The organism is Kosakonia sacchari SP1 (genome assembly GCF_000300455.3).
GTDB classification, from domain to species: domain Bacteria; phylum Pseudomonadota; class Gammaproteobacteria; order Enterobacterales; family Enterobacteriaceae; genus Kosakonia; species Kosakonia sacchari.
In genome coordinates this window covers 803,167-1,725,912 of the sequence record NZ_CP007215.2, presented here as the reverse complement: position 1 = coordinate 1,725,912, position 922,746 = coordinate 803,167, and the positions used below count along the sequence as shown (strand labels likewise).

842 protein-coding genes, 17 tRNA genes, 3 rRNA genes, 3 other RNA genes, 11 pseudogenes, 1 riboswitch and 1 other annotated feature (2 of these 878 cut by a window edge) are annotated in these 922,746 nt (G+C 53.9%); of the genes and pseudogenes, 380 read left to right on the top strand and 496 right to left on the bottom strand.

Features of this window, described 5'->3' with window-relative positions:
• The 5 genes in view from C813_RS31145 to baeR are tightly spaced (each overlapping or abutting the next) and all read left to right on the top strand, a layout consistent with a single transcriptional unit that may run on beyond the window.
• A protein-coding gene (locus tag C813_RS31145) for an MdtB/MuxB family multidrug efflux RND transporter permease subunit (protein ID WP_017458507.1) crosses the window boundary here: on the top strand, positions 1-2,054 show its 3' portion. The gene continues 1,069 nt to the left of window position 1, outside the view; 2,054 of the gene's 3,123 nt are visible here — the last part of the coding sequence; the start codon falls outside the window, past its left edge; the stop codon is at positions 2,052-2,054.
• Positions 2,055-5,132 carry a multidrug efflux RND transporter permease subunit MdtC gene (gene mdtC / locus C813_RS31140; protein ID WP_017458508.1) on the top strand — a complete coding sequence of 1,026 codons (3,078 nt, stop codon included), beginning with the start codon at positions 2,055-2,057 and terminating at the stop codon, positions 5,130-5,132.
• Positions 5,129-6,544 carry an MFS transporter gene (gene mdtD / locus C813_RS31135; RefSeq protein ID WP_017458509.1) on the top strand — a complete coding sequence of 472 codons (1,416 nt, stop codon included), beginning with the start codon at positions 5,129-5,131 and terminating at the stop codon, positions 6,542-6,544. The genes mdtC and mdtD overlap by 4 nt, the downstream gene beginning before the upstream one ends.
• Positions 6,541-8,052, top strand: a complete 1,512-nt coding sequence (baeS, locus tag C813_RS31130; RefSeq protein ID WP_017458510.1) for an envelope stress sensor histidine kinase BaeS — start codon at positions 6,541-6,543, stop codon at positions 8,050-8,052. The genes mdtD and baeS overlap by 4 nt, the downstream gene beginning before the upstream one ends.
• Positions 8,049-8,771 carry an envelope stress response regulator BaeR gene (gene baeR / locus C813_RS31125; protein WP_017458511.1) on the top strand — a complete coding sequence of 241 codons (723 nt, stop codon included), beginning with the start codon at positions 8,049-8,051 and terminating at the stop codon, positions 8,769-8,771. The genes baeS and baeR overlap by 4 nt, the downstream gene beginning before the upstream one ends.
• Positions 8,772-8,812: 41 nt before the next feature.
• Here baeR and C813_RS31120 read toward each other — a convergent pair whose 3' ends face one another.
• Positions 8,813-9,277, bottom strand: coding sequence for a helix-turn-helix domain-containing protein (locus C813_RS31120; RefSeq protein WP_017458512.1), 465 nt, complete (start codon positions 9,275-9,277; stop codon positions 8,813-8,815).
• A 233-nt stretch (positions 9,278-9,510) separates the two neighbouring features.
• On the opposite strand from C813_RS31120, the gene C813_RS31115 reads away from it, so the two are divergent.
• The 3 genes from C813_RS31115 (at position 9,511) to yegS (ending at position 12,871) form a co-directional block, all read left to right on the top strand.
• Complete coding sequence (locus C813_RS31115; RefSeq protein ID WP_017458513.1) at positions 9,511-10,242, top strand: tetratricopeptide repeat protein; 732 nt, start codon at positions 9,511-9,513, stop codon at positions 10,240-10,242.
• 117 nt (positions 10,243-10,359) lie between these two features.
• The gene (gene trhP, locus C813_RS31110) at positions 10,360-11,721 is read left to right on the top strand and encodes a prephenate-dependent tRNA uridine(34) hydroxylase TrhP (RefSeq protein WP_017458514.1); all 1,362 of its coding nucleotides are present in this window, start codon (positions 10,360-10,362) and stop codon (positions 11,719-11,721) included.
• Between the two features lie 250 nt (positions 11,722-11,971).
• Complete coding sequence (gene yegS / locus C813_RS31105) at positions 11,972-12,871, top strand: lipid kinase YegS (protein ID WP_017458515.1); 900 nt, start codon at positions 11,972-11,974, stop codon at positions 12,869-12,871.
• Positions 12,872-13,046: 175 nt separating this feature from the next.
• Here the strand turns inward: yegS and C813_RS31100 are convergent, their stop codons facing one another.
• The 10 genes from C813_RS31100 to C813_RS31055 form a co-directional block, all read right to left on the bottom strand.
• Entirely contained in the window at positions 13,047-13,820 is a 774-nt protein-coding gene (locus C813_RS31100) for an ABC transporter ATP-binding protein (protein ID WP_017458516.1), read from the bottom strand.
• 10 nt (positions 13,821-13,830) lie between these two features.
• The gene (locus tag C813_RS31095) at positions 13,831-14,694 is read right to left on the bottom strand and encodes an ABC transporter ATP-binding protein (RefSeq protein WP_017458517.1); all 864 of its coding nucleotides are present in this window, start codon (positions 14,692-14,694) and stop codon (positions 13,831-13,833) included.
• Positions 14,666-15,571, bottom strand: coding sequence for an ABC transporter permease (locus C813_RS31090; RefSeq protein WP_017458518.1), 906 nt, complete (start codon positions 15,569-15,571; stop codon positions 14,666-14,668). The genes C813_RS31095 and C813_RS31090 overlap by 29 nt, the downstream gene beginning before the upstream one ends.
• Entirely contained in the window at positions 15,568-16,605 is a 1,038-nt protein-coding gene (locus C813_RS31085) for an ABC transporter permease (RefSeq protein WP_017458519.1), read from the bottom strand. Before C813_RS31085 ends, C813_RS31090 begins: the two co-directional genes overlap by 4 nt.
• Positions 16,602-18,230, bottom strand: coding sequence for an ABC transporter substrate-binding protein (locus C813_RS31080; protein ID WP_017458520.1), 1,629 nt, complete (start codon positions 18,228-18,230; stop codon positions 16,602-16,604). The genes C813_RS31085 and C813_RS31080 overlap by 4 nt, the downstream gene beginning before the upstream one ends.
• 88 nt (positions 18,231-18,318) lie before the next feature.
• Complete coding sequence (locus C813_RS31075; RefSeq protein ID WP_017458521.1) at positions 18,319-19,473, bottom strand: mandelate racemase family protein; 1,155 nt, start codon at positions 19,471-19,473, stop codon at positions 18,319-18,321.
• A 235-nt stretch (positions 19,474-19,708) separates the two neighbouring features.
• Positions 19,709-20,761, bottom strand: coding sequence for a class I fructose-bisphosphate aldolase (gene fbaB, locus C813_RS31070; RefSeq protein WP_017458522.1), 1,053 nt, complete (start codon positions 20,759-20,761; stop codon positions 19,709-19,711).
• A gap of 150 nt (positions 20,762-20,911) precedes the next feature.
• Positions 20,912-21,712 (bottom strand): bifunctional hydroxymethylpyrimidine kinase/phosphomethylpyrimidine kinase, encoded by an 801-nt coding sequence (gene thiD, locus C813_RS31065; protein ID WP_017458523.1) that lies wholly within the window; start codon positions 21,710-21,712, stop codon positions 20,912-20,914.
• Positions 21,709-22,491: a hydroxyethylthiazole kinase gene (gene thiM, locus C813_RS31060; protein ID WP_017458524.1), complete on the bottom strand. Its 783-nt coding sequence runs from the start codon at positions 22,489-22,491 to the stop codon at positions 21,709-21,711. The genes thiD and thiM overlap by 4 nt, the downstream gene beginning before the upstream one ends.
• Positions 22,492-22,525: 34 nt before the next feature.
• Positions 22,526-22,622: riboswitch (TPP riboswitch) on the bottom strand.
• 201 nt (positions 22,623-22,823) lie between these two features.
• The gene (locus tag C813_RS31055) at positions 22,824-23,000 is read right to left on the bottom strand and encodes a DUF3606 domain-containing protein (protein WP_017458525.1); all 177 of its coding nucleotides are present in this window, start codon (positions 22,998-23,000) and stop codon (positions 22,824-22,826) included.
• A 233-nt stretch (positions 23,001-23,233) separates the two neighbouring features.
• On the opposite strand from C813_RS31055, the gene C813_RS46340 reads away from it, so the two are divergent.
• Positions 23,234-23,482 (top strand): hypothetical protein, encoded by a 249-nt coding sequence (locus C813_RS46340; protein WP_017458526.1) that lies wholly within the window; start codon positions 23,234-23,236, stop codon positions 23,480-23,482.
• Between the two features lie 951 nt (positions 23,483-24,433).
• Here the strand turns inward: C813_RS46340 and C813_RS47505 are convergent.
• Positions 24,434-25,405, bottom strand: a complete 972-nt coding sequence (locus tag C813_RS47505; protein WP_017458527.1) for a hypothetical protein — start codon at positions 25,403-25,405, stop codon at positions 24,434-24,436.
• Positions 25,406-25,506: 101 nt separating this feature from the next.
• On the opposite strand from C813_RS47505, the gene C813_RS31035 reads away from it, so the two are divergent.
• Positions 25,507-26,642, top strand: a protein-coding gene (locus C813_RS31035; protein WP_202969604.1) for an IS3 family transposase whose coding sequence is annotated in 2 segments (ribosomal slippage) — positions 25,507-25,753 and positions 25,753-26,642 — 1,137 coding nt in all. Because the reading frame shifts where the segments join, the coding sequence is not laid out codon by codon here.
• A gap of 19 nt (positions 26,643-26,661) precedes the next feature.
• Positions 26,662-27,390 (top strand): hypothetical protein, encoded by a 729-nt coding sequence (locus tag C813_RS31030; protein WP_017459839.1) that lies wholly within the window; start codon positions 26,662-26,664, stop codon positions 27,388-27,390.
• 91 nt (positions 27,391-27,481) lie between these two features.
• On the opposite strand, the gene C813_RS31025 is transcribed toward C813_RS31030, so the two are convergent.
• From C813_RS31025 to C813_RS31015, 3 genes are all read right to left on the bottom strand, one after another.
• Positions 27,482-28,837, bottom strand: coding sequence for a site-specific integrase (locus C813_RS31025; RefSeq protein ID WP_017459838.1), 1,356 nt, complete (start codon positions 28,835-28,837; stop codon positions 27,482-27,484).
• 292 nt (positions 28,838-29,129) lie between these two features.
• On the bottom strand, positions 29,130-33,791 hold the full coding sequence (locus tag C813_RS31020) for an autotransporter outer membrane beta-barrel domain-containing protein (protein WP_040016612.1): 4,662 nt from the start codon (positions 33,789-33,791) through the stop codon (positions 29,130-29,132).
• A gap of 764 nt (positions 33,792-34,555) precedes the next feature.
• Complete coding sequence (locus C813_RS31015; RefSeq protein WP_017459836.1) at positions 34,556-35,629, bottom strand: LacI family DNA-binding transcriptional regulator; 1,074 nt, start codon at positions 35,627-35,629, stop codon at positions 34,556-34,558.
• 268 nt (positions 35,630-35,897) lie between these two features.
• On the opposite strand from C813_RS31015, the gene C813_RS31010 reads away from it, so the two are divergent.
• Positions 35,898-37,163, top strand: coding sequence for a maltoporin (locus C813_RS31010; protein WP_017459835.1), 1,266 nt, complete (start codon positions 35,898-35,900; stop codon positions 37,161-37,163).
• A 223-nt stretch (positions 37,164-37,386) separates the two neighbouring features.
• On the opposite strand, the gene C813_RS31005 is transcribed toward C813_RS31010, so the two are convergent.
• From C813_RS31005 to C813_RS30980, 6 genes are all read right to left on the bottom strand, one after another.
• Positions 37,387-37,704: a glucose PTS transporter subunit EIIB gene (locus C813_RS31005; RefSeq protein WP_017459834.1), complete on the bottom strand. Its 318-nt coding sequence runs from the start codon at positions 37,702-37,704 to the stop codon at positions 37,387-37,389.
• Positions 37,705-37,770: 66 nt separating this feature from the next.
• Positions 37,771-39,828 carry a beta-galactosidase gene (locus tag C813_RS31000; RefSeq protein WP_017459833.1) on the bottom strand — a complete coding sequence of 686 codons (2,058 nt, stop codon included), beginning with the start codon at positions 39,826-39,828 and terminating at the stop codon, positions 37,771-37,773.
• A gap of 30 nt (positions 39,829-39,858) precedes the next feature.
• Positions 39,859-41,058, bottom strand: coding sequence for a glycoside hydrolase family 53 protein (locus C813_RS30995; protein ID WP_017459832.1), 1,200 nt, complete (start codon positions 41,056-41,058; stop codon positions 39,859-39,861).
• A gap of 4 nt (positions 41,059-41,062) precedes the next feature.
• Positions 41,063-41,914: a sugar ABC transporter permease gene (locus C813_RS30990; protein ID WP_017459831.1), complete on the bottom strand. Its 852-nt coding sequence runs from the start codon at positions 41,912-41,914 to the stop codon at positions 41,063-41,065.
• A gap of 10 nt (positions 41,915-41,924) precedes the next feature.
• Complete coding sequence (locus C813_RS30985) at positions 41,925-43,232, bottom strand: carbohydrate ABC transporter permease (protein ID WP_017459830.1); 1,308 nt, start codon at positions 43,230-43,232, stop codon at positions 41,925-41,927.
• A gap of 56 nt (positions 43,233-43,288) precedes the next feature.
• The gene (locus tag C813_RS30980) at positions 43,289-44,524 is read right to left on the bottom strand and encodes an extracellular solute-binding protein (RefSeq protein WP_017459829.1); all 1,236 of its coding nucleotides are present in this window, start codon (positions 44,522-44,524) and stop codon (positions 43,289-43,291) included.
• 352 nt (positions 44,525-44,876) lie between these two features.
• Between C813_RS30980 and C813_RS30975 the strand changes: the two genes are divergently transcribed.
• The 4 genes from C813_RS30975 (at position 44,877) to C813_RS30960 (ending at position 48,100) form a co-directional block, all read left to right on the top strand.
• Positions 44,877-46,007, top strand: coding sequence for an ABC transporter ATP-binding protein (locus tag C813_RS30975; RefSeq protein WP_017459828.1), 1,131 nt, complete (start codon positions 44,877-44,879; stop codon positions 46,005-46,007).
• A 108-nt stretch (positions 46,008-46,115) separates the two neighbouring features.
• A complete protein-coding gene (locus C813_RS30970) occupies positions 46,116-47,129 on the top strand; it encodes a zinc-binding alcohol dehydrogenase family protein (protein WP_017459827.1) in 1,014 nt (337 codons plus the stop codon).
• Between the two features lie 197 nt (positions 47,130-47,326).
• Positions 47,327-47,662, top strand: coding sequence for an RcnB family protein (locus tag C813_RS30965; protein ID WP_017459826.1), 336 nt, complete (start codon positions 47,327-47,329; stop codon positions 47,660-47,662).
• A 12-nt stretch (positions 47,663-47,674) separates the two neighbouring features.
• The gene (locus tag C813_RS30960) at positions 47,675-48,100 is read left to right on the top strand and encodes a GNAT family N-acetyltransferase (RefSeq protein WP_017459825.1); all 426 of its coding nucleotides are present in this window, start codon (positions 47,675-47,677) and stop codon (positions 48,098-48,100) included.
• Between the two features lie 33 nt (positions 48,101-48,133).
• Here C813_RS30960 and apbC read toward each other — a convergent pair whose 3' ends face one another.
• Positions 48,134-49,243 carry an iron-sulfur cluster carrier protein ApbC gene (apbC, locus tag C813_RS30955; RefSeq protein WP_017459824.1) on the bottom strand — a complete coding sequence of 370 codons (1,110 nt, stop codon included), beginning with the start codon at positions 49,241-49,243 and terminating at the stop codon, positions 48,134-48,136.
• A 283-nt stretch (positions 49,244-49,526) separates the two neighbouring features.
• On the opposite strand from apbC, the gene metG reads away from it, so the two are divergent.
• Positions 49,527-51,560 (top strand): methionine--tRNA ligase, encoded by a 2,034-nt coding sequence (metG, locus tag C813_RS30950; protein WP_025263906.1) that lies wholly within the window; start codon positions 49,527-49,529, stop codon positions 51,558-51,560.
• 86 nt (positions 51,561-51,646) lie between these two features.
• Positions 51,647-52,102 carry a YehR family lipoprotein gene (locus C813_RS30945; protein ID WP_017459822.1) on the top strand — a complete coding sequence of 152 codons (456 nt, stop codon included), beginning with the start codon at positions 51,647-51,649 and terminating at the stop codon, positions 52,100-52,102.
• Positions 52,103-52,175: 73 nt separating this feature from the next.
• Here the strand turns inward: C813_RS30945 and C813_RS30940 are convergent, their stop codons facing one another.
• From C813_RS30940 to C813_RS30930, 3 genes are read right to left on the bottom strand one after another with little or no spacing between them, the layout of a single operon-like run.
• Positions 52,176-52,661 carry a YehS family protein gene (locus tag C813_RS30940; RefSeq protein ID WP_017459821.1) on the bottom strand — a complete coding sequence of 162 codons (486 nt, stop codon included), beginning with the start codon at positions 52,659-52,661 and terminating at the stop codon, positions 52,176-52,178.
• A 53-nt stretch (positions 52,662-52,714) separates the two neighbouring features.
• On the bottom strand, positions 52,715-53,434 hold the full coding sequence (btsR, locus tag C813_RS30935) for a two-component system response regulator BtsR (RefSeq protein ID WP_017459820.1): 720 nt from the start codon (positions 53,432-53,434) through the stop codon (positions 52,715-52,717).
• The gene (locus C813_RS30930; RefSeq protein WP_017459819.1) at positions 53,428-55,116 is read right to left on the bottom strand and encodes a sensor histidine kinase; all 1,689 of its coding nucleotides are present in this window, start codon (positions 55,114-55,116) and stop codon (positions 53,428-53,430) included. The genes btsR and C813_RS30930 overlap by 7 nt, the downstream gene beginning before the upstream one ends.
• A gap of 219 nt (positions 55,117-55,335) precedes the next feature.
• On the opposite strand from C813_RS30930, the gene mlrA reads away from it, so the two are divergent.
• Both mlrA and C813_RS46800 read left to right on the top strand, forming a co-directional pair.
• Positions 55,336-56,067 (top strand): HTH-type transcriptional regulator MlrA, encoded by a 732-nt coding sequence (gene mlrA / locus C813_RS30925; protein WP_017459818.1) that lies wholly within the window; start codon positions 55,336-55,338, stop codon positions 56,065-56,067.
• A gap of 60 nt (positions 56,068-56,127) precedes the next feature.
• The gene (locus tag C813_RS46800) at positions 56,128-56,241 is read left to right on the top strand and encodes a protein YohO (protein ID WP_017459817.1); all 114 of its coding nucleotides are present in this window, start codon (positions 56,128-56,130) and stop codon (positions 56,239-56,241) included.
• Here the strand turns inward: C813_RS46800 and C813_RS30920 are convergent.
• Genes C813_RS30920 through C813_RS30900 form a run of 5 tightly spaced genes read right to left on the bottom strand, consistent with a single transcriptional unit; the run spans position 56,216 to position 60,210 of the window.
• The gene (locus tag C813_RS30920) at positions 56,216-56,953 is read right to left on the bottom strand and encodes an ABC transporter permease (protein WP_017459816.1); all 738 of its coding nucleotides are present in this window, start codon (positions 56,951-56,953) and stop codon (positions 56,216-56,218) included. The genes C813_RS46800 and C813_RS30920 overlap by 26 nt on opposite strands.
• A complete protein-coding gene (locus C813_RS30915; protein WP_017459815.1) occupies positions 56,937-57,884 on the bottom strand; it encodes an ABC transporter ATP-binding protein in 948 nt (315 codons plus the stop codon). The genes C813_RS30920 and C813_RS30915 overlap by 17 nt, the downstream gene beginning before the upstream one ends.
• Positions 57,877-59,031, bottom strand: coding sequence for an ABC transporter permease (locus C813_RS30910; RefSeq protein ID WP_017459814.1), 1,155 nt, complete (start codon positions 59,029-59,031; stop codon positions 57,877-57,879). The genes C813_RS30915 and C813_RS30910 overlap by 8 nt, the downstream gene beginning before the upstream one ends.
• Before the next feature lie 8 nt (positions 59,032-59,039).
• Positions 59,040-59,957: a glycine betaine ABC transporter substrate-binding protein OsmF gene (osmF, locus tag C813_RS30905; RefSeq protein ID WP_017459813.1), complete on the bottom strand. Its 918-nt coding sequence runs from the start codon at positions 59,955-59,957 to the stop codon at positions 59,040-59,042.
• Positions 59,958-59,967: 10 nt separating this feature from the next.
• On the bottom strand, positions 59,968-60,210 hold the full coding sequence (locus C813_RS30900; protein WP_017459812.1) for a hypothetical protein: 243 nt from the start codon (positions 60,208-60,210) through the stop codon (positions 59,968-59,970).
• Positions 60,211-60,612: 402 nt separating this feature from the next.
• Between C813_RS30900 and C813_RS30895 the strand changes: the two genes are divergently transcribed.
• The 5 genes from C813_RS30895 to C813_RS30875 are packed head-to-tail and all read left to right on the top strand — an operon-like array spanning position 60,613 to position 65,800.
• On the top strand, positions 60,613-62,928 hold the full coding sequence (locus C813_RS30895; protein WP_017459811.1) for a fimbria/pilus outer membrane usher protein: 2,316 nt from the start codon (positions 60,613-60,615) through the stop codon (positions 62,926-62,928).
• Positions 62,919-63,956 carry a Csu type fimbrial protein gene (locus C813_RS30890; protein WP_017459810.1) on the top strand — a complete coding sequence of 346 codons (1,038 nt, stop codon included), beginning with the start codon at positions 62,919-62,921 and terminating at the stop codon, positions 63,954-63,956. The genes C813_RS30895 and C813_RS30890 overlap by 10 nt, the downstream gene beginning before the upstream one ends.
• An 18-nt stretch (positions 63,957-63,974) precedes the next feature.
• Positions 63,975-64,502: a Csu type fimbrial protein gene (locus C813_RS30885; protein ID WP_202969607.1), complete on the top strand. Its 528-nt coding sequence runs from the start codon at positions 63,975-63,977 to the stop codon at positions 64,500-64,502.
• 24 nt (positions 64,503-64,526) lie between these two features.
• Positions 64,527-65,243: a fimbrial biogenesis chaperone gene (locus C813_RS30880; protein ID WP_017459808.1), complete on the top strand. Its 717-nt coding sequence runs from the start codon at positions 64,527-64,529 to the stop codon at positions 65,241-65,243.
• A gap of 26 nt (positions 65,244-65,269) precedes the next feature.
• Positions 65,270-65,800: a Csu type fimbrial protein gene (locus C813_RS30875; RefSeq protein ID WP_017459807.1), complete on the top strand. Its 531-nt coding sequence runs from the start codon at positions 65,270-65,272 to the stop codon at positions 65,798-65,800.
• A gap of 49 nt (positions 65,801-65,849) precedes the next feature.
• Here C813_RS30875 and bglX read toward each other — a convergent pair whose 3' ends face one another.
• A complete protein-coding gene (gene bglX, locus C813_RS30870) occupies positions 65,850-68,147 on the bottom strand; it encodes a beta-glucosidase BglX (RefSeq protein ID WP_017459806.1) in 2,298 nt (765 codons plus the stop codon).
• 308 nt (positions 68,148-68,455) lie between these two features.
• On the opposite strand from bglX, the gene dld reads away from it, so the two are divergent.
• Together dld and C813_RS30860 are read left to right on the top strand one after the other, a co-directional pair.
• Positions 68,456-70,192: a D-lactate dehydrogenase gene (dld, locus tag C813_RS30865; RefSeq protein ID WP_017459805.1), complete on the top strand. Its 1,737-nt coding sequence runs from the start codon at positions 68,456-68,458 to the stop codon at positions 70,190-70,192.
• A 101-nt stretch (positions 70,193-70,293) separates the two neighbouring features.
• Positions 70,294-70,848 (top strand): GNAT family N-acetyltransferase, encoded by a 555-nt coding sequence (locus C813_RS30860; protein WP_017459804.1) that lies wholly within the window; start codon positions 70,294-70,296, stop codon positions 70,846-70,848.
• On the opposite strand, the gene pbpG is transcribed toward C813_RS30860, so the two are convergent.
• Together pbpG and C813_RS30850 are read right to left on the bottom strand one after the other, a co-directional pair.
• Positions 70,849-71,793 carry a D-alanyl-D-alanine endopeptidase gene (gene pbpG, locus C813_RS30855; protein ID WP_017459803.1) on the bottom strand — a complete coding sequence of 315 codons (945 nt, stop codon included), beginning with the start codon at positions 71,791-71,793 and terminating at the stop codon, positions 70,849-70,851.
• Between the two features lie 170 nt (positions 71,794-71,963).
• Positions 71,964-72,551 (bottom strand): Yip1 family protein, encoded by a 588-nt coding sequence (locus C813_RS30850; protein WP_017459802.1) that lies wholly within the window; start codon positions 72,549-72,551, stop codon positions 71,964-71,966.
• Between the two features lie 170 nt (positions 72,552-72,721).
• Between C813_RS30850 and C813_RS30845 the strand changes: the two genes are divergently transcribed.
• Entirely contained in the window at positions 72,722-73,306 is a 585-nt protein-coding gene (locus C813_RS30845; protein ID WP_017459801.1) for a DedA family protein, read from the top strand.
• Here C813_RS30845 and C813_RS30840 read toward each other — a convergent pair.
• Positions 73,303-74,076: an SDR family oxidoreductase gene (locus C813_RS30840; protein WP_017459800.1), complete on the bottom strand. Its 774-nt coding sequence runs from the start codon at positions 74,074-74,076 to the stop codon at positions 73,303-73,305. The genes C813_RS30845 and C813_RS30840 overlap by 4 nt on opposite strands.
• A 109-nt stretch (positions 74,077-74,185) precedes the next feature.
• Here C813_RS30840 and yohP point away from each other — a divergent pair, with 109 nt between their 5' ends.
• Entirely contained in the window at positions 74,186-74,269 is an 84-nt protein-coding gene (yohP, locus tag C813_RS47695; RefSeq protein ID WP_000698460.1) for a small membrane protein YohP, read from the top strand.
• 39 nt (positions 74,270-74,308) lie between these two features.
• Here yohP and C813_RS30835 read toward each other — a convergent pair whose 3' ends face one another.
• Positions 74,309-75,265 carry an MBL fold metallo-hydrolase gene (locus C813_RS30835; protein WP_017459798.1) on the bottom strand — a complete coding sequence of 319 codons (957 nt, stop codon included), beginning with the start codon at positions 75,263-75,265 and terminating at the stop codon, positions 74,309-74,311.
• Between the two features lie 73 nt (positions 75,266-75,338).
• Here C813_RS30835 and C813_RS30830 point away from each other — a divergent pair, with 73 nt between their 5' ends.
• Positions 75,339-76,253 carry a LysR family transcriptional regulator gene (locus C813_RS30830; RefSeq protein WP_017459797.1) on the top strand — a complete coding sequence of 305 codons (915 nt, stop codon included), beginning with the start codon at positions 75,339-75,341 and terminating at the stop codon, positions 76,251-76,253.
• Between the two features lie 433 nt (positions 76,254-76,686).
• Here C813_RS30830 and dusC read toward each other — a convergent pair whose 3' ends face one another.
• On the bottom strand, positions 76,687-77,637 hold the full coding sequence (gene dusC, locus C813_RS30825; protein WP_017459796.1) for a tRNA dihydrouridine(16) synthase DusC: 951 nt from the start codon (positions 77,635-77,637) through the stop codon (positions 76,687-76,689).
• 220 nt (positions 77,638-77,857) lie between these two features.
• On the opposite strand from dusC, the gene C813_RS30820 reads away from it, so the two are divergent.
• From C813_RS30820 to sanA, 4 genes are all read left to right on the top strand, one after another.
• A complete protein-coding gene (locus tag C813_RS30820; RefSeq protein WP_017459795.1) occupies positions 77,858-78,256 on the top strand; it encodes a CidA/LrgA family protein in 399 nt (132 codons plus the stop codon).
• Positions 78,253-78,948, top strand: a complete 696-nt coding sequence (locus tag C813_RS30815; protein ID WP_017459794.1) for a CidB/LrgB family autolysis modulator — start codon at positions 78,253-78,255, stop codon at positions 78,946-78,948. Before C813_RS30820 ends, C813_RS30815 begins: the two co-directional genes overlap by 4 nt.
• Before the next feature lie 129 nt (positions 78,949-79,077).
• Positions 79,078-79,965, top strand: coding sequence for a cytidine deaminase (gene cdd, locus C813_RS30810; protein ID WP_017459793.1), 888 nt, complete (start codon positions 79,078-79,080; stop codon positions 79,963-79,965).
• A 121-nt stretch (positions 79,966-80,086) separates the two neighbouring features.
• Positions 80,087-80,806: an outer membrane permeability protein SanA gene (sanA, locus tag C813_RS30805; protein ID WP_017459792.1), complete on the top strand. Its 720-nt coding sequence runs from the start codon at positions 80,087-80,089 to the stop codon at positions 80,804-80,806.
• 4 nt (positions 80,807-80,810) lie between these two features.
• Here the strand turns inward: sanA and C813_RS30800 are convergent, their stop codons facing one another.
• From C813_RS30800 to C813_RS30760, 9 genes are all read right to left on the bottom strand, one after another.
• A complete protein-coding gene (locus C813_RS30800) occupies positions 80,811-81,236 on the bottom strand; it encodes a hypothetical protein (protein WP_017459791.1) in 426 nt (141 codons plus the stop codon).
• Positions 81,237-81,371: 135 nt separating this feature from the next.
• A complete protein-coding gene (locus tag C813_RS30795) occupies positions 81,372-81,599 on the bottom strand; it encodes a hypothetical protein (protein WP_017459790.1) in 228 nt (75 codons plus the stop codon).
• 179 nt (positions 81,600-81,778) lie between these two features.
• Positions 81,779-82,789 carry a galactose/methyl galactoside ABC transporter permease MglC gene (gene mglC, locus C813_RS30790; RefSeq protein ID WP_017459789.1) on the bottom strand — a complete coding sequence of 337 codons (1,011 nt, stop codon included), beginning with the start codon at positions 82,787-82,789 and terminating at the stop codon, positions 81,779-81,781.
• A gap of 15 nt (positions 82,790-82,804) precedes the next feature.
• The gene (gene mglA, locus C813_RS30785; protein WP_017459788.1) at positions 82,805-84,325 is read right to left on the bottom strand and encodes a galactose/methyl galactoside ABC transporter ATP-binding protein MglA; all 1,521 of its coding nucleotides are present in this window, start codon (positions 84,323-84,325) and stop codon (positions 82,805-82,807) included.
• Positions 84,326-84,406: 81 nt separating this feature from the next.
• Positions 84,407-85,405, bottom strand: a complete 999-nt coding sequence (gene mglB, locus C813_RS30780) for a galactose/glucose ABC transporter substrate-binding protein MglB (RefSeq protein ID WP_017459787.1) — start codon at positions 85,403-85,405, stop codon at positions 84,407-84,409.
• A 294-nt stretch (positions 85,406-85,699) separates the two neighbouring features.
• Positions 85,700-86,725 carry an HTH-type transcriptional regulator GalS gene (gene galS, locus C813_RS30775; protein ID WP_017459786.1) on the bottom strand — a complete coding sequence of 342 codons (1,026 nt, stop codon included), beginning with the start codon at positions 86,723-86,725 and terminating at the stop codon, positions 85,700-85,702.
• A 155-nt stretch (positions 86,726-86,880) separates the two neighbouring features.
• Positions 86,881-88,041 carry a DUF418 domain-containing protein YeiB gene (yeiB, locus tag C813_RS30770; protein ID WP_017459785.1) on the bottom strand — a complete coding sequence of 387 codons (1,161 nt, stop codon included), beginning with the start codon at positions 88,039-88,041 and terminating at the stop codon, positions 86,881-86,883.
• Between the two features lie 18 nt (positions 88,042-88,059).
• A complete protein-coding gene (gene folE / locus C813_RS30765; RefSeq protein WP_017459784.1) occupies positions 88,060-88,725 on the bottom strand; it encodes a GTP cyclohydrolase I FolE in 666 nt (221 codons plus the stop codon).
• 126 nt (positions 88,726-88,851) lie between these two features.
• Positions 88,852-89,979, bottom strand: coding sequence for a YbfB/YjiJ family MFS transporter (locus C813_RS30760; protein WP_017459783.1), 1,128 nt, complete (start codon positions 89,977-89,979; stop codon positions 88,852-88,854).
• 150 nt (positions 89,980-90,129) lie between these two features.
• Here C813_RS30760 and fghA point away from each other — a divergent pair, with 150 nt between their 5' ends.
• Positions 90,130-90,966, top strand: coding sequence for an S-formylglutathione hydrolase (fghA, locus tag C813_RS30755; protein ID WP_017459782.1), 837 nt, complete (start codon positions 90,130-90,132; stop codon positions 90,964-90,966).
• Positions 90,967-91,006: 40 nt separating this feature from the next.
• Here the strand turns inward: fghA and C813_RS30750 are convergent, their stop codons facing one another.
• The 9 genes from C813_RS30750 to yieE all read right to left on the bottom strand — a co-directional run bounded on the left by C813_RS30750 (position 91,007) and on the right by yieE (position 101,833).
• Positions 91,007-91,507: a hypothetical protein gene (locus C813_RS30750; RefSeq protein WP_139164785.1), complete on the bottom strand. Its 501-nt coding sequence runs from the start codon at positions 91,505-91,507 to the stop codon at positions 91,007-91,009.
• The gene (locus C813_RS30745; protein ID WP_017459780.1) at positions 91,446-93,785 is read right to left on the bottom strand and encodes an RHS repeat protein; all 2,340 of its coding nucleotides are present in this window, start codon (positions 93,783-93,785) and stop codon (positions 91,446-91,448) included. Before C813_RS30745 ends, C813_RS30750 begins: the two co-directional genes overlap by 62 nt.
• A gap of 272 nt (positions 93,786-94,057) precedes the next feature.
• Positions 94,058-96,037 (bottom strand): catecholate siderophore receptor CirA, encoded by a 1,980-nt coding sequence (cirA, locus tag C813_RS30740; RefSeq protein ID WP_017459779.1) that lies wholly within the window; start codon positions 96,035-96,037, stop codon positions 94,058-94,060.
• A 271-nt stretch (positions 96,038-96,308) separates the two neighbouring features.
• The gene (locus tag C813_RS30735; RefSeq protein WP_017459778.1) at positions 96,309-97,778 is read right to left on the bottom strand and encodes an amino acid permease; all 1,470 of its coding nucleotides are present in this window, start codon (positions 97,776-97,778) and stop codon (positions 96,309-96,311) included.
• A gap of 182 nt (positions 97,779-97,960) precedes the next feature.
• Positions 97,961-98,698 (bottom strand): amino acid ABC transporter ATP-binding protein, encoded by a 738-nt coding sequence (locus C813_RS30730; protein WP_017459777.1) that lies wholly within the window; start codon positions 98,696-98,698, stop codon positions 97,961-97,963.
• The gene (locus tag C813_RS30725) at positions 98,679-99,335 is read right to left on the bottom strand and encodes an amino acid ABC transporter permease (RefSeq protein ID WP_017459776.1); all 657 of its coding nucleotides are present in this window, start codon (positions 99,333-99,335) and stop codon (positions 98,679-98,681) included. Before C813_RS30725 ends, C813_RS30730 begins: the two co-directional genes overlap by 20 nt.
• On the bottom strand, positions 99,335-100,000 hold the full coding sequence (locus tag C813_RS30720) for an amino acid ABC transporter permease (RefSeq protein WP_017459775.1): 666 nt from the start codon (positions 99,998-100,000) through the stop codon (positions 99,335-99,337). The genes C813_RS30725 and C813_RS30720 overlap by 1 nt, the downstream gene beginning before the upstream one ends.
• 3 nt (positions 100,001-100,003) lie before the next feature.
• The gene (locus C813_RS30715) at positions 100,004-100,777 is read right to left on the bottom strand and encodes a transporter substrate-binding domain-containing protein (protein ID WP_086868404.1); all 774 of its coding nucleotides are present in this window, start codon (positions 100,775-100,777) and stop codon (positions 100,004-100,006) included.
• 189 nt (positions 100,778-100,966) lie between these two features.
• A complete protein-coding gene (yieE, locus tag C813_RS30710) occupies positions 100,967-101,833 on the bottom strand; it encodes a DNA-binding transcriptional regulator YeiE (RefSeq protein WP_017459773.1) in 867 nt (288 codons plus the stop codon).
• Positions 101,834-101,934: 101 nt separating this feature from the next.
• Between yieE and C813_RS30705 the strand changes: the two genes are divergently transcribed.
• On the top strand, positions 101,935-102,984 hold the full coding sequence (locus C813_RS30705; protein ID WP_017459772.1) for a YeiH family putative sulfate export transporter: 1,050 nt from the start codon (positions 101,935-101,937) through the stop codon (positions 102,982-102,984).
• Positions 102,985-103,055: 71 nt separating this feature from the next.
• Positions 103,056-103,913: a deoxyribonuclease IV gene (gene nfo, locus C813_RS30700; protein ID WP_017459771.1), complete on the top strand. Its 858-nt coding sequence runs from the start codon at positions 103,056-103,058 to the stop codon at positions 103,911-103,913.
• 76 nt (positions 103,914-103,989) lie between these two features.
• On the opposite strand, the gene tnpA (C813_RS30695) is transcribed toward nfo, so the two are convergent.
• The 4 genes from tnpA (C813_RS30695) to fruB form a co-directional block, all read right to left on the bottom strand.
• A complete protein-coding gene (gene tnpA, locus C813_RS30695) occupies positions 103,990-104,427 on the bottom strand; it encodes an IS200/IS605 family transposase (RefSeq protein WP_025263572.1) in 438 nt (145 codons plus the stop codon).
• Between the two features lie 168 nt (positions 104,428-104,595).
• Positions 104,596-106,287 carry a PTS fructose transporter subunit IIBC gene (fruA, locus tag C813_RS30690; protein ID WP_017458529.1) on the bottom strand — a complete coding sequence of 564 codons (1,692 nt, stop codon included), beginning with the start codon at positions 106,285-106,287 and terminating at the stop codon, positions 104,596-104,598.
• 16 nt (positions 106,288-106,303) lie between these two features.
• Complete coding sequence (gene fruK / locus C813_RS30685; RefSeq protein ID WP_017458530.1) at positions 106,304-107,242, bottom strand: 1-phosphofructokinase; 939 nt, start codon at positions 107,240-107,242, stop codon at positions 106,304-106,306.
• Positions 107,243-108,373, bottom strand: a complete 1,131-nt coding sequence (gene fruB / locus C813_RS30680) for a fused PTS fructose transporter subunit IIA/HPr protein (RefSeq protein ID WP_017458531.1) — start codon at positions 108,371-108,373, stop codon at positions 107,243-107,245.
• 364 nt (positions 108,374-108,737) lie between these two features.
• Between fruB and setB the strand changes: the two genes are divergently transcribed.
• A complete protein-coding gene (gene setB / locus C813_RS30675) occupies positions 108,738-109,919 on the top strand; it encodes a sugar efflux transporter SetB (protein ID WP_017458532.1) in 1,182 nt (393 codons plus the stop codon).
• Here setB and C813_RS30670 read toward each other — a convergent pair.
• Positions 109,916-110,170 (bottom strand): YkgJ family cysteine cluster protein, encoded by a 255-nt coding sequence (locus tag C813_RS30670; RefSeq protein ID WP_017458533.1) that lies wholly within the window; start codon positions 110,168-110,170, stop codon positions 109,916-109,918. The genes setB and C813_RS30670 overlap by 4 nt on opposite strands.
• Positions 110,171-110,333: 163 nt before the next feature.
• Between C813_RS30670 and yeiP the strand changes: the two genes are divergently transcribed.
• A complete protein-coding gene (gene yeiP / locus C813_RS30665) occupies positions 110,334-110,906 on the top strand; it encodes an elongation factor P-like protein YeiP (RefSeq protein ID WP_017458534.1) in 573 nt (190 codons plus the stop codon).
• Positions 110,907-110,972: 66 nt separating this feature from the next.
• On the opposite strand, the gene uxuA (C813_RS30660) is transcribed toward yeiP, so the two are convergent.
• Positions 110,973-112,163 (bottom strand): mannonate dehydratase, encoded by a 1,191-nt coding sequence (gene uxuA / locus C813_RS30660; RefSeq protein ID WP_017458535.1) that lies wholly within the window; start codon positions 112,161-112,163, stop codon positions 110,973-110,975.
• A 206-nt stretch (positions 112,164-112,369) separates the two neighbouring features.
• Between uxuA (C813_RS30660) and C813_RS30655 the strand changes: the two genes are divergently transcribed.
• From C813_RS30655 to yejF, 9 genes are all read left to right on the top strand, one after another.
• Entirely contained in the window at positions 112,370-113,836 is a 1,467-nt protein-coding gene (locus C813_RS30655) for a mannitol dehydrogenase family protein (RefSeq protein ID WP_017458536.1), read from the top strand.
• 120 nt (positions 113,837-113,956) lie between these two features.
• Positions 113,957-114,937 carry a CobW family GTP-binding protein gene (locus C813_RS30650; RefSeq protein ID WP_017458537.1) on the top strand — a complete coding sequence of 327 codons (981 nt, stop codon included), beginning with the start codon at positions 113,957-113,959 and terminating at the stop codon, positions 114,935-114,937.
• Positions 114,938-114,977: 40 nt separating this feature from the next.
• Complete coding sequence (locus C813_RS30645; protein WP_017458538.1) at positions 114,978-115,679, top strand: phosphatase PAP2 family protein; 702 nt, start codon at positions 114,978-114,980, stop codon at positions 115,677-115,679.
• A 423-nt stretch (positions 115,680-116,102) separates the two neighbouring features.
• Positions 116,103-116,666 (top strand): bifunctional murein DD-endopeptidase/murein LD-carboxypeptidase, encoded by a 564-nt coding sequence (mepS, locus tag C813_RS30640; protein ID WP_017458539.1) that lies wholly within the window; start codon positions 116,103-116,105, stop codon positions 116,664-116,666.
• A gap of 158 nt (positions 116,667-116,824) precedes the next feature.
• The gene (locus C813_RS30635; protein WP_017458540.1) at positions 116,825-118,381 is read left to right on the top strand and encodes a cyclic di-GMP phosphodiesterase; all 1,557 of its coding nucleotides are present in this window, start codon (positions 116,825-116,827) and stop codon (positions 118,379-118,381) included.
• A gap of 94 nt (positions 118,382-118,475) precedes the next feature.
• Entirely contained in the window at positions 118,476-120,284 is a 1,809-nt protein-coding gene (locus tag C813_RS30630) for an extracellular solute-binding protein (RefSeq protein ID WP_017458541.1), read from the top strand.
• Positions 120,285-120,293: 9 nt separating this feature from the next.
• Positions 120,294-121,394, top strand: coding sequence for a microcin C ABC transporter permease YejB (locus tag C813_RS30625; protein ID WP_017458542.1), 1,101 nt, complete (start codon positions 120,294-120,296; stop codon positions 121,392-121,394).
• Positions 121,394-122,419, top strand: coding sequence for a microcin C ABC transporter permease (locus C813_RS30620; RefSeq protein WP_017458543.1), 1,026 nt, complete (start codon positions 121,394-121,396; stop codon positions 122,417-122,419). Before C813_RS30625 ends, C813_RS30620 begins: the two co-directional genes overlap by 1 nt.
• A 1-nt stretch (position 122,420) precedes the next feature.
• On the top strand, positions 122,421-124,010 hold the full coding sequence (gene yejF, locus C813_RS30615; RefSeq protein ID WP_017458544.1) for a microcin C ABC transporter ATP-binding protein YejF: 1,590 nt from the start codon (positions 122,421-122,423) through the stop codon (positions 124,008-124,010).
• Position 124,011: 1 nt separating this feature from the next.
• Here the strand turns inward: yejF and C813_RS30610 are convergent, their stop codons facing one another.
• From C813_RS30610 to rsuA, 3 genes are all read right to left on the bottom strand, one after another.
• Positions 124,012-124,356, bottom strand: a complete 345-nt coding sequence (locus C813_RS30610) for a YejG family protein (RefSeq protein ID WP_017458545.1) — start codon at positions 124,354-124,356, stop codon at positions 124,012-124,014.
• A 335-nt stretch (positions 124,357-124,691) separates the two neighbouring features.
• Positions 124,692-125,885 carry a Bcr/CflA family multidrug efflux MFS transporter gene (locus tag C813_RS30605; RefSeq protein WP_017458546.1) on the bottom strand — a complete coding sequence of 398 codons (1,194 nt, stop codon included), beginning with the start codon at positions 125,883-125,885 and terminating at the stop codon, positions 124,692-124,694.
• Between the two features lie 14 nt (positions 125,886-125,899).
• On the bottom strand, positions 125,900-126,607 hold the full coding sequence (gene rsuA, locus C813_RS30600) for a 16S rRNA pseudouridine(516) synthase RsuA (protein ID WP_017458547.1): 708 nt from the start codon (positions 126,605-126,607) through the stop codon (positions 125,900-125,902).
• 149 nt (positions 126,608-126,756) lie between these two features.
• On the opposite strand from rsuA, the gene C813_RS30595 reads away from it, so the two are divergent.
• Positions 126,757-128,517, top strand: coding sequence for a DEAD/DEAH box helicase (locus C813_RS30595; protein WP_025263903.1), 1,761 nt, complete (start codon positions 126,757-126,759; stop codon positions 128,515-128,517).
• 126 nt (positions 128,518-128,643) lie between these two features.
• Positions 128,644-128,928: a 50S ribosomal protein L25 gene (gene rplY / locus C813_RS30590; protein ID WP_017458549.1), complete on the top strand. Its 285-nt coding sequence runs from the start codon at positions 128,644-128,646 to the stop codon at positions 128,926-128,928.
• 226 nt (positions 128,929-129,154) lie between these two features.
• Here the strand turns inward: rplY and yejK are convergent, their stop codons facing one another.
• A complete protein-coding gene (gene yejK / locus C813_RS30585; protein WP_017458550.1) occupies positions 129,155-130,162 on the bottom strand; it encodes a nucleoid-associated protein YejK in 1,008 nt (335 codons plus the stop codon).
• Between the two features lie 133 nt (positions 130,163-130,295).
• On the opposite strand from yejK, the gene C813_RS30580 reads away from it, so the two are divergent.
• The 3 genes from C813_RS30580 to C813_RS30570 all read left to right on the top strand — a co-directional run bounded on the left by C813_RS30580 (position 130,296) and on the right by C813_RS30570 (position 132,455).
• On the top strand, positions 130,296-130,523 hold the full coding sequence (locus C813_RS30580; protein ID WP_017458551.1) for a YejL family protein: 228 nt from the start codon (positions 130,296-130,298) through the stop codon (positions 130,521-130,523).
• A gap of 18 nt (positions 130,524-130,541) precedes the next feature.
• A complete protein-coding gene (gene yejM, locus C813_RS30575) occupies positions 130,542-132,302 on the top strand; it encodes an LPS biosynthesis-modulating metalloenzyme YejM (RefSeq protein ID WP_017458552.1) in 1,761 nt (586 codons plus the stop codon).
• Between the two features lie 76 nt (positions 132,303-132,378).
• A tRNA-Pro gene (locus C813_RS30570) sits at positions 132,379-132,455 on the top strand.
• Positions 132,456-132,566: 111 nt separating this feature from the next.
• Here the strand turns inward: C813_RS30570 and mqo are convergent.
• Positions 132,567-134,222 carry a malate dehydrogenase (quinone) gene (mqo, locus tag C813_RS30565; protein WP_017458553.1) on the bottom strand — a complete coding sequence of 552 codons (1,656 nt, stop codon included), beginning with the start codon at positions 134,220-134,222 and terminating at the stop codon, positions 132,567-132,569.
• Between the two features lie 276 nt (positions 134,223-134,498).
• Here mqo and C813_RS30560 point away from each other — a divergent pair, with 276 nt between their 5' ends.
• Complete coding sequence (locus tag C813_RS30560; RefSeq protein WP_017458554.1) at positions 134,499-135,734, top strand: SulP family inorganic anion transporter; 1,236 nt, start codon at positions 134,499-134,501, stop codon at positions 135,732-135,734.
• Here C813_RS30560 and mgtE read toward each other — a convergent pair.
• From mgtE to C813_RS30530, 6 genes are all read right to left on the bottom strand, one after another.
• Entirely contained in the window at positions 135,697-137,133 is a 1,437-nt protein-coding gene (mgtE, locus tag C813_RS30555) for a magnesium transporter (protein ID WP_017458555.1), read from the bottom strand. The two genes, C813_RS30560 and mgtE, sit on opposite strands and share 38 nt — an antisense overlap.
• Before the next feature lie 147 nt (positions 137,134-137,280).
• Positions 137,281-138,924, bottom strand: a complete 1,644-nt coding sequence (locus tag C813_RS30550; RefSeq protein ID WP_017458556.1) for a multidrug ABC transporter permease/ATP-binding protein — start codon at positions 138,922-138,924, stop codon at positions 137,281-137,283.
• A gap of 73 nt (positions 138,925-138,997) precedes the next feature.
• Positions 138,998-139,648, bottom strand: a complete 651-nt coding sequence (gene alkB / locus C813_RS30545; RefSeq protein WP_017458557.1) for a DNA oxidative demethylase AlkB — start codon at positions 139,646-139,648, stop codon at positions 138,998-139,000.
• Positions 139,648-140,709 (bottom strand): bifunctional DNA-binding transcriptional regulator/O6-methylguanine-DNA methyltransferase Ada, encoded by a 1,062-nt coding sequence (gene ada, locus C813_RS30540; RefSeq protein ID WP_017458558.1) that lies wholly within the window; start codon positions 140,707-140,709, stop codon positions 139,648-139,650. Before ada ends, alkB begins: the two co-directional genes overlap by 1 nt.
• A gap of 72 nt (positions 140,710-140,781) precedes the next feature.
• The gene (apbE, locus tag C813_RS30535) at positions 140,782-141,813 is read right to left on the bottom strand and encodes an FAD:protein FMN transferase ApbE (RefSeq protein WP_017458559.1); all 1,032 of its coding nucleotides are present in this window, start codon (positions 141,811-141,813) and stop codon (positions 140,782-140,784) included.
• A gap of 115 nt (positions 141,814-141,928) precedes the next feature.
• Positions 141,929-143,053 carry a porin OmpC gene (locus C813_RS30530; protein WP_017458560.1) on the bottom strand — a complete coding sequence of 375 codons (1,125 nt, stop codon included), beginning with the start codon at positions 143,051-143,053 and terminating at the stop codon, positions 141,929-141,931.
• A gap of 837 nt (positions 143,054-143,890) precedes the next feature.
• On the opposite strand from C813_RS30530, the gene rcsD reads away from it, so the two are divergent.
• Both rcsD and rcsB read left to right on the top strand, forming a co-directional pair.
• Positions 143,891-146,560, top strand: coding sequence for a phosphotransferase RcsD (rcsD, locus tag C813_RS30525; protein ID WP_025263902.1), 2,670 nt, complete (start codon positions 143,891-143,893; stop codon positions 146,558-146,560).
• A gap of 16 nt (positions 146,561-146,576) precedes the next feature.
• Positions 146,577-147,227: a response regulator transcription factor RcsB gene (rcsB, locus tag C813_RS30520; protein WP_017458563.1), complete on the top strand. Its 651-nt coding sequence runs from the start codon at positions 146,577-146,579 to the stop codon at positions 147,225-147,227.
• Positions 147,228-147,259: 32 nt separating this feature from the next.
• On the opposite strand, the gene rcsC is transcribed toward rcsB, so the two are convergent.
• Both rcsC and gyrA read right to left on the bottom strand, forming a co-directional pair.
• Entirely contained in the window at positions 147,260-150,106 is a 2,847-nt protein-coding gene (gene rcsC / locus C813_RS30515; protein ID WP_017458564.1) for a two-component system sensor histidine kinase RcsC, read from the bottom strand.
• A gap of 112 nt (positions 150,107-150,218) precedes the next feature.
• Positions 150,219-152,861: a DNA topoisomerase (ATP-hydrolyzing) subunit A gene (gyrA, locus tag C813_RS30510; protein ID WP_017458565.1), complete on the bottom strand. Its 2,643-nt coding sequence runs from the start codon at positions 152,859-152,861 to the stop codon at positions 150,219-150,221.
• Between the two features lie 158 nt (positions 152,862-153,019).
• Here gyrA and ubiG point away from each other — a divergent pair, with 158 nt between their 5' ends.
• From ubiG to yfaE, 4 genes are all read left to right on the top strand, one after another.
• Positions 153,020-153,748, top strand: a complete 729-nt coding sequence (ubiG, locus tag C813_RS30505; protein WP_017458566.1) for a bifunctional 2-polyprenyl-6-hydroxyphenol methylase/3-demethylubiquinol 3-O-methyltransferase UbiG — start codon at positions 153,020-153,022, stop codon at positions 153,746-153,748.
• A 345-nt stretch (positions 153,749-154,093) separates the two neighbouring features.
• On the top strand, positions 154,094-156,379 hold the full coding sequence (gene nrdA, locus C813_RS30500; RefSeq protein WP_017458567.1) for a class 1a ribonucleoside-diphosphate reductase subunit alpha: 2,286 nt from the start codon (positions 154,094-154,096) through the stop codon (positions 156,377-156,379).
• 52 nt (positions 156,380-156,431) lie between these two features.
• Positions 156,432-157,562 (top strand): class Ia ribonucleoside-diphosphate reductase subunit beta, encoded by a 1,131-nt coding sequence (gene nrdB / locus C813_RS30495; protein WP_017458568.1) that lies wholly within the window; start codon positions 156,432-156,434, stop codon positions 157,560-157,562.
• Positions 157,562-157,816: a class I ribonucleotide reductase maintenance protein YfaE gene (gene yfaE / locus C813_RS30490; RefSeq protein ID WP_017458569.1), complete on the top strand. Its 255-nt coding sequence runs from the start codon at positions 157,562-157,564 to the stop codon at positions 157,814-157,816. Before nrdB ends, yfaE begins: the two co-directional genes overlap by 1 nt.
• A gap of 28 nt (positions 157,817-157,844) precedes the next feature.
• Here the strand turns inward: yfaE and glpQ are convergent, their stop codons facing one another.
• Both glpQ and glpT read right to left on the bottom strand, forming a co-directional pair.
• On the bottom strand, positions 157,845-158,909 hold the full coding sequence (gene glpQ, locus C813_RS30485) for a glycerophosphodiester phosphodiesterase (RefSeq protein WP_017458570.1): 1,065 nt from the start codon (positions 158,907-158,909) through the stop codon (positions 157,845-157,847).
• A gap of 12 nt (positions 158,910-158,921) precedes the next feature.
• Positions 158,922-160,274, bottom strand: a complete 1,353-nt coding sequence (gene glpT / locus C813_RS30480) for a glycerol-3-phosphate transporter (RefSeq protein WP_017458571.1) — start codon at positions 160,272-160,274, stop codon at positions 158,922-158,924.
• Positions 160,275-160,547: 273 nt separating this feature from the next.
• Between glpT and glpA the strand changes: the two genes are divergently transcribed.
• The 3 genes from glpA to glpC are packed head-to-tail and all read left to right on the top strand — an operon-like array spanning position 160,548 to position 164,603.
• Positions 160,548-162,170: an anaerobic glycerol-3-phosphate dehydrogenase subunit A gene (gene glpA / locus C813_RS30475; protein ID WP_017458572.1), complete on the top strand. Its 1,623-nt coding sequence runs from the start codon at positions 160,548-160,550 to the stop codon at positions 162,168-162,170.
• Positions 162,160-163,416, top strand: coding sequence for a glycerol-3-phosphate dehydrogenase subunit GlpB (gene glpB, locus C813_RS30470; protein ID WP_017458573.1), 1,257 nt, complete (start codon positions 162,160-162,162; stop codon positions 163,414-163,416). The genes glpA and glpB overlap by 11 nt, the downstream gene beginning before the upstream one ends.
• Positions 163,413-164,603 (top strand): anaerobic glycerol-3-phosphate dehydrogenase subunit GlpC, encoded by a 1,191-nt coding sequence (gene glpC / locus C813_RS30465; RefSeq protein WP_017458574.1) that lies wholly within the window; start codon positions 163,413-163,415, stop codon positions 164,601-164,603. The genes glpB and glpC overlap by 4 nt, the downstream gene beginning before the upstream one ends.
• Positions 164,604-164,626: 23 nt before the next feature.
• Here glpC and C813_RS30460 read toward each other — a convergent pair whose 3' ends face one another.
• Complete coding sequence (locus C813_RS30460) at positions 164,627-165,826, bottom strand: nicotinamide mononucleotide deamidase-related protein YfaY (protein WP_017458575.1); 1,200 nt, start codon at positions 165,824-165,826, stop codon at positions 164,627-164,629.
• Between the two features lie 93 nt (positions 165,827-165,919).
• Positions 165,920-166,462: a YfaZ family outer membrane protein gene (locus C813_RS30455; RefSeq protein ID WP_017458576.1), complete on the bottom strand. Its 543-nt coding sequence runs from the start codon at positions 166,460-166,462 to the stop codon at positions 165,920-165,922.
• 172 nt (positions 166,463-166,634) lie between these two features.
• On the opposite strand from C813_RS30455, the gene nudI reads away from it, so the two are divergent.
• Complete coding sequence (gene nudI, locus C813_RS30450; RefSeq protein WP_017458577.1) at positions 166,635-167,060, top strand: nucleoside triphosphatase NudI; 426 nt, start codon at positions 166,635-166,637, stop codon at positions 167,058-167,060.
• Between the two features lie 8 nt (positions 167,061-167,068).
• Here the strand turns inward: nudI and C813_RS30445 are convergent, their stop codons facing one another.
• The 9 genes from C813_RS30445 to C813_RS30405 form a co-directional block, all read right to left on the bottom strand.
• Positions 167,069-168,001, bottom strand: a complete 933-nt coding sequence (locus C813_RS30445; protein ID WP_017458578.1) for an Rpn family recombination-promoting nuclease/putative transposase — start codon at positions 167,999-168,001, stop codon at positions 167,069-167,071.
• 107 nt (positions 168,002-168,108) lie between these two features.
• Positions 168,109-169,485, bottom strand: coding sequence for an o-succinylbenzoate--CoA ligase (gene menE, locus C813_RS30440; RefSeq protein WP_017458579.1), 1,377 nt, complete (start codon positions 169,483-169,485; stop codon positions 168,109-168,111).
• On the bottom strand, positions 169,482-170,447 hold the full coding sequence (gene menC / locus C813_RS30435) for an o-succinylbenzoate synthase (RefSeq protein WP_017458580.1): 966 nt from the start codon (positions 170,445-170,447) through the stop codon (positions 169,482-169,484). Before menC ends, menE begins: the two co-directional genes overlap by 4 nt.
• Positions 170,447-171,304: a 1,4-dihydroxy-2-naphthoyl-CoA synthase gene (gene menB / locus C813_RS30430; RefSeq protein WP_017458581.1), complete on the bottom strand. Its 858-nt coding sequence runs from the start codon at positions 171,302-171,304 to the stop codon at positions 170,447-170,449. Before menB ends, menC begins: the two co-directional genes overlap by 1 nt.
• Positions 171,301-172,077: a 2-succinyl-6-hydroxy-2,4-cyclohexadiene-1-carboxylate synthase gene (menH, locus tag C813_RS30425; protein ID WP_017458582.1), complete on the bottom strand. Its 777-nt coding sequence runs from the start codon at positions 172,075-172,077 to the stop codon at positions 171,301-171,303. The genes menB and menH overlap by 4 nt, the downstream gene beginning before the upstream one ends.
• Positions 172,074-173,744 (bottom strand): 2-succinyl-5-enolpyruvyl-6-hydroxy-3-cyclohexene-1-carboxylic-acid synthase, encoded by a 1,671-nt coding sequence (gene menD / locus C813_RS30420; RefSeq protein WP_017458583.1) that lies wholly within the window; start codon positions 173,742-173,744, stop codon positions 172,074-172,076. The genes menH and menD overlap by 4 nt, the downstream gene beginning before the upstream one ends.
• 71 nt (positions 173,745-173,815) lie before the next feature.
• Positions 173,816-175,111 carry an isochorismate synthase MenF gene (menF, locus tag C813_RS30415; protein WP_017458584.1) on the bottom strand — a complete coding sequence of 432 codons (1,296 nt, stop codon included), beginning with the start codon at positions 175,109-175,111 and terminating at the stop codon, positions 173,816-173,818.
• 87 nt (positions 175,112-175,198) lie between these two features.
• Positions 175,199-175,504 (bottom strand): stress response protein ElaB, encoded by a 306-nt coding sequence (elaB, locus tag C813_RS30410; RefSeq protein WP_017458585.1) that lies wholly within the window; start codon positions 175,502-175,504, stop codon positions 175,199-175,201.
• A gap of 53 nt (positions 175,505-175,557) precedes the next feature.
• Positions 175,558-176,019 (bottom strand): GNAT family N-acetyltransferase, encoded by a 462-nt coding sequence (locus C813_RS30405; protein ID WP_017458586.1) that lies wholly within the window; start codon positions 176,017-176,019, stop codon positions 175,558-175,560.
• A gap of 62 nt (positions 176,020-176,081) precedes the next feature.
• On the opposite strand from C813_RS30405, the gene rnz reads away from it, so the two are divergent.
• Positions 176,082-176,999 carry a ribonuclease Z gene (rnz, locus tag C813_RS30400; protein ID WP_017458587.1) on the top strand — a complete coding sequence of 306 codons (918 nt, stop codon included), beginning with the start codon at positions 176,082-176,084 and terminating at the stop codon, positions 176,997-176,999.
• Positions 177,000-177,076: 77 nt separating this feature from the next.
• The gene (locus tag C813_RS30395) at positions 177,077-178,102 is read left to right on the top strand and encodes a chemotaxis protein (RefSeq protein WP_025263901.1); all 1,026 of its coding nucleotides are present in this window, start codon (positions 177,077-177,079) and stop codon (positions 178,100-178,102) included.
• Positions 178,103-178,177: 75 nt separating this feature from the next.
• Here the strand turns inward: C813_RS30395 and nuoN are convergent, their stop codons facing one another.
• The 14 genes and pseudogenes from nuoN to lrhA form a co-directional block, all read right to left on the bottom strand.
• Entirely contained in the window at positions 178,178-179,635 is a 1,458-nt protein-coding gene (nuoN, locus tag C813_RS30390) for an NADH-quinone oxidoreductase subunit NuoN (RefSeq protein WP_017458589.1), read from the bottom strand.
• A 6-nt stretch (positions 179,636-179,641) separates the two neighbouring features.
• Entirely contained in the window at positions 179,642-181,171 is a 1,530-nt protein-coding gene (gene nuoM / locus C813_RS30385; protein WP_017458590.1) for an NADH-quinone oxidoreductase subunit M, read from the bottom strand.
• A 234-nt stretch (positions 181,172-181,405) separates the two neighbouring features.
• Entirely contained in the window at positions 181,406-183,247 is a 1,842-nt protein-coding gene (gene nuoL / locus C813_RS30380; protein WP_017458591.1) for an NADH-quinone oxidoreductase subunit L, read from the bottom strand.
• On the bottom strand, positions 183,244-183,546 hold the full coding sequence (gene nuoK / locus C813_RS30375) for an NADH-quinone oxidoreductase subunit NuoK (RefSeq protein ID WP_002463445.1): 303 nt from the start codon (positions 183,544-183,546) through the stop codon (positions 183,244-183,246). The genes nuoL and nuoK overlap by 4 nt, the downstream gene beginning before the upstream one ends.
• Positions 183,543-184,097 (bottom strand): NADH-quinone oxidoreductase subunit J, encoded by a 555-nt coding sequence (nuoJ, locus tag C813_RS30370; protein WP_017458592.1) that lies wholly within the window; start codon positions 184,095-184,097, stop codon positions 183,543-183,545. Before nuoJ ends, nuoK begins: the two co-directional genes overlap by 4 nt.
• A gap of 11 nt (positions 184,098-184,108) precedes the next feature.
• Positions 184,109-184,651, bottom strand: a complete 543-nt coding sequence (gene nuoI / locus C813_RS30365; RefSeq protein ID WP_017458593.1) for an NADH-quinone oxidoreductase subunit NuoI — start codon at positions 184,649-184,651, stop codon at positions 184,109-184,111.
• A 14-nt stretch (positions 184,652-184,665) separates the two neighbouring features.
• Positions 184,666-185,643 carry an NADH-quinone oxidoreductase subunit NuoH gene (gene nuoH, locus C813_RS30360; RefSeq protein ID WP_017458594.1) on the bottom strand — a complete coding sequence of 326 codons (978 nt, stop codon included), beginning with the start codon at positions 185,641-185,643 and terminating at the stop codon, positions 184,666-184,668.
• The gene (nuoG, locus tag C813_RS30355) at positions 185,640-188,366 is read right to left on the bottom strand and encodes an NADH-quinone oxidoreductase subunit NuoG (RefSeq protein WP_017458595.1); all 2,727 of its coding nucleotides are present in this window, start codon (positions 188,364-188,366) and stop codon (positions 185,640-185,642) included. Before nuoG ends, nuoH begins: the two co-directional genes overlap by 4 nt.
• A gap of 89 nt (positions 188,367-188,455) precedes the next feature.
• Positions 188,456-189,793, bottom strand: a complete 1,338-nt coding sequence (nuoF, locus tag C813_RS30350; RefSeq protein WP_017458596.1) for an NADH-quinone oxidoreductase subunit NuoF — start codon at positions 189,791-189,793, stop codon at positions 188,456-188,458.
• Entirely contained in the window at positions 189,790-190,290 is a 501-nt protein-coding gene (gene nuoE, locus C813_RS30345; protein ID WP_017458597.1) for an NADH-quinone oxidoreductase subunit NuoE, read from the bottom strand. The genes nuoF and nuoE overlap by 4 nt, the downstream gene beginning before the upstream one ends.
• Positions 190,291-190,292: 2 nt before the next feature.
• Entirely contained in the window at positions 190,293-192,095 is a 1,803-nt protein-coding gene (nuoC, locus tag C813_RS30340; protein ID WP_017458598.1) for an NADH-quinone oxidoreductase subunit C/D, read from the bottom strand.
• Positions 192,096-192,184: 89 nt separating this feature from the next.
• Positions 192,185-192,858: pseudogene (gene nuoB / locus C813_RS30335) on the bottom strand (NADH-quinone oxidoreductase subunit NuoB).
• Between the two features lie 15 nt (positions 192,859-192,873).
• Positions 192,874-193,317 carry an NADH-quinone oxidoreductase subunit NuoA gene (gene nuoA, locus C813_RS30330; RefSeq protein ID WP_017458599.1) on the bottom strand — a complete coding sequence of 148 codons (444 nt, stop codon included), beginning with the start codon at positions 193,315-193,317 and terminating at the stop codon, positions 192,874-192,876.
• A gap of 625 nt (positions 193,318-193,942) precedes the next feature.
• A complete protein-coding gene (gene lrhA, locus C813_RS30325; RefSeq protein WP_017458600.1) occupies positions 193,943-194,881 on the bottom strand; it encodes a transcriptional regulator LrhA in 939 nt (312 codons plus the stop codon).
• Positions 194,882-195,825: 944 nt separating this feature from the next.
• On the opposite strand from lrhA, the gene C813_RS30320 reads away from it, so the two are divergent.
• Both C813_RS30320 and yfbR read left to right on the top strand, forming a co-directional pair.
• Entirely contained in the window at positions 195,826-197,040 is a 1,215-nt protein-coding gene (locus C813_RS30320) for a pyridoxal phosphate-dependent aminotransferase (protein WP_017458601.1), read from the top strand.
• Positions 197,041-197,120: 80 nt separating this feature from the next.
• Complete coding sequence (gene yfbR, locus C813_RS30315; protein WP_017458602.1) at positions 197,121-197,720, top strand: 5'-deoxynucleotidase; 600 nt, start codon at positions 197,121-197,123, stop codon at positions 197,718-197,720.
• Positions 197,721-197,751: 31 nt separating this feature from the next.
• Here the strand turns inward: yfbR and C813_RS30310 are convergent, their stop codons facing one another.
• The 4 genes from C813_RS30310 to yfbV form a co-directional block, all read right to left on the bottom strand.
• Entirely contained in the window at positions 197,752-199,584 is a 1,833-nt protein-coding gene (locus tag C813_RS30310) for an SLC13 family permease (RefSeq protein ID WP_017458603.1), read from the bottom strand.
• A gap of 75 nt (positions 199,585-199,659) precedes the next feature.
• Positions 199,660-200,319, bottom strand: a complete 660-nt coding sequence (locus C813_RS30305; RefSeq protein ID WP_017458604.1) for a sugar phosphatase — start codon at positions 200,317-200,319, stop codon at positions 199,660-199,662.
• Positions 200,320-200,329: 10 nt separating this feature from the next.
• The gene (locus tag C813_RS30300) at positions 200,330-200,824 is read right to left on the bottom strand and encodes a YfbU family protein (protein ID WP_017458605.1); all 495 of its coding nucleotides are present in this window, start codon (positions 200,822-200,824) and stop codon (positions 200,330-200,332) included.
• Positions 200,825-200,996: 172 nt separating this feature from the next.
• Positions 200,997-201,452: a terminus macrodomain insulation protein YfbV gene (yfbV, locus tag C813_RS30295; protein WP_017458606.1), complete on the bottom strand. Its 456-nt coding sequence runs from the start codon at positions 201,450-201,452 to the stop codon at positions 200,997-200,999.
• 336 nt (positions 201,453-201,788) lie between these two features.
• Between yfbV and ackA the strand changes: the two genes are divergently transcribed.
• Together ackA and pta are read left to right on the top strand one after the other, a co-directional pair.
• Positions 201,789-202,991, top strand: coding sequence for an acetate kinase (gene ackA, locus C813_RS30290; RefSeq protein WP_017458607.1), 1,203 nt, complete (start codon positions 201,789-201,791; stop codon positions 202,989-202,991).
• Positions 202,992-203,069: 78 nt separating this feature from the next.
• A complete protein-coding gene (gene pta / locus C813_RS30285) occupies positions 203,070-205,208 on the top strand; it encodes a phosphate acetyltransferase (RefSeq protein WP_017458608.1) in 2,139 nt (712 codons plus the stop codon).
• 289 nt (positions 205,209-205,497) lie between these two features.
• Here the strand turns inward: pta and yfcD are convergent, their stop codons facing one another.
• From yfcD to yfcF, 3 genes are read right to left on the bottom strand one after another with little or no spacing between them, the layout of a single operon-like run.
• On the bottom strand, positions 205,498-206,043 hold the full coding sequence (gene yfcD, locus C813_RS30280) for an NUDIX hydrolase YfcD (protein ID WP_017458609.1): 546 nt from the start codon (positions 206,041-206,043) through the stop codon (positions 205,498-205,500).
• Positions 206,044-206,097: 54 nt separating this feature from the next.
• Entirely contained in the window at positions 206,098-206,649 is a 552-nt protein-coding gene (yfcE, locus tag C813_RS30275; protein WP_017458610.1) for a phosphodiesterase, read from the bottom strand.
• Between the two features lie 55 nt (positions 206,650-206,704).
• A complete protein-coding gene (gene yfcF / locus C813_RS30270) occupies positions 206,705-207,349 on the bottom strand; it encodes a glutathione transferase (protein WP_017458611.1) in 645 nt (214 codons plus the stop codon).
• A gap of 139 nt (positions 207,350-207,488) precedes the next feature.
• On the opposite strand from yfcF, the gene yfcG reads away from it, so the two are divergent.
• The 4 genes from yfcG to C813_RS30250 all read left to right on the top strand — a co-directional run bounded on the left by yfcG (position 207,489) and on the right by C813_RS30250 (position 210,313).
• A complete protein-coding gene (gene yfcG / locus C813_RS30265) occupies positions 207,489-208,118 on the top strand; it encodes a GSH-dependent disulfide bond oxidoreductase (protein WP_017458612.1) in 630 nt (209 codons plus the stop codon).
• A gap of 120 nt (positions 208,119-208,238) precedes the next feature.
• Entirely contained in the window at positions 208,239-209,135 is an 897-nt protein-coding gene (locus tag C813_RS30260; RefSeq protein WP_017458613.1) for a TIGR01777 family oxidoreductase, read from the top strand.
• Between the two features lie 68 nt (positions 209,136-209,203).
• The gene (locus tag C813_RS30255; RefSeq protein WP_017458614.1) at positions 209,204-209,695 is read left to right on the top strand and encodes a GNAT family N-acetyltransferase; all 492 of its coding nucleotides are present in this window, start codon (positions 209,204-209,206) and stop codon (positions 209,693-209,695) included.
• A 51-nt stretch (positions 209,696-209,746) separates the two neighbouring features.
• Positions 209,747-210,313 carry a hypothetical protein gene (locus C813_RS30250; RefSeq protein WP_017458615.1) on the top strand — a complete coding sequence of 189 codons (567 nt, stop codon included), beginning with the start codon at positions 209,747-209,749 and terminating at the stop codon, positions 210,311-210,313.
• Positions 210,314-210,319: 6 nt separating this feature from the next.
• On the opposite strand, the gene hisP is transcribed toward C813_RS30250, so the two are convergent.
• The 15 genes from hisP to pdxB all read right to left on the bottom strand — a co-directional run bounded on the left by hisP (position 210,320) and on the right by pdxB (position 224,524).
• Positions 210,320-211,093, bottom strand: a complete 774-nt coding sequence (gene hisP / locus C813_RS30245; protein ID WP_017458616.1) for a histidine ABC transporter ATP-binding protein HisP — start codon at positions 211,091-211,093, stop codon at positions 210,320-210,322.
• Between the two features lie 7 nt (positions 211,094-211,100).
• Positions 211,101-211,817, bottom strand: coding sequence for an ABC transporter permease (locus C813_RS30240; RefSeq protein ID WP_017458617.1), 717 nt, complete (start codon positions 211,815-211,817; stop codon positions 211,101-211,103).
• On the bottom strand, positions 211,814-212,500 hold the full coding sequence (locus C813_RS30235; protein ID WP_017458618.1) for a histidine ABC transporter permease HisQ: 687 nt from the start codon (positions 212,498-212,500) through the stop codon (positions 211,814-211,816). Before C813_RS30235 ends, C813_RS30240 begins: the two co-directional genes overlap by 4 nt.
• A gap of 83 nt (positions 212,501-212,583) precedes the next feature.
• A complete protein-coding gene (gene hisJ / locus C813_RS30230; RefSeq protein WP_017458619.1) occupies positions 212,584-213,366 on the bottom strand; it encodes a histidine ABC transporter substrate-binding protein HisJ in 783 nt (260 codons plus the stop codon).
• Between the two features lie 267 nt (positions 213,367-213,633).
• Complete coding sequence (gene argT, locus C813_RS30225; RefSeq protein WP_017458620.1) at positions 213,634-214,416, bottom strand: lysine/arginine/ornithine ABC transporter substrate-binding protein ArgT; 783 nt, start codon at positions 214,414-214,416, stop codon at positions 213,634-213,636.
• Positions 214,417-214,688: 272 nt separating this feature from the next.
• A complete protein-coding gene (locus C813_RS30220; protein ID WP_017458621.1) occupies positions 214,689-215,270 on the bottom strand; it encodes a UbiX family flavin prenyltransferase in 582 nt (193 codons plus the stop codon).
• Positions 215,271-215,362: 92 nt separating this feature from the next.
• The gene (gene purF, locus C813_RS30215) at positions 215,363-216,880 is read right to left on the bottom strand and encodes an amidophosphoribosyltransferase (RefSeq protein WP_017458622.1); all 1,518 of its coding nucleotides are present in this window, start codon (positions 216,878-216,880) and stop codon (positions 215,363-215,365) included.
• 180 nt (positions 216,881-217,060) lie between these two features.
• Positions 217,061-217,549, bottom strand: a complete 489-nt coding sequence (gene cvpA / locus C813_RS30210) for a colicin V production protein (protein ID WP_017458623.1) — start codon at positions 217,547-217,549, stop codon at positions 217,061-217,063.
• 210 nt (positions 217,550-217,759) lie between these two features.
• Positions 217,760-218,461: a cell division protein DedD gene (dedD, locus tag C813_RS30205; protein WP_017458624.1), complete on the bottom strand. Its 702-nt coding sequence runs from the start codon at positions 218,459-218,461 to the stop codon at positions 217,760-217,762.
• Positions 218,451-219,722 carry a bifunctional tetrahydrofolate synthase/dihydrofolate synthase gene (gene folC, locus C813_RS30200; RefSeq protein ID WP_017458625.1) on the bottom strand — a complete coding sequence of 424 codons (1,272 nt, stop codon included), beginning with the start codon at positions 219,720-219,722 and terminating at the stop codon, positions 218,451-218,453. The genes dedD and folC overlap by 11 nt, the downstream gene beginning before the upstream one ends.
• A gap of 70 nt (positions 219,723-219,792) precedes the next feature.
• Positions 219,793-220,707, bottom strand: a complete 915-nt coding sequence (gene accD, locus C813_RS30195) for an acetyl-CoA carboxylase, carboxyltransferase subunit beta (RefSeq protein ID WP_017458626.1) — start codon at positions 220,705-220,707, stop codon at positions 219,793-219,795.
• A 103-nt stretch (positions 220,708-220,810) separates the two neighbouring features.
• Complete coding sequence (locus tag C813_RS30190) at positions 220,811-221,470, bottom strand: DedA family protein (protein WP_017458627.1); 660 nt, start codon at positions 221,468-221,470, stop codon at positions 220,811-220,813.
• 27 nt (positions 221,471-221,497) lie between these two features.
• Positions 221,498-222,310: a tRNA pseudouridine(38-40) synthase TruA gene (gene truA / locus C813_RS30185; protein ID WP_017458628.1), complete on the bottom strand. Its 813-nt coding sequence runs from the start codon at positions 222,308-222,310 to the stop codon at positions 221,498-221,500.
• Positions 222,310-223,323 carry an aspartate-semialdehyde dehydrogenase gene (locus C813_RS30180; protein WP_017458629.1) on the bottom strand — a complete coding sequence of 338 codons (1,014 nt, stop codon included), beginning with the start codon at positions 223,321-223,323 and terminating at the stop codon, positions 222,310-222,312. Before C813_RS30180 ends, truA begins: the two co-directional genes overlap by 1 nt.
• 64 nt (positions 223,324-223,387) lie before the next feature.
• Entirely contained in the window at positions 223,388-224,524 is a 1,137-nt protein-coding gene (gene pdxB / locus C813_RS30175; RefSeq protein ID WP_017458630.1) for a 4-phosphoerythronate dehydrogenase PdxB, read from the bottom strand.
• Positions 224,525-224,635: 111 nt separating this feature from the next.
• Between pdxB and flk the strand changes: the two genes are divergently transcribed.
• Positions 224,636-225,643, top strand: a complete 1,008-nt coding sequence (gene flk / locus C813_RS30170) for a flagella biosynthesis regulator Flk (protein WP_025263899.1) — start codon at positions 224,636-224,638, stop codon at positions 225,641-225,643.
• Between the two features lie 31 nt (positions 225,644-225,674).
• Here the strand turns inward: flk and C813_RS30165 are convergent, their stop codons facing one another.
• The 3 genes from C813_RS30165 to fabB form a co-directional block, all read right to left on the bottom strand.
• Complete coding sequence (locus C813_RS30165) at positions 225,675-227,105, bottom strand: 6-phospho-beta-glucosidase (protein WP_017458632.1); 1,431 nt, start codon at positions 227,103-227,105, stop codon at positions 225,675-225,677.
• A 120-nt stretch (positions 227,106-227,225) separates the two neighbouring features.
• The gene (locus tag C813_RS30160; protein ID WP_017458633.1) at positions 227,226-228,407 is read right to left on the bottom strand and encodes an MFS transporter; all 1,182 of its coding nucleotides are present in this window, start codon (positions 228,405-228,407) and stop codon (positions 227,226-227,228) included.
• A gap of 371 nt (positions 228,408-228,778) precedes the next feature.
• Positions 228,779-229,993: a beta-ketoacyl-ACP synthase I gene (gene fabB / locus C813_RS30155; protein ID WP_017458634.1), complete on the bottom strand. Its 1,215-nt coding sequence runs from the start codon at positions 229,991-229,993 to the stop codon at positions 228,779-228,781.
• Positions 229,994-230,149: 156 nt separating this feature from the next.
• On the opposite strand from fabB, the gene mnmC reads away from it, so the two are divergent.
• Positions 230,150-232,150 carry a bifunctional tRNA (5-methylaminomethyl-2-thiouridine)(34)-methyltransferase MnmD/FAD-dependent 5-carboxymethylaminomethyl-2-thiouridine(34) oxidoreductase MnmC gene (mnmC, locus tag C813_RS30150; RefSeq protein WP_025263898.1) on the top strand — a complete coding sequence of 667 codons (2,001 nt, stop codon included), beginning with the start codon at positions 230,150-230,152 and terminating at the stop codon, positions 232,148-232,150.
• Positions 232,151-232,193: 43 nt separating this feature from the next.
• Here the strand turns inward: mnmC and C813_RS30145 are convergent, their stop codons facing one another.
• Genes C813_RS30145 through prmB form a run of 6 tightly spaced genes read right to left on the bottom strand, consistent with a single transcriptional unit; the run spans position 232,194 to position 236,730 of the window.
• Positions 232,194-232,472, bottom strand: coding sequence for a YfcL family protein (locus tag C813_RS30145; protein ID WP_017458636.1), 279 nt, complete (start codon positions 232,470-232,472; stop codon positions 232,194-232,196).
• Between the two features lie 27 nt (positions 232,473-232,499).
• Positions 232,500-233,039 carry an elongation factor P hydroxylase gene (locus C813_RS30140; protein ID WP_017458637.1) on the bottom strand — a complete coding sequence of 180 codons (540 nt, stop codon included), beginning with the start codon at positions 233,037-233,039 and terminating at the stop codon, positions 232,500-232,502.
• Positions 233,036-233,848 carry a sulfite exporter TauE/SafE family protein gene (locus tag C813_RS30135; protein ID WP_017458638.1) on the bottom strand — a complete coding sequence of 271 codons (813 nt, stop codon included), beginning with the start codon at positions 233,846-233,848 and terminating at the stop codon, positions 233,036-233,038. Before C813_RS30135 ends, C813_RS30140 begins: the two co-directional genes overlap by 4 nt.
• Complete coding sequence (gene mepA, locus C813_RS30130; RefSeq protein ID WP_017458639.1) at positions 233,848-234,672, bottom strand: penicillin-insensitive murein endopeptidase; 825 nt, start codon at positions 234,670-234,672, stop codon at positions 233,848-233,850. The genes C813_RS30135 and mepA overlap by 1 nt, the downstream gene beginning before the upstream one ends.
• A 2-nt stretch (positions 234,673-234,674) precedes the next feature.
• Positions 234,675-235,760: a chorismate synthase gene (gene aroC / locus C813_RS30125; protein WP_017458640.1), complete on the bottom strand. Its 1,086-nt coding sequence runs from the start codon at positions 235,758-235,760 to the stop codon at positions 234,675-234,677.
• Between the two features lie 37 nt (positions 235,761-235,797).
• On the bottom strand, positions 235,798-236,730 hold the full coding sequence (prmB, locus tag C813_RS30120; RefSeq protein ID WP_025263897.1) for a 50S ribosomal protein L3 N(5)-glutamine methyltransferase: 933 nt from the start codon (positions 236,728-236,730) through the stop codon (positions 235,798-235,800).
• A gap of 166 nt (positions 236,731-236,896) precedes the next feature.
• On the opposite strand from prmB, the gene smrB reads away from it, so the two are divergent.
• Positions 236,897-237,448 carry an endonuclease SmrB gene (gene smrB, locus C813_RS30115; RefSeq protein WP_017458642.1) on the top strand — a complete coding sequence of 184 codons (552 nt, stop codon included), beginning with the start codon at positions 236,897-236,899 and terminating at the stop codon, positions 237,446-237,448.
• 56 nt (positions 237,449-237,504) lie between these two features.
• On the opposite strand, the gene sixA is transcribed toward smrB, so the two are convergent.
• From sixA to C813_RS30095, 4 genes are all read right to left on the bottom strand, one after another.
• On the bottom strand, positions 237,505-237,990 hold the full coding sequence (sixA, locus tag C813_RS30110) for a phosphohistidine phosphatase SixA (protein ID WP_017458643.1): 486 nt from the start codon (positions 237,988-237,990) through the stop codon (positions 237,505-237,507).
• Between the two features lie 209 nt (positions 237,991-238,199).
• A complete protein-coding gene (gene fadJ / locus C813_RS30105; RefSeq protein WP_017458644.1) occupies positions 238,200-240,347 on the bottom strand; it encodes a fatty acid oxidation complex subunit alpha FadJ in 2,148 nt (715 codons plus the stop codon).
• A complete protein-coding gene (fadI, locus tag C813_RS30100) occupies positions 240,347-241,654 on the bottom strand; it encodes an acetyl-CoA C-acyltransferase FadI (protein ID WP_017458645.1) in 1,308 nt (435 codons plus the stop codon). Before fadI ends, fadJ begins: the two co-directional genes overlap by 1 nt.
• A gap of 162 nt (positions 241,655-241,816) precedes the next feature.
• Positions 241,817-242,101 (bottom strand): YfcZ/YiiS family protein, encoded by a 285-nt coding sequence (locus tag C813_RS30095; RefSeq protein ID WP_017458646.1) that lies wholly within the window; start codon positions 242,099-242,101, stop codon positions 241,817-241,819.
• A gap of 378 nt (positions 242,102-242,479) precedes the next feature.
• On the opposite strand from C813_RS30095, the gene fadL reads away from it, so the two are divergent.
• Positions 242,480-243,841 carry a long-chain fatty acid transporter FadL gene (gene fadL / locus C813_RS30090; protein WP_017458647.1) on the top strand — a complete coding sequence of 454 codons (1,362 nt, stop codon included), beginning with the start codon at positions 242,480-242,482 and terminating at the stop codon, positions 243,839-243,841.
• A gap of 58 nt (positions 243,842-243,899) precedes the next feature.
• Here the strand turns inward: fadL and mlaA are convergent, their stop codons facing one another.
• On the bottom strand, positions 243,900-244,655 hold the full coding sequence (mlaA, locus tag C813_RS30085; RefSeq protein WP_017458648.1) for a phospholipid-binding lipoprotein MlaA: 756 nt from the start codon (positions 244,653-244,655) through the stop codon (positions 243,900-243,902).
• A gap of 305 nt (positions 244,656-244,960) precedes the next feature.
• Between mlaA and C813_RS30080 the strand changes: the two genes are divergently transcribed.
• Together C813_RS30080 and C813_RS30075 are read left to right on the top strand one after the other, a co-directional pair.
• Positions 244,961-245,902, top strand: coding sequence for a formate/nitrite transporter family protein (locus C813_RS30080; RefSeq protein ID WP_025263896.1), 942 nt, complete (start codon positions 244,961-244,963; stop codon positions 245,900-245,902).
• Between the two features lie 75 nt (positions 245,903-245,977).
• Positions 245,978-246,049, top strand: a tRNA-Arg gene (locus C813_RS30075).
• A gap of 120 nt (positions 246,050-246,169) precedes the next feature.
• On the opposite strand, the gene C813_RS30070 is transcribed toward C813_RS30075, so the two are convergent.
• Positions 246,170-247,537, bottom strand: coding sequence for a formimidoylglutamate deiminase (locus C813_RS30070; protein ID WP_017458650.1), 1,368 nt, complete (start codon positions 247,535-247,537; stop codon positions 246,170-246,172).
• A gap of 110 nt (positions 247,538-247,647) precedes the next feature.
• On the opposite strand from C813_RS30070, the gene hutC reads away from it, so the two are divergent.
• Both hutC and C813_RS30060 read left to right on the top strand, forming a co-directional pair.
• Positions 247,648-248,409, top strand: coding sequence for a histidine utilization repressor (gene hutC, locus C813_RS30065; protein ID WP_017458651.1), 762 nt, complete (start codon positions 247,648-247,650; stop codon positions 248,407-248,409).
• The gene (locus tag C813_RS30060; protein WP_017458652.1) at positions 248,406-248,969 is read left to right on the top strand and encodes a HutD/Ves family protein; all 564 of its coding nucleotides are present in this window, start codon (positions 248,406-248,408) and stop codon (positions 248,967-248,969) included. The genes hutC and C813_RS30060 overlap by 4 nt, the downstream gene beginning before the upstream one ends.
• On the opposite strand, the gene C813_RS30055 is transcribed toward C813_RS30060, so the two are convergent.
• The 6 genes from C813_RS30055 to C813_RS30030 are packed head-to-tail and all read right to left on the bottom strand — an operon-like array spanning position 248,956 to position 254,260.
• Positions 248,956-249,288, bottom strand: a complete 333-nt coding sequence (locus tag C813_RS30055; RefSeq protein ID WP_017458653.1) for a Clp protease/crotonase-like domain-containing protein — start codon at positions 249,286-249,288, stop codon at positions 248,956-248,958. The two genes, C813_RS30060 and C813_RS30055, sit on opposite strands and share 14 nt — an antisense overlap.
• A gap of 60 nt (positions 249,289-249,348) precedes the next feature.
• Entirely contained in the window at positions 249,349-250,908 is a 1,560-nt protein-coding gene (locus C813_RS30050; protein ID WP_025263895.1) for an HAL/PAL/TAL family ammonia-lyase, read from the bottom strand.
• A gap of 14 nt (positions 250,909-250,922) precedes the next feature.
• Positions 250,923-251,804, bottom strand: coding sequence for an ABC transporter substrate-binding protein (locus tag C813_RS30045; protein WP_017458655.1), 882 nt, complete (start codon positions 251,802-251,804; stop codon positions 250,923-250,925).
• A 33-nt stretch (positions 251,805-251,837) separates the two neighbouring features.
• The gene (locus C813_RS30040; RefSeq protein WP_017458656.1) at positions 251,838-252,518 is read right to left on the bottom strand and encodes an ABC transporter permease; all 681 of its coding nucleotides are present in this window, start codon (positions 252,516-252,518) and stop codon (positions 251,838-251,840) included.
• A 3-nt stretch (positions 252,519-252,521) separates the two neighbouring features.
• Positions 252,522-253,166 (bottom strand): ABC transporter permease, encoded by a 645-nt coding sequence (locus C813_RS30035; protein ID WP_017458657.1) that lies wholly within the window; start codon positions 253,164-253,166, stop codon positions 252,522-252,524.
• A complete protein-coding gene (locus tag C813_RS30030) occupies positions 253,163-254,260 on the bottom strand; it encodes an ABC transporter ATP-binding protein (RefSeq protein WP_017458658.1) in 1,098 nt (365 codons plus the stop codon). The genes C813_RS30035 and C813_RS30030 overlap by 4 nt, the downstream gene beginning before the upstream one ends.
• A 484-nt stretch (positions 254,261-254,744) precedes the next feature.
• On the opposite strand from C813_RS30030, the gene hutU reads away from it, so the two are divergent.
• From hutU to hutG, 3 genes are read left to right on the top strand one after another with little or no spacing between them, the layout of a single operon-like run.
• Positions 254,745-256,421 carry a urocanate hydratase gene (hutU, locus tag C813_RS30025; protein WP_017458659.1) on the top strand — a complete coding sequence of 559 codons (1,677 nt, stop codon included), beginning with the start codon at positions 254,745-254,747 and terminating at the stop codon, positions 256,419-256,421.
• 48 nt (positions 256,422-256,469) lie between these two features.
• Positions 256,470-257,678 (top strand): imidazolonepropionase, encoded by a 1,209-nt coding sequence (hutI, locus tag C813_RS30020; protein WP_025263894.1) that lies wholly within the window; start codon positions 256,470-256,472, stop codon positions 257,676-257,678.
• Entirely contained in the window at positions 257,671-258,471 is an 801-nt protein-coding gene (hutG, locus tag C813_RS30015) for an N-formylglutamate deformylase (protein WP_017458661.1), read from the top strand. The genes hutI and hutG overlap by 8 nt, the downstream gene beginning before the upstream one ends.
• A 233-nt stretch (positions 258,472-258,704) precedes the next feature.
• Here hutG and hutH read toward each other — a convergent pair whose 3' ends face one another.
• From hutH to C813_RS47495, 3 genes and pseudogenes are all read right to left on the bottom strand, one after another.
• Positions 258,705-260,231: a histidine ammonia-lyase gene (gene hutH / locus C813_RS30010; RefSeq protein ID WP_017458662.1), complete on the bottom strand. Its 1,527-nt coding sequence runs from the start codon at positions 260,229-260,231 to the stop codon at positions 258,705-258,707.
• A pseudogene (locus C813_RS30005) lies at positions 260,228-260,590 on the bottom strand (hypothetical protein); the annotation flags it as partial. The gene hutH and the pseudogene C813_RS30005, both read right to left, overlap by 4 nt.
• A 302-nt stretch (positions 260,591-260,892) precedes the next feature.
• Positions 260,893-261,061, bottom strand: a pseudogene (locus tag C813_RS47495) (UTRA domain-containing protein); the annotation flags it as partial.
• Between the two features lie 496 nt (positions 261,062-261,557).
• Between C813_RS47495 and ypdK the strand changes: the two are divergent.
• Positions 261,558-261,629, top strand: a complete 72-nt coding sequence (gene ypdK, locus C813_RS47120) for a membrane protein YpdK (RefSeq protein ID WP_099458783.1) — start codon at positions 261,558-261,560, stop codon at positions 261,627-261,629.
• Between the two features lie 86 nt (positions 261,630-261,715).
• Here ypdK and alaC read toward each other — a convergent pair whose 3' ends face one another.
• On the bottom strand, positions 261,716-262,957 hold the full coding sequence (alaC, locus tag C813_RS30000; protein ID WP_017458664.1) for an alanine transaminase: 1,242 nt from the start codon (positions 262,955-262,957) through the stop codon (positions 261,716-261,718).
• Between the two features lie 390 nt (positions 262,958-263,347).
• Here alaC and C813_RS29995 point away from each other — a divergent pair, with 390 nt between their 5' ends.
• On the top strand, positions 263,348-265,033 hold the full coding sequence (locus tag C813_RS29995) for a sensor histidine kinase (RefSeq protein ID WP_017458665.1): 1,686 nt from the start codon (positions 263,348-263,350) through the stop codon (positions 265,031-265,033).
• A gap of 12 nt (positions 265,034-265,045) precedes the next feature.
• Positions 265,046-265,774 carry a LytR/AlgR family response regulator transcription factor gene (locus tag C813_RS29990; protein ID WP_017458666.1) on the top strand — a complete coding sequence of 243 codons (729 nt, stop codon included), beginning with the start codon at positions 265,046-265,048 and terminating at the stop codon, positions 265,772-265,774.
• Here C813_RS29990 and glk read toward each other — a convergent pair.
• Positions 265,771-266,736 carry a glucokinase gene (glk, locus tag C813_RS29985; protein ID WP_017458667.1) on the bottom strand — a complete coding sequence of 322 codons (966 nt, stop codon included), beginning with the start codon at positions 266,734-266,736 and terminating at the stop codon, positions 265,771-265,773. The genes C813_RS29990 and glk overlap by 4 nt on opposite strands.
• Positions 266,737-266,915: 179 nt before the next feature.
• Between glk and C813_RS29980 the strand changes: the two genes are divergently transcribed.
• Entirely contained in the window at positions 266,916-268,151 is a 1,236-nt protein-coding gene (locus tag C813_RS29980; RefSeq protein WP_017458668.1) for an ion channel protein, read from the top strand.
• Here C813_RS29980 and C813_RS29975 read toward each other — a convergent pair whose 3' ends face one another.
• The gene (locus C813_RS29975) at positions 268,152-269,810 is read right to left on the bottom strand and encodes an alpha-keto acid decarboxylase family protein (protein WP_017458669.1); all 1,659 of its coding nucleotides are present in this window, start codon (positions 269,808-269,810) and stop codon (positions 268,152-268,154) included. It abuts the gene before it with no gap.
• A gap of 172 nt (positions 269,811-269,982) precedes the next feature.
• On the opposite strand from C813_RS29975, the gene mgrA reads away from it, so the two are divergent.
• Positions 269,983-270,981, top strand: coding sequence for an L-glyceraldehyde 3-phosphate reductase (gene mgrA / locus C813_RS29970; protein WP_017458670.1), 999 nt, complete (start codon positions 269,983-269,985; stop codon positions 270,979-270,981).
• 123 nt (positions 270,982-271,104) lie between these two features.
• Positions 271,105-271,425 carry a DUF2502 domain-containing protein YpeC gene (ypeC, locus tag C813_RS29965; protein ID WP_017458671.1) on the top strand — a complete coding sequence of 107 codons (321 nt, stop codon included), beginning with the start codon at positions 271,105-271,107 and terminating at the stop codon, positions 271,423-271,425.
• 40 nt (positions 271,426-271,465) lie between these two features.
• Here the strand turns inward: ypeC and C813_RS29960 are convergent, their stop codons facing one another.
• Entirely contained in the window at positions 271,466-272,704 is a 1,239-nt protein-coding gene (locus C813_RS29960) for an Nramp family divalent metal transporter (protein WP_017458672.1), read from the bottom strand.
• A 353-nt stretch (positions 272,705-273,057) separates the two neighbouring features.
• Between C813_RS29960 and C813_RS29955 the strand changes: the two genes are divergently transcribed.
• The gene (locus tag C813_RS29955; RefSeq protein ID WP_017458673.1) at positions 273,058-274,245 is read left to right on the top strand and encodes a NupC/NupG family nucleoside CNT transporter; all 1,188 of its coding nucleotides are present in this window, start codon (positions 273,058-273,060) and stop codon (positions 274,243-274,245) included.
• 41 nt (positions 274,246-274,286) lie between these two features.
• Here the strand turns inward: C813_RS29955 and C813_RS29950 are convergent, their stop codons facing one another.
• The 3 genes from C813_RS29950 to C813_RS29940 all read right to left on the bottom strand — a co-directional run bounded on the left by C813_RS29950 (position 274,287) and on the right by C813_RS29940 (position 276,877).
• Positions 274,287-276,476, bottom strand: coding sequence for an EAL domain-containing protein (locus tag C813_RS29950; RefSeq protein ID WP_017458674.1), 2,190 nt, complete (start codon positions 276,474-276,476; stop codon positions 274,287-274,289).
• A gap of 209 nt (positions 276,477-276,685) precedes the next feature.
• Positions 276,686-276,761 (bottom strand) — tRNA-Ala (locus tag C813_RS29945).
• Between the two features lie 40 nt (positions 276,762-276,801).
• Positions 276,802-276,877 (bottom strand) — tRNA-Ala (locus C813_RS29940).
• A gap of 220 nt (positions 276,878-277,097) precedes the next feature.
• Between C813_RS29940 and C813_RS29935 the strand changes: the two genes are divergently transcribed.
• Positions 277,098-277,457, top strand: a complete 360-nt coding sequence (locus tag C813_RS29935; protein WP_017458675.1) for a YfeC-like transcriptional regulator — start codon at positions 277,098-277,100, stop codon at positions 277,455-277,457.
• A gap of 1 nt (position 277,458) precedes the next feature.
• Positions 277,459-277,851, top strand: coding sequence for a YfeC-like transcriptional regulator (locus tag C813_RS29930; protein ID WP_017458676.1), 393 nt, complete (start codon positions 277,459-277,461; stop codon positions 277,849-277,851).
• A 40-nt stretch (positions 277,852-277,891) separates the two neighbouring features.
• On the opposite strand, the gene C813_RS29925 is transcribed toward C813_RS29930, so the two are convergent.
• Both C813_RS29925 and C813_RS29920 read right to left on the bottom strand, forming a co-directional pair.
• Positions 277,892-278,233, bottom strand: a complete 342-nt coding sequence (locus C813_RS29925) for a RamA family antibiotic efflux transcriptional regulator (protein ID WP_017458677.1) — start codon at positions 278,231-278,233, stop codon at positions 277,892-277,894.
• A 38-nt stretch (positions 278,234-278,271) separates the two neighbouring features.
• On the bottom strand, positions 278,272-279,387 hold the full coding sequence (locus tag C813_RS29920; RefSeq protein WP_025263892.1) for an MBL fold metallo-hydrolase: 1,116 nt from the start codon (positions 279,385-279,387) through the stop codon (positions 278,272-278,274).
• 176 nt (positions 279,388-279,563) lie between these two features.
• Between C813_RS29920 and C813_RS29915 the strand changes: the two genes are divergently transcribed.
• Both C813_RS29915 and C813_RS29910 read left to right on the top strand, forming a co-directional pair.
• A complete protein-coding gene (locus C813_RS29915) occupies positions 279,564-280,154 on the top strand; it encodes a TetR/AcrR family transcriptional regulator (RefSeq protein ID WP_017458679.1) in 591 nt (196 codons plus the stop codon).
• On the top strand, positions 280,144-280,509 hold the full coding sequence (locus C813_RS29910) for an MmcQ/YjbR family DNA-binding protein (protein WP_017458680.1): 366 nt from the start codon (positions 280,144-280,146) through the stop codon (positions 280,507-280,509). Before C813_RS29915 ends, C813_RS29910 begins: the two co-directional genes overlap by 11 nt.
• On the opposite strand, the gene C813_RS29905 is transcribed toward C813_RS29910, so the two are convergent.
• A complete protein-coding gene (locus C813_RS29905; protein WP_025263891.1) occupies positions 280,506-281,378 on the bottom strand; it encodes a helix-turn-helix transcriptional regulator in 873 nt (290 codons plus the stop codon). The genes C813_RS29910 and C813_RS29905 overlap by 4 nt on opposite strands.
• A 108-nt stretch (positions 281,379-281,486) precedes the next feature.
• Here C813_RS29905 and C813_RS29900 point away from each other — a divergent pair, with 108 nt between their 5' ends.
• Both C813_RS29900 and C813_RS29895 read left to right on the top strand, forming a co-directional pair.
• Positions 281,487-282,911: an MFS transporter gene (locus C813_RS29900; protein WP_017458682.1), complete on the top strand. Its 1,425-nt coding sequence runs from the start codon at positions 281,487-281,489 to the stop codon at positions 282,909-282,911.
• A 66-nt stretch (positions 282,912-282,977) separates the two neighbouring features.
• Positions 282,978-283,775: a PhzF family phenazine biosynthesis protein gene (locus C813_RS29895; protein ID WP_017458683.1), complete on the top strand. Its 798-nt coding sequence runs from the start codon at positions 282,978-282,980 to the stop codon at positions 283,773-283,775.
• Here the strand turns inward: C813_RS29895 and C813_RS29890 are convergent.
• From C813_RS29890 to C813_RS29875, 4 genes are all read right to left on the bottom strand, one after another.
• Positions 283,764-284,633, bottom strand: coding sequence for a DMT family transporter (locus C813_RS29890; protein WP_017458684.1), 870 nt, complete (start codon positions 284,631-284,633; stop codon positions 283,764-283,766). The genes C813_RS29895 and C813_RS29890 overlap by 12 nt on opposite strands.
• A 74-nt stretch (positions 284,634-284,707) precedes the next feature.
• Positions 284,708-285,688 (bottom strand): LacI family DNA-binding transcriptional regulator, encoded by a 981-nt coding sequence (locus C813_RS29885; RefSeq protein WP_017458685.1) that lies wholly within the window; start codon positions 285,686-285,688, stop codon positions 284,708-284,710.
• A gap of 117 nt (positions 285,689-285,805) precedes the next feature.
• Entirely contained in the window at positions 285,806-287,203 is a 1,398-nt protein-coding gene (gene pheP / locus C813_RS29880; protein ID WP_096325423.1) for a phenylalanine transporter, read from the bottom strand.
• Between the two features lie 107 nt (positions 287,204-287,310).
• Positions 287,311-288,081, bottom strand: coding sequence for a DeoR/GlpR family DNA-binding transcription regulator (locus tag C813_RS29875; protein ID WP_017458687.1), 771 nt, complete (start codon positions 288,079-288,081; stop codon positions 287,311-287,313).
• Between the two features lie 97 nt (positions 288,082-288,178).
• On the opposite strand from C813_RS29875, the gene C813_RS29870 reads away from it, so the two are divergent.
• Positions 288,179-288,565, top strand: coding sequence for a VOC family protein (locus tag C813_RS29870; protein WP_017458688.1), 387 nt, complete (start codon positions 288,179-288,181; stop codon positions 288,563-288,565).
• A gap of 38 nt (positions 288,566-288,603) precedes the next feature.
• On the opposite strand, the gene C813_RS29865 is transcribed toward C813_RS29870, so the two are convergent.
• Both C813_RS29865 and C813_RS29860 read right to left on the bottom strand, forming a co-directional pair.
• Positions 288,604-290,544, bottom strand: a complete 1,941-nt coding sequence (locus tag C813_RS29865) for a methyl-accepting chemotaxis protein (RefSeq protein WP_017458689.1) — start codon at positions 290,542-290,544, stop codon at positions 288,604-288,606.
• Between the two features lie 303 nt (positions 290,545-290,847).
• Positions 290,848-291,108 (bottom strand): DUF2534 family protein, encoded by a 261-nt coding sequence (locus C813_RS29860; protein ID WP_017458690.1) that lies wholly within the window; start codon positions 291,106-291,108, stop codon positions 290,848-290,850.
• Between the two features lie 158 nt (positions 291,109-291,266).
• Between C813_RS29860 and C813_RS29855 the strand changes: the two genes are divergently transcribed.
• The 4 genes from C813_RS29855 to C813_RS29840 all read left to right on the top strand — a co-directional run bounded on the left by C813_RS29855 (position 291,267) and on the right by C813_RS29840 (position 293,937).
• Positions 291,267-291,740 (top strand): NUDIX hydrolase, encoded by a 474-nt coding sequence (locus C813_RS29855; RefSeq protein ID WP_017458691.1) that lies wholly within the window; start codon positions 291,267-291,269, stop codon positions 291,738-291,740.
• 122 nt (positions 291,741-291,862) lie between these two features.
• Positions 291,863-293,272, top strand: coding sequence for a glutamine synthetase family protein (locus C813_RS29850; protein ID WP_017458692.1), 1,410 nt, complete (start codon positions 291,863-291,865; stop codon positions 293,270-293,272).
• 76 nt (positions 293,273-293,348) lie between these two features.
• Positions 293,349-293,588: a type II toxin-antitoxin system RelB/DinJ family antitoxin gene (locus C813_RS29845; RefSeq protein WP_017458693.1), complete on the top strand. Its 240-nt coding sequence runs from the start codon at positions 293,349-293,351 to the stop codon at positions 293,586-293,588.
• 61 nt (positions 293,589-293,649) lie between these two features.
• A complete protein-coding gene (locus tag C813_RS29840) occupies positions 293,650-293,937 on the top strand; it encodes a type II toxin-antitoxin system RelE family toxin (RefSeq protein ID WP_017458694.1) in 288 nt (95 codons plus the stop codon).
• 23 nt (positions 293,938-293,960) lie between these two features.
• Here C813_RS29840 and C813_RS29835 read toward each other — a convergent pair whose 3' ends face one another.
• Positions 293,961-294,485 carry a GNAT family N-acetyltransferase gene (locus C813_RS29835; RefSeq protein WP_017458695.1) on the bottom strand — a complete coding sequence of 175 codons (525 nt, stop codon included), beginning with the start codon at positions 294,483-294,485 and terminating at the stop codon, positions 293,961-293,963.
• A 96-nt stretch (positions 294,486-294,581) separates the two neighbouring features.
• On the opposite strand from C813_RS29835, the gene C813_RS29830 reads away from it, so the two are divergent.
• Entirely contained in the window at positions 294,582-295,478 is an 897-nt protein-coding gene (locus tag C813_RS29830; RefSeq protein ID WP_017458696.1) for a LysR family transcriptional regulator, read from the top strand.
• An 8-nt stretch (positions 295,479-295,486) separates the two neighbouring features.
• Here the strand turns inward: C813_RS29830 and C813_RS29825 are convergent, their stop codons facing one another.
• The 3 genes from C813_RS29825 to C813_RS29815 form a co-directional block, all read right to left on the bottom strand.
• Positions 295,487-297,700: a TonB-dependent receptor gene (locus C813_RS29825; RefSeq protein ID WP_017458697.1), complete on the bottom strand. Its 2,214-nt coding sequence runs from the start codon at positions 297,698-297,700 to the stop codon at positions 295,487-295,489.
• A 49-nt stretch (positions 297,701-297,749) separates the two neighbouring features.
• Positions 297,750-298,835: an SMP-30/gluconolactonase/LRE family protein gene (locus C813_RS29820; RefSeq protein ID WP_017458698.1), complete on the bottom strand. Its 1,086-nt coding sequence runs from the start codon at positions 298,833-298,835 to the stop codon at positions 297,750-297,752.
• Between the two features lie 469 nt (positions 298,836-299,304).
• Positions 299,305-299,691, bottom strand: coding sequence for a hypothetical protein (locus C813_RS29815; protein ID WP_025263889.1), 387 nt, complete (start codon positions 299,689-299,691; stop codon positions 299,305-299,307).
• Between the two features lie 520 nt (positions 299,692-300,211).
• Between C813_RS29815 and C813_RS29810 the strand changes: the two genes are divergently transcribed.
• Genes C813_RS29810 through C813_RS29795 form a run of 4 tightly spaced genes read left to right on the top strand, consistent with a single transcriptional unit; the run spans position 300,212 to position 303,177 of the window.
• The gene (locus tag C813_RS29810) at positions 300,212-301,420 is read left to right on the top strand and encodes a SpoIIE family protein phosphatase (protein ID WP_017458700.1); all 1,209 of its coding nucleotides are present in this window, start codon (positions 300,212-300,214) and stop codon (positions 301,418-301,420) included.
• Between the two features lie 5 nt (positions 301,421-301,425).
• Complete coding sequence (locus C813_RS29805) at positions 301,426-302,007, top strand: SiaB family protein kinase (RefSeq protein WP_217500190.1); 582 nt, start codon at positions 301,426-301,428, stop codon at positions 302,005-302,007.
• Positions 302,000-302,416: a DUF1987 domain-containing protein gene (locus C813_RS29800; RefSeq protein ID WP_017458702.1), complete on the top strand. Its 417-nt coding sequence runs from the start codon at positions 302,000-302,002 to the stop codon at positions 302,414-302,416. The genes C813_RS29805 and C813_RS29800 overlap by 8 nt, the downstream gene beginning before the upstream one ends.
• A complete protein-coding gene (locus C813_RS29795) occupies positions 302,410-303,177 on the top strand; it encodes a GGDEF domain-containing protein (protein ID WP_017458703.1) in 768 nt (255 codons plus the stop codon). Before C813_RS29800 ends, C813_RS29795 begins: the two co-directional genes overlap by 7 nt.
• Positions 303,178-303,370: 193 nt before the next feature.
• Here the strand turns inward: C813_RS29795 and C813_RS29790 are convergent, their stop codons facing one another.
• The 5 genes from C813_RS29790 to C813_RS29770 form a co-directional block, all read right to left on the bottom strand.
• The gene (locus tag C813_RS29790; RefSeq protein WP_017458704.1) at positions 303,371-303,877 is read right to left on the bottom strand and encodes a DUF4760 domain-containing protein; all 507 of its coding nucleotides are present in this window, start codon (positions 303,875-303,877) and stop codon (positions 303,371-303,373) included.
• 281 nt (positions 303,878-304,158) lie between these two features.
• Entirely contained in the window at positions 304,159-304,920 is a 762-nt protein-coding gene (locus tag C813_RS29785) for an amino acid ABC transporter ATP-binding protein (RefSeq protein WP_017458705.1), read from the bottom strand.
• Entirely contained in the window at positions 304,913-305,578 is a 666-nt protein-coding gene (locus C813_RS29780; protein ID WP_017458706.1) for an amino acid ABC transporter permease, read from the bottom strand. Before C813_RS29780 ends, C813_RS29785 begins: the two co-directional genes overlap by 8 nt.
• A 14-nt stretch (positions 305,579-305,592) precedes the next feature.
• Positions 305,593-306,234, bottom strand: a complete 642-nt coding sequence (locus tag C813_RS29775; RefSeq protein WP_017458707.1) for an amino acid ABC transporter permease — start codon at positions 306,232-306,234, stop codon at positions 305,593-305,595.
• A 45-nt stretch (positions 306,235-306,279) separates the two neighbouring features.
• Complete coding sequence (locus C813_RS29770; protein WP_017458708.1) at positions 306,280-307,128, bottom strand: transporter substrate-binding domain-containing protein; 849 nt, start codon at positions 307,126-307,128, stop codon at positions 306,280-306,282.
• Between the two features lie 232 nt (positions 307,129-307,360).
• On the opposite strand from C813_RS29770, the gene pdxR reads away from it, so the two are divergent.
• From pdxR to C813_RS29745, 5 genes are all read left to right on the top strand, one after another.
• The gene (gene pdxR, locus C813_RS29765; protein WP_025263887.1) at positions 307,361-308,824 is read left to right on the top strand and encodes a MocR-like pyridoxine biosynthesis transcription factor PdxR; all 1,464 of its coding nucleotides are present in this window, start codon (positions 307,361-307,363) and stop codon (positions 308,822-308,824) included.
• Between the two features lie 85 nt (positions 308,825-308,909).
• Positions 308,910-310,028, top strand: a complete 1,119-nt coding sequence (locus C813_RS29760; RefSeq protein ID WP_017458710.1) for a YbdK family carboxylate-amine ligase — start codon at positions 308,910-308,912, stop codon at positions 310,026-310,028.
• Between the two features lie 212 nt (positions 310,029-310,240).
• Entirely contained in the window at positions 310,241-312,148 is a 1,908-nt protein-coding gene (locus tag C813_RS29755; protein ID WP_025263886.1) for a methyl-accepting chemotaxis protein, read from the top strand.
• Between the two features lie 73 nt (positions 312,149-312,221).
• On the top strand, positions 312,222-312,464 hold the full coding sequence (locus C813_RS29750) for a DUF1158 family protein (protein WP_017458712.1): 243 nt from the start codon (positions 312,222-312,224) through the stop codon (positions 312,462-312,464).
• A gap of 331 nt (positions 312,465-312,795) precedes the next feature.
• Entirely contained in the window at positions 312,796-313,395 is a 600-nt protein-coding gene (locus C813_RS29745) for a nitroreductase family protein (protein ID WP_017458713.1), read from the top strand.
• 119 nt (positions 313,396-313,514) lie between these two features.
• Here the strand turns inward: C813_RS29745 and tnpA (C813_RS29740) are convergent, their stop codons facing one another.
• Both tnpA (C813_RS29740) and gltX read right to left on the bottom strand, forming a co-directional pair.
• A complete protein-coding gene (gene tnpA / locus C813_RS29740) occupies positions 313,515-313,952 on the bottom strand; it encodes an IS200/IS605 family transposase (RefSeq protein WP_025263572.1) in 438 nt (145 codons plus the stop codon).
• Between the two features lie 170 nt (positions 313,953-314,122).
• The gene (gene gltX / locus C813_RS29735) at positions 314,123-315,538 is read right to left on the bottom strand and encodes a glutamate--tRNA ligase (protein WP_017458905.1); all 1,416 of its coding nucleotides are present in this window, start codon (positions 315,536-315,538) and stop codon (positions 314,123-314,125) included.
• Positions 315,539-315,794: 256 nt separating this feature from the next.
• Between gltX and C813_RS29730 the strand changes: the two genes are divergently transcribed.
• The 6 genes from C813_RS29730 (at position 315,795) to C813_RS29705 (ending at position 317,159) form a co-directional block, all read left to right on the top strand.
• A tRNA-Val gene (locus C813_RS29730) sits at positions 315,795-315,870 on the top strand.
• 41 nt (positions 315,871-315,911) lie between these two features.
• Positions 315,912-315,987, top strand: a tRNA-Val gene (locus C813_RS29725).
• A 41-nt stretch (positions 315,988-316,028) separates the two neighbouring features.
• Positions 316,029-316,104, top strand: a tRNA-Val gene (locus C813_RS29720).
• A 4-nt stretch (positions 316,105-316,108) separates the two neighbouring features.
• Positions 316,109-316,184, top strand: a tRNA-Lys gene (locus C813_RS29715).
• Positions 316,185-316,278: 94 nt separating this feature from the next.
• A non-coding RNA gene (locus tag C813_RS29710) (RtT sRNA) lies at positions 316,279-316,414 on the top strand.
• Positions 316,415-316,817: 403 nt separating this feature from the next.
• Entirely contained in the window at positions 316,818-317,159 is a 342-nt protein-coding gene (locus C813_RS29705; RefSeq protein ID WP_017458906.1) for a FlxA-like family protein, read from the top strand.
• On the opposite strand, the gene C813_RS29700 is transcribed toward C813_RS29705, so the two are convergent.
• A complete protein-coding gene (locus tag C813_RS29700; RefSeq protein ID WP_017458907.1) occupies positions 317,150-318,079 on the bottom strand; it encodes a LysR family transcriptional regulator in 930 nt (309 codons plus the stop codon). The two genes, C813_RS29705 and C813_RS29700, sit on opposite strands and share 10 nt — an antisense overlap.
• Positions 318,080-318,168: 89 nt before the next feature.
• Between C813_RS29700 and C813_RS29695 the strand changes: the two genes are divergently transcribed.
• Entirely contained in the window at positions 318,169-319,158 is a 990-nt protein-coding gene (locus C813_RS29695) for a bile acid:sodium symporter family protein (RefSeq protein WP_017458908.1), read from the top strand.
• Here the strand turns inward: C813_RS29695 and C813_RS29690 are convergent.
• The 3 genes from C813_RS29690 to zipA form a co-directional block, all read right to left on the bottom strand.
• Positions 319,155-319,370 (bottom strand): DUF3820 family protein, encoded by a 216-nt coding sequence (locus tag C813_RS29690; protein ID WP_017458909.1) that lies wholly within the window; start codon positions 319,368-319,370, stop codon positions 319,155-319,157. The genes C813_RS29695 and C813_RS29690 overlap by 4 nt on opposite strands.
• Complete coding sequence (gene ligA, locus C813_RS29685) at positions 319,371-321,389, bottom strand: NAD-dependent DNA ligase LigA (RefSeq protein WP_017458910.1); 2,019 nt, start codon at positions 321,387-321,389, stop codon at positions 319,371-319,373. It lies immediately after the preceding gene.
• A gap of 70 nt (positions 321,390-321,459) precedes the next feature.
• On the bottom strand, positions 321,460-322,443 hold the full coding sequence (gene zipA / locus C813_RS29680; RefSeq protein WP_017458911.1) for a cell division protein ZipA: 984 nt from the start codon (positions 322,441-322,443) through the stop codon (positions 321,460-321,462).
• Positions 322,444-322,669: 226 nt separating this feature from the next.
• On the opposite strand from zipA, the gene cysZ reads away from it, so the two are divergent.
• The 5 genes from cysZ to crr all read left to right on the top strand — a co-directional run bounded on the left by cysZ (position 322,670) and on the right by crr (position 327,511).
• The gene (cysZ, locus tag C813_RS29675; protein ID WP_017458912.1) at positions 322,670-323,431 is read left to right on the top strand and encodes a sulfate transporter CysZ; all 762 of its coding nucleotides are present in this window, start codon (positions 322,670-322,672) and stop codon (positions 323,429-323,431) included.
• 140 nt (positions 323,432-323,571) lie between these two features.
• Positions 323,572-324,543 carry a cysteine synthase A gene (cysK, locus tag C813_RS29670; RefSeq protein WP_017458913.1) on the top strand — a complete coding sequence of 324 codons (972 nt, stop codon included), beginning with the start codon at positions 323,572-323,574 and terminating at the stop codon, positions 324,541-324,543.
• 383 nt (positions 324,544-324,926) lie between these two features.
• The gene (gene ptsH, locus C813_RS29665) at positions 324,927-325,184 is read left to right on the top strand and encodes a phosphocarrier protein Hpr (protein WP_007370907.1); all 258 of its coding nucleotides are present in this window, start codon (positions 324,927-324,929) and stop codon (positions 325,182-325,184) included.
• A 50-nt stretch (positions 325,185-325,234) separates the two neighbouring features.
• Positions 325,235-326,962: a phosphoenolpyruvate-protein phosphotransferase PtsI gene (ptsI, locus tag C813_RS29660; RefSeq protein WP_017458914.1), complete on the top strand. Its 1,728-nt coding sequence runs from the start codon at positions 325,235-325,237 to the stop codon at positions 326,960-326,962.
• Positions 326,963-327,001: 39 nt separating this feature from the next.
• Complete coding sequence (gene crr / locus C813_RS29655; RefSeq protein WP_017458915.1) at positions 327,002-327,511, top strand: PTS glucose transporter subunit IIA; 510 nt, start codon at positions 327,002-327,004, stop codon at positions 327,509-327,511.
• Between the two features lie 45 nt (positions 327,512-327,556).
• On the opposite strand, the gene pdxK is transcribed toward crr, so the two are convergent.
• From pdxK to C813_RS29605, 10 genes are all read right to left on the bottom strand, one after another.
• Positions 327,557-328,396, bottom strand: a complete 840-nt coding sequence (pdxK, locus tag C813_RS29650; protein ID WP_017458916.1) for a pyridoxine/pyridoxal/pyridoxamine kinase — start codon at positions 328,394-328,396, stop codon at positions 327,557-327,559.
• Between the two features lie 17 nt (positions 328,397-328,413).
• Entirely contained in the window at positions 328,414-329,325 is a 912-nt protein-coding gene (gene cysM / locus C813_RS29645) for a cysteine synthase CysM (RefSeq protein WP_017458917.1), read from the bottom strand.
• A gap of 101 nt (positions 329,326-329,426) precedes the next feature.
• Positions 329,427-330,521 carry a sulfate/thiosulfate ABC transporter ATP-binding protein CysA gene (cysA, locus tag C813_RS29640; RefSeq protein WP_017458918.1) on the bottom strand — a complete coding sequence of 365 codons (1,095 nt, stop codon included), beginning with the start codon at positions 330,519-330,521 and terminating at the stop codon, positions 329,427-329,429.
• A complete protein-coding gene (cysW, locus tag C813_RS29635) occupies positions 330,511-331,386 on the bottom strand; it encodes a sulfate/thiosulfate ABC transporter permease CysW (protein WP_017458919.1) in 876 nt (291 codons plus the stop codon). Before cysW ends, cysA begins: the two co-directional genes overlap by 11 nt.
• The gene (gene cysT / locus C813_RS29630; RefSeq protein WP_017458920.1) at positions 331,386-332,216 is read right to left on the bottom strand and encodes a sulfate/thiosulfate ABC transporter permease CysT; all 831 of its coding nucleotides are present in this window, start codon (positions 332,214-332,216) and stop codon (positions 331,386-331,388) included. The genes cysW and cysT overlap by 1 nt, the downstream gene beginning before the upstream one ends.
• Complete coding sequence (locus C813_RS29625; RefSeq protein WP_017458921.1) at positions 332,216-333,232, bottom strand: sulfate ABC transporter substrate-binding protein; 1,017 nt, start codon at positions 333,230-333,232, stop codon at positions 332,216-332,218. The genes cysT and C813_RS29625 overlap by 1 nt, the downstream gene beginning before the upstream one ends.
• Positions 333,233-333,395: 163 nt before the next feature.
• Entirely contained in the window at positions 333,396-334,295 is a 900-nt protein-coding gene (locus C813_RS29620) for a Dyp-type peroxidase (RefSeq protein WP_017458922.1), read from the bottom strand.
• 92 nt (positions 334,296-334,387) lie between these two features.
• Entirely contained in the window at positions 334,388-334,963 is a 576-nt protein-coding gene (locus C813_RS29615) for an RpoE-regulated lipoprotein (RefSeq protein ID WP_017458923.1), read from the bottom strand.
• 60 nt (positions 334,964-335,023) lie between these two features.
• Positions 335,024-335,473: a DUF2919 domain-containing protein gene (locus tag C813_RS29610; protein ID WP_017458924.1), complete on the bottom strand. Its 450-nt coding sequence runs from the start codon at positions 335,471-335,473 to the stop codon at positions 335,024-335,026.
• Positions 335,460-335,885 (bottom strand): GNAT family acetyltransferase, encoded by a 426-nt coding sequence (locus tag C813_RS29605; protein WP_017458925.1) that lies wholly within the window; start codon positions 335,883-335,885, stop codon positions 335,460-335,462. Before C813_RS29605 ends, C813_RS29610 begins: the two co-directional genes overlap by 14 nt.
• A 213-nt stretch (positions 335,886-336,098) precedes the next feature.
• Between C813_RS29605 and amiA the strand changes: the two genes are divergently transcribed.
• On the top strand, positions 336,099-336,974 hold the full coding sequence (amiA, locus tag C813_RS29600; RefSeq protein WP_017458926.1) for an N-acetylmuramoyl-L-alanine amidase AmiA: 876 nt from the start codon (positions 336,099-336,101) through the stop codon (positions 336,972-336,974).
• A complete protein-coding gene (gene hemF / locus C813_RS29595) occupies positions 336,971-337,873 on the top strand; it encodes an oxygen-dependent coproporphyrinogen oxidase (protein WP_017458927.1) in 903 nt (300 codons plus the stop codon). Before amiA ends, hemF begins: the two co-directional genes overlap by 4 nt.
• A 394-nt stretch (positions 337,874-338,267) precedes the next feature.
• Here hemF and maeB read toward each other — a convergent pair whose 3' ends face one another.
• Positions 338,268-340,547, bottom strand: a complete 2,280-nt coding sequence (maeB, locus tag C813_RS29590) for an NADP-dependent oxaloacetate-decarboxylating malate dehydrogenase (RefSeq protein WP_017458928.1) — start codon at positions 340,545-340,547, stop codon at positions 338,268-338,270.
• 280 nt (positions 340,548-340,827) lie between these two features.
• Between maeB and tal the strand changes: the two genes are divergently transcribed.
• Both tal and tkt (C813_RS29580) read left to right on the top strand, forming a co-directional pair.
• Complete coding sequence (gene tal, locus C813_RS29585) at positions 340,828-341,778, top strand: transaldolase (RefSeq protein ID WP_017458929.1); 951 nt, start codon at positions 340,828-340,830, stop codon at positions 341,776-341,778.
• A 21-nt stretch (positions 341,779-341,799) separates the two neighbouring features.
• Positions 341,800-343,794, top strand: a complete 1,995-nt coding sequence (gene tkt / locus C813_RS29580) for a transketolase (RefSeq protein WP_017458930.1) — start codon at positions 341,800-341,802, stop codon at positions 343,792-343,794.
• Between the two features lie 36 nt (positions 343,795-343,830).
• Here tkt (C813_RS29580) and C813_RS29575 read toward each other — a convergent pair whose 3' ends face one another.
• The 4 genes from C813_RS29575 to aegA form a co-directional block, all read right to left on the bottom strand.
• Positions 343,831-344,769, bottom strand: coding sequence for a hypothetical protein (locus tag C813_RS29575; protein WP_017458931.1), 939 nt, complete (start codon positions 344,767-344,769; stop codon positions 343,831-343,833).
• 49 nt (positions 344,770-344,818) lie between these two features.
• Positions 344,819-345,862 (bottom strand): DUF1176 domain-containing protein, encoded by a 1,044-nt coding sequence (locus C813_RS29570; RefSeq protein ID WP_017458932.1) that lies wholly within the window; start codon positions 345,860-345,862, stop codon positions 344,819-344,821.
• A gap of 122 nt (positions 345,863-345,984) precedes the next feature.
• Entirely contained in the window at positions 345,985-346,560 is a 576-nt protein-coding gene (nudK, locus tag C813_RS29565) for a GDP-mannose pyrophosphatase NudK (protein WP_017458933.1), read from the bottom strand.
• An 82-nt stretch (positions 346,561-346,642) separates the two neighbouring features.
• Entirely contained in the window at positions 346,643-348,622 is a 1,980-nt protein-coding gene (gene aegA / locus C813_RS29560) for a formate-dependent uric acid utilization protein AegA (protein WP_017458934.1), read from the bottom strand.
• 223 nt (positions 348,623-348,845) lie between these two features.
• Between aegA and narQ the strand changes: the two genes are divergently transcribed.
• Together narQ and acrD are read left to right on the top strand one after the other, a co-directional pair.
• Entirely contained in the window at positions 348,846-350,540 is a 1,695-nt protein-coding gene (gene narQ / locus C813_RS29555; RefSeq protein WP_017458935.1) for a nitrate/nitrite two-component system sensor histidine kinase NarQ, read from the top strand.
• 199 nt (positions 350,541-350,739) lie between these two features.
• Positions 350,740-353,853 carry a multidrug efflux RND transporter permease AcrD gene (acrD, locus tag C813_RS29550; protein ID WP_017458936.1) on the top strand — a complete coding sequence of 1,038 codons (3,114 nt, stop codon included), beginning with the start codon at positions 350,740-350,742 and terminating at the stop codon, positions 353,851-353,853.
• A 100-nt stretch (positions 353,854-353,953) separates the two neighbouring features.
• Here acrD and ypfM read toward each other — a convergent pair whose 3' ends face one another.
• Positions 353,954-354,013, bottom strand: coding sequence for a protein YpfM (gene ypfM / locus C813_RS47115; RefSeq protein WP_100181659.1), 60 nt, complete (start codon positions 354,011-354,013; stop codon positions 353,954-353,956).
• A gap of 184 nt (positions 354,014-354,197) precedes the next feature.
• Between ypfM and C813_RS29545 the strand changes: the two genes are divergently transcribed.
• The 4 genes from C813_RS29545 to C813_RS29530 all read left to right on the top strand — a co-directional run bounded on the left by C813_RS29545 (position 354,198) and on the right by C813_RS29530 (position 356,431).
• Positions 354,198-354,635, top strand: a complete 438-nt coding sequence (locus C813_RS29545) for a GNAT family N-acetyltransferase (protein ID WP_017458937.1) — start codon at positions 354,198-354,200, stop codon at positions 354,633-354,635.
• A 91-nt stretch (positions 354,636-354,726) separates the two neighbouring features.
• Complete coding sequence (locus C813_RS29540) at positions 354,727-355,083, top strand: ArsC family reductase (RefSeq protein WP_017458938.1); 357 nt, start codon at positions 354,727-354,729, stop codon at positions 355,081-355,083.
• 3 nt (positions 355,084-355,086) lie between these two features.
• A complete protein-coding gene (gene dapE, locus C813_RS29535; RefSeq protein WP_017458939.1) occupies positions 355,087-356,214 on the top strand; it encodes a succinyl-diaminopimelate desuccinylase in 1,128 nt (375 codons plus the stop codon).
• 16 nt (positions 356,215-356,230) lie between these two features.
• Positions 356,231-356,431, top strand: a complete 201-nt coding sequence (locus C813_RS29530; RefSeq protein ID WP_017458940.1) for a YpfN family protein — start codon at positions 356,231-356,233, stop codon at positions 356,429-356,431.
• Between the two features lie 41 nt (positions 356,432-356,472).
• Here C813_RS29530 and ypfH read toward each other — a convergent pair whose 3' ends face one another.
• From ypfH to dapA, 6 genes are all read right to left on the bottom strand, one after another.
• A complete protein-coding gene (gene ypfH, locus C813_RS29525) occupies positions 356,473-357,171 on the bottom strand; it encodes an esterase (protein ID WP_017458941.1) in 699 nt (232 codons plus the stop codon).
• A 77-nt stretch (positions 357,172-357,248) separates the two neighbouring features.
• Positions 357,249-359,252, bottom strand: coding sequence for a tRNA(Met) cytidine acetyltransferase TmcA (locus C813_RS29520; protein ID WP_017458942.1), 2,004 nt, complete (start codon positions 359,250-359,252; stop codon positions 357,249-357,251).
• Positions 359,253-359,262: 10 nt separating this feature from the next.
• Positions 359,263-360,129, bottom strand: a complete 867-nt coding sequence (ypfJ, locus tag C813_RS29515; protein ID WP_017458943.1) for a KPN_02809 family neutral zinc metallopeptidase — start codon at positions 360,127-360,129, stop codon at positions 359,263-359,265.
• Positions 360,130-360,261: 132 nt separating this feature from the next.
• Positions 360,262-360,975 carry a phosphoribosylaminoimidazolesuccinocarboxamide synthase gene (purC, locus tag C813_RS29510; protein ID WP_017458944.1) on the bottom strand — a complete coding sequence of 238 codons (714 nt, stop codon included), beginning with the start codon at positions 360,973-360,975 and terminating at the stop codon, positions 360,262-360,264.
• Between the two features lie 106 nt (positions 360,976-361,081).
• Positions 361,082-362,116 (bottom strand): outer membrane protein assembly factor BamC, encoded by a 1,035-nt coding sequence (gene bamC / locus C813_RS29505; RefSeq protein ID WP_017458945.1) that lies wholly within the window; start codon positions 362,114-362,116, stop codon positions 361,082-361,084.
• Positions 362,117-362,132: 16 nt separating this feature from the next.
• The gene (gene dapA, locus C813_RS29500) at positions 362,133-363,011 is read right to left on the bottom strand and encodes a 4-hydroxy-tetrahydrodipicolinate synthase (protein WP_017458946.1); all 879 of its coding nucleotides are present in this window, start codon (positions 363,009-363,011) and stop codon (positions 362,133-362,135) included.
• Positions 363,012-363,156: 145 nt separating this feature from the next.
• On the opposite strand from dapA, the gene C813_RS29495 reads away from it, so the two are divergent.
• The 14 genes from C813_RS29495 to focA all read left to right on the top strand — a co-directional run bounded on the left by C813_RS29495 (position 363,157) and on the right by focA (position 378,268).
• Complete coding sequence (locus C813_RS29495) at positions 363,157-363,729, top strand: glycine cleavage system transcriptional repressor (protein ID WP_017458947.1); 573 nt, start codon at positions 363,157-363,159, stop codon at positions 363,727-363,729.
• Entirely contained in the window at positions 363,729-364,199 is a 471-nt protein-coding gene (gene bcp / locus C813_RS29490) for a thioredoxin-dependent thiol peroxidase (RefSeq protein WP_017458948.1), read from the top strand. Before C813_RS29495 ends, bcp begins: the two co-directional genes overlap by 1 nt.
• 269 nt (positions 364,200-364,468) lie before the next feature.
• Complete coding sequence (locus C813_RS29485; protein WP_017458949.1) at positions 364,469-365,089, top strand: 4Fe-4S dicluster domain-containing protein; 621 nt, start codon at positions 364,469-364,471, stop codon at positions 365,087-365,089.
• Positions 365,089-367,110: a hydrogenase 4 subunit B gene (gene hyfB, locus C813_RS29480; RefSeq protein WP_017458950.1), complete on the top strand. Its 2,022-nt coding sequence runs from the start codon at positions 365,089-365,091 to the stop codon at positions 367,108-367,110. The genes C813_RS29485 and hyfB overlap by 1 nt, the downstream gene beginning before the upstream one ends.
• A 13-nt stretch (positions 367,111-367,123) precedes the next feature.
• The gene (locus C813_RS29475) at positions 367,124-368,071 is read left to right on the top strand and encodes a respiratory chain complex I subunit 1 family protein (protein WP_017458951.1); all 948 of its coding nucleotides are present in this window, start codon (positions 367,124-367,126) and stop codon (positions 368,069-368,071) included.
• A 16-nt stretch (positions 368,072-368,087) separates the two neighbouring features.
• Positions 368,088-369,527, top strand: a complete 1,440-nt coding sequence (locus C813_RS29470) for a hydrogenase 4 subunit D (RefSeq protein WP_017458952.1) — start codon at positions 368,088-368,090, stop codon at positions 369,525-369,527.
• Positions 369,528-369,538: 11 nt separating this feature from the next.
• Positions 369,539-370,189, top strand: coding sequence for a hydrogenase 4 membrane subunit (gene hyfE / locus C813_RS29465; protein ID WP_017458953.1), 651 nt, complete (start codon positions 369,539-369,541; stop codon positions 370,187-370,189).
• Between the two features lie 4 nt (positions 370,190-370,193).
• Positions 370,194-371,777 carry a hydrogenase 4 subunit F gene (gene hyfF / locus C813_RS29460; RefSeq protein WP_017458954.1) on the top strand — a complete coding sequence of 528 codons (1,584 nt, stop codon included), beginning with the start codon at positions 370,194-370,196 and terminating at the stop codon, positions 371,775-371,777.
• Positions 371,778-371,797: 20 nt separating this feature from the next.
• On the top strand, positions 371,798-373,507 hold the full coding sequence (locus C813_RS29455; protein WP_096325422.1) for a hydrogenase large subunit: 1,710 nt from the start codon (positions 371,798-371,800) through the stop codon (positions 373,505-373,507).
• An 11-nt stretch (positions 373,508-373,518) separates the two neighbouring features.
• On the top strand, positions 373,519-374,067 hold the full coding sequence (gene hyfH, locus C813_RS29450) for a hydrogenase 4 subunit H (protein ID WP_017458956.1): 549 nt from the start codon (positions 373,519-373,521) through the stop codon (positions 374,065-374,067).
• Entirely contained in the window at positions 374,064-374,840 is a 777-nt protein-coding gene (locus C813_RS29445; RefSeq protein ID WP_017458957.1) for an NADH-quinone oxidoreductase subunit B family protein, read from the top strand. The genes hyfH and C813_RS29445 overlap by 4 nt, the downstream gene beginning before the upstream one ends.
• Positions 374,833-375,246, top strand: coding sequence for a formate hydrogenlyase maturation HycH family protein (locus C813_RS29440; protein ID WP_017458958.1), 414 nt, complete (start codon positions 374,833-374,835; stop codon positions 375,244-375,246). Before C813_RS29445 ends, C813_RS29440 begins: the two co-directional genes overlap by 8 nt.
• Before the next feature lie 109 nt (positions 375,247-375,355).
• On the top strand, positions 375,356-377,305 hold the full coding sequence (locus C813_RS29435) for a sigma 54-interacting transcriptional regulator (RefSeq protein WP_017458959.1): 1,950 nt from the start codon (positions 375,356-375,358) through the stop codon (positions 377,303-377,305).
• A gap of 105 nt (positions 377,306-377,410) precedes the next feature.
• Complete coding sequence (gene focA, locus C813_RS29430; RefSeq protein ID WP_017458960.1) at positions 377,411-378,268, top strand: formate transporter FocA; 858 nt, start codon at positions 377,411-377,413, stop codon at positions 378,266-378,268.
• A 39-nt stretch (positions 378,269-378,307) separates the two neighbouring features.
• Here focA and C813_RS29425 read toward each other — a convergent pair whose 3' ends face one another.
• Positions 378,308-379,372: an AI-2E family transporter gene (locus C813_RS29425; protein ID WP_017458961.1), complete on the bottom strand. Its 1,065-nt coding sequence runs from the start codon at positions 379,370-379,372 to the stop codon at positions 378,308-378,310.
• A 222-nt stretch (positions 379,373-379,594) separates the two neighbouring features.
• Here C813_RS29425 and bepA point away from each other — a divergent pair, with 222 nt between their 5' ends.
• On the top strand, positions 379,595-381,061 hold the full coding sequence (gene bepA, locus C813_RS29420) for a beta-barrel assembly-enhancing protease (protein ID WP_017458962.1): 1,467 nt from the start codon (positions 379,595-379,597) through the stop codon (positions 381,059-381,061).
• Between the two features lie 12 nt (positions 381,062-381,073).
• The gene (arsC, locus tag C813_RS29415) at positions 381,074-381,430 is read left to right on the top strand and encodes an arsenate reductase (glutaredoxin) (protein ID WP_017458963.1); all 357 of its coding nucleotides are present in this window, start codon (positions 381,074-381,076) and stop codon (positions 381,428-381,430) included.
• Between the two features lie 32 nt (positions 381,431-381,462).
• On the opposite strand, the gene C813_RS29410 is transcribed toward arsC, so the two are convergent.
• The 3 genes from C813_RS29410 to upp form a co-directional block, all read right to left on the bottom strand.
• Positions 381,463-382,164, bottom strand: coding sequence for a DnaA inactivator Hda (locus C813_RS29410; protein WP_065370367.1), 702 nt, complete (start codon positions 382,162-382,164; stop codon positions 381,463-381,465).
• 99 nt (positions 382,165-382,263) lie between these two features.
• Positions 382,264-383,553 carry a uracil permease gene (gene uraA, locus C813_RS29405; protein ID WP_017458965.1) on the bottom strand — a complete coding sequence of 430 codons (1,290 nt, stop codon included), beginning with the start codon at positions 383,551-383,553 and terminating at the stop codon, positions 382,264-382,266.
• A 109-nt stretch (positions 383,554-383,662) separates the two neighbouring features.
• The gene (upp, locus tag C813_RS29400) at positions 383,663-384,289 is read right to left on the bottom strand and encodes a uracil phosphoribosyltransferase (protein WP_017458966.1); all 627 of its coding nucleotides are present in this window, start codon (positions 384,287-384,289) and stop codon (positions 383,663-383,665) included.
• A 234-nt stretch (positions 384,290-384,523) separates the two neighbouring features.
• Between upp and purM the strand changes: the two genes are divergently transcribed.
• The 4 genes from purM to ppx all read left to right on the top strand — a co-directional run bounded on the left by purM (position 384,524) and on the right by ppx (position 390,082).
• The gene (gene purM / locus C813_RS29395) at positions 384,524-385,561 is read left to right on the top strand and encodes a phosphoribosylformylglycinamidine cyclo-ligase (protein ID WP_025263883.1); all 1,038 of its coding nucleotides are present in this window, start codon (positions 384,524-384,526) and stop codon (positions 385,559-385,561) included.
• A complete protein-coding gene (gene purN, locus C813_RS29390; RefSeq protein ID WP_017458968.1) occupies positions 385,558-386,199 on the top strand; it encodes a phosphoribosylglycinamide formyltransferase in 642 nt (213 codons plus the stop codon). Before purM ends, purN begins: the two co-directional genes overlap by 4 nt.
• A gap of 277 nt (positions 386,200-386,476) precedes the next feature.
• Positions 386,477-388,537 (top strand): polyphosphate kinase 1, encoded by a 2,061-nt coding sequence (ppk1, locus tag C813_RS29385; RefSeq protein WP_017458969.1) that lies wholly within the window; start codon positions 386,477-386,479, stop codon positions 388,535-388,537.
• Between the two features lie 3 nt (positions 388,538-388,540).
• The gene (gene ppx, locus C813_RS29380; protein ID WP_017458970.1) at positions 388,541-390,082 is read left to right on the top strand and encodes an exopolyphosphatase; all 1,542 of its coding nucleotides are present in this window, start codon (positions 388,541-388,543) and stop codon (positions 390,080-390,082) included.
• Positions 390,083-390,094: 12 nt separating this feature from the next.
• Here the strand turns inward: ppx and C813_RS29375 are convergent, their stop codons facing one another.
• Positions 390,095-392,311 (bottom strand): sensor domain-containing phosphodiesterase, encoded by a 2,217-nt coding sequence (locus tag C813_RS29375; protein WP_017458971.1) that lies wholly within the window; start codon positions 392,309-392,311, stop codon positions 390,095-390,097.
• A gap of 352 nt (positions 392,312-392,663) precedes the next feature.
• On the opposite strand from C813_RS29375, the gene C813_RS29370 reads away from it, so the two are divergent.
• Positions 392,664-392,855: a YfgG family protein gene (locus C813_RS29370; RefSeq protein WP_071908227.1), complete on the top strand. Its 192-nt coding sequence runs from the start codon at positions 392,664-392,666 to the stop codon at positions 392,853-392,855.
• A gap of 87 nt (positions 392,856-392,942) precedes the next feature.
• Here the strand turns inward: C813_RS29370 and C813_RS29365 are convergent, their stop codons facing one another.
• Positions 392,943-396,002, bottom strand: coding sequence for an NACHT domain-containing protein (locus C813_RS29365; RefSeq protein WP_017458973.1), 3,060 nt, complete (start codon positions 396,000-396,002; stop codon positions 392,943-392,945).
• Between the two features lie 173 nt (positions 396,003-396,175).
• Complete coding sequence (locus tag C813_RS29360) at positions 396,176-396,562, bottom strand: hypothetical protein (RefSeq protein ID WP_017458974.1); 387 nt, start codon at positions 396,560-396,562, stop codon at positions 396,176-396,178.
• Between the two features lie 143 nt (positions 396,563-396,705).
• On the opposite strand from C813_RS29360, the gene C813_RS29355 reads away from it, so the two are divergent.
• Positions 396,706-397,314 (top strand): SMI1/KNR4 family protein, encoded by a 609-nt coding sequence (locus C813_RS29355; RefSeq protein ID WP_025263882.1) that lies wholly within the window; start codon positions 396,706-396,708, stop codon positions 397,312-397,314.
• 170 nt (positions 397,315-397,484) lie between these two features.
• On the opposite strand, the gene C813_RS29350 is transcribed toward C813_RS29355, so the two are convergent.
• Both C813_RS29350 and C813_RS29345 read right to left on the bottom strand, forming a co-directional pair.
• Positions 397,485-399,023 carry a methyl-accepting chemotaxis protein gene (locus C813_RS29350; RefSeq protein ID WP_017458976.1) on the bottom strand — a complete coding sequence of 513 codons (1,539 nt, stop codon included), beginning with the start codon at positions 399,021-399,023 and terminating at the stop codon, positions 397,485-397,487.
• 615 nt (positions 399,024-399,638) lie between these two features.
• On the bottom strand, positions 399,639-399,887 hold the full coding sequence (locus tag C813_RS29345) for a helix-turn-helix domain-containing protein (RefSeq protein WP_017458977.1): 249 nt from the start codon (positions 399,885-399,887) through the stop codon (positions 399,639-399,641).
• Between the two features lie 108 nt (positions 399,888-399,995).
• Between C813_RS29345 and C813_RS29340 the strand changes: the two genes are divergently transcribed.
• Positions 399,996-400,226 (top strand): helix-turn-helix domain-containing protein, encoded by a 231-nt coding sequence (locus C813_RS29340; protein WP_017458978.1) that lies wholly within the window; start codon positions 399,996-399,998, stop codon positions 400,224-400,226.
• A gap of 91 nt (positions 400,227-400,317) precedes the next feature.
• A complete protein-coding gene (locus tag C813_RS29335; protein ID WP_025263881.1) occupies positions 400,318-400,536 on the top strand; it encodes a helix-turn-helix domain-containing protein in 219 nt (72 codons plus the stop codon).
• A gap of 405 nt (positions 400,537-400,941) precedes the next feature.
• Here the strand turns inward: C813_RS29335 and C813_RS29330 are convergent, their stop codons facing one another.
• The 3 genes from C813_RS29330 to guaB form a co-directional block, all read right to left on the bottom strand.
• Positions 400,942-401,946, bottom strand: a complete 1,005-nt coding sequence (locus C813_RS29330; RefSeq protein WP_017458980.1) for a HEPN domain-containing protein — start codon at positions 401,944-401,946, stop codon at positions 400,942-400,944.
• Positions 401,947-402,115: 169 nt separating this feature from the next.
• Positions 402,116-403,693 (bottom strand): glutamine-hydrolyzing GMP synthase, encoded by a 1,578-nt coding sequence (guaA, locus tag C813_RS29325; RefSeq protein ID WP_017458981.1) that lies wholly within the window; start codon positions 403,691-403,693, stop codon positions 402,116-402,118.
• Positions 403,694-403,754: 61 nt separating this feature from the next.
• Complete coding sequence (gene guaB / locus C813_RS29320; protein ID WP_017458982.1) at positions 403,755-405,221, bottom strand: IMP dehydrogenase; 1,467 nt, start codon at positions 405,219-405,221, stop codon at positions 403,755-403,757.
• A 159-nt stretch (positions 405,222-405,380) separates the two neighbouring features.
• On the opposite strand from guaB, the gene xseA reads away from it, so the two are divergent.
• From xseA to C813_RS29305, 3 genes are all read left to right on the top strand, one after another.
• Positions 405,381-406,754, top strand: a complete 1,374-nt coding sequence (gene xseA / locus C813_RS29315) for an exodeoxyribonuclease VII large subunit (protein ID WP_017458983.1) — start codon at positions 405,381-405,383, stop codon at positions 406,752-406,754.
• A 71-nt stretch (positions 406,755-406,825) separates the two neighbouring features.
• A complete protein-coding gene (locus C813_RS29310) occupies positions 406,826-407,851 on the top strand; it encodes a M4 family metallopeptidase (protein WP_017458984.1) in 1,026 nt (341 codons plus the stop codon).
• Positions 407,851-408,192, top strand: a complete 342-nt coding sequence (locus C813_RS29305; RefSeq protein WP_025263880.1) for a protealysin inhibitor emfourin — start codon at positions 407,851-407,853, stop codon at positions 408,190-408,192. The genes C813_RS29310 and C813_RS29305 overlap by 1 nt, the downstream gene beginning before the upstream one ends.
• On the opposite strand, the gene C813_RS29300 is transcribed toward C813_RS29305, so the two are convergent.
• The 12 genes from C813_RS29300 to C813_RS29245 form a co-directional block, all read right to left on the bottom strand.
• A complete protein-coding gene (locus tag C813_RS29300) occupies positions 408,189-408,404 on the bottom strand; it encodes a zinc ribbon domain-containing protein (RefSeq protein ID WP_017458986.1) in 216 nt (71 codons plus the stop codon). The genes C813_RS29305 and C813_RS29300 overlap by 4 nt on opposite strands.
• A 95-nt stretch (positions 408,405-408,499) precedes the next feature.
• Positions 408,500-408,892 carry a cell envelope integrity TolA C-terminal domain-containing protein gene (locus tag C813_RS29295; RefSeq protein ID WP_017458987.1) on the bottom strand — a complete coding sequence of 131 codons (393 nt, stop codon included), beginning with the start codon at positions 408,890-408,892 and terminating at the stop codon, positions 408,500-408,502.
• A 166-nt stretch (positions 408,893-409,058) separates the two neighbouring features.
• Positions 409,059-410,534: a ribosome biogenesis GTPase Der gene (der, locus tag C813_RS29290; RefSeq protein ID WP_017458988.1), complete on the bottom strand. Its 1,476-nt coding sequence runs from the start codon at positions 410,532-410,534 to the stop codon at positions 409,059-409,061.
• Between the two features lie 120 nt (positions 410,535-410,654).
• Complete coding sequence (gene bamB, locus C813_RS29285) at positions 410,655-411,833, bottom strand: outer membrane protein assembly factor BamB (RefSeq protein ID WP_017458989.1); 1,179 nt, start codon at positions 411,831-411,833, stop codon at positions 410,655-410,657.
• A 10-nt stretch (positions 411,834-411,843) separates the two neighbouring features.
• Positions 411,844-412,464, bottom strand: coding sequence for a YfgM family protein (locus C813_RS29280; RefSeq protein WP_017458990.1), 621 nt, complete (start codon positions 412,462-412,464; stop codon positions 411,844-411,846).
• A gap of 36 nt (positions 412,465-412,500) precedes the next feature.
• Positions 412,501-413,775, bottom strand: coding sequence for a histidine--tRNA ligase (hisS, locus tag C813_RS29275; protein WP_017458991.1), 1,275 nt, complete (start codon positions 413,773-413,775; stop codon positions 412,501-412,503).
• Positions 413,776-413,884: 109 nt separating this feature from the next.
• A complete protein-coding gene (ispG, locus tag C813_RS29270; protein ID WP_017458992.1) occupies positions 413,885-415,003 on the bottom strand; it encodes a flavodoxin-dependent (E)-4-hydroxy-3-methylbut-2-enyl-diphosphate synthase in 1,119 nt (372 codons plus the stop codon).
• 26 nt (positions 415,004-415,029) lie between these two features.
• Positions 415,030-416,037 carry a cytoskeleton protein RodZ gene (gene rodZ / locus C813_RS29265; protein WP_017458993.1) on the bottom strand — a complete coding sequence of 336 codons (1,008 nt, stop codon included), beginning with the start codon at positions 416,035-416,037 and terminating at the stop codon, positions 415,030-415,032.
• A 291-nt stretch (positions 416,038-416,328) separates the two neighbouring features.
• Complete coding sequence (locus tag C813_RS29260) at positions 416,329-417,495, bottom strand: bifunctional tRNA (adenosine(37)-C2)-methyltransferase TrmG/ribosomal RNA large subunit methyltransferase RlmN (protein ID WP_017458994.1); 1,167 nt, start codon at positions 417,493-417,495, stop codon at positions 416,329-416,331.
• 181 nt (positions 417,496-417,676) lie between these two features.
• Complete coding sequence (gene ndk, locus C813_RS29255) at positions 417,677-418,108, bottom strand: nucleoside-diphosphate kinase (RefSeq protein WP_017458995.1); 432 nt, start codon at positions 418,106-418,108, stop codon at positions 417,677-417,679.
• A 150-nt stretch (positions 418,109-418,258) separates the two neighbouring features.
• Positions 418,259-420,583 (bottom strand): peptidoglycan glycosyltransferase PbpC, encoded by a 2,325-nt coding sequence (gene pbpC, locus C813_RS29250; protein WP_040016506.1) that lies wholly within the window; start codon positions 420,581-420,583, stop codon positions 418,259-418,261.
• 1 nt (position 420,584) lies between these two features.
• Positions 420,585-425,549, bottom strand: coding sequence for an alpha-2-macroglobulin family protein (locus tag C813_RS29245; protein ID WP_017458997.1), 4,965 nt, complete (start codon positions 425,547-425,549; stop codon positions 420,585-420,587).
• A gap of 282 nt (positions 425,550-425,831) precedes the next feature.
• On the opposite strand from C813_RS29245, the gene C813_RS29240 reads away from it, so the two are divergent.
• The 4 genes from C813_RS29240 (at position 425,832) to C813_RS29225 (ending at position 430,461) form a co-directional block, all read left to right on the top strand.
• Positions 425,832-427,376, top strand: coding sequence for a PTS transporter subunit EIIC (locus C813_RS29240; RefSeq protein ID WP_017458999.1), 1,545 nt, complete (start codon positions 425,832-425,834; stop codon positions 427,374-427,376).
• Between the two features lie 12 nt (positions 427,377-427,388).
• Positions 427,389-428,750 carry a 6-phospho-alpha-glucosidase gene (locus C813_RS29235; protein WP_017459000.1) on the top strand — a complete coding sequence of 454 codons (1,362 nt, stop codon included), beginning with the start codon at positions 427,389-427,391 and terminating at the stop codon, positions 428,748-428,750.
• 97 nt (positions 428,751-428,847) lie between these two features.
• Positions 428,848-429,690 (top strand): 3-mercaptopyruvate sulfurtransferase, encoded by an 843-nt coding sequence (gene sseA, locus C813_RS29230; protein WP_017459001.1) that lies wholly within the window; start codon positions 428,848-428,850, stop codon positions 429,688-429,690.
• Complete coding sequence (locus tag C813_RS29225; protein ID WP_017459002.1) at positions 429,691-430,461, top strand: MurR/RpiR family transcriptional regulator; 771 nt, start codon at positions 429,691-429,693, stop codon at positions 430,459-430,461.
• Positions 430,462-430,500: 39 nt separating this feature from the next.
• Here C813_RS29225 and C813_RS29220 read toward each other — a convergent pair whose 3' ends face one another.
• The 12 genes from C813_RS29220 to trmJ form a co-directional block, all read right to left on the bottom strand.
• Positions 430,501-432,492 carry a M48 family metallopeptidase gene (locus C813_RS29220; protein WP_017459003.1) on the bottom strand — a complete coding sequence of 664 codons (1,992 nt, stop codon included), beginning with the start codon at positions 432,490-432,492 and terminating at the stop codon, positions 430,501-430,503.
• A 164-nt stretch (positions 432,493-432,656) separates the two neighbouring features.
• Positions 432,657-433,433, bottom strand: coding sequence for an enhanced serine sensitivity protein SseB (gene sseB / locus C813_RS29215; RefSeq protein WP_017459004.1), 777 nt, complete (start codon positions 433,431-433,433; stop codon positions 432,657-432,659).
• Positions 433,434-433,479: 46 nt separating this feature from the next.
• Positions 433,480-434,766, bottom strand: coding sequence for an aminopeptidase PepB (pepB, locus tag C813_RS29210; RefSeq protein WP_017459005.1), 1,287 nt, complete (start codon positions 434,764-434,766; stop codon positions 433,480-433,482).
• Positions 434,767-434,826: 60 nt separating this feature from the next.
• Entirely contained in the window at positions 434,827-435,027 is a 201-nt protein-coding gene (gene iscX, locus C813_RS29205) for a Fe-S cluster assembly protein IscX (RefSeq protein WP_007370809.1), read from the bottom strand.
• 1 nt (position 435,028) lies between these two features.
• Positions 435,029-435,364 carry an ISC system 2Fe-2S type ferredoxin gene (gene fdx / locus C813_RS29200; RefSeq protein ID WP_017459006.1) on the bottom strand — a complete coding sequence of 112 codons (336 nt, stop codon included), beginning with the start codon at positions 435,362-435,364 and terminating at the stop codon, positions 435,029-435,031.
• A 1-nt stretch (position 435,365) separates the two neighbouring features.
• A complete protein-coding gene (hscA, locus tag C813_RS29195) occupies positions 435,366-437,216 on the bottom strand; it encodes a Fe-S protein assembly chaperone HscA (protein WP_017459007.1) in 1,851 nt (616 codons plus the stop codon).
• 18 nt (positions 437,217-437,234) lie between these two features.
• Entirely contained in the window at positions 437,235-437,750 is a 516-nt protein-coding gene (hscB, locus tag C813_RS29190) for a co-chaperone HscB (protein WP_017459008.1), read from the bottom strand.
• 73 nt (positions 437,751-437,823) lie between these two features.
• The gene (iscA, locus tag C813_RS29185) at positions 437,824-438,147 is read right to left on the bottom strand and encodes an iron-sulfur cluster assembly protein IscA (protein WP_017459009.1); all 324 of its coding nucleotides are present in this window, start codon (positions 438,145-438,147) and stop codon (positions 437,824-437,826) included.
• A gap of 17 nt (positions 438,148-438,164) precedes the next feature.
• On the bottom strand, positions 438,165-438,548 hold the full coding sequence (gene iscU, locus C813_RS29180; RefSeq protein WP_017459010.1) for a Fe-S cluster assembly scaffold IscU: 384 nt from the start codon (positions 438,546-438,548) through the stop codon (positions 438,165-438,167).
• 26 nt (positions 438,549-438,574) lie between these two features.
• Positions 438,575-439,789, bottom strand: a complete 1,215-nt coding sequence (gene iscS, locus C813_RS29175; protein ID WP_017459011.1) for a cysteine desulfurase — start codon at positions 439,787-439,789, stop codon at positions 438,575-438,577.
• A 119-nt stretch (positions 439,790-439,908) separates the two neighbouring features.
• Positions 439,909-440,400 (bottom strand): Fe-S cluster assembly transcriptional regulator IscR, encoded by a 492-nt coding sequence (iscR, locus tag C813_RS29170; protein WP_017459012.1) that lies wholly within the window; start codon positions 440,398-440,400, stop codon positions 439,909-439,911.
• Between the two features lie 189 nt (positions 440,401-440,589).
• Positions 440,590-441,321, bottom strand: coding sequence for a tRNA (cytosine(32)/uridine(32)-2'-O)-methyltransferase TrmJ (trmJ, locus tag C813_RS29165; protein WP_017459013.1), 732 nt, complete (start codon positions 441,319-441,321; stop codon positions 440,590-440,592).
• Positions 441,322-441,438: 117 nt separating this feature from the next.
• Here trmJ and suhB point away from each other — a divergent pair, with 117 nt between their 5' ends.
• Positions 441,439-442,242 carry an inositol-1-monophosphatase gene (gene suhB / locus C813_RS29160; RefSeq protein WP_017459014.1) on the top strand — a complete coding sequence of 268 codons (804 nt, stop codon included), beginning with the start codon at positions 441,439-441,441 and terminating at the stop codon, positions 442,240-442,242.
• A 42-nt stretch (positions 442,243-442,284) separates the two neighbouring features.
• On the opposite strand, the gene C813_RS29155 is transcribed toward suhB, so the two are convergent.
• Entirely contained in the window at positions 442,285-443,265 is a 981-nt protein-coding gene (locus C813_RS29155) for a nickel/cobalt transporter (protein ID WP_017459015.1), read from the bottom strand.
• Positions 443,256-443,894 carry a DUF1007 family protein gene (locus C813_RS29150; RefSeq protein WP_017459016.1) on the bottom strand — a complete coding sequence of 213 codons (639 nt, stop codon included), beginning with the start codon at positions 443,892-443,894 and terminating at the stop codon, positions 443,256-443,258. The genes C813_RS29155 and C813_RS29150 overlap by 10 nt, the downstream gene beginning before the upstream one ends.
• Positions 443,895-444,018: 124 nt before the next feature.
• On the opposite strand from C813_RS29150, the gene csiE reads away from it, so the two are divergent.
• Entirely contained in the window at positions 444,019-445,296 is a 1,278-nt protein-coding gene (gene csiE / locus C813_RS29145) for a stationary phase inducible protein CsiE (protein WP_017459017.1), read from the top strand.
• Here the strand turns inward: csiE and C813_RS29140 are convergent.
• Entirely contained in the window at positions 445,293-446,435 is a 1,143-nt protein-coding gene (locus C813_RS29140) for a 3-phenylpropionate MFS transporter (RefSeq protein WP_017459018.1), read from the bottom strand. The genes csiE and C813_RS29140 overlap by 4 nt on opposite strands.
• Before the next feature lie 127 nt (positions 446,436-446,562).
• Entirely contained in the window at positions 446,563-446,835 is a 273-nt protein-coding gene (rcnR, locus tag C813_RS29135; RefSeq protein ID WP_017459019.1) for a Ni(II)/Co(II)-binding transcriptional repressor RcnR, read from the bottom strand.
• Between the two features lie 141 nt (positions 446,836-446,976).
• On the opposite strand from rcnR, the gene C813_RS29130 reads away from it, so the two are divergent.
• Positions 446,977-447,846 (top strand): nickel/cobalt efflux protein RcnA, encoded by an 870-nt coding sequence (locus C813_RS29130; protein ID WP_017459020.1) that lies wholly within the window; start codon positions 446,977-446,979, stop codon positions 447,844-447,846.
• 46 nt (positions 447,847-447,892) lie between these two features.
• Here the strand turns inward: C813_RS29130 and glyA are convergent, their stop codons facing one another.
• Positions 447,893-449,146 carry a serine hydroxymethyltransferase gene (gene glyA / locus C813_RS29125; RefSeq protein WP_017459021.1) on the bottom strand — a complete coding sequence of 418 codons (1,254 nt, stop codon included), beginning with the start codon at positions 449,144-449,146 and terminating at the stop codon, positions 447,893-447,895.
• Positions 449,147-449,461: 315 nt separating this feature from the next.
• Between glyA and hmpA the strand changes: the two genes are divergently transcribed.
• Positions 449,462-450,652, top strand: coding sequence for an NO-inducible flavohemoprotein (gene hmpA / locus C813_RS29120; RefSeq protein WP_017459022.1), 1,191 nt, complete (start codon positions 449,462-449,464; stop codon positions 450,650-450,652).
• Between the two features lie 37 nt (positions 450,653-450,689).
• On the opposite strand, the gene glnB is transcribed toward hmpA, so the two are convergent.
• From glnB to purL, 5 genes are all read right to left on the bottom strand, one after another.
• On the bottom strand, positions 450,690-451,028 hold the full coding sequence (gene glnB / locus C813_RS29115) for a nitrogen regulatory protein P-II (protein WP_002438074.1): 339 nt from the start codon (positions 451,026-451,028) through the stop codon (positions 450,690-450,692).
• A 74-nt stretch (positions 451,029-451,102) separates the two neighbouring features.
• On the bottom strand, positions 451,103-452,440 hold the full coding sequence (glrR, locus tag C813_RS29110) for a two-component system response regulator GlrR (RefSeq protein WP_017459023.1): 1,338 nt from the start codon (positions 452,438-452,440) through the stop codon (positions 451,103-451,105).
• On the bottom strand, positions 452,437-453,174 hold the full coding sequence (qseG, locus tag C813_RS29105; RefSeq protein ID WP_017459024.1) for a two-component system QseEF-associated lipoprotein QseG: 738 nt from the start codon (positions 453,172-453,174) through the stop codon (positions 452,437-452,439). The genes glrR and qseG overlap by 4 nt, the downstream gene beginning before the upstream one ends.
• Positions 453,171-454,607, bottom strand: coding sequence for a two component system sensor histidine kinase QseE/GlrK (gene qseE, locus C813_RS29100; RefSeq protein WP_017459025.1), 1,437 nt, complete (start codon positions 454,605-454,607; stop codon positions 453,171-453,173). Before qseE ends, qseG begins: the two co-directional genes overlap by 4 nt.
• Before the next feature lie 536 nt (positions 454,608-455,143).
• A complete protein-coding gene (gene purL / locus C813_RS29095) occupies positions 455,144-459,031 on the bottom strand; it encodes a phosphoribosylformylglycinamidine synthase (protein ID WP_025263879.1) in 3,888 nt (1,295 codons plus the stop codon).
• A gap of 239 nt (positions 459,032-459,270) precedes the next feature.
• Here purL and mltF point away from each other — a divergent pair, with 239 nt between their 5' ends.
• On the top strand, positions 459,271-460,863 hold the full coding sequence (gene mltF, locus C813_RS29090) for a membrane-bound lytic murein transglycosylase MltF (protein ID WP_238593057.1): 1,593 nt from the start codon (positions 459,271-459,273) through the stop codon (positions 460,861-460,863).
• Between the two features lie 19 nt (positions 460,864-460,882).
• Here mltF and tadA read toward each other — a convergent pair.
• Both tadA and yfhb read right to left on the bottom strand, forming a co-directional pair.
• Positions 460,883-461,411: pseudogene (gene tadA, locus C813_RS29085) on the bottom strand (tRNA adenosine(34) deaminase TadA).
• A 41-nt stretch (positions 461,412-461,452) separates the two neighbouring features.
• Positions 461,453-462,088, bottom strand: coding sequence for a phosphatidylglycerophosphatase C (gene yfhb / locus C813_RS29080; protein WP_017459029.1), 636 nt, complete (start codon positions 462,086-462,088; stop codon positions 461,453-461,455).
• A gap of 193 nt (positions 462,089-462,281) precedes the next feature.
• Between yfhb and C813_RS29075 the strand changes: the two genes are divergently transcribed.
• Complete coding sequence (locus C813_RS29075) at positions 462,282-463,526, top strand: MFS transporter (protein ID WP_017459030.1); 1,245 nt, start codon at positions 462,282-462,284, stop codon at positions 463,524-463,526.
• Positions 463,527-463,656: 130 nt separating this feature from the next.
• On the top strand, positions 463,657-464,505 hold the full coding sequence (locus C813_RS29070; RefSeq protein WP_017459031.1) for a MurR/RpiR family transcriptional regulator: 849 nt from the start codon (positions 463,657-463,659) through the stop codon (positions 464,503-464,505).
• Positions 464,506-464,540: 35 nt separating this feature from the next.
• Here C813_RS29070 and C813_RS29065 read toward each other — a convergent pair whose 3' ends face one another.
• Positions 464,541-465,836, bottom strand: coding sequence for an SGNH/GDSL hydrolase family protein (locus tag C813_RS29065; protein WP_040016605.1), 1,296 nt, complete (start codon positions 465,834-465,836; stop codon positions 464,541-464,543).
• A 352-nt stretch (positions 465,837-466,188) separates the two neighbouring features.
• On the opposite strand from C813_RS29065, the gene C813_RS29060 reads away from it, so the two are divergent.
• Positions 466,189-466,449, top strand: coding sequence for a YfhL family 4Fe-4S dicluster ferredoxin (locus C813_RS29060; protein WP_017459033.1), 261 nt, complete (start codon positions 466,189-466,191; stop codon positions 466,447-466,449).
• Here C813_RS29060 and acpS read toward each other — a convergent pair.
• The 11 genes from acpS to rpoE form a co-directional block, all read right to left on the bottom strand.
• Complete coding sequence (acpS, locus tag C813_RS29055; protein ID WP_017459034.1) at positions 466,446-466,826, bottom strand: holo-ACP synthase; 381 nt, start codon at positions 466,824-466,826, stop codon at positions 466,446-466,448. The genes C813_RS29060 and acpS overlap by 4 nt on opposite strands.
• The gene (pdxJ, locus tag C813_RS29050) at positions 466,826-467,557 is read right to left on the bottom strand and encodes a pyridoxine 5'-phosphate synthase (protein WP_017459035.1); all 732 of its coding nucleotides are present in this window, start codon (positions 467,555-467,557) and stop codon (positions 466,826-466,828) included. Before pdxJ ends, acpS begins: the two co-directional genes overlap by 1 nt.
• A 66-nt stretch (positions 467,558-467,623) precedes the next feature.
• Complete coding sequence (gene recO, locus C813_RS29045; RefSeq protein ID WP_017459036.1) at positions 467,624-468,331, bottom strand: DNA repair protein RecO; 708 nt, start codon at positions 468,329-468,331, stop codon at positions 467,624-467,626.
• 134 nt (positions 468,332-468,465) lie between these two features.
• Positions 468,466-469,371: a GTPase Era gene (gene era, locus C813_RS29040; protein ID WP_017459037.1), complete on the bottom strand. Its 906-nt coding sequence runs from the start codon at positions 469,369-469,371 to the stop codon at positions 468,466-468,468.
• On the bottom strand, positions 469,368-470,048 hold the full coding sequence (gene rnc / locus C813_RS29035; protein WP_025263878.1) for a ribonuclease III: 681 nt from the start codon (positions 470,046-470,048) through the stop codon (positions 469,368-469,370). The genes era and rnc overlap by 4 nt, the downstream gene beginning before the upstream one ends.
• Positions 470,049-470,258: 210 nt before the next feature.
• Positions 470,259-471,233 carry a signal peptidase I gene (lepB, locus tag C813_RS29030; RefSeq protein WP_017459039.1) on the bottom strand — a complete coding sequence of 325 codons (975 nt, stop codon included), beginning with the start codon at positions 471,231-471,233 and terminating at the stop codon, positions 470,259-470,261.
• A 15-nt stretch (positions 471,234-471,248) separates the two neighbouring features.
• Entirely contained in the window at positions 471,249-473,048 is a 1,800-nt protein-coding gene (gene lepA / locus C813_RS29025) for a translation elongation factor 4 (protein ID WP_017459040.1), read from the bottom strand.
• Positions 473,049-473,204: 156 nt separating this feature from the next.
• The gene (gene rseC / locus C813_RS29020; protein ID WP_017459041.1) at positions 473,205-473,684 is read right to left on the bottom strand and encodes a SoxR-reducing system protein RseC; all 480 of its coding nucleotides are present in this window, start codon (positions 473,682-473,684) and stop codon (positions 473,205-473,207) included.
• Positions 473,681-474,634, bottom strand: coding sequence for a sigma-E factor regulatory protein RseB (gene rseB, locus C813_RS29015; RefSeq protein WP_017459042.1), 954 nt, complete (start codon positions 474,632-474,634; stop codon positions 473,681-473,683). The genes rseC and rseB overlap by 4 nt, the downstream gene beginning before the upstream one ends.
• Positions 474,634-475,284: an anti-sigma-E factor RseA gene (gene rseA, locus C813_RS29010; protein WP_017459043.1), complete on the bottom strand. Its 651-nt coding sequence runs from the start codon at positions 475,282-475,284 to the stop codon at positions 474,634-474,636. Before rseA ends, rseB begins: the two co-directional genes overlap by 1 nt.
• 31 nt (positions 475,285-475,315) lie before the next feature.
• On the bottom strand, positions 475,316-475,891 hold the full coding sequence (rpoE, locus tag C813_RS29005; protein WP_000003307.1) for an RNA polymerase sigma factor RpoE: 576 nt from the start codon (positions 475,889-475,891) through the stop codon (positions 475,316-475,318).
• A gap of 423 nt (positions 475,892-476,314) precedes the next feature.
• On the opposite strand from rpoE, the gene nadB reads away from it, so the two are divergent.
• The gene (gene nadB, locus C813_RS29000) at positions 476,315-477,934 is read left to right on the top strand and encodes an L-aspartate oxidase (RefSeq protein ID WP_017459044.1); all 1,620 of its coding nucleotides are present in this window, start codon (positions 476,315-476,317) and stop codon (positions 477,932-477,934) included.
• Here the strand turns inward: nadB and trmN are convergent.
• Positions 477,919-478,656, bottom strand: a complete 738-nt coding sequence (trmN, locus tag C813_RS28995; RefSeq protein ID WP_017459045.1) for a tRNA(1)(Val) (adenine(37)-N(6))-methyltransferase TrmN — start codon at positions 478,654-478,656, stop codon at positions 477,919-477,921. The genes nadB and trmN overlap by 16 nt on opposite strands.
• Positions 478,657-478,785: 129 nt before the next feature.
• On the opposite strand from trmN, the gene srmB reads away from it, so the two are divergent.
• The gene (gene srmB, locus C813_RS28990) at positions 478,786-480,120 is read left to right on the top strand and encodes an ATP-dependent RNA helicase SrmB (RefSeq protein ID WP_017459046.1); all 1,335 of its coding nucleotides are present in this window, start codon (positions 478,786-478,788) and stop codon (positions 480,118-480,120) included.
• Positions 480,121-480,163: 43 nt separating this feature from the next.
• Here srmB and grcA read toward each other — a convergent pair whose 3' ends face one another.
• On the bottom strand, positions 480,164-480,547 hold the full coding sequence (gene grcA / locus C813_RS28985) for an autonomous glycyl radical cofactor GrcA (RefSeq protein WP_017459047.1): 384 nt from the start codon (positions 480,545-480,547) through the stop codon (positions 480,164-480,166).
• Between the two features lie 315 nt (positions 480,548-480,862).
• Between grcA and ung the strand changes: the two genes are divergently transcribed.
• Positions 480,863-481,552: a uracil-DNA glycosylase gene (gene ung, locus C813_RS28980; protein ID WP_017459048.1), complete on the top strand. Its 690-nt coding sequence runs from the start codon at positions 480,863-480,865 to the stop codon at positions 481,550-481,552.
• 207 nt (positions 481,553-481,759) lie between these two features.
• Here the strand turns inward: ung and C813_RS28975 are convergent, their stop codons facing one another.
• Entirely contained in the window at positions 481,760-482,878 is a 1,119-nt protein-coding gene (locus tag C813_RS28975) for a tRNA/rRNA methyltransferase (protein WP_017459049.1), read from the bottom strand.
• 204 nt (positions 482,879-483,082) lie between these two features.
• On the opposite strand from C813_RS28975, the gene trxC reads away from it, so the two are divergent.
• From trxC to C813_RS28950, 5 genes are all read left to right on the top strand, one after another.
• The gene (gene trxC, locus C813_RS28970; RefSeq protein ID WP_017459050.1) at positions 483,083-483,502 is read left to right on the top strand and encodes a thioredoxin TrxC; all 420 of its coding nucleotides are present in this window, start codon (positions 483,083-483,085) and stop codon (positions 483,500-483,502) included.
• 69 nt (positions 483,503-483,571) lie between these two features.
• Positions 483,572-484,270: a tRNA-uridine aminocarboxypropyltransferase gene (locus C813_RS28965; RefSeq protein WP_017459051.1), complete on the top strand. Its 699-nt coding sequence runs from the start codon at positions 483,572-483,574 to the stop codon at positions 484,268-484,270.
• 32 nt (positions 484,271-484,302) lie between these two features.
• Entirely contained in the window at positions 484,303-486,957 is a 2,655-nt protein-coding gene (locus C813_RS28960; protein WP_017459052.1) for a bifunctional acetate--CoA ligase family protein/GNAT family N-acetyltransferase, read from the top strand.
• Positions 486,958-487,076: 119 nt separating this feature from the next.
• Complete coding sequence (pssA, locus tag C813_RS28955; protein WP_025263877.1) at positions 487,077-488,432, top strand: CDP-diacylglycerol--serine O-phosphatidyltransferase; 1,356 nt, start codon at positions 487,077-487,079, stop codon at positions 488,430-488,432.
• Positions 488,433-488,477: 45 nt separating this feature from the next.
• Positions 488,478-488,798 carry a YfiM family lipoprotein gene (locus tag C813_RS28950; protein WP_017459054.1) on the top strand — a complete coding sequence of 107 codons (321 nt, stop codon included), beginning with the start codon at positions 488,478-488,480 and terminating at the stop codon, positions 488,796-488,798.
• Positions 488,799-488,801: 3 nt separating this feature from the next.
• Here the strand turns inward: C813_RS28950 and C813_RS28945 are convergent, their stop codons facing one another.
• The 8 genes from C813_RS28945 to rluD form a co-directional block, all read right to left on the bottom strand.
• Positions 488,802-490,100, bottom strand: a complete 1,299-nt coding sequence (locus tag C813_RS28945) for an MFS transporter (RefSeq protein WP_017459055.1) — start codon at positions 490,098-490,100, stop codon at positions 488,802-488,804.
• Between the two features lie 409 nt (positions 490,101-490,509).
• Positions 490,510-490,625, bottom strand: a 5S ribosomal RNA gene (gene rrf / locus C813_RS28940).
• 94 nt (positions 490,626-490,719) lie between these two features.
• Positions 490,720-493,626 (bottom strand): 23S ribosomal RNA (locus tag C813_RS28935).
• Between the two features lie 194 nt (positions 493,627-493,820).
• Positions 493,821-493,896, bottom strand: a tRNA-Glu gene (locus tag C813_RS28930).
• 170 nt (positions 493,897-494,066) lie between these two features.
• Positions 494,067-495,606, bottom strand: a 16S ribosomal RNA gene (locus tag C813_RS28925).
• The 16S, 23S and 5S rRNA genes sit together here with 1 tRNA gene alongside, the layout of an rRNA operon.
• A gap of 448 nt (positions 495,607-496,054) precedes the next feature.
• Positions 496,055-498,628: an ATP-dependent chaperone ClpB gene (gene clpB / locus C813_RS28920; protein WP_017459964.1), complete on the bottom strand. Its 2,574-nt coding sequence runs from the start codon at positions 498,626-498,628 to the stop codon at positions 496,055-496,057.
• 129 nt (positions 498,629-498,757) lie between these two features.
• Entirely contained in the window at positions 498,758-499,489 is a 732-nt protein-coding gene (gene yfiH, locus C813_RS28915) for a purine nucleoside phosphorylase YfiH (RefSeq protein WP_017459963.1), read from the bottom strand.
• Entirely contained in the window at positions 499,486-500,466 is a 981-nt protein-coding gene (gene rluD, locus C813_RS28910; RefSeq protein WP_017459962.1) for a 23S rRNA pseudouridine(1911/1915/1917) synthase RluD, read from the bottom strand. The genes yfiH and rluD overlap by 4 nt, the downstream gene beginning before the upstream one ends.
• 131 nt (positions 500,467-500,597) lie before the next feature.
• On the opposite strand from rluD, the gene bamD reads away from it, so the two are divergent.
• From bamD to pheA, 4 genes are all read left to right on the top strand, one after another.
• The gene (gene bamD, locus C813_RS28905; RefSeq protein WP_017459961.1) at positions 500,598-501,335 is read left to right on the top strand and encodes an outer membrane protein assembly factor BamD; all 738 of its coding nucleotides are present in this window, start codon (positions 500,598-500,600) and stop codon (positions 501,333-501,335) included.
• A 266-nt stretch (positions 501,336-501,601) separates the two neighbouring features.
• On the top strand, positions 501,602-501,940 hold the full coding sequence (raiA, locus tag C813_RS28900) for a ribosome-associated translation inhibitor RaiA (RefSeq protein WP_017459960.1): 339 nt from the start codon (positions 501,602-501,604) through the stop codon (positions 501,938-501,940).
• A 101-nt stretch (positions 501,941-502,041) separates the two neighbouring features.
• Positions 502,042-502,167: a sequence feature (Phe leader region), on the top strand.
• The gene (pheL, locus tag C813_RS47410) at positions 502,043-502,093 is read left to right on the top strand and encodes a pheA operon leader peptide PheL (protein WP_189660115.1); all 51 of its coding nucleotides are present in this window, start codon (positions 502,043-502,045) and stop codon (positions 502,091-502,093) included. (Overlaps the previous feature by 51 nt.)
• Before the next feature lie 30 nt (positions 502,168-502,197).
• Positions 502,198-503,358 carry a bifunctional chorismate mutase/prephenate dehydratase gene (gene pheA, locus C813_RS28895; RefSeq protein ID WP_017459959.1) on the top strand — a complete coding sequence of 387 codons (1,161 nt, stop codon included), beginning with the start codon at positions 502,198-502,200 and terminating at the stop codon, positions 503,356-503,358.
• On the opposite strand, the gene C813_RS28890 is transcribed toward pheA, so the two are convergent.
• The 6 genes from C813_RS28890 to C813_RS28865 form a co-directional block, all read right to left on the bottom strand.
• Positions 503,355-504,227: an SMP-30/gluconolactonase/LRE family protein gene (locus tag C813_RS28890; protein ID WP_017459958.1), complete on the bottom strand. Its 873-nt coding sequence runs from the start codon at positions 504,225-504,227 to the stop codon at positions 503,355-503,357. The genes pheA and C813_RS28890 overlap by 4 nt on opposite strands.
• A 68-nt stretch (positions 504,228-504,295) precedes the next feature.
• Positions 504,296-505,417, bottom strand: a complete 1,122-nt coding sequence (gene tyrA, locus C813_RS28885; protein WP_017459957.1) for a bifunctional chorismate mutase/prephenate dehydrogenase — start codon at positions 505,415-505,417, stop codon at positions 504,296-504,298.
• A 9-nt stretch (positions 505,418-505,426) separates the two neighbouring features.
• Positions 505,427-506,497 carry a 3-deoxy-7-phosphoheptulonate synthase AroF gene (aroF, locus tag C813_RS28880; RefSeq protein ID WP_017459956.1) on the bottom strand — a complete coding sequence of 357 codons (1,071 nt, stop codon included), beginning with the start codon at positions 506,495-506,497 and terminating at the stop codon, positions 505,427-505,429.
• 182 nt (positions 506,498-506,679) lie between these two features.
• Positions 506,680-508,041, bottom strand: coding sequence for a PepSY-associated TM helix domain-containing protein (locus tag C813_RS28875; protein ID WP_017459955.1), 1,362 nt, complete (start codon positions 508,039-508,041; stop codon positions 506,680-506,682).
• Between the two features lie 63 nt (positions 508,042-508,104).
• On the bottom strand, positions 508,105-508,632 hold the full coding sequence (locus C813_RS28870) for a DUF2946 family protein (protein ID WP_096325421.1): 528 nt from the start codon (positions 508,630-508,632) through the stop codon (positions 508,105-508,107).
• Between the two features lie 93 nt (positions 508,633-508,725).
• Positions 508,726-509,577: a phage repressor protein CI gene (locus C813_RS28865; RefSeq protein ID WP_025263876.1), complete on the bottom strand. Its 852-nt coding sequence runs from the start codon at positions 509,575-509,577 to the stop codon at positions 508,726-508,728.
• 361 nt (positions 509,578-509,938) lie between these two features.
• Between C813_RS28865 and C813_RS47630 the strand changes: the two genes are divergently transcribed.
• The 29 genes and pseudogenes from C813_RS47630 (at position 509,939) to C813_RS28735 (ending at position 528,094) form a co-directional block, all read left to right on the top strand.
• The gene (locus C813_RS47630) at positions 509,939-510,070 is read left to right on the top strand and encodes a hypothetical protein (protein ID WP_017459952.1); all 132 of its coding nucleotides are present in this window, start codon (positions 509,939-509,941) and stop codon (positions 510,068-510,070) included.
• Between the two features lie 38 nt (positions 510,071-510,108).
• Positions 510,109-510,447 carry a DUF5347 family protein gene (locus C813_RS28860; RefSeq protein ID WP_017459951.1) on the top strand — a complete coding sequence of 113 codons (339 nt, stop codon included), beginning with the start codon at positions 510,109-510,111 and terminating at the stop codon, positions 510,445-510,447.
• A 67-nt stretch (positions 510,448-510,514) separates the two neighbouring features.
• On the top strand, positions 510,515-510,742 hold the full coding sequence (locus tag C813_RS28855) for a DUF2732 family protein (RefSeq protein WP_017459950.1): 228 nt from the start codon (positions 510,515-510,517) through the stop codon (positions 510,740-510,742).
• The gene (locus C813_RS28850) at positions 510,742-510,963 is read left to right on the top strand and encodes a TraR/DksA family transcriptional regulator (protein WP_017459949.1); all 222 of its coding nucleotides are present in this window, start codon (positions 510,742-510,744) and stop codon (positions 510,961-510,963) included. The genes C813_RS28855 and C813_RS28850 overlap by 1 nt, the downstream gene beginning before the upstream one ends.
• Complete coding sequence (locus C813_RS28845) at positions 510,964-513,018, top strand: replication endonuclease (protein WP_017459948.1); 2,055 nt, start codon at positions 510,964-510,966, stop codon at positions 513,016-513,018.
• Between the two features lie 74 nt (positions 513,019-513,092).
• Positions 513,093-513,278: a hypothetical protein gene (locus C813_RS28840; RefSeq protein WP_017459947.1), complete on the top strand. Its 186-nt coding sequence runs from the start codon at positions 513,093-513,095 to the stop codon at positions 513,276-513,278.
• Between the two features lie 210 nt (positions 513,279-513,488).
• Positions 513,489-513,692 carry a tail protein X gene (locus tag C813_RS28835; RefSeq protein WP_017459946.1) on the top strand — a complete coding sequence of 68 codons (204 nt, stop codon included), beginning with the start codon at positions 513,489-513,491 and terminating at the stop codon, positions 513,690-513,692.
• Positions 513,683-513,913: an HP1 family phage holin gene (locus C813_RS28830; RefSeq protein WP_017459945.1), complete on the top strand. Its 231-nt coding sequence runs from the start codon at positions 513,683-513,685 to the stop codon at positions 513,911-513,913. Before C813_RS28835 ends, C813_RS28830 begins: the two co-directional genes overlap by 10 nt.
• The gene (locus C813_RS28825; RefSeq protein WP_017459944.1) at positions 513,888-514,397 is read left to right on the top strand and encodes a lysozyme; all 510 of its coding nucleotides are present in this window, start codon (positions 513,888-513,890) and stop codon (positions 514,395-514,397) included. The genes C813_RS28830 and C813_RS28825 overlap by 26 nt, the downstream gene beginning before the upstream one ends.
• Positions 514,394-514,807, top strand: a complete 414-nt coding sequence (gene lysB / locus C813_RS28820; protein WP_017459943.1) for an Rz-like lysis system protein LysB — start codon at positions 514,394-514,396, stop codon at positions 514,805-514,807. The genes C813_RS28825 and lysB overlap by 4 nt, the downstream gene beginning before the upstream one ends.
• On the top strand, positions 514,707-514,952 hold the full coding sequence (gene lysC, locus C813_RS46785; RefSeq protein WP_074460813.1) for an Rz1-like lysis system protein LysC: 246 nt from the start codon (positions 514,707-514,709) through the stop codon (positions 514,950-514,952). The genes lysB and lysC overlap by 101 nt, the downstream gene beginning before the upstream one ends.
• Positions 514,915-515,382 carry a phage tail protein gene (locus tag C813_RS28815; protein ID WP_017459941.1) on the top strand — a complete coding sequence of 156 codons (468 nt, stop codon included), beginning with the start codon at positions 514,915-514,917 and terminating at the stop codon, positions 515,380-515,382. Before lysC ends, C813_RS28815 begins: the two co-directional genes overlap by 38 nt.
• A 77-nt stretch (positions 515,383-515,459) precedes the next feature.
• Positions 515,460-516,095: a phage baseplate assembly protein V gene (locus tag C813_RS28810; protein ID WP_017459940.1), complete on the top strand. Its 636-nt coding sequence runs from the start codon at positions 515,460-515,462 to the stop codon at positions 516,093-516,095.
• Positions 516,092-516,439, top strand: coding sequence for a GPW/gp25 family protein (locus C813_RS28805; protein WP_017459939.1), 348 nt, complete (start codon positions 516,092-516,094; stop codon positions 516,437-516,439). Before C813_RS28810 ends, C813_RS28805 begins: the two co-directional genes overlap by 4 nt.
• Before the next feature lie 4 nt (positions 516,440-516,443).
• A complete protein-coding gene (locus tag C813_RS28800; protein WP_017459938.1) occupies positions 516,444-517,352 on the top strand; it encodes a baseplate assembly protein in 909 nt (302 codons plus the stop codon).
• Positions 517,345-517,953, top strand: a complete 609-nt coding sequence (locus C813_RS28795) for a phage tail protein I (protein ID WP_017459937.1) — start codon at positions 517,345-517,347, stop codon at positions 517,951-517,953. Before C813_RS28800 ends, C813_RS28795 begins: the two co-directional genes overlap by 8 nt.
• A 155-nt stretch (positions 517,954-518,108) precedes the next feature.
• On the top strand, positions 518,109-519,119 hold the full coding sequence (locus tag C813_RS28790; RefSeq protein ID WP_025263875.1) for a phage tail-collar fiber domain-containing protein: 1,011 nt from the start codon (positions 518,109-518,111) through the stop codon (positions 519,117-519,119).
• Positions 519,119-519,682, top strand: a complete 564-nt coding sequence (locus C813_RS28785) for a tail fiber assembly protein (protein ID WP_017459936.1) — start codon at positions 519,119-519,121, stop codon at positions 519,680-519,682. The genes C813_RS28790 and C813_RS28785 overlap by 1 nt, the downstream gene beginning before the upstream one ends.
• 130 nt (positions 519,683-519,812) lie before the next feature.
• Positions 519,813-520,541: pseudogene (locus tag C813_RS47490) on the top strand (phage tail protein); the annotation flags it as partial.
• Positions 520,542-520,886: 345 nt separating this feature from the next.
• A complete protein-coding gene (locus tag C813_RS47690; RefSeq protein WP_407656250.1) occupies positions 520,887-521,555 on the top strand; it encodes a gp53-like domain-containing protein in 669 nt (222 codons plus the stop codon).
• Between the two features lie 2 nt (positions 521,556-521,557).
• A complete protein-coding gene (locus C813_RS28775; RefSeq protein ID WP_017459934.1) occupies positions 521,558-521,995 on the top strand; it encodes a tail fiber assembly protein in 438 nt (145 codons plus the stop codon).
• A gap of 137 nt (positions 521,996-522,132) precedes the next feature.
• Complete coding sequence (locus tag C813_RS28770) at positions 522,133-523,314, top strand: phage tail sheath protein (protein WP_017459933.1); 1,182 nt, start codon at positions 522,133-522,135, stop codon at positions 523,312-523,314.
• 12 nt (positions 523,315-523,326) lie between these two features.
• Complete coding sequence (locus tag C813_RS28765) at positions 523,327-523,845, top strand: phage major tail tube protein (protein WP_017459932.1); 519 nt, start codon at positions 523,327-523,329, stop codon at positions 523,843-523,845.
• Between the two features lie 60 nt (positions 523,846-523,905).
• On the top strand, positions 523,906-524,187 hold the full coding sequence (locus tag C813_RS28760) for a phage tail assembly protein (RefSeq protein WP_017459931.1): 282 nt from the start codon (positions 523,906-523,908) through the stop codon (positions 524,185-524,187).
• 32 nt (positions 524,188-524,219) lie between these two features.
• Positions 524,220-524,339, top strand: coding sequence for a GpE family phage tail protein (locus tag C813_RS28755; RefSeq protein ID WP_017459930.1), 120 nt, complete (start codon positions 524,220-524,222; stop codon positions 524,337-524,339).
• On the top strand, positions 524,332-526,212 hold the full coding sequence (locus tag C813_RS28750) for a phage tail tape measure protein (RefSeq protein ID WP_017459929.1): 1,881 nt from the start codon (positions 524,332-524,334) through the stop codon (positions 526,210-526,212). Before C813_RS28755 ends, C813_RS28750 begins: the two co-directional genes overlap by 8 nt.
• A gap of 14 nt (positions 526,213-526,226) precedes the next feature.
• A complete protein-coding gene (locus C813_RS28745; RefSeq protein ID WP_017459928.1) occupies positions 526,227-526,685 on the top strand; it encodes a phage tail protein in 459 nt (152 codons plus the stop codon).
• A complete protein-coding gene (locus C813_RS28740; protein WP_017459927.1) occupies positions 526,685-527,821 on the top strand; it encodes a contractile injection system protein, VgrG/Pvc8 family in 1,137 nt (378 codons plus the stop codon). Before C813_RS28745 ends, C813_RS28740 begins: the two co-directional genes overlap by 1 nt.
• 78 nt (positions 527,822-527,899) lie before the next feature.
• Positions 527,900-528,094, top strand: a complete 195-nt coding sequence (locus C813_RS28735) for an ogr/Delta-like zinc finger family protein (RefSeq protein WP_017459926.1) — start codon at positions 527,900-527,902, stop codon at positions 528,092-528,094.
• Between the two features lie 429 nt (positions 528,095-528,523).
• Here C813_RS28735 and rplS read toward each other — a convergent pair whose 3' ends face one another.
• The 5 genes from rplS to ffh form a co-directional block, all read right to left on the bottom strand.
• Positions 528,524-528,871, bottom strand: a complete 348-nt coding sequence (rplS, locus tag C813_RS28730; RefSeq protein ID WP_004104634.1) for a 50S ribosomal protein L19 — start codon at positions 528,869-528,871, stop codon at positions 528,524-528,526.
• A 44-nt stretch (positions 528,872-528,915) separates the two neighbouring features.
• Positions 528,916-529,683 (bottom strand): tRNA (guanosine(37)-N1)-methyltransferase TrmD, encoded by a 768-nt coding sequence (gene trmD, locus C813_RS28725; protein WP_017459925.1) that lies wholly within the window; start codon positions 529,681-529,683, stop codon positions 528,916-528,918.
• A gap of 30 nt (positions 529,684-529,713) precedes the next feature.
• Positions 529,714-530,262, bottom strand: coding sequence for a ribosome maturation factor RimM (rimM, locus tag C813_RS28720; RefSeq protein ID WP_017459924.1), 549 nt, complete (start codon positions 530,260-530,262; stop codon positions 529,714-529,716).
• 18 nt (positions 530,263-530,280) lie between these two features.
• Positions 530,281-530,529 carry a 30S ribosomal protein S16 gene (rpsP, locus tag C813_RS28715; protein WP_017459923.1) on the bottom strand — a complete coding sequence of 83 codons (249 nt, stop codon included), beginning with the start codon at positions 530,527-530,529 and terminating at the stop codon, positions 530,281-530,283.
• Between the two features lie 252 nt (positions 530,530-530,781).
• Entirely contained in the window at positions 530,782-532,143 is a 1,362-nt protein-coding gene (gene ffh, locus C813_RS28710; RefSeq protein ID WP_017459922.1) for a signal recognition particle protein, read from the bottom strand.
• Between the two features lie 166 nt (positions 532,144-532,309).
• On the opposite strand from ffh, the gene C813_RS28705 reads away from it, so the two are divergent.
• On the top strand, positions 532,310-533,098 hold the full coding sequence (locus tag C813_RS28705) for a cytochrome C assembly family protein (RefSeq protein ID WP_017459920.1): 789 nt from the start codon (positions 532,310-532,312) through the stop codon (positions 533,096-533,098).
• 17 nt (positions 533,099-533,115) lie between these two features.
• A complete protein-coding gene (locus C813_RS28700) occupies positions 533,116-534,402 on the top strand; it encodes an HlyC/CorC family transporter (RefSeq protein WP_025263874.1) in 1,287 nt (428 codons plus the stop codon).
• Between the two features lie 108 nt (positions 534,403-534,510).
• Here C813_RS28700 and grpE read toward each other — a convergent pair whose 3' ends face one another.
• A complete protein-coding gene (grpE, locus tag C813_RS28695; RefSeq protein WP_139164788.1) occupies positions 534,511-535,107 on the bottom strand; it encodes a nucleotide exchange factor GrpE in 597 nt (198 codons plus the stop codon).
• A 123-nt stretch (positions 535,108-535,230) separates the two neighbouring features.
• On the opposite strand from grpE, the gene nadK reads away from it, so the two are divergent.
• From nadK to bamE, 3 genes are all read left to right on the top strand, one after another.
• Positions 535,231-536,109 carry an NAD(+) kinase gene (nadK, locus tag C813_RS47405; protein ID WP_017459917.1) on the top strand — a complete coding sequence of 293 codons (879 nt, stop codon included), beginning with the start codon at positions 535,231-535,233 and terminating at the stop codon, positions 536,107-536,109.
• An 87-nt stretch (positions 536,110-536,196) separates the two neighbouring features.
• Positions 536,197-537,858, top strand: coding sequence for a DNA repair protein RecN (recN, locus tag C813_RS47400; RefSeq protein ID WP_017459916.1), 1,662 nt, complete (start codon positions 536,197-536,199; stop codon positions 537,856-537,858).
• A gap of 147 nt (positions 537,859-538,005) precedes the next feature.
• Positions 538,006-538,347 carry an outer membrane protein assembly factor BamE gene (bamE, locus tag C813_RS28680; protein ID WP_017459915.1) on the top strand — a complete coding sequence of 114 codons (342 nt, stop codon included), beginning with the start codon at positions 538,006-538,008 and terminating at the stop codon, positions 538,345-538,347.
• A 136-nt stretch (positions 538,348-538,483) separates the two neighbouring features.
• On the opposite strand, the gene C813_RS28675 is transcribed toward bamE, so the two are convergent.
• Together C813_RS28675 and C813_RS28670 are read right to left on the bottom strand one after the other, a co-directional pair.
• Positions 538,484-538,777: an RnfH family protein gene (locus C813_RS28675; protein ID WP_017459914.1), complete on the bottom strand. Its 294-nt coding sequence runs from the start codon at positions 538,775-538,777 to the stop codon at positions 538,484-538,486.
• Positions 538,767-539,204, bottom strand: a complete 438-nt coding sequence (locus C813_RS28670; protein WP_025263873.1) for a type II toxin-antitoxin system RatA family toxin — start codon at positions 539,202-539,204, stop codon at positions 538,767-538,769. The genes C813_RS28675 and C813_RS28670 overlap by 11 nt, the downstream gene beginning before the upstream one ends.
• A gap of 158 nt (positions 539,205-539,362) precedes the next feature.
• Here C813_RS28670 and smpB point away from each other — a divergent pair, with 158 nt between their 5' ends.
• From smpB to C813_RS28655, 3 genes are all read left to right on the top strand, one after another.
• A complete protein-coding gene (gene smpB, locus C813_RS28665) occupies positions 539,363-539,845 on the top strand; it encodes an SsrA-binding protein SmpB (protein WP_017459912.1) in 483 nt (160 codons plus the stop codon).
• 408 nt (positions 539,846-540,253) lie between these two features.
• Positions 540,254-540,617, top strand: a transfer-messenger RNA (tmRNA) gene (gene ssrA / locus C813_RS28660).
• Between the two features lie 183 nt (positions 540,618-540,800).
• Positions 540,801-542,009, top strand: a complete 1,209-nt coding sequence (locus C813_RS28655) for an integrase domain-containing protein (RefSeq protein ID WP_017459911.1) — start codon at positions 540,801-540,803, stop codon at positions 542,007-542,009.
• On the opposite strand, the gene C813_RS28650 is transcribed toward C813_RS28655, so the two are convergent.
• The 4 genes from C813_RS28650 to C813_RS28635 all read right to left on the bottom strand — a co-directional run bounded on the left by C813_RS28650 (position 542,006) and on the right by C813_RS28635 (position 547,005).
• Positions 542,006-544,663 carry a DEAD/DEAH box helicase gene (locus C813_RS28650; protein ID WP_017459910.1) on the bottom strand — a complete coding sequence of 886 codons (2,658 nt, stop codon included), beginning with the start codon at positions 544,661-544,663 and terminating at the stop codon, positions 542,006-542,008. The two genes, C813_RS28655 and C813_RS28650, sit on opposite strands and share 4 nt — an antisense overlap.
• 18 nt (positions 544,664-544,681) lie before the next feature.
• The gene (locus C813_RS28645; protein WP_017459909.1) at positions 544,682-545,629 is read right to left on the bottom strand and encodes a HamA C-terminal domain-containing protein; all 948 of its coding nucleotides are present in this window, start codon (positions 545,627-545,629) and stop codon (positions 544,682-544,684) included.
• Between the two features lie 371 nt (positions 545,630-546,000).
• Entirely contained in the window at positions 546,001-546,204 is a 204-nt protein-coding gene (locus C813_RS28640; protein WP_017459908.1) for an ogr/Delta-like zinc finger family protein, read from the bottom strand.
• Positions 546,205-546,207: 3 nt separating this feature from the next.
• Positions 546,208-547,005: a hypothetical protein gene (locus C813_RS28635; RefSeq protein ID WP_017459907.1), complete on the bottom strand. Its 798-nt coding sequence runs from the start codon at positions 547,003-547,005 to the stop codon at positions 546,208-546,210.
• Positions 547,006-547,565: 560 nt separating this feature from the next.
• Here C813_RS28635 and C813_RS28630 point away from each other — a divergent pair.
• The 7 genes from C813_RS28630 to C813_RS28590 all read left to right on the top strand — a co-directional run bounded on the left by C813_RS28630 (position 547,566) and on the right by C813_RS28590 (position 554,007).
• Positions 547,566-547,832, top strand: a complete 267-nt coding sequence (locus C813_RS28630) for a helix-turn-helix transcriptional regulator (RefSeq protein WP_017459906.1) — start codon at positions 547,566-547,568, stop codon at positions 547,830-547,832.
• Entirely contained in the window at positions 547,829-548,377 is a 549-nt protein-coding gene (locus C813_RS46285) for a host cell division inhibitor Icd-like protein (protein WP_071957261.1), read from the top strand. The genes C813_RS28630 and C813_RS46285 overlap by 4 nt, the downstream gene beginning before the upstream one ends.
• A complete protein-coding gene (locus C813_RS28620) occupies positions 548,374-548,601 on the top strand; it encodes a hypothetical protein (protein WP_017459904.1) in 228 nt (75 codons plus the stop codon). The genes C813_RS46285 and C813_RS28620 overlap by 4 nt, the downstream gene beginning before the upstream one ends.
• Entirely contained in the window at positions 548,598-548,918 is a 321-nt protein-coding gene (locus C813_RS28615) for a DUF5375 domain-containing protein (RefSeq protein WP_017459903.1), read from the top strand. Before C813_RS28620 ends, C813_RS28615 begins: the two co-directional genes overlap by 4 nt.
• Positions 548,919-548,927: 9 nt before the next feature.
• Complete coding sequence (locus tag C813_RS28610) at positions 548,928-551,261, top strand: primase-helicase zinc-binding domain-containing protein (RefSeq protein WP_017459902.1); 2,334 nt, start codon at positions 548,928-548,930, stop codon at positions 551,259-551,261.
• Positions 551,262-552,532: 1,271 nt separating this feature from the next.
• Positions 552,533-553,668, top strand: a protein-coding gene (locus tag C813_RS28595) for an IS3 family transposase (protein WP_202969604.1) whose coding sequence is annotated in 2 segments (ribosomal slippage) — positions 552,533-552,779 and positions 552,779-553,668 — 1,137 coding nt in all. Because the reading frame shifts where the segments join, the coding sequence is not laid out codon by codon here.
• A gap of 9 nt (positions 553,669-553,677) precedes the next feature.
• Entirely contained in the window at positions 553,678-554,007 is a 330-nt protein-coding gene (locus C813_RS28590) for a hypothetical protein (RefSeq protein ID WP_040016505.1), read from the top strand.
• 104 nt (positions 554,008-554,111) lie between these two features.
• On the opposite strand, the gene cheW is transcribed toward C813_RS28590, so the two are convergent.
• The 19 genes from cheW to flgB form a co-directional block, all read right to left on the bottom strand.
• Positions 554,112-554,621 carry a chemotaxis protein CheW gene (cheW, locus tag C813_RS28585; protein ID WP_017459396.1) on the bottom strand — a complete coding sequence of 170 codons (510 nt, stop codon included), beginning with the start codon at positions 554,619-554,621 and terminating at the stop codon, positions 554,112-554,114.
• Positions 554,622-554,658: 37 nt separating this feature from the next.
• The gene (gene cheA, locus C813_RS28580; protein WP_017459395.1) at positions 554,659-556,671 is read right to left on the bottom strand and encodes a chemotaxis protein CheA; all 2,013 of its coding nucleotides are present in this window, start codon (positions 556,669-556,671) and stop codon (positions 554,659-554,661) included.
• Positions 556,672-557,628: a flagellar motor protein MotB gene (gene motB, locus C813_RS28575; RefSeq protein WP_017459394.1), complete on the bottom strand. Its 957-nt coding sequence runs from the start codon at positions 557,626-557,628 to the stop codon at positions 556,672-556,674.
• The gene (gene motA, locus C813_RS28570) at positions 557,625-558,515 is read right to left on the bottom strand and encodes a flagellar motor stator protein MotA (protein ID WP_017459393.1); all 891 of its coding nucleotides are present in this window, start codon (positions 558,513-558,515) and stop codon (positions 557,625-557,627) included. Before motA ends, motB begins: the two co-directional genes overlap by 4 nt.
• 76 nt (positions 558,516-558,591) lie before the next feature.
• A complete protein-coding gene (gene flhC, locus C813_RS28565; protein ID WP_017459392.1) occupies positions 558,592-559,140 on the bottom strand; it encodes a flagellar transcriptional regulator FlhC in 549 nt (182 codons plus the stop codon).
• A gap of 14 nt (positions 559,141-559,154) precedes the next feature.
• Complete coding sequence (flhD, locus tag C813_RS28560) at positions 559,155-559,502, bottom strand: flagellar transcriptional regulator FlhD (protein ID WP_017459391.1); 348 nt, start codon at positions 559,500-559,502, stop codon at positions 559,155-559,157.
• 185 nt (positions 559,503-559,687) lie between these two features.
• Positions 559,688-560,416: an RNA polymerase sigma factor FliA gene (locus tag C813_RS28555; RefSeq protein WP_017459390.1), complete on the bottom strand. Its 729-nt coding sequence runs from the start codon at positions 560,414-560,416 to the stop codon at positions 559,688-559,690.
• A gap of 129 nt (positions 560,417-560,545) precedes the next feature.
• Positions 560,546-562,207, bottom strand: coding sequence for a methyl-accepting chemotaxis protein (locus C813_RS28550; protein WP_017459389.1), 1,662 nt, complete (start codon positions 562,205-562,207; stop codon positions 560,546-560,548).
• A gap of 107 nt (positions 562,208-562,314) precedes the next feature.
• Complete coding sequence (flgL, locus tag C813_RS28545) at positions 562,315-563,238, bottom strand: flagellar hook-associated protein FlgL (protein WP_017459388.1); 924 nt, start codon at positions 563,236-563,238, stop codon at positions 562,315-562,317.
• A 47-nt stretch (positions 563,239-563,285) separates the two neighbouring features.
• Complete coding sequence (flgK, locus tag C813_RS28540; protein ID WP_017459387.1) at positions 563,286-564,926, bottom strand: flagellar hook-associated protein FlgK; 1,641 nt, start codon at positions 564,924-564,926, stop codon at positions 563,286-563,288.
• Between the two features lie 101 nt (positions 564,927-565,027).
• Positions 565,028-565,987 carry a flagellar assembly peptidoglycan hydrolase FlgJ gene (gene flgJ / locus C813_RS28535; protein ID WP_017459386.1) on the bottom strand — a complete coding sequence of 320 codons (960 nt, stop codon included), beginning with the start codon at positions 565,985-565,987 and terminating at the stop codon, positions 565,028-565,030.
• A complete protein-coding gene (locus tag C813_RS28530) occupies positions 565,987-567,105 on the bottom strand; it encodes a flagellar basal body P-ring protein FlgI (protein ID WP_017459385.1) in 1,119 nt (372 codons plus the stop codon). The genes flgJ and C813_RS28530 overlap by 1 nt, the downstream gene beginning before the upstream one ends.
• A 3-nt stretch (positions 567,106-567,108) precedes the next feature.
• The gene (locus C813_RS28525; RefSeq protein ID WP_017459384.1) at positions 567,109-567,768 is read right to left on the bottom strand and encodes a flagellar basal body L-ring protein FlgH; all 660 of its coding nucleotides are present in this window, start codon (positions 567,766-567,768) and stop codon (positions 567,109-567,111) included.
• 103 nt (positions 567,769-567,871) lie between these two features.
• Positions 567,872-568,654, bottom strand: coding sequence for a flagellar basal-body rod protein FlgG (flgG, locus tag C813_RS28520; RefSeq protein ID WP_017459383.1), 783 nt, complete (start codon positions 568,652-568,654; stop codon positions 567,872-567,874).
• Between the two features lie 23 nt (positions 568,655-568,677).
• A complete protein-coding gene (locus tag C813_RS28515) occupies positions 568,678-569,424 on the bottom strand; it encodes a flagellar basal body rod protein FlgF (RefSeq protein ID WP_017459382.1) in 747 nt (248 codons plus the stop codon).
• A gap of 12 nt (positions 569,425-569,436) precedes the next feature.
• Entirely contained in the window at positions 569,437-570,636 is a 1,200-nt protein-coding gene (gene flgE / locus C813_RS28510; protein ID WP_017459381.1) for a flagellar hook protein FlgE, read from the bottom strand.
• 45 nt (positions 570,637-570,681) lie between these two features.
• Complete coding sequence (locus tag C813_RS28505) at positions 570,682-571,404, bottom strand: flagellar hook assembly protein FlgD (RefSeq protein WP_017459380.1); 723 nt, start codon at positions 571,402-571,404, stop codon at positions 570,682-570,684.
• 10 nt (positions 571,405-571,414) lie between these two features.
• The gene (flgC, locus tag C813_RS28500) at positions 571,415-571,819 is read right to left on the bottom strand and encodes a flagellar basal body rod protein FlgC (RefSeq protein WP_017459379.1); all 405 of its coding nucleotides are present in this window, start codon (positions 571,817-571,819) and stop codon (positions 571,415-571,417) included.
• Positions 571,820-571,824: 5 nt separating this feature from the next.
• Entirely contained in the window at positions 571,825-572,235 is a 411-nt protein-coding gene (gene flgB, locus C813_RS28495; RefSeq protein WP_017459378.1) for a flagellar basal body rod protein FlgB, read from the bottom strand.
• Positions 572,236-572,517: 282 nt separating this feature from the next.
• Here flgB and flgA point away from each other — a divergent pair, with 282 nt between their 5' ends.
• The 3 genes from flgA (at position 572,518) to C813_RS28480 (ending at position 574,051) form a co-directional block, all read left to right on the top strand.
• The gene (gene flgA / locus C813_RS28490) at positions 572,518-573,219 is read left to right on the top strand and encodes a flagellar basal body P-ring formation chaperone FlgA (RefSeq protein ID WP_017459377.1); all 702 of its coding nucleotides are present in this window, start codon (positions 572,518-572,520) and stop codon (positions 573,217-573,219) included.
• A 68-nt stretch (positions 573,220-573,287) separates the two neighbouring features.
• A complete protein-coding gene (flgM, locus tag C813_RS28485; protein ID WP_017459376.1) occupies positions 573,288-573,587 on the top strand; it encodes a flagellar biosynthesis anti-sigma factor FlgM in 300 nt (99 codons plus the stop codon).
• A 17-nt stretch (positions 573,588-573,604) separates the two neighbouring features.
• Positions 573,605-574,051, top strand: coding sequence for a flagella synthesis protein FlgN (locus C813_RS28480; RefSeq protein WP_017459375.1), 447 nt, complete (start codon positions 573,605-573,607; stop codon positions 574,049-574,051).
• A 1,678-nt stretch (positions 574,052-575,729) separates the two neighbouring features.
• On the opposite strand, the gene C813_RS28465 is transcribed toward C813_RS28480, so the two are convergent.
• Entirely contained in the window at positions 575,730-577,376 is a 1,647-nt protein-coding gene (locus C813_RS28465; RefSeq protein WP_017459370.1) for an SgrR family transcriptional regulator, read from the bottom strand.
• A gap of 393 nt (positions 577,377-577,769) precedes the next feature.
• Here C813_RS28465 and C813_RS28460 point away from each other — a divergent pair, with 393 nt between their 5' ends.
• From C813_RS28460 to C813_RS28445, 4 genes are read left to right on the top strand one after another with little or no spacing between them, the layout of a single operon-like run.
• Positions 577,770-578,321 carry a peroxiredoxin gene (locus tag C813_RS28460; RefSeq protein WP_017459369.1) on the top strand — a complete coding sequence of 184 codons (552 nt, stop codon included), beginning with the start codon at positions 577,770-577,772 and terminating at the stop codon, positions 578,319-578,321.
• A 40-nt stretch (positions 578,322-578,361) separates the two neighbouring features.
• Positions 578,362-579,585, top strand: coding sequence for a protein-disulfide reductase DsbD family protein (locus tag C813_RS28455; protein ID WP_017459368.1), 1,224 nt, complete (start codon positions 578,362-578,364; stop codon positions 579,583-579,585).
• Between the two features lie 9 nt (positions 579,586-579,594).
• Positions 579,595-580,146 (top strand): sigma-70 family RNA polymerase sigma factor, encoded by a 552-nt coding sequence (locus C813_RS28450; protein WP_017459367.1) that lies wholly within the window; start codon positions 579,595-579,597, stop codon positions 580,144-580,146.
• Positions 580,133-580,768 carry a DUF1109 domain-containing protein gene (locus C813_RS28445; RefSeq protein WP_017459366.1) on the top strand — a complete coding sequence of 212 codons (636 nt, stop codon included), beginning with the start codon at positions 580,133-580,135 and terminating at the stop codon, positions 580,766-580,768. The genes C813_RS28450 and C813_RS28445 overlap by 14 nt, the downstream gene beginning before the upstream one ends.
• A 40-nt stretch (positions 580,769-580,808) precedes the next feature.
• Here C813_RS28445 and C813_RS28440 read toward each other — a convergent pair whose 3' ends face one another.
• From C813_RS28440 to C813_RS28425, 4 genes are all read right to left on the bottom strand, one after another.
• Positions 580,809-581,882 (bottom strand): ABC transporter ATP-binding protein, encoded by a 1,074-nt coding sequence (locus tag C813_RS28440; protein WP_017459365.1) that lies wholly within the window; start codon positions 581,880-581,882, stop codon positions 580,809-580,811.
• Positions 581,875-583,644 carry an ABC transporter permease gene (locus C813_RS28435; protein WP_017459364.1) on the bottom strand — a complete coding sequence of 590 codons (1,770 nt, stop codon included), beginning with the start codon at positions 583,642-583,644 and terminating at the stop codon, positions 581,875-581,877. Before C813_RS28435 ends, C813_RS28440 begins: the two co-directional genes overlap by 8 nt.
• Before the next feature lie 87 nt (positions 583,645-583,731).
• Positions 583,732-584,820: an ABC transporter substrate-binding protein gene (locus tag C813_RS28430; RefSeq protein WP_017459363.1), complete on the bottom strand. Its 1,089-nt coding sequence runs from the start codon at positions 584,818-584,820 to the stop codon at positions 583,732-583,734.
• 304 nt (positions 584,821-585,124) lie between these two features.
• A complete protein-coding gene (locus C813_RS28425; protein WP_017459362.1) occupies positions 585,125-585,496 on the bottom strand; it encodes a DUF3592 domain-containing protein in 372 nt (123 codons plus the stop codon).
• A gap of 231 nt (positions 585,497-585,727) precedes the next feature.
• Between C813_RS28425 and phnC the strand changes: the two genes are divergently transcribed.
• From phnC to phnE (C813_RS28405), 4 genes and pseudogenes are all read left to right on the top strand, one after another.
• Positions 585,728-586,570, top strand: coding sequence for a phosphonate ABC transporter ATP-binding protein (gene phnC / locus C813_RS28420; protein ID WP_017459361.1), 843 nt, complete (start codon positions 585,728-585,730; stop codon positions 586,568-586,570).
• A 35-nt stretch (positions 586,571-586,605) separates the two neighbouring features.
• Positions 586,606-587,547 (top strand): phosphonate ABC transporter substrate-binding protein, encoded by a 942-nt coding sequence (gene phnD, locus C813_RS28415; RefSeq protein WP_017459360.1) that lies wholly within the window; start codon positions 586,606-586,608, stop codon positions 587,545-587,547.
• Between the two features lie 82 nt (positions 587,548-587,629).
• Positions 587,630-588,496: pseudogene (phnE, locus tag C813_RS28410) on the top strand (phosphonate ABC transporter, permease protein PhnE); the annotation flags it as partial.
• Between the two features lies 1 nt (position 588,497).
• Positions 588,498-589,379, top strand: a complete 882-nt coding sequence (gene phnE, locus C813_RS28405) for a phosphonate ABC transporter, permease protein PhnE (RefSeq protein ID WP_017459358.1) — start codon at positions 588,498-588,500, stop codon at positions 589,377-589,379.
• Positions 589,380-589,430: 51 nt separating this feature from the next.
• On the opposite strand, the gene hdeA is transcribed toward phnE (C813_RS28405), so the two are convergent.
• Genes hdeA through C813_RS28390 form a run of 3 tightly spaced genes read right to left on the bottom strand, consistent with a single transcriptional unit; the run spans position 589,431 to position 592,734 of the window.
• Positions 589,431-589,745, bottom strand: a complete 315-nt coding sequence (gene hdeA / locus C813_RS28400) for an acid-activated periplasmic chaperone HdeA (RefSeq protein WP_017459357.1) — start codon at positions 589,743-589,745, stop codon at positions 589,431-589,433.
• Positions 589,746-589,786: 41 nt separating this feature from the next.
• Positions 589,787-591,313, bottom strand: a complete 1,527-nt coding sequence (gene gadC / locus C813_RS28395; protein WP_017459356.1) for a glutamate:gamma-aminobutyrate antiporter — start codon at positions 591,311-591,313, stop codon at positions 589,787-589,789.
• A 35-nt stretch (positions 591,314-591,348) separates the two neighbouring features.
• On the bottom strand, positions 591,349-592,734 hold the full coding sequence (locus C813_RS28390) for a glutamate decarboxylase (protein WP_017459355.1): 1,386 nt from the start codon (positions 592,732-592,734) through the stop codon (positions 591,349-591,351).
• A gap of 442 nt (positions 592,735-593,176) precedes the next feature.
• On the opposite strand from C813_RS28390, the gene C813_RS28385 reads away from it, so the two are divergent.
• The 5 genes and pseudogenes from C813_RS28385 to C813_RS28365 all read left to right on the top strand — a co-directional run.
• The gene (locus C813_RS28385) at positions 593,177-594,103 is read left to right on the top strand and encodes an aminoimidazole riboside kinase (protein WP_017459354.1); all 927 of its coding nucleotides are present in this window, start codon (positions 593,177-593,179) and stop codon (positions 594,101-594,103) included.
• Between the two features lie 163 nt (positions 594,104-594,266).
• A complete protein-coding gene (locus tag C813_RS28380) occupies positions 594,267-595,784 on the top strand; it encodes a carbohydrate porin (protein WP_017459353.1) in 1,518 nt (505 codons plus the stop codon).
• 67 nt (positions 595,785-595,851) lie between these two features.
• Positions 595,852-597,222, top strand: a complete 1,371-nt coding sequence (locus C813_RS28375; RefSeq protein WP_017459352.1) for a sucrose-specific PTS transporter subunit IIBC — start codon at positions 595,852-595,854, stop codon at positions 597,220-597,222.
• A complete protein-coding gene (locus C813_RS28370; RefSeq protein ID WP_017459351.1) occupies positions 597,222-598,631 on the top strand; it encodes a sucrose-6-phosphate hydrolase in 1,410 nt (469 codons plus the stop codon). The genes C813_RS28375 and C813_RS28370 overlap by 1 nt, the downstream gene beginning before the upstream one ends.
• 29 nt (positions 598,632-598,660) lie before the next feature.
• A pseudogene (locus tag C813_RS28365) lies at positions 598,661-599,665 on the top strand (substrate-binding domain-containing protein); the annotation flags it as partial.
• A gap of 226 nt (positions 599,666-599,891) precedes the next feature.
• Here the strand turns inward: C813_RS28365 and C813_RS28360 are convergent.
• Positions 599,892-601,163, bottom strand: a complete 1,272-nt coding sequence (locus C813_RS28360) for a lipase family protein (RefSeq protein ID WP_017459348.1) — start codon at positions 601,161-601,163, stop codon at positions 599,892-599,894.
• Between the two features lie 153 nt (positions 601,164-601,316).
• Here C813_RS28360 and C813_RS28355 point away from each other — a divergent pair, with 153 nt between their 5' ends.
• The 5 genes from C813_RS28355 to tcp all read left to right on the top strand — a co-directional run bounded on the left by C813_RS28355 (position 601,317) and on the right by tcp (position 606,074).
• Positions 601,317-601,628, top strand: a complete 312-nt coding sequence (locus C813_RS28355; RefSeq protein WP_017459347.1) for an ArsR/SmtB family transcription factor — start codon at positions 601,317-601,319, stop codon at positions 601,626-601,628.
• A 2-nt stretch (positions 601,629-601,630) separates the two neighbouring features.
• On the top strand, positions 601,631-602,155 hold the full coding sequence (locus C813_RS28350; protein WP_017459346.1) for a rhodanese family protein: 525 nt from the start codon (positions 601,631-601,633) through the stop codon (positions 602,153-602,155).
• Between the two features lie 82 nt (positions 602,156-602,237).
• Positions 602,238-602,780 carry an RNA 2'-phosphotransferase gene (locus tag C813_RS28345; RefSeq protein ID WP_017459345.1) on the top strand — a complete coding sequence of 181 codons (543 nt, stop codon included), beginning with the start codon at positions 602,238-602,240 and terminating at the stop codon, positions 602,778-602,780.
• 75 nt (positions 602,781-602,855) lie between these two features.
• Positions 602,856-604,277 carry a DNA cytosine methyltransferase gene (locus C813_RS28340; protein ID WP_017459344.1) on the top strand — a complete coding sequence of 474 codons (1,422 nt, stop codon included), beginning with the start codon at positions 602,856-602,858 and terminating at the stop codon, positions 604,275-604,277.
• Positions 604,278-604,409: 132 nt separating this feature from the next.
• Complete coding sequence (gene tcp, locus C813_RS28335) at positions 604,410-606,074, top strand: methyl-accepting chemotaxis citrate transducer (protein WP_017459343.1); 1,665 nt, start codon at positions 604,410-604,412, stop codon at positions 606,072-606,074.
• Between the two features lie 80 nt (positions 606,075-606,154).
• Here tcp and C813_RS28330 read toward each other — a convergent pair whose 3' ends face one another.
• On the bottom strand, positions 606,155-607,036 hold the full coding sequence (locus C813_RS28330; RefSeq protein ID WP_017459342.1) for a hypothetical protein: 882 nt from the start codon (positions 607,034-607,036) through the stop codon (positions 606,155-606,157).
• 151 nt (positions 607,037-607,187) lie between these two features.
• On the bottom strand, positions 607,188-607,346 hold the full coding sequence (locus tag C813_RS28325) for a YqaE/Pmp3 family membrane protein (protein ID WP_017459341.1): 159 nt from the start codon (positions 607,344-607,346) through the stop codon (positions 607,188-607,190).
• Between the two features lie 179 nt (positions 607,347-607,525).
• On the opposite strand from C813_RS28325, the gene C813_RS28320 reads away from it, so the two are divergent.
• Together C813_RS28320 and alaE are read left to right on the top strand one after the other, a co-directional pair.
• Positions 607,526-607,705, top strand: coding sequence for a hypothetical protein (locus C813_RS28320; protein ID WP_017459340.1), 180 nt, complete (start codon positions 607,526-607,528; stop codon positions 607,703-607,705).
• Between the two features lie 450 nt (positions 607,706-608,155).
• Complete coding sequence (gene alaE, locus C813_RS28315; RefSeq protein ID WP_017459339.1) at positions 608,156-608,605, top strand: L-alanine exporter AlaE; 450 nt, start codon at positions 608,156-608,158, stop codon at positions 608,603-608,605.
• Positions 608,606-608,637: 32 nt separating this feature from the next.
• Here the strand turns inward: alaE and C813_RS28310 are convergent, their stop codons facing one another.
• Entirely contained in the window at positions 608,638-608,982 is a 345-nt protein-coding gene (locus C813_RS28310) for a DUF2002 family protein (RefSeq protein WP_017459338.1), read from the bottom strand.
• A 162-nt stretch (positions 608,983-609,144) separates the two neighbouring features.
• On the opposite strand from C813_RS28310, the gene C813_RS28305 reads away from it, so the two are divergent.
• The 14 genes from C813_RS28305 (at position 609,145) to emrB (ending at position 623,354) form a co-directional block, all read left to right on the top strand.
• Complete coding sequence (locus C813_RS28305) at positions 609,145-609,471, top strand: DUF883 domain-containing protein (protein WP_017459337.1); 327 nt, start codon at positions 609,145-609,147, stop codon at positions 609,469-609,471.
• Positions 609,472-609,730: 259 nt separating this feature from the next.
• Positions 609,731-609,976, top strand: coding sequence for a glutaredoxin-like protein NrdH (gene nrdH / locus C813_RS28300; protein ID WP_017459336.1), 246 nt, complete (start codon positions 609,731-609,733; stop codon positions 609,974-609,976).
• Complete coding sequence (gene nrdI, locus C813_RS28295) at positions 609,973-610,383, top strand: class Ib ribonucleoside-diphosphate reductase assembly flavoprotein NrdI (RefSeq protein ID WP_017459335.1); 411 nt, start codon at positions 609,973-609,975, stop codon at positions 610,381-610,383. The genes nrdH and nrdI overlap by 4 nt, the downstream gene beginning before the upstream one ends.
• Positions 610,356-612,500, top strand: coding sequence for a class 1b ribonucleoside-diphosphate reductase subunit alpha (nrdE, locus tag C813_RS28290; protein WP_017459334.1), 2,145 nt, complete (start codon positions 610,356-610,358; stop codon positions 612,498-612,500). Before nrdI ends, nrdE begins: the two co-directional genes overlap by 28 nt.
• Positions 612,501-612,510: 10 nt before the next feature.
• The gene (gene nrdF, locus C813_RS28285) at positions 612,511-613,473 is read left to right on the top strand and encodes a class 1b ribonucleoside-diphosphate reductase subunit beta (RefSeq protein WP_017459333.1); all 963 of its coding nucleotides are present in this window, start codon (positions 612,511-612,513) and stop codon (positions 613,471-613,473) included.
• 388 nt (positions 613,474-613,861) lie between these two features.
• Positions 613,862-615,064: a glycine betaine/L-proline ABC transporter ATP-binding protein ProV gene (gene proV / locus C813_RS28280; protein ID WP_017459332.1), complete on the top strand. Its 1,203-nt coding sequence runs from the start codon at positions 613,862-613,864 to the stop codon at positions 615,062-615,064.
• On the top strand, positions 615,057-616,121 hold the full coding sequence (gene proW / locus C813_RS28275; protein WP_017459331.1) for a glycine betaine/L-proline ABC transporter permease ProW: 1,065 nt from the start codon (positions 615,057-615,059) through the stop codon (positions 616,119-616,121). Before proV ends, proW begins: the two co-directional genes overlap by 8 nt.
• A gap of 58 nt (positions 616,122-616,179) precedes the next feature.
• Positions 616,180-617,181, top strand: coding sequence for a glycine betaine/L-proline ABC transporter substrate-binding protein ProX (gene proX / locus C813_RS28270; RefSeq protein ID WP_017459330.1), 1,002 nt, complete (start codon positions 616,180-616,182; stop codon positions 617,179-617,181).
• 320 nt (positions 617,182-617,501) lie between these two features.
• Positions 617,502-618,686: an MFS transporter gene (locus C813_RS28265; RefSeq protein WP_017459328.1), complete on the top strand. Its 1,185-nt coding sequence runs from the start codon at positions 617,502-617,504 to the stop codon at positions 618,684-618,686.
• A gap of 129 nt (positions 618,687-618,815) precedes the next feature.
• Positions 618,816-619,562 carry an AzlC family ABC transporter permease gene (locus C813_RS28260; protein ID WP_046199725.1) on the top strand — a complete coding sequence of 249 codons (747 nt, stop codon included), beginning with the start codon at positions 618,816-618,818 and terminating at the stop codon, positions 619,560-619,562.
• Positions 619,552-619,887 (top strand): L-valine transporter subunit YgaH, encoded by a 336-nt coding sequence (gene ygaH / locus C813_RS28255; protein WP_017459326.1) that lies wholly within the window; start codon positions 619,552-619,554, stop codon positions 619,885-619,887. The genes C813_RS28260 and ygaH overlap by 11 nt, the downstream gene beginning before the upstream one ends.
• A 90-nt stretch (positions 619,888-619,977) precedes the next feature.
• Entirely contained in the window at positions 619,978-620,508 is a 531-nt protein-coding gene (gene mprA / locus C813_RS28250; RefSeq protein ID WP_017459325.1) for a transcriptional repressor MprA, read from the top strand.
• Between the two features lie 110 nt (positions 620,509-620,618).
• Positions 620,619-621,803, top strand: a complete 1,185-nt coding sequence (gene emrA / locus C813_RS28245; protein WP_407656232.1) for a multidrug efflux MFS transporter periplasmic adaptor subunit EmrA — start codon at positions 620,619-620,621, stop codon at positions 621,801-621,803.
• A gap of 15 nt (positions 621,804-621,818) precedes the next feature.
• Positions 621,819-623,354: a multidrug efflux MFS transporter permease subunit EmrB gene (emrB, locus tag C813_RS28240; RefSeq protein WP_017459323.1), complete on the top strand. Its 1,536-nt coding sequence runs from the start codon at positions 621,819-621,821 to the stop codon at positions 623,352-623,354.
• Between the two features lie 51 nt (positions 623,355-623,405).
• On the opposite strand, the gene C813_RS28235 is transcribed toward emrB, so the two are convergent.
• From C813_RS28235 to mltB, 20 genes are all read right to left on the bottom strand, one after another.
• Entirely contained in the window at positions 623,406-624,980 is a 1,575-nt protein-coding gene (locus C813_RS28235; protein ID WP_017459322.1) for an FKBP-type peptidyl-prolyl cis-trans isomerase N-terminal domain-containing protein, read from the bottom strand.
• On the bottom strand, positions 624,977-625,261 hold the full coding sequence (locus C813_RS28230) for a hypothetical protein (protein ID WP_017459321.1): 285 nt from the start codon (positions 625,259-625,261) through the stop codon (positions 624,977-624,979). The genes C813_RS28235 and C813_RS28230 overlap by 4 nt, the downstream gene beginning before the upstream one ends.
• Before the next feature lie 366 nt (positions 625,262-625,627).
• Positions 625,628-626,143, bottom strand: coding sequence for an S-ribosylhomocysteine lyase (gene luxS, locus C813_RS28225; RefSeq protein ID WP_017459320.1), 516 nt, complete (start codon positions 626,141-626,143; stop codon positions 625,628-625,630).
• A gap of 152 nt (positions 626,144-626,295) precedes the next feature.
• Entirely contained in the window at positions 626,296-627,840 is a 1,545-nt protein-coding gene (gene gshA, locus C813_RS28220) for a glutamate--cysteine ligase (RefSeq protein ID WP_017459319.1), read from the bottom strand.
• 80 nt (positions 627,841-627,920) lie between these two features.
• On the bottom strand, positions 627,921-628,349 hold the full coding sequence (locus C813_RS28215; RefSeq protein ID WP_017459318.1) for a YqaA family protein: 429 nt from the start codon (positions 628,347-628,349) through the stop codon (positions 627,921-627,923).
• On the bottom strand, positions 628,346-628,912 hold the full coding sequence (gene yqaB / locus C813_RS28210; protein ID WP_017459317.1) for a fructose-1-phosphate/6-phosphogluconate phosphatase: 567 nt from the start codon (positions 628,910-628,912) through the stop codon (positions 628,346-628,348). Before yqaB ends, C813_RS28215 begins: the two co-directional genes overlap by 4 nt.
• Positions 628,913-629,178: 266 nt before the next feature.
• Positions 629,179-629,255: transfer RNA gene (locus C813_RS28205), tRNA-Arg, on the bottom strand.
• A 173-nt stretch (positions 629,256-629,428) separates the two neighbouring features.
• Positions 629,429-629,505: transfer RNA gene (locus C813_RS28200), tRNA-Arg, on the bottom strand.
• Between the two features lie 63 nt (positions 629,506-629,568).
• Positions 629,569-629,645: transfer RNA gene (locus C813_RS28195), tRNA-Arg, on the bottom strand.
• 62 nt (positions 629,646-629,707) lie between these two features.
• Positions 629,708-629,784: transfer RNA gene (locus C813_RS28190), tRNA-Arg, on the bottom strand.
• A gap of 4 nt (positions 629,785-629,788) precedes the next feature.
• A tRNA-Ser gene (locus tag C813_RS28185) sits at positions 629,789-629,881 on the bottom strand.
• A 339-nt stretch (positions 629,882-630,220) separates the two neighbouring features.
• The gene (gene csrA, locus C813_RS28180; RefSeq protein ID WP_007370562.1) at positions 630,221-630,406 is read right to left on the bottom strand and encodes a carbon storage regulator CsrA; all 186 of its coding nucleotides are present in this window, start codon (positions 630,404-630,406) and stop codon (positions 630,221-630,223) included.
• Between the two features lie 238 nt (positions 630,407-630,644).
• Complete coding sequence (gene alaS, locus C813_RS28175) at positions 630,645-633,275, bottom strand: alanine--tRNA ligase (RefSeq protein WP_017459316.1); 2,631 nt, start codon at positions 633,273-633,275, stop codon at positions 630,645-630,647.
• Between the two features lie 129 nt (positions 633,276-633,404).
• Positions 633,405-633,905: a recombination regulator RecX gene (gene recX, locus C813_RS28170; protein WP_017459315.1), complete on the bottom strand. Its 501-nt coding sequence runs from the start codon at positions 633,903-633,905 to the stop codon at positions 633,405-633,407.
• Positions 633,906-633,973: 68 nt separating this feature from the next.
• Complete coding sequence (gene recA, locus C813_RS28165) at positions 633,974-635,038, bottom strand: recombinase RecA (protein ID WP_017459314.1); 1,065 nt, start codon at positions 635,036-635,038, stop codon at positions 633,974-633,976.
• A gap of 89 nt (positions 635,039-635,127) precedes the next feature.
• Positions 635,128-635,625 carry a nicotinamide-nucleotide amidase gene (pncC, locus tag C813_RS28160; RefSeq protein ID WP_017459313.1) on the bottom strand — a complete coding sequence of 166 codons (498 nt, stop codon included), beginning with the start codon at positions 635,623-635,625 and terminating at the stop codon, positions 635,128-635,130.
• A gap of 136 nt (positions 635,626-635,761) precedes the next feature.
• A complete protein-coding gene (locus tag C813_RS28155) occupies positions 635,762-636,640 on the bottom strand; it encodes a metal ABC transporter substrate-binding protein (RefSeq protein ID WP_017459312.1) in 879 nt (292 codons plus the stop codon).
• 12 nt (positions 636,641-636,652) lie between these two features.
• Positions 636,653-637,516: a metal ABC transporter permease gene (locus C813_RS28150; RefSeq protein ID WP_017459311.1), complete on the bottom strand. Its 864-nt coding sequence runs from the start codon at positions 637,514-637,516 to the stop codon at positions 636,653-636,655.
• Positions 637,513-638,187 (bottom strand): metal ABC transporter ATP-binding protein, encoded by a 675-nt coding sequence (locus C813_RS28145; RefSeq protein WP_017459310.1) that lies wholly within the window; start codon positions 638,185-638,187, stop codon positions 637,513-637,515. The genes C813_RS28150 and C813_RS28145 overlap by 4 nt, the downstream gene beginning before the upstream one ends.
• Before the next feature lie 228 nt (positions 638,188-638,415).
• Complete coding sequence (gene mltB / locus C813_RS28140) at positions 638,416-639,498, bottom strand: lytic murein transglycosylase B (protein WP_017459308.1); 1,083 nt, start codon at positions 639,496-639,498, stop codon at positions 638,416-638,418.
• Between the two features lie 272 nt (positions 639,499-639,770).
• On the opposite strand from mltB, the gene srlA reads away from it, so the two are divergent.
• From srlA to gutQ, 7 genes are all read left to right on the top strand, one after another.
• A complete protein-coding gene (gene srlA / locus C813_RS28135) occupies positions 639,771-640,331 on the top strand; it encodes a PTS glucitol/sorbitol transporter subunit IIC (RefSeq protein WP_017459307.1) in 561 nt (186 codons plus the stop codon).
• A complete protein-coding gene (gene srlE, locus C813_RS28130) occupies positions 640,328-641,293 on the top strand; it encodes a PTS glucitol/sorbitol transporter subunit IIB (protein ID WP_017459306.1) in 966 nt (321 codons plus the stop codon). The genes srlA and srlE overlap by 4 nt, the downstream gene beginning before the upstream one ends.
• A 10-nt stretch (positions 641,294-641,303) precedes the next feature.
• A complete protein-coding gene (srlB, locus tag C813_RS28125; RefSeq protein ID WP_017459305.1) occupies positions 641,304-641,666 on the top strand; it encodes a PTS glucitol/sorbitol transporter subunit IIA in 363 nt (120 codons plus the stop codon).
• Positions 641,667-641,683: 17 nt separating this feature from the next.
• The gene (gene srlD / locus C813_RS28120; protein WP_017459304.1) at positions 641,684-642,463 is read left to right on the top strand and encodes a sorbitol-6-phosphate dehydrogenase; all 780 of its coding nucleotides are present in this window, start codon (positions 641,684-641,686) and stop codon (positions 642,461-642,463) included.
• A gap of 46 nt (positions 642,464-642,509) precedes the next feature.
• Positions 642,510-642,866: a transcriptional regulator GutM gene (gutM, locus tag C813_RS28115; protein WP_017459303.1), complete on the top strand. Its 357-nt coding sequence runs from the start codon at positions 642,510-642,512 to the stop codon at positions 642,864-642,866.
• 70 nt (positions 642,867-642,936) lie between these two features.
• Complete coding sequence (gene srlR / locus C813_RS28110; protein ID WP_017459302.1) at positions 642,937-643,710, top strand: glucitol operon DNA-binding transcriptional repressor SrlR; 774 nt, start codon at positions 642,937-642,939, stop codon at positions 643,708-643,710.
• Positions 643,703-644,668: an arabinose-5-phosphate isomerase GutQ gene (gutQ, locus tag C813_RS28105; RefSeq protein WP_017459301.1), complete on the top strand. Its 966-nt coding sequence runs from the start codon at positions 643,703-643,705 to the stop codon at positions 644,666-644,668. The genes srlR and gutQ overlap by 8 nt, the downstream gene beginning before the upstream one ends.
• A 215-nt stretch (positions 644,669-644,883) precedes the next feature.
• Here the strand turns inward: gutQ and norR are convergent, their stop codons facing one another.
• Entirely contained in the window at positions 644,884-646,398 is a 1,515-nt protein-coding gene (norR, locus tag C813_RS28100; RefSeq protein WP_017459300.1) for a nitric oxide reductase transcriptional regulator NorR, read from the bottom strand.
• A gap of 183 nt (positions 646,399-646,581) precedes the next feature.
• Between norR and norV the strand changes: the two genes are divergently transcribed.
• Together norV and norW are read left to right on the top strand one after the other, a co-directional pair.
• Positions 646,582-648,033, top strand: coding sequence for an anaerobic nitric oxide reductase flavorubredoxin (gene norV, locus C813_RS28095; RefSeq protein ID WP_017459299.1), 1,452 nt, complete (start codon positions 646,582-646,584; stop codon positions 648,031-648,033).
• Entirely contained in the window at positions 648,030-649,163 is a 1,134-nt protein-coding gene (gene norW / locus C813_RS28090) for an NADH:flavorubredoxin reductase NorW (RefSeq protein WP_017459298.1), read from the top strand. Before norV ends, norW begins: the two co-directional genes overlap by 4 nt.
• On the opposite strand, the gene hypF is transcribed toward norW, so the two are convergent.
• The 4 genes from hypF to C813_RS28070 form a co-directional block, all read right to left on the bottom strand.
• Positions 649,144-651,402, bottom strand: coding sequence for a carbamoyltransferase HypF (gene hypF / locus C813_RS28085; RefSeq protein WP_017459297.1), 2,259 nt, complete (start codon positions 651,400-651,402; stop codon positions 649,144-649,146). The genes norW and hypF overlap by 20 nt on opposite strands.
• On the bottom strand, positions 651,386-653,536 hold the full coding sequence (gene fdhF / locus C813_RS28080; protein WP_017459296.1) for a formate dehydrogenase subunit alpha: 2,151 nt from the start codon (positions 653,534-653,536) through the stop codon (positions 651,386-651,388). The genes hypF and fdhF overlap by 17 nt, the downstream gene beginning before the upstream one ends.
• 36 nt (positions 653,537-653,572) lie before the next feature.
• Positions 653,573-654,118 carry an electron transport protein HydN gene (gene hydN / locus C813_RS28075; protein WP_017459295.1) on the bottom strand — a complete coding sequence of 182 codons (546 nt, stop codon included), beginning with the start codon at positions 654,116-654,118 and terminating at the stop codon, positions 653,573-653,575.
• Positions 654,119-654,254: 136 nt separating this feature from the next.
• Entirely contained in the window at positions 654,255-655,268 is a 1,014-nt protein-coding gene (locus tag C813_RS28070; RefSeq protein ID WP_017459294.1) for a LacI family DNA-binding transcriptional regulator, read from the bottom strand.
• A gap of 264 nt (positions 655,269-655,532) precedes the next feature.
• On the opposite strand from C813_RS28070, the gene ascF reads away from it, so the two are divergent.
• From ascF to C813_RS28050, 4 genes are all read left to right on the top strand, one after another.
• Positions 655,533-656,975 carry a PTS cellobiose/arbutin/salicin transporter subunit IIBC gene (ascF, locus tag C813_RS28065; protein ID WP_017459293.1) on the top strand — a complete coding sequence of 481 codons (1,443 nt, stop codon included), beginning with the start codon at positions 655,533-655,535 and terminating at the stop codon, positions 656,973-656,975.
• 21 nt (positions 656,976-656,996) lie between these two features.
• A complete protein-coding gene (locus tag C813_RS28060) occupies positions 656,997-658,421 on the top strand; it encodes a 6-phospho-beta-glucosidase (RefSeq protein ID WP_017459292.1) in 1,425 nt (474 codons plus the stop codon).
• A gap of 167 nt (positions 658,422-658,588) precedes the next feature.
• Complete coding sequence (locus tag C813_RS28055; protein WP_017459291.1) at positions 658,589-659,482, top strand: SDR family oxidoreductase; 894 nt, start codon at positions 658,589-658,591, stop codon at positions 659,480-659,482.
• 70 nt (positions 659,483-659,552) lie between these two features.
• Positions 659,553-661,382 (top strand): glycoside hydrolase family 15 protein, encoded by a 1,830-nt coding sequence (locus tag C813_RS28050; RefSeq protein WP_017459290.1) that lies wholly within the window; start codon positions 659,553-659,555, stop codon positions 661,380-661,382.
• A 74-nt stretch (positions 661,383-661,456) separates the two neighbouring features.
• Here the strand turns inward: C813_RS28050 and C813_RS28045 are convergent, their stop codons facing one another.
• From C813_RS28045 to C813_RS28015, 7 genes are all read right to left on the bottom strand, one after another.
• Positions 661,457-662,509 (bottom strand): bifunctional transcriptional activator/DNA repair enzyme AdaA, encoded by a 1,053-nt coding sequence (locus tag C813_RS28045; RefSeq protein ID WP_017459289.1) that lies wholly within the window; start codon positions 662,507-662,509, stop codon positions 661,457-661,459.
• On the bottom strand, positions 662,493-663,260 hold the full coding sequence (locus C813_RS28040) for an isocitrate lyase/PEP mutase family protein (RefSeq protein ID WP_017459288.1): 768 nt from the start codon (positions 663,258-663,260) through the stop codon (positions 662,493-662,495). Before C813_RS28040 ends, C813_RS28045 begins: the two co-directional genes overlap by 17 nt.
• A 274-nt stretch (positions 663,261-663,534) precedes the next feature.
• A complete protein-coding gene (locus C813_RS28035; RefSeq protein ID WP_017459287.1) occupies positions 663,535-663,834 on the bottom strand; it encodes a helix-turn-helix domain-containing protein in 300 nt (99 codons plus the stop codon).
• Positions 663,822-664,184, bottom strand: coding sequence for a type II toxin-antitoxin system RelE/ParE family toxin (locus C813_RS28030; protein ID WP_017459286.1), 363 nt, complete (start codon positions 664,182-664,184; stop codon positions 663,822-663,824). Before C813_RS28030 ends, C813_RS28035 begins: the two co-directional genes overlap by 13 nt.
• Before the next feature lie 106 nt (positions 664,185-664,290).
• Positions 664,291-664,998 carry an ArsR/SmtB family transcription factor gene (locus C813_RS28025; protein ID WP_017459285.1) on the bottom strand — a complete coding sequence of 236 codons (708 nt, stop codon included), beginning with the start codon at positions 664,996-664,998 and terminating at the stop codon, positions 664,291-664,293.
• Positions 664,995-665,387 (bottom strand): amino acid-binding protein, encoded by a 393-nt coding sequence (locus C813_RS28020; protein ID WP_017459284.1) that lies wholly within the window; start codon positions 665,385-665,387, stop codon positions 664,995-664,997. The genes C813_RS28025 and C813_RS28020 overlap by 4 nt, the downstream gene beginning before the upstream one ends.
• Position 665,388: 1 nt before the next feature.
• Complete coding sequence (locus C813_RS28015) at positions 665,389-665,703, bottom strand: antibiotic biosynthesis monooxygenase family protein (RefSeq protein WP_017459283.1); 315 nt, start codon at positions 665,701-665,703, stop codon at positions 665,389-665,391.
• A 231-nt stretch (positions 665,704-665,934) separates the two neighbouring features.
• On the opposite strand from C813_RS28015, the gene C813_RS28010 reads away from it, so the two are divergent.
• Together C813_RS28010 and C813_RS28005 are read left to right on the top strand one after the other, a co-directional pair.
• Entirely contained in the window at positions 665,935-667,794 is a 1,860-nt protein-coding gene (locus C813_RS28010; RefSeq protein ID WP_017459282.1) for a beta-glucoside-specific PTS transporter subunit IIABC, read from the top strand.
• Between the two features lie 39 nt (positions 667,795-667,833).
• Positions 667,834-668,838: a LacI family DNA-binding transcriptional regulator gene (locus tag C813_RS28005; RefSeq protein ID WP_017459281.1), complete on the top strand. Its 1,005-nt coding sequence runs from the start codon at positions 667,834-667,836 to the stop codon at positions 668,836-668,838.
• Between the two features lie 16 nt (positions 668,839-668,854).
• Here the strand turns inward: C813_RS28005 and C813_RS28000 are convergent, their stop codons facing one another.
• On the bottom strand, positions 668,855-669,718 hold the full coding sequence (locus tag C813_RS28000; RefSeq protein ID WP_017459280.1) for an aldo/keto reductase family oxidoreductase: 864 nt from the start codon (positions 669,716-669,718) through the stop codon (positions 668,855-668,857).
• Between the two features lie 97 nt (positions 669,719-669,815).
• Here C813_RS28000 and C813_RS27995 point away from each other — a divergent pair, with 97 nt between their 5' ends.
• Both C813_RS27995 and C813_RS27990 read left to right on the top strand, forming a co-directional pair.
• Entirely contained in the window at positions 669,816-670,736 is a 921-nt protein-coding gene (locus tag C813_RS27995; RefSeq protein WP_017459279.1) for a LysR family transcriptional regulator, read from the top strand.
• 50 nt (positions 670,737-670,786) lie between these two features.
• A complete protein-coding gene (locus tag C813_RS27990) occupies positions 670,787-671,743 on the top strand; it encodes a sensor domain-containing diguanylate cyclase (protein WP_017459278.1) in 957 nt (318 codons plus the stop codon).
• 29 nt (positions 671,744-671,772) lie between these two features.
• On the opposite strand, the gene hycI is transcribed toward C813_RS27990, so the two are convergent.
• From hycI to hycA, 9 genes are all read right to left on the bottom strand, one after another.
• On the bottom strand, positions 671,773-672,228 hold the full coding sequence (gene hycI / locus C813_RS27985; RefSeq protein ID WP_017459277.1) for a hydrogenase maturation peptidase HycI: 456 nt from the start codon (positions 672,226-672,228) through the stop codon (positions 671,773-671,775).
• A complete protein-coding gene (locus C813_RS27980) occupies positions 672,221-672,631 on the bottom strand; it encodes a formate hydrogenlyase maturation HycH family protein (RefSeq protein WP_017459276.1) in 411 nt (136 codons plus the stop codon). The genes hycI and C813_RS27980 overlap by 8 nt, the downstream gene beginning before the upstream one ends.
• The gene (locus tag C813_RS27975; RefSeq protein WP_017459275.1) at positions 672,631-673,395 is read right to left on the bottom strand and encodes an NADH-quinone oxidoreductase subunit B family protein; all 765 of its coding nucleotides are present in this window, start codon (positions 673,393-673,395) and stop codon (positions 672,631-672,633) included. Before C813_RS27975 ends, C813_RS27980 begins: the two co-directional genes overlap by 1 nt.
• Positions 673,395-673,937 (bottom strand): formate hydrogenlyase complex iron-sulfur subunit, encoded by a 543-nt coding sequence (locus C813_RS27970; RefSeq protein ID WP_017459274.1) that lies wholly within the window; start codon positions 673,935-673,937, stop codon positions 673,395-673,397. The genes C813_RS27975 and C813_RS27970 overlap by 1 nt, the downstream gene beginning before the upstream one ends.
• Before the next feature lie 16 nt (positions 673,938-673,953).
• Positions 673,954-675,666: a formate hydrogenlyase subunit HycE gene (gene hycE / locus C813_RS27965; protein WP_017459273.1), complete on the bottom strand. Its 1,713-nt coding sequence runs from the start codon at positions 675,664-675,666 to the stop codon at positions 673,954-673,956.
• A gap of 12 nt (positions 675,667-675,678) precedes the next feature.
• On the bottom strand, positions 675,679-676,605 hold the full coding sequence (locus tag C813_RS27960; protein WP_025263867.1) for a respiratory chain complex I subunit 1 family protein: 927 nt from the start codon (positions 676,603-676,605) through the stop codon (positions 675,679-675,681).
• 2 nt (positions 676,606-676,607) lie between these two features.
• Complete coding sequence (gene hycC / locus C813_RS27955; protein WP_017459271.1) at positions 676,608-678,422, bottom strand: formate hydrogenlyase subunit 3; 1,815 nt, start codon at positions 678,420-678,422, stop codon at positions 676,608-676,610.
• Entirely contained in the window at positions 678,419-679,027 is a 609-nt protein-coding gene (locus tag C813_RS27950; RefSeq protein ID WP_025263866.1) for a 4Fe-4S dicluster domain-containing protein, read from the bottom strand. The genes hycC and C813_RS27950 overlap by 4 nt, the downstream gene beginning before the upstream one ends.
• 97 nt (positions 679,028-679,124) lie before the next feature.
• Entirely contained in the window at positions 679,125-679,592 is a 468-nt protein-coding gene (gene hycA, locus C813_RS27945) for a formate hydrogenlyase regulator HycA (protein WP_017459269.1), read from the bottom strand.
• A 200-nt stretch (positions 679,593-679,792) separates the two neighbouring features.
• Here hycA and hypA point away from each other — a divergent pair, with 200 nt between their 5' ends.
• From hypA to flhA, 6 genes are read left to right on the top strand one after another with little or no spacing between them, the layout of a single operon-like run.
• Entirely contained in the window at positions 679,793-680,140 is a 348-nt protein-coding gene (gene hypA, locus C813_RS27940) for a hydrogenase maturation nickel metallochaperone HypA (RefSeq protein ID WP_017459268.1), read from the top strand.
• A gap of 3 nt (positions 680,141-680,143) precedes the next feature.
• Complete coding sequence (gene hypB / locus C813_RS27935; RefSeq protein WP_017459267.1) at positions 680,144-681,016, top strand: hydrogenase nickel incorporation protein HypB; 873 nt, start codon at positions 680,144-680,146, stop codon at positions 681,014-681,016.
• On the top strand, positions 681,007-681,279 hold the full coding sequence (locus tag C813_RS27930) for a HypC/HybG/HupF family hydrogenase formation chaperone (protein WP_017459266.1): 273 nt from the start codon (positions 681,007-681,009) through the stop codon (positions 681,277-681,279). The genes hypB and C813_RS27930 overlap by 10 nt, the downstream gene beginning before the upstream one ends.
• Positions 681,279-682,400: a hydrogenase formation protein HypD gene (gene hypD / locus C813_RS27925; protein ID WP_017459265.1), complete on the top strand. Its 1,122-nt coding sequence runs from the start codon at positions 681,279-681,281 to the stop codon at positions 682,398-682,400. The genes C813_RS27930 and hypD overlap by 1 nt, the downstream gene beginning before the upstream one ends.
• Positions 682,397-683,407 (top strand): hydrogenase expression/formation protein HypE, encoded by a 1,011-nt coding sequence (gene hypE, locus C813_RS27920; protein ID WP_017459264.1) that lies wholly within the window; start codon positions 682,397-682,399, stop codon positions 683,405-683,407. Before hypD ends, hypE begins: the two co-directional genes overlap by 4 nt.
• 56 nt (positions 683,408-683,463) lie before the next feature.
• A complete protein-coding gene (gene flhA, locus C813_RS27915) occupies positions 683,464-685,536 on the top strand; it encodes a formate hydrogenlyase transcriptional activator FlhA (protein WP_017459263.1) in 2,073 nt (690 codons plus the stop codon).
• 144 nt (positions 685,537-685,680) lie between these two features.
• Here flhA and C813_RS27910 read toward each other — a convergent pair whose 3' ends face one another.
• On the bottom strand, positions 685,681-686,022 hold the full coding sequence (locus C813_RS27910; RefSeq protein ID WP_017459262.1) for a nitrous oxide-stimulated promoter family protein: 342 nt from the start codon (positions 686,020-686,022) through the stop codon (positions 685,681-685,683).
• Between the two features lie 180 nt (positions 686,023-686,202).
• On the opposite strand from C813_RS27910, the gene C813_RS27905 reads away from it, so the two are divergent.
• Positions 686,203-686,811 carry a hypothetical protein gene (locus tag C813_RS27905; RefSeq protein ID WP_017459261.1) on the top strand — a complete coding sequence of 203 codons (609 nt, stop codon included), beginning with the start codon at positions 686,203-686,205 and terminating at the stop codon, positions 686,809-686,811.
• Positions 686,808-687,329, top strand: coding sequence for a surface-adhesin E family protein (locus C813_RS27900; RefSeq protein WP_017459260.1), 522 nt, complete (start codon positions 686,808-686,810; stop codon positions 687,327-687,329). The genes C813_RS27905 and C813_RS27900 overlap by 4 nt, the downstream gene beginning before the upstream one ends.
• Positions 687,330-687,447: 118 nt before the next feature.
• Here C813_RS27900 and C813_RS27895 read toward each other — a convergent pair whose 3' ends face one another.
• The 7 genes from C813_RS27895 to C813_RS27865 all read right to left on the bottom strand — a co-directional run bounded on the left by C813_RS27895 (position 687,448) and on the right by C813_RS27865 (position 699,304).
• Complete coding sequence (locus tag C813_RS27895) at positions 687,448-691,191, bottom strand: bifunctional nitrate reductase/sulfite reductase flavoprotein subunit alpha (protein ID WP_017459259.1); 3,744 nt, start codon at positions 691,189-691,191, stop codon at positions 687,448-687,450.
• Between the two features lie 17 nt (positions 691,192-691,208).
• Entirely contained in the window at positions 691,209-694,121 is a 2,913-nt protein-coding gene (gene nirB, locus C813_RS27890; protein WP_025263865.1) for a nitrite reductase large subunit NirB, read from the bottom strand.
• Positions 694,122-694,155: 34 nt separating this feature from the next.
• Positions 694,156-694,950, bottom strand: a complete 795-nt coding sequence (locus tag C813_RS27885; RefSeq protein ID WP_017459258.1) for an ABC transporter ATP-binding protein — start codon at positions 694,948-694,950, stop codon at positions 694,156-694,158.
• Between the two features lie 9 nt (positions 694,951-694,959).
• Entirely contained in the window at positions 694,960-695,847 is an 888-nt protein-coding gene (ntrB, locus tag C813_RS27880) for a nitrate ABC transporter permease (RefSeq protein ID WP_017459257.1), read from the bottom strand.
• Between the two features lie 10 nt (positions 695,848-695,857).
• Positions 695,858-697,117: a CmpA/NrtA family ABC transporter substrate-binding protein gene (locus C813_RS27875; RefSeq protein WP_025263864.1), complete on the bottom strand. Its 1,260-nt coding sequence runs from the start codon at positions 697,115-697,117 to the stop codon at positions 695,858-695,860.
• A 273-nt stretch (positions 697,118-697,390) separates the two neighbouring features.
• The gene (locus C813_RS27870; protein WP_017459255.1) at positions 697,391-698,647 is read right to left on the bottom strand and encodes a nitrate regulatory protein; all 1,257 of its coding nucleotides are present in this window, start codon (positions 698,645-698,647) and stop codon (positions 697,391-697,393) included.
• Positions 698,648-698,707: 60 nt separating this feature from the next.
• A complete protein-coding gene (locus tag C813_RS27865) occupies positions 698,708-699,304 on the bottom strand; it encodes a TetR/AcrR family transcriptional regulator (protein WP_017459254.1) in 597 nt (198 codons plus the stop codon).
• A gap of 112 nt (positions 699,305-699,416) precedes the next feature.
• On the opposite strand from C813_RS27865, the gene C813_RS27860 reads away from it, so the two are divergent.
• Complete coding sequence (locus C813_RS27860; RefSeq protein ID WP_017459253.1) at positions 699,417-700,013, top strand: NAD(P)H-dependent oxidoreductase; 597 nt, start codon at positions 699,417-699,419, stop codon at positions 700,011-700,013.
• Positions 700,014-700,259: 246 nt separating this feature from the next.
• On the opposite strand, the gene C813_RS27855 is transcribed toward C813_RS27860, so the two are convergent.
• Positions 700,260-701,924 carry a phospholipase D-like domain-containing protein gene (locus C813_RS27855; RefSeq protein WP_017459252.1) on the bottom strand — a complete coding sequence of 555 codons (1,665 nt, stop codon included), beginning with the start codon at positions 701,922-701,924 and terminating at the stop codon, positions 700,260-700,262.
• A gap of 187 nt (positions 701,925-702,111) precedes the next feature.
• Here C813_RS27855 and C813_RS27850 point away from each other — a divergent pair, with 187 nt between their 5' ends.
• From C813_RS27850 to C813_RS27840, 3 genes are read left to right on the top strand one after another with little or no spacing between them, the layout of a single operon-like run.
• Positions 702,112-702,633: a tetratricopeptide repeat protein gene (locus C813_RS27850; RefSeq protein WP_017459251.1), complete on the top strand. Its 522-nt coding sequence runs from the start codon at positions 702,112-702,114 to the stop codon at positions 702,631-702,633.
• On the top strand, positions 702,614-703,171 hold the full coding sequence (locus C813_RS27845; RefSeq protein ID WP_017459250.1) for a sigma-70 family RNA polymerase sigma factor: 558 nt from the start codon (positions 702,614-702,616) through the stop codon (positions 703,169-703,171). The genes C813_RS27850 and C813_RS27845 overlap by 20 nt, the downstream gene beginning before the upstream one ends.
• Positions 703,168-703,953 (top strand): anti-sigma factor family protein, encoded by a 786-nt coding sequence (locus tag C813_RS27840; protein ID WP_017459249.1) that lies wholly within the window; start codon positions 703,168-703,170, stop codon positions 703,951-703,953. Before C813_RS27845 ends, C813_RS27840 begins: the two co-directional genes overlap by 4 nt.
• A 17-nt stretch (positions 703,954-703,970) precedes the next feature.
• Here C813_RS27840 and C813_RS27835 read toward each other — a convergent pair whose 3' ends face one another.
• Positions 703,971-704,540 carry a YceI family protein gene (locus tag C813_RS27835; protein WP_017459248.1) on the bottom strand — a complete coding sequence of 190 codons (570 nt, stop codon included), beginning with the start codon at positions 704,538-704,540 and terminating at the stop codon, positions 703,971-703,973.
• Positions 704,541-704,706: 166 nt separating this feature from the next.
• On the opposite strand from C813_RS27835, the gene C813_RS27830 reads away from it, so the two are divergent.
• The 3 genes from C813_RS27830 (at position 704,707) to C813_RS27820 (ending at position 707,276) form a co-directional block, all read left to right on the top strand.
• On the top strand, positions 704,707-705,414 hold the full coding sequence (locus tag C813_RS27830; RefSeq protein ID WP_017459247.1) for a heavy metal response regulator transcription factor: 708 nt from the start codon (positions 704,707-704,709) through the stop codon (positions 705,412-705,414).
• Positions 705,407-706,783, top strand: a complete 1,377-nt coding sequence (locus tag C813_RS27825) for a heavy metal sensor histidine kinase (protein ID WP_017459246.1) — start codon at positions 705,407-705,409, stop codon at positions 706,781-706,783. The genes C813_RS27830 and C813_RS27825 overlap by 8 nt, the downstream gene beginning before the upstream one ends.
• Before the next feature lie 109 nt (positions 706,784-706,892).
• The gene (locus tag C813_RS27820) at positions 706,893-707,276 is read left to right on the top strand and encodes a DoxX family protein (protein ID WP_017459245.1); all 384 of its coding nucleotides are present in this window, start codon (positions 706,893-706,895) and stop codon (positions 707,274-707,276) included.
• A 95-nt stretch (positions 707,277-707,371) separates the two neighbouring features.
• On the opposite strand, the gene C813_RS27815 is transcribed toward C813_RS27820, so the two are convergent.
• Positions 707,372-707,629 (bottom strand): YdgH/BhsA/McbA-like domain containing protein, encoded by a 258-nt coding sequence (locus C813_RS27815; protein WP_025263863.1) that lies wholly within the window; start codon positions 707,627-707,629, stop codon positions 707,372-707,374.
• Between the two features lie 379 nt (positions 707,630-708,008).
• Here C813_RS27815 and C813_RS27810 point away from each other — a divergent pair, with 379 nt between their 5' ends.
• From C813_RS27810 to chbG, 7 genes are all read left to right on the top strand, one after another.
• Entirely contained in the window at positions 708,009-708,686 is a 678-nt protein-coding gene (locus C813_RS27810; protein WP_017459243.1) for a type 1 glutamine amidotransferase domain-containing protein, read from the top strand.
• 329 nt (positions 708,687-709,015) lie between these two features.
• Positions 709,016-709,336, top strand: a complete 321-nt coding sequence (locus tag C813_RS27805; protein ID WP_017459242.1) for a PTS sugar transporter subunit IIB — start codon at positions 709,016-709,018, stop codon at positions 709,334-709,336.
• An 80-nt stretch (positions 709,337-709,416) separates the two neighbouring features.
• Positions 709,417-710,775, top strand: a complete 1,359-nt coding sequence (chbC, locus tag C813_RS27800) for a PTS N,N'-diacetylchitobiose transporter subunit IIC (RefSeq protein WP_017459241.1) — start codon at positions 709,417-709,419, stop codon at positions 710,773-710,775.
• A gap of 48 nt (positions 710,776-710,823) precedes the next feature.
• Positions 710,824-711,171: a PTS N,N'-diacetylchitobiose transporter subunit IIA gene (gene chbA / locus C813_RS27795; RefSeq protein ID WP_017459240.1), complete on the top strand. Its 348-nt coding sequence runs from the start codon at positions 710,824-710,826 to the stop codon at positions 711,169-711,171.
• Between the two features lie 13 nt (positions 711,172-711,184).
• A complete protein-coding gene (gene chbR, locus C813_RS27790) occupies positions 711,185-712,024 on the top strand; it encodes a transcriptional regulator ChbR (protein ID WP_017459239.1) in 840 nt (279 codons plus the stop codon).
• Between the two features lie 54 nt (positions 712,025-712,078).
• Positions 712,079-713,434 carry a 6-phospho-beta-glucosidase gene (locus C813_RS27785; protein ID WP_017459238.1) on the top strand — a complete coding sequence of 452 codons (1,356 nt, stop codon included), beginning with the start codon at positions 712,079-712,081 and terminating at the stop codon, positions 713,432-713,434.
• Between the two features lie 12 nt (positions 713,435-713,446).
• Positions 713,447-714,205, top strand: a complete 759-nt coding sequence (chbG, locus tag C813_RS27780; RefSeq protein ID WP_017459237.1) for a chitin disaccharide deacetylase — start codon at positions 713,447-713,449, stop codon at positions 714,203-714,205.
• 42 nt (positions 714,206-714,247) lie between these two features.
• Here chbG and C813_RS27775 read toward each other — a convergent pair whose 3' ends face one another.
• Both C813_RS27775 and C813_RS27770 read right to left on the bottom strand, forming a co-directional pair.
• The gene (locus tag C813_RS27775; RefSeq protein ID WP_017459236.1) at positions 714,248-715,786 is read right to left on the bottom strand and encodes a carbohydrate porin; all 1,539 of its coding nucleotides are present in this window, start codon (positions 715,784-715,786) and stop codon (positions 714,248-714,250) included.
• 527 nt (positions 715,787-716,313) lie between these two features.
• On the bottom strand, positions 716,314-716,637 hold the full coding sequence (locus C813_RS27770; protein ID WP_017459235.1) for a hypothetical protein: 324 nt from the start codon (positions 716,635-716,637) through the stop codon (positions 716,314-716,316).
• A 214-nt stretch (positions 716,638-716,851) separates the two neighbouring features.
• Between C813_RS27770 and C813_RS27765 the strand changes: the two genes are divergently transcribed.
• From C813_RS27765 to C813_RS27745, 5 genes are all read left to right on the top strand, one after another.
• Positions 716,852-717,667 carry an SDR family NAD(P)-dependent oxidoreductase gene (locus tag C813_RS27765; RefSeq protein ID WP_017459234.1) on the top strand — a complete coding sequence of 272 codons (816 nt, stop codon included), beginning with the start codon at positions 716,852-716,854 and terminating at the stop codon, positions 717,665-717,667.
• A 29-nt stretch (positions 717,668-717,696) separates the two neighbouring features.
• The gene (locus C813_RS27760; RefSeq protein WP_017459233.1) at positions 717,697-718,458 is read left to right on the top strand and encodes an SDR family oxidoreductase; all 762 of its coding nucleotides are present in this window, start codon (positions 717,697-717,699) and stop codon (positions 718,456-718,458) included.
• A 39-nt stretch (positions 718,459-718,497) separates the two neighbouring features.
• Positions 718,498-719,697 (top strand): MFS transporter, encoded by a 1,200-nt coding sequence (locus C813_RS27755; RefSeq protein WP_017459232.1) that lies wholly within the window; start codon positions 718,498-718,500, stop codon positions 719,695-719,697.
• 11 nt (positions 719,698-719,708) lie between these two features.
• Positions 719,709-720,644: a GlxA family transcriptional regulator gene (locus C813_RS27750; RefSeq protein ID WP_017459231.1), complete on the top strand. Its 936-nt coding sequence runs from the start codon at positions 719,709-719,711 to the stop codon at positions 720,642-720,644.
• A gap of 115 nt (positions 720,645-720,759) precedes the next feature.
• The gene (locus C813_RS27745) at positions 720,760-721,050 is read left to right on the top strand and encodes a putative quinol monooxygenase (protein WP_017459230.1); all 291 of its coding nucleotides are present in this window, start codon (positions 720,760-720,762) and stop codon (positions 721,048-721,050) included.
• Positions 721,051-721,127: 77 nt separating this feature from the next.
• Here C813_RS27745 and C813_RS27740 read toward each other — a convergent pair whose 3' ends face one another.
• A complete protein-coding gene (locus tag C813_RS27740) occupies positions 721,128-722,060 on the bottom strand; it encodes an AraC family transcriptional regulator (RefSeq protein ID WP_017459229.1) in 933 nt (310 codons plus the stop codon).
• 122 nt (positions 722,061-722,182) lie between these two features.
• On the opposite strand from C813_RS27740, the gene C813_RS27735 reads away from it, so the two are divergent.
• The 3 genes from C813_RS27735 (at position 722,183) to C813_RS27720 (ending at position 725,326) form a co-directional block, all read left to right on the top strand.
• Positions 722,183-722,722 carry a carboxymuconolactone decarboxylase family protein gene (locus tag C813_RS27735; RefSeq protein ID WP_017459228.1) on the top strand — a complete coding sequence of 180 codons (540 nt, stop codon included), beginning with the start codon at positions 722,183-722,185 and terminating at the stop codon, positions 722,720-722,722.
• Positions 722,723-723,845: 1,123 nt separating this feature from the next.
• Complete coding sequence (locus C813_RS27730; protein WP_017459227.1) at positions 723,846-724,073, top strand: hypothetical protein; 228 nt, start codon at positions 723,846-723,848, stop codon at positions 724,071-724,073.
• Positions 724,074-724,190: 117 nt separating this feature from the next.
• A protein-coding gene (locus tag C813_RS27720) for an IS3 family transposase (protein ID WP_202969604.1) occupies positions 724,191-725,326 on the top strand; the annotation gives its coding sequence in 2 pieces (ribosomal slippage) (positions 724,191-724,437 and positions 724,437-725,326; 1,137 coding nt in all).
• 25 nt (positions 725,327-725,351) lie between these two features.
• On the opposite strand, the pseudogene C813_RS47355 reads toward C813_RS27720, so the two are convergent.
• Positions 725,352-725,476 (bottom strand): annotated as a pseudogene (locus tag C813_RS47355) (IS3 family transposase); the annotation flags it as partial.
• A gap of 96 nt (positions 725,477-725,572) precedes the next feature.
• Between C813_RS47355 and C813_RS27715 the strand changes: the two are divergent.
• From C813_RS27715 to C813_RS47350, 3 genes are all read left to right on the top strand, one after another.
• Positions 725,573-726,730 (top strand): hypothetical protein, encoded by a 1,158-nt coding sequence (locus C813_RS27715; protein ID WP_017460064.1) that lies wholly within the window; start codon positions 725,573-725,575, stop codon positions 726,728-726,730.
• A 545-nt stretch (positions 726,731-727,275) separates the two neighbouring features.
• The gene (locus C813_RS27710) at positions 727,276-727,968 is read left to right on the top strand and encodes a hypothetical protein (RefSeq protein ID WP_017460063.1); all 693 of its coding nucleotides are present in this window, start codon (positions 727,276-727,278) and stop codon (positions 727,966-727,968) included.
• A complete protein-coding gene (locus C813_RS47350) occupies positions 727,965-728,141 on the top strand; it encodes a hypothetical protein (protein ID WP_017460062.1) in 177 nt (58 codons plus the stop codon). Before C813_RS27710 ends, C813_RS47350 begins: the two co-directional genes overlap by 4 nt.
• 11 nt (positions 728,142-728,152) lie before the next feature.
• Here C813_RS47350 and C813_RS27705 read toward each other — a convergent pair whose 3' ends face one another.
• The gene (locus C813_RS27705; RefSeq protein ID WP_017460061.1) at positions 728,153-728,935 is read right to left on the bottom strand and encodes a TraX family protein; all 783 of its coding nucleotides are present in this window, start codon (positions 728,933-728,935) and stop codon (positions 728,153-728,155) included.
• Between the two features lie 208 nt (positions 728,936-729,143).
• Entirely contained in the window at positions 729,144-730,091 is a 948-nt protein-coding gene (locus tag C813_RS27700) for a type II toxin-antitoxin system RelB/DinJ family antitoxin (RefSeq protein ID WP_017460060.1), read from the bottom strand.
• A 554-nt stretch (positions 730,092-730,645) separates the two neighbouring features.
• Here C813_RS27700 and C813_RS27695 point away from each other — a divergent pair.
• The 4 genes from C813_RS27695 (at position 730,646) to C813_RS27680 (ending at position 732,946) form a co-directional block, all read left to right on the top strand.
• Positions 730,646-730,936, top strand: coding sequence for a hypothetical protein (locus C813_RS27695; protein ID WP_017460059.1), 291 nt, complete (start codon positions 730,646-730,648; stop codon positions 730,934-730,936).
• A gap of 121 nt (positions 730,937-731,057) precedes the next feature.
• Positions 731,058-731,411, top strand: a complete 354-nt coding sequence (locus C813_RS27690; protein WP_017460058.1) for a hypothetical protein — start codon at positions 731,058-731,060, stop codon at positions 731,409-731,411.
• Positions 731,412-731,477: 66 nt separating this feature from the next.
• Positions 731,478-732,086 (top strand): hypothetical protein, encoded by a 609-nt coding sequence (locus C813_RS27685; protein WP_017460057.1) that lies wholly within the window; start codon positions 731,478-731,480, stop codon positions 732,084-732,086.
• 80 nt (positions 732,087-732,166) lie between these two features.
• A complete protein-coding gene (locus C813_RS27680) occupies positions 732,167-732,946 on the top strand; it encodes a site-specific integrase (RefSeq protein ID WP_025263862.1) in 780 nt (259 codons plus the stop codon).
• 608 nt (positions 732,947-733,554) lie between these two features.
• On the opposite strand, the gene C813_RS27675 is transcribed toward C813_RS27680, so the two are convergent.
• From C813_RS27675 to C813_RS27655, 5 genes are all read right to left on the bottom strand, one after another.
• On the bottom strand, positions 733,555-734,442 hold the full coding sequence (locus tag C813_RS27675) for a hypothetical protein (RefSeq protein ID WP_017460055.1): 888 nt from the start codon (positions 734,440-734,442) through the stop codon (positions 733,555-733,557).
• 395 nt (positions 734,443-734,837) lie between these two features.
• Positions 734,838-735,233, bottom strand: coding sequence for a VOC family protein (locus tag C813_RS27670; RefSeq protein WP_017460054.1), 396 nt, complete (start codon positions 735,231-735,233; stop codon positions 734,838-734,840).
• Positions 735,234-735,373: 140 nt separating this feature from the next.
• The gene (locus C813_RS27665) at positions 735,374-736,369 is read right to left on the bottom strand and encodes a saccharopine dehydrogenase family protein (protein ID WP_025263861.1); all 996 of its coding nucleotides are present in this window, start codon (positions 736,367-736,369) and stop codon (positions 735,374-735,376) included.
• An 82-nt stretch (positions 736,370-736,451) separates the two neighbouring features.
• Entirely contained in the window at positions 736,452-736,853 is a 402-nt protein-coding gene (locus C813_RS27660) for a VOC family protein (RefSeq protein WP_017460052.1), read from the bottom strand.
• A 13-nt stretch (positions 736,854-736,866) separates the two neighbouring features.
• On the bottom strand, positions 736,867-737,610 hold the full coding sequence (locus C813_RS27655) for an SDR family NAD(P)-dependent oxidoreductase (protein WP_017460051.1): 744 nt from the start codon (positions 737,608-737,610) through the stop codon (positions 736,867-736,869).
• Positions 737,611-737,747: 137 nt separating this feature from the next.
• On the opposite strand from C813_RS27655, the gene C813_RS27650 reads away from it, so the two are divergent.
• The gene (locus C813_RS27650) at positions 737,748-738,635 is read left to right on the top strand and encodes an AraC family transcriptional regulator (RefSeq protein ID WP_017460050.1); all 888 of its coding nucleotides are present in this window, start codon (positions 737,748-737,750) and stop codon (positions 738,633-738,635) included.
• A 449-nt stretch (positions 738,636-739,084) separates the two neighbouring features.
• On the opposite strand, the gene C813_RS27645 is transcribed toward C813_RS27650, so the two are convergent.
• Entirely contained in the window at positions 739,085-740,080 is a 996-nt protein-coding gene (locus C813_RS27645) for a LacI family DNA-binding transcriptional regulator (RefSeq protein ID WP_017460049.1), read from the bottom strand.
• 265 nt (positions 740,081-740,345) lie between these two features.
• Between C813_RS27645 and C813_RS27640 the strand changes: the two genes are divergently transcribed.
• The 6 genes from C813_RS27640 (at position 740,346) to C813_RS27615 (ending at position 748,018) form a co-directional block, all read left to right on the top strand.
• Positions 740,346-741,584: an MFS transporter gene (locus C813_RS27640; RefSeq protein WP_017460048.1), complete on the top strand. Its 1,239-nt coding sequence runs from the start codon at positions 740,346-740,348 to the stop codon at positions 741,582-741,584.
• 19 nt (positions 741,585-741,603) lie between these two features.
• Positions 741,604-743,040: a glycoside hydrolase family 32 protein gene (locus tag C813_RS27635; RefSeq protein WP_017460047.1), complete on the top strand. Its 1,437-nt coding sequence runs from the start codon at positions 741,604-741,606 to the stop codon at positions 743,038-743,040.
• Between the two features lie 178 nt (positions 743,041-743,218).
• On the top strand, positions 743,219-744,406 hold the full coding sequence (locus tag C813_RS27630; RefSeq protein WP_017460046.1) for an OmpG porin family protein: 1,188 nt from the start codon (positions 743,219-743,221) through the stop codon (positions 744,404-744,406).
• Between the two features lie 15 nt (positions 744,407-744,421).
• The gene (locus C813_RS27625) at positions 744,422-745,915 is read left to right on the top strand and encodes a glycoside hydrolase family 32 protein (protein WP_025263859.1); all 1,494 of its coding nucleotides are present in this window, start codon (positions 744,422-744,424) and stop codon (positions 745,913-745,915) included.
• A gap of 12 nt (positions 745,916-745,927) precedes the next feature.
• Positions 745,928-746,941: an OmpG porin family protein gene (locus tag C813_RS27620; protein WP_025263858.1), complete on the top strand. Its 1,014-nt coding sequence runs from the start codon at positions 745,928-745,930 to the stop codon at positions 746,939-746,941.
• 120 nt (positions 746,942-747,061) lie between these two features.
• Entirely contained in the window at positions 747,062-748,018 is a 957-nt protein-coding gene (locus C813_RS27615) for an aminoimidazole riboside kinase (protein WP_017460043.1), read from the top strand.
• A 136-nt stretch (positions 748,019-748,154) separates the two neighbouring features.
• Here C813_RS27615 and C813_RS27610 read toward each other — a convergent pair whose 3' ends face one another.
• The 5 genes from C813_RS27610 to C813_RS27590 all read right to left on the bottom strand — a co-directional run bounded on the left by C813_RS27610 (position 748,155) and on the right by C813_RS27590 (position 753,826).
• Positions 748,155-748,757 carry a site-specific integrase gene (locus C813_RS27610; RefSeq protein WP_017460042.1) on the bottom strand — a complete coding sequence of 201 codons (603 nt, stop codon included), beginning with the start codon at positions 748,755-748,757 and terminating at the stop codon, positions 748,155-748,157.
• A gap of 210 nt (positions 748,758-748,967) precedes the next feature.
• Positions 748,968-749,756, bottom strand: coding sequence for a hypothetical protein (locus C813_RS27605; protein WP_017460041.1), 789 nt, complete (start codon positions 749,754-749,756; stop codon positions 748,968-748,970).
• Complete coding sequence (locus tag C813_RS27600; protein WP_158512902.1) at positions 749,753-750,925, bottom strand: toll/interleukin-1 receptor domain-containing protein; 1,173 nt, start codon at positions 750,923-750,925, stop codon at positions 749,753-749,755. Before C813_RS27600 ends, C813_RS27605 begins: the two co-directional genes overlap by 4 nt.
• A 144-nt stretch (positions 750,926-751,069) precedes the next feature.
• Complete coding sequence (locus C813_RS27595; RefSeq protein ID WP_017460039.1) at positions 751,070-751,744, bottom strand: TIR domain-containing protein; 675 nt, start codon at positions 751,742-751,744, stop codon at positions 751,070-751,072.
• Between the two features lie 609 nt (positions 751,745-752,353).
• Entirely contained in the window at positions 752,354-753,826 is a 1,473-nt protein-coding gene (locus tag C813_RS27590) for a hypothetical protein (protein WP_017460038.1), read from the bottom strand.
• A gap of 1,050 nt (positions 753,827-754,876) precedes the next feature.
• Here C813_RS27590 and C813_RS27585 point away from each other — a divergent pair.
• Together C813_RS27585 and C813_RS27580 are read left to right on the top strand one after the other, a co-directional pair.
• Positions 754,877-755,329: a hypothetical protein gene (locus tag C813_RS27585; RefSeq protein WP_017460037.1), complete on the top strand. Its 453-nt coding sequence runs from the start codon at positions 754,877-754,879 to the stop codon at positions 755,327-755,329.
• An 18-nt stretch (positions 755,330-755,347) separates the two neighbouring features.
• Complete coding sequence (locus tag C813_RS27580; RefSeq protein WP_017460036.1) at positions 755,348-755,857, top strand: hypothetical protein; 510 nt, start codon at positions 755,348-755,350, stop codon at positions 755,855-755,857.
• A 13-nt stretch (positions 755,858-755,870) separates the two neighbouring features.
• Here C813_RS27580 and C813_RS27575 read toward each other — a convergent pair.
• The 4 genes from C813_RS27575 to C813_RS46265 all read right to left on the bottom strand — a co-directional run bounded on the left by C813_RS27575 (position 755,871) and on the right by C813_RS46265 (position 760,355).
• Positions 755,871-757,006 (bottom strand): IS3 family transposase gene (locus C813_RS27575; protein ID WP_202969604.1). Its coding sequence is split into 2 segments (ribosomal slippage): positions 755,871-756,760 and positions 756,760-757,006, totalling 1,137 coding nucleotides; the frame shifts between segments, so codons are not numbered across the junction.
• A 418-nt stretch (positions 757,007-757,424) separates the two neighbouring features.
• Positions 757,425-759,074, bottom strand: coding sequence for a DUF927 domain-containing protein (locus tag C813_RS27560; protein WP_025263857.1), 1,650 nt, complete (start codon positions 759,072-759,074; stop codon positions 757,425-757,427).
• Between the two features lie 199 nt (positions 759,075-759,273).
• Positions 759,274-760,152 carry a hypothetical protein gene (locus C813_RS27555; RefSeq protein WP_017457737.1) on the bottom strand — a complete coding sequence of 293 codons (879 nt, stop codon included), beginning with the start codon at positions 760,150-760,152 and terminating at the stop codon, positions 759,274-759,276.
• A complete protein-coding gene (locus tag C813_RS46265; RefSeq protein ID WP_071957260.1) occupies positions 760,149-760,355 on the bottom strand; it encodes a helix-turn-helix transcriptional regulator in 207 nt (68 codons plus the stop codon). Before C813_RS46265 ends, C813_RS27555 begins: the two co-directional genes overlap by 4 nt.
• Positions 760,356-760,630: 275 nt before the next feature.
• Here C813_RS46265 and C813_RS27550 point away from each other — a divergent pair, with 275 nt between their 5' ends.
• Positions 760,631-761,158, top strand: a complete 528-nt coding sequence (locus C813_RS27550; protein ID WP_017457736.1) for a hypothetical protein — start codon at positions 760,631-760,633, stop codon at positions 761,156-761,158.
• Between the two features lie 40 nt (positions 761,159-761,198).
• Here C813_RS27550 and C813_RS27545 read toward each other — a convergent pair whose 3' ends face one another.
• The 5 genes from C813_RS27545 to C813_RS27525 all read right to left on the bottom strand — a co-directional run bounded on the left by C813_RS27545 (position 761,199) and on the right by C813_RS27525 (position 764,247).
• Positions 761,199-762,131 carry a tyrosine-type recombinase/integrase gene (locus C813_RS27545; protein ID WP_017457735.1) on the bottom strand — a complete coding sequence of 311 codons (933 nt, stop codon included), beginning with the start codon at positions 762,129-762,131 and terminating at the stop codon, positions 761,199-761,201.
• 46 nt (positions 762,132-762,177) lie between these two features.
• A complete protein-coding gene (gene radC, locus C813_RS27540; protein ID WP_017457734.1) occupies positions 762,178-762,630 on the bottom strand; it encodes a RadC family protein in 453 nt (150 codons plus the stop codon).
• 2 nt (positions 762,631-762,632) lie between these two features.
• Positions 762,633-763,094, bottom strand: a complete 462-nt coding sequence (locus tag C813_RS27535; protein WP_051487240.1) for a hypothetical protein — start codon at positions 763,092-763,094, stop codon at positions 762,633-762,635.
• 120 nt (positions 763,095-763,214) lie between these two features.
• The gene (locus C813_RS27530; RefSeq protein ID WP_017457732.1) at positions 763,215-763,634 is read right to left on the bottom strand and encodes a DUF2787 family protein; all 420 of its coding nucleotides are present in this window, start codon (positions 763,632-763,634) and stop codon (positions 763,215-763,217) included.
• Between the two features lie 232 nt (positions 763,635-763,866).
• Positions 763,867-764,247, bottom strand: coding sequence for a helix-turn-helix domain-containing protein (locus C813_RS27525; protein ID WP_025263855.1), 381 nt, complete (start codon positions 764,245-764,247; stop codon positions 763,867-763,869).
• Between the two features lie 192 nt (positions 764,248-764,439).
• Here C813_RS27525 and C813_RS27520 point away from each other — a divergent pair, with 192 nt between their 5' ends.
• The 4 genes from C813_RS27520 to C813_RS27505 all read left to right on the top strand — a co-directional run bounded on the left by C813_RS27520 (position 764,440) and on the right by C813_RS27505 (position 768,136).
• A complete protein-coding gene (locus tag C813_RS27520) occupies positions 764,440-764,967 on the top strand; it encodes a hypothetical protein (RefSeq protein ID WP_017457730.1) in 528 nt (175 codons plus the stop codon).
• Between the two features lie 14 nt (positions 764,968-764,981).
• Positions 764,982-765,341 (top strand): hypothetical protein, encoded by a 360-nt coding sequence (locus C813_RS27515; protein WP_017457729.1) that lies wholly within the window; start codon positions 764,982-764,984, stop codon positions 765,339-765,341.
• Between the two features lie 35 nt (positions 765,342-765,376).
• Positions 765,377-765,712, top strand: a complete 336-nt coding sequence (locus tag C813_RS27510; protein WP_017457728.1) for a hypothetical protein — start codon at positions 765,377-765,379, stop codon at positions 765,710-765,712.
• 948 nt (positions 765,713-766,660) lie between these two features.
• A complete protein-coding gene (locus tag C813_RS27505) occupies positions 766,661-768,136 on the top strand; it encodes a hypothetical protein (RefSeq protein ID WP_017457727.1) in 1,476 nt (491 codons plus the stop codon).
• A gap of 21 nt (positions 768,137-768,157) precedes the next feature.
• Here the strand turns inward: C813_RS27505 and C813_RS47395 are convergent, their stop codons facing one another.
• The 6 genes from C813_RS47395 to C813_RS27475 form a co-directional block, all read right to left on the bottom strand.
• Entirely contained in the window at positions 768,158-770,143 is a 1,986-nt protein-coding gene (locus C813_RS47395) for a hypothetical protein (protein ID WP_170829937.1), read from the bottom strand.
• A gap of 5 nt (positions 770,144-770,148) precedes the next feature.
• Positions 770,149-772,113 carry a coiled-coil domain-containing protein gene (locus tag C813_RS27495; protein WP_017457725.1) on the bottom strand — a complete coding sequence of 655 codons (1,965 nt, stop codon included), beginning with the start codon at positions 772,111-772,113 and terminating at the stop codon, positions 770,149-770,151.
• Positions 772,114-772,127: 14 nt separating this feature from the next.
• Positions 772,128-772,763, bottom strand: coding sequence for a hypothetical protein (locus tag C813_RS27490; RefSeq protein ID WP_017457724.1), 636 nt, complete (start codon positions 772,761-772,763; stop codon positions 772,128-772,130).
• Positions 772,764-774,156: 1,393 nt separating this feature from the next.
• A complete protein-coding gene (locus C813_RS27485; protein WP_017457723.1) occupies positions 774,157-774,798 on the bottom strand; it encodes a hypothetical protein in 642 nt (213 codons plus the stop codon).
• Positions 774,791-775,654 carry an HAD family hydrolase gene (locus C813_RS27480; protein WP_017457722.1) on the bottom strand — a complete coding sequence of 288 codons (864 nt, stop codon included), beginning with the start codon at positions 775,652-775,654 and terminating at the stop codon, positions 774,791-774,793. Before C813_RS27480 ends, C813_RS27485 begins: the two co-directional genes overlap by 8 nt.
• A 246-nt stretch (positions 775,655-775,900) precedes the next feature.
• Positions 775,901-777,226 (bottom strand): tyrosine-type recombinase/integrase, encoded by a 1,326-nt coding sequence (locus tag C813_RS27475; RefSeq protein ID WP_017457721.1) that lies wholly within the window; start codon positions 777,224-777,226, stop codon positions 775,901-775,903.
• A gap of 217 nt (positions 777,227-777,443) precedes the next feature.
• Between C813_RS27475 and mutS the strand changes: the two genes are divergently transcribed.
• Positions 777,444-780,005: a DNA mismatch repair protein MutS gene (mutS, locus tag C813_RS27470; protein ID WP_017457720.1), complete on the top strand. Its 2,562-nt coding sequence runs from the start codon at positions 777,444-777,446 to the stop codon at positions 780,003-780,005.
• 302 nt (positions 780,006-780,307) lie between these two features.
• On the opposite strand, the pseudogene C813_RS46260 reads toward mutS, so the two are convergent.
• The 14 genes and pseudogenes from C813_RS46260 to cysG all read right to left on the bottom strand — a co-directional run.
• Positions 780,308-780,562: pseudogene (locus C813_RS46260) on the bottom strand (LysR substrate-binding domain-containing protein); the annotation flags it as partial.
• Positions 780,563-780,820: 258 nt separating this feature from the next.
• Positions 780,821-781,813 carry an RNA polymerase sigma factor RpoS gene (gene rpoS / locus C813_RS27460; RefSeq protein ID WP_002442472.1) on the bottom strand — a complete coding sequence of 331 codons (993 nt, stop codon included), beginning with the start codon at positions 781,811-781,813 and terminating at the stop codon, positions 780,821-780,823.
• Positions 781,814-781,938: 125 nt separating this feature from the next.
• The gene (nlpD, locus tag C813_RS27455; RefSeq protein WP_238593055.1) at positions 781,939-783,012 is read right to left on the bottom strand and encodes a murein hydrolase activator NlpD; all 1,074 of its coding nucleotides are present in this window, start codon (positions 783,010-783,012) and stop codon (positions 781,939-781,941) included.
• A 166-nt stretch (positions 783,013-783,178) separates the two neighbouring features.
• Positions 783,179-783,805 carry a protein-L-isoaspartate(D-aspartate) O-methyltransferase gene (locus C813_RS27450; protein WP_017457717.1) on the bottom strand — a complete coding sequence of 209 codons (627 nt, stop codon included), beginning with the start codon at positions 783,803-783,805 and terminating at the stop codon, positions 783,179-783,181.
• Complete coding sequence (surE, locus tag C813_RS27445; RefSeq protein ID WP_017457716.1) at positions 783,799-784,560, bottom strand: 5'/3'-nucleotidase SurE; 762 nt, start codon at positions 784,558-784,560, stop codon at positions 783,799-783,801. Before surE ends, C813_RS27450 begins: the two co-directional genes overlap by 7 nt.
• On the bottom strand, positions 784,541-785,590 hold the full coding sequence (truD, locus tag C813_RS27440; RefSeq protein ID WP_017457715.1) for a tRNA pseudouridine(13) synthase TruD: 1,050 nt from the start codon (positions 785,588-785,590) through the stop codon (positions 784,541-784,543). The genes surE and truD overlap by 20 nt, the downstream gene beginning before the upstream one ends.
• The gene (gene ispF / locus C813_RS27435) at positions 785,587-786,066 is read right to left on the bottom strand and encodes a 2-C-methyl-D-erythritol 2,4-cyclodiphosphate synthase (RefSeq protein WP_017457714.1); all 480 of its coding nucleotides are present in this window, start codon (positions 786,064-786,066) and stop codon (positions 785,587-785,589) included. Before ispF ends, truD begins: the two co-directional genes overlap by 4 nt.
• Positions 786,066-786,776, bottom strand: coding sequence for a 2-C-methyl-D-erythritol 4-phosphate cytidylyltransferase (gene ispD / locus C813_RS27430; protein WP_017457713.1), 711 nt, complete (start codon positions 786,774-786,776; stop codon positions 786,066-786,068). Before ispD ends, ispF begins: the two co-directional genes overlap by 1 nt.
• 19 nt (positions 786,777-786,795) lie before the next feature.
• Entirely contained in the window at positions 786,796-787,134 is a 339-nt protein-coding gene (ftsB, locus tag C813_RS27425; protein WP_017457712.1) for a cell division protein FtsB, read from the bottom strand.
• A 161-nt stretch (positions 787,135-787,295) separates the two neighbouring features.
• A complete protein-coding gene (locus C813_RS27420) occupies positions 787,296-787,625 on the bottom strand; it encodes a DUF3561 family protein (protein ID WP_017457711.1) in 330 nt (109 codons plus the stop codon).
• Positions 787,626-787,735: 110 nt separating this feature from the next.
• Entirely contained in the window at positions 787,736-788,341 is a 606-nt protein-coding gene (cysC, locus tag C813_RS27415; RefSeq protein ID WP_017457710.1) for an adenylyl-sulfate kinase, read from the bottom strand.
• Positions 788,341-789,768 carry a sulfate adenylyltransferase subunit CysN gene (gene cysN / locus C813_RS27410; RefSeq protein WP_017457709.1) on the bottom strand — a complete coding sequence of 476 codons (1,428 nt, stop codon included), beginning with the start codon at positions 789,766-789,768 and terminating at the stop codon, positions 788,341-788,343. Before cysN ends, cysC begins: the two co-directional genes overlap by 1 nt.
• Positions 789,769-789,777: 9 nt before the next feature.
• Complete coding sequence (gene cysD / locus C813_RS27405; protein ID WP_017457708.1) at positions 789,778-790,686, bottom strand: sulfate adenylyltransferase subunit CysD; 909 nt, start codon at positions 790,684-790,686, stop codon at positions 789,778-789,780.
• 9 nt (positions 790,687-790,695) lie between these two features.
• Positions 790,696-792,111 carry a siroheme synthase CysG gene (gene cysG / locus C813_RS27400; RefSeq protein WP_017457707.1) on the bottom strand — a complete coding sequence of 472 codons (1,416 nt, stop codon included), beginning with the start codon at positions 792,109-792,111 and terminating at the stop codon, positions 790,696-790,698.
• A gap of 235 nt (positions 792,112-792,346) precedes the next feature.
• Here cysG and C813_RS27395 point away from each other — a divergent pair, with 235 nt between their 5' ends.
• Positions 792,347-793,381: an aminopeptidase gene (locus C813_RS27395; RefSeq protein ID WP_025263852.1), complete on the top strand. Its 1,035-nt coding sequence runs from the start codon at positions 792,347-792,349 to the stop codon at positions 793,379-793,381.
• A gap of 112 nt (positions 793,382-793,493) precedes the next feature.
• Here C813_RS27395 and rlmM read toward each other — a convergent pair whose 3' ends face one another.
• The 4 genes from rlmM to C813_RS27375 all read right to left on the bottom strand — a co-directional run bounded on the left by rlmM (position 793,494) and on the right by C813_RS27375 (position 796,516).
• Positions 793,494-794,594 (bottom strand): 23S rRNA (cytidine(2498)-2'-O)-methyltransferase RlmM, encoded by a 1,101-nt coding sequence (rlmM, locus tag C813_RS27390; protein ID WP_017457705.1) that lies wholly within the window; start codon positions 794,592-794,594, stop codon positions 793,494-793,496.
• Positions 794,587-794,982 (bottom strand): DUF423 domain-containing protein, encoded by a 396-nt coding sequence (locus tag C813_RS27385; protein ID WP_017457704.1) that lies wholly within the window; start codon positions 794,980-794,982, stop codon positions 794,587-794,589. Before C813_RS27385 ends, rlmM begins: the two co-directional genes overlap by 8 nt.
• Positions 794,983-795,022: 40 nt before the next feature.
• Positions 795,023-795,937, bottom strand: coding sequence for a glycine cleavage system transcriptional regulator GcvA (gene gcvA / locus C813_RS27380; protein WP_017457703.1), 915 nt, complete (start codon positions 795,935-795,937; stop codon positions 795,023-795,025).
• Positions 795,938-796,288: 351 nt separating this feature from the next.
• Positions 796,289-796,516: a YgdI/YgdR family lipoprotein gene (locus tag C813_RS27375; protein ID WP_017457702.1), complete on the bottom strand. Its 228-nt coding sequence runs from the start codon at positions 796,514-796,516 to the stop codon at positions 796,289-796,291.
• 192 nt (positions 796,517-796,708) lie between these two features.
• On the opposite strand from C813_RS27375, the gene csdA reads away from it, so the two are divergent.
• Complete coding sequence (gene csdA / locus C813_RS27370) at positions 796,709-797,917, top strand: cysteine desulfurase CsdA (protein WP_017457701.1); 1,209 nt, start codon at positions 796,709-796,711, stop codon at positions 797,915-797,917.
• A complete protein-coding gene (gene csdE, locus C813_RS27365) occupies positions 797,914-798,363 on the top strand; it encodes a cysteine desulfurase sulfur acceptor subunit CsdE (protein ID WP_017457700.1) in 450 nt (149 codons plus the stop codon). Before csdA ends, csdE begins: the two co-directional genes overlap by 4 nt.
• Here csdE and tcdA read toward each other — a convergent pair.
• Positions 798,348-799,160 (bottom strand): tRNA cyclic N6-threonylcarbamoyladenosine(37) synthase TcdA, encoded by an 813-nt coding sequence (tcdA, locus tag C813_RS27360; RefSeq protein WP_017457699.1) that lies wholly within the window; start codon positions 799,158-799,160, stop codon positions 798,348-798,350. The two genes, csdE and tcdA, sit on opposite strands and share 16 nt — an antisense overlap.
• 67 nt (positions 799,161-799,227) lie before the next feature.
• On the bottom strand, positions 799,228-800,334 hold the full coding sequence (gene mltA / locus C813_RS27355) for a murein transglycosylase A (protein ID WP_017457698.1): 1,107 nt from the start codon (positions 800,332-800,334) through the stop codon (positions 799,228-799,230).
• Between the two features lie 206 nt (positions 800,335-800,540).
• Here mltA and C813_RS27350 point away from each other — a divergent pair.
• Together C813_RS27350 and C813_RS27345 are read left to right on the top strand one after the other, a co-directional pair.
• Positions 800,541-800,617: transfer RNA gene (locus C813_RS27350), tRNA-Met, on the top strand.
• Positions 800,618-800,668: 51 nt separating this feature from the next.
• Positions 800,669-800,745 (top strand) — tRNA-Met (locus C813_RS27345).
• 78 nt (positions 800,746-800,823) lie between these two features.
• Here the strand turns inward: C813_RS27345 and amiC are convergent.
• Positions 800,824-802,077, bottom strand: coding sequence for an N-acetylmuramoyl-L-alanine amidase AmiC (amiC, locus tag C813_RS27340; RefSeq protein WP_017457697.1), 1,254 nt, complete (start codon positions 802,075-802,077; stop codon positions 800,824-800,826).
• Between the two features lie 226 nt (positions 802,078-802,303).
• Between amiC and argA the strand changes: the two genes are divergently transcribed.
• On the top strand, positions 802,304-803,635 hold the full coding sequence (gene argA / locus C813_RS27335) for an amino-acid N-acetyltransferase (RefSeq protein WP_017457696.1): 1,332 nt from the start codon (positions 802,304-802,306) through the stop codon (positions 803,633-803,635).
• Between the two features lie 29 nt (positions 803,636-803,664).
• On the opposite strand, the gene recD is transcribed toward argA, so the two are convergent.
• The 12 genes from recD to rppH all read right to left on the bottom strand — a co-directional run bounded on the left by recD (position 803,665) and on the right by rppH (position 822,000).
• Positions 803,665-805,500 (bottom strand): exodeoxyribonuclease V subunit alpha, encoded by a 1,836-nt coding sequence (recD, locus tag C813_RS27330; protein ID WP_017457695.1) that lies wholly within the window; start codon positions 805,498-805,500, stop codon positions 803,665-803,667.
• Entirely contained in the window at positions 805,497-809,045 is a 3,549-nt protein-coding gene (gene recB / locus C813_RS27325) for an exodeoxyribonuclease V subunit beta (RefSeq protein ID WP_017457694.1), read from the bottom strand. The genes recD and recB overlap by 4 nt, the downstream gene beginning before the upstream one ends.
• Complete coding sequence (gene ptrA / locus C813_RS27320; protein ID WP_017457693.1) at positions 809,026-811,926, bottom strand: pitrilysin; 2,901 nt, start codon at positions 811,924-811,926, stop codon at positions 809,026-809,028. Before ptrA ends, recB begins: the two co-directional genes overlap by 20 nt.
• Positions 811,927-812,079: 153 nt before the next feature.
• Complete coding sequence (gene recC / locus C813_RS27315; protein WP_017457692.1) at positions 812,080-815,451, bottom strand: exodeoxyribonuclease V subunit gamma; 3,372 nt, start codon at positions 815,449-815,451, stop codon at positions 812,080-812,082.
• 12 nt (positions 815,452-815,463) lie between these two features.
• Positions 815,464-815,787 carry a prepilin-type N-terminal cleavage/methylation domain-containing protein gene (locus tag C813_RS27310; protein WP_017457691.1) on the bottom strand — a complete coding sequence of 108 codons (324 nt, stop codon included), beginning with the start codon at positions 815,785-815,787 and terminating at the stop codon, positions 815,464-815,466.
• Positions 815,772-816,179, bottom strand: a complete 408-nt coding sequence (locus C813_RS27305; protein WP_017457690.1) for a DUF2509 family protein — start codon at positions 816,177-816,179, stop codon at positions 815,772-815,774. The genes C813_RS27310 and C813_RS27305 overlap by 16 nt, the downstream gene beginning before the upstream one ends.
• Complete coding sequence (locus C813_RS27300; RefSeq protein ID WP_017457689.1) at positions 816,176-816,739, bottom strand: prepilin peptidase-dependent protein; 564 nt, start codon at positions 816,737-816,739, stop codon at positions 816,176-816,178. The genes C813_RS27305 and C813_RS27300 overlap by 4 nt, the downstream gene beginning before the upstream one ends.
• The gene (locus C813_RS27295) at positions 816,733-817,194 is read right to left on the bottom strand and encodes a prepilin peptidase-dependent protein (RefSeq protein WP_017457688.1); all 462 of its coding nucleotides are present in this window, start codon (positions 817,192-817,194) and stop codon (positions 816,733-816,735) included. Before C813_RS27295 ends, C813_RS27300 begins: the two co-directional genes overlap by 7 nt.
• 184 nt (positions 817,195-817,378) lie before the next feature.
• Positions 817,379-818,173 carry a thymidylate synthase gene (gene thyA, locus C813_RS27290; RefSeq protein ID WP_017457687.1) on the bottom strand — a complete coding sequence of 265 codons (795 nt, stop codon included), beginning with the start codon at positions 818,171-818,173 and terminating at the stop codon, positions 817,379-817,381.
• Between the two features lie 6 nt (positions 818,174-818,179).
• Positions 818,180-819,055, bottom strand: coding sequence for a prolipoprotein diacylglyceryl transferase (lgt, locus tag C813_RS27285; protein WP_017457686.1), 876 nt, complete (start codon positions 819,053-819,055; stop codon positions 818,180-818,182).
• Positions 819,056-819,210: 155 nt separating this feature from the next.
• Positions 819,211-821,457: a phosphoenolpyruvate--protein phosphotransferase gene (ptsP, locus tag C813_RS27280; protein ID WP_017457685.1), complete on the bottom strand. Its 2,247-nt coding sequence runs from the start codon at positions 821,455-821,457 to the stop codon at positions 819,211-819,213.
• A 12-nt stretch (positions 821,458-821,469) separates the two neighbouring features.
• A complete protein-coding gene (gene rppH / locus C813_RS27275) occupies positions 821,470-822,000 on the bottom strand; it encodes an RNA pyrophosphohydrolase (protein ID WP_017457684.1) in 531 nt (176 codons plus the stop codon).
• A 681-nt stretch (positions 822,001-822,681) separates the two neighbouring features.
• Here rppH and mutH point away from each other — a divergent pair.
• From mutH to C813_RS27255, 4 genes are all read left to right on the top strand, one after another.
• Positions 822,682-823,377: a DNA mismatch repair endonuclease MutH gene (gene mutH, locus C813_RS27270; protein ID WP_017457683.1), complete on the top strand. Its 696-nt coding sequence runs from the start codon at positions 822,682-822,684 to the stop codon at positions 823,375-823,377.
• A 65-nt stretch (positions 823,378-823,442) separates the two neighbouring features.
• Positions 823,443-824,156, top strand: a complete 714-nt coding sequence (locus C813_RS27265; protein WP_017457682.1) for a TerC family protein — start codon at positions 823,443-823,445, stop codon at positions 824,154-824,156.
• A gap of 146 nt (positions 824,157-824,302) precedes the next feature.
• Positions 824,303-824,521, top strand: coding sequence for a lipoprotein YgdR (ygdR, locus tag C813_RS27260; protein WP_007370351.1), 219 nt, complete (start codon positions 824,303-824,305; stop codon positions 824,519-824,521).
• 129 nt (positions 824,522-824,650) lie between these two features.
• On the top strand, positions 824,651-825,691 hold the full coding sequence (locus C813_RS27255; RefSeq protein ID WP_017457681.1) for an NADP(H)-dependent aldo-keto reductase: 1,041 nt from the start codon (positions 824,651-824,653) through the stop codon (positions 825,689-825,691).
• A 3-nt stretch (positions 825,692-825,694) separates the two neighbouring features.
• On the opposite strand, the gene lplT is transcribed toward C813_RS27255, so the two are convergent.
• Positions 825,695-826,888, bottom strand: coding sequence for a lysophospholipid transporter LplT (gene lplT, locus C813_RS27250; RefSeq protein WP_017457680.1), 1,194 nt, complete (start codon positions 826,886-826,888; stop codon positions 825,695-825,697).
• Positions 826,881-829,040 (bottom strand): bifunctional acyl-ACP--phospholipid O-acyltransferase/long-chain-fatty-acid--ACP ligase, encoded by a 2,160-nt coding sequence (gene aas, locus C813_RS27245; protein WP_017457679.1) that lies wholly within the window; start codon positions 829,038-829,040, stop codon positions 826,881-826,883. The genes lplT and aas overlap by 8 nt, the downstream gene beginning before the upstream one ends.
• A 603-nt stretch (positions 829,041-829,643) precedes the next feature.
• On the opposite strand from aas, the gene galR reads away from it, so the two are divergent.
• Positions 829,644-830,648, top strand: coding sequence for an HTH-type transcriptional regulator GalR (galR, locus tag C813_RS27240; protein ID WP_017457678.1), 1,005 nt, complete (start codon positions 829,644-829,646; stop codon positions 830,646-830,648).
• On the opposite strand, the gene C813_RS27235 is transcribed toward galR, so the two are convergent.
• Genes C813_RS27235 through C813_RS27215 form a run of 5 tightly spaced genes read right to left on the bottom strand, consistent with a single transcriptional unit; the run spans position 830,621 to position 835,002 of the window.
• Entirely contained in the window at positions 830,621-831,085 is a 465-nt protein-coding gene (locus tag C813_RS27235) for a GNAT family N-acetyltransferase (RefSeq protein WP_017457677.1), read from the bottom strand. The genes galR and C813_RS27235 overlap by 28 nt on opposite strands.
• Entirely contained in the window at positions 831,082-831,855 is a 774-nt protein-coding gene (locus C813_RS27230; RefSeq protein WP_017457676.1) for a GntR family transcriptional regulator, read from the bottom strand. Before C813_RS27230 ends, C813_RS27235 begins: the two co-directional genes overlap by 4 nt.
• Positions 831,856-831,911: 56 nt before the next feature.
• Positions 831,912-832,229 carry a PTS sugar transporter subunit IIB gene (locus C813_RS27225; protein ID WP_017457675.1) on the bottom strand — a complete coding sequence of 106 codons (318 nt, stop codon included), beginning with the start codon at positions 832,227-832,229 and terminating at the stop codon, positions 831,912-831,914.
• Between the two features lie 9 nt (positions 832,230-832,238).
• Complete coding sequence (locus C813_RS27220) at positions 832,239-833,666, bottom strand: glycoside hydrolase family 1 protein (RefSeq protein ID WP_017457674.1); 1,428 nt, start codon at positions 833,664-833,666, stop codon at positions 832,239-832,241.
• Between the two features lie 7 nt (positions 833,667-833,673).
• A complete protein-coding gene (locus tag C813_RS27215) occupies positions 833,674-835,002 on the bottom strand; it encodes a PTS sugar transporter subunit IIC (protein ID WP_017457673.1) in 1,329 nt (442 codons plus the stop codon).
• A gap of 274 nt (positions 835,003-835,276) precedes the next feature.
• Here C813_RS27215 and C813_RS27210 point away from each other — a divergent pair, with 274 nt between their 5' ends.
• Positions 835,277-836,290 carry a LacI family DNA-binding transcriptional regulator gene (locus tag C813_RS27210; RefSeq protein ID WP_017457672.1) on the top strand — a complete coding sequence of 338 codons (1,014 nt, stop codon included), beginning with the start codon at positions 835,277-835,279 and terminating at the stop codon, positions 836,288-836,290.
• Here the strand turns inward: C813_RS27210 and lysA are convergent.
• Complete coding sequence (gene lysA, locus C813_RS27205; RefSeq protein ID WP_017457671.1) at positions 836,287-837,549, bottom strand: diaminopimelate decarboxylase; 1,263 nt, start codon at positions 837,547-837,549, stop codon at positions 836,287-836,289. The two genes, C813_RS27210 and lysA, sit on opposite strands and share 4 nt — an antisense overlap.
• Positions 837,550-837,671: 122 nt before the next feature.
• Between lysA and C813_RS27200 the strand changes: the two genes are divergently transcribed.
• Positions 837,672-838,598 carry a LysR family transcriptional regulator gene (locus C813_RS27200; protein WP_025263851.1) on the top strand — a complete coding sequence of 309 codons (927 nt, stop codon included), beginning with the start codon at positions 837,672-837,674 and terminating at the stop codon, positions 838,596-838,598.
• Here the strand turns inward: C813_RS27200 and C813_RS27195 are convergent.
• Complete coding sequence (locus tag C813_RS27195; RefSeq protein WP_017457669.1) at positions 838,595-839,287, bottom strand: aspartate/glutamate racemase; 693 nt, start codon at positions 839,285-839,287, stop codon at positions 838,595-838,597. The two genes, C813_RS27200 and C813_RS27195, sit on opposite strands and share 4 nt — an antisense overlap.
• 169 nt (positions 839,288-839,456) lie before the next feature.
• On the opposite strand from C813_RS27195, the gene C813_RS27190 reads away from it, so the two are divergent.
• The 6 genes from C813_RS27190 (at position 839,457) to C813_RS27165 (ending at position 845,840) form a co-directional block, all read left to right on the top strand.
• Positions 839,457-839,783 carry a cupin domain-containing protein gene (locus C813_RS27190; protein ID WP_017457668.1) on the top strand — a complete coding sequence of 109 codons (327 nt, stop codon included), beginning with the start codon at positions 839,457-839,459 and terminating at the stop codon, positions 839,781-839,783.
• 506 nt (positions 839,784-840,289) lie between these two features.
• Positions 840,290-841,180 carry a carbohydrate ABC transporter permease gene (locus tag C813_RS27185; protein WP_025263850.1) on the top strand — a complete coding sequence of 297 codons (891 nt, stop codon included), beginning with the start codon at positions 840,290-840,292 and terminating at the stop codon, positions 841,178-841,180.
• Positions 841,173-842,075 carry a carbohydrate ABC transporter permease gene (locus tag C813_RS27180; RefSeq protein WP_017457666.1) on the top strand — a complete coding sequence of 301 codons (903 nt, stop codon included), beginning with the start codon at positions 841,173-841,175 and terminating at the stop codon, positions 842,073-842,075. The genes C813_RS27185 and C813_RS27180 overlap by 8 nt, the downstream gene beginning before the upstream one ends.
• 12 nt (positions 842,076-842,087) lie before the next feature.
• Positions 842,088-843,215, top strand: coding sequence for an ABC transporter ATP-binding protein (locus C813_RS27175; RefSeq protein WP_017457665.1), 1,128 nt, complete (start codon positions 842,088-842,090; stop codon positions 843,213-843,215).
• 138 nt (positions 843,216-843,353) lie between these two features.
• The gene (locus C813_RS27170) at positions 843,354-844,643 is read left to right on the top strand and encodes an ABC transporter substrate-binding protein (RefSeq protein ID WP_017457664.1); all 1,290 of its coding nucleotides are present in this window, start codon (positions 843,354-843,356) and stop codon (positions 844,641-844,643) included.
• 66 nt (positions 844,644-844,709) lie between these two features.
• The gene (locus tag C813_RS27165; protein ID WP_017457663.1) at positions 844,710-845,840 is read left to right on the top strand and encodes an oligogalacturonate lyase family protein; all 1,131 of its coding nucleotides are present in this window, start codon (positions 844,710-844,712) and stop codon (positions 845,838-845,840) included.
• 33 nt (positions 845,841-845,873) lie between these two features.
• Here the strand turns inward: C813_RS27165 and araE are convergent, their stop codons facing one another.
• The 3 genes from araE to kduI all read right to left on the bottom strand — a co-directional run bounded on the left by araE (position 845,874) and on the right by kduI (position 849,268).
• Positions 845,874-847,292 carry an arabinose-proton symporter AraE gene (gene araE / locus C813_RS27160; RefSeq protein ID WP_017457662.1) on the bottom strand — a complete coding sequence of 473 codons (1,419 nt, stop codon included), beginning with the start codon at positions 847,290-847,292 and terminating at the stop codon, positions 845,874-845,876.
• Positions 847,293-847,609: 317 nt separating this feature from the next.
• Positions 847,610-848,371 (bottom strand): 2-dehydro-3-deoxy-D-gluconate 5-dehydrogenase KduD, encoded by a 762-nt coding sequence (gene kduD, locus C813_RS27155; protein ID WP_017457661.1) that lies wholly within the window; start codon positions 848,369-848,371, stop codon positions 847,610-847,612.
• A 60-nt stretch (positions 848,372-848,431) separates the two neighbouring features.
• Positions 848,432-849,268 (bottom strand): 5-dehydro-4-deoxy-D-glucuronate isomerase, encoded by an 837-nt coding sequence (kduI, locus tag C813_RS27150; RefSeq protein ID WP_025263849.1) that lies wholly within the window; start codon positions 849,266-849,268, stop codon positions 848,432-848,434.
• Between the two features lie 499 nt (positions 849,269-849,767).
• Here kduI and C813_RS27145 point away from each other — a divergent pair, with 499 nt between their 5' ends.
• Positions 849,768-850,943, top strand: a complete 1,176-nt coding sequence (locus tag C813_RS27145) for an oligogalacturonate lyase family protein (RefSeq protein ID WP_017457659.1) — start codon at positions 849,768-849,770, stop codon at positions 850,941-850,943.
• 372 nt (positions 850,944-851,315) lie between these two features.
• Here the strand turns inward: C813_RS27145 and C813_RS27140 are convergent, their stop codons facing one another.
• The 5 genes from C813_RS27140 to C813_RS27120 all read right to left on the bottom strand — a co-directional run bounded on the left by C813_RS27140 (position 851,316) and on the right by C813_RS27120 (position 856,325).
• The gene (locus C813_RS27140; RefSeq protein WP_017457658.1) at positions 851,316-851,996 is read right to left on the bottom strand and encodes an oligogalacturonate-specific porin KdgM family protein; all 681 of its coding nucleotides are present in this window, start codon (positions 851,994-851,996) and stop codon (positions 851,316-851,318) included.
• Between the two features lie 475 nt (positions 851,997-852,471).
• Complete coding sequence (locus C813_RS27135) at positions 852,472-853,653, bottom strand: acetyl-CoA C-acetyltransferase (protein WP_017457657.1); 1,182 nt, start codon at positions 853,651-853,653, stop codon at positions 852,472-852,474.
• Positions 853,654-853,810: 157 nt separating this feature from the next.
• Entirely contained in the window at positions 853,811-854,623 is an 813-nt protein-coding gene (locus C813_RS27130; protein ID WP_025263848.1) for a MetQ/NlpA family ABC transporter substrate-binding protein, read from the bottom strand.
• A gap of 18 nt (positions 854,624-854,641) precedes the next feature.
• On the bottom strand, positions 854,642-855,310 hold the full coding sequence (locus C813_RS27125) for a methionine ABC transporter permease (protein ID WP_017457655.1): 669 nt from the start codon (positions 855,308-855,310) through the stop codon (positions 854,642-854,644).
• Entirely contained in the window at positions 855,303-856,325 is a 1,023-nt protein-coding gene (locus tag C813_RS27120; protein WP_017457654.1) for a methionine ABC transporter ATP-binding protein, read from the bottom strand. The genes C813_RS27125 and C813_RS27120 overlap by 8 nt, the downstream gene beginning before the upstream one ends.
• A gap of 395 nt (positions 856,326-856,720) precedes the next feature.
• On the opposite strand from C813_RS27120, the gene C813_RS27115 reads away from it, so the two are divergent.
• Entirely contained in the window at positions 856,721-858,091 is a 1,371-nt protein-coding gene (locus C813_RS27115; protein ID WP_017457653.1) for a pyridoxal-phosphate dependent enzyme, read from the top strand.
• A gap of 10 nt (positions 858,092-858,101) precedes the next feature.
• Positions 858,102-859,244 carry a trans-sulfuration enzyme family protein gene (locus tag C813_RS27110; protein WP_017457652.1) on the top strand — a complete coding sequence of 381 codons (1,143 nt, stop codon included), beginning with the start codon at positions 858,102-858,104 and terminating at the stop codon, positions 859,242-859,244.
• Positions 859,245-859,264: 20 nt separating this feature from the next.
• Here the strand turns inward: C813_RS27110 and C813_RS27105 are convergent, their stop codons facing one another.
• Entirely contained in the window at positions 859,265-860,590 is a 1,326-nt protein-coding gene (locus C813_RS27105) for a sensor domain-containing diguanylate cyclase (RefSeq protein WP_017457651.1), read from the bottom strand.
• Between the two features lie 762 nt (positions 860,591-861,352).
• Here C813_RS27105 and C813_RS27100 point away from each other — a divergent pair.
• The 3 genes from C813_RS27100 (at position 861,353) to C813_RS27090 (ending at position 862,767) form a co-directional block, all read left to right on the top strand.
• Positions 861,353-862,069, top strand: coding sequence for a nitroreductase family protein (locus C813_RS27100; RefSeq protein ID WP_017457650.1), 717 nt, complete (start codon positions 861,353-861,355; stop codon positions 862,067-862,069).
• A gap of 137 nt (positions 862,070-862,206) precedes the next feature.
• Positions 862,207-862,452, top strand: coding sequence for a type II toxin-antitoxin system CcdA family antitoxin (locus C813_RS27095; RefSeq protein WP_017457649.1), 246 nt, complete (start codon positions 862,207-862,209; stop codon positions 862,450-862,452).
• A 3-nt stretch (positions 862,453-862,455) separates the two neighbouring features.
• Positions 862,456-862,767, top strand: a complete 312-nt coding sequence (locus tag C813_RS27090) for a CcdB family protein (RefSeq protein WP_017457648.1) — start codon at positions 862,456-862,458, stop codon at positions 862,765-862,767.
• A gap of 56 nt (positions 862,768-862,823) precedes the next feature.
• Here C813_RS27090 and C813_RS27085 read toward each other — a convergent pair whose 3' ends face one another.
• Positions 862,824-863,945 carry a ribosomal protein uL16 3-hydroxylase gene (locus C813_RS27085; RefSeq protein WP_017457647.1) on the bottom strand — a complete coding sequence of 374 codons (1,122 nt, stop codon included), beginning with the start codon at positions 863,943-863,945 and terminating at the stop codon, positions 862,824-862,826.
• A gap of 64 nt (positions 863,946-864,009) precedes the next feature.
• Positions 864,010-864,942: a LysR family transcriptional regulator gene (locus tag C813_RS27080; protein WP_017457646.1), complete on the bottom strand. Its 933-nt coding sequence runs from the start codon at positions 864,940-864,942 to the stop codon at positions 864,010-864,012.
• 103 nt (positions 864,943-865,045) lie between these two features.
• Here C813_RS27080 and C813_RS27075 point away from each other — a divergent pair, with 103 nt between their 5' ends.
• Entirely contained in the window at positions 865,046-866,113 is a 1,068-nt protein-coding gene (locus C813_RS27075) for an SDR family oxidoreductase (RefSeq protein WP_017457645.1), read from the top strand.
• Between the two features lie 545 nt (positions 866,114-866,658).
• Here C813_RS27075 and C813_RS27070 read toward each other — a convergent pair.
• Positions 866,659-867,234: a CGNR zinc finger domain-containing protein gene (locus tag C813_RS27070; RefSeq protein WP_017457644.1), complete on the bottom strand. Its 576-nt coding sequence runs from the start codon at positions 867,232-867,234 to the stop codon at positions 866,659-866,661.
• Between the two features lie 139 nt (positions 867,235-867,373).
• On the opposite strand from C813_RS27070, the gene C813_RS27065 reads away from it, so the two are divergent.
• Entirely contained in the window at positions 867,374-868,255 is an 882-nt protein-coding gene (locus C813_RS27065) for an alpha/beta fold hydrolase (RefSeq protein ID WP_017457643.1), read from the top strand.
• A 40-nt stretch (positions 868,256-868,295) separates the two neighbouring features.
• Here the strand turns inward: C813_RS27065 and C813_RS27060 are convergent, their stop codons facing one another.
• Positions 868,296-869,057: a class I SAM-dependent methyltransferase gene (locus C813_RS27060; RefSeq protein WP_017457642.1), complete on the bottom strand. Its 762-nt coding sequence runs from the start codon at positions 869,055-869,057 to the stop codon at positions 868,296-868,298.
• A 109-nt stretch (positions 869,058-869,166) separates the two neighbouring features.
• On the opposite strand from C813_RS27060, the gene C813_RS27055 reads away from it, so the two are divergent.
• Positions 869,167-869,946 (top strand): helix-turn-helix transcriptional regulator, encoded by a 780-nt coding sequence (locus tag C813_RS27055; protein ID WP_017457641.1) that lies wholly within the window; start codon positions 869,167-869,169, stop codon positions 869,944-869,946.
• 87 nt (positions 869,947-870,033) lie between these two features.
• Here C813_RS27055 and ymcF read toward each other — a convergent pair whose 3' ends face one another.
• Together ymcF and cspE are read right to left on the bottom strand one after the other, a co-directional pair.
• Positions 870,034-870,225 (bottom strand): cold shock small protein YmcF, encoded by a 192-nt coding sequence (gene ymcF / locus C813_RS47480; protein WP_071908221.1) that lies wholly within the window; start codon positions 870,223-870,225, stop codon positions 870,034-870,036.
• A 9-nt stretch (positions 870,226-870,234) separates the two neighbouring features.
• A complete protein-coding gene (gene cspE / locus C813_RS27050) occupies positions 870,235-870,447 on the bottom strand; it encodes a transcription antiterminator/RNA stability regulator CspE (RefSeq protein ID WP_017457639.1) in 213 nt (70 codons plus the stop codon).
• 383 nt (positions 870,448-870,830) lie between these two features.
• On the opposite strand from cspE, the gene uxuA (C813_RS27045) reads away from it, so the two are divergent.
• The 3 genes from uxuA (C813_RS27045) (at position 870,831) to C813_RS27035 (ending at position 874,694) form a co-directional block, all read left to right on the top strand.
• Complete coding sequence (gene uxuA / locus C813_RS27045) at positions 870,831-871,898, top strand: mannonate dehydratase (protein WP_025263847.1); 1,068 nt, start codon at positions 870,831-870,833, stop codon at positions 871,896-871,898.
• Positions 871,899-871,965: 67 nt separating this feature from the next.
• Complete coding sequence (locus C813_RS27040; RefSeq protein ID WP_017457637.1) at positions 871,966-873,300, top strand: gluconate:H+ symporter; 1,335 nt, start codon at positions 871,966-871,968, stop codon at positions 873,298-873,300.
• A gap of 185 nt (positions 873,301-873,485) precedes the next feature.
• The gene (locus C813_RS27035) at positions 873,486-874,694 is read left to right on the top strand and encodes an MFS transporter (RefSeq protein ID WP_017457636.1); all 1,209 of its coding nucleotides are present in this window, start codon (positions 873,486-873,488) and stop codon (positions 874,692-874,694) included.
• A 57-nt stretch (positions 874,695-874,751) separates the two neighbouring features.
• Here the strand turns inward: C813_RS27035 and C813_RS27030 are convergent, their stop codons facing one another.
• The 5 genes from C813_RS27030 to C813_RS27010 all read right to left on the bottom strand — a co-directional run bounded on the left by C813_RS27030 (position 874,752) and on the right by C813_RS27010 (position 878,167).
• Positions 874,752-875,024 carry a GNAT family N-acetyltransferase gene (locus C813_RS27030; RefSeq protein ID WP_017457635.1) on the bottom strand — a complete coding sequence of 91 codons (273 nt, stop codon included), beginning with the start codon at positions 875,022-875,024 and terminating at the stop codon, positions 874,752-874,754.
• Between the two features lie 11 nt (positions 875,025-875,035).
• Positions 875,036-875,266, bottom strand: a complete 231-nt coding sequence (yjdI, locus tag C813_RS27025; RefSeq protein ID WP_017457634.1) for a 4Fe-4S mono-cluster protein YjdI — start codon at positions 875,264-875,266, stop codon at positions 875,036-875,038.
• 76 nt (positions 875,267-875,342) lie between these two features.
• Positions 875,343-875,837 carry an AAA family ATPase gene (locus tag C813_RS27020; RefSeq protein ID WP_017457633.1) on the bottom strand — a complete coding sequence of 165 codons (495 nt, stop codon included), beginning with the start codon at positions 875,835-875,837 and terminating at the stop codon, positions 875,343-875,345.
• 212 nt (positions 875,838-876,049) lie between these two features.
• Positions 876,050-877,267: a flagellin lysine-N-methylase gene (gene fliB / locus C813_RS27015; protein WP_017457632.1), complete on the bottom strand. Its 1,218-nt coding sequence runs from the start codon at positions 877,265-877,267 to the stop codon at positions 876,050-876,052.
• Positions 877,268-877,375: 108 nt separating this feature from the next.
• Positions 877,376-878,167 carry a hypothetical protein gene (locus C813_RS27010; RefSeq protein WP_017457631.1) on the bottom strand — a complete coding sequence of 264 codons (792 nt, stop codon included), beginning with the start codon at positions 878,165-878,167 and terminating at the stop codon, positions 877,376-877,378.
• A 403-nt stretch (positions 878,168-878,570) separates the two neighbouring features.
• Between C813_RS27010 and C813_RS27005 the strand changes: the two genes are divergently transcribed.
• Positions 878,571-879,725 carry a PAAR domain-containing protein gene (locus C813_RS27005; protein ID WP_025263846.1) on the top strand — a complete coding sequence of 385 codons (1,155 nt, stop codon included), beginning with the start codon at positions 878,571-878,573 and terminating at the stop codon, positions 879,723-879,725.
• A 739-nt stretch (positions 879,726-880,464) separates the two neighbouring features.
• On the opposite strand, the gene C813_RS26990 is transcribed toward C813_RS27005, so the two are convergent.
• Positions 880,465-880,538: transfer RNA gene (locus tag C813_RS26990), tRNA-Gly, on the bottom strand.
• Positions 880,539-880,740: 202 nt separating this feature from the next.
• Between C813_RS26990 and C813_RS26985 the strand changes: the two genes are divergently transcribed.
• A complete protein-coding gene (locus C813_RS26985; protein WP_017457626.1) occupies positions 880,741-881,157 on the top strand; it encodes a hypothetical protein in 417 nt (138 codons plus the stop codon).
• 55 nt (positions 881,158-881,212) lie between these two features.
• Here the strand turns inward: C813_RS26985 and actS are convergent, their stop codons facing one another.
• Both actS and C813_RS47475 read right to left on the bottom strand, forming a co-directional pair.
• Complete coding sequence (gene actS / locus C813_RS26980) at positions 881,213-881,947, bottom strand: amidase activator ActS (protein ID WP_017457625.1); 735 nt, start codon at positions 881,945-881,947, stop codon at positions 881,213-881,215.
• A 65-nt stretch (positions 881,948-882,012) separates the two neighbouring features.
• A pseudogene (locus C813_RS47475) lies at positions 882,013-882,283 on the bottom strand (LysR family transcriptional regulator); the annotation flags it as partial.
• Positions 882,284-882,293: 10 nt separating this feature from the next.
• Between C813_RS47475 and C813_RS46235 the strand changes: the two are divergent.
• Together C813_RS46235 and idi are read left to right on the top strand one after the other, a co-directional pair.
• Positions 882,294-882,480 (top strand): annotated as a pseudogene (locus C813_RS46235) (DUF554 family protein); the annotation flags it as partial.
• Positions 882,481-882,596: 116 nt separating this feature from the next.
• Complete coding sequence (idi, locus tag C813_RS26975; protein WP_017457624.1) at positions 882,597-883,148, top strand: isopentenyl-diphosphate Delta-isomerase; 552 nt, start codon at positions 882,597-882,599, stop codon at positions 883,146-883,148.
• A 48-nt stretch (positions 883,149-883,196) separates the two neighbouring features.
• On the opposite strand, the gene lysS is transcribed toward idi, so the two are convergent.
• The 5 genes from lysS to xerD form a co-directional block, all read right to left on the bottom strand.
• Entirely contained in the window at positions 883,197-884,714 is a 1,518-nt protein-coding gene (gene lysS, locus C813_RS26970; RefSeq protein WP_017457623.1) for a lysine--tRNA ligase, read from the bottom strand.
• A gap of 9 nt (positions 884,715-884,723) precedes the next feature.
• Positions 884,724-885,822 (bottom strand): peptide chain release factor 2 gene (prfB, locus tag C813_RS26965; protein WP_096325398.1). Its coding sequence is split into 2 segments (ribosomal slippage): positions 884,724-885,746 and positions 885,748-885,822, totalling 1,098 coding nucleotides; the frame shifts between segments, so codons are not numbered across the junction.
• 91 nt (positions 885,823-885,913) lie between these two features.
• Positions 885,914-887,647, bottom strand: coding sequence for a single-stranded-DNA-specific exonuclease RecJ (gene recJ / locus C813_RS26960; protein WP_017457621.1), 1,734 nt, complete (start codon positions 887,645-887,647; stop codon positions 885,914-885,916).
• A 5-nt stretch (positions 887,648-887,652) separates the two neighbouring features.
• On the bottom strand, positions 887,653-888,366 hold the full coding sequence (gene dsbC / locus C813_RS26955; protein WP_017457620.1) for a bifunctional protein-disulfide isomerase/oxidoreductase DsbC: 714 nt from the start codon (positions 888,364-888,366) through the stop codon (positions 887,653-887,655).
• A gap of 24 nt (positions 888,367-888,390) precedes the next feature.
• On the bottom strand, positions 888,391-889,287 hold the full coding sequence (gene xerD, locus C813_RS26950) for a site-specific tyrosine recombinase XerD (protein ID WP_017457619.1): 897 nt from the start codon (positions 889,285-889,287) through the stop codon (positions 888,391-888,393).
• A 99-nt stretch (positions 889,288-889,386) separates the two neighbouring features.
• Between xerD and fldB the strand changes: the two genes are divergently transcribed.
• A complete protein-coding gene (gene fldB, locus C813_RS26945; RefSeq protein WP_017457618.1) occupies positions 889,387-889,908 on the top strand; it encodes a flavodoxin FldB in 522 nt (173 codons plus the stop codon).
• Between the two features lie 13 nt (positions 889,909-889,921).
• Here fldB and C813_RS26940 read toward each other — a convergent pair whose 3' ends face one another.
• Both C813_RS26940 and sdhE read right to left on the bottom strand, forming a co-directional pair.
• Positions 889,922-890,338, bottom strand: a complete 417-nt coding sequence (locus tag C813_RS26940; RefSeq protein WP_017457617.1) for a protein YgfX — start codon at positions 890,336-890,338, stop codon at positions 889,922-889,924.
• Positions 890,319-890,585: an FAD assembly factor SdhE gene (sdhE, locus tag C813_RS26935; RefSeq protein ID WP_017457616.1), complete on the bottom strand. Its 267-nt coding sequence runs from the start codon at positions 890,583-890,585 to the stop codon at positions 890,319-890,321. Before sdhE ends, C813_RS26940 begins: the two co-directional genes overlap by 20 nt.
• A gap of 246 nt (positions 890,586-890,831) precedes the next feature.
• Here sdhE and ygfZ point away from each other — a divergent pair, with 246 nt between their 5' ends.
• On the top strand, positions 890,832-891,815 hold the full coding sequence (gene ygfZ, locus C813_RS26930) for a tRNA-modifying protein YgfZ (protein WP_017457615.1): 984 nt from the start codon (positions 890,832-890,834) through the stop codon (positions 891,813-891,815).
• Positions 891,816-891,876: 61 nt separating this feature from the next.
• Here the strand turns inward: ygfZ and trhA are convergent, their stop codons facing one another.
• Positions 891,877-892,536: a PAQR family membrane homeostasis protein TrhA gene (trhA, locus tag C813_RS26925; protein WP_017457614.1), complete on the bottom strand. Its 660-nt coding sequence runs from the start codon at positions 892,534-892,536 to the stop codon at positions 891,877-891,879.
• Between the two features lie 239 nt (positions 892,537-892,775).
• Here trhA and C813_RS26920 point away from each other — a divergent pair, with 239 nt between their 5' ends.
• Together C813_RS26920 and C813_RS26915 are read left to right on the top strand one after the other, a co-directional pair.
• Positions 892,776-893,504: a MurR/RpiR family transcriptional regulator gene (locus C813_RS26920; protein ID WP_025263844.1), complete on the top strand. Its 729-nt coding sequence runs from the start codon at positions 892,776-892,778 to the stop codon at positions 893,502-893,504.
• A 116-nt stretch (positions 893,505-893,620) separates the two neighbouring features.
• Positions 893,621-895,054, top strand: a complete 1,434-nt coding sequence (locus C813_RS26915; RefSeq protein WP_017457612.1) for a 6-phospho-beta-glucosidase — start codon at positions 893,621-893,623, stop codon at positions 895,052-895,054.
• 36 nt (positions 895,055-895,090) lie between these two features.
• Here C813_RS26915 and C813_RS26910 read toward each other — a convergent pair whose 3' ends face one another.
• The 8 genes from C813_RS26910 to C813_RS26875 all read right to left on the bottom strand — a co-directional run bounded on the left by C813_RS26910 (position 895,091) and on the right by C813_RS26875 (position 905,166).
• Positions 895,091-895,834: an SDR family oxidoreductase gene (locus C813_RS26910; protein WP_017457611.1), complete on the bottom strand. Its 744-nt coding sequence runs from the start codon at positions 895,832-895,834 to the stop codon at positions 895,091-895,093.
• Positions 895,835-895,897: 63 nt separating this feature from the next.
• Positions 895,898-898,771, bottom strand: coding sequence for an aminomethyl-transferring glycine dehydrogenase (gene gcvP, locus C813_RS26905; RefSeq protein ID WP_017457610.1), 2,874 nt, complete (start codon positions 898,769-898,771; stop codon positions 895,898-895,900).
• Positions 898,772-898,922: 151 nt separating this feature from the next.
• On the bottom strand, positions 898,923-899,312 hold the full coding sequence (gene gcvH, locus C813_RS26900; protein WP_017457609.1) for a glycine cleavage system protein GcvH: 390 nt from the start codon (positions 899,310-899,312) through the stop codon (positions 898,923-898,925).
• A gap of 23 nt (positions 899,313-899,335) precedes the next feature.
• Positions 899,336-900,430, bottom strand: coding sequence for a glycine cleavage system aminomethyltransferase GcvT (gene gcvT, locus C813_RS26895; RefSeq protein WP_017457608.1), 1,095 nt, complete (start codon positions 900,428-900,430; stop codon positions 899,336-899,338).
• Positions 900,431-900,853: 423 nt separating this feature from the next.
• The gene (gene ubiI, locus C813_RS26890; protein WP_017457607.1) at positions 900,854-902,056 is read right to left on the bottom strand and encodes an FAD-dependent 2-octaprenylphenol hydroxylase; all 1,203 of its coding nucleotides are present in this window, start codon (positions 902,054-902,056) and stop codon (positions 900,854-900,856) included.
• Positions 902,057-902,074: 18 nt separating this feature from the next.
• On the bottom strand, positions 902,075-903,253 hold the full coding sequence (gene ubiH, locus C813_RS26885) for a 2-octaprenyl-6-methoxyphenyl hydroxylase (protein ID WP_017457606.1): 1,179 nt from the start codon (positions 903,251-903,253) through the stop codon (positions 902,075-902,077).
• The gene (pepP, locus tag C813_RS26880) at positions 903,250-904,563 is read right to left on the bottom strand and encodes a Xaa-Pro aminopeptidase (RefSeq protein WP_017457605.1); all 1,314 of its coding nucleotides are present in this window, start codon (positions 904,561-904,563) and stop codon (positions 903,250-903,252) included. The genes ubiH and pepP overlap by 4 nt, the downstream gene beginning before the upstream one ends.
• A 24-nt stretch (positions 904,564-904,587) precedes the next feature.
• Complete coding sequence (locus C813_RS26875; protein ID WP_025263843.1) at positions 904,588-905,166, bottom strand: YecA/YgfB family protein; 579 nt, start codon at positions 905,164-905,166, stop codon at positions 904,588-904,590.
• A gap of 227 nt (positions 905,167-905,393) precedes the next feature.
• On the opposite strand from C813_RS26875, the gene zapA reads away from it, so the two are divergent.
• From zapA to C813_RS26860, 3 genes are all read left to right on the top strand, one after another.
• The gene (gene zapA / locus C813_RS26870) at positions 905,394-905,723 is read left to right on the top strand and encodes a cell division protein ZapA (RefSeq protein ID WP_017457603.1); all 330 of its coding nucleotides are present in this window, start codon (positions 905,394-905,396) and stop codon (positions 905,721-905,723) included.
• 43 nt (positions 905,724-905,766) lie between these two features.
• A non-coding RNA gene (gene ssrS, locus C813_RS26865) (6S RNA) lies at positions 905,767-905,950 on the top strand.
• A gap of 18 nt (positions 905,951-905,968) precedes the next feature.
• Positions 905,969-906,565, top strand: a complete 597-nt coding sequence (locus C813_RS26860) for a 5-formyltetrahydrofolate cyclo-ligase (RefSeq protein ID WP_017457602.1) — start codon at positions 905,969-905,971, stop codon at positions 906,563-906,565.
• 36 nt (positions 906,566-906,601) lie between these two features.
• Here C813_RS26860 and serA read toward each other — a convergent pair whose 3' ends face one another.
• A complete protein-coding gene (serA, locus tag C813_RS26855; protein WP_017457601.1) occupies positions 906,602-907,834 on the bottom strand; it encodes a phosphoglycerate dehydrogenase in 1,233 nt (410 codons plus the stop codon).
• A 268-nt stretch (positions 907,835-908,102) separates the two neighbouring features.
• Positions 908,103-908,762, bottom strand: coding sequence for a ribose-5-phosphate isomerase RpiA (gene rpiA, locus C813_RS26845; RefSeq protein WP_017457599.1), 660 nt, complete (start codon positions 908,760-908,762; stop codon positions 908,103-908,105).
• A gap of 164 nt (positions 908,763-908,926) precedes the next feature.
• Here rpiA and argP point away from each other — a divergent pair, with 164 nt between their 5' ends.
• Complete coding sequence (argP, locus tag C813_RS26840; protein WP_017457598.1) at positions 908,927-909,820, top strand: DNA-binding transcriptional regulator ArgP; 894 nt, start codon at positions 908,927-908,929, stop codon at positions 909,818-909,820.
• Between the two features lie 39 nt (positions 909,821-909,859).
• On the opposite strand, the gene C813_RS26835 is transcribed toward argP, so the two are convergent.
• The 8 genes from C813_RS26835 to tkt (C813_RS26800) all read right to left on the bottom strand — a co-directional run bounded on the left by C813_RS26835 (position 909,860) and on the right by tkt (C813_RS26800) (position 919,451).
• On the bottom strand, positions 909,860-910,603 hold the full coding sequence (locus C813_RS26835) for an oxidative stress defense protein (RefSeq protein WP_017457597.1): 744 nt from the start codon (positions 910,601-910,603) through the stop codon (positions 909,860-909,862).
• Positions 910,604-910,698: 95 nt separating this feature from the next.
• Positions 910,699-911,334, bottom strand: coding sequence for an arginine exporter ArgO (argO, locus tag C813_RS26830; RefSeq protein ID WP_017457596.1), 636 nt, complete (start codon positions 911,332-911,334; stop codon positions 910,699-910,701).
• A 138-nt stretch (positions 911,335-911,472) separates the two neighbouring features.
• Complete coding sequence (locus tag C813_RS26825; RefSeq protein WP_017457595.1) at positions 911,473-912,333, bottom strand: small-conductance mechanosensitive channel MscS; 861 nt, start codon at positions 912,331-912,333, stop codon at positions 911,473-911,475.
• A 186-nt stretch (positions 912,334-912,519) separates the two neighbouring features.
• Complete coding sequence (fbaA, locus tag C813_RS26820) at positions 912,520-913,599, bottom strand: class II fructose-bisphosphate aldolase (RefSeq protein WP_017457594.1); 1,080 nt, start codon at positions 913,597-913,599, stop codon at positions 912,520-912,522.
• Positions 913,600-913,814: 215 nt separating this feature from the next.
• Positions 913,815-914,978, bottom strand: coding sequence for a phosphoglycerate kinase (gene pgk / locus C813_RS26815; RefSeq protein ID WP_017457593.1), 1,164 nt, complete (start codon positions 914,976-914,978; stop codon positions 913,815-913,817).
• A 48-nt stretch (positions 914,979-915,026) separates the two neighbouring features.
• Positions 915,027-916,046, bottom strand: coding sequence for an erythrose-4-phosphate dehydrogenase (epd, locus tag C813_RS26810; protein ID WP_017457592.1), 1,020 nt, complete (start codon positions 916,044-916,046; stop codon positions 915,027-915,029).
• Between the two features lie 354 nt (positions 916,047-916,400).
• On the bottom strand, positions 916,401-917,150 hold the full coding sequence (locus C813_RS26805) for a phage antirepressor KilAC domain-containing protein (RefSeq protein WP_017457591.1): 750 nt from the start codon (positions 917,148-917,150) through the stop codon (positions 916,401-916,403).
• 309 nt (positions 917,151-917,459) lie between these two features.
• The gene (tkt, locus tag C813_RS26800; RefSeq protein WP_017457590.1) at positions 917,460-919,451 is read right to left on the bottom strand and encodes a transketolase; all 1,992 of its coding nucleotides are present in this window, start codon (positions 919,449-919,451) and stop codon (positions 917,460-917,462) included.
• A gap of 279 nt (positions 919,452-919,730) precedes the next feature.
• Here tkt (C813_RS26800) and loiP point away from each other — a divergent pair, with 279 nt between their 5' ends.
• Positions 919,731-920,489, top strand: coding sequence for a metalloprotease LoiP (gene loiP / locus C813_RS26795; RefSeq protein ID WP_017457589.1), 759 nt, complete (start codon positions 919,731-919,733; stop codon positions 920,487-920,489).
• Positions 920,490-920,789: 300 nt separating this feature from the next.
• Here the strand turns inward: loiP and speA are convergent, their stop codons facing one another.
• Positions 920,790-922,746, bottom strand: partial view of a biosynthetic arginine decarboxylase gene (speA, locus tag C813_RS26790; RefSeq protein ID WP_017457588.1) — the 3' portion only. Its footprint extends 20 nt past the window's final position; the window shows 1,957 of its 1,977 coding nt (coding positions 21-1,977); its start codon lies beyond the right edge, outside the window — the gene reads right to left on this strand; its stop codon occupies positions 920,790-920,792.

The following is a 922,746-nucleotide window of genomic DNA, read 5'->3' as shown; positions in this document are numbered from 1 at the left end:
TTATCTATGTCTTCCTGCGCAATATTCCGGCGACCATTATTCCGGGCGTGGCGGTGCCGCTGTCGCTGGTCGGGACATTCGCGGCGATGGTGTTTCTCGGTTTCTCCATCAACAACCTGACGCTAATGGCGTTGACCATCGCCACCGGCTTTGTGGTCGACGACGCCATTGTCGTAATCGAAAATATTTCGCGCTATATCGAAAAAGGCGAAAAACCGCTGGCCGCCGCATTGAAAGGGGCCGGTGAGATCGGTTTTACCATTATCTCGCTGACCTTCTCGCTGATTGCGGTGCTGATCCCGCTGCTGTTTATGGGAGATATCGTCGGCCGCCTGTTCCGCGAATTTGCCGTCACGCTGGCAATAGCGATTCTGATTTCCGCGATTGTGTCACTGACGCTGACGCCGATGATGTGCGCACGCATGCTGAGCGCCGAATCCCTGCGCAAACAGAACCGTTTTTCCCGCGCCTCGGAGCGTTTTTTCGAACGCGTCATCGCGGCCTACGGCAGGCTACTGAGCAAAGTGCTCAATCACCCGTGGCTGACGCTGAGCGTGGCGGTCGGAACGCTGTTTTTGTCGGTCATGTTATGGGTGTTTATTCCGAAAGGTTTCTTCCCGGTGCAGGACAACGGCATTATCCAGGGAACGCTGCAAGCGCCACAATCCGCCTCCTTTGCCAGCATGGCAGAGCGTCAGCGCCAGGTGGCCGATATTATTCTGCGTGATCCGGCGGTAGAAAGCCTGACCTCGTTTGTCGGTGTTGATGGCACCAACCCGTCGCTTAACAGCGCACGATTGCAAATCAACCTGAAACCACTGGATGAGCGCGACGATCGCGTCCAGCCGGTGATTGAGCGTCTGCAACAGGCGGCGGCGAAAGTGCCCGGCGTGGCACTCTACCTGCAACCGACGCAGGATTTAACCATTGATACCACCGTCAGCCGTACGCAATATCAGTTCACCTTGCAGGCCAACTCGCTGGATGCGCTCAGTACCTGGGTGCCGCAACTGGTGAGTAAACTGCAGGCGCTGCCACAACTGGCGGATGTCAGCAGCGACTGGCAGGACAAAGGCCTCGTGGCCTACGTTAATGTCGATCGCGACAGTGCCAGCCGTCTTGGCATCAACATGGCGGATGTGGATAACGCCCTTTATAACGCGTTTGGTCAGCGGTTGATCTCCACCATTTACACCCAGGCAAACCAGTATCGCGTGGTGCTGGAACACGACACGGCGCAAACGCCGGGGCTTTCCGCGCTCGACAACATTCGCCTGACCAGCACCGATGGCGGCATCGTGCCGCTCTCGTCGATTGCGAAAGTGGAGCAACGCTACGCCCCGCTGAGCATCAACCATCTGGATCAATTCCCGTCGACGACAATTTCCTTCAACGTGGCGGAGGGGTATTCGCTCGGCGATGCGGTGCAGGCTGTGCTGGATAGCGAGAAAACGCTCAACTTCCCGACGGATATCACCACGCAATTCCAGGGCAGCACACTGGCGTTCCAGGCGGCGCTTGGCAGCACCATCTGGCTGATTGTCGCGGCAGTAGCGGCGATGTATATCGTGCTCGGCGTGCTGTACGAGAGCTTTATTCACCCCATCACCATCCTGTCGACTTTGCCAACGGCAGGCGTTGGCGCGCTGCTGGCGCTGTTGGTTTCCGGCAGTGAACTGGATGTGATTGCTATTATTGGCATTATTTTGCTTATCGGTATCGTCAAGAAAAACGCCATCATGATGATCGACTTTGCCCTCGCCGCCGAACGCGAAGAGGGCATGTCGCCACGCGATGCGATTTTCCAGGCCTGTTTACTGCGTTTTCGCCCGATATTAATGACCACTCTGGCGGCGCTGCTTGGTGCGCTACCGTTAATGCTGAGCACCGGCGTCGGCGCAGAATTACGCCGTCCGCTGGGCATTGGTATGGTCGGTGGTTTGCTGGTAAGCCAGGTGCTAACGCTCTTTACTACGCCGGTGATTTACCTGTTGTTCGATCGCCTGTCGCTGGCGGTGAAAAAGCGTTTCCCGCACCGTGAAGAGGAGGCGTAAGTGAAGTTTTTCGCTCTCTTCATTTACCGTCCGGTGGCGACGATTTTGATTTCGCTCGCCATTACGCTGTGCGGCATTCTCGGCTTCCGGCTGCTGCCGGTCGCCCCGCTGCCGCAGGTTGATTTCCCGGTGATTATGGTCAGCGCCTCGCTGCCGGGCGCGTCGCCAGAGACCATGGCCTCCTCCGTGGCGACGCCGCTTGAGCGCTCGCTCGGGCGCATTGCCGGGGTCAGCGAAATGACCTCGTCCAGCTCGCTCGGCAGCACGCGTATTATTCTTGAGTTTAATTTCGACCGCGATATCAACGGTGCGGCGCGCGATGTACAGGCGGCGATCAACGCGGCGCAAAACCTGTTACCAAGCGGTATGCCATCGCGTCCAACCTATCGCAAAGCGAATCCATCTGCGGCTCCCATCATGATCCTGACACTCACGTCGGACACCTATTCGCAAGGGCAGTTGTATGACTTCGCCTCGACGCAACTGGCGCAAACCATTTCGCAGATTGACGGCGTGGGCGATGTTGATGTTGGCGGCAGTTCCCTGCCCGCTGTGCGTGTGGATTTAAACCCGCAGGCGCTGTTTAACCAGGGCGTGTCGCTGGATTCGGTGCGCACAGCAATCAGCAATGCCAACGTGCGCAAACCGCAGGGCGCGGTGGAAGACGGCTCGCAACGCTGGCAGGTGCAAACCAATGATGAGCTGAAAACCGCCGCCGAATACCAACCGTTAATCATTCACTACAAAAACGGCTCCGCCGTGCGCTTAAGCGATGTCGCGAAGGTCACTGACTCGGTGCAGGACGTGCGCAACGCCGGGATGACCAATGCGAAGCCCGCCATTTTGCTGATGATCCGCAAACTGCCGGAAGCCAATATTATTCAGACGGTGGACAGTATTCGCGCGCGTCTGCCCGGCTTGCAGCAAACCATTCCTGCGGCGATCGATTTGCAAATCGCCCAGGATCGCTCGCCGACCATTCGCGCTTCGCTGGCCGAGGTCGAACAGACGCTGGTTATCTCAGTGGCGCTGGTGATCCTCGTGGTGTTCCTGTTTTTACGTTCAGGTCGTGCAACGCTTATCCCGGCGGTTGCTGTTCCCGTATCGCTTATCGGCACCTTTGCCGCCATGTATTTATGCGGTTTTAGCCTGAATAACCTGTCGCTCATGGCGCTCACCATTGCCACCGGTTTTGTTGTCGATGATGCCATTGTGGTGCTGGAAAATATCTCACGCCATCTGGAAGCTGGAATGAAACCGTTGCAGGCGGCGCTGCAAGGTACCCGCGAAGTGGGCTTTACCGTGCTATCGATGAGCATCTCTCTGGTGGCCGTATTCCTGCCGCTGCTGCTGATGGCGGGGCTTCCGGGACGTTTGCTGCGCGAATTCGCCGTCACGCTGTCGGTGGCAATTGGTATTTCGCTGGTTATTTCCCTGACGCTAACGCCGATGATGTGTGGCTGGCTGTTAAAAGCGCATAAACCGCGCGAGCGCAGCCGGGAAAAAGGCTTCGGCCGTCTGCTGGTGGCGCTACAGCGGCAATACGCGCGTTCGTTGAAATGGGTGCTCAACCACGCGCGGTTAGTCGGGTTAGTGTTAATGGGCACCATCGCGCTCAATATCTGGCTCTATATTTCGATTCCGAAAACGTTCTTCCCGGAGCAGGATACCGGGGTGCTGATGGGCGGGATTCAAGCCGACCAGAGCATTTCGTTTCAGGCAATGCGCGGCAAGTTGCAGGACTTTATGAAAATCATCCGTGACGATCCGGCAGTGGATAATGTCACCGGTTTTACCGGCGGTTCGCGCGTTAACAGCGGCATGATGTTTATCACCCTGAAATCCCGCGATGTGCGTAAGGAAACCGCGCAACAGGTGATTGATCGTCTGCGCGGCAAGCTGGCCAAAGAGCCGGGCGCGAGCCTGTTTTTGATGGCCGTGCAGGATATTCGCGTCGGCGGACGTCAGGCCAATGCCAGTTACCAGTTCGCCTTACTGTCGGACTCGCTCAGCGCCCTACGCGAGTGGGAACCCAAAATCCGTAAAGCCCTTGCCGCGCTGCCGGAGCTGGCTGATGTTAACTCGGATCAGCAGGACAACGGCGCGGAGATGAATCTGGTGTATGACCGTGAAACCATGTCGCGGCTCGGTATCAGCGTCCAGGCAGCCAACAGCCTGCTGAATAATGCCTTTGGTCAACGGCAGATTTCCACCATCTACCAGCCGCTAAACCAGTACAAAGTGGTGATGGAAGTCGATCCGCGCTACACCCAGGATGTCAGCGCGCTGGATAAGATGTACGTCATTAACAGTGAGGGCAAAACCATTCCGCTCTCCTACTTCGCGAAGTGGCAGCCGGCGAACGCGCCGCTGTCGGTGAATCACCAGGGGTTGTCGGCAGCATCCACCATTGCGTTTAACCTGCCAACAGGAACCTCGCTATCGCAAGCCAGCGATGCCATTAACCGTGCGATGACGCAGCTTGGCGTGCCTTCCAGCGTACGCGGCAGTTTTGCCGGCACCGCGCAGTTGTTCCAGGAGACGATGAACTCACAGGTCATTCTGATCCTGGCGGCCATTGCGACGGTCTATATCGTGTTAGGGATTTTGTACGAGAGCTATGTTCACCCACTGACCATTCTCTCTACCCTGCCCTCGGCGGGCGTGGGCGCGCTGCTGGCGCTTGAGCTTTTCGGCGCGCCGTTCAGTTTGATAGCGCTGATTGGCATTATGCTATTGATTGGGATTGTAAAGAAAAACGCGATTATGATGGTCGACTTCGCGCTCGAAGCGCAGCGCCAGGGGAACCTCACCGCTGAAGAGGCGATTTTCCAGGCCTGCCTGCTGCGTTTTCGCCCGATCATGATGACCACGCTGGCGGCGCTGTTTGGCGCGCTGCCGCTGGTTATCTCCGGTGGCGATGGCTCCGAGCTTCGCCAGCCGCTCGGCATCACCATTGTCGGCGGGCTGGTAATGAGCCAGTTGCTCACCCTGTACACCACGCCGGTGGTCTATCTCTTCTTCGACCGCCTGCGCATGCGTTTTAGTCGCCACGAAAGAGAGCCTGTTAGTGAATGAATGAGCTACCGAAAAACATCCGCTGGCAGCTATGGATTGTCGCCTTTGGTTTTTTTATGCAGTCGCTGGATACCACCATTGTTAACACAGCGCTCCCCTCGATGGCGAAAAGCCTCGGGGAGAGCCCGTTGCACATGCACATGGTGGTGGTCGCCTATGTGCTGACTGTGGCGGTGATGCTGCCTGCCAGCGGCTGGCTGGCAGACAGGGTTGGCGTGCGAAACATCTTTTTTGCCGCCATTGTGCTGTTTACCACCGGCTCACTGTTTTGCGCCCAGGCTTCCACACTCGATCAGTTGGTCATGTCGCGCGTGCTGCAAGGCGTTGGCGGCGCGATGATGGTGCCGGTCGGCAGGCTAACGGTGATGAAAATTGTCCCGCGCGATCAGTACATGGCGGCGATGACTTTTGTCACCCTGCCGGGACAGGTAGGCCCGCTGCTCGGCCCGGCGCTTGGTGGTATCCTGGTGGAATATGCCTCCTGGCACTGGATTTTCCTGATTAACCTGCCGGTGGGCATTCTCGGTGCGATTGCCACCCTGAGCCTGATGCCCAACTACACGCTGCAAACCCGCCGCTTTGATATGGCGGGTTTTGTGCTGCTCGCGGGCGGCATGGCGACGCTGACGCTGGCACTTGATGGCAATCGCGGGCTGGGGCTAACGTCGTGGCAACTTGGTGCACTGGTGACCGTGGGCGCGGCGGCGATCCTCTTTTATCTGCTGCACGCCCGGGGCAACGATGGCGCGTTGTTTAATCTGCGGTTGTTCCGCACGCCCACCTTCTCGCTGGGTCTGGCCGGAAGCTTCGCCGGGCGCATCGGCAGCGGTATGTTGCCGTTTATGACACCGGTGTTTTTGCAGATTGGCCTGGGGTTTTCGCCCTTTCACGCCGGGTTGATGATGATCCCGATGGTGCTGGGCAGCATGGGAATGAAACGTATCGTAGTGCAGGTGGTGAACCGCTTTGGTTACCGCCGCGCGCTGGTCTGCTCTACGCTTGGCCTGGCCGCCATCAGCCTGCTGTTTATGGCAACGGCGCTGCTCGGCTGGTATTACCTGCTGCCGGTGGTGCTGTTCTGCCAGGGGATGATCAATTCAATGCGCTTCTCCTCCATGAATACGTTAACGCTCAAAGATCTGCCCGATGAGCTGGCCAGCGGCGGCAACAGCCTGCTGTCAATGATCATGCAGTTATCGATGAGTATCGGCGTGACCATCGCCGGGCTGCTGCTCGGCCTGTTTGGTCAGCAGCATCTGTCCGCAGACAGCGGCGTGGCGCACCATGTTTTCCTTTACACCTATCTCAGCATGGCGGTGATTATTTCACTTCCGGCGTTGCTCTTCGCCCGCGTCCCGAATGACGCCAGCCAGAACGTCGTGATTGCCCGTCGCAACAGGAGAGAATCATGACGTTCTGGCGGCCGGGTATTACGGCCAAGCTGTTCCTGGCGATTTTAGCCACCTGTATTGTTCTGCTGATCACTATGCACTGGGCGGTACGCCTCAGCTTTGAGCACGGTTTTATTGACTACATTAAGCGCGGCAACGAACAGCGCCTACAAATGCTGAGCGACTCGCTGGCCGAGCAGTATGCGCAGAACGGAAGCTGGCAGTTTTTGCGCAACAACGACCGGGTGATTTTTCAGCTCCTGCGTTCATTCGAACGGGATAATGACCACGATGAAGACCGTCCCGGCGAGCCACCGCGCGGAATGCAAGGAGAACCGCCGCCGGGGATGGAGCGCGACATGGGACCGCCCCCTGAAGGGGAAATGGCGCACGATTCCCGCCCGCCACAGCCGGATATGCCGCCGCGCGGCTGGCGCACCAAATTCTGGGTTATTGATCAGGACGCTAACGTACTGGTCGGCCCGCGTTCGCCGGTGCCAACGGACGGCACTCGCCGGGCGATTGTCGTGAATAACGCGACCGTCGGCTGGGTTATCGCGTCGCCGATTGAGCGCCTGACGCGCAACACCGATATCAACTTTGAGCGTCAGCAGCGGCGCACCAGCTGGCTGATTGTTGGCCTTGCCACACTGCTCGCCGCGCTGGCCACTTTCCCGCTGGCGCGCGGTTTACTCGCCCCGGTAAAACGGCTGGTTGATGGCACCCACCGGCTCGCCTCGGGCGATTTCTCCACCCGTGTCAATCCCGGTAGCCAGGATGAGCTTGGCTGGCTGGCGCGCGACTTTAACCAGCTCGCCAGCACGCTGGAGCGCAATCAGCAAATGCGGCGTGATTTTATGGCTGATATCTCGCATGAACTGCGCACGCCGCTGGCGGTGCTGCGCGGCGAACTGGAGGCGATTCAGGATGGCGTACGGCAATTCACACCGGAATCGGTGGCCTCGCTGCAGGCGGAAGTCGCCACGCTCACCAAGCTGGTCAATGACCTGCACCAGTTATCGATGTCCGATGAGGGCGCGCTGGCCTACCAGAAAGCGCCGGTGGATGTGGTGTCGCTGATAGAAGTCGCCGCAGGCGCTTTCCGCGAGCGTTACGCCAGCCGCAATCTGACCCTTTCTCTTGAAGTGCCCGCCAGCGCCACGGTGTTTGGCGATCCCGATCGTCTGATGCAGCTCTTTAATAACCTGCTGGAAAACAGCCTGCGCTACACCGATGCGGGCGGGCAAACGCTTATCCAGGTCATGACCCGCGACAACACACTGGTGATGTGCTTTGCCGACAGCACACCGGGCGTCAGCGATGAGCAGCTCAAACGGCTTTTCGAGCGTTTTTATCGCACGGAAGGCTCGCGTAACCGTGCCAGCGGCGGCTCCGGCCTGGGGCTGGCTATTTGTTTGAATATTGTGGAAGCGCACGGTGGCGCTATCCATGCGGCGCACTCGCCATTCGGCGGGGTTAGCATTACAGTTGAACTACCGCTTGAACGCGAAAAAACGAGAGATGTATGACTGAGTTACCGATCGATGAAAACACGCCACGCATCCTGGTTGTTGAAGATGAGCCAAAGCTTGGGCAGTTGCTGCTCGACTATCTGCGCGCGGCAAGCTACGCGCCAACGCTGATTAACCACGGCGATCAGGTGCTCTCTTACGTGCGCCAGACGCCGCCGGATTTGATCCTGCTGGATTTGATGCTGCCCGGTACCGACGGATTAACGTTATGTCGGGAAATCCGCCGTTTTTCTAACGTGCCCATTATTATGGTGACGGCGAAAATCGAAGAGATCGACCGCTTGCTGGGGCTGGAGATTGGCGCAGATGATTACATCTGCAAACCTTACAGCCCACGTGAAGTGGTGGCACGCGTGAAAACCATTCTGCGCCGCTGCAAACCGCAGCGCGAGCTGGAGCGGCTGGACGCGGAAAGCCCGCTGATTGTCGATGAGGGCCGTTTCCAGGCGAGCTGGCACAACAAGCTGTTGGATCTCACGCCCGCAGAGTTTCGTCTACTGAAAACGCTTTCCAGCGAGCCGGGCAAAGTTTTCTCCCGCGAGCAGTTGCTTAACCATCTGTATGATGACTATCGCGTGGTGACGGACCGCACCATCGACAGTCATATCAAAAACCTGCGCCGCAAACTCGAAGCGCTGGATGAGGAGCAATCCTTTATCCGCGCCGTTTACGGCGTCGGTTACCGCTGGGAAGCCGACGCCTGCAAACTGGCGTAAGCCGGAAGTCGGGCGCACGCGCCCGGCACGCTCCGGTCGCGCTATTTACGCAGCAATCGCTGCAAACGCTGCTTGTGCCACTGGCTAATCAGATTCGCGAAGACAAAAATCCGCAGCCCTTTCACCGCCACCAGCCCGCCCCAAATCGCCGCCACCCACAATGACCAATCGCTTTCCGGCGAGGTGCTGCGGTTGAGGAAAAACAGCAGCACGCAGACAATAACGGCGGTGATCAACATACGCCAGAAACTGCTTTCGGCATCGAGCTGTGCCCGCGCGGCGGTGATGCGTTTATCCAGCGCCTCTTCGCCCGCCTCGCTCTGCGCGGAAAGCTCGGTAACGCTGACGCCAAACACCGCCGCCAGTGCGCTAAGTGTTTCCAGAGACGGCTGATCGCCATTTTCAATTCTCTGCACGGTTCTGACGCTCAGCGCCGCCATCTCCGCCAGTTGTTCCTGTGACCAGGCACGAGCCAGACGTAATGCTTTTACTTTGCTATCGCTCATATTCTTTCTCCCAATGAATCCGGCCTGTAGTGTCACCCACCCCCGCAGACAGCAACACGATCCGCACCTGACAGCGACCCGACAGCAGCCTGACACGGCCTGTCGCCAAGTATAACCCCAGTGAATACGTCTTCCGTGAACAACGACGCAATCCTCTGTATGATGACTGCCGCCTGGGGCAGAGTATCGTTTCGCCAGCCGCCAGGCCTAACAACAATAAAAGGAAAGGGATAGTGAGGAAATACTACTACGGTGCGCTGACACTCTTCTTTGCAGCGTTCAACTGCCAGGCAGAGCTAACCGAAGCACAGATGGATGCAGACTGCGCGAAAATCGCCGATTACGCCAAAAAAGGCGATCAGTATTACAAAGCGAAAGACTACCCCAAAGCGCGCGAGGCTTTCGAAGAACAGGCGGCATGGCTGGAGCAGTGCGAATTAGGCAAAGATAAACCGAACGATGTGTTGATAGCGACCGCCTACAATAACGTCGCGCTTACCTGGATCAGCCAGGGCGAATACCGTAAAGCGCAGGCGTGGCTATCCATTATGCCGGATGATGAAAAGTCGAAATATAACCTCTCGCGTATTCAGGACAAGCTGCAGGCACTGCCAAAACCGGCTTCCGCCGCAGGTGAATACTGGCAGTACGCCGGACGCAGCGAGTGGGAAGTACTCACGCTCAAACCGCAGGGTAAAGAGAGTTGGCAAGCCGACTGGTCCGGTCTTTATTTCGGCATTATGGGGCTATATTCCGGGCCAAATATGGGCGATTTCAGCGAAAAAGTGACGCTGAAAAACGGCAAAGGCGACATCGTTTTGCGTGATGAAGGCATTTCCCAATGCACCATTTCGTTAAGTCTGGCGGCGGATTTCAACAGGCTGGAGATGAAAACGGATGACGCAATGAATTGCGGTTTCGGCCATAACGTCAGCGCCGATGGCACCTACCTGCGCGTGAACTAACGCGCGGGTTTACTCCCCTGCCCCACGGCGCTACAATTCCCGCCCTAAATTTAGGGGAACTCCCCTACTGCCTCACTGCGGTGAGGCTGTCTGACCTGTCATCAGAATGAGAACATCATGTTTAAACCGGAACTCCTCTCCCCGGCGGGAACGCTGAAAAATATGCGTTACGCTTTCGCCTATGGCGCAGACGCGGTTTACGCGGGCCAACCGCGTTACTCGCTGCGCGTGCGCAATAACGAATTCAACCACGAAAACCTGCAAATCGGCATTAACGAAGCCCACGCGCTGGGTAAGCAGTTTTACGTGGTGGTGAACATTGCTCCGCACAACGCCAAGCTGAAAACGTTTATTCGCGACCTGAAACCGGTGGTGGATATGGGGCCGGACGCGCTGATTATGTCGGATCCCGGTTTAATTATGCTGGTGCGTGAAAACTTCCCGCAGATGCCGATTCACCTCTCCGTGCAGGCCAACGCCGTTAACTGGGCGACCGTGAAGTTCTGGCAGCAAATGGGGCTGAGCCGCGTGATCCTTTCCCGCGAATTGTCGCTGGAAGAGATTGCCGAAATCCGCGCCCAGGTGCCGGAAATGGAGATCGAAATCTTCGTGCACGGCGCGCTGTGCATGGCTTATTCCGGCCGCTGTCTGCTCTCGGGTTATATCAATAAACGCGACCCGAACCAGGGCACCTGTACCAACGCCTGCCGCTGGGAATATAACGTGCAGGAAGGCAAAGAAGACGCTATCGGTAATATCGTGCATGTGCATGAACCGATCCCGGTGCAGAACATTGAACCGACGCTCGGCATCGGCGCGCCGACCGATAAAGTCTTCATGATTGAAGAAGCCCAGCGTCCGGGCGAGTACATGACCGCCTTCGAAGACGAGCACGGCACTTACATCATGAACTCGAAAGATCTGCGGGCAATTGCGCATGTTGAACGGTTAACGCAGATGGGTGTGCATTCGCTGAAAATTGAAGGCCGCACTAAATCCTTCTACTACTGCGCACGTACCGCACAGGTTTATCGCAAAGCGATTGATGACGCCGCGGCGGGCAAGCCGTTCGACACCTCGCTGCTGGAGACGCTGGAAGGCCTGGCGCACCGGGGTTACACCGAAGGGTTTCTGCGCCGTCACACCCATGACGACTATCAGAACTATGAATACGGTTATTCCGTTTCCGAACGCCAGCAGTTTGTCGGTGAATTCACCGGTGAGCGCAAAGGCGACCTTGCGGCCGTAGCGGTGAAAAACAAGTTCTCCGTTGGCGACAGCCTGGAGTTGATGACGCCGCAGGGCAACGTCAACTTTACGCTGGAGCATATGGAAAACGCCAAAGGCGAAGCCATGCCGGTCGCACCGGGAGACGGTTATACTGTCTGGCTGCCGGTTCCGCAGGATATGGCGCTGGAATATGCGCTGTTAATGCGCAATTTCACCGGGCAGTCAACACGTAATCCTCACGCGAAGTGATTGAGCAGGGTTATTTTTTCGTCGCGAAAAATCTTAGAATCGGATCACATACCGCCCCGTTTAATACGGGTATTATCCTTCTCGCTGAAAAACATAACCCATAAATGCTAGCTGTACCAGGAACCACCTCCTTAGCCTGCGTAATCTCCCTTACGCAGGCTGATTTTTTTTCATCCTTTCTCTGCTTTTTCTCCCCACTTTTCTCTCCTGAGATACACTTTTCTCATCGAATTCAATCAGGATGAAAAGAATGAGCGCATTTCCCACAAGTTTGTTAATCCTCAACGGTAAAAGCGCCGGAGACGACTCCCTGCGCGAAGCGGTAACGCTATTGCGCGACGAAGGCATGGATATTCAGGTGCGCGTCACCTGGGAAAAAGGTGACGCGGTGCGCTATGTCGAGGAGGCGCAAAGGCTCGGGGTTGCCACGGTGATTGCTGGTGGCGGCGATGGCACCATTAACGAAGTGGCGACCGCGCTGGTGAACTGCAAAGGCGAGACAATTCCGGCGCTGGGCATTTTGCCGCTCGGCACGGCCAATGATTTCGCCACCAGCGCCGGCATCCCGGAAGGTCTGGATAAAGCCTTACAGCTGGCGATTGTCGGCAAAGCAGTGCCGATTGATATCGCCCGCGTAAACGATAAAACCTGCTTTATCAATATGGCGACCGGCGGTTTTGGTACGCGTATTACCAGCGAAACGCCGGAAAAACTCAAAGCCGCGCTCGGCGGCGTCTCCTATTTGATTCACGGCCTGATGCGCATGGATATGCTGAAAGCGGATCGCTGTGAAATAAGCGGCGAGGATTTTCACTGGCAGGGTGACGCACTGGTGATTGGCATAGGCAATGGCCGCCAGGCGGGCGGCGGACAGCAACTCTGCCCGCAGGCGCTGATCAATGACGGCTTATTACAGCTACGGATTTTCACTGGCGATGAACTGCTTCCGGCGCTGTTCACCACCCTGACACAGCCGGAAGATAACCCGCATATTGTCGACGGGAAATCGGCGTGGTTTGAAATTAATGCCCCACATGAAATGACATTTAATCTCGACGGCGAACCGCTGCGCGGCGAGCAGTTTCGCATTGAAGTGGTGCCGAATGCGCTGCAATGCCGGTTGCCGCCGGATTGCCCGTTATTGCGTTAATGCACCGCAACCTTACGCGGGGGCTGGAAACCAATAATCAGGCCCGGTGAGTACAAGCTCCACCGGCAATCGATGCGACATGCCGCATAGGTGGCATGCCGTATCAATTGTCAGATAACGGCTACTCTTTATCCGACCTATGAATAAGGTACCGCCATCAAGCACAACTCCATATTTAATACGCCGCCACCTCGCGCGCCATCTCGCGGCTATATTGCTGGCTGGCGTTAACCAGCATCCGCGTATAATCCGTTTGCGCCGCGCCGCTCACCAGCGCATCGACGGTTAATGTCTCGAGGATTTTACCGTGCTGCATCACCGCCACTTTCTGGCACAAATGGGCGATCACACCAAGATCGTGCGTCACCATCAGGTAAGTGAGTTGCGACTCCTGATGCAGCGCCGCCAGCAAGTTGAGGATTTCCGCCTGCACCGAGACATCCAGCGCCGAGGTCGGTTCATCGAGCAGCAATACGCGCGGTTCCAGAATCAGCGCCCGGGCGATGGCCACACGCTGACGCTGGCCGCCGGAAAGCTGATGCGGATAACGGTCACGAAAAGCGCGGTTTAACCCCACTTTATCCAGCAGCGTGTTGATGCGCCGATCGCGGTCGTTAATGCCGTGAATGTGCAGCGGCTCTTCCAGAATGTCGCCAATGGTGTGGCGCGGGTGCAACGAACCGTAAGGATCCTGAAACACCATCTGCACCAGCCGACAGCGCGCCGGGCTAAGGCGCTTTTCCAGTGGCTGGCCGTTGATTGCTAACTCGCCTTCCCAGTGGGTAAACAACCCGGCCAGGCACTTCAGCACCGTAGTCTTACCGGAGCCGGATTCCCCTACCAGCCCGTAAATCTCACCAGGCCGCACGCTCAAACTGACATCCTCCAGCACCTGATTGCGTTTTTCCCCTTCACCAAACGCGAGGTGCAGATTTTTCACGTTGATCATTCTGCTCTCCTTATTCGCCCAGCCAGCTGGCCTGGCGCTGCAACACCGGCAGCACCGGACGGCGGTTGTGGATTTCCGGCAGGGCGTGAATCAGCCCCTGCGTGTAGGGGTGCTGCGCGTTATCGAGATCTTTCGCGGCAATCGACTCCACCACCCGCCCGGCGTACATCACCAGTACGCGGTCACAGAAACTGCGCACCAGGTTGATGTCGTGACTGATAAAAATCAGCCCTAGCCCGCGCGATTTCACCAAGTCGTCCAGCAAACCCAGTACCTGCAAACGCACCGAAACATCCAGCGCCGAGGTAGGTTCATCGGCGATCACCAGTTCAGGCTCGGTGATCAGCATCATGGCAATCATGATGCGTTGTCCCTGCCCGCCGGAAATCTCATGCGGGTAGAGGTAATAAACGCGCTCCGGCTGGCGGATGCGCACCACATCGAGCATCTCCAGCACTTTTGCTTTCGCCTCGGCTTTCTTGCCTGGGTGGTGCGTCAACCAGGCTTCAGCAATCTGATCGCCCACGCAAACCACCGGGTTCAGCGAATATTTTGGGTCCTGCATAATCATCGAAATACGCTTGCCGCGCACCTGGCGCATCTGCGCTTCGCTGATATTCAGCAGATCAACGTCGGCAAACTGCATACAATCTGCCTGAATGCGCGCTTTTGCCGGGTGCAGACGCAGCAAGGCACGCCCGACGGTGGATTTCCCTGAGCCAGACTCACCGACAATCGCCAGTTTCTCCTGACCAAGACTGAAGGAGACGCCGCGCACCGCATGGGTCACCGCGCGCCCGTTGATAAAATCGACATGCAGGTTGCGCACATCGAGTAGCGGCGAATTATTCGCTGCGAGGATCGAGGATGTCACGTAAGCCGTCTCCCAGGAAATTAAAAGCCAGGCTGTTGATCAAGATCGCCAGCCCCGGAATGGTTACTACCCACCAGCACTCCATCATGTAGGTGCGCCCGCTTGAGATCATCGCGCCCCACTCCGGCTCCGGCGGCTGCGCGCCCAGGCCTAAAAAACCCAGCCCCGCCGCGGTCAGGATGATCCCCGCCATATTCATGGTGATGCGGATAATCACCGATGGCAGGCACAGCGGCACAATATGCCGCCACAGCACACGCACTGGCGACGCCCCCTGCAAGCGCACGGCGGAGATAAAATCGGCCTGGCGCAATGAGAGGGTTTCCGCGCGTGCCAGCCGCGCAATTGGCGGCCAGGCGGTGAGCGTAATGGCGATCACCACATGTTCAAGCCCCGGCCCAAGGGCCGCGACAAACGCCAACGCCAGCACCAGGCTTGGAAACGAGATAAAGATGTCGGTCACACGCATCAGCACCATGTCGACCTTGCCGCCAAAGTACCCGGCGCTGACGCCAAGCAGCAGTCCTAGTGGGCCAACGGTAACGGAAACCAGCAACACGATATAAAGCGTGATACGCGAGCCGTAAACCAGGCGGCTGAAGATATCGCGACCAAACTCATCGGTACCAAACCAGTGCGCGGCATTCGGCGCGCTCAGCGCATTTTCCAGATCCTGAACCAGCGGGTTATAAGGTGCGATAAGCGGCGCGAAAATCGCCACCACCAGCAGCAGCAAAATGATGCTGCCACCGATTGCCGTGAGCGGGTTGCGCGCCATTTTGCCGATAAAACCGGCCGCACGCCCAACGCCGCGTTTGATGCGCTGGCTGCGCTCGCGGCTTGCCGAAGAGATCGGCGAATCAAAAGAGACCGTCATGATTTCGTCCTCGGATCAAAGAGTTGGTAAAGCATGTCGGAGAGCAGATTGAGCATCACGAAAATCACGCCGACCAGCAGTACGCAGCCCATGACCGCATTCATATCTCCCAGTAATAAACTGCCGGTAAGGTAGGAACCAAAGCCCGGCCACGAAAAGACGGTTTCGATCAGCACCGCCCCTTCCAGTAGCGAACCGTAAGCCAGCGCCACCACCGTTAACAATTGCACGAGGATATTGCGAAAGGCGTGATTCCAGATGACCTGGCGTTCCGTCAGCCCTTTCACCCGCGCGGTGATAATGAACTCCTGCGACAGTTGCGCCAGCATAAAGCTGCGCGTCATACGACTGATATACGCCAGCGAGTGGAAACCGAGCAGCGAGGCGGGCAGCACCAGATGATTAAGCGCATTCCAGAACACCGCGCCGTTCCCTGCCAGTAACGCATCTACGGTGATAAGCCCGGTACGACGCGGCACTACGCCATCCAACCCCAGATCCAGCCGACCGGCACCACCGACCCAGCCAAGCCAGGCGTAGAACAGCAGCAGCCCCATCATGCCGACCCAGAAAATCGGTGTGGAGTAACCGGCAAGGCTGATAATGCGCACCACATAATCGGACACGCTGTTACGGCGTGCCGCTGCCAGCACACCCAGCGGAATACCCAGCCCGGCGCCAACGATGATCGCCATCGTCGCCAGCTCAAGCGTCGCCGGGAAGACGCGCGCAATATCGTCCAGCACTGGTTTGCCGGTCAGCAACGCGTTGCCGAGATTGCCGTGCAAAAGGTTGTTAAGGTAAATGCCGAACTGGGTCAGCAGCGACTTATCAAACCCCAGTTGCTGATAAACCTGCTGATAGGTGCTGTGATCCGCATCCGGGCCGACAATCGCCAGCACCGGATCGACAGGCATCACGCGGCCAATAAAGAAGGTCAGCAGCAACAGGCCAAACAGCGTCACCGCCACCTGAGTTAACCGTTTTGAAAGGCGTCTGGTGCGTGAGCCAGGCGCAAGCAGTAACGAACTCATCCTTTCTCTCCTCCGGTGGCGGGCACTTTGTACACATCGCGCAGGAATGTGGTGGCAGACGGGTGCGACTGGAAGTTTTTCACTTCATTACGCACCACCACCGAATCCACCATTTGCGAGAGTGGGATCAGCGCCGGGATCAGTTGGTCATAGCGCAGCTGAATTTGCTGATAATCCGCTTTCTGTTTTTCCGGGTCGCGCTCCAGCAGCGCGTTGTCGATCATCTCGTTGAGCGGTTTATCGTAGAAACTGGTGCGCCAGCCCTGGAAGTTGGTCAGCCGGGCTTCGTCGCTGTTATCCGGGTTATAGACCAGCGCGCGCAGGCTCGAGTGCGGATGCGGCTCCACACCGCTGCCGCCGCGCCCCACCAGCATCTCGAATTTACGCTCACGCATCGCGCCATAAATTTGGTTGCCGGTACCGGTGACGATTTTGGCGTTAATCCCGGCCTGCATCAGCGTTGACTGCACGGCAATGGCGATATTGAGAAACGGCTGGTCAGCCAGTACGCGCAGCGTGGTGTCAAAACCCTGCGGGTAACCCGCTTCCGCTAACAGTTTTTTCGCACGTGGAATGTCCAGCCGGTAGCCGGGATCGGGCAGCGTTGACGGCATACCCGCTTTGATCGGCCGCTGGTGCAGCACGCCATAGCCCGGCATCAGCGCTTTATTGATGCCCTGGTAATCAATCAGATACCGCACCGCTTCGCGCACTTTCGGATTGGCGAAATGCGGCTCTTTCATGCTCATCGCCACGTAATAAACCGTGCCCTTTTGCACCGCTTCAACCGTCACATTAGGGTCTTTACGCAGCGCGTTGATATCCGATACCGCCATGTTGTTGGCAATATCCAGATCGCCTTTCGCCAGCATCAGGCGCAGGGTTTGCGACTCCTGGAAATGGCGCAGCACCACGCGGCTTAGTTTGGGCTCCTCGCGCCAGTAATCCGGGTTGCGCTTCATGCGCAGCACATCTTTCGCCTGCCAGGTTTCCAGCATAAACGGCCCGGAACCCGCTTCGTTGGTGGTCAGCCAGCGGTTGCCCCAGTCGCCGTTCACTTCATGGCTTTGCACGGTTTTGCTGTCCAGCACGCCGAGATTGCCAAGCGCGCCCAGCGAGTAGATAACCAGTTGCGGATCGTTAGGCTTAGGAAGTCGGATTTGCACGGTGTTGTCGTCCGGTGCGCTCACCTGCTGGTCGATATTCTTTTTGCTAAAACCGTAGGATTTCCACACCGACGCCTGCGCCAGGTTCAAATGCAGCAGGCGGCGCATCGACCACACCACATCCTGCGCGGTCAGCGGATTGCCGGAGTGAAATGTGACGTTGTTGCGCAGGTGGAAGGTGAGCGTTTTGCCGTCCGGGCTGATATCCCAGGACTCTGCCAGCGCCGGTTTGACGTTGGTGAGTTCATTTGGATCGAGTTCAACCAGCGAATCGTAGAGATTGACCACAATGCCGACCACTTCGTTGCCGGTCATCGCCGCTGGATCGAGGGTCAGCAGGTTGTTCATGTTCATGCCGATGATGAGCTGATCGGGCGGCGTTTTCGCCAACGCTGCGCCGCTCCCCATCATCAGCGAGAGCGCGAGTAAACACGCTCCCGCGAGGGAAGTTTTTTTCATCTGTGCATACCGTTTGTAGAGTACGTTTTGCCGGAAATCGGCTTGTGTAGCCCGAAAGTCATCGCCTCCGGGCATTTATTGTTATTTGTCAGTCGTGGCTGACGGTATTGGCTTCGATATACGCAAAATTGATGTCTTCGCCGAGCCCCGGTCGCTGCGGCAGATGAACAAAACCCTCTTCATCCATCGGGTCGACGATGCTGTTTAAGTACGCTGCCGGTTGGTCATAATCGAGGAACGGGTGCAGCAAACCGCGCTCGTACCAGCGGCAGTTGCGGATTGCGCCAATCACTGCCAGGCTCGCCGCGCCGTTGCCGTGCACTTCACAATCCATGCCGAACGATTCCGCCAGGTTCGCTACTTTCAGCGTCGGCGAAATGCCGCCCACGCCGTTGGCTCCGGCACGCAGAATGTCGCAGGCACCCGCTTTTACCCAGTCGGCGCGGCTGTGGTGTTTCCCGCCGAGGCTTTCCGGCCCGATCACCGGAATCGACAGATTTTCCGCAAGCCACGCGTAAGAGGACATGCTCTCTTCTTCCATCGGTTCTTCGAACCAGGCGAAGTTGAGTTTTTCCAGCTCTTTGCCGATATAGAGCGCCTCGGTGCGGCTGTACCAGTGGTAGCCGTCAATCATCAGGTCGATATCGGGACCGACCGCCTCACGCACCGCCGCACAGGCTTTGACGTCCATTTTTGGATTCGGCGCGAATTTCACCGGCGGCATCCAGGTGTGTAACTTGATGGCTTTGTAGCCGCGCGCCACCAGTTTTTCCGCGAAAGCGGCGTATTCTTCCGGCGTCGAAAGCCCGCCCTCCAGTTCGTCACCGCACATGGTGCTGCCGTAAGCGGGCACTTTGTCGCGGTAGCCGCCAAGCAGCTTGTACACCGGCATATTGAGTTTGCGGCCAATCAGATCCCACAGCGCCTGTTCAACAAACGACAATGCGCGCTCGGTTAACTGATGTGCGCTGCCGCGCTGCCAGTGCACCAGATCCTGCCAGATTCGCTCGCGGTTAAACGGATCCTGCCCGACCATCACTTTGCGGAAAAAAGCGTTGAGCACAAACGGGCGCACCACTTCCGGCGGCGCGAAGGCGTAGCCTTTGCTGCCATCGTCTGCGGTGATCGTCAGCATCGCCATTTTGGCCTGCGTTTCCGGCCCCGGGTGCGAGTGCCCTGCGCTGTCGGAAACGCGGCGCGTGGGATGCTGAAAGACGGTGACATTGACAGATTCAATTTTCATTACAGATCCTTGGTATTTTTGAAAAGCCGTTTCACAAGAAAATATATGCACAAAAATACACCGCATCCTCGGACAATTTCCGCTAAGCGGCCGCCATTTTTTGGGCATGCGCACGACGGTGCGTGACGTTTTTCACAAAAGGTTACGGAAATGTGATGAGGATCGGGAAGGGAATTGAGCAGAAATGAAATGCCGTTTTTAGTTTACCCTCCCCGCCGGGGAGGGTAATGGCGCATCAGGCAATGGTCACTTTCTCGTCAAGATAGACATCCTGCACGGCGTTAATCAGCTTCACGCCGTCGGCCATGGTTTTCTTAAACGCTTTACGGCCAAGGATCAGTCCCATGCCGCCCGCGCGTTTGTTGATAACCGCCGTACGAACGGCGTCGCCGAGATCGGTATCACCGCCCGCCGCGCCGCCGGAGTTAATCAGCCCGGCACGGCCCATGTAGCAGTTCGCCAGCTGGTAACGCACCAGGTCAATCGGGTTGTCGCTGGTCAGCTTGCTGTAAACGCGCTCGTCGGTGTAACCGAAATTCACCGCTTTGTAGCCGCCGTTATTTTCCGCCATTTTCTGCTTCACAATATCCGCGCCAATGGTGGCGGCAATGTGGTTCGCCTGGCCGGTTAAATCGGCGGAAACATGATAATCAACGCCATCTTTCTTGAACGCCGAATTACGCAGGTACGCCCACAAGACGGTGACCATGCCAAGTTCATGCGCGCGTTCAAAGGCGGCGGATATCTCCTCAATCTGGCGGCGAGACTCCTGCGAGCCGAAGTAAATTGTCGCCCCGACGGCGACCGCGCCCATATTGAACGCCTGCTCGACGCTGGCATACAGCGTCTGGTCATATTCGGTGGGGTAGCTGAGCGTTTCGTTGTGGTTCAGTTTGACAAGGAAGGGAATGCGGTGCGCGTAACGGCGCGAAACCGACGCCAGCACGCCGTAAGTGGATGCCACGCAGTTACAACCCGCTTCAATCGCCAGCTCGACAATGTTCTTCGGATCGAAGTAAAGCGGGTTGGCGGCAAACGACGCGCCCGCCGAGTGCTCGATGCCCTGGTCGACCGGCAAAATAGACAGATAGCCCGTGCCCGCCAGCCGCCCGTGGTTATACAGCGTCTGCATATTTCGCAGCACCGCTGGCGGGCGGTTGTTGTCGACCATCACGCGATCCACATAATCGTGTCCTGGCAAATAAAGCTGGTCAGCGGGGATGGTCATACAACGGTGTTGCAGAAGGCTGTCGGCGTCTTTGCCAAGTAACTGCACAATATCAGTCATAGCTATGCTCCCGTAAGCTTCGCGCAAAGCGAATTGGATTATCCTTACCTGCCTGACGGCAGGCAGAGATAAGCCTGGTTCTCTCTCGTCAGATTTTCCACCATTGCAACTTTTTTCAGCATAATCTGCTGGCACGTTTCGTATACCGGTTTACCACCACTGGTGAAAGTGATGTACCGGGCCAATGCCGTGCCCCACTTCCAGCGTATCCGCCTGCGCCAGCGCCGCCGTTAACCACTGTTTTGCTTCCACCACGGTGGATGCCCAGTCGTTATGGCGCGGGCGCAGCGCCGCCAGCGCGGCGGAGAGCGTGCAGCCCGTGCCGTGGGTATTTTTCGTTTTCACGCGCGGGGTGGTAAAGCGCAGCGCCCCGTCGCGGGTAAATAGCCAGTCCGGGCTTTCAGCGTCATCCAGATGGCCGCCTTTCATCAACACCGCTTCGCAGCCGAGCGCCAGCAGCGCTTCGCCCTGCGCATGCATCTCCTGTTCGCTGCGGGCATGTGGCTCATCAAGCAGCGCGGCGGCTTCCGGCAAATTAGGCGTAATAAGTGAAACCTGTGGCAGCAAATGCTGACGCAGCGCAGCGACCGCTGAGGGCGATAACAGCGGGTCGCCACTTTTGGCGAGCATCACCGTATCCAGCACCACATTGCGTACCTGGTAGCGACGCAGTCGCTCCGCGACCGCTTCAACAATGTCCGTTTCCGCCAGCATGCCGATTTTGGTGGTGTCGATACGCACGTCGCTGAGCACGGAATCAAGCTGCGCGGCGACAAAGTCGGGTTCAATGCGATACACCGACTGCACGCCACGGGTGTTTTGCGCCACCAGCGCGGTGATCACCGAACAACCGTATGCGCCCAGCGCCGAAAAGGTTTTCAGATCCGCCTGAATACCCGCCCCACCGCTGGGGTCGGTACCAGCAATGGTTAACGCGTTGATGCGTTTCATGCATTGCCTCCCAGCGCGTACAGCGCATCCAGAAAGGCGGGAACAAAACTGCCCGGTCCGGTGCTTTTCGCGCAGGCCAGGCTACCGGCTTGTGCCATAAACGCGCAGGCCGCGGCGACATTCTCCAGCTTATCGCCCGGCAGCGCGCAACTGGCAGCCACCACCGCCGAGAGTGCGCAGCCGGTGCCAACCACGCGTGTCATCAGCACATCACCGCCGGTGACCAACAGCACGCGCGGGCCATCAGTGATGTAATCCACTTCGCCGCTTACCGCGACAATCGCCCCGCTTTGCCGCGCCAGCGCCTGCGCCGCAGGCAGTGCCGCGCTGGCGGTGTCGGTGGTATCCACGCCGCGCCCGCCTGCGCTCATACCGGCCAGCGCGAGGATTTCCGAAGCATTCCCCCGGATCGCCGCCGGGCGCAGCGCCAGCAGTTGCTGGCAGAATTCCGTGCGTAGCGTGAGCGCACCAACGGCGACGGGATCAAGTGTCCAGGGTTTATGTGCGGCATTCGCGCTCTCCACCGCCAGACGCATAGCTGTGGCGCGATCGCGCGTCAAAGTGCCCACATTGATGAGCAGCGCATCGGCGATAGCGCTGAACTGCGGCGCTTCTTCGCTATCAATCACCATCGCGGGTGATGCGCCAAGCGCCAGCAGCACGTTAGCGGTAAAGGTTTGTACGACGTCATTGGTCATACAGTGCACCAGGGGAGAACGGCGGCGGAATTGCTGTAACGCATGTGCGAGTTGCACACGATCAAGCAGGTCAGGTTGCATGGTTTCGCTCCTGCCCGGCGTGAAGAAGGGATGCCGGGCAGGCATCTGACTTCCCTACGCTGGCATTATCCAGATCAGGTGGTACGGGTATTTCTCAGCCTTCACAAAGAAGGGCACCCCGAGTCATTTAAAACAAATTCAACTACTTGCGATTAACGTCCCGTTAATCCCTGTTCAGGATCATGCCAGCGGGAAGCCAAAGACACAACCCTTAAAAATGCACTGTGTCCCAACTTGGGTCCCAAGTTGTGGCTCACAACGGTAAACTTCAAATACAAAAAAGGCCGGGTTTCCCCAGCCTCAAGAGCACCATTGAAGGCGATTTCACAACCCTACTTACCTAGGTATGCTCTTACTTTAGCGGTGCCATTACCGACAGCCTTGACAGCAGCCCTGAGCTGAGATTCAGTAACACCCAATGCTTGGGTCCAATACTTCACTTCCCAAGATTCACTCAAATTGATGAAATTTTTATCTTCCGGCTGCCGACGCTGTAAGTTATCTACCATTTGATATGTCCTGAGTATCACAGGCTTATGCCTGCAAAATGGTTATATTGCTTTGCATAGCCACTGTAAATGTTCAAGTTTCACACAATTGATACTGATCATAGAACCAGTAGAAAACATTTATCGAACTTGCTTAATCTGCCGTTTCGCTACTACTATAACCACTATATATTGTGGTTTTCATGATAGATATACAATATATCCCATCACTCATACTGTGAATAGGTGTTCCAATGGCAAAGAATGATAAACAATCTTCTAATGATGTAGCTCATCTGGCAGCAGAGATCCTTAACGACCCAAACGCCTCTGCAATTCAGAAAAGTTTAGCTGGATCTGTATTGTCCCAGACGGGCACTAAAAACCAGACTGGCGCTGATATGGAAGCAAAAGCATCCGCAGCATTGAAGAATCCGCGCTCCAGCGATACGACAAAAACGTTAGCTGGTTCGGTTGTTTCTCAATCAAATAAAAAGCGTTAAAAAAAGCCGGGATTGACCCGGCTCTTATCCCTCCCCAAATTGTGGGGTCATGATCAAAGAGTGCCCTTCTGTGCTCTTCTGGAAATATATCTCCACAGTTTTGGGACAGTTGCCAGGCATGGTAACCAGACCTCCAAATGAGAATGTTTATTATTAGCAAATATCCAAAGGGCGACCCGAAGAGACTCTCTGTACGCGCCGCTGTGGCTACTTCTCCCCTCTCCCTATAGAATCACATTACCTACCACATGCATCGCCTCAGAGGCGTTAGAAGCCGCTTATATTGAGCATTGTAAAAACGATAATGGAGAAAGGCCTAACTTGGTCACTATTTGGACAGACATTTAACATAATGGTCCTTATGCGTATATTTTTAACATCCACGCAACAGGTTAGACCTGAACTCTTTTAGGTAGTACGCCTCCCCGGCGCTGTGTATGCTTCATAACTGTATATCTTCCCCTCCCTCCGGGCCACATTCTACATAGTAAACTGTAAATCTGATCCGCCTGTGAGTAACGTCACTCTCCTGTGGATAACTCCCACGCACTAACCCCAAAAACCACCCTTTCGAGGTTTCCGCCTCTTTAGGCCCTTTCTTGCGGCAAAAATACAAAAAGGGTTTAGGGTGGTGGCTACCGCCCGGCGAAGATGGGAATCAATCTCAAATGATAATTTGTATCATTTGATACAGGAATTTTCTCCCAAGAAAAAATTTTATGGCGGAGCCAGTAAAATGTTACACACCACGACTTTGTAATTATAATTTAATCACAAATAAATCAAATACATAAAGATACTGAGGGAGTCCCATCTATGCACGATTGTTTAGTTTGCAACCTCAATTACCCCGGTTTCTTTGGCACATACCGCGCATTTAAAACGATTTGTTAGAGGGTATTTACAGGCAATAAAAAGGCTCCCACCAGGGGAGCCTTTCTTGTATGGGCCTTAGTTCTGGCCCCCTTGCATCAGCATATTGAATGCAAATTGTTGATTATTCTCCACCTCAGATTTAACGAGATCTTTAATTTTACCCTCCCGAACTTGGACGTTCACGTTAACATTCAAAGGTTGCTGGAGCCACGCTGGTGGCGTCATTAGCGGATTGCCTACCGTATCAACTTTAAGTTGTGGAGGCGTAATCGTTGGTGTAGGCGGAACATAACCCGGATTGGAGTAAGAACTTACCCAGCCATCGGTTTTGTCCGCTGGTTTGGCAAAGTCTGGGTTGGTTGGGAGGTCTGGGCTATGGATGAAATCCCACATTTTACCCAGCGGGCTATCTTTCTTCAGATTGCCTCCGGCTGTGGTGTCCTGCCCATACATGGCGTCGTTAGCGTCCATGACTTTATCCCAGGCATAATCCCCACCTACCGAACCGATCGCAGTGGCCCAGCCCACTGCACCGCCCCCCAGTGCTGCAAACTTGCCAAACTTGCCGACTTTTGGCCCACGGCCTGTTTTGGTCGGTTTATCTTTGCCCTTGCCGTCCGGCCCTTCCCCACCAGATCCGCCAGTCGTAGCAGCTTCAATGCCACCAATAGCGGCGATCCCTTTCATGACCCCCAACAGCTTTGTAAGCGGGTTGAGCATGGTCAACAACCATTTAAAGGCCCCGCCCAACTTCCAGATAGAGCCAGCGAACAGAGCCACCCCTGCGGCGTAAGCTGCCATTTCACCAAAGGCTTTAAGCTGCTCACCAGAGATACCCATCTTGCTGGCGTAAAACTCAATGATCCGGGCAACCAAAACAACGGTATCGTGAAGCTCTAAGAATGCATCAGTTGCACCCTCTACAATCTGCCCCGCGATATGTCCGAAGAATTCCAGCGTATCACCGGATCCATCGATAGCGGCAGAAATAGAGTTAAACATGGTGGTCAATGAGTTACCGAAACCCGAAGTGAAGAATATGTTCATTGCATTCTGGACCGAGGTCTGTAGACGCTGCCACGCTGCACGTGGACTGACCCCGCCCCGGTAGACGATCCTGCCCTATAGTTTGAGCATAGGAGGAGCGTATGGGCACACCACGATTTACACCTGAATTTAAGGAAGAAGCCGTCCGTCAGATAACGGAACGCGGTTATTCCGTCGCCGAAGTTTCTGACCGGCTGGGCGTTTCAGCACACAGTCTCTATAAGTGGTTACGGGCTATTAAACCCGATAACAGCGAGCAGCATGCCCGTGATTTACTGGAAGCGAAAAGCGAGATCCTGAAGCTCAGGGCCCAACTGAAGCGCACTGAGGAAGAACGGGACATACTGAAAAAGGCCGCGCGGTACTTTGCAAGGGAGCCCGACTGAAGTACCGCTTTATCAATGAGCACCGCACTGTATGGGGTGTCATGACGATGTGTCGGGTGTTGTGCGTTGCCCGGGCCGGGTTTTATGCGTGGCTGCATAACCCGGTCTCCGCGCGGGATAAAGATAACCAGCGTCTGCTGACGCTTATCCGTGACTCCTATTCACTGAGCGGAGGCGTATACGGTTACCGCCGGGTTCATGGCGACCTGAACGAAATCGGGGAAATCTGCGGTAAAAATCGGGTGGGCCGTATTATGCAACTGAACCGGATTAAAGCCGTGCGCGGCTATAAAGCTCCGCGTCGTATCGCCGGCAGACCTTCAGTGGTTGCGCCTAATCGTGTGCAGCGGCAGTTTACCGTTGTCCGGGCCAATCAGGTCTGGGTAACCGACATTACCTATATCCGCACCTGGCAGGGCTGGTTATATCTGGCGGTGGTTATCGATCTCTTCGCCCGTAACGTGGTGGGCTGGTCGATGAAACCCACTCTCTCACGCGAACTGGCGCTGGATGCGCTCATGATGGCCGTGTGGCGACGAAAACCGGACGGCGAGGTTATCGTACACAGCGATCAGGGCAGCCAGTACGGCAGCGACGACTGGCAGCGCTTCTGCCGGGCCAATAACCTGGCCCCGAGCATGAGCCGGCGTGGCAACTGCTGGGATAATGCGGTAGCGGAGTCGTTCTTCAGTTCGCTGAAAAAAGAACGGATCAGAAAGCGCATCTATAAAACCCGGGATCTGGCCCGGGCCGATATCTTCGATTACATTGAAGTGTTCTACAACCGGGCCCGGCGCCACAGCCATCTCGGCGGCGTCAGTCCGGAGGCCTTTGAACAGGCCTCGTCGTGAGGACAGGAAATGTCTACTGTTGTGGGGTCAGTCCAGTCTACCTTTAGCCAAATCTGAAAAAGATTCTGAACTTAGAGAGAAGCTGGCCGCTTTTATAGAGAAGGCCTCAGCCAATCGTCTCAGGAAAACATGGGCTACAGCTAAAGATTTACCAGGGTTGGTCGCCTTAAGCATGAGTAAAACGATCAAAACTTATCCAGCAATCGGATGGGTGAGAGCCAATCGAACGTCTTCTGAAACTGATTTACGTGCTATCGTTGATTTACAAAAACAGAATGAATGGTTAAAAAGCGAACTTGCAAAGGCCACAAATAATCTAGACCAAACTCTTGAACTTGATCTTGCTGAGTTTGATGATGATTTCAAATTTACCTGTGAGTCCACTTTTTCTCGAAGTGGGTATGATTCAGGAGGCACAAAACACTGGCCTGTGAGCATGAAATGGAAGGATATTTTTCATTCAATATCTCCCTATCTCACACAATATTATTCTGAATCAAGCGTATCATCCACAATTGCCAAAAGCGCTCAAAAGGTTGCAGGCAAAGGAGGGACATCAGCAAAAGTGTTTTCTCAAGACCTAAAAACTATAGGTGTGCAACTTAGGGCGTATGGCTTGATAAAAATTGAATATTTAAAAACCATCAATGGGAGCATGAACAATTTCTGGTCATTAACAGAAGCAGGCCAGATTGAAATGCTGAAAACCAGAACGATAAAAAAGCAAAGCCAAGCTACTAGTGAATAGATAACATTGATTTCGCCCCGTGATGGGGCGAATGATGCTCAAAAAGTCACTAAGAGAAATTTTCCTCGTACTTTTTTTATCAAAAAATAGGCTATTCCCAATCCAACCCATCAATCACATAACAAACTGTGGATAATGGAAACGTATGAAGGTATCGCCGAGTTATCCCTGAACCGCTTTTCTCATGCCCCACCACCTGTTGCAAGTGCGCCAAGTTACCAACCCAGCCAGCTAAACAGGTTGAAATCATGGTATGCCGGAAACTGTGAACTAGCCGCCGCTGCCCATAATCGTCAAGGTACGGAATACCAAGCTGATCACGGACATCAGCCAAGACCTTGCCGATTTTTGGCATGTTCTTACCTGACACAGGCGAGAAAATCTTCTCTTTCCATTGTCGGTTTACAAAATCGAGGAACCCCCACTCGATCAGTTTGGGGTGGATCGCAACCTGCCTTGTAGCGTTCTCGGTTTTCCCCTGTCCTCCTTCTGCGATCAGGAGATAGTACCTCTGGCTGTCTTCATCAAATTTGATGTGTGATTTCTCTAGCTTGGCGATCTCCCCTCTTCTGGCTCCAGTGTATGCCAACAACAAGGTGATCCACTTCTGCCACCCGTCAGGCTGCTTGAGCGCCCACCCCACAAACTTTCTCATTTCTGCTGCGCTATATGCACCAAATCTAGCTTTCGAGGGTGCGGCGACTACTCCATCAGTCGGAGACTTCTCCAGAATATCTTTATTGTCAGTCAGGAAGGTTTTGAAGAGCGATTTGTAAATTTTCAAATGCTTGTGGATAGACTCAGCGCCAACCAAATCCTCAGGCGGCACATCATCACACTCGATCAATTGCTGAACGGTCATCGAGCGGTAGGGCTGAACAATACGCTTAGGCAAGTTTTCAACAACTTCCATCACCTGCTTGATATCTTGTTTTGTGATGGTCGTTACATCGGTTGATGCGCCAAGGACAATGAACAGGACTTCCATAAAGCGCTCATTGGCCTGTGAAATTGCCTTCGTCCAGTTCTGAGCCTTCTCCTTTTTGTACATACTCCACGCGCCAGCCAGTGTTAACACACCCTTTGACTGTGCTTCAGTTTGTTCTTCCTCATCTTCTGAAGGTGTAACAGTCTCCCGGTATTCCTGAGCAACCATCGGCTGAATATTGCTCTGCTCATTATTGAGGAATTGTTGAACCAGCCAGTGTTCACTCTGTTGCTTTAAGCGGTTGCTGAAATCTGAAAGACGTTGACCAAACTGATCCGGGTGAATGGTTCCACGTTTGACTAAGGGAATGGCTGGAGATGCAAATGACATCAAGAGTTGCGCGTGGCTGTGGCTATCTGTATCCAGCGACTTGCGAAAATATTTATTACCGGGCATACGGAAACGAACGTAATAAATCCCGTTGCGTGTGATGGTGTGACGTATGGTTCTGTGGCCCATTCTGAAAGCCTCATTGAGTAATGAACTATCAAAACAGGACGTTAAAGCTAGAAATTTCTTTTGATTTTCAATGGATAACAGCCAGACTACGCTGGCATTATCCAGATCAGGTGGTACGGGTATTTCTCAGCCTTCACAAAGAAGGGCACCCCGAGTCATTTAAAAATCAATACGTTGCGGTTAACCGTTTAGTCACCGCCACTCAGGATAATGCGCGCGCCGGGTGTTGTAAACCGGCCTTCCGGCAAAAGCGCCGCGCGCGGTCCCCCTGCAAAGTAAGGCGGACGGGCAACTATTTGAATTCATAACGAACACCCAACGTCGCTTGCGTACTGCTGTAGCTTTTGCCACCGAATTGGTGGCCGACATTGCCCCACAGACTCAGTTGCGGGTTCAACCTGCCGGAAATGCCGATTTTCACTTCGCCGACATTCTCCGCGCCCGCCTGGCTGATGGTTTCACCATCCATACGCGTGGCGAAACGCTGTGTGTTGTGGATCCAGTTGGCTTCGATAAACGGCTGTAACGTGCGCCCGTGTTGATTATTCTCATTGCCGTAGCTGTTCAACCAACTGCGGATCCCGAGCCGCGTTTGTAGCGCGTTACTCCCGTGGCCGCTGACGCGCGTGCCGTTTGCTTCGCGGTGATCTTCGGCTTTTACCCCCATCCAGATAGCCTGCGCCTGCGGCTGGATGTGCCAGATTGTCCGCGAACCGTTGCTGGCGGAAAACTCCGCGGCTTTCCAGTTCCAGGCGGTTTCAACGGAGGCACTGACACCTTTGGCGTGATACGTCTCGGCAGAGAGTTCCTCACCGCTGACTGAATTCGTGAACCAGCTGTATTGCACCCAAGTGCCGACATACAGCCCGGTTTTATCCACATCATCGGCGTACCATGCGCCGTATGCGCCTGCCGTGTAGCCGTTTACCCGACCGTCAGCATCGTAACCGCTGATGTCCGAGTGCGTGTTGCTGCGGTTGTTTCCGTACCCGGCCATGACGCCCGCGCGCCCGCGCCCCTGGCGGTCGTCGCGCCAGTGCACCAGGTCGCCGCCCAGCATCACTACGTACTGAGTCGACGCGGTTTTCAATTGTCCGCTGCCGTCGCGCGAGCGATTACGCGTTCCCGCCTGATGCATCCACATGCCGCTTTCTGCGGTATCGTCCTGCGGTGCGTTATCGGCCTGGTTTTCGCCAGCGCTCTCCTGCAAACGGAAGGCAAACATGCGGTTGGCTGCCGCCAGATTTTCCGTATAGCTTCCCCCTTCCGGGCGGTTAACCGGCGTTGTGGATTGCGGTGGTTCCGGTTGGGATGGCGTCGGGTCAGGATCAGGCTGCTCAGACGGCGGCTGCCCGGGTTCAGTCGGCGGCTGCTCCGGCTCGCCCGGGGGATCTTCCGGGTCGGTCGGCGGGTCTTCCGGGTCAGGCGGAACGTCTTCTGGCATCTGATTGCTTAAATACCAGTGCGCATGATCCTGCCCGTTGCCGCGCGTCAGCATATATTCATACGCGCCCGCGACAATTCGCCCCTGCTGAGTGAATCGCCCGGCGGAGTGACCGTTTACCTGGATGAGCCGAATCCCATTTAACGTAGGTAATCCAGTGCCGCCAACATTGTTAACGCTGACCTTCGTCGTACCGCTGGTATCGCCTTCCACGCGCAGCGTTTCCGTTGCGGCGCTGTCATCCGCCAGAACGGTGTTGAAATTAATCACACCGTTGCTGCCCTGGTAATCGCCTTTCACTACCAGTTGATTACCCGGCGCTTTGCCGCTTGTTGCCGCACCTATCTGAACCGTGCCGCTGTTATTCAGGTTGCCGTTAATGGTAAGCACATCACCGACCGCGCGTGCAGCCTGGTTCGTCGTTCCGCTCCCGATAGACAGGGTACCGGCGTTAGTCACATCGCCTGCTACCGCGCCGTTGCCGATAAGTGCAGCGTCCTGATAGATATTGACGTGCGATGACTCCAGCGTGAACGGCTCTTCGGGAGAACCGAACTGCAAGCCCCCGGTTCTGATATTGGTCTCTCCTGTGTAGAGCGCGGCAGCCTGCGAGAGCGTGATGAGGCCAAAACCGCCTTTTTCCAGCCCCCCGGAGCCAGTCACGCTGTTTTGCACGGTCCAGTCACTGCCAGTCACTAGCCGAAGCGTTCCGTCATTGATTATCGATGCGAAAGTCAGTTGGTCGCCCGTATTAACCGTAAGCTGGCTGCCATCATGAATCTCAACCGTACCGCCAAAATGGGAGTTGTCAGCGGTAAACTGGATATTACTGTCGTTCAGAACAACAATTCCGTTATTGGAGAGCGGGTTTTCAAACCGACCGGAGGTGCTGTTAAATTTGAGAAAACCGCTGGTGTCGATGCCCGCCGTCCCCAGCCCCTGCGTGTTATCGAGGGTAACTGATGCCCCCGAGTCTATGGTGATATCCGCACTGAGCGCGGTATTGTCACCGTGGATAGTCATCTGTCCACTGGTGAAATTCAACGCACCGCTGCCGGTGAGCGCACCAGCGATATCGCCGCCTTTGGTCACCGTCAGAGTGCCGCCGGCAAGATCAATCCGCGATCCCTGCTCGCTCTCCACCGCGCCCAGCGTTTGCTGATAGCCATGAATGTCCAGCACTGTTGCAGAGGCCATGTCGACCAACGAGGTGTTGCCCAGGGTGTGATCGTTAGCTAACTGCAACTCACCTGCCACAATCCGCGTCGTGCCGGTATAGTTGTTATCCCGATTGGAGAGTGAAACTGCGGTGTCGGTATTAATTTGTAAATCACCACTTCCGCTGACTTTCGCGCTCAGATCGGCGGCGTTACCGCTGTTGCCTTCGGCGTTCAATGTCAGGGCGTCATTGCCTTGCCCCAGCAGTTCAAGTTCCGTCAGCCCGTAATTAATGTACATACCATCCGCGCTGTTACCGCTGGTAAGACGATAGTCGTAGTGCCCTTTCGCCACGGTCTGACCATTTTGCGTAACGTCGTGCTCCGTTTCTGCGGAAACCGCCAGGCCATTTTCATCGACGAGCAGCAAATTACCACCAGCGCCGGTTACGGCTTGCTGGCTTTCCACCAACTGACGTACAACGTCTGCCTCGTCCTGTTGCATGAGCGGGTTACTGGTATCAGGCGGCGCATGTTGCAAGCTGCTGCTGTTGCTGATCTGAATGGTGCCCCGCCCGGACACATCCACATTTCCCGGCGCCTCAACCAAAGGCAGAGAGCCGACATCGCCAAATACCATGGTGCCGCCGTTGAAAGCCAGGCCGCCAATCGACTGGGTGCCTGTGCCAACGGTGGTGTTGCCGTTTTCAACATGCAGTATGGCCTGGGTGAGCGCGGCGGTATTGACCCCACCCAGCAGAAAATCATTATTCCTGAGATAGACATCGCCGGAAAAATCACGCCCGACATTAGCGGTAAAATTAAATGAGTTATGGTTATTATCGGCGATAAAGTCGCCCGTACCGGTCAGGTGATTATTAAATTCGAAAGCAGCGTCGGTTTGCGCAGTAAATTCCCCGTTCGCAGCAATATTCATCGTCCCCGAACCAAAGGCATTGTCACTGAATAATAAATCCCTGCTGGCTGCTGCTTTTCCGGTGATATTCCACGTTCCGGCATACGTGTTTTTATTAATAAAAATGATCACATCGCCTGACACCGTCGTCATGCCCGTGCCGATCATTTTATTAGTGAAGGCATAGTGATCCATCCCGGCAATTTCCAGACCCTTCGTCGCGTCATTAGCATCAGTATTAATTGTTATCGTATTTGATCCCAGCGCTTTCGTATGGTTAATCGTGACCAAACCGCCGCTAATTAGCGTATCACCGCTATAATCAGACTCCAGACCCAGCGTAGTATGGCCAGACTGATATTCGACACTGCCCTCACCCAATATTTGCATATTAAAAACATAGCCATCATCATTCGATTGCGTTGAGTATGAGTTATTAAAGATAACTTTATTATCGCCCATCCCACTCATAACAATGCGACTTGCATCAATATGATTTCTCTCATTAGTTAACACATTACCAATGTAAAGGGTGTTATTTGCGCCAGATACACTGTTAAGTGCAATGTTATTTTCCACATCCACCCAGGCGTTATTACCGAGTACCGTTTTCATGTTATTCCCGGCAACCGAGGCATTGAGATTGATATTCCCATCAATAACCACGTGGTGTGCGGAAGAACCGCCATGTATTTGCAACGCCGTATCGCCAGCATGCATGCCATTAAGGTTCATGTCGCCTTTAACATGCACGTCCGCATTGCGAATTAGCGCATTATTCGCAGTCGCATTGATATCATAAAGGGTTCTCTCATTAGAGAGTGTAAAATCACCGCCAACATTGACGATTGCGCCATCGGCAATATGCACCCCCATGACACTGTCTGCGAGATTGGCGGTGAGATTATCGCCCACATTGAGAATCGCGGAACCGCTGACCGATAACCCGCCACTCGCCGCGCCACCACTGGGCAGAATTGACATATCATGCGCCACCGTGGTCGTGCCGCCGGTCTGGAGGTACTGGCTTGTTTCAGACTGCAGGTTGATGCTGTTCGCCACGATTACCGACTGCGCATCATCAATATTAATAGACGTTGACGTGCCAGCACCGGTGCTGGTTACAAGGTTGCCAAACGAGAGTGTGCCGCCATAACCGTTTGTCAATGCGGGGGCATCACCGATTTGCGCCCCGCCGAACTGAATGTGCGACTGCCCCTTCAAAAGCAGATCGCCCGCGCCATTAAGCGAACCGCCATGTAACCATAAATAAGCACTGTCCATCTCTACTGCATACGGACCTGAGCCATTAGTAATATTGACGGTACCGGCTCCAGCGGTAATTTCCAGGACACTATTCGGATCGAACTTAAGGCCATCGGTAATATCGTTAACCGGCTTATCGTAAAGCGTATTTTGCGTAATATTTACGGCCATAACACCCGGAATGCCCGTAAAAAACAACAACACTGGAAAGGTAAGTCTTACTGCGCAGGAAAGGCGCGTAAGCGTGGTTTTCATATTCGGCACGCTATTTAAACCGGATGAGGGGTAGCGCGTCATATCCAGTTTAGAGGGTGCAGCGAATTGCCGTCCTAACTTCCCTGAATTAGGTTTAACAATCCTTTCCATAGAGAACTCCCTTATATTTAAAATAAGCGTTCCTGTAATTTATTTCGGTAAAATACGGGCAACACCCACACCTAATGCAGACGCACCACTACACCAACTGAACAATTCGTGACAACCACGGAAGATAAATTAATGGAACAGATAAAACAAAACGCTATTACACAGAAAATAACGCACCGAACTTAAAATATTAAATATATCCAGCTTACTGTTACCGCTAAGATCACAAGGTATTTTTCGATTAAGTAAACGCTTAATTACATTTACCCGAAAACGTCGGCGTTAACCCTCGTGCACAAGTTATCTTAACAGCAAACTGCTGGACAGTTACCAGGCAAGACCATTTTTTACTCGTCGTTTATTTCGCTCAATGAAGTGAGAAATATTAACAAGTTGTCTGTTATTTTTGTGTTAATTAATAAAATTAAAAATCCGAAAATAAATGCAGACTCAGCGCAAGGCCAAAATGATATACATGGATAAAACGCGGAATAATGGATTGGAAAGTGAACCGGCGCGGTGATGTCACCCGGCACTGATGCCGGATGACAGGTGACATTAACGCGCGATCATTTCCACAATTTGTGCGCAATGGCTTGCAGCTGCTGGGCGATCTCTTGCAGGTTGGTGTCCTGCGCCTGCAGAGCCCCTGTTGAGTGGCGCACAATAAGCCGTGCGGGCAGTACCGAAGAGCTGCGAGTGGCATCGCCGTGACCGCTGTCGAGTAGCCGCCGAACCGCTTCCTTACCCTGTAAATCGAGATCCAGCGAGACGGTGGTCAGCGCCGGATAAAAGAACGAGCTTTCGTAGGTGTCATCATAACCGATGACCGATTTCTCACCGGGGATCGCCACCTGGTGCTGATGAAACGCGCTTAATACGCCCAGCGCCATCTGGTCGTTACCTACCAACACGGCGGTAAAGTTTGGCGTTTCGCGCAGCATCTGTAGCGCACCAGCGTAACCACTCTGCGCGTCCCAGTTACCGTGAAAAACCATCACCGGTTTCAGGCCATAGCCGTTTAGGGTTTCGATCCAGCTTTTCAGGCGCAGCTTCGCGGAGACAGAACTTTCCGGCCCGGCCAGTAAAGCAATCTCCCGGTGTCCCAAATCGTACAGGTGTTTGACGCTGGCACGGGTACCGTCCGCCGGGTTAAACGAAACGTTAAACACCGAACTGTAAGGGTCAACATCGAGAAACAGGCAGACAATATCATCGTTGTCAGACGCGATGCGCTGCGCCTGTTCGGTCTCCAGCGGCACGTTGATAATCACTTTATCGACAAGCTGTGATTTCAGTTCGTTGATCGCAGACTGAATATCATGATTGACGTTCTCATCAATCATTGAGATCAGCACCTGGTAACCATCAAGGTTGGCATAGCGTTTTACCGCCGCCGCTACCTGCGATGGCGCATGCAATGCCAGCGAAGTGGTCACCAGTCCAATAGTCTGGCTCTGCTTACCGACCAGTTGTTGGGCCAGCCTGTTGGGTACGTAGCGCAATAACTCTATGGATTTCTCAACCTTGAGACGCGTGGCTTCGGATACATTGGCAGATTTGTTGAGTACCCTGGACACGGTCTGATAGGAGACACCCGCATGGCGGGCAACGTCTTCTAACGTCGCACTTTTAGACTTCATGGTCCGGTTCCTTATGTTGTTATGCGCCGATTGTAACAGGGGCCATCTAAAAAAACGCTCACCACACTTTTCCTCGCCTCTTTTTTGCCAAATAAGTATCACGCTCACAATAGCGAACATTGTGAAGGAATTCGCTACCTGTAACAAAAAACGCTGATTTATTTGCACTTAATCACACATTCGCAATCGTTAGTTTGCCTGTTTTTACATTTAGGCATTTTATGACAGCGTTTATGTGAACGTAATACAAAACAATAAGAGGAATGATATGAACACTACGCTACGCACTCTCACACTTGCGTTAGCCGCTGCGCTGACTTCACCATCCATCCTGGCCGCCTCATCTGTGCCTATCGACTTTCACGGTTACCTGCGCGGTGGCGTAGGCGTGTCGGGCGATGGCGGACAGGTGGAGTGGCAGAAAAACAAGATCGGCCGCCTCGGTAACGAATCCGATACCTACGGGGAAGTGGAACTGGGCTCGGAAGTGTATAAAAAAGACGAAGTGAGCTTTTACCTCGACACCATGGTCAGCATGGTTTCCGACGGCTCCAACGACAACGAAACCACCATTGGCGATGACGCTCAATTTGGTTTGCGCCAGTTAAACCTGCAAATCAAAGGGCTTATCCCTAACGATCCCAACGCGGTGATCTGGGGTGGTAAACGTTACTACCAGCGCCACGATCTGCACATTATCGATACTAAATACTGGAACATTTCCGGCTCCGGCGCAGGTGTTGAAAACTACACCTTAGGCCCGGGCGCAGTGTCTGTTGCGTGGATCCGTGGCGACGCCAACGATGTCGATTACCGCGTGGATAACGATAACGACGTCAACATCAACTATATCGACCTGCGTTACGCGGGCTGGAAACCGTGGTCAGGCGCGTGGACCGAGTTCGGCATCGACTACGCCATGCCAAACCCGACCAAAAAACAGAAACAGTATGGTGGCCTGTATGAAGCCGATGATGGCGTCATGGTGACCGGTGAAATCAGCCAGGATATGTTTGGCGGCTACAACAAGCTGGTGCTGCAATACGCCAACAAAGGGCTGGCGCAGAACATGGTGTCGCAGGGCGGCGGTTGGTACGACATGTGGCACTACGTTAATGACGCCAGCGGCTATCGTGTGATTAACACCGGTCTTATTCCGATTACCGATAAGTTCTCGCTGAACCACGTGCTGACATACGGTTCAGCCAACGACATTACCGAATACACCGACAAAACACGTCTGGTTTCGCTGGTTGGCCGCGCTCAGTATCAGCTCACCAATTATGTGCGCCTGATTGGTGAAGTCGGCGGCTTCTACCAGAAAGATGATTATAAAAACGGCACTCACTACAAACAGAGCGGCGAGAAATATACTTTTGCCGTCGGTCTGGCGGACGGCCCGGAATTTATGTCGCGTCCGGAGTTACGCCTTTTCGCTTCTTATTTAAATGATTCTGAAGACGGGAAATCATTTGAAGATGGCACAAAAAATAACACCTGGAATTTCGGTGTTCAGGTTGAAGCCTGGTGGTAATAAACTTTACCCTCCACGTTATCTGTTTGTTGGCTGTATTTGTTTACTGTGGCGCTTTATTTCAAAACGTCAATACCGGGAAACTATGTTGTCGCAAAAAGATAATGCACCACGTTGTATGTATTAACGAGTAACATCATTATTTACTTTATCTCCGCAAACTGAGCAAAGTTGCCACTGTTTTATTTCGGGATACCCATGCAGGTATCCCTTTTTTTATTTATTAGCGAGATGAGAAATGTTCATCAAGTAATTTACGCAGCGCATCGGATTGTTTACCGAAAATAGCATGGACTTCTTGGCCAAGAATAATTACACCCAACGCCCCTTCATTTTGCAGTGCCTGAGAATCGACAACAGCCAGATCGTTTACCGTCACGCGTAAACGGGTTAAGCAGGCATCCACATGCGTAATATTCGGCGCGCCGCCAAAGGCTTGCGCCAGCCGCTGGATTTTCTGTAACTCCCCTTCGCTAATGGGCGTTGCAGTCGCGCTTTTCGATTCAGAGAAGTAATGCAGGAAGGATTTAAGGCTCACCATAATAGTCTCCTGATAATCAGCAGATAAAAAAACGCCTGCCCGAATGGGCAGGCGCGGAAGGTTCACTTACGCTTTACGGCTTACAACCCGGCAATCCCAGGGAGCGAGCGACATCGCGCCGCTGACCGACGAACCAGATAAACAATCCTGATAGCCGCCAGGCAGCGTTATCGCCTGCTGTTGGGCGCTAAAGTTCTGGATAAAGACAAAGGTGCTTTCGCCATCGGTACGCGCTGTGGCAACGAGGCCTGGCGGCAAATCGTGTTGCAACGCGCGCGGCAGCGCCAGCTCATCAATAATGTTGGCGAAGAAATCACGCTGGAAGGCGAGATCGTTGCGTGAGGCAACGTGCCAGGCCTTACCTTTACCGACATGATTGACCGTCACGGCGGGTCGACCGACGTAGAAATCATCCCGGTAAGTTGCCAGCGCCTGCGCACTCTCGGTGTGGATCAACTCACACAGATGGCGCACCTGATACGGCCCCTGTAACCCGGCTTCATTCCCCGCCAGTCCCTGTACCAGATTGCGCTCGTTATCGTCCAGGCAATCAATCTCTTCTGCCCAGATGCCAAGCAATTTGCGCAGCGGACCAGGGAAACCGCCGAGATAACAGAGATCGCTCTCATTGACCACGCCGGTCCAGTAGGAGGTCACCAGATGACCGCCCGCCGCGACAAACGCCTCTGCGCGTTCGGCAAAACCGTCGCGCACCATATACAGCATCGGCGCAATCACCAGTTGATAACGGCTGAGATCGGCATCGGCATTGATCACATCCACGGCAATGCCTTTTTCCCAGAACGGTCGATAGTGCTCGTTAATCGTTTTTTCATACTCCAGCCCTTTATTACGCGGCCCTTCGGCGTCATCCAGCGCCCAGCGGTTCTGCTGATCGAAGATGATCGCCACACGGGCATCGGTACGGCATCCCATTACCGGGGTGAGTTTGCTGAGCATGTCGCCCAGCGCGCAGACTTCACGACCCACGCGCGTATCCAGATGCCCGACGTGATCGATAACCGCGCCATGGAACTTCTCGACCGAACCACGGCTTTTACGCCACTGGAAGTACTGCACCGAATCGGCACCGTGCGCCACCGCCTGCAGCGAGGAGAGAATGTGCATTCCCGGCTTTTTCAGCTTGCTGGTCGGCTGCCAGTTGGTGACGCTCGGTGTGGATTCCATCAGCACAAAGGGTTTGCCGCCTTTCAGCGTGCGCATCATGTCGTGATACATGGCGGTGTAGCAGGCCAGCGCCGTTTCGTCTTTATCCCGGTGCCACATTGGGTAGCTATCCCAGGAGATAAAATCAATTGCTTCAGCCAGTTGCCAGTAGTCGTAATCGTAGAAATACTCCATAAAATTGGTGGTCACCGGCAGTTGTGCGTTAGCGGCTTTCAGCGGGGCCACTTCATGGCGGCAAAAATCGGTGACCTGCGCGGTGTTAAAACGCCGCCAGTCGAGGTTCAGCCCGTGAATGGAGACTTCCCCCTGCGGTGCCGGTGACTGGATCTGCGACCAGTCACTGTAGGTGTGGCTCCAGAAATCGCTCCACCAGGCGTGATTGAGGTTTTCCAGCGTCTGATAACGTGCTTTCAGCCAGCCGCGGAATTTCTCCTGACATAGCGCGCAGTGGCATTCGCCGCCATATTCATTCGAAATATGCCAGCCCAGTACCGCGGGATGGTTTGCGTAACGCTCTGCCAGCAGCGTATTGATTTTCAGCGTTTTTTCCCGGTACACCGGCGACGTCATGCAGTGGTTATGCCGCCCGCCGTGCAGCGCCGGAACGCGATCGCGCCCGACCCGCAGCACCTCCGGGTATTTTTGTGACATCCAGGCCGGACGCGCACCGCTTGGCGTTGCCAGAAATATATGGATACCGGCGGCATATAATTTATCGATAACCTCATCCAGCCAGGCGAAATTAAATACCCCTTCCTGCGGTTCGAGTTTCGACCAACTGAATATTCCGACAGACATGACATTGCATTTTGCCTGCTGCATCATGGCAATGTCGTTACCAATAATATCGGGATAGTTTTCCCACTGTTCCGGGTTATAGTCCGCGCCATGCAATAGCGAGACGACCTTCGGGCTTAAAGGCGCAAATTTATTCATAATGAATTCCTGAAATTTACCACACCAAAATTAATTAAAGACTTTTACCGATGGCAGCACTTTCCCCTGGCAATCAAATAACGCCTGGTTTTCGCGGGCATTTCCTTCTTTCCACTGGTCGTTGATATATTTCATACCCGCTTGCGTGGCCCAGGTATTTCCGGGAACGGCAATCCAGGTTGGCTCCCAATAAAAAATACCTTTGCCGCGATGGCCCTGAACATTGATGACCGACTGCATTAAATCGTGGATATAGTCATATTGCCCCTGCACAGTGCCGGGGTAGCCGCCATCTTTCTCCTCTTTCGCCTGGAAGCTGTTTTCCGCGTTATCACAGTTCGCCAGCGTGTAGGCATAAGCCGCTTCCACCACAATCACATCTTTGTTGTAGCGCTTACTGATGTCGTCCATATTGGCCTGTAACGCGCTGATTGGCCCGTTCCAGTAGGTGTACATCGAGAGGCCAATGACATCGAACGGCACATTGCGTTTGGTGATTTCATCAAACCACCAGCGGAAGGTATCGTTCTTGGTGCCCTCTGCCAGATGCAGCATGATTTTTACCTGCTCGCCGTTCTTCAGGTTCTCTTTCAGGCCGTCGATAGCAGAATTCAGCAAGCCCGCCAGCCGATCAAATTCGCCGCCGCCCTGCCCCCAGCTTTTGCCTTCCGGCCATAACATACCGCCGTTGATCTCATTGCCGATTTGCACCATATCCGGCAGCACGCCCTCCTGCTTAAAGCGGGCGATGGTGTCGCGGGTGTAGTCATGGATTGCCGTTTTCAGTTGCGGATAATCCATCTTTTCCCAGGCTTTTGGTTTGTACTGTTTGCCCGGATCGGTCCAGAAATCGCTGTAGTGGAAATCGAGCAGTAGTTTCATGCCCTGCGCTTTCGCCCGTTTCGCCAGCGCCAGCGTGCTGGCTAAATCATTGTTACCGCCGCCGTAGACCTGGCCTTGCGCATCTTTCGGGTCTACCCACAAACGCAAACGCACATAGTTGACGCCGTTGGCCTTCAGAATGGCGATCGCATCCTGCGGCTGGTTATTTTCGTTATAAAACTTCGCCCCGTGTTTCTCGGCGTCGAGCAGTGTTGAAATATCTGCGCCTTTGATGAAATCGGCGGGCATACCGCTAAAAGGGCGCGTCTTTAACGCGTCGGCGGCAAAGGTGCTGGCGGACAAACTACCAAGACAGACAGCAAGCAGAGCGGGTGCAAATCTTTTCATGTGGTTATCCTTTGGTGCTGCCGGAGGTCAGGCCGGAGACGAAGTATTTTTGCAGTGCCAGATAAAGAATCGCCACCGGAACGGCGATCAACACCGCGCCCGCCGCGTAGGTGGTGTAACTGGCGCCCATTTTTTGCGCTACCAGGTTGTAAAGCCCAATCGGCAGCGTGTATTTGTCCGGGGTGCGCAAAATGGTGCTGGAGAGAATGAAATCCCCCAGCGGCCCGGTGAAAGAGAACAGTGCCACCACAGCGACAATCGGTTTCGACAGCGGCATGATGATCTCAATAAAAATGCGGAAGTTACTCGCGCCGTCCATGCGTGCGGACTCATCCAGATCACGCGGAATGGCATCAAGATAGCCTTTCATCAGATAAGTGTTCATCGGGATCATCCCGGCGACATAAATCAGTACCAGCGCCATATGGCTGTTGATTAAGCCCAACAGTTGCGACAGCACGAAAATGGCGATCAGCGCCGAAAACTGCGGGATCATCTGCAACAGCAAAAACAGCATCAACCCGTTCTGCCGCCCTTTAAACCGAAAGCGGGAAAAGGCATAGGCGGTGAAACTGACGCTGATTAAGGTCAGCACCATGGTCAGCAGGCTGATCTTCATTGAGTTCCAGTACCAGGTCAGATAGTTGACCTGGCCGTTGAACAGATCGGCATAGTGCTGAAACGAGAGGTTTTCCGGGATTATCGAGGTGCTGAGCAGGCTGTTACCGGCGTTCAGCGACGCACCAACCGTCCATACCAATGGGTAGATGATAATCAGCGATACCAGCCCGATAACCAGCCAGGAGAGCGTCAGGCGGATCCACTTCTCGCGGCGGATACTTTGTGATTGAGCCATTTTTCTTCCCTTATGCCATATCGTCGTTTTTAAAGGATTTGGTCGCGCGGAACTGCCACAGCGCCAGGCCGACGACAAAAATCGACAGCAAAATGGTGATGGTCGCCGCAATCGCGTACTGCGAGGAGGACATCGTCAGTTTGTAAATCCACGACACCAGAATATCCGTCCCACCCGCGTTCGCCCCCGCCACCGCCGGGCCGCCATTGTTAAACAGATAGATGATATTGAAGTTGTTAAAGTTGAAGGTGTATTGGGTGATGATGATCGGCGCAATCGAGTACAGCACCAGCGGCAGCGTAATGGTGCGCAGCCGCGTCCAGGTGCCCGCGCCATCCATTTTCGCCGCTTCGTATAAATCGTCAGGAATAGCCTGCAACACGCCGGTGGTCATGGCGAAAACAAACGGGAAACCGAGCCAGGTTTGCATCATGATCAGCGCCGTTTTCGTCCAGAACGGATCCGTCAGCCACGCTTTCGGCGCAATGCCGAAGAACGCGAGAATGGCATTATTAATCACGCCGAACGAATCGTTAAACATCCCGGCGAACACCAAAATGGTGACAAACCCCGGCACCGCCCATGGCAGGATAAAAATGGTGCGTACCAGCGGCTTAAAGCGCAGATCTTTCTGGTTCACCAGAATCGCCAGCAGCACGCCGACGGAGCACTGCAATGTGGTTGCCAGCAACGTCCAGACCACCGTCCATTGCAGCACATCAAAGAAGGTTGAACGCCAGATCGACAAGGTGAAGATGTTGACGAAGTTCTTTAACCCCACCCAGTCCACCAGTTTGGCTGGCGGCGTGTGGTAAAGATTGTAATTAGTGAAAGCAATAGCAAAGCCAAAGAGGATCGGGAAAATCACCACGAACACCAGCAGAATAAAGCCTGGCGTGATCATCAGATACGGGAAACCGTCGCTGAGCAACATCTGGTACTGTTTGCGCACGCTGTTGAGCGGTTTTCCTGCGTCGCGTTTTTTACCGTTTACCCACGCATCGCGCAGCGAGAGGTAATAGACCATCACGCCAAAGGCGATGATCAGTACGCTGATAATCCCTTCCGCCAGCAAGAAAATGGAGTTATCACGCGGGACCTCTTCGCCAAGCGTATATAACCCCCACAATCCTTCACGCAGAAAATCGTAAAAAATGCCCATAAAGCTGCTAAGCAGCACCAGGAAGATAAGGCCCTTGAACCACTGGCGGTGATAAAACTGACCAAAACCCGGCACAACGGCCAGCAGCAGCCCGCACCACGCATGCCGCCCTGCGCCACGCGTTTTGGCAAAATTTTCGCTGGGACTGATAATCACGTACGACTCCTTTTCAACAACGGGAGGTGCCCCTCCCGTTTCGCAACAACACGCGGTTACTGGTTACTGGCCTGCATCGCTTCAACTTGCATATGGATCTGTTTGGTGGCCGCATCGAGCGCCGCCTGCGGTTCCTGTTTGCCGGTCAGGCTCAGCTCCAGCGCGGCGTTCGCCGGGCCCCACACTTCGCCCATCTCCGGAATGCCCGGCATTGCCGTCGCGCGCGCCGCCTGTACCGCCACAGCGCTGGCTTTTTCGTCGTTTTTGATAACCGGATCGTCAATCATCGCTTTCTGCGCCGGGATTTCACGCGTGGCGATATAGCGCGTTTTCACGTACTGCGGCTGGTTGATAAATTCGATGAATTGCTGGGCGAGCTTTTTGTCTTTGCTCCAGGTTGAAACGACATAGCCTTTCACGCCGAGGAACGAGCTCATCGGCTTGCCGTCCGGCAGATTCGGCAGCGGCGCGACGCCGTAATTGATGCCCGCCGCTTCATACGGCTGGAATGCCCACGGGCCGTTGATCACCGCTGCGGCTTTTTTCTCGGTAAACAGCGAATCGATGGCGTTCAGGCCGTTATCGCCGAGGATGCCGGAAGGGAACACACCTTCGGCGTAGAATTTTTTCAGGAAAGTAACAGCTTCCACCGCGCCCGGTTTATTGAGGCCAATATCCTGCGGGTTGAAGCCGCCTTTATCATTTTTACCAAACAGGTAGCCACCTTCCGGCCCGATGGCACCCCAGCTGTAATAAATCTGGTCAAACTTGGCCAGCAGCCCGTATTTGTCCTGCGCACGCTGTTTTTTCGAATAGTCGAGCCACTCCGGCAGGCTTTGCAGCGGCTTATCAATCAGTTCCTTGTTATAGATAAGCACGAGGGTTTCCACCGCTTTCGGCACACCATACAGAGTGTTATCCAGACGAAAGGCGTTGATTGACGCAGGCGTAAAGGCGTCAACTTTTTCTTTATCCAGATTCAGGGGGGTCAGCAGCCCTTGCACCACCGCGCCACCCAGCTGATCATTGGGAATGACCAGCACATCCGGGCCAATTCCGGCTGGCCCATCAAGGCGTAATTTTTCCAGTTGCTGCGCGTAAGGCATCTCCTGCACGTTAACTTTGACGTCGTACTTTTGTTCGAAATCTTTTACGGCGTCCTGAATGCCGACTGACTTTTTGATGTCTTCCCAGACATTAAGCTGCTGGGTGGCAGCGTGCGCCGACAGGCTAACCGTCTGGCCAACGGCAAGTGCAGAGAGGATCAGTGCAGTAAGTGTGTTCTTTTTCATTATCAACCTCATGTCAAGGTATAACAATTTTGTGGTTTTTATGACGCAACATCAGAGTACCCTTTAAACAAACCACCTGATATTGCAGGGTTTAAGACGCATTCATCCGCCTTATTGAATTTGTTATACGCTACGCTTTACCAATTAATAAAACGAGCATAAACGGTGAGTTATGTGACCGGCATTACAGAAATGAAAATTCGATATAGGGCTCAAAAACACTGGAAGTTATAGTCATAGCAAGATTTTTCGCCGTTACGCAGCGATGCCATATAATTGTTATACGTAATACAAAAACACTCAGCACACGGCATAAACGGTAAATAACGGCTACTACATTCGGGGAACGTTGATGTCAAATATACGATTGAGGAATGTCACCAAACGGTTTGGCGACACGGTGACGCTGAACAATGTCAATTTGTCGATTGATGATGGCGAATTCGCGGTATTTGTCGGCCCTTCCGGCTGCGGCAAATCAACCATGTTGCGCATGATTGCCGGTCTGGAAGAGGTTAGCGAAGGCGAAGTATTGATTGGCGACGAAGTGATGAATGATGTCGCGCCAGCGCATCGCGGCGTGTCGATGGTGTTCCAGTCTTACGCGCTCTACCCGCATATGACCGTGGCGGAAAACATGGGCTACGGGCTGAAAGTGAACAAAGTGCCGAAAGAGGAGATCCGCCGCCAGGTGGAGATGGTGGCGAAAACCCTGCAACTGAGCCACCTGCTGGACCGAAAACCGAAACAGCTCTCCGGCGGCCAGCGCCAGCGCGTCGCCATTGGCCGCGCGATTGTGCGTAACCCGCGCGTATTTATGTTCGACGAACCTCTCTCAAACCTCGATGCCGAATTACGCGTCGAGATGCGCCTGCACATTGCGCGCCTGCACCAGGAGCTGAAAACCACCATGGTGTATGTCACCCACGATCAGGTGGAGGCAATGACTCTGGCGGATAAAATCGTGGTGATGAACTACGGCAATGTCGAGCAGATGGGCTCGCCGATGTCGCTCTACTACAACCCGAAAAACAAGTTTGTCGCCGGGTTTATCGGCTCGCCGAAGATGAACTTCCTGCCCGCCACGGTTAAAGCCTGGCAACCCGGCGAAGTGACCCTCACGCTGGCGCAGGGGCATCAATTAACGCTCGGTATCGACACCTCGCGGCTGGAACCCGGCGCTTCGATCACGCTCGGCATTCGCCCGGAACATCTCTCTACTGATGTTACGCGCGGCACGCCGCTGGAATTTCAGTGTGAAGTGGTGGAACGCCTGGGGAATAACACCTATCTGTTCGGACAATGTTACGGCCATGACAACATAAAAATTCTGCTGCCGGGGGATGTCCATTTCCGTCCGTGGCAGAAAATTACCCTCGCCTTCGATAGCCGTCACTGCATGATTTTCGACGATCAGGATTTGCGCGTCAGCGCCGATATTCCGGTGCCAAACCCGGACGCCCCGGACGGCCAGATCAATTGATTTTCACTCATCGAGGATAAGTGCTGCTCCGTTTTGCGTGTTTTTCATCAGATAAGCTTTGACTACCCTTATCTGCATCGACACTAAAAACGCATTAACGGAGCCATGATGAAAGCTATCGCTATTACCCGCGCCGCGCAGAACGGCAGCAATCTGGATTTTCTTACCGACATTGAACTGCCACAACCGACCGCCAGCGGCCACGACTTGCTGGTTGAAGTAAAAGCCGTTTCCGTCAACCCGGTGGATACCAAAGTACGTGCCGGTTTCAACGCCGATGCGCCGCGCGTACTGGGCTGGGATGCCGTTGGCGTGGTGACTGCCGTGGGAGACGCGGTGACGTTGTTCCAGCCGGGCGATGAAGTGTGGTACGCCGGCGCATTGACCCGCCCCGGCAGCAACAGCGAATTCCAGTTGGTGGACGAACGCATCGCGGCGCGCAAACCGAAAACGCTGGATAACGCTTCCGCCGCCGCACTGCCCTTAACCGCTATTACCGCCTGGGAGTTGTTATTCGACCGTCTAGGCATCAAAGAGGACGGCTGCGAAAACGATGTGCTGCTGATTGTTGGCGCGGCGGGCGGCGTAGGCTCGATCATGACGCAGCTGGCGCGTAAGTTAACCCGCTTAACGGTGATTGGTACGGCATCCCGCCCCGCCAGCCAGCAGTGGGTAAAAGAACTGGGCGCGCACTATGTGATTGACCACAGTAAACCGCTGACCGAAGAACTGGCGCGCATTGGTATCAAACAGGTATCGCATGTCGCCAGCCTCAATAACACCGAAGAGCATTATCAGCAGCTGATTAACGCCCTGAAACCGCAGGGTAAACTGGCGCTGATTGACGATCCGCAAAGCCTGGATGCGCTGCCGCTGAAGGTGAAAAGCATTTCGCTGCACTGGGAGTTTATGTTTACCCGCTCAATGTTCACCACCGAGGATATGATTGCCCAGCACCAGTTGCTCTCCCGCGTGGCGCAGTTGATCGATGAAGGCGTGTTAAAAACCACGCTTGGTGAGCACTTTGGCACCATCAATGCCGCGAACCTGCGCAAAGCCCATGCGTTGCTGGAAAGCCAGCGGGCGGTGGGGAAAATCGTGCTGGAAGGGTTTGCTGGCTAATACTCGCCAGGATTATTCTCAAAGGTTACAAGCGGATAGCGAAAATCGCCGTCCGCTTTTCCTGCTCTGCCCTGGGTTTGCTTACACTTTTTACCAAAGCGTTATTTTTTGGTGGTTGCTCCGTTGTCCGTTAACGGCAATGATGGCGTGCTATTTATGCAACCGCGTGAAATGGATAAGAACAACCTGGAGAGAGTATGAGTAAAACAAAAATGATGCTTCTGGGCGCGCTGTTGGCAACCGCCACGACGGCCTTTGCCGCACCGCAAACCGCTACGCCAGGCGCTAGCGGGGCGCAATCTTACGAAATTAATGAGTTCGTCGCCGACTTTACGAAATTCACCATTGGCGACACCGTTCCGGAAATGTACCGCAGCGAAGAGTACAACATTAAACAGTGGCAACTGCGTAACCTGCCCGCCCCTGAAGCCGGTAGCCACTGGACCTACATGGGCGGCAACTATGTGCTTATTACTGATGCCGAAGGCAAAATCCTCAAAGCCTATAACGGCGACATCTTTTACCATCGCTAAACCAGGAGCTGAATGATTATTCGCCGCTGGCAGGAAAGTGACAGACCGTTTTTACGTACCCTTTTTTTACACGCCCGCAAAGCGAGCTGGCATTGGCTTGATGGTAGCGACTGGCGGCTGGAAGATTTTGACGCCGCCACGCTCGATGAAACCATCTGGGTCGCCGAAGAAGAGGGCCACCGGCTGGGGTTCGCCTCGGTGTATGAAAACGACAATTTCCTGCACAACCTGTTTGTCGACCCGGCCTTTCAGGGCAAAGGCGTCGGCAGCGCACTACTCAAACATGCGCAATCTACCTTTACCGGCACCGGCGCGCTGAAATGCTTGTTGCAGAACAAAACCGCACTGGCGTTTTATCAGCACCACGGCTGGCATATCGAAGCACAAGGCGTTTCGCCGGAAGGGGATTACGTACTGATGCACTATCTGAAGAAGTAAAAAACCTCTCCCGAACGGGAGAGGTTGACTGGTTTACACCGCGCGAAACGCGATATCGCCAGGAATGACTTCACCCTGCCAGTAAAGCTGCGCGGCTACGCGCCCGGCAAGTTGACGGTAGATAGCGGTAAATTCGCTGTCCGGGCGGCTCACCACAGTCGGCGTGCCTTTATCCAGATCCTCACGCAGCGAAATATGCAGCGGCATCTGACCCAACAACTCGGTGTGATACTGTTCGGCCAGTTTTTCCGCACCACCGGTGCCGAAAATCGGTTCGTGATGACCGCAGTTGCTGCAAATGTGCATACTCATGTTTTCAACAATACCGAGCACCGGCACTTCCACTTTCTCGAACATGACGATGCCTTTTTTGGCGTCAATCAGCGCGATATCCTGCGGCGTGGTCACCACCAGCGCGCCGGTCACCGGAATGTTTTGCGCCAGCGTCAACTGAATATCACCGGTGCCTGGCGGCATATCCAGCACCAGGTAATCCAGATCCGGCCACATGGACTCCTGCAACAGTTGCAGCAGCGCTTTGCTGGCCATCGGGCCGCGCCACACCATGGCGTTATCATCAGTGACCAGGTAGCCAATCGAGTTGGTCGCCAGACCATGGGCGATAATCGGCGCCATATGCGTGCCGTCCGGCGAGGTCGGACGCTCATGCTCCGCACCGAGCATTACCGGGATCGACGGGCCGTAAATATCGGCGTCGAGAATACCGACTTTCGCCCCTTCAGCAGCCAGCGCCAGCGCCAGGTTGACCGCCGTGGAGGATTTCCCTACCCCGCCCTTGCCGGAACTGACGGCAATGATGTTTTTCACACCGTTGACGCCCGGCTGGTTCTTCACACGTTTTAAGGTGGCGATGTTGTGCGACAGCTTCCAGTCGATGGCGCGCGCGCCGGTCAGACGCAGCAATTCGGCGCTGCACTGGGCTTTTAACTCTTCAAACGCGCTGCGCCAGACGAACGGCATCAGCAGTTCAACGTGCAGGGTGTCATCCAGCCATGCGACATGGTGCACCGCTTTAAGCGCGGTGAGATTGTGCTTCAGGGTTGGGTGCTGAAAATCGGCCAGCGTCCCGGTGACAATCGCGCGTAACGCTTCCGGGGATTTGGCCTGGGATTGCGAACTCATCCCGACTCCTTTGTAGTTGTTCTGAAAACGACATTGTAGCCAGCAAGTTTACCCCACGGGCAACAATTATTCATTTACGGATAAATGCCGTTAACGCATGAGTTAATTATTACTCATGTATTCATATAGAGATTGAAACGTTCTTAAAGCCCTTAGTACCGAGGGAGCAATCTTTACCCAAAAATCCCTGCCTGAATTAAAACGTCAGCAGATCGCGTAGCGCGCTAATTCCCCTTTTGGTACTATCGATACCCCTTTTTCTCAAGAAGATGTAATGCCTACTATGACTCAAGTCGCGAAGAAAATTCTGGTAACGTGCGCACTGCCGTACGCCAACGGCTCCATCCACCTCGGCCATATGCTGGAGCACATCCAGGCTGATGTCTGGGTCCGTTACCAGCGAATGCGCGGCCACGAGGTCAACTTCATCTGTGCGGACGATGCCCACGGCACGCCGATCATGCTGAAAGCACAGCAACTGGGGATCACTCCGGAGCAGATGATTGCGGACATGAGTCAGGAGCATCAGACTGATTTTGCTGGCTTTAACATCAGCTACGACAACTACCACTCGACGCACAGCGACGAGAACCGCGAACTGTCGGAGCTTATCTACACTCGCCTGAAAGAGAACGGTTTTATTAAAAACCGTACCATCTCTCAGCTCTACGATCCGGAAAAAGGCATGTTCCTGCCGGACCGTTTTGTGAAAGGCACCTGCCCGAAATGTAAATCACCGGATCAGTACGGTGATAACTGCGAAGTGTGCGGTGCGACCTATAGCCCGACCGAGCTGATTGAGCCGAAGTCGGTGGTTTCCGGCGCGACGCCGGTGATGCGTGATTCCGAGCACTTCTTCTTCGATCTGCCGTCATTCAGCGAAATGTTGCAGGCGTGGACACGCAGCGGCGCGTTGCAGGAGCAGGTGGCAAACAAAATGCAGGAGTGGTTTGAATCCGGCTTACAGCAGTGGGATATCTCCCGCGATGCGCCCTATTTCGGTTTTGAAATCCCGAACGCGCCGGGCAAATACTTCTACGTCTGGCTGGATGCGCCAATTGGTTACATGGGTTCGTTCAAAAACCTGTGCGACAAGCGCGGCGATACCAGCAGCTTCGACGAATACTGGAAAAAAGAGTCCACTACCGAGCTGTATCACTTTATCGGTAAAGACATTGTTTACTTCCACAGCCTGTTCTGGCCGGCGATGCTGGAAGGCAGCAACTTCCGCAAGCCGACCAACCTGTTCGTGCACGGTTATGTGACAGTGAACGGCGCGAAGATGTCCAAATCGCGCGGTACGTTTATTAAAGCCAGCACCTGGCTGAACCATTTCGACGCCGACAGCCTGCGCTATTACTACGCGGCGAAACTCTCTTCGCGCATTGATGATATCGATCTCAACCTCGAAGATTTCATCCAGCGCGTGAATGCCGACATCGTCAACAAAGTGGTTAACCTCGCTTCCCGTAACGCCGGTTTTATCAATAAGCGTTTCGATGGCGTGCTGGCAGCAGAGCTTGCGGATCCTGCGCTGTACAAAACCTTTACCGACGCGGCAGCGACCATTAGCGAGGCGTGGGAGAGTCGTGAGTTCGGCAAAGCGGTACGCGAAATTATGGCGCTGGCCGACGTGGCGAACCGCTACGTTGACGAACAAGCTCCGTGGGTGGTGGCAAAACAGGAAGGCCGCGACGCCGATCTGCAAGCCATTTGCACCATGGGGCTGAACATGTTCCGCGTGCTGATGACATGGCTGAAACCGGTTCTACCGTCGCTGGCAGAGCGCACCGAAGCGTTCCTCAACACCACGCTTGAGTGGGATGCCATCAACCAGCCGCTGCTTGGTCACAAAGTTAACGCCTTCAAAGCGTTGTATAACCGTATTGAGATGAAACAAGTGGAAGCGCTGGTGGAAGCGTCAAAAGAGGAAGTGAAAGCGACTGCCGCACCGGTCACCGGCGAGCTGGCAGATAACCCGATTCAGGAGACCATCAGCTTTGATGATTTCGCGAAAGTCGATCTGCGCGTGGCACTGATTGAAAACGCCGAGTTCGTCGAAGGTTCCGACAAACTGCTGCGCCTGACGCTGGATCTGGATGGCGAAAAACGCAATGTTTTCTCCGGCATCCGTTCCGCGTACCCGGATCCGAGCGCGCTGATTGGTCGCCTGACGGTGATGGTCGCCAACCTCGCACCGCGCAAAATGCGTTTTGGTATCTCTGAAGGGATGGTGATGGCCGCCGGCCCTGGCGGGAAAGATATCTTCCTGTTAAGCCCCGATAGCGGCGCAAAAGCAGGTCAGCAAGTGAAGTAAAAAATAAGGCGCTGAATTCAGCGCCTTTTTCTATACTCAATTTTGCATTACCAAACATTACTTCACATGGAAAACAGGGGAATATCGTGAAATTGAGTAAATTCATCGCCGTACTTTTTTCTGTCGCTTTACTTATTGGCCTGAGCGGCTGTGGTGAAAAAGAGCAGAGCAAAACCTTTAGCTTCGCACAAGCGGGCACAGAAGTGACGCTCACCTATTACTACAAAGGTGACCAGGTCGAGCGCCAGACGGCGAAAAATAAAATTGAATACTCCTCAATTGGTGCGAAAAACAAAGAGGAAGCCATGAAGGTTCTGGATCCGATCAGCAAAAAATACCAGAGCATTAAAGGGATCAAAGAGAGCGTCGATTATCAGGAAACCTACGCGCAAGAGACGCTGGACGTGGATTACAACGAGGTCGATTTTGCTGCGCTGAACAACCTGCAGGGTTCCGAGTTTACCGGCACGGTCAATGGCAAAATCAGCATGAAGAAATCAGAAGAGCTGCTGAAATCTCGCGGCTTTAAAGAAGTCCAGTAAGTCATATTCTCCTTCAGGCTGCGCGTTGCTGGCGGCGCTAAACCACCAGCGATGCAGTCTGAAGGATTATCGATTATTCCGCGTCGGTTTTACCCTTCGGTTTTTGCTCGCGTACCGCCAGACCACGTAAAAAATAGCGCATCACCTGATCGCCGCATTCGCGGAAGTTCTTATGATCCGGCGCGCGCATCATGGCGGTAATTTCCGGCATAGAGATGCGAAACTGCTGGGCAGTCAGAATGGCCAGAATATCGTCAGTTTTTAACGAGAAGGCGATGCGCAGCTTTTTCAGCACGATGTTGTTATTCAGCTTGCGTTCAGCTACCAGCGGCGGTGCGGTTTCTTCTTTGCCACGCTTTTCATAGATAAGGCCATTCAGAAACGCGGACAACACAATATCCGGGCACGGCTTATAACCTTCCTCGTCCTCTTTGCGCAGCCAGGGCGCCAGCTGTTCAACGGTCACTGCCGTGTCTGCCAGTGCCAGAATGCGCACCAGCGCGGTGTTATCAGCTTGCAGGGTGTAACGCACGCTGCGCAGGATATCGTTATTAAGCATGTTTGTTTCCGGAAATGATGAACCAGCGCGCAGTGTAGGCATCGCACAGGAATTTACAACCCCAACGCCTCTTTTAAATTTTTCAGATAACGTCGACTCACCGGCACCGTCAGGCCATCGCGCAGCAGTAATTCCGCCTGGCCGTTATCTTCAAGGCGGATCTCTTTAAGATGCGCCATATTAACCAGGTACTGGCGGTGGCAGCGCACCAGCGGGGTACGGCTCTCCAGCGTGCGCAGCGTCAGCTCGGTAAACCCCTCTTTGCCTTCCTGGCTGGTCACATACACGCCGCTCATGCGGCTACTGACAAACGCCACTTCATCCATCTGCAATAACCAGATCCGGCTGTGCCCGGTACAGGGAATAAATTTCAGCGCTTCCTGGTTTTCCGGCAACACCGACACATCCTGCACGTTTCGCTCAAGACGCAGGCGGCTGAGGGTTTTCTCCAGGCGGCGAGCTTCTATCGGTTTGAGCAGGTAATCGAACGCATGTTCTTCAAACGCCTGTACCGCGTATTCGTCAAACGCGGTCAGGAACACGACATACGGCCGGTTTCCCGGATCGAGCATCCCGACCATCTCCAGCCCGCTAATGCGCGGCATCTGGATATCAAGAAACAGCACATCCGGGCGCAATTTATGCACCGCGCCAATTGCTTCGACGGCGTTGCCGCACTCGCCCACAATCTCAATGTCGCTCTCTTCCTGGAGCAGAATACGCAGGTTTTCCCGGGCCAGCGGTTCATCATCAACAATCAGCACTTTTAACATGCGTGTTCCTCCAGCGGGAGTCGTAGGGTAATGCGGGTAAACAGATCCGGCTCGCAGGCAATGGTAATGCCGCACTCATCGCCAAACCGCGCGCGCAGGCGCTTATCCACCAGGCTCATCCCTAATCCACTGGCGTCGGTTTTCGGCTGGTACAAACCGGCATTATCTTCAATGTCGAGCACCAGATGCCGTCCGTCCTGGCTGGCGTTAATCACAATCTCACCCACGCCCAGCAGGTGCGACGTGCCATGTTTAATGGCATTTTCCACGATCGGTTGCAGGGTAAATGCCGGAAGTTGCAAGTGTGACAGTGCTTCCGGCACATGCAATTGCACCTGCAAACGCGACTGAAAACGCGCTTTTTCAATTTGCAGGTAGGCATTCACATGCTCAATTTCGTCCGCCAGCGTCACCACTTCCGACGGCCGTTTTAAATTTTTACGAAAGAACGTCGAGAGATATTGCACCAGCAACCCGGCCTGATCGCTGTCGCGGCGGATCACCGCTTTTAGCGTGTTCAGGGCATTAAACAGGAAATGCGGATTTACCTGCGCATGCAGCAGCTTGATTTCCGACTGGGTGAGTAGCGCCTTTTGCCGCTCGTACTGCCCGGCAAGGATCTGCGCCGAGAGCAGTTGCGCTATCCCCTCGCCCAGCGTGCGGTTGATGGAGCTGAACAGGCGGTTTTTCGCTTCATATAATTTGATCGTGCCCACCACACGCTGGTTTTCGCCACGCAGCGGGATCACCAGCGTCGAACCGAGCTTGCATTGCGGGTGGAGCGAACATTTGTAGGGCACTTCGTTACCGTCGGCATAAACCACTTCGCCGGTTTCAATGGCGCGCTGCGTCCACACCGACGAGATAGGTCGCCCCGGCAGATGGTGATCGTCTCCGGTGCCGGTGAAGGCCAGCAGTTTTTCCCGGTCGGTTATCGCCACCGCGCCAATATCGAGCTCTTTATAGAGTACCAGCGCCACCTTCATGCTGTTCTCTTCGTTAAAGCCCTGGCGCAAAAACCCTTCCGTTGAAGCCGCCACTTTCAGCGCGGTGGCGGAAAACGCCGAGGTGTACTTTTCGAACATCGCGCGCTTATCAAGCAGGATGCGCATAAACAGCGCCGCGCCAACGGTATTGGTGACCATCATCGGTGCCGCAATGCTTTGCACCAGGTGCAACGCGCTATCAAACGGACGGGCAATAAGCAGGATAATCAGCATCTGGATCAGTTCCGCCACGCAGGTCACCGCCCCGGCGGTAAACGGGCTGAACACCAGATCGGTGCGCCCGCGTTTGATGAGCGCGCGGTGAACCAGGCCGCCGAGCAACCCCTCAACAAACGTAGAGAGCATGCAGCTCAGCGCGGTCATGCCGCCCATCGAATAGCGGTGAATACCGCCGGTTAACCCGACAAGACCGCCCACTAACGGACCGCCAAGCAGGCCACCCATCACCGCGCCAATCGCGCGCGTGTTGGCGATAGAATCTTCGATATGCAGGCCGAAGTAGGTGCCGAGAATGCAAAAAATGGAGAAGGTGACATAGCACAGCAGCTTATGCGGTAAGCGCACGGTCACCTGCATCAGCGGAATAAACAGCCGCGTTTTGCTCATCAACCAGGCGATAACCAGAAACACACACATCTGCTGAAGCAGCAGCAACACCAGATTGAACTCGTACATACCCGCAACACCACATCAACCAAAGCGCGTAACATACAGGGTGTTTTCAGATGTTTCTTTGAAGCGCTGCAAAAAAATACAAAATCGTGCTCCGCATCACAAAGTAAGCCAGAGTGATTAACCGGTCGCACACATTTTGCGCAATTTTGCGGCTGCGCATCCTGTACCAGGCGGCAGCGGCTACAGTTATACAGGGAGTCGGCTGGCGAGGGTAACACCATGGCGCTTTACACAATCGGTGAAGTGGCGTTGTTATGCGAAATCAACCCCGTGACGCTGCGGGCCTGGCAGCGACGTTATGGACTATTACAACCCCAGCGCACGGATGGCGGCCACCGGTTATTCACCGAAGAGGACATTGACCGCATCCGGGAGATCAAACGCTGGATCGAAACCGGCGTGCAGGTCAGTAAAGTGCAAAAGCTGCTCTCTTCGGCGCTGGAAGAGACGCGAGATGGCTGGCGCGCCCAGCAGGAAACCGCCCTGCAATACCTGCAACAGGGCGACCCGCACCGTCTGCATCAGTGGATCAAAGAGCACGGGCGCGACTACCCGGCGCAGGCGCTGACAACGCATCTGCTCATCCCTTTACGGTTGCGGCTACAAACTCAGCAGCCCGCCCTGCTGGCGATGCTGAGCCTGCTCGACGGCATCCTTATCAATTACATTTCCGGCTGCCTGACATCTGCGCGTAAAAAACCGGGCAAAGACGCGCTGGTGGTTGGCTGGAATGTGCAGGACACCACGCGGCTGTGGCTGGAGGGCTGGATGGCAAGCCAGCAGGGATGGCGGGTGGATATTCTGGCGCACGCCCTGCCCCAGCTGCGCCCGGAGATGTTCCCCGGCAGGACACTGCTGGTGTGGTGCGGCGAAACGCCGGGCGAATCGCAGCAACAGCAGATGCTGGCATGGCGCGACGCGGGACACAGCGTCTGGTTGCTCGGCATTTAATGTTTTATTAACAACTCAACTTACCTTTATAATGCCAGCCTGATTCAGAAGGAGCATAAAATGAAGTCTGGTAAAATCCTTGTTATCGCTGTCTTTTTGCTGATGGCTATCGGCGGAATTGGTGGCGTCATGCTCGCCGGTTATTCGTTTATTGTGCGTGGCGGTGTCGGTTGAGCCGCTGCGCCAGCCGTTCAAATCCCCGATCGACAATAATCGCTGCCAGCGCCACTAGCACCGCCCCCTGCACCACATAAGCCGTATTAAAACCGCTCAGGCCAATGATGATTGGCGTACCCAGCGTACTTGCGCCCACCGTTGACGCGATGGTGGCGGTGCCGATATTAATAATTACCGACGTGCGCACCCCGGCGATAATCATCGGTGCGGCGAGCGGCAACTCCACTTTTAACAACCGCTGCCACGCGCTCATGCCCATACCTTTCGCCACGCTTTGCACGCTTTCCGGCACCGAGGCGATCCCCGCCAGCGTGCCCTGCAAGATCGGCAATACGCCATACAGTACCAGCGCAATAATTGCCGGTTGTTTACCAAAACCCATCACCGGCACGGCAATCGCCAGCACCGCCACCGGGGGAAAAGTTTGCCCCACGGCGGCAATGGTTTCCGCCAGCGGGCGAAACTCCCGCCCGGCAGAACGAGAGACCGCAACGCCTGCGCCAACACCCAGCACAATCGCAATCACACTGGAAATCGCTACCAGCGAGAAATGGGCGACGGTCAGCGAAATAAAACTCTCCTGCAGATAGACCGGGCGCGGAAGTTGCGGAAAGAACGCGCTAAACAGCGCCGCGCTGTGCGGCAACCAGACCAGCAGCGCAACAAACAGTGCCAACAACCACAGCAGCGGGTCACGCAGAATCTTCACAAGCGGCCTCCACGCGCAGCAAATCGCGAAAATGCAGGCTGCCGCAGGGCTGCCCCTGCGCATTATTCACCGGCAGCACCTCGCACTGCTGAGCGACAAACGCAGAGAGCGCTTCACGCAGCGTCATCGCCTCCTGAAGCGGTTCGCCGACATCAACACGTTCACTGCGCAGATAACCGCTAACCTGGCGCAGTGAGAGCAGCCGCACGCCAAGCTCGCTGCGGCCAAAAAACTCGCGCACAAAATCGTTATGCGGCGCAGTCAGCATTGACAACGGCGTCCCCTGTTGAACCACCTTTCCGCCATCCATCAGCACCAGGTGATCGGCCAGTTGCAATGCTTCGTCAATATCATGCGTCACCAGCACAATGGTGCGTCCAAGCAGGCGGTGAATGCGCACCATCTCTTGCTGTAATGCCGCGCGTGTCACGGGATCAAGCGCGCCGAAAGGCTCATCCATTAACAGGACTTCCGGGTCGGCGGCAAGCGCGCGGGCAACGCCCACACGCTGCTGCTGCCCACCGGAAAGCTGGTGGGGAAAACGCTCGCGCAGGGAAGGCTCCAGCCCCAGCAGAGCCATCAGTTCATCAACCCGCGCGTCACGCTTCGCGCGCGACCACTTTTGAAGTTGCAGCACGGTGGCAATGTTCTGCGCCACCGTCCAGTGAGGAAATAATCCAATCGATTGAATGGCATAACCCATGCGACGGCGCAGCTCCAGCACCGGCAGCGAGCGGATATCCACCCCGGCAAAAGTAATCGTACCTTCGTCATGCTCCACCAGCCGGTTAATCATCTTCAGGGTGGTGGATTTTCCGGATCCCGAGGTGCCAATCAGCACCGAAAATGCGCCAGTTTTAACCTGTAAATCAAGATGGCTTACCGCGGGCTGCCCGGCAAAGGTTTTACTGACGTTGTTAAATTCAATCATGATGTTTCACCTTCAGCAGCGCTATCCCTAACGCAAATAACGCATCAACGATCACCGCCATAGCGATAACCGGAATGACGCCCAGCAGCACCAGATCCAGCGCGCTGCTCAGCAGCCCCTGAAAGACCAGCGCACCAAACCCGCCCGCGCCAATCAATGCGGCAATGACCGCCATCCCGACCGTTTGCACCGCCACCACCCGCAGGCTGCGCAGTAGCAGCGGAAGCGCCAGCGGCACGCGCACCTGCCAGAAACGCTGGCGTGCGCTCATGCCCATCGCTTCGGCGCTTTCCAGCACCTCCTGCGACACCTGGTTTAACCCGGCGACGACGCCGCGCACCAGCGGCAGTAAGGCATAGAGAATTAACGCTATCAGCGCGGGTGTCATGCCGGTGCCGGCAATCCCAAACTGGCTAAGTTTGGGGAATTGTTTTACCAGCCCGGCTAACGGCGCAATCAGTAAGCCAAACAGCGCCACCGACGGAATCGTTTGAATGACGTTGAGCACCGCGAACACCGGCCCCTGCCGAGAGGGGTGACGATAGCACCACAGCCCGATGGCAAAGCCGACCACCAGCGCAGGCAGCAATGTGCCAAACAACAGCGTTAAATGCTGCGCCAGCGCATCGTTGAACACATCCTGGCGATTGGTGTATTCGCGTAGCAGCGAGAGATTATCCAGCGCGCCACTGAGCAATAAATAGAGAGGAAAGCACCACACCTGCGCATGCAACAGCCAGCGCCACACGGGGTTGGAGACAACCCGGCGAATCGCATCGCTACAGGCCAACAGCGTCAGTGCCAGCCACAGCCATAACCCGCTGCCAGGTGATGTGCGCGCCAGCGGGCTGCCCGTTTGCACGAGATCGGTCGCCGCCCTGCCCGCGCTCCATATCAGCAGGCAGAACAGCACTTCTGTGAACAGCAGAGTTGCCACCTGCGCACCGCGACCGGGAATAAAGCTCATTGCCAGTAAGAGACAGGGTGCGACTAGCCACAGCACGGAAAAAAGCTGCCATAAGGCGCGGCTTTCACCGGAAACCAGCCGGTTTGGCGCATAGTTCACAAACGGCAGCCACGCCGCCAGCCCGCCCAGCACCGCCAACAGCAACAACACACGGTTATGGCAGCGTATCGAAACATCCATAGGGGTAATTATTTCACCAGGCCTTTTTCTTTCAGGTAGTCTGCCGCGACTTTCTTCGCATCCAGCCCCTCAACCGCAATGCTGGCGTTGAGTTTTTGCAGCGTTTTCTCATCCAGGCTGGCAAAGACCGGTTTCAGCCACGTATCCAGTTCCGGGTAGGCTTTCAGCACAGATTCGCGAACCACTGGCGTGGGCGCATAGATGGGCTGCACCCCTTTCGGGTCGCTTAGGGTTTGCAGACCGAGTGCTGCCACCGGGCCATCCGTACCGTAGGCCATCGCCGCATTGACGCCGGAGGTTTGCTGTGCCGCCGCTTTGATGGTTACCGCTGTATCACCACCGGCCAGCGACAGCAACTGATCCTGTTTCAGCTTAAAGTCATAGGCTTTTTCAAAGGCGGGCAGCGCATCGGTGCGCTCAATGAATTCAGCCGAAGCGGCGAGCTTAAAGTCACCGCCCTGCTTCAGGTAGCGGCTCAGATCCTCAAGCGAGTTAAGTTTGTTTTTCTGCGCCACATCCTGACGCACCGCGATAGTCCAGGTGTTATTCGCCGGGGCAGGGGTTAGCCAGACCAGCTTATTTTTTTCGGCATCCAGCTTTTTGACTTTCTCGTAGCCCTGTTGCGCGTTTTTCCACGCCGCATCGTTCTCATCTTTAAAGAAGAACGCACCGTTACCGGTGTACTCCGGGTAAATATCCAGCTCGCCAGAGGTAATCGCGCCGCGAACCACTGGCGTGGTGCCGAGCTGCACTTTATTGACTGTTTTTACGCCATGACTTTCCAGAACCTGCAAAATGATATTGCCCAGCAGCGCCCCTTCGGTGTCAATCTTGGAGCCGACCTTTACCGGCTCAGCCGCCTGCAGCGGGAGGCTCACGGCGGCCATCAACCCTATTGAGCACGCAATCTTTTTCATGATTGTCATTGTACTTCCCTCATTTTTTACCGACTTTTTCAGCAGTTTGAGAAAAAAGCGTAGACGAAAAACCCAGTTTTGCCTGGAGTAACGCCTTGATGCAATAAACGCGAGGGGGAAAACGCACGATATTGTCATTACGCATCGGTGCTACCCAGCTTGAATTGAAAATCATGCCAAAAAACGCTGACTTATCGATATTATATTTTGTTTTATCATATTTCCCTTTTGAATCGCCGTCGGTTAACGAGAACAAAAGCATGAAAGTTCTTAATATCCAAACATTCAAAGAGAAAACAACCAGTATTACAATTCCTGTCTCTCCCCTGCCTTTCAGCAAAAATAAAAATTAAAAACTAAATTTAATGACATGATGCGTCAATTAACTAGCCGAAACCAAAACTGATGATGTTTAAACCTGCTCATTGACGAATTTTCAATGTCAAACTGCATTCAAATGATGATATGGCAAACCCGATTAGCACTAATTATTTTACTCAGCTACTGCACTGTTTATGGTCTGGCTCATGCGCAGAGAGCGCTGCTTTCGCCGCTAACTATACCGCCGCACAGCCAGGATATTACACAGATATCCTCACCGCAATCTTCGTCAGAAGAATTAGCACGCCATCCATCTCCGCTGGTGATTCCAAAGAACCCGACAATGAAAAATAGCGACCTTACTGCACTGGTACTTGATGTGAGAATTAATCAATCAAAAACCGACGACTTTGGTCAATTCCAGCAAAATCCGAAGGGTGAAATATTGGCGTACGGCCGTGATTTGCGTAAATTACGCATTAACATCGCATCTGATATTGCCGACAACCATTTGGTAAAGCTTAACGACATTCCTCAATTACGTTATCAATATCATGTTGAGACCCAGAGCATTGATATTAACCTGCCCACCGACAGGCTTACTCCTTACCAGCTAAACATGGCTTCAGATCAATATCAGAAAAAAACCAACATGGATGCCGGGGGAATTAACGCGGGGGTGCTGAATTATAACCTTTATAATGAAAATAATGACGCGGGGAATTTTTTCTCGGCCAATATGGAAGGAATTTTCAGCAGTAACTACGGTAATTTCGTCTCATCCGGGCTTTATAATAATGGCAGCTCTCATTTTATTAATAATGATTTTGTGCGCCTCGACTCTTACTGGCAATATGTCGATGCGAAGAATATTCGCTCATGGCAACTTGGGGATTTTGTCAGTAACACGGTTGAATGGGGCAGTAGCGTAAGGCTGGCCGGCATACAGATTGCCAGCGCTTACCAGCAACGCTCCGATATTATTACCACGGCGTTACCCTCTTATTCTGGTTCGGCAGCGCTGCCTTCTTCGCTCGATCTCTATGTTAACCAGCAGCGTATTTACAGCGGAGAAATCCCCTCCGGCCCATTCGATCTCAAAATGTTGCCTTCAGTATCTGGTAACGACGTCACACTGATCACACGCGATATTAACGGGCAACAAATAGCCACAACCCAGGCGTACTACTACACGCCGAAGGTATTGCGTGAAGATCTCAAAGAGTACTCGATTGATATCGGCGTTCCACGCTTTGGCTATAGCACCGCATCAAGTGATTATGATAGCCATCTGTTTGCCATCGGTTCTTTGCGTTATGGCTGGCGGCCAACTGCAACATTAACCGGTCACACAGAATATACATCCGATGGTCTTGCCAATATTGGCGGCGGTATTGCCAAAACGCTGGCCGGGATGTCGGCAATTAATCTTGATGCTGCCCGCAGTGAATATAAAGGGGCATCGGGTAATCTCTTACTGGCGGGCGTTGAAGGTCGACTCACAAAACAAATCTCCTTTAATGCCAGTACCCAGCGCACCTTTGGTAATTATTTTGACGTTGCTCGCGTAGCGAATATTCTGGCGCAGAAAAAATACGCCAATGTTTTACGCACCCGCACCTATGCAGAAGATTTTATTAATACCAGCGCGATTGCCGAGCGGATCGACCGCTACGGTCTGGCATGGTCTCCGACGCCGGGGCTCTCTTTCAGTGCCTATTACAATGAAATCGCCTGGGCACAGGATACATACCGCACGGTATCGCTTAATGCCAATACCAGCATTACTAACAACGCAACGCTCTATACCAATATTTATAAGGATCTGAACCACAGTGATAACTGGAGCCTGTGGCTTGGATTGCGCATTAATTTATCTGACCGTCTCGACGCGACGACCAGCATGGTAAAAAACAGTGCGGACACCAGCTATAGCCAGGAATTCAGCCGCAGCAGCAGCCAGCAGGTCAACACCCTTGGCTGGGGAGTAAACGCCACTCACTACGATAACGGCAGTAACCTGCTTAGTGTTCGTGGCGATTACCGGGCGCGTGCTGCATGGCTGAATGCACAACTCTCCCAATATGGCAGTCAGCGGCAATCCACCCTCGCCGCCAGCGGTTCTCTGGTTGCCGCCGGAGGCCATCTTTTTGCCGCCAACGAAATTGGTGATGCGTTTGTGGTGGTAAAAAATGCCGGACCGAACAGCACCGTGTTGAATGGCGGCGTTGATCTAGGCAAAAGCGATGCGGAAGGCAACTTCCTTATCCCCCATATTTTGCCGTGGGTGGATAACGAGATTTACCTTGATACCAGCGATATGCAAGAGGGCTGGGAAGCCGCCAGCACTGAACAAATCGCCGTCGCAGGCTGGAGGCGCGGCAGCATTGTCGATTTCAAAACCGAAAAAATCGACAGCGCCACAGCAAAACTTTTTCTGGCTGGCGCTCATCAGGTCATTTCCCCTGGCTACGCAGTGACGCTTAACGGTCAGCAATCCGGCGTGGTGGGTTACGACGGGCTGGTTTACCTCAAGGGATTAAAAGAGGGAACCAACTATCTGAGTGTGAATTTGCTCGATAAAGGCCAATACCAGGCGCGTTTTAACTGGCATAAAACCACACAGCACAGCAACGCAGGAGAGATCCTATGTCGCTAACCCAGCTGCTTCGCTGCGTTATTGTGGTAGCTGTCGTCTGTGCCAGTTACTTCGCACCAATACGAACCGCCCACGCGGATTACTGTAACAGCAGCATCCACAGCGCGACATTTACCTATACCGCCGCAACCATCGCCCAGGCGCAAACCATTACCATTAATGACAGCTGGAGCTGCAATTCCGGGAATATTTTTCTGCCGAGCTACAGCCAGTCGGTCTGTTTGTACATGGATTCCTACACCGGTCAGTCAACAGCGATGACCTGGAATGGCGGCAGCTACACGCTGGCCTACACCGTGCATAGCACAGCGGGCACGGGGGCAAGTTCGCCAAACCCGGCACCCAGTAGCGTCGCAGCGGGCGCGGGCTTGTGGTACGGCATAAACGGTACCTCGGTAGTCGGGACATCCGGTACGACCAGCGGGCCGTTGTTAAGTTCTATCGCGATTACGCTTCCCGCAGGAAGCGCACGCAGCGTACCGCCAGGCACGTATACCATCAGCATTCGTTTTTCGCTGGATATGCAAGGCGATCCGGCTGGTAGCACCTGCACACAGTCCGGTAAAGGCGGGCCAAACGGCGACGGATGGGACTGGGGAACCACCACTTACACCTTTACGATAGTGGTGCCGAAGCTCTGCTCGATTAACGCGGTGGATAACATCAATTTTGGCAATATCGCGGCCGTTAACACGCTCGGCGCGGATGTAAGCGCACAGGGTAATGTCTATTTCACCTGTAGTCTCAGCACCCCTTACACCCTCTATTTAGATGATGGATTGCATCGCGATGCGGCAGGCAGCGGCAATCGCAATATGCTTGGCAGCGACGGCAGTAGCAGGCTGCCTTATCAGCTTTATACCAGTGCGGCAGCGACGACGATTTGGGATAGCGTCAACGGCGTGAGCGGCACCGGCTCGGCAACCCAGACCTTTAACACTGTTTACGGCAAGATTGCCGCCGGATCCGCCCTGCCCTCCGCGTTAGGGACCTATCAGGACAGGGTGATTGTGACGGTTTCCTATTAACAAGAGGAGGACATGGAAATGAGAGCAACACTATTTAGCAGCGCAGCCAGCATGTTGTTTTGCGCCTGTGCGATTGCAGATACCGCCACGGACACCATGACGATTCAGGCGACGCTGGTGGCAACCTGCGTCGTCAACACCGGTAACTTTCGCGACGCGCCATCACCTGCGTTGCTCAATTTCGGCACCATTACCGCCGGGCGACCCACCCGTGCGGATACTAACGCAGCGGCCGCAGGCTCAGGTGCTGCGTCTGTCATCTGCTCAACCGGCGTACCGTGGACGCTCACCGCCGATGGCGGCAACCACCTTAACGGCACACAGCGACAGATGAGCGACGGCGTCATGATGCTGCCCTATAGCCTCTATCGTGATGGAGGATACGCCTTCCCGATTGGTATCAATGACCCGGCGAACCCCGTCGCGTCTGGCACCGGGACCAGTGTCGTGCAGCTCACGCCAATGTACGGGATCGTCACGGCGGATACGCCTATCCCCAGCGTGGGAAATTACAGCGACAGCGTGACGCTGACGATCAACTACTAGCGACGGGAAGGAGGAAAAACGGGTATGAGAACGTTATTGCGGCCCTGCTGCATGCTGTTTTTGCTGATAACAGGCCACGCAAGCGCGGTTGCGCTGACGATTTCCCCGGTTTCTTTGCAAATGGACGCCGGGCAAAAAGCCATTTCGCTGACCATCAAGAATGACTCAGCAGACGCCGCGCCGATTCAACTGCGCGTCTTTCGCTGGACGCAAGAAAAAGGCAATGACCAGTTTCGTGAAACCGATGAGATTGTGATTAGCCCACCGTTTGTCACGCTTGCCGCCAGCCGCTCCTACAACGTGCGGATTTTCAGGAAAGATACGCGCACACCCGCGCAAGAGCTGACGTATCGCATCATCATCGATGAGATCCCACGTCCCGTTGACGCCCGAAGCGCGGGCGGCGGCGTCAAAATGAGCCTGCGGACATCACATCCTCTGTTTATCACCACACAAGAAGCGGTTGCCACGGTGACATGGAGTATGAAGCGCGACAGCCGTGGCTGGTACGTTTCCGCGCGCAATGACGGCAACCGCCACGCCTTGTTGACCGATGTTTATCTGGTTGATCGCAACAGCCATCAAAAAGTGGCGCTGAATGTTAACTCGGTGAATGGCTACATCCTCGGACACAGCTACCGGGATTACGACATTCGCGGCGCCCAGTTTACCCCCCTGACCGGCCATCAATACGCCGTTGAGGCGCGAATCAATGGCAAAACCATTACCGGTACGTTGTAACTGCAACTCACCCGGAGGAGAACGAAATGAAAAGATATTTGTTGTGCTTCTACACATTGTTATCTCTGCCGTTTGCCGCCAGCGCCGTGACAGCAACCGGGACGCTACAGGTTCAGGCTGTGGTGCAATCCACCTGTTCGGTCAATACCACCTCGACCGGTGCAACCGGCCCGGCGCGGCTCAATTTTGGCACCATCACCAATCTCACCGCAGATGTGACAGCGGACACGACCTCCGGCACCGTCGCCAACGGCGCGGTTTCCACTCTCTGCTCTACCGGAACGGCATGGACACTGACCGCAGATGGCGGTTTGCATGCAAGCAGTTCACAGCGTCAAATGGCGGATACAGCAACAGGTTTGCTGCCCTACAACCTCTATTCCGACGCGGCTCACAGCAGTTCTATCGGCATTAATGATGCGCAAAACCCGGTGGCGACAGGAACAGGGACAGGATCGGCGGAAACGACGCCGGTTTACGGTTTAATTCCGGCAGGAACGCCAATGCCGGAGGCGGGAAGTTATGCCGATACAGTGACCTTAACGGTCACCTATTAGAACAGAAAGAGCACCGTGCCTTGCGCACGGTGCCTGATTTCACGCCAGCTTAACGCAGCTCGAAAGAGCCCTGATTCACGCGCGCGGAATCAACGCCGATAAAGACGTTGAATTTGCCCGGCTCCGCGTCATATTTCATGCGCTGGTTCCAGAATTTCAGCGCATTAATATCGATCGGGAAACTAACGGTTTGGGTTTCGCCCGGTTTCAGGTTCACCTTATCAAAGCCGCGCAGTTGTTTGACCGGGCGGCTCATTGACGCGGTGACATCCTGCAAATACATCTGAATAACCGTTTCGCCTTCGCGTTTGCCGGTGTTGGTCACGTCAACGCTGGCGGTCACTTTGCCGGTACGCGTCATCGACGGTGCAGACATCTTCACGTCAGAAACCTTGAAGGTGGTGTAGCTCAGGCCATAACCAAACGGATAGAGCGGGCCGTTCGCTTCGTCGAAGTAGCGAGAGGTGTATTTGTTTGGTTTATCGGCATCATACGGACGCCCGGTATTGAGGTGGCTGTAATAGACCGGGATCTGCCCGACAGAACGCGGGAAGGACATCGGCAGTTTGCCGGACGGGTTGTAATCACCAAACAGAATATCGGCAATGGCGTTGCCGCCTTCAGTGCCGGCAAACCACGTTTCCAGAATAGCGTCGGCTTGCTGATCCTCTTTCACCAGCGCCAGCGGACGACCGTTCATCAATACCAGCACCAGCGGCTTACCGGTGGCTTTCAGCGCGGCAATCAAATCGCGCTGGCTCTGCGGAATGGTGATATCGGTACGGCTGGAGGCTTCATGCGCCATGCCCTGCGCTTCACCGACAACCGCAACAACCACATCGGATTTTTTCGCCGCGGCGACCGCTTCATCAATCATCTCTTTGGGCGAGCGCGGATCGACAACCACTGCCGGTTCATAAAGATTGAGGAAATTAACGATATCTTTGTCATTGGTGATGTTTGCCCCTTTGGCGTACACCACTTCCCCTTTACCGGCCAGCGCGTTGCGAATACCGGTCAGCACGGTAACGGACTGATCGGCAACGCCTGCCGCAGACCAGCTACCCATCGAATCGCGTTTGCTGTCGGCCAGCGGGCCCACCACCGCCACGGTGCCCGATTTTTTCAGCGGCAGCGTTTCCAGACGGTTTTTCAGCAGCACCATGCTTTCTCGCGCCACTTCACGCGCTTCTTTGCGGTGCAGACGGCTTTCGGCATTGGTGTCTTTCGGGTCGCTCTCTTTCGGTCCCAGGTGACTGTACGGATCGTTAAACAGCCCCATATCGTATTTCACATTCAGCACGTGGCGGGTGGCATCATCCAGCTCCGCCATCGTCACTTTGCCGGATTTCACCAGGCCCGGCAGATACTTGCTGTAGTACTCGTCGCTCATACTCATGTTGATGCCGGACTTCAGCGCCACGCGCACGGCGTCTTCCGGGTCGGCGGCGGTGCCGTGTTTAATCAGCTCTTTAATCGCCCCGTGATCGGAAATGGTGATGCCTTTAAAGCCCCACTCATCACGCAGCAGATCTTTTAGCAACCACGAGTCAGAAGAGGCAGGCGTGCCATTAAGTGAGTTCAGCGCTACCATCACGCCGCCGCTGCCTGCGTCCAGCGCGGCTTTGTAAGGCGGCATATAGTCGTTGAACAGGCGCTGTGGGCTCATATCAACGGTGTTGTACTCTTTGCCGCCCTCTACCGCGCCATAGGCGGCGAAGTGTTTCACGCTGGTCATCACCGCGTAGCGATCCGCCGGGCTTTTGCCCTGCATCGCTTCGACCATGGTGCGCCCCATTTCTGAGGTCAGGTACGTATCTTCGCCAAACCCTTCGGAAACGCGGCCCCAGCGCGGATCGCGCGAGACATCGACCATCGGCGCCCAGGTCATATTCAGGCCGTCATCCGCAGCTTCATAGGCAGAAACGCGGCCAACCGTTTTGACCGCATCAAGATTAAAGCTGGAGGCAAGACCGAGGCTAATCGGGAAGACAGTACGCTGACCGTGCACCACGTCATAGGCGAAAAACAGAGGGATTTTCAGGCGGCTCAGTTGCATCGCCTGATCCTGCATGGCGCGAATATCCTGCCGGGTGACGGTGTTAAAAATCGCGCCGACCTGGCTTGCTTTGATCATGTCACGAATGGCTTCTTTTGGGTTATCCGGCCCGACGCTGATTAAACGCAGCTGGCCGATTTTTTCATCGACCGTCATTTTCTTGAGCAGTTCAGTGACAAACGCATCCCTTGCTTGTGGCGTCAGCGGATGGTTGCCGAACATCTCTTCCGCCAGCGCTGGTTGCAGCGCGAGGCTCACAGCGACACCTACAGAACATAGCCATTTCATGTCGTTTACTCTCTTGTTTTTTCACCCATAACCGCGGTCACTGGCCGCGAAAGAAACGCAGTGTGCCATAATCCTGGCACGTGTTGCAGAGTGGGACTCTGATTTTTATGCGAATTCGCTCCCCCGTTTGGTTTTACAGGGCTAACATTAATGCGCACTTTACACGTCATCATGCATAACGCGCCAAAGCGGCAAGTCTTCACATTCTTATGACGCTTACTGAGATAAGCTTCCGGGTGCCAACGCCACTCAAAGGCGGCCCGAAGAATGAAGTGTATTGAACAATGATTAGCCACAAGGAGTGGATAATGTCACATCCAAACAACGCCTTTATCAGCGAACTCAAACGGCTGGTTGGCGCTTCTCACTTGCTTACCGACCCTGCCAAAACGGCCCGCTATCGCAAGGGTTTTCGTTCCGGCCAGGGCAATGCACTGGCGGTGGTTTTTCCCGGTTCGCTGGTCGAATTGTGGCGCGTTCTGCAGGCCTGTGTTAACGCCGATAAAATTATTCTGATGCAGGCGGCGAACACCGGGCTGACAGAAGGGTCAACGCCAAACGGCAATGATTATGACCGGGAAATCGTGATTATCAGCACCCTGCGCCTTGATAAGCTGCACCTGCTGGATAACGGCGAACAGGTGCTGGCCTACCCTGGTACCACGCTCTATTCGCTGGAAAAAGCGCTTAAACCGCTGGGCCGCGAGCCGCATTCGGTGATCGGCTCCTCGTGCATTGGCGCGTCGGTGATTGGTGGCATCTGCAATAACTCCGGCGGTTCGCTGGTGCAACGCGGCCCGGCCTACACTGAAATGTCGCTGTTCGCGCGTATCGATGAGCAGGGCAAACTGGTGCTGGTGAACCATTTAGGTATTTCGCTGGGGGAAACGCCGGAGCAAATCCTCAGCAAGCTTGATGACGATCGTGTGAGCGATAGCGACGTGCTGCACGACCAGCGCCACGGCCATGATCATGATTACGTGACCCGCGTACGCGATGTCGATGCCGACACACCGGCGCGTTACAACGCCGACCCGCAGCGTCTGTTTGAATCTTCCGGTTGCGCAGGGAAACTGGCGGTTTTCGCTGTGCGCCTGGACACCTTCCCGGCCGAAACGCGCCAGCAAGTGTTCTACATCGGCACCAATCAAACGGCAGTGCTGGCGGAGATCCGCCGTCATATTCTGGCGAACTTCGAACACCTGCCGGTCGCCGGTGAGTATATGCATCGCGATATTTACGATATCGCCGAACGCTACGGCAAAGACACTTTCCTGATGATCGATAAACTCGGCACCGACAAAATGCCGTTCTTCTTCACCATGAAAGGCCGCACCGAAGCGCTGCTGGAAAAGGCGACGGTGTTTAAACCGCATTTTATTGATCGCTCCTTACAAAAAATCAGCGGCTTTTTCCCGTCTCACCTGCCGCCGCGCATGAAAGCGTGGCGCGATAAGTATGAACATCACCTGCTGCTGAAAATGTCCGGCGATGGCATTGCAGAAGCAGAAAACTGGCTGAAAACCTACTTTGCCAGTGCCGAGGGTGATTTCTTTGTCTGCACGCCGGAAGAAGGGAGTAAAGCGTTTTTACACCGCTTTGCCGCCGCCGGTGCGGCGATCCGCTACCAGGCGGTTCATGCCGATGAAGTGGAAGATATCCTGGCACTGGATATCGCGCTGCGCCGCAATGACAGTGACTGGTTTGAGCATCTGCCGCCGGAAATAGACAGCCAACTGGTGCATAAGCTCTATTACGGCCACTTTATGTGCCATGTTTTCCACCAGGATTACATTGTGAAAAAAGGCGTGGATGCCCATGCGCTGAAAGAGCAAATGCTGGAACTGTTACGCCAGCGTGGCGCGCAATATCCGGCCGAGCATAACGTCGGCCATCTGTATGAAGCCGCCGAACCGTTAAAACGTTTTTATAAAGAAAACGACCCGACAAACAGCATGAACCCCGGCATCGGTAAAACCAGCAAGCGTAAGTTCTGGCAGGAAGAATCTGCTACGGATAACGCATCGTCAACGGCGATGAAATAACCCGGCGACGGGCTGTATTGTGTGCTCCTTTCGTAATAGAGTAACGAACAGCGCCAGAGAAACGTTTCTCTGGCCGCCTGCTTTGAAGGAGCACACCCGTCATGTCAGCTGTCGATATCTTATCCGGTCCTGCGGTGGTAGTGCGCGACGCCTGCCCTGAAGACGTTCACGCCATCGCCTCGCTTTATGCCTGGCATGTTCTGCACGGCCGCGCCTCCTTTGAAGAAGTCCCACCGACTATTGATGAAATGCGCAGCCGCATGAATCGCATCGCGAAAGAGGGTTTGCCGTGGATGGTGGCGCTCTATCACGGCATCGTGGTCGGGTATTGCTATGCCGGTTATTACCGTCCGCGCGAGGCCTATCGTTACACGCTTGAAGAGTCTATTTACGTGGATGCCAGCATGACCGGGCGCGGCATTGGCAGCACGTTGATGAGCGCCTTGATCGCACGCTGCGAAGAGGGCCCGTGGCGGCAACTGATTGCGGTGATTGGCGATGGCAACAATAATTCGGGTTCGCTGCGGCTGCATAAAAAGCACGGTTTTGAGATTGCCGGGCAGTTGCGAAGCGTCGGCTACAAGAAAGGCGACTGGCGGGATACGCTGATTATGCAGCGTCCACTCAACGACGGTGACTGGACGCTGCCGGAGTAATTAATCGTTTTGCGCGGTCTGCTCACCCGCAGACGGGTTTTGCGCCATCTGCGCCGCTTTCTGGCGTTTATAGCTTAATGCAGACGCCGGAACCGGCTGCACTTTGCCGGTTTCAATCCAGGTGCGTAAACGGCTGGCATCGGCAAAATGGGTAAATTTGCCAAACGCATCCATCACCACCAGCGCCACCGGTTTGTTGTTAATCACGGTGCGCATTACCAGGCAGTGCCCTGCCGCATTGGTAAAGCCCGTTTTGGTCAACTGAATGTTCCAGTTATCGCGGTACACCAGGTGGTTAGTGTTGCGAAACGGCAGCGTATACGCCGGATTAGCGAAAGTCGCCATCTCTTCACGCGTGGTACTGAGCTGACCAATCAGCGGATACTGTTTGGTGGCAATCAGCAGTTTGCTCAGATCGCGTGCGGTCGAGACGTTATGAATCGACAAACCGGTCGGTTCAACATAGCGCGTATTCGTCATGCCTAACGCTTTCGCTTTGGCGTTCATCGCCGCGATAAAGGCATTGTAACCGCCCGGATAGTGGTGCGCGAGGCTAGCCGCCGCGCGGTTTTCCGAGGACATCAGCGCCAGCAGCAGCATATCTTTACGGCTGATTTCACTATTGAGGCGCACGCGAGAATAGATCCCTTTCATCTCCGGCGTCTGGCTGATATCCACTTTGAGTTTCTCATCCAGCGGCAGGTGCGCATCCAGTACCACCATCGCCGTCATCAGCTTGGTAATGGAAGCAATAGGACGCACCAGATCAGGGTGGCTGGAGTAGATAACCTGATTGGTTTGCAGATCGACAATCATCGCGCTACCTGAAGCGATTTCAGGTTGTGCGGCAGTGGTCGCCGCTGTGGTTTTCGCGACGGCAAACGGCGCCACGGGCGCAGCCAGGATTAACGCCAGGCTTAATAAGGAAACTCGAAATTTCTGCATGGTGAGACTTCTGAAAATTATTCACGCACGTTATTACGCACACCGCTTCTGTCAGCCGGAGCAATAACAGAGCTGGCTTTGGCATAATAGCCGCCACGCAGGGTTGTCGCCAGAGGATAATCGTTGCGAGAGATTGCGTTGCCGACATTTACGCCAGCAACGCAACAGGTTTAGAACAAGCGGTAACCGTAACCCCACAGGATCACCGTCAGCGCCAGCAGCACTTCAAGCACCAGCACCCCGATCGCCAGCGTCGAGCTTGAGAAACTCAACCCCTCTTCTTTATTAATATTCAGGAAGGTCGGGATACCGACATACAGTAAGTAACCGGTGTAAAACAGCGCCACCGTCCCCACCAGCGCGCAAAGCCACACCAGCGGATAGAGCGCCACAATCCCGCTGAGAAACAGCGGCGTCGCCACATAACCAGCGAACACCATACAGCGCCCTAATGAAGGCCGCTGCGGCAAGCTACGCGCCATCCACCAGATCACGCGGCCCATCACCGCCACGCCTGCCAGCATCAACGCATAGAACAGCACAGCCAGATAGAAACCGGTAAACAATGACAGCGTCACCACACTGTTTTCGCCAAAATTCCAGCCGATTTGCGTGGTACCAATAAACGCGCAAACAACCGGAATCGCCGCCATGATTAGCACATGGTGGGTGTAGTGATGCGAAATTGTCTCGTTTTCGCCCTTGATAACCTGCATTTCACGATCGGGATGGGAAAAAAGTCCCCAGACATGGTTCATAACGCCCCCTCGCTGACAGCCCGAACATCGACACTGTCAGTATAATTCACTATTACGATTATTTTTTGTACAACAACAAAAATGCCGCGACAACGAAACGGCGTCATTCCGGCGAAGGCGCGATATCGGGTGTATGCTTATAAGCGTTTTACCGGGAGGACGTAAAAACAATGGATATCAATCATCTGATTAGCCAGTATGGCTACGCCGCGCTGGTGATTGGCAGTGTGGCTGAAGGGGAGACAATTACCCTGCTGGGCGGTGTTGCCGCGCACCAGGGGCTGTTACGGTTCTGGCTGGTGGTGGTATCCGTGGCGCTTGGCGGCATGATCGGCGATCAGCTGCTTTATCTCGTTGGCAGACGCTACGGCACGAAAATCCTGCGCCGCTTCTCTCGTCACCGGGAAAAAATCCACCAGGCACAGTCGCTCATCCGTCGCCATCCCTACCTGTTTGTTATCGGCTCACGTTTTATGTACGGCTTTCGCATTATTGGCCCGCTGTTGATTGGCACCAGCCGTTTGCGACCGAAAATCTTTCTGCCACTCAACATTGTTGGCGCCATCGTCTGGGCGCTGCTGTTTACCACGCTCGGTTACGTCGGCGGGGAAGTAATTGGCCCGTGGCTGCACCAGTTCGACCAGCATGTTAAACGCTGGATCTGGCTGATTCTCGCCATCGTGCTGGTGGTGGCGCTGCGCTGGTGGTTTCATCATCGGCGGAAAAAACGCCAGCGCAACGCGGCGAACGACTAAGCCGTTTTCGGTTTGAACTGCGGGTTAGCCAGCATAAAACCGCCATCAATAATCAACGATTGTCCAGTGGTGTAGCTGGCATGTTCTGAACAGAGCCAGGCAACCATGCTGGCTATCTCTTTGGTGGTGCCCGGTCTTGTCAGCGGAACAATCGGCAACGAACCCGGTTTTGCATCTTCATCGCGCATGTTATTCATCGGCGTGGCTATCGCCCCCGGCGCGACGGCGTTCACCAGAATGTTGTGATCCACCAGCTCCAGCGCCATCGATTTGGTTAAGCCGCCGAGCGCGTGTTTGGCGGCGGTATAGGCACTGGCGTCCGGCAACGGCGTGTGCTCGTGTACCGAGGTGATATTGACGATGCGCCCGCCCTGCCCCTGCTGCACCATGTGCCTGGCGGCGATCTGCGAGCAGAGAAACGCGCCGTCGACATCCACGGTGAAAATGCTGCGCCAGTCCTCAAATTTCATATCAAGAAACGGGGCTTTGCTCATTGCCCCGGCATTATTCACCAGTACATCAATGCGCCCGAAACGGGAAATCAACGTCTCAATCGCCTGCGCCCCATCCGGCAACTGGCTGAGATCGAGATGGATGGTTTCCGCCCGCCGCCCAAGCGCCTCAACATGCAAAGCAGCCTCTTTCGCGCCATTTTCGTCCGCATGCCAGGTAATGCCGATATCAAACCCCTGTTCCGCCAGCATCAGCGCACACTGTCGGCCAATCCCGGAATCGGCGGCGGTCACAATCGCAACTTTGGTTACAGGCATAGGTCGTCCTCTGGTTAACAAATAGACAGGTAAGTATAGGAAAAAGGCACAACTGCGTGAGATTGCCTACGCTTTTACCTACCTGCATATAAAAAGGACGAAGAAAATGATGAAGATACTGCTTTGGGCAATCCTGATTATCTTTCTGATTGGTCTGCTGGTGGTCACTGGCGTATTTAAGATGATCTTCTAACTGTGCCGCCGGGTAGCGCCCGCTACCCGGCTTTGCTGATTAATTCCCCTTCGCGCTGTAATTCACTGGCACCCAGCGATAACCGTTCTCCGCTTTCATCACTTTACCGATACCCGGGAAAGCAATATGCGCTGCGGCCACCCAGTCCCCTTCGCGCGCGACCTGCGCCAGCACCTTTTCACGGGTTGTTACCGCCTGCTGCTGGTTAACATCGAAATGGATCGCCACTTCCGGCTGCGGCAGTTGCACCGGATGCGCATGAATAATATCGCCCCACAGCATCAGCGTCTTACCGCCGTGAGTGACGCGGTAAATCACGCTGCCTGGCGTATGACCCGGCGCCGGGATCGCTTCAATGCCGGGGATAATTTGCGTCGGCGCGTGGAAGGGGCTGAGCTTACCGGCATCCATCACCGGGCGCAGGGAGCGTTCGGATTCCGCAAAAGTGTGGCGCTGTCCCTCTTCCACCTCTTTTTCATGTGCCGGATTGAGCCAGAAATCGACATCCCGCTGATCGACCCGCACGGTGGCATTGGCGAACACCGGTTTTCCGTCGCGCTGTATGCCGCCGGAGTGATCGGCATGGATATGCGTCAACAGCACCGTATCGATGGTGGCCGGATCAATGCCCGCCGCGCGCAGGTTTTCCGGCAGATGGCCGCCCGCGTCGCCAAACAACTGCCCGGCACCGGCATCCACCAGAATTAATTGCTTACCGGTGTTAATCACAAAGGCGTTGATCGAGGTTTCGGCATTGACGGGTAAACTGGCCTGCGCCATCCGTTCCTGCAACTGCTCCGGGGTGATATGGGTCAGCAGTTTGTCAAACGGCACCGCGACGGTGCCATCGGAAACGGCGGTGATTTGCCAGTCGCCCATCGCCATGCGGTAAAAACCCGGCGCTTGCGGCTGGTGTGTTGAGAGCGGTGCGGCGGCAACAGCGCCAAAACTCAAACCCGCCGTCGCCAGCACCAACAGAAGTGGATAATGTTTCATACTCTTCTCCAGTCGTTTTCATTGCGCCAGTATCCGGCAACGGCTACTATCACTCCAATTGATTGGAGCAATAATGACTATCAAAGAGAATGATTTCCGCAAAATCGATCTTAACTTGTTGATCGCTTTTGCCGTGCTGTTTCGCGAACAGAGCGTTTCCGCCGCAGCGGATAAGCTGCATCTGGGTCAACCGGCGGTGAGCGGTGTACTGTCGCGCCTGCGCACCCTGTTTGACGATCCGCTGTTTATTCGTAGCGGCCATAAAATGCAGCCCACCGCGCGCGCCGTGGAGCTGCATACCGAACTGCTACCGCTGCTGGAGCAGTTGCAAAGCGCGCTGTTTCAGCAAACGGCATTTGATCCGCAGACCGCCAGCGTCACGCTGACGCTCGGCATGGCGGACTGGGTGGAAATGTGGCTGATGCCAAAGCTGATCCCGGCGCTGCAACAGGCCGCGCCCGGTATGCGTCTGAATGTGGTGGCCAGCGATCCGTTCAGCGATGCCGGTCGGCTGGAAGGCGGCGAGATGGATATGGCAATAAGCGTCGCCGAGGCCGGGCCACGCTGGCTGGAGCGCGAAGTGCTGACCACCATGCCGTTTATCACGCTCTGGCACCCGCAACAACTGACGTTGAGCGCACCGCTGGATATCGACACCTTTTCCGCGCAGCCGCATTTAATGGTCAGCTACCGGGAAGCCACCAGCAGCCACTTCGACACGTTGCTGGCAAAAACCGGCCATCAGCGCCGCATCCACTACACCACACCGCATTTCGCCGCTCTGCCGGGATTACTGGAGACCATGCCTGCACTGGCGACCGTACCAGCAGGTCTGGCGCAGGAGTGGCAGCGCACGCGAGGGTTTGCCAGCAGCCCGCTGCCGCTGGATGTGCAGCCAATTGAGGTGGCGATGCTGTGGCATCAGCGCCACAGCAGCGATCCGGCGGTAATGTGGCTGAAAGAGTTTATCGCGAAACGCCTTAACTGACGCGTCTGCCCGGTTTGTGCGGGCGTAGTGCGGGTTATTTCGGGCTGACACCGTTGCTGGCGCGATAGCCGTAGAAATTTTTCTCAGGGCTGCGCGGCCTGGGTGCCTTGCCGTTATCATCGCGATCGGCATCAATAAAACCGTAACGCCTGTCGCTCTCCGCTTTGGCGGCGCTTTCCAGATCAACCGGCTTTCACCGGGTATAACTTATCATCACTTGTGCGCGCGGCTGCCGCCCGGCACCACGACAACAACGTGGTTTACTATTTTGGCGCTATTCATTCCGACCCCGGAAACAAAAAAACCTGACCTCCGGCAGTTGCCAGATGATCAGGCTTTGCCTGCCTGCGCAGTAACAATCGCCGCCCGCACATCAAACCAGCTTTGTTCGAGCGAATAACGAAACAGCCTACGAAAGGTTCATCAGCACGAGTCAGACGCCAACGCGGCTGCGCTGGCGGGCGATCGCTTGTGCGATATCGTCGGAATTTTTATAGGCGCGGATCTCGGTAAACAGCTCGCTGGCTTCAAGATATTCTTTGCGTAAATAGCCGAGCCACTGTTTGATGCGCGCAACGTGATACAAACCGGTGTCGCCCTGCTTTTCCAGCCGTGAATATTTCGCCAACAATTCGACAACCTCCGGCCACGGCATACGCGGTTCGTTATATTTCACCACCCGGCTCAGATTCGGCACATTCAGCGCGCCGCGACCAATCATCACCGCATCGCAGCCAGTGGTAGCCATACAATCCTGCGCACTTTGCCAGTCCCAAATCTCGCCGTTGGCAATCACCGGAATGGTTAAGCGCTTGCGGATCTCACCGATGGCCTGCCAGTTGATGCACTCCGCTTTGTAGCCCTCTTCTTTAGTGCGCCCGTGTACCGCCAGTTCGCTGGCGCCAGCCTGCTGTACCGCATCGGCAATTTCAAACGCGCGTGCGGGGCTGTCCCAGCCAAGCCGCACTTTTACCGTCACCGGCAGGTGTGACGGCACCGCTTCACGCATCGCTTTTGCGCCACGGTAAATAAGCTCAGGATCTTTGAGCAACGTCGCGCCGCCACCGCTGCCGTTGACCAGTTTCGACGGGCAACCGCAATTGAGATCGACGCCCCAGGAGCCCAGTTCAACCGCGCGCGCCGCGTTTTCCGCCAGCCACTGCGGGTATTGCCCTAAGAGTTGAATACGCACCAGCGTACCGGAAGGCGTGCGGCTTTGACGATGCAGTTCCGGGCAGATTTTATAGAAGGATTTTACCGGCAGGCGTTGATCCACCACGCGCAAGAATTCGGTGATGCACAAATCATAATCGTTAACCTCGGTCAGCAGCTCGCGCACCAGCGAATCGAGCACGCCTTCCATCGGCGCCAGTAATACACGCATATCTCGCCCCATAAAAAAGAGGCGCCATAGTAGCGCCTCTGTTCAGACGTGGAAAGTGCCTTTCTTCACTACACTTTGGGCTACGGCTGGCGGTAAATCTTGTGGGAATGCATAACGTTCCTGAATGGAATGTTTGGTATGCTCACAATTCATGATGTGATCAGTAGCACGTTTTTAGCTTTAATTGTATGATGAATGCGTTTCGACAAGGGCTTTCACCATGAGTAACTCACTGAATATTATCTGGCAGTACCTTCGTGCGTTTGTGCTTATTTACGCTTGTCTCTACGCAGGCATTTTTGTTTCATCGCTGCTGCCCATTGCCATTCCTGGTAGCATTATCGGCATGCTGATTATGTTCGTGCTGCTGGCGCTGCAAATTCTGCCCGCCAAATGGGTAAATCCCGGCTGCTTTATTTTGATCCGTTATATGGCGCTGCTGTTCGTGCCCATTGGCGTAGGCGTGATGCAATATTACGACCTGCTGCGCGCGCAGTTCGGCCCGATTGTTATTTCCTGTGCGGTGAGCACAATTATCGTCTTTTTGGTGGTGAGCTGGAGCACCCATCTGGTGCACGGCGAGCGCAAAGTGGCAGGACAAAAAGGTCAGAAAGAATGATGACGTATATCTGGTGGTCGTTACCGCTGACGCTGGCAGTGTTTTTCGCCGCGCGTAAACTCGCCGCGCGTTTCAAGCTGCCGCTGCTCAACCCGCTGCTGGTGGCGATGGTGGTGATTATCCCGATCCTGCTGGCGACGGGCACTCCCTATGACCACTATTTCCAGGGCAGTAAAATTCTTAACGATCTGCTGCAACCCGCCGTTGTCGCGCTGGCGTTTCCGCTCTATGAGCAGTTACATCAAATCCGCGCCCGCTGGAAATCGATTATTACGATCTGCTTTATCGGCAGCATGGTGGCGATGTTTTCCGGTACCGCCGTGGCGCTGCTGATGGGCGCGACACCGGAAATTGCAGCGTCGATATTACCGAAATCCGTCACCACGCCGATTGCAATGGCCGTTGGCGGCAGCATTGGCGGTATCCCGGCAATCAGTGCGGTCTGCGTGATCTTTGTTGGCGTATTGGGCGCCGTGTTCGGCCATACCTTGCTGAACCTGATGCGTATCACCACGAAATCGGCACGCGGGCTGGCAATGGGTACCGCCTCGCATGCGCTGGGCACCGCGCGCTGCGCCGAACTGGATTATCAGGAAGGGGCGTTCAGTTCGCTGGCGCTGGTGATTTGCGGGATTATCACCTCGTTGGTCGCACCGTTTCTGTTCCCGGTTATCCTCGCGTTGCTGGGCTAAAATTTGCGACACGTCGCGCATTTTTAATTTGAGTTTCATAAGTTGCACATACAGTGTGAAGTGAATCACACATAGAGACTATGCAGCCCCGTAAACTACGATTCCAATACACTGCTATGAGGCACAGCTATGCATTCACGTTTTCACTCTGCTTTTTCCGGGCTTGCGGAGAATTTACAGACCGCACTGGCTCCTCTGCTGGCGGATGATCACTTCCCCGCCATGCTGAGCGCAGAGCAGGTGGCAACTTTGCAAAGCGCGACGGGGCTTGACGAGGACGCGCTGGCGTTTGCGTTGCTGCCGCTCGCCGCCGCCTGCGCCCGCACCGATCTTTCCCACTTTAATGTGGGCGCAATTGCGCGTGGCGTCAGCGGAACATGGTACTTCGGTGCCAATATGGAGTTTCTTGGCGCGACGATGCAGCAAACCGTGCATGCCGAGCAGAGCGCTATTAGCCACGCCTGGCTGCGCGGTGAAAAAGCGCTCTCTTCCATCACCGTCAACTACACGCCGTGCGGCCACTGCCGCCAGTTTATGAATGAACTGAACAGCGGTCTGAATCTGCGCATTAACCTGCCGGGCCGCGCGCCGCATACGCTGGGCGATTACCTGCCGGACGCGTTTGGTCCCAAAGATCTGGACATCAAAACGCTGTTAATGGACCAACAGAATCACGGTTTTTCACTGAACGGGGATGAGGTAACGCAGGCGGCCATTCATGCAGCCAATAAAAGCCACTCGCCTTACACCACTTCGCCGTCAGGCGTGGCAATTCTTTGCCGCGACGGGCGCATCTTCAGCGGGAGCTACGCGGAAAACGCCGCCTTCAACCCAACGCTGCCACCATTGCAAGGCGCGCTGAATCTGCTTAGCCTTAGCGGTTTTGATTACGCGGATATTCAACGCGCGGTGCTGGCGGAACGCGCCGATGCGCCGCTCACCCAATGGGATGCCACCGCCGCCACGCTGCGCGCGCTGGGATGTGAGAAGGTCGAACGCGTTTTGCTGAGTAAATAATTGTCGCTGCGGGTTCGCGCCCGCAGTGATGAAAAACCCCGCAATTGAACTGCCGTTTCTTGCGCTTGCCGTACGGGTAAAGTAGCCTGAGGGACATTCTAATCCTGTTCGAGTCTGCTGCATGTTAAAGCGTTTTACTTACAGCTTGTTAGTCCTTATCGGCTTACTGCTGTTAACTGCGCTTGGCTTAGACCGCTGGATGAGCTGGAAAACCGCCCCCTATATTTACGACGACTTGCAGGATCTCCCCTGGCGCCAGGTTGGGGTGGTTCTCGGCACTGCGAAGTACTACCGCACCGGCGTTATCAATCAATATTACCGCTACCGGATTCAGGGTGCGCTTAATGCGTATAACAGCGGCAAGGTTAACTACCTGTTGCTGAGCGGCGATAATGCGCTGCAAAGTTACAACGAACCGATGACCATGCGTAAGGATTTGATTGCCGCCGGTGTCGATCCTGCCGATATCGTGCTGGATTACGCCGGTTTCCGTACGCTGGATTCGATTGTGCGTACCCGCAAAGTCTTCGACACTAACGATTTCATTATCATTACCCAGCGTTTCCACTGCGAACGTGCGCTGTTTATCGCCCAGCATATGGGCATTCAGGCGCAGTGTTACGCCGTGCCGTCACCGAAAGATATGTGGAGCGTACGCGTACGCGAGTTTGGCGCGCGGCTGGGCACGATTGCCGATCTCTACATCTTCAAGCGTGAGCCGCGCTTCCTCGGCCCGCTGGTGCCCATTCCGTCAATGCAGGAAGTGCCGGACGACGCACAAGGCTACCCGGCCGTCACCGCCGAGCAGCTTATCGATATGCAAAAGAAAGGAAAAAACTGAAGCGTTAGTTCATTGACGCGTTGCGACTGCTGGTTTTCACTGGACGGACAAGCGTAAAACCGCGCTCCACAAAATGACGGTGATCGATAACCGCACGGCTGGCTTTATCGAGCGTCCAGTGACCATTTAACGCGTTGAAGGACAATGCCTTCTCCCCATCCGGCGTATTAACCAGGTACTCCCCACTTTTTAAGTACCCAGTGCTACATACAATGCGCGCTGGCGGGCTGTTCTTCATTCTGAACTCTATTTTGCGAAAGCCGGTGGGTACCGGGCAAAAGTAAAAGAACGGCAAGGACGTGATTTTGATATCGCCAAGTGAGGCAATCACGTCGCCATCGCGCAACAGTTCGACATTTTTCAAAGAGAAGTTAACAGGTGAGTTTTTTTCATGCGGTAAATTATCAACAGTAAAATAAACAAAATTCATAAGCGCCCCTGAGCTGCGGATACAACCTCATTCACAGATTCATTCTTTCAAGCGTAAGTAGCTATGGGCATACAGGCATTCAGAATTGACTTAAATATCGGGCACATGGGATGTACCCGAAGTGCAAGCGAAGCGTCAGGCCACTTTGCTTTCATGCTGTTGCAGGCTACGCTCAAGGTCGTAGATCAGGCTTCTCACCATATCAGGCGGTAAATTAAAAAAGGGCGAATCAAACGTCGTTGCTCCCGCGTCGCAGGGGCCGGTGCTGCAACCAAACTTCACGACCACACCATCCAAATCCTCAACCACTCCCACCTGCCAGCCAATCACCGGAAGTGCAGGAAATGCGCACTCACTGTTCATCCCCAATCTCCTTATTAATATTGCGACTTTATTGAGCGTAGCACCGAAGCAAAAAATTTAACAACTCGCCGCGAGCGAAGTTTTTTGGCGCAAGGCAGTGGGTTTAATCCATGGCAGAAGGCGGCAAAACAGGCAAAAAAAAGCCCGCTCGTTGAGCGGGCCGGGTACAGACGATGGGATTATTTTTTACGGGCGTATTTCAGCGAGTCCAGCGCTACGGCGAAGATAATGATGCCGCCCTTGATGATGTACTGCCAGTACGGGTTAATACCGATATAGGTCAGACCGTAGTTGATGACGGTGAAGATAATCACACCGGTCACCACACCAAGCACGGTACCCACGCCGCCACTGAAGGAGACCCCGCCAACCACGCAGGCGGCGATGGCGTCCAGTTCATACATAAAGCCAAGGTTGTTGGTAGCCGAACCGATACGACCCGCTTCCAGCATCCCGCCGAAGGCATAGAACACACCGGACAGCGCGTAAATCATCAGCAGGTTCAGCGCCACGTTAACGCCGGAGACTTTCGCCGCTTCCGGGTTACCACCGATGGCGAAAATGTTTTTGCCAAAGCGGGTTTTATTCCACAGCACCCAGACGAACGCCACGGCGATCAACGCATAGAAGGTGATATACGACAAGCGGAAGCTACCCAGCGCAATAAAGCCCTGCGTAAAGGTCGAGAAGCCGCTGTCGAAGCCGGAAATCGGCGACGCGCCCACAAAGTCGTAGTACAGGGAGTTGATACCGTAAACGATGATCATCGTACCCAGCGTGGTGATAAACGGCGTCACGTTCAGGTATGCAATCACGATACCGTTCACCAGGCCAATCACCGCGCCGATGGCACAAACAATCAGGATCACCACCGGAATCGGCATTGTCGCCATATCCGGGAAGACCTTGTTGACGTTTTCCATCGATTGCAGCAACGTTGCGGCAACCACCGCCGCGAGGCCAACCTGGCGCCCGGCGGAAAGGTCAGTACCCTGAGTAACAATCAGCCCCGCCACGCCCAGCGCGATAATAATACGCACCGAGGATTGGGTCAGAATATTACTTAAGTTCAGCAGACTTAAGAAAGTGGGATCCTGAAAAATGATAATGGCCAGTAACACTAAAAGAACAACGTAAATACCGCCGTCTTTCAGATAAGTGAGAAAAGTTTTCTTATTTAACGCACTCATGAGGAGCCCCTGATCTTAAAGGTGCAAAGACGCAAGACGGAGAATTTCGTTTTGCGTTGTCGTTTTAGTATCAACAATTCCGGAAACAAGGCCATTGCTCATTACCAGAATACGGTCAGTGATGCCTAACAACTCAGGCATTTCAGAGGAAATAATAATGATCCCCTTATTCTTTTTCGCGAGTTCGGCAATCAGTTGGTAAATTTCAAATTTAGCCCCAACGTCAATACCACGGGTCGGCTCATCGAGCATTAAAATTTCTGGCTGTGTTAATAACCAGCGACCAATAACCACTTTTTGCTGGTTACCACCGGAAAGCGAACCAATTTGTGTACGGTGGCCGGGTGTTTTAACACGCATGGAGTCAATAACCCACTGGGTATCACTCTTCATACGGCTATTATCCAGCAAGCCGACTTTATTTTTGTAATTCTGAATATTCGAGATTAGTGAGTTAAATCCGATATCAAGATACGCATAAATACCAGTAGAACGGCGTTCTTCCGTCACCAGCGCAAAGCCATTATTAATCGCTTCATTGGCGGTGTGATTATTAATCAGTTTGCCATGAAGTTTAATGGTGCCAGCGGACTTTTCGCGAATGCCAAATAACGTCTCAACAATATCAGTACGTTTCGCCCCGACCAGACCTGCGATACCGAGAATTTCGCCTTTGCGCAAATCAAAGGAGATATCGCGAATAGAGGGCTGGCGCAACGAGGTGAGATTACGCACTTCAAGAATGGTTTCGCCCGGCACGTTGTGCTTATCCGGGAAGCGCTGGTTCAGGGAACGGCCAACCATCATCGCGATGATCTTGTCCATATCCAGCCCTTCCAGCGGCTGGGTGGCAATCCACTGGCCGTCGCGCAGGATCGTAATTTCATCGCACAGCTGGAATATCTCTTCCATTTTATGGGAGATATAAACAATTCCGCAGCCGCGTTCTTTCAGTTTACGGATAATTTTAAAAAGATGATTGACTTCTTTTTCCGTCAGCGAAGAAGTCGGTTCATCCATAATGACAATTTTGGCGTCGTAAGAGAACGCTTTGGCAATTTCAATCATCTGCATTTGCGATACAGATAATGTTCCCACGCGTGCTTTAGGGTCGATATCAATATCCAGCTCATCAAAAATGGCTTTGGTATCGTGGAACATTTTATCCTGATCGACAAACATGCCTTTGGTCGGGTAACGACCCAGCCACATATTGTCCATCACGGAGCGTTGCAACACCAGGTTGAGTTCCTGGTGAACCATCGAAATACCATTTTCCAGCGCTTCTTTCGCGGAATGGAAGTCGATCTCTTTCCCCTGAAAAAGAATGCTACCGGAATCTTTTTGATAGATCCCAAAAAGACATTTTAATAATGTTGATTTCCCCGCACCGTTCTCGCCCATTAATGCATGGATCGAATGCGGACGGACTTTCAAATTGACATTATCGAGTGCCTTTACGCCGGGAAAAGACTTGTTGATATTGCTCATTTCCAACAAGAATTCACCTGACGACTGAGTATTATTGCTGACCATAATTATACCTTGTTGGCCTGGCATATCGTGTTATAAGGGCGCAACTGTCGTTGCGCCCAATGAGAACATGCTTTCTTAATATTATTTACCGGCGATTTCAGCCAGGTTGTCTTTATCTACACCTACGTAAGGAATACGAACAATTTTATTGTCGATTTTCCAGTTGGTGCCATCTGCCGCGCCTTTACCTTCGGCCAGGTTTTTCGCCAGATCAAAGCTTGCTTTCGCCTGGTTGTTCGCATCGTTCAGCACGGTACCGGCCATTGCACCGGATTTCACCAGCGCCAGCGCTTCTGGCAGCGCATCGACGCCAAAGACCGGAATAGCAGATTTGTTGTGTGCTTTCAGTGCCTCAACCGCGCCCATTGCCATCGCGTCGTTGTTAGCGATAACCACTTCAATTTTGTTAGCGTTCGGGCCAGAGAGCCAGGCGTCCATTTTGTCTTTCGCCTGAGCGGTATCCCACATCGCGGTATCCAGAGCCAACTGCTGGGTTTTAATGCCCTTGTCGTTCAGCTCTTTGATAACGTAAGTGGTACGTGCTTCAGCATCCGGGTGGCCCGGCTCGCCTTTCAGCAGTACGAACTGAATCTGGCCATCTTTGTTCAGATCCCAGGCCGGGTTTGCCGCCCAGTGTTTAGCAATCAGGTCACCCTGAATCACGCCGGATTCTTTGGAATCGGTACCCACGTAATAGGCTTTATCGTAGCTATCCAGCGCTTTACGAGAAGGTTCTTTGTTAAAGAAAACAACCGGAACGTTTTGACCACGCGCTTTCTCAATCACCGTACCTGCCGCAGCCGGATCAACCAGGTTGATCGCCAGTGCTTTTACGCCTTTCGCCAGCAGCACGTCGATCTGGTCGTTCTGTTTGGATTGGTCATTCTGCGAGTCGTTCATCAGCAGCTGAACATCTGGCGCTGCTTTGGCGTCTTTCTCAATAGCCTTACGGACAACGGACATAAAGTTGTCGTCATATTTATAGATGGTCACACCAATGCGGGTATCCGCTGCGTGTGCGGCTGCGCCAAAAAGCATGCTTGCCATAACAGCAGACAGAGTCAACACCTTCTTATTCATGGTATCTCCGGTTTTTTTATATGCAGGGTAGTTCTTGTGAATAATGCTCGGCGGGTCAGTTGTTGCGAAGACGTTACTGCCGACCGAAGTTCACTCTAAAAATCCATTCGTCCGTGTCCGGGTAACGCTCCAGAAGTTCGCTTTCTTCGATGTTTCAAAGCGCTCACTTGTAGTGAAAGTGATTAATCACCGTTACATCGTGTTTCAGCTTCTAAAACGCTGACATCATAGTCAGCGCCTTGTTAAGATACTGTGAATTTACTCACAGATTGAAAACGGTTACATCATCGAAGTTTATAAGTTAGTGATCGGTGCCACAGTTTGCCGCGCAGTCACGGAATGGCGGCGTACCAGCGTCGGCATAAAGCAGTGCGCAGCCTCTGGATCCAGCTTGCCTGCGGCTCCCTGCAACGCCAGCTCGGTCGCCAGGCGCGCCATTGACGCGACCGGGTAACGCACCGTCGTCAGTTGCGGATCGGTGTAACGTGCAATGGGAATATCATCGAAACCAATCAGTGATAAATGCTGTGGCACCGCAATGCCGTTGTCTTTCAGCGCCGTCAGCGCCCCCGCCGCCATGCTGTCGTTATAGGCGAAGACTGCGGTCAGTTGCAGATTGCGCCCGAGCAATTCCACCATCGCCGCTTCACCGCCCTGCATGTCCGGCGAACCGGTGCCAACCCAGCTGTCCGGGGCGTTAATCCCCTGCTCTTCCAGCGCGCGGAACCACCCCTCGCGGCGCATATCGTTGTCTTCGATTTGATGGCTGGACGCCAGATAACCGATGCGTTGATGGCTGTTATTGAGCAGCATGCGCGTCGCCATCACCGCCCCGCTGACGTTATCAAGGCAAACACAGCGGTGCGCATAACCTGGCACCAGGCGGTTGATCAGCACCATGCCGGGGATCTGCTCCATAAAGCCTGTCAGTTCCTCATCGCTAAGTGCTTTTGAGTGAACAATCAGGGCGTTACAACGCTGGCGGATCAGGACTTCAATGGCGTGACGCTCCTTTTCCGCCTCGTGATAACTGTTGCCAATCAGCACATATTTTTCGTGCTGCTGCGCAACCGTATCTACCGCTTTCACCAGCGCACCGAAAAAGGCATCAGAGACGTCCATCACCACCACGCCAATGGTGTCGCTAACCTGCGTCGCCAGCGCCTGGGCGTTGGCATTCGGGCGATAACCCAGTTGGGCGACGGCTTTCATCACCGTTTCGCGCGTTTCCGGGCTGACCAGCGCGCTGTTATTGAGCACGCGGGACACCGTCGCGACAGAGACGCCCGCATGCCGGGCAACGTCACGAATGGTGATCATTTTTACCCACCTTTTCTGGATTGCGGCAGTTCACAGCCACCCCCTGTGTTAAGTAAGGAGGCTATTCTGGCAGCGAGCAGGCGATTGCTACGTGAGTGGCATCACATGAATGGAAACGGTTACATCCGTTTTGTTAATGATTGTGATCCAGATCGTTATCTGGATGTGCGTGCTAATGATGTCCCTGCAGCACGTGCGGTCAATTGCCGCCATAGCCATTCCATTGGCCCCTGACGAAAACGCCTGAGCCAGAACAGAGAGAAGAGGATATTCACGGCCCACACCGCAGGTACAAAAGCCAGCAATTGCAGACGGTCGAACTGCATAAACAGCCCGAAACGATTGAATAAGGTGATGCAGATTAACGTTTGCAGCAGGTAGTTAGTGAGCGCCATGCGTCCAACGCAGGCAATGGCATTGACCAGTTTGTAACCGCAGATCTGCGGCCAGAACCCCCACGCCAGCGCCGCGTAACCCACCGCCTGTAGCGGCGCGCCAAGTTCACGCGGGGCTTGCAGAAGAAAAGCGCACCAGCGATACGACCAACCAAGCTGCCACTGGGCAATAATCGCCGGGATGTTGATCAGCAGCCCTAAGCCAATCAGCAGCGCCCCCGTTCGGCGGTAATGACGCAGGCTGAATTGCCCTTTCAACCAGCCGCTGCGCATCAGCGCCGCACCTGTCAGCATCATGCCCGCCAGTTGCCAGCCATATTGCGCCCCCAGCGCCAGCAGCGCGTTAGAGAGCATATCTGCACGATTACTGATGGCCTCCCCGAGGCTCCCGCTGACTCGCCACCAGGTTTCGTACTGCACATTCGCTGCATCCGGCAACCAGGAGCGGTTCGGCTGCGAACCCGAAATGCCCCCCAGCAACAACAGAACAGCAATGCCAATCAGGTACAGCACCACTCCGGTGTTAAACATCGTTTTCACGTTCTGCGCGTCACGCACCATGCGCCAGGCAATCAGCCCCACCAGCCCATAAGCCAGCAGAATATCGCCATCCCAGAAAAAGAGACCATGGACGAAACCGAGCAGCACCAGCAGCGTCAGGCGCGACTGGATCCAGCGCTTACCGCGCGGCAGCAACATTTGCAGACCCGCACCGAACAAAATGGCAAACAGCGAGAGGAATTTCACCTGCGCGAAGAGATCGAGCAGCGCCCAGGTCCAGGCATCCGACGCCGTGATATTGCCGTACCAGGCAGGGTTAAGATAGGCCGCCTTTGGCAAACCAAAGGCGGTGATATTCAGCAACAGGATCCCGAGAATGGCGATGCCACGAATAAAATCCAGCGTGACATTCCTCTCCATGTCGGCAGCTCCGGCGAATTAGTTAGTGTGGCGGACGGCGCGCAGGAACTCCTGGCGGGTATTCTGGCTCGACTTGAACAAACCACCAAGCGAGGTGGTCGTCGTCGCGCTGGTCGCATCGCGGATGCCGCGCGCTTTCACACAATAATGCACCGCATCAATAGAAACCGCGACATTGTTGGTGCCGAGCAGCGTTTGCAGCGCGGTCAGGATCTGCTGCGTCAGTCGCTCCTGTACCTGCGGGCGCTGCGCAAAAAATTGCACGATACGGTTGATTTTCGACAGGCCAATCACTGAATCCTTCGGAATATAGGCAACGGTGGCTTTGCCGTCGATAGTGACAAAATGGTGTTCGCAGGTGCTGGTCAGCGTGATATCGCGCACCGTCACCATCTCATCGACTTTCATTTTGTTTTCAATAACGGTGATCTTCGGGAAGTTCGCGTAATCGAGGCCGGAGAAGATCTCATCGACATACATTTTGGCGATGCGATGCGGCGTTTCCATCAGGCTGTCATCATTCAGATCGAGATTCAGCAGTTGCATAATCTCGGTCATATGCCCGGCGATAAGACGTTTACGGGATTCGTTATCCATTTGCACCGGTGGGCGCAGCGGCGTTTCCAGACCACGAGCAACCAAAGCCTCGTGAACGAGCGCCGCTTCTTTACTGAGTGATGACATATTTTTTATTCTCCTGCAGGTGTGGCGAACTTCGCGTTGTTAACGCAAAGTGAGCGAACATTGTGCGTGAGGTCGCGCACATAATCCAGCCCTGGCGGCGATAATTATTGAAATCGCTGCCGCCTTTCAGGCCGCGCGCTTCCAGACTAAAACCCCGCCAATGACCAGGGCAATTGCCGCCACACCAAGCGCCGGTTCAAGCCGCTGTGTAAGCCAGGTGGAAAGCGCGGAAGTCATAGGGCCAACCAGTTGCCCCATCGCATAGCCGGTGGTCAATAACCCGGCCATATAACGTGTGTGATTGGGCGCGAGCTCGCGTCCATACAGCAGTGAAAGCTGCACGGCGCAAAGAAATCCGCCGCCCACCAGCAACGCACCACATACCAGCCCGCTCATCCCTGGCAGCAACCATGCCGCCAGTACGCCCGCGCCCTGCAACCACAGCACGACCGCCAGCCGCTGATGGCTGTGACCAACGTGGCGCAGCAAAATACTGAGCGCTATCCCCACCACCGCTGCGGCACCGAACACCGGCCAGACAAACTGGGCAAACAAGCTGCCAGGAAAGCGCAGCGCCGCCATTTGCGACAGAAACGTCGCCGGTAAGATATAGCCAAACCCGGCGAGGCTATAGCTCCATACCAGCCGTTTAAGATCCGTGGTTAACTGTAACGGCTGCGGTTTTTCTCCCGGCCGATGCCACTCGCCAGGACGCGGCAAATAGCGAGCAATCAACGCCACCAGCAGCAGCGCCAGCACGCCATACACCTGCCAGGCGGAGGCAGCGCTTAACCCTTTTGCCTGGATCGCCACCGCCAGCAGGCCGCTTAATGCAATGCCCGCCCCCGGCCCGGCGAAAACCGCGGCGCTCAGTCCTGGTTTTCCGGCATGCGCCAGCCGCTCGTTGGTCCAGGCGGCAATCAGCACCATCGCCCAGCCGCTCATGGCGCCAATCACCAGGCGCAATGTGCCGTGAATCACGGCGTTATCCGCAAGCGAAGAGAGAAAGGTCAACGCCACCGCGCCGCCAATACCAAGATAAAGACGGGCTTCGATATGCCGCTGCGCGCGCATTGCGTCCCAGGCACCAAGCAGATAACCGAGGTAGTTAATCGCCGCCACCAGCCCGGCGCTGGTCAGGGTCAGTTGCTCGTCGCGAATCATCAACGGCACCTGCGGCGTGAAGGCAAAACGCCCGATGCCCATCGCGACCACCAGCACAATAAACCCACAAAGCGCCACACGTTGCGCCATTAGCGCCCCCAAATGTTAACGTAAAGTTATGTTTATGATGCAGTATGTTGCGTTTATGCGGAAGTGAAAGTTACGCACGGCAAGGGGAATAGCCTGTATGATGAAAGGAAGTCACCTTACTTTGTCTGTAAAAATTCTAAGGAGCCCCGCATGGAAATGCTTGAAGAGCACCGCTGTTTTGAAGGCTGGCAACAGCGCTGGCGCCACGACTCCACCGTACTGAACTGCACGATGACCTTTAGCATCTTTTTACCGCCGCACTACAGCGCAACACCGCCGCCGGTGCTGTACTGGCTTTCCGGTCTCACCTGCAATGATGAAAACTTCACCACCAAAGCTGGCGCGCAACGCGTGGCCGCAGAATTAGGTATTGTGCTGGTAATGCCGGATACCAGCCCGCGCGGCGACGATGTGGCAGATGCAGAAGGCTATGACCTCGGCAAAGGCGCAGGTTTTTACCTCAACGCCACCCAGCAGCCATGGGCGGCGCACTATCGTATGTATGATTATCTGCGCGATGAACTGCCTGCGCTTATCCAGTCGCAATTTAAGGTCAGCGACCGCTGCGCGATCAGTGGCCATTCTATGGGCGGTCACGGCGCGTTGATCATGGCGCTGAAAAACCCCGGCCGCTACACCAGCGTTTCTGCCTTTGCGCCGATCGTTAACCCGATGCAGGTACCGTGGGGGCAAAAAGCGTTTCGCGCCTATCTGGGCGACGACGCGCAGCAGTGGCGTGAATGGGATAGCTGCGCGCTGATGCTGGAAAGCAACGAAACTGACGCGATCCCTACACTTATAGATCAGGGGGATAATGATCAGTTCCTGGCCGATCAACTCCAGCCCGCACGGCTTGCGGAAGTGGCACGGCAAAAATCGTGGCCGCTGACGCTGCGCATCCAGTCCGGCTACGATCACAGTTACTTCTTTATTGCTGCGTTTATTGAAGATCATTTGCGCTTCCATGCGCAGCATCTGTTGAAATAGCAGTAGTCCCGGCGAAATAGCTTCGCCGGGAATCCCGTTTTTATAGATATTTCTTATGCATATTTTTATTCGCATTCTTTCTAAACTTTCCGACCTTTTCATTTTCATCAAAACCTGAAAGTCTTTTCATTTTAGAATGTCCAAGATTCAATGCAACAAGCCCTAATGTATCAGCGTTATGTAAAGCTATATTCACCCTATTCAATTTAACACCAAACTTTTCGTTTATTGCATTAGCATCCAGTTTTTTCAAATCGCTTTCTGTATTTCTAATTCCATTACGAATGTAATTTTGCATGTCGTTGTAGTTATTTTGATTGAACAATGTATAGAAAAAATCACGTGAGCCCTCATCCCCATAGATTTTCAGGTACTTACCCGTCCGCTGCATCCCTGAAAAATGAGATGATTCATGCAATATAGTATGTATATTTAGCGCGGTGCCAAAGTAATCAAAATGGATACCTGAAAAGTACATTCTAAATGTCAGTATCATTTTTATTAACCAACGCAAGGCGCCCAACCCCCTTACCTTCATCATCAAACATCGTTTTATTTTTAGTTAATGCTTGCCGCATATATTTGAAGCGCAGCAGCAACTCATCTTTGAACCTTGATGTTTTAATTTTCTTTAAATGTGTCGCACCTTTAAAAATTTCCCTGATGCGCTCTTTCGTATCAGGATCTAATTTTGGCTGTTCGAGTTTCCTTATCGCTTCCTCAAGAATAGAACCTGCACTTGATATTTCATAATCAAGTCGCGCATCACGAATTGAATATCTTTTACCTCCTTTACTGTCATAAGCAGCCTCACCTTTATCATCATATAAGGTGACCGGATTATTCAAAACCATTCTGAACAAATTAAGCCCGTCCACCGTACCCGCCGGATCGGCACTCAGCCACCGTCCAGCCCACGGCTGGTAATAGCGGTAACCGTAGTAGTAAAGCCCCGTGGCATCCTGCTCCTTGCCGGAATAACGAATCGTTTTGTAATCCGCCTCAAGCTGGCTGCGGGCAGCAAACAGCGCCGTGCCGCCGAACGGGTAATACTCCTCCTGGCTGATTAACTCGCCGCTGCTGTCCACTTCGAGGCTGCTGCTGCCGGTGAGGTTGTCGTAGCTGTAACGAATCGGGTCATTGCTGATGCCGTCAGGCTGACCACTCTCCCAGTGTAAAACCCGCACCTGAGCGCGGCCGGCTTCGCCAACCGTTATTATCTGCAATTCTTCGGTTGCGCTGCTGCGCAGTTCCAGACCCGGCAGGTAAATCACCCGTTTTGTCTGCATGGTGTTGCCGGTCAGTTGTGAGGTGACTTTGACGATGCGCTGGCTGCTTGCATTGTAACGGTAACTTTCGCTGTCGTCGGCTGCGCCGTTGCGGGTGACGGGCGTGACTTTTTGCAACTCCTGGCGCGCCGTCCACTGGAGTGTCTGCCCCGGTAAAAGTTGTTTTTGCTGCCCACCGGCGGTGAACAGCGCCTCCACATCCGCCGGATTTTCCGTCAGGGTGCTGAGCACCGCGCGGTTGCTGCGGTCGCTGACTGTAATTGATGTCGTGTAGTTATTGCCGGACGCGGGTGCGCTGTGCTGAATTTTCGTCAGGTTTCCGGCCCTGTCGTAGGTGTAAGTGCGGGAATAATTGGTGTAGGTGGCGTCATCAAAGGAGGAATAAGCTGGCAGGCTGCTGTTCTGCTGCACCGCGCTGGCCATTTCGTGCCCGGTCGCGCTGACCAGCTGGTACAGGCTGTCGTAGGCGTAGCGGTTTTCGGGCACCACTTGCTGATTGCGCCAGAAACGCGTCTCCTCGGCATCGTTAGTGATAACCAGCACATTGCCCACCGGGTCGTATTCGTAGCGCAAATCCTGCAGCACTTTTGCAGCAGACAGACGTTCCGTTTTAATACCAATAAGACGCTGCGTTTCCGCTTCATAACTGTACGTGGTTACCACGCCGTTGCCGTGTTCCTCGCGCAGCTTCTGCCCGGCGGCGGAGTATGACAGGGATTTCACGATAATCTGCTCTGTCCCCCCCTTCACCGTCAGCCAGCTGCCCTTCAGCAGACCCGCCACATCAAACGCCACGCGCTGGAGATTACCTTTCGCATCAAGCGTGGTCAGGACATTCCCGGCGGCGTCTACCGTGCTGGTGGTGGTGTAGATTTCGCCCGCCAGCAGGTCGTTCCACGCCGAGGCGTCCACGCCCTGCCAGTCTGCTTCGGCATCGTCCGGCAGCAGCTGACGGGTGACGGAAAGCGGCACGCCGCTCAGGGAAATGCTGTTGGTCGACAGCAGGCCTGCCGGGTCGTAATGGCTCACTGGCTGACCGGCGAGATTGTGGCTCTGTTCATCTGCGGAATGACCACCCCAGACAAACCGTTCGGTGGCGCGTGCGTTTTCCCCGGCAGCCTGCTCGGTAATGCCGAGCAACCGCCCCTGCAGACTGGCATCTTCATACTGAAAAGTGCGGGTCACAGCAGCGCCGCGCTCGTTGCCTGGACCAACATTGCTGACCTGTAAAAAAACCCGCCCGGAGGCGTCATTCAGGGCAACGGATGTACCCGCATCCGCACTCTGCGTGCGTAGCGCCGTGCCGTTCAGGTCGCTGAGGTAACTGAAATTCGCCAGCCCGGCGGCGTGCAGGCGCGGGTCGGCACTTTGTGACGGCAGAGCGCGCGCATCAAACTGATGGCGGGTAATGCATTCATCGGTGATGTCCGGCGAGTCGGGATGGCGGTGATAAACGATAGCGCGTACTAGCAGAGCACGGTTATCAAGCACCGTGACTGACGGGGTTTTACTGTAAAGGGATGTACTCATAGGATTCTCCATTGCTATCGATAACGCTTGTGGATATCAGGAGAAGTATAGGTTCGTTGACGCGGTAATTTAGTGGTGACCCCAGGGCTTGCGACACATACAGATCCGCCTCACAGAAGACAGCATTCATTTCGCTCCCGAAGGACGCACTAAAAAGAAGCCTCTGCCAGATGTATGAAAAGACCCTAGGCAGCGCCAAAAAGGTTGCTGACCACGCCCGGGGGACGAGGTTTTACATTCCCCGGCAGCCTGCGACCACCGGGGTTCTCTTATCAGAAGCGGTAATCCAGCGCCATAAAGTAGCGACGGCCATCTTCGTTGTAGCTGTAATCGTCTCGGCTGAGATCTTTATCGCCAAGGTTAAGCACACCCGCACGCAGCTTGACGTTTTTTGTCGCCTGCCATGCGCCGCCCGCATTCCAGATAACGTAGCCGCCCGGTGTTACGCCCTGCGATACGGAGCGTTTTTCCCCGCTGTAGTTGGCGGAAACATAGAATGACCAATCTTGCGTGGCTTGCCAGTCCAGCGTGCCGTTGGCGGTGTGGAACGGCAGATCCTGCAACGGTTTATTGCCGCCACCGCTCAGGTTGCGGCCATCGTTATAGGTGTAATTCAGCGTCAGTTTCCACGCCTCATCGAACGGGATTTTCACCTCGGTTTCCACCCCCTGAATCCGCGCTTTATCAACGTTGTAGTAACGGAATACCGGCACCAGTACGCCGCTGGCATTCCGCTCAAAACCGACGAAGTTAGAGTAACCCGGTGCTTCGCTCAGGCTCGACGTACGGCTAATATTGATCATGTCGTCGATATTGTTCTGGAAGGCGGTTACACTGCCCTGCACGCCTTCCAGCCAGCCCGCTTCCCCGCGGTAGTAAAGGCCCAGTTCGAAACTTTCGCTGGTCTCTGGTTTCAGTTCCGGACTGCCAACAATACGGCAGCCGCCCCGGCAGGAGTTGGTGGTCCAGTCCGGGCTAAGCTGCAACAGAGAAGGCGCTTTAAATGCCGTCGCCCAACCGCCTTTCACGGTCAGCGTATCGGTGGCGCTGTAAACCAGGTAAGCACGCGGGCTCCAGTGATCGCCATAGGTGTCGTGATCGTCCATACGGACACCGGTGGTCAGCGCCAGTGGCTCGAAAATACGCCATTCATCTTCAACGAACAGCGCGTACTGGCTGGTCGAGGTTTCACTGCTGTCGCCGCCGGTCAGGTTAACAGGATCTTTTAAAGTGTCGTGACGCCACTCGCCCCCCAGTGTAACAAGCTGATTATATTGCCCCAACGGCAGCACCACTTTGCCGTCGAGCGTGTTGCTTTCCGAACGGATTGTGCTGCTGTTGCCCGGGTTTTTGTTATCGATCTGTTCGCCGTAGAAACGTAGTTCACTGTTTACCTCACCCCAGCGGCCATTGTGCGCCAGCGAGTAGTTTTGCCGGTCAAGGCGGTTTTTATCCAGCGAATCCGAGTTTCTGTCCTGGCGGTCGTAGCCATATCCGGCGGTAAAATCGTGATCGTCGCCTGGCGTCCAGGCAAACTCCACATTGCCATCACGGCTGGTGAAACCTTCGATACCCGGCGACTGACCGCTGGCGTCCGTTTGTGAGCTCTGCTGTTCATCTTTTTCGCGTTTCGCCACGCTGCCAAAGGCTTTCAACCCAAGCACACCATCAATCAGCGGGCCGCTGGTGTAGAACTGGCCGTTCCAGGTATCCCCGCGATCGCGATGCTCCTGAATAGTGCTATCCCCAGTGATAGTGCCTGTCCAATGCTGGCCGATTTTTTTCGTGATGATGTTCACCACGCCGCCAAGCGCGTCAGAACCGTACAGGGAAGACATCGGGCCGCGCACCACTTCAATACGCTCAATGGCATCAACCGGGATCCAGTTAAGATCAAAATCGTTATGGCGGAAAACCGCATTGCGGGAGTTGACGCGCTTACCGTCAATCAGGATCAGCGTGTAGCTACTGTTGAGACCACGCAGGCTGACGCCTTTACGGTTGTCCCCTTCGTTGGTGAGCTGAACGCCAGGCACCTCTTTCAGCACATCTTTCAGGTTTTGCACCGGCTTGCGCTGCAAGTCTTCCTGGGTGATCACGCTGACACTGGCCGGCGCGTCCTTCAGGTTCTGCTCCGTTGCCGACGCGGTGACCACCAGCGTTTCGCCATTCTCTACGGCCATTACCGGCAGCGCCAAAGAAAGTGCGGACGCGCAGAGGCCTCCCCGGACAATGGGATTCAAGGTAAACATTCCGTAACTCCATGAGGTAACTACAAAAAATTGCGAAGAATATTGCTCACATACTGCAAAACACGTCAGCGTTACATTGACGCTGACGGGGAAATTATTGACCTTCGGGCACAGAAGCCCGGGCAGATACCCTTTTTATTCAGGCGCTTACATTAATGTAAACGATAATGATTATCAATTTCGCAAGATTAAAGTTATGTAAATAATCGCAGCGGGAGGGAACGTTGGCAGGGCAAAAAAAGCCCTCCATACAGAGGGCTAAAGAGTGAATTTATTTCGTGAAACGTTCCGGAAACTCCATTTCACTATAACGCACGAAACGGGTTCCTTTCGAAAATTTATAGCCTAACCAGATAATAAGGAACAGCGGGATACCGATATACGTCGCCGCAACGGCGCCCCAGTCAATGCTGTCTGCCAGGAAAGCCTGATAGTTCTGCCCAAGTGTGATGATCAGGCACAGGACGAAGGCGAAAATCGGCCCCAGCGGGAAGAAACCTGAACGATACGGCAGATTATCCAGCGAATGCCCCTGCGCCACATAGCCACGACGAAAACGGTAGTGGCTAATGGCAATGCCCAGCCAGGCGATAAAACCAGTCATGCCGGAAGTGTTCAGCAGCCACAAATACACGGTCTGGTTGCCAAACATTGAGGTCAGGAAGCACAGCGCAGCAATCACCGTGGTGGCATACAGCGCGTTACGCGGTACGCCGCCTTTCGATAATTTAGCGAAAATGCGCGGCGCTTTGCCATCACACGCCAGCGTGTAGAGCATACGCGTGGAGGCGTACATTCCCGAGTTGCCTGCCGACAGAACCGCCGTCAGGATCACCGCGTTCATCACTGCCGCCGCAGAGAGCAGACCCGCGTGCTCAAACACCAGCGTGAACGGACTGACGCTGATATCTTTTACGTCATTACGCAGCAGGCTCGGATCGGTGTACGGAATAATCAGGCTGATAATCAAAATCGCGAACACATAGAACAGCAGAATACGCCAGAACACCTGGCGCACCGCGCGCGGGATGTTCTTCTCCGGATCTTCCGATTCACCCGCCGCGATACCAATTAACTCAGTGCCCTGGAAAGAGAAACCGACAATCATTGCCACACCGATCATGGCCGAAAAACCACCGGCAAATGGCGCATCGCCAATCGCCCAGTTGCTCCAGCCAGCCGGTTTTTCCCCCTGGAAAATACCGACAATCATCATCACGCCAACGATGATGAAAATAATGACGGTGGCCACTTTAATCAGCGAGAACCAATACTCCGCTTCGCCAAAGCCTTTCACAGAGATGTAGTTAAGCAGGAAAATCACCGCGAGGAACAGCGCGCTCCAGATCCAGCCCGGTGTATCCGGAAACCACCAGGTCATCACCAATTGCGACGCCACCAGGTCAACGGCGATGGTTACCGCCCAGTTGTACCAGTAGTTCCATCCCAGCGCGAAGCCGAAGCCCTCTTCAACATATTTCTGACCATAGGTGGAAAACGAACCGGAAACTGGCATAAACGCCGCCAGTTCACCCAGGCTGGTCATCAGGAAATAGACCATCAGGCCAATCAGAATATAGGAGAACAACGCGCCGCCAGGACCCGCTGAAGAAATGGTCGCCCCTGATGCGACAAACAAACCTGTACCGATGGAACCGCCAATGGCAATCATCGTAAGATGACGCGCTTTGAGTTCTCGACGAAGCGTGGGCGCTTCTGTGGTTTTAGTTTCGGAAACCATAAGAAAATGCTATCCATCCAAAAAATGAGGCGCGATTGTAGCAAACGAAACGCAGGCCTTCCGGCATAAAACGCCTCTTATTAGAGACCTTCATGATCGGCAACGGATTATAAGTAAAGCAGTGAATGGCAGATGTTGCGAGGCACTAAACTGGCTCCCGCGCGGATGCGGGAGCAGAAAGATTAATTCAGACCGCGTACCGACGCGATAAACTGCTGCAGTTCCGGTGTTTTTGGCTGCGTGAAAAAGTGTTTGCTTTCGCCCTGCTCCCAGACTTTTCCCTGATGCATAAACACCACGCGGTCGCCCACTTCGCGCGCAAAATTCATTTCATGGGTCACCAGAATCAGCGTCATCCCCTCACAGGCAAGCTGCTCCAGCACGCGCAGCACTTCACCGACCAGCTCCGGGTCCAGTGCCGAGGTGATTTCATCGCACAGCAGCACTTTCGGTTTCATCGCCAATGCGCGGGCAATCGCCACGCGCTGCTGCTGACCGCCGGAAAGATTGGCCGGATAGTAGTCGATACGCTCGCCGAGCCCCACTTTTTCCAGCATCTCAATGGCAAGGCGACGGCACTCGTCAGCAGGCAGTTTCAGCACCCGGCGCGGCGCCAGCATCACGTTTTCCAGCGCGGTCATATGCGGGAACAGGTTAAAGCTCTGGAATACCATGCCCACTGAGCGGCTGATTTCACGCGCCTGCGATTCCCGGTCCGTTACCGTCATACCACCCAGTTTGATACTGCCATCCTGATAGCCTTCAAGCCCGTTCATGCAGCGCAGTAAGGTGCTTTTACCCGAACCGCTGCGGCCAATAATCGACACCACTTCGCCCATTTCAATGTCGAGGCTTACGCCCTTCAGCACATGGTTGTCGCCATAATATTTCTGCACTTCATTAATGGTGATGAGCGGCATGGAATTTCTTCTCCAGATAACGGCTGTAGCGCGACAGCGGATAGCACAGCAGGAAATAGCCTAACGCCACCAGACCAAACACTTTGAACGGTGCAAAGGTGACGTTGTTGAGCATGGTGCCGGCTTTGGTGAGTTCGACAAAACCGATAATCGACGCCAGCGCTGTGCCTTTAATCACCTGCACGGAAAAGCCCACTGTCGGCGCAATGGCGATTCGAATGGCCTGCGGCGCAATCACGCGAAACAGTGTTTGACCAAAACTCAGTCCCAGACAACGGCAGGCTTCCCACTGCCCTTTTGGCAATGCTTTGATGCTGCCGTACCAGATATCAAGCAGGAAGGCGCTGGTAAACAGCGTTAGCGCCAGCGTCGCCGCCGTCCACGCGCTGACGTCAATACCAAACAGCGCAAGGCCAAAAAAAGCCAGGAACAGTTGCATCAACAGCGGCGTGCCCTGAAATAACGCGGCATAGGCGCTGATAAACCGTTTTGGTAAGCGCCAGCGGCTAATGCGCAACACCAGCAGCGGCAGCGTTACCAGCGTGCCGCAGACAAAGGCGATCAGCGACAGCAGCACCGTCCAGCGCGCTGCCAGCAGCAGGTTGCGCAGAATATCCCAGTCGGTAAACGTACTCATTAGCTCTCGCTCCCCAGCCATTTGCGCCCAATTGCCAGCAGCAGCTGACGCATCAACAGCGACAGCATCAGGTACAACAACGTGGTGACAAAATAGACTTCAAAACTTAAAAACGTGCGCGACTGAATCAGGTTGGCCATAAAGGTCAACTCTTCATAAGAGACTTGCGACACCACCGAGGAACCCAGCATAACGATAATGCACTGGCTCACCAGCGCCGGATAAATGCGTTTCAGCGCGGGGGGCAAAATCACCCGTAAGAAGGTTTGCGATTTGCTAAGCCCCAGGACGCGGGCCGCTTCCCATTGCCCTTTCGGCGCTACCTGGATCCCGGCGCGGATAATTTCCGTGCTGTAAGCGCCAAGGTTAACCAGCATGGCGATCAGTGCCGCTTCACCGGCGGTGAGCTTCAGCCCGAGGCTCGGCAAACCAAACACAATAAAGAACAGTTGCACCACAAAAGGCGTGTTGCGGATAAGCTCAACGTACGCGCCCCAGATGGCACTCATCACACCGGGTTTACCGCTACGCAGCGCCGCACCGACGATGCCTATCGCCACACCGCCAACCGTCGCCAGCGTGGTTAAGGTCACGGTGGTCCAAAGCCCTGCCAGCAGCTCCGGCCAGAACGGCCAGAGCGCGGCGAAATCAAGCGACGTCGTCATGCGTTACGCGCCAAAGTTGGCCGGTAAAGGCGCCTGCATCCATTTCTGTGACAGGCTGTTGAGTTCGCCCTCTTTCAGCGCCTGCTCAACCAGCTTGTCGACTTCCGCTTTCAACGCGGGTTCGTTTTTCATCAGTCCGATATAGCACGGCGAATCTTTCAACATAAACTGGCTGACCGGCGCTTTTTGCGGGTTCTGCCGCGCAATGGCCGCCACAACAACGTTACCGGTGGCGAGATACTGCACCTGGCCGGACATATACGCAGAAAGCGTGGTGTTGTTATCTTCGTAGCGCTTCACGTCGGCATCTTTCGGTGCGATATCGCTCAGCACCATGTCTTCCACGGCGCCGCGGGTAACGCCGATAGATTTGCCGCTTAACGCTTTCGCATCGGGCACGGTGGCCTCTTTCGGGCCAAACACGCCAAGGAAGAACGGGGCATAGGCTCGGCTGAAGTCGATCACTTTTTCGCGTTCTGCATTTTTGCCAAGGCTGGAAATGACGAGGTCAACTTTATGCGTTTGCAGGTACGGCACACGGTTAGCGCTGGTTACTGGCACCAGTTGCAGTTTCACCTTCATACCTTTTGCCAGGTATTCGGCCATATCGATGTCGTAACCCTGCGGTTTGAGATCGGTGCCCACAGAGCCAAACGGCGGGAAATCCTGCGGTACTGCCACGCGCAATACGCCGCGCTTCTGAATATCCTGTAATTGATCCGCCATGGCCTGCGAGGTACATGCCATCATTACTGTCGCCACCGCTGCTGCCTTCATCCACGTTTTCATCATCAACACCTCATCGCTCATGAAACAAAAGATTCTTTGAATCACTTTCTGCAACTAATGTGCCAGAACGATATATTCTGACGGAGCGTGACAGACAGGAGGTTTACGGCGTGAACCGAAGGTTACAGCGCTGCGTCTGCACCACCAAAACGGTGCAGACGCCTGCTGATGGTGCAATCAAATATCGCAGTAGCGAATAAAGCGGTTTAATGCGCTGGAGAGGTGTTTCTGACGATGGTGGATACGCCACAACGTGCGCACCAGACGCGGCAGCGGGATCGGCACTTCCACTAAACTGCCGGTTTCAAGCTGTTCGGCAATCACGCGCCGCGACAGGCAGCTAATGCCCAACCCATGACGCACCGCGTGCTTAATGGCTTCAGAGTTGCCAAGCTCCATGCCCAAGTGAAACTGCGGCAGATGCGAGAGGAGTAAATAGTCGACGATTTCGCGCGTGCCGGAGCCGCGTTCGCGCAGGATCCACGGTGCAGCGGCGAGTTGCTCCAGCGTTACGCGGCCTTGTAACAGCGGGGATGACGGCGGAGCAAACACCACCAGTTCATCTTCCAGCCACGGCTCGGCGATAATCTCCGCCGTGTGGCACGGGCCTTCGATTAAACCAATGTCGACGCGGAAATCCGCGACGGCGTTGATCACATCCAGGCTATTACCCACACTCAGTTCCAGCGGCAGATCGGGGAAATCACGGCGGTAGTGGGCAATCACCTCCGGCAGGATGTAATTACCAATCGTGCTACTGGCGAAGACGCGGATAGCGCCGTTATCTTCACGAAACAGTTGCTCGATTTCTGTCGCCTGTTCGAGCGCTGCCAACGCGCGGGGATAGAGCAAACGCCCGTGCTCATTCACCACCAGCCGTTTACCAACACGATCGAACAATTGCACACCCAATTGGCCTTCAAGGTCGGTCAGCGCCGCACTAACCGCCGATTGCGAGAGCGCCAGCCGCTGCGAAGCCTGCGTAGTGGAGCCGCTTTTCAGCACTTCAGCAAAGACTTCAAGCTGGCGTAACGTTATATGCATAGATGTCACTTACCACTTATAAAGATTGATTATAAATATATAATCAATTTTACCTTTAAGCCAGTTCGCCTTAACCTTTTCTCCATTGAAAGGAGAAGGTTATGACAGAAATCACGTTACAGACTCGACGCCATCCGGTCTGGCATTTTATTCCTGGCTTGTTGTTGACCGGCCTGATTACCGCCGCCGCATTATGGCTTGGCTCGATTCCTTCCGTCGCAGGCCTTGGGCTGAGCGCCTTAACACTGGCTATTCTTATCGGCATGCTGCTTGGCAACACGCTCTACCCGACATGGCACCACCGCTGCGACAGCGGCGTGCTGTTCGCCAAACAGCACCTGTTACGACTAGGGATCATTCTTTATGGCTTTCGCCTGACGTTTTCGCAAATTGCCGATGTTGGTGTCAGTGGAATCGCCATCGATGTGCTGACGCTGTCCAGTACCTTTTTGCTGGCCTGTTTTCTTGGGCAAAAAGTGTTCGGGCTGGATAAAAAAACCAGTTGGCTGATTGGCGCAGGCAGCAGTATTTGCGGTGCGGCGGCCGTGCTAGCAACCGAACCGGTGGTCAAAGCGGAAGCCAGTAAAGTGACGGTCGCGGTCGCCACTGTCGTGATTTTCGGCACGCTGGCAATCTTTATTTACCCGGCACTCTATCCGCTGGTTGGGCACTGGTTTAGCCCGGAAACCTATGGCATTTGGGTAGGTTCAACGGTACATGAAGTGGCGCAAGTGGTTGCCGCCGGACACGCTATCAGCCCGGAAACGGAAAATGCCGCCGTGATTGCTAAAATGCTGCGCGTGATGATGCTGGCACCGTTTTTATTGCTGCTGGCGGCACGCGTTAAACAGCTCAGCCCGCAGCAAGGCGCAGAAAAAAGCAAGCTGACTATTCCGTGGTTTGCGCTGGGCTTTGTGGCTGTCGCGGTGTTTAACTCGTTTCATCTGCTGCCTGCATCGATGGTGAACATGCTGAACACGCTGGATACGCTGCTGCTGGCGATGGCGATGGCGGCGCTGGGATTGACCACACACGTCAGCGCGCTGAAGAATGCCGGGGCAAAACCGCTGGTCATGGGGCTGATTCTGTTTGTCTGGCTGATTGTCGGCGGCGGTGCCATTAACCTGGCTGTTCATCACCTGATGGCATAAACCACTACATCTCCGCCCTGTTGACCCGCTATGATGAGCGTTTTCCCCTGGCGGGTTTAACAGGAGTTTTTATGAAATATATTGGTGCGCATGTGAGCGCCTCCGGCGGCGTGGCAAATGCCGCCATTCGCGCGGCTGAGATTGGCGCGACCGCCTTTGCGCTGTTTACCAAAAACCAGCGCCAATGGCGGGCCGCGCCGCTGAGTCCGGAAACCATCGACGAATTCAAAGCCGCCTGCGAAAAATACCACTTCACACCCGGTCAGATCCTGCCGCACGACAGCTACCTGATTAACCTGGGCCACCCGGTGGCTGATGCACTGGAAAAATCCCGCGACGCGTTTATAGATGAGCTGAGCCGTTGCCAGCAACTGGGGCTGACACTGCTGAACTTCCATCCGGGCAGCCATTTAATGCAGATCCCCGAAGATAAATGCCTGGCGCGAATTGCCGAATCCATCAACATTGCGCTGGTACAAACCGAAGGCGTCACCGCCGTGATTGAAAACACCGCTGGCCAGGGCAGCAATCTAGGGTTTAAGTTCGAGCATCTGGCGGCGATTATTGACGGTGTGGAAGACAAATCCCGCGTTGGTGTGTGTATTGATACCTGCCATGCGTTTGCCGCAGGCTATGATTTGCGCACCGAACAAGCCACAGCAGATACCTTCGCGGAATTCGAGCGTGTGGTCGGTTTCCAGTATCTGCGCGGTATGCATCTGAATGATGCCAAAAGTACTTTTGGTAGCCGCGTTGACCGCCACCACAGTCTCGGCGAAGGGAATATCGGGCATGACGCGTTTCGCTGGATCATGCGTGACGCACGTTTCGATGGCATTCCTATGATCCTGGAAACTATTAACCCGGATATCTGGGCCGAAGAGATTGCCTGGCTGAAGGCGCAGCAGACCGCTGAAGCCACCGCGTAAAAAACCACCTGCATAGCAGGTGGCATTGATAGCGCCCATAGGGGCGTACTAAGTCCAGACTCTGAGAGCCTTCCCTTCACACCTCTTTTAGTGGAAGTTGGCTCTCTTCAACTTCATGCTTTTCCTGGTACTTCACGTACTTTCTTATCATTTCTTCGTTTATACCTACGGTATCCACGCAGTAACCCCGTGCCCAGAAGTGATTGCCCCACAACTTATTCTTCCGTAGATAAGGAAATTTACTGAACAATCGAAGGGCTGTTTTACCCTTTAAGTGACCTATTACATGGGAAATTGAAAGCCGTGGTGGCACTTTTACCAGCAAATGAACATGATCTATCTGGACATTCAGCTCCACCACTTCTATCCCGAGCTGTTCACTTGAGATCCTTATCTGTTTATAGACCTCTTTGCCAACATTGTTCCTCAGGATGCGAAATCGGTACTTGGGTGTCCAAACGATATGATATTGACAACACCAGAGCACATGAGATGCTCTCTGGAATCTACTCATGGTTAAATCCTTATCAGTTATGGGGATAACGGATTCGGATTTTCCCATGAGTAGCATTATTGGCAGAGCCAACTTGTTGCTGACCACCTCCATAGGAGGTGGTGTTCATGCAAGGATAAAAAAGGGCCGCTAAGCGGCCCTTCTCATTTCCCGGATGTCGGCAATTTCTTATGCTACTTTCGCGACGGCTTCTGTTTCTGGCCGTTTCAGGAAGGCATACACCAGACCCGCCAGCAGCGTACCCGCGACGATAGAGAGCAGGTAGCCCAGTACCGGCGTGATAGCGCCTGGGATCAGCAGCACAAACAGACCACCGTGCGGTGCCATCAGTTTCGCGCCAATCGCCATGGAGATAGCACCAGTCAGCGCACCGCCGGCGATACAGCACGGCAGAACACGCATCGGGTCGCGGGCAGCGAACGGAATCGCGCCTTCGGAGATAAAGCACAGACCCAGAACCAGCGCGGCTTTACCACCTTCGCGTTGACCTTTGTCGAACTTGTTGCGCGCCACAATGGTCGCCAGACCCATCGCCAGCGGCGGCACCATACCGGCAGCCATAATCGCCGCCATCGGTGCGTAAGTTTGCGTACTCAGCAGACCCACACCAAAGGCGTATGCCGCTTTGTTGACCGGGCCACCCATGTCGGTACACATCATGCCACCGAGGATTGCACCCAGCAGGACGGCGTTAGCCGTGCCCATGGTTTGCAGCCAGGAAGTCAGGCTCGCCAGGATTTTCGCCACCGGCGTACCGATCAGGTAAATCATCGCCAGGCCGACAATCAGGCTGGAAACCAGCGGAATGATCAGAATCGGTTTCAGCGCTTCCATACTCGGCGGCAACTTCAGGCCTTTACTGATGCCTTTCGCCAGGTAGCCCGCGAGGAAACCGGCAATGATACCGCCGATAAAACCCGAACCGGTGCTTACCGCCAACATACCGCCGATAAGACCCGGAGTCAGACCCGGACGGTCGGCGATGGAGAACGCGATAAAGCCCGCCAGCACTGGCACCATCAGGGCAAAGGCTGAACCACCACCGATTTTCATCAGCGCGGCCGCCAGCGTGCCTTCTTCTTTAAACGCGGTAATACCGAATGCGAAGGAGAGCGCAATTAACAGACCACCCGCTACCACCATCGGCAGCATGTAGGAAACGCCCGTCAGCAGGTGACGGTATGCGCCCGCGCTCTCTGTCTTACCTTCAGCAGCATCAGCAGAGGGTTTACCCGACGGCTGATAAGGCTTCGCTTCCGCGACGGCTTTATCCAGTTCCTGTGCCGTTTTCTTCAGCGCCAGGCCCGTTGTTGTACGATACATCGGCTTACCGGCAAATTTCGCCAGGTCGACTTCGATGTCAGCGGCAACCACCACCAGATCCGCCTGCGCAACCTCTTCCGGAGTAATGGCATTGCCCGCACCCACGGAGCCACGGGTTTCCACTTTCACCCACCAGCCGCGTTTTTTTGCTTCGGTTTCGATAGCTTCCGCCGCCATAAAGGTGTGCGCCACGCCTGTCGGGCAGGCAGTGACCGCAACAATGCGTTTCGGGCCACTGCTGGTCACGGCTGTCGCCGCTGCAGCAGGCGCGACATACACCGATGCGTGGTTTTTCGCTTCGCTCAGGAACAGTTCCGGGTGGGCGACTGCGCGATTAATATCACCCAGCCAGACCTTTTTCCCGTCCAGCGCACTGTCGCCTGGCAGCTTGCTACCCAGCACGATAGCCAGTTCAGCTTCGCCTGGGTTATCAATAAATTGCAGATTTGCTTTCTGCGCCGCCGCGCCCAGCAAGGTCTTCGCCATATAGGCGCGGGCCTGCCCGAGTTCGGAGTCGATTATCAGCAGCGTTTTCATTATGCCTCTCCTGCTGTTAGTTGAAGGGTTTTAAGTCAACTCGCGCCATCATCGCGGCTAACTGGGTACGATCGGTAATACCTACGTTACTCTGACTTACCGCCAGTGCAGCAACAGCGGTGGCCAGGCGTAATGTATGTTCACTGGATTCACGCATCAGCAGACCGTAAATCAGCCCACCAACCATTGAATCCCCTGCGCCAACGGTGCTTACCACTTCCATTGACGGCGGTTTGGCGATCCATTCGCCCGAAGCGTTAACCCACAGCGCACCTTCTGCGCCCAGTGAAATCACCACATGGGCGATCCCCTGTTCGCGAAGCGCATGAGCGGCTTCAATAACGTCCTTTAAGTCTGGCAATTTACGACCCGCCCAGATTTCCAACTCACGGCGGTTCGGTTTCACCAGCCACGGCGCGGCTTTCAGACCGGCTACCAGCGCGTCGCGGCTGCTGTCGAAGATAATGCACGGGCACTGGCTACGCAGGCGCGTCATCCAGTCAGTAAAGGCTTCCGGGCTGACGCCAGACGGCAGACTACCGCTCACGCAAACCATGTCGAACTGACCAAGCCAGGTTAGCGAATCGTTAACAAAGCGTTCCCAGTCAGCCGGGGTGACTTCAAAGCCGGAGAAGTTAAAGTCCGTTACTTCGCCATCTTTTTCCGTCAACTTCACGTTGATGCGGGTACGCCCCTGCACCACCTGGAAACGGTTGGCAATGCCCAGCTCACTGAATAGCTGCTGAAAGCCGTCCTGGTTATCTTTACCGAGGAAGCCCCCCACAGTGACGTCAATGCCAAGATCTTTCAGCACCTTTGCGACATTGATCCCTTTACCCGCAGCATGCAGGCCGGTAGTGCGTACGAGGTTAACTTCGCCGCGTTCAATTTCCGGGGTGAACCCCACCAGATCATAGGCCGGATTAAGGGTGATCGTAGCGACACGTCTGCTCATTTATGCGCCCTCCCCCAGACCCGCAGCGATGGCTTCGCCAATCGCTTTCAGCGCCTGTTCAGCATCATCACCCTGCGCGGTGAAACGCAGGCGGTGTCCTTTTTTCACGCCAAGTGCAACAACTTTCATCAGACTACGTCCATTCGCGGGTTTGCCAGTACCGTCAAGGTTGGTGACGGTAATTTCACTGTTAAATTGCTTGATGGTGTTGACCAGCATGGTGCCAGGACGCGCGTGCAAACCGTGTTCGTTACGCACGACAAACTCCTCGCTCAGCAGGTCTTCAGCCACCGCATCGTCACTGCTCAGCAACGCCAGCAACGTGGCGGCGTCGGCATTCAGCAACAGATTGGCTTTATTGTTAAGCAACAGATCGCTAAGACGCTTGAGCACCGCAACGGGCTGTTCGTCGGCCATCGCAACACTGACCAGCAGCGCCGCACGCTCACCTTCCACCTCAAACGGGGTGGCTGCACGGCTCACCGCAACAGCACTCAGCACGTTGCCTTCAGCACTGTCGTTCAGCCAAATGCCCTGGCCCAGATTCAGCGGTTTCTCGTTAATGGCGCGGGTAACATACGCGGCGTCAACCGCACCCGCCTCTTTCAGGCGCGCGGCGTTCAGCGCTTGCAGCGTCGTCAGATCGCTGGCAGCAACATCGAGCGATAAGGTTTCATTATCCAGCTTGAGTGATGCGCTCAGCTTTTCGCCCATCAGCAGTGCGCGCAACTCTTCAGCAGAGGTGGCGGACTGCAATTGTGCGGCTACGGAATCATCGCTCAGCACATGCGTCAGCTGACGCAGCAGGCCGAGATGTTCATCGGAGCTGGCGGCAATACCAATGGCGACATACGCCACCTGTCCTTCGCTCCAGAGGATGCCCTGCGGGAACTGGAAGACTTTCACACCCGTTTTCAGCACTTGATCGCGCGTGTCGGTGGTGCCGTGCGGAATGGCAATACCATTGCCAAGATACGTGGACGTTTGCCCTTCGCGCGCCAGCATGCCATCGACGTAACCGTCGGCGACGTTGCCTGCTGCTACCAGTGCCGCCGCAATCTGGCGGATAGCGTCTTCTTTATTGCTGGCCTGCTGGCCTTGATGGATGTCCTGAACGGATAACTGGAACATGTGACCCTCTCTCGCTGACTTGAATCGTTTCAGCTAGGTTGAGAAATAGTGCGTCACCGCCGTTGTTCAGACATAACGCGATGACGCTGAAACGTTTCAAGGAGCATTCACTTTTTTTGTCCCGTAAGCAAGAATTCTCTTATTTGGCGTTGCAGAATTTTGAGGTTCAGCACATTTCGGCCGCGCGTAAGACAAATTTGCTGAAGCAGACTTTCTGTTCAGCAATCCACTTTCAGCTTTCGTCAGCCTTCATAAAAACCCCGGAAAGAGATTTGGATTTTTTGTCGCAAATTTTACTTAGCAGGCTGTGTTTTTTTCATGCAGCGGCGTACACTCCGCGTCTCGCTATTGGATCTCATTTAACATGCAAAATTCTCCCGCCGCTGCCCGCCCCGGCGCTTTTGATTTCACCTCAACGGCATTCCTGATTGTCGCCTTTTTAACGGGGATTGCCGGTGCGCTACAAACACCGACGCTGAGCCTGTTTTTAACCAATGAAGTGCACGTTCGCCCGGCGATGGTGGGCTTCTTTTTTACCGGCAGCGCGGTGATAGGCATTCTGGTGAGCCAGTTTCTTGCCGGACGCTCAGACCGCAAAGGCGATCGCAAAACGCTGATTGTCTTCTGTTGCCTGCTCGGCGTACTGGCTTGTGTGCTGTTCGCCTGGAACCGTAACTACTTTGTTTTGCTATTTGTCGGGGTTTTCCTCAGCAGTTTCGGCTCAACAGCGAACCCGCAAATGTTTGCACTTGCGCGCGAACATGCGGATCGCACCGGGCGTGAAGCCGTGATGTTCAGCTCGATACTGCGCGCGCAAGTCTCCCTGGCGTGGGTGATTGGCCCGCCGCTGGCCTACGCGCTGGCGATGGGTTTTGGTTTTTCCATCATGTATTTGTGCGCGGCGGCAGCCTTTATTGTCTGCGGCGCAATGGTGTGGCTGTTCCTGCCAACCATGCGTAAAGAGCCAAAGCTGAAATCGGCGGTATTAGAAGCACCGCGTACTCACCGCCGCGATGCGCTGCTGTTGTTCGTGATTTGTACGTTAATGTGGGGTACTAACAGCCTTTATATTATTAATATGCCGCTGTTCATTATTGATGAGCTGCATCTGCCGGAGAAACTGGCAGGCGTGATGATGGGTACTGCTGCCGGGCTGGAAATCCCCACCATGCTAATTGCCGGGTATTACGCAAAGCGCTTCGGCAAACGCTTTCTGATGCGCGTTAGCGCCGTGGCGGGCATCTTCTTTTATGCCGGAATGCTGACGGTGCATACGCCCGTAGTGCTGCTTGCTTTGCAACTGCTGAACGCGATTTATATCGGCATTCTCGCCGGGATTGGCATGCTCTACTTTCAGGATTTGATGCCTGGCCAGGCGGGTTCAGCCACCACCCTTTATACTAATACCACGCGAGTCGGTTGGATCATCGCCGGTTCGCTGGCTGGCGTGGTGGCAGAGATCTGGAGTTATCACGCGGTGTTCTGGATTGCACTGGCAATGACGCTGGTTACGCAGGTTTGCCTGAGCCGGATAAAAGATATTTAAGGCGCGGTTTGTTGTTCAAGATCGAGCAGATAAACCATCGCCTGCTCGCGGTTTGCGCCGCACATGTCGCGGCTCGGTTGCAGCCCGGCGCAGACTTTTGGGCGCAGCGGCGAGCCGAATATTTTGCAGCGCTTTTGCGCATCAAGCTGAACGCAGGGCGTATTAGCAGGCTTCCCGTCGGGCATGCCGGGTATCGGGCTACTGATGGACGGGGCGGTACAGCAGGCTCCGCAGTCCGGGCGGCATTCCATAAACGTTCTCTATTCTCAGGCGCGCGGGGCTGCGCGTGCAGGGCGCAAGCTATCATCTTTTGCCCTCTGAACGCAAAACTCTCCGATTCCACTTGCCTGAAAAGTCCCTCGCGAGTAGTTTGTCGCGATATTTTTGTTATTTTCAATTTACAGGACCCTTGCAATGCCAAGAGCGAACGAAATTAAAAAAGGTATGGTGCTGAATTACAACGGCAAGCTGCTGATTGTGAAAGATATTGACATTCAGTCACCGAGCGCCCGTGGCGCGGCAACGCTCTACAAAATGCGTTTTTCCGATGTCCGTACCGGGCTGAAAGTGGAAGAGCGTTTTAAAGGCGATGATATCCTTGATACCGTGACCCTGAACCGTCGTTTTGTCGACTTCTCTTATGTTGACGGCAACGAATACGTGTTTATGGATAAAGAAGATTACACGCCGTACACCTTCAATAAAGAGCAGATTGAAGAAGAGTTGCTGTTTATTCCGGAAGGCGGTATGCCGGATATGCAGGTTCTGCTGTGGGACGGTCAGTTGCTGGCGCTCGAACTGCCGCAGACGGTGGATCTGGAAATTGTGGAAACCGCACCGGGTATCAAAGGCGCTTCCGCCAGCTCACGCACCAAACCGGCAACCCTGACCACCGGTCTGGTTGTCCAGGTGCCGGAATACCTGACCACCGGCGAGAAAATCCGTATTCATATCGAAGAGCGCCGCTATATGGGCCGCGCGGACTGATAAGCGCGATGCATGAAAAAAGCCACTTCATTGAAGTGGCTTTTTATTTTCCGACGATAAATCTAATTACAACAGATCGCGGAACAGCGTTTTCTTCAGCGCCAGCTCAACGCCACGCACTTCCGCCATCCCTTTCAGGCGACCAATCGCCGAGTAACCAGGGTTGGTTTTCTTACGCAGATCGTCAAGCATCTGGTGACCATGATCCGGGCGGAACGGGATCGGGCGCAAATCACCGGCTTTCTTGCGGCGCTGCTCTTCAGTAAGAATGGCGGCAACCACCGACACCATATCCACATCACCCTGCAAATGCGCGGCTTCATGGAACGTTTTCGGGTTATCTTCGCGGCAGGTGGAACGCAGGTGCGTAAAGTGAATGCGATCGCCAAACGTCTCGATCATCCGCACTAAGTCGTTATCCGCACGCACACCGTATGAACCTGTGCACATGGTGAAACCGTTATTGATGCTGTCTACCGCTTCTTTCAGCCACTGCATATCTTCAAGAGTAGAAACGATACGCGGCAGGCCGAGGATCGGGCGCGGCGGATCGTCCGGGTGTACCGCCATACGCACGCCCACTTCCTGCGCAACCGGCACAATAGCGCGCAGGAAATAGGCCATATTTTCACGCAGTTGCGCTTTGTCGATACCGTCATATTCCGCAAGGCGCGCATGGAACTGCTCAAGGGTATAGCCCTCTTCCGCGCCAGGCAGACCAGCGATGATATTGCGCGTCAGCTTTTCGACTTCCGCTTCAGTCATGGCGTTGAAGTAAGCCTGCGCCTGGCGCTGCTCTTCTTCGCTGTAATCAGCTTCTGCGCCTTTGCGCTTCAGGATATGCAACTCAAACGCGGCAAAAGCAATCTGGTCAAAACGCAGCGCCCTGGAGCCGTCCGGTAGTTCATATTCCAGATCGGTACGCGTCCAGTCGAGGATTGGCATAAAGTTGTAGCACACGGTATCAATGCCGCAGGCCGCCAGATTGCGAATACTCTGCTGATAGTTGGCAATCCAGGTGTCGTACTGCCCGGTATGAGTTTTAATATCTTCATGCACCGGAATACTCTCGACCACCGACCAGACCAGCCCTTTTTCCGCCAGCAGCGCCTGACGCGCTTTGATCTCATCAACCGGCCAGACCTGGCCGTTCGGGATATGGTGTAGTGCGGTCACGACGCCCGTCGCACCGGCCTGACGCACATCATCAAGCGACACCGGATCGTTCGGTCCATACCAACGCCAGGTTTGTTCCATTGCCTTACCCTCTACAAAGTTGTTATACCAATACACATAAACATATGACGACTACCATACATGCTTAATTGCGGCGGTCAAATCTTCCCACAGCAATGATTGATCCAGCTCACATTCCCCGGATAATTACGGCATACCAATTCTTTTTGCTGTCATATAACTTTACACTGCACATTGTTAATTATTGGTTAATCAGGTGTATATAGATGAAGACAATCGCCTCCGCAACGCTGCCCGCCAGCGTACAGCAACCCGAATATGACCGCACACAACTGCGCTCGCGAATTGTGCACTTTGGTTTTGGCGCATTTCATCGCGCGCATCAGGCGCTGCTGACCAACCGGGTGCTGAACGCGCAAGGTGGCGACTGGGGGATCTGTGAAATCAGCTTGTTCAGCGGCGATGTGCTCATGTCCCAGTTGCGTGAGCAGGAGCATTTATACACCGTGATGGAAAAAGGGGCGGACGGAAACCAGCCGATAATTATCGGCGCGGTGAAAGAATGTCTGAACGCGAAACTCGATTCGCTGCCCGCCATTATTGAGAAGTTTTGCGAACCGCAAGTGGCGATTGTTTCCCTGACCATTACCGAAAAAGGCTATTGCATCGATCCTGCCAGTGGAAAACTGGATCTGCAGCAGCCGCGCATCGCACACGATCTCCAGCATCCGGGCGAACCGCACTCAGCGCCGGGGATTTTGGTTGAAGCGCTCTCCCGTCGCCGCGAACGCGGGCTGCAGCCCTTTACTGTGCTCTCCTGCGATAATATTCCCGACAATGGTCATATTGTTAAAAATGCCGTACTCGGAATGGCGCAAACCCGCTCACCGGAACTGGCGCAGTGGATAGAGGAGAATGTAAGCTTCCCGGCCACCATGGTGGATCGCATTGTTCCGGCGGCAACAGATGAATCACTGGCGGAAATTGGCGAAGCGCTGGGCGTATTTGATCCGTGTGCCATCAGTTGTGAGCCGTTCATTCAGTGGGTAATCGAGGATAATTTCGTCGCCGGACGTCCCGAATGGGAAGTGGCCGGCGTACAACTGGTACAGGATGTGCAGCCGTGGGAGCAGATGAAGTTACGCATGCTCAATGGCAGCCACTCTTTTCTGGCGTATCTCGGCTACCTGGCAGGCTTCGCGCATATTAATGATTGCATGCAGGATGACATCTTCCGCACGGCAGTGCGCCGCCTGATGCTCCAGGAACAAGCCCCGACGCTGCGCATTACCGGCGTTGATCTCATCGCCTATGCCGATAGCCTGATTGACCGTTTTTCTAACCCGGCGCTGAAGCACCGCACCTGGCAAATCGCCATGGACGGCAGCCAGAAGCTGCCGCAGCGTATGCTGGACGGTGTTCGGGTACATTTGCAACGCGAAACGCCGTGGCCGCTGTTAGCGCTGGGCATTGCGGGCTGGATGCGCTATGTCAGCGGCGTGGATGATGCCGGTAACAGCATTGATATTCGCGATCCGCTGGCGGATAAAATTCACGCGATTGTGGAAACCAGCAGCGTCGATGAACGCGTAACGGCACTATTGGCGCTTAAAGAGATTTTCGGTAGCGACCTGCCACAAGACCCGACATTTGTTAATGCCATTAATGACGCATGGCAGATGCTTACCACCGAAGGTGCGCATGCAGCGGTGAAACGCGCACTCGGTAATTAACAATTTCTGCTACTAAAGCGGACGGTTAGTGCTTTTACGCCGTCCGTGCCCTTCTCTTTTCGCACTTTTTTCGCCAGGATCGTCAGTCACGCTTACATTTCGTTGACGCCTGGAGCACTTGTGACCAAAACCAACCTCATCACCGGCTTTCTCGGAAGCGGCAAAACCACGTCGATTTTGCATTTGCTGGCCAATAAAGACCCGCAGGAAAAATGGGCCGTGCTGGTGAATGAATTTGGTGAAGTCGGCATTGATGGCGCGCTGCTGGCTGACAGCGGTGCGCTGCTTAAAGAGATCCCGGGCGGGTGTATGTGTTGCGTGAATGGCCTGCCGATGCAGGTGGGTCTTAATACATTGCTGCGCCAGGGGAAACCTGACCGCTTGCTGATTGAACCGACCGGGCTGGGCCATCCCAAACAGATCCTTGATATGCTCACCGCGCCGGTGTATGAGCCGTGGATTGACCTGCGCGCAACGCTCTGCTTGCTCGATCCCCGCCAGTTACTGGATGAAAAAGCACTTCACAACGAAAACTTTCGCGACCAGTTAGCGGCGGCAGATATTGTCGTCGCCAATAAACAGGATCGCGCCACACCGCAGAGCCAGCAAGCGCTGGAGGCGTGGTGGGGCGAGTTTGGTGGCGAGCGCTTACAGGTCAGCGCGACCCAGGGCGTTATTGACGGCGCGCTGCTTGATCTTCCTCGCCGTAACCTGCGTGAGCTGCCTTCCAGTGCCGCGCATAACCATACTCACGACGAGAAGAAAGGTCTTGCGGCATTAAGCTTGCCGGCACACCAGCGCTGGCGCCGCAGCCTTAACAGCGGCCAGGGCCATCATGCCTGCGGCTGGATTTTTGATGAAGAAACGGTGTTCGACACCATCGGTTTACTGGAGTGGGCGCGGCTTGCGCCGGTTGAGCGAGTGAAAGGGGTGATGCGCATTCCGGAAGGATTGCTGCGCGTTAACCGCCAGGGGCAGGATCTGCATATCGAAACACAAAACGTCGCGCCGCCGGACAGCCGTATCGAGCTTATCACCGCCTCGGAGGCAGACTGGAACACACTTCAGTCCGCTTTGTTGAAGCTTCGTTTAAGTCAGTAACACTAACGTTGCCGCCGTGTTAATTGAAAATAGACCCGTAATGAAAACTCGTTTACTGCTCATTTTACTGTTGAACGCCGCAGGACTGGCGCTATTTATTTCCTGGTACTTACCCGCTAACCACGGTTTTTGGTTTCCGCTGGACGCCGCAATGTTCCATTTTTTCAACCAGGGTCTGGTGGAAAACCGCGCTTATTTGTGGCTGGTGGCGCTAACCAATAACCGCGCCTTTGACGCCTGCTCGCTGGTGGCGATGGGCTGTTTAATGCTCTCTTTCTGGTTAAAAGAGGATGCGACAGGCCGACGCCGTATTCTGATGACTGGCCTGACAATGCTGCTGATAGCCGTGGTGATTAATCAACTGGCGCAGCATCTGATGCCCGTCAAACGCGCCAGCCCGTCGCTATTCTTTACCGATATTCACCGGGTTAGCGATTTGCTCGACTTCCCCACCAAAGACGCCTCGAAAGACAGCTTCCCTGGCGATCACGGCATGATGCTGCTTATTTTTGCTGGTGTAATGTGGCGATATTTTGGCCGAAAAGCGTTTGGGGTTGCCCTTATTATTTTTGTGGTTTTCGCCTTTCCGCGCGTGATGATTGGTGCACACTGGTTTACCGATATTGCTATCGGTTCTCTTTCGGCTGTTTTGATCGGTCTGCCGTGGTGTTTGCTAACACCACTTAGCGACAAAATTATTTCTGCCTTTGATCATTCCCTGCCCGGAAATAACAAAATTTAAACAACTTTCGATTATCAATAACACGCATTCATCAGGAATCGTTTTCGATTCCTGATGCGTAATCGCGGCTTTTCCCTAATTTTGTCATTTTCTTGTCACGCCAATCTGCCTATAAAAGAGCAATTTGCACGCTATTTAAGCCAAATTGATTATTTTTTACTCAATCCTGGAAATTCACTTTCTGTATCATAATTTCTTATAAAAAATTAAAGAAAACCGCTCGCCATGCCGAAGATGTTCAGGTAACCTCGGTTCGTCTTGTCGCAAAGAGTGCTCTTTTTCTCATTGCGCGTAAATTTGTGCGTTCTTCCACAAAATTACGTCAGAGCATTTGTCTCGATGCATTCAGATAATTAATCTCGCTGCGTTGGCATTTTTTATAACGATATTTATCGTTAAGGACTTCAAGGGAAAATAAGCAACATGGTCAAATCTCAGCCGATTTTGAGATATATCGTGCGGGCGATACCCGCGATTGCAGTAGCGGTTCTGCTTTCAGCTTGTTCTACAAATACCGCAAAGAACGTGCATTCTGAGACGCTTGCTGTGGGCGAAGACAACTCTTCACTGCAAGCCTCTCAGGATGAATTTGAAAATATGGTTCGTAATCTGGACGTAAAAGGCCGAATTATGGATCAATATGCTGACTGGAAAGGCGTTCGCTACCGTTTGGGCGGCGACACCAAAAAAGGCATCGATTGTTCCGGCTTTGTGCAGCGCACTTTCCGTGAACAGTTTGGTTTAGAGCTGCCGCGTTCCACCTGGGAACAGCAGGAAACAGGTAAGTCCATTTCGCGTACCAGTTTGCGCACCGGCGACTTAGTTCTGTTCCGCGCGGGTTCGACCGGCCGACACGTTGGTATTTATATTGGTAATAACCAATTTGTTCATGCTTCAACCAGCAACGGTGTCATGATTTCAAGCATGGATGAGCCTTACTGGAAGAAGCGCTACAACGAAGCGCGGCGCATCCTGACACGCAGCTAATTGCTTAATGCCGGTTTTCCCTTGGCTGGCGTTAAGTATAAAAAAACACTGCTCCGGCAGTGTTTTTTTATGTCTGCGTTATGCTATACGAATCTTTTCAGGTTATAGTCCGACTCTACCACCACGCCGCCCCGAGCACCTACAATGGGCCAAACGCCATGTTCACCCGCCATTTTTCCGTTAATCGAAAAATTTTGCTGACCAGTCTGCTTATCGGTCTGTTTTCAGCATTAATCGCGAGTGGCTGTCAGTTTTGGTTCGAACAACAACGGCGGGAAGCCCGATACGATACGCTGCTTACTAATATGCAGTCCTGGCTTTCGGACTATCTCAACGATATCCGCGCCACTGCCGAATCGCTCCAACCACTCACGCTGAATGATTGCCACGCCGTCGCCAGCGAACTCACTTCCCGCGCCGCCTTCAGCATGAACGTGCGCGCTTTTTTACTGGTGAAAGATCGCTACGCCTTTTGCTCCTCGGCCACCGGCGAGATGAGCCTTGCAATGAAAGATTTGGTACCGGAAATCGATCTCGATAAAACCAGCGATATGGTGTTTTTACCCGGAACACCGATGATGCCGGATAAACCCGCCATTGCGCTCTGGTTTCGCAGCCCATTACTGGATCATCGGGGTGTATTCGCTACGCTGAACATCAATCTGACACCTTACAGGCTTTACACCTCGCAGCAGCCGGATTTAACCGGTATCGCCCTGGGTATTGGCGATCGTGCTGTCTCCACGTTTTCCAGCGGGCTTATTAACCTGAGCAATATGCCTCAGTCCCCTTTTCTGACCACCCGGATTGAAGGTTCACCAATCACACTTTATCTCTACGCAGAAAAGTGGCGTCCGGAAGATATACAATTCGCCGCACTGCTGGGAGCCACCTTTGGCATGCTGGCAGCATTATTGAGCGCTTTCATCCTTAACACGCAATTACGCCCCGGCAGAGAGATCCTCACCGCGATTAAGCGCGACCAGTTTTATGTCGTTTATCAGCCCGTTATCGGAGCGAAAGATTTAAAAGTGACGGGTATCGAAGTGCTGATGCGCTGGCGGCATCCCACCGCAGGAGAAATATCGCCTGACGCTTTTATTCACTTTGCCGAAGCGCAGCAGCTTATTGTGCCGCTGACATTGCATCTGTTTGATCTCATTGCTCGCGATGCGCCGGTATTACAAACACTGCTCCCGCCAGGCGCAAAAATGGGCGTTAATATCGCGCCGGGCCATTTGCATGCCGCCAATTTCCTTGACGATATCCGCGACTTCGCTCACTCCCTGCCCCCGCACCACTTCAGCATCGTGCTGGAAATCACCGAGCGGGATATGCTGCGCTATACGGAAGTGACCAAACTGTTTGATTCGCTGCGCGACGAAGGTTATGAAATCGCTATAGACGATTTTGGTACCGGACACAGTGCATTGATCTATCTGGAACGTTTTACGCTTGATTATCTGAAAATCGACCGTGGTTTCGTTAACGCCATCGGCACAGAAACCGTGACATCGCCGGTGCTCGACGCTGTCCTCACGCTGGCCAAGCGGTTAAATATGCTCACGGTTGCCGAAGGTGTCGAAACGCCAGAACAAGCCAGGTGGCTACGCGAACACGGCATTCATTATATGCAAGGCTATTTCTTCAGCCGACCGCTGACGCTGGAGCAATTTGTCGCATGGCATCCGCCAGAGTTCACCAGAATGCTTTAGCGTGAATAATTTCACATCAGACCAGGCCTCCCTTATTATTCAGTGATAAGTAGTTAGCGAGCCTGTCGCGTTGCAGGTCAAAGGAACACACCGGATGAAGTTTGTGCGCATTTCAGCTTTATTGCTGGCTTTTGTCGGCCTGACATGTCAGGCGCAAACCATAAAAGAAAGCTACTCATTTGCCGTTATTGGTGAGCCCAAATACGCGATTAATTTTTCCCATTTCGATTACGTGAATCCCGCCGCGCCTAAAGGCGGCAACGTCACGCTGTCCGTAATTGGCACGTTTGATAATTTCAACCGCTACGCATTACGCGGGAACCCAGCGGTGCGCACTGAAGCGCTCTACGACGCCCTGTTTACCACCTCGGACGATGAACCCGGGAGCTATTACCCGCTGGTCGCGGAAATGGCGCGCTACGCTGATGATTATTCATGGATGGAGATCAGCATCAATCCGCGGGCGATATTTCATGACGGTTCACCGATCCGCGCCAGCGACGTCGCGTTTACCTTTCAGAAGTTTATGACCGAAGGCGTGCCGCAGTTCCGCCTGGTCTACAAAGGCACGACCGTCAAAGCCATTTCGCCGCTCACCGTGCGCATTGTGCTGGCGAAACCGGGTAAAGAGGACATGCTCAGCCTGTTAACGCTGCCCGTTATGCCGGAGAAATTCTGGAAAGATCATAAGCTGAGCGATCCGCTCGCCCAGCCGCCGCTGGGCAGTGGCCCCTATCGCATCAGCACCTGGCGCATGGGGCAATACATTGCCTATACCCGCGTTCGCGATTACTGGGCGGCCAATTTGCCCGTGAATCGGGGGCGCTGGAATTTCGATAATATTCGTTACGACTACTACCTCGATGACAACGTGGCGTTTGAAGCTTTCAAAGCGGGCGCTTACGACCTGCGCAGCGAAGGTGATGCGAAAAACTGGGCGACACGCTATATCGGCAGCAATTTCAGCCGGGGCTATATCGTTAAAGATGAGCAGCCAAACACCTCCGCACAGGACACGCGCTGGCTGGCGTTTAACACCACGCGTCCGGTATTTAGCGATCGCCGCGTGCGCGAAGCCGTATCACTGGCCTTTGATTTTGAATGGATGAACAAAGCGCTGTTCTACGGGGCATACAGCCGCGCCAACAGCTATTTCCAGAACACCGAATATGCGGCACGCAACTACCCCGATGCCGATGAACTGACGCTTCTGGCGCCGCTAAAAGCGCAAGTGCCGCCGGAAGTGTTTACCTCGATTTATTCGCCCGCGAAATCAAACGCGGACGGCTATGACCGCGAAAACCTGCTGAAAGCCGATAAATTGCTCACTGAATCCGGCTGGATACTGAAAAATCAGCAGCGCGTTAACGCGAAAACCGGCAAGCCTTTCACCTTTGAACTGCTGCTGCCCTCCGGCGGCAATACGCAGTGGGTTTTGCCGTTTCAGCACAACCTTGCGCGGCTTGGCATTAATATGGATGTGCGCCAGGTCGATAACTCGCAGGCCACCAATCGTCTGCGCAGCCGCGACTATGACATGATGCCGAGTCTGTGGCGCGCGCAACCGTGGCCGAGCGGCGATTTGCAGATATCCTGGAGCTCGCAATACATCGACTCTTCGTATAATGCTGCCGGCGTCAAAAACCCGGCGGTCGATAATCTGATCGCGCAGATCAACCGCTGGCAGGGAAATAAAGAGAAGTTACTTCCGCTCGGACGCGCGCTGGATCGCGTGCTGACCTGGAACTTTTACATGCTGCCAATGTGGTACATGGCAGCCGATCGCGTCGCCTATTGGGATAAGTTTTCCATGCCCGGCATTCGCCCCGTCTACTCACTCGGGTTCGACACCTGGTGGTATGACGTAAACAAGGCGGCGAAACTGCCCGCTGCCAGACGTTAAGGAGAAGAGATGGGCGCGTATCTCATTCGCCGGTTATTGCTGATCATCCCTACGATTTGGGCAATTATCACCATCAACTTTTTTATCGTGCAGATTGCTCCCGGCGGCCCGGTCGATCAGGCTATTGCGGCTATTGAGTATGGCGATCAAAGCAACCTCCCCGGTAGCGGCGGTGGCGGAATGGGCGCCACACATGCACGCACAGGCGTCGGCGATGCGTTGAGCAATAACAGCCACTATCGCGGTGGTCGCGGCCTTGATCCGCAAGTCATTGAAGAGATCAAAAAGCGCTACGGTTTTGATAAACCGATGTACCAGCGCTATTTCAAAATGCTGTGGGATTATGCGCGTTTCGACTTTGGCGACAGCCTGTTTCGCAGTGCGTCGGTGTTGCAACTGATTAAAGACAGCCTGCCGGTTTCGGTGACCATTGGCCTGTGGGGCACACTCATTATCTATCTGGTGTCGATTCCCCTTGGTATTCGCAAGGCAGTCTATAATGGTAGCCGCTTTGACAGCTGGAGCAGTGCGCTGATTATTGTCGGCTACGCCATTCCCCCTTTTCTGTTTGCCATCTTGTTGATTATTTTCTTCGCAGGAGGCAGCTATTACGACTTCTTCCCGCTGCGCGGGCTGGTGTCGACCAATTTCGACACGTTGCCGTGGTATAAGCAAATCACCGACTACTTGTGGCACATCGCTCTACCGGTGCTGGCAACAGTGATTGGTGGTTTCGCCGCGCTGACCATGCTGACCAAAAACTCCTTCCTTGACGAGATCCGCAAACAATACGTGGTGACCGCGCGAGCCAAGGGTGTCAGCGAACGCAATATTATGCGCAAACATGTGTTCCGTAACGCCATGCTGCTGGTGATTGCCGGTTTCCCGGCGACATTTATCAGCATGTTTTTTACCAGTTCGTTGCTGATTGAGGTGATTTTTTCCCTTAACGGGCTAGGGTTGTTGGGTTATGAAGCCACCGTCTCGCGGGACTATCCGGTGATGTTTGGCACACTCTATATTTTCTCTTTGATCGGCCTGCTGCTGAATATCCTCAGTGATATCACCTATACGCTGGTGGATCCGCGAATCGATTTCGAGGGGCGCTGATGGTTCAATTAAGCTACATCAACCGGGCGCGCTGGGCGCGTTTTCGCCATAACCGCCGCGGCTACTGGTCGCTGTGGATTTTCCTGGTGATTTTTATTCTGAGTTTGTGTGCCGAACTGGTGGCTAACGATAAGCCTCTGCTGGTGCGCTATCAGGGACACTGGTTCGCGCCCGTAGTGAGAGATTACAGCGAAAGCGACTTTGGCGGCCCGTTCGCCACACCTGCTGATTACCAGGATCCGTGGCTGCAAAAGCAGCTTGAAGAGCACGGATGGGTGCTGTGGGCACCGGTGCGTTTTGGGGCGCGCAGCATCAACTACGCCACCTCACAGCCCTTCCCTTCCCCGCCTTCGGCGCAAAACTGGCTCGGTACCGATGCAAACGGCGGAGATGTGCTGGCGCGACTCCTTTACGGCACGCGCATCTCGCTACTGTTCGGTTTAATGCTAACCCTCTTTTCCAGCGTTATCGGTATCCTGGCCGGTGCGGTACAGGGCTATTACGGCGGCAAAATCGATCTGCTCGGACAGCGCTTTATTGAAGTCTGGTCGGGGTTGCCAACACTGTTTTTAATCATCTTGCTTTCAAGTGTGATCCAGCCAGGTTTCTGGTGGCTTCTCGGCATCACGGTGGTGTTCGGCTGGATGACGCTGGTGAGCGTCGTGCGCGCCGAATTTTTGCGTACGCGTAATTTCGACTATATCCGCGCCGCGCAGGCCATGGGCGTGGGCGATCGCGGCATTATCCTGCGTCATATGCTGCCCAATGCGATGGTCGCGACGCTGACATTCCTGCCGTTTATCCTTTGTGGCTCGATCGGCACGCTCACCTCGCTCGATTTTCTCGGCTTTGGTCTGCCGCTCGGTTCACCGTCGCTCGGCGAATTGTTATTGCAGGGCAAAAATAATTTACAGGCACCGTGGCTGGGTATCGCCGCGTTTGTTTCTACCGCGCTGCTGCTTTCGCTGCTGATTTTTATTGGCGAAGCCGTGCGCGACGCGTTTGACCCCAATAAGGCGGTGTAAAATGGCGACTCCCCTGCTCTCTGTCGATGCGCTGAGTATTGCCTTTCGCCAGCGTGAAACGCTGCATCCTGTCGTCAATGACCTCTCCTTACGGATTGAGGCGGGCGAAACGCTGGCGCTGGTGGGCGAATCCGGTTCCGGTAAAAGCGTTAGCGCGTTATCGATCCTGCGCCTGCTCCCCTCGCCGCCAGTGGTATACCCCTCCGGCGATATCCTGTTTCATGGCGAGTCGTTATTGCATGCCAGCGAAAGAACCTTGCGCGGCGTGCGCGGCAATAAAATCGCCATGATTTTCCAGGAGCCGATGGTCTCCCTGAACCCGCTGCATACGCTGGAAAAACAGCTGTATGAAGTGCTCTCGTTGCATCGCGGTATGCGGCGTGAAGCGGCGCGGGCAGAAATTCTTGATTGTCTGGATCGCGTGGGCATCCGCAACGCCCGCGCGCGATTAGGCGATTTCCCACATCAACTTTCCGGCGGTGAGCGACAGCGCGTGATGATCGCCATGGCGCTGCTCACGCGTCCTGAACTGCTGATTGCCGATGAGCCAACAACCGCGCTTGATGTCTCGGTGCAGGCGCAAATCCTGACGTTATTGCGCGAACTGCGTGATGAGCTGAACATGGGGCTGCTGTTTATCACCCATGATTTAAGCATTGTGCGTAAGCTGGCGGACAATGTGGCAGTGATGCAAAACGGCCGCTGTGTCGAGCAAAACAGTGCACAGGCCTTGTTCAGCGCACCGGCACATCCGTATACGCAAAAGCTGCTCAATAGCGAGCCCAGCGGCGAACCCGTCGCCCTTTATCCCGATGAACAGCCCTTGTTGCAGGTCGAAAATCTCGCCGTTAGCTTCCCGGTTCGCAAAGGGATCTTTAAGCGCGTGGTGGATAACAACACGGTGGTGAAGGACATCAGCTTTACGCTGCGCCCCGGTGAAACGCTTGGCCTGGTGGGGGAGTCCGGTTCGGGGAAAAGCACCACCGGGTTAGCATTGCTGCGCCTGGTGGCCTCGCGCGGGACGATCCTGTTTGATAATAAACCGCTGCATCAATGGAACCGCAAGCAGATGCTGCCGGTGCGCCATCGCATTCAGGTGGTCTTTCAGGATCCGAATTCATCCCTGAACCCAAGGCTGAACGTGCAGCAAATTATCGAAGAGGGGCTGCGGGTGCATCACCCGGAGCTCTCGCGTGAACAGCGCGAACAGCGTGTGATCGACGTGATGCGTGAAGTCGGGCTGGATGCCGAAACGCGACACCGCTTCCCGGGTGAGTTTTCCGGCGGTCAGCGCCAGCGTATCGCTATCGCCCGTGCGCTGATCCTCAAGCCTGAACTGATTATTCTCGATGAGCCGACATCGTCGCTGGATCGCACTGTGCAGGCGCAAATTCTCGCGCTGCTGAAATCACTGCAGGAAACCTATCGGCTGGCGTATATCTTCATTAGCCACGATCTGCAGGTTGTGCGCACGTTGTGCCATCAAGTGATTGTGCTGAAAGAGGGTGAAGTAGTGGAGCAAGGAGAGTGCCGACGTGTGTTTGATGCGCCTGCCCAGGCGTATACACGCCAGCTTCTGGCATTAAGCTAAATCAGAAAGGATTTTGTCCGGAGAAAGGTTCCGCGATAGCAACGCCGAAATTTTTCAGGCGGCATGTCGCGGCAAACTCATCCTCGCAGTTGACGAACAGACACGGTTCCCCTTCGCACTCAAGCACGGAGCAATTCACTTCGATATCGCTCAGCGCCTGGCTGAGTTTGTGCATGACAGGCCATGCGTTGTCGCCATCCGGGCTCAACAGTTTTAAGGCGACAAGCGTATCGTCCGCTGACTGACCATTTTGCGGAATCGGTTCAACTTTGGCACCTGCAAAACCCTCTAACCAGCGATAGCACTGGGGCAGACGGTGGATGATGGAGAGCTGTAATGTATTCACGTTCTTTCCCCGGAAGTACTTTTACTTCACAAATATTTCACACTCATATTAACACATTATTGACAATTCATCCTGTCAACCACACAGAAATGAACGCATCCCGCGTGGCGTGTGGGGTAGTCGCTCATTTATCAGGATTTTATGGGTAAGCGACAGGCCCGGTTTCGGGGTATATGTACCCGTTTCTGCGATCTAACTCAACCTTTTTCACTACAATGATGTGACTTTTTACACGAACGGATTTTACATAAAATAAACAAATGCGTGGAATGGTAAGTTGTTTCTGGTTGACATGTATCAAAAAAGGGAGCGTTTTTGCTCCCTGTTCAGGTAGGTTACGCCGGTTTTTTCGCCCGACTGGCGTAGAGATAGAAAAGAATCGAGCAGGTAGCGCAGAAGGTAATTGACCAAATCATCGGCCAGGCGGTGTTAAAGGTCGCCATCGATAGCAGCGCACCCACAATGGCACCAATGCCAAAACGGAACGTCCCCGCCAGTGATGACGCCGTGCCCGCCATATGCGGAAACTCATCCAGAATCACCGCCATCGCGTTTGAAGCCACCAGCGCAACGCAGCCGACAAACGCCGCAACGCCCAGCACCAACGACCAGAAACCGACATCCAGCAGCGCCGTCACCACCATCCACAACGCCATGGCAAATTGCACCCACAGCCCGCTGCGGAACATGTTTAAGGCACCAACACGGCGAACGATGCGACCGTTAATCATCGTCGTCACAAACAGGAACACAATGTTCAGCGCAAAGTAGTAACCAAAGTCCTGCGGTGAGATATGGTTAATTTCGATATAGACAAACGGCCCGGCGCTGAGAAAAGAGAACATGCCGGCAAAGCTGAAACCGCTCGCCAGCATATAGCTCAGCACGCGTTTATGGCGAAACAGCGACGCGAAGTTGCCAAGCGTGGTGCGGAAATGGAATTTTTGCCGTTTTTCAATCGGCAGCGTTTCGCGGATAAAAAAGACAATCATTGCCGAGACCAGCAATGCGGCAATCGCCAGGATCCAGAAAATGGCGTGCCAGTTGAACCAGACTAAAACTGCGCCACCAATCATCGGTGCCAGCAGCGGCGCAATAGTTGTCACCAGCATGACAAACGACATCATGCGGGAGAACTCCTCACGCGGATAGATATCGCGCATCAGCGCGTTAATCACCACGCTTGCCGCAGCCGCCGCAAGGCCATGAAAAAAGCGCATGGTGATCAACTGCTCAATGCTCTGCGCCAGCGCGCAGGCAACGGCAGCGGCGGCAAAAACCAGCGTGCCGCCGAGAATAACCGGCTTACGCCCGATGCTGTCGGCCATCGGCCCGTATAACAACTGGCCGACCGCAAAGCCCAGAATATAGGTACTCAGCGTCATCTGCGCGCTGCCCGGCGGAACGCCAAACTGTTCGGCAATCACCGGTAGCGCGGGCAGATACATATCGATGGATAACGGCATCAGCATGGCCAGCAGGCCAAGAATAAACACAATGCTCAGTGATGAGTGTGGCCTGCGGGTCACGTAAATCTCCTGAATTAGCGGGGTGGCATGCCAACGCTGGCAATTTCGTCTTCGGTTAATGGTCGGTATTCGCCCGGTTCGAGATCCGCATCAAGCGCAATCGCACCGATGCGCTCACGGTGCAGGCCTACTACATGGTTGCCGACGGCGGCGAACATCCGTTTGACCTGGTGATAACGCCCTTCGCTGATGGTCAGACGCACTTGTGTTGGCGTGATAACTTCCAGCACCGCAGGCTTGGTGAGATCTTTTTCATTATGCAACTGTACGCCACAGGCAAACTGCTCAGCGGTGTCATCTGCCACCGGTGATTCAAGCGTCACCAGATAGGTTTTTTCGCAGTGATGGCGCGGCGAAGTGATGCGGTGCGACCATTGACCGTCGTCGGTCATCAATACCAGACCGGTGGTATCAATATCCAGGCGCCCCGCCGCGTGCAGCTTATGCGCCACCGGCTCATCAAGGAAATAGAGTACCGTCGGGTGATCCGGATCGTCCGTCGAGCAGACGTATCCTTCTGGCTTGTGCAGCATAAAGTAGCGCGGGCCATTTTGCTGAACGAGGGAATTGCCGTCGTATTCAACCTCATGTTCGGGTTGCAGTTTAAAGGCGGTATCTCTGACGATCTCACCATTGACCGTAACGCGCTGGCCGCGGATTTCACGCCCGGCAATAGCGCGGCTGACGCCGAGTTGCTGAGCGATAAACTTATCAAGTCGCATGAAATTTTTTTGCCTGTATGGTGCTGGGTGCGGGCAATGCGCCCGAAAACAGAAATGAGTACCTGAACAGTATAACGAGCATCACAGACCGCTCAAAGGAAAGATTCGTGGCATACTGTGCAGCGTGAATGTGTAACCTCTGCGAGATAATGACTTTTACTTTACGCCCCTATCAACGCGAAGCGGTGGACGCCACCCTCGCCCACTTCCGTCAACATGCCGAACCTGCAGTCATTGTACTGCCCACCGGTGCAGGAAAGAGCCTAGTTATCGCCGAACTGGCGCGGCTTGCGCGCGGGCGCGTATTGGTGCTGGCGCATGTTAAAGAGCTGGTGGCGCAAAACCACGCGAAGTATGTCGCGCTTGGGCTGGAGGCCGATATTTTCGCCGCCGGTCTTAAAAGCAAACAGAGCCACGGCAAAGTGGTATTTGGCAGCGTCCAGTCCGTCGCGCGTAATCTGGCGCAGTTTCAGGGCGAATTTTCCCTGCTGGTGGTCGATGAGTGCCACCGCATCGGCGACGACGATAACAGCCAGTATCAGCAAATCCTCAACCATTTACGCGAAGTGAATCCTCATCTACGTTTGCTTGGCCTGACGGCGACACCTTTTCGCCTCGGTAAAGGCTGGATTTACCGTTTTCATTATCACGGCATTGTGCGCGGTGATGAAAAGGCGCTGTTTCGCGACTGCATTTATGAACTACCGCTGCGCTACATGATTAAACACGGTTACCTCACACCACCAGAACGGCTGGATATGCCGGTCGTGCAGTACGATTTCAGCCGTTTGCAGACGCAAAGTAATGGCCTTTTTAGCGAAGCGGATTTGAACCGTGAGCTAAAAAAGCAGCAGCGCGTTACGCCGCACATTGTTAGCCAGATTGTAGAATTTGCGCAGACGCGCAAAGGGGCGATGATTTTTGCCGCCACCGTTGAACATGCACGAGAGATAACGGGCTTGTTACCTGCCAATGATGCGGCGCTGATTACCAGTGAAACTCCCGGCCCACAGCGTGATACCTTAATCGAAGCCTTCAAAAAGCAACAATTTCGCTTTCTGGTAAACGTCGCGGTGCTGACTACGGGCTTTGATGCGCCGCATGTGGATTTGATAGCTATTCTGCGCCCGACCGAATCCGTCAGCCTGTATCAGCAAATTGTTGGTCGCGGCCTGCGCCTCGCGCCAGGGAAAACTGACTGTTTAATCCTTGATTACGCGGGCAACCCGCACGATCTCTACGCCCCGGAAATCGGTGCGCCAAAAGGTAAAAGCGATAATGTGCCGGTGCAGGTGTTCTGCCCGGCGTGCGGTTTTGCCAATACCTTCTGGGGAAAAACCACCGCCGACGGCACGTTGATTGAACATTTCGGCCGCCGCTGCCAGGGCTGGCTGGAAGATGATGAAGGCCACCGCGAGCAGTGCGATTTCCGTTTTCGCTTTAAAAACTGCCCGCAATGCAATGCAGAAAATGATATCGCCGCCCGTCGCTGTCGCACCTGCGATACGGTGCTGGTTGACCCGGACGATATGCTAAAAGCGGCGCTGAAACTGAAGGATGCGCTGGTGCTGCGCTGCAGTGGCATGACGTTACAACAGGGTACGGATGAAAAAGGCGAATGGCTGAAAATCACCTATTACGATGAAGATGGCGCGGATGTTAGTGAGCGCTTCCGTCTGCAAACTGCCGCGCAACGCACCGCCTTTGAGCAACTCTTTATTCGCCCACACACCCGCACACCAGGCGTGCCGCTGCGCTGGATTGTCGCGGCAGATATCGTGGCGCAGCAGGCGTTATTACGCCACCCTGATTTCGTCGTCGCGCGGATGAAAGGCCAGTACTGGCAAGTGCGGGAAAAAGTGTTCGATTATGAAGGCCGTTTCCGGCGGGCACATGAATTACGGGGATAATAAATGCGCTTTTGATTGATGTATCGAACATTCAGGGATAGAATACCGCCCGCTTTTGCATCCGCAAAGCCGATCATCTGCCTGTTGCTGGGTCGCCTGTAACAGGATTATTTAAGAGAGATTCAAATGTTTACTATTAACGCAGAAGTACGTAAAGAGCAGGGTAAGGGTGCGAGCCGCCGCCTGCGCACAGCGAACAAGTTCCCGGCTATCGTTTACGGTGGAACTGAAGCGCCAATCGCTATCGAACTGGATCACGACAAACTGTGGAACATGCAGGCGAAAGCTGAGTTCTATAGTGAAGTTCTGACCATCGCTGTTGATGGCAAAGAAGTAAAAGTGAAAGTTCAGGCTGTACAACGTCACCCGTACAAAGCCAAACTGACTCACATCGACTTCGTTCGCGCTTAATCGCCGACAAGTTGAAGAAACCCCGCTCCGGCGGGGTTTTTTTATGCCCGCTCGCTATCGATAAGCGGCTGGCCCGCCCATACGCGAATAGTCCTCTTTCACTGCCAGCTCGCATTTAAGCTGATTGAGCAATTTTCGCGCGCAGTAATGTGAAATTGATACCCGGGTTAACGGCTCCCGTGGGGCGTACAACAGACAACCTGCCCGCACGGGCAGGTTCAAAGGATCACTTCCCGCCGGACAAGCGGCGTTGCAGTTGGTCGCGCAGATTCGGCGGCGTACCTTTAATGGTCAGCGTATCGGTCGCCGGATCCCAGAAAATGCGCTCACCGAGCAGTAAAGCATCGAAATTGATGGTCAGGCCGCCACCACTACCGGCATATTTAGTCAGCTGACGCAGCGTGCTGCGATCCGCCGGGAAGCTCTCTTCCAGTTCGTAGCCCTGACCTGCGGTGAACTCCTCAAAACTGACTTCGCTCACGCCAGCCAGCTCTTTGGAGAGCGAGGCCAGTTCAATCTCTTCGCCCGCCTGCAACTGCTCGTTACAGTAGGTGTAAACCTGCTGGCGCACCGTCTGGCGTTCTGATTTGTCCAGCTCCGCCTGGGCGGTAAAATCGTCCACCGCTTGCAACAACCCGCGGTTCTGCGCTTTGGCGTTCAGCCCTTCGCTAGCCCCGAGGAAATCCATAAAGAAGTCGGCGACTTTTCGCCCTACCCGGCCTTTCAGAAATGTCAGGTAGCGCGTCGACTCCGGATTGGTTTCCCACTCCGTGAGATCAATACGCGCGACAATATCCGCATGGTTAATATCCAGATAGTGTGTAGAGCTGATATCCAGATGTTCATTAACACGCATGCTGCTTAAGTTGTTCAGCACCGCGATCAGCAGATATTCCACCGCCAGGTAACGGTAGTGGCAGAAAAGCACAATACCGCCATCAGCAAACGGATATTTTGCCAGTTCATCACGTAAGCGCCCGGTTGCCGCACGGCTGAAGGCCAGAAACGCTTCTTCACCCTGGCGCTGAAGACGCAGCGCTTGTGCCAGCTCGCTCTCATCGTTAAACAGGCCGTAGGCTTTATTTTTCGCACTGTAAACCCGGTGCAACTCAGCGACCATCTCTTCGACAGGCGCGGTGGGTTCCAGCAAAGAATCGCGCAGCACCAGTTCGAGGGTTTGCTCATCACGTTTGATAAGCTGGTGCAGGGCAATCTGGTTGATGTCCAGACTCATGATAAACTCTCCTTTTAGACCGGCGGTATTCAACCACCACCAACGCGACTGTGCAACTGCTGATAAAAAAGCAGAAAAAAAGCTGTTGCTACGGTAATATGTTGCCCTTTCATGAACAGACTGATTTCGATTTATGCCACAAATCTCCCGCTACAGTGATGAACACGTTGAAAAGCTTCTGAGTGAGCTGGCTAACGTACTGGAAAAACATAAAGCACCGACCGATCTATCCCTGATGGTGTTGGGCAATATGGTGACGAACCTGATTAACACCAGCGTCGCCCCCGCACAGCGTCAGGCTATCGCGAAGTCTTTCGCGCAGGCGTTACAATCGTCCATCGGCGACGACCAGGCGCATTAAGGGAAATATCGACAGTTTATGGTGACCAATCGTCAGCGCTACCGTGAAAAAGTCTCCCAGATGGTAAGCTGGGGGCACTGGTTCGCGTTGTTCAACATTCTGTTGTCCATCGTGCTCGGTAGCCGTTATCTGTTTGTTGCCGATTGGCCGACCACCCTCTCCGGGCGTATTTACTCTTATCTGAGCGTGGTCGGGCATTTTAGTTTTTTGGTGTTCGCCACCTATTTGCTGGTGCTGTTTCCACTGACATTTATTGTGATGTCCCAGCGGCTGATGCGCGTGCTGTCCGCGCTGCTGGCAACCGCCGGCATGACGCTGTTGCTGATCGACAGCGAAGTCTTTACCCGTTTTCACCTGCATCTCAACCCGATTGTCTGGGAACTGGTTATTAACCCGGACCAGAACGAAACCGCGCGCGACTGGCAATTAATGTTTATCAGCGTACCGGTGATCCTGCTGATTGAGATGTTGTTTGCGACCTGGAGCTGGCAGAAACTGCGCAGTCTCACCCGGCGTCGCCACTTTGCCAAACCGTTGGCCGCTTTTTTCTTCGTCGCCTTTGTTGCCACCCATGTGATGTACATTTGGGCCGATGCCAATTTCTATCGCCCCATTACCATGCAGCGGGCGAATCTGCCACTCTCCTACCCGATGACCGCGCGTCGTTTTCTGGAAAAACATGGGCTGCTGGATGCGCAGGATTACCAGCGTCGCCTTGTTGAGCAAGGCAACCCGGAAGCGGTATCAGTACAGTATCCGCTAAGTGATTTGCGTTACCAGGATATGGGTTCCGGCCAGAACGTATTGCTGATTACCGTCGACGGTCTCAACTATTCACGTTATGAGAAACAGATGCCGCAACTGGCGAGCTTCGCTCAGCAAAACGTCACGTTTACGCAGCATATGAGTTCTGGCAATAGCGCTGACGGCGGCTATTTCGGCCTGTTTTATGGCATATCGCCAAGTTATATGGATGGCGTGCTCTCGGCGCGTATTCCGGCGGCGCTTATTACCGCCTTTAACCAGCAGGGTTATCAACTGGGGCTGTTCTCTTCCGACGGTTTTAGCAGCCCGCTCTATCGCCAGGCGCTGTTATCTGATTTTTCGCTGCCCGCTGCAAAAGTGCAGAGCGATGAGCAAACCGCCGACCAGTGGATTAGCTGGCTGGGGCATTATGCACAGGAAGATAACCGCTGGTTCTCGTGGATTTCGCTAAATGGCACAGCGTCCGTTGATATGTCGCAGCCAGGCTTCGCCCGTAAATATGGCAAAGCGGCGGCCAGTGTCGACGATCAAATCGCCCGCGTGCTGGATGCCCTGCGCGCCTCCGGTAAGCTTGATGATACGGTGGTGATCATTACCGCCGGACACGGTGTTCCGGAAAGCAAAGAAGATAATCATTTTGACTGGTCACGCAGCCGGTTACAGGTGCCGCTGGTTGTGCACTGGCCGGGGACGCCCGCGCAACGCGTTAGCAAGTTAACAGATCATAAAGACATCATGACCACATTGATGCAGCGCCTGCTGCATGTCAGCACGCCGGCAAGCGAGTATTCACAAGGCCAAGATCTGTTTACCGCCACGCGCCGTCACGACTGGGTAACCGCTGCCGATAGCGACGTGCTGGCAATTACCACGCCGGAATTGACGCTGGTGCTGAATCAGAATGGGAATTACCAGACCTGGAATGCGCAGGGTGAGAAAATTCGCGATCAGAAACCGCAACTCAGTTTGCTGCTGCAGGTTCTGACGGATGAAAAACGTTTTATCGCTAACTGATTGATTAATTATGAATCACTCAGCCTGCCCTTAGCTTGCAATCATCCATGAAAAGGGTACTATTAGCGCCACATGTCGGCACGTAGCGCAGCCTGGTAGCGCACTGTCATGGGGTGTCAGGGGTCGGAGGTTCAAATCCTCTCGTGCCGACCAAAAAATCCCAAGAAAACCAACCCATTGCGGTTGGTTTTTTTATGCCTGCGATTTGCCTGAAGGCAAAAAAATCCCGGCGATTTTGCCGGGATTTTCATTTTACAAAAGCATTTACAGGGCAATATCCGCAACCTGCTCGCCGTCGTTGTGCGGCTGTGTTGTCGGTTTTTGCACTGGCGGCGTTATATCTGCCACCAGCGACTCGTCGCATTTCAGGCCAAGGATCTCGCTGGTGTAGCGCAGTTCCTGGTCGGCGGCTTCAATGTTGCCATTCAGCTCGGTGCCGAAAGAAGGAATGATCTCTTTCAGTTTTGCCTGCCAGGCATCAGAAGCAAAACGCTCAGTAAACACTTTCGCCATCAGCTCCAGCATGATTGGCGCTGCGGTCGAAGCGCCGGGTGACGCGCCAAGCAGTGCGGCAATGGTGCCTTCTTTATCGTTCACAACTTCGGTTCCGAGGCGCAAAACACCGCCTTTGCCCGTTTCGCGTTTGATAATCTGCACACGCTGACCCGCCTGCCACAAACGCCAGTCCTCTTTCTGCGCCAGCGGATAGTACTCACGTAGCGCATCGAAGCGGTCGTCCTCATTTTGTAGCACCTGGTTAACCAGATATTTCACCAGGCTGAAGTTGGTCATCCCCACGGTCAGCATGGGCAGAATATTCGACGAGTTAGTCGAACGCAGCAGATCCCACAGAGAACCGTTTTTCAGAAAACGCGTCGAAAACGTGGCGAATGGTCCAAACAACAGCACGCGTTTACCATCGATAATGCGCGTATCAATATGCGGTACCGACATGGGAGGCGCGCCCACGGTCGCCTGGCCGTAGACTTTCGCCAGATGGTGGTTGACCACCGCCGGGTTTTCCGCGACAAGGAATTGCCCGCCAACCGGGAATCCCGCATAGTCTGCCGCTTCCGGAATACCGGATGCCTGTAACAGCTTCAGCGCTGCACCACCAGCGCCAATAAAAATAAACTTCGCCTTGATGACCTGCTCCGCGCCAGTTTGCAGGTTATGTAGCGTCACATTCCAGCGATGGTCGGCATTGCGTTTGAGGCCGCGCACTTCAGTGCCCAGTTGCAAAGCGAAGTTCTCTTTTTTCTGCAATGAACCAATCATCTGGCGCGTCAGTTCACCAAAGTTCACATCGGTGCCGATTTCGGTACGCGTGGCGGCAATTTTTTGCCCGGCATCACGCCCTTCCATCACCAGCGGCGCCCACTGTTTGATCTGTTCGGCATCTTCGGAATAGCGCATACCGCGGAACAGGGAACACTGCTGCAACGCTTTGTAGCGCGCACGCAGGAAGTTCACGTTATCGTCGCCCCAGACGAGGCTCATATGCGGCACGGTATTGATAAATGAACGCGGTTCGCGCAAAACACCGGTTTTCACCTGATGCGCCCAGAACTGGCGAGAGATACGAAAGGCTTCGTTGATTTCAATCGCTTTTTTAATACTGACAGAGCCGTCCGCGCTGCGTGGGGTGTAATTCAGTTCCATTAAGGCGGCATGCCCGGTTCCGGCATTATTCCAGCCGTTCGAACTCTCTTCCGCCAGGGCATCCAGCCGTTCCACCATGGTAATCGACCAGGTGGGTTCGAGATCCTGCAACCAGGTTCCCAACGTGGCGCTCATGATCCCACCACCGATTAAAAGCACATCTGTTTCCTGCTCTTTCGATGCGGACGTTTTTGCTGCTTTTGAGACAGCATTAAGCCCGACAGCCATCGAAAACAGCCTGGCAGTCATTTTTTTCATGATGATATTGCCTTACTTTTAGTGCTGCTTTATTCGCATTTATTGAGGGTAAAGTAGTTAGCATCCCTACCGTAGCACTTAAAAAGTGAGATTTAAATAATGTTTAAACATTAAATATTCATTGTATTAATGTTACTAATAAGTTGATTTTTTGCATTAAATTTAACACTTATTGCTGGTCACATTGGCTGGAAATCTGCTATCATCCCCCGCTTTGCCGAACGCAGGGATACCGTTTGTCACTGCTTTTCTGGCTACCCCCACCTGCGAACCTTTATGACTGAAAAATCAATCCATTCTGCACTACATGTAAGGCACCTCCTGCGATCACCTCAGCTTTTTACTCGTGAAGTTCTGGCAGGCGTTATCACCGCGCTGGCGCTGATTCCGGAAGTTATCTCGTTTTCTGTTATCGCAGGTGTTGACCCGAAAGTAAGCCTGTTTGCCTCAGTAGTGCTTTGTTTTAGCATGTCTTTGCTCGGCGGGCGTCCGGCAATGGTCACGGCGGCGGCGGGATCAGTCGCGTTGGTTATCGGTCCGATGGTTCATCAAAACGGTGCGGAATATATTTTGCCGGCGGTTTTACTCGCGGGTGTGATCCAGATTCTTTTCGGTCTGAGCGGAATGTCCCGACTGATGCGCTTTATCCCACACGCGGTGATGACCGGTTTTGTTAATGCACTGGGAATTTTGATTTTCTTCGCTCAGGTGCCGCATTTCTGGCATAAAGATCCCCTGATTCTGGCGCTGTTCGCCCTGACCATTCTGATTGTGCTGTGGCTCCCGCGCTGGGTTAAAAGTATTCCTGCACCGCTTGTGGCGATTGTGCTGCTCACCGCGTTCACTGTTTTTACCGGTCAGTTGCTGCCCACCGTGGGGGATGAAGGTTCTATGCAGGATGCTTTGCCAGGCCTGACGCAATGGCTGGTGCCATTGAATCTGCATACGCTGAGCATTGTCTGGCCGTGTGCGCTGAGTATCGCGTTTGTCGGCTTGATGGAATCTCTGCTTACCGCCAAATTGGTCGACGATCTGACACATACGCCATCGAATAAAACCCGGGAAAGCACCGGGCTTGGGATCGCGAACATTCTGGCAGGCTTCTACGGCGGGATTGCCGGGTGCGCCATGATCGGCCAGACCATTGTCAACGTGGAGATGGGCAAAGGCCGCACGCGTATCTCGACCCTTGCTGCCGCGCTGGTGCTGTTGTTGCTGGTAACGGCATTAAGCAATGTGATGGCGAAAATCCCGATGGTGGTATTAGCCGGGATTATGGCGATTGTCGCGTTTAAGACCTTTAACTGGAATAGTTTGCAACCTGTGACGCTAATGCGAGCGCCGGTTGTTGAAACGCTGGTGATGCTGGTCACCGTGGTTGCCACCGTTAGCACCGGTAATCTGGCTATCGGCGTTGTTGCCGGGCTGGTTACACTGGCGATTACGCCAGCGGCGCTGCGGGAAAAGAGCCTGTTTACAGCAAAAAAATCGTCGCCAGCCCAAGGAAAATAAAGAAGCCGCCGGTATCGGTAATGGCGGTGCTCATCACGCTGGAGCCGACCGCCGGGTCGCGCCCCAGCCGGGTCATCACCATCGGGATTAATACCCCCATCAGCGCCGCCATCAGCAGGTTCAGCACCATTGCCAGCGTCATCACGCCGCCCAGCGCCGCATCGCCATACAGCCACCAGGTGACACCGCCCATAATCCCGCCCCACACCAGGCCGTTAATCAGCGCCACGCCCATTTCACGCAGAATAAGAAAGGTAAAGTTTCCCGGCTGAATGTTCTGCAAAGCCAATGCGCGAACAATCATGGTTATGGTTTGATTACCCGTATTGCCGCCGATGCCAGCGACAATCGGCATCAGCGACGCCAGCGCCACCAGTTGCGAAATGGTGTGTTCGAAACCATCAATGACACGTGATGCGATAAACGCAGTACATAAGTTGGTTGCCAGCCATACCCAGCGGTTTTTCACCGCTTTACTTACCGGGGCGAAAACATCTTCCTCAGTACTTAAGCCCCCCATCTGGCGCATGTCGTTGTCGGTCTCTTCGTACACCACATCAACGATTTCATCGATGGTCAAACGCCCCATCAGCATGCCGTTTTCATCCACCACCGCCGCGCTGAGTAAGTTGTCACGCTCAAAGGTGCGTGCCACTTTTTCCGCTTCGTCTTCAGGTGAGAAGGTGACCGGATCGGCATCCATCACCTCGCTCACCCGCCGTCCGGCGGCGTTAAGCAGGATAGTTTGCAGCCCAAGCTCACCCATTAGCCGGTTATCACGTCCGATCACAAACAGTTTATCGGTGTTCTCCGGCATTTTACCGAGGCGGCGCAGATAGCGCTGGACAGCCGCCAACGTGACTTCCGAGCGGACGGTGATGACTTCAAACGCCATAATTGCGCCGACGCAATTTTTGCCATAGCGCATGACCTGTCGCATACGGGCGCGCTCTGATGGCGGCAATGTCGCCATCAGCCGCCCGGTGAGGTTACGCGGCAGATGCTGCACCAGCCAGATTTGCTCATCGATATCCAGCGTATCGAGCGCGTCCAGCAGCGCACGGTCGCTCATCTCATCGATAAGGTCATCCCAGACGTTTTCGGACGCTTCCAGCAGCACTTTGCCGCGTTTATCATCATCGATTAGCCGCCATAACGCGTGGCGTTCAACCACCGGCAGCGCTTCGAGGGTGTCAGCTAAATCCGGTGGCGGCAGGTGCGAAACTAGCGCCTTCACGTCGGCAAGATCGTGCTCAAGCTCGGCACTATCAACCTGCTCGACCAGCGTGATTTCGCCAAGCAGCGCGGCAGTGAGCGGTTTATGGGTGGTGAGCAGCCAAATCAGCCGCGCACGCTCTTCGTCGCGCAGTTTGACGCTGTTTTTTTTGATAACTGGCATTGGCCGGTCCCTGAGTGTAGCAAAGCGCTCCGAAGCCGGAGCGGGGTAGCCTTAAGCATAGCGGTAGGTTTTGTAAAAAATAATAAACAGCGCAGGCGTTTGGATAAAAAACCAGCGAACGCCCCCTCGGCAGAAGGGGCGTTTCTGTCAGGCGGTACGCGCGACTGCGTCGCGGGAAGCGTGTGCACGCTCTTCACCCACCAGCTCGGTGAGCTGTCCGTTACGCATCTCCAGCAGCCGATCGGCATGCTCGAAGTAGTGATCGTCATGGCTAATAGCAAAAATGGTTTTGCCCATCTGCTGCATTAATGGAAGTAATACCTGGTAAAAATCGCGGCGGAAATGTGGATCCTGATCGGCTGCCCATTCATCCAGCAGCAGGATATCGCGCTCTTCCGCCAGCGCCAGCAGCAACGCGACGCGTTTTTTCTGCCCTTTCGACAGCTTCAGATTGAGGATCTTGCCGTTGTTTAGCTCCAGCTTGTGCGACATTTTCAGTTGCTCAAGCCACTTCTCCACCAGCACCGGATCCGCCTGCTTGCCTTCCGGCCCCAGCAGGTCGTCAAACAGCCAGACGTCGGTAAAGACCGCCGAGAATAGTTTGCGGTAATCTTCCGGTTTATCCTGCGCCATCGGTTTACCATCCAGAAGGATCTCGCCAGAAACCGGCTGATACAGCCCGGTTAACAGCATCGCCAACGTCGACTTGCCGCTGCCGTTGCCGCCAATCAAAAACACCAGCTCGCCGCGATTCAGCGTCATGTTGACGGGGCCAATCGCGAAGTCGTTGTCCTGATATTTAAAGGTAACATCGCGCAGCTCCAGCGTTTGCCAGTTTGGGAAAGCCTGCGGACGAGGAAACTCGGCTTTATAGGGTGCCAGCGCAAACTGTTTTAGCTTTTTAAAGGCGACCTGCGCACTGAGCAGCGTGGGCAAGGCACCCACTGCTGACAGCAGCGGCGTGCGCAAAAAAAGCAGCGTCAGGGAATACGTTGCGGCGACATTGGTATCTGCCCAGCCGAGGCTGTTTGCCATCCAGAACACCAGGCCAATGGCACCGAGCATCATAATGTTCGACCAGTTTACCGCGCTTAAATGGAACGTATCGGCGCGAATAATATGATGGCGATACTCACGCGCATCCGGCAGATACATCTGGTCGAAAATGTGTTCCGCCCGTTCGCGGTTGAGGTTCAGCTCTTTGCGCCCTTCAAGCACGGTCTGGAAATCGTTGTACAGCTTGTCTTCTGTTTCACGCAGCCTCGCCATATGTTTGTACACACGCGACACCAACACGAACCCGCCCCAGATGGTCAGCGCCATCCACAGCACAGTGATCAGCAGCATCTTGCCAGAGAGCATCGCCAGGTAGATACAGGAACCGACGGTCAGAATAATGCCCTGCACCAGTTCCGGCAGGCGCACAAAGGCGATGGTGATATTACGCACGTCGCTGGTCAGACCGGCCAGCAGCGCGGCGCTACCCAGTTGTTCAATGCGTTCGACCGGGGTGTCGAGAATACGTTTGATAAATTCACTGCGCAGACGGAAGACAAAATGGTGACCGAGGGTAGTCAGCGCCAGTTGCGATCCCAGCGTCACCGCCATCAATAACAGCAACAAACCGAGAAACTCCGGTAACACGGTCAGTGATATATCCACCGTTTCAATCAGCCGCTGGTTAATAAAAGCAATCAGGCCGATACCAAACGCGGCGCTCACGAGGGTAAGCGCAAGCACACCGACAAAAGGCCAGCGATACTGACGCCAGACAAGAAGGAGAAGTTCCATAACAACACCCGGTCAACAAAATCAGCCAGCAGTTTAAACGGCTACCGGGTTACATCAAGAATAATTCTTATTTTTATTCGCCATTGCCTGCCTGGCGAAATGTGAGGTTATAGCGGCACTCGCCGGTAGCCGGGTGATAGCCGCCTTTTAGCGGCGCAATGCCGTGGTAAAAGAGCCGCGACTCGCCGCCCCATACGACAACATCGCCGTGTTCAAGCATCAGTCGTTGCAGCGGATCGCTACGTTTCAGCCCGCCAAACTGGAAAACGGCAGGTAAACCGAGCGACACAGACACAATCGGCGCACGCAGGTCGGGCTCATCTTTATCCTGATGCAGAGACAATTTCGCACCCGGCACATAACGGTTGATAAGGCAGGCATCCGGACTGAAATCCGGGTAACCCGCCGCCTCGCTCGCCTGCTGGCACAACGCGGAAAAAACCGCAGGCATCGGCGGCCACGGCTGTTGAGTTAACGGATCGACCGGCGCATAGAGATAACCACGCTTGTCGGTGGTCCAGCCGAGTTTGCCACAGTTGGTCATCGCCACGGACATGGTATAACCGCCAGGGGTGACCATATGGCGCAGCGGAGACTGGCTAACCACTTGCGCAATACCGCGTAATAGTTGGTCGGCTGATGCTAATGCAAGGCGCCGCAGCACGACAGCGCCCAATGCCAGCGGCTCCTGCCAGGGTTGTTCTCCGGAAAACAGATCGAGCATCACGTCTCCTCTTTGTTACGTTCTCGCTGGAGCAACTGGGCTTTGCGCGCCATGCCCCAGCGATAACCGGACAGCGCCCCATCGCTGCGCACTACGCGATGACAAGGGATCACAATCGCCAGTTTGTTTGCGCCGCAGGCGCTGGCAACCGCCCGCACCGCTTGCGGTTTACCCAGCTTTTTCGCCAGTGCCTGGTAACTTACCGTCTCACCAGCGGGTATTTCGCGCAGTGCTTGCCATACCTGTAACTGGAAAGCAGTGCCGCGCAAATCCAGCGGCAGCGTAAAGGGGGCATCGGCATTGTCGAGCCGCTTGATAACCTGCGCCACCCGCGCACTGAACGCGTCATTCGCCTGCGCACGCTGAGCACGCGGGAAGATCGCCTGCAACTGGGCAAGAAGCTGCTCGTCACTGTCGGCCAGTAAAATGGCGCAAATTCCACGTTCGCTCTCCGCCACCAGGCAGCGTCCCAGTGCGCAGTCGCTCAAGGTGTACCAGACATCAGTTGCATCGCCGCCGCGGCGAAACTGCTGTGCCGTCATGCCCAGCGATGCATCGGCCTGGCGGTAATAACTGCTGCTATCGGGGAAGCCGGCAGCCAGCACAGCGTCGGTAACGGTTTCGCTCACGGCAAGGGTATTGCGTAAGCGGCGAGCGCGAAAAGCCAGCTGCCAGGCTTTTGGCGTCATGCCGGTAACGGATTTAAATAAACGGTGAAAATGATAAGGACTCAGCGCCACTTCGGCGGCCAGTTGCTGAAGCGTAATGGGCGTATCCTGCTCCAGTAAACGGCAGGCTTTAGCCACTTTATCCAGCCGCTGTTGCTGCGGGTGAGTTTTATCCGGCTGGCAGCGCTTACAGGGGCGAAAACCAGCGGCCTGCGCGCTCTGCACATCAGAATAAAAACGCACATTCTGGCGCAGGGCATGGCGTGCCGTGCAGGAGGGACGGCAAAAAATGCCGGTGGTCAGCACGGCAAAAACAAACTGACCATCGGCCTGCGCATTACGGGCCAGCACCGCTTGCCAGCGCTGTTCATCTAATAATGTGGTGTCGTTCATGTCAGGCTCCTTATGTAAGCTTAGCCTCACTGTGCCCGTATGCGCGGATCCAGACACCCGCAATCTTGCGGTTTAATTTTTTTCATTTAGCAGGAACGCGGAAAACTGCGGCGACATCCAGGTGCGGAAACCGTCGCCGTCTTTGATAATCATAAATACCGCCAGCCCTTCCCGCTTCACGACCTCTTTTGCCTGCTCGGTGCCGAGCACCATTAAACCGGTGTCCCAGGCATCGGCTTCCAGCGCCGTGGGCGCGATAACCGTGACCGACACCAGCGCATGCTGGATTGGCCGCCCGCTACGTGGATCGATGATGTGTGAAATGCGTTTGCCGTCCAGCTCGTAATAGTTACGGTAGCTGCCAGAGGTGCTAATACCATGGCCGTTGATATCGACAACCGCCTGGGCAACGTTCTCACGATCGGTCGGTTTCTGTATCGCCACGCGCCACGGCTGGCCTTGCGCGTTCATGCCCCGGCTGGCTAACGCGCCGCCGACAGAAACCAGATAACGCGCGATCCCTTCCCGCTCCATCAACGCCGCCAGATGATCCGCGGCGTACCCTTCACCGACCGTCGAAAGGTCAACAAACAGATCCGGCAGATCTTTTTGCAGGAATTGCTCCCCGGCGCGGTTGATCACGGTTAAATGCGCTAAACCGGTACGCGCTTTCGCCGCATCAATTTGTGCCTGGCTCGGCGTATTTACCGGCTGTTTATCCGGGCCAAAACCCCATAAATTAACCAGCGGTCCGACGGTGATATCCATCGCGCCATCCGTTTTTTCACCGACACGCAGCGAGGTGGTGACAATATCCGCCATCGCGGCGCTGACCGGCCACGGCTCGGTGCTGGTCGAGTGGTTAAAGCGCATTAGCGCGGAGTCGTCTTTCCAGGTCGACATCAGATGATCGTCAGCATCCAGCTGTGTCTGAATTTTTTGTTGCAGGCTCTGCGCCTGTTGCGGGCTCATATCGACTACACTGACGCGCCAGAAAGTGCCCATGGTTTTGCCTTCAAGCACGGTGGGCTGTGCCTTGCTACCGGTGTCGCAACCGGTCAGTAACAACAACGCCGCGACTACCCCGGCACGAAGAAAAATCATCTCTGTCTCTCGTTATTTGTTAACTCGCGGCAAGCCTACACTAAAACCATAGCGTTGACCGACGCGGGCCATAAAAAAGGGGCCTTTCGGCCCCTTAATAATCGCAGTTGTTAACTTAGAACTGGTAAACCAGGCCCAGTGCAACAACGTTGTCGGTGGCAATGCCAGCGGCTTTGGTGAAGTCGTTGTCGTCCAGCAGGTTGATTTTGTAATCAACATAGGTGGACATGTTTTTGTTGAAGTAGTAGGTCGCGCCAACGTCGATGTATTTCAGGATATCCTGATCACCGAAGTTAACAGTACCGGTGTTGTTGCTGACATCCTTACCTTTAGATTGCAGGTAAGCGATGGACGGACGCAGACCGAAGTCGAACTGGTACTGAGCAACCACTTCGAAGTTCTGCGCTTTGTTGGCAAAACCATATGCTGCATCACTAGCGGAACCGAAGCGGGTTGCGTTATAGGTCTGGGAGTACTGCGCTGCCAGGTAGATATTGTTAGCGTCGTATTTCAGACCGCCGCTATATACTTCAGCGTGATCGCCTTCGCCGTAGATGTTTGTAGCAATCTGGTTTTGCCGATCAGTACGTTTGGAAGAAGACATCGCACCACCCACGCTGAAGCCTGCGCCCAGATCATAGGTCAGAGACGCGCCATAACCGTCGCCATTTTCTCTCGTCATGCTGCGGCCAGCAGAGTTGTTCTCAGCGCTACTGTTTTTACCCTGATATTGCAGAGCAAAGTTCAGGCCATCAACCAGACCGAAGAAGTCGGTGTTACGGTAGGTTGCAACACCGTTAGCACGGGATTGCAGGAAGTTATCTGCACCGTAGGTATCGCCGCCAAATTCCGGCAGAACGTCGGTCCAGGAAGTGACATCGTAGATTACGCCGTAGTTACGACCGTAGTCGAAAGAACCCGCATCAGCGACGCGGATACCGGCGAAAGCCAGACGAGTCCACGCCTGATCGGTAGAGGTTTCGGTGTTATTAGCCTGAACGTTGTATTCCCACTGGCCGTAGCCTGTAACCTGATCGTTAACCTGCGTTTCGCCTTTGAAACCAAAGCGGACGTAAGTCTGATCGCCATCAGCGCTACTGTCGTCAGAAAAATAGTGCAGACCGTCTACTTTGCCGTACAGATCTAATTTGTTGCCATCTTTGTTGTAAACTTCAGCCGCATTTGCTGCGCCTGCTACCAGCAGAGCCGGTACCAGGAGGGACAGAACTTTAACTTTCATTTTATTAACCCTCTGTTATATGCATTTTTATTGCCACTGCTTGCCGATTAACCCTCTAATCAGCTGGCAAAATCATTGTGCTTAAAATAGAAAAATAATCCAACGAGAATATGATACGAAAACTTTGAAGATGTTTCATACATAATGATAGATGTTTCATTTTGTAAATTTCAGGGAACTTTTTTTCGCACAAATAGCTAAACAAATACGCACAAATAATCAATAACCGATAAAAAACCATTTAAAAACAATATAATAAGACAAATAAAAATCATAGCACTGAATGCAAAACCATAATCTTCAATCGCAACTAAAATATCTGACGCTATCATCATTAACTTTATTTATTACCGTCATTCGAATCTGAATGTCTGTTTACCCTTCTTATAACCGGATGCTTCGCATTCGGTTTTTTTTTACTCTTACTTACGTAACTTTAATAATTGTTTAGATATAATAACGATTTGTAACGACTATTAATTAATCAATTACCATGCCAGATATTTCTCATTGACACATTCATCAAATTAATCGTTTGTTATTTATCGCGTTCTTTTTGCAACCAACCGGTAAATATATGTACAATTTTGCCAGGCTGTACATATTTGCCGCTGCGTTTAGTCAATGTGTCTATCCCCATGTTTTCGAGATTGAAACGGGAAAGAGAATCTGGAAATTCACTCATTAACCGATATACTGCCTGCTGTACACTGCTCTGCAACACAACATCTATACGTTCGCCGCATGTTTCAGGCGATTTTACGGCATGGCAGCAACATTGTCTCAGCGAGCGCTGAGTGTTAACAGCAGTGTTGTCATAACGGGTTCCACACAAGAATGAGTCGATCGGACACAATGATCCCTGGCAAATTTTCCCTGATACCGGGCAACATCACCCGTTACTTTCTTTTGTTGATTATCGTCCTGTTGGTGACAATGGGGGTGATGATCCAAAGTGCGGTCAACGCCTGGTTAAAAGATAAAAGCTATCAGATTGTCGATATCACCCACGCTATTCATAAGCGTATCGACACCTGGCGCTACGCAACCTGGCAAATCTACGACAACATTGCAGCGGCCCCTGCCGCTACGTCTGGTGAAGGTCTGCAAGAAACGCGCTTAAAACAAGATGTTTACTACCTGGAAAAACCACGGCGTAAAACAGAAGCGTTGATTTTTGGTTCCCATGACAGTTCGACGCTGGAGATGACGCAGCGGATCTCCACTTACCTCGATACACTCTGGGGTGCGGAAACCGTGCCCTGGTCGATGTATTACCTCAACGGCCAGGATAACAGCATGATCCTGGTGTCGACGTTGCCGCTAAAGGATCTTTCGTCCGGTTTCAAAGACAACACGATCAGTAATATCGTCGATTCCCGCCGTGCGGAAATGCTGCAGCAGGCGAATGCCCTTGATGAACGCGAAAGCTTTTCATCTCTGCGCCATCTGGCCTGGCAAAACGGTCATTATTTCACGCTGCGTACGACATTCAACCAGCCGGGCCACCTGGCGACGGTGGTCGCATTCGATTTGCCGATTAATGATCTGATCCCACCCGGCATGACGCTGGATAGCTTCCGTCTCGATCCGGATACCACGCAGACCAACACGCGTGGGCAGGATAAAGAAACAACCGACAGCGTTGCCGTCAATTTTAATAGTTCACGCATTGAGATCTCCTCGGCGTTGAATGGCACTGGGCTGCGTCTGGTCTGGCAGGTGCCATTCGGAACACTGCTGCTGGATACGCTGCAAAATATTCTTCTGCCGTTACTGCTAAATATCGGCCTGCTGGCGCTGGCGTTGTTCGGTTACACCACCTTTCGCCAGATGCCAGGGCGTAAAACCGACGGTCTGGCAACGCCTGGTGCGAGTAACGAACTTCGCGTGCTGCGCGCCTTTAATGAAGAGATCGTGTCGCTGCTGCCACTGGGGCTGCTGGTGCACGATCAGGAAGCGAACCGCACCGTTCTGAGCAATAAAATCGCCGATCACTTATTACCGCACCTGAATCTGCAAAATATTACGTCCATGGCCGATCAACATCAGGGCGTGATTCAGGCCACCATCAATAACGAGCTGTACGAAATTCGTCAGTTCCGCAGCCAGGTCGCCTCACGTACGCAGATCTTTATTATTCGCGATCAGGACAGAGAAGTGCTGGTTAATAAAAAGCTCAAGCAGGCGCAACGGCTTTATGAGAAAAACCAACAGGGCCGCGCCAGCTTTATGAGTAACCTTGCTGAGTCGCTGAAACAGCCAGTGAAATCGTTGGCCAGCGAAGCCGCTGCGTTGCAGAGTCAGGAGGGCAATCTTGTTGCGGATCACGCCGACAGACTGGTACAACTGGTCGATGAAATCCAGCTGGCGCATATGCTGGAGAGCGACAGCTGGAAAGGCTCGTCTACGCTGTTCTCTATTCAGGATTTGATTGACGAAGTGGTGCCGGAAGTCCTGCCGGTTATCAAACGTAAAGGTCTGCAACTCTTAATTAATAACCCGCTTCCGGCCAATGAAGAGCGTCACGGCGACCGCGACGCACTGCGTCGGATCCTGTTGCTGCTGATCCAGTACGCGGTCACGACCACGCAGATGGGCAAAATCACGCTTGAAGTGAATGTGGACGAATCGGCGGAAGACCGCCTGACCTTCCGGATTCTCGATACCGGCGTGGGTGTGAACGCCAGCGAAATCGATAATCTGCATTTCCCGTTCCTAAACGATACGCAGGGTGATCAGTACGGAAAAGCGAATGCCCTCACCTTCTGGCTGTGCGATCAGCTGGCACGTAAACTTGGCGGGCATCTGAATATTAAAGCGCGTGAGGATCTGGGCACCCGTTATTCACTGCATGTGAAAATGGCGGCCCGTCCGCAACAGGCAGAGAGCGAAGAAAAATTACTCGATGACGTAGTGGCGATGATTGATATTACCTCTAACGAAATCCGTAATATTGTGGTTCGCCAGTTGGAAAACTGGGGGGCGAGTTGTATTTCCCCGGATGAGCGGTTATCAAGTCAAGAATATGATCTCTTTTTGACAGATAATCCGTCTAATCTTACTGCCTCAGGCTTGCTTTTAAGCGATGATGAGGCAGGCGTACGGAAAATTGGCCCAGGCCAATTGCGCGTGAACTTTAATATGAGCAATGCAATGCAGGGAGCAATATTGCAACTCATTGAAGAGCAACTGGCGCAGGAGGATGTACCGGAGTCGCCTTTGGGGGGTGACGAAAACGCCGAGCTCCACGCCAGCGGCTATTACGCGCTGTTTGTTGACACAGTACCCGATGATGTTAAGAGGTTGTATACTGAGTCGGCGCTGCGTGATTTCGCGGCGCTGGCGCAGACGGCACACCGCCTGAAAGGCGTGTTTGCCATGCTTAATCTGGTACCTGGTAAGCAGTTGTGTGAAACGCTGGAGCAATTAATTCGCGAGAGCGATGTTCCAGGCATAGAAAATTACATCAGCGACATTGACGCTTACGTCAAGAGCTTGCTGTAGCAAGGTAGCCTAATACATGAACAATATGAACGTAATTATTGCCGATGACCATCCGATTGTACTGTTCGGTATTCGCAAGTCACTCGAACAAATCGAATGGGTAAACGTTGTCGGTGAATTTGAAGACTCTACAGCGCTGATTAACAACCTGCCGAAACTTGAAGCAAACGTATTGATAACCGATCTGTCAATGCCGGGCGATAAATACGGCGATGGCATCACGCTGATCAAATACATTAAACGTCACTTCCCGACGCTGTCGATTATTGTGCTTACCATGAACAATAACCCGGCAATCCTGAGCGCAGTGCTGGATCTGGATATTGAAGGTATCGTGCTAAAACAAGGCGCGCCGACAGACCTGCCAAAAGCGCTGGCAGCACTGCAAAAAGGGAAGAAATTCACCCCGGAAAGCGTCTCCCGTCTGCTGGAAAAAATCAGCGCTGGCGGTTACGGCGACAAACGCCTGTCACCGAAAGAGAGCGAAGTGCTGCGTCTGTTTGCCGAAGGTTTCCTGGTAACGGAAATCGCCAAGAAGCTGAACCGCAGTATCAAAACCATCAGTAGTCAGAAAAAATCAGCAATGATGAAACTGGGTGTCGATAACGATATCGCGCTGCTGAACTATCTCTCCTCCGTCACCCTGACGCAGACAGAAAAAGAGTAATCCCGCAACCCCGGCACCCGCCGGGGTTCTTTTTATACCCGGCTGTTTCGTACCCGCGCGGCATATGCCGCCAGCGTTTGCTTGAGAATATCCAGCGTTACCGGCTTCGACAGGCAACTGTCCATACCCGATTCCAGACAGCGTTGTTTCTCTTCAGCCAGCGCGTTAGCCGTCACACCAATCACCGGCAGCGTTAGCCCTAACTGGCGAATACGTTGTGTCAGGCGGTAACCGTCCATATTCGGCATGTTGACGTCGCTGAGCACAATATCGATAGAGTTTTTGCTCAGAACATTCAGCGCATCCACACCATCATTAGCCGTTTTACACTGATACCCCAGCGATCCCAGCTGATCGGCCAGCAGGCGGCGGTTAATCGGATGATCGTCCACCACCAGAATCATCATGTCATCGTTACGCGCAGCTTCCCGAGTCTCGGCAGGAAGCGCGTTGCTCGCCTGCGGCTCGATAACCTGAACGCGGTAAATGCGCCCCAGCAGCGCCAGCAGATCGTGGGGCGACGCGACGCTGTGCAACCATTCCCCCGGCGCACGCTCAACGGGAATACCGATGTGGCGACGGCAGAAAACAATGGCCGCGCGTCCGGTCCACGACGCGGAGAGTTCATCATCGGTGATCAACGTATCCTGGTTGCCCAGCACGCGCCCGTCGTACTGCTTAACCTGAATACCGTTCCATTGCAGTAATGTCTGAAGATAACCCGACAGCCAGGCATTACGCACCGCCAGCCAGCAGCACGTATCCGCCAGGCCATCGACATCGGCGCGGACCGGCGCCACTGCGTTGTAAAGCGGGATACGGATGGTGAACTGGCTCCCCATGCCCGGCTCGGTATCAACGGAAATATCGCCATCCATCATGCTGATCAATTTTTCACAAATCGCCAGCCCAAGCCCGGTTCCCTGGAAATTACGCTGTACGCCGGTTCCCACCTGGAAGAAGGGATCGAACAGACGCACCACCTCTTTACCCGGAATTCCCACGCCGGTATCACGTACGCGAATGCTGAGATAATCCGCGTCGCGATGCACATGCAGCACGATACAACCCATATCAGTAAACTTAATCGCGTTGCTAAGCAGGTTGGAAATCACCTGCTGTAAACGCATCGGATCGCCATTCAGCGCCATCGGCACATCCGGTTCAATAAAGCAGTACAGCCCCAGTTGTTTACGCACCACCAGCGGTAAATAGTTGGCGGTGATATGGCTCATCACTTCGCGCGGGGAAAACTCGCGCGGCTCGATTTTCAACTGTTCCGATTCAATTTTCGAGAAATCGAGGATATCGCTGATAATTTTCAGCAATAGACTCGACGAGTTGTTCATTGCGGTGACTAACCTGTCCACCCCTTTCGGCAGCTCTTTCGTTTGCAGCAGATCGAGGTTACCGATAATACCGTACAACGGCGTGCGCAACTCATGGCTGACTGTCGCAAGGAACATCGATTTCGACTGGCTCGCCTGCTCCGCCGCTTGCGCCATCTCCTGCAACGACTCTTCCATCTTCACGCGGGCAGAAACATCCACCAGCACGCAAATCGCCACGTTTTCATTGCGATAACGAGAATGAACAAAGCTAATTTGCAGATTGGTATTATTGCTGGTCAGCACATCAACGAAATTGACCTGCTGACCACAAATAATTTGCGTAAGCCGTTGCCTGTCTTCATGCGTCAGCATGTTCAGATAGTTGTGCGCCAGTTCATTACTGAGGATGTTCGTGCCGTCCTGAGTGCGCAAAATGCAGATCCCCACTGGCGCGGAGGCGACGATTTTACGGTTGAACTGCTCATGCTCTTCCAGGCGTTGGGCATCATTTTCCGCCGGGATAAAAATTCGCCGCTCGTACATGCGCGCAAGCGTAAACAGTGCCACACCAACCAGCACATTCAGCAACACCGCGTTGAGGATCAGCATGCGAATGCGTTCCAGCACCATATCGACCGGTACGGAGTAAACCACGCTCAACGATGACGGTGGCAAGCTCTTTTTCAGGATCAGCTCGCGGAAACCCGAGGTATAACCAAACCACGAACGTTCCTGCATCCAGCGCGGATCGACAACAATGCCGCTATCCTGGCCGGTAAGGGAAATCAGCGCATGGCCGTTGTCATCCAGAATGGTCACGCCCATCGGCAGGCTACCCGGCGTGAAAAAGTTTTCCATGCGAATGGACTGTTCCGTGCCCAGCAGCGCTTGCAGGCGGTTGCCGAGGTAAACCGGCGTCAGCGCATAGAAGTAACCGATCCCCGGACGCGGCCCCTGGCTCATCCAGTAGACGTTGTTGCTGCGCTCATCCTGCGGGGCGTTACGGTATTTAACGATGCGCTCATGCAGACTTTTCAGCGTATCGTCGCGTTCAACGGGCAGATCGCGCAGGCCGAAGTCGGCCATACAGAGATTGTCGCTGCCGATCAAAAACACGCGATTGAGATCGTAAGCGGCGGAGAAATTGTCGCGCCAGTAGCGCATAAACCACGCCAGCGACTCCAGCGAGCCGCGCCAGGAACTGCCCATGGCGGAGCAGTCTGAATCAGGGAAAAGGGGTAAAAATGTCGGGACTTCGGTTTTGTCGTCGCGGTTGCGCGAAGTCAGAATACCGTTTTCCGCCGTCAGGCGATTTTCGGCGATGTACTTCAGCTCTTTCATCACATCAGACGTGCGCTGGATGTAACGCTGCGCCTGATCGGAGCTAAGGTTAAATTCCTGGCGAATTTCCGACTCTTTGTCATGCAAGGCGTTAACGATATAAAAGACAGAAAAAAAGGCAATTAACAGCCAAAGCAATAGCGCCAGCGCCCTGAACAGATAGCGGGAGACTTTCAGGGTACTACGAAAAGAGACGAGGTATTTCAACCTGGGGAAACTCCGCCACAAGGAAGTTAAAAAAGAGTGTGATTAAGGTAGCGATAAATCGCAAAGGCCGCAACGGCAATGAAAAGGGCCGGAAACCGGCCCTCATAATGCATTACTCGGCGTCGTCCTCCGCCGCGTCGTCGTCGGTATCGGTATCAACTTCCGGCGCGATATCATCATCGCCTTCCGCCACGCTACCGTCGATGGAGTCTAACTCTTCATCATCTACCGGCTCAGCAACACGCTGCAGACCCACTACGTTTTCATCTTCCGCGGTGCGGATCAGAATAACGCCCTGGGTATTACGCCCTACCACGCTGATTTCCGAGACGCGTGTACGCACCAGCGTACCGGCATCGGTGATCATCATGATCTGGTCGCAATCATCAACCTGCACCGCGCCGACCACTGCGCCGTTACGCTCGGTGACTTTGATGGAGATAACGCCCTGGGTACCGCGCGATTTGGTCGGGTACTCGGTTTCCGCCGTACGTTTACCGTAACCGTTCTGCGTTACCGTCAGGATGGCGCCTTCACCACGCGGTACGATCAGCGAAACAACGCTGTCTTTTTCCGCAAGCTTGATGCCACGAACACCGGTCGCAGTACGACCCATTGCACGCACGGCACCTTCTTTAAAGCGCACCACTTTGCCCGCAGCAGAGAAGAGCATCACTTCGTCGCTGCCTGACGTCAGATCGACGCCAATCAATTCATCGCCTTCGTTCAGGTTAACGGCAATAATACCGGCAGAACGCGGACGGCTGAATTCGGTAAGCGCGGTTTTCTTCACGGTACCGCTGGCGGTCGCCATAAAGACGTTGACGCCCTCTTCGTATTCACGCACCGGCAGAATGGCGGTAATACGCTCGTTCGGCTCCAGCGGCAGCAGGTTGACGATCGGACGACCACGCGCGCCACGGCTCGCTTCCGGCAACTGATAAACCTTCATCCAGTACAGACGTCCACGGCTGGAGAAGCAGAGGATGGTGTCATGGGTGTTGGCCACCAGCAGGCGATCGATAAAGTCTTCTTCTTTAATACGCGCGGCCGATTTACCTTTACCACCACGGCGCTGGGCTTCGTAGTCGGTCAGCGGCTGATACTTCACATAGCCCTGGTGCGACAACGTAACCACCACATCTTCCTGATTAATCAGGTCTTCGATGTTGATATCGGCAGTGTTAGCGGTAATTTCGGTGCGACGTTCGTCGCCAAACTGTTCGCGAACCAGCTCAAGCTCTTCGCGGATCACTTCCATCAGGCGTTCAGCACTGCCAAGGATGTGCAGCAGCTCAGCAATCTGCTCCAGCAGCTCTTTGTACTCGTCGAGCAGTTTTTCATGCTCAAGGCCAGTCAGTTTCTGCAAGCGCAGATCCAGAATCGCCTGTGCCTGCTGTTCGGTCAGATAGTATTTACCATCGCGAATACCGAACTCCGGCTCCAGCCACTCCGGACGCGCCGCATCGTCGCCCGCCCGTTCCAGCATGGCAGAGACATTGCCCAGATCCCACGGCTGCGCGATCAGGCCCGCTTTTGCTTCAGCAGGCGTCGGCGCGCGGCGGATCAGCTCAATGATCGGATCGATGTTCGCCAGCGCCACGGCCAGCGCTTCGAGGATATGTGCGCGGTCGCGAGCTTTACGCAGTTCGAAAATGGTACGACGCGTCACCACTTCACGGCGGTGTCGCACAAACGCGGCGAGAATTTCTTTCAGCGCCATGATCTTCGGCTGACCATGGTGCAGAGCCACCATGTTGATACCGAAGGAAACCTGCAATTGCGTCTGGGAGTAGAGGTTGTTCAGAACCACTTCACCCACGGCGTCGCGTTTGATTTCGATAACGATGCGCATACCGTCTTTATCGGACTCGTCGCGCAGTGCGCTGATACCTTCAACGCGTTTATCTTTCACCAGCTCGGCAATCTTCTCGATCAGGCGTGCTTTGTTCACCTGATACGGAATTTCGTGCACGATAATGGTTTCGCGACCGCTTTTCGCGTCGGTTTCCACTTCCGCGCGTGCGCGAATGTAGATCTTGCCGCGACCGGTGCGATAGGCCTCTTCGATGCCGCGGCGACCGTTGATGATCGCCGCAGTCGGAAAATCCGGCCCCGGAATATGCACCATCAGCTCTTCAATACTGATGTCTTCGTTATCAATGTAGGCCAGGCAACCGTTGATCACTTCCGTCAGGTTATGTGGCGGAATGTTGGTAGCCATACCGACGGCGATACCCGACGAACCGTTCACCAGCAGGTTCGGGATCTTGGTGGGCATCACATCAGGGATTTTTTCGGTGCCGTCGTAGTTATCGACGTAATCAACCGTCTCTTTTTCCAGATCGGCCATCAATTCATGGGCAATCTTCGCCAGGCGGATTTCCGTATAACGCATCGCCGCCGCGGAGTCGCCATCGATGGAACCGAAGTTCCCCTGACCATCGACCAGCATGTAACGCAGCGAGAACGGCTGCGCCATACGGACAATGGTGTCGTACACTGCGGAATCACCATGGGGATGGTACTTACCGATTACGTCACCAACGACACGGGCAGATTTTTTGTAGGCTTTATTCCAGTCATTGCCCAATACGTTCATGGCGTAAAGTACGCGACGGTGAACCGGTTTCAGGCCATCTCGGACATCCGGAAGCGCACGGCCAACAATGACCGACATCGCATAGTCCAGATAGGAGCTCTTCAGCTCTTCCTCGATGTTAACCGGTGTAATTTCTCTCGCAAGGTCGCTCATCTAACCGCTATCCCTCTACTGTATCCCGGATTCAAAGGTCGCAAATTATAACACAACCGCTTTGATACAGGTAAACCTATAACACCCGTGCAAAGGTTTATTCATCCCGTTGGCCTGATATACTCACGGGTCTTATTGATAGAGGAGTTATTGCGCCCATGAATGCCGAAAAAACGCCGGTCGCTCAGAACGTTGATCATGCTGAAATCGCCAAATTTGAGGCTGTCGCCTCGCGCTGGTGGGATAAAGAAGGTGAGTTTAAACCCCTGCACCGCATTAACCCTCTGCGCTTGGGTTATATTGGCGAACACGCTGCCGGTCTGTTCGGTAAGAAAGTGCTCGATGTCGGCTGCGGCGGCGGGATTCTGGCAGAAAGCATGGCGCAAGAAGGTGCTGAGGTCACCGGGCTTGATATGGGCTTTGAACCACTCCAGGTAGCGCGTTTGCATGCGCTGGAATCTGGCGTTCAGGTCAATTACGTGCAGGAAACCGTAGAAGAGCATGCGGCAAAACACGCGCAGCAGTATGACGTCGTCACCTGCATGGAGATGCTGGAGCATGTTCCGGATCCGCAATCGGTGGTAAAAGCCTGCGCGCAGTTGGTCAAACCCGGCGGTCATGTCTTCTTCTCTACCATTAACCGCAACGGCAAAGCCTGGTTGATGGCGGTCGTCGGCGCGGAATATGTGCTACGCATGGTGCCGAAAGGTACGCACGACGTGAAGAAATTTATTAAGCCAGCGGAACTCTTAAACTGGGTTGACGGCACTGTGTTACAGGAGTGTCACATCACCGGGTTACATTACAATCCGTTGTTAAACCAGTTTACGTTAGGGCCGGGGGTAGATGTGAACTATATGTTACATACAACAGCAAAAAATGACTAAGGTCATCAGATAAAGTGATAGAAGATTGCGCAGCATCAAGTTGCGCAATTGCCTTTCCCGATGAAGAAATCAGCACTCGATCAAAAATTCATTTTTTTTTGCGAAATATTGACATCGCCGCCAGGCCTTACGATACGAGGACTTAGCGATTATCACCCTTTCGCAACCTCAATTTAACCTCAAAATCAACTCTTGTACTGAAAAGAATCCTTACTAGAATACTCACCATATAGCGTTTCTCTTATCGCAAACCCCCTATATGTAGTATTTATCCACAGAGTTAATCACAGCAACGAATTGTGGATAAATGGGGGGATATTTTCTATTTCACGGACAGGTAATCACATGAATCAGAGTCTGCTGGTGACAAAGCGTGATGGTGGCACTGAGCGCATCAATCTCGACAAAATTCATCGAGTACTGGATTGGGCGGCAGAGGGGCTAAGTAACGTATCTATCTCTCAGGTTGAACTGCGCTCACACATTCAGTTCTACGACGGTATCAAAACGTCCGATATCCACGAGACCATCATTAAGGCCGCCGCGGATCTGATTTCCCGCGATGCGCCGGACTACCAGTACCTGGCTGCGCGCCTGGCCATTTTCCACCTGCGTAAAAAAGCCTACGGCCAGTTCGAGCCGCCTGCGCTGTTTGACCACGTGAAGAAAATGATTGAGCTTGGCAAATACGATCATCATCTGCTGGAAGACTACACGGAAGAAGAGTTCAAGCAGATGGACGGTTTTATCGACCACTGGCGCGATATGAACTTCTCTTACGCGGCGGTGAAGCAACTGGAAGGCAAATACCTGGTCCAGAACCGCGTGACCGGCGAGATCTACGAAAGCGCGCAGTTCCTCTATATCCTGGTTGCCGCGTGCCTGTTCTCCAACTATCCGCGTGAAACCCGTCTGGACTACGTCAAGCGCTTCTACGACGCTGTTTCCACATTCAAAATTTCGCTGCCGACGCCGATCATGTCTGGCGTGCGTACGCCGACCCGTCAATTCAGCTCCTGCGTATTGATCGAGTGCGGCGACAGCCTGGACTCCATCAATGCCACTTCCAGCGCGATTGTGAAATACGTTTCCCAGCGCGCCGGTATCGGTATCAATGCCGGCCGCATTCGTGCGCTGGGTAGCCCGATCCGCGGTGGTGAAGCGTTCCACACCGGTTGTATCCCGTTCTACAAACACTTCCAGACGGCAGTGAAATCCTGCTCGCAGGGCGGTGTACGCGGCGGCGCGGCAACCCTGTTCTACCCGATGTGGCATCTGGAAGTTGAAAGCCTGCTGGTACTGAAAAACAACCGTGGCGTGGAAGGCAACCGCGTGCGTCACATGGACTACGGCGTACAGATCAACAAACTGATGTACACTCGTCTGCTGAAAGGTGAAGAGATCACCCTGTTCAGCCCGTCCGACGTGCCGGGTCTGTACGATGCGTTCTTCGCCGATCAGGATGAGTTCGAACGCCTGTACACCCAATATGAAAAAGACGACAGCATCCGTAAACAGCGCATCAAAGCGGTGGAGCTGTTCTCTTTGATGATGCAGGAACGCGCTTCTACTGGCCGTATCTACATTCAGAACGTCGATCACTGCAACACCCATAGCCCGTTTGACCCGATGGTTGCGCCGGTACGTCAGTCCAACCTGTGCCTGGAAATCGCCCTGCCGACCAAGCCGCTGGATGATGTGAACGACGAAAACGGTGAAATCGCGCTCTGCACGCTCTCTGCGTTTAACCTCGGGGCGATTAAAAACCTCGACGAGCTGGAAGAGCTGGCCACGCTTGCGGTGCGTGCGCTCGACGCGCTGCTGGATTACCAGGATTACCCGATTCTGGCCGCAAAACGTGGCGCGATGGGGCGCCGTACGCTGGGTATTGGCGTCATCAACTTTGCTTACTGGCTGGCAAAGAACGGTAAACGTTACTCTGACGGCAGCGCTAACAACCTGACGCACCAGACTTTCGAAGCCATTCAGTACTGGTTGCTGAAAGCCTCTAACGAGCTGGCGAAAGAGCAAGGCGCATGCCCGTGGTTCAACGAAACCACCTACTCGCAGGGTATTTTGCCGATCGATACTTACAAGAAAGATCTCGACGGTATTACCAGCGAGCCGCTGCATTACGACTGGGAAGCGTTGCGTGAATCGATCAAAACGCACGGCCTGCGTAACTCGACGCTCTCCGCGCTGATGCCGTCTGAAACCTCGTCGCAGATCTCCAACGCCACCAATGGCATTGAACCGCCGCGCGGCCATGTGAGCATCAAAGCGTCGAAAGATGGCATCCTGCGTCAGGTGGTGCCGGATTACGAAAAACTGAGTAATGCTTACGAGCTGCTGTGGGAAATGCCGAATAACGATGGCTACCTGCAATTGGTCGGCATCATGCAGAAATTTATCGATCAGTCGATTTCGGCGAACACCAACTATGACCCGTCACGCTTCCCGTCGGGCAAAGTGCCGATGCAACAGTTGTTGAAAGACTTGCTGACCGCCTACAAATTTGGTGTGAAAACGCTGTACTATCAAAACACCCGCGATGGCGCGGAAGATGCGCAGGATGACCTGGCACCTTCCATCCAGGACGATGGCTGCGAAAGCGGCGCATGTAAGATCTAACTAAGGGGCGGGGAAACCCGCCCTTTTTTTTCGCAAACAGGACTCACATTTCATGGCATACACCACTTTTTCACAGACGAAAAACGATCAGTTGCTGGAGCCGATGTTCTTCGGCCAGCCGGTTAACGTGGCGCGCTACGATCAGCAAAAATATGACATTTTCGAAAAGCTGATTGAGAAACAACTCTCCTTCTTCTGGCGTCCGGAAGAAGTTGACGTTTCCCGCGACCGTATCGATTTCCAGGCGCTACCGGAACACGAAAAGCACATTTTTATCAGCAACCTGAAATACCAGACGCTGCTGGATTCGATTCAGGGTCGTAGCCCGAACGTTGCGTTGCTGCCGCTGATCTCCATCCCGGAACTGGAAACCTGGGTAGAAACCTGGGCGTTTTCAGAAACGATCCATTCGCGCTCTTACACCCACATCATCCGCAACATCGTTAACGATCCGGCGGTGGTGTTTGACGATATCGTCACCAACGAGCAGATCCTCAAGCGCGCGGAAGGCATCTCGCACTTCTACGACGAACTGATTGAAATGACCAGCTACTGGCATCTGCTGGGTGAAGGCACGCACAACGTCAACGGCAAAACCGTGACCGTCAGCCTACGCGAGTTGAAGAAAAAACTTTATCTGTGCCTGATGAGCGTGAACGCGCTGGAAGCGATTCGCTTCTACGTCAGCTTCGCTTGTTCCTTCGCGTTCGCCGAGCGTGAGCTGATGGAAGGCAATGCCAAAATCATTCGCCTGATTGCCCGCGACGAAGCGCTGCACCTGACCGGCACCCAGCATATGCTGAACCTGCTGCGTTCCGGCGCGGATGACCCGGAAATGGCCGAGATCGCCGAAGAGTGCAAACAGGAGTGCTATGACCTGTTCGTGCAGGCGGCATTGCAGGAAAAAGAGTGGGCGGAATACCTGTTCCAGGGCGGCTCGATGATTGGCCTGAACAAAGACATTCTCTGCCAGTACGTTGAGTACATCACTAATATCCGCATGCAGGCAGTCGGTCTCGACTTACCGTTCCAGACCCGTTCGAACCCGATTCCGTGGATCAACACCTGGCTGGTTTCCGATAACGTCCAGGTCGCTCCGCAGGAAGTGGAAGTGAGTTCCTATCTGGTCGGCCAGATCGACTCTGAAGTCGACACCGACGATCTGAGTAGCTTCCAGCTCTGATGAGCCGTGTGACGCTTAGCCTTTCCGGCACGCACGTCCAGTGCCAGGATGAGCACCCTTCCCTGCTGGTGGCGCTCGAATCGCACCAGGTGGAAGTTGAGTACCAGTGCCGCGAAGGCTACTGCGGCTCCTGCCGCTGTCGCCTGGTGGCGGGCCAGGTTGACTGGATTGCCGAGCCGCTGGCCTTTATCAACGAAGGGGAAATTTTGCCCTGCTGCTGCCGGGCGAAAGGCGATATCGAAATCGAGATGTAAAAAAGGGCCTTCCCAGGCCCTTTTATTTTTACTTTTTATGCAGAAACTGCACCGCTTTATCCGGGAAGTCGGTAAACAACCCATCGACGCCCGCCTGCTGATACAGCACCTTATAAAGCTGATTCACATCGCTGGCATACGGCGGAAGCTGATCCGCACGAACGGTAAACGGATGCACCTGCAAATGGCTGGCATGCGCCTCTTTCACCATTGCCGTTAGCTTGACGTTACCCGGTTTTGAACCGTCCGCTACCAGCATGTGATAGTCCGGCCCGATGCCGTCGGCATACTGCGCGATTTGCTTCATCGCGCCGGGTTTGAACATCCAGTCGTAACTGTAATTCACCCATTTGCCGTCCGGCTGCTGCTCCTGCGTTTCATTCCATTTGGTATAGGCAATCAGCTGCACCAGCCTGAGATCCATCCCCATCTTCGGTTCCAGCTCATTCTTAATGCGTTTGAGCTCATTGACGTCAAAACATTGCAGATACACATTGTCCTGCTTGCTGGTGTAACCGTACTTTTTCAGCACTTCCAGCGTCTTTGCGGCAATGTCTTTCCCTTCCTGATGGTGGAACCAGGGCGCTTTGATCTCCGGATAAATACCGATGTTTTTGCCAGTGGAGTGGTTCAACCCCTGCACAAACTCGATCTCCTCTTCAAACGTGTGAATGCGGAAATCGGATTTACCCATCGGGAAACGGCCCGGATAGACCTGCACTTTCTTGCCCTTTTCGAGCTCGAACCCTTCGGTAAACTTCAGCGAGCGGATCTCGTCGAGCGTAAAGTCGATGGCATAGTAGCGCCCGTCTTTACGCGCGCGCTGCGGGAAGCGCTCCGCGACATCCGTTACGCGGTCGAGATAGTGATCATGCAGAACGACCAGTTGGTCGTCTTTGGTCATCACCAGATCTTGTTCAAGGAAATCCGCGCCCTGTGCATAGGCCATCGCTTTCGCCGGTAAGGTATGTTCCGGCAAATAACCGCTGGCGCCACGATGGGCGATAACGATTTTATCGGTGGCCAGCGCCTGGCTGGTTAACGCGCCTGCCAGCAGCAGGCTTGAGGTCATACGGGTGAAAGTGGTTTTCATCAGTGCTCCCTGTTAGCTGCGACGCGCCAGCACGTCGGCATGGTGACGTTTCTCGCCAATCATCACGATAACCAGCAGTAACACCGCCAGAATGCTGCCGCCAATCATCACCATAAAGCCACCATCCCAGCCGAAGAAATCAACGGTATAACCGACAATGGCGCTGGCGGCGACAGAACCACCAAGATAGCCAAACAAGCCGGTAAAGCCCGCCGCCGTACCCGCCGCTTTTTTCGGTGCCAGCTCCAGCGCATGCAGACCAATCAACATCACCGGGCCATAAATCAGGAAGCCGATGACAATCATACAGACCATATCCACGCTCGGGTTACCCGCCGGGTTCAGCCAGTAAACGATAGTCGCAATGGTCACCAGTGTCATAAAGAACACGCCCGTTGCGCCGCGGTTGCCGCGAAAGACTTTATCCGACATCCAGCCGCACAGCAGCGTGCCCGGAATGCCCGCATATTCATAGAAGAAATAGGCCCACGAGGATTTATCCAGCGCGAAGTGTTTCACCTCTTTCAGGTAGGTCGGCGACCAGTCGAGAATGCCGTAGCGCAGCAGGTAAACAAAAACGTTCGCTACCGCGATATACCACAGCAGTTTGTTCGGCAGGATGTACTGCATAAAAATCTGCTTTGCGGACAACTCTTCTTCGTGTTTGTCACTGTAATCATCCGGGTAGTCGTTTTTGTACTCTTCAATCGGCGGTAAACCGCAGGATTGAGGCGTATCGCGCATCAGTGCGAAGGCAAGAATCGCCACCAGAATCGCGCCAAACGCGGGCATATACAACGCCGCGTGCCAGTCGTTAAACCACGCCATCCCCAACAGGAACAGCAGCGGAGGGATGCCACCACCAACGTTATGCGCGCAGTTCCATACTGACACAATGCCGCCGCGTTCTTTTTGCGACCACCAGTGCACCATGGTGCGCCCACACGGCGGCCAGCCCATCCCCTGGAACCAGCCACACAGGAACAGCAGCACAAACATGATCATGATGCTTGAGGTTGCCCACGGCACGAAACCCATGACCAACATCACCGCCGCCGCCAGAATTAACCCGGCGGGCAGGAAAACGCGCGGATTCGAGCGATCAGACACCGAACCCATAATAAATTTAGAAAAGCCGTAGGCAATGGAGATACCGGACAGCGCAAACCCCAGATCGCCACGGGAAAAGCCCTGTTCGACTAAATACGGCATTGCCAGCGCAAAGTTCTTACGCACCAGATAGTAGGCGGCATAACCGAAGAAGATCCCGAGGAAAATCTGCCAGCGCAACCGCCGGTACAACGGATCGATTTGCGCATCGGGCAGACGCGATTGATGGGGGGCAGGTCTAAAAATACTCAACATAGCGGCCTCCGTGGCGCGGTAAGACTCATATCTTTCATTAATGAGTGAAAACGAACATAACCAGAGTTATTCGCGGCGGATTGTAGTGAAAGTTTTAACCAGAGAGAATGAGTTGTCGCAGATATTGTTACAGAAATATGACAAACATCTAACTTCACGCATGAAAGCGCGTTTCACTTTCGTTTTTTGCTCGAATATGCGCGATATCAAACAAACCACAATCATAGTATGGCTAAATGATTGCTAAGGAACGTCGACCAGAAGGACGCGAACATGCGCAACTCCAGTGACTACGATGTGATTATTATCGGCGGCGGTGCGACCGGCGCAGGTATTGCTCGCGACTGCGCCCTGCGCGGCTTGCGCGTGGTGCTGCTTGAACGCCACGATATCGCCACCGGCGCGACCGGCCGTAACCACGGCTTGCTACACAGCGGAGCGCGTTACGCGGTGACCGATAACGAATCAGCGCGTGAATGTATTGCCGAAAACCAGATCCTCAAACGCATCGCCCGCCACTGTATCGAACCAACAGACGGCCTGTTTATTACCCTGCCGGAAGATGACCTGGTGTATCAAAGCCAGTTTATTGACGCCTGTCTGCAAGCGGGGATCCCGGCGCAGGTTATATCACCGCAGGAAGCGTTGCGCATGGAGCCCAGCGTCAACCCGGCGCTAGTCGGCGCGGTGCGTGTGCCGGACGGCACGGTGGACCCTTTCCGCCTCACCGCCAGCAATATGCTGGACGCGCGCGAGCACGGCGCCAAAGTCCTCACCGGGCACGAAGTGTGCGGGCTAATCCGCCATGGCGACACGGTGAGCGGTGTGCGCCTTTATCACCCTGCCAGTGGTGAAACCCAGGAACTCCACGCGCCAGTGGTGGTGAATGCCGCCGGGATCTGGGGGCAGCGCATTGCCGAATATGCCGACCTGTCGATCCGCATGTTCCCGGCGAAAGGTGCGTTGCTGATCCTCGATCATCGCATTAATCAGCACGTTATCAACCGCTGCCGCAAACCCGCCGATGCCGATATTCTGGTGCCAGGCGACACGATTTCCCTGATTGGCACCACCTCGACGCATATTGATTACGCCGATATCGATAACCTGCGCGTCACGCCTGACGAAGTGGATATTCTGCTGCGTGAAGGGGAAAAACTGGCGCCGGTGATGGCGAAAACGCGCATCCTGCGTGCTTACGCCGGTGTGCGACCACTGGTCGCCAGCGATAATGACCCGAGTGGACGCAATGTTAGCCGGGGAATTGTGTTGCTGGACCACGCGCAGCGAGACGGGTTGGAAGGCTTTATCACTATAACTGGCGGCAAGCTGATGACTTATCGGTTAATGGCCGAATGGGCAACGGATGCCGTGTGTCGCAAGCTCAATCATCATGCTCCCTGTACCACCGCTACCGCGCCGCTGCCTGGCTCCCGCGAGCCGACTGAACAGGCGCTCAAAAAAATCATCTCTCTGCCGACGCCACTACGCGGTTCGGCGGTCTATCGCCACGGTGATCGCACGCCAGCCTGGCTTGGTAGCGACAGACATAACCGCAGTCTGGTTTGCGAATGTGAAGCCGTCACTGCCGGAGAAGTGCAGTACGCGGTCGAAAACCTCAATGTCCATTCGCTCCTTGATTTACGCCGCCGCACACGCGTCGGAATGGGCACTTGCCAGGGTGAACTTTGCGCCTGCCGTGCAGCCGGATTGCTTAACCGTCTGCATGTCACGACTGAAAGTGAATCTCTGCACCAACTGGCCGATTTTCTTAATGAGCGCTGGAAAGGCGTTAAACCCGTCGCCTGGGGCGATGCGCTACGGGAAAGTGAATTCACACGCTGGGTTTATCAGGGATTGTGTGGTCTGGAAAAGGAGGCGGAAGATGAGATTTGATACGGTTATTATCGGGGGCGGGCTGGCCGGTTTGGTGTGCGGGATACGTCTTGTGCAGAGCGGCCAGCGCTGCGCGATTGTCAGCCGTGGGCAGAGTGCTCTGAGCTTCTCCTCCGGCTCACTGGATTTACTTTCACACTTACCAGACGGTCAACCTATCGATACGCTTGATAGCGCCATCGCGCACCTCCAACAGCATCATGCTAATCACCCTTATGCCCGGCTCGGCGCAGACCAGGTTCTCCACTATGCACACCTGGCGCAGACGCTGCTGGCAGATTGCGGGCTGGCGTTACGGGGCGATGTTGATACGCCACACCAGCGCGTAACACCGCTTGGCACATTCCGCACTGCCTGGCTTAGCCCGCAGGAAGTGCCGGTAAAAACAGAAACCCACCAGCACACTGGCGTAGTCGGTATCAGTGGCTTTCTTGATTTCCAGCCGCAGCTTGCGGCAGGTGCGCTGCGTAAACGCGGTATTGATGCACAGGCAGAAGAGATAGATCTGCCGCTGCTGGATCGGCTACGCGACAACCCCAGTGAATTTCGCGCGGTGAATATCGCCCGCCTGCTGGACGCGCCCGAGCACTATGACGCACTGTACGAAGCGTTGCTGCCGCTAAGCCAGCACTACGCGATGCTCTATCTGCCCGCCTGCTTTGGTCTGACGGACAGCAGCGTCTTTACGCGCCTTAACCAGCAACTGGCCTGCCCGCTGCGCCTGCTGCCTACGCTGCCGCCATCTGTACCGGGTATGCGCATGCAACAACTCCTGCAACAGGCGTTTATACGCAGCGGCGGTAACTGGATGCCCGGTGACGAGGTACTGCGTGCCGATATCGCCGACCAGCGTGTCACACAAGTGTGGACGCGTAAACATGAAGATATCCCGCTGCGCGCACGCAATGTGGTGCTCGCCAGCGGCAGTTTTTTCAGTAACGGGCTGGTTGCCGGGCGCGATGGCGTGCGGGAAACGGTGTTTGATCTCGACGTGCTGCAAAGCGCGCAGCGTCAGGAGTGGTATCGCGATGATGTGTTTGACAGCCAGCCGTGGCAGCAGTTTGGCGTGCAGACCGACGCGCAACTACGCGGCCTGCGCGAGGGCAACGCCGTGAACAATCTCTATGTGGTTGGTTCCGTGCTGGGCGGTTTTGATGCCATCGCCCAGGGGTGCGGCGGCGGCGTTTGCGTCGTTACCGCGCTGCATGCCGCACAGCAAATTAGCGCACAGGGAGGCGAACAATGAACAATACGCAATTTGAAAGCTGCATTAAATGCACCGTTTGCACCACCGCCTGCCCGGTCAGCCGTGTCAACCCCGCTTATCCTGGCCCGAAACAGGCAGGCCCTGATGGCGAGCGCCTGCGGTTAAAGGACGCCGCGCTGTATGATGATGCGCTGAAGTACTGCACCAACTGTAAACGCTGCGAAACCGCCTGCCCGTCCGGGGTGAAAATTGGCGATATTATTCAGCGCGCCCGTGCCCAGTACGCACCGAAAAAACTCTCCATACGCAACGCTATTCTCAGCCACACCGACCTGATGGGGACGCTATCGACACCGATGGCGCCGCTGGTGAATGCGGCAACCTCCTTAAAACCCGTGCGCCAGTTACTGGATACCGCATTAAAAATCGATCACCACCGCACGCTGCCAAAATATTCCAGCGGTACATTTCGCCGCTGGTATCGCAGCATTGCCGCGCAGCAACAGGCATTTGCGCAGCAGGTGGCGTTTTTCCACGGGTGCTACGTGAATTACAACCATCCCCAGTTGGGTAAAGATCTGATCCGCGTGCTGAACCATATGGGCGTCGGCGTACAGTTGTTGCAGCGGGAAAAGTGCTGTGGCGTACCACTGATTGCGAATGGTTTTTTCGATAAAGCAAAAAAACAGGCGCAGTTTAATGTGCGCTCGCTGGAGCAGGCTATTGGCACGGAGGGTTTGCCGGTTATCGCCACCTCTTCCACCTGCGCGTTTACGTTGCGCGACGAATATCCTCACCTGCTGGATGTGGATAACAGCCATTTGCGCTCGCATATCGATTTAGCCACGCGCTGGATCTGGCGCATGCTCGACGAAGGTTGCGCGTTGCCGCTGAAAGAAACCCCGCTGAAAGTGGTTTACCACACGCCGTGTCATATGGAAAAAATGGGCTGGACACACTACACGCTGGAGCTGCTGCGGCGCATCCCCGGGCTTGAGTTGACGGTGCTGGATTCGCGCTGCTGCGGAATTGCCGGAACCTACGGCTTTAAAAGCGAAAACTACCCGACATCGCAGGCGATTGGTGCGCCGTTGTTCGAGCAGATTGAAGCCAGCGGCGCGGATCTGGTGGTGACAGATTGTGAAACCTGCAAATGGCAAATTGAGATGTCCACCAGCAAACGCTGTGAACATCCCATTACGCTACTGGCAAACGCATTGGGGTAACGGCATGCCGTTACCCTCAGCGATCACTCTACCGACAGCGTTTCCACCACATTGATCCAGCCGTGATCGCTGGCAATGTCTTTGCCCGCCAGCCAGCGGCGCAGGATGTTCAGCGCCATCATGGCGCACACTTCCTGGCGCACCACCAGTCCGTGGCGGTTGGTGTTGAATTTCACCCGCAGGGCGCGGGTGCCTTCCGGCGTCGCCAGCGCGAAGTTGAGATGATCCTCTTCAAGACCGGTCACTGTCAGCGCCAGCCCGGCGAGATGACGATTGCGCAGCTCGGTAGTCCAGCGGGCGCTTTGCGCCAGTGCTTCTGCCTGCGACGGCAGTACTTCACTGGCCAGCAGCGGCGCACCGGCACGGGAAAGCTGCAATGCCACCAGACCGCCGGTGAACTGCTCGCTCAGCGTCAAGCTGAGCTGACGTTCCCGCAGGGTTGCAGCAAGCACGGCCGGTAAACCTTCCGTGCCTTCAAAAATCAAACTTTCACCGGCAACACGTTTCACTTCCGGCCACAGCGCTTCCATCGCGGCGCGATGTTCTGCCGGGCCAGTCAGTTTTAACTCGATAATCGGCATCGAAGAGCGGTAGCCCATCACCACGCCTGGCGGCAGTTGCAGGTGTTGCAGACTCTGCGCCAGATCGCTCTCTGAACGACCAAAAGTGGTTAAGCGCAGGCAAACCGGCGGCTCAGGCAGGGTGAAGCGTGTGCGCAGGCGCGGCAGAATTTCTTGTTCCACCATCACCTTAAATTCCGACGGTACGCCCGGCGTGAAGAACATCAGGCAACGGTTGAGCTGCAGAGCAAAACCACAGGCGGTACCGACCGGGTTATCCACCAGTTCGGCGCTGGCCGGGATCTCGGCCTGTTTGCGGTTACTCGGTGCCATCACGCGGCCACGTTCGGTAAAGAAGCGTTCCATTTGTGCCAGCCACGCTTCGTGTAGCACCAGCGCTTCGCCTTTGGCGGTCGCCGCCGCCAGCGCGCTGAGATCGTCGCTGGTCGGCCCCAGGCCGCCATTCACAATCAGCACATCCGCGTGCTCACTACGTTCACGCAGGATAGCGACCAAATCATCAAGGTTATCGCCCACGGTGTTACGCCGCGTGAGAGGCAAACCCTGGTTAAAGAAAAAGTCAGCCAACCAGGCCGCATTGGTATCCACAATCTGGCCATGCAGCACTTCATCGCCGGTCGATAACATCTCCACATTTAACATCGTTAGCTCCTGCAATCGAGGTTGAAACACTATAGCGCATGCGCAGAGGAAAAACGGAGACAAACGGGCGCGGACAGAGGCCGCGCCAGGGGATTAGAAACTGGCGCTGACGCCGACATACGGACCATCGGCAACCGCGTTGTCGCGACGGCCTTCTTTACCGGTCATGTCGATGTAGCGGTAACCGGCCTCAACCGTCAGCGGGCGCATAATGGTGTAACGCGCTCCGGCGTTCGCTTCCTGATACTCTTTCACGCCGCTGGAGAGTGAATCCGGCGAGTAGTAGTATTCACCGAAGATGCTAAAGCTGCTGGCGATTTTCCACTGCAACCCGCCACCGACCGCAACGGCATAACCTTCGCTGCCCACATCCGGGTTCAGATAAATACCTTTACCGCCGACGGTCGCAAGGAACGGGCCAAGCGGGATATTGTAACCAAGCCCCAGACCGGCAATATCGCCATCATCTTCACTGTGTGCCCAGTTACCGCTCACGGCGATACCGCTGGTTTCGGTACCCAAACCAAAACCAAAGTTGGTGTAATCTTTCCCAATCTGGCCGTTCAGACTCACGGCCTGCGCCCCAGCAGAGACCAGCAACACGCTGGCTAAACCTAATAAAGCAACGTTCTTCATTTTTGATTTCCGCACATAACGGGCCTGATGCCCAAAAGCCTCTGATTATACGCCTATTTTTCTGTCAGCAGAATGAATAAAAAGAGGCGTAAACATAGATGGGGTCAATTTTTCAACATCAGCGCTTGCGTTAACATGGCGCGTTATGTTTATCACTCCAAAGGAATTAACCATGCGACAACGGACGATTGTATGCCCGCTGATTCAAAATGACGGCGCCTATTTGCTGTGTAAAATGGCCGACGATCGCGGTGTTTTCCCCGGACAATGGGCATTATCCGGCGGTGGTGTGGAGCCGGGCGAGCGGATTGAAGAGGCGCTGCGCCGGGAGATCCGTGAAGAACTGGGTGACAAGCTGGAGCTGAGCGAAATCACGCCATGGACGTTTCGCGATGATATCCGGGTAAAAACCTATGTCGATGGCAGCAAAGAACAAATCTATATGATTTACCTGATTTTTGATTGCGTCAGCGCCAATCGCGAAGTCAGCATTAATGACGAATTCCAGGATTACGCGTGGGTAAAACCTGCTGATCTGCACCGCTACGATCTGAACGACGCGACCCGCAATACCTTAAGGATGAAAGGGTTGCTCTGAAAGCGTGCTCAGTGGCTGACCTTTTCCACTACTTCCGCCGGTAGCCCGGTTAATGTTGCCACGACATCGGGCTCCATTCCTTTTTCCAGCATCACTTTGGCAATGCGCAGCGCTTCTTGTTGAACACCTTCGGCACGCCCCTGCGCCAATCCTTTTTTCAGGCCAAACGTCATGCCTTCTTCGCGAAGAAATTGTGCAATGTTCATTAACGCCTCCTTTTGCTGATGATCCGTGGTTCTGCTGGCAATGGCGGTTAAAAACGCTGCCGGATCGGCGGTATGACCCGCCTTCAACAAATAATGCAGCAACGTCTTCAACTGTTCGCCGCCAGTGTAGCCCAGTGCCAGCAGGCTGACCAGTTGCTCCTGAAACTCCAGCATATCGCGTTGCCGAACATGTTTTTGTAAGAGTTCAAGCATCGCAATACGTCGATGTTGCACAATTTCAGCATCGGCAAGTTGGGTGATATCCACCAGTGGAAACGCGCTGGTGTAGAGCTTTTCTGCCTGCTGCGGCAACTGAAAGGCATCCAGCCAGCGTAGCGACCACGGATACGGCGTGACGCGTCCATGATAAAAAAGCATGGGGATAACCATTGGCAATTCACCATGCCCTTTATCAAGATGGCGCTGCATTGCGGCAATGGCATAGCGCATCAGGCGAAAGGCCATATTTTTATCCGGCGAACTTTGGTGTTCAATCAAGGCATAAAGATAGCCGTCGCCAGCGCGCGTTCGCAGCGAATAGAGAATATCCGAGTAGCAATATCGCAGATCTTCCTCAACAAAACTGCCCGACTCCAGATGAAGCGTGGAAAGATCACACAGTGCAACCAAGTGCTCTGGCAGATGAATATCGAAAAAATCACGAGCAGTTTGCGCATGTGATAATAATTTGCGAAACACCGCATCATGCGGCGTAGAAGAGGATGAATGCGGCATCGCTATCCCTGCGTTTCAGAAGCCAGAGCGCAAACTAACACACTTGCGGGAAGGGGTTTTATCGGTCAATCAGTTTGTCGTGAAGGCTCGCAAAAATAGTCCTGCCGCTATTTATACGTGTTGCCGTCAAGGGTACTAACCCACTGCTGAACGGCGTGACGGGAGATTTTAATACCGCCATTTTTCAGCGCTGCGGGCAACATCAGCCAGCGTACCGGCTGCTGGAAACGGGCCAGTTTATCAGCGACCCATTGGCTCAGCGCATCGGCATTAACGTCACCGGTGCACTCCACCACCGCCACCGGGCGTTGACCAAACTCCGCGTCATCGACAGGCACCACCAGCACCTGATGCACCTGGGGATGGCGGGCAATAACGCGTTCAATTTCTTCTGGCTGAATGCCTTCCCCGCCGCTGAAAAAAAGATTGTCCAGACGACCATGAATGGTCAGGCAACCATTGTTCAGCTCGCCGCGATCGCGCGTGGCAAACCAGCCTTCGCTGTTTACCAGCGGGAGAAGTGCTCCGTTACACCAGTAGCCCGACGCCATGCTGGCGGCACGAAGCCAGACTTCCTCGCCGACAATTCTCACTTCACGCCCCGGCAGCGCGTAGCCAACATCGGGCTTGCCATCGGCTTCTTTCGCACAGACGGTTGAAGCGAATTCTGTCAGGCCGTAACCGCACCAGCTACGGATCCCGCGCTCGCGAGCCTGCTGCGTGAGTTCGATGGGGATCGCTGCGCCGCCCAGTAACACTGCTTTCAGCGAGACCGGTACATTGTCGTTCAACAAGCGCCACAGCTGCGTTGGAACCAGCGAGGCGTGACTGCACCCGGCCAGCGCCTGCTCCAGCGGCGCTTTTTGCCGCACGGTGATCCGCGCACCGGCCAGCAGCCAGCGCCATAAAATCCCTTGCCCCGAAACATGAAACAGCGGTAACGAAAGAAGCCAGTCATCTTTCGCGGTAAACGGGATCAGGGCCAGCACACCCTGTGCACTGGCAAGATGCGCCGCGCCGGTATGCACGGCGGCTTTCGGCAGCCCGGTAGAACCGGAAGTCAGGGTCATTGACGCCAGCCGTTGTGGCTGCCAGTCAACGGCATAATCGCCGTCAGCCTCGCTTAACACCAGCGATGTTAAACCGGCGTACGCCGCGTGTGACTCCAGGTCGAGTGCAAAACGCAGCGTCAACTGTGGTAACAGCGCCTCCAGTTGCGTGGCGGGTAACTGCGGGTTCAGCGGCAAAACCCGCGCACCGCATTGCAACAGCGCCAGCCACGCCAGCAGCGTTTTCGGCTGATTACGCGCGCGCAGCATAACGCCATCGCCCGACTGCACGCCCTGAAGGGCAAACCCGCTGGCCAGCCTGTCAATACGCACACAAAGCTCACGCCAGTTAAGGCTTTGCTGCTCAAGGCGAATCGCCGCCTGCTCGCCACGTACCTTACGCCAGTAACGCCAGGGCCAGTCGGCAAAAATCATAGCAATGGTTCCAGCGCATCAACCTGCAAGCAGGGTAAATCACTCCCAGGCCAGCAGCGGAGCAGCTGCGTTTGCATTAATTGCAGCGTATCAAGACCTGGCACCGTTCCCGGCGTCAGCCAGGCGGCGATACGCGCCAGTTGCGTCAGACCAAGGCTCGATTCGATTGACGAACTGATAACGGTCGTCAGCCCCAGCGCTTTCGCCGCAGCAACCTGTTGTTGGACTTTCTGCAAACTGCCGGTCAGCATCGGTTTAATCACCACGGCGCCAACACCCGCTTGCGGCTCAAAACGAAAGTCCGCGTCACGCAGGCTCTCATCCCAGGCGAGGGTAATGCCGGTCTCGCGGGCAAACGCCAGTGATTCCTCGCGCGTCTTGCAGGGTTCTTCGAGAAACGCAATGCGCGAGCGATAAGCCGGATTGACATACTTCGCAAACTGTTGCGCTTTCAGCGGCGTCCAGGCGCGGTTAGCATCGAGGCGCAAATAGAGATCGGGAATCGACTCCAGCAGCAAGTTGACCACCATGCCGTCACGCACCGCTTCATACAGCCCTACTTTCACTTTCGCCAGCTTTTCTCCCGGCAAAGCAGCAAGCGCGGCGAACAGCTCATCCGGGTCACCGCTACACAACATCGCGGCGCGATAATCCGCCGCCTGCGGCAGCGCATCGCTAAGCTCTGCCAGCGCGCAACTCAAACCAAATGCCGCAGAAGGCTCGTCCGGCAGCGGTGGCTGTTCGCCGTTGCGCCAGCTATGCACCCACGCCACCACAACAGGCTGAACGTCATCCAGCGTTTCCAGGCTAAACCCCGGCAGAGGGGAAATCTCCCCCCAGCCTTCACGCTCGCCCTCGGTGAGATGAACGAACAACCCGTCACGTGTTTTCAGGCGCCGCTCACGCAGCACCACGCCCGCATCAAGCGGGATTTGCCAGCGGTAAACCTGCGCCTGTCGCATTATGGATTCCGTTTGAATTTGCTGAAATCAGGCTGGCGTTTTTCGTTAAACGCATTACGGCCTTCCTGACCTTCTTCGGTCATGTAGAACAGCATGGTGGCATTACCCGCCAGCTCCTGCAGCCCCGCCTGACCATCGCAGTCGGCGTTCAGCGCGGCTTTCAGGCAGCGCAGCGCCATCGGGCTGTTTTGCAGCATTTCGCGACACCAGCGCACGGTCTCTTTTTCAAGATCGGCAACCGGTACAACCGTGTTGACCAGTCCCATATCGAGCGCCTGTTTGGCATCGTACTGACGGCAGAGGAACCAGATTTCGCGTGCTTTTTTCTGCCCAACGATGCGCGCCATGTAAGACGCCCCCCAGCCGCCATCGAAGGAGCCAACTTTCGGGCCGGTCTGGCCGAAAATAGCGTTTTCCGCCGCGATGGTCAGATCGCACATCATGTGCAGCACGTGGCCGCCGCCGATGGAGTAACCCGCCACCATCGCCACCACCGGTTTCGGGCAGGTGCGGATCTGGCGCTGAAAATCCAGCACGTTGAGATGATGCACGCCGGAGTCATCCTGGTAACCGCCGTAATCGCCGCGCACTTTTTGATCGCCGCCGGAACAGAAGGCTTTATCCCCTTCGCCGGTCAGAATGATCACACCCACGCTGTCGTCATAACGGGCGTCAGCCATGGCCTGAATCATCTCTTTCACCGTCAGCGGACGGAACGCATTGCGCACCTGCGGGCGATTAATGGTGATTTTGGCAATACCATCGGCCGATTTCTGATAACGGATGTCGGTGTAACCTTCAGAACAGTCACGCCATTCAACCGGCGCATAAAGCATGTTTTCATCTGGGTGGATCATAATGTGTCCTTTGTCTCAAGACGCAGAATACGCGCCAGGGCGGCAATAACGGCAGCGGGATTGTCCCGGTGCGCGTTGTGCCCGGCGGCAGGAATGGCGTGACAGTGGCGCGAGACTTGCGTCGCCAGCGCCCGAAACTTGCTGTCATGTTCACCGTATAAATAATGTACTGGCACAGAAAGCGCCCGTAGCGCGGCACGCAAATCGGGCTGGCAGGCAAGCGAGGTTGCCTCCAGCATCGCCGCTAATGTTAAACCGTTGTTCTGGCTGCGAAGCGCCACCAGTTCGGCACGCGCGGTGTCGCTGAGCGTGGCAAAAACAGGTTGCCGGTACCAGGCGTCAAATACCTCACTTAATGGCTGCTGGCGAAAACGCGCAGCCCACTGCTGATCATTACGCAGCCGCTGGGCACGATCGTCAGCGGATGTCAGGCCCGGATGGCCGCCTTCAACCACCAGGCCGCACAGCCCGGCAGGATGCTGGCAGGCGTGGTACATCGCCACGCGCCCGCCAAGCGAATATCCCACCAGCCAGTAGTTGCGTATGTTGTAGTGCTCAAGAGTAGTGCGCAGCAGCGCGTCCAACTCATCAAAGGACACAACGCCAATATGGGCTGAATCGCCATGTCCGGGCAGATCGAGATACAAGCGAGGGAAATCACTCAGCGCGTCGCCAACGTGCTGCCATTCGCGGTTATCGCCGGAAAAACCATGCAGAAACACCAGCCACGGTTGCGGCTGGTGTCCACTAATGGTTTGACCGTGCAGGATCACAGATGGCTCACCTGCGCCAGCAGCGTTTGTAACGTCTGCGCGCCGTCGGTTGCGTTCACCACCAGTTCAATCACCGACGCACCTGGCTTGCACCAGGCGCCTTCCAGCGCCTGCTCAAGCTCAGCCCAATTCTCTGGTTGATGATAAGCCAGGCTAAACATCGCCGCCGCATGCGCAAAATGGACATTCTGCGGCATCAAATAAAACTGTTCGCGCTCGGCGGGCGGCGTGGGCAGTAACGAAAAAATTTGCCCGCCGTTGTTATTCACCACCAGCAGGACGAACGGCGCAGAAGCCTGCCGCAGCAGCGCCAGCGCATTGAGATCATAAAGCGCAGAAAGATCGCCAACAATCGCCAGCGTAGGCCGCGCGGTGGCACGCTGAACGCCCGCCGCCGTTGAAAGCAAGCCGTCGATACCACTGGCGCCGCGATTGCTGTAAACCGGGTATCCCGCCGGGAGCTGCCCCAGCGCATCGACCAGCCGCACAACCAGGCTGTTGCCAAGAAAAAGCTGCCCCTGGGCTGGCAAATAATCCGCGATGCGGTGCGCCAGTTGCGCCTCGCCAAAAATATCACGCTTCGCATGAACGGTTTCCCAGGCCTGCGCCGACAGGCGTGGGATCACCTCGCACCACGGCGCACGCGGCTCAGCCGGATGCTGCTCCAGCCAGTCGGCAACGCTGGAAACCAGCCGACGCCCGCGATGATGGGCCGGATCGAGCCGCCCTTGCAGGCGATCAATCAGCCAGTACTCTTCCGGTTCGCAGGTCGCCTGCCATTGCAACAGACGTTTGCCGGTCAGACTGCTGCCAAACTGCAACACAATCTGCGCCTGATCCAGCTCCGCCACCGCCTGACCATTACCGAGCCAGAGATCGGCACATGGCAGCGGTTGCCCGGTCTGCGAAAGCGCATCGCCAATCAGCGGCCAGCCGAGCGTTTTCGCCCATTCAGCAAGCAAAAGGCCTTCAGCCGCGCTCATGCGACCAGCCACTATCACGCCGCGTTTTTGTCGCCAGAAAAACCAGTCGTGCTGTGTTTCGCTGCTCACCCTGTTCGGTGCGCGCAACCATGGCGTGTCTGTCTGCCACCAGTCACCCAGCGCCTGCTGCCAGGCAAGGCCAGTATGATCCATTTCGCCGTACAGCGGCTCGGCAAACGGACAGTTAATGTGTACCGCGCCGCCCTGTAACGACCCCAGCAGGTTATCAAGGGTGGAAACCAGCCAGCGCGCAGGAATGTCCTGCGAAGGTCGCGGCAGCGCGAGAGATTCAGCAGGATGCGTGGCAAACATGCCCGGCTGGCGTATGGCCTGGTTAGCACCGCAGTCAATCAACTCTGGCGGTCGATCTGCCGTCAGCAGCACCAGTTTTTCACCGGTCAGCCCCGCCTCAATCAGCGCGGGATACAGATTCGCCACCGCCGTGCCGGATGTCACGATCACCGCCACCGGCTCATTGCTGACCTTTGCCAGCCCCAGCGCAAGGTGGCCTAAGCCACGCTCATCAAAATGGGTGTGGTGAATAAAGGCGTGATTTTCCGCTGCGGCCAGCGTTAATGGGGTGGAACGGGATCCCGGGGCAATGCACACATGCCTGACGCCGTGACGGGTAAGAGCTTCGAGGATCACCGCCGCCCAGCGTCGGTTAAATGAGCTTATCGACATGAATTTGTCCGGTATCAATATTACGGCTTAGTATAAGTAATCAGGAACTATGTATTTTTGATATGAGTCGGTTATGCGTGACTAAGTTGTAATAATGATCGCAATCCCGCCGCTTTGTTCTCAATCTCCTGCCACTCTTGCTCCGCGTCTGAACCGGAAACAATGCCCGCACCGGCATAAAGACGTACGGTATTGCCGTCAATTTTTGCCGAACGCAGGGCAACGCAGAACTCACTCTGTTGCCGCGAAAGATAACCCGCCGAACCGGCATACCACTCACGCTGAAAAGGCTCATGATGCGCAATAAATGCCCGCGCTTCACGGCGTGGCAATCCTGCAACTGCCGCTGTCGGCTGGAGCATTTGCAGGCAGAGCGCATCATCCGGTGATTGCAGATCGGTCCAGATACAGCGGCGAAGATGCTGTACTTTACGTAGCCGGACCACTTTCGGCGGCAGCACCTCCAGCGCACCGGTTTGCTGCTGTAAACGCTGGCAGATATCTTCCACCACCAGCATATTTTCACGCTGGTTTTTGTCATCAGCCATTAGCCAGTCGGCAAGCTGTTGCGCCTGCTGGTCATCTTCATGATTGGCCACCGTTCCGGCCAGCGCTTCCGTGCGCAAGGCGCTGCCACGGCGACGCCACAACCGCTCCGGCGTTGAGCCTAAAAAGGCCGTTTGCGCATTAAACGCCATCATGAAATGAAAACAGTGATGATTGAGGCGACGGCTGGCGGCCATCAACGCGGCGGCATCCACCGCGCTGGCAAAATGGTAATCCGTTGCGCGGGCGAGCACGACTTTATCCAGTTCGCCGCTTTCCAGCGTTTGCAACGCCTGCGCAATCAGCGTACGCCAGCCATCGCGCTCGGGGATGTGATGCTGTTCAAGGCACGTTTGCTGCACATTTTGCAACGGTGTCGATTCCACCAGCGCCGAAAGAAACGTGAGCGCGCGCTGCGCGTCATCATACAGGGACGTCTCGCTGAAAATATAGACGCGCAGAAAGGCGTGACCGCCTTCCCGACGCCACTCCAGACGCGGTAAAAACAGTTCGCCTTGTGTGGGATCAAAGGCGTTAAGCCCCCAGATGCGGACATCTTCAGCGCATTGCTGCAAAAAAACTTGCGCCTGGGGTAAAGAAGAGAAACGGCGCAATGCCCCAAGCGCGGCGGCTTCGTCATCACCGCTACGTTGCTGCCAGTAAAATTGCGGCCACACGCCTTGGCTGGCAAGCCAGGTCAGGGGATCAAAAGCGTCGTTTAACGGGAAAGGGGCATCAAAAAAGCAAAATCCTGACGATCGGGGAATGTCGTCGGTCAGGCAACGCTGTAAGTGTGAAAGCGCCGAGGAAATGGAGTACACGCGAGCCCCTCCCTGTTAAAAACCACATAGTATACGGGGTACTTAGCGTAATAACAGTACCCCCTTCCAGGGAGGGGAAGTGAAACGTTAGCGGCGGGCTAACAGCAGACCGAGCACCAGACCCACTGCGGCACCGGCACCAATGCCCTGCCACGGTTTTTCATGCACGTAGTCGTCTGCGCGATAGACGGCTTTTTTGGCACGGTAGTAGTAGGTATCCGATGCGCTGCTGACGCGGTTTTTCACTTCATGCAGCGCCTGTTCGGCACGGGCCTTCAACTCAATGTACTTTTGATCTGCGGGGTCGCCCGATGAGCGGAGAATTTCTTCCAGCGTTTCGCTCAGCAGGGTCAGGTCGTCATCAATATGTGATTCATAAGAATGATATGCCATCTGTTATCTCCATGTTATGCACCTGTCCGCTAACTATAGACAACGCTCGCCGGTTACGCCTGGCGGATCTCGCGCGCCATCCCGATATGCGCGATACCATCTTCGTCATACACATCCGTCACCGCCTGGAAACCAAAATGGCTATAGAAAGATTGGAGATGTGCCTGCGCGCCCAGATATAGCGCGTGCTGCGGCCAGTGTTGCTCGCAGGAAAGCACCGCGCGCTCCATCAACTGATAGCCCAGTTTTTCGCCGCGAACCTGCGCACTGACAATCACCCGACCAATAGCCACCGGCGAGAGATCATCATCACTTTTCAGAATCCTCGCATACGCCACCAGTTCGTCACCTTTCCAGCCGAGAAGATGGCGGTTCTCGCCCACCAGGTCATCACCATCCACATCCAGATACGCGCAGGCCTGCTCAACCACAAACACTTCGCAGCGCAATTTCAGTAACGCATACAGCTCAGAAACGGTCAGTTCGGAATGGTGCACATCCTGCCAGCGGATCATGTTGTTCTCCTCATTTATAGTGACCTCGTTATACTAGATTCTTTTTCATTCGGGCAAAGATTGTGGAACTGATTTTCTTAGGCACCTCTGCGGGCGTACCTACACGGGCGCGTAATGTCACGGCGATGCTGCTCAATTTACAACACCCAACCCGCGCCGGGCTTTGGCTGTTTGATTGCGGCGAAGGAACCCAGCACCAGATGCTGCGCACTGCCTTTCACCCCGGCAAGCTCGATAAAATTTTTATTACTCACCTGCATGGCGATCATCTTTTCGGTCTGCCCGGGTTGCTCTGCAGCCGCTCCATGGCCGGCAATGTTCAGCCGTTGCAGATTTACGGCCCGAAAGGGATCCGCGAGTTTGTGGAAACCACGCTGCGGCTTAGCGGTTCATGGACCGATTACCCGCTGACGATTGAGGAAGTGACGCCGGGGCTGGTGGTGGATGATGGCTTGCGCAAAGTGACGGCTTATCCGCTGTCGCACCCGGTGGAATGCTACGGCTATCGTATTGAAGAGCATGATAAACCCGGCGCGCTGAACGCGGCGGCGTTAAAAGCACAAGGCATCCCGGCAGGGCCGCTGTTCCAGCAATTAAAAGAGGGGAAAACCGTCACGCTGCCCGACGGGCGCATCGTCAATGGCGCGGATTATCTTGCCCCGGCAGAAAGCGGAAAAAAACTGGCGATTTTGGGCGACACCGCGCCCTGCCCGGCCGCGCTGGAACTGGCGCAAAGCGTTGATTTACTGGTGCATGAAGCGACGCTTGAGCAGGCAATGGAGGAAAAAGCGAACAGCCGGGGACACAGTTCAACCCGCCAGGCGGCGCAGCTCGCCGCTGATGCCGGCGCAAAAAAGTTGGTGATTACTCATCTCAGTTCACGTTATGACGAACAAGGCAGCCAGGCGATGCTCGCCGAGTGTAAAACGTACTTTTCGCAAACGACATTGGCTGAAGATTTTGCGGTAGTTCACATTTGATTTTAATTTAGGCACTCTATTTTTTCTCCACCATGCCGATAATAGATATACGCAGGCATTTCCTATTTGAGGGCATGATGGACAATTTCCAGAAAGACATCGATGACAGGGCGAATCTTACTCTGTCGAACCGGTTTGAGCTGTTGCTGTTTCGCCTTGGCACATCGTTAGATGCCACCAAATCCGAGTTATTTGGCATCAACGTATTTAAGCTACGCGAAATCGTACCGATGCCCACCTTTACCCGTCCCGCAGGGATGAAAGCTCCGCTGATGGGGATGGTTAACATCCGCGATCAGGTGATCCCGGTGATTGACCTCGCCGCCGTGGCGGGTTGTAAACCTGCAAGCGGTCTGAACATCTTACTGATTACGGAATATGCCCGTAGCGTGCAGGCATTTGCCGTTGAGTCCGTGGAAAATATTATTCGCCTGGACTGGAAACAGGTGCACACGGCCGAAAAAGCGATCAATGGTCGCTATATCACCAGTATTGCCTGCCTGGATGACGATAAGGATACCAACAACCTGGCGATGGTGCTGGATGTTGAGCAGATCCTGTATGACATCGTGCCTGCGGATCATGACGTCCACGGCGATCATGTCCCGGACAAGAAATTCAACCTGAAACCGGGCTCTGTTGCCATTGTGGCGGAAGATTCCAAAGTGGCACGCGCGATGCTGGAAAAAGGCCTCAACGCGATGCAGATCCCTAATGCAATGCATATCACCGGTAAAGACGCGTGGGAAAAAATCCAGTTGATGGCTCAGCAGGCCGATGCGGAAGGTGTTCCAGTAAGCGATAAGATCTCGATGGTTCTGACCGACCTCGAGATGCCGGAGATGGATGGTTTTACCTTAACGCGCCTGATCAAAACCGATCCGCGTCTGAAAAACATCCCGGTGGTGATCCACTCGTCACTTTCCGGTAGCGCTAACGAAGATCACGTGCGGAAAGTGCAGGCAGACGGTTACGTGGCGAAGTTCGAGATTAACGAACTCTCGTCCGTGATTCAGGAAGTGCTGGATCGCGCTGCGAATAATATTCGCGGCCCGCTGATCAGCCACCATCAGGTAACGTCTACCCCGCTGCTGGCGAAATAATCGTTCCACGTTTATTTGGTTAGCCCATAAAAAAACCGCCGATACCGGCGGTTTTTCTTTACCTGTTTCCAGGCCTTACATCATCGGCATCGCCAGTTGAACAATGCTGATCAGTGGCTGCGGATAGATACCTAACAACAGCACCAGCAACGCGGAGATAAGTACCACAATCCCGCCTGCGCTGTAAGCCCAGTTAGACGGCGCATCGCGGTTCAACTGCTGCGGTGCGTTCAGGTAGAGACTCACCGCCACGCGCAGGTAGTAATACAAACCAATCGCCGAGCCAAGCACCACGGCGGCAGTCAGCCACCACAGATGCGCTTCAACACCGACCGCCAGAATGTAGAACTTACCGATAAAGCCCAGCGTCATCGGAATCCCCGCCAACGACAGCATCATCACCGTCATTACCGCAGACAGGATTGGACGATGCCAGAACAAGCCACGGTAAGAGTAAAGCGATTCTGCATCCGGGCCACGATACGGGCTGGACATCAGGCTAACCACACCGAACGCGCCAAGGCTGCTGAACAGATAACCGGCCAGGTAAACACCAACGGTTTCCATCGACATCTGGCCGCCCTGCAGCGCAATCAGCGCCACCAGCAGATAACCCAGGTGCGAAATAGAGGAGAAGCCCAGCAGACGTTTAATGTTGGTCTGGCTCAGCGCCATCAGGTTACCGAAGATGATGGAGACGAAAGCGATGATACCCAGAACCACGCGAACCGCTTCGCTTTCCCCCACCGGTGCGTAGAGAAACAGACGCATCAGCACGCCAAAAATGGCGATCTTACTGGCGGTAGCCAGGAATGTGGAAACCGGTGCAGGCGCGCCCTGGTAAACGTCTGGCGTCCACAGGTGGAACGGCACCAGCGAGAGTTTAAAGCCAAGCCCGACAATCATCATGCCCAGCCCCGCCAGCAGCAGCGGTTCATGCAGCATGCCTTCGCCCAGGCTTTTACCGATCGCGACAAACGACAGGTTACCGGTTTGCGCATAAACCAGCGCAATACCGAACAGCAGGAACGAGGAGGCGGCAGCGGACAAAATGGTGTATTTGATACTGGCTTCCAGCGAGCGTTTCTGACGGAAGGCGTAGCCCACCAGCCCGAACAGCGGCAGAGAGATCAGTTCAATACCAAGGAACAGCGCCGCCATGTGATTCGCGTTCGCCAGCAAAATGCCGCCGAGTGCGGCAATCAGTACCAGCAGATAAAACTCTTCTTTGTTATCGCCATACCCTTCCAGCCACGGATAGGCAAAGGTGCAGGTGGCGAGGCTCGCCAGCAGTACCAGCCCGGTGTAAAGCATGGCGTAGCCATCGACGCGCATCAGCGGCGTGACATCCATTGCCCCCGCCTGGCCGACGAACCACAAAGAGAGCAGCGCGACGTTCAGGCCAATGACCGACAGCGTGGCATTGAGAAAATGGTTGCGTCGCCACGCAATGGAGAGCATCACAACCACCACCGTCAATCCGACGATTAGCAGCGGCAGCAGCGCAATCAGGTGTTGTGGAGTTATCGTCATGGCGATTTACGGCCTTGTAGTAGTAACAGAATTAACAAACCACTGCTGGATATTGCTCATCGCGGCGTGCGATGTATCCAGAATCGGCTGCGGATAGAAGCCAAGCAGTACCAGAAGCACAACCAGGATCAGAATCATAAACAGCTCGCGCAGCGACAGACCGCGCAGTTCCTGATTAGCGAGTTCGCTTTTCGCCTTGCCGAAGTAAGCACGATGCAGCATCGCCAGCGAGTACACCGACGCGAACACCAGGCCGAAGGTGGAAATCACCGTGATCGTCGGCACAACCTGATAGCTGCCGAACAGGATCATGAATTCACCCACGAAGTTACCGGTACCCGGCATCCCAAGTGTCGCGACGGCAAAGAACATTGACAGCGCCGGCAGCCACTTAATTTTGCTCCACAAGCCGCCCATCATACGCATGTCGCGCGTATGCAGACGTTCGTATAGCTGGCCGCACAGAATAAACAGACCCGCAGCGGAAAGACCGTGGGCAATCATCTGAATCACCGCGCCCTGGTAAGCAAGCTGGCTGCCGGTGTAGATAGCAATCAGTACAAAGCCCATGTGAGACACAGAGGTGTAGGCGATAAGACGTTTGATATCGGTCTGGGTGAAGGCCATCCACGCGCCGTAGAAAATACCGATCACGCCAAGCCACATGGCGATAGGCGCAAACTCTGCCGACGCGTTCGGGAACAGCGGCAGCGAAAAGCGCAGAAGACCGTAAGCTGCGGTTTTCAGCAAGATCCCCGCGAGGTCAACGGAACCGGCGGTCGGTGCCTGCGAGTGCGCGTCTGGCAGCCAGCCGTGTAGCGGCACCACCGGCATTTTAACCGCAAAGGCGATGAAGAAACCGAGCATCAGCAGATATTCAACATTGCCGGACATCGGTGTTTTCAACAGATCTTCGTAAGCGAAAGTCCATACGCCGGTCGCGTTGTAGTGCACCAGCACCAGCGCCAGGATAGCGATCAGCATGACCAGACCGCTGGCCTGGGTATAAATGAAGAACTTGGTCGCAGCGGTAATACGCGTCTTCCCGTCGGAGGCTTTATGGCCCCACAGCGCGATCAGGAAGTACATCGGCACCAGCATCATTTCCCAGAAGAAGAAGAACAGGAACATGTCGATGGCAAGGAACACGCCGATAACGCCGCCGAGGATCCACATCAGGTTCAGGTGGAAGAAGCCCTGATATTTCTCGATTTCACGCCAGGAGCAGAGCACCGCCAGCACGCCGAGAAAGCCGGTCAGCACCACCATCAGCAGCGACAAACCATCCATCGCCAGATGAATGCTAATGCCAAAGCGCGGGATCCAGTCATGCTTGAACGTTTCCTGCCACTGCGGAAGGCCGGTGACTTGCGTCAGAGAATAGCCGCCCTGCAACCAGAGTTGCAGAGAAAGCGCCAGCGTCAGTCCCATGGTGATCAGCGCGATCCAGCGCGGCACCTTCACGCCGAAGCGTTCGGTCTGCCAGCAGAGGAAGCCGCCGATAAAGGGAATCAGAATTAGCCAGGGTAGTAACATGGCGATTTTTGTTCCTTGTTTAAGTCCGTCTCAGGCTATCTTGCTCGTCATAGCGAACCCCGGCTGTGCTCGCAATCCTCACGTACATCAGTACGCTCCGGTTGCTCTGCGCAGGCGGTGTCCACTCTGACTTCGCCGATAACGCCTGTCCATTCGGACCAGATTTTCAACGAATTTCTAGAAATTCTCTTTCCGTTTGCCAGCCGGATAAGCGCACTCAACCGGCCAACAAACTCAGCGCAATACCATCAACAGCGCCAGCACGACAACCGCGCCAATGCTCATGGAAGCCACATACCAGCGCAGGTAACCGTTCTCGCTAAACAGCAGACCTTTGCCTGCGAAGCGGGAAAGGATCGCCGGGATGTTCATCAGCGCATTGAGCGGATCGCTCTTCAGCAACCATGCAATACCAAGGTATGGCTTCACAAAGACGCGATCGTAAAGCCAGTCGAAGCCCCAGGCATTGAACCACCAGGTCCCGAAGAAACGTCCCGTTGCGCTGTTGGCAATAGAATGCACCAGTGTGCGATTACCCAGCCACAGCCATGCTGCCAGCAGGATACCGATAATCGCTACCGCACCGGATGCCACTTCCAGCATCACAACGCTGCTGTGCGCAAGCTCGGTGGTTTCCGGCAACACGCCTTTCAGCGGCGGCACGATCATCGCGCCAACAAAGGTAGACAGCACCAGCAACACGATCAGCGGCAGATGATGGGTAATCCCCTTCCCTGCATGCGCGTGGATTTGTTCTTTTCCGTGGAAAACAATGAAAATCAGACGGAAGGTGTAGAGCGATGTCATAAAGGCACCGACCAGGCCTGCAATCATCAGATTGATATGACCATTCGCAACCGCACCGGCAAGGATTTCATCCTTACTGAAGAAGCCTGCGGTGATCATAGGCAACGCTGAAAGCGCTGCGCCACCGACCAGGAAGCAAGCGTAGACCAGCGGAATAGACTTACGCAGGCCACCCATTTTGAAGATGTTCTGCTCGTGATGGCACGCGAGGATCACTGAACCGGAGGAGAGGAACAGCAGCGCTTTAAAGAATGCGTGCGTCATCAGGTGGAAAATCGCCGCATCCCAGGCTTGTACGCCAAGCGCCAGGAACATGTAACCAATCTGGCTCATGGTGGAGTAAGCGAGCACACGTTTGATATCGGTTTGCACCAGCGCGGCGAAACCTGCCATCAGCAGCGTTACGGCACCCACAATACCCACCAGATGCAGCACTTCCGGCGTCAACAGGAACAAGCCGTGCGTACGTGCAATCAGGTAGACACCAGCGGTAACCATCGTTGCAGCGTGGATCAGTGCAGAAACCGGAGTCGGGCCAGCCATCGCGTCCGCAAGCCAGGTCTGCAACGGCAGCTGCGCGGATTTACCGACCGCACCGCCCAGCAGCATCAACGTCGCCCACATCAGCATGTTATTGCCGTTGGCGAAGTGCTGCGGTGCCTGTTCAACCATTTCGCGGAAGTTCAGCGTGCCCAGTTCGTTGTAAAGAATGAACAGCGCGAAAGCGAGGAACACATCACCCACGCGGGTGACGACGAACGCTTTCATCGCCGCGGCGCCATTCTTCGGATCGGTGTAGTAGAAACCAATCAGCAGATAGGAGCACAGGCCCACGCCTTCCCAGCCGAGGTACATCAACAGCAGGTTATCACCCAGCACCAGAACGACCATGCTGGCGATAAACAGGTTGGTGTAGGCGAAGAAGCGGGAGTACCCCTCTTCACCGCGCATATACCAGGAAGCGAACATGTGGATCAGGAAACCTACACCGGTGACCACCGAAAGCATGGTCAAAGAGAGGCCGTCCAGTACCAGATTGAAGCCGATGTTGAAATCACCGACCGCCATCCACGTCCAAAGCGGTTTTGCGAAAGGTTGCTGACCGTTATTGAAGAAATCAACGCCCGCATACGCGGTCACCAGCGCAGCCAGACCAATCAACCCGACACCTATGGTTGCGGAAACATTTTCCGACCAGCGGCCACGGGAAAACGCCAGCAGCACAAAGCCAATAAAAGGAAAAATAATGGTTAAGGCGAGCATGTTCATCCACGCATCTCACTTACTGAATCGATATTCAGATTCTGGCGGCGACGATGGAGTTGCAACAGCAACGCCAGGCCAATGCTCGCTTCGGCAGCCGCGAGGCTAATGGCGAGTATGTACATCACCTGTCCGTCGGTCTGACCCCAGTAGCTGCCCGCGACCACAAAGGCCAGCGCAGCGGCGTTAATCATGATTTCCAGCCCAATCAGCATAAACAGCAGGTTGCGGCGGATAACCAGACCGGTCAGCCCCAAAACAAACAAAATCGCAGCGAGGATCAATCCATGTTGCAACGGGATCATGCGTGCTCCTCCGTTTTTCTTTTCGCGCGGTCTTCCGTGCGATTGCTCAGCACTTCGCCAGGTCTGTCTTCGCGTCCCAGATGGAAAGCGACAACCAGCCCCGCCAGCAGCAGCATTGAAGCCAGTTCCACCGCCAGTACGTAAGGACCAAACAGCGTAATGCCAACCGCTTTCGCGCCAATCGCCGTCCCCTCGATACCCTGATCGTTAACGCCGAGGATGGCGTAAATCATCACCACCAGTAGCACTGCGGAAAGCAGCGCAGGGCCAATCCAGATTTGCGGCGACAACCAGTTGCGCTCCTGCTCGACCACGGTATTGCCGAGGTTCAGCATCATCACCACAAACACAAACAGCACCATGATGGCTCCGGCGTAGACGATGATCTCCAGCGCCCCGGCGAAGTACGCGCCGAGCGAAAAGAAGACCCCGGCAATGGCCAGCAGAGACACAATCAGATACAGCAACGCGTGTACCGGGTTGGTATGCGTAATCACGCGTACCGTCGTCAGGATGGCGACCAGGCCACAGATATAAAAAGCGAACTCCATTGCCCCTCTCCTTACGGTAACAGGCCCTTGACGTCGATAGGCTTGGCTTCATTTTCCGCTTCGCCTTTATCTTTGCCGTCGATTGCCATACCTGCCATCCGGTAGAAGTTATATTCCGGGTATTTGCCCGGACCGGAGATCAGCAGATCCTCTTTTTCGTACACCAAATCCTGACGTTTGTATTCGCCCATCTCGAAATCCGGGGTGAGCTGAATCGCCGTTGTCGGGCACGCTTCTTCGCACAAACCGCAGAAAATGCAGCGTGAGAAGTTGATACGGAAAAATTCCGGATACCAGCGGCCGTCCTGCATCTCCGCTTTTTGCAGCGAGATACAGCCGACAGGGCAGGCTACCGCACACAGGTTACAGGCAACGCAGCGCTCGGAACCGTCCGGGTCGCGCGTCAGCACGATACGACCACGGTAGCGCGGTGGCAGATAGACCGGCTCTTCCGGGTACATACGCGTTTCGCGTTTGGCGAACGCATGCAGGCCAATCATCCAGATACTACGAACCTGGGTGCCGAAGCCCACGAGTAATTCTTTTAAAGTCATGGTCTTTTCACCCCTTATTGCGCTTGCCAGAGAATGACAGCCGCCGTTCCCAGCAAGTTAATCAGCGTCAATGGCAGGCAGACTTTCCAGCCGAAGGACATCACCTGGTCATAACGCGGACGCGGCAGCGCGGCGCGGATCAAAATGAACATCATCATAAAGAACGCAGTTTTCAGCGCGAACCAGATGAATGGCGGTAACAACGGCCCTTGCCAGCCACCGAAGAACAGCGTGACCATCAGCGCGGAAATGGTGACGATACCGATGTATTCCCCGACAAAGAACAGGCCGAACTTCATACCGGAATATTCGATGTGGTAACCATCCGCCAGCTCCTGCTCTGCTTCCGGCTGGTCAAACGGGTGACGGTGACACACCGCAACGCCCGCGATCGCGAAAGTCACAAAACCGAAGAACTGCGGGATAACGTTCCACAAACCGGCCTGGTTGTTAACGATGTCGGTCATGTTGAATGAACCGGCCTGCGCAACCACACCCATCAGGGAAAGCCCGAGGAACACTTCATAGCTCAGGGTCTGCGCGGAAGCACGCATCGCACCAAGCAACGAGTATTTGTTGTTACTCGACCAGCCAGCGAACAGCACCGCGTAAACCGCCAGACCTGCCATCATCAGGAAGAACAGGATGCCGATATTGAGGTCGGCCACCACCCAGGTCGGGCTGACCGGCACAATAGCGAACGCTAACAGCAACGAGGTAAAGGCAATCATTGGCGCAAGAGTAAAAATCACGCGATCCGAAAAGCGCGGGATCCAGTCCTCTTTAAAGAACATCTTGATCATGTCCGCCACCAGCTGGAGTGAACCACCCCAGCCTACGCGGTTCGGCCCATAACGGTTCTGGAACAGACCGAGCAGACGACGTTCACCAAAGCTCATGAACGCACCACAGGTGACCACCACCAGCAGAATGACGACTGCTTTCAGAATGCTTAACAGAATGTCGATAACATCCGGTGTTAACCAGCTCATGCTTGCGCCTCCTGCAGATTTTCAAGACGTGCCCCGGCCAGTACCGGCGCGATGCCCGGCATCCCCATCGGCAGCCCAACCTGCCCTGCCGCCAGACCTTCAGAAACCTGCAACGGCAGGCTGATAGTCTGCCCTTCGTAAGTGAAGGAGATATGCGCGCCCGCGTTCACGCCAAGCTTCGCGGCATCTGCCGGATTCAGCTTGATGTAGGGTTGCGGCATACGGCTCTGGAACACCGGCGAACGCTGGGACAGTTCGTCACTGCCAAACAGGTGATAGTAAGGCGCGATACGCCACTTGCCATCCTGCACTTCGAACGCGCCCGGTACAGTAGTGAAGTAATCAAGACCGCTTACAGACGCTTCGATCAGGCGTACGCCCGGATCGCCGTGACGCAGGTGACCACCCACTTCGTCCTGGAATTTGTTCCAGGCCTGCGGGGAGTTCCAGCCCGGCGCCCATGCAAACGGAATTTGCGAACGCGGCGCAGACGGCTGGTTGTTCCCTTCCATTGAGAAAGCGAACATGGTGTCTTTGTCCTGCGGCTGACGCGGTTCGTGCACGCTGATATTGGCGCGCATCGCTGTGCGTCCACTGTAGCGGTGCGGTTCACGCGCCAGTTTCTGACCACGAATGCGGAAGCTGGCATCAGGCGCGGCATCTTTAATACCGGCCAGTTGCGGCAGGGCTTCAACCGCCGCGTCGATCACATGATCAAGCTGCGTCCAGTCCACTTCGCGGTTTTGCACAGTGCTGTGCAGCGAGTGCAGCCAGCGCCAGCTTTCCAGCATCAGCGTTTTGCTGTCGTAATAGGTCGGGTCGTAAACCTGGAAGAAGCGCTGTGCGCGGCCTTCGTTATTGATGACCGTACCGTCGCTTTCAGCAAAGCTGGCGGCGGAAAGCACCAGATGGGCGCTATCCATAATGGCGGTGCGCTGATGATCAACCACCAGTACCAGCGGCGCTTTTGCCAGCGCCGCGTCAACGCGGGCCGCTGAAGCGTGACGGTGCAGATCGTTTTCCAGCACGACAACGGCGTCAGCACTGCCGCTTTCCAGCTCAGCCAGCGCGTCATCGAGGCTACCGCCGCCGATAAGCCCCAGCCCCATGCTGTTCACCGAACGGGCAATCATGGTGATGCCGACATCGGAACCACGGCCTTTCAGTGCTTTCGCAACGTTTGCTGCCGCCTGAATCACCGCCGTGCTTCCGGCGTTAGTTCCGGAGATAATCAGCGGTTTTTTGGCCCCGGCCAGCGCCTGAACAATCACATCTACTTTGCTTTTCAGGTCGTTGCTCAGACCGTCAACCGCAGGAGAAGCTTCGTCCAGCGCATGCGCGATGGCGAAACCTAAGCGAGCCTGGTCTTCTACCGGTGCGCAGTAGGTCCACGCTGCGATATCGTCCAGACGGGTACTGTCGACGTTGGTAACAAACAGCGGATGTTTAGCACGCTGACCAATGTTCATGATCGCCGCGATCTGCCAGTCGGCCACTTTCTGCGCCGCCGCCATTTCACGTGCTTTGCCTTTCACCGCCTGACGAACCGCCAGCGCGACGCGGGCGCCGGTCTGGGTGATATCCTCACCGAGGATCAGCACCGCATCGTAAGATTCAATTTCACGCAGCGCCGGTGTACGAATGCCGCCTTCGCGCAGCACTTTCAGCGCCAGCTCAAGACGTTCCTGCTCACCTTTAGCGATGCCGGTATAGAAGTTTTCCGCACCGACTAATGCACGCAGCGCGAAGTTACTCTCTACGCTTGCGCGCGGAGAACCGATACCGATCACTTTCTTCGACTGACGCAGAATATCCGCGGCACCCTGCATCGCCTGCTCGGCGTTAAGGGTGATCAGATCATCGCCACGGCGTTGAACCGGCTGACGCGGTCTGTCTTTCAGGTTGACGTAGCCATAGCCAAAACGACCACGGTCGCAGAGGAAGTAGTGGTTAACCGTGCCGTTGTAGCGGTTTTCGATGCGACGCAATTCACCATAACGTTCGCCAGGGCTGGTGTTACAACCCAGGGAGCACTGCTGGCAGATGCTCGGCGCGAACTGCATATCCCACTTACGGTTATAACGCTCAGAGTGGGTTTTATCGGTGAATACGCCGGTCGGGCAGATTTCCACCAGGTTGCCGGAGAATTCGCTTTCAAGCACGCCATCTTCCGGGCGACCAAAGTACACGTTGTCATGGGCGCCATACACGCCAAGATCCGTGCCGTCCGCGTAATCTTTGTAGTAACGCACGCAGCGGTAACAGGCGATACAGCGGTTCATTTCGTGAGAGATGAACGGGCCGAGATCCTGATTGCGGTGCGTACGTTTGGTGAAACGATAGCGGCGGAAGCTGTGACCGGTCATCACGGTCATATCCTGCAGGTGGCAGTTGCCCCCTTCTTCGCAGACCGGGCAGTCGTGCGGGTGGTTGGTCATCAGCCACTCGACCACGCTTTCACGGAACTGCTTCGCTTCGTCGTCATCAATAGAGATAAAAGTACCGTCGGATGCCGGTGTCATACAGGACATCACCAGGCGGCCACGCGTGTCTTCCGCGTTTTGATATTGCTTCACCGCACACTGGCGGCACGCACCCACGCTCCCCAGCGCCGGATGCCAGCAAAAATAGGGAATATCAAGGCCTAAAGAGAGACACGCCTCAAGAAGGTTGTCTGCTCCGTTTACCTCGTATTCTTTGCCGTCTACATGAATAGTAGCCATTAGCATGCTTCCAGTTGTCTCAGTCAGCGACTAAGAGTTAATCAAAATTCTGTTCGCGTCCCCTCATCGGCTCGATGAAGGGAGAACCATTACCAGCGCGCTTTCAGCAAGTTTGGCTGGATACCGCCAATTGCATGGGTATTGCTGAATTGCTGTTTAATGCCCGCTTCGAACTCTTCGCGGAAATATTTAATCGCGCTCTGTAACGGTTCAACCGCACCTGGCGCATGCGCGCAGAAGGTTTTACCCGGCCCGAGTTGTCGACACAATTGCTCAAGTGTCTCGATATCTCCAGGCTGGCCTTCACCGCGCTCCAGCGCACGCAGGATTTTCACGCTCCACGGCAGACCATCGCGACATGGCGTACACCAGCCGCAGGACTCGCGGGCGAAGAACTCTTCCAGGTTACGCACCAGCGGTACCATGCCAATTTCATGGTCAACGGCCATCGCCAGCGCCGTACCGAGACGGCTGCCCGCTTTACCGATGCTTTCAAACTCCATCGGCAAGTCGAGGTGTGCTTCGGTCAGGAAGTCAGTACCTGCCCCACCCGGCTGCCAGGCTTTAAATTTCAAGCCATCACGCATACCGCCCGCGTAATCCTCAAGGATTTCACGCGCGGTGGTACCAAACGGCAGCTCCCACAGACCCGGATTCTTCACGCGGCCGGAGAAGCCCATCAGTTTGGTGCCCGCATCTTTGCTGGTCGAAATGTTCTGATACCACTCAACGCCGTTCGCCAGAATAGCCGGGACGTTACACAGGGTTTCGACGTTGTTGACACACGTCGGTTTACCCCATGCGCCAGAGCTTGCCGGGAATGGCGGTTTGGAACGCGGGTTAGCGCGGCGGCCTTCCAGCGAGTTAATCAGCGCCGTTTCTTCGCCGCAGATATAACGTCCCGCACCGGTATGCACGAACAGTTCGAAGTCGAATCCGCTGCCAAGAATGTTCTTGCCGAGCAAACCGGCTTCGGTTGCTTCAGCAATCGCGCGGCGCAGATGCACCGCCGCTTCAATATATTCACCACGCAGGAAGATGTAGCCACGGTAGGCTTTCAGCGCGAATGCCGAAATCAGCATCCCTTCCACCAACAGGTGCGGTAGTTGCTCCATCAGCAGGCGGTCTTTGTAGGTGCCCGGTTCCATTTCATCGGCGTTACACAGCAAGTAACGGATGTTCATGGATTCGTCTTTCGGCATCAGGCTCCACTTCAGACCTGTGGAGAAGCCCGCGCCACCGCGACCTTTCAGACCAGAATCTTTAACCGCGTTGACAATCTCATCCGGTGCCATGCCGGTCAGCGCTTTGCGCGCACCGGCGTAACCGTTTTTGCTCTGGTACTCTTCGAGCCAGACCGGCTGTTTGTCATCACGCAGACGCCAGGTCAGCGGATGCGTTTCAGGAGTACGGATAACTGTTTTCATTTATACCGCTCCAGCAAGTCAGGGATTGCGTCCGGCGTCAGATGGCTGTGAGTGTCCTCATCAATCATCATGTTCGGGCCTTTATCGCAGTTACCCAGACAGCAGGTCGGCAGCAGCGTAAAGCGACCGTCGAACGTTGTCTGGCCCGGTTTAATCTTCAGATGGCTTTCAATCGCGGATTGAATGCCCTGATAGCCGGTGATATGGCAAACCACGCTGTCGCAATAGCGAATAACATGGCGGCCAACCGGCTGGCGGAAGATCTGGCTGTAGAATGTTGCCACGCCTTCAACATCGCTCGCCGGAATGCCCAGCACATCAGCGATGGCGTAAATTGCGCCGTCCGGCACCCAACCACGCTGTTTCTGAACGATCTTCAGCGCTTCAATGGACGCCGCACGCGGGTCTTCGTAGTGGTGCTTCTCGTGCTCAATTGCCTCACGCTCTGCCGCACTCAGCTCAAAAGCCTCGGTTTGTGGTTGTTGATTCTCGTGCATAATTAGCGATCCACATCTGACATAACAAAATCGATACTACCCAGATAGACAATCAAGTCTGATACCAGACTGCCGCGGATGGCCGACGGGATTTGCTGCAAGTGCGCAAAACTCGGGGTACGAACGCGGGTGCGGTAGCTCATGGTGCTGCCGTCGCTGGTTAGGTAGTAACTATTAATACCCTTAGTTGCTTCAATCATCTGGAAGGATTCGTTGGCCGGCATTACCGGGCCCCACGACACCTGCAAGAAGTGAGTAATCAGGGTTTCGATATGTTGCAGCGTGCGCTCTTTCGGCGGCGGCGTTGTCAGCGGGTGATCCGCTTTGAACGGGCCTTCCGGCATGTTGTTGAGGCACTGCTCAAGAATGCGCAGGCTCTGGCGCAACTCTTCAACTTTCAGCATCACGCGGGTGTAGCAGTCGCTCACGCCACCGCCAACCGGGATTTCAAAGTCGAAGTTCTCGTAACCGGAGTACGGGCGCGCTTTACGCACGTCAAAATTGATGCCGGTCGCACGCAGGCCTGCACCGGTCGTGCCCCACTCCAGCGCTTCTTTCGCGTTGTAAGCGGCAACGCCCTGCGAGCGGCCTTTCAGAATGGTGTTACGCAGCGCCGCTTTCTCGTAAGAGGCCAGCCGTTTTGGCATCCAGTCAAGGAACTCACGCAGCAGACGATCCCAACCACGCGGCAGATCGTGCGCCACGCCGCCAATGCGGAACCAGGCCGGGTGCATACGGAAACCGGTGATCGCTTCCACCAGATCGTAAATTTTCTGACGATCGGTAAAGGCGAAGAACACCGGCGTCATTGCGCCGACGTCCTGGATAAAGGTTGAGATATAAAGCAGGTGGCTATTGATGCGGAACAGTTCAGACAGCATCACGCGGATCACGTTGACGCGATCCGGCACGGTGATACCGGCCAGTTTTTCCACCGCCAGCACGTAAGGCATTTCGTTTACGCAACCGCCGAGATACTCGATACGGTCGGTGTAAGGAATGTAGCTGTGCCAGGACTGGCGCTCACCCATTTTCTCCGCGCCACGATGGTGGTAACCGATATCCGGCACGCAGTCGACGATCTCTTCGCCGTCCAGTTGCAGAATGATACGGAACGCACCATGCGCAGAGGGGTGGTTCGGGCCGAGGTTGAGGAACATAAAGTCCTCGTTTTCGGTGCCGCGTTTCATGCCCCAGTCTTCCGGCTTGAAGGTCAACGCTTCCATTTCCAGATCCTGCTTGGCTTTGGTCAGCTCAAACGGATCGAATTCAGTCGCGCGCGCCGGGTAATCTTTACGCAGCGGGTGACCCGTCCAGGTTTGCGGCATCATGATGCGCGTCAGGTGCGGGTGACCATTAAAGGTAACGCCAAACATCTCCCAAGTTTCACGCTCATACCAGTTGGCGTTCGGGAAAAGTTTGGTAATTGTCGGCACATTCAGATCGTTTTCAGCCAGCGCCACTTTCAGCATGATGTCGCGGTTGCGATCGATGGAAATGAAGTGGTAGAAAACGGAAAAATCCGCGGCGGGCAAACCGGCGCGGTGTGTGCGTAGACGTTCGTCCATGCCGTGCAAATCGAACAGCATGACGTATGGTTTCGGTAATTTCTTTAAGAAATCGACCACTTCCAGCAACTGCTCACGCTTAACCCAAACGACGGGTACCCCGGTGCGGGTCGCCTGAACGGTAAAGGCATCCGGCCCAAAACGGTTGCGCAATTCGCCAATGACCGGATCATCCAGATGATCCCGGGTCTGCCATGCGGCTTCTTGCGCAGTTAAATCGGTCATATTGTTCACCATTGCAAAGGGTCCGTGGTGACTGTTGGGTATGGCTTCGCGTTATTGGATTATTGAAATGCGAAGTTTCTTCCATTACCCACAGGCGCAAATTAAATCTCGTCCGGCGTACGCAGATTGGTTACGGCGATACGCTCGCCACGCTTACGGTCGCGTTCCGACTGCATATTGGCGCGATAAACGCCCTGATCGCCAACCACCCACGAGAGCGGACGACGCTCCTTACCAATCGACTCCTGCAGCAGCATCAGCGCCTGCATATAGGCTTCAGGACGCGGCGGGCAGCCAGGGATGTAAACATCCACCGGGATAAATTTGTCGACGCCTTGTACGACTGAGTAAATGTCGTACATACCGCCAGAGTTTGCGCAGGCCCCCATGGAGATAACCCACTTAGGTTCCAGCATCTGGTCGTAAAGGCGCTGAATGACCGGCGCCATTTTGGTAAAGCATGTGCCCGCCACCACCATCAGGTCTGCCTGACGAGGAGAAGCACGCAGCACTTCCGCACCAAAACGCGCAACATCGTGCACCGCCGTAAAGGATGTCACCATCTCTACGTAACAGCACGACAGACCAAAGTTATATGGCCAAATTGAGTTTTTACGTCCCCAGTTCACCATATCGTGCAGGGCATTTTCGAGTTTGCCCATATAAACGCTACGGTTAATTTCTTGTTCCAGGGGGTCGGTTACGATCTCCTGTTTCTGCAGGGGTAACGGTCGTTCTCACCGTTAGGATCTATGCGGGTGAGCGTATAATCCATCTTATTGCCTCGCGGTTAGCGTTGACTGTCAGTGTAGCTGTTAGTCTCTGGGTTGATTTGCTCACGGCGCGAACGCACGGGCGTCCAATCCAGCGCGCCAATACGCACCAGATAAACCAGACCAGCCAGCAGCACTAATATAAAAATTGCGGCTTCGACAAACCCGACCCAACCACTCTCGCGAATGGAGGTTGACCATGCGTATAAATAGAGCGCTTCCACATCGAAGATGACGAAGAACATGGCCACCAGGTAGAACTTGGCGGATAGACGTAAGCGAGCGGAACCGACGGAGTCGATACCCGATTCGAAAGGAACGTTTTTGTGCCTCGCGCGTGCGCGACCGCCCAAAAACCGACCGCCGATCAGCATCAGGCAACACAGGCCAATGGCGACAATAAGAAAGATAGCGAATGCCCAGTGATGAGCGATGATTTCAGTGGATGTTGACATACGCATTGCTTAACTCAAAAGGTAGCGTTATTACCTCTGCTCTTGCTGGCAGATGACGCCACATCGATTCACGGGGAGGAATAAAAAACCACACATTAACTGTGTAAAAGGCGAAAACAGCTAAACGATGTGGGTTTTTACTCCTTTCTATAACCTTTTGTCAACTTTAACAAAGGTTTCCTCACATTAGTTTACATCGGCAGCAATTCATTAACATTTAGTGCCGTTTTCTTGAACGGCTTCAAACATTCACAAGAAATATCCAGGTGTTGAATCGTGTCCGTAGCGAGGTTTTACACTAATTACCCGCTTATTTTGACAGGATTTTGTCCGGATTCCTCCCCCTCAACGGGAGTATTTTCTTGATCTGAGACACGCTTTTGTTAATTCATTCAGTGAAACAGCAACAATCCGCCTTGATTTTTAACATGACCAGCAGGCATAAAAGACTATAGTTGAAAAAAGCAGATCTTGCTGTGAGTGACATTAAATTATTGAAAGAAAGAATAATTTTCAGGAAGGATGTTTCTGTAATTCATAATCTGTGCGCAAAATGAACCGATAACCGCTTTTTTGCCGCCAGCGGTTCATTTTTGCACTTACATTTTGTTACCAGATTTGGCAGGGAATGTTAGCTAAAATCCCCTTCAATAACCAGCGGATCGCCTCCTCCTTCAGGAGTACCGCCGCTGTAATGCCAGGGGTTTTGATAATGTTCCATGGCCTGGAAAATTACCTGTGCCAGCTCATTGCGGCTTTGCGGGTTATAGCAGAGCAGATATTCCGTATCCGGCAACAGCGGCAGCCCTTCGGCTCTGCCCAGAACGCGCAAATCAGGGCTCATCATTTCCACCGGCCGCGCGGTTACACCTAATCCAGCTTTTACGGCCGCTTTTACCGCCGACAGCGACGAAGCAACATAAGCCATACGCCAGGGAATATCCGCATCATTCAGCGAATTGATGACCATATCGCGAAATGGGCTGGGCTCATCCAACAGGACCAGTGGTATCGCCTCACTTTTCTGTAACACGTACTCAGCCGAGCAGTACCAGTGCGTGGGCGATGTACGTAACGTCAGGCAATCGAATTGCGCGGAACAGTGAGTCGTCACTACAAGATCAACATCATGCTCTTGTTCGCGCTCGTCAGAAAAGGGGTTGCGTTTCACGCGCACATCAAGAGCCAGCTTCGGGTATACCGAGCTAATACGATTAAGCAAAAACGGTAAAATCGTGTCCGCGGACTCATCAGAAGCACCAATAGTTAAGACGCCCTGAAGGTTGCTAAACATTAGCGACGTGCATGCTTCGTCATTGAAACGTAAGATCTTTCGCGCATATCCCAGTAACTGAATACCATGTTCAGTTAACAGTTTATTGCGACCATGACGGGCAAATAATTCTTTTCCCACTAATTGTTCAAGCCGCTGCATTTGCTGACTTACGGCGGACTGTGTGCGACAAACTGCAGCAGCGGCCGCAGCAAAAGTGTTTAGATCGGCGACCGCAACGAAAGTTCTCAGCAGATCGAGGTCGAGATTCAATATCGGACGATTTGCATTTATCATAATTTTTCACTTACGGGTCGTTCGCGCGGAGTGACCCGGGTTTATGCTGTGCTCGTAAGATTAAGTAATTCCATTTAAAAAGTGCATCCAGCAGGATCATAACCAGGTAAAGCTGGCAGTCTTCAGGTGCTTATAGTTCGCTGTCTAACGCAAGCTGAACTCAATGGCTTTATTTCGCCTTCTGCCATTCCTTTTAGATATATAAAAGATGCCAAAGCGCGTTATTCCTTTTAAGAAAAACATGTTTGTGCAACGTTCATAGGCTATACATAGCACTGCGCCATATAGAACCAGCCTATATAACTGGTCAGAATTAAAAGCGAGTAATAACAATCAACTACAATTAATAAATAAACCTTAACTAAAGCAAGGTTTTTGGTCTCAGTTCCATTTCTTGCCCCACGAGTTTAACCTAAAACCTTTATATTTATAAGCATTATTGCGAATTATCTTAAGCAAACAAATGACCTCTTCCACACCATCATCTTATTAATATTAGTGATAGTCATCGTTCCCATTCTCAATATTAAATCGCTATTAATTAAGTGAAGAACTAACTATTAATAATTCTTAACATTGCGTTTACAGCCAACTGATTTCTTCGCCTGGCCAAATGAGGCAGTAATCCAGCGCGCGGGTTTTATGCAGAGAACGAATTCTACCGTAGCACAAGCGCCTCAAACCACGACTAAACGAATGCTTTTAGACGGTAAAAAACTTCACAACAAAACGAAATGCCAGCATTAAAAACCAAAATAAAAGAAAAAACAGAAAAAACAAAAACAAAAAGCCTAATAAGCAGTTAAAGAATCGTTAACCATCAGAGACATTAAGACAAAATCTTCTCCTGCAAACCCTTCAAAACAGCCGGACGGGGGAGTACATTGTTCCGTGCTCACTTCCACGGCAGGCAGTGGCTATTCTAGCTAAAAGGTCAAAGGTTCATGTCCTCCATCGAAAAATCCAGCAAATTAGATAACGTCTGTTACGACATCCGTGGCCCGGTTCTGAAAGAAGCAAAACGTCTTGAAGAAGAAGGCAACAAGGTCCTCAAACTCAACATCGGCAACCCAGCCCCTTTCGGCTTCGAGGCACCGGATGAAATTCTGGTTGATGTGATCCGCAACCTGCCCAGCGCGCAAGGTTACTGCGACTCCAAAGGACTTTATTCCGCGCGTAAAGCCATCATGCAGCACTACCAGGCACGTGGCATGCGCGAAATCACTGTGGAAGACATCTATATTGGCAACGGTGTTTCCGAGTTGATCGTGCAGTCGATGCAGGCGTTGCTTAACAGCGGTGACGAAATGCTGGTGCCCGCACCGGATTACCCGCTGTGGACCGCTGCTGTCTCGCTCTCCGGCGGGAAAGCGGTGCACTATTTATGTGATGAGTCAGCCGGCTGGTTTCCTGATCTCGACGACATTCGCGCCAAAATTACACCGCGTACACGCGGGATTGTCATTATCAATCCAAACAACCCAACCGGCGCGGTTTACTCAAAAGAACTGCTGCTGGAAATCGTTGAGCTCGCGCGTCAGCACAACCTCATCATCTTTGCAGATGAAATCTACGACAAAATTCTTTACGACGAAGCGCAGCATCACTCCATTGCCGCACTCGCGCCGGACCTGTTCACCATTACCTTTAACGGATTGTCGAAAACCTACCGGGTCGCGGGTTTCCGCCAGGGCTGGATGGTATTGAGCGGGCCGAAAAAACACGCGAAAGGCTACATTGAAGGGCTTGAGATGCTGGCATCGATGCGTCTGTGCGCCAACGTTCCGGCACAACACGCGATTCAGACTGCGCTCGGCGGCTACCAGAGCATTAGTGAATTTATTGTTCCTGGCGGGCGTCTGTATGAGCAGCGTAATCGCGCGTGGGAGCTGATCAATGAGATCCCGGGGGTTTCTTGCGTGAAACCAAGCGGCGCGCTGTATATGTTCCCGAAAATCGACGCCAAACGCTTCAATATTCACGACGATCAGAAAATGGTACTCGATTTCCTGTTACAGGAAAAAGTACTGCTGGTACAAGGGTCTGCGTTTAACTGGCCATGGCCGGATCACGTGCGAATTGTGACGCTGCCGCGCGAAGACGATCTGGAAATGGCGATAACCCGTTTTGGTCGTTTCCTCTCGGGTTACCACCAGTAAGCATTCCGGGGGGAGGATTTGCATCTTCCCCCACTCTCTGCGCACAATGACTCAGGTCGCAGTCACAGACAAGGTTAACCATGAGTCAGAGCCATTTTTTCGCCCACCTTTCCCGCCTTAAACTCATCAATCGCTGGCCGCTGATGCGCAATGTGCGCACGGAGAATGTCTCCGAACATAGCCTGCAAGTCGCGATGGTCGCCCATGCGCTGGCGGCGATTAAAAACCGTAAATTCGCAGGCCAGGTCAATGCTGAACGCATCGCGTTACTGGCGATGTACCACGATGCATCGGAAGTGCTGACCGGAGATTTGCCAACGCCGGTAAAATACTTCAACTCGCAGATCGCCCAGGAATATAAAGCCATCGAGAAGATCGCCCAGCAAAAACTGGTCGAGATGGTGCCGGAAGAACTGCGCGATATTTTTGCGCCGCTGATCGACGAACATCACTACACCGCAGAAGAAAAATCGATCGTGAAACAGGCAGATGCCCTGTGCGCTTATCTGAAATGTCTGGAAGAACTCTCCGCTGGCAACAACGAATTCTTGCTGGCTAAATCACGGCTGGAAAAAACACTCGATGCGCGCCGCAGCCCGGAAATGGATTACTTTATGCAGGTGTTTGTGCCGAGCTTTCATTTGTCGCTGGATGAAATCAGCCAGGATTCGCCGCTGTAACTGAACATGCCGGGCCAACAGCCCGGTCATGTCAAAACGGGAACAGCACCGGAATTAATAGTGCGCAGACCACCATCACCAGCATCGTGAACGGCACGCCGATTTTTACGAAATCACTAAACTGATAGTTACCCGGCCCTAAAACCAGCGTATTCACCGGTGAGGAAACGGGCGTCATAAACGCAGCCGAGGCCGCCATCGCCACGACCATTGCGAACGGGTAAGGCGAAACGCCCATCGATTTCGCCGCCGCCAGGGCAATCGGCGCCATCAATACCGCGGTCGCAGTGTTAGAGATAAATAAACCAATCGTGGCGCACATCACGAACAAGCATATTAGCATCAGGTGCGGACCGTAGCCGCCGCCCAAATCCATCAACCCTTTCACCACCAGATCCACACCGCCAGTTTTTTGCAACGCCAGCGCGAACGGCATCATGCCGACAATCAAAATAATGCTCGGCCAGTGGATCGCTTTATACGCACTTTCTGCATCAATACAGCGAAACTTGCCCATCAGCATACAAGCAATGATCGCGGCAACCGGATTGGGAATTTCATCGGTCAGCATCAAAGCAACCATCAATACCAGACAGAAAATGGCATGTGCCGCCTGGCTGTGCGCCGGAGACGCAGCGCTCTCTTCCACCGGCAAATTGAGCACCACAAAGTCGCGCCCGTGCGAACCAAGCTGGCTGATGAGTTTCCAGTTCCCGACCACCAGAAAAACGTCGCCCAGTTGTAACATTTCATCCGTCACCGCACCTTCCAGCGCCTCGCCGTTGCGTTTCAGACCAACAACGTTAAGACCGTAGCGGGTGCGAAAACCGATTTCCCGCACTGTCTTCCCTATCAGTTCCGAATCCGGGATCAACGACACCTCCGCCATCCCAACATCCAGCGCCTGGTCGGAAAAATACTCACCGCGCAGGATCATCGGTTCAAGCAGTTGTTCAGCGCAAAACTGGCGCAAGTCGACTTCGGCGGCAGACATATCAATCAGCAGCACATCGCGGGCACGAAATTCGGACACCCCATTAACGTTAACAATGACACGCCGGAAATGTCGCCAGCGCTCAACACCGATAATGTTGGCACCATAGCGTTCACGCAGTTGTAAATCATCCAGGCGCTGCCCAATCATTGGCGAACCGGGGCGAATCGCCAGACGGCGCGCCCGCCCGGCCAGACGATACTCTTTAATAAGATCGCGAAAACTGCGGCGTTTCCAGCTTTCACGCGCGGTATCGTCATTCTCCCCTTTCAACGTGAAACGCATCAACAGCATATAAATGATGCCAAGCAGCAAAATCACCAGCCCCAAAGGCGTCACGCTAAAAAAGCTGAACCCGTCAAAACCTTCACGTAGCAACTCACTGTTAACGACAAGGTTCGGCGGCGTCGCTACCAGCGTCATCATGCCGCTAATAAGGCCGGCGAAGCTGAGCGGCATCATCAGCCGCGACGGCGAAATCTGCATGCGCATTGACACACTCAGTACCACCGGGATAAAGATCGCCACCACACCGGTCGAACTCATAAATGCGCCAAGCCCGGCAACGGTAACCATCAACAGCACCAGCATTTTGATTTCGCTGCTGCCCGCCATGTTGACGAGCCACGCCCCCATATTCGTCGCTACGCCAGTGCGCACCAGGCCATCGCCGATGATAAACAGAGCGGCAATTAACACGACGTTCGGGTCACTAAAACCAGACAACGCTTCGGAAAGCGTCAGCGTTCCACTGAGAACAAAGGCAACAATAACAAACAGCGCAACAGCATCCATACGCACTTTGCCCGTTGCAAAAAGCACCACCGCGATGCCTAGCAGACACAGTACCCAGATAAGCTCACCGTTCACAACGAATCCTTGTCAGTTGATAGTGGAGAAATAGTGCCATAAAAAACCCCACAAAAGTGGGGTTAAATCATGGAATCAGGCCTTTAGCGTGACATTCACCAGGCCGTCCGGCCGTTTTGCGACATCGAGCGCTTCGAGTGTAGTGAGCCGGAAATCGACTTCATCAAGCCGGGGGGCATCTGCAGGAACATTTACCGCAATCACATGGCAACCTGCGGCAAGGCCGGAAAGGACACCCGCCGGCGCATCTTCCACCACCACGCACTCTTGCGGTGCCAGCCTCAGCAGCTGTGCGCCAAGGAGATAAGCATCAGGCTCAGGTTTGCCGCGTGTGACCTGCTCGGCGGTGACGAACACTTTCGGCGTCGGCAAGCCGGTTGCACGATGTCGCGCGTGAGCGACAGGCACCGACCCGGAAGTGACGATGGCCCATGGAATGCCTGACTCATCTAAATGCTGAAGCAGCGCAATCGCGCCAGGTAGCGCGGTAATGCCATCAGTGTCTGCCGCTTCAATCTGTTCAAGCCAGGTAAATTCAGCCGCAATCTCTGCTTCAGACTTGCCCGGTAAGAAATGCCGCAGCGAGGTAATCGCCTGTTTGCCATGGATAAAATTCAGTATTTCATCATGCGCGATACCAAATCGATCAGCCCAGTTACACCAAGCCCGCTCCACGGCGGGCAGCGAATTCACCAGGGTGCCATCCAGGTCAAACAGAAATCCTTTACACTGCACACTCACCTCCTCAGGCGTTGATAATCTGATTAATTTCGTTACTGCTCAGGTGGTACTGACGCGGGCAGGAGTGCCACACACTCAGCATGCGCTGATATTTTTCCCACATCGGGGTTTGCGCGTTAAAGCCGTGGGTACCGGCGTCGAAATGGGTATAACGGCCTTCGATGTTGACCATAAAACGCACGTAGCCGAGGTAACGCGCTTCCGTTGCGGCGTCAAAGCCGAGGAAAGTCACGCGGCGCTCATCAATGGCGCTGGTGTCTTTCAGATTGGCCCAGGAGACATGCAGTGCGTGATACATCTCCATAATGTCGATAACAGTGCGACAGGTCTCTTCTTTCAACTCGCCGAATTCACGATCCAACTCGCGCATTTGCAGGCCATATCCACGCTCAATAATGGTTTGCAAACGGCGATAGCGCTCTGCATTAGCCGGATCCATCATGGTCATCATTTTGTACTGGTTGGATAAGATCAGACGTTGGGCATTGGTCATTTCCATCTTTCGACTCCTGTGGCACATCGGCGCATTAAAAAAGATGCCTTGAGTTTACCTGCTGAAAAAGACGGCTTTTTTGATTTGCCGGGGGTTTTGGGTAGAACACGATGAAAAATAAAAAAGAAGACATCGCAAAAATGCCTTCTTTTATAGAGATGGCGAAACTTGCTCAAACTCACAAATCATCAAGAAATGTTTTATCGAGTTGTTTAAAAGCACGCTTAAGCGTGTCGGCCAGCGCCTGATAATCAGGCTTACCCTCTACAGGTGCCAGCGCCTGCCCCGCTTCTTGCAACTTACCGCGCACTTCATAAAACCAGTGCAGAATCGACGGCGGTAGCGGCGTCACGGAACGCTTACCCAGCCACCACAACCCTTGCATCGGCAAGCTCAGCGCAAACAGCGCGGTAGCCACCGCCGGTCCAAGCTGACCGCCGAGCGCAATTTGCCAGCAGAGAGTAAACACGGCCACGGGCGGCATAAAGCGCGTGGCATAGCGCATTGCGCGGATTACCCGGTTTTCAACGAACATCGGAGCGAGGCGTTTTTCCATAGGCCAGGTCTTCGCATAGTGCTGACCCCGACTAAACAAACTAAAAAAAGTGACGGGTCGATTCTCTGAAGTGGACATGGTTTACCTCAACTTCACATATAAAAATTAAAAAATTTGTGCAAAACAACAACTGTGAATGACATCGTTAAAATTTTTTGTCAATCCCACCTGGTATCAGGTATCCTGTGGCGGCCTTGACCGGTTCATTAGACGAATATCTTTAAATCGTCAAATTTAAGCTCATTATGCCACTGTCTGAAATTTGCGCAAAATAGCTTAAAATTTTATGTATTCTTCTCATCATGCCAGAAAGTAAACCCGGCATGATGTTAATCATAATTGTCAGTATTCACCTGCGCTACGCTGTGCGACTCACTGACCTTTTTTAGCCACGTATCATAAATAGGTACTTCCATGTCGAGTAAGTTAGTACTGGTTCTGAACTGCGGTAGCTCCTCACTGAAATTCGCAATCATCGATGCAGTTAATGGTGACGAGTACCTTTCTGGTTTAGCCGAGTGTTTCCATCTTCCTGAAGCGCGCATCAAGTGGAAAATTGATGGCGGTAAACAAGAAGCGGCTTTAGGTGCAGGTGCCGCTCACAGCGAAGCGCTGAACTTTATCGTTAACACTATTCTGGCACAAAAACCAGAACTGTCTGCACAGCTGACCGCAATCGGTCACCGCATCGTGCACGGTGGCGAAAAATACACCAGCTCCGTGGTTATCGACGAATCCGTTATTCAGGGCATCAAAGATGCAGCCTCTTTCGCACCGCTGCACAACCCGGCTCATTTGATCGGCATCGCCGAAGCGCTGAAATCCTTCCCGAACCTGAAAGACAAAAACGTGGCCGTGTTCGACACTGCGTTCCACACCACGATGCCGGAAGAATCCTACCTGTATGCGCTGCCGTACAAACTGTACAAAGAGCATGGCGTTCGTCGCTATGGCGCACACGGCACCAGCCACTTCTATGTGACTCAGGAAGCAGCCAAAGTTCTGAACAAACCGGTTGAAGAGCTGAACATCATCACCTGCCACCTGGGCAACGGTGGTTCTGTTTCCGCTATCCGTAACGGCAAATGCGTTGATACTTCCATGGGTCTGACCCCGCTGGAAGGCCTGGTAATGGGTACCCGTTCTGGTGATATCGACCCGGCAATCATTTTCCATTTGCATGACACCCTGGGCATGAGCGTTGAAGCTATCAACAAAATGCTGACCAAAGAGTCCGGCCTGCTGGGTCTGACCGAAGTCACCAGCGACTGCCGTTATGTAGAAGACAACTACAAAGATAAAGAAGACGCGAAGCGCGCAATGGACGTTTACTGCCACCGTCTGGCGAAATACATCGGCTCTTACACCGCGCTGATGGAAGGTCGTCTGGACGCGGTTGTCTTCACCGGCGGTATCGGTGAAAACGCCGCCATGGTACGTGAACTGTCGCTGGGCAAACTGGGCGTTCTCGGCTTTGAAGTTGACCACGAACGTAACCTGGCTGCCCGTTTTGGTAAGTCTGGCTTTATCAACAAAGAAGGCACCCGCCCGGCTGTCGTTATCCCGACAAACGAAGAGCTGGTCATCGCGCAAGACGCGAGCCGCCTGACTGCCTGATTCCACACACCGCCAGCCCACGCTGGCGGTGCTGTTTTGTAACCCGTCTCGCAAGACGGTAACGAAAGAGGATTAACCGTGTCCCGTATTATTATGCTGATCCCTACCGGAACCAGCGTCGGCCTGACCAGCGTCAGCCTTGGCGTTATCCGTGCTATGGAACGCAAAGGCGTTCGTCTGAGCGTCTTTAAACCGATTGCCCAGCCGCGCGCCGGTGGCGATGCGCCGGACCAGACCACCACTATCGTGCGTGCTAACTCTGGCCTGACTGCAGCAGAACCGCTGAAAATGAGCCACGTTGAGTCGCTGCTCTCCAGCAACCAGAAAGACGTGCTGATGGAAGAGATCATCGCCCGCTATCACGAAAGCAGCAAAGACGCTGAAGTGGTACTGGTTGAAGGCCTGGTTCCGACGCGTAAACATCAGTTCGCGCAGTCGCTGAACTTTGAAATCGCGAAAACGCTGAACGCAGAAATCGTGTTTGTCATGTCTCAGGGCACCGACACGCCGGAACAGCTGAAAGAGCGTATCGAACTGACCCGCAACAGCTTCGGTGGTACGAAAAACACCAACATCACTGGCGTTATCGTTAATAAACTGAACGCACCGGTTGATGAACAAGGCCGTACCCGCCCTGACCTGTCAGAAATTTTTGATGACTCGTCTAAAGCTAAAGTTATTCATATCGACCCGGCGAAACTGCAAGAAGCCAGCCCGTTGCCGGTGCTGGGCGCTGTGCCGTGGAGTTTCGATCTTATTGCCACCCGCGCAATCGACATGGCTCGCCACCTGAACGCGACCATTGTTAACGAAGGCGATATCAAAACCCGCCGCGTGAAATCTGTGACCTTCTGTGCGCGCAGCATTCCGCACATGCTGGAACACTTCCGCCCGGGTTCACTGCTGGTGACTTCCGCAGACCGTCCGGACGTGCTGGTTGCCGCTTGCCTGGCTGCGATGAACGGCGTGGAAATCGGTGCGCTGCTGCTGACTGGCGGCTACGAAATGGACGCCAGCGTACGCAAACTGTGCGAGCGTGCATTCGCCACCGGCCTGCCGGTATTTATGGTGAATACCAACACCTGGCAGACTTCCCTGAGCCTGCAGAGCTTCAACCTGGAAGTTCCGGTTGATGATAACGAGCGTATCGAAAACGTTCAGGAATACGTGGCTGGCTACATCAATGCCCAGTGGATCGATTCTCTGACCGCGACCTCCGAACGCAGCCGTCGTCTCTCTCCGCCGGCCTTCCGTTACCAGTTGACCGAGCTGGCGCGCAAAGCGGGCAAACGCGTTGTTCTGCCGGAAGGCGACGAACCACGTACCGTGAAAGCTGCCGCTATCTGTGCTGAACGTGGTATCGCGACCTGTATCCTGCTGGGTAACCCGGACGAGATCAACCGCGTTGCCGCTGCGCAAGGCGTTGAGCTGGGCACCGGGATTGAAATCGTCGATCCGGACGTAGTGCGTGAAAGCTACGTTGCTCGCCTGGTTGAGCTGCGTAAGAGCAAGGGCATGACCGAAGCCGTCGCCCGCGAACAGCTGGAAGACAACGTAGTTCTCGGCACGCTGATGCTGGAACAAGACGAAGTAGACGGTCTGGTTTCTGGTGCTGTGCACACCACCGCGAACACCATCCGTCCGCCGCTGCAGTTGATCAAAACCGCACCGGGCAGCTCACTGGTTTCTTCCGTGTTCTTTATGCTGCTGCCGGAACAGGTTTATGTGTACGGTGACTGCGCCATCAACCCGGATCCGACCGCTGAACAACTGGCAGAAATCGCGATTCAGTCTGCGGATTCCGCTATCGCGTTCGGTATCGAACCGCGCGTGGCAATGCTCTCCTACTCCACCGGTAACTCCGGCGCGGGTAGCGATGTAGAGAAAGTGCGTGAAGCGACTCGTCTGGCGCAAGAAAAACGTCCAGACCTGGTAATCGACGGCCCGCTGCAGTATGACGCTGCGGTTATGGCTGACGTTGCGAAATCCAAAGCGCCGAACTCGCCGGTTGCAGGTCGCGCTACCGTGTTCATCTTCCCGGATCTGAACACCGGTAACACCACCTACAAAGCGGTACAGCGTTCTGCTGACCTGATCTCCATCGGGCCGATGCTGCAGGGCATGCGCAAACCGGTTAACGACCTGTCCCGTGGCGCGCTGGTAGACGATATCGTCTACACCATCGCACTGACCGCGATCCAGGCTTCACAGCAGTAATCTGCTTTAACCGGCAACAAAAAGGCGACCATCCGGTCGCCTTTTTTATTTCTGACAGAAAATCATGTTTTGTTGGCAAGCGAAGCAGATTTTGGCTCGCCTTATCCAGGAGTGAAATCTCACAGCGCGACAGGTGCTTCTCTGTAGAGGTTTCGACATGGCTTTCAGGGGCAAATCAGTATCGCTTCTGTGAAAGCAGCTTTATGCTTGCGCGGCTATATCTGCTGTCAGGAGATAAAAAAACAAAACACCGATAATGTCGGTGTTTTGCCTGCGGCAGAAACGCTGATTACTCTGCTTCCTGCACCGCTACCGCATCATTACTTGCATTGCGCGTCATCCACAGTGCCAGCGCTTTTAACGAATCATTGGTAAACTCGTCGCAGCGCGCGGTGATCTCTTCCGGCGTCATCCAGCATACTTCGCTGACTTCTTCTTCCTGCAACGCGAACGGCCCGTGGGAAACGCAGCTGAACAGCCCGCCCCAGACCCGACAGTGTTCATCTTCAAAATAAAACTGGCCATGCTCGGCAAACGGCACACCCGCAATACCTAACTCTTCTTCCGCTTCGCGGCGCGCGGAATCCAGCAGGTTTTCCCCTGCCTGCACCACACCACCGGCGGTGGCATCCAGCATACCGGGCATAAAATCTTTGATCTCTGTGCGACGCTGCACCAGCACTTTGCCCATCCCATCATGCACCACAATGTAGGTTGCGCGGTGACGCAGACATTGCGCCCGCATTTGCTGCCGGCTGGCCTGCGCGATCACCTCATTGTCTTCATTGACAATATCCACCCACTCCATGCCTGCAAAATGACTCTGTTCCACCATCGGGAAATCTTCTCTTTAGGGCGCTCTGTTGGCGCGTTTCGGTTGAAAGGTAACTTACGGATTAATCGTGACCTGCGCAATAACCCGCTGATCATTAAGTGTGATAACGCGCAATACGTCCTCTTCCAGCATGCCGTAGCTGGCCGCGAATCCGCCTTTTGGAATACTGACCGAGCCGGGGTTGAAGTGGAAAATAACACCTCGCTTCTCAGCAACCGGAATATGCGTATGACCATAGACCAGCACATCGCCCGCCGCCAGCGACGTCTCGTCGTCCGGGCCAAAGAGGTGACCGTGCGTCAAAAACAGGCGGCGTTCAGGCAGTAAAATCTGCTGCCAGGGCGCAGTAATTGGAAACTTCAGCAGCATCTGATCCACTTCGCTGTCGCAGTTGCCGCGCACGGCAATAATTTGGCTGGCCTGTTCATTCAAACGCTCCGCAACCTGCGCAGGCGCATAGCCTTCGGGTAAGGCATTGCGCGGGCCGTGATTCAGCACATCGCCAAGGATCACCAGCCAGCGGGCATCACTTTGCGCGAACCGTTCCAGTACGCTTTCCGTCGCGGGCAACGACCCATGAATATCCGATGCAAACATCAGTTTCATCACTGCACCTCATGTGGAAGAAAACGCCCCATAATAACGGAAGTTGCCGGGCTTATCAGCCCGCGCGCTTAGCGGAAAGTGCAACAAAGCGCTGGACCGATGAGCGTTGCCACTGGAAGGTGGCGTAATCCGCCAGCCGCTCCGGCACGCTGTCGCCGTTCAACACGAGCCGGTTCAGCATCAACGCCAGGTCAACATCAGCGATGCACCATTCGCCAAACAGATTCGGTTTATCGTGCGCCAGCAGCTCACCAGCAATCGCGAACAGCTTGGCGGCACTCGCCTGCCCGGCAGCACTAAGCGGCGCTTTTTTGGCTCCGGCAAACACTACCGTTGTCGAACGCTCTTCGCGGATAGGTATTAAATCGCTACGCAGCCAGGCCTGAATTTGCCGGGCGCGCGCGCGTTTTTGCAGATCAAGAGGATAAATACGTTCCCACTCCGGCGGGGCAAAGCGCTCCTCCAGATATTCATCAATCGCCGTGGATTCACTGAGCTCAAACCCTTCAATCTCCAGCACCGGCACACGTTGCGTCAGACTGAAACCCGGCCAGTCGGGTGCACGTTGCGCACCACTATCGAGATCGACAGTTTTGAGGGTAAAGGGCAGCCCTTTTTCATGTAGTGCGACATAGGCCGACAGCACATACGGGGAAAAATACTCTGCGTCAGACCATAAGGTGATAGCCGGTTCGCTCATAACATCCTCGTTCAGTAGTTGAGATTTTTCTTCAAAATATAACGTCCTGTGCGCCCTGTCACTTGATGAAAGTTCACGCATCAGAGGTAACACCTATACTCAAACTCAGACGTTTCTTTTCCGCTTCACGGGAGCTTTGATGATAGACCTCTATTTTGCGCCCACACCAAACGGTCATAAAATAACGCTTTTTCTGGAGGAGGCGGAGCTGGAATATCGCCTGATCCGTGTGGATATCAGCAAGGGCGATCAGTTTCGCCCCGACTTTCTCTCCATCTCCCCTAACAACAAAATCCCGGCCATTGTCGACCATCTGCCCGCCGATGGCGGCGCGCCGCTTAGCGTGTTCGAATCCGGAGCGATCCTGCTTTATCTGGCGGAAAAAACAGGGAAATTGCTCAGCGGCGAGCTCCGCGAGCGCCATCTTACGCTGCAATGGCTGTTCTGGCAGGTTGGCGGGCTGGGGCCGATGCTCGGACAGAACCACCACTTTAACCACTTTGCGCCGCAGCCGGTGCCCTACGCTATTGAGCGCTACCAGGTCGAAACCCAGCGTTTGTATCAGGTACTGAATAAACGTCTTGAACGTGTACCGTGGCTGGCAGGCGAGCATTACAGCATTGCCGATATTGCCGCCTGGCCGTGGATCAATGCCCACGCGCGCCAGCGCGTCGATCTGGAAGATTACCCGGCGGTATTTAACTGGTTTGAGCGTATTCGTACACGTCCGGCGACCGAGCGGGCGCTACAGAAGGCGCAACAAACGTAAGTATTGCGGGTAACCTCTTCACATTGCTGAAAAATTTGATGCAAAATGTGCCCGCCATCGCATGCGGGTTTTGCTGAGTCACATATGCTGAGGAAAGGCACACATATCCTGGAGGGAAGCATGAAGATACTGATTACCGGCGGAACTGGCCTGATTGGTCGTCATCTGATCCCCCGCCTGCTGGAGCTAAAACACAGTGTGACCGTGGTAACGCGCAACCCCGCCAAAGCACAACAGCTGCTTGATGCGCGTGTCAGCCTTTTAAAAGGGCTGAACGAGCTGAGCAACCTGAATGATGTCGATGCGGTGATCAATCTGGCCGGTGAACCCATTGCCGATAAGCGCTGGAGCGAGGAGCAAAAACAGCGTCTGTGCAACAGCCGCTGGCAGATAACCCAGCAAATTGCGGATCTGATCAACGCCAGCGACACACCGCCGCAAGTGCTGATCTCCGGTTCAGCTTCCGGTTACTACGGCGATCTCGGTGAAGTGGTGGTCACAGAGGAAGAGCCGCCGCATAACGAATTCACCCATAAGCTGTGCGCCCGCTGGGAGCAAATCGCCTGTGAAGCGCAAAGCGATCGCACCCGGGTTTGCCTGCTGCGCACAGGCGTAGTGCTCGCACCGAAAGGCGGCATTCTCGGTAAGCTGTTGCCGCTGTTTCGCCTTGGTATCGGCGGCCCGATTGGCGATGGCCGCCAATATCTGGCGTGGATCCATATTGATGATATGGTCAACGGCATACTCTGGCTGCTTGATAACGACCTGCGCGGGCCATTCAACATGGTGTCGCCCTACCCGGTTCGTAATGAGCAGTTCTCACATACGCTCGGCCATGTGCTGCACCGTCCGGCTATAATGCGCGCGCCGGCGTTTGCTGTGCGCCTGATGATGGGCGAATCCTCTGTGCTGGTGCTTGGCGGTCAACGCGCGCTGCCAAAACGCCTAGAAGCCGCCGGGTTTGCCTTTCGCTGGTACGATCTGGAAGAGGCGCTGGGAGATGTGGTTCCCTCCTAATTTTCGTGGCATCCGTACGTCGCTGGTGGTGGTAAGCTAAGGTGCTTTACCACCGCAAAGGCGATTTCATGACGTTGCACACGCCCCGCTTTACGCTCTCTTCATTTCAGGAATCCGACTGGCCGTTTTTCCTGCATCTGCGTTCAAACGACAGCGTGATGCGCTATATGGCCGAAATCGCCTCCCGGGCGCAAATCCGAACCCTGTTTGACGATCGCCTGCGGGACAGCAACGCCTTTATCATTCGCGATCAACACAGCGCGGTTGGCGATATCGGCCTGCGTATCAGCCAGCATAACCCGCATGAAGCCGACGTTGGTTATTCGGTTGCGCCTGCAGCCCAGGGACGTGGCATCGCCTCCGAAGCGCTGCAAGCACTCTGTGATTACGTTTTTTCACAGAGCAATGTGAATGCGCTGAATGCGTGGGTACTGGCGGACAATCAGGGTTCAGTGCGGGTGCTGGAAAAGAGCGGCTTTAACCGCGTACAGGTGCTGGAAAAAGTGTATCTGCTCCATGGCGAATATTACGACGACTGGGTTTACCGGCGGGAAAAATAAGGCTAATGCGCTGAGCTGACAGTCGCGTTAAAAGAGAGGGATGCAGAAGGGATGAAATCCGGCAAAACGCGGTTTTGGCTTTATCTGGTACTGTTCACGATATGGATTATCTGGATACTGTTTTCCAGCAGACTCAGCCATAAAGTCTACCTCCAGGCGGGCGCGCCTGACACGCTGGTGATGCTGGCGATTGCCGTGCTGGTGGCGTTATTAACGACATGGTGCGGCAGGAAAAAAGTCATCCGCAACAAAACCCGGCTGCTGACGTTTTTGGGCCTTGTTTTGTTCGCAGAGATGACGTTGTGGAATGTGCCGGAAGCCTGGGTGAGCTATAGCGCAAACGAGATGGTACACAGCGAAGTGGCTTTCTCGATTGGTCACCCTGGCCCGCCAATCAGTAAGAGTAAGCACTGCGAAGCCGGGTTACGTTTCTATGACGAGTGGCTTCAGCGTCCGATTGAGCTGTGCACGCGCGATGCCATCGTTGTGCCCGGCGCGCAGAAAGTACAGCTGGAAAAACGTGTCAGCGCCAGAGGCGCCGTATTTACTCATTATCGTTTTATCTCAGCGAGCGGCATCCCACAGGGATGGTGGCCCGTCTCGCCACCTTCCCGTTAAGGTGCTTTATTTCAGTGAACCTTTGAGGAACTGCTGCAAACGCGGACTTTTCGGATTGCCGAATAACTCATCCGGTGTGCCTTCTTCTTCAATCTTGCCCTGATGCAGGAAGATAACGTGGGTGGAAACATGGCGGGCAAACCCCATTTCATGGGTTACCACCACCATTGTTTTCCCCTCTTCCGCCAGCTGTTGCATGATGCGCAGCACTTCACCCACCAGCTCCGGATCCAGCGCCGATGTAGGCTCATCAAACAGCAACACTTCCGGCTCCATCGCCAGCGCACGGGCGATGGAAACGCGCTGCTGCTGACCACCGGATAAATGCACCGGGTATTTTTGCTGCTGCATCGTATCAATGCCGACCTTCGCCAGGTATTTCACCGCACGCTCGCGGGCTTCCTGCTTGCTCAAGCCAAGTACCTGAATAGGCGCTTCCATGACGTTTTCTAATACCGTCATATGGCTCCACAAATTGAAGTGCTGAAACACCATCGTCAGGCGGGTACGCAGCAGACGCAGCTGGTTTTTATCGGCAACTTTTAACTGGCCGTCTTTGTCGCGCACCAGGTTGATATTCTGCCCATTAACCACAATCGAGCCTTCGCTCGGTTTTTCGAGAAAGTTAATGCAGCGCAGAAACGTACTTTTACCGGAGCCGGAAGAGCCAATGATGCTAATCACATCACCTGCGTTCGCCTGTAACGACACCCCTTTCAGCACTTCATGCTCGCCGTAGCGCTTGTGTAGATCGATAACGTTTAATTTATTCTCAGACATCGTGTTCTCAGTGCGTCGAAGAAGGTTTCATATGCTGAAGCCAGCGCTTTTCCGCTTTGCGAAAGAGGCTAATCAGCACATAAGAGATAATCAGATACAGCACTGCGGCAAGACCAAACGCGGTAAACGGCTGATAAGTCGCAGAGTTAATATCGCGAGCAATTTTCAACAGATCCGGCACCGTGGCGGTAAACGCCAACGCCGTGGAGTGCAGCATCAAAATCACCTCATTGCTGTACGCTGGCAGCGCAATGCGCAACGCCGAGGGCAGAATAATACTGCGATACATTTTGAACGAGGAGAAACCATATGCGCGCGCCGCTTCAATTTCACCGTGCGGCACAGAGCGGATCGCCCCGGCGAAAATCTCGGTTGTATAGGCGCAGGTGTTGAGCGTGAGCGCCAGCACCGTACAGTTAAGGCCACTGCGGAAAAAGGCGTTCAGCAATTCGGTACCTTTCACCACTTCCAGCGTGTACATGCCGGAGTAGAACACCAGCAATTGCACATACAGCGGCGTGCCGCGAAACACATAGGTGAATAACCAAATCGGGAAGCGGATAAACTTATTGCTGGAAACGCGCCCGATAGCCAGAAACACCGCCATCACGCCGCCCATTACCACCGAAGAGATCAGCAACCACAGCGTGATCGCCACGCCGGTCAGGCGATAACCGTCGCTCCACAGCAGGGATTTCCAGTACTCCTGAATAATCTCGATCACAGGTCAGCCCTCTTCACACCTACCGAGTAGCGACGTTCGAGCAGAAGCAGTACGCCATTGGAAGCCGTTGTAAAAATGAGATAAATAATGCCGCAGACGATCGCGAAATAGAAAGGCTCCCAGGTGCTTTTCCCGGCGAGTTGCGTGGCTTTGACCACATCTTCCAGCCCCAGCAGCGAGACCAGCGCGGTGGCTTTGAGGATCACCTGCCAGTTATTGCCAATGCCCGGCAGCGCGTAACGCATCATCGCCGGGAACAGAATGCGGCGAAAAGTCTGGCGACCGGTAAAACCGAAGGCGGTCGCGGCTTCAATGTGTCCCTTCGGCACCGCCATATAAGCACCGCGGAAGGTTTCCGTGAAATAGGCGCCGTAGATAAAGCCGAGCGTGATAATACCCGCCACCATCGGATCAATATCCAGCTGCTCCATGCCCAACGCATCGGTAACGCCATTGAGCGCAATTTGCAGGCCGTAAAAAATAAGCAGCATCAGCACCAGATCCGGCACACCGCGGATAAGCGTGGTGTAGCCTTCAAAGATCAGCGCGAGAAGCCGGTTTTTCGAGAGCTTCGCGCCCGCGCCCGCCAGGCCAATCAGCACCGCCAGCACCACAGAGCTGAGAGCCAGCTCCAGCGTGACCAGCGCGCCTTGTAAAATGACTTGAGAAAACCCGTACAGCATGCAGCCAGTCCTGTCGTATGTGGTATTGCCGTGTCTCTTCCCCTCCCACAGCGGGAGGGGCCGCACGTTAATCACGCGTGGTATTAACCACCGTAAACATCAAAATCAAAGTATTTCTTCGCCAGCTTTTCGTAAGTCCCGTCAGCACGCATCTCTGCAAAGGCTTTATTCAGCGCGTCGCGCAGTTCGGTGTCGCCTTTACGCACGCCCATACCGGTACCGACGCCAAACAGTTTTTCGTCTTTGATGGAAGGACCACCAAATTTATAGGCTTTGCCTTGCGGGGTTTTCAGGAAACCTTCGCTGGCAGCCACTTCATCCTGAAACGCCGCGTCGATACGGCCCGCAGTCAGGTCGGAGTAAATATTGTCCTGCCCCTGATAGGAGACAATTTCTACGCCTTTCGGCGCCCAATGCACGTTGCCGTAGGTTTCCTGCGTGGTGCCTTGCAGCACGCCAATGCGTTTGCCTTTCAGTTTGTCCAGCTCCGGCTGAACATCAGAATCTTTCGCAACAACCAGGCGGGAATCCGCCGCGTAGAGCTTGTCGGTAAAATCAATTTCCTGCTGACGTTTTTCCGTAATCGAGAGCGACGACATAATGGCGTCGATTTTTTTCGCTTTCAGCGACGGGATCAGCGCGTCGAGTGGGTTTTCGATAAACACACATTGCGTATTAATGCGTTTACAGAGCTCTTTTGCCAGATCGATATCAAAACCCACTAATTCCCCCTGCGCATTCTTCGATTCGAATGGCGCATAGGTTGGATCGGTACCGATACGTAATTTTTGTGGAATGGCGGCAAACACGTTGGAAACGCTGGAGAAAGCGAGCACCAGAGAAAGAGATAACACCAGTTTTTTCATCATTATCCTCAACAGACTGTCTTCCCTAAGGGAATTCTCATCACAATACGGTGCCGCTATCGTGCCACTTTATGCCCCATTAAGGCAAAAAATTATGGCTGTACAATGGCTTTAATTTGCATTCTGGATGCTTAACTATGCACTCACGCACCATCACGAAGCATTAAATGCACTGTTATGGAGCATTCACCGTATCTCTGCACCATGCCGATTTTCCGGCATGGCACAGTTTTTCCCTTTTGACCCGGCATAGCGGGTCAGCCAGTCTTAATCGCCGTAGACGTTAAAGTCGAAGTATTTCTTGGCGAGTTTGTCGTAGGTGCCGTCTTTGCGCAGTTCGGCAAACGCTTTGTCGAAGGCGGCTTTCAGCTCGGTATCATCTTTGCGCAAGCCGATACCGGTGCCATCACCGAAGTATTTTTTGTCTTTGACTGACGGGCCAGCAAACGCAAAATCTTTCCCGGCGGGCTGTTTCAGGAAGCCTTCGCTGGCGGCGACTTCATCCTGGAACGCGGCGTCCAGACGACCTGCTGCGAGGTCAGAATAAATCAGATCCTGGTTCTGATAAGCCACCACATCGATGCCTTTGCTGCGCCAGTTGTCGTTGGCGTAACCTTCCTGCGTCGAGCCTTGCAGGACGCCAACATGCTTGCCTTTCAGCGACTCCAGCGTCGGTTGAATCGGCGAGCCTTTGGCGGCAATCAGGCGGGAATCTGCGGCGTAGAGCTTGTCAGAGAAGGCGATCTCCTGCTGACGTTTTTCGGTAATCGACAGAGAAGAGATGATGGCATCGATTTTCTTCGCTTTCAGGGATGGGATCAGCGCGTCAAAATCGCTGCCTACCCAGGTGCATTTCACATGAATGCGCTTGCACATTTCATTGCCAAGATCGATATCAAAACCCACGAAGTTCCCTTTCGCATCTTTCGATGAGAACGGCGCGTAGGTCGCATCCGTACCGATGCGTACCGTCTGGGGAAGCGCTGCATAAACGCTGGCCGTCGCCGACAGGCCCAGCAGTAAAGACAGAGCGAGAACCGTCTTCTTCATACATTACCCTCAAGTGTTCTGTTTTTATTTTGTATTACGTTGTGTTGTGTGTTGCTGACAGTTACCTTGCACGTCTTATGCCACTTTCCCGGGTGTTAAAAAACACCGCGTTAAATATGTTAATAAAACGTTGCAAACTTACTTAATGATGAAAGATAGCAGCTCTGCTGAACGAACCGCAGTGCTAACACAGCGAAAAGAGGATTAAATGTTGAGGATATGATCGCGCTTGCAGAATTGCCCCAAAAAAGCGCATGCCGGTAAGCGGCGCACTATTTTGCGACATCGCTCCCTTGCCAGCGGGTAAAAAGGTCGTGCGGTAATTCAATATCGAACTGATCCAGCACGCGGTTGACGGTCTGATCAACCACCTCCTGCAAACTTTGCGGGCGATGATAAAACGCCGGAACCGGCGGCATAATTACCGCGCCTAGTTCCGCCGCTTGCGTCATCAAACGCAGGTGCCCAAGATGCAACGGCGTTTCACGCACGCACAACACCAACGGTCTGCGCTCTTTGAGCACCACGTCCGCCGCACGCGTCAGCAGACTGTCGGTATAACTGTGCACAATGCCGGAAAGGGTTTTAATCGAGCACGGCAAAATCACCATGCCTGCGGTTTTAAACGAACCGGAAGAGATGCTGGCAGCGATATCGCGCGCGTCGTGCACCACGTTCGCCAGCGACTGCACATCGCGCAGTGAGTAGTCGGTTTCCAGAGAGAGGGTCTGGCGGGCGGCCTGACTCATGACCAGATGGGTTTCTACTTCCGCCACGTCACGCAGCACCTGCAGCAGGCGCACGCCGTAGATAGCACCGCTGGCGCCAGAGATCCCCACAATGAGTCGTTTCATGATTGTTGCCCCTTTTTACACGCACGAACTTTGCCTGATTATAGAGGGCGTTGCAACAGATTGCGCCCCTCAGAGCGAGGGGCACAGGAGGATCAACCTTCGTTATGCATCTCTAAACTTTCCACTTCGTTCTGAAGCTGCACCGCTTTGGCGTCATCATTACGCAGGGAGTCGAGATAATCGAGGTATTGCTGATCGACATCTTTGGTGACGTAGACACCATTAAATACCGAGCATTCAAACTGCTGAATATCCGGGTTCTCGGCGCGCACCGCATCAATCAAATCGTTAAGATCCTGGAAAATCAGCCCGTCAGCACCAATTATCTGGCGGATTTCGTCCACTTCACGACCGTGCGCAATCAGCTCATTTGCCGTTGGCATATCAATACCATAGACGTTCGGGAAACGAATTTCCGGGGCGGCAGAAGCGAGATACACCTTCTTCGCACCCGCTTCACGCGCCATCTCGATAATCTGCTCAGAAGTGGTGCCACGTACGATAGAGTCATCCACCAGTAACACGTTCTTATCGCGGAACTCGGCGCGGTTGGCGTTCAGTTTGCGGCGCACAGACTTACGGCGCAACTGTTGGCCCGGCATGATAAAGGTGCGGCCAACATAACGGTTTTTCACAAAACCCTGGCGGTATGGTTTGCCGAGAATACGGGCAATTTCCAGTGCGATATCGCAGGAGGTTTCCGGAATCGGAATCACCACGTCGATATCCAGATCTTCCCACTCGCGAGCAATCTTTTCGCCAAGTTTGGTGCCCATGTTGACACGCGCGCTGTAGACGGAAATTTTGTCGATGAACGAGTCCGGGCGCGCAAAGTAAACGTACTCGAACAGGCACGGGTTGCTGACCGGGTTGTCCGCGCACTGACGGCTGAACAACTGGCCTTTTTCAGTGATATACACCGCTTCGCCCGGCGCGATATCACGCAGGAATTCGAAGCCCAGCGTATCAAGCGCCACGCTTTCAGAGGCGACCATATATTCGGTGCGGCCATCGCCAATCTCACGCTTACCAAGTACCAGCGGGCGAATGCCATTCGGGTCGCGGAACGCAACCATGCCGTGACCGATGATCATCGCCACACAAGCGTACGCACCGCGGATCTGGCGGTTGGTGGCGGCAATGGCGGCAAAAATGTTGTCTGCTTCCAGGGGATAGTGGCGGAAGTTATCCAGCTCGCTGGCAAAGATATTGAGCAGGATTTCAGAATCAGAAGTGGTGTTTATGTGGCGACGCTTCTCTTCGAACAGCTTTTTACGTAGTTCGTGCGCGTTGGTCAGATTGCCGTTATGCGCAAGCGTAATGCCGTACGGGGAGTTAACGTAAAAAGGCTGCGCTTCTGAAGCGCTGGAGCTGCCCGCCGTGGGATAACGTACGTGACCAATACCCATATTGCCCTGCATACGCTGCATATGGCGGGCTTCAAATACATCACTCACCATGCCGTTCGCTTTACGCAGACGGAAACAGTTATTGGCATCAATAGTGATGATGCCCGCAGCATCCTGCCCACGGTGCTGAAGCACCGTCAACGCGTCATAAATCGACTGGTTTACCGGCATAAAACCGGCGATACCGACAATACCGCACATACGTCTTTTCCTCGTTAAGAGTTTGGTTTAGTAGGCGTAATTGTCGAAGACAGTTTGAACACGGACAGCGCGCAACAACCGGAGCGTATACGTAGTACGCGAGGATTGTGAGCACTGCCCAGGTTCAAAATGGCGAGTAAAATAGCCTAATACACCAAACTCTAAGCCACATCTCAGGGTTTATACCCTGGGCAAGAAACTCGACGAGCTTTGCAGATAGTCAAAGAACCACCTGATAATGAAGCTGAATTGCGGGATAAGCTGCGACTTCTGCCAGTCTTCACTCTTCGACAGGCCTGTAAAGGTATCCAGAAAGAACAGAATGGCGGCGACGATCAGCACGCCGCGTAGCGCGCCAAAACAGATCCCCAACACCCTGTCTGTACCCGACAGGCCGGTTTTCTCCACCAGCGCACCGATCACATAGTTAACGATAGCGCCAACAATCAGCGTCGCGATAAACAGGACCGCGATGGCGATGCCATTGCGTACCAGTTCGTCTTCAAAGCCCGTGAACCAGACAGACAGGTAAGTGTAGTAATGACTGGCAACAAAGAAAGCACAGCCCCATGTCACCAGTGATAACGCTTCACGAACAAAGCCGCGGATCAGGCTTACCAGACAAGAAAAACCAATCACCGCAATGATGGCGTAATCAATCCAGACCATATGTGTCCCACGATTTTACGCCCTGTCGTCCAGTTCGGGGCGCATTCTAACAGAAAAAGAAAACGTTTGCGTAGGGATTTCCTTCCCGCGCGGAAATAAAAATGGCGCTGAAAAAATATTCAACGCCATCGGAACTTTGGCCTCTTCGGGCGTGGTAATTATTGGCTTCTCTTACCCACTTACCTCAAAACGTGAGGCACGTTTCAGCCATTAATTCGCGCTATAGTTCATGACGACACCGCTTAAACCCGAGATCTGTTTAAGCTCGCCGAGCGAATCTTTTAGCTTGTCCCGTGATGCATCCGGTCCCACCAGAATGCGGGTGATTTTACCCTGAACTGGCGTCGTCGGCGACGTGTAAACGCGATACCCCGCGCCACGCAATTTGCCCACCACTTCATTCACTTTATCGGCGTTTTTCAGCGCGCCCAGTTGCACCACATACGCTTTACCGGTCGGCGCGGATTTATCTTCCTGCGCTTTCGCCGGCGCGTCGCTGGCCGCCGTCTGCTGCTCACGCGCGGCTGGCGGTTGTGCCTGCTGCTGCGGTTGCGGTTTTGGCTGCGGCTTCTCGACAGGTTTTGGTTTGGGCTGTTCTACTGGCGTACTGGTCACTTCCGGGTCCGGGTTGTCGTTTGCCGCCAGGCGCGACGAATCCAGCGATGGCGCAGCCGCGTTACCGGCGCGCACCTCTTCAGCAGCCCCTTCCGGCGGCTGCGCCGGTAACGCTTGCGTTGCCGCAGGCATCATATCCGGCTCATCGCGATCGCCGGGTTTCGGCACCAGCGGAATTGCTGCGAATTCATCCTGGTAATGCTTTTTCTGCCCGTCGAGTAGCCCAGGGAGAATAATCACCCCGAGAGCGACCAGCACAATGGTACCCATCAAACGGTTCTGAAACTTACTTGCCACCGGTTCTCCCCGCTTTTTCCATCGCTTCCATGACATGCGCCACCGTGTGGAACGAGCCACACACCAGCACGGTATCGCAGGCGTTAGCGTCCGCCATTGCCGCCTGCCAGGCCTGCGCGACATCCGGCCATGCACGACCGGTTTGCAGATGTTCCAGCAGTTGTTCCGCTGTCGCACCGCGCGGCCCTTCCAGAGGGGCACAATACCAGCTATCGACCACTGGCTCCAGACAGGCAAGCGTTCCGGCGATGTCTTTATCATGCAGCATACCGATCACTGCCAGCACACGCCCGGTTTTCGGCTGCGCGGAAAGACGATCGGCAAGATAACCTGCCGCGTGAGGATTATGCGCGACATCGAGAATAAGACGCGGCGATTCGCTCACAATCTGGAAGCGTCCGGGTAAAATCGCCCCGGCGATGCCGTCGCGGATAGCCTGCTCGTTCACCGCCAGCTTGCTGGCGCGCAGCGCGGCTAAAGCCGTTGCGGCATTTGGCTGCGGCACCTGCGGTAGCGGCAATCCGTTCAGCTCGCCCTGCGCATCGCGAAAACGCCAGCTATCAGCGCCCACGTCATACTGCCAGTCCACGCCGCGACGCAGCAATTTAGCACCTTTTTCCTGCGCCACCTCGGCAATGGTGTGCGGCATGTCCGGTTCGCCCACCACCGCCGGTTTCCCGGCGCGGAAGATCCCCGCTTTTTCGCGGCCAATACTTTCACGATCTGGTCCCAGCCAGTCGGTATGATCAAGCGCAATGCTGGTGACAACGGCGACATCGGCATCGACCAGATTGGTCGCGTCCAGGCGACCACCAAGGCCGACTTCAAGGATCACCACGTCAAGCTGCGCCTGTTTAAACAGCCACAGCGCCGACAGGGTGCCATATTCAAAATAACTCAGCGAAATATCGCCACGCACCGCTTCAATTTCGGCAAACGAGTGAGTATGAGCGCTCTCGGCCAGCTCATCACCCTGCACGCGCACGCGCTCGGTGTAACGCACCAGATGCGGTGAACTGTAAACGCCGACGCGATAACCCGCCGCCAGTAAGATGGATTCCAGGGTACGGCAGGTCGTGCCTTTGCCATTGGTTCCGGCAACGGTAAAGACAAACGGCGCGGGACGGAGCACATCAAGACGCGCCGCCACCTGGCTTACGCGTTCAAGGCCCAAATCGATGGTTTTACTGTGCAGGTTTTCCAGATAAGAAAGCCACGCGGCCAGGGGCGACGTGGCTTGCGGAATGCGTTTTGTGTCCATGATGCCCGTTAATAATGTACGGTTTGAAAAGCAAAAGGGCAGAGCCTGTTGGCTCTGCCCTTCGGTATTATCAGGCTTCGCCTTCCTGATCGGTCGGTGACGGCATCACCGTGCCCGTCAACGTTTCTTCCGGTTCCGGCGACGGCAGATTCATCAGCTTCGCCAGGATACGCGCCAGTTTAAGGCGCAGTTCCGGGCGGCGGATAATCATATCGATTGCGCCTTTTTCAATCAGGAACTCACTGCGCTGGAAGCCCGGCGGTAGTTTTTCACGCACGGTTTGCTCGATAACGCGCGGACCGGCAAAACCAATCAACGCCTTCGGCTCAGCGATGTTCAGATCGCCCAGCATCGCGAAGCTTGCGGAGACGCCGCCCATGGTCGGGTCGGTCAACACGGAGATATACGGCAGACCGCGCTCCTGCATTTTCGCCAGCGCGGCAGAGGTTTTCGCCATCTGCATCAGCGACATCAGCGCTTCCTGCATACGCGCACCGCCGGAAGCGGAGAAGCAGATAAGCGGGCAGTTGTCTTCCAGCGCCTGCTCGACCGCACGTACAAAACGCGCGCCGACAACCGAACCCATGGAGCCGCCCATAAAGGCGAACTCAAACGCTGCGGCCACAACTGGCATGCCGTGCAGCGTGCCTTTCATTACCACCAGCGCGTCTTTCTCGCCGGTTTCCTTCTGCGCTGTCGCCAGACGGTCTTTGTATTTTTTGGAGTCGCGGAACTTCAGCACATCTTTCGGCTCAAGTTCGCTACCCAGTTCTACCAGTGAACCTTCATCCAGCAGGCTATGCAGGCGATTACGCGCTGACATCCGCATGTGGTGGTCACATTTCGGGCAGACCTCAAGGTTACGCTCCAGCTCGGCGCGATACAGCACCTGGCCGCAGCTGTCGCATTTTGTCCACACGCCTTCAGGAATGCTCGCCTTACGGGTGGGGGTAATGTTGCTCTTAATTCTTTCAATCCAGCTCATTGATAACCTTTATACATGAACCTGGTAGCCCATAAATGGTGCACATTAAAACATAACGGTTCGCAACTTGGGATAAAAAAGTGGTCGAACCGCCACTGACTTCTTATTTTGCCTGTCGCGACGCGGCGCGACGATGACGAATAACTTCAAACACTCCGGGAAGTATAGACACCACGATAATTCCCACAATCAGCAGCTTAAGATTCTCCTGAATCGCCGGGATGGTGCCAAAGAAATAGCCTGCGTAGGTGAACAGTAATACCCACAGCAGCGCGCCAGCCACGTTGAACAGCGCGAAGTGACGATAGGACATATGCCCCATGCCAGCGACAAAAGGTGCAAAAGTACGCACGATCGGCACAAAACGCGCCAGGATAATCGTTTTTCCCCCGTGCTTCTCATAAAACTGATGCGTTTTATCGAGATAGCTGCGACGGAAAATCTTTGAATCCGGATTGCTGAATAAACGCTCACCAAATAAACGTCCAATGGTGTAATTCACCGCATCGCCCGCAATCGCGGCGACCAACATCAGCACCACCATCATATGGACATTCAGATCGTTGGTGCCAAGCGAGGCCAGCGCACCAGCGACAAACAGCAGCGAATCACCCGGCAAAAACGGGGTCACCACCAGGCCGGTTTCGCAAAACAGGATCAGGAACAGGATGGCGTAAACCCAGATGCCGTATTGCGCTACCAGCTCCGCCAGGTGCACATCAATATGCAGGATGAAATCAATAAGGAAGTGTATTAAGTCCATGTCTGGTTATGCCTTTTTAAATTGCGACTAGTCCGCCAGGAACAGCGGGCCCATTGGCGCAGCGGGAAGCTCAAAGCGCGCGGGATAATCCACCGACACCAGATAGAGCCCTTCCGCTTTCGCCGTTGCTGCCGCCAGCGTTCTGTCCTTTACCGCCAGCAACTCTGCTATCCAGCTCTCCGGCTGGTTGTGGGCGCCTACTTCCATCAGGCTGCCGACAATATTCCTGACCATATGATGCACAAAGGCATTGGCTTTGATATCGACCACAATATAAGCGCCGTAACGGCTGACGTTGATATGCATCAGGTTGCGCCACGGCGTGCGCGACTGACACTGCACCGCGCGAAACGAGGTAAAGTCGTTTTCACCAAGCAGACACTGCGCCGCACGGTGCATGCGCTCCGCGTCCAGCGGCTGGTGATAGTGCGTCACACCGTGACCGAGCACCGCCGGGCGCAAACGATGATTGTAGATGACATAGCGGTAACGGCGAGCCGTGGCGCTAAAACGCGCATGAAAATCATCCGGGACATCTTTGACCCAACGTACCGCGATGTCACCAGGCAAATTCGCATTTACACCCAGCGTCCAGGCTGCGTCTTTGCGCAGCGCCGTGGTTTCAAAATGCACCACCTGGCCGGTCGCGTGTACGCCTGCGTCGGTACGCCCGGCGCAGAACACGTTAATGGGCTCGTTGGCCACCTGCGAGAGCGCTTTCTCCAGCTTCTCCTGCACGCTGCGTACTTCCTGCTGACGTTGCCAGCCGTAATACTTGCTGCCGTCATACTCAATGCCAAGCGCGATTTTGTAGACCGGCGCTTTTAGCTCGTCCTGCATCAGTACAGATACTCCTGAACCAATTTTTCAGCGACTTTCACCGCCATCAGCGCACCGCCAAAACGTACGTTATCGGCAACCGACCAGAACTGCACCTGCTCCGGCATACCGTAATCGTTACGCACGCAACCTACGGAAAGGTGCGCCTGGCCGGAGGCATCGCCAACCTGTGTCGGGAACTCCCCCGCTTCAGAGAGCGCGATATCTTCAAAGCGGCTGAACGCATCGCGTGCCTCTTCCGCCGCCAGTGGACGAATCGCTTCAAAGCTCACCATCTGCGCGTGGCCGTAAAATACCGGCGACTGTACGCAATTCGCCGAGATCATCAGTCCTTCGTCCTGCAAAATTTTGCGCATCTGATCGACGAGAACCCGCTCTTCACGCACGCTGCCTTCGCTGTCCGACAGCAGCGGCAGCATGTTGAACGCCAACTGGCGGCCAAAATAGTCGTCTTCATCAATCGGGATACCGTTCAACAGTTTGGCGCTCTGCCCGGCCAGCGCATCCACCGCCTGCTTGCCGTTGCGGGAAACGGACAGCAGACAGGTTACGCTCACGCGAGATAAACCGCCTTCATCAATCAGCGGTTTCAGTGCCGCCAGCAACTGGCTGGTGAGACTATCCGGCACGGCAATAATGTTGCGATTACGATAATCCGCCAGTACGAACGGGTTAACATCCGGCATCACCAGCGGCACATCCGGCTCCAGGGCAAACAGACCGCTGTTGTCGATCACCAGGCAACCAGCGTTGGTCGCCTCTTCAATATAGGTCGCCGAAGCCTGCGCTCCCGCGACGAAAAAGGCCAGTTGCGCCTGCGTCCAGTCAAACCCGGCGGCATCTTCCACACGCACGGTTTTACCGGCAAAACGCAGATTTTCACCGGCACTTTCGCTTCTGGCCAGCGCATACACTTCGCCAACCGGGAACTGGCGCTCCGCTAACGTTTCGAGCAAGGCTTCTCCGACAGCGCCCGTGGCGCCGAGAACGGCAATATTCCAGCCTTCAGACATGGTGATTTACTCCAGGAAAAAAGCGTCCCCGCCGTCATATTCAGCAGGGAGCATTAAGATGACATTAACGTGCCGGGTTATGCGTGGCGTTGAAGCCAAGCTGTTGCAGCAGCGCGGCGGCGCTGGCGTCATCGCACTGCACATACAGCGATGACCATTCACGGCGCTCAAGGTAATTTTTGCGCAGCTTATCAAACTCACCCGGCGTGCCCGCTACTTTTCGCAGCAGCGCATCGTCGCGGCGCACATCATACACCAAATGCACCAGCCTTTTTAGCGTTGACTGATCAAGCGGGCCATGCAGCGTGATGCGACCAAACTCTGGTGCGGGCAGCAGCGTGTCGAGCGCCACTTGCTGGCGCTTGCCGAGAAAATCGCTAAAGGCTTCAAACACTTGCGTAGTGCCGCGCGCTTTCCCTTCAAGGGTGTACCCGGCGATATGCGCCGTCCCGATATCGACAAGGTTAAGCAAGTCGACATTAAGATCTGGCTCCGGTTCCCACACGTCCAGCACCACACTCAACGCCTGCCCGGCCTGCAAATGTTGCAGCAGCGCAGCGTTATCGACTACCGGCCCACGACAGGCATTTATCAGAATAGTGCCAGGCTTCAGGCGCGAAAGCAGCGCATCATCCGCCAGGTGCAGCGTTTTATACGGCCCGTCTTTAAACAGCGGCGTATGGAATGTCAGCACATCGGCTTCTTGCACCAGTTCATCCAGGCTGCGGAAATCCCCGTCGTCGCCACGATCGGCGCGCGGCGGGTCGCACAACAATGTACGAACACCAAACGCTTCCAGCCGCGCCTGTAAGCGACCGCCCACATTACCGACACCCACGATACCGACGGTGCGATCCTGCAACGCAAAGCCGTCGCGCTCCGCCAGCATCAGCAGCGAGGAGAAAACATATTCGACGACCGCAATCGCGTTGCAGCCTGGCGCGGCGGAAAAGGCAATGCCCGCCTGTTGCAAAAACGCCTCATCAACATGGTCGGTGCCTGCCGTCGCCGTGCCGACAAATTTGATCCCCGTGCCCTGTAATAAACCGTCATTCACCTTCGTGACAGAGCGCACCATTAAGGCGTCCGCATCAGCCAGTTCCGCCACGGGAATCGGGCGACCGGGAACCGCTTTTACCTCGCCAAGGCGACTAAAAAGATCGCGGGCGTAAGGCATATTTTCATCAACAAGGATTTTCACGCTTCAGTACCTGTTTGAGAACGGGAGTTGAGCGCGCAAGTGTGCCATAATCTCGCGGCCGGGCATACCCGCAATGCCGCCACCGCCACGCGAGAGTAAGAGGAAACCATGATTCAACCCATTCAGGGTGCCCCCGCGCGCCCTCCCGGGCAAGAGCCAGCTCCAGCCGCTAATAATATCGGCGAACAACCGTTATCCACGATGCAGCGCACCGTGCTCGAGCGTCTGGTTATTCGCCTGATTGCGCTGACCCAACAGCAGAGCGCGGAAGTGTGGGCGGGCGTTAAGCATGATTTAGGGCTGAAGAACGACACGCCGCTGCTTTCCCGCCATTTTCCGGCGGCGGAACAGAACCTCAACCAGCGCGTAGAGACGGCAACGCAGAACCACACAACTCGCCAGTTGGTGTCACAGTTGACGGAGCTGTTAAGCCAGGGGAATAATCGCCAGGCGGTGAGTGATTTTATTCGCCAGCAGTTCGGGCAGACGGCGCTAAGCCAGCTGACACCGCAGCAGTTGAAAACGGTGCTGACGATGCTGCAAAACAACCAAATCACCATTCCGCAACCGCAACAGCGTCCGTCCACCGAGCGCCCATTGTTGCCTGCGGAGCATAACTCGCTCAACCAAGCGGTTATCAAACTGACCGCAGCTACCGGCGAGTCGGGCAAACTTATCTGGCAATCGATGATGGAGCTGTCCGGCGTGAAAAGCGGCGAACTGATCCCGGCAAAACACTTTACGCCGCTGATGACCTGGCTGCAGGCGCGTCAGACATTGAGCACGCATCCCGCACCGACGCTGCATGTCATCCAGACGGTGCTGAAACAACCGCTGGATAACAACGAGATGCGCAGCATTACCGAGTACGCGCAGCAGACATGGCAAGCGACGCCGCAGACGGTGCTAACCACCGCGCAGGTGCAGGATATTCTTAATCATGTGTTCTTGCGCCGCACCGAGCGGGCGTCGGGGATGATTGAGGTACGCGATATCCAGCCGATTTACAGCCCGTTCGTCGCACCGATTGTCGAGACGGTTAAGGCAATTTCTACCCGTCCGGGTTTCTTCTTTATCGCCCTGCTGATCGTCGCGTTCCTGTTCTGGCTACTCAGTTAAAAAAATCCCCTCCGCTGGAGGGGATTCGCTTTTACAGATTGTCACCGTTATGTTTGATCACGTCCTGATACCACCAGAACGATTTCTTGCGGCTGCGCGCCAGCGTGCCGTTGCCGTCATTGTCTTTATCCACGTAGATTAAGCCGTAACGTTTTTTCATTTCGCCGGTGCCCGCCGAGACCAGATCGATACAGCCCCACGGCGTGTAGCCCATTAAATCAACGCCATCCTCTACTACCGCTTTTTTCATTTCACCGATGTGGTTACGCATATAGTCAATGCGGTACTGGTCATTGACCACGCCGTCGCTCTCGGGCTTATCAATCGCGCCAAAGCCGTTTTCCACCACAAACAGCGGCAACTGGTACATGTCGTAGAAGTAGTTCAGGGAGTAACGCAGACCAACCGGGTCGATTTGCCAGCCCCAGTCTGACGCTTTGACATACGGGTTCGGCACCAGGCTCTTGGTTTCGTCGTAATCCAGTTGCGGATTATCTTCTTTCGCTTTGGTGACGAAAGACATGTAGTAACTGAAGCCGATATAGTCGACGCGGCCACGCGTGAGGATCTGCAAATCCTCGTCGGTAATGTCAAGTTTGAAACCACGGCGAGAGAAGTAGTTGAGCAGATGCTGCGGGTAATAACCACGCACATGCACATCGGTAAACCAGTAGCGGCGATGCATTGCCACCACCGACATCATCATGTCGTCGGGCGCGCAGGTTAACGGATAGATCGGGCACATGGCGATCATGCAGCCAATTTTAAAATCCGGGTTAATTTTATGTCCGGCCTCAACCGCCAGCGCGCTCGCCACCAGTTCATAGTGCGCCGCCTGGTACATAATCACTTCGCGATCTTCGCCGGGTTGGTACTTCACGCCGGAGTTGGTAAACGGCGCGAAATCTTCGTGGTAGTTGGCCTGATTATTAATTTCGTTAAACGTCATCCAGTATTTCACCTTGCTGCGATAGCGGGTGAAAACGGCATTAGCGAAGCGGACAAAGAAGTCGATGAGTTTACGGTTGCGCCAGCCGCCATATTCAGTGACGAGGTGATAAGGCATTTCGAAATGGGAAAGGGTAATCACCGGCTCGATGTTGTACTTCAGGCATTCGTCAAACAGATCGTCATAGAATTGCAGCCCGGCTTCGTTTGGCTCCAGCTCGTCGCCTTTCGGGAAAATACGCGTCCAGGCAATGGAGGTGCGAAAACATTTAAAACCCAGCTCGGCAAACAACTTAATGTCGTCTTTGTAGCGATGGTAAAAATCGATGGCATCATGGTTGGGATAATTTTTACCGGGCAGCACGCCGTCGGTAATCTCACGCGGTACGCCGTGCGCGCCTGCGGTCATTACATCGGCAACACTCACGCCTTTACCGCCTTCCTGCCAGCCGCCTTCCAGCTGATGCGCGGCAACAGCGCCCCCCCATAAAAAATCCGCTTTAAACCCAGGCATATCTCTCTCCTTTCGCTCAATGGTGAACAAAGGATAAACAAGCCCGCGAGGACATGACATCATCGCGGGCTTGTTTTGTGAAACCGGTTGCAAAGAGTTTTATTGCTGCGGTTTTCTGCGCTATTTACGTGAGCGGAAAGCGATTAACGTCACGATAATCCCGGTCACCGCAGAGATAGCTCCGGCGAGAAACACCGACGGGTAGCCGAGCGAGGTTGCCAGCAGGCCGGTCAACGGGCCGGTAAAAGCATACGAGATATCCTGAAACGCGGCATAACCGCCAAGCGCAGTACCGCGCACCTGCGGCGGCACGCGTTTTACCACTTCCACGCCGAGCGCCGGGAAAATCAATGAACAACCGCAGCCAGTTAGCGCCGCGCCAAGCAGCGCCGTCCACGCATCGTGTGCCTGCCACAGCAGCAACAGACCGATGGTTTCAACTATCAGCGAGGCTACCGCTACCCGCACGCCGCCAAAACGATCTGGCATCCAGCCAAACAGAATACGCATCAACACAAATGCACCGCCAAAGGCGGTCAGGGTAAAGCCTGCCATTGCCCAGCCGTTGCTGGCGAAATAGAGCGACACAAAGGTACCGATAACCGCAAAGCCGACGCCCTGCAATGCCAGCCCAAGCCCCGGCTGCCAGATAAGCCCAACCACGCTCCACAGCGACGGGCGCTCACCCGCATGTGCCGGGACTTTGCGCACGCTGCCGTTAAACGCCCAGGCGATAAATGGTAACGCGATAGTGGTCGCTGCAAGCGGCGCAAAACCAAACTGGCTGTGGATCAATAACCCCAGCGGCGCACCGGCCGCCAGCGCACCATAAATCGCCATTCCGTTCCACGACATCACTTTGCCGGAACGCGCCGGACCAACCAGCCCCATACCCCAGGTTAGCGTTCCGGTCAGTAACTGGCTTTCACCAAACCCAAGAATTAAACGCCCCACCACCAGCAGCGCGAATTTCGCCAGTGGCTCAACCGGCAGTAACGCGGCCAAAAGCCATGCCACACCGGCTAACGCACAGGCAAACATCCCCTGCAACGCTGAACGTTTGGCACCGAACTGATCCGCCAGCCGCCCGGCGTAGCCGCGCGTTAAGACAGTAGCAAGAAACTGAATTCCGACCGCGATACCGACCATCGTGTTGCCGTAGCCGAGCTCGTGGTGAACAAACAGCGGGATCACCGGTAGCGGTAGCCCAACGGTCATATAAGTAAGAAACACCGCGAAAGCGATGCGAAACAGCGAGACATTCGCTGAAGAAGAACGAACAGATTGTGATTCTGCAGACATGCATTACTCCATAACGCAGAGTAAGGCGGGATTTGGAAGTACCACGCCCCCTCTACCTGAGTTTCAGGATTAAGGCGCGTTGGTTAACGTTAAACGCTTACGCATTATCGCAGGGATAATGTTGCGGGTGGAGTTTGCCTGCCAACGTAGCGGGTTGTCAACGCGTAAAAATCCCCTGAATAAAAGCGGAATTGTTTGCGCCGCCAGGGCGCCTACTAAACCCTTTCAAAAAAACTCGACCAGCTCGGTAAGAGGGAAATTCGCAGGCAATCAAGATAGCGCCAAAAACGGTTGCTGCATTCACAGGAGAGGGTTTAAAGCGGGCAATAAAAAAGGGAGCCTCAGGCTCCCCTTCTCGCGGTAAGACAAACTTATTTCAGTTTGCGCATCACCAGAGTGGCGTTGGTGCCGCCAAAACCGAAGCTGTTAGACATCACGGTATTCAGCGTCGCATCCATCGGTTTAGTGACGATGTTCAGACCTTCAGCCTGCTCATCGAGTTCTTCCACGTTAATGCTCGGGGCGATAAAGCCGTGCTCCAGCATCAGCAGAGAGTAGATCGCTTCCTGCACGCCCGCAGCACCCAGAGAGTGACCGGTCATCGCTTTGGTCGCGGAAATCGCCGGGCTGTTGTTGCCGAACACTTCGCGGATAGCGCCCAGTTCTTTCACATCGCCAACTGGCGTGGAAGTCCCGTGGGAGTTCAGATAGTCAATCGGCGTATCAACGCCGTGCATCGCCATCTTCATGCAGCGCACTGCGCCTTCGCCTGACGGGGCTACCATGTCTGCGCCATCGGAGGTCGCGCCATAGCCAACGATCTCCGCATAAATGTGCGCGCCGCGCGCCAGTGCGTGCTCCAGCTCTTCAACCACCACCATACCGCCGCCACCTGCGATAACGAAACCGTCACGGTTTTTATCGTAAGTACGGGACGCTTTTTCCGGCGTTTCATTGTATTTGGTCGAGAGCGCGCCCATTGCATCGAACTCGCAAGCCATTTCCCAGCACAGCTCTTCGCCGCCGCCGGCAAAAACGATGTCTTGTTTGCCCAGTTGGATCTGCTCAACTGCGTTACCGATACAGTGCGCGGAAGTGGCACACGCGGAGCTGATGGAGTAGTTCACGCCGTGAATTTTAAACGGTGTTGCAAGGCACGCGGAAACCGCAGACGCCATCGCTTTGGTGACCACATATGGGCCAACCGCTTTCAGACCACGCGGGCTGCGCATTGCATCAGCGCCGAAAACCTGAGATTTAGACGAACCGCCAGAACCTGCAATCAGGCCCACGCGCGGGTTATTCTGATAAACCTCGTCTTTCAGGCCAGCATCTTCAATCGCCTGCTGCATGGAGAGATAGGAATAGATAGAGGCATCGTTCATGAAACGAACCACTTTACGGTCAATCAAACCAGTGGTGTCCAGTTTAACGTTACCCCATACGTGGCTGCGCATGCCGGAATCTTTGAATTCCTGAGAGAATGTGATCCCTGAGCGTCCTTCACGCAGGGATGCCAGGACTTCCTGCTGGTTGTTACCAATGCTGGAAACGATGCCCAGGCCAGTAATCACTGCACGTTTCATTCAATACCCCTAAAGTCGCACTAATTAAGTTTCGTGTCGCAAGATAGCGTACACTTGTACGCCGAACAAGTCCGATCAGACAATTTCTGAGGAAATTTGCGCCTTTCTTTGTCCCTCGTTAAGATCGTGACACTGCTTGATGGACGAGTAACTTACGTGAAACAAACCGCTATACAATCCGCCAACCTGGAATTCAACGCTGAGGGTACACCTGTTTCCCGAGATTTTGACGATGTCTACTTCTCTAATGATAACGGGCTGGAAGAGACACGTTATGTTTTTCTCGGCGGCAACCGTCTTGAACACCGTTTTCCTGACCACCCGCGCCCGCTGTTTGTCGTCGCGGAGAGCGGTTTCGGCACCGGTCTGAACTTCCTTACCCTTTGGCAGGCGTTTACGGCCTTTCGCGCAGTTAACCCCGACGCTACCCTGGAAAGGTTACATTTCATCAGTTTTGAAAAATTTCCGCTCACCCAGGGCGATCTGCGCAAAGCGCACGCCCACTGGCCGGAACTGGCGAGCTGGGCAGAACAACTGCAAGCGCAGTGGCCGCTGCCTTTTGCTGGTTGCCACCGACTGTTGCTGGATGGTGGTCGCGTGACGCTCGATTTATGGTTCGGTGATATCAACGACCTGACCGATACGCTGGACGATTCGCTCAACCAGAGCGTGGACGCCTGGTTCCTTGATGGGTTTGCGCCCGCCAAAAACCCGGACATGTGGACAGCAAATCTGTTTCAGGCGATGGCGCGACTTGCAAGGCCTGGCGGTACGCTGGCGACCTTTACCTCAGCGGGTTTCGTCCGGCGCGGTTTGCAAGAAGCGGGTTTTACCATGCACAAAAGCAAAGGTTTTGGCCGCAAACGCGAAATGCTCACCGGGGTGATGGAAAACCCGCGAGCGCCTGCAGTCCGTGCGCCGTGGTTTGCCCGCAGCGGTACAGAGAAACGCGAAGTGGCGTTAATTGGCGGCGGTGTAGCCAGCGCCCTGTTGTCGCTGGCGTTGCTGCGTCGCGGCTGGCAGGTCACGCTGTATTGCGCCGATGAGGCTCCTGCCGAAGGCGCATCCGGTAACCGCCAGGGCGCACTCTATCCTTTGCTCAGCGCCCACGATCCGGCGCTGGCACGCTTCTTCCCGGCAGCCTTTACCTTTGCCCGCCGCGTGTACGACGCGCTTCCTGTCGAGTTTGACCATCAGTGGTGCGGCGTGACCCAACTCGGCTGGGATGAAAAAAGCCAACACAAAATCGATCAGATGCTGACGCTGGATCTGCCGCTGGAACTCGCCTGGCGCGTTGAGGCAAATGAGGCCGATGCGCTCTGCGGCGTGGAAACCGGCTGCGGTGGCATCACTTACCCGGCTGGCGGCTGGCTCTGCCCGGCGCAGCTCACGTCGGCCGCCCTCGCGCTGGCTTGTGAACAGGGTTTACAGGTGCACTATGGTTATGATGTCGAGCAATTAACGTCTGAAGATAATCACTGGCAGTTGCATATCAAAGGCGGCGAATTACGCCAGCATGCCGCCGTGGTGCTGGCCAACGGGCACCGCATACAACATTTTGCGCAAACGGAAAAACTGCCGGTGTATCCGGTGGCAGGCCAGGTCAGCCATATTCCCACCACGCCTGAGCTCAGCCCGTTGCGCCAGGTGCTGTGTTATGACGGCTATCTCACACCGCAAAACCCGCACAGTCAGCAGCACTGTATTGGCGCAAGTTATCATCGCGGTCAACAGGAAACCGCCTACAGCGAAGCCGATCAGCAGCAGAACCGCCAGCGGCTGCTCGACTGCTTCCCGCAGGCATCATGGGCTAAAACGGTGGATGTCAGCGCGGGCGATGCACGCTGCGGCGTACGCTGCGCCACGCGCGATCACCTGCCGATGGTCGGCAACGTGGCGGATTACGACGCAACGCTTAACGCCTATGCGACCCTCGCAGAACACAGCGAAACAGCCGTCAGCGCGCCCGTCTATGACGGACTGTTTATGTTGGGTGCGCTGGGTTCACGCGGGTTGTGCAGCGCGCCGCTGTCGGCAGAAATTCTGGCATCACAAATGAGCAATGAACCGATCCCGCTGGACGGTGAAACACTGGCGGCAATGAATCCGAATCGTTTATGGGTCAGAAAGTTATTGAAGGGTAAAGCGGTGAAATGAGATGAATACTTTCCCTCTCCTGAGCGGAGAGGGAAAAGACGGCTTAGTGCGCTTTCGCCTGCTGATACAGGTTTTCCCACATGCCGAGCACCAGCGCCTGATCGCGCGGCGATAGTTCTCCCGCCTGAATAGCGTTTTGCACACTGGTGGTCACTTTTCCGTACAGGGTTTCCGGCGCATGGTCATCGCCGCTCTCCAGCTCCGCCACCGCCAGCGTCAGGTGGCCGCGCAGATAACCGCCCGCGAACAGCTCATCATCACTGGCGTGGTCCACCATGTTATCTATTAACGCCAGAATGCGTGATTCAAACTCCGCGATCATCTCTCTTCCTCATTTAAAAAAATGGCCTTACAGGTCTTCCGGCCACGGAAACTGTGCTGCCGCTAAGGGCGGCGTCTGGTAATAATCCTGTAGTGCTTTAATAAAACGCGCCGGACGTTCAGGAATGCCCTGCTCCAGATACGCCATCACCTGTGCATGCACACGGCGCTGGAACACGATGCGATCGGGTTCGAAATCGCCTTCCAGATTGTCGCAACTGACGTTAAACGGGAAACCCGCCGCCACGCAGAACAACCAGTCAAACGCCTGCGGTTTGACTTCAACATCTTCAAATTTCCCCTGCGTCGCCGCATCGCGTCCGTCCGGGCAGTACCAGTAACCAAAATCGACCAGCTTGCGCCGTTCAGCTCCCGCAATGCACCAGTGCGAAATTTCATGTAACGCGCTGGCATAAAAGCCGTGGGCAAAAACAATGCGGTTATAAGGTGCATCCGCATCAGCAGGAAGATAGATCGGTTCGTCGTCGCCTTTAATCAGACGGGTATTAAAATCGTCGGCAAAACAGCCGTCAAAAATATCAATGAGTTGTTGATAGTGATGCGTCATACATTCACCCCCAGATACTGGAGGATCTCCTGCCCGTGACTGTCATAGAGAAGTTTTGCGCTCATCACCGCCGAGACAATCACAATCATCGGACGAATGAGCTTTTGCCCTTTGCTGAGCACCAGACGCGAGCCCATGCGCGCGCCGAGAAATTGCCCGGCCAGCATAACAAAGCCGGTGCCCCACACCACTTTGCCGCCAATAATGAATAGCAGCAGCCCGCCAACGTTGGAAGTGGCATTCAGCACTTTGGCATGGGCGGTCGATTTTGCCAGGTTAAAACCCGCAAGCGTGACAAACGCCAGGGCGTAAAACGAGCCTGCGCCCGGGCCAAAGAAACCGTCATAAAAACCGACACAGCCGCCGGAAACCAGCGCGAAAGGCAGACCGTACAAACGGCGCTGACGATCCTCTTCGCCTAGTCCTGGCATCAGCAGGAAATAGAGGCCAATACAGATAATCAGAATCGGCAGGATCTGGCGCAGCACATCGGATTGCACATGCTGCACCAGCAGCGCGCCGGTGGTGGAACCGAGGAAAGTCATCAATATATTGAGCTTCTGATCGGCGAGGTTTACCACTTTGCGGCGAATAAAGTACAGCGATGCCGACAGCGAACCGCCGCAGGCCTGCAATTTGTTGGTCGCCAGCGCCTGCGCCGGTGACATTCCGGCCGCCATCAGCGCCGGAACGGTTAGCAGCCCACCCCCGCCCGCCAGCGCGTCAATAAACCCGGCTAGCAGCGCGACAAAAAAAAGCGTCACCAGCAACAGCGGTGACACCATAAACAGTTGTTGAAAGAGTTCCATCAGAGTGCGTGTTCATCCAGTAAAGCCTGGCAGGACGGCGGCAACGGCGGCGGCGTCTTTTTCTCAGGCGTTGAACTACCCGGCTTCGCCGGTTCAAACCAGCTTTGCAATTCTGCACCGCAACCATCACCAGGCGGCGGCAGCGGTTGATCCTGGCACTCCAGGCTGCCCGCCGGGCAGCGCAGGCGCACATGCATATGCGCACGATGCTGGAACCACGGGCGCACTTTGCGCAGCCAGTCACGATCGCTGCCCGCATCAAGGCAAAGCTGCTGCTTGATTGCCGGATTCACGAAGATACGCGTCACGTCGTTATCCTCTGCCGCCAGCTTGATCATGCTGCTGATTTCCGGCTTCCACAGCGCAGGCACTACCTGTTTGCCATCGCGGGAAACCAGATCCAGCGCCTGCGGTTTGAGCAGTTGCGCCGCGCTCCAGCGCGTTTTCGGAAGCTGCAGGAAGATATCGACATCCAGCCCCGACTGGTGGCTGGCGTGACCGCCGTTAAAGCGTCCACCGGCTGGCATCCCCATATCGCCTACCAGCACCGTACCCAGCCCGAGGTTGTACACCTGTGTGCTGAAGCGCTGAATGAACAGCACCAGATCCGGATGACCAAAATAGCGCCGTTGATCGGTGCGCATCACCTGGTAGTGATCCGATTGCAGCGGCAGCTCATGCGCACCAACAATGCATCCATTGGAAAACGCGCCGATAGATTGCGGGCTACCGGCGACGGGATGGGTCAGTTTTTGCCATGGCGTCGCCGCCATGGCAGTTGCGCTCATCAGCAGGGCAAACAGGGCGATTGCCGTTTTTTTCATGATTACCAGCGTGGAATATCGGTTATCACATCAGCGTTTTGCGCGCGCTGACGCAGGAAATGATCCATCAAGACAATCGCCAGCATCGCTTCAGCGATCGGTACGGCGCGAATGCCAACGCACGGATCGTGACGACCTTTGGTGATCATTTCGACCTCATCGCCAAAGCGATTGATCGTCTTCCCGGGCACGGTAATGCTTGAGGTGGGTTTCAGCGCAATATTGGCAATAATTTGCTGACCGCTGCTGATACCGCCCAATATGCCGCCCGCGTGATTGCTCTGAAAGCCCTGTTTGGTGATTTCATCGCGGTTTTCGCTGCCGCGCAGTTTTATCACCTCAAAGCCATCGCCAATTTCAACGCCTTTCACCGCATTAATGCTCATCAGCGCATGGGCAATATCCGCATCAAGTCGGTCAAACACCGGCTCGCCAAGACCTGCCGGTACGCCATCGGCAACCACGGTCACTTTCGCACCAATAGAATCGCCCTCTTTTTTCAGGCCGCGCATCAGTTCATCCAGCGCATCAATTTTATCGGGGTCCGGGCAGAAAAACGGGTTCTGCTCCACTTGCTCCCACGCTTTGATCTCCAGCGGGATGTCGCCCATCTGCGTCAGGCAACCGCGAATGACAATGCCAAATTTCTGCGCCAGGTATTTTTTAGCAATCGCACCAGCCGCCACACGCATCGCCGTTTCACGAGCAGAAGAACGGCCACCGCCGCGATAATCGCGCACACCATATTTTTGTTCGTAGGTGTAATCCGCATGTCCCGGACGGAATAGATCTTTAATCGCGCCGTAATCCTGCGAACGCTGATCGGTGTTTTCAATCAGCAGACCTATACTGGTGCCGGTAGTCACGCCTTCAAACACGCCAGAGAGGATTTTCACCTGATCCGGCTCGCGGCGCTGGGTGGTGTAGCGCGATGTCCCCGGGCGGCGTCTGTCCAGATCGTGTTGCAGATCCGCTTCGGTCAGCGAAATGCCCGGCGGCACGCCATCGACAATACAGCCGAGCGCCAGGCCGTGCGATTCGCCGAAGGTGGTTACGCGAAAAAGTTGTCCAATTGTGTTTCCTGCCATCACGGCTCCGTTGTCGTTGTCTGTGTTGAGCGTCGTTTTAATCTTTATAGATGCTGAAGTGTTCGCGAGCGGCGATAAGCTGCGCTTTGGTCAGCATAAAGACGCCGTCCCCGCCGTTATCAAACTCCAGCCAGGTAAACGGTACGTCCGGATATTGTTCCATCAGATGTACCATGCTGTTACCCACTTCACAAATCAGGATGCCGTTGTCAGAGAGGTAATCCGGCGCACAGGCGAGGATGCGGCGCGTCAGTTTCAGGCCATCGCTGCCGGAAGCCAGGCCAAGCTCCGGCTCGTGGCGATACTCGGAAGGCAGATCGGCCATATCTTCTTCGTCAACGTACGGCGGGTTGGTCACAATCAGGTCGTACTGCACTTTCGGCAAGTCGCGGAAGACGTCAGAGCGGATTGGCGTCACGTGATGAATAAGCCCGTGCTCTTCGATGTTGTGCTCGGTGACCGCCAGCGCGTCCGTGGAGATATCGACGGCGTCCACTTCCGCTTCGGGAAAGGCATAAGCACAGGCAATCGCGATACAGCCGCTACCGGTACACATATCAAGAATGTGCTTCGGCTGTTCATCGATAAGCCCGGCAAAACGGTTATTAATTAGCTCGCCAATCGGCGAACGCGGCACCAGCACGCGCTCATCAACATAAAATTCGTGGCCGCAAAACCAGGCTTTATTGGTGAGGTAAGCCACCGGAATACGTTCGTTAACGCGGCGGATCACGCGCTCAACAATGCGGTGACGCTCGCTGGAGGTCAGGCGCGCGGTGCGCATATCTTCCGGGATATCCAGCGGAAGGTAGAGCGTTGGCAACACCAGTTGCACCGCTTCGTCCCACGGGTTGTCGGTGCCATGACCGTACCAGATATTGGCGGCGCTAAATCGGCTGACCGACCAGCGCAACATGTCCTGAATGGTGTGCAGCTCGTTCACTGCTTCGTCGACGAAAATTTTATCCATGGTATCCCCCAGGCGCATGCTCGCATTAATTTCGGCGGCTAGTTTGCCATGAAGACGGCGATAAATCAGCATTCTCACGCGCCTGCGCGGGGTAAAAATGCATTTTGCTGCACCGCTGGCGCAATGAGTCGGGTACACTGAAAGAAAGAAAAGATGAGATGCGCAGATGAAAAAGAAACCATCGCTTAGCGAGGAGGAACAGGCGCTGTTCCGGCAACTGATGACCGGTACACGCCAGATTAAGCAGGATACCGTGGTTCATCGCCCGGCGCGAAAAAAAATCACTGAAGTGCCGGAGAAACGGTTGTTGCAGGAGCAGGCCGATAACAGCCACTATTTTTCTGATGAGTTCCAGCCGCTGTTAAACACCGAAGGCCCGGTAAAATATGTGCGCAACGATGTCAGCCATTTTGAGCTGAAAAAGATCCGCCGTGGCGATTATGCTCCGGAACTGTTTCTTGATCTGCACGGTTTAACCCAGCTTCAGGCGAAGCAGGAACTGGGAGCGTTGATTGCCGCCTGCCGTCGAGAACATGTGTTTTGCGCCTGCGTGATGCACGGCCACGGCAAACATATTCTCAAACAGCAAACACCGTTATGGCTGGCGCAGCATCCGCATGTGATGGCGTTTCACCAGGCCCCGAAAGAATATGGCGGCGATGCGGCGATACTGGTGCTTATAGAGGTGGAAGAGTGGCAGCCACCGGAGTTGTCCTGAAGCGGAAACGACAAGAGCCGCATTATGCGGCTCTTTATCTTTCATGGTCCGGCGAATCAGATAGCTTTTGGCATCTTCAGGTTGCAGGGACTCATTTGCCAGTTAAAGACACCTTTACCGTCTCCATCCAGCGTGACGCTGGCGATGGCGGAAGTGGTAAACATCGGCGGCGCTTCACCCGGGCAGAGTTCGGACACCAGGTATCCGACCAACGGCAGGTGAGAAATCACCAGCACGGCGGAAGTACCTTCATTCGCCAGCGCCTGTAAATAGGCGCTGACCAGGCCGATATCGCCACAAGGCGTCAGTTCCGGCAGGACATCCACGTTGTCAGGCAGGTTCATACACTCCCCTACCTTATCCAGCGTCTGTTCAGCACGTAAAAAAGGGCTGACCAGAACACGTTCAATATCCACTTTTTGGCCTTTCAACCATGTTGCCATTTGACGAGTTTCGTCACAGCCACAAGGGGTTAAGGGACGAACCGAGTCACTGGCTGCATCGAGGGCAGCGTCGCCGTGACGCATGATAAAAACTTGCATATTGCACCGCTTTTGTTAACCAGAATCATTAATACTTTCACAGCAAAATCATTTCGCGACAGCGGAAAATATTAATGGCCGGGCATTGTGCCTGATCCATTCGTTGAATGAAACGCTGTTTTTTACCTCAATGGCGCAAGTATAGTCAATCACTGTTTATTAAATAACCGTAAAGCCCATGAGGTATAACAGAATTACTTTTTTAGACACTAACTGAAACGTTCAGTTTCTTTTATCGGCCAGAAAGTTACACCTTGTTCCGCCATGCGTAACAGCGGCTCGCAAGGTGCAAAACGCTCGCCATACTGCGCCTGTAACCGCTGTAGTGTCGCCACCACTTCGCTTACGCCCAGCGCATCCATATAGTGGAATGGCCCCCCCAAAAACGGTGGGAAACCGATACCAAACACGGCGCCAACGTCACCATCGCGCGCACTGCGAATCACCTGTTCATCAAAGCAGCGAGCCGCTTCGTTCAGCATCAACATCACGCACCGTTCTGCTATCTGCTGAGACGGTAACTGTGTGCCATCTGAAACACCGATTAAGCGGTAGATCGATGGGTCTGGCTGCTTTTTGCTTTTACGCCCTTTCGCCGGGTAAAGATAGAAACCGCGCTCATTTTTTCTGCCTTTGCGATCATCATTCAAGATTGCGTTAACCACACTTGCAGGCGCGCTAAAACGTTCCCCGTATGCGGCTTCCAGCACAGGGATAATTTTGGTGCCGGTATCGATCCCCACTTCATCCAGCAACTGGATGGGGCCCACAGGAAAACCGAATTTCACCAGCGCCTGATCGATTGTTTCAATGCGTTGCCCTTCGCTTAACAGACGCATCGCTTCATTAATATAAGGCGCGAGGATGCGGTTAACGTAAAAACCCGCTTTATCGGCCACCACAATGGGTGTTTTGCCCTGTTTTTTTGCCAGTTTCACCGTTGTGGCAATGGTCTGCTCATCGGTGCCTGCATGGGGAATCACCTCCACCAGCGGCATTTTTTCCACCGGGCTAAAAAAATGTAATCCGATGACTTTTTCCGGACGCGTCGCATTCGCAGCAATATCGCCGATCGGTAAAGACGAGGTATTGGACGCGAAAATGGTATGCGCTGCGCAGTTGGCTTCAACTTCACCCACCATTTTCTGCTTCAACGCTAAATCCTCAAACACCGCTTCAATCACCAGATCGCGGTGGGCGAAGCCACGATAATCGAGCGAACCGGAGATCTTCGCCATCTGGCTGTCGCGCTCGGCGGGTTTCAGGTAACGACGGCGCACTTTTTTATCCAGTTGTTGCCAACTGTATTTCAGCGCATGGTTAATGCCCTTCGCATTAATATCTTTAATGCGAACCGGCACCCCCCCTTTGCTGGCCGTGACAAACGCGATACCGCCGCCCATCAACCCACCGCCCAGCACTCCCACACTGTTAAGCGGGCCGGGTTCGACGGCGCTGCCAGGATCTTTTTTGATATCGGTACTGGTAAAGAAGAGATGCCGCAGCGCCTGCGATTGCGGCGTCATCGCCAGTTGGCCAAACGCGCGTGCTTCGGCGTCATAACCGCTGCTGCGCCCCTGGGCAAGACCGGTTTCAATCACCGAGAGAATGCGCGACGCGGCAGGGTAATTCCCCTGGATTTTCTGCTCCGTTTGCTTCGCCACCATGCGGAACAATAAAGTGCGGCCAAGCGGCCCGGCAAGAATGCGTTCGCGCACCGGTAAATGACGGCTGGCAGGACGCCCCTGCGAAACCAGCCCGACGGCGGCGTCCAGCAAAATGGAAGGCGGAACCACATCGTCAACCAGCCCCACTTTTAATGCCTGCCGTGGCCGTAACTGCTTACCGGTGAGGATCATCTCCAGCGCGGTACTCACGCCAATCAGGCGCGGTAAGCGCTGTGTACCGCCAGAGCCGGGAAGCAAGCCCAACTGCACTTCCGGTAATCCCAGCACCGTTTTGGCATCGTTCGTACAAATCCGGCGATGGCACGCCAGCGCCAGTTCCAGCCCACCGCCGAGGCAAGGGCCATTAATCGCAGCAACGACCGGGATCGGCAGCGCATGGATTTCCGCCATTAACTGCTGCCCCTGACGGGCAAGATCTTCGGCCTCTTTCGCCGTCTGACAGCGGGCGATCATATTGATATCCGCGCCCGCAATAAAATTGTCCGGTTTTGCTGAGATAAACACCACGCCGCGCAACGCTTTGTTATCGCGGATCTGTTTGAGGATGGCGCGCACGTCGGTCGCGAACTCCGCTTTCAGCGTGTTCATCTTCTCATTCGGTACATCAATAGCGACTACCGCCACATTGTCGGGACGCACATTAAGGGTAAATGCCGATGTTGTGGTCATTACTCTGCCTCCAGAACCATTGCTGCGCCCAGACCACCTGCGGCACAGGCCGTCACCAGACCAAAACCGCCACCACGACGGCGCAGCTCATGCAGGGTTTGGGTGATCATACGCGCGCCGGTAGCGGCAAACGGATGCCCATAAGCGATAGAGCCGCCAAGCACGTTAAATTTACTGTCATCCACTTCGCCGGTCGCCTGTGAACGCCCCAGCACTTCACGGGCAAAACGTTCGCTGGCCATCAGCTTCAGGTTACTCAGGGTTTGCGCGGCAAAGGCTTCATGCATATCAAGCAGGGTTAAATCCGCCATTGATAACCCGGCTCGCTCCAGCGCCAGCGGCGTTGCCCACGCCGGGCCAAGCAGCATATCTTCACGCACATCAATCGCGGTAAACGCATAACTACGCAGGTATCCCAACGGTACCAGCCCCAGCTCTTTGGCGCGGGATTCGGTCATCAGGATCACCGCCGCAGCGCCATCGGTAAGCGGCGTACTGTTGGCCGCCGTCACCGTACCGTGTTGGCGATCAAACGCCGGACGCAGTTTTGCATAATCCGCCAGGCTCGAATTTGTACGTACGTTGTTATCTTTTTCGACCGGGTCACGAAATGGCGGTGTGTAAGCGGTCATCACCTCTTCTGCCAATTTGCCTTCTGCCCAGGCCTGGGCGGCAAGCTGGTGTGAGCGGTGCGCCAGCGCATCCTGCTGCTCACGGCTGATACCGTAGGTTTTTGCCATCTGTTCCGCGGTGTCGCCCATGCGTAAGCCGGTGGAATATTCCGCCACCGCCGGAGGAACCGGCAGCAGGTCACGCAGACGCAGGCGCGAGAAGAGTTTCAGTTTTTGCCCCATGCTGCGCGCTTTATTGGCATCCACCAGCGCTCGCGCCAGTTTTTTGCTGACGCCAATTGGCAGCACTGAAGATGAGTCTGCGCCACCGGCGATACCTGCACGAATGGTGCCCGCCAGCAGGCTTTCGGTGACATTCGCCACCGCCTGGAAGCTGGTCGCGCAGGCGCGGCTTACGCTGTAAGCATCGGTATGCACACTCATGCCGGTGCCAAGCACAATTTCGCGCGCAATATTCGGCGCTTCGGGCATTTGAACCACCTGGCCAAAAACCAGTTGCTCAATCACTTCGGGGGGAATTTCGCTGCGTGCCAGCATCTCTCCCACCACCATTTTGCCAAGATCGATGGCCGGCACACCGTGAAAGACGGTCGCCTGGCGGGCAAAAGGGGTACGTAACCCACTGACAATGGCAATGCGGTCACCCTGGCGGGTGACAAGCGGTAATGCCTTCATAACACTCCCCTGTTAACAGCGTAATGCATTAAGTGGTCTGACCTGATAACAGTCTTAACCAATTTTTTACATTTAGCCAATGGGAGGGAGAAAAAAATGGGAGCTAAGGCACAGAGATACTTAACAAAACGCTCCCGCTGGATGGGAGCGTTGGCGGGATAATTAACGCAGACCGAGCTGGAAAATCAGCGTTTCGGCTTCGCAAGCGAAGACAAAATCGATATCCAGGCGCACACCGTCGGCCACTTCCGTAAACGTGGAGGTGATTTGGCAAGGATCGGATTCCACGCTGCGGGCTCTGGCGCTCAGCGCAGCCAGGGTTTCGTCAGCATCGGCGCGGTTAGCGAACACGCGGCTGTAAGAGGCGGTGCAGTCGGAGTTGTCCATAATGGTGCCAACATCCATACAGCAGCAAACCGGGGTTTCATCAGCACTGCATTTACTCATGGTAGATTTCCTCTGAATTCGCACCCAAGGTGCCAGATAAACGTTGCACATATTTTACGCCGCGAGGGAATGTGGCTCCAGTCGTTAATTCCGCAAGCGGTGATAAGTGACCGAAATCACACTTAAAAATGATCTAAAACAAAAATCATCTAATCGACTGATTAACACCGGGGGCAATTTTGCTGCGCAGATCCCGTTTCGAAGATCACAATTGAAAAAACTTATATACATACTTGCAACATTTCCTCTGGTCAGACCTATACTCTCGCCACTGGTCTGATTTCTCAGATGTACCTCAGACCCTACACTTCGCGCTCCTGTTACCCCGCGTAACAAAGTTTGTATAAAAATAAATCGATTTCGAATGAGGTTATGGTCATGAGCCAGAAAACCCGATTTACCAAGTCTGCGTTGGCAGTCGCAGTGGCAATCGTTTCTACCCAGGCCTGGTCCGCAGGCTTTCAACTCAACGAGTTTTCATCCTCTGGCCTTGGCCGAGCTTATTCCGGTGAAGGTGCCATCGCTGATGACGCAGGCAACGTCAGCCGTAACCCGGCGCTGATCACCATGTTCGATCGCCCGACCTTCTCTGGTGGCGCGGTGTTTGTCGATCCGGATGTTAACGTGACGGGCCGCTCTGCGATTGGTAACAATGCCAGCCAGGACAACATCGCCCCGACCGCGTGGATACCGAACCTGCACTTCGTGGCACCGATTAACGATCAATTTGGCTGGGGTGCGTCTGTAACCTCTAACTACGGGCTGGCCACCGAGTTCAACAACAACTATGCAGCCGGTTCAATGGGCGGTAAAACCGACCTCGAAACGCTGAACCTCAACCTGAGCGGCGCGTACCGTCTGGATAGCCACTGGAGTTTCGGCCTCGGTTTCGACGCCGTTTATGCCAAAGCGAAAGTTGAGCGCTACGCGGGTGACCTGCCACAAATCATCGGCGCAGGTCTGCCTGGGCTGGTGCAGTCGGGCCGTCTGTCAGCACAGGATGCACAGCAACTCGCCGCGCAGGCTGGCCGTATTAGCCGCGATACGCAAATCGCCCATCTGAAAGGTGATGAGTGGGGCTTTGGCTGGAACGCCGGTATTCTCTACGAGCTGGATAAAAACAACCGTTACGCATTAACCTATCGCTCTGAAGTAAAAGTCGACTTCGACGGCGATTACAAGAGCAGCCTGCCCGCGACGCTGAACCCGATCAATGCGGCACTGGGTCTGGGCTTGCCATATGGCACCGGCGGTTCCACCACCAACGGTTCGCTTTCATTGCATCTGCCGGAAATGTGGGAAGTGTCGGGTTATAACCGCGTTGATCCGCAGTGGGCCGTTCACTATAGCCTGACTTACACCAGTTGGAGCCAGTTCCAGGAGCTGAAAGCGACCGGCAACAACGGCCAGACACTGTTCTATAAAGATGAGAGCTTTAAAGACGCCTACCGTATCGCGCTGGGTACTACCTATTATATGGATGATAACTGGACCTTCCGTGCCGGTATCGCCTTCGATGATAGCCCGGTTCCGGCAGACAAACGCTCCATCTCCATCCCGGATCAGGACCGTCTGTGGCTGAGTACCGGTGCGACCTACGCATTTAATAAAGATGCGTCCGTCGACGTCGGCGTTTCTTATATGCACGGTCAGAAAGTGAAATTCACCGAAGGCCCGTACACCTTCAGCTCTGAAGGTCGTGCATGGCTGTACGGCGCGAACTTCAACTACGCATTCTGATAAACCATCAGACATAAAAAAAGGTGAGCGCCGTGCTCACCTTTTTTATTTGCTGTGCTTATTGCGAGTCGATGTCTTTCAAATCACCCTCGATCGCCTGCGCGTTCGGGTTTTCCTGCGGTTTCAGCTTACCACCGTTGGCGATAAAGTCGTGGCGCTGGAAGTAGGCTTCACGCACCAGAATATACGGATCGGAAGACTGGCGCAGCAGACCGTCTGAATCCAGCAGTTGCGCGCGCGATTCGATACCTTCCACCGTCCATTTGCCCACCGACAGCGGCCATGTAAGCCACGACAGCACCGGATAGAGCGTATCGGCCATATCACCACCGTCTTCACGCAGCGTGAAACTGCCATAGAACGGCAGTTGCATATACGGGCCGTAACCCATGCCGTAATGCCCCAGCGTGCTACCAAAGCGGTGCGGTTCAACGCGTTGCAATTTCGGGTTCGCCGCACCAGCGACATCCATCAAACCGCCCATCCCCAGCAGGGTGTTCAGGAAGAAGCGCGTAAAGTGAACCATCCCCTGATACGGATCGCCTTGTAAGAAGAAGTTCACCATTACCGCCGGTTCTTCAAGGTTGCTGGTGAAATTGCTCAAGCCATTACGCGCTGGCTGCGGCACGTAATCACGCCAGACAACGGCAACTGGCCTGACAACATACGGATCCAGCACATTGAAGTTGAAGCTGTACATGGTGCGGTTGAACCCTTCCAGCGGGTCTGAACGTCCCTGCGAATCTTTACCGGAACTGGCACAACCGACCAGCACAGTGGTAGCCAGCGCAAGCGCCGACAGGCGGAATTTCATAGGTGTCTCCCTGAAGAAAATGGTCATCGCTGAATGCCATTTTGAATAACGCAAACGCGGAAATCCGTTTTGCGCAGACAATGCGCAACGCATTGTATCAGCACATATTCTGATGTCCATGCGGCGAACAAAACTCACTCAGACTAACCGAACTCACCTTTACGGCTCGTTAACAATTCTATACAAACTTCCTCAATATCGTATTGCCATTATTGCTTTTCGCGCAATTTAGGACGATGCCGTCACGGAATAAGCGTGAAAACCGCTACGCTTAAATTTTGCCGCCATTACCAAGCGAGGCCATCGTGGACAATATTAAAGAAGAGAAACTCGACAAACACAGCGATGACATACAAGTGGAGAGCGACGAGAAGAAAAGTGGGAAGAAAATAGAACTTGATGAAGAGCGCCTGCCCTCACGTGCGATGGCAATTCATGAACATATTCGCCAGGACGGCGAAAAAGAGCTGGAACGCGACGCGATGGCGCTGTTCTGGTCAGCGATTGCGGCGGGCTTATCGATGAGCGCGTCGCTGCTGGCAAAGGGGATTTTCCACGTACAGCTCGACGGCGTTCCCGGCGGTTTTCTGCTGGAGAACCTCGGTTACACCTTTGGCTTTATTATTGTCATCATGGCGCGCCAGCAGCTGTTTACCGAAAACACCGTCACGGCCGTATTGCCAGTAATGCAGAAACCCAGTTGGGTTAACTTTGGCCTGATGACGCGCTTATGGAGCGTGGTGTTACTGGGGAATCTGGTGGGTACAGCTATTGCTGCCTGGGCGTTCGAGTATATGCCCATATTCGATGAAGCCACGCGCGACGCTTTTGTCAAAATTGGCATGGAGGTGATGAAGAACACGCCGCTGGAGATGTTCTCTAACGCCATTATCTCTGGCTGGATCATCGCTACTATGGTGTGGATGTTCCCATCGGCTGGCGCAGCGAAAATTGTGGTGATCATTTTAATGACCTGGCTTATCGCACTGGCGGACACCACGCATATCGTGGTCGGCGCGGTGGAGATTTTCTATCTGGTGTTTAACGGTACGCTGCCCTGGAGCGAATTTATCTGGCCTTTCGCCCTGCCGACACTGGCCGGGAATATTTGCGGCGGCACCTTTATTTTTGCCCTGCTCAGTCACGCGCAGATCCGTAACGATATGATCAATGCGCGTAAAGCCGAAGCAAAAGCCCGCGCCGACGAGCAAAAACAGAAACGTGACGGCACAGAAAAAGAGGCATAAACGGCGACAGTTTAATCACTTGGCGGCCTGTGAGCTTAACGCGAGACGTAAATAACGTTATACTCCCGCCGCTTTGTCCCCTTAGTTAAATGGATATAACGAGCCCCTCCTAAGGGCTAGTTGCAGGTTCGATTCCTGCAGGGGACAATATCCCGCTTCCTGCGAACATCGGTCAACGTCGTTATTTTCTTACAAATTCAGTAAGTTAAATAACTTTCTCCGTCTACCCATCGCCATTGTTTCTTATCCACAACCTGCTGGTTAGTATTACGCCATCAGTTGCTGCATGACCTTAATAAACGCGGAGGTCACCTGCTCTTCCTGCGCGTGACGCCCCTCTTCAATCACCCAGCGCCCTCCTGTCATCACTCTTTTTATCGGGTTTGTCGAACAGGCGAAAATCCAGCGGTTCAGACGGTCACGATCGCCTGCGGCAGCCAGGAAGGGATCGCGGCTGTCGAGCAACAGCATATCCGCACGATCGCCTGGCGCCAGTTGACCAATCGCCTGCCCCAGCGCACGGCGTCCACCCTGCAATGCCCCCTGATACAGCACATTTCCTACATAGGGTTCATCCGGCAAAGACAGTAAGTTGCGCCGCCGTTTGTGTAATCGTTGCCCGTACTCAAACCAGCGCAAATCCTCGCTGACACTGACGCTGATATGGCTGTCGGAGCCAATTCCCCAACGCCCCTGCTGCGCAAGATAGTCCGGCCCCGGAAAAATACCATCGCCAAGATTGGCTTCAGTCGTCAGGCAAAGACCCGCCACTGCGCCGGAAGCGGCAATCTGGTGGGTTTCCTGCGACGTAATGTGCGTGGCATGGATCAGACACCACTGCTCATCCACCGGCATATGCTGATAAAGCCACTCTACCGGACGCAATCCAGACCAGGCCACGCAGTCATCAACCTCTTTTTGCTGCTCGGCAATATGAATATGTACCGGCTGCTTTTGCGGACAGGCCTTAAGCACGTTCTGCATCTGTTCCGGCGTAACGGCTCGCAGCGAGTGGAAGCACAGCCCGGTACGCTGCATCGGCTCAGCAGCAAGCTGGGAAGTCAGTGTATTATGCAGTGCCAGATAACTTTCCGTATCGTGAATAAAGCGGCTCTGCCCGGCGGTCGCTGGCTGCCCGCCAAAACCAGAGAAACTATATAGCACCGGCAGTAATGTCAGGCCAATACCCGCCGTTTTCGCCGCCTGCGAAATACGCAACGCCAGTTCGGCTGGCTGTGCGTAAGGTTTTCCGCCACGATCGTGGTGCAAATAGTGAAATTCGGCAACGGAGGTATAACCCGCCTTCAGCATTTCGATGTACAGATAACTGGCAATGATTTCCAGCTGTTCGGGGGTGATTTTATCCACCAGCCGGTACATCAAATCGCGCCATGTCCAGAAGCTGTCTGCCGGATCGCCCACCACTTCGGTTAGCCCGGCCATTGCACGCTGAAAAGCGTGCGAATGCAGGTTTGGCATGCCCGGCACCAAAAAACCTTCCAGACGAATCGTCGTGTCGTCTGGCTGACTACCGCTTTCGAGCGCGGTGATGATGCCCTGCGGGGAAACCGTAATGCGAACATTCTCCGCCCAGCCCTGCGGCAACAATGCTTTTGCCGCGAAATATACCGTCATATATCCCCTCACCGCCTGGCGTTATTTGATATGTATATACATGCTTATATATATACATCCAAAAGTGCGTAGAGTAAACTTCAACGGTCATCCGGCCGAGGAAAGGGTTAATGGAGCAAAGCGATATTTTTAAAGCAGCCGCAGGCGAGACACGTCTCGATCAGCCCGCCCCTTTCTATGAAAGGGTGAAGAGCATGATTAAAACCAACATTCACAGCGGCGCCTGGCCGGTGAACTACCGTGTGCCGTCCGAAAGCGAACTGGTCAGCCAGTTTGGCTACAGCCGGATGACCATTAACCGCGCACTGCGTGAACTGACCGCCGAAGGGCTGCTGGTGCGTATGCAGGGCGTTGGCACCTTTGTCGCCGAAGTCCGCGGGCAGTCTGCATTGCTGGAAATCAACAACATTGCCGATGAGATTGCCAGCCGCGGCCATCGCCATCATGCCAGAGTGCTGGAGCTGACCCAGCAGCATGCAGATGCGCAGCAAGCGCTGGCTTTTAATCTGCCGAAAGGCAGTCGCCTGTTCCATTCGTTGATTTGCCATTATGAAGATGGCGTTCCGGTGATGCTGGAAGACAGGCTGGTGAATGCACTGATTGTGCCAGACTATTTGCAACAGGATTTCACCCGTATCACCCCGAATGCCTATCTCTCGTCCATCGCACCGATTGTCGAAGGCGAGCATATTATCGAGGCGGTGAACGTGCCCCGCAGCGAGTGCGTTTACCTGGAAATAGATGAGCACACCCCCTGCCTGCAAGTGAACCGCCGCACCTGGACCGGTCGTCAGGACAAGAAAATCGTCACCAGCGTGCGCCTGGTCTATCCGGGTTCGCGTTACCGCCTGGAAGGAAGCATGCGCAAATGAGGCTGCTGCCTTATAGCGGCTACGCCGAGATGCGCTGGAAAAATGGCCAGGGCGTCACCCGCGAAGTGTGTCGTTTTCCCGCCAGCGAGCAGTATGACTGGCGCATATCGGTTGCGACGATCCGCGAAGACGGGGCGTTTTCATGTTTCTCCGGTTACCTGCGAAGCATCAGCGTGCTGGAAGGCGAAGGCATGTTCCTGACAATTGATGACCAGCGTAGCGCGTTAATTCCACCGTTTCAGGCGACGGATTTTAACGGCGACAGCCAGGTATTCTGCGAGGTTGTCGGCGGGCCGTTGCTCGATTTCAACGTGATTTACCGCCGTGAAACCACCCAGGCAACGGTATGCTGGGAGCGCGATGGCACATGGCAACATCAGCAGGGAACAATGCTGCTGTTCAATGCCGGAAATCGTCTTGACGTCATCGTCGGAGGCGAATGCCATACCCTGCATCATTACGACAGCCTGCTAATCGATAACCCGGCGATGGTTACCGTCAACGCAGGCAGCGACACGCTTTTCGCCTGCGTGACGCTAACATCCGTTAACACCGGCTAAACTGCGGCGTCGACCTTCTGAAACGCCGCCAGCCCTCGTCATCATCGGCAATTAACCGCTCATAAACCCCATCCGCGCGCAGCGGCATTTCGTCGCGGGCCAGTACAGCTTTTATGAACATTACGGATGCCAGCGGCGCGGCTTTGTTGATTTGGCACGCGCAGCTTAACGCCTGCGCTTGCTGTTTATCAGACTGAACCAGCACTGCCAGGCGCACCTCTTTGCCATTGATACGTCTTGAGCAAAGCAGCATTGCCCGCCATTTCCCTCGCGTACGCCACAGCCGCTGCGTGTGCCAGATAATCGCGAAGCGTGCCACGTGCCCACCTATACGCGCGACACATCCAGTCTCCATTTTCCCTTAAGCAGACGATTAGTTTCACTCATCAGCCCCCTCCTTTATCAGTAAAGTAAGCTGGCGGCTCAGCTCCCCATCAGCAATCAGATCCCGGACGGCATGCATATCCGTGTACAGCGGCGTATCGGTTTCACGAAACGCGACCTGCTGGCGTACCTGAGACAGCGTCAGTTCCGTACCTACCGAAGCACGCAGCGGGCGGTGAAATTCAATCGCCTGACAAGCGCACAGCAGTTCAATCGCCACAATATCCACCGCATTTGCCACCGCCTGCATCGCTTTTCGCGCCGAGGAGACGCCCATGCTGATATGGTCTTCCTGCCCGGCACAGGTGGAAACCGTATGTACGCTGGCGGGTGCCGCCAGGCTGCGATTATCCCCGGCGAGCGCGGCGGCGACATACGGCGGGATCATCATCCCGGAATTGGCTCCGCTTTTACCGACCAGAAACGCCGGTAAGCCGCTAAGATGCACGTTAGTAATACGGTCAGAACGCGCCTGCGACGCGGTGCTCAGTTGCGCAATAGCCACCGCCAGCGCATCGAGTGCCAGCGCCAGCGGCGCACCGTGACCGTTGCCGCCAGGCAAAATCACCAGCGCATCGTCTTCAATCAAAAACACCGGGTTGTCGGTCACCGAATTGAGTTCGGTGGTAACGATATGACGGCAATGCGCCAGTTGATCGCGCACCGCGCCATGGATTTGCGGGATGCAGCGTAAGCTGAGCGCGTCCTGCACCCGGTAGTCGCGGTAATGCTGGAGGATCTCGCTGCCGCGCAGTAAACGGCGCAAAATGCGCGCTGTTTCTTGTTGCCCGTCATGCGGACGCAGGGCGTGCAGACGCGCGTCATAGCCGCGGGTATTGCCTTTCAGCGCTTCGAGACACATGCCGCCTGCCATATCCGCGACCGGCAGCAACTGCTCGAAATCCTGCACTGCCAGACAAGCCAGTGCGGTAATTTCATACGTGCCGCTGATCAGCGCGTGTCCTTCGCGCGGGCCGGGAATACGTGGCGCAATGCCTGCTTTCGCCAGCGCGTCGGCGGAAGGCAACAGCTCGCCCTGATACCAGCACTGCCCTTCGCCAAACAACGATAAGCCGATATGTGCAGTAGCAATCAGATACCCCACGGAACCGCTGGCAGGCGACCATGGCGTCACCTGCCGGTTCAGCATCAGACACATACGCTGCGCCAGTTCAGAGCTGACGCCGCTGTAGCCCTGCAACAGCGATTTCAGCATCACCGCCATCATCGCCCGCACTTCCCGCACCGACAAATCCGGTCCCATCCCGCAGGCGTGACTGCGCAGCATATTGAGTTGCACGCTGGCAATTTGATCCGCAGAGAGACGCTCGGTCACCAGGTCTCCCACGCCGGTTGTCAGACCATAAATCACCTTCCCGTCAGCAATCGCCTTACGAATGTACCCGCTGACCTTATCCATTTGCGCCAGCGCATCATCAGCCAGAACAACCTGAGCGCCATCGGCAATGCGCACCAGCTCATCAATGGTCGTGGCATCCGTGCCTAAGGTGACCGCATCCATATGCGGCATGGAAGAACGGATTGTTGTCGTCATCTCGCAGCCGTTCCTTACTTGCTCAGTTGGTGTTTAACCAGCCACTGGTGCGCCACATCATCAATGCTGGCGAACTCAGCAAGCTGCTCGTTCATGGCGATCAGATCTTCGGTGGTGAGCTGCGCGGAGATTTTGTTCAGCGTGCTTTCAATGGTCGGGTTCAGTGTGCTGCTGGCGATAATGGGCACAATGTTCTGCGCGGCAAACAGGTGTTTCGGATCTTCCAGCGCAACCAGGTGATCTTTTTTGATTTCCGGTGTAGTGGAGGTCAGGTCAGCTACTTGAATCTGGTTATTTTTCAGCGCTGTCAGCGTCAGCGGGCCAGCAACATCCAGCACTTTGAAGGTTTTGAAATTCAGACCGTAAACTTCACGCAGGCCGGGAACGCCTTCATGACGAGTTTTCCACTCCGCCGGGCCGCCAAGCACTAACTGCCCGGCGACAGGTTTCAGATCGTCGATGGTTTTCAGTTTGTATTTGTCGGCGGTTTTCTTCGTTACCGCCAGTACATCGCTGTTTTGCGCCGTGGACGTGTTCAGCATTTTCACTTTTTCCGGCAGCTTAGCGGCCAGCGCTTTCGCCACATCTTCCGAACTGTGCGCGTCGTTTTTCGCATCCAGATAGCTTAACAGCGCGCCGCTGTACTCAGGGATCACGGTGATGGAACCATCGAGCAGCGCCGGGATATAGACTTCACGGCTACCAATGTTGAGTTTTTTCTCGACTGGAATGTTTTGCGCTTCCAGCGCCCCGGCGTAAATGGTCGCCAGCAACTGGTTTTCCGGAAAATCCGCCGAACCAATAATCACTTTCTGGCCGGCATCCGCAGCCCAGACAGAAGAAGCGACAGACAGCAGCGCGGCACTGAACAACGTTAAATAGCGTTTCTTAATCATCTTATTAACCTTCTGTAATTAAAGGACTCAACATCACTGGTTTTTGGTTTTCCGGGTGATGCCCGGTGAAACCACGACTTTCCCTGAAAGCGAAAAAAAGAGATCAATGATCAATGCCAGCAGCGCGACGAGGAGGGCCCCGGCAGTCATCTGTGCAAAGTCGTTGGCAGCACGCCCGTCGATAATCAATCGCCCCAGGCCGCCGAGTGAAACATATGCCGCAATGGTCGCTGTGGAGACAATTTGCAGCGCGGCACTGCGGATCCCGGAGAGGATCAGCGGCATTGCGCAGGGCAACTCAACCTGCAACAGCACCTGAAGCGGTGTCAGACCAATCCCTTTTGCCGCGTCATGCACGCTGGGATCGACAGAACGGATACCCGCATGTACACCCAGCGCCACGGGCGGCAGCGCCAGCACTACCAGCACGATGATGCAGGGAAAAACAAAGGCCAAATCTGATTCGAAATAACCCGCCAGCAGGATCACCAGCAAAATAATCAGACCAAAAGAGGGCAACGAACGCAGGGCATTGGTGGTGCCAATCAGCAGCGCTTCCCCTTTCCCTGTATGCCCGGTGTAGCAGCCGACCGGAAACGCAATGGCGACGGCAATCGCCAGCGCCGCCGCGCTGTAACCGATATGCTGCAACAGCAGCGGCACAATGCCGTCGTCTCCGAACCAGTGGCTGGGATCGAAAAACCATTCATTCATCAGTTATCCCCTTTGCGGTTGCCAGCGGCTTAAAGAGCGGGTTATCGCCACCACCAGGCAATCGAGAATGAAGGCCAGCGCGATGCACAGCACAATCCCGGCGATAATCGGGGTGAGGAACTGAAGCTGAAACCCCTGGGTAAACAGCGAACCTAACTGCGGCGCGCCAATCAGCGCGGCAACTGACACGATGCTGACATTCGAAACCACAGCTACACGCAGCCCGGAGCCGATCACCGGTACGGCAAGCGGCAGGTCGATCTGCAAAAATTGCTGTAGCGGCTTGTACCCCAGCGCAAAAGCAGACTGCCGGGTATCTTCGGCGACGGAATCCAGACCGTCGCACACGGTTCTGACCAGCAGCGCAAAGCTGTAGATAGTCAGCGCCACAACCACGTTAATTGGGTCGAGAATTTGCGTATTCAGCAGCGGCGGCAACAGGACGAACAGCGCCAGCGACGGAATGGTGTACAGCAGGCCGAACAGGTTCAGGATGATACTTTTCACTTTTGGCAGGTTGTTCACCGCCCAACCCACCGGGATCGCCAGCAGCAGGCCAATCAGGATCGGCATAATCGACAAATAGCAGTGCCAGAGCAGCAAGCTGAGGATCCTGTCGCTTTGCCCCCACAGCCAGTCAAATCTCATAGCGCCTCCTGCGTCAGCGACTTGCAGGCATCCAGCACATTGTCCAGCGCCAGCGATCCCAGCGGGGCAAGCTGTTCATCGACCACCACGGCACGATGGCAGGGAGAACTGAGCGCCGAATCCAGCAACTGGCGCAGCGTGCCGCCCTGCGGAGAAAACGTCGCGCCAAGGTTCACGTTTTCCGGCGCTATCACCGTTACCTGCTGATGCGTGTCAAACCAGCCGCAGGCTCTGCCCTGCTGCGTCACCAGCAACCAACGCTGTGTGCTGATATTGCGTGCCTGCGCAAGAGTCGCGCCCATTTCAATGATCGGTTCCGCCTGTAACGCCGTCAGCGGTGCGGAAGTGTGGAAACTGAGTTTGCGATAACCGCGGTCGCGGCCAATGAAGTCAGCAACAAATTCGCTCTGCGGCGCATTCAGCAGTTCGCCCGGCGTCGCCAGTTGCGCCAGCTTGCCACCAGGTTTCAGCACCGCAACGCAATCACCCAGTTTCATTGCTTCATCAATATCGTGCGTGACCATAATGATGGTCTTGCTGACCTCTTTCTGAATGCGCAGAAACTCTTCCTGCAACTGTTCACGCACCACGGGGTCAACGGCGCTGAAGGGTTCGTCCATCAGCATAAATTCCGGGTCGGCAGCCAGCGCACGCGCCACGCCGACGCGCTGCTGTTGTCCGCCGGAGAGTTGCCACGGATAGCGTTTCGCCAGTTGCGGCGCCAGGCCGACCACTTCCAGTAATTCTGCCGCTCTGGCCCTGGCTTTGCTTTTCGCCGCACCATTAAGGATGGCGGTAGTGGCAATGTTATCGATGATAGTTTTATGCGGGAACAATCCGGCATTCTGGATCACGTAACCAATACGGCGGCGCAGCTGCACAACATCCATCTGAGCGGTGGATTCACCATTGAGCAAAATCGTCCCGGAAGAGGGCTCCACCAGCCGGTTGATCATGCGTAATGAGGTGGTTTTCCCACAACCCGACGGCCCCACCAGCACAGTAATTTTGCCTCCTGGCGCGACAAGGTTCAGGCCATCGACCACGACGGTACCGTCGTGATAATGCTTGGTCACATTGTTGAAAGTAATCATCGTTACGCCTTATGGTCATCGTTTGCCATTCTGTTGTGACGGCAATACAAAAATACTCTTTGTATATCCTTGTATGTACAACTAGCAAGCCATGTGCCATAACGTAATCGCAACATTCGTGATTTAAATAAAAAACCGTTAAAACAAACATATATAAAATTTTCATTAATAAAACCAGCGTAACAGAGCGGATTAGCCCTGCTTACTTTCCCAGTCTGCTCGCTTTAAAACAGCGCAGACACGCACTAAAAACGCGCATTTCAGCACCATCTGGCACAATAACAGTGCAGAAGAGTGCATCAAAACCCTTTCCTTCAGTACCAGGAAAAAACACATCAATAACAACACATTGTTTTGTATGTGAAATAAATAATTCGATTAAAGTGGCACCATATGTGCTTATCATGTATATACAAGACGTGTACAACAGCATCGCAACGTCAGAAAGCATTTATTCCGCTATCAAACAGAGAAGGTAAACCGCATGAGTAGTGAATTATCCCGTTATCGTGATGTTGAGATCAGAGCGCCACGCGGCACGACATTGAATGCGAAAAGCTGGCTGACCGAAGCGCCGCTGCGCATGCTGATGAACAACCTTGATCCCGACGTCGCGGAAAACCCGAAAGAGCTGGTGGTTTATGGAGGAATTGGACGGGCAGCGCGTAATTGGGAGTGCTTTGACAAAATGGTTGAAGCGCTAAAGCAGCTCAACGATGACGAAACGCTGCTGGTGCAGTCCGGTAAACCGGTCGGCGTGTTTAAAACCCACAGTAACGCACCGCGCGTACTGATCGCCAACTCCAACCTGGTTCCCCACTGGGCTAACTGGGAGCACTTTAACGAGCTGGACGCTAAAGGGCTGGCGATGTACGGCCAGATGACCGCCGGCTCCTGGATCTATATCGGCAGCCAGGGGATCGTTCAGGGTACGTATGAAACCTTTGTCGAAGCGGGTCGCCAGCACTATAACGGTTCACTGGTCGGCCGCTGGGTGCTGACCGCAGGTCTGGGCGGCATGGGCGGTGCGCAGCCGCTGGCCGCCACGCTGGCGGGCGCCTGCTCGCTGAACATTGAGTGCCAGCAATCGCGCATCGATTTCCGCCTGCGTACCGGGTATGTGGATGAGCAGGCAACGGATCTGGACGATGCGCTGGCGCGTATTGAACGCTATACCCGCGAAGGCAAAGCCATCTCGGTGGCGCTGCACGGCAATGCGGCAGAAGTCTTACCGGAACTGGTTAAACGCGGTGTTCGCCCCGATCTTGTGACCGATCAAACCAGCGCCCACGATCCGCTGAACGGCTATTTGCCGATTGGCTGGCAGTGGGAAGCGTATCGCGAACGTGCGAAGAGTGAACCGGCCGTGGTGACTCAGGCGGCGAAAGCCTCCATGGCCGAGCACGTTAAAGCAATGCTCGCCTTCCAACAGCAGGGCATTCCGACCTTCGACTATGGCAACAATATTCGCCAGATGGCGAAAGAGATGGGCGTCAGTAACGCCTTCGATTTCCCGGGTTTTGTGCCCGCCTATATTCGCCCGCTGTTCTGTCGCGGTATCGGGCCATTCCGCTGGGCCGCGCTCTCCGGTGATGCGGAAGATATCTATCGCACCGATGAAAAGGTAAAAGAGCTGATCGCGGATGATGCGCATCTGCACCGCTGGCTGGATATGGCGAAAGAGCGCATCAGTTTCCAGGGCTTACCTGCGCGAATCTGCTGGGTTGGTCTTGGGCAGCGCGCACGCCTGGGGCTGGCGTTTAACGAAATGGTGCGTCGCGGCGAAGTCTCCGCACCGATTGTCATTGGCCGCGATCACCTGGACTCCGGCTCCGTTGCCAGCCCGAACCGCGAAACCGAAGCGATGAAAGATGGCTCCGATGCAGTTTCCGACTGGCCTTTGCTGAATGCGTTGCTCAATACCGCCAGCGGCGCAACCTGGGTTTCTCTGCACCACGGCGGAGGCGTCGGCATGGGCTTCTCGCAGCATTCGGGGATGGTTATCGTCTGTGATGGTACGGATGAAGCGGCAGAGCGTATTGCCCGCGTACTGCATAACGATCCGGCGACGGGCGTGATGCGCCATGCCGATGCAGGCTATGATTCAGCTATCGCCTGTGCCAAAGAGCACGGCCTCAACTTACCGATGATTGCAAAGTAAAACTGGCGGCGCGGTGATTGCTGCGCCGACCATGACGGGAGAATGCGGATGCGCATTTTATGGCGTCACTGTCAGATTGCCACTATGGAAGCGGGCAAATACAACCTGATCCCTCACGGTGCGCTGATCACCGACGGGCCGCAGATTTCATGGCTGGGCGAAGAAGGAACGCAGCCGGACGATATGGTCGATCGTGAAGTAGACCTTCATGGACGGCTGGTTACACCCGGGTTGATCGATTGCCATAGCCATAGTGTGTTTGGCGGCGATCGCAGCAAGGAGTTTGAGATGCGGCTCAATGGCGCGAGCTATGCGGAAATCGCCGCCGCAGGCGGCGGCATTATCAGTACCGTCAATGCCACCCGCAACGCCAGCCAGCAACAACTGCTGGAAAGCGCCCGCAAGCGCATTGACGCGCTGCGTAAAGACGGCGTTACCGCGCTTGAGATCAAATCCGGTTATGGCCTCAGCTTTGCCGATGAAAGCAAAATGTTGCAGGTGATCCGCGCGCTTGGCGCAGAAATGCCGCTCACTCTCTTCAGCACCAGCCTGGCAGCGCATGCTTTGCCTGGCGAATATCAGGGGCGCGCTGACGACTACATCGACGAGATTTGCCAGCACTGGCTACCCGCCTGGCACGCACAAGGGCTGGTCGATGCGGTCGATGCTTTTTGTGAACATCTGGCCTTTTCACCGCCGCAAGTGGAGCGGGTTTTCCGCAAAGCGCAGCAGCTTGGCTTACCGGTAAAACTGCATGCCGAACAGCTTTCTCTGCTGCACGGGGCAGGGCTGGCTGCCCGCTACAATGCGCTTTCCGCCGATCACCTCGAGTATTTGTGCGAAGAAGATATCGTACTGATGGCGCAGCACGGCACCACTGCCGTTCTGCTACCGGGGGCTTTTTACTTTTTACGCGAGAGCCAGCAGCCACCGGTCGCGCTGCTGCGTCAGCACCAGGTGCCGATGGCGATTTCCAGCGATCTGAACCCCGGTACGTCGCCCGTGTTGTCGCTGCGCCTGATGATGAACATGGCCTGCACGTTGTTCCGTCTGACGCCTGAAGAAGCGCTGGCGGGAGTGACCTGTCATGCCGCTCGCGCATTAGGTATCAGTGAACGCTGCGGCACGCTCCAGGCGGGTAAAGAGGCCAGCTTTGTCGCGTGGGATGTGGCGCATCCGGCAGAACTCAGCTACTGGCTGGGAGGAACACTGTCAAAACAGGTTATCTATCAGGGGGAGGAAGTCTGGCATGACTAACGCATTCGAATTACATCAGGGCCGGTTACCGCTTTTGGTCAGTATGCCCCATCCCGGCACGCAATTGACGCCGGAAATTGCCAGCGGTCTCACTGCGCGGGCACGACGTCTGGAGGATACGGACTGGCATATCCCGCTGCTGTATCAGCCGATTCGCGAGCTTGGTGCCAGCGTGCTGAGCGCTAATTATTCCCGCTATGTGGTGGATTTAAACCGCCCGGCAGATGACAAACCGTTATACAACACCGCGACTACCGGCCTGTTCCCGGACATTTTTTTTGACGGCGAACCGCTGTTCGAAGCGGGTAAAGCGCCGGATGACGCCACGAAAACTGCTATTTTGCATACGGTGTGGCAGCCCTATCACCAGGCGCTGGCGCAGGAACTGGCGCGGCTGCGCGACACGTTCGGCTACGCGCTCCTGTGGGATGCGCACTCCATCAAATCGGTGGTTCCGCGTTTGTTTGACGGCAAACTGCCGGATCTAAACTTCGGTACTGCCGATGGCGCAAGCTGCGCGCCGGAACTGAGCGCCGCATTGCTGGCGTGCTGCGAGGCATTTCCGCACTACACGAAAGTGCTCAACGGTCGCTTCAAAGGCGGGTATATCACCCGCCATTACGGCGCACCGCAACAGAACATCCATGCGATACAGCTGGAAGTGGCGCAGTGCTGCTACATGGATGAGACGAGTTTTGCTTTCTCCGAAGAGAAGAGTGAAGCGTTCCGCCAGCTACTGATTTCCCTGATCAATACCGCGCTCGACTGGGGTAAGCAACGACTGTCCCGTTAACATTAAAAGGGATGCGCAAGCATCCCTTCATGACGGGATTCATTCCCGTGTCGTTGAGCCTTTATTTCCCGCCACCGCTTATCACTTAATCTATTCCTGGCGTGACGCCTGCCCCTGACACCAAAACATTATGCTGGCTTACAGGTGCACCTTACGTTTGATAACAGCAAAAATGTATTCAATTTCAAAGGTAAAGCCCGCCACACCCGAATAACCAGCAATGCCTATCTTCTTCAGCCAGACACTATTGCTGGCAGCAATGTCGTCAGATGGCGTTCCGCCAGCAGCGCAATCGCACGTTCAATATCCGGCGCGAAATAACGATCTTTCTCATAATGCGCAACCTGTTCGCGCAGCAGATGGCGCGCCTGTTCCAGCAACGGGCTGCTGGTTAAGCCTTCGCGCATATCCAACCCCTGGCAGGCGGCCAGCCACTCGACAGCAATGACGCCACGCGTATTTGCCGCCATTTCCCACAGGCGACGCCCGGCAGCCGGAGCCATCGAGACGTGATCTTCCTGGTTTGCCGAGGTCGGCAAACTGTCCACGCTATGCGGATGTGACAACGCTTTGTTTTCGCTTGCCAGCGCCGCTGCGGTGACCTGAGCAATCATAAAGCCAGAGTTAACACCGCCGTTTTTCACCAGGAACGGCGGCAATTGCGACATATGACTGTCCATCAGCAGGGCGATACGGCGCTCCGCCAGCGAGCCAATCTCAGCAATCGCCAGCGCAATATTGTCTGCCGCCATCGCCACCGGTTCAGCGTGGAAATTTCCCCCGGAGATCACTTCATTTTCAGCGGCGAAAACCAGCGGGTTATCGGAAACTGCATTCGCTTCGGTTAGCAGCACTTCTGCAGCAAAACGCAGTTGCGTCAGGCATGCGCCCATCACCTGCGGCTGGCAGCGCAGGGAATAAGGATCCTGCACTTTATTGCAGTTGTGGTGAGACTGAGAAATGGCGCTGTCATCGGTTAAGAGATGGCGATATAACGCCGCCGCGTCAATCTGCCCGCGTTGGCCGCGAACGTCATGAATACGCGCATCGAAGGGACGACGCGAACCGAGCGCCGCCTCAGTGGTCAACGCACCGCAAACCACAGCAGAAGCGAACAGATCTTCGGCTTCAAACAGGCCGCGCAAAGCAAACGCAGTGGACGTTTGCGTACCGTTCAGCAGCGCCAGCCCCTCTTTCGCCGCCAGCGTGATCGGCTCGAGGCCAGCATTTTTCAGCGCTTCACTCGCCGGTAACCATTCCCCCTGCCAGCGCGCTTTGCCTTCGCCGAGCAGCGTCAGCGACATATGCGCCAGCGGTGCGAGATCACCGGACGCGCCCACCGAGCCTTTCGCCGGGATCCATGGATAAACCTCCGCGTTAACCATCGCCACCAGCATCTGGATCACCTGCAAGCGAATGCCGGAAAAACCGCGCGCCAGGCTGTTGATCTTCAACACCATAATTAAGCGAACCAGCGCGTCATCCAGCGGTTCGCCAACGCCTGCCGCGTGAGAGAGCACCAGCGAGCGTTGCAAATTCTCCAGATCTTCCGTCGCGATACGCGTCTGCGCCAGCAAACCGAAGCCCGTGTTGATGCCATAGGCGGTGCGGCCTTCCGTCATAATCGTGTTGACGCAGGCAACGCTCTCATTAATGGCCGCAAACGCGCCATCATCCAGCGACAGATGAAGAGGCTGGCTGTAGATTTCGCGCAGCTGCGCGAGGGTGAGTTGGCCCGGAATAAGAGTGAAATTTTTCATGCTTTGCCCTGCTCCTGCATTGCAGCAACCATCGGAAGATTGAGCGTCTGCGCGGCGGCGCACTCAATCGCAATCTCATACCCGGCGTCAGCGTGATGAATCACACCGGTAGCCGGATCGTTGTGCAGCACGTGCGCAATGCGTGCCGCCGCTTCATCTGTGTCACCACAAACGATCACCACCCCTGCATGCCGGGAAAAAACCATTCGCACGCTACCGCCGTGATGACGCGAGGCACAGCTCGCGCAGCTGGCAGTGTTAAGCAACGACCAGGTGGATACGACGTCAGAACCGTTGTGCATCGCTTCGGTTTCACGGTTCGGGCTTGCCACCGAACCAGAATCAAGATGGCTGCGACCCATGCCGCCATACAACACCGGCGCGTTCGGTTTTTTAGAAACATCGGGATCAGGGTTATTCATCAGCATGCACAACGGCGCTTCGGTGAGCCAGCTTTTCGCATCCAGTTCCGTACCGCTGTGGGCGCGGAAAGTCTGCTGGCGGTTGAGGATGTGCGACATCGGTGTTCTCTCCTGAGGACATGTCCTGATGTGTAAACATATATACTTGCCTATACAATTGCGCGCAAGGCAGGATTTAACAGAAAAGATACAATTTTATTATAGTGCGCCAGCAATCACGCTTTTGCTGATGTGAACGATCATGACGCTGTAAACGCTAACGCCTGCACGGGAAAAGGAGGATGGTATGCATGGGAGACAATTTGTGAGGTTGGCCATGTACGGGCGAATAAGCAGGCAGGGATTGTGCCGTTTGATGTGCAACAGGCGGCACTCATCAGCCGGGAATCTCACGGCTTTGATAATATGCAAGGGTTCTTCAACAATTTTCCCCCAGCGCCCTTTTCCCTCAGCGGAATTTTTTCTCCGCTGGGTTATTTTTTAGCCCTCCCCTTCACTTTTTTATGCATCTCATCGCAGAAACACGGCGGCGCATTTTTCCGATCGAATTGCAGATGCTGTGACCCGCTTCAAAAAATTAGCCTTATTATTCAAGCGGAAATGAACCGTTTCAGCAGACCATTTTTCTCGTCGCTCAATAGCAATTTATTTAGCAGTGAAAGTATTGTGTCGTCAAAGCCCGACACATTGTAAGTTACTAAAATTAAATAAAAAAAAGCCCCTTGTAAGGCCTAAAAATTAAGCGTACATTAGCCCCGTTTGGTGAGGAATTCACCCGAAATTCTGAGATGGAGCTGTGGCCGAAATAGAGATAATTCTCATTTTCGATGTGGCGTAGTTTCACCTCTCTATACTCAGTCCTGAATGGTCATGAATGCATACTTAGGTGTGCGGAGCGATGAACGTGAAATATTTCTTTATGGGCATTTCGGTGATGGTTATTGTGTGGGCCGGCACATTCGCCCTGATGATCTAACCTGAGCATATCGTGCTGTACAAAAAAGGAGCCAAAAGGCTCCTTTTTTGTTTTGCCCGCCAACGAATCAGGCGGGCAAGGCACAGTTATGGTTCCAGATCTTCTGCCGCGCTCTTTTGTGCTGCCGGCAGTAACCCATCGGCGCGGAACATCGCTTTAATACCGCGCACCGCCTGGCGGATACGATCGCGGTTCTCGATCAGCGCAAAGCGTACATGCGTATCGCCATAGTCACCAAAGCCGATGCCCGGAGAGACGCACACTTTCGCCTCTTGCAGCAGTTTTTTGGCAAACTCCAGCGAGCCCATCGCCGCGTACGGTTCAGGGATTTTCGCCCACACGTACATTGACGCTTTCGGCATTTCGACCATCCAGCCCGCTTCATGCAACCCTTTCACCAGCACATCGCGACGGCGTTTATACTGAGCGGCAATATCGCGCACACACTGCTGATCCCCTTCCAACGCGGCAATCGCAGCCACCTGTAGCGGCGTAAAGGTGCCGTAATCGTGATAACTTTTAATCCGCGCCAGCGCGTTGACCAGCACCGAATTACCGACCATAAAGCCGATACGCCAGCCCGCCATATTGTAACTTTTCGACAGGGTGAAGAACTCAACGGCGACATCGCGTGCGCCCGGCACTTGCATGATCGACGGCGCTTTCCAGCCATCGTAAACAATGTCGGCGTAGGCCAGATCGTGAACCACCAGCACATCGTAGCGTTTTGCCAGCGCGACCACTTTTTCGAAGAACTCCAGTTCAACGCACTGTGCCGTCGGGTTAGACGGGAAGCCTAAAATCATCATTTTCGGCTTCGGGTAGCTTTCGCGGATCGCGCGCTCCAGTTCATTGAAGAAGTCGACACCTTCCACCAGCGGCACAGAACGTACCTGCGCTCCCGCAATCACCGCACCGTAAATATGAATCGGGTAACTCGGGTTCGGCACCAGCACGGTATCACCGTGATCCAGCGTCGCCAGCATCAGATGTGCCAGCCCCTCTTTCGAACCAATGGTGACAATCGCTTCGGTTTCCGGATCGATATCCACTTGATAACGATCCTGATACCAGCGGGAAATCGCCCGGCGCAGACGCGGAATGCCGCGCGACGTGGAATAACCGTGCGTATCCGGGCGTTGTGCTACGGTACAGAGTTTCTCAACGATATGCGGTGGCGTCGCGCCATCCGGGTTGCCCATACTGAAATCAATAATGTCTTCGCCGCGGCGTCGCGCAGCCATTTTCAGTTCAGCGGTGATATTAAAAACATACGGGGGGAGACGATCGATACGCGTAAAACGGCGTTCAGGACTGAAGTCAGCCATAGATTCCTCGGAGTAACGTTAGCGCCCGGACCGTCCGAGCGACGTCGCCGCATTTGCGGCGTGCTTAGAACATAGCCCGAAAAAAATCTCGCTGTCGAGAGGTAAGCGCAAAAATAACGCAACGCCATAAAAGAGGAAGTTTAATTTAGGAAAGGGAAAGCAAAGTTATCCTCTTATAGAAAAATCCATCATATATTTTAACAATAAAATAAAGATAAAATTACCTTAAAAATTGAACGGTTAGCGCACTGTCGCATCATTTCTTTCGACTCTTTTCAATCCCCTTTTGGAAAAGTGGTCTTTCCTCATTCAGCGAATGAATACTGCGGCTGGTCATCTGCGCCGGGGTTTTTTATCATAGCTTTTTGACGCTATTCATATGAGTCCCCCGTGCACGAAATATTCGACATGCTGCTGGCCGTTTTTGACCGAGCGGCGCTCATGCTGATCTGCCTGTTTTTCTTGATCCGCATCCGCCTGTTCCGCGAACTGCTGCATAAAACGGCGCACTCGCCAAAAGAGCTGCTGGGTGTGACGGCCATCTTCTCAATGTTTGCCCTGTTCAGCACCTGGTCCGGCGTACCGGTGGAAGGCTCGCTGGTTAACGTGCGTATCATCGCGGTGATGTCCGGCGGGATTTTGTTTGGCCCGTGGGTCGGCATTATTACCGGCGTGATTGCCGGGGTGCACCGCTACCTGATTGATATCGGCGGCGTGACGGCGATCCCCTGTTTTATTACCAGCATTATTGCCGGCGTGATGTCGGGGATGATTAACCGCAAGGTTCCGAAAGCGCAGCACTGGCGCGTGGGCATTATCGGCGGCATGATTTGCGAAAGCCTGACCATGACGTTGGTGGTGCTGTGGGCACCGACTACCGCGCTCGGCCTCGATATTGTGTCTAAAATTGGCGTGCCGATGATCCTCGGCAGCGTCTGTATCGGCTTTATAGTGCTGCTGGTGCAAAGCGTGGAAGGGGAAAAAGAGGCGATTGCCGGTCGTCAGGCGAAGCTGGCGCTGGATATTGCCAATAAAACGTTGCCGCTGTTCCGGAATGTGAATAGCGAGTCCCTGCGTAAAGTGTGTGACATTATCCGCCGGGATATCAAAGCCGATGCCGTGGCGATCACCAATACCGACCATGTGCTGGCTTACGTTGGCGTCGGGGAAAATAATTACCGCGACAGCGACGATATTATCAGTCCAACCACTCACCAGGCGATGAACACCGGCGAAATTATCATTAAAAACAATGATGAAGCCCACCGCACGCCCGAAATCCACTCAATGCTGGTGATCCCGCTGCGTGAACAGGGCATCGTGACCGGTACGCTGAAGATCTATTACTGTCACGCGCACCAGATCACCTCGTCATTACAGGATATGGCTGTTGGCTTATCGCAGATTATCTCGACCCAACTGGAAGTTTCCCGCGCCGAACAGCTGCGGGAGATGGCAAACAAAGCGGAACTGCGCGCTCTGCAAAGTAAGATCAACCCGCATTTCCTGTTTAACGCCCTGAACGCTATCTCGTCGTCAATTCGTCTGAATCCGGACACCGCCCGGCAGCTCATTTTTAATCTGTCGCGTTACCTGCGCTATAACATTGAATTAAAAGATGATGAGCTTATTGATATCAAAAAAGAGCTCTATCAAATCAAAGACTATATCGCCATTGAGCAGGCCCGTTTTGGCGATAAGTTGACGGTGATTTATGACATCGATGAAGAGGTTAGTTGTGTGATCCCGAGCCTGCTGATCCAGCCGCTGGTTGAAAACGCGATTGTGCATGGCATTCAGCCGTGTAAAGGCAAAGGCGTGGTCACCATCAGGGTGGAAGAGTGCGGCAACCGCGTGCGTATCGCGGTGCGCGATACGGGCAACGGCATCGATCCACAGATGATTGCCCGCGTTGAAGCCGATGAGATGCCCGGTAACAAGATTGGCCTGCTGAATGTTCACCAGCGCGTGAAATTGCTGTATGGCGAAGGGTTGCATATCCGCCGTTTAACGCCGGGCACGGAGATCGCGTTCTTTGTGCAACGCCAGCCGTCTCCCGCCGCATTGTTGCCTTAACAGGAGAGCTGTATGAAAGTCATCATTGTTGAAGATGAGATCCTGGCGCAACAGGAGCTGAGCTGGCTTATAAAAGCGCATAGCCAGATGGAAATTGTCGGCACCTTCGACGATGGTCTCGACGTGCTGAAGTATTTACAGCACAACAAAGTCGATGCCATTTTTCTCGACATCAATATCCCTTCTCTGGATGGCGTCTTGCTGGCGCAGAATATCAGCCAGTTCGCCCATAAGCCGTTTATCGTCTTTATTACTGCCTGGAAAGAGCATGCGGTGGAAGCTTTTGAACTGGAAGCCTTCGACTACATTCTGAAACCGTACCAGGAGTCACGCATCATCAGCATGCTGCAAAAACTGGAAACGGCCTGGCAGCAACAATCTGGCCCGGTAGCCAGCCCACAGCCACGGGAAAACGCGACCATTAATCTGGTGAAAGACGAGCGCATTATCGTCACCAGTATTCATGATATCTATTATGCGGAAGCGCATGAGAAAATGACGTTTGTCTATACGAAGCGGGAATCTTATGTGATGCCGATGAACATCACCGAGTTTTGCGGCAAACTGCCGGCGGCGCACTTCTTTCGCTGCCACCGCTCGTACTGCGTTAATCTGGATAAAATCCGCGAGATCGAACCCTGGTTTAACAATACCTATATTTTGCGGCTGCGAGACCTGGAGTTTCAGGTGCCCGTCAGCCGCAGCAAAGTTAAAGAGTTTCGTCAGTTAATGAATCTTTAAAGGATATGTCCCAGCGTCTGGCGCAGATGCGCGCCAGAGCCCAACAGCCCCGGGTTATCATGCACGATTAGAAACACCGGAATATCCTGGACGTAGGATTTAAAACGCCCTTTGTCCTCAAAACCGCCGCGAAAACCGGAAGCGGTAAAGAAATCGAGGAAGCGCGGCACAATACCACCGGCAATATAAACGCCGCCGAACGTGCCAAGATTGAGCGCCAGATTGCCGCCAAAGCGCCCCATAATGACGCAAAACAGCGACAGCGCGCGGCGACAATCAATGCAACTGTCTTTCAGTGCGCGTTCAGTCACATCTTTCGGTTGCAGATTTTCCGGCAGGCGACCATCTGATTTGACGATCGCGCGATAGAGGTTAACGAGGCCGGGACCGGAGAGCACACGTTCAGCGGAAACGTGGCCGATTTCCGCGCGTAACTCTTCGAGGATAATCCCCTCTTCTTCGCTGTTTGGCGCGAAATCGACATGGCCGCCTTCGCCCGGCAGGCTCACCCAGCGTTTATCCACATGCACCAGATGCGAAACGCCAAGCCCGGTACCTGCGCCGTAAACGGCGATCGGTTTACCTTCAACCGGCGCCAAACCACCAAACTGAATCAAGTGTTCGGCTTTGAGCATCGGGATCGCCATCGATACGGCGGTGAAATCGTTAATGATTTCCAGATGGGCGAAACCGAGGTTTTTCTTCATTTCGGCAATCGAAAACGCCCAGGTGTGGTTGGTCATTGCCACCCAGTCACCGGTTATCGGGCAGGCGATGGCGATACAGCCATCTTCTACCGTGACGTCGTGCTCTTTCAGATAGACACGCACCACGTCTTCCAGGCTTGGGTAATCGAGGCCGGAGTAGGTTTTGGCCCGGGAGATGTCACCGCTATCGACATCACACAACGCTAAGCGCGCGTTCGTGCCACCCACGTCTCCCACTAAAGCATACTTTGTCATTCTTTTACGGCTCCGCTAAAGTCAGAATAAATCTTTGGCACACTGTAAATTCAAGGCGCTGTAACGACAACGACCATATCATGAGTGCCCCAGGATTATCGATCTTCATTACAGATTACCTTAAAGGTTTCAGCCCGGTTGCATCCTGAGTGACCGGGCTTCGTTGTAAGGATAAAAAGATGCTCCATCCGCGTGCGAGAACGCTGCTCTTACTAGCGCTGCCTGCGCTCATTATTGGCGTTGCGTCGAGTCTGATCTTAGCGCTGGTGATGAAAATCGCCGCCCTGCTGCAAACCGTGTTGTGGCGCGGCGTGCCGTGGCGGCTCGGCATCTCACCGGATTCTCCCGTGTGGATACTGGTCGTGTTGACGCTCACCGGCGTTGCTGTTGGCCTGGTTATCCGTTTCAGCGCCGGTCATGGCGGGCCGGACCCGGCGACCGTGCCGTTGATTGGCTCGCCGGTCGCCGTCAACGCGCTGCCGGGGCTGACGCTGGCGATGATCCTCAGTCTGGCGGGCGGCGTAAGTCTTGGCCCCGAACAACCGGTGATGGTGCTGAATATCGCCCTTGCTGTTGCACTTGGCGCACGCATTTTCCCGCGCGTTGCGCCGCTGGACTGGACAATTCTTGCCTCCGCCGGCACGCTCGGCGCACTGTTTGGTACGCCAGTGGCGGCGGCGCTTATCTTCTCGCAAACCCTGAAGGCCAGTGAAGACGTGCCACTGTGGGATCGCCTGTTCGCGCCGTTAATGGCTGCGGCAGCTGGCGCGTTAACCACCAGCCTCTTTTCGCAACCGCATTTCACCCTGCCCATTCCTCATTATCCGCAGATGCATATCGTTGATATTTTTAGCGGTGCGGTCGTAACGCTGTTCGCCATTGCGCTGGGAATGGTGGCAGTCTGGTGTTTACCGCGTCTGCATCACTTTATGCATCGCCTGAATAACCCGGTGCTGACGTTGGGAATGGGCGGCTTTTTGCTTGGTCTTCTGGGTATGACTGGCGGCCACGTTACCCTGTTTAAGGGGCTGGATGAGATGCAGCAACTGGCCTTTGCACATACCTATACCGTAACCGATTACCTGCTGTTTGCCCTGGTGAAGCTCACCGCACTGGTGATTGCTGCCGCCTGCGGTTTTCGCGGTGGGCGTATATTTCCGGCGGTGTTTGTCGGAGTGGCATTAGGCTTAATGCTGCATGAACATGTCGATGCCGTTCCGGCAGCGGTCACCGTATCCTGCGCGGTGTTAGGGCTGGTACTGGTAGTGACGCGCGATGGCTGGCTGAGCCTGTTCCTGGCGGCCGTCGTCGTACCGGATACCACCTTGTTGCCGCTGCTGTGTATTGTGATCCTGCCCGCCTGGTTAGTGCTGGCCGGAAAACCGATGATGATTGTCCCCCGGCGCAGCAAGTAACTACTCACTGTTACGCGTTTCCAGCGCATGTGTAACCTCACGCAACAAATCCGGCAAATCGGCTTGCGGCAACATCACTTCAATCAGCGCAAGCCGGTGATGATGCGAGGCGGCTTCCAGCGCCTCCGCCAGTTGCACCGTTTCGCTAACACGCCAGCATTCGGCCTGGCAGTCATGGCTGAGTGCATGCGGGATATGTGTCCAGTTCCAGCGTGCAATATCGTTATAACGCTGATGCGCGCCGTGGATCGCCCGCTCCACCGTGTAACCATCATTATTGAGTAATAAAATGATTGGTCGCTGCCCGTCACGCAGCATGGACCCCAGCTCCTGAATAGTGAGCTGCGCTGCGCCGTCGCCACTAAGCAAAATGACCCGCCGCTCCGGGCAGGCAGTCTGTGCGCCGAACGCGGCGGGCAGGCAATAACCAATCGATCCCCACAGCGGCTGCGTCAGCATGTCAACCTCGGCTGGCAGGCGCAGAGAAGCTGCGCCAAAGGCGGCGGTTCCCTGATCGGCCAGTAAAATATCACCGGGGCGAATAAAAGCCTGCAGCGTTTGCCAGAATGTATGCTGATTCAATGTGCCGGAGTGGTGCGGCGAATTGGCGGAGGGCGCGGGAACAGGGTCAAGCACGCAGCGTGGGTTATTGCGACAAACCGAAATCAATGTATTCACCGCGTCCTGCATTGTAATCCCGCTGAACCACTCTTCCCCTACCCGCGCCGCAAAGGGCTGGATATCAATCGTGCGTTCCGCAGGTAGCTGCTGGGTAAACCCGGCGGTGATGGTGTCCGTAAAACGCACGCCGACACACATTACCGCATCAGCACTCTCGATCGCCTCACGCACCTGCGGCGGGCTGGCGGCACCGCTATAAGTGCCGACAAACCCAGGCTGCGTTTCATCAAACAAGCCTTTACCCATTAACAACGTAGCGTGCGGGATGGGCGAATCCTTCATCCAGCACTGCAACATTTTCTGTACACCAAAGCGGTGAGCGAGAAAATCCGCCAGCAGCGCAACGCGCGGGCTTTCGCTGAGCATCGCCTGTACGCGACGGCGAAAGCTCTCAAGCCGCACTTCATTAGGCTGAAGTGGTGCGGGAGTGATAACGTTTACAGGCGGCGTTGCCGCCATTTTTGCTACGTCTGCGGGTAGCATCAGGTAACCGGGGCGGGATTCACTGAGCATAGTGCGGATCACGCGATCAATTTCATAGCAGGCGTTTTCTGCCGTTAACACCGCCTGCGCAGCGCTGATAGATTCATACATGCGCCAGAAATGGCTGAAATCACCGTCTCCCAGTGTGTGGTGCAGAAGTTCACCACGTTGCTGTACGCTGCGACAAGGCGCGCCAACGATCTGCAACACCGGCACATATTCCGCAAAGCTGCCGGCAACACCGTTAATCGCACTCAACTCCCCCACGCCAAAGGTGGTCAGCAGCGCGCCCGCCCCCTGGCAACGCCCGTAACCATCAGCAGCGTAAGCGGCATTCAGTTCATTGGCGCAGCCCACCCAATGCACCGCCGGGTGCTGGATAACGTGATCGAGAAATTGCAGGTTGTAGTCGCCGGGTACGCCGAAGAGATGATGAATGCCGCAACCGGCAAGCCTGTCCAGTAGATAATCGGCAACTGAGTAATCGTTTTGCATTGCGTTACTTCTCCCAATACTGACACTTATCTGAGTATTGGAGAACTGTGATGAGAGTCCAGGATACGCGTCAGAGATAAAGTGGCAAGCAAGCTTTACGGCGCTTGTCGGTGTAAGCTCAGTGAATGTAAACGCATACACTGACGCTACGCTGATAAAAAGGAGCAACTGCATGGTTTATCTGGCCGATCCCGCACGCTATGAAAAGATGCACTACCATCGCTGCGGCGACAGCGGGTTAAAGCTTCCGGCAATTTCGCTTGGGTTGTGGCACAACTTCGGTGATACCACTTTGCTGGAAAACAGCCGCCAGTTATTGCGGCATGCCTTTGATCTGGGCATTACCCATTTTGATCTGGCCAATAACTACGGACCGCCGCCGGGATCCGCAGAGCGCAATTTTGGCCGGATTTTGCAGGAGGACTTCCTGCCCTACCGCGATGAATTAATTATCTCGAGCAAAGCCGGTTATACCATGTGGGACGGCCCGTATGGCGATTGGGGCTCACGTAAGTACCTGATTGCCAGCCTCGACCAGAGCTTGCGCCGCATGGGTCTGGAGTATGTTGATATCTTCTATCACCATCGCCCGGATCCCGAGACGCCGCTGAAGGAAACCATGCGCGCACTGGACCATATTGTGCGTCAGGGCAAAGCCCTGTACGTCGGACTTTCCAACTATCCGGCGGCGCAGGCGCGCGATGCTATCGATATTCTTAATGACCTCGGAACACCGTGTCTTATCCACCAGCCGAAATACTCAATGTTTGAACGCTGGGTCGAAGCGGAATTGCTTGAAGTGTTGCAGGAAAAAGGCGTCGGCAGTATTGCGTTTTCACCGCTGGCAGGCGGGCAACTGACCGACCGTTATCTGCACGGCATTCCACCCGATTCCCGCGCCGCCAGCGGCAGCCGCTTTCTCAACCCGGAGCAAATTACGGATGAAAAGCTGACGACCGTTCGCGCGCTGAATGCGCTGGCGGAACGGCGCGGACAGAAGTTATCGCAGATGGCGCTTGCCTGGGTGCTGCGCAACGATCGTGTCACGTCGGTGCTGATTGGCGCCAGTAAAACCAGCCAGCTTGATGATGCAGTCGGCATGCTGGCAAACCGCCACTTCACCATGACAGAAAGCGATGAGATCGACGCCATTCTCAGTGGTGCAAAATAACAGCAAATTTAGCAAAAAATGCTGCCATTCATGATTTAGGAGTTCCGCCAATAATACGGGGTTTGGCCGCCCCGTAATATTGTTGTAACAGGCCGTTTCGGCCCGATCGTGAAGGAGAAGAGTATGTTCAGGTCACTGATTCTGGCAGCTGTGTTAATGGCTTCTGCGCCGCTGGTCGCAAATGCTGGCGAAATCACCCTGTTGCCATCTGTAAAATTACAAATTGGCGATCGCGATAATTACGGTAACTACTGGGACGGCGGCCGCTGGCGCGACCGTGACTACTGGGGCCGCAACTATGAGTGGCGCGGCAACCGCTGGTATAAACATGATCGCGGCTGGCATCGCGGCTGGGACAAACAGAACGCGTATGAACGCGGTTACCGTGAAGGTTGGCGCGACCGCGACGATCATCGTGGCCATGGCCGGGGACATCACCACTAATTCAAAAAAGGAGCGCGAGCGCTCCTTTTTCTCATGCTATTTACAGACCTGCCGCACTGCCGATTAACAGCCAGCCATTCAAACTGACCACCAGCACCACAATCACCCAACCAACCCGTTTGATGAATGTCGTGTTGACTAACTCGCCCATTAATTTGTGGTTACTGGTGAAAATCAGCAGTGGCACCAGCGCCAGCGCGATACCGAAACTGAGCAGTACCTGACTCATAACCAGAATCCTCGTCGGATCCAGACCCAGCCAGATAACGATAAACGACGGCATCATAGTGATGGTGCGCCGCACCCACAAGGGAATATGAAAACGCACAAACCCCTGCATTACCACCTGCCCGGCCAGCGTCCCCACAACCGTTGAGGAAAGCCCCGCCGCCACCAGGCTAAGACCAAAAATGGTCGCTGCCGCATGGCTTAATAATGGCTCCAGCGTCAGGTACGCCTGGTCGAGATCGGCAACACCGGTATGCCCGTTAAAATGGAACGCCGCAGCCGCTGTCGCCATCATCGCCAGATTCACAAACCCGGCGATAGTCATTGCGATGCCTACATCCCATTTTGTGGCGGAATAACGCTCGCGCTGAGTACCCTGGTGCAGATGCTGCGTCAGAGACGAGTGCAGGTAAATGACGTGCGGCATAATGGTCGCGCCCAGTACACCTGCCGCGAGAAACACCGCTTCGCTACTCGGCAAACTCGGGATCACAATGCCTTGCGCCAGTTGAGCGAGCTTCGGCTGGGAAAAAACCAGCTCAACAATATAAGCCGCGGCGACAAACAGCAGCAGGCCGCCTATTACTTTCTCCAGCGGTTTTTGCCCTCGCCGCTGTAACATCAGAATCAAGAACGTCGCCACGCCAGTGAGCACCGCACCTTGCAGTAACGAAACACCGAGGATGAGCTTAAACCCGATGGCGGCACCAATAAACTCAGCCAGATCGGTTGCCATAGCGATAATTTCTGCCTGAACCCAGTAGAACCACACCAGCGGGCGCGGATAGTGATCGCGGATCTGCTCTGCGAGGTTCTTCCCGGTGGCGATCCCCAGTTTGGCGGAAAGCAACTGGATCAACATCGCCATGATATTGGCCCAGACCACCACCCACAGCAGTTGGTAGCCGAAACTGGCGCCCGCCTGAATATTGGTAGCGAAGTTGCCCGGATCGATATAACCGATAGCAGCAATAAACGCCGGTCCCATTAAGGCAAACCGTAACTTGCGCGCTGCACGCCCATTACTATTCTCAACGCGACTACTGTTCATTTATTGCCCCTAAATATAGCCTTTGCTATGTTTTATGCTACCAAAATGAGAATGATTATCAAGTTCATTTAAATGGGTTTACCTGATTTCTCTGATAGCCAGAAACAATAGAAGGGTTGAATGTCAAGGATGGTGACGGCGGCAACAGCATTTGCCGCAGCGTTATGTTAAGAGTCTAGCAGTATGACGCAACTTTTCACGCTTTTACTTAACATAACAGAAATGTATGTTGGATCACTAATTTTGAGTCTGGTCACAGGTCATTAATATAGTGTGTGTTTGATCTCGTTTTCTTTTGCCTTGTTACATAGAATGTGCACGAAATTCCTACCCGTCTCATATTTGGAGCAAATATGTCCCGCGTTTTGCACTTTGTCCTGGCGCTTGCTGTTGTGGCGCTGCTTGCCCTGCTCGTAAGCAGCGATCGCAAGAAGATCCGCATTCGTTTTGTTATTCAACTGCTGGTGATTGAAGTTTTACTGGCCTGGTTCTTCCTGAACTCGGATATTGGCCTTGGCTTCGTTAAAGGCTTCTCCGAGATGTTCGAAAAACTGCTCGGTTTCGCCAACGAAGGTACCAACTTCGTCTTCGGTAAAATGAATGATGAAGGTCTGGCGTTCTTCTTCCTGAAAGTGCTGTGCCCGATTGTCTTCATTTCTGCTCTGATTGGTATTTTGCAACACATTCGTGTGCTGCCGATCATTATCCGCGCCATCGGTACGGTGCTGTCCAAAGTGAACGGCATGGGTAAACTGGAGTCGTTTAACGCTGTCAGCTCCCTGATTCTGGGCCAGTCTGAAAACTTCATCGCTTACAAAGACATTCTCGGCAAAATGTCCCGCAACCGCATGTACACCATGGCAGCGACCGCAATGTCGACTGTTTCGATGTCCATCGTCGGCGCGTACATGACAATGCTCCAGCCGAAATATGTTGTTGCGGCGCTGGTGCTGAACATGTTCAGTACCTTTATTGTGCTGTCGCTTCTCAACCCGTACCGCGTGGATGAAAGCGAAGAAAACCTGCAAATGGCGAAGCTGCACGAAGGCCAGAGCTTCTTTGAAATGCTGGGTGAATACATTCTGGCAGGCTTCAAAGTTGCCATTATTGTTGCTGCAATGCTGATTGGTTTTATCGCCCTGATTTCCGGCCTGAACGCACTGTTCGCCGCCGTGCTGGGCATCTCCTTCCAGGGAATTCTGGGCTACATTTTCTACCCGATTGCCTGGGTGCTGGGCGTGCCGGCTCACGAAGCGCTGCAGGTTGCCAGTATCATGGCGACCAAACTGGTTTCTAACGAATTTGTGGCGATGATGGATCTGCAGAAAATCGCGGCGAACCTCTCTCCGCGTTCTGAAGGCATCCTGTCCGTGTTCCTCGTCTCCTTCGCGAACTTCTCGTCTATCGGCATTATCGCCGGTGCAATCAAAGGCCTGAATGAAGAACAAGGTAACGTGGTTTCCCGTTTCGGTCTGAAACTGGTGTATGGCTCCACGCTGGTGAGCGTGCTGTCTGCGGCTATCGCTGCGCTGGTTATCTGATCGTCACAGGCTAAAAAAACCGGGGAAGTCCCCGGTTTTTTTTATTCAGCGTTAGCCAGCGGCTGCGGTTTCCCCAGCAAATATCCCTGCAAGTAATCGACGCCAGCATTCAGCAACAATTCGCGTTGCGCTTGATTCTCCACATACTCCGCAACCACAGTCAGCGATTTCGCCTTCGCCAGTTCGCATATCGCTTTGACAATCATTGCATCCTGCTTGTCCTGCAAAATATCCCGGACAAAACAGCCGTCGATTTTGATGATATCGGCCTGAAGTCCTTTCAAACGTTCAAAGTTGGCATAGCCGGTACCAAAATCATCAATCGCGATTTTGAATCCCGCCTTTCGCAACTGCTTAATATTCTGGATACTGATTTCCGAATTGGAGAAAGCCTGCTCTTCCGTTATCTCGATGATCACCTGCTGCGGCAATACCGCATAGCGTGCAAAAAGTGCCAGAAACTGCGCGGCGAACTCTTTTTGCATCAGGGTGAGTGGCATTAAATTCACCGAAAAACGCGCCAAATCGCCGGGCTGCGGGTGCGCCTGCATCCACTGGAGCAGACATTCTATAACCTGCATATCAAACCGTGCGCCAAGATTGAACTGGGCAATAACGGGAATAAAAAGATCTGGCGTAATAAATTCGCCATCAACAACCAGCCGCGTGAGGACTTCCTGGTAACCGTCCCCTTCGTCATTCACGATCGGCTGCCCATAGAGGACAATGCCATTTTCACTGAGCGCGCGTTTCACTTTGTTCAGCTGTAACACGCGCTCCGTGGTTTGATCGGTAACCACTTGCAGGCTGTTTGTCAGCGCCAGTACCTGGTGCTCCGCACTTGCCTGTTCTGAAAGCCAGCTTAGCTGGCCCAACGTCTGGTGCAGTTCTTCGCCCGAACCCTGCAACTCGCCCCAGGAGGCCCCAAACTCAATATCCAGAGCGGCGCTGTTCCAGAAAATGCGGCGGCTGTTCAGGTAATCCAACATATGGTGCAAACGCGCCAGGATTTCTGGCCCATCAAGTAACAATAAAAGCTCACTGCCTGGAAGCTGGAAAAAGCGTTCCCCCTCCTGCAACAAGGGCTGAAGCTCACGCGTTACTCTGCGTTTGACATGTACACGCATCATCATGCCGAAATGGCGGCTGAGGAATTCGAGGTTTTTCATATGCAGACAGCACACCATACCATTTGGCTGCTGCGCCATCTGCAGCTCCAGTGCGCGCAGGTTGGGCAGGCCCGTTAATGGATCGCTCATGGCCTGCTTTTCCCAACGCCCTTTTAGCCATTCGCTGCGGTTAAAAACACGCGTCATATAAAGTATGCAGATGGTAAAGCTGATAAGGACCGACATCACAAATGCCAGCGAGTAATCGGAACGCACGCCATGAAGAAAATTATCGTTGTACGCCAGCAACAGGAACGCCGAAACGCCCCAAGTTAATGAAATGAGCGTAGAACTTAACCTACTGATGCCAAAAGTGAATAAAATAAAAATAACCGGCACCAAATAACCCGCAATATAATCACTTTTATATGGAGCGCACAAAATAGCAACAAGCGCAGCAAGCGAAATAAGCCAACAAAGCGTAAAGACTCTATTTTCCCTGAAGAAACACGGTTTAAAACTTCTCAACCATAAGGCGCGGGCAAAGCGAGGATTAAGAATCATCCGCAAAGGATAATAAAAAACCATGGTAAAAATGAGTGCGGCGCAAATCAGGCTCTGGACATCAATAATAGAATAAATAACCGAACCAGCCCCAAAAAAATTCGATAAATTAACTGGATAGTTAAACCAGGCCCCAGCAATATACATCGATGCTTTTATTCCGACAGGCGCAATAAACCCTAACCACAGGATACGCACGCCCATATCTTTATTTGGCAGACCATGACGCCAGCGAGAGCCCAGCTGCCAACGAACAATACCGCAGATCAGCAACACCGAAAATAATTGGCAAAATAAAAGCATTAATGCTTCAGCGAGGGGAAGATGAAAAAAAGCCTCATTTATCAGAGCAAACCCAATGATAATCGGTAATATTCCATGTCGGCCAAATAATAGAAGTATTGCCAGCATTGCACTCAACGGTAACCAGGCAAGATAAACTTCACTGTCATCAACAAGGGTGAGTGGAGAAATAAATCGTGAAACCGGAATAACCACCAGGCATAAAATTAACGCAAGAAAGAATTTTCTTACCGCACTGTATTTACTGTATTTCATCAGCGTTAATTAAATGCTCCCAACTGGTCAAAAAAGAGTCGCCGAGATGATAGATTTATTCATAGTGCGAATCAAGCTATCAGCAGCTCGAATACCGAGCATAACTGTCGCCTTACCGGACGTATGCTTATTTAGGTATAGCAGAAAGAATTGAATAAAAGAGGAAGATAAAAACAAAAACCCCCGCGTAAACGCGAGGGTTTGAATTTTGGTGGAGCTAAGCGGGATCGAACCGCTGACCTCTTGCATGCCATGCAAGCGCTCTCCCAGCTGAGCTATAGCCCCACAATGTGCTTTATGCGCCAATCCCGTTGGGTGCGGAATTTGGTGGAGCTAAGCGGGATCGAACCGCTGACCTCTTGCATGCCATGCAAGCGCTCTCCCAGCTGAGCTATAGCCCCATCGCGTAAAGCGTGTCGTGTTGACGGGCGGCATAATATGAATTCCCTTGCCAGGTGTCAACGGCAAAATCGCGCGGCATTATTCAATCGCTGAAAAAGCATGCAAATGAAAGACATTGCGAACGCCCTCGCAGCCAGTAGTTAAACATGTCACATTTTCCCGTAAAATGGTGCTATAACATAAGCCATTAATTACCCTTACAACAATTCGGGAAATTACATGCTCAAGGAACGAATGACGCCAGAAGAGTTGGCCAGCCTTACAGGATATAGCCGACAAACCATCAATAAATGGGTGCGCAAAGAAGGCTGGGTGACTTCACCAAAACCCGGCGTACAAGGAGGTAAAGCCCGTCTGGTCCATATAAATGAACAAGTCCGCGCATTTATTCGCAGTGCTCAGCGCACTGAAGACCAACCCAAAGCCACGTTTACCGCCAGCGATACCTCACTCGAGGCATTATTAATCCGGCTGGCAAAAGAGATGACCGACGCGGAGCAAAAACAACTCTCTTCACTTTTATTACGCGACGGCATTACCGGCTTGTTGCAACGTCTGGGGCTCCGCGATCAAAAATAATATGATGAAATTACCTAACAAAATGACCACCGAAGAATTAGCGGAGTTTCTCGGCGTCGCCAGACAAACGGTGAATCGTTGGATCCGCCAGCAAGGTTGGGAAACAGAACCGTTACCCGGTGTAAAAGGCGGTCGCGCCAGGCTGATTCACCTCACGAAAGAGGTGCGCAGTTTCATTATGAAAACGCCTTCTATGCGCCATCATAATTCTTCCTATTCTATTGCCGAACCCGCGCCGGTTTACGCCAGTGGAAATAGCGCGCTGCATGAGATTATCAAAGTGCTGCAAAACATGACCGCTGAGGAACAAAAGCAGCTTTCGACGCTGCTGGCGCGCGAAGGTATTAGCGGGCTCTTGAGCCGTTTAGGTATCGAGAAAACGCTGGCAGAATAAAAAACGGCCTTATGCAGGCCGTTTTTTTGTCTGTTTTCCATCAATGGGTATGCTGATGATTCTCCCGCCGGTATGCACCCGGCGGCAGATTAAAGGTTCGGGTAAAGATGCGCGTAAACGTCTGCTGCGAATCAAAACCGTACTTCAGGCAAATATCGTAAACCCTCTGATCGGTATTACGTAAATCACGCGCAGCAAGAGATAATTTTCGCGTGCGAATATAGCGCCCCAGACTCTCCCCTTTGTAGTGCAAGAAAAGCCGTTGCAGATGCCATTTGGAATAGCCCGCATGCGCTGCAATATCATCAATACGTAACGGTTGATGGAGATTGTCGTCGATCCACTCGACGATGGTGTCGATAACCTGAGCGGAAATAGTCATACTGCGATCCCCCTCTGCTCTTCGATTAATAAACGGGTTTATTCCCACCAGGCGCGGAAAACTTGCGCAGTGTCAGCCGCAAGCACCGGTTCGCCCAGCCTCGGTGTCAATAAGCGATAGCTTTTGTCCCGGCTTGCTGCCGCCAGCCGTTTGTACGGATCGTCCCATGAGTGTTTTGCCAACACAAAACGCCCCGCATGGCCCGGCAGAACCGCGCGAGCATTAAGTTCCTGCGCTGCCAGAGCGCTCTCTTCTGGCATCATATGTATGTACTTCCAGTCCTCGTCGTACTGGCCATTTTCCATAATCGCCAGATCAACCACGCCAAACTGTTCGCCAATCGCTTTGAAATGCGGGCCATAGCCGCTATCGCCGCTGTAATAAACGTTTTGCGTAGCGGTAGTGAACATAAAGCTGGCCCACAATGTCTGATTACGTTTCAGACCGCGCCCGGAAAAGTGGCGCGCGGGTAAAACGTGCACGGCCAAATCGTCGCTCATTACCACTTTCTGCTGCCAGTCGGCTTCATGAATGATTGCCGGATCCATTCCCCAGTAGCGCAGGTGCGAGCCCACACCGAGCGGCGTCACCACTTTTTTGATTTTTGGCATCAGCGCCTTGATGGTGGCGTAATCCAGGTGGTCATAGTGATCGTGCGAAATAATCAGCAGATCGATCTCCGGCATGCTTTGCGCCGTCCAGAGATCGTTACCGGCAAACGCCTTATTGAGAAATGAAAACGGCGCCGCGTAATGACTCAGAATCGGATCGATCAGAATACGCTTGCCCGCCAGTTGTACATACCAGGACGAATGCCCCATCCACACCAGCGTATCCTGCTCAAGCGGCAGGCTGGCGAGATCGGTATGCACCGCCGGTAACGGCTGCTGCGGGCGCGCGTTCTCGCATTTAGTGACCAGAAAATCCCACCATGCTGCCAGCATATTTTTCTTTCCGGTGAAACCCGGAGTCGGCAACTGGTTTTGAAACTTCCCGTCACGATAATGCGGTGATTTTTCGACTTCAGTAAGCTGTTCGCCCTGCGGGAGTTGGCCAAATCCGGCATTCAGAACAAAAGGTAAACTTGCGGCAGAGGCAACGAGCATAACAAGAACCACGCTGAAAATGAGACGCTTCATATCCTGACCCGACAAAATCGATCCATTCCGTAGATACGACGCTGGTTAAACTTGATTATGAGTGAGTAAGCACTCATTATAGAAAACAACGCTCAACCGTCAAGATCATTTTTTTCTTTGACATTCGACGTTGCAGCGTTACAGAGGGCATGTTTCAATCGTGGTTTTTACAATGTGAGAGGAAAAGTGTAGTGGCTCGTCCAAAGAGTGAAGATAAAAAACTGGCGTTACTGGAAGCGGCTACCGAAGCCATTGCACAGTCGGGGATCGCTGCCTCCACTGCGTTAATCGCCCGTAATGCGGGTGTCGCGGAAGGGACGCTGTTTCGCTACTTCGCCACCAAAGACGATCTGCTCAACGCGCTTTACCTGCATCTGAAAAGCGATCTGTGCGGCACGATGCTGGCGAATATCGATCTCTCAATCAACGATTCCAGGCACCACACGCAATGCATCTGGAACAGCTATATCGACTGGGGGATCCGTCACCCAAATGGTCACTGTGCCGTGCGCCAGATTGCCGTCAGCGACAAACTCACCGACGCAACCCGCCAGCAAGTCGCGGAAATTTTTCCGGAGCTGCATGAGCTATGCCATCGTTCGGTGCGACCGGTATTTTTGACCGATGAATACTCCCCTTTTGGCGATGCGATTTTCCTGTCGATGGCGGACACCACGATCACCTTCGCCAGCCGGGACGCTTCTCGCATCACCGAGTTTAAGCGCCTTGGCTTCGAAGCCATGTGGCGTGCGCTGGCGATTGAGGACATTAATGGACAGTAAAACCCTGCAAGCGAGCGCGCACCGTATCGCGCTCGAACTGCCATTCACCGAACATTGCTGGCCGTTTGGTCCGGAACATGACGTGTTCAAAGTGTGCGGGAAGATTTTTATGATGACCACCATCGCGCACGGCAGGCCGATGGTGACGATGAAAGCCGAGCCGCAAAAATCCCTGCTCAACCAGCAGATCTACCCCAGCATTGAGCCGGGGTATCACATGAACAAAAAACACTGGATTTCTATATTCGCAGGCGACGACATCGATGAATCGCTGCTCGCGTTCCTGATTCAGGAATCATGGGATCGCGTGGTCAACGGCTTGCCACGCAAAGATCAAAAACGCCTGCGCCCTTAAGCGTTGTCCGCCAGCCAGCTCAACGCCTTTTCACCGGCTTCATCCACCGGCAGATACACCAGCAACCGCGAGCCGTTACGTGGTGCTGAGTACCAGTACATTTGCTGAAGAGAAAACTCGCCAAGCTGCGGATGGTTAAAGATTTTTATCTTATTTTCCACGCCGCGCACGTCCAGATGCTTACGCCACAACGCTTCAAACTCCGCCGATGCCGCACAAAACCGCGCCAGCTTCGCTTCCCACACCGCATCGCCCCGGTGCTCGGCCATGGCCGCGCGGAAATAGGCAACAAAGGTCTGTAATACGCTCTCATCATAGCCAAGCCGGGTACGCCATTGCGGATGGGTGAGATAGAGATAAATACAGTTGCGATCTTCTTCGGGGATTTCGCTGAAATTAACGCCCATCAGGCGCTCAAAACCGACGTTCCACGCCACAATGTCAAAGTTGGTTTTCTGAATACTGGCCGGTTGCGGCAACAGGCTGTCCAGCAAGCGCCGGGTGCCTTCACTGATACCTTCACACTGCGGCGTATTCAGTGCTTCCGTTGGCGTTAGCCCGGCAAGCAAAAACAGATGGCGGGTTTCCGTTGGCGAGCATTGCAAAGCCGCAGCAATTGCCTGCAACACGGTAGCGGAAGGATTGACGTCCCTGCCCTGTTCGAGCCAGGTGTACCAGGTGACGCCAACATCTGCCAGCAGCGCCACCTCTTCACGCCGCAGCCCCGGCGTACGCCGGCGCGTACTGCGCGGCAGCCCCAGCCGTTGCGGATCGAGGCTTTCCCGCCGCGCACGCAAAAATGCACCAAGCTGTTTACGGTTCTCATCCAGCACCGTCAGTTCCGGAAGCTTTTCGACCATCAACGTCATAACAATCTCCAGCATGGTAGTGCCAGTACCAGTATAGGCAAGAACTGGTACCCGTTTTTCTGTTAAGCGATGCTACGTCCATCCGATGAATGACGCAATGGAGTTACCATGAAAACGTCTGCTGTTTCTCCGGGCCGGGCAGGCCTGATCCTTCTGCTGACCGGGCAGATGCTGCCATTGATTGACACATCAATTACCAATGTCGCGCTCGATTCCATCACCCTCTCGCTGCACACCTCTGCCACGCAGCTGGCGCTGATTGTCGCGCTGTACGGCGTGGCTTTCGCCGTCTGTCTGGCGATGGGCAGCAAACTGGGGGACAACTTCGGGCGCAGGCGGGTGTTCTTATGGGGCGTGGCCCTGTTTGGTATCGCTTCGCTGTTGTGCGGGCTGGCAAATTCGGTTTCCACACTGCTTGGCGCGCGAACACTGCAAGGCATGGGCGCGGCGCTGATTGTGCCGCAGATCCTCGCAACGTTGCATGTCACGCTAAAAGGCACAGCCCACGCGCGCGCCATCAGCCTCTACGGCGGTATTGGCGGCGTGGCGTTTATCATCGGGCAGATGGGCGGCGGCTGGCTGGTCTCAGCCGATATCGCCGGTCTTGGCTGGCGTAACGCCTTTTTTATCAATGTACCCATTTGCCTGTTAGTGCTGGCGCTCAGCCGCCGCTATGTGCCGGAAACCCGGAGCGAAACGCACACGCGCATTGACTGGCAAGGCACGGTCACGCTGGCGATGATCCTCTGCTGTCTGCTGTTCCCGCTAGCGCTTGGTCCGGAATTGCACTGGCCGTGGGAAACGAAAGCTGCGCTGCTGGCGCTGATTCCGCTGGCATGGTGGATGCGTACAAGCGCATTAAAACAGCAGCAAGCGGGTTTAATGCCGCTGTTGCCACCGCGCTTGCTCAAACTGCACAGCATCCGTTTCGGGCTGCTGATTGCCTTGCTGTTCTTTAGCGCGTGGTCGGGTTTTATGTTCTGTATGGCGCTCACGTTGCAAGCCGGAATGGGCATGACGCCGTATCAGTCGGGCAACAGTTTCGTCGCGCTGGGTGTCGCCTATTTTGTCTCTGCCTGGTATGCGCCAAAACTGATTGGTCGCTATAGCATGCGCACCATTTTGCTCACCGGGCTGATGATCCAGGTCAGCGGCCTGCTGGCATTAATTGCTACCCTGCAGCTCTCCGGGCGAATGGTGGGTGCGCTGGCACTTGCGCCGTCTACCGCGCTGATTGGCTATGGCCAGGCGTTGATTGTGAATAGCTTTTACCGCATTGGCATGCGCGATATCACCACTCAGGATGCAGGCGCAGGTAGCGCCCTGCTTAGCACGTTGCAACAAGCGACACTCGGCCTGGGCCCGGCAGTGCTCGGTGGGTTGTTTTTGCATCTTGTCGGCCAGTCGCAAGGCAACTACAGCACGGCGCTGAGTGGTTTTCTGGCAACAGAAGTGGTGATGATGCTGGTGCTGGCGGCAGCGGCAGTAAGCGCACGCCATCAACTGGCGCCGCGCTGCCCGGCTAACTCCTGATTAGCGCTATCCGCAGGCGTAAAAAGGGGATAATGTTATCCCCTTGTTAACAAAGGGAGCGCCGTAGTGGAACTTGATATTTACCAGGTGGATGCGTTCAGTACGCGGCCTTTTTCCGGTAACCCGGCAGCGGTATGTATTACACCGCAGGGGCTGGAAGCTGCGTTAATGCAGCAGATAGCCGAAGAGATGGCGGTATCCGAAACCGCGTTTTTAAACCTTGCGGACAATAACCTGCGCTGGTTTACGCCGCAGGCCGAAGTTGATTTATGCGGCCACGGCACGCTGGCAACCGCGCATATTCTGCGCCAGAACGGGCGGCTTGCCGAAGGCGATGCTATCACCTTTCACACCCTTTCTGGCCCGCTGACGGCAACCGCCGTGGCGCAAGGCATTGAGCTTGATTTCCCGCTACTGACACCGCAAATGGAACCCGAAGCGCCAGCGGAATTACTGAAGGCACTCGGGCTGGCGCATGAACAGGTGCGTGGTTACGGTTTGTTCGGCGCGAAACAACTGGTGGTGATCGAGGATGCGCAGTTAGTTTACGCACTCAAACCTGCTTTTGCGGCGCTTCGCGCCTTACCAGGCCGCGGCGTGGCAGTCACCGCGCCCGGTCAGGATGAGTATGATTGCGTGTCGCGCTACTTCGCCCCGTGGGTAGGAGTGAATGAGGATCCGGTGACCGGCTCTGCGCACTGTGCGCTGGCGGCCTACTGGTCGGCGCGGCTGGGTAAGCGCTCGCTTACCGCCTACCAGGCCTCAACGCGCGGCGGCGTTTTAGCGCTGGCGCTCAGGGAAAAGGGACGCGTGCTGATCGGCGGCGGCGCGCATACGGTGCTGGCTGGAACGTTACGGCTTTGACGGTAAACGCGTAATCATCCGCCAGCGGAACCAAATCTGCGCCAGCAGGATCAACACACCGCCAAGGATTTTTTGTAGCGGTAAGCGCTCACCGTACCAAATCGAAGCGGCAATCACCGTCAGTAGCGGCTCCAGTACCATAATGATGGCCGCGCTGGCGACAGCGGCATATTTTTGCCCTTGTAGTTGCAAGCCAAAGCGCAGGCTGGTGGCAATTAAAATGCTTGCCGCCAGCCACATCGCCGTGGTGCTGGTAAAGGGTTGCGTCCAGGACTCAAACAACGCAGAAATCACCAGCCCGGCAATGCCGGTGATCGCCAGTTGTACCGCCGTGAGCGGCAGCAGCGGTACTTCTCTGGCACAACGGCTGGTGTAGCAAAAATAGATCGACTGCACGAACGCCGTCAGCAAAAACCAGCCCTGGCTGGCATGAAACGTGATGGGCATGTGCAGGCTCAGCAGCGCTAAGCCAACAATGGCAACCGGCAAACATTCCCAGTAGGCGCGCGCCGGGCGGTTTTTTAGCATCACCCAGGCCACCAGCGGCACGAACAGCATCGACAGGCTCATGATAAATGCCCCCTCGCCCAGCGATGGCGTGGTCGACACCGACCAGATCCACAGGCAGAGGTTGAGCGCCATCCATAATCCGCTTATCACTACCTGGCGCACTTTTTCCAGCGCAATGCGTTGCCCACGGCAAAACGGCAACAGCACCAGCGCCGCGCCAAAAAAGCGCAGCCCAAGGAAGGCGAAAACCGGCATCCCGCTAATGGCTTCGCGCGAGAAAATCCACCCGCAGGCGGCGATCACTGTGGTCAGAACCAGAAATAAATCAGCTTGTCGTTGCCGGGTCATGGCAAGGCTCCCTGAGCAATAAAAAAGCCAGCGCGGCGGCTGGCGAAATCTTTACGGACATCATGCCTGAAATGTCAGGCGCTGGCGCGGGAAATATAACGCCAGTCCATGATTACGCTTTCTGGCAGGCTGTCCGGGTTATCAATGCGGTTCAGCAACAGCCGGACGGCTTCGCGCCCCATCGCCTGCGAAGGTTGCTCAATGGTGCTGAGCGGCGGGGTAACCATCTCTGCCAGTTCAGTGCCATCGAAACCGACCACTGCGATATCCTGCGGCATTGTCAGCCCGGCTTCATGGATCGCCAGCAGCGCCCCGGCGGCCAGCGTATCGGAAACGGCAAACACCGCATCCGGACGTTCCGGCGCACTTAGCAGGTGCTGCATCGCGGTTTTCCCGGCGCTGAAACTCAAATCGCGGGCGTACGCCACGTTTTCATAGCCCAGGTGTTTTGCCTGTAAACCGCTCCGATAGCCGCGTTCACGCAGCCGGGCATATTTATAACTCAGATCGTGGTTAATCATGGCAATGCGCTGGCAGCCGCGCTCAACTAAGCGGTCAATCACGCAGCAGGCGGCGTCGACATCATTAATGCCGACGCAGGAGACGTCGCCGTTATCGGCGTACTCGGCACATTGCACCCAGGGCGCAGCGCCAATCATGGTGGCCAGTTCCGGCAATTTCGCACATGCATCCATGGTGATGATGCCGTCAACAATCTTGCCCGACAGCAATTTGAGCGCTGAGCGCGAGCGCGCTATATCTGCACCGGAGTTACACAGCAGGATGCGATACCCGTTTTTTTCCGCCTCTTCTTCAATGCCCTTCACCACTTCGGCGCAAAACGGGTTAGCGATGTTAGAGACCAACACCAGAATCATTGAGCTGCGCGCAGTGCGCAACTGGCGGGCTAATAAGTTGGGTTGGTACTGGCACGCCTTGATGGCCTGCAATACGCGTTCGCGATTTTTCGGCTTCACTGATTCGCTGTTATTCAACACCCGTGAAACCGTTGCAACGGAAACGCCCGCCATCCTGGCAATTTTCTGAATGGACATAACAACAATATATTCTGCGATTGACCATAAGACCCGAGGCTATCACAGTTTAGACATAGACATCATCCCCCGTCCGGCAGGCCGCAGCCCACCGGATCTGATAGGGAATCGTGTGAGTTACCCGCGCTTCGGCGTGCGACGCAGCAGTTTGAAAGCGACAAACAGGAACACAATCCACACCGGCAGCAACACCGCTGACAGGCGCATATCGTCCATCGTGCACATCAAAACCAGGATCATCAGCATGAAGCCAATGCACAGATAGTTGCCCGCCGGGAAGAGCAGCGCTTTAAACTGCGGATCGCGCCCTTTGCGGCGCATCGCCGCGCGGAATTTCAGGTGCGCCAGCGAAATCATGATCCAGTTCAGCAGCAACGTCGCCACCACCAGCGCCATCAGCATGGCGAAGGCTTTTTGCGGTAGCAGATAGTTAACCAATACCACCAGCGAGGTGATAGCTCCTGAGAGGAACAGGGAATTCACCGGCACGCCACGGCGGCTGACGCGTGTTAAAAACGCCGGTGCGTTGCCCTGTACCGACAAACCAAACAGCATACGGCTATTGGAATAGACACCGCTGTTATAGACTGACAGGGAAGCCACCAGAATGACGAAATTGAGCGCAGATGCCACCAGATTGCTGTCCAGTTCGTGGAAAATCATCACAAACGGGCTGCTGTTGGCTTTGACGTCAATCCACGGATAAAGCGCCAGTAGCACGACCAGCGAGCCGATATAGAAGAGTAAAATGCGGTACACGACCTGGTTCACCGCTTTCGGAATGGTGGTGTGCGGCTCGCTGGCTTCGGCGGCGGTAATGCCGATCAGCTCCAGGCCGCCAAAAGAGAACATAATCACTGCCAGCGCGAGAATAAGCCCGTGCCAGCCGGTGGCGAAAAAGCCGTTATAGCGCCAGAGGTTATCGAAGCTGGCGCGCTCACCGCCATGGCCGGTAAACAGCATCCACAAGCCAAAACCAATCATGCCGATAATCGCCAGCACTTTAATCAGCGCAAACCAGAACTCGGTTTCGCCATACAAGCGCACGTTAACGAGGTTGACGGCGTTGATGATGACAAAGAAAGCGGCGGCCCAAATCCAGGTTGGCACGTCCGGGAACCAGTACTGCATGTAAATACCGGCGGCGGTCAGTTCCGCCATTCCCACCAGCACAAACATCGCCCAGTAGTTCCAGCCAGAAAGAAAGCCCGCGAACGGCCCCCAGTATTTATAGGCAAAATGGGAAAATGAACCGGACACCGGCTCTTCAACCACCATTTCACCAAGCTGGCGCATAATCAGAAAAGCGATAACGCCGGCAATGCCGTAGCCCAGCAACACGGCTGGCCCGGCCATCTGAATCGCGGGGCCAATGCCCAGAAAAAGGCCGGTGCCAATCGCGCCGCCCAGCGCAATCAGCTGAATATGGCGGTTTTTTAAACCTCGTTGTAGTGTCGGCCCTGCTTCCGACGCGGCATCGGTGCTGCTTCCCGCTGCCTGTGACGCGTTTTTCACGTCCTTCCCCTTTGTGGTTTCATTTAAAGGGGCACCTTTTAACATCTCCGTTGTGGGCTGGCAAGAAATGAACCCTAAGCGGCAACGCGCAAAACGTGCACTTGCGTTTAAACCGTCAGGATCTCAATATCCTCTGCGCGAAAGGATTGATGCAGCGCTTTGCTGAGATCGGTTTCGACCACCAGCACATCGATCTGCTGGCTGGCAGCCACAATGTAACGGGCGACGGCCGGGATCTTATTTGCCGTTAATGCCACCACCACCTGGTTGCTGCGGGCGATCACCGCCTTTTTAAATTCGCAGTCGGCGTAATCAAATCCACTCAGCCCCATTTCCGGCGACATTGCGCAGCCACCGATAAACGCCTGATCGAAAATGATCCCGTTAAGCTGACTGATGGCCGGTGCGCCGACGCAACCGCCAGTGCTGCTCTGCACCAGCCCCCCCAGCATGATCACTTCGCAGCGCGGATGTTTACACGCAACAGCGGCGATTTCCGGTGAGTTAGTCACTACTGTCAGGTTTAACTCTGGCGGCAGTGCTCTCGCCAGCTCAAGGTTGGTGGTACCGGTATCAATAAAGATGCAGGTGCCGGGTTTAAGCAGTTGCACGCAGCGTTGCGCGAGGAGGCTTTTTGTTGCTCGATCCTGCTCTTTTCTTTGCGTAAAGCTCCCGGCGGTCGCCAGTTGCAATACCGCGCCGCCATAGACCTTTTTGCAGACTCCCGCTTTACTCAGTTCCTGCAAATCGCGGCGAATGGTGTGCTCAGAAACCTGCAATTCAACGGCTAACTCCGCACAGACTACCCGTCCCTGCGCCTGAAGACGCTGGCGGATCAGATCTTGTCGTTGGTCCGGGAAAGCTGCATAATCGAGCATAAATCCTCTTTATAAAATCCACATCGAGCAATAATGAGCATAATCATGCAAATGCATCACGCTGTCAATTAACAACCCCTACGCCCTGGAGGTCACCTTGAACATTGCCCATGTCGCACTCTGGACACGCCATCTCGACGCACAGCGCGCATTTTGGCGCGACTTTTTTTCCGCCACCAGCAATAAGAAATATGTCAGTCAAAACCGCGCCGGTTTTGCATCCTATTTTATGTCACTGCACAACGGGCCAACCATTGAACTCATGACCGTGCCGGAGCTGGCCGATGCGCCGAACGCCGCAGAATTTGTTGGCTGGGCGCACATTGCAATTAATGTCGGAGATGTCGGGGCGGTGGATGAGATGGCAGAAAAAGCCCGTCAGCAGGGCCGGTTAGCCAGCGCTGCGCGATGGACGGGGGATGGTTTTTATGAAGCCGTGATTCTGGACCCGGATAATAACCGTATCGAACTGGTTGCCAGTTAAGAAAGGCAGAGAGCCTGTTGCCAGGCTCCCTGTTGAGGTTACGCTTCGAGGCGGAACTGATGCACCGTCTGCGCCAGTTGCTGCGCCTGATCTTCAAGTGAAGTTGCTGCCGCAGCCATTTGCTGCACCAGCGAGGCGTTTTGTTGCGTGACCCCGTCCATTTCATTGACGGCAATTGTCACCTGGCTAATGCCTTTGGCCTGCTCATCCGAGGCGCTGACAATCTCATTGATGATGGTCTGCACGGAATTCACCGCCTGCGTCATCTCCTGCATGGTGTGACCGGCGTCGTTCACCAGCTGCACCCCGGCTTCGACGCGTTTGCTGGACTCCTCAATCAACGCGCCGATATCTTTGACCGCATCGGCGCTGCGCTGCGCCAGGTTGCGCACTTCAGACGCCACCACCGCAAAGCCACGCCCTTGTTCACCAGCACGCGCCGCCTCTACCGCGGCGTTCAACGCCAGGATATTGGTCTGGAAAGCGATGCTGTTGATGATCGCCGTGATATCGCCGATTTTCTTCGCGCTGTCGTCAATTTTCGCCATCGTTTCCACTACCTGGCCGACCAGCGTTTCACCCCGGCTGGCAATTTGCGTGGCATTGGCGGTCAGCGCCGTCGCCTGGTGGGCGTTGGCGGCGTTATGTTTCACCGTGGCGCTAAACTGCTCCATACTGGCGGCGGTCTGCTCCAGCGCTGCAGCCTGCTGTTCAGTACGTGAAGAGAGGTTAATGTTGCCGCTGACAATCTCGCCGGCCCCCTGACGCACTGAGTCACTGGCTTCTTTGATCTGCCCGACAATCTGCCGTAGCTGCGCCTGCATGGTATGCAGGGCATAGAATAGGCTGCTGCGATCGTTACCTTTCACCGGGATGGTGTTATCGAGTTTGCCGTCCGCAACCGCTAGGGCGATATTCGCCCCTTCCAGCGGCTCGCCACCAATCGGTTTCAACACTTTACGGCTGAAGATCAGGCCGAGCAGCGTACACACCAACAGAATGCTGATAACCCCCAGAACAATGGCGTACGTCAGTTGACGGTTGGCCGCCGCCATCACCGAACTCACCGGCGCAACGACGCCGAGATACCAGTTATCGGTACTGTTGCCGATTGACACTGGTTGCCAGGTAATCAGCGCTTTTTCGCCGAGGATCGGATCATCTTGTTCCACCACATTACTGGTAAAGCCATCCGTTTTACCGGGGTACGGCTTGCTGGTCAGGTTTTTATCCGGGTAGGAAATCACCTTCCCGGCAGTAGAGAGCAGCACCGCATAGCCGCCCCCTTCCCACGGCTTAATCTGATTCACTTTCTGCTGCAATGAGGCCAGCGAGATATCCGATGTCACAACGGCATGCAGTTTGCCACCGCTGACAATCGGTGCTGCCACTGAGGTCAGCAGCGTCGGCACACCGTTATAGGCATAGCTGTAAGGCTCAATTAACGTGTCTTTCTGGCTTTTTTGCGGCAGCAGATAGTAGTCGCCCTGACCTGGCGTAAAGATCGATGTTAACGGGTGGAGCTTAAAATTACCGGATTGATCGTGATCGACAAAGAAGGCGTAGCGGCCTTTGGGTGCCTGATCGGGTTTATCCGCGAACTCGGCATCGCGACCGTCATAAGCGTTGTCTTCAAAAATAACCGAGATAGAGAGATAGTCAGGATTATCGCGCAGGGCGGAGATAAGCAGTTTATCTGCCGCCTGGCGGTCAGTTATCCCGGCTTCTGGCAAGGCAATCATACTGTGACCGAGGTTATGCGCCACATCACGGGCATAATTCAGCTGTTGCTGGACAGTCAGCGCCTGGCTTTCCGCAATTTTTTGCAGATATTGTTCGGCGAGGTGTTTTTGTTCACTGCTGGACTGCCAGCTCAGTACCCCGATGGTTACCACAAAACCGAGGGTGATGGTGATGGCTCCCGTCAGCAACATTTGCGCGCGGGTGCTCATTTTTTTGGTCACAAATTCTCTGGCCATTACGGCTCTCCTGGAGTCAGCCTTTTACATCATCTTCCTTTCAGCACGAACTCCCTGTGAGATCTCTATCGGCGGTTATTTTTTGATCTTTAATTGTTAGTGAAAGTGTTATTGCGCGGTAAAAACGCTTTTTAAAGCGAGAAACGGCAGCCTGCATGGACCAGGGAATGTAGTGGCAGTTAACTTGTCGGTCGCCGTGGATTACAACAGAGCTTTACGCTGAGGACGCGAGAGATCACGATTTCGATTAAGGCTCAAGAACGCAAGAGAGGCAGCCCCGGCAGCACGCCAGGGCGGGAGGGATTAGCCGCGATCGTCTTTCGGGCCGAGGAAATAGAACCCAAAAGGGAGCGAACCAATGATGGTGAACATCAGACTGTAGATGGCAACCCATGCGCCCTGCATGATAAACATCGTTACCGTCCAGGATTCCATCGGCAAATTGTACTGATCTTCAACGCCCTCGAAGGTCACTTTCGAAATGACGCTCACGGCAACCAGGAATACAATCACCACCGCAATGATAAATTTTTTCCCCTCGCGGGTACGCAATTTTTCCAGCATATAAACCTCCTGTCATGTGGCTTTTCTGTGCCGCGAGTGTAACCGATCTGCTGCCTGGTTGTTGTGAAAAATCAGGAAAAAGGCCATTTGCGCGAAACCATGACAAACCCTTGTGACACCTCATCGTGCTGCTTTTAGCCATTAACACGGAGAAAACAATGAGTAAGGAAATCCCGATACGCTGCTTTTCCATATCCCTGTTTGTGCTGTGCAACTTTGCTGCGGGCTGGCGCGTTCTGCTGCTTAAACGCAGCGGTAACATGCTCAACGGTCAGTGGTGCCAGATTGCGGGCGGCATCGAACACGCTGAAACGGCCTGGCAAACCGCGTTGCGTGAAGCCCGGGAAGAGACGGGCTTGCAGCTTAGCGAACTCTATTCCGCCGACTGCTGCGAGCAGTTTTACGAAGCGCACCGCGACGCCATCACCGTCGCGCCGGTGTTTGTTGCGTACGTCGATGAAGCCTGCGAGATAACGCTCAACCACGAGCACAGCGAATACCGCTGGGTCAGCTTTGCTGACGCCCACGAATTGCTTACTTTTCCAGGCCAGCGCAAAACACTCGACTGGGTAAAAACGCATTTCGCGGATAGCTCGCCCTCGCCGCTGCTAAAAATGCCTTCCACGCTTTAAGCGCGCCTTTTTTATACTATTTTTATCGCCGCGTATTTCCTTTTTACGCGGCGTTTATATCAAAATAAAAATCGCTCTTTTATGCTGAGTTCACCGCCAACAGGCCTGACAGAAAGAAAAATATGAACTCGCTGATGACTATTCCACTGCTGAAAAATATCCGTACCTTTTTTACCACTACCCCATTTTCAACCCCGCTGCATTCGCGCTCGGCATTGATGGTGGATCAGGAAATCAGGCAGCTTCAGCAGAATTTTTCTCACGAAATCAAAGCGTATCTGAACGAACACCCGGAAACAAAACACGTTGATATTTATCTTAACGATACTCATGGTACATTCCGGGGAAAAAGAGTCGCCGTCGAAAACTTATTTTCACTCAGTCAGGGCTGTTATTTTCCGCAATCTGTCTACGCCATGGATCGCGAAGGGAAAATAATCACAACTTCCCCCGACAGACTTATTAACGAAGAGCCGGATAATTTATGTTTACCCGTTTCCGGCACGCTACGCCCAGGCGCGCACGATCCGCGCCATAACGCACAATTATTATTAACCATGCTCGACAGCGATAATCTACCCTGGCCGCTGGAGCCCAGAGTCATCCTGCAAAATGTGCTGCGTCAGTTTCATCAACATGGCCTTTACCCGGTGGTGGCTGCGGAAATGGAGTTCTACCTTGTAGACCCCGCCGCAGAACAGAACCGCCCGCAGGGCTGTTTTCATCTGGCCGTGCCGTCGGCCTATTCTGCGTTTATTGAGGAACTGGAAAACATGGCGGCAGCGCAGCGTCTTCCCTTATCCGGCATCGTTAGCGAAGCCGAAGCCGGGCAGTTTGAACTGAATATGTGCCATTCATCCAATGTCGTGGAGAGTTGCGAGCAGGTGCTGGCACTGCGCAAACTCACCGGTACCGTAGCTGAGAAATTTGGCTATCAGGCCAATTTTATGGCGAAACCCTTCTCAGAACTGGCCGGTAATGGCCTGCATTTTCACGTCAGCCTTAATGATACGAATGGCGAAAATGTATTTGCCAGCCCGGCAGAGACACCCAATGAAATGGTGCGACTCTCCCTTGCCGGCATGCTGGAATTGATGCCCGCGTCGCTGGCGATCATGGCGCCGGGTGTTAATGGGTTCAGGCGGTTGCGTAAGAATCTGGACGAACCGCTCTTTCACTCCTGGGGTTACAACAAACGCAACGCCGCTCTGCGCATTCCCTGCTCTGATGCGCGCAACCGGCGGATCGAATATCGCCTGGCGGGTGCGGACGCCAACCCTTATCTGGTGATGGCGACGTTACTGACCGGCATGTTATACGGCCTGGAACGTATTGATGATGACGCGCTGGCCAACTTCACCCACGCCTCGCCCGATCTGCCGTTATTCCAGCAACCCGCGCTGGAGGCGTTTCGCCAATGCGCCTACCTGGCGGATCATTTAGGCAGCGCATTTTGCGAGCAGTGGTATCACGGCAAGCTGACGGAACTGAACGCGTTTGAGCGCATTGTGACGGCAGAAGAATTGTCCTGATTAGCCTGGCCGCGGTTGCATCAGCGTCTTAACCTTGCCATTATGTCATTACAAACGTAATGACAGAGGTAGGTCCATGGGCAATTTGAATGTTCGTATTGATGACGATTTAAAAGCGCGTTCCTTTGCCGCTCTGGAAAAACTTGGCGTAACACCTTCCGAGCTTTTACGACAGACGCTCGAATATGTCGCCGAGAACGGCAAGCTACCGTTTCACCGCACACTGCTTAATGATGAAGATCGGCAACTGATCGAAATCGTGCGTGAGCGTTTACGCGATCCAAAACCGGTTCGTGTGACGCTTGACGATTTGTGATGACGCGCTGAAACATGAATGCGGCCAGGGAAAGGCCGCTTTTGGCAAACAAGGAGGTTGCATGGTTTATCAACTGGATTTCGATCAACGTGCGTTAAAAGAGTGGCGAAAATTAGGCAGCGCTGTTCGCGAGCAGTTTAAGAAGAAAATCGCTCAGGTGCTTAAAGCGCCGAGGATTGAAGCGAACAGACTCCATCATTTACCTGATTGCTACAAAATCAAATTGCGCGCTTCAGGCTATCGTCTGGTCTACCAGGTGAATGATGGACGGATTGTGGTGTTCGTTGTCTCTGTCGGAAAACGCGAACGTAACACCGTGTATGGCATCGCAGAAAGTCGCCTGATATAACCCGTTTTGCTCGAGCTACTCGCTTAGCCGGGCAGTGGAAGCGTCACATCCCCCTCCCCCAGCGGGCGCTGCATCAGTACCGTATCCAGCCAGCGCCCGTGCTTCATGCCGACGCTTTTCAGCGTGCCGATAACCACAAAACCGGCACGGCTGTGCAGGCGTAATGAACCTTCATTTTCGCTGTTGCCGACATTGGCGATGAGCTGGCGGTAACCGTTTTGCTCCGCCCAGGACACCGCACGAGCGAGTAGCGCTTTGCCTGCGCCTTGCTGGCGGAAACTGTCATCAACATAGATGGAATCTTCCAGCGTGTACTGGTACGCCCGCCGCTCGCGGTAGCGCGATAAATAGCAGTAACCCCGAACCTGCCCGTCATGCACGGCGACATACCACGGCAAGCCATTGCACCGGGTTTTCGCCAGCCGCGTACGCATTTCATCCACGTCCGGCGCTTCGGTTTCAAACGTGGCGTTACCGTGCGTCACGTGATAAGCATAAATCTGCACAATCGCGCTAAGATGATGTTCTTGCGCGTCAATAATTTCCATAAACTGTTCCCCGTTTGATGATATCTACAGGCTACCGGTAATGCCGCCCGCGCGGCACCAGGCTACGCTTATCACTGTTATAAGGAAAACTTTGCCATGCCACACTTCAGCTTTGACCAGTTAGCGACGTTTAAGCTGGTGCTCGCCCGGGGAAGTTTTACCGCCGCCGCAGAGGTGTTAGGCATTTCACAACCCGCAGTGAGCCTGCAAATCCGCCAGCTTGAACAGGCATTGCACGTTCGCCTGATTGAACGTTCCGGGCGCGGTCTGCGCGCCACCGCCGCCGGGGAAACCTTTCTGGCACATTGTGCGGAGATTGAAAATGCCGTCAGCGCCGCAGTGCAGTCCGTGGCGCAGCATCAGCACGCTATTAGCGGCAGCGTGACAATTGGCACCGGCGCGACGACCTGTATTCACCTGTTGCCGCCGCTGCTGCAAAAGTTGCATCGCGAGTTCCCGCTACTGTCAGTCGGGGTGCGCACCGGCAACACCAGCGATATCGTGCGCGCGGTGGAAGAAAACCGTATCGATATCGGCCTTGTAACGCTGCCCGCCAACGGACGCAATCTGGCGATTTCACCGTTACTTACCGAAGAATTTGTGGTGATCACTGCACAAGACGCTGACGGCGTTTCATTGCCGACGCCGGCATCGCTTGCGCCCCTGCCGCTGATTGTTTTCGAATCCGGCAGCAGCACGCGCCTGCTCATTGAACAGTGGTTTAGCGCAGACGGTGTCGCCCTCGCGCCGGTGATGGAACTGGGCAGTATTGAAGCGATAAAACGCATGGTGCGCGCCGGGTTGGGTTACAGCATCGTGCCCGGCGTGGCGGTTCAGGCTGCAGAAGACTGCCAGGGCCTGCGCGTACAACCGGTGCAGCCGCCGCTCCAGCGCCAGTTAGCGCTGGTGATGCGTCAGGATAAAGTGGTGAGCCGGGGAATGCGGGAAGTGTTGAACAGCCTGCAACAGGCGGGCATCACGCCCGCCGGATAAAACAACGATCAGAAGTCGTAACTCATTGAGACTTTCACGATGCGCGGATCGCCCTGGTAAATATAGGTGCCGTTGTCTTCCACGCTGGCCCAGTATTTCTCATTGGTGACGTTATCCACGCCCACGCGCCAGACCATCTCGTTTTTCTCCGCATTCAGCTGCATGCGGTAGCGCAGGCCAAGATCAAGGGTGGTGTAGCTGTCGAGTTTGCGGGTATTGGCGGTGTTTACATATTGCGAGCCGGTATAGTTCACGCGTGCCGTGGCGGTCAGGCCATCGACCGGTTTGATGTCATACTCGGCCCCCATCACCCCGTAGAATTTCGCCACACCAATCGGTCGGTTACCCTGATTGATGCCATCTTTGGTTTTCGTCAGCTCCGCATCCAGCCAGGTCGCGCTGCCATTCAGGCGCAGGCCGAGCACCGGCTCCCCAAACAGATTCAACTCCACGCCACGGTTACGCTGCTCACCGTCCAGCCCGTAAACATTGGTCGTGCTGTTAAGAATGCCGGTCGGCTTTTTGATTTCAAACAACGCCAGCGTACCGCCAATGCGTCCAAAGTCCGTTTTTACGCCAATTTCGTTCTGTTTAGAATGCGCAATCCCCACGCTTTGATAGCGATTTTCCGCTGTCTTCGGCGCTACGCCGCCTGGCTGCAACGCTTCGGTATGGTTGGCGTAGAAAGAGACAACATCCCACGGCTTATAGACCACGCCATAAGTCGGCATCCAGCGATCCTGGGTATAACGCGCAGTGGTGGTTTCCGCACCGGTGGCATTGCTGTAGTTGCGCACCCACAATTTCTGGTGACGCGCGCCCACGGTAAACAGCAGCCGATCCTCAAATACGCCGAGCGTGTCGCTCAGGGTATAACCCTGCGAGCGGTAACGCGCGGTTGTCAGCGGGTCACTGTAGTTTCCACTATGGGTTAAATTGTCCGGCAGCGGGATCGCCGAGGGATCATAAATATTCACCACCGGCAGATTTTTTTGATCGGACTGAGTCCAGGCCACGCGGTCACGCTTGATGTTCGCCGAATAACCGACGTTCACTTTATGGGAAACAAAGCCGGTATCGAAGTTACCGCGCAACCCGGCCATGCCACTCCAGGAGTCGGAAATCCGCACCGTATCCATGCGGCTGAAGGTGGCGTCACCGTTTTTATTGAATAGCTTAGGCGCGCCGTAGGTGCCGTCTTCATGAGCATGCTGACCGCCGAACGCGCCATAAACTGTCCAGTCATCGGTCAGATCGTATTCCGCGCGAGCCAGGCCAAATTCGTTCTCAATATCGCTGTGCGCCCAGCGCTGGCTGTAGTTTGTACGGGTATCCGGCAGCGCTGGAATAAAGTCGACGGCGCTGATATTGACGCCCATTTCGCCGCCGTGAACCGTTTTGTTCTGGTAACCGAGATCCAGCGACGTGCGCAAGCGCTCGCCACGATAATCGAGGCCAATTGACGCCGCAGTCGTGCGGCGATGATCGTCTTCTACCGCAGCATCCCCTTCTCGATGCAGCAAATTCATGCGTACGCCAAACTGGTTGTTATCACCGTAGCGACGCCCCACATCCAGCGAACCGCCAACTTGCGAGCGGGTGGTGTAATCAACACCCACGCGGGTGAGCGGCGTGTCGTCGGCATGTTTCGGTTCAAGGTTAATCATCCCGCCAACCCCCGAACCCGCAGAACCGTTCATCAGCGCATTCGAACCTTTAAAAATCTCCACGCGCTCCAGCATCTGCGTATCGACAATCTGGCGCGGCACAATGCCCGCCAGACCGCCCATCAGCATGTCGTCACCATCAAGCTGAAAGCCGCGAATACGGTACGTTTCGGCAAAGTTGCCGTAACCCTGCCCGACCTGCACGCCCGCATCATTACTAACCACATCAGCGATGGTTTTCGCCTGTTGATCCAGCACCAGCTTCGAGGTGTAACCGATGACGTTAAACGGCACATCCATCGCTTTTTGCTCGCCGAGCACGCCAAGGCGGCCGCCGTGCGCCACTTGTCCGTCCAGAAACGCGGGAACCAGTTCACTGCCGCCGGGCCTGAAATCACTGCCGGCGGCGGACTGCACGACAATGGTTTCTTCATGCGTGGGTTTTACGCTAGCGTCAGCCGTCGCTGCCTGTGCGTTATGCGCGACCGCGCCAATGGCCAGCGCAAGCACGGTCTTACGCAAAGGTATTGAGTGTTTTTTGCGGTTATTCATCATTATTAGCTATTGAAATAAAAAGAAATGGCCCGTTTCCAGGCCAGCGTCATTACTTGTTCAGATCGATCCTGACGACACTATCCGGGCCGTTGGTGGAGTGATCTTTGTTAAACGCCTGTTTGACGGTGACAAACAGCGTCTGGCCATCGGCGGAAAGCAGCAGGCTGTTCGGATGTGGCGGCAGCTCCCAGCGCTGTTTGACGGCATAGCTGGTTGCATCGAGGCTCAGCACTTTGCCGGACTCACGCTGGGTAATATAGATTTCATGGCGTTTAGCGTTGAATTTCACCGCCAGCGCATCGCCATCAAGCTGTTTCACGATTTTGCCGCTATGAATATCCAGCACCAGCGTGGTTTTGGCTTTTGAATTGTCGGTGACGAACAAGCGGCCGGTGGCCTCATCTTCAGCGATATTCAACAGCAGCGCCGGTTTGTCGCCCAGCGATTTCCAGCGTTGCTCGATACGGTTATTGCGCGGGTTGACCACCAGAATTTCGCCGCCGCCATTCGCCACATACAAACGTTGCGTCTGCGCAGAGAAGTGCAGGCCGGTCACCCATTTGCCCGCGTTTTTGATACGCGCTTTGACCTTCAGGGTTTTCGCGTCAACCACCCATACCAGCGCAGGATCGGCAACGGCGCCGATATATAAATTGCCGTTATGCAGCACAATTTCACGCGCGCCATAGGGCAGGCCTTTCTCGTTGCGCTCCGGGAACAGCGTGCGGGAAAGCACTTTGCCGTTGCTGGTATCGATGGCACTCACGCCGCCGTCCAGCGAATTGGTGACATACACGGTTTTGCCATCCGGGGAGATAGCCATGCCAAAGTTTTTCAGATCGGTGTGGGTCGCGCCGAGGGTTTTTAGCGTTTTCGGATCCAGTTTGTAAACCACCCCACCCTGCACATCTTTAAAGCCTTCCGCGCTGGCAACATACAACGCATCGCCTTGCGGGCTGAGTGCCATTTCATACAGGCCGCTGGCAAGAGAGCGTTTCACCACATTTTCAGGTAGTTGCGCCGCCGCAGGTGTTGCTGCTGGTGCCGCAGGCTGCGCACTGGTGATGTTATGTGCACTGCAACCGGCAAGTGCCATAGCCGCCAACAGAGCCAGCACGGAGGTGTTTATCTTCATGGGAGATCCTTTACCGTTAATGTCATCAAGGCAGACGAGCGCCCACGCCACGCATCTATATGTGATCGCTTGATAAGGGCAGATTCGGCCCGGCGCAGCTCGTCACGGCTTTTCAGTGTTCCCTGTCAGCCTTCACGCTCACTGTTATTGCGGGGAAGATCCTTGCTGCGCCCACAAACACCAAAGAGAATGAGAACTATACGCATTCTTGATTTTCAAGCAAGAACTATCGTTTCACTTCCCTGTTGTGGAAAAGTGGCGTGTTAAAAAGTGGAAAGCGGCGGATATGCATACGACGTGAAAACAGAAAATGACTGGCAGGGCCGGAATTGCGGCATCATCATTCTGTCTTACGGCAGCGTTTAAACTGCAATTTGGCCGACGTTAATCAAAGGATAAGAGACAGATGCCCGGCATGAGCCATCAATGGCGAGAACCGAGGTATAAATGGCGGGTATTTCACTGCCACTTAGTAGCCGCGTAATTTTGAACGTTGCCAGGCGCTGTCGACCAGCTCAGCGGCAGCCTGCACCTGATCGCAAAATGGTGCGCCAAAGGTTTCCATCAGCGCGGCATGCCTGGTAAGAAACCCCATTCCCTCTTCGTTACCAGTAATGCTCTCCAGAAACCAGTCCGGCACCTCTTTTTTCAGGCACAGTTCACTCAGCGAAGCGGTAAATTGTGCCCGCTGAGCGACATCGTTTATCCATGAAGGCTGCTGATTATCCATCTCAGCGGCAACAGTTGCCTCGAGCGCATGCTGTGAACGACTGTAAAACTCGCGAATTTTCGCCGAACTCCACGCTTTGCCAAAGAACAACAGCAATATTGGTACTACACACCAGAAGAGGGTCATCACTTGCTCGTTATCTGTTTTTTCGCGCAGAGATAGTACTGACAAAACCTGACAAATGCAGTAACAGGGAGCACTCTTTAACCGGCAGCATTGGCAAAGAAGAGGAGACACAAGCCTTTTATACCAGGCTTATCCATGCCGCCAGCAGGCAGGTATTTATATTGATGATGTGAGCTGGCGCGAATTTCTTGACCCCGAAGCATTGAGCCGGTGAAGCCGCACAAAATTTGGGGTTGACCGCAAAGATGATAAAGATTATCTTTCGCATTACCGAATAGTTGAGCAAATCACTCAGGTATTCGGTACGACATTGCTCACATTGCTTCCAGTATTATTTGCCCGCCTGACAAGTGCGGGCTTTTTTTTTACCCCCCCCTCCTCTCACCACCGCAGATATGACTGTGGTTTTGCTTAGGGAGCAATAATCTCTCGTTATTCATTGGCTTACTTAATTGAAATCAAACCGTCACAAACCCGCCTTAACCTAAGATTATTCTTATACCGGGATGCTGTTTGAATCATGGATATACCGCTCTCTTCGCGACAGCTTAATGCTGGAATCTTGCGCCTTGCCGTCCCGCACGTGACACCGGATGCCAATAATGTGCAGGTCATGTCGCTGTTCAATGAACACAAATCATTGATTGGCCTGCCGGTGCTGGAAAATAACCGCCCTATTGGCATGATTAACCGGCATATTTTTCTGTCGCAGATGAGCCGTCCGTTTTTCCATGAACTGTATGATCAGAAAAGCTGCATCGCGTTTATGGATAAAAACCCGCTGATTGTCGATGCCGATTCCGGTCTCGAATACCTGTCCGAGCGGGTGATCGAAACCGGCGATAAAGCCGTCACCGAAGGGTTTATCCTCACCCAGCAGGGGCAATACATCGGTATAGGCCTGGGCATTGACCTTATCCGCACGGTATCTGATTTACAGGCCAAACAGCATCTGCAAATTATGCAAAGCCTTGAATACGCGCGCATTATTCAGGAATCGATGCTGAGCCGCTCACGCAACACCATTGAAAAAACGCTGGATGACTGGTGCCTGCACTGGCACCCGCGCGACTGTGTTGGTGGCGATATCTATGCTTTTCAGCGCGTGGAAAATGGCTGGTTGATGGTGCTGGCGGATTGTACCGGGCATGGTGTTCCCGGCGCGTTTATGACCTTTATTTTCTCCTCGGCGCTGGAAAAAGCGCTCAGCCTCGCCCCTGCGAACGCACCGGAACACCTGCTCAGCCTGATTAATCAACATATCAAACAGACGCTCAGCCAGGTGCATCCGTCAGCCGATCGCAGTCAGTCCAATGATGGCTGCGACGCCCTTGTTCTGTTTGTTGATACGCAAAACGAGCAAGTCAGTTGGGCGAGTGCCCGGATGCACGCTTTCGTACTCAGCCAGGACGCGGACAGCGCAGCAACGCTTGAAAGCTGCCGCAAAGGTGTGGGTTACACCGACACGCCGGTGGATTACCAGTGGCAGCGCTACCAGGCGCCATTGCGTCGTGGCGACACATTCTTAATTGTTTCTGATGGCGCGACCGACCAGCCAGGCGGCCCGCGAAAGGTAATGTTTGGCAAAAAACGTATTCAGTCACTGTTAGCGCAAAACCGCACGCTGCCGATGCCTGCACTTTCCGACGCCCTGCTCGCGGCGCTGAAAGCCTGGCAGGGTCAGCAGGCGTCGCGCGATGACATGACGTGGTTTGGTTTTCGCTGGTGAATAACATGCAAATAAACGACCTGCAGGTCAAAGAAGCCGTTCTGTTACCCCTTTTTACGCTGCAACGGCAAAACGCCGTTGAGCTTTTTTATACGGGCTATTTTTCCCAGCAGCATATTGTTTCGCTGGGTGAAGTCATTCGCACATGGCTGGATAAACACGAATCCTCAGCGGTAACGCGCAGAAAGTTGTTCTCGGCTTTTATCGAGATGGGGCAAAACATTGTGCGCTACTCCTCAGACGACCGGTATTTATCGACTGAACAGCAAGAGCTGCGCTTCGGTTCGGTCTGTTTTCATATGGATCAAACCCACTATTACCTCGAAACCGCAAACCTGGTGGGGCCGGAAGCTTCCACGTTATTGCAGACAAATCTCGATGTGCTGCGCGGTATGTCGCAGGCGGAAATCCGCGATGCCTGGAAACAGGGGCTACGCAGTGAAGCTCCGATCACCAGTAAAGGCGCGAACATTGGTTTGTTGACGATGGCGCGGGATACCAGCCTGCCGCTGGAATATCGCATTCACCCTCTGGCGGCGAGTTCTCTGTCCGCCTTTCACTTAAAGGCAACGTTCTGCCATGACTGATATGACACTGACGCCAGCTATTGAATTGCCCGCCACCGCCGCGACGCCGGAGGTGAAATTTGATTTTGCCGCCCAACGCCTGGTGCTGAAAGGCGAAGCTTACCCGGAGAATGCCGCCGCATTTTTTCGCCCGCTGATGGATGCACTGGAAGGCTGGTTGCAGAGTGGCCTGCAGACGAACGCGCCGCTCCAGTTACATGTGGCGCTGAGTTACTTCAACAGCTCCAGCACCAAACTGCTATTTACGCTGTTCGAAAGCCTGAATGATTATGCCAGAGGCGGCGCGACGTGCGAGCTGCACTGGTACTATGACGCGGAAGACGATATCTCCGAGGAGTTTGGCCTGGAGTTGCGCATCGATTTCCCGTCGCTGACCGTTTTTCTTATCCCGGACATCAACGCATGTTAGATATCAATGAGCTATTCAAGGAGGATTATTCTGTTCTCGAAGATGCCCGCCTGGCCGCTGCTGACGACAGGCTGACGGCGGATGTCTGCCGCGAAAAATTGTGGGCGGTGGCGAAAAACTACCAGCGCCTGATCCGCGAATCGTATCGCCTGATTTCACGCAGTGATCGCGCCGAGCGCGAGCTCAATCGCATGAATGAGCAGTTGCAACAGCTGGCGGTACGCCTTGAATATGAGGCGACGCACGACCCACTAACCGCCGTGTTTAATCGCAGCGCAATCATTAATCACATTAACCAGGGTCTGACGACCGGCCATGTGGCGCTGATCCTGCTCGATATTGATCATTTCAAACGCATCAATGATGAGTACGGTCACCCGATGGGCGACCGCGTGATTTGCGCGCTGGTGGCGCGTATTCGCCGCGCCGTGCCGCAAAGCGCGGCGATCGGTCGTGTCGGTGGAGAGGAATTCACCATTGTGCTGCCAAAAGCGCGTGTCGAAGAGGCGATGATCACGGCCAGTTATATTCACTCGTCGCTGAACGCTTCACCGCTCGAGGTACTCCCCCAGCAACTGGTGACCGCCAGTTTTGGTGTCAGCCTGGGGCATAAAGACAGCGATTTCGAGACGCTGTATAGCACGGCGGATACGGCGCTGTATCACGCGAAAAAGCGCGGGCGTAACCAGGTCGCACTGCATGAGGATTTTTTTCGCCCACAGGTGAAAATGGGGCTTTCGTCGGAAAATGTTCAGCATTGAGGGAGCGGGCGTTTCGACTACGCTCGGCAGAGTGCAACGATCCGCAACAACACGTCGCGCTTCGCGGCAGGCTTTCTGCCGGTCTTGCTCTGTTGTAACCGACGCTTACCGGGTCAACTTTCGCGAAAACAGCAATCCAGGCGTGGGCATCGCAGAAAAATGAAGATAACTGAGCCAATTTGCCAGGGGCTTGTCAGATTGTTTTATTGTTCTTAAGCGGCTTGTTTTTCCAGCGTTTATTCAACCATTCGAACTCCTGATAAGTAAGAGAAGTACGCCGTTTTTCCCGTAACGCCTTAATCAGCGGCTCAGCGGTTTCGTAGGTGTCTATTACCGTCGTATATGAGGCCTGCTTAATCATGTTTTCCTCATAAATACCGGCTTTTATGCTTACCGCCATACGCTCATAGAAATTAAGAATGTATTGTATTTTTCGTCCTTCGTAGTTCTCATCCTTTGAAAGATTTTCTGCGACAGGGAATACATATGAACGGAAGGATTTCCCTGAATCGCGAACGCGCCGGAGTGTATGCAGACCATCAATGTATTCACTGTCTTTTCGACTTTCAAAAAGAAAGGTCGCCGTTTGGGTTTTGCGGGCCATCTTCACGTTAAACCTGATGGTAAGAACAGCGGTACAAATACCGCCAAAAACAAGCAGATTGCTGATGACTTGCCACGCTGTCGGACTGATTTCCATAGACCATTCCCTGTCATTAGATAAAAAAAGCGGAGCCTGAGCTCCGCCTGTAAAAAAGTTGCCTGTCAGAAACCGTCGAACTCATCAAATTTTTTCATATAAATCTCCCTGAACGCGTTACCCTAACAATAAGTGAAATTTCACTTAGGTGGTGATTTTATAATCGCAGTAGCCACTTCGCAATGGCAAGTCCAATGCAATCCTGTCAGATATTTCAAAGTGCGGCACTGCTCGAAAAATACCGATTAGCGGTCTGTTTTTTCGGATCTGAATCACTGTCCTCACCGGCTGGATTGCAAAAACTTCCTCACCCTGTCTGAATCCGGGTTGGTGAAAAATTTCTCCGGTGGTGCTTTCTCGATCAGCAACCCCTTCTCCAGAAACACCACTTCATCCGACACCTGGCGGGCAAAATCCATTTCGTGCGTCACCACCACCATGGTGTAACCCTCTGCGGCGAGATCTTTCATCACGCCCAGCACTTCGTTAACCAGTTCCGGATCCAGCGCTGAAGTGGGTTCATCAAACAAAATCACCTCCGGCGACATCGCCAGCGAACGGGCAATCGCCACGCGCTGCTTCTGCCCACCAGAAAGCGTAATCGGGTAGACATCGGCTTTATGGTTCATGCCGACCTTTTCCAGTTGCCGGTGGGCAATCTCATTCGCCTGCTCACGCTTCATCCCCTTTACATGCACCAGCGCTTCACTGACGTTGTGCAACACGGATAAATGCGGCCACAGGTTAAAACTCTGGAACACCATGCCAACCCGTTCACGGATGTGCGAGAGATCTTTATGCGACATCGCCTTGCCAGTTTTTTCATCCACACCGATGCGCTGCCCGCTGATGCGCACTTCACCGCGATCCGGCTGTTCCAGCCAGTTCATACAGCGCAGCAGCGTCGATTTCCCCGAACCGGACGACCCCAGAATGCTGACCACCGTGCCCTTCTTTACGGTCAGATTGATATCACGCAATACCTCAACGTTATCAAACTGTTTGGACAAGTTTTTGATGCTTACCGCGCTTGCTTCAGGCATGGGTCATTCCTCTTTTCGCTCCGTAATGGCTCAACCGCTTAATCAACAACTCCAGCAGAATGCTGATGCCCCAGTACAGCGCAATGGCGACAATAAAGGCGTTAAACGGAATAAAATACGTCGACTGCACACTGTTCGCGGCGGCGGTGATCTCCTGCACGGTAATAATGCACAGAAACGCCGTGTCCTTCAGGCAAATAATCAGCTGGTTGCCCATTAAGGGCAGCGCGGAAGAGACAATATTCGGCAAAATAATGCGCAGGAAAATTTTATAACGGGAAAAACCTTGCGATACAGCAGCTTCAATATAGCCGGCCGAAAATATTCTGCGCTGGCTGCGTAATATTTCGAAAAAATAGGCACCGTGATAAATTACCAGCGCTAATAATCCTGCTGTCCAGGCATCCATGCTGATACCTAACTGCGGCAAACCGTAATAAAGCAGATACGCCAGAATCAAAAACGGGATCGCACGCATCAGGCTGACAAAGGCAATTATCACCCGGTTAATCACCCGATTTTGATATTCCATCACGTAGCAAAAAACTACGCCAATAAATAACCCGATCACGGCGGCAATAATAAATAACTCCAGTGTTGCCAGCAGCCCGTTGAAAAAACTCTCACGCGCGGCCCAAATAATTCCCCACTGATTCATAAATCCTCCGCCTTTTATCGCGCCAGGCGCTTCGCTTTGCGTTCAGCTACTCCCTGCAACTTCAGCAGCAGGCCGATAATAATCACGTATAACAGCGCCGCGGCGAGGATCGGCGACAGCGGTTCATAGGTGACTGATGAGATCCGGTTGGTGACGCGCGTTAAATCCACCACGCCAATCACTGCGATCGCCGGGCTGCCTTTGATCAAAAACGACATCTCGTTAACCAGAGCCGGCAGGCTCTCGATCCACATTTGCGGCAGCATAATATGGCGAAAATAGGTCCAGCGCCGCATCCCTACGGATTCCGCCGCTTCCCGCTGTTCACGGGGGAAATTACGAAACGCGTTACGCCAGATTTCCGCGTTAAACGCTGAGGTGTTCAGCGTCAGCGCGACAATCGCCGCCAGTGTTTTATCCAGATTAATACCGAGCGTCGGCAGGGATAAAAACAGAAACAGCACCAGCGTTACCAACGGCGTAGCTCGCGCCAGGCTGATGTAAACCACCAGAAACTGGTCAATAAACGGGATCTTCATCATGCGGACAAAGGCGATAACCAGGCCGATGACCACCCCGAACGCAATCGCCACGCCTGAGATCCAGAGGGTCGTCCATGCGCCTTCAATCAATAACTGCCATGAGATTAAGTCCATGTTCCCTCCTGTTAAAACGGGCGGCGGTTGCCCGCCGCAGGTGACTTACAAACCGGCTAACTTGTGGAACTGATCGGCGCTGGTAATCGGCTCTTTCGGCAGTTCATAGGTTTCACCAAACCACTTCTTCTGCAACTCAGTGAGCTTGCCGGTTTCAGTCATATGATTCATAAAACCGGTCATAAATTTCAGCAGCTCCGGTGAGTTTTTCGGGATCGGCCACGCCATGTAACCCGGACCGGAAACGGCCAGGCCTTTGGCAAAGACCTTCGGTTTGGCTTTCACTAGATCGTTGACGGAAATCACCACGTTAATCACGTAATCAACGCGCTTGTTCGCCAGATCGGCGTAGGCTTCCGGGTAGGATTGATATTCCACTACCGGCCCGAGTTTTCCGCCTACTTTCTCCAGCATCGCTTTCAGCTCCGGCAAACGCGCCAACAGTGCGCTGCCCGCCTGTACGCCTACTTTTTTACCGCTGAGATCGGCTATGGTATTTAAGGTTTTATCGTCGGCGCGTTTGACAAAATAGTGCTGCGCGGAGGCCCACGGCGGGGTGAAATTAAAGACATTGAGACGTTCATCGGTAATTACCGCACCGGTAAGTGCCATATCATATTGGCCGGTGGAAACCGCAGCGAGTAGCCCCGTCCACGGTAAGATACTTTGGTTAATATTGAATTTCGCGTATTTGCGTAATTCCTCAAGCATGTCCTTATTAAAACCATCCGTCTGGCCATTATTCATAAAATTGAATGGCGCGTAATCGTCTTCGGTCGCCACTTTCATGGTGCCAGATTTTTCAATTTCGGGTAAATCCGCTGCGACTGCGTGTAAGGAAAATGCCAAAGCGATCGTGGCTGCAAGACAATATTTGCCGAATACGTTTTTCATCTCTCCACCCTTATTTAATGTGCCAGACCGGTATATCCCAGGTGTGCCGGAAGCGTTGCAAGATATATGCCGAAACACGACATCGTGTGTTTTTCATAACTGCGTTTTTACAATAGGGAGGCTTGCGCTTTTGTGAATAGAGCCAGTTCTGGCGAATGAGTGTGTCAGTTAACAGGAAGCTGGTATGGAATTTGCTCCATTGCATAACGTGATATATCCGAAGGAGCGCAGCATGATTCGTCACCTGTTGAATGTGAATTTTGACGGCCAGCGTGGGTTGCAGGAGCAAGTCCGCGAATGTTTGATCAACGCCATTCTGAGCGGGATTTTCCCGGCAGATACCGCGCTGCCCTCCTGCCGTCAGCTTGCCAGCCAGCTTAACGTTTCACGCAATACCACCGCGCTGGTGTTTGAAGGCCTGGTCAACGAAGGTTATCTGGTGAGCCGCCCGCGCAGCGGTTATTACCTGCACCCGGATTACTACCGTTGCGGGCAAAACCCGACACCACCTGCACCTGAATGCGAGAGCGCTGCACCACGCTGGGGCAACCGCCTAAAAATCACCCCCAGCCAGCAGGAATCAATCCTTAAACCAGCGGGCTGGATGCACTACCGCTACCCGTTTATCTACGGTCAGCCCTATACGCAGCAATTCCCGCTTGCCAGCTGGCGCGCGGCGGCAAACTGGTTGCACGGCGGCGTGCGCGATCCGGCGTGGGTGATCGATCATATTGACCAGGATGTGCCGATGTTGATTGAGCAGATCCGCACCCGCGTGTTGCCAAAACGCGGCATCGTTGCCGCACCCGATGAGATCCTGATTACGCTCGGCTCGCAAAACGCGCTCTATCTGCTGACGCGCCTGCTCATGTCACCCGCAACCCGCGTGGCAGTGGAGAACCCGGGGTTTCGCGAAGCCATTAACACCTTCTTATTAAGCGAGCCGCAAATCGTGCCGCACGACGTGGACAGCGAAGGGCTGGTGCTCAACGAAACACCTTGCGACTACTACTATGTGACGCCGGGCCACCAGGTGCCGACCGGCGTGACGATGAGTAAAGCGCGGCGTACGCAATTGCTAGATTATGCGGCTCGCCATGATGCAGTGGTGATAGAGGACGATTACGACTCGGAAAGTAATTTTATGCAAAATCCGCTGCCCGCGCTGAAAGCCAGCGATCGCAGCGGGCGCGTGATTTATGTCAGCAGCTTGTCCAAAGCGCTGTCGCCGGGGTTACGGCTGGGGTATATGGTCGCCGCGCCCGAAATCATTGACGAAGCGCGGGCGCTGCGCCGCCTGGTGTACCGTCATCCGCCAACCAATATTCAATACCAGATGGCGCATTTTCTGGCGCAGGGGCATTACGAAACCCATTTGCGCCGCTACCACGAAGACTCCGCCCGCCGCTGGGATTGCCTGCACAACGCGCTGCTCACGTTTTTGCCGGAGTGCCAGTTAATGCAGGGTAGCGAACATGCCAACGCCTTCTGGCTGCGCACGCCAGAACAGATCAACACCCAGCAACTGACCTGGCGCGCCGCACACGCAGGCGTGTTGATTGAGCCGGGCGCGCGGCATTTTCTTGATGTTGCGCCGCCGGATAACTTCTTTCGGATGGGATTTCACGCGATCAATCCGGATGCCATTGCACCTGGCGTGGAGGTCTTGCGCGGCCAACTGGCGCAGCTGTGTTGATATTTTGAGCGGTTGCCGCCGCCTCGCAGGAAGGAATGCGTAATCGCTTCCATAATGAAGCAAACCCATTTATCGCGAGAACGCTATGCCACTGCCGGATTTTCATGTCTCTGAACCGTTTACGCTCGGCATTGAACTGGAGTTACAGGTTGTTAACCCGCCGGGCTATGATTTGAGCCAGGACTCTTCACGCCTGATTGAAGCGGTAAAATACCAGATAAGTGCCGGTGAGGTAAAACATGACATTACCGAAAGCATGCTGGAGATTGCCACCGGCGTGTGCCGGGATATCAACCAGGCGGCACATCAGTTTTCCGCTATGCAGCATGTGATTTTGCAGGCGGCATCCGAGCACCATGTGCAGATATGCGGCGGCGGCACTCACCCTTTTCAGAAGTGGCAACGTCAGGAGATCTGCAATGATGAGCGTTATAGCCGCACGCTGGAGACGTTTGGTTATTTGATGCAACAAGCGACGGTGTTTGGCCAGCATGTGCATGTTGGCTGCACCAACGGTGACGACGCAATCTATTTGCTGCATGGTCTTTCCCGTTTTGTGCCGCACTTTATTGCGCTCAGCGCCGCCTCGCCCTATATCCAGGGCACCGACACCCGCTACGCGTCGTCGCGCCTGAACATCTTCTCTTCCTTTCCTGATAATGGCCCGATGCCGTGGGTGGCGAACTGGCAGGAGTTTGAAGGACTGTTTCGCCGTCTGAGCTACACCTCGATGATTGAAAGCATTAAAGATTTGCACTGGGACATTCGTCCCAGCCCGCATTTTGGCACCGTTGAAGTGCGGGTCATGGACACGCCACTAACGCTTTCGCACGCCGTTAATGTTGCCGGGTTTATCCAGGCGTTGTCACACTGGCTGCTGACTGAGCGGCCGTTTAAACACCAGCCGCAGGATTATTTACTGTATAAATTCAACCGATTCCAGGCTTGCCGTTATGGGCTGGAAGGTCTGATTACCGATGTACATACCGGTGAGCGGTATACCATTGCTGACGATCTCACTCGCCTGCTGGAGAAGCTCGCGCCGTCGGCTGATAAGCTCAATGCGGGTAGCGCACTGGATGTACTGGCAAACGTGGTGAAACGCGGGAAAAGTGAAGCACAGATGATGCGTGAGTTTATCGCCGATGGTGGCTCGCTGATTGGATTAATGCAAAAACATGCTGAGATTTGGGCGGCAGGCTAAAGCGTTAATTTGTTAGTTATTATTCTTAACCACAACTTAAATAACCTGCGAACCAGCAGGTTATTTTTTTCTTACGACTCAAGATAATAACCACTAAGTGGTAGATGAATTCAACAGAATTGATAAATATCAACAAGCCCTGCGTTAGAAATAAAGCACCCGCGCCCTGCTCCGATAACGAATTAAAGCAAACGAGAAAATGAGGCATTTGTATGAGATGGATTTACCGTTTATCAATGAAATTTAAATTATTACTGGCTTTACTGCCTTTATTGTTTGCCCTCATATGGTTAGCAACCAGCGGCATTCTGGCACGCGTGGAAACAGGCCAGCAGATGCGCACCATCATGTCATTAACTGATCTGGCGAAAAATGCCGGCGGCGTTATTCATGAATTACAAAAAGAACGTGGCATGAGTGCAGGATATATCGGCAGTAAAGGTCAGCAATTTAACGCTGAGTTAACTGCACAATATATTCTCTCTGATAAAGCCCTGAGCCAATTAGCTGAAGCATTAAAAGAATTTCCGCTTCAGCGGGCGAATAATGATATTCGGCATGCACTCGATCAATTCCGCCAGCATCAACAAGGCATAACAGATTTTCGCCAACAAATTCATACCCTCAGCGTAAGCGGTACCGAATCGCTGACGTGGTACAGCACCATTATTAGCGATTTACTTAATGTGGTGGGCGGTATTAGTCAGTTGACGGACAACGGCGAAATTGTGAATCAACTGGCGGCATATTACAGCGTGCTGAATGCCAAAGAGCAAACCGGCGTTGAACGTGCGCTGATGTCCAACGTGTTTTCCGCTGACCGCTTTACCGACGGGCAGTTCCGTCAGTTAAACGAAGTGGTTGGCAAGCAACTTTCCTGGCTGGCGGCAACGCGAGCGTTCAGTACTGCCGCCGTCAATGAACGGCTGACGACGCAGCTGCAAACTCCGGAAGTAACGCGCGCGCTTGAGATGCGCCAGCAGGCAATTGACCATGTGGCGACCGGCGGATTTGGCATCGCGCCGACAGACTGGTTTAACGCCCAGACTGCGCGCATCAATACGCTGAAATCTGTGGAAGATGCCGCGGCAAATACCCTGCTGCTAACGGCAAAAGGTCTGGCGGATAACGCCTGGCGCGATGTGATCGTTTTTGCGGTGATAAGCGTCTCAGCCCTGGTGATCGCGCTGTTCTTCGCCCTGCTGGTGGCCAGTAGTATCCATCGCCAGTTGCACCATTCACTGGCAACGATTGAAGGGATGGATGGCGATCTCACCCAGCGGCTGGATGTACCGGGAAGCGACGAGCTGTCGTTGTTGAACCGCGCTTACAACCAGGCCATCGAGAATATTCAGCATATTGTGAGCGAGATAAAACACGGCGCGGGCGTGCTGCGCGGCGCCAGTTCCGAGATCGCCAGCGGGAACCAGGATCTGGCCTCACGTACGGATGAACAAGCCGCGTCACTGGTGGAAACCGCGGCCAGCATGGAGCAGATCGCAACCGCAGTAAACCAGACGGCGGATAACGCCAACGAAGCCAAACGGCTGACGCAAGAGATGGAGCAGCAGGTGCAGGAAGCAAGCCGGGTGGCAGGTGAAGCCAGCCAGAGCATGATTGCCATTCGCGGCTCCAGCGAGCAGATCTCAAATATTGTTAGCTCGATCGACGAAATCTCCTTTCAGACCAACCTGCTGGCGCTGAATGCGGCAGTGGAAGCCGCACGCGCCGGTGAGCTGGGTAAAGGTTTCGCCGTGGTGGCGAGCGAAGTGCGTAATCTTTCACAACGGTGCGCCAATGACGCGCACCAGATCCGCGAACTGGTGAGCAAAAACATGGAGCAGATCCAGCAAGGCGTCACGCTGGTGCAAGCTTCTGACCGCGCGCTGCAATCGGCAAAAGCCCATACCGGGCAGATGCTGGCGTTTGTCAGTGACATTGCCCGCGCAGCGAGCGAGCAGTCGCTGGGCGTGTCGCAGGTGCATCAAGCCCTGAACCAACTGGAGCAGGTAACCCAGCAAAATGCCGGGCTGGTCGCCAGCGCGGCGACCGCCAGCCAGATGCTGGATCAACAATCGGAAACCATGGCGACGTTGGTTGACCGCTTCGTCGTAGCGTAAAAGCCTGTCGGGGAACGTTGCGCAGCGCGCCGCTTTCCCCGACAATGCGGCTTTTCACCATCGATTAACGCTTATGAAACACTCGCTCGAACCACTGCTTACACTGGCAGGCATTCTGCTGATGGCTTTTCTCTCCGTGCTGCTGCTTCCCGCGCCTGCGCTTGGGTTGCAACTGGCGCAAAGCCTGGTGCAGCGCTTTCATCTGCTCGATCTAACCCAGCTTTACATCATTCTTTACTGCTTGTGGTTTTTGTTGCTCGGCACGGTGGAGTTTTTTGTTGTGCGCTTTATCTGGAAGCGCTGGCTCGCCGCCTGAAAACGTAATGCCCCTTCCCCGCGCGTGTACGGTGGGGAACACTCCACGCCTTTTCCCGTCGATAACTATTCAAAAGTCATTCTAATTTTTTGAACACTACGCGCAAATAGTTCAGCTTTTTCTTTCCCTGTCACCGGCCTATCATTCGTTTCATCAGGGCAAAACAGCCCATTACAAACGGAACTGGCCCGCAGGTTGGCCGTAAAATTAATCAAAACTTTCGTTGCAGGCCAGGTTAACCATGAACCCATTACAAAAACTTTTTAGCGCTTTGTTTCCACAGTCCGCAGGTAACAACGTAGCGGATGTGCAGCCAACTTCAGGAGTAACTATGTCAGACAATTTTCTCGCTTTAGCAAAACAACGTCGCACCATTTACGCCCTGGGTAAAGATCTGCCGGTGGCGGAAGATGTCGTCATTGAAACCATCAAAGAAGCGATTCGTCAGGCACCTTCGGCGTTTAACTCACAGAGTTCACGTGCGCTGATCCTGCTAGGCAAAGAACACGTGCAGTTCTGGGAGCTGACTCGCGAGCAACTGAGAAAAATCGTGCCGGAAGAGAGTTTTAAAGCCACTTCTGACAAGCTGGACGGCTTTGCCGCAGCGGCGGGTTCCGTGCTGTTCTTTGAAGATCAGGATGTGGTGAAAGGCTTACAGGAGCAGTTCGCCGCTTACGCCGATAACTTCCCGGTATGGTCTGAACACAGCACCGGTATTGCACAGTATGCCGTGTGGCTGGCGCTGACCGAGAAAGGCATCGGCGCGAACCTGCAGCACTATAACCCACTGGTTGACGCCGATGTACAGCGCACCTGGGGTATTCCTGAAAACTGGAAACTGCGCGGCCATATGAACTTCGGTTCGATCGTGGCGCAAGCTGGCGATAAAGCCTTTATGGATGACGCCAAACGCTTTGTGGTTGCTCGTTAATCGACTAGATTATCGCTGCGCTCAGTAAGCAGACAGTCGTAAAAAACCACCTGCATAGCAGGTGGCATTGATAGCGCCCCATAGGGGCGTACTAAGTCCAGACTCTGAGAGCCTTCCCTTCACACCTCTTTTAGTGGAAGTTGGCTCTCTTCAACTTCATGCTTTTCCTGGTACTTCACGTACTTTCTTATCATTTCTTCGTTTATACCTACGGTATCCACGCAGTAACCCCGTGCCCAGAAGTGATTGCCCCACAACTTATTCTTCCGTAGATAAGGAAATTTACTGAACAATCGAAGGGCTGTTTTACCCTTTAAGTGACCTATTACATGGGAAATTGAAAGCCGTGGTGGCACTTTTACCAGCAAATGAACATGATCTATCTGGACATTCAGCTCCACCACTTCTATCCCGAGCTGTTCACTTGAGATCCTTATCTGTTTATAGACCTCTTTGCCAACATTGTTCCTCAGGATGCGAAATCGGTACTTGGGTGTCCAAACGATATGATATTGACAACACCAGAGCACATGAGATGCTCTCTGGAATCTACTCATGGTTAAATCCTTATCAGTTATGGGGATAACGGATTCGGATTTTCCCATGAGTAGCATTATTGGCAGAGCCAACTTGTTGCTGACCACCTCCATAGGAGGTGGTGTTCATGCAAGGATAAAAAAGCCGCCTTCAGTGAAGGCGGCTTTTTATTGTATAGAGCAGACAAAAACTATTGCTGGCTTTCACGCTCAGCAATAAAACCCAGCGCTTTATTGATACGGGCGATACTGCGCGCCTGACCAATGGCGTGAACGGTGACATCCAGTGCCGGAGACTGACCCGCGCCGGTCACGGCAACGCGCAGCGGCATACCGACTTTGCCCATGCCCACTTCCAGTTCATCAGCAGTCGCCTGAATCGCGTGGTGAACGTTTTCCGCCGTCCAGTCGGTGATAGCAGCCAGCTTGTCTCGCACCACTTCCAGCGGCTGACGCGCAACCGGACGCAGGTGTTTTTTCGCTGCGTCGGCATCGAATTCGTCAAATTCTTCATAGAAATAACGGCAGCTTGCCGCCATCTCTTTCAGCGTTTTGCAACGCTCGCCGAGCAGCTTCACTAATTCAAACAGCTGCGGGCCGGTATGGGTGTCGATGTTTTCCTGCTCAATGTGCCACTGCAGGTGCGTCGCCACATACTCCGGATCCAGCGTATTGATGTAGTGATGGTTCAGCCACAGCAGTTTGTCGGTGTTGAATGCGCTCGCCGATTTGCTCACCGCGCCGAGAGAGAACAACTTGATCATCTCTTCACGGGTGAAGATCTCCTGATCGCCGCTCGACCAGCCCAGACGCACCAGATAGTTAAGCAGCGCTTCCGGCAGGTAACCGTCGTCGCGATACTGCATTACGCTGACCGCGCCATGACGTTTGGAGAGTTTTTTACCATCGTCGCCGTTAATCATCGACACGTGCGCGTAAACCGGAACCGGCGCGTTCAGCGCTTTCAGAATGTTGATCTGACGCGGCGTGTTGTTGATATGGTCTTCACCACGGATAACGTGGGTGATTTCCATATCCCAGTCATCAACCACAACGCAGAAGTTATAGGTCGGTGAACCATCAGTACGGCGAATGATCAGATCGTCGAGTTCGAGGTTACTGAACTCAATCGGGCCGCGAATCTGGTCGTCAAAAATAACAGAACCATCCTGCGGGTTGGCAAAACGCACGACACACGGCTCGTCATCCGCATGGTGCGAATGATCGTGACGGCAGCGGCCGTCATAACGTGGTTTTTCATTATTTGCCATCTGCGTTTCGCGCAGCTGCTCAAGGCGTTCTTTGGAGCAGTAACATTTGTAGGCGGTGCCCGCTTCCAGCATTTCATCGATAACCGCGTTGTAGCGATCAAAGCGTTTAGTCTGGAAGTACGGGCCTTCGTCCCACTCCAGGTTCAGCCAGTTCATGCCATCCATGATGGCTTCAATTGCTTCCGGAGTGGAGCGCTCGAGATCGGTGTCTTCAATACGCAGCACAAACTCACCGCCGTGATTACGTGCAAATAGCCAGGAGTAAAGAGCAGTGCGCGCGCCGCCAACGTGCAGATAGCCGGTGGGGCTTGGCGCGAAGCGAGTTTTGATTTTCATGAAATGGCCTTACGTTTATAAAGATGCCGACCGTCGGCAATAGCTAAAATGAAAGTGGGCGATATTCTATCACTGTGGGCTGATTCCTCAATGTTGTTGCCGCAATGAGGGGGTTATCTGGCTATTTTGTTTAGAAATCATGCTCTCGCGACGCTTTACGCAGCGGTTTGTCTAATTTTACGACGAACGAACAATTTCTTTTGAAAATGCGTTGACTCATTTTCAACTCTCCCTATAATGCGACTCCACACAGCGGGGGTGATTAGCTCAGCTGGGAGAGCACCTCCCTTACAAGGAGGGGGTCGGCGGTTCGATCCCGTCATCACCCACCACGATTTTTGTGGCTTCCGCAGTGTAGATAAGAATGAGAAGTGGGTGATTAGCTCAGCTGGGAGAGCACCTCCCTTACAAGGAGGGGGTCGGCGGTTCGATCCCGTCATCACCCACCACTTTCTCGCCAGCGAATTCTTATCAATTGAAGTACCGAAGTGGGTGATTAGCTCAGCTGGGAGAGCACCTCCCTTACAAGGAGGGGGTCGGCGGTTCGATCCCGTCATCACCCACCACTTCGGGTCGTTAGCTCAGTTGGTAGAGCAGTTGACTTTTAATCAATTGGTCGCAGGTTCGAATCCTGCACGACCCACCAGTGTAAAAAAGCGCCCTAAAGGCGCTTTTTTGCTATCTGCCCTATTTAAAGATTCGACAAAATTGTCGGGAACAATTTTGAACAACGCGCAGCGTTGGCCCGCAGGGCGAGTCTCAGGATGAGACGAGTAACCCTGCAGCAGGTTCGAGTCGAACGCAGTGAGACAACGGAGCCGCTTGCGGCGACGGCCCGAAGGGCGAGCAACGCGAGTCATCCTGCACGACCCACCAATGTAAAAATGGCGCTGGCGGCGCTTTTTTGCTTTCCGCGATTTACCCTTTGTCTGTCCCATTCCAACAGTCAGTGACATCCCCGAAATCCATTGATTGCCGTCTCGCGCGTCTCCCGTTATGAGACCAGTAAACCAATGAATTTTTCCCGCCGCACAGTTTTCTTTAGGGCAGCATATAAGCGCTTAAATTCCTGTCGGGTTAGCCATTAAATCCACCCTGACCGCAATAGGGAAACGAATAAAACCCCATTATTTTCAATGGGTAAACATAGTAACGTTTATCCATAATTTATCCTTAATGTCCCGATATGATGCCCGCCGAACGGCCATTCGATGATCACAATTCAAGAAATAGATGATCACGGCCGATAACCATGTTTTATGGCAAAAAGGAGTATGCAATGACCACAATATCGACAACAACAGCGTCAATCCAAACGGGTAGCGCAGGAAGTTCTTCATCCGCTAGCAACGATATCGCTTCGCAAATCAGCCGTATTACTCAGAAGATCACCAAGCTGACCCAGCAACTGAAAGAAGTGGCGAACGGCAGTGGTTCGACTGAAGACAAGAAGAAACAGCAAGAGATGATTCAGCAGCAAATCCAGCAACTGCAAGCGCAACTGGCACAACTGCAGCGCAAGCAGGCTGAGGAAGCAGAGCAGAAACAAACCCAGCAGCAAGCGAAAACGGAAGGTGTTAACAAGCCTTCCGACGATCATCAGATTGATGTTTACATCTGAGTAAATAACGGATCGTCCTCACGGGCCTGGTTCAAACACCGGGCCTGTTCTCTGACCACTTCCCATAATGCCTGCGCCGCTCCCGAGAGTGACCGATTTTTTCGCCGCACCAGCATAATTTTGCGCTGCATATCCGGCACCAGCCTTTTTACCGTCAGCTCACTTCCCTGCGGCATCGGCAAGGCGAGTGCGGGCAGAATACTGATGCCAATTCCCGCTTCGACCATTGGAAACAGCGTTGCCGGATGGCCAATCTCCTGCACGATTGTCGCGCGAACAGCAAAATGGCGCAGCGCAGCATCGATAAGCGGTCGGCTACCAGATGCGTAATCCTGCACTACTAATCTCGCACCATCCAGCGCCGACCAAGGCACCTCCGCAAGCTGTGCCCATGAGTGATCGCTGCGACACAGCAAAAAGAATGGCTCCTCGAGGATCTCTTCGCTCTGAAAATCGTTCACCGGGCCAGGATCTATCACAATGCCAAAATCCACCTCGCCCTGGCGAATGCTCTCCAGCACCCACTGTTGCGGCCTGTCGTGCAACACAAAATCAATTTCCGGATAGCGCTGGTTGCTGCTGGCGATGCACTGTGGGATCAGGTGCGCCGAAATGGTCTGGCTCGCCGCTACGCGAACCGTGCCAGTCAGTTGCTGACCGACACGCCCGGCTTCACGCAGCGTGCTGCTAAGCTCATCTAACAGCCGCTCAAGGCGACCGGCCAGTTGATGCCCGGCTTCGGTCAGCACCACTTCGCGGGTGGTACGATCGAGTAAGCGCACGCCGGTTTGCAGCTCCAGCTCTTTCACGCTGTGGCTTACCGCCGACTGGCTGAGGCCGATTATCTCCCCTGCCCGGCTAAAACTTTTGGCCTGCGCCACGGTGACGAAAACACGTAACTGACGTAAGGAATAATTCATCTTATAAATTCATGAATGGATGCAATAAATCAATTTTATTTCTCAAAACAGAAAAAGCACAATAGCGACACCGACTTTCAGGAGTGCACATGAAACTTTTTCGTATCCTTGATCCTTTTACGCTCACGCTGGTGTGTACCGTTTTGCTGGCCTCTTTATTCCCGGCGCGCGGCGGTTTTGTGCCGTTTTTCGAAGGGCTGACCACCGCCGCGATTGCACTGTTGTTTTTTATGCACGGCGCAAAACTGTCACGCGAGGCGATCATCGCTGGCGGTAGCCACTGGCGTTTGCATCTTTGGGTAATGTGCAGCACGTTTGTGCTTTTCCCGGCGCTCGGCGTGCTGTTTGTCTGGTGGTCGCCGGTGAATGTCAGCCAGGAGCTGTACACCGGTTTTCTGTATTTGTGCATTCTGCCTGCGACCGTTCAGTCGGCGATTGCCTTTACCTCACTGGCGGGCGGTAATGTCGCGGCGGCGGTGTGCTCAGCATCAGCTTCCAGCTTACTCGGCATCTTCTTGTCGCCGCTGCTGGTTGGCCTGCTGATGGATCTGCACGGCGCTGGAGGCAGCCTTGAGCAAGTGGGTAAGATCATGCTGCAACTGCTGTTGCCGTTTGTGCTTGGTCATCTTTCTCGCCCGTGGACCGGCGCTTTTGTGGCGAAACATAAGAAGTGGATTTCAAAAACCGACCAGACGTCGATTCTGCTGGTGGTTTACACCGCCTTTAGCGAAGCGGTGGTGAACGGTATCTGGCATAAAGTGGGCGTCGGTTCACTGCTGTTTATTGTCATAGCGAGCCTGGTGTTGCTGGCGATTGTCATCGTGGTGAACGTGGTAGTGGCGCGTAAGTGCGGGTTCAACAAAGCCGATGAAATCACCATTGTTTTCTGCGGTTCGAAAAAGAGCCTCGCCAACGGTATTCCTATGGCCAACATTCTGTTCCCGACGTCGGTGATCGGGATGATGGTGCTGCCGCTGATGATCTTCCATCAGATTCAGTTGATGGTCTGCGCCGTGCTGGCGCGCCGTTATAAACGTCAAACGGAGCAACAGCAGGCGCAGGAAGCGGCGAAAGCCTAACCGCGTTTCAGGGGCTGCACCAGATGGCTCAGCCCTTCCGTTTTGATCAGTAACGTTATTTGCATCAACTCGCCCAGCCGCCCGGCGGGAAACGAATCCTTCCGGGCAAACCACAGCAGATACTCTTCGGGCAGATCGATAAGCCGCCGCCCCTGGTATTTACCAAACGGCATGATGGTGTTAGCAATCTCGACGAGTTGTTCCTTTTCCATTTACGCTCCCAGCAGGCGGATCATCTCGGCTTCGTCGATAACCTCGATACCGAGTTCCTGCGCCTTCGCAAGCTTAGAGCCCGCCGCTTCCCCGGCAATCACCAGATCCGTTTTCTTCGACACGCTGCCCGCAACTTTTGCCCCTAAGGCGGTTAAACGTGCTTTGGCGTCATCGCGCGAAAGCTGGCTCAGGCTACCAGTCAGCACAATAGTTTTTCCGGCAAACGGGCTGTCGATCTCTTCGGCCTTGACGACAACCGGCGCAGGCCAGTGAATGCCAACATCCTCAACTAACTGGCGGATAACTTCGCGGTTGCTCTCTTCATTGAAGAAGTTGTCCACGTGCTTTGCGACTACAACCCCTACATCAGGCACTTTTTGCAGCTCGTCAACGCTTGCGGCCATCAGCGCCTCCAGCGTACCAAAGTAAGCCGCCAGACCGGCGGCCGTGGCTTCGCCAACCTCGCGAATACCGAGCGCATAGAGGAAACGGGCAAAGGTCGTCTCTTTGGCTTTCTCCAGCGCATTGACCACGTTTTGCGCCGATTTGGGCCCCATACGATCAAGACCCGTTAGCTTACCGGCCGTAAGCCGGAATAAGTCTGCCGGTGTATGGACGTACTCTTTTTCAACCAGTTGGTCGATGATCTTGTCGCCCATGCCGTCGACATCCATCGCGCGACGGGAGACAAAATGCTTCAGCGACTCTTTACGCTGCGCACCGCAGATTAACCCGCCGGTACAGCGGGCAACGGCTTCGCCTTCAATACGCTCAACATCGGAACCACACACCGGGCAGTGCGTCGGGAAAAGTACTTCACGGGTTTCTTGCGGACGCTCGGAAAGCACCACATTCACCACTTGCGGGATCACATCACCGGCGCGGCGAATCACTACTTTGTCGCCAATACGCAGACCCAGACGGTCGATTTCATCGGCGTTGTGCAGCGTTGCGTTGCTGACCAGCACCCCGGCAACGTGTACCGGCTCAAGTCTGGCAACAGGCGTAATCGCACCGGTACGCCCGACCTGGAACTCAACATCACGCACAAAGGTCATTTGCTCCTGCGCCGGGAATTTAAACGCTACCGCCCAGCGCGGCGCACGGGCGACAAAGCCCAGCTGTTCCTGTAAATCGAGCGAGTCGACCTTAATCACCACACCGTCAATATCAAAACCAAGCGTGGGGCGATCGACCTCAACCTGGTGGTAGAAGGCCAAGACCTCTTCCGGCGTGTTGCAAAGGCGTATGCGGTCACTTACCGGCAGCCCCCAGGCTTTGAACTGCTGCAAGCGGCCCAGATGGCTGCGCGGCAGTTCGCCGCCTTCGAGAATGCCGATGCCATAGCAGAAGAAGGTCAGCGGGCGTTTGGCGGTGATACGCGGGTCAAGTTGACGCAGCGAGCCTGCGGCGGCGTTGCGCGGGTTGGCAAACACCTTCGCCCCGGTACTACGCGCATCCTCGTTGATTTTTTCAAAACCCGATTGCGGCAAAAACACTTCACCACGCACTTCAAGACGGGCGGGAATATTGTCGCCGTGCAGCTTGAGCGGGATGGCACGGATAGTGCGCACGTTGGTAGTAATATCCTCTCCGGTGGTGCCATCACCGCGCGTTGCCGCGCGCATCAGCACACCGTTTTCGTAGAGAATACTGACCGCCAGACCATCGAGCTTTAGCTCGCAGCAGTAGGTGAGCGCGTCGGTGCTTTTCAGCCTGTCCTGCACACGTTTGTTAAAAGCGAGGAAACTCTCTTCGTCAAACACGTTGTCCAGCGACAGCATCGGCACTTCATGACGTATCTGGCTAAAAGCCGTAAGCGGCGCTGCGCCAACACGTTGCGTCGGCGAATCAGGCGTGACTAAATCAGGGCGCTGCGCTTCCAGTTCACGCAGTTCACGCATCAGACGATCGTACTCGGCGTCCGGGATCTCCGGCGCGTCCATAACGTGGTACAGATATTCATGATGGCGAAGGCTGGTTCGCAGTTCTGTCAGTTGTTGTTCAATTGAGTCCATATCGCACCATCAATGATAAAAAACCCCCGACTGGCGGGGGTTCTGGAAGGAAATAATGTTCGTGGTCCCGTTACGCGTTGGCGTCTTTGACCTCGCGAATACGATCCTGGTATTCACGTAATTTCTGCGGCGTCATCATCCGACGCTGATCGTCCAGCACTACGCCGCCGACTTCATCGGCGATATGCTGTGCGGATTGCAGCATCAGTTTAAAGTTTTGCAACTCGTCGCCATAGGAAGGCACCTGCATAAAGATGGTGACGCCTGGCGTTGCCATCTCGCTCATCGTTTCGACATCAAACGTGCCGGGATTAACCATATTGGCCAGGCTGAAAAGCGCCGGGCCACTGCCGTCCGGGCTAAGATGACGGTGAAAAATGCTCATGTCGCCGAATTTAAACCCGGCCTGCAAAATGCTGTTCAGCAGCACTTCGCCATTCAACATGCTGCCATGGTGTGCAGCAACGTTCATGATAATCACGGTTTCTTTGCGCTGCGGTTTTTCCACCGGCGCTTCGACAACCGGCTCAGGTTCCGGCTGAGACGCGGGCTGCGCAATTTCAGGTTGCGATTGATACTGCGGCGCAGGCTGCTGAGGTGCCATTGGCTGTTGTGGCGCTAAAGGCTGTTGCGGCGCGTGACGCACCGGCTGCGTTTCAAAGGCAGGTGCTTGCGCCGGGCGCTCCGGCTGCTGCTGGGAATAAGGCTGCTGCGCGTGGTGCGGTGGCTCTTCAGGTTGAACAGGCGGTGCCGACGGGCGTGGCTGTGCCGACGCATAAGGCGGCTGATATTGGTGCTGACGCGGCGCGTCCTGCTCGTTACTGGCTCCCGGCGCGTGATTCACTTTATGAACACGCACTTCACCTACGCCTTCGTCTTCTTCGACGTCCTCGTCATCCAACTCGTCGTCACGTCTCGACTTCATGCGTTTTAATGGGCGATCCCGGAACATGGACGAACGTTCTTTGCGACTGGTCCAAAACCCATGAACCAGCAAAGCAATTATGGCGATCGCGCCAACAATGATTAATATCAGACGCAAATCCTGCATCATTATATTCTCTGTTGTTCTAACACCTTGCCACCACGGCAAACATTTACTCACTAAGAGTATTTGCCCATTACGTCAAGTGCAAGTGCGCGCGTGTCTTTCGCAGCATAAAGATGAACGAAATTGTGCTTTTTGCTGTTTTTTCGAACATTTCCGAACGGGTTTCCCCCGTCTGATGAATATTATAAGCTGCAGTTTTCGGTCGTCATGAAAGGAGTATGGCCAGATTATGGTTTCATCATCCCCGTCTGTTGCTCGCAGCGGCATGTTTTACTTTTCCCAGGGCTGGAAACTGGTCACACTGCCAGGCATTCGTCGCTTTGTGATCTTGCCGTTAATGGTAAATATTTTGCTGATGGGTGGCGCGTTCTGGTGGCTATTTACCCGCCTGGATAGTTGGATCCCTTCGCTGATGAGCCATGTGCCGGACTGGCTGCAATGGCTGAGCTATTTACTGTGGCCAATCGCCGTTATCTCAATTCTGTTGGTCTTCGGCTACTTCTTCTCAACCCTTGCGAACTGGATTGCCGCTCCCTTTAATGGCTTGCTGGCAGAACAACTGGAAGCACGCCTTACCGGCGCGACACCGCCCGACGTCGGCGTTTTTGGGCTGCTCAAAGATGTACCTCGCATCATGAAGCGCGAATGGCAAAAACTGGCCTGGTATCTGCCCCGCGCCTTGCTGTTGCTGGTGCTTTATTTTATTCCCGGTATTGGGCAAACCGTCGCCCCGGTGCTGTGGTTCCTGTTCAGTGCGTGGATGTTAGCTATCCAATATTGCGACTATCCGTTTGATAACCATAAGGTGCCGTTTAAAGCGATGCGCGTTTCCTTGCGCGAACGCAAGGTTATTAATATGCAATTCGGTGCGCTCACCAGCCTCTTTACGATGATTCCGGTGTTGAATTTGGTTGTGATGCCCGTAGCGGTGTGTGGCGCAACAGCGATGTGGGTCGATTGCTATCGGGAAAAACACGCGGTTTGGCGATAAGGATTTATTCCGTTTCTTATTCCATACTGATTAGCATTATTTCGCCTCAGCATATAGATATGCGATTTCCTTACTTCCCCAACAACAGTAAGTGCGTATGCTGAGGTGGTTCCCAAATTTCATACAGTTAAGGACGGGCTATGAGTAAGATTTTTGAAGACAACTCGTTGACGATTGGTCATACGCCGCTGGTTCGACTGAACCGCATCGGTAACGGCCGCATTCTGGCGAAGGTCGAATCACGTAACCCAAGCTTCAGCGTAAAATGCCGTATCGGTGCCAATATGATTTGGGATGCCGAAAAACGCGGGGTACTGAAACCGGGCGTAGAACTGGTTGAACCAACCAGTGGCAACACCGGGATCGCACTGGCCTATGTCGCAGCTGCACGCGGCTACAAACTGACGCTGACCATGCCGGAAACCATGAGTATCGAACGCCGTAAATTGCTAAAGGCATTAGGCGCGAACCTGGTACTGACGGAAGGTGCAAAAGGCATGAAAGGCGCGATTCAGAAAGCGGAAGAAATTGTCGCCAGCGATCCGGCGAAATTCCTGCTGTTGCAGCAATTCAGTAACCCGGCTAACCCGGAAATTCATGAAAAAACCACCGGCCCGGAAATCTGGGAAGACACAGATGGCCAAGTTGATGTGTTTATCTCCGGCGTAGGCACTGGCGGTACGCTGACCGGCGTAACGCGTTATATCAAAAATACCAAAGGCAAAACTGACCTGATCACCGTCGCGGTCGAGCCAACTGATTCACCGGTTATTTCCCAGGCGCTGGCAGGCGAAGAGCTGAAACCTGGCCCGCACAAAATTCAGGGCATCGGCGCAGGCTTTATTCCCGGCAACCTGGATTTGAAACTGATCGATAAAGTTGTCAAAATCACCAACGAAGAAGCCATCAGCACCGCGCGTCGTTTGATGGAAGAGGAAGGTATTCTGGCGGGTATCTCTTCGGGTGCTGCCGTTGCGGCGGCGCTGAAATTGCAAGAAGACGAAACCTTTACCAATAAGAATATCGTGGTGATTTTGCCTTCTTCTGGCGAGCGTTATTTGAGCACCGCGTTGTTTGCCGATCTGTTTACTGAAAAAGAACTGCAACAGTGATGCCAGATTGTTAAATCAGCACAAAAAAGCACCGATTGCGGTGCTTTTTTGTGGCATATATCAAATTTTCGTCCTACCTGGCATTGCCTGAAACCTCCTGGTCTGGTATTTAACCATCACATTTATTTTGATGCGCGAAATTAATCGAAGGCAAGATTTCACCAAGCTGAATCGATTTTATGATTTGGTTCAATTCTGCCTTTCGCTGCATAATGTTTAATGACTAGCGAAACGTCAGCAGCCAGAAGCGCCAGCGTTTGGTTGCGCCAGGCAGGCTTCTGTAGTTTGTCCCGTTGCGCCGGCGCTAACAATACAGGCTAAAGTCATGCCGCCAGGCTAGACTTTAGTTCCACAACACTAAACCTATAAGTTGGGGAAATACAATGTTCCAGCAAGAAGTTACCATTACCGCTCCGAACGGTCTGCATACCCGCCCTGCTGCTCAGTTTGTTAAAGAAGCAAAAGGCTTCTCTTCTGAAATCACTGTGACTTCTAACGGCAAAAGCGCTAGCGCGAAAAGCCTGTTCAAACTGCAAACTTTGGGCCTGACTCAAGGTACTGTTGTGACGTTGACCGCTGAAGGCGAAGACGAGCAAAAAGCGGTTGAGCATCTGGTTAAACTGATGGCAGAACTTGAGTAAGTTTTACTTACGGGTTCTTTTCAAGATCAGTCACAAGTAAAGGTAGGGTTATGATTTCAGGCATTTTAGCATCCCCGGGTATCGCTTTCGGCAAAGCACTGCTGCTGAAAGAAGACGAGATCGTCATCGACCGGAAGAAAATTTCTGCCGACAAGGTTGACCAGGAAGTTGAGCGTTTCCTGAGCGGTCGTGCCAAAGCATCGGCACAGCTGGAAGCAATCAAAACGAAAGCGGGTGAAACTTTCGGTGAAGAAAAAGAAGCCATCTTCGAAGGGCATATTATGCTGCTGGAAGATGAGGAGCTGGAGCAGGAAATCATAGCCCTGATTAAAGATAAGAACATGACTGCCGATGCGGCAGCACATGAAGTTATCGAAGGTCAGGCAACAGCCCTGGAAGAGCTGGATGATGAATACCTAAAAGAACGTGCCGCTGACGTACGTGACATCGGTAAGCGTCTGCTGCGCAACATCCTGGGTATGCCGATTATCGATCTGAGCGCAATTCAGGAAGAAGTGATTCTGGTTGCGGCCGACCTGACGCCGTCAGAAACCGCCCAGTTGAACCTGAAAAAAGTGCTTGGTTTTATCACTGATATCGGTGGTCGTACTTCCCACACGTCTATCATGGCGCGCTCCCTTGAGTTGCCAGCGATCGTGGGCACCGGTAGCGTCACCACTCAGGTTAAAAATGGCGATTATCTGATCCTCGATGCGGTTAACAATAAAGTTTACGTTAACCCAAGCGACGAAGAGATTGAAACACTGCGTGCGGCGCAGGCTCAGGTTGCCGAAGAAAAAGCCGAACTGGCGAAACTGAAAGATCTGCCGGCGATCACCCTTGATGGTCACCAGGTGGAAGTGTGCGCCAACATCGGTACCGTTCGCGATATCGCGGGCGCTGAGCGCAATGGCGCTGAAGGTGTTGGTCTGTACCGTACCGAATTCCTGTTCATGGATCGCGACGCCCTGCCGACTGAAGAAGAGCAGTTTGAAGCCTACAAAGCGGTGGCTGAAGCTTGCGGTTCTCAGGCAGTTATCGTTCGTACCATGGACATTGGCGGCGACAAAGAGCTGCCTTACATGAATTTTCCGAAAGAAGAGAACCCGTTCCTGGGCTGGCGTGCAGTACGTATCGCCATGGATCGCAAAGAGATCCTGCGCGACCAGGTACGTGCGATTCTGCGCGCTTCCGCTTTCGGTAAACTGCGAATTATGTTCCCGATGATCATCTCTGTCGAAGAAGTGCGCGCACTGAAGAAAGAGATTGAGATCTACAAACAAGAATTGCGTAACGAAGGCAAGGCGTTTGACGAGAGTATTGAAATTGGCGTGATGGTGGAAACTCCTGCTGCCGCGACAATTGCCCGCCATCTGGCGAAAGAAGTCGATTTCTTTAGTATCGGTACCAATGATTTGACGCAGTACACCCTGGCGGTTGACCGTGGTAATGATATGATTTCACATCTTTACCAGCCGATGTCACCGTCTGTTCTCACCCTGATCAAGCAAGTTATTGATGCTTCTCATGCGGAAGGCAAATGGACTGGCATGTGTGGTGAGCTTGCTGGCGACGAACGTGCTACACTTCTGTTGCTGGGGATGGGTCTGGATGAATTCAGTATGAGCGCCATTTCTATCCCGCGCATTAAGAAGATTATTCGTAACACAAACTTCGAAGATGCGAAGGTGTTAGCAGAGCAGGCTCTTGCTCAACCGACAACGGACGAGTTAATGACGCTGGTTAACAAGTTCATTGAAGAAAAAACAATCTGCTAATCCACGAGATGCGCCCAAATTACTGCTTAGGAGAAGATCATGGGTTTTTTCGATAAACTGAAATCTTTGGTTTCTGATGATAAAAAAGACACCGGAACCATTGAGATTATTGCCCCGCTTTCTGGCGAAATCGTCAACATTGAAGATGTACCGGATGTTGTATTCGCTGAGAAAATCGTTGGTGATGGCATTGCTATCAAACCGACCGGTAACAAAATGGTAGCCCCGGTTGATGGTACTATCGGTAAAATCTTTGAAACCAACCATGCCTTCTCTATCGAATCCGATAGCGGCATTGAACTGTTTGTTCACTTCGGTATCGACACCGTTGAACTGAAAGGTGAAGGTTTCAAACGCATCGCAGAAGAAGGCCAGCGCGTAAAAGTTGGCGATCCGGTAATCGAATTTGATCTGCCACTGCTGGAAGAGAAAGCCAAGTCAACTCTGACGCCGGTGGTTATCTCCAACATGGACGAAATCAAAGAGCTTATCAAACTTTCTGGTAGCGTAACCGTGGGAGAAACCCCGGTGATCCGCATCAAAAAGTAATGCGTAATGCATAAAAGAATGGCGCCGAAAGGCGCCATTCTTGCTTTACTGCGGCGGTAGAATCAGCTCGTCATGGCCTTTTTCCAGCGTATATCCCATCACTTCTACAACCCGATCACCCGCAGCCTGTATAGCCACATTGAGCGCTTTTCCCTGAACAATGCCGCTCACCAGTTCAGAACAAAACAGGTCGCCTGTACCTTTGAGATCGGTCGCCACACGCGGATAACCACTCACATGAACCACATCAGCGGTAACCAGTACGACATGGATTTGCTCATCATGTTGCTCAACCGGCGCACTGGTGATCGCCACCCAATGCAGCGATTCCGATAACAGGCCTTTTGCCGCCTCAATCGCACTTTGCAAATCCCGGCACGGTTTACCACTCAGCACTTCCAGCTCGAACACATTTGGCGTGATCCCCTGCGCCAGTGGCAGCAGATGTTCACAATATGCCTGCGGAATTTCTGGTTTAACGTAGATGCCGCTATCGGTATCGCCGATCACCGGATCAACCAGAATTAGCAATTGCGGATGTTTTTCCCGCAGCACCGTGAGCCACTGTGCCAGCAGTTTTATCTGGCTGGCACTGCCCATATAACCGGTCGTGACAGCTTTAACGCTGCGCAGAACATCACGCTCCTCCAGCGCTTTTAAATAACCGCTAAACCACTCGTCGGGAATGACGCCGCCGTAAAAGGTGTCATAGTGTGGCGTGTTACTGAACAGCACGGTCGGCACGGCCAGTACGTTCAAATGGTGCTGGCGAATATTCGGTACCGCTATGCTGTTGCCCACGCTCCCGTAGACAACCTGTGATTGTACGGCAACAATATCAGCCTGCTGCGCCCGGGTCTTATCCCTGAACAGGATCATCTCCATTAGGTCTCCTTAACGGGTTAAATCCCCGCGCCCTGCGAATAACTCTCTTCACCAAATACGCCAGTAGAAAGATAGCGATCGCCGCGATCGCAAATAATGGCGACGATCACCGCGCCCGGGTTCGCTTTAGCCACCCGTATTGCCCCTGCTACTGCGCCGCCGGAACTGACTCCGCAGAAAATGCCTTCCTGCACCGCCAGCGTGCGCATGATATTTTCTGCTTCACGCTGATGGATATCCAGCACCTCATCAACCAGAGACGCGTTAAAAATCCCCGGCATATACTCGGCAGGCCAGCGGCGGATACCGGGAATACTGCTGCCCTCTTCCGGCTGTAATCCGACAATCGTCACTTTTTTATCCTGCTCGCGCAGAAAACGCGATACCCCGGTAATGGTACCGGTAGTGCCCATACTGGAGACAAAATGCGTGATACGCCCGCTGGTTTGACGCCAGATTTCCGGGCCGGTGGTGGTGTAATGTGCGTAGGGGTTATCCGGGTTGTTAAACTGATCGAGCAGTTTACCTTCACCACGCGCCGACATGGCCAACGCCAGATCGCGCGCGCCCTCCATGCCCTGCTCTTTGCTGACCAGAATCAGCTCCGCACCGTAGGCGCGCATCGCAGCGCGGCGCTCCTGACTCATATTGTCCGGCATCAACAATTTCATGCGGTAGCCTTTCAGCGCGGCGATCATCGCCAGCGCGATACCGGTATTGCCGCTGGTCGCTTCAATCAGTACGTCGCCGGGTTTAATCTCCCCGCGCTTTTCCGCCTGCACAATCATCGACAGTGCCGCTCTGTCTTTTACCGATCCCGCCGGATTGTTGCCTTCCAGTTTGACCCAGATTTCACTCCCGTTGTCCGGGCTCAGGCGTTGCAATTTGACCAGCGGCGTATTGCCAATGGTTTGTTCTAATGTGTTCACAATCGCTGTCCAATAAAAAACCCGGTCGCAGGATGCATACCGGGCTTGTAGGCCGGGTAAAGCTGTAGGCTATCCGGCAGAAACCACGTCCGTTTAAGCTATCAGGCAGAATCCGCCAGAGCAAGTTCTGCGCGGGCCTCAATGCGTTCGTTACCGTTATATAAACGGGCATGTTGCAGGCCGACGAACAGACGCTCACCGCGCTGGGGGGGATGCTCATCACGCATCACCACGGTCAACGGCTCCGTGTTCCAGCCCAGCGGCTGCACAACCAGTTGGGTGTAATGGCCTTTTGGACTGGCTTCAAGCACCTGTACCGGCAGCGGAGAATCGAGGCTAGTGCGACGGCTGACATCCACTTCCCACGGGCGCAGGAACAGATCGACATCGCCCTGGTAAGCCGGCGTATAACCAAGCGGCCAGCGGTGCGCACCAACATGGAATTGTCCGCCGCTCACCGTGCCTTTCAGGCGGTTAACCTCACCCATAAACTCCAGCACAAAGCGGGTTGCGGGTTCGCGCCAGACCTGATCCGGCGCATCCGCCTGTTCAATATTTCCCTGGCTCATCACCACCACGCGATCGGCCACTTCCGTCGCCTCTTCCTGATCGTGCGTTACGAATACGCTGGTGAATTTCAGCTCTTCATGCAACTGGCGCAACCAGCGACGCAGCTCTTTACGCACCTGCGCATCAAGCGCACCGAAGGGTTCATCCAGCAGTAAAATTTGCGGTTCAACCGCCAGCGCACGCGCCAGCGCCACACGCTGTTTCTGGCCGCCAGAAAGCTGCGCCGGAAAGCGTTCCGCCAGATGTGCCAGTTGCACCATTTCCAGCAGTTGCGTCACTTTGGCTTTGATCGCCGCCGCATTAGGACGTTCTCGACGCGGCAGCACCGTCAGACCGAAAGCGATATTGTCGAACACTGTCATATGACGAAACAGCGCATAATGCTGGAACACAAAACCGACGCGGCGCTCGCGCGCATGCAAACGGCTAACGTCAGTGCCGTGAAAACGAATGCGCCCGCTGGTCTGATGCTCAAGACCAGCAATAATACGCAGCAACGTGGTTTTACCGGAACCGGACGGCCCCAGCAGCGCCACCATCTGGCCGGAAGGGATATCCAGAGAGATATCATTCAGCACCTGGGTGCGACCAAAAGACTTCTTAATATTGGCAATCTCAATGCTCATGATTTCCCTCCTGTTGCTGGCGTTTTTCCTGATTATTCAAACGCCACTGCAACGCACTCTTTAAAAACAACGTCAAAATAGCCATTAAGGTCAGCAGGGCGGCGGCGGTAAACGAACCGACGGTATTGTAATCCTGCTCCAGTAACTCAATTTGTAGCGGTAGCGACAGCGTTTCACCGCGGATAGAGCCGGAAACCACCGACACCGCGCCAAATTCGCCAATCGCTCGCGCGTTAGTCAGTACCACACCGTATAACAATGCCCAGCGGATGTTCGGCAACGTTACGCGCTTGAACATCTGCCAGCCGGAAGCACCAAGCAGAATCGCTGCTTCGTCCTCCTGACTCCCCTGGCTTAACATCACTGGCACCAGTTCGCGCACCACAAACGGACAGGTAACAAACACGGTAACCAGCACCATGCCCGGCCAGGCGAACATAATTTGCAGATTATGCGCATCCAGCCAGCCGCCAAGCGGGCCGTTCGAGCCATAAAACAGCAGATAGATAAGACCTGCGACCACCGGCGAAACAGCAAAGGGAATATCCAGCAGCGTCAACAGTAACTGGCGGCCGGGGAAGTTAAAGCGCGTCACCAGCCAGGCCAGCAACGTGCCGAATATCAGGTTCAGCGGCACCGAAATCAGCGCAATCAGCACCGTCAGCCAGATGGCATGCAGCATGTCGGCGTCCGCGAGGTTTTGCAAAACTGGCATCAGGCCTTTGCTGAATGCCTGCACGAAGATATAAATCATCGGCACGACGAGAATAAACGCCGAGACAATCACTCCGGTGCCAATCAAAAACCATTTGCCCCAGTTCACCTGAGGTTTGACATAGCGTTTCAATTCAGTTATTTCCGCCATTAGTGACCTACCACACGCTGACCAAAGCGGCTTTGCAGGGTGTTAATAGAAAACAGCAACAGCAGAGAAGCCGCCAGGATCACCGAGGCAATCGCGCTCGCCGCCGGGTAATCAAACTCCTGCAGACGCACAAAAATCATCAGCGAGGTGACTTCGGTTTTCCAGGCGATGTTACCGGCGATAAAGATCACCGCGCCAAACTCGCCAAGGCTGCGGGTAAACGACAACGCTACACCTGCCATCAGCGCCGGAGAGAGTTCCGGCAGCACCACTTTGCGAAAACTTTGCCAGCGCGTCGCACCCAGGGTTTCTGCCGCTTCTTCATACTCCGGCCCCAGTTCTTCCAGCACCGGCTGAATGGTGCGCACGACAAACGGAATGCTGGTAAACGCCATCGCCACCGCAATACCGAGCCAGGTATAGGTCACTTTGATATCAAACTTCGCTAACCACTCACCGTAAAAACCATTCACCGAAAACAGTGAGGCCAGAGTCAGACCTGCCACGGCGGTGGGCAACGCAAAAGGTAAATCCATCAACGCATCGAGCAACGTGCGGCCAGGAAAGCGGTAACGCGTGAGGATCCACGCCATCAGCAAGCCAAACACGCCATTAAAAACGGAGGCGACAAACGCAGCAATCAGCGTGACTTTATAGGCGGCCACCACCTGCGGATTAGTGACCACCTCCCAGTATTGCGCCCAGCTCATCTGCGCCAGCTGCATCACCAGCGCGCTCAGCGGCAACAGCAGTATCAGACAAACAAAAAACAGGCTGCTGCCGAGGCTTAAACCGAAGCCAGGCAGCACGCGTTTTGATCCTGCAAACATCACTTACGCCCCGCCGCCAACAACGTGTCCAGTTCACCACCGCTGGCGAAATGGGTTTTCATCACCTCAGGCCAGGAACCGAACTTGTCCTCCACGCGGAACAGCGCCGTCTGCGGGAATTTATCGCTCAGTTTTACCATTACTTCCGGGTTGTTCACGCGATAGTAGTAATCGGTAATGATGGTTTGCGCCTGTGGGCTGTAAAGCCAGGTGAGATAAGCTTTCGCCGCTTTTTCCGTGCCGTTGGCTTTCACGTTTTTATCCACCCACGCCACCGGGAACTCAGCCAGGATGTTGACCTTCGGTACCACAACCTCAAAACCCTGTGCTTCATACTGCTTGCGGATGTTATTCACTTCCGATTCAAACGAGATCAGCACATCGCCAAGCCCGCGCTCAACAAAGGTGGTTGTCGCGCCGCGGCCGCCGGTGTCGAACACCTCAACGTTTTTCAGGAACTGCGTCATAAACTGCTGGGTTTTAGCTTTGTCGCCGCCATCCGCCTGATCCGCTGCACCCCAGGCTGCCAGGTAGGTGTAGCGCGCATTGCCGGAGGTTTTCGGGTTCGGGAAAATCAGCTTCACATCACTGCGCACCAGATCGTTCCAGTCGTGAATGTTCTTCGGGTTACCTTTGCGAACCAGAAACGCCATCGTCGAGTAGAACGGCGAACTGTTATTCGGCAAACGGCTCTGCCAGTCCGCCGGGATCAAGTTGCCTTTGTCGTGCAGGATCTGCACATCGGTGACCTGGTTATACGTCACAACGTCCGCTTTCAACCCTTGCAGGATCGCCAGCGCCTGCTTTGAGGAGCCTGCGTGAGATTGCTTAATGGTCAGCTTGTCACCGCCGTTATCTTTCGCCCATTGCTGTTCGAACGGCGTGTTAAGGGCCGCAAATAGCTCGCGTGATACATCATAAGAGCTGTTAAGCAGTTCCGTCGCTTGTGCCTGAGCGGCCCACAGCGTCAGCGCTGCCAGCGTCAGATATCCTTTTTTCAGTAAGTTAACGGCCATTGCGCACCCTTATAAGCTGATGACATTTCGTCACTCAGTTTATTTATAACGGGTGTGAAACCAGTAACGGTTTTATATACCAATTGGTGATTTGGAATCAGAAAAGAATATAAGCAGAAGGGAGTAGTGACCGGGTTTCCCCGGCCAGGCAGAGGTGCGTGGTTTACAGCGCCAGCAGCTTATCCAGCGACGGGGCGAAGTAGTAGCCGCCGGTCACCGGGCGGGTAAAACGCAGCATCGCGTCGCGCTTACCGTCGGTATCGCCAAACATACTCAGCAGTTGCTGCTCGATGTTGTACAGACGGGCACAATAGGTGCAGAAATAGAGCCCATGCGTGCCGCTGACGGTGCCATAAGGCAGGCTCTGACGGACAATTTTTAGCCCTTTGCCGTTCTCTTTCAGGTCAACACGCGTCAGGTGCGATGTGTCCGGGCGCGCATCGCCATCGATCTCTTCATTGGTTTCTTTCGTGCGGCCGATCATCATCTCCTGATCGTCCACGCTCATGCGGTTGAGCTGCTTGAGGTTATGCTCCCAACGCTGCACCATCACGTAGCTGCCACCAGCGTCCACGCCGTCCTGAATAATGGCGACCTCGCGGCGTTTCTCATCGCCTGCCGGGTTTTCCGTACCGTCGATAAAGCCACTCAAATCGCGCTCTTCGACCCAGCGGAAACCGTGTGTCTCTTCTTTAACCTCAATCGCCTCACCGAACGCCGCCAGCGCGGTCTGAGCGACGGAAAAATTCACATCGTGGCGCAGAGAAAGAATGTGGATCAGCAGATCTCGCTGTGTTGCGGGCGCCAGGCCTTTGCCATACGCCGGAAAATCTTTTAGCTCGTCGGCACCTTCAGCACCGTTCAGCGCGCGCCAGGTTTTGTTGCCAAAGGCAATGGTCGCGCCCAGCGCCGCATCAGGGAATTGCAGTTGAAAGGTCGCCAGCTTATCGGCGAATACGCGGCTCGCCACGCGCAGGGCATCGGTGTCCCCTTTTACGTTGGCTTCAATCCAAATCGCCGCACGGCAATGTTCTGGCAGAATGCCGCTTTGAACCTGGGACATGACTCCTCCTGGAAAAAACAGGCCACGAAACCGTGGCGATAATCGCGCTATTGTACCTGTTTTTCCTGCGACAGCAGCGAGTTGAGATCAAATTAACGGCGCCAGATAAGCTTGCTCACTTTCCAGTTTTTCAACGCATCATCGGATGGCATCAACCCTTCCGGGCCGCTCCATTCACCGGTAAATACGTAGCTGATATGCTGGCTACCCGGCGCTTTACACTCTACGCCCACGCTGTCATCACCCGCGCCTTTCACGCAGTTACCGAAAGCTTTATCAAACAGCGTATTGAACGGCGTACCGATTTTTACCCCTTTGTCGGTGGCGATATCGCTGTCCAGCACATCAATACGGCTGACCGCGCCGTTTTCGCCGTTCACCACCAGCGCCAGCTTGTCGTCTTTTAGCGCTTCAAAATAACGAACGATACTGCCTTTTTCCGTCTTCATACCGCTACGCAGATGGTAATCGCCACCCAGCGCATCATTAATTGCCTGCTCGTTTAGCGGCGTGCTGGCGGTGATGTTGCCGACTCCGTTGTCGCTCACCTCAACAGATGAACCAAACCAGTTCCACGGATAGGCTGCCGACCAGTTGACGGAAGCCAGCGTCGAGCAGCCGGTTAACGCCAGCGGCAGAACGCAAATAAGTGTACGCAGGGATTTCATGCTTCATTCCTTTTATTCATTGAACGCCTGTTGGAGTCCCGGAAGTCAAAAAAGTGCCGCTTAATGTTGAGCAAGGGAAAAACAGGCCCGAAGACGCCGGTTTGCCGCTAACCACCACAGCGCGAAAAGATCGGCAATAACCAGAAACAGCCCAACACCGGAAAGCACCTCGCCGATATACCAGCGCCAGGGTTGCCACACCAGCAACACCAGTTGCGCCAGCAATACCAGCGGGTAGAGTGCGCGCCACAGGCGGGGAAAATGTTCGCAGCGACCGCTCAGTAAAAAGGCCAGGGCCGCCGGAATACCCGGCACCAAGCCCAGCCAGAAATCATCGTGATCGGGGTAAAACAGTGCGAGCAATGCGTCGCCCTGCCCGCGCGATGCCCCGGCAATAACAAACAGCACCCAAGTGCGCGCCTGTAGCAGCAACACGCACCAGAAGAGAAATGGGAGTTTCAGGCGACCATGGTTATCGTAATCGGCGGGATAAATCTCAGTACTCTTCATCTTCAATCAAACGTTTGCCCAGACTGGCCGAATCCATATGTTCATAACCGAGGCGCTCATACATGCCGATAACCATCTCGTTATCTTCCCGCACCATCAGGTTAATTTTCGGGCAGCCGCGGGCAATCAGCTTTTTCTCCAGCCGACTCAGCAAGGCGTTAGCGATACCGCGCCCGCGAAACTCAGGATGAACGCCAAGGTAATAAGCCGACCCGCGATGACCGTCATAACCGCCCATCACCGTGCCGACCACTTCACCACCGACTTCGGCGACCAGAAACAGACTCACATCGTGATTCACTTTGCGCTCAATATCCATTTCCGGATCGTTCCATGGTCGCAACAGCTCACAACGCTCCCACAAGGTGATCACTTCTTCGAAATCTTCCTGGCGAAAAACGCGTATCTCCATGGTATTCCCCGTCATTTTCAGCTGTGTAAACGTAGATTATGGCCCCAAGCGCCGCTGTCGCCAATATCCGGCATCTTCGGCGCTGAAATTTGGCATAATGTCACTCTGTCACGTATTGAAATGAAAAGTAAAACATTAGTTCGCACGGATAGTCGTAACGGCAAACACGATACGCTATAACACCAGGGACCACGAATAAGACAATTCAGGCGTATGAGCACCTTTAAACCTTTAAAAACACTTACCTCGCGTCGTCAGGTGCTGAAAGCAGGCCTGGCCGCCCTGACATTAACGGGCATGTCTCGTGCTATCGCTAAGGACGAGACACCACTCAAAACCACCACCGGGCACAGCAAGCCGAAAGCAAAGAAAGCCGGCGCGAAACGCATTGTAATGCTTGATCCAGGCCACGGCGGTATTGATACCGGCGCGATCGGTCATAACGGTTCGCAAGAGAAACACGTGGTACTGGCGATCGCCAAAACCGTCCGCGCCCAGTTGCGTGCGCAGGGAATTGATGCGCGCCTGACGCGCACCGGCGATAAATTTATTCCGCTTTATGATCGTGTAGAGATTGCCCACCAGCACGGTGCGGATCTGTTTATGTCGATCCACGCCGATGGTTTCACCAACCCAAGCGCTGCGGGCGCGTCGGTGTTTGCGCTTTCCAATCGCGGCGCCAGTAGCGCGATGGCGAAATACCTGTCGGATAAAGAAAACGCCGCCGACGATCTGGCCGGGAAAAAAGACAGAGACAAAGATCACCTGCTCCAGCAAGTGCTGTTCGATTTAGTGCAAACCGACACCATTAAAAACAGCCTGACGCTCGGCTCGCATATTCTCAAGCAGATCAAACCGGTACACCGCCTGCATAGCCGCAACACAGAACAGGCAGCCTTTGTGGTGCTAAAATCGCCTTCAATACCCTCCGTACTGGTGGAAACCTCGTTTATCACCAATCCGGCGGAAGAGAGACTACTTGGCACGGCGGCGTTTCGCCAGAAAATCGCCAGCGCCATTGCCGACGGGGTACTCAGCTACTTTAGCTGGTTTGATAATCACAAAGCCCATACGAAGAGACGCGGATGACCACGCCTGATATCCACCCGGTTAAAAACGCCCTGCTGAATTTGCAGGACAAGATCTGTGACCAGCTGAGCGCCATTGATGGCGGCGCATTTGTTGAAGATGCGTGGACGCGTGCGGCAGGCGGCGGGGGGCTCAGCCGTGTGCTGCGTGATGGCGGCGTATTTGAACAGGCGGGAGTCAATTTTTCGCACGTCCACGGTGACGCAATGCCCGCGTCGGCCACCGCGCACCGCCCGGAGCTGGCAGGTCGTAGCTTCGAAGCGATGGGCGTTTCGCTGGTGGTTCACCCGCGTAATCCGTATGTGCCCACCAGCCATGCCAATGTGCGCTTTTTTATCGCCGAAAAACCTGGTGCGGAACCGGTGTGGTGGTTTGGCGGCGGCTTTGATTTAACGCCCTACTACGGTTTTGAAGAGGATGCTCGCCACTGGCACCGCACAGCGCGCGATATCTGTTTGCCGTTCGGCGAAGAGGTATATCCACGCTATAAAAAGTGGTGCGACGATTACTTCTACCTTAAACACCGTGATGAACAGCGCGGCATTGGCGGGCTGTTTTTCGACGATCTCAATACGCCAGATTTCGATCACTGCTTTCGCTTTATGCAGGCGGTGGGCAATGGCTATCTCGAGGCTTATCTGCCGATCGTTGAACGCCGCGAAGCCACGCCTTATGGCGAGCGTGAACGCGACTTCCAGCTTTACCGTCGCGGTCGTTATGTGGAGTTCAATCTGGTATGGGATCGCGGCACACTGTTTGGCTTACAAACCGGCGGGCGCACTGAATCTATTCTGATGTCGATGCCGCCGCTGGTGCGCTGGGAATACAATTATCAACCTGCCGAAGGCAGCCCGGAAGCCGCCCTCAGTGAGTTTATAAAAGTCAGAGACTGGGTTTAGCTTGTAGTGTCACCCGGCATTTTCTGCCAGTAATAATGGTTACCGCAACGTATCTGCCTTTTTCAGGTACAGATCTTATAGCGCCGGGGTTGTGCCTCCGCTGAAATCGGCGAGCCGAAGCACAGATGGCAAGGTCTGGACGCATGGATGGCGGCCAGAGGCGAAACGAGCCACGACGGCGAGTCGAGCCGACCGCAGACAGATGCGCGAGAGGTGAGCGCAGTGCAAAGCACCGATTTCTCGCGGAGCCGCGGGGGATTGAAAAGGGGAGCACAGCAGCTCCCCTTTTCCCGTTCACGTGACGCTATGTCTAAGTGTCTGCCACTCTCGTGGTGAACGGAATTATTCCTCATTCCGTTGATTAGGCTGACTTGCCGAATCGCCAGCCTCACATTCACAATGGCTGCGTTTGCGCCTCCACCACCGCCAGCGCAACCATATTGACGATACGCCGCACCGAAGCAATCGGCGTCAGCACATGCACCGGTTTCGCCACGCCCATCAGTACCGGCCCGACAGTCACCCCTTCCGAACTGGACACGCGCAGCAGGTTATAACTGATTCGCGCCGCTTCTACGTTCGGCATGATCAGGATATTCGCCGCCCCTTTCAGCGGGCTATCCGGCATGCGCTCATGGCGAATACTCTCATCCAGCGCCGCATCGCCGTGCATTTCGCCGTCGATCATTAACTCCGGCGCGCGTTCACGCACCAGCGCTAACGTATCGCGCATTTTCACCGCCGCAGGCGCGTTCGATGAACCAAACTGCGAATGCGAAAGCAACGCCACACGCGGTTCAATGCCGAAACGGCGCACGGTTTCCGCCGCCAGAATAGTGATCTCCGCCAGTTCTTCCGCGCTCGGATCCTCATTGACGTAAGTATCGGCGATAAAGGTGTTGCCGCTCGGCAGCAGCAGCGCGTTCATCGCCCCTGCGGTATGGACGTTGTCGCGATAGCCGAAGATCGGCTGCAACACATTGAAGTGCTCGTGGTAATCGCCGATGGTGCCACAAATCAGCGCGTCCGCTTCGCCACGATGGACCATGATCGCACCGATAATGGTGGTATTGCCTATCACCGCGCGCTGCGCCTGCTCCTGTGTCACGCCACAGCGTTTCATGATGTTGAAGTACTCCATCCAGTACTCTTTAAAGCGCGGATCGGACTCGTTATTGACGATTTCAAAATCGACGCCCGGGCGGATTTGCAAACCGAGTTTCTGAATACGCATCTCAATGACGCTCGGGCGGCCAATCAGGATGGGTTTTGCCAGCCCTAACGTCACCAGTTCCTGCGTGGCATGCAGCACGCGCGGCTCCTCACCTTCTGCCAGCACCACGCGTTTCGGTGCGTTGCGCGCCTGCGAGAAGATCGGCTTCATGAACAAATTGGTTTTGTAGACAAATTCGGTGAGTTTATCGACATACGCATCGAAATCGGCGATAGGTCGCGTCGCCACGCCGGAATCCATTGCCGCTTTCGCCACCGCAGGCGCGATTTTGACAATCAGGCGCGGATCGAACGGTTTCGGGATCAGGTAATCCGGGCCGAAGCTGAGATCCTGATCGCCATAGGCCGACGCCACCACTTCGCTCTGCTCAGCATGCGCCAGTTCCGCGATGGCGTTGACCGCCGCCAGTTTCATCTCTTCGTTAATCGCCGTGGCACCAACATCCAGCGCGCCACGGAAAATAAACGGGAAGCAGAGCACGTTGTTCACCTGGTTCGGGTAATCGGAACGCCCGGTACAGATAATGGCGTCCGGGCGCACCGCTTTCGCCAGATCCGGCAGAATTTCCGGTTCCGGGTTCGCCAGCGCGAGGATCAGCGGCTGGCGCGCCATGCCTTTTACCATCTCCGGGGTCAGCACTTTCGGCCCGGAACAGCCAAGGAAGATGTCCGAACCGGCAACCACATCCGCCAGCGTGCGTTTGCCGTCATCGTCGACGGCATAAGCGGCTTTGGTTTCCGCCATGTTCGGCTCGCGGCCTTTGTAGATAACGCCTTTAGAGTCGCAGACCACAATGTTGTGTTTCTGCATCCCAAGCGCCACCAGCAGGTTCATACAGGCAATCGCCGCTGCGCCCGCACCGGAAACCACCATGCGCACATCGGAGAGATTCTTCTCGACCACGCGCAGGCCGTTGAGAATAGCGGCGGTGCTGATAATCGCCGTACCGTGCTGATCGTCATGGAATACCGGAATATTCATGCGTTCGCGCAGCTTCGCTTCAATGTAGAAGCACTCCGGCGCTTTGATGTCTTCCAGGTTGATGCCGCCAAAGGTCGGTTCCAGCGCGGCGACAACATCAATCAGTTTGTCCGGATCGTGTTCATCCACTTCGATATCAAACACATCGATTCCGGCGAATTTTTTGAACAGTACGCCTTTGCCTTCCATGACGGGTTTACCGGCCAGTGCGCCAATATTGCCAAGGCCAAGTACCGCAGTACCGTTGGATACCACGGCGACCAGATTGCCGCGCGCGGTATATTTGTAGGCCGCCAGCGGATCTTTTTCGATCTCAAGACAAGGCGCAGCGACGCCGGGGGAGTAGGCCAGTGCGAGGTCTCGCTGTGTTGCCAGCGGTTTTGTCGGGGAGACCTGAATCTTCCCCGGACGGGGGAATTCGTGAAAATCGAGGGCACTTTGTTTTAGTTGGTCGTCCATTTGAGGTTCCTTTCACGTTGTTTTCAGAGTGAAACGTGCGATGTCTATCCCAATGCGCCGCATAGTATGGCCTCTGTCGCCCGCATAAACTTTGAACATAGCCAAAATCTCGCCATGACATAAACAAAATTGTTATCAATTTATCGCAACTTTGTTACGTACCGCAAAACGCAGGGCCCGGGCGCGTCTGCTATGCTTTTTTGTTATGCACCTCTCATCCTCACAAAAATGCGACAGAAAGCACTCCAGTAATCCATTGCTTTTAAAGGAGTTATTTTTCATGAATCACTTAGACGGCCTCAAACAATTCACTACAGTGGTGGCCGACAGCGGCGATATCGAATCCATTCGCCACTATCAGCCGGAAGATGCCACCACCAACCCTTCCCTGCTGCTGAAGGCGGCCGGGCTGGCGCACTTCTCGCATCTGATTGACGATGCCATCGCCTACGGCAAAGCGCGCGGTAAAACCCAGGAGCAGCAAGTGGCAGAAGCCAGCGACAAACTGGCGGTCAATTTTGGTGCGGAAATTCTGAAAAGCATTCCGGGACGCGTCTCCACCGAAGTTGACGCTCACCTCTCTTACAACAAAGAGAAGAGCATCGCCAAAGCCCGCCAGCTCGTCGCGCTGTACAAAGAGCAAGGCATCGATAAGTCACGCATTCTCATCAAACTGGCGTCGACCTGGGAGGGCATCCGCGCGGCGGAAGAGCTGGAAAAAGAGGGCATCAACTGCAACCTGACGCTGCTGTTCTCGTTCGCCCAGGCGCGCGCCTGTGCCGAAGCGGGCGTGTTTTTGATTTCGCCTTTTGTTGGCCGTATTTACGACTGGTATAACGATCGCAAACCGCTCGACCCCTATGTGGTGGATGAAGACCCCGGCGTGAAGTCGGTGCGTAATATCTACGACTACTTCAAACAGCACCGCTATCAAACCATTGTGATGGGAGCCAGTTTCCGCCGCACCGAGCAGATCCTCGCCCTGGCGGGCTGTGACCGCCTGACCATCTCTCCGGCATTGCTGAAAGAGCTACAAGCGCAAGAGGGCGTCGTTGAACGCAAGCTGGTGCCGTCGCGCCAAACCTTCCATCGCCCGGAACCGTTAACAGAAGCGGAATTCCGCTGGGAGCATAACCAGGATCCGATGGCCGTTGATAAGCTGGCCGACGGTATCCGCCAGTTCGCCGTCGATCAGCGCAAACTCGAAGATCTGCTCGCCGCTAAACTTTAACCCTTTGCCATGGAGTGAATTATGTCCCGTAGAGAGCTTGCAAACGCCATTCGCGCCCTGAGTATGGACGCGGTGCAAAAAGCCAATTCTGGCCACCCTGGCGCCCCAATGGGGATGGCGGATATCGCTGAAGTGCTGTGGAATGATTTTCTGCGCCACAACCCGGCAGACCCCACCTGGTACGATCGCGACCGTTTTATTCTCTCTAACGGTCATGCCTCAATGCTGCTATACAGCCTGCTGCACTTGAGTGGTTATGACCTGCCGCTGGAAGAGCTGAAAAACTTCCGCCAGCTCCACTCCAAAACCCCGGGCCACCCGGAAATCGGCTATACGCCGGGCGTGGAAACCACCACCGGCCCGCTCGGGCAGGGGCTGGCGAACGCCGTCGGGCTGGCAATTGCCGAGCGTACGCTGGCGGCGCAATTTAACCGGCCAGGGCATGACATCGTTGACCACTACACCTATGTGTTCATGGGCGATGGCTGCCTGATGGAAGGCATTTCCCATGAAGTCTGTTCGCTGGCGGGTACGCTGGGGCTTGGCAAACTGATCGGCTTTTACGATCACAACGGCATCTCGATTGATGGCGAAACCGAGGGCTGGTTTACGGATGACACCGCTAAACGCTTCGAGGCCTATAACTGGCATGTGATTGGCGATATCGACGGGCATTCACCTGAGGCAGTGAAAAAAGCAATCGAAGAAGCGCAAAGCGTGAAAGATAAACCGTCACTGATTATCTGCCGCACGGTGATTGGCTTCGGTTCGCCGAACAAAGCGGGGAAAGAGGAGTCGCACGGCGCGGCGCTCGGTGAAGAAGAAGTGGCGCTTACCCGACAGAAACTCGGCTGGAAATACCCGGCCTTCGAGATCCCGAAAGAGATTTACCAGGCGTGGGATGCCCGCGAGCGCGGCGCGAAAAAACAGCAGGAATGGAATGAAAAATTTTCTGCCTGGGCCAGGGAATATCCGGATCTGGCGGCCGAGTTTACACGCCGTATGAGCGGCGAACTGCCAGAAAGCTGGGAGAAAACCACCACCGGCTGGATCAATAAACTCCAGGCCAATCCGGCGAAAATCGCCACCCGTAAAGCCTCGCAGAACACGCTCAACAGCTATGGGCCAATTCTGCCGGAGCTGCTTGGCGGCTCCGCTGACCTCGCCCCCAGTAACCTTACCATCTGGTCGGGTTCAACATCGCTGAAAGAGGATCTGGCCGGGAACTACATTCACTACGGCGTGCGCGAATTTGGTATGACGGCAATTGCCAACGGTATCGCGCACCATGGCGGTTTTGTGCCTTACACCGCCACCTTTTTGATGTTCGTTGAATATGCCCGTAACGCGGCACGTATGGCGGCGCTGATGAAAGCCCGGCAGATCATGGTTTACACCCACGATTCGATTGGCTTAGGGGAAGACGGCCCAACGCACCAGGCGGTAGAGCAACTCGCCAGCCTGCGCTTAACGCCAAACTTCAGCACCTGGCGTCCGTGCGATCAGGTGGAAGCGGCGGTCGGCTGGAAGTTGGCGATCGAGCGACATCATGGCCCGACGGCGTTGATCCTCTCGCGCCAGAACCTCACGCAAATTGAGCGAACCCCGGAGCAGGTGCAGGCCATCAGCCGTGGCGGTTATATCCTGAAAGACTGCGAGGGTACGCCGGATCTGATCCTGATTGCTACCGGCTCGGAGATGGAAATCACCGTCAACGCGGCGGAGCAATTGACTCAAGAAGGCCATAAGGTGCGCGTGGTATCACTGCCGTCGACCGATATTTTCGACGCGCAGGATGAGGCCTGGCGCGAATCAGTGCTGCCGTCGGATGTGAGTGCGCGCGTGGCAGTCGAAGCCGGGATTGCCGATTACTGGTACAAATATGTTGGCCTGAAAGGGGCAATTGTCGGTATGACCAGTTATGGTGAATCTGCACCTGCCGAGAAGCTGTTCCCCTATTTCGGCTTCACGGTCGAGAACGTGGTGGCAAAAGCCAAAGCGGTACTGAAAAAATAAGCGTGGGCGCGCCAGCATACGACTGGCGCGCCATTTTTATTTCACCACCAGCAACGGCTCACTCTCCTGCGGCGTCACGATATCTTCCTGCTTTTCATCCCACAGCGCTTTTTTCACCAGCACATTGCCATTGTGCTGCGTATCGCGTTTCACCAGCGTGGCGGCGTCATCGTCTTCCTGAACATTGATGTTGATGGGAAACGAAGGCAGCGCTTTCGCCCATTGCCCTTGCTGGATATCAAATACATAAACCACTCGCCAGGCGCTGGTCCACCATTGCGGGAAAACAACGACCCGATCGCGCCCGCTATCATCGAGTTGCGACAGCGTTTCCACTCCGCCACCAATGCACTGCGGGACCACCGCGGGTTTTACAGCCGGGTTGCTGCTCCAGAGATTACATTCACAGTCGCCCTCTTCATCGCAACTGCCGCCGGTTTTGGGGTCGCGCGCGTTCACCCACACGACATCTTTGGTAATGCCGTCAAACTTGCCTTTGGTTAAAAGCCCCTGCACCGACGCCTCTTTTTGATTCAGGCGGGTGAGCAAATCGGTTTCGCCGCTAATGCGCCAACCCTCAGGATGTTTGCTGAAGGTAAGCTGCGCCGGGTAGTTTTTTACCTGTTTTTCATCGAGCCCGGCTTGTTTGACAAACTCGACCTGAACCTGGCCCGCCTCATCTTCGGCGACATCAAGCGTGGTGATAATTCGCTGCGCATAGTGCGGTGAGTGAGAGGTGAACGCTTGCTGGCGGCGCAGTACCTCGTCGCGCGCAAGGCGCTGACCAAACCATTCGACCTGAGCCGCATAGAGATCGCTGCCAGTTGCCTTGGCATTGCCATTCAGGTGGCTATTCCAGACATCGACAAGCTGGGCGATGCTCTGTTTATCTGCTGAGGTCAGTTCAGCCTGGGCAGGCAGAACGGCAAAAAAGAGTACGCAGGCCGCAAGCCATTGTGGGTAAACGCGTTTCATTATTCCCTTCCCGATAAAAATATCCGCAAGGGATTATGTCAGCGAAGGGTTAGCGCGTCACCCACAGCGTTGGCCACGCATCGGGGCCGTGCCAGCTATCGCAGGAGGGCTCCTGCGCGTAACGCACCAGGCGAAAGCGCTGGCCGTCAAAACGCCAGCGACTCGCCACGCCGCAATCCGCCAGGCTGCGACCTTTGGAAAGTGTGGTCAGCTCGCGGGTTTTCTCATCAAACGCCGCGTTCATCAGCTCCATTTCATCGTTACCGTTATCCGGCGTGAAAGGCAGCAACAAGCGCACCAGCCGTGCGGCAAACGGTTTTTCCCGCGATACCAGCCACGCGCGTTCGACCATGTTATAGGCACCCGCTTCACAGTCGATCACTAGCAACGCTTTATCATCTGTCAGCGCGCTCACGCGCACCTGCCGGCGCATTGGGTCCAGCGAACACTGGCTGCTGTTCATTCGCCAGGTGCCGTAATCCAGCAAATCGTTCAGTTCCTGATGCGTCAGCGGGGTTGGCGCAACGTTGGCCGTGGTGACCTTTTTCAACGCAGGTGCGGGCGGAACGCTTAACGACGGGCTATCGCCCTTTTTAATCCATGCCGTCTCGCTGCCGACGCGTTTTTGCAGCGCATCAATAAACAGCAGCGCCGCTTTTAATCCCACCAAAGAAATCTCGCCCTTGCTGCCTTGCAGGGTAAGCGACTGGCCTTCCTGAATGTTTTTTAAAAACGAAGTGATGGCATCGGTGTTATCCGTCACCAGATGCCACGGAGCGGTTTGCCAGCGATCGCTCGCCAACGCCAGTGGCTGACCGTCAAACAGTAAACGCCCGGCAATCGGTGGTTCTTTAGTAATCGGCGCCTCGATGCCGCCATAGTCGATACGTAGCGTGGCATCGGCACGCGCACCCGCACTGCGCTCGAGCGTCATTACCAGCCCCTGATGCTCACCAATGTTGCGTGCCACGCAAAAGTTCTGGTTATTACAGGTGACTTGCCAGTCGGAAAAGGTTTGTTGCGCGGGCGCAGCACACAGCAACGGTGCGGCCAGAAGACCGAAGAGCAAAGTCAAAATGCTGCGGTAACGCATGGTTGGCACAACCCCGGAAGAATAGACGCAGAACCTGCGTATATTCTATTTCCCGGTTGGCTTGCTCAATCGGATTTGTCGGATAGCTTCATCTGAAAGCGGAGCTGATAACCTTATTAATTTCAGTCCATTAGACCAGATGTTTGCAGATATTGCAGTAGAATCACCGCCTTGCCATCACGGATCTCACCGTTGGCGACCATCGCTAAGGCCTGCCGGAAGGGCAGTTCCAGCACTTCGATATCTTCATCTTCCACTCCGCCGCCGTTATTTGCGCGCTGTGCATCGTTATATTCCGCAATAAAGAAGTGGACAATTTCCGTGACCCCGCCCGGCGACATATATAACTCAAATACTTTGCGCACCTCGCCAACTTCGTATCCCGTCTCTTCAATGGCTTCCTTACGAATGCACACTTCCGGCTCATCGTTATCCAGTAACCCGGCGCAGGCTTCAATCAGTCGACCATCCACGTTGCCATTCACCCAGGTGGCGATCCGAAACTGGCGGATCAGCAGCACGCTCTGTTTTTCACGGTTATACAGCAGGATGGTGGCACCATTGCCCCGGTCGTAGACTTCACGTTTATGACGCACCACTTCACCGTCCTGACGAGTCAAATCGTAGGTGATATTGCGCAGGACAAAATAATTTTCAGAGAGGACTTTATCTTTGATAACTTCAATTTTCAGCGACATACAGGCTCCAGAGCGCTAACAACTTTGCGTAATACTACGCCGCGAAGTGTGACGCCGTGAAGCCTGTTTTATGGCAAACGCCTTAATGCTGTCCTGGTGCTTTGACACCCAACCAGTCCATCATGCCTTGCGCGGCGTGGCGCCCCTCCGCCATCGCGGTCACCACCAGATCGGCTCCGCGCACCGCATCACCGCCGGCAAAAATTTGGGGGTTGCTGGTCTGATAGCGATACTGGCTTTCGACACTGGCGGCAATACGCCCCCAGTCATCAACGCGCACACCGTGGCGCTCCAGCCACGGCATCGAATGCGGGTTGAAACCAAACGCCATGATCACCGCATCGGCAGGCATAACAAACTCACTGCCTTCAACCGGCACCGGACGGCGGCGGCCTTTGGCATCCGGCTCGCCGAGCTGTGTGCGCAGTAAGCGAATACCGCAGACTTTGCCGCTCTTATCCAGTTCGAGGTTTACTGGCTGAACGTTGAACTCAAACTCAGCCCCTTCATCCCGCGCATTTTTCACCTCTTTTTTCGAGCCAGGCATATTGGCTTCGTCGCGACGGTAGGCACAGGTCACTTTGCGCGCGCCATGGCGCAGTGCGGTGCGAACACAGTCCATTGCTGTATCGCCGCCGCCAAGCACCACGACATTGCGCCCCTCGGTGTTGATAAACGGCTCGTCGGCGCTATCCGGCAGCCCCATTAACTGACGGGTGTTAGCAATCAGGAACGGCAGCGCATCGTAAACGCCCGGAGCGTCTTCATTTGGCAACCCGGCTTTCATTGAACGGTAGGTGCCAACACCTACAAACACCGCGTCGTAATCGCTGAGCAGCTTCTCCAGCGCGATGTCTTTACCGATTTCGCAATTGAGTTCAAAGCGAATGCCCATCGCGCTGAAAATTTCACGACGGCGCGCCAGCAGCGATTTATCCAGTTTAAAAGCGGGGATGCCAAAGGTGAGCAAACCGCCGATTTCCGGGTGGCGATCGAACACCGTGGCGCTCACGCCGTGGCGAGCGAGCACGTCAGCGCAGGCGAGGCCCGCCGGGCCAGCACCGATAATCGCGATACGTTTATCCACCGCCGCAACCTGCTGTAAATCGGGCCGCCAGCCCTGTGCCAGCGCCTGATCGGAGATATAGCGCTCAATATTGCCGATAGTGACCGCGCCATACTCATCGCGCACCGTACATGCCCCCTCGCACAGCCGGTCTTGCGGGCAGACGCGACCGGTGATCTCCGGTAAGCAGTTAGTTTGATGCGAAAGTTCGACCGCAGCCGCAATGTCGCCCTCTTTTACCCGCTCGATCCACTGCGGAATATGGTTATGCAGCGGGCAGGTCCATTCGCAAATGCTGTGGTCGCCGCACTTCAGGCAGCGCTCCGCTTCACGACTGGCCTGATCGGCGCGAAACGGCAGATAGATTTCATCAAAACCGTTTTTACGCGCCGCCAGTGGCAGTTTACCTGGCTCACCGCGCGGCGGCGTTTTGCGCATCTGCCGCACTTTGCGGTCGTTAAAGGCGGGCGTCAGCGCCGCGACACTGTGCCACGGCTGCGCCTCCTGGCTGGCGGTACGCAGACGACGTGATTTCGCAAACCCCGCCAGCGCGTCGCTGTTTACCAGTTGCAGCGCATCGGCCGGGCAATTCTGCGCGCAGGCCGGGCCCTTCGCCCTGCCCTGGCAGAGATCGCATTTGTGCGCGCTGGCTTTTACCAGCCCGTCGCCAATTGGCGTGACCAGCACTTGCATGGTGCCAAACGGGCAAGCCACCACGCAGGATTTACAGCCAATACATTTTTGCTGATTGACCTGAATCGCCTCATCAACACGACTGATTGCGCCATTCGGGCAACTGCGGGCACAGGGCGCAGCTTCACAGTGGTGGCAGGTCACCGCACTGCGGTGCTGCTGATGTTTGACCACGGTGATCCGGGGGTAAAAATGCGCGGCGCTTAACACATGTTGTTCGTCATTGTGCGCCATCACACACGCGACTTCGCAGGCACGACATCCTATACATTGCTGGCTATTCGCCATAATAAAACGATTCATGGCACCCTTCTTTTCTGGTTTAATAAACCTTATTTTTTATATGAGCATTGTATTTACCGGGGCAGCACGACACAGGCAATGTTCAATTGCCCAGAAAGGTTATCTATTTGTCACGAGCTTGTAGCAGATCAATTTATTTCAGGATTTCTGAAAAATTATTTCATTCGATGGACGTTCAGGCCGATGTTTCCTGTACGTAACATCAGGATTGGGAAGCGCTGCAGTGATAGTCAAAAAACCTGTTTCAGGAAGCCTGGCCAGAGCCTTTTTCTCTCTTGTTTTACTGTCGCTGCTCTCCACCGGAGTGGCACTCGTCACGCTTGCCAGCAGCCTACGGGACGCGGAGGCCATTAATATTGCCGGGTCGCTGCGTATGCAGAGTTACCGTCTTGGTTACGAGCTGCAAAAACAGACCGCCGAACTACAACCCCACCGCCAGATTTATCAGCAGACGCTGAACTCCCCCGTATTACAAACCCTGAACCGCTGGTACGTTCCGCAGGAAGTGCAGCAACGTTATGGGCAATTGCACGAAAACTGGCGCCAGATGGAAAAACATCTGATTCAGGGCGACCAGCAATGGTACGAGCAAAATATCCAGGCTTATGTCGGGCAAATTGATTTGTTCGTACTGGCGCTCCAGCACTACGCCGAACGCAAGATGATGCTGGTAGTCGCTATTTCGCTGCTGGGGGCTGCCGGGATTTTCACGCTGGTGTTTTTTACGCTGCGCCGTATTCGCCTGCGGGTCGTCAAACCGCTTAATAATCTGGTCGCCACCTGCCAGCGGATCCAGCAAGGGCAATTTTCCTTGCTGCCGCTCGATAACAAACTCGATAACGAACTGGGTTTACTGGCTTCAACGTTCGACAAAATGTCGGGGCAACTGTTTAAGCTCTACCGCTCGCTTGAAACATCAGTAGCAGAAAAAACCCGCGATCTGCATGAAGCCAACAGCCGCCTGGAAGTGATGTACCAGTGCTCGCAGGCGCTTAACACCAGCCAGATTGACGCTCTCTGTCTGCACCATGTGTTGCAGATCGTCTACGACCATCAAGCAGCCTGCTTCCTGGAACTGGTTGTCGATGACAACTGGCGCATCCAGCAAGGTGAGGCCGATCCCACGCTGCCGGTGAACAGCTTGCCGGTAAATATGCAGGAGAACGTGCTGGGCGAGCTGCGCTGGCAAAGCCATCAACAGCCTCTCTCCGCACCGCTGATGTGCAATATCGCCACCATTCTTGGACGCGGGCTCTATATCAACCAGGCGCAGAAGCATTATCAGCAACTAATGCTGATGGAAGAACGTGCGACCATCGCCCGCGAACTGCACGATTCTCTGGCGCAGATGCTCTCTTATCTGCGTATCCAACTGGCGCTGCTTAAGCGCGTCGTGCCGGACGATAACGCCCCGGCACACCTGATCATCGACGACTTTTCACGGGGTCTGAATCATGCCTGGCAGCAGTTGCGTGAGCTGCTCACCACGTTCCGCCTCTCTTTACAGCAAAGTTCGCTACCCGCCGCGCTAAGTGAAGCGCTGGATGTATTGCAGAGCCAGACCAGCGCGAAGCTGAATCTGGATTGCCGTTTACCCACGCAGGCGCTGGATGCGCAACAGCAAATGAACGTCTTACAAATTGTGCGCGAAGCGGTCATCAACGCGATTAAGCATGCGCAGGCCAGCGAAATCACCGTCAGTTGTGTGACCGATCCTGACGGACTGCATTCGGTCTACATTCGTGATAACGGCATCGGTATGAACAGTACACAGGAGCCCGCCGGACATTACGGCTTGACGATCATGCGCGAGCGCGCCGAGCGTCTTGGCGGTGTGCTGCAAATCGTCTCTCCGCCGGGCTGCGGCACCCAGGTGCAGTTTCGTTTTCCATTACCGGTCAGCGCGCAGCGTCAATAAGTGTAAAGAATTTAAAGTAAAATGATTTTGTACAGGAGGAAATTTTGCTTAAGTACGGTTATGCATAGTTATGCCTTAATCAGGCATGATAATTTACATTTTCTCCTTTTTTTCTCCACGATTGGTTTCTGCATTGCCGCTACATTGATGCAAGCAATGTCACTATAACGATGCGCAGCAATATGAGGTTTTATTTCTGATGGCGAATTTTTTTATTGATCGCCCCATTTTTGCGTGGGTGCTGGCGATCCTGATCTGTCTTACGGGGACACTTGCCATTATTTCTTTACCCGTCGAACAATATCCCGATTTAGCCCCGCCTAACGTCCGCATTACCGCTAACTACCCTGGCGCATCGGCGCAAACGCTGGAAAACACCGTGACGCAGGTTATCGAGCAGAATATGACCGGACTCGATAATTTAATGTATATGTCCTCGCAAAGCAGTGCCACCGGGCAGGCAACGGTGACTCTCAATTTCAGTGCCGGGACCGATCCTGACGAAGCCGTGCAGCAAGTACAAAACCAGTTGCAATCGGCGATGCGTAAACTCCCGCAAGCGGTGCAAAACCAGGGCGTCACGGTGCGCAAAACCGGTGATACCAACATTTTAACCATCGCGTTTGTCTCCACCGACGGCTCGATGGATAAACAAGATATCTCCGACTACGTGGCGAGTAATATTCAGGATCCGATTAGCCGAGTAAACGGCGTTGGCGATATTGACGCCTACGGTTCGCAATATTCAATGCGTATCTGGCTCGATCCTGCGAAGCTCAACAGTTACCAGCTCACCGCTTCGGACGTCACCAGCGCCATTTCGTCGCAAAACGCGCAAATAGCCGTCGGGCAACTTGGCGGAACGCCTTCTGTTGATCGCCAGGCGTTAAACGCCACTATCAATGCGCAGTCGCTTTTACAAACGCCGGAACAGTTTCGCAATATTACGCTGCGCGTGAATCAGGACGGTTCGGAAGTGCGTCTTGGTGACGTGGCGACGGTGGAACTGGGCGCAGAGAAATATGACTACCTGAGCCGTTTTAACGGTAACCCCGCGTCCGGGCTGGGGGTGAAACTGGCCTCCGGCGCTAACGAAATGGCGACGGCAGAACTGGTGATTAACCGCTTAAACGAGCTGGCACCTTTTTTCCCGCACGGTCTGGAATATAAAGTCGCTTACGAAACCACCTCGTTTGTTAAAGCCTCGATTATCGATGTCGTGAAAACCCTGCTCGAAGCCATCGGGCTGGTGTTTCTGGTGATGTATCTGTTCCTGCAAAATTTCCGCGCTACGCTGATTCCCACTATCGCCGTGCCGGTCGTGCTGCTTGGCACATTCGCCGTGCTCTATGCATTTGGCTACAGCATCAACACCCTGACCATGTTCGCCATGGTGCTCGCCATCGGTCTGCTGGTGGATGATGCGATTGTAGTGGTGGAAAACGTCGAACGCATCATGACCGAAGAAGGGCTGTCGCCCAGGGAAGCGACGCGTAAATCGATGGGGCAAATCCAGGGCGCGCTGGTGGGGATTGCGATGGTGCTGTCGGCGGTATTTGTGCCGATGGCGTTCTTTGGCGGCACCACCGGCGCGATTTATCGCCAGTTCTCTATCACCATTGTTTCGGCGATGGTGCTTTCTGTGCTGGTGGCGATGATCCTCACACCGGCGCTGTGCGCCACGCTGCTCAAGCCGCTGCATAAAGGTGAGCTACACGGGCAGAAAGGCTTTTTCGGCGCCTTTAACCGTATTTTCAACCGCAATGCTGATCGTTATGAAACCGCCGTCGGTAAAATCCTGCACCGCAGCCTGCGCTGGATTTTGCTCTATATGTTGCTGATTGGCGGCATGGTACTGCTGTTCCTGCGTCTGCCAACGTCGTTTCTGCCGCTGGAAGACAGGGGTATGTTTACCACCTCCGTGCAGTTGCCGAGTGGTGCAACACAACAGCAGACGCTGAAAGTGGTGCAGAAAGTCGAAGACTATTTCTTCACCCACGAGAAAGCGAATGTTGAATCAGTGTTTGCCACCGTCGGCTCCGGCCCCGGTGGTAACGGGCAGAACGTGGCGCGTTTGTTTATCCGCCTGAAAGACTGGGAAGCCCGTGATCCGAAAAGCGGTAGCGCGTTTGCCATTATCGAACGCGCCACCAAAGCCTTTAGCCGCATCAGTGAAGCCCGCGTTTTCGCCAGCAGCCCGCCCGCTATTAGCGGTATGGGGAGTTCGGCCGGTTTTGATATGGAATTGCAGGATCACGCCGGTGCAGGCCATGACGCTCTGATGGCGGCCCGCGATCGCCTAATTGAGATGGCGGCGAAAGATCCGGCGCTGACCCGCGTTCGCCATAACGGTCTTGATGACAGCGCCCAGCTACAAATCGATATCGACCAGCGCAAAGCGCAGGCGCTGGGCGTGTCGATTGATGATATTAACAACACGCTGAAAACCGCCTGGGGTTCCAGCTACGTGAATGACTTTATGGATCGCGGTCGCGTGAAAAAAGTCTACGTACAAGCGGCGGCGAAATACCGCATGCTGCCGGACGATATCAACCTCTGGTATGTGCGAAATAGCAGCGGTGGAATGGTGCCGTTCTCCGCGTTTGCCACCTCGCGCTGGGAAACCGGCTCGCCGCGCCTTGAGCGCTACAACGGTTATGCCGCAGTGGAGATTGTCGGCGAATCCGCCCCCGGCGTCAGCACCGGTACGGCGATGGATGTGATGGAGAAACTGGTTAGCCAGTTGCCTACCGGTTTTGGTCTGGAGTGGACCGCTATGTCCTACCAGGAACGCCTTTCTGGTGCGCAGGCACCAGCGTTATATGCGGTTTCCCTGTTGGTGGTGTTCCTGTGCCTCGCGGCGCTGTATGAGAGCTGGTCGGTGCCGTTCTCGGTGATGCTGGTGGTGCCGCTTGGCGTGATTGGCGCGTTGCTGGCAACCTGGATGCGCGGGCTGGAAAACGATGTGTACTTCCAGGTCGGGCTGTTGACAGTAATAGGTCTGTCGGCGAAAAACGCGATACTCATTGTTGAGTTTGCCAATGATATGAATGCGAAAGGCGAAGATCTGCTGGTCTCCACGCTGCATGCCTGCCGTCAGCGTTTAAGGCCGATCCTGATGACCTCGCTGGCGTTCGTTTTCGGTGTGCTGCCAATGGCAACCAGCACCGGTGCGGGCTCCGGCAGCCAGCATGCGGTGGGTACCGGTGTGATGGGCGGGATGATTTCCGCCACCGTGCTGGCGATTTTCTTCGTACCGCTGTTCTTCGTGCTGGTGCGCCGCCGTTTCCCGCTCAAAGCCCGCGCACAGTAATTTCTGCATAACAAAAAGGCGACCTGCTGGTCGCCTTTTTCATGTGTCGGTTCACATTATTATTTATTAAGCCGTCACTGCTTAATCGTTCGTCAGGAAATTATTTACGAAGCATGCCTTCGATAAAGTCTTTCCAGTTCCCCAGTTCATGTTCAATCATAACTACCTCTCTTATTATTCTGGCAATTCTACTCAAACCCGTAACAACATTGAAGAGACGTTAATCAATTGCTTCAATCGCTATTAGCGGGGTACTTTTAATACTTGTGATAACTATGAGCCGATGTCATGTCATTTAATGTGAATAACGGCAATATTCCATAAAAACTTTAGGGCCAAATGAAATGACGATCACATTGTTCGATAAATCAGCAATTGAAGCGGTGGACTGGCTGGCGTTAACGGCGCTGATTGCGGCAGGCGGTCTTAATCAGCGCGACCCGCTGCAGGTCGAGCAGGCTTGGCACAACAGCACCTTCTGCTGGTTTGGCTACCATAACGGGGAGCTGGTCGCCACGGCGCGTGCTATCAGCGATCTGACATGGGCCAGCTATGTTGCGGATATTGTGGTCGCACCGGAAATGCAGGGACGCGGTTATGGAAAACAACTGATGTGTGACATTGTCAGAACATTATTACCGTTCGGTAAAACCTTTATTTATTCCGTACCGGAAAAGACAGGATTTTATCAACAATATGGTTTCCGTTTTTTAACCACTGGCATGGTATGCGCAACACCTGAAAGTTTATTCAAACTGGAACAGAGTGGTTATATCCGCTGACATTTGCTTATCAGACCAATCACAGGCAAATTAAAATCCGTTATTCTAATTTCTTGCACAAATAACCAAAAAAGAGACAAAAGGATTCACCATGTTCACCATGTACGGCATCAAAAACTGCGACACCATCAAAAAAGCGCGCCGCTGGCTCGAAGCGCAGCAGGTGGAATACCATTTCCACGATTACCGCGCAGACGGTATTCATGCAGATTTACTGCGTACATTTGTGGATGAACTCGGCTGGCAAGCGCTGTTAAACACCCGTGGCACCACCTGGCGCCAGTTGGATGAATCCCGCCGTGCAACCATCACCAATGATGATGCTGCCATCGCGTTGATGCTTGAAATGCCTGCAATTATCAAACGCCCATTGCTCTGCGCGCCGGGTAAGCCTATGCTGCTGGGTTTCAATGAATCCAGTTATGAGACGTTTATTAACGAGGTGTAGTTTATGTCGTGCCCGGTTATTGAGCTGACACAGCAGCTTATTCGTCGCCCTTCTCTGAGTCCCAATGATGCAGGATGCCAGGCGCTGATGATTGAACGTCTGCGCGCGATCGGTTTTACCATTGAACCGATGGATTTTGGCGACACGCAAAACTTCTGGGCATGGCGCGGACAAGGCGAAACGCTGGCCTTCGCTGGCCATACGGATGTAGTGCCAGCGGGCGATGCCGACCGCTGGATCAACCCGCCTTTTGAACCGACCATCCGCGACGGCATGCTGTTTGGCCGCGGCGCGGCAGACATGAAAGGTTCGCTGGCGGCGATGGTCGTCGCCGCCGAGCGTTTTGTCGCGCAGCATCCGCAGCATAAAGGCCGTCTGGCATTTCTCATCACCTCTGACGAAGAGGCCAGCGCCACCAACGGCACCGTTAAAGTGGTCGATGCGCTGATGGCGCGTAATGAACGGCTGGATTACTGCCTGGTCGGTGAGCCTTCCAGTACGGAAGTGGTCGGCGATGTGGTAAAAAACGGTCGTCGTGGCTCGATGACCTGCAACCTGACCATTCACGGTGTTCAGGGGCACGTTGCCTATCCGCACCTGGCGGATAACCCGGTGCATCGCGCCGCGCCAATGCTCAATGAGCTGGTGGCGATCCAGTGGGATCACGGCAACGAATACTTTCCGCCGACCAGCATGCAGATTGCCAATATCAAAGCCGGAACCGGTAGCAACAACGTTATCCCTGGCGATCTGTTTGTGCAGTTCAACTTCCGCTTCAGTACCGAACTGACCGACGAAATGATCAAAGCTCACGTGCAGGCGCTGCTGGATAAACATCAGTTGCGTTACAGCGTGGAGTGGTGGGTGTCCGGGCAGCCTTTCCTGACGGGGCGCGGCAAGCTGGTGGATGCGGTGGTTAATGCCATTGAGCACTATAATGAAATCAAACCGCAGTTGTTAACCACTGGCGGCACGTCAGATGGCCGTTTTATCGCGCGTATGGGCGCACAAGTGGTTGAACTCGGGCCGGTGAACGCCACCATTCACAAGATCAACGAATGTGTGAACGCGGCGGATTTGCAACTGCTTGCCCGTATGTATCAACGCATTATGGAACAACTCATCGCCTGATGGCCTGGAGGATGACATGGATTGGCTGGCAAAATATTGGTGGATTCTGGTACTGGTGTTTTTACTTGGTGTACTGATTAATGTGATCAAAGACCTGAGCCGGGTCGATCACAAAAAATTCCTCGCTAACAAGCCGGATCTGCCACCGCATCGTGATTTCAACGACAAGTGGGACGACGATGACGACTGGCCGAAACAGGATCAGCCGAAAAAGTAAGCCTCACATAATTCCCCCCCTTTCGGGGGGGAATTTTTTGCTCATAAAAACTCGACAATATCGTCGTCATTCGGCTTGCCGCCGCTTAACGCTTCATCGAAATAGTGCTTCGGCACGGTGTAGCGCAAATGTTTGAGCGCCAGCTCAATGCTGCGATCATCAATGGCATGGCCCAAATCGTCGACAATATCCAGCGTGATATCGCCGCCCAGCGTTTGCACTGCTTCCTGCGCCTTCACCGCCCAGGCCAAATCGATAACCCGGTCTTCACCGCCGTGAATCAGGTGAATGGTTTGTGCCGTGGAAACCGCCTGCGGCAGCGTGGCGTAACGCCCGTTGAACGCAATCACCCGCGAAGCAAGATCCGGCTGCGCTTTCAGCCCTTCCAGCGCCATAATCGCCCCTTGCGAAAAGCCAATCAGCGCCGTGGCTAACGCGTTTACGCCGCTTTGCTGCTGCCAGTAGCGCACAACGTCAATAAATTGCGGCATCACAGCATCAATGCGTTGCTGACGATTTTCTTCCGTCACGCCTGCCACGGAAAACCACTGGCGGGCCGGTGGTGCGCCGCAGGCTTCGACGCCGCCAATACTGACGATCAGCGCATCGGGAAAGTGCGGTGCAAACCAGCCACCAATCTGTCCCATGGAGACCGGGTTATCGCCAACGCCATGAAACAGCAGCAGTAATTGTTTTGCCGGGGATTGCGGACTTTGTACAACGAAATGGTCATGTTTCATGGTTGTCTCCTTAAATCGTTGAGTGCAGTTTACGCCCGGGAGCCATAATGACCATGCCATTTAACTGAATGAGTTAGTTAAAAAAATTGCAGTTTCTGCACCTGTGTTTTCAGTTTGAGCGCGCGATCAGCATCCAGGTGCAAGAGCGCCTGGTCACACTCCTGGCGCTGAGATAGCAGCAGCGCTTTACGCCCGTTCAACGATAAACGCTGGCATAACGCCTGTTCGCTTTCGCCATCGCTTACCTGTCCTCGCAATGCCAACAATGGCAAATGCGTGTGCGCCAGCAAACGGCATAACGCGCCATAAGCCGCCGAAAGTGGTCGATGCGCAAAAGCGAAACCGGCCAGTTCCAGCCAGTCCTCTTCACTAAGCGTAGTCGACTGAACAACAGGCAGAGACAACGTTTCCTCGCGCCAGTCGGCAAGCCAGGGCAGATCGCGCGCCAGGCGAGTCTGTTCCCGCACCCGCAGTGCTTCGCCAGCCGCCGTCAGCGGGATTATCGCCATGGCGGTAAAACAGCCGCTGCTCGCTTCGCGATGGCTGCCAAGGCGCACCAGCGAAAAACCGCAGCGCTGCCAGAAACGCCATAATTCTGGCGTATAGCCAAAACTGACGGAGAGGTAATCACACCCCGTTGTATGCGCTCGCGCATGGGCGATGAGCGCACTGCCAATCCCCGTACGCTGGCAAAAGGGATGCACAGCAATGCGGCTGATACGCCGCCCGCGCAATGTTGCCGCCAGCGGGCTACCGCCGTGCGCGGCCAGCGATTGCGCGACAAGATTACCGCGCGGACGGCGAAAACCCGCCCACACCGCCTGGCTAAGATCGGCACTTAACCCACCCTCTTCCACCATCCAGAGTGCAGCAACCGCCGTTTGTGCCCGCCAGGCCAGCCAGAAATGCTGCCCTGGCGCATCCATCATGCGTCGCAGATCAAGCGGTGACGTGCGGTAATGGGCGCTCGCCAGCAGACGATAAATCGCCGCCGTCTCTTGCCAGGCCCGTGCTGATAACGGCTGCATGGTGATGTCACCTGTCGGCGGTTTAACGACAGGTTCATCGTCAAACAGCAACAGGGCGTTAATTACCTGCTCCAGCGGGCAGCCCTGCGCCCAGCGCAGCGGCGTAGAGAGCGTGTAATGACGTAACTGCGGAAACCCGGCACAGAACTTCAGCAAAAAACCCTGCCCGGTACCTTCATAGCCCTGTACGGTGGTGGTGAGCAATGCGCGAGGGAAAGCGGAAACCAACGCATGCAGCAGCGGACCAGGAATGGCAGCGGCTTCATCCACTACCAGCCAGCCCGGCAGTGTTCCCTGCGCAGTTATCTGCTGGAGCAACACATCCGGGGCGATAAAGTTGAACCGTTCGCCTGCGTATTGCGCCAGCACATCGGTGGCGGCGCGCGCAGGTGCGGTGACCGTGACAGGCTCAGATATGCGGGCAATATGCATCCCCGCCAGCGCCGATTTCCCTCGCCCGCGCGGCGCCGTCACCACCGCGACACCTGGCGGCATGTGCTGAAGTTGCTCAAGGATCTGCGCCTGCTCATGCTCAGGTGCGCCGGTTGCCGCGTGCCACTCAGGCCAGGGAGGAAAGTCTGGAAGCGAGAAAGGTGATGCCTGCTGCCACACCACGGTTTGTGGATCGTCACGGAGCGTACGGCAAAAGTGATCAATAAAAAGCGGGGTCGGGATCGGCTCGGCGGTGTCGCTCCATCGCAGGCTGTCTGCATCCGGCTGCTGCGGCCACAGCGCGAACGGCGGTGTGAGCAACACCAGCCAGCTACCGGCCGTGAGCGTCCCACCAAGCGCGGCAAACGCGGCGACATCGAATCCTTCACGCGCATCGAACACGGCATGATGGAATTCCCGCCCGAGCAAAGTCGTTAATGCGCGAGGTTGAATGTGTTGTGACCAGCCGCTATTTTCACCGACCCACAGCCAGTCGCCGGGAAGCGAGTCGCGCAGTGTGCTCGCCTGCGCCTCACTCCACGCAGGCTGACCGGCAATCACCAGCAAGCGGCGGAACCCTTCCCGCACCATGCGGGCGCTCAGTTCAATCAGCTGTTGCATCACGAGGTGATTACAACTGCCCGCTGAATGTATTGCACTGCGCCGGATCGCCGCTGTCCATGCCGCGTTTGAACCAGGTGTAACGTTGTGTCGAGGTACCATGCGTGAAACTATCCGGGAAGGCGACGCCCTGACTGCGTTGTTGTAAGCGATCATCACCAATGGCTTGCGCGGCGTTTAACGCCTCCTCGACATCGCCAGGCTCCAGCACACCTTGCTGCGCCATGCTGTGGCCCCAGACGCCCGCATAACAATCGGCCTGCAACTCCATGCGCACTGACAGAACATTCGCCTGCTGTTTGGTGGCGTTTTGCTGCAGGCCGCGCACTTTAGCTTCCGTTCCCAGAAGTTTTTGCACGTGATGACTGACTTCATGGGCAATCACATAACCCTGAGCAAAATCACCGCCCGCGCCGAGCTTGTTTTTCATCTCATCGTAAAAAGAGAGATCGATATAAATTTTGCTGTCCGCCGGGCAGTAAAACGGTCCCATAATGGATTGCCCGGTACCACAGCCGGTATGGGTGCTGCCACGGTACATCACCAGCGTCGGCTGTTGATAATGTTGCCCCATTTTTTCAAACAGTTGGCCCCAGGTTTCTTCGGTGGTGGCGAAAATGACGCGGGTAAAATGCGCAGACTCATCCTCGTGCGGGTTCGCGGCGCGCTGTTGTTGCGTGGGTGGGCTCACCGGTTGCCCGGTCAGTAAACTGGTGAGATCAACACCGTAATAGCTCGCGACAATCACCACCAACAGCAGGATTATTCCACCCTTACCACCCGGTAAACGAAACCCGGGCCCGCGCATCGACGGCCCACCCGACTCATTACGTCGGTCTTCTACGTTGTCACTCTCTCGATGGCCTTGCCAGCGCATAACTACCTCACTATCCCAATGATGGACTCAGTGTATATATGATCGTAGGCGCAGAGGGAAGGATTAGCACAGGAAAAAAGTGAGGAAATCCGGAGGATGCAGGCATCCTCCGGAAGTAACGCGAGGTGAAGATCAGTCCAGTTTCACGCCAAGACGGTGCGCCACGGCTTCATAGGCTTCAATCAGGCCGCCAAGGCTCTGACGGAAACGGTCTTTGTCCATTTTATCCAGCGTTTCTTTATCCCACAGGCGGCTGCCGTCCGGGGAGAACTCGTCGCCGAGTACCACTTCGCCTTTAAACAGGCCAAATTCCAGTTTGAAATCAACGAGGATCAAACCGGCGTCATCAAACAGTTTGCTCAGCACGTCGTTGGCTTTGTAGGTCAGCTCTTTCATGCGCGCCAGATTTTCTTTGTTCACCCAGCCGAAGGTTTCGCAGTAGGATTCGTTCACCATCGGATCGTGCATCGCATCGTTTTTGAGAAACATATCGAACAGCGGCGGATTCAGTTCAATGCCCTCTTCAATGCCCAGACGTTTCACCAGCGAGCCTGCCGCACGGTTACGAATAACGCACTCTACCGGCACCATATCCAGCTTTTTAACCAGACATTCGGTATCAGAAAGCAGCGCTTCCATCTGGGTCGGGATGCCCGCTTCTTGCAGCTTAGTCATAATGAAATGGTTGAACTTGTTGTTCACCATACCTTTACGATCGAACTGTTCAATGCGCGCGCCATCCCCTGCTGACGTATCGTTACGGAATTCGAGCACCAACAGGTCCGGGTTTTCCGTACTGTACACGGTCTTCGCTTTGCCGCGATACAACTCAGCTTGCTTTTGCATCTTCATTACTCCAGGTGTGATTACAAGGCTAATTTGGCTATTTTACGCCGACGCACACGTTTGCGTCACCATAATAAAAAAAGGCCGGAACATCCGGCCCTGAGGATTATCGGTTAAACGCCGCCTGGAAGGCTGCGACTAACGCGTCGTTCTGCGATTGTGTCAGCGTGTGACCTTTAGGATCGATGAACTGAAGGCTGCTGCGGTTATCCAGATCGCCGACCTGCAGTTTATAGTCGCCGGAGGCCAGACCCGGATCGCGCGCGCCCAGTTCCTGCCAGCTGCTGTCAGACAGCGGCTTGTAGGTCACCGCAATGCTGCCCGTTGAACGGGTGCTGTCGGTGACTTTCATGCCCACTTTTTCCAGCACGGACGGCAGACGTTGCCACACCACGTTAAACGGCCCACGCACCACCAGCATCGGCAGACCGGTATCATCGGCAGCGCTCTGGACATTCAGCGTAGAAACGCTGCGGTTTTCCGCCGCCGTTTGTGCGTCAGTTGCGGTTTTATCCAGACCAGAGGAGATAACGTTCAGCATTTCGGTGCTGTAACGCTGCAGCGATGCGGCGTCCGCCACCGGTTTGCCCGCTTGTTCCAGATTCACCAGCTTGACGACAACTGCCTGCTGGTAACCCTGCGGTTTCACCGAGATTTGATAACGACCACGATACTGCTGATCTTCATCCAGACGGTTCCAGTCAACCCAACCGGTGGTCAGGATCTGCGTGGCATCGTCACGTTTGTCGATGCTGTAGTTTTTCCCCTGAAGAATGCTGACAACCTGCGGCCACAGCGTGCTGTTGCGGCCATTTTCGACCATCAGCGTCGCGGTGTCACCGGTAAACTGGGTGCGCGCACCGCTCACCAGCGCCAGCGGCTGAGCTGGCGGACGAATGTCCAGCGCTTTACCTACCGCGCCACTGCCGTTAGCAACAGGGATGGTGTAATCACCGTTTTGCACCGGGAGGATCATCCCTGCGGGCGCATGAAGTTCAGCAAGCGGAGCCGCATCCAGATAGGATTCGTCACCGCTAACCTGACGCTTATAACGTGAATCGGAACTACAGGCGGCGAGCAACATCACAAGTGAAACACCCGCTACCTTCGCCAGGCGCGACTTCTGTACTGAGTAAGCCATCAAATCTCCCTAAACTTTACAGCAGACCGGCATGCTTAAGCGCAGTGCGGACAACGTCACGACCATGGTCGGTAATGGGCGTCATCGGCAGACGCAGCGTGTCGGTTGCTACAAGCCCCAACTCCATACATGCCCATTTGACTGGGATCGGATTGGGTTCGACAAATAGTTTGTTGTGTAACGGCATCAAACGCTGGTTGATCACGCGTGCTTCGGCGTAATTCCCCTGGGTCGCCAGTTTGCACATGTCAGCCATATCGCGCGCCGCCACGTTGCTGGTCACGGAAATCACACCGTCACCGCCGAGCTGCATAAAGTCCAGCGCGGTGGCATCGTCGCCGCTCAGCAGGATAAAGTCGTCTGAAACCAGCTCTTTGATCTGATGAACACGACTTAAGTTCCCGGTCGCTTCCTTAATACCGATAATATTTTTAATTTTCGCCAGACGGCCTACGGTTTCCGGCAGCATATCGCAGCCGGTACGCGACGGCACATTATACAGAATTTGCGGCAGGTCAGTATGTTCGGCGATGGCTTTAAAATGCTGGAACAGCCCTTCCTGAGTCGGGCGGTTGTAGTAAGGCGTAACGGTCAGGCAACCCACCACGCCGCTGTCGTTGAAACACTGGGTCAGGCTGATGGCTTCTGCGGTAGCGTTCGCGCCCGTCCCGGCAATCACAGGGATGCGCCCGTCCGCCAGTTCAACCGTCATCTTCACCACGTCGGCATGTTCATCATGGCTCAGCGTGGCGGATTCACCGGTAGTCCCTACCGAAACGATCGCCGTGGTTCCGTTGGCGACATGGTAATCAATCAGTTTTTTCAGGCTTGACCGGCAGACTTTACCTTGCGAATCCATCGGCGTGATAAGCGCGACAATACTTCCCGTGAACATGGGCCATCCTCTGTGCGAACAAGATTCTCAATGGTACGTGCGGTGCCGTCAGAAAAGCAAGAGACCTGAGGCCCTGTGGCGGTTGTATGCCGGTTTTTTTTATGCTTTCCTTATGATTACCTCACGTTTGACAGGAAGCTCAGGTTTGACAACCTCATCACAACACTTTTTGGTTATCACTGCGCTGGGGGCCGACAGGCCTGGCATTGTGAACACGATCACACGCCACGTCAGCAGCTGCGGCTGTAATATCGAAGACAGCCGTCTGGCGATGCTGGGGGAAGAGTTCACGTTTATAATGCTGCTTTCGGGTTCGTGGAACGCCATCACCCTTATCGAATCGACGTTGCCGCTGAAAGGCGCCGAGCTGGATTTGCTGATTGTGATGAAACGTACCGATGCCCGTCCGCGTCCTGATATGCCAGCCACCGTGTGGGTGCAGGTTGAAGTCCCCGATTCTCCCCACCTGATTGAGCGTTTCACTGCGCTTTTCGACGCACACGAAATGAATATTGCGGAGTTAGTCTCCCGTACACAGCCCGGTAATCTAACCGTTGCGCCAACGTTATTTATCCAGATAACCGCTCATAGCCCCGCGTCACAGGACGCGTCAAATATTGAGCAGGCGTTCAAAGCCCTATGTACAGAATTGAACGCGCAAGGCAGTATAAACATCGTCAACTATTCCCAGCATGATGAACAGGATGGAGTTAAGTAATGAATCCACTGAAAGCCGGTGATATCGCACCGAAATTTAGCTTGCCCGATCAAGACGGTGAACAAGTAAATTTGGCCGACTTCCAGGGACAGCGTGTTCTGGTCTATTTCTACCCGAAAGCCATGACACCAGGCTGTACTGTCCAGGCCTGTGGCCTGCGCGATAACATGGATGAGTTAAAGAAAGCGGGCGTGGAAGTGCTGGGTATCAGCACCGACAAACCAGAGAAACTTTCCCGCTTTGCCGAAAAAGAGCTGCTCAACTTTACGCTGCTCTCAGATGAAGACCACCAGGTCTGCGAGCAGTTTGGCGTCTGGGGTGAAAAAACCTTTATGGGCAAAACCTACGACGGCATCCACCGTATCAGCTTCCTGATCGACGCTGACGGTAAAGTTGAACATGTATTTGATGACTTCAAAACCAGCAATCACCACGACATCGTGGTTAACTGGCTGAAAGAGAACGCCTGACAGTAACGCCCCTTTTTTCAGGGCGGCCCAATAGGGTACGCCCTTTCCTTTGCCTTCCCCCTGCAAATATTTGACCGCAATCACACTTCACACCGTGATGTCGACACTTGTGCCGACAGGTTAATTTTCGCTCTACGCTGACCATCACTTTTGTTCGCCTCTCACTTCTCAATAACAAACAACCATTTGAAATTTAATAACTTATAACTTTGGCACAGCTTATGCTAAAGCAGGCTCAATGTTTTTTACCTCTATTCCAGGGAGCCGAAATGAACCGCTTTGTGATTGCCGATCCCGAGTGGTGTATAGGATGCAATACCTGCCTTGCCGCTTGCTCGGATGTGCATAAAAGCCAGGGACTGCAGCATCATCCCCGGCTGACGCTCGTGCGCACACCCAGCAAAACCGCGCCGATACTGTGCCGCCACTGTGACGACGCGCCGTGCAAACAGGTGTGTCCGGTTAATGCCATTTCGTTTCGGGATGATGCCGTTTATCTCAACGAAACGCTGTGCATTGGCTGCAAACTGTGTGGGCTGGTGTGTCCGTTCGGGGCGATCACGCCCGCCGGCAGCCGCCCGCTCAATATTCCCGCCCGTTACGAGCATCACCTTGCCGAAGAACAATTACGCGATGTGCCCGGCAGTGCGCCCAACGATCACCCGTTTTTACGCTGGAACGCGGGGGTGCAAACCATCGCGGTGAAATGCGATCTCTGCGAGTTTCTGCCCGAAGGCCCAGCCTGTGTACGGGCTTGCCCTACGCAAGCGCTGCATCTGGAAACAGAAAACACACTGCATAAACAGCTCAAGGCCCGTCGGGAGCTGGCCGCACTGAGTTCAACCGATGTGACCTTCCCTCCTCTTCCCTCTTCGCCGGAGCAACGCTAATGGATGCCCTGCAATTATTGATGTGGTCAATCGTGGTGTACGTCGCCGGAGGCTTCTTGTCGTTGTTGCTTGCCCGCAGTCAGGAACTGGCGATCAACGTCGCCGGGATCGCCGCCATGATCGGCGGCGTGCTGGGGATCGCCAGCGCCCTGAGCGCATTGCACGGCGGCGTGCCGCTGAGTTTTCAGGCCATTGGCCCGTTTGATTTCGCCCATTTCGTGGTGCGCATGGATAGCTTGAGCGCTTTCATGGTGCTGGTGATTTCACTGCTGGTCACGTTGTGCGGGCTCTATTCACTGGCCTATGTGCGGGAATACATCGGCAAGGGTGCCGGGGCGATGGGCTTTTTTATGAACCTGTTTATCGCCTCGATGGTAGGCCTGGTGGTGATGGATAACGCGTTCTGGTTCATCGTGCTGTTTGAAATGATGTCCCTCGCCTCGTGGTTTTTGGTTATCACTGACCAGGATGAAGAGTCGATCAGCGCCGGGATGCTCTACTTCTTTATCGCCCACGCCGGGTCGGTATTGATCATGATCGCCTTCTTCCTGATGTGGCGGCAGAGCGGCAGCCTCGATTTCGCCAGTTTTCGCGCACTCACGCTTGAGCCGGGCACCGCATCGGCGGTCTTCCTGCTGGCCTTTTTCGGTTTTGGCGCCAAAGCCGGGATGTTGCCGCTGCACAGCTGGCTGCCGCGCGCCCACCCGGCTGCACCGTCGCACGCCTCGGCGCTGATGTCCGGCGTGATGGTGAAAATCGGTATCTTCGGCATTATCAAAGTTGGTATCGACCTGCTCGGTCACAGCGGCATTCCGTTGTGGTGGGGCGTGGTGGTGCTGGCGTTTGGCGCAGTGTCGTCGGTGCTTGGCGTACTGTACGCGCTGGCAGAGCATGACATCAAACGCCTGCTGGCGTGGCACACCGTTGAGAACATCGGCATCATTTTGCTTGGCGTCGGCGTCGGCATGGCGGGCATTGCCTTACATCAACCGGTAATTGCCGCCGTCGGCCTGCTCGGCGCGCTGTTTCATCTGCTGAACCACGCGCTATTTAAAGGCCTGCTGTTTCTGGGCGCAGGTGCAATCATCTTTCGTCTGCATACCCGCGATATGGAAAAAATGGGGGCACTCGGCAAACGGATGCCGTGGACGGCTGGCGCGTTTCTGGTCGGTTGCCTTGCGATTTCCGCGATGCCGCCGCTGAACGGCTTTATCAGCGAGTGGTACACCTATCAGTCGCTGTTCTCCCTGACCCGCATCGACGCCATCATCCCGCGCCTCGCTGGCCCCATTGCCATTGTGATGCTGGCGATCACCGGCGCGCTGGCGGCAATGTGTTTTGTGAAAGTTTACGGCGTCAGTTTTTGCGGCAATGCCCGCAGTGAAAAAGCCGATCAGTCACGCGAAGTGCCGTGGCCGATGGTTGCCGCCATGTCCGTGCTGGCGCTGCTGTGCGTGGCGCTCGGCGTGGGCGCAAGCTGGGTGGCCCCGCAGTTAATGCATATCGCGCTGAGTTTAACGCCACCAGCAGCACTTGCCGCCGCCGAAGGCGCAACGCTTATCCCCGGTGATGCGCAGCAAGCGATGCTGACGCCTTCCACCGTGTTCCTGCTGTTACTGCTTTTGCCCCTGCTGCCCGGCGTGCTGTGGTTTCTCAACCGCCAGACGCGCGGCGCGTTTCGCCGCAGCGGCGATGCCTGGGCCTGTGGTTACGCGTGGGAAAAAGGCATGGCCCCCTCCGCAGGCAGCTTTACCCAGCCATTACGTGTGATGTTTGGCCCGCTTTACCAACTGCGTAAACAGCTCGATCCGGCTCAGCCTTTACAGCGCAGCCTGGGCGGTATTACGCAGGCGGCAACGCGCACGGAGCCGTTCTGGGACGAGAAAATCATTCGCCCGCTGGTCAGCGCGACGCAGCGTGTGGCTCGCGTGGTGCAGTACCTGCAAAGCGGCGATTTCCGGCTCTACTGCCTGTATGTGATTGCCGCGCTGGTGATCCTGCTGCTGACGATCGCGCTGTGAGGAGGAGACAACAATGTTAGAACAGACATCTGCGTGGTCACTCGGGGTATTTGCCCTCTGCCAGGCGGCCCTATTGCTGGCGCTGACGCCACTGTTTACCGGGGTTTCCCGGCAAATCCGCGCCCGCATGCACTCCCGAAAAGGGCCGGGGATCTGGCAGGATTACCGCGACTTACAAAAGCTGCTAAAACGCCAGGCTGTCGCGCCGGCTTCATCTGGCCTGATGTTTCGCGTCATGCCATGGGTGTTGCTCAGCAGCATGCTGCTGGTGGCGATGACGCTGCCGCTGTTTATCCGCACCGCGCCGTTTGCCGGAGCAGGCGACTTAATCACCCTGATTTATCTCTTTGCCCTGTTCCGTTTCTTCTTTGCCCTTTCCGGGCTGGATACCGGCAGCCCCTTCTCTGGCCTCGGCGCCAGCCGCGAGCTGACGCTGGGGATTCTGGTGGAGCCGATGCTAATCCTTTCGCTGCTGGTGCTGGCGTTACTGGCGGGTTCCACCCAAATCAGCGCCATCAGCAACACGCTGGCGGCGGGCTGGATGTCGCCGGTCGCCACCTTTTTAGCGCTGCTGGCTTGCGGGTTCGCCTGCTTTATTGAGATGGGAAAAATCCCGTTCGACGTCGCGGAAGCGGAGCAGGAGTTGCAGGAAGGCCCGCTGACCGAATACTCCGGCGCGGGTCTGGCGCTGGTGAAATGGGGCGTCGGCCTGAAACAGGTCGTAATGGCTTCGCTGTTGCTGGCGCTGTTTTTCCCCTTCGGCAATGCCGTCACACTCAGCGTGGGCGCGATGGTGCTGTCGCTGGTGATCACGCTGCTGAAACTGCTGGTGGTGTTTGTGTTGGCATCGGTGGTGGAAAACTCGCTGGCGCGCGGGCGCTTTTTGCTGACGCACCGCCTGACCTGGCTCGGCTTCAGTCTGGCTGCGCTGTCCTATGTCCTCTGGTTAACCGGTTTGTAAGGAGCGCGGAAAAATAATGGAAACTCTTGCTCTGACGACGCTGCTGCTGCCCTTTATCGGCGCGCTGGTCGTCTCGCTTTGCCCACGGAAAACCGCGCCGCGGCTTGCCACGCTCTTCGCGCTTCTGGCAACGCTTGCCACCATGCTGCTGGCCTGGCGCTTTTACCAGGCGGGCAGTGAAACCGCAGATATGCCGCTGCTGACGGCGGGTCAGGTGGTGCTGTTTGGTCTGTTAGTCGACCGCATCAGCACACTGATCCTGTTTGCGGTGGTCTTTCTTGGTCTGCTGGTGGCGCTCTATTCGACCGGTTACCTGACGCGCAGCAACCGCGAGCATCCGCACGACGGCAGCAACCGTTATTACGCGTTCCTGCTGGTGTTTATCGGTGCGATGTCCGGTTTAGTGCTCTCCTCCACGCTGCTCGGGCAGTTGCTGTTTTTCGAGATCACCGGCGGCTGTTCCTGGGCACTGATTAGCTATTACCAGAGCGAAAAATCGCAGCGTGCGGCAATGAAAGCGCTGCTTATCACGCACGTCGGTTCGCTTGGCCTTTATCTGGCTGCGGCCACACTGTTTTTGCATACCCACACTTTTGCGCTGAGCGCCATCAGTCAGCTACAAGGCCCGGCGGCGTATCTGGTGTACGGCGGCATTCTGTTTGCCGCGTGGGGCAAATCCGCCCAGTTGCCGTTGCAAGCCTGGCTGCCGGATGCGATGGAAGCACCAACCCCGGTGAGTGCTTACTTACACGCCGCGTCAATGGTGAAAGTGGGCGTCTACATTTTTGCCCGCGCGATCGCCGAAGGCGGACACATACCTCACATCATCAGCTGGATTGGCGTGGGCATGGCGACGCTGACGCTGGTATACGGCTTTTTGATGTATCTGCCGCAAAAAGATATGAAACGGCTGCTGGCCTGGTCGACCATCTCGCAACTGGCATGGATCTTCCTTGCCCTGTCGCTGTCGACCTTCGGCTCGCCGCTGGCCTTCACAGCGGGGATTGTTTACATCTTCAACCACGCCTTTGCCAAGAGCCTGTTTTTCCTCGTCGCGGGCGCACTGAGTTACAGCTGCGGTACTCGCCTGTTGCCGCGCTTGCGTGGGGTGATGAAGACATTGCCGCTGGCGGGCATTGGCTTTTGCGTTGCCGCGTTAGCCATCACTGGCGTGCCGCCGTTTAACGGTTTCTTCAGTAAATTCCCCCTCTTCGCCGCCGGTTTTGCCCTGTCGAATGACGACCCGATTTTACTGGCGGTGATGATTCTGGCGCTGGTGGAATCCGTCGCCAGCTTCGGCTGGTTTATTTACTGGTTCGGGCGTGTGGTGCCAGGTGAGCCGAGCGAGGAAGTGGCGCAGGCCGCACCGCTGCCGTATGCGATGAAACTGGTGCTGGTGATTCTGATTGTGATGTCGCTGTGCTCAAGCGTGATCGCTGCGGCGTGGCTTGGATAAGGGAGTCGATAATGACGGGAACACTGCTTGTTAACAACCTGGCGGGGCTGATGATGTTCACCTCGCTGCTGGTCACCTGCGCCAGACGCTACTCCGTCTCCTGCTGGTTGTATGCCCTGCAATCGCTGGTGCTGGTCTCTATCTTTTTTACTCTGTCGCAGTTGCTGGACGCCGAACAGTTGCTGATGTGGTCGTTCAGCGCCTTCTTCACCAAAGTGCTGCTGGTGCCGCTGATCATGGGTTACGCCTTTCGCAAGATGGCGCAATCCGGCGTTGGGGAACGGCTGTTTGGCCCGGCCACGCTGGTGCTGATGGCGGCGGCGATTGTGCTGCTGTGCTGGTTTGTGGTGCGCCCGGTGCAGTTGCCGATGATCGCCCAGCTCAAACCGGCACTCGCCGTGGCGCTCGGCCATTTTCTGCTTGGGCTGTTGTGCATTATCAGCCAGCGCAATATTTTGCGGCAGATCTTCGGCTACTGCCTGATGGAGAACGGCTCGCACCTGGTGCTGGCGCTGCTCGCCTGGCGTGCGCCGGAGCTGGTGGAGATTGGCATCGCCACTGACGCCATTTTCGCGGTGATTGTGATGGTGCTGCTGGCACGGAAAATCTGGCGCACCCACGGCACGCTGGATGTCAACACACTGACGGCGCTGAAGGGGTAACACCATGAGCCATACCTTGATGTTCACGTTGTTACTGCTGACGCCGCTGCTGGTTTCTGCGCTGTGCTTCGCCTGCCGCCTGAGCGGCAATGCGGCACGCACGCTGGTCACGGTGGTGCATACGCTGGGGATTTCGCTGCTGCTGGTTATCGCCCTGTGGACGGTGGCGGAAGCGGTGCGCGAAGGGGAAATTTTCGCCGCCAGCCGCTGGTTGCATATCGACAGCCTGAGCGGACTGTTCCTGTCGTTGCTGGGCGTCATCGGTTTTATCACCGGGCTTTACTCGATTGGCTATATGCGCCATGAAGTGGATCACGGTGAAATCAGCGTGCCGACGCTCTGTTACTACTACGGTTTTTTTCACCTGTTCCTGTTCACCATGTTGCTGGTGGTCACCAGCAATAACCTGATTGTGATGTGGGCGGCGATCGAAGCCACCACGCTGAGTTCCGCTTTTCTGGTCGGTATTTACGGGCAGCGCTCGTCGCTGGAAGCGGCATGGAAATATATCATCATCTGTACCGTTGGCGTGGCGTTTGGCCTGTTCGGTACGGTGCTGGTGTACGCCAATGCCGCCAGCTTTATGGCGCAGCCTGATCACGCCATTTTCTGGACCGAAGTGCTGAAAGAGAGCGGCCAGCTCGACCCGACGCTGATGGTACTGGCGTTTGTGTTTGTGCTGATTGGCTTTGGGACCAAAACCGGGCTGTTCCCGATGCACGCCTGGCTGCCGGACGCGCACAGTGAAGCGCCGAGCCCGGTAAGCGCCCTGCTCTCGGCGGTGCTGCTCAACTGCGCACTGCTGGTGCTGATCCGCTACTACATCATTATTTGTCACGCCATTGGCGACAGTTTCCCCAACCGGCTATTGCTGATTTTTGGTCTGCTGTCGGTGGGTGTCGCCGCGTTCTTCATTGTGGTGCAGCAGGATATGAAACGTCTGCTGGCTTACTCCAGCGTGGAAAACATGGGGCTGGTGGCCGTTGCGCTTGGCATCGGCGGCCCGCTCGGTATTCTGGCGGCGCTGCTGCACACGCTCAATCACAGCCTGGCGAAAACGCTGCTGTTCTGCGGCTCCGGTAATGTGCTGCTGAAGTACGGCACCCGCAATATGGATGTGGTGTGCGGGATGCTGAAAGTGATGCCGCTTACCGCCGTACTGCTGGGCGGCGGCGCGCTGGCGCTGGGCGGTATGCCGCCATTCAATATTTTCCTCAGTGAGTTTATGACCGTCACCGCCGGGCTGGCGGCGGAACACCTCGCCGTCACTATTCTGCTGCTGGTGTTGCTGACGCTGGTGCTCGGCGGGCTGGTGCGCATGGTGGCGAAAGTGCTGTTCGCCACGCCGCCGCAGCAGGTGGCAACCGGCGAACTGGGCTGGCTCACTACCGCGCCGATGGTGATTCTGCTGGTGATGATGCTGGTGATGGGTACGCATATTCCTCAGCCAGTCAGCCGGTTACTGGCCAGCGCCGCCACCATCGTGCAGCAAAACAATGATGATCATCCCACCCAGCTTAGCTGGCTATGGGCCAATTTTGATACCACCGCCGCATCGGCCACGCCGTCGCATCGTCAGGGAGAGTGAAAGTGAGTTATTTAGCCAGCGTGAATCTCCAGCAACCTCGCGGCAACGCCTGTCTTGCTGCATTAAAGGCGCAGTTTCCCGGCGCGGTGCTGGACGAGGAGCGCCAGACCTTCGAACAAGTCACGATAACGGTCAAAATCAACCTGTTGCCGGACATTGTGCACTACCTCTATTACCAGCATGACGGCTGGTTACCGGTGCTGTTCGGCAACGATGAACGCACCCTGAATGGTCATTACGCGGTCTATTACGCGCTGTCGATGGAAGGTGCGGAAAAGTGCTGGATTGTGGTGAAAGCGCTGGTCGATGCCGACACGCGCGAGTTCCCGTCGGTGACGCCGCGCGTACCCGCCGCGGTATGGGGCGAACGTGAGATCCGCGATATGTACGGTCTGATCCCGGTCGGTTTGCCGGATCAGCGCCGGCTGGTGTTGCCGGATGACTGGCCGGACGATCTACACCCGCTGCGCAAAGACACCATGGATTACCGTCTGCGCCCGGAACCCACCAGCGACACGGAAAACTACACCTTTATTAACGATGGCGGCAATTCGGCGCGCATTGTGCCGATTGGCCCGCTGCATATCACCTCCGATGAACCGGGGCATTTCCGCTTGTTTGTCGATGGCGAACGGATTGTCGATGCCGATTACCGCTTGTTCTATGTCCATCGCGGCATGGAAAAGCTGGCGGAAACCCGTATGGGCTACAACGAAGTGACGTTCCTGTCGGACAGGGTTTGCGGTATCTGCGGTTTTGCCCATAGCGTGGCTTACACCACCTCGGTCGAAAACGCGCTCGGCATTGTGGTGCCGCAGCGGGCACACACCATTCGTTCGGTACTGCTGGAAGTGGAACGGCTGCACAGCCATCTGCTGAACATCGGTCTTTCCAGCCACTTTGTCGGTTTTGATACCGGTTTTATGCAGTTTTTCCGCATCCGTGAAAAATCGATGACCATGGCTGAACTGCTCACCGGTTCGCGTAAAACCTACGGTCTGAATCTGATTGGCGGTATCCGCCGCGACATTCTGAAAGAGCAGCGCGTCAAAACCATTCAACTGGTGAAAGAGATGCGCGCGGAAGTGGCGCAACTGGTCGATATGCTGCTCTCCACGCCGAACATGGCGCAGCGCACCCAGGGGGTTGGCATTCTTGATCGCCAGGTCGCACGCGATTTCAGCCCGGTCGGGCCGCTGATCCGTGGCAGCGGTTTTGCCCGCGATTTACGTTTCGATCACCCGTACGCCGATTACGGCAACCTGCCGAAAACGTTGTTTACCTGGCCGGATGGCGACGTCTTTTCCCGCGTCATGGTGCGGGTGAAAGAGGTGTTCGATTCGCTGGCAATGATTGAGTTTGCCCTTGATAACCTGCCGGATACGCCGCTGCTGACCGAAGGGTTCAGCTATCAGCCGCATAAATTCGCCCTCGGTTATGTGGAAGCGCCGCGTGGCGAAGATGTGCACTGGAGCATGCTCGGCGACAACCAGAAACTTTACCGCTGGCGCTGTCGCGCGGCGACCTACGCCAACTGGCCGGTGCTGCGCTATATGCTGCGCGGCAATACCGTTTCCGATGCGCCGCTGATTATCGGCAGCCTCGATCCCTGCTATTCGTGTACCGACCGCGTGACGCTGGTGGATGTGCGCAAGCGTAAATCGACAACCGTGCCCTACAAAGAGATCGAACGTTACGGCATTGAACGTCGCCACTCGCCGCTGAAGTAAGGAAAGAAACGATGCTGAAATTGTTGAAAACCATTCTCAGAGCGGGCGAGCCAACGGTGAAATACCCGTTCGCGCCGCTGGAGGTGTGTCCGGGGTTTCGTGGAAAACCGGAACTGGATCCGCAGCAATGCATCGCCTGCGGCGCCTGTACCACCGCCTGCCCGGCGAACGCCCTCACGCTCGAAACGGATGCCGGAGAGAACAGCCGCGTCTGGCAACTGTTCATTGGCCGCTGCATCTACTGCGGGCGCTGTGAAGAAGTGTGCCCGACGCGGGCCATTCGTCTGTCGGAAGAGTTTGAACTGGCGGTCACTAACAAAGCCGATCTCTATGTGCGCGCCACCTTCCGCCTGCAGCACTGTCGCGAGTGCGGCGTGCCGTTCGCGCCAGAAAAATCCGTGGCGCTGGCGGTGGAACTGCTGGCCCTGAACCAAAACGCACCACACCAGCTGGAGAACCTGCGGGCACAAGCCTCTCTCTGCCCGGCATGCCGCCGACGCGCGGCGCTGGAGCATCGCGGCAGCGTGAACGTGCATTATTACCTTAAGGAGCAAGCATGAGTTCCGACCTGAAAGTGCTGAACCAGCATGTCAGCCAGCCGGTTCCGCTCGATGAATCCGCGCAGAAAATGAAGCAGCTCCTGCTGCGCGATATTCAGCGTTCTGCTTACGTTTACCGCGTCGATTGCGGCGGCTGTAACGGGTGTGAAATCGAAATTTTTGCCGCCATTACGCCGCTGTTTGACGCGGAACGCTTTGGCATCAAAGTGGTGGCGTCGCCGCGCCACGCGGATATTTTGCTGTTTACCGGCGCGGTCACCCGCGCCATGCGCATGCCCGCGCTACGTGCCTGGGAATCGGCACCGGATCATAAAATCGCTATCTCCTACGGCGCGTGCGGCGTCGGCGGCGGGATTTTCCACGATCTTTACTGCGTGTGGGGCGGCAGCGACACCATTGTGCCAATTGATGTATGGATCCCCGGCTGCCCGCCGACGCCAGCGGCGACCATCCACGGTTTTGCCGTGGCGCTTGGCTTGCTGGAGCAAAAACTGCACGCCGTCGACCATCAACAAGCGGCAGATGAAATTGCCAGCGTACGCTGGCCGACACTGCCACTGGCATTGCGCGTGACGCTCGAACGGCTGGCGCGCCAGCTGGCAGGTTATCGCCAGGGACGTGAGATAACCGACCAGCTCTTTGCGTTATTAACCGCAGGCGATCCCGCGCAGGCCGCGCAGCGGGTGAATCACTGGCTGCAACATGCAGCGGACCCGCGTCTGACCTCCATCGTGCAGCAACTGATGAACGAGCTGGAGCGTGCCCATGTCTGAGCAGCAAGCGAAAGTGATGTTCTGGATGCTGCGGCAGAAGTTTGTCGATAACAGTGTCGAACTGGAAGAGAAAAGCCGCCAGGTGATGTACTACTCGCTGGCAATTGGTCACCACGTTGGGGTCATCGACTGCCTCAACGTGGCGCTTGAATGTACGCTTGATGATTACCAGCACTGGCTGGCGTTGCTCGACGACGCCGATGCCAGGCGCAAAATGCAGGGGTTATTAACCTTTGGCGAAATCGTCATCGATGCCAGCCACGTGAATACCCTGGCACCAACATTCGTGCAGTTATCAAAAACGGCGGAAGAACCCTGGCGGAGCTGGAGCCGCCAGTTGCTGCAACATTTACAGGATATGGCGCATGAACCGGCGATCTATCTGATGGTGCGGCTGTTGCGCTGAATGATTCATCACATAAATGTCACCCCAGTGATTTATACGTGAAGCTTGTAACACTACAAAAATAAGGGGTAATGTACTATTTACGCTCACTATTAAGGGCGACGTATCCATGATCTTACGGCAGTTGCTGGAACAGAATACTCACACTTCGTTACTCCGGGCGTTTATCCCCTTACCGCCGCCTTTCAGCCCGGTCCAGTTTATCGAGTTACGCTTAAATAACGCCCACTTCTGGCGCTGCTTTGATGATGGCTGCGCCGAAAGTAGCGAGCGTGAATATGGCGGAAAAGTCAGCGACAGTTCGCTGCATCTCGTGCTGCTTGCGCAAAGTGATGTGCTGGAGTTACGTTTTGCTCGCACCGATAACGGTCAGTTCACTGAGCAGGACAACACGATGTTTAGCTGGCTGGCGCGGCTGGCAAGCCAGGCGCTGGAAGATCAGCTTTCCCGCATGGAGTTAAATCAGTCGATCGAGACGTTGCGTGAAGAGCGCGACCATGATCGGGTGCTGGTGGACATTACCAACTCGGTGCTTTCGCATCTGGATCTTGACGATCTGATCGCCGATGTTTCGCAGGAAATTCACCGCTTTTTCGGTATCGATAATGTCCGCGTGGTTCTGCGCGACACGCTGCACTCCCGCCAGCTTATTTGCCATGCCACCCACTTTCCCTGCTGCCCGCCGGAAACTGAGCGCTTTGCGCTGCGCAGTGATAGCCCGGTGGTGCTGGCGGCGCTCAATGAAAATCAGGGCGCACTGCTACACCAGGCGCAGGATGCGGCGTTATGGCAGCACGATCCCGTATTGCAACAGCTATCGATGCAGGGATTAAACGTGGTGTTTGTTCTGCCGCTGACCTTCAGCCACCACGCGCCTGGCGTGCTGTTGCTGGCGCACCGGGACGCCTCGATTTTCAGTGAGCAAAACTGTCGATTATTGCAGCAAATTGCCGACAGAATTGGCATCGCCGTCGATAATGCCGACGCCTACCGGCAGGTGATTCATTTAAAAGAGAATCTGAACAGCGAAAACCGCAAACTGAACGAGCAAATCGCTTCCAGCCAGAGTTTTGGCGACATCATTTACCAGAGCGATGCCATGCGCGAGGTGCTCCAGCAAGTCAATATTGTGGCACTGAGCGACAGCACGGTGCTGATCCTCGGTGAAACCGGCACCGGCAAAGAGATCATCGCCCGCGCGCTGCATCAGATGAGCCCGCGTAAAGACAAACCGCTGGTAAAAATCAACTGTGCCGCCATTCCCGCCAGCCTGCTGGAAAGCGAGTTGTTTGGTCACGATAAAGGCGCCTTCACCGGGGCGATTAACGCCCATCGCGGGCGTTTTGAGATGGCCGATGAAGGCACGCTGTTCCTTGATGAAATTGGCGATATGCCCCTTGAGCTGCAACCCAAATTGCTGCGGGTGTTGCAGGAGCGCGAGATCGAACGCATCGGCGGCACAAAAACCATTCCGGTTAACGTGCGGGTGATTGCCGCCACCAACCGCGATCTGCGCCAGATGGTGATTGACCGCGAGTTCCGTAACGATCTGTTTTACCGCCTGAATGTGTTTCCGCTGGTGCTGCCGCCGCTACGCGAGCGGCCAGATGATATTCCGCTACTGGCGCGTTATTTCACGCAAAAACTAGCACGCCGCCTCAATCGCACTATCGATACCATTCCTGCCGACACCATCCAGCAACTGATGCGCTACGAGTGGCCCGGTAACGTACGCGAGCTGGAAAACGTCATTGAACGCGCCGTGCTGCTGGCACGCGATAACACCCTGAACCTGCATCTGCACGCGCAACCGGTCAGCATGGTGCAGCCTGTCAGCCACGATCCCTTTCCCTTCACGCTGCCAAAAGTGGCGGAGATGATGCGCCCGGAGCCGCCGGAAAATGACGAAGCGGAACGCCAGCAGATTATCCAGGTGCTGCGCGAGACCAACGGCATTGTCGCCGGACCGCGCGGCGCGGCCGCCAAACTCGGCATGAAACGCACCACGCTGTTATCGCGAATGCAGCGTCTTGGTATCGCCGTGCGCGAAGTGCTGTAACCCCCTTCGGGTTCTGTGAACCCGCTAACGCTCTCTGGTTTGTCGCTGGTATGCGCTATGCATAAGACGGCGGGTGTCTACTATGCATTGAATCAGGAGAATCAAATGGATACCGGCAACGCGTTTGACCTGCGACTTCCTGCGGAAATGGCAAAAGTCGCCGAGCAGTCTGGATTGTATAAAGTCAGCAAACGAAAAGAGCTGTCGTTCTTCCTCGCAATTACTGCGGGCGTGTTTATCTCGATTGCGTTTGTGTTTTACATCACCGTTACCGCCGGGCCTGCGCCCGCGACTGCGCTGGCGAAGCTGGCGGGCGGCGTCTGTTTTTCCCTCGGGCTGATTCTGGTGGTGGTCTGCGGGGCGGATCTCTTTACCTCAACCGTGCTGACGGTGATGGCAAAAGCCAGCGGGTTGATTAGCTGGCGGCAACTGTTTACCAACTGGGTGATCGTCTATTTCGGCAACCTCGTGGGTGCGCTGTTTTTTGTGGCGTTGATATGGTTTGGCGGCCAGGCCATGAACAGCAACGGCTTGTGGGGGCTGAATGTGTTGCAAACCGCTGACCATAAAATGCACCACACCTTTATCGAAGCGGTGTGTCTGGGCACACTGTGCAATTTGATGGTCTGCCTGGCGGTGTGGATGAGTTATTCCGGGCATACATTGACGGATAAAATCATGGCGATGTTGCTGCCGATCGGCATGTTTGTCGCCAGCGGTTTTGAACACAGTATCGCGAACATGTTTTTGCTGCCGCTGGCGGTGATTATTCGTGACTTCTCACCGCAGAGTTTCTGGACCGCGGTACACAGCTCGCCGGATAACTTTCCGGCGCTGACCATCAGCAATGTGATTACCGATAATCTGCTGCCGGTGACGATTGGCAATATTATCGGCGGCGGCGTGCTGGTAGGGGTGACCTACTGGATTATCTACCTGCGCCATCAGAACGACACGCATTAGGAGAATGCCGGGCGGCAAGCTGGCTGCCGCCCGGTAAATTTACTCTTCTGACACCGGCGGTGAATCCGGCCAGGCGTGGATCACCGCCTGAATCAACGTTGCCAGCGGAATAGCGAAAAAGACGCCCCAGAAGCCCCACAGCCCGCCGAAGATAATCACCGATAAAATGATCACCAGCGGATGCAGGTTAACCGCTTCGGAGAACAGCACCGGCACCAGCAGGTTGCCGTCCAGCCCCTGAATAATCAGATACACCGCGAAGCAGCTCCAGAACTCGGTGCCCAGCCCGAACTGGAACAGCGCCACGCCGACCACCGGAATGGTGACGACAAACGCGCCGATATAAGGGATCAGCACCGAGAAGCCGACCAGCACCGCCAGCAGCAGGGAGTAGTTGAGACCAAACAGGATAAAACCGATCCAGGTGGCGACGCCGACGACAATCATCTCCAGCACTTTGCCACGGATGTAGTTGGTGATTTGCTGATTCATCTCTTTCCACACCTGGCCCGCCAGCCCACGGTTGCGCGGCAGTACGCGGCGCACGGCGTTGAGCATCTGCTCTTTATCTTTTACCAGGAAGAAAACCATCAGCGGCACCAGCACCAGATAGACCGCCAGCGTCAACAGCCCGACCAGCGAGGCGAGCGAATATTTCACCACGGAATCGCCCATTGTGAGCATACGGGAGCGCATGTTTTCCGCCATCGCATCGATGATCCCCGCATCCATTAACGCCGGGTAGCGGCGCGGTAAGGTGGCGGCAAAATCAGAGAGTTTGCTTAACATGCCGGGCATATCGCGGATCAGGTAAATCCCTTGCTGCCAGGCAACCGGCATCACCACAAACGCCATCACCAGCAGGATGCCGACAAACAGCACCAGAACGATGGTGGCAGCCCAGGTACGCGAACAGCCGATACGTTGCAGACGTGCAGTAGGCCACTCAAGCAGGTAAGCGATCACCAGCGCTACCAGCAGCGGCGCAAGAAGGCCGCTGAAGAAGAAGAGAATACAGAACCCCGCGAGCAGAATGACCAGCAGCGCAATCGCCTCCGGATCGCTGAAGCGGCGGCGATACCACTGCATTAACATTTCGAGCATAACGTTCCTTTATGAGCCTCTTGCGCGGGGGTAAGGAGTGGAATTGTATCGAAATGTCACAAAAAAGACTTCGCTTTTCGTATCCTTTGCGGGAAACATAGCAATCCACTGAATACAATGTTTTTCATCCCTAAAGGCGGCTACACTCGAAGGCCGGTGAGCCGGAACGATGCCGCCGAAAGCAGGTCAACAGTGTGTCACCCCAAATACAGGAAAGAGGTTATGTTCAGGCAGTTGAAACGAACGCTGGTCGCAACCCTGATTGCCGCACTCAGTGCAGGTAGCATCGTCCCGACGTGGGCAGATTCATTAGACAGCACGCTGCCGGATATGGGCACCTCGGCGGGAAGCACGCTCTCCATTGGTCAGGAGATGCAGATGGGCGACTATTACGTTCGCCAGCTTCGCGGCAGCGCGCCGCTGATTAATGATCCGCTGCTGGTGCAGTACATTAATTCCCTCGGTATGCGTCTGGTGGCGCACGCGGATTCGGTCAAAACCCCTTTCCACTTCTATCTCGTCAATAACGACGAAATCAACGCCTTCGCCTTTTTTGGCGGCAATGTGGTGCTGCACTCCGCGCTGTTCCGCTATACGGATAACGAAAGCCAACTGGCTTCGGTGATGGCGCACGAAATTTCCCACGTCACCCAGCGCCACCTGGCGCGCGCGATGGAAGACCAAAAACGCAACGCGCCACTGACCTGGGCGGGCGTGCTGGGTTCCATTTTGCTGGCGATGGCTAACCCGCAAGCCGGGATGGGCGCGCTCACCGGCACGCTGGCCGGTACACAGCAAGGGCTTATCAGCTTTACCCAGCAGAACGAACAGGAAGCGGATCGCATTGGTATTCAGGTGCTGCAACGCGCCGGGTTTGACCCACAAGCTATGCCGACCTTCCTCGAAAAACTGCTGGATCAGTCGCGCTACTCCACGCGCCCGCCGGAAATTCTGCTGACGCACCCGTTACCGGAAAGCCGCTTGTCAGATGCGCGCAACCGCGCCAACCAGATGCGTCCGGTGGTGGTGCAATCATCCGAAGAGTTCTATATGGCGAAAGCGCGTACGCTTGGCATGTACAACTCCGGGCGTAACCAGCTCACCAGCGATCTGCTGGATGGCTGGTCGAAAGGTAATGTGCGTGAACAACGCGCGGCGCAATATGGCAGGGCGTTACAGGCAATGGAAGCGAAAAATTACGCCGAGGCGGCAAAAACCTTGCAACCGCTGCTGAGCGCCAGCCCGAATAATGCCTGGTATCTCGACCTGGCGACCGATATCGATTTAGGGCAGAACAAAAGCGCGGACGCCATTAAACGCCTCAATGCTGCCAGCGAACTGAAAACCAACCCGGTGCTGCAACTCAACCTGGCGAACGCTTACCTGGAAGGCGGTCAGCCCGCTGAAGCCGCGCGCATTCTTAACCGTTACACCTTTACGTATAAAGAGGATGTCAACGGCTGGGATTTACTGGCGCAGGCAGAAGCGGCGCTGAATAACCGCGATCAGGAGCTGGCCGCGCGTGCCGAAGGGTTAGCGCTGGTGGGCAAGCTGGATCAGGCGATCACCTTGCTGAGTAGCGCCAGTTCGCAGGTGAAACTCGGCAGCCTGCAACAGGCACGTTACGATGCGCGAATTGACCAGTTACGCGAGTTGCAGCAACGGTTCAAGCCGTACCAGAAAATGTAATAAGGAGAAGAGATGTCAGAGACGGTGAAGATTTACCATAACCCACGCTGCTCAAAGAGCCGCGAAACGCTGGCGCTGCTGAAAGAGAACGGTGTGGAGCCAGACGTGGTGCTCTACCTCGAGACGCCGCCGGACGCGGCGACGGTGCAAAAGCTGCTGAAAATGCTCGGCATGTCCAGCGCGCGCGAGCTGATGCGCAGTAAAGAAGATCTCTACAAAGAATTACAGCTTAGTGATAGCGCACTGACGGAAGCGCAACTGGTGCAGGCACTGGTGGATAATCCGAAACTGCTTGAACGCCCGATTGTCGTTAGCCACGGCAAAGCACGAATCGGTCGCCCGCCGGAGCAGGTGCTGGAGATTTTGTAGTATTAAAAAACCCTCGTCGGTCTGGCGAGGGTTCAGAGTTTGAGGATCTCTTTGACGAACGGAATAGTCAGCTTGCGCTGGGCGGTGATCGACGCGCGATCCAGTTCATCCAGCGTATCGAACAATGTGCGCATTTCTCTGTCCAGCCGCTTTAACAAAAACCGCCCCACATCTTCCGGCAGCTCAAACCCACGGATCCGCGCACGAAGCTGTAAGGCCTGTAATTTGTCTTCGTCGGAGAGCGGTTGCAGCTTGTAGATTTGCCCCCAGTCCAGCCGTGAGGCCAGATCCGGCAACCCCAGGTTAAGCTGGCGCGGCGGTCTGTCGCCGGTTATCAGCAAGCGGGTTTTGCCCTGTTCCAGAATGCGGTTGTAGAGGTTGAAAATCGCCATTTCCCACGGCTCGTCACCGGCCACGCATTCGATATTGTCGATACACACCAGCGAGAGTTGCTCCATCCCATCCAGCACTTCCGGTACAAACCAGGTACGCTTATCAAGCGGCACATAACCAACGGCATCACCGCGCTGGGAGAGTTCGGCACACGCGGCATGCAGCAAATGGCTGCGCCCCGCGCCTTCACGCGACCAGAAATAGATGTATCCGCTGTGCGCCTGGCGCAGAACGTTTTGCAGTGCCGCCAGTAAAGAGGGGTTATCACCCGGCCAGAAACTCGCAAAGGTTTCATCATCGGGTAAATACAATGGCAGGGAGAGCTGTGCCGGCGTGTTCAGAGGTACCTCAACAAGGCTTACAAAAAACGCAGTGAGTCTATCACAAAATGTTGCAAGGTTTGAACCGGGCGCGAGGCCCGGTTCAATTCTGCACGATGATTATGACTTCGCCGCGTCATCTTCTGGCGCGTCCAGCACCACTTCTTCCGGGCGCAGTACGCTAATCAGCTTAAAGATCAGGCTCAGACCCACACCGACGATCGTCGCCAGCGCCATGCCTTTCAGCTCGGCGGCACCAATGTGCACCTTCGCGCCGCTGACACCAATAATCAGGATAACGGAGGTCAGGATCAGGTTTTGCGCTTTGCTGTAATCCACTTTGGATTCAATCAGCACGCGGATCCCGGAAGCGCCGATTACCCCGTACAGCAGCAGGGAAACACCGCCCATTACCGGCACCGGGATAATCTGGATAGCCGCCGCGAGCTTACCCACACAGGAGAGCAGAATGGCGATAATCGCCGCACCGCCAATCACCCAGGTGCTGTAGACACGGGTAATCGCCATCACGCCGATGTTCTCACCGTAGGTAGTGTTCGGCGTGGAGCCGAAGAAACCAGAGATGATGGTTGAAAGGCCGTTGGCAAACATGGAGCGGTGCAAGCCCGGATCGCGAATCAGATCTCTTTTGACGATATTCGCCGTCACCACCAGATGACCGACGTGCTCGGCAATGACCACCAGCGCCGCAGGCAGAATGGTGAAAATGGCAAACCACTCAAAACGCGGCGTATAAAACGTTGGCAGTGCGAACCAGTGCGCCTGGGCAATCGGCGTGGTATCGACAACGCCCATCGCGAAGGAGAGTGCGTAGCCCGCCAGTACACCAATCAGGATCGGGATAATCGCCATAAAACCACGGAACAGCACCGAGCCAAACACCGTCACGCCCAGTGTCACCAGCGAGATGATCACGGTTTTGGAATCCGCAGACTGCCCTTCCGCTGGCAGCAGACCGGCCATGTTCGCCGCGACGCCCGCCAGTTCCAGACCGATGACGGCAACGATTGCGCCCATCGCCGCAGGCGGGAACATCACATCCAGCCAGCCAGTACCCGCTTTTTTCACAATGAACGAGACGATGCAGAACAGCACGCCGCACATAATAAACCCACCGAGCGCCACTTCGTAGCCCAGCGGCAGCAACAGCAGCACCGGGGAAATAAACGCAAAGCTGGAACCTAAATAGGCCGGGATTTTCCCTTTACAAATAAAGATATAGAGCAGTGTCCCGATACCATTAAACAGCAGCACGGTGGCCGGGTTAATGTGGAACAGGATTGGCACCAGCACCGTTGCGCCGAACATGGCGAACAGATGCTGTAAACTAAGCGGGATGGTCTGCAAAAGCGGCGGTCTTTCACTTACCCCGATAGCACGGCGCGTCATAGTGTTTTCCTCTGAGTGTTGTTGTTGTCCACCCGTCCAAAACGGCGGGCAGTGTTATGAATTCCAAAAAAAAGCCGACTATCAAAGTCGGCTTTCGATTTCTAATCAGTTATTTCGTACCAAAGATTTTGTCGCCGGCGTCGCCGAGGCCCGGAATAATGTATCCGTGCTCATTCAGCCCCTGGTCAATCGACGCGGTGTACAGCTCAACGTCCGGGTGCGCTTTTTCCAGCGCCGCCAGACCTTCCGGCGCGGCAACCAGCACCAGCACTTTAATACTGTGGCAACCGGCGTTTTTCAGCAGGTCGATGGTCGCGATCATCGAACCACCGGTCGCCAGCATCGGGTCAACAACCAGCGCCATGCGCTCGTCGATATTGGATACCAGTTTCTGGAAGTACGGTACCGGCTCCAGCGTCTCTTCATTACGGTAGATACCCACCACACTGATGCGCGCGCTCGGTACGTGCTCCAGCACACCTTCCATCATGCCCAGACCTGCGCGCAGGATCGGCACCACGGTGATTTTCTTACCTTTAATTTGATCAACCTGTACCGGGCCGTTCCAGCCTTCGATGGTCACTTTTTCAGTTTCCAGATCGGCCGTTGCTTCATAGGTCAGCAGGCTGCCCACTTCTGAGGCGAGTTCACGAAAGCGTTTGGTGCTGATGTCATTCTCTCGCATCAGGCCCAGCTTGTGTTTGACGAGTGGGTGTTTTACTTCCACGACCTTCATACTCTTCTCCTTTCCCCTGACAGGTAGCAGCCACAAAAAAAATCGCCGGATTATACCGCTTTTTCTCCGTTGCGCTACAGGAAGGCGCTTGATCGCGATCAATCAGACTGGAAAAGAGTATATCGCAAGAATCCGCTGCGCCCTTAAATAATGGACTCGCAAACGTTTGCCTTGGCTGTTAGAATTGCGCCGAATTTTATTTCTACCGCAAGTAAACGCGTGGGGACCCAAGCAGTGACCGATAAAACCTCTCTCAGCTATAAAGATGCCGGTGTTGATATCGACGCGGGTAATGCTCTGGTTGACCGAATCAAAGGCGTGGTGAAGAAAACCCGTCGCCCGGAAGTGATGGGCGGTTTGGGCGGCTTCGGTGCGCTGTGCGCGCTGCCGCAAAAATATCGTGAGCCAGTACTGGTTTCCGGCACTGACGGCGTGGGCACAAAACTGCGCCTGGCAATGGATCTGAAACGTCACGACACCATCGGTATCGACCTGGTGGCAATGTGCGTTAACGATCTGGTGGTTCAAGGCGCTGAGCCGCTGTTCTTCCTCGACTATTACGCGACCGGCAAGCTGGATGTCGATACCGCCGCCAGCGTGATCAACGGCATCGCCGAAGGCTGTCTGCAATCTGGCTGTGCGCTGGTTGGCGGCGAAACAGCGGAAATGCCGGGCATGTATCACGGTGAAGATTACGATGTCGCCGGTTTCTGCGTCGGTGTGGTAGAAAAATCAGAAATCATCGACGGCTCGAAAGTGGCTGACGGCGATGTGCTGGTCGCCCTGGCGTCCAGCGGCCCGCACTCCAACGGCTATTCGCTGGTGCGTAAAGTGCTCGAAGTGAGCGGCACCGATCCGCTGACTACGCAGCTTGAAGGCAAACCGCTGGCCGATCACCTGCTGGAGCCGACTCGTATTTACGTCAAATCCGTGCTGGAGCTGATTGAAAACGTTGATGTCCACGCCATCGCCCACCTGACCGGCGGTGGTTTCTGGGAAAACATTCCGCGCGTACTGCCGGATAACACCCAGGCGGTAATCAATGAATCCTCCTGGCAGTGGCCGGCCGTGTTTAACTGGCTGCAAAACGCCGGGAACGTGAGCCGCCATGAAATGTACCGCACCTTTAACTGCGGCGTCGGCATGGTGATTGCGCTTCCTGCGGCTGAAGCCGATAAAGCCATCACGCTGCTGAATGCGAAAGGTGAAAACGCGTGGAAAATCGGTATCATCAACGCATCCGATTCCAGTGAGCGTGTGGTTATTGAATGAAAAACATCGTGGTGCTGATTTCCGGCAACGGAAGCAATTTGCAGGCAATTATCGACGCCTGTAAACAGAAGAAAATCAACGGCACCCTGCGGGCAGTATTCAGTAATAAGGCCGATGCGTTCGGCCTTGAACGTGCGCGGGAAGCCAATATTCCCGCTCATGCGCTGAGCGCAGATCAGTTCGCCAGCCGCGATGCGTTTGACCGCGAGCTGATGCAGGAAATCGACGCCTACGCCCCGGATGTGGTCGTGCTGGCGGGTTATATGCGTATCCTCAGCCCGGCGTTTGTCGCGCACTACGCCGGACGTCTGCTGAATATCCACCCTTCCCTGCTGCCGAAATATCCCGGCCTGCACACGCACCGCCAGGTGCTGGAAAACGGTGATGAAGAACATGGCACCAGCGTGCATTTTGTTACCGATGAGCTGGACGGCGGCCCGGTGATTTTGCAAGCCAAAGTGCCGGTGTTTGAAGGTGATACGGAAGAAGAGATCACCGAGCGCGTGCAGTCGCAGGAACATGCGATTTACCCGCTGGTGGTCAACTGGTTTGTTGACGGTCGCCTGAAAATGGACAGCAACAGCGCGTGGCTGGATGGTGTGCGCTTACCGCCTGAAGGCTATGCGGCCGACGAATAATCACTGCAATTTATCGCTTTTCACCCTGCCCACCACGGCAGGGTTTCTTTCCTCTTCCCCTGCAAAAAGAAAAAGTTACTTTATTTCCATCACCTTAGACGCGAAAAACGGATTACTGTCATACTTTTTTGGCACAGTTGGACATCTGACGGCAAAGCTCGCCATAATAAGTTGTGTCATACGAAGGGACGCCAGCAACGTTCACCTGTCAGTCAGGGCACCGCGAGCGCGAGAAGGATTTGCCGTGTCCCGAGCAAGAACCGGAGTGTAAACAGGAATGGGTCAGGAAAAGTTATATCTCGAAAAAGAACTAAGCTGGTTGTGCTTCAATGAACGTGTTCTCCAGGAAGCCGCCGACAAAAGTAACCCGCTTATCGAACGCATGCGTTTTTTGGGGATCTATTCCAACAACCTCGACGAATTTTATAAAGTCCGTTTTGCTGAACTGAAACGCCGCTTAATCATTAGCGAAGAGCAAGGCGTTACCACGAATTCCCGCCATCTGCTGGGCAAGATCCAATCCCGCGTACTGAAAGCCGATCAGGAGTTCGACAGCCTGTACAACGACCTGCTGCTGGAAATGGCGCGTAATCAAATTTTCCTGATTAACGAACGTCAGCTTTCGCAAAACCAGCAGAGCTGGCTACGCAATTACTTCAAACAATATTTGCGCCAGCACATTACCCCGACGCTGATTAACCGCGAAACCAACCTGGTACGCTTCTTAAAAGATGATTACACCTACCTGGCGGTAGAAATTATTCGCGGCGACGAAATCCGTTACGCGCTGCTGGAGATCCCATCAGATAAAGTACCGCGCTTTGTTAACCTGCCGCCGGAAACGCCGCGCCGTCGCAAGCCGATGATTCTGCTGGATAACATTCTGCGTTACTGCCTGGATGATATCTTTAAAGGCTTCTTCGATTATGACGCGCTAAACGCCTACTCAATGAAAATGACCCGTGACGCCGAATATGACCTGGTGCACGAAATGGAATCGAGCCTGATGGAGCTGATGTCCTCCAGCCTGAAACAGCGTCTGACCGCCGAGCCGGTGCGTTTTGTTTATCAGCGCGATATGCCCGATGCCATGGTCGAGATGCTGCGTGAAAAGCTGACCATCTCCCGTTATGACTCCATTATTCCCGGCGGGCGTTACCACAACTTCAAAGACTTTATTGGTTTTCCGAATGTCGGCAAAGCCAACCTCGTCAACAAACCGATGCCGCGTCTGCGCCACATTGGGTTTGATAAGTTCCGCAACGGTTTTGACGCCATTCGTGAACGCGATGTGCTGCTCTATTATCCGTACCACACCTTTGAACACGTGCTGGAGCTGCTACGCCAGGCGTCGTTCGACCCAAGCGTGCTGGCGATCAAAATCAACATTTACCGCGTGGCGAAAGATTCGCGCATCATCGATTCGATGATCCACGCGGCGCATAACGGTAAAAAAGTCACCGTGGTGGTGGAGTTGCAGGCGCGTTTCGACGAAGAAGCCAACATCCACTGGGCGAAGCGGCTGACGGAAGCGGGCGTGCAGGTGATCTTCTCGGCGCCGGGCTTAAAAATTCACGCCAAACTGTTCCTCATCTCCCGTATGGAAGGGGAAGAGATCGTGCGCTATGCGCACATCGGTACCGGTAACTTTAACGAAAAAACCGCGCGGCTTTACACGGACTACTCGCTGATCACCGCTGACGCGCGCATCACCAATGAAGTGCGCCGGGTATTCAACTTTATCGAAAACCCCTATCGCCCGGTGAGTTTCGATTATTTGCTGGTGTCGCCGCAGAACTCGCGCCGCCTGCTGTACGACATGATCGACACGGAGATCGCTAACGCGCAGGAAGGTAAACCTTCTGGCATTACGCTGAAGCTGAATAACCTTGTCGATAAAGGGCTGGTGGACAGACTCTATACCGCCTCAAGTTCCGGCGTGCCGGTGAACCTGCTGGTGCGCGGCATGTGTTCACTTATTCCGCAACTGGAAGGTATCAGCGAAAATATTCGTGTCACCAGTATCGTTGATCGTTATCTTGAGCACGATCGCATCTATATTTTTGAGAACGGCGGCGATAAACGCGTTTATCTCTCCTCTGCAGACTGGATGACACGTAACATCGATTACCGTATCGAAGTGGCCGCACCGCTGCTCGATCCGCGCCTTAAACAGCGCGTTCTGGATATCATTGATTTGCTTTTAAGTGATACCGTGAAAGCGAGGTACATCGATAAAGAACTGAGTAATCGCTATGTGCCGCGCGGCAACCGTCGTAAAGTGCGCGCACAACTGGCGATTTACGACTACATCAAATCACTCGAACAGCCCGACTAACCTATGCCGATACAAGAAAAGACGCCACGACCGGAGGAATTTGCCGCGGTCGATCTGGGTTCAAACAGTTTCCATATGGTCATTGCGCGCGTGGTCGACGGCGCAATGCAGATCATCGGCCGCCTGAAACAGCGCGTGCACCTGGCTGATGGTCTGGACAGCAATAACATGCTGAGCGAAGAGGCAATGGAGCGCGGGCTGGCTTGCCTGTCGCTGTTCGCCGAGCGCTTGCAGGGCTTTGATCCGGCAAGCGTGTGCATTGTCGGTACGCACACGTTGCGCCAGGCACTGAACGCCACAGAGTTTCTTAAACGCGCTGAAAAAGTGATCCCCTACCCGATTGAAATCATTCCGGGCAATGAAGAAGCGCGCCTGATTTTTATGGGTGTGGAACATACGCAGCCGGAAAAAGGCCGCAAGCTGGTGATCGATATCGGCGGCGGCTCTACCGAATTAGTGATCGGTGAAGATTTCGAGCCGAAGCTGGTGGAAAGTCGCCGTATGGGCTGCGTGAGCTTTGCGCAGATGTACTTTATGGGCGGCACAATTAACGGCGAAAACTTCCGCCGCGCGCGCATGGCGGCAACACAGAAGCTGGAGTCGCTGGCGTGGCAGTTCCGCATTCAGGGCTGGAATGTGGCACTTGGCGCATCTGGCAGCATTAAAGCCGCCCACGAAGTGCTGATCGCCTCCGGCGAGAAAGACGGTTTTATCACGCCGGAACGACTGGAGAAACTGGTCGCCGAAGTGCTGAAATATAAGAACTTCAGTGAACTGAGCCTGCCAGGCCTTTCGGAAGAGCGTAAAGCGGTGTTTGTGCCGGGACTGGCTATTCTTTGCGGCGTGTTCGATGCGCTGGCGATCCGCGAATTGCGCCTTTCCGATGGCGCACTGCGTGAAGGCGTACTGTATGAGATGGAAGGCCGTTTCCGCCATCAGGACATTCGCAGCCGCACCGCGCAGAGCCTTGCCAGCCAGTACAATATCGACCGTGAGCAGGCGCGGCGCGTGCTGGAAACCACAACCCAGATTTACGAGCAGTGGCTGGCGCAAAACGCGAAGCTCGCTAACCCGCAACTGGCGGCGTTGCTGAAATGGGCAGCGATGCTGCACGAAGTAGGGCTAAATATTAACCACAGCGGGATGCACCGCCATTCGGCGTACATTCTGCAAAACAGCGACCTGCCCGGTTTTAATCAGGAGCAACAGCTGATGATGGCGACGCTGGTGCGCTGCCACCGTAAGGCTATCAAGCTTGATGATTTGCCGCGTTTTACGCTGTTTAAAAAGAAACAGTATTTGCCGCTGGTGCAAATCTTACGTCTTGGTGTGCTGCTGAATAACCAGCGCCAGGCGACCACCACGCCACCAACATTGCGCCTGACCACCGATGCCAATCACTGGACGCTCAGCTTCCCGCACGACTGGTTCAGCCAGAACGCGCTGGTGTTGCTGGATCTGGAAAAAGAGCAGGAATACTGGGAAGCTGTGACCGGCTGGCGACTGAAAATCGAAGAAGAGCACTCTCCGGAAGTGGCGGCCTGAGCCGCCCGTTCGCTACTCGTTAACCAGCTTCTCCAGCGGCGCTGGCTTACCAATCAGATACCCCTGTAAATAGTCGATACCCAGCGCGATTGCCGCGCTGCGTATCTCTTCGCTCTCCACATATTCCGCCACCACCAGCATTTTTTTCATCCGCGCCAGATGGCAAATCGACGCCACAATCTGATAATCGAGGCTGTTCGAGACAATATTGCGGATAAAACTGCCGTCGATTTTCAGGATGTCGGCATTGACGGTTTTCAACCGTGCATAGCTGGCATAACCGGTGCCAAAATCATCAATCGCCACCCGGCAGCCCATCTGTTGCAGTTGCCCCAGCGTCTGGTTGGCCTGCTGGAGATTGGTCATCGAGTTGCTTTCTGTTATCTCAAAAATCAACTGCCAGGCTTCAATGCGGTATTTGCGCAATAAACGCCGGACTTCCTGGGAAAACTGCGTGCGGCAAATTGAGGCCGGAGAGAGGTTAATGGAAAAACGCTGGGCGGGGAGTTTTTCGCGGTTTTGCGCCATAAACATCAGTACATGCTCGATCACCCATAAATCGATACGCGACGACAGGCCGAACTCATACGCAACGGGCAAAAACGCATCCGGACTGATACTGTCGCCGTTCTCTTCACGCATGCGCAGCAGGATCTCGTAATAGTCATCGCCGCGCACCCCATGAATCAACTGTGCCATCAGGATAAAATGATTTTTCTCCAGCGCCAGCTGCAGGCGATTCATCATATCCACTTTGCTTTTCAGGCTGCGTTGCAGATTCGCCGCGCCCCGGTTTTGCAAATTCTCCGGGTGGTTGGTCGCCAGCGATAGATCAGCGATGGTGCTCATCTCACCGAGCAGTAAATAGAGGTGTTTCACCGGCGAACGCACGTAGCAGTAGCTCAGCCCCACCTGCGGCTGCAGCGGCATATCATCCCAGATAAAGCGGAACTGCTTGATGCGCGCGTCCAGTTCTTCAATGCGCGTCTGGTGCGACTGCGTATTCAGGCGGATCGCCAGATCGTGTCCGGAGAGTTGATACACGCTCTCTTCCGCCGACAGCAGCGGCCTGAGCCAATCCGCCATGCGCTGTTTGTATTGAATGCGCAGCAGTACGCCATAGTTACGCCCCAGCAGTTCCAGCTCCGGCACGCGCAGAAAGCAGAGCACCGACCACGGCGTTTCCGCCAGCGCCCGGCTCAGTGCGCGCAGGTTGGGCATATTGGTCACCGGATCAATAAACGCCAGACGGCGGGCGCGATCGTTCGCCACTCTCTGGCGTGTCGCCATCAACGCCATCGCAAGGATGATGAAGGAAAACACCAGATAACTTGATGAGGCGATCGCCAGTTGCACGTCGTAAGCAGGAAACCACGGCAAATAACGGTAAAAAAAGTGAATAGAGGTAACCAGCAGCGGTGTCCAGACCAGCGACATAAAACGGTAGCCGTAACGCATCGATCCCCACAGCATCACCGGCAAGAGAAGTGAAAGCGTGTAGTTGGTACTGAAAATGGAACTGTTTTTGTTCAGCGGCATCAGTAACAGCAGCAAAATGCCAATCACCACGGAGAACCAGACCACGATCTCAATGCGCGTAACTTTGCGATCAAACTCGTGGCGCATTTGCGATAACCACGAAATCGCGTAGCGCGGATGGCGAATAACGCGGATCAACAAATAGCTAAACGGCACGCCGGTCATTGTCCCAACCAGCAATGCCTGGTAATTGATGAGCATCGGCACATTCCACGCCAGCGCGCCGCTGTCGCTTGCCGCCCGATCGTAAAGATTCAGCCAGACGCCCAGCTCAAGAATCATGAGATAGATCGACGCCGGACAAAGCACCTGCCAGAAAATACGCTGGGAAACCAGCAATGCCGTGCCGTAAGCCACCCGGTGGCGGCGAGTGACAAAAATTCGGTAACCCGCCCAGCTAAGTATCACGGGCAGCAGCAAATGCACGCCTTTACTGACCATTTCCAGCGGCGGTGCGGGCCAATAATGGCAGATCAGCGCCAGCACAATGCCCGGAAGCGCCGCCCAGCCATAAAACATCATCAGGACGATCAGCAACGCCATCGGCAGATAATAGAGAATGACCGCCTGACCAGAAACGGTAGTAAATGTATTAGCGAGACTAAACAGTGGATACAAAATAACAGGCGTGATGAGCGGCAAAGCCCACCACTGACCCTTCAGGCGATGATATTTTTGAATAAGTGTCATAGATGCTCGGTTACCCAACCCAGATCCTGGCGGGTGTTTCAGGCAGGTATCCGACCCGACTGTGCTGCGCACCGGTGAAGTGCCAGTTTGTTAACAAACAGAAATTCTAATTCCGGACAATATCTGTTAATTGATTTGCATCAAAAAAAACACGCCAGCCAGCTTTAATTCCCTGCTTTATGCGCATTATCGCCCATTTTTCATTGCCCACGTAAATATTTAATTTATCTTATATAATTCCTGGTGATAATTTAATCATTGTGATTTTGCGCCAGGCTTAATTGACCTGACTAAAAGAGTGTGCATTAATGACGCTGTCGCCCGTAGATCGGGTATTCCTAAAGGAACCATTGTGAGTCAGGCAACCAGTATGCGAAAACGACATCGATTTGACAGTCGCATGACCCGTATCGTACTTCTTATTAGCTTCATCTTTTTCTTCGGCCGCTTCGTCTATTCCTCTATTGGCGCCTGGTATCACCATCAGGATAAAAGCCAGTCGCAACAAATCAGCCAGACTATCGACCCCACCGCACAACGCTAGTATTTACCCGATTTTGCTTACACGTCTTACCGCGTGGGTTTGCGCTCGTCTTTACAAAGGTATGCGCCCCTTGCACAAACGCGTTACTTATCTATCGAGGTTTAACCAGCGCTCTTCCAGCCGCGCCAGCGCCGTGTAGGCTTCGCCAAGACCAACCGCCAGTTTGAACCCTTCCGGCCAGTCGCCGGTGGCGGAGATGCCTTCGCTTTCAAGCCGACGAACAAACCGCAAACGCCCGTAATCCGACACGCATTCAGAAAGAATTATAGCGATTTGCGTACGTTTAATGGCTAAGCCAAAGGTGAATTTGCGCAGCATCCGCACGTCTTTAATCCCGCCGCGCACAGATTGAATAAAGGTGAACGCTACATATGCCGCCAACAGCGCGAGCAGCAATGAGAATGTGGCTTTAAATACCGGTTCCGCCATCGGGTATTGGGACACATAATGAATAGCGCTAAAAACAAGCGCGACGCCCAACACAGACGTGGCGAGAATCGACAGCGCGGCCAGCCACTTTTTCGGGTTAAGCAAATCATTAATTTTGCTGCGTACAAACCGGCAGATAGCCACCCAATCGAGCAACATCAAACTCAACACCACATTCACGGCGGCCAGCCAGCCGTTATAAATGGCATGCCCGCTGAAGAGGTAAAACGGTATCGCCGCCAGCGCCAGCGCCGGGGATAACAGCCCGACCACACTGATCACCGACAGAATGACGAAACACATCACGCGAAATAACACGATGGTGCCGGATAAAAAGCCCTTATCAGCAAAGGGCACCGTCGCGCGAGGCGCAGGATTATCGCCGCCCACTTTTCTCGCCTTCTCTTTTTGTGCCGTACGCCCCGCTTTGGCGAACAGTAAGATTGGTGCGGAAACGGCCGCCGCATAGCTGGCGCTAAAAAAAGTGATAAACGGCAACATGATGATGAGTAACACCGTGCTGGTGAGCGCTGCTTTCATGCTCCACAGACGCATCTTCGCAACGCGGTAAACGCCACTTAATGCATCGGATAACGACAGGCTCAGCAGGATATTTTTGCGACCGCGCCAGAAGTTGGTTTCCGAAATATTCAGCACGTATTTCTTCATCCCCTCTTCCAGTTCGGGATCCATTTTCGGCAAATGGCGACAGGCGCGAAAAGCAGTCTCCTGCAACCAGCCATCCTCACCAGCAATCGCGGCGGCCAGCACCGGCGCTGCTCGCGACGCTGAAAGCAGCCCGGTGGCTTCCAGGCAAATTTTTGCCAGCAGGATATTATCGCCCGCTTTTACGTGCTGCATCACAAAAGCAGAAAGCGCTTCTTCGAACGGTTGCAACACCTCACGGCGGGAGCCAAATGCGTCAATCAAAAAGCGCAGACAGTGAATGGCACGAATGCGCTGGCTGGCATCCGTGAAATAGCGTTGGATCTCATCCCAGCAAAGATTGGCCAGCCGTTGAGCATCGGTTTCGCTGCACAACTGCGCATACAACACCAGCGCGTCACGACCGCGAGAATCGGTAGGAATATGCGAATCGGGCACTTCTGCGGGCTGCTGCAAAAAACGGTTGGTGACGAAATATTCCAGAAAACGGCGATGAACAAAGGCAAACGACTTCTCATCACCTGGGGTTACTCGGGCAATACGGGCAAAACGCAGGAGCTCCAGCACCGTGTCCACATGCTCTGAATTGAAATAGCGGCGAATCACTTTCACCGGTGCTTCAAGGCCAAAGGTCGAGGAACGAAAAACAAACCACGCGATATCCGTCGCCACCTCTATCACCTCACGAGAGGAGATCCCCGCATCGTGCAACTCCTGTTTGCAGAGCTGTATCCGGCTGTCGATATAGTTTTTATAAATCTCAGCCTGATTGATCGGCAATGTCTCGTTAACCGCGATCCATTCGCCAAGAAGCGCCATCATAAACGGGTTACGCACCAGCGGGATCAGGTCCAGGCGGTGGCTGAATAACGTATTTCGCACCTGCTCATTAAATTGCGGATACCGACTAAGCGCTTCTGAAATACCGGCTTCGGAAAGTGGGCGGATCTCCAGCACCTTATCCGCCAGAAACGCACGCGTCGGCTGGCGGAAAACGCGCGAAGCTAAAACGCCCCGTGAGGCCGGGTGTGTGGTAATAAAGCGCGAGATAACCGTGGATAACGAATCGATGACCGTCGAGCTTTCGCTGGCGTCCAGCAACTCGGAGATCTCATCAAACGAGTCGAAGATAAAAAATAAGCGACCGGTACGCCACAGGTCATGAAAGTAGCCATTAACAAAATCTCGCGTGTATGCGTCACCACGCCGGACGAGGTTTTTAATGACAAACTCTTCCAGATCTTCAACCGAGAACTCTTTGCGACCGCCAGCGACAATGCTGCCAGGTACCCATTCGCGCAGGTTGATATAAATCGGCACACGGTGCGTCTTTTTAACCTCCAGTAACATGTCTCTGGCAAGCTTGCGCAGCGCCACGCTCTTGCCGGAACCCGGTGCGCCCAGAATCAAAAACGACCGCGAGGTTCTGTCTTTGCGGATCGCGTCTTGCAGCCCAAGGATCTTTTTACGGGAAGCGACACCTTTCGCTTTGCGGATCTCAACCTCGGCTTCCAGTTCAGTGTAGTACTCAGGGCTCCAGTTACTGCTCTCGTCAATTGACGTGAGATCCTGCTGCAACATGTTGCAGAACACCTCCAGCTTTCGCGCAAAACGATCTTCCGGAAAATCCTTTTTCAGCGGCGTCGGATGTCCACCGCCAACGCTTCGATCGCGCAGGCAAAAGAACACAATGCCAACAATGATGACAACACTGGCAAGGAGCCACGGCGAAGGCTGGCTGATAAGCTGGATATTCTTCAGCCACGCAGGCGCATTTTGCAGCACCGGCAATGACCAGATAGTTGGTAACAGCGTATTTAAGGCGCTGGAGCCGCTGCCAATGATGCCCAACCCGAGCACCAGCACCAGCGCGCGTATCTTGTTCGCGCCATAACCGGCAGGCATCAGCAACGGTCGCGTGAAATAGAGCATCAGGCAGATAAACACGCCAACTGAGGCCGCATTAAACCACGAGGAATAGAGCCCGGTGCCCACCACGAAGCACAACGCCAGCACAAGGAGGAGTAAAACGAATTTTTGGCTACCCGACATGTGAGTCCCTTCTTTATTCTTGTGACGCTTTTTGCAATGAAACAGCACTATAACGCCTCCGCTACCGCAAACCGGAAGCAAACTACCTGATTTGGTGGGGGTTGTCTGAGGGGAAAAGCCCGATGCGCTTCAGCGTGTAATAGGCGCCACTCTTTCACAGTGCATACGGTGCCTTAATCCGCAGCAGCGCGACGGGCAAGGATCGCTTTCACATAGTGCTCAATCCCAATGTGATGTTCCCGATTGATGCGGGCAATAAAAACCTGCAGGGAATCGTTTGTTGAGTGGAGCGTATCCGCAAGCAGTTTATCGAAATCGCTTTGCGTGAAACGGGCATTTCCCCTTAGCGTGGAATGCTGAAGTAGCGTGTGCGCAATGATTTCGAGCGCGGCGCGGCGGTAATCATCAGCAAGCAGCACATCCAGATCGTTTCGGCGAATAACAAAGCTAAAATCAAAACTGACAAACCCGGAATCGACCGGCAGCGAGTATGTCAGTTTATCGCCTTCCCGCCAGACCTGCGGCTCATAGCCATCTCCCATTAACTTTACTGACTGCATAGCGCTCCCGGTTCTGCACAGTGGATATTTCAATTACCATAAGTTGCGAAGAACATAGCGTAAAGCCATCACTAATGGCAGTGGTCCTCATGGCGAATGTAAGCGATCCTGTGAGCCGCCAGAGTAAATACGCAGGGGAAAAAATGAATCTAGATAGCAGCGAACTGCCGCCCTTAATGTGGCCAGAATTTACTGATGAGGCAACCCGGCAGGCCTGGTGGCGCGCCTGCGTACAGGCCTGGCGCGAACAGTGGAATAACCCGGCGCCAGTTGTGCCGGTTAACGCCAAAGAGATTGAAGCGCTTGAACAACGCCTGGGCTGCGCCATTCCGCCGCTGCTGCGTCGCTACCATGAAACTATCGGCGCACTCGAACTGGCCGAAAGGTTGTGCAGCGTCACACCCGCGAAATACGCCAGCATTGAACCGCTGTTAGACGCTTATCCCGGCATTCATGACATTCTCGAAGGGGCGTCAAACGCGGCTTTACAATGGGCGCTGGTCAATCAGTTGGTCGCCTTTGGCGACTATCTGGGCAACGGCAATTTATGGTGCTTTCACCGGGAAACCGGCGAAGTCTGGTATTTCGATCACGACAGTTCGCCGATGCTGACGCAAATTTTCACCGACGTGGGCCAATACCTTGACGTGCTGATGTTCAAATGCCTGCTGGAAGCCCACGGCGAGGAGGATAACGAGGAGTTGCTGCGCGAGCACCTGGGGGATGACGTGGTAGAAAAGTGGATGTACTGAACAGCGCTATACTGGGACAGCAGCAGCGATGTGGCAACGCACACATCTTTCATGAGCGTTTCTACACTGTTGAGAAATACGTTGAATAGCGGGTAACCGGGTAGCGACGAACCATGAAAGAATCACCAACAAGGCAGGCATAAGCCTGCCTGTATTTTTTTGGCAAAACGTTAGCTCAGTTTAAAAACGGCTACCGTCTCTTCCAGCAATTGAGACTGCTCTTTAAGCGAATGCGCCGCTGCAGATGCTTCTTCGACTAACGCGGCGTTTTGTTGCGTTACCGTGTCCATCTGCGCAACAGCCTGGTTTATCTGCTCAATACCGCGACTCTGCTCACCGGTCGAGAGTGCAATTTCCGCCATCAGTTCAGAAACCTGCTTAACGGTGCTGATAATGCGCTGCATGCTTTCGCCCGCCTGCGACACCCTTTCGCTACCCAGAAGCACCTGTCGGCCGGATTCCTCAATCAGCTCTTTGATCTCTTTTGCCGCGAGAGACGAACGCTGCGCCAGATTACGAACTTCACTTGCCACAACCGCAAACCCGCGCCCCTGCTCGCCGGCTCGTGCCGCTTCAACCGCTGCGTTGAGTGCCAGGATGTTGGTCTGGAAAGCAATGTCTTCGATTAAGGAGATGATGGTGTCTATTTTGCCGGAGCTGGATTCGATCTCTTTCATCGACATCACCGCCTTTTCAACAATCGTATTCCCTTCCTGCGCGGAGCTGCGCATCGCTGTCGCAAGGGTATTTGCCTGTTGTGTGTTTTCGGAGGTGTGCTTAACCGTTGAAGTTAGCTGTTCCATGCTGGCAGCGGTCTGCCCAAGAGAAGCCGCCTGTTCTTCAGTACGGGCTGAGAGGTCGGTATTACCGGCAGCGATTTCTTCTGCCGCGTGAGCCACGCTCTGACTGGAATTACGCACCTGGGCAATGATTTCCAGAAGGGCAAGACGCATTTGCTCCAGCGAACCGAGCATGTCGCCAATCTCGTCTTTAGAACCGTACACAACGGGAGTGTGCAACTCGCCTGCCGCCATTTTCTGGCAATGTAAGCGGGCAGCATCCAGCGGCGAAAGAACACGGCGACGCAGCAGGATAAAGATAGCGACAATGATCAAGGTAAACAGTAAGGCGAAAACACCAATGGTCACCATGCTGTTCACGAAGCGATTCTGCGCGTCGTTGTTAAGGCGCTGGGCGTATTTTTCGCGAAAGGCCAGCAGGTTATCGAGTGTGATTTCAAACTGACGATCAAGCTGCGGGATGGTGGTGCTGACGAGCTGGTTGAAACGCGCCGTGTCGTTGTTGCTCGCGGCGTCCATCAACGGACGCAGGCCTTGATCAACATACGTTTGCCAGGCCTGGCTGTAAGGCGCGGAAAGCGCCTCTTCGCCCTCGACAGGTGGCGCAGCCTTGTAGTTATTGAACGCATCGGTGGCTTTTTGCATCACCGCTTTCGCACTCTCAAGCGACGCATCCGCTTTCTGTTTGTCGCCCAGGGAGGCGTTAATCATGGCTTCCATCAGACGCACACGCAGTGTGCGGCTATGGTTAATCGGGTCAATAACCGACAGCACGACCCTGATCTCTTTGTTCACGTTATCCAGCGACTGGTTGCTGTGAGTAAGTGACCAAAGGTTAGAAGCCGAGCTGATGAGAAAAATACCAAGTAACAGACTAAAAACGAGAAATGAAAAACGCCTAACTGACATATTTATTACCCTGGGTTGAGGTGATTTCATGAATTTCTGCCCCTTTGAAAGGAGCATGCCGAAGACAACTTATCGGCAATCTGGCGTTAAAATTTAATTTAAATCACATTACATATTTGAATCAAAGAGTTAGAAAGGAGGTACTTGTGAGAAAGAAAATATGCTTAGGATTCACCAATTTATTCAAACTAACGTTTCAAATATGTCGTTTCAGGGAATAACTATTCATCTACGCGACAAGTCGACGCCGTACAAAAAACAGGCAAATCATTGCACAAAACGGAGAGCAGGAAATGGAATTTACGCACAAGGGTGAAATATAAGAGGCTAATAATTAAAAAGCAGGGAATTCGATACGGGTGATGGATTTCCCTCCTCATCAAAAAAGATAAAGGGAATAAAAATGTTAAATTAATAAAGAAAAGCAATATCGAAAAAAATACTCACTTCAAACAATGCAGAAAATAAAATTCAAAATTTAATTTCTGGCTTAATACCACATAACATCGGCTGGGTTAATTTCAACTCCCTCACCTCTTACCACGGAAATGATCAGATGTACTGAGCAGACGGTAATGACCCTAAACGGGTCATTACCGTTTCGCGCTTCAGCGTTTATGCGCCCTTCTCTTCGCAAACACGTTCTTCGGAATTACATATCTGATAACGCGACGGCCAGATTGCTTCTGGCCTGGTTTCCAACGCTTCGGCAATTAACCGCTCCCCTTTCGGCCAGTGCCGGGTTAAGGCATTGGCGAGCGTGGATGAAGCCAGCCCCGATTCGCGGGAAAGCGCCGCCAACGAGGTTCCTTTTTTCTTTAAACCCGCAATGATATCCGCCGGATGCCAGTCGTGGTGTTCCATGTCAATGCTCCTTTTCATGTTGACTATAAGTCACATAATAGCACAAACCTTTAGAATTGTGACTAATAGTCCGTGGACTTATAGTCAGCAAAAAACAATGCTGTACGCATGAAAAATTCCGAAAATATCAAAGTCCTGTTAGGACAACGTGTCAGAACATTGCGTACGCAAGCGGGGCTTTCTCAGGAAGGCTTTGCGGAGAAGTGCGGCCTTGATCGCACCTATATGAGCGGCATCGAACGCGGCATCCGGAATCCGACTTTAGAAATTCTCTACATTCTTGCGACAGCCCTCCACATCGAACTCGCCACACTGCTCACATTTGATGGATCTGACTGATCGGCGAATTTGATAATCGGATCACCACACAGCTAATTATGTGACTCATCGTCCGTGGTCTGATAAGCAACGAAGTACGATGCTGTCGGGCATGAAAAATACAAAAGATATTACAGTGCGTTTTGGACAACGCGTAAAAGCCCTCCGTTTAGAGCGCGGACTTTCGCAGGAAGCGTTTGCCGACAAATGTGGGTTGGATCGCACTTATATTAGTGGGATTGAGCGGGGAGTCAGGAACCCAACGCTGGAAGTTATTGCAGTTATTGCGGATGGGTTGGGAATTAATCTTAGCGATTTATTTGTTTTGTAATATCGGATATTCCATGGAAATAACTCAACAGAAAAATCATATTACCAGAATCGTCATTTATAATATTTGAAATATATATTCAGCAGAAAATTCATCTAATTGGTACTCACATAAGTTCGTAAACGTAAATGAAAAAAAGTTCGTCAACAAGATTTCTGTGTGTATCCCGCTAAAACGGACTATTCACTTTCAGAGATCTTCCGACATACTGATTATGGCCCTTGAGGAGATCGCGATGGCACACAGCTAGTTCAACTCGCTAATTCAGCAAAAGGCCTATCAGGCTAGGCTATTTGATATTGCGCAAATCGCTGAAGCCAACCATGGCATTGTGGGGTACTTCGAACTGGAGCAATAGGATATTGTGATATTATCCAGAATATAGGTACAAAAGAAAATTGAAGATTAAGGGGTTGGTTTTCCATTTATCTTTTCTTCAATATTTATTCCATACCAATTATTCGAGATCAAAACTTGAAGACAGGAGATAATTACTGAAACTCCAAACTGAAGATTTTTATAAATCTCACTAAACTGATCATTTAGAGAGTCATCCATCAAGTCATAGCGCATAGGATGATATATTTCGTATCCTCCATGAATTAAGGAACTCCGCAAGTCATATAAAAGTCTAAAATTCTTTCTTAGAAGAGACCTTTCTTTTTCATTTAATGTCAACAAGAAAGATATTCTTTCTATTAAATTACTAAAGCCTTCGCCAAATTTTGTACTGAATATGGCTTCCAATGCATGAAATATCCACATAATGCCATTTATATTATCATCAGAATGACAGAAGTGAATTAAAGAAAATAATGCTTTCTCGATTGGCAGGCTAGCTTTCTGTTTATAACCAATATTTATCTCTTCATACCAAGAAATAACATCGCTGAGAGGGAGTTCTTTTAACCTAGGGAAGTGTCCATTAAAAGAGTTCAACCATGCGTTCTGGAAATTGTATGATGACAACATCATTCTGTCATCATTAATTGATAGATTGAAAAAATCACATACTCCAGGTCTAGCTAAATTCATCAAAACAAACAATTCATAGAGGTAATAATCAACAAAGAATCTAGCATAAGATATATAATGACTATGTTTGTTCTCTTCTTTTATCTCTACTGAGACCGGTATTTGCACTTTACGTTCAACAAAGCTTGAATAGTCAATAGGTGTTTTAGAATAAGCATCCTTAGTTTTCCTATAACTTTCTTTTAACCTTTCGATTAAAATATCCCAATTCGCACTTACATTAACTGAGCATCCATCATGAGAATAACACTTTGATTTTATTAGTTTTAAATTGTTTTCCCAGAAGAGAATATCATCTAATTCCAAAATCTCCCAATTATCTTCGTCAGTTCTCCCTATAGTAAGGGAAAGATGAAATATTAACGCACCTTTCATAGTTACCTCATTTCTATAAATTTTCAAAGAAAATAACTATACTCCGCATAGTGTCATCCATATGACATATAAAAAACGCGGTCATTCTTAACCTACATGCTATTAAAAAGCCAGCTATAGCAATAGCTAAGCTGGCTTTTTTTATAAAAACTAATGAATCACAACAGGCTTATTCCCACTCAATCGTCGCTGGCGGTTTACCGCTGATGTCATACACCACGCGGGAAATACCGTTCACTTCATTAATGATGCGATTGGAAACGCGGCCGAGGAAATCGTACGGCAGGTGCGCCCAGTGTGCGGTCATAAAGTCGATGGTTTCGACTGCACGCAGGGAAACAACCCAGTCGTATTTACGACCGTCGCCCATAACGCCCACGGAACGAACCGGCAGGAACACGGTGAAGGCCTGGCTCACTTTGTTGTAGAGATCGGCTTTATGCAGCTCTTCGATAAAGATCGCATCGGCGCGGCGCAGCAGGTCGCAATACTCTTTCTTCACTTCGCCCAGCACGCGGACACCGAGGCCCGGGCCCGGGAATGGGTGGCGGTACAGCATGTCGTACGGCAGGCCCAGTTCCAGACCAATTTTACGCACTTCATCTTTGAACAGCTCACGCAGCGGTTCAACCAGCCCCATCTTCATCTCTTTCGGCAGGCCGCCCACGTTGTGGTGAGATTTGATAACGTGCGCTTTACCGGTTGCCGAAGCAGCGGATTCGATCACGTCCGGGTAGATGGTGCCCTGCGCCAGCCATTTCACGTCTTCCAGCTTCAGTGCTTCTTCGTCGAACACTTCCACGAACACACGGCCGATGATTTTACGTTTTGCTTCCGGATCGTTCTCGCCAGCCAGTGCAGCCAGGAAACGGGCTTCGCCTTCAACGTGAACAATGTTCAGACCGAAGTGGTCACCAAACATGTCCATCACCTGCTGAGCTTCGTTCAGACGCAGCAGACCGTTATCAACGAACACGCAGGTCAGGTTTTTGCCAATGGCGCGGTGCAGCAGCATCGCGGTGACAGAAGAGTCCACGCCGCCGGAGAGGCCGAGGATCACTTTATCGTCGCCAACCTGCTGGCGGATACGCTCAACGGCGTCATCGATGATTTTTGCTGGCGTCCACAGCGCTTCACATTCGCAGATGTCACGCACGAAGCGTTCCAGCATACGCAGGCCCTGGCGGGTGTGGGTCACTTCCGGGTGGAACTGCACGCCGTAGAAGCGTTTTTCTTCGTTCGCCATGATGGCGAACGGGCAGCTTTCGGTGCTGGCAACGGTAACAAAGTCAGACGGGATCGCCGTCACTTTGTCGCCGTGGCTCATCCACACGTCCAGCAGCACTTTGCCTTCTGCGGTCAGCGAATCTTCAATGCCGCGAACCAGCGCGCTGTCGGTCTGTACTTCAACCTGCGCGTAGCCGAATTCACGCTCGTTAGAACCTTCAACGTGGCCGCCGAGCTGCATCGCCATGGTCTGCATGCCGTAGCAAACGCCAAGCACCGGCACACCAGCTTCGAACACATATTGCGGTGCGCGCGGGCTGTTGTCTTCGGTGGTGCTTTCCGGGCCGCCGGATAGGATGATGCCGCTTGGATTGAAGTCGCGGATCTGCGCTTCGGTGACATCCCACGCCCACAATTCGCAGTAAACGCCCAGTTCACGTACGCGGCGCGCAACCAGTTGGGTGTACTGAGAACCAAAATCGAGGATAAGAATACGATGTTTATGAATGTTGTCCGTCATTGACGTTACTTCCGAGGCAAGTTACGAAAGCGCCCGGTGAGAGTACCGGGCGCGAAAATCATTAAGAACCCATGCGGTAGTTCGGGGATTCCTTGGTGATGGTCACGTCGTGAACGTGGCTTTCCTGAATGCCCGCGCCGCTGATGCGCACAAATTCCGCTTTGGTGCGCAGGTCGTCGATAGTACCACAGCCGGTCAGACCCATACAGGAGCGCAGGCCGCCCATCTGCTGGTGAATGATCTCTTTCAGGCGGCCTTTATAAGCCACGCGGCCTTCGATACCTTCCGGCACCAGTTTGTCGGCGGCGTTATCGCTCTGGAAGTAGCGGTCAGAAGAGCCTTTGGACATCGCGCCCAGCGAGCCCATGCCACGGTAGGATTTGTAAGAGCGGCCCTGGTAGAGTTCGATTTCGCCCGGGGATTCTTCAGTACCGGCAAGCATTGAACCAACCATCACGGCGGCAGCACCTGCAGCGATCGCTTTGGCGATGTCGCCAGAGAAACGGATACCGCCGTCAGCGATAACCGGAATGCCGGTGCCTTCCAGCGCTTCAACCGCGTCGGAAACGGCGGTGATCTGCGGAACGCCCACACCAGTCACGATACGCGTCGTACAGATGGAGCCAGGGCCGATACCGACTTTCACCGCGCTGACGCCCGCTTCTGCCAGTGCGCGAGCACCTGCGCCAGTGGCGACGTTCCCGCCGATGATTTGCAGATCCGGGTATTTTGCACGGGTTTCGCGAATGCGCTGCAACACGCCTTCGGAGTGGCCGTGGGAGGAGTCAATCAACAGCACGTCAACGCCTGCGGCAACCAGCGCGTCAACGCGCTCTTCGTTACCGGCGCCGGCACCAACCGCTGCACCAACGCGCAGTTGACCCTGCTCATCTTTACAGGCGTTCGGTTTACGTTCTGCTTTCTGGAAATCTTTAACAGTGATCATGCCGCGCAGGTGGAAGCTTTCGTCGACAACCAGCGCTTTCTCAACGCGTTTTTCGTGCATTTTAGCAAACACGACTTCGCGGGATTCACCTTCACGCACGGTAACCAGACGCTCTTTCGGCGTCATGTACACGCTAACTGGCTGGTTCAGGTCGGTGACGAAACGCACGTCACGACCGGTGATGATGCCCACCAGTTCGTTGTCGCCATTCACTACCGGGTAACCGGCAAAGCCGTTACGTTCGGTCAGCTCTTTCACTTCGCGCAGGGTGGTCGTCGGCAGAACGGTTTGCGGGTCTTTAACCACGCCGGATTCATGTTTCTTCACGCGGCGAACTTCTTCCGCCTGGCGCTCAATCGACATGTTTTTGTGAATAAAGCCAATGCCGCCTTCCTGTGCCAGGGCAATTGCCAGGCGCGCTTCCGTCACGGTATCCATCGCCGCAGAGAGCATAGGAATGTTCAGGCGAATGGTTTTAGTGAGCTGCGTGCTCAAGTCGGCAGTATTCGGCAGAACGGTGGAATGAGCGGGAACGAGGAGGACGTCGTCAAACGTCAGTGCTTCTTTAGCGATACGTAGCATGGGCAATATCTCTGACCTGGGGGGTTAAATATTGCCGTGGCATTATACAGAGCGTAACCGATTGCATCCACACTTTTTTAAGAAAAATACTTGCCATCCCCTCGTTTCGGGTTACTATCGAACGAATAACTTGCTGATTTAGAATTTGATCTGGCTCACATGTCGTCGTTCCAATCCCCCTCAATTTTTACGGTTAGCCGCCTTAATCAGTCGGTGCGCTTACTACTGGAACGCGAACTCGGCCAGGTGTGGATCAGCGGGGAAATCTCCAATTTTACCCAGCCCGCTTCTGGTCACTGGTACTTCACCTTAAAAGACGATACCGCTCAGGTGCGCTGCGCGATGTTCCGCAACAGCAACCGTCGCGTCACTTCTCGCCCACAGCACGGCCAGCAAGTACTGGTGCGCGCCAATATCACGCTGTATGAACCGCGCGGCGAATACCAGATTATTGTCGAGAGCATGCAACCGGCCGGTGAAGGTTTGCTGCAACAGAAGTATGAGCAACTTAAAGCTAAGCTCGCGGCTGAAGGGCTGTTCGACCAGCAATTCAAAAAACCACTGCCCTCGCCCGCCCATTGCGTTGGTGTCATCACCTCGAAAACCGGTGCTGCGCTGCACGATATTCTGCACGTGCTGAAACGCCGCGATCCGTCGCTGCCGGTGGTGATTTACCCGACTGCGGTACAAGGCGAAGATGCGCCCGCACAGATTGTGCACGCCATTGAGCTGGCTAATACCCGCGAAGAGTGCGACGTACTGATTGTCGGTCGCGGCGGCGGTTCGCTGGAAGATTTGTGGAGCTTTAACGATGAACGCGTGGCGCGGGCGATTTTTGCCAGCCGCATTCCGGTGGTCAGCGCCGTTGGGCATGAAACCGACGTGACCATTGCCGATTTTGTTGCCGACCTGCGCGCGCCAACGCCCTCTGCGGCGGCGGAAATTGTCAGCCGTAACCAGCTGGAACTGCTGCGCCAGGTTCAGGCGATGCAGCAGCGTTTAGAAATGTCGATGGACTATTATCTGGCAGGCCGCAGCCGTCGTTTCGCCCAGTTACACCATCGTCTGCAACAACAGCACCCGCAACTGCGGCTGGCGCGTCAGCAAACCGTGCTGGAACGCCTGCAGCAGCGCATGCACAACGCGCTGGATAATCAGTTAAAACGCGCGTCCGCGCGCCAGCAGCGCGTATTGCAACGCCTGAATCAACAAAACCCGCAGCCGCGTATTCACCGGGCGCAAAGTCTCATTCAGCAACTGGAATATCGTCTGAGCCAGAATATTCGTGACCGCTTAAGCAGCACGCGTGAACGCTTCGGTTCGGCAATCACCCACCTGGAAGCGGTCAGCCCGCTGGCAACGCTGGCGCGTGGCTACAGCGTAACTACGGCGACCGACGGCAAAGTGTTGAAACAGGCCAAACAGGTTAAAGCGGGCGACAAACTGACCACGCGGCTGAACGATGGCTGGGTGGAGAGCGAAGTCAGCGCCGTCACGCCCATGAAAAAAACGCGCCAACGTAAATCCTCTTAATTCACGCGCTCAATAAATCAGACGAACCTATACTTTTTGTTGTTCTTTTTTGTTTTATCAAGGAGATCAACATGAATGCACGTCATCCGTACAGTGTTATCCCGCCCTATATCCTGCGCCGCATTATCGACAATGGTTCTGAACTTCAGCAACGCTGCGCCCGCCAGACCTTAACGCATGTACAAACGTTGATGGCGCACAGCCACGGCAAAGTCGATGCGCCGCTGGTCACTTCGCCCGGCGAACTGGTCCGCGATATTTATGACGCCCAGCACAAAGAGACGTTACCCGGCGAGCAAGTGCGCTATGAGGACCAGCCACCGACGGGTGATGTCGCTGTAACCGAAGCTTACGACTACCTGGGTGTCACCCACGATTTCTTCTGGCAGGTTTATCAGCGCAACTCGCTGGATAACCAGGGGCTCATTCTCAGCGGCACCGTGCATTACGGTAAGGATTACCAGAACGCTTTCTGGAATGGTCAACAAATGGTGTTTGGCGATGGTGATGGCGAGATCTTCAACCGTTTTACTATTGCCATTGACGTGGTGGCGCATGAACTGAGCCATGGCGTCACAGAAACGGAAGCCGGGCTGATCTACTTTGAACAAGCTGGCGCGTTAAATGAGTCATTATCCGATGTGTTCGGTTCGCTGGTAAAACAGTACCACCAGCAGCAGACGGCGGATCAGGCGGACTGGATCATTGGTGAAGGCTTGCTGGCAAAAGGCATTCATGGCAAGGGGTTGCGTTCTATGTCGAAGCCGGGAACGGCTTATGACGATCCGTTACTGGGTAAAGATCCGCAGCCTGCGCATATGAAAGATTTTATTAAAACACGTGAGGATAACGGCGGCGTACACCTGAATTCCGGCATTCCTAACCGGGCATTTTACCTGGCAGCAACCGCGATAGGCGGCTATGCATGGGAAAAAGCCGGATACGCCTGGTATGACACCGTGTGTGATAAGTCACTGGCGCAAAATGCTGACTTCGCGACCTTCGCCAAATTCACCATCAAACATGGCGAAAAACGGTCCGGCAAGAAAGTCGCCGCTGCTATCGAACAGGCGTGGAAAGATGTCGGAGTTTTATGATGAACGAACCCGAATTAACCGACGACGCGGTAGTCGAGTTAGCCCGCGAAGGCGGGCTGGCTTACATTCCCAAACTGAGCGGCGCACGAAAAATTGTCATCGCCCAGCTCAATGCGGAGCAACGCCAGCGGCTGGTGGACATCTTGCACCAGACGCTCCCGCTCGCTGAGCCGCCAGGCCAGCCGGACTCGCCGGGGCGCGGCGATCAGCGCTTCTACCGTTTGCAGATCACCTGGACTACCCAGCAAACGGATGTGTTGCTGCTTATCCCGGAAAGCAAAGCGCCACCGTCGTTTGTCGAACTGTGGCGCGAAGGGGAAGACTGTATTTGCAAACCTTAGAGCAGCGTATATTCGACGCGTTTTTTCGAAATCAGCCCGTGGCCGTGCTGGCAGAAAAAGTCCACTGCGCCACAGGCTTTTAACACTTCCAGAGGTTGGTGGCACTCCGGGCAATGTGCTTGTAGTTCAATGACTTTGCCGCAGCCGTCGCAGTGAGCATGTGTTCCCACTATTTGCAGCGGGTTATGGCAAGTCGGGCAGGTAAGTTCCATAAGGCGCTCCTTAATTTTTCACGGCGTTTATCATACACCGCTGGCGACAAAAAACCGCCTGCAGACGGGTTAAGTGCCGCGTCAGGTTTAGTTTGCTATTCGCCCACCATCATGAAGCGGGAGCTCTCGAATGCCTGATAAATCCGCTGAGAAGGAAATGCCGGGAATACCGCGCGTTGAGCTGCGGTTTTCAACGCTGCACAGTAAGCTTTATTCCCTTCTCTGGTCTCGATATTGTTCAGTTTGCCATCATAGGCAAATTCCAGATGTAAGCGGCATTTTTTCCCTTTCCAGCCAGAACGATCGCTAAGCTGAGATTCGATAGCGTTCTTTATCGCGCGGGCCTGTTTCCCGTACTCATCCTGGTCGGTAAAGCGCCCGGAGTCGCAACTGCCAAGCGCAGTGGTTTTATGGCAACCGGAGGGGTGAAGCGGTGTGCAACCTGCCACTACAGTGCCCAGAAGTATCAGCAGTAAAAACTTCTTCATTTCATATTCCTTTTGAAATTACTTATTGAAGACGGTTATTAACTCGTTGTTTTTATAGTTATAAACAGTGTACAGCTATCGACAGGCTGAAACAGCGCCCGACTTTAGTAGTTGAGTCTATTATGACTACAAAAAACCCGCCGTCCGGCGGGTTTGAAGCAAGTGATTACTTACCTTTTTTGATGTGCTTAATCAGGCGCTTACGTTTACGCATCTGGTTCGGCGTCAGGGTGTTACGTTTTTCAGCAAACGGGTTTTCCCCTTCTTTGAACTGAATACGGATTGGCGTACCCATCACATCCAGCGATTTGCGGAAGTAGTTCATCAAATAGCGTTTGTAGGAATCCGGCAAGTCTTTCACCTGGTTGCCGTGAATCACCACAATCGGCGGGTTATACCCACCGGCGTGGGCATATTTCAGCTTCACGCGACGACCACGCACCAGCGGCGGCTGATGATCTTCCGCCGCCATGTTCATAATACGGGTCAGCAGCGCGGTGCTCACGCGGCGGGTGGAGCTGTCATAAGCTTCGCGAACGGATTCAAACAGGTTGCCAACACCGCTACCGTGCAGGGCAGAGATAAAGTGCACGCGGGCGAAATCAATAAAGCCCAGGCGGTAATCCAGCGTCTCTTTCACCTGATCTTTCACTTCCTGGCTCAGACCGTCCCATTTATTGACGACGATAACCAGCGAACGACCGCTGTTAAGAATAAAGCCGAGCAGCGATAAATCCTGATCGGAGATACCTTCACGGGCATCAATAACCAGCAGCACAACGTTAGCGTCTTCAATCGCTTGCAGCGTTTTGATAACCGAGAACTTTTCTACCACATCGGTGATTTTGCCGCGCTTACGCACACCAGCGGTGTCGATAAGTACGTACTCACGCTCATCGCGCTGCATCGGAATGTAGATGCTGTCACGCGTGGTGCCCGGCATGTCGTACACCACCACGCGATCTTCACCGAGAATGCGGTTAGTGAGTGTGGACTTACCGACATTCGGACGCCCCACGATAGCCAGTTTGATTGGCAAATCCTGCGGGTTGAAATCGTCTTCCGGCTCTTCTTTTTCGCCGTTTTCGTTGGCTTCGAACTGCGCCCAGTATTCAGCCTCTTCATCCACAACTTCCGGCGGATTCAGCTCATCCATCCACGGCATCAGTACGTGCTCCAGCAAGCTGGTAACACCGCGCCCGTGGGAAGCGGCGATAGCGTGGATTTCCCCCAGACCGAGAGAATAAAAATCTGCTATTGCCTGATCCGGATCCAGACCGTCGGTTTTGTTCGCCACCAGGAAAGTCGGTTTTTCGCGTGAACGCAGATGCTTGGCAATGGCCGAATCGGCTGGCATCAGACCCGCGCGCGCATCGACCATAAACAGTACGACATCGGCTTCTTCAATCGCCAGCAGCGATTGTTCCGCCATGCGCGTTTCCATGCCGTCTTCGGTGCCATCGATACCGCCGGTATCGATACAGATAAATTCGCGGCCTTCAACTTCAGCACGACCGTACTTACGGTCACGAGTCAGACCCGGGAAATCCGCCACCAGCGCATCACGGGTGCGTGTTAAACGGTTAAATAGCGTGGATTTTCCAACGTTAGGGCGCCCGACAAGCGCGACCACAGGTACCATGTTTAAAGCCTCATTACAGAATATTCATTAGCAAAACGTCGCGGATTGCGCGCCGTTTTAAAAACAGGAAAACGGCTCCTGCAACAGGAGCCGTCTTCAGGAACGACAAACCCGACGCGCTTAGCGCGAAAGGGCGTACACTGTGCCGTCTTTCGCCTGGATCAGCAGTTTGCCACCGGCAACCACCGGCTCGGTCAGGAAACCGGAGCTGTCGACTTTCTGCTGCGCGACAAAGCGCCCGTCTTCAACGTTAATCCAGTGCACGTAGCCTTCGCTATCGCCTGTCACAATGTAACCATTATACAACGCCGGAGCGGTAAGGTTACGGTGCAGCAGGTCACTTTGTGTCCACAGGGTTACGCCACCGTCGGTAGTCAGCGCCAGAACACGATCGCTCTGGTCGATCATATAGATGCGGTTACCATCAACCACGAAATCGCTCACTGAACCCAGCTCGCGTTTCCACATAATCTGGCCGCTACGCAGATCCAGCGCGGTCATGTTGCCGTTATAGGCCAGCGCGTAAACCACGTTGCCAACAACAACCGGCGTGGTATCGACATCGCTCAGACGATCGATCTCTGTCGGGCCATTAGCCTGGGAGATGCGCTGCTGCCAAATCATCTGACCCTGCTGCATCAACACTGCGCTTACGCGACCGTTATCACCGCCGACAATGGCAGCGCCAAAGGCGGTAGTCGGAGCGGATTCACCGCGCAGAGAAAGCGCAGGCATATCAAGGTTGACGGTCCATTTGGTTGCGCCATCGCTTTCGTTCAGCGCCTGCAACTGCCCGTTGCTGGTGTGGATCAACACTAAACCGTCGCTCACTACCGGGCGAGAAAGCGCTTCACCAGCGACTTTCGTTTTCCACGCCTGCGAACCATCGCTGGTATTCAACGCATAAACCTGCGCTTTTTCGCTACCCACATAAACATGGCCACCGGAAACAGTCACACCGCCGGAAAGCAGTGCAGCGCGTGTAGAGAACCAGCCATCTTTTTCAGCCAGGTTAACCGACCAAATTTCATGCCCATCATCAATGCTAACCGCTTTCACTACACCGTGACGATCGGCGGCGTAAACCACGCCATCAGCAAACGCCGGATGCAGGTTAGAGTAGAAGTCACCAATACCGTTACCCACGGAGGTGCTCCATGACGTAGTCGGTGTGAACTGGTTTTCAACCACCGGCAGCGGGGACATTTTGACAACATCTTCTTCGCTGTTAAACAGGGAACAGCCGCTCAAAAGCGTGACGGAAAGCAGCCCTGGCAGAAGTAATTTACGCAATTGCATCGGGTCCCTCTTAGATGGACAAATTATTGATTTTCATCTGCATCATTTCACTCAGCGCAGGAGAAGCATTGTTTTTAATGCCGTTTTCCCATGCGGTGCGCGCGCCTTGTTTATCGCCTTTGCTCAGCAGTGCTTCGCCGCGCAGATCGGCAACAATCGCTGACCAGCTTTCCGCTTTGACAGCATCCAGCGTTTTCAGCGCAGCGTCTTGTTGCTTTTGCTGTACCTGAATGCGCGCCAGGCGCACATTGATTATCGACTTGAGATTTTCATCATTCGTCGCAGCCAGCCCTTGTTGCAGCTGAGCGGCTGCTTTATCCAGCTCGTTCTTCTCAACGTATTGCTGCGCCAGTTCCAGCGACGCCAGCGCGCCGTAGGTGTTTTTGTTGTCAGCCGCGAATTTTTCCGCCGCTGTGAACGACTCTGGTTTGTCCGCCGAAAGCGCGGCCACCGCGTTTTCATACGCCTGTGAAGAGGCTCTCGCCGTGTCCGCCTGATGGCCGTTCCAGTAGCGCCAGCCAACCAGCGCACCAATACCCAAAACGACGCCAACGGCCAGCGCTTTACCATTCTCGGCAAAGAAGCGCTTAATCGCGTCTACCTGGTCGTTTTCGTTTTCGTAAATTTCCACGCAGTCCTTCTCCTTAACGATAATTCACCGGGGAGATTAGCCCAGTAGTGTGCGCAAATGCGCCGCAACGCTCTCCTGCGTTACCGTACTCTGCTCACCAGAGCGTAAATCCTTCACCACAACATTACCGTCGGCAATTTCAGTTTCACCGAGCACCAGTGCGACGCGAGCGCCCCACTTGTCCGCGCGAGCAAATTGCTTTTTAAAATTGCCGCCGCCGTGGTTCATCATCAGCCGTACGCCAGGTAACACATCGCGCACCTGTTCACCCAACTGCATAGCAGCGGATTGCGTATTGGCGCCAGACGCCACCAGGTATATATCGACAACGGATTCTGCTTTAAATTCCGGATTAACTGCCTGAACTAACAAAACAAGTCGTTCAAGACCCATTGCGAAGCCAACCGCCGGGGTCGCGCGACCACCAAGCTGCTCCACCAGGCCGTCATAACGACCGCCTGCGCAAACGGTGCCTTGCGCGCCAAGACTGGTGGTTACCCACTCGAAAACAGTGCGATTGTAGTAATCCAGACCGCGCACCAGGCGCTGGTTGACCGTATAAGTGATACCCGCAGCATCAAGGAATGCGCAAAGACCTGCGAAGTGTTCGCGGGACTCGTCATCAAGGTAATCACCCAGTTTCGGTGCATCGTTCAGCAGCGCCTGGATGTCCTGGTTTTTGGTATCCAGTACGCGCAGCGGGTTGGTATACATACGACGCAGGCAATCTTCGTCCAGCTTATCTTTATGCTGCTCGAGGAAAGCCACCAGCGCATCGCGATAAGTCGCACGCGCTTCGAGCGAACCAATAGAGTTGAGTTCAAGGGCAACGTGCGAAGCAATGCCCAGCTCGCGCCACCAGCGGGCAGTAAGCATAATCAGCTCGGCATCGATATCCGGCCCCTGCAGGCCAAACACTTCCACACCCAACTGATGGAATTGACGGTAGCGCCCTTTCTGCGGACGCTCGTAGCGGAACATCGGCCCAACGTACCACAAGCGCTGCTCCTGATTGTACAGCAGACCATGCTCGATGCCGGCGCGTACACAGCCCGCGGTACCTTCGGGACGCAATGTCAGGCTGTCGCCGTTGCGATCGTCAAAGGTATACATCTCTTTTTCAACCACGTCGGTCACTTCACCGATCGCGCGTTTGAACAGCGGGGTCTGCTCTACAATCGGCAAACGGATTTCACTGTAACCGTAGCTGCCGAGCACGTTTTTTAAAGTGCCTTCAATGCGCTGCCAGATGGCGGTTTCGCCAGGCAGATAATCGTTCATGCCGCGAATGGCTTGAATATTTTTTGCCACGTTTATTCTCTTTATTAATACAAAAAATGAACCCTCGGGGCCGCGACGAACAACGGGTCGCGCCGGGCGGGTTCATCATACACGGGAAGCCTGCCGCTTCCCAGCAACCTTATTTTTCTACCTGTTGCACATCGATACGACGCGCTTCATCCAGCATCGACGCTTTCGCGCGAATGCGGGCTTCAAGTTGGCTGATCATATCGCTGTTATCCAGGCGATCTTTGCGCACGCCATCTTCATACAGGCCGCTTTTCTTGTTGCCGCCGGTCACACCCAGTGTGGAAACCAGCGCTTCACCAGGGCCATTTACCACGCAACCGATAATGGAGACATCCATCGGCGTGATGATATCTTCCAGCCGCTGTTCAAGGGCGTTGACCGTACCGATAACGTCAAACTCCTGGCGGGAACAGGTCGGACAGGCGATAAAGTTAATGCCGCGCGAGCGAATGCGCAGCGATTTCAGGATATCAAAACCGACTTTGATCTCTTCCACCGGATCGGCGGCCAGCGAAATACGCAGCGTGTCACCAATGCCTTCAGAAAGCAGCAAACCCAGACCGATTGCAGATTTGACCGCGCCTGCACGTGCGCCACCGGCCTCGGTGATGCCGAGGTGCAGCGGCTGATCAATCTGTTTTGCCAGCAGGCGATAGGATTCAACAGCGAGGAATACGTCTGACGCTTTCACGCTGACTTTGAATTGATCGAAATTCAGGCGATCAAGATGATCGACATGGCGCATAGCGGATTCGAGCAGCGCTTGCGGCGTTGGCTCGCCATACTTTTCCTGCAGATCTTTTTCCAGCGAACCGGCATTAACGCCGATGCGAATCGGGATGTTTTTATCGCGCGCGCAATCAACAACGGTGCGAATTCGCTCTTCGTTGCCGATATTGCCGGGGTTAATGCGCAGGCAGTCAACGCCATATTCGGCGACTTTCAGCGCAATGCGGTAGTCAAAATGGATGTCCGCAACCAGCGGGACACTCACTTGCTGCTTGATCAACTTGAATGCTTCCGCCGCGTCCATGGTCGGGACGGAGACGCGGACGATATCCGCGCCGACGCGCTCAAGCGCTTTGATTTGATTGACCGTAGCTTCAACATCCGTGGTACGGGTGTTTGTCATGGACTGCACAGCGATGGGCGCGCCATCGCCAATGGGCACATTACCAACGTAAATCCGTTTCGATTTCCGACGCTGAATCGGGGCCTGGTTATGCATGAAAAATCTCCCGCGTTGCCCGTCTGTTACTGTGCTGCTGATTGTTCGGCATTGAGGGTCAGACGCGCAACCTGGTTAGTTCTGATAAAACGACTCAGATCGACAGGTTTACCCTGATACTGGATCTGAACGGCTGACGGCGCGCCAATTTTCAGCTTATATGGCGCCTGGCCGGTTAAATTGAGCGTGGCATCTTTACGTTGCAAGCCGCTGAACAATTTCTTCCCGGTGGCATCGCTCACTTCCAGCCAGCAGTCGGCAGTAAAGCTCATCACCAGTGCGTTAGTATCCGCTTGTGCACCCGCAACACCGGCCTGATCGGTCGGTAACTGTGCAGGGTTCGCTGGAGCGGTAGGCTGCTGCATGGTATCGACATTCGCCTGCGACGGTGCAACAACGGTGTTCTGATTTGCGGTAGTAGCAGATGTTTGCGGCGCGCTGGCGGCTGGCGTTTGTGCCGTCGCCGACGGGGCTGGCGCTTCAACAGGCGTACCGGAATTATCAACCGGGTCTGCTGCAGCGGTGTCGTTATTCAGTGGTACGCTTTGCGCGTTGCTGTTGCCTGCGTTCAGCTCCGCAGAAGATTGATCCGCCATGTTGGTGATCTCTTGCTGCTGCGCTTTGTGGTTATCCCACCACCATGCGCCCGTCAGGCCGATGGCGACCAGGAACACCAGCCAGGTGATAAAACTCATCATCCAGCCACCGCGTTTTTTACGCGGTTTGCCTAAAGCAAAAGTCTGCATTGGCGCAACTTTTGCCGCTCTGACCGGCGCTTGTTTTTCAAGAATCGGCAGCAGTTCTTCTTCAGGAATGTGCACTAAGCGGGCATAGGAGCGGATATAACCGCGTACAAAAGTCGAAGCCAGATCGGTGGGCGACCTGTCCTCTTCGATATCGCGTACCGTGGAGACCTTCAGGCATAAGCGCTCTGCAACCGCTTGCTGGCTGAGTCCAAGTTGTTCACGGGCGTTGCGCAGACGTACGCCAGTGGTTTGTGCTTCATTTTGGTCGTGAGTGGCTTCAGTATTCATTCGCTACAACTACTGGTACGTGAAAATTAAACATTCAGGCGCGCATAACCGCAATGCCTACACGCGCCGCGAAAAAACCGGGTCGGTTAAACCTGGCCCACAGTATAGGACTGTCAGGCTCGTCATAACAGAACAGCTTTCAGCACTTTTTGCTAAGCCGTTGTTCCATCACTACATACTGCCTTAAAGTCAGGAGAAACGCACCGTAATTATTAATGGCCTGTATATGTACAGGCCAAATAGTCGACATTTCCACAAAATGCAGCATATTCTTCGCGCTGCAACTTATGATTATAGTGCCTTGACCTCAATAGGCTCGCCCTGCATGCGCTTACGCATCGTACGTTTGGTACGGTCGATCACATCGCCCGCCAACTGACCACACGCGGCATCGATATCATCGCCACGCGTTTTACGCACGATGGTGGTGAAACCATAACTCATCAGCACTTTACAGAAGCGATCGATACGGCTGTTAGAGCTGCGGCCATACGGCGCGCCCGGGAACGGGTTCCATGGGATCAGGTTGATCTTGCACGGTGTATCTTTCAGCAGCTCCGCCAACTGGTGCGCATGTTCAGTGCCATCGTTGACGTGATCCAACATCACGTACTCAATGGTTACACGACCCTGGTTAGCGTTGGATTTTTCCAGATAACGGCGAACAGCGGCGAGGAAGGCCTCGATGTTGTACTTTTTGTTGATCGGTACAATTTCATCGCGAATTTCGTCGTTTGGCGCATGCAGAGAGATGGCCAGCGCAACGTCAATCATATCGCCCAGTTTATCCAGCGCCGGAACCACGCCAGAGGTGGAGAGCGTTACGCGACGTTTGGAGAGACCAAAGCCGAAATCATCCAGCATAATCTCCATCGCCGGAACGACGTTGGTCAGGTTGAGCAGCGGCTCGCCCATGCCCATCATCACCACGTTGGTAATCGGGCGGCTACCGGTGACTTTCGCCGCGCCGATAATTTTCGCCGCGCGCCACACCTGACCGATAATTTCCGAAACGCGCAGGTTACGGTTAAACCCCTGCTGAGCCGTGGAGCAGAATTTGCACTCCAGCGCACATCCCACCTGGGAAGAGACACACAACGTCGCGCGATCATCTTCGGGGATGTAGACGGTTTCAACGCGCTGATCGCCCACGGCAATCGCCCATTTGATGGTGCCGTCGGAGGAGCGTTGTTCTTCCACCACTTCCGGCGCACGAATTTCGGCGACCTCTTTTAATTTGTTACGCAGCACTTTGTTGATGTCGGTCATCTCATCAAAGTCGTCGCTGCAATAGTGGTACATCCACTTCATCACCTGATCGGCGCGGAAGGGTTTTTCGCCTAAGTTTTTGAAAAATTCACGCATCTGCTGACGGTTTAAATCCAGCAGGTTAATTTTTGCATCTTTGTTTGGCACCGTGAGAGCGTCGTTCTCAGGCATGACAATTTGTTCAGTCATAATGTATTCCGGCCTCGTTATTACACGTTGTGGCCCGTGGAGGGTTAAAAAGAAGCGCCCCAGGAAAGCATCGGCTCATCCTGGGGCGCAGCATTGTACAAATTCTGACGCGCAGATACCACGTTTGCACGCGGCTTTTCACAAATTAAAGTGTAAACCTCGTTACACGTTTAACGAGTGATTAACGAGTGCGCGGGCACACTTCGCCTTCGGCGAAGAAGTAGGCGATTTCACGCGCAGCGGATTCAACGGAGTCAGAACCGTGGGTGCCGTTCTCGGTGAAGCTGTCTGCGTAATCAGCACGCAGCGTGCCTGCCAGCGCGTTAGCCGGGTTGGTTGCGCCCAGCAGGTCACGGTGACGCTGCACCGCGTTTTCACCTTCCAGTACGGAAACCACGATCGGGCCGGAAGTCATGAACTCAACCAGACCGTCAAAGAACGGGCGACCTTCGTGCTCGGCATAGAAACCGCGCGCCTGCTCAACGGTCAGGTGCAGCATTTTGGTGCCGACAATTTTGAACCCTGCCGCTTCAAAGCGAGAGAAGATACTGCCAATAACGTTTTTTGCCACCGCGTTCGGTTTAATGATGGAAAAAGTACGTTCAATAGCCATGTTTACCTCTGTAAGTTGTTCTGTTGCCCTGAATAGGTGTGGCGCGGATTATAAAGAGCAATACGGGCGTTGCCTATGGATGAAGGTAACATTTTTTTAAAATGAGACTATTTTTAGCAACACTCCCCGCCAATAGCGCCATTTAATTGGTTATTGCACCGCAAACTGCACTGTCGCTATCTGCCCTGCGTCATCCATAACCAATAACTGATACTCCCCGCTTTTATCAAGTTTCAGGCTTAATAAGTTGTTATGCGAGGCTAACGGTTCACCATTCAAAAACCACCAGCGACTGCCTTCGCCACCGCTGCTTTGTAGCGGCAGCAAGGCAAACGCCTGTCCGGGAATGCGTTTGATAACCGCACCTTCACGCACGCCGCTTAATAACAGTGGCGGCGGTGCGTTATCGTCACGAGGCGGGCAGCGTTTATCCGCCGCCGGTAACCGGGCAGCGCGCCGTTCACCGGCTGGCAACCAAGGCTCCAGCGGTAACGGCCAGGCGATCCATGTTTTCTGCTGCGCGTCCGGGCAATCTGCGGCAACCCTTCGCCCCTCTTTATTCAGCCAGAGCGGGAAATTGATCCCGTGCCCGCCTTCCTGCTCCGGCAATAACAGCGTTGGCGGCTGGCTACCGTCCAGCAGCCAGGTGGTGAGTCGACGGCGACAATTGCTGTCGCCAGACGGTAAGCTTTGCCCGCCCGGCCAGCAAATGACGCCGCTGCTGACCGTTTGCGGGCGCGGGTCGCGCGGCAGTCTCGCCTGTTCAAGCGCTGAACGCGGCTGCAACAGATTATTGGCCTGGTTAAGCAACGGTACCGCGCTGGCAAAACCGAACTGCCCGGCCACGGGCGTGCCGTCAGGTCGCCCCGTCCAGATACCTATCACGTAGCGGGCATTAATCCCTATCGCCCATGCGTCGCGATAGCCATAACTGGTGCCGGTTTTCCACGCCAGCGGCACTACCTGCGGCAACGCTTCATCTGGCACCGGTTGTGCTTCTCCAGCGAGAATGCGGCGAATAATCCACGCCGCACCCGGCGACATCAACCGCCGCTCCATCAGCGGGGCGTCTGGAGTCAGGCGCAGGTTTCCCGCTTTCCCCTCACGGGCAAAGGCCGTGTACGCGGCCGCAATATCTTCCAGCCGCGCACCCGCACCGCCAAGGATTAGCGACAAATTCGGTTCCGCTCCCGTCGGCAAAATCAACGGCAAACCGACGTTGCGCAGATTTCCGGCAAATTTTTTCGGCCCGTAGGCTTCCAGAACCTGCACCGCCGGTAAATTAAGGGAGCGTACCAGCGCTTCATTCATGCTTACCGGGCCATGGAAACCGCTGTCAAAATTACCGGGTCGATAATCGCCCACCCGGCGCGGCACATCCTGTAGCAGCGAGGCCGGATGAATCAGCCCCTCATCCAGCGCGAGTCCATAAATAAAGGGCTTTAACACCGAGCCCGGGGAACGGACGGCGCTGACCATATCCACATGGCTGAAACGGCTGTCGTCATTGATATCCACGGAGCCAACCCAACCGCGCACTTTCATATCCGTGTGATCAACGACGATTATCGCCAGCGAGCTGCGCGCTGGCAGGCGGCTTTTCACATTTAACGCCAGATCTTCAAGCTGACGTTGCAGGCTGGCATTCAGCGTGGTGGTGATTTTCAGCGCCTTGCTTTCACCAAGCATCCGCCGGGCAAAGAGCGGCGCCAGTTGCGGCATCTGACGCGGAGCCAGCCAGACCGGCTCTTCGCGTGACTCCGCCACCTGCGTTGCCGACCACACCTTTTGCGACACCATGCGCTCCAGCACTTTGTCGCGCGCGGCCTGCGCACGTTGCGGCCAGCGATCCGGGCGTAAGCGGCTGGGTGCCTGCGGCAGAACCGCTAACAGCGCCGCTTCGGAATAGCTGAGCTTCGCCGGCGGTTTACCTAAATAAGCCCAACTCGCAGCACCCACGCCTTGCAGCGTGCCGCCAAACGGTGCGCGGTTCAGATAAAGGGTGAGTATTTCACGTTTTGAGAGGTGCCACTCCAGTTGCAGTGCTCGCCATAGCTGACGCACCTTGCCGCCGAAAGTACGCGGATGCGGATCGAGCAGGCGAGCTACCTGCATTGTCAGCGTGCTGCCGCCGGAAACGACATGGCCGGAACGCAAATCCTGCCAGGCGGCGCGCGCAATCGACAGGGGATTCACCCCCGGATGTGCCCAGAACCAGCGATCTTCATACTGGATAAGCGCCTGCAGATAGTGAGGCGATACCTCTTCGATAGTAACCGGGTAGCGCCAGATACCGTCGGCATCGGCAAAGCGCCACAGCGGCGTACCGTCTTCGGCCACCACCACCCGCGCCGGATCGACCTCGCTAAGCGGCAGCGGCCAGATCTTGTCGGCAGCCATAACGCCCAACACCAATAGCAGCGGAACACCCACCAGCCAGCGCCAGCAGGTGCGTATCAGACGTACGATCCTCACGTTACGGTACGATAATCAGCGGACCACTGGTCGCACCGGTCGCCCGCCACTGCGGAACATACATTGACTCCACCTGCGGAGCAGGAACCTGGTAAGTGCCTGGTGTGACCGCGCGCGCCAGGTAAACCAGCGTGACCCACTCCCCTGCGTTTACTGGCACCGCAGCAACAAATCGGTCATCACGAAACTCCATATGCTGGATATCTACTTGTTGCATGCGATTAAGCAGATCCTGCACTTCACTGCCGCTATCTTGCAGACTGGCGCTGCTATCGGCGAGGTTCTGGTTTTCCAGTTCCAGCCCGGCGGGCAGTAAATCAACCACCAGCGCGTCCGGTACGTTCTGGCTGGCGTTCACATCAAGACGCACCAGCACCAGTTCACCGCTTTTCAGTGACGAAAGCGACTTACTGCGACCATCGGTTCCCAGGAACGTACGCTCAATTTTTAATACCTTCCCGGACGGCGCAGGTGCCTGTTCAGGATAACCGGTACTGTCGAGACGCAACCACAGCGGTGTGCTGCCGCTATTGGTAACCTGTAATGCCCCCAGTTGATCGGCACTGAGATTGCGGCTTTGCGGACGATCGCCGCCGAGCCCTGCTACATCCAGAGAGGTTTGTGCCTGCCACGCGCCAGTGGCGTTTTGCAGATTACGCCCGGCCATAAACAGCGCGTTGCTCTCCTGTGTCGACAACCAGCGCTGACCGTAGGCCTGCTCGGCGAGCGTCGCCAGCAGACGCGGCTGCTCCTGTGGCAGCAGGTTGTTATCTTCCAGCAGCGCCAGGATCAATGCGTTATCACGCAGTTCGCTGCCGTAATCCGCCAGCCAGTGCCCGGACTGCGGGCGAGACGTTTTCAGCCCCAGCGCTAACGCTTGTTCGCTGCGCTGCGCATCGCCCATCATTTTAAGTGCCACACCTAGTTGCATCAGCGGCAGCGCCGCTTTGGCCTGCTCGTGACGTTGCCAGATTTCACGCAGTGCGCCTAACGGCGCTTTCTGCTGACGCGCCAGCACCAGACCGGCATAGCTTTGTACGGCGAACTTGGTTGCCGGCGCGTCATCGGTATAGCGAATAGACATAGCCGCAGGATCCTGCAAATAGCGCAGTAAGCGATTATTGGCGTTATTTAGCGCATCCATAGGCACGCTATACCCCTGCGCAGACGCGCTGACCAGGAAGTCGGTGACGTAGGCCGTCAACCAGTACTCTTCCGGCCCGCTCTTGTCCCAGAGCGCGAAACCGCCATCTTCGCGCTGCATCTGCAGCAGCCGGGAGATACCCAAATCCACCGCTGCGCGGCGCTGCTCATCGCTGTCGCCTTTGATACCCAGCGCTTTCAACTGCGCGGCATTGGTATAAAGCGACGGGAACAACCCGCTGGTGGTCTGTTCAAGACAGCCGTACGGATAAGCACGCAGCTCTTCGATGTAGCGCGCCAGATTCAGCGGCGGCTTGCCGCTAAGCAATAAGCGACCTTGCAAGGTCACGGGTGAAACATTAGCAAGATGTTGCCCAGGTGTATGCCAGCTCTCACCCGGATTGAGCATCACACCGCTATTGACAGTCTGTGCCGCAAACGGGGGACGCACACCGATTTTCCACTGCTTTTGCTGCGGTGCGAACGTTTCACCCGGTAAGGTCAGGCCGCTGATTTGCGCACTAATCTCGCCATCGCCAAAGCCCTCCAGCGCGCGCACCGGGATAAACAGCGTGGTGCGCTCGCCGGCCGCGAGCTTAACCGGTTCCGGTTGACCGCTTTCCAGAGCCAGCAGGCCGCTCGCCGCCAACGCGACAGTGAGCGTTTGCGGTTGATCGGTCAGGTTAGTCAGATCCAGCGTCAGGCGAGAAGTATCGCCACTGCCAAGGAAACGGGGCGTATTGAGATCCGCAATCACCGGCGCTGCAACAATCACTTTGCTTTCGTTGCTACCAAAGTCTTCCGCCGTCCAGGCTTGAGCCATTACGCGCAGCTCGCCGTTGAAATCGCCAATTGGCAAGCTCACCGTACCTTCGCCATTTTCATCAAGCGTTACCGGCTGTGCCTGCTGAGCAATAATGGTGACATGGTTGACCGGCGGTTTGCCGCCGCGGTTAAGCTCGTCGCCATCGCCACCAAAGCGCAGCGCCGCCAGACGTCCCTGCCCTTCAATCACCTGACCGTAAATATCGTAGATATCCGCACCGTAGCGTTTCTGGCCGAAAAATCCCTGCCACGGATCCGGCGTCACATAATCGGTAATGTTCAGCACACCGCTGTCCACGGCGGACAGCAGCACGTTGATTTGTTTTGGCGTGGCGCCGTTTTTAACCGCTGCTTTGACTTTCACCGTCAGCGGTTGGTTAGGGCGCATTTTTTGCGGCGCGTCGAGCGTCACGTCAAGGCGACGGTTCTCATCGCCCATCGGCAGGTGCAATAAACCTACCGCGCGTTTTGGCGTGGCGGATTTCGATTTATCGCCAGGGCGTACCACCAGCGTGCTGATATAGAGATCGTGGCGCTGCCACTTCTGATCGACAGGAATACTCAGATCCACGCCCTCTGCCGGCACATCGATCTCTTTCCACCACAGCGGACCTTCGCTGGATTCGATCATCGCGTAGCCTTTTCCTGCGGCAGGCGCGGTGACGTGCAATTTGATGGTATCGCCCGGTTTGTAGGCCGGTTTATCCAGTTTCATGGTGACGCGATCGGGCCTTGCCGCACCGGCGCCATCGGTGTTGTCCTGCCAGCTGTAACCGGCCCAGAAGCGCACGCTACTGATGGTGTCATCCGGCCCTTTCACTTCCAGGCGGTAGGAACCCCAGTCTACCGGGAAACTGACTTTTCCGGTTTCATCTGCTTTGAGCGTCAAGCTTTGTTCGCCTTCGACCAGATCTTTCTGATCAAACTGTGATTGCCAGCCTTCGCTTTCCGACCAGTTCCAGAAGTAATCGCGGCGTTCACGAATCAAGCGCACCTGCAAATCGCTGACCGCTTTTTTCACACCACTGGCATCGGTATAGACAATGTCAAAAGCGGCATTGCTGCCCTCATCAACAATCGGCTGGTTCACGGTGGTGTCAGTCCGATAGTCATACACTGCTTTAGAGGCAAACTGCGGACGAATACCCGGCAGCGCTTGCGCAGGCCAGATGGCCTGTTCTGCGCGGCGTGTCACCGGGCGACCGCCTGATTCCAGCAGGCTGGCTTGTAAAATCACCTGCAACGGCGAGTGCGAATCCTGCCACTGGCTCGGCGTGGTGATTTCGCCCTGTCCTTGTTTATCCAGCGTCAGATGCACTTCATCCAGGCTGCGGCTTAGGTTCTCTTCGGCAATATCGCCAAACTGGAAGCCCGGCAGCGCGGGAACGGCTTCGCGCAATGGCCGAAGGAACAGCTGGCCTTGCAGACTGTTTCCGCTGGCGGGCGCGCCATACAGATAGTGGCCATCAATGTTAAACACTACATCTGCGGCAGGCTCAACAGGCTCTGGTTGCGGCGTAATATTCAGCGCCATACGCTCTGGCATGAAATCTTCAACGTGAAAACTCCACTCACGAGAAAGATTATCCCCGGTGTTTGCACGGATGTGCCACATGCCCGTTTGCGCGCTGGCTTCCAGCGGATAAGTAAACTGATACAGCCCATTTTGCGGCTGGCTGACCACCGTGCGAATCACCTGCCCGTCCGGTTTTACCACTTCGAGTTTTACCGGCTGCGCTGCCAGCGGCTTACCGTCGCTGTCGCGCAGCAGACCATTAAGGATCACCGTTTCGCCAGGGCGGTAGAGATCGCGCGGGCCAAACATAAAGAACTGTTTGCTGTAGCCCGGATCGCCTGCGATGGCGAACTCGGCGAGATCCAGCGCCGGTAATTTCAGATCCAGCAGCGTGGTTTCACCGGCTTTGCGCGCGAGGATCAACGCCGCTTCTTTGTCGGTGCTGAGCGTGGCATGACCATCGCTATCGCTGGTGGCCTGTGCGAGGGTTTGCCCTTTCTCATTCAGCAGCATCACTTCAATGCCCGCGAGCGCAGCGCCGTTTTCCAGCCCCTGAGTGAAGATATCCAGCCGGTTGTGGTAACGGTGCGCAGAAAGGCCAATGTTACTGAGGGTGAACAAGGTGGCGGCATTGCTGTAGTTGTAATGCCCGGCCTGGTTCATCACCGCGATGTAAACGCCGGTTTGCTGTAACGGCTGAATACCGCTAAGAGGCAACAGCAGTTTTTCACGCGTGTTGCGGGTTGGGTTGAGATCAAAACGGCCGGTATAAACCAGGTCGGCCATTTTCAGTAGCGTTTCAGATTCCCAGTTCGACAGTGAACTGCGGTACTCCCACTGGCTGATAAATACGGCCAGCGATTCCGGTTTCACGCGGTAAAAATTGACGTCAACGTTGTCCACGTTCAGCGCCATCACCGGCAGCCCGTCCACCACTTTTCCTGGCAGCAGCGAACCCCGGCTGGCGAAACCGACGCTTGGTTGCACATCGCGGGTGGTGATTGTTTTTTCGTAATCGCTACCGAACGTAGCCTTATTCAGCGCCAACAGCCCTTTATCAACCGATACCAGCAGCTCGCGGTTCGGTTCGAGATGGCGCAGGCGCAGCTCTTTCAGGTTTGGCGCCAGTTCCCAGGCACCATCCACTTTGCCACTTTTTTTATCCACCAGATGCACGGTGGAAGCAAAGTTCTGATCTGGATCCAGCGGCACCGAGAAGGTCAGCACTAACGTCGCCGCGCCGTCCAGCTGCACTTCGGAGGCATCCAGCAGGGTTAACGGTTTGCCTTCGCTGCGTGCGGCAAGCTCAGCAAGCTTTGCTTTATCCTGCGGGACAGCCGACGGTGTTTTTTGCTCTGGCGCAGGCGCAGCTTTCGATTCGGGTGCGCTGGCGGCCTTAGGCTTATCGTTATCATCGCAGCCTGCAAGCGTAAAGGTGGTGACGAGCGCAAGAGTTAGCGCCGCAAAACGTAGCGGTTTCATTCGTTATCCCTGGTTAAGTAACCTGTTGAAAGAGGCTCACACATTATTATGCGCAACCGTGACAATTACAAAACCGCCGATGAATTCTGGAAAGCGCCTCGCAAAGCGCAGTCAACGTTCTTCACCCTTGCTGTTAACCCGATCACAGCCCGTAATGTAACATGTTACGTTATGAGTCATTTGTTTTTAAAACAATAAGATAGCTGGATATTTCTTATTGCTGCCTGCTACCGTTAAGCGGTCTGTGCACCTTTGTGCGCGGTTCTAATAAGAGAGAACATTATGTCCAGAGCCGTGAATGCCCTACAAAATTTTGGTAAGTCCCTCTTTGGTCCGGTGCTCATTTTGCCCATCGTCGGTTTGTTTATTGCCTTCGGAAATATCTTTGGCAACGGCAACCTGGCCGAATATTTGCCCTTTCTTGGTCATCCGTTTATTCAAAACGTCGGCCAGTTAATTGCCAAATCCGCCGTTTCGGTGCTGGCTAACCTGGCGCTGGTGTTTGCCGTCGGTATCCCGGTCGGGCTGGCCTCGCGGGATAAAGGCTATGCCGCATTAATTGGTCTGGTGACGTTTATTGTTTTCATCAACGCCATGAATGTCACTCTGCAGATGCAGGGCGCGCTGGCTCCTGCCGCACAGATGAAAGCCGCCGGGCAAAGCATGGTGCTGGGTGTACAGGTGCTGGAGATGGGCGTTTTCGCCGGGATCCTCACCGGCGCACTGTCGGGTTATCTGTATGATAAATATTCCGGCGTACAGTTTTCCGGCGCGATGGCCATTTACTCTGGCCACTGTTTTGTCGCCATTATCATGCTGCCGGTGTCCATCGTGCTCGGTGTGGTGATGAGTGAGTTATGGCCCTTTGCTCAGCACGGTATCAGCGCGCTGGCACTGGCGATTAAAGGCGCCGGGCCATTTGGTGTGGCGGTGTACGGTTTTCTGGAGCGCATTCTGGTACCGACCGGGCTGCATCACCTGGTTTACACCCCGTTCCTCTATACCGAGTTAGGCGGTACAGCAGATGTCTGCGGCAGCACCTATCAGGGCGCACGCAATATCTACTTCGCAGAAATGGCCTGCCCGAGCGTCACACAATTGAGCAGTACGGCGGTGTGGGATGCGCGCGGCATCAGTAAAATGTTCGGCCTGCCCGCTGCCGCGCTGGCGATGTATGTCACCGCAAAACCCGAGCGCAAAGCCGCAGCGAAAGCGATTCTGATCCCCGCCGCGCTCACCTCGTTGCTGGTGGGCGTGACCGAACCGATTGAGTTCTCGTTTCTGTTTGTCGCGCCGCTGCTGTTTGTGGTTCACGCCGTGCTGACCGGCATTGGCATGATGTTGTTTTCCCTGTTCGGCGTTCATGCCATCGGTGCGAACGGCATTATCGATTTCATTCTCTACAACCTGCCGCTCGGCACCGAAAAATCCAACTGGCCGATGTACATCCTCGTCGGGCTCATCATGTTCGCCCTCTACTTCGTTATCTTCCGCTTCCTGATTTTGCGCTTCGATATGAAAACGCCAGGGCGTGAGGATGACAGCGAAGAGACACGCCTTTACAGCAAGCAGGATTACCAGGCCAAAGGCAATAACGACGCGGTTGGCGAAGCGATTATCGAAGGGCTGGGCGGGCGCGCCAATATTGAGGTGGTGGATAACTGCTACACCCGTCTGCGCGTAACGGTAAAAGACACAGCGGTGATTAATGAGCCGCAGTTGAAAGCGACAGGCGCAAAAGGCGTGATCAAACAAGGTAATAACGTTCAGGTGGTCTACGGGCTGCATGTCAAAAAAATGCGAGAAGCGGTTGAGATGTTTCTCTAAAGGAGTCCAGAAATGATTAAACCCCCGTTTATTTTATCGATCGCCGGTGGCGGCAGCACCTATACGCCGGGCATCGTCAAAAGCCTGATGGTGAGACTGGAAGATTTTCCGCTGGCGGAAATCCGCCTTTACGATATTGATGAAGGCCGGCAAAACACCATCGCGCCGGTGGTGGAAAAAGTGATCCGTGACCACAGCCAGAGCATTAAATTTACCGTCACCAGCGATGCGCAAACTGCGTTTCGCGGCGCGCACTTTGTTTTCGCGCAGATGCGCGTCGGGCAATACAAAATGCGTGAGCAGGATGAAAAGATCCCGTTGCGCCACGGCGTGGTGGGTCAGGAAACCTGCGGCCCAGGCGGGCTGGCTTACGGGCTGCGGACCATTTTGCCGATGGTAGAGCTCATCGATTTGGTGGAACGTTACGCCGATAAAAGCGCCTGGATCGTTAACTACTCCAATCCGGCAGCGATTGTCGCCGAAGGGGTGCGCCGCCTGCGTCCCAACGCGCGCGTGCTGAATATTTGTGATATGCCAGTGGCGGCAATGCGCAATATGGGCGCGATCCTCGGCGTTGATCGCCACAAACTCGAGGTGGATTACTTCGGCCTGAATCACTTTGGCTGGTTTACCAAAGTGCGGGTCGATGGTGAAGACAGGCTGCCGGAGCTGCGTGAGCACGTTGCCCGTTTTGGTCTGTTGACTGAAGATGCCGCACAAACCGATCCGCAACACTCCGATCCGTCGTGGGTGAAAACCTGGCGCAATATTAAGCCGATAATGGATCACTTCCCGGATTTTTTGCCGAACCCCTATTTGCAGTATTACCTGATGCCAGATGACATTGTTGCGCACCAGAACCCCGATTACACCCGCGCCAATGAAGTGATGGACGGGCGCGAGAAAAAGCTGTTTGCTGCGGCGGCGGAATATCAGCGCACCGGTATTCTGCCGGATGCGTTCCATGTTGGGGTACACGGCGCATTTATCGTCGATGTCGCATGTTCGCTGGCTTTTGACCTGCGCCAGCGCCATCTGGTGATTGTGGAAAATAAAGGGGCGATTGCTAACCTGCCTTACGATGCCATGGTGGAAGTCCCGGCCTATATCACCAGTGAAGGGCCGGAACCGGTGCGGATGGGCGCGGTGCCGCTGTTCCACCAGACGTTGCTAATGCAGCAACTGGCTTCGGAACAACTGCTGGTGGAAGCCACCATTGAAGGCAGTTACGAGAAAGCGCTACAGGCATTTACCCTGAACCGCACCGTGCCGACCATGCAGCATGCGAAAGCAATTCTGGATGAAATGATCGAGGCCAACCGTGACTACTGGCCCGCACTGCAAAAAGCATGGGAAAACGGCAAACCAGCATAAAAATAACGAGGTCACTCGCGGCGTTAGCGATGTCGGCTTGTCGGGTCATGAAAAAACGTTAACAATTCAGGTTACTGTTGATGACACGGAGACAACCATGTCCACCTCGTTTTTTGTCGCGGCCGACTGGCTGATAGAGCACAGCGATGATCCCGAAATCCAGCTGATTGATGCGCGGATGGCGCCAGTGGGTCAGGAGCATCGCGACATGAGAGCGGAATACCGCGCCGGGCACCTTCCCGGTGCGGTATTTTTTGATATCGAAGCCCTTTCCGACCACACCACGCCGCTGCCGCATATGCTGACGCGCCCGGAGGCGTTCGCCGTGGCAATGCGTGAACTGGGCATCAGTCAGGATAAACATCTGGTGGTGTATGACGAGGGCAATCTCTTCTCTGCCCCGCGCGCCTGGTGGATGCTGCGTAATCACGGTGTGGAAAATGTCTCGATTCTGGCCGGTGGGCTGGCAGGCTGGCAGCGCGATGCCCTGCCACTGCAAAAAGGCGACGTGCCGCTTCCCGAATCCGATTTTAATGCCAATTTCGACCCTCACGTGGTGAAAAAACTGACCGACGTGCTGCTGGCGAGCCACGAAGGCACGGCACAAATTGTCGATGCTCGCCCCGCGCCACGTTTTAATGGCGAAGTGGATGAACCGCGAGCGGGTCTGAAGCGCGGCCATATCCCCGGTGCGCTGAATGTGCCATGGGTCGATTTAGTCGTTGAAGGTGAACTGAAAACCACCGATGAGCTGGCGGCGATTTTCCGCCGTCAGGGTGTGGATCTGCACAAACCGATTATCGCCAGCTGCGGCTCCGGCGTGACGGCTTCGGTGGTTATTCTTGCACTGGAAACGCTTGGTGCAAGTAACGTGACGCTGTATGACGGCTCCTGGAGTGAATGGGGCGCACGCGCCGATCTACCCATCGAAACGGCGTAAATGGACAACCGACTGGCACCACTGCTGACGCGCGGGGAATCACTGACCCGCGCGGAATATCGCGTGCTTGCGCACCTGACGGAACATCCCTTGCTGGTGGGAAACATCACGGTGCGCGAGCTGGCGCAGGCGACATTTGTCTCCACCGCCACCATTATTCGCCTGTGTCAGAAGCTCGGTTTTAGCGGCTATAGCGAGTTTATCTGGCACTGCAAACAGCGGCTGGCAGACACGCCGCACATTACCGGGCCGCACAGTGAACCCGCCGAGCTACCCGCCGCTTTCGCGCAGTTTTTGGCTAATTATCAGCGTACGTTTCAGTGGGTGAGCGCCAAAAAACGGCAGCAATTTGCTGCCCTGCTGCTTGAGCAGGAGAGCTTTTTTCTTTACGGCGCCGGTTTTTCCTATCTGTTTGCTGAGTACCTGACCAAGAAATTACAAGTGCTGGGCAAGACGGCGTTTATCTCCGGGCCTGGCGACAGCCGGAATATCTTTCTAAGTAACGCGGCGCGTTACCAGGTGTTTATTGCCGTTTCCCGCAGCGGTGAAACTGAACAAGTGCTGGATAAAGCGCGTATTGCGCGCACGGTCGGTATGACGGTGGTGGCATTTACCCGCGCGTCAGTAAACCCGCTGGCGGAGATGGCGGATATCCATTTCGCGCTGTACGACGAAGCAGTGCATTTTGCCGCTGAAGCTGCCGGGATCACCTCGTTCGAGTCAAACCTGGTGCTGCTGATGGATCTGTTGCTGCTGGAAGCGACGCAATAATGCTTGCCGCCGCGCGGCAAGCATCAGCAAACGTGCGAATTACGATTGGTTCAGTTCACGCCGCGCCCAGGCGGCCTGAATGTATTCATGAAGCGCGACATACAGCTCCTCAATCGACATTTTTTCACGCTGTACGCCTTTCAACACCCCGCCGGGCAGGCTTATCACCACTTTGCGCTTCTTCGGCTCAAACGTAAAACTGCGGAACAAACACCCGACGGTGCAGGTAGGTGGCTGATAACCTTCCCGCCAGTAGAGATCGATAAACACCCACTCATTGACGCTACGAATATCAATATTTTCAATCTCCGCCAGCAACAGCGGCGCGCTGAGCTGATAGCTCTCGATACCTTGCGCAGTCAACGTGAACAAAGGCTGGCGCACACGCGTATGCATCGTCCAACTCGCCAGACCAAAGATCAGCCCTCCGGCCGCCAGGCCAAAGATTATCTTCTCCATCGAGGTGTTGGCGGTGGCGTTCCACTGGATACTCAGCGCGAAAACTAAACCGGCACCAGCAACACAAAGCACCGCCAGCACAAGGAACAACCAGAAATTTTTCTTCCGCAGCGAAACGATGACGCTTTCTGTGGAGTGTGCAGCCAGACTCTCTAATTCGGCCTGATACGCGTCATGATGCGCTTCCACATTGCTCGCCATGCCGGCGGTTAACGCGGCGGAAATAGCCGATGCATCGCGGAATAAACTGCGCATCCACTGGTAATCCGCCTCCTCTGCCGGGCGCGACGCCCTGGCCAACAGCGTTTCATCCAGCGGCACATTCAGTTGCTCAATACGCAAGCGCGTCGGCGGGTGGCTGTCCGTTGGGTGCGCCAGTTCCTGCTCAAGCGAGGCGGCAACATCAAAACGCCCACCCTCACGCAGCGAAGCAAACAGGCTGTGCACCAGGTCGTGCGTCTCAAGTTTGCGGTTAAAGAACAGCTCCATCGGCGCGTTAAACCGTTCATTGAGCGCAGAGAAACGCAGCAGTGAAGCCGCCAGCGCCTGCGGCGAGCTGGTACGCGCGCCTGCGGCGTCCGCCGCCAGTTCGCGTACGCGGCTCCAGCCATTGACCGTTTCGTGGAACTGACGGTAAAACCAGAGGCCGAGATGAATAGTCGGGTTGAGCGCCAGTCGCTCAAGCCAGCCGCTGCTCGCTACATCGCGATAAAAGTAGTCGAGACTGTTTTCCATACCGGCATACAGCCCGGCGAAATGCAGGGTGTAGACGGTATCATTACCGGAAAAGTGCCCCAGCTCATGGCCAATCACGGCAGCCACTTCGTCTTTATTCATAAACGCGGCGTAGCTGAGCGGGAAATAGAGCGTGTTGCCGGTTAAGCGCGCACCGTTTTCAATTTGCACCGGGCTTGCAGTGACGTAAAACCCCTCGAATAAACCGACAACAATATTATCCGGCACAATGGCCTGCCCGTGCTGAGCTAATTCTCTGACCCAGCGCCACAATTCCGGCGCGTCGGTTTCAGAAACGGCTGCACCGTGCACCTGCATATCTTGTGGCTCAAAAAGCGCAAAGCAGCGTTTTAGTAAGAACAGGCTTTTCAACACCATAAATACCAGCGAACCAATGATCAACAAGACGAATATCACCAGTTTGATATTAAAGGCGCTCGCCCGACCTAACGTGTAGATCCAGCACACTTCATATAACAGCACGCAGACCAGCGCGAAACCAATCGACGCCATGACACCGACCATAATAAATGGCAGTAACTTGCGACAAAGGGTAAACGCGGCAATTAACTTTTCCGCAGATATACGGGCTTTCCGTACGCTTAAAATACAGAGAATTACTGCGCTGCTACTGGCAATCAAGCCTAACAGGGAAAACAACATTCCGCCTTTGGCGAGGATCTGACGCGACATATCGGCAAATACGCTGTGACCAACAAAACCATATTGCGTCACCTGGTAAACATCCACTTCGTTAATACGGATATTCTGCCAGCAGGCGTAGAAGAAGAGAATTAACGGTACGCCGAAGCAGTACAGCAGGCTTTTTTTGTCCATAAAAAGTAACCGTAAAGAAACGTAAAAACGAACCGTATCACAGGTATAGGATTAATACATAATTTATGGAATTTACAGCAAAAACCGCACAACGTTATTAATGAAAGGCTAATAATTCAATTTCTTAAATAATAGCAGGCGGTACATGGCATACCGCCCGATAATTAAATAATGCGATTTTGCTTAAAGTCGCGCAGAAAACTTCCCCAGCGCCGTTCGTAGAAAGGGGTAATATGCGCCATCATAAAATGGCTAATTCCTTTTTCACCTTCAACGACCTGGCAAATATCCACCGGCTCGTCGCCAGGCAGCGTATCGGTCGCCACACTGCCCGCCGCGTGAATTATCTCTTCGATATCGCCTTCGGCCTCGATACCAATCAGCAGATTGGGCTGCTCATCGGCCTTCTCTTTGATTGAGCAGAGAAACGCGCGCTTCACGGTTTTGATGCTTTTAAACAGCGTGGTCAGCGAATCCACCATTTGCGCGGGCGGTTCAGCCACTTCGGAAAGCAGCAGCGCCGCGCCGCCCTCCAGCACTTCCTGTTGGCTTAGAGGACTGCCCTCTTCGCCCACCAGGTGGCTGATTTCTCGCGGCGTGAACTCTTTGCCGGTCGGCAGCTTCGCATTGAGGAACAGCGTCTCGCCGAGCGTCATTTCAAACAGTGTGCGCGCGGGCATCACCACAAACGCCTGCTCCTCTTCCACTGCCTGTTGCAGGGCTTCGAGCGAGGTAAAGAACGGGATCACCGAGGTGCCGTCATCTTTTTCCCAGTGCTGTAAATCGAGCGCGCTGTCTTCAACAATGGCTTCGCCTTCCGCCGCGGTGCCTGGCACCCAAACAGTGGATTCCAGCAGCGTGCGGAAAAATGCCGGACGATAAGCAGGCTCGGTTGCGGCCTGTTCCAGCAGGGTTTCTAATTCGTTTTTGCTTTCTGACATAGTGGTTCCAGAGAGTTTCCTCTCCCTTACGGGAGAGGAAAAAAGATTACTTCGCGGTTAACAGATTCGCCAGGGTACGCACGCCAAGGCCGGTCGCTCCCGCCGCCCACTGCTCAACCGCCGCTTTACGATAGGTTGCTGAGCAGTCGATGTGCAGCCAGCCCTGCTGGTAGTTTTCGACAAAGTGCGACAGGAAACCGGCCGCCGTGCTTGCCCCTGCCGGGAATGAACCGCCTGCGGTGTTGTTCAGTTCTGCGAAGTTGGACGGCAATTGATTGCGATGGAACTCGGCCAGCGGCAAACGCCAGAACGGTTCGTTTTCCGCGCTGGCACTGCTGAGCAGACGCCCGGCAAGCGCATCGTCAAAGCTGAACAGCGCGTGGTAATCATTGCCGAGCGCAGTTTTCGCCGCGCCGGTCAGCGTTGCCGCATCAATAATCAGCTCTGGTTTCTGCGCAGAAGCGTCGATCAGGCCATCGGCCAGTACCAGACGCCCTTCCGCATCGGTATTCATGATCTCAACGGTTTTGCCGTTACGATAACGGATGATATCGCCCAGTTTGAAGGCGTTGCCGCTAATCAGGTTATCCGCACAGCATAGGTACAGTTTGATGCGTTTATCCAGCCCGCGATTGATGGCAAACGCCAGCGCACCGGTCACCAGCGCCGCGCCGCCCATGTCGGATTTCATGGAATCCATTGAGGAAGTCGGCTTAATGCTGTAACCGCCGGAATCGAAGGTAATGCCTTTGCCCACCAGCGCGGCATAAACCGGCGCATCCGGATTACCGGTCGGGTTGAAATCCAGCGCCAGCAGTACCGGCGGGCGCTCAGAACCCCGACCAACCGTATGCAGACCGAGGTAGTTCTGCTCGCGCAGATCTTCACCTTTGGTGATGCGGTAAGAGACGTTATCGCCACCGACTTTGTGCAACAGATCGACCGCGCGCTGCGCCAGTTGCTCCGGCCCCAGCTCTTCCGCAGGAGCGTTGATGGTGTCACGCACCCAGTCGATCACCAGCAGGCGGCTATCCAGCTCTTTTTGCTCGGCGTCGTTCAGCTGCGCCCATTCCACTTTGCGCGTGCCTTTTGGCCCTTTATAACCGGCCCAGAACGCCCAGCTGCGATCCGCATCCCAGCCTTCGCCGCTCAGGGCAACATGTTTGATGCCCATGCCATCGATTTTACGTGCGGCGCGTTGGATCAGGCCTACGTCATCTTTCCCGGTCAGATGCAGTGCGATGCCGTCGTTATTGATGCTGTAAGTGGCTTTTTCACCCCAGCGCGCGTCGGCGCTTTGCGTTGTCAGCGTAATTTTCATAGCTTCTGTCATTATTTTTATCCTTATGGCTGTTCATGAAAACGGGCCGCCCGAAGGCAGCCCGTTTGATGATTACGATGCTTCGTCTAACCAGACTAGCAGAATCGCTTCGAGAATTTTTTCATTCGATGCATTCGGATCATCGTCAAACTCTTCCAGCTCGCAAATCCACTGGTGCATATCGGTGAAACGCACGGTTTTCGGATCCACGTCCGGGCGGCTGTCGTACAGCGCCTCGCCGATTTCGCGGCTATCGGTCCATTTCAGCCCCATATTAGTGCTCCCGCGCGTGGTTGATGGTGTAGCGAGGAATTTCAACCACCAGATCTTCATCGGTCACACGCGCCTGGCAGCCTAAGCGGCTTTCTGGCTCCAGGCCCCACGCTTTATCCAGCATGTCGTCTTCCTCTTCACTGCTTTCCGGCAGCGAGTCAAAACCTTCACGTACCACACAGTGGCAAGTGGTGCAGGCGCAGGATTTTTCGCAGGCATGCTCAATCTCAATCCCACCGCGCAGGGCGACATCAAGAATGGTTTCACCGCTCTTAGCTTCCAGAACTGCGCCATCCGGACAGAGATCCTGATGAGGCAGAAAAACAATTTTAGGCATATTAAACCTCGTCGACGGAATGGCCTTTCAGCGCGGTACGTACGGATTGGTCCATACGGCGTGCGGCGAATTCCTGGGTTTGTTTATCTACATTTTTAATGGCTTGTTCTATTGCGTCGGTGTCATCGCCGTCGGCAACCGCGCGTAACTGCGCGACTGCGTCGTCGATCTCCGCACGCTCTGCGGCGCTTAACAGCGCGGCGTCAGCGGCAAGCGCGCTGGCAAGGCTTTCCAGCACGCGCGCGGCTTCCACTTTCTGCTCCGCCAGCATGCGCGCTTTCACGTCTTGCTCGGCGAAACTCATGGAGTCTTTAATCATGTCGGCGATTTCGCCATCGGTCAGGCCGTAAGACGGTTTCACCTGAATGGAGGCTTCTACCCCGGTGGATTTCTCCATCGCGGCCACGCTAAGAAGACCGTCAGCATCCACCTGGAACGTGACGCGAATATGCGCCCCACCCGCTGGCATCGCCGGAATACCACGCAGCGCAAAACGCGCCAGTGAACGGCAGTCTGCCACCAGTTCACGCTCGCCCTGCATCACATGGATAGACATCGCTGTCTGGCCATCTTTGAAAGTGGTGAACTCCTGCGCGCGCGCCACCGGAATGGTGGTGTTACGCGGGATCACTTTTTCTACCAGACCGCCCATGGTTTCCAGCCCCAGCGAGAGCGGAATGACGTCCAGCAGCAGCATTTCGCTGTCCGGCTTATTGCCAACCAGAATATCTGCCTGAATGGCTGCGCCAATCGCCACCACTTTATCCGGATCAATCGACGTCAGCGGCGTACGGCCAAAGAACTCGCCTACCCGTTCGCGCACCAGCGGCACGCGCGTTGAGCCGCCGACCATCACCACTTCCAGCACATCTTGCGCTTCCACGCCCGCATCTTTCAGCGCGCGACGGCAAGAGAGCAGTGTGCGTTTGACCAGCGTTGAAATCAATTCGTCAAACTGGCTGCGTGTGATAGTCCCCTGCCAGCCTGCCACATTCACGGTAACGCTGTCGGCATCGCTGAGGGCGATTTTTGCGGCAATCGCCGCATCCAGCAATTCGCGCTGTTGACGTACATCGCTGCGATCGATAATGCCCGCCTGTTCACAAATGTAATCCGCCAGCAGATGGTCGAAATCGTCGCCGCCGAGCGCGGAATCACCGCCGGTCGCCAGCACTTCGAAAACACCGCGGCTGAGGCGCAAAATCGAGATATCAAAGGTGCCGCCGCCGAGATCGTAAACCGCAATCACGCCCTCTTTACCGGAGTCCAGGCCGTAGGCGATTGCCGCAGCGGTCGGTTCGTTTAGCAGGCGTAATACATGCAGACCCGCCAGACGCGCCGCATCTTTAGTGCCCTGGCGCTGTGCGTCATCAAAATAGGCAGGAACCGTGATCACCACGCCGTCCAGATCGCCGGAAAGCGTCTCTTGCGCACGCGCGGCAAGGGCTTTGAGGATATCCGCAGAGACGCGAATCGGGTTAACCAGACCGCCACGTGTAACAATCATTGGCAGACCATTTTCGCTGGGCTGGAACTGCCACGGAAGATGCGGGTAACGCGCCTGAATATCAGCCAGGCTGCGCCCCATCAGGCGTTTGACAGAACTGATGGTGTTCACAGAGTCCAGCGCAGCATTGGTGCGGGCATCATAGCCGACAACATGGCTGTCGGCCTGGTAGTTAACCACCGAAGGGAGCAGGTGACGTCCGGCGCTGTCGGCCAGCGTTTCCGCCTGCCCGCTGCGCACGGTGGCAACCAATGAATTGGTGGTGCCGAGGTCGATACCCGCCGCCAGACGACGCTGGTGCGGCGCGGCGCTCAGACCGGGCTCACTGATTTGTAATAAGGCCATGATGTGCTTCCAAAAAAATTAAAAACCGAGCAGTTTTTCTTCGAGTTGTTCTGTTGCGCTGCGCAGTTTATCGAGAAAACGCAGTTTACGCACGGTATCCGCCGCCGCGTCCCACGTCTGGCTGGCTAATTGCTCCACCATTTGCCGATGGCGCGTGTCATACATTGCTTTCACACGCTGTTGAAATGCGTCCAGACGGGTCGCGTCTTGCGCTTTTTCAATCTCGTCCAGTTCTTCACGCAGCTCAAGTTGCTCCATTAAGAAGGCGGTATCGCGCACTGTGTGCTGCTCGGAGGCTAAATCAAAACCGTGCAGCGACAGCAGATATTCTGCGCGCGTCAACGGGTTGCGCAGCGTTTGCCATGCCTGGTTAATGGTAGCGGATTGCTGGACGGCAGCCAGTTGTTCCGCCTGAGGGCGGCTCGCGAAGCGGTCGGGATGGAACTGACGTTGCAGATCCTGGAAACGTGTCGCCAGCGCCTGGACATCAAGCTGATAGTCGGCCGGCAACCCAAAGAGGGTGAAGTAATCCATAACAATTCCGGGTGTGCAATCGAAACAGACCCCACGCACAGGACGCTGCGGTGGGGTCATCGGATGATGGCGATTAAACGTTGAAGCTTTCGCCGCAACCGCACTCGTCTTTGACGTTCGGGTTGGTGAATTTAAACCCTTCGTTCAGGCCTTCTTTTACGAAGTCCAGTTGAGTGCCGTCAAGGAATTGCAGGCTTTTGCCGTCAACCACTACCTTCACGCCTTTGTCTTCAAACACCGTGTCTTCTTCGTTCGGCGCGTCGACAAATTCAAGGACATAAGCCATACCAGAACAGCCGGAGGTTCTTACCCCCAGACGCAGACCAAACCCTTTACCACGGTTGGCCAGGAAGGTATTGACTCGCGCGGCAGCACTGTCGCTCAGGCTAATGGACATGACAACAACCTCCCGCCTTATTTCGCTTCTTGTTTACTTTTGTAATCCGCAATCGCGGCTTTGATCGCATCTTCCGCCAGGATTGAACAGTGGATTTTCACCGGCGGCAGTTCCAGCTCTTCGGCGATATCGGTGTTCTTGATTGCCTGCGCTTCATCCAGAGACTTGCCTTTCACCCACTCGGTAACCAGTGAGCTGGAAGCGATTGCAGAGCCGCAACCGTAAGTTTTGAAACGCGCGTCTTCGATAATGCCTTTATCGTTAACTTTGATCTGCAGTTTCATCACGTCGCCGCACGCCGGTGCACCAACCATGCCGCTACCTACGGTGTCGTCGTTGTCGAACGAGCCAACGTTGCGCGGGTTTTCGTAGTGATCGATTACTTTTTCGCTATAAGCCATTTTTTCTTCTCCTGCTTGCGCAACAATTAATGATGAGCCCATTCGATGGTGGTCAAATCCACGCCCTGTTTGAACATTTCCCACAGCGGAGAGAGTTCACGCAGACGGCCGATAGATTTACGTACCAGCGCGATGGTGTAGTCAATTTCTTCTTCGGTGGTGAAACGACCTAAAGAGAAACGGATGGAGCTGTGTGCCAGCTCATCATTCATGCCCAGTGCGCGCAGCACGTAGGACGGTTCCAGGCTTGCAGAGGTACAAGCAGAGCCGGAGGATACAGCCAGATCTTTCAGCGCCATGATCAGCGACTCGCCTTCAACGTAGTTGAAGCTGACGTTGAGAATGTTCGGTGCGCCGTGTTCGAGATCGCCGTTCAGATAAACTTCTTCGATATCGTTGATGCCGTTCCACAGACGGCTACGCAGGCCGCGCAGACGTTCCATTTCGCTGGCCATCTCTTCTTTCGCGATGCGGTACGCTTCACCCATGCCGACGATCTGGTGAACAGGCAGAGTACCGGAACGCATGCCGCGTTCGTGACCACCGCCGTGCATCTGCGCTTCGATACGCACACGCGGTTTACGCTGCACATACAGCGCGCCGATGCCTTTAGGCCCATAAATTTTATGACCGGAGAAGGACATCAGATCCACTTTCAACTGGCTCAGGTCGATAGGCAGTTTGCCCACGCTCTGGGTAGCGTCAACGTGATAGATAATGCCGCGCGCACGGCACATTTCGCCGATTGCCGCGATATCCTGCACCACGCCGATTTCGTTATTCACGTGCATGATGGAAACGAGGATGGTGTCTTCACGCATCGCCGCTTCCAGCTCTTTCAGGTCGATAATGCCGTTGCTCTGCGGGGCGAGATAGGTCACTTCGAAACCTTCGCGCTCCAGTTGACGGCAGGTGTCCAGCACGGCTTTGTGTTCGGTCTTGCTGGTGATGATGTGCTTGCCTTTTTTCTGATAAAAGTTGGCTGCACCTTTGATCGCCAGGTTATCGGATTCGGTTGCACCGGAAGTGAAGACGATTTCACGCGGGTCCGCGCCGACCAGTTCTGCAATCTGGTTACGGGCGATATCAACCGCTTCTTCAGCTTGCCAGCCAAAACGGTGAGAACGGGAAGCAGGGTTACCAAAGGTCCCGTCCAGGGTCAGAAACTGCATCATTTTCTCGGCAACACGCGGATCCACCGGCGTGGTTGCGGAGTAATCGAGATAAATCGGTAATTTCATTGCTCTTTAAACTCCGTACATCGCTCTAATGCAAGGAATCAGGCAACCGGCTGGATGTACGACCGCGTTAACAGGGCACTGTTGTGTGCCCTGGCCCGATTCTGAATTCTGTTTTTTTATTATGCGCGCAGTTTGACGTCGATAGCGTCCTGGCCACGGGTGTTGCGATGGGATTCGTTATTATGCTGACGGTCAGACACATCAAGGATTTCCTGGTTGTTAACCAGTTCACCCAGCGTGATGTTGTTTAAGAAACCGGTCAGACGATCGCTCAGATCGCGCCACAGCGCATGGGTCAGGCACTTATCGCCCCCCTGGCAGCCGCTTTTACCCTGGCAGCGGGTTGCGTCTACGGATTCGTCAACCGCGCTAATCACTTCGCCAACGGCAATGGTATTTGCGTCTTTACCCAGCAGGTAACCGCCGCCCGGGCCACGTACGCTGGCGACTAAGCCATTTTTACGCAAGCGGGAGAACAGCTGCTCCAGGTAGGAGAGGGAAATTCCCTGACGCTCGGAAATATCAGCCAACGGAACCGGGCCCGCTTCGGAGTTGAGTGCAACGTCCAGCATTGCGGTCACGGCATAACGCCCTTTAGATGTCAGTCTCATGTCTTACAAGCCTCAAACTCGCCCCTGCCCGGGGTGTATTATTAATATGTTAATGTTGCATAGCAGACGCAAGTCTGACATTCCCGACTAAATTGGTCAACTATTTAGTTGACTGTTTTAGTCAGGTATTTGTCGTTTAGTGCTTTCATAGAGTTAGACCGAAAAAGGGCATTTTCCCGGCCTCGCGCGTTACTCTTTATGCTTCTGTTCGATGGACGCCAGAATGCCGCGCAGGATATTAAGCTCCTGACTTTCAGGGCGCGCGCGGGTGAACAGACGACGCAATTTATTCATCACCTGGCCGGGGTGGTTTTCACGAATAAAACCAGTTGCCAGCAGGGTTTGCTCCAGATGCCCGTAAAAACGCTCCAGATCATCGACCAGCGGATACGGCGTCTCTTCATGCTCAACAGCCGGGGCACTGCTCTCTTGTGCGGCCAGCCACGCCATGCGCACTTCATAAGCAATAACCTGAACCGCCATCGCCAGGTTCAGCGAGCTGTATTCCGGGTTGGCGGCAATCGCCACGTGATAATGGCACTTTTGCAGTTCATCGTTGGTCAGGCCAACGCGTTCGCGGCCAAACACCAGTGCGACCGGCGCGTGTTCCGCTTCGGCAACGCTTTTCAGCCCGCATTCACGCGGATCGAGCATCGGCCACGGCAGCGTGCGGGAACGCGCGCTGGTGCCAACAACCAGACTGCAGCCGGCGAGCGCTTCATCCAGCGTGTCGACGATTTGCGCATTGCCAATCACATCGCTGGCACCTGCGGCCAGCGCGATAGCTTGTGAATCCGGTTTTACCAGCGGGTTTACCAGCCAGAGATTCGTCAAACCCATTGTTTTCATTGCACGAGCAACAGAGCCCATGTTGCCGGTGTGGGAGGTTTCCACCAGTACGATTCGAATATTTTGCAGCATAGATTTTCAACGGCTAAAGAATATTCGCGCATATTATCATAAAGCAAAGACATAATCCGAATTCGCTGCTATGATATGCGCCGTTTTCCGTTCTTTAACATCCAGTGAGAGAGACCGATGCATCCGATGCTGAACATCGCCGTGCGTGCTGCGCGCAAGGCGGGTAATTTAATTGCCAAAAACTACGAAACTCCGGACACCGTAGAAACCAGCCAGAAAGGCAGCAATGATTTCGTGACCAACGTTGATAAAGCAGCCGAAGCGCTGATTATCGAAACGATCCGCAAATCTTACCCGCAACACACCATCATCACCGAAGAGAGTGGTGAGCACGAAGGCGCTGACCAGGATGTGCAATGGGTTATCGATCCCCTGGATGGCACCACTAACTTCATCAAACGCTTGCCGCACTTCGCGGTATCCATCGCCGTACGAATCAAAGGCCGCACAGAAGTCGCTGTGGTTTACGATCCTATGCGTAACGAACTGTTCACCGCCACTCGCGGCCAGGGCGCACAGCTGAACGGCTACCGTCTGCGCGGCAGCGCAGCTCGCGATCTGGATGGCACCATTCTGGCGACCGGTTTCCCGTTCAAAGCCAAACAGCACGCCACCACCTACATCAACATCGTGGGCAAACTGTTCACCGAATGTGCGGACTTCCGTCGCACGGGTTCCGCAGCGCTGGATCTGGCCTATGTTGCTGCTGGCCGCGTGGATGGTTTCTTCGAAATCGCGCTGAAACCGTGGGATTTCGCCGCCGGTGAGCTGCTGGTGCGTGAAGCTGGCGGTCTGGTATGCGATTTCACCGGCGGTCACAACTATATGATGACCGGCAACATCGTGGCGGGTAACCCGCGCGTAGTTAAAGCGATGCTGGCGAATATGCGTGAAGAGCTGAGCGACGCGCTGAAACGCTAAGTCTGGCTGTGCCCGGTGGAGGTTTGCCACCACCGGGTGCTATCAAAACGGTCGTAATCCGCCGCCCGGCGGTAACGCACTGACCCACATTATTACCGACGCGCTAATTAACAACACGCCACCGGTCAGAGCCAGCGTGGTCCAGCCAACCTGTCGCCACAATACCGGCGCACGCTCCCCGCTTAATTTCACTGCCAGTTGGCGAAAGCCATGAACCAGCAGCGCCAGCGAACTGATGGTCAGCGACGTTCCGACCGCCATTGCCAGCGCGGACGCCACACCCCAGCTAAACACGCCAATCACTTTACTGAACAGCAGCACCATGATCGCACCGGAACAGGGGCGCATCCCCATCGACAAAATAATCATCAGCCGTGCACGCCAGTCATCTCCGCTCTGTAATTGTGAGGCCGAAGGTAAATGTTGATGACCGCAACCGCACCCTTCGTGATGAACATGATGTGGCGTAAAAGCGCGGAATTTCGGTGCTAGTACAAGCGCGCGCAGCTTTTTCAACGCTCGCCAGCACAAAAGCACTCCCAGCACCCCCACCAGTAAATAACTGCCCTTCTCCAGCCAGTAACCGCTTAAATGCAGCTGCCGCGCGGGCAGAACCAGAATACTCAGCACAATCACCACCAGCGCAATGGCCACCAGCCCCTGCAATAACGAAGAGGCCAGCGTTAAGCCAATCGCCGGTTTCAGTTTTGACGGATGCGTAGCAAGCCAGGTGGCGATCACCACTTTGCCGTGCCCCGGCCCAAGCGCATGCAGCACACCATAGACAAAACTGAACAGCAACAGCGCCCCACCGGCCTGACGCGGATTTTCTGCCACCGCTTTCAGTAGGCTGCTCATTTTCATATTCACATCGCGCTGCCAGATAACGCTTTTCACCATCACCTGCGGCCAGATCTGCCACAGCCACAACACGGCTGCCAGCGCGCATACCATAAAAAGCACCAGCGGCCACCAGTGCAATAAGCGTCGTTTTCGCGCCGCAGCGCTCATCATCACGGACATGTCAGCGTCACCGTCTGGGCAAATTGTTTACCGAGCTCCATATCTTCCGCCGGTGCATCGGCTTTATCCAGCGACTGGGCATAATTCAGCACCTCTTCGCCCGGTTTGGGCGTTTGTACCGCCAGTTTGCAGCCCTGAGGCGCAGTAGCAGGTAATGCCGCGTCGCTCGCTTTTGCGTAACTCATATCGACAAAATAGGTGGGATCGAAAGTGGAAAAAGTATACTGCTGGCCGTTCAGCGGCTGCGGTTCGGCGAGCGGCAAAATAAACGTCAGCACCGCCTGGTGCGCAACCTGTTCCATACCATACTCCGTGGGTCGGTTAAGAAACTTCACTTTCTGCCCGTGGTGCCAGACTTCGGTGAAATAGTGTTGACCCAGCACGTTTGCCATCACTTCCGCCGCCAGTTTTTTCCAGATCTCATCGCCGGGTTTTGCATTGCCTGCGTCATACAGCAGGTCTGCTGAGGTGATCTCATCCATCGTCCAGCGCATTTTCAGCCCGGTGAACTGCCCGTTGTCGATCAACACTTGCGTTTTCATGCGGATAAAACTGTGCGGATGCGCCACAACTGAAAATGATAAAAGCGCGAGAAACAGGCCACTGACGCATTGTTTAACTGCTTGCATGTCTTCCCCACGAGAAAAATTCTGTGATGCTCCCCGGCAATCCTGAATGAAAGAGCTGCCGCTGCGCTATCGCTGAGCATACCTTTAACTACGCTTATCAAAAACCCCAACTGGAATCTGACAGATGACAATTGTAATGACACCGCCATCTGCACTCTCCAGTCCGCAGCGCCGCTGCCAGGTGCTTTTGATGCTCGCCTTGCCGGGGCAGCACGTCACCATGGAACATATCAGCGCTATGAATGGAGTGGACGACGCCGTGGCTCGCCGGGATATCGCTGAAACGGAAAGTGAAATTCAGCGCTACCACCGGCTCTCTATCGTTTCCCACCCTAACGGCGGCTTTCGGATTGAGGGCGCTCCGCTCGATCAACGTTTATGCCTGTTGCACTGGCTTCGCCGTGCGCTGCGGCTGTGCCCGCAATTTATCACGCAACAGTTTACTCCGGCGTTAAAAACCGCGCTTAAACAGCAAGGTATTGCCCGAACGTTATACGACGACACAAACCTGTTGGCGTTGATTAATCTCTGCTCGCGCCGCCTGCAGCGCGTCTTTGAATGCCGGGATATGCAGTTTCTGCGTCTCTATTTGCAATATTGTTTACTGCAACATCACCAGGGACATACACCGGAATTTAACCCGGTTCAGCAAGAGTGGGCGCGAATGCGCGCCGAGTATCAGGTAGCACAGGAGATTGTGCGCCACTGGCAGCGCCGCGTTGTTGACTCTCCGCAGCAGAATGAGCACCTGTTTTTGTCGCTGCTGTTTATGCTGGTGCGCACGCCCGATCCGCTGCGTGACCAGCAACACCAGGATCGCCGTCTGCAAAAAGCTATCCACCGGATGATCGCCCGCTTTCACGCTCTGGCGGGGCTGCGCTTCAGCGACGAGCAGGGTTTAAGCGCCCAGCTCTATATTCACATTGCCCAGGCGCTGGATCGCAGCTTGTTCGGCATTGGCATTGATAACAGCCTGCCCGAAGAGATTAATCAGCTTTACCCGCGTCTGATGCGAACCACCCGCGATGCATTGCAGGAGCTGGAAGACGAGTACGATTTGCGCTTCAGCGATGAAGAGACCGGGCTGGTGGCGGTGATTTTCGGCGCCTGGCTGATGCAGGACAGCGATCTGCATGAGAAACAGGTTGTGTTGATTACTGGCGAAGACAGTACGCGCGAACAGCAGATTGAGCAGCAACTACGTGAATTAACGCTGCTGCCGCTTAGTATTAAATATTTGCCGCTGGCGGAATTTCGTAAGACCGGCGCACCGAAAGACGTGACATTGATTATCACGCCTTACACTACGCCGCTGCCGTTGTTTTCACCGCCGTTGATTCACACCGACGGGCCGCTGAGCGGGCAACAACAGCGTCACATTCGCGACATGCTGGAAAGCTAGCGGGCCTGCACGGCGACGTTCGGACGCAGGAACAGTGCCGGAATGGCCAGCACGGCCATGACAAAAAACAACCCCTGATGCAGATGTTCAAACAGGAAACCGGCGATCATGGTCATCAGCGCAATGCTGCCGCCCATCGCGACCGCTGAATACACCGCTTGCAGGCGAATCACCTCACTGCCCTGCCGCGCCGAGATATAGCGCATCGCGGCCAGATGGCAAACGGTGAACGTGCCGCAGTGCAGGATCTGGGCAATAATCAGCCACGGAAGCTCGGTCGTCCAGCCCATCAGGCTCCAGCGCACCAGCCCGCAAACGGCGGAAAGTAGCAGCAGATCGCGCGCGCTGAAGCGACGGAACAGCCGGTTACTGAGCGCGAAAATCACCACTTCTGCCACCACGCCTAACGACCACAAATACCCCACGGTTGAAGCAGAATACCCCGCCGACTGCCAGTAAATGGCGCTGAAGCCGTAATAGGCAGCATGTGCGCCCTGCAGCAGCGACACGCAGGCGAGAAAACGCCAGTTCTGCACAATCAGTGCCCGCCAGGCCTGCCAGCCTGCGCCGTCCTGCTGGCGATTTTCACCCTGCGGCAAAATGGAAGGACGCAGCAGCATCCCCAACAACATGGATGCCGCGCCCAGCGTCAGCAGAGCCAGAATCGCCTGGTAATCAAACAGGCTCACCAGTTTGCCGGTGAGCGCCGAACCAATCACAAAAGCAATCGATCCCCACAGACGCACGCGGCCATAATCCATCGGGAACTGTTTTTGCCAGGTGCCCGCCAGCGCATCGGTGAGCGGCACCAGCGGCGAAAAGAAGAGGTTAAAACCGATGATAATGACCGCCAGCCACGCCACATGCGTTCCGGCATAAAACGCCAGCGCAAACAGCAACGTTGCCAGCGCCAGCGCGCGCAGAGCCGTAATCAAGCTGGAAGGATCGCTCACGCGCGGAGCGATGAAAAGGCTGCCAAGGAAGCGGGCGACAAGACCTGCGCCGAGCAACATCCCGATGATTTCGGGGGTCAGCCCTACGCCTTTGAGCCAGACGCTCCAGAAAGGTAAGAAGATGCCGTAGCTAAAAAAGTAGGTGAAATAAGCGAGCGCCAGCCAGCGCGTGGACTGCAAGACCATGATTTCCTCCTGAATGGAGGCGATAGTCTGGCGATAAATAACAGGGCTGGCAAGTAACAATCAGGCAACACATGCGCTTGCCCAACGTTTGCAGGCGAATATCTGCATCCAGGTTGCTCGTCGTTGCTTAGCGAATATAAGAATCCAGCACGCTCAGCACCACATCCAGATCCGCTTCACGCTTAATTTCGTCGTTCTCATGCACGATATGATCGGTCAGATGGCCTTTGATAACTTCGCGCATTAACCCGTTTACTGCGCCACGGATCGCCGCGATTTGCTGCAAAACCTGAGCGCATTCATGCGGCTCATCGAGCATTTTTTTCAGCGCGGCAACCTGGCCTTCTATTTTGCTCGCCCGCGCTTTTAGCTTTTTCTTGTCCCGGATGGTGTGCGACATACAGACCTCAAATCGACGGTGCTTAAACGGACCTTAGCATACCATGCATCAACTGGGGGGGAGTTTATTTCTACTGGGGGTAGTATTTTTTACTGGGGGGAGTAGATTTGAGCGCACAAATTTTTACCGAGAATTATTCTCATGAATGACTTCACCACGCTTTTTCAGCAAGGGAACGCCTGGTTTTTTATCCCGAGCGCCATCCTGCTCGGTGCGCTGCACGGCCTCGAACCGGGGCATTCAAAAACAATGATGGCCGCATTTATCATCGCCATCAAAGGCACGGTTAAACAGGCCGTGATGCTGGGTCTCGCCGCCACGCTGTCGCACACGGTGGTGGTGTGGCTGATTGCGCTCGGAGGCATGTATCTCAGTAACCAGTTCACTGCGCAAGCCGTTGAACCCTGGCTGCAAATGGTGTCTGCGGTGATCATTTTTGGTACGGCGGTGTGGATGTTCCTGCGCACCTGGCAAGGTGAACGTTCGTGGCTCGCCGGGCATCACCACCACCACGCTCATGACCACAGCCATGCGCATCGCGCGCCCAGCCTGGTGCTTCAACCCGTCACACACGCCCGGGTTACCGCACAGCCAACAATTCTATCGCTGCGTAAAGTGACCAAAGAGGAGGAGTATCAGGATGCGCACGAGCGGGCGCACGCGCGGGATATTGAGCGGCGTTTTACTGGCAGCGAGGTAACTAACGGACAGATCCTGCTATTCGGTTTAACCGGCGGGCTTATCCCTTGCCCGGCGGCGATCACCATTTTGCTGATCTGTATTCAGTTAAAAGCCATCACGTTGGGCGCAACATTAGTGGTCTCTTTCAGTATCGGGCTTGCACTTACACTGGTGGCGGTTGGCGTTGGCGCGGCAATCAGCGTACAGCAAGCGGCAAAACGCTGGTCCGGCTTTAACACGCTGGCGCGTAAGGCACCCTATTTTTCCAGCGCGCTTATCGCACTCGTCGGGATTTATATGGGTATTCACGGTTACAGGGCACTGCAATAAGGCGTAAAAAAACCCGCACAAGGCGGGTTTTTTTGTCGGGCTACGCTTACGCGTAAACAGGGAAGCGGGCGCAGATATCCAGAACTTTACCTTTGACGCGCTCGATAACCGCTTCGTCATTGATGTTGTCCAGCACGTCACACATCCAGCCAGCCAGCTCCTTCACTTCTGCTTCTTTAAAACCACGACGGGTCACAGCCGGGCTACCGATACGGATACCGGAAGTGACAAACGGGCTCTTCGGATCGTTCGGCACGCTGTTTTTGTTCACCGTGATGTTTGCACGACCCAGCGCAGCATCCGCTTCTTTACCGGTCAGGTTTTTGTCTACCAGATCCAGCAGGAACAGGTGGTTTTCAGTACCGCCAGACACCACTTTGTAGCCACGGTTCAGGAACACTTCCACCATCGCTTTGGCGTTTTTGGCAACCTGCTGCTGGTAAATTTTAAACTCTGGCTCCATCGCTTCTTTCAGTGCCACCGCTTTTGCCGCGATAACGTGCATCAACGGGCCGCCCTGCGCGCTTGGGAAAACGGCGGAGTTCAGTTTTTTGTACAGCTCTTCGTCACCGCCTTTCGCCAGGATCAGACCGCCGCGCGGGCCCGCCAGGGTTTTGTGGGTGGTGGTGGTCACAACGTGCGCATGCGGAACCGGGTTCGGGTAAACGCCAGCGGCAATCAGACCCGCAACGTGTGCCATGTCAACGAACAGGTAAGCCCCGATGCTGTCGGCGATTTCGCGCATTTTTGCCCAGTCAACGATGCCGGAATAAGCAGAGAAACCACCGATAATCATCTTCGGTTTGTGCTCTTTCGCCTGCTTCGCCATGTCTTCGTAGTCAATTTTACCGGACTCATCAATACCGTAAGGGATGATGTTGTACAGTTTGCCAGAGAAGTTAACCGGGGAGCCGTGAGTCAGGTGACCGCCCTGCGCCAGGTTCATACCCAGAACGGTATCGCCCGGTTGCAGCAGCGCAGTGTAGACCGCGAAGTTCGCCTGTGAACCCGAGTGCGGCTGCACGTTGGCGTAATCCGCGCCAAACAGTTCTTTCGCGCGATCAATCGCCAGTTGCTCAACGATATCCACATATTCGCAACCGCCGTAGTAGCGTTTGCCCGGATAACCTTCGGCGTATTTGTTCGTCAGCTGAGAACCCTGAGCCTGCATGACACGCGGGCTGGTGTAGTTTTCGGAGGCGATCAGTTCAATGTGTTCTTCCTGACGTACTTTTTCCTGCTCCATAGCCTGCCACAGTTCGGCATCATAATCGGCAATGTTCATTTCACGCTTTAACATCCGCATCTCCTGACTCAGCTAACAAAACAACTCTAAACGAAGGCCCAATTTGGGGGACGGCCCACAGTATAACTGATTAATATTCTGATAACAGGTCTTGACAAAGGTTTTTACGCAAACGATTGGCTCCGCGTCAGACAAGGGTTTGAGCGATAAGACACTTCCCTGTTAAAGCGGATTTCTTTTCAGGTTTGTGATGCAACTTATTCACGATGTAAATCCCTTTATATTGTCCGCTCTTTACAAGCCTGGCCGTCGCGCTATAAGATGCATTTAAAATACAACTTTAAATAATCTGCAAAAAAGGAAGCAATCATGCTCGACGCCAAAACCATCGCTACGGTCAAAGCCACCCTTCCCCTGCTGGCGGAAACCGGACCAAAACTCACTGCCCATTTTTACGACCGAATGTTCACTCACAACCCGGAACTGAAAGAAATTTTCAATATGAGTAACCAGCGCAACGGCGATCAGCGTGAAGCGCTGTTCAACGCCATTGCCGCTTACGCCAGCAATATTGATAATCTTGCCGCGCTGCTGCCGGCGGTTGAGAAAATCGCCCAGAAGCACACCAGCTTTCAGATCCAGCCGGAACAGTACAACATTGTGGGCGCGCACCTGCTGGCGACGCTGGATGAGATGTTCAGTCCGGGGCAAGAAGTGTTGGACGCCTGGGGAAAAGCCTACGGCGTACTGGCGGGTGTCTTTATCAACCGTGAAGCGCAGATCTACAGCGAACACGCGGAAAAAACTGGCGGCTGGCAAGGCACGCGCGCATTCCGCCTGGTAGAGAAAAAACCGCAGAGCGCGCTTATTACCAGCTTTGAATTTGAACCGGTCGACGGTCAGCCGGTCGCCGCTTATCAGCCGGGGCAATATCTGGGTGTCTGGCTGAAGCCTGAGGGTTTCGCCAATCAGGAGATCCGCCAGTATTCACTGACCCGCAAGCCTGACGGCAAAAGCTACCGTATCGCGGTAAAACGCGAAGCGGGTGGACAGGTTTCTACCTGGCTGCATAACAGTGCAAAAGTGGGCGATATTGTGCATCTTGCCGCGCCTGCCGGGGACTTCTTTATTGATGTGCAGAGCAGCACGCCGGTCACGCTGATCTCTGCGGGTGTCGGTCAGACACCGATGCTGGCGATGCTCGACAGCCTTTCCAAATCACAACATGCTGCGCAGGTAAACTGGTTCCACGCCGCGATGAATGGCGAGGTGCATGCTTTTGCCGATGAAGTGAGCAAACTGGGCGCGTCGCTGAACCATTTTTATCAGCATATATGGTATCAACAGCCTGCGGCGGCTGAGGTGAATAGCGGCCGCTATCACAGTGAAGGGTTGATGGATTTACACGCGTTGGAAGGGAAGTTCAGCGATCCGGCGATGCAGTTTTACCTCTGCGGACCGGTCGGTTTTATGCAGTTTGTCGCGCAACAACTGGTCGCGCTTGGCGTGAACAAAGATAGCATTCATTACGAATGCTTTGGCCCGCATAAAGTGTTGTAAAACAGGTACCCTCACCCTGCAGGGTGAGGGAAAAACATCAGATTGCGGCGTCGTCTTCTTCGCCGGTACGGATACGTACTACGCGCGCAACATCAAAGACGAAGATCTTACCGTCGCCGATCTTGCCGGTCTGGGCAGTACGGATAATGGTGTCCACGCAGGTATCAACGATGTCGTCAGTCACGACAATTTCAATCTTCACCTTCGGCAGAAAATCCACCATATACTCCGCGCCACGGTAAAGTTCAGTGTGGCCTTTCTGGCGACCAAAACCTTTCACTTCCGTTACCGTCATCCCGGTGATGCCGACTTCAGCCAGCGCTTCACGTACGTCATCCAGTTTGAAAGGTTTAATAATCGCATCAATCTTTTTCATGGTCGTTCCTTACACGCTCTTGCCAGTCTGCTGCATCGTAATCGGTTGCTCACAGTACCATAATCATTTCGCCATTACTCTTTAAAGTCGTTGGCGTCCAGCTCATGGCGGGAGAGTAATTTGTAAAACTCGGTGCGGTTGCGCCCCGCCATGCGCGCGGCATGCGTGACATTACCCTTGGTGATTTGCAGCAGCTTGCGCAGGTAGTTCAGTTCAAACTGATTACGCGCCTCAACAAAGGTCGGCAGCGCGGTGTTTTCCCCTTCCAGCGCTTGTTCCACCAGCGCATCGCTGATAACGGGCGATGAGGTCAATGCCACACATTGCTCAATCACGTTAACCAACTGGCGCACGTTGCCAGGCCAGCCAGCGGTCATCAACCGCTTCATGGCATCAGTGGAAAACGCGCGAACAAACGGTTTATGCCTCTCCGCCGACTGTTTCAGCAAATGATTGGCCAGCAGCGGAATATCTTCCGCGCGCTCAGCCAGCGCCGGGATCTTCAGGCTCACCACATTCAGCCGATAGTAGAGATCTTCGCGAAACTCCCCGCGCGCCATCGCTTTCGGTAAATCACGGTGCGTGGCTGAAATGATGCGCACATTAATATCGATATCGCGGTTGCTGCCGAGCGGGCGCACTTTGCGCTCCTGTAACACGCGCAGCAGTTTGACCTGCAACGGAATCGGCATATCACCAATTTCATCCAGAAACAGCGTGCCGCCTTCTGCTGCCTGAAACAGCCCCTCGCGGCTGCTGACCGCGCCGGTAAACGCACCGCGCGCGTGACCGAACAGCTCAGATTCCAGTAACTGTTCCGGCAACGCGCCGCAGTTAATGGCGATAAACGCGCTTTTGCTGCGCGGACTGGCGTTATGAATCGCCTGCGCGAGCACCTCTTTCCCGGTACCGCTCTGGCCGTTAATCAGCACACTCACGTCAGATTGCGCCACCATCCGCGCCTGCTCCAGCAGACGCAGCATTACCGGGCTGCGGGTGACAATGGTTTCACGCCACTGGTCATCCATTGCCGAACCGCTGTGCTCCAGCGCATCGTCAATCGCTTTATACAGTGCGTCTTTGTCCACCGGTTTGGTCAGAAAGCTGAACACGCCCTGCTGTGTGGCGGCCACCGCGTCAGGAATCGAACCGTGCGCCGTCAGGATAATCACCGGCATACCCGGCTGTACGCGCTGGATTTCGGCAAACAGTTGCATGCCATCCATCTCATCCATGCGCAGATCGCTTATCACCAGATCGACCTTTTCCCGCGCGAGAATGCGCAACCCTTCCTGTCCACTTTCTGCCGTAACGATGCTGTAGCCTTCGCTGGTGAGGCGCAGCCCCAGCAGTTTTAACAGCCCCGGATCGTCATCCACCAGCAACAGATGGGCAGGTTTACGGCTGGTCATGGTTTCACATCCTCCTGATTGCCGTCGTTTTTAGACGGGTGAGAACTGTCCGGCAGGTCGGTAGCGGCGGGTTTATTACGCGTGGAGAGACGCCGTTCGATATCGGTGAGGTTTTCAAGTTTGCGTGTCGTCGTTTCCAATTGTTCACGCAGGAATTGTTGCTGCTGGCGCAGACTATCGAGCTCGCTGTCCGCCGATTGCTGTAATTTCGCGTAACGGGCGCGCTCTTCCGCCAGTTGCAACTGGGCTTTTTCACCATCGCGCCAGAGCTCAAACAGGGGGCGAACCTGCGCAGGGATCGTGGGGCTTAATGCGCCCAGTCGCTCGGTGTATTCACGACGCTCAAGCGGCGAAATTTTGGCGTTAGAGAGCAAAATGCCGCGCCTGAACGTGGCCTGCCAGTTATCGTCAGACCAGATACGGGCTTCGGCACGCGCGGCGGCGGGCGATAAACGCTGGGCACAGTCCATACCGCGCAGCCAGTAAAGCGGGTTGGTGTCGACGTCTTGCCCGGACAGCGACCAGATATCGTCGCAATCGGTGGACAAGAAATCGGCCAGTTGATGTTCAGGGAGCCGTTCTTCCTGGGTGTCATGAATCGCGCTTTGCGGCTTTTGCGCAACACACCCCGCCAGCAGCAAACAGGGAAATACGCGAAGCCAGGCGTTTTGCTGTGTAACCGCGTTAACCACGCGGGAAAAAACATGCGACATACTCACCAGATTTAGATTCATTGAGTGGATTTTTCCGGCGCATTGAGAGGGAGCTCAATACGGAAACAGACATCAGCTTTGCTGCTCGCCACCAGATGCAGTTCGCCTTGCATACGGCGAATGCAGTCTCTGGCAATGCTTAGCCCTAACCCGCTGCCTTTCACCGCTCCTTTTCGCTGGTGGCTACCCTGAAAGAACGGTTCAAAGATCATTTCACGCTCCGTTTCAGGGATCGGCGTACCGGTATTTGCCACTTCGATACAGAGCCGCGCGTTGGCAGTATAGCTGTGCAGAGAAATGTTACCGGATTCAGCACCATAGTGCACCGCGTTGGAGTAAAGATTATCCAGCACGCTCATCAGCAACATCGGTTCGGCCTGGCAGGTCGCCACATCAAGGGCGACATCGGTATGCATCATTTTAGCTCGCGCCGGCAAACTGTGGGCAGAGATCACCATTTCTACCAGTGGCGCGAGTTCAACGGTTTCAAGCTCCACCGAACCTTCGGCCAGCTTGCGGTTGTAATCCAGCAACTGCTCAATCAGTTTTTGCAGATTACGGCTGCTGGCATCAAGGATCTCCACCACCTCTTTCTGTTCCACCGTCAGCGGTCCGACAACCTGATCGGCAAGCAGCTCGGTGCCTTCGCGCATACTGGCGAGCGGCGTTTTTAGCTCGTGGGAAAGATGGCGTAAGAATTGATGGCGCTGTGATTCAAGCCAGGCGAGTCTTTCGCTCAGCCAGAGGATCCGTTCGCCAACATAACGCAGCTCTCGCGGGCCTTTAAAGACCACGCTGCGTCCCAGGGTTCTCCCCTCGCCTAAGCGATTAATCATCCGCTCAATGCCCTTCACCGGGCCGATGATCATACGAGTAAATAGCAGCACCAGCCCCAGGCTTACCAGGAAAAGTACCAGCGCCTGCCAGCCGAAAAACTGGCCGCGTTCGGCAATTTCCAGTTGAAGTTGCTGCCCGCGGGAAAAGACCACCGCACGTGTCGATTGCACCATCTCGGTATTGGCGGCGGCAAACGCCTCAAGCTGCGCAGAGGCCTCGGCAGATGGGCCGCTATTTTTACACTGCAACTGGGCGAGCGCGTTTAAATCCTGGCGCAGCGCCTGGTAAAGTTTATCGTCAGGGAGCACGCCCGCGTGGGCATCAAGCATCTCGCTATAGCGCTTACGCTGATTCTGGTACACGCGCGCCAGGGTAGCGTCATCCAGCACGCAATACTGCCGGTAGCTACGCTCCATTTCCAGTGCGGCATTGGTCATTGCTTCACTGCGACGCGCGTCAATCAACGTTGTGCGGTTGGTCTGCAACGCCTGTGCGCTAAGTGCGTTCAGGCTTTGCCACGCCTGCCACGCCAGTACCAGCAGCGGCAACAGAATTAACAAAAACGCCATCATGACCAGTTGGCGAAGCGAGCGGGGGAAAACAGGCCAGCGTTTCAATGCAGTTCTCTCGCAAAAAAAGATAGGGAGATGCTAACTGATTTACCAAAAGCCAGAAACAACAAAGCCGGGTATTAACCCGGCTTTGTTATGAAATTAGGCGGTGCCTAACTCGACGTTTCGCCCGATGTCTGATAAAGCAGTGCAATAATCAGCAGGTGGACGGCAGGCACCTTTACGTGCGTCATTCGAAGTTTATGTAGCGCGTCCCGAAGGGGCTGACATAAGAAGGTGAATGAGCCACTGCTTAATATTATGCAGATATTGTGCCAACATGCCAATAAATATCTTAACCAATTGATTATAATGAATTTTATATTTTAAAAATTAAAATGTGATGTGCTTATCATTTCAACAACCTGTCGCTATTCAGCAACACACTGATAGCATCAAAAATAAAGTATTTATAATCAATAAATTAAATGTCGCTTTTTGGAGACACCGCTTGATACCTTATGTCGGGAAATGCCGACACTTTTGCTCAGGTGAAAAAAAAGCCCTCTTACAAAGAAGAGGGCTTATTGATAATGGCGAAATTAACCCAGTTGTTTACGGGCGTTGCGGAATATACGCATCCACGGGCTATCTTCGCCCCAGTTTTCCGGGTGCCAGGAGTTGGAAACAGTGCGGAATACGCGCTCCGGGTGCGGCATCATAATAGTTACGCGCCCGCTTTCGCTGGTGACAGCCGTAATGCCGTTCGGTGAGCCGTTCGGGTTCGCCGGGTAAGTTTCCGTCACGGCCCCGCTGTTATCGACGTAGCGCAACGCCACCAGCCCTTTGCTTTCCAGCTGCGCCAGATGCGCGCCATCACGCACTTCCACGCGACCTTCGCCATGGGAAACGGCGATTGGCATCTGCGAGCCAACCATACCGCTCAACAGCAGCGACGGGCTTTGCGTCACTTCCACCAGGCTGAAGCGCGCTTCAAAGCGGTCAGAGTGGTTACGCACAAAGCGCGGCCACAGCTCGCTCCCCGGGATCAGTTCACGCAGGTTAGACATCATCTGACAACCGTTACACACGCCCAGCGCCAGTGTTTGCGGACGGTGGAAGAAGGTTTCGAACTCATCGCGCACGCGTTCGTTGAACAGAATCGATTTCGCCCAACCCTCGCCCGCACCCAGCACATCGCCATACGAGAAGCCGCCGCAGGCCACCAGCGCCTGGAAATGCTCAAGGCCAGTGCGCCCTGCCAGCAAGTCGCTCATATGCACGTCAATGGCATCAAAACCGGCGCGATGGAACGCAGCAGCCATTTCAACGTGCGAGTTAACGCCTTGTTCACGCAGCACAGCCACTTTCGGCCGTGCGCCGGTAGCAATGAACGGCGCGGCGATATCGTCGTTGATATCAAAAGAGAGTTTCACGTTGAGGCCCGGATCGTTGTCATTGGCTTTCGCCTGATGCTCCTGATCCGCACACTCCGGGTTATCACGCAGGCGCTGCATCTGCCAGGTGGTTTCCGCCCACCACATACGCAGCTGAGTGCGGCTTTCGCTGAACACCGCCTGACCATCAGCTTCAATGACAAAGCGATCGCCTACGACAGCACTACCAAGATAGTGAACGCAATCACCCAAGCCGTAAGCCGTCAGCACGCTTTCTACCGCTTCGCGATCGGCCGCGCGCACCTGAATCACCGCGCCCAGCTCTTCATTAAATAACGCCGCCAGACGATCCTGGCCCAGAGACGCGATATCAACGTTGATACCACAGTGACCGGTAAAGGCCATCTCTGCCAACGTAACCAGCAAGCCGCCATCGGAGCGATCGTGATAGGCCAGCAGTTTACGGTCCGCCACCAGCGCCTGGATAGCATCAAAAAAACCTTTCAGTTGTTCGACATTACGCACATCGGCTGGTTTATCACCCAATTGACGGTAAACCTGGGCCAGCGCAGTGGCGCCCAGCGCGTTATTGCCATTACCCAGGTCAATCAGCAGCAGGGCGTTATCTTCCGTGGAAAGCTGCGGAGTAACCGTGCCGCGGACATCTTCAACACGGGCAAACGCGGTGATGACCAGTGACAGCGGCGAGGTCATTTCGCGCTGCTCGCTGCCTTCCTGCCAGCGGGTTTTCATCGACATTGAGTCTTTGCCCACCGGAATCGTCAGCCCCAGAGCCGGACAAAGCTCTTCACCCACCGCTTTCACGGCGGCATACAGCCCGGCGTCTTCGCCTGGATGCCCGGCAGCGGCCATCCAGTTTGCCGACAGCTTAATGCGTTTGATATCGCCAATCTGCGTCGCGGCGATGTTAGTGAGCGCTTCACCCACCGCCAGACGGGCGGAAGCAGCGAAGTCCAGCAGCGCAACCGGCGCACGTTCGCCCAGTGCCATCGCTTCACCGTAGTAGCTGTCGAGGCTGGCGGTCGTTACCGCGCAGTTCGCCACCGGGATCTGCCACGGCCCCACCATTTGATCACGCGCGACCATACCGGTCACCGTGCGGTCGCCGATGGTCACAAGGAAGGTTTTTTCTGCCACGGTTGGCAGGTGCAGCACGCGGTTAACCGCATCGGCAATGGAAATGCCCTGCACGTTCAGCGCTTCGCCAGCCGCCTGACGAGACGAGACGTCGCGGGTCATCTTCGGCGTTTTACCCAGCAACACATCCAGCGGCATGTCTATCGGCTGATCGTTAAAGTGATTATCGTTGAGCGTCAGGTGCTGCGCTTGCGTCGCTTCACCAATCACAGCGTAAGGCGCGCGCTCGCGGCGGCACAACTCGTCAAACAGCGCCAGTTGATCGGCGGCAACTGCCAGCACATAGCGCTCCTGCGATTCGTTACACCAGATTTCCAGCGGGCTCATTCCCGGCTCATCGCTCAGAATATCGCGCAGCTCAAAACGGCCACCGCGCCCACCATCGCTCACCAGCTCCGGCATGGCGTTAGAAAGACCACCCGCGCCAACGTCGTGAATAAAGAGGATTGGGTTGGCATCGCCCAGCTGCCAGCAGCGGTCGATAACCTCCTGGCAACGACGCTCCATCTCCGGGTTGTCGCGCTGTACGGAGGCAAAATCGAGATCGGCGTCGGACTGACCAGAAGCCATTGACGACGCCGCGCCGCCGCCCAGACCGATATTCATCGCCGGGCCACCCAGCACGATCAGTTTCGCGCCAACGGTGATTTCACCTTTCTGCACGTGATCGGCACGGATGTTGCCGATGCCGCCCGCCAGCATGATCGGTTTGTGGTAGCCGCGCAGCTCTTCGCCGTTGTGGCTATTCACTTTCTCTTCATAAGTACGGAAGTAGCCGTTCAGCGCTGGACGACCAAATTCATTGTTGAACGCCGCGCCGCCCAGCGGGCCATCGGTCATGATATCCAGCGCCGTGACGATACGATCCGGTTTACCGAAATCCTCTTCCCACGGCTGTTCAAAGCCCGGAATACGCAGGTTGGAAACAGAAAAGCCCACCAGCCCCGCTTTTGGCTTCGCGCCACGGCCAGTTGCGCCTTCGTCGCGGATCTCGCCGCCGGAGCCTGTCGCCGCACCCGGCCACGGCGAAATCGCCGTCGGGTGGTTGTGGGTTTCCACTTTCATAAGAATATGCGCCGGTTCCTGATGGTAGTCGTAACGCCCTTCCCCGCGATCGGCGAAGAAGCGGCCCACCTCGGAACCTTCCATCACCGCGGCGTTATCTTTATAGGCCGACAGCACGAAATCCGGCGTTTGCTCGAAGGTGTTTTTGATCATTTTGAACAGCGACTTCGGCTGCTGCTTGCCATCAATCACCCAGTCGGCGTTGAAAATTTTGTGGCGGCAGTGCTCAGAGTTCGCCTGCGCGAACATATAAAGCTCGATGTCGTTCGGATTGCGCCCCAGGCGGGTAAACGCTTCTTGCAGGTAGTCGATTTCGTCTTCCGCCAGCGCAAGCCCCAGACGCAGGTTGGCGTCAATCAGCGCCTGACGGCCTTCACCGAGCAGGTCCACGCTCTGTACCGGCGCAGGCTGATGGTGCTCAAACAGGCGTTCGGCGTCTGCTTGTGAGGTGAATACGCTCTCCATCATGCGGTCATGCAGCTCTGCGGCAACGTCGTTCCACTGAGCGTCAGTCAGCCCGCTTGCCTCAACGTAATAGGCGAGGCCGCGCTCAAGGCGATTGATTTTGTTGAGGCCGCAGTTGTGAGCGATATCGGTGGCTTTAGAAGACCAGGGAGAGATGGTGCCGGGACGAGGAGTGACGAGCAGTAATTTTCCGGTCGGGGTATGGCTGCTAAGGCTTGGGCCGTATTTCAGCAGACGCTGGAGCCGCGCGTATTCATCTTCTGTCAGCCCATCATTGAGATCGGCGAAGTGAGCGTATTCGGCGTAAATGTTGCTTACCGGGAGGTTGGCAGCCTGAAAACGTGCCAGCAGTTTGTTGATACGGAAAGCGGACAATGCAGGCGAACCACGCAGAATTTCCATCATAAGTCTCTCGTCTTCGATTACGAAGCGTCGGGGACGCTTTAAGTGTGCACCAGGGGAAAACGGGCGTCATTATAGAGAATCCTGCGCGCCGACGAAACCGTTTGCGTCGAAATAAAATCGCCGTCAATTTTTAACAATAGCTGTCGCCGAATGCTCTAATTAGTTGCCAACTGGCGTTTTGTTGCGCAGAATGCCGCTCAATCACCGACAAACCTTACTGTTATCATCACGAGAACCTTCTGAGGCAAAGCACGGCGCAGAGAATTAACTCCTTGAAAAAATTTAAGATTAATTATCTGCTCATCGGCATTGTCACCCTGCTGCTGGCAGCGGCCCTGTGGCCTTCTATCCCCTGGTTCGGCAAAGCCGACAATCGCATCGCGGCGATCAAAGCTCGTGGGGAGCTGCGCGTCAGTACGGTCGCCACACCGCTGACGTACAACACCATTGATGGCAAAACGTATGGGCTGGATTACGATCTTGCGCAGCATTTCGCCGATTACCTTGGCGTCAAACTGAAAGTCACGGTACGGCAGAATATCAGCCAACTGTTTGACGACCTTGATAATGACGACGCCGATATGCTCGCCGCCGGGTTGGTCTACAACAGCGAGCGGGTGAAAAACTACCAAACCGGGCCAGTCTACTACTCCGTTTCTCAGCAACTGGTGTACCGCGTGGGCAGCTATCGACCGCGCACGCTGGAATCCGTGAATGCCAGCCAGTTAACCATCGCTCCCGGTCATGTCGCGCTGGACGATCTGCGTGAAATAAAAGAGAAAAAGTACCCGGAGTTAAGCTGGACAGTGGATGAAAAGCTCGGCACGACCGCGCTGCTGCAACAGGTGGTCGACGGGAAACTGAGCTACACCGTCGCCGATTCGGTCGCCATTAGCCTGTTCCAGCGCGTACATCCCGAGCTGGCGGTGGCGCTGGATATTACCGATGAGCAACCCGTTACCTGGTTTAGCAAGCGTGATGACGATAATACGCTGTCGGCTGCGATGCTCGATTTTTTTAATAATATGAATGAAGATGGCACGCTTGCGCGACTGGAGGAGAAATATCTCGGCCACGGCGAGGATTTTGACTATGTCGACACGCGTACCTTCTTACGCGCCGTCGATAGCGTACTGCCGGATCTGCAACCGCTGTTTGAAAAATACGCCCAGGCGATCGACTGGCGATTATTAGCGGCCATCTCTTATCAGGAATCACACTGGGATTCCCAGGCCACCTCACCCACCGGCGTTCGCGGCTTGATGATGTTGACGCGCAATACGGCGCAGAGCTTAGGTTTAAGCGATCGTACTGATGCCGAGCAAAGCATCAGCGGCGGCGCGCGTTACCTGGTGGACATGATGAGCAAAGTGCCGGACACCGTTCCGCAGGATGAAAAGATCTGGTTCGCGCTGGCGGCTTACAATATGGGCTACGCACATATGCTGGATGCCCGTGCATTAACGGCGAAGACGAAAGGCAACCCGGACAGTTGGGCGGACGTAAAACAACGCTTACCGCTTTTAAGCCAGAAACAGTACTACAGCAAGCTGACGTACGGTTACGCCCGCGGGCATGAAGCCTATGCCTATGTAGAAAATATTCGTAAGTATGAAATTAGCCTGGTCGGTTATTTGCTGGAAAAAGAGAAAGAAGCAGCAAAAGCGCTGAAGCTGGCGAAGAGTTACCCGGCGGTATCGACCGAGGAGCTAAATCGCCCGGCTTATGGCGTTCTGCCCTTTAGCGCGTTAACCGCTAATGAAGCTTTTCCGCGTAACCCGCTACTGGTATCCGACGCGCTGGTGCAAAACCCGCTGAAAGTGAACCGCTAGCGCTTCGCGCCACCAGGCTCTAGAAAGCTGTGGGATCGCCTGCCGGTTTTTTCAGGTTTTTTTTCTCCAGCCGACGCTGGCGGAAGAAATCGCTCAGCATCGCAGCGCATTCGTCGCGTAACACGCCTTCGGTTATTTCCACCCGATGGTTCATGCCCGGATGGTGCAACACATCAATTAGCGATCCCGCCGCGCCGGTTTTCGCATCCCGCGCGCCAAAGACCAGTTGCCCGATACGGCTGTGCACCATGGCCCCCGCGCACATGACGCATGGCTCCAGCGTGACATATAAAGTGGTATCAATAAGACGGTAGTTTTGCAGCACCAGACCGCCCTGGCGCAACGCCATAATTTCCGCATGCGCGGTAGGATCGTGGCGACCAATCGGCCGGTTCCAGCCTTCGCCAATCACCTGACCGTTATGCACCAGCACCGCGCCAACCGGCACTTCGCCCTCTTCCCAGGCGCGTTTCGCCAGGGTGAGCGCATGACGCATCCAGACGTCGTGATTCAGTTCAGGAATGGACAAAGCGAGTTACTCCAGTAATTCAGGCGGAGCGCATTATACACAGCCGTTATCGGTTCGACACTACTCCAGCTGCTGCAAGTCGCCACGCGGCGTCACGCGCCAGCGGTGCTGGCAAAAATAGAGCAACGGGTTATCTTGCTTGCTGTCGCTGTAGCCGCTGTAGAGGCGCAACGGTGTACCGATTTTGCGTTCAAGCTGGGCGACTTTTTCATGGCCGAGGCAACGCATAGTCAGCACCCAACCACCGTAGCGACGGCTGATTTGACTGGCTATCAAATTAACGCGCGGGAGCCAGGGAGTATCAAAATAGACCTGCTCCACCAGCGGCTGCGGCGAGCCGGTAATTAACCAGATATCCGCATCGGATGCCGCCAGGTAGTTGGTTAACCGCGTTTGCACAACCGGGAAGGCGGTAACATGCTCACGAAACCAGCTGACAAATTTCTGCTGCAACGTGTTCAGATGGCGTTCGCTATGGCCAAACGTGCAGCCCCACAGCAGCAAGCTCATTGGCCAGCGCGCGGCGCGTCCTTTGAGTAATAATCCGCCCGCAATCACCGGCAACAAAGGCAGCACCAGCAACGCATTTAACGGCTGATGACGCAAAACGTAACGCAGAAACGTGCCAAACATATCCTGCTGATGCAGGGTTCCATCAAGATCAAAAAAGACGACGCGGCGCTCGCTGTTAGCCAAATGGGAGTCCTCTGTTGGTTAACCTTCGACCGCCGGGCCTCTCCTTCTGGCGATCGCTCTTTCAATAGCCTAACAGATAGACCTTCACTTTTCCGGTAACAATCGGTCACCGATACCTGTAATAATCAGCGGCTATATTAGCCAGCCAGGGATGATTTACACTGGCCCGAACCTTTAATTCACCGCGATCCTGATGACAACACAACATACACGCGCCTTTCACTTTGCCCCGTTTCGCCATCTGTTTTTTGCCCGTCTGCTGACGGTACTCGGTAACGGCATCGCCCCTATTGCGCTGGCTTTTGCGGTACTGGACATTGGCGGTTCCGCCACCGAGCTCGGTATAGTGGTGGCTGCACGTTCGCTGTTTAACGTGGCGTTTTTACTGGTGGGCGGCGTACTGGCCGATCGCTATTCACGTAGCCGGGTGCTGGTGTTGTCGTCGCTGGTCGCAGCCTGTTCGCAGGGCGTTGTCGCCTGGCTGGTGCTGGACGGTTCAGCGACGGTGATGCTCCTGGCGATACTCGGAACAATTAACGGCGCAGCGGCGGGGATCGCGCTGCCGGCGTCGTCCGCGCTGGTACCACAAACGGTGCCAGCGCATAACCTGCGCGAAGCCAATGCCTTTATCCAGCTTGGTATTTATAGCGGAACGGTCGTCGGCGCGTCGCTCGGTGGCATCCTCACCAGCGCCGTCGGGCCTGGCTGGGGCCTGGCGATTGACGCGCTGGGCTTTGCCGCCTCGGCTCCGCTTTATCTGGCCATTCGCATGGGAGCCATTCAGGAGACAGCGGCGCAAAGCAATATCCTGCAAGATCTGCGCGATGGCTGGAAAGAGTTCATCAGCCGCGCCTGGGTGTGGGCCATTGTCGTGCAGTTCACCATTATTAATGCCGCATTCAGCGGGGTGGTGATGGTGCTCGGCCCGATCATTGCCGATGCCTCGTTTGGTCGCACGCGTTGGGGAGTGATTGTCGCCGCGCAGAGCGTTGGTTTGATTGTCGGTTCCTTCCTCGCGCTGCGCTGGCGTCCGCGACGCGACCTGTTTATCGGTGTGATGCTGGTTGCCGTATGCGCGGTGCCGATCTATCTCCTCAGTCAAAATGTTTCAACCGCGTGGTTGCTGGCGGCGTTTTTCCTCGCAGGCGTCAGTTTCGGCCTGTTCGGCGTAGCGTGGGCGCAGTCATTACAAACACATATCCCGCCGGAGAAGCTGGCACGTGTTTATGCCTACGACGCAATGGGGTCATTTATCGCCATTCCGGTTGGTGAGCTGGCCGCCGGGCCACTGGCGACGCACTTCGGTAGCAGCAACGTGCTGATCGCCTCGGCAATCGCGGTGGTCATTGCCTGCGCAGGTGCCAGTTTTATTCCGGCAATTCGTCTGCTCGATAATTCACCGAAGGTTAAACAACGCGGCCTCAGCGGATCCTCTTGATCGCTGTCAAAACCCATTCAGGGATATTTTGTGCTAAAAGAATTTTTAATTCATAATCGCAATCTATTACTGGAATATAAAATTCATTCATCGGCAAAATATCGCGGATGGGTTTGCTCCCGGAGATCTTATGAATTGTCTAATCCGCATTCGCCAGCGCTACCCAGGCCTTGCGCAGAGCGATAAAAAGCTGGCGGAATTTCTGCTGGAAAACCCCGATCGCGCACGCCATTTGAGTTCGCAACAACTGGCCGCCGAAGCAGGTGTCAGCCAGTCAAGCGTCGTGAAATTTGCCCAGAAGATGGATTTTAAAGGCTTTCCGGCGATGAAGCTGGCGATCAGCGAGGCGTTAGCCAGCAATAGCAACCCGTGGTCTGTGCCGGTGCATAACCAGATCCGTGGCGATGATCCGCTGCGGGTGGTGGGCGAAAAGCTGATTAAAGAGTACCAGAGCGCCATGCATGCCTCGCTCGATGTCAACAGCGAGGAGAAACTGCTGGAGAGCGTGCGGCTGCTGCGCGAAGCACGGCGCATTATCCTGACGGGTATCGGCGCTTCCGGGCTGGTCGCGCGAAATTTTGGCTGGAAACTGATGAAAATCGGCGTTAACGCCGTGGTCGAGCAGGATATGCATGCGCTGCTGGCAACCGTGCAGGCGATGGAGCCGGGCGATCTGTTGCTGCCGGTCTCTTATAGCGGTGAACGCCGTGAAATCAACATGGCGGCCGATGAGACACTGCGCGTTGGCGGCAAGATCCTCGCCATAACCGGCTTCACGCCGAACGCGTTACAGCAGCGAGCCACGCACTGCCTGTACACCATCGCCGAAGAGCAAGCGACACGCAGCGCGGCGATTTCTTCCACCAGCGCGCAAATGATGCTCACGGATTTGCTGTTTATGGCGCTGGTGCAACAGGATCTTGAGCATGCGCCGGAGCGTATTCGCCATAGCGAAGAGCTGGTGAAAAAACTGGTGTAGCCTCCCCGCCCTGGCGGACGAGGAGCTTTAGCGCGTTACTCGCCGCCGTTGGTCAGATGTTGCACTATCTCCTCACGTATCATTTCTGCGAGCAGAGCATGGGTTTTGGTGGTCGGGTGCATATTGTCCCAGAAAACAAACGCCCCGTTCGCCGCTTTACATGTCTGCTTCACCGCAACGCCTGTGGCGTAAGAGATGCCCGAAGCGGAGATATCCAGGCAAGTTTCGCTGGTATTAACAAAGCCATATTTACCGCTTTCACTGAGCAGATCATTAAATGCGCTATCCAGTTTGACGGTGAAAAAATTCGCTTTCGGGTACGCGGTGCGTAATTCGCCGAGCAGTTGGTTCAACTGCTGGTTAAAATTCTCTGATTTGTTTTTTAGCGCCTCTTTTTCCGCTGGTGTCCACGTAGCGACATTGGGAATGACGGAAAAGTCAGGCAGCCTGAAAATCGCGATATGCTGCGCGCCCAATGCCGCCAGACGCGCCAGCTGTACGCGATACGTAGCGATGATATCGTCCGGCATTTTTGCACCAGTGATAAAATCATTACCGCCAAACAGCACCGTAAACAGTGTCTGCGCGATGTTATAGTTCTCTGTTTTACCCAGGTAAGCACTGAAAGAATCCAGCTGCTTGTCAAAACCGTTAAATAACGGTTTCTCACCGCTTTCCGCATTGGCTGTCGCCCAAACGTAGCCCGGTAAATTCAGCGAACCGGTCAAATATTCGTGCCAGACTTTGCCATTAGAAAAATGACCAACAAACCACGATGCGTGATTTGGAACCGTGCCATACGAGCCGTTATAAACATTAATCGTATCGCTAAGGCTGTCGCCAAATATGACCATGCGATCAATTTTATTATTGCCGAACATTATCGCCGGTTGTGCCTGCCCCTGATGCCAAATCATATAAAACCAGGAGAGCGTATAATCGGATGCATAAGGAATAACGGTTTCTGCATTAATATTGCTGGCCTTTAACGTACTCCGGCAGATATTCACAAGGCTTGCGTAGGATGATTCGCTATAAAACATATTTGCCAGCGGCATGGCGCTATACCAATAGCCGCGCAGCTTTAGATAGTTGCTCCCGTCGCGTGCCCATGTCCATGATGAAGCCGGATTACTTTGGTCCTGATTATCGATGTTATACACACATTTGATATAGGTTGAGGTCTCTTCATTTGTCCGCAACGCACGCTGGTTTGCGGAGGATTCATATGCAGGCGGTACCGGCGTTGTATAGATATACCCATTCGCCGCATTCGCCAGTCCACTCGTGATACTGGCAATAAATGCGAGATATATTTTCACTCTTTTCATCATAGTCCCTTATTAATTATTCCTGTCAGGTCGCTTTAAGATATAGGCAATATTTATATATCACAGGCGGGGTAATTATTCTTAATCAATAAAAACCCACCACATTCTATTCCGCGCGAGTGGCATTTGTATTTTCAGCGCAGAAATATTATCCGGTCAATGGCGCTTTTCTTATGTTTAATTAAGAACATTCGCCAACATGTCGCAGGAAGGAGTAGGAATGTTGCCCCGCGCCGCTTTTGTGCGCAAAAGCATCATCATGATTGGGGCTATCCGGTTTCTGTGGTAAAGTGCGCCGGTTAATATTCAGTAGTTTCCAGATAGCATCCAGATTTGACGGTAATTCTTTGAAATGGCTTTACTAATTACAAAACGCTGCATCAATTGCGACATGTGCGAACCGGAATGTCCGAACGAAGCCATTTCGATGGGCGACAGCATTTATGAGATCAACAGCGATCGCTGCACCGAGTGCGTCGGCCATTACGAAACTCCGACCTGCCAGAAAGTGTGTCCGATACCTAATACCATCCTCAAAGATCCGGCGCATGTGGAAACTGAAGAACAGCTATGGGACAAGTTTGTCCTGATGCACCACGCAGATAAGATTTAGCTCTCGATAATCACCGTCGCGCAGGCGTAATGGCGTTCATCCGCCAGCGTCACGTGCATTGCGCGCACGCCCATCTGTTCCGCCATCCGCAGTGCTTCGTCCCAAAGACGCAGGCTCGGTTTGCCCAGCGCGTCGTTAAACACTTCGAACTGATTAAACGCCAGCCCGTTACGGATCCCCGTGCCTAAGGCTTTTGCCGCCGCCTCTTTGACCGCAAAGCGTTTAGCCAGAAAGCGAACCGGCTGCTGATGCGCCTGATACAGTGCCCATTCGTTGTCGCTCAGCACTCGTTTAGCCAGGCGATCGCCGCTACGGGCGACCACCGCTTCGATGCGAGCTATCTCGACGATATCCGTACCTAATCCCAGAATCGCCATTACGCGCGCGCTTCCAGCATCAACCGTTTCATCTCCGCTACCGCCTCTTTCAGGCCGCTCATCACCGCGCGACCAATAATGGCGTGGCCGATGTTCAGCTCGTGCATTTCCGGCAGCGCGGCAATGGCTTTGACGTTGTGATAGGTCAGCCCGTGCCCGGCGTTGACTTTCAGGCCGAGGCTTGCCGCGTATGTCGCCGCTTTTGCAATGCGTTCCAGCTCTTTTGCCTGATCGGCATCGCTTTTCGCATCCGCGTAGCAACCGGTATGAATTTCAATGTACGGTGCACCAACCTCTGCCGCCGCTTTGATCTGCTCAGCATCAGCATCGATAAACAGCGATACCAGAATACCCGCCTGCGCCAGGCGCTGGCAGGCATCGCGCATTTTCTCGCGCTGGCCAGCAACATCCAGCCCGCCTTCAGTGGTCACTTCCTGGCGTTTTTCCGGCACCAGGCAGCAAAAATGCGGTTTGGTTTCGCAGGCAATCGCCAGCATCTCTTCGGTCACCGCCATTTCCAGATTCATTCGGGTATGCAATGTCTGGCGCAGAATGCGCACGTCGCGGTCGGTAATATGACGACGATCTTCACGCAAATGCACAGTGATGCCATCAGCGCCTGCTTGCTCAGCGATAAAAGCGGCCTGAACCGGATCCGGATAGGCCGTCCCGCGCGCGTTACGCAGTGTGGCAATGTGATCGATGTTGACGCCCAACAGTAATTCAGCCATGACAATCCTCAATGTTCTCAAAGGTACTAACGCGTGCTTCGTCGCGCCAGCCCGGTTGTTATTCTGCTATCTTTTTGGCACGAACTGCCGGAACAGCTCCCGGCTTTTCAGCGGCTTGCCTCCAAGATACGGCTTTAACGCGATACGGGTAAAGCGCTTTGCGGCGCGTAGTGTGTCTGCATCCGGGAACTCCCGCTCCGCCAGTGCGCGTAAATGCCGCCCGGTAAAAGTGCTGTTATCTATCACGACGCTGGCAATAAAGCCCTTCTCTTCCCGGTAACGATAAGTCATTACATCATCGACCGGCTCGCCGCTGCCAGCGCAGTGGAGAAAATCAACGCCATAACCCAGATGACCGAGCAGCGCCAGCTCAAACCGACGCAACACCGGTTCCGGCGTGCTGGTGACGCCAGCCAGGGCCTGGATACAGTGCAGATAATCAAAAAAGAGTTCAGAAAAGCGCGTCTCGTGTTCAAGCACGCGAGAGATAAGTTCGTTAACGTAGAGACCGCTGTAGAGCGTGATGCCGCTGAGCGGTAGTGCCAGCGATACCGCTTCCGCGCTGCGCAGCGTTTTGACTTCGCCACGCCCGCCAAAGCGCACCAGCAGTGGAGTGAAAGGCTGTAATGCGCCCTTCAGATTAGAGCGTTTGGAACGTGCGCCTTTGGCAACAAGGCGCACACGGCCAGACTCTTCCGTGAAGACGTCCAGCATCAGGCTGGTTTCGCTCCACGGACGACTATGCAGAACAAAAGCGCGCTGCCAGCCTTCCATATTATTCTCGTCGTCTTTCAGGCTGCTGGAGCGCTGGCTTTATCCGCTTATCCAGAGCGCTTATTTGATCAAGCGCCTGAACACCCACGGCCTGGCCGTCTGCCTGCAACCCGGGAGCCATAGAGAGCAGGCGCTTAGAGATCGTCTACGTAACCGAGACTACGCAGCGCGCGTTCGTCGTCGGCCCAGCCGGATTTCACTTTCACCCACAGTTCCAGGTGAACTTTGGCTTCGAACATCTCTTCCATATCTTTACGGGCTTCAATACCGATGGTTTTAATTTTGGAACCTTTGTTGCCAATCACCATCTTTTTCTGCCCTTCGCGCTCAACAAGGATCAACCCGTTGATATCGTAGCCACCGCGTTCGTTGGTCACGAACTGTTCGATCTCCACAGTGACCGAATACGGCAGTTCCGCACCGAGAAAACGCATCAGTTTTTCACGGATGATTTCCGAGGCCATAAAGCGCTGTGAGCGGTCGGTCACGTAATCTTCCGGGAAGTGATGCACCGCTTCCGGCAGATGCTTACGCACGATGCTGGCGATGGTATCAACGTTCAGACCGGTCTCTGCAGACAGCGGAACGATATCGAGGAAGTTCATCTGGCTGCCCAGCCACTGCAGGTGCGGTAGCAGATCGGCTTTCTCCTGCACGTTGTCTACTTTGTTGACCGCAAGGATCACCGGCGTTTTGCCGTCACGCAACTTGTTCAGCACCATTTCGTCATCCGGCGTCCAGCGCGTACCTTCGACAACGAAAATGACCAGTTCAACGTCACCGATGGAGCTGCTGGCAGCTTTGTTCATCAGACGGTTGATGGCGCGTTTCTCTTCCATATGCAGGCCGGGGGTATCGACGTAAATCGCCTGATACGCGCCCTCAGTATGGATACCGACGATACGGTGGCGCGTGGTCTGCGCCTTACGAGAGGTGATGGAAATCTTCTGCCCAAGCAGATTATTCAACAAGGTGGATTTGCCAACGTTGGGACGTCCAACGATGGCAATAAATCCGCAATAGGTTTTTTCTTCGCTCATTCCAGCTCCAGTTTTTTCAGCGCCTGTTCGGCGGCAGCCTGCTCCGCCTTGCGACGGCTGGAACCCGTGCCAACCACCGGTTCACTCAGGCCGCTGACCTGGCAGTGGATAGTAAATTCCTGATCGTGCGCTTCGCCGCGCACCTGCACCACCAGATAAGACGGCAGCGGCAGATGACGGCCCTGCAAAAACTCCTGCAGGCGCGTTTTCGGATCTTTTTGTTTATCGCCAGGACTGATTTCATCAAGGCGCGTTTGATACCAGCTCAGAATTAATTTTTCGACGGTCTGAATATCGCTATCAAGGAACACCCCGCCAATTAACGCCTCAACGGTGTCTGCCAGAATGGATTCACGGCGAAAACCGCCGCTTTTCAGTTCACCCGGCCCTAAACGCAGACACTCACCCAGCTCGAATTCGCGGGCAATTTCCGCCAGCGTATTTCCACGCACCAGCGTCGCGCGCATGCGGCTCATATCACCTTCGTCCACACGCGGGAAACGGTGATAGAGCGCGTTAGCAATCACATAACTTAAAATAGAGTCGCCGAGAAATTCGAGACGCTCGTTATGTTTGCTACTGGCGCTGCGGTGTGTTAATGCCTGCTGCAACAGATCATGATGTTGAAAAGTGTAGCCCAGCTTCCGTTGAAGCCGATTAATTACGATGGGGTTCATGCGATACCAATAAATAAATGCGTCAACAATGCAGCACACGAAACCGACCTGAGAAAACCAACGCGGTTTCGTGTGCTGTGGCACCCGGGGGAACCAGCCTTAAACTTCGGGGGAATATTCTATACGCAACGACCGGGGTTGTCGTTAGTCTGGTGGGAATAATATTGGAAATAATTCAGGGCGCAATCGCGATGATTGCGCCCTGGTTAATTAATGAATTCCGCCGATACGATTCAGGCGTACGCCTGTCGGCCATTCACCTTCTTGTTTTTCGAAACTCATCCAGATTGCCGTGGCGCGGCCAACCAGGTTCGCTTCCGGCACAAAGCCCCAGTAGCGACTGTCTGCGCTGTTATCGCGGTTGTCGCCCATCATAAAATAATGGCCCGGCGGCACAATCCAGGTGGCCAGCGGCTGACTCTGCTGGCGATAGTAGATCCCCAATTGATCCTGCGCGATAGGCACGGTCAGAATGCGGTGCGTCACATCCCCCAGCGTCTCTTTGCGCTCGGTTAAACGTACGCCATCCGGCAGGGACTGGCCTTTCGGTAACTGGAAGAAACCGCTGCTTGCCTCACCACCGGAGCGACGTCCGAAGGTCTGCACAAAATCGCTCTCTTCAACGTTGCTGTAAGTGATAGGCAGAGCGCTACCGCAAGCCTGACCCGAGCTACAGTTCGGCTGCACGGTCACTTGTTTGGTCACCGGATCGTAGGTCACTTTATCGCCCGGTACACCAACCACACGTTTGATGTAATCCAGACGCGGATCGTCCGGGTATTTAAATACCGCAATGTCACCGCGTTTCGGATGACCGGTTTCAATCAGCGTTTTCTGGTAGATCGGATCTTTAATTCCGTAGGCAAACTTCTCCACCAGAATGAAATCACCAATAAGCAGCGTTGGCATCATTGAACCAGATGGGATCTGGAACGGTTCGTAAATAAACGAACGCACCACCAGCACAATGGCCAGCACCGGGAATACGGAAGCACCGGTCTCCAGCCAGCCAGGCTTCGGACCGATCTTTTTCAGCGTTTTTGCATCGAGCGCATCGCCTGTCGCAACTTGCGCAGCGGCCTGACGATCCCGGCGTTTTGGTGCAAAAATAAACTTATCCAGGCACCATAAAAAACCCGTCACCAGGGTCGCGATCACCAGGATCAGGGCAAACATGTTCGCCATGCCAACTCCTTAGGATTATTTGCTATCTTTGCCCACATGCAGAATGGCAAGGAACGCTTCCTGCGGCAGTTCGACGTTGCCGACCTGCTTCATGCGCTTCTTACCTTCTTTCTGTTTCTGCAGCAGTTTTTTCTTACGGCTCACGTCACCGCCGTAGCATTTCGCCAGCACGTTTTTACGCAGCTGTTTCACTGTAGAACGGGCAATAATGTGGTTACCGATAGCCGCCTGAATCGCGATATCAAACTGCTGGCGCGGGATCAGTTCTTTCATTTTCTCGACCAATTCACGACCACGATACGGTGCGTTATCGTTATGGGTGATCAGCGCCAGTGCATCCACACGCTCACCGTTGATCAACACGTCCACACGCACCATGTTGGAGGCCTGGAAACGTTTGAAGTTGTAATCGAGCGACGCATAACCGCGCGACGTTGATTTCAGACGATCGAAGAAGTCCAGCACCACTTCCGCCATAGGGATTTCATAAGTCAGCGCAACCTGGTTGCCGTGGTAAACCATGTTGGTCTGCACACCACGTTTCTCTACGCACAGCGTGATAACGTTGCCCAGATACTCCTGCGGCAGCAGCATGTGACACTCGGCGATAGGCTCGCGCAGCTCGTCAATGTTGTTCAGCGGCGGCAACTTAGACGGGCTATCGACGTAAACCACTTCTTTATTGGTGGTCTGCACTTCGTAGACTACGGTCGGTGCGGTAGTGATCAGATCCAGATCGTATTCGCGCTCAAGACGCTCCTGGATGATCTCCATGTGCAGCAAACCGAGGAAGCCGCAGCGGAAACCAAAGCCGAGCGCGGTGGAACTTTCCGGTTCGTAGAACAACGAGGCATCATTGAGGCTCAACTTGCCAAGTGCATCGCGGAAGTTTTCGTAATCGTCCGAGCTGACCGGGAACAGACCGGCGTAAACCTGCGGTTTTACCTTCTTAAAGCCTGGCAGCGCTTTATCTGCCGGATTACGGGAAGTCGTCAGGGTATCGCCCACAGGCGCGCCGAGAATGTCTTTAATCGCGCAAACCAGCCAGCCTACTTCGCCGCACTTCAGTTCGGTGCGATCAACCTGTTTCGGCGTGAAAATCCCCAGGCGGTCAGCGTTATAAACCTGCCCGGTGCTCATTACTTTAATTTTGTCGCCTTTGCGCATGGTGCCATTTTTGATACGCACCAGAGAAACCACGCCAAGGTAATTATCGAACCAGGAGTCGATAATCAGTGCCTGCAACGGCGCATCCGGATCGCCTTCCGGCGGCGGGATGTCACGCACCAGGCGCTCCAGCACGTCGGGCACGCCCACACCGGTTTTCGCCGAGCAGCGCACCGCATCGGTGGCGTCGATGCCAACAATGTCTTCAATTTCTTCTGCTACACGCTCAGGATCGGCGGCTGGCAGGTCGATTTTATTCAGTACCGGTACGACTTCCAGATCCATCTCGATGGCGGTATAGCAGTTTGCCAGCGTCTGCGCTTCCACGCCCTGACCCGCATCCACCACCAGCAATGCACCTTCGCAAGCGGCGAGCGAACGGGAAACCTCGTAGGAGAAGTCAACGTGACCGGGGGTATCGATAAAGTTCAGCTGGTAGGTTTCGCCATTGTTAGCTTTGTAATCCAGCGTGACACTTTGCGCTTTGATGGTGATGCCGCGCTCACGTTCAAGATCCATGGAATCAAGAACCTGAGCTTCCATTTCGCGATCGGAAAGACCACCGCAAATCTGGATGATACGGTCAGACAGCGTCGACTTACCGTGGTCGATGTGAGCGATGATCGAAAAGTTACGAATATTCTTCATATAGTGAGTTTTTATGCCTTACGAGTAACTAAGAGGCCTGTACGCGCCTGACGTCAATGTACTGAAACGCCGCATTCTACACTACAACAACAATGCGGGGAAATGCTGATACCAAGCAGAAAAGTATCGCTATTATCGTAAGACTTAAAGAGAATATTACGGCTGGCTTTCCGCGGATGCGTTGTCAACGCGGATAAGATCCGGAGGCAGACCGACGCTGAGAATAACCGGCTGCCATTCGCTGCGCGTGGCAAGCTTTGGCGATAAACCGCGGGCGAGTAAAAAGCCGCCAACGCCGCCAAGCACCGCGCCGCAAAGCGCTGCGAGATCCTGGCCGAAGAGCGCCTGGAAAATAGCCCCCATGACGAACAGACCTACCAGCGGCGACATATAGACCAATACCGCTGAGCCCAACAGGCTGCTCTCGGCGATGCCTAATTCAACCTTCTGCCCGGCAACCAACGGTTCTGCGCTCGGTACGGCAATAGTGTGCGTGGTTTGCGGACCGAGTTTATTCAGCACACGGCTACCGCAACCGGCACGCGAAGCACAGCTGCTACAGGAAGCTTTGACATCACATTCGACCAGCGCGCTGCCATTTTGCCAGGAAACGACGGTCGCCCACTCTTTTATCATTGTGCGGCCTTAAATTTGAGACTGTCCGCAATACGTTTTGCGGTTTGCGGCGGCAATTCACCAACGACAGTAATTTCGGCGTTATCGCGAACCGTTGTGCTAACAGTACGGCGACCGGTGCGCAGCATCTGATCGGCGCTATTCTGATTAGCGCGGTTAACGTTCACGGAGAAACTGAACAAACCATCGGAATAGAGGCGAGATTCAACGGGCATATCCATGGTCGGCAGTTGGCGACGGCTGCTGGATACTTCGCTAAACCCCTGCGGCAACCAGGCCGGTTCCCAGTTAAATACCACTTTATCGCCAGCCGGAAGTGAAAGGAGCGGTGGCAAACTGGCTTTCGCCAGTGTTTGCATGCTGTTAGTCACCTGACCGTTAACGGTAACCGCAATAACACGGAACTGTTCAAGGGTTTCGCCATCACGATCAAGCAAATCAACGCGCATCGGCAGGCGGGTTTCTTCATCCATCCACACGATATAGCTATAACGGGTGCCATCACGCGCCACAACGCGGATCACTTCGCATAGCCGGTCAGCAATGCGCGTGCGGCCGACTGAGATGAAATCGTAATAGGGAGAAAGACGTTTGAAGTCGGTATAAACCAGTGACGGCAGTGAATCTACAATGAAATTGCCGTTAAGCGTGAAAGGTTCAAGACCCGGCTCGAAGTAGCTGATCTCATTGCCACGCTGCACCACTTCGCGGCGGGGGCCGTCCATTTGCAACAACTGCGCAAGCGGCTGATCGTTAAGACGCACATGGCGGTAACGTAACGATTCAACACCCTGCTTATTGATGCTGACGAAAGAGAGTTCGTAGTTGAGCGACTGGCTCGCCACGTTCATTTGCTGCAGCAACGCCCCGGACGAAACATCAGCCGAGGCGTTGACAGAGCAGAACAAGCCAGTAGCCACAAAAGACATGGCACACCAAAGTTGCTTCATTACTGCGATTGCGTTCCTAAAGTTTGATTTCCTGGCACTTGAACAGCAGCTTGCTGTGTTTGCGCCTGCTCAAACTGAAGCTGTTCGGAGTGCAGACGGCGTTGCAGTTCGTAATCCTGCAGCATTGCATTAATGCGACGACGTTGTTCCTGCACCTGCTGTTGCTGACCGGCATTTGCCGTCGCATCAGACGGAACACCCAAACTCACCGGACTGGCTTTGCCCATCATCGGCAGTGTATTAAACACTGGCGCTTCGGGCTGTTGGGTTGATTCAGCCGAGCCATTATAGTGCTGGACGCCAACAATTACAGCAAGCGATACGCATGCCGCGACGCCCATCTGGGTAAGCTGGCTGGCCCATGGTCGGACTTTGTGCCAGAACGGCATTTTCTGCCATTGGTGAGGAGCGGGCTGAGCTTCAGGAATCAACGGCGCCGGCGCCTGAACAGCGTCTTTCTCAATCGCGGCCATTACTTGGGCTGAGATATCGAAATGGAGGAGATCGGCGGTATCACCACGCATGGAATCGCGGATGAGATGATAGCTCTCCCAGGTTTTCTGCATTTCCGGATCCTGAGACAACTCAACGAGCAGCTCACTATCCAGCATTTCACCATCCATTAAAGCGGAAAGTTGTTCTTTCTGCATGCCTAATACCTTTTTCAGTATCCCGCTATCGTCAACGCCTGATAAGCGGTTGAACTTTATTATCAATAGCTTCCCGCGCACGGAAGATACGAGAACGAACAGTACCTACCGGACAATCCATTATGGCCGCAATCTCTTCATAACTCAGGCCATCCAGCTCCCGCAACGTAATTGCCATGCGTAAATCTTCCGGGAGCGACTCAATGGTACGGAAAACTATTTGTCGCAGTTCTTCTGACAACATTAAGTTCTCAGGGTTCGAAATTTCTTTCAGTGCACCGCCACTTTCGAAGTTTTCTGCTTCAATTGCGTCCACATCACTGGATGGCGGCCTGCGCCCTTGGGCAACCAGGTAATTTTTCGCTGTATTAACCGCAATTCGGTACAGCCAGGTATAAAAAGCACTATCCCCCCTGAATGAATCAAGCGCGCGATAGGCTTTTATAAATGACTCTTGTACGACATCAGGCACATCGCCCGAAGGGACATAACGGGAAACCAGACTCGCCACTTTATGCTGGTAGCGCACCACCAGTAAGTTGAACGCTTTCTGATCTCCTTTCTGGACCCTTTCGACCAGGACCTGATCCGTTAACTGCTCGCTCATCCGAGGTAAAGTCTCCCCAAAACCAATTTCCACGCGTATCCAGAAACGCCACTCCAATACTGCACAATATGAGCAAGCAGCCAATTAGAGGACCGGTCTGTAATAAAGTTCCGTTACGCCTTTGTTTTTGTGCATCGTTCTACAGACTTTTCATTCTGACTCATTATAAGTCTGCAAACTTTGAACAATGTATTTTCTCAAAGAAAAGACCTTAAGATCGCCAGAGAGTAACGCAATACCGCTTTTTTTTCACCTCTAATACACCTTAGCTAACAAACTGCTTCTTAATATCTTTTTCCTGGATGGATATTTCCGACCCGGTCATCATGTTTAGCCATTAGTACAAAAAACGCAAAAAACAGTGATCATCTTCCTCTTACGGTGCTATGCTGCGCAAACACTGTTTAGTAAATTAAACAAACCATGAAAACGACTCCTGAACTCTCCTGTGATGTACTGGTCATCGGCAGCGGCGCGGCCGGTCTTTCGGTGGCTTTGCAGCTTGCAGACAAACATAGGGTCATAGTTTTAAGCAAAGGGCCCATTAGCGAAGGTTCGACATTTTATGCTCAGGGCGGTATCGCTGCGGTATTTGATGAAACCGACAGCATCGAATCGCATGTGGAAGATACGCTCATTGCCGGCGCCGGAATTGTTGAGCGCCACGCAGCGGAGTTTGTCGCCAGCAACGCGCGCCAGTGTGTCCAGTGGCTGATTGATCAAGGCGTGTTGTTTGATACCGAAGTCGCTGCAAACGGCGAAGCCAGTTACCACCTCACGCGTGAAGGCGGGCATAGCCACCGCCGCATCCTGCATAGCGCCGACGCGACGGGCAAAGAGGTCGAAAACACGCTGGTCTCCCAGGCGATTAACCATCCGAACATTCGCGTGCTTGAGCGCTGCAATGCGGTGGATCTGATTATCTCCGACAAAATTGGCCTGGCCGGAACGCGCCGCGTAGTGGGCGCGTGGGTGTGGAACCGTAATAAAGAACAGGTGGAAACCTGTCAGGCAAAAGCCGTGGTGCTGGCAACCGGCGGCGCCTCGAAGGTCTATCAGTACACCACCAATCCGGATATCGCTTCTGGTGACGGCATTGCAATGGCCTGGCGTGCGGGCTGCCGGGTGGCGAATCTGGAGTTTAATCAATTTCACCCTACTGCACTGTTCCACCCGCAAGCACGCAATTTCCTGCTCACGGAAGCATTACGCGGTGAAGGCGCCCATCTGAAACGCCCGGACGGCACACGTTTCATGCCAGATTTTGACGCGCGAGGTGAATTAGCGCCACGCGATGTGGTCGCCCGCGCGATCGATCATGAAATGAAACGTCTCGGCGTCGATTGCATGTATCTCGACATTAGCCATAAACCGGCTGAATTTATTCGTCACCATTTCCCGATGATTTATGAAAAGTTGCTCGGGCTTGGCATCGATTTAACCAAAGAGCCCGTTCCGATTGTACCCGCGGCACATTACACCTGCGGCGGCGTCATGATTGACGATCGCGGGCGTACCGATGTCGACGGGCTGTATGCAATTGGAGAAGTGAGTTATAGCGGTTTGCACGGCGCGAACCGCATGGCGTCGAATTCGCTGCTGGAGTGCCTGGTCTATGGCTGGTCGGCGGCGGAAGATATCGCCCACCGTATACCGCATGCCCATGCGGTCACGACGCTGCCAGCTTGGGATGAAAGCCGCGTGGACGATGCCGATGAACGGGTGATTCTGCAACACAACTGGCACGAATTACGGCTGTTTATGTGGGATTACGTCGGCATTGTGCGCACCACTAAACGCCTTGAGCGCGCACTGCGCCGTATAACACTGCTACAGCAGGAAATCGATGAGTACTATGCGAACTTCCGCGTCTCGAATAACCTGCTGGAGCTGCGCAACCTGGTGCAAGTCGCGGAGTTAATTGTCCGCTGTGCGATGGCGCGCAAAGAGAGCCGTGGGTTGCATTTCACGCTGGATTACCCCGATTTACTGCCGGAATCCGGCCCGACGGTGCTCTCGCCACAAAACTACATAAACAGATAAAACGCCTGGGTCAGCGCGGTGTAGCTCTCTGAGTAACGCTGATCTGGCCCACGGATCACCAGACGATCGGCAAACAGTTCGCCGTCTCGCGGTGAGAAAGCCAGCAGGACCCGATGCGGCAAGCGGCTTTCTGTTTCAGTCACATCCGTACGCAAACGCAGATGCCAGCCCAGCGTTTGCGCTTTGCTGACAAAGGCTTCGCTGATTTCAATCGGCAGAACGACGCAGAAAAAACCCTCTTCCGTAATCAGCGTTGCGCCAATTTCCAGCAAGGATTCATGATCAAGCGTTGTGGTATAGCGCGCTTTTTCGCGCTCTGGCGTGGCGCATTGCACCCCTTCGTCAAAATAGGGTGGATTGCTGACAATCAGATCGTAGCGCGCGGTGTTTTCCGTGCTCCACTGGCAGATATCCGCCTGATGCACGGTAATGCGCGCCGCCCACGGCGAGGCCTGAACATTTTCCCGCGCCTGCTCCGCTGCTTGCTCATCCAGCTCGACGGCATCAATTGTTACTTCTGGCGATGTGCGTTGCGCCAGCATCAGCGCCAGCAGCCCACTACCGGTACCAATGTCCAGCACATGCCGCGCTTTGGAAACCGGCGCCCATGCGCCTAACATCACCCCATCGGTGCCCACTTTCATGGCGCAGCGATCGTGAGCAACAAAGAACTCTTTAAACGTGAAGCCGTCACGGCGCAACTGAGCCTTTGACTGGGACATCTTTACAACCTCAATTCGGAAACCGGTGTAGCATAGGGGAAAGCAAAGCGCTGGAAAAGCGATAAGCAGAGAACAGATGAAGATTGCAGCCGTAACGTCTATAATCGGCGCCCCACACAGAGGTAGATCATGACTGTAACGACTTTTTCCGAACTCGAACTTGACGACAGCCTGCTGGACGCGCTCCAGAGCAAAGGCTTTACACGCCCGACCGCCATCCAGGCCGCCGCCATTCCGCCTGCGCTTGAAGGGCGTGATGTCCTCGGTTCCGCCCCTACCGGCACCGGTAAAACAGCGGCATATCTGCTGCCTGCGTTGCAGCACCTTCTGGACTTCCCGCGTAAAAAATCCGGCCCGCCGCGCATCCTGATCCTGACGCCGACCCGCGAGCTGGCGATGCAGGTGGCCGATCACGCGCGTGAGCTTGCCGCGAACACGCATCTGGATATCGCCACCATTACCGGTGGTGTAGCGTATATGAACCACGCGGAAGTGTTCAGCGAAAACCAGGATATCGTGGTCGCGACCACTGGCCGCCTGCTGCAATATATCAAAGAAGAGAACTTCGACTGCCGCGCGGTAGAGACACTGATCCTTGACGAAGCAGACCGCATGCTGGACATGGGCTTCGCGCAAGATATTGAGCATATTGCCGGTGAAACCCGCTGGCGCAAACAGACCATGCTGTTCTCCGCGACGCTGGAAGGCGACGCGATTAAAAATTTTGCCGAGCGCCTGCTGGAAGATCCTGTCGAAGTTTCCGCCACGCCCTCAACGCGTGAGCGCAAGAAAATTCACCAGTGGTACTACCGTGCCGACGACGTCGCCCATAAAACTGCGCTGCTGGTGCATCTGCTCAAGCAACCTGAAGTTAGCCGCTCTATCGTGTTTGTGCGCAAACGCGAGCGCGTGCATGAGCTGGCAAACTGGCTACGAGAAGCGGGCATTAACAACTGCTATCTCGAAGGTGAGATGGTGCAGGCGAAGCGTAACGAAGCGATTAAACGCCTGACGGAAGGCCGTGTGAATGTACTGGTCGCCACCGATGTCGCCGCTCGCGGCATTGATATCGACGATGTCAGCCACGTCTTTAACTTCGATCTGCCGCGCAGCGGCGATACCTATCTGCACCGAATCGGTCGTACGGGTCGTGCAGGCCGTAAAGGCACCGCGATTTCGCTGGTCGAAGCGCACGATCATCTGCTGCTGGGTAAAATTGGCCGTTATGTTGAAGAACCGCTGAAGCCGCGCGTGATAGACGAATTGCGTGCAAAAACGCGCGCGCCCAGTGAAAAGCTGACAGGCAAACCGTCGAAGAAAGTGCTGGCGAAACGCGCAGAGAAGAAAAAAGAGAAAGAAAAAGAGAAACCGCGTGTGAAGCAACGCCATCGTGACACCAAAAACATTGGCAAACGACGTAAGCCGAGCGCTGCAAGTACCGCGCCGCAAAATACAGAAGAGTAAAAAAAACGCCGGGATATCCCGGCGTTTTTATGTGTGCCTGAAATTACAGGCTTTCAGTAAAGGTACGAGCAATAACGTCGCGCTGCTGTTCTGGAGTTAGAGAGTTAAAACGCACAGCATAACCGGAGACACGAATTGTCAGCTGTGGGTATTTTTCCGGGTGTTCAACGGCATCAAGCAGTGTTTCACGACGCAGCACGTTAACGTTCAGGTGCTGGCCACCTTCAACACGCACTTCCGGCTTCACTTCCATCGGAATTTCACGGTATTCGATGTCACCGAGTTTGCTAACCGCAACCACTTCATCTTCTGCATAACCCGCTTTGGTACACACACAACGTGCTTCGCCTTTTTCATTATCGAGCAGCCAGAATGAGTTCAGCAGGTTGTCATTAGCAGCTTTAGTAATCTGGATACCAGTAATCATGAATAGCCTCCCTTAGGCACATTATTTGATTCGCCGGATACTTTCCGGCCAATTGGTAAAACCATTGTTGTCTGATTGTTTATATACCAGTCCAACATGTGGCATTCCTTGATTTAAATCAATAAAAACCACACACTAAAAAAGGTCATTGGGGAATATACTTGTTTTATATCAAGTTACGCCAGTCACACTGACTTAAAATTTTTGTAAATTTTAAAAATATTTTTAGGATTTTTCGTTCACGGGGGACAGTGAATTTTGTTCCGGGGAAATAAGCAGTTAAGCTACGGGGAACGAACATCGCAGGAGAGCGGGATGACCACCTCATTAACATGGCATGATGTGCTGGCAGAAGAAAAACAGCAGCCGTACTTTATTAACACCCTTAGCACGGTGGCGGCAGAGCGCCAGTCCGGGATCACCATCTATCCGCCGCAGAAAGATGTGTTCAACGCCTTTCGCTTCACTGAGCTTGGCGATGTCAAAGTTGTGATTCTCGGCCAGGATCCTTACCACGGCCCCGGACAAGCACACGGTCTGGCGTTTTCCGTTCGTCCGGGCATTGCGCCTCCCCCTTCTCTGCTGAATATGTATAAAGAGCTGGAAGCCAGCATTCCAGGTTTTGTCCGCCCGCAACATGGTTATCTCGAAAGCTGGGCGCGTCAGGGCGTGCTGCTACTTAATACCGTGCTCACCGTGCGCGCCGGCCAGGCACACTCGCACGCAAGCCTCGGCTGGGAAACTTTCACCGATAAAGTGATTAGCCTGATTAACGAGCATCGCGAAGGCGTGGTATTTCTGCTTTGGGGTTCGCACGCGCAGAAGAAAGGGGCGATTATCGACACAAAACGCCATCATGTTCTGAAAGCACCGCATCCATCACCGCTCTCCGCACACCGTGGATTTTTTGGCTGTAACCATTTCGTCCTGGCGAATCAATGGCTGGAAAAACAGGGCGAAGCGCCAATCGACTGGATGCCAACACTCCCGGCAGAAAGTGAGTAAAAATCCGCTCTTATAAGAGACGGCAGTGATTACGCTCTGGAAGGACGTACTAAAGCCTCTCCCTGGCTCGTAAGATTGGAATCCAAAGGCAATAAACAGAGCCAAAGCATGTTGATAACCGCGCCCGCAGGATGTGGTTATCAGTGAGTAGAATAAAAAAATGCCAGCATTACGCTGGCATTTTTTAATGCACCTGACGTTGCGCTATCAGGCTTTATTTTGACGCCACCACTCTGCCAGCAACACGCCGGTTGCGACAGACACGTTGAGGCTTTCAACGTTGCCAGTGCCTTCAATTGAGACGCTTAAATCAGAACGAGACAGGGTAACATCAGACAAACCATCGCGCTCCTGGCCCAGTACCAGTACCATTTTTTTCGGCAACTCGGCTTTAAACAGCGGCGTTCCGTTGTGGCTGGACGTCGTCACCAGCGCGTAACCCGCCTGGCGGAACTCTTCCAGCGCATCGACAAAGCTATCGCCGGTGATCGGCTGAACGTGTTCCGCGCCGCCTTCTGCGGTACGGACTGCCGCGCCAGATTCAACCACGGCCGCATCCTGCAATACCACGCCTTTCACACCGAAATGCGCGCAGCTGCGCATAATTGCGCCGAGGTTGTGCGGGTTCCCCACATCTTCCAGCGCCAGCACGCAATCTTCTTCTGCGGCATTCGCCACCCATTTCTGGACACTCAAACCATTGCGCTTTTTGATCAGGAAGCACACGCCGCCGTGGTGTTCTGTGCCGGAGGCTTTCGCCAGTTCATCTTCATCAACCACATGATACGCTTTACGGTTCGCGGCCATCCAGCGCAGGGCTTCTTTAAAACGCGGGGTCACGCTCTGCACAAACCAGGCGCGAACAATTGATTCAGGACGGCTGCTGAACAGTGCCTGGCAGGCATTTTCGCCATAGACGCGCGTCTCTTCCGCGCGCTGACGGCGCAGCACTTCCGGATCGATAAAACTTTTACCGCTAATACCACCGTGATCCGGTTTTTCCGGCGTTTCGTCACCCGGCGCGCGAGAAACGGTACGCCACGGCGAATCACTCTGGTTGCTGAAATTGTCTCGCTGCGGGCGGCTTCTGTCATCACGAGCAGGGCGGCCACGGTCATCGCGGGCGGAACGACTTCTGTCGTCACGGCCAGTACGACCTTTATCATCGCGGGAGGTGCGACGGTCATCGCCACTGCGCGAAGACGTTCCGCTACGTGCTGGCCCTTTCCCGGTGCGCGGGTTATAGCCACGTTTATCGGAATCATCATCACTGCGGACATACATCACTTTGACCTTGCCGCTTTTATTCTTTAATTCATCGTTCATGCTTTTCTCCACCAGCGCTGCGCGAAGCGCGCAGATTACCTGATGTGCTGGCGCTTAGCCATTAATTCGTTCAAAAGTTATCGGCTATTGTACTCATTGAATAAAACGCGTTGTCGTTTAAAACCTTCTTATCAATAATATGTAACATTGAAGAAACATACCGGCGAAACGCCGCTTTGTACCATCGCTTCCCTGAGGTTAGTTATGAATACCGTATGTGCAAGCTGTCAGGCGCTGAACCGCATTCCTGAAGAAAGAATGAACGACGGCGCGAAATGTGGGCGCTGTGGACATGAGCTGTTCGATGGAGATGTGATCAATGCGACTGGCGAAACCCTGGATAAGCTGCTGAAAGATGACCTGCCTGTGGTTGTCGATTTCTGGGCACCATGGTGCGGCCCGTGCCGCAACTTCGCGCCGATTTTCGAAGATGTCGCAGAAGAACGCAGCGGTAAAGTGCGCTTTGTAAAAGTTAACACCGAAGCCGAACGCGAGCTGAGTGCGCGTTTCCGCATTCGCAGTATTCCGACCATTATGCTGTTCAAAAATGGCGAAGTGGTGGACATGCTAAGCGGCGCGATGCCGAAAGCGCCGTTCGACAACTGGCTTAACGAATCACTGTAATCCCTTCGGGGCGCATCTTGTGCCCCGTTTTCAGCTCTGCGACAATGGCGTTTTTCTTGCGCGACCTTCATGACCAATAACGCTGTTCTCCAACTCCGTGCTGAGCGTCTTGCCCGCTCGACGCGCCCGTTTCTGGCGCGTGGCAACCGTATTCGCCGCTGCCAGCGCTGCCTGCTGCCGCTGAAAAACTGTCTATGTGATACCTTAAAACCGGCTTGCGCCAACAGCCGTTTTTGCCTGGTCATGTTCGACACCGAGCCGATGAAACCCAGTAACACGGGGCGTTTGATTGCCGATATCTTGCCTGACACGCAGGCTTTTCAATGGTCGCGTACCGAGCCGCCGCAAGCGCTAATCGATTTGTGCGCCAGCGAAGCGTACCAACCGATGGTCGTCTTCCCGGCCTCTTACGCGGGCAGCGAACGTCAGGTGTTGAGCACCCCGGCCGTCGGCAAACCACCACTGTTTATTATGCTGGATGGCACCTGGACCGAAGCGCGTAAAATGTTTCGCAAAAGCCCCTATCTGGATGCATTACCGGTTATCTCCGTCGATCTGTCACGCGTGTCTGCCTATCGCTTACGGGAAGCGCATGCAGAAGATCAATACTGCACGGCGGAAGTGGCCATTGCTCTGTTGGATTTGGCTGGCGATAACACCGCCGCGCAAGCGCTCGGCGATCACTTCACTCTGTTTCGTGAACGTTACCTGGCGGGGAAACCGCATCATTCGCCCGCCATCACAGCAAACACCGCAGAAAACGTTTAATATCATCGGGTCACTCTTTTGCGGAGGCCGGTATGAGCCAACGAGGGCTGGAAGCGTTATTACGTCCCCGATCGATTGCGGTGGTGGGTGCATCTATGAAGCCGGATCGCGCGGGTTTTTTAATGATGCGCAATTTGCTGGCAGGCGGTTTCGCAGGTCCTGTCTTACCGGTGACGCCCGCCTATAAAGCGGTACAGGGCGTACTGGCATGGCCGGATGTCGCCAGCCTGCCTTTCACGCCCGATCTTGCGGTGTTGTGTACCCACGCAAAACGTAATTTGACGCTGCTTGAGGCGCTCGGCCAAAAGGGGTGTAAAACCTGCATTATCCTTTCTGCTCCGCCCGAACAGCATGCCGATTTGCTCGCCTGCGCTGCCCGCTATCAAATGCGGTTGCTTGGCCCGAACAGCCTGGGCTTACTCGCCCCCTGGCAAGGCCTTAACGCCAGTTTCTCGCCGGTGCCGATTACACGCGGCAAACTGGCGTTTATTTCCCAGTCTGCCGCCGTTTCCAATACCATACTTGACTGGGCGCAGCAGCGGGAAATGGGGTTTTCTTATTTCATCGCACTCGGCGATAGCCTCGATATTGATGTTGATGAACTGCTCGATTTCCTGGCGCGAGACAGTAAAACCAGCGCCATTCTGCTCTATCTGGAACAGCTAAGTGATGCCCGCCGCTTTGTTTCCGCCGCACGTAGCGCATCGCGTAATAAACCGATTCTGGTCATAAAAAGTGGTCGCAGCCCGGAAGCGCAGCGTCTGCTGCATTCCCATGCGGGGCTCGATCCGGCCTGGGATGCGGCTATTCAGCGCGCCGGTTTATTGCGGGTACAGGATACCCATGAGCTTTTTTCCGCCGTCGAAACGCTCAGCCATATGCGCCCGTTGCGCGGCGAACGGTTGATGATCGTCAGTAATGGCGCAGCCCCCGCCGCACTGGCACTCGACGAACTATGGTCACGCAACGGCAAGCTGGCCACGCTGAGTGAAGAGACGATCACGCAGCTGCGCGCCGTACTGCCGGAATATGTGGAACCCGCTAACCCGCTGGACTTGCGCGATGACGCCAGCAGCGAGCGTTACATCGCAGCGTTGAATATTCTGCTTGATAGCCAGGATTACGATGCGCTGATGGTGATCCACGCCCCCAGCGCCGCCGCGCCAGGCAGCGAAAGCGCGGTGGCGTTAATTGACGCGCTGAAAAAACATTCCCGCGGGAAATATGTCACTGTACTGACCAACTGGTGCGGTGAGTTTTCCTCGCAGGAAGCGCGGCGTCTGTTCAGCGAAGCCGGGCTGCCAACTTACCGAACGCCTGAAGGCACCATTACGGCCTTTATGCATATGGTGGAATATCGGCGAAACCAGAAACAGCTACGTGAAACGCCGGCGATCTCAGTGAGCCTGACAGCAGATACCGCCGCTGCACACAACCTTCTGCAGCAGGCGCTAGCCGATGGTGCATCAACGCTGGATACCCATGAAGTGCAGCCAATTTTACGCGCCTGGGGGCTGCAAACGCTGCCGACCTGGATTGCCAGCGACAGTGCGGAAGCCGTGCATATTGCCGAACAGATTGGCTACCCGGTCGCGCTGAAATTGCGCTCTCCGGATATCCCGCACAAGTCGGAAGTCCAGGGGGTAATGCTTTATCTGCGCACCGCAAAAGAGGTGCAGCAGGCTGCTGATGCGATTATCGATCGCGTCAAAATGAATTGGCCGCAAGCGCGTATCCATGGATTGCAAGTGCAGAGCATGGCGAACCGTGCTGGCGCGCAGGAACTGCGTGTTGTGGTAGAACACGATCCGGTTTTCGGCCCGCTGATCATGTTAGGTGAAGGCGGCGTTGAGTGGCGGGCAGAGGATCAAGCCGCAGTGGCGCTTCCGCCACTGAACATGAACCTGGCGCGCTACCTGGTCATTCAGGCGATCAAAAGTAAAAAGATCCGTGGGCGCAGCGCATTACGCACGCTGGATATCGCTGGTCTGAGCCAGTTTTTAGTTCAGGTCTCAAATTTGATTGTCGATTGCCCGGAAATCGAACGACTTGATATTCACCCTTTGCTGGCTTCCGGCAGCGAATTCACGGCGCTGGATGTGACGATGTCTATTGCGCCCAGCGTCGGGAACGGTGAGACGCGTCTTGCGATTCGCCCCTATCCGCAGCATCTGGAAGAACGCGTTGAGATGAGAAATGGCGAGCAGTGCCTGTTCCGCCCGATTCTTCCCGAAGACGAACCTCAGTTGCAGGCATTTATTGCCAGAGTGACAAAAGAAGATCTCTATTATCGCTACTTTAGCGAGATCAACGAATTTACCCACGATGATTTAGCGAATATGACGCAGATCGACTACGATCGGGAAATGGCCTTCGTGGCCGTGCGTAGCACCGATCAGGGCGAAGAGATTTTGGGTGTAACCCGCGCTATTTCCGATCCGGATAATATTGACGCTGAATTTGCCGTGCTGGTGCGATCCGATTTGAAAGGGCTCGGGCTTGGACGACGTTTACTTGAAAAGCTCATCAGTTATACCCGGGATCACGGACTTAAGCGTTTGAATGGTATTACTATGCCCAACAATCGCGGCATGGTAACGCTGGCGCGTAAACTGGGATTCGATGTCGATATCCAACTGGAAGATGGCATAGTCGGTTTGTCGCTCCATCTGACACCGACAGAGTAATCCCGAGTAAGGTACTGGAAATGTTGACCACTTTAGCAGGCTCGGTGTTATTATTGCCCGCTTATGTCGTCTGCATGCTACAGAAGACCCTTCAATAAACAGAGAAGAAACGCACTGTGATGTTGTCAAAATTTAAGCGTAATAAACATCAACAACACCTTGCCCAATTACCCAAGATTTCTCAGTCAGCTGATGATATAGAGTTCTTCTATGCTCCTGCTGATTTCAGGGAGACGCTGCTTGCAAAGATAGCCAGTGCAACGCGCCGGATCTATATCATTGCCCTGTATCTTGAGCAGGATGATGGCGGGAAAGGAATTCTGAACGCGCTGTATGAAGCAAAACGCCAGCGCCCGGAGCTGGATGTTCGCGTCCTCGTAGACTGGCATCGCGCTCAGCGCGGACGTATTGGCGCAGCAGCGTCAAATACCAATGCGGACTGGTACTGCCGTCTGGCGCAGGAAAACCCAGGCGTTGTCGTTCCCGTTTACGGGGTGCCGGTTAATACCCGCGAAGCGCTTGGCGTGCTCCACTTCAAAGGCTTTATTATTGATGACTGCGTGCTGTATAGCGGCGCGAGCCTTAACGATGTTTACCTGCATCAGCACGATAAATACCGCTATGACCGTTATCAGTTGATCCGCAATCCGCAGATGGCTGACGTCATGCAAGGCTGGGTTGAGCAGAATCTGATCCAGGGCCGTGGTGTGAACCGCCTTGACGACCCGCAGCGTCCTAAAAGCCCGGAAATCAAAAATGATATCCGTCTGTTCCGCCAGGAATTGCGCGATGCGTCGTACCATTTCCAGGGCGATGCGGATAACGAACAACTGGCCGTGACTCCGCTGGTTGGTCTGGGAAAATCCAGCCTGCTGAACAAGACGATTTTCCATCTGATGCCGTGCGCAGAGCACAAGCTGACGATTTGTACGCCCTATTTCAACCTGCCGGCGGTACTGGTACGTAATATTATTCAGCTGCTGCGTGAGGGGAAAAAAGTCGAAATCATCGTTGGCGATAAGACAGCGAATGACTTTTTTATTCCTGAAGATGAGCCGTTTAAGATTATTGGTGCGTTACCTTATCTGTATGAGATCAATCTGCGCCGTTTCTTAAGCCGCCTGCAATATTATGTGAATACCGATCAACTCGTCGTTCGCCTCTGGAAAGATGAAGATAACAGCTACCACCTGAAAGGGATGTGGGTTGATGATGAGTGGATCTTGCTCACCGGGAACAACCTGAACCCACGCGCCTGGCGTCTGGATCTGGAAAACGCAGTGCTTATCCACGATCCAAAACATGAGCTGGTCGCACAGCGTGATAAAGAGCTGGAACGTATTCGCACGCACACCACCGTGGTAAATCATTACCGCGATTTGCAGAGCATTGCGGATTACCCGGTGAAAGTGCGTAAGCTGATACGCCGCCTGCGCCGTATCCGCATTGATAAGCTGATTAGTCGCATTCTTTAACATTAAGCCCCGTCTCTGCGATGGGGCTTTTTTTCAGGTCTTTCAATGAAATACACCTTGCTGGCAACAACGCTGCTGCTGACAGGCTGTAGCCATATGGCGAACGATAGCTGGAGCGGTCAAGATAAAGCACAACATTTTCTTGGTTCGGCCATGCTTTCCGCAGCCGGGAATGAATACGCGCAACATCAGGGCATCAGCCGTGACCGAAGTGCGGTATACGGCCTGATGTTTTCTGTCAGCCTTGGCGCATCGAAAGAGTTATGGGATAGCCGCCCGGCAGGGAGCGGCTGGAGCTGGAAAGATTTCGCCTGGGATATTGCCGGTGCCACAACAGGTTTTGCCATGTGGCAACTGGCAAGATAGAAACTAAAGGCGTATGCCTTTCCCTTTGCGATGCAGCATTAAAGAAACCAGAAATGCCAATGCGCCCATCACAGTAACGTACCAGAAAAAACTGCTTTCAAAACCGACCGATTTCAGCGACAGCGCAACATACTCAGCCGAACCACCAAACAGCGCATTCGCCACGGCATAAGATAACCCGACACCTAACGCACGAACTTGCGCCGGGAACATTTCGGCTTTCAGGATCCCACTGATTGAGGTGTAGAAACTGACGATCACTAATGCCAGCATGACCAGCGCGAACGCGGCATAAGGCGAAGTGACGCTATGGAGAGCACTGAGAATCGGGACAGTGCAAAGTGTGGCAAGACCGCCGAACAGCAACATTGAATTACGACGGCCTATTTTATCCGACAGCGCGCCAATAACGGGTTGAATCAGCATAAAGACAAATAACGCAACTGTCATAATGACGCTGGCAACGTTGGCATGCATTCCGGCGGTATTCACCAGATATTTTTGCATATAGGTGGTAAAGGTGTAGAACGCCAGTGAGCCGCCAGCTGTAAAGCCAAGCACCATAATGAAAGCCTTGCGGTTACGCCACAGCCCTTTTAGCGATCCCGCCTCTTTCAGGGCGCGTACCTCTTGCCGCGAGGTTTCATCAAGTTGTCGGCGTAGCCACAGCGCAACAATAGCCAGTGCGGCACCGAGCGCAAACGGAATACGCCATCCCCAGGCACGTAAATCTTCGTCACTTAGAACTTGCTGCAATACAACCACAACCAGCAGAGCCAGCAATTGCCCGCCGATCAGCGTCACATACTGAAATGATGCGTAAAACCCTTTACGCCCTTCCACTGCAACTTCGCTCATATAAGTCGCGCTTGTACCGTATTCACCGCCCACTGATAGCCCCTGGAACAGGCGCGCCAGCAGTAATAATGCTGGCGCCCAGGTGCCAATGGACTCATAACCGGGTAAGCAGGCGATGACCAACGATCCCAGGCACATCATACACACCGAGATAAGCATTGATGCCTTACGTCCGCGCCTGTCAGCGATACGGCCAAATAACCAACCCCCGATCGGTCGCATCAGGAAGCCTGCGGCAAAAACCCCCGCCGTTTGTAATAGCTGAGTTGTTGTGTTGCCGGCAGGGAAAAAGATGTGCGCGAAATAGAGGGAGCAAAAGGAGTAGACATAGAAATCAAACCACTCAACCAGGTTACCTGATGAAGCGCCAATGATCGCCCATACCCTGCGCCGGGTATCGCTACTGGTGAGCGAGTCTCGTGTCGTCACACTGCTTTCTGCCATTCTACTGATACTCCTGCTAGAGATTTTGGAGATATGGACCTTATGAATATCCATATCCACTCAGCGCAAAAAATCAAAATGTTACACATTTGTTATAGTGCAGAAGCGATTTACATCACATTTCAACTTAGCAAGGTAAGTAATTCAGAATAGGGGCATATGTGGATTTGTACAAAAAAGCCCCCGTGCTTTCACATGAGGCTTTGTTCTGGGCAGGCGTCAGTCACGCCTGTTGTGCGCTGGATTAGGCAAGTGGATTAATTTGCTGGTACTTACTGCCTGTTTAACATGAAGTGTTCTGGCCTGGAACATAAAACAAAAAACCAGCAACCAGCATCGCAGGCATGAATTTCGCTGCATAAAAACGCAAAAAGGCCATCCGTCAGGATGGCCTCTTCACTGGTTTGATGCCTGGCAGTTCCCTACTCTCGCATGGGGAGACCCCACACTACCATCGGCGCTACGGCGTTTCACTTCTGAGTTCGGCATGGGGTCAGGTGGGACCACCGCGCTGTTGCCGCCAGGCAAATTCTGTTTATCAGACCGCTTTTACGTTCTGATGTAATCTGTCATCAAGCTGATTTCATGTCTCTCACCGCCAAAACATCTTCGGCGTTGTAAGGTTAAGCCTCACGGTTCATTAGTACCGGTTAGCTCAACGCATCGCTGCGCTTACACACCCGGCCTATCAACGTCGTCGTCTTCAACGTTCCTTCAGGAGACTTAAAGTCTCAGGGAGAACTCATCTCGGGGCAAGTTTCGTGCTTAGATGCTTTCAGCACTTATCTCTTCCGCATTTAGCTACCGGGCAGTGCCATTGGCATGACAACCCGAACACCAGTGATGCGTCCACTCCGGTCCTCTCGTACTAGGAGCAGCCCCCCTCAATTCTCCAGCGCCCACGGCAGATAGGGACCGAACTGTCTCACGACGTTCTAAACCCAGCTCGCGTACCACTTTAAATGGCGAACAGCCATACCCTTGGGACCTACTTCAGCCCCAGGATGTGATGAGCCGACATCGAGGTGCCAAACACCGCCGTCGATATGAACTCTTGGGCGGTATCAGCCTGTTATCCCCGGAGTACCTTTTATCCGTTGAGCGATGGCCCTTCCATTCAGAACCACCGGATCACTATGACCTGCTTTCGCACCTGCTCGCGCCGTCACGCTCGCAGTCAAGCCAGCTTATGCCATTGCACTAACCTCCTGATGTCCGACCAGGATTAGCTGACCTTCGTGCTCCTCCGTTACGCTTTAGGAGGAGACCGCCCCAGTCAAACTACCCACCAGACACTGTCCGCAACCCGGATTACGGGTCCACGTTAGAACACCAGCCATTAAAGGGTGGTATTTCAAGGATGGCTCCACGCAGACTGGCGTCCACGCTTCAAAGCCTCCCACCTATCCTACACATCAAGGACCAGTGTTCAGTGTCAAGCTATAGTAAAGGTTCACGGGGTCTTTCCGTCTTGCCGCGGGTACACTGCATCTTCACAGCGAGTTCAATTTCACTGAGTCTCGGGTGGAGACAGCCTGGCCATCATTACGCCATTCGTGCAGGTCGGAACTTACCCGACAAGGAATTTCGCTACCTTAGGACCGTTATAGTTACGGCCGCCGTTTACCGGGGCTTCGATCAAGAGCTTCTCCTTACGGATGACCCCATCAATTAACCTTCCGGCACCGGGCAGGCGTCACACCGTATACGTCCACTTTCGTGTTTGCACAGTGCTGTGTTTTTAATAAACAGTTGCAGCCAGCTGGTATCTTCGACTGATTTCAGCTCCACGAGCAAGTCGCTTCACCTACATATCAGCGTGCCTTCTCCCGAAGTTACGGCACCATTTTGCCTAGTTCCTTCACCCGAGTTCTCTCAAGCGCCTTGGTATTCTCTACCTGACCACCTGTGTCGGTTTGGGGTACGATTTCGTGTTACCTGATGCTTAGAGGCTTTTCCTGGAAGCAGGGCATTTGTTACTTCAGCACCGTAGTGCCTCGTCATCACGCCTCAGTGTTAAAGCACTCCGGATTTGCCTGGAGCACACACCTTCACGCTTAAACCGGGACAACCGTCGCCCGGCTAACATAGCCTTCTCCGTCCCCCCTTCGCAGTAACACCAAGTACAGGAATATTAACCTGTTTCCCATCGACTACGCCTTTCGGCCTCGCCTTAGGGGTCGACTCACCCTGCCCCGATTAACGTTGGACAGGAACCCTTGGTCTTCCGGCGAGCGGGCTTTTCACCCGCTTTATCGTTACTTATGTCAGCATTCGCACTTCTGATACCTCCAGCAACCCTCACAGGCCACCTTCGCAGGCTTACAGAACGCTCCCCTACCCAACAACACAATAGTGTCGCTGCCGCAGCTTCGGTGCATGGTTTAGCCCCGTTACATCTTCCGCGCAGGCCGACTCGACCAGTGAGCTATTACGCTTTCTTTAAATGATGGCTGCTTCTAAGCCAACATCCTGGCTGTCTGGGCCTTCCCACATCGTTTCCCACTTAACCATGACTTTGGGACCTTAGCTGGCGGTCTGGGTTGTTTCCCTCTTCACGACGGACGTTAGCACCCGCCGTGTGTCTCCCGTGATAACATTCTCCGGTATTCGTAGTTTGCATCGGGTTGGTAAGCCGGGATGGCCCCCTAGCCGAAACAGTGCTCTACCCCCGGAGATGAATTCACGAGGCGCTACCTAAATAGCTTTCGGGGAGAACCAGCTATCTCCCGGTTTGATTGGCCTTTCACCCCCAGCCACAGGTCATCCGCTAATTTTTCAACATTAGTCGGTTCGGTCCTCCAGTTAGTGTTACCCAACCTTCAACCTGCCCATGGCTAGATCACCGGGTTTCGGGTCTATACCCTGCAACTTAACGCCCAGTTAAGACTCGGTTTCCCTTCGGCTCCCCTATTCGGTTAACCTTGCTACAGAATATAAGTCGCTGACCCATTATACAAAAGGTACGCAGTCACCCCATCAAGAGGCTCCCACTGCTTGTACGTACACGGTTTCAGGTTCTTTTTCACTCCCCTCGCCGGGGTTCTTTTCGCCTTTCCCTCACGGTACTGGTTCACTATCGGTCAGTCAGGAGTATTTAGCCTTGGAGGATGGTCCCCCCATATTCAGACAGGATACCACGTGTCCCGCCCTACTCATCGAGCTCACAGCCTGTGTGCTTTTGTGTACGGGGCTGTCACCCTGTATCGCGCGACTTTCCAGACGCTTCCACTAACACACAAGCTGATTCAGACTCTGGGCTCCTCCCCGTTCGCTCGCCGCTACTGGGGGAATCTCGGTTGATTTCTTTTCCTCGGGGTACTTAGATGTTTCAGTTCCCCCGGTTCGCCTCATTAACCTATGGATTCAGTTAATGATAGTGTGACGAGTCACACTGGGTTTCCCCATTCGGACATCGCCGGCTATAACGGTTCATATCACCTTACCGGCGCTTTTCGCAGATTAGCACGTCCTTCATCGCCTCTGACTGCCAGGGCATCCACCGTGTACGCTTAGTCGCTTAACCTCACAACCCGAAGATGTTTCTTTCGATTCATCATCGCGCTGTAAAAATTTGAGAGACTCACAGAACAGTTCACACTGTTCAGTGTTTCAATTTTCAGCTTGATCCAGATTTTTAAAGAGCAAATATCTCAAACGTGACTCGCAAGTCAGTTTTGAGATACGGCTGGCAACGCCTTTCACACATTACCGCGCAAGTGGCGTCCCCTAGGGGATTCGAACCCCTGTTACCGCCGTGAAAGGGCGGTGTCCTGGGCCTCTAGACGAAGGGGACACGAAAATTGCATATCACGCGCTGCGTGATATTTTCGTGTAGGGTGAGCTTTCATTAACAGAAAGCGAGCGGCTTTATTTATTAAGCCTCACTCCCGACGCGTAAACGCCTTGCTATTTACTTTTCATCAGACAATCTGTGTGGACACTGCAGAGGCAGGTTCTTTAAGGTAAGGAGGTGATCCAACCGCAGGTTCCCCTACGGTTACCTTGTTACGACTTCACCCCAGTCATGAATCACAAAGTGGTAAGCGCCCTCCCGAAGGTTAAGCTACCTACTTCTTTTGCAACCCACTCCCATGGTGTGACGGGCGGTGTGTACAAGGCCCGGGAACGTATTCACCGTGGCATTCTGATCCACGATTACTAGCGATTCCGACTTCATGGAGTCGAGTTGCAGACTCCAATCCGGACTACGACGCACTTTATGAGGTCCGCTTGCTCTCGCGAGGTCGCTTCTCTTTGTATGCGCCATTGTAGCACGTGTGTAGCCCTGGTCGTAAGGGCCATGATGACTTGACGTCATCCCCACCTTCCTCCAGTTTATCACTGGCAGTCTCCTTTGAGTTCCCGGCCGGACCGCTGGCAACAAAGGATAAGGGTTGCGCTCGTTGCGGGACTTAACCCAACATTTCACAACACGAGCTGACGACAGCCATGCAGCACCTGTCTCACAGTTCCCGAAGGCACCAAAGCATCTCTGCTAAGTTCTGTGGATGTCAAGACCAGGTAAGGTTCTTCGCGTTGCATCGAATTAAACCACATGCTCCACCGCTTGTGCGGGCCCCCGTCAATTCATTTGAGTTTTAACCTTGCGGCCGTACTCCCCAGGCGGTCTATTTAACGCGTTAGCTCCGGAAGCCACGCCTCAAGGGCACAACCTCCAAATAGACATCGTTTACGGCGTGGACTACCAGGGTATCTAATCCTGTTTGCTCCCCACGCTTTCGCACCTGAGCGTCAGTCTTCGTCCAGGAGGCCGCCTTCGCCACCGGTATTCCTCCAGATCTCTACGCATTTCACCGCTACACCTGGAATTCTACCTCCCTCTACGAGACTCAAGCCTGCCAGTTTCGGATGCAGTTCCCAGGTTGAGCCCGGGGATTTCACATCCGACTTGACAGACCGCCTGCGTGCGCTTTACGCCCAGTAATTCCGATTAACGCTTGCACCCTCCGTATTACCGCGGCTGCTGGCACGGAGTTAGCCGGTGCTTCTTCTGCGGGTAACGTCAATGAACAAGGTTATTAACCTTACTCCCTTCCTCCCCGCTGAAAGTACTTTACAACCCGAAGGCCTTCTTCATACACGCGGCATGGCTGCATCAGGCTTGCGCCCATTGTGCAATATTCCCCACTGCTGCCTCCCGTAGGAGTCTGGACCGTGTCTCAGTTCCAGTGTGGCTGGTCATCCTCTCAGACCAGCTAGGGATCGTCGCCTAGGTGAGCCGTTACCCCACCTACTAGCTAATCCCATCTGGGCACATCTGATGGCAAGAGGCCCTAAGGTCCCCCTCTTTGGTCTTGCGACGTTATGCGGTATTAGCTACCGTTTCCAGTAGTTATCCCCCTCCATCAGGCAGTTTCCCAGACATTACTCACCCGTCCGCCACTCGTCACCCGAGAGCAAGCTCTCTGTGCTACCGTTCGACTTGCATGTGTTAGGCCTGCCGCCAGCGTTCAATCTGAGCCATGATCAAACTCTTCAATTTAAAAGTTTGATGCTCAATGTTTCTTTATTTCTAAAGAAAAGAACTTCGTAATGAATTACGTGTTCACTCACTGAGACTTGGTATTCATTTTTCGTCCGAGGACGTCAAGAATCCAGTCACCCTGAGTGCCCACACAGATTGTCTGATAAATTGTTAAAGAGCAGTGCCGCCTCGCTTTTTGCTGCGGCGCGGGTTGCGTATACTACGCTTTCCCGCCGTGAAGTCAACTGTTTATTTTCAGAATTCTTCACCTGACATGCCGGTGTGTTTGCCGTTGTGCCGTGTCAGTGGAAGCGCATTATAGGGAGTTAATTCCCGCTGACAACCCCTAATTTGAAAAAAGTCATCGTTCGCTCACTTTTCAGTCGAATTAGGTTGAGAAGTTTGATTTCTGCCTGGTTTTCAAACAAAAACGAGCCCGAAAGGGCTCGTTTTATTCTTTTGTGACTTACTGCACTGCCACGATTCGCTCATCTTTCACCACGAGCTGCACCGGTTTGCCCGGAATTAGCTCACCAGAAAGAATCTGCTGCGCCAGCGGGTTTTCAATCTGCTGTTGAATAGCGCGTTTCAATGGACGCGCGCCATACACCGGATCGTACCCGTTTGCGCTGAGCAGTTTCAGCGCGTCGTCGGAAATGGTAACCGCATAGCCACGCTCTTCCAGACGTTTATACAGACGTTGCAGTTGGATCTGCGCAATAGAAGCAATGTGTTTTTCACCCAACGGATGGAACACCACCACTTCATCAATACGGTTGATGAATTCCGGACGGAAATTCTGGCTAACCACACCTAACACCAGGTCTTTCATATGGCCGTAATCCAGATCGCCAAAACGCTCCTGGATCAAATCAGAACCCAGGTTGGAAGTCATAATGACGACCGTATTGCGGAAATCTACCGTTCTGCCTTGTCCATCGGTCAGACGACCATCGTCCAGCACCTGCAGCAGAATGTTGAACACATCCGGATGCGCTTTCTCTACTTCATCCAGCAGAATAACGGAATAAGGGCGACGGCGAACCGCTTCCGTCAGATAACCGCCCTCTTCATAGCCAACATATCCCGGAGGCGCACCGACAAGACGCGAAACGGAATGTTTCTCCATAAATTCCGACATGTCGATACGCACCATTGCATCGTCACTATCGAACATAAAGTTCGCAAGAGACTTACACAGTTCGGTTTTACCCACCCCGGTAGGACCAAGGAAGAGGAACGAACCGATCGGGCGATTCGGGTCCGACAACCCAGCACGGCTACGGCGAATAGCGTTAGAAACGGCTTCGACAGCTTCATCCTGGCCGATTACCCGATGATGGAGGTCATGCTCCATGCGCAATAATTTTTCGCGCTCGCCCTCCATCATTCTCGCTACCGGGATGCCCGTCCAACGCGCCAACACCTCTGCAATTTCCGCATCGGTCACGCGGTTACGTAGCAGACGCATGGTTTTGCCCTCGGCCTGAGTTGCGGCAGCCAACTGTTTTTCAAGTTCCGGAATTTTCCCGTACTGAAGTTCAGACATGCGCCCCAAATCACCATTACGGCGCGCTTGCTCCATGGCGATTTTGGCCTGTTCCAGTTCCGACTTAATGGTTTGGGTTCCGGAAAGAGAGGCTTTTTCCGCTTTCCACTCTTCTTCTAATGATGAGTACTGGCGTTCTTTATCTTCCAACTCTTCATTAAGCATTTCGAGCCGCTTGATACTGGCTTCATCGGACTCTTTCATCAGCGCCCGCTGTTCCAGTTTGAGCTGAATAATACGGCGATCGAGCCGGTCGAGTTCTTCCGGTTTCGAGTCAATCTGCATACGAATGCTGGACGCAGCTTCATCAATCAAGTCGATGGCTTTGTCCGGCAGTTGACGATCGGCGATGTAGCGATGCGACAGCGTTGCCGCCGCAACAATTGCCGGGTCGGTAATTTGCACATGGTGATGCAGTTCGTAACGCTCTTTCAGCCCACGCAGAATCGCAATGGTATCTTCCACTGTCGGCTCGGCCACCAGCACTTTCTGGAAACGACGCTCCAGCGCCGCATCTTTCTCTATATACTGGCGATACTCATCCAGCGTGGTGGCGCCCACACAGTGCAACTCACCGCGCGCTAGCGCCGGTTTAAGCATGTTGCCCGCATCCATTGCACCGTCGGCTTTACCAGCACCGACCATCGTATGCAACTCGTCGATAAACAGAATGACGTTGCCTTCCTGTTTCGACAGATCGTTCAGCACACCTTTTAAACGTTCTTCAAACTCACCGCGATATTTTGCGCCAGCAACCAGTGCGCCCATGTCCAGCGCCAGTACACGGCGGCCTTTCAGCCCTTCCGGCACTTCGCCGTTGACAATACGCTGCGCCAGCCCTTCAACAATCGCGGTTTTACCGACACCCGGTTCACCAATCAGCACCGGGTTATTTTTGGTACGCCGTTGCAGTACCTGGATTGTACGACGAATCTCTTCGTCACGGCCGATCACTGGATCGAGCTTGCCTTGTTCGGCGCGTTCAGTCAGATCAACGGTAAATTTTTTCAAGGCCTGACGTTGGTCTTCGGCCCCCTGGTCGTTCACGTTCTCTCCCCCACGCATTTGTTCAATCGCCTGGGTCACATTGGCGGTTGTCGCGCCAGCAGATTTAAGCAAGTCCGTCAGCGTACCGCGTGATTCAAGCGCCGCCAGAACAAAAAGTTCCGACGAGATAAAGTTGTCACCTCGCTTTTGCGCCAGCTTGTCGCAAAGATTCAGTACACGCACCAGGTCCTGAGAAGGCTGTACGTCGCCACCGGTGCCCTCCACCTGTGGTAAGCGGCTCAGCGCTTGTTCAATCGCTGTGCGTAACTGACCGGCGTTCACGCCTGCAGAGGTTAATAAAGGATGAATCGAACCGCCTTCCTGATTGAGTAAGGCGCTCATTAAATGAAGAGGTTCGATAAATTGATTGTCGTGCCCGAGTGCGAGCGACTGGGCATCGGCGAGAGCAAGCTGGAATTTATTGGTAAGACGATCCAGACGCATAACTCCTCCCATAACAGGTCAAAATTGCTACTGGAGATTAAATGAGGTCATCCCTCAATTATTCAAGGTGAATGACCTGAATTATGCGAAAGAAAACCTACGCGTACTGGATCGTCTTGATTCTTTAGGTTATATCAGCCAAATGAAACTTGCCATACGCCCGGTTGTCTTGTCCCGGCGGTATGAGAAAAAATTATTCTTATCGCTGAAGGTACAGTGATCGCCGCCGAACACGTGCTGGACGCCTACGCTCGCCAGACGCTGGCGAGCGAGCTGATAGATATCAGCAAAATATTTATCACCGTAGGGTCGAAAAGCGCTGCCGGCCTGCGGATCGTGGACCAGAAACGCTTCGCGAACTTCTGCGCCGACTTCAAACGCTTGCGGTCCAATTGCCGGCCCCAACCACGCCAGCAGATTTTCCGGCTTATCGGCGAAACACGCAACCGTCTGTTCCAGCACGCCTGCGCATAAACCCCGCCAGCCAGCGTGAGCAGCAGCAACTTCAGTGCCAGCCTGGTTACAAAACAAGACCGGTAAACAGTCGGCGGTCATCACCGCACAGACCGTACCGGGTGTGTTGCTGTATGACGCATCCGCCCGTTTCGACGCATAAGGACCACCGCTAAGTGTGAGCACGTCAGTGCCATGAACCTGCTCAAGCCATACCGGCTTCGAAGGCAAACCGCCCGCCGCGAATACGCGCGCGCGATTCTCTTCCACATGCTCAGTATTGTCTCCGCAGTGTGCGCCAAGATTCAGCGAATCGTAAGGTGGCAGGCTTACACCACCGACGCGCGTCGAGCTGCAGGCCGCTACACCTTTTGGCAGCGGCCAGTCCGGGAGGATCAGTTTGGTCATAACCAGGCAACATCGTCCTTATGGGTTTCAAAATCAGCGCGCATCGCATCAATTAAATCAACCATATCTTGCGGAATTGGCGCATGCCATTCCATTTCGATACCGCTGATAGGATGGTAAAGGCGCAGCATAGTGGCGTGCAGAGCCTGACGGTCAAACTTGCGCAGTGCATCAATAAACTCGTCCGATGCGCCTTTCGGCGGACGCGGGCGGCCGCCATAGAGTTGGTCGCCAACCAGCGGATGGGTGATATGCGCCATATGCACGCGAATCTGGTGCGTACGGCCTGTTTCCAGGCGCAAACGCAAGCGCGTATGCACACGGAAATGCTCCATAATGCGGTAGTGAGTCACCGCCGGTTTGCCCATCGGGTGCACCGACATATGCGTACGCTTGGTCGGATGGCGGCTGATCGGTTCTTCCACCGTGCCACCGGAAGTCATATGTCCAATCGCTACCGCTTCGTATTCACGTGTGATTTCTCGCAGTTGCAGCGATTCTACCAGCCGTGTCTGAGCGGGTACGGTTTTCGCCACTACCATCAAACCGGTGGTGTCTTTATCCAGGCGGTGAACGATACCTGCGCGCGGAACATCCACAATTGGCGGGTAATAATGCAGCAGAGCGTTAAGAACGGTGCCATCAGGATTACCCGCGCCCGGGTGTACAACCAAGTCGCGCGGTTTGTTAATGACGATAATGTCATCGTCTTCATAGACGATGTTAAGTGGAATATCCTGCGGTTCAAAACGTGCTTCTTCTTCGATTTCCGCATTGATAGCAATGAGTTCGCCACCCAACACTTTCTCTTTCGGCTTGTCGCTGACAACGCCGTTGACCAGCACACGCTGATCGAGAATCCATTCTTTTATACGCGAACGCGAATAATCCGGGAACAATTCGGCCAAAGCCTGATCTAAGCGTTGACCGAGTTGATTTTCGGATACCGTTGCGGTGAGTTGTACCAGTTGTGCCATATACAGCTTCTTCGTTAACGTTGGGTTTTACGGCTTCGCCGTTTAATATAGTGTGCTATTGTAGCTGGTCTTAGTCGGGAGCAGGAATAAAGAATCTCCCGCATAAACATTCTGAGGAAAGTCTAAACGTCATGACGCGCATGAAATATCTGGTGGCAGCCGCCACGTTGAGTCTGGCTTTGGCAGGTTGCTCCGGTTCAAAGGAAGAAGTACCTGATAATCCGCCAAACGAAATCTACGCGACAGCTCAGCAAAAGCTGCAAGACGGTAACTGGAAGGCGGCAATAACGCAACTGGAAGCACTGGATAATCGTTATCCGTTTGGTCCTTACTCACAACAAGTGCAGTTGGATCTGATCTACGCGTACTACAAAAATGCCGATCTGCCGCTGGCGCAAGCCGCGATTGACCGTTTTATTCGTCTGAACCCAACCCACCCGAACATTGATTATGTAATGTATATGCGTGGGCTAACCAACATGGCGCTGGATGACAGTGCTCTGCAAGGGTTCTTCGGCGTAGACCGTAGCGATCGCGATCCGGCGCATGCCCGTGACGCATTCAAAGACTTCTCTAAACTGGTGCGCGGCTACCCGAACAGCCAGTACGTCACCGACGCCACCAAGCGTCTGGTGTTCCTGAAAGATCGTCTATCGAAATATGAACTGTCGGTCGCGGAATATTACACCGATCGCGGTGCGTGGGTTGCCGTAACTAACCGCGTAGAAGGTATGCTGCGTGACTTCCCGGATACAAAAGCGACCCATGACGCGCTGCCGCTGATGGAAAAAGCCTATCGTGAGCTGCAGCTCAACGCGCAGGCGGATAAGGTGGCGAAAATTATCGCGGCGAACAGCAATCGAACCTGATTGCCTGAAATGCAAAACGGCAGCCTTCAGGCTGCCGTTTTTTTATTCATTTTATCTATCACTAAAGCGGTTTAGCCGCAATCCATCCTATCAACTATGACCGCTAATGATGGCATAGACAAGGTAAATTTGCCCTCTTCCTGCCCTGCCTCACAAAACCCTTTCATTGACAAAAAGTGACAAAATAATGTGATTTAAATCACACATTTTGACATTGTGGACGGTATGCTGAAATCACCAAGACGGAAAGACAAGAGGTAAAATTTATGACAATGAACATTACCAGTAAACAAATGGAAATTACTCCGGCAATCCGCCAGCATGTCACAGACCGTCTCGCCAAACTGGATAAATGGCAAACTCAACTGATTAATCCGCATATCATCCTGTCAAAAGAGCCACAGGGCTTTATCGCCGATGCAACGATCAGCACACCGAACGGACAACTGGTTGCCAGCGCAAAACATGAAGATATGTACACCGCCATCAACGATTTGATTAACAAGCTGGAACGGCAGCTGAATAAAGTGCAACACAAAGGTGAAGCACGTCGCGCCGCAACATCGGTGAAAGACACAAGCTTCGTTGAGGAAGAAGAAGAGTAGTCTCTACATTGAGCCCATCCCAACGCGCCCACGGGCGCGTTTTTTATTGACAGAGCGAAAACAGTACGGGTACTGTACTTCGGTCGCACAAAGGAAAACTCCATGAAACTTGTTCCGTTCTTCTTCGCATTCTTTTTTACCTTCCCCAATTAGGGAGGCGATTCGTTTTGTGATAAAGAATGCGAAGACGAACAAAAAGGCCTCCCACACCGGGAGGCCTTTTTTATTGATAACAATTAAAGACGAAAGGCAACAACATGACGGCTGAAAACCCCTTACTGGATTTACGCGTAAAGATCAGCGCACTGGATGAACAGCTACTGACGCTGCTGGCCGAACGCCGCCAGCTCTCTGTTGAAGTCGGCAAAGCCAAGCTAGATTCACACCGTCCGGTGCGCGATATCGATCGCGAGCGTGATTTACTCGAACGTTTGATAGAACTCGGCAAAGCGCATCATCTGGATGCCCACTACATCACCCGCCTGTTTCAGTTGATCATCGAAGATTCCGTTCTCACCCAGCAAGCCCTGCTCCAGCAACATCTGAATAAAATCAACCCGCACTCTGCCCGCATCGCTTTTTTGGGGCCAAAAGGATCGTATTCACACCTGGCCGCCCGCCAGTACGCGGCGCGCCATTTTGAACAGTTCATTGAAAGTGGTTGCCTGAAATTTCACGATATCTTCAGCCAGGTGGAAACAGGCCTGGCCGATTACGCGGTGGTGCCGCTGGAAAACACCAGCTCCGGCGCGATTAATGACGTTTACGACCTGCTTCAGCACACCAGTTTGTCTATTGTTGGTGAATTGACGGTGCCAATTGATCACTGCATCCTGGTTTCTGGCTCCACCGATTTAGAACACATCACCACGGTTTACAGCCACCCGCAGCCTTTCCAGCAGTGTAGTCAGTTCATTAACCGCTATCCGCAGTGGAAAATTGAGTATTGCGAAAGCACCTCCGCCGCGATGGAAAAAGTCGCGCAGGCGAATTCGCCGCAGGTTGCCGCGCTGGGTAGCGAAGCCGGTGGCGCGCTGTATGGCTTGCAGGTGCTGCAACGTAATCTGGCGAACCAGACGCAGAACATCACGCGCTTTGTGGTGCTGGCGCGTAAAGCCATTGATGTATCCGATCAGGTGCCGGCAAAAACCACGCTGCTGATGGCGACCGGCCAGCAAGCAGGTTCGCTGGTTGAAGCCCTGTTGGTACTGCGTAACCACAATTTGATCATGACCAAACTGGAATCACGCCCGATTAATGGCAACCCGTGGGAAGAGATGTTCTACATCGATGTGCAGGCCAATTTGCAATCCGTGCAGATGCAAAAGGCACTGCGCGAACTCACCGACACCGCGCGTTCGCTGAAAGTCCTCGGTTGCTACCCCAGTGAAAATGTGGTGCCGGTCGACCCGGCTTAAACCTCTTTAAACAGCGGTTTCTTCATTCCTGCCACCGCCACGGGCAGGGTGAAGATCGCTCCCGACAGCGGATATTGCGCCACTTCGTCCGCCGTCATATTTTCCCGGGTGGTGGTGATAAACAGCGTTTTCATCTCAGGGCCGCCAAAACAGACCATCGTCGGGCAGCGTACCGGCAAACGGTACTCTTCGAGTTGTTCACCCTGTGGCGAAAAACGCGCGATGCGCCAGCCGTCAAACATTGCGCTCCAGTAACAACCTTCGACATCCATCGCCGCCCCGTCCGGACTACCTTCCCCGGCGTTAAAGCGGCGGAAAACCTCGCGTTTGCCCGGCTCGCCCCGCTCATCAAGCGGCGTGCGGTAAATCACCGCGTTCGGCGTATCCGAAGTATACATCCACTGTTTATCGTGGCTGAAGGCAAGACCATTGGCACCGTGAATGTCGCACTGCAACACTTTGGGCATGAGGCCGTTATCAATGCGCAACAGCAACGCGCCGTTGTAATCGCCCGGCCCCCAGAATGTGCCCGCATAAAAACGACCAAGATGATCGGTGCCGCCATCGTTAAAGCGCGCCAGTTGCGGGTTTGAAGGGTTATCACACACTTTTTGTCGCAGCAAACCGCGCGCATCCGTCAGCCAGATGGCATTACGCATCGCCACGATAAAGCCACCTTTCTCACGCAATGCAAAGCAGCCCACTTCTTCGGCAAACGACAGTACCGTATGTTCGCCAGACGATAAGTGATAACGGTGGATCTCACCTTCAATAATATCCGCCCAGTAGAGCGCCTGCTCCGCGTCGCTCCAGGTAGGGCATTCCGGCAAATGCCCGGTATAATCAAACAGCGTTTGCAGCTCAGCCATTGCGCATCCCTTAAATGAAAAAAGCCAGTGGGTAACCACTGGCTTTTCAGTATAAACGGCTTTTTTATTTACGGGCGGCTGTCGTTAGCCTGACGTAACAACACCCGGCTTTCGCTCTGGAATCGCTGAGCATAATCACCAAACCAGTGTTCAACTTTGCGGAAGCTGTCGATAAACGCCTGCTTATCGCCCTGCTCCAGCAGGCCAATCGCTTCGCCAAAACGTTGGTAGTAACGTTTAATCAGCGCCAGGTTACTGGACGACGACATAATAATGTCGGCGTATAACTGTGGATCCTGGGCAAACAAGCGCCCGACCATCGCCAGTTCCAGGCGATAAATCGGTGATGAAAGCGCCAGCAACTGTTCGAGCTGAACATTCTCTTCCGCCAGATGCAAACCATACGCGAAGGTCGCGAAGTGGCGCAGCGCCTGGATAAAGGCCATGTTCTGATCGTGCTCAACGGCGCTAATGCGGTGCAAACGCGCGCCCCATACCTGAATCTGCTCCAGGAACCACTGATACGCTTCCGGGTGTCGGCCATCACACCAGACCACCACTTGCTTAGCCAGGCTGCCGCTGTCCGGGCCAAACATCGGGTGCAGCCCGAGTACCGGCCCTTTGTGCGCGCTCAACATCGCCTGTAATGGGCCACTTTTCACCGACGCCAGATCGACCAGAATGCAGTCCTCCGGCAAGGTCGGCAGTTTGCCGATCACTTGCTCGGTAACGTGAATAGGCACGCTAACGATCACCATACCCGCATCAGCCAGCAGCGTATCAGCCTGCGCCCAGTCTTCTTTCTCAAGAATGCGCACCTGGTAGCCAGAAAGCGTCAGCATTTTGGCAAACAGTTGCCCCATCTGCCCGCCGCCGCCAACAATCACCACCGGACGCAGTTCCGGACAAAGGGTTTTAAACCCTTTGTCATTTTCACTGGAATAGGATTCGCGCATGACGCGGCGCAGCACATCTTCAATCAAATCCGGCGGCACACCCAGTGATTCAGCTTCTTTGCGACGCGATGCCAGCATCGTCGCTTCGCGCTCCGGTACATAAATTGGCAAGCCATATTTACTTTTGACTTCGCCAACTTCTGCCACCAGTTCCAGCCGGCGCGCCAGCAAGTCCAGCAGCGCCTTGTCAACTTCATCAATTTGATCGCGCAGCGCGGTCAGTTCAGCAACCATAACATCCTCTTAAGCAAAACGCGCCGCCAGGCTGTTACGCAGATCGTTATTGATTTCACGCAGCAGCGCTTCGGTCACTTCCCAACTGATGCACGCATCGGTTACGGAAACACCGTACTTCATCTCGCAACGCGGCTGCTCAGAAGATTGATTGCCTTCATGAATATTGCTTTCAATCATCAGACCGGTAATCGAACGGTTGCCGTCTTTGATCTGCGCCACCACCGATTCAGCAACGGCAGGCTGGCGACGGTAATCTTTGTTGGAATTACCATGGCTGCAATCTACCATCAGCGACGGTTTCAGTCCCGCCTGTTCCATCTCTTTTTCACACTGCGCGACATCCGCCGGGCTGTAATTCGGCGCTTTACCGCCGCGCAGGATCACATGCCCATCCGGGTTGCCCTGGGTTTGCAGCAGGCAGACCTGGCCGGCCTGGTTGATTCCTACAAAGCGGTGCGGCATGGCTGCGGCGCGCATCGCATTAATAGCGGTCGCCAGGCTGCCGTCGGTACCGTTTTTGAAACCAACCGGCATTGATAAACCCGAAGCCATTTCGCGGTGCGTCTGCGATTCAGTAGTTCGCGCACCAATCGCCGACCAGCTAAACAGGTCGCCAAGGAACTGCGGGCTATTCGGATCCAGCGCTTCGGTCGCCAGCGGCAGCCCCATGCTGACCAGCTCAACCAGCAGACGACGCGCAATCTTCAGGCCAGCTTCCACATCAAACGAGCCATCCATGTGCGGATCGTTAATCAGCCCCTTCCAGCCAACGGTGGTACGGGGTTTTTCAAAATAGACGCGCATCACCAGATAGAGGCTATCGCTGACCTCTGCGGCAAGAGCTTTAAATCGACGGGCATATTCAATCGCGGCTTCAGGATCGTGAATCGAGCAAGGGCCGCAGACCACCAGCAGACGCGGATCGCGCCCGGCAATGATGTTGGAGATGGTCTGGCGGGACTGCGCGATTTGCGCTTCCTGCTCGGTGGTCAACGGGAAGGCCGCTTTTAACTGATCCGGGGTGATCAGCACCTGTTCATCGGTAATATGTACGTTGTTCAGCGCGTCTTTTTGCATGATCAAAATCCTGTATGGCTCGTTTGCGATAGTTGTTCCTCAAGTGAGGATGACGTAACGATACCATAGCTGGTAAAGATTTCAATCCACATAACGTAACGATTACTTTACATCAGCAAATTAACTGCCATTTAATTACCACTGAGTGTAATCATATTTTTACACCCAGCGGCATTTTACGGCTAAATCGTTACGACAGAACGTCTGGCATGTTGTTTCCAGCGCAGAGCATCAATCAGGATAAATAGCAGTAAACTGGCTCCCATTACAGGCAGCGCCAGCCCCATTAACAGCACCAGTAACACGCTAATTATCCGTCCTGACAGCGGTAAACTCAGCCAGCAATGCAGTAGTGTACTTGCCGGGTTAGCGCTTGCACTGGCCGGACGGCGGATCCACCACAGCCGATAGCCAATCACAATCATCACGCACAGCGCGCTGCCAAAGGCAATCAGCAGCAACTGGTTCGCCAGGCCAAACAGAATGCCCATATGGAAATCAACGCCCCAGCGCGTCAGCTTCGCCATCAGCGGAAAGTCCACGAACCTTGTGCGATCCAACACCGTCATCGTGCTGCCATCAATCGCCACCGCATCCACGCGCGTGGGCCAGCCACGATCGATTTCCGTCACCGTCCAGGCTTTATCCGCACTACGCGGCGGGCGGATCTCCAGTTTACTGGCGGCGATCCCGGCCTGCCGCGCACTGTGCAACGCTTCGTCGAACTGCACCAGATCCAGCTGCATATCCGGCATATTCATACCATCGTGCATCATATGGTGTTCCGCATGCGGATCGTTCATCTCTTGCATGCCGTGCAGTTGCGTATTGACCTGCGGCGTCATCCAGCCAAACGCCGCACGCAGGCTATCAACATTGCCGCCCGCCCACTGCGACCAGGTCAGACCGGTCGCGGAAAAGAGCAGCATCCCGATAAGCAGGAGCCAGCCTAAAGAGACATGCAGGCGACGATGATTTTGCACAGCATTATTAATACGCCGTTTCGGGCGAGTAAAAAACCACAGCGCAATACCGCCAAGCGCGGCAACCCACATCCAGGACGCCGCCAGTTCGCTGTACAGACGACCAACCTCGCCCAGCAGCAGCGAGCGGTGGAAATAGTCAATCCACTGGCGCAGCGGCAAAATTCCGCTGGTGCCGTAGACCGTCATATCCCCTTTCACTTGCAGCGTCACCGGGTCGATAAATATCGCGCGGTTCTCCGATGCGCCCAATTGTGGGTCAGCAAACATCACGCGAGTGGTGTCATTCCCGGTTAGGCCGGGGCGCACCGCATGCAGACGCAAATGACCGCCGGTCACCTGTTCAGCAACGGCAATCTGTTCGGCGAGCGGTTGCCGCGTTCCCCCTTCCACACCGTAAAGCGCATCATGATAGAGCCAGTTTTCCAGTTGTGGTGTCGCCACATATAACGTGCCGCTCAGAGCGGCGACAAAAATGAACGGGCCGACAAACAGGCCAATGTAAAAGTGCAGGCGTCGCAGCACGTTGAGCCACGCCGCACGCGGAGTGCAGGTTGTCATACTTTTCCTCAGAAATAGCAAAAGGTTGCCGTTTCGCACAGGCGAACGGACATTTTTTTAGGATCAGGAAAAGCAGACGCGCGGCGGGGCGCGGGTGTCAGGACAAAGCCAGGGAAAGAAGTGCCAGTGCTGAACCGGCTGGCAGGCAGCGGCCAGACGGATGCGCAACACACGGCCGAGCAGCAGCAAAATAACGAGGAAGAGAAGGCCGGGAACATGAGCCAGCAAAACACAGTAGCCACAGGCCTCGGCGTGATCAAGCGGCATACTTTGCGGAGAAGGTTGATGGTGCGACATCGGCAGAGATGCGGCATGGTGATGTGCATGCAGCGGCGTGCCCATCTCGGTCGGCGGTGATGTGCCATCATGATGTGCGCGCATCGGCATGCTCATCTCATTCGGCTGCGATGCAACATCGTGATGTGCGTACATCGGCATGCTCATCTCATGGTGCATGCCGGGCATCGCGCTCATTGGGTCTTGCTGCAGCGAAACAGAAATCAGCGGCGCGACGAGGATCAGCAAGATCGCAAACAGCGCCAGCCCTGCGGCTGCGCGTTGTGCTGCGTATTGATGAAAAACGTTCCTCACCACTTCCCCTCCCGGTCGAAGCGGCATTGTAAATTAAACATCACCAGAAAGTTAATTTACTTGTCGTTTTTCTGCTGACTCAGCGCCAGCGGCTCAGACGTGTTTCTCGAGCGTAAAGACCACCACACCATACGGCACGATTTCCGCTACCGCACACTCAAAATCCACCGCACCGTTGGTGAGACGCACTTTGCCGCCCGGAAGACGCACCACATCAAACACATCCAGCGTATCGTCAATGCTGATAAACCAGCGGCCGTTGCCAATTTTTTGCGCACGGGTATCCACCAGCCAGCCCGTATTCAGCCCTTCAATAAAATTCAAACCGTCGGTAGACGCTGGCGCGAGACTGCGATCCAGCGACCAGACACCCGCCTCTTTCAGCTCGCCAGACTCATGGCGAAATTTCGGAATACTCAGCGCCGCGTCATTTTGCGCTGCGCCCGCGGCCGCAGCGGGATACATTTCGCCTTTGCCCGTCGCCAGCCAGCCTAAAGAGACGCCGGTATCCAGCGCGCAAGTCACCACTACATCGCCAGGGAAAAACTCGCGTCGCACCCAGGTGCTGATGGTGCCGGAAGAGATATCGAGTAAATCCCCCAGCTCTTTTTGCATTTCGAACCCGTAGGCATCAAGGATACGGCGCAGCACCGGACGTCCGCCGGTCGACAAAATTTCGTCATACAGCGCTTTGCCCTTCGGCACCGGTTTATCCGTCAATTTCGCATTTGCAAATTCACCTGTCACCAGCCAGTGCAGATCCGCGCCGGTGTCGAGTGCGCATTTGACCACCGCTTTATACGACACGCTATCGCGCTGGATCCAGCTGCTGATATTGTTCGCCGGCACATCCAGCGCCTCCGCGAGGGCTTTCTGGCTGGAGACGGAATAGGACGCGGCAATGCGCTCAATCACATCCTGAACACTCATCTTGTTTTCACTCATGGACACCAACATCGAAAAAGTGATTTACACAATCGCATTTGCGATTTATATTGCTATGCATTGACCAAAAAGCACAGCTTCGCAGTACATTTTAAACAACAGGAGATAATGCGATATGTCAGATGCAAAATCAACGCCGTCGCATCCGCAATCCGCTACTCAAATGCGATCCAAACGTGGCTGCCACAGCCGGGGGAGCACTGAGATAACAGCCCGTTTTCCGGCACGCTACGCCGCGATTCGCATAACGAAGTCCGCGCCAGTAAACCAGAAAGCATTCGCGGCAATCCATAGCCAGCGCGAATGTCAGAGAGATCAACAATACGCTGAGCTCATATCGCAGAACCGACTTAACCGCCACATGTCTGACCTTCACGACACCGCAACATGGCGCGACGCGCAGGTGAACGCCAGCGCCTGGCATTTTGCCTTTACGCAACAGGAAAAGTGCCGTCACAGCGTTAAACATTCGTTCGGCATGGCGTTACGCTGAATTTGCTTTTGCAAGCCAACACTATCGCAGGAGAGCTTATGGCTATCACATCCCCTGTCGTGCATGTTCCGCTTAGCACATCAGAGCGGCTAAGCGGGCTGAACCATATCGCCGAGCTTCGCGGCCGTTTATGGGGCGATAACTGGAGTGACGTAGCACGCTTTATCGACGATCTGCGTGACCCGCGAGACGAACACGCAGACGAGAACAACCGGGCGCTGGCTGCCATTTTCTTTCTCGCCAGAGTGCCCGCCGCGCGCCAGGCGCTCAACCCGCACGCATTAACGCTTGATGAGAAGCGGGCGGTGATCGCCGCCATGAACCATTTCCGCGCGGTAGTCAGCCAGTTTCCGAAACGGCTCACCATGCCGCTGTAAACCCTAAATCCACAACCATGACGTCAACCCGTCGGGCATCCCCTTGCCCAAATTCAGGAGCAACACGATGAGAAAACGACCCTTCAATTCACCGAACCACAGCCCGGAAGCGCTCACGCTTCAACTGGCACAAGCGCGCAACAATGAACGCCTGCGCTGCGCCGGCGTTATCTCTGCCCGTCTGGACGCACTGGCCGCATTTATCAGCTCGCAACGCCTTGAATGGTACGATGCCGCTGAATTGTTGCGCCAGGAAGCCAGCCACATCGACAACCAGGCGCAGGAGCTGCACTAATGGCCGACGAAATGGATCTCGCCCAGCAACGCGAGATGGAAGAGCGCGAGCGGCATATTCAGCATGCACGCAATCGCCTGCTGGCCCCCTCAAGGCTGACGTGTGAAAGCTGCGATGCGCCAATCCCGCAAGCGCGGCGCATGGCACTGCCCGGCGTCACCTGCTGCGTTAGCTGTCAGCAGATTGCCGAACTGAAAGACAAGCACTACAGGAGACGCTAATTGTCCGTCACCTGGGCTTATCCGTGGAATGCACCGCGTACAGCTATCTCCAGCCCCTTGCTCACTCACGCTGAGCTGCATCGCCGCAATCGCCATATTGCGGCGGTGTCGCAGGCGCGTCAGGCGCTGGCGTTACAGCCGGAGTGCGTGCGCGTTTCGCTCACCCGTGCTGCGGATACGATAGAAAAAGAGCACGGTATGGCACGGGCTGAGGCTTTTCTGCTGCATTTTTATCGCCGTACATTGCCAAGGCTCAACGCGGTGGCGCAACGCTATCAACTGAGCCATTTACAGCCGCGCATCTCCAAAGCGGTGTTCAATGGTCATTTCGACACCGTTATTCAGCAGGGGCTGGCACACCGTTTAGTCTCGCTGTTGACCCGCTACAACCAGTTGCCGGATATGAACAAAGCCCCTGTCGACAGGCTGGCGGCGGACATAGCCAACTTTATTCGCGGTGAACTGGCAGAGCACGACGACACAAGCGCAACGGGGCTGAAAACGCTACATCGCTGGTATCTGCACGCGGGCACTATCGCCTTGCAATTCAACGTCACTCCCCCGCACTGGCAGCGGGTGACGCAAAAAGTTGTCAGCGCGGGAGATCTCGCCCCGGCGATCATGCGCCTGTTCAGCGAGCAGTGGTGGCGCGGGCATCTGCGCAAAGCCGCCGCGCAGTGGCGCGAGCATTTGCATATCGCACTCGGCAATGTCAGTAAGAAAAAGCAACCCTACGCCAGCGCACAATGTGTAACTGCCTGGCGCGAGCAAAAACGGCGTAACCGCGAGTTTCTTAAAAGCATGGAACTGGAAGACGAAGAGGGAAACCGCATCAGCCTTATTGATAAACACGACGGTTCGGTAGCCAACCCGGCGATCCGCCGCTGTGAACTGATGACGCGCCTTCGCGGTTTCGAAACTATCTGCCAGAACCTTGGTTACGCAGGCGAGTTTTACACGTTAACCGCTCCCTCGGCCTGGCACGCAACAACGCGCGCGGGCTACCGTAACCGGACATGGAACGGCGCCAGCCCGGCGCAAACCCAGGCGTATTTCACCACGTTGTGGGCGCGTATCCGCGCGAAGCTGCACCGCAACGGCCTGCGCGTTTTCGGCATTCGCGTGGCAGAGCCGCATCACGACGGCACTCCGCACTGGCACCTGCTGCTGTTTATGCAGCCGCAGGAGGTTGCCCGTGTGCGCGAGATCCTCGGTGATTTCGCCTGCCAGCAAGACCGCCACGAGCTGTCCAGCGCGAAAGCGCAACGGGCACGCTTTCACGCCGAAGCCATTGATGCACAAAAAGGCAGCGCGACCGGTTATCTGGCGAAATATATTGCCAAAAATATCGACGGCTATGCGCTGGATGGCGAAACCGACATTGAGAGCGGCGCATTGCTGAAAGAGAGTGCCTGCGCGGTCTGTGCATGGGCGGCGCGCTGGCGCATTCGCCAGTTTCAGTTTATTGGCGGCGCGCCGGTCACCGTTTACCGCGAGCTACGCAAACTGGTCGATAACGATGCCGCGCGCGGGTTGAGCGTGGAGTTTGCGCAGGTGCATGAAGCCGCCGATAGCGGCGACTGGGCAGGTTATGTCAATGCGCAAGGCGGGCCGTTCGTCAAACGCGATGCGGTGCAGGTGCGCACCCTTTATGAGACGGACGGCGATATTAATCAGTATGGCGAAGAGACGCTGCGCGTACGCGGCGTGTATGACAGCGTAGTCGGGAGCGGGTCGCCGTTACTGACACGGCTGAAAAAGTGGAAGATCGTGCCAAAGCACACACAGGAAAACGTACCGGATACCGCCCTTTCTTGGAGTTCTGTCAATAACTGTACGCCCTTCGAGCCCGGTCAGCGGTTAAACCGCCGCCAGCGCCGGCAACTTACCGCCTGGCTGCGCAGCGATATTCTGCAGGCGCGCAAACGTACGCCCAAAAGTGCGCACTGTACTGACAAAAATAGCAGGGAAATAGCTGGAAACACCGGGTTTGCAGCGCGTCCAGAAAGCCATAATGGTTTTCTTTATCAGCAACATAGTGGTGGGAACAAATAATTATCGCTTCCCATTAATAATCGGCCTATGATACTGTATAAACATACAGTACAAGAAATTCATGAGAGGGATTCATGGTCTCTGAGCGACTAAATCAGACTCAGCACAAGTGGGCATGCGTGCAATTCATTGCCGAAGTGTCTCTGCTGGCTAACTGCAAACCGTCCGATCTGAAACTGGCGCTGAGTCTGATTGCGGACCTGGCCAACAGCGAAAACGCCACCGACGAGGATGAAAACATTTTCTACAAGGCCGAATAGCGCCCCGCCACGTCCCTTCCCGGCAGTTAACGCTGCCCTTCTCTCGATGCGCCAGCGGCACTGCTGCCTGGTGCATTTGCGTTTTGCTTTTCTTCCTGCGCACACCTGTTGTGCCAGCGCTTAACCAGCCCCGAAAGATAGCGTCCATCGCCTGCGGTCAGGAAACTTAACCATGGGGAAAAACCTTCCTGATGGAAAGAGACGTGAACGATGAATGTGAAAACACAACAAGGCGATACCCTCGACCTGCTTTGCCTGCGTTATTACGGGCGCACCGCATCCGTGGTCGAAACGGTGCTCGCCGCCAACCCAGAGCTCGCCGAACTGGGCGTTATTTTGCCTTATGGCACCACGGTCAACCTGCCGGAAGTACAGACGCAAACCATCAAAGAAACGGTGAATTTATGGGGCTGACCATCGAAAAAGTCACCTCATCGCTGGCGTACTGGATAAGCGTGGCGCTGACCTTTTTTGGCGCCATGACCCCGCAAGACTTCGCCGCCTATTTTGGCGCGCTGGGTGTTGCCGTCACCGTGGCGGTGAACTGGTACTACCGGCGCAAAAGCTATCTGTTCCTCCAGTCCTGCGCGTCAACCCAGGAGGTGATGAATGGGATTACCCGTAAAACGCTGTAGCGCGGCGGCGGTGCTGGCGCTGGCGGTGCTGCTGCCGGATTTCCGCTTACTGAAAACCTCACCGCAGGGGCTGGCGCTGATTGCCGATCTTGAAGGTTGCCGCCTGCGTCCTTACCAGTGCAGCGCCGGGGTCTGGACATCCGGCATCGGTCATACCGCAGGCGTCGTGCCAACGCGCGATATCAGTGAGAAAGAGGCGGCGAGCAACCTTGTCGCCGACGTATTACAGGTTGAACGCAGACTGGCGCAGTGCGCCCCGCTGGCGATGCCGCCGCAGGTGTATGACGCGGTGGTCAGCTTCGCCTTTAACATTGGCAGCGGCGCGGCTTGCCGCTCGACGCTGGTTTATTTCCTTAACAAAAAGCAGTGGCGCCAGGCCTGCAATCAGCTGCCGCGCTGGGTTTTTATCGACGGTGTACGTAACCAGGGGCTGGAAAACCGCCGCCAGCGCGAACGCGCCTGGTGCCTGCAGGGGGTGCAATGAATACGCGTCTGATAGCCCTGTTGGTAGCCTCGCTCGGCCTGCTGTGGCTGGTGCAGCAAAACCACTCGCTGGGCACCTCGCTGGCGCAATCCCGCCAGCTTACGCGTGAGCAAAACAGCGCCATCACGCAATTGAAAGCGCAACTGAACGCCGCCAGCGCGATGGCGGATAAAAACCAGCAGGCGCAGGTCGCACTGCGTCTGCAACTGGACGCAGCCAGCGCGCAAGCGGTGCGGCGCGAACAATCGATTACGAGGTTACTCAATGAAAATGACGCGTTTCGCCGCTGGTACAGCGCTGAGTTACCTGATGCTGTGCGCCGGGTGCACCAGCGCTCCGCCTGCCCTTCCGCCGGTCACTGTTTACAACAGTTGCCCGCTGGTCAGCCTGTGCCCGATGCCGGGAAGTAACCCGCAAACTAACGGCGATTTGAGCGCCGATATCCGCCGACTGGAGCTTGCGCTGGAACAGTGTGCGCTCCAGGTCGAAACCCTTAAACATTGCCAGGATGAGATCAATGCTAAAACCCAATACGTTGCGCACCGCGCTGACTGACGCTGTTCCGGTGCTGCGCGATAACCCTTCGATGCTGCGCCTGTGGGTGGACAAAGGCAGTAACACCGCCACCCTCGCCAGCTCACTCTCTTTTGAAAAACAGTTCAGCCTCAATGTCACCGTCAGCGGTTTTGCCGGTGATATCGATGCGCTGTTCGTACCGGTAATGGCGTGGCTGCGCGCTAACCAGCCCGACATCCTCACCACCGAAGCCGGTCGTAAAGGCAGCTTCAGTTGGTCGCTGCTAACGAACGCCGACAACACCCAGGATGTGACGATGGTGCTGCAACTAACCGAGCGCACCAAAGTGACGGAAATCGACGGCGCGCTGCATGCCGAAACGCTACCGGAACCGCTGCCGCCCGCGTTCGTGACCCGCCCGACCGAGCTTTATATCAACGGTGAACTGGTGAGCCGCTGGCCTGCCTGAATCGCCCGACGTTGTGCCAAAAACCGGACAGCCTTGTCCTTTTTTCAACGCCCGTCACGCATAGGATGATTTCCGTTATGAATAGACAACTCTCGCTTCAGGAACTGGCCCGCTTGCTGCGCAATATGATCCGCACCGGGATAATCGTTGATATCGATCTGAATAGCGGGCGCTGCCGGGTGCAGACCGGCGGCCTCGTAACACAATGGTTGCAGTGGTTAACGCACCGCGCCGGGCATTCACGGAGCTGGTGGGCACCGTCCATTGGCGAACAGGTTTTGCTGCTGGCGGTCGGCGGCGAGCTCGACACCGCGTTCGTGCTGCCGGGGATCTTCTCCGATGACAATCCGGCCCCTTCGGCATCCGCCGATGCCTTACATGTCGCCTTTCCCGATGGCGCGGTCGTGGAATATGAACCGAAAACCAGCGCATTAACGGTGAGCGGCATTAAAACCGCCACCATCAGCGCGTCACAATCCCTAACCGCCACCGTGCCGGACGTGCGGGTGACCGCCACTACCCGCATCACGCTGGATACACCGGAAGTGGTCTGCACTAACAAGCTCATCACCGGCACGCTGGAGGTACAAAAAGGCGGCACGATGAGCGGCAACATTGAGCACAGCGGCGGATCGCTCACTTCCAACGGCAAAGTGTTGCATACCCATAAACACCCCGGCGACAGCGGCGGCACAACAGGAGCGCCTTTATGACAGTTCGTTACAGCGGGTTAAACCGCACCAGCGGCAAGCGTCTTACCGACACCGAACATATTCGCCAGAGCATCAGCGACATTCTGCGCACGCCGATGGGCTCCAGAGTGATGCGCCGCGATTACGGCTCGTTGCTGTTTGAGATGATCGACCAGCCACAAACCCCGGCGCTGACGCTGCAAATCCAGGCCGCCTGTTACATGGCGCTGCTGAAATGGGAACCGCGCATTACCGTAAGCGCGGTCACCACCGAGCGCCAGTTCGACGGAAAATTGCTGGTCAACCTGACCGCGCAACTCGCCAGCACCGGCGAATCCCTTTCGTTAACCCTTCCAGTGAGTTAAAACCATGCCGATTATCGATCTGAGCCAACTGCCGGCGCCGGATGTGGTCGAGGAGCTTGATTATGAGGCTATCCTCAACGACCGCAAAGCGACGCTGATTTCCCTGTTTCCCGCCGATGAACAAGAAGCACTGGCGCGCACGCTGGCGCTGGAGTCCGAGCCGCTGACCAAGTTCCTGCAAGAGAACGCCTACCGTGAAATGATGTGGCGCAGCCGCGTTAACGAAGCGGCCCGCGCGGTGATGCTGGCCTACGCCGCCGGAAAGGATCTGGATGTGATGGCCGCCAACAGCAATACCGCGCGGCTGATGGTGTCACCCGCCGACGAAAGCACCATTCCGCCAACACCGGCGGTGATGGAGTCTGACAAAGATCTGCGTCTGCGCGCACAGCAGGCGTTTGAAGGGCTAAGCGTCGCCGGGCCGGAAGGCGCTTACGAATACCATGGTCGCAGCGCCGACGGACGGGTTGCCGATATTTCGGTCATCAGCCCGAATCCGGCGTATATCACCATTTCCGTGCTCTCCCGCGAGGGCGACGGCCGCGCCAGCGATGAGCTGATCGCCATCGTGGATAAAGCCTTGAACGCCGAAGATGTGCGCCCGGTGGGCGACCGTGTGACGGTGCAAAGCGCGGAGATCGTGCCCTACCAGATTAACGCCACGCTCTACTTTTACCCGGGCCCGGAATCGGAACCGATTCGCCAGGCCGCTGAACAGCAGTTAAAAGCCTATATCAACGCGCAACGACGTTTAGGGCGCGATATCCGCCAGTCAGCGATTTATGCCGCGCTGCACGTTGAAGGCGTGCAGCGGGTGGAGCTGAGCGCGCCGCAAAGCGATCTGGTGCTGGCGAAAAATCAGGCCTCTTACTGCACCGCCTGGAGCATTAACGCCGGAGGCACCGATGAGTGACGACCGTCTGTTGCCTGTTGGCTCATCCGTTCTTGAGGTGGCAGCGGCAAAAGCGGCGGCAGATATTGAGCGCGTGCCGGTGCCGCTGCGCACACTGTGGGACCCACAAACGTGTCCGGCGGAGTTGCTGCCTTACCTGGCATGGGCGCTCTCCGTCGACCGCTGGGATTTTAACTGGCCGGAAGCGACCAAGCGCAAAGTGATTGCCGCTTCATTCTTCGTTCATCAACACAAAGGCACGCGCAGCGCGCTGCGCCGGGTGGTTGAGCCGCTCGGTTTTCTGATTGAGCTGCGCGAATGGTGGGAGGACAACGCCGAACCGGGCACCTTTAAACTGGTGATTGGCGTGCAGGAAAACGGCATTACCGAGGAGATGTACCTTGAGCTGGAGCGGTTGATTAATGATGCCAAACCGGCGAGCCGCCACCTGACAGGGTTAAACATCAGCCTGAGCAGCAGCGGCGAGTTTTATGTCGGCGCTGGTTGCTACCTGGGCGAAGAGCTGACCGTCTACCCCTACACGCCAGAAGAGATCACAGTTGGCGGCGAGTATTACCCTGCTTCAGCGGTCCATCTGATTGATGATGTCATCATCTCTTAACCACGCAACATCAGACAAAACGGGCTACGGCCCGTTTTTTTATACCCGCCTCGTTGTGCCAGCGGCAGCCAACCCCGCCTGATAGCGTTCGCCTGTCGCTGAACGGAAAATGTCTTCTGTACTGATTCATCACCCAACAACCTGAGAGTTAACGCATGACTGCAAAATTCTTTGCCATTCTGACCAATCAGGGGGCCGCGAAGCTGGCGAACGCCGCGTCGCTTGGCACAAAGCTTAACCTTACGCAGATGGCGCTCGGCGATGCCAACGGCGTACTGCCCACGCCCGATGCGGCGCAAACTCAGTTGATTAACCAGAAGCGTATTGCCCCGCTTAATCATCTCTCTGTTGATCCGAACAATGCCAATCAGATCATTGCCGAACAGGTGATCCCGGAAAACGAAGGCGGCTTCTGGATCCGCGAAATTGGCCTTTACGATGATGACGGCGTGCTGATTGCCATCGCCAACTGCCCGGAAACCTACAAGCCGTTGTTGCAGGAAGGCAGCGGACGCACGCAGACGATTCGCATGGCGCTGATTGTTTCGTCAACGGCTGCGGTAACGCTGAAAATTGACCCGTCGGTGGTGCTGGCAACACGCCAGTATGCGGATGATAAAGCGAGAGAGGTGAAAGGCTATGCCGATACTCTTCTTACCGCTCATATGGCTGCCGCAAACCCGCATCCGCAATATCTCGTAGTCGCGGATATCAATAACTACCTTCCTGTCGGCGTGCCGATTCCTTATCCAGCCGCGATCCCGCCAACTGGCTGGTTCAACTGTAATGGCTCCGCATTTGACAAAACAAAATACCCATTTCTGGCATCGCTTTTTCCCTCGGGGAATCTGCCCGACCTGCGCGGTGAATTTATTCGCGGCTGGGATAACGGGCGTAACGTGGATTCAGGCCGGTCATTATTAAGTCTCCAGGGGGATGCGATTCGCAACATAACCGGCACCCTTCCTTGCAGTGCGCCTTATGGATTCGAGCAAGATGCGCGAGGTGCGTTATTTGGCACCGCTGGTCTTGTTCATGGAGGAGGCTCAGTAGAAATACAAGCAGGCGGGTACGGTATCGGGCTTAACGCAGCGATGGCTGTACCTACCGCCAACGAAAACCGTCCACGCAATATTGCGTTTAACTACATCATGAGGGCAGCATAATGGAACAAGCCGTACTGAACGACAACCTGATTGCAATCAAAGCAGGTTACATCACCGTCTATCATTACCTCGCGCCATCAGAAGAGTATTTGGCTGTTGGTGTCGGTATTCCTCGTTTCTCCACTATCGAAAAACCGGGAGAGAGTAAAGCGGGCTTCGCTATCTGCCGCACTGTTGCGCTGGATGCCTGGGAGTACGTTCCCGATCACCGTGGCGAGACGGTGTACGACATCAATACGAAGCAGAAAAGAGAAATTACCGAACCAGGCAATTATCCTGCAGACGTCACACCGCTTGCCCCTTCAACGCCTTATGACAAATGGGATGGTAGCCAGTGGGTAACCGATCAAGACGCGCTGATTGCTGTCGCAGAAGCCAAAAAGACGCAACTGCTCAACGAAGCCAAAAACACCATCAGCCTGTGGCAGACCGAGTTGCAGCTCGGCATTATCAGCGATGACGACAAAGTCCGGCTGATTGCCTGGTTGCAATATATCAAGCTGCTCCAGGCGGTGGATACCGCAACGGCACCGAATATCAACTGGCCGCAACAGCCGCAATAACACCAGACGGGCTACGGCCCGTTTTTTCATTTGCAGTTGTCCTGCCTGCAAACCAACCCCAACCGATAGCCCTGCCCGATGCGCTCACCGGAAAATAGTGCCCACGTTTCCGACAACTGAGAGTGAACGCATGACCGCGAAATATTACGCCATTCTGACCAATCAAGGTGCGGCGAAGCTGGCAGCCGCCACCGCGCTTGGCACGCAAATCCATATCACACAAATGGCCGTCGGCGACGGCAATGGTTCCCTGCCAACGCCCGACGCCACACAAACCCAGCTGCTCAACCAGAAGCGCATCGGTGCGGTGAACACGCTCACTGTCGATGCGGCCAACGCAAACCAGGTCATTGCCGAACAGGTGATCCCGGAAAACGAAGGGGGCTACTGGATCCGCGAAATGGGGTTGTATGATGACGACGGCGTGCTGATTGCCATCGCCAACTGCCCGGAAACGTACAAGCCGTTGTTACAGGAAGGCAGCGGCCGCACGCAAACCATTCGCATGGCGCTGATTGTTTCGTCAACGGCTGCAGTAACGCTGAAAATCGACCCGTCGGTAGTACTGGCGACACGCAAATATGTCGATGACAAAGTTATTGAAGTTAAAGCCTATTCCGACGAGCTGATGAAACAGCATGTCGCCGCCAGTAATCCGCATACACAATATGCCCCCATTTCCAGCCCAACATTTACAGGAACACCGAAAGCGCCGACTGCGACTGCAGGGGATAACACCACCCAACTCGCCACAACGGCATTTGTCCAATCCGGATTGAGCGGAAAACAACCTCTTGATGCGACGTTAACCTCTATTGCCAGGCTCGCAACGGGTGCCAATAAACTCCCCTATTTTTCTGGAGTTGATACTGCTGCGCAAACGGATCTCACCGCCGTCGGCCGGGATATTCTGGCAAAAGATGCAATTGCGGATGTTCGAACATACCTTGGGCTGGGTAAGCTCGCGGTAAAAGATGCAGTAACGTCCCAGGAGATCTTTAACGATCAAGCTGTGGAGATTGGCAATGCGGCAGACCTCAATAGTTACACAACACCTGGCCTCTACTTTCAACCTTTGAATTCTCAGGCACTTTCAGGCGCAAACTACCCTGAGCAGGTTGCTGGTTCGCTAGAAGTCTATAAACACGCTGGTATTACACAGATTTATAGGATTTATGCCGATTCCCGTTGTTACATCCGCACCATGTATAACTGGATATGGACTGGCTGGGCGAAAGTTTACGATACGATGAACAGACCTACACCCACAGACATTGGGGCGGTGGCGAAAACGGGGGACACAATTGAAGGTAGCCTCGTTGTCGAGAATATATTGACTGTACCAAAAGGTTTGCAAATAGCTGGAACGGATGCACAAATTTTCCCTGGTGCGGATAACGCTGGCTTTATTTCCAACAACATCAATATAGGCTCCTGGTACGGCATTGGATTTTATTGCTCTCTCACCGGGGCTGAAGGTTATGCAGGTTACATTGATACCCGTACTGGAAAGTTACAAATGGCTGGGCAGATTATCCCGGCGAATTACGCCAATTTTGACGCCCGTTACCAGGCCGCAGGAAGCAGCGGTAAACCAGCAACATCAGGCATTAGCGGTAGTGTGCTGTGGTGGAGAGATGCGGATACTGGCGTCATTTTCATGATGGGTACGACAGCCAGTGTTCCCAATAGCGGTCGGGTGACATTTCCGTTTGCTTTTCCAGCAGCGTGTTTTTCGGTAGTAGCAAACCGCAACAATAGCTCAGGTGAAGCAGCTGCAATGCAGCCATACAGTATTGATAAAACAGGCTGGAACCTGCGTATTGCGGGCGGCGGTACAGAGACAGTGACATGGTTTGCGGCGGGGAAATAAAAATGGCGATATTTTATAGCAATACAACGAAAGGGTTTTATCTGGACGAAATGCGCGATAGCTATGACGCAGTTAAAACATGGCCGGACGATGCAAAAGAAATCAGCGATGCCCTTTATAAATCGCTTATGGACGGGCAAGCCAACGGAAAAAGTATTGCATCGGACGACGACGGAGCTCCTGTGTTAATAACCTCGAAGATCGACTGGAACGCACGCGCTGAATCTCATCGACAAAGGCTGCTGACTGAAGCAAGCAACGCTACCGCTGACTGGCGCACTGAACTGCAACTTGATGTTATCTCCGCTGACGATAAAGCCAGCCTGATTAAGTGGATGGCCTATATTCAGAAACTCAAGTCGATAGATTTAACAAATGTAGCTGGAAGTACTGATGATTCAACCGCACCAGATATCCCCTGGCCGGAAAAACCGCAATAACAAACAACATCCAACGGGCTCCGGCCCGTTTTTTTTGTCTACCGTGTTGTTTCATCCCCACGCCAACCCCGACAAATAGCGCGTTAGCGCTGCGTTCTGGAAAATAGCTCTCACCCCAACACCACGGAGTTAATCGGATGAGTGACTACCATCATGGCGTTCAGGTCGTTGAAATTAACGACGGCACACGCGTCATTTCCACTGTCTCAACCGCCATCGTCGGCATGGTTTGTACCGCCAGCGACGCCGATGCGGCAACCTTTCCACTGAATGAACCGGTGCTTATCACCAACGTGCAAAGCGCCATTGCCAAAGCGGGCACCAAAGGTACGCTGGCATCGTCTTTACAGGCGATTGCCGATCAGGCGAAACCGGTGATCGTTGTAGTACGTGTCGCGGAAGGCAGCGGTGACGATGCCCAGGCGCAGACGATTTCCAACATCATCGGCACTACCGATGCAAACGGGAAATACACCGGCCTGAAAGCACTGCTGACCGCCGAAGCGGTGACCGGCGTGAAACCGCGTATTCTTGGCGTGCCGGGTTACGACACCCAGGAAGTCGCCACCGCGCTGGCGCCCATCTGCCAGAAGCTGCGCGCCTTCGGTTACGTTAGCGCCTGGGGCTGCAAAACGATTTCCGACGCCATTAAGTACCGCGAGAATTTCAGCCAGCGCGAGCTGATGGTGATTTGGCCGGACTTCCTCGCCTGGGATACCGTCGCTAACGCCAGCGCCACGGCGTACGCCACTGCGCGCGCACTCGGCCTGCGCGCTTATATTGATCAGTCTGTTGGCTGGCACAAAACCCTGTCTAACGTCGGCGTGAACGGCGTGACCGGCATCAGCACCCCGGTATTCTGGGATTTGCAAGAGTCCGGCACCGATGCGGATCTGCTCAACCAGGCAGGCGTCACCACGCTGATTCGCAAAGACGGCTTTCGTTTCTGGGGCAACCGCACCTGTTCGGACGATCCGCTGTTCTTGTTTGAAAACTATACCCGTACTGCACAGGTTATCGCCGACACCATGGCCGACGCGCATATGTGGGCAGTGGACAAACCGATTACCGCGACGCTTATCCGCGACATCATCGATGGCATTAACGCGAAATTCCGTGAGCTGAAAAGCAACGGTTACATCGTCGATGCAACCTGCTGGTTCGATGAATCCGCCAACGACGCCGAAACCCTGAAGGCCGGGAAACTGTATATCGATTATGACTATACGCCGGTCCCGCCACTGGAAAACCTGACCTTACGCCAGCGCATCACCGATAAGTACCTGGCGAACCTGGTCTCCTCGGTTAACAGCAATTAAGGAGCCTGATAAATGGCAATGCCGCGAAAACTGAAATACATGAACGTGTTCCTCAATGGCTACAGCTACCAGGGTGTCGCCAAATCCATCACCCTGCCGAAACTGACCCGCAAGCTGGAAAACTACCGCGGTGCAGGCATGAACGGTGTCGCGCCGATTGATATGGGCCTGGATGACGAGGCGATGTCAATGGAGTGGTCGCTGGGCGGCTTCCCGGATGAAGCCATCTGGGAACTGTATGGCGCGACCAGTACCGACGCGGTGCCGATCCGCTTCGCGGGCTCTTACCAGCGCGATGACACCGGGGAAACGGTGGCGGTGGAAGTGGTGATGCGTGGTCGCCAAAAAGAGATCGACACTGGCGAAAACAAACCGGGTGAAGATACGGAATCCAAAATCTCCGTGATTTGCACCTACTTCAAACTGACCATCGATGGCAAAGAGCTGGTGGAGATCGATACCGTCAACATGGTTGAAAAAGTGAACGGCGTCGATCGTCTCGAACAGCACCGCCGCAATATCGGCCTGTAATGCCCCCACCCGGTCAGCCTGGCTGGCCGGGTTTTCCCCCGCAAAAGCAACGAGGATCGTATGAGCCACGAAACAGATAACGTCATTACCCTGCAAACCCCGATTAAACGCGGCGAGCAGTTGATCAACTCCCTTACACTGATGAAACCGAACGCCGGTACGCTGCGCGGCCTGAGCCTGGCCGCGGTGGCAAACGCCGAAGTGGACGCGCTGATTAAAGTGCTGCCGCGCATTACCTCGCCTTCGCTTACCGAGCAGGAAGTGGGTGCGCTGGATCTGGTCGATATGGTTGCGCTGGCGGGCAAGGTGGTCGGTTTTTTGTCACCAGCTTCGGGACAGTAAATTTTCCGCCCAGGCTGTCAGTTGACGATCTGATGGCGGATATCGCGGTGATCTTCCACTGGCCGCCATCGGAGCTCTACCCCCTGAGTCTGAGCGAACTCATCACCTGGCGCGAAAAAGCGCTGCAGCGAAGCGGAAATACATATGAGTAACAGCGAAAATATCGAGGCCCTACTCGCTGCTGTTGATCAGGCGGCGCGGCCATTTAAATCCCTGCAGACGGCGAATGTGTCGCTGGCTGACGGTATCAAAGAGACGGAAAAAAACCTGCGTGGCCTGTATAGCCAGGCTGCGCAGATTGACGGATTTACCCGCACACAAAGCGCACTTAACGGCGTTAGCCAGCAGCTAAAGATCGCCAAAGCGAGCACGCAGGCGCTGGCCTTCGAACTGAAAAAAATCGATAAACCCAGTGAAGCGCAGTTAACCGCGCTGGATAAGGCGCGCGCCAATGTGAGCGCGCTGAAACAGCAGCACGACAGTTTACGCCAGTCGGTAAAAAACCAGCGGCAAACATTGCAACAAGCGGGGATCAGTACCCGTGCGCCTGCAACAGCAAGACAACGCCTGCAGCAGAACATCAGCAGCGCTACCGAGCAGCTGTCGAGCCAACAGCAAGCGCTAAAGCAGGAGAACCGCCAGCAGCGGCTGGTGAAAATCAAAGAGAGCCAGCAGTCGATTCTGGGTGTGGCGGGGAAAGTATCCGCCGTCGGCAAGACCGGGATGTCGATAGCGACCACCGGATTTAATCTTGGCAAAAAATTGCTGCAGCCGGGATATGAAGCGTCACTGCAAACGCATCCAGCCGAGTCACCTGCAACACCGGGCAGCGCTATTGCTTCGCTGCAAGCTCGCACCGCCGTGTCGCCCACGATACCGGGCACCGCTGTTGCCACTCTGAAAACTCACACCGCAGCGCCGGGCACCGCAGTCGCAAGCCAGCAGCTGAGCGCGGGGAGCCTCGCACCGGCTGTCGCCGCCCAAAACAATAGTACCGGCGCTCCGGCGGCTGAGATGCAGAATAATGTCGGCAACCTCGGCACGGATTTAGCCGCGCTGCAGGCGGCTTATCAATCCCTGAGCGTGGATATTTTCGCCACCCAGGCGTCGTCGCTGCGCATGCTGGTGCAGACCGCGACCGGTTATCTCGGGCAGCTCCAGCAGTGGGTACAAAACAACCAGGGGCTGGTGCAGAGCTTTGGCCTGATTGCAACGGTGATCGTCGGCGTCGCCGGGGCAATCGGCACTGTCGCAAGCGTGATTGCGCCGGTCTTTACAGGGATCAGCACGCTTATCACCATTGCGATGACTTTTGGCAGCGTGTTTACCACCGTTTGTGGCGGGATCATGGCAGTTATCGGCGGACTCACCTGGCCAATTGTTGCCGTAGTGGCCGCCGTCGCCGCTGGCGCTGCGCTGATTTATAAATACTGGGAGCCCATTAGCGCCTTTTTTAGCGGCGTGATTGAGGGGATCGTCGCGGCATTTGCCCCCATTGCCGAAATGTTTGCGCCATTACAACCGGTTTTCGATGCCATCGGAGGTGCACTGCAAAAGGTAAAAGACACCTTCAGCGAGCTGCTGACGCCAATCAAGGCCAGCGAGGAGACGCTCACACAATTCGGCAACGTCGGGCAGTTTATTGGAAAAGTGCTTGTTAATGCATTCACCTGGCCGCTGACCCTTTTACGTTCACTGAACGAGAGCGCGATGGGGTTGCTGGAGACGCTGGGCATTATTGATAAAAAACCCGCGCAGGCGCTCAAACCGCTTATCGAGCAACCCGCCACTGGAGGGGTTTCCAGCTATATCCAGCCCACAAGTGCGCAGCCGGGATATAACGCCTATCAGATGGCACGCCCGTCAACAGGCGGCTCTTACCTCGACCAAAGCCGTACGGAATATAACGTCACGCTGCAGGGTGATGTCACGCCGGGTAGCAATAACGAACGCTATTTGCAGGAACTGTTCCGTCAGGATGCCAATAACCGGCGCAACAACGCGTTATCCCAATTCAACCCGTAAGGAGAGTTCGCATTATGATGCTGGCATTGGGGCTTTTTGTTTTCATGCGGCAGACGCTGCCGTTCCAGAATATGGATCGTACCTCAGCGTTTAATTGGAAGGACAACGCGCGCGTGGGCAAGCGCGCGGCGTTTCAGTATATCGGTCCCGGCGAGGATACCATCAATATCGCGGGCGCACTCTACCCGGAACTGACTGGCGGCGTGCTGTCGCTTGCGGCGGTACGTCTGATGGCCGAGCAAGGGCGCTCGTGGCCGCTTATTGACGGAACCGGAATGATTTACGGCATGTATGTCATAAGCAGCGTCACCGAAAACGGTTCGGAATATTACAGTGATGGTTCACCGCGCAAAATCACCTTCACGCTCAAACTTACGCGTGTTGATGAGTCGCTGGAGGCTCTGGCAGGTGATCTTCGCACTCAGGGGGAACAATTGTTCAGGGACGCGACGAAGATACTGGGGAACTTGTGATGATTGACATACTCACCCAGGATTTGGGGCGAACGAGTGTCCCCCTGTTTACGCTGAAGCTAAAGCAGAAACAGCACGATCCGCAGCAAGCGCAAAAACAGAAAGTAAAAGACATTACCTACGATATTGCGCCTCGCCTGATAGCGTTGACCGTCACCGACAATCGCGGGTTTGAGGCCGATACGCTAACGCTAACGCTGGATGATGCCGACGGGAAAATCCAGATGCCGCAGCGCGGTAATGAAGTCAGCGTCGCCATTGGTCGACTAGGAGAACTGCTCACCAATATGGGCACGTTTACCATCGATCAGGTGACGCACCGAGGTACGCCGGATCAGGTGGTTGTTACTGGCCGCAGCGTCGATTTTCGCGGCAATATGAACAGCCCAAAAGAGTGGTCATGGCATGACACAACGCTTGGCGAAGTTGTCAAAGATATCGCCTGGCGTAATTCACTGAGCGCCAATGTCGCGCCAGCGCTGGCAAATATAAAAATCGCCCATATCGACCAGTCTAATGAGTCCGACATTGGCTTTCTGACCCGGCTGGCAACCCGCAACGGTGCCGAAATCGCCGTGAAATCAGGTACGCTGATTTTCCTTGTTCCTGGCATGTGCGTTCGGGGCGGCAAGGTTGTTCCTTCGGTGACGATCACCCCCAGCGATGGCGACTCGCACGAGTTTACCCTTGCCGATCGCGTAGCTTACAGCGGTGTGGTTGCCCATTGGCAAGATACCAGAACGCCAAATGCGCAGACGAAGCAGATAAAACTGACGCGCAAAGCCGCCACAACCGGCAATGCAAAGCCTGAAGCGACGGATTACACCGCTGGCTCAAAAGATAATATCTATACCCTACCGACGACGTACGCTTCTAAAGATGAAGCCATGCGGGCTGCAGAGGCGCAGTGGCAAGACATCCAGCGCAACGCGGCGAAATTTACGCTCACTCTTGCTCAGGGGCGCACCGATATCTCCGCAGAAAGCCCTGTGTATGTTTCAGGTTTTAAAGATGCGATCAACAACACGCCCTGGGTAATCAAAAAAGTGACACATGGCATTGATAGCAATGGTTTTATTAGCAAACTGGAGCTGGAGGTTCGGGTTGACGGCGTTGAATATGAAGTGCAGCAATAGCGTCAAATGCATTCTTTAGCTTGCATTTGCAAGCTAATGGGATAACATAGCTGGCATATACACGAGGGAGAAACCACCATGATGCATTGCCCGGTATGCCAACAAGCGGCGCACGCGCGCTCCAGCCGCTATCTCAGTTCTGAGACCAAAGAGCGCTATCACCAGTGCCAGAATATTCACTGCGGTTGTACGTTCGTCACCCATGAGTCGCTGGCGCGTTATATTGTCCGCCCGCCAGCACTGCAAGTGAGCGCGTCGCACGCCGGGAAGTAATCCGGCCAAAATACTCAAAAGCCTGCGCCAGCAGGTTTTTTATTTCTGTATTGATAGCGGGTAATGAAAAAATTTCGTGGGCAATGTGGGGTAACAAAGCATAACAACCGCTGATAGAGATAGCGCCCAGAGGTCGGCCTGAATTAAAACCAGGTATCTGCCAGTTCGGCGAGGCGTAAATTCAAAGACAATAATGCGAAACCAGAATTTCTTGTCATGCGTATCTACAGGACGCAGTTTTAAATTCATAATCAAAGGATTAATAAATATCGCTGCTGTTGTGAACGATTTAAATCTCAAAGCAATAAGGCAAAACCTGATGCTTATCACCGCCGCAAAAGGCAGTTTTCAAACAGGCATAAAAAAGGGGTTGGCATTACGCCAACCCCTTGTTTCATAACACGCTTTGGATGTAGCGTGTGCGCTATCTTAGTTAAGACGCTCTTTAATACGAGCAGACTTACCAGTACGCTCACGCAGGTAGTACAGTTTAGCTTTACGAACGGCACCACGACGTTTGACAGAGATGCTGTCAACTACCGGAGAGTGAGTCTGGAAGACACGCTCAACGCCTTCGCCGTTGGAAATTTTACGAACAGTGAATGCAGAGTGCAGACCGCGGTTACGAATAGCGATAACCACGCCCTCGAATGCCTGCAGACGTTTTTTGGAACCTTCAACAACCCATACTTTCACTTCCACGGTATCACCCGGACGGAAGGAAGGTACGTCCTGCTTCATCTGCTCTTGTTCAAGTTGCTTAATAATGTTGCTCATAATTTAATCTCTTATCCTGGGTAAACTGATATTCGGGTGGTTTCTTAAACCAACCCATCATGTTTCTGTTGCTGTTGTGCGTGTTCACGCTGGAACTCCGCCAGCAACCTTGCTTGCTCTTCAGTCAGAGCCAGGTTTTCCAGAAGTTCAGGTCTTCTAAGCCAGGTGCGGCCCAGCGACTGCTTCAAACGCCAGCGACGTATCTCGGCATGGTTCCCCGACAGTAACACCGCCGGTACTTCCATCCCTTCTAACACTTCAGGTCGGGTATAGTGTGGGCAGTCCAGCAACCCATCGGCAAAAGAATCTTCTGTTGCCGAAGCTTCATGGCCCAGTACCCCCGGAATAAACCGGGAAACCGAGTCAATCAGCGTCATCGCTGGTAACTCACCACCGCTGAGAACGTAATCGCCGATAGACCATTCTTCGTCAATCTCGGTTTGAATTACGCGCTCATCTATCCCTTCGTAGCGACCGCACACCAGAATCAGTTTCTGATTCGTTGCCAGTTCGCTGACGCCCGCTTGATCAAGCTTGCGCCCCTGAGGCGACAGATAAATCACTTTGGCGCCTTCGCCCGCCGCGGCTTTTGCTGCATGAATGGCGTCCCGTAACGGGTTCACCATCATTAACATCCCCGGTCCGCCGCCGTAAGGACGATCGTCCACGGTGCGGTGCCGGTCGTGAGCGAAATCACGCGGACTCCAGCTCTGGATGCTCAGCAGGCCATTTTTTACTGCCCGGCCAGTTACCCCGTAGTCGGTAATCGCGCGGAACATTTCAGGAAACAGGCTAATTATGCCAATCCACATAGCGCCGTCTTTTACCGTATATCCGGAGGTTCAAAAACCAGGATCCCAATCTACTTCAATGGTTTGAGTAGTGAGATCGACTTTCTTGATAACCTGCCCATCGAGGAACGGAACCAACCGCTCCTTGATACCAAATGCATCTTTCAGGTTTGCCTTGATGACAAGAACGTCATTCGACCCGGTTTCCATCATATCGACGACTTTACCGAGGCTGTAACCTTCAGTAGTCACTACCTGGCAGCCCATCAGGTCTTTCCAGTAGTAGTCACCCTCTTCCAGTTCCGGCAACTGCGCGGAATCCACGACAATTTCACAATTGGTCAGAAGATTCGCGGCATCTCTGTCATCAACACCTTTCAGTTTGATGACGATGTCCTGATTGTGGTAGCGCCAGCTTTCCAGCTCAATGCTCTGCCACTGACCCGCTTTCTGGATAAACCAGGGCTGATAGTCAAAAATGCTTTCGGCGTCTTCGGTGGAGGAAAACACTCTGAGCCAACCACGAATTCCGTAAGAAGACCCCAGCTTGCCGACGATAATTGGCTCAACAGGGACCGGTGCGGCTTGTTGCTTGCTCATCATGACCACCGTGACAGATTAAGCTGCTTTCTGTGCTGCTTTGATCAGCGCGGAAACGCGATCGGAAACGGTAGCGCCCTGGCCAACCCAGTGCTGAATACGATCCAGATCCAGGCGGGTGCCTTCTTCTTTCTCGGAAGCGATCGGGTTGAAGAAACCAACGCGCTCAATGAAGCGACCGTTGCGTGCATTGCGGCTGTCAGTTACAACAACCTGGTAGAACGGACGCTTTTTAGCGCCGTGACGAGCTAAACGAATAGTTACCATAACATCCTCTTGTGTGAATAAAACACCAGGCCCCATCGAGGAACAGAGCCCGGTGTCATATTAAAAGCCCGAAAATTTTACTCATTTTTTGCTAAAAAGCAATCGACACGTGCTTTTTAGTGCACTGAGCCAGGGCGTCGCCGTTGCAGCCAGTTTGGTGTCGGCGTGCGCGCAAAAAGCGGAGCGTACACGGAGTACGTGAGCATTTTGAGCACACCCCGGCATCAAAATGGCAAATAAGGCAGCCCGATATTATCTACCCGGGAAACCAGGCGGCATCATCCCCTTCATCCCGCGCATCATCTTCGCCATCCCGCCCTTCTTCATCTTCTTCATCATGCGCTGCATGTCGTCGAATTGTTTGAGCAGACGGTTCACATCCTGCACCTGCATACCGCAGCCAGCAGCGATACGGCGTTTACGCGAACCTTTGATGATGTCCGGGTTGGCGCGCTCTTTCAGCGTCATGGAATTAATGATCGCCTCCATACGCACCAGCACTTTGTCGTCCATTTGCGCTTTAACGTTGTCCGGGATTTGCCCCATGCCCGGCAGCTTGCCCATCAGGCTTGCCATGCCGCCCATGTTTTTCATCTGGCGCAATTGCTCAAGGAAGTCGGTCAGATCGAAGCCGTCGCCCTTCTTCAGTTTATTCGCCAGCTTTTCAGCCTGTGCGCGGTCAACTTTGCTTTCGATATCTTCGATAAGCGACAACACGTCGCCCATGCCGAGAATACGCGAGGCGATACGATCCGGGTGGAACGGCTCCAGCGCTTCAGTTTTCTCGCCGACACCGAGGAATTTAATCGGCTTGCCGGTGATATGGCGAATGGAGAGCGCCGCACCGCCGCGCGCATCGCCGTCCACTTTCGTCAGCACCACGCCGGTCAGCGGCAGCGCTTCATTAAAGGCTTTCGCGGTATTCGCGGCGTCCTGACCGGTCATGGCGTCGACGACAAACAGGGTTTCCACCGGCTTAATTGCCGCGTGAACCTGTTTGATCTCATCCATCATCGCTTCGTCGACATGCAGACGACCGGCGGTATCCACCAGCAGCACATCGTAGAATTTCAGCTTCGCCTCTTTCAGCGCGGCGTTAACGATGTCGACCGGCTTTTGCGCGACGTCAGAAGGGAAGAAATCGACGTCAACCTGCTGCGCCAGCGTCTCCAGCTGTTTGATCGCCGCCGGACGGTAAACGTCGGCAGAAACAACCATCACTTTTTTCTTGTGCTTCTCACGCAGGAACTTACCGAGCTTACCGACGCTGGTGGTTTTACCCGCACCTTGTAGACCCGCCATCAGCACCACCGCCGGCGGCTGCGCGGCGAGGTTCAGGCTCTGGTTCTCTTCGCCCATCGCCGCAACCAGTTCGTTGCGCACGATTTTGACGAACTCCTGGCCTGGCGTCAGGCTCTTGTTCACTTCATGACCAACCGCTTTCTCTTTTACGCGGTTGATAAAATCACGCACCACTGGCAGCGCAACGTCCGCTTCCAGCAGCGCCATACGCACTTCGCGCAGGGTGTCTTTGATGTTGTCTTCAGTGAGGCGTCCACGGCCACTGATATTGCGCAGGGTGCGCGACAAACGATCGGTTAAATTATCAAACATTGTCTCTCGCCTGAGGTGATACGATGGCCGCCAGCGCGACGCATAACAGAAATTTTCGGGAGTATAACATGAAGACCTTGCTCCTGTATGTGATGCAACTGTTGGAGCCAACGTCACGTAACGTTATACTGCTTTTCTTTCTTCTTCAGTCAACTGCCGACATCCTATGCCCGTTTTTGCCCTGATCGCTCTTGTCGCCTACTCAATCAGCATTGCGCTGATCGTTCCCAGCCTGCTGCAAAAAAACAGCGGCTGGCGCAGAATGGCCATCCTTTCGGCGGTAATCGCACTTATTTGTCACGGTTTCGGTTTGAAAGAGCGGCTGTTCCCGGATGACGGCGGGCAAAACCTGAGCCTGCTGAATGTTGGTTCGCTGGTCAGTCTGATGATCTGTACGGTAATGACCATTGTGGCGTCGAAAAATCGCGGCTGGCTGCTGCTACCGATTGTCTACACTTTCGCGTTGATCAACCTCGCCTTCGCCGTTTTTGTACCCAATGAGTACATCACCCATCTGGAAGCCACGCCCGGCATGCTGGTGCACATTGGCCTGTCGCTTTTCGCCTATGCCACCCTGATTATTGCGGCTATGTACGCGCTGCAACTGGCCTGGATTGACTACCAACTGAAGAATAAACGGCTGGCGTTCAGCAACGAAATGCCGCCGCTGATGGTGATTGAGCGCAAAATGTTCCACATCACCCAGGTTGGCGTGGTGCTGCTGACGCTGACGCTGTGCACCGGCCTGTTCTTTATGCAGAACCTGTTCAGCATGGAAAATATCGACAAAGCAGTGCTCTCAATCATCGCCTGGTTTGTCTACATTGTTTTGCTGTGGGGCCATTATCATGAGGGCTGGCGCGGCCGCAGGGTCGTCTGGTTCAACGTTGCAGGCGCGGGGATTTTAACGCTGGCCTATTTTGGCAGCCGCATTCTGCAGCAGTTCGCGAGCTAAACACAAAGGAGTTCCCCCTGGAACACATCTCCACCACGACGCTGATTATTACGCTAATCATCATGGTCGTGGTTTCGGCCTATTTTTCCGGTTCAGAAACCGGAATGATGACACTCAACCGCTACCGCTTGCGTCACTTAGCCAAGCAGGGTAACCGCGCGGCAAAACGCGTAGAAAAGCTGCTGCGTAAACCCGACCGTCTGATAAGCCTGGTGCTGATTGGTAACAACCTCGTCAATATTCTGGCGTCGGCAATTGGCACCATTGTTGGTATGCGCCTGTATGGCAATGCTGGTGTCGCTATCGCCACCGGCGTACTGACCTTTGTGGTGCTGGTGTTCGCCGAAGTGTTGCCAAAAACCATCGCCGCGCTCTACCCGGAGAAAGTGGCCTTTCCCAGCAGTTTCCTGCTCGCGCCGCTGCAAGTGATCATGATGCCGTTGGTGTGGTTGCTCAACGGTGTGACGCGCGTGCTGATGCGCATGGTGGGTATTAAAGCGGATGTGGTGGTCAGCGGCGCGCTCAGCAAAGATGAGCTGCGCACCATTGTGAACGAATCGCGCTCGCAAATTTCCCGCCGCAACCAGGACATGTTGCTGTCGATTCTCGATCTGGAAAAAGTCAGCGTTAACGACATCATGGTGCCGCGCAACGAAATTGTCGGCATTGATATCAATGACGACTGGAAAGCCATTGTTCGCCAGCTCACGCACTCGCCGCATGGCCGTATTGTGCTCTATCGCGATTCGCTGGACGACGCCATCAGCATGCTGCGCGTGCGCGAAGCCTACCGGCTGATGACGGAAAAAAACGAGTTCACCAAAGAGGTGATGCTGCGCGCCGCCGATGAAATCTACTATGTCCCGGAAGGCACGCCGCTGAGCGTGCAACTGGTGAAATTCCAGCGCAATAAAAAGAAAGTCGGCCTGGTGGTCGATGAATATGGCGATATTCAGGGGCTGGTGACGGTCGAGGATATTCTGGAAGAGATTGTTGGCGACTTTACCACGTCCATGTCGCCTGCGCTGGCAGATGAAGCCACGCCGCAAAATGACGGTTCGGTAATCATCGACGGCAGCGCCAACGTGCGCGAACTGAATAAAGCCTTTAACTGGCGCTTACCGGAAGACGAAGCCCGCACCATTAACGGCATGCTGCTGGAGGCGCTGGAAGAGATCCCGGCGGTGGGTACGCGTGTTCGTATCGAGCAGTACGACATCGATATTCTCGACGTGCAGGACAATATGATTAAGCAGGTTCAGGTGATCCCGGTGAAAGCGCTGCGGGAAAGCGTCGCCGAATAAGCGAATAACTGGCTTAACGCTGAAAGTCTTACTAACCCCAGGCCTGGCTGGGGGCTTTCTTTAGACAAAAAAACCCTCTCCGGGCGGAGAGGGTTTTATCAGAAAACGTTACGCCTTTGCTTTAGCAACGGTCACCATCGCAGCGCGAATGGTGCGGCCGTTTAAGGTGTAACCTTTTTGCATCACGCCCAGCACTTTACCGGCGGCAATCTCTTCAGATTCCACCATGGCAATCGCCTGATGCACGTTTGGATCCAGCGGAACGTCGGTTTCAGCAATCACTTCCACGCCGAATTTCTTCACCACATCCAGCATGTTTTTCAGCGTCAGTTCAATGCCTTCAACCATCGGTGCCATCTCGGCGTTGTCTTTGTCCGCCACTTCCAGTGCACGATCCAGGCTATCGATAACCGGCAGCAGTTCATTAATGAACTTCTCCAGCGCGAATTTATGCGCTTTCTCGATATCCTGTTCGGTACGGCGACGCAGGTTTTCCATTTCCGCTTTAACGCGTAAAACAGTTTCGCGCTCGCGGCTTTCCGCTTCAGCTAACTGCGCTTCAAGGTTCGCAATTTTCTCATCGCGCGGATCCACCTGCCCAGCAGAATCGTCAGACTCAACAACTGCCTCAACTTCGTCGTGCTGTTCCATGATAATTTCTTCCGGGGCTTGCCCGTCAGGCGTTTTCTGTTCTTTACTACTCATGAATTTCTCCGCGTTTTTTTGCATTCATCTCGCTAACCTGCATTATTATGGGGATCCGTTTCCGGGATTCAAGGGAACGTGACAGATTGTCATCATTTCATTCGCCACAAGGACCTCCAGAAAATGACCCATCATTTCAAGTGTATTGGTATTGTCGGGCATCCACGGCACCCTACCGCACTGACCACACATGAAATGTTATATCGCTGGTTAAGCGCCAAAGGTTATGACGTCATTGTCGAACAACAAATTGCCCAGGAATTGCAGCTCAATCATGTGAAAACCGGCACGCTGGCAGAAATCGGTCAACAAGCCGATCTCGCGGTGGTTGTCGGCGGCGACGGCAATATGTTGGGCGCGGCGCGCACGCTGGCGCGCTATGACATCAAGGTTATTGGGATTAACCGCGGCAACCTCGGCTTTCTCACCGATCTCGATCCCGACAACGCGCAGCAACAGCTGGCAGACGTGCTGGAAGGTCATTATATCGCTGAAAAACGTTTTCTGCTGGAAGTGCAGGTCTGCCAGCAAGAGTGCCAGAAGCGTATCAGTACCGCGATCAATGAAGTGGTGCTGCACCCGGGCAAAGTTGCCCATATGATAGAATTTGAAGTCTATATCGACGAAGTTTTTGCCTTTTCTCAGCGTTCCGACGGGCTGATTATTTCGACACCGACCGGTTCCACCGCCTATTCGCTCTCCGCTGGCGGGCCAATTCTGACGCCATCGCTGGATGCTATCACGCTGGTACCGATGTTCCCGCACACGTTGTCTGCGCGCCCGCTGGTGATAAACAGCAGTAGCACCATTCGCCTGCGTTTTTCACATCGCCGCAGCGATCTGGAAGTGAGCTGCGATAGTCAAATCGCGTTGCCGATTCAGGAAGGCGAAGATGTGTTAATCCGCCGCTGCGACTATCATCTCAACCTTATTCACCCTAAAGATTACAGCTATTTCAATACGTTAAGCTCTAAACTCGGCTGGTCGAAAAAATTATTCTGAATATCATCACACAACACTTTACTGTATATAAAACCAGTTTATACTGTACGAAAACACAGTTATGGTTTTTCATACAGGAAAGCAACCATGTTGGCACAACTGACCATCAGTAATTTTGCTATCGTTCGTGAGCTCGAGATTGATTTTCATAGCGGGATGACAGCTATTACCGGCGAAACCGGGGCGGGTAAATCGATTGCCATTGATGCGCTCGGGCTATGCCTTGGCGGCCGTGCAGAAGCCGACATGGTGCGCGCCGGTGCGCCGCGAGCTGACCTGTGCGCCCGCTTCGCACTCAAAGATACTCCAGCCGCCCAGCGCTGGCTGGAAGGAAACCAGTTAGAAGATGGGCGTGAGTGTTTACTTCGCCGTGTGATCAGCAGTGACGGGCGTTCCCGTGGTTTTATCAACGGCACGGCGGTACCGCTTTCTCAGCTACGTGAACTGGGCCAGTTGCTCATTCAGATCCACGGTCAGCACGCGCATCAGCTCCTTATTAAGCCCGAGCAGCAGAAAAATCTGCTCGACGGCTACGCCGGTGAGTATGCGCTCACTCAGCAAATGACCGAACACTACCGTGCATGGCATCAAAGCTGCCGCGAGCTGGCTCAGCATCAACAGCAAAGCCAGGAGCGCGCCGCCCGCGCAGAGCTTTTGCACTATCAATTGAAAGAGCTGAATGAATTTAACCCGCAGCCAGGCGAATTCGAGCAGATTGATGAAGAGTACAAACGCCTCGCCAATAGCGGTCAGTTACTGTCTACCAGCCAGCATGCACTGAACGTGCTGGCAGACGGGGAAGAGGCCAATCTGCAAAGTCAGCTCTATACCGCGCGTCAACTGCTTGGCGAACTGGCAGGTATGGACGCACGTCTTTCCGGCGTGCTGGATATGCTCGAAGAAGCTGCCATTCAGATTAGCGAAGCCAGCGATGAGCTGCGCCACTACTGCGACCGCTTAGATCTCGATCCAAACCGTTTGTACGAACTGGAACAGCGTATCTCACGACAGATTTCGCTGGCGCGCAAACATCACATCAGCCCGGAAGAGTTGCCTCAATTCCACCAGTCGCTGCTTGATGAGCAGCAATTGCTCGACGATCAGGCTGATTCCCAGGAAACCCTGGCGCTAGCTGTCACGCAGCACCACCAGCTCGCGCTGGCGACCGCCCAGCAGTTGCATGATCAGCGCGTGAAATATGCTCAGGAACTTGGCGAATTAATTACCGAAAGCATGCATGCGCTCTCCATGCCACATGGTGTGTTTACCATTGATGTGGCGTTTGATGCCCATTCGCTGACAACTGAAGGTGCCGATCGCATTGAATTTCGTGTGACCACCAACCCCGGACAGCCGTTGCAATCAATCGCTAAAGTCGCCTCCGGTGGTGAACTGTCGCGTATTGCGCTGGCTATCCAGGTGATCACCGCACGGAAGATGGAAACTCCGGCGCTGATTTTCGATGAAGTCGACGTTGGCATCAGCGGCCCGACGGCCGTTGTTGTAGGTAAGCTGCTGCGCCAGTTGGGCGAATCAACGCAGGTAATGTGCGTAACACACCTGCCGCAGGTTGCCGGTTGCGGCCATCATCACTTCTTTGTCAGCAAAGAAACGGATGGTGCAATGACCGAAACGCATATGCAGCCGCTGGATAAACGCGCCCGTTTGCAGGAGTTGGCGCGCCTGCTTGGCGGTAGTGAAGTGACCCGCAATGCGCTGGCGAACGCCAAAGAGCTGCTGGCAGCGTAAACTTTTTTGTAATATGACGGTCTGAGTTCTCGACAAAATCAACAACAGACCCGCTGGCAAAGGTTTTAAACTGGCGAAAGGTCTATTATCATCGGCATATTACATATGAGCCACGTATTGTTCGGGCCGAAAAGGAATCAAATCACTATGCGCTGTAAAATGCTGACTGCTGCCGCAGCGGTTCTTCTGATGTTGACCGCAGGTTGCTCTACCGTAGAACGCGTGGTTTACCGTCCTGATATCAATCAGGGGAACTACCTGACGCCAAATGATGTTTCTAAAATCCGCGTAGGTATGACGCAACAGCAGGTTGCTTATGCACTAGGTACACCGATGATGACCGACCCATTTGGCAGTAACACCTGGTTCTACGTGTTCCGCCAGCAGCCGGGTCATGAAGATGTTTCCCAGCAAACCCTGACGCTGACTTTCAGCAGCAATGGCGTATTGACCAATATGGATAACAAACCTGCGCTGACCAAAGGCTAAGGTTTCAGAAATGCAAAAAGGTGCTCAATGAGCACCTTTTTTGTTTGAGTTGCTTTGAGCCATTTATGTCGGCTCTTTTCCCGTCGTGTTCGGGCTCTTACTCACCGGCGCCGGGAACAAAACCCACGCTATCAGCTTACGCTTTCTTAGCTGACTTCTCAGCGCGCTGGCGGCGCAGCTCTTTCGGATCGGCAATCAACGGCCGGTAAATCTCTACGCGATCGCCGTCGTGCACGGCATCGTGCAATTTCACCGGGCGGCTGTAAATACCGACCTTATTCACTTTCAGATCAATATCATCACGCAGCTCGAGCAAACCGGAAGCAAGTATCGACTGCTCAACGGTTGCGCCCTCTTCCAGCGTCACCCGCTGAAGATACTGTTTCTCTGGCAGTGCGTAAGCCACTTCTACAGCAATATTACCCGGCACGGTAAACCTCTTTCGCCCGGTGCGTAAACGCCTGCACCATGTTTGCCGCCAGCTCTTTAAAGATGCGGCCAAACGCCAGCTCAATCAGCTTATTGGTAAATTCAAAATCAAGCTGGAACTCAATCCGGCAAGCCTCGGCGCTCAGCGGGGTAAATTTCCACCCGCCAATCAGCGACTTGAAAGGACCATCGACCAGATGCATCAAAATGCTTTGATTAGTGTCCAGCGTATTACGCGTGGTAAATGTCTTGCTGATCCCGGCTTTGGAAACATCCACCGCCGCGGTCATTTGCGTCGGCCCGGATTCCAGCACCCGGCTGCCAGTACAGCCAGGTAAAAACTGCGGGTAAGATTTTACATCATTCACTAACTTGTACATTTGTTCCGCGCTGTAAGGCACCAGCGCAGTACGGCTAATCTGAGGCATATCGTTTTCCGCGTTCACACAATCGTCAAATAATACCATTTCCCCAGGTTGAAAGGAAAACGCAATGCCCTAACTCATGCTAAGATAACCGGCTAAACCTCACAGGACGCAATGAGGTCAGTTTCAGATATCAGATTACCGGATGGCTTCACGACACTATGACGAAGAAAAAAGCATATAAACCAGGTTCAGCCACCATTGCGCTGAATAAGCGCGCCCGCCATGAATACTTTATCGAAGAGGAATTTGAGGCCGGGCTGGCACTGCAAGGCTGGGAAGTAAAATCCTTACGCGCCGGTAAAGCAAACATTGGCGACAGCTACGTTATTCTGAAAGACGGCGAAGCCTTTCTGTTTGGCGCAAACTTTACGCCGCTGACTGTAGCCTCCAGCCACTACGTTTGCGATCCGACTCGCACACGCAAACTGCTGCTTAACCAGCGCGAACTCGATTCACTCTACGGCCGCATTAACCGCGAAGGTTATACCGTGGTGGCGCTGTCGCTGTACTGGAAAAACGCCTGGTGCAAAGTGAAAATTGGCGTGGCGAAAGGTAAGAAACAGCACGACAAGCGCACCGATCTGAAAGAGCGTGAATGGCAGTTGGATAAAGCACGCATTATGAAAAATGCCGGGCGTTAATCACGCCCGCTTCGCCCTCTCACGCCGGGAGAGGGCCCAGAACGCCTCTCAACACCTCATTCAATAGTTTTATAGATAATCCAGCACCGATTTTGATCTCCACATTGGCAAACATCCCCGCAGATCAGGAAAGATTTTCCAGTGCAGTTGGTCAGCTAAGTGCTCCTTGTGCGCGCATAAATCACCACCACAGAACAATCAACCACAGACGATCGGGTCAATTCCATAGGCTCTAGTAAGTTAGCCGTCTGGTGTGAACGCTTTGTTTGCATAAAGCAATACCAAATACGGCATGATCGTATTCGATAGCTGCGGACAAATACTAACCACATTTACCTCCTCAAAAGTCATTATGATATGGACTGGAATGGCACGTCATAAATCTGTTATACTCACCGTCACACTTTTGGGGCTGATTCTGGATTCGACGGGATTCGCGAAACCCAAGGTGCATGCCGAGGGGCGGTTGGCCTCGTAAAAAGCCGCAAAAAAATAGTCGCAAACGACGAAAACTACGCTTTAGCAGCTTAATAACCTGCTTAGAGCCCTCTCTCCCTAGCCTCCGCTCTTAGGACGGGGATCAAGAGAGGTCAAACCCAAAAGAGATCGCGTGGATGCCCTGCCTGGGGTTGAAGCGTTAAAACTAATCAGGCTAGTTTGTTAGTGGCGTGTCCGTCCGCAGCCGGCAAGCGAAATTAAAGACTGGACTAAGCATGTAGTACCGAGGATGTAGGAATTTCGGACGCGGGTTCAACTCCCGCCAGCTCCACCACTTCATGATCCGGATACGTCCGGTGAAATCCTGAAAGCCCGCACGGCACAAGCCCTGCGGGCTTTTTTGTATCTGTAATCGTCCGAGGTCATCCGGCTAAATCCAGAGAAAATTGGTACACGTTTAGGTACACGGTATACTGTGGTCCATTAAACGTGTACCAATTATGGAAGGGATCCAGACATGGCGCGCATTACACGCCCCCTCACTAACAACGAAATCCTCAAAGCTAAGCCCCGCGAAAAAGACTTCACGCTTCATGATGGTGATGGCCTATTCCTGCTCGTCAAAACCTCTGGGAAAAAACTGTGGCGCTTCCGTTATCAACGACCGGGAAGCAGCAGCCGAACTAATCTAAGTCTCGGTTCATACCCTGCCCTTACGCTCGCAGCAGCTCGCCAGATGCGCGACCAGCATTTGACTACACTCGCGCAAGGCACAGATCCACAGCAGCAGCAAGAGCAAGCATCAGAACAACGCCAGATTGAGCTGGACAGCATTTTCTCAACTGTGGCCGCTAACTGGTTCCAGATTAAAAGCAAGAGCGTCACAGAAGACTATGCGAAAGACATTTGGCGCTCTTTGGACAAAGACGTTTTCCCAGCTATCGGAGCTATACCTGTTCAAGAGATTAAAGCCAGAACAATTGTTGAAGCCCTGGAGCCAATCAAAGCGCGTGGTGCGCTAGAGACGGTTCGCCGCTTGGTACAGCGCATTAATGAGATAATGATTTATGCAGTTAATACCGGTCTGATTGATGCTAATCCGGCATCAGGTGTCGGTATGGCCTTTGAAAAACCCAAAAAGCAGAACATGCCGACATTGCGACCAGAAGAACTGCCAAAGCTAATGCGCTCTCTGGTTATGTCTAATTTATCCGTTCCGACTCGTTGCCTGATTGAATGGCAACTCTTAACACTTGTTCGCCCCTCTGAGGCTTCTGGTGCTCGATGGGCTGAGATAGATCTTGATGCAAAGCTCTGGACAATTCCAGCAGAGCGGATGAAGGCTAAGCGCGAGCACATTGTTCCTTTATCGCCTCAGGCATTAGAGATTCTAGAGGTGATGAAACCTATCAGCGCACATCGCGAGCATGTTTTCCCTAGCAGGAATGACCCAAAGCAACCAATGAATAGCCAAACTGCTAATGCTGCTCTAAAGAGAATTGGTTATGGTGGAAGACTTGTTGCACATGGCTTGCGTTCTATAGCCAGCACATGCATGAACGAAGCTGAGTTTAATTCAGATGTAATTGAAGCTGCTTTAGCGCATATTGATAAGAATGAGATACGTAGAGCTTATAATCGCTCCACTTATCTCCCACAAAGGCAAGAATTACTTGCCTGGTGGGGAAATCATATCGAAAAAGTCATCAAAAAAAGAGATAGCTAATTATTTTTTGTTCTTGAAGAACCAAAACCTGCCCTTTGCAAGTACTTCCGGTGTAATGGTGAAAGTTTTTCTAAATTGTACTGTGATAAAAACTGCTCTGTTGTTTGGCCATCTCTTATTCTTTCGTTTCTCAATAATTCAATTGCAGTGCTTCTATTTATTCCATAAGCCATCACTTCCAGAACTTGGGGATCATAGCTCCCCATTTCTAACATTGATGAAAGATTTAGAAAAAAAGCTTTTTCAGTACGTTCATTCTCGGACATAAAAGAACTTATAACATCCGACCATAGTGAAAGATACTTAACTAAAATAAATGTAAGATTAGTATTAATGTGTGTAGTTACAAAATTAGTAATACCATCAATTTTTTTATAGTCAACAGTTATATTCCTACTATTTAATTTAATCTTAACCATATTATCAATAAAATATCTATAATTCCTTCCCTGCATCCATTTGTGAGAGTCATTAATTAATTTGAAAATTGAAACATAATGCTTTGTCTTCCTGGTTATGCCATCTTCTTTAAAGTTGATTTCCGTTTCAATATTAAAAATATCATTCATGCGCACAATTATGCTTTTATATTGGTTATAGTAATTCATATCTTTGAAGTCTACATTAAAATCCGACGAACCAGATTTGGTTCCCGGATACCTGTCCATAAGCCAGTTATTAACACCTTCAGTCTCAACCAAAAAATATAGTTGATCAATCAATAAAGGATCAATAAATGGATTTTTATAAAGAATATCTTTTGGGATCTTTAAATCATCCTCTAAAGCCTCAAGCCTGTTAGTCATTACTCTAATTTGGTTCGTTGTCAGATTTGAGTTTTCTATTATTTTTTCATAATGCAATCTATCAACTAAAAATTGGCTTCTCAAATATGACGCTAAATTGATAGCCTTATAATCACCTTGATTATCTATTATATCATTACTATATATATCAATATAACTAACAACAGATTCGCCATGCTCATTCAGTTTTTTTAGAACTGCAGATTGTATTTCTTTTATTTCATTTGAATCAATTTTTCCCTCAGCCCATTCTTCATCAACTAGTTGTATGCAAAAAATCTCCCCATATAACGATGTATTAATCCTACCGGCTCGACCAATTAAATTTAGGAAATCAAAGTGAGATAACTCATAATCTCCAATTTTAGGTGAGATTACGATCATTCTATCTGCAGGAAGGTTAACCCCTTGTAATAAGGTAGAAGTACATACTAAGTTTTTTATTACCCCATCCGAAAAAAGATCCTCTACTTCAAGCCTGGCCACATCTAATAAACCACCATGATGAAAAGCAACACCTTTTTTTAAACTTCTTACAAGGGAATAGAGAGGATGAATTTCCCTCTCTAAAAAGGAACATAAATCCTCTATTCTTTCGTCATATATAAAATCAGACTCATTATCCTCAAGTTCTTCATCATCTGTTTTTGATATAGCTAATGCCCATCCTTCTGCCAAATTCTTTTTAGGAGCATATATTATATTTTGCTCTTTAGAGTCCAAAATTGAAGTTATATATCTTAGAGCTGTCCCTTTTGAAGAGGCGAGCTTGCTATATAGAGCCTTACCAATGTTGTATTCACCTAATACTGTTTCTCCAACAGGACTAATTAGTTTATAACTAACGCTTTTCTTTTGTTTATGAACTGTTAGAATTACTTTTAACTGTAAAACAGGTGTTGCTGAAGTTTTTTGTTCGACCAAATTAATATCAACAACTTTACCAAGTGATTCATGTAAATTATTTATATATGGCCCAGCCATGATAAATTGCGTTGACCTCCACAGACTAGTCATTCTATAAATAATATTCTCAAAAACATTACCTCTACTGTTGTCCTCAATGTTTTGTATTTCATCAAAGAAAACTATCTCAGGCTCCTTGTTATTTTTTTCATCCAATAACCTCATGCATCTTTCAGGCGTTAATACATATACAACCTTTAGTTTATCTTCTTCCAAGGGCTTGTAAGTTGTCATCACAATAGCAATATCTTTTAATTCTCGTGACATCTCGTTGCCAACTTGATTTATGAGTGCCTTGGAGGGAACAACATAAACAAAATAGCCATGATTACTTTTTAGTACATGCTCATAAATATATTTTTTGATTACAAATGACTTACCTGCAGAAGTGGGTGCAGATACGGCAACGTTTTCACCATTCTCTAGTTTATCCCATAAATCCCTTTGAAAATGCGTAAAATAAATTGGATTTTCACCTGGAATTTTCTTTTCAAGTAAATATTTTTGATTTACCAGTTCAAAATCTAGTGAGACGCTAAAATGCTTTAAAAAATTTTCTTCATCAAAGAGACCTGCCAGATGCTTCGCTGAAACTATATTACCTGCTCTAGATTGCAAGACATAACAGGCTTTTATATATAATTCATTGTTCATATCATACAAATAAAGTAGAGTACCAAAAGCACTTGCTATATTCTTATCATTTTCATTGCCTGACGAACCTAATGAAGCAAGCCAAGTAGCCCTCCTAATTGCTTCATCAGAAAGATCTATTTTTTGTCCTTCTCCTCGGTTCCTCAAGAAGAGATGTTCAATTAAGGAATTAAAAACCGTTGTAAAGTCTTTATGATTAATCGCTGTGGTCGCAGTGCTCTCACTCATATCCGCTCCTAAAAGATTTTAATTTTCTTTATAGTCTATTCCATGGATAGCCCTATACAACGATTTTTTAAACTCCCCCACATCTGTCATTGGTATTAAAAAGAAGTCCAAGAAACATGGTTTCACGTTTGGATATTTCGCTAATCTCTCATCAATCGCAGCTTTGATTGCCTTTTTTTTTGTGGTAAGCCATACATTAAAAAGATTTTCCGCTTCGGACTTATTAACTGCCTTCTCTTCAATTTTCTTTATTTCATTATCTTCAAAAACAAGTAAGACCGGATGAGTTTTAACACACTCAGAATAAATTTCATCTCCGGGAGTAAAAGCTCTATATATTAATTCCATAGTCTCAAAGTCAAAATTATTTGAAACATTAGTTCTAGCCATGAAAAGTTCATGCCCTAGAGCACCATTGGTATAGCTTCTAGTGAATCGATCAAGCGAATCGAATGCGCTGTCCAATGCGCCGCTAAAACTCTTATAAATCTTTGACTCACCAATTAATATTGATAAATTATTTCTATATACGCCAAAAAAAACACCATCACCACCTTTAACTTGATCATTTAAGTTACTTAAGCTAGTGATTTTATGTGAAACCATTGGTGTATTTAGTATAGCTTCTGACAGGATATAGAGAAGCAATTCACCGTATTTGCCATCCTTAACTGGGTTTGTGTCGCCGAAGAACTGAGCAGCCTTTCTAAAGGGAGTGACCCCCTCGGCCTTCATTTTACTTAAAGCCTCTTTATCAAATACGTAATGTTCAATTGCATCGGCCATCGAGTCAACTAAAGGCTGATGCTCTTGAATAACACCGCTGAAAGGGATGGTAAAGATCCTAGATACAATCTTGGCGTCAGTATCTGAGGGGTGATTTACCAATCTTGATTCAATCCAAGTATGTTTATTAACGATTAACTCTTTCCAGTCAATCAATTTGAGCTTTTCTACACTATCCATAGGTGAGCCATTCAATACTATTTCAGATTGGTCTTATTTTGAATCAAAATGACACAAGTCCATAGATGATCATTTAACCAGCCTTAATCAATATTTAATTAAGTATCACTACATGGCGCGCAGTGCTTTCCCCGCCTCGCCTGCCCGCTTTGCAGGGCGGTTTAAATGCAGATGCATGACCGGACTCAGGCCGTGCCAGTACTGGCGTGGGCGAGGTTCAAAAGTGCAGAGAAATAAATGCAATTAAATGCAACTGATGCATGCAGTGTATTTTTCGAAAAAATAACGGGATTTTTTGCTTTTTTTCGGGGTACAGAGAGCGCAGCCGGTAACGCGTACCGGCGCACATAAATCGGGATATTTTCGGGGAATTATTGCTGCTGAATATCTGCCTGCAAGCTCTCATTTTCCGGCATGGCCGGTCTGCGTATCACGCTGTCGAGCGTCTCGGTGGTGCGGAACGTGGCCGAGCATTCAATACTGATGCACTGGTGATAGCGCTGTTTGAGGTTTTCCGTCAGATAGCGGCTGGTGCGCGCGTGTGCGGGCTGTTTGCAGAACGGACAGTGAAACATGGCTCAGCCCTCCGCCTGCTTTCTCATTTCAGCCAGTCGTGTGGCGAGCAGTGTTCGCTTCACCGGGCTTTTATACAACGCCATATCCACGCCGGTCAGCGGCGGGCGGTACAGGCCAAGCTGTGAAAGTACCGGCTCCCCGTCCATATCGAAGGTGTAAAACCCGGCCTGAACGGAAACATGGCCGCCGAGCTCCTGAATCAGGGTATTGAGCGGGCGTTCCGTCTGCTGCATTTCCAGCGCGCGCAGACGCAGCACGAATGCCCTGACCAGCGCCGGGCTGATGGTCTTCATGGCATCAGCCCATTCGCTCTGAGCGTACAGGCCAAACGCTGTCCGGTGTTCCTCCACATACTTTTCACCGGAGGCGCAGGCGGCCAGCATGGCGCGGGATTTATCGGTTTCCAGCTCCGCAATCAGGGCGGTGAACTCCTCCGCCAGCTCACGACCGGCAATGCGTCTGCCATGTTCGGCTTTCAGCTCCGGCGTCATTTCGCCGCGCAGGGTGCGGAAACGCTCGCGCCAGCTCTGTTCCGCTTCGGCACTTTCTGTCAGGGCGTTCTCACGTTCCTTTTCGCTGCGGGTGATGGCCGCGCCGATGTCGTTCAGCTTCATCATGTTGCCGGTGTGGGCAGCTTTTGCCTGGTTGAACGTCTCAACGGCACGATTTACAGCGACCGCACTCTCTTCACTGGCCTTTTTATTCATGGCGTCGAGGGCGCTGTCGATAGCGGTGCGGGTTTTCGCGTCCTGGGTGCTGCCGAGGGTTTTCATCACGGCGGTAATCAGTTCAGTTTTCATGGCGGGGCTCTCTGTGTTGTCAACCTGAGCGTATTCTGCCGCGCCCTGCACAACGATACGACTGATTGCAGTTGTGGCCGGGATGGCACAGAAACCCGCTGAAAAAAATGGCTCGCCAGAAAGAGGTCTCCGGAAACCCCTCTTTCTGTTTGTTTTTCTGTAGTTAACTCTTCACTCTGTTCACTGAAAAATAAAAGAATAAGTAATACAGTAAGTTAAATGGTGAACAGTTGAGAAATTAAGTGTTCACCGACTGTTCACTACTGTTCACCGCACTTCTATGTCACGCATTTGCCGCTGTTATTTTTTTACTTTTTTCTTCCTGTTAATAACAGGGAATCAATAGGCAGAATAATATTTACCTGTATCATTTTTAACCTCCTGCCCACTATTCATCTATATTGCCCTATATTCATCACATGCTCATTTTTCGAGCGGCAATTAACTGGCGTTAGCCCGTTTTTCCCCTGTTGCATTCTCCGTTTTTATTCACAAAATAGAGCGCTACCCGAAGCCGGAAAGACACGACCGGCACTGTATGGACATTATGAGGTAGCCCGATGCACACCGCTTTTTCTTCCCCGTCTTCTGCCCCTGCCGCGCCGTTAATGCCGGTTTCTGACGTTATTCAGGAACGCTTTTTACGCCTGCCGGAAGTGATGCATTTATGCGGTCTGTCCCGCTCAACCATTTACGACCTCATCAGCCGGGAGGCTTTCCCGAAACAAATCTCTCTCGGCGGAAAAAACGTGGCGTGGGCGCACAGTGAAATCACTGCATGGATGAGCGATCGCATCGCGGCGCGTAACCGTGGCTGTGATGCATGATGTTGCCCGGTCAGCAAAACGCCCCTTTTTCTGGCTTGCTTCCTGTCAGCGTTTCCAGGTATAGTTTCCCCGCTGTCGCAAAATCGGCAGCCGGGCGTGAGAACCCGAGTTTCTTCAAGGCGACACCGGACGCGCCATGCGTCTTTTTTTGTGTCTATGCCTCTGTGCACCTGTTGTTTACGCACCGGTTCTTAAACCGTTGCTGTATCTGCGTAATGGTGGCTCAGGCGGGGCAGCCTTCGGGCTGGCCGGTTCCCTTGAAGGCCGGTTTCTCACCCCCGTCTGGGCTACCACCAGAGCGTGAGAACTCCGGTGGTAGCGATAACCGCTACTTCAAGGAGGTTGCCCTTATGGCTACGACCCTCACCCTGTCTCACCCGCAATTTATCTTTATTTTCGCTGCCGTTCGTCGTTCCGTACATAAACCGCGTGTCTGTATGCTGCGCACAGTTGCCGCTGATGAACGCACCGCCCGCCGTTCCCTCGTTCGCGATTATGTCCTCTCGTTTGCCGGTCGCCTGCCGGTTGCGGAGGTGCGCGCATGAACCAATCCATCCTCACCCTTGACGATCTCAGATATCTGGAGCACCTGCGCAATATCGGCCATCTGGTCAGCGAGCTGGCAGCGGAACAGGACAATGTGACCCTCCGCCGCGATCCGGCTGAGCGTCTGCAACTCATTTCCCTGATTTACCTGATGACGGATCAACTCGATGCCGTGATCGAGCGCTGCAACCGGCGCTGGCTCGACGGGGAGGAAAAGGTATGAAACAGCCGTTACCGCCCGCCCTGCGTGCCGCACTTTACCGCCGCGCCGTGGCCTGTGCCTGGCTGACCCTGTGCCAGCGTCAGCACCGTTACCCGCACCTGACACTTGATGCACTGGAATCCGCCATCGCCGCCGAGCTCGAAGGGTTTTATCTGCGCCAGCACGGCGAGGATAAAGGCCGCCAGATTGCCTGTGCGCTACTGGAAGATTTAATGAATGCCGCACCGCTTAAAAGCGCGCCATCGCTCTCCTTTCTCGGCCTCGCCGTGATGGAAGAGTTATGCGCCCGCCATATCACCGCGCCGGTCGTGCACTGAGGAAAAATAATGAAAATGAACGTAACGGAAACCGTCAGACAGGCGTGCGGCCACTGGCCGCGTATTCTCCCGGCGCTGGGCGTGAAAGTGATAAAAAACCGGCATCAGCCCTGCCCGGTGTGCGGCGGCGCTGACCGCTTTCGTTTTGACGATAAAGAGGGGCGCGGAACGTGGTTCTGCAACCAGTGTGGCGCGGGCGACGGTCTGAGCCTGGTTGAAAAGGCGCTGGGCGTGACGGTCAGCGAAGCCGCCGACCGGGTGAATGCCGTGACCGGCAGCCTGACGCCGGTTGCCCCGGCGGTGATTGCTGCTGATACGGCCGAAACTGAAGCCGGGCGCAGGGAGGCCGCCGCGCTGGCGGCCAGTCTGCTGGCGAAAAGCCGTTCAGCCACCGGTAACGCCTACCTGACCCGCAAGGGCTTTCCTGCTCTGGAATGCCTGACGCTGACAACCACTCACAAAACCGGCGGCGTGACATACCGCGCCGGGGATGTGGTTGTACCGCTGTATGACGACACCGGCGCGCTTGTGAACCTCCAGCTCATTAACGCTGACGGCGACAAGCGCACCCTGAAAGGCGGTCAGGTGAAGGGAGCCTGTCACCTTATCAACGGTGAAAAACAGGCGGGGAAACGCCTGTGGATAGCGGAAGGGTACGCCACGGCGCTGACCGTGCATCACCTGACCGGTGAAACCGTGATGGTGGCGCTGTCGTCCGTGAACCTCCTTTCTCTGGCGAGCCTTGCCCGCAACCGGCATCCGGGCTGTCAGATTGTCCTTGCCGCTGACCGTGACCTGAACGGCGACGGCCAGACAAAAGCCGCTGCGGCCGCAAAAGCCTGCGAGGGAATTGTCGCGCTGCCGCCGGTGTTCGGTGACTGGAATGATGCGTTTACCCTGAATGGTAAGGACGCCACGCGCAGGGCGATTTACGATGCCATTAAGCCACCGGTCGCGAGCCCTTTCGACACCATGAGCGAGGCGGAATTCACAGCCATGAGCACCAGTGAGAAGGCGATGCGGGTACATGAGCATTACGGCGAGGCGCTGGCGGTGGATGCTAACGGCCAGCTTCTATCCCGGTATGAAGCCGGAGCCTGGAAAGTGATGTCCCCGGCTGACTTCTCCCGCGATGTGGCCGCACTCTTTCAGCGCCTGCGCGCGCCGTTCTCGTCAGGGAAAATTGCGTCGGTGGTGGAGACACTGAAACTCATTGTGCCGCAACAGGGCGCTCCGGCACGGCGTCTGATTGGCTTTCGCAACGGTGTGCTCGATACCGTCAGCGGCACGTTCAGCCCACACCACAAATCCCACTGGCTGTGCACCCTGTGCGAGGTGGATTTCACCCCGCCGGTGGCGGGCGAAACACTGGTAACCCATGCCCCGCATTTCTGGCAGTGGCTCGACCGCGCCGCCGGTGGCCGTGCCGACAAACGCGATGTGATACTCGCCGCGCTGTTTATGGTGCTGGCGAACCGCTATGACTGGCAGCTCTTTCTTGAAGTGACGGGACCAGGGGGAAGCGGGAAAAGCATTCTGGCCGAAATTGCGACCCTGCTCGCAGGCGAGGACAACGCCACCTCCGCGACCATCGAGACGCTGGAATCCCCGCGCGAGCGTGCTGCCCTGATAGGCTTCTCGCTGATTCGTCTGCCTGACCAGGAGAAATGGAGCGGTGACGGTGCCGGGCTCAAGGCCATCACCGGCGGCGATGCGGTGTCAGTTGACCCGAAATACCGCGACGCCTATTCCACGCATATCCCGGCGGTGATTCTGGCGGTGAACAACAACCCGATGCGCTTCACTGACCGCAGCGGCGGCGTATCCCGTCGCCGGGTTATCCTGCACTTCCCGGAACAGATTGCCCCGGAGGAGCGCGACCCGCATCTTAAGGACAAAATCGCCCGCGAGCTGGCCGTCATTGTGCGCCAGCTTATGCAGCGGTTCAGCGACCCGATGACCGCCCGCACGCTGCTCCAGTCACAGCAGAACTCTGACGAGGCGCTGAGCATCAAGCGCGATGCTGACCCTACGTTTGATTTTTGTGGTTATCTGGAGGCATTGCCTGACGCTGACGGGATGTATATGGGTAATGCCAACATTATTCCGCGTCAGCCTCGCCTGTACCTGTATCACGCCTATCTGGTGTATATGGAGGCGCACGGCTACAAAAACACCCTCAGCCTGACCTCGTTCAGCAAGGGACTGCCAACCATGCTGAAAGAGTTCGGCCTGAACTATGACAAACGCCGGACAAATCAGGGTATGCAGACTAACCTGACGCTGAAAGAAGAAAGCAACGGCGACTGGCTGCCGAAGTGCGATGAGCCCGCAGTAAAATAACCTACCTCAGACCGGCAATTGCCGGTCTTTTTTACCTGCACACCGGTCAGAGTCGGAGTGAACAGTTTTCCCAGAAATACCTTTTTACCCTCAAATGTTATAAGACCGCTCAGTGCCAACAGCAGACATTGATAACATTGAGATATGTTAATTTATGGGGAGCAGGTCACACGACTTGCAGTGGTTAAAACTGCCGAAACAGTTTAATCGCAGATGGAAATCAAAAGTTGCAGCATAACTACCATCATCTTGCCCTTTACCATGTGAAAACATTAAAACTCTGTAGACTCAATTCACCGCCGCCTTGCCTACACAAGAAAGGCAGCGGTTATTGGTCGATCAGAAAACATGAATCGCCCGGGTGGCTCCTGCGAATCACTATTCTGACTTCAAGCTGATACTTATCAAAGGCCACTTATTGTGGCCTTTTCTCAACATTAGGGATGCCTATGAAAAATGTTCTGGTGTTCTTCAATCGGCAGCCAGTGGTGGTTGTCAGGGTTGTAGATGGCACTACCACAATACTCCGTGAATACCCGAATGGTGAGGAAACTAACCTTAAGATTATGTATGCGGGAGTTCATTCGCTTACTGGCGATCATACTGAGTTTTGTGTAGCCTCAGACAGAGAGGTTACATCACATGAAATCGTCGAAGCTGCAAACAAACTTTTGAAATAGCTTGAGTTTGTTAATTTCTGAAAGTAAAAAAATGCCTTCTAAGCGAAGGCAATATTGAGGTACAGCATCGGTTCTTATTTTCAGTTCCCTCAGCTCCCGCTGAAGGTATGGACTCATCCATAAGTCATTCCCTGGGTCGGGGTGCGCATCCTTCAGGAGCCTCTCCAAGTGTGGTCTACAAACCATTTACAACAAGCGTAAGCGGAAGAATAAATTCAAAAAAGTTTTATTAACGGGGCAGAGGAAAGACTATTACGGCATTACATCAGGTATTCACTGTGTGTCTGTGATAATGCCAGGAAAAATATGGCAAGTGTCGGCTGCGGCCCGACACCAGATGTCCTGCGAACGAGGCGACCGGCATCGGCGGTTTGGGCATTGCAACCCACTCCCGATTTACCGGTGGCGTGAGGGATGATTCCTGTGCGCCCTCATGGAAGATAACCTATGATTTATAAAAGGTTGGGTATGAAAAAGGAGTACATATATGAATGGACTGACCCCGCCCCGGTAGACGATCCTGCCCTATAGTTGGACTGACCCCGCCCCGGTAGACGATCCTGCCCTATAGTTTGAGCATAGGAGGAGCGTATGGGCACACCACGATTTACACCTGAATTTAAGGAAGAAGCCGTCCGTCAGATAACGGAACGCGGTTATTCCGTCGCCGAAGTTTCTGACCGGCTGGGCGTTTCAGCACACAGTCTCTATAAGTGGTTACGGGCTATTAAACCCGATAACAGCGAGCAGCATGCCCGTGATTTACTGGAAGCGAAAAGCGAGATCCTGAAGCTCAGGGCCCAACTGAAGCGCACTGAGGAAGAACGGGACATACTGAAAAAGGCCGCGCGGTACTTTGCAAGGGAGCCCGACTGAAGTACCGCTTTATCAATGAGCACCGCACTGTATGGGGTGTCATGACGATGTGTCGGGTGTTGTGCGTTGCCCGGGCCGGGTTTTATGCGTGGCTGCATAACCCGGTCTCCGCGCGGGATAAAGATAACCAGCGTCTGCTGACGCTTATCCGTGACTCCTATTCACTGAGCGGAGGCGTATACGGTTACCGCCGGGTTCATGGCGACCTGAACGAAATCGGGGAAATCTGCGGTAAAAATCGGGTGGGCCGTATTATGCAACTGAACCGGATTAAAGCCGTGCGCGGCTATAAAGCTCCGCGTCGTATCGCCGGCAGACCTTCAGTGGTTGCGCCTAATCGTGTGCAGCGGCAGTTTACCGTTGTCCGGGCCAATCAGGTCTGGGTAACCGACATTACCTATATCCGCACCTGGCAGGGCTGGTTATATCTGGCGGTGGTTATCGATCTCTTCGCCCGTAACGTGGTGGGCTGGTCGATGAAACCCACTCTCTCACGCGAACTGGCGCTGGATGCGCTCATGATGGCCGTGTGGCGACGAAAACCGGACGGCGAGGTTATCGTACACAGCGATCAGGGCAGCCAGTACGGCAGCGACGACTGGCAGCGCTTCTGCCGGGCCAATAACCTGGCCCCGAGCATGAGCCGGCGTGGCAACTGCTGGGATAATGCGGTAGCGGAGTCGTTCTTCAGTTCGCTGAAAAAAGAACGGATCAGAAAGCGCATCTATAAAACCCGGGATCTGGCCCGGGCCGATATCTTCGATTACATTGAAGTGTTCTACAACCGGGCCCGGCGCCACAGCCATCTCGGCGGCGTCAGTCCGGAGGCCTTTGAACAGGCCTCGTCGTGAGGACAGGAAATGTCTACTGTTGTGGGGTCAGTCCAAACCTCATATCATCCTGAGTACATTTCTCCATCGTGCCTTTTTACCGCAATGTTTTTCACAGGTAGTCCTGAAAACGATGAACAATTGCTTGCCGAACTTAGTGTTGCGGGCATACAAGTCAGAACCGATGATGTCGTTTTTGATATGTCTCACGACTTCCAGGCTTATATTTTTGCCCATTCGATGGGAGATTATGTTCGCTTTAGATTTAATGACTTCAATTCAAGCAAAGATGTCTACAAAGTACACCAGTACCTGAAAAGCCAGGTTGGTAGAACCATTCGGGTTTATGTCAACTGGTGATCACGTTGAGAAAAGGCAAAAAAGTTTATCGCAGGTTAGCGTGAACAAAAAAAGCCTTTCCGTGAGGAAAGGCCTGTAAGGTACAGCGCGTATAAAAAATAAAATTAGTTAAACGAGGTCTCGGTCACGCGTTCAATCAGCTCCATCTCTTCGCTGTTCAGCAGCTTTTCAATATCGACCAGAATCAGCATGCGCTCATCGAGCGAGCCAAGACCCAGTAAATATTGTGTCGAGAGCGTAACGGTATATTCCGGCGCAGGTTTGATCTGCTCTGCATTAAGCGCCAGCACATCGGAAACGCCGTCAACCACAATCCCGACCACGCGGCCGCTGTCGAGGCTCAGCACAATCACCACCGTATTGTCGTCAAACTCGGCGGAAGCCAGTTCAAATTTCACGCGCAGATCGACGATCGGCACGATCACGCCGCGCAGGTTGGTCACACAGGCAATAAAAGCAGGCGTGTTGGCAATGCGCGTCACGCGGTCGTAACCACGGATCTCTTGTACTTTCAAGATCTCAATGCCGTACTCTTCGGTGCCCAGGCGAAACACCAGGAACTCATTCCCCGTGTTGTCACCGGTTAACTGCTTATTTGTGTTAGATAAATTCATTTCTTAACCTTTTTAAAAACTGACGTCAGGCTCTGTCTCAGTGCGCTCTGGCGCTTTTCGCCAGCGTCGTTAGAACCGCCACATCCAGAATCAACGCGACGCTGCCATCGCCAAGGATGGTCGCCGCAGAAATACCCGGAATTTTGCGGTAGTTCTGCTCAAGATTTTTCACCACCACCTGGTGCTGACCGATCAGTTGATCCACCAACAAGGCGTAACGGCTACCGGCGCTCTGTACAATGACGGCAATCCCTTCGCTGATATCGTAATCCTCGTCGTGAATGCCAAACAGCGTGCCCAGCTCAACCAGCGGCAAATACTCTTCGCGCACCTGCAACATGCGCTCGCCGCCGGTCATCCGGTGCAGCGTATTTTCCGAAAGCATTAACGATTCCATCATGCTGCCGAGCGGCAGAACGTAGATTTCCGAACCAACGCGCACCGACATCCCATCGAGGATCGCCAGCGTCAGCGGCAGAATAATGCGGATCTTCGAACCGCGCCCCTGCTCGGAGTGGACGGTCACATGTCCGCCCATTTCCTGAATGTTACGACGCACCACGTCCATGCCAACGCCGCGACCAGAGACATCGGTCACTTTTTCCGCCGTAGAGAAGCCCGGCGCGAAAATCAGCATCCAGACATCTTCATCGCTCATGTTGTCGCTGATGGTCATGCCCTGCATTTGCGCGCGTGCCAGGATCTTCTCGCGGTTCAGCCCGGCGCCATCGTCGGTGACTTCAATGATGATATTGCCGCCGTGGTGTTCCGCAGAAAGCACCAGGTTGCCCTTGTCGGCTTTACCATTGGCGCGGCGCACATCAACCGGTTCAATCCCGTGATCGAGGCTGTTACGCACCAGGTGCGTTAACGGATCGACAATCTGTTCGATAAGACGTTTATCAAGCTCAGCAGAACCGCCAACCAGCGTCAGTTCCACTTCTTTATTCAGCTTACCGGCCAGGTCATGCACCAGACGCGGGAAGCGGCTAAAGACATATTCCATTGGCATCATGCGAATCGACATCACCGACTCCTGCAAGTCGCGCGCGTTACGTTCGAGCTGCGCAATGGTGCTAATCAGCGTGTCGTGATTGGTGGAATCGAGCACACTGGAAAGCTGTGAAAGCATCGCCTGGGTGATGATCAACTCACCCACCTGGTTGATTATCTGGTCAACCTTCTCGACCGCCACGCGAATGCTGCTGGCTTCTGTCGCTTGCGGGCGCTGGCGGTTATTTTCCGGGCGTGTCGCACGCGCTGCCGGTGCGGCCGGTGCCGCTACCGCGTTCACTGCCGCAGGCGTTGCTGCCGCAGCTTCACCGGATGCGGCAACCGGTTCTTCTTCAGCCGGGGCCGGGGCGATGGAAATCTGTTCCGGTTCGAGCACAAAACACAGCACCGCCAGAATATCGTCCGGGGATGCCGTGGTGTGCAGCGTCAATTGCAGGCTCTCATTCTCGGTCTGCAACTGGCTCACGCGACCTAAATTGCCCATTTCATCAATGAGCGGCTGGCGATCATCTTCTTTGATTTTGCTCAGCACGATGCGCAGTCGCTGACCGTCCTCGGCTGGTTTCGCCTCCGGTGCCGCAACCGTGTCTGCAACCACTGCCTCGGCAGCAACCGGCGCGGCGACATCTGTGGAAACCGTAGCGGGAGCCGCGCCATCGAGCGCTATCTGGCGCAGTGCATCGCAAATATAGTTGAACGTCTCTTCGTCGGGCTCCGCGGACGCTTTATAGGCATCCAGTTGATCCTGCATAATATCTTTGCTCTCCAAAAACAGATCGCGAATAGGGCCGGTAATCGTCAACGTACCGCTGCGTACATCATCCAGCAGGTTTTCCAGGATGTGCATGGTTTGCTGTAACACCGTGAAACCAAAGGTGCCCGCACCGCCTTTTATCGAGTGCGCAGCGCGAAAAATCGCATTCAGAACTTCTCTGTCCGGTGAGTCGAGATCCAGCTCCAGCAGATACTTTTCCATATCCGCCATCAGCTCATCCGCCTCGTCAAAAAAGGCCTGATAAAAATCGCTTATGTCCATTTACTTACTCTCCTCAGGACCGCTTTTTACCGTAGGTTCAACTGCCACCGGGCTGCTTTGCGGCGGCGCGTCGGTGGCTAATGCACTCGGGCTTGCCGGGGTTGAAACCAGCGTGTCGCGCAAAAGCACATCTTCTTGCATGATCTGTTTCTCTTTTTGCTGGCTCAGCACCAGGATACTGATCCGGCGGTTAATGGGATCGGCCGCATCGGAACCGGCCTGCATCATGGTGTCCGCCGTACCGATAACGCGGATAAATTTATTGCTGGCAAGCCCGGCACCGGCCAGGATGCGCCGCGCCGCGTTGGCACGATCGGAAGAGAGCTCCCAGTTGCTGTAGCCCTGCTCACCGTTAGCGTAAGGCAGTGAATCCGTATGGCCGGTCACAATGATGCGGTTCGGCATGTCGTTTAACACCGGCACCAGCGCCTGCAGAATATTCACCATGTAGCTTTCGGGCGTCGGTCGGCCGATTTTGAACATCGGACGATCCGCGCTATCGGTGATCTGAATCAGCAATCCGTCATCGGTCAGCGAAAGCCGCAGGTTGGAGGTGAAGTTGTTCAGGCGCGGATCGATTTGGATCAGGCTTTCCAGCTTCTCTCTCGCCCGCTTCAGGTTGACTTCACTCTTCTTCGCGTCCAGTTGCTGCAACGTTCGTTTGAAAACTTCGCCATCTTGTTTGATGACATCTTCGCCGCCGCCGGGGATCATGCTGTCGCTAAGGCTCGCTTTATCGCCCTGCGCCAGCGTGGTTTTCATCGGCATTTTGAAGTATTCAGCAATCTGCTGGCGCTGCTCCGGGCTGGAAGAAGAGAGCAGCCACATCACCAGGAAAAACGCCATCATTGCGGTCATAAAATCCGCATAGGCGATTTTCCAGGAACCGCCATGTGAACCATGCTTTTTATTGATGGATCTGCGGACAACAATGGTAGTGGCAGACTTCTTACTCATGTCGACTCACCCGAAGAGGATGAAGCGCTTGAGGTACGCACTTCGCGCACATGATCTTCCAGTTCCGCGAAGCTTGGACGTTCCGTGGAAAAGAGGGTCTTACGGCCAAATTCAACGGCGATCTGCGGCGCATAACCGTTCATGCTGGAAAGCAGCATGGTTTTAATGCACTCAAGCATTTTCAGGTGTTCCGCGCTACGCTGGCGCAGCAACGTCGCCAGCGGCAGCACCATGCCGTAGGCCATCAAAATACCGAGGAAGGTACCGACCATGGCGTGGGCAATCAGCGCACCCAGTTCGGCTGCGGGACGATCGGCCGCCGCCAGGGCGTTCACCACCCCCATTACCGCCGCCACGATACCGAATGCAGGCAACCCATCACCGACAGAATTAAGGCTATGCGCCGGCACTTCATGCTCGTGTTCGCAGGTCTCAATCTCTTCATCCATCAACGCTTCCATTTCGAAGGCGTTGGTATTACCGCTCACCATCAGGCGCAGATAATCGGTGATGAAATTCATGATTTCACTGTCGGCCATCAGCCGTGGATAGGCCGAGAAAATCGGGCTGTTTTGCGGATCTTCAATATCGTTTTCCAGCGATACCAGGCCGTTCTGGCGGCCTTTCGCCAGCAACAGATACATCATCGCCAGCAGATCCATATATAACGCTTTGGTGAAATGGGAACCTTTAAACAAAGTAGGAAATGCTTTTAAGGTGGCCCGGATCGCTTTACCGTTATTTCCGACAATAAAAGCCCCTACGCCTGCCCCGCCGATAATTAAAAACTCGGTAGGCTGAAACAGTGACGCAAGATTGCCGCCACTGAGCGCAAAGCCGCCAAATACGGTCGCGAAAACGACGATATAGCCAATAATGACTAACACTTCAACTCCTTAATAATTCAGTAATCATTCCGCAACTCTGATATCAGGCCGCGCGGTGAAAATGCCGCAGCATCTGTTACTGTCGCCGATGAGAACGCGCCAGATCAGGCGTAGCTTTTTTAATTGCCCGCGAAGGTGGAAAACACAAACAGCAAGTAAAATTGGTGTTGGTATTTTCCGGCGTGGTAATAAAACGCCCGCCACACGTGCTGCACTCAGTATGTTTAACCATGCCGCAATCAATAAACCGCAGCAGCGTCCAGGCGCGCGTTAAACCTAAAACAGGCTTTTTCTCTGTACCATTCAGACTATTTTCCAGATACAGGCGATAGCCTTTGAGCATAATCTCAACGGGACGACCCAATTCGGTTTTTTGCAGATAACAATAAATGTTATAAAACATTGACGAATGAATATTTTGTTCCCACGCCATATACCAATCGGTGGAAAACGGTAACATGCCTTTCGGCGGCGAACAGCCTTTGAGTTCTTTATACAGTTTTAATAATCTTCTGCGGCTAAGATTGGTTTCACTTTCGAGAACCTGCATCCTTGCGCCAAAAGAAATCAATTCCATGGCAATTTGCGCATCCCTGATTTCTGACATTATGCTTTTTTCACACATTACAAACTCCGCTGTCAGGATCTCGAAGGCTCGTCCTCAGAAAGAGAATTAAGCAAATCAGTGGATAAAATGATTCCGGTATGGATACTTTGTAAAGCATCAATACGGGAATCTTTAGTTAAACAGTCAATCACTGTTTCGTTATCTATGCGTAACCGGCAAATAAGCTGACCGGTTGACGAAAGTTTAATAAGCTGCGGAAACGTCAATCCTTTCACAATATCGATAGTGGACTCACTTAAGCCCAGGCGAAATTTTGCCGTAAAGCGGTCCTCGTGAATGAGACGTTGCGCCAATAACAAATAGGAAAGATTCAAGTCCCGAATACACTGTGTCGGCTCATTAAAGTTTGTTACGTTCATTACAATTCCCCCTGTACAAGGTAATTCAAACTGCAATTACCGTCCTTTATTGTGTAACCAAGATGTAACAAGTTTAATGCCAATTTTTTAGTATAAGAAATCAAGGTTAAACGGAAATAATGAACCTAATAAGGAAAGCCGGCCTGGTCGAAATTTAATCGGTGCAAGATTTTCCTGATGCCTTATTATTCCCAGCCTCTTCCTTCCAGACGTGCACGTAAACGTTTGATCGTTTGACTATGCAACTGGCTGACGCGCGTTTCGGTAATCCCCAGCAGTGAACCGACCTCTTTCATATTCAACTCCTGTTGATAATATAAATTGAGTAGCATCTGCTCGCGCTCAGGAAGTTCTCTGATCTCCTTACTGATCTGCTTTGTCAAATCGCCCAGTAAAACATCGTTGAGCGGGTCAAGATGATCCTGTTCCATTTCTGACAGCTCAACACCATCTGCCAGTAATTCCTGTAGCTCGTCGAGTGAACAGAGCATGCTGGTATTAGTATCGGATAATACTTGCTGATATTCCTGCAAGCTCATCCCTAATTCAGCAGCAATGTCCGACTCACTTGCCACGCCACCGGCACGTTGCTCAACGCGCATAATGGCAGAAGAAACTTCACGGGTTTTACGGCGAACGCGGCGAGGTACCCAATCGTGTTCGCGTAATTCATCCATAAAGGCCCAACGTAAACGCTGTGCAATATAGACCGTGAGTTTGACCCCTTTTTTGGGGTCAAACTGTTCGATTGCATCCAGAAGCGCAATAGCACCCGCCTGAATAAGATCGTCAATATCAACACTTGACGATAATTTAGACTGCATCTTTAACGCTTCATAGCGAACCAAATAACCGTATTTGGTCCACAACTGGTCTTTCTGAATTGACCCGTCAGGGCTATATAATCCATTCACTATTACAATTTCCGGGATGATAATAATTGACTAAAATTATTATCGATTATCGCCATTTCAAATAGCATGATAAGCAATCGGAAAGTGGAACATATCGTGACTTTATTTCCCCACGAAACCCACAGCGAATTAAAATGTTTCCCAGTCGCCTTCAGTTTTCTTGACAGGAACATAATCTCGCTTGGTAGTGGTAATAACTGGGCGCAATTTCTCGCTGTTATTTCTTTCACGGGTAACAACCGATACGTGGCTTTCATTGACAACAAACTGTGCGACAATTTGTTCCAGATCGCTGGCATGTTCTTCCACGCTGGTTGCGGTGCGCGCGGCGTTCTCAACCATGCTGGCGTTCTGCTGCGTTACCAGATCCATTTCATTAACGGCCTGCGCAATCTGGTTAATACCGGTGCTTTGCTCATCCGATGCCGAGGTAATTTCCGCCATAATGTCGGTTACCTGAATAACGGATTTCACAATTTCCTGCATCGAAGAACCTGCCAGTTCAACTTCCTGGGAACCGATATTCATATTGGCAACACAGGTGTTGATCAACTGGCGGATCTCTTTCGCCGCGTCGGCGCTGCGTTTCGCCAGGTTACGCACTTCACCGGCAACCACCGCAAAACCACGACCCTGTTCACCGGCACGCGCCGCTTCAACCGCCGCGTTAAGCGCCAGGATGTTGGTCTGGTTTGCAATGCTATCGATCACGCTGTTGATGTCGGCAATTTGACGGGAGTTTACCGTAATTTCTGTCATGATCTTATCAAGATTGGTCATGACTTCGCCGCCTTTCTGCGCGCTGGCGCTGGCGCTTTCTGCCAGTTGTTGAGCGCTGTGGGCGTTATCGGCGTTCTGACGCACGGTGATTTTCAGCTCTTCCATGCTGGCCGCAGTTTCCTGCAGAGCGGAAGCCTGCTGCTCGGTACGCGAAGAGAGATCGTTGTTGCTGGTGGCGATTTCCTGGGCGTTAGAGTAAATCTGCTTCACGCCATTACGAATACCGTACACCGTGTCGGTCAGAGACTGGCGCATATGCTCCACTTCCTGCAACATTTGGCCGATTTCGTTCTGCGCACCGGCGTCAATTTTGTTGCTCAGGTTACCGCCAGCGATAGCCTGGAAGGAGACAACAGCCTGTTCCAGACGGTTGAAAATAGTGCGTTTCAACCAGATACGAGAACCCACCGCGCTAATGATCGCCAGAGCCAGAGCAAAGAACGCGAAAAAGGTCATACGCTGAGTGTCACTGTGCGATACATCGCTAAAACCGGAAATCAATTGCTCGGCATAAGCCAGATATTCTTGAGCTGCCTCTTGTACCGCAACACGGTTTTTGGCTTCGTCAATCACATCGCGATCATACGCCGTCGGGTTTTTAATAAACGTTACTTTCCGCTGCGCACTCGTCAGAACCGTATCAAAACGCTTCTTAATATTGGCGGCAATTGTCTGCTCTTCCTCGGTCTGGAACGGCGTGGACATAAATTTGTCCATCTGCTTTTCCGCAGTCGCGAGCATTTGCTTTGCTTTGTCGATATCAGTCTGATCCACCGGCTGGTTGATCATGGTCGCGACCATGGCGCCGTTAACCTGAGCAATACCTCCCGTCAAGCCGACAATTGCGCTATTCAGCATATCGATGTTGTCATTGGTCATTACTGCATCATCGAAGTTATCCGCCGTCGAGCGGCTACTGACCAGCGCATAGGCAGAGACCAAAATAATACAAGCAATTAACAACCCAAACAGGATATTAATCCCGGTGGATATTTTTAAGTCTTTAAACATAACGAAACCTAAATAATTGAGAACACGGCGAAATACCTTTTTGCAGATATTTCATGCACACATGCGTGATGAATAAAAACCCGTCAATAATGACGGGCCTGAATGGGTTAACCCACAAAATTAAAAATCGACAGTTGCTGCATCGACTGAAATACGGTCATTGACGAATTGAGCGCAAACTCCGACATCTTTGATTGCGACAACAGCGTAATCATCGAATCCCAATCCGAACCTAGTGTTTCCTGCAACCGGCTTTGCACATTGATATTCTGCGCTTCAGAGCTGAAACCCAGAGCTTCAATCTGCTGCATATTGGTGCCGACGGTGGCGCGAACTTTGCCCAGATTATCAATGCTTTTCTTCACGGTGATATTGGTGCTGTCCAGCGTGTCCTGCAAAGCCTGGCGATCGGCATCGCTAGTGATCGGCTGCTGCAGTTGCGTAATCGCCGCGTCCAGCGCTTTGAACAGATCGTCCGGCGAGCCGCTCAAAAAGATGTCATCGCCCGTATGACCGACCTGCATTTCGGTACTGTCGGAAACCACCTGCGTCATCGCGGTATCACCGCCGACATAGGTGCCGTCTTTCTGGAAAGGCGCCGCCCCGGTTTTGTAACCGGCAAAAATGTAGCGACCGTCACTGTTTTTGGTGTTCGCCAGATCCAGCAGGTTATCGCGAATACCTTGCAACTCTTGCGCCAGCGCCGCGCGATCCTCATCGGAGTACGCGCCGTTACCACCGGCGACGATTTTCTGCGACAAATTTTCAGACAGCAGGTTAGAGATAGAATCCAGGGTGTTATCTTCCTGGCCCAGCGCATCCTGCGCGTAGGTGCGCGCCGTGTCGTACTGGCTCATTCTGGATAACGCGTTCTGCAAAATGACCGCCTGCGACGCGCCCGTTGGATCGTCGGAAGGCTTCAGCAGCGTTTGCCCGGCAGAAAGGCGCGTGGACAAATCGTTATAACCGGTCATGGCATCTGACAGGCTATCAATACGGTTTTGAAACATATAACTGGTGCTAAGACGCATCGTTTATTCCTGACTTTTCATTGAGTGGCCCGGTAAACCGGGCGTACTTAGCGAATACTTAACAACGTGTCGAACAGGGTGTTCGCGGTCTGCAAAACCTGCGCGTTCGCCTGGTAATACTGAGAGAACATCTGCAAATTGACGTACTCTTCAGTGATATCAACACCCGAAACCGACTGCTGCTGAAGCGCCCACTGGTCATACACATTCGCCGAGGTGGTCATGTCCGCTTTCAGCGCGCTAACGGAGGAACCGACAGAGCTGACAAGGCTTGCGTAAGCGCCGGAAAGCGTTTTACCGTCAACCACTTCCTCGTCTTTAATGCCAATCATCGCCAGCATATTTTCGTTATCGCTCTGGTCGGCAGGATCGGGGGATTTCGCCGCCGCAATCTGATCGCCATCGGTGATCGCCACGGTGATGTTATCTGCCGCGCCGTCGGTCGGGTTCAGCGAGAAGCTGTCACCCGGCTGCGGCGTGCCGCCAGGGGTAATGGAGATCCCTTCGAATTCCAGTTCGCCATTACTGCCAATGGTCGGTGTGATAGCGCGGCCATCCGCGGTGGTGATAGTCCAGTCGGTACTGCCCGGCCCGTTAAAAGTCAGCTCGTAGTCTTCCGATTTCACCGACGAGATATCGCTAAAGCTGACATCCAGTGAACCAGTGCCCACGTTATTGATGTTGCCGACCGCTTGCGGTTTACCGATATTAAAAATATCGCCGCCCGCGTTGCCGTCGAGGTCGTAACCTTGCGCATTCGCTTCGTTGAACTTGTTGGCCATTTGCAGCGCCAGCTGGTTCAGTTGATCGCGCGCGGAGACCAGATCTTCATTGCGGAATTTGAACAGCCCGCCCAGCGCACCGGTGGTTTTCCCTTCGTCGAGCGGCAGGGCGTTGCCCGAAGCGTCAACGTACGCCACCACGGTTTTTGCCGGGTTGCTTTCAGAGGCGCTGGCCTGCAGTTCATAGGATTTGCCGCCGCTCACCAGCGACATACCGTTTTGCATGGAAACACTGACCGCGCCGGTATCGGTGTTTTCTGTCACCTTAATACCGATCTTCTCGCTCAACTGGCCTAATATTTGGTCACGCTGATCGAGTAAATCCGCAGGCATACCGCCGGTCTGACCGTGGATCTTTTCAATTTGCTTATTCAGCGATGCCAGCTGTTTGGTATAGGAGTTAATATCATCAACAGTCTGTTTAATTTGCGTGTTGGTGCTCTGCTCCAGATCATTTAATGTTTTGCTGTTGCTGCGATATTGGTTAGCGATGGCGTTAAATTCAGCCATAACGCCCTGGCGAGCCGCCGGGTCAACCGGGTCTTTACTTACCGATTCCATGGCTTCGAATAAATTATCCATGGTCACAGAAATATTATTGGTGCTATCGCCGAGCATGTTATCAATTTGGCTAACCTGCTCGTAACGGCTATTCAGGGAATAAAATTCCGTTGCCGCGCCGCGCACCTGATTGGTCATAAAACCATTATAAGCACGCTGAACATCGCCTACTTTTACGCCATAGCCGAAGAAACCATAATTGGTGGATTTGCCACCCGCTTCGCCCAGGATAATATTCTGGCGGCTATATCCCGCCGTGGTGGCATTTGACAGGTTATTCCCCACCACATTCAATGCGTTCTGCGCAGCGTTAAGCCCATTCTGGGCCAGATTGATTAAATTCATATGTTATCGATCCTAACCAGAGGAGGAGGTAAGACGCCCCTGATAAAAGTAGCGCTCTCTTATATTTATCGGCCTTATAAAATTTCACTAAAGCCTGACGGTTAAAATAATGAAGAAAAATCTGACGAATAGGCTTCAGCCGCCTGATTGACGTTATTCTTCACTTGCTGAATGATGCTGATCAATTTTTTCGCATACGCAGGATCGGTTGCATATCCGGCAGACTGCAACGCTTTTGCCGCTATTTCCGGCGATTCAGATTTCACAACATTTTTATAACGCGGACTACGACTAATTAACGACGTATAATCTTCCAGCGCCTCGGCATAAGAGGAATAGACTTTAAATTTGTCTTTTATTTTTTGCGCGACACCACCTTCATATTCCGTGGTGGTAATTTCTGTGGTTTCGCCATCCCAATCCGCCGTGGCTTTCACGCCAAATAAGTTATGACTCGGTTTGCCATCGCTGGTCATAATTTCGCGTTTACCCCAACCGGATTCCAGTGCCGCCTGCGCAATAATTAACTGATGCGGAATACCGCTTAAACGCGCGACCGCCATCGCAGGTGCCATCATGCGGGAAATAAAGCTGCCGCCCGGAACCGCCGGTATTTCCGGCTGCGGCGTGGCGGTTTTTTCAGCCTGCTGTTCTTCAGGGTCGACCGGCTGCAAACGCAGCGGCACGCTGATAAAGCGTGCCGGGCTGATATTAAGCGGCACTTCACGTGTCGCGGTGACATTTTCCGCCGTGGAAGCGGGTTTGCCGGTCAGTTGTTGCACCATCAGATCGGCAAAACCCATTTTTCCTTTATCGGCGATGTTCTGCGACAGCTGCTGGTCATACATCGAGGTAAACATCTCCGACTGCTGCGTATTGAACAGCCCGTCTTTGAAGGAGGCCTGGCGCATGCTCTTGAGCATCATCTGCACGAATAGCCCTTCCATCTGCTTCGCTACCGCCTTTAACGCATCCGGGGAGTCGTTGCGGGCGGCCAGTTTCAGTTTATCGAGGCTGTGCGCGTCAAACGCCGCCCCCTGCGTCATTGCCGGGCCGATCATCAGTTAATCTCCAGACGCGCATGCAGGCAGCCTGCGGTTTTCATCGATTGCAGGATTGCCATCAAATCATTCGGCGTTGCGCCAAGGTTATTTAACGCACGCACCACATTGTTCAGATCGGTGCTGGTGTTTACGCGTTGCAGAGAACCGTTTTGCTCACGCACCGAAAGCTGCGTGTTCTGCGTGACCACCGTTTGCCCGCCCGCCAGCGGCGTATTCGGCTGATTCACCTGAGTGTTGTTGGCGACTTCTACCGTCAGATCGCCCTGCGCAACCGCACAGGAATCCAGCGAAACATGGCGGTTCATCACCACCGATCCGGTACGCGAGTTGATGATAATTCGGGCGTCGCCCGCATCAACGCGCAGCGGAATATCCTGCACTGCCGCAAGGAAACGCACACGCGCGGCGCTGTCGGCAGGTGCGCGCAGGCTAATGCTGCGAGCATCTTCCGCAAACGCGGCGCCCGCGAAACGGCGGTTGATGGCATCGCTTATCTGCTGCGCCACGGTGAAATCATCTTCATTAAGCTGGAGCTTGAGCGAGCCTTGTCCGGCAAAGTTCGACGGCACTTCACGTTCAACTGTTGCGCCACCGCTAATGCGCGCGCCATTGAGTTGGTTGACCTGCACCCGGTTACCACCGGCCTGCGCGCCTGCGCCGGAAACCAACAGGTTCCCCTGCGCCAGCGCATAGATCTGGCTATCGGCCCCCTTCAGCGGGGTCATCAGCAGCGTGCCGCCGCGCAGGCTTTTCGCGTTACCCATGGAGGAAACCACCACGTCAATCTGCTGACCGGCGCGGGCAAACGGCGGCAGTTCCGCCGTCACCATTACCGCCGCGACGTTTTTGAGCTGCATATTCACGCCAGCGGGTACGGTGATACCCAGTTGCGAGAGCATGTTGTTCAGGCTCTGGGTGGTAAACGGCGTCTGCATGGTCTGGTCACCGGTGCCATCAAGACCGACCACCAGGCCATAGCCCATCAGGGAGTTACCGCGCACCCCTTGCAGAGTAGTTAAATCGCGGATCCGCTCCGCGCTGGCCTGCCCGGCCACCAGCGCAGACAGACAGCACAGCAGCGCCAGGCAGCGGGTTAAGAAATTCGTTTTCATCATCAATCAAAAAGGAGAAAGGTTAAGGAACATGCGCTGCAGCCAGCCCATTTGCTGCGCTTCGTTGATATAGCCATTACCGACATACTCGATGCGCGCGTCCGCCACCTGGGTGGAGATAACAGTGTTGCTGGCGCTGATCGTGCGTGGGTTCACGATGCCGGAGAAGCGGATAAACTCAGTCCCCTGGTTAATCGCAATCTGTTTTTCGCCGACAACCGCCAGGTTGCCGTTTTCCAGCACCTGTTTCACCGTCACGGTGATGGTGCCGCTAAAGGTATTTTTCGCCGCCGCGCCGCCTTTCCCGGCGAAGTCATTCGTTCCACTGATCGACGCATCGGCTTTGCCGTTGCCCACCAGACCGGCCATAAAACCGGGTACGCCAGCGACGCCAACATCGGTGGAGCCATCACGCGAGGCACTCGCCGAGGAACTTTTGCTGGCGCTGACATTTTCTTGCAGCGCAATGGTCAGCGTATCGCCCACATTTCGTGGACGGCGGTCTTCAAACATCGGTTGATAACCATAATTCATCGCCTGCCCTGTCTGAAAAATCGAGCCATTCGCGGTAGCGGCGGCGACCGGCGCAGGCATGGCGGAGGTTTCGCCCCCCACCAACGGTTTTTGCGGAATATAGGCGCAGCCGGTAACCACGGAAATCAGCATAAAAGTCGTTGCCAAACGACAAAGCGTACGTACAGAGCAAGGGTGATTGGTCATTTCATTCACTACAGGTAAAGCAGCCGCGAGCAAGACCCGCGGCCAGGGATCAAAGTTGAGTCAGTCGTTGCAGCATCTGGTCAGACGTCGACACCGCTTTACTGTTAATTTCGTAGGCGCGCTGGGTCTGGATCATGTTGACCAGCTCTTCTGCGACGTTAACGTTCGAGGTTTCGACATAACCCTGTTTCAGGGTGCCTGCGCCGTTTAAACCCGGTGTGGATTCATTCGGTGCGCCAGAGGATTGCGTTTCGCGATACAGGTTTTCACCAATGCTTTCGAGGCCGGAATCATTGATAAATGAGCTCAGCGTTAGCTGACCAACCTGCTGCGGCGCGGTCTGCCCCGGCACGGTCACGCTGACAATACCGTCGTTACCGATGGTCAGGCTTTGCGCGTCCTGCGGGATAGTGATCGCCGGTTGCACCTGATAACCGCTGGAGGTCACCAGCTGTCCGTTCTGGTCAAACTGGAACGAGCCGTCACGGGTATAGGCGGTGGTGCCATCCGGCAACTGTACCTGGAAGAAACCGCTGCCCTGAATAGCGACGTCTTTGCTGTTGTTGGTCTGCGTCAGGCTGCCCTGGCTGTGAATGCGCTCGGTCGCAACCGGGCGAACACCAGTACCCAGCTGTAAACCAGAAGGGATGGTGGTCTGCTCGGAAGACTGCGCGCCCGGCTGGCGTAAGGTCTGATAAATCAGATCTTCAAACACCGCACGCTGGCGTTTAAAGCCGTTGGTGCTGACGTTCGCCAGGTTGTTGGAAATCACATCCATATTGGTTTGCTGGGCTTCGAGGCCGGTTTTCGCAATCCATAAAGAACGGATCATGGTCTATTTCTCCTTATCGGGGCTTAACCGGCGCTCAGTAACTGGTTAGCTTTTTGTTCGTTATCATCAACGGTGGTGATGACTTTCATGTTCATGTCAAAACCACGGGCGGTGGCGATCATGTCCACCATTGATTTCACCGGGCTGACGTTGCTGCCTTCCAGCATGCCGGGCATCAGGCGCAGATCCGCATCGGCGGGAAGCACTTGTGCTGCAGCCGGATCGGCGACATGAAACAGACCGTCGTCACCATGTTTCAGCGTGTTTGGTGTGGCGTTAACCATTTTCAGGCGCGCCACCTGCGCCAGCGCTGAAGGCTCATCGCCTGCGCCCAGCGCGGTGATGGTGCCGTCCGCCGCGATAGTCAGTTCCGCCTGCGGCGGTACGGCTACCGGGCCGCCATCACCGAGCAGCGGCATACCGCGCACCCGCAGCTGACCTTCGGCATCCACTTCGATGTTGCCATCTTTGGTGTAGCCTTCACTGCCATCGGGCAACTGCACCGCCAGCCAACCGTTTTGCGGCATGGCGACATCCAGGCTGCGCCCGGTGGCCTGCATCGTGCCCATGGTGTTGTCGCTAAACGGCGTGGATTCCGCCACCATGGTGCGGGTTTCTATCGACGGCCCCTGCACAGGGATCGCGCGAAACGCCGCGATCTGCGCACGAAAACCGGTGGTAGAAGCATTCGCCAGGTTGTTAGAGGTCACCGCCTGGCGGTTGAGGGCCGCGTTTGCGGCCCCCATTGCGGTATAAATCGCGTGATCCATGAGGCGCTACTCTTAACCCAGGTTAACCAGCGTTTGCAGAAGCTCAGACTGGGTTTTGATGGTCTGAGAGTTGGACTGGTAGTTACGCTGGTAAACAATCATGTTCACCATCTCTTTACTCAGATCCACGTTCGAGGCTTCCAGCATGTTGCCGCGCAGCGAGCCGAGGTTACCGGTGTCGGCAATACCAATGACCGGCTGACCGGATTCCGGGGTTTCCGTCCAGCAGTTGTTGCCCGCAGACTGAAGACCGCCCGGATTGGTGAAGTTGCTCAGTACCACCTGACCCAGCAACTGGTTTTCGCCATTGCTGTAAGAGGCGATGATCTGGCCGTTATCACCCACGGTGTAGCCGTTCATCAGTCCCGGCGGGTAACCGGTGGTGCTCGGGCTGTCCATGGTGTTTTCCGACGCCTGCTGCGAAAGACCAGAGAGATCAAGGTTGAAGTTCAGCGCCGCGCCGCCCTGGTAAGCCGCGCCCGCAACCGGCAGGTTCGCCGGGTTGGTGGTGAGCTTGCCGGAGGTATCAAATGTCAGGTTGACAGAGCTGGTGGTACCCGGCGAGGTGGAGTCTACGGAGTAGGCCGTCCACTGGTTGTCGGCCGTTTTCACGTAATAGACGTTGATCGCGTGCTCGTTGCCCAGGCTGTCATAAGCGTTGACCTGAGTGGAATAAGTGTAAGAGTCGCCATTAGCCGGATCGAAAGGCGTTACCGTGACAATCTCGTTGCCTGAATCCAGGTTACCGGAAATGGAACCGGCGTCAGACGCACGCGCAGGCATCTGCCCGGTCGGGATCTGAATCGGCCCTACCGGTGCGCCCTGCTGAATCGCAGGCGGTGTACCCGTTGCCATATAACCAGTCAGGCGCATGCCCTGGTTATTGACGACGTAGCCATTTTCATCGGTCTGGAACTGGCCGTTACGGCTGTAAAATACGCGACCCGCTTCGGTCACCATGCGGAAGAAGCCATTGCCCTGGATACCCATATCCAGCGGGCTGCTGCCTGCGCCGAGTACACCATCGCTGAAGTTCTGGTTCACACCAGCAACCTGTACGCCCATGCCGACCTGAGAACCGGCAAACACATCGGCGAAAGCCACAGAACCTGATTTAAAACCGACCGTTTGTGAGTTGGCGATGTTGTTACCTACAACATCCAGCGCCTGTGAAGAGGCGTTTAATCCACTAAGACCTTGAGAAAAACCCATGTGATAAATTCCTGTGCGCGGGGTGCGCAAAATCCAAACTAAAAATTACTCGATGAGGTAAACGTCACTCAGCGAGGCGGTACCATTAACACCCAGTTGCAGCACCGCGCCTGAGTTGGTGAAGGAGACGCTTTGCACTTTCGCCGGTTTCAATGCGGTAATGGTTGGCGTGCTGCCGTCGGCGTTGGTGGCGGAGAACGACACTTTGAAGTTCGTGTCGGCCTGCAAGCGCGGATCGCTCGGCTGGAAATCTTCAAAATCATCCAGCGAGTACTGATGCACGCCCGCTTCGACATTTTTCAGCTTCGCGGTATAGGCGTTACCGGCCGGATCGGTCAGCGTGACGGTGACTTCATCCGCCGGGCTATTCAGGGAAAGCCCAACTTTCTGGTTTCCGTCCGTGGCGGTGGAAACTGAAGGTTCGCCTTCGACCATGATGTCGCGGCCTACCCAGTCAGCGGAGTTCATCTGCTGCATACTGGCGACCAGCGTGCCCATGCTGTTCATGGTGCTGTTGAGCTGCTCGACGCCCGCCGCCGTGTTGAACTGCGCCAGCTGAGCAGTCAGCTGGTTGTTGTCCATTGGGCTGGTGGGATCCTGGTTTTGCATCTGCGCAACCAGCAGCGTCATAAAGTTATTCAGCAGATCGTCGGCGCTGGAGCCGGTACCGACGCTGGAAGAACTGGTGGTATTGGTGTTACTGGTGCCAGACGAGGAGGTGGTTTTCGTCGTCGCAGCGCTTTGGGTCATGACCGGTGAAATTGCCATTTTTTAATCCTTACTGGCCCAGAGTCAGCGTTTTCAGCATCAGGCTCTTCGCCGAGTTCATCACTTCGACGTTGGCCTGGTAGCTGCGGGATGCGGAAATGGTGTTGACCATTTCACCCACCACATCGACATTCGGCATATGGACATAACCTTTGTCGTCCGCCAGTGGGTTTGCGGGTTCATAAACCAGTCTGTCCGGCGCAGTGGATTCCGTAACGCCGCTCACTTTCACGCCACCAATCTCCTGACCAGCGGAATTGTCGACATTGAACACCACCGAACGCGCGCGGTACGGTTTGCCATCCGGGCCGGCAATACTGTCGGCATTCGCCATATTGCTGGCACTGACGTTAAGTCTTTTTGATTGGGCGGCCATAGCCGAACCTGAAATATCGAAAACACTAAACAGCGACATGAAAATTATTGACCTTGGTTAAGGGCACTCGTTAAACCTTTTATTTGAGCGCCGAGAATCGTTAGACTCGTCTGATATTTGACATTGTTGTCAGCAAAATTAACGCGTTCACGATCCATATCGACAGTGTTTCCATCAGCTCTTGGCTGATCGGGAATACGATAAAGTAATTGTCGATTGTCCGTTTTCGGCGCTACGCCAGGAATATGTTTCCCGGCGGTTAAACTTAGTGTTAATGGATGACGCGTTTCCTGCTGCATTGCATTTTTCAATTCTTTTGAAAAATCAATATCTCGCGCCTTGTATCCCGGCGTATCGGCATTCGCGATATTGGACGCTAAAATATCCTGCCGCCGCGACATCAGGCTTAACGCCTGCTGCTGGAAACGCAATTCATTATCAAGTTTATCAAACATGAAATGACTCGCTTACTTCGAAAATTGATTACGAGGCATAGTCTAAGAGACAACCTAATAAATCTATACCTTAAAAATCCGACAGAAGTTGACGCATTTAGCCAATTCACTTTCGCTTAATTTGCCGAAAAGAAGCTTATATTTAAAAGTTGAAATAGCAATACAGTGAAATGCTGTCAAAACTGACGGCATTTAATAGATAAGAAAATAGCCACCCTGAATTACAATAAAAAAATATTAATCCTATTGTTTCTTTATATTATAAGGCAGGTTTACCTCATTATGCCGCAGTCCCTTATCCGGTTGCTTATCGTGATTGTCGCGCTCTGCTGCCCGTTCTCACCGGCTTTTGCCAGCGCGCCGGAAAACAGCGATCTCGAAGCTCGCATCACCACCCTGCTGGCTGCGGACAATAAAGAAGCAGAGAATCAGCCGCAGCTGCGCATTAAAATTCTTACCCCTGCGGCCAAACTCGCCGCATTGTGCGCGCAGCCGGATTTACGGCTTTCGGGCCGCTCCGTGCGCCTGACAGGTCGGCGCAGCGTGATAGCCAAATGCGGCAAAAAGCAGCAGTTCATTCAGATTCAGATTAGTGCCACCGGCAGGTACTGGGTGGCAGCGCAGACGCTGAAACCGGGGCAAATTATTAGCGCAGAGGATATCCAGCCCGTGAGCGGTGAACTGGATCGTTTACCGGCCGGGTTATTGCTTGATCCGCAGAGCATTATTGGCAGCACGCCCACGCGCATCATTCAACCGGGATCGCCGCTGGCAGAAAATCAGCTGCACCGCAGTTGGGCCGTTATTGCTAATCGCACCGTCGAAATTACCGCGCCGGGTGACGGTTTTCTGATCCACGCCAAAGGTAAAGCGCTGGATAACGCAGCGCTCGATGAAAGCGTCAGAGTACAGACCCGAACCGGCCAGGTGGTGGTCGCCACCGTAACAGGACAAGGACAAGTGAGCATTAGCCTGTCGAACTGATTTCAGTTTTATTTTCCCCGTGCCGATATCTTTAATACAGAGCCACCGCATAGAAAACCAGGATCCGTATGAACATTGAACGCACCCGCCAGGCCAATCCCATTCAGGCAACCGGCACTCAACAACAGCCCGTTGAGACGAAAATAATGAATGATGAATCCGCGCAATCGGGGAAAACAGACGCCCAGCAGGCCGGCACGCAGGTCAAACTCAGCCAGCTGACGCAGCAAATTAAAAATGACGGCAGCCGTGATGTTAATACGGAACGTCTTGCCGCCATTAAAGCGAAGATGGATGCAGGTGAACTCCACCTGGACAGCGATAAAATCGCCAGCGCGTTGGTACGCGACATCTTTAGATTCTCATAATCTCAACATGCACGTGAATGATGGAAAACTTACCCGTAATTCTGAACAAACTGTATACGCTGCTGGGTGAACTTGAAGCGACCCTGGTAGAAGAAATTGGTCAGCTTAGCCGCGCCCAGATAAACCCGGTGTCGCTGCAAGTGATCTCCGACAACAAGAGCCGTTTGTTATCAGCGATTAACTTCTATGATGAGCAGCGTAAACAGGAAGAGAAACAACATCAGTTGACATTTCCCTATCCGCACCACTCCGAACTGGCCACCCTTTGGGATCGCATTACCGTGGTGGTGCGAAAATCTGCTGAGCTCAATCAAAAAAGCTATCAGTTGCTGAACATGCATATGAAGAAGATGAATGACTTCAAAAAGATTGTCAGCCAGACGACCGCCACCGCGCAGCTTTATGGCGAAAGCGGCAACCGCAGCAATGATGCTTCGGGTAATGTTTACCGCATTTCCGTTTAATGCGGCCTCTTCTCCGTGCAACATTCAGCATTAACACCGCGTTATGGCGTCTTGCGCGCCCGTGTTGTTCTCCGCGCCAGGTTCGGAAGCCATTCTCAGCTTCCGCGCCTGGTGTGTGTATCCCGCCAGGGATGCTCGCATTTCTCCTGACGCGTATTCCCTGAACGCACTTTGCGTGGTTTTTTCCGCCTCCTTTCCTGTATCCGTTCTGTGTAGCGTACCGACGCCGTGACCGGCCTTGCTTGCGGGCTGATATCTGCTGTTTAATTCCGGTGATCTGTTCTGTGTGGCGTTATGCGCATTGCCAATGGCTGAACCAGGATCTCTCCTTCTGTATTGTTAGCTGACGTTTAGTTCTGGCGTTTTACTCCGCGTGGCGTTAGGACGCTCAAACCCGCACTTCTCTTCTGTGCTGTTAGTCGGCATTCATTTACGGCATTTTCCTCTACGCAGTGTTCAGACGCTTAAACCCGCACTTTTCTTCTGTGCTGTAAGCTGGCGTTTAGTTTCGGTGGTTTACTCTTTGTGGCGTCATGGCATCCATTTTTGCCTTCAGTGATTGTCTGGACGACTGAGGGTTAACCGCCGCGCACTTCGGTTCTGTTTTATGGCCTTCACCCATAGCACAATCCTCTGTGCCGTTTATTTGACCATCGGCGTTACTTATCTTCGTACTAGTCTTAGCGATAAACCCGCGCAGAATGCCGTTCTCAGCGTTTCCCCTAACAAAAATGTTTCCAAATGTTTCATTAATTTTGGCGGTGAATGTGAGGTCGGTCGCATTAAAAATCAAAAGCGCTGATTTAGATCCTTTTTTTCCGGTTAAAAATTCTGCCTGAGCGGGGAGCGGTCAGAGTAAATAATTGGCACATTTTTAACAGGGAATTTTTGATCTGTTTTTTCTCCCCCCGATAAATCAATTGGCAGAAAAAAGGCTATTTACGAACGCATCAAAAATAGCGAAAATACATTCAAGCAATGCAACAGGACGTTTTACCGGTTCATTCTGAATGGTGCTTTGCTTAAATACCCTCTCGATGAAAGGCGTGTTCTTTAGTTGCCACATGTCGGGAAACCTGGTGACTAAACTATATTACTGTGGCAATTAAACAGTACATTAGTTGTCATATGTGATGTAAAACCACTATTTCGATTGCCACCTTGAGTGGCATTTTTTTTTGCCATTTTTTCATGATGTTACAGAAAAAAACATCAAGCACAGACGTTAAAAAACACAAAAAGAAAAAAGAGGAAGATATTTATTGCTATACAAGCAAAAAATAAAAATGCGTAAAATAACGATGAAGGAAAACAGAAAAATAAGAAATGTGATCGCTAACATTCAAGAAAAAACGCCATAACGCCTCATAGAAATATCCATTAATCTTTTTAACGGATATATTCTTGCAGTTTTATCTTATCAGCGAAAAAAATAGAGAGAAGCCCGTTTTGCAATGGCTGTAGTGGCATATTCTACCGTATCTTTTTTAATCGTCCAGTTTCTGCCTCCGGCGATGTTAAAACCGCAACTAACTGTTATATTAAAACTTTCCTGGGAAAAACCACAAAACCCTCACCGCGTGACAGTGATTAATATCGCCTGCGTTAAATTTCCCCGCCAATTTCCGATTTTAAAAACCACAACAAACACAAATTGCGATATTTTAAACCAGAAAAACTACTCCTGACGTTGTTGTGCGCTGTGGGCATGCTGCACCTCATCCGTCCACAACCGCGTGTAATCGGGCCAGCTCTGCGGATAGCAAAAAACACCCTGTACGCTGGCGGGCGTCACCAGCCGGTAGCGTTGCGCGAGCAGCGGTACGATCCAGCGGCGATCGCTGAGATAGCGCATCAACCGTTTGACGCGTCGGCTGTAGCGCTCCGCAGGCCCGGCATTTATACGATCAAGAATACCAATCCCGCGCCGCCAGACCGCTTCTCCCCAAAACCAGGCCCACATTACGCTGTGACGGTAGCGCTCCTCCATGCTGAACGCGTCATGCTGCTCGAAACGCAGAAATCCCATACAAATATCCTGCTCCGCCCAGTTTTTATCCTGCAATAACCAATGAGTAACGCTTATCGGCGTCAGCGTCACTTTACAGCCGCGATAGCGCAGGCTTTTCGCCAACTCATCCACCAGCTTGCGCATTTCTGTTGAGCGGAAATAGACAAGATTGAGGTTATCAGGCAGCAGCGCCTGAACTTCCGGTTCGGCGGTTGGCTGCAGCCACTCCGGCAGCGGGCCTAACGTATCCTCCCGCTCGATCAAGCCTGCGCAAATACAGCGCGTAACGCGCCGGATAAAAGCCTGCTGCTGCGCGTTTAAACGCCCGCGCGCCTGGTTGAAGGTGACATAGTAGAACGCGTCGGCATTATCCCGCTCGGTCATGGCTTCCGGTGCAATCAGCGAATGAGGCGTATCCAGACGCACCAACGCTGGCAGCGGCGCGACACTGAGCGGTGTGCTGTAAACAATCTCCGATGCCTGCGGCGTTTCGCCATACCAGAAAGCCGCGCGGGTAAGCACCAGTTGGCTGCTTGAGTGTTCACTCACTTTAAATGGCCCCAGGCCAATGGAGCCATTGCGCGGATGCGGCAGCGCATAAACCGGGTTTGCCAGCCGATAAAGCAGCATGTTGTCTCGTTGGCCCAGCTGCATCGTCAGCACATAATTGTCACATTTCACGTCAATGACATGCGGCAACCCAGGGCCACCAGCATAGCGCTCGAGCGTCTGCCGAAGCTGCTCAGGCAGAACAGGCTCGCCGTTATGCCAGACCAGGCCGCGACGTAGAATAAAACGCCAGCGCAATCCATCTTCACTACTGGTGATGGTGTGGGCGAGGCCGGGAACGGGCGCGACTTGCTCAGGAATATGGCGCGTCAGTCCGGCATGAACCATCTGTAATATATGCCGCCCGGCGCGGTCGGTGTGGATAGAAGGAATAGGCGCCAACAGCGGCCGATAGAAAGAGATTAAATAGCGAAAACCGTCGCTGGAATAGTGCGGCTGCGCCTGCGTTGTCACCATTTCGGTTTCCGCTACCGGATACTCACCCGCAACGAGGGTCTCCAGCGCCGCCGCATTCATGCGGCATTGCAGTACGCCAAGCGCGCCGCGCCCAGGACGGGAATTCCACACCAGCCAGCCCTCTTCCTGCATTTCATGAAGCAAAGAGCGCGCATAGCGCGACGTGCAGGCTAATGTATCGGCAATCTGTGCCAATGACACTTCGTGGCGGTGAGTATTATAGCGGGTGAGCAACCGATTATAACGGCGCAGCAAACTACCTTTTTTAACGGCAGAATTATAAAGCATCAAAATTTACCAGCGTAACGCAAGGCAGTGAAAAGGTGGGCCTCAAGGCCAGAGGAAAGCCTATTAAATGTAGCATATAAGAAAATGAGCAGAATCGTTTCCACCAGATATTTCGCCCTTTTCGCCAGCCAAAGAAAATAATAACACCATGATAAAAAAGAATAAATAACTCCCTTTTATTCGAAACCTCCTCTCATTGCAGCATTTTTGCCAATTCAGATTTATCACTGATTTTAATTTCCTGGGCACATGAAATTTGCCTGTGGTTAATAATCAATCTGCTGTGCTGCTACAGAAAAAATGGCGTTTTCTTTTTTTAACCAGGCGAAACTTTTGTCTGTCTGCGAACGAACTGTGTATGAGCATCAATAAACTTCCCTACAGGAGCGCAACATGATCCCAATGAAAAAACTCGCCCTCAGCCTCACCGCCGCTGCACTGTTGAACATCGCTACTGCCCACGCCGCCCTGCCCACCGGTTCGCAAGCACCGGACTTTAAATTACAAGGCGCGCTGGCCGGAAAACCGCTCACCTTCTCGTTGCAACAGGCACTGCAAAAAGGTCCGGTGGTGCTTTACTTCTTCCCGGCGGCGTTCAGCAAGGGTTGTACTATTGAAGCGCACGCCTTCGCCGAAGCGACGGATGATTTCAAAAAACTGGGCGCGACAGTGGTGGGCGTGACGGCAGGCAACACCGACCAGGTGGATGAATTCTCCAAACTGGAGTGTCGCGATAAATTCACCGTCACCGCCGATCCGGGCGCAAAAGTGGCGGCGCAGTACGACACACTGATGAAGATGAACGGCAAAACCCTCTCGGATCGCACCTCGTATGTCATCGCCCCGGATGGCAAAATCCTGCTGAGCTACACTGACAGAAACCCGGAGACGCATATTCAGAAAACGATGGAAGCGGTGAAACAGTATGCGAACGCGCATTCGTAAACAGGCCCGTTAATCGTCTTTTATCTGTCAGAGAATCACTATGTTAACCGCCATGCTCGCCGCCTTCGCAGGCGGCATTATTCTCAACTTTATGCCCTGCGTGTTTCCGATTATTTCGCTGAAAGCGCTGGGGTTGTTGCGCCACACGCAAAGCCCGGCGCAAACCCGCAAAGAGGGGCTTGGTTTTTTACTCGGCTGTGTGCTGACCATGCTGGCGCTTGCGGGAGTGTTGCTGGCGTTACGCGCCGGAGGAACCGCCGTGGGCTGGGGCTTTCAGTTGCAATCGCCGCTGGTGATCGCCTTTCTGGCGCTGGTTATTCTTGGCGCAGCACTCAATTTGCTCGGCGTGTTTGAGGTCGGTCTGTCGGTGCAACGTGCTGGCGAGTTAACCATAGAACGCGGGGCATTTCTGCGTGCGGCGCTGACCGGTGCGCTCTCGATCATTGTCGCCACCCCGTGTGCCGCTCCCTTTATGGCGAGCGCCATCGGCTACGCGCTGGTGCAACCGCCCGCCGTGGCGCTGGCGATATTCGTCGCACTGGCGCTCGGTTTTACCGCGCCGTTTACGCTTATTTCGCTGTTTCCGGCGCTCGGCAAATGGCTGCCGCGCCCCGGTGCATGGATGAATACGCTAAAACGCGGGCTGGCCTTTCCGATGTTTGGCGCCTTCGGCTGGCTGGTGTGGGTACTGGCGCAGCAAGCAGGAACCACGGCGCTGGCGGCTATTCTGGCGGCTGCCGTGGTGGTGAGTTTCGCCGCCTGGCTTTACGGCATGGCGCAGCAGCGTCGGTTTGCCGGGCGCGATCATAAAGTGCTGTTTGCACTGACCGCGGCGCTGTTACTTGCTGCCATTGTTCCGCTGCCTTCAATAGTGCAAAACGGCGCGCCGCTTACGGCGAGCAACACGGTTGAAGAGGTCAAATGGTCGCCGCAAACCGTGGCGGATAATCGCGGCCACGGCAAGGCTATCTTTGTCAATTTCACCGCCTCCTGGTGCATAACCTGCCAGGTTAATGAAAAGACATCGCTCTCGACACAAGCCGTGAAAGAGGCGCTGGCAAAAACCAACACGCTATATATGGTGGCGGATTCGACCAAATTTAATGCAGATATTGATGACGCGCTGAACGAGCTGGGCCAGGGCAGTTTACCGCTGTACGTGGTCTACCCGGCGGACGGCAGCGCACCGCACATTTTGCCGCAGGTGTTAACCCCTTCAATTGTGGTTAACGCGCTAACGCAGGCCAGCGGGAAAAAAACCTGAAGGCGGGATATGGAAAAAAACGAGGCAGCACGCGATGAATGGCCGCAACTGATGGCGCTGGCGCAGTCCGGCGACAGCCAGGCCTACACGCGGCTGCTCAAAGCGCTGGTGCCGGTTATCCGCTCCCTTGCCCGCAAACAGATTGCCGATGAGGTGCTGGTGGAAGATGTGATTCAGGATGTGCTGCTCACCGTGCACCGGGTGCGGCACACCTACGATCCGGGCGCGCCTTTTCTGCCGTGGCTGATGGCGATAGCCAACGCCCGCGCGGTGGATGCCCTGCGCAAACGAGGCCGCCACCAGCAGCGCGAAGTCGTCAGCGAGGCGGATATTCCCCTGCCTGCCACCAGCATGGAAGTGCCATCACACGATGAGCTGGCCATGCTGCTGAATCAGCTACCTGCGCGCCAGCGGGAGGTGGTTGAACATGTCCACCTGCGCGAAATGACGCTGGCAGAAACTGCGACGCAGCAAAATTTGACGGTCGCCGCCGTGAAATCTCTGTTGCATCGCGCCCTGAGCAATCTTCGTCGGTTAGGAGCACATCATGGCCGATCATGACCTGTTAATTGAACAATTGGGTCGTTCCATTGAACCAGTAAAACGCCCCTTCCAGCCGGGCTGGCGGGCGCTAAGCTGGGTGGCGCTCGCGCTGCCTTGCGGCGTTATCGCGGGTTTTATCCTCAACCGCACGCTGACCGACTGGTCGCAGCCTGGCGCGTGGTGGGCGCTGATGCAATTACTGCTGACATTTATCGCCGGGACGCTGGCGGTGCGTAATGCGTTTCTGTTGAGCATCGCCGGGCGCAACGCGCTGGGCTGGAAATGGTTTACGCCACTGGCAGCGCTGTGGCTGGCAGGTACGTTCAGTAATCTGCATTTGCACCGCGTGTTGCCGGTAAGTACGGCTGTCGAAGGGCCGAATTGCTATCTGTTTATGGTGACGGTCAGCGTGCCGATGGCATTGATAGTGATTGCTTACCTGCGCCGCACGCGCACGCTTTTCCCGGCGCGCAGCCTGGCGGCCGCAGGCGCTGGCGTCGCCTGCATGGCGCTTACGTTGCTTGCCCTTTGCCACCCGACGCACATCAGCCTGGCGGATTTGATGCTGCATATCGCCGCCTTCAGCACCATTGTGCTGGCAACGATAGCGCTGGGTTATAAATGGGTGTCACTGCCGTAATGCGCAGCACGTACTGAACAGTCAGTACGTACTTACACACTTAGCTTTTTTGCGGGAAGATCCACAGCTGTTCAGCTGGCAGCACCACGCGGTAGTTTTGTTGGTTGCGCTGCTGGGTGCCGTACACACGGATCGCGAAATCATCGCCGGAGGTGCGGAATAAGTACTCCCAGCGATCGCCCAGATACATGCTGGTCAACATCGGCAAATCGAGTGAGTTATCCTGCGGCGAGTCCGCCAGCCGCAGGCTTTCGACACGGATCACCGCCGTGCAATCCTGGCCTGCGCGAACGCCCGGTCCGGCAACGCCCCATAGCGCCCAGTTCGCCCCTTCGATCCTCGCTCTGCCGTTGCTAACTTCGCTCACCTTGCCGTGCAGCCGGTTGTTGCTGCCCATAAACTCGGCGGTAAACAGCGTCGACGGCGTGGCGTACATCTCCTGCGGCGTACCTTGCTGCTCAATCACTCCGTTGTTGAGCAGCAAAATCCGGTCGGAAATCGCCATCGCTTCATTCTGATCGTGCGTGACCATCAATGCCGACAGCCCCAGCTTAACAATCAGTTCGCGCAAAAAAACCCGCGCTTCTTCGCGCAGCTTGGCATCGAGATTCGAGAGCGGCTCATCAAGCAAAATCACCGGCGGGTTGTAAACCAGCGCCCGACCAATCGCCACGCGCTGCTGCTGGCCGCCGGAAAGCTGGTGCGGGTGACGCTTGCCAAGCGTGCCCAGCCCAAGCTGATCCAGCACGCTTTGCACGCGGGTATTGATTTCCGCCGCGCCGACTTTGCGCAGTTTGAGCGGGTAAGCGACATTCTCAAACACCGTTTTATGCGGCCACAAGGCGTAAGACTGGAACACCAGCCCAAGGTTGCGTTCCTCAGCCGGAACTTCACTGCGCGGCGTACCGTCGTACACCACGTTATTACCAATGGTTATCCGCCCCTGGGTGGGTTTTTCCAGCCCGGCGACAGCGCGCAGCAACGTGGTTTTCCCGCTGCCGGAAGGGCCAAGCAGCGACACCACTTCGCCGCGTTTCAGCTCCATCGAGACGCCTTTTAGCACCGCGTTGTCACCGTAGGTCAGATGCAGGTTTTCTACCGCCAGCTCAATCATGTAATTTCACTCCAAAGCGCAGGGCCACACCAAGACCAATGACCACCAGCAGAATATTGATAAACGACAGCGCGGCGACAATATCAATCGCCCCTGCCGCCCACAGCGACACCAGCATTGAGCCGATGGTTTCCGTTCCGGGCGAGAGCAGATAAACCCCGGTTGAGTATTCGCGCTCAAAAATCAGGAACATCAGTAGCCAGGAGCCAATCAGGCCGTAACGCGACAGCGGCACCGTCACGTGGCGCGTTACTTGTCCGCTCGTCGCTCCCGTGCTGCGCGCCGCTTCTTCCAGCTCCGGCCCGACCTGCAAAAGCGTGGAGGAGATAAGCCGTAAGCCGTAGGCCATCCACACCACGGTGTAGGCCAGCCAGACGCTGAAGATGGTGTTACGCAGCGATCGCAGCCAGACAATCAGATTTTCGCGCAGCCACTCGGCCACCGGCAAACCGGAAAGCCAGCCGTTTTTCAGCGACTGATCGAGCCACATCGGTAAAAACAGGAACACCCACAAAAATGCCAGCCCGGCCAGCAGCCCCGGCACGGCACGGGGAACCAGCACGCTGTAATCAAGAAACCGCGTCACGTTATCCTGCTTGCGGTGCATGGCAATGCCGACAAACAGATAACAGATCACCGCCAGAGCGCCGCCAAAAACGCCAATCGCCATTGAGTTGACGATGGCGCGCAGCAGGTTGGGCTGCTGCCAGATATTGCGGAAAGTATCGAGCGACACCTCATCCCACAGCGAAACGCCAACGCCCCAGTTGGAGATAAATGCCCGCAACACCACGCCAATCAGCGGCACACCGATGGTAACCGTCAGCCACGCCACCACCACCGCACCGGCAACCCAGCGCCATTTGCCCAGCGGCAGCGCCCGCGCCTGCGAGGCTTTGCCTTTCATGGTGACAAAACGGTTGGCGGTGCGCATCAGGCGGCGTTGCAGCATCACCAGCGGAATAGTGATACAAATCAGCACCACCGCCACTGCTGCCATCAGGTGGTAAGAGGGCGTGCCCAATTTGTTGGTTAATTTATACAGGTAGGTCGCCAGCACCATGTTGCCTTCCGGATCGCCCAGCACCAGCATCAGGCCGAACACCTCCAGCCCAAGGAAGAACAGCAGAACGCAGGCGTACAAAATTGACGGGCGCACCATCGGCAGGCTGACGGCGGTCATCACCTGTAATGGCGACGCGCCAACGGTGCGCGCGGCTTCTTCCACGTCCGAACCGACGCTGCGCAGCGCCGAGGAGATATAGAGATAAGCGTGGGGAACATGTGTGAGCCCGGCAATCACCACGATGCTGAACATCGAGTAGATATTCCACGGCACAAAGCCGATTAACTCCTGCGCCCAGCGCGAGAAAAAGCCCACCGGTCCGGCCGCCACCACATAACCAAAGCCAAGCACCATCGGCGAGACAAAGATGGGCACCAAGATCAGCGGCTCAATAAAACGGCGGCCGGGTAAATCGGTGCGCACCATCAAAAACGCCAGAATGCCGCCCAGTGGAATCGCGATAAACACCAGGCCAAAAGCGAGGATAAAGCCGGACTTCAGCGCCAGATAGAAATCCGGATCGGTAAAGATAAACTCGAAGGCTTCGAGACTCAGTTCCTTAGAACGGACAAAAAAGGGCGCCGAGAGAAAACTCTGCACCACAATAAATAACAGTGGGATATAGATAACCAGCGCGGTAATTAACACAATGACGCCGCGCGGCAACCCCTGCCATTTTCTGCGCACACTATTCATACATCATCCCTTTGGTCAGGAACCTCATGCCAACCCGCTGGCTGAGAAAAGGGTTGTGCGCAAATCAGCGCACAACCAGTCAGGGCATTATTTAGCGGCGGCAGCGCGCCATTGTTTAATAAATTCCAGACGTTTTTTCGGCTCCAGATACTCCAGCAGCGACTCATCCACCGCAATCGGCTTCAGCGCGTCACCCAACTGTTTGGTCAAGCCGTCGATGTCGTTTTTGCCTTCAATATCGTTACGCAGCGAGGGGATATCCGCCTGGCTGGCGAGAATGCTCTGCCCTTTTTCCGACAGCAGATAGTCAAACCACAATTTCGCGGCGTTGCTGTGCTCCGCTTCAGCGCTGATAAACGACACGCGCGACAGCACCAGCACGTAATCTTTCGGATAGGAGATGCCGAGCGAGTTATCACCCTTCGCGCGGGCTTCGGCGTACGAACCCAGGATGTTGTAGCCAATTAGATTTTCGCCGGAAGAGACGCGTTCCATCATGGTGCCGGTGGAGGATTGCACCGTTAAACCGCCCTTCGCCACGTCCGCCAGATGGGTGAAATAGTCTTTGTCGTGTTTGCTGTCTTCCACGGCGAGCATAAAGCCAAGCCCCGATTTTTCGATATCGTAGGTGGTGACTTTGCTTTTGAATTTGTCAGTCTGGCTGGCGATGAGTTTGCCAAGCGCGGTGTGCGAATCCGGCACGTCGCCCGCCGGGATCAGCCGTTTGTTATAGATAAAGACTACCGGTTCATAGGTGGTGCCGTAGGCTTTTTTCTCCCAGACCGCCCACTTGGGTAATTTATCCAGCTCGGGCGACGCGTATTCAGCGGCATAATCGGTGGCCAGTTTCAGCGCGGTGTCCATTGAGGAGCTCCATACCACGTCGCCGCTGCCGCCGCCGGAAGCCTGTTCGCTAAGATAACGATTGTACAGTTCGGTACTGTTCATATCGTTATATTCCACTTTAATGCCCGGATATTGCGCCTCGAACCCCTTAATCAGCGGGCCCGCGGCTTTGGTATCGGTGGTGGAGTAAATAACGACTTTGCCTTCTTTGGTTCCGGCGTCTACGATTTTCTGGTAATCCGCCGGGTAACCCTGAGGCACGGCAGCCAGCGAGGTGCCGGAAAAAAGTGCCGTCAGTGCCACGGCCAGAACAGTGAATTTCTTATCCATGAACAAACCCCTTTGGTATCATTTTTTTAAACACAAATTTAACATATAGCGTGCATTTCACCCGGTGCAACGCAGTGGCTTGTTTTTTCCAGGTTTTGTGACGCTGGCGGGGTTTAATTACTGAGGTTGCAGAATCACGCACATCGATGCGTTAAAGCATTACAGATCAGCCAGATAGATCTGTTCCTGTTTTCATCGCGGAATAATAAAGATGTATTAAAAAGACGACGTGAGGACGAAAGTGAATTAACTCAGGCGATATCTATTTTTATTTATAACGCTTATCCGATCGATAACAGGGATATTAGTCACCTAAAATCAGCGGACGATCATACAGCACAATATGCTTTGGATTTTGCGGCGAATATTTCACGGTCGTGCCGTTGCCCTCGGCAAAGCGCACAATTTCACGGCTATCCAGGAACTGAAACACGCTCGCCTGCACCACCTGCCCCTCGCGAGTTCTGAAGCGCAACACCAGTTCACAATAGACAGAGCGCCTGTCCATCCAGTTGGTGCGCTTAAGCGCAATAATATCGGCATTCGCACCGATGCCGTGTTTCATCACATGAGCTTCGATAAATAGCTGGCGGATCCAGCGCGTTACTTTGTAGATAAGGAATATCACCACAATGGCGATGCATAAAAGGGCAACACCGTGCAGGATATTTGCCATGCGGTTTCCTCCTGATGAAAAGTCGGCTTACTTTAACGCTTTTTGGCAGGGATGCGACACGGTATCCTGACCGAAAAATCCCTCCCGCGTTACCGGCAGCTCACCCCTTCGGCCTAATTGCGTCACCTAAGCCAAACATCCACGTTCATTATTTGTTCGCTTTTTCGTCATAAAACGATCATCACCCGTGCTCTTAATGGTCGCCAGTTTAATGAAAAATCCGGAAGACTTATGAACAGCGCGTTGGCAGAAATCTCTGAAGACCACTTTTCGTCTCGGCATCAATTAAACACCGTGCCGAAGCAAAAGGTGCTGAGCGTGAAGAACTTACGCAAAGCCTATAATACGCACCAGACCGTGCTGCACGACATCAGTTTTGATCTGCACAGCGGTGAGATGGTGGGTGTGATTGGACGCTCCGGCGCAGGGAAATCCACGTTGCTGCATGTGCTTAATGGTACGCACAGCGCCACTTCTGGCGAGATTTTAAGTTTCCCGGAAGTAGGTACACCGCGCGATGTCACGCATCTGAAAGGTCGCTCGCTTAATCAGTGGCGCAGCCAGTGCGGCATGATTTTTCAGGACTTCTGCCTGGTACCGCGCCTCGACGTGCTGACCAATGTGCTGCTCGGCAGACTGAGCCAGACATCGACGCTGAAATCCCTGTTTAAAGTCTTTACCGATGAAGACCGTGCCAAAGCAATCGCCTTGCTGGAGTGGCTGAATATGCTGCCGCATGCCTTGCAGCGTGCAGAAACGCTTTCCGGCGGGCAGATGCAGCGTGTCGCCATTTGCCGCGCGCTGATTCAAAACCCCTCCCTTTTACTGGCGGACGAACCTGTCGCTTCGCTGGATCCGAAAAATACCCAGCGCATCATGGGCGTATTACGCGAAGTGAGCGAGCAAGGCATCAGCGTGATGGTGAACCTGCACTCCGTGGAGCTGGTGAAAGAGTATTGCACCCGCGTTATTGGCGTTTCCCAGGGACGGATTATTTTTGACGGTCATCCCTCCCGGTTAACGCAAGACGTGCTGCAGGTGCTGTATGGCGATGAAATCAGTCAATTGCATTAATTATTCCTTCCAATGAGACGACACAGGCAATGACAATGAAAAAGCATATTTCTGGCGCATTACGTTTATCGGCATTGATGACAGGACTTCTGCTGGCATGGCAGGCGGCTGCCGCTGAGCAGCCGAAGGAATTAAATCTGGGGATTTTGGGCGGCCAGAACGCAACCCAACAAATTGGTGATAACCAGTGCGTGAAAGAGTTTCTGGATAAAGAACTCAGCGTGGACACCAAGCTGCGCAACTCGTCTGACTATTCGGGTGTTATTCAGGGTCTGTTGGGCGGAAAAGTCGATGTGGTGCTGAGCATGTCGCCCTCTTCTTACGCATCTGTGTATATCAATAACCCGAAAGCCGTGGATATCGTCGGTATCGCGGTGGACGACAAAGACAAGTCGCGCGGTTACCACTCGGTGGTGATTGTGAAAGCCGACAGCCCGTACAAAAAACTGGAAGATCTGAAAGGCAAAGCGTTTGGCTTCGCCGATCCGGACTCCACTTCCGGTTACCTGATCCCGAACTACGCCTTCAAACAGAAGTTTGGCGGTAACGCGGACAATAAATACAACAACTACTTCTCCAGCGTCACCTTCTCCGGTGGTCACGAGCAGGACATCCTCGGCGTGCTGAACGGCCAGTTCGCTGGCGCAGTGACCTGGACTTCAATGGTGGGTGATTACAACACCGGCTACAGCGTCGGGGCGTTTAACCGACTGATCCGCATGGATCACCCGAATCTGATGAAAGAGATCCGCATCATCTGGGAATCGCCGCTGATCCCGAACGGCCCGATTCTGGTGAGCAACAGCCTGCCGGCGGATTTCAAAGCCAAAGTGATTACTGCGGTTAAAAAACTGGATACCGATAACCACGCCTGCTTCGTGAAAGCGATGGGCGGTACGCAGCATATCGGTCCCGGCAGCGTGGATGACTTTAAACAGATTATCGAAATGAAACGCGAACTGGTTAGCGCACGTTAATCCTTCGCCGCATCGATTCTCCGGCCCCTGCGTAAAAACCAGGGGCTTTTATTCGCTGGTCATACAGGATCTCCCGCTACGCATGAACATGTCGAATACGCAGTTCGAGCACTACTATCAGCAAATCAGAATGCGCCAGAAACGCGACACCGTCGCCTGGTCGCTGGTGCTGCTGGCGCTCTATTTCGCCGCCGGTAACGCAGCAGAATTCAATCTCGCCACCATCTGGCATTCGCTGCCGAACTTTATGGATTACATGCTGGAAACGGTGCCAACGCTGCACTGGCCAGTGCTGTTTGCCGACAGCCACACCAAAGGCTCGCTGGCGTACTGGGGTTACCGCTTGCCGATCCAGCTCCCGCTGATCTGGGAAACCCTACAACTGGCGCTGGCCGCAACACTGGTCTCATTCGCTATCACTATCGTGCTGGCCTTTCTGGCGGCGGGCAACACCTGGTCTCCGCCGCCGGTACGCTTTGCCGTGCGTACGCTGGTCGCCTTTTTGCGCACCATGCCGGAGCTGGCGTGGGCGGTGATCTTCGTGATGGCGTTTGGTATCGGGGCGATCCCTGGTTTTCTGGCGCTGGCGCTGCACACCGTTGGCAGCTTGACCAAGCTGTTTTATGAAGCGGTCGAGAGCACGCATGACAGACCAGTACGCGGGCTGGCCTCCTGCGGTGCGACACATCTGCAACGCATTCGCTTCGCGTTGTGGCCGCAGGTGAAACCGATTTTTCTCTCTTATGGCTTTATGCGCCTTGAAATTAACTTTCGCTCCTCGACCATTCTTGGGCTGGTTGGCGCAGGCGGCATCGGCCAGGAGCTGATGACCAACATCAAACTCGACCGTTACGATCAGGTCAGCATCACGCTGCTGCTGATTATTATCGTCGTTTTCTTGCTTGATACGCTCTCTGGCCGCTTGCGCCAGTGGGTGCTGGAGGGAAAAAGTGACCAATTGGCAAGCCGTACCGAATGTGGAATTGAGCCGCAAATTAAACCGAAAACTGTTCCAGGCGCAGGGGCGTTATCTGCGCCGCCTCGGGCTTATCGCCCTTGCTGTGCTGCTCTATTACGTGTGGTTCTTTATGCAGTTCGGCATTCCTGCTGAACAGGCGCTGACCGGCATGCAGCAGATCGGCCGCTATATTTTGCGCATGTTCGTCTGGCACGATTTTCTCAACTGGCCGTTTGGCTACTACTTCACGCAGATTGGCATTACGCTGGCGATTGTCTTTGCCGGCACAACGACCGCCACACTATTCGCGCTGTTGTTGTCGTTTTTTGCCGCGCGCAACATCATGAAAGGCGGCCTTGCGGGCGTTATCGCCTTTTTCGTGCGCCGCCTGTTCGATATGCTGCGCGGCATTGATATGGCGATCTGGGGGCTGATTTTTGTGCGCGCCGTCGGGCTTGGGCCGCTTGCCGGGGTGCTGGCGATCATCATGCAGGACACCGGCCTGCTCGGTCGGCTGTACGCCGAAAGCCACGAAGCGGTGGATCGCTCGCCAGGGCGCGGCTTAACCGCCGTGGGCGCGGGTGGCCTGCAGAAACACCGCTTCAGCACCTTTACCCAATCTTTCCCGACATTTCTGGCACTGAGCCTGTATCAAATTGAGTCCAACACCCGCTCGGCAGCAGTGCTCGGTTTTGTTGGCGCGGGCGGGATTGGTTTGATTTACGCCGAGAATATGCGGCTGTGGAACTGGGATGTGGTGATGTTTATCACCGTGATTCTGGTGATGGTAGTGATGCTAATGGATAGCGCGTCGGCCTGGCTGCGCCGACGCTATATTACCGGCAAAACAGTGCCGCTGTTTAAGCCGGAGTAAGATGCCGGGGCCTCAATGCCCCGGCAGGTTAGCCATAATAAATTTTCGCGTTCACATATCCTTTTTTAGTTTGTCCCACTCGCCCTCCACTTTGCTTTTGAACGTGGCTTGTTTGTCTTGTTTGCAGGCTTCAATCACGGCGGGCGTCACCGTTTCAATCCCCTGAACATCCACCACCGCTTCTTCAGGTTTGTCCTTACTGTTTAAGGCTTCAGCAATGCCGATGGCAGTTGGCTGGAAAGAGGCTTTCAGCGCGAGAAAATCCTCACATGTCCAGCTATTCACGGGTTTACCTTTATCTGCTGCCTGTGTCGCAGCAGAAACCAGCAGCAAGCTGCCAACGATGATGCTAACGGTTGTTTTCATTCACTTCTCCTTATTAATGACTCATATCATTGAAAAAACTGCTATTCCTTAGGGGCTAAATGATGCGGTGAACGCGCGCGTGGATGTATAAAGAAATGTCCTTTCGGCGCATTATCAGTGGTGATGGCGACCAGGGTCACAGTGCCTTGTTTGCCGCGCTTGTCATGCAGCGCGTAGACCAGAAAGGGGAGGATCAGCACAATCACAAAACAGATAACCAGCAGCGTGATGTACTTCTCGTCGGCGCTTTCGCCGCCAATCGAGGCCGGTGGATAAAAAGAGACGATAAAGGCCAGCAGCGACACCAAAAAGCCCAGCACCGCTACCGCGAGCCGGAATCCTTTTGCGCCGGGAATATGAAAGGTGCGCTTAAGCTGTGGCTGTTTGCGAATTAACTGCATATAGCCTAGGAACAATAAAAAATAGCTACACAGATAAATCACCACCGTCAGCGTCAGGGCAATCAAAAAGGACATATTGCTCCCGCCACCCGAATTGGTGAGCACCACCAGCGCAACAGATGTCATCAACAGTTGGCTCACCACCAGGGTTACCGGCACACCATTTTTATTCACCCGGGCGAATGTCGCAGGCAGAATGCCTCGCTGCGCGGTGACATACATGCCGCGAGACGGGCCAACAATCCATGAAGCGATCTCTGCCAACACGCCCAGCACCAGCAGCGCCGCAATGACTTTTACGGCCCAGGCGAGTCCGGCACCGTAATGGGTAATTAACACGCTGAAAGTTTGAACGACCCCGGCAGAAAGGTTGATCTCGTTATGTGGGATCACGGCCGCGACAGACAAGCCGCCAATTGAGCTGAGGCAAATCGCGGCGATCATCAGCAATATCATGGCCAGCGGATAGTCACGGCCTGGGTTGTTCATTTCGTTAACATGTGTAGCCGACGCCTCGACACCCATATAACTCAGAATGAACGCCACAAAGACCACCAGCGTGCCGAGCTGGGTGAAATCCGGGACAAACGTCGACATATCAAAAGTGATGGCCAGCGGCGCGCCGCTGAGGAGGTACGCGATGGCCAGCACCACGAGGATAGCAGCAGGCAGCAGGATGCCGCCGAAGAAGCCCAGTTTGGCGATTTGCGCGGTATATTTCGTGCCGCCAAACTGGGTAAACGCCAGCGCCCACAGAATGATTAACGCGGCGATGGTTTTCGTCAGCGGATCGCTGTTCAGCGCTGGCCAGTCAAGGATATACGCCAGCGCGCCCAGCACGAAGTAGAGCATCGGGATAAAACCGATCGCGATTTGCAGATAACCAAATGAAATTGCCGCAAACCCCCAGCGTTCTCCCAACGTTTTTGATACCCAGGTGAAGATCCCGCCCTCTTCCCAGCCCTCAACCGTGGCCATTTCAGCCGCACACAGGCCAACCGGGATAAACCATAAGATGCCGCCCAGTAATAAGAAAAAAACCAGACTGAAACCCGATGTCGCAAACGTCGGGTATTCATACACCGCCATCACCATGGATGCGGTGATCGCAAAAAAACCCATCATGGATAATGACTTAGCCGGAACGCTTTTGTTCACCGCCTCCATGGCACTCCTCCTTTCATAACGGGACTTTTCGGGCCTCAGGCGTGATTAAAACCACTGGCTTCTTCCGCGCTGAGCGGGTTGATGACCGGATGGCGGGAAAAGTAGTCAAGTGCGCGCTTAATATCGTCCACCAGCAAGCTGGCGAGATCGTGGCTTACGCCGTGGCGCACCAGCACCCTCTGGATAACCAAATCTTCGCGATGGGCTGGCATTGAATAGGCGGGCACCTGCCAGCCACGGCTGCGCAGGCGATCGGCAAGGTCATAAAGGGTGTATCCGCCAATGGCGCGCTCGGTGCGCAGCGTCCACGCCAGTGCGGGAATGCCTTGCTGACTGTCGCCATCGAACAGGATTTTGAACGGCCCAAGCTTGTCGATTTCCCGCGCCAGATACTGCGCTGTCTGGTAACAGGCGTGATGAATTTTCGTGTAACCTTCCCGCCCCAGACGCAGGAAATTGTAATACTGGGCAATAACCTGCCCGCCAGGTCGTGAAAAGTTGAGAGCGAACGTCGGCATGTTGCCGCCGAGGTAGTTAACATTAAAAATCAGTTCTTCCGGTAAATCGGCGGCCTCGCGCCATACGACCCAACCGGCGCCCAGCGGTGCAAGACCGAATTTATGGCCAGAGGCATTAATCGATTTCACCCGTGGCAGGCGAAAGTCCCACTGAATATCCGGCGCGCAAAACGGCGCCAGAAACCCGCCGCTGGCACCGTCAACATGGATGGGAATATCAAGGCCGGTTTCCTGTTGCAGATTATCCAGCGCATCATGCACCGCTTTTACCGGCTCATACTGGCATGAGAAGGTGACGCCCATCGTCGGAACAACGCCAATGGTGTTTTCATCAACCCGTTTGATCACCTCTTCGGCGTTCATCACTAACCGCTGGCCTTGCAGGGGAATTTCGCGCAGCTCAACATCAAAATAGCGTGCAAATTTGTGCCAGCAGATTTGCACTGGCCCGCAAATCAGGTTCGGTTTGTCGGTAGGTTTGCCTGCAGCAGCTTGTTTTTTCCGCCAGCGCCATTTCAGCGCCAGACCGCCGAGCATTGCCGCTTCAGATGAACCAATTGTCGAGCAGCCGAGCGTGTTTTCCGCCTCCGGCGAGTGCCATAAATCGGCCAGCATATGTACACAGCGAGACTCAATTTCAGCCGTTTGCGGGTATTCGTCTTTATCGATCATGTTTTTGTCGATAGACAAATCCATCAATGTGCGAATTTCATCATCGACCCATGTCTGGCAGAACGTTGCCAGATTTTGTCGTGAGTTACCGTCAAGCATCAATTCGTCGTGTACTGCGGCAAAGACATTGCGCGGATCCCGTTCTTTAGCGGGGAAGTGGTGTTTTTCCAGGGACGAAGATAATTCCAGTGAGGCGTAAATATCATCTATGCCAGGGTATTGCCCATCCATGTGCCCTCTCCTTATGGGTGCATTTGCTCATTCGTTATGTCTGAGAAAGCTATAAACCCTGCCTTTTATTTTTTCAAACCAATGGAATTTCCTTACCCAATCATTAAATGAATAAAAACGGCACACTATTAAGCTGATTTTAAAAGAAAAAAACATTAACAAGCGAAATACATATTTATTTACAGGAACAGGTAACTCGCTGATATAAATAACCACTCTGATTTCCTTAATTTATATTTTATGAGATGAATTCAGATCTTATATGGCTGCAAATCGTAATTTTTCGACTGCATATGACCCTCTTTATCTGATATATCTTTTATGTTCCGCACAGAATTCGCCCCCATAACAAGAGTTAAAAATCGTTGAACTGGCAAAACGCCATTGATTTGCTAAACCGTTTTAGTTAATTTTTAGCAATACTATTTGTCAGGAGAAAAGCATGTCAGCCAGAGTCTGGTGTCTGGGCGATGCCGTGGTGGATTTACTGCCGGAAGCACCGGGTCATTTAATGCAGTGTCCCGGTGGCGCCCCGGCGAATGTTGCGGTCGGGGTTGCGCGGTTGCAGGGAAATAGCGGGTTTATCGGCCGCGTCGGTGACGATCCGTTTGGTCGTTTTATGCAACAAACACTGTCCACAGAACAGGTCGACACCGCGTTTATGCGCGCCGATCCGGCGCAGCGCACCTCCACGGTGGTGGTAGCGCTGGACGATGACGGTGAACGTTCGTTTACCTTTATGGTACGCCCGAGCGCCGACCTGTTTCTTACCGAAAGCGACCTGCCAGCATTCCAGCGCGGCGAATGGCTACACTGCTGCTCAATTGCGCTGGCGGCAGAACCGTCGCGATCCACCACCTTTTCTGCCATGCAGCGGGTACGCAGCGCGGGCGGCTTTGTCAGCTTCGATCCCAATATCCGACAGGATCTCTGGGAAGATGCCACGCAGCTTCGCCGCTGCCTGAGCCAGGCCTTAACGCTGGCTGATGTGGTGAAACTGTCTGAAGAGGAGCTGGCGTTTTTTTCCGGTTCCACGCAGATGGAAGCAAGCATGCAAGCCATGGCGACGCGTTATGCCATCAGCTTGCTGTTGGTGACACAAGGAAAAGCGGGCGTGACCGCCTGGCACAGCGGCAAAATTTTCCACTACCCCACGTTGCCGGTGGTGAGCGTCGATACCACTGGCGCAGGCGACGCCTTTGTCGCCGGGCTGTTGTGGGGGCTGGCGGAACACGGCCTGCCGGACTGTGAAGCGCAGTTGTCCGCGCGGCTTGCCAGCGCGCAGATCTGCGGTGCGCTGGCGACCACCGCCAAAGGTGCGATGACCGCCCTGCCGTATCACCACCAGCTTCTGGAACAATGCCGCTGATTTGGCGGGCTTGCCGCTTCGTTTTGCGAGCCGTCTCACAATCACTAAACCGGTTTAGCAAATTTCATTGCGCCGAGAAAATGGGCTTGATTATGATTCGAAGCCTAAACCGGTTTAGCAAAATAACTCTGTGATGATGGCTCTTCCTTAGGGATGCAAAAAGATGAAAAAAAGCACGCTCGCCGTAACCCTTGGTTTGATATTAAGTACCGGTGCCGCTCACGCTGCCGACCCCGGCATGAGCAGCATTGAAGCGCGTCTCGCCGCACTGGAACAGCGCCTGCAAGCCGCAGAACAACGCGCTAACGCCGCCGAAAACCGTGCGCAGGCCGCCGAAAAACAGGCACAACAGCTGGCCGCCGCCCAGCAAAAAAACCAGACTGCCACCGCACCGGTTGAGCAGCGTATCGCCAAACTGGAACAAAAAGCCGCTGACGAAGGCGGGTTTGAGTTCCACGGCTACGCCCGCTCTGGCCTGCTGATGAACAACTCGGCCGCCAAAACGCAGGGTGGCCCAACGGTGACGCCAGCCGGAGAAACCGGCGGTCACGTTGGTCGTCTGGGGAATGAGCCGGATACTTATGTTGAGATGAACCTTGAGCATAAACAGACGCTGGCGAACGGTGCGACCACGCGCTTTAAAGTGATGCTCGCCGACGGGCAGCGCACCTATAACGACTGGACAGCCTCCTCAAGCGATCTCAACCTGCGCCAGGCGTTTACTGAAATCGGCCATCTGCCAAGCTTTAGCGGCGCGTTTAAAGACTCCACCGTCTGGGCCGGTAAACGCTTTGATCGCGACAATTTCGACATCCACTGGATCGACTCCGATGTGGTATTCCTCGCCGGAACCGGCGCGGGTGTTTACGACATGAAATGGAGCGACAACGCGCACAGCAACGTCTCGATTTACGGGCGTACTTTCGGTGATATCGAAAACAGCGAAAACACCGCGCAGAACTACATTCTCTCGCTGAATAACTTCTACGGCCCGGTGCAGTTGATGGTGAGCGGCATGCGTGCCAAAGATAACGACGACCGCCTCGATCTCGATGGCAACAAAGTAAAGAGCGATGCGGCGAACACTGGTGTACATGCCCTGCTCGGCCTGCATAACGATAGCTTCTACGGCCTGCGCGAAGGCTCAGCGAAAACCGCATTGCTGTATGGTCACGGCCTGGGTGCGGAAGTGAAATCGATCGGTTCCGACGGCGCGCTGCTGCCGGAAGCCAACACCTGGCGTCTTGCCAGCTACGGCATTACGCCGCTCGGCGGCGGCTGGCACATTGCCCCGGCACTGCTGGCGCAGACCAGCAAAGATCGCTATGTCAAAGGCGACAGTTATCAATGGGCTACCGCCAACGTACGTCTGATTCAGGGCTTTACCGAAAACTTCGAAATGCAGTATGAAGGCAGCTATCAGTACATGGATCTGCGCCCGGAAGGTTACAACAGCCGCAACGCGGTTAGCGGTAACTTCTACAAACTTACCGTCGCTCCAACGCTGAAAGCCAGCGATGTGGGTGAATTCCTTAAACGCCCGGAAATCCGCCTGTTCGCCACCTGGATGGACTGGGATCATCGTCTGGATAAATATGCGAGCTCCGATGCCTTTGGCAGCGACGGTTTCAAGGCCGGCGGCGAATGGAACTTCGGCGTACAAATGGAAACCTGGTTCTGATGAAACGGCTCCTTCGGGGGCCACTTTTGCCGGTTAGTCCCACAAAAACGATAAAACAGAGGTTTTTATGGATTTTGCACAAATTTCCCGGTCGCTACTGCCGCTACTGGGAGGCAAGGACAATATTGCCAGCGCCGCGCACTGCGCGACACGCTTGCGTCTGGTGCTGGTGGAAGATGCCAAAGCGGACACTGCCGCGATTGGCAAAGTCGACGGCGTAAAGGGGTGCTTTCGTAACGCCGGTCAGTTGCAGATTATCTTTGGCACAGGCGTAGTGAATAAAGTTTACGCCGCGTTTATTGCCGAAGCCGGGATCAGCGAAACCAGCAAATCAGAAGCGGCGGATATTGCCGCGCGTAAACTGAATCCGTTCCAGCGTATCGCCCGTTTGCTCTCCAACATTTTCGTGCCGATTATTCCGGCGATCGTCGCCTCCGGTCTGCTGATGGGCCTGCTGGGGATGGTGAAAACCTACGGCTGGGTGAACGCCGACAACGCGCTCTATATCATGCTCGACATGTTCAGCTCGGCGGCGTTTATCATTCTGCCGATCCTGATTGGCTTTACCGCCGCGCGCGAATTTGGCGGTAACCCGTACCTTGGTGCAACGCTCGGCGGCATTCTGACCCACCCGGCGCTGACCAACGCCTGGGGCGTGGCGGCTGGCTTCCACACCATGAATTTCTTCGGCATTGAAGTGGCGATGATCGGCTACCAGGGGACAGTCTTCCCGGTGCTGCTGGCGGTGTGGTTTATGAGCCTGCTGGAAAAACAACTGCGCCGCGTGATCCCGGATGCGCTGGATCTGATCCTCACGCCGTTCCTGACAGTGATTATTTCCGGCTTTGTCGCGATGCTGATTATCGGCCCGGCGGGTCGCGCGCTCGGCGATGGCATCTCCTTTGTGCTCAGTACGCTTATCACCCATGCCGGATGGCTGGCCGGTTTGCTGTTCGGCGGCTTGTATTCGGTGATTGTCATTACCGGCGTACATCACAGCTTCCATGCCATTGAAGCCGGGCTGTTGGGTAACCCGTCGATTGGCGTTAACTTCCTGCTGCCGATTTGGGCGATGGCAAACGTCGCCCAGGGCGGCGCATGTCTGGCGGTATGGTTTAAAACCAAAGACGCGAAGATTAAAGCGATTACCCTGCCCTCGGCGTTCTCCGCCCTGCTCGGCATTACCGAGGCGGCAATTTTCGGTATCAACCTGCGCTTTGTAAAACCGTTTATCGCTGCGCTTATCGGCGGCGCGGTCGGCGGTGCGTGGGTGGTGTCGGTGCATGTTTATATGACGGCGGTTGGCCTGACCGGCCTACCAGGGATGGCGATTGTGCAGGCCAGCTCGCTGCTGAATTATATTATCGGCATGGCTATCGCCTTTAGCGTCGCCTTTGTTATCTCTTACCTGCTGAAATACAAAACGGACTCTGAATAATGGCTTCACAACCGCTGCTACCCGCCATTTTACAGGCGGTGATGAAAGGTCAACCGAAGGCGCTGAATGACAGCCGCTACCCTGGCTGGCACCTGGCACCGACTACCGGGCTGCTCAACGATCCGAATGGGTTTATCCACTTTGCCGGGCGCTACCACCTGTTCTACCAGTGGAATGCGCTGGGCTGCCAGCATTTACACAAATGCTGGGCGCACTGGAGTTCAGAGGACTTAGTGCACTGGCAGCATGAACCTATCGCATTGATGCCTGATGAAGAGTACGACCGCAGCGGTTGTTATTCCGGCAGCGCTGTTGATAACAATGGCGTCCTGACGCTTTGTTATACCGGCAATGTCAAATTTGACGATGGCACGCGCACCGCGTGGCAATGCCTGGCGGTGCAAAACAACGCAGGCGGCTTCGACAAGCTCGGCCCTGCGATCCCCCTGCCGCACGGCTACACCGGTCACGTTCGCGACCCGAAGGTGTGGCGCCACGGCGACTACTGGTACATGGTGCTGGGCGCGCAGGATCTGCAATTACAGGGCAAAGTTTTACTGCTGCGTTCCGAAAACTTGTGGAACTGGCAAAACCTTGGCGAAATCGCCGGTAGCGGGCTGGGCGGGCTGGGTGACGCGGGTTACATGTGGGAGTGCCCCGACATGTTCACGCTTAACGGCAGTACGTTTTTAGTCTGCTGCCCACAAGGCCTGGCGCGCGAAGAGAAGCGCTATCTGAACACTTACCCAAGCGCTTATTTAAGCGGTCAGCTCGACTACGCCACTGCAAGCTACCAGCACGGTGACTTTCACGAACTGGACGCCGGGTTTGAGTTTTATGCCCCGCAAACTACGCTCAGCGCCGACGGACGCCGCCTGCTGGTGGGCTGGATGGGCGTGCCGGACGGCGAAGAGATGCGCCAGCCGACCATTGCCAATGGTTGGCTCCACCAGATGACCTGCCTGCGCGAGCTGACCTCGCGCAATGGAAAACTCTACCAGCAACCCGTCAATGAGTTGCAGGCGCTGCGCGGTGAACAGCAACAGTATCGCGGCGTGGCGCACAAGATGCCCGCGCTGGATGCGCAACGTCTGGAACTGGTACTGGAAAGTACAGGTGGCGTAACGCTGAATTTCGCCGATACGCTGATCCTCGAATGGCATCACGATGAACTGCGACTTTCACGCCGCAGCCTGGAGAACGGCGCATGGCTGTACCGGTACTGGAACGGATGCGCGCATAAGTTGCAGATCCTTTGCGACCACTCAAGCATAGAGATCTTTATCAATGATGGCGAAGGGGTGATGAGCAGCCGCTACTTCCCGGTTCATCCGGCACAAATAACCCTGACGGGAGACGCAGAAGTGCAGGCCAGCTACTGGTCGTTACGTGCTTGCATGGTAGAATAAGTGCTTGTTTCCTTAACCGATGCACAACCGTGAGAAAAACAAAACGCGTTACCATCAGTGATATCGCCGCGCTGGCGGGTGTGTCGAAAGCCACCGCCAGCCTGGTGCTTAACGGCCGCGGTAAAGAGCTGCGCGTGGCGCAGGAGACGCGCGATCGCGTACAGGCCATCGCCCAGCAGCATCATTACCAGCCCAGCATTCACGCCCGCCTGCTGCGTGAAAACCGCAGCCATACGCTGGGGCTGGTGGTGCCGGAAATCACCAACTACGGTTTCGCTGTTTTTTCTCACGAGCTGGAAAATCTCTGCCGCGAAGCCGGTTTGCAACTGCTTATCTCCTGTACCGACGAAAACGCCAGCCAGGAAACGGTGGTGGTCAACAACCTGGTTGCGCGCCAGGTGGACGGGCTAATTGTCGCCTCCAGCATGCAAAACGACGCCGACTATGTGAAGCTCAGCGAGCAGTTGCCAGTGGTGCTGTTTGATCGCCATATCAATGACACGCTGTTGCCGTTAGTGATCACCGATTCGCTGACGCCGACCGCCGATCTGGTCGAACGGCTGGCGCGCGCCAACCCGGATGAAGTCTACTTTCTTGGCGGACAACCGCGCCTGTCGCCCACCAAAGACCGCCTTGCCGGGTTTATGCAAGGGCTGGAGCGCGCCGGCGTTACGCCGCGCCCGGAGTGGATTATTCACGGTAATTACCATCCGAGCAGCGGTTATGAGATGTTTGCCGCCTTGTGCGCAAAACTGGGCCGCCCGCCCAAAGCGCTGTTCACCGCCGCCTGCGGCCTGCTGGAAGGGGTTCTGCGTTATATGAGCCAGCACCATATGCTGGAGAGCGATATTCATATCGCCAGCTTCGACGATCACTATTTATACGATTCGCTGACGCTGCCGATTGATACGGTTGAGCAGAATGTCCCGCGCCTCGCGCAGGACTGCTTTGATATCATCACCCAGATGATAGAAGGCAATGAACCGGCTTCACCGCAGCGTGTGCTGCCCGCAACGCTGCGCTTTCGCCACCCGCTTCATAAGAATCATCCCTCTCCTGTTTGCTCTATTTTTAATCATGCAGCCTTACTGGCTGCATCACACAAACAGGAGAGAATAATGAGCACATCACTGTTCAGCAAAACCCCGTCGGTGTCGGTTATCGACAACCGTGGCCTGGCGGTGCGACATCGGCTGGCACCGACATCTCCCTTTTACCTGCTGCCTTTTTAGGCAGAGAGTGTACGGCTTGCCCGGTGTGTTATCGGTTAAACGGCACGCCCTCTAATGGCTGCTGCAATTTCCCCGGAGCCTGTAACGAACCACAACTGTTGGGCTGCGGGGCATTTTCCATCACGCCGCGCACAAATTTCAGCTCATCGTCGAAAGCAACGTTAACCACACCGTTATGCGTAATGCCGGGGTAGGTCTTCCACTCCACCGCATTGCCACCCGCGCAGAGCGCGGCGATGGCGGCGTACTGGTGATGTGGCGACAACGTGTGATCGGCAAGCCCGGTCGCGGTAAACAGCGGGGCGGGAAAAGTTTTCACCGGCATATCCGTTACCGCAAGCAATGCTGACTCCACCTGTTTCGTGCCGCCCACAAATACCGTGTCACCCGTGAGTTTTTCCCGCCGCTCGTAACGCCCCAGTTCCGGCATACAGGATGTTCTGGCGAGCGCCAGCATCTTTGTGCCTTTATCCGTCACCCATTTTTCAGCAGCCGGTGCGCCGTCCGGCAATGAACCGCCAATGATGCGCAGCAGCGTAAAGCGGGCGGGATCGCGCTGCCCTGGCCGCGCAGGCCCCGGTTTTATCGGACCGTCCGGAAAAGTGGCAACCACACCGGTGGCTATTGTCGCGCGCAGCTTGAGTTCCGGCGCGTAATCCGGCGCGAGCAGGCTGGCGCCAAGCGATGCGCCGGAGCCTTGCGACTGACCGCTGATCACCAGATTATTTGCCAGTTGCGACGTGCTCTTAAGCGCAGCGCGCACGCTGTCCAGCACCGAACGCCCTTCGGCTTCCCAGTTCATGTATGGGTGCGGGCCTGGCCCACCCAGCCCCTGGTAATCGGTGGCGACGACAGCAAAACCGTGCTTCAGCCACTGATTGATATAGTGCGCATCCCGCGGGGGCGGGTTAGTCCAGGAAGGCGCACAGCTATCGGCAACGCCCAGCGTGCCGTGCGCCCAGGCAACAAGCGGCCAGCCGCCTTTTGGCGCGCGCCCTTTCGGCAACCACAGCGTACCGCTGACCGGCACGATGCCAGCATTCCAGCGTTTATCCTGCGAGGTATAAAGAATGCGCGCGATCTGGCTGGCATCGGTAATGTCAGGCTGACCGGGAATCGGCTCTTCACGCAGCATCACGCCGGGTTTATCGGGTAACGCGCCATCCCAGATATAAAACGGCGAAAGTGTTTGATCACCTGCCGCAGGCCCAACCGGCAGCGCGTTGCTCCAGGCGTTCGCGCCGTTGACCCACATGGTAAGGGCGCAAATCGCACAGTTGAGATGGCGGCGAACTTTCACGTTTTTCTCCATAGATAGCGGGATGTTAGCCGTCAGTAAACGGAGTTGGCGGCAAGAATTCAAACCGAAAGTGTGAGTAATTTATTCATACAGGTTGCTTTCTCCACGCCAATTATTTTAGAGTTGCCTAAATTTAGAAAATACTAAAATACAATGACCAGTTCCGATATCACCTTACTGCAAGCGCAGGCCGAGAAAGCGTCTGCTCTACTGAAAGCGATGAGTAACCCGCATCGTTTACTGATCCTCTGCATGCTGTGCGACGCGCCCGGTACATCCGCCGGGGAGTTAAGCGCCGTAACAGGCCTTAGCCCTTCCGCCACGTCGCAGCATCTGGCACGGATGAAAGAGGAAGGGTTGATCGAAAGCCAGCGCCAGGCGCAGCGGGTGAACTACTTCATTAAAGCGCCTGCGATCCGAACGCTGGTTCATACGCTGAAAACCATTTATTGCCCGGAGATATAACCATGCAGTACACCCTCGTCAGCCCAAAAGAAGCCAGTGCGCAGCAGCAAAACGGCGCGCTGATTGTTGATATTCGCCAGGCGGATGAATTTCGTCGTGAACATTTACCCGACGCGGTTTCCCTGCCGCTGGACGACGTGCTTGCCGGGCAAACCGTTACGCAAATTTCGCCGGACCAAACGGTTATTTTCCATTGCCAGTCCGGCATGCGCACGCAACAAAACGCCGACGCATTAGTGCGCGCGGCTGCGCCCGCAAAAGTCATGATCCTCGACGGAGGACTTAATAACTGGAAACGCGAAAAGCTGCCGACGGTGCAGGATAAACGTCAGCCGCGCCCGCTGATGCAGCAGGTGCAGATTGTGGCAGGCAGCCTGATCCTGCTCGGTGTGGTGCTCGGTTTTGCACTTCACCCCAATTTCTTCCTGCTGTCGGGTTTTGTTGGCGCGGGTTTGCTGTTTGCGGGTCTGAGTGGCTGGTGCGGCATGGCGCTGCTGTTGGCGAAGATGCCGTGGAACCGCAGTTAGACAGGTTTGCGCCGCCAGAAGTGGGTAATTGCCCACACAGAAAAGTCGCCAGATAATGGCGCTTTCAAACGGAGAGTCATTGATGGACAAAAAACAGAGTGAGATGAGCAAGTTTTTAAGCTATGTCTTACGCCATGAACCCCAGGCAATTGGGTTGACGCTGGATGCGGAAGGCTGGGTGAATATCGACGCGCTGATCGCGGGTGCAGCATCACAAGGTTATACGTTTACCCACGAGCTGATCCGCCAGATTGTCGAGACCAGCGATAAAAAGCGCTTCACCTTATCTGCCGATGGTGCATCAATCCGCGCCGCGCAGGGGCATTCCACCGCGCAGGTTAATATTTCCTATCAACCGAAAGCGCCGCCAGAAACGCTTTATCACGGCACGGCAACCCGCTTCCTTGACGATATTCTGGCGCAGGGGCTCGAAGCAAAATCGCGCCAGTATGTGCATTTATCCGCCGATGAAGTCACAGCAACGACAGTTGGCCAGCGCCATGGGAAACCGGTGGTGCTGCGAGTTAACGCAGGCGAGATGCAGACGCAGGGCTTTGTTTTCTATCAAGCTGATAACGGCGTGTGGCTCACCGAATCAGTACCGCCTTCGTTTATTGCGCAGTAAAAATCCCCGCACCTGCCGATTATCCTCTGGGTCAAATGAGTGATATATTTCAGGGCCTAACCCCAAGGAGACGTCATGGCGGAATTTGATTCACTTGCGCAGGATCTGCTGGCGCAGGCAGATACTGACCAGCAGCGACAGCAGGAACGGGACCGGGTACTACTGGATCAGGTGCTGGAAATTTACGGCCAGAAATATGTGGCGGAGCAGTTAAAAAAAGCGGGTAAAGCCGAGTGGAGCCGCGAATCGCTCAACCGCTGGGTCAACGGTAAAGGCAATCCGAGAAGGTTCACCGCCGCCGAAGAGGCGCTGCTGCGCAGCTTGCTGCCCTCCCCGCCCGCTCATCATCCGAACTACCGTTTTCGCTTTATCGATCTCTTCGCCGGTATCGGCGGTATTCGCAGCGGGTTTGAAGCCATTGGCGGGCAATGCGTGTTCACCAGTGAATGGAATAAAAACGCGGTACGCACCTATAAAGCTAACTGGTATAACGATCACGCCACGCATACCTTCAATCAGGATATTCGCGAAGTGACGCTGAGCGGCAATCCGAACGTTTCCGAAGCCGATGCCTACGCGCATATCGCCGCAACGATCCCTGACCATGATGTTCTGCTCGCCGGTTTTCCCTGCCAGCCCTTTAGCCTTGCGGGTGTCAGTAAAAAGAACGCCATGGGCCGCGCGCACGGATTTGAGTGCGAAGCGCAGGGCACGCTGTTTTTCGATGTGGCGCGCATTATCAAAGCCCGCCGCCCGGCCATCTTCGTGCTGGAAAACGTTAAAAATTTAAAGAGCCACGACAAAGGCAAAACCTTCAGCGTGATTATGAATACGCTGGATGAACTGGGCTATGACGTGGCTGACGCCGCGCTAAACGGCAAAGACGATCCGAAAATTATCGATGGCAAACACTTTTTACCCCAGCACCGCGAGCGCATTGTGCTGGTGGGTTTTCGCCGCGATTTAGACCTCGCCGAGGGTTTTACCCTGCGCGATATCGACCGTTTTTATCCGACAAAACGGCCCGCATTCGGTGAGCTACTGGAGCCGACCGTCGACAGCAAATATGTGTTGTCGCATAAGCTGTGGGATTATCTCTATCGCTACGCGAAAAAGCACGCCGCGAAAGGCAATGGTTTTGGCTTCGGGCTGGTTGATCCAACCCGCGCTGATAGCGTCGCACGCACCCTTTCGGCGCGTTATCACAAAGATGGATCAGAAATTCTTATCGATCGCGGCTGGGATAAAGCGCTCGGTGAAACTGATTTTGCCAACGCGGAAAATCAGGCGCGTCGCCCACGACGGCTGACACCGCATGAATGTGCGCGTTTGATGGGGTTTGAAAAAGTGGGCGAAAAACCGTTTCGCATTCCGGTTTCCGATACGCAAGCCTATCGCCAGTTTGGTAACTCGGTTGTCGTTCCCGTCTTCGCCGCCGTGGCAAAACTGCTGGAACCCCGTATTGCTCTCGCCGTAAAACGCCGCAAAAAAATCTAAAACACTTTCCCGGCATGCAAGGCGCCGGTACTTATTTAAGTCTTATTTAAGTGTTTAAAAAGTGATCATAAAGTTAATGCTGGCCAGGTCGATATTAGTGGTGCAATCCCGACTCTTTCACGGACTATGGCCATGCTTAAAAATATACGGGTTATTACAGGCATCATTATTGCTCTTTCAGTATTTTGTCTTCTTCAACTGGTTACTGGGGGTCTTTTCTACTCGGCGGTCAATAACGACAGGGTCAACTTTCAGAACACTGGCGTGCTGAACGCACAGCAAGAAAATCTTGGCGACAGCGTGAACACGCTTATCAAAACACGCGTTACCGTTACCCGCGTGGCAATCCGCTTTTTGAAAAACCAGCGCGATCCGGCGTCGCTGGCCAGCATTGAAAAGCTGCTCACTACGGCGGCAGATTCGCTGGGTAAATCTGAAGGGTATTTCAACAACTACAAAAGCACGCCGCGCGTTGCCGGGCAGGACGCTGCATTAGCCGACGAAGTGGCGCAAAACATCACCAAAATGCACGATGTGTTGCAGCAGTCGATCGCTTTCCTGCGCGCCAATAACTACGAGGCTTATGGCAACCTCGACGCGCAGCAAGCGCAGGATGATATGGACGCCAGCTACGCCAAATGGCGGGCGGAAAATAACACCTTCCTGCAAGCCGCCGCACAGCAAAACCAGAGCAGTTTTACCAGCATGCAGTGGACGCTGGGCGTGATTTTGTTGGTGGTAATTGCGGTAATGACCGTTATCTGGCTGGGTCTCCAGCACTTGCTTCTGCGCCCGCTGCACAGCGTGATGGGGCATATTCGCGCTATCGCCGGGGGTGATTTGACGATGAGCATTTCGGCTGAAGGGCGTAACGAAATGAGCCAACTCGCCGCCGGTTTACATGAAATGCAAACATCGCTGGTGAAAACGGTCAGCGCGGTGCGCAACAGTTCCGATTCGATTTACACCGGCGCCAGCGAAATCTCCACTGGCAACAACGATCTCTCGTCGCGTACCGAGCAACAAGCCGCTTCGCTGGAAGAGACCGCCGCCAGCATGGAACAGTTAACGGCAACGGTGAAACAGAACACCGATAACGCTCGTCAGGCATCGCATCTGGCGAAAAACGCCTCCGATACCGCCGCACGCGGTGGCGAAGTGGTGAATAACGTGGTGCGCACGATGAGCGAAATTTCCGACAGTTCGCAGCAAATCGCCCATATCACCAGCGTGATCGACGGTATTGCCTTCCAGACTAATATTCTCGCGCTCAACGCGGCGGTCGAAGCGGCGCGTGCCGGTGAGCAGGGCCGGGGTTTTGCGGTGGTGGCAGGCGAAGTCCGTACGCTGGCAAGCCGCAGTGCGCAGGCGGCGAAAGAGATCAAAACCCTGATTGATAACTCTGTGAACCGGGTGAACTCGGGTACCACGCAGGTTGCGGAAGCGGGCGATACGATGAAAGAGATCGTCAATGCCGTTACACGCGTGACGGATATCATGGGCGAAATCGCCTCCGCCTCTGAAGAACAGAGCAAGGGAATTGAACAGGTGAGCCTTGCGGTATCGCAGATGGACAGCGTAACCCAGCAGAACGCCGCGCTGGTGCAGGAATCCGCCGCTGCTTCCGCTGCGCTTGAGCAGCAAGCCGAGCAGTTGCGCCAGGCAGTTGCCGTGTTCCGTGTTAACGGACACAACGCGCTACTGAATGCAAAACCGGGCAAACCGCAAGCTACGCCGTTGCGCCCGGTCGCTACCGCAGCGCCATCAAGTAGTGACAACAACTGGGAAACGTTCTAACCCCCGCAAAAAGCCAGCGCGATATGCTTGTCGCGCTGGCTTTTCTTCCTTTCACGATGCCGTTTACATCGCTGTCGCGGTTACTGATTGCCACGCTCTTGCGCTGCATCACTCTGTTTTGCCGTCTGCAAAAAGACCGCAAACTGCTGCCACTGCTGCTGTAGCGCGCTGATGTGGTTTTTCTCGATATCACGCATAAACGGCAGCGTTCCGCTATTGTCCACTGACTGATTAAACTGCGTGAACCAGCTATCGCTGTCAGTACCGCGGGCGGTGATACTCAGCATTTGATGGCGTACCGTCTGGGAGGCATGTGTACCCGCGCTCAGTTGATCAATCGCTTGCTGATGTTGCCTGGCTTGTGCCGTATTGCCCAGGCTTTGTGCGAGATTCGACGCCTGCGTCAGCACCGCGCGGTTCATCTGATCGGCCTGATCGGCTTTTTCGGCAATAAAACTGGCGACAAACGCGCTGGCCTGCTGCTGATAATCAGCAGAGATGTACTTTGACACCACGTCATTGAGCTTCGCCTGGGTCATCGACAGATCCATCGCGCTGGTCGTGTAATCACCGCTCGCTTGCGGTGAGACGAGCGCCTGATGTAACGCGGCGGCCATGTCATCAGGGTTAACGGTCGAGTGCTGGAAAAAATCGATAAACTTCACCGCGTCACCCGCGCTTTGCGGATCGGAATAGAACTCGCTGGCGAGACTTGGCCCACGCGCATAAGTGGCCATGTTGGCATTACGAACCACCGCCATTGCCTGCGCCCGCTTTTCCGCCTCTTCTTTGGTTGGCGCAGTGCGCCCTTCCATGCCCTTTGCCAGCGCTTCTGCTGAAATGTTGACGGAAATTGAGCTTTCCGTGACGATCTCTTTTCCAGCAAAAGTGATGGTTTTTGACTGACGTATTTCGGGTAACGTCTGCAACGCGGCAGACGAACCGACATCCTGAATGCTCATATCTTCTCCATAGAATTGACGTTCATCAGTCGGTTATCGTCGACGCCGCGGGTGTTCTTTACTGTTTTGCGCAAAATTCACGCAAAACCACTATAAATTGGGATGTCATCAGGTGAGTTTTAATAATGGGCGGAGACCCGCCCGACAGGAGTTAATTGCGGGTTTGCACCCAAAACGCGTGGATCAGGCCAGGGAAATAGCCCAGCAGTGTAAGCAGGATGTTAATGATAAATGCCCAACCAAAGCCTTTGCCAAGCAGCACGCCCAGCGGCGGCAGAATAATGGTAAATACAACTCGCCAAAAACCCATATAAACCTCCTGTGCAACGTCATTCCAGTTGATTGAAAAGAAAGACAATCCCTTAAAGATTAGCCACTTTGCCTGCAGCTGCCACTTTCACTGGCCGTGTTTACCCTCTTTTACGCTGTACCCTGGCGGACGTTCAGGCTATGTTTATCTTCACAAACTCATTACAAAAGGAGCAAAACATGTTTTCTGTCGGCGATATTGTGCAGCCACGCATTGGCGGGCCAAAACTGAAAGTACTGGAAGTCCATCAGGATCAGATTGTCGTGGTTCCGGCCCATGACGAGCAGGCAGCAAAAATCACGCTGAAAGCGGAAGATGTCTCTCTGTATAAAGAAGACGGTGATTTTGGCGTCTGCTAATCGGTGGCGGTGGGCGTTCTCCCACCGCTTAAAAATTCAGTTCTATTCAAAAAAACCGCATAAACAAGCAACCTCAATTTCAGCACTAAACACTACCATTCACGCTTAATTAGCATAAAAAATGCTGCCCACGGTTTTATTTCTCCCCCGGAAGCATAGCGCACTAAAACAGGGGCATGCGCTTACCTGTTAATGAGTGCGTCACATCACATATCAAAAATAACGCTTTGATATTTAATGAATTTAATGACCGTCCCAACAAAAATAATGAAATGCGTAAAATTCACGCAAATGCAGAGCACTTTATCCAACAAAGAAAAGAAAATAAAAATTTATCGCTAGTTGTGAGTTTCAATGCAGATAGATAATCTACACACATCAAGCCAGCCGTTGTAAAACGCTAACACGACCGTTCATTTGCCCGTTTATTGATTATCAAGGAGCACCACCATGTTCTCTTCGCAGTCTCGCCTGCGTCACGCCGCTGCGGACACCTTTGCTATGGTTGTCTACTGTTCGGTAGTGAACATGTTGATTGAAATATTTCTCTCCGGAATGAGCTTTGAACAGTCACTTTCATCGCGGCTGGTGGCTATCCCGGTGAACATTATTATCGCCTGGCCTTATGGTATGTACCGCGATGCGTTTATGCGTTACGCCCGCCGTATTAGCCCGTCTGGCTGGATGAAGAATCTCGCCGATGTGCTGGCCTACGTGACCTTTCAGTCACCGGTGTATGTCGCCATTTTGTGGGGAGTCGGTGCCGACTGGCACCAGATTGTCGCCGCGGTCAGCTCCAATATTGTGCTGTCGATGATGATGGGCGCAGTATACGGTTACTTCCTCGATTATTGCCGCCGCCTGTTCCGGGTGAGCAACTACCATCAGGCCAAGGCCTGATGGCGGGCGGCAGGCTTTGGTCTGCCGCCTTTTTAATGCGCTTCGCCAAATAATCCCGTAATAAATTTTTCCAGCGCCACGCGCGAGCTAAAGCCGTGCGGAATGCCGTAATGCTCCTGCGCATCGCCGCCGAAGTAGAGCGGGAAATTCTGGTAGTGATCGCACAGTTTGATGTCCGAGGCGGGTTCCGCGAGCGACGAACTGCGTTCTTTCAACGTGGGGTGAATCACCAGCGCCGTGCGTCCCATACGCGCTTCGCGGTTAACATACACATAATTTTCGCCACGGCGATAACCATAGGTTTTCGGCGTGGCCACATCCATGGTGAATCCCACTTTTTCCAGCACGCGCGCCACTTCATCGGGTCTTAAATACATAGATTTTCCTCGTCATCTTTCCAAAGCCTCGCCACCTTACATGACTGAGCATGGACCGTGACTCAGAAAATTCCACAAACGAACCTGAAAGGCGTGATTGCCGTCTGGCCTTAAAAATTATGGTCTAAACTAAAATTCACATCGAAAACGAGGGAGGATCCTATGTTTAACAGACCGAATCGCCGTGACGTAGATGAAGGTGTTGAGGATATTAACCACGATGTTAACCAGCTCGCTGATAGCCTCGAAGCCGTGCTGAAATCCTGGGGGAGCGACGCGAAAGACGAAGCGGAAAGCGCCCGCCGTAAAGCACAGGCCTTACTGAAAGAGACCCGCGCACGCATGCATGGTCGCAGCCGTGTGCAACAAGCGGCGAGAGATGCCGTGGGTTGTGCCGATACGTTTGTGAAAGACAAACCCTGGTGCAGCGTTGGCGCCGCCGCCGCGGTCGGTATTTTTCTTGGCGCGCTGCTGAGCTTGCGCCGCTAACGGATTTCCGCACGACTCAACCCCTGCCGGTTTCCCCCGCAGGGGTTTTTATTTGCCTGCATATCGTTTTTTTGTACGAAACGCGTACAAACCGCCCTTACCCATTGTTTCCATCCTTTGGGCAAAGCCTATGACAATTTCCTATATATTGTGTGGTTGCATCTTTAAATAACTACATCTAGTATTCAGATCGGTAACACACACACTAACTGACGCGAACCTTCGCGCCGCCACTCTATTTTAGACGGAAATACGAATTATGCGCATTACCATTTACACTCGAAATGATTGTGTTCAGTGCCACGCCACCAAACGCGCGATGGAAAGCCGTGGCCTGGCGTTCGAAATGGTGAACGTTGACCACGTGCCGCAAGCGGCCGATGAGCTGCGTGCGATGGGCTTTCGTCAGTTACCGGTGGTTGTCGCCGGGGAAACAACATGGTCTGGTTTCCGCCCGGATATGATTAACCGCTTACATGCCGCCCCGAGCGTCGCCAGCGCATGAGCACCCTCGTCTACTTCTCCAGCAGCTCGGAAAACACGCAGCGTTTTATCGCGCGTCTCGGGCTGCCGGCGGTGCGCATTCCGCTTAATGAGCGCGAACGCATCCAGGTAGGCGAACCCTATATCCTGGTGGTGCCCAGTTATGGCGGCGGCGGTACGGCAGGCGCGGTTCCCCGCCAGGTAATCCGTTTTTTAAACGATCCGCACAACCGCGCATTGATTCGCGGCGTGATCGCCTCCGGCAACCGTAATTTCGGTGAAGCCTTTGGCCGCGCAGGCGATGTGATATCGCAAAAATGCGCCGTGCCGTATCTGTATCGTTTTGAGTTGATGGGCACTCAACAGGACATCGACAACGTGCGTAAAGGAGTGAGCGAATTTTGGCTACGACAACCGCAGAGCGCGTGATGCAATCCGCGCCCGATTTTCACGCGCTGAATGCAATGCTGAATCTTTATGATAAAGATGGCCGCATTCAGTTTGATAAAGACCGCGAGGCGGTAGACGCCTTTATGGCAACCCATGTCCGCCCGAATACCGTGACGTTTAACAGCCAGGATGAACGTCTGAACTGGCTGGTTGCGGAAGGTTATTACGATGACAGCGTGTTATCCCGTTACGATCGCGCGTTCGTCGTCGATTTGATTGCCGATACGCACACCAGCGGTTTCCGCTTCCAGACCTTTCTCGGCGCATGGAAGTTTTATACCAGCTACACGCTAAAAACCTTCGATGGTAAACACTATCTTGAACACTTCGAAGATCGCGCCTGTATGGTGGCACTGACGCTGGCGCAGGGCGATAAAACGCTGGCGCGCCAGTTAACCCGCGAGATCCTCTCGGGTCGTTTCCAGCCCGCGACGCCAACGTTCCTCAACTGCGGCAAACAGCAGCGTGGCGAGCTGGTCTCCTGCTTCCTGTTACGCATTGAAGACAATATGGAGTCGATTGGTCGCGCGGTGAATTCCGCGTTGCAGCTTTCCAAACGCGGTGGTGGCGTGGCATTTCTGCTCTCCAACCTGCGTGAAGCCGGCGCACCGATCAAGCGCATTGAAAACCAGTCTTCCGGGGTGATCCCGGTGATGAAAATGCTGGAAGATGCCTTTTCCTATGCCAACCAACTTGGTGCACGCCAGGGTGCTGGCGCGGTCTATCTGCACGCGCATCACCCGGATATTCTGCGATTTCTCGACACCAAGCGTGAAAACGCCGACGAGAAAATCCGTATCAAAACCTTGTCGCTCGGCGTGGTGATCCCGGATATCACGTTCCGTCTGGCGAAAGAGAACGCGGAGATGGCGCTGTTCTCACCTTATGACGTTGAACGTCTGTATGGCAAACCGTTCGGCGATATCGCCATCAGCGAGATGTACGAGCAATTACTGGCCGACGATCGCGTGCGTAAAAGCTACATTAACGCCCGCGATTTCTTCCAGACGCTGGCGGAAATCCAGTTTGAATCCGGCTACCCGTACATCATGTTTGAAGATACGGTTAACCGTGCCAACCCGATTGCCGGGCGCATTAACATGAGCAATCTGTGCTCGGAAATTTTGCAGGTCAACAGCGCCTCGACCTTTGATGAGAACCTCGATTACGCCAACACCGGGCGCGATATCTCCTGTAACCTTGGCTCGCTGAACATTGCGCATACCATGGACTCACCGGACTTTGGTCGCACGGTGGAAACCGCCATTCGCGGGTTAACCGCCGTCTCGGACATGAGCCATATCCGCTCGGTGCCCTCGGTGGAAAACGGCAATGCCGCCTCGCACGCCATCGGGCTTGGGCAGATGAACCTGCACGGTTATCTGGCGCGCGAAGGCATCGCCTATGGCAGCGAAGAGGGACTGGATTTCACCAATTTCTACTTCTACACCATCACCTGGCATGCACTGCATACCTCCATGATGATCGCCCGCGAACGCGGTCAGCATTTTGCCGGTTTCCCGGCCTCGCGCTACGCCAGCGGCGAGTATTTCAACCAGTACCTTGAGGGCAACTGGCAACCGAAAACGGAAAAAGTGCGGGCGCTGTTTGAATGTGCTGGCATTACCATCCCAACCCGTGAGATGTGGCAACAACTGCGTGATGATGTGATGCGCTACGGGATCTACAACCAGAATCTTCAGGCCGTGCCGCCCACCGGGTCGATCTCGTATATCAACCATGCGACATCAAGCATTCATCCGATTGTGTCGAAAATTGAGATCCGCAAAGAGGGCAAAACCGGGCGCGTTTACTACCCGGCGCCGTTTATGACCAACGACAACCTGGCGCTGTATGAAGACGCCTACGACATCGGGCCGGAAAAGATCATTGATACCTATGCCGAAGCCACGCGCCATGTGGATCAGGGGTTATCGCTGACGCTGTTCTTTAAAGACACCGCCACCACCCGCGATATCAACAAAGCGCAGATTTACGCCTGGAAAAAAGGCATTAAGTCGCTGTATTACATTCGCCTGCGCCAGCTTGCGCTGGAAGGCACCGAAATCCAGGGCTGCGTGTCCTGCGCGTTGTAAGGAGAAAAGGATGAGCCAACTATCACGCGTCAGCGCGGTGAACTGGAACAAAATCCAGGATGATAAAGATCTGGAAGTGTGGAACCGCCTGACCAGCAACTTCTGGTTGCCGGAAAAAGTGCCGCTGTCGAACGATATTCCTGCCTGGCAGACGTTAAGCCCGGCAGAACAGCAGCTTACTATTCGCGTTTTTACCGGTCTGACATTACTCGACACCATTCAGAACACCGTCGGCGCACCGGCGTTGATGGCGGACGCGCTAACGCCGCACGAAGAGGCGGTGTTGTCGAATGTCAGCTTTATGGAGGCGGTGCACGCGCGCTCTTACAGCTCTATTTTCTCTACACTCTGCCAGACCAGAGATGTCGACGCCGCTTATAACTGGAGCGAAGAGAACGCCGCATTGCAGCGCAAAGCGCAACTGATTTTGCAGTATTACCGTGCCGATGAGCCGCTGAAGAAGAAAATCGCCAGCGTGTTTCTGGAATCTTTCCTCTTCTATTCCGGTTTCTGGTTACCGATGTACTGGTCGAGCCGCGGTAAGCTCACTAACACCGCCGATTTGATTCGCCTGATCATTCGCGATGAAGCGGTGCACGGCTACTACATTGGTTATAAGTACCAGAAAGGGCTGGAAAAAGTGAGTGCGGAAAAACGCGAAGAGCTGAAAAACTTCGCGCTCGATCTGCTGATGGATCTCTACGAGAACGAACTGCGTTACACCGACGATCTTTACGCCGGGAGTGGCTGGGACGAAGATGTGAAAGCGTTTCTCTGCTACAACGCCAACAAAGCCTTGATGAACCTTGGTTACGAGCCATTATTCCCGCCGGAAATGGCCGACGTGAACCCGGCAATTTTGTCCGCGCTCTCGCCAAATGCCGATGAAAACCACGACTTTTTCTCCGGCTCCGGTTCGTCCTATGTGATGGGTAAAGCCGTCGAAACCGAAGACGAAGACTGGAACTTCTGATTGCGTTTTCCTCTCCCCATCGGGAGAGGAATATTCTCGCTAATATTTAATTTAAAATAACCTGCCACGAAAAAGGGTATTACTATTTCATTCGCTCCCTGGTGTTTTCTCAGCACAATATCCTTTCAGCTTCTACACTGTAATTGTTTCGTCATTTTCATCTGAATCAGCACTATTCAGATGCGATTTCCCGATGAATTTCAAAAAAAATCTCATCCGCCGCCAGCCCTTATTTCATGGGAAATGGCGGCAATTATCGCTTAAGCAAATTCTTAAAGACGGGAAATTCAGGGTTGTCTCAGATTCTGAGTATGCTAGGGTATATCCAGTCAATTATTCTCACCAGGTACGATATCGACACAATAAATAACAGGAACTCTATTATTGCATGGCAATTAAATTAGAAGTTAAAAACCTTTATAAGATATTTGGCGAGCATCCGCAGCGGGCTTTCAAATATATTGAAAAAGGACTTTCGAAAGAGAAAATTCTGGAAAAAACGGGTCTGTCGCTTGGCGTGAAAGACGCCAGTCTGGCCATTGAAGAAGGCGAGATATTTGTCATCATGGGGTTATCCGGATCGGGTAAATCCACTATGGTACGCCTTCTCAATCGCCTGATTGAACCCACCCGCGGACAGGTGCTGATTGACGGCGTGGATATCGCCAAAATATCAGACGCCGAATTACGCGAGGTGCGCAGGAAAAAGATTGCGATGGTCTTCCAGTCATTTGCGCTAATGCCCCATATGACGGTGCTGGATAATGCCGCCTTTGGCATGGAGTTAGCCGGTATTGCGGCGCAAGAACGCCAGGAAAAAGCGCTGGACGCGCTGCGCCAGGTTGGGCTGGAGAATTATGCGCACAGTTATCCGGATGAACTCTCTGGCGGTATGCGCCAGCGTGTTGGTCTGGCGCGCGCATTAGCCATCAACCCCGATATCTTATTAATGGATGAAGCCTTCTCCGCACTCGATCCATTAATTCGCACCGAAATGCAGGATGAACTGGTAAAGCTTCAGGCCAAACACCAGCGCACAATTGTATTTATTTCCCACGATCTCGATGAAGCCATGCGTATTGGCGACAGAATTGCCATTATGCAAAACGGTGAAGTTGTGCAGGTCGGCACGCCGGATGAAATATTGAATAATCCGGCCAATGATTATGTGCGCACCTTCTTCCGTGGCGTCGATATTAGTCAGGTATTTAGCGCCAAAGATATTGCGCGTCGAACGCCTGTCGGGCTAATTCGCAAAACGCCCGGCTTCGGCCCGCGTTCGGCGCTGAAAGTATTGCAGGATGAAGACCGTGAATTCGGTTATGTGATTGAACGCGGCAATAAATTTGTCGGCGTTGTCTCCATCGACTCCCTGAAAGAGGCGCTCGGTCAAAGCCAGGGTATCGAGGCGGCGTTAATCGACTCCCCGCTTGCGGTGGATGCCGAAACGCCGCTCAGCGAGTTGCTCTCCCACGTTGGACAAGCGCCCTGCGCCGTACCGGTGGTAGGTGAAGAGCAACAGTATGTGGGCATCATCTCCAAACGGATGCTGCTGCAAGCTTTAGATCGCGAGGGGGCAAACAATGGCTGATCAAAACAACCCGTGGGATAGCGCACCGGCAACCGACAACGCCGCGCAGTCTGCGGATGCCTGGGGCAACGGCAGTAGCGCACCAGCCGATGGCGGCAGCGCTGACTGGCTGCACAGCGCGCCGACACCCGCGCCGGAACACTTCAATATTATGGACCCGTTCCATAAAACGCTGATCCCGCTTGATAGCTGGGTAACACAGGCGATCGACTGGGTGGTGATGCACTTCCGCCCGCTGTTTCAGGGTATTCGCGTGCCGGTGGATTACATCCTCAGCGCGTTCCAGCAAATGCTGCTGGGCATGCCCGCACCGGTGGCGATTATTCTTTTCTCGCTGATCGCCTGGCAGATGAGCAGCGCCGGAATGGGCATCGCCACGCTGGTATCACTGATTGCTATTGGCGCCATCGGTGCCTGGTCGCAGGCGATGGTGACATTAGCGCTGGTGCTGACCGCCCTGCTGTTTTGCGTGGTGATCGGCTTGCCAATGGGGATTTGGCTGGCACGCAGCCAGCGCGCGGCGAAAATCGTTCGCCCGCTGTTGGATGCAATGCAGACCACCCCCGCGTTTGTCTACCTGGTGCCAATTGTGATGCTGTTTGGTATCGGCAATGTACCGGGCGTGGTGGTGACCATTATCTTCGCCCTGCCGCCGGTGGTGCGTCTGACCATTCTCGGTATCAACCAGGTGCCGGCCGATTTGATTGAAGCCTCGCGCTCATTTGGCGCAAGCCCGCGCCAGATGTTGTTTAAAGTACAGTTACCGCTGGCCATGCCCACCATTATGGCGGGAATTAACCAGACGTTGATGCTTGCCCTCTCCATGGTAGTGATCGCCTCAATGATCGCCGTTGGCGGGCTTGGCCAGATGGTACTGCGCGGTATTGGCCGCCTTGATATGGGGCTTGCCACCGTTGGCGGCGTAGGGATTGTTATCCTCGCCATCATTCTCGACCGCCTGACGCAGGCTGTCGGTCGCGATTCCCGCAGCCGCGGTAATCGTCGCTGGTATCAAACCGGCCCGCTGGGTCTGCTGACCCGCCCTTTCGCTAAATAATCTGTCGCCCGGCAACTCGCCGGGCAGCAGTATCCCACCTGAACAATAAGGAACAACGATGCGACATAGCGTACTTTTTGCCACAGCGTTTGCCACCCTTGTCTCGACCAGTGCATTTGCTGCGGACGCAGAACTGCCAGGCAAAGGCATCACCGTGAAGCCTTTTCAAAGCACTATCGCCGAAGAGAGCTTCCAGACATTACTGGTAAGCCGCGCTCTGGAAAAACTCGGTTACACCGTGAATACCCCGGACGAAGTGGATTACAACGTCGGTTACACCTCAATGGCGGCGGGCGATGTGACTTTTACCACCGTCAACTGGCAACCGCTGCATGACGACATGTATGCCGCCGCCGGGGGCGACAAAAAATTCTACCGCGAAGGCACTTATGTCACCGGTGCGGCGCAGGGATATTTGATCGATAAGAAGACCGCCGAGAAATATCACATCACCAACATTGAGCAGCTAAAAGATCCGAAAATTGCCAAACTGTTTGACGGTAACGGCGACGGCAAAGCCGATATGATGGGTTGCTCACCGGGCTGGGGCTGCGAAGCGGTGATTAACCACCAGCATCAGGCATATGGTCTGGAAAACACCGTCACCGTCAGCCACGGAAATTATTCGGCGATGATGGCCGATACCATCACCCGCTTCAAAGAAGGCAAACCGGTGCTCTATTACACCTGGACGCCATACTGGGTAAGCGATGTGCTGAAACCGGGTAAAGATGTGGTCTGGCTGCAGGTCCCGTTCTCTTCCCTGCCGGGTGAACAGAAAGATATCGACACCAAACTGCCAAACGGCATGAACTACGGGTTCCCGGTGAACACCATGCATATTGTTGCCAACAAAGCCTGGGCCGAGAAAAACCCGGCGGCGGCGAAATTGTTCGCAGTGATGAAACTGCCGCTGGCCGATATCAATGCCGAAAACGCCATGATGCATGCGGGCAAATCGTCTGAAGCAGATATTCAGGGTCACGTTGATGGCTGGATCAAAGCGCACCAGCAGCAGTTCGACGGCTGGATCAAAGAGGCACTTGCTGCGCAGAAATAACCTGTCGCAGTAACCTTTTAAAAAGCGCCATCGGTTTCGTACCGGATGGCGCTTTTGCTTATTCAGGCTCTGCCCGCCTGTTCGCCTGTTCGCCTGTTCGCCTGTTCGCCTGTTCGCCTGTTCGCCTGTTCGCCTGTTCGCCTGTTCGCCTGTTCGCCTGTTCGCCTGTTCGCCTGTTCGCCTATTCGCCTGTTCGCCTGTTCGCCTGTTCGCCTGGCAGGGTACGTCACCGCACGTTCCGACACGCGATCTTCCTCACACATTTCAATCCATTGGCTATCATGAGTGTCTGGAAAAAACATACCTGACTTACAACACCAATGACTACACCGAACCAGGGCCTTAGCCCGGCGCTGATTGCGCTGATGTCCGTTGCCACCGGCCTCGCCGTTGCCAGCAACTACTATGCGCAACCGCTCCTAGATACCATCGCCCACGCCTTTTCACTCACGCCCAACCAGGCTGGATTTATCGTCACCGCCGCCCAGCTTGGCTACGCCGCCGGGCTGTTATTTCTCGTGCCGCTTGGCGATATGTTCGAACGACGTGCGCTGATTGTGCTGATGACGCTGCTGTCGGCAGGCGGCATGTTGATCACTGCCAGTAGTTCATCGCTCGGGCTGATGATCCTCGGCACGGCGCTGACCGGGCTGTTTTCCGTGGTGGCGCAAATTCTCGTCCCGCTGGCCGCCACGCTGGCAACCCCGGACAAACGCGGCAAAGTGGTGGGGACGATTATGAGTGGTCTGCTGCTCGGCATTTTGCTGGCGCGCACCGTTGCCGGATTGCTGGCAAGCCTTGGCGGCTGGCGCACGGTTTACTGGGTCGCCAGTGTGTTAATGGTGCTGATGGCGCTGGCGCTGTGGCGCGGGCTGCCGAAAATCAAGCAAGAGAATCATCTTAATTACCCGCAACTGCTTGGCTCGGTATTTGGCCTGTTTGCTGGCGACAAACTGTTACGTACCCGGGCAATGCTTGGCTGCCTGAGCTTTGCGAACTTCAGCATCTTATGGACGTCAATGGCGTTTTTGCTGGCCTCACCGCCGTTTCAGTTCTCCGAGGCGACGATCGGCCTGTTCGGCCTGGTGGGCGCAGCAGGCGCACTCGGTGCACGCCAGGCTGGTGGGCTGGCGGATCGGGGTCATTCCCATCTCACCACCACCGGCGGCCTGATTCTGTTACTGCTCTCCTGGGTGGCTATCTGGCTTGGACACAGCTCGGTTATCGCATTGATTATTGGCATTATCGTGCTGGATCTCACCGTGCAGGGGGTGCATATCACCAACCAGACGGTTATCTATCGCGTGAAACCGGACGCGCGAAACCGCCTGACCGCAGGCTATATGACCAGCTATTTTATTGGCGGCGCGGCAGGCTCGCTGATCTCCGCTTCCGCCTGGCAACACGCAGGCTGGACAGGGGTTTGCCTGGCGGGTAGCGTGCTGGCGCTGCTGAATCTGCTGGTTTGGTGGCGAGGATTTCACCGCCAGGAGGCGGCAATGTAAACAACCACCCACGTTTGCACGTTTCGGAGGAACACCGGGGTGTTAACGAGTCCCTCAGTCTGTTAAGGTTATGGGACTTGTTTATCCCGGTTATATTAACGTGGGTGATATATAACAAACATTATGGATATGGATAGTTCTGCAACCGCAACACAGAGTACGTCTGACCAGAGCGCGACATTTCTGGAAGGTATCAAAGACAGCCTTCCCATCGTTTTGAGCTACGTCCCCGTCGCGTTTGCCTTTGGCATGAATGCCACCAAACTCGGTTTTACCCCACTCGAAAGCGTTTTCTTCTCCTGCATTATTTATGCGGGTGCCAGCCAGTTCGTTATCACCACCATGCTTGCCGCGGGTAGCGCTTTATGGGTTGCCGCGCTGACCGTAATGGCCATGGATGTTCGCCACGTGCTTTATGGCCCGTCTCTGCGTAGCCGCATTCTGCAACCGCTCAAAAACCGCAAAACGGCCGTCTGGGCTTTTGGCCTGACGGATGAGGTATTTGCCGCCGCCACCGCGAAGCTGGTGCGTGATAACCGCCGCTGGAGCGAAAACTGGATGATCGGTATCGCCTTATTTTCCTGGCTTTCCTGGGTGGCGGGCACGGTGCTGGGCGCGTTTTCCGGCGACGGACTGCTGGAAGGTTACCCGGCGGTGGAATCGGCGTTAGGGTTTATGTTGCCCGCGCTGTTTATGAGTTTCCTGCTCGCCTCGTTCCAGCGTCGCCAGATTAGCGCTGTCACGGCGGCGCTGCTCGGCGCACTGGTGGGCGTCACGCTGTTTTCTATTCCTGCCGCGATTCTGGCCGGGATTTTCGCCGGCTGCCTGGCCGCGCTGGTACAGGCGTTTTATCAAGGAGCACCGGATGCGCAATGAGGTGCTGCTGCTCGGCCTGCTGGTGGGCTGCGTCAATTTTCTTTTCCGTTATCTGCCGTTGCGTATCCGCCCCGGACAGTCACGCCCGGCGAAACGCGGCGTGAGCGGTGTATTTTTGGACACCATTGGCATCGCGTCTATCTGCGCGCTGCTGGTGGTCTCCTGCGTGCCGGAAATCGCCGCCGACAGCCGCCGTCTGCTGCCAACACTTGCCGGTTTCGCGGTGCTCGGTGTCAGCTTCTGGAAAACACGCAGCATTATTCTCCCCACGCTACTGAGCGCTTTCGCGTACGGAATCGTCTGGAAACTCCTGACAGAAGCATAGATAAGGCAAATTTATTACTACAAATAATACATTTACTTTATTTGTCACTGTCGTTACTATATCGACTGCAATTAATGAGGTTATACCCAAATGGATAGTTCGTTTACGCCCATTGAACAAATGCTTAAGTTTCGCGCCAGCCGCTATGAAGATTTCCCGTTCCAGGAAATTCTGTTAACCCGCCTGTGTATGCATATGCAAGGTAAGCTGCTGGAAAACCGCAATAAGATGCTGAAAGCGCAGGGCATTAACGAGACGTTGTTTATGGCGCTGATCACTCTGGAATCCCAGGAAAATCACAGTATTCAGCCTTCTGAGCTGAGTAGCGCGCTGGGATCATCCCGTACCAATGCGACACGCATTGCCGATGAGCTGGAAAAGCGCGGCTGGATTGAGCGTCGCGAAAGCGATAACGATCGCCGCTGTCTGCACCTGCAGTTGACCGATAAAGGTCATGAGTTCCTGCGCCAGGTTCTGCCCCCGCAGCATAACTGCCTGCATCAACTCTGGTCTTCGCTAAGCGTTAGCGAAAAAGATCAGCTTGAGCATATCACCCGAAAACTCCTGACGCGTCTCGACCAGATGGAAGAGGACGATGTCATTCTCGAGGCGTTGCGCTAACGCGATAAGACGCTCGAATATCCAGGATATAAAAATACTGAAGAGCCAGTATCTACTGGCTTTTTTGGCAAAAACAGGCCGGCGTTTGCCGGGATGAAAATAAGAAGATCGTGGAGAAAAGCATGAGCGCAAATGCGGAGAGTCAAACCCCGCAGCAACCGGTCAAAAAGAAAGGCAAACGTAAAAGTACCCTTCTTCTGCTGACCTTGCTCTTTATTGTTATTGCCGTGGCATACGGGATTTATTGGTTTTTGGTACTGCGTCACTTCGAGGAAACCGATGACGCGTACGTGGCAGGGAACCAGGTGCAAATCATGGCGCAGGTGTCCGGCAGCGTGACGAAAGTCTGGGCCGATAACACCGATTTCGTTAAACAGGGCGATGTACTGGTGACGCTGGACGCGACAGATGCGCAACAGGCGTTTGAAAAAGCACAAACCGCGCTGGCAAGCAGCGTGCGCCAGACCCGCCAGTCAATCATCAACAGCAAACAGTTGCAGGCGAGCATTGAGCTGAAAAAAACCGCCCTCGCCCAGGCACAGAGCGATTTTAACCGCCGCGTGCCGCTCGGCAGTGCCAACCTGATTGGCCGCGAAGAGCTGCAACACGCCCGTGACGCCGTGGCCAGCGCACAAGCAGAGCTGGATGTCGCCATTCAGCAATACAACGCTAACCAGGCCATCGTGCTGGATACGCCGCTGGAAGATCAACCGGCGGTCAAACAGGCGGCAACGGAAGTCCGCAATAGCTGGCTGGCGCTGCAACGTACAAAAATTGTTAGCCCGATTACCGGCTACGTTTCCCGCCGTGCTGTACAGCCTGGCGCGCAGATCACCACGTCCACCGCGCTGATGGCTGTCGTTCCGGCCAGTAACCTGTGGGTGGATGCGAACTTTAAAGAGACGCAGCTTGCGCATATGCGCATTGGCCAGAGTGCCACCATCATCAGCGACATTTACGGCGATGAAGTGAAGTACACCGGTAAAGTGGTCGGCCTGGATATGGGCACCGGCAGTGCTTTCTCACTGCTGCCTGCGCAAAACGCCACCGGTAACTGGATCAAAGTGGTTCAGCGTCTGCCGGTACGTATTGAACTGGATGCAAAACAGCTCGCCGATCATCCGCTGCGTATTGGCCTGTCCACGCTGGTGAAAGTGGATACCGCCAATCGCGAAGGTCAGGTGCTGGCAAGCCAGGTGCGCACCAGCCCGGCCTATGAAAGCAACGCCCGGGAAATCAGCCTTGAGCCGGTCAACACGTTGATCGAAAACATCGTGAAAGCCAACGCCGGTTAATCTGAGGTGAGTGCAATGCAACAGAAACCGCTGGAAGGCGCGCAGTTGGTCATCATGACCATTGCGTTGTCGCTTGCGACCTTCATGCAGGTGCTGGACTCGACCATCGCTAACGTTGCTATTCCGACTATTGCCGGTAACCTTGGCTCCTCGCTGAGCCAGGGTACCTGGGTGATCACCTCGTTCGGGGTGGCGAACGCCATCTCGATTCCGATCACTGGCTGGCTGGCGAAACGCGTTGGGGAAGTGAAGCTGTTTCTCTGGTCTACCGTCGCCTTCGCTATCGCCTCCTGGGCATGCGGCGTCTCCAACAGCCTGGGGATGCTTATTTTCTTTCGTGTGATCCAGGGGATTGTCGCCGGGCCGCTGATCCCGCTGTCACAGAGTTTGTTGCTTAGCAACTATCCGCCCGCCAAGCGCTCTATCGCGCTGGCGCTGTGGTCAATGACGGTGATCGTCGCGCCGATTTGTGGGCCGATCCTCGGCGGCTATATCAGCGATAACTACCACTGGGGTTGGATCTTCTTTATCAACGTGCCAATTGGTGCGCTGGTGGTGTTGCTCACATTGCAAAGCCTGCGTGGGCGCGAAACGCGTACCGAGCAGCGGCGCATTGACGGTGTTGGGCTGGCGTTGCTGATCGTCGGTATCGGTAGCCTGCAAGTGATGCTCGACCAGGGTAAAGAGCTCGACTGGTTTAACTCGACGGAGATCGTCGTGCTGACGATTGTCGCCGTGGTATCGATAAGTTTCCTGGTGGTGTGGGAGTTGACCGACGATAACCCGATAGTCGATCTGTCGCTGTTTAAGTCGCGCAACTTTACCATCGGCTGTTTGTGTATCAGCCTTGCCTATATGCTCTACTTCGGCGCGATTGTCTTGTTACCGCAGCTGTTGCAGGAAGTGTATGGCTATACCGCGACCTGGGCGGGGCTGGCTTCCGCGCCAGTTGGCGTGATACCGGTGCTGCTGTCGCCAATTATTGGCCGCTTCGCGCATAAGCTGGATATGCGCCGTCTGGTGACGTTCAGCTTTATCATGTACGCGGTGTGCTTCTACTGGCGCGCGTATACCTTCGAGCCGGGCATGGATTTCGGCGCTTCGGCGTGGCCGCAGTTCATTCAGGGTTTCGCGGTGGCGTGCTTCTTTATGCCGCTGACGACTATCACCCTTTCAGGTTTACCACCGGAACGGCTGGCGGCGGCGTCGAGCCTGTCTAACTTCGCGCGTACGCTGGCGGGCTCCATCGGTACCTCGATCACCACGACGCTGTGGACTAACCGGGAATCGATGCACCATGCGCAGCTTACGGAATCGGTTAACCCGTACAATCCGAACTCGCAGGAAATCTATAACCAGCTGCAGGGGATGGGCATGTCGCAGCAACAGGCTTCCGGCTGGATAGCGCAGCAGATAACCAATCAGGGGCTGATTATCTCGGCCAATGAGATTTTCTGGTTCTCTGCGGGGGTATTCTTGATCTTGCTGGGGCTGGTGTGGTTTGCCAAACCGCCATTTGGTGCGGGCGGCGGCGGCGGCGGTGCGCATTAACCTGAGAAGCAAATCGCCTCCTTAATGGAGGCGATTTTTTGACTGCTTGTTTTATTTCTCGATGCCGAGGACTTCCAGCGTCATGACGGACGTCACACCGGGCGGCACCGCGCCAGGTATACCTTCCTCGCCGTAAGCCAGCTCGGTGGGAACATAAATCTTCACTCTGCCACCCACGACCAGTTTTTTTACCCCAGCACGCATCACCATCGGCAGTTCGCTCACCCGCGCCGTATTAACTTCGTTCTGTGCGAGAACCTGCCCGGAGCTGACCTTTTCATCCACTTTGAAACGGATGACATCGGTATCGCCAATAGCGGTACCCGGCCCACGTTTTTCAACCAAATAGACCACGCCGTTATCCGCCCGCACCGCGCCCTTTAGCTTCGCCGCATCGGCCAGCAACTGCTGCCCTTGCTTCTTGTTGCGGGTTATTTCGCGTTGCCTCGCATCGTCTACCTGCTTGTTGAGCGTAGTGAGGACCTTTTCAAGATCGGCATTCGGCATTTGCAGACTGCCCGCAAATTTATCCTGCAAGCCTTGCAGAAAAGCCTGCGGCATAAATTGTTGCCCAATATCTTTCAGCGTTTCGCTTTCAAGCTGAACTTTTGCCGCAAACCAGACGCCCCAGGCGTAGTTGACGCGCGCAAGTTCAGACTTATCCGCCGCCAGCGAGAATACCGGTGAATTCGCTTTACTAGCCCCCTTTTCCACCGCAGTTGGCTCACGCTTCACAGCAGCGAGTTGCTGTTCCATTTGCGCCTTCTCTTCGCCGCTCTGCTTTAATTTCGCTTCCAGCGCGGCGATGTGCGATGCCTGATCTGCCGTTTGTTTGGTGGCAGCAGCCAACTGGTCGGTTATCTCATCGCGTTTTTTATTCGCCCCGGCAAGCTGGCTTTGTTGATCTATGGCTTGTTTGGTGGCGGCAGCGAGCTGGCTGGTTATCTCATCGCGCTTCTTATTCGCCTCGGCAAGCTGCTTTTCCTGTTCTGCGGTTTTTGTGGCCGCCTGTTGCAGCTTCGCGCTGAGCTCTGCGCCTTGCTTTTTCGCTTCAGCCAGTTGCTGTTCCGCCTGCGATTTTTCTTCGCTGCGCTGCTGCAACTCATCTTTCAACGTCGTAATACTTAGCGCCTGCTCACTCATCTTTTTCGCGGCGGCATCAAGGTTACTATTTGCCTCTTCACGTTTATTATTCGCTGCGGCAAGTTGCTTCTCGCTGGCCTGCAACTGTTGTTGTAGCTGCTTGTTTTCACTACTAATGATCGGCGGCGGCTGTTTGTTATCGCCGCCTGCGTTATTTTTTGGCTGTATGGGCGTTGCTGAGGTCTGTTTTTTGCGCAGCGTTTCTGCTTCACGTCGCAGCTCCGCGATTTTGCGTTTCAGTAACCTGATTTCTGGCTCACTCGATGCTTTTTTTGGCGCGGTCTGCTGTTTAACAGCAGCCTGTGACGAAGACGTAGCAACTGAACCTGCACTGCCTTGGTCAGCCGTAAACGGAGACTGCGGCTCGGCTGATATTATGTGCTCATCGTTTAGTCGGTCGAGTAATGAGGCAGGCTCAGCGCTGGTGGCTGCTGATGATATAGCCGATAACAGCACAGCAGATGAATAAAGTAGTTTTCTCATAACTGTTTCAGGGCATTTGCGCGACTGGACATATTAGTGAATACCGCGCTGCGCACGCGCGAGCAAACCACTTCAATCTTACTATCAATTTCGGTTTTCATTATTTCCGCAGAATTCTTATCAATTATTGGTCGATTTCTCTTGTAGACTTCATAGCTTTTATTAATCGTATTAAATTGCTGTTTGTAAGTTTCAAATGCGGAATTATCCAGACCTTTTAAGGCAGTCAGAAGCTCGTAACATTGCTGTGTCTGCTGTTTCTGCGGCGCATCTTTCACCACGGAGGGCACCGTTTTTTTAACACAACCCGCTAATGTAAAGGGTAAAACGAAGGAGAGACATAAAAGATAAGAGTGTGAACGCCGCATAATATCCTCATTATTCAGGTATATCATTTCACTGAATTACATTCAGTTAATAAATAAATTAAACGTGAAATATCCGTCAAATAACAACAGGGGTGAAAACTATCACGCCGTAATTTAAATAACAACAAGAAGCAACATAGCCGGAATGGATATTATTGACACATCATAATTCCATTATAAATAACGGAATATAATGTTTTCACTGAATGAAATAGAATACGAAAGGGTGCGGATAAAATAATAATGCCGCCTTCCAGGCAGAAAGGCGGCATGGGAAAACTAGATATGCAGTTCCTGCAATTTCTCTTTCGGCAGGGCGAGTTCTTCGTTGCTGTTAACGCGAACATCGCGATCGAGGATGTGACGCGCGATTTCTTGCGCTTCTTCCAGAGAGTGCATTTGGTATGTCCCGCACTGATAGATGTTCAGTTCCGGGATCTGATTCTGCTGTTTTACTTTCAGGACATCTGCCATCGCCGCTTTCCAGGCATCAGCGACACGCTGCTCGTCCGGCGTACCGATCAGGCTCATGTAGAAACCGGTGCGGCAACCCATCGGAGAGATGTCGATGATCTCAACGCCGTTGCCGTTGAGGTGGTTACGCATAAAACCGGCGAACAGATGTTCCAGCGTATGGATACCTTTTTCCGGCATCACTTCTTTGTTCGGTACGCAGAAACGCAGGTCGAATACGGTAATGGTGTCGCCGTGCGGCGTGTCCATAGTCTTGGCGACACGGACTGCTGGCGCTTCCATACGGGTATGATCGACAGTGAAGCTATCCAATAATGGCATTTAGTCACCTCCGACAGTGATTTTTTAAAAATAAAATGAACTCTTTTTTCCCGTGCGAGTCTGAATATATGAAAGACGCGCATTTGTTATCATCATCCCTGATCTTCAGAGATGAAATTTTGGCCACAGAGATGTGGCCTTTTTCTTTTGTATCAGGCGTGGCGCGCGAGTAACGCCTCGAACGACTCCGAATCTCCGGCTTCAACCTCCGCCTGACGCGCCAGCGACGCTTTGCACTCGGCGATAAAATCTTCCTCAAGCAAAATTTCCAGTGGCTCTTCACGCAACTGCGACCGGTACTGATCGCCCAGGGCTTTCCCCGTGCCGCCAATACCATTATCAATCATTGAGCGCAGAATGCGCGCAGAGAATGTCAATTCCGGATCGTCGAAGCTGGCAACCAACTGGTCGCACACTTTTTCGTACTCTTTGCCACCGTACACGCCATCCAGCGTCTGCGCTACACGTTTCAGATCGCTAAACAGATCCTTACCGACCTGAGCGAGCGGGAACTGTGCGGTTTCACAGCCCATTCCGAGCGTCAAACCAGGTTTACGCCCTTCCAGAATCACGCGATTCCAGTTAGCACGGGTGCACAGCAATTCGTCGCTGCTCATTTCTGGCGCATCAGCCAGCACGCACCAGACCATAAAGAGATCGAGGAAACGCACCTGCTGCTCGTCTACGCCAATGGCGGTGAAGGGGTTGATATCCAGAGAACGTACTTCGATGTATTCAATGCCGCCACGTAGCAACGCATCCGATGGTGTTTCGCCGCTACGGGTCACACGTTTCGGGCGAATGGGCGCATACAGCTCGTTTTCAATCTGCAGAATATTGGTGTTGATCTGTAAGTATTTACCCTCTTTTTTCAGACCAATTTTGGCGTATTCCTCAGAAGGCGTTTTGATTGCGCGCTTCAACGCCACCACATAGTCGTGCAGGTTATTGAAGGTAATACCGAGATTGCTTTGCGATTTATTGGTGTACCCAAGATCGCTCAGGCGTAATGAGGTCGCATACGGCAAGTAGTACATACCGTTCGACGTTTTCTCAAACGGCAGCGTTGTCGGTTTCCCTTGCAGGAACGACGAGCAAATTGCTGGCGAAGCGCCAAACAAATACGGAATCACCCAGCCAAACCGGTAGTAATTGCGGATGAGGCGGAAATACCCTTCCGATACCGATTCTTTATCTGTACTGCCGCTTTTCGCTTCCCAGAAAGCCATCGGCAGCGAGAAATTGTAATGCACGCCGGAAATGGTTTGCATCAGCGCGCCATAGCGATTTTTAAGCCCTTCACGGTAGAGCGTTTTCAGGCGACCGATATTGGACGTGCCATACTGCGCCAGTTCAATATCCTGACCATCTTTGATATAGCACGGCATGCTCAACGGCCACATGCGTTCGTCGCCTATCTGGCGCGCAGTGTAACGGTGAATATCGCGCATGATGGTCAGCATATGATCGATATCGTCATCCACCGGAGTGATAAATTCCAGCAGCGCTTCAGCAAAATCGGTGGTGATCCATTTATGGGTCAGTGCTGAGCCAAGCGCAGCCGCATGACCCGTAATTGCCAGAGAGCCATCCGCATTTACGCGCAGCGTTTCACGCTCAAGACCGCGTTGTATCCCCTTCAGAGCTTGAGGATGTTTTTCCAGCCAGGACAGCGCCTGTGATACGTCCGGGATCAAATTGACCTCCCGCCTGTCATAATCATTTTATTAAGCATAATTGTAATGGTTGACGATTAAAGGTCACTCACTCAGTCCAATTAGTGCCACCACGTCATACCCTGCAGCGTTACAAAGGCGATCGCCAGATAGCGCAACGCTTTGCCAAGGCATAAAAAAATTACTACTGGCCCCCACGACAAGCGCATCCATCCTGCCAGCAGGCACAGCAAGTCGCCTATAACAGGCACCCAGCTTAACAACAGCGCTGCCGCGCCGTATCGTTTAAGCCAGTCAGTCGCTTTTTCCTGCCAGCGTGATGTTTTACGCTGCGGGAAGAAACGCCCAAGAATAACGTTAGTCAGCCCTCCAAGGCTATTACCCATTGTTGCTATTACAACAAGAAGCCAGGGCTGGCTAACGTGAGAAATTAGCATTGCAACCAGTACGACCTCAGAATTGCCAGGCAACAGCGTGGCGCTGAGAAAGCTGCTGGAAAACAGTGACAACAACGACAGCGTGTCGCTCACAATAAGCGAACGTCTACGACGTCCATACCCGCTGCACGCGCTGCCTGAAACCCGAAATCTGCATCTTCGAAAACAATGCATTGCGTCGGTTCCACCCCCATGCTTTGCGCACAAAGCAGGAAAGTATCGGGCGCGGGTTTGTGATGTTTAACATGATCGGCTGCGATAACGGCGTCAAAGTATCCTCGCAATCCAAGATGTGCCAGCAGCGCTTCCGCAATCGCGCTTTCGCTGCCCGTTCCCACAGACATCGGACGACGACCATGCCACGCTTTCACCACCTCGATAAGCGGTAATGGACGAACAGAATCCAGCAGCATCGCTTTTACAACTGCCGTTTTTTCCTGAGCCAACAGATGAGGATCGAGATCGCCCCGGTTAGCTTCAATAATGGATTGCGCGATACGCCAGGTTGGAGCGCCGTTAAGCCCAATCATCGCCTGTTCGTCAAAACGCATCCCATAACGCCCGAGCACGTCATGCCAAGCTTTACGGTGAGTTGGCTCTGTATCAAGAATAGTGCCATCCATATCGAAAATCAGACCAGCGTAACGTTCGTACATCATGTTCTCACAAAGCGGATAACAAACAGTTACTTTAACGTAAACAGTGATTTTTGTCGCTGCCAGCGAGTGAGAAGCATTGTGTTAAGCATGATTTTGACGGGGTGCCGGTGAGACGAAGTTTTGTGTTTTACGCAGGAGATACGGTCTGAAGGATGTTTTTGTTTAGTTTGTAGGGTATTGCCTGAGCTGCGTTATTCGTGCTGGTATCAGCAGAAACATGCATTAAACCTGAGAGGATAAATCGACAGAGGTATTGCAGAAGATGGTGCATCCGGGAGGATTCGAACCTCCGACCGCTCGGTTCGTAGCCGAGTACTCTATCCAGCTGAGCTACGGATGCATCGGGAAAAGTTTTACACTACAGATTCAGAACTTCTTGAACAAACAAATCCGGGAAGATAACTCGGGTTAGTCTCGCCTTCAGACCAATGCTGAAACAGCGCAATTCTTTCTGATCCCGGCAGTAATTCCCGCCAGAACCGAAATAATAAACAGGTTTGTGTATCAAGAAGATGGTGCATCCGGGAGGATTCGAACCTCCGACCGCTCGGTTCGTAGCCGAGTACTCTATCCAGCTGAGCTACGGATGCATCTGGAAATGCTATTTACAACGCAGATTCATATCTGCATATCATCGGCGTACTGAGCAAGAATGGTGCATCCGGGAGGATTCGAACCTCCGACCGCTCGGTTCGTAGCCGAGTACTCTATCCAGCTGAGCTACGGATGCATCGGGAAACTTACTTTACAACGCTGATTCAGTGCTGCGTTACCTCGCCACACTGAGCAAGATGGTGCATCCGGGAGGATTCGAACCTCCGACCGCTCGGTTCGTAGCCGAGTACTCTATCCAGCTGAGCTACGGATGCAAAATGGCGGTGAGGCGGGGATTCGAACCCCGGATGCAGCTTTTGACCGCATACTCCCTTAGCAGGGGAGCGCCTTCAGCCTCTCGGCCACCTCACCACACGCGCCTCTTTCGAGTGCTTCGAAGAACTTGTTAAGGGCTCATCGTCGCTGCGTGGCGCACATATTACTTTCTGGGACTTATAAGTCAAACACTTTTTCCAGCCCCTGAATCGTTTGCACACTTCGCAGGCAATTAGCCTGCAAAAAGGCCAAAAAGGATGTTTTATCAGCAGAATTTCTGCCGTTTCGCTATAGAAAAATAGCAAACGCATGCCCCGTTCAAAAGCGCGTAACAGAGGAAAACAACGAGTATGAAATAAAAAGGAAACGTAACGAGGGGAAAATCAGAAGGTGGTGTTGCGTCTCGCTGGGAAACAGCGAGACGCGATAATAGCATCAGTAGTTCGACTGCTGTGATTTTTCAGCCTGGATACGCTGGTAGATCTCTTCACGGTGAACGGAAACTTCTTTAGGGGCGTTAACGCCGATACGAACCTGGTTACCCTTAACCCCTAATACAGTCACAGTGACCTCATCCCCAATCATGAGGGTTTCACCAACTCGACGAGTCAGAATCAGCATTCTTTGCTCCTTGAAAGATTAAAAGAGTCGGGTCTCTCTGTATCCCGGCATTATCCATCATATAACGCCAAAAAGTAAGCGATGACAAACACCTAAGTGTAAGCAGTCACGGCATTACATTCTGTTAAACCTAAGTTTAGCCGATATACAAGACTTCAACCTGACTTTATCGTTATCAATAGCGTAGTGGCAACAACGCCATAACCGCAAGGTTATGCCGTCTGCTTTCGCTTTGTAATTATGACAGTTTAGCGCTTACCCAGTCTTTTACACTGGCGAGAGCGGCAGGCAGTGCGGCTACATCAGTACCGCCGGCTTGCGCCATATCCGGACGTCCGCCACCTTTACCCCCGACCTGCTGGGCAACCATACCAATCAATTCCCCTGCTTTCACACGGTCGGTCACATCCTTCGACACACCCGCAATCAGGGAAACTTTTCCTTCCGCCACGGTGGCAAGCACAATCACTGAAGCACCCAGTTGGTTTTTCAGATCGTCTACCATGGTACGCAGCATTTTCGGCTCGACGCCGGCCAGTTCGCTAACCAGCAGTTTTACGCCGTTAAGATCGATAGCTTTACCGGACAGGCTAGCGCTCTCCTGCGCCGCGGCCTGCTCTTTAAGCTGCTGCAACTCTTTTTCCAGCTGGCGAGTACGTTCAATAACAGTACGCACTTTATCGCCGAGGTTCTGGCTATCGCCTTTCAGCAACTGCGCGACATCATGCAACTGGTCACTCTGCGCATGCAGGCTGGCAATCGCGCTTTCACCGGTTACCGCTTCAATACGGCGCACGCCCGCCGCTGTGCCAGACTCAGACACAATGCGGAACAGACCGATATCACCGGTGCGGGAAGCATGTGTGCCACCGCAGAGCTCAGTCGAGAAATCACCCATGCGCAGCACGCGCACGCGATCTTCGTATTTCTCGCCAAACAGCGCCATTGCACCATTCGCTTTTGCTGCTTCCAGATCCATGATGTTGGTTTCGATTGGCAGGTTACGGCGAATTTGCGCGTTCACCAGATCTTCTACCGCACGGATTTCCGATGGTTTCATGGCTTCAAAATGGGAGAAGTCAAAGCGCAGCGCTTTGTCGTTCACCAGAGAGCCTTTCTGCGCCACATGCGTACCGAGCACATCGCGCAGCGCGGCATGCATCAGGTGTGTTGCAGAGTGGTTGAGGCGAATACGCGCACGACGCGCTTCATCAACTTCCGCTTTCACGCCGTCGCCGACTTTCAGCGAACCGCTATTCAGCTTACCGAGATGACCAATCGCCTGACCGTATTTCTGCGTATCCTGTACGGCAAAGGCAAAGCCATTACCTTTCAGTTCGCCTTTGTCGCCCACCTGGCCGCCAGACTCGGCGTAGAACGGCGTCTCATCGAGAACAACCACCGCTTCCTGACCTGCGGCAATCACATTCACTGACTTACCGTCGACAAACAGCGCAGTCACTTTGCCGTTCAGTTCCAGATGGTCATAGCCTTTAAATTCTGACGCGCCATCAACGCGGATCATTGCGTTGTAATCTGCGCCGAAACCGCTGGATTCGCGTGCGCGACGGCGTTGCTCTTCCATCGCGGCTTCAAAACCTGCTTCGTCAACTTTCAGGTTACGCTCACGACAGACATCGGCGGTTAAATCCACTGGGAAGCCATAAGTGTCGTACAGGCGGAAAGCGGTCTCGCCGTCCAGCGTATCGCCTTTCAGTTTTGCCAGCTCTTCGTCCAGCAGCGCCAGACCGCGCTCCAGCGTACGTGCAAACTGCTCTTCTTCGGTTTTCAGAACCTGCTCAACCTGAGCCTGCTGGCGTTGCAGATCTTTCCCGGCGGAACCCATCACCGCGATCAGCGGGCCAACCAGCTTATAGAAGAAGGTGTCCTTCGCGCCCAGCATGTTGCCATGGCGAATCGCACGACGAATGATACGACGCAGCACATAGCCACGGTTTTCGTTCGACGGAATGACGCCATCGGCGATCAGGAAGGCACAGGAACGGATGTGGTCAGCGATTACGCGCAGGGATTTGTTACCCAAATCGGTCGCGCCGGTCACGTTTGCCACCGCCTGAATCAGCTTCGCGAACAGGTCGATTTCATAGTTGGAATTCACATGTTGCAGCACTGCGGCAACGCGTTCCAGGCCCATACCGGTATCCACGGACGGCTTCGGCAGCGGTTCCATGGTGCCATCAGCCTGGCGGTTGAACTGCATAAAGACGATGTTCCAGATTTCGATATAGCGGTCGCCGTCTTCTTCCGGGCTGCCCGGAGGGCCACCCCAGATATGGTCGCCGTGATCGTAGAAAATCTCGGTGCATGGGCCGCACGGACCGGTATCGCCCATCTGCCAGAAGTTGTCGGAGGCGTAAGCGGCACCTTTATTATCGCCGATGCGGATAATGCGCTCGCGCGGCACGCCCACTTCTTTTTCCCAGATTTCGTACGCTTCGTCGTCCGTTTCGTATACCGTCACCCACAGACGCTCTTTCGGCAGGTTGAACCAGTTCTCACCGGTCAGCAGTTCCCATGCGTACTGAATAGCATCATGTTTGAAGTAGTCGCCGAAGCTAAAATTGCCCAGCATTTCAAAGAATGTGTGATGGCGTGCGGTGTAACCGACGTTTTCCAGGTCGTTGTGTTTACCACCAGCACGAACGCAACGCTGTGCTGTGGTAGCGCGGGAATAATTACGTTTGTCGAGCCCAAGGAATACATCCTTGAACTGGTTCATCCCGGCGTTGGTAAACAGCAGAGTCGGGTCGTTATTCGGTACCAGGGAGCTGCTGGCAACTACCTGATGTCCCTTACTATGGAAAAAATCGAGAAACGCCTGACGGATCTCAGCGGTGCTCTTGCTCATAATTATCCTGAAATCAAGCTAACGAAATGTGGTAACTGGCCGTTGCCATACATGGAAAACACGCCAGCTACTGGAAAAAGTGGGAATAAGATAAGTTTTCTTTACTGCGAAGTAAAATCCCGTATGCGCTCAGTCGGCAAAATTTCGCCATATTTCCTGAATATCTTCCTGCATAAAGCCGCGATAGAGCAAAAAACGCTGCACTTTTACTTTCGCCGCATATTCAGTCGGTAGCGGTTCACCATATTTGCGCTGCGCCTGCGCACGGGCACTCTCCACCCAATCAATATCGCATTCGCGTAGTGCGCTTTCGCTGTCTTCGCGCGAGATCCCTTTCTGGTTTAATTCCTGTCGAATGCGCGCCGGACCATAACCTTTACGCGCACGGCTGGCGATAAACTGGCGCACAAAGCGTATGTCATCAAGAAAGTTATGCTCCAGACACCACGCAACGACCTCTGCGACCTCTTCCGGCGTGATATCCAGTTCTTCCGGGCCGTTTTTACTCATTACTGGCGCGGTTAATTTGCGACGAAACTCTTTTTCGCTGTGATCGCGCATCGCCAGAATCCGCATCGCTCTGTCACGCAGGCGGGAAACGGCGGAGCGTCGAGAAGGATTTTCAGACATGGCTTGATCCTGTATGCGTAGAAAAGCAAAAGGGCTGCATCAGCAGCCCTTGATTACCATTCAAATTATCAGAAATCTTCGTTGGTCTCTTCAACGTCTTCGTCATTGCCATCGGCAGTGAATTCAGCGGAAGAATTCTGGTTGCTGAGCAGAATTTCGCGCAGCTTTTTCTCGATCTCTTTTGCCGCCGCCGGGTTTTCTTTCAGCCAGGTCGTTGCGTTCGCTTTACCCTGACCAATTTTGTCGCCGTTGTAGCTATACCAGGCACCCGCTTTTTCAATCAGTTTCTCTTTCACGCCAAGATCGACCAGCTCACCGTAGAAGTTAATGCCTTCGCCGTAGAGGATCTGGAATTCAGCCTGTTTGAACGGCGCAGCGATTTTGTTTTTCACCACTTTTACGCGAGTTTCGCTGCCGACAACGTTGTCGCCCTCTTTCACCGCACCAATACGGCGAATATCCAGACGCACAGAGGCGTAGAATTTCAGCGCGTTACCGCCAGTGGTGGTTTCCGGGTTACCGAACATTACGCCAATTTTCATACGGATCTGGTTGATGAAGATCAGCAGCGTGTTGGACTGTTTCAGGTTACCGGCCAGCTTACGCATCGCCTGGCTCATCATACGCGCCGCAAGGCCCATGTGAGAGTCGCCGATTTCGCCTTCGATTTCCGCTTTCGGCGTCAGCGCCGCAACGGAGTCGACCACCAGCACATCAACCGCACCGGAGCGCGCCAGTGCGTCACAGATTTCCAGCGCCTGCTCACCGGTGTCCGGCTGAGAACAGAGCAGGTTGTCGATATCAACGCCCAGTTTGCGAGCGTAAACCGGATCCAGCGCATGTTCAGCATCGATAAACGCACAGGTTTTGCCTTCGCGCTGCGCAGCGGCAATCACTTGCAGGGTCAGCGTCGTTTTACCTGAAGATTCAGGCCCATAAATTTCGACGATACGCCCCATCGGCAAACCACCAGCGCCCAACGCGATATCCAGCGAGAGCGAACCGGTAGAGATGGTTTCCACATCCATGGAACGGTCTTCACCCAGACGCATGATGGAGCCTTTACCGAATTGCTTTTCGATCTGACCCAGTGCGGCTGCAAGCGCCTTTTGTTTGTTTTCGTCGATAGCCATGATTACTCCTTCATGCAGAGTGAAGCGCGTTACGCTCCGCGGTGAATTACTGTTCTGTTGTCGCAATTATACTGTATGGTCATACAGTATCAAGCATTTTGTAGAAAATGTTGCCAAAGGGTTTGCAGAGCATAGGCGGTGGCCTGTCTGCGCACCGCTTCACGATCGCCAGGGAAGCATTCACGGCGCGTAATCCCTTCTCCGCTGACGCTGGCAATGCCAAACCAAACAGTGCCAACCGGCTTCTCGTCGCTGCCGCCATCCGGCCCGGCGATGCCGCTGATGGAAATCGCATAGTTGGCGCGCGCCGCTTTAAGCGCACCAATCGCCATCTCGACCACTACCTGCTCGCTGACCGCGCCGTGCGCATCCAGCGTGGCGGGTTGTACGCCAATCATTTGGGCTTTCGCTTCATTACTGTAGGTAACAAACCCGCGTTCAAACCAGGCGGAACTGCCAGCGATATCGGTTACCACCTTCGCCACCCAGCCGCCGGTACAGGACTCCGCTGTAGTCAGCGTCGCGCCGCGCGCCTTAAGCGCCAGCCCGATGCGTTCGCTGAGCTGCATTAATTCATTGTCCGTCATGATGGTTCCCGTGCGTCTAAAAACTGTGGCGGAAAAGATACCACTTTCCGCGAAAATATGGGGACGGGATGGCGAATTTACGAGGATGCTTCCGAAAAAAGGCCAGCGAACGCTGGCCTGCATGGCTTACTGCCGGTTACTTCATGCTGTTATAGATAGTGTCGACGTTGTGACGAAAGGCTTTCTGATAGTTATCTGCCACCCCGCCTTTGGCACTTAACGCTTCCGGATAAAGCTCGCCGCCCGGTTGCGCGCCGGTTGCGCTGGCGATCTGTTTCACCAGCCGTGGGTCCAGTTGGTTTTCCATAAACCACACTTTCACGCCATCGGCTTTAATCTGTTTGATAAGCGAGGCCACCTGTGCGGCGCTGGCTTCACTTTCTGAAGAGATGCCTTGCGGTGCCATGAAATCAACGCCGTAAGCGCGAGCAAAATAGCCAAACGCATCGTGGCTGGTCAGCACTTTACGTTTCGCCAGCGGTACCGCGCTGAAACGCTCTTTCGCCCAGCTATCCAGCTTGTTTAACTGGTCGATATAACGCTGACCGGAGGCATTCAACGCAGCTTCGTCAGCCGGATCGGCTTTCACCAGCGCGGCAAGAATATTCTTTGCGTACAGTGCGCCATTGGCGGCGCTGTTCCAGGCGTGGGGATCGGTCACTGTTGCGCCATCTTCTTCCAGCGTATGCGTTGCAACGCCGGTTGATGCGACGACAAGCTGGCCTTTAAAACCAGAGGCTTTCACCAGCCGGTCCAGCCAACCTTCGAGCCCCAGGCCGTTCACCACCACCACATCGGCGCTATTAAGCAGAGCACTGTCTTTCGCCGAAGGTTCAAAGGTGTGCGGATCGCCATCCGGCCCCACCAGCGTCGTCACCTTGACGTGATCGCCGCCAACCTGCTGGGTGATATCGCCCAGAATCGAGAAGCTGGCGACCACATTTAATGTTTTTGCCATTGCGCCCTGCGCCACCAGGCCGAGCGCCAGCGCCAGAATAAGCCCTGTCCGTTTCATCATTTCCCCTTGCTAAGTTAAAAGTGCGCGCAGGCTGTGAGCCAGCCCACTGCGCGTGCCGAATAAAATGGAAAAAAAGAAGACAATACTGGCAGTCAGCACAATCGCCGGTCCAGCGGGCAACCCCGCCATCCACGACAGGCTTAACCCAAGCCAGGCGCACAGCGCGCCAATGCTGGCCGCCAGCAGCAATAATCCCGGTAATGTCCGCGCCCAGCAGCGCGCCGCCACAGCGGGGAGCATCATCACGCCCACAGCCATCAATGTGCCGAGCACCTGAAACCCGGCCACCAAGTTGAGCACCAGCAACGCCAGAAACAGCCCGTGCAGCAGACCCGGCGCACGCGCCGAATTAACCTGCAAAAACGCGCTGTCGAACGCTTCACTGACCATGCCGCGATAGCAAAACGCCAGCACCAGCAACGTCAGGCTGGCCACTCCCGCGACAAACAGCGCCGAGTCGCGATCGACCGCCAGAATCGAACCAAACAGCAGATGCAGCAGATCAATACTGGAGCCGCGCAACGAAACCAGCGTGACGCCGAGTGCCAACGAGCCAAGGTAGAAACCGGCAAAGCTGGCGTCCTCTTTAAGCGGCGTGCGGCGGCTTACCCAACCGGCCACCAGCGCAACGGTGATACCGGCGATAAAACCGCCGATACTCATCGCCAGCAGCGACATGCCGCTTAGCAAATAACCCACCGCCACACCAGGCAGAATGGCGTGCGACAGCGCGTCGCCCATCAAGCTCATGCGGCGCAACAGCAAAAAAACGCCCAGCGCCGTGGTGCTGATGGAGAGCGCCAGACACACCACCAATGCGCGGCGCATAAAACCAAATTCGATAAACGGCTGGAAAAAGAGATGCCAGATCATGCGCTGCACACCTCATCTTTTGCCGCGACAGGCGCTGTCGCGCCCCACTGCGCCACGCGTTCGTCGAGGCGTAATGTTTGCGGGAAATAGCGAGACACGCGCTCGCTATCGTGCAGCACGGCAAGAATGGTTTGCCCGCCGCGATGCATGTCCACAATCTGCTCCATCAACAGTTGCGATGTGGCTTCATCAATACCGGTAAACGGCTCGTCGAGCATGACCAGCGGCGCGTTCTGCACCCAGACGCGGGCAAACAGCATGCGCTGAAACTGCCCGCCGGAAAGTGTATCAATTGTCTCGTGCGCCATTGCCGCCAGCCCAACACGCTCCAGCCCCTGGGCGATTCGGCTACGGGCATCGCGGTTCAATCCACGAAACAGCGAAACGCGCGGCCAGCAGCCCATACTCACCACATCCTGCACGGTGAGCGGAAATTGTGATTCCAGCGCGTGGCGCTGCGCCAGCCAGCCGATGACTGGCCGCGCCGGTTGCCAGTGCAGAATGCCGCTCACCGGCGGTAAAAATCCGGCCAGTGTTTTTAACAGTGTCGATTTGCCGCAGCCGTTCGCGCCAACAATCGCCGTCATGCTGCCGCGCGCCAGCGTGCCGCACAGCGCCGGGGTGATCGCAAGGCGATCGTAGCCTGCGACCAGATGATCAAGTTCAATCATGGCAGCGCAACCGCCCAGCTTGTCAGGAGCCAAAGTACCGCTAATAGCGCAGCCGCCAGCACAACGCGGATCGTGCCGGAAAGGGAAAACAGCGTTACGGGAATCATTCACACACCTCATACGTTATAACGTAACAATAGTCAGTATGAATGATTAAGTAAATCGCTATGCGTAACGGGAGTGCATCGAAATGTTTCAGATTCCCCTCCCGCAGGAGGGGGAGAGAGATCAGCGAACGCGCGCCAGTGAAACCGCCTGGCCGAGCTGCCAGACCGCCATCGCGTAGTGTGTGCTGTGGTTATAGCGGGTGATAGTGAAGAAGTTTGGCAGACCGTACCAGTACTCATAGCCGGTGCCGACATCAAGTCGCAGCAGACTCGCCTGTTGATGCGCGCCCAGCGGCTGTTGCGGCGTTAAACCCGCCGCCGCCAGTTGCCCGACGCTGTAGTTCGTTTTAAAGCCATTTTCCAGCCCCGGCGCCTGGCCGTTGGCCTGGATCGCCACCACATCGCCTTTCACCCAGCCGTGCTGTTTGAAGTAGTTCGCCACGCTGCCAATGGCATCCACCGGATCCCACAGGTTGATATGCCCGTCGCCGTTGAAATCGACGGCGTACTGCTTGTACGAAGAGGGCATAAATTGTCCATAGCCCATTGCGCCAGCGAAAGAACCTTTCAGATCAAGCGGATCGTCGCTCTCATCACGCGCCATCAGCAGGAACGTCTCCAGCTCGCTGGCGAAATACTCCGCGCGGCGCGGGTAAGCGAAGGCCAGCGTCGCTAACCCGTCGAGAATACGCGTTTTGCCCATCACGCGGCCCCAGCGGGTTTCCACGCCGATAATGCCCACGATAATTTCCGGCGGCACGCCGTAAACCATCCACGCACGGTTAAGCGCATCTTCATACTGATTCCAGAACGCCACGCCATTTTGCACGTTGTCCGGGGTGATGAACTGCTTGCGATAGCGCAGCCAGGCGCCGTTCGGCCCGCTGGGTCCCGCTGTCGTCGGTGCTTGCTTATCCATCAGGCGCAACACGTAATCCAGACGTTTGGCCTGCGAGAGAATTTCGTGCAGTTGCTGGCGGTCAAAACCGTGCTTGCTGACCATCATATTGATGAACTGCTCCGCCGCCGGGTTATTGGCAAAGTCACCGCCGGTCATCAGAACATTGTGCTGCGGCTCAAGCAGAAAACCGCCGGAAGGCGCGGGCGACGCGGTTTGCGGGGTTTCAGCAAGCGGGGGTTTACTGCTACAAGCACAGAGCACAACAAACGCAGGCAGTAATGCTGCGTAACAACGCTTCAACATGGGACTTCCATTTTAAACGAATCAGCCAGGAGCAAGTATGGTAAAGCATCTGGCTACCGACAAGGAAGCGTCGTAACGCCTGCGCACGCGATCTCACTTCACTTTTTCATCTTCCATTACGCGTTCATTTAATTCCGCTCATTTTCGCAAAAACTTTCACAGTGATCATTTTTTCTTTCATAACGAGATACAAATAACACATTTAAACCTTTCATCATGATTATTATAGCGCACGGTTAAACAACAAAACGACAACCCTACAGGAGAGAACAATGGAAACCATTACGCATGGTGCCGAATGGTTCATCGGGCTGTTTCAGAAAGGCGGCGAAGTGTTCACCGGCATGGTGACCGGTATTTTGCCGCTACTGATAAGCCTGTTGGTGATCATGAACGCGCTGATTAACTTTATTGGCCAACACCGGATCGAAAAATTTGCCCAGCGCTGCGCGGGCAATCCACTTGCCCGTTATTTACTGCTGCCCTGCGTCGGTACGTTTGTCTTCTGCAACCCCATGACGCTGAGCCTCGGGCGCTTTATGCCAGAGAAGTACAAACCCAGTTATTACGCTGCCGCGTCCTACAGTTGCCACTCGATGAATGGCCTGTTTCCGCATATCAACCCCGGCGAGCTGTTTGTGTATCTGGGGATCGCCAACGGCCTGACAACACTGGGCTTGCCGCTCGGCCCGCTGGCGGTGAGCTACCTGCTGGTCGGCCTGGTGACCAACTTCTTCCGCGGCTGGGTAACCGACCTGACCACGTCCATTTTCGAGAAGAAAATGGGCATTCAACTTGAACAAAAAGTCCAACTCGCTGGAGCAACATCATGACGCGCATAGTGATTGAAAAAGGCACCGGCGGCTGGGGCGGCCCGCTGGAAATCGACGCCAGTACTGAGAAAAAAATCGTCTATATCACCGCCGGTACACGCCCGGCGATCGTCGATAAGCTGGCGCAACTCACTGGCTGGCAGGCGGTAGATGGCTTTAAAGAGGGCGAACCGCCAGCAGAAGAGATCGGCGTCGCGGTGATCGACTGCGGCGGCACGCTGCGCTGCGGCATCTATCCGAAACGCCGCATCCCGACGGTGAATATCCACGCGACAGGGAAATCCGGCCCGCTGGCGCAGTACATCCTGGAAGATATCTATGTTTCCGGAGTGAAAGAGGACAATATCCATCTGCACGGTGACGCGCCAACCGCCGCGCCAAAACGCCCGGTCGCGAAGGATTACGACACCAGCAAAAAGATCACCGAGCAGAGCGATGGCCTGCTGGCGAAAGTTGGCATGGGCATGGGCTCGGCGGTCGCGGTGCTGTTCCAGGCCGGGCGCGACACCATCGACACGGTGCTGAAAACCATTCTGCCGTTTATGGCCTTCGTCTCGGCGCTGATCGGCATCATCATGGCCTCCGGGCTTGGCGACTGGATTGCCCACGGCCTCGCGCCGCTTGCCAGCCATCCACTCGGGCTGGTGACGCTGGCGCTTATCTGCTCCTTCCCGCTGCTGTCACCCTTCCTCGGCCCAGGTGCGGTGATTGCACAAGTTATCGGCGTGCTGATTGGCGTACAGATCGGCCTTGGCAATATCCCGCCGCACCTCGCCCTACCCGCACTTTTTGCCATTAACGCCCAGGCGGCGTGCGACTTCATCCCGGTCGGCCTGTCGCTGGCGGAAGCGCGTCAGGATACGGTGCGCGTCGGCGTGCCTTCAGTGCTGGTCAGCCGCTTTTTAACCGGTGCGCCAACGGTGCTGATCGCCTGGTTTGTCTCCGGTTTCATTTATCAATAAGGGGTGTTTTATGAGTGTGATTTATCAAACCACCATTACCCACATCGGTGAGAGCGCCCCGGACGCGCTGGGCGACAACATGCTGATTACCTTCCGCGAAGGCGCGCCTGCGGATGTCGCCGAGTTCTGTTTTATCCATAACCACGGTGCGCTTTCGGGCGCGCTGTTACCTGGCGCGCAGTTTGAACTTGGCGATCGTCGCTACCCGGTCACCGCCGTCGGCGATGTCGCCGAGCAGAATCTGCGTGAATTGGGACATATCACCCTGCGTTTCGATGGGCAAACGCAGGCGGAATACCCCGGAACGGTACACGTCGCAGGCCCGGTGCCGGACGGTATCGCCCCCGGCTGCATTTTGAAATTTGTCGCTTAAGTCGTAAGGAGAAGAGTATGAAACAGGTTGCCGTTGTCATTGGCGGAGGACAAACCCTTGGGGCGTTCCTTAGCCGTGGGCTTGCCGCAGAAGGTTACCGCGTGGCGGTAGTGGATATTCAAAGTGATAAAGCGGCAAATGTCGCCCAGGAGATTAACAGCGAGTTTGGCGAAGGGATGGCCTACGGCTTTGGTGCGGACGCCACCAGCGAGCACAGCGTGCTGGCGCTGGCGCGCGGCGTGGATGAGATTTTTGGCCGCGCGGATTTGCTGGTCTACAGCGCCGGTATCGCCAAAGCGGCATTTATCAGCGACTTCGCGCTCGGCGATTTCGATCGTTCCTTGCAGGTGAACCTGGTGGGCTATTTCCTCTGCGCACGCGAGTTCGCTAAGTTGATGATTCGCGACGGCATTCAGGGGCGCATCATCCAAATCAACTCCAAATCCGGCAAAGTGGGCAGCAAACACAATTCCGGCTACAGCGCGGCGAAGTTCGGCGGCGTGGGCTTAACGCAATCACTGGCGCTGGATCTGGCGGAGTACGGCATTACCGTGCATTCGTTGATGTTGGGTAACCTGCTGAAATCGCCAATGTTCCAGTCGCTTATCCCGCAATATGCCAGCAAACTGGGCATTGCGGCGGATGAAGTTGAGCAATATTACATCGACAAAGTGCCGCTCAAACGCGGCTGCGACTACCAGGATGTGCTGAACGTGCTGATGTTTTACGCCAGCCCCAAAGCCTCTTACTGCACCGGTCAGTCGATTAATGTTACCGGCGGCCAGGTGATGTTCTGATCCGCATGGCCCTCCGCGCGGGGGCCCGATTTAAAAGGAGAGTGCTATGGTTTCAGCCCTGATTACCGTTGCCGCCATCGCCTGGCTTTGCCAGATGGCGCTTGGCGGCTGGCAAATCCGCCAGTTTAACAAAGCGTTTGATACGCTGTGCCAGCGCGGGCGCGTCGGTGTTGGGCGCTCCGGCGGGCGTTTCAAACCGCGCGTGGTGCTGGCCGTCGCGTTTGATCAACAAGACCGCGTGACCGACACCCTGCTAATGCGCGGTCTCACCGTTTTTGCCCGACCAACAAAAATCGACCACGTAATGGGGATAAAAAGAGAGGAATTAGAGCCTGATGTGATCTTTCCCCATGATCCTGGCTGTCAGAATGCTCTATCATTAGCGCTTAAAATGAAACATTGATAATTTCGTTGTGAACGCTAATAGCTTGCGAAATTATCATTTCGCAACGTAACGCAGGATATCAGCGCCTATGAAACCACGTCAGCGTCAGGCGGCTATTCTTGAGCATCTGCAAAAGCAGGGAAAGTGTTCTGTTGAAGAGCTGTCAGCTTACTTCGACACCACAGGGACGACCATACGCAAAGATCTCGTCGCGCTGGAACATTCCGGCGCGGTGATCCGCACTTATGGCGGCGTGGTGCTCAACAAAGATGAAGCCGATCCCCCGATTGATCACAAGACGCTTATCAATACCGTGCAAAAAGGGCTGATTGCCGAAACGGCAGTGACCTACATCCACGACGGCGATTCGATCATCCTTGATGCGGGCAGTACGGTGCTGCAAATGGTACCGCTGCTCAGCCACTTCAATAACATCACGGTGATGACCAACAGTTTGCATATCGTTAATGCCCTATCTGAGCTGGATAACGAGCAAACGATCCTGATGCCGGGCGGCACTTTCCGTAAGAAATCGGCCTCGTTCCACGGCCAACTGGCGGAAAACGCCTTTGAGCATTTCAGCTTTGACAAGCTGTTTATGGGCACCGACGGTATCGATCTCAACGCGGGCGTCACCACGTTTAACGAGGTATTCACCGTCAGCAAAGCGATGTGCAACGCCGCGCGGGAAGTGATCCTGATGGCAGACTCCTCCAAATTTGGCCGTAAAAGCCCGAACGTGGTCTGTAGCCTGGAAAGCGTAGACAAACTGATCACCGACTCGGGGATCGCCGCCGACGTGCGTACCGCGCTGGAAGCCAAAGGGGTTGAAGTGATCATTGCCGGAGAAAAACATGAGTGAGTCATTAATTAACGCCGGACGGCAAACGCTGCTGCTGGAGCTTCAGGAAGCCAGCCGCCTGCCGGAGCGCCTCGGTGAAGCATTTGTGCGCGCCGCCGAAACCGTGCTGCGCTGCGAGGGGAAAGTGATCGTTTCCGGGATCGGCAAATCTGGTCATATTGGCAAAAAGATTGCTGCGACGCTTGCCAGCACCGGCACACCGGCGTTTTTCGTTCACCCGGCGGAAGCGCTGCATGGCGATCTCGGCATGATCGAAAGCCGCGACGTGATGCTGTTTATCTCCTACTCCGGTTCGGCCAAAGAGCTGGATCTGATCCTGCCGCGTCTTGAAGAGAAATCCGTCGCCTTGCTGGCGATGACCGGTAAACCGCGATCCCCGCTGGCGCTCGCCGCGCGAGCGGTGCTGGATATTTCAGTTGAGCGAGAAGCCTGCCCCATGCACCTGGCACCGACGTCCAGCACCGTCAACACACTGATGATGGGCGACGCGCTGGCGATGGCGGTCATGCAGGCGCGCGGGTTTGATGAAGAGGATTTTGCCCGTTCTCACCCGGCAGGCGCACTTGGCGCGAGGTTGCTCAATAAAGTGCACCATCTGATGCGCAAAGAGGAGCAGATCCCGCAGGTGCAGCTCACCACCAGCGTGATGGACGCGATGCTGGAACTGAGCCGCACCGGTTTGGGTCTGGTGGCGGTTTGTGACCAGCAGCGCCATGTAAAAGGGGTATTTACCGACGGCGATCTTCGCCGCTGGCTGGTGTCAGGCGGGGCGCTAACCGCGCAGGTGGATAACGCGATGACGCCCGGCGGCATCACGCTGGACGCGGGCAGCCGTGCCGTGGACGCCAAAGAGCGCTTAATGCAGCGCAAAATCGCCGCCGCCCCGGTGGTGGATGACGCCGGTTTATTGGTCGGCGCCATCAACCTGCAAGATTTCTACCAGGCTGGCATTCTGTAACGCTTCCGCACAGACGTTTCGCCAGTCGGTGCAGGTTAACAACATCCACCTGCACGATCCCTGCCAGGCGTGAATCCTTTAACGCTTTAACCACAGACGTTTCGCCAGCCGATGCAGGCTGGCAACGTCAATATGCCTATCTCTGGCAGGCATTGTTTAACGCTTCATCATGGGCGCGACGTCACGCGGCACGATCTCTGGCTGGTGGGAATGCGTTAACCCTTAAGCCCCAGACGTTTCGCCAGTCGGTGCAGGTTGGCGACATCCATCTCCAGACCGCGCGCGCAGGCCGCCCAGTTACCGCCCTGCTCTTCCAGCGTGCGGGTAATAAATGCGCGCTGAAAATCCTCCGTCGCATCGCGCAGATTTTGCTCCACGGGCAGCGGCGTTACCGGGCTGGATGGCTGCGCTGGTTCATCACTAAGCGCAAAATGGCGCGCTTCCAGCACCACGTCATCACGGTTACGCGTACCGCGCGCCAGCACCACCGCGCGGTGAATGGCATGTTCCAGTTCGCGCACGTTACCTGGCCAGCCATAACTCAGCAAATGCGCCCGCGCGCCGGGGCTTAGTGCCACTCTCCCCAACCCCAGCCGCAAACGACACTGCTCGCAAAAGTAGCCAGCCAGTAAAACAACATCTTCCCCCCGCTCGCGCAGCGGCGGTACAGAAAGCGGAAACACGCTCAAACGATGGTAGAGGTCGGCGCGAAAACTGCCGGCCAGCACCTCTTCGCGCAGGTCGCGGTTGGTAGCAGCCAGTACACGGACATCGACACGCAGGCTGCGGTCGTCGCCGATGCGCTGAATATCGCCGTATTGCAGCACGCGCAGTAATTTCGCCTGCAACGACAGTGACAGCTCGCCAATCTCATCGAGAAACAGCGTGCCGTTGTCCGCCATCTCGAATTTGCCACTGCGGTTGCTGATAGCACCGGTAAACGCGCCTTTAACGTGACCGAACAGTTCGCTTTCGGCCACACTTTCCGGCAGCGCGGCGCAGTTGAGATAGACCAGCGGATTGATGGCGCGTGGCGAACCTTCATGGATAGCTTTCGCCACCAGCTCTTTACCGGTACCGGTTTCACCGCTGATCAACACGTTCAGATCGGAAGCGGCAACGATATCGATCTCTTTTTTTAGCTGCTCCATGCCCGCCGACAGACCAATCATTTCGCTGCGCGCCACCTGTTCGAACGCCGCCGGTGCGCCGGGCAGCATATTCTGGCTCTCCAGTTGCTCTATCAGCAGCGCGTTGTTCAGCGCGCCTGCCGCCAGCGCAGCAATCAACCGCAGTTCTTCATCGCTAAAAGTGTCAAACTGATCCGGCGACATGCCATCAAGCGTCAGCGCGCCAATCAGGTTTTGCCCGGCGAACAACGGCAACCCAACGCAGGCGTGTACTTTCAGGCTCTCCTGGCCGGGGATCAGGCCATCATAGGGATCGGGCAAATCGCTATCGGCGGGAAAACGCACCACATCACCGGCGCGGGCGATCGCTTCCAGCCGTGGGTGGCCTTCCAGCGTAAAACGCCTGCCTAAAACATCCTGTGCCAGTCCGTCGATCGCCAGTGGAATAAACTGCCGTGCGTCGTAGCGCAGCAATGCCGAGGCATCACACTCCAGCACCTGACGCAGGGTGGTGATCAGCCGCTGGAAACGGTCCGCATGGCCGATACCGCTTTGCAGTTCTATGGCGATCCCCGCCAGGACATTTAGCGAAAAACTCATACCTACCTCACTGTCGTTTTGACAATGCATAGTGTCATATTGACTGTGCACGGCATAGTCATAATGACAATTTATTTTTTCAAAAAATCATTAAAACATTTATAAATCAATAAAATAAAAAGTTGGCACGCAACTTGATAATAGCCATACATCGAATTGAGAAAACTGCACAGGACAACTGATATGGCTATTCATGTAAAAAACAACATTCACTGGGTTGGACAACGTGACTGGGAAGTTCGCGACTTTCACGGCACCGAATATAAAACCCTGCGCGGCAGCAGCTACAACAGCTATCTGATCCGCGAAGGCAAAAACGTGCTGATCGATACCGTCGATCATAAATTTAGCCGTGAGTTCGTGCAGAACCTGCGCAGCGAAATCGATCTGCAGATGATCGACTACATCGTTATCAACCATGCGGAAGAAGATCACGCCGGTGCGCTGACCGAGCTAATGTCGTATATCCCCAACACCCCAATTTACTGTACCAATAACGCCATCGACTCGATCAACGGCCATCATCACCATCCTGAATGGAACTTCAACGTGGTGAAAACCGGCGACACGCTGGATATCGGCAACGGCAAACAGCTTATTTTTGTCGAAACGCCAATGCTGCACTGGCCGGACAGCATGATGACCTACATGACCGGCGATGCCGTACTGTTCAGTAATGACGCTTTTGGTCAGCACTACTGCGATGAACGTCTGTTCAATGATGAAGTTGATCAAACAGAACTGTTTGAGCAGTGCCAGCGCTACTACGCCAACATCCTCACACCATTCAGCCGCCTGGTGACACCGAAAATCACCGAGATCCTCGGCTTCAACCTGCCTGTCGATATGATTGCCACTTCACACGGCGTGGTATGGCGCGATAACCCGACGCAAATTGTTGAGTTGTATCTGAAATGGGCGGCGGATTATCAAGAAGATCGCATCACTATTTTCTACGACACCATGTCCAACAACACCCGCATGATGGCCGACACCATTGCACAAGGCATTAACGAAGTCGACCCGCGCGTGGCGGTAAAAATCTTCAACGTCGCCCGCAGCGATAAAAACGACATTCTGACCAATGTGTTCCGCTCCAAAGGCGTGCTGGTTGGCACCTCGACCATGAACAACGTGATGATGCCGAAAATCGCCGGGCTGGTTGAAGAGATTACCGGCCTGCGTTTTCGTAATAAACGCGCCAGCGCTTTTGGCTCCCATGGCTGGAGCGGCGGCGCGGTTGACCGCCTGTCGACCCGTTTACAGGACGCCGGTTTTGAGATGTCGGTCAGCCTGAAAGCAAAATGGCGACCGGATATCGACGCGCTGGAAGTCTGCCGCCAGCACGGGCGCGATATTGCCCGCCAGTGGGCGCTGTCGCCGCTGCCGGAACCGGTAAAAACATCAGCCGCCAGCACGCAAGAAACCTGTGCCTGCGCAGCCGCAGCAGCGGCCGATCTCGGCCCATCCATGCAGTGCAGTGTGTGCCAGTGGATTTATGATCCGGCAAAAGGCGAGCCGATGCAGGATGTCGCACCCGGTACGCCGTGGCGCGACGTGCCGGACAACTTCCTCTGCCCGGAATGTTCCCTTGGCAAAGAAGTGTTTGACGAACTGGCAACGGAGGCAAAATGAGCGCAGGTATTGTCATTATCGGTTCGGGCTTCGCCGCCCGAACATTGGTGAAAAACATCCGCAAACTGGACAGCGCCATACCATTGACGCTGATCGCCGCCGATGGCATGGAAGAGTATAACAAGCCGGATCTCAGCCATGTGATTAGCCAGGCGCAACGTGCTGAGGATCTGATTCGCCAGTCGGCGGGCGAGTTCGCTGAGCAATATAATCTGCGGCTGTTCCCGTACACCTTTGTCAGCGCCATCGACACGCAAGCGCGGGTGGTGAAAAGCGCCGACAAACAGTGGCAATACGACAAACTGGTGCTGGCTACGGGGGCAAAGGCGTTCGTTCCGCCGCTGCCGGGTCGTGAAAAAATGCTCACGCTTAATAGCTTGCAGGAGTATCACGCCAGTGAAACCACCCTGCGTGATGCCAGCCGCGTGCTGATTGTGGGTGCCGGGCTGATAGGCTGCGAGCTGGCGATGGATTTTCGCCGCGCGGGCAAAACCGTGACCGTGCTGGATAACGCAGCCAGTATTCTGCCTTCGTTAATGCCGCCGGAAGTGAGTGGCCGCCTGCAACACTGCCTGACGGCGCAGGGCGTGCGCCTGCTGCTGCAATCGCGTTTAGTGCAACTCGATGAGCATGAACAGGGGGTGCGTGCGCGGCTGGATGATGACCGTTATATCGATGCGGATGTGGTCGTCGCCGCCACCGGGCTGTCGCCGCAGGTGTCGCTGGCGCAGAACGCCGGGCTGGAGGTTGGGCGCGGGATCGTGGTGGACGGCACGCTGCAAACCAGCCATCCACACATCTTCGCACTCGGTGACTGTGCGCAGATTAACGGCCAGGTGCTGCCGTTCCTGCAACCGATTCAACTGAGCGCGATGACGATGGCGAAAAACCTCACCGGCAACAGCACGCAACTGGTGCTGCCCGCGATGCTGGTGAAGGTGAAAACGCCGCTGATGCCGCTGCATCTGGCCGGGGAAACGCACCGCACCGATCTGCGCTGGCACATTGCCACCGGGGCCGATGGCATGGTGGCAAAAGGGCTGGACACAGAAGGTAAACTGCGCGCGTTTGTGGTCAGCGAAGACAGAATGAAAGAGGCGTTTGCCCTGCTTAAAGCGCTGGCGGTATAGCCCGCGCTGCCGCTACCAGACCCTGGCCGAAGGCAATACCGCCATCACCGGCCGGGAGCTGGTGCGCAAACAGCAAAGTAAACTCCGCAAGATAGTGCTGTAAGCGTTTTTTCAGCAGGCGGTTATGCATTACGCCGCCGCTGAACACCAGCACATGAATGCCACGCAGTGCCGCTTCCTGCCGCACCAGCACGGCCAGCCCCTGCGCCAGCGCATCATGAAATGCCCATGCGCGTTCGGCTGGTGTAGCCTGCCAGTTCAGCCAGCTTTGCCAGAACGCCGCCAAATCCAGCATGGTTCCGCAAAGAGGCATCTGAACCGGATGTTCAACAGACGCCACGCTCGCCGCCAGCGCTTCCAGTTGGCAGGCCGCTTCGCCTTCATAACTCAGGTGCAGCGGCGCACAACCCAGTGCACAGGCAATAGCATCAAATAAGCGCCCGCAGGATGAGGCTTTCGGCGCATTAACGCCGCGCTCAATTGCGCGCGCCAGCATCGGCCAGTTCTGCCGCTGGATATCGGCGGTTTCCGGGTAGCGCTGCCAGTCAGGAACAAACTCCAGCATCTGCGCCAGCAAGTTGCGCCACGGCTGCTGCGCGGCTAAATCCCCGCCGGGGAGCGCCACCGCCGGTAACCCACCTACGTGTTCACACTCGCGGTAATTGACCCGCAGACATTCGCCGCCCCACAGCTCGCCGCCTTCGCCCATACCGATGCCATCAAGCGTTATTGCAATGACATCACCGCCTTCCAGCGGCCAGCCGTGTTCACCGAGGCAGGCTGCGGCATGAGCGTGATGATGCAGCACGGTCTGCACCGGCAGGCCATAGCTGCTGGCCCATTGATGCGTGCGGTAACCCGGATGAGCGTCTACCACCACCTGCTCCGGGTGGAAGTCGTAAATATCCTGCATCAGGCGCAGCGCACTGCGCCACTGCGCTTCGACGCCTTCATCGGTGAGATCGCCAAAATGCTGACCCGGCACAGCGCTGTTACCGCGCAGCAGGCAAAAGGTGTTTTTCAGATCTGCTCCCAGGCAAAGCATCGGCGGAAGATCGTTAAACCCCGGCGGCAACGACATCGCATCCGGCACATAGCCACGTGAACGGCGCAGCATCTCCCCGCTCGCACGCACCACGGAATCATCCATGCGCTGGACAATATCGCGATTGTGCAGCAAAAAGCCGTCGGCGATATCCGCCAGATCGCTTAACGCCTCGTCATTACTGATTACGGGCGGTTTTCCGCTGAGATTGCCAGACGTCATCACCAGCGGGCGCTGTAATTCTTGCGCTAGCAGGTGTTGCAGCGGATTGGCAGGCAGCATGACGCCCACTTCATCAAGGCCAGGCGCAATTGCCTCGCACAGCCCGCTCACGCGCTCTTTTTCCACCAGCACAATGGGTGCGGCGGGCGTCGCAAGTAAGCGCTGCGCCTGCGTCGTCACGCCTTCCGCGCCGGGTAACATCACCGCCAGCGGTTTTGCCGGGCGATGTTTTCGCGCGCGCAGATGCATCACCGCCGCCTGGCTCGTTGCATCGCAGGCGAGATGAAAACCACCAATGCCTTTTACCGCAACAACACCGCCGCTTTTTAGCAGCGCGATTGCCGCCTGGAGTGCTGCTTCCCCGCGTGCATGCTGTTCGCCGCTGCGCCATTCAAGCGCGGGGCCGCATTCATGACAGGCCACGGGCTGAGCGTGAAAACGCCGGTCCAGCGGATCGCGGTACTCGGCTTCGCAAACGGGGCACAACGGAAAGCTCGCCATCGCGGTGTTAGGCCGGTCATAGGGCATGGCGTGAATAATGGTGAAGCGCGGCCCGCAGTGGGTGCAGTTAATAAATGGGTAGCGGTAACGGCGTTCAGAAGGGTCGTTCATCTCCGCGAGGCAAGCCGGACAGGTTGCCGCGTCGGGAACAATTTGGGTATTCATTGCGCCACCCGCACTGTGGCGAATGGCGAAATCAAGCGGTAAAACGGACCAGCAAAACGGCGCGCTGGTCACCATATCAATGCGCGCCAACGGCGGGCACTGTTGCTGCAACAGGGCGAGAAATTCGCGCTCATTGCCGAGCAGGCGAACCTCCACGCCCTGCGCATCGTTACAGACATCGCCTTTCAGCCCGAGCTGTTGCGCCAGTTGCCAGACAAAGGGGCGGAAGCCCACCCCTTGTACTTTTCCGTACACGCGCAAACAGACACCGTTGCTGTTGACCGTGTCATCATTGCATTGCTGCATTGAGCAATCGACTCTTCATCTGTTGATAAGTGCTCTGAGTGTACTCTTCGGCCCAGCGCTGATCGTTGATCGCACTCACCCGAACTGCGCAATATTTGGTCTCCGGCGTTTTTGAAATCGGATCCAGATTATCCTGCGTCAGTTCATTACACGCACCAATCCACCACTGATAAGTCATATACACACTGCCGTGATTGACGCGCTCGCTAACATCCGCGCGGGTGATCACCTTGCCACGGCGCGACTCAACCCACACCAGTTGGCGATCCTGCACGCCCAGCGCCGCCGCATCGTCCGGGTTAATCTGCACAAAACCGGGTTCATCGGCGAGTGTTTGCAGCGCCGCACAGTTACCGGTCATTGAGCGGCAAGAGTAGTGCCCGACTTCACGCACCGTGCAGAGCACCAGTGGGAACTCATCATCCGGGCGTTCCGCTGGCGCACGCCACTGGGCAGCAAAAAGATGGCCTTTGCCGTCCGGCGTATCGAATTTGTTGTTCTGATACAGGTATGGCGTGCCGGGGTGATCCAGCGTTGGGCAAGGCCACTGAACGTGTCCCATATCGCCCATTTTTTCGTAGGTCACACCGTAAAATAGCGGGCACAACTCGCGCAGCTCATCCCAGATTTGCTGGTTGTTGTCGTAGTGCATCGGGTAGCCCATTGCCGTGGCGATCAGGCTAATGATTTCCCAGTCGCGCTTGACGTTGTACTTCGGCTCGATGGCTTTTTCAAAACGCTGGAAACCGCGATCGGCGCAGGTAAACACGCCACCATGCTCGCCCCAGGAAGTGGCGGGGAGCAGCACATCGGCTTGCTCGGCGGTTTTGGTCATAAAGATGTCCTGCACCACCACAAAATCGAGCGCTTCAAAGCCTTTACGCACCAGGCCCAAATCCGCTTCGGTCTGCAACGGATCTTCGCCCATGATGTAGTAGGCTTTCACTTTGCCTTCCAGCGCCAGATGCGGCACTTCGGTAATGCGCACGCCAACTTTGTCGTCCATCACCGCCGGGTCGATGCCCCAGGCTTTGGCGAATTTAGCGCGTACTTCCGGGTTTACCACATCCTGATAGCCAGGGAACTGGTTGGGGATCACACCCATGTCGCACGCGCCCTGCACGTTGTTTTGCCCGCGTACCGGGCCAACACCAACATGTTCACGACCAAGATTACCGGTGAGCAGCGCCAGGCTGGAGAGCCCTTTCACCACGTCCACCGCCTGGCCAAACTGCGTTACGCCCATGCCCCACATAATGGTGGCCGACGGCGCGGCAGCATAGGTGCGCATCGCCTGACGTACCTGTTTTGCCGGCACGCCGGTAATGTGTTCCACCGCTTCCGGCGCGTAATCTTTTACCGTTTCGCGGTACGCCTCAAGCCCGGTGGTAAAGCTGGCAACGTAATCTTTGTCGTAAAGTTCTTCTTCGAGCAGCACATAACCAAAGGCGTTGACCAGCGCCATATTGCAGCCGTTATTCAGTTGCAGGTGCTGGTCGGCAATACGCGCGGTTTCGATGCGGCGCGGATCGCAAACAATGATTTTCGCCCCTTTCTGTTTAGCTTTGATCACCCGGCGCGCGACGATCGGGTGTGAATCAGCACAGTTATAACCAAATACCAGCAAACAACTGGAATTTTCGATATCGCTGATGGAGTTACTCATCGCACCGTTGCCAAGCGTTTCCTGTAACCCGGCAACAGACGGGCCGTGGCAAACGCGCGCGCAGCAGTCGACATTGTTGGTATTGAGCACGCCGCGGGCAAATTTTTGCATGACATAGTTGGTTTCATTGCCTGTGCCGCGTGACGAGCCGGTAGTCATAATGGCGCGCGGGCCATATTTCGCTTTGATATCGCTAAGGCGTTTGGCGGTATAGCGGATCGCTTCATCCCAGCTAACCGGTGTGAGTTTGCCGCCTTTTTCGTAGCGGATCATCGGCTGGGTCAGACGCGGCGTCAGCAGTTTGGTGTCGTTGAGGAAATCCCAGCCGTAGTAGCCTTTCAGGCACAGTTCGTTCTGGTTAGTGTGGCCGTTGGCCGCTTCCGCACGGATGATTTTTCCGTTATCCACGACCAGTTTCAGTTTGCAGCCAGCGCCACAGTAAGGGCATACGCTCGTAATTTTTTTCATCAGTAACAGACCTGTTAAAAGTGAAATTCAGATTGTTTAGAACACCAGGGAAACGGCGCCATCCAGCGCGGCGCGACGACGTTTTTCCGCGCTCATCTGTTCCAGTAAGTTGCGATCGACACACACCAGCGCGTTGGTCGGGCAGGCCTGCATACAAGCGGGGCCGCTTTCGCTGTGGTGGCACAAATCGCATTTGTTGGCTTCGGCTTTCTCCGCGCGCACATTCAGGCCTGCGCCGCTGTGGCGAATAACCGGGCGCACTACCACTTCCATCGCACCGTACGGGCACGCGACTACACAGGTTTTGCAGCCAATGCAGCGCTCCTGCATCACATGCACAAACCCTTCGTCGCGGCTAATGGCGCCGTTCGGGCAGACATTGGCGCAGGGTGCGTCTTCGCACTGACGGCACAATGTCGCCGTCGACACATTGACACCTTTGATGACGTGAATACGCGGCAGAAACGTCTCAGGGGTGAGCGCCGCGCAATCCTGGTTTTCCTGATGAGACACCACGCAGGCGACCTCACAGGTGCGACAGCCGATGCATTTTGCTGCGTCAGCCATAATAAATCGGTTCATGAATTCCTCCGGAAAAAGGCGATATCCCGCCGGAGTATTCACAAAGCGTGCCATAATTATAATTCTATGTAATTAAAGGACTTTTATAAAAACAGTGGGCTGTCATCGACAGAAGTGACGATGACAGCTGACGAGATCAGGCGTGCGGGCCGTTAATGATAGAATCGCGAGTGATGAGCTCGCCGGGAAAGGTTTGCTGGTAGTGAAAATCGCCGCCATCAAGCATAAAGATCAAGCGGTTAATCGTCTCTTTAATCATCTCGGTGACCGGGATTTTCACGCTGGAGAGCGCCGGCACGGTAAATGGCGCAATGGCGATATCATCAAACCCCACCACTGACACCTGACGGGGTACCGCAAGTTGGCTTTCATGTAGCTGTTTAATCGCGCCAATGGCCATATCGTCATTGCTCGCCACCAGCGCGCTGAAGGTCGCCTTACGAGAGAGCAGCTCCGCCACGCCCTGCGCGCCGCTGGCTGGCGTCCATTTTCCTTCGGCGATCAACTCATTACGCACCTCAATCCCGTGCTGCGCCAGCGCGTCTTTATAGCCCGATAAACGTTCAATACCGGTGGGGGAATCCAGCGAACCGGTAATAAACGCAATATCGCGGTGGCCACGGGAGATAAGCCGCGACACCACGTTCATGCTGGAGGCTTTCTGGTCAGAGTAAACGCAGTGGCTGGCATGTTTACGCAACCGGCGGTTGAGTACCACGATGGGCTGCGAGTGGTTATCGATAATCTCATCGAGTTCATCGACGCTAAGAAAGCGCGGATAAATAATGATCGCGTCACAGCGTAAATCGAGCAGGTACTGGATCGCCTGGCGCTCCTCTTCGGCGCTGTGTTTGCCATCTGCCAGCAGCAATCGGCGGCCTTTATCTTCGGTCATGCGCGCGGCGTGGGAAAGCAGCTCGCTAAAGTAAACGCCGTGATAGAGGGTGTTGGTGACCACCAGCCCGAGAGTTTGGGTTTTGCTGGAAGCCAGGCTGCGCGCCAGCAAATTCGGGCGATAACCACTTTCGGCAATCGCCTGAAAGACGCGCGCTTTCGTCTCTTCGCCGACATACCCTTTGCCTGTCAGCACGCGGGAAACGGTGGCTTTCGACACGCCAGCCCGCTTTGCTACTTCCTGCATTGTCGCCATCGATCCTACCCCTCAAAAATCGTGACCCGAAGTGTACTTCAGGCGTTGCGATGATGGGAACACTTAACCCCGACAGATGAACATTTCGCACGCCTGACATTAAGTGATCATCATCACGATTATAAAAATAACCGCTTTTTACATATTGTTTCACACAATGAAACTCATCATGATTTTGTGGAACCGGTTACCTATTTCATGTTTCATGGCCGCCAGAGCGTGGCGGTGAAACAGTACCTTATTGATAAAACAGGATAAAATCTGATGGCAAAGAATTATGCCGCGCTGGCCCACTCGGTGGTGGACGCGCTGGGCGGAGCCGAGAATATCGCCGCTGTAACGCACTGCATGACGCGTCTGCGCTTTGTAGTGAAAGACGAAACCCGTATCGACGCGCCAACGCTTAAAAGCGTCAGCGGCGTCATGGGTGTGGTACGCAACGACAATCAGTGCCAGGTGATCATCGGCAACACCGTTTCCCAGGCGTTTCGCGAGGTGGTCAGCCTGCTGCCGCAAGATATGCAGCCGGTTGAAGTACAGACTAAGCAAAAACTGACGTTGCGCCGTATTGGCGCGGGCATTCTTGATGCCTTGATCGGCACCATGTCGCCGCTGATCCCGGCGATCATCGGCGGGTCGATGGTCAAACTGCTGGCAATGGTGCTGGAAATGTCCGGCGCATTGCCAAAAGGCTCCTCCACGCTGACGATTTTGACGGTGATTGGCGATGGCGCTTTCTTCTTCCTGCCATTGATGGTGGCGGCCTCTGCGGCGGTGAAATTCAAAACCAATATGTCGCTGGCGATCGCCATCGCCGGGGTGCTGGTGCATCCGAGCTTTGTCGATCTGATGGCGAAAGCCGCGCAGGGCGAGCACGTTGAGTTCGCGCTGATTCCGGTAACGGCGGTGAAATACACCTATACGGTGATCCCGGCGCTGGTGATGACCTGGTGCCTGTCGTATATCGAACGCTGGGTGGATCGTATTACGCCGGCGGTGACGAAAAACTTCTTAAAACCGATGTTGATCGTGCTGATTGCCGCGCCGCTGGCGATTGTGCTGATTGGCCCGCTCGGTATCTGGATCGGTAGCGCGATTTCCGCGCTGGTCTATACCATTCACGGCTATCTCGGCTGGCTCTCGGTTGCCATTATGGGCGCACTGTGGCCGCTGCTGGTGATGACCGGTATGCACCGTGTTTTCACCCCAACCATTATTCAAACCATCGCGGAAACCGGCAAAGAGGGCATGGTCATGCCGTCAGAAATCGGCGCGAACCTGTCGCTCGGCGGCTCTTCGCTGGCGGTGGCATGGAAAACCAAAAACCCGGAACTGCGCCAGACCGCAATGGCGGCAGCGGCTTCGGCGATTCTGGCCGGTATTTCTGAACCGGCGCTCTACGGTGTGGCGGTGCGTCTGAAACGCCCGCTGATTGCGAGTTTAATTAGCGGTTTTGTCTGCGGCGCGGTCGCGGGTATCGCCGGGCTGGCCAGCCACTCGATGGCGGCACCGGGATTATTCACCAGCGTGCAGTTCTTCGACCCGGCCAACCCGATGTCCATCGTCTGGGTGTTCGGCGTGATGGCGCTGGCGGTAGTGTTGTCTTTCGTATTGACGCTGCTACTCGGGTTTGAAGATATTCCCGTGGAAACCGAGAACAAACCGCAAGCGGCTGAGCCAGTCACTGTAAAAGAAGCACGAGCCTGATTTAAGAAAGCGAGGTAACGCATGTCAGTATTTCCGCAAGGATTTTTATGGGGCGGCGCGCTTGCCGCCAACCAGTCGGAAGGGGGTTATCTGGAGGGCGGCAAAGGGCTGACCACCGTGGATATGATCCCGCACGGCGCGAACCGTCTGCCGGTGAAACTGGGACAGGAAAAACGCTTTACGCTGCGCGATGACGAATTTTACCCAAGCCACGAGGCGATCGATTTTTATCATCGCTACAAAGAAGATATCGCGTTGATGGCGGAGATGGGTTTTTCGGTGTTTCGTACCTCGATTGCCTGGAGCCGTCTGTATCCGAAAGGTGACGAACTGACGCCGAACCCGGAAGGGATCGCGTTCTATCGCGCGGTGTTTGAAGAGTGCAAAAAGTACAATATCGAACCGCTGGTCACGCTGTGCCACTTCGATGTGCCGATGCATCTGGTCATTGAATATGGCTCATGGCGTAACCGCAAAATGGTGGAGTTTTTCACCCGTTACGCGCGTACCTGCTTTGAAGCGTTTGACGGGCTGGTGAAATACTGGCTGACTTTCAACGAGATCAACATCATGTTGCACAGCCCGTTCTCCGGCGCGGGGCTGGTGTTCGAAGAGGGTGAAAATCAGGATCAGGTGAAATACCAGGCGGCGCACCATGAGCTGATTGCCAGCGCGCTGGCAACGAAAATCGCCCATGAAGTGAACCCGCAGAATCAGGTGGGCTGCATGCTGGCGGGCGGGAATTTCTACCCCTACTCCTGCAAACCGGCCGACGTATGGACGGCGCTGGAAAAAGATCGCGAAAACCTGTTCTTTATCGATGTGCAGGCGCGCGGCAGCTATCCGGCCTACTCCGCGCGCGTGTTCCGCGAAAAAGGCGTTACCATTGTGAAAGAGGCGGGTGATGACGAGATCCTGAAGAATACCGTCGATTTTGTCTCCTTCAGTTATTACGCTTCGCGCTGTGCGTCGGCAGATATGAACGCCAACAACACCAGCGCCGCCAACATCGTGAAATCACTGCGTAACCCGCACATTGAAGTGAGCGAATGGGGCTGGGGCATCGATCCGCTGGGGCTGCGCATCACCATGAACATGATGTACGACCGCTACCAGAAACCGCTGTTCCTGGTGGAAAACGGCCTCGGCGCGAAAGATGAACTCAACGCCAACGGCGAAGTGGAAGATGATTACCGCATCAGTTACCTGCGCGAGCATATCCGCGCGATGGGCGACGCCATCGAAGATGGCATTCCGGTTATCGGTTACACCAGTTGGGGCTGTATCGATCTGGTGGCGGCATCAACCGGCGAAATGAGCAAGCGCTACGGTTTTGTCTATGTTGACCGCGATGATGCCGGGAACGGTACGCTGGCACGCCGCCGTAAAAAATCGTTCTGGTGGTATAAGAAAGTGATCGCCAGCAACGGGGCGGATCTCGACTAAACACCGTGCCACACCAGACGGGCAACACGAATGCATGTCGTCGTTGCCCGTCCTTTCCCCGCTGTTTACAGACTTTTCTCAACGCTGGTTTACCGCTTGATAGCGTGACAACGCTCACATCTATGCCAGGCTTAATGACGTGTATAACAACGTCTGAAGGAGAAAGCATGGCAGAGCAAAGCCCTAAAACCACGCTAGCACCGCACTATCCTACTCCTCCGTTTGTCGAACAACCGCAGCCCGCACCGGGTCTTGCCAGCAAAATGAAACCTGTGCCGGATCACGGTGAAACCAGCTACCGGGGTTCCGGACGTTTAACGGGCCGCAAAGCGCTGATTACTGGCGGCGACTCCGGCATTGGCCGGGCAGTTGCCATTGCCTATGCCCGCGAAGGCGCGGATGTGGCGATTAACTACCTGCCGGAAGAGGAATCCGACGCCGCTGAAGTGATCAAACTGATCGAAGCCGAAGGGCGAAAAGCCATCGCCATTCCGGGTGATATCCGCTCAGAAGCGTTTTGCCAGACCCTGGTTAAAGAGGCGGTAGCCAAACTGGGCGGGCTGGATATTCTGGTCAATAACGCCGGTCGCCAGCAGTTTAACGAGTCAATCCTGACACTTTCGACCGAGGATTTTGACGCCACCTTTAAAACCAACGTCTATGCGATGTTCTGGATAACCAAAGCCGCAGTGGAGCATCTGCCGCGCGGAGCCAGCATTATCAACACCTCTTCGGTGCAGGCATACCAGCCAAGCCCGATTTTGCTGGATTACGCGCAGACCAAAGCGGCGATTGTGGCGTTCACCAAATCTCTGGCACAGCAGCTGGGTGAAAAAGGCATTCGCGTCAATGCGGTGGCGCCTGGCCCTTACTGGACACCGCTGCAGTCGAGCGGCGGTCAGCCGCAGGAAAAAGTGCAGCAGTTCGGTGCCAGCGCGCCGCTGGGCCGCCCTGGTCAGCCCGCAGAAATTGCCCCGCTGTATGTCACCATGGCCTCGGCAGAAAGCAGCTACACCTCCGGGCAGGTTTGGTGTTCTGACGGGGGGACCGGCACGCTGTAATTCTCACTCCCGCTTCCACTCTTTATATGGCCGCCGTCTGGCGGTCATTTCTGGTAAGGATCGCACCACCGTGAAGAACACAATTTCTCACTCTCCTGTACGGGAGGATGGCTTTGCCGAACCCGGCGATTACGCCGCGATTGGCGAAGGGCGCTCGGTCGCACTTATCGCCCCCGACGGATCAATCGACTGGTGGTGCGCGCCGAACCTGGATTCCCCGCCGCTGTTTGATCGCCTGCTCGACCCGGAGATTGGCGGTTTTTTTCAGTTAGCGCCGCAGCAACCTTACACCGTGAACCGCTGCTACAGGCAGGACAGCAATGTGCTGGAAACCACCTTCACCACCGCCAGCGGCAAAGTGTTACTCACCGAATCTATTAACAGTACGCTCGCCGGACGTTTGCCGTGGAGCGAGCTGGCGCGCCGGATTGAAGGTCTGGAAGGCAAGGTGGTCTTAACGCTGAAAGTCCGTTTCGGCACACGGGCGGAAACCTGTTCGCCGTGGATGAATAAAACCGCGCACGGCAACGTCTACCATATCGCTGATTCAATGGCGATGCTGCGCACCAGCGAAGAGGTCAACATCATCGACGCCGACGATGAGCAGGTTAACGGCCACATTACGGTTTCGGCGGGTCAACGGCGGTTAGTCGCCCTGCTGGTGACCGAGAAAGAGCCGCTGGCAGTCCCGAGTCTTGAGGCTATTGACGCGCGTATTGAAACCAGCCATGCCGCATGGTGCGACTGGAGTAAAAGCCTGAGCTATGCAGGACGCTACGCAGAACATGTCGGGCGTTCCGCGCTGGCGCTAAAATTTCTCTGGTACTCGCCCACCGGCGCGCTTGCGGCGGCGGCGACCACCTCCATTCCTGAGGGCGTTGGCGGTGAGAAAAACTACGATTATCGCTACGCGTGGATCCGCGATGCCTGCCTGATTATTAAAGCCTTTGCCTTTTTAGGCGCGCTGGAAGAGTGCAAAGCCGCCTTCTCCTGGCTTTCAAAAACCATTATCCGCCATGGTGTCCGGCTGCAGGCGTGTTACACCCTTGAAGGGGATGAAGTGCCCTGCGAAACATACCCGGCACTGCGGGGCTACAAAAATTCAAAGCCGGTGCGAGTGGGAAACAATGCGCGCGACCAGCTACAGCTCAGCATGTATGGCGACATGCTGGCAACAGCGGAGCTGTTCGTGAAAGCGGGCCATGTGCTGGATCTCACCACCTCGCGACTGCTGGGTGAGCTGGCAAACTGCTGCGCCGATCACTGGCGGCAAAAGGATTGCGGGATTTGGGAACTGCCCGAGCTGCAACATTATACCCACTCCAAGATGGCATGCTGGCTGGCGCTGGATATGGCCGTGCTGATGGCGAAAGAGAAGTACATCGAGCCGACGTGGGTCGGGCGCTGGGAGCGCGAGCGGGATCGCATCCGCGACTGGATCGAAACCCATTGCTGGTCAGAGCGCAAGCAGGCTTACCTCTTTTACCCCGATAACGACGATCGGCTTGATGCTTCGCTGGCGCTGGTTTATCGCTATGGTCAACAGGTTAACCCTCAGCGCATGCTGGCCACTTACCGGGCGATTGAAGACAAGCTGGGCCACGGTGGCGCACTGGTCTACCGCTACAGCGGCGTCGAACAGGAAGAGAACACCTTTGTCGCCTGTTCGTTCTGGCTGGCGGCAGCCTGGGCAGCAATGGGTGAGATAACCCAAGCCGAGACGGCAATGGAAGCGATCCTCAGCGCCCTTTGCGATAAAGGCAATGTCGAAACCTTTAATGAGATGTTTGATGTTCGCACCGGCAAGTGGAGCGGTAACCTGCCGCAGGGTTTAAGCCACCTGGCGCTGATTTGCGCCGCGCAGGCAATTACCGATCACGGCACATCATCCACACCATAAACCGGTATGAGCGGCAAACGCGCGCGATCTTAAGCCCGCAACCGCAGGTTTTTCTGCCAAAGAGGTGAACGCCGCTACCGTATAAGGTGGTTTTTCTCATGCGCGATCAACCACGCTTTGCGCGCGATACCACCACCGTAGCCGGTCATGGCGCCATCTTTACCGATGATGCGATGACAAGGAATGACAATCGCCACCCGGTTTGCGCCATTGGCCGCCGCGACGGCACGTACCGCAGTGGGTTGTGCAAGGAATTCCGCCAGTGCCTGATAATGTGTGGTCTGGCCGTACGGCACCGTTTGCAAGCCCTGCCAGACACGGCGCTGAAATTCACTGCCAGGCAGATCCAGCGTCAGCGAAAATTGCCGCCTGTCGCCGGCAAAATACTCGCCGATCTCTTTTTCCGCCTGCCGGGTGTGCGCGTTTTCCCCGGCGATAATGCGTGCTTTCAGCAAGCGCTGTAAGTCGCTGAATTCAGTCTCCAGCATGCGCCGGTCAACAAACTCCAGCAGGCAAACGCCCTGTTCCGTGGCGCAGACAAACATCGGGCCAATCGGTGTGGTGAAACGGTGGATCATGATCACCGACTGCCCGAGGCTCGGTGCCGCGCCAGTGAGTTTTTTACAGGTATAACCAAAACCGCTGAGTGATTCATAACCGCTGTCAAAGGCAACTTCGGTGGCGCTGCGCCCGCCTTTCAACTCCTGAAGCGCAGCATTTACCCGCGACATGCGCTGAAAAGCCTGAAACGTGATGCCATGTTGCTGTAAAAACCAGCGGCGCACGCGCTCCGGGCTGATACCCTGTTCGCGCAGCAGCGTATCGCTGATGCGCATTTTAGGATTGGCGCGAACCAGCGCTAACGCCTGCTCAATAAAGGTCGGTGCCGAACAGGCATTTTCTGTTGGTCGACACACTTTACACGGGCGGAAACCGGCATCGAGCGCTGATTTCATTTCGCGGAAAAACACCACATTTTCCCGCTTCGGTTTACGCGCGCGACAGACGGAAATACAAAAAACCCCGGTGGTTTTGACGCCGACAAAAAAGAGGCCGGTGTATTCGGAAGCGCGTTCGAGCAGCGCCTGATACCAGGTGTCGCACTGCGCTTTATCCGTGATTTGCATAGTGGAAAACGCCCTCAAAGGATTGCTGTGTCTGCATGCTCAACAGTATGTTTTTCAGCTGCGTTTGTAACGCGGCATGAACAAAATTGCCCATCGAAATGCGGCGCACGCCGAGCGTGGCCAGTTCGGCGAACCCTGCCAGCCCCGGAACGCACATAACATTGAGCGGCAAAGGGATCTGTTGCGCGAGTGCGGCAATATCTGCGTTTTGCAACACGCCAGGCACAAACAGACCGTCCGCGCCGTGTTGAGCATATAACTGCCCGCGATACAGCGTCTCTGCCAGCGCATTTTCCACGTTCAGCAAGAACGTATCGGTACGGATATTCAAAAACAGCGCGCATGGCAATTGCGCGCGGATTTCCCGCAACTGCCGGGCAAATTGCGTTGCCTCAACCAGTTGCCGTTCGCCATTGACCACGCGGCTATCTTCCAGATTAATGCCCACCACGCCGAGTTTTATTAATTGTTGCAGGTTATCGGCAATGGCTTGTGCGGTTTCGCCGTAACCGGCTTCCATATCCACGCTGAGTGGCAGATCGCAGGCGGCGCGAATGCGCTTCACCATAAACAGCAGTTCAGCAAATGGCATCTGTTCGCCGTCGTCATAACCGAGCATCGCGGCAATGGCGGCGCTGGAAGTGCCCAACGCCTGATACCCGGCCTGCTCTGCCGCCTGCGCGCTGGTTGCGTCCCAGACATTGGCGATCAGTAATGGTGTGGTTTGATGGTGAAAAGCGGTGAAATCCATGGTCGTCTCCAGGGCTGTTAAGTGGAGTCAGTGTGGCGTTTGCCGTCTACCCCTCACAACCGAAAATCGGACGACCATTTTTTATATATCGGGCAGGAAACGTATCGGGCAGGAGACGTTTCACCGCTGATAATCAATTTGCCCGATCCGGAGCGAAGATCATTGCCTCAGGCAGAGAGCGCATTTTTTCTCATAAAATCAATGCGGTGTTGTGTAGGCCGGATAAGGCGCACATCGCCATCCGGCAACGAATTCACAGCTTTTTGCATCAAGATCAGATATGAAATGCAACGCGTTTGCCTGTCGGCAATGTGATATCAATGCTTAACTCGCCACCTAACGCAGAGACATAACGCTTGAGAGTAGAGAGACGGGGATCGTTGCCAGGCTGCTCTATCTTCGCCAGTGTCGGCTGTTTAACGCCCATGACTCCGGCAAGCTCGGTCTGGGAGATATTCAATTCTTCACGTAGCTGGCTCAATACAATGTTGCGGCGCAGCTCATCAACACGCTCTTCAATTCGCGCCTGACTTTCAGGGCTGCGTTTCGCTAAAAGTTCATCTAAGGTTGCCACGTTAACTCCTTATTTCGCATATGATTTCTGAACTCTGCGTCGGCAATTTTTATCATGTCTTTATAAAACCGTTTCTCGTTAACGCCTGTTTTATCTGCGGCGCACAGTACAATAGCCCGCCGCGTAGAGTCGAACGCAAAAAAGGCGCGTACGGGAGAACCTGCATACTGGATCCTCAACTCTTTCATATTGCTATAGGTTGATCCTTTTATGGTATCGACATAAGGACGCCCAAGCTGCGGGCCAAACTCACTGAGGATCCTGAAAACCGCTAAAACCTCATCCTGCAATAGTTCTGGCTGGATGCTAAACCACACGTCAAAACGCTCCGTCGTAATCACTTGCCACATTGCCGTTCCCTCATAGCTTTTTTGCTATGAACGGAAATTATAGCCTGAAAGCTATGCAATCAACAAAAGTTTAACCATTCCTGAAGGCGTGTCGACAATTTTATTCTCACCCTTTCACGCCAAACACCCGAAAAAACGCGGTTTTCCCCTCTTCCGTTACCGTGACTTCGCGATAACCCGGGGTTCTGCGCAACCAGCCCTGTTGTTCGAAAGCAATCAGCAGGGCCGCACCTGCGTCACCACCGAGGTGAAAGCGCCGTTCGCTCCAGTCCAGACAGGCGCTACAGGGTTTGCGCCGGGTGCGCGGATCGAGGGTAACGCCGATCTTCTCAAGGCTCCGTTTGCCTGAATCCGTTACCGCGTTGCCATCATCGGTGATCCAGCCTTCGCGCTGCATAAACGCATACACATCAACGGCTATTTCACCGGCAAGATGATCATAACAAGTACGCGCCTGACGCAGCGCCAGCGGCGTGCGGGTAACAGGAACCTGCGCACCGCGCATGGATACGCTCATCATCGTTTCCAGTAGCGCGGCGACATCGCTGCCTGCCAGCCGGTAGTAGCGGTGCCGCCCCTGTGAAACGCAGACGAGCAGCCCGCTGGCGAGCAGTTTTGCCAGATGCGCGCTGGCCGTTGACGCGGCAATATCTACCACCGCGCTCAACTCGGTCGCTGTCCACGCCCGCCCGTCCATCAGCGCGCAGAGCATTCTCGCTCGGGAAGGCTCCGCCATCGCGCTGGCAAGGCCAGAGAGCGTCTGCTCCAGCAGATGCGGTTGTTCCTGCGTTTTGCGTAGTTCATTGCCGGTCATAGCGGTTGTACGTCCCATCGTTGTGTTACCTCGCGCGCCAGCGGATCGTTATCGGTGAGCAGGATCAACCGGTTGTCATGATCGCTGTATTGCACAAGGATATTGACATTATGTTGCGCGATCGTGCGGGCAATTTCGCCTAACTCGCCAGGACGCTCCTGCTTGAGTTTGCGAATAACCGGTGGCGTCACGGCATGCACACATAAACCAGCAGCGGTTAATACTTCCCGGGCGCGCTCGCCGTCAGCCACCAGAAAGTGCGCATGGCAGCGATCGCCTGCGGTAAACACACCGCCTCCTTCCAGCCCGACGCCATTTTTCCCGAGCGTTTCGCCAAGCTGTGCCAGCGCGCCCGGCGCATTATTCAGGATAACGTGAATATCGTACATATTATGGCTTCTCCGGGGTTGATGCGTAATCGCGAAAAACCGTGGCAACACGGATGCGGTAGGAGGAAAAAATGGCTTCCCGCCCTTCGCGCTGCGCCGCCTGATGCAAAACGTTGCTTTTCCAGGCGTGCACGGATGCTTCATCGCGCCACCATGACAATGACAAAATCTTCCCCTCGCGGCTTAAGCTCTGAAAGCGTTCGATAGCGATAAATCCGTCGATGTCTGCCAGTACCGGCTTGAGTTCTGCGGCTAATTGCAGGTAACGCGCCTGCTTACCTGCGGCGATATCGGCTTCAAAAAGTACAGCAATCATAACGTGGCTCCTCATGAATAATGAGCAGCCAGTGTTGCGCAGACGCCAGGTCCACGCTTCGTCCCCCAACGAAATATGCCTGTCGATCTCCTCTCCCTAATACAAACCGAGTAGTGATTTGGCTCGCAGATCTCTATGAAACCGGTTGCGGGCGAGGTTTACCAGGTTAGCATGAAACCGGTTTCACGCAATTACACCGACTCAGTTTCCGATAATAAAAGGTAAATAAAAATGGCCGTTATCAGGGATTACAATAAGTTAGCGAGTGATATCCTCCGCGAGGTCGGCGGTGAAGAGAACATTAGTAATTTCTCCCGCTGCGCCACGCGTCTGCGCCTGGTATTGAATCAAACGCCTGACACAGCGAAGGCCAACATCCAGAGCCTGCCGGGCGTGATAGCGGTGGTGGAAAGCGGCGGGCAATTCCAGGTGGTGATTGGCACCCATGTCGCCGATGTGTTTAACGCCCTGAGCGGCATGGTGAAAGAGAAAGATGGCAACACGGCACAGCCAAAAACCCGCTGGCTGGATGCGGTGATCGCCACCATGTCGGCGGTGTTCGCGCCAATTGTCTACATTCTTGCCGCCGCCGGGATCTTACAAGGCGTGCTGATCCTGCTCGGCCTTGTTGATGCGCAGATCAAAACTTCCGGCACCTTTGCGGTGCTGAACTTTATGTCATGGACGCCGTTTGCTTTCCTGCCGGTGTTTATCGCCATCACTGCTGCTCGCCATTTTAAATGTAACCCTTTTATCGCCGTGCTCTGTTGCTGCGCGTTAATCAACCCGGAGTGGACGGCGATGGCCGGGAAAATCGCCAGCGGCAGTGAAGTGAAATTCCTCTTTTTCCCGCTGGCGGAAACGGTTTACACCTCCTCGGTGCTACCGCCGTTGTTTCTCGTCTGGGCGCTGTCGTGGTTTGAACGCCGTGTTGAAAAATGGCTGCCTGAAGTGGTGAGCCCGCTGTTTACCCCGCTGCTCTGTTTCGTAGTCATTGTGCCGCTGACGTTGATTGTGATTGGCCCGATCACCAGTTGGGCGGCGCTGGGCGTCGCGCACGGTTATAACACGCTGTTCCATGCCGCACCGGCGCTGGCGGCGGCGATTATCGGCGGTGTCTGGCAGGTGATTGTGATCTTTGGTGTGCACTGGGGCATTACGCCGGTGATCATGGCCAACTTCGATACTCAGGGCTATGACTCTTTCCAGGCCTATCAAACCATTGCGGTGATTGGCCAGATGGCGGCAGTGTTCGGCGTGTTCATCAAAAGCCGCAACAAACAGTTGAAGGCAACCTCGCTCTCGGCGGGCGTGACGGCGATTTTCGGCATTACCGAACCGGCGATTTATGGCGTGACGCTGCGCTTTAAAAAACCGTTTATCTGCGGCTGTATTGGCGGCGCGATTGGCGCTGTCGTCGCCAGCCTGTTTGGCAGCCTCTACTATGCTTATGCCGCACTGCCGGGCCTGTTCACGCTGGTCAACGCGATTAGCCCGGATGCGCCAATGTCGTTTATTGGCGAACTGGTGGGCGCGGGCACCGCAATTGTGCTGACCATCGTGATGGTGCAGTTTGTCGGTTTTGACGATCCGGTTGACGCCGTGGTTTCTGATGAGAAAAACGCGCCGCTGACTGTCGGTTCCCTGCAAATGCTCAGCCCCATTAAAGGTGAAGTGATTGCGCTGGAAAGCGTGGCGGATGAAGCCTTTGCCGGCAAAGTGCTGGGCGATGGCATCGCCATCATCCCGCATGAAGGTAAAGTTGTTGCCCCTTGTGATGCACAGGTCGCAACATTGATCGACTCTCATCACGCCATCGGCTTGATATGTGATAATGGCGCGGAATTGCTGATTCACGTTGGGCTTAACACCGTTAATCTTCAGGGACAATATTTTACGCCGCTGGTCAAAGAGGGTGACCGGGTTAGCGCCGGAACGCCGCTACTGGCCTTTGATAAAGAACACATTGAGCAGGCAGGTTATGATTTGACCACGCCGGTGCTGGTGGTCAACAGCGAGGAGTTTACGCTCACTCGCCATCAGTCGCAGGGCGCTGTCAGCGCGGGAGTTCCGCTGATGTCGCTAGCCTGAAACTAGCCGCCGCAATAATAACAACAGTGAGGTTAAACAATGGTAACGATACTGGATGTCGCCAGGCTTGCCGGCGTCTCCAAAGCGACAGTATCGCGCGCGCTAAATGGCAAAGTTTTTGTCCGTGAGGAAGTGAAAGCCCGCATTATGCAGGCGATTGCCGAAACGGGTTATCGCCCCAATCAGCTGGCGCGCAATCTTGCCAATAATAAAACCAACTCTGTCGGGCTGGTCATCACCAACGGGCTGTATAACGGCCCGTTTTTCTCCAGCATGATTTACCACGCGGCAACCAACAGCGAACTGCACAGCCGCCAGTTGGTGCTGGCAGACGGTAAACACAGCGCGCAAGAAGAACGCGACGCCATCAATCTGCTGCTGTCGCTGCGCTGCGAAGCGATCATGATCTATCCCAAATATCTGTCGGTTGCCGAACTCGATGAGATCATCGAACGCAACCCGACACCAATCGTGGTGATCAATCGGGAACTTACCCGCCACCGCAACCAGTGCGTGTTTGTCGATCACCAGCAAAGCTGTGAAACGATGATGGACTACCTGCTCTCGCAGGGTCATACGCGCATTGCGTTTGTTGCCGGTTCTGACGCCTCCCCCACCGGCGAGAGCCGTTTAGCCGGTTATCGTAAAGCACTGCGCAACGCCGGGATCGAACCCGACCCGCAACTGCTGGTGCGTGGTAGCTGGAGCACCGACAGCGGATATGAGGCGGGACGTGAACTGCTGGCGCGCAATGTGCCGTTTACCTGCGTGCTGGCCGGGAACGATGATATGGCGATTGGCGTGGCGAAAGCCTGCTATGAGGCGGGTTTGCGGCTGCCGCAGGATGTGTCGCTGGCCGGGTTTGATGATTCGGTTATCGGCAAGTATTACAACCCGTCGCTGACCACCATCCATGTTCCGATGGAGGAGATGATCCGTAACGCCATCGAAATGGTTCTGCTGCCAGAGGCTGACGCTATTTGCGCCCATCGGGGCGAACTGGTGTGCCGTGAGTCGGTAATTGCGCCTAAAACTGCCCGGTAAACCGGGCAGTTTCTGATTACGCCTGCGCGATAGCGTCGAGTTTCGCCAGCGCATCCGACGGCAAGGTGAGTTGCGCGCTGGCGAGATTTTCCTGCAAATGTTGCGGCGAAGAGGTGCCCGGGATCAGCAGAATATTCGGCGAGCGCTGCAACAACCAGGCCAGTGCCACCTGCATCGGCGTGGCGCCAAGCGCCTGCGCCACCTCGTTCAACTCGCCTGACTGCAACGGCGTAAAACCGCCGAGCGGGAAGAACGGCACATAGGCGATCCCTTGCGCATTCAGTGAATCAATCAGCGCGTCGTCATGACGATTCGCCACGTTATAGAGGTTCTGTACACAGACAATCGGCGTCATTTTCTGCGCATCCGCCACCTGTTTCGCCGTCACGTTGCTCAGGCCTATATGGCGAATCAGCCCGCGCTCTTTCAGCTTAATCAGTGCCTCCAGCGGCGCTTCAAGCGGCCCCTCTTCCGGCCCATGCACGCCGAACATTGCGCGCAGGTTCACCACTTCCATCGCCTCAAGGCCAAGGTTGCGCAGGTTATCTTCAACGGCTTGCGTTAACTCTTCAGCGCTGAATGCGGGCAGCCAGTTGGCTTTGTCATCACGGCGCGCGCCGACTTTGGTGACAATACACAGATCATCCGGGTACGGATGCAGTGCCTGCTTAATCAATTTATTGGTGACATGCGGGCCGTAAAAATCGCTGGTGTCGATATGGTTCACGCCTGCGGCAATCACATCGCGTAGCACCTGCAGCGCTTTCGCTTCATCAGCAGGTGGCCCAAATACGCCAGGGCCAGCCAGTTGCATGGCACCGTAACCCAGACGACCAACCTGGCGATCGCCCAGACGAAAGGTAAGTGAGGGTTGAGACATGGAGTACCTCCTGTGCATTAAGTAAACAGATTGTAGGAGCATCGTTGCTGTGCAACAATCCGCTGAAATTCATACACACTGTACGGTTAACCGAACAATGAAGCTGGACTTCGCCCTGCTGAACGCCATTGTGGCTGTCGCCAACGCCGGGGGCTTTCGCGAAGCCGCACGCGTCACCGGCACCAATCCTTCCCGCCTGAGTGATGCGGTGCGCCGCGCTGAACAGCAGCTCGGCGTGCGCCTGTTTAACCGCACCACCCGCACCGTGGCGCTAACCGATGCGGGTAAAGCGCTGATGGAGCGGCTGCAACCAGCGATGAGCGAAGTGGACGCGGCGCTCGACGCCATTAACCGTTACCGCTCAACACCCAGCGGTACGCTGCGCCTGAACGTGCCGGTCAGCGCCGCCCGGCTGGTGCTGCCCGCCATCGTTCCCGCCTTTCTGGCGCACTATCCGGATATCCAGCTGGAAATCGTTGCCGAAAGTAACGTGCAGGATGTCTTTCGCGACAGCTGTGATGCCGGTATCCGCTATGACGAATGTCTGGAGCAGGATATGGTCGCGCTGCCCATCGGCCCGCGCCGCCAGCGTTTTGTCGCCGCCGCCTCCCCTCATTACCTGCAACAACATGGCATACCGCAACATCCACGCGATCTGATTGCCCACAACTGCATTCGCGGCCGCTACGCCAGCGGCGTGATGCCGGAGTGGGAGTTCGAGCGCGATGGCGAAACATTGCGCGTTCAGGTCAACGGCACCTTAGTGGTTAGCGTCGGCGCGGCAATGGATCTGGCCGTGCAAGCCGCTATTGCCGGAAGCGGCATTATTTATCTGTTTGAAGAGTGGCTGCGCTCGCCGATTGACCGCGGCGAACTGATACCGGTGCTGGAACCCTGGTGGCTGTCGTTTAACGGCCCGTATCTCTATTACAACTCCCGACGGCTAATTCCTGCGCCTTTACAGGCGTTTATCGATTTTGTGCGCGCACAGGCAAGTTACGGATATATAACGCGATGATCAGAAGAACTGTCTACACTTTAGGAAACAGAACAGAGCGAGGATGAGCTATGATCTTTCCGGCCATGCCAGTCAATGAAATCGAGCGGCTGAAGTCGCTATATATGATGGATTTGCTTGATAAAAAGGATGATGAGCGCTTTGACCGGTTAACCCGTACGGCGAAGACCACCTTTGACGTACCGATCGCGGTCATCAGCCTGCTCGATCGCGATCGCCAGTGGTTGCTGTCGCGCAGCGGTGTCGATACTCACGAAACACCGCGCAATCTCTCCTTTTGCGCTCATGCCATCCTCGAAGAGGGGACTTTTATTGTGAAAGATACCCTCGCCGATCCGCGTTTTGCCGATAACCCGTTTGTCGTTGGTGAGCCCTGGGTGCGCTTTTACGCTGGCTGCCCGGTGCGCCTGCCAGACGGTGCGATAGCCGGGACAATTTGTATTATCGACACCTATCCGCGCCCGTTTTCCAGTGCGGAAATCAACACCCTGCTCGACTTCGCCGCCATCGTGGAAGATGAGTTTTTGATTCTCAGCATGGCGATGACCGACAGCCTGACCGGGATGCCAAACAATCGCGGTTTTTACCGCACCGGTGAGAAGCGCTTCGCGTGGCTAAAAGAGCATAAAAAACCCTTCAGCCTGCTCTATTTCAGCATTGATAATCTGAAAGCCATTAATGAGTTGCTGGGCAGTAAAGAGGGCGATGAGGTGGTAAAAATCTTCGCCAGCAACCTGACGAAATGCCTGAAAGAGCAGGATATTGCCGCGCGTCTCGGCGGCGGGGAGTTTGCGGTGCTGCTGGGAAATCTCGCCGTGAATGACGTGGATGCGTTTTTATTCGATCTGCAATCGCGGATGGACGCCATCGATCATCTGTCCGGTAAGAATTACCACATCAATTATTCGCACGGCATTATCGAAAACGGCGGCAGTCGATACGCCACGCTGCGCGACATGCTGGAAGATTGCGACAAAGTGATGTACGCGGAAAAACGTCGTCGTTAAATGACTGCGCCGGGCAACCGGCGCACCATTTATAGATTGTCGAAACCGCCATTACCTTCCCAGCCCGCCAGCCGCTGGTAGATACATTCCACCGCAGCTTTTACCGGCGGCGTCATCGGATAGTAAAACCCGACAATATCCGGCTGAATGCCGAGAAAAATCACCTCACCGATATCCTCTTTCAACTGATCAATCAGGTAGTTGAGCGGCATATTGTGGGTGGTCATCAGGAACATTTCGGCAATGTCATCCGGGTCCACTACGCGGATATCGCCGGGGTTGAGCCCCATATCGGTCGCATCGACAATCAGCAGCCGTGAGGGTTTCAGTTCACGAATCGCCACCACATCGTTTTCCGGCGCGCTGCCACCGTCAATCACCTGCCAGTTACCCTGCGGGTTTTCGGCGCACATTTGCGCCAGCAACGGGCCAGCGCCATCGTCGCCCATCATACTGTTGCCCACACACAGCAATACGTCAGTCACGTAATCTCCTCACCATTAAATAGATGGCGCTTTCCTGATGGATATCATGCAGCATCGACAACAGCGCTTTGCTCCAGGCGAGTTGCTGCGCATTTTGCCGCACCTGCGCCCGATCAAACGCGTTTGCCAGCAGCATCACGTGCGTGCTGTCGATAACAATTTCGCCGTAGCGCGGTACGCCTTCCATTTTGCGCCGCGCTTCACTGCCCACCTCCAGCGTGGCGATCCACGCCAGGTAATCCTCCCACGGGCAGGAGAGCGCCGTTTCCAGGCAGTCGATCACCCCCAAATGGTGGCCGATAGCCAGGCTGTAATAAACCACTTGCTGCGCCTGTGCGGGCGTCGCGTCGTTCTCGTCGATAAATTTACGCCGCAACTGGCTAAAGACCACCGATTCGCCCATCAGATTTTCGCCTCCTGCACCACCTGGTTCAGATGGCTGACAATCTCGGTCAGGCGCGGATCGTTCTCCTGCGCCAGCCAGTTAACCACTTCATGTTCGCCGACACTGCGCAAACGCAGATAGTCATCGGCAATCTGGCGGCCGTAGCGGTAACCCGCCAGCCGACGCGCGGTGCGATCGACTTTCACGCGCAGCGGCTGCACCATCGCCGGGTGCAAAATCTCGGCCGGCTGGTCGTCCTGCTCACCAGGCAAACGAGCATGGATTTTCTGCTCCAGCAAGCCCAGCGCCATGGCGAAACCATACAACGTGGCCGCGGGCGTTGGCGGGCAGCCGGGAATATAGACATCCACCGGCACAATTTTGTCGGTGCCGCCCCACACGCAGTACAGGTCGTGGAAGATACCACCGCTATTGCCGCACGCGCCGTAGGAGATACAGATTTTGGGATCCGGCGCAGATTGCCAGGCACGCAGCGCAGGCGATCGCATCGCGCGGGTTACCGCCCCGGTAAACAGCAGAATATCGGCATGACGCGGTGACGGAACCACTTTGATACCAAAGCGTTCAGCGTCGAACAGCGGCGAAAGCGTGGCAAAAATCTCGATTTCGCAGCCGTTGCAACCGCCGCAATCCACCCGGTAGACATAGGCGGATCGTTTGATCTTATTCAGCAGCGAGGCTTTCATGCTGGCGATGGACTCCTCCACCGTCATCGGTACCGGAATACCGTCCGCATCGCGCGGACCTAACAGCTGGCTCATTAGCTGGCCTCTCTCATATGGCGGGTCAATTCAATGCGATCGGACGGCACCAAACACTTCTGGCGCTTACACTCCGGGCAGGTTTCAAAACTTTCACGATGCAGCTCTGCCCGGCTATCACCGTTATGTGCCAGCAGCGCAATGGCGTAGTCGATCTCTTTTTGCACTGCGAATGGCCGGGCGCATTCGCGGCACTGGCACAGTTCAAAGCGCGACTGTTGCAGGAAATCAGCTTTGTTCCATACCGCCAGTTCATACTCCTGCGAAAGTTTGATAGCGGCCGTCGGGCACACTTCTTCGCAACGGGCGCAGAAGATGCAGCGCCCCAGATTGAATTGCCATGCCAGCTCGCCGGTGGCGAGATCGGTTTCTACCGACAGCGCATTCGACGGACAGGCGTTGACGCAGGCGGCACAGCCAATGCACTGCTGCGGGTTGTGCTGCGGCTTGCCACGAAAGTTTTTGTCGACCGGCATCGGCGTCAGCGGGTAATTGCTGGTTGCCGTACCGGTTTTGATCACTTTTTTGATAAAGGTAAACATCGCTACCGTTCTCCCCTCATGATTTCAACGGCGAGTTCTTACGCTCAACCCCGTAACGCTCCAGCTCTTTATAAGCCACGACCTTGCTTTTCTTCTTGCGCACATCCACCACCGTCATGCGGTCGGTGCAGGAGTAGCAGGGGTCGAGGCTGCCGATGATCAGCGGGGCGTCGGAAACCGTGTTACCGCGCAGCATATAGCGCAGCGTCGGCCAGTTGGCGTACGTCGCCGCACGGCAGCGCCAGCGGTAAAGTTTCTGGTTATCGCCGGTCATGCTCCAGTGGATATCGTCCCCGCGCGGCGCTTCAGAGAAACCGAGCGCGAAACGGTGCGGAATATAGGTAAAACCTTCCACCATCAGCGGGCCGCCAGGCAGGTTGTCGAGACCGTAATCGATCATATTGAGCGCGGTCAGCACTTCATTAATGCGCACTTTCAGGCGTGAAATCACATCGCAGCCTTGTTCAGTGTGCACGGTCATCGGCAACAGGCCGTAACCAACAAACGGGTGGTCGGCGCGAGTATCGCGGGCGTGTCCGCTGGCGCGCACCATCGGACCAACGTTACTGAAATCGCGGGCGATTTGCGGGTCGAGGCGACCAATGCCCACGGTGCGCTGCTCAATGTTTGGCGTGCTCATCAGCATTTCCACCAGCTCGGTGACATCGCGGCGCATCTGCTGCGCTAGCTGGCGAGTCTGGATCATGTCGTCTTTCAACATGTCGCGGCGGATACCGCCAATCAGGTTCAGGCCGTAGGTTTTACGCGCCCCGGTGAGGATTTCCGCCATCTTCATGGAGGCTTCGCGCACGCGGAAAAACTGCATAAACCCGGAGTCAAAACCGACAAAGTGGCAGGCCAGGCCAAGGTTGAGTAAGTTGGAGTGCAGGCGTTCCACTTCGAGCAAAATGGCGCGGATCATCTGCGCGCGTTCCGGCACGACAATGCCCATCGCGTTTTCTACCGACGTGGTATAGGCCGTGCTGTGGGCAAAGCCGCAGATGCCGCAGACGCGATCGGAAAGGAACGTGACTTCGTTGTAGCCCATGCGGGTTTCCGCCAGCTTCTCCATGCCGCGATGGACGTAAAACATGCGGTAGTCGGCATCGACAATATTCTCGCCGTCAACAAACAGGCGGAAGTGGCCTGGTTCGTCGGAAGTCACATGCAGCGGGCCAATCGGCACCACATTGTTTTTCTTATCGCCCAGCTCATTAATAAACTCGTAGGTTTCCGCATCGGTGGTCGGCGCGGGACGCTGACGATAGTCCATGCTGTCTTTACGCAGCGGGTAGAGTTCATCCGGCCAGTCATCCGGCAGCACAAGGCGGCGCTCATCCGGCAGGCCCACCGGGATCAAGCCGTACATGTCGCGCACTTCGCGCTCGCCCCACACCGCTGCTGGTACGCGCGGCGTTACGGAAGGATATTCCGGTTTCAGCGCATCCACTTCCACGCGCACCGTGATCCAGCATTTCACGCCCTGCTCCATCGACAGCACGTAATAAACAGCAAAATGGCCGTTCAGCTTACGTTCATCGTTACCAAACAGGACGGAAAGCCAGCCACCCTGCTGGTAGTAAAGGTACTCGACGACTTCCGGCAGGTAGTTCACCTTGATGGTGATGGTAATCTGGTCTTTGGTCTGCCACGCTTCATCCAGCACCACGCCGGGAAATTTCTCGTGCAGGGCGGCAAGATAGTGTTGACCGATTTTTTCTTCAGACATGCTCAAACTCTCTTAATACGTCGCCAGCAAGGAGACGAAGGCTAAAAAGGCGACGCCGAAACCGGCCCAGGTCACGCGTGACGTAGCGACAAAACGCAAACGCGCCATGCTGTTCTCAAACAGGGCGATAATCAGCACGCCAGCGACCAGTTTCACCACAGCAATCACCAGCGCCAGCAGCAAACCGGTGGCGCTAAAGGTGGTCATTTGCCCCCAGGGCAGAAACACGCCAACAAACAGTTGCAGCACCACCAGTTGTTTTAAGCTGATGCCCCACTTCATCACGGCAAAACCGCTGCCGCTGTACTCAGACAGCGGCCCTTCCTGCAACTCCTGCTCCGCTTCCGCGAGATCAAACGGCAGTTTGCCCATCTCGATAAAGGTGGCGAAAGCACAGGCGCACAGCGCCAGGAACAGAGGAATGCTGCGAGAGAGCGGCCAGTGATAGACGGTATTGGTGATGTAGCTAATGTGTGTCGAGCCAGCGACCAGCGCCGCCACCCACAGGCCAAGCAGTAAAATCGGCTCGACCAGCACGCCGAGCATCGCTTCACGGCTCGCGCCTAGCCCGGTAAACGGGCTGCCGGTATCAAGCCCGGCGATGGCAAAGAAAAAGCGGGCAATGGCGAACAGATAAATCAGCGTGATCAGATCGCCCAGTTCCGGCAGCGGCGAGGCAATCGTCACCACCGGTAACGCGGTCGCGACGGTCAACATGACGCCCACCATCACAAACGGTGTCAGGCGAAATACCCAGCCCGACGCCGCCGGAGCAATACTTTGCCGGCCCAGCAGTTTCAGCAGATCGCGGTATTCCTGCAGCACGCCCGGCCCGCGCCGGTTGTGCAAACGCGCACGCGCCACACGGCTGATGCCGGAAAGCAGCGGCGCTGCGGCAAACAACACCAGCGCCTGGAGTAAAGCAAACAGAAAACTCATCATCAGGCTCCTCGTGAAATCACCACTACCACCAGCACCGCCAGCTCAATCAGCGCCAGCCGACGAAACAGCACCGGCGCGCTATCACCGTGCCAGCCGGGAACAGGAAGCCGGGGCTCCAGCCATTTCCGCAGTTTCAGCACCGGGGCAAAGGCCGCTTTCACCGGCATGGCGAAACCATGCGCGGTAATCACCATTGATCCTTCGTGATCGTAACCACACACCCAGGCGCTGCCGCGACGGCGGGCAGGCAGGCGATCGCCTTTAAACAGCATAATCAGCAGTAACGGCAGCAGCGGCGTGGCAATCAGCAACAGCGCGATCATCGGCTGCGACACCACGGTGTTCGCCGTTTGCAGCGGTAACGGTACGGCGGCAAACAGGCGCGGCATCAGCCACGGCGCGGCAACACCGCCAATGACGCAGCAAATGGCCAGCGCGGCGACCACACTAGTCATTAACCAGGGAATAGAACGTGGGTTTTCCGCCTGAGCGCTTCGCGGCGAGCCAAGAAATGTGACGCCATAGACTTTCGCCATGCACATCACCGCCAGCGCACCGGTAATTGCCAGGCCAACCGCCAGCAGTGGCCCCAGCAGTTGCAGCAGAAAATGGCCGCTGGTGCTTAAACCAAAGAAGGATTGATAAATCACCCACTCACCGGCAAAACCGTTGAGCGGTGGCAGCGCCGCCATCGCCATCAGCCCGACCAGCATTGCCAGCGAGATAACCGGCATCTTTTTACCGATGCCGCCCAGTTTTTCGATATCGCGATAACCGGTGCCAAACCACAGCGTACCCGCACCGAGGAACAGCGTGCTTTTAAACAGGCTGTGGTTGAAAAGGTGATACAGGCCGCCGGTCAGCCCCAGCGCCAGCAAAACAGGTTGTTGCAGCGCAAGGCCGGTGACGCCAGCGCCCAGACCGAGCAGAATGATGCCGATGTTCTCCAGCGTGTGGTATGCCAACAGGCGCTGGATATTATGCTCCATCAGTGCATACAGCCCGCCGACAAAAGCGGTAATTATGCCAAACACCAGCAGCGCAACGCCCCACCACAGCGGCGGTTGGCCGCCGAGCAGTGAAAGGCTCAGAATGCCGAACAAACCGATTTTCATCACTACCGTGGAAAACAGCGCCGCCGCCGGGGCAGGTGCAGTGGCATGCGCCTGCGGCACCCAGGCATGCAGCGGAATAATCCCGGCTAGCAGGCCAAAACCGATCACGCCGAGCAGCCAGATGTCACTGCCGAGCGCATGTGTACCGAGCAGTGCAAAATCCAGCGTCTGATAACGCTGCCACAGCAACCAGCAGGCCAGCGCCAGCAGCACCGTACCGCAGCGGCCCATAACAAACCACAGCTTGCCGGATTTGCTACAGCCGGTCAGGAATACCGCACTCAGCGCCATAATTTCCGCCATGATCACCAACGCGCCGAAGTTTGCCGCGCTCACCGCGCACAGCGCGGCGACCAGCAGTAAGTTCATCAGCAGACCGTTGGCTTTCACCGCTTCATGACGATGCCAGTAAATGGAGTACAGGCTAACAAAACCGCCGCAAACACCGAGCGTTATCAACCATACGGCGCTCAGCGGAGTGATCAGAATGTGGTACTGAATCAGCGGTATCATGCCGCTCACCGTCACGGCGTCGGTTAATGCCATCACGCCGCAGGCTGCCGCCATTGCACAGCCGATAGCGCCGCCAAGCCCGGCAAACAGACCGCTTAACGCTTTGAACGGCATAAACAGATAGGCCAACATGGCGGCGCAGGTGAGCACCGCGACAGCAGCGCTTAACAAAGAGAGGATAGTCATTTCGCGCTCCGGTTTAGCTGCGTATACAGCGATAAATCGCCGTAATCCGTGTTGAGGGTTTGCTCGCGTTTGCGACGGCTGGCTCTGGCGATGTCCCGGTTATTGACCAGATGCAGTGCTTTGGTCGGGCACATCCGCACGCAGGCCGGGCCTTCTGCATCGAAGTGGCAGAGATCGCACTTCACCGCAATGGCCCGCACACCGGGCACCCAATCCAGCAACGTGCTGACACGCGCGGGTGCAGGCGGCGCGGCGGGTGCTTTGGGCGAGTTAACATTGGCGGGAATATCCAGCGGGCGGCTGCCGGAAAACTCAATCGCGCCGAAAGGACATGCAATCGCGCACAGCTTGCAGCTGACGCACAGGCTTTCATTTAACTGCACCGCGCCTTCAACACGGTTGATCGCTTTTACCGGACAAACGCCCACACAGGGCGCGTCTTCACAGTGGTGGCACTGCTGCGGCGCGGACTCTTTTTCGCTGCGCATCACGCGCAGCCGGGGCATCGCCTGCAGGCCATGCGCACGGTGCGTTTCGGCGCAGGCAGCCTCGCAGGTATGGCACCCAATACATAACGCCGAATCGGCAATTACAAAACGGTTCACCAGCAAATCCTCAGGTGATTCACCCTGGTTACGGGCGGTCATTTATGACGAAACGTGTCGCGCCATGTGTCACTTCGACACATGTCGACACCCAAACTCAGGCCAGCGCAGGCGCGTGCGCGTGGCTGGCAAGCGTGGTGAGATTGACCGGCGTATCCGCTTCCATTGCGGCGTACAGGTTGTCGTAAACGGCGGCGATTTTGCCGAGATAATGCTCCAGCACTTTTTCGCGATCGCGCACGCTGAACGCGCCATCGACCTTGCCATCGCTGGAGAGCTGCGCTGTGGCAATCACGCGTCGCTCATCGCTCTCTTTATTGGCAATCGCATATTCAATGGTGTGACCGTTAAAGCCGCCGGTCAGGGTGATATAAACCGTGAAGTGTTCGAACAGCACAAAGCAGAGTTGCTGTTCCGGCGCACAGCCGATGGCGTGATGCAACCGCGCTTTGGAGAGCGTAACGCCCTGAACTAACGCGTTACAGTAGCTACGCCACTCTTCCTGCAGGCGGTGATGCCGCCCGGCAATGTAATCTGCCTTTTCGCTAATTTCCCAAATGGTCATGTCTGCTTACCCGGTTAATGAAAAACAACGGCGGTAAAGCATCATCCATGCCAAAATTTAATTTATTGATTTTTAAGAAAATAAAAACAAAACCTTCCCACTTTCGACGTGTCATCTCGACATTGTCGACATCGTCACTGTGTCATAACGCGGAATGGCACTCTTATTGCATTAAGGGCGCAAAGTCATCAGGAGGCGTTATGCACGAAATCACCCTCTGCCAGCGTGCGCTGGAAATTATCGAACAACAGGCGTCAGCAAACGGCGCGCGTCGGGTCACCGGCGTGTGGCTGAAAGTCGGCGCATTTTCTTGTGTAGAAACGGAAGCTTTAACGTTTTGTTTTGATCTGGTTTGCCGTGGCAGCCTGGCGGAAGGTTGTACACTGCACATCGAACAACAACAGGCGGAATGCTGGTGCGAGTCCTGCCAACAGTATGTGACGTTACTTACCCAGCGAGTGCGCCGCTGCCCGCAGTGCCACAGCGACCGGTTGCAGATTGTCGCCGATGACGGCATGCAAATTCAGCGACTGGAAATTGAGGAGTAAACAATGTGTACAACATGTGGTTGTCAGGACGGTAACCTTTATATTGAGGGGGATGAACATAATCCGCACTCGGCGTTTCGCGGTGCGCCGTTCTCCCCTGCTGCGCGCCCGGCGATGAAAATCACCGGTATCAAAACCGACGATTTTCGTCCCACGCAACTGGCACACGGCGACCTGCATTATGGCCACGGTGAAGCCGGTACCCACGCTCCCGGCATGAGCCAGCGCCGGATGGTGGAAGTGGAGATTGACGTACTGGAGAAAAATAACCAAATCGCCGCCCGTAACCGCGCCCGCTTCGCCGCTTCGCAGCAACTGGTGCTTAACCTGGTCTCCAGCCCCGGCTCTGGCAAAACCACCCTGCTTACCGAAACCCTTAAGCGCCTGAAAACGCGCGTCCCTTGTGCAGTGATTGAAGGCGATCAGCAAACGGTTAACGATGCCGCACGCATTCGCGCCACCGGCACCCCGGCGATTCAGGTCAACACCGGTAAAGGCTGCCATCTTGACGCGCAGATGATTGCCGACGCCGCACCGCGCCTGGCGCTGGAAAATCGCGGCATTCTGTTTATCGAAAACGTCGGCAACCTGGTGTGCCCGGCGGGTTTCGACCTTGGCGAGCGTCATAAAGTAGCGGTGTTGTCGGTAACAGAAGGCGAAGACAAGCCGCTGAAATATCCGCATATGTTCGCCGCCGCCTCGTTAATGCTGCTCAATAAAGTGGATTTGCTGCCCTACCTCGATTTTAATGTCGAGCAGTGCATCGCTTATGCCCGTGAAGTGAACCCAACCATTGAAATCATGTTGATTTCCGCCACCAAAGGCGACGGGATGGACGCCTGGCTTGACTGGCTGGAGACACAACGATGTGTATAGGCGTACCGGGGCAAATTTGCGCCATTGATGGCCTGCAAGCCAAAGTGGATGTCAGCGGCATTCAGCGCGATGTCGATTTAACGCTGGTCGGCAGCACGGACGAAAACGGACAGTCGCGCCTCGGCCAGTGGGTGCTGGTGCATGTTGGTTTCGCCATGAGCGTGATTAACGAAGAAGAGGCGCTGGATACGCTGGCGGCGCTGCAAAACATGTTCGATGTCGAACCCGATGTCGGCGCGCTGCTTTACGGCGAGGAGAAATAATGCGTTTTGTCGACGAATACCGCGCCCCGGAACAGGTGATGCAACTGATTGATCACCTGCGTGAACGGGCTGCGCACCTCTCTTACACCGCCGCGCGCCCGCTGCGCATTATGGAGGTGTGCGGCGGACACACGCACGCTATTTTCAAGTTTGGCCTCGACCAGTTACTGCCGGAAAACATTGAGTTTATTCATGGCCCCGGTTGCCCGGTCTGCGTATTACCGATGGGGCGGATTGATACCTGCGTGGAGATCGCCCAGCACCCGGAGGTGATTTTCTGCACCTTTGGCGACGCCATTCGCGTGCCGGGGAAAAACGGCTCGCTGCTGCAGGCAAAAGCGCGCGGCGCGGATGTGCGGATTGTCTATTCGCCAATGGATGCGCTGGCGCTGGCGGAAAAAAATCCGCAGCGCAAAGTGGTGTTCTTCGGTCTGGGGTTCGAAACCACCATGCCCGCCACCGCCATTACCTTGCAGCAGGCAAAAGCCCGTAACCTCGATAACTTCTGGTTTTTCTGCCAGCACATCACGTTGATTCCAACGTTGCGTAGCTTACTGGAGCAGCCGGACAACGGCATCGACGCGTTTCTCGCACCGGGCCATGTCAGCATGGTGATCGGCACTGACGCCTACACCTTTATCGCCGATACGTATCAGCGCCCGCTGGTGGTCGCCGGTTTTGAACCGCTCGATCTGTTGCAGGGCGTGGTGATGCTGGTTGAGCAGAAAATCGCCGCCCACAGCAAGGTGGAAAACCAGTATCGCCGCGTAGTGCCGGACGAAGGCAACCGGCTGGCGCAGGCCGCCATCGCCGACGTATTTACCGTGCGCGGCAACAGCGAATGGCGCGGCCTGGGCATGATTGGCGAATCCGGCGTGCATCTGACGCCTGCGTATCAACGCTTTGACGCCGAAGCGCATTTTCGCCCGACGGTACAGCAAGTGTATGACGATCCGCGCGCCCGCTGCGGTGACGTGCTGACTGGCCGCTGTAAGCCGCACCAGTGCCCGCTGTTCGGTAACACCTGTAACCCTCAAAGCGCGTTTGGCGCACTGATGGTTTCATCAGAAGGTGCCTGCGCGGCCTGGTATCAATACCGTGCTCAGGAGTGTGAAGCATGAATGAAGTGCAGATGGCGCACGGCAGCGGCGGCCAGGCTATGCAGCAACTCATCAGCCAGCTTTTTCTCGAAGCGTTCAACAATCCCTGGCTCGCAGAGCAGGAAGATCAGGCGCGTATCAATCTGGCCGAGCTTACGGCAGGCGGCGATCGGCTGGCGTTTTCCACCGATAGCTACGTTATCGATCCGCTGTTCTTTCCCGGCGGCAATATCGGCAAGCTGGCGGTATGCGGCACGGCAAACGACATTGCCGTGAGCGGCGCAACACCACGCTTTCTCTCCTGCGGCTTTATCCTTGAAGAGGGATTGCCAATAGCCACACTGAAAACGCTTGTCGAGAGCATGGCCGATACCGCCCGCAGCGCCGGTATCGCGATTGTCACCGGCGATACCAAAGTGGTGCAGCGCGGCGCAGCCGATAAGGTGTTTATCAATACCGCCGGCATTGGCGCGATCCCGGCCTCTATTCACTGGGCAGCAGCATCGCTGCAACCCGGCGATGTGCTGCTGGCAAGCGGCACCCTGGGCGATCACGGCGCAACCATCCTTAACCTGCGTGAAGGCTTAGGGCTGGATGGCGAGCTGACCAGCGATTGCGCGGTGCTGACGCCGTTGATTAGCCAACTGCGCGAGCTTCCCGGCGTAAAAGCCCTGCGCGACGCCACGCGCGGCGGCGTTAACGCGGTGGTACATGAGTTTGCTGCCGCCTGCGGTTACGGCATTGAGTTAAATGAACGAGATTTACCGGTAAAACCGGCGGTACGTGGGGTTTGTGAACTGCTGGGGCTGGATGCACTGAATTTTGCCAACGAAGGCAAACTGGTGATTGCCGTTCAGCGCGAAGCCGCAGAGCAGGCGCTGGCACAATTACGCGCTCACCCGTTAGGGCGCGACGCCGCCATAATTGGCGAAGTGGTCGACCGCAAAGGTGTACGCCTGACAGGCCTTTATGGAGTGAAGCGCCTGCTGGATTTACCTCATGCCGAGCCCTTACCGCGGATTTGTTAACTTTTTATTTTTATTACTTTTTTCACACCTTCAGCGTGTGTTCCTGGAAAAGCAAAATGTCGTATACACCGATGAGCGATCTCGGGCAACAAGGATTGTTTGATATAACACGGATGTTATTACAGCAACCCGATATGGCCGCGCTTTGTGAAACGTTAACCCGGTTGACCCGCCAGGCGGGTCTCGCCGATAACGCCGCGATTGTGCTGTGGCATGCCGACAGCCACCTCGCCAGCCGTTACGCCGTGCAAGGTCCCGACAACAGCGCCAGATATAACGACCAGGCGCTGCTGGCAGGCGGCCCGGTGCGGCATATTCTCTCTCACCCGCAGGCGCTGCGCTGCACCGCGCAACTCTTTAGTGAGACCTGGCCCGCCATTGCCGAAAGCCGGATCTACCCGGCATTCGCCCATTACAGCTTGCTGCCGCTCGCCGCCGAAGGGCAGATTTTTGGCGGCTGTGAATTTTTCCGCACCAGCGACAGGCCATGGAGCGACAAAGAGACCGAGCGCCTGCATACGCTGACGCAAATTGTTGCCGTGGTTGCCGAGCAGTTGCAAAGCCGCGAGCACCCCACACCGGACTACGAGCTTCTGTGTCAGGAGCGCGACGATTTCCGCATTCTGGTGGCCATCACCAATGCGGTGCTCTCCCGGCTGCATATGGATGAACTGGTCAGCGAAGTGGCGAAAGAGATCCACTACTACTTCGGCATTGACGCTATCAGTCTGGTGCTTCGCGGCAGCCGCAAGGGCAAACTGACCATCTACTCGACGCATTATCTGGATGAAGCCGACCCCGCCCATGAAACGCAGGAAGTCGACGAACAGGGAACGCTGACCGAGCGGGTATTTAACAGCCAGGAGATGCTGCTGATTAATCTGCATGAGCGTGACAAACTCGCGCCCTACGAGCGGATGCTGTTTGAAACCTGGGGCAACAACATTCAGACCCTGTGCCTGCTGCCGCTGATGTCGGGGAAAAATCTGCTGGGCGTGCTGAAACTGGCGCAGTGCCAGAAAGAGGTGTTTACCCCGGCGAACCTGAAACTGCTGCGCCAGATTGCCGAGCGTATCGCCATTGCCGTGGATAATGCGCTGGCCTACCAGGAGATCCACCGTCTGAAAGAGCGGCTGGTGGATGAGAACCTCGCGCTTACCGAACAGCTCAATAATGTCGATAGCGAGTTTGGCGAGATTATCGGGCGCAGCGATGCGATGTACCGCGTGCTCAAGCAGGTTGAGATGGTGGCGCAGAGCAACAGCACGGTGCTGATCCTGGGCGAAACCGGCACCGGCAAAGAGCTTATCGCGCGCGCCATTCATAACCTTAGCGACCGCAACAGCCGCCGGATGGTGAAGATGAACTGCGCGGCGATGCCCGCCGGGCTGCTGGAAAGCGATCTGTTTGGTCACGAGCGCGGCGCGTTTACCGGTGCCAGCGCGCAGCGCATCGGGCGTTTTGAGCTGGCGGATAAAAGCTCGCTGTTTCTTGACGAAGTGGGCGATATGCCACTTGAGCTACAACCCAAGCTGCTGCGCGTGTTGCAGGAGCAGGAGTTTGAGCGCCTCGGCAGTAACAAGCTGATCCAGACCGATGTCAGGCTTATCGCCGCCACCAACCGCGATCTTAAACAGATGGTCGCAGACCGGGAATTTCGCAGCGATCTCTATTACCGCCTGAATGTGTTTCCGATCCACCTGCCGCCGCTGCGCGAGCGCCCGGAAGACATTCCGCTGCTGGTGAAAGCCTTCACCTTTAAAATCGCGCGCAAAATGGGGCGCAATATCGACAGCATTCCGGCAGAAACCTTGCGCGTGCTGAGTGCGATGGAGTGGCCGGGAAATGTGCGTGAGCTGGAGAATGTGATCGAACGTGCGGTGCTGCTGACGCGCGGCAACGTGCTGCAACTCTCAATGGCGGAAATCGCCGTGCCGTCCGCCGCGCCCGAAACGCCCGCCGAAGTGGCGCGCGAAGGGGAAGATGAGTATCAACTGATTGTGCGCGTACTGCGGGAAACCAACGGCGTGGTCGCCGGGCCAAAAGGCGCGGCGCAGCGGCTGGGGCTCAAACGCACCACACTGCTCTCCAGAATGAAACGATTAGGTATTGATAAAGAGACGTTATAGCCGCAGACCCGACGGGCATTTTCGCGCGTCGGGAGTTTCTTTGCACGTCAGCAGCGCCGTAAAACCGCCAATCCGGCAAACGCTTAACCCGCCTTCGTTCCCCACCTTCACCGAAAACGCATCCTGCTTTTTTACCTTTACCCGCTATTTGCGCCGGTACTTCTCCGGCAACTCCGGCACCGGGCGCTTGTCATCAAGCAAATGGCGCACCGTCAGCACCGGGTGACGCCATAGCATGCGCGGCCCGGCCCAGCGCATAATCTGTTTCATCTCTTCGCGTTTCGCAGGCTGGTAACAGTGTACAGGGCACTGTTTGCAGGCCGGTTTCTCTTCGCCGAACACGCATTTATCCAGCCGCTTTTCCGCATAAGCGTACAAATCCGCGTAGTGCGCCGCGCTGCTTACCGCATCCGGGCAGGCGCGCTGATAAAGGGCAATCATTTTGCGGATAGTCAGTTTTTCTCGCAGGATCCGGGTGCCAGCCATACATGTCACCAATAGTTAAGATGCATAAATAATACACCTTAATAAATGCGCAAAAAACCTTGCCCGCCTCGTTTTCATGTAAAGGCCAGGCCTCTCATGCCGATACCTGTGTACGCACTTCTGCTGACGATGAAAAAATGGAGCCGTAATAACAAACGGCGCATACCCTTAAGGACAAACATGAAATCTTTTTTTCTTCCCCTGGCGCTGCTCACGCTGACGATGACCGGAGCCGCAAAAGCGCAAACGCTGACAGAAAGTCTGCTGCGTTGCGACAGCACTTTTTTCAGTGAACTCTATAAGCAGCGAGCCACACTTGCACACACCGCGCCACTGGTGACAGATAACCAACATCACGCCTGGTTTGCCGCGCCGAAAGACGGTTCCGGTATCGTATGGTTTAGCAAGCCGCTGCGCATAAATCAGCTCACCATTTCTGGCTTTGACAGGTCTCAGGAGTCACTGGGCAAATTGGGTGATTATTACTTCTGGGGATGGGTGGTCGAAGAGCCCATGTCTACGGTGATAGCGGCGTTGCCTGATGTTCACTGGCAAAAAGTCACTGACGGCTATTACGGCAATCCGCTGATCAAACGCGTCGGTGAGACAACATGGCGGGTCAACAAAACCGCCGTCAGCGGTATTGCCCCGGCCGCGGATAGCGTGGAAAAACTCGCTATGCTGGAGGTGAGCGAAGGTAAAACCTTTTTGCGTTGCTCAATTCAAGGCAAGGTCAGCAAGGACGAGTTACTGGCGGTGCGCCCGGATCTGCAAGGAGAGCAAAAATGAAAAAATCCCTGTTTCTTGGCTCAGTACTGCTGCTGATGTCCGGCTGTACCAGCCATCTTGGCACCACCGCTACGCAAGAGGAAACACCACCCAAACAGGTCGTTAAGTTCGTGACACTCAGCAGCGGCGTCAGCTATCTTGATTTTCGCACCATTTCCCTTTACGACGGCAATCCCTATTTGCGCCGTATTGACGTGATTCATAACTACAACGAAGGCATGCCGGTGAAAAAGAATCCGCTGATGATGATTCGCAGCGAACGCCAGAGCCTGGTGGTGAACTGTGATACGCACCAATTCGCTCATGTACATAAACTCTTCTTTTCAGAGCATTTTGCCACCGGCGACAAAATCGCCCGCATGAACACGCCAGGACAGTGGCAGGATTACCCACCAACATCCTTAATCGGCATTACGGCAGGCTTGCTGTGTAAGCTCCCGGCGGAGCGCCTGCCCGCAGAGCCCGAACGCGATACGCAAACACCGGAGCTGTTCACTGTGTTACAGAACGGAAAATAGTCATCGGCACAGAATGCTACCGGGCTACAGTGGGCAGATGCCACCGAGCATCGCCCACTGTTGGCTAACGTCACGAATGTCGGCGATTGAAAACCCGCCGTGTCGGCTGCATCTACGCTTAATAGACATCGCGCTGGTAGCGATTTTCCCGCGCCATTGCCGCCAGCCAGGCGTTGGCCTCGTCAGCGCTCATGCCGCCAAAAGTTTGCGCCACCTGTTTTAAGGCGTTTTCGACATCTTTCGCCATCTGGCTCGCATCGCCGCAAACATAAAAGTGCGCCCCGGCGGCTAACCAGCGCCACAGCGCTTCGCCCTGCTCCAGCATGCGGTGCTGAACGTAGATTTTCTGCGCCTGATCGCGGGAAAACGCGCAGGTGAAGCGTTGTAAAATGCCGTCGCGCTGCCAGGCTTCCAGCTCCTCACGGTAATAAAAATCCGTGGCCGCATGTTGCTCGCCAAAAAACAGCCAGTTATCGCCTTTCGCCCCTGTTGCCTGGCGTTCCTGCAGGAAACCGCGAAACGGCGCAATGCCGGTGCCAGCACCGACCATGATCACCGCCGTGTTCGGATCGGCTGGCAGGCGAAAATGCGGCGCGGGCTGAATAAAGATCGCCACGTGCCCGGCGCGATCCGCCAGAAAGGTCGAACACACACCGCCGCGTTGCTTGCTGTCGCCATACCGCACGGTGGAGACCGTCAGTTCAACGCGCTGCGGGGAAACTTTCGGGCTGGAGGAGATGGAATAGAGCCGTGGCTGCAAACGGCGCAACGCTGCAAGCCACGGTTCAGCCGCCAGATGTACCGGAAAACGCTGCAACAGATCGATGATCTGCCGCCCCCACAGCCACTGCGTAAGTTCGGTACTGTTTTCACTGGCGAGCAGATTATCCAGCGTTTCGCTTTGCGCATGGTCAGCCACCAGGCGCAGTATCTCCGGGGTGATCCGCGTAATGTCGAAACAGTCGCAGAGCGCAGCCTGCAATGTCATCTCGCCCACGCCGCTCACCTGCACCACGCGTTGCCCGTCCAGCGCCAGCAGGTCGAGGATGTCGGCGACCCGCTGCGGGCAGTTGCGCGGCCAGACGCCCAGTGCGTCGCCCGCTTCATAGTGCAGGCCGCTACCCTGCAGATCAAACGCGAACTGGCGGATCTCTTTTTCCGCCCCCGGCGCGCTCAGCAATTGGTTAGTGACCAGCGGCACGCTGACGGGAGCGTGGCGGCTGAAACCGGGTTTCACCGTGGGTTGCTCCGCGCGTTGCGGCAGCGCACCGAGCCGCAGAATGTCAGTATGGATCGCCGCCAGCCACTGCTGTGCTGTGTCAATATCGCCCGCATCGCACACCTGGCATGCCAGCAGCCGCTGTGCGCCAAGGGTGGCCAGCCGGGCATCGAGTTTGCGGCCAAAACCGCAAAACTGTGCGTAACTGGCATCGCCAAACGCCAGCACCGAAAACGCCGTCCCGCTCAGCGCAGGTGCATTTTCGGCGCTCAACGCCGCCCACAACGCCGCGCCATTAGCAGGCGGATCGCCATCGCCAAAAGTGCTGGCGAGTAGTAACACGCGCGGCGCGGCGGCAATATCGTTAATACCGACGCTATCCATGGCGCGCAGTTTTACCGCCAGCCCGGCATGCAGAAGCTGTTCGGCGCAGCGGCGGGCAAAGGCCTGCGCATTGCCAGTGGTGGAAGCCCACAGTACCAGCACTAACCCGCTGTCCTCATCCGTTGTGGGTGCAACGGCGGGTGCAGGCTGCTGCTCGCTGCGCGCCAGCGCGATGGCGCAGTGTTTCAGCTCAGGTTGCAGCGAAACCGGATCCAGCGCATCGCTGGTCAGGGCGTTGATCGCCTGGTTTTCGCCAAACAGATCGTTCCAGTGAAAAGGTGCAAAACTGTTGCCGGGTCGTACCCGGTCAGTCACCACCGCAGGCAGCCTTGCCATACCGCGCCGCGAGCGGATATCCACCCAGTCGCCCTCGCTTATCGCCAGGCGTTGTGCGTCCACAGGGGAGATTTCAATAAACGGGCCGGGGTTGAGCGTATTGAGCAGCGGGATTTTGCCGGTCTTGGTGAGCGTGTGCCACTGGTGCTGCACGCGTCCGGTGTTGAGCACCAGCGGGTAGTCGTCATCCGGCATTTCGGCCGGCGCGAGATCCGGGCGGGCAAAAAATTGCCCCCTGCCGCTGGCAGTGGCAAAACGTACGCTCCCCTTATCCTGCAAATAGCGAATGGGGTGACGCGTTTGATCATCATCCGGCGCGCACGGCCACTGTAACGGCGTCTGGCGCAGCCGCGCGTAGCTCGCGCCGCGAATGTCGTAGCCGGTTGCCGGGTTGTGAGCGGCACGGATTTCATCAAACACCTCGGCGGCGCTGGCGTAGCGAAAACCCTCTGCATACCCCATTTCGCACGCCACTCTGGCGATAATTTGCCAGTCGGCAAGCGCATCGCCCGGCGGGGAGACGGCCTGCTGCATCAGCGTCATGGTGCGCTCGGAGTTAACCATCACCCCTTCGGCTTCCGCCCACAACGCGCCCGGCAGCAGGATATCGGCATAGCGGTTGGTTTCGGTATCCAGAAACGCATCCTGCGCAATCACCAGTTCCGCGCGTTCCAGCCCGGCAATCACTTTTTCGCGGTTTGGCACGGTGGCGACCGGGTTGGTGCAGATTATCCAGCAGGCTTTGATCTCACCTGCGCTCATTGCGTCAAACAGCGCGACCGTGCCGCCGCCCACCTCGCCACGCAGCGTGCCCGCAGGACGTTGCCATAGCTGTTCGACGAAAGCGCGATCTTCATCCACCAGCACCGATCGCTGGCCCGGCAACCCGCCGCCCATGTAGCCCATTTCCCGCCCGCCCATCGCGTTCGGCTGGCCGGTAAGCGAAAACGGCCCGCTACCGGGGCGGCAAATCGCGCCGGTAGCCAGGTGTAAATTGCATAACGCGTTGGTGCTCCAGGTGCCGTGTGTGCTCTGGTTTAGCCCCATCGTCCAGCAGCTCATCCATTCGCCCGCCTCGCCAATCCACTGCGCCGCCTGGCGAATGTCAGCTTCACGCAGCCCGGTGCGCTCCGCTACCTGCTGTGGCGTATAGTCCAGCAGGAAATCCGGCATCGTCTGCCAGCCGTCGGTGTGTTGGGCAATAAAATCGTTATCGAGTTGACCGTTTTGCACCAACAGTGCCAGCAAACCGTTCAGCAACGCGAGATCGGTGCCGGGTTTGATCTGCAAAAAGAGCGAGGCTTTGTCTGCCGTGGCGGTGCGTCGGGGGTCAACGACAATCAGTTTCGCCCCGGCATTGACGCGCTCCATCATGCGCAGAAACAGGATCGGATGGCAGTCGGCCATGTTCGCGCCAATCACCAAAAACAGATCGGCATGTTCAAAGTCGTCATAAGAACCCGGCGGCCCATCCGCGCCGAGCGAGAGCTTGTAGCCGCTGGCGGCGCTGGCCATGCACAAACGTGAGTTGGACTCGATATTGTTGGTGCCAATAAACCCTTTCGCCAGCTTGTTCGCCAGGTATTGCGCTTCTAAAGACATCTGGCCGGAGACATACAGCGCCAGCGCATCCGGGCCATGCTTATCGATAATGCCACGCAGTCGCCGCGCCGTTTCGCGTATGGCCTCATCCATTGCCGTACGCACCGGCTCATGCTGGCGCGATGTGCGCAGCCAGGCACTCTCCAGACGGCCAGTCGCCGTTATCGCCCCGGCGCAGCTTTTGCCTTTGGTACACAGCCGCCCCTGGTTGGTCGGGTGACTTTTATCGCCCACCACACTGATGATGCGCTGGTTTTCCACCTGCATCACCAGCCCGCAGCCCACCCCGCAGTAGGGGCATACGCTTTTAATCTGCTCCATTTCGCCCCCGGTTTTGTTTAAGACGCTTCGGCAATTGCCGGGAAAGTGTTCTGCGCAGCGGACGCGTGTTGCACCCAGATTTGCCCGTGCAGGATTTTCACCGGCCAGACGCGCAGACGCAGCCCGGCATCGTCCAGGCTTTGCCCGTCGCGCAGGCGAAAGCGCTTTTTATACAGCGGGGAGATAACCATCGGCTCACCGCTTGCGTCGCCCACCAGCCCACGTGCCAGCACATTCGCCTGGCTGCCGGGTTCATGGTTTTCGAGCGCGAAAACTTGCTCCACGCAATCAGGCAGGTGAAACAGGGCAATCTGCTGCTGACCAAGACGTGCCGCCATGCCAGCGTTCGCCGGAATATCGGCCAGTGCAGCAATGTGCTCCCACTCACCATCACCGGTATGTGGATGGTTCTGCATTGGCGGTTTTTCCTGCGCGGTGGCCGGGCGGATCTGCCCGCGCTCCGGCACCATCACTACCGCTTCATCGGGTTTATCACTATTGAGGAAGCCCCGGAACAGCAGGCGGTTTTGCGGGTTATCAAGGGTGGTTTTCCACTCGCACTGGTAGCTGTCGGCCACCTGCTGCATTTCACGCTCCAGCTCAGCGCCAATGTTGAGACTGTCTTCCAGTACCACCTGTTTGAGGTAGTCCAGACCGCCTTCCATGTTGTCCAGCCAGGTGCTGGTGCGCTGTAGCCGGTCGGCGGTGCGGATATAAAACATCAACACCCGGTCGATGGTGCGGATCAGCGCTTCGCTGTCGAGATCGCTGGCAAAAAGATCCGCGTGGCGCGGTTTCATACCGCCGTTGCCGCAGACATACAGATTCCAGCCTTTGTCGGTGGCAATCACGCCAATGTCTTTGCCCTGCGCTTCGGCGCATTCACGGGTACAGCCGGAGACCGCCATTTTGATTTTGTGTGGCGAGCGCAGCCCCTTGTAACGGTTCTCCAGCGCGATAGCCATGCCGGTGGAATCCTGCACGCCATAGCGGCACCAGGTGGAACCGACGCAGGATTTCACCGTGCGCAGGGATTTGCCGTAAGCGTGGCCGGTTTCAAATCCGGCGGCGATAAGTTCCTCCCAAATCGCGGGCAACTGCTCAAGCCGCGCACCAAACAGATCTACTCGCTGCCCGCCGGTGATTTTGGTGTACAGGTTGTAGCGCTGCGCCACTTCACCGATGGCGATAAGCCCCTGAGGAGTGATTTCGCCCGCCGGGATGCGCGGCACCACCGAGTAGGTGCCATCTTTTTGTATGTTGGCGAAGAAACGATCATTGGTGTCCTGCAATGGCAGGTGCTGCGGTTTAAGCAGGTAATCGTTCCAGCAAGACGCGAGCATGGAACCGACCAGCGGTTTGCACACTTCGCAGCCGTGCCCCTGGCCAAACTGCGCAATCAGCGCGTCAAACGTGCGAATATCGTGCAGGCGGATCAGGTGATACAGCTCCTGGCGCGACCAGGCAAAATGCTCGCAGATATCTTTTTTCACCTCCACGCCAAGCTGTTGCAGCTCGTGCTCCATCACCTGTTTCAGCAACGGCACGCAGCCACCGCAGCCGGTGCCCGCTTTAGTGCAGCTTTTGAGCGCTCCCAGCTCGCTGCAACCGCCCGCCACGGCGGCCGCAATATCGCCCTTGCTGACGTTATGGCAGGAGCAGATTTGCGCGCTGGCGGAGAGCGCTGCAACACCCAACCCTTTTGGCACTTCGCCGGAAAGCGCAGGCAGGATCAGCGTTTGCGGCTGCGCAGGCAGCGGCATGTCGTTGAGCATCATTTGCAGCAACAGGCTGTAATCGGCGCTATCACCAATCAGCACCGCGCCGAGCAGCCGCTTGCCATCGGCAGAGACAACAATTTTCTTGTAGATTTCACGCGGGCCATCGGTCCACTGGTAACTCTGGCTGCCGGCGGTTTTGCCGTGCGCATCGCCAATAGAGGCCACCTCGACGCCAAGCAGTTTCAGTTTGGTGCTCATATCCGCACCGATAAACGGCGTGTCACGCGCGGCAAGCTTGTCCGCCACGCTACGCGCCATCTGGTAGCCGGGTGCGACAAGGCCAAAAATCTGCCCGTTCCACAACGCGCACTCACCGATAGCGTAAATCGCCTCATCAGAAGTCTGGCAGTGATCGTTGATGACAATGCCGCCGCGCGCCCCTTTTTGCAGCCCGGCGCTTTCCGCCAGTTCATCGCGCGGGCGAATACCCGCCGAGAACAGCAGCAGATCGGTTTCCAGAAAACTGCCGTCGGCAAAGCAGAGGCGATGGCGCGCCTGCTCGCCGTCGATGATTTCCCGCGTCTCTTTACGCGTATGCACCTGCACGCCCAGCGCTTCGATTTTGCGTTGCAGCATCATGGCACCGCCTTCGTCGAGCTGGACCGCCATCAAACGCGGCGCAAACTCGACGACGTGGGTTTCCAGCCCCAGTTGACGCAGAGCGTTGGCGGCCTCAAGCCCCAGCAAACCACCGCCAATCACCACCCCGCGTGTCGCGTTCTTCGCCTGCGCGGCAATGGCATCCAGATCGTCGAGCGTGCGATAGACCAGGCAACCGGGGCGCGTATTGCCGCTGATCGGCGGCACAAAAGCATATGAACCAGTAGCGAGCACCAGCGTGTCGTAATGGGTTTCCACACCCTGCGCATCGCGCACACAGCGTTGCTGGCTGTCGATAGCGACAATTTTGCTCGCGCAGTGCAACGTGATGCCGTTGTCGGCAAAGAACCCCTCACTTACCAGCGACAACGACTGCGCGCTGCGCCCGGCAAAATATTCCGAAAGATGCACGCGGTCATAAGCGGGCAGCCGCTCTTCGCCAAACACCACAATCTCGTAATGCTGGTGCAGTTCGCGCTCCACGAGCTGTTGCAGAAAGTAGTGGCTCACCATGCCGTGGCCGATCACCGCTAAAACGGGCTTTTTCATCACCTGGATCCTTAATGCTCAAGAGAAAGAGAGGTCAGGCCGCTTTGGACTGTTTCTCATACAGGAAATGCAGCACTTGCTGGCGATAGCGCTGATACTGCGCGTCGTCGGCGAGCGAAACACGCGAGCGCGGGCGCTCCAGTTCCACCGCCATCATTTCGCCAATGCTTGCCGCCGGGCCGTTGGTCATCATCAACACGCGGTCAGAGAGCAGCACCGCCTCATCCACGTCGTGGGTGATCAGCACAATGGTGGTGTGCAGGCGCTGCTGGATCTCCATCACCGCATCCTGTAAATGGGCGCGGGTTAAGGCGTCAAGCGCGCCGAAAGGCTCATCCATCAGCAGTACGCTCGGTTTCATCGCCAGCGCGCGGGCAATGCCGACACGCTGCTTCATGCCGCCGGAGATCTCGTGCGGGCGCTTATTCCACGCGTGGGACATGTGGACTAAATCCAGGTTGTGCATGATCCATTCATGCATCTCCGCTTTGCTCATCTCGCCGCGAAACACCTGGCGCACCGCCAGCCCGACGTTGTCGTACGCCGTCAACCACGGCAGTAGCGAATGGTTCTGAAACACCACGCCGCGCTCCGGGCTTGGGCCGTCGATTTCGCGGTTGTTGCACAGCAGGCCGCCGCTGGTGGGCAACGTCAGCCCTGCAATCAGATTCAGCAGCGTAGATTTGCCGCAGCCAGAGTGACCAATCAGGCTAAGGGTTTCGCCGGGGTGAATGTCAAAGCTAACGTTATCAAGCGCCAGAAACTCACCGCTGCTGGTGTTAAAACGCTGGCTCACTTGCTGAACCTGGATAATCGGATTGGTACGCATCAGAGCCCCCTAGCGGTTGGTGTAGTTAAAACGGTTAGCAATCCACATCAGCGCCTGTTCGAGCAGCAGACCGACCACGCCAATCACCACAATGGCGATGATGATGTGTTCCACATTCAGGTTGTTCCACTCGTTCCAGATCCAGAAACCGATGCCGATACCGCCGGTCAGCATTTCTGCGGCCACAATCACCAGCCAGGCGATGCCAATCGATAACCGCATGCCGGTGAGGATGCCCGGCAGCGCGGCGGGCAGCAGGATTTTGCGCATAATGGCGAACTCGGAAAGTTTCAGAACCCGCGCGACATTCAGATAATCCTGCGGGATCTGCCGTACGCCTTCGGCGGTGTTGAGGATCATCGGCCAGATGGAGCAGATAAAAATCGTCCAGCTTGACGCCGGTTCCGCGCGCTGAAACAGCAGCAGACCAATCGGTAACCAGGCGAGCGGGCTGACCGGGCGCAGCAGGGAGATAAGCGGGTTGAGCATGCTGGCGACGAAACGAAAGCGGCCAATCAAAAAACCGGTGGGAATACCGACCAGTGCGGCAAGGCCAAAACCGGTCGCCACGCGCTCTAATGAGGCCAGCACATTCCAGCCAATACCCTGATCGTTCGGCCCGGCGACATAAAAGGGGTCGGTGAAAATCTCCAGCGCCGCCAGCCACGTTTGCCACGGTGTGGGAAAGTTTTTGCTGTTCAGCGCCGCCACCTGCCACAGGCAAAGCAGCAGACCGATACCGAGCAGCGCAGGCACCACGCGCTGCATCAGCGGGCGTAACAACGACGGGCGACGACGCACGCGCACTTTGGCGGGCAGCGTAACAATCTCTGCCTGTTGTGGGGTTTTCGCCGCTTCGTCCAGCGGGATCGGGATAACTTGCGCCTGGTTTTTCATCAGCAACCTCTCATTTTTTCACGCTAAAGCCGTTGGCGTAGGCGGCAGGGTTACTGCCGTCCCAGCGAACACCATCCATCAACACGCTGCTGCGCATATCGCTGTCCGGCAGCGAAACATTGCCCACGCTGGTGGCGGCCTGTTTGTAGATATCAATGCGGTTCACCTGGCGGGCGATGGCGAGGTAGTCCGGGTCGCTGTCGAGCAGCCCCCAGCGTTTGTGTTGGGTGAGAAACCACATGCCATCGGAGAGCCACGGGTAGTTGACCGAGCCATCGTGGAAAAAGCGCATCGCGTGCTGATCTTTCCAGCTTTTGCCAATGCCGTTGTCGTACTGGCCGAGCATGCGGCCAACAATGGTCTCTTCTTTGGTGTTGAGATAAGCGCGCCCGGCAATCACCTTCGCCGTTTCGCGACGGTTGTCGTCCGAGGCGTCAATCCAGCGCGAGGCTTCCAGGATCGCGGCGGTCAGCGCGCGGGCGCTGTTGGGGTTCTTTTCAACCCAATCGGCGCGCGTACCGAGCACTTTTTCCGGGTGATCCGGCCAGATATCCTGGCTGGTCGCGGCGGTAAAACCGATGCCATCACTGATAGCGCGCTGGTTCCAGGGCTCGCCAACGCAGTAGCCGACCATGTTGCCAATTTTCATGTTCATCACCATTTGCGGCGGCGGCACCACCACGCTGCGGATGTCGTTGAGCGGGTTAATACCCGCGCTCGCCAGCCAGTAGTTGAGCCACATGGCGTGGGTGCCGGTCGGAAAGGTCTGCGCAAAGGTGTAAGTGCCCGCCGGGCTGGCGGCGAGATGCTTCGCCAGCGCAGGCAAATCGGTGACGCCCGCCTCGTGCAGCGAGTTTGCGAGCGTGATCCCCTGCCCGTTCTGGTTGAGGGTCATCAGCGCCGCCATATTGGTTTGCGGCCCGGAAAGCCCCATCTGCAGACCGTAAAGCTGGCCGTAGAGAATGTGCGAGGCGTTCAATTCACCAGAAAGAAGTTTGTCGCGTACCGACGCCCAGTTGGCTTCTTTACTCGGCAAAATGGTGATGCCATATTTTTTGTCGAAACCTTTAACCGCCGCCATCACCACCGAGGCGCAATCGGTGAGCGGAATAAAGCCCACGCGGATCTCTTTAAGTTCCGGTGCGTCAGAACCGGCGGCCCAGGCGCGGTTGATGACACCCGGCACCAGCAGGCTACCGCCCAGCGCCGCGCTGCCCAGTAAAAACTGACGGCGGGAAACCGTCATACCTTTCGTGTTGTTATCACCCATGCCACCCTCGCGCTGCTCACCGTTGTGGGATGCAAAAAAAAACGGCGCCCATAAGCCCGTGCAAAGCTGCACGCTTATGGACGCCGTTGTCCGCTTAACGCTAAACCGACCGCCGTTGGCCGGGTGCGCGTTGTGATTTTTTTACCTGAGAAGATTAAAGCAAAGGCTATGCCAGAATTGAAAGCGGCGGATTTCGCGGCATATTGCCGTTAACAACCCAGCGCGGCGCACTGCGAAAGGGCACTTTTCGCACTGGCAATGTGCAGCTACTCCTTAAGGGTTAGCCTGAAAAACATCGGCCACCGCCAGCATGGCGCTGGCGATTTCAATCAGCTTTTTGTTCTGGTTCATCGCCATACGCCGCAGGGTTTTATAGGCCTCTTCTTCGCTGATTTGCTGGTGCTGCATCAACATGCTTTTCGCGCGCTCAATCTGTTTGCGCTCGTTGAGCGTTTCGCGCAGCGCCGCTAGTTCAGTGTCGAGCGCCTGCAAGCGCCGCGACTGTTGCTGCACCAGCACCAGCAGTGAACGGCCAAGCTGCGGGCGAAGGCCGCCGCTCTCCAGCCAGCCGTGTGCGTCGCTAAAGACAGAGTAACTGCTCTCTTCGTTCTCGTGCGTGGGCATCAGGCTTTCGATATCGGCGAGTTGCTCATTATTCGCCTGCTCGGTGGCGGCAATGCGCGCCCGGCAGTGCGCCATCAGCGTTTGCGCCAGCGCATCTTCCAGCGTTTTCATCTCGTCAATGCGCTGCGTGGCAAGGGCAAACCAGCGCAGGCAACTGTCGGCTTCATATAACTCACGCCCGGTACAGGCGATGCGCCGCAGGCGTTCAAACTGGCTGTCGGCCGCCATCTGCTGCCAGCGCAGGCGGTGCTCATCGTCGGCGAAATCGGCGAAGGTGGCGAAACAGCGCTCCTGACGTTCAATCAGGCTGAGCAATTTTTGCTGCGTCTCCTCGCTGAAAGTACCAGCGGCAAAGGCCGCCGCGCCGGTCGCCCGCTCCTGGCCGGCATACTCTTTGCCCTGCATAAAGCTGAACATGGCGATTAATTGCCGGGAGATGGCCGGTTCGGCGGCGGTGTCAGAAAGCTCAAACACCAGCGACAACAGGTGGCGAATGATGTCATTAAAGAAGCCCATCGCCTGCGGTAACCGCAGCGTGCGCTGGCGGATTTGCTGGCGTAACGCGGGTAACACACTCAGGGCGTAAACGACGCTTGCGACGTGGCTGAACAGGCGGCTGGCCTGCGGCAGCGCGGCAATCTGCTGCTCCAGCGTGTCGAGTTGCGCCATCAGCGGGGCTTGTGCCTGCGCCACCTCTTGTTCGCGCAGGATCAGCTCATCGGCAAATTGCCCCTTGCTTGAGCAGAGAAACATATTGGAGGTTCCGCGCTCGCGTTGCAGCATGTGTACCAGTTGGCTGATTTTGCCCACCAGCTCGCCACTTTGCAGCAGATAACGCAGGCCGTTGAGCTCACACTGGCGCGAGGCGAGCAGGAAACGGATGGTGGTCGATGAATTGGCTATCATGCGTATGCTCCAGGGAAGTCCTGCTTCCCTGATGCAAGGCGCGCGCCAGGTAGAACAGCGTTAGCTGCGCGGCAGCGTCGCACGTACCATGGCGATAATGACCGCACAAAGCTCCTCTTTCGCCTGCAACTCGCTGATAGCGCCCTGCACCGCCGCCCAAGCGAGTCCTTCGGCGGCACCCAGCATGGCCCACAGCGGCGCATCACGCAGCGGTTCGCCACAAAATGGCGCGAACAGGGTGCGGCACTTGCCGATGAAATCGACGGCGTATTCGCGGCGGATAGTTTCCAGTTCCGGCGTACCGGCAAGCGCCGCCAGTAAACTTGGCATTTCGCGCCCCTGAAACAGCACGCACTCAATATAAGCGGTAGCGATAACCAACGCGCGCGCGGCGAGTTCCGGCGCGGTCTTTGCCAGCGCATCATCCATTTTGCGGTTCTGGCGCTGATCATATTCACGATAGAGCGCCGCCAGCAGCCCGGAACGGCTGGTGAAATGATCGTACACCACCGGCTTAGTGACACCGGCTAACTCCGCCAGATGGCCGAGCGTCAGTGCTTCGGTGCCCTCTTCGCGAATAATGTGCCACGCGACATCGACAAGCTGCGAATAACGCTCTTCCCGCGACAAGCGCTGACGCACACGCGTTTCCGGCATGATGTTTCTCCCTTGACAGGCTTATATACTAAAAGTAACTTACTAATGGTAGGTTACTTTTAGTATATAAGACTACGTCCGTTAACGGCGGATGGCAATCGAGGAGGTTCAGATGCATGCGTTAATCGTGGTTTCTCACCCTTTAGCAAGCTCGTTAACCCATCGCGCGGCGCAGGCGGTTGCGGCGGGAATAACGGGCGAAACGCCGGAAAATAGCGTGGAGTTTGCCGATCTTGCGCAAGAAGGCTTTAATCCCCTGTTTTCTGCAGCCGATCACGCTGCTTTCAGTGAAGGCGCGCCGCTGCCTGCCGATGTGCTGGCCGAGCAGGCGCGCATCGCAAGAGCCGATGCGCTGGTACTGGTATTTCCCATTTACTGGTGGACGATGCCGGGTCTGTTAAAAGGCTGGATTGATCGGGTCTTTTCCAACGGCTGGGCCTATGAAGAGGGCGCAAACGGCAAGGTGTCCGGCAAACTGGGGCATTTGCCTGTGCATCTGCTTGCGCTCGGCGGTTCAGATATGAAAACGTTTGAAAAACATGGTTATGCGCAAGCCTGGAACACGCAAATCGCCCACGGGATTTTTGATTATTGCGGCGCGCCGGTCCGCACCAACGCCACACTGATGCTGCCTGATTTCGGCACGCCGGAGGCGTTATTAAATGAGGCGCAAAAAATTGGCGAGAGAATATTTACTCACCAGCAGTAAACTTCTCTCTTTATCTGAAAAAACCCGCTACACAGGCGGGTTTGACGGATAAGCATCATCCACATCGAGAAGGATAAGCACCGCATTTCTTTGCTTTTTATCGCACTTAAGCAAAATATCCTCGCCGTTGCGCTTTATTAGCGGTTATTTCGCTTTTTATCAGGCCGAACAAAGGCAGAAAAAAAGACCGGCGGCGAAACTATCGCCACCGGCAATTATTTGCTGCCACCGCCATTTTGCCGCGGTTTACTGGCCGGAAAAGTAGCGTCGACGCAGGGCGCGGTCGCTACCGGCGACAAAATACCCGGAAGCGGCATCAATCCACTGCGTGGTTTCGTACAGGTATTTTGGCGACACCGCGCCCGCAATGATGCGTTGTTGCGAGCGCGCCACCGACTCACGAAACGCATAGTGGGTAAAGAGGCGCATAAACTCACCAAGATAAACGTCTGCCACGGCAGCGTTGCCCTTGATCACCAACATGTTTTCATCATTGGTGTCGGTGGAGGCGGCGGAAAAATTCGCCGAACCGACAATCACAATCGGCTCCGGACCAAGCGGGTCGATCAGCAAATATTTAGTGTGAACGTACGTGACGTGCGTCTCTTCTACCGGGCTTTCAATCTCTTTCAGCCAGCGGTCAAAGGCGTTCAGCACCAGGTTCTGCCCAACGGCGATGGTGACATTTGGATGTTTGCGGATACGGTCGATTTCCGCCGCTTGTTGCTTGTACTGACTGCCGGAACCTTTTTTCTCCAGCAGGGCGAAGCGTAACACCTCATCGGTGCGATCCCAGGCGGGAACAAACAGTTTGTTCATGCCGAAGGCGAACGTGCCAAAGAGCGCTCGTTGCGCGTCCGCCGCCAGTTTGGCGTACCACTCCAGCGCGGTAAGCGAAGTACGCGGCGAAAAGACGGTACTGACTTCATCACGCCAGGGAACCGGCGGCGCGGCGGTGATCGTTTCGACTTTTTTCGCCGTTGGCGCGCGGGTTAAATCCTGCAACAGTAATTGCCAGTAGGTTTCATACTGCTCTGCCACGCGGGGATCGCGAACGATGTGCGCATTATTCGAGTGACCAAAAATGCCGTTTTCGCTGAGATTAGTGGAGCCGGTCCACACCTGCTGCGACACACCCTGGCGCCGAAAAACGAAGAACTTGTTATGCATATAGCGACCAGAGTGTATGCGCGGGTGCGTCAGCGCCTCGATGCCGCTGTGCGCCAGATGTTTTTCATTGGACTCGCGCTGCGAGTCGCCATCGTAGATCACGCTCACGGTCGTGCCGCGCGCGGCGGCGCTTTTTAACGCCTCGTAAATGCGGCTGTTTTTGAATTCAAAAATGGCACCGTGCAACTCATCACCTTTATCCGCCTGGCCGATAAACCGCTCCAGCCCCTCAAGCAGGCCGCGCGACAGCCACTTCCAGGCCGCATCGCCAATCTCCGCCGGGCTGGCATTGTGAAAGCGCCGGGCATACTCCTGGGAGGCGATCGCCCCACGGTTGAAGAAAATCGCGTGCTCGCCGTTATCCACCGGCTCGGTTAGTACCGTCAGTTGCACCGCATCGCCCGGCGTTAACGCCCCGGCAGGCCCGCGCATGGCGACAATCTTGTAGTTATATTCGGTATTGGGCGAAACACTGTAATCAGACCATTGAAAGGTCTGGAAAGGGTGTTTGAACGAGGAGACCGGCACGCCTGGCGCGGGCGTCGGCTCGACGCTGGCGAAGGTTTTCATACCGCTTAACCAGATAACCTCCCCGTCGCTTTTTCGCGTGCGCTGAATGGCGAAACCGAGAATATTACCGGCGAGGATGTGCTGTTCTGGCATATCCCAGCCCAGCAACACCACATAACTGCCCGCCACCGCTAATGCCGTTAATTCACCTTGCTGCCCGCTAACACGCATGGTTTACCCTCCGCCGGAATCAGAGACTCACATTACCGCGACACGCCGTATGAAATTATAAACCGGATGTGTGACGCAACGGTGATGTCGCCCGCATCAGCAGCGCTTTGCGGGGAAGTGATTTTTTTCGAATAGAAATCGCCACTGCGGCGTTAACTCACTACTCACGCTACCGAAGGAACTCAAAATGAAAATGCTCGCCCCGCTATTACTGTCGCTATTTTTGCTGCCTGCCACGCAGGTTTTTGCCGCCGGAGACGATAATACCAACAGTAAAACGCCAGACTGCCCGAGCGGGCAGGTTTATGACAGCACGCTCAAACAGTGTGTGGCGGAAAAAAGCAGCCGCCTCAGTGACGATGATAAAACCCATTATGCTTATCATCTGGCGAAAAAAGGGGAGTATCAGGCGGCGCTGAATCTGTTGGATACGTTGAAAAACGCCAATACCGCCGAAGCCTGGAACTACCGGGGTTACGCCACACGCAAACTGGGTCGCACCGATGAAGGCATTGGCTATTATCAGCGTTCGCTGGCGCTCAACCCGCAGTATGCGAAAGTGCGTGAATATCTCGGTGAAGCGTGGCTGGTGAAAGGCCGCCCGGATCTGGCAAAAGAGCAACTGAAGACCATCGCCACGCTGTGCGGTGTGCAATGCGAGGAGTATCGCGATTTGCAGGCGGCGATTAATGGTCACCCTGAGTCCTGACTACCGGTGCGAGGAGCGCAAAATCACCACCAGTGACGTTCGCCAGCAACTTGCTGCACATCTGACACGCCTGTGGCGCTACGGGCTGGTTCTGTCGCGCAACCGCGAGGTTGCCGAAGAACTGGTGCAGTCGACCTGCGTTCGCGCGCTGGAAAAGAGTGCGCAATTTACCCCCGGTACACGCATAGACGGCTGGCTGTTCGCCATTCTGCACTCGATCTGGATCTCCGATCTGCGCGCGCGCCGCGTGCGGATGGGGCAAGGTTTTGTGGAGAGCGACGAACTGCAGGCGGCGGATACCCACGACCAGGATGACACGCGGCGGCATTATGCGAAAGTCATGCAGCACGTCAGCGCGCTGCCGGAGGCGCAGCGCAATACCGTATTTCTGGTTTATGTCGAAGGGTTTACCTATCAGGAAGCGGCAGACACCCTCGCAGTGCCTATCGGCACGATCATGAGTCGGCTGGCGAGCGCACGCGCGACGCTGGCGAAAAAAGCCACTACGCCGCCAAAACCCCAGGAGAAACGCTCGTGAAACCCAGAATATTTACACCGCCCTACCAGGATGACGCGATTGTCGCCTGGCTCGATGGTGAGATGAGTGAAGCGGATGCGCAACAATTTGAGAGCCAGCTTGCACAAGACGAACAGCTCGCCAGCCGTACCGAGGCGCTAAGACAAAACCCTGCGGATTTTGCCGAGGCGTTTGCACCGCTGCTTGATGAAGCTCCCGCAGCACGGATGCAGGCTCGATTAAACGATCTGCTGGCGTCGCCCCGCTCATCCACAGGCGTCAGCCGCCGTTCGCTGATTGCCGCGTCGCTCAGTTTTCTGGTTATCGGTAGCGGGCTTGGCTATTTCGCAAGGCCACTGGCGGCGGCGCGTGATGAGAGCGAGAAAATCCGCGATCTCGAAGCGCAATACATGTCGCTGTATAGCGCGGAAACACTGCTGGATGCAGACAGCTCGCCCACGGCATTGCAACGCGGGTTGGCGCGCACGGCACAGGATATCGGCTTAAGCGTGAAGGTGGCGCAACTTGCTCTGACCGGCGCAGAACTGAAAATGGTGCGCATGCTGCGTTATGACAGCACCTCGATTGCGCAAATCGCGTGGATGGATGCGGAATATGGCCCGATGGCGCTGTGTATTTCGCCGGAACGACATTCCCAAACGCGCGCCTTAACACCTGAAAATCGCCACGATATGCACCTCGTCTGGTGGCATCAGCGCGGCTATCAATTTGTGCTGATAGGCCGGAACCCACCGCCACAATTGGCACAACACGCGCAGGCGCTGCACGCCGCGCTGTCATAAGTCCTGCCCGTCACGGTTTACGCTGGCTGGCGGGTTTGCGCATGGATTTCAATATTTATCGTTACCGTGTCGTCCACCAGCATGGCGAACTTATCCATGTTAAATGCCGAACGGGAGATAGCGGTGGTGGCATGCAGCGAAAGTTGCCCCGAATCCTCCCTGCCCTGTTTTCGCAGCGTGGCGTCGAGGATCACCGGGCGGCGAACATTTTTTACCGCCAGCGAACCAAAAACCCGGAAATGCCCGTCGCCTAAATCCACCACTCGGCTACTGCTAAAGGCGATTGTCGGGTAGTGCTCCGCATCAAAAAACAGGCTGCTTTTCAACTGGTAAGTCAGCAGGCTGTTAGAGGCGATAAGTGTCGCAACGGGGATCGTCACGTTGATGCGATCCTCAATCTCCTTTGCCGGGTTCAGCGTCACGTCGCCACTCACCCCTTCAAGATGCGCCTGTGAAACGCCGCCAAAGGCGTGCCAGGAGAGCGCAACCGTGGTTGCCGGCGTGGCGATGCGGTAGCTGAGCGGCATCGCCTGTGCTCCCGGCGCGCTTAAAAGACCAATCATCATGGCCGGAATAATGCGTTTCATAAATGGATTCTCCCGATTGCAGATACCCCGTAAACGCACCAGGCGGGAATTTTATTCGTTATAACGTCTTTTGCTTACAAAATTGTCAGTTAACGGTCAGGCAATTGTTAGCGGCAACGCTTTATATTATTGGCGTCAGTTATAGGTAATCATCAGGGCCAGCGTCATGAAACTCCTTTTAATCGAAGATGAAGAGAAAATTTCGTCTTACATCAACACCGCGCTTCGCGAGCAGGGTTACAACGTCGATGTCTGCGCCGACGGACGCGAGGGGTTGTTTCTGGCAACGGAGATGGATTACGACGCCATTATTCTGGATGTCATGCTGCCGTCGATGGACGGGTATACCGTCATTACCAGCCTGCGCAAACTGAAACAGACGCCGGTGCTGATGCTTTCCGCGCGCGGTTCGCTTGATGAGCGGGTTAAAGGGCTGCGACTGGGCGCGGATGATTACCTGACCAAACCGTTTTCACTGATTGAGCTGGTGGCCCGCATTCAGGCGCTGCTGCGTCGCCGACCAACCGATGGGCTCGATATTTCTCAGTTGCAGGTCCACAACCTGCAACTCGATCTGCTCGCGCGCAAAGTTTACCGCAACGGTACGCGCATCGACCTGACGCAAAAGGAGTTCGCCCTGTTAAGTCTGCTCGCCAGGCACCAGGGGGAAGTGCTGTCGAAGATGATGATTGCCGAGCAGGTCTGGGATATGAACTTTGAAAGCGACGCCAATATTGTCGAAGTCGCTATCAAACGTTTACGCGCCAAAATCGACTCCCCGTTTGAAGAGAAGCTGCTGCATACCGTGCGCGGCATGGGTTACATCCTTGAGTATCGCGACGACGATCCTGGCAAAATGAGTGCATATGTTTAAACGTTCTATTTCCCGCAAACTGGCGCTGACGTTTGCGGTGGTCACCTTATGTATTGCCCTCGCCTATGCGCTTTGCCTGCGGGAGTCGCTGCGCGAATCGCTAAATAAACAGATGCATAACGAGTTAATGTTCCGCTACTCACTGGTGGAGCCGTTGATCGTTTCCAAGTTTAATCACCATGAACTCGACGAACTCAAAACCAAGCTAATGAGCCTGAGTAACTCAGAAGGCGGGCGCGTTCACTACTGGATTTTAAGCAGCGATCCGACGCTGCAAGTGGGTGGCGAGCCGCCAAAAGAGATCGATCTCAACGCGCTAGCCGATGGTTTTAGCCGCATAAACCGGGAAAAAACCGACCAGTGTCCACTGTTCATTCTGACCAAAACGATTAATTACCGCGACGGTGTAACGCCGCTGCATTTCGTGGTTTCTATCGACTCTACGCCGTATATGGGCACGCTGAATGAATTTACCCAGGTGCTGATTTTTATCACCACCATGGGCGTGCTGTTCGTGACTTTTTTAGGCTTTGTCATCTCCCGCCAGGGGATGCAACCGGTGGAACTTCTCAGCCAGCAGGCGCGTGAACTTGCGCCGGGGGTTGACGGCCAGCGATTGGACGCCACCGCGCTGCCGCAGGAGTTGCAGGGTCTGGCAGAAGCCTTTAACGGCGTGCTTGCCCGCCAGCAAACCGCATGGCGACAACTGGAAAGTTTTAACGCCGATGTGGCGCACGAGTTGAGAACGCCGCTCTCGAGCATTCTCGGCCAGACGCAATTAGCCCTTTCGCGCAAACGCAGCCATGAGGAGCTCGAAGCCTGCCTCGAATCAAACCTTGAGGAGGTAAACCGCATGACGTCGATCGTCAACGACATGCTGTTTTTGTCCCATGCGCAAACCGGCAAACATCCGGCGCAGCTTTCGCAAGTGTCGCTGCGCGAGGAGGCGTTAAAAACGGCCGAATATACCGAACCGTCGTTCACCGATCGCCATTTGCAGTTGCTGATCGAAGGTGATGTTCAGATCTGCGTCGACAGGCGGCTGTTTACCCGCTCGCTCGCCAATTTGCTGGAAAACAGCGCCCGCTACGCCTATGAAAACAGCCAGGTTACGGTCACTTTAACCAGCAATGACCAGCATGCGACGGTGAGCGTTAAAAATTACGGCGATGCTATTGAAAGTCACCACCTGGAAAGATTATTTGAGCGCTTTTACCGCGCCGATCACGCCAGAACGCAAAGCGATACCAACCACGGGCTTGGGCTGTCGATTGTCAAAGCGGTGGCGCAAATGCATGGCGGTGATGTCTTTGCCACCAGCCAGAATGGCGAAAATACCTTTGGCTTTACGCTGGCGCTAAATAAATAGCGCCAGCCATTCCCTGACAGCTTTGACAGAGTGGCGTCATTCGCCCGTCAGGGCGTCTCCAATATACTGTTCATGCTCACTCATTGATTTTTTATTCAAGGAATCACGCATGAACAATCACACGATTATTATCATTGCCCGTATCTTAATTACCCCGCTATTTTTATATAGCGGCAGCGGGAAAATAATTAACTTTACCGATAACGTATTAAAAACGCCGTTTGGCGATATGTTAATTGGCAAACTGATGATCATTTTTGCCATTGCCATTGAGCTGGGTGGCAGCATGGCATTTATTATTGGTTATCGGGTAAAAGAAATATCGCTATTGTGGATCCTCTATATTTTCCTCACCAGTATTATGTTCCATCAGTTCTGGGCGGTAAGTGGCCCCCAGCAAGCCGGGCAAGTGATTCAATTCACCAAAAACATGAGTATTTGCGCTGGCCTGCTCTGTTTCTACCTGCTGGCGCGAGAACAACGAAAATCATAGCCAGAAAAAAGGCGCCCTGCGCGGCGCCTTTTTCCATGTCTGAATCATTAACCCCGGCCGTTAGCGAATGAAAGGCCGGGGTTAATTGCACGCTATTATTTGTACAAAATCGCATTGCCATAAATATACTCATCGCCACCGGCGGAGATGATTTTATAGTATTTCGCGTTGTCTTTTTCAGCGGCCTGCTGAACTTGCGCTTCGAGATCTGCGACCGTATCGGCTTTGGCAATTGAAATGGTGCCCATCGGCACCAGACCGCTATCGTCGGTGACAGGCTGCGCGGCAAACGCGCCGAAAGAGATTGCACTAAACAGTGTTGCAGCAAGCACGGTATTAATAAGGGTTTTCATAATAAGGCTCCGCATAAAAGAGGTTTTAATAATCATGTTTCAACGTAAGCAATATTACTCAGCGCATGCTGACCAGCGGCTGACAGTTTTATAACAAGTTTGTCAGACTGGCTTTATTTACAGGATTAGACATTTCTTGGAATAAATAAAAAATGGCAGCAATGCACGGTTAAATATTCGCCAGCGCTGGCGCTAATTATTAAAGGAAGTGATTATTGATGTAGCGCCATGTAATAAAGTGTGAATGCTGTAACGCTTATCCCCGGAGTTTTCCGACAATCCCGGTAAACCCGATATTCATCGCTATGCTTACTGAACGACGTTTTCATTCAGTATAGCAACGGCAATGCCGCTGATAACGCATTACGACGGAGGTAACATGAAAATAGCAATGGTACTGACATCCCACAGCGAACTGGGCAATACCGGTAAAAAAACCGGTTTCTGGCTTGAAGAGTTCGCCGCCCCTTATTACGTATTCAAAGACGCAGGCGCCGAGGTTGTGCTCGCCTCACCCGCCGGTGGCCAGCCGCCGCTCGATCCAAAAAGCGATCTGCCGGATTTTCAGACCGAACTGACCCACCGTTTTAAAGCCGATCCGGCAGCCCAGCAGGCGCTGGCTAACACCGTTAAACTCGATAGCCTACGCGCCGGGGATTTTGACGCTGTCTTTTACCCCGGTGGCCACGGCCCGCTGTGGGATTTGGCCGAATCCGACACCTCGATTGCGCTGATTGAAGCGTTCGAACGTGCCGGTAAACCGGTGAGTTTCGTCTGTCACGCGCCGGGCGTGTTGCGTCATGTGAAAACCGCATCCGGCAATCCGCTGGTAAAAGACCGCAAAGTAACCGGCTTTACCAACGGCGAAGAAGCGGATGTTGAGCTGACCAATGTGGTGCCGTTTCTGGTGGAGGACGAATTAATAGCGCTTGGCGCGAAATATGACAAAGGGCCGAACTGGGCGCCGTTCGTCGTCGAAGACGGGAAACTGATCACCGGGCAAAACCCGGCCAGTTCCGAAGCCGTGGCGAAAGCGTTAGTCGCCATGCTGAGTTAATTGCTGTTGCCGCCATTACCCGCAGCGTAATGGCGGCGCCTCGCAGCCTCTTTTTGCGCAGCTACGCAGTGCCATCCAGAAATAATTGAGCCGTACTTATTCCCGCCTGCCCCACCTCTTTAACGATAAATTACCCAAAATGTGAAGGCCCGCAAAGCACCAGGTCAACCAGAGACAATTTTGGAACCTTATGAAATACCCGCACCGATAACCCTCCCGTATACTTGCTTCAACCCAAGAAAAAAGTCATTTAGGTTAGGCGCACCGCCAACAAGAAGAGAGATAAACGAGTCTGGCTGGCGGATCATCGGACAATGAGGGTCGTTTTTATGGAAAAGAAACATATTTACCTGTTTTGTTCTGCGGGCATGTCGACGTCATTGCTGGTGTCGAAGATGCGCACCCAGGCGGAAAAATATGAAGTCCCGGTCATTATTGAAGCATTTCCCGAGACGCTCGCCAGTGAAAAAGGCCCGCAGGCCGATGTTGTTTTATTAGGTCCACAAATCGCCTGGATGTTACCGGATATCCAGCGTCTGCTTCCCAATAAGCCTGTCGAAGTGATTGACGCCTCGCTGTACGGCAAAGTCGATGGTTTAGGTGTTCTGAAGGCCGCCGTGGCGGCAATAAAAAAAGCCGCCGCCAATTAAACGTTTTGCGTTCGCTTATCACACAGTGATCCCACACATTCACCGCAATGTTGCATTGCGGTATTTAAGGGTATTTTTCTATGAGTAATGCCATTGCTTCACTTGAAAAGATACTGGTGCCTTTTGCGGTAAAAATCGGCAAACAGCCACATGTTAACGCCATTAAAAACGGCTTTATCCGCTTAATGCCATTGACCCTCGCCGGGGCGATGTTTGTCTTAATTAATAACGTGTTCCTGAGTTTTGGCGAAGGATCGTTCTTTTATTCGTTGGGCATTCGGCTGGATGCCTCGACCATTGAAACGCTGAACAGTTTTAAAGGCATCGGCGGCAATGTGTATAACGGTACGCTGGGCATTATGTCGCTGATGGCACCTTTTTTTATCGGCATGTCGCTTGCTGAAGAGCGCAAAGTGGATGCGCTGGCCGCCGGGTTGTTATCAATAGCCGCTTTTATGACCGTCACCCCGTATAGCGTCGGTGAATCTTACGCCGTTGGCGCAAACTGGTTAGGCGGCGCGAATATTATTTCCGGGATTATTATTGGCCTGGCGGTGGCGGAAATGTTCACCTTTATTGTACGCCGCAACTGGGTGATTACCCTGCCAGACAGCGTGCCGGCTTCGGTGGCGCGTTCGTTCTCCGCGCTGATCCCCGGTTTTATTATTCTGTCGATTATGGGGATTATCGCCTGGGCGTTGAATCACTACGGCACCAATTTCCATCAAATTATCATGGACACCATCTCCACGCCGCTGGCGTCGCTGGGCAGTGTGGTCGGCTGGGCATATGTGCTGTTTGTGCCGCTGCTGTGGTTTTTCGGCATCCATGGTTCGCTGGCGCTGACCGCGCTGGACAGCGGCATCATGACGCCATGGGCGCTGGAAAATATTTCTGTCTATCAACAATATGGTTCGGTTGAAGCGGCGCTGGCAGCGGGTAAAACGTTCCATGTCTGGGCGAAACCGATGCTCGACTCCTATATCTTCCTGGGCGGCAGCGGCGCAACGTTGGGGCTGATTATCGCCATCTTCCTCGCTTCACGCCGTGCGGATTACCGCCAGGTGGCGAAGCTGGGTCTGCCTTCCGGTCTGTTCCAGATTAACGAACCGATTTTGTTCGGCCTGCCGATCATCATGAACCCGGTGATGTTTATCCCCTTCATTCTGGTGCAGCCGATACTTGCCGCTATTACGCTGCTGGCCTACTACACCGGCTTTATTCCACCGATCACCAACATTGCACCGTGGACAATGCCAACCGGACTGGGCGCCTTCTTTAACACCAACGGCAGCATCGCCGCGCTGTTGCTCGCGCTGTTCAACTTAGGTATTGCCACGCTGGTTTACCTGCCGTTCGTGATGGTTGCCAACAAAGCGCAGAACGCCATTGAGCAGGAAGAGAGCGAAGAAGATATCGCTAATGCACTGAAATTCTGACCGAACCCGGCGGGTCTTGTCCCGCCGGAAACCACGCGAGGAGCACATATGTTCGATCTCGACACCGTGCAGGAGAGCACCACCCCGGCCGATGAGCTGGAAGAAGTGGTGATGGGCTTAATCATCAACGCGGGTCACGCGCGCAGCCTGGCGTACACCGCGCTGAAGCAAGCGAAACAGGGTGATTTTGACGGCGCAAAAGCGCTGATGGAGCAATCAAAGCTGGCGCTCAACGAGGCGCACCTGGTGCAGACTAAACTGATTGAGGGCGATCAGGGCGAAGGCCGGATGAAAGTGAGCCTGGTGCTGGTGCATGCGCAGGATCATCTGATGACGTCCATGCTGGCGCGCGAGCTGATAACGGAACTTATTGAGCTTCACGAAAAATTGAAATAACAAGGAGTTAAAGATGCAGCCTTCGATCAACACGCTGGGGATCAAAACCGTTCATGAACAGCAGTTGTTTAACGGTAAAAATTTCCATGTGTTTATCTACAACAAGACGGAGAGCGCCAGCGGGCTGCATCAGCACGACTACTACGAGTTCACGCTGGTATTAACCGGCCGCTATTACCAGGAGATTAACGGTAAGCGCGTGCTGCTTGAGCGCGGTGATTTCGTTTTTATCCCGCTGGGTTCGCACCACCAAAGTTTTTATGAATTTGGCGCGACGCGGATCCTCAATGTGGGGATCAGTAAACGCTTTTTTGAACAGCATTATCTCGCCCTGCTGCCATTTTGTTTTGTCGCCTCGCAGGCCTACCGCGCCAGCAGCGCTTTTCTGAGCTACGTGGAAACCGTTATCGCCTCACTCAATTTCCGCGAAACCGGGCTGGACGAGTTTATCGAAGCGGTAACCTTTTATGTCATTAACCGCCTGCGCCACTACCGCGAAGAGCAGGTGGTGGATGACACACCGCAGTGGTTAAAAACCACCATTGAGTCAATGCACGATAAGACGCAGTTTGGCGAAAACGCGATGGAAAATATGGTGCAACTGGCGGCGAAATCGCAGGAGTATCTGACCCGCGCCACGCGGCGCTACTACCGCAAAACGCCAATGCAGATCATTAATGAAATCCGCATTGATTTCGCCAAGAAGCAACTGGAAATGACCAACTATTCGGTCACCGATATCGCTTATGAATCGGGTTACAGCAGCCCAAGCCTGTTTATTAAAACATTCAAGAAAATGACCTCATTCACCCCCAATAGTTACCGAAAAAGGTTAACGGAAATCAACCAGTAACGGCGAGCGGGCTGAACGTTTTACACCACCGTGTCTGACACGAAGGGAGAAATCATGAAGCAGAAATTAAAAGTCGTCACCATTGGCGGCGGTAGCAGCTACACCCCGGAATTACTGGAAGGGTTTATTAAGCGCTATCACGAACTGCCGGTCACCGAATTATGGCTGGTCGATGTTGAGGACGGAAAAGAGAAGCTGGATATTATTTTCGATCTTTGCCAGCGCATGATTGATAAAGCCGGTATCCCGCTAAAACTCTTCAAGACGCTGGATCGTCGCGAAGCGCTGCACGAAGCAAACTTTGTCACCACACAGTTGCGCGTGGGCCAGTTGAAAGCCCGCGAACTGGATGAGCGCATTCCGCTGAGTCACGGTTATCTGGGCCAGGAAACCAACGGTGCAGGCGGGCTGTTTAAAGGCTTGCGCACCATTCCGGTTATCTTCGACATCATCAAAGATGTCGAGGAAATCTGCCCGGATGCATGGGTGATTAATTTCACCAACCCGGCGGGAATGGTGACAGAAGCAGTGTATCGCCACACCGGTTTTAAAAAGTTTATCGGCGTGTGCAATATTCCTGTCGGCATGAAGATGTTTATTCATGACGTGCTGAACCTTAGCAGCAGCGATGATGTTGCCATGGATCTGTTTGGCCTTAACCACATGGTATTTATTAAAGATGTGCTGGTTAATGGTGAGTCGCGTTTTGCGGAGTTGCTCGATGGCGTGGCCTCCGGCAGGTTGAAAGCCTCCTCGGTGAAAAACATTTTCGACCTGCCCTTTAGCGAAGGGTTGATCCGCTCGCTCAATCTGCTGCCCTGCTCTTATCTGCTCTATTACGTTAAGCAAAAAGAGATGCTGGCAATTGAAATGGGCGAGTACTACAAAGGCGGCGCGCGGGCGCAGGTGGTACAGAAAGTCGAAAAACAGCTGTTTGAGCTGTACAAAGATCCAGAACTGAAGGTGAAACCGAAAGAGCTTGAGCAGCGCGGCGGTGCCTACTATTCCGATGCGGCCTGCGAAGTTATTAACGCTATCTATAACGATAAGCAAACCGAGCACTATGTAAATATTCCGCATCACGGACATATCGATAATATCCCGGCGGACTGGGCGGTTGAGATGACCTGTACGCTGGGGCGCAACGGCGCGACACCGCACCCGCGCGTCACCCACTTTGATGAGAAAGTGTTGGGGCTTATCTACACCATTAAAGGCTTTGAAGTGGCAGCCAGCAAAGCGGCACTCAGCGGCGAACTGAACGATGTCTTGCTGGCGCTGAACCTTAGCCCGCTGATCCACTCCGATCGCGACGCGGAAATTCTGGCGCGTGAAATGCTGCTCGCTCACGAAAAGTGGCTGCCAAACTTTGCCACTACCCTTGCGCAACTGAAAGCTGAACATCACTAACCGGGACGGGCTATGGAATGCTTACTGATTGTTAACGCGGATGATTTTGGCCTCAGCAAAGGGCAGAACTACGGCATTATCGACAGCTTTCGCCATGGTGTTGTCACTTCAACGACTGCACTGGTCAACGGCGATGCGGTGGAGCATGCCGCCGGGCTGAGTCAGCGCGAACCCTTGCTCGGTGTCGGCATGCACTTTGCGCTAACGTTAGGCAAACCGCTGACGCCGATGCCCGGCCTTGCGCGTAACGGCCAATTGGGGAAATGGATCTGGCAAATGGCGCAGGAAGATGCGCTGCCGCTGGAAGAGATAGCCGGTGAACTGGAAGCACAGTATCAACGGTTTATTTCCCTGTTTGGCCGGGAACCGACGCATCTGGACAGCCATCACCATGTGCATATGATCCCGCAGATCCTGCCCATCGTGGCAGAGTTCGCCGCAGAGCGCGACGTGGCGCTGCGCATCGATCGTCCCGCTTTACCACCCGACTTCGCGCTACCTGATACCCTGCGCACAACCCAGGGTTTTAGCAGTGAGTTTTACGGCGAAGCGATTTCCGAAGCGCTCTTTTTACAGGCGCTGGATGCTTCGACTGTACGCAGAGAAAGCTCGCTGGAGATCATGTGCCACCCGGCGTTTATCGATAACACCGTGCGCCAGAGCAGCTACTGTTACCCGCGCTTAACGGAACTGGAAGCACTGACCTCGGTGTCGTTGAAATATGCAATTGCCGAGCGCGGCTACCGGCTGGGGAGCTTTCTGGATATTTAACCCACGCGTTGCGGCGCACCTTTGCGCCGCAACTTCGAGCTGTTACCACCACACTTCGGCCTGAACGCCCACCGCTAACTGATCTTTTTTCTGGTCGCCAAACTGGAAATGGCTGATGCCGTTATCCTGTGCGCGCAGATACGTCGTATAAAAACGGATCTCCGGTCGCGAGGCCAGCAGGCTGGTGTCGACTTTCAGCGCGTGGTAGAGCGTGGTTTTATAACCCTGTTCATGGTAATTCACGCCCTGCTGTTTGTTGGTCTGCGTAAACCATCCCAGCTCAACCCCGGTCTGATTGTAGCTGTCCCAAATCCACGCCGGGCGCACCACCGCACGGAAGCTGTGATAGTCCGTATGCGCGCCGGTATCGTAACTGTAAATATTGTTACCTGCTGAGTAGATCAGCGCATGCGCCATTACCACTTGTGAGAACGGGTACGCTTCGCCCTGAGAGATCAGACGAAACGCTTTGCCATAGCTGTGCTCGCCGTAGTAGTTGTCGCCATAACCATACGTTGGGCTGGGGCCAAATGGCTGAGCAAAGCCGCTGGCGAGCGAGTTATCCGCCGCCTGTACGGTAAACTCCTCAAATCCGCCCGCGCTAAGCGTCTGACGAACAACCACACCGGCCAGCCACGCGTCTTTAATGCTGTAGTAACTGCCGTTATCCTCACGGCTTTTATAGGTGTCGGATTTATTCGCCACCGAATAACGGCCAAGCAGGGCAAGCGTCGCGTTATCCCACAGGGGGATATTGTTGTAGCGCACATCGAGCGTATTGGTATTCACCTGCAGCGCCTCGCTGGCGGCAGGATAGCTCACCGCATGGGCATTCAAATCCTGACGCACCAGCGCGGCATTGATCTGCCCTGGACCGAGCTGCCAGTTTTCGATACCCACACCCGCACCGCTCTCGGTGAGGTGACTTTTCCAGTCCAGCATCTGGATTTCATATTTCGGTAAGTTGTGTTTGCCGACCCAAAAGTCCGCTTCCGGCGCAAAGGGAAGAAACCCTTTGGTGGTCAGGTAAATATCAGAAAATTGCAGTCGGCTTTCTGCATCTTTATCAAACCAGGCATCGCCATATTGCTCACCCACATTGCCATCGAACAGCACCACCGCATGGGCCGTTTTTCCGTTGTGGTCATAAACGCGTTGGGTGAATTGTAGGTCGAACCACGAGGAATATTCATTCCCAAAACGCCCGACGGATCCCACGGCATATGGCTGTGGCGATCCATGGCTGGCAGCGCCCCAACCGGAACGAAGATAGCCGGAATAGCTAAAACCGATATCGTCTTTGACAAAATCGCTAATCTCTTTCAGCGTTGGCGCTGTCTTTTCTGCTGCCGCATTGTTTGTAATGTGTTTATTAACGACTGTCATTACAGGTTTATCACCTTTATTTTCAGATTCGGTTTCCTGATACTGTTTTAATTCCGCTTTGGTCTGTGCAAGTTCGTTAGCATTTTCCTGTAACTGTTTTTCCAGCTGAGCCAGGCGCTGTTCAACCGTCAGGTTTTGCGACCAGGCATTACCGCAAACGGCCGAGATAAACAGTACAAGCAATGTTTTCTTCATTGAAAATTCCCTTTGTAAATAGAAAGCAAATAAGTTAGTGGCGTGCGTCACGTGAAGAAATCCGCTTCTTCACAAATAAAAACCATGAAGAAGCGTGAGGACGCTTAATAAGCAAAATTCTAATTATTATCTCAATTATTCCCTGGAGATGACGCAGAGGCTCTACATCGACAACAATAGTCGTGCAGAGCGAATATTTGTGTCCATCAGGAATTGCCCTCTATTTGATCTATCTCGCAGAATTAATACGAAAACAGATCGATATTACATTGTTCTGTAATCTGTATTCCTAATAAAAAAATAATATAACCATAAATTTCCATTTCATTATTAACGAGGAAATTTAAAGGCTCACTTAATAATATTGATAAAGGCATTACGTTATGCGAAGGATTTATAGCATGCTTTATGAATCACCTGGAAAATATAACCAGGCTATTGGAATAAATAATATTAATTTCTGAGCAGTAGTCAGCACATCCATTCTAAAAAATCCACGGGCCACCGTGGATTTGTTTTGCCTGCGTTTAAATCCAGTCCTCTACCGCGCCATCAAGTGGGCGCAGCGGCGGCGTAATCCGTTCAATCTCCTCTTCAATATCAAATTCCGTGAGATCCTCCGCCGTGGCTAACAGAAAAGTCTGGCCTTGCGGGGAGATCCACTCAGAGATGAAATATTGCTCCTTGCGTGACAGCTCAATTTTCTGCTGCCCTTCCCGGTCGAAAAATTGCCCGTAACGCTCATCATGCTTTGATAAGTTCAACCCCATGGCCGGGTAAACCCCGCGCCACACCTCGCCATGATGCTTGCCGCCCAGCACCAGGTACTCCTGCATAATCTTCTTGCTCATCCGCGCTCCTCACCATGCTGTTTCTTTTAAGCGTAGACAACTCTCCGCCCGCCCTTTGAAAAGCGCACGCGACACGCCTCAGGTTTGCTGTGGAAACAGTACGACGACAAGTGTTATGTGATGTCCCAAATCACGCCTATAAACGTCATTTAAGACATTCTGGGTTTGCTTATGATGCTTCCATCGCATCCATTGCTGACCAAAGGAGTCTCGCATGACCATCGCTACGCAACCTCACAAAGGCACGGCTGTTATTACCGGCGCATCAACCGGTATTGGCGCGATTTACGCCAACCGCCTGGCCAGAATGGGCTATGACCTGATTATCGTCGCCCGTAACCATAACCGCCTGAACCAGATGGCCAGTCACATCACGGCAGATACCGCCCGCAATGTGGAAGCCGTCGCCGCCGATTTAAACGACGCCCAACAACTGCGGGCGCTGGAAGCGAAGCTGCGTGAAGATGCCAGTATCACGCTGCTGGTAAACAATGCCGGCGTCGGGACGCACACACCGCTGTTATCCAGCGATGTCGATCAGATGGAGGCGATGATTAACCTCAACGTCACCGCGCTGACCCGCCTTACATACGCGGTCGTTCCCGGTTTTGTGGCGCGCGGCGCGGGCACCATTATCAATATATCCTCGATTGTCGGCATCGCGCCGGAACTGCTGAACGGGGTCTATGGCGGAACAAAAGCCTTTGTGCTGGCGTTTAGCCAGTCGTTGCATCATGAACTGGCTGATAAAGGCATTCAGATCCAGGCAGTGTTACCGGGGGCAACGGCAACACCATTCTGGGACAACGGCGGTTTGCCGCTGGAACAGCTGGATAAATCCATTGTGATGAGTGCTTACGACCTGGTCGACGCCGCACTGGTTGGTTTCGCGCAAGGTGAACTCGTCACTATCCCTTCACTGCACAACGACGCGGACTGGCTGGCAATGGAACAGCGTCGACAGGCCATGCTGCCCAATCTCTCCAGTAATGTACCGGCTGAGCGCTACCGCCCGGCAACCACACACTGAACATCCATTTCAAACAGAGGACTTTCTTTATGAAACTGACAGGCAATACGATTTTTATTACCGGCGGCACGTCAGGCATTGGCCGTGCGATGGCGGAAAAATTTCACCAGTTGGGCAATAAAGTGATCATCTCCGGACGGCGAAAAGCGCTGCTGGATAGCGTCACAGAAGCCAACCCAGGCATGGATTCCGTGGTGCTGGACGTCACGCAGGCCGCAAGCATCAAAGCGGCGGCGCGTGGGGTGCTGTCGCGCTACCCGGCGCTGAACGTGGTTATCAACAATGCAGGCATTATGCCGTTCGACAACCCCGCCGGTGAACTGGATGACGCGATGGCTTCCACGCTGTTAAACACCAACTTGTTAGGCCCGGTGCGGGTAAGCGCGGCTTTTATTGAGCACCTGAAACAGCAGCCGGACGCGGTACTTATCAATAACAGTTCGATTCTGGCGTTCTTACCTCTCGTCAGTAACGCGCTCTATTCGGCGACCAAAGCCGCTATCCACTCTTACACCTTGTCCCAGCGCTTCCTGCTGAAGGATTTTGGCATCAAGGTTATCGAAATTTCGCCGCCGTGGGTGGATACCGATCTGATCTATAAGAGTGGCGACACCCGTGCGATGCCGTTGCCGGATTTTATCCAGCAAACCTTCGACAAGCTGGGCACCGATACCATTGAAGCCATTGTCGATAGCGTGTTGCCCGCACGCGCCAACCCTGGTGCGAACGAACATGAGATGGTCAACGCCTTTAACCAGGCGATGGTGGACAACCCGATCCCTGTGGCGTAATCGAACTGCGGGGCTTGGGCCCCGCAGCGGGAGTGAATGATGAATAATCGATTATCTCTGGCGCAACGACGCGCGCTGTGGGCACTGAGCCTGGCGTATTTTATTCAGGCAACGGGGGCGCTATCGGTAGCGGGCAGCCTGACCGCCATCTCCCATGAATGGGGGTTGAGCGATGGTCAAAGTGCGCGTTTACTCGCTATTTTCGGCCTGACCTTTGCCATCAGCGCACCGCTGGCACAGGTGTTTTTAGGCCATTTGATGCGCAAATACCAGGTGCTGGCCGGGATGCTGGTGTTCGGCCTCGGGGCTTTTATTTTCGCCATCGCCCCCGATTACACCGCGCTGGTTATCTCCCGCGTGGTGATGGGGCTGGGTGCATCGCTGATTGGCCCGGTGCTGGTGGCGCTCGGCGCGGAACTTGTCACGCAACATGAACGCGGCAGCGCCATTGCCACGATCCTGCTCGGTGTCTCCATGGCGAGCATGGTGGGGATTCCGCTGGCGGCGTGGATCGCGAATAGTTGGGGTGCAAGACCGTTGTTTGCACTTGTCGCACTGGTGAGTGTGCTGACCACGCTGGCCGTCTGGTTCTCGGTGCCCAACGTCGTTAAAGGGGTGGATATTCGTTTACGCCAGGTGGGGCAGGTATTAATGGATGGCAAATCGCTGGCGGCGTTTTTGGTGGTCTTTTTCATTACCTCCGGCGTGTATGACATGTATGCCTTTATTTCGCCGATGATCCGCGATCGCTGGCAAGGCGATACCACCAGTGTTTCGATAGCGCTGACGGTGATTGGTGTTGCCGGGATTTTGGGGAACTTGTTTGTTGGCCGCGCCGCACGCCGTTATAGCGCCGAACGGTTGCTGATCGCTGGCATCACTATGCTGGTGCTGGATATGCTGCTGCTGATGATCCTGCCCGGTAAGCTGGCGTTGCTCTATTTGTTACTGGTGCTGTGGGCATTTTCTACCGACCTTCTGTGGCCAACCCAGCAGCGGCGGATTGTGGAGATCGCGTCTGAGACGACACGCGGTATCTCGCTCGCCCTGACCAGCGCGTTTATGTTTTGCGGCATCGGTTTTGGCTCGGCGGTCGCTTCATGGCTCTATCCGCTGTTCGGCTTTTATGGTGTGATGCTAAGCGCAGTCCTGTTTTTACTATTGGCGCTTAGCAGTTTGTGGATCTCTGAACGATTACGCGTTCGAAGCCAGGCTTTGCAGGCCGCCAGCGCATGTTAAAGGGTGTCGTGATGCACAAAATTGGATTACTGATTTCCGACCATTTTCAGATGCTGGCGCTGTCCACCTTGACGGTGTTTGAGTTTGCCAACCTTGTTGCCGGTGAAGCGTTGTATCAGCCAACGGTCTACTCAGAATTTGGCGGCACCGTTTATTCCTCATCCGGCATTGGCGTCGAGTCCCGGCCATTGGAAAGCGCCACGCAAATCGACACCTGGCTGGTCGCGGGTGTGCTGTCGCCCGTGGATGAACCGGCCAGTGCCGGCATCGTTCACTTTCTGCAAACCACGGCGTTACAGGCGCGCCGCATCGCGGGGATCTGCACCGGCGCCTTTGTGCTGGCGCAGGCGGGTTTGCTGGAGAAAAAGCGCGCCACGACGCACTGGGCGCACGCCCGAAGCCTGGTGCTGCAGCATCCGGACGTTCAGCTTGAAGACGATCGTATTTTTATCATTGATGATCGCATCTGGACGTCCGCCGGGATGACGGCCGGGCTGGATATGGCGCTCGGCATGGTGGAAAAAGATCTGGGTGCCGAGGCGGCACGTGTCGTTGCGCACCGGCTGGTGATGAATCAACGCCGCTCCGGCGGGCAGACGCAGCACTCTGAAATGCTGGCGCTGGCACCGCGCTCGGATCGGCTGCAAAGCGCGCTGGAATACGCCCGCAATAATCTGAAAAAAACGCTGACGGTAGAACTGCTGGCCGATGCGGTTCACGTGAGCGCCCGCCAACTCAGCCGCCTGTTTCGCCAGGAAACGGGCAAATCGCCAGCGAAAGCGATTGAAGGATTACGGCTGGAAGCGGCGCGGCTCATGATTGAGCAAAGCCGGCTTTCGCTGGACACGATTGCCCGTGAAGCCGGTTTTCGCGATGGTCGCCATATGCGGGAAGTTTTCGTGCGTGGTTACGGTATTCCGCCACAATCGCTACGCACCGGCCGTTAAGGTTGCATACCGATTTTCATTCCTGCGGTGAAAGAGCTAATGGCAAAAACGGGTTTTTTATGCTGGCAGGCGGCGTAGACTAACCTGAACTTTCTCATAAAATCAGGAGCATAAAATGAACGATACCGTAACGGTTGTTGCAACGATTACCGCCCATGCCGGTAGCCGCGAAAAGGTGGCCGGGGCGCTTAAAACCGTTGAACGCGATGTGCAGGGTGAACCGGGTTGTCTCTCTTATCAATTGCATGTGAACCGTGAAAACGACCACCAGTTCGTGATGATTGAGCGCTGGGCATCGGCAAAAATGCTCGAGCAACACAGCCAGGCTGCACCATTCAGGGCATTAGTCAGCGCCATTGACGGGCTCGCCGACCTTAACGTCATGACCCTGAGCAGTGGTGCTTAACTGTTGATTGTTTTCAGCGAGCAAAATCTTTAAACGGGTTGGCGATTTTTGCCAGCCCGTTTTTGCATTCGCAGACGCTATGGCTGAGGCGTGTGCAGATGGGTTCGGCGTTTTCGGTATTGCGCAGGGCTCACACCATACAATCGCTTGAACCCTTTCGAAAACGAGGAAAGCGAAAGAAACCCGCATCGTTCGGCGACAGCGTCGACAGTTAACCCCGCGTACGTAATGAGTAACTGCGAGGCCAACGCCATGCGTAGCTGGGAAAGCCACGCCTGCGGCGTAAGCGGGTAACTGCGGGCAAAATAGCGGGCAAATGTCGCGCGGGATAAAAAGCACCGCTCGGCCATGGTTTCCAGGGTCCACGGATGCGCAGGCTCGGCGATGACGGCCAGCAACGCGGGGGTAAGCCGTTTGTTGCTCATCAGCCTGAGCAGACCGGCTGGCGGCTCATGTAATGAGAGCAGCAGTCGCAATATCAACGCCAGCAACGTATCGGCCAGCCCTTTGGCAATCGTCGCATTCCCCGGCAGCGAACCGAGGCTTTCACGCACCAGCATCATCAGCAACATTTCCAGTTCAGGGCATGCCTGCCAGTGGTTTGTTTGCAGATGGATAAGGTGGCTTTCATGGGCAAACAACCAGCCGCTGTGGGGGCCAAAATCAAATTCGCCGCACAGCACTTCCACCGCCGCACCCTTCGCCGGGCTTCGGACTTCTGTCAGTATACCGTTGTCATGCTTTAACGCCGGAACCACCTGCCCCCACTCGACCAGGCTCTGGAGCAGATGTGGCGAACCGTGGGGAAGCAGGAGCACATCGCCTGCATGCACATCTACATGTCGACCTTCTACCACCAGCCTCGCTTCGCCGTGTAAAACCACATGCCAGGGCACCACGCCAGGCGCAAGTTGTTGATGGTCGGCTTCCCACCGCCCGGCAAAGCGGCAATGGAGGTTCACAGCGCATGTTGGCGCCAGCATCGCAAGCAGTTGGCTGAGGCTATCCACATTTCCCTCTGAGACGATAAGACAAAAAATAGAGACGATGTATAACCGTTGCCCAAACGCTTTCTCCCTATCATGAGTACATCGCCGATACGGCGGAACCCATACACTGACAGGAGATCATCATGAGCCGTTTAACATTCATTCAACCCGAAAACGCCACCGATAAAACCGCCGATCTTTTCGGTGCCATTAAGAAAGCAATGGGTAAAGTACCTAATGCCTACCAGACCATTGGCATTGCCCCGGATATGCTTGCTCAGGCGTTACAACATAATGCCGCACTGGCAAAAAGTTCGCTGAATAAAAAAGAGCTGGAAGCAATCAACTTACTGGTCAGTGAAATTTCCGGCTGTGACTACTGCCTGGCCGCGCATACGTTAACGGGCAAAATGGCGGGTTATAGCGTGGAGCAAACGCAACAACTGCGCCGGGGTGAATTCCCTGAAGATGCGCACATTGACGCGCTGCTGAAATTCGTAAAAACCGTGGTCACCACGCACGGTACGCTGCCAGCTGAAAAGGTTGAATCGCTGCGCAGCGCCGGTTTCGCGGATCGCCAGATTGTCGAGATAATCAGCGCCATCAGCGCCATTCTGTTTACCAATATGATTAACCGCGTCAACGACACGGTTGTGGATTTCCCGAAAGTCGCCGTACTGTAACGCTTCGCCTGGCTTCCCGCAGGGTGGCAAGCCAGGTTTTTCCTTCCTGTTTCCCCGCCCCTCAGACTTCGTTATCATGCTGCCCTGGCAGAGTGATCGCTAACCAGAACAACAAAAGATCCACTCATACATTTCACGATAATGGACATCACTGACCGATGAGTACTATCGACAATTTCGACGCCCATACCCCAATGATGCATTGGTGTTTTATTATTGATTAACATAGATATTTATTGAAATTTAATTAAAACCTACAATTCAACCTATAGTATATGCAAACAGTGCATACGAGATGCCCATAGTTTTCGGTTTATTGATCACTCGTAGCAGATCTTGCAGGCCCACTTCTTACTTCATGTCCCTCAAAAATCTTTCTGTGTATAGCATGTAAATGCTATGAATGTCTGCTGAGTGCCAAAAGCAGACATTGATAAAATTGTGATATGTTACTTTATAGGGGGCTGGTCAGAGTTACCCTTAATTTTTGGAACTCTACTTCAGCCATCTTTTTGAGTTCATCTTCAATTCAAATGGTTAATCCGCTCATAGAAACATCGCAATAGTTGAAAGCACATACATTTGTAAGTGCATATCAACCTCAAATCCATGCACATACAAATGTAATTTCAAAGAGTCTTGCTCAAATTGAATCTTTGCCGGGGAAAATTCACGGAGCAACGCCGGAACCGCAGCACTCAATCAGTGACATAAACAAATGCCAGCAACCGAAAGATCGTAAAGATGCATTGATGCTTGGTTATGCAAGCAGAATTCGGGTTGGCCGAGCAGCCGGTAATGGCAACTAGCTGGCTGTGGGGGGAAAGCCCTGCCTGGTGTTGGAGGGGTTAGGTAGAAGCAGTAGCCTGCTTATTGCTGGCGCAAGGGAAGCTAATCATCTCGTAACCTACATTATTCCGCTCGTCCAGCAGAACTGAGCAGAATACGATATGACCAAAAACAGATTTTCTTCTATAAAAACTCTCCGTCGAGAATACGCACAACTAATTAATTGATTTTAATATAGAAATAAATTAATTCGTTGTCGGTCTCAGAACCGGGGTGGGTAGCCCGTCCTGCAAATTCTATTCTGCACACACCCTAACTGCATGAGGAATGAAGCATGGCTACATCAACAATCAATACCATCACCCTATCCGGCAGCGTTGCGAACAGTCGCTATGTCGCTTCTTTTGGTGATGTTTATCTCTATCGCAATGACGATCGCCAAGGGGCAAGTTATCGTCGCGGACGTCACACAAATTACGGTTATTCAGGTTATTATCTGGCCTCAGTTTTTGACGGCCAGAAATGGCGCAAACTGCAGTTTGGACTGACCCCGCCCCGGTAGACGATCCTGCCCTATAGTTGGACTGACCCCGCCCCGGTAGACGATCCTGCCCTATAGTTGGACTGACCCCGCCCCGGTAGACGATCCTGCCCTATAGTTTGAGCATAGGAGGAGCGTATGGGCACACCACGATTTACACCTGAATTTAAGGAAGAAGCCGTCCGTCAGATAACGGAACGCGGTTATTCCGTCGCCGAAGTTTCTGACCGGCTGGGCGTTTCAGCACACAGTCTCTATAAGTGGTTACGGGCTATTAAACCCGATAACAGCGAGCAGCATGCCCGTGATTTACTGGAAGCGAAAAGCGAGATCCTGAAGCTCAGGGCCCAACTGAAGCGCACTGAGGAAGAACGGGACATACTGAAAAAGGCCGCGCGGTACTTTGCAAGGGAGCCCGACTGAAGTACCGCTTTATCAATGAGCACCGCACTGTATGGGGTGTCATGACGATGTGTCGGGTGTTGTGCGTTGCCCGGGCCGGGTTTTATGCGTGGCTGCATAACCCGGTCTCCGCGCGGGATAAAGATAACCAGCGTCTGCTGACGCTTATCCGTGACTCCTATTCACTGAGCGGAGGCGTATACGGTTACCGCCGGGTTCATGGCGACCTGAACGAAATCGGGGAAATCTGCGGTAAAAATCGGGTGGGCCGTATTATGCAACTGAACCGGATTAAAGCCGTGCGCGGCTATAAAGCTCCGCGTCGTATCGCCGGCAGACCTTCAGTGGTTGCGCCTAATCGTGTGCAGCGGCAGTTTACCGTTGTCCGGGCCAATCAGGTCTGGGTAACCGACATTACCTATATCCGCACCTGGCAGGGCTGGTTATATCTGGCGGTGGTTATCGATCTCTTCGCCCGTAACGTGGTGGGCTGGTCGATGAAACCCACTCTCTCACGCGAACTGGCGCTGGATGCGCTCATGATGGCCGTGTGGCGACGAAAACCGGACGGCGAGGTTATCGTACACAGCGATCAGGGCAGCCAGTACGGCAGCGACGACTGGCAGCGCTTCTGCCGGGCCAATAACCTGGCCCCGAGCATGAGCCGGCGTGGCAACTGCTGGGATAATGCGGTAGCGGAGTCGTTCTTCAGTTCGCTGAAAAAAGAACGGATCAGAAAGCGCATCTATAAAACCCGGGATCTGGCCCGGGCCGATATCTTCGATTACATTGAAGTGTTCTACAACCGGGCCCGGCGCCACAGCCATCTCGGCGGCGTCAGTCCGGAGGCCTTTGAACAGGCCTCGTCGTGAGGACAGGAAATGTCTACTGTTGTGGGGTCAGTCCATAATGCTGATCGAGTACAAGCTGAGCAGCTTCAAGGCGAAACTCAGGGCTAAAATTGCGTCTGTTACGTCCGGTCATAATGTCACCTGTTTTTGACTATGAGGCGATGATATCACCTCTATTCAGGTGGCCAAATTTAGTGTGCCACTACAATAGGACGTGACTTATTTAATGAAATTCTTTAGATTTTAATTATACATGGGGAGCTTATAATGGATGAATTTATGATTCAAAACGATGAATTCCTGAGAGCTAGTTTACTCTCTTATAAAAATTGTAAGCTATTTCAAGCTAAGATTGACTCGTTCGAAATATTTGAGTTCATAATTTATTCCGATAGTAGATTCACAGATGAAGTTAAAGGAAATTTAGTCTATTCCTTCCTAAACATGATCCCTTTTGAAACAGTGGGCGTAAGACCAACATTAACAGTGAGAGCCTTGTCTGCTTTAAACACAACAAAGTTGTCTTTTATGGATGAAAAGCCAAATAGTGATGACTATCATGGCGGTTGGTTGAGCGATGAAATCGCAGCTTTGGTTAGCTTGAAATTAGGCGTTAGAGCACACGCAGGCTCAAATGTCAGAGAATATGAGGGTTCTCAACTTGATTATGGTCGCCCAAGAGCGGAGCAAAACCCTCCACCACCTTTGATGTCAAAAGGATCCCTTATAGTTCCTTCAGCACAAAAATATATTGAAATTTCACAGTTGAAATTGATAAACGATATTTACAAGCTTTCAGAAAAAGATTTTAACTCACTAATTAAGTCAGCTCGAAATTTCCAAGATAGCCTTTGGATTTGCGAATCCTCACCAAATCTAGCGTGGTTATTAATGGTGTCAGCGTTAGAAGTGGCTGCAGGAAATTGGGACTCTTCCAGGGGTGATAAGGTTGAAAGATTCAAAGCATCTAAACCACAATTGTTTGATAGATTATTAGACCTTAAATTTGACGGGCTGATTGAAGAAATTGCTACAGAATTTGAAGGAACATTTGGAGCAACTAAAAAATTTTGTGACTTTTGCGTCAATTTCCTTCCTGATGCCCCGCCTATAAGACCGAAGAGCGGAAAAATAGAATGGACGGAGGATAATTTACTAAATATATTTAAATCAGTATATAAATTACGCTCTTTAGCGCTTCATGCTGGGAAACCTTTCCCTCAACCTATGTGTTCTCCACCTGACAACTATTTTGGATTAGCTGAACAAGCCATACTTCCACCTACCTCCAATTTTACTCCATTGAAATCAACCCTGGGAGCCTCATGGTCACATAAGGAAGCCCCTATAAATCTCAATGTATTCTTCCACATGACTCATTCGATTCTGAATAAATGGTGGAAAAGCCTTTACTCAAAGGAATGATTTGGCATCTCAGTTAAAAACCCTTGGGAAAAGTCGGAGTTCGCAGCTCCAGTTACCGTGCCAAATGTATCTGGCGACTACTGATACAGCAACTGTAAAGGCAAGCCCAGGGGTGTTTGCAGCCAGGCGCGAAAAGGAAGGAAGAGAGAAAATGCATATGCTGCTTTTGTTTCTCAAACTCGCGCACCCGGTAACGGTCATCATTCTGACCCTGCGGGAATACTGGCAAAATCGTTAACCCAGGGCCTGGGAGGCTTAAATGGGCAAGTTGGCGTTGAAGTTACTGCAGTCGGCAATCGTTATTACTCTGACCATAATAGAGTTTCTTAAAAAGCGCTGATGCAGTACACCGGAATTCTGCCAAAAGGCGGGATTTTTTCTGCCTGTAATATCGCCCCTGATTTTATCCGCACCTGAGTGGTCAGTTCAGACAAGAGAATGCTCTTCAGTCACTTACAGCTTTCATCCAGGATGTTATAGGCAATAAAATAGAGGAAATCCGAATAATCTGAAAATCAGAACAGGTCAGTAAAAGGATCACTGATATGTACACAAACAGCGCTATAGCCGCCAAGATGGAGGCTGACAAACATCTCGCACTGATGCTTGAGCACGCACTTGCAGGTGTGCGTGATGAAATCCTGAAGCAGGGACAAAATCTTGAGACCGGCATGACGCGGCTTGCGTTTTACACAAGCTGCTTCACTCAGAATTATCAGGACGTCTGCGCAAAGCAGAAAAAAGAAGATATCCGTTTCGCCCTGAACATCTACGGCCTTATAGGTAAACGCAGCGTAATTGAAAGGATGATACGCATATATGTTGATTTGCTTCTGCAGAACCTGACACCGGAGCGACTACGTCGTGTAGAGAGAGCGCTGTTAAAACTTGGCGCTGGTTTAGCGTCAGGATCACTGACAAATCAGGCTCTGGCTTCAGCCATCACAGCAGCAGCCTGTTATTCGTTTGGACTGACAACAACGATTGATCGCGCCCTGCTAAAGCGAAGCACACTGGCACTCACACTTACCGGCTGGTATGCCTATGTGCAGAAGGCTGCAGATGCGGCCGACAGGCTTAAGCAACAAAATGGTATGTACTATCATGCTCTCTATGCTGAAGAGCTGGAAATGTTGTATTTTCTGATTGAGCCTGTCATCAGCAGGAACCCGTCACTTAACCGGATTATGTCTTCTGATGACGAAATAGCAGCTGCAATTAACCGGATAATTCGATGACTTTTTTTGGAAAATGGCTGCGCTGGCAGCTTCGTCTTCTTGCCAGCATTGTTATCTGTGCCGTACTCATCGTGAGTGTTGCCGCTCTGGGTGGGAAATTCTGGCCGGACTATGCCTGGGGTGTTACCGCCGTATTTGCCGTAGCCATTATCTGGCTGGCATCGAGGAAATAAACCACCGCCGCTCAACCCAGCTCCGGCAGCCTGACCAGCCCGATGACCAGCAGATGGCCGACATAGGCCAGATAAAAGAATGACGCCGGCATAAACCGGTTTTCCCTTCCCGCAGCCGGTGAGGTGGCGGCACTGACTGCCGCTGCCGGCAGCAGAACGGTGGGAAGAATAGCCAGCACAACCACGGTAACCGGTATCTCCTGTAAATGCTGACTGTTCAGTGCAAGCAGAGCAATGAAGGCGGCGGCTCCGGCAGTCTTGCACTGCCGGAATGAGGAGTTGTGCAGGAAGATGGCCAGCGACAGGGCCAGAACCAGCCCCGGCACGCCATAGCTTGCGACAGACAGTGGCCACGCCATCAGGACTAGCAATAACACGCCGCCCGCCATGCCAGCCAGACGGTACCTGTGATGCCAGGCAAGCAGCTGCGTGACGCTGGCGAAGACGAACAGAATGTTCAGGGCGTACCACGGGTCGTGCCCCCGGAACGCCAGACTGAATGCCGGCTGGGTGACCACTGCCCAGATCCACATCCGGTTTGCCCTTAACTGCAGGCGCTCCGGCCGGAGCATCACATTGCGTGCCCATATCAGGACGAACAGCGGAAACGCCATTCTCCCCAGCGCATACAGCTCCGGGCGCGGATGCGTCAGCAGAAGCGTATTGATATGGTCCGCCAGCATGGCAACCAGCGCCGTCAGTTTGAGCCGGTCGGCTGCCCCCGGACTGATGGCCAGCCAGTGGTGTATTCTGGACGTCAGTCCGTTCATTGTTACGCTGAGAAACTGTGTCATTTATGTCCTTTTCAGTCCGGCACGCCCGTAAAATATAATCCTGCGTCCACTGCCAGAAAATCCGGCCGCTGTAATGTAAGCATCCCCGTAAACCGGCCCATTCACTTTTAGAGATCTTCCGACATACTTATTATGTCCCATGAGGAGATCACCATGCGTAAAGCCCGATTCACCGAACATCAGATCATTGCCGTTCTGAAGTCCGTCATTACGAGCCAGGGGCCCCGGTGATCTCTTCCAGTTTACCGTCCACATACTCACCGAGCGTGGCGGCCACCTCCCCAGCGTTGATGGCGTTGTGTTCCTCATCCGTGCCACTAGTGTACAGGTGGAAGAACGCATACCCTTCCACAAACCTGAAGCCGATCTCGGTGCCGTGCTTCCCTGTCACCGGCGTGCTGTACGGGCTGGCAACGCTAAAAACACGATCGGTGACTGCCGGGAACGTGAAGCCCTGCCAACTCAGGCTGGCGGGTAACGACTGCCCCCTCCGCGCGGGTTTCAGCATCACGCGGACCTGCCAGGCTCCATACTGATAGCTCTCCGGCCGGTACACCTCGACAGAACAGTACGTGCCCTCGTGCGTAAAGGACGCTGTCACCGCCCCGGCCTGATGGAGGCCCATCTCGGTCATGCGGGTTTCAGCCGTTGCCAGCGCCCCGGCAAAGGCTTTTTCTTTTTTCAGGAACAGGGTTCGTCCATAGCTGTTCGGTGAATCCTCCAGAATGCTGTGGCAGAGGGTCAGCGCCAGATAAGCCTCGCCGAGCGAAGACTGGACATAATGCTGCAGGTGTTCACCCGCGCGCCCGGTCGCGCTGTACAGACGCATGTCGTCTTTGATCATGCCGATATCGATGGCCAGCGCCTGGCAGTATCTCCGGCGCGCGTCCTCTGTCAGCGTATCCTCGCTCATCAGCCGGGCGATCTCCGCGAGCCGGGGCCGGGCCGACAGCAGGCCGTCGAGGGTGTTCTGCAGCGACTCTTCCGGCCGCCAGACCCGGGTTTCTATCGTGAAAGGCAATCGGTCGTTCTGATCGACAAACTGGTAAAGGGCGGTGATGGCCTGGGTGGCCGTGCAACCCAGTTGCTGTAGTTTGGGGTCAACGCGTTCTTTCAGCGCCGTATCCAGGCGGGCGTTAATCATGGCTAACGGCATGGCCTTACTCCTTGTTTACCTGTTTTATGTAAAGCACGATTGCTTTATCTTCTTTGTGTATCATAACTGCTTTACACATAAAGTAAAGCAGATGTGCTTTACTTAACTGATGCCGACTCCTGCATTATTGCGATGAATTATTGCCTTATCGGCATTAATGCTTTTTTGTTAAAAATGCAGATGTTTTATTGCCCGAGTGTCACCGGTCGCGGTTTCTTCATCCGCAGATCCGTTTTCTGTTAGAAACGGATCAGGGCGATTTTTTGAACATATTCTTGGAACGAAATCATAAAATGTGGTATAATATAAGGAGTTATATGATGGTTGCCTTCCGCATTTCAGACTGACTTCACGGGTCAGTTCAGAGAATCCCTTCCTCATCATTTCCGGAAATCCTGCTATTATGGATTTTCCGGAAGTGCGGGAAAGGTGCGCCCGGTAATTGCGGGTGGTGACTGTTATCTGGCTAATCACTTAAGGCGGGCAACGGAATATCACGCAGGTGATGATAAATAAATACAATTAATAGACATTAAATAATAAGGAAGTTGATTATGAATATTAAACTTACACTGGATGTTTTATTTGAGGCACTCATGATTCTCGGTCATGGCAGAGTCTGGATGGAAGAAACTGAGTTCGACCATTTTCCCGGATACGACTGCTACCGCAAGATACACTCCTGGGATAATCGCACTCTCGCCTGGTGGGATGATGCTGATGACACCTGGAAGTTATGCGAAGAAGTCGATGTGATAACTCCTGTTCCCACATACCTCCCGGCGAAAGAAGGTGAACTCTCAGAGGAATGGTGTTTCCAGTTAATGACGCTTGGTCGCTACTGATAACCGGCAGCATCATTAACTGAATGGCCGGCAGGATTCCCGCTGGCTGCCACACATCAGTGGAGAATGTCGTCCGGCGGGGATTTCTTAATAAAGCAGTTCAACTGATTAGGAGTTCAGGATGGGACGCTCTATACCTGTGAAGATTGGTCAGAAGGAATTTAAATCCAAAAAAGCCGCCGTCAGTCATTTTATGGAGCAGTGCGGGGCCGTGAAGGAATCTGGCCCGATCCGTGAAGGGCATTTATTTGAGGATCTCAGGGAGCTCTATACCCGCTATTGTGAGCTTACAAAATGGGAGTTAGGTAACCGGGAAATTTACGCCTTCAGCGTGGATTATGACCCCCGTCATACCGACCAGATCTATGGCTCGTATCTGTGCTACTGGGTCCAGTTTTCACCGAAGGATAGACTGTCCTTTTCAGTCAGAGAAGCGGTGGGTGAGATCGCCAAAGCTGCTGCTGAACAACCCTGAAAGTGCGCGGGATTTCCGGATAAAGCACCGAACCGGAGACTACTGTTAAAAGATTCTGGAGCTGAAATGAAAAAGGGAAAAACGTCAGAACCGGGGCTGCTGGCCAGCGACAGCGACTGGCACAATAATGCCTGCCTTAATTACATGCCGGATCATGGTACAGCTTACACCGAAGGTTACAGGCGGGCTGCTGACATTCTGATTAAACACATTGATGAATCCGGGCGGGACCAGGATTTTCTGGTTTATCCGGTGTTGTTTCTTTACCGGCATCACCTTGAGCTTCTTATCAAGCAGATTATTTGCCTTGCACTGAAGCTTACTGAGGATCCTGATAAGTACCAGTACAAAAAAGATAACCACAACCTCAATACCTTGTGGCCACTGGCGCACAAGTTGATCCTGGATGTTGATGACAGCTATCAGCCTTCCGATTTAAGAATCGTCAAAGAGGTGGTTAAAGCCCTTCACCAGGCGGATGAACGAGCGACAGATTTCCGGTATGCCCGGCGAAATGACGGCACCCGCAGCCTCGAGGGGATCCATTACGTCAATACACGACGCTTCGGCGAACAAATGGGTGCTGCTTCCGATTTGCTGGAAGGGATAGATAACGGTCTCCGGTACCTGCTGGACAACAAAGCCGAATGGAATGGCATCCTGGACAGCTTCTGAAAGTCAGAAACGGCGCACCACGCCAGTAGGCTGACCTGAAAACCTGATGACACTGAGAGCCGTACACTGAGACACTGATTATGACAGGCCTTATACCTTCCGTTACTTCTTCAGGCCCGATGGCCACCCTGCCAGTGGCCATCGACTATCCGGCCGCACTTGCGCTTCGTCAGATGGCCCTTGTACATGACGAGCTGCCGAAATACCTGCTGGCGCCGGAAGTCAGCGCCCTGCTCCATTACGTACCTGACCTTCATCGCAGGATACTGCTGGCCACGCTCTGGAACACGGGCGCGCGAATTAATGAGGCGCTGGCGCTGACACGGGGGGATTTTTCGCTGGCACCGCCGTACCCGTTTGTGCAGCTGGCCACGCTGAAGCAGCGCGCGGAAAAAGCGGCCAGAACCGCCGGGCGGGCGCCCGCGGGCAGTCCGGCGCACCGTCTGGTTCCGCTGTCCGACAGCCAGTACGTCAGCCAGCTGGAGATGATGGTGGCCACCCTGAAAATTCCGCTGGAAAGGAAAAACAGACGCACCGGCAGGACGGAAAAGGCCCGTCTGTGGGAGATCACCGACCGGACGGCACGGACGTGGATCAATGAAGCCGTGGACGCCGCTGCGGCCGACGGCGTGACGTTCTCGGTGCCGGTGACCCCGCACACCTTCCGGCACTCCTATGCCATGCACATGCTGTACGCCGGTATTCCGCTCAAGGTACTGCAGAGCCTGATGGGGCATAAAAGTATCAGTTCGACGGAAGTGTACACGAAGGTGTTTGCGCTCGATGTCGCGGCGCGGCACCGGGTGCAGTTCCAGATGCTCGGCGCGGATGCCGTGGCCCTGTTGAAAGGTCACTTATAAGTGGTCACCGTTGCAGGGGTAACAGATGAGTGGTTCATTTGACGGGTGTACCCCTGATCCCTGCAACAGTTCTGTAGCTCACATTAAGCATACCCGAATGTGACCGTCCGGACCCGCTCGACGGGCATGTCCAGCCCCTTGCCAGCTCAGAACTTGAATTCACGGTTTTCTTTGCTTCTCAAGAAGAATAAATACGATCGCCAAAAATATTTACTGGACACTTTTTCCGATAGTGCAGGAATGTCCCTGACGGATAGCTTTTTTATGTAGTCGGACTGTTTCTGTAAATGGCCGGATATCACCCGATAAGATCTGGACAGAAACACATGAGTGTCTAGGTGGCGCGGGGAATTAAACGATAGGCGTAAAAAAGGCCGTTCTGGCGGCCTTAAGAGAGACGTATGAAAAACAACCGTTTAGTCGTAAGTTTCTCCACCGCTGATTTCTTCTTGGGGTCCGCTTGGAAAACGGAAAATATCCTACGTTAAGCCTGTTTTTTAAGTTGCCCTGACAGGCAGCTTTGAGCGAATTGCGGACATTAACACAGCCAACAGCGGCCGAGCGTAGCGACATCCAGCGCACGAAGTGCGCGATGCAGCTTGGCTATGTTATGCTTTTTTTCGTCCGTCAAATGGTATCAACCATTGGCAGCCGGTAACCTCTCTGAAAACTGCCATAGTAAGCATTGAGTACATTAGTTCGAACTGTTGTAGTTCGTAATATCTAAATTCATTCATTCGATTCTCAAATGCGGTTTTCAGATAACCAATCCCTTCGACATTCTTCATGGCTGAACGAATCTGACTTGAAAAGTTAGTGATTAGTTTAACGTTATCTTCCGACTGGTGCGGTTTCATTGCTTCAATCATTTCAATTAGATTAAAATTTTCAATCATTTCTGGTTCACTACATCCCTGCGAGTATGTGCCTGCCTTTATGTAGGTGTTTCTGTGGTGTCCATCCAATTCTCTGGCACGTCTAAAGTTAGTGTGATCAATGATTGAGCCAGCCCTTTTTAGGTTGACTAGCTCGCTAACATCTACGACAGAAGGGGCAGCGTAAAGGACTACGGCATCTTTACCAAATTTTGTTTCTATGTGGGAGAGCAAGGCATGTTGCTGAGCGTACAGATCATAGCGGAAATACGTCTGTTTCCATAAGTGCCACTCAGATCCAGTTGACGTCGTTATATACTGCGGACGTTTATACTGAAAAAGCAAGTTAACTTTCATGGCCGGTATGTTCTTAACCTCACGGCCAAGATAGTGCTCCATTTCATGAGCGATTTCCGTTAAGTCGACGCCTGAAAATTGCGGAGAGAGCCAGAATGGATATCCCAGCTTTCGCCACAGAAACCATCTTCTAGAATGAGCAACGGAGTCCAAGCCTAAAACGCCTTCTTGCACTTGGCCAAGGGGAAAATAGATAGATGTTTTTCTATCAAGCTCATTGTTGAAGTAACTTTCGAAAGTCTTTTCTTCGTATCTCGCATCCATTCACACGTCTCTATCATCATTTTGAATAGGCATAACGCTTATTCGGCGGAAAGATGCGTATCTAAACACGGACTTTTCCGCTTTTGTAAATTTGATTGGTATAACACTAAATCGATTTTTTATAACTGACAATAGGTTATAGGCACAGCCGGTATTTGCATTTGCTACAAATACGGATTAATCCCTCTAATAAGCGTTGTCGATGCAAAAAAAGCAGGTAGGATATTTCAACGTCTGCTTTTGGCACGGAGCGGACAAGATAATTGAGCTAAAGGTCCGCTGTGAGCGTGGAGCGGAAGTTCGCATTTGTCATAACCGCAGCGATGTAGGACTAACAGTAGCGTGTAATAATCAACCGGGAGGAGGTCATGCTGGGCATGGACAACTTGATTATTTTACATGCTTTGCTGACAGACGACTTCCAGATTATTACCGTCAGGATCAAAAACGTAAGCTGCATAATATTGTGAATGATAGTGCTTACGGATCCCCGGTGCTCCGTTATCTTTCCCGCCCGCCAGAAGTGCCCGTTCCCAGAACTGATCCACTGTGCTGCGCTCATCAGCAGAAAAAGCCAGGTGCAGCGGCGCACCGATTTCCTCATTGTCATGCAACCACAACCGGGGATAACCTTGCGGACCAAGCCCATACCGAAATCCACCAGTTCGCGTTTGGGCCGGCCCCTGGGTAATCACCAGCCTGAAGCCTAATGGTTCAAGTGCCTGCTGATAGAAACGTAGTGATAAAGGTCCATTTTTCACTGAAATTTCAATATGGTCGATGACAGACATAAAAACTCCTGTTCTGTTTCAGAGTCAGACTAAGCAACGCAGCAAAAGTATGCCCCGTTGATGCGAGCCATTTTTAACAGGCGGATGAATATTGAATGCTTTTATCATCAATTCAGAAACATCAGAATATTTCCTTTTGTTCAGTGTAGATCGTCAAATGCCACAATCCGGGTATCGGCTATGGTCTCGGCAAAATGTTTACCGAATAACCCGGCAGGAGTATGGAATCCCGGACGACACTCTCCCGCCAGTACTCTACGACCTGCTTCGGCAGCCGCCAGAGCAGTGAAGCTGTATCCATTCACCGTATCCAGCAACATACGCAGGGTATCGCCATCTGCATTCATGACTTCCGCAACGGCCTGATAACGACTGCCTTTACGCTCCTGAGCTGTCGGCCCATCGGGCAAATCAGCCAAATTGCCCTGCGGAAACCCTTCGCCGGAAAGATATACAAAAGTCTCGATATCAGGTATCTCCGTTGCTTTCCAGATGGTAATGACATCGGGAAGCGTTACGGGAAAACAGGCTTGCGGCCCTTTGCCAAAATCAAAGTTTTGCAACTCGGTTGACTCGCGCTGCATCAACTGACCGTTACGGCGCAGCAGACATTCAGTTGATAAATTCTCACTTGCGCTTACCGCTGAGCCACGCGACATTGTTCCGGTGACATGCAGTGCCAGCGAGATACGGGCCGGATTTTTGATCTCCGCGGCAGCGTGGGCTGCCAGACATCCCAGCATTGCCACGCTTCCGCCGCAGCCAGGCAGTAACATCACACCTGCTGAAACAGCGACGTCATCGAAGATTTCAGCAAACTGGTAACTGTCCAGTTCAGCGGCCACATCAAGGTAATGGACCTTCTGGCGGATTGCCGCAGTGATTAGCGGCTTTGCGGTATACATAAACGGACCGGCACAATTTATGAGTACGTCAATATCCTCCAGGGCACTATCAATTGTGTCAGGATCATCCAGGCTGAAAGCCCGAAACGCGATATCCATTTTCAAAGCCATCGCTGCCAGTTTTTCCCCATCGCGACCGGCAACGATTATCTGCAGGCCAGCTTCCTGCGCGTGTCGTGCAATCATCGCCCCGGTATAGCCTGACGCACCGTAAATCATTAGTTTTTTCATTAAGATATCCCATCTTTAAAGAGGAATCAGATTGGGCATTGCCAGGATCACACCCCTGTGCTTACCTTGCAGCATGATGTTTTCAGCGTCCGTGCTGCCAGCTTTTATAGACAAACTCCAGACTGTATCCATCCGGGTCTCTGACCTGAGCGGCGTAATAGCGCGGGTCATAATGCAGTTGCGCACCTGGCGAGTGAATCTCCGTGGCACCTGCGGCGATGGCCTCAGCATAAGCCTGGTTAACCATTATTTCGGAATCTGCCACAAACCCGACATGAACGGCCTGAGGAGAAGGCGTACCCGATCTTAGCCAGAAAAACACGCGTCCATTGGCACCAAATCCCTTGAGGTCAGGATGGCCTGATGGACCATTGCTACCGTCATAATCGTGACGGTTGGTGATGCCGAGAAGATGCAGAACACGCTCATAAAAAACGATTGAACGCTCAGTATCACTTACGGTAATAAAGATATGGTCAAGCATAAAAGCTCCGCAATCAGATGTTATAACCGCCCGTGACTTCTATCGTCTGGGCATTAATCCAGCCACAGTCGGCAGACAGTAAACCGGCGATAACACGGGCAACTTCGTCAGGCTCGCCAATTCGGCCAAGGGCTGTTTGTCCGGCCAGCAATGCTTCGAATTCATCACTTAAACCGCCACCAAGCTCAGTACGAATTGGACCGGGTGACACGGCATTGACCCGGATCTTTCTTTCACCAAACTCCTTCGCCATATAGCGTGTCAGTACCTCAAGGCCCCCCTTGAATGTTGCATACGGCGCTACACCGGCGGTTGCCACGCGGGTGGTGGCGCTGGTGAGATTAACAATTGCAGCATTCGGTTCTAGAAGTGGTAGCAGCGTCTGGGTAAGGAAGAAAGGCCCTTTCAAATGGACGTTCATTAGGCTGTCGAACTGCGTTTCAGTGACTGTCTCTATGGGATTATAAAGACCATATCCTGCATTGTTGACCAGCCCGTGAAGTCCTCTGGCTTCCCAGTGTGATTCCATTATGTCTTCGAGGTTTGAACGAAACTGACTAAAACTGCTGGTATCTTCTACGTTTAACTGCAACGCTAGTGCATGCCCTCCGGCGGCCTGAATATGCTCAACCACCTGGCTGGCGGCTTGCGGCTTGCTGTTCCAGGTCAGGATGACGCCAAAGCCACGACGCGCACACTCAATCGCCGTGCTGGCCCCAATGCCGCGGCTTCCGCCGGTAATCAGAACATTTTTCATGAAAGCTCCTGAAAGAAAAGGATGACGTATATAAGGTTACGCCCTGCGTCGGACGGTGACTCCTGTAATCCTCTCTGATATTTGCCTAATCCTGCTTTAATCTTGTTGCCGATCCCATGCCGTGTTATTTAAACAGGATGGAAAAAAAATTAGCTGAACTGCGCCTGCTGGCTTCAAAAGCCGGGAATAAAATCACCGCAACCGCTATACCGCGTGTCGCGATGGTACAGGGGGAAATTCCTGAGCACCGGCTTACTGCTGTCTATGAGCCGATGATTAATCTGATACTCACGGGCTCGAAGAGCATGACGGTGGGAGATAAAACCTGGCAATACAATCCTGCCACTTACTTTGTGATGTCGGTGGATCTGCCCGCCGTTGGCAAAGTCTTTGCCGATGAGCGAACCGGGGCGCCCTATCTTGCGGTGAGTCTGACACCGAAGCCTGAGATTATTGCTGAATTACTGGATGGAATGCCGGGTTCAGGTAAAACGCATCTTTATAACGCCGGATTTTCTGTCGCCCCGGTTACTTCCGAATTGCTTGATGCCTGGCTGAGAATGCTGCAACTGCTCAACAAGCCAGAGGAAATTTCTGCTTTAGCTCCTGCGTATGAACGAGAGATTTTATTCCGGGTTCTTCAGGGGCCGCAGGGCTGGATGTTGCGTGATATTGCCACGCCGGAATCGCATCTTGCCCGCATCTATAAGGTGATTAACTGGCTGAAACAACACTATATGCAAGCCGTGCGGGTAGAAGAGCTGGCCGCCATGGCGGCATTAAGCGTTTCCGCATTTCATCGCCACTTTCAGGCGGTCACCGCGCTCAGCCCTGTCCAGTACCAAAAACGTCTTCGCCTGATGCAGGCTCGTTTGAAGTTAGCCACAACTGGCGACAGCATCACAGCCATAGCACATGCTGTCGGCTACCAAAGCCATACGCAATTCAGTCGGGAATATGGACGCCATTTCGGCCTTTCGCCTTCATCAGATCAGAAAAAAATAATACTGCTCAGAAACATATAGACCTGCCGGTACCCGGGACATTTTATGAAATGAAAAGCACCAGACTTCCATAGCACTCTGTGTGCAAGTCAACTCAATTGGCGGTAACGTCCGCTTCTGGCACGAAGCTGCAAATCCGGATACAGGTAGGTCTTCTTTGAGCGAATAGCAGACAAGTGTAGGACTAACATTGGCATCTGATAATCAACCGGAAGCAGGTCACCCAGGGCGCAAATCAAGAAGCTGTACATGTTTCCACCTCCCAGCCTGTTGAACTCTGTCAGCCTCTGCAATCAGCAGCGACAATAACTCATCAGATTTGATCATGCGCTTTTCATCTGGATGGTTCCCACAGCGGATATCGAGAAAGTTATGGCGCAAAGCTGACATCAGTTTTTTCAAAACATGGAAAACTAACCTTTTGGCTAAAAGCAAAGCCTCTGGCTACAGCAACATGGCGGTTATTGCTTTCAAAATGACTCGCGGGACAGCCAGGGGCTATCGACCAGTACTCTCTCCTTTCTGTCATCGTCTTTAATAATATGCAACGTACTCAGCCGGCCAATTTCGTAATGTGGTAACTGAACCGTGGATAACGGGGGTAAAAACAGGTTGCCGATGCCTACAAGGTTGTCGTACCCAATAACCCCGATATCCTGCGGGATAGATATTCCTTTAGCCAAAAGGGTCTGATACACCATGAATGCAATACGGTCATTCCCGCAAATAACCGAATCAAACTGAGGTATCCCCTGATGAATATGCGCTAGCAGGATGTCAGGAATATCACGGTAATGTTCATCGCCAAATTGCATATAGCAATGCTCCAGCTTATCTGGATCAATGCTTGCCTCGCGGCAGGCGCGTTCCAGCCCTTTTCGACGACGGGAAGTTGCCAGATGGTTGATCGGTAAATGCAAACAGATGGGGCGACGATATCCTGCCGCCAGTAATGCCTGAACCGCAGTGTACTGTCCCTGTTCATCGTCAGGGATGTAACAGGCAACCGGCTCCCCTTTATTTTCACAGTTTGCCAGAACACAAGGATACATCAGCAACTTAGGCGGAACGTGCACTTCACGTAATCCCATGGTGGTGAAAATAATGCCCCCCGGCCGGTGAGCGAGAAGGAGATCGACAATGTCGTCAGGGTTATCATCAGAGAACATGTTAACCACGAAACTATTCCAGCCGTGCGCGCGTGCAGTCTCCTCAATTGACAGCGTGATTTCTACCGAAAAAGGTGTCGTTACCGTATCCAGTGCCAGTACGCCAATCGTTTTATTTTTAGTACCGACACTCCGGATCTGTTTTGCTGACAAATCGGGTACGTAGTTCAGATGCAGAATAGCCTCCTGCACCCGTGCAAGCGTCTCAGGCTTCACGCGTTCAGGGCTATTCAGTGCCCGCGAAACTGTCATTAATGAAACATTGGCCATTCTGGCCACATCTTTTAAAGACGCCATAACCTTCCATTTTGCGAAAACACGGCTACATCCTCGTTGCGCAAGCGAACCGCTGCAGTAAAGATTATCCGTAAAATGAACTCATTATTCTAAGCATTGAGCCCGTCATTTTGGGAATTTGGAACAGAAATTTGACGCAGATCTCACATGAGAAATGTTAACGTTAACTTTTGTGATTAACATCGAATATCGCGTCAAAAAGCGATGTGAGCAATAGATGTTAACGTTACCATAAACACATATAATCCGCTATGAGATTGTTCAGATGAAAAAAAGGCCTTCCCGCAGCTATTTGCTGCTCAGTGCTTTGCTGTTCTTTTTCTTTGTCACCTGGTCTTCGTCCAGCTCACTTCTTTCTATCTGGCTCCACCAGGAAGTGGGATTAAAAGCATCGGAAACAGGCATTATCTTTTCTGTTTTATCGGTATCTGCCCTTTTTGCTCAGGTCTTCTACGGTTTTATTCAGGATCGTCTTGGTCTGCGCAAAAATTTGCTGTGGTTTATTACAGCATTGCTGATCCTCTCCGGCCCTGCTTATCTATTTTTTAGCTATCTGCTCAGCCTGAATATCCTGCTGGGTAGTGTTTTTGGCGGCCTGTTTATTGGGATGACGTTTAATGGCGGTATTGGCGTGCTGGAGTCTTATACCGAGCGCGTTGCGCGTCAGAGTACCTTTGAATTTGGACGAGTCCGCATGTGGGGCTCTTTGGGGTGGGCCGTAGCCACGTTTTTTGCCGGGCTGCTGTTTAATATTAATCCAGATCTCAACTTTCTGGTGGCATCATGCTCTGGACTGGTCTTCTTCTGCCTGCTGGCCCGATTAAAAGTTGCCGCACCGGCAAGCATGGAGAAGCTGGAGATTGGCGCGAAAAAGGTTTCTCTGGAAGATGCCCTCCGTCTGCTAACGTTACCGCGTTTCTGGGCACTTATTTTCTTCGTGGTGGGAACCTGTATTTACGGCGTCTACGATCAGCAATTCCCGGTTTATTTTTCCTCACAGTTTCCGACCTTACGGGAAGGAAATGCCATGTTTGGTTATTTAAATTCCTTTCAGGTATTTCTGGAAGCGGCAGGCATGTTCTGCGCACCGTGGCTGGTTAACAAAATTGGCGCCAAAAATGGCCTGATATTCGCAGGCATGGTAATGGCGTTGCGTATGATCGCCTCCGGCCTGGTTGAAGGGCCTCTGCTTATTTCGATCACAAAACTGCTGCACGCCTTAGAGCTGCCGGTATTGTTGGTGGCTATTTTTAAATACAACAGCCTGAATTTCGACAAGCGTTTGTCTTCCACGATTTATCTGGTGGGATTTGCCTGCACGAGTTCGGTTATTGGCACTGTGTTATCACCATTGGCGGGTTTCAGCTACGAAAAATTTGGCTTCGCCCAGTCCTATCTAATTATGGGCATTATGGTGTTCTGCACCACGTTTATTTCCATCTTCCTTTTGCGCCCCAATAAGCCCTCAACTGAGCAATCCTTTTTACAGCCAGGTGCTGTGTAAATTATCGGGAGAAAACACAATGACATCCTTATTAAAACAGGCCGAAGAGACGCTTGAAAAAGCACATGCCAGGATTAACCTTCGCTGGTATCCGCGCTATCACCTTGCCGCACGAGCAGGCTGGATGAACGATCCTAACGGACTGGTATGGTTTGACGGCTGGTATCATGCGTTTTATCAACATCATCCGTATTCAACGAAATGGGGACCAATGCACTGGGGGCATGCCCGGAGTAAAGACCTGGTTCACTGGGAGCATCTGCCTGTGGCACTGGCACCGGAAGGTCCGGCAGACAAAGACGGCTGCTTTTCCGGTTCCGCAGTGGTGGATGGTGATACGCTGGCACTGATTTATACCGGACATAAATTCCACGGTTCGGCGGACACTGATGACAATCTCTATCAGGTGCAATGTCTGGCAACCAGCCGTGACGGCATTCATTTTGAGCGTCATGGTATGGTGCTTGATACCCCTCCAGGACTGCATCATTTCCGCGATCCAAAAGTATGGCGCGAGGGGGAATTCTGGTACATGGTTGTGGGTTCACGCGTAGGCGAAACCGGCCAGGTACGCCTTTACCGTTCAGCGGACCTTCGCCAATGGCATGACGAAGGTATTCTTGCCGAGGCTGAAGAAGGTATGGGTTATATGTGGGAATGCCCTGATTTCTTTAGCCTTAACGGCAGTCGTGTGCTGATGTTCTCACCACAGGGACTGGTGGCTGAAGGTTATCAAAATCGTAACCTTTTCCAGAGCGGATATTTACTCGGAGAATGGCAGCCAGACCAGCCGTTCGGCCATGACGGGCAATTCATTGAGATGGACAGCGGTCACGATTTTTATGCCCCGCAAAGTTTCCTGAGCCCCGACGGACGCAGAATTGTTATTGGGTGGCTTGATATGTGGGAATCGCCGATGCCGGAGCAACAGGATGGTTGGGCCGGAATGCTCTCCCTGCCGCGCGAAGTGAGCTTAGGTGAGAATAATCGCCTGATGATGAAACCCATCGCCGAAGTGGCCGCCTTGCGAGGCAGCTATTTTCCTGTCCCTGCCCATTGCCTGAACAATCAGCAGGTATTTGTCGCTGCAGAGGCCGAAGCCGTGGAGTTATTACTCGAATGGGAACGTAGCACGTCTCTGGCGGAACAATATGGCATGGTGTTGGGAGATGGGCTGCGTATTTACGTTGATAATCAGGCTCAGCGCTTAGTGTTGGAGCGTAACTACCCTGATTTTTCGCTTGTAGGAACGCGCAGCATTCCCCTGCCCGAGGGCAATATTCTTTCACTGCGAATTTTCATTGACCGCTCATCCGTGGAAGTATTTGTTAATGAAGGCGAAGCCTGTTTAAGCAGCCGAATTTATCCGCAGCCGGGAGTGCGTGATATAATGCTGTTTGCAAATAGTGGAACCGCTGCATTAAAAGAAGCCGGATACTGGTCTCTGGAAAAATAATTCCGCCAGATATCATCTCACTTTTTATATTGTCTGTCTTTATTTCTGCCAGTCTCTGGCTGGCATTATATTTTCTGAATAACGAGATAGAAAAATGGATGAAAGAGCAGAACAACCTCAAGACATAATTAACAGCAGGACAAACTCGTCTTACAGGGAAACAACCCTGGCACTCCTTTTGTCTTTTGCCACTTTTCCCGCCATTGCTGAAAAAAAAGCTGAGATACCGGATGATTATACGGGGAACTATCAAAGCTATTTTCAGGATGAGACTGAAAACCAGCAGCACAGTAATTCCGCCGCTAAAAACGGATCTCAGGATGTAACTGTGCGCGAACCTTCCTCTGCTGTAGCTGGAGACACAGCAGCCGTACAGAGCCTCACTACCTCCACTGTGGCGCAGCCTTCAGAGAGCAAAAACACTTACCAGAACAATGCGGTGGATGATTCTGAAGATGTAAGCCTGTTACGCTTAAGGCAGGAAGCCCCGCCGGTTCACTGGAACAGTATCGGACGGAATATGGAGGCAGGCGGTCTGCACGGAAACGTCGGCAGCCAGATTGAAATTGATGATGTTCGCTGGAGTAATTCAAAGAAAAATAGCGGGAAATTTAAGCTTGCCACCATTCAGGCCTTTTTAAGGCATGATGAATTACCAAACTGGTATTTCGGTTTCTGGAATGCCAGGGAAGATGACTATAAAGGGCAGTTCAGCAATCAGGATTATAGCGGCACCAATACCATTAATGAGTTCTTTGTCGGGCATATTTTTGAAACATGGCGAGGGAATATTGGTACAGAAGTCATGGTCGGATCCGAAACGGCAACCAAACGCTGGAAAAACCGTTTTAAGATCTGGCAGGACTTACGCTTGTCCAATAAATGGAGCATTGCCGGATATGCTTATGGCGAATATCAGCCGCAGGGTAATCAACCGGGTAATAGCGACCTTGAGCAGTATATTTTTGAGACTGAACCTGCAATCCAGTACCGAGTGAATCCGGATCTCGGTTTGTATTTACGTCCTTACTATTACTATAACCGGCAGGTGCGTGAAAGCTGGGGCGATATTGTTGAGCAGGAGTGGAAAATGACTGCCGGGTTCTGGCGAAACTGGTATCCATTGTTAACGTCAATGTATATCGGCTTCGGACAGGACAAAATTGAGAACGCCAGTAATGCCCAGGAGCTCTTTTACGATGGCCGCTACAAATTTATTGGCGGCACCATCAGCTATCCCGTCTTTGGTGAGGTTCGCCTTTATGGCGAATTCAAAGCGTCATTTACTAAAGAAGCAGGGCTCTGGACGTATACAGGGCACTCCTGGAATCCGTTCACCGTAGTTGGTGTTACTTATAACTTCTGATACTCAGGGGATAGCATGAGAACTTTTATTTCAGCGACTGTCGTTGCTTTGCTGGTACTTTCTGGTGGAAATACACCCGTATATTCACAGATGTCTAAAGAAACATTACAGAACAAAAGTATCACCCAGGTTAATGGCTTTTTCCCTCGTGTCGAGGGGTCATTTGTTGGTGATCCAATGCCTGTTTATAACGAAGGTGTATTTAATATTTTTTACCTTAATGACGTGCGCGGCGGCAGCGATTTAGGGGTCCATGCGATTCACCTGCTCACCAGCGCCAACTTATATAATTATCAGAACCATTCTGAAGTCATTCCTTACGTTAATAACGTCAATAATCCAGAGCTGCTCCTGGGTACCGGCTCCATTATCAAAGTGGGCGATACCTGGCACGCCTGGTATACCGCCCATAATGAAAACGTCTTTCCGGTTGAATCCGTCATGCATGCCACCAGTAAAGATCGTCTTCACTGGGTGAAACATCCACAGGACACTATCCTCCCGGGCGATAACTATCGCGGTAATGACTTTCGCGATCCTCACGTTGTCTGGGTTGAAGAGAAGAAAGAGTACTGGATGCTGATCACGACCCGCAGCAACGGTCGCGGCATTATCGCGCGTTATAGCTCAACGGATTTAAAAAACTGGCAAGACCGTGGTGTATTTTTTGACAATGACACCATTACCAGTAATTCAAATCTTGAATGCCCGACACTTGTCTTCTTTAACGGGCGCTGGTATCTGAGCTTCAGCGATCAGTGGCCACTGCGTCTGACGCAGTATCGCGTTGCAGATAATCCGGAAGGACCGTGGCATAAGCTGGATAATTATGTTGTCGATGGCTCCGGTTTTTATGCCGGTAAACTGGCTATTAAGGATGGTCGTTTATTTGTTTTCGGCTGGATCCCAACTAAAGCGGGAAACAATGACAGGGGGAATATCGACTGGGCAGGAAACCTGGTCGTACATGAATTGACTGCTGACACAAAAGGTCAGCTCAACAGCATTATGCCACGAGAGCTTCAGAAAGCGATAAAAGATAACCGTGGGCAGGTTCAGACGATACTGCCTGTTAAAACGCTCAAAACGTCAACGCAATTTGGCCCATTACATTCATCTATTTATCCCTCTTTACCGAGGCGTGGAGAGTTGTCCGCAACGGTGGATATTCCCTCTTCGGGAATGGTCATGAGCTTTGGGCTGACAGATGACCAGGTGAGTGACGCGACGCTGAATGTTGTGTTCAACAGGAGTAAAGGTAAAGTCTATTTCTTTAATTCTCCTTTGGCATCGATTAACCAAAGTAACGCTGAATCCTGGGTTGATATTCCGCTCGGTGAAAAAATTAATTTCCGCGTGCTTATACAGAACTCAATTGCCGTTTTTTATATTAACGACAAAGCGGCATTTAGCACCCGGATGTATTCCATGCCGGACAAACCCTGGAGCATCAGTCTGCCTCAACAAGATAGTCTCCACGCAAAATTGCAATTTAAAGAAATGATCTAAAGGGATATTATTATGAAAAATCATCATGCCCTGGCTGTTATTTTTTCACTTATGCTCCCGACGCTGGCAAATGCAAGCATGAGCATCATGAAGGATTTATCGGGCAAGGTCATTGCCGTTGATCCGTGGTCCTATCTGGATGAAGACGTCATGTGGACATCAACACGCTCCTCTAATCCTGCAGGCGGACGCGTTCATGGTCAGCTTAAAATGAAATATGCAATCGAAGATAATAACTGGCGAAACAGTCATTTCCACAGCGGAAATGATTCTCTCACTTTCGTTCAGGGAGTTATGCGTAATGACGCTTTACCCGGCTGGTATCTGGCATTTTCAGAAGGCAGAACCACAAATTATAATGGAACATGGGAAAACCAGACCTATCTCAGCCAGAACCAGTGGACACAACTCATCGTCGGCCATGAATATTTCTACAAACGTCTGCGCTATGGCTGGGACGTTATGGGAGGAAGTGCCTCAATTGAGGATCGCTGGCAGGCACGCGTCAAATTCTTTACCGATCTGCGTGTAACAGACAATTTTTCGGTCTTCAATTATCTTTACCAACAGATTGATCATCGTCGTAGCGGAGGTTCACAAAATGACCGTGACGTCCGTTCATTTCAGGCTGAGCCCGGGATTCAATATATTATCAATAACACTACCGGTATCTGGTTACGTCAGAAATTTGCCTCCTCTGTATTAGACAGAGCGCAGTGGGGTGATATCGATGATAAAACCTGGACGACCTCAATGGGTATTTGGCACAACTGGGGGAAATTATCAACGACATTCAGCGGGGGATATGGACATTATAAGAAAAACAATGCCCAGCGTGAAAATGGCGAAGTCTTCCAAAATACGAGATCCCGTTTTCTTAAAGTTTCGGCAAATTACCCTCTGACTTCCCGGTTTACTGTTTCTGGAGAAATAACTGGCTCATTAATTAATCAGAGTGGAAGCTGGGTAACTAACGGTGATGCCATCACCACCGACTATAAACTCATGCTGGATTACAATTTTTAAAATCATTTTTATTTAATTCCAGTGCAGTAAAGGAATCGTATATAGCCTTGCCAGGATATACGTTTCCCCATCGCTGTTCATTCCAGGGTAAGAATAACTAAATACTTTTGAGGTAATATCATGAACATTTGGACTCTTGGTGATGCGGTTGTTGATCTCTTACCGCTTTCAGATATGCAGTATCAGGCCTGTGCCGGAGGAGCCCCCTTCAATGTAGCGATTGGAACTGCTCGTCTGAACTGTCAGAGTGGATTTATCGGCCGGGTCGGTGACGACGATTTCGGTCATTTTCTGAAGAAAACCCTGTGCTCAGCGGGAGTGTCTGTCCAGAGTATGCAGATGGACCCCCACCACAGAACCAGTAGTGTACTAGTTTCCCTGAATAATCATGGTGAACGTGGATTTACATTTCTTACAAATCCTTCTGCAGATCAGTTTTTAACGCCTGAAGCACTCCCCGATTTAAGTGCAGGAATATTGCATTTCTGCTCTCTGGCGCTGGTCGCTGAAGCCTGTCGCAATACGTTAGTTACGGCGATCAGGAAAATAAAGCAGAGTGGCGGCTTGCTGAGTTTTGATGTGAATTTACGTGAGCAAATGTGGAGTGATAAGCAGAAAATGCGCGATGTTGTACACCATTTCGCGCGACAGGTTGATATCCTGAAATTATCTGAAGAAGAGTGGTATTGGCTGGCAGACACGCATGATTTTAGCCTCGCACTGGATTTTCTTCAGACGCTGCCAGCACATCTGAAAGTTGTAACCTATGGCGCGCAGGGTGCCATGATCCTCCGTGACGACATGGTCATTCATTTCAATGGCTACCTCGTCGATAGCGTCGATACAACGGGAGCGGGAGATGCGTTTCTGACGGGCTTGCTTGCATATGTGGCACGCACTGGTATGCCGCAGAACCTTGACCAAATCAAAGACGCAATGACGCAGGCCAGCGCCTGTGGCGCACTGGCGACAACCCAGAAAGGTGCCTTGACCGCGCTCCCGGATAGCCAAACGCTGAAAACATTTATTAGACAATTTCCTTTGCCGGAGTATGAGATAAAAGAGTTGTCTAATTGAGCGCCAGCCACGTCCCTGCATGTAACGTTCCGGTGTCAGCCACCGGGACTGTTTGTCCTGTCCTCATACTTTGAAATGACATAGTGATTGTTATGTCCGTTCCTGGCACAGGGCTGCTGTTGCAGCCCTGACAACCTTAGACTTCAATCGATTCAGAGATCTCTAACGCATCATCGACTTCAATGCCCAGATAACGGACTGTGCTTTCCAGTTTCTTATGACCCAACAGAAGTTGGATCACCCGGAGATTCTTGGTTTTCTTGTAGATCAGGTAAGGTTTTGTTCTTCTCATGGAATGCGTGCTGTAAAGCGAATCTTCGAGACCAAGCTTTTCTACCCACCCATGAAAGATTCGGTTGTATTGCCGGGTTGAAATGTGCTGGTTAGTTCCGACCCGAGACCGAAACAAGAAGTCTTTACTGTGCAAATTGCCAAGCTTTATCAATGCAGCAACAGCTTCTCTTGTCCCTTTGGTTATCTCGAATTGCACAGGGCTACCGGTTTTCTGTTGCAACACCGTTGCTCTGCTTGAAACTGAGCTACCATATGCCACATCCGATACTTTGAGTTTGACCAGATCACAGCCTCGAAGCTTACTGTCCAGGGCCATATTGAACAGAGCTAAATCGCGCGTTTTACCTTCCAGTTCAAGCCGGATTCGGATCCCCCAGATATGAGATATCTGAAGTGGTCTTTTTTGGCCGATGATACAGTCTTTGTTCCACGGTGACGTGTTCATACTCAAATCTCCTGCAATGTGGGAGATTTGAGTATGGTTGTCCCTTATGAGCGAGGAACGGAAGTTCACAATGAATTGCAACGATTTTAACTGACAGTTCAGAGTCATTTAAGATGACTTTTCATTGAAGGAGCACATTGATAAAATCAATATGCTCGGTCAACATAGCTATAACATGCTGATTTTAAGAGTGAGTTATTGATTATTTTCCTATGCGGATGGTGGTATTTTTTTGTCTATTAAATGCTCCACTTCATCAAGAGATGTGAGCGACAAATTTAGTGAACTATCAGCCCAGTATTTTTGACATAAATTTTCAAAGATGATTTGGACACAAGATGAAACATCATTTGTTCCAAAGAGTTCTACATTTTCTTCTCTGGAAAGAAGATTATTTAACGATGCGGGAGTTAACTCTTTTGCTAGCTCCTTGGCGTACCCACCCAATCCCCCGACAAGGTATCGAGGTATTCTTAGCATTTCTGCAAGATGCATTTCCTCGGCAATACCTGGATTAAAACCATCCCTATCATGCATTTTTCCACCAACAGTAACCATCAAGTTTTGAGAGGAAATCAATACTCGTCTCATGGCGGTTAAACTATGATTTCTGGTTGTCGGATCGGAAATATCTCCATCACCAAACTTTTTAGTGATGATGAGTTCTGCGACATCGGTCAATGATTGAATATTTTCATCTGAATAGTCAGAAAACCATAAGTCGGACATAACAAGAGTTACTGGAGGTTTATCAAAATTAATAGCATGCAGGCGAGCCTGTCTAAGGATAATCGGTGTGAAACTGGGGTGACTTCCATGAATAACACGTCCTCCATACTTAAACACTAACCCACTAAAAAGAGAAACAAATTCAAGGATTCCACGATCCATTGCTGGTTCTGACCAGTTACTGCGTTCTGGTATGGCCCCTGATATTCCAACCTCAAGGCCTTGAAGCGATACATTTAACTTAGAATTATTCAGCGGAATGTTACTCATGCATTACCCACTTTTGTAAAATTTGATGCCAAGAGTGCTGATATTTCCTGGTGATGCAATATTATCGTTTCGGCATCCAGTAGTTCAGAGAGATCATCATCCGACAATAGATCACCATCATAGATGAAAAGCGAATAATTAGCATGGGGTTGACTGGAAATAAAATCTTTGAAGTACTTGAAAGATGGTGGGTAAATAATAGAGTAAATTGAACAATGACTATAAACCGTTGTTCGGATTCTTGCATTACGCTGTTGTTGCGACCTATATACTGAAAGAGACTGGTTTAAAGCACACCAGTCGTATCCGGCGTTAAGAAAATTCTTTTTAACCTTGAAAGGTATACGGCATTTTCTAATAAAAATATCGCATAGATAAGTTTCTAATTCTAATACGATATTGTCAAGATCAACTGGCGATAAAATCGTTTTAACTGGAGGTGTATTAAAGTCAACCTCAAGCCAGCGTTGCAAACTCAGTAAAGTACGGAAGCGCGGTCCTTTCTTACGGTCTGATTTTGGTCTGAATACGATCGGAAGAATAGGGATTAGTTTTCCATCAGCAATGTCAACTTCCTCTTTTATCCATTTGGATTCTGGTGACGCTGGAGTGTCAATCAGGAGCAACAAATTTGCATTGTCCAGAGCTTTTTCAATTTGTATCTGGACCGGTTCTCCAGGTAGAATTTTTGTATAGCCATCAAATTCTTTAGCTTCATCTAGCCAGGGTTTGTGCCCCAGATTTAAAAGATGTTGATACAATTGCTCAGCAATATCTCTTCCATCTTGAGCGCGATAGGAAATAAATATCTTTGTGTCTCGACCCTGTAGGCGTAAACCCATCATTGCACCTGCACGACAGATAATCATCTTTTCAGATTCCAGAACGTTGTTCGGGTCATATGGTAGCGCTTTGAATTGAGAGAGTGCTTTTGGTGGGACGGGACAAGTACTTTCTAAAGCAATAGGAAGTACTAGTGCGGTATCGGGTCTATTTTCCAGATAAGATCTAACAAATTTATCAGCATCGTCAGAAAATTGACTGTGATCATAAAGAACGATCAATAAATCATTCCATTCTTCTTCGCAAGGCCACGAGCTAACTTTCGATTCAGACATAGTCATAACAGATACGTGATTCTGAAAAGCATTAAGAATAATGTTTTTCATTCTTTCAGCGAGTATGCTGTTGATTGTATTATGCAAAATTAGGATCATTTTTTATCTTTTAGGTGTTAAGTTTATGATTGTGCATGCGTATTGGTAAGGGTAAAAGTTACATTTTTCCTTTTCATAACCAGAGTTAGAATGTTTCTATTCGACAACCTTGGTTATATTATATTTATCTATTTCTCCTGAAATTTTCACTGCTTTTTCAATGTATAAATCGGGGGTGTTGATGAAGCTTGACCATTTGACAGAGTATATGTATGAAGAGTTCCCAATGTACACTTTAGAAGTTTCAGAGTGATATTCGCAGTCAGAATATTCAGGTTGCTTAATGTTGAACATGTTATCTTTCATGATCTTGAACAAACTATTTGTATTCAATGTCCTGCACTTACAATGCGGGCATGAATTCTCAACTATGAAATATTCATAACTTCCTAATTCATCAGGTAACACTACTGCAAGAAGAGCATTGGGATTGGATGTGCGGTCATCGCGTTTTTTCTTCCTTAGTGAATATGATATTTCCCATGGCATCCACTGGTCTTTTTCTAATTCGTGGGGATTAACCATTCCTTTAGATATGATGATGATCGTAACTGAGCTATCAAATATTTTATCACCGAGTTTAGTTTGAATTATGTCGTCTTTGAAATCGCTTAAATCAGCATCATCCTTTTCACCCTTATTTATATGGTTTTTATCTTTTAATATTTCCTGAATTTTATCAACATAGGTGCGCGCAGTTGTTTCTTCATTATCCAACTCAAGAACTTTATCATCCGCATACTTGTATGTTACGAATATTTTATGGCCCATTCTATTGCCCCAGATTTGTGATGTTGATTGATGTCTTACAGAAAAGACATCCTTTTTATTTGGGTTTTATCTTGCTGTTAACTATGAAAATGTTTTCAGTGGATATTAATAGAAAGGATAAAATATGTCATGAACAATTCCTGCTATATTTATTGACAGGAAGCAAGGTTATATAAGGTTAAGATTTTTTGCTGTCTTATCATGATTTTTTTATACATCCATCTGCCGATTGGCTTCTTTTCTTTACTATCAATAACAAAATTTAATCGCTAGCACAATGTACTTTGCTTGTAAAGTGCGTCAGAGGGGAGGCTTTAATGACGCTGATTATTTCCAGAAGATTACAGATCTGCAAGCGAAATTCTTTTACAAGAATTTCTAATCCCCCTGCAGCCTTAACTTAAGATCAATAATACGTTAATTCTCATTGGTATTATTAACTCAAGCCTATGCAAAATAAGCTATGACATGTTCCCGCAAGTTTTGAGCAATGTCTGCTGTTGGCACAGAGCAGACGTTCCTTATCTCTGGCTATGTTGATCCCTAGGAAAGAGGTCATCACGCTGAGTTTATCAACCGGTGATGGGCCTCAGCTAACTGAATGGCCCTTTAATGCTTTTTCTCAATCAAAAGGTATGGATGAGCCCAGTCAGTTACTTCTTCGTATGAAACAAATCCATCTTGCTCCAGTGCGCAAACGCTCTTGTGGCTGATGACGTAATCATATACAGCGCGGCTTTCCAGACCCTGTAACATGTGCGACAACAATTTTCGGCCCATCACATCCGACTTCCAGCGTTTACGTGATGCCTTATCTTTCCAGGTGATGTTGAAAGGCTGCCCTACCGCATTAGTAACGCATTTACCGTAATGATTGGTTTTTGCTTTGGCCTCGTAACTATCCAGCAAAAAAGCCAAATCTCGCCGTAAAGGCGTCAGAAGGCGTTTCCATTGCTTCAAGACTCTTTCAGCCTCTGCCTCACCTAATTCACGATTCAACAAGCGTCTTGTGCTGGATTTAAGTGATAGGGTAACAAAACCAGCATTGAATACACTGGAAAACCGAAATTGCTTAACCAGTTCTTCCGCAATACGTAGTACCCGGCAGATATAGCTTGTTTCCAGTACTTCAAGGGACTCTGCCGAAATGCCAATACCCAACAGCTCATGCCGCAGAATCTCAAACTGGCATCCCTTGATATCATAATTGACACCACGCGCCAGACATGCCCACTTCATGGCAGAGGGCAAGCTCTGAAAGCCTGTACCAACTTCAAAGGATCTCCCGCCAATGTACGCAGTTTTATACGATTGCCTGTAAGCCACCATTAACGGTGACTCTTTCACCATCTCCACGCCAGTTTCAGCCAGTCTCGACAGGAAATTGAAAATGAATACTTTATTCTTCGTAGTGGGATTCTCGTTATAGTAATCCAGCAGTGCATCCAGATTGATTTCAAGCGGCTCAAGATTGTTCCAGACCCCCACTACCAACGCCCTGAAGGCAGCGTTAGGGATATCGCGTTTAGACTGCTCATGTTTGGCATGTTGCCCTCGATCAATGGCAATCCCAATCAGTTCATCAAATGAGTAACTTTCACGCTTGGTGAAAATGTCAGTCAGATAATGGTAGCGATCCTTACGGCTAAGGTATGCCTCTCTGTCGTTGCCAAACAACTTACGCAGGAAACGTTGAGATACAGCATATTCCCGGCAAGAGCTTTGAGCATTGGAATACCCGGTTAGTTTGATAATTCCCGCGCATACCAGTGCCTCCATTGCACGCTCCTTGGTCGGCCCACTTTTCTTGAATACTCCAGGGAGTTTCGCCCTACCCAGCTCAAAGGATACTGGCACAGAATAAGACCATTTTTTATTCGCCTTAATCTTTGCTTTTTTCCTGTTCTTGCGACTACAGGTAGCAACACAAATAACGTGCTGGAGAAATGCTGCAATATTACGATAAAAAGGGCGCCGTAGACTTGGCACACCATTATAAGGGATACTGAAAACAACTTCTTTGAAATAATTCAGCGTTGAATCTGTGACAAGAATATTGTTGTACGTAATGTATGGCTTCATAATTCACCTGTATATAGAGATCAAAGCCCCATGCCCTGCCCCCATTTATTTACAGCTGAATTACTCAAACCTTACGTGAACCCAACAAGGTTCAGATGGTTATTAGATGATAATAATATTGGAGACTGGAGCCTCATGATAGCTGATACTGGATAATGGCTATAGTATGTAATGACATATATACAATAATACAGAGATAGAGTGTATATAGAGCATAATAGATACGTCTATATACCTTGTAGACGCAAATAGCGAATAAATATCAGCTTAGCCAGAATGGGATTAGCGGATACGTAAAACGTTACCGGTTATTAAGCGGTGCAACTTCCTCCCGGTACTATTCCACAGCGGTTGTTGATACATGTTATTTTCTGGATTTTATTCTTTTGAAACCTCGAATTTGCTCTAAACCGCTGATCCTTGCAACTGTCAGAGTCAGGGAAAGTCATCGTCGGTTTTCCCCTACCATTATACGAGGTGTAGATCTGACCCAAAACGATACCGGTAGTTTGCCGATCCGCCACACCAAAATTCGACAACGTTGGACGGTCTGGAAGGATGATTTTTTGCAGATCACTCATTTCGGTTCTGCCTGTTAGACAATCAATCAGCGAAGTAACTGGCCTGTGAATCTGCCGGGCTGGTCGCCATACAACAGACTGATGACGAAGCGGAATACAGCCCCTTGCTTATGAATTACTGTTGAAGAACCGCAACCCGGCTCAGCGCTGAATGCAGAATTGCACAGTCAGAGACCAGGTTCGCCTACAAAGCCGCAATCACTAAATCACTCAATCACTTTTTCCAAAGCGCCAAATGTTTTCGCCATGGTTGGCCTGCCAGTGCTGAGTAGTGTTGATCACCCATTTTCAGCAACTAGGCGAGTTAACGCATCTACATACCCTCCCGATATCCTCTTTGCACGATTTCAGTGAAAAGCTCATCAACAAACCTTGTTGCGATCATGGGTATTCAGCGTCAGAATGGTCATCATGATCAACCCGTATTTCAACAGATTGCGATCACTTACAACGTCAGGTTAAGAGGCCTATGAATACCGATTTGATGCCCAATTTCTGGAAGCTGTCACATGGCTGGAAGGAGTTCTCATTCCTGGATATGGTCGAATGTATTGATGAAAAGCTCGTCTACATTCACCGCACGACCGCTGGTAAAGGGCAGTCTTCCGTCAGCCAAGCAGAGGAGTTTGTAAACGCTCCGATTGGTGATTACTTCTACCTGACTCACGGTAATCAGGGTGTATACCTGCTTGGTCAGTTCACTGGCCCGGTTAACTATTTCACAAAACACAGTGATGGTTGGATGGACAGACCATTCCGGCTGATCCACAAAGCCAATGCCAGAGAGGCGTATTATGGCGTCGAGAAATGGTGGACACCTAATCACAACTCAACTTTTGTTAAGGTTCCGCACCACGAATATAATTTATTTGAAGAGCTGATATTGACGCCCTATTTCGATATCAACCTGAAAGATTTTTAACTTAAAAAGCGAGCAAATATGAAGGGAGTTTTAGAGAAATGTACTTTGGAAGACTTTAACTACATATCAGCCACTCTGGATAGCTATGTATCTTTCACAAACGATAAGCGCAGAAAAACACTATTATCTGCATATCAAAACAATCCAGCATTGCATGCTGAATTAATATCACTTATTGACACACAAATAAAATACTTCGGTTCTTCCGATTTGGCTTATCTGAAGAGGCATTTAATTAATGGGGAAGGTTCTATTCCAGCCACGGAGATCATTGATGATGTATGCAAAAAACTAAAGGTCAATGTTAAAGTCGGCGGCTCGATAGAATCAAAACTTGAAAAGCTGGTGCTCTCCGTTGTTGAGAAGGAACTATTAAGCAAGACGCCAGAAGAATTATCAAAATGTTTCAATGAGCTGGGGGTAGGTGATATTGACAGAGAGGAGATAATCTCCCATATCAAAAAGAATGGCAAAGTGGCAATTTTGCCTATTGTATTTCAGATCCTTGGACTGACCCCACAACAGTAGACATTTCCTGTCCTCACGACGAGGCCTGTTCAAAGGCCTCCGGACTGACGCCGCCGAGATGGCTGTGGCGCCGGGCCCGGTTGTAGAACACTTCAATGTAATCGAAGATATCGGCCCGGGCCAGATCCCGGGTTTTATAGATGCGCTTTCTGATCCGTTCTTTTTTCAGCGAACTGAAGAACGACTCCGCTACCGCATTATCCCAGCAGTTGCCACGCCGGCTCATGCTCGGGGCCAGGTTATTGGCCCGGCAGAAGCGCTGCCAGTCGTCGCTGCCGTACTGGCTGCCCTGATCGCTGTGTACGATAACCTCGCCGTCCGGTTTTCGTCGCCACACGGCCATCATGAGCGCATCCAGCGCCAGTTCGCGTGAGAGAGTGGGTTTCATCGACCAGCCCACCACGTTACGGGCGAAGAGATCGATAACCACCGCCAGATATAACCAGCCCTGCCAGGTGCGGATATAGGTAATGTCGGTTACCCAGACCTGATTGGCCCGGACAACGGTAAACTGCCGCTGCACACGATTAGGCGCAACCACTGAAGGTCTGCCGGCGATACGACGCGGAGCTTTATAGCCGCGCACGGCTTTAATCCGGTTCAGTTGCATAATACGGCCCACCCGATTTTTACCGCAGATTTCCCCGATTTCGTTCAGGTCGCCATGAACCCGGCGGTAACCGTATACGCCTCCGCTCAGTGAATAGGAGTCACGGATAAGCGTCAGCAGACGCTGGTTATCTTTATCCCGCGCGGAGACCGGGTTATGCAGCCACGCATAAAACCCGGCCCGGGCAACGCACAACACCCGACACATCGTCATGACACCCCATACAGTGCGGTGCTCATTGATAAAGCGGTACTTCAGTCGGGCTCCCTTGCAAAGTACCGCGCGGCCTTTTTCAGTATGTCCCGTTCTTCCTCAGTGCGCTTCAGTTGGGCCCTGAGCTTCAGGATCTCGCTTTTCGCTTCCAGTAAATCACGGGCATGCTGCTCGCTGTTATCGGGTTTAATAGCCCGTAACCACTTATAGAGACTGTGTGCTGAAACGCCCAGCCGGTCAGAAACTTCGGCGACGGAATAACCGCGTTCCGTTATCTGACGGACGGCTTCTTCCTTAAATTCAGGTGTAAATCGTGGTGTGCCCATACGCTCCTCCTATGCTCAAACTATAGGGCAGGATCGTCTACCGGGGCGGGGTCAGTCCAACTATAGGGTAGGATCGTCTACCGGGGCGGGGTCAGTCCACCTTGGTCCTAAAATTGCACTTGGGATCGTAGAAACCATTATCGTCAGTCTCATCGCTCAGATGATTGGAAGGGAGGCGGCAAAACAACTCGTCAAAGAGTTACTCAAGCGTAACCCATGGATTAATAGCTTAGGACCCATTCTATGGGCTATATCTGGAGCATGGATTGCTTATGATCTGCAAGGTCCAGCCTATCGCAAAACCGTGCCAATTTGCCTGTATCTGGGGATCGTAGCTTTGCGTGATGGCGAAGAAATGCTTTGAGGTAAAAAGGAGTGGTTATAAGCCACTCCTTTAAGCCCTTACCATATTGTAAAATTATTCTTCAATAAGCTTATCAAGCTTTTTGCAGATAAAACAGTAGCGACGACCAACTTGCTTACGCTTATAGACAATCTGAATAGTACTGTAATCCTTATTCGCATCGGATAATAATACCCCTTGCTTTGTTAATAGCATCAGGATGCCTTTGCGCTGAGATTTCGGCAAGCAGTTATGTAACAGATCCTTATCAACTGCATATACGGCCCGACCTTTAACTTTATGGATAATGACCGGTGACTTTTTAATCGCCGTTTGGGTTACGCGATCATTTCCAATCAGATTTAAAAGATCACCCTTTTTGCAAAAATCAATAATTGCATTCAACGAGTTACCCATTAGGGGTTTGGTTATTTCAGGTTCAGACAAAACTACCTTAAGAGAATCCTGGTAGCAGGTTGAGATCCCTTTCATGATCTCCTGCTTTGTAAAGGGCAAAACACCATATTTCACAGCAATGGAACCTGCTACATAAGCGATTGCAAAACGTTTGGCGATACGCACCTGAATGCCGGAGTTACGATCTACCTTGTGCTTATCCAGAAAGAACTCAATCCCTTTTTCAAGCTTCCGCTTCACGTTTTCACGATCGTCCCGAATATCAGCCACCAGGCGCTTGAGAAAGGCAGGTTTGGCACTGCCATAATAGCGGTGAGTTGCATCCTTGATCGCATGAACAAGTTCGTTACTGGAATTGACATCATCTGGCAGTGATTCGAAGATCCCCATTTCAGCACCAGCATCTGCATTAACGTCGATTACACGCACATTTTCGCCTTCAAGGCGCTCAACGTTCCCGGAAGCAGCAAGTTGTTGAAGACTGCACTCACCCGTACTGAAAATACTTACCTGCCATTCAGCAACTTTGTTCTCATACATTGCAGAGCGTGTTTTCCCTTTCCCTCCGGAAAGCGTATACACACGGTTTTGCATAATCTTAGCAGCTGCCAGTACGTCTTTATCTAACAGCTTCGACTCATCGAGAACTAGGTAGCTGTCGTTATGGGCCACGGCAATCTCCTCAAGCCCTTTATCCGTATTGTTCCACAGTACGACAACATCTTTAGGTGATCCTGCTAATGATGCCAGCATGTAGGCACTGGACGTTTTTCCTATACTACTCATCCCCCACAAATGAAACCCACCCCCTTCCATACCTGAAAGCTTAAGGAGAAAACCTGAAAATCCGCAGCACACAGCCAACATAATACGCGAGCTATATAGTGCATATGGAGCGACATTCATTTTCCATAATTTTAATGTTCCCAGTTTTTCTTCGGCTGGTAAATGATTTCTCGCGTTGGGGTGTAATATTGGTTTATCCCCTTTAACGTTGCCAATAATTTTATCATTAGCGCGTAAATAAGCATCACCATAAAAACCAGGTTTATAACACAATGTGATTATTTTATCTGTTTCCTTGACAATTTCTTGATGGGCCCGAACCCAATATTCTTTACTAACATCAGGATTGTGTCCAAATTTTAGTAAGTTTTTTTTCAACTCCAGAACACTCACTAACGCTGCCGAAGGGACAAGTACACGAGTTGACTCCAGCCCTTGCGAATCAGTTACCTTAATAAGCCGGTATGCAACCGGGCATAATTCGGAAATCCTTGTGCGCGCCAGTAATTTAACAAATAACACTTCTTCTTTTTGATTTAATTTCTCTTTATATTTTTCATTTGCTTTCCTATATTGTATTTAAAGACCCCCTCACCATTACTATGATTAGAATCATAATTATGGCGAACGGGATCCCCAGTATGATTTTTCATACGAGATTATTTTTTGAATAACGACCGAAATATTATGCAATTGGCTCATTCGCCAATAAATTATTTTCTCACTTCATTATCAAATGATCACCATACTTCCTCACCTTATACATAAAGGTTAACTCTGCGATCCCAAGAGAATCTAACATAAGAAGAGAATCAGCATGTTGCTTACTCAGCAGACGATACTTTTTTGTCCAGCGCTTCCTTTTTCTTTCCTTACCCCCTTGTATATAATAATCATCATACTGTATTGATTCGACTCGCCACCAGATAGCTTTAAACCGATAACTCACCTGTCGTACAGGTTTTTTTAAGTTACTCACGAGCATAGGGCGGTTTATTACATTTTTACGCGTATTCATATTCCTCTTATTTTTCATCCTGGCACGAAGGTTTCTAATAGCCTGTTTGTCATTTTGAATAATGAGATGAAAATGCGGCACCCATTTATTAATATCCATATGAAAATCCATTTCAAACCCGCCAATCACCATTGCAGAAAAACCGCACTCTTTTAACCAACGTTTAAGTCGTGCTATTAATGTATCGAGTCTCCATTTTAATAATTGATCATCACTAAACGCATCCTGATAGAAAATCAGGGTCGCACTTCGCCATTTCTTGTGTTTATTACATAAACGAAGTACCTCTCCAATTATTTCCAACCGGTGTCGTCTAAAGCATTCGGGACATGCAGCACTTCCACAAGGTTCTCCAGGCCAACAATTTTCAAGCTTTATTGCCAGTTTTAGATAGACCCTTTTATCCAGCCGCCTTCCAGTATTTCGTAATGATTTAATACGCTTTGATTTTTCTTCGCAGGCATCATTGATAGTCTCAAACTTAGGAAGCAGCCTTTTAATCTCTTTTTCAAGCTTCTTAAATCGCAGGTTATCTGGATGCTGAATCACCGCTCCTTTTCTCTTCGCTGATAGAATTTTCATATGAATTTTCCATCGTTGACAGACTTACGGCCAGAAATCCATGTTTCTATGTCTTCTTCGAGCCAACCGACACTACGACCTTCTGGTGACAGACGAAGCTGCGAAGGAAAGTGTCCTTTAGACATTAATCTATAAACAGATGATCTTGAAATGCCACAGCGGTACAAGACATCATGAATTTTCAAAACACGTTTTATTGCCATGGTTCCTCCTGAAATCTGATGGGAGTATCCTAAACCATGGTTTTTAGGGGGTTCCGTAGGTAAAAAGTAAGAATAGATCAATCCCATCCAGAGCAATCGTTTGCGGATTAAACATCAATGTTTTGAGAAAAAATCAGGTAAAAAATCCAAAAAGTTAATCATTTGATTTTTATGAATAAATATTTATAATTTTTTTCTCAGGCCACTTGGTGATTGATGCAGCATATTGTTGAAAAATAAAATCAGAATAACCCACTAATGAAGGGGCTAGTATTATGTCCGAGGAGAATTTAATACCAATTTATCCTGAAATTGGAGCGGATTCCCTAAGAAAGCTGAGAATAATTGCTTCGCAGCTCTATCCTGACTGGGCAGAAGAAGATAAAAAGAGTGGTGAACCGCTGAATATAACCCTGAGCTACTGCATTGAATTGGCCTATAACCTGCTTGAAAAGTCCCTCGAAAACCATCCCCTGTACGATATCCTGCCTCCCCCCAAAACGGTTAAAGCCCAGACCCTATATGGCATTTACCAGCGCATAACTACGCTAAAAAATAACGGCAGCACAACAGCACAGATGGTGGCTTATTTCAATCGGGCGCAATTTCCCACCCCGGATGACCTGTTCGCAGACAAGCCTCTGACTGCCGCGGTCCGGAAGCCATCACGCTGGCTTAACCGTGATGTGACTGCACTTATTACCCGTGATGGGCAGCCCACCCAACTGCTGAGAGAACACCTGGTGGAACTGAACGAGCGCGGACAACGCAAAAGAAGGCCGGGAGCGAAAAGTGTGCGTTAGTTTCGCGCGGCACCAGTTACAGGACGAACTATATTAGCTATTACCAGCATTTCAGTTGCTGACTTGCGTGTGTTTTCATCCTTTCATCACGGCAGTCATAACGGGTAGTTGTGGATATGTCACTGTGCCCTGCCAGCTGGCGTACGGTGTTAATATCCACGCCTTGTTCTAACAAGCGCGTAATGAAGGTGCGCCGCATGTCGTGAGGAGTAAAACGCGCCATGCCTGCATCATGCTGTAACTGCTCCAGGATGCCGGTTAAACCGGTCGTTGTCAGCGGCTGGCTAGCAACCCTGCCGTTGCGCTGAATGCGGTTAAACAATGCATCCCCGGCCTCTTTCACTCCACTGGCTTTAATCCATGCGCGGATGGCTTTATCTACCGCTGCCGCAACATATATCTCCCGGTATTTACGTCCCTTCCCCTGCCTCACTGTAAGAATGCCATTGTCATAGTCCCGGTGTTCAAGGCTGACCAGTTCTCCGGCCCGCAAACCTGCACCGCAAAGTGTCATTACAATGGCGGCATCACGACAACAGCGGATACGCTGCGGATGCCGTTTAGCAACCTGAACAAGTGCACGAACCTCTTCCCGGCTGAGTGCCCTTCCCTTGCGCTGGTTATCGCCACTGACGCGCTTGACTGCCCGGATACGGGCAAGCGTGTCCGCCTCCAGGCAATTGAGGTTAAAGGCCGTCTGCGCAATGCCCCGGAGTGCTGACAGTGCCATATTGACCGACGACACGGCATAACCGTCATCCAGCAGTGCCGCACGTACTTTAGCGACAGCGGCGAAGCTAAGTTGCTCCCAGGGGTAGCTGGCTGCATCCGCACCGCGTTTAAGTATGCTGGCGCTGCGGTTTAACAGGCTGGTGATCCCCCTCCGCCCCGACGGGGCAAGACCGCTGATATAGGCATCCAGCACGGTAGTTTTCACCACAGGCGCGACCTGGCGCAGCGCAGCCCTGCTCATGCGTTTAACCTGCTATAACATGTATTAAACCAGGTAACTGTCTGCATCAGACCAGCCCTCGCTCAGCCAGTGACACCGTCTCCGCCCCGGCCACAATAAAGTGGTCCAGCAAGCGTACATCCAGCATTTGCAGTAGCTCCTGCAGCCGCTTAGTTATCCGGATATCGCACTTGCTGGGTTCAGCCTCACCGCTGGGGTGGTTGTGCACAAGGATGACTGCGGCGGCGTTATGCCTGAGTACCTGCTTGATTACCTCCCGGGGATGAACGCTGACCGTATTTAACGAGCCCCGGAACAGCATTTCCCGATGCAGAAACTGGTGTTGGTTATCGAGCAGGATAATGCCAAACTCCTCATGCTCCAGCAGGGCCATTTCATACATTACGCACCGCCGTACATCATCAGGAGAGCAAAGCTGGACGCCACGCTGGTAGCGCCGGCTGATAATGTCGCGGGCCTGGTCCAGGATGCGGGTTTCATGCAGGGTAAACGTCGTCATGTTCAGAACTCCCGTTCGATGAAGTAAATGGCTTCGGGAAACAACTGGCGGCGGGCCGCGCCAGCACGTAAGGAGAAGGCCTTACGGGGCATGGAGATTCGCCCGTTGCTGTCGAAAAACCAGAGCGTTTCTTCGTCCATTCTGGTGACAAGGGACCAGTGAAACTGGTCGCTGAGCATAATCAGGCGGGAGTGGTCTGTTACCGCCAGGAACCGCCTCATTTCACTGAAAACCCGCCCTTCCACAAGACCGCGACTTCCTTCGAAAGGTTTGCTGATTTGGACCGGAAACTGGCGGTGGTAGTGGCCTTTCCGGAGTACCTGCGTAATCAGCCAGTCGAGCCGGTTTTCATCTATCCCTTCGGTCAGCCATTCATGCAAAGGCCAGCGTTGCTGATAGGCCTGAAGAAGTCGGTTCATGAGTGGTTTTCGCTTCACCCGACCGTCATACAGCCAGCTCAGCATATTCACCACACAGTACGCGCCGCAAAGACAGTCAAGCTCTCCCTGTACAGACGCGTGGATCCCTCTGTTAGCAGTCACAGATAATGTCTCCATCAATAATTAGCTGTCAGTGTGGCGGGATTATCTTTCCCACATAACGGTGAGCGTGTAGATATTCAGGAAGTGGTAATGAACGAAGTTTCTCTGCCAGAGTGCAAAAATATCGCGTCCTTCCCCTGGGGGTAAATCACCGGCATAGGACAGGAAGACATAGCGCTGACTCCAGCTGATATCGATTTCCTTTTCGAGCTCCGGGTCTGTCCCCATATATTTGAAGTCCGTGATGTAATCGAAATACCATTCATCGTTGCGGGAGATAAGCCTTATTTCAACCGGATGAAACCCACCATTTTCAGCGCTGTAATTGATATCTTTGAACAGCAACGTAACAGCACGAATATTCGGTTTAACTGGCGGCTTTTTACTGAGCTCAGCCAGTATAATATTAATGAGTTCCTGACTTACGGGCATGGACAGCCCTTCCTGACGGATAATATTCATTGTATTTACTCCGGTAAAAATGCGCTTGGGTTGATGACACAAATACTAATTAAACCTAACCCGTACTGACTTTTCAGACGATGGACGCCCTCCCGCCAGAAGGGATATAAAATGAAACACTAAGTTGGCTATTAGTTTATGCATCAGCTACTGAATAATATGACACTATTCAGTAATGACATTTTACCAGGAATATACTTTCAACGCAAATAGTTTCAATTGGGAACTAATTTTAATGTGGTTTTGTGAATTCATCTAAAAAATGGATAAGGCTTTTCTTTTTAGCGCTATCTAACTTATTCCAGACTTGATCGAGATGCTGTTTTAATTCGGCATCAAGTCCAGTAACAAAGCTAGACGGTATATTAGAAACGTTTAAATCCTCCATGCAATCAATAAAGAACCAGCTTATTGGCGTTTTTAATGCAACTGCAATTTTAACTAAATGAGCAATATTGATCTTATTAGTTCCTCGCTCGTAGCGAGAGAGTTGCTGCTGAGAAATATCGATAGTCTCTGCGAGATCGGCTGCAGTTAGCCCAGCTTCCTTACGTCTGGTCTGAATACGCTGCCCTACCAACTTATCAGCTGAATCTGCTACCAGTTTAACCATCATTTGATCTCCAGAACGTCCATAAGAGGAAGTCTGGGGCTTTTTTACTCTTGCATGAACATCACCAATGGATATAAAATCGATAAAATACTCACTTATAGACAATTAAAGGCTATAACTGAGCAATCGAGTGGTGCCAAAATCACCATTAGTTGAATCTTCGAACAAAGGTGGCCTGAAAAGGGGAACACTGTGGCAACCACTATTACTGAGATAACGGACTGCTTTGAGTACTTTTTCAGCTCTCTTTACCGGCGCGAATTTGTCAAAACATTGCGTCTGAATGAATGTAGCGAGCGTGAACTACTGCCATTAGTACGTTGCTATTTACTGGGCTGGTTTGCGGATAACGTCTCGCCGGAAGTAAAAAGCAAACTACCAGGAACGGTATCCGGGCATGGTTTCATTGATTTTGTCATTGACGATGTGGCCGTTGAGTTTGCCGTCCGTAAGCCAACAGCAGCGCGTTCCAATGTCTCCGCAACCGTTAATAGCACTGAGGTGAAGAAACTGATGAAGCACGACGGCAAAGCCCTGCTTGTCCTGTTTGACTTCTCAGATACTCCCTATTCAGAAGAACAGATCGAGTCTTTTCGCAACTGGCCATCTCTCGGTCGTGGGAATCACCGTAAATCAGCTTTCAACGTAGTGTATTTCTTTGTGGAAAAACGCAGGCCGCTGGCACTGGGGAAAATCACCAAAAACATTCGTATCAGCTAACAAGGAATTTAATGATGAAGAGAATAGTGGCTGCATTAGTACTGACAACCTTAGCCCTCCCGGCAATCGCAGCTCAATATGCTAAGCCCGGTGCACTTTTAACGCTAAAGCCAGGGAACGGTAATGCGGAGTTTAGCATCAACGCATCAGCCAAAGATGGGTCAGGGACCTGCAACATGGAAGGTACGGCTCAAAAAATAGCTGCTGGCGAGAATCAGAAACACCGTTGGGTCTGGAATGATAGTTCCAGCCAGTGTGTTGCCGTGCTCAGTGAGATGAATAATGGGAAAACCAGCGTGATGACTCGTGGTTGTGAAGGATACTGCGGGGCTTCTGCGGCGGGCTTAATGGATGGTCAATACAACAAAAAGTAACAAGACAACCACTTTTAATTGAAGGGAAACAATGAATGAAATTGAACATACTTCTGGTGCTGGCAGCAGCGAGTTTAATGGTCGGTTGCGGTGATAAGACACCCAAATGCAACAGCGATGATGCTAAGAATCTGGTCGTTGATATAGCGCGAAAAACGATAGAAAAAGGGATGACACTGGATAAAGATGTGCAGATTTCTGTTGAAAACATCAGGACGGTAAGCCATGAGTCAGGCCTTGACGTTTATCAGTGCGCGGCTGATCTGGCATTCACAAAACCAGGAGCTCAACAATCATTGCCAATAACTTACCAGATACAGAAAACTGACGATGGTAAAGGGCAGTTTTATATTAATGTATCGGGTTTATAACCCATAGTAGCAAAGATTATAAATCCATTTTGTTTAAGTGATTTATATTTAAACCAATAAGGAATTCCATGGGAGATGCTATTTATCATAAAGCACAAGAGCTATCTCCCGCATCCACAACTTTATTAAAAACCAAATAGCCGATATAAGTGAAACCTCCATATTAACGCTCCCACCAACATTAAACCTAACTAGAAAAACACATACAGAGCCACATCTTCATAAATTCGATTGACGCCCCACACTGTACACAGAAAATATGTATTCATGACTCTAGGTAGCTGTAAGTTTAGCAGACGGAAATCTTATCATGTCAATATAAAAATCCCCCATAAAAATCTATGAGACCAAAGGTTAGAATTTGACCTTAATAATAGGTTGTGTACCATTTCGGCAACCAGGATACAACCCGCAGATAATGAGTTGTTCTCCCTCTCACCCAGCCACCAAAATGCTCTAAAACTTTAGGAATTGATCGTGTATCAAAACCACTTTCAGTGGCCGAGATAATCCTTATGGCCTGATGTAGTGAACTCATCACGTCAACCACTCAGAGTTTGCTGGAGTAAATGATATTTCACATAGAACCCGAGCCTCAGAAAAAACAAATTTGATTAGATTGACTATAGTCCTCATGTTATCAATGCTAAGCTTGAGCCAGCTGACCATAATATGGTAATAAACACGCATCATAATGAAAAACATCTCATTGAGCAGAGAAAATAATGATACAGGGTTGGTTGAATACACTGTCCGAAATGATAGCAGAATGCAATTTAAAATTATATAAAACCAAAGCTCTAAGCCATAAGTCAAATTAATAATATTCTTACCAATATGTTGCATCCGTTGGTCGAACCCATAAGGGGTATTCAAAGCATTACTTTTAGAGTTATTATAGCTTTCCACAGAAGGGTACTCCCCTAAAATTAAAGCCGGAGGTGAAGTTTGCGATACGAAATTACATCTAAACAGCTTGACGAAGAGAGTTCTATTGGATACAAGCCAAAAGCTATCGACGCGAGTTTTCAATCACTACCTTTGTCAATGCTAAGCGATAGGGAGTTTGAGATTTTATGCTACAAATTAATTAGCAGAGAGATTGAGAGCGGGATATTTACAACATCAGATAAGATTGCCCTTATGCAAGGAGTGGGAGAACGTGGGCGAGATTGCACCCTATACCTGAACAATATATCCAACGGTGTTGTACAATGTAAGAAGTATTCTGCCAAACTGACTTTCCCCCAAGTATTGAAAGAACTGCTGAAGTTTTTTCTACATTCAATTCTAGATAATTCCTTTGTTCCGGCTCCTAAAAATTTCACTTACCATATCTATGCTTCAAATGACTGTAATGAACAATCTTTAAAGTTTATCTATGGATTTCACCACGAAATTGAAGCCCATATAAAAAATGGCAATATTGAAAAGTATGCAAGGGATGTCTGCGAGGAGTATGAATCTTTTACAAACTTTCGAAGCGCCATCCCTTTAGAAAAACTTAGCACATTGTTACGCTCTATAAATATAGAATTCTCAAATGGCTCAGATATTTCCGGACGCATATCGAAACACACTGACATTTTGCAAGAGTTTTTTAACATACGAACTGTTATTGATAACAGTGAAGCAGCAAAGATAATAAGAAAGGAGCTTGAAGACCATGGATTGAAGCTACTCACAGATGAGGATTTGAAAATAATTCAACAGCGCGTAGGCAATCAGCATCCGAACAAAAGGGTAAGGTTAGGTTTTGTAGATTTCTTTGGTTTCAGTACGGAATTTTTTCGCCACCTGCAGCCAGAAGAACTTAAGTCCTTATTTAAACAAGTTAGCGATATCCAGATGACTTTGAATTCATCAATGCTAGAATTTATCGAGCATCAAATTGATATTATGGGGATATCTCATTGTCGCCCATTGGTTACAACGAATAAAATACATAGATTTAGCTCACAAGTTTGGAAACCTTATTTAACCAGACGATTAGGATTCAGATGCAGTTTCAAATGTCTACCTAAGCCTTTAGTTGAAAAATTTTTCCCAGACTCTTTAATATCTAAAGAAATGTTGTTGAAAGAAATCTCGGGATTTCTTTTGGAGACAGCAGATAAAATTTTCAGACGTGATTATACAGATATATGTGGAGAGGGTGATTTTTTAATCCTAAAAATAAAAGTACTTGAAAATATTCATGGTGGTATTGAATCCCTAGAGGAAGCAAAAAAATTACTGGAGAGAGATTTACAGATCTTAATACCTATCATGGAGGAAGTTGAGTCAACATTGGAGGCATTTTTACCCAGCGCTCCCACAATTATCATAAAAGAAGCGGATTATTTTGATGATCCAGCGCAGTTTGCCCAAGTTATAGCCGATTGTGAGGCTATTGATAGATCAAAACCACCTAAAGGTAAATAGTAGTAGAATTAAGCTTCACATTCATCTTTCAATTGTTCGAGCTTTTGATTTGGCTAATTTGGTAAGCTCACTTGGTACCCTGCGGCGCCCTGGAATCTTGACGATAAGTACTGCACGAGGCGTAATCTCGTTGGGGCGTTGAATTTTTATCACAGAGAAAAGACTTGTTAAATGAGGGGTACCGTCTCTACCTGCAGTTACTAAATCAAGTACAAGCAGTACACCAAGCCGGATGCTAACATTTTGATAGTCTGTTGTTTGCGATGCATAATAAGATTCAAGTGCTTCAAAGGAAGCGTCATTCTCTTCACGTTTAACCTCAATCACAAGACGTTCAGGGCCAGATTTCATACGAATGTCAGCTCGACCGCTTCCGAGGTTAGTCGCTTCAAGGTCACTGCCTGCAGCATTAGTAGTTAACCACCTGAAGAAATCAGCCTGAAGTTCATCTTCGTGTGGAAGTGACCCATCCTCACGCTCGAAAAGATAAGAGCCTCCAGGATCATCACGGCGCGTGACTTCAATACGGTGATGAACAAAGCGAGTAAGCCAAATAATCGCTGCATTGAAAAGCATTCTCCCGTTTTCATTTTCTTTATAGTCATAATGGTCCGAAACTGCATTGCAGCTCTGTTCAATGACTTGTACCTCAGTTGCGGACATATTACTGAAATGTAATACAAGAACATCCGATAGAGCTGCGTAAAGATGTTTCTTTTGTTCGTTAGGAATTGAGGATCGAAAAATTACGGCGGCGAGAATATCCTCTGAGTCACTCGCCGCCTCGCAAGAATTACTTTGCGACTTGCATCCGCTAATTATTTCTCTTACTTCCTCAATCATTTTTTCTACTTGAGGTGCCCATACGTTATCGGCATTTTGTTTAAGCCACTCTTGCAGGACATGAAGTTGCGCAGCCTGAGTGGCAACAGCATGTTTTATACGAGGTCGCAGAAGTTCTTCGATAATTCCTTCGTTCGTACGGCGCAGAATTGATCGGCCTGCGTTATAAACCGCGAGAAGCGCCTCTTCAATCACGAACAAAGGTTGTAACCAACCGGGCTCTTCGAGATGATGGGAGAGTCCCGTGACTTTATTGGCTAGTTCGCTCCAATAAACTGATTCAGCGTGCCGACTTCCTAACCACGAGGGATAGTCTTTTCCTCCAATCCATGCGTTGATGCCAAAAGCATCTTGCTTGATTCGGATGCCTATCTTCTGTAATTGGCTTGATGGGGAGCCAGAACAAAAATCTAGCACCAGGGTCAAACACTCACTGTAAAGGGAAGCAATTGGATTATAGTCCGAAGTGTCCAAAGAGGCTTCAAACCATGATTTTGCCTGCTGAAATTCCTTAATATTCGAACTGGTTCCAACACTCTCCAAAGCAACTGCTAGGGCCGCCATGCCGAGTTCAAAAGTAGCCTCTGCACGTAGATCTTCTTGACCAGATAACTTTAGTAAAATGTCAATTAACTCATTTTCTCGCCAATGCGAAAAAGCAATACCAATAATCTTGATGGCATACTTCAAAAAATAATGATCGTCGTCAAGGGATACACCCAAAAGAGTATCCAGCAAACGATACTGCCAGCGCCGGTTAAACATAGCCCAACGAAACGCACCGTCAAGTGCAGCTCCTCGGGCCTGTCCAGACAGTGCATCTTTACTCAATTGAGTCTTGGATAGAAAAATATCGAAGCATATTTCATCTCCCCGTTCTGGCAGAGGGCGATGTTGATAAAGAATATCAGTGGATTCAGTCAATACGAAGTCGATTGTCGCCGATGCTAATAAATCATGGAGCACCGCTAAATAATCTGATGCTTTCGCGGGCTGGTCTTTTTTCCAACAAACCAGAAGTTTCTCGAGAATTTCTGGCATTATTCGTGAGGCACCGATATCAACAGCAGCCGGAATCAAAGCATCGATTCCGCCAATATTTTCCAGACTCCAATCATAACCACGCTCTATCATATCGATTACAGCTATTTCGATTGGATGCATGATTATCACCATAAAAATGCACTACCAGATGCTTGTTGGCGATGAGACTCTGGTATGTGGTCGGTAATGGCCTTCGAAGTAATACCAGCGATGAAGACCTGCAAATGAGATAGTTTCCCAGATACCTCTTGAAGTCCAGCTACGAGGTGGTCGACATCTTCAGGCGACACCTCCTGCGCAGCAGGGGAATCAATCATTAGCAGTCCTGGATGGCGGCCTATACCTTGTTTTTCTGCAATTTCGATCATTGCAAGTACAGTGGCCACTTTTAAACGCAGTTTTTCCCCTTCAGTGACACGACTGTAACTCGTAGCAGCTCCTGCTTTAGTCAGACTAAGGTTACCGTTTCCCTTTAGACTGGCATCTGAGAGATTTTCCATCCCGAAAGCCTTCGCATAATGCACTAGTCGTTTAGACACATCTTCTAGCAGACCATCACGAATATCTTTGACCCGTATTTCGGTTTCGTTGACAACTGCAGTGAGTATCTTGATTTCCGTAGAATGACCATCATCTGGAGGATCCTTAGCAAGAGAAGCTTCTTCAAGCCGCCCTTCCAGAACTGCCACCATCGTTACTAACTCCTGACGTTTTGCATAAGATACGATATTCTGAGTGTTTACTTCGATGCGTAAACGAATTTCTTGTATCTTGTCTCGTTGGTTTTGTAACAGCACCTCAGTTTCGTTCCGTAACTTTTTAGCTCTTTTCAAAGCGTCCTGTGAGGCTATTACTCTTTCTTCAAGTTCTACACTGAGTTCTTCGGCGTCTTCAGAATTGGAAATTGACTCACCACACACGGAACATGCAAAGTCTTTATGCTCTCTTTCTACCTTCGCTTTTGAAATTGTATGGTCGCATCGTGGGCAGCATTTGGGCTTCAATCGACGAAACACCGCACTTGCGGATATAGCATCGTTATGCGATTGCAAATCTCTTTTGTCCTCAATGCAAGCTGTTTCAGCGAAACGTAACGCAGCAACTTCCCTTTCCAAGCGTTCGCTCAACGCTGCCTCAAGACGCTGTGTTGACAAGAGAAGCTTTGCGTCAGAATCAATAGCGTTACGAATAGCTTCGTCGCTTGGCATGGCCTCTAACTCTGCTCGCTTTAAACCGAGCTCGTTTCTGATGCTATCGATACGGGCCTTTGATTTTTGCTCTGATTGTTCGTATCGACGTGATGATGATTTTGCAGCCAGTTCAACTGCTTGGAGAGCGGTTCTTGCAGCTGCAAGCGTAGAAACCCAAGGTACCCCCAGATACATCTGCATCAGCCGGGCAAGAACGCCTGATTGGGTTGGAAGGTCTCCGAGAAGAACTTCATAGTTTGTTCCAATAAACATAGCACCAGAAAGGGCTGCCCATCCATGTGCAACGGGAGTGCCTTCCCCACTTCCGTATTTTCTCCAGGTAGCGATGGTATCCAATGAAAAAGCTTGCATGAAGAAGTTAGCCATAACCGACTCAAACTGTGTAACACCCTCAAATTTAGCAAGTATCGTTTTTTCTAAAGGCATAGCCTCGCTCCCAGCACGCAGGCGGCTTAATGAGCCAATAACCTGCTCACTGGTACTTACCTCAACCTCAAAGATATCTGTGTCGAGCACAAATCTCAGACGGGCTTTATGGATCCAGCTACTTACATCATCTTGCAAAGTACTAGGTTTATTACCACGTAGCATCCAACGTGTTATTTCGATAATAGTAGATTTTCCTCGAAAGTTCTGCTCCGAGAGCATGGCCCATAGGCCATGGTCAAGATCCTTCCAAGAAAAACAAAACGCTCCCGCGTTAGTAATGCCGCTTTTGACACCGGAAAATTCAATTTCCCGTATATACATGCGCCGTGGCGTGCCTAGAACGGGGGTAGGTTGAATTCGGTGAGAGGTCAGTACAGCTTGGATTTCAGAAGCATGGGCCCCCACTTTAGCCGCGATCACTTGCAACCATTCCTTGTTCGCATTGGTCATGTCTTCACCTGTAATTATTTACTAGCTGCACGTATTGCGATAAGACGCTGTACAACGTCTTCAGTGATGGAAGGAATAATCCCCCCCAATCTTGTCTCGGCATAACTTGCACGTTGGTATTGTTGTTGTTTAAGCGCACTCCCACCTTTATTACCTGCTACTCGAGACACCAAAAAAGATCGATCCTCATACCATTTGAGAATTGGCTCCTGAACAACAGCATTCGCACAAAGATCATGTCCTTGCACTGTTAAAATAAAGTGGGTCTCCCGTGATTTGTCATCACTACGCTTGATTCCGGTGATGCGTACAAGGTCTCGTGACCGAAGCAAAGAAAGAGCATCATCCAGCCGCTCATAGGCCCCAAAAAAATACCTTATCATTGGGACTCGACGTAAGTCAGGTTCATTGTTTTCTATGATGGATAAGGCTTCTCCCAACCATACTTCATTACCTGTTTCTTCGAAAAGGTCAAGAAGCTCAGCAGCAAGATAGTCAGGATTTCTCATCCAAAAATCGAAGGCCAATAAACGGGCTTCACCTTTGAAAATCATTACTTCATCAGGTGCATAAGAATCCTTTAATTGCTCGCCACCAGCTTTCAATACATATAGCAGACGTAAGGCATCACGATGTGGGGAACGGATCATGTAGACATCCCTAAATCAACGTTAGATCTCGTAGGTAAAATTCATCTTAGACAGCCAATAATACTCTGGCACGGCAATGACTTCCATTTTTCCTGCATTGTTAGGTCCTACCGTTATGTTCAGAGTACCTGAACACACCATCTCACTCCCTACAACGTTCGAAAGTTCCTATACTAAACTTTATGGGAGACACAAATGTCCTCTATTCCCTTTCTCAGAATCATTGGTAAATATGAAGATCAATTTAAAAATTTCATCTAGAATATTTTGATTGAGAGAAGATAATACTCTGAATGATTCCAAGATTTCAGTGGTTCGAGATATGGCCAATTTGAAACTAACACAAAAACATGGGATTCAAGAAACCAGTTATTCTTTACAAAGCATCGATTCGACCTCAACCTCAACCTCAACCTCAAAATGACGAGACTACTGTCCTTTGGACATTCCAAGGGATTCTGACATATGCGCCAGATCCTTTTCTTGATGAGTGATGACTACCATCAGATGATATTCAAAGGATTCCAAAAACTCTTTTTAAAATTTTAAAATTGAGAATGAAAAACATAGCTTTGTTACCAATTATCAGCAGCTACTTACCAATATTCATCTCATTAGATCAAGTTAGTAAGAATGGTGCAGCTATCAAATCACAATGGATATCAGTCATCTATACCGTTAGTTATTTAAACATTGATTTATTACCTAAAATTCCGTATCATCAAAGGGGAAGAAAAGTGAATATAAATTCGAATAAAAATGTAAAGTAGGTGTGTTACCTACTACCTAAAACCCACTCAGGAACCTCAGCTACAAGCACAGTGCATAATCATTAGGTATCAAACTAGATGCTTCGGCTCAAAATTAGCCATAGTACTGCGCCACATCGTAAGAACCACGGCGGCAATCATGGATGGTTTTAGAAGGCACCCTTGCTTCGGCATATAATATATATTCACTCCCAACATCTAACGTAGGCATTTTTAATTCCAAACGATTTTAATATATAGATGACAATCTGAATTTGTAGAACATAGAAAAGTGTATCGCATATAATCTTAAAAAAACAGAATTAAAAAAACCAAAAAACACAAATAAACATTAAACTAATAAAAGCCTCACATTTAATGAAAAAACTAGTAAGTATAGAATCCACGCTTTAGACATTTAAAGAATACGAAAAACCAGTAAAATAACCAAACAGAAAAACATTTCCCATCATTTAATATCGCATAAAACCATAAATAATTCATTTAGCTCTTAATTTCCTGACAAACAAAATGTGTTCTAGTGAAAGTAGAATACTCAGTTCTACGTAGCAACACGCAAATATTCACCTCACCAATAATAAAATCGTTAATCTTATAAAACAACCCGCAAACAATACTAAAACTCAAAGATAATTAATATCACAACTAATACTGTTATTGCTTATTGTTTTTATACATTGAATAGAGATAGGACTTTTATCTGAAAGAGTTTTTGATTTTGCATCTGGAGAATCGACAAAATATAAGACAACCGTTGAAAACAACAATAAATAAAAAACACCCAAATAGAAAAGTTTTGCTTTATCCTTACTATGCAACTCTATTCTTTTGCACACTTTCTTACGAAAACTAAACTTTATCTCTTTTGGACTTTCATTCCCTATAGTTTTTGTAAGATCAATAAAGTCCTTCAATTCCTCACCTATCTTTGATTCAATTGTTATCCCTTTTTTAACTGAACCAACTAAAAGTGGATGATACCAATATACGTCAACAAAGAAAAATAACATCCATATAATTGCAGCTCCAAATGATAGTATTGTAGCAACGGATGTTGAATGTCCCATAACAACAAATGCAAATCCCGACTTAAAGCTTACGCCTATCGCACCAATGAAAGCTGACAAAATTAAAATCGCAAAGTTTCGTATTTTCATGGCCAAATCATTGAAATGCTGTTGTGTATTGATAACTTGCTTCCAAATATCAACCTTTATTTTTAAGAGTTCTATTTCATTTTTCCGACTTTCATCAACATTAGACATTCTGGTTAAACTCCGTGAATACGAATAAGTTAAGCAATTCCGAAAATTCCTCGATCACAAACTCAGCATGAACATCTTTTTTCTCTTCTTTTATTTTCCTTTCATTCTCTACCTCAGCATCAGTCCAATGTGTAACTTCCCTAAGTAAGTTATAATCAGTACCAGAAATGAAATGTTTATTTCCATAATTTGCGAAGACAGCATCCACTCCGGCATCTAAAGCCATTGCAATATCTTTCATTTCGCTATCACCTATATAAACGCAATCCTCTGGCATAGCATTTACAGATGAAATGATCTCTCTTAGTATCTTCGGATTAGGCTTAACCTCACCATAAGGAGTATGCCGATTGACTGTTTTATTTAAATTATATGATGTTTGGGGCTGAACGCCTGCAGGAATGCTATGATCTTCAGGTGAAAAAAGAATATCAATGACACCATCTAAATTCAACTTTGACACCCTATAATTAGAATAATACTCCTTCGACTCTGTATACCCTATAATTAGAACTCCTAACCTCTTGAGTTCCAATAAAGTATCCAACACCGTAGGATAAAGAAAAAGATGCTTTTTTCTTTCACTTCTATAAGCATGAATTGCAGAATCAAGGGCTTTATTTATTTGCTCTCTCCCACCATACTTTTGTATTAAAGAAGGGATCTCCTCAAGAACAAATGCATACTCAGCAGTACCATGCTTTTGATGAATTTGTTTTATTTGAGGTTTTAACTCACTAACTGGAATATTACTAATCCTAGAAACCTCGTTTAACATCGCACTAAAACTTGCATGCCAAATAGTAAACCAATCAAATAATGTATTATCCAAATCCGTTATTAATACACTTTTCATAAAACCTCTCTAAACCATATAACTTAATAATCTTAAAACACAAGTTGAAAACTAATGATCACCAAATTTATTCAAAGATGACCTTAAATACAAGACAATACTTACCAAAAACAATACAAATAGGTTATCTATAGACATTTTATCTCATAACTGTTCATCTACAAGCAATAAATAATACATAATTGACACTTAAAATAACAACCAGCAACTCAATGATCAATATAGGAATTTGTCTGTTGTTATAAATCAACCAGTTGAAATCGATACAGCATTTTGATGAGTACAGTTTATAAATTGAATTTTGTCTAAATAATCTGCCCAAACCTGCAACCACTTCTTGCACTCCTCATCATACTCATAAAGGTTATAAATCCCTTCGACGCCCCCTTTGGTATGCCCAAGCACCGCCTCACCAACTTCTCGAGGACACTTAAGCCGAGATAACCCAGTCCTGACGGTTCTCCGAAGATCATGCGGTGTCCAGCTCGGTATATCTAACATCTGGCCGGATTCACGTAAGCGCCACGCATTCTCTGTCAGATACTTTTGCTGGATTGGTCGTCTTGTTCGTGTAGACGGGAAAAGGTAGGTATCCGAGTTGAGGCGGAGCACTTTAAGAAAGTTTACGGCTTGAGTGGATAACTGGACATAACGCTCAACACCCGTTTTAGTCTCGCGCAAGTGTATCGTACCCTTCTCCAGATCAACATCCTTCCACGCCATGTTACAGACCTCTCCAGTACGGCAACCCGTCCACAAGGTCAGACGAAGCACGTTTTTGATTGTCGGTGAAAAGGCAGAACCCGGAAGCCACTGGAGAAACTTTTTAAGCTCAGCTTCACTCAGCACACGCGTACCACGATTATTGGTAAGCTTGATTCGAGTCTGCCGGAGGCTGGACTTTGCCAACAGCGCGGGATTAGCAAAGCTGGCATCAAAACGCCCCAAACCGATAGCGAACTCATAGGCCAATGAGAGCTCCCGTAGAACGTTACCGGCTTGCACTTTTGCTCCTCTGGCGACAATGCCATTGATAAGCATAATCACTTCATTACGTGTGATTTCAGAGGCATTACGATCGCCCAGCTTATCTACCGCATCGGCATACAGTGTTCTGCGCACTTCATCCTGGCCTTTCTTCTTCCGGGCCCCCGGAATGATTTTGCCATCCTTGGTTTTGCGGTCCTCAATGCGCTCAGTCAGGTAGAGCTCAACTAATCCCTGCACTGTTAATTCAGGTACTTTAGCCTGTTCAGCCTCGATTGCACGAAGTTGTTTTTCCTGCTTGAGTTCTGATGCAGGACACCGACCTTCCTGACGGAGGAGCTTTAATTCGTTGAGTTTAAGACGTGCAGCGGCGAGAGAAGTCTGTGGGAAGTTGCCAATTTTGACCTGAGCAAGTTTTCCAGTCACAGGGCTCGTGTAACGGTAGAAAAAAGACTTAACACCAGTAGCACCACAGGAGACACGTAAACCACGATTTTCGCCAATATCAGCTTTATCTTTGTCACCCGGCTTCATCATTTCTATCGCTTTAAACGACAGTGGCTTTGCCTCTTGTTTTCCTGCCATAAAGACTCCGTTATCATGCTCCCTACGCATTTATGAAACGAAATGTAGGTTGTGCTGTATGTAGCCATATTTTACCAGGCTATAGGTTGGCAAGCTACACTTTAACCTACATTTAAATGTAGGATTTCCTGAGATCCAATGAGACAAAGTGAAACTCAATGAGAACAACAAACATCACTAACTCATTAAAATTTAAGAAAATGGACATCATAAACTGATGAGTACACTAGAGAATTTCGACGCCCATACCCCAATGATGCAGCAGTATCTTAAGCTGAAAGCGCAGCACCCGGATATTCTGCTGTTCTACCGTATGGGCGACTTCTACGAGCTGTTTTACGACGACGCCAAACGCGCCTCGCAGCTGATGGACATTTCGCTGACCAAACGCGGCGCGTCTGCCGGTGAGCCGATTCCTATGGCGGGTGTACCGCATCATGCGGTGGAAAATTATCTGGCGAAGCTGGTGAGCCTGGGTGAATCGGTGGCGATTTGCGAGCAGATTGGCGATCCGGCCACCAGCAAAGGGCCGGTCGAACGCAAAGTGGTACGCATTGTCACGCCTGGCACCATCAGCGATGAAGCGCTGTTGCAGGAGCGCCAGGACAACCTGCTCGCCGCCGTCTGGCAGGACAGCAAAGGCTTTGGTTACGCGACGCTGGATATCAGTTCCGGGCGTTTTCGCGTTAGCGAACCGACGGATCGCGACACCATGGCGGCTGAGCTGCAACGCACCAATCCGGCGGAATTGCTCTATGCGGAAGATTTCGCGGAAACCGCGCTAATTGAAGGCCGTCGTGGTTTGCGCCGCCGCCCACTGTGGGAGTTCGAAATTGACACCGCGCGCCAGCAATTAAACATGCAGTTCGGCACGCGCGACCTGGTCGGTTTTGGCGTCGAGAACGCGCCGCGCGGCCTGTGCGCCGCCGGTTGCCTGTTGCAATATGTGAAAGACACGCAGCGTACCGCCCTGCCGCATATTCGCTCCATCACCATGGAACGCCAGCAGGACACCATCATTATGGATGCCGCGACGCGCCGAAATCTGGAGATCACCCAGAACCTGGCAGGCGGCGTCGAAAACACGCTGTCGTCGGTGCTCGACTGTACCGTCACGCCGATGGGCAGCCGCATGCTCAAACGCTGGCTACATATGCCGATACGCGATACGAAAGTGCTGACCGAGCGCCAGCAAACCATCAGCGCGTTGCAGGAACACACCAGTGAGCTGCAACCGGTGCTGCGTCAGGTGGGCGATCTGGAGCGTATTCTGGCGCGTCTGGCGCTGCGCACCGCTCGCCCGCGCGATTTGGCGCGCATGCGTTACGCTTTCCAGCAATTACCGGAACTGCGCAGCCAGCTGGCGGATATCGACAGCGCACCGGTACAGGCGCTGCGTGAAAAAATGGGCGAATTTGTCGAGTTACGCGAACTGCTGGAGCGCGCCATCATTGAAGCACCACCGGTGCTGGTGCGAGATGGCGGCGTGATTGCGCCGGGGTATAACGCCGAGCTGGATGAGTGGCGTGGACTGGCAGATGGCGCGACCGATTATCTCGATCGCCTCGAGGTCCGCGAACGTGAGCGGCTGGGGCTGGATACGCTGAAAGTGGGGTATAACGCGGTACACGGCTATTTCATTCAGATTAGCCGTGGACAGAGCCACCTGGCACCGATTCATTATGTGCGCCGTCAGACCCTGAAAAACGCTGAGCGCTACATTATTCCGGAACTGAAAGAGTACGAAGACAAAGTTCTTACCTCCAAAGGCAAAGCGCTGGCGCTGGAAAAACAGCTCTATGAAGAGCTGTTTGATCTGCTGATGCCGCATCTGGCGGATTTGCAGCAGAGCGCCGCCGCGCTGGCAGAGCTGGATGTGCTGGTCAACCTGGCGGAGCGTGCTTATACCCTCAATTACTGCTGCCCGACCTTTAGCGAAAAACCGGGCATTCGTATTAGCGAAGGCCGCCATCCGGTGGTTGAGCAAGTGCTGAAAGAGCCGTTTATCGCCAACCCGCTAAACCTGTCGCCACAGCGGCGGATGTTGATCATTACCGGCCCGAATATGGGCGGTAAAAGTACCTATATGCGCCAGACTGCGCTGATTGCTCTGCTGGCCTATATCGGCAGCTATGTGCCGGCGCAAAAAGTGGAGATCGGGCCAATCGATCGCATCTTTACCCGCGTCGGCGCGGCGGACGATCTGGCCAGCGGGCGCTCCACGTTTATGGTGGAGATGACCGAAACGGCGAACATCCTGCATAACGCCACGGAAAACAGCCTGGTGCTGATGGACGAAATTGGCCGCGGGACATCGACGTATGATGGCTTGTCGCTGGCGTGGGCGTGTGCGGAGAATCTGGCGAATAAGATCAAAGCGTTGACGCTGTTTGCCACCCACTATTTCGAGCTGACGCAGTTGCCGGAAAAAATGGAAGGCGTGGCGAATGTGCATCTCGATGCGCTGGAGCATGGCGATACCATCGCCTTTATGCATAGCGTGCAGGATGGCGCAGCCAGTAAGAGCTACGGCCTGGCGGTCGCGGCGCTGGCGGGTGTCCCCAAAGAGGTGATCAAGCGCGCACGCGGTAAATTGCGCGAACTGGAAAGTCTGTCGCCGAGCGCGGCAGCCACCCAGATCGACGGCACGCAAATGTCACTGCTGGCCGCGCCAGAAGAGACAAACCCGGCGGTTGAAGCGCTGGAAAACCTCGATCCGGACAGCTTAACGCCGCGCCAGGCACTGGAGTGGATTTACCGTCTGAAAAACCTGCTGTAACCCCTCTTCCCTCTCCCTGAACGGGAGAGGGAATTTCACTTATCCGCCAGCCACGCCGACATCTCCCGCACCCGCGCGGTGCAGTATCAACACTTACGACATCATGCAAAACACACATCTGGATCGGCACAGCGGTTCTCGATGTCCAGGCTGAACCACCTTTGACCGGCGATAACTCGCCTGGATGGACAGATGGTGTTTCCGCCTTATTTGACGGTGCCGGTCCGTTTATATCCAGGTTTTGGATGCCGCGTTTTCATGCAATTTAAGTTTGACTGACGGGCTATAAAACTGAGGCGGTACTACGCCAGACGCGCACGCAAAAAATCTACAAACGCGCGGACTTTAGCGGGCTGATGCTGCGCATCCGCATAGACGGCATAACCCCCCTGCTGCGCGAAGCGGTATTCCGGCAACAAATGAATAAGCCGGTGACTGTCCAGCGCTGTTTGCACCAGCCATAGCGGTAACAACGCCACGCCGCAACCGGCCAGCACGAATGCCATTAACGCCTGCGCGCTATCTGCGGATAACCGCGCTGGCGCGGTGATTTCCAGGCGCAGCGCGGCAGTCGCGCGGGGTTGAAGATTGTTGCCGACAACATTGAACCGCTGACGGAGTGGGACAGTGGAGCGGTAACAGGCTATCGGAAAACGCAGGGTGAGCATGCGCGCTGGTCAACGGAGGTGTTTCAATTTCAGCAAGGGCGCGTGTTGTGGCGTCATTTGCATGAGACGGCGCAGGCAGCGTAACGGCAGCTGGCAAAGAAAAAGGCCGCGTCATCTGCGAGCGGCCTTTTTGTCGTGAAATGGTGCTTATTCGCGGAACAGCGCTTCGATATTCAGCCCTTGCGTTTGCAGGATTTCACGCAGACGACGCAGACCTTCAACCTGAATCTGGCGAACACGTTCACGAGTGAGACCAATTTCGCGGCCCACATCTTCCAGTGTCGCAGCTTCATAACCCAGCAGACCGAAACGACGCGCCAGCACTTCACGCTGTTTGGCGTTCAGTTCGAACAGCCATTTAACGATGCTTTGTTTCATATCATCGTCTTGCGTGGTGTCTTCCGGGCCGTTGTCTTTCTCATCGGCCAGGATATCCAGCAGCGCTTTTTCAGAATCACCGCCCAGCGGCGTATCAACTGAGGTAATGCGCTCGTTGAGACGCAGCATACGGCTGACATCATCAACAGGTTTATCCAGCTGTTCGGCAATCTCTTCTGCGCTCGGCTCGTGGTCCAGCTTATGGGACAACTCGCGTGCAGTACGCAGATAGACGTTCAGCTCTTTAACAATGTGGATTGGCAGACGAATAGTACGGGTTTGGTTCATGATTGCCCGTTCAATGGTCTGACGGATCCACCAGGTGGCATACGTTGAGAAACGGAACCCGCGTTCCGGGTCAAATTTCTCAACGGCGCGGATCAGCCCCAGATTACCCTCTTCAATCAGATCCAGCAGCGCCAGACCACGATTGCTGTAACGACGGGCAATTTTCACCACCAGACGCAGGTTACTTTCGATCATGCGACGGCGAGAGGCGACATCACCACGTAGCGCACGGCGTGCGAAATAAACTTCTTCTTCGGCCGTTAAGAGCGGGGAGTACCCAATTTCCCCAAGGTACAGCTGAGTAGCGTCTAAAACCCGCTGGGTAGCACCCTGCGACAACAGCTCCTCTTCAGCCAGGTCGTTATCACTGGGTTCCTCTTCTACTAAGGCTTTCTCATCAAAAGCCTCTACTCCGTTCTCATCAAATTCCGCGTCTTCATTTAAATCATGAACTTTCAGCGTATTCTGACTCATAAGGTGGCTCCTACCCGTGATCCCTGGGCAAAGCACCTGAAGACTACTCATTTTGCCGACTGCAGCGGCATCTGCGCACGCTGCAACGACTCAAATGGGGAGCACTTCAATCACTTTGCACCGATTTATCGCTGCGGCAAATAACGCAGCGGGTTTACGGATTTCCCCTTGTAACGAATTTCAAAATGCAAGCGTGTAGAACTGGTTCCGGTGCTACCCATGGTAGCGATTTTTTGCCCCGCCTTAACTTCTTGTTGTTCCCGGACCAGCATTGTGTCGTTATGGGCGTAGGCACTCAGGTAATCATCGTTGTGTTTTATGATGATCAAATTACCGTAACCGCGCAGTGCGTTACCGGCATATACAACGCGCCCATCTGCGGTCGCGACGATAGCCTGTCCTTTACTGCCCGCAATATCGACACCTTTGTTGCCACCTTCGGTCGCAGAGAAGTTGTCGATAACGTTGCCATCAGTCGGCCAACGCCATGAAGCAATCGGCGCGCTGGTTGATGTACTGCTGGCAGTCGGTTCGGTTGAGCTTACAGAAGGAGCCGTAACAGGCGCTGTGACGATAGTCGCAGGCTTATTGTTCGGCAACATTTTGTTAGCACTTTGTTCACCTGAATCTTCAGAATACGTAATTGTCGGTTTCGAAGCAACCACTACGGTTGAATTTTGTGCAGGTTTTGAGACGATTCCTTGCGCAGAAGCATCGGCCCGAGTTATGGCGTTACCGCCAGTAATTGGCGTACCGGATGCGTTGCCAACCTGTAAGGTTTGTCCGACTTCAAGACTATACGGCGCAGCAACGTTATTACGCTGCGCGAGGTCACGGAAATCGTTCCCGGTGATCCACGCGATATAAAACAGCGTATCGCCACGCTTAACGGTGTAGGTGCTGCCGCCGGTGTAGCTGCCTTTAGGAATATTGCCATACTGGCGGTTATAGACGATATGACCGTTCACCGTCTGAACGGGTTGCTGCGCGACGGGCTGGATCTGCGTCGGCTGAACGGCAGGACGCTGTACCGGCTGAATTTGCGGTTGTTGCGCGGACGTGCCAAGTTTTGGCGGCGGTGTGATTAACATACCGGAACTGGAATTATTACTGCTGGCGCTCTTCATGCCGCCAACGGAACTGACCGGGGCCGGAGCATTAGTGGAATTTGAACACCCTGCCAGCCAAAGTGAAACCAGTGATAATGCCGCAACACGGCTTACGGTTAATTTTGGGCTTCCCGCGCTCATTTATCCCCCAACAATATGTAAATTACCAATGACTTAAAGATAACCGCGAACGTTTACGGCAAATGTGCTCACCATACGCTGTTATTGCCTGAAAAACCCAGGAAAACTCTGTTTCTCAGGCCAGTTCGCCTTTCACCAGCGGAACAAAGCGTACGGCTTCAACGGTATCGATAATGAATTCGCTTCCCCGCCGACGAACCCGCTTCAAATGCTGGAGTTCATCGCCCACGGGCAAAACGAGAATACCGCCGTCATCAAGCTGCGACATCAGCGCAGCCGGGATTTCCGGCGGTGCAGCGGTCACGATAATGGCGTCGAACGGCGCACGAGCTTGCCACCCCTGCCAGCCATCACCATGACGAGTAGAAACATTATGTAAATCAAGCTGCTTCAGGCGGCGACGCGCCTGCCATTGCAGCCCTTTGATGCGTTCAACCGAGCAAACATGATGCACCAGGCGCGCCAGAATGGCGGTCTGATACCCCGAACCGGTGCCAATTTCCAGCACCCGCGAGGCCGGCGTCAGCTCCAGTAGCTCGGTCATTCGCGCCACCATATAGGGTTGCGAAATGGTTTGCCCTTGACCAATAGGTAACGCGACGTTATCCCACGCTTTGTGTTCAAACGCCTCGTCAATGAATTTCTCGCGCGGCACTTGTGACAACGCCTCAAGCACCTGCTCGTTTTTAATACCCTGCGCGCGTAATTGATTGAGAAGATCTTGTACGCGTTTGCTTACCATTGCCTGTTCACCCCGGCACGATCCAACCAACCCGACACCACATCATGCGCGCTGTAAGCGGTTAAATCCACATGCAGCGGCGTCACGGAAACATAGCCTTCATCAACGGCGGCGAAATCGGTGTCCGGCCCGGCATCGCATTTCTCGCCGGGCGGGCCAATCCAGTAAAGCGTATTGCCGCGCGGATCTTGTTGTGGAATTACCTGATCCGCCGGATGGCGGCTACCACAACGCGTAACGCGAATTCCTTTGATCTCATCCAGCGGCAGATCCGGGACGTTAATATTCAAAATACGGCCGGTTCGCAGCGGTTCGCGACTTAACGCACGCAAGATGGAACAGGTGACCGCCGCGGCGGTGTCATAATGCGTATGCCCGTTAAGCGACACCGCCAGCGCCGGGAACCCCAGGTGGCGCCCCTCCATCGCGGCGGCAACCGTACCGGAGTAAATGACATCATCGCCAAGGTTCGGCCCGGCATTAATGCCAGATACCACCACATCCGGGCGCGGACGCATCAGCGCATTAACGCCCAGATAAACGCAATCGGTCGGCGTGCCCATTTGGACGGCGATATCGCCGTTTTCAAACGTAAAAGTACGAAGTGAGGATTCAAGCGTCAGCGAATTAGACGCACCGCTGCGGTTACGATCGGGAGCGACGACCTGAACGTCGGCAAACTCTCTAAGAGCCCTTGCCAGCGTCTGGATACCCGGCGCGTGGATCCCGTCATCGTTACTCAGCAATATTCGCATAATCACCCGATGTGTTGATAAGTTCCCTGACGACACTGGTGGCAAAGCTGCCCGCCGGAAGCCAGAACCGTAATTCGACGGTGACGTCATCCCACCAGTTCCAGCTTAATTTTTGCGGGTAGAGCAGCATCGCGCGGCGCGCGGCTTCGACTTTCTCCCGCACCAGCAGCGCCTGTAGATCCGGCGCATCAGCAACCGCCTGTTGTTCAAACGCCAGCGCGTCACGCTGTGTGCCCCACTCGCCGCTGCCTGGCAGCGACGCGGTAATCATCAGCGCTTTCGCCTCAACGCGCGTTTGCAGTTCCGCCAGCTCTTCACAGGTTGCAACAAACCAGCTGCCGCGCCCCGCTAATTGTAGCGCATCGCCGTCAACAACTTGATTAAAGTCTGTTTTTTTCAACCGCTCGCTGACGATTTGATTAAACAACGCGCTACGCGCTGCCGACAACCAAAAACTGCGCTTGTTACGATCGCGCACCGGCGCATCGCTCTGCGCCCAGCGAAGCGCGCCTTGCAGGTTGCTGCCGCCGATGCCAAAGCGCTGAGCGCCGAAATAATTCGGAACACCTTTCTCCGCGATGGCCTGCAAACGCGCGTCAACGTCCGCACGGTCGCTGATTTCGCGCAGTACCAGCGTAAACGCATTGCCCTGCAACGCACCGAGGCGCAGCTTGCGCTTGTGACGGGCATATTCCAACACTTTGCAGCCTTCAAGCTGAAACGCGCTGAGATCGGGCATTGCATTACCCGGTACGCGGGCACACAGCCACTGCTCAGTGACAGCGTGTTTATCTTTTTGCCCGGCAAAGCTCACTTCACGCGCGTGGATTTTAAGGAATTTTGCCAGTGCATCGGCCACAAAACGCGTATTGCAGCCATTTTTCAGGATGCGCACCAGAATATGCTCGCCTTCGCCATCAGGCTCAAAGCCAAGATCTTCCACCACCACGAAATCTTCCGGATTGGCTTTCAGAACGCCGCTTGCCGCCGGTTTGCCATGCAAAAATGTCAGGTTATCAAAATCTGTCATTTCGCCGCCTTCACCAACAGCGCCACCGCTTCACAAGCGATGCCTTCGCCGCGTCCAGTAAAGCCGAGTTTCTCGGTGGTGGTGGCTTTGACGTTAACATCATCCATATGGCAGCCGAGATCTTCAGCGATAAACACGCGCATCTGCGGAATATGCGGCAGCATTTTCGGTGCCTGGGCGATGATGGTGACATCGACGTTGCCAAGCGTATAGCCTTTTGCCTGAATGCGCCGCCAGGCTTCGCGCAGCAGCTCGCGGCTGTCAGCGCCTTTGAACGCCGGATCGGTGTCCGGGAACAATTTACCAATATCGCCGAGCGCCGCCGCGCCGAGCAGCGCGTCGGTCAACGCATGCAGCGCAACATCACCATCGGAGTGAGCCAGCAGGCCTTTTTCGAAGGGAATGCGCACACCGCCAATGATAATCGGGCCAACGCCTCCAAAGGCGTGTACGTCAAAACCGTGTCCAATGCGCATTATGCTTTCTCCTGGGGGTCTGCATGGGTCAAGTAGAATTCTGCAAGTCGTAAATCTTCGGGTTGGGTGACTTTAATATTATCCGCGCGTCCGGCGACCAGCTCCGGGTGAAAACCACAATACTCCAGCGCTGAGGCTTCATCAGTAATTACAGCGCCTTCATTCAACGCGCGGGTCAGGCAGTCGTGCAGCAGCGGCAGCGGGAAAAACTGCGGCGTTAGCGCATGCCATAAGTCGTTGCGCTCAACGGTGTGAGCAATCGCGGTTTTACCGGGTTCGGCGCGCTTCATGGTGTCGCGCACCGGGGCGGCAAGAATTCCGCCCACGCGGCTGGTTTCACTCAGCGCCAGCAGTCGATTCAAATCATCCTGATGCAGACACGGCCGCGCGGCATCATGCACCAGTACCCACTGTGCGCCCGAGGCGGCCTTCAGGCCCGCCAGCACGGAATCCGCGCGCTCTGCGCCGCCGTTCACGACAGTGATTTGCGGATGGCTGGCAAGGGGTAATTGCGCGAAGCGTTCATCGCCAGGGCTGACCGCGATAATCACGCGACTAACGCGCGTATGGGCGAGCAACGCGGCGACCGCGTGCTCAAGAATGGTTTTATCACCGATGGAGAGATACTGCTTAGGACATTCCGTTTGCATGCGGCGGCCAAATCCGGCGGCCGGCACCACGGCACAGACGTCCGGGATCATTGCTGACATGTCGTGAGTCCGGGGTTATTTAAGGTCTGTTCTGCGTATTTTGTGTATTTTGCGTGTTTTGCGCTGAGCCCGACGCGCGCTTTGAGGCGTCCGGCACCAGACGATAAAATGTTTCGCCCGGCTTCGTCATCGTTAATTCGTTGCGAGCGCGTTCCTCAATCGCTTCCTGGCCACCATTGAGATCGTCAATTTCGGCGAAAAGCTGATCGTTACGCGATTTTAATTTGGCGTTTGTCGCCTGCTGTGCCGCCACATCTTCGCTGACGCGGCCGTAATCATGCAGACCATTCTTGCCAAACCACAGCGAATACTGTAGCCAGACCAGTAAAGCCAGCAATAGCAGCGTTAGTTTACCCATCCTGCCCCCTGAAAAACGGCATCATCATCCCATAACTTTTCGTCAGACTCCACTCCAGCCGGGTGATGCCGCACAAGCGCCAAACTTTACCATAAATGTCTGTCGATCCGTAGCCGGACACATTGCCTTAATGAGCGTTACGGTTTGACGTAGGGATTGCGTTACCCCATCAGCCACATAAATAGCACGCCAAACATGGCGATCACCGTCAACAGTGTCGCCACGCTGCTGTAAAGCAGCTTGCCATCGAGGAGCGAATGCAGCGCAATGCCGACCACGACGGATACGGGCATCAGGGCGAGAAAAAAAGGCCAGGTGTAGAGAAAGAAAAACAGCGTATTGGAGCCGTAAATCATGAACGGGATGCCGAGCGCCAGCAGCCATGCGACAAAGCCCACAACCGCTCCAGGGAACGACCATGTGGTGGCTTCATCGGTGGTGGTCGTCAACGACTGCGACCGTGGAATGGTGATGTTCTGACTGTTGCGCATATCTGATCCTGTTGCCTGTACGACCGGTCACGGAAATACACGCCCTCATTCAGGCGGCGCAAACATCAACGCCGTGAAACCTGAAGATGGCGTGTATCGCCAGTACCGTCTCAGGATCTGATAATATCGCCCTGCCGGAGGAGGTCTAATAATTGGCTGACCAAATTTGTTACCAATTGTTCGCCGTCCAGGTGCACTTCCGGAGATTGCGGCGCTTCGTAAACCGAATCGATGCCGGTAAAGTTGCGAAGTTCTCCCGCGCGCGCTTTCTTATACAACCCCTTAGGATCGCGCGCTTCGCAGATCCCCAGCGGCGTATCTACAAACACTTCGATAAACCGCCCTTCTCCCAGGCGCTCGCGCACCATTTGCCGCTCGGCGCGGTGCGGCGAGATAAACGCGGTGAGCACGACCAGACCGGCTTCAACCATCAATTTGGCCACTTCACCCACGCGGCGGATATTCTCTTTGCGATCGGCGTCGCTAAAGCCTAAATCGCTGCACAGCCCGTGGCGCACATTATCGCCATCCAGCAAATAGGTGCTGACGCCCGCGCGGTGCAGCGCCTCTTCCAGCGCCCCCGCGACGGTCGATTTTCCCGAACCGGAAAGGCCGGTAAACCACAGTACAACCCCACGGTGACCGTGGAGTTGCTCGCGCGCATTAGGCGTTACCGGATGCGCGTGCCAGACGACATTTTCGTCATGCTGCGCCATTACTTGCCTCCCAGCAGATCGCGTGCGCCCCAGTGCGGGAAGTGCTTACGAATAAGCTGATTCAGTTCCAGTTCGAACGCGCTGAACTCGGATGTAGTGGCCTGCTGCTGGATATGAACGTCACGCACCATTCCTGCGCCAACGGTCACGTTGCTCAGGCGGTCGATAAAGATAATGCCGCCGGTCACCGGGTTCTGCTGGTAAGCATCCAGCGTCAGCGGCTCGTCAAAAGTCAGATCCACCAGGCCAATGCCATTAAGCGGCAAGGTTTCGACCTGGCGTTGCGTCAGGTTATTGATGTCCACCTGGTAGTGGATGCCATCGACTCGAGCGCGCGTTTTTTTGCCTGCTACTTTGATGTCATAACTCTGACCCGGTTGCAGCGGCTGCTCCGCCATCCACACCACATCCAGCGATGCGCCCTGCACCGCAGGCAGCGTTTCCTGCGCATCCAGAATCAAGTCGCCACGGCTGATATCGATCTCATCTTTCAGCACCAGGGTAATCGCTTCACCCGCTGCGGCTTCCTGTAAATCACCGTCAAACGTCACGATGCGGGCGATGGTCGACTCGACGCCAGACGGCAGCACTTTGATACGCTGGCCGACTTTCACCACGCCGGAGGCGAGGGTACCGGAAAAACCACGGAAATCGAGGTTTGGTCGGTTCACATACTGCACCGGGAAGCGCATCGGCTGCGTATCCACCACACGCTGGATTTCTACGGTTTCCAGCACTTCCAGCAGCGTCGGGCCGCTATACCACGGCATTTTCGCGCTCTGGCTGGCAACGTTATCCCCTTCGAGCGCCGACAGCGGCACAAAGCGGATATCGAGGTTGCCCGGCAGTTGCCCGGCAAAGGTCAGGTAATCCTGACGAATGTTGTCGAACGTCTCTTCGCTGAAATCCACCAGGTCCATTTTATTGACGGCAACCACCAGGTGTTTAATGCCGAGCAGCGTGGAGATAAAGCTGTGGCGGCGCGTTTGATCCAGCACGCCTTTACGCGCATCGATCAACAAAATCGCCAGATCGCAGGTCGACGCACCGGTCGCCATATTACGGGTGTACTGCTCATGCCCCGGCGTATCGGCGATGATAAATTTGCGTTTTTCGGTAGAGAAATAGCGGTACGCCACATCAATGGTAATGCCCTGTTCACGCTCCGCTTGCAGGCCATCCACCAGCAGCGCAAGATCGAGTTTTTCACCCTGGGTGCCGTGACGTTTGCTGTCGTTATGCAACGTGGAGAGCTGATCTTCGTAGATCTGGCGGGTATCGTGCAGCAGACGGCCAATCAGTGTACTTTTACCATCATCGACGCTGCCGCAGGTTAAAAAGCGCAGCAGGCTTTTATGCTGCTGGGCATGCAGATACGCTTCGACGCCGCCTTCATTGGCAATCTGTTGTGCAATCGTGTTGTTCATGGCGGCTCCTTAGAAGTATCCCTGACGTTTTTTCAGCTCCATGGAGCCGGCCTGGTCGCGGTCAATCACGCGCCCCTGACGTTCACTGGTCGTTGAAACCAGCATCTCTTCGATAATCTCCGGCAGCGTTTGCGCATTTGATTCCACCGCGCCGGTCAACGGCCAGCAGCCAAGCGTACGGAAACGCACCATCCGTTTTTCGATCACTTCACCCGGCTGCAGATCGATCCGGTCATCGTCGATCATCATCAGCATGCCGTCGCGCTCCAGCACCGGGCGTTCCGCCGCGAGGTACAACGGAACGATGTCGATATTTTCGAGGAAGATATATTGCCAGATATCCAGCTCGGTCCAGTTAGAGAGCGGGAACACGCGAATACTTTCGCCTTTGTTGATCTGGCCGTTGTAGTTATGCCACAGCTCCGGGCGCTGGTTTTTCGGATCCCAGCGGTGGAAACGATCGCGAAAGGAGTAAATACGCTCTTTGGCACGCGATTTTTCTTCGTCACGCCGCGCGCCGCCAAATGCCGCATCAAAACCGTACTTGTTCAGCGCCTGCTTCAACCCTTCGGTTTTCATGATATCGGTGTGTTTGGCGCTGCCGTGTACGAACGGGTTAATACCCATCGCCACCCCTTCCGGGTTTTTATGCACCAGCAACTCGCAGCCATAGGCCTTTGCGGTACGGTCACGGAATTCGTACATCTCACGGAATTTCCAGCCGGTATCCACGTGCAACAGCGGGAACGGCAGCGTGCCAGGATAGAAGGCTTTGCGTGCCAGATGCAGCATCACGCTGGAATCTTTGCCGATGGAGTACATCATCACCGGGTTGGAAAATTCGGCGGCCACTTCGCGGATAATATGGATGCTTTCCGCCTCCAGTTGTCGCAGGTGAGTGAGTCGTTTTTGATCCATAACCATTCCTTAAGCCAGATTAATCACGGAGGCGTCGAACGCGTCCGTCGCTGTCGTATGCCGGAACCAGGCAAGTTCATGATGCAGCCCAACCACCTCGCCTACCACCAGCAGGGCAGGCATCGGGGCGGTTTTCGCCAGTTCCTCAAGTTGTTCTAATGTGCCGATAGCAACGTGTTGATCCACGCGCGTACCGCGGGAAATCACCGCCACCGGCGTTGTTTTGTCACGCCCGTGGGCAATCAGCTGTTCGCTGATTTCAGCCGCCTTCATCGTGCCCATATAAATCGCCAGCGTCTGGCGGCTCTGCGCCAGTTGTGACCAGTCAAACGGCGCGCTGTCGGCTTTATAATGGCCGGTTACAAACGTAACGCTCTGGGCAAAGTCCCGGTGCGTCAGCGGGATGCCCGCATAGGCTGTCGCACCCGATGCTGCCGTAACGCCCGGCACCACCTGGAAGGGAATGCCCGCTACAGCCGCCGCCTGTAGCTCTTCGCCACCGCGTCCGAAGATAAACGGATCGCCACCTTTCAGGCGCACCACCGTTTTCCCCTCACGCGCCGCGTCCACTAACATGCGGTTGGTATCATGCTGCGCGACAGCGTGCGAACCGGCACGTTTACCGACGCAGATTTTCTCTGCGTCCCGCCGCACCAGTTCCAGCACCGCATCGCTCACGAGGTGGTCATAAAACACGACGTCTGCCTGCTGGATAACCTGTAAACCCCGCAACGTCAGTAATCCGGCATCGCCTGGGCCAGCACCGACAAGAATGATTTCACCACCGCTTGAGCCAGGTTGCGCCAGCTCCGCTTCCAGCGCTTTTTCCGCTGCCGGTTCGTCACCCGCCGCCATCAGGCTGGCAAAACGCCCGCGAAAAGCGGTTTCCCAAAAACGACGCCGCTCATCGGTAGTGCGGCGAAACGCTTTGATGCGCGTCCGCCAGCGTCCGGCAACTTCTGCCATGCGCCCGAGATTTCCCGGCAGCAGCGCTTCAATCTTTTCACGCAGTAACCGCGCCAGCACCGGCGCGTTACCGCCGGAAGAGATAGCCACCAGTAACGGCGAACGATCCACAATCGACGGGAAAATAAAGGAGCACAGCGGTTGGTCATCCACCACATTCACCAACCGATGACGCGCATTGGCAGCGTCGAACACCCGGCGGTTCAGCGCCGGCTCGTTGGTCGCGGCAATCACCAGGAAAACCGCGTCCAGTTGTGATTCGTCAAACGCGTTAGCCAGCCAGTGAATGGATTGCGCATCGGCAAGTTGCTGCAACTGCGGTTCCAGCCGTTGCGCTACCACCTGCACATGTGCGCCAGCCCGACGCAAAAAGGCAATCTTGCGCGCGGCGATTTCGCCGCCGCCAATCACTAAAACGGGGCGGTCTTTTACAGCAGCAAATAACGGCAGGTAATCCACAACGTAGTAACTCACTCAAGGCCAGCAATAGAGGGACTATAGGGGCGGTTTAGAACGAATGAAATTACGAATTGGAATGAGTAGTTCCGCAAAGGAATAACGCTTGTGCAAAGCAAATATCAAAAAGTGCTTAACATCAACATTTTCGGAAGGTTAAGAAGAAATGAAATTGTGTAAAGCGGGTCACAGTTTCATACTAAGCGCGGTAAAAATTCTGCTGCTTAAAGGACTCACTATGTTTTCCGCATTGCGCCTCCGTACCGCTGCCCTGGCGCTCGGCGTATGCTTTATCCTCCCGGTTTCTGCCCGGACATCCCAACCCGGCGACTTTGCAACTGAGCAGGCCCGTCACATTGCCACTCTATTCCCGGGACGTATGACCGGCACCCCCGCTGAAATGCTCTCTGCGGATTATGTTCAGCAACAATTTGAACAAATGGGCTACCAGAGCGATATCCGTAAATTCAAAACCCGTTATCGCTATACGGCGAAAGATAACCAGCAGAACTGGCAAAACGTTACCGGCAGCACGGTGATTGCCGCGCATGAAGGCAAACTGCCGCAGCAGATCATTATTATGGCGCACCTCGATACCTATGCGCCGCGCAGCGATGCGGATGTTGATAACAACCTCGGTGGTTTAACGCTGCAGGGTATTGATGATAACGCGGCGGCTGTGGGCGTAATGCTGGAACTGGCGCAAGCACTGAAGCAGACGCCAACGCAATACGGTATTCGTTTTGTAGCCACCAGTGGCGAAGAGGAAGGCCAGCTTGGCGCAGAGAGCTATCTTGCGCGAATGAGCGACAAAGAGCGCAAAAACACGTTACTGGTGATCAACATGAATAACCTGATCGTCGGCGACAAGCTCTACTTTAGCAGCGGGAAAAACACGCCAGCTTCTGTGCGCAAACTGACGCGGGATCGGGCACTGGCCATTGCCCGTTCGCACGGGATTCTGGCGATGAGCGCTCCGGTCACGACCACAAAAAACAACCACAGCGCCAATGATGCGCAGGTGTTTGATCAGGCGTCTATACCGGTGCTGTCGGTGGAAGCGACAAACTGGTCGCTGGGTCTGAAAGACGGCAACCAGCAGCGCGCCAAATCCAAAACTTTCCCGGAAGGCGTGAGCCACCATAATGCCCGGCTGGATAACCAGCAGTATATCGACCAGGCGCTACCGGGGCGCATTGAGCGCCGCAGCCGAGACGTGGTGCGTATCATGCTGCCGCTGGTGAGCGAACTGGCGAAAACCACCAAAAATTAACGCCAGCATTGCTGGCGTTATCTTGCAGATCCCACGAACCCGTCCTGAGTGCAAAAACCGAAGCGAAAAGGCTTTTGCGCACAGGGTGCATTAGAGCGTGGTGAACCGACGGCTAGCGCTCGTCGCGGCGCCCACCTACCGCGGCCCACATTCTGCGCACATGCACCGTCACTTCTTCGCGGTCATGATACAGCTGACGCGCCTGAATCTGCGCGGCGACGTTATGCTCATCCAGCTGCGCCTGAATATACGCCAGGTTGTTCGACACCTCTTCGTAGCGCTTTTTCATTGGCAGCTTGAGGTTGAAAATGGTTTCCCGACACCAGCCATTGGTCAGCCATTGCGCCATCAGCGCGGCGACTTTCGCCGGTTTCTCCACCATGTCACACACCATCCATGAGATGTTATTGCGGTTCGGGCGATAGCGGAAACCATCTTCACGCAGCCAGGTCACCTGGCCGGTATCCATCAGGCTTTGCGCCATCGGGCCGTTATCCACTGACGCTACCCACATGTTGCGTTTCACCAGCTGATAGGTCCAACCGCCCGGACACGCACCGAGATCCACGGCGTACATTCCATTTGCCAGGCGTTCATCCCACTCATCTGCCGGAATAAAGACGTGGAACGCCTCTTCCAGTTTCAACGTTGAACGGCTTGGCGCATCGGACGGGAACTTCAGACGCGGGATGCCCATATATAACGGCGAGTTGTTAAAGGAGTACGAATAACCGGTGTAGCAACAACCCGGCGCAATAAAGAACACGTGCACGACCGGGCGCTTCGCTGAATCACTCCGCGCCAGGATGCCCGCTTCCCGCAGCGCACTGCGCAGCGGAACGGTAAACTTGCGGCAGAACTTCATCAGCTCTTTGCTTTCGTTGGTATCGGCCACTTCGACACGCAAATCGCCGCCTTTATCTACGACGCCCTGCAACATGCCGACGATCGGCGTAATGCGATCTTCCTGCGGTAAGTCGCGCAGCAACTCGCCCACGACAAACATCTGGCGGGCAAAAATCAGCGAACTGAATGGCAGCTCGCGCGCCAGTTTGTCGGCGTCGTTTTCCTGATAGCACTCAAAAACAACATAACCCGCGTTCTCTTTCACACGCGCGAAACCGAACACCTCAAGGCGACCGGCTTTATCGGTAATTTCTGCTGCGCACTCTTTCTCAAAACCTGGGCGGCACAACAACACCACTTTATTCATGAACAACGCCCCTACGTTTCAGACGAATTGCGCCAACTAACATTAATGCCCAGCCGATGAGAAAACAGACGCCACCGACCGGCGTAACAAACGCCCACAAGCGTAAATGCGAGAGCGCCAGGCAATAAAGGCTGCCGCTAAACAACACGGTGCCGAACGCCAAAAAAACGCTGCTCCAGTAAAACCAGATGCTGATACGGCGCTGCATCGCCACCGCAAGCCCAAGCACCGCGAGCGTGTGGAACGCCTGATATTCGAGCCCGGTCTGGATCCAACTCATCTCCACCACGCCCAAAGTTTTACGTAACACGTGCGCGCCGAAAGCCCCCAGCGCGACAAACACAAAACCGCTTACCGCGGCAAAAATCAGCATAAAACGGCTGGTCATGTGAGTACCCTAAAAGTCATACGCGCCATACGCGCGCGAATTATTGTTCGTAACGGAAACGGAACTTTTCCTGTTCGCTGGCCGCTTTTGCCAGGATCCACTGACGAAAGGCGGCTATTTTACCCAGTTCTGCCTGGCTGTCATGACAAACCAGATAAAACGCGTTCTTACTGACCAGAACATCATTAAATGGGCAGACCAGACGGCCTGCTTCAATTTCAGACTGCGCCATCACATTGTTGGCAAGCGCGATCCCTTGCCCATGGATGGCAGCCTGCAGCACCATAGAACTGTGGCTGAAAATAGGTCCCTGCTGAACGTTAAGATTAAGACCTAACTGGCGCGTATAAGTTTGCCAGTCGCGACGAGAAGCGTCATGCAGCAAGGTGTGATGTGCCAGATCTTCAGGCTTTTTCAACGCCTTATCACCGGTGAGTAATAATGGCGAGCAGACCGGCAGCAAGTATTCTGCGTACAATTTTTCCACACGCAAGCCCGGCCAGTTGCCGCGTCCGTAAAAAATCGCCACGTCGACATCGTCCGCCAGTTTGTCCTCTTCCCGGTCAACCGCCTGGATACGCACGTCGATTCCCGGATAAGCTGAGTTAAAGCTAGAGAGCCTCGGCACCAGCCATTGAATGGCAAAACTGGGCAATAAACTTACAGTGAGCGCACCTTTTGCACTGCGTGCTTGTAGTTTTCGCGTGGCCTCATTGAGCTGGGAAAATATCTCTTTGATATCCTGAAAATAACTCTGACCTTCCTCGGTAAGCAGCAGCGAACGGTTGCGTCGACGGAACAATTTCAGGCCGAGAAAATCCTCAAGGGACTTGATTTGGTGGCTTACTGCGGCCTGCGTCACAAAAAGCTCATCGGCGGCGCGAGTAAAACTCAGATGGCGGGCAGCGGCATCAAAAACACGTAATGCATTCAGTGGTGGTAATCGCTTGGACATGGTTATCAGGCTTAGATGTAAAGGCAATTTAACAAACAGGAAACAGTGTTTAACCTATTAGTTTTTTTTATCTGAGCCATTATAAATTGTCCGTTGAGCTTCTACCAGCAAATACCTATAGTGGCGGCACTTCCTGAGCCGGAACGAGAAGCTTTTTTTGGAATGCGTGTTCTGAAGGGCTTTTGGCTTACGGTTGTGATGTTGTGTTGTTGTGTTTGCAATTTGGTCTGCTATTCAGACCCCGGTAGCGACGCTACCCCTTTTTCACTTCCTGTACATTTACCCTGTCTGTCCATAGTGATTAATGTAGCACCGCAAGATTGCGGTGCTTTTTTTTGCCTGAAATCAGGGTTATTTCTCCAGCGCGACCATCTCTTTAACGTCGGTACGGTTGATCTGTTGCTCATTACCGTTGGCGTCTTTATAAGAGATCATGCCGGTCTGATCGTCGGTTTTCGGTTTACCTTCCGAAATAATCGTACGACCATCGTTGGTGTGTAACGCATAGTTCGGGCTGGAACAGGCGCTCAGGGCAAAAGCAAAAGCACATGCAGAAATAATTGCGGCAGCCTTTTTCATCTTCTTCTCCTTCTGGCAATTAATGCTGTGAAATACTCTTCACGGAAGAGTCTCGAACGATTAACTAACACTATTCAGCATAACCTGCTTACCGAACTCTGCCAGGACAAACAGACAATTCCGATGGTTATCAACTGCCTTGCTACGACCGAAAAATTGCGCGACGATCTGAGGAATTAGATGAGGAATCGCATGAACGCATTTAACCCAGCGCACTTTCGCGCGCAGTTTCCGGCGCTTGCCGATGCGGGCGTCTATCTCGACAGCGCCGCTACCGCCCTGAAGCCACAAGCCGTGATTGACGCCACGCAACAGTTCTACAGCCTGAGCGCTGGCAACGTGCATCGCAGCCAGTTCGCGCAGGCGCAACAACTCACCGCCCGCTATGAAGCGGCGCGCGAACAGGTTGCCGCCCTCCTTAACGCGCCCTCCGGGAAAAATATCGTCTGGACGCGCGGCACCACTGAAGCCATCAATATGGTCGCGCAATGCTATGCCCGCCCGCGTCTGCAAGCCGGGGATGAAATCCTCGTCAGTGAAGCGGAACACCACGCGAACCTCGTGCCGTGGCTGATGGTCGCACAGCAGACCGGCGCAAAAGTGGTGAAATTACCACTGGGCACCGACCACTTACCGGATATCGCGCAATTACCACAATTAATTACTCCACGTAGCCGTATTCTGGCGCTCGGACAGATGTCCAACGTCACCGGCGGCTGCCCGGATCTGGAACGCGCCATTACCCTCGCGCATGCGGCAGGAATGGTGGTGGTGGTTGACGGCGCACAAGGAGTGGTGCATTTCCCGGCGAACGTGCAGCGTCTGGATATCGATTTTTACGCCTTCTCCGGCCACAAGCTGTATGGGCCAAACGGTATCGGCGTGCTGTACGGCAAAGCGGAACTGCTCAATGAAATGACGCCGTGGCTCGGCGGCGGCAAGATGATTACCGAAGTGACGTTTGATGGATTCACCACGCAACCCGTGCCGTACAAGTTGGAAGCCGGGACACCTAACGTCGCGGGGGTGATTGGTTTAAGCGCCGCGCTCGAGTGGCTGGATACGCTGGATATCGCCCAGGCTGAGAGCTACAGCCGTGGTTTAGCCACGCTTGCGGAGGAGCAACTGGCGCAGCGTCCGGGTTTCCGCTCTTTCCGCTGCCAGGATTCCAGCCTGTTGGCCTTCGATTTCGACGGTATTCACCACAGCGATATGGTGACACTCCTTGCTGGTTACGGTATTGCGCTACGTGCAGGTCAACACTGCGCGCAACCATTGCTGGCGGCGCTGGGAGTCAGCGGTACGCTGCGCGCTTCATTTGCCCCATATAATACGCAACACGATGTTAATGCGCTGATAGTCGCTGTTGATCGCGCGCTCGACATTCTGGGGGATGCATGACCAGCCTAGCTTTTGCCGGACATCCGTTCGGCACGGTGGTAACCGAAGAGACGCTGCGCCAGACATTTGGCGCGCTCAACCAGTGGGAAGAGAAATATCGCCAGTTGATCCTGCTCGGCAAACAACTGCCTGCGGCGACGGACGAATTAAAAGCGCAGGCGCGGGAAATTCCCGGCTGCGAAAACCGTGTCTGGCTGGGTTCCACCCTCGGCGCGGACGGGAAAATGCACTTTTTTGGCGACAGTGAAGGCCGCATCGTGCGTGGATTGCTGGCGGTTCTGCTCACCGCAGTAGAAGGCAAGCACCCGCAAGCACTGGTGGAAAACGATCCGCTGGCGCTGTTCGATGAACTGGGGTTACGTGGCCAGCTTAGCGCCTCGCGTAGCCAGGGGCTGGCGGCGCTGGCTGCCGCCGTGCAGGAAGCAGCCCGTCAGGCGCTGGCCTGACGTTCCGCTTTCGCCATCAGTTTTTTCAGGGCATGGGAGACCGCGATAAAGCCAAATGTCGCGGTCACCATGGTCGCCGCGCCGAAACCGGCAGCGCAATCCATACGTTTTGGCCCTTCCGCCGTGCTTTTCATTGCACACACAGAGCCATCCGCCTGCGGGTAAACCAGCGCTTCGGTGGAAAATACACAATCGACACCCAGCTTGCCTTTGCTGTTCTTGACCACGCCAAAATCGCTTTTTAACCGCTCGCGCAGTTTCGCCGCCAGCGGATCCTGAATGGTTTTCGCCAGATCGCTCACCTGGATCTGTGTCGGATCGATCTGCCCACCTGCACCACCGGTCGTTACCAGCGGGATCTTATTGCGTCGGCAGTAAGCAATGAGCGCCGCTTTTGGGCGCACACTGTCAATAGCATCAATCACATAGCTGTAATCACGGCTCATTAACTGTGCGACGTTATCGGCAGTGACAAAATCATCAACAACGGTGACCAGGCACTCCGGGTTGATCTGGCGAATACGTTCCGCCATCACCTCGGCTTTCGCCAGCCCCACATTTTCACGCAGAGCATGAATTTGCCGGTTGGTGTTCGTCACGCAGACATCATCCATATCAATCAGCGTGATAGCGCCAATGCCGGTGCGCGCCAGCGCTTCTGCCGCCCATGAGCCAACACCGCCAATGCCCACCACACAGATGTGCGCGTCGGCAAACCACTGCAGCGCTTTTTCACCATACAACCGCGCGGTGCCGCCAAAGCGCTGGCGCCAGGCGTCACTGATTACTGCTGACATAAACAAACCTCAAGATGAAACGAAAGACCCTCTTCCGGAGCCGGAAGAGGGTGCGAGTGTAGCACACTCAGCCGCTGAACACGCCGCCGCCAGCACCGGTTCCGGGGGCGTTTTTCAACACCCATACGCGGCCGTAATGGTTGTACCATCCGGCGCGATGACCCGCATCCGGGCCAATGCCCTGATAAATATCGAAGTGCTGGCCTTTAATTGCACCACCGACATCCAGCGCCACCATTAATCGCAGCTCATATTTGCCGTTGAATTTGCCGTTGTTATCCAGCTGCGGCACTTCCGCCAGTAACGTCGTGCCCGGCGGAATAATCGACCGGTCGGAAGCGACAGAAGCGCGGCCAATCAGCGGCACCGCGCTGGCACCTTTTACCGGGGCCCAGGATTGCGGTTTAAAAAAGACGAACGAGGCGTTCTCTTCCAGCAACGCGCGAACTTCCGCTTCGCTGTGTTTTTCGCCCCATTCGCGAATCGCCTGCATCGACATATCTTCGCGTTTCACTTCACCACGGTCGATCAGCACTTTGCCGATGCTCCGGTAGGCGTGGCCGTTTTTTCCGGCATAGCTGAAGAAGTTAAGCGGGCTGCCGTCGCCAAAATCGATATAGCCGCTGCCCTGCACATCCATAATAAAGTTGTCCATTAGCGAATTGCTGTACGCCAGCACATAGCTGTCGCTGAGCGCGCCGGCGTAGATTTCCGCGCGGGACGGCAGGCGGCCGCGTTTAGACGGCATACGGTAAATCGGGTACTGGAACTCGCCCTGGCGTGTATGGCGCGCCTGCACAACCGGCGTATAGTAACCGGTGAATTGTACGTTGCCATAGTTGTCAGTGCCTTCCATTTGCCAGGCGTCGAGACCGTACTGGCGCAAATTACGCGTGTCACCGCCGGACATCAGCCACGACTGAATCGCGTTATACACACCGCTCTGGCTGCCGTAGAGGCGCGGTGAGGCGCTACGAATTTGATTAACCTGCTCGGAGAAATCTCCGGCGTTGATTGGCGCACCTACGGCGTCAGGTTGATTGACCAGGGAAAAAGGCTGGGAAAATTTTCCGTCTTTATATTGTTGACCGCGATCGGTCGGTTTTGAAGAGCAGGCCGCGAGAATTGCCACCATTGCGCCTGTGAGTGCGAACTTAACCCAACGTCCTTTCATTATCTCTCATCTTCTGATTAACCCGGAGCGGGGTGAAGATAACAAACCCCACCCGCTAATGAAATGCGCTATCACTATCCGGCACTAATTTAGTGCAAAAAATAAACGGATTGTATTGTTTTTACACATAATCCCGCCAATTATGCGATCCAGGCAAAAAAAAGGTTGCATCAATAAGTTTGCAGAGTATAGTGCGCATCCACGGACGCGGGGTGGAGCAGCCTGGTAGCTCGTCGGGCTCATAACCCGAAGGTCGTCGGTTCAAATCCGGCCCCCGCAACCAATTAAAATGTGAAGAAAAAAGTTTACATGACGGAAGTGTAAACAAGACGGACGCGGGGTGGAGCAGCCTGGTAGCTCGTCGGGCTCATAACCCGAAGGTCGTCGGTTCAAATCCGGCCCCCGCAACCAACACAATAAACACCTTAACGGGTGTTTTTTTGTTTCTGCGGTTCGCAAAAGAAAATGGCGCTTTTCAGCGCCATGCTGTTATCCCCTTCTCGCCAGCGTCGCGCCATCCGCGAAGTAGGCTTTAATCCCTGCCAGAATCGACTCTGCCACTTCCTGCTGGAATTTCGCCGTCTTCAGCTTACGCTCCTCTTCCACGTTACTGATAAACGCGGTTTCTACCAGAATTGACGGAATATCCGGCGCTTTCAGTACCGCGAAGCCGGCCTGCTCAACCTGATTTTTATGCAGATTGTTGATATTACCAAGCTTGTTGAGCACCGCTTTGCCAAACTTCAGGCTGTCGTTAATGGTTAACGACTGCACCATATCGAACATGGTGTGATCCAGATAGCGATCGCCGCTCTTGCTCACCCCGCCGATTAAGTCCGACGCGTTCTGCGTCTCCGCCAGATATTTCGCGGCGGTACTGGTCGCCCCTTTGGTCGATAGCGCAAAGACGGAAGAACCGCTCGGCTGGCGGCTGCTGAAAGCATCAGCGTGAATCGACACAAACAGGTCAGCGCGCTGTTTTTGCGCCTTGGCAACGCGCACTTTCAACGGAATAAACACATCCTCGTTGCGCGTCATATAGGCTTTCATATTGCTCTCTTTCTCGATCAGCGCATGCAGCCGACGCGCGATTTGCAGCACCACATCTTTTTCCCGGGTGCGATATTTCCCCATCGCCCCCGGATCTTCACCGCCGTGACCGGGATCGAGCATGATCACAATCGGCCTGTCACGCCCGGCTTTCCCCGGCTTCGGGCCGCTCTCTGCGGGCGGCACCTGCTGCTCAAGGTCGCCTTTGTTGTACTCTTCAAGCAGCGCCAGTAGCGGATCCTGCACATCTTTCGCATTGGCCGGGTAGAGATCCATCACCAGACGCTCTTTAAAACCGGCCACCGGCGCCAGCGCAAACAGCTGCGGCTTCACGTCCTGTTTCAGCTCAAACACCATGCGCACGGTCTGCGGATCGAACTGCCCTACCCGCGCGGATTTGATATAAGGATCGTCGCCACGGATCTGCGCGCCCATGCCTTTTAACACGGAGTTAAGATGCACACCTTCAAGATCCACCACCAGCCGGTCGGGGTTACTCAACGCGAACTGCTTATATTTGACGACATGGTTCGATTCCACCGTCACGCGCGTATAGCTTGACGCTGGCCAGACGCGAACCGCCACCACCTGGCTGACTGCAGCCAGACCAATTTGGCTCACACTTAATAACCACATGGCCCCCGCGCCTTTTAAAAATCTGCGGCGACTCAGCGCTGATTGACTTCCCGACATGCTTCTCCCGAGCAATTTTTATATACGTAATAATATTCGTCAAAATTGACGGAAAACTTTAACCAATGATGCATAAACTGTCATCTATTAAAGGGTAAACATATGTCTGACCGCGGGCTGCGGCGAGGAACATTTGTTACACGACCACAAAATTTGCACTTGCACGCGACGGCAGAAAAGAATAAAAATACACAATTTACGAATAATCATGCATTGAGGACAGGCCGTGGTAAAAGAGCGTAGAACCGAACTGGTGCAGGGATTTCGCCACTCCGTTCCCTATATTAATGCCCACCGTGGCAAGACGTTTGTCATTATGCTCGGCGGTGAAGCCATTGAGCATGAAAACTTTTCCAGTATTGTCAATGACATCGGCCTGCTGCACAGTCTGGGTATCCGGCTGGTGGTGGTCTACGGCGCGCGTCCGCAGATCGACGCAAATCTCGCCGAACACAACCATGAGCCGATTTACCACAAACATACCCGCGTTACCGACGCGAAAACGCTTGAACTGGTTAAGCAAGCCGCCGGGTTGTTGCAACTGGACATCACCGCGCGTTTGTCGATGAGCCTCAACAATACCCCGCTGCAAGGCGCACATATTAATGTCGTTAGCGGTAATTTTATTATCTCTCAGCCGTTGGGTGTGGATGATGGTGTCGACTACTGCCACAGCGGCCGTATTCGTCGCATTGACGAAGAGGCGATTCACCGCCAGCTTGCCAGCGGCGCGATTGTGCTGATGGGGCCGGTGGCAGTTTCGGTCACAGGCGAAAGTTTTAACCTGACCTCGGAAGAGATCGCCACTCAGCTTGCTATCAAACTGAAAGCGGAAAAGATGATCGGCTTTTGTTCATCGCAAGGCGTGATGAACGATGAGGGCGAAATCGTTTCTGAGCTATTCCCGAATGAAGCGCAGGCGCGCGTCGAGACACTGGAAGCGCGTGGCGATTATCACTCCGGCACCGTGCGTTTCCTGCGTGGCGCGGTCAAAGCCTGCCGCAGCGGCGTACGCCGCAGCCACTTAATCAGCTACCAGGAAGATGGCGCATTGTTGCAGGAACTCTTCTCGCGCGACGGTATCGGTACGCAAATTGTCATGGAGAGCGCCGAACAGATCCGCCGCGCCACGATCAACGATATCGGCGGGATCCTGGAGCTTATCCGCCCGCTGGAACAGCAAGGGATCCTGGTGCGCCGCTCGCGCGAACAGCTGGAAATGGAGATCGACAAGTTCACGATTATCGAACGCGATAACCTGACCATCGCCTGTGCGGCACTGTATCCCTTCCCGGAAGAGAAAATCGGTGAGATGGCCTGTGTCGCGGTTCATCCCGATTACCGCAGCTCATCGCGCGGGGAAGTGCTGCTGGAGCGCATTGCCGCTCAGGCGAAGCAAATGGGGCTGAGCAAACTGTTTGTGCTGACGACCCGCAGCATTCACTGGTTCCAGGAGCGCGGTTTCACGCCGGTGGATATTGATTCCCTGCCGGAAACCAAAAAAGAGATGTACAACTACCAGCGCCGGTCAAAAGTGCTGATGGCCGATCTCACCTGAGCTTTCGCCCCCGCCTTCTGCGGGGGCTTTTACATCCGTGAACGAAAGAGTGAATCCAGCCCGCTGCGCCGTTCGGTGCGGGTCGCAATCGCCTGCCCCAGCACGCGTTCGTCGGCATAGACCGACAAGCGATTACGGGCGCGGGTAATCGCGGTGTAAACCAATTCACGCGTTATCACTGGCGCAATCTGTCCCGGCAGGATCAGCGCAGCATGATCAAACTCCGAACCCTGCGATTTATGTACCGTCATCGCCCACGCGGTGTCATGTTCCGGCAAGCGGCTTGGCAACACCGGTTTGATCTCGCCATCCGGCATCGGGAACCAGACGCGGATCCCCTGCCCTTGATCCAGCGCGATGCCGATGTCGCCGTTAAACAACCCCAGCGCCGAATCGTTACGTGAAATCATCACCGGTCGCCCGTGATACCAGCGCGAATGCGCCAGCCGGGTAATCTGGTGCTGACGCACCAGCGCCAGCTCCAGCCGCTCATTCAGCCCGCTGACGCCAAACGGCCCTTCACGCAAGGCGCAGAGCAGCTGGTATTCGCCAAAGGCGGCAATCACCTCTTTCGGCCCGGCGTGGCTTCTCACCAATGAGAGAAAGCGCGCATAACCCGCTAGCGCATCGTCAATCATGCCCTGATACTCTTCGGCGCTGCTCAGGGGCTTACGCTCAATGTCCGCAAACCCCTGGCTGAATACCGCTTGCATCGCGCGTTTATCGCCCCGGTTGACGGCGGCGGCGAGCTGGCCAATCCCGGAATCACTGCCAAAGCGGTAGCTTTTTTGCAGCAAACAGAGGCAGTCACGCAAGCTGCCTGCCTCCGCGATACCTTCGGGAACCGGAGCGCCTGTCAGACGCGACAATTGCGCTGCGCGTTCAGCGCTATATCCGGCATTGACCCACGCGCAGATATCACCCAGCACCGCGCCAGCTTCCACCGAGGCCAGTTGATCGCGATCGCCAAGGAAAATCACCCGCGCCCGCGAAGGCAGCGCATCGATTAACCGCGACATCATAGGTAAATCAATCATGGACGCTTCATCGACGACCAGCACATCCAGATGTAACGGGTTGCCAGCGTGATGACGCATGCGCTGGCTGCCGGGCTGCGCGCCAAGCAACCGGTGCAGCGTGCTGGCCTCATCCGGCAGCATCGCTTTTTGTCGGGCATCCAGTTGCAACTGGCGTAGCGCACTGCCCAGCGATTCGGTCAGGCGCGCGGCGGCTTTCCCGGTTGGCGCGGCAAGGCAAATACGGCACTTGTCGCCGTCCACCGTCTGCACCAGCGCCGCGAGCAGTTTCGCCACAGTCGTGGTTTTTCCGGTTCCCGGGCCACCGGAAATCACCGAAATCCGCCGGGTAAGCGCCACGGCGGCGGCCACTTTTTGCCAGTTGATTTCCGTTCCCAACGAGGAGGGAAATAGCCCCTCCAGCGTCTGCGCCATTCGCGTTTCATCGATATCCTGCAATGGTGCCTGTGCGGCAAAAAACGCGGCAACCCGCCGCTCGTGGCACCACATACGGTTCAGGTAGAGGCGGGAATCGGTAAGGATCATCGGCGTAGCGGCTTCACATTCGCTCACTGCGGGCGAACTCAGCAAGACGTTACGCCAGTCATCCGGGTTGCCTGCAAGGGCGAATAACTCGCTAAACAGCAGCGAGTCTTTGCCGTATGTCTCTGGTGTAAGACGCGCGAGTGGCAGGCATACGTGCCCTTCACCGGTGTCATGGCTTAACAACGCCGCAGCCAGCATCACGGCGGGTTCCTGCTCCGTGGCGACCGTCAGCGCAAACTGCACATCCAGCGCGCGCAGCAGCTTCTGCTCCACCGCAACTTGTAGCAAACTTTGCATACTCATGGCGCAACCTCCGGCACAACGCCTGCGAACAGGTCGTCCATTTGTGTAATCAATTCAACATCAGGCCGGATAGTGAAAATCCCCTGTTGCGGATTTTGCGCATCCACACCACGCAGGAACAGATAAATCACGCCACCAAAATGGTGTTCGTAGTCATATCCTGTAATGCGATGGCGCAAAAAGCGGTGCAACGCCAGGCTGTAAAGCTGGTACTGCAAGTCGTAGCGGTGCGACTGCATCGCCGCCGCCATGGCTGCTTGCGTGTAGGCTTCAGCGCTCTCGCCCAGCCAGTTGGATTTGTAATCCAGCAGGTAATAACGCCCGTTGTGGCGAAACACCAGGTCGATAAACCCTTTCAACATGCCGCGCACATCGCGAAAATCGAGCGGCGGGCAGCCAGCCGATAGCGGATCATAACGCCGGATGAGTTCATCCAGCGCCTCCGCGCTCAGCGTGGCGCTAATCGGCAGGTAAAACTCCATTTCCACCTGTTTTTCTTTATTCGTCAGTTGGCTCAGAGAAATGCCCGTTTGCGCCAGCGGCACATGCAGCACGATTTCCAGCCAGCGGCTTAGCACCGGCTGCCAGTGTGCTTCGTAACCGCCCGCCAGCAATTTCTCTGCAACCCAGGCGTCAGCGACCGGCTGCGTAAAATCCAGGTCTTCAAACAAGCTATGCAAAAATGTTCCCGGCGCCGCGCCGCGTGGAAACTGGTGCGGCGTTAATACTGGCTCTTGCAACGCCTCTCGCTCTCCGGCTGCGTCAATATCCAGACGCGGTAGCAGCTCCTGAGCGATGCCATGAGCACGCTGCTGCAATCCGGAATAGCTGGTGACACGCCAGTCATCGCTGATGCGCCGCGTGATTTCGCGCACGCTCAGCGTCGGTGGTTCCATTTGCGGCAGTTGCCAGCGCCCGGCGTCCGGCATTGACGGGATGCAAAGGGCAATATCGTCATTGCACAGTTGCTGCAAAACGTTACGCAACGCGGCGGCATCCAGCGCTTCGCCTTTCTGCAGAAGCCGCCCCAGAGCGCTCTGGTGAAAATCACTGGCTCCGGTTTTTTCGCCACGACGACGAAACAGTGGGGCAACGCCTAAGCTGCAATGCCAGACCGAACGCGTCAACGCCACGTACAGCAAACGCAGGTCTTCGGCCAGACGCTCCGCTTCCGCCAGCGCGACGCTCTCTTCAGCATGGCTGAGATCGAGCACGGCGGCAAAGGAGTCGCGATCGTGGTAAAAGCCCTGATCCTGAATGCGGAAATTAGCGATAAACGGCAGCCAGACCAGCGGATACTCCAGCCCTTTCGATTTGTGGATGGTGACAATCTGCACCAGGTGTTTATCACTCTCCAGCCGCAGTTGCTCGCTTGATGCATTAGCGTTCGGTTCGGCAATACGCTGCGCCAGCCAGCGGGTAAGCGCATGTTCACTTTCCAGTTGCGTACCTGCTTCCTGCAACAACTCGCTGATGTGCAGGATATCCGTCAGCCGTCGTTCACCGCCGGGGGTTGCCAGTAAGTTTTCCGCCACATGTCGCGCGCTCATCAGTCTGCGCAACATCGCCATCACACCGCGTTTTTGCCACAGCTCGCGATAGCCAGAAAACTCTTCAACAATCTCATCCCACGCCAGCTCATTCTGGTTGAGCGCATCAATATCCGGCGCGGTAAGCCCCAGCAAGGATGTCGCCAACGCACTGCGCAGCGTACTTTCGCGCTCTGGTGCAAGCACCGCCTGCAACAGCCACAGCAACTCCTGTGCTTCCGGTGTTTCAAAAACGCTGTCGCGGTTGGAAAGGTACACAGATGGAATATTCAGTAACGTCAGCGCATCGCGGATAAGCGAGGCTTCATGGCGACTGCGCACCAGCACGGTAATATCCGACGCTTTTACTGGCCGCGCGTTTTCCCCTTCATACAGCAGCGCTTCGCCCCGCAGCCCGGCACTCAGCCAGTCGCGGATTTGTGCTGCGCATAACTGCGCCATGAATCCTTGATAATCCCCGACGCTTACGCCGTCGCCCTCCATCAGCCACAGCTTCATCGCCGGCTGCGTTTCCCCCTGATACGCAAAGCGTAAGCCTGCGTTTTTGGCGGCTGCTTTTACCGGCAGGAACGGGATTTGACGGAACATGAAAGCGTCGTCCATCCGGCTGAAGAGCTGGTTGACGCTGGCAATCATGCCTGGCGACGAGCGCCAGTTGGTATCCAGCGTATAGCGGGCGCTCACTTCATCGCGCGCTTTCATATAGGTGAAAATATCCGCGCCGCGAAACGCGTAAATGGCCTGTTTTGGGTCGCCAATCAGCAACAGACCGCAATCCGGCTGTTTCAGCCAGATGCGGCTAAAAATACGGTACTGCTGCGGGTCGGTATCCTGAAATTCATCGATCATCGCAACCGGGAAACGGGCGCGTATTGCCGCGGCCAATGCTTCGCCGTTCGGGCTTCGCAGGGCATCATCAAGGCGGCTGAGCATATCGTCAAAGCCCAGTTCGCCGCGCCGGCGTTTCTCTTTTGCCACCGTTTCACGGATCTCTCGCATCGCGCTGGTCAGCACCAGATCGTTAAGCGTCAGAGACTGCGCCAGCAAGTTTTCAATGGCGACGAAAAGCGGGTGTTCTGGCACAACGCCGTCAGGTTTTGTGCGTTCAATAAGAAAGGACTGAGTGAATTTTTCCAGCGCGTCCGGCAACAGGTAACTGCGGGTCTCTTCCTGCGCCCAGGTGGAGATTTTCTCGATCCACTTCGCCTGGTTGCCACGGTTAAATTTACGCCGGTCAATACCGGAGTTTTCGAGCAGTGGCTCGATTTCATTAACGCAAGCGCTCCACTGACGTTTCACCTCGCCAATCTGCGCAATAATTTGCTGATGGCGCGAGGCCAGCGTTTCGTCTGCCGCTGGCGGCGTTTTGATTTGCGGCGCTTCCCCTTGCAGATAGCGGTCGATCGCTTTGAGCAGATCCTGCGGACCTTTCCACGAAGCATGGATAACTTCAGCAATTTCACGCGTCAACGGATAGCAGTGGCGACGCCAGAAATCCGCACAGGCCTGATAACGCAGCAGCGACTCATCTTCCAGCAGTTGCAGTTCAAACAGCATGCCGGATTCGAAGGCATTCAGACTCAGCATGCGCTGGCAAAAACCGTGGATCGTAAAGATTGCCGCTTCGTCCATTTGCCGCTCTGCCAACAGCAACCAGTGCGCCGCCTCTTGCTTATCGGCAATCTCGTCCAGCAGACGCGCATACAGCGGGTTATCAGTCGTTTCGCGCAGGCAAGCAATGCGCAACTCATGGATGTTACTGCGAATGCGGCCACGCAGCTCTTCTGTCGCGGCCTCGGTGAAAGTCACCACCAGCAGTTCTTCAACGCTCAGTGGGCGCGGGTAGGCGGCGCTGCCGCCTAACCCTAATAGCAGCCGCAAATAGAGCGCGGCAATGGTAAAGGTTTTACCGGTACCCGCCGAGGCTTCAATCAGGCGCTCGCCGGTGAGCGGCAAGCGCAGGGGATCAAGGGTCTCAGCGGTCGTTTCTCTCATCTTTCTCGGTCATCTTCGGTAAGGTTTGCTGCAACGCGCTGGTGCTATCCCAGACCTTCCAACCCTGCGGGCGAGCATAATCTGCTTTCCCGCTCTGGCTACCGGAGATCTGCGACAGGATCGCCATACCTTGTGGCTCTACCACCGCCTGATGGAAGAAATCGGCAAGTTTTTGCGGCGTCAGCAGTTTTATCTGAGCGACTACTTTATCACGCGAATCGAAGCGCATATTGCCACGATCGAAATCTTTGCTGAGTTTGGAAGCTTCTTCACCTAATGTTTGCGGCGCTTGCGTAAGTTGCGCGATGACGCCCTGCTGAAGCTGCGCGAACTCTTCCGGCTTCATTGCCCGTAATTTCGCTTCTGCGGTGGGGAAGAAAGCCTTGTAGCGCTCCCAGAGATAGGCTGGCTGTTTGTCATTGCTTTGCAACAAGAACCCCATGCCCCACTGGCGACCTACGCTCATTGGGAAGGCGAACACGGCGTAACCCAGTTGTTCTTCCGTGCGCAGTTGGTTATAGAACCACGGCTGCACGATTTGCCCTAACATGGCGCTGTATGCCGAACTGCTGAACTCATCAAAACCGGTGGGTACAAACACCGCCGCGAGTGCGGAGTCCGTGCTGTTGCCCGCTTTTTCAAAGCTCACATTCTGCTGCTTATCTACCACGACGTTCTGGTTTCGGCACCATACCGTACCGTTCGCGCCAAGCTGTTTTTGCACGTCATGAGCGAGGTCTTTCGTCTGCTGTTCGCTCAGGTTACCCACCACCAGGAATTCCGGACGCGCATTACTTTTCAACGCATCGCGGTAGTGCAAAATATCCTGCAAGGTAATAGATGGCAGTAACGCGCGGCGCTCTTCACGCTGGAAATAAGGCACCTGCGACAACATCTGGATCGGCATGATTGCCTGATCGAACGCTTTGCCTTTTTCGGCGGAGTCCATCATCTGTGTATACCAGGATTTGGCCTGGGCAAGCTGTTCTTCCGTCGGCGTATAGCTGAAATACCCGGCCAGCAGCGCCTGGAAAAGCTGCGGCAAACGCTGGGTATACCCGTTGGCGTTAAGCATTAAACCGTTATTGGCATTGGTGGAAAAACTGATGCCACCGACCGCCGCCTGATTACTGAGCTGATCGAGTGCCAGCCCCGCCAGATAGTCATTAAGAGCAAATATCACCTGGCTTTTCGCGCTATCCATCGCCTGCGGGTTACGCAGCACTACGCTCACATCCGCTTTGGGCTCGCTGGCGAAATATTGGCTTGGCATATACACCACGCGCAACGTCGGCTCATCGACAATCAGTTCAGGGTGTTCGTACTGCTTCGCCGGTTTTATCAGCGTGAAGTCGTCCGGAATGTAGGGATTCAACTCCGGAAATTTCAGCGCGATACGGCTCTGGCGCGTCTGCCAGTCGGCATAGGTTTCCGGCGTGATCTTATTCACCTGGTAAGGCGCTTCAACAAAATAGGCCGTTTTATTGTGCGGTTCATCCGGGCTGATGTACCAGATACGCGCATTTTGCGGCGTCATCTCATCAAGACGCGCCTGCACCGCTTTGGCATCGAACCGATCGGCAATGTTCACCGAGTCCAGCGTATGGGCGACAGGCACGCGGATCATTGTGTCCGCCAGCCACTCGACGTAATCCATATCGCGGGTAATAGAGGGATAGCGGAAATCGAGATTGAGAATATGTGCCAGCTCGTCGAAATAACGCTTATCAACGCCCTTTTCGCGCAACAGTTGCAGGTAGCTGAAAATGGCGGCCACGACTTCGTCACGATTGGCCTGACCTTTATCGGTCAACGTTGCGGATATGGCTAGCACACCGCTGTTGCCATTCACCACCGGATCAGAATCACCGCGAATACCTTCAACCAACCCCTGACTTTGTAACCAGTCCGAGAGCGTGCCCGGGCTGCGGTTGCCAATCAAATAGGTGATAAGCTCGTCCGTTTTGCTACGGAAGGCGGCGGTATTGTTATCAATACGAAACTCCACACGTAGTACTTTACGCGGCACCGCCGGGACATAGTGGATGATGATGCCTTTCTGCGCGTCGGTCACCACGGGAACCGTGATGTCCGGCTTGTCGATATTCTTATTCGGTACACGGCCATACGTTTCGACGGCAATTTTCGCCAGATCAGCTAATGGACGATTACTGTAGATCACCGCCTTCATCAGGTTGGCCGAGTAGTATTTATCGCGAAACGCCAGCAATGCGGCATGAACAGGGCTGCCGGGCTTATCGCTCAGGGTTTCAAGGTTACCGCCGGAGAAGCGCGCGCCGGGGTGTGCCGGGTTGATGGTTTCCGCGCTGACCTGCGCCATACGCATACCGTCACGGGTGCGGGCCATTGTCAGCTCGGCGTTGACCGCGTTGCGCTCGCGTTCACCATATTTTTTATCCAGCATGGGAGCGGCAATGGCATCAGCTAAACGGTCAACAGCCCCTTCCAGCGCATTGTTCTCCACTTCCAGATAATAAGCGGTGCGATAAGGCGCGGTGCTGGCATTGTGGCTGCCACCATGCAGCTTAAGGAATTCGGCCAGGCTATCAGGCTGCGGGTATTTTTTCGAACCCATCAGTGTCATGTGCTCAAGATAATGAGCAAGGCCGGGGTGCGCATCCGGATCTTCCAGCGAGCCGACCGGCACCACCAGCGCAGAGAGCGATTTGACCGCCTGCGCGTCGGACACCAGCAACACGACCATACCGTTATCAAGGCGTATCGCCTGATATTGCCGGGTATCTTTGTCGCTCTTACGGATAGTTTCCTGAACAGGTTGCCAACCGTTGTCTGCTTGACTGAATGAAGCCCAGAGGGCAAAAAACAGGACAAAAACTTTGAACCAGGTGCTGCGGGGCATTCACGAACCTCATCATTAACTTTTCCGGCTCGCCCAGGGAGAATCGAGAAAGCCGGGTAAACCTGTGCTGGCTGAGCCAGCACTCTTGTTATATCAGTCCGTGACCGTCGCGCATGATAATGGATGCAACCATTTCGCGCAATTTTTATACAATCAATCGGACTGGTTGTGTCGATAAAGCGGTAACAGAAAACGCTGCGCTTGTTCGGTAATTTCAGCGTAATACTCAGGTTCAAGGGTTCGCCACAGGCGCTGATACCAGACATCATCGCCTTCACCACGCACCACCATATTGCCTTCGTACGCCTGCAGAAATTTACTCTGCGCTTTTTGTAACGTCTCTTCGTCCTTTAACATGGCATCATTTGCCGCGTCATAACAGACTTTTATCCACGCGCCGCCGCTTTCCGGCAATAACAGAAGCGGTTTCACCATGCCTTCCCGATAGCCTTCAATCAGCGTTGCCAGATATTCCAGCGCCTTATCAGCAGGTAGCGGGGGAAAACACCATTCGCCCTCTTTGCGAACGAACAAGCGGCTGGTGCCGGTGCAGCCGTTGGCACAATAGACAAGATGTTCCAGCCAAAGTTGCAAACCTTGGGAAACGCTCAACAAGGCTGGACGCCAGCGCAATAGCCCGTCTGGCTGCACACGCGGCAGCCATCCGGTGAGATGAACGCCTGCGCAATGGAGGTCAATTTCGAGGCTGTCAGAAGGCTGGCGATATGCAATAACGCGGTTAGCCAGCTCCTGCATCTCCTGACATTGAGTTTCCCAGATAATTTCACCAAACGCCCCATAAGGCAGTACGCCAGCCGCGCGGTAGCGGCGAAACAGCTTCTCTGCGTCTTGCTCTTCGACCAGCGTATTTAATATCTCCTGATTGACCTGGTAACGGCTCAGGCCATCAAGGATAAACGGCTCAGCATCCGGGATTTCACTCTCCTCCGGACGGAAATTAACGCGCAGGCGCATCTGGAAAAAGGCACGCACCGGATGCGCCCAAAAACGCTGAAGCTGATCAAAAGTGAGCGTTTCAAGCGGCACGTCATCGAGTGCCTGAATAAACTCCGCATGCGCCTGCCCCTGTAAACTCGCGGCCGGTAGCCAGTCACGGACATAACTTTGCCACTCATCAGCCGTATAGTTTGCCGGATCAAACGGCATACGCGTATGCAGATGCGTAATATGTGCCTTTACCCGCTTCTCGCTTTCATCGCAATTAAGCAAGGCATCGCCTGGTAAGTAGTGGCTCTGTCCAATGTAATCCACCAGCTCCTGCACCAACACCGAGGGAAAGCGCTCTTTGTTATCCTGGATAGACCGGCCGATGTAGCTGATATAGAGCTGCTGTTGCGCTGAGTTAAGCGCTTCGAGGAACAAATAGCGGTCATCATCCCGACGGCTGCGGTCACCACGCTGTGGCTTCTGGCTCATCAGGTCAAACCCCAGCGGAGGCAGCGCACGCGGGTAGACACCATCATTCATGCCCAGCAGACAGACCACTTTGAAAGGAATAGAGCGCATCGGCATCAGGGTACAGATATTCACAGGCCCCGCGAGGAAACGCTGACTTATACGCTCCTGATCGAGGCGCTGAGCCAGCTCGTCACGCAGTAGTGAAAGCGGGATCGCGTCGTGGTAATTGGCGCCAACACCCTGCGCGATAATGTCCTGCCACTGCTGTTCAATCAGCGCCAGCGCGGCTTCGGTGTCCTGGTCTGGCAGGAAAAAGTCATTAAGCATGTCGCGACAAACCGGGAGCCACTCTTCCAGCGGTCGCGCCTCAGACAAGCCACGACGCCAGATATTAAGCTGCATCAATAGCTCCGCCAGGTGGCCGACTAATTCCGCGATAAGCCCGCTGGATTCGTCATACGGTAAAATCGACTGCCACTCCCCCTGGCGGCTTTCCATTGCATAACCGAGCAGCATTCGCGTCAGGCCAAATTGCCAGGTGTGCTGCCCGGTCGGGGGTAATTCAAGCTCGCGAACGTTGTCGTCGTCCATTCCCCAGCGAATGCCGGACTCATTGACCCATAAACGCAGGTAACGCAGCCCCTCTTCATTGATGTTGAAACGCGCCGCCAGCACCGGAACATCCAGCAGCGCCAGCACATCTTCACTCACAAAGCGGCTGTCAGGCAGGGAAAGCAAACTGATAAAGGCCTGCAGCGCCGGATGAGCCTGCCGCGCGCGGCGGTCGGAAATAGCATAGGGAAGATAACGTTCACCCGTGGCACTACCGAAAACCGCCTGAATATACGGGCTGTAGCTGTCGATATCGGCGACCATGACCACGATATCGCGAGGCGTCAGTTCAGGATCCTCTTCCAGCATCGTTAGCAGTCGGTCATGCAGGATCTCGACTTCTCGCTGCGGGCTGTGGCAGATATGCACCGTTACGCTGCGATCGTTGGGATCAAGCAGCCGTTTTTTGTCACTGCGGGAAAACTCTTCTGCCGTTACGCCCGCCACCGCACCATTTTGCAGTTCCAGGATATCGTACTTCAGATTTTGCAGCAGTGAGCCGGGCGTAATGTCGACGAAAGCATCCAGCTCTTCATAGCGCTCCATGCCCGCCAGCAGGAAAATGTTGTCCCGCCCCAGCTTGCCCCACGAAGCCAGCAAAGGGTTGCCAACATCCTGCTCGCCATCAGCATTAAACAGACCTTCGGCGTTTTGTGTATCACGGAACAGGGGAAACTGTCGGTTTTCCCGGTGATGCCGACGATTACGGGTGATCAGTTTCGCCAGAAATGCCGGATCTTTAATGTCGCCCCAGTAGTAACGGCAGGGATTCGTAAATAAAAGATGGACATCAATATGCTTACCCAGCGCCTGAAGCGCTTGCAAATAGATGGGCGGCAGCGCGGAAATCCCACAAATAAAGACGCGCGAAGGCAAACCGGCGGGCCGCTGCTCAGCCGATTCAAGCTTATCGATAAAACGCTGGTAGAGATTGGCGCGGTGCCAGTGTGGCTGCCCCAGCGCGGCGGTATGTTCCACCAATGCACGCCACAGCGGTGCTTGCCAGCGCTGCGCTTCATCCAGCCCGTCGATCTGTTCACCCGCTTCCCATCGCGTCAGCCACTCAGGGCGGTAAACCAGATATTGATCGTAGAGATCCGCCACGCGTGAAGAGAGCTGGAAGAGTTTACGCTTGTCATCGTCATCATTCAGATAATGGCGCAGCATGGTGAACGCCTCTTGCTCCAGCATGCCGGGCAGCAGAGACATCAGCTTCCAGCTCATACTCTGTTTGTTAAACGCGCTCTCTTTGGGGATTCCGTCCAGTACGGTGACGAACATCTCCCAGATAAAGCTCGCGGGCAGCGGGAAGGTAATATTGGCGGCAATGCTGAACTTCTGTGCGAGCGTCATTTGCAGCCATTGCGCCATGCCGGTGCTCTGTACCAGCACAACTTCAGGCTCAAAGGGATCGTCGAGCCTGTTATGCTCAACAATAAACTCCATCAATGCTTCCAGCACATCCAGACGATTGGAGTGGTAGACCCGTAACATAAGCGCTCCTGACTACTGACTGTTCGGGCAAAATAATCGCGTCATTTGCCCCTGCCTGCCCGCTGGCGAACTCACGGTAACGTTGATGCTGACACATCCCCCGGTGGTTGTCTGCCCCCGCTGAATCTGCCAGCCTGGCGGTAACGATGATACTTCGGGTTGCGCCTGTTCCCAGGCGTAGCGCCATAGCTGTCGCCACTGGCTGGTGGATACAAACCCCGAGACCAGCGCACGATGATAACCGCCAAGTGCGGTAACAACCATCACCATTAACAACATAGCCAGCAGAACTTCGGTAAGGCTAAAGCCCCGTTGTTTGTTTACGGCAACCGGCATAGCGCTTCCTCTTTCAGCGGACAAAAATCACTCCAGCCATGAGGCAAAAAACGCACCTGCGTCCCCTCCACACGCCCCAGATGCCACAGCGTTGCTTCAGCATTTGCGACAATCAGCAGCGCAGTCCCATCGGTAAAAACGCGTAAGCAGCTTCGAACATTTTGCCCGGCGCTTTGCTGGCACTGCTGCGCGGGCTGAGCAGGCCAGGTTTGATGACGCGCCCACTCCATGGCTGAGGAGATTTCCGCAGCATTACGTATCCCCTGGTTTTCATTATTCACGCGCCAGATATGGCTGCTCAATTGCAGGTTTAAGCCGTGCAACATCAGGCTACCCAGCAGCAATAACAACAATACCAGCCCCAGTGACGACATCCCTCGTTGCCGGTTCATAAGTTGTATCCGGTCACGCTTAAATCAGCGGTAAAGGGTTGCCCGACATTCCCCGGAACACGCGCCGTGAGTGTGATCGCGAGCTGCGGTGCAAACCCCGGCGTCTGACGCTGAGCGACATGAAAACGCTCAATGCTCATTTGGGCAGGATCGGTGATTTTTTCCCAGCCCCGGCCACTGCAAGATGTTGCTCCACGCATGATTTCGAGTGCGCCACTTTGCAGCCGAAATCCGGTTTGTTCCGGTTCGCTGCTTCCCGATGACTCCCAACGCCCATTGCTGTTGGCGTCCCACTGAGCAATAACACAATCGCCGCTACTACTGATAACCAGCGGCTGGCCGCTACAGCTACCATTGCAATATCCCGCTCGCTGGAGATGTTTTGCGATGCCACGCAGTTGCAGCCAGAGATCGTCTTCCACCGTCTGGATACGCGTGTGCTGCGTTACCGCCAGCTGTAGCGCCGGTAAAAAACGGGCGGACGCCAGTAACAGCACGCTGCCGATTGCCATCGCCAGCACGGTTTCCAACAGTGAAAACCCTTTTTGCCTGTCTAACATAGATTCTCCGCTGATGGCTGACACATTCTGATCCTGCCCCATGCCGAAACCACCACTCGCCACTCCCCTGCACTGCTACGCAGCCGAATATTGCCAGGCCAGGCGGTGTTGCGCAGTCCAAAGAACCCCAGCGAAGGTGTCACATCAACCAGCGTGACGTCAGGCCAGCGAGGCTGCAGTGAGAAAGCATTCTGCGCAGCGCAGTTTTGCGACGGCGAATTCACCAGACACCAGCGTTCGCCTTCGCGAATGCCGTACACCAGCTGCGAACGGTTGTGCCAGTTGGCATCATCGCGCAGACGTTCAAGCAAATGCCGCACCTGCAACGCGGTTTGCCACAGCCGCTGCTGCGCCTGCCAACTCTGCCAGCCAGAGATTCCCGCTCCGCTCAGGATAACAATCAGCACCATTGCGACGAGGGTTTCAATCAGGGTGAAGCCATCTTCTTTTTTCATGGTGGCAGTGTGTCGTTAGCATGCATTCAGATCGAGGGGCAAACAGAGAGGTTACGAGGCGGTACGAAAGAAATGCGTCACGTTGCAGTGAGTTGCAGGCGGGGTGGAAGGAGGGCCGAAGAAGCGATTATCAGATAAAAAAAACCGGTACGTTGCCGCACCGGTTATGACATGTTGTTAGCAATCAGATTGCGACAGGCGCTTTGATGGCCGGATGCGGATCGTAGCCTTCGATTTCGAAGTCTTCGAAACGGTAGTCAAACAGCGAATCAGGCTTACGCTTGATAACCAGTTTCGGCAGCGCACGCGGTTCACGGCTTAATTGCAGACGCGTTTGTTCCAGATGATTGCTGTAAAGGTGGGTGTCGCCACCGGTCCAGACAAAATCGCCCGGTTGCAAATCGCACTGTTGAGCCATCATATGCACCAGCAGCGCATAGCTGGCGATGTTGAACGGCAGACCAAGGAACACATCGCAGGAACGTTGGTAGAGCTGGCAGGAGAGCTTGCCGTCCGCCACGTAGAACTGGAAGAACGCATGGCAAGGAGCCAGCGCCATTTTGTCCAGCTCACCTACGTTCCACGCGGAAACAATAATACGACGTGAATCCGGGTCGTTTTTCAGTTGGTTAATCACTGTTGTGATCTGATCGATATGGCGGCCGTCAGGCGTAGGCCACGCGCGCCACTGTTTGCCGTAAACCGGGCCAAGATTGCCCTCTTCGTCGGCCCATTCGTCCCAAATGGTAACTTTGTTTTCGCGCAGATAGGCAATATTGGTGTCGCCCTGCAGGAACCACAGCAGCTCATGAATAATTGAACGCAAATGGCAGCGCTTGGTGGTCACCAGCGGAAAGCCGTCCTGCAGATTAAAACGCATCTGATGGCCAAAAATAGACAGCGTGCCTGTCCCGGTGCGGTCGTTTTTCGGGGTGCCTTCATTCAGCACCTTTTGCATCAATTCTAAATACTGTTTCATGGTTCCTCAGGAAACGTGTTGCGGCGAACGATGGCGGTACGCCCAAATCATCATGATTGCGCCAGCAACGATCATCGGAATGGAGAGGATCTGCCCCATGCTGATGTATTGCACCCACTCGCCGGTAAATTGCGCGTCGGGCTGGCGGAAGAACTCAACGATGATACGGAACGCGCCGTAGCCAATCAGGAACAAGCCGGAGACCGCGCCCGTCGGGCGAGGTTTGCGAATAAACAAGTTAAGGATGATAAACAGCACAACGCCTTCCAGCGCCAGTTCGTAAAGCTGAGACATATGGCGCGGCAACATGCCGTAAGTATCAAACAGAGATTGCCACTCCGGATGTGAAGGCAGCAGCGCCATATCTTCCGCGCGTGAACCAGGGAACAGCATGGTATAGGGGAATGACGGATCAACGCGTCCCCACAGCTCACCGTTGATAAAGTTACCCAGGCGCCCTGCGCCAAGGCCAAACGGGATCAGCGGAGCAATAAAATCGGAAACCTGGAAGAAGCTGCGTTTTGTGCGTCTGGCGAAAATAACCATCACCACAATCACGCCAATCAAACCGCCGTGGAAGGACATCCCCCCGTCCCATACGCGGAACAGATAAAGCGGGTCGTCCAGGAAAACCGGGAAGTTGTAGAACAGCACATAGCCGAGACGGCCGCCGAGGAAAACACCGAGAAAGCCCGCGTAAAGCAAGTTTTCCACTTCGTTTTTTGTCCAGCCACTGCCCGGACGATTCGCACGGCGCGTCGCCAGCCACATCGCAAAAACGAAGCCCACCAGGTACATTAATCCGTACCAGTGGAGAGAAACTGGTCCAATGGAAAAAATCACCGGATCAAAGTCCGGAAAATGCAGATAGCCACTGTTCATCTGTCACCACAACTTGTTGTTATTCCGCCGAAAGTGGACAGCGGTTCACCTACGCGACCGCAATTGCTGGCCGCTCCAAAGCTGCGAATCATAGCATAAGGCACCGCGAGCGGGTGGCGGCGAAGTTGTAAAAGTTATGTATATGCCTGAGCCAGCTAAATTCCGCCGCGAATCAGGCCGCCCAGCCCACGCCGTTCCATAAATGCGGCGATTTGATGGCGTACTTCGGTCGCTAGTTGCGCATCCAGCGTACGTCTCGCCAGCGTTTGCGCCTCTTCACAATCAATGCGGCGCAGCAAATATTTAATGCGCGCCACTGATCGTCCGTTCATGGATAGATGGCGGTACCCCAGACCAATAAGCACGGCGACGCACATCGGATCACCGGCCATTTCGCCGCACAGACGGATATCAATGCCTAACCGTTCTGATTCATCGGCAATCATCGCCAGCGCCCGTAGCACCGCCGGGTGCAAGCTGTCGTACATATTTGCCACGCGGGTATTGTTACGATCAACCGCCAGGATGTATTGCGTCAGATCGTTGGTGCCAATCGAGATAAAATCAACGCGGTTCGCCAGGTGCGACAGCATAAACACCATTGACGGCACTTCCAGCATCACCCCAATACGTGGCTTAGGGATGGCGTAACCGATCATCTCTTCCACTTCGCGCCCGGCGCGCTCAATTAGTCTGCGCGCTTCATCGATTTCGTCGATGCTAGTGATCATCGGCAACAGAATGCTGAGATTCCCGGTAGCCGCATTGGCGCGCAGCATGGCGCGCACCTGCACCAGGAAAATTTCCGGCTGGTCGAGGGTAATCCGAATGCCGCGCCAGCCAAGGCAAGGGTTCTCTTCGCTGATGGGCATATAAGGCAATTGTTTATCCGCACCGACATCCAGCGTACGCAGCGTCACGGGCTTATCGTTAAACATCTGCAACATGCCCTGATATTGCGCCACCTGTTCCTCTTCGGACGGGAAACCGCTTTGCAACATAAACGGAATTTCGGTGCGATAAAGCCCAATACCGTCGATGCGGCTGCCAAGTTTCTCTTCATGTTCCGGGCTTAAACCCGCGTTCAGCATCACTTTCACCCGCTCGCCGCTTTTTAGCTGCGCAGCCAGGTTCACATCATCTTCGGCAAGGCGGCTGAGTTCATTCTCTTCGCTGATAAGCCGCTGGTATTCCTGCAACAGCACCGGTTCAGGATCCACCAACAACTCGCCGCGATAACCGTCCACCACCAACATACGACGTTGCAGCACGGCGGGCTGAATATCCGCCCCCATTACCGTCGGGATGCCAAGCGCGCGCACCATAATTGCCGCGTGCGAGTTTGACGCACCATCGCGCACCACCACGCCCGCCAGCCTGTCGTGCGGCAACTCCGCAAGCGTAGTGGCGGAGAGTTCCTCGGCAACGAGGATAAAGCGCTCTGGCCAGCTGTTTGGCCCGGAAATGGAGTCATCGAGGTGGAATAACAAACGCTGGCCCAGCGTGCGCAAATCGCCTGAGCGTTCTTTCAGGTAGCCATCGCTAAGCGCTGCGAACTGTTCAGCAAAACTTTCAATAACGGTTTTTACCGCCCATTCGGCCACCACGCCCCTGTCGACTTCTTCAAACAGCTCACGGCGCAGGCGTGCGTCGGAAAGCAGGTGCGAATAGAGATCGAAAATTGCCGCCGTCTCTTTTTGCGCTCCGGCGGCGAAACGTTTGCTGTAGCGGCGAAATTCATTGGCAGCTTCTTCCAGAGCGGCCGTGAGCCTTTCGCGCTCAAGCGAGGTATCAAGGGTCGAGGCCGGATAAACCTGCTCCATTAACGGCAGTGTTTCATCGACCCAACCTTCAGCGATAGCGACACCCGGCGCTGCCGGTAAGGCGCGAATTCGTGTCTGCCGATACTGACCAAACAGCGCGTTTAATTGTGACTGGGAGAGAATGGCCGCCATCTGGGTGGCAAGTGTAACCAGAAAGGACTCTTCGCTTTCATCGTACTGGCGTAGCTCGCGCTGTTGTACCACCAGCACACCAAGCAATTGACGGCGCTGAATAATAGGTACGCCAAGAAAAGCGCGAAAGCGCTCTTCTTTAACAGCGGGGATATATTTAAAACTGGGGTGTTTTTGCGCATCCGCCAGGTTGATGGGTTCCGCCAGCCTGCCTACCAGACCGACTATCCCTTGATCGAATGCGAGCGTGACGGTGCGACCACGCGGCTTTTTTAAACCGCGCGTCGCCATCAGGTAATAACAACGCCGGTCGTGATCTGCGAGATAGACCGAGCACACTTCGGTTTCCATCGCCAGACAAACGTCGGTAACCAATATTTCCAGCGCTTCGTTAAGGCGTGGCGCGCTGGCGACTTTCTCAACTATTTCTCGCAGTCGGGTGAGCATAATATGGGTGGCTTAACCTCGTTTACGTCGCCAGGCAGGCGCACTTTGCGGCTTCGGAGGCGTTTCCTGAAGCGACATCACCGCGCTTGCAAACTCTTTCATCACCCGCCGGTAGACATCGCGTTTAAACGACACTACCTGGCGAACAGGATACCAGTAGCTCACCCAACGCCAGCCATCAAACTCGGGCGTACTACTGGTCTGCATGTTGATCTCACTGTCGTTACCTATCAACTGCAAAAGAAACCATTTTTGTTTCTGGCCGATACAAACCGGCTTTGTGTCCCAACGCACCAAACGTTTCGGTAACTTGTAACGCAACCAGTTACGCGTAGAAGCAAGGATACGAACATCTTTACGACTTAAGCCCACTTCCTCGAACAGTTCCCGGTACATTGCTTGTTCCGGAGACTCGCCAGGGTTAATTCCCCCCTGGGGAAACTGCCATGAGTGCTGTCCAAAGCGTCTGGCCCACATGACCTGACCTTGTCGATTACAGATTACGATTCCAACATTTGGGCGGTAGCCATCGTCATCAATCACCGGACTACCTCAAAAAAAGTCTGAATAAAGCGATTGTTTCACACTCCCGGAAAACGGTAAACCACTCTATGACAGGGATACGAACGAATAACATTTGAATAACTCACAGTAATCATCAAAGTTATAAACAGAAAGCAATGCTGACGGCGGTTTTTATTCACCTTTTCTGTGGATAGAGTTGTGAAAAAGTATGGAATTACCCAGGGAAAACCCGGAACAGTCTGAATAGACACGTTCTACGAAAAAGAAATAAAATACAGTAATTCATGCAGTTAAATAGCTTTTCAACTGATAATAGCCCCATAATGTGATGATCATCACCTTAAGGATCCTGCCGCTGATGAAAGATCGAACAGAGCCGAATTTATCCACAGATTATGCCAATAAGTTAGGCACATTTTGTGCAGAATTTCGATTTTCATCGCACGTCAAGGCTGTAAATCGAAACAGTAGTGACACTTTTCCCCAGTTATCCCACTTTTCTGTGGATAACATGGTGTAAGATCCTGTTTATTGTCAGTGACCAGATTTGGAAAACCCAACACGTCGTTGCGCAACTCACGAAAACCATCTCAAAATCACCTTATAAATCATATAACTGCTCACACCATGCAGAAAAAGGTACACTGCCTGGCTACGGTGCAAAACTAGCGGTTACTTTTTAGACAAAAGGTTTTTAACATGTTCGCGTTGGCTCCTTTCACTTCACCGCCTGAATCAGAAGCGCAATTGCTGGCCCAGGCGCAGCGCCTGGCGGGCTACACGCTCGGCGAACTGGCCGCGCTTTCAGGCTTGCCCGTTCCGCGCGATTTAAAGCGTGATAAAGGCTGGACAGGTGTTCTGCTGGAACTGTGGCTCGGTGCCAGCGCAGGCAGTAAACCCGAACAGGATTTTGCCGCGCTGGGCGTTGAGCTAAAAACCATTCCGGTCGATAACCTGGGACGCCCGCTGGAGACCACGTTTGTTTGCGTGGCTCCCCTTACCGGCAACAGTGGCGTCGTGTGGGAAACCAGCCATGTAAGACATAAGCTCAAGCGCGTCTTATGGATCCCAATTGAAGGTTCACGTGAGATCCCGATAGCGGATCGTCGCGTCGGATCACCGCTGCTCTGGAGCCCAAATGCAGAAGAAGAGCAGCAGTTACGGCTCGACTGGGAAGAGTTGATGGACTTGATTGTGTTAGGCCAGGTTACCCGCATTACCGCCCGTCACGGCGAAGTATTGCAACTGAGGCCAAAGGCGGCCAACAGTAAAGCGCTGACCGAAGCCATCGGCGAACATGGCGAAACCATACTTACCTTGCCGCGCGGCTTTTACCTGAAAAAGAACTTCACTGGTGCACTGCTGGCGCGCCACTTTTTGCTCTCACCGCATTAAATTTTTGCCTAAGCCACAGCGGTGCTTATAATTAGCGCTTCTTTTTTTGGCAGGACTTTATAGAGATGTTATTTGCATGGGTAACCGATCCCAACGCCTGGCTCGCGCTCGGTACGCTGACGCTGCTGGAGATCGTTTTAGGGATCGACAATATTATTTTCCTCTCTCTGGTGGTTGCGAAGCTGCCTACCGCGCAGCGTAATCACGCTCGTCGGTTAGGTCTGGCTGCGGCGATGATCATGCGGCTGTTACTGCTGGCATCTATCGCCTGGGTGACAAGGCTGACACACCCGCTGTTCAGCGTGTTTGATCACAGCGTTTCCGCCCGCGATTTGATCTTGTTCCTCGGTGGGCTGTTCCTTATCTGGAAAGCGAGTAAAGAGATCCACGAATCGATCGAAGGGGAAGAGGAAGGGTTGAAGACCAATGTGCATTCGTTCTTTGGCGCGATTGTGCAGATTATGCTGCTGGACATTATTTTCAGTCTCGACTCGGTGATCACGGCGGTGGGGCTGTCCGATCATCTGTTCATTATGATGGCGGCCGTAGTTATCGCCGTTGGCGTGATGATGTTTGCCGCGCGTCCGATTGGCGAGTTTGTTGACCGCCATCCGTCGGTCAAAATGCTGGCGCTGTCGTTTTTGATCCTCGTCGGCTTTACGCTGATTCTGGAAAGCGTCTCCATCCATGTACCGAAAGGTTACATCTACTTCGCCATGTTCTTCTCCATCGCGGTTGAAACGCTCAACCTGATGCGAAATAAGAAGAATCCGCTGTAAACAAAACGCTTCCTCAACCGGGGAAGCGTTTTTTAGCTTTGATCTGCCTTTAACCACTTTTTTCAGATTATCCTGCTTTTTCGTCTCCAGACAGCAAGTTATTACTAAACTTGTTGTCAGATGCATGCCACCAGAGGATCAGAACGATGAAGAAATGGGCAGTGATTATTTCCGCAGTGGGGTTAGCTTTCGCCGTTTCCGGATGCAGCAGTGATTACGTGATGGCGACAAAAGACGGCAGGATGATCCTGACGGACGGTAAACCGGAAATTGACGATGATACCGGGCTGGTCAGCTACCGCGATCAGCAGGGTAATAAGATGCAGATTAACCGCGATGACGTATCCCAGATTATTGAACGCTAAGAAATTGCTATAAAGGTCAGTCACCTGCTGGCCTTTATTTGATTTTTCTCTTTCCCTTTTTCCTCCCCTCTGCCATGTTTATATTCCTTTGTCAGGTCAACTGACGTTGTACTTTTAAGGAAGCCGGCTATGCAGTATCACCGTATCCCCCACAGTTCGCTTGAAATAAGCACCCTGGGGCTGGGCACTATGACGTTTGGTGAACAAAACAGCGAAGCCGACGCCCATGCACAGCTCGATTACGCCGTCAGCCAGGGCATCAACCTGATTGACGTTGCAGAGATGTACCCTGTTCCGCCACGTCCGGAAACGCAGGGTTTGACGGAAACCTATGTCGGCAACTGGCTGGCGAAACGCGGCAACCGGGAAAAACTGGTTATCGCCTCCAAAGTCAGTGGCCCAAGCCGCAACAACGACAGCGGTATTCGCCCGAATCAGGCGCTGGATCGCAAAAACATTCGCGTCGCGCTCGATGACAGCTTAAAGCGCCTGCAAACCGATTATCTCGATCTCTACCAGGTACACTGGCCGCAGCGCCCGACCAACTGCTTTGGCAAGCTGGGTTACAGCTGGGTTGATAGCGCACCGGTCGTGACGTTGCTGGAAACACTGGAGGCCCTGACCGAGTGCCAGCGCGCCGGGAAAATCCGCTATATCGGCGTTTCAAACGAAACGGCATTTGGCGTAATGCGTTATCTGCAACTGGCCGAGAAGCATGAGCTACCGCGCATCGTGACAATTCAGAACCCGTACAGCCTGTTAAACCGCAGCTTTGAAGTGGGTCTGGCGGAAGTGAGTCAGTATGAAGGTGTCGAGTTGCTGGCTTATTCTTGCCTGGCGTTTGGTACGCTAACCGGCAAATATATCAACGGTGCGAAACCCGCTGGCGCACGCAACACGCTGTTTAGCCGCTTTACGCGTTACAGCGGTGAGCAGGCGCAAAAAGCGGTCGCGGCGTATGTGGATATCGCGAAGCGCCACAATCTGGATCCGGCGCAAATGGCACTGGCTTTCGTGCGGCGTCAGCCCTTCGTCGCCAGTACCCTGCTGGGCGCGACGACGATGGAGCAACTGAAAACCAACGTGGAAAGTTTGCATCTCGATCTCAGCGCAGACGTGCTGGCTGAGATCGAAGCGGTGCATCAGGTTTACACCTACCCGGCACCGTAACGGTTAACGGCGGCGCTGCCAGATCCACAGCGCCGCAATTGCCAGCGCGAAAATCACGCCAAAGCCAACGCCAGTACCAATTACCGGTACGCCCGCTTTCACCGCCAGCGAGTACAGGCCCAGCATCAGCAACATAGCCATGTTTTCACCGAGGTTCTGCACCGCAATCGCATTGCCCGCGCCAACCGACTCTTTACCAATGGCTTGCAACAAAGCATTCAGCGGCACTACAAAGAAACCGCCCAACATGCCGATCAACATCAGCACGCCGTACGCTGGCAGTAATGCGTGCTGCAAGGAGAACAGCACCACCGCCACGCCAATAAGAATGCCGGCAGGCATACAACGCGCCACGGTTTTCAGTGTAACCAGCTTCGCCGCCAGACCGGCACCAGCCACAATCCCGACGGCGACCATCGCGTTAAGATACGTTGGCGTCGCGTTATCGGTGATCCCAAGCGCCACTGGCACCCACAGCACCAGCAGGAAACGCAGCGTCACGCCCGCGCCCCAGAACAGACTAGTCCCGACCAGCGAGAAGCGCGTTTCACCGTTGCGCCACAGGCTTTTACAGGCGTTAAAGAAGCTGGATGTCATCGGTGTAAAGCGCCAGGATTGCCCCGGACGCGCAGCAGGCAGCTTCGGGATCAGCAGATTGGCGACCACCGCTCCGGCATACACCAGCGCACAAACAGCAAGCGCTGCCAGCACATGCCAGTCGGCCAGCACACCGCCGGCCATCGAGCCAAGTAAAATGGCGGCAATGGTCGACGACTCCATCAAACCGTTCGCTTTCACCAGCTTATCGCCGGTGGTGATTTCACCGAGGATGCCGTACTTCGCCGGGGAATAGGCGGCCGCGCCAATGCCGACTAACAGATAACCGACAAACGGATTGATGCCGACGCAAATACTCGCCGCGCCAATCAGTTTCAGGCCGTTGGCGAACATCATCACCCGGCCTTTGGCGAAGCTGTCGGCGACCTGCCCGACAAAGGGTGCGAAAAGAATGTAAGCGCCCACAAACACCATCTGCAAAATCGGCTGGCTCCAGTCGGGATAAAACTCCGCTTTCAGCAGCGCCAGCGTGGCGAAAAGCAGCGCGTTGTCGCCAAACGCGGAGAGAAACTGCGCGGCAATCACCGCCATCATCCCGCGCGACCACAGCGAGGAGTTAGTGCTTACTGACTCATGCATCTGTCGATTCCGCCTCTTCAACCATGCTTTTCAAGGTCACAAAATCAGGCTTGCCGCTGCCCAGCACGGGCAGCTGTTTCAGGAAGCGGATATCGCGCGGTACGGCAAGCTCCGGCACACCTTGCGCTCGCGCCTGCTGTTGCAGCTTATCGCGAGTCAACTCGCTGTCGGTGGTGAACATCACCAGCGCCTCGCCTTTGCTGGCATCGCTCTTGACCACCGTGGCATGCAGTTTCTCCGGCGAAACAGCCAGCGCCAGTTGTTCGACAATCTCCAGCGAGATCATCTCCCCGGCGATTTTGGCAAAACGCTTCGCCCGCCCCTGAATCTGCACAAAGCCCTGCTCATCAAAACGCACGATATCGCCGGTGTCATACCAGCCCGTTTCCATGTCGCCATTAATATTTTCCGCAGCTGGCGCTTCCAGCACGCCAGGGTTTTCCACCCGCAGATAGCCGGTCATCACGTTGGGCCCTTTCAATTGCAGGCGACCGCCGTCTTCAATTCCAGGAACAGCCATTAACCGCGCATCCATCCCCGGTAAGATCCGCCCGACAGTACCGGGTTTTGCCGCCATCGGCACGTTAATGGAAACCACTGGCGCACATTCGGTCACGCCATAACCTTCAAGGATGCGCAGACCAAATTTGTCCTGCCACAACTGGCGGGTACTGTCCTGCAATTTTTCAGCACCGGCAACCACGTAACGTAAGCGGAAGAAATCATACGGGTTGGCGAAACGTGCATAGTTACCAAGGAACGTCGAGGTGCCAAACAGCACGGTGCAGTTACGGTCATACACCAGTTCAGGAACAATGCGGTAGTGCAACGGGCTCGGATAAAGGAACACCTCCGCACCAGTGAATAACGGCGTGAATAACCCCACCGTTAAGCCAAACGAGTGGAACAGCGGCAGCGCCGACATAAAGCGGTCATTGGCGGTGAAATCCGCGATGGTTTTGATCTGCTCAACGTTCGCCAGCAGGCTTTTATGGCTATGCACCACGCCCTTCGGATTGCCCTCAGAACCGGAGGTGAAGAGGATCAGCGCCGGGTCTTCCGGTTTTTGCGGCAGCTGCGCTTTTAATGGCGTCAGCAGATGGCGGAAAATCCACAGCTTGTCTTCCCTGGTGACATCGCTTTTCAGATCTTCCAGGTAAACCCAGCGCACTTGTGTGAGCTGCTCCGGCAGATGCCACAGTTTGCCTTTATCCATAAAAGTACGGGAGGTGAAGATAGTTTTGATCTGCGCCGCTGTTATTGCGCTACTCAAACCTTTCACGCCGGCGGTGTAGTTCATCATCGCCGGGATGCGCGCACGCGCAATCGCGCCGAAAATCACCGCCGCACTGATCCCGGCGTTTGGCAACATCAGGCCGATTTTCTCGCCCGGCGCGCTGTATTTATCCAGGATACGGGCAACAAACAGCGATTTGGTCAACAGCTTGCGGTAGCTATCCGGGGTGAAATTGATGTCTTCAACACAGGGCTTATTGGCACCGTAGCGATACTGCGCGGAAAGCAACGCTTCGAACAGGGTTTCGCGCGGGCGCACTGCCATGCGCGCTTCCATCATGATTTGGTGCAGCATTTCGCCCGCCAGCTTACGACGGTCACGCGCACGCGGCGCATCCGGCATCGGCAGATGTGTAGGCGGCAGAATATGCAAGGTAATACGTGGGAACAAGCGCTGCTTCACCAGCCCTTTCAGGCGGCTGAAGTAGGTTAGCTCCGCACCATCAATACGCAGTGGGATCACCGTCGCGCCGGATTTTGCCGCCACGAAACCTGCACCGTCGTAAATTTTCATCAATGAGCCTGAAACTGAAATGCGTCCTTCCGGGAAAATCACCACCGGACGGCCCTGTTCCACCAGTCGCACCAGATGTTTAATCGACATCGGTTTGGTCGGATCCAGCGGCACAAAATCAATAATTGAGCTTATCCAGCGCATATACCACTGAGTGCTGATGGAGGTGTAAACCGCGAAAACCGGGCGAACAGGCAGGAATAACGCCAGTAAAATGCCATCAATAAAAGAGACGTGGTTGGGGGTAATGAGCACACGTTCACCGTGCAGCGCCTGCGTGTTGCCGGTCAGTTGTACGCGAAACAACACACGGAACAGGCCGCGGAAAAAGCCCAGTAGCATTTCAACTCCTTTTGCCAGTCAATTAAATACGTTACCAAATTGTGGCAGATTACATGAGAAGTGCGGCGGGTTAAAACGCAGGCGAAAAAAAACCTGCGCGTCCGCGCAGGTTGGTGCAAGAAATGAGTACGAAAAGCGTACCGAATAAATCACCAATCAATACCTCTGGGACCTTGATTGTCGCGTGCGCCACCGCGCCTCACCAGCGGGAAAAAGCAAGAGAGTGAGCCGAAGTGAAACGAGGTGTGTCCATTCGCGATTACTGTTACAGACTTAAGGTAAAAAAAACCTGCGCATCTGCGCAGGTTGGTGTAATTCGAGTGTGCAACCCTGGGGGCTACGTTCACCTATCAATACCTCTGGGAGTTCTACTCTGTCACGGGGGGACACCCGCCACCAGCGGACAATCGAAACAGCCCTTCGCAAAGTGTAACTAAAGGTTGTGCCTGAATTACTTTGCAATTTCCCGCGTGTAACGCTTTCACTGATTTCCTTCGCGTCAGTTCACGTTTGCAGACACCTGCCGGGTAGCTTCCTTGATTAGGCGTCTCTTTTCCGTAACACTATGCAGCGTGTAAACGCTTACCCAAAGGAAGGTGCGTAATGGCGACTATTAAAGATGTCGCGCGGCTGGCAGGAGTTTCGGTCGCAACGGTTTCCCGCGTGATAAACGACTCGCCAAAAGCGAGCGAGTCCTCGCGCCAGGCGGTGCAAAGCGCAATGGATGCGCTCAATTACCACCCGAATGCCAATGCCCGCGCGCTGGCGCAACAGTCCACCGAAACCGTAGGTCTGGTGGTGGGCGACGTGTCGGATCCCTTTTTCGGCGCCATGGTGAAAGCTGTCGAGCAGGTCGCTTCAGCCACCGGGAATTTCTTGCTGATTGGCAACGGCTACCATAACGAAGAGAAAGAGCGCAAAGCCATTGAACAACTGATTCGCCACCGCTGCGCGGCGCTGGTCGTGCATGCCAAAACGCTTCCTGACGATGAACTCGCCTCGCTGATGAAACAGATGCCGGGCATGGTATTAATCAACCGTATTTTGCCAGGGTTTGAACAACGCTGTGTGGCGCTTGATGACCGTTACGGTGCCTGGCTGGCGACTCGCCATTTGATCCAGCAGGGCCACACGAAAATTGGCTATCTCTGCTCCAACCACGCGATTTCTGATGCAGAAGACCGACTGCAAGGCTATTACGACGCGCTGAAAGAGAACGGTTTGCCCTGCAACGACCGGTTGGTGACGTTTGCCGAGCCGGATGAAAGCGGTGGTGAACAGGCGATGACCGAGCTGCTCGGTCGTGGGCGTAACTTTACCGCCGTCGCCTGTTATAACGATTCGATGGCCGCAGGGGCGATGGGTGTGCTGAATGACAACGGCATTGAGGTGCCGCGTGAGATTTCCCTGATTGGTTTCGATGATGTGCTGGTGTCGCGCTATGTGCGCCCGCGCTTAACCACCGTGCGCTACCCGATTGTCACCATGGCAACACAGGCCGCCGAGCTGGCGCTGGCGCTGGCGGAAAACCGCCCGCTGCCGGAAATTACGCACCTGTTTAACCCAACGCTGGTGCGTCGTCATTCGGTGATTGCGCCGCAAGAGTAGCGATACAGGTGCACGGTCTTGTCCGGGTAGTCGAGACCGTCGCCAATGTAGCGCCAGCCAAAACGTTCGTAAAAATCGCGACATGCCGAGTAAAGGTGCAGCTCCTGAAAACCCATCGCTTTCGCCTGCTCGATAACATGGCGCTGTAACTGCCCGGCAAGCCCCTGCCCGCGAGCGCTCTCTTTCACATACAGCGCCGCCAGCCACGGGAACAGATCCTGGCGGCTGATCAAATCGCAGCGCCACAGCCCGACAGTGCCCAGCAACGCATCATCGCCCACCATTACATAAGTGAGCGGCAGCTGCCCAGGCCGTTGGCTGTGCGCGATAATAGAGGCGAAAAAATCACGCGGCAGCGAGTCGCCAAATTCACACCATAACCAGTCCACCACCTGCTCTGCAAAGTGTGGCGCGTCGTACAGAGGAATAATCTTCATACGATCTTGCCCTGAAAAATCGGTACTGATTCAAACAGGTAGCCGTCAAAGTCAGGCGCATCCTCGTCGGAAAGCTCCAGCAGGCTCTTTTTGACATTTTCCAGATGCTGCCACATCGCCTGCCAGGCACCCATCACATCGCGGCGACGCAGCGCTGCCAGCAGGGTCTGCCGGTCGCCCAGCCATTTCAGGCGATAGGGGCGGCTGGCAATATGTACGTTGAATTGTTGCCACAGCGGGCTGCTGTCCATGTGATGCCAGATACTCTCTACCGTCGCCAGCAGCATCTGGTTTTGCGATGCGCCCGCCAGCACAAGGTGGAACATTTTGCTGTTGTCCTGCGACGTATCGTTCATCGCGATGGCGCGCTGCTCTTGTTCGAGAATGCGCCGAAGATTATCGATATCCGCGCGCGTCGCCATTTTGGCGGTAAAGGCGGCGATATTGCTCTCCAGCAACTGGCGCGCCTGTAAGATCTCAAACGGGCCTACATCGCTACTTAGAAAACGCTCCTCTTCGTTTTCATGCTCCTGCGGAATACGCATCACATACACGCCCGAGCCCTGGCGAATATCCACCGTGCCCTGCAACTCCAGCATCAGCAATGCTTCACGTACGATGGTGCGGCTAACGCCATATTTTTCGGCGATATTGCGCTCCGGCGGCAGGCGGGAACCCACGGGGTAATGCCCCTGGATTATCTGCTCGCGTAAATCTTCGCCAATCTCCTGGTACTGTTTTTTTTCCGGCGGGACGACGGCCTTCTCCACAATATCACCTGCAAGTCTGAGTTATCGCGCAGGCCGGGCGCCCCGGCCTGTCGGAGCTATCTTACCAAAGCCAGCGCCTGATCGAGAACTTTCGCGCCGTTTAAGGTGCCGTAAGCCACCGAATCGATTACATCAATCGGAATGCCATATTCCTCAGTCAGTTTTTTATTCTCCGCCAACTTAAAGCGCACCTGCGGGCCCAACAGCACGGCGGTTATCTCGGCGGCATAACTTTGCAGCTCGTCGCGCAGGGCTTGCTCAGCAATAGCGTAGATCTTCAGCTCAAGGCCGCGCTCCGCCGCCGCTTTTTCCATTTTGGTCACCACCAGCGATGTGGACATCCCGGCGGAGCAGCACAACACAATACGTTTCATGGTGGCTCCTTATTTCCATTCGTCATCAATAGTCAGGGTCAACTGGCGTTCATCGCGCAGTTTGCGAAACCAGCCGGCGGACTTTTTCGCCCGACGGTCGCGGTTGTTTTGCAGGTCAATCTCAATCAGGCCATAGCGGTTTTTAAACGCGTTCATTGGCGAGACGTTATCGGTAAACGCCCACAACATGTACCCCTGGCAGTTCGCACCTGCTTCTCTGGCGCGTAGCGTCTGGTATAAATGCGCGGCAATAAAATCGATGCGGTAATCGTCCTCAATGGTGCCCGCAGCGTTGCGAAACTGCCCTTCGTTCTCAATACCCATGCCGCTTTCGGCAACAAACCACGGAATGTTGCCGTAGTCGTTTTTAATGCGCATCGCCATTTCATAAATGATCTCCGGCAGGATCTCCCAGCCGCGAGATTTGTTCATTTTTCTGCCCGGCAACTCAAACGGCTCGTAGTAGTACGCCGGATGGAAAGGTGTCTCCGGGTGCCAGGCGCGGGAAGGCGCTTTTACCCGGTGCGGGTAGTAAAGGTTAATGCCCAGCTCATCGACGGTGTTATCGCGGATAATCGCCAGTTCTTCCTCGCTGTAATCCCACGCGACCTGGTGTTTTTCCAGCAACCGAAACAGCTCCGGCGGATAGTGGCCTTTCACCATCGGATCAAGAAAGACACGGTTATAGAACAGATCGTAGCGCTCAGCGGCCAGCACATCGTGCGGCGCGCGTGAACGCGGATAGGTGACTTCCGGGTTGAGAATACAGCCCACGGTGCCCTGATAACCCTTCTCGCGAAACAGCTTCACCACTTTCGCGGTGGCCAGGTTTTTGTGGTGATTCCACTGCATCCAGGTGCCGGTGTTCTGCTCATAAGGCCAGCGCAGCGCATCCAGGTAGACGCGGGTTTGCACCACAATCGGCTCGTTAAAGGTGAACCAGCGGGTCACTTTTTGATGAAAGCGCTCGAACACTTTCTCGACATACAACAGGTACAGCTCAACCACTTTTTTTGACGCCCAGCCGCCGTAGGTTTCCAGCAAATAACCCGGCAGCTCGTAATGTTCCAGGCAGATCATCGGCACAATGCCGTGGCGCTGCATCTCGTCAAACAGATCGTCGTAATAGGCGGCATAGCGTTCATCGATCACACCGTTTTCGTAATCAGTGAGAAAGCGCGACCAGTTGATCGAGGTGCGATAGTGGGTCAGCCCCGCCTGTTTCATCAGTTGCACATCTTCACGAAAGCGCTGGTAAAAGTTGGTCGCCACCGCCGGGCCGTAGCCGTCGTGCCAGACGTGACGATCGTTTTTGTACCAGAGATCGGGCCAGGAATCCTGGCCTTCCCGCTTGTCTGTCCAGCCTTCGGTTTGCCAGGCTGAGGCCGCAGCGCCCAGAATAAACGACGGCGGTATGGCGATTGTTTTCGTGCTCATTCCATCCTCAGGCGTTGTTAGTGGCTTCGGCTTGCAATTGCGCTTGTTCGGCGCGGCGAGAGGCGATTTTCACAAACGGCAGATAGATAATGACGGAAGTGATAATGCAGATAAGCTGCGTCACTACCGCGCCCATTGAACCGGCGGTGGAAAGCCAGGCGTTGATCAACGGCGGCGTGGTCCACGGCACCATCACCACTGCTTTCCCGGCAAAACCGGTCACCGTGGCGAAATAACCGATCGAGCCGGTCACCAGCGGGGTGATGATGAACGGGATCGCGAGGATCGGGTTGAGCATGATCGGCATACCGAAAATCACCGGCTCGTTAATATTAAATACCCCAGGCCCAATAGAGAGTTTGGCGATCTCTTTCATCTCTTTGCGCTTGGTGGCGATCATCACCGCGATCAGCAGACCGATGGTTAAACCCGAGCCGCCGATACTCATATAAACATCCCAGAACGGCATGGTGATGATGTTCGGCACCTCTTTGCCCTGCTCAAAGGCGCTCATATTGACGGTGATGGCACCCAGCAGCAGCGGTTCGCGGATAGGCTTAATCATCTGGTTGCCGTGAATACCAATAACCCAGAACAGTTGCGCCACAAACATCAGCAGCAAAATGCCCGGCAGGCTTTGCACCACGCGCTCCAGCGGCTGCTGCACCACCTGATAAACGGCGTCATACAGGTACATGCCGGTCACCTGGTGGAACACAAAACCGAAAGTGGCAATCACGGTGGTGGTGATGATCGCCGGGATCAGCGCGGAAAACGAAGCCGAAACGTTAGGCGGCACGGTGTCCGGCATTTTGATCTTCAGCCCGTCGCGGTTTTCCAGCCAGCAGTAAATTTCCACCGACAAAATAGCGATAAACATGCCGAGGAACAGGCTGCGGGTATCGGAGAACTGGCGCAGCAGCACGTCTTTCACCACGTGCATTTGCCCGTCTACCAGCATTTCCACAGTGGTTGGTGTGACGCAGATAAAACAGATCACCGCCAGCAAACCGGGAAACAGCGTCTTAATACCGTTGATACGCCCAAGTTCAATACCGATTAAGAACACCGCGCCAATGTTGAGAAAGTTCAGCGTGGCGTAGTTAATCGCACTGGTGATCGGCTTTAACGCCGCGAGAAAGGAGAGCGACTGGAAGCTGGCGAGGCCGTTTTTCGGATCCAGCACCATGTTGGAGATCAGGACGGAAAATGCGCCGACGATGATCACCGGCATCAGGGTAATAAACGAGGCTTTGATCGCCATGATATAGCGATAGCTGTTGAACTTTGTCGCAAAACTACCCAGAGAATCGATGAGCTTTTCTTGTAGGGCCATGAGTTAACACCTCAGTAAGGGGCTTTTTTATCGATACAGGGATACAGCACAGTCCCATTTGGCATACCAAAAATAGCTATGCATGGCTGAAAGTTCTGTGACGAGCCTCCCAACCCGCTTACTGGTATTCCAAAACGAGACGGATAACGACATTGGCATACCACCTTACGCTTCGCAGGGATTTCCTGCACTTAGCGCAAACCATAACGGCTGGCCTTAACCCGTGAAGTGAGTGTGGTAAACTGCGTTTCATTACGCGAAACGAGAACTCGTCATGGTCACAATGCTGGATGTCTCACTGCGCGCGGGCGTTTCGAAAGCAACGGTTTCCCGCGTGTTGAATGGTACGGGTCAGGTAAAAGAGAGCACCCGCAATCAGGTTTTTAAGGCGATGGAGGAGCTGGACTATCGCCCCAATTTTCTTGCCCGCTCGCTGGCAAACCGCACCAGCAACAGCATTGGCCTGGTGGTCTCCAGCTTTGATGGCTTCTATTTCGGCCGCTTATTGCAGCAAGCGTCGCGCCAGGCGGAATTGCACGGCAAACAGCTGATTGTCACCGACGGTCACGATACGCCCGAGCGCGAAGAGCTGGCGGTGCAGATGCTGGCAGACAGGCGCTGCGACGCCATTATTCTCTACACCCGCTTTATGAGCGAAAAAGCGATCTTAGCGCTGATTGACGCCACGCCAATGCCGCTGATTATCATCAACCGTGAGTTATTCCAGGCGCACGATAAATGTGTGTTCTTCGAGCAGCAGGACGCAGCGTTCCAGGCGGTGGATTACCTGATTACACAGCATCACCGGGATATTGCCTGTATCACCGCGCCGATCCACACACCGACCGGTAAAGCGCGGCTGATGGGTTATCGCAAGGCGCTGGAAAAACATGGCATTCGCTGGGATCCGGCCAAAGTGAAGTACGGTGACTCGACCATGACGCGCGGGTATGAACTGTGCCAGCAGATGTTGCAGGAAGGGGTGAAATTCAGCGCGCTGTTCGCCTGTAACGACGATATGGCGTTGGGTGCCTCAAAGGCCATCTGGCAGGCGGGTTTGCGTATTCCGCAGGATATTTCGCTGTTCGGCTTTGATGATGCGCCAAGCGCTCGCTGGCTGGAGCCGGGCCTGTCGACGGTCTATTTGCCGATCGACAACATGATCACCACCGCGATTGATCAGGCGATCAAACTGGTGAACAACGAACAGATCGCCGCGATCCCACCGTTTACTGGCACGCTGGTGTTGCGTGAATCTGTCGCGGTGGGACCGGGCAGTAAGGCTTAGAGCAGCTCCAGACCGATCAGCTCTTCGATGGTCTGCCGGCGGCGAATTAACCGCGCGACGCCCTTATCGAACAACACTTCCGGCAGCAGCGGGCGGCTGTTGTAGTTCGATGACATTGACGCACCATACGCTCCCGTATCATGCAGCACCAGATAATCTCCGGCTTTCACTTCCGGCAACGCGCGGGTTTCCACCTTCCCGCCCTCCTGCTGGGTAAAGACATCACCGGATTCGCACAGCGGCCCGGCAACCACGGTATCAATCAGTGGCGCATGGCGAAGATCGCGGCCATCGGCGGCAAGCGCCGTAATGTGGTGGTAGCTGCCGTACATCGCCGGGCGCATCAGATCGTTAAAACCGGCGTCGATCAGCACAAAGTGGCGGCTACCCATGTTTTTCACGCTACGCACTTGTGAAACCAGCACGCCAGATTCCGCCACCAGGAAGCGCCCCGGTTCGATCTCCAGTTTCACCGCGTGCCCCAGATGTTTGGCGATTTGCTCACGCGCCGCGTTCCACAGCCCGTAATAATGCGCGGTATCCACAGGCTCTTCCCCTTCGTGATAGGGGATCGACAAACCGCCGCCTGCGGAAATTGCCTGCAGATCCTGACCAAAATCGACCACCTGGCGCACCATCGCGCCGCACACCTGCTCCAGATGACCATAATCCACGCCGGAACCTATGTGCATATGAATGCCCGCCAGTTTCAACTGGTAGCGCTGCATTACCGTCAGCGCATCTGCCAGATCGCTGTACCAGATGCCATGCTTGCTGTTTTCACCGCCGGTGTTGGTTTTCTGGCTGTGGCCGTGGCCAAAACCAGGGTTAACGCGTAACCAGACGCGATGGCCCGGCGAAACTGCGCCAAGCTGCTCCAGCATATCCACCGAACCGGCGTTCACTGCGATACCCAGTTCGCTCACCCGCGCGATAGTCGCCTCGTCCAGCACATCGGCGGTAAAAACGATATCGTCCGGGTGCGCTTGCGGATCGTAACCCGCTGCCAGCGCACGTTCGATCTCACCGAGCGAAACGGAATCAACCTTCACGCCCTGCTCACGCATCAGACGCAGAATATGAATATTCGAACAGGCTTTTTGCGCAAAGCGCACCACGTCGAACGCGCGCAATTTGGCGATTTGCGCGCGAATGATTTGCGCATCATAAACCCATACCGGGCAGCCAAATTCAGCAGGTAAGCGCAGCAGGTTAGCGGCGTTAAGGTCGGTTTCAGTCTGGTGTAATGAGCGTGGCATGGTGACTCCGGGCAACAAAATTTTTACTGATTACGCCACAGCGCGAAGAGAATAAAAAATATCGTTTTATCTCGACTCTATGCAAAAATGATATGGATAACTTGCTGAAACTGGATCTGCCGATGCCCGCTGTCAATCTGCGCCATATCGAAATCTTTCACGCCGTAATGACCACCGGCAATCTGACGGAGGCCGCCGTACTGCTGCATACTTCGCAACCGACGGTGAGTCGCGAGCTGGCGCGCTTTGAAAAAGTGCTGGGGCTGAAACTGTTCGAGCGCACGCGCGGGCGTTTACAGCCCACGGTGCAAGGCTTGCGGTTATTCGAAGAGGTGCAGCGTTCCTGGTACGGGCTGGACCGGATTGTCAGCGCCGCCGAAAGCTTGCGTGAATTCCGCCAGGGGGAGCTTTCCATCGCCTGCCTGCCAGTGTTTTCACAGTCTTTTTTACCGCTGCTGCTGCAACCGTTTCTGGCGCGTTACCCGGATGTCAGCCTGAATATCGTGCCGCAGGAGTCGCCATTGCTTGAGGAGTGGTTATCGGCGCAGCGCCACGATCTGGGGTTAACCGAAACGCTCAGCACCCCGGCAGGCACCGAACGTACGCCGCTGCTCACCTGTAATGAAGTCTGCGTCATGCCGCAGAATCATCCGCTGGCGCGCAAAGCGGTATTAACACCGGCAGATTTTCAGGGCGAGAATTACATCAGTTTGTCGCGCTCCGACAGTTACCGGCAGTTGCTGGATGCGCTGTTTAATGAACATCAGGTGAAGCGACGGATGGTGCTGGAAACGCACAGCGCCGCCTCGGTGTGCGCGATGGTACGCGCCGGCGTGGGAATTTCGGTGGTTAACCCGCTCACCGCGCTGGATTACGCGGCAAGCGGCGTCGCGGTGCGTCGCTTCAGTATTGATGTGCCGTTTACGGTGAGCCTGATCCGCCCACTACATCGTCCCGCTTCCGCGCTGGTCGAGGCGTTTACCGCCCATTTACAGGCAGCCATGCCGCTAGTCAGCGGGCCTCTGGCTGCCATGCTGGACGAATCTTAAGAGAGCATAAAGTCCACCGCATCGGCGGCATGCAGCGCCGCCGTATCAAACACCTTAATCGGGCAATGGGTTTCTGGCAGCAGCAGACCAATCTCGGTGCAACCGAAAATCACCCCTTCCGCGCCTTCGTCAGCCAATTTTTTGATTAAATTGACAAAATAGTAGCGAGACTCATCGGTAAATGTCCCCATACACAACTCACTAAAGATGATGTCGTTAATGCGCTCGCGATCTTCCGGGCCCGGCACGGAGGTTTCGATGCCAAACTGTTTTTCCAGGCGACCACGGTAAAAATCCTGCTCCATGGTGTAGCGCGTACCCAGCAACGCGACATTGCGCATGCCCGCGTTTTCAATCGCCCGCCCGGTTGCGTCCGCAATATGCAGGAACGGAATATGGCAGCGCTCTTCTATTTGCCCGGCGACTTTGTGCATGGTGTTGGTACACAGCACAATCGCCTGCGCGCCTGCCTGCTCCAGACCCGCCGCCGCCTGGGCCAGGATTTCACCGGCTTTGTGCCACTGTGCGGTTGCCTGGCAGGTCTCAATTTCATGGAAATCCAGGCTGTGCAGAAGCAAGCTGGCGGAGTGCAAGCCGCCGAGACGAGCTTTCACGCCCTCATTAATCAGGCGGTAATAAGGAACGGTTGATTCCCAGCTCATACCGCCCAGCAGTCCTATCGTTTTCATCGCTTGTCTCCGTCTGGTTTAGCGCTCAGTCAATCAAAGTTGTGATCGACTTTCAACTTCTCTGGCCTCGCGTTTATTTTTATAGAACGCTGAGATAAGTTATTTTGAAACAACGTTTCATCATTTACTCTATCGTAATCACTAACGATACCTACTACAGGACACTCCGATGTTTATCTTCCATAAAGACACTCAGCTTGATGACCTGGGCAACGGCGTTAGCCGCCGTATTCTTGCCCATGACGGCAAAATGATGGCGGTCGAAGTTATGTTCGAACAAGGCGCCATCGGCCCAATGCACAACCATCCTCATGAACAACTTACGTACGTTTTATCCGGCGAGTTCGAATTTACCATTGGTGATGAGAAACATATCGTCACCGCAGGCGATACACTTTATAAGGAACCGCACATTATGCACGGATGTGTGTGTTTAAAAGCCGGAACGCTGCTCGATACCTTTACACCAGTACGTGAAGATTTTTTAAAACGTTGATCGCGCCCTAAATTATTTAACGCCTCCCATAATTAGGGGGGCGTTTTTATTTTCAGGCCAATAAAAATAGTTCGCCGGGTAATCGTTTAAATATCCAATGATTTCATTTCGCAATATTTAATACGTTAGGCTGTTACCTAAATCGTTGCGGCCATTGACAATAAACCCGCTGTTTTTCGGCAAAAATGACACCCACCTCACTTTATTGAAACATCGTTTCGACTTCGATCACATTTCACGAATTAATCGAATGACGCCAATTCAAAACACAATAAAATATTTTAAAACGACGTTTCACAAACCGAGAACGCAAGTTCGCAGGATTTTAAAACCCGGAATATTGTGAGTAATTTCCAGTGGTTAAAGTTTCAAAACGCATTGATTCAATTGATTATTGTGATCAAGCGCACGCACAGAACCTGTTTTAACCCTCTGACGCCCATGCGGCGGAGGAAAAAAGTTAATCTCCGAATCCGTATTACACATTGTTCGCCAGGTAGGTATGTATGAATGAAAACAGACTACTGGGATTGGCCTGGATATCGCCCTACGTTATTGGGTTGATAGTCTTTACGGCTTTCCCATTCATCTCATCGTTCTTTCTCAGTTTTACTGAGTATGACCTGATGAGCCCGCCGGTATTTAACGGCATTGAGAATTATCGCTACATGTTTACCGAAGACACGCTCTTCTGGAAATCAATGGGCGTAACGTTCGCGTATGTATTTTTGACAATCCCCCTGAAGCTCGCCTTCGCGCTGGGGATTGCCTTTGTGCTCAACTTTAAACTTCGCGGCATCGGTTTTTTCCGTACGGCTTACTACATTCCGTCCATCCTCGGTAGCTCCGTGGCGATCGCCGTACTGTGGCGCGCACTGTTCGCTATTGATGGCCTGCTGAACAGCTTTATCGGCGTGTTTGGTCTGGATCCAATTAACTGGCTCGGCGAACCATCGCTGGCGCTGATGTCCGTCACCCTACTGCGCGTCTGGCAGTTCGGCTCCGCGATGGTCATCTTCCTCGCCGCACTGCAAAACGTGCCGCAATCCCAGTACGAAGCGGCGATGATCGATGGTGCCAGCAAATGGCAGATGTTTATGAAAGTTACCGTGCCGCTGATTACGCCGGTTATTTTCTTCAACTTCATCATGCAGACCACCCAGGCGTTCCAGGAATTTACCGGACCGTATGTCATTACCGGCGGTGGCCCGACCTATTACACCTATCTGTTCTCGCTCTACATCTACGACACCGCCTTCAAGTATTTCGACATGGGCTACGGTGCAGCGCTGGCCTGGGTTCTGTTCCTGGTCGTGGCAGTCTTTGCCTCCATCGCCTTTAAGTCTTCGAAATACTGGGTGTTCTACTCTGCCGATAAGGGAGGCAAAAATGGCTGATATCCAACATCTCACGCCGGGCATGAAAGAAGCCGAACGTGAAGTGGCGCGCACGTTGCGCCGCGAGAAAATCAGCGCATGGATCCGCTATACGATCCTGCTCTTTGTCGGCCTGTTAATGCTCTACCCGCTGGCGTGGATGTTCTCGGCGTCGTTCAAACCGAACCACGAGATCTTCACCACGCTGGGGCTGTGGCCGACCCACGCCACCTGGGACGGCTTTATCAACGGCTGGAAAACCGGCACCGAATACACCTTCGGTCATTACATGCTGAACACCTTTAAGTATGTGATCCCGAAAGTGATTTTGACCATTATCTCTTCCACCATTGTGGCTTACGGCTTTGCCCGCTTTGAGATCCCGTGGAAGAACTTTTGGTTCGGTACGCTTATCGCCACCATGCTGCTGCCAAGCACCGTGCTGCTGATCCCACAATATCTGATGTTCCGTGAAATGGGCATGCTTAACAGCTATATGCCGCTGTATCTGCCAACGGCGTTCGCCACCCACGGTTTCTTCGTCTTTATGTTGATTCAGTTTTTACGCGGCGTGCCGCGCGACATGGAAGAAGCGGCGCAAATCGACGGCTGTAACTCCTGGCAGGTGCTGTGGTACGTGGTGGTGCCTATCCTGAAACCGGCGATTATCTCCGTGGCGCTGTTCCAGTTCATGTGGTCAATGAACGACTTTATCGGGCCGCTGATTTATGTCTACAGCGTGGATAAATACCCGATCGCACTGGCGCTGAAAATGTCCATCGATGTCACGGAAGGTGCGCCGTGGAACGAAATTCTGGCAATGGCGAGTATCTCCATTCTGCCGTCCATCATTGTCTTCTTCCTGGCACAGCGCTACTTCGTACAGGGCGTGACCAGCAGCGGAATTAAAGGTTAAGAGGGAAGTATCATGGCTGAAGTTATTTTCAACAAACTGGAAAAGGTTTACTCCAACGGCTTCAAAGCGGTACATGGTATCGACCTGAAAATTGCCGATGGCGAATTTATGGTGATTGTCGGCCCAAGCGGCTGCGCCAAATCCACCACGCTGCGTATGCTGGCAGGCCTTGAAACCATCAGCGGCGGCGAAGTGCGCATCGGCGAGAAGATCGTCAACAACCTCGCGCCAAAATCACGCGGTATCGCGATGGTGTTCCAGAACTACGCGCTCTACCCGCACATGACAGTGCGTGAAAACCTCGCGTTCGGCCTGAAACTCAGCAAGATGCCGAAAGACGAGATCAACAAACAGGTCGATGAAGCGGCGAAGATCCTCGAACTGGAAGAGCTGATGGATCGCCTGCCGCGCCAGCTTTCCGGCGGTCAGGCGCAGCGTGTGGCGGTTGGCCGCGCGATTGTGAAAAAGCCGGATGTGTTCCTGTTTGACGAACCGCTGTCGAACCTGGACGCCAAACTGCGCGCCTCAATGCGTATCCGTATTTCCGACCTGCACAAGCAGTTGAAGAAATCCGGGAAACCGGCGACCACCGTTTACGTCACGCACGATCAGACCGAAGCAATGACCATGGGCGACCGCATCTGCGTGATGAAACTCGGCCATATCATGCAGGTGGATACTCCGGATAACCTCTACCACTTCCCGAAAAATATGTTCGTGGCGGGCTTTATCGGTGCGCCGGAGATGAACATCAAACCAGCGAAGATTGTGAAAAAAGCCGACCAGCTGCACATTACCGTCGGTCATGAAACGCTGGCACTGAACGCTCGCCAGCAGGAGAAAGTCGCCGATTACGCCGATAAAGAGGTGTTCTTTGGCGTGCGTCCGGAGTTTGTCTCCGTTTCAGATGAGCCTTTTAGCGACGACTGCGGCGCCGGTGACCTGGTGCGCGTCGAGAACATGGGTCACGAGTTCTTTGTTTACCTGAAAGTTGGCGACTACGAACTGACCGCCCGAATTCCTTCTGATGAAGCTAAGCCAATGATTGCTAAGGGGCTTCACCGGAAGGTGTACTTTAAGTTTGATATGAATAAGTGTCATATTTTTGACGCGAAAACTGAACAGAACATTTCCTTATAACTACGAAATCATTCGCGATGCCCCGAGGCGGCCAGTCGGTGTCTCCCGGCGCTTACAAAGTAAGTAACCGGGATACATCAGCGCAGCCACCAAGGGGCACCGGAAGAGTGAAATTTAAACAAACGTTGGAGTATAAAAATGAAAAAAGTGCTTACCGGCGCCATCATCTCCGCAACTCTGGGCATGTGCGCTGTACCCGCAACCGCCGCTGATAATGTTGATCTGCGTATGTCCTGGTGGGGGGGCAACGGTCGTCATCAGGTCACCTTAAAAGCGCTGGAAGAGTTTCATAAACAGCATCCGGACATTACCGTTAAATCTGAATACACCGGTTGGGACGGCCACCTCTCCCGTCTGACCACGCAAATCGCGGGCGGCACTGAGCCGGACGTGATGCAGACCAACTGGAACTGGCTGCCGATTTTCTCCAAAAATGGCGACGGTTTTTACGACCTGAACCAGGTCAAAGACATTATTGACTTAAGCCAGTTCGATGCCAAAGAGCTGCAATCCACCACCGTTGACGGCAAGCTGAACGGCATTCCAATCTCCGTCACCGCGCGCGTGTTCTACTTCAACGACGAGCAGTGGAAAAAAGCGGGCGTAGCCTTCCCGAAAACCTGGGATGAGCTGTTAGCTGCGGGCAAAACCTTTGAAAGCAAACTCGGCAAACAGTACTACCCGGTCGTGCTGGAGCACCAGGATACGCTGGCGCTGCTGAACTCCTACATGGTGCAGAAATACAACATTCCTGCCGTGGATGAAAAAGCGAAGAAATTCAGCTACACCAACGAGCAGTGGGTGGAATTCTTCCAGATGTATAAAAAACTGGTCGATAGCCACGTGATGCCGGACGCGAAATACTACGCGTCATTCGGTAAGAGCAACATGTATGAAATGAAGCCGTGGATCGAAGGTGAATGGGCCGGTACTTACATGTGGAACTCCACCATCACCAAATATTCCGACAACCTGAAGCCGCCAGCCAAACTGGTACTGGGTGACTATCCGATGCTGCCTGGCGCGAAAGACGCGGGTCTGTTCTTCAAACCCGCACAGATGCTGTCGATCGGTAAATCCACCAAGCATCCGAAAGAAGCGGCCCAGGTGATCAACTTCCTGCTGAACAGCAAAGAAGGTGCTGAAACGCTGGGTCTGGAGCGCGGCGTGCCGCTGAGCAAAGCTGCGGTGCAAACACTGACCGCCAATGGCGCGATCAAAGAGGCCGATCCGGCGGTTGCGGGTCTGCGTCTGGCGCAGTCTCTGCCGACCAAACTTTCGGTATCGCCTTACTTTGACGATCCGCAGATTGTTGCCCAGTTCGGTACCGCAATTCAGTACATCGACTATGGCCAGAAATCCGTTGAAGAAACCGCTGCCGACTTCCAGCGTCAGGCTGAGCGTATTCTGAAACGCGCCATGCGCTAAGGTTTTACCGCAATGACATACCCTGCCCGTTTGCGGCAGGGTATTTTTTTATCTAAGGAGCAGGTAATGGCAAAGGGGAAAAAAGTCTCTCTCACCTTCCGCAGCCAGAAAGACGACAAAACCGGGCATGAGGTTATCCGGCTGACGCCGCCGCATATTATTTGTCACCGTAACTACTTCTATCAAAAATGCTTTACCCGGGACGGCGAGAAACTGATTTTCGGCGGCGCGTTTGAAGGCCACTGGAATTACTACTTACTGGATCTCGCTAACCGCGAAGCGACACAGCTCACCGAAGGCGCGGGAGACAACACGTTTGGCGGTTTTTTATCCGCCGATGACAGCGCGCTGTGGTATGTGAAAAACACCCGCGAACTGCGCCGCGTGGATTTGCAGACGCTCGAAGAGCATATCGTCTACGAAGTCGATGATGAATGGGTGGCGTATGGTACCTGGGTCGCCAACTCCAGCTGCACCAAGCTGGTCGGTATCGAAATCAAGAAAAGCGACTGGCAGCCGCTTACCGACTGGCAAAAATTCCGTGACTTCTACTTCACCAACCCCGAATGTCGCTTGATCCGCATTGATCTGCAAAGCGGTAAACGCGAGACCCTGTTGCAGGAAAAACGCTGGCTTGGCCACCCGATTTATCGCCCGTTTGACGATAACACCGTGGCGTTTTGCCACGAAGGCCCGCGCGATGCGATCGATGCACGCATGTGGCTGATTAACGAAGATGGCTGCAATGTGCGCAAAGTACGCCAGCACAAGCCGGGCGAAAGTTTTACCCATGAATTCTGGGTGCCGGACGGCTCCGCGCTCTACTACGTGGCGCACCAGGAAAACGATCCGCGCCGTTATCTCTACAGTGCGGATCCGAACACGCTGGAAAACCAGCAATTAATGGCGATCCCGCCCTGCTCGCACCTGATGAGTAATGAAGATGGCAGCCTGGTGGTCGGCGATGGCGCACCGCATCATACCGGGGATATCCACCTTAACGATCCGTATATCTGGGTATTTGATATTCACAGCGGCGAACAGAAAGCGATTTGCCAGCATAACAGTAGCTGGAAAGTGCTGGATGGCGACCGCCAGGTCACGCACCCGCACCCATCTTTCTCGCCAGATAACCAGTGGGTACTCTATACTTCCGATGCCGAAGGCATGCCCGCGCTCTACCTGGCGCGGGTATAATTTTGCCCTCTCCCGCCGGGGAGAGGGATGTTGTTACACGCCGATATTACGCAGTTTTTCACCTGACATCAGACGGCGCTCGATATGTTCCAGCGTGACGTTTTTGGTTTCCGGGATCAGCCAGAACGTGACGCCGACAAATGCCAGATTCAGCGCGGTATAGAGCCAGAAGGTGCCCGCCGCGCCAATCGCATCCAGTAAGGTCAGGAAGGTCGCACCGATAATCATGTTCGACACCCAGTTAGTGGTGGTGGAACAGGTGATGCCGAAATCGCGGCATTTCAGCGGCTGGATCTCAGAACACAGGATCCACACCACCGGCGCGGCGCTCATCGCATAACCGGCAATACAGATCATCGTCATCCCAACGGAAAGCCAGGATAACCCGCTCGACGCGGTGCCGTTATCAAACTGCATCAGGCAATAGCCGAGGATCAAGGTGCCGATCGCCATTACGCTGAAACCAATTTTCAGTGCCGGTTTGCGTCCGGCTTTATCCACGGTAAACACCGCGATAAAGGTGGCAAACATAAAGGTCAGCCCCACCACCAGCGTGGCGATCATCTGCTGTTCGGTGGTGGTAAACCCGGCCATTTTGAAGATGCGCGGCGCGTAATACATGATGATATTCATACCGGTGAACTGCTGCATCGCCTGCAATAACATGCCGAGGAAAACGGCGCGGCGCACGTTGCGGTTAGCTTTAAACAGCTGGAAACCGCCCTGTTTCAGTTTCAGGCTTTCGCGGATTTCATTAAGTTCTTCACGCGCTTTTTCCGAGGTATCACGCAGCATACGCAGCACCTCTTCCGCTTCAATATGCCGCCCTTTTTGCGCCAGCCAGCGCGGGCTATTGGGCAGGAACACCACCAGAATAATCAGTAACACCGCCGGCAGTGCCAGTACGCCGAGCATTGCCCGCCAGTTACCGCTGTAGCTAAACGCGGTGTCCGACAGGAACGCCAGCACAATGCCCAGCGTGACCATTAACTGGTACATGCTGATCATCTTGCCACGCACGTTTTCGCTCGCCATTTCAGAGAGATACAGCGGCGCGGTATACGAAGCAATGCCGACGGCAATCCCCAGCAGCACGCGGGAAAGCAGCAGCACTTCCACACTGGCGGCAAACGCGGAACCGAGCGAACCGGCGACAAATAACACCGCGCCCGCCATTAAGCTGTATTTACGCCCAAGGCGAAAAGAGAGCCAGCCGTTAAACAGCGCCCCCAGCGCCGCGCCCAGCATCATGCTGCTCACCACCCACTCCTGCAAACGGCTGGATAAGGTGAAATGGTCGGTGATAAACGGCAGCGCACCGGAAATCACCCCAATATCGAGACCAAACAACAGCCCGGCGACCGCAGCCGACACCGAGACAAACAGATTCATACGCCGGGTATCACGCAGCGCGCGTGGTAAAGCTACGGAATCATTACTGATAGAAGTCATTTTTTCCTGCCTACACAGAATAAGACGTCCTATGAAAGTAAGTCAGCGACGGGGCAAAGCGTCAGTGCTGAAAACGCGAAGATATGGATAAATGCGCTGTGGCATGGTGTTTTGTGATGGAGTTTACAATTTTGAAAATATAGTTTAAGGAGTAAACTAATTTTAACTTATTTATTTTTAAGTATTTTTAATAAATAGCCTGCGAATTAAGATAAAAGGATATGGATTTTTCTATTCATGAGATATGGACAATTAATACACAGCGATAAAAAAACCTGCCCGTCGGCAGGTTTTTTATGCAGGCAATGCGAGGCGAATTAACGCGCCAGCCAGCCGCCGTCAACAGCAATGGTGTAGCCGTTGATGTAGTCAGACGCTTTTGATGCCAGGAACACCACCGGCCCCATCAGATCGCTCGGCAGCCCCCAGCGGCCTGCCGGGATGCGGTCGAGGATCTCGGCGCTACGCTGCTCGTCGGCACGCAGTTGCTGGGTGTTATTGGTCGCCATATAACCCGGCGCGATAGCGTTAACGTTGATGTTGTGTTTCGCCCATTCGTTCGCCAGCAGACGAGTCACGCCCATTACGCCGCTTTTTGACGCGGTGTAAGACGGTACGCGGATGCCACCCTGGAAAGAAAGCATGGACGCGATGTTGATGATCTTGCCGCCGTTACCCTGCGCGATGAAATGTTTTGCCGCCGCCTGGGACATAAAGAATACGCTCTTAATGTTCAGGTTCATCACGTCGTCCCAGTCTTTCTCGCTGAAGTTGATCGCGTCTTCACGGCGGATCAAACCGGCGTTATTTACCAGAATGTCGATTTTGCCAAACTCGGCGACCGCACGCTCCAGCAGCGCCGGAATGCCGTCGATCTGACGCAGATCGGCAGTCAGGCTAAGAAAACGACGGCCCAGCGCGGTTACGCGCTCAATGGTTTCTGTTGGTTCAACAATGTTGATACCGACGATATCGCAGCCCGCTTCCGCCAGACCCAGCGCCATACCCTGGCCCAGACCAGTGTCGCAACCGCTTACTACCGCAACCTTACCTTGAAGAGAAAATGCATCCAGAATCATGTTTATTCCTTAATCTATCAGCGCCTGTGTTGGACAGGCATGGTTTTATGCTGCCCGCTATTAGCGCAGATCTTTTACAGCGACGTGATCCATGTCATCAAAGACCTGGTTCTCACCCACCATCCCCCAGATGAAGGTATACGCACGCGTACCCACGCCTGAATGGATTGACCAGCTGGGAGAAATGACCGCCTGCTCGTTATGCATCACAATGTGACGCGTTTCCTGCGGCTGCCCCATCATATGGAATACGCAGGCGTCTTCTTCCATATTGAAATAGAAGTACACTTCCATGCGGCGCTCATGGGTATGGCACGGCATCGTGTTCCACAGGTTGCCCGGCGCAAGCTCGGTCAGCCCCATGCTTAACTGGCAGGTTTCCAGCACGTCCGGCACGAAATATTTGTTGATGGTGCGACGGTTGCTGGTCAGCGGATCGCCAAGCGTCACCGGAGCAACATCGGCTGGCGTCACTTTTTTTGTTGGAAAGGTGGTGTGTGCGGGTGCGCAGTTGTAGTAAAACTTAGCCGGTTTCGCGCTATCTATGCTGGCAAAAACCACCTCTTTGGCGCCTTTTCCAACATATAACGCATCGCGATGACCAATTTCATAACACTGACCGTCCACGGTGATGGTGCCCGGGCCGCCGATATTAATCACGCCCAGTTCGCGGCGCTCAAGGAAATAGCTCACGCCAAGCTGTTTACCCACTTCGCCACCGACAGAAACGGTTTTCTTCACCGGTTTAATACCGCCGACGATAATGCGATCGATATGGCTGTAAACCATGGTGTATTCGTCATCAGCGAATACTTTTTCGACTAAAAACTCATTGCGCAGGCCCTGGGTATCCAGCGTTTTCGCATGCGCACTGTGGATGCTTTGTCTGACTTCCACAATAACCTCCGAAGTAAATTTTGACCGAAACGTCACTCATTGGAACGCAGAAACAGTGTTCCGTTTCTTCATTACGCGCATCTTATCCCGGCTAAAACATGTTTTCAATCTTGAATAAAACAACGTTTCAATTTTTCTGCTACTTATTATTAAATCTGTAAGTGCGATCACGATTGTTTGGCGTTGACAGCGCGTCATCACCAATTAGGCTATGAGAATAATTTTAAATAAAACATAGCAAACAATAAGTTAAGACCGTCTTTGAGTTTTGACGGCTAATCAGCAATTTTTGTGTTTAAAATCAAAGCCCGCCAGCGCAAACGCTTTTTCACCTCGCGTTAATCCAGCTCGCCAACGTTGTTTTCTTATAAAGTGCGTCAGCAATCACACATATTGAAACGTTGTTTTGATAAATTAACACTCTATTTTTAAACTTGTAATCATCTGTGGTCATCATTGGGGCGCAACTTTCCCACCGGACCATCTAAAGGAGTGAAATATGGCGAAAGGCATGCGGGTAAAACTCAATTACGCAATCAGCCGCGATCCGGATACCGGCGCGGAAATCACCCGCTTAACACCACCGGAAGTGACCTGTCATCGGAACTACTTCTATCAGAAGTGTTTTTTCAACGATGGCAGCCACCTGTTATTTGCCGGTGAATTTGATGGCCACTGGAATTATTACCTGCTGGATATCGCGAAAGCCGAAGCCGTGCAGTTAACGGAAGGCGCGGGTGATAACACCTTTGGCGGTTTCCTCTCGCCGGATGACAGCGCTTTATATTATGTGAAGAACGATCGCACCCTGCGGGAAGTGAATTTGCAAACGCTCGCCGAGCGCGAAATTTATCGTGTACCGGAGGAGTGGGTAGGCTACGGCACCTGGGTAGCAAACAGCGATTGCAGCAAACTGGTTGGGATTGAGATCGCCGCCAGCGACTGGACGCCGCTCAATGACTGGAAACTGTTCCACGACTTCTTCCATAAAGGCCCGCACTGCCGTTTGTTGCGCGTGGATCTGCAAAGCGGCGAGAGCAGCGTGATCCATGAAGAGAAGAACTGGCTGGGTCACCCGATTTACCGTCCGTTCGACGATAACACCGTGGCGTTTTGCCACGAAGGCCCGCACGACCTGGTGGATGCGCGGATGTGGCTGGTCAATGAAGACGGCAGCCATGTGCGCAAAGTAAAAGATCACGCCGAAGGTGAAAGCTGCACCCACGAATTCTGGGTGCCGAACGGTTCCGCGCTGGTGTATGTCTCTTACCTGAAAGGCAAACAGGGACGCATGATTTACAGCTTCAACCCTGATACCGGCGTGAACGACGCAGTGATGCCAATGCCAGCGTGCTCTCACCTGATGAGCAACTTCGACGGCACCTTACTGGTCGGCGATGGTTCCGGCACGCCGGTGGATGTGAAAGATACCAGCGGTTACACCATTGATAACGATCCGTATTTGTATGTTTTCGACGTGGCGAAAAAAGCCTATTTCCGGGTAGCGCGCCACGATACCTCCTGGGCAACGGTTGCCAACAGCCGCCAGGTAACGCATCCGCATCCGTCGTTCACACCAGACGACAGTGCGATTCTGTTTAGTTCCGATAAAGACGGCAAACCGGCGCTTTATATCGCGAAACTTCCTGAGCAACGCGTAATGTTGCAAGCGTAAACTTTGAGTTAGTGTTTCTGTAACTGGCCTTGCCCTCCTCCTGGGGGGCTTTTTTTTATGCCGTCCATGTCCGTCCTACTTTGAGCCACAGATATGTTGACCGCCTTACTCACCCCAGTCACTTAAGTGTGTTGGCTGTCTTATTTTTCGCTACAGGTTCGTTATTGACCTTCTTTGGACTTTTGAAGAGTGCTTTTTACATTTGCTCAGGTCTGCCCTGAATAATGCGAGTCACCGGAAGGCGGCAACGGAGCGAGTTCCCGGCAGCTTACTGAAGTAAGTGACCGGGGCGAATATGACGGGAATAAATATAAAAAACCCCGGCCAACGGCTCCGGGGTTTTCGTGAGGGTAACACAGGTATTTCAGACAATCAGAAAGAGTAAGCCACACCGAGGCGGAAACGGGTCTGGCGTTCGTCGGTATTTTTCACACCCACGTTGCCCACTTCCACATACGGAGACCAGTTTTTATCCAGTTTGTACGCCACTTTGGCGTTATATTCGTTGGAATAGGTTTTGTTGTTTTCACGAATAACATCTTCGGTGCTCTTCGCATAAACATAGTTCAGCTCAATGCGGTAGTCGCCCATCGCCCAGCCTACCCAGGTATCAAATTTGTTGACCTTATTATCAACGGTGCTTGAATCCGGGTTACGTGTGTATTCATAACGGTAACGGCCTGCAATATAAACGCCGTTATCAAAGCTGTATTGCGCGTGAAGATACGGTTTATAGATGGAGTTGGTATCTTTACTTTCGATATTAAAGCCCGGTGTTAACGCAAAATTCTTGGTCGCAGCCCAGCGCCAGTTAATGGACTCTTCGTGGCCGTTACCCACGATTTCCGTTAACGGTTTGTCGGCGTCATCGCCGCCAGATTTCCATTTCGCTTCAACACCGAAACCTACGCCATTCTCAAAGCGGTGGGAAACCGCTACGCGATCGGCGTTGGAACCGCTGTCAATGTATTCGTGACGTAAATCCACGGTGACGGCTTGTGAAGCAAAGGAAGCGCCAAGGAGTGAAGCAAGAGCCAGAGTTTTCTTAAACATGAGATTACCTCAATAATTAAAATTATGTTCCATTTTTATGGAATTCTATTTTATTTTTTTGATAACTTTATTTTAGTGATCGCGATCGTAAATATTTGTATGGAGCGAAACTATGTATAACGGCGTGATGAATATCAATATATTTTCCCTTTACCGCCTAATTAATATGATAAAGATCACACCAATTTTCTATTAACGGTTAACTTACAAAGTTAAATACAAATAAAAAACACAAACCAAAACAGTGATCTACAAAATCCACTAGCAAATAATAAGCAGGCTTATCGCTTACATTTCAAATTGTAACGGAGGGAATAATCGTAAATTTGACTTTTGCAGAAGTGTTTTTTAATGACGTGGGATGATTATTAGTTCAAGACATCGAAGTTTTAATTTAATTGAAACAAAGGCTGGGATGTCAGTCGCAAACAATAAAGCCTTCCGGGTGGAAGGCTTTATTTAACTTAAAGTGAGATTAATCGCGTTCGATTGCTAACGCCACACCCTGGCCACCGCCGATGCATAAGGTTGCCAGCCCTTTACGGGCCTGCCTTTTTTGCATTTCATGCACCAGCGAAACCAGAATACGGCAGCCGGAAGCGCCAATCGGGTGGCCCAGCGCTATCGCCCCACCGTTGACATTCACGCGTTTCTCATCCCACTCGAGGATTTTACCGACTGACAACGCCTGCGCTGCATAAGCTTCGTTCGCTTCAATCAGATCGACATCATCAAGTTGCCAGCCTGCGCGCTCAAGGCAGCGGCGCATGGCATAAACCGGCGCAATACCCATTAACGCCGGGTCGACACCAACGCTGGCAAATGCGCGGATGCGCGCCAGCACCGGTAAATTCAGTTCCTGCGCTTTTGCTTCGCTCATTACCAGCACCGCCGCCGCACCGTCATTGATGGGTGAGGCGTTACCGGCAGTAACCGAGCCGCTTTGTTCAAACGCGGGCGCGAGTTTTGCCAGCGCTTCCGCGCTGGGGTCAGTGCGCGGTTGTTCATCGGTATCAATAACCTGCGTCTGACCTGCTGCATCCATCGCGCTTACCGGAACAATTTCATCGCGAAAACGCCCGGAATCGATAGCGACACGCGCTTTGTGCTGCGAGCTTAACGCCCATTCATCCTGACGCTCGCGGCTGATGCCATATTCACGCGCCAGGTTTTCCGCCGTTACGCCCATATGGTAATCGTTGAAGGCGTCCCACAAACCGTCATGCACCAGGCTATCAATAAGCTGGCTGTTGCCGAGCTGTGCACCGGTGCGGCTGTCGGTCAGCACATGCGGCGCACGGCTCATATTCTCCTGCCCGCCAGCAATCACCACATCAGCTTCGCCACACTGAATCGCCTGCGAAGCCAGGTGCAGGGCTTTCAGCCCGGAGCCGCAGACATCATTAATGGTGATTGCTGAAACCGTATTCGGCAGGCCGCCTTTGATCGCCGACTGCCGCGCAGGGTTTTGCCCGGCACCTGCTGTCAGCACCTGGCCTAAAATCACTTCGTCGATATCTTGTGGCTGCACGCCGCTACGTTCAATCAACGCACGCACCACCTGGCTGCCCAACTCAACGGCAGAGAGGCGTGACAATGCGCCCTGAAAACAGCCGATAGGCGTGCGAACCGCGCCGACTATCACGACATCTTTCATCTCTACCCCCGCAGTTGTTCAACCCGGCAATAGTAGTGCATTGTTAACAAGTATTAACTCGATTGTTTAAAATTGGTGAGATTAGTCACAGCGAAAGTCAAAGGCGGGAAAGCAGCAGAGCATTGCGCGGCCAGCAAGGCCGCGCAGAAGGGGAAAATCAGTTGTTAACCGGGATCACCGCGCCTTTATATTTGGTGCGGATCCAGTCCTGAATCTCTTTGGAGTGCAGCACGTTCACCAGCGCCACGATATCTTTTTTCTTCTCGTCGCCACGGTGCACAGTGATGATGTTGGCATACGGGTTGTTTTCACCGCTTTCCACCGCGATCGGATCGTGAACCGGATCCAGACCGGCATCAATTGCGTAGTTGGCGTTGATCACCACGGCATCGCCTTCATCGTTGTTGTACATCTGCGGCAGCAGCGCCGCTTCCACGTTCGGCAGGAACTGCAGTTTTTTCGGGTTATCAACGATGTCATCGATACGCGCCGTCACTTTGTCGATGCCCGGTTTCAGCTTGATCACGCCCTCTTTTTCGAAGATAGAGAGAATGCGCCCCTCTTCAGATACCGCATCACGCATGATGATTTTGCCGCCCTGTGGCAGATCTTTCAGCGATTTGTATTTTTTGGAGTAAATACCAATCGGCTCAATATGAATGGCGCCTGCGCTGACGAAATCATAGGTTTTGTCGCCCGCGTGGTCTTTGATAACGCTATTCAGATACGGAATGTGCTGGAAGTAGTTGGCATCCAGTTCACGGCTGGCCAGCGCCGTGTTCGGCAGGATGTAGTCCTGGAACGGTTTAATTTCCAGATCAATTCCCTGTTTCGCCAGAATCGGTTTCGCCTGCTCAAGGATTTCGGCGTGCGGCACGTTTGACGCGCCCACGGTCAGCGTATCCGCCCAGGAGGAGAAGCTCAGCACGCTGAGGGTGGCTGCGGCAATCAGTGTCAGTGTTTTTTTCATGATGTTGGTTTCCAATAATTATCGTTTATCTAACAGAGAAGTAATGACGTCGCCGCAGAACTGGATAATGAAGACGATGATAAGAATAGTCACCGTCGCCACCAGCGTGACGTCGTTATGGTTCCGCTGGAATCCTTCCAGATAAGCAAGATTGCCCAACCCGCCAGCGCCGATAACCCCGGCCATGGCGCTGTAGCTCACCAGCGCAATCAACGTCACGGTAATGCCGGACACCAGCGCGGGTGATGATTCGGGCAGTAACACCCGAAATACCAGTGTGCTCAACCGCGCGCCCATCGAACGCGTCGCCTCAATCACCCCTTTATCCACTTCGCGCAGCGCAATCTCGACCAGCCGCGCATAAAACGGCGCTGCACCGACGATTAGCGCAGGCAGCGCGGCGTTTGCGCCAAGAATGGTGCCAACAAGGGTTTTGGTAAACGGGATCAGCAGCACAATCAAAATGATGAACGGAATAGAACGGAAGACGTTCACCACAATCGAAATCACGCTGTACAACGTACGGTTCTGGAAAAGGCCGCCGCGCGAGGTAAGAAACAGCGCCAGACCGAGCACAATCCCCAGAACAAAGGTCGCCGCGCCCGACAGCGCTGTCATATACAGTGTCTCTTGCGTTGCCGCCCAGAGTTGCGCCCATTTCAGGTGCGGAAAGAGGGAATCAGCCATGTGTCACGACCTCGCTTTCAATATCCGTTTTGCTCAGGTCTGCAAGGATATTGTTCAGTTGTTCCGGGGTCGCCTTCACGTTCACCCATAATTGTCCAAATACGCCGTGCGCGGTTTGCGACATCTTGCCGTGCAAAATGTTAAACGGCAGGCCATAGCGCAACGTCAGTTCGCCGACGATCGGCTGGTGCGTGCTGTGGCCGGTAAAGGTCAATTTAATAACCGTACCGTCCAGCTCGCTGTTCAGCTCCGGGTTGAACGCCTCTTCTTCTTTATACTGGCTCACCTGGCGCACAAACTGTTTGGTGATCGGTTGCTGCGGATGGGTAAAGACGCTCAGCACATCGCCCTCCTCCACCACTTTGCCGTTCTCCATCACCGCCACGCGGTCGCAAATCTTGCGTACCACATGCATTTCATGGGTGATCAACACAATGGTCAGTTTGAAACGGCGATTAATATCGAGCAGCAAATCGAGGATCTGATCGGTGGTTTGCGGATCCAGCGCCGAGGTGGCTTCATCGCACAGCAGCACATCCGGGTTATTCGCCAGCGCGCGGGCAATGCCAACACGCTGTTTCTGCCCGCCACTCAGCTGCGACGGGTAAGCCTTTTCGCGCCCTTTCAGCCCCACCAGCTCAATCAGTTCCGCTACGCGGGCGTTAATCTGCGCTTTTGGCGCACCGGCAATTTGCATCGAAAACGCGATGTTTTCGCTCACCGTGCGCGACCACAATAAATTGAAGTGCTGAAAGACCATGCTGATCTTCAGCCGTGCCTGGCGCAACGTTTCCCCGCGCGCGGCGGCGATGTCCTGGCCATTAATCACCACGCTGCCGGAAGTGGGTTTTTCCAGCCCATTCAGCAAGCGAATCAACGTACTTTTCCCGGCGCCGCTGTAGCCGATAATGCCGTAAATCTGCCCCTGCTCAACCGTCAGATTGACGCTGTCGACGGCGGTAATCGATGCCTTTCCCTGGTCGAAAATCTTGGAGATATTCCTGAGGACGATCATGCGTTGGTGTTTCCGTATGGCAGTTTAGCGGTATGGATGTCCAGACGATAATAATCAGCCGCAGTTATAATTCAAATAACCAAATGGACATTACTTATAACTAAACAGGATAACAGCGGCGGAACAGGCGTTTTGACAATAAGATTTTATTTCGCATTGCATTGCCGGAAATTGCATAACTGCGACGAACCTGAGGGGAAAAGTGCGTGAAATCAGCGTAAAAACCCGCTTTGCTGGCTATCAATCCATCCGGACGACTGTATGGCTCGCCATCCTGACGGCTAAATAGCGGTTTATATTTCTATTCGTTCTAAACGCCGAATAAAGGTTCTTTAAACAGGCAAAATGACAGACCTATCATCCGCACATTACGAATCTTTACGGGTGAATCCACAATGTCAGTCTTCCATTCAGTAACCGAATTGATCGGTCAAACACCGCTGTTGCAGTTACATAAACTGGCGAGCGGGCCATGCGAATTATTTCTCAAACTGGAAAACCAGAACCCTGGCGGCTCGATTAAAGACCGCGTCGCGCTGTCGATGATTAACGAAGCCGAACGCCGTGGTTTACTCGCCCCAGGCGGGACAATTATTGAAGCCACTGCCGGTAATACCGGTCTGGGATTAGCGCTGATCGCTGCGCAAAAGGGTTATTCACTGGTGCTGGTGGTGCCAGACAAAATGAGCCGCGAGAAGATTTTCCACTTGCGCGCACTGGGCGCAAAAGTGGTGCTCACCCGTTCAGACGTGAACAAAGGCCATCCGGCTTACTATCAGGATTACGCGCGCCGCCTGGCGCAAGAGACGCCGGGTGCGTTTTACATCGACCAGTTCAATAACGACGCCAACCCGCTGGCGCACACGTCGACGACCGCGCCCGAACTCTTTAAACAACTGGACGGCAACATCGACGCCATCGTCGTTGGCGTGGGTTCTGGCGGCACACTTGGCGGGCTGCAAGCCTGGTTTGCTGAGCACTCGCCGCACACCGAGTTTGTGCTGGCCGATCCCGCCGGTTCGATCCTCGCCGATCAGGTGGAGCATGGCCGCTACAGCACGCCCGGCTCCTGGCTGGTTGAAGGCATCGGTGAAGATTTTATTCCACCGCTGGCACACATCGACGGCGTGCGCAAAGCCTTCCGCGTGACCGATCGCGAAGCCTTCGCCACCGCCAGAGAATTGCTGCAACAGGAAGGAATTTTAGCAGGATCGTCCACCGGGACGCTGCTCAGCGCGGCCCTGCGTTACTGCCAGGCGCAAACCACGCCGAAACGGGTGGTGACGTTCGCCTGCGATAGCGGCAACAAATACCTGTCGAAAATGTTCAACGATGACTGGATGCGCCAGCAAGGGTTGCTGAGCCGCCCTTCCAGCGGTGATCTCACGGATTTTATCGCCCTGCGCCACGACGAAGGAGCAACCGTCACCGCTGCGCCAGAGGATAGCCTCGCCGCCGTGCTGGCGCGCATGCGTCTGTACGATATTTCGCAACTGCCGGTGCTGGAAAACGGCCAGGTGGTGGGGATTGTCGACGAATGGGATCTGATAAGCCACGTGCGCGGCGACAGTGCGCGTTTCGCGTTGCCGGTAAAAGCGGCGATGACCCGCAACGTGGAAATCCTCGATAAATACGCGCCGGAAAGCGCGCTGTACGCCATTTTTGATCGCGGCCTGGTGGCGGTGATCGCCGACAACGGCCGCTTTATCGGCCTGATAACCCGCAGCGATGTACTGACCACCTGGCGCAACCGTCTTGAACAATAAGGGAAATAAAATGAAAACACTGGCAACGCAGAGCGTCCACAGCGGCGCATTCAACGACCAACACGGCGCGGTGATGCCGCCGATTTACGCCACCTCCACCTTCGCACAGCCTGCGCCGGGGCAACACACCGGCTACGAATATTCGCGCAGCGGCAACCCGACGCGCCATGCGCTGGAAACGGCGATTGCCGAACTGGAAGGCGGCACGCGCGGTTATGCATTTGCTTCCGGCCTCGCCAGCATCTCCACGGTGCTGGAACTGCTGGATAAAGACAGCCATCTGGTGGCGATTGATGATGTGTACGGCGGCACCTATCGCCTGATTGAAAATGTGCGTCGCCGCAGCGCCGGATTACAAGTGAGCTGGGTAAAACCAGACGATCTCGCTGGCCTCGAAGCCGCTATTCGTCCCGACACACGAATGATCTGGGTAGAAACGCCAACTAACCCGCTGCTGAAGCTGGCGGATCTGGCGGCGATTGCCGCTATCGCCAAACGTCACAATATTCTCAGCGTGGCGGATAACACTTTCGCGTCGCCGGTTATCCACCGCCCGCTGGAGTTAGGGTTTGATATCGTGGTGCACTCGGCCACGAAATACCTGAACGGGCACTCGGATGTAGTTGCCGGTTTGGCCGTGGTCGGTGATAACCCGGCACTGGCCGAAAAACTCGGTTATCTGCAAAACGCCGTCGGCGGGGTGCTCGATCCGTTCAGCAGTTTCCTCACGTTGCGCGGTATTCGCACACTTTCCCTGCGCGTGGAACGCCACAGCAGCAACGCGCTGGCCCTCGCCCGTTGGCTGGAACAGCAACCGCAGGTCGAGAAAGTGTGGTTCCCGTGGCTGGAATCGCACCCGCAATATCAGCTGGCGCGCAGGCAGATGGCGCTGCCGGGCGGCATGATTTCAGTGGTCATCAAAGGCGACGATGCGCGGGCGACAGATATTATCAATAAGCTGAAACTGTTTACGCTGGCGGAGAGCCTTGGCGGTGTGGAGAGCCTGGTCAGCCAGCCGTTTAGCATGACTCATGCGTCAATTCCGCTTGAACAGCGGCTGGCAAACGGCATCACACCGCAGTTGATCCGCCTGTCGGTGGGTATTGAAGATGAACACGATCTGATTGCCGACTGGAAAAACGCGCTGGCGTAATCACATCAATCGGGGAGCCATCAGGCTCCCTGCGACGTTAACGGGCTGTCCCACGCGGATACCACCTGGTTGCGGCCCTGTTTTTTCGCGGCATACAGAGCCGTATCGGCCCGGTGAATAAGACCGCTGGCAATCATATGCAGCGGTTTACCAAAGTGCACTTGCCCGGCCTGCAATGTAGCCACGCCGATGCTGATGGTCAAAAAACCGGTCGGGCTGGCCGCGTGCGGCACACTAAGTGCGTTGATATTGCCACGCACATCTTCGGCGACATTCATCGCCTGCATCAGGTTTGTCCCCGGCAGGATAATCAGAAACTCTTCACCACCGTAACGGCTGACGTTATCGCCGCTGCGCAAGGGGGAAGCGGTGAGCGTGCGGGCCACCAGGCGCAGACAATCGTCCCCGGCCTGATGTCCCTGGGTATCGTTGTAGTTTTTAAAATAGTCGATATCCGCCAGACACACCGACAGCGGGAAATCATCCTGCAAGGCGCGGGAGATCTCGCTCAGCAGACACTCATCCATATAGCGCCGGTTAAACAACCCGGTCAGGTGATCGTGTTGCGCGTACTGTTGTAATATTTTATTTGCGCTGGCGAGCTTGTGCTCCGCCTGGCGACGTTCAGTGATATCGACCCACGTGACCGACAACCCCACCACCATCTCCATGGCATCATGTACCGGTACCGCCTGAATATCGTAACAGCGATCGCGCCAGCCCAACTCACGAGACGGCAGCGCCTCGCCCTTATCCGCCAGCGCGAAATCCGCCAGGAAAAAGGGCCAGTAATCGGGCATTAAACGCTGAAAGCGATCCTCCGTTTCCAGCGCCTCACCCAGCAATTTCGCCATCGCCTTGTTGGACATCACCAGACGCCCGTGGCGATCAATCATGCACAGCGCCACCGGCGTGGTTTCGTAAATGGTCTCCAGTTGCAGCACCCGCTCGCCCAGGTTGGAGATATTGCGATCAATGCCGCGATAACCGCGCAGCTCGCCCTGCTCATCAAACAGTGGGATGCCGCTGGTTTCCAGCACCACGATGCTGCCATCGGCGCGCTGATTACGGTTGACCAGGCCAGAAAACGCACGCTTCTGCGCCACAATGGCACCAAACGCGCCCGCCACGCGTTCAGCTTCGCCCGGCGGCATAAAATCAAAAGGGGTTTTGCCAATCACCTCGCTGGGTGGTACGCCGAGCAATTCCGTGACGACATCGGAAGACCACGTATAGCGTCCCTGCGCGTCGACTTCCCACACCCAGTCAGAATTGTTGTGCAGCAATTCGAAGAGATGTTTCGCATCTTCTTCCCGGTGATCCAGCCGTTTTTTTTCATTATTCATGGTTTCTGTTCCGCATGGCCCGCTATGCGCGCAACAACTTGCCTGGTCAGCGTGGTGAAGGCAAGAAATATTCACCACAAAAATACATCTATCTAATTCGCTAAGGTGCGCGCTAACCCGATGAAAGTGAATAAGATTAACGCGCATTTTGGGGCGTTTTTTTACCCACACTCTTATCTCAGAGAGCCGGTTTTACGCCTGCTTACAAGATCTTTTATCACCAGAAGTAATAATAACTACACTGTACACGATTTCATCAGGCTTTTTCATGCGGCTTATTATTTATCTCGCGGCAACGTGGCCAGAACGCGCGATTGATTTATGGGATACTTTATTCCATTAAAATCATAGAGAAGGCCTGTCCAAATAAGTCAATTTACCTTAAGTTAAATTAATCCTCTTTTTGAATTTCCCGGTTAATATATTTTTACTTCGCCGATTTTCGTCATTGATATTTTTTATTCGAAACAATGACTGGATATAAAGATGAATTAACGCATTCCGATTATTGTTGAGTATTATTGAGCTTATTCCGCCTGCAAGATGAAAATCTATCACATAATTGAGGAATGTGAGATTCAGGATTATCTCAACCGCCTTGTCCTTTTCACATCATCACGATATGGGTGCAGTGATACATCTTTTTTTTTGCGCCAAATACCACGCTTTCTTTCATCTATTTGAAGGATGGAAATGCTCTGGCCTATGCTCTGATAATGACACTTTTAACCCCACTGACGCTCATCACAGGAGCCGCACCTGATGGATCCGTTTCAGCAAATATTAAAATCAACGCTCGCCCGCACCGATGACGCTCCACCGGCCATCAAGCCCCAGGCATTGCTGGAAGCGGAGTTAAAACCGAGGATTGCCCATATTGCAGTGGACGACTTCCTCTCGCTCGCCAAAGCGCGCAGAACCATTTATACCCTCGGCAAAGATTTACCCATCGCCGAAGATGAGGTGGTAGAAATCATTAAAGAGGCCATCCGCCAGGCGCCGTCGGCGTTTAACTCGCAAAGTTCGCGCGCGCTGATCCTGCTCGGTAAAGAGCACGATCGTTTCTGGGAGATGGTGCGCGATCAGTTGCGTAAAGTGATCCCGGCAGAGAGCTTTCACGCCACCTCTGATAAACTCGACGGTTTTGCCGCCGCCGCTGGTTCCGTGCTGTTTTTTGAAGATCAGGAAGTGGTCACTCACATGCAACGTCAGTACATCGCTTATGCCGATAATTTCCCCGTCTGGTCAGAACAGAGCAGCGGTATTGCCCAGTACGCGGTGTGGCTGGCGCTAGCGGAAAAGAGCATCGGCGCGAATCTGCAGCACTATAACCCGTTAATTGATCTCGATGTTCGCGCCGCGTGGCAGATCCCGGAAAGCTGGAAGCTGCGCGCAGAGATGAATTTTGGCTCGATTGTCGCCGCCGCTGATGAAAAGAGTTATATCGACGACGATAAGCGCTTTATCGTCGCGAGATAACAACATTGATAAAGATATTGCCCGCTAAGCGGGCAATTCTTTTTCTCCGCCACGTATTGTTATTGTACAAATTTTGGCTAGATGGCATGCAAACACCTGCGTATACTACACACATCTATACACAGGAGGGGGACGTCATGCCTGTTACTGCAACTAAACAGCGAAACAAGCAAAATGTCAGCGTGACCGTCGAGCGCGACCTACTGGAACAAGCGCGCAAAGAAGGCATCAACCTTTCGCAAACGCTGACGAACGCCCTGCAAGGCGAACTGCGTAATCTGGAAGCTGAGCGCTGGAAGCGCGAAAATGCCGCCGCCATTGCCGATTTAAATGAATTTATTGCCGAACGCGGCCACTTCTCGGATGAACACAGGAAGTTTTAATCCATGCAATATTCGGTTTATCGGAACAAAAGTAACAGCCGGGATTTCCCGTTTCTGCTGGATGTACAGAGCGATATTATCGGTAGCATGAACTCACGGGCGGTGATCCCGCTCTGTCCCCTGGCGGATTACAAAGATCGCCGCCGGGTTGAGCGGTTAAATCCGGTACTGGAGATCGAAGGGGAATCGTATTTGTTACTGACCCACGATCTCGCAGGCGTCAGCCTGGCGCTTTTGGGTGAAGAAGTTTGCAGTATGCGCGCCCAGCGCGACGTGATCCGCAATGCGATGGATTTTATTTTTGACGAGATTTGAAGTGACTGAACATCTTAAATGCTCAGTCACTTTCTTGCTGGAAACACGAATAAAGTTTACTCGTCGAAGTACCAGTAACCCTGATTCACCAGATCGGTCAGCTCTTGTGCAAAAGCCGGGTTATCCAGCGCGTTGCCCAACTCATTGCGGCCGATAATGGTGTAGCGGCACAGCGCATCGGCGGCTTGTGCATCGGCCGTGTCCAGATATTCGCTATTGATAAAGACGCTGCCGTCTACGTTTAGCACACGCAAACCGCTAAGACGCGTCAGTACCTGCCCCTCTTTTAGCGCATCGACAATTTCCTCAACGCGGTAATCATCTGGCTCCGGTGCGACATCCAGTTCGTGGCGCGGCGTGGAGATAAAACTACCAAACCACTGTTTGAAATGCTCCGGCTGGCTAATCAACTCAATCATCATATTGCGCACGCGCTCCAGCTCGTACGCTTCTACCCGGCCGGGATGTTCGCGGCAGGTTAAATCCGGGTCACTGTAATGCTCGTTTCCGAGGTCGTTTTCCAGTGCGTAGTCAGCAAAACTGCTGATCAGATCGCGGCCGTTCGGCCCACGAAAACCAATTGAGTAGTTGAACGCTTCCTGGTGAGTAAAACCGTCATGCGGGAATCCTGGCGGGATATAGAGAATGTCGCCCGGCTCCAGGTCTTCATCAATGATTGGCGGGAACGGATCCACATGCAGCAACGCCGGGTGCGGACAGAACTGGCGCATCGGCAGTTTATCGCCCACACGCCAGCGGCGGCTGCCCATCCCCTGAATAATAAACACATCATACTGGTCGATATGCGGGCCAACGCCGCCGCCCGGCACGGAGTAAGAAATCATCAGGTCGTCAAAACGCCACTCCGGCAGCACGCGAAACGGCTTCACCAGTTCGGCAGACGGCATATGCCAGTGGTTGACCGCCTGCGCCAGCAGCGACCAGTCTTTTTCGCCTAAATGATCAAACGATTCAAACGGGCCATTCCACGCCTGCCACTGACCATTCACATGGCTGACAATGCGGCTGTCGACTTCCGGCTCCATCGCCAGCCCAGCCAGTTCGTCTGGCGTAATCGGGTCGACAAAATCCGGGAACGCGCGTTTCAGGACAACAGGTTTCTTTTGCCAGTATTTTTCAAGAAATTCCGGCCAGTTGAGGTTGAGTTGGTAAGCCATAAATCACACCAGTGAGAAGGGAAACGGGGCTGATTATAAAGAGAGTCCCTACCCACCCGCCTTGTCATTGGTCAAGTGCTGGTGCGGCAAGCGGCGGAGAGATCTCCAGCGCGCCGAGCGCCATCAGTAACGCGTCCACTTTTGGTAATAGCTGCTTGCGGCGCGGCCACACCAGCGTAAGCGCCAGCCCGTGCGGCTGGCATTGCGGCATAATTACCTGCAACTTGCCGCGCTGCACGTGCTCATGCACCAGCCAGGTCGGCATCTGCCCAACGCCCAACCCGGCGCAAAGCGCCTGAACTTGCGCATCGACATCGCCGAGCGCCATGCGATATGGCACGCTGCGCCACTCCGGGTGTCCGTCGGCGGTGGTAAATAACCACGGCTTGGTGCTGCCATCCACTCGCTCATAAAGAATGGCCCGGTGCTGCATCAGCGCCGCCTCATTTTGTGGCGTCCCGGCGCGTTGCAGGTAATCGGGCGCGGCGCAAAACACCATCTTCTCACGACCAATTTGTCGGCACCCGAGCGACGCGGGCAGATCGACGGTTTGCCCGATACGTACAGCCACATCGATCCCCTCATCGAACAGATCCACAAAACGATCGGAGAAAGTCAGGCTAAGATCAATTTCCGGGTGTTGCTGACAAAATGGGATCAGCAGCGGCATCACGCCCAGCCGCCCGTAGGTGTTTGGCACGGCGAGGCGCAACCGCCCGGAAGGAATGGTGCGGTGTGCCGCCAGTACCGATTCGGCTTCCGCCAGCTCCTCCAGGATGCGAATGCAGGTCTGGTAATACGCGTTCCCGGCATCGGTGACTTCAAGGCGACGCGTGGTGCGCTCCAGTAAACGCGAACCCAGCCGCGCTTCGAGGCGGGCGACGCTTTTACTTACCGCCGATCCGGTCAGATGCAGGCGTTCCGCCGCAGCGGTAAAACTCCCCTCTTCAACACTGGCAACGAAGGGGACGATATCTTTCAGACGCTGATCGCTCATGACATTAGTGAATTTAAGTTGTGAATGATGTGAATTAATACCAGAGATAAGAAATTAATTCTCTATTAGCCTGTGAGATAGACAAAACGTAGAGGAACATCTCATGCAGAAAAAAGCATTAATTGTCGGCATCAGCGGCGTGATTGGCCGTGCGCTGGCAGAAAAACTGTTGGCAGACGGCTGGAAGGTTACTGGTTTATCACGCGGGCGCGGCGCGGTTCCGGCGGGCTGCACCAGCCTGACGGCGGATTTAACCGATGCGGCGGCAGTCAACGAGGCGCTGAAAAACGAGAAACCCGATGCGCTGTTCTTTAGCGTCTGGGCGCGTCAGGAGAATGAAAAAGCCAACATTCGCGTCAATGGCGCGATGGTGAAAAACGTCATTGAGGCGCTGGGCGAGCGCCTGGCCGGGGCGCATGTCGCGCTGGTCACCGGCATGAAACACTATCTTGGCCCGTTCGAAGCCTACGGCAAAGGCAATGTGCCGGTCACACCTTTTCGCGAAGAGCAGGGCCGCCAGGACGTGGATAACTTCTACTATGCCCAGGAAGACGAAGTGTTCGCCGGGGCGAAAAAATACGGTTACCGCTGGAGCGTACATCGCCCGCACAGCATCATCGGCTATGCGCTCGGCAACGCCATGAACATGGGGTTGACGCTGGCGGTTTACGCCACCTTGTGCCGCGAAAAAGGGTGGCCGTTTATCTTCCCAGGTTCACCTGAGCAGTGGAATGGTGTCTCCGATGTGACCGACGCCGGTTTACTGGCAGAACAACTGATCTGGGCGGCGGTGAGCGACGGCGGCGCGAACGAAGATTTTAACGCGGTAAATGGCGATGTGTTTCGCTGGAACTGGTTATGGCCGCGGCTGGCGGCCTATTTCGGCATTGAAGCAGCCGCCTTCCCGGCGAGCATGATGCCGCTGGCAGGGCGCATGCAAGAGGCGCAAGCCGCGTGGACAGAGATCGCGGACAAGTATCAACTGGCAGAACCAGACATCGGTAAGCTGGCCTCCTGGTGGCACACGGATGCCGATCTCGGTCGCCCGATGGAAGCCTTCGCCGACATGAGCAAGAGCCGCAAAGCCGGATTTACCGGTTATCGCAGCACGCTGGATTCCTTCACCGCGCTGTTTGATCGCCTGAAAGCGGAAAATATTATCCCAAGCTAAAGTAGTATTTGCCCGGCGGCGCTGACATGCCGGGCAATTCCTCAATTTAGGTTCAACGCCGTCTGCGGCATTGTTTCGGCATTGCCCCGTGCAGCGCCTCGATATGCACCGTTTTCCCCTGCCCTTTCACCTACCGTGCCTGCTCGCTATATCTGGCGGCGAGATTGCTATGCCGCAAAGCGACAATTTTGCGCAGCGGAGTCAGGCAAACCGCTAAGAGTCATCGCGTGAAAGACGCTGGTCGCGGTGAGAGCAATATCAACCCTGTTGATTTTCGGTGTTGAGGCAGTGTCTGGCGCATTTTGAATTGGCGAAACACGCTTTACCGGAAAAATATGCGGGTAGGCAACGCGTTGGCGCGGCCTGCGCCATAAAAGAGCTAACGGCGTCGCAGCACCAGCAGAGATTGATTCACTAGTCCTCAAACTATAAATAAGTTTATAACAGCGATTTATGCGCAAATTTACTTTCGGGCAGGCACTGCGCGAGGGCTATGGTTCCAAAGTGTTTATGTCACCGTGGCTTATTCACCATTGGGCCATGGATTAATTACTTTTGGCGCGGAATCGGGCCACTTTTGCCCGGTTGCCGCACAGCGCCATGCTGCACCAGCGGCGGCGATGCGCTTTGGTTTTATCGTAAAACCACAGTGTGCAATCCGGATGCTCGCACTGGCGGATATAGTCAAACTGCCCGTTTGCCAGTAATGCTGCTGCCTGTTCTGCGACCGGTGCCAGCGCTTGCTGCGGTGTATCAAGGCGATAAACGCGCTGCGTTTGCAGTGCGCCTTGCTCATCAACCACGAGGCGTAAGTGGCTTTGCGCCTGCACCAGCCAGCCGTTCAGCGCATCCAGCGACAGTTCCCGCCCGTGTTTTCTCGCTTCGACAAGCTGGCGAATCAACGCACGCAACCTGCGCGCTTCAGCCAGCAGCTCTCCCGGCTTTGCCATCGCATTCACCAGTAACCCGACATGCTGTAGCCACTGGCGCACATCGTCATCGGATTGCCAAAAGTCATGCGGCGATTTTTCCGCCATCGCCAGCGTGTTAATAAAATCCAGCGCCTGATCTTCGGCAATAAACCACGGGCCTTCCGCGCCGGGTAACGTGGCTGCTGTCATCGTTATTCTCCCCTGTTATTCATTCACCCGCGCATTGTAACCCATAAAATACATTTTACATAGTTACACTCTTTCGCCATACTCAGCCTAGATGTAACCCTAAAAATTAACTTTTAACGGTTTCAAAAGAGGTGACGATATGACTGCCAATACGCATTTCCCGGTTCGCTATCAGTATGCAGACGCCGATGGCGTGAAGGTGTTTTACCGTGAAGCGGGTAACCCGGAAAACCCGGTATTGCTGCTGCTGCACGGTTTTCCCAGCTCTTCGCATCAGTTTCGCGAACTGATCCCGCTGCTGGCAGATAAGTTTCACCTTATCGCCCCGGATCTGCCCGGCTTCGGCTTTACCGAAGTCCCCGCTGAACGCGATTACAGCTATAGCTTTGACGGGCTGGCAAACACGCTGATTGCCTTTGTCGATGCGCTGAATCTGCACCGTTTTGCGATGTATGTTTTTGATTACGGCGCACCGACCGGATTGCGACTGGCACTGCATTACCCGCAGCGGGTAAGCGGGTTTATTTCGCAAAATGGCAATGCGTATCTGGAGGGTTTAGGCGACGCATGGGCGCCGGTTCAGGCTTACTGGCAGGCGCCGACCGCGGAAAATCGGCAGGTCGTTCACGATGCGATCCTCAATCTGGAAGGGACAAAATGGCAGTACCTGCACGGCGTACGCGATCCTGAAACTGTCGCACCGGAAGGTTATCAACTAGATACATTACTGATGGAGCGTCCCGGAAATAAAGCGATCCAGTTGGATCTGTTTCTCGATTACGCCAATAACCTGAAGCGCTACCCGGAGTTCCAGGCCTTTTTCCGCACCCACCAGCCACCCGCGCTGATTATCTGGGGCGAGCACGATCCGTTTTTTATCCCACCAGGCGCGCACGCTTATAAACGCGATAACCCAAATGCGGTGGTCGAGTTGCTTGATACCGGGCATTTCGCGCTGGAAACCCATGTCGGCTATATTGCCCAACGCATTCGTGACGTGATCGGTAACGCGATTGGCTAAGAAACCGGTGCGCCCCGCGTGGTGGGCGCACCGATTTTTCTTACGCGCGCGTCTGAAACATCAGCGTGTCGGACGTAAACGAACCATCGTCGCCGATCAGAAAGTGTGCTTTTACCTCATCCGAGGTTTGGTTTTGCAGGTAGCGGATCGCCGCGCGCAATACCTCCGGCGTGTTCATGCGTTCCACCCAGGGCTGATATTCCAGCCCCAGCCGATCAGAAACCATCTTCTCAACCAGCATGCCGCTTTGCTGCGTCATTTGCAGCCACTCGGCCGGGGAGTAGTTGCGTACGTGGGACGGATCGCGCAGCACTTCAATGGTTTGCAGCCAGATATCCAGCACAGGGCGGCCGGGCGAGGCGATATCCATCAGGATAAATTTCCCGCCGGGTTTCAGCACACGTTTTACTTCGCGCAGCGCGAGTGCGACATCATGCCAGTGATGTGCCGAGTAGCGGCTGATCACCACGTCAAATATACTGTCGGCAAAGGGCAGCTTTTCCGCAGCGCCGTGTGCAGTAGTGATGTTGTGTAACTGACGATCGCTCGCCGCCTGGCGCACGACTGCCAGCATTTTTTCCGACAAGTCATACGCCGTCACCTCGCGCACCACGCCTGCGGCGGCAAAACTGGCGTGCCCGGCACCGCAGCCTAAATCCAGCAGCGAGGCATCCGCATCAGTATGCAGCCACTCGACCAGACGCACTAAATCTGCGCCTTGCGCATGCACCTGGCTTGTCAGGTACGCCTCGGCCTGGTCGCCAAACTGCTTTTTTGTTAACTCATGATGATTAACCGCCATTCTCTTTTTCCTTTTTTAGCACGACAAAAAGTTGCTCTTTGGCGACTATACGACCGCGTTTATAGGGGTACAATATGTGTACTTATACTGGTATTAATGAGTACCACCCATGGAAAGTACTTTATTTGCCGGGCCGAAAACCCTTGGCGCTTTTTTGCGATCGCAGCGGGAAAACACCGCGCCTGCGGATATTGGCTTGCCGGCGCAAGGGCGGCGGCGCACGCGCGGATTGCGGCGGGAAGAAGTGGCGCAACTTAGCGGTATCAGTACCACCTGGTATACATGGATTGAACAGGGACGGGATATTGTCGTTTCGCCGCAAACCCTGTCGAATATCGCCAGCGTGTTAAAAATGAACGCCGCAGAGCGCAAATATTTGTTTCATCTGGCATTGCAAAACGATCCGCAGGAAGAGCACGTCATCACTGTCGAACCTGCTGTGCTGGCCACGGTGAATCAGATGGCCTGCCCCTGCTATTTGCTGGATTTGACGTGGAATATGCTGGCGTGGAATAAACCCACTGAGGCACTGTTCAGCGGCTGGCTGGATAACGACGCCCAACCGAATATGATGAGTTTTATGTTTCGCCACCCGCTGGCGCAAACGCTGGTTGCCAACTGGGAAACGCGCGCCAGCCGGATTGTCGCCGAGTTGCGCGCGGACGCGATGCACTACCCGCACGACCAGGGGCTGAACCAGTTTGTGCAGAGCCTGAGTAATGATAGCGAACTGTTTCGCGCGTTCTGGTCGCGCCAGCAAGTGGTGGTGCGTGAGGGCGGCGAGCGCGTTTTTCATCATCCGCAACAAGGCGAGTTGCACTACCGACAGATGACCTGGCAGTTAACCAGCAACCGTTCGATCAAAATGATTATGTTAATGGACGAGTAATGCGGATGCGGGTTGTGTATATCGCGGAAACAAATGGAGTTTATGGCTAAAAATAAAAAAACAGGTCAGAAAACTGACCTGTTTTTATTATTTACGGAATTCCAGTGGTGCCTGGCTGCTGGCCTGAACCAATGCGGCGATATTATCAAATGTGGTCATTGCTGATTTGCAAAAAATACATTTGGCACCTGCCGGATTTTTCTCAGTCATATCAAAACTGGAAATTCGGTATTGCGACCCGTGGCAGCACGGGCAGCGAAAATGAATATGATTAATAATTCTAAATCCTTAGCGCGGAACCACGTTGGCCGCAGCCGGACCTTTCGGGCCGTTCTCAATAGTAAACTCAACCTCTTGATTTTCTTCAAGAGTACGGAATGCATTGCTCTGGATAGCGGAAAAATGTACGAATACATCTTTGCTGCCGTCTTTCGGAGTAATGAAACCGAAGCCTTTCTCAGCGTTGAACCATTTAACGATACCGTTCATTTTAGTAGACATGCTTGTTACCTTCTTTTTGTTCGCCGAATGCGGCAGTAATGGTCTGAGACATTATTTTTATCAGAGTGTAAAGCGAAGACCCAAAAAGAAGTAGCAAGGAGGTACTTAGAGATGAGAAAGACTTTAGTGAACTGCTGGAGATAATGATTTATCAAACCGACGACGCATTAACGCATGGTTGCTTTGACAGCGCAAGCACTATTTTAAAAATATTTGTCAGTAAAACGTTATCAGCAGATTAACGCGCTGATCTGTTTGCTTCTCAAGGTTTCGCCCCCGGCAAAGGGGTTTGTGTGAAGTGGATCGCACAAATGCGCTTACCATCCGGTTATTATCAATACTAGTATGGTAGTTAAGCAAAACGTTTAGAGGCGGTAATGAGCATGCAAATGACAATGCGCTGGTTTGGTCCAGTTGAAGACAAAATCCCGCTGGAGCACATCCGGCAAGTTCCCGGCGTCGAAGGTGTCGTTGGCGCGCTTTATGATGTTCCGGTTGGCGACATATGGCCAAAAGAGAAAATCCTCGCGCTTGCCGAGCAGGTACATCAGGCAGGTTTAAAGATGGAAGTCATTGAAAGCGTTAACATTCATGATGACATCAAAATTGGCCTGCCCAGCCGCGAGCAGTTAATTGCCAACTACCAGCAAACTATTCGCAACCTGGCGGAAGTCGGCGTGAAGGTGATTTGCTATAACTTCATGCCGGTTTTCGACTGGATGAAAACCGACATGAACTACGTTCTGCCAGACGGTTCACTCACCATGGCGTTCGAGAAAAAAGGCATCGATAAAACTCTCGATGAAGTCGTAAAAGAGGTGCTGGAGAATTCCAACGGTTTCGCCCTGCCCGGCTGGGAGCCAGAACGTCTGGCAAAAGTGCAGGAATTGTTTGCCAAATATAAAGATGTCGACGACGCGAAATTGCGCGCAAACCTGGTGTATTTCCTTGAACGTATTATTCCGGTGTGTGAAGAAGTCGGCATTAAAATGGCAATCCACCCGGACGATCCGCCGTATTCTATTTTTGGCCTGCCGCGTATTGTAAAAAACCGCGACGATCTCGACTGGATTTGTAATGCAGTGGATTCAGAGGCCAATGGCATTACTTTATGCACCGGCTCCATTGCTGAAGATCCGGATAATAATGTCTACCAAATCCTCGCAGAATTTACCCGCCGTAAACGTATTCACTTTGCTCACGTAAGAAATATTAAACTCATTAAAGATAAAGATTTTTATGAGTCTGCACATTTATCCCGCTACGGCTCGCTGGATATGTTTCAGATAATGAAATCCCTCTACGATAACGGCTTTGATGGTTATATTCGCCCCGATCACGGCCGCTTTATCTGGGGCGAAACCGGGCGTCCGGGCTACGGACTTTATGACCGCGCCCTCGGTGTAACCTACTTGCACGGTTTGTGGGAAGCGCTCGAAAAACAATATTAAACAAATGTCATTCAGGCCGGTGGCTCCACCGGCTTTCATTTAAGACAAATCCGCAAGGTAATTCTCTATGTCCCCGCTATTAGCGCTATTTTGGGTGCTGGTTGGTATTGCACTCCTGGTCGTTATGAATCTTAAATATAAATTCCACAATATTTTCGCCTTACTGATCGCAGGGATATTTGTTGCGATCATGGAAGGTATTCCGCTGGATAAAATTGTTACTGTTATTCAGGACGGTCTGGGAAGTATTCTCGGACATCTTGCGTTAATTGTTATATTTGGCGCTATTATCGGTAAATTCATGACAGAATCCGGTGCCAGCCAACGTATTGCAGATAGCGTCATTGAACGCTGCGGTACGCGTTTCCTTTCAGTCGGGTTGATGTTTATCGGCGTTATTTTTGGCATCGCCATGTTTTATGAAGTGGCATTTCTGATTGCAATGCCGCTGGTGCTGAATATCGCCAAAAAAGCCAACATCCCATACATGAAACTGGTCGTGCCGACGGTAGTTGGCGCGACTATGGGGCACAGCCTTTTCCCGCCACAACCTGGCCCGGTGGCGCTTATCAGTGCGTTCAACGCCGACATCGTGCAAGTCTATCTGTACGGCATTTTAGTGATTATCCCGGCGCTGTTTTGCGCGGGCATTCTGCTGCCCAAATACCTGCCGGGCATTAATGCTATTCCGTTGAATTCGCTGCTGAAACCGGTCGAAGAGAAAACCGCGCAGGATCTGCCCCCGTTTAGCATCAGCATTCTGATCCCGCTGATCCCGGCGGTGCTGATGATTATCGCGTCGATTATCAAAGGATTAATGCCTGCAGGCTCGGAGCTGGTAAAAGCCTGCACCTTCTTTGGCAGCGCGGAAATCAGCATGCTGTTAGCCACGCTGGCGGCAATCTGGTTTCTTGGCATCAAGCGTGGGATGTCAGCGGAAGGCGTCACCCACTGTGCCAGTGACGCGATAGCGAAAATCGCCAATGTGCTGTTTGTTATCAGCGCCGGCGGCATCCTGAAACAGGTGATCGTGGTTTCCGGCGTGGGCAACCATATCGTGGACATTATGAGTCACGTCCCGCTGTCGCCGTTCATTGTGGCGTGGATAATCACGGCGATAATCCGCATTCTCACCGGACAAGGCGCCGTCGCTGCCATTACCTCGGCGGGTATCGTTGCGCCGATGGTTAGCGCGTTTCACCTCAACCCGGCACTGATGTGCCTGGCCGTTGCCTGCGGCAGCAACACCATTACGCTGATGTACGACGGTGGTTTCCTGCTGTTTAAAGAGACGTTCGGCATTTCAATGAAAGACACTTTCAAAACCTGGGGGCTGCTGGAATTAATTAACTCTGTGGTCGGCTTAGGTATGGTTCTGCTACTCAGCCTGTTTATCGCTTAGCTGATGAAGATCAACGGATACATGGATGTGCCCGCCCACTTCTCTTTCGCGAAAAGGGATGCTACGTTTACAGGTCTCTGCAATTCATCAGGCTCGCCAATGTAACGACATTTTCTTTGTGAACACACCCTTGCATCGTGCGCTTATGCCGCACGCGGTTTTCTGTTTACGTGAGAATGTCGACAATGAACACATTATTGATGGTTCTGGTGCGCGCCCTGCGCCAGCACCGATGGCTGTGCTTGTTTGGTAGTGCCTATCTTTTTTCTTCTATCGGCAATGGGTTAACGCAAACCCTGATCCTTGGTCAATTGTTACGCTGGCATGCCTCGCCGGCAACGCTCACGTTGAGCTACATGCTGGCCACGCTGCCCGGTTTTTTTGGCAGTTTATTAGGGGAATACGGTTGTCGGCGTGTCTCGCCGCTGCGTTTACTGTTGTTGTGTGAGTTGATTGGCCTCGCCGGGCTGCTGTTCCCCCTCTACGGTTTGTTGGCGCACAGCATTCCCGCGCTGCTTGCTGTGCAATCGATCGAAGCATTTGCCGCTGGCTTATCCTGGCCTGCCATGAGCCTGGTTTTTAAACGAGGTTTAAGCGCAAACGAACTGCCTGCGGCAACCAGCATGGAAACCGTGATTTTCGCCTCTCAGGTGCTGTTGGGCGCAGGTGCCGGTGTTGTCCTTTTTGACCGGGTATCACCGGTGACACTGCTGTCCATTGATGCCATTAGCTTCGTGTTCTCTACGCTATTGCTATGCGCCACGGCACGTTACCTACCGCCGGTCAGCCATGAGGATCACCACGAAAAGACGGTAACCCTGCGCTGGCACCATTTACCGGTCATACAAAAACGCAGCTTGCTGTTGTTACCTGCCCTTGCCGCCGTTGGCGCACCGGCAATGGCGTTGCTCCCGGCGCTGATACAACAAATGCGTCCCACAGAAGCCAGCGACCTTGCGCTGCCGCTTATCTTTGCGCGCAGCCTGGGCCAACTTTGTGGCCCGCTGCTGCTAAAGGCTGATAACCTCAAACGCTACGCCAGCCACAACCGTTATCTGGTCGGCTGTTTACTGTCCTTTCTGGCGGCTTACTGTGTGCTGCCGGGGTTAACGTCCTATCCGGAAACCGCGCTGCTCATCATTTTTGCCGCGCATCTGGCGTCTAATATGGTCTTTGCTGTCGGGACATTCGGCTTGTTGCACAATTTCCATGCCGACGCCGTTTCCACCGCCACGGCAAAAGTATGGCGCTGGCAGTCATGCTGTGCCGCCGTGGCAACACTGATTGCCGCCTTACTGGCAGCCAAATGGGGTGCCGCACAGGCGTTATATATGGTTTCGTTCAGCACGCTGGCACTGGTGATGATGGTGCTGATTCGCTATCGCCACGAATAAGAGAAGAGACCAGAAGGATCTTGAACAAGAAAATACCGGCAACGCCGGTATTTTTATTTACGCACGGATATCGTCATATTCGCGTGTATTATCAAATTCGTGTTTGGCAAAGGGACACAGCGGGATGATTTTACGGTTTTCCGCACGCATTTTTTCCACCACCCGGGCGACCAGTTGCTTACCTACGCCTTGCCCTTTAAGGCTCGGGTCGACATCGGTATGTTCAATAATGCTTAAATGATCCCCGGTGGGAACGAAGACGATTTCAGCAACCTGCGTTCCCTGGGCGTCATTCACATAAAACTTGTTGTGGCCTTCCAGAATTTCCATGGTTTTCTCACTTAGTTGTGGCGGTACTTCAGCGCACCGCTCGGGCAGGTATCAATGACTTTCACCACCGTTGCGACATCCACTTCGTCGGGAATGATCCACGGTTTGCGTTTCAGGTTAAAAAGCTTCGCGCTGCCGCGTACGCAGTTTCCCGCGTGCTGACAGACCGCCGTATTGAAATAAACATCAATCTTTTCACCTGTATAGACGCGGTAACCCGCGTCCAGCAGTTCTTTATCCATGACATTGCCTCTGTTCTTTTTGGTGCTGGAAAAGTAAGCATAGCCGCTCTACTTTTACGCACCCTTCGGCGATTTATCAATAACGAACGATATGGAATCCTTCTTGTTCAGTCGGTTCGACAAAGTAACGGGTAATAAGCGCAAACTGCTCGTCGGTGGCGGCAAAATCATGGTCGCCTGCAGCATTTCGCTGACGTAAGCGCGCTTTGCAAATCTCATCGTCAACCGACAAATAGTGCAACAAATGCGGCGCGCCGCATTCCTCAACGATAGACATCATCCACTGGCGACTGGTCACCGTGTTGGCGGGAAAATCGAGAACCACATTGACGCCTGTACGCAGCAGCGCGATAGCGTGCGGCTTGATGGCGGATTTTAATTTAGCGGAGTAGAAAACATAATCCTCAACGGTAGTCATCGCGTCCTTAAATAACAGCGACAGCCAGCTATCTTCGCTCAGCACCACCGTGCATGGCGTTTTTGCCAGCTCGCTGGCAAGCGTCGATTTACCCGATGCGATTTTGCCGCACAGAAGATGCAGTGTTGCAGGAGAAGCGGAGCAAACATTCATAAAATGACCTCGCAGGTTGCTGCCAGCAAGGCCCCGCCGTGCTGGCGGGAAAATTGACGAACGTTATCCCACCGGTCAATTGACGGTGCGAATAATGCTCGCAATAGATAAATGGGATGAATATTTAACAGGCATGTTGGCAACGTAACAGCAAACCTTCCCCGTTGCCAACGGTTTTGTGCTTGTGGGGCTTCTCGCCAGCCCCATCGTTGTTAACCGATCAATAGCAGGCAGGAGAGATCGTCACCGCCGTTGATCGTATCAATCGCGGCATCCATACGTTGGTTGATGGTGCTGTTATGCATGGTTTTTTCAGAAAAAGTGGCGATCGTTTTCATCACCAGTGTCTGGTCTATCTCAACATGCAGCGACTGTACGCTGAGGAACGTTTTGAGATAAAAATAATCCATAACAATGCGATAAAACTGGCGCAAGATTGTCGCTATATTTGTACCGGGAAAATCGCTTTCATAGAGCTTGTACAGCAAGTAATTTCTCAACACATGCGGCTCGCCCAGGCAGGAATTCTGGCACAGCTGTTTCCACTGCTGATCCAGAGCAGTAAATTTCTCACTCAGCTCTGCGGTTCCCATCTCTGGTGTAATAGCCAGGTAGTCTGCAATTTGCAGGTGCCCGTGTGAAATCAGCGGATCGCGCGAAGCGTATTTCGCCACATGTTTGCCCATCACGGTTAATGCATCGACCTTCATACTGGCCGCGCGAGAGGTATTTTGTGCACGAAGCAGCGTTCTACCATTCTGTAATTCATTGATCAGCCCTGAATAAAAGCTTTCCACTTCAGCCAGGTTATTCTGCAGATCAAAATTGAGCATTTGCAGATAGAGAATAAACTGCGCCAGCGCCATTAAATTCTCTTCAATATTGTTGCTCTGTGCCTGCGCCAGGTTCCAGGTGAAGAGATGAACTAATTGGCTCACCTGGTCTCGCGGCTTTTGCTGCTGCAGTAATTTTACTTTTGACCGGGCAACCAGCGTGGTTTTCTCTTGCAGCAGCATGCTTTGCGGGTCGAAAAGCACCTGGCGTACCACTTCCGGGCAGGAGAGCGTCATACTGAAGCGCACTTCATCGGCATATTTGCGTACACCACGCGGGTAGGTTGAGCAGGTACGGGATAAGGCTTTTTCACCTAAGTCACGATGAACCATGCAAAGCCGATTTTCATCAACAAACGGACACTGCTTATCTTCATTCAATTTAATGACCGAATATTCATTTTTGCCGTTATGAACCGGGATTAAAATCTCTTTCGCAATAGCCGCAATAACAGGATTGGATGAGGATAAATAGTGCTGGTGAGTTTTCTTATCAATGGATATTTTCCAGCTACGGCAGCAGGAAATTAAACAATCCGGGCCAACACATTTAAATTTATCAAAGAAAACAGGAGTCACTGTTTTATGGTGTCGCATAATACATTCTTTATAAATGAAAAGCAGAAAGTTACACGACAAAAGTGAATATCTATAGCTGCATAAGCGCGCACTACATTCAGCATTTCACGACATGGTTCCGCGCGCTTAAATTCCTGGGGTTAGCTCCATCTGCGAAATGACATTTCCACTGTCGTTAAGATTCTGCTCAACAGAGGCAATATCGTTGCGCTCAGTGCCAGACGCTTTCCCCTCATCCCGCATTTTGCTTTTAATCAGCGACAGCAGCGACTTTAGCTCCCGGAGCGCTTCTTTCAGGGAACGCGCGTCTTCCTGCCGCTGGCTGGCATTTTGTAGCGTATTGAGCACATTATCGATAGTAGATTGTACGCCCGCGACCTCTTCTGATTTCTCTTTTCCGGTCGGATTTTCTTCGTCGTTGACGTCAGCGTCAGAGACGGCCTGCGCTTTGACGGCAGGCTCATCGCTTTCCCCGGCGGAAGCCTGGGCTGCGCTGGAAGCGGTAGCATCGGCACTGTTTCCTGCGCCGGTGTTATCGCTCTGTCCAAGTTGGGAAGCGAGTTGCCCAAGCTGCGAGGAGAGCTGTTTGAGCTGTTTCATAATGTAGCCCCCGGAGCCGCCAAATAACATGGCCAGCGCTTTCAGGCGGGCGATTTCCCGTTTCAATGCCTCAAGTTTGGCGCGTGCATTCGCTTTACTGTTCTGCGCATTTTCCTGCGTAAAGCGATTAAGCGTATTGAGGTTTTCCTGCAAATTTTCGTAATACTCTTTCGCCTGTGGGCTGAGCGTCACGATGCTGGCAGGCGTGGCGTTGACGGTTTCATTGGTGCGGGTGGTCTCCTGAGTACGAGCCGTTCCTCCTTTGGCGGAAGAGGATGTGTAAAGGTCGAGAGAGCTAGTGAAGGTGGGGCGAAGCATGCGCAATACTCCTGAAGTCCATTGTTTATATTAACGGCAGCGGCGAATAAAACTTTACGCATAAAAACATGATCACCAGCGCTAGTGGTCTAACAGAGAACCTAACGCAACAATTGAAATGTCTATTCTGATGATATTTAAAAATCAGAATTTAACGTAAGCATATTCTCTATAGAAATCAGGATAGGTGTTTGTAGAATAATTCCCCGACAGGAGAGTGAACAAACCAAACTCAAAGGATGGAAATATACTGGAACAGTAACTGACCTCTATTTTATATTCATCAGATGGCTATCAGGGCGGCACAATTAGCGGTTATCTAAATGGTTAGGATGAAAATAACAGGTAAATCGAAATGCTTTCGTAAGTATTCCTGTAAATAAATTTTATTAAGGATGATTCTATGCCAAAGGGTTATTTGCTTCGTATTGGCGATAAGACAACATGCGGCGGTCGTATTCTTTCAGGCTCTCCGCATCATAGCCTTGGAAGGGTTGCGACTGCGAGAAATGGTGATTCTGTATCGTGTGGTAAAGATGGAAAGATCTACCACATCGCGGGTGGCATACCCCATTACTGGATTCATGGCGTTGCAGCAGCAGGAACGTTGCATAGCCGAAGCACATGTCCCTGTAGAGCAAAATTTATTTCATCATTTCCATATGCTTCTTATCGGCTTGAAGAAGCAAAATCAGTTAAAGCCATTCCTGTCGCTGCCCCGCCAGTTGCAAACGCTCCTCCTCAACCTGCAAAAATTGCAGAGCCTGAACAACATGCGCAGACAGTGAAAAAGAAAAATAACTTTGCTGACACCTGTGGGCCCGAAGATAACCCGCTATTGAATGGCGTTTATATCTGGACTGAAACTACAGAAACCGGGCACGCTTTTGTTTCCGTGCATGAAAATAACGTTGTTTACCTTTACACCTATGGCAGATACGGAAGAACTGGCGGGCCAATTGAAACGACAGGTGACGGCATTCTCGATTTTATGAAAGGTGATGATGCCAGGGAGTATTACAGAAAGGAACTTTACGAAAATAATGCCCGCGTTTTTAACATCAATGACGCAAGCATACCGAAAACCCGCGCTTTCTTTGAAAATTTGTGGGAAAAAGGGACAAAGCCTGTGGGGATAAAGGAAAACAGTGTTACAGATCGAACAGGTCACTCAATTGACTCCTACGATGTAACAGGAAGAAACTGCACAACCCACACAGTAGCTGGCATAAAAGCAGCGGGCTCGACGATCTTTGATACAAGCTACAACTCAAAGAGCACTCTGCTTCCTATTGAAGCAGAAGAGTATTTTGCTATCCCAGTATCATTACAAAATCATCTTCTCGGTAAAAGCCGAAACCTAAAGTCTATGGCAGTTGTTGAAGTTACTGACGAGTTTAAAAATCAGTATCCGAACATAAACGGACAATATGTATCCCCAGAAGGAATCAAAGGTAAAGCTAAACGCTACGCCGCAGAAACAATGTCTTCAATAGGTTCGATTTCCCCATACTCAGGTGCGAATGTTGGTGGAATCCTTGGAGAATATGATGAGTAATTTAACGAAAACCATTCTTCGATGGGGCGGGATAGTCGCAGTATCACTTTGCTACTTTATTACACTGTTAGCATCAACACTCGCTTACAGTGCATTCAGCGAGAGTGAAAGTATGCGATTTTATGGCCCAATCCCATTAAAAGAATACAAAGCATCAATAGATTCGCTCATGCAAGCCACTGATGGCGTTTTTAGTGTCGCCTTCTTTGGCTTTGCGATCTGTGTCCCGCTGATCTTAATTATCTTTAAAAAGGTAAGATGATTTGGAAGGCTGCATTACGATGACGAATAAAGCAAAGATAGCCCTCAGATGGGGAGGAGCTGCCTTAGTTTTCGCCATCTACTCTGTCGTCCTAATGATCCCACTGCTTGACTATAGCTTAAACATAAAATACCAAGGTGCACCTTCGACAGGGACAATGGAAGCTCGTATATGTGAGGCGATCACATACGACTTAACCCGTTCTATTGATAATCTCTTTCTCATAGCATTCTTCGGTAGTGCTATTTGCCTTGTTTTAGTCTTATTCATCTTCAAAAAAGTGAGATGACCACCAAAGGCTGGGGAAACCCAGCCTTTCCCTTTCATCCTGAATTTGGACAATACAAGCCGAATGCCAGTTGGTGGTTCGTTGTTCAATGTTAGAACGTTCAAAAACAACTTATGCCTGGTAATGTTGATAGCTAAACACATGCAAACTAACTTTTGGCGGTGTTTTATAAAAAAGAGGGGGAATTCTGGAGCGGGCGAAGGGAATCGAACCCTCGTATAGAGCTTGGGAAGCTCTCGTTCTACCATTGAACTACGCCCGCATTGAGATGCGACAGGCATTATAACCTCTTAGCGCGTGAGAGCAAGGCGAGTTTGCGGGTAACCGCTGGAGTTTTAGGCAATTAATCGTCTCAGGTCTAGCACCATTATTTTGTTGTGAAAATTAGGACAACATAACCTCCCGCGTTACGCTTTCAGGCATAGCATAGCTCCCGTTATTCCCACTCATTTCAGAGAATCGCTATGAACGCTAAGCCGTTGGTTTTGGGATTGATTATTTTTGCGGGCTCGTTGAATACTGCACTGGCGGATAGTTGCCAATCCAACATTTTTGGTGGACAGGATTGCCGCTACGACGATGGTACAACCTCCAGCAGCCGGGCCAATATTTTCGGCGGGCAGGATACTAACTACAGCGACGGAAGAACGACAACCAGCCGAGCCAATATTTTTGGTGGGCAAGATACGACGTCCAATGACGGTAAATCATCCAGCAGCAGAGCCAACATCTTTGGCGGCCAGGACACCGATTACAGCGACGGTAGCCATTCCAGCAGCCGGGCCAACATTTTCGACGGCCAGGATACCGACTACAGCACCGGTAAGTCTACAACCAGCCGCGCGAATATCTTCGGCGGTCAGGATACGCAAAACAATTAATTCCACGCCAACACGCAAGCTAACAGGCCGGGCGATCGCCTGTTAGCTTTACTCATCAGCATTTCGGCGGGCTTCCCTGAGGCGGTAAATAACGCAGCGGATCGATAGCCGTCGCCTTATAGCGCAACTGGAAGTGTAAGCGCACAGAATCCGCATCGCTGCTGCCCATGGTGGCGATTTTCTGCCCCGCTTTCACACTCTGCCCGTTGTTGACCAGCAGCGTGTCGTTATGCGCATAAGCGGTAATGTACTCTTCGCTGTGCTTAATCATGATCAGGTTACCGTAGCCGCGCAGCTGATTGCCGACATAGACCACCTTCCCGGCGCCGGAGGCATAAACCGGTTGGCCGCGTGTACCAGCAATATCAATGCCTTTGTTCCCGCCGTCAGACGTGGAATAGGTCATGATGACTTTCCCGGTTGTCGGCCAGCGCCAGCAGCGCTGCCCCACTGGTGGCCACGACGAGAGCGGAACCTGCGAGGAAGGCACCACTTTTGCGGTCTTAGTGCCGGATTTTGTCGAGGATGAGGAGGTTTTCGACGCGCCATTCACTTTCAGCCGCTGCCCCACTTCAATGGTGTACGGCGGTGAAATACCGTTCATGCTGGCCAGATCTTTTACGCTGGTGCCGGTAATACGGGATATGCGGTACAGCGTATCACCCCGCTTCACCGTATAAACGGAGCCGGAATAAGTAGAGTTACTTCCGGCGCAGCTCGCCAGCAGCAAACTGATTGCCAGGCAAATGACAATACGAAACGGGCTTTTCGTCAGGCATCCTGCGCGCAAAACAGATCCTCGAATAGAATAAATGGCGACATATCATACCAGCCACTCGCCGGTTGCTAAACCCTTCAAACTGACTTGCGCGCAATCGGATAACCCTGCGCGATGATTTCCATTATCTCTGGCAAATAAGGAGTGGAGGGCATCTTCACCAGCGCCGGGTAAAATACCTGTGGTGAGGGAAACACATCCACCACATGGCAATGACTGAGTTTACGGGCGTCGACTTCCGATGAGGGCAGCAGCGTTGCCGCGGCGAGACCAGACTCCAGCCACTCCAGGCTGGGTGATGTGCATAATCACCTTCGGGTTACCACCCGCTTTACGAAACAGACTGACAGGCACCGCGCTCGCGGTCTTTATCCTGCATATGATCCCCCGGATATGATGGGCGACTTCTCCTGTGCGGTGGATTAATCACGGTGGCGACCGGGCTGAGAATTTGTAATATCAAGCCCTTTCCGGTGGCGAACATGCTTCCCGGTCTGGTACTGGTGATGCCCTTTTCCGCTCTCTGGGCCACTCTTTTTGCCTGAGCCTCGGATATACTAGCGTTTGCCCGGTGGCGCTGTGCCTGGTAGATCCGTGAGATCGCTTTCTCCCGGTAAGTCACGCATAGCGCCACCCGGCGTGGTTATGTTCGGGAGTCGTTATGGTTATTCAAGAACACGTTATTTTGCTTAACGACCAGGGAGAGGTTCTCGGCACGCAGGAAAAATACGCCGCGCACACATCGCATACACCGCTGCATCTGGCTTTCTCCTCCTGGCTTTTTCGCCCGACAGGCGAATGTCTGGTTACCCGCCGCGCAATGAGTAAAAAAGCCTGGCCCGGCGTCTGGACTAACTCAGTTTGCGGTCATCCACAAATGGGTGAAACCATTGAGCAAGCGATTGTCCGCCGCTGCCGTTACGAAGTGGGTGCCGAGATTGCCGCTATCACCGCCATCGCACCGGGTTTTCGCTACCGCGAAACCGATCCTTCAGGCATTGTCGAAAATGAGATCTGCCCGGTTTTTGCCGCAGAGATCGTATCACCGCTTAAAATAAACAGTGATGAAGTGATGGAATATCAGTGGGTTGGACTGGATGCGTTGCTGCGTGCGCTCAACACCGCGCCCTGGGCTTTCAGTCCGTGGATGGCGGCGGAAGCCACCAGCGCAGAGCAACAGTTACGACAATTTGCCGCAGAGTTAACACAATAAAAAAGCCCCGACGCGACAAACGCCGGGGCTTTTTTTATCGCTGAGCGATTATTTCACCGGACGCATCGCCGGGAACAGGATCACATCACGAATGGTGTGGCTGTTGGTGAACAGCATCACCATACGGTCGATACCGATGCCCAGACCGGCAGTCGGCGGTAAGCCGTGTTCCAGCGCGGTCACGTAGTCTTCGTCGAAGAACATCGCTTCGTCGTCGCCCGCTGCTTTCGCATCAACCTGATCCTGGAAGCGCTGCGCCTGATCTTCTGCGTCATTCAGCTCGCTAAAGCCATTACCGATTTCACGTCCGCCAATGAAGAACTCAAAGCGATCGGTGATTTCCGGGTTCTGATCGTTACGACGCGCCAGCGGCGAAACTTCCGCCGGGTATTCGGTAATGAAGGTCGGCTGGATCAAGTGCGCTTCGGCCACTTCTTCGAAGATCTCCGTGACGATACGGCCCAGACCCCAGCTCTTCTCAACCTTGATACCAATGCTTTCAGCAATCGCTTTCGCGCTGTCGAAGTTATCCAGATCCGCCATGTTGGTTTCCGGACGGTATTTCTTGATCGCTTCGCGCATGGTCAGTTTTTCGAACGGCTTGCCGAAATCAAACACTTCGTCGCCGTACGGCACTTCGGTTTTGCCGAGAATATTCTGCGCCAGCGTACGGAACAGCGATTCGGTCAGTTCGATCAGATCTTTATAATCCGCGTACGCCATATAGAGTTCCATCATGGTGAACTCAGGGTTATGGCGAACGGAGATACCTTCGTTACGGAAGTTACGGTTGATTTCGAACACGCGCTCGAAGCCGCCAACCACCAGACGTTTGAGGTACAGTTCCGGCGCGATACGCAGGTACATGTCGAGATCCAGCGCGTTATGGTGGGTGATAAACGGACGCGCAGAGGCACCGCCCGGGATCACCTGCATCATCGGCGTTTCCACTTCCATAAAGTCGCGGCCTACCATGAACTGGCGGATACCGGCCAGGATCTGCGAACGCACTTTGAAAGTATTGCGGGATTCATCATTCGAAATGAGATCCAGGTAACGCTGACGATAGCGCGCTTCCTGATCCTGCAAACCGTGGAATTTGTCCGGCAGCGGGCGCAGCGCTTTGGTCAGCAGACGCAGCTCAGTGCAATGGATAGAGAGTTCACCGGTCTTGGTCTTGAACAGCTTGCCGCGTGCGCCGAGGATATCGCCGAGATCCCATTTTTTAAACTGCTCGTTGTAGACGCCTTCCGCCAGATCGTCACGAGAGACATACAGCTGAATGCGGCCACCCACGTCCTGCAAGGTTACGAAAGAAGCTTTACCCATAATGCGGCGGGTCATCATACGGCCCGCAACGGCAACTTCGATGCCCAGCGCTTCCAGCTCTTCGTTCTCTTTGGCATCGAATTGTGCGTGCAGCTTGTCAGAGGTCTGATCGCGACGGAAATCGTTCGGGAACGCCACGCCCTGCTCACGCAGTTGCGCCAGCTTCTCGCGGCGAGTTTTCAGTTCATTATTAAGATCGACTGCCGCGTCAGCGCCTTGTGCTTGTTGTTCAGACATGTTGGTTCCTCATAACCCTGCTTTCAAACTTGCTTCGATAAATTGATCCAGGCTGCCGTCCAGCACCGCCTGCGTGTTGCGGGTTTCAACCCCGGTGCGCAGATCTTTAATGCGGGAATCATCCAGGACATAAGAGCGGATCTGGCTGCCCCAACCGATATCCGACTTGGTGTCTTCCATCGCCTGTTTCTCAGCATTTTTCTTCTGCATCTCCAGTTCATAAAGCTTCGCTTTCATCTGCTTCATGGCCTGGTCTTTGTTCTTATGCTGGGAGCGGTCGTTCTGGCACTGCGTGACCAGCCCGGTTGGAATGTGGGTAATACGCACCGCAGATTCCGTACGGTTTACGTGCTGACCGCCCGCGCCAGATGCGCGATACACGTCAATGCGCAGGTCCGCCGGGTTGATTTCGATATCAATATCGTCGTCCACTTCCGGGTAGACAAAGGCGGAGCTAAACGAGGTGTGGCGACGGCCGCCTGAATCGAACGGGCTCTTACGCACCAGGCGATGAACGCCGGTTTCGGTACGCAGCCAGCCGTAAGCGTAATCACCGATGATCTTAATGGTGACGGATTTAATGCCCGCCACTTCACCTTCGGACTCTTCAATGATCTCGGTTTTAAAGCCGCGCGCTTCCGCCCAACGCAGGTACATGCGCATTAACATGCTCGCCCAGTCCTGCGCTTCGGTGCCGCCGGAACCGGCTTGAATATCCAGGTAGCAGTCGGCGCTGTCGTACTCGCCAGAGAACATGCGGCGGAACTCCAGCTGCGCCAGTTTCTCTTCCAGCACATCCAGTTCAGCGACCGCTTCGTTAAAGGTCTCTTCGTCTTCGGCTTCAACCGCCAGATCCAGCAGGCCGCTGACATCCTCAAGCCCCTGACGCATTTGATCCAACGTATCAACGATAGCTTCGAGTGAGGAACGCTCTTTGCCCAGCGCCTGTGCGCGCTCAGGTTCGTTCCACACGTCCGGCTGTTCCAGCTCGGCGTTTACTTCTTCCAGACGCTCTTTCTTGGCGTCATAGTCAAAGATACCCCCTAAGAACGTCGGAGCGCTCCGTGAGGTCCTGAATACGATTTTTTACCGGGTTAATTTCAAACATGGTCTGATTTCTTTTAATGGACTAGTCAAAATGCGGTGATAAGGGCAGAAGTTTACCGGATTCCCGCCCTGTTTTATAGCGAATACTGGCGCTAAAGTGGCCAGAGATTCTCGATGATCAGCTGTACGCTACGATTGCCGCGAAACTCGTTCACATCCAGTTTATAAGCAATATTTACCTGCCGCACACCGTTGTCCGGCCAGCAGGAGGTATCGACGTTAAAAGCGATACCATCAAGCAGCGGACCGCCGCCAACCGGCTCCAACATCACCTTCAGATGACGCTCGCCCACCAGCCGCTGCTGCAGGAGGCGAAACTCACCGTCAAACAGCGGTTCCGGGAACATTTGCCCCCAGGGGCCAGCTTCTCGCAGCATCTCCGCGACTTCCAGCGTCATCTCCTGCGCCGACAGCGGACCGTCAGAGACAATCTCACCTTGTAATAACGCCGGATCCAGCCATTCGGTCACCAGCTCACCAAAGCGCTGGCGAAATTCTTCAAAACGGTGTTCTTCCAGCGTCAAACCGGCCGCCATTGCGTGACCGCCGAATTTGAGCATCATGCCAGGAAACAGCATATCCAGACGCTCCAGCGCATCGCGCATATGCAGCCCCTGAATCGAACGCCCCGAGCCTTTCAGCACGCCGTCTCCGGCTGGCGCAAAGGCGATCACCGGGCGGTGAAAGCGCTCTTTAATGCGCGAAGCGAGGATACCAACCACCCCCTGATGCCACTCGGGATGGTACATTGCTAAACCACCGGGCAGCGTTTCGCCGCTGCGCTCAAGCTGCTCGCACAGCGTCAGGGCTTCGGCCTGCATCCCCTGCTCAATCTCTTTGCGCGTCTGGTTCAACGCGTCGAGATCGCTGGCTAACTGGCGCGCTTCACCAAGGTTATCGCACAGTAACAGCGCAACCCCCACCGACATATCATCCAGCCTGCCCGCCGCGTTAAGGCGCGGCCCGAGTGCAAAACCGAGATCGCTGGCCGCCAGCTTTTGCGCATCGCGGTTGGCGATTTCCAGCAGCGCCTTAATGCCCGGACGGCAGCGCCCGGCGCGAATACGACTCAGCCCCTGCCAGGTCAGAATGCGGTTATTGGCATCCAGCGGCACCACGTCCGCCACCGTTCCCAGCGCCACCAAATCAAGCAGTTCCGCCAGATTTGGCATCGCCAGGCCGCGCGCCTCAAACCAGCCGTTGTCACGCAAAAAGGCTCGCAAAGCCAGCATCAGATAGAACGCAACGCCAACCCCGGCCAGCGACTTCGACGGAAAATCGCAGTCGCGCAGATTCGGGTTAACAATCGCTTCGGCATCCGGCAGCGTGTCACCCGGCAGATGGTGATCGGTTACCACCACAGGGATCCCCAGTTCATGTGCTCGCGCCACGCCGGCATGTGACGAGATGCCGTTATCCACCGTCAGAATGAGCTGTGCGCCACGCGCATGCGCTTGATCGACCACTTCAGGACTAAGCCCATAGCCGTCGTCAAAACGGTTTGGCACCAGGTAACTGACGTTTTCGCAACCGAGCGCGCGCAGCGCCAGCACGCTAAGGGCGGTGCTGGTTGCGCCATCCGCATCGAAATCGCCCACCACAATAATGCGCAGCCCTTCACGCAAGGCGTTGTAAAGCTGCGTAACTGCATCATCGATACCGGTAAGTTGTTGCCACGGCAGCATGCCTTTAACACTGCGTTCCAGTTCACTGGCCGTGCGCACACCGCGGCTGGCGTATAAGCGACGCAGCAGCGGCGGCAAGTCTTCGGCCAGTTCTGCTGCGTCATCCACCTCACGGCGGCGAAGTTGTATCTGAGCTTTCACGCGAATTATTTACCGCCGGTCGCTTTTTGATGTTGATCGAGGAAGGCTTTCATTTCCGCCGGAGCCTGATACCCCGGAACAAGGTAGCCGTCATTCAGCACGATGGCTGGCGTGCCGTTGACGCCAAACTGCACGCCCAGCGCGTAATGGTTGGCAATGTCGATATCACAGCTGGCGGGTTTCACCTCTTTACCTTCCATCGCATTATCGAAAGCTTTTTTAGGATCTTTTGCACACCAGATAGCTTTCATCTGATTTTCAACTTCGCTTGGCACACCCTGGCGCGGGAAGGCAAGGTAACGCACAGTGATGCCGAGCGCGTTGTAGTCTGCCATCTCGCTATGCAGCTTCTGGCAGTAACCACATGTGATATCGGTGAACACGGTGATGACATGTTTTTCCTGCGGCGCTTTGTAGACAATCATCTCTTTTTCCAGCGCGTTCAGATGCGGTAACAGCATCTTCGTGGTGACGTTTACAGGCTGCGCGCCGCTGACATCGTACATCGGGCCCTGGATGATATGTTTGCCGTCTTCGGTCACATACAGCACGCCGCTGTTGGTCAATACGGCTTTCATTCCGGCAACAGGCGCGGGCAGCACTTCGCCACTCTGTACACCCAATTTTGCCAGCGACTGTTTGATCGCCGCGTCATCGGCATGTGCCGCGCCGCTAAACGCCGCCGCCAGCAGGGTGAACATCACTAAACCTTTTTTCATAACACATCCTTAGATTGTCAGCATTCACGCCCGCGGGTGATGCTGTTGATGAAGCTTGCGCAGCCGCTCGGTAGCGACATGCGTATAAATTTGCGTGGTCGATAAATCCTGGTGGCCTAAGAGCATTTGCACTACTCGCAGATCCGCGCCGTGGTTCAGCAGATGGGTGGCAAACGCATGGCGCAAAACGTGGGGCGAGAGCTTTTCACTGTCGATGCCCGCAAGCGTCGCATAGTGCTTAATGCGATGCCAGAAAGTCTGGCGCGTCATCTGCTGCGCGCGCTGGCTTGGAAACAGCACATCAATTGAGACACCGTTAAGCAGCCACGGGCGACCATGCTCCAGATAGTTTTCAACCCAGTACACCGCCTCTTCGCCCAGCGGCACCAGGCGTTCTTTATTGCCTTTACCAATCACTCGCACCACGCCCTGACGCAGGCTGATATCACTCATCGTCAGACCAACCAGTTCAGAGACGCGCAGGCCGGTCGCATACAACACCTCAAGCATCGCTTTATCGCGTAACTCCAGCGGTTGGTCAACCACCGGCGCCTGCAAAAGCCTGCCCACCTGCGTTTCACTTAAGTCTTTCGGTAAACGTTGCGGCAATTTAGGCGATGCGAGTAATGCGCTGGGATCGTCGCTGCGTACTTTTTCCCGGTAAAGGTACTGAAAAAAACGTCGCACGGCGCTAAGCAAGCGCGCCGAGCTGGTGGCCTTATAACCACCACTCACCCTTTCAGCTAACAGCGCCTGTAAATCATCACCTTGCGCTTTTTCCAGACTGCTGGCGTGGTGGTGCAGCCACTCCACCACGCTTTTCAAATCGCGGCGGTAAGCGTTTAGCGTATTTTCCGCCAGATTGTTCTCAAGCCAGAGAGCATCGAGAAACTGTTCGATACGTGCGAGATCCTGTTCCATCCAGCGTCTCCTTTACTCAAACGCTGCATTATGCCTGATTGATGTACGATTCTGGTACACTGCGTGAAAAGACTCATCAAGAATCGAGAAGTTTACGTTATGAATATCGGTCTGTTTTACGGTTCCAGCACTTGCTACACCGAAATGGCGGCGGAAAAAATCCGCGATATTATCGGCCCGGAACTGGTGACGCTGCACAACCTGAAAGACGATGCTCCTACCCTGATGGAACAGTACGACGCGCTTATTCTGGGCATTCCCACCTGGGATTTCGGCGAACTGCAGGAAGATTGGGAAGCGGTTTGGGATCAGCTTGATAACCTCAATCTCGACGGAAAAATCATTGCGTTGTACGGCATGGGCGATCAGCTCGGTTACGGCGAATGGTTCCTCGACGCACTCGGCATGCTCCACGACAAACTGGCCCCTAAAGGCGCGACGTTCATCGGGTACTGGCCAACAGAAGGCTACGAATTTACCAGTAAAAAACCAGTCATTGCCGACGGGCAGCTCTTTGTCGGGCTGGCGCTGGATGAGACCAATCAGTACGATTTGAGCGATGAACGCATTCAAGGCTGGTGCGAGCAAATACTGACGGAAATGGCGGAACGGCTCGGCTGAGCCATCACCCGCCTTAATGCAGCCCCTGCGCCGGATTTTGGATAATCATCCGGCGTAGATCGCGCCACTCCTGCGAATCCATGCTGTCTGCCGCCAGCCATAAATGCTGGCGCCGCCCATCTTCCGCACGGCGTAAACGCAACATCATGCCGCCGCGAATCATCCAGGGTGTACCGACAATATCCCACTCCACACCTTGCCAGCGCAGGCGGGAATCCATGAGCAGTTTGATTTCGCCGTGGCAGGCGTTAATCCGCCGCTGGCTGCGTACGCAGTCGAAAACCACCAGCGACAGCAGCAAAAGCCACAGCGGCGTATAGCTCAACGGCCATGGCATAAAAAGAATGAAGGCCGCCACCAATCCGTGCAGTAATAACGAAATCCATTGTGCGCGCCATGAGACGCGTAAATCAGATTGCCACAGGACCACGATCCCGATTCCGTGTCTGAATTAACTGCACCATTCGCTGCAACTCCGCGTCCTGGGGTTTGCCATGATTCATCAACCAGTTGAATAAATCCGGATCATCACTCTCCAGCAGACGCACAAACACCTGTTTGTCGTGGTCACTGAGCGAGTCGTACTCATGTTCAAAAAAAGGCATGATGGAGATATCGAGTTCGCGCATTCCGCGGCGACAGGCCCAATGGATGCGGGCTTTATTATTAATATCCATGTTCTTCTCCCTTCATAGGCATGAGGGTCTATTGTAACGTGTTTTTAATATTCCTTTTGCGGAATATTTAGCTTCCCGGACCTGCTTCCAGAATAAATCGCATCGTCTGCAAAATTATCACAGTGCTGCGTAGCGCCTCGCAATGCTCGCACAATGGCACAAATCGCATGCTTTATCGCTTGCATTGAACAATGGCTCTTTTACCATTAAGTACCAACACAGCGTTAAGCTAATCAGGACATTATTATGGCTTTTACTCCATTTCCTCCGCGTCAGCCGACCGCATCCGCCCGTCTGCCGCTGACGCTTATGACGCTCGATGACTGGGCGCTGGCAACCATTACCGGTGCGGATAGCGAGAAATATCTGCAAGGCCAGGTTACCGCGGACGTGTCGAAGATGGCGGCGGATCAGCATCTGCTGGCGGCGCATTGCGATTCTAAAGGCAAAATGTGGAGCAATATGCGGTTGTTTCACTTTCAGGAAGGATTTGCCTGGATTTTGCGCCGCAGCGTGCGTGAATCGCAACTTCGAGAACTGAAAAAGTACGCCGTTTTCTCAAAAGTCACTATCGCCGCAGATGACGAACATGTGTTGCTGGGCGTTGCCGGTTTTCAGGCTCGCGCCGCGCTGGCCAATCTCTTCACAACGCTGCCGGACAGCGAAAAGCAGGTTGTGCAAGAAGGTGAAACAACCATTCTGTGGTTTGAACATCCGGGCGAGCGTTTCCTGCTGGTTACTGATGTCGCAACGGCAGAACAGGTGACGGAAAAACTGCGCGGTGAAGCGCAGCTTAACAACAGCCAACAGTGGCTGGCGCTAAATATCGAAGCCGGGTTACCCGTGATTGACGAGCCAAACAGCGCGCAATTCATTCCGCAGGCAACCAACCTGCAGGCGTTGGGCGGCATCAGCTTCAAAAAAGGGTGTTATACCGGGCAAGAAATGGTTGCTCGCGCGAAATTCCGTGGTGCCAACAAGCGTGCGCTGTGGTACCTGGCAGGCGCTGCCAGCCGCACGCCGGAAGCGGGTGAAGATCTTGAGCTAAAAATGGGTGAAAACTGGCGTCGAACCGGTACGGTGCTGGCATCGACTCAGTTGGATGACGGCCGCGTGCTGGTTCAGGTCGTGATGAACAATGACATGGAACCAAACAGCGTGTTCCGCGTCCGCGACGACGCCAGTACGTTAAGCATTGAGCCGCTGCCTTACTCGCTGGAAGAAGAATAATCCGCGTTAAAACAACTGCCATGCTATAGCCGGGCTGGCAAAAGCCGCCCGGCGCTACTGCTTAAACTTGCCCGACATACAAATAGATCGCCAGGAAATGACACACGCTGCCGCCCAGCACAAAGCCGTGCCAGATTGCATGATTATAGGGAATACGTTTACAGACGTAGAAAATGACGCCCAGCGAGTACACCAGCCCACCGACAGCCAGCAGCGTCACACCGCCCACGGATAACCGCGTCGCAAGCTGATAAATCACAATCAACGACAACCAGCCCATCGCCAGGTATGTCACCAGCGACAGCACTTTGAACCGGTGCGCAATGGTGAGCTTAAACAGGATCCCCAGTAAGGCCAGGCCCCAGATAACAATCATCAGCCCACGCGCCAGCGGTGAATCCAGACCGACAAGTAAAAAAGGCGTATAGGTTCCGGCAATCAGCAGATAAATAGCGCAGTGGTCAAATTTCTTTAACCATATTTTTGCGCGCTGGTGCGGAATCGCATGATACAGCGTGGAGGCGAGAAACAGCAGGATCATGCTGCCGCCATAAAGCGCGTAGCTGGTAATCGCCGTCATACTGGCATTGCTGTCTACCGCCTGTACCAGCAGCAGTACCAGGCCGACAATACCGAACACCAGCCCGATACCGTGGCTGATACTGTTGGCAATTTCCTCTGCCAGTGTGTATCCCTGTGCGATTAAAGGTTTCTTAACCATGGTAACTCCGGGAAAACTCAAAAAAACGTCGCAACACTAGAGTAACTGAGAATGATTCCAGTGCACACCTGTACGCTAAAATAAATATCGTTGATGAATGTTTCATGACGCGGGCTGTCCCTCATGAATGCGAAAGTCAGGGAAACGGCGCCGGAGTTATGGCAGCATGTGAGCACGCAAAAAGCCTGCCGGGTTGCATTGGGCTACGTTTACAGCAAGCAAAGGATATCGCCGTGACAATGTTTACTCACTCCGCCATCGCCAGCCTGAATACTCTGGAGATGTTGGTTTACAACTTTGTCATCAAAAATCGCGACAAAGTGATGTACATGACCATTCGTGAACTGGCCGACGCGGCGGGCGTCTCCACCACGACCGTGTTGCGCTTTTGCCGCAAGCTCAACTGCGAAGGCTACTCTGAATTTCGCGTACGATTTAAATTATATTTAGAGCAAAATGAGCCGCCGCAAGCGAATTTTGGCGCCAGCGAAGTAATCAGCTTTTTTAAAAGCGTCAACAATGACGAGTTTGATAAATTATTAGATAACACCGTTGATATTATATTATCTTCCGAACGCATTATATTTGTCGGCGCAGGCACATCTGGCGCGCTGGCGAAATATGGCGCAAGATTCTTCTCAAATATCGGTAAATTCAGTAATCATATCGACGACCCTTATTTTCCTGTCACCAATGATATGGCCAAAAACGCGCTGGCAATTGTCCTGTCAGTTTCTGGTGAGACGGAAGAGATCCTGCGCTTTGCCAGCCAGTTCAGCCTGCACCACTGCAAAGTGCTGTCGATTACCAGCCACGAACACTCGCGACTGGCAAAACTGGCAGACTTTAATATCTCCTGGCATGTGCCGCAAATGCGCATTAGCGGCGGTTACGATATAACTACGCAAGTCCCTGTTATTTATATTCTCGAGTCGCTGGGACGTAAACTGGCGAAGAAAATAGCATAAAAAAACAGTGTGTTTTTTCGGTGTAACAAATTACCCCAGCGGTAATTTGTTATATCGTGACATTTAATTCCCCTTTGTTAGACTCGTTATCAGCCAATATAACGGGAATAGCAACAATGAAAAAATTGACCTTACCGAAAGACTTTTTATGGGGCGGCGCGGTTGCCGCACACCAGGTTGAAGGCGGCTGGAATAAAGGCGGCAAAGGCCCGAGCATTTGCGATGTCCTGACCGGCGGCGCGCACGGTGTTCCACGTGAAATCACACAGGAAGTGGTGGCAGGCAAATACTACCCGAACCACGAAGCCATTGATTTTCATGGCCACTACAAAGAAGACATCAAGCTGTTTGCCGAAATGGGCTTCAAATGTTTCCGCACCTCCATCGCCTGGACCCGCATCTTCCCGCTGGGCGATGAACAACAGCCGAATGAAGAAGGGCTGAAGTTTTACGACGACATGTTTGATGAGCTGCTGAAATACAACATCGAGCTGGTCATCACGCTGTCCCACTTCGAAATGCCGCTGCACCTGGTGCAGGAATACGGCGGCTGGACCAACCGTAAAGTGGTCGATTTCTTTATACGCTTCGCCGAAGTGGTTTTCGAGCGCTACAAGAGCAAGGTCAAATACTGGATGACCTTTAACGAAATCAACAACCAGCGCAACTGGCGCGCGCCGCTGTTTGGCTACTGCTGTTCCGGCGTGGTCTACACCGAACATGAAAACCCCGAAGAGACCATGTACCAGGTGCTGCACCACCAGTTTGTTGCCAGCGCCATGGCGGTCAAAATCGGTCATCGTATTAACCCGGAAATGAAAATTGGCTGCATGCTGGCAATGGTGCCGCTGTATCCCTTCTCCTGTAAGCCGGACGATGTGATGTACGCGCAGGAGTCAATGCGTGAGCGTTATGTCTTTACCGATGTCCAACTGCGCGGCTATTACCCTTCTTATGTACTGAACGAATGGGAACGGCGTGGTTTTACCATCAACATGGAAGCCGGCGACGAGGCGATTTTGCGCGAAGGGTGCTGCGATTACCTCGGCTTTAGCTATTACATGACCAACGCGGTGAAAGCGGAAGGCGGCGCTGGCGATGCGCTCTCCGGTTTCCAGGGCAGCGTCCCTAACCCGCATGTTAAAGCATCTGACTGGGGCTGGCAGATTGATCCGGTTGGCCTGCGCTATGCGTTGTGCGAGCTATACGAACGCTATCAGAAGCCGCTGTTTATCGTCGAGAACGGCTTTGGCGCGTACGACAAAGTCGAAGCCGATGGCAGCATCAATGACGATTACCGAATTGATTACCTGCGCGCGCACGTCAAAGAGATGATCGAGGCGGTGACTCACGACGGCGTGGATCTGATGGGTTACACCCCGTGGGGCTGTATCGACTGCGTCTCTTTTACCACCGGTCAGTACAGCAAACGCTACGGTTTTATCTACGTGAACAAGCACGATGACGGCACCGGTGATATGTCGCGTTCCCGGAAAAAGAGCTTTAACTGGTACAAAGAAGTGATTGCCAGCAACGGCGAAAATCTTTAACGCTGTAAACATCTCTCCCTGACGGGAGAGATGTGCTTATCTGCCGCCGGCTAAATCGAGAAAACTGCCGGTGACATACGACGCTTTGTCGCTCAACAGCCAGACAATGCCCTGCGCCACTTCTTCCGGTTGCCCACCTCGCCGCATCGGGATCACGCTGCTTACCCGGTCCACACGCCCTGGCTCACCGCCGCTGGCATGCATATCTGTGTAGATAAAACCCGGACGCACGCCATTCACGCGGATACCATCCGCCGCTACTTCCAGGGCCAGCCCGGTAGTGAGCGTATCGACGGCCCCTTTTGACGCCGCATAATCAACGTATTCGCCGGGCGAGCCGAGACGCGCCGCCGCCGAGGAAACATTAACAATCGCGCCGCCATGTCCACCGTGTTGGGTGGACATCCGTTTTACCGCTTCGCGACAGCAGAGGAAATAGCCCGTCACGTTGGTCGCCAGCACGCGATTGATGCGTTCTGCGCTCAGTTGCTCCACCCGGCTTTGCTGAAACAAGATCCCGGCATTATTGACCAACGCGGTAAGCGGTTCCGGTTTTTCATCGAGAGACGCGAACATGGCCTGTACCTGCGCTTCATCACTGATATCAGCCTGTACTGCGAACGCATGCCCACCCTGCGCGCTGATTTCCGCCACCACGTTGTCGGCAGCAGACTTGTTGCGGTGATAATTGACGGCAACGGTGTAGCCTTCTTGTGCCAGCAGCAGCGCGGTTGCGCGGCCAATTCCCCGGCTGCCACCGGTCACTAATGCAATCGCCATCTGGTTCTCCTGAAAAGTAAAAAGGGCGCCGAAGCGCCCTTAAAAGATAGCCGAATCAGCGCATTACTGATATTCGCTCATCGGCACGCAGGAACAGAACAGGTTACGGTCGCCGTACACATCGTCCAGACGCTTCACGGTCGGCCAGTATTTGTTGGCAAAACCTGCCGGGAACACCGCCAGTTCGCGGGTGTAACCGTGATTCCACTCTGCTACCAGCTCATTCTGCGTATGCGGAGCGTTAACCAGCGGATTATCTTCCAGCGTCCACTCGCCCTGTTTCACACGTTCGATTTCCGCGCGAATTGCCAGCATGGCATCGATAAAGCGATCCAGTTCGACTTTGCTTTCTGATTCAGTCGGCTCCACCATCAGCGTACCGGCAACCGGGAAGGACATGGTTGGCGCATGGAAGCCGTAATCAATCAGACGCTTAGCGATATCCAGCTCGCTGATGCCGGTCTCTTCTTTCAGCGGGCGAATATCGAGAATACACTCGTGCGCGACGCGACCATCGCGACCGGTATACAGCACCGGGAAAGCATCTTTCAGACGGCTGGCGATGTAGTTGGCATTAAGGATCGCCACCTGGCTCGCTTGTTTCAGCCCTTCCGCGCCCATCATGCGGATATACATCCAGCTGATCGGCAGAATCGACGCGCTACCAAACGGTGCCGCAGAGACCGCACCCTGACGGGTAAGCATCCCTTCAATCTGCACTACGCTGTGACCCGGTACAAACGGTGCCAGATGCGCTTTCACGCCAATCGGCCCCATGCCCGGACCGCCGCCGCCGTGCGGAATGCAGAAGGTTTTATGCAAATTAAGGTGCGACACATCCGCGCCGATAAAGCCCGGCGACGTGATGCCCACCTGGGCGTTCATGTTCGCGCCATCCAGGTAAACCTGGCCGCCGAACTGATGCACCACTTCGCACACTTCGCGAATTGTCTCTTCATACACACCGTGGGTGGACGGGTACGTCACCATGATGCAGGAGAGGTTGCCACCCGCCTGCTCCGCTTTCGCACGCAGATCGACCAGATCGATGTTGCCGTTTTTATCACACGCAACCACCACAACCTGCATCCCCGCCATCTGCGCCGATGCCGGGTTAGTACCGTGCGCAGAGCTTGGGATCAGGCAGATATCGCGGTGACCCTCATTGCGGCTTTCATGATAGTGACGAATCGCCAGCAAACCGGCGTATTCGCCCTGCGCGCCGGAGTTCGGCTGCATGCAGAGCGCATCATAACCGGTCAGTTTTACCAGCCAGTCAGAGAGCTGAGCGATCATCTGGTGATAACCTTCCGCCTGTTCCGGCGGGCAGAACGGGTGCAGTTCGGCAAATTCCGGCCAGGTAATCGGGATCATTTCCGCCGCCGCGTTCAGTTTCATGGTGCAAGAACCCAGCGGGATCATCGCCTGGTTTAGCGCCAGATCTTTATGCTCCAGCGAGTGCATGTAACGCATCATCTCGGTTTCGCTGTGATAGCGATTAAATACCGGATGTGTCAGGAAAGCGTCTTCACGCAGCATGCTCTGAGGGATGGAACGGCTGTCGAGCGCAACCTCTTTGTCCAGTGCGTCAATATCGAGGCCGTGTTTATCGCCCAGCAGCACGTTAAACAGCACCTGCACATCTTCACGCGTGGTGGTTTCATCCAGCGTAATGCCAACGGCGTTAAGAATGTCGCTACGCAGGTTAATTTCCTTCGCTTCGGCGCGAGCCAGCACGGCGGCTTTGTCCGCAACATCAACACACAGGGTGTCAAAATAGTGCGCGTGGCGCAGTCTCAGGCCGCCACGCTGCAAACCGGCAGCGAGGATATCGGTCAGGCGATGAATACGCCCGGCAATGCGTTTCAGCCCGGCCGGACCGTGGAACACCGCGAACAAGCTGGCAATGTTGGCCAGCAGAACCTGCGAAGTACAGATGTTGGAATTGGCTTTCTCGCGGCGAATATGTTGCTCGCGCGTCTGCATCGCCATGCGCAGCGCGGTGTTACCGGCGGCATCTTTCGACACACCGATAATGCGGCCTGGCATGGAGCGTTTGTATTCATCTTTTGCGGCAAAGAATGCCGCGTGCGGGCCACCGTAGCCCATCGGCACGCCAAAGCGCTGCGCGGAGCCAAACACAATATCGGCACCCTGTTTGCCTGGCGCGGTCAGTTGCACCAGCGCAAGCAAATCAGCGGCGACACTGACCACAATTTTGCGGGATTTCAGCTCATTAATCAGCGTGCTGTAATCATGCACTTCGCCCGTCGTGCCGACCTGCTGGAGCAGTACGCCAAACACATCCTGGTGATCAAGGACTTTGGTCGCGTCATCAACAATCACATCAAAACCGAAGGTTTCGGCGCGAGTTCGCACGACGTCCAGCGTTTGCGGATGCACATCGGCGGCAACGAAGAAGCGGTTGGCACCTTTCAGTTTGCTGACGCGCTTCGCCATGGCCATTGCTTCAGTTGCGGCGGTGGCTTCATCCAGCAGCGACGCGGAAGCGATATCCAGCCCGGTGAGATCGAGCGTAACCTGCTGGAAGTTGAGTAGCGCTTCAAGGCGACCCTGCGACACTTCTGGCTGATACGGGGTGTAGGCGGTGTACCAGCCTGGATTTTCCAGCATGTTGCGCAGAATAACCGGCGGCAACTGCACGGCGGTGTAGCCCATGCCAATGTAAGACTTAAAGCGCTTGTTGCGGCTGGCAATCGCTTTCAGCTCGGCCAGGGCCGCAAACTCAGTGGTCGATTCCCCAACCTGCGGCGGTGTGGCAAGCTGGATGTCTTTTGGCACGATCTGGCCAATCAGTGCGTTTAACGAATCCGCGCCAACTGTGTTCAGCATCTCCTGCTGTTGCTGAGCATCCGGCCCAATGTGACGTCCAATAAAAGCGCCACGGTTTTCAAGCTGGCTTAAAGTCTGTGTCATGAGCGATGGTTCCTGAAACGTGCAGTGAATCGATTTGGAAATTATCTGAATACGCTAAATCCTTCGCGTTGCAGGAAGGCGGCGACGCAGCAATCCCCAAAGGGATGAGCGAGGAAGCCAACACGTCCGCAACGCGAAAGATGGCGCGTATTTACTCGTCTTCGAGCAGTGCGGCGTAGGCTGTTGCGTCCAGCAGGGCGGCAACTTCTGTTTCGTCGCTGGCCTTAATTTTGAAGATCCAGCCTTCGCCATACGGCTCGCTGTTGACCAGCTCCGGCGAATCCGCCAGTTGCTCGTTGACCGCCACGATTTCACCGCTGATTGGCGCGTAGATATCAGAAGCCGCTTTTACCGATTCGGCAACGGCGCAATCATCGCCCGCGCTAACCGTCGCGCCCGCTTCCGGCAGATCGACAAACACCATATCGCCCAGCAGTTCCTGTGCGTGTTCGGTGATGCCAACGGTGTAGGTGCCGTCCGCTTCTTTGCGCAGCCACTCATGTTCTTTGCTGTATTTCAGTTCGCCTGGTACATTGCTCATTTCATTCTCTCCAGATAAAAAGATTACGCGACGGGTTTACCAGCGCGTACAAAAACAGGTTTAGTGACTTTCACCGGCATTTCGCGGTTGCGGATCTGTACAACGGCATTTTCGCCGATCCCCGCCGGAACACGTGCCAGTGCAATACTGTAGCCGAGCGTTGGCGAGAACGTACCGCTGGTGATCACGCCTTTTTGCACATTGCCTTGCGCATCGGTGAAGTGCACCGGCAGTTCATTACGCAATACGCCTTTTTCCGTCATCACCAGGCCAACCAGCTGTTCGGTGCCTTTTTCGCGTTGCAGTTCCAGCGCTTCACGACCGATAAATTCACGATCCTGCGGCTCCCAGGCGATCGTCCAGCCCATGTTCGCGGCCAGCGGAGAGATACCTTCATCCATCTCCTGACCGTACAGGTTCATACCCGCTTCCAGACGCAGCGTATCGCGCGCGCCCAGGCCGCAAGGTTTCACGCCCGCATTGACCAGCGCTTGCCAGAAGCTGGCCGCCTTTTCATTAGGCAGCGCAATTTCATACCCTGCTTCGCCGGTATAACCGGTGGTCGCAATGAACAGATCACCGGTTTCCACGCCAAAGAACGGTTTCATTCCTTCAACGGCGTGGCGCTGCTCGTCAGTGAATAGGCTGGCGGCTTTCGCCTGTGCGTTCGGGCCTTGTACCGCGATCAACGACAAATCATCACGGACGGTGATGTCGATGGCATAAGGCTCAGCGTGTTGGGAAATCCAGGAGAGGTCTTTTTCGCGGGTGGCGGAGTTTACAACGAGGCGGAAGAAATCTTCAGTGAAGTAATAGACGATTAAGTCATCAATCACGCCGCCCGAGGCATTTAGCATGCCGGTATAGAGCGCTTTACCGGGCTTGGTGAGTTTAGCGACGTCGTTTGCCAGCAAATAACGCAGAAACTCCCGGGTACGGCTGCCTTTGAGATCGACGATGGTCATGTGCGACACATCAAACATTCCGGCATCGGTGCGCACCGCGTGGTGCTCGTCGATTTGCGAGCCGTAATGCAGCGGCATCATCCAGCCATGGAAATCCACCATGCGGGCACCGTTTAGCGTGTGTTGTTCGTATAAAGGGGTCTGCTGAGCCATCTTTTCCTCGTCGAATAAGCTGAGCCATCACGTTTTTCGGCGGCGTGATTTGCGCCAAAACAACTGGTGCCGACACCGTTTTACGACGTCGACGCAAACGTTCTCTTTAGCCTGAACTTATCACCGAAAGCAGTGCTTAACCATAAAGAAGAATGGTCCATCACATTAGCTTATGACCCATCACGCACAAAATGCCATCAGAGCATTATTCTGGTGAATAACGATTCACCCTTCATTAAAAATCAGCATTACCGACAAAGGAGAAGAGATTGCAGCATTTCACTCTGCAAAAGAGAGGATTTTCCCGAAAAGAAAAAAATGCGACATGAGAAAATCTAATCCGAAAAATGAGGTGAAATTAGAATATTTCAAATGAGGAGGAAGTATCCCTTCCCGGGACCGGGAAGGGAAAGTGTGACGCAGTTAACGTAACCACTCAGGCAGGTCGTTAAGCCCCATCGCCTGGCGTAACAAACGGGTTTTCACCCCGGGAAGGGTATCTGCCAGTTTCAGGCCGATATCACGCAGCAGCTTTTTCGCCGGGTTTGCACCCGAGAAGAGTTCGCGAAAACCCTGCATTCCGGCCAGCATCAACGCCGCGCTGTGTTTGCGGCTGCGCTCATAGCGGCGCAAATAGAGATGCTGGCCAATGTCTTTACCTTCGCGACTCAGGCGCTTCAGCTCGGTTATCAACTCCGCGACATCCATAAACCCGAGATTAACACCCTGCCCCGCCAGCGGATGAATAGTGTGCGCAGCATCGCCAACCAGCGCCAGACGGTGTCCGGCAAACTGGCGCGCATAGCGTCCGGTGAGCGGATATACCTGACGTTCGCTCTCAACGCGGCACAGCCCAAGACGGTTATCGAACGCCACGCACAGCGCCTGGTTGAATGCTTCCTCACTCGCCTGCTGCATGTCTTTCGCCTGCTCTGGCGGCAGCGACCAGACAATTGAGCACAAATGCGGATCGTTAAGCGGCAAAAAAGCGAGAATGCCGTCGGCGTGAAACACCTGGCGCGCCACCGCCTGATGCGGTTCATCGGTGCGAATAGTCGCCACGAGCGCATGATGATGGTAATCCCAGAACGTTAACGGAATATCGGCCTTGTTACGCAGCCAGGAGTTCGCACCATCTGCGCCAACCACCAGCCGTGCGGTAAGCATGGTGCCATCTTTTAAGGTCAGAAACGCGTCGTTTTCGCCCCACGCCACCTGCTGCAACTCAGCCGGAGCCATGAGGGTAACATCCTTGCACTGCCGGGATTTATCCCACAGCGCCTGGTGGATCACCGCGTTTTCAATAATGTAACCAAGATGGCTGTAGCCCATGCTCTGATCGTCAAACGCGATGCGGCCAAAACTGTCTTTGTCCCACACTTCCATACCGTGATAACGCCCGGCACGTTGGGCAATAATATTTGACCAGACGCCAAGGTGCGTCAGTAACTTTTCGCTGGCAGCATTAATCGCTGACACGCGCAGCGCCGGGGGAGCATCTTCCCCCAGCGGTGTCGGTTCATTCTGCTCCAGCACCGCCACGCGCAACCCGCTACCCTGTAAACCACAGGCCAGCGCCAGCCCGACCATACCGCCGCCGACAATCGCAACATCAACACTCTGCACTCTTCGCTCCTTTTGTCTTTAACGGGCAACCCAACCGAGGGTACGTTGCGCCAGCGCATCGCGCGCCGGGGTAAATAATTCCATCGCCATCAGCCCGGCATTCCGCCCAACAACCAACGGCATCCAGTGATTGGCAAACAGATGCACCAGCCCATCGGTGACGCCGATAGTGGCTTTTTTATCTGCATGACGGCGATCACGGTAGCCGGTCAACACAGGGTAGCAACCGACATCTTGTTGCGCCGCCCACGCCTCAGCCAGCGTTTCCGCCAGTGTCATCACATCGCGCATGCCGAGGTTAAAACCCTGCCCGGCGATAGGATGCAGCGTCTGCGCGGCATTGCCGACCAGCACCGCACGGTGCGAGACCGGCGAAGAGGCCGCGGTCAGCGTCAGCGGATAAACGCTGCGTTTGCCCACATGCAGGATGCGCCCGAGCCGCCAGCCAAAAGCCTTTTGTAATTCGTGACTGAAACGTTCGTCAGACCAGGCGGCAACCTGCTGCTGTTTTTCCAGCGGATGGCACCACACCAGCGAACAGCGACCTTGTGACATCGGCAACATTGCCAGCGGGCCGTGTTCGGTAAAACGCTCAAACGCCCGCCCCTGATGCGCCACAGAAGTGGTGACGTTGGCGATAACCGCCGCCTGGTGATAAGGCGCTTGCTGCCAGTCCACACCCAGTTGCTCACCCATGCGTGAACGGGAGCCGTCTGCCGCCACCAATAACCGACCGGTAATGCATTCACCGCTTTCCAGCGTCACGCTCACCTGTTGCTCATTACGGGCAACCGTACTGACTTTCGCCGGGCAATGCAGCGTCACGCCGGGGGCATTTTGCAACAGCGTGAACAGCCGCTGCCCAACGTCATGCAGTTCAACAACATAACCAAGCGCATCGATGTGGTAATCCTGTGCATCCAGCGTGACAAAGCCTGCATGGCCGCGATCGCTGACATGAACCGTTGAAATTGGCGTTGCGCAGGATGTGATGGCTTGCCAGATGCCAATACGCGCCAGCTGCTGGCAGGTGCCTGCCGCTAACGCAATGGCGCGGGCGTCAAATCCCGGATGCGCGGATGCGCCAGGAACGCTGGCTTCTACCAGATGAACAGGTAATTTGCCGTGAGTAAGATGAGAAATCGCCAGCGCAAGCGTTGCGCCCGCCATGCCACCGCCAACAATGATCACGCTCATGAACGTGGTGCCGCCATCAGCGCTTCAATCTCGTCAGCGCTTTTCACGACGCTGGCGGTCAGATTTTCGTTGCCGTCTTCAGTGATGACGATGTCATCTTCAATACGAATGCCAATACCGCGATACTGCTCCGGCACATCAGCATCCGGCGCGATGTAAAGGCCTGGTTCAACCGTCAGCACCATGCCTGGCGCCAGTTCACGCGAACGATCTTTGCCATAGACACCAACATCGTGCACATCCAACCCGAGCCAGTGGCTTAAGCCGTGCATGAAAAACGGGCGATGCGCGTTTTTTTCCACCAGCTCATCGACTTCACCTTTCAGGATGCCGAGCTTCACCAGCCCGGTAATCATGATGCGCACCACTTCGCTGGTCACTTCCTGGATCGACGTACCTGGGCGGAAAAGCGCAAGGGCACGTTCCAGTGACGCCAGCACAATATCGTAGATTTCGCGCTGCGCCGGGGTGAATTTGCCGTTTACCGGGAAGGTACGGGTTATATCGCCGGCATATCCTTTGTATTCACAACCGGCATCAATCAGCACCAGATCGCCATCACGCATCTGGCTCTCATTTTCCGTGTAGTGCAGGATGCAGCCATTGACGCCGGAACCCACGATGGTGTTATAGGAGGGAAACCGCGCGCCGTGGCGGTTAAACTCGTGCTGAATCTCACCTTCAAGCTGATATTCAAACATCCCCGGACGGCAAACCTGCATCGCACGGGTATGCGCCAGCGCGGAGATCTCCCCGGCGCGACGCATCACGTCTATCTCTTCGGCAGATTTAAACAGGCGCATTTCATGCACCATTGGCCGCCAGTCGGTTAACGTTGGCGGCGCAAGCAGATTCTGACGCGAGCCTTTGCGCAACTTATCCAGGGCGGTAAACACAATGGCGTCGGCATAGTCGAATTCACCCTGCGCGTGGTACACCGCATCAAGACCGTTGAGCAATTGATAAAGATGTTCGTTGATTTCCGGGAAAGCCAGCGCGCGATCGACGCCCAGCTTTTCCGGTGCGGCTTCCTGACCAAGGCGACGGCCAAACCAGATCTCGGCGGTTTTGTCGCGCACGCGGTTGAACAACACGCTGTGGTTGTGGGTGTCATTACTTTTGATCAGCACCAGCACCGCTTCCGGCTCGTTAAAACCAGTGAAATACCAGAAATCGCTGTGCTGGCGGTACGGGTATTCACTGTCTGCGCTGCGCGTGGCTTCCGGTGCGGCGAAAATTAACGCTGCGCTGCCCGGCACCATCTGCGCCAGCAATGCCTGGCGGCGACGGAGAAACTCAAGCTGTGTCATGACACCGACTCCCTACAAGGTGAATTAATGTAACGTGGGTTTACGCACTTCCGGCACGGTTGGCTGCGGGCGCGTGAACGTGTCGTGGCAAAGCAGCGCCGCGACACGGACGTACTCGACGATCTCTTCGAGCGACATTTCCAGCTCTTCCTGATCTTCGTCTTCGTCATAACCCAACTGCGCAATATTGCGCAGATCATCAATCGCTTCGCCGGTTTCACCCGTCACTTTATCGAGCTTCGGCTGGGTGACGCCCAGCCCCAGCAGAAAATGGTTCACCCAGCCCGCCAGCGCGTCGGCGCGGTCGAAAACGCTAACATCATCGCCATCCGGCAAATAGAGCTGAAACAGGAAACCGTCATCTTCCAGCGAGTCGCTGGTTGCTGAATGCATGCTGCGCAGCGCTTGCGCCAGCTCGTGACCGAATGCCAGACCGTCGTTGGTTAAATCATGCAGCAACGGCTGCCAGGAACTATCGTTGTTACCGCCGCAGAGGATCCCCGCGATAAGCCCGTGCATTTCAGCAGGAAGTAATCCAACGCCCTGTTGGTTGAGTAGCTGGGCTACATCGTTGTAACCAGGTATTTCGTTCTGTATAGACATGCGCATTCGTCGTCGTTGGGGGGAATATTCATGATATGCTACCACTTTGGCCCCTGGTGATATACCCGTGATGCTTCACGTTCCATGCGTTTGCATGCACTCCGAATCATTAAGGTATAGACGCAAAAAGCTTGAAAGCGCGCGCCGGGGTAGCTTATAGTGTCGCCCCTTCGCAGCCCAGGGCTCGGATGCGAAGGCAGCGCGCAGTCAAACAGCAGGAAGGTGGCATGTCTGCACAACCCGTCGATATCCAAATTTTTGGCCGTTCACTGCGAGTGAATTGCCCGCCTGAACAGAGAGATGCTCTGAATCAGGCCGCGGAGGATCTGAATCAGCGGTTGCAAGATCTGAAGGTTCGCACTAGAGTCACAAATACTGAGCAGTTGGTGTTTATCGCCGCGTTGAACATTAGCTACGAGCTGACTCAGGAAAAAGCAAAGACCCGCGAATACGCCGCCAGCATGGAACAGCGTATTCGGATGTTACAGCAGACCATCGAACAAGCATTGCTTGATCAAGGTCGCATAACAGAAAGACCGGGACCAAAGTTTGAATAACGCTTCAGGGTCATCTGTGTTAGAGTGACCGTGAAGCCAAAAAATATCTCTGAGATGTTTGCAAGCGGGCCAGTCCCCTGAGCCGATATTTCATACCACAAGAATGTGGCGATCCATGGTTGGTGAGCATGCTCGGTCCGTCCGAGAAGCCTTAAAGCTATGACGACGCATTCACCTTGAACCAAGGGTTCAAGGGTTACAGCCAGCGGCGGCATCTCGGAGATTCCCTTCTTTTTACAACCACCATGACGCAACTTCCTGATTTTCCTTCGTCACGACAAGAAATCCGCAACGTTATTCGCCAGCGCCGGCGTGAACTCACTCCTGAACAACAAACGCACTTTGCCCAGCAGGCTGCGGCAAGCATGATGGCGTATGCGCCGGTTGTGATGGCACATAGCGTAGCGTTGTTTCTCTCTTTTGATGGCGAGCTAGATACCCAACCGTTGATTGAGCAACTCTGGCGTAGCGGTAAACGCGTTTACCTGCCGGTGTTGCATCCATTCAGCCCCGGCAATTTGCTGTTTCTGCATTACCACCCACACAGTCAACTGGTGGTTAACCGTCTGAAAATTCAGGAACCGAAGCTGGATGTGCGCGATGTGTTACCGCTCAGCCAGCTCGACGTGCTGATTACGCCGCTGGTCGCCTTTGATGAACAAGGGCAACGCCTGGGAATGGGCGGTGGTTTTTACGATCGCACATTACAAAACTGGCGTGAATATGGCCTGCAACCGGTGGGTTACGCGCATGACTGCCAGGGTGTGGAGAAGCTGCCGGTGGAAGAGTGGGATATCCCGCTGCCTGCGGTGGTTACGCCATCCAGAATATGGCAGTGGTAACTTTCCCCTCCCTTCCGGGAGAGGAAAAAACATCGTTTAGAACAGCAGACGGGAACGAATGGTGCCCGGAATCGCTTTCATGCTCTGCAGCGCTTTCTGCGCCACATCTTCATCCGCTTCGATATCAATAACCACATAACCCATATACGGCGTGGTTTGCAGGTACTGCGCTGCAATGTTGATATTCTGGCTGGCGAAAATCTGGTTAAGCGCGGTCAGCACACCAGGGCGGTTTTCGTGGATGTGCAGTAAACGACGACCACCGTGCAACGGCAAAGAAACTTCCGGGAAATTCACCGCAGAAAGCGTTGAACCGTTGTCGGAATATTTGATCAGTTTACCGGCCACTTCCAGACCGATATTTTCCTGCGCTTCCTGCGTGGAACCGCCAATGTGTGGCGTCAGCAGAACGTTGTCGAACTCACACAGCGGAGAGTCAAACGGATCGCTGTTGGTCGCCGGTTCAGTCGGGAACACGTCGATTGCCGCGCCCGCCAGATGTTTACGCTTCAGCGCATCGCACAGTGCCGGAATATCCACCACCGTACCGCGCGCGGCGTTGATCAGCAGTGCGCCCGGTTTCATCAGCGCCAGCTCTTCCGGCCCGATCATATCTTTTGTAGAAGCGTTTTCCGGCACATGTAGGCTCACCACATCGCTCATATTCAGCAAGTCGGAGAGATGTTGCACCTGCGTTGCATTGCCGAGTGGCAATTTGCTTTCGATATCATAGAAATAGACGTGCATCCCCAGCGATTCCGCCAGAATACCGAGCTGCGTACCAATATGACCGTAACCGATGATACCGAGTTTTTTACCACGCGCTTCATACGAACCAACTGCCAGCTTGTTCCAGATACCACGGTGCGCTTTGGCGTTCGCTTCAGGAATACCGCGCATCAGCAGCAGCAGCTCGCCAATGACTAACTCTGCCACCGAACGGGTGTTGGAGAACGGCGCGTTGAATACCGGAATACCGCGCTTCGCCGCCGCATCCAGATTTACCTGGTTGGTACCGATACAGAAACAGCCGATAGCCACCAGTTTTTCCGCCGCAGCGATGATATCTTCAGTCAGTTGAGTACGGGATCGCAGGCCGATAAAGTGGGCATCACGGATGGACTCTTTCAGTTGCTCGCTATCCAGCGCGCCTTTGTGAAACTCAATATTGGTGTAACCCGCAGCGCGAAGGCTATCCAGAGCTTTCTGGTGCACCCCTTCGACGAGCAGAAATTTAATCTTGTCTTTCTCCAGTGATACCTTTGCCATTTACCCGACCCTGTTTTTTGTCTTGACTGTGATGTTGTGCAGATTGCAATCCGCGTTAGTCAACATATCAAAAAAAACTATCGCGGCAATATGAACGTTTGCGTCAGGCATCTGAAGAAATGTCATACAGCGGGAAATGGCAGAGAAAAATGCTAAGAAACAAGAAGCAAGCGGTAGGTAAGGCATGACAAGGGCGAAAACGTGACAGATATCACCAAATTTGCCCATTGTAGATTTTTTACAGGGAGGCATGCGCCTCCCTGTCAGATCATTTCACGATAGTTTTCACGCCATCAGCAGTGCCGATCAGCGCCACATCCGCGCCACGATTAGCAAATAACCCCACAGTCACTACACCTGGCAACGCATTGATGCTGTTTTCCAGCGCAATCGGGTCGATGATCTCAAGACCATAAACATCCAGAATGACGTTGCCATTATCCGTCACCACGTTCTGGCGATATTCCGGACGACCGCCCAGCTTGACCAGCTCGCGAGCAACAGCACTACGCGCCATTGGAATCACTTCCACCGGCAGTGGGAATTTACCGAGGATATCAACCTGCTTGGAAGCATCCGCGATACAGATGAATTTATCCGCCACCGAGGCGATAACTTTTTCACGCGTCAGCGCCGCGCCGCCGCCTTTGATCATCTGCATCTGGCCGTTAATCTCATCCGCGCCATCCACATAAATGCCCAGGCGGTCCACTTCGTTGAGATCGAATACGGTAATGCCAAGGCTTTTCAGTTTCTCGGTGGACGCGTCCGAGCTGGAAACCGCGCCTTCAATCTGGCCTTTCATTGTGCCCAGCGCGTCAATAAAGTGTGCAGCGGTAGAGCCGGTGCCAACCCCCACAATAGTGCCAGGTTCTACATACTTCAGCGCTGCCCAGCCCACTGCTTTTTTGAGTTCATCCTGCGTCATGGTCGTTTGCCTGTGGTGTGAAATTTCAGGCGCATTATAGACCAGCGTTACCCTAAATGTCCCTGTGACCAGGGTCACATTACGCGACGTCCAATTTCGTCTGTATCGAACAAAAAATTATGTCATAGTGCTGAGTACGATTTTTTCAGGAGAATGCCCGAGCAATGAAACGTCCGGACTACAGAACATTACAGGCGCTTGATGCGGTTATTCGTGAGCGCGGATTTGAACGTGCCGCACAAAAGCTGTGTATTACCCAGTCCGCCGTGTCGCAGCGCATTAAGCAACTGGAAAATATGTTTGGTCAGCCGCTGCTGGTGCGTACCGTGCCGCCTCGCCCTACCGAGCAGGGGCAAAAACTGCTGGCGTTGCTGCGCCAGGTCGAACTACTGGAAGAAGAGTGGCTCGGCGATGAACAAACCGGTTCCACGCCGCTGCTGTTATCGCTGGCGGTCAACGCCGACAGCCTGGCGACCTGGCTGCTGCCTGCATTAGCCCCGGTACTGGCCGACTCACCGATTCGCCTGAATCTGCAGGTGGAAGACGAAACCCGCACTCAGGAGCGTTTGCGTCGCGGAGAAGTCGTTGGCGCAGTGAGTATTCAGCCGCAAGCGCTGCCCAGTTGCCTGGTCGACCAGCTTGGCGCGCTTGATTACCTGTTTGTCGGTTCGAAAGCGTTCGCCGAGCGTTATTTCCCGAACGGTGTCACCCGCTCTGCGCTGCTAAAAGCACCCGCGGTCGCGTTTGATCATCTCGATGATATGCATCAGGCTTTTTTACAGCAGTATTTCGACTTACCGCCAGGCAGCGTGCCTTGCCATATCGTCAACTCCTCCGAAGCGTTTGTACAACTGGCGCGTCAGGGAACGACCTGCTGCATGATCCCGCATCTGCAAATCGAAAAAGAGCTGAACAGCGGCGATCTGATCGACCTGACTCCCGGTTTGCTGCAGCGCCGGATGCTGTATTGGCACCGTTTTGCGCCGGAAAGCCGGATGATGCGCAACGTCACGGACGCACTGCTGGAATATGGGCATCGGGTGTTAAGGCAGGATTAATAAAACGCCCTCTTCCCGGTCGGGAGAGGGCGAAAAGGATTACTTCGCCGGTGCCGCAGTCTGCGGCTGGCTCTGAGTCGGTTCCAACTGGAACACAACATCTACCTGATCAGCAAACTGAATCGACGGTTGCTCATAGGTTTCCTGTGCGGAAGCGGCTTCTGGCGCATCCGCTTTCATCATGCGAACCATTGGACTCGGCTGATAGTTGGACACATGGTAGCGCACGCTGTAGATCGGGCCAAGTTTAGCGTTAAAGCCCGCCGCTAACTGCTGCGCCTGGTGCGTTGCATCATCGATAGCCGCTTTGCGCGCTTTATCTTTGAATGACTCTGGTTGCGCAACGCCCAGCGATACAGAACGAATTTCGTTCAGCCCCGCTTTTAGCGCGCCATCCAGTAGTGAATTGAGTTTATCCAGCTCACGCAGCGTGACTTCCACAGTACGCACTGCGCGGTAGCCTTTCAGGATGCTTTTGCCGTTCTGGTAGTCATAATCAGGTTGTGTGCGTAAGTTCGCAGAATTAATGTCTTTTCGGGCAATGCCGTTTTGCTCAAGAAAGCTAAGATATTGCGCAACACGGTCATCGGCCTGTTTTTTGGCTGAGGCAGCGTCTTTCGCGGCGACATTGACCTCAATCGCCAGCGTGGCGATGTCCGGGGTCGCGTCCACGCTTGCCGTACCTGAGGTGACAATATGCGGGCCGTCTGGCAATTCGCTCGCCTGTACCGCCATCCCGCTGAAACCGACCATTGCCGCCAGGGCCATCACTTTAAATTTCACAGTTGCTCCTCCATGGTGCTTTTGTTACGCCCAGAATTGCAGGACGCCTGGCAGCAAGCTTAGCGGCTGAGCGTGAATTGTCCATCGGACTTACCTTAACTGAATAATCCCTGCATATGGTGCACCCCTTCGCGCGCCAGTTGGAAAGCGATAAACCACATCACCAGGCCCACCAGGGTGTTAATCACCCGCTGTGCTTGCACCGTTCGCAAACGAGGAGCAAGCCAGGCCGCAAGTAAAGCAAGACTGAAAAACCACAGGCAGGAGGCGCTCACTGTGCCCAGTGCAAACCAGCGTTTTGGCTCCGCCTCAAGCTGACCGCCAAGACTGCCGAGTACCACAAACGTATCGAGGTAAACGTGGGGATTCAACCATGTAACCGCCAGCATGGTGGCGATTATGCGCCAGCGCCCCTGGCGCATTGCTTCAGCACTCGCCAATTCAATGTTGCTACCGAGCGCCGTTTTCAGTGCGCCAAAGCCATACCACAGTAGAAACGCCACGCCGCCCCACGTCACCAATGCCAATAGCCACGGCGACTGCATCAGCAATGCGCTCCCACCGAAAATGCCCGCACAAATCAGTAATACGTCGCTGAGCGTGCAAAGCGCCGCAGTCATGATGTGGAACTGCCTGCGGATGCCCTGATTCATGACAAAGGCATTTTGTGGCCCAAGCGGCAAGATCAACGCAGCCCCAAGCATAAGGCCTTGAAAATAATAAGATAGCACGTGGTAAATCCGTCAGAGTTGTTTCGAACGCTGACTATAGCGCGGGAAAATCATTAGATGAAATGGATAATGCTAATCGTTAATAAGCTTGCCTAATAATGAAGAGCGTGAATAAGGCCGGAACCCCGGCCTTGATGTTTATTGCGCGGCGGGATCTTTCACGCGTTTGAAGTTCACGTCCATTTGTGGATACGGGAAACTGATGCCGTTTTCATCAAAACGGCGTTTGATAAGTTCCAGTACATCCCAATAAACGTTTTGCAGATCGCTGCTCTTGCTCCAGACGCGGACTACAAAATTGATCGATGAAGGTCCTAATTCATTGAGGCGTACCGTCATTTCGCGATCTTTGATAATGCGTTCGTCAGCCTGAATAATTTCAGTCAGGATGCGTTTCACCTCATCGATATCGGAATCATACGCCACGCCAATAATAAACTCGTTGCGCCGCACCGGTTCACGGGAGAAGTTAACAATATTCCCGGCGATGATTTTGCCGTTCGGAATAACCACAATACGCCCATCGACAGTGCGCATGGTGGTGGAGAAAATCTGCACCTGCAATACCGTACCGGCCACACCACCCAGATCAACATACTCGCCTGAGCGGAACGGGCGGAAGGTTACCAGCAGCACGCCAGCAGCAAGGTTAGAGAGCGAGCCTTGCAGCGCCAGACCGATAGCCAGACCGGCGGCACCGAGAACCGCGATCACCGAAGCGGTTTGCACGCCAACGCGCCCCAGCGCGGCAATCAACGTAAACGCGATAATACCGTAGCGCACCAGCGCGGAAAGAAAATCCGCCACCGTGGCATCGATGTGTCGCGCCACCATCAGGCGGTTAACAGTATTCGAGACAATGCGCGCCACAATCATCCCGACAATGATGATAGCGATAGCGGCCACGATATTAACGACATAGCTCAATAGCAGCGCCTGGTTGTTTACCAGCCATGAACCTGCATTATTAATGCTGTCGACAACGTCAAGATCTTCCATTCGAGCTTCCTTATGTTGTTCCAAAACGGGAAAACCACCCCTTCCAGTAAGGAGAGATCCCTAAAGGGTAAACAAAAAGCCGCCATTTCGCCAAGTTGATCACATTTTGTGTTCGCAGGCATTCCGTTGAATTCGCAATAAAAAAGGCCCGCATTTGCGGGCCTTTTCAGACAAAAGCAGTACAAATTACAGAACGTCTACCGCGTTCAGCTCTTTGAAAGCCTGCTCCAGACGAGTCACCATGCTGGTCTGCGCTGCACGCAGCCATACACGCGGATCGTAGTATTTTTTGTTCGGCTGGTCTGCGCCTTTCGGGTTGCCCAACTGGCCCTGCAGGTAGCCTTCGTTTTCTTTGTAGTAATTCAGAATACCTTCCCAGGTTGCCCATTGGGTGTCGGTATCGATGTTCATTTTGATAACGCCGTAGCTTACGGAGTCTTTGATTTCCTGAGCGGAAGAACCGGAACCACCGTGGAATACGAAGTTCAGGCTGTTGTGCGGCAGGTTATGTTTTTTGGAAACATATTCCTGAGAATCGCGCAGGATAGTCGGAGTCAGTTTCACGTTACCCGGTTTGTATACGCCGTGTACGTTACCGAAGGAAGCGGCGATGGTGAAACGCGGGCTGATTTTGTTCAGCTCGGTGTAAGCGTAATCAACGTCTTCCGGCTGGGTGTACAGTGCAGACGCGTCCATATGGCTGTTGTCTACGCCGTCTTCTTCACCACCGGTGCAACCCAGTTCGATTTCCAGCGTCATGCCCATTTTGGCCATACGCGCCAGATATTTGGAGCTGATCGCGATGTTCTCTTCCAGAGACTCTTCTGACAGGTCAATCATGTGCGAAGAGAACAGCGGTTTACCGGTAGCTGCGAAGTGTTTTTCACCCGCGTCCAGCAGGCCGTCGATCCACGGCAGCAGTTTTTTCGCGCAGTGGTCGGTATGCAGAATAACCGGCACGCCGTAATGTTCTGCCATCTGGTGTACGTGATGCGCACCTGAGATTGCGCCGAGGATTGCCGCGCCCTGAGGAACATCGGTTTTCACGCCTTTACCCGCGATGAACGCAGCGCCGCCGTTAGAGAACTGAACGATAACAGGCGCTTTAACTTTCGCTGCAGCTTCCAGAACAGCGTTAATGGAGTCAGTACCCACGCAGTTAACCGCAGGCAGAGCGAAGTTGTTTTCTTTAGCTACCTGGAACACTTTCTGAACGTCATCACCAGTGATCACGCCAGGTTTTACGAAATCAAAAATTTTAGACATGTTACGTAGTCCTGTATCTTCGGCCGTTGTACACATCATCCTTCAAGCTGACTCGGCGCTGGCTGCCTTCGCTTACATCAGAGACTTATTTCAGTCAGTTCCTGATGATTCACTCCGTTGCCGCCTTGATGCAACTTGAATGATTTTGTGTAGAGAATTAAAGCGAGCCCGAAAGCGCGCTGAAAACAGGGCAGGTTTCCCTGCCCTTGAATGTCTTACTTCTTAGCGCGCTCTTCGAGCATGGCTACTGCCGGCAGTACTTTGCCTTCCACAAATTCGAGGAACGCGCCACCGCCAGTGGAGATGTAGGAAATCTTGTCAGAGATACCAAACAGGTCAATCGCCGCCAGCGTGTCGCCGCCGCCTGCAATGGAGAACGCGTCGCTGTCTGCAATCGCGTTAGCCACAATTTCGGTACCTTTACGGAAGTTCGGGAATTCAAACACACCAACCGGACCGTTCCACAAAATAGTTTTGGCGTTTTTCAGGATTTCAGCCAGTTTTTGTGCAGAAACGTCGCCCAGATCCAGAATTTGCTCATCATCTTTGATGTCAGAAACAGATTTCAGGGTCGCGGTGGCGGTTTCAGAGAACTCCGTCGCAACGCGAACATCCGTCGGAACCGGGATATCGCAAGTACCGAGCAGACGTTTGGCTTCATCAACCAAGTCGGCTTCGTACAGGGATTTACCAACATTGTGGCCTTGAGCAGCAACGAAGGTGTTAGCGATGCCGCCGCCTACAATCAGTTGGTCAGCGATTTTTGACAGCGAATCCAGAACGGTCAGTTTAGTGGAAACTTTAGAACCACCAACGATAGCAACCATCGGACGAGCCGGTTCTTTCAGCGCTTTACCCAGCGCTTCCAGTTCGTCTGCCAGCAGCGGGCCTGCGCAAGCAACATCAGCAAATTTACCGATACCATGCGTAGACGCCTGCGCGCGGTGCGCGGTACCGAATGCGTCCATCACGAACACGTCGCACAGTGCAGCGTATTTTTTAGACAGCGCTTCGTCGTCTTTCTTCTCGCCTTTGTTAAAGCGAACGTTTTCCAGAACGACCAGCTCACCTGCGGCAACTTCTACGCCGTCCAGGTAGTCTTTAACCAAGCGAACCGGGTTGGACAGTTTGTCTTTCAGATAGTTAACAACCGGCAGCAGAGAGAATTCTTCGTTGTACTCGCCTTCGGTCGGACGACCCAGGTGGGAAGTCACCATTACTTTCGCACCTTGCTTCAGCGCCAGTTCAATGGTCGGCAGAGAAGCACGAATACGCGCGTCGCTGGTCACTTTGCCATCTTTAACCGGCACGTTCAGATCAGCACGGATGAAAACGCGTTTACCAGCCAGATCCAGATCGGTCATCTTAATTACAGACATGGTGAATCCTCTCAATGATTCTTAAAGTTTTGCGAGCGCTGTTGCGCCCTACCTGAAACCAATAGCCGCCATTGCTAACGTCGTGTCGAGCATTCGGTTAGCAAAGCCCCATTCGTTATCGCACCATACCAGGGTTTTAATCAGGTGCGCGCCACTGACCCGTGTCTGCGTGCCATCAACAATGGCACTGTGCGGATCGTGGTTAAAATCGGTTGAAACCAACGGTAATTCCGTATAGTCAACTATACCATGAAATGTTCCCTGCGCCGCTTTTTGCAGCAACGCATTGACTTCAGTGGCTTTTACCGGTTTCTTCACCGTTACACTCAGATCGATAGCGGTGACATTAATTGTCGGCACACGTACCGCTATCGCTTCAAATCTGTCATTAAACTGCGGGAAAATTCTCGTGATGCCAGCCGCCAGTTTGGTATCCACCGGGATGATGGACTGGCTGGCCGCACGCGTACGCCGCAAGTCGGGGTGATAGGCGTCAATCACTTGCTGGTCATGCATCGCCGAGTGAATCGTTGTCACGGTTCCTGACTCAATGCCATATGCATCGTCGAGTAGTTTTATGACCGGAATAATACAGTTCGTCGTACAGGACGCGTTAGATACCAGCAGGTCAGTGGCTCGCAGCGTGTTTTGGTTAACTCCAAAAACAATCGTTGCATCAAGGTCGTGGCTACCAGGATGGGAAAAGAGCACTTTTTTCGCGCCCGCCGCCAGATGCGCTTCGCCATCTTCACGGTTGCCATACACGCCTGTACAGTCGAGCACCACATCGACGCCTAACTCACGCCACGGCAACGCGTCGATAGCACGCTCATGCAGAATGCGAATAACGTCATCGCCGACAATCAGTTGTTCACGCTCCTGGCGAACATCCCATGCGAAACGTCCATGGCTGGTGTCATATTTCAACAAATGTGCCATGCCCACGGCATCGGCGAGTTCGTTGATTGCCACCACGGTGATTTCCGCCCGACGCCCGGATTCATATAAAGCACGAACCACATTGCGCCCGATGCGACCGAAACCATTAATCGCTATGCGTACGGTCATAACTCTCCTGCGAGGATAGCCAGCCTGAAGTGGATGACAGAGTAATCCAGCAACCACAGAAGGGGAATCCTCGCCTGCTTAAACTGCGTCTGTTTGATTATTTGTCGAACATTTAGCCGACTGAAACGCTTCAGCTAGAATAAGCGAAACCTGGAATAAAAGGAATGATTGTCCAGACGGTTTCGCCAGTAATCTGACCTGCATCACATTTTCACTGGAATAATTGGCGTGCCCGGAGGGCTTTTTGCTGAGGTTAAGAATTTACAGAAAGGGGGAACAAGCGCAACAAAGCATCCCTGCGTGATGTGTTGATAAAGAAAGGTTGATCCCGACAAAACGTTTCAAAGAGGATGATTAAAACCAGCTACGTTCCGGTGCTTTTGATTCGCTGCGTTCTGCGCGCGGCATCTCAACTGGCAGCGAAGAGAGTTGTTTAGCCCACAGATCGGCTACCCATTTCACGCCCCTGGCGGTAAAACGCGCCTGTGACCAGCTACGCTTGTTTTCCCCTACGCCGTCGTGGACGGTAAAGTAGCCCGCATCGATATGGTACTGCGGCGGCATCAGCGCACCGTCGACGCGCTGCATAATGTTGCGTTCAAGCAAAAAACTCCGGAACAGAGATTCCTTCACCCGCAGCATCTTACAAAGCTGACGGAAGCCAAGCGACTCCTCAACCCTGACATACCGGTCAAAGAATTCCGCCTTTGGGGCAGAAACGGCAAGCAGTACTTCCGCACGCTGACGCTTTTCATACTGTTCGGCCCATGCGCGCGCCGCGGCTGCGGGGTTAGTAAAATCGGGCAGGCTGATAAGCGTCTCTTTCTCCTGCCAGCGATCGAGCATTTCTGCGGTAAAGCCCGGCGAGAGACGCGAAACCGTCAGCAATGAGTCCCGTTTATTGAGCAAAAACTCCTGTCGCATCTCACCTTCCCGCTCATACATATGCTCATTCACCGGCTGGGAGAGTCGTTGCGCAGTCTCCAGGCTTTTCACCATCCGTTTCACTTCGGTGTGAGTCAGGCCTGTCAACTTTGCGATTTCGCGGCTGCTGACCGTCGCCAGAGCCTGCTGCGAATTGAAATTTTCACCAGGAATTACCATAGGTTCACTCCTTACACATACTCACCCTGGATAATCTGTAGAATTATTATACGACACACTGTACAAATATCCAGTATATTTTTTATGCATAAATCAACGGCGTATAGGTTGTTCTGTAAAAAGAGAGCTAAATGGGAAGTAAACGGCTGGAGACGCTAACGCAGCGGTATGGCTGATTGAGGGGGATAGGGGTGGATAAAACTATGTTTAGCTGACCTGCAAATCTGTGGCCTTGATAAAATCCAGGCACAATGGGAAACGGTGGTCATGCTGGCCCGGCAGGCGTTGCGCTGCCGGGCCAGAGGATGGTTACAGCAGCGCTTTCGCTTTTGCTACAACATTGTCGACGGTGAAACCAAACTCCTCGAACAGCTGCTCTGCCGGGGCGGACTCACCAAAGGTGGTCATACCGACGATAGCGCCGTTCAGGCCGACATATTTGTACCAGAAGTCAGCAATACCGGCTTCAATCGCCACGCGAGCAGAGACCGCTTTCGGCAGTACGGACTCACGGTAAGCCGCATCCTGTTTGTCGAACGCGTCGGTGGAGGGCATGGAAACCACTCGTGCCTTCACGCCCTCTGCTGAGAGTTTTTCCCAAGCCGAGACTGCCAGTTCTACTTCTGAACCGGTGGCAATCAGGATCAGCTGCGGCTGGCCTGCGCAATCTTTCAGTACGTACGCACCGCGGGCGATATCTGCCAGCTGTTGCGCGGTACGCTCCTGTTGCGCCAGGTTCTGACGGGAGAGGATCAGCGCTGTCGGGCCGTCATGGCGCTCAACACCGTATTTCCACGCCACCGCAGATTCTACCTGGTCACACGGACGCCAGGTGCTGACGTTCGGGGTAACACGCAGAGAAGCAACCTGCTCTACCGGCTGGTGAGTCGGGCCATCTTCACCCAGACCAATCGAGTCGTGGGTGTAAACCAGCACCTGACGCTGTTTCATCAGCGCAGCCATACGCACCGCATTACGGGCGTATTCGACAAACATCAGGAAGGTAGAGGTGTACGGCAGGAAACCGCCGTGCAGCGCGATACCGTTGGCAATCGCGGTCATACCAAATTCGCGCACGCCGTAGTGAATGTAGTTACCGGCAGCATCTTCGTTAATTGCTTTCGAACCAGACCAGATAGTCAGGTTAGACGGAGCCAGGTCAGCGGAACCGCCGAGGAATTCCGGCAGCAGCGGGCCGAAGGCTTCGATAGCATTTTGAGAGGCTTTACGGCTGGCGATTTTCGCCGGATTGGCCTGCAGTTTTTCAACAAAGGCCTGCGCTTTAGTGTCGAAGTCAGACGGCAGCTCGCCCTTCATACGGCGGGTGAATTCAGCCGCTTCCTGCGGGAAGGCTTTCGCGTAAGCCGCGAACTTGTCGTTCCACGCCGCTTCTTTTGCCTGACCTGCTTCTTTTGCATCCCACTGCGCATAGATTTCAGACGGGATTTCAAACGGTGCATATTTCCAGCCAAGCTGCTCGCGGGTCAGCGCGATTTCCGCGTCACCCAGCGGCGCACCGTGGGAATCGTGGGTACCGGCTTTGTTCGGCGAACCGAAACCAATGATAGTTTTGCACATCAACAGAGACGGTTTATCCGTCACGCTGCGAGCTTCTTCAACGGCGCGTTTGATGGCGTCTGCGTTGTGGCCGTCAATGCCACGAACCACATGCCAGCCATAGGCTTCAAAGCGTTTCGCCGTATCGTCAGTAAACCAACCTTCCACGTGACCATCAATCGAGATGCCGTTGTCATCATAGAACGCCACCAGTTTACCCAGCTTCAGCGTACCGGCCAGCGAGCAAACTTCATGGGAGATGCCTTCCATCATGCAGCCGTCGCCCATAAAGGCGTAGGTGAAGTGGTCAACAATGTCATGCCCAGGACGGTTGAACTGCGCTGCGAGAGTTTTCTCAGCAATCGCCATACCTACCGCATTGGCAATGCCCTGGCCCAGTGGACCGGTAGTGGTTTCAACACCTGCGGTGTAACCCACTTCCGGGTGGCCCGGCGTTTTTGAGTGCAGCTGACGGAAGTTCTGCAGTTCGGACATCGGCAGATCGTAGCCGGTGAGGTGCAGCAGGCTATAAATCAGCATCGAGCCGTGGCCGTTGGACAGCACAAAGCGGTCACGGTCAGCCCAGGCCGGATTTGTCGGGTTATGGTTCAGAAAATCACGCCACAGCACTTCGGCGATATCGGCCATCCCCATCGGGGCTCCCGGGTGACCGGATTTGGCTTTCTGTACCGCGTCCATGCTCAGCGCACGAATAGCATTAGCAAGCTCTTTACGTGAGGACATTTTGACTCCAGATCGGACTGTTAAGGGCTGTTCCCGTAACGACTTGACGACAGCGCGTTTTGGGCTACGCCGGAAAAAAGTGCCAACAATGTAACCCAAGCGACAAGTCATGTACATGGAGCATCCTTTTGCCGATTCAGAAATCTCTGGAAGCTGCTCGCATGTTGCGCAATCTCCTCGCCCGCCTTCTGTTCTGTTCCTTATACTTAGGCTTACCGCCGGTTCGCCTGAACCGGCGTATGAACAGAATAGCTATCCAATCATTGCGGAAGAGAACAAATGAAAATTCGCCCAGCCCTGCTTGCTCTGGGAATGACCACCCTGCTTGCCGGGTGTCAGAACATGAACTCCAACGGTTTTCTCAGCTCAGGAGCGGAAGCGTTCCAGGCCTACACGCTGAGCGACGCGCAGGTAAAAGCACTTAGCGATGACGCCTGTAAACAGATGGACAGCAAAGCGACCATCGCGCCGGCGAGCAGCCCGTACACGCAGCGTTTGAATAAAATTGCCACCGCTCTGGGTGACAACATCAATGGCCAGCCGGTGAACTACAAAGTCTATGTGGCGAAAGACGTCAACGCCTTCGCCATGGCGAATGGCTGCATCCGTGTTTACAGTGCGCTGATGGACATGATGACCGATAACGAAGTCGAAGCGGTGATTGGTCACGAAATGGGCCACGTGGCGCTAGGTCATGTGAAGAAAGGCATGCAGGTTGCGCTCGGCACCAATGCGGTGCGCGCGGCGGCGGCCTCTGCCGGCGGGATTGTGGGCAGCTTGTCGCAGTCGCAGCTTGGCGCACTGGGCGAGCAACTGGTTAACTCCCAGTTCTCTCAGCGCCAGGAAGCCGAAGCGGATGACTACTCTTATGACCTGCTGCGCAAACGCGGTATCAGTCCAGCCGGGTTAGCCACCAGCTTCGAAAAACTGGCGAAGATGGAAGAAGGCCGTCAAAGTTCAATGTTTGACGATCACCCGGCTTCGGCTGAACGTGCGCAGCACATCCGTGACCGTATGGCCGCAGATGGCATTAAATAATCTCCTGGGGAGGCAACCTTGCCTCCCTTTTTGTTTCACCTGAAAAAATGCACAGCGAACAAAACGCATCAATTGCCAGATTGATCGCGCGGATCGCAACGCATTGAAAAAATGACGACACCTCTCTTTCTATGATTACCTGTCAGGATGTTGTCAACGGTGAGATGGCGCGCTATCCGGCTAATATCACGTGTGCATCCAGCAGAAGATCCGCTTGATCTACTTATAAAAAAATCCCTTCCGCACCGCGCTGGCGAGGAAGGGATTCCGTTGGTTACCGGTCAGGTGCTATAAATTGCGTTACTCGTCTTCCAGATAGGTGTAGCCGTAAAGCCCGGCTTCAAACTCTTCGAGGAACTGTTGTTGCAGCGTCTCATCAAGCCCGGTCTGTTTCACCTGATCGCGGAACTGCGTCAGCAGCGTGTTCGGATCGAGCTGCACGTACTGCAACATATCCGCCACGGTATCGCCTTCATCAGAAAGCTCCACTTCAACGCTACCATCCGGGAAGACAAACACGTCAACCGCTTCGGTATCGCCGAACAGGTTATGCATGTTACCGAGGATCTCCTGGTAAGCACCGACCATAAAGAAGCCCAGCATCGGCGGGTTCTCCGGATCGTATTCCGGCATCGGCATGGTGGTCGCAATCCCGTCACCATCCACGTAGTGATCGATAGCGCCATCGGAATCACACGTAATATCCAGCAGCACGGCACGGCGTTCCGGCGCGTGATTCAACCCTTCTAACGGCAGAACCGGGAACAGTTGATCGATCCCCCATGCATCCGGCATCGACTGAAACAGCGAGAAGTTGACATACATTTTGTCCGCCATGCGCTCCTGCAACTCATCGATAATCGGGCGATGCGCACGGTTGCTCGGATCGAGCTGTTTCTGCACTTCGTGGCACATATTCAGATACAGCTGCTCGGCCCACGCGCGCTCTTGCAGGCTGAATGTGCCAGAAGAGTAACCGACATGGATATCGTGCAGATCCATCTGGCTGTCGTGCAGCCATTCGCGCAGCGAACGACGCGTACCCGGCTCATGCATCTCCTGCCAGGTTTCCCACATGCTTTGCAAAGCGCGCGGCGCATCTTCGGCCGGTGGGATCGCTGGCGTGTATTCGTTACGCTCAACACCAATAATGTTGGAAACCAGCACGGTATGGTGTGCGGTTACGGCACGGCCAGATTCGGTGATCACCGTCGGGTGCGGCAGACCGTGCTCCTCGCAAGCATCGCCAATCGCCCAAATGATGTTGTTGGCGTATTCGTTCAGGCCATAGTTCACTGAACAATCTGACTGGGAACGCGTACCTTCATAGTCCACGCCCAGGCCGCCGCCCACGTCGAAACACTGAATATTGACGCCAAGCTTATGCAGCTCAACATAGAAACGCGCCGATTCACGTACGCCAGTGGCGATATCGCGAATGTTCGCCATCTGCGAACCGAGGTGGAAATGCAGCAGTTGAATGCTGTCCAGACGCCCGCGCTCGCGCAGCATTTCCACCAGTTGCAGAACCTGGGTTGCTGCCAGACCAAATTTTGATTTCTCGCCGCCGGAGGACTGCCATTTCCCGGAGCCTTGTGATGCCAGACGCGCACGCACGCCAAGACGCGGTACCACGTTCAGGCGTTCGGCTTCTTCCAGCACGATGGCGATTTCGGTCATTTTCTCAATCACCAGATAGACCTTATGGCCCATCTTCTCGCCAATCAGCGCGAGGCGAATGTATTCACGGTCTTTATAACCATTACACACAATCACTGAACGGGTCATGCCCGCATGCGCCAGAACCGCCATCAGCTCCGCTTTGGAGCCCGCTTCCAGCCCCAGCGGTTCGCCGGAATGGATCAGCGACTCGATCACGCGGCGATGCTGGTTCACCTTGATCGGGTAAACCAGGAAATAGTCACCGTTGTAACCGTAGGATTCACGCGCACGTTTGAAGGCGGCGTTAATCGAACGCAGACGGTGTTGCAGGATCTGCGGGAAACAGAACAGCGCGGGCAGACGTTGCCCCTGCGCTTCACGCGCTTTCACCAGTTGCGCCAGGTCGACACGGGCTTCTGGGACGTCCGGATCCGGGCAAACGCTGATATGGCCCAGCTCGTTGACGTCGTAGTAATTATTGCCCCACCAGGCAATGTTATAAGTACGAAGCATCTTGCTGGCTTCCTGGGAGCTCATCGCAACCTCCTGCATGGAACGTAGTACACCCTGTTCGCCTGCTGACGAAGGCGAAAAC

Excerpts from the sequence above, each read along its gene's own strand:
- mdtD (WP_017458509.1), top strand. The coding sequence starts at position 5,129 with ATGAATGAGCTACCGAAAAACATCCGCTGGCAGCTATGGATTGTCGCC.
- baeS (WP_017458510.1), top strand. The coding sequence starts at position 6,541 with ATGACGTTCTGGCGGCCGGGTATTACGGCCAAGCTGTTCCTGGCGATT.
- baeR (WP_017458511.1), top strand. The coding sequence starts at position 8,049 with ATGACTGAGTTACCGATCGATGAAAACACGCCACGCATCCTGGTTGTT.
- C813_RS31120 (WP_017458512.1), bottom strand. The coding sequence starts at position 9,277 with ATGAGCGATAGCAAAGTAAAAGCATTACGTCTGGCTCGTGCCTGGTCA.
- trhP (WP_017458514.1), top strand. The coding sequence starts at position 10,360 with ATGTTTAAACCGGAACTCCTCTCCCCGGCGGGAACGCTGAAAAATATG.
- yegS (WP_017458515.1), top strand. The coding sequence starts at position 11,972 with ATGAGCGCATTTCCCACAAGTTTGTTAATCCTCAACGGTAAAAGCGCC.
- C813_RS31100 (WP_017458516.1), bottom strand. The coding sequence starts at position 13,820 with ATGATCAACGTGAAAAATCTGCACCTCGCGTTTGGTGAAGGGGAAAAA.
- C813_RS31090 (WP_017458518.1), bottom strand. The coding sequence starts at position 15,571 with ATGACGGTCTCTTTTGATTCGCCGATCTCTTCGGCAAGCCGCGAGCGC.
- C813_RS31085 (WP_017458519.1), bottom strand. The coding sequence starts at position 16,605 with ATGAGTTCGTTACTGCTTGCGCCTGGCTCACGCACCAGACGCCTTTCA.
- C813_RS31080 (WP_017458520.1), bottom strand. The coding sequence starts at position 18,230 with ATGAAAAAAACTTCCCTCGCGGGAGCGTGTTTACTCGCGCTCTCGCTG.
- C813_RS31075 (WP_017458521.1), bottom strand. The coding sequence starts at position 19,473 with ATGAAAATTGAATCTGTCAATGTCACCGTCTTTCAGCATCCCACGCGC.
- fbaB (WP_017458522.1), bottom strand. The coding sequence starts at position 20,761 with ATGACTGATATTGTGCAGTTACTTGGCAAAGACGCCGACAGCCTTCTG.
- thiD (WP_017458523.1), bottom strand. The coding sequence starts at position 21,712 with ATGAAACGCATCAACGCGTTAACCATTGCTGGTACCGACCCCAGCGGT.
- thiM (WP_017458524.1), bottom strand. The coding sequence starts at position 22,491 with ATGCAACCTGACCTGCTTGATCGTGTGCAACTCGCACATGCGTTACAG.
- C813_RS31055 (WP_017458525.1), bottom strand. The coding sequence starts at position 23,000 with ATGGTAGATAACTTACAGCGTCGGCAGCCGGAAGATAAAAATTTCATC.
- C813_RS46340 (WP_017458526.1), top strand. The coding sequence starts at position 23,234 with ATGGCAAAGAATGATAAACAATCTTCTAATGATGTAGCTCATCTGGCA.
- C813_RS47505 (WP_017458527.1), bottom strand. The coding sequence starts at position 25,405 with ATGAACATATTCTTCACTTCGGGTTTCGGTAACTCATTGACCACCATG.
- C813_RS31025 (WP_017459838.1), bottom strand. The coding sequence starts at position 28,837 with ATGGGCCACAGAACCATACGTCACACCATCACACGCAACGGGATTTAT.
- C813_RS31020 (WP_040016612.1), bottom strand. The coding sequence starts at position 33,791 with ATGGCCGTAAATATTACGCAAAATACGCTTTACGATAAGCCGGTTAAC.
- C813_RS31015 (WP_017459836.1), bottom strand. The coding sequence starts at position 35,629 with ATGAAGTCTAAAAGTGCGACGTTAGAAGACGTTGCCCGCCATGCGGGT.
- C813_RS31010 (WP_017459835.1), top strand. The coding sequence starts at position 35,898 with ATGAACACTACGCTACGCACTCTCACACTTGCGTTAGCCGCTGCGCTG.
- C813_RS31005 (WP_017459834.1), bottom strand. The coding sequence starts at position 37,704 with ATGGTGAGCCTTAAATCCTTCCTGCATTACTTCTCTGAATCGAAAAGC.
- C813_RS31000 (WP_017459833.1), bottom strand. The coding sequence starts at position 39,828 with ATGAATAAATTTGCGCCTTTAAGCCCGAAGGTCGTCTCGCTATTGCAT.
- C813_RS30995 (WP_017459832.1), bottom strand. The coding sequence starts at position 41,058 with ATGAAAAGATTTGCACCCGCTCTGCTTGCTGTCTGTCTTGGTAGTTTG.
- C813_RS30990 (WP_017459831.1), bottom strand. The coding sequence starts at position 41,914 with ATGGCTCAATCACAAAGTATCCGCCGCGAGAAGTGGATCCGCCTGACG.
- C813_RS30980 (WP_017459829.1), bottom strand. The coding sequence starts at position 44,524 with ATGAAAAAGAACACACTTACTGCACTGATCCTCTCTGCACTTGCCGTT.
- C813_RS30975 (WP_017459828.1), top strand. The coding sequence starts at position 44,877 with ATGTCAAATATACGATTGAGGAATGTCACCAAACGGTTTGGCGACACG.
- C813_RS30970 (WP_017459827.1), top strand. The coding sequence starts at position 46,116 with ATGAAAGCTATCGCTATTACCCGCGCCGCGCAGAACGGCAGCAATCTG.
- C813_RS30965 (WP_017459826.1), top strand. The coding sequence starts at position 47,327 with ATGAGTAAAACAAAAATGATGCTTCTGGGCGCGCTGTTGGCAACCGCC.
- C813_RS30960 (WP_017459825.1), top strand. The coding sequence starts at position 47,675 with ATGATTATTCGCCGCTGGCAGGAAAGTGACAGACCGTTTTTACGTACC.
- apbC (WP_017459824.1), bottom strand. The coding sequence starts at position 49,243 with ATGAGTTCGCAATCCCAGGCCAAATCCCCGGAAGCGTTACGCGCGATT.
- metG (WP_025263906.1), top strand. The coding sequence starts at position 49,527 with ATGACTCAAGTCGCGAAGAAAATTCTGGTAACGTGCGCACTGCCGTAC.
- C813_RS30940 (WP_017459821.1), bottom strand. The coding sequence starts at position 52,661 with ATGCTTAATAACGATATCCTGCGCAGCGTGCGTTACACCCTGCAAGCT.
- btsR (WP_017459820.1), bottom strand. The coding sequence starts at position 53,434 with ATGTTAAAAGTGCTGATTGTTGATGATGAACCGCTGGCCCGGGAAAAC.
- C813_RS30930 (WP_017459819.1), bottom strand. The coding sequence starts at position 55,116 with ATGTACGAGTTCAATCTGGTGTTGCTGCTGCTTCAGCAGATGTGTGTG.
- mlrA (WP_017459818.1), top strand. The coding sequence starts at position 55,336 with ATGGCGCTTTACACAATCGGTGAAGTGGCGTTGTTATGCGAAATCAAC.
- C813_RS46800 (WP_017459817.1), top strand. The coding sequence starts at position 56,128 with ATGAAGTCTGGTAAAATCCTTGTTATCGCTGTCTTTTTGCTGATGGCT.
- C813_RS30915 (WP_017459815.1), bottom strand. The coding sequence starts at position 57,884 with ATGATTGAATTTAACAACGTCAGTAAAACCTTTGCCGGGCAGCCCGCG.
- C813_RS30910 (WP_017459814.1), bottom strand. The coding sequence starts at position 59,031 with ATGGATGTTTCGATACGCTGCCATAACCGTGTGTTGTTGCTGTTGGCG.
- osmF (WP_017459813.1), bottom strand. The coding sequence starts at position 59,957 with ATGACAATCATGAAAAAGATTGCGTGCTCAATAGGGTTGATGGCCGCC.
- C813_RS30900 (WP_017459812.1), bottom strand. The coding sequence starts at position 60,210 with ATGCTTTTGTTCTCGTTAACCGACGGCGATTCAAAAGGGAAATATGAT.
- C813_RS30895 (WP_017459811.1), top strand. The coding sequence starts at position 60,613 with ATGAAAAATAGCGACCTTACTGCACTGGTACTTGATGTGAGAATTAAT.
- C813_RS30890 (WP_017459810.1), top strand. The coding sequence starts at position 62,919 with ATGTCGCTAACCCAGCTGCTTCGCTGCGTTATTGTGGTAGCTGTCGTC.
- C813_RS30885 (WP_202969607.1), top strand. The coding sequence starts at position 63,975 with ATGAGAGCAACACTATTTAGCAGCGCAGCCAGCATGTTGTTTTGCGCC.
- C813_RS30880 (WP_017459808.1), top strand. The coding sequence starts at position 64,527 with ATGAGAACGTTATTGCGGCCCTGCTGCATGCTGTTTTTGCTGATAACA.
- C813_RS30875 (WP_017459807.1), top strand. The coding sequence starts at position 65,270 with ATGAAAAGATATTTGTTGTGCTTCTACACATTGTTATCTCTGCCGTTT.
- bglX (WP_017459806.1), bottom strand. The coding sequence starts at position 68,147 with ATGAAATGGCTATGTTCTGTAGGTGTCGCTGTGAGCCTCGCGCTGCAA.
- dld (WP_017459805.1), top strand. The coding sequence starts at position 68,456 with ATGTCACATCCAAACAACGCCTTTATCAGCGAACTCAAACGGCTGGTT.
- C813_RS30860 (WP_017459804.1), top strand. The coding sequence starts at position 70,294 with ATGTCAGCTGTCGATATCTTATCCGGTCCTGCGGTGGTAGTGCGCGAC.
- pbpG (WP_017459803.1), bottom strand. The coding sequence starts at position 71,793 with ATGCAGAAATTTCGAGTTTCCTTATTAAGCCTGGCGTTAATCCTGGCT.
- C813_RS30850 (WP_017459802.1), bottom strand. The coding sequence starts at position 72,551 with ATGAACCATGTCTGGGGACTTTTTTCCCATCCCGATCGTGAAATGCAG.
- C813_RS30845 (WP_017459801.1), top strand. The coding sequence starts at position 72,722 with ATGGATATCAATCATCTGATTAGCCAGTATGGCTACGCCGCGCTGGTG.
- C813_RS30840 (WP_017459800.1), bottom strand. The coding sequence starts at position 74,076 with ATGCCTGTAACCAAAGTTGCGATTGTGACCGCCGCCGATTCCGGGATT.
- yohP (WP_000698460.1), top strand. The coding sequence starts at position 74,186 with ATGAAGATACTGCTTTGGGCAATCCTGATTATCTTTCTGATTGGTCTG.
- C813_RS30835 (WP_017459798.1), bottom strand. The coding sequence starts at position 75,265 with ATGAAACATTATCCACTTCTGTTGGTGCTGGCGACGGCGGGTTTGAGT.
- C813_RS30830 (WP_017459797.1), top strand. The coding sequence starts at position 75,339 with ATGACTATCAAAGAGAATGATTTCCGCAAAATCGATCTTAACTTGTTG.
- dusC (WP_017459796.1), bottom strand. The coding sequence starts at position 77,637 with ATGCGTGTATTACTGGCGCCGATGGAAGGCGTGCTCGATTCGCTGGTG.
- C813_RS30820 (WP_017459795.1), top strand. The coding sequence starts at position 77,858 with ATGAGTAACTCACTGAATATTATCTGGCAGTACCTTCGTGCGTTTGTG.
- C813_RS30815 (WP_017459794.1), top strand. The coding sequence starts at position 78,253 with ATGATGACGTATATCTGGTGGTCGTTACCGCTGACGCTGGCAGTGTTT.
- cdd (WP_017459793.1), top strand. The coding sequence starts at position 79,078 with ATGCATTCACGTTTTCACTCTGCTTTTTCCGGGCTTGCGGAGAATTTA.
- sanA (WP_017459792.1), top strand. The coding sequence starts at position 80,087 with ATGTTAAAGCGTTTTACTTACAGCTTGTTAGTCCTTATCGGCTTACTG.
- C813_RS30800 (WP_017459791.1), bottom strand. The coding sequence starts at position 81,236 with ATGAATTTTGTTTATTTTACTGTTGATAATTTACCGCATGAAAAAAAC.
- C813_RS30795 (WP_017459790.1), bottom strand. The coding sequence starts at position 81,599 with ATGAACAGTGAGTGCGCATTTCCTGCACTTCCGGTGATTGGCTGGCAG.
- mglC (WP_017459789.1), bottom strand. The coding sequence starts at position 82,789 with ATGAGTGCGTTAAATAAGAAAACTTTTCTCACTTATCTGAAAGACGGC.
- mglA (WP_017459788.1), bottom strand. The coding sequence starts at position 84,325 with ATGGTCAGCAATAATACTCAGTCGTCAGGTGAATTCTTGTTGGAAATG.
- mglB (WP_017459787.1), bottom strand. The coding sequence starts at position 85,405 with ATGAATAAGAAGGTGTTGACTCTGTCTGCTGTTATGGCAAGCATGCTT.
- galS (WP_017459786.1), bottom strand. The coding sequence starts at position 86,725 with ATGATCACCATTCGTGACGTTGCCCGGCATGCGGGCGTCTCTGTCGCG.
- yeiB (WP_017459785.1), bottom strand. The coding sequence starts at position 88,041 with ATGGAGAGGAATGTCACGCTGGATTTTATTCGTGGCATCGCCATTCTC.
- folE (WP_017459784.1), bottom strand. The coding sequence starts at position 88,725 with ATGTCATCACTCAGTAAAGAAGCGGCGCTCGTTCACGAGGCTTTGGTT.
- C813_RS30760 (WP_017459783.1), bottom strand. The coding sequence starts at position 89,979 with ATGGCGCAACGTGTGGCGCTTTGTGGGTTTATTGTGCTGGTGGTCGCG.
- fghA (WP_017459782.1), top strand. The coding sequence starts at position 90,130 with ATGGAAATGCTTGAAGAGCACCGCTGTTTTGAAGGCTGGCAACAGCGC.
- C813_RS30750 (WP_139164785.1), bottom strand. The coding sequence starts at position 91,507 with ATGATGAAGGTAAGGGGGTTGGGCGCCTTGCGTTGGTTAATAAAAATG.
- C813_RS30745 (WP_017459780.1), bottom strand. The coding sequence starts at position 93,785 with ATGAGTACATCCCTTTACAGTAAAACCCCGTCAGTCACGGTGCTTGAT.
- cirA (WP_017459779.1), bottom strand. The coding sequence starts at position 96,037 with ATGTTTACCTTGAATCCCATTGTCCGGGGAGGCCTCTGCGCGTCCGCA.
- C813_RS30735 (WP_017459778.1), bottom strand. The coding sequence starts at position 97,778 with ATGGTTTCCGAAACTAAAACCACAGAAGCGCCCACGCTTCGTCGAGAA.
- C813_RS30730 (WP_017459777.1), bottom strand. The coding sequence starts at position 98,698 with ATGCCGCTCATCACCATTAATGAAGTGCAGAAATATTATGGCGACAAC.
- C813_RS30725 (WP_017459776.1), bottom strand. The coding sequence starts at position 99,335 with ATGAGTACGTTTACCGACTGGGATATTCTGCGCAACCTGCTGCTGGCA.
- C813_RS30720 (WP_017459775.1), bottom strand. The coding sequence starts at position 100,000 with ATGACGACGTCGCTTGATTTCGCCGCGCTCTGGCCGTTCTGGCCGGAG.
- C813_RS30715 (WP_086868404.1), bottom strand. The coding sequence starts at position 100,777 with ATGAAGGCAGCAGCGGTGGCGACAGTAATGATGGCATGTACCTCGCAG.
- yieE (WP_017459773.1), bottom strand. The coding sequence starts at position 101,833 with ATGCATATAACGTTACGCCAGCTTGAAGTCTTTGCTGAAGTGCTGAAA.
- C813_RS30705 (WP_017459772.1), top strand. The coding sequence starts at position 101,935 with ATGACAGAAATCACGTTACAGACTCGACGCCATCCGGTCTGGCATTTT.
- nfo (WP_017459771.1), top strand. The coding sequence starts at position 103,056 with ATGAAATATATTGGTGCGCATGTGAGCGCCTCCGGCGGCGTGGCAAAT.
- tnpA (WP_025263572.1), bottom strand. The coding sequence starts at position 104,427 with ATGAGTAGATTCCAGAGAGCATCTCATGTGCTCTGGTGTTGTCAATAT.
- fruA (WP_017458529.1), bottom strand. The coding sequence starts at position 106,287 with ATGAAAACGCTGCTGATAATCGACTCCGAACTCGGGCAGGCCCGCGCC.
- fruK (WP_017458530.1), bottom strand. The coding sequence starts at position 107,242 with ATGAGCAGACGTGTCGCTACGATCACCCTTAATCCGGCCTATGATCTG.
- fruB (WP_017458531.1), bottom strand. The coding sequence starts at position 108,373 with ATGTTCCAGTTATCCGTTCAGGACATCCATCAAGGCCAGCAGGCCAGC.
- setB (WP_017458532.1), top strand. The coding sequence starts at position 108,738 with ATGCAAAATTCTCCCGCCGCTGCCCGCCCCGGCGCTTTTGATTTCACC.
- C813_RS30670 (WP_017458533.1), bottom strand. The coding sequence starts at position 110,170 with ATGGAATGCCGCCCGGACTGCGGAGCCTGCTGTACCGCCCCGTCCATC.
- yeiP (WP_017458534.1), top strand. The coding sequence starts at position 110,334 with ATGCCAAGAGCGAACGAAATTAAAAAAGGTATGGTGCTGAATTACAAC.
- uxuA (WP_017458535.1), bottom strand. The coding sequence starts at position 112,163 with ATGGAACAAACCTGGCGTTGGTATGGACCGAACGATCCGGTGTCGCTT.
- C813_RS30655 (WP_017458536.1), top strand. The coding sequence starts at position 112,370 with ATGAAGACAATCGCCTCCGCAACGCTGCCCGCCAGCGTACAGCAACCC.
- C813_RS30645 (WP_017458538.1), top strand. The coding sequence starts at position 114,978 with ATGAAAACTCGTTTACTGCTCATTTTACTGTTGAACGCCGCAGGACTG.
- mepS (WP_017458539.1), top strand. The coding sequence starts at position 116,103 with ATGGTCAAATCTCAGCCGATTTTGAGATATATCGTGCGGGCGATACCC.
- C813_RS30635 (WP_017458540.1), top strand. The coding sequence starts at position 116,825 with ATGTTCACCCGCCATTTTTCCGTTAATCGAAAAATTTTGCTGACCAGT.
- C813_RS30630 (WP_017458541.1), top strand. The coding sequence starts at position 118,476 with ATGAAGTTTGTGCGCATTTCAGCTTTATTGCTGGCTTTTGTCGGCCTG.
- C813_RS30625 (WP_017458542.1), top strand. The coding sequence starts at position 120,294 with ATGGGCGCGTATCTCATTCGCCGGTTATTGCTGATCATCCCTACGATT.
- C813_RS30620 (WP_017458543.1), top strand. The coding sequence starts at position 121,394 with ATGGTTCAATTAAGCTACATCAACCGGGCGCGCTGGGCGCGTTTTCGC.
- yejF (WP_017458544.1), top strand. The coding sequence starts at position 122,421 with ATGGCGACTCCCCTGCTCTCTGTCGATGCGCTGAGTATTGCCTTTCGC.
- rsuA (WP_017458547.1), bottom strand. The coding sequence starts at position 126,607 with ATGCGACTTGATAAGTTTATCGCTCAGCAACTCGGCGTCAGCCGCGCT.
- C813_RS30595 (WP_025263903.1), top strand. The coding sequence starts at position 126,757 with ATGACTTTTACTTTACGCCCCTATCAACGCGAAGCGGTGGACGCCACC.
- rplY (WP_017458549.1), top strand. The coding sequence starts at position 128,644 with ATGTTTACTATTAACGCAGAAGTACGTAAAGAGCAGGGTAAGGGTGCG.
- yejK (WP_017458550.1), bottom strand. The coding sequence starts at position 130,162 with ATGAGTCTGGACATCAACCAGATTGCCCTGCACCAGCTTATCAAACGT.
- C813_RS30580 (WP_017458551.1), top strand. The coding sequence starts at position 130,296 with ATGCCACAAATCTCCCGCTACAGTGATGAACACGTTGAAAAGCTTCTG.
- yejM (WP_017458552.1), top strand. The coding sequence starts at position 130,542 with ATGGTGACCAATCGTCAGCGCTACCGTGAAAAAGTCTCCCAGATGGTA.
- mqo (WP_017458553.1), bottom strand. The coding sequence starts at position 134,222 with ATGAAAAAAATGACTGCCAGGCTGTTTTCGATGGCTGTCGGGCTTAAT.
- C813_RS30560 (WP_017458554.1), top strand. The coding sequence starts at position 134,499 with ATGACTGAAAAATCAATCCATTCTGCACTACATGTAAGGCACCTCCTG.
- mgtE (WP_017458555.1), bottom strand. The coding sequence starts at position 137,133 with ATGCCAGTTATCAAAAAAAACAGCGTCAAACTGCGCGACGAAGAGCGT.
- C813_RS30550 (WP_017458556.1), bottom strand. The coding sequence starts at position 138,924 with ATGGAACTTCTCCTTCTTGTCTGGCGTCAGTATCGCTGGCCTTTTGTC.
- alkB (WP_017458557.1), bottom strand. The coding sequence starts at position 139,648 with ATGCTCGATCTGTTTTCCGGAGAACAACCCTGGCAGGAGCCGCTGGCA.
- ada (WP_017458558.1), bottom strand. The coding sequence starts at position 140,709 with ATGAACGACACCACATTATTAGATGAACAGCGCTGGCAAGCGGTGCTG.
- apbE (WP_017458559.1), bottom strand. The coding sequence starts at position 141,813 with ATGATTTTTCTTCGTGCCGGGGTAGTCGCGGCGTTGTTGTTACTGACC.
- C813_RS30530 (WP_017458560.1), bottom strand. The coding sequence starts at position 143,053 with ATGAAAGTTAAAGTTCTGTCCCTCCTGGTACCGGCTCTGCTGGTAGCA.
- rcsD (WP_025263902.1), top strand. The coding sequence starts at position 143,891 with ATGAGTCGATCGGACACAATGATCCCTGGCAAATTTTCCCTGATACCG.
- rcsB (WP_017458563.1), top strand. The coding sequence starts at position 146,577 with ATGAACAATATGAACGTAATTATTGCCGATGACCATCCGATTGTACTG.
- gyrA (WP_017458565.1), bottom strand. The coding sequence starts at position 152,861 with ATGAGCGACCTTGCGAGAGAAATTACACCGGTTAACATCGAGGAAGAG.
- ubiG (WP_017458566.1), top strand. The coding sequence starts at position 153,020 with ATGAATGCCGAAAAAACGCCGGTCGCTCAGAACGTTGATCATGCTGAA.
- nrdA (WP_017458567.1), top strand. The coding sequence starts at position 154,094 with ATGAATCAGAGTCTGCTGGTGACAAAGCGTGATGGTGGCACTGAGCGC.
- nrdB (WP_017458568.1), top strand. The coding sequence starts at position 156,432 with ATGGCATACACCACTTTTTCACAGACGAAAAACGATCAGTTGCTGGAG.
- yfaE (WP_017458569.1), top strand. The coding sequence starts at position 157,562 with ATGAGCCGTGTGACGCTTAGCCTTTCCGGCACGCACGTCCAGTGCCAG.
- glpQ (WP_017458570.1), bottom strand. The coding sequence starts at position 158,909 with ATGAAAACCACTTTCACCCGTATGACCTCAAGCCTGCTGCTGGCAGGC.
- glpT (WP_017458571.1), bottom strand. The coding sequence starts at position 160,274 with ATGTTGAGTATTTTTAGACCTGCCCCCCATCAATCGCGTCTGCCCGAT.
- glpA (WP_017458572.1), top strand. The coding sequence starts at position 160,548 with ATGCGCAACTCCAGTGACTACGATGTGATTATTATCGGCGGCGGTGCG.
- glpB (WP_017458573.1), top strand. The coding sequence starts at position 162,160 with ATGAGATTTGATACGGTTATTATCGGGGGCGGGCTGGCCGGTTTGGTG.
- glpC (WP_017458574.1), top strand. The coding sequence starts at position 163,413 with ATGAACAATACGCAATTTGAAAGCTGCATTAAATGCACCGTTTGCACC.
- C813_RS30460 (WP_017458575.1), bottom strand. The coding sequence starts at position 165,826 with ATGTTAAATGTGGAGATGTTATCGACCGGCGATGAAGTGCTGCATGGC.
- C813_RS30455 (WP_017458576.1), bottom strand. The coding sequence starts at position 166,462 with ATGAAGAACGTTGCTTTATTAGGTTTAGCCAGCGTGTTGCTGGTCTCT.
- nudI (WP_017458577.1), top strand. The coding sequence starts at position 166,635 with ATGCGACAACGGACGATTGTATGCCCGCTGATTCAAAATGACGGCGCC.
- C813_RS30445 (WP_017458578.1), bottom strand. The coding sequence starts at position 168,001 with ATGCCGCATTCATCCTCTTCTACGCCGCATGATGCGGTGTTTCGCAAA.
- menE (WP_017458579.1), bottom strand. The coding sequence starts at position 169,485 with ATGATTTTTGCCGACTGGCCCTGGCGTTACTGGCGTAAGGTACGTGGC.
- menC (WP_017458580.1), bottom strand. The coding sequence starts at position 170,447 with ATGCGACAGGCGCAGGTTTACCGCTGGCAAATCCCGCTTGATGCGGGC.
- menB (WP_017458581.1), bottom strand. The coding sequence starts at position 171,304 with ATGATCCACCCAGATGAAAACATGCTTTATGCGCCGGTTGAATGGCGT.
- menD (WP_017458583.1), bottom strand. The coding sequence starts at position 173,744 with ATGTCGATAAGCTCATTTAACCGACGCTGGGCGGCGGTGATCCTCGAA.
- elaB (WP_017458585.1), bottom strand. The coding sequence starts at position 175,504 with ATGGCATATCATTCTTATGAATCACATATTGATGACGACCTGACCCTG.
- C813_RS30405 (WP_017458586.1), bottom strand. The coding sequence starts at position 176,019 with ATGATCCGCTGGCAGGATGTGCACCATTCCGAACTGACCGTTTCTGAG.
- C813_RS30395 (WP_025263901.1), top strand. The coding sequence starts at position 177,077 with ATGGACAATTTCCAGAAAGACATCGATGACAGGGCGAATCTTACTCTG.
- nuoN (WP_017458589.1), bottom strand. The coding sequence starts at position 179,635 with ATGACGATAACTCCACAACACCTGATTGCGCTGCTGCCGCTGCTAATC.
- nuoM (WP_017458590.1), bottom strand. The coding sequence starts at position 181,171 with ATGTTACTACCCTGGCTAATTCTGATTCCCTTTATCGGCGGCTTCCTC.
- nuoL (WP_017458591.1), bottom strand. The coding sequence starts at position 183,247 with ATGAACATGCTCGCCTTAACCATTATTTTTCCTTTTATTGGCTTTGTG.
- nuoK (WP_002463445.1), bottom strand. The coding sequence starts at position 183,546 with ATGATCCCGTTGCAACATGGATTGATCCTCGCTGCGATTTTGTTTGTT.
- nuoJ (WP_017458592.1), bottom strand. The coding sequence starts at position 184,097 with ATGGAGTTCGCTTTTTATATCTGTGGCCTGGTCGCCATCCTGACGACG.
- nuoI (WP_017458593.1), bottom strand. The coding sequence starts at position 184,651 with ATGACTTTAAAAGAATTACTCGTGGGCTTCGGCACCCAGGTTCGTAGT.
- nuoH (WP_017458594.1), bottom strand. The coding sequence starts at position 185,643 with ATGAGCTGGTTAACACCGGATGTTATCGACATTCTGTTAAGCATTCTG.
- nuoG (WP_017458595.1), bottom strand. The coding sequence starts at position 188,366 with ATGGCTACTATTCATGTAGACGGCAAAGAATACGAGGTAAACGGAGCA.
- nuoF (WP_017458596.1), bottom strand. The coding sequence starts at position 189,793 with ATGAAAACAGTTATCCGTACTCCTGAAACGCATCCGCTGACCTGGCGT.
- nuoE (WP_017458597.1), bottom strand. The coding sequence starts at position 190,290 with ATGCACGAGAATCAACAACCACAAACCGAGGCTTTTGAGCTGAGTGCG.
- nuoC (WP_017458598.1), bottom strand. The coding sequence starts at position 192,095 with ATGGTGAACAATATGACCGATTTAACTGCGCAAGAAGCCGCATGGCAG.
- nuoA (WP_017458599.1), bottom strand. The coding sequence starts at position 193,317 with ATGCGTATGTCAACATCCACTGAAATCATCGCTCATCACTGGGCATTC.
- lrhA (WP_017458600.1), bottom strand. The coding sequence starts at position 194,881 with ATGATAAATGCAAATCGTCCGATATTGAATCTCGACCTCGATCTGCTG.
- C813_RS30320 (WP_017458601.1), top strand. The coding sequence starts at position 195,826 with ATGTCCTCCATCGAAAAATCCAGCAAATTAGATAACGTCTGTTACGAC.
- yfbR (WP_017458602.1), top strand. The coding sequence starts at position 197,121 with ATGAGTCAGAGCCATTTTTTCGCCCACCTTTCCCGCCTTAAACTCATC.
- C813_RS30300 (WP_017458605.1), bottom strand. The coding sequence starts at position 200,824 with ATGGAAATGACCAATGCCCAACGTCTGATCTTATCCAACCAGTACAAA.
- yfbV (WP_017458606.1), bottom strand. The coding sequence starts at position 201,452 with ATGTCCACTTCAGAGAATCGACCCGTCACTTTTTTTAGTTTGTTTAGT.
- ackA (WP_017458607.1), top strand. The coding sequence starts at position 201,789 with ATGTCGAGTAAGTTAGTACTGGTTCTGAACTGCGGTAGCTCCTCACTG.
- yfcD (WP_017458609.1), bottom strand. The coding sequence starts at position 206,043 with ATGGTGGAACAGAGTCATTTTGCAGGCATGGAGTGGGTGGATATTGTC.
- yfcE (WP_017458610.1), bottom strand. The coding sequence starts at position 206,649 with ATGAAACTGATGTTTGCATCGGATATTCATGGGTCGTTGCCCGCGACG.
- yfcF (WP_017458611.1), bottom strand. The coding sequence starts at position 207,349 with ATGAGCGAACCGGCTATCACCTTATGGTCTGACGCAGAGTATTTTTCC.
- yfcG (WP_017458612.1), top strand. The coding sequence starts at position 207,489 with ATGATAGACCTCTATTTTGCGCCCACACCAAACGGTCATAAAATAACG.
- C813_RS30260 (WP_017458613.1), top strand. The coding sequence starts at position 208,239 with ATGAAGATACTGATTACCGGCGGAACTGGCCTGATTGGTCGTCATCTG.
- C813_RS30255 (WP_017458614.1), top strand. The coding sequence starts at position 209,204 with ATGACGTTGCACACGCCCCGCTTTACGCTCTCTTCATTTCAGGAATCC.
- C813_RS30250 (WP_017458615.1), top strand. The coding sequence starts at position 209,747 with ATGAAATCCGGCAAAACGCGGTTTTGGCTTTATCTGGTACTGTTCACG.
- hisP (WP_017458616.1), bottom strand. The coding sequence starts at position 211,093 with ATGTCTGAGAATAAATTAAACGTTATCGATCTACACAAGCGCTACGGC.
- C813_RS30235 (WP_017458618.1), bottom strand. The coding sequence starts at position 212,500 with ATGCTGTACGGGTTTTCTCAAGTCATTTTACAAGGCGCGCTGGTCACG.
- hisJ (WP_017458619.1), bottom strand. The coding sequence starts at position 213,366 with ATGAAAAAACTGGTGTTATCTCTTTCTCTGGTGCTCGCTTTCTCCAGC.
- argT (WP_017458620.1), bottom strand. The coding sequence starts at position 214,416 with ATGAAGAAGACGGTTCTCGCTCTGTCTTTACTGCTGGGCCTGTCGGCG.
- C813_RS30220 (WP_017458621.1), bottom strand. The coding sequence starts at position 215,270 with ATGAAACGACTCATTGTGGGGATCTCTGGCGCCAGCGGTGCTATCTAC.
- purF (WP_017458622.1), bottom strand. The coding sequence starts at position 216,880 with ATGTGCGGTATTGTCGGTATCGCCGGTTTTATGCCGGTAAACCAGTCG.
- cvpA (WP_017458623.1), bottom strand. The coding sequence starts at position 217,549 with ATGGTCTGGATTGATTACGCCATCATTGCGGTGATTGGTTTTTCTTGT.
- folC (WP_017458625.1), bottom strand. The coding sequence starts at position 219,722 with ATGGACACAAAACGCATTCCGCAAGCCACGTCGCCCCTGGCCGCGTGG.
- accD (WP_017458626.1), bottom strand. The coding sequence starts at position 220,707 with ATGAGCTGGATTGAAAGAATTAAGAGCAACATTACCCCCACCCGTAAG.
- C813_RS30190 (WP_017458627.1), bottom strand. The coding sequence starts at position 221,470 with ATGGACTTAATACACTTCCTTATTGATTTCATCCTGCATATTGATGTG.
- truA (WP_017458628.1), bottom strand. The coding sequence starts at position 222,310 with ATGCAGGACGAGCTAAAAGCGCCGGTCTACAAAATCGCGCTTGGCATT.
- C813_RS30180 (WP_017458629.1), bottom strand. The coding sequence starts at position 223,323 with ATGTCTGAAGGCTGGAATATTGCCGTTCTCGGCGCCACGGGCGCTGTC.
- C813_RS30165 (WP_017458632.1), bottom strand. The coding sequence starts at position 227,105 with ATGCCTGGGTTTAAAGCGGATTTTTTATGGGGGGGCGCTGTTGCCGCG.
- C813_RS30160 (WP_017458633.1), bottom strand. The coding sequence starts at position 228,407 with ATGTCTGCAGAATCACAATCTGTTCGTTCTTCTTCAGCGAATGTCTCG.
- fabB (WP_017458634.1), bottom strand. The coding sequence starts at position 229,993 with ATGAAACGTGCAGTGATTACTGGCCTGGGCATCGTTTCCAGCATTGGT.
- C813_RS30145 (WP_017458636.1), bottom strand. The coding sequence starts at position 232,472 with ATGATCGCGGAGTTTGAATCACGCATTCTGGCGTTAATAGATAACATG.
- C813_RS30140 (WP_017458637.1), bottom strand. The coding sequence starts at position 233,039 with ATGACGCATCACTATCAACAACTCATTGATATTTTTGACGGCTGTTTT.
- C813_RS30135 (WP_017458638.1), bottom strand. The coding sequence starts at position 233,848 with ATGGAACTCTTTCAACAACTGTTTATGGTGTCACCGCTGTTGCTGGTG.
- mepA (WP_017458639.1), bottom strand. The coding sequence starts at position 234,672 with ATGAAAAAAACGGCAATCGCCCTGTTTGCCCTGCTGATGAGCGCAACT.
- aroC (WP_017458640.1), bottom strand. The coding sequence starts at position 235,760 with ATGGCAGGAAACACAATTGGACAACTTTTTCGCGTAACCACCTTCGGC.
- prmB (WP_025263897.1), bottom strand. The coding sequence starts at position 236,730 with ATGGATAAAATTTTCGTCGACGAAGCAGTGAACGAGCTGCACACCATT.
- smrB (WP_017458642.1), top strand. The coding sequence starts at position 236,897 with ATGAAAAAGAAACCATCGCTTAGCGAGGAGGAACAGGCGCTGTTCCGG.
- sixA (WP_017458643.1), bottom strand. The coding sequence starts at position 237,990 with ATGCAAGTTTTTATCATGCGTCACGGCGACGCTGCCCTCGATGCAGCC.
- fadJ (WP_017458644.1), bottom strand. The coding sequence starts at position 240,347 with ATGACCACAACATCGGCATTTACCCTTAATGTGCGTCCCGACAATGTG.
- fadI (WP_017458645.1), bottom strand. The coding sequence starts at position 241,654 with ATGAAGGCATTACCGCTTGTCACCCGCCAGGGTGACCGCATTGCCATT.
- C813_RS30095 (WP_017458646.1), bottom strand. The coding sequence starts at position 242,101 with ATGAGTAAATGCAGTGCTGATGAAACCCCGGTTTGCTGCTGTATGGAT.
- fadL (WP_017458647.1), top strand. The coding sequence starts at position 242,480 with ATGAGCCAGAAAACCCGATTTACCAAGTCTGCGTTGGCAGTCGCAGTG.
- mlaA (WP_017458648.1), bottom strand. The coding sequence starts at position 244,655 with ATGAAATTCCGCCTGTCGGCGCTTGCGCTGGCTACCACTGTGCTGGTC.
- C813_RS30070 (WP_017458650.1), bottom strand. The coding sequence starts at position 247,537 with ATGACGGTATATTTCGCGGCAAAAGCATTGTTGCCGCAGGGCTGGGCG.
- hutC (WP_017458651.1), top strand. The coding sequence starts at position 247,648 with ATGGAGCAAAGCGATATTTTTAAAGCAGCCGCAGGCGAGACACGTCTC.
- C813_RS30060 (WP_017458652.1), top strand. The coding sequence starts at position 248,406 with ATGAGGCTGCTGCCTTATAGCGGCTACGCCGAGATGCGCTGGAAAAAT.
- C813_RS30050 (WP_025263895.1), bottom strand. The coding sequence starts at position 250,908 with ATGACGACAACAATCCGTTCTTCCATGCCGCATATGGATGCGGTCACC.
- C813_RS30045 (WP_017458655.1), bottom strand. The coding sequence starts at position 251,804 with ATGATTAAGAAACGCTATTTAACGTTGTTCAGTGCCGCGCTGCTGTCT.
- C813_RS30040 (WP_017458656.1), bottom strand. The coding sequence starts at position 252,518 with ATGAATGAATGGTTTTTCGATCCCAGCCACTGGTTCGGAGACGACGGC.
- C813_RS30035 (WP_017458657.1), bottom strand. The coding sequence starts at position 253,166 with ATGAGATTTGACTGGCTGTGGGGGCAAAGCGACAGGATCCTCAGCTTG.
- C813_RS30030 (WP_017458658.1), bottom strand. The coding sequence starts at position 254,260 with ATGATTACTTTCAACAATGTGACCAAGCATTATCACGACGGTACCGTC.
- hutU (WP_017458659.1), top strand. The coding sequence starts at position 254,745 with ATGAGTAGTGAATTATCCCGTTATCGTGATGTTGAGATCAGAGCGCCA.
- hutI (WP_025263894.1), top strand. The coding sequence starts at position 256,470 with ATGCGCATTTTATGGCGTCACTGTCAGATTGCCACTATGGAAGCGGGC.
- hutG (WP_017458661.1), top strand. The coding sequence starts at position 257,671 with ATGACTAACGCATTCGAATTACATCAGGGCCGGTTACCGCTTTTGGTC.
- hutH (WP_017458662.1), bottom strand. The coding sequence starts at position 260,231 with ATGAAAAATTTCACTCTTATTCCGGGCCAACTCACCCTCGCGCAGCTG.
- alaC (WP_017458664.1), bottom strand. The coding sequence starts at position 262,957 with ATGGCTGACTTCAGTCCTGAACGCCGTTTTACGCGTATCGATCGTCTC.
- C813_RS29990 (WP_017458666.1), top strand. The coding sequence starts at position 265,046 with ATGAAAGTCATCATTGTTGAAGATGAGATCCTGGCGCAACAGGAGCTG.
- glk (WP_017458667.1), bottom strand. The coding sequence starts at position 266,736 with ATGACAAAGTATGCTTTAGTGGGAGACGTGGGTGGCACGAACGCGCGC.
- C813_RS29980 (WP_017458668.1), top strand. The coding sequence starts at position 266,916 with ATGCTCCATCCGCGTGCGAGAACGCTGCTCTTACTAGCGCTGCCTGCG.
- C813_RS29975 (WP_017458669.1), bottom strand. The coding sequence starts at position 269,810 with ATGCAAAACGATTACTCAGTTGCCGATTATCTACTGGACAGGCTTGCC.
- mgrA (WP_017458670.1), top strand. The coding sequence starts at position 269,983 with ATGGTTTATCTGGCCGATCCCGCACGCTATGAAAAGATGCACTACCAT.
- ypeC (WP_017458671.1), top strand. The coding sequence starts at position 271,105 with ATGTTCAGGTCACTGATTCTGGCAGCTGTGTTAATGGCTTCTGCGCCG.
- C813_RS29960 (WP_017458672.1), bottom strand. The coding sequence starts at position 272,704 with ATGAACAGTAGTCGCGTTGAGAATAGTAATGGGCGTGCAGCGCGCAAG.
- C813_RS29955 (WP_017458673.1), top strand. The coding sequence starts at position 273,058 with ATGTCCCGCGTTTTGCACTTTGTCCTGGCGCTTGCTGTTGTGGCGCTG.
- C813_RS29950 (WP_017458674.1), bottom strand. The coding sequence starts at position 276,476 with ATGAAATACAGTAAATACAGTGCGGTAAGAAAATTCTTTCTTGCGTTA.
- C813_RS29935 (WP_017458675.1), top strand. The coding sequence starts at position 277,098 with ATGCTCAAGGAACGAATGACGCCAGAAGAGTTGGCCAGCCTTACAGGA.
- C813_RS29930 (WP_017458676.1), top strand. The coding sequence starts at position 277,459 with ATGATGAAATTACCTAACAAAATGACCACCGAAGAATTAGCGGAGTTT.
- C813_RS29925 (WP_017458677.1), bottom strand. The coding sequence starts at position 278,233 with ATGACTATTTCCGCTCAGGTTATCGACACCATCGTCGAGTGGATCGAC.
- C813_RS29910 (WP_017458680.1), top strand. The coding sequence starts at position 280,144 with ATGGACAGTAAAACCCTGCAAGCGAGCGCGCACCGTATCGCGCTCGAA.
- C813_RS29905 (WP_025263891.1), bottom strand. The coding sequence starts at position 281,378 with ATGACGTTGATGGTCGAAAAGCTTCCGGAACTGACGGTGCTGGATGAG.
- C813_RS29900 (WP_017458682.1), top strand. The coding sequence starts at position 281,487 with ATGAAAACGTCTGCTGTTTCTCCGGGCCGGGCAGGCCTGATCCTTCTG.
- C813_RS29890 (WP_017458684.1), bottom strand. The coding sequence starts at position 284,633 with ATGACCCGGCAACGACAAGCTGATTTATTTCTGGTTCTGACCACAGTG.
- C813_RS29885 (WP_017458685.1), bottom strand. The coding sequence starts at position 285,688 with ATGTCCATTCAGAAAATTGCCAGGATGGCGGGCGTTTCCGTTGCAACG.
- C813_RS29875 (WP_017458687.1), bottom strand. The coding sequence starts at position 288,081 with ATGCTCGATTATGCAGCTTTCCCGGACCAACGACAAGATCTGATCCGC.
- C813_RS29865 (WP_017458689.1), bottom strand. The coding sequence starts at position 290,544 with ATGGCCAGAGAATTTGTGACCAAAAAAATGAGCACCCGCGCGCAAATG.
- C813_RS29860 (WP_017458690.1), bottom strand. The coding sequence starts at position 291,108 with ATGCTGGAAAAATTGCGTACCCGCGAGGGGAAAAAATTTATCATTGCG.
- C813_RS29855 (WP_017458691.1), top strand. The coding sequence starts at position 291,267 with ATGAGTAAGGAAATCCCGATACGCTGCTTTTCCATATCCCTGTTTGTG.
- C813_RS29850 (WP_017458692.1), top strand. The coding sequence starts at position 291,863 with ATGAACTCGCTGATGACTATTCCACTGCTGAAAAATATCCGTACCTTT.
- C813_RS29845 (WP_017458693.1), top strand. The coding sequence starts at position 293,349 with ATGGGCAATTTGAATGTTCGTATTGATGACGATTTAAAAGCGCGTTCC.
- C813_RS29840 (WP_017458694.1), top strand. The coding sequence starts at position 293,650 with ATGGTTTATCAACTGGATTTCGATCAACGTGCGTTAAAAGAGTGGCGA.
- C813_RS29835 (WP_017458695.1), bottom strand. The coding sequence starts at position 294,485 with ATGGAAATTATTGACGCGCAAGAACATCATCTTAGCGCGATTGTGCAG.
- C813_RS29830 (WP_017458696.1), top strand. The coding sequence starts at position 294,582 with ATGCCACACTTCAGCTTTGACCAGTTAGCGACGTTTAAGCTGGTGCTC.
- C813_RS29825 (WP_017458697.1), bottom strand. The coding sequence starts at position 297,700 with ATGATGAATAACCGCAAAAAACACTCAATACCTTTGCGTAAGACCGTG.
- C813_RS29820 (WP_017458698.1), bottom strand. The coding sequence starts at position 298,835 with ATGAAGATAAACACCTCCGTGCTGGCTCTGTTGGCGGCTATGGCACTT.
- C813_RS29815 (WP_025263889.1), bottom strand. The coding sequence starts at position 299,691 with ATGACCCTCTTCTGGTGTGTAGTACCAATATTGCTGTTGTTCTTTGGC.
- C813_RS29810 (WP_017458700.1), top strand. The coding sequence starts at position 300,212 with ATGGATATACCGCTCTCTTCGCGACAGCTTAATGCTGGAATCTTGCGC.
- C813_RS29805 (WP_217500190.1), top strand. The coding sequence starts at position 301,426 with ATGCAAATAAACGACCTGCAGGTCAAAGAAGCCGTTCTGTTACCCCTT.
- C813_RS29800 (WP_017458702.1), top strand. The coding sequence starts at position 302,000 with ATGACTGATATGACACTGACGCCAGCTATTGAATTGCCCGCCACCGCC.
- C813_RS29795 (WP_017458703.1), top strand. The coding sequence starts at position 302,410 with ATGTTAGATATCAATGAGCTATTCAAGGAGGATTATTCTGTTCTCGAA.
- C813_RS29790 (WP_017458704.1), bottom strand. The coding sequence starts at position 303,877 with ATGGAAATCAGTCCGACAGCGTGGCAAGTCATCAGCAATCTGCTTGTT.
- C813_RS29785 (WP_017458705.1), bottom strand. The coding sequence starts at position 304,920 with ATGCCTGAAGCAAGCGCGGTAAGCATCAAAAACTTGTCCAAACAGTTT.
- C813_RS29780 (WP_017458706.1), bottom strand. The coding sequence starts at position 305,578 with ATGAATCAGTGGGGAATTATTTGGGCCGCGCGTGAGAGTTTTTTCAAC.
- C813_RS29775 (WP_017458707.1), bottom strand. The coding sequence starts at position 306,234 with ATGGACTTAATCTCATGGCAGTTATTGATTGAAGGCGCATGGACGACC.
- C813_RS29770 (WP_017458708.1), bottom strand. The coding sequence starts at position 307,128 with ATGAAAAACGTATTCGGCAAATATTGTCTTGCAGCCACGATCGCTTTG.
- pdxR (WP_025263887.1), top strand. The coding sequence starts at position 307,361 with ATGATTCGTCACCTGTTGAATGTGAATTTTGACGGCCAGCGTGGGTTG.
- C813_RS29760 (WP_017458710.1), top strand. The coding sequence starts at position 308,910 with ATGCCACTGCCGGATTTTCATGTCTCTGAACCGTTTACGCTCGGCATT.
- C813_RS29755 (WP_025263886.1), top strand. The coding sequence starts at position 310,241 with ATGAGATGGATTTACCGTTTATCAATGAAATTTAAATTATTACTGGCT.
- C813_RS29750 (WP_017458712.1), top strand. The coding sequence starts at position 312,222 with ATGAAACACTCGCTCGAACCACTGCTTACACTGGCAGGCATTCTGCTG.
- C813_RS29745 (WP_017458713.1), top strand. The coding sequence starts at position 312,796 with ATGTCAGACAATTTTCTCGCTTTAGCAAAACAACGTCGCACCATTTAC.
- tnpA (WP_025263572.1), bottom strand. The coding sequence starts at position 313,952 with ATGAGTAGATTCCAGAGAGCATCTCATGTGCTCTGGTGTTGTCAATAT.
- gltX (WP_017458905.1), bottom strand. The coding sequence starts at position 315,538 with ATGAAAATCAAAACTCGCTTCGCGCCAAGCCCCACCGGCTATCTGCAC.
- C813_RS29705 (WP_017458906.1), top strand. The coding sequence starts at position 316,818 with ATGACCACAATATCGACAACAACAGCGTCAATCCAAACGGGTAGCGCA.
- C813_RS29700 (WP_017458907.1), bottom strand. The coding sequence starts at position 318,079 with ATGAATTATTCCTTACGTCAGTTACGTGTTTTCGTCACCGTGGCGCAG.
- C813_RS29695 (WP_017458908.1), top strand. The coding sequence starts at position 318,169 with ATGAAACTTTTTCGTATCCTTGATCCTTTTACGCTCACGCTGGTGTGT.
- C813_RS29690 (WP_017458909.1), bottom strand. The coding sequence starts at position 319,370 with ATGGAAAAGGAACAACTCGTCGAGATTGCTAACACCATCATGCCGTTT.
- ligA (WP_017458910.1), bottom strand. The coding sequence starts at position 321,389 with ATGGACTCAATTGAACAACAACTGACAGAACTGCGAACCAGCCTTCGC.
- zipA (WP_017458911.1), bottom strand. The coding sequence starts at position 322,443 with ATGATGCAGGATTTGCGTCTGATATTAATCATTGTTGGCGCGATCGCC.
- cysZ (WP_017458912.1), top strand. The coding sequence starts at position 322,670 with ATGGTTTCATCATCCCCGTCTGTTGCTCGCAGCGGCATGTTTTACTTT.
- cysK (WP_017458913.1), top strand. The coding sequence starts at position 323,572 with ATGAGTAAGATTTTTGAAGACAACTCGTTGACGATTGGTCATACGCCG.
- ptsH (WP_007370907.1), top strand. The coding sequence starts at position 324,927 with ATGTTCCAGCAAGAAGTTACCATTACCGCTCCGAACGGTCTGCATACC.
- ptsI (WP_017458914.1), top strand. The coding sequence starts at position 325,235 with ATGATTTCAGGCATTTTAGCATCCCCGGGTATCGCTTTCGGCAAAGCA.
- crr (WP_017458915.1), top strand. The coding sequence starts at position 327,002 with ATGGGTTTTTTCGATAAACTGAAATCTTTGGTTTCTGATGATAAAAAA.
- pdxK (WP_017458916.1), bottom strand. The coding sequence starts at position 328,396 with ATGGAGATGATCCTGTTCAGGGATAAGACCCGGGCGCAGCAGGCTGAT.
- cysA (WP_017458918.1), bottom strand. The coding sequence starts at position 330,521 with ATGAGCATTGAGATTGCCAATATTAAGAAGTCTTTTGGTCGCACCCAG.
- cysW (WP_017458919.1), bottom strand. The coding sequence starts at position 331,386 with ATGGCGGAAATAACTGAATTGAAACGCTATGTCAAACCTCAGGTGAAC.
- cysT (WP_017458920.1), bottom strand. The coding sequence starts at position 332,216 with ATGTTTGCAGGATCAAAACGCGTGCTGCCTGGCTTCGGTTTAAGCCTC.
- C813_RS29625 (WP_017458921.1), bottom strand. The coding sequence starts at position 333,232 with ATGGCCGTTAACTTACTGAAAAAAGGATATCTGACGCTGGCAGCGCTG.
- C813_RS29620 (WP_017458922.1), bottom strand. The coding sequence starts at position 334,295 with ATGTCCCAGGTTCAAAGCGGCATTCTGCCAGAACATTGCCGTGCGGCG.
- C813_RS29615 (WP_017458923.1), bottom strand. The coding sequence starts at position 334,963 with ATGAAATCCCTGCGTACACTTATTTGCGTTCTGCCGCTGGCGTTAACC.
- C813_RS29610 (WP_017458924.1), bottom strand. The coding sequence starts at position 335,473 with ATGAAGAGTACTGAGATTTATCCCGCCGATTACGATAACCATGGTCGC.
- C813_RS29605 (WP_017458925.1), bottom strand. The coding sequence starts at position 335,885 with ATGGAGATACGCGTTTTTCGCCAGGAAGATTTCGAAGAAGTGATCACC.
- amiA (WP_017458926.1), top strand. The coding sequence starts at position 336,099 with ATGAGCACCTTTAAACCTTTAAAAACACTTACCTCGCGTCGTCAGGTG.
- hemF (WP_017458927.1), top strand. The coding sequence starts at position 336,971 with ATGACCACGCCTGATATCCACCCGGTTAAAAACGCCCTGCTGAATTTG.
- maeB (WP_017458928.1), bottom strand. The coding sequence starts at position 340,547 with ATGGACGACCAACTAAAACAAAGTGCCCTCGATTTTCACGAATTCCCC.
- tal (WP_017458929.1), top strand. The coding sequence starts at position 340,828 with ATGAATCACTTAGACGGCCTCAAACAATTCACTACAGTGGTGGCCGAC.
- tkt (WP_017458930.1), top strand. The coding sequence starts at position 341,800 with ATGTCCCGTAGAGAGCTTGCAAACGCCATTCGCGCCCTGAGTATGGAC.
- C813_RS29575 (WP_017458931.1), bottom strand. The coding sequence starts at position 344,769 with ATGAAACGCGTTTACCCACAATGGCTTGCGGCCTGCGTACTCTTTTTT.
- C813_RS29570 (WP_017458932.1), bottom strand. The coding sequence starts at position 345,862 with ATGCGTTACCGCAGCATTTTGACTTTGCTCTTCGGTCTTCTGGCCGCA.
- nudK (WP_017458933.1), bottom strand. The coding sequence starts at position 346,560 with ATGTCGCTGAAAATTGAAGTTATCAAAGATAAAGTCCTCTCTGAAAAT.
- aegA (WP_017458934.1), bottom strand. The coding sequence starts at position 348,622 with ATGAATCGTTTTATTATGGCGAATAGCCAGCAATGTATAGGATGTCGT.
- acrD (WP_017458936.1), top strand. The coding sequence starts at position 350,740 with ATGGCGAATTTTTTTATTGATCGCCCCATTTTTGCGTGGGTGCTGGCG.
- C813_RS29545 (WP_017458937.1), top strand. The coding sequence starts at position 354,198 with ATGACGATCACATTGTTCGATAAATCAGCAATTGAAGCGGTGGACTGG.
- C813_RS29540 (WP_017458938.1), top strand. The coding sequence starts at position 354,727 with ATGTTCACCATGTACGGCATCAAAAACTGCGACACCATCAAAAAAGCG.
- dapE (WP_017458939.1), top strand. The coding sequence starts at position 355,087 with ATGTCGTGCCCGGTTATTGAGCTGACACAGCAGCTTATTCGTCGCCCT.
- C813_RS29530 (WP_017458940.1), top strand. The coding sequence starts at position 356,231 with ATGGATTGGCTGGCAAAATATTGGTGGATTCTGGTACTGGTGTTTTTA.
- ypfH (WP_017458941.1), bottom strand. The coding sequence starts at position 357,171 with ATGAAACATGACCATTTCGTTGTACAAAGTCCGCAATCCCCGGCAAAA.
- C813_RS29520 (WP_017458942.1), bottom strand. The coding sequence starts at position 359,252 with ATGCAACAGCTGATTGAACTGAGCGCCCGCATGGTGCGGGAAGGGTTC.
- ypfJ (WP_017458943.1), bottom strand. The coding sequence starts at position 360,129 with ATGCGCTGGCAAGGCCATCGAGAGAGTGACAACGTAGAAGACCGACGT.
- purC (WP_017458944.1), bottom strand. The coding sequence starts at position 360,975 with ATGCAAAAGCAAGCTGAGTTGTATCGCGGCAAAGCGAAGACCGTGTAC.
- bamC (WP_017458945.1), bottom strand. The coding sequence starts at position 362,116 with ATGGCTTACTCAGTACAGAAGTCGCGCCTGGCGAAGGTAGCGGGTGTT.
- dapA (WP_017458946.1), bottom strand. The coding sequence starts at position 363,011 with ATGTTCACGGGAAGTATTGTCGCGCTTATCACGCCGATGGATTCGCAA.
- bcp (WP_017458948.1), top strand. The coding sequence starts at position 363,729 with ATGAATCCACTGAAAGCCGGTGATATCGCACCGAAATTTAGCTTGCCC.
- C813_RS29485 (WP_017458949.1), top strand. The coding sequence starts at position 364,469 with ATGAACCGCTTTGTGATTGCCGATCCCGAGTGGTGTATAGGATGCAAT.
- hyfB (WP_017458950.1), top strand. The coding sequence starts at position 365,089 with ATGGATGCCCTGCAATTATTGATGTGGTCAATCGTGGTGTACGTCGCC.
- C813_RS29475 (WP_017458951.1), top strand. The coding sequence starts at position 367,124 with ATGTTAGAACAGACATCTGCGTGGTCACTCGGGGTATTTGCCCTCTGC.
- C813_RS29470 (WP_017458952.1), top strand. The coding sequence starts at position 368,088 with ATGGAAACTCTTGCTCTGACGACGCTGCTGCTGCCCTTTATCGGCGCG.
- hyfE (WP_017458953.1), top strand. The coding sequence starts at position 369,539 with ATGACGGGAACACTGCTTGTTAACAACCTGGCGGGGCTGATGATGTTC.
- hyfF (WP_017458954.1), top strand. The coding sequence starts at position 370,194 with ATGAGCCATACCTTGATGTTCACGTTGTTACTGCTGACGCCGCTGCTG.
- hyfH (WP_017458956.1), top strand. The coding sequence starts at position 373,519 with ATGCTGAAATTGTTGAAAACCATTCTCAGAGCGGGCGAGCCAACGGTG.
- C813_RS29445 (WP_017458957.1), top strand. The coding sequence starts at position 374,064 with ATGAGTTCCGACCTGAAAGTGCTGAACCAGCATGTCAGCCAGCCGGTT.
- C813_RS29440 (WP_017458958.1), top strand. The coding sequence starts at position 374,833 with ATGTCTGAGCAGCAAGCGAAAGTGATGTTCTGGATGCTGCGGCAGAAG.
- C813_RS29435 (WP_017458959.1), top strand. The coding sequence starts at position 375,356 with ATGATCTTACGGCAGTTGCTGGAACAGAATACTCACACTTCGTTACTC.
- focA (WP_017458960.1), top strand. The coding sequence starts at position 377,411 with ATGGATACCGGCAACGCGTTTGACCTGCGACTTCCTGCGGAAATGGCA.
- C813_RS29425 (WP_017458961.1), bottom strand. The coding sequence starts at position 379,372 with ATGCTCGAAATGTTAATGCAGTGGTATCGCCGCCGCTTCAGCGATCCG.
- bepA (WP_017458962.1), top strand. The coding sequence starts at position 379,595 with ATGTTCAGGCAGTTGAAACGAACGCTGGTCGCAACCCTGATTGCCGCA.
- arsC (WP_017458963.1), top strand. The coding sequence starts at position 381,074 with ATGTCAGAGACGGTGAAGATTTACCATAACCCACGCTGCTCAAAGAGC.
- uraA (WP_017458965.1), bottom strand. The coding sequence starts at position 383,553 with ATGACGCGCCGTGCTATCGGGGTAAGTGAAAGACCGCCGCTTTTGCAG.
- upp (WP_017458966.1), bottom strand. The coding sequence starts at position 384,289 with ATGAAGGTCGTGGAAGTAAAACACCCACTCGTCAAACACAAGCTGGGC.
- purN (WP_017458968.1), top strand. The coding sequence starts at position 385,558 with ATGAAAAACATCGTGGTGCTGATTTCCGGCAACGGAAGCAATTTGCAG.
- ppk1 (WP_017458969.1), top strand. The coding sequence starts at position 386,477 with ATGGGTCAGGAAAAGTTATATCTCGAAAAAGAACTAAGCTGGTTGTGC.
- ppx (WP_017458970.1), top strand. The coding sequence starts at position 388,541 with ATGCCGATACAAGAAAAGACGCCACGACCGGAGGAATTTGCCGCGGTC.
- C813_RS29375 (WP_017458971.1), bottom strand. The coding sequence starts at position 392,311 with ATGACACTTATTCAAAAATATCATCGCCTGAAGGGTCAGTGGTGGGCT.
- C813_RS29365 (WP_017458973.1), bottom strand. The coding sequence starts at position 396,002 with ATGTCGGGTAGCCAAAAATTCGTTTTACTCCTCCTTGTGCTGGCGTTG.
- C813_RS29360 (WP_017458974.1), bottom strand. The coding sequence starts at position 396,562 with ATGCAGTCAGTAAAGTTAATGGGAGATGGCTATGAGCCGCAGGTCTGG.
- C813_RS29355 (WP_025263882.1), top strand. The coding sequence starts at position 396,706 with ATGAATCTAGATAGCAGCGAACTGCCGCCCTTAATGTGGCCAGAATTT.
- C813_RS29350 (WP_017458976.1), bottom strand. The coding sequence starts at position 399,023 with ATGTCAGTTAGGCGTTTTTCATTTCTCGTTTTTAGTCTGTTACTTGGT.
- C813_RS29345 (WP_017458977.1), bottom strand. The coding sequence starts at position 399,887 with ATGGAACACCACGACTGGCATCCGGCGGATATCATTGCGGGTTTAAAG.
- C813_RS29340 (WP_017458978.1), top strand. The coding sequence starts at position 399,996 with ATGAAAAATTCCGAAAATATCAAAGTCCTGTTAGGACAACGTGTCAGA.
- C813_RS29335 (WP_025263881.1), top strand. The coding sequence starts at position 400,318 with ATGAAAAATACAAAAGATATTACAGTGCGTTTTGGACAACGCGTAAAA.
- C813_RS29330 (WP_017458980.1), bottom strand. The coding sequence starts at position 401,946 with ATGAAAGGTGCGTTAATATTTCATCTTTCCCTTACTATAGGGAGAACT.
- guaA (WP_017458981.1), bottom strand. The coding sequence starts at position 403,693 with ATGACGGACAACATTCATAAACATCGTATTCTTATCCTCGATTTTGGT.
- guaB (WP_017458982.1), bottom strand. The coding sequence starts at position 405,221 with ATGCTACGTATCGCTAAAGAAGCACTGACGTTTGACGACGTCCTCCTC.
- xseA (WP_017458983.1), top strand. The coding sequence starts at position 405,381 with ATGTCGTCGTTCCAATCCCCCTCAATTTTTACGGTTAGCCGCCTTAAT.
- C813_RS29310 (WP_017458984.1), top strand. The coding sequence starts at position 406,826 with ATGAATGCACGTCATCCGTACAGTGTTATCCCGCCCTATATCCTGCGC.
- C813_RS29305 (WP_025263880.1), top strand. The coding sequence starts at position 407,851 with ATGAACGAACCCGAATTAACCGACGACGCGGTAGTCGAGTTAGCCCGC.
- C813_RS29300 (WP_017458986.1), bottom strand. The coding sequence starts at position 408,404 with ATGGAACTTACCTGCCCGACTTGCCATAACCCGCTGCAAATAGTGGGA.
- C813_RS29295 (WP_017458987.1), bottom strand. The coding sequence starts at position 408,892 with ATGAAGAAGTTTTTACTGCTGATACTTCTGGGCACTGTAGTGGCAGGT.
- der (WP_017458988.1), bottom strand. The coding sequence starts at position 410,534 with ATGGTACCTGTGGTCGCGCTTGTCGGGCGCCCTAACGTTGGAAAATCC.
- bamB (WP_017458989.1), bottom strand. The coding sequence starts at position 411,833 with ATGCAATTGCGTAAATTACTTCTGCCAGGGCTGCTTTCCGTCACGCTT.
- ispG (WP_017458992.1), bottom strand. The coding sequence starts at position 415,003 with ATGCATAACCAGGCCCCGATTCAGCGTCGGAAATCGAAACGGATTTAC.
- rodZ (WP_017458993.1), bottom strand. The coding sequence starts at position 416,037 with ATGAATACTGAAGCCACTCACGACCAAAATGAAGCACAAACCACTGGC.
- C813_RS29260 (WP_017458994.1), bottom strand. The coding sequence starts at position 417,495 with ATGACTGAACAAATTGTCATGCCTGAGAACGACGCTCTCACGGTGCCA.
- ndk (WP_017458995.1), bottom strand. The coding sequence starts at position 418,108 with ATGGCTATTGAACGTACTTTTTCCATCATTAAACCGAACGCGGTGGCA.
- C813_RS29245 (WP_017458997.1), bottom strand. The coding sequence starts at position 425,549 with ATGAAACCGCTACGTTTTGCGGCGCTAACTCTTGCGCTCGTCACCACC.
- C813_RS29240 (WP_017458999.1), top strand. The coding sequence starts at position 425,832 with ATGTCCAGAGCCGTGAATGCCCTACAAAATTTTGGTAAGTCCCTCTTT.
- C813_RS29235 (WP_017459000.1), top strand. The coding sequence starts at position 427,389 with ATGATTAAACCCCCGTTTATTTTATCGATCGCCGGTGGCGGCAGCACC.
- sseA (WP_017459001.1), top strand. The coding sequence starts at position 428,848 with ATGTCCACCTCGTTTTTTGTCGCGGCCGACTGGCTGATAGAGCACAGC.
- C813_RS29225 (WP_017459002.1), top strand. The coding sequence starts at position 429,691 with ATGGACAACCGACTGGCACCACTGCTGACGCGCGGGGAATCACTGACC.
- C813_RS29220 (WP_017459003.1), bottom strand. The coding sequence starts at position 432,492 with ATGGACAAAAAAAGCCTGCTGTACTGCTTCGGCGTACCGTTAATTCTC.
- sseB (WP_017459004.1), bottom strand. The coding sequence starts at position 433,433 with ATGTCAGAAAGCAAAAACGAATTAGAAACCCTGCTGGAACAGGCCGCA.
- pepB (WP_017459005.1), bottom strand. The coding sequence starts at position 434,766 with ATGACAGAAGCTATGAAAATTACGCTGACAACGCAAAGCGCCGACGCG.
- iscX (WP_007370809.1), bottom strand. The coding sequence starts at position 435,027 with ATGGGGCTGAAATGGACCGATAGCCGCGAAATCGGCGAGGCGCTGTAC.
- fdx (WP_017459006.1), bottom strand. The coding sequence starts at position 435,364 with ATGCCTAAAATTGTTTTTCTGCCTCATCAGGATCTCTGTCCGGATGGC.
- hscA (WP_017459007.1), bottom strand. The coding sequence starts at position 437,216 with ATGGCCTTATTACAAATCAGTGAGCCCGGTCTGAGCGCCGCGCCGCAC.
- hscB (WP_017459008.1), bottom strand. The coding sequence starts at position 437,750 with ATGGATTACTTCACCCTCTTTGGGTTGCCGGCCGACTATCAGCTTGAT.
- iscA (WP_017459009.1), bottom strand. The coding sequence starts at position 438,147 with ATGTCCATTAGCCTGAGCGACAGTGCTGCCGCGCGAGTCAATACCTTC.
- iscU (WP_017459010.1), bottom strand. The coding sequence starts at position 438,548 with ATGGCTTATAGCGAAAAAGTAATCGATCACTACGAAAACCCGCGCAAC.
- iscS (WP_017459011.1), bottom strand. The coding sequence starts at position 439,789 with ATGAAATTACCGATTTATCTCGATTACTCCGCAACCACGCCGGTGGAT.
- iscR (WP_017459012.1), bottom strand. The coding sequence starts at position 440,400 with ATGAGACTGACATCTAAAGGGCGTTATGCCGTGACCGCAATGCTGGAC.
- trmJ (WP_017459013.1), bottom strand. The coding sequence starts at position 441,321 with ATGCTGCAAAATATTCGAATCGTACTGGTGGAAACCTCCCACACCGGC.
- suhB (WP_017459014.1), top strand. The coding sequence starts at position 441,439 with ATGCATCCGATGCTGAACATCGCCGTGCGTGCTGCGCGCAAGGCGGGT.
- C813_RS29155 (WP_017459015.1), bottom strand. The coding sequence starts at position 443,265 with ATGTCCGTGATGATGAGCGCTGCGGCGCGAAAACGACGCTTATTGCAC.
- C813_RS29150 (WP_017459016.1), bottom strand. The coding sequence starts at position 443,894 with ATGCAAGCAGTTAAACAATGCGTCAGTGGCCTGTTTCTCGCGCTTTTA.
- csiE (WP_017459017.1), top strand. The coding sequence starts at position 444,019 with ATGACAATTGTAATGACACCGCCATCTGCACTCTCCAGTCCGCAGCGC.
- C813_RS29140 (WP_017459018.1), bottom strand. The coding sequence starts at position 446,435 with ATGGTCTTGCAGTCCACGCGCTGGCTGGCGCTCGCTTATTTCACCTAC.
- rcnR (WP_017459019.1), bottom strand. The coding sequence starts at position 446,835 with ATGTCGCACACCATCCGGGACAAGAAAAAGCTAAAAGCGCGGGCGAGC.
- C813_RS29130 (WP_017459020.1), top strand. The coding sequence starts at position 446,977 with ATGAATGACTTCACCACGCTTTTTCAGCAAGGGAACGCCTGGTTTTTT.
- glyA (WP_017459021.1), bottom strand. The coding sequence starts at position 449,146 with ATGTTAAAGCGTGAAATGAACATTGCCGATTATGATGCCGAACTGTGG.
- hmpA (WP_017459022.1), top strand. The coding sequence starts at position 449,462 with ATGCTCGACGCCAAAACCATCGCTACGGTCAAAGCCACCCTTCCCCTG.
- glnB (WP_002438074.1), bottom strand. The coding sequence starts at position 451,028 with ATGAAAAAGATTGATGCGATTATTAAACCTTTCAAACTGGATGACGTA.
- glrR (WP_017459023.1), bottom strand. The coding sequence starts at position 452,440 with ATGACCAGCCGTAAACCTGCCCATCTGTTGCTGGTGGATGACGATCCG.
- qseG (WP_017459024.1), bottom strand. The coding sequence starts at position 453,174 with ATGAATCTAAATCTGGTGAGTATGTCGCATGTTTTTTCCCGCGTGGTT.
- purL (WP_025263879.1), bottom strand. The coding sequence starts at position 459,031 with ATGATGGAAATTCTGCGTGGTTCGCCTGCATTGTCCGCTTTCCGTATC.
- C813_RS29075 (WP_017459030.1), top strand. The coding sequence starts at position 462,282 with ATGACAACACAACATACACGCGCCTTTCACTTTGCCCCGTTTCGCCAT.
- C813_RS29070 (WP_017459031.1), top strand. The coding sequence starts at position 463,657 with ATGAATTGTCTAATCCGCATTCGCCAGCGCTACCCAGGCCTTGCGCAG.
- C813_RS29065 (WP_040016605.1), bottom strand. The coding sequence starts at position 465,836 with ATGAAAAGAGTGAAAATATATCTCGCATTTATTGCCAGTATCACGAGT.
- C813_RS29060 (WP_017459033.1), top strand. The coding sequence starts at position 466,189 with ATGGCTTTACTAATTACAAAACGCTGCATCAATTGCGACATGTGCGAA.
- acpS (WP_017459034.1), bottom strand. The coding sequence starts at position 466,826 with ATGGCGATTCTGGGATTAGGTACGGATATCGTCGAGATAGCTCGCATC.
- pdxJ (WP_017459035.1), bottom strand. The coding sequence starts at position 467,557 with ATGGCTGAATTACTGTTGGGCGTCAACATCGATCACATTGCCACACTG.
- recO (WP_017459036.1), bottom strand. The coding sequence starts at position 468,331 with ATGGAAGGCTGGCAGCGCGCTTTTGTTCTGCATAGTCGTCCGTGGAGC.
- era (WP_017459037.1), bottom strand. The coding sequence starts at position 469,371 with ATGAGCGAAGAAAAAACCTATTGCGGATTTATTGCCATCGTTGGACGT.
- rnc (WP_025263878.1), bottom strand. The coding sequence starts at position 470,048 with ATGAACCCCATCGTAATTAATCGGCTTCAACGGAAGCTGGGCTACACT.
- lepB (WP_017459039.1), bottom strand. The coding sequence starts at position 471,233 with ATGGCGAACATGTTTGCCCTGATCCTGGTGATCGCGACCCTGGTGACG.
- lepA (WP_017459040.1), bottom strand. The coding sequence starts at position 473,048 with ATGAAGAATATTCGTAACTTTTCGATCATCGCTCACATCGACCACGGT.
- rseC (WP_017459041.1), bottom strand. The coding sequence starts at position 473,684 with ATGATAAAAGAGTGGGCGACCGTCGTTTCCTGGCAAAATGGCAGCGCG.
- rseB (WP_017459042.1), bottom strand. The coding sequence starts at position 474,634 with ATGAAGCAACTTTGGTGTGCCATGTCTTTTGTGGCTACTGGCTTGTTC.
- rseA (WP_017459043.1), bottom strand. The coding sequence starts at position 475,284 with ATGCAGAAAGAACAACTTTCCGCTTTAATGGATGGTGAAATGCTGGAT.
- rpoE (WP_000003307.1), bottom strand. The coding sequence starts at position 475,891 with ATGAGCGAGCAGTTAACGGATCAGGTCCTGGTCGAAAGGGTCCAGAAA.
- nadB (WP_017459044.1), top strand. The coding sequence starts at position 476,315 with ATGAAAACGACTCCTGAACTCTCCTGTGATGTACTGGTCATCGGCAGC.
- trmN (WP_017459045.1), bottom strand. The coding sequence starts at position 478,656 with ATGTCCCAGTCAAAGGCTCAGTTGCGCCGTGACGGCTTCACGTTTAAA.
- srmB (WP_017459046.1), top strand. The coding sequence starts at position 478,786 with ATGACTGTAACGACTTTTTCCGAACTCGAACTTGACGACAGCCTGCTG.
- grcA (WP_017459047.1), bottom strand. The coding sequence starts at position 480,547 with ATGATTACTGGTATCCAGATTACTAAAGCTGCTAATGACAACCTGCTG.
- ung (WP_017459048.1), top strand. The coding sequence starts at position 480,863 with ATGACCACCTCATTAACATGGCATGATGTGCTGGCAGAAGAAAAACAG.
- C813_RS28975 (WP_017459049.1), bottom strand. The coding sequence starts at position 482,878 with ATGAACGATGAATTAAAGAATAAAAGCGGCAAGGTCAAAGTGATGTAT.
- trxC (WP_017459050.1), top strand. The coding sequence starts at position 483,083 with ATGAATACCGTATGTGCAAGCTGTCAGGCGCTGAACCGCATTCCTGAA.
- C813_RS28965 (WP_017459051.1), top strand. The coding sequence starts at position 483,572 with ATGACCAATAACGCTGTTCTCCAACTCCGTGCTGAGCGTCTTGCCCGC.
- C813_RS28960 (WP_017459052.1), top strand. The coding sequence starts at position 484,303 with ATGAGCCAACGAGGGCTGGAAGCGTTATTACGTCCCCGATCGATTGCG.
- pssA (WP_025263877.1), top strand. The coding sequence starts at position 487,077 with ATGTTGTCAAAATTTAAGCGTAATAAACATCAACAACACCTTGCCCAA.
- C813_RS28950 (WP_017459054.1), top strand. The coding sequence starts at position 488,478 with ATGAAATACACCTTGCTGGCAACAACGCTGCTGCTGACAGGCTGTAGC.
- C813_RS28945 (WP_017459055.1), bottom strand. The coding sequence starts at position 490,100 with ATGGCAGAAAGCAGTGTGACGACACGAGACTCGCTCACCAGTAGCGAT.
- clpB (WP_017459964.1), bottom strand. The coding sequence starts at position 498,628 with ATGCGTCTGGATCGTCTTACCAATAAATTCCAGCTTGCTCTCGCCGAT.
- yfiH (WP_017459963.1), bottom strand. The coding sequence starts at position 499,489 with ATGACCAAACTGATCCTCCCGGACTGGCCGCTGCCAAAAGGTGTAGCG.
- rluD (WP_017459962.1), bottom strand. The coding sequence starts at position 500,466 with ATGGCACAACTGGTACAACTCACCGCAACGGTATCCGAAAATCAACTC.
- bamD (WP_017459961.1), top strand. The coding sequence starts at position 500,598 with ATGACGCGCATGAAATATCTGGTGGCAGCCGCCACGTTGAGTCTGGCT.
- raiA (WP_017459960.1), top strand. The coding sequence starts at position 501,602 with ATGACAATGAACATTACCAGTAAACAAATGGAAATTACTCCGGCAATC.
- pheA (WP_017459959.1), top strand. The coding sequence starts at position 502,198 with ATGACGGCTGAAAACCCCTTACTGGATTTACGCGTAAAGATCAGCGCA.
- C813_RS28890 (WP_017459958.1), bottom strand. The coding sequence starts at position 504,227 with ATGGCTGAGCTGCAAACGCTGTTTGATTATACCGGGCATTTGCCGGAA.
- tyrA (WP_017459957.1), bottom strand. The coding sequence starts at position 505,417 with ATGGTTGCTGAACTGACCGCGCTGCGCGATCAAATTGATGAAGTTGAC.
- aroF (WP_017459956.1), bottom strand. The coding sequence starts at position 506,497 with ATGCAAAAAGACGCGCTGAACAACGTACATATTACCGATGAACAGGTG.
- C813_RS28875 (WP_017459955.1), bottom strand. The coding sequence starts at position 508,041 with ATGACAACCTGCACTCCGCGTGCGGCGTGGCTCAACGTGCTGCGACGC.
- C813_RS28865 (WP_025263876.1), bottom strand. The coding sequence starts at position 509,577 with ATGAGTGAAAACAAGATGAGTGTTCAGGATGTGATTGAGCGCATTGCC.
- C813_RS47630 (WP_017459952.1), top strand. The coding sequence starts at position 509,939 with ATGTCTGACCTTCACGACACCGCAACATGGCGCGACGCGCAGGTGAAC.
- C813_RS28860 (WP_017459951.1), top strand. The coding sequence starts at position 510,109 with ATGGCTATCACATCCCCTGTCGTGCATGTTCCGCTTAGCACATCAGAG.
- C813_RS28855 (WP_017459950.1), top strand. The coding sequence starts at position 510,515 with ATGAGAAAACGACCCTTCAATTCACCGAACCACAGCCCGGAAGCGCTC.
- C813_RS28850 (WP_017459949.1), top strand. The coding sequence starts at position 510,742 with ATGGCCGACGAAATGGATCTCGCCCAGCAACGCGAGATGGAAGAGCGC.
- C813_RS28840 (WP_017459947.1), top strand. The coding sequence starts at position 513,093 with ATGGTCTCTGAGCGACTAAATCAGACTCAGCACAAGTGGGCATGCGTG.
- C813_RS28835 (WP_017459946.1), top strand. The coding sequence starts at position 513,489 with ATGAATGTGAAAACACAACAAGGCGATACCCTCGACCTGCTTTGCCTG.
- C813_RS28830 (WP_017459945.1), top strand. The coding sequence starts at position 513,683 with ATGGGGCTGACCATCGAAAAAGTCACCTCATCGCTGGCGTACTGGATA.
- C813_RS28825 (WP_017459944.1), top strand. The coding sequence starts at position 513,888 with ATGGGATTACCCGTAAAACGCTGTAGCGCGGCGGCGGTGCTGGCGCTG.
- lysB (WP_017459943.1), top strand. The coding sequence starts at position 514,394 with ATGAATACGCGTCTGATAGCCCTGTTGGTAGCCTCGCTCGGCCTGCTG.
- lysC (WP_074460813.1), top strand. The coding sequence starts at position 514,707 with ATGCTGTGCGCCGGGTGCACCAGCGCTCCGCCTGCCCTTCCGCCGGTC.
- C813_RS28815 (WP_017459941.1), top strand. The coding sequence starts at position 514,915 with ATGCTAAAACCCAATACGTTGCGCACCGCGCTGACTGACGCTGTTCCG.
- C813_RS28810 (WP_017459940.1), top strand. The coding sequence starts at position 515,460 with ATGAATAGACAACTCTCGCTTCAGGAACTGGCCCGCTTGCTGCGCAAT.
- C813_RS28805 (WP_017459939.1), top strand. The coding sequence starts at position 516,092 with ATGACAGTTCGTTACAGCGGGTTAAACCGCACCAGCGGCAAGCGTCTT.
- C813_RS28800 (WP_017459938.1), top strand. The coding sequence starts at position 516,444 with ATGCCGATTATCGATCTGAGCCAACTGCCGGCGCCGGATGTGGTCGAG.
- C813_RS28795 (WP_017459937.1), top strand. The coding sequence starts at position 517,345 with ATGAGTGACGACCGTCTGTTGCCTGTTGGCTCATCCGTTCTTGAGGTG.
- C813_RS28790 (WP_025263875.1), top strand. The coding sequence starts at position 518,109 with ATGACTGCAAAATTCTTTGCCATTCTGACCAATCAGGGGGCCGCGAAG.
- C813_RS28785 (WP_017459936.1), top strand. The coding sequence starts at position 519,119 with ATGGAACAAGCCGTACTGAACGACAACCTGATTGCAATCAAAGCAGGT.
- C813_RS47690 (WP_407656250.1), top strand. The coding sequence starts at position 520,887 with ATGTATAACTGGATATGGACTGGCTGGGCGAAAGTTTACGATACGATG.
- C813_RS28775 (WP_017459934.1), top strand. The coding sequence starts at position 521,558 with ATGGCGATATTTTATAGCAATACAACGAAAGGGTTTTATCTGGACGAA.
- C813_RS28770 (WP_017459933.1), top strand. The coding sequence starts at position 522,133 with ATGAGTGACTACCATCATGGCGTTCAGGTCGTTGAAATTAACGACGGC.
- C813_RS28765 (WP_017459932.1), top strand. The coding sequence starts at position 523,327 with ATGGCAATGCCGCGAAAACTGAAATACATGAACGTGTTCCTCAATGGC.
- C813_RS28760 (WP_017459931.1), top strand. The coding sequence starts at position 523,906 with ATGAGCCACGAAACAGATAACGTCATTACCCTGCAAACCCCGATTAAA.
- C813_RS28755 (WP_017459930.1), top strand. The coding sequence starts at position 524,220 with ATGGCGGATATCGCGGTGATCTTCCACTGGCCGCCATCGGAGCTCTAC.
- C813_RS28750 (WP_017459929.1), top strand. The coding sequence starts at position 524,332 with ATGAGTAACAGCGAAAATATCGAGGCCCTACTCGCTGCTGTTGATCAG.
- C813_RS28745 (WP_017459928.1), top strand. The coding sequence starts at position 526,227 with ATGATGCTGGCATTGGGGCTTTTTGTTTTCATGCGGCAGACGCTGCCG.
- C813_RS28740 (WP_017459927.1), top strand. The coding sequence starts at position 526,685 with ATGATTGACATACTCACCCAGGATTTGGGGCGAACGAGTGTCCCCCTG.
- C813_RS28735 (WP_017459926.1), top strand. The coding sequence starts at position 527,900 with ATGATGCATTGCCCGGTATGCCAACAAGCGGCGCACGCGCGCTCCAGC.
- rplS (WP_004104634.1), bottom strand. The coding sequence starts at position 528,871 with ATGAGCAACATTATTAAGCAACTTGAACAAGAGCAGATGAAGCAGGAC.
- trmD (WP_017459925.1), bottom strand. The coding sequence starts at position 529,683 with ATGTGGATTGGCATAATTAGCCTGTTTCCTGAAATGTTCCGCGCGATT.
- rimM (WP_017459924.1), bottom strand. The coding sequence starts at position 530,262 with ATGAGCAAGCAACAAGCCGCACCGGTCCCTGTTGAGCCAATTATCGTC.
- rpsP (WP_017459923.1), bottom strand. The coding sequence starts at position 530,529 with ATGGTAACTATTCGTTTAGCTCGTCACGGCGCTAAAAAGCGTCCGTTC.
- ffh (WP_017459922.1), bottom strand. The coding sequence starts at position 532,143 with ATGTTTGATAATTTAACCGATCGTTTGTCGCGCACCCTGCGCAATATC.
- C813_RS28705 (WP_017459920.1), top strand. The coding sequence starts at position 532,310 with ATGCCCGTTTTTGCCCTGATCGCTCTTGTCGCCTACTCAATCAGCATT.
- grpE (WP_139164788.1), bottom strand. The coding sequence starts at position 535,107 with ATGAGTAGTAAAGAACAGAAAACGCCTGACGGGCAAGCCCCGGAAGAA.
- nadK (WP_017459917.1), top strand. The coding sequence starts at position 535,231 with ATGACCCATCATTTCAAGTGTATTGGTATTGTCGGGCATCCACGGCAC.
- recN (WP_017459916.1), top strand. The coding sequence starts at position 536,197 with ATGTTGGCACAACTGACCATCAGTAATTTTGCTATCGTTCGTGAGCTC.
- bamE (WP_017459915.1), top strand. The coding sequence starts at position 538,006 with ATGCGCTGTAAAATGCTGACTGCTGCCGCAGCGGTTCTTCTGATGTTG.
- C813_RS28670 (WP_025263873.1), bottom strand. The coding sequence starts at position 539,204 with ATGCCTCAGATTAGCCGTACTGCGCTGGTGCCTTACAGCGCGGAACAA.
- smpB (WP_017459912.1), top strand. The coding sequence starts at position 539,363 with ATGACGAAGAAAAAAGCATATAAACCAGGTTCAGCCACCATTGCGCTG.
- C813_RS28655 (WP_017459911.1), top strand. The coding sequence starts at position 540,801 with ATGGCGCGCATTACACGCCCCCTCACTAACAACGAAATCCTCAAAGCT.
- C813_RS28650 (WP_017459910.1), bottom strand. The coding sequence starts at position 544,663 with ATGAGTGAGAGCACTGCGACCACAGCGATTAATCATAAAGACTTTACA.
- C813_RS28645 (WP_017459909.1), bottom strand. The coding sequence starts at position 545,629 with ATGGATAGTGTAGAAAAGCTCAAATTGATTGACTGGAAAGAGTTAATC.
- C813_RS28640 (WP_017459908.1), bottom strand. The coding sequence starts at position 546,204 with ATGTTTCACTGTCCGTTCTGCAAACAGCCCGCACACGCGCGCACCAGC.
- C813_RS28635 (WP_017459907.1), bottom strand. The coding sequence starts at position 547,005 with ATGAAAACTGAACTGATTACCGCCGTGATGAAAACCCTCGGCAGCACC.
- C813_RS28630 (WP_017459906.1), top strand. The coding sequence starts at position 547,566 with ATGCACACCGCTTTTTCTTCCCCGTCTTCTGCCCCTGCCGCGCCGTTA.
- C813_RS46285 (WP_071957261.1), top strand. The coding sequence starts at position 547,829 with ATGATGTTGCCCGGTCAGCAAAACGCCCCTTTTTCTGGCTTGCTTCCT.
- C813_RS28620 (WP_017459904.1), top strand. The coding sequence starts at position 548,374 with ATGAACCAATCCATCCTCACCCTTGACGATCTCAGATATCTGGAGCAC.
- C813_RS28615 (WP_017459903.1), top strand. The coding sequence starts at position 548,598 with ATGAAACAGCCGTTACCGCCCGCCCTGCGTGCCGCACTTTACCGCCGC.
- C813_RS28610 (WP_017459902.1), top strand. The coding sequence starts at position 548,928 with ATGAAAATGAACGTAACGGAAACCGTCAGACAGGCGTGCGGCCACTGG.
- C813_RS28590 (WP_040016505.1), top strand. The coding sequence starts at position 553,678 with ATGTCTACTGTTGTGGGGTCAGTCCAAACCTCATATCATCCTGAGTAC.
- cheW (WP_017459396.1), bottom strand. The coding sequence starts at position 554,621 with ATGAATTTATCTAACACAAATAAGCAGTTAACCGGTGACAACACGGGG.
- cheA (WP_017459395.1), bottom strand. The coding sequence starts at position 556,671 with ATGGACATAAGCGATTTTTATCAGGCCTTTTTTGACGAGGCGGATGAG.
- motB (WP_017459394.1), bottom strand. The coding sequence starts at position 557,628 with ATGAGTAAGAAGTCTGCCACTACCATTGTTGTCCGCAGATCCATCAAT.
- flhC (WP_017459392.1), bottom strand. The coding sequence starts at position 559,140 with ATGTGTGAAAAAAGCATAATGTCAGAAATCAGGGATGCGCAAATTGCC.
- flhD (WP_017459391.1), bottom strand. The coding sequence starts at position 559,502 with ATGAACGTAACAAACTTTAATGAGCCGACACAGTGTATTCGGGACTTG.
- C813_RS28550 (WP_017459389.1), bottom strand. The coding sequence starts at position 562,207 with ATGTTTAAAGACTTAAAAATATCCACCGGGATTAATATCCTGTTTGGG.
- flgL (WP_017459388.1), bottom strand. The coding sequence starts at position 563,238 with ATGCGTCTTAGCACCAGTTATATGTTTCAAAACCGTATTGATAGCCTG.
- flgK (WP_017459387.1), bottom strand. The coding sequence starts at position 564,926 with ATGAATTTAATCAATCTGGCCCAGAATGGGCTTAACGCTGCGCAGAAC.
- flgJ (WP_017459386.1), bottom strand. The coding sequence starts at position 565,987 with ATGATCGGCCCGGCAATGACGCAGGGGGCGGCGTTTGACGCGCACAGC.
- C813_RS28530 (WP_017459385.1), bottom strand. The coding sequence starts at position 567,105 with ATGATGAAAACGAATTTCTTAACCCGCTGCCTGGCGCTGCTGTGCTGT.
- C813_RS28525 (WP_017459384.1), bottom strand. The coding sequence starts at position 567,768 with ATGCTGATTTCCGTGGTTACCGGCTGCGCCTATATTCCGCAAAAACCG.
- flgG (WP_017459383.1), bottom strand. The coding sequence starts at position 568,654 with ATGATCCGTTCTTTATGGATTGCGAAAACCGGCCTCGAAGCCCAGCAA.
- C813_RS28515 (WP_017459382.1), bottom strand. The coding sequence starts at position 569,424 with ATGGATCACGCGATTTATACCGCAATGGGGGCCGCAAACGCGGCCCTC.
- flgE (WP_017459381.1), bottom strand. The coding sequence starts at position 570,636 with ATGGGTTTTTCTCAAGGTCTTAGTGGATTAAACGCCTCTTCACAGGCG.
- C813_RS28505 (WP_017459380.1), bottom strand. The coding sequence starts at position 571,404 with ATGGCAATTTCACCGGTCATGACCCAAAGCGCTGCGACGACGAAAACC.
- flgC (WP_017459379.1), bottom strand. The coding sequence starts at position 571,819 with ATGTCGCTGTTTAGTGTTTTCGATATTTCAGGTTCGGCTATGGCCGCC.
- flgB (WP_017459378.1), bottom strand. The coding sequence starts at position 572,235 with ATGTTTGATAAACTTGATAATGAATTGCGTTTCCAGCAGCAGGCGTTA.
- flgA (WP_017459377.1), top strand. The coding sequence starts at position 572,518 with ATGCCGCAGTCCCTTATCCGGTTGCTTATCGTGATTGTCGCGCTCTGC.
- flgM (WP_017459376.1), top strand. The coding sequence starts at position 573,288 with ATGAACATTGAACGCACCCGCCAGGCCAATCCCATTCAGGCAACCGGC.
- C813_RS28480 (WP_017459375.1), top strand. The coding sequence starts at position 573,605 with ATGATGGAAAACTTACCCGTAATTCTGAACAAACTGTATACGCTGCTG.
- C813_RS28465 (WP_017459370.1), bottom strand. The coding sequence starts at position 577,376 with ATGCTTTATAATTCTGCCGTTAAAAAAGGTAGTTTGCTGCGCCGTTAT.
- C813_RS28460 (WP_017459369.1), top strand. The coding sequence starts at position 577,770 with ATGATCCCAATGAAAAAACTCGCCCTCAGCCTCACCGCCGCTGCACTG.
- C813_RS28455 (WP_017459368.1), top strand. The coding sequence starts at position 578,362 with ATGTTAACCGCCATGCTCGCCGCCTTCGCAGGCGGCATTATTCTCAAC.
- C813_RS28450 (WP_017459367.1), top strand. The coding sequence starts at position 579,595 with ATGGAAAAAAACGAGGCAGCACGCGATGAATGGCCGCAACTGATGGCG.
- C813_RS28445 (WP_017459366.1), top strand. The coding sequence starts at position 580,133 with ATGGCCGATCATGACCTGTTAATTGAACAATTGGGTCGTTCCATTGAA.
- C813_RS28440 (WP_017459365.1), bottom strand. The coding sequence starts at position 581,882 with ATGATTGAGCTGGCGGTAGAAAACCTGCATCTGACCTACGGTGACAAC.
- C813_RS28435 (WP_017459364.1), bottom strand. The coding sequence starts at position 583,644 with ATGAATAGTGTGCGCAGAAAATGGCAGGGGTTGCCGCGCGGCGTCATT.
- C813_RS28430 (WP_017459363.1), bottom strand. The coding sequence starts at position 584,820 with ATGGATAAGAAATTCACTGTTCTGGCCGTGGCACTGACGGCACTTTTT.
- C813_RS28425 (WP_017459362.1), bottom strand. The coding sequence starts at position 585,496 with ATGGCAAATATCCTGCACGGTGTTGCCCTTTTATGCATCGCCATTGTG.
- phnC (WP_017459361.1), top strand. The coding sequence starts at position 585,728 with ATGAACAGCGCGTTGGCAGAAATCTCTGAAGACCACTTTTCGTCTCGG.
- phnD (WP_017459360.1), top strand. The coding sequence starts at position 586,606 with ATGAAAAAGCATATTTCTGGCGCATTACGTTTATCGGCATTGATGACA.
- hdeA (WP_017459357.1), bottom strand. The coding sequence starts at position 589,745 with ATGAAAACAACCGTTAGCATCATCGTTGGCAGCTTGCTGCTGGTTTCT.
- gadC (WP_017459356.1), bottom strand. The coding sequence starts at position 591,313 with ATGGAGGCGGTGAACAAAAGCGTTCCGGCTAAGTCATTATCCATGATG.
- C813_RS28390 (WP_017459355.1), bottom strand. The coding sequence starts at position 592,734 with ATGGATGGGCAATACCCTGGCATAGATGATATTTACGCCTCACTGGAA.
- C813_RS28385 (WP_017459354.1), top strand. The coding sequence starts at position 593,177 with ATGTCAGCCAGAGTCTGGTGTCTGGGCGATGCCGTGGTGGATTTACTG.
- C813_RS28380 (WP_017459353.1), top strand. The coding sequence starts at position 594,267 with ATGAAAAAAAGCACGCTCGCCGTAACCCTTGGTTTGATATTAAGTACC.
- C813_RS28375 (WP_017459352.1), top strand. The coding sequence starts at position 595,852 with ATGGATTTTGCACAAATTTCCCGGTCGCTACTGCCGCTACTGGGAGGC.
- C813_RS28370 (WP_017459351.1), top strand. The coding sequence starts at position 597,222 with ATGGCTTCACAACCGCTGCTACCCGCCATTTTACAGGCGGTGATGAAA.
- C813_RS28355 (WP_017459347.1), top strand. The coding sequence starts at position 601,317 with ATGACCAGTTCCGATATCACCTTACTGCAAGCGCAGGCCGAGAAAGCG.
- C813_RS28350 (WP_017459346.1), top strand. The coding sequence starts at position 601,631 with ATGCAGTACACCCTCGTCAGCCCAAAAGAAGCCAGTGCGCAGCAGCAA.
- C813_RS28345 (WP_017459345.1), top strand. The coding sequence starts at position 602,238 with ATGGACAAAAAACAGAGTGAGATGAGCAAGTTTTTAAGCTATGTCTTA.
- C813_RS28340 (WP_017459344.1), top strand. The coding sequence starts at position 602,856 with ATGGCGGAATTTGATTCACTTGCGCAGGATCTGCTGGCGCAGGCAGAT.
- tcp (WP_017459343.1), top strand. The coding sequence starts at position 604,410 with ATGCTTAAAAATATACGGGTTATTACAGGCATCATTATTGCTCTTTCA.
- C813_RS28330 (WP_017459342.1), bottom strand. The coding sequence starts at position 607,036 with ATGAGCATTCAGGATGTCGGTTCGTCTGCCGCGTTGCAGACGTTACCC.
- C813_RS28325 (WP_017459341.1), bottom strand. The coding sequence starts at position 607,346 with ATGGGTTTTTGGCGAGTTGTATTTACCATTATTCTGCCGCCGCTGGGC.
- C813_RS28320 (WP_017459340.1), top strand. The coding sequence starts at position 607,526 with ATGTTTTCTGTCGGCGATATTGTGCAGCCACGCATTGGCGGGCCAAAA.
- alaE (WP_017459339.1), top strand. The coding sequence starts at position 608,156 with ATGTTCTCTTCGCAGTCTCGCCTGCGTCACGCCGCTGCGGACACCTTT.
- C813_RS28310 (WP_017459338.1), bottom strand. The coding sequence starts at position 608,982 with ATGTATTTAAGACCCGATGAAGTGGCGCGCGTGCTGGAAAAAGTGGGA.
- C813_RS28305 (WP_017459337.1), top strand. The coding sequence starts at position 609,145 with ATGTTTAACAGACCGAATCGCCGTGACGTAGATGAAGGTGTTGAGGAT.
- nrdH (WP_017459336.1), top strand. The coding sequence starts at position 609,731 with ATGCGCATTACCATTTACACTCGAAATGATTGTGTTCAGTGCCACGCC.
- nrdI (WP_017459335.1), top strand. The coding sequence starts at position 609,973 with ATGAGCACCCTCGTCTACTTCTCCAGCAGCTCGGAAAACACGCAGCGT.
- nrdF (WP_017459333.1), top strand. The coding sequence starts at position 612,511 with ATGAGCCAACTATCACGCGTCAGCGCGGTGAACTGGAACAAAATCCAG.
- proV (WP_017459332.1), top strand. The coding sequence starts at position 613,862 with ATGGCAATTAAATTAGAAGTTAAAAACCTTTATAAGATATTTGGCGAG.
- proW (WP_017459331.1), top strand. The coding sequence starts at position 615,057 with ATGGCTGATCAAAACAACCCGTGGGATAGCGCACCGGCAACCGACAAC.
- proX (WP_017459330.1), top strand. The coding sequence starts at position 616,180 with ATGCGACATAGCGTACTTTTTGCCACAGCGTTTGCCACCCTTGTCTCG.
- C813_RS28265 (WP_017459328.1), top strand. The coding sequence starts at position 617,502 with ATGACTACACCGAACCAGGGCCTTAGCCCGGCGCTGATTGCGCTGATG.
- C813_RS28260 (WP_046199725.1), top strand. The coding sequence starts at position 618,816 with ATGGATAGTTCTGCAACCGCAACACAGAGTACGTCTGACCAGAGCGCG.
- ygaH (WP_017459326.1), top strand. The coding sequence starts at position 619,552 with ATGCGCAATGAGGTGCTGCTGCTCGGCCTGCTGGTGGGCTGCGTCAAT.
- mprA (WP_017459325.1), top strand. The coding sequence starts at position 619,978 with ATGGATAGTTCGTTTACGCCCATTGAACAAATGCTTAAGTTTCGCGCC.
- emrB (WP_017459323.1), top strand. The coding sequence starts at position 621,819 with ATGCAACAGAAACCGCTGGAAGGCGCGCAGTTGGTCATCATGACCATT.
- C813_RS28235 (WP_017459322.1), bottom strand. The coding sequence starts at position 624,980 with ATGAGAAAACTACTTTATTCATCTGCTGTGCTGTTATCGGCTATATCA.
- luxS (WP_017459320.1), bottom strand. The coding sequence starts at position 626,143 with ATGCCATTATTGGATAGCTTCACTGTCGATCATACCCGTATGGAAGCG.
- yqaB (WP_017459317.1), bottom strand. The coding sequence starts at position 628,912 with ATGTACGAACGTTACGCTGGTCTGATTTTCGATATGGATGGCACTATT.
- csrA (WP_007370562.1), bottom strand. The coding sequence starts at position 630,406 with ATGCTGATTCTGACTCGTCGAGTTGGTGAAACCCTCATGATTGGGGAT.
- alaS (WP_017459316.1), bottom strand. The coding sequence starts at position 633,275 with ATGAGCAAGAGCACCGCTGAGATCCGTCAGGCGTTTCTCGATTTTTTC.
- recX (WP_017459315.1), bottom strand. The coding sequence starts at position 633,905 with ATGTCTGAAAATCCTTCTCGACGCTCCGCCGTTTCCCGCCTGCGTGAC.
- recA (WP_017459314.1), bottom strand. The coding sequence starts at position 635,038 with ATGGCTATCGACGAAAACAAACAAAAGGCGCTTGCAGCCGCACTGGGT.
- pncC (WP_017459313.1), bottom strand. The coding sequence starts at position 635,625 with ATGACGGACAATGAATTAATGCAGCTCAGCGAACGCATCGGGCTGGCG.
- C813_RS28155 (WP_017459312.1), bottom strand. The coding sequence starts at position 636,640 with ATGAAACGGACAGGGCTTATTCTGGCGCTGGCGCTCGGCCTGGTGGCG.
- C813_RS28150 (WP_017459311.1), bottom strand. The coding sequence starts at position 637,516 with ATGATCTGGCATCTCTTTTTCCAGCCGTTTATCGAATTTGGTTTTATG.
- C813_RS28145 (WP_017459310.1), bottom strand. The coding sequence starts at position 638,187 with ATGATTGAACTTGATCATCTGGTCGCAGGCTACGATCGCCTTGCGATC.
- mltB (WP_017459308.1), bottom strand. The coding sequence starts at position 639,498 with ATGTTGAAGCGTTGTTACGCAGCATTACTGCCTGCGTTTGTTGTGCTC.
- srlA (WP_017459307.1), top strand. The coding sequence starts at position 639,771 with ATGGAAACCATTACGCATGGTGCCGAATGGTTCATCGGGCTGTTTCAG.
- srlE (WP_017459306.1), top strand. The coding sequence starts at position 640,328 with ATGACGCGCATAGTGATTGAAAAAGGCACCGGCGGCTGGGGCGGCCCG.
- srlB (WP_017459305.1), top strand. The coding sequence starts at position 641,304 with ATGAGTGTGATTTATCAAACCACCATTACCCACATCGGTGAGAGCGCC.
- srlD (WP_017459304.1), top strand. The coding sequence starts at position 641,684 with ATGAAACAGGTTGCCGTTGTCATTGGCGGAGGACAAACCCTTGGGGCG.
- gutM (WP_017459303.1), top strand. The coding sequence starts at position 642,510 with ATGGTTTCAGCCCTGATTACCGTTGCCGCCATCGCCTGGCTTTGCCAG.
- srlR (WP_017459302.1), top strand. The coding sequence starts at position 642,937 with ATGAAACCACGTCAGCGTCAGGCGGCTATTCTTGAGCATCTGCAAAAG.
- gutQ (WP_017459301.1), top strand. The coding sequence starts at position 643,703 with ATGAGTGAGTCATTAATTAACGCCGGACGGCAAACGCTGCTGCTGGAG.
- norR (WP_017459300.1), bottom strand. The coding sequence starts at position 646,398 with ATGAGTTTTTCGCTAAATGTCCTGGCGGGGATCGCCATAGAACTGCAA.
- norV (WP_017459299.1), top strand. The coding sequence starts at position 646,582 with ATGGCTATTCATGTAAAAAACAACATTCACTGGGTTGGACAACGTGAC.
- norW (WP_017459298.1), top strand. The coding sequence starts at position 648,030 with ATGAGCGCAGGTATTGTCATTATCGGTTCGGGCTTCGCCGCCCGAACA.
- hypF (WP_017459297.1), bottom strand. The coding sequence starts at position 651,402 with ATGCAGCAATGCAATGATGACACGGTCAACAGCAACGGTGTCTGTTTG.
- fdhF (WP_017459296.1), bottom strand. The coding sequence starts at position 653,536 with ATGAAAAAAATTACGAGCGTATGCCCTTACTGTGGCGCTGGCTGCAAA.
- hydN (WP_017459295.1), bottom strand. The coding sequence starts at position 654,118 with ATGAACCGATTTATTATGGCTGACGCAGCAAAATGCATCGGCTGTCGC.
- C813_RS28070 (WP_017459294.1), bottom strand. The coding sequence starts at position 655,268 with ATGGCGACAATGCAGGAAGTAGCAAAGCGGGCTGGCGTGTCGAAAGCC.
- ascF (WP_017459293.1), top strand. The coding sequence starts at position 655,533 with ATGGCAAAGAATTATGCCGCGCTGGCCCACTCGGTGGTGGACGCGCTG.
- C813_RS28060 (WP_017459292.1), top strand. The coding sequence starts at position 656,997 with ATGTCAGTATTTCCGCAAGGATTTTTATGGGGCGGCGCGCTTGCCGCC.
- C813_RS28055 (WP_017459291.1), top strand. The coding sequence starts at position 658,589 with ATGGCAGAGCAAAGCCCTAAAACCACGCTAGCACCGCACTATCCTACT.
- C813_RS28045 (WP_017459289.1), bottom strand. The coding sequence starts at position 662,509 with ATGCAAATCACGGATAAAGCGCAGTGCGACACCTGGTATCAGGCGCTG.
- C813_RS28040 (WP_017459288.1), bottom strand. The coding sequence starts at position 663,260 with ATGGATTTCACCGCTTTTCACCATCAAACCACACCATTACTGATCGCC.
- C813_RS28030 (WP_017459286.1), bottom strand. The coding sequence starts at position 664,184 with ATGTGGCAAGTGATTACGACGGAGCGTTTTGACGTGTGGTTTAGCATC.
- C813_RS28025 (WP_017459285.1), bottom strand. The coding sequence starts at position 664,998 with ATGACCGGCAATGAACTACGCAAAACGCAGGAACAACCGCATCTGCTG.
- C813_RS28020 (WP_017459284.1), bottom strand. The coding sequence starts at position 665,387 with ATGTACGATATTCACGTTATCCTGAATAATGCGCCGGGCGCGCTGGCA.
- C813_RS28015 (WP_017459283.1), bottom strand. The coding sequence starts at position 665,703 with ATGATTGCTGTACTTTTTGAAGCCGATATCGCCGCAGGTAAGCAGGCG.
- C813_RS28010 (WP_017459282.1), top strand. The coding sequence starts at position 665,935 with ATGGCCGTTATCAGGGATTACAATAAGTTAGCGAGTGATATCCTCCGC.
- C813_RS28005 (WP_017459281.1), top strand. The coding sequence starts at position 667,834 with ATGGTAACGATACTGGATGTCGCCAGGCTTGCCGGCGTCTCCAAAGCG.
- C813_RS28000 (WP_017459280.1), bottom strand. The coding sequence starts at position 669,718 with ATGTCTCAACCCTCACTTACCTTTCGTCTGGGCGATCGCCAGGTTGGT.
- C813_RS27995 (WP_017459279.1), top strand. The coding sequence starts at position 669,816 with ATGAAGCTGGACTTCGCCCTGCTGAACGCCATTGTGGCTGTCGCCAAC.
- C813_RS27990 (WP_017459278.1), top strand. The coding sequence starts at position 670,787 with ATGATCTTTCCGGCCATGCCAGTCAATGAAATCGAGCGGCTGAAGTCG.
- C813_RS27980 (WP_017459276.1), bottom strand. The coding sequence starts at position 672,631 with ATGGGCGAATCGGTGGTCTTTAGCCAGTTGCGGCGTAAATTTATCGAC.
- C813_RS27975 (WP_017459275.1), bottom strand. The coding sequence starts at position 673,395 with ATGAGCCAGCTGTTAGGTCCGCGCGATGCGGACGGTATTCCGGTACCG.
- C813_RS27970 (WP_017459274.1), bottom strand. The coding sequence starts at position 673,937 with ATGTTTACCTTTATCAAAAAAGTGATCAAAACCGGTACGGCAACCAGC.
- hycE (WP_017459273.1), bottom strand. The coding sequence starts at position 675,666 with ATGTCTGAAGAAAAAATCGGTCAACACTATCTTGCCGCCCTGCACGAG.
- C813_RS27960 (WP_025263867.1), bottom strand. The coding sequence starts at position 676,605 with ATGAGTTTTCTGTTTGCTTTACTCCAGGCGCTGGTGTTGTTTGCCGCA.
- hycC (WP_017459271.1), bottom strand. The coding sequence starts at position 678,422 with ATGACTATCCTCTCTTTGTTAAGCGCTGCTGTCGCGGTGCTCACCTGC.
- hycA (WP_017459269.1), bottom strand. The coding sequence starts at position 679,592 with ATGACCATTTGGGAAATTAGCGAAAAGGCAGATTACATTGCCGGGCGG.
- hypA (WP_017459268.1), top strand. The coding sequence starts at position 679,793 with ATGCACGAAATCACCCTCTGCCAGCGTGCGCTGGAAATTATCGAACAA.
- hypB (WP_017459267.1), top strand. The coding sequence starts at position 680,144 with ATGTGTACAACATGTGGTTGTCAGGACGGTAACCTTTATATTGAGGGG.
- C813_RS27930 (WP_017459266.1), top strand. The coding sequence starts at position 681,007 with ATGTGTATAGGCGTACCGGGGCAAATTTGCGCCATTGATGGCCTGCAA.
- hypD (WP_017459265.1), top strand. The coding sequence starts at position 681,279 with ATGCGTTTTGTCGACGAATACCGCGCCCCGGAACAGGTGATGCAACTG.
- hypE (WP_017459264.1), top strand. The coding sequence starts at position 682,397 with ATGAATGAAGTGCAGATGGCGCACGGCAGCGGCGGCCAGGCTATGCAG.
- flhA (WP_017459263.1), top strand. The coding sequence starts at position 683,464 with ATGTCGTATACACCGATGAGCGATCTCGGGCAACAAGGATTGTTTGAT.
- C813_RS27910 (WP_017459262.1), bottom strand. The coding sequence starts at position 686,022 with ATGGCTGGCACCCGGATCCTGCGAGAAAAACTGACTATCCGCAAAATG.
- C813_RS27905 (WP_017459261.1), top strand. The coding sequence starts at position 686,203 with ATGAAATCTTTTTTTCTTCCCCTGGCGCTGCTCACGCTGACGATGACC.
- C813_RS27900 (WP_017459260.1), top strand. The coding sequence starts at position 686,808 with ATGAAAAAATCCCTGTTTCTTGGCTCAGTACTGCTGCTGATGTCCGGC.
- C813_RS27895 (WP_017459259.1), bottom strand. The coding sequence starts at position 691,191 with ATGGAGCAGATTAAAAGCGTATGCCCCTACTGCGGGGTGGGCTGCGGG.
- nirB (WP_025263865.1), bottom strand. The coding sequence starts at position 694,121 with ATGAAAAAGCCCGTTTTAGCGGTGATCGGCCACGGCATGGTGAGCCAC.
- C813_RS27885 (WP_017459258.1), bottom strand. The coding sequence starts at position 694,950 with ATGCGTACCAATCCGATTATCCAGGTTCAGCAAGTGAGCCAGCGTTTT.
- ntrB (WP_017459257.1), bottom strand. The coding sequence starts at position 695,847 with ATGAAAAACCAGGCGCAAGTTATCCCGATCCCGCTGGACGAAGCGGCG.
- C813_RS27875 (WP_025263864.1), bottom strand. The coding sequence starts at position 697,117 with ATGGGTGATAACAACACGAAAGGTATGACGGTTTCCCGCCGTCAGTTT.
- C813_RS27870 (WP_017459255.1), bottom strand. The coding sequence starts at position 698,647 with ATGATAGCCAATTCATCGACCACCATCCGTTTCCTGCTCGCCTCGCGC.
- C813_RS27865 (WP_017459254.1), bottom strand. The coding sequence starts at position 699,304 with ATGCCGGAAACGCGTGTGCGTCAGCGCTTGTCGCGGGAAGAGCGTTAT.
- C813_RS27860 (WP_017459253.1), top strand. The coding sequence starts at position 699,417 with ATGCATGCGTTAATCGTGGTTTCTCACCCTTTAGCAAGCTCGTTAACC.
- C813_RS27855 (WP_017459252.1), bottom strand. The coding sequence starts at position 701,924 with ATGCGTGTTAGCGGGCAGCAAGGTGAATTAACGGCATTAGCGGTGGCG.
- C813_RS27850 (WP_017459251.1), top strand. The coding sequence starts at position 702,112 with ATGAAAATGCTCGCCCCGCTATTACTGTCGCTATTTTTGCTGCCTGCC.
- C813_RS27845 (WP_017459250.1), top strand. The coding sequence starts at position 702,614 with ATGGTCACCCTGAGTCCTGACTACCGGTGCGAGGAGCGCAAAATCACC.
- C813_RS27835 (WP_017459248.1), bottom strand. The coding sequence starts at position 704,540 with ATGAAACGCATTATTCCGGCCATGATGATTGGTCTTTTAAGCGCGCCG.
- C813_RS27830 (WP_017459247.1), top strand. The coding sequence starts at position 704,707 with ATGAAACTCCTTTTAATCGAAGATGAAGAGAAAATTTCGTCTTACATC.
- C813_RS27825 (WP_017459246.1), top strand. The coding sequence starts at position 705,407 with ATGTTTAAACGTTCTATTTCCCGCAAACTGGCGCTGACGTTTGCGGTG.
- C813_RS27820 (WP_017459245.1), top strand. The coding sequence starts at position 706,893 with ATGAACAATCACACGATTATTATCATTGCCCGTATCTTAATTACCCCG.
- C813_RS27815 (WP_025263863.1), bottom strand. The coding sequence starts at position 707,629 with ATGAAAACCCTTATTAATACCGTGCTTGCTGCAACACTGTTTAGTGCA.
- C813_RS27810 (WP_017459243.1), top strand. The coding sequence starts at position 708,009 with ATGAAAATAGCAATGGTACTGACATCCCACAGCGAACTGGGCAATACC.
- C813_RS27805 (WP_017459242.1), top strand. The coding sequence starts at position 709,016 with ATGGAAAAGAAACATATTTACCTGTTTTGTTCTGCGGGCATGTCGACG.
- chbC (WP_017459241.1), top strand. The coding sequence starts at position 709,417 with ATGAGTAATGCCATTGCTTCACTTGAAAAGATACTGGTGCCTTTTGCG.
- chbA (WP_017459240.1), top strand. The coding sequence starts at position 710,824 with ATGTTCGATCTCGACACCGTGCAGGAGAGCACCACCCCGGCCGATGAG.
- chbR (WP_017459239.1), top strand. The coding sequence starts at position 711,185 with ATGCAGCCTTCGATCAACACGCTGGGGATCAAAACCGTTCATGAACAG.
- C813_RS27785 (WP_017459238.1), top strand. The coding sequence starts at position 712,079 with ATGAAGCAGAAATTAAAAGTCGTCACCATTGGCGGCGGTAGCAGCTAC.
- chbG (WP_017459237.1), top strand. The coding sequence starts at position 713,447 with ATGGAATGCTTACTGATTGTTAACGCGGATGATTTTGGCCTCAGCAAA.
- C813_RS27775 (WP_017459236.1), bottom strand. The coding sequence starts at position 715,786 with ATGAAGAAAACATTGCTTGTACTGTTTATCTCGGCCGTTTGCGGTAAT.
- C813_RS27770 (WP_017459235.1), bottom strand. The coding sequence starts at position 716,637 with ATGAGCAAGAAGATTATGCAGGAGTACCTGGTGCTGGGCGGCAAGCAT.
- C813_RS27765 (WP_017459234.1), top strand. The coding sequence starts at position 716,852 with ATGACCATCGCTACGCAACCTCACAAAGGCACGGCTGTTATTACCGGC.
- C813_RS27760 (WP_017459233.1), top strand. The coding sequence starts at position 717,697 with ATGAAACTGACAGGCAATACGATTTTTATTACCGGCGGCACGTCAGGC.
- C813_RS27755 (WP_017459232.1), top strand. The coding sequence starts at position 718,498 with ATGAATAATCGATTATCTCTGGCGCAACGACGCGCGCTGTGGGCACTG.
- C813_RS27750 (WP_017459231.1), top strand. The coding sequence starts at position 719,709 with ATGCACAAAATTGGATTACTGATTTCCGACCATTTTCAGATGCTGGCG.
- C813_RS27745 (WP_017459230.1), top strand. The coding sequence starts at position 720,760 with ATGAACGATACCGTAACGGTTGTTGCAACGATTACCGCCCATGCCGGT.
- C813_RS27735 (WP_017459228.1), top strand. The coding sequence starts at position 722,183 with ATGAGCCGTTTAACATTCATTCAACCCGAAAACGCCACCGATAAAACC.
- C813_RS27730 (WP_017459227.1), top strand. The coding sequence starts at position 723,846 with ATGGCTACATCAACAATCAATACCATCACCCTATCCGGCAGCGTTGCG.
- C813_RS27715 (WP_017460064.1), top strand. The coding sequence starts at position 725,573 with ATGGATGAATTTATGATTCAAAACGATGAATTCCTGAGAGCTAGTTTA.
- C813_RS27710 (WP_017460063.1), top strand. The coding sequence starts at position 727,276 with ATGTACACAAACAGCGCTATAGCCGCCAAGATGGAGGCTGACAAACAT.
- C813_RS47350 (WP_017460062.1), top strand. The coding sequence starts at position 727,965 with ATGACTTTTTTTGGAAAATGGCTGCGCTGGCAGCTTCGTCTTCTTGCC.
- C813_RS27705 (WP_017460061.1), bottom strand. The coding sequence starts at position 728,935 with ATGACACAGTTTCTCAGCGTAACAATGAACGGACTGACGTCCAGAATA.
- C813_RS27700 (WP_017460060.1), bottom strand. The coding sequence starts at position 730,091 with ATGCCGTTAGCCATGATTAACGCCCGCCTGGATACGGCGCTGAAAGAA.
- C813_RS27695 (WP_017460059.1), top strand. The coding sequence starts at position 730,646 with ATGAATATTAAACTTACACTGGATGTTTTATTTGAGGCACTCATGATT.
- C813_RS27690 (WP_017460058.1), top strand. The coding sequence starts at position 731,058 with ATGGGACGCTCTATACCTGTGAAGATTGGTCAGAAGGAATTTAAATCC.
- C813_RS27685 (WP_017460057.1), top strand. The coding sequence starts at position 731,478 with ATGAAAAAGGGAAAAACGTCAGAACCGGGGCTGCTGGCCAGCGACAGC.
- C813_RS27680 (WP_025263862.1), top strand. The coding sequence starts at position 732,167 with ATGACAGGCCTTATACCTTCCGTTACTTCTTCAGGCCCGATGGCCACC.
- C813_RS27675 (WP_017460055.1), bottom strand. The coding sequence starts at position 734,442 with ATGGATGCGAGATACGAAGAAAAGACTTTCGAAAGTTACTTCAACAAT.
- C813_RS27670 (WP_017460054.1), bottom strand. The coding sequence starts at position 735,233 with ATGTCTGTCATCGACCATATTGAAATTTCAGTGAAAAATGGACCTTTA.
- C813_RS27665 (WP_025263861.1), bottom strand. The coding sequence starts at position 736,369 with ATGAAAAAACTAATGATTTACGGTGCGTCAGGCTATACCGGGGCGATG.
- C813_RS27660 (WP_017460052.1), bottom strand. The coding sequence starts at position 736,853 with ATGCTTGACCATATCTTTATTACCGTAAGTGATACTGAGCGTTCAATC.
- C813_RS27655 (WP_017460051.1), bottom strand. The coding sequence starts at position 737,610 with ATGAAAAATGTTCTGATTACCGGCGGAAGCCGCGGCATTGGGGCCAGC.
- C813_RS27650 (WP_017460050.1), top strand. The coding sequence starts at position 737,748 with ATGGAAAAAAAATTAGCTGAACTGCGCCTGCTGGCTTCAAAAGCCGGG.
- C813_RS27645 (WP_017460049.1), bottom strand. The coding sequence starts at position 740,080 with ATGGCGTCTTTAAAAGATGTGGCCAGAATGGCCAATGTTTCATTAATG.
- C813_RS27640 (WP_017460048.1), top strand. The coding sequence starts at position 740,346 with ATGAAAAAAAGGCCTTCCCGCAGCTATTTGCTGCTCAGTGCTTTGCTG.
- C813_RS27635 (WP_017460047.1), top strand. The coding sequence starts at position 741,604 with ATGACATCCTTATTAAAACAGGCCGAAGAGACGCTTGAAAAAGCACAT.
- C813_RS27625 (WP_025263859.1), top strand. The coding sequence starts at position 744,422 with ATGAGAACTTTTATTTCAGCGACTGTCGTTGCTTTGCTGGTACTTTCT.
- C813_RS27620 (WP_025263858.1), top strand. The coding sequence starts at position 745,928 with ATGAAAAATCATCATGCCCTGGCTGTTATTTTTTCACTTATGCTCCCG.
- C813_RS27615 (WP_017460043.1), top strand. The coding sequence starts at position 747,062 with ATGAACATTTGGACTCTTGGTGATGCGGTTGTTGATCTCTTACCGCTT.
- C813_RS27610 (WP_017460042.1), bottom strand. The coding sequence starts at position 748,757 with ATGAACACGTCACCGTGGAACAAAGACTGTATCATCGGCCAAAAAAGA.
- C813_RS27605 (WP_017460041.1), bottom strand. The coding sequence starts at position 749,756 with ATGAGTAACATTCCGCTGAATAATTCTAAGTTAAATGTATCGCTTCAA.
- C813_RS27600 (WP_158512902.1), bottom strand. The coding sequence starts at position 750,925 with ATGAAAAACATTATTCTTAATGCTTTTCAGAATCACGTATCTGTTATG.
- C813_RS27595 (WP_017460039.1), bottom strand. The coding sequence starts at position 751,744 with ATGGGCCATAAAATATTCGTAACATACAAGTATGCGGATGATAAAGTT.
- C813_RS27590 (WP_017460038.1), bottom strand. The coding sequence starts at position 753,826 with ATGAAGCCATACATTACGTACAACAATATTCTTGTCACAGATTCAACG.
- C813_RS27585 (WP_017460037.1), top strand. The coding sequence starts at position 754,877 with ATGAATACCGATTTGATGCCCAATTTCTGGAAGCTGTCACATGGCTGG.
- C813_RS27580 (WP_017460036.1), top strand. The coding sequence starts at position 755,348 with ATGAAGGGAGTTTTAGAGAAATGTACTTTGGAAGACTTTAACTACATA.
- C813_RS27555 (WP_017457737.1), bottom strand. The coding sequence starts at position 760,152 with ATGAAAATTCTATCAGCGAAGAGAAAAGGAGCGGTGATTCAGCATCCA.
- C813_RS46265 (WP_071957260.1), bottom strand. The coding sequence starts at position 760,355 with ATGGCAATAAAACGTGTTTTGAAAATTCATGATGTCTTGTACCGCTGT.
- C813_RS27550 (WP_017457736.1), top strand. The coding sequence starts at position 760,631 with ATGTCCGAGGAGAATTTAATACCAATTTATCCTGAAATTGGAGCGGAT.
- C813_RS27545 (WP_017457735.1), bottom strand. The coding sequence starts at position 762,131 with ATGAGCAGGGCTGCGCTGCGCCAGGTCGCGCCTGTGGTGAAAACTACC.
- radC (WP_017457734.1), bottom strand. The coding sequence starts at position 762,630 with ATGACGACGTTTACCCTGCATGAAACCCGCATCCTGGACCAGGCCCGC.
- C813_RS27535 (WP_051487240.1), bottom strand. The coding sequence starts at position 763,094 with ATGCTGAGCTGGCTGTATGACGGTCGGGTGAAGCGAAAACCACTCATG.
- C813_RS27530 (WP_017457732.1), bottom strand. The coding sequence starts at position 763,634 with ATGAATATTATCCGTCAGGAAGGGCTGTCCATGCCCGTAAGTCAGGAA.
- C813_RS27525 (WP_025263855.1), bottom strand. The coding sequence starts at position 764,247 with ATGGTTAAACTGGTAGCAGATTCAGCTGATAAGTTGGTAGGGCAGCGT.
- C813_RS27515 (WP_017457729.1), top strand. The coding sequence starts at position 764,982 with ATGAAGAGAATAGTGGCTGCATTAGTACTGACAACCTTAGCCCTCCCG.
- C813_RS27510 (WP_017457728.1), top strand. The coding sequence starts at position 765,377 with ATGAAATTGAACATACTTCTGGTGCTGGCAGCAGCGAGTTTAATGGTC.
- C813_RS47395 (WP_170829937.1), bottom strand. The coding sequence starts at position 770,143 with ATGCATCCAATCGAAATAGCTGTAATCGATATGATAGAGCGTGGTTAT.
- C813_RS27495 (WP_017457725.1), bottom strand. The coding sequence starts at position 772,113 with ATGACCAATGCGAACAAGGAATGGTTGCAAGTGATCGCGGCTAAAGTG.
- C813_RS27490 (WP_017457724.1), bottom strand. The coding sequence starts at position 772,763 with ATGATCCGTTCCCCACATCGTGATGCCTTACGTCTGCTATATGTATTG.
- C813_RS27485 (WP_017457723.1), bottom strand. The coding sequence starts at position 774,798 with ATGTCTAATGTTGATGAAAGTCGGAAAAATGAAATAGAACTCTTAAAA.
- C813_RS27480 (WP_017457722.1), bottom strand. The coding sequence starts at position 775,654 with ATGAAAAGTGTATTAATAACGGATTTGGATAATACATTATTTGATTGG.
- C813_RS27475 (WP_017457721.1), bottom strand. The coding sequence starts at position 777,226 with ATGGCAGGAAAACAAGAGGCAAAGCCACTGTCGTTTAAAGCGATAGAA.
- mutS (WP_017457720.1), top strand. The coding sequence starts at position 777,444 with ATGAGTACACTAGAGAATTTCGACGCCCATACCCCAATGATGCAGCAG.
- rpoS (WP_002442472.1), bottom strand. The coding sequence starts at position 781,813 with ATGAGTCAGAATACGCTGAAAGTTCATGATTTAAATGAAGACGCGGAA.
- C813_RS27450 (WP_017457717.1), bottom strand. The coding sequence starts at position 783,805 with ATGGTAAGCAAACGCGTACAAGATCTTCTCAATCAATTACGCGCGCAG.
- surE (WP_017457716.1), bottom strand. The coding sequence starts at position 784,560 with ATGCGAATATTGCTGAGTAACGATGACGGGATCCACGCGCCGGGTATC.
- truD (WP_017457715.1), bottom strand. The coding sequence starts at position 785,590 with ATGACAGATTTTGATAACCTGACATTTTTGCATGGCAAACCGGCGGCA.
- ispF (WP_017457714.1), bottom strand. The coding sequence starts at position 786,066 with ATGCGCATTGGACACGGTTTTGACGTACACGCCTTTGGAGGCGTTGGC.
- ispD (WP_017457713.1), bottom strand. The coding sequence starts at position 786,776 with ATGTCAGCAATGATCCCGGACGTCTGTGCCGTGGTGCCGGCCGCCGGA.
- ftsB (WP_017457712.1), bottom strand. The coding sequence starts at position 787,134 with ATGGGTAAACTAACGCTGCTATTGCTGGCTTTACTGGTCTGGCTACAG.
- C813_RS27420 (WP_017457711.1), bottom strand. The coding sequence starts at position 787,625 with ATGCGCAACAGTCAGAACATCACCATTCCACGGTCGCAGTCGTTGACG.
- cysC (WP_017457710.1), bottom strand. The coding sequence starts at position 788,341 with ATGGCGCAGCATGACGAAAATGTCGTCTGGCACGCGCATCCGGTAACG.
- cysN (WP_017457709.1), bottom strand. The coding sequence starts at position 789,768 with ATGAACAACACGATTGCACAACAGATTGCCAATGAAGGCGGCGTCGAA.
- cysD (WP_017457708.1), bottom strand. The coding sequence starts at position 790,686 with ATGGATCAAAAACGACTCACTCACCTGCGACAACTGGAGGCGGAAAGC.
- C813_RS27395 (WP_025263852.1), top strand. The coding sequence starts at position 792,347 with ATGTTTTCCGCATTGCGCCTCCGTACCGCTGCCCTGGCGCTCGGCGTA.
- rlmM (WP_017457705.1), bottom strand. The coding sequence starts at position 794,594 with ATGAATAAAGTGGTGTTGTTGTGCCGCCCAGGTTTTGAGAAAGAGTGC.
- C813_RS27385 (WP_017457704.1), bottom strand. The coding sequence starts at position 794,982 with ATGACCAGCCGTTTTATGCTGATTTTTGCCGCGGTAAGCGGTTTTGTG.
- gcvA (WP_017457703.1), bottom strand. The coding sequence starts at position 795,937 with ATGTCCAAGCGATTACCACCACTGAATGCATTACGTGTTTTTGATGCC.
- C813_RS27375 (WP_017457702.1), bottom strand. The coding sequence starts at position 796,516 with ATGAAAAAGGCTGCCGCAATTATTTCTGCATGTGCTTTTGCTTTTGCC.
- csdA (WP_017457701.1), top strand. The coding sequence starts at position 796,709 with ATGAACGCATTTAACCCAGCGCACTTTCGCGCGCAGTTTCCGGCGCTT.
- csdE (WP_017457700.1), top strand. The coding sequence starts at position 797,914 with ATGACCAGCCTAGCTTTTGCCGGACATCCGTTCGGCACGGTGGTAACC.
- tcdA (WP_017457699.1), bottom strand. The coding sequence starts at position 799,160 with ATGTCAGCAGTAATCAGTGACGCCTGGCGCCAGCGCTTTGGCGGCACC.
- mltA (WP_017457698.1), bottom strand. The coding sequence starts at position 800,334 with ATGAAAGGACGTTGGGTTAAGTTCGCACTCACAGGCGCAATGGTGGCA.
- amiC (WP_017457697.1), bottom strand. The coding sequence starts at position 802,077 with ATGTCGGGAAGTCAATCAGCGCTGAGTCGCCGCAGATTTTTAAAAGGC.
- recD (WP_017457695.1), bottom strand. The coding sequence starts at position 805,500 with ATGAGTATGCAAAGTTTGCTACAAGTTGCGGTGGAGCAGAAGCTGCTG.
- recB (WP_017457694.1), bottom strand. The coding sequence starts at position 809,045 with ATGAGAGAAACGACCGCTGAGACCCTTGATCCCCTGCGCTTGCCGCTC.
- ptrA (WP_017457693.1), bottom strand. The coding sequence starts at position 811,926 with ATGCCCCGCAGCACCTGGTTCAAAGTTTTTGTCCTGTTTTTTGCCCTC.
- recC (WP_017457692.1), bottom strand. The coding sequence starts at position 815,451 with ATGTTACGGGTCTACCACTCCAATCGTCTGGATGTGCTGGAAGCATTG.
- C813_RS27310 (WP_017457691.1), bottom strand. The coding sequence starts at position 815,787 with ATGCCGGTTGCCGTAAACAAACAACGGGGCTTTAGCCTTACCGAAGTT.
- C813_RS27305 (WP_017457690.1), bottom strand. The coding sequence starts at position 816,179 with ATGAACCGGCAACGAGGGATGTCGTCACTGGGGCTGGTATTGTTGTTA.
- C813_RS27300 (WP_017457689.1), bottom strand. The coding sequence starts at position 816,739 with ATGTTAGACAGGCAAAAAGGGTTTTCACTGTTGGAAACCGTGCTGGCG.
- C813_RS27295 (WP_017457688.1), bottom strand. The coding sequence starts at position 817,194 with ATGAAAAAAGAAGATGGCTTCACCCTGATTGAAACCCTCGTCGCAATG.
- thyA (WP_017457687.1), bottom strand. The coding sequence starts at position 818,173 with ATGAAACAGTATTTAGAATTGATGCAAAAGGTGCTGAATGAAGGCACC.
- lgt (WP_017457686.1), bottom strand. The coding sequence starts at position 819,055 with ATGAACAGTGGCTATCTGCATTTTCCGGACTTTGATCCGGTGATTTTT.
- ptsP (WP_017457685.1), bottom strand. The coding sequence starts at position 821,457 with ATGCTCACCCGACTGCGAGAAATAGTTGAGAAAGTCGCCAGCGCGCCA.
- mutH (WP_017457683.1), top strand. The coding sequence starts at position 822,682 with ATGTTCGCGTTGGCTCCTTTCACTTCACCGCCTGAATCAGAAGCGCAA.
- C813_RS27265 (WP_017457682.1), top strand. The coding sequence starts at position 823,443 with ATGTTATTTGCATGGGTAACCGATCCCAACGCCTGGCTCGCGCTCGGT.
- ygdR (WP_007370351.1), top strand. The coding sequence starts at position 824,303 with ATGAAGAAATGGGCAGTGATTATTTCCGCAGTGGGGTTAGCTTTCGCC.
- C813_RS27255 (WP_017457681.1), top strand. The coding sequence starts at position 824,651 with ATGCAGTATCACCGTATCCCCCACAGTTCGCTTGAAATAAGCACCCTG.
- lplT (WP_017457680.1), bottom strand. The coding sequence starts at position 826,888 with ATGCATGAGTCAGTAAGCACTAACTCCTCGCTGTGGTCGCGCGGGATG.
- aas (WP_017457679.1), bottom strand. The coding sequence starts at position 829,040 with ATGCTACTGGGCTTTTTCCGCGGCCTGTTCCGTGTGTTGTTTCGCGTA.
- galR (WP_017457678.1), top strand. The coding sequence starts at position 829,644 with ATGGCGACTATTAAAGATGTCGCGCGGCTGGCAGGAGTTTCGGTCGCA.
- C813_RS27235 (WP_017457677.1), bottom strand. The coding sequence starts at position 831,085 with ATGAAGATTATTCCTCTGTACGACGCGCCACACTTTGCAGAGCAGGTG.
- C813_RS27225 (WP_017457675.1), bottom strand. The coding sequence starts at position 832,229 with ATGAAACGTATTGTGTTGTGCTGCTCCGCCGGGATGTCCACATCGCTG.
- C813_RS27220 (WP_017457674.1), bottom strand. The coding sequence starts at position 833,666 with ATGAGCACGAAAACAATCGCCATACCGCCGTCGTTTATTCTGGGCGCT.
- C813_RS27215 (WP_017457673.1), bottom strand. The coding sequence starts at position 835,002 with ATGGCCCTACAAGAAAAGCTCATCGATTCTCTGGGTAGTTTTGCGACA.
- C813_RS27210 (WP_017457672.1), top strand. The coding sequence starts at position 835,277 with ATGGTCACAATGCTGGATGTCTCACTGCGCGCGGGCGTTTCGAAAGCA.
- lysA (WP_017457671.1), bottom strand. The coding sequence starts at position 837,549 with ATGCCACGCTCATTACACCAGACTGAAACCGACCTTAACGCCGCTAAC.
- C813_RS27200 (WP_025263851.1), top strand. The coding sequence starts at position 837,672 with ATGCCCGCTGTCAATCTGCGCCATATCGAAATCTTTCACGCCGTAATG.
- C813_RS27195 (WP_017457669.1), bottom strand. The coding sequence starts at position 839,287 with ATGAAAACGATAGGACTGCTGGGCGGTATGAGCTGGGAATCAACCGTT.
- C813_RS27190 (WP_017457668.1), top strand. The coding sequence starts at position 839,457 with ATGTTTATCTTCCATAAAGACACTCAGCTTGATGACCTGGGCAACGGC.
- C813_RS27185 (WP_025263850.1), top strand. The coding sequence starts at position 840,290 with ATGAATGAAAACAGACTACTGGGATTGGCCTGGATATCGCCCTACGTT.
- C813_RS27180 (WP_017457666.1), top strand. The coding sequence starts at position 841,173 with ATGGCTGATATCCAACATCTCACGCCGGGCATGAAAGAAGCCGAACGT.
- C813_RS27175 (WP_017457665.1), top strand. The coding sequence starts at position 842,088 with ATGGCTGAAGTTATTTTCAACAAACTGGAAAAGGTTTACTCCAACGGC.
- C813_RS27170 (WP_017457664.1), top strand. The coding sequence starts at position 843,354 with ATGAAAAAAGTGCTTACCGGCGCCATCATCTCCGCAACTCTGGGCATG.
- C813_RS27165 (WP_017457663.1), top strand. The coding sequence starts at position 844,710 with ATGGCAAAGGGGAAAAAAGTCTCTCTCACCTTCCGCAGCCAGAAAGAC.
- araE (WP_017457662.1), bottom strand. The coding sequence starts at position 847,292 with ATGACTTCTATCAGTAATGATTCCGTAGCTTTACCACGCGCGCTGCGT.
- kduD (WP_017457661.1), bottom strand. The coding sequence starts at position 848,371 with ATGATTCTGGATGCATTTTCTCTTCAAGGTAAGGTTGCGGTAGTAAGC.
- C813_RS27145 (WP_017457659.1), top strand. The coding sequence starts at position 849,768 with ATGGCGAAAGGCATGCGGGTAAAACTCAATTACGCAATCAGCCGCGAT.
- C813_RS27140 (WP_017457658.1), bottom strand. The coding sequence starts at position 851,996 with ATGTTTAAGAAAACTCTGGCTCTTGCTTCACTCCTTGGCGCTTCCTTT.
- C813_RS27135 (WP_017457657.1), bottom strand. The coding sequence starts at position 853,653 with ATGAAAGATGTCGTGATAGTCGGCGCGGTTCGCACGCCTATCGGCTGT.
- C813_RS27130 (WP_025263848.1), bottom strand. The coding sequence starts at position 854,623 with ATGAAAAAAACACTGACACTGATTGCCGCAGCCACCCTCAGCGTGCTG.
- C813_RS27125 (WP_017457655.1), bottom strand. The coding sequence starts at position 855,310 with ATGGCTGATTCCCTCTTTCCGCACCTGAAATGGGCGCAACTCTGGGCG.
- C813_RS27120 (WP_017457654.1), bottom strand. The coding sequence starts at position 856,325 with ATGATCGTCCTCAGGAATATCTCCAAGATTTTCGACCAGGGAAAGGCA.
- C813_RS27115 (WP_017457653.1), top strand. The coding sequence starts at position 856,721 with ATGTCAGTCTTCCATTCAGTAACCGAATTGATCGGTCAAACACCGCTG.
- C813_RS27110 (WP_017457652.1), top strand. The coding sequence starts at position 858,102 with ATGAAAACACTGGCAACGCAGAGCGTCCACAGCGGCGCATTCAACGAC.
- C813_RS27105 (WP_017457651.1), bottom strand. The coding sequence starts at position 860,590 with ATGAATAATGAAAAAAAACGGCTGGATCACCGGGAAGAAGATGCGAAA.
- C813_RS27100 (WP_017457650.1), top strand. The coding sequence starts at position 861,353 with ATGGATCCGTTTCAGCAAATATTAAAATCAACGCTCGCCCGCACCGAT.
- C813_RS27095 (WP_017457649.1), top strand. The coding sequence starts at position 862,207 with ATGCCTGTTACTGCAACTAAACAGCGAAACAAGCAAAATGTCAGCGTG.
- C813_RS27090 (WP_017457648.1), top strand. The coding sequence starts at position 862,456 with ATGCAATATTCGGTTTATCGGAACAAAAGTAACAGCCGGGATTTCCCG.
- C813_RS27085 (WP_017457647.1), bottom strand. The coding sequence starts at position 863,945 with ATGGCTTACCAACTCAACCTCAACTGGCCGGAATTTCTTGAAAAATAC.
- C813_RS27080 (WP_017457646.1), bottom strand. The coding sequence starts at position 864,942 with ATGAGCGATCAGCGTCTGAAAGATATCGTCCCCTTCGTTGCCAGTGTT.
- C813_RS27075 (WP_017457645.1), top strand. The coding sequence starts at position 865,046 with ATGCAGAAAAAAGCATTAATTGTCGGCATCAGCGGCGTGATTGGCCGT.
- C813_RS27070 (WP_017457644.1), bottom strand. The coding sequence starts at position 867,234 with ATGACAGCAGCCACGTTACCCGGCGCGGAAGGCCCGTGGTTTATTGCC.
- C813_RS27065 (WP_017457643.1), top strand. The coding sequence starts at position 867,374 with ATGACTGCCAATACGCATTTCCCGGTTCGCTATCAGTATGCAGACGCC.
- C813_RS27060 (WP_017457642.1), bottom strand. The coding sequence starts at position 869,057 with ATGGCGGTTAATCATCATGAGTTAACAAAAAAGCAGTTTGGCGACCAG.
- C813_RS27055 (WP_017457641.1), top strand. The coding sequence starts at position 869,167 with ATGGAAAGTACTTTATTTGCCGGGCCGAAAACCCTTGGCGCTTTTTTG.
- cspE (WP_017457639.1), bottom strand. The coding sequence starts at position 870,447 with ATGTCTACTAAAATGAACGGTATCGTTAAATGGTTCAACGCTGAGAAA.
- uxuA (WP_025263847.1), top strand. The coding sequence starts at position 870,831 with ATGCAAATGACAATGCGCTGGTTTGGTCCAGTTGAAGACAAAATCCCG.
- C813_RS27040 (WP_017457637.1), top strand. The coding sequence starts at position 871,966 with ATGTCCCCGCTATTAGCGCTATTTTGGGTGCTGGTTGGTATTGCACTC.
- C813_RS27035 (WP_017457636.1), top strand. The coding sequence starts at position 873,486 with ATGAACACATTATTGATGGTTCTGGTGCGCGCCCTGCGCCAGCACCGA.
- C813_RS27030 (WP_017457635.1), bottom strand. The coding sequence starts at position 875,024 with ATGGAAATTCTGGAAGGCCACAACAAGTTTTATGTGAATGACGCCCAG.
- yjdI (WP_017457634.1), bottom strand. The coding sequence starts at position 875,266 with ATGGATAAAGAACTGCTGGACGCGGGTTACCGCGTCTATACAGGTGAA.
- C813_RS27020 (WP_017457633.1), bottom strand. The coding sequence starts at position 875,837 with ATGAATGTTTGCTCCGCTTCTCCTGCAACACTGCATCTTCTGTGCGGC.
- fliB (WP_017457632.1), bottom strand. The coding sequence starts at position 877,267 with ATGCGACACCATAAAACAGTGACTCCTGTTTTCTTTGATAAATTTAAA.
- C813_RS27010 (WP_017457631.1), bottom strand. The coding sequence starts at position 878,167 with ATGCTTCGCCCCACCTTCACTAGCTCTCTCGACCTTTACACATCCTCT.
- C813_RS27005 (WP_025263846.1), top strand. The coding sequence starts at position 878,571 with ATGCCAAAGGGTTATTTGCTTCGTATTGGCGATAAGACAACATGCGGC.
- C813_RS26985 (WP_017457626.1), top strand. The coding sequence starts at position 880,741 with ATGAACGCTAAGCCGTTGGTTTTGGGATTGATTATTTTTGCGGGCTCG.
- idi (WP_017457624.1), top strand. The coding sequence starts at position 882,597 with ATGGTTATTCAAGAACACGTTATTTTGCTTAACGACCAGGGAGAGGTT.
- lysS (WP_017457623.1), bottom strand. The coding sequence starts at position 884,714 with ATGTCTGAACAACAAGCACAAGGCGCTGACGCGGCAGTCGATCTTAAT.
- dsbC (WP_017457620.1), bottom strand. The coding sequence starts at position 888,366 with ATGAAAAAAGGTTTAGTGATGTTCACCCTGCTGGCGGCGGCGTTTAGC.
- xerD (WP_017457619.1), bottom strand. The coding sequence starts at position 889,287 with ATGGAACAGGATCTCGCACGTATCGAACAGTTTCTCGATGCTCTCTGG.
- fldB (WP_017457618.1), top strand. The coding sequence starts at position 889,387 with ATGAATATCGGTCTGTTTTACGGTTCCAGCACTTGCTACACCGAAATG.
- sdhE (WP_017457616.1), bottom strand. The coding sequence starts at position 890,585 with ATGGATATTAATAATAAAGCCCGCATCCATTGGGCCTGTCGCCGCGGA.
- ygfZ (WP_017457615.1), top strand. The coding sequence starts at position 890,832 with ATGGCTTTTACTCCATTTCCTCCGCGTCAGCCGACCGCATCCGCCCGT.
- trhA (WP_017457614.1), bottom strand. The coding sequence starts at position 892,536 with ATGGTTAAGAAACCTTTAATCGCACAGGGATACACACTGGCAGAGGAA.
- C813_RS26920 (WP_025263844.1), top strand. The coding sequence starts at position 892,776 with ATGTTTACTCACTCCGCCATCGCCAGCCTGAATACTCTGGAGATGTTG.
- C813_RS26915 (WP_017457612.1), top strand. The coding sequence starts at position 893,621 with ATGAAAAAATTGACCTTACCGAAAGACTTTTTATGGGGCGGCGCGGTT.
- C813_RS26910 (WP_017457611.1), bottom strand. The coding sequence starts at position 895,834 with ATGGCGATTGCATTAGTGACCGGTGGCAGCCGGGGAATTGGCCGCGCA.
- gcvP (WP_017457610.1), bottom strand. The coding sequence starts at position 898,771 with ATGACACAGACTTTAAGCCAGCTTGAAAACCGTGGCGCTTTTATTGGA.
- gcvH (WP_017457609.1), bottom strand. The coding sequence starts at position 899,312 with ATGAGCAATGTACCAGGCGAACTGAAATACAGCAAAGAACATGAGTGG.
- gcvT (WP_017457608.1), bottom strand. The coding sequence starts at position 900,430 with ATGGCTCAGCAGACCCCTTTATACGAACAACACACGCTAAACGGTGCC.
- ubiH (WP_017457606.1), bottom strand. The coding sequence starts at position 903,253 with ATGAGCGTGATCATTGTTGGCGGTGGCATGGCGGGCGCAACGCTTGCG.
- pepP (WP_017457605.1), bottom strand. The coding sequence starts at position 904,563 with ATGACACAGCTTGAGTTTCTCCGTCGCCGCCAGGCATTGCTGGCGCAG.
- C813_RS26875 (WP_025263843.1), bottom strand. The coding sequence starts at position 905,166 with ATGTCTATACAGAACGAAATACCTGGTTACAACGATGTAGCCCAGCTA.
- zapA (WP_017457603.1), top strand. The coding sequence starts at position 905,394 with ATGTCTGCACAACCCGTCGATATCCAAATTTTTGGCCGTTCACTGCGA.
- C813_RS26860 (WP_017457602.1), top strand. The coding sequence starts at position 905,969 with ATGACGCAACTTCCTGATTTTCCTTCGTCACGACAAGAAATCCGCAAC.
- serA (WP_017457601.1), bottom strand. The coding sequence starts at position 907,834 with ATGGCAAAGGTATCACTGGAGAAAGACAAGATTAAATTTCTGCTCGTC.
- rpiA (WP_017457599.1), bottom strand. The coding sequence starts at position 908,762 with ATGACGCAGGATGAACTCAAAAAAGCAGTGGGCTGGGCAGCGCTGAAG.
- argP (WP_017457598.1), top strand. The coding sequence starts at position 908,927 with ATGAAACGTCCGGACTACAGAACATTACAGGCGCTTGATGCGGTTATT.
- C813_RS26825 (WP_017457595.1), bottom strand. The coding sequence starts at position 912,333 with ATGGAAGATCTTGACGTTGTCGACAGCATTAATAATGCAGGTTCATGG.
- fbaA (WP_017457594.1), bottom strand. The coding sequence starts at position 913,599 with ATGTCTAAAATTTTTGATTTCGTAAAACCTGGCGTGATCACTGGTGAT.
- pgk (WP_017457593.1), bottom strand. The coding sequence starts at position 914,978 with ATGTCTGTAATTAAGATGACCGATCTGGATCTGGCTGGTAAACGCGTT.
- epd (WP_017457592.1), bottom strand. The coding sequence starts at position 916,046 with ATGACCGTACGCATAGCGATTAATGGTTTCGGTCGCATCGGGCGCAAT.
- C813_RS26805 (WP_017457591.1), bottom strand. The coding sequence starts at position 917,150 with ATGGTAATTCCTGGTGAAAATTTCAATTCGCAGCAGGCTCTGGCGACG.
- tkt (WP_017457590.1), bottom strand. The coding sequence starts at position 919,451 with ATGTCCTCACGTAAAGAGCTTGCTAATGCTATTCGTGCGCTGAGCATG.
- loiP (WP_017457589.1), top strand. The coding sequence starts at position 919,731 with ATGAAAATTCGCCCAGCCCTGCTTGCTCTGGGAATGACCACCCTGCTT.